At 73.4% G+C, this 922,746-nt stretch carries 729 protein-coding genes, 3 tRNA genes, 6 rRNA genes, 17 pseudogenes and 3 riboswitches (2 of these 758 only partly in view); of the genes and pseudogenes, 320 read left to right on the plus strand and 435 right to left on the minus strand.

All coding sequences use genetic code 11. From position 1 onward, the window contains the following. The 3 genes in view from BS73_RS10365 to BS73_RS10375 are tightly spaced (at most 16 nt apart) and all read right to left on the minus strand, a layout consistent with a single transcriptional unit that may run on beyond the window. Positions 1-860, minus strand: partial view of an acetyl-CoA C-acetyltransferase gene (locus BS73_RS10365; protein WP_037571314.1) — the 5' portion only. 298 nt of this gene lie to the left of the window's left edge; 860 of the gene's 1,158 nt are visible here — the first part of the coding sequence; it begins with the start codon at positions 858-860; its stop codon lies beyond the left edge, outside the window. Positions 861-876: 16 nt separating this feature from the next. Then, complete coding sequence (locus BS73_RS10370) at positions 877-1,512, minus strand: TetR/AcrR family transcriptional regulator (protein ID WP_051939779.1); 636 nt, start codon at positions 1,510-1,512, stop codon at positions 877-879. Between the two features lie 14 nt (positions 1,513-1,526). Then, on the minus strand, positions 1,527-2,339 hold the full coding sequence (locus tag BS73_RS10375; protein ID WP_037571316.1) for an SDR family oxidoreductase: 813 nt from the start codon (positions 2,337-2,339) through the stop codon (positions 1,527-1,529). A gap of 82 nt (positions 2,340-2,421) precedes the next feature. Between BS73_RS10375 and BS73_RS10380 the strand changes: the two genes are divergently transcribed. The 8 genes from BS73_RS10380 to BS73_RS10415 all read left to right on the plus strand — a co-directional run bounded on the left by BS73_RS10380 (position 2,422) and on the right by BS73_RS10415 (position 12,452). After that, positions 2,422-3,360, plus strand: coding sequence for an enoyl-CoA hydratase (locus BS73_RS10380; protein ID WP_084703953.1), 939 nt, complete (start codon positions 2,422-2,424; stop codon positions 3,358-3,360). Positions 3,361-3,362: 2 nt separating this feature from the next. Beyond that, positions 3,363-4,508 carry an acyl-CoA dehydrogenase family protein gene (locus tag BS73_RS10385; RefSeq protein ID WP_037571318.1) on the plus strand — a complete coding sequence of 382 codons (1,146 nt, stop codon included), beginning with the start codon at positions 3,363-3,365 and terminating at the stop codon, positions 4,506-4,508. Next, entirely contained in the window at positions 4,508-5,602 is a 1,095-nt protein-coding gene (locus BS73_RS10390) for an acyl-CoA dehydrogenase (protein ID WP_037571319.1), read from the plus strand. The genes BS73_RS10385 and BS73_RS10390 overlap by 1 nt, the downstream gene beginning before the upstream one ends. 236 nt (positions 5,603-5,838) lie before the next feature. Further along, the gene (locus BS73_RS10395) at positions 5,839-8,031 is read left to right on the plus strand and encodes an alpha-N-acetylglucosaminidase (RefSeq protein ID WP_037571320.1); all 2,193 of its coding nucleotides are present in this window, start codon (positions 5,839-5,841) and stop codon (positions 8,029-8,031) included. Positions 8,032-8,052: 21 nt separating this feature from the next. Continuing rightward, positions 8,053-8,871 carry an aminoacyl-tRNA hydrolase gene (locus tag BS73_RS10400; protein WP_051939780.1) on the plus strand — a complete coding sequence of 273 codons (819 nt, stop codon included), beginning with the start codon at positions 8,053-8,055 and terminating at the stop codon, positions 8,869-8,871. Positions 8,872-9,118: 247 nt separating this feature from the next. Further along, positions 9,119-10,510: a lytic transglycosylase domain-containing protein gene (locus tag BS73_RS40310; protein WP_051939781.1), complete on the plus strand. Its 1,392-nt coding sequence runs from the start codon at positions 9,119-9,121 to the stop codon at positions 10,508-10,510. Positions 10,511-10,692: 182 nt separating this feature from the next. Continuing rightward, entirely contained in the window at positions 10,693-11,778 is a 1,086-nt protein-coding gene (locus BS73_RS10410) for an S-(hydroxymethyl)mycothiol dehydrogenase (RefSeq protein ID WP_037571322.1), read from the plus strand. Next, complete coding sequence (locus tag BS73_RS10415) at positions 11,778-12,452, plus strand: MBL fold metallo-hydrolase (protein ID WP_051939782.1); 675 nt, start codon at positions 11,778-11,780, stop codon at positions 12,450-12,452. The genes BS73_RS10410 and BS73_RS10415 overlap by 1 nt, the downstream gene beginning before the upstream one ends. Positions 12,453-12,562: 110 nt before the next feature. On the opposite strand, the gene BS73_RS10420 is transcribed toward BS73_RS10415, so the two are convergent. The 8 genes from BS73_RS10420 to BS73_RS10450 form a co-directional block, all read right to left on the minus strand. After that, positions 12,563-12,787, minus strand: coding sequence for a hypothetical protein (locus BS73_RS10420; RefSeq protein WP_037571325.1), 225 nt, complete (start codon positions 12,785-12,787; stop codon positions 12,563-12,565). A gap of 10 nt (positions 12,788-12,797) precedes the next feature. Further along, a complete protein-coding gene (locus tag BS73_RS10425) occupies positions 12,798-15,092 on the minus strand; it encodes a putative T7SS-secreted protein (RefSeq protein WP_152617567.1) in 2,295 nt (764 codons plus the stop codon). An 8-nt stretch (positions 15,093-15,100) separates the two neighbouring features. Then, positions 15,101-15,679, minus strand: a complete 579-nt coding sequence (locus BS73_RS10430) for a hypothetical protein (protein WP_051939783.1) — start codon at positions 15,677-15,679, stop codon at positions 15,101-15,103. After that, positions 15,676-16,158, minus strand: coding sequence for an SseB family protein (locus tag BS73_RS10435; RefSeq protein WP_152617568.1), 483 nt, complete (start codon positions 16,156-16,158; stop codon positions 15,676-15,678). The genes BS73_RS10430 and BS73_RS10435 overlap by 4 nt, the downstream gene beginning before the upstream one ends. 28 nt (positions 16,159-16,186) lie before the next feature. After that, positions 16,187-16,357, minus strand: coding sequence for a hypothetical protein (locus BS73_RS38175; protein ID WP_161789660.1), 171 nt, complete (start codon positions 16,355-16,357; stop codon positions 16,187-16,189). An 18-nt stretch (positions 16,358-16,375) separates the two neighbouring features. Beyond that, positions 16,376-17,077, minus strand: a complete 702-nt coding sequence (locus BS73_RS10440) for a hypothetical protein (protein WP_152617569.1) — start codon at positions 17,075-17,077, stop codon at positions 16,376-16,378. Then, positions 17,074-19,317 carry a hypothetical protein gene (locus tag BS73_RS10445; RefSeq protein ID WP_037571334.1) on the minus strand — a complete coding sequence of 748 codons (2,244 nt, stop codon included), beginning with the start codon at positions 19,315-19,317 and terminating at the stop codon, positions 17,074-17,076. Before BS73_RS10445 ends, BS73_RS10440 begins: the two co-directional genes overlap by 4 nt. Before the next feature lie 119 nt (positions 19,318-19,436). Further along, positions 19,437-19,898, minus strand: a complete 462-nt coding sequence (locus tag BS73_RS10450; protein WP_152617570.1) for a hypothetical protein — start codon at positions 19,896-19,898, stop codon at positions 19,437-19,439. Positions 19,899-20,090: 192 nt separating this feature from the next. On the opposite strand from BS73_RS10450, the gene BS73_RS34570 reads away from it, so the two are divergent. Next, positions 20,091-20,603: a hypothetical protein gene (locus BS73_RS34570; RefSeq protein ID WP_051939785.1), complete on the plus strand. Its 513-nt coding sequence runs from the start codon at positions 20,091-20,093 to the stop codon at positions 20,601-20,603. 752 nt (positions 20,604-21,355) lie between these two features. On the opposite strand, the gene BS73_RS10460 is transcribed toward BS73_RS34570, so the two are convergent. Next, positions 21,356-22,261, minus strand: a complete 906-nt coding sequence (locus BS73_RS10460) for an RNA polymerase sigma-70 factor (RefSeq protein WP_037571338.1) — start codon at positions 22,259-22,261, stop codon at positions 21,356-21,358. After that, a complete protein-coding gene (locus BS73_RS10465; RefSeq protein WP_037571340.1) occupies positions 22,258-22,845 on the minus strand; it encodes a carboxymuconolactone decarboxylase family protein in 588 nt (195 codons plus the stop codon). The genes BS73_RS10460 and BS73_RS10465 overlap by 4 nt, the downstream gene beginning before the upstream one ends. Positions 22,846-22,986: 141 nt before the next feature. Between BS73_RS10465 and BS73_RS10470 the strand changes: the two genes are divergently transcribed. The 4 genes from BS73_RS10470 to BS73_RS10485 all read left to right on the plus strand — a co-directional run bounded on the left by BS73_RS10470 (position 22,987) and on the right by BS73_RS10485 (position 28,137). Continuing rightward, complete coding sequence (locus BS73_RS10470) at positions 22,987-24,153, plus strand: hypothetical protein (RefSeq protein ID WP_037571341.1); 1,167 nt, start codon at positions 22,987-22,989, stop codon at positions 24,151-24,153. A 154-nt stretch (positions 24,154-24,307) separates the two neighbouring features. Next, positions 24,308-25,453 carry an EstA family serine hydrolase gene (locus BS73_RS10475; RefSeq protein WP_037578999.1) on the plus strand — a complete coding sequence of 382 codons (1,146 nt, stop codon included), beginning with the start codon at positions 24,308-24,310 and terminating at the stop codon, positions 25,451-25,453. Between the two features lie 175 nt (positions 25,454-25,628). Further along, positions 25,629-26,474 carry a cyclase family protein gene (locus tag BS73_RS10480; RefSeq protein ID WP_051939786.1) on the plus strand — a complete coding sequence of 282 codons (846 nt, stop codon included), beginning with the start codon at positions 25,629-25,631 and terminating at the stop codon, positions 26,472-26,474. Next, positions 26,467-28,137, plus strand: a complete 1,671-nt coding sequence (locus tag BS73_RS10485) for a thiamine pyrophosphate-binding protein (RefSeq protein WP_037579002.1) — start codon at positions 26,467-26,469, stop codon at positions 28,135-28,137. The genes BS73_RS10480 and BS73_RS10485 overlap by 8 nt, the downstream gene beginning before the upstream one ends. 91 nt (positions 28,138-28,228) lie before the next feature. Here the strand turns inward: BS73_RS10485 and BS73_RS36025 are convergent, their stop codons facing one another. The 6 genes from BS73_RS36025 to BS73_RS10520 form a co-directional block, all read right to left on the minus strand. After that, positions 28,229-29,623, minus strand: coding sequence for a YrhB domain-containing protein (locus BS73_RS36025; RefSeq protein ID WP_084703954.1), 1,395 nt, complete (start codon positions 29,621-29,623; stop codon positions 28,229-28,231). Between the two features lie 99 nt (positions 29,624-29,722). After that, on the minus strand, positions 29,723-30,670 hold the full coding sequence (gene thpD, locus BS73_RS10500; RefSeq protein ID WP_084703955.1) for an ectoine hydroxylase: 948 nt from the start codon (positions 30,668-30,670) through the stop codon (positions 29,723-29,725). 68 nt (positions 30,671-30,738) lie between these two features. Continuing rightward, complete coding sequence (locus BS73_RS10505; protein WP_037571343.1) at positions 30,739-31,131, minus strand: ectoine synthase; 393 nt, start codon at positions 31,129-31,131, stop codon at positions 30,739-30,741. A 91-nt stretch (positions 31,132-31,222) separates the two neighbouring features. Further along, positions 31,223-32,521 (minus strand): diaminobutyrate--2-oxoglutarate transaminase, encoded by a 1,299-nt coding sequence (ectB, locus tag BS73_RS10510; RefSeq protein ID WP_051941372.1) that lies wholly within the window; start codon positions 32,519-32,521, stop codon positions 31,223-31,225. Positions 32,522-32,667: 146 nt separating this feature from the next. Continuing rightward, the gene (gene ectA, locus BS73_RS10515; RefSeq protein ID WP_084703956.1) at positions 32,668-33,231 is read right to left on the minus strand and encodes a diaminobutyrate acetyltransferase; all 564 of its coding nucleotides are present in this window, start codon (positions 33,229-33,231) and stop codon (positions 32,668-32,670) included. Positions 33,232-33,688: 457 nt separating this feature from the next. Continuing rightward, positions 33,689-34,915, minus strand: a complete 1,227-nt coding sequence (locus BS73_RS10520; protein ID WP_051939788.1) for a PP2C family protein-serine/threonine phosphatase — start codon at positions 34,913-34,915, stop codon at positions 33,689-33,691. A 156-nt stretch (positions 34,916-35,071) separates the two neighbouring features. Between BS73_RS10520 and BS73_RS10525 the strand changes: the two genes are divergently transcribed. From BS73_RS10525 to glpK, 7 genes are all read left to right on the plus strand, one after another. After that, positions 35,072-36,322: a winged helix DNA-binding domain-containing protein gene (locus BS73_RS10525; protein WP_037579014.1), complete on the plus strand. Its 1,251-nt coding sequence runs from the start codon at positions 35,072-35,074 to the stop codon at positions 36,320-36,322. A 129-nt stretch (positions 36,323-36,451) separates the two neighbouring features. Beyond that, the gene (locus tag BS73_RS10530; RefSeq protein ID WP_084703957.1) at positions 36,452-37,981 is read left to right on the plus strand and encodes a purine-cytosine permease family protein; all 1,530 of its coding nucleotides are present in this window, start codon (positions 36,452-36,454) and stop codon (positions 37,979-37,981) included. Between the two features lie 3 nt (positions 37,982-37,984). Next, positions 37,985-38,776 (plus strand): alpha/beta fold hydrolase, encoded by a 792-nt coding sequence (locus tag BS73_RS10535; protein WP_051939789.1) that lies wholly within the window; start codon positions 37,985-37,987, stop codon positions 38,774-38,776. Next, positions 38,773-40,023 (plus strand): cytochrome P450, encoded by a 1,251-nt coding sequence (locus tag BS73_RS10540; RefSeq protein WP_037571345.1) that lies wholly within the window; start codon positions 38,773-38,775, stop codon positions 40,021-40,023. The genes BS73_RS10535 and BS73_RS10540 overlap by 4 nt, the downstream gene beginning before the upstream one ends. 139 nt (positions 40,024-40,162) lie before the next feature. After that, positions 40,163-41,905, plus strand: coding sequence for a glycerol-3-phosphate dehydrogenase/oxidase (locus BS73_RS10545; protein ID WP_407674992.1), 1,743 nt, complete (start codon positions 40,163-40,165; stop codon positions 41,903-41,905). 143 nt (positions 41,906-42,048) lie between these two features. Continuing rightward, positions 42,049-42,882 carry an MIP/aquaporin family protein gene (locus BS73_RS10550; RefSeq protein WP_037571347.1) on the plus strand — a complete coding sequence of 278 codons (834 nt, stop codon included), beginning with the start codon at positions 42,049-42,051 and terminating at the stop codon, positions 42,880-42,882. A gap of 9 nt (positions 42,883-42,891) precedes the next feature. After that, entirely contained in the window at positions 42,892-44,409 is a 1,518-nt protein-coding gene (gene glpK, locus BS73_RS10555) for a glycerol kinase GlpK (protein WP_037571349.1), read from the plus strand. Between the two features lie 54 nt (positions 44,410-44,463). Here the strand turns inward: glpK and BS73_RS10560 are convergent, their stop codons facing one another. Beyond that, positions 44,464-44,946, minus strand: a complete 483-nt coding sequence (locus tag BS73_RS10560; protein WP_037571351.1) for a pyridoxamine 5'-phosphate oxidase family protein — start codon at positions 44,944-44,946, stop codon at positions 44,464-44,466. Positions 44,947-45,125: 179 nt separating this feature from the next. On the opposite strand from BS73_RS10560, the gene BS73_RS10565 reads away from it, so the two are divergent. After that, complete coding sequence (locus tag BS73_RS10565) at positions 45,126-47,459, plus strand: molybdopterin cofactor-binding domain-containing protein (RefSeq protein ID WP_051939790.1); 2,334 nt, start codon at positions 45,126-45,128, stop codon at positions 47,457-47,459. A gap of 25 nt (positions 47,460-47,484) precedes the next feature. Beyond that, on the plus strand, positions 47,485-47,952 hold the full coding sequence (locus BS73_RS10570) for a (2Fe-2S)-binding protein (RefSeq protein WP_037571353.1): 468 nt from the start codon (positions 47,485-47,487) through the stop codon (positions 47,950-47,952). Positions 47,953-48,164: 212 nt separating this feature from the next. Here BS73_RS10570 and BS73_RS10575 read toward each other — a convergent pair whose 3' ends face one another. Further along, positions 48,165-49,577 (minus strand): amidase, encoded by a 1,413-nt coding sequence (locus BS73_RS10575; RefSeq protein WP_037571355.1) that lies wholly within the window; start codon positions 49,575-49,577, stop codon positions 48,165-48,167. Between the two features lie 227 nt (positions 49,578-49,804). Between BS73_RS10575 and BS73_RS10580 the strand changes: the two genes are divergently transcribed. The 3 genes from BS73_RS10580 (at position 49,805) to BS73_RS10590 (ending at position 53,614) form a co-directional block, all read left to right on the plus strand. Further along, positions 49,805-51,772 (plus strand): primary-amine oxidase, encoded by a 1,968-nt coding sequence (locus BS73_RS10580; protein ID WP_037571357.1) that lies wholly within the window; start codon positions 49,805-49,807, stop codon positions 51,770-51,772. Positions 51,773-51,913: 141 nt separating this feature from the next. Continuing rightward, a complete protein-coding gene (locus BS73_RS10585) occupies positions 51,914-53,176 on the plus strand; it encodes an alpha-hydroxy acid oxidase (RefSeq protein WP_037571359.1) in 1,263 nt (420 codons plus the stop codon). Positions 53,177-53,227: 51 nt separating this feature from the next. Beyond that, complete coding sequence (locus tag BS73_RS10590) at positions 53,228-53,614, plus strand: DUF6401 family natural product biosynthesis protein (RefSeq protein WP_037571361.1); 387 nt, start codon at positions 53,228-53,230, stop codon at positions 53,612-53,614. Here BS73_RS10590 and BS73_RS10595 read toward each other — a convergent pair. Beyond that, the gene (locus BS73_RS10595) at positions 53,594-54,496 is read right to left on the minus strand and encodes a mechanosensitive ion channel family protein (protein ID WP_407674993.1); all 903 of its coding nucleotides are present in this window, start codon (positions 54,494-54,496) and stop codon (positions 53,594-53,596) included. The genes BS73_RS10590 and BS73_RS10595 overlap by 21 nt on opposite strands. 620 nt (positions 54,497-55,116) lie before the next feature. On the opposite strand from BS73_RS10595, the pseudogene BS73_RS40315 reads away from it, so the two are divergent. Beyond that, positions 55,117-56,184 (plus strand): annotated as a pseudogene (locus tag BS73_RS40315) (FUSC family protein); the annotation flags it as partial. Between the two features lie 590 nt (positions 56,185-56,774). On the opposite strand, the gene BS73_RS38180 reads toward BS73_RS40315, so the two are convergent. Together BS73_RS38180 and BS73_RS10610 are read right to left on the minus strand one after the other, a co-directional pair. Next, positions 56,775-57,644, minus strand: coding sequence for a maleate cis-trans isomerase family protein (locus BS73_RS38180; protein ID WP_200886678.1), 870 nt, complete (start codon positions 57,642-57,644; stop codon positions 56,775-56,777). A gap of 106 nt (positions 57,645-57,750) precedes the next feature. After that, positions 57,751-58,455 (minus strand): transglycosylase SLT domain-containing protein, encoded by a 705-nt coding sequence (locus BS73_RS10610; protein WP_037571368.1) that lies wholly within the window; start codon positions 58,453-58,455, stop codon positions 57,751-57,753. An 879-nt stretch (positions 58,456-59,334) separates the two neighbouring features. Between BS73_RS10610 and rhaI the strand changes: the two genes are divergently transcribed. The 4 genes from rhaI to BS73_RS10630 all read left to right on the plus strand — a co-directional run bounded on the left by rhaI (position 59,335) and on the right by BS73_RS10630 (position 66,090). Then, a complete protein-coding gene (gene rhaI / locus BS73_RS10615; protein ID WP_037571370.1) occupies positions 59,335-60,516 on the plus strand; it encodes an L-rhamnose isomerase in 1,182 nt (393 codons plus the stop codon). A 118-nt stretch (positions 60,517-60,634) separates the two neighbouring features. Then, positions 60,635-62,698 carry a bifunctional rhamnulose-1-phosphate aldolase/short-chain dehydrogenase gene (locus BS73_RS10620; protein WP_037571372.1) on the plus strand — a complete coding sequence of 688 codons (2,064 nt, stop codon included), beginning with the start codon at positions 60,635-60,637 and terminating at the stop codon, positions 62,696-62,698. 135 nt (positions 62,699-62,833) lie between these two features. Then, entirely contained in the window at positions 62,834-64,315 is a 1,482-nt protein-coding gene (locus tag BS73_RS10625) for a rhamnulokinase (protein ID WP_037571374.1), read from the plus strand. Positions 64,316-64,608: 293 nt separating this feature from the next. Continuing rightward, complete coding sequence (locus BS73_RS10630; RefSeq protein ID WP_037571376.1) at positions 64,609-66,090, plus strand: sialidase family protein; 1,482 nt, start codon at positions 64,609-64,611, stop codon at positions 66,088-66,090. Between the two features lie 129 nt (positions 66,091-66,219). Here the strand turns inward: BS73_RS10630 and BS73_RS10635 are convergent, their stop codons facing one another. Both BS73_RS10635 and BS73_RS10640 read right to left on the minus strand, forming a co-directional pair. Further along, positions 66,220-66,717 (minus strand): GNAT family N-acetyltransferase, encoded by a 498-nt coding sequence (locus BS73_RS10635; RefSeq protein ID WP_037571378.1) that lies wholly within the window; start codon positions 66,715-66,717, stop codon positions 66,220-66,222. 267 nt (positions 66,718-66,984) lie between these two features. Continuing rightward, positions 66,985-68,535 carry an alpha/beta hydrolase fold domain-containing protein gene (locus BS73_RS10640; RefSeq protein WP_037579026.1) on the minus strand — a complete coding sequence of 517 codons (1,551 nt, stop codon included), beginning with the start codon at positions 68,533-68,535 and terminating at the stop codon, positions 66,985-66,987. A 70-nt stretch (positions 68,536-68,605) separates the two neighbouring features. On the opposite strand from BS73_RS10640, the gene BS73_RS10645 reads away from it, so the two are divergent. Continuing rightward, complete coding sequence (locus BS73_RS10645; protein ID WP_037571380.1) at positions 68,606-69,508, plus strand: helix-turn-helix domain-containing protein; 903 nt, start codon at positions 68,606-68,608, stop codon at positions 69,506-69,508. Positions 69,509-69,542: 34 nt separating this feature from the next. Here the strand turns inward: BS73_RS10645 and BS73_RS10650 are convergent, their stop codons facing one another. After that, the gene (locus BS73_RS10650) at positions 69,543-70,745 is read right to left on the minus strand and encodes an MFS transporter (protein WP_037571382.1); all 1,203 of its coding nucleotides are present in this window, start codon (positions 70,743-70,745) and stop codon (positions 69,543-69,545) included. A 170-nt stretch (positions 70,746-70,915) separates the two neighbouring features. On the opposite strand from BS73_RS10650, the gene BS73_RS10655 reads away from it, so the two are divergent. After that, a complete protein-coding gene (locus tag BS73_RS10655; protein WP_037571383.1) occupies positions 70,916-71,977 on the plus strand; it encodes an alpha/beta hydrolase in 1,062 nt (353 codons plus the stop codon). 100 nt (positions 71,978-72,077) lie between these two features. Continuing rightward, positions 72,078-72,944 (plus strand): isocitrate lyase/PEP mutase family protein, encoded by an 867-nt coding sequence (locus tag BS73_RS10660; RefSeq protein WP_037571386.1) that lies wholly within the window; start codon positions 72,078-72,080, stop codon positions 72,942-72,944. On the opposite strand, the gene BS73_RS10665 is transcribed toward BS73_RS10660, so the two are convergent. Together BS73_RS10665 and BS73_RS10670 are read right to left on the minus strand one after the other, a co-directional pair. Continuing rightward, complete coding sequence (locus tag BS73_RS10665) at positions 72,923-73,831, minus strand: NAD(P)-dependent oxidoreductase (protein WP_084703958.1); 909 nt, start codon at positions 73,829-73,831, stop codon at positions 72,923-72,925. The genes BS73_RS10660 and BS73_RS10665 overlap by 22 nt on opposite strands. 164 nt (positions 73,832-73,995) lie before the next feature. Then, positions 73,996-74,706: an LmeA family phospholipid-binding protein gene (locus tag BS73_RS10670; RefSeq protein WP_037571387.1), complete on the minus strand. Its 711-nt coding sequence runs from the start codon at positions 74,704-74,706 to the stop codon at positions 73,996-73,998. Positions 74,707-74,908: 202 nt separating this feature from the next. On the opposite strand from BS73_RS10670, the gene BS73_RS40660 reads away from it, so the two are divergent. From BS73_RS40660 to BS73_RS10695, 5 genes are all read left to right on the plus strand, one after another. After that, the gene (locus BS73_RS40660) at positions 74,909-76,576 is read left to right on the plus strand and encodes a bifunctional phosphatase PAP2/diacylglycerol kinase family protein (protein ID WP_063836958.1); all 1,668 of its coding nucleotides are present in this window, start codon (positions 74,909-74,911) and stop codon (positions 76,574-76,576) included. 104 nt (positions 76,577-76,680) lie between these two features. Continuing rightward, positions 76,681-77,526, plus strand: a complete 846-nt coding sequence (locus BS73_RS10680) for a TetR/AcrR family transcriptional regulator (RefSeq protein ID WP_037579031.1) — start codon at positions 76,681-76,683, stop codon at positions 77,524-77,526. 66 nt (positions 77,527-77,592) lie between these two features. Beyond that, positions 77,593-78,489, plus strand: a complete 897-nt coding sequence (locus BS73_RS10685; RefSeq protein ID WP_037579032.1) for a BKACE family enzyme — start codon at positions 77,593-77,595, stop codon at positions 78,487-78,489. 117 nt (positions 78,490-78,606) lie between these two features. After that, the gene (locus BS73_RS10690; protein WP_084703959.1) at positions 78,607-79,614 is read left to right on the plus strand and encodes a 3-hydroxyacyl-CoA dehydrogenase NAD-binding domain-containing protein; all 1,008 of its coding nucleotides are present in this window, start codon (positions 78,607-78,609) and stop codon (positions 79,612-79,614) included. Continuing rightward, positions 79,611-80,102, plus strand: coding sequence for a thioesterase family protein (locus tag BS73_RS10695; RefSeq protein WP_037571389.1), 492 nt, complete (start codon positions 79,611-79,613; stop codon positions 80,100-80,102). The genes BS73_RS10690 and BS73_RS10695 overlap by 4 nt, the downstream gene beginning before the upstream one ends. 41 nt (positions 80,103-80,143) lie before the next feature. Here the strand turns inward: BS73_RS10695 and BS73_RS34575 are convergent, their stop codons facing one another. From BS73_RS34575 to fdh, 4 genes are read right to left on the minus strand one after another with little or no spacing between them, the layout of a single operon-like run. Continuing rightward, positions 80,144-80,878, minus strand: coding sequence for a hypothetical protein (locus tag BS73_RS34575; RefSeq protein WP_051939792.1), 735 nt, complete (start codon positions 80,876-80,878; stop codon positions 80,144-80,146). A 56-nt stretch (positions 80,879-80,934) separates the two neighbouring features. Then, positions 80,935-81,957 carry an NrfD/PsrC family molybdoenzyme membrane anchor subunit gene (gene nrfD, locus BS73_RS10705; protein WP_063836959.1) on the minus strand — a complete coding sequence of 341 codons (1,023 nt, stop codon included), beginning with the start codon at positions 81,955-81,957 and terminating at the stop codon, positions 80,935-80,937. Continuing rightward, positions 81,957-82,847 carry a 4Fe-4S dicluster domain-containing protein gene (locus BS73_RS10710; RefSeq protein WP_037571391.1) on the minus strand — a complete coding sequence of 297 codons (891 nt, stop codon included), beginning with the start codon at positions 82,845-82,847 and terminating at the stop codon, positions 81,957-81,959. Before BS73_RS10710 ends, nrfD begins: the two co-directional genes overlap by 1 nt. After that, positions 82,847-86,128, minus strand: a complete 3,282-nt coding sequence (gene fdh / locus BS73_RS10715) for a formate dehydrogenase (protein ID WP_051939793.1) — start codon at positions 86,126-86,128, stop codon at positions 82,847-82,849. Before fdh ends, BS73_RS10710 begins: the two co-directional genes overlap by 1 nt. 283 nt (positions 86,129-86,411) lie before the next feature. On the opposite strand from fdh, the gene BS73_RS10720 reads away from it, so the two are divergent. Then, a complete protein-coding gene (locus BS73_RS10720) occupies positions 86,412-87,722 on the plus strand; it encodes a cytochrome P450 (protein WP_063836960.1) in 1,311 nt (436 codons plus the stop codon). A gap of 16 nt (positions 87,723-87,738) precedes the next feature. On the opposite strand, the gene BS73_RS10725 is transcribed toward BS73_RS10720, so the two are convergent. Continuing rightward, positions 87,739-88,257 carry a metallophosphoesterase family protein gene (locus BS73_RS10725; protein ID WP_037571393.1) on the minus strand — a complete coding sequence of 173 codons (519 nt, stop codon included), beginning with the start codon at positions 88,255-88,257 and terminating at the stop codon, positions 87,739-87,741. A 397-nt stretch (positions 88,258-88,654) separates the two neighbouring features. Here BS73_RS10725 and BS73_RS10730 point away from each other — a divergent pair, with 397 nt between their 5' ends. From BS73_RS10730 to BS73_RS10740, 3 genes are all read left to right on the plus strand, one after another. Beyond that, complete coding sequence (locus BS73_RS10730; protein WP_037571395.1) at positions 88,655-89,314, plus strand: NADPH-dependent F420 reductase; 660 nt, start codon at positions 88,655-88,657, stop codon at positions 89,312-89,314. A gap of 28 nt (positions 89,315-89,342) precedes the next feature. Further along, on the plus strand, positions 89,343-90,239 hold the full coding sequence (gene lgt / locus BS73_RS10735; RefSeq protein WP_051939794.1) for a prolipoprotein diacylglyceryl transferase: 897 nt from the start codon (positions 89,343-89,345) through the stop codon (positions 90,237-90,239). 194 nt (positions 90,240-90,433) lie between these two features. Next, a complete protein-coding gene (locus BS73_RS10740) occupies positions 90,434-91,339 on the plus strand; it encodes a COG4705 family protein (protein ID WP_200886679.1) in 906 nt (301 codons plus the stop codon). Between the two features lie 34 nt (positions 91,340-91,373). Here the strand turns inward: BS73_RS10740 and BS73_RS10745 are convergent, their stop codons facing one another. Continuing rightward, positions 91,374-91,874, minus strand: a complete 501-nt coding sequence (locus BS73_RS10745; RefSeq protein ID WP_037579047.1) for an inorganic diphosphatase — start codon at positions 91,872-91,874, stop codon at positions 91,374-91,376. Positions 91,875-92,007: 133 nt separating this feature from the next. Between BS73_RS10745 and BS73_RS10750 the strand changes: the two genes are divergently transcribed. The 3 genes from BS73_RS10750 to BS73_RS10760 all read left to right on the plus strand — a co-directional run bounded on the left by BS73_RS10750 (position 92,008) and on the right by BS73_RS10760 (position 94,977). After that, complete coding sequence (locus BS73_RS10750) at positions 92,008-92,598, plus strand: winged helix-turn-helix domain-containing protein (RefSeq protein WP_051941376.1); 591 nt, start codon at positions 92,008-92,010, stop codon at positions 92,596-92,598. Then, entirely contained in the window at positions 92,595-93,947 is a 1,353-nt protein-coding gene (locus BS73_RS10755) for an MFS transporter (protein WP_037571405.1), read from the plus strand. Before BS73_RS10750 ends, BS73_RS10755 begins: the two co-directional genes overlap by 4 nt. Positions 93,948-94,056: 109 nt before the next feature. After that, positions 94,057-94,977, plus strand: coding sequence for an undecaprenyl-diphosphate phosphatase (locus tag BS73_RS10760; protein ID WP_037571406.1), 921 nt, complete (start codon positions 94,057-94,059; stop codon positions 94,975-94,977). A 104-nt stretch (positions 94,978-95,081) separates the two neighbouring features. Here BS73_RS10760 and BS73_RS10765 read toward each other — a convergent pair whose 3' ends face one another. Beyond that, positions 95,082-95,921: a MurR/RpiR family transcriptional regulator gene (locus BS73_RS10765; RefSeq protein WP_037571407.1), complete on the minus strand. Its 840-nt coding sequence runs from the start codon at positions 95,919-95,921 to the stop codon at positions 95,082-95,084. Positions 95,922-96,014: 93 nt separating this feature from the next. Here BS73_RS10765 and BS73_RS10770 point away from each other — a divergent pair, with 93 nt between their 5' ends. After that, positions 96,015-96,869, plus strand: a complete 855-nt coding sequence (locus BS73_RS10770) for an EamA family transporter (protein WP_037571408.1) — start codon at positions 96,015-96,017, stop codon at positions 96,867-96,869. 18 nt (positions 96,870-96,887) lie between these two features. On the opposite strand, the gene BS73_RS10775 is transcribed toward BS73_RS10770, so the two are convergent. Beyond that, a complete protein-coding gene (locus BS73_RS10775; protein WP_037571409.1) occupies positions 96,888-97,424 on the minus strand; it encodes a helix-turn-helix domain-containing protein in 537 nt (178 codons plus the stop codon). A gap of 109 nt (positions 97,425-97,533) precedes the next feature. Here BS73_RS10775 and BS73_RS10780 point away from each other — a divergent pair, with 109 nt between their 5' ends. Continuing rightward, positions 97,534-98,688, plus strand: coding sequence for an aminotransferase class V-fold PLP-dependent enzyme (locus tag BS73_RS10780; RefSeq protein WP_037571410.1), 1,155 nt, complete (start codon positions 97,534-97,536; stop codon positions 98,686-98,688). A gap of 17 nt (positions 98,689-98,705) precedes the next feature. Here the strand turns inward: BS73_RS10780 and BS73_RS10785 are convergent, their stop codons facing one another. The 5 genes from BS73_RS10785 to BS73_RS10805 all read right to left on the minus strand — a co-directional run bounded on the left by BS73_RS10785 (position 98,706) and on the right by BS73_RS10805 (position 104,002). Further along, positions 98,706-100,172, minus strand: coding sequence for an amino acid permease (locus tag BS73_RS10785; RefSeq protein WP_051939795.1), 1,467 nt, complete (start codon positions 100,170-100,172; stop codon positions 98,706-98,708). 231 nt (positions 100,173-100,403) lie between these two features. Continuing rightward, complete coding sequence (locus tag BS73_RS10790) at positions 100,404-102,062, minus strand: acyl-CoA dehydrogenase family protein (RefSeq protein WP_037571411.1); 1,659 nt, start codon at positions 102,060-102,062, stop codon at positions 100,404-100,406. Positions 102,063-102,124: 62 nt separating this feature from the next. Next, the gene (locus tag BS73_RS10795; RefSeq protein ID WP_037571412.1) at positions 102,125-102,817 is read right to left on the minus strand and encodes a TetR/AcrR family transcriptional regulator; all 693 of its coding nucleotides are present in this window, start codon (positions 102,815-102,817) and stop codon (positions 102,125-102,127) included. Between the two features lie 71 nt (positions 102,818-102,888). Continuing rightward, positions 102,889-103,218 (minus strand): WhiB family transcriptional regulator, encoded by a 330-nt coding sequence (locus BS73_RS10800; RefSeq protein WP_051939796.1) that lies wholly within the window; start codon positions 103,216-103,218, stop codon positions 102,889-102,891. A 394-nt stretch (positions 103,219-103,612) separates the two neighbouring features. Further along, entirely contained in the window at positions 103,613-104,002 is a 390-nt protein-coding gene (locus BS73_RS10805) for a DUF6343 family protein (RefSeq protein ID WP_235215366.1), read from the minus strand. Between the two features lie 231 nt (positions 104,003-104,233). Between BS73_RS10805 and BS73_RS10810 the strand changes: the two genes are divergently transcribed. Beyond that, positions 104,234-104,764, plus strand: coding sequence for a flavodoxin domain-containing protein (locus BS73_RS10810; RefSeq protein WP_037571413.1), 531 nt, complete (start codon positions 104,234-104,236; stop codon positions 104,762-104,764). A 28-nt stretch (positions 104,765-104,792) separates the two neighbouring features. Here the strand turns inward: BS73_RS10810 and BS73_RS10815 are convergent, their stop codons facing one another. From BS73_RS10815 to BS73_RS10825, 3 genes are read right to left on the minus strand one after another with little or no spacing between them, the layout of a single operon-like run. After that, positions 104,793-106,163: an MFS transporter gene (locus tag BS73_RS10815; RefSeq protein ID WP_051939797.1), complete on the minus strand. Its 1,371-nt coding sequence runs from the start codon at positions 106,161-106,163 to the stop codon at positions 104,793-104,795. Between the two features lie 55 nt (positions 106,164-106,218). Next, the gene (gene tcuA, locus BS73_RS10820) at positions 106,219-107,769 is read right to left on the minus strand and encodes an FAD-dependent tricarballylate dehydrogenase TcuA (RefSeq protein WP_051939798.1); all 1,551 of its coding nucleotides are present in this window, start codon (positions 107,767-107,769) and stop codon (positions 106,219-106,221) included. A 19-nt stretch (positions 107,770-107,788) separates the two neighbouring features. After that, a complete protein-coding gene (locus tag BS73_RS10825; protein WP_051939799.1) occupies positions 107,789-109,039 on the minus strand; it encodes a PrpF domain-containing protein in 1,251 nt (416 codons plus the stop codon). A 112-nt stretch (positions 109,040-109,151) separates the two neighbouring features. On the opposite strand from BS73_RS10825, the gene BS73_RS10830 reads away from it, so the two are divergent. Beyond that, entirely contained in the window at positions 109,152-110,057 is a 906-nt protein-coding gene (locus BS73_RS10830) for a LysR family transcriptional regulator (RefSeq protein ID WP_037571414.1), read from the plus strand. 22 nt (positions 110,058-110,079) lie between these two features. Here the strand turns inward: BS73_RS10830 and BS73_RS10835 are convergent, their stop codons facing one another. Then, complete coding sequence (locus BS73_RS10835; protein WP_051939800.1) at positions 110,080-110,649, minus strand: RNA polymerase sigma factor; 570 nt, start codon at positions 110,647-110,649, stop codon at positions 110,080-110,082. Between the two features lie 108 nt (positions 110,650-110,757). Between BS73_RS10835 and BS73_RS10840 the strand changes: the two genes are divergently transcribed. After that, positions 110,758-111,819 (plus strand): MerR family transcriptional regulator, encoded by a 1,062-nt coding sequence (locus tag BS73_RS10840; protein WP_037571415.1) that lies wholly within the window; start codon positions 110,758-110,760, stop codon positions 111,817-111,819. 11 nt (positions 111,820-111,830) lie between these two features. Here BS73_RS10840 and BS73_RS10845 read toward each other — a convergent pair whose 3' ends face one another. The 6 genes from BS73_RS10845 to BS73_RS10870 form a co-directional block, all read right to left on the minus strand. Beyond that, positions 111,831-113,207 (minus strand): cryptochrome/photolyase family protein, encoded by a 1,377-nt coding sequence (locus BS73_RS10845; RefSeq protein WP_037571417.1) that lies wholly within the window; start codon positions 113,205-113,207, stop codon positions 111,831-111,833. 107 nt (positions 113,208-113,314) lie between these two features. Continuing rightward, positions 113,315-114,022, minus strand: coding sequence for an ANTAR domain-containing protein (locus tag BS73_RS10850; RefSeq protein WP_051939801.1), 708 nt, complete (start codon positions 114,020-114,022; stop codon positions 113,315-113,317). Positions 114,023-114,122: 100 nt separating this feature from the next. Then, positions 114,123-115,121, minus strand: a complete 999-nt coding sequence (locus BS73_RS10855; RefSeq protein WP_152617572.1) for an MASE1 domain-containing protein — start codon at positions 115,119-115,121, stop codon at positions 114,123-114,125. A 159-nt stretch (positions 115,122-115,280) separates the two neighbouring features. After that, positions 115,281-116,126, minus strand: coding sequence for a PP2C family protein-serine/threonine phosphatase (locus BS73_RS10860; RefSeq protein ID WP_037571419.1), 846 nt, complete (start codon positions 116,124-116,126; stop codon positions 115,281-115,283). Positions 116,127-116,305: 179 nt separating this feature from the next. Then, the gene (locus BS73_RS10865) at positions 116,306-116,893 is read right to left on the minus strand and encodes a DinB family protein (RefSeq protein ID WP_084703960.1); all 588 of its coding nucleotides are present in this window, start codon (positions 116,891-116,893) and stop codon (positions 116,306-116,308) included. Positions 116,894-116,939: 46 nt separating this feature from the next. Next, positions 116,940-117,875 (minus strand): NADP-dependent oxidoreductase, encoded by a 936-nt coding sequence (locus tag BS73_RS10870; RefSeq protein WP_037579067.1) that lies wholly within the window; start codon positions 117,873-117,875, stop codon positions 116,940-116,942. A 76-nt stretch (positions 117,876-117,951) separates the two neighbouring features. Between BS73_RS10870 and BS73_RS10875 the strand changes: the two genes are divergently transcribed. Continuing rightward, a complete protein-coding gene (locus BS73_RS10875) occupies positions 117,952-118,938 on the plus strand; it encodes a GlxA family transcriptional regulator (protein ID WP_051939803.1) in 987 nt (328 codons plus the stop codon). A 44-nt stretch (positions 118,939-118,982) separates the two neighbouring features. Here BS73_RS10875 and BS73_RS10880 read toward each other — a convergent pair whose 3' ends face one another. Both BS73_RS10880 and BS73_RS10885 read right to left on the minus strand, forming a co-directional pair. Beyond that, the gene (locus tag BS73_RS10880) at positions 118,983-120,677 is read right to left on the minus strand and encodes a DEAD/DEAH box helicase (RefSeq protein WP_084703961.1); all 1,695 of its coding nucleotides are present in this window, start codon (positions 120,675-120,677) and stop codon (positions 118,983-118,985) included. A 70-nt stretch (positions 120,678-120,747) separates the two neighbouring features. Then, positions 120,748-120,821: transfer RNA gene (locus BS73_RS10885), tRNA-Met, on the minus strand. A 244-nt stretch (positions 120,822-121,065) separates the two neighbouring features. On the opposite strand from BS73_RS10885, the gene BS73_RS10890 reads away from it, so the two are divergent. Further along, a complete protein-coding gene (locus BS73_RS10890) occupies positions 121,066-123,108 on the plus strand; it encodes an elongation factor G (protein WP_037571424.1) in 2,043 nt (680 codons plus the stop codon). A 99-nt stretch (positions 123,109-123,207) separates the two neighbouring features. Here BS73_RS10890 and BS73_RS10895 read toward each other — a convergent pair whose 3' ends face one another. Next, a complete protein-coding gene (locus tag BS73_RS10895; RefSeq protein ID WP_152617573.1) occupies positions 123,208-123,537 on the minus strand; it encodes a hypothetical protein in 330 nt (109 codons plus the stop codon). Positions 123,538-123,789: 252 nt separating this feature from the next. Further along, complete coding sequence (locus BS73_RS10900) at positions 123,790-123,990, minus strand: hypothetical protein (protein ID WP_152617574.1); 201 nt, start codon at positions 123,988-123,990, stop codon at positions 123,790-123,792. A gap of 479 nt (positions 123,991-124,469) precedes the next feature. Between BS73_RS10900 and BS73_RS10905 the strand changes: the two genes are divergently transcribed. The 3 genes from BS73_RS10905 to BS73_RS10910 all read left to right on the plus strand — a co-directional run bounded on the left by BS73_RS10905 (position 124,470) and on the right by BS73_RS10910 (position 127,397). Continuing rightward, entirely contained in the window at positions 124,470-125,612 is a 1,143-nt protein-coding gene (locus BS73_RS10905; protein ID WP_063836962.1) for an FAD-dependent oxidoreductase, read from the plus strand. Continuing rightward, positions 125,516-125,938, plus strand: a complete 423-nt coding sequence (locus BS73_RS40665; RefSeq protein ID WP_322987251.1) for a ferredoxin--NADP reductase domain-containing protein — start codon at positions 125,516-125,518, stop codon at positions 125,936-125,938. The genes BS73_RS10905 and BS73_RS40665 overlap by 97 nt, the downstream gene beginning before the upstream one ends. A 130-nt stretch (positions 125,939-126,068) precedes the next feature. Beyond that, positions 126,069-127,397 (plus strand): hypothetical protein, encoded by a 1,329-nt coding sequence (locus tag BS73_RS10910; RefSeq protein WP_152617575.1) that lies wholly within the window; start codon positions 126,069-126,071, stop codon positions 127,395-127,397. A 70-nt stretch (positions 127,398-127,467) separates the two neighbouring features. On the opposite strand, the gene BS73_RS10915 is transcribed toward BS73_RS10910, so the two are convergent. Both BS73_RS10915 and BS73_RS10920 read right to left on the minus strand, forming a co-directional pair. Further along, the gene (locus BS73_RS10915) at positions 127,468-128,307 is read right to left on the minus strand and encodes a PIG-L family deacetylase (RefSeq protein WP_037571431.1); all 840 of its coding nucleotides are present in this window, start codon (positions 128,305-128,307) and stop codon (positions 127,468-127,470) included. Between the two features lie 121 nt (positions 128,308-128,428). After that, complete coding sequence (locus BS73_RS10920; RefSeq protein WP_037571432.1) at positions 128,429-129,709, minus strand: MFS transporter; 1,281 nt, start codon at positions 129,707-129,709, stop codon at positions 128,429-128,431. 92 nt (positions 129,710-129,801) lie between these two features. Here BS73_RS10920 and BS73_RS10925 point away from each other — a divergent pair, with 92 nt between their 5' ends. Then, entirely contained in the window at positions 129,802-130,380 is a 579-nt protein-coding gene (locus BS73_RS10925) for a TetR/AcrR family transcriptional regulator (RefSeq protein WP_037571433.1), read from the plus strand. A 63-nt stretch (positions 130,381-130,443) separates the two neighbouring features. Here the strand turns inward: BS73_RS10925 and BS73_RS10930 are convergent, their stop codons facing one another. Beyond that, complete coding sequence (locus BS73_RS10930) at positions 130,444-131,325, minus strand: alpha/beta hydrolase (protein ID WP_037571434.1); 882 nt, start codon at positions 131,323-131,325, stop codon at positions 130,444-130,446. Between the two features lie 350 nt (positions 131,326-131,675). Between BS73_RS10930 and BS73_RS10935 the strand changes: the two genes are divergently transcribed. After that, complete coding sequence (locus BS73_RS10935) at positions 131,676-132,914, plus strand: amidohydrolase family protein (RefSeq protein ID WP_037571435.1); 1,239 nt, start codon at positions 131,676-131,678, stop codon at positions 132,912-132,914. A 69-nt stretch (positions 132,915-132,983) separates the two neighbouring features. On the opposite strand, the gene BS73_RS10940 is transcribed toward BS73_RS10935, so the two are convergent. Continuing rightward, a complete protein-coding gene (locus BS73_RS10940; protein WP_322987252.1) occupies positions 132,984-134,450 on the minus strand; it encodes a carbohydrate-binding protein in 1,467 nt (488 codons plus the stop codon). Between the two features lie 75 nt (positions 134,451-134,525). Beyond that, positions 134,526-135,068, minus strand: a complete 543-nt coding sequence (locus tag BS73_RS10945; RefSeq protein ID WP_037571437.1) for an NUDIX domain-containing protein — start codon at positions 135,066-135,068, stop codon at positions 134,526-134,528. Positions 135,069-135,718: 650 nt separating this feature from the next. Between BS73_RS10945 and BS73_RS10950 the strand changes: the two genes are divergently transcribed. Beyond that, positions 135,719-136,054, plus strand: a complete 336-nt coding sequence (locus tag BS73_RS10950; protein WP_037571439.1) for a MerR family transcriptional regulator — start codon at positions 135,719-135,721, stop codon at positions 136,052-136,054. 54 nt (positions 136,055-136,108) lie between these two features. Here the strand turns inward: BS73_RS10950 and BS73_RS10955 are convergent, their stop codons facing one another. The 3 genes from BS73_RS10955 to BS73_RS10965 all read right to left on the minus strand — a co-directional run bounded on the left by BS73_RS10955 (position 136,109) and on the right by BS73_RS10965 (position 138,390). Then, positions 136,109-136,297, minus strand: a complete 189-nt coding sequence (locus BS73_RS10955; RefSeq protein ID WP_235215368.1) for a hypothetical protein — start codon at positions 136,295-136,297, stop codon at positions 136,109-136,111. A gap of 149 nt (positions 136,298-136,446) precedes the next feature. After that, the gene (locus tag BS73_RS10960) at positions 136,447-137,931 is read right to left on the minus strand and encodes a DEAD/DEAH box helicase (RefSeq protein ID WP_037571441.1); all 1,485 of its coding nucleotides are present in this window, start codon (positions 137,929-137,931) and stop codon (positions 136,447-136,449) included. Between the two features lie 255 nt (positions 137,932-138,186). Further along, positions 138,187-138,390 carry a cold-shock protein gene (locus BS73_RS10965; RefSeq protein ID WP_037571443.1) on the minus strand — a complete coding sequence of 68 codons (204 nt, stop codon included), beginning with the start codon at positions 138,388-138,390 and terminating at the stop codon, positions 138,187-138,189. 791 nt (positions 138,391-139,181) lie between these two features. On the opposite strand from BS73_RS10965, the gene BS73_RS10970 reads away from it, so the two are divergent. The 3 genes from BS73_RS10970 (at position 139,182) to BS73_RS10980 (ending at position 142,604) form a co-directional block, all read left to right on the plus strand. After that, positions 139,182-139,841 (plus strand): RNA polymerase sigma factor, encoded by a 660-nt coding sequence (locus BS73_RS10970; RefSeq protein WP_037571445.1) that lies wholly within the window; start codon positions 139,182-139,184, stop codon positions 139,839-139,841. A gap of 77 nt (positions 139,842-139,918) precedes the next feature. Then, positions 139,919-140,752, plus strand: coding sequence for a hypothetical protein (locus BS73_RS10975; protein WP_037571447.1), 834 nt, complete (start codon positions 139,919-139,921; stop codon positions 140,750-140,752). Positions 140,753-141,299: 547 nt separating this feature from the next. Next, positions 141,300-142,604 (plus strand): LCP family protein, encoded by a 1,305-nt coding sequence (locus BS73_RS10980; protein WP_051939804.1) that lies wholly within the window; start codon positions 141,300-141,302, stop codon positions 142,602-142,604. 256 nt (positions 142,605-142,860) lie between these two features. Here the strand turns inward: BS73_RS10980 and BS73_RS10985 are convergent, their stop codons facing one another. Next, positions 142,861-143,499 (minus strand): TetR/AcrR family transcriptional regulator, encoded by a 639-nt coding sequence (locus BS73_RS10985; protein ID WP_235215369.1) that lies wholly within the window; start codon positions 143,497-143,499, stop codon positions 142,861-142,863. 139 nt (positions 143,500-143,638) lie between these two features. On the opposite strand from BS73_RS10985, the gene BS73_RS10990 reads away from it, so the two are divergent. The 3 genes from BS73_RS10990 to BS73_RS11000 all read left to right on the plus strand — a co-directional run bounded on the left by BS73_RS10990 (position 143,639) and on the right by BS73_RS11000 (position 146,221). Continuing rightward, positions 143,639-144,181: a DUF302 domain-containing protein gene (locus BS73_RS10990; protein ID WP_037571450.1), complete on the plus strand. Its 543-nt coding sequence runs from the start codon at positions 143,639-143,641 to the stop codon at positions 144,179-144,181. Between the two features lie 8 nt (positions 144,182-144,189). Then, positions 144,190-145,647: an amidase family protein gene (locus BS73_RS10995; RefSeq protein ID WP_037579078.1), complete on the plus strand. Its 1,458-nt coding sequence runs from the start codon at positions 144,190-144,192 to the stop codon at positions 145,645-145,647. A gap of 184 nt (positions 145,648-145,831) precedes the next feature. Continuing rightward, on the plus strand, positions 145,832-146,221 hold the full coding sequence (locus BS73_RS11000) for a carboxymuconolactone decarboxylase family protein (RefSeq protein WP_037571452.1): 390 nt from the start codon (positions 145,832-145,834) through the stop codon (positions 146,219-146,221). Between the two features lie 132 nt (positions 146,222-146,353). On the opposite strand, the gene BS73_RS11005 is transcribed toward BS73_RS11000, so the two are convergent. Continuing rightward, positions 146,354-146,653, minus strand: a complete 300-nt coding sequence (locus BS73_RS11005; protein WP_407674995.1) for a PIN domain-containing protein — start codon at positions 146,651-146,653, stop codon at positions 146,354-146,356. 389 nt (positions 146,654-147,042) lie between these two features. On the opposite strand from BS73_RS11005, the gene BS73_RS11010 reads away from it, so the two are divergent. After that, positions 147,043-147,579, plus strand: coding sequence for a hypothetical protein (locus BS73_RS11010; protein WP_037571454.1), 537 nt, complete (start codon positions 147,043-147,045; stop codon positions 147,577-147,579). A gap of 193 nt (positions 147,580-147,772) precedes the next feature. Here BS73_RS11010 and BS73_RS11015 read toward each other — a convergent pair whose 3' ends face one another. Continuing rightward, positions 147,773-148,429 carry a TetR/AcrR family transcriptional regulator gene (locus tag BS73_RS11015; RefSeq protein WP_037571455.1) on the minus strand — a complete coding sequence of 219 codons (657 nt, stop codon included), beginning with the start codon at positions 148,427-148,429 and terminating at the stop codon, positions 147,773-147,775. A gap of 117 nt (positions 148,430-148,546) precedes the next feature. On the opposite strand from BS73_RS11015, the gene BS73_RS11020 reads away from it, so the two are divergent. Beyond that, positions 148,547-149,557: a hypothetical protein gene (locus BS73_RS11020; protein ID WP_037571456.1), complete on the plus strand. Its 1,011-nt coding sequence runs from the start codon at positions 148,547-148,549 to the stop codon at positions 149,555-149,557. A gap of 173 nt (positions 149,558-149,730) precedes the next feature. Here the strand turns inward: BS73_RS11020 and BS73_RS11025 are convergent, their stop codons facing one another. Beyond that, positions 149,731-150,159, minus strand: coding sequence for a hypothetical protein (locus tag BS73_RS11025; protein ID WP_037579082.1), 429 nt, complete (start codon positions 150,157-150,159; stop codon positions 149,731-149,733). A gap of 608 nt (positions 150,160-150,767) precedes the next feature. Between BS73_RS11025 and BS73_RS11030 the strand changes: the two genes are divergently transcribed. Then, a complete protein-coding gene (locus tag BS73_RS11030) occupies positions 150,768-151,376 on the plus strand; it encodes a TetR/AcrR family transcriptional regulator (protein ID WP_037571457.1) in 609 nt (202 codons plus the stop codon). Positions 151,377-151,603: 227 nt separating this feature from the next. On the opposite strand, the gene wrbA is transcribed toward BS73_RS11030, so the two are convergent. Both wrbA and BS73_RS11040 read right to left on the minus strand, forming a co-directional pair. After that, positions 151,604-152,215, minus strand: coding sequence for an NAD(P)H:quinone oxidoreductase (gene wrbA, locus BS73_RS11035; protein WP_037571458.1), 612 nt, complete (start codon positions 152,213-152,215; stop codon positions 151,604-151,606). 169 nt (positions 152,216-152,384) lie between these two features. Next, a complete protein-coding gene (locus BS73_RS11040) occupies positions 152,385-152,957 on the minus strand; it encodes a TetR/AcrR family transcriptional regulator (RefSeq protein WP_037571459.1) in 573 nt (190 codons plus the stop codon). A 184-nt stretch (positions 152,958-153,141) separates the two neighbouring features. Here BS73_RS11040 and BS73_RS11045 point away from each other — a divergent pair, with 184 nt between their 5' ends. The 6 genes from BS73_RS11045 to BS73_RS11070 all read left to right on the plus strand — a co-directional run bounded on the left by BS73_RS11045 (position 153,142) and on the right by BS73_RS11070 (position 158,102). Then, on the plus strand, positions 153,142-154,164 hold the full coding sequence (locus tag BS73_RS11045; protein WP_037571461.1) for an alcohol dehydrogenase catalytic domain-containing protein: 1,023 nt from the start codon (positions 153,142-153,144) through the stop codon (positions 154,162-154,164). 29 nt (positions 154,165-154,193) lie between these two features. After that, positions 154,194-154,838 (plus strand): muconolactone Delta-isomerase family protein, encoded by a 645-nt coding sequence (locus BS73_RS40670; RefSeq protein WP_037571463.1) that lies wholly within the window; start codon positions 154,194-154,196, stop codon positions 154,836-154,838. Positions 154,839-154,870: 32 nt separating this feature from the next. Next, the gene (locus BS73_RS11055; protein WP_037579085.1) at positions 154,871-155,242 is read left to right on the plus strand and encodes a YybH family protein; all 372 of its coding nucleotides are present in this window, start codon (positions 154,871-154,873) and stop codon (positions 155,240-155,242) included. Between the two features lie 324 nt (positions 155,243-155,566). Continuing rightward, complete coding sequence (locus tag BS73_RS11060) at positions 155,567-156,517, plus strand: SDR family NAD(P)-dependent oxidoreductase (protein ID WP_037571464.1); 951 nt, start codon at positions 155,567-155,569, stop codon at positions 156,515-156,517. A 50-nt stretch (positions 156,518-156,567) separates the two neighbouring features. Continuing rightward, complete coding sequence (locus tag BS73_RS11065) at positions 156,568-157,629, plus strand: alpha/beta fold hydrolase (protein ID WP_037571466.1); 1,062 nt, start codon at positions 156,568-156,570, stop codon at positions 157,627-157,629. Between the two features lie 221 nt (positions 157,630-157,850). Further along, complete coding sequence (locus tag BS73_RS11070) at positions 157,851-158,102, plus strand: ribbon-helix-helix domain-containing protein (RefSeq protein WP_051941380.1); 252 nt, start codon at positions 157,851-157,853, stop codon at positions 158,100-158,102. Between the two features lie 64 nt (positions 158,103-158,166). Here the strand turns inward: BS73_RS11070 and BS73_RS11075 are convergent, their stop codons facing one another. Beyond that, positions 158,167-158,379 (minus strand): hypothetical protein, encoded by a 213-nt coding sequence (locus BS73_RS11075; RefSeq protein WP_037571468.1) that lies wholly within the window; start codon positions 158,377-158,379, stop codon positions 158,167-158,169. Between the two features lie 172 nt (positions 158,380-158,551). Between BS73_RS11075 and BS73_RS11080 the strand changes: the two genes are divergently transcribed. From BS73_RS11080 to BS73_RS37255, 6 genes are all read left to right on the plus strand, one after another. After that, positions 158,552-159,838, plus strand: a complete 1,287-nt coding sequence (locus BS73_RS11080; protein WP_051939806.1) for a sensor histidine kinase — start codon at positions 158,552-158,554, stop codon at positions 159,836-159,838. Beyond that, the gene (locus tag BS73_RS11085) at positions 159,828-160,502 is read left to right on the plus strand and encodes a response regulator transcription factor (protein WP_037571470.1); all 675 of its coding nucleotides are present in this window, start codon (positions 159,828-159,830) and stop codon (positions 160,500-160,502) included. Before BS73_RS11080 ends, BS73_RS11085 begins: the two co-directional genes overlap by 11 nt. A gap of 99 nt (positions 160,503-160,601) precedes the next feature. Then, the gene (locus tag BS73_RS11090) at positions 160,602-161,639 is read left to right on the plus strand and encodes a CPBP family intramembrane glutamic endopeptidase (RefSeq protein WP_084703963.1); all 1,038 of its coding nucleotides are present in this window, start codon (positions 160,602-160,604) and stop codon (positions 161,637-161,639) included. A gap of 630 nt (positions 161,640-162,269) precedes the next feature. After that, on the plus strand, positions 162,270-162,746 hold the full coding sequence (locus tag BS73_RS11095) for a MarR family winged helix-turn-helix transcriptional regulator (protein ID WP_051939807.1): 477 nt from the start codon (positions 162,270-162,272) through the stop codon (positions 162,744-162,746). A 71-nt stretch (positions 162,747-162,817) separates the two neighbouring features. Then, positions 162,818-163,387, plus strand: coding sequence for a cysteine hydrolase family protein (locus tag BS73_RS11100; protein WP_037571471.1), 570 nt, complete (start codon positions 162,818-162,820; stop codon positions 163,385-163,387). A gap of 16 nt (positions 163,388-163,403) precedes the next feature. After that, a complete protein-coding gene (locus BS73_RS37255; RefSeq protein ID WP_037571473.1) occupies positions 163,404-164,321 on the plus strand; it encodes a hypothetical protein in 918 nt (305 codons plus the stop codon). 54 nt (positions 164,322-164,375) lie between these two features. On the opposite strand, the pseudogene BS73_RS41105 reads toward BS73_RS37255, so the two are convergent. Then, positions 164,376-164,495: pseudogene (locus tag BS73_RS41105) on the minus strand (IS481 family transposase); the annotation flags it as partial. A gap of 84 nt (positions 164,496-164,579) precedes the next feature. Continuing rightward, positions 164,580-165,092, minus strand: a complete 513-nt coding sequence (locus BS73_RS11110; RefSeq protein WP_037571475.1) for a hypothetical protein — start codon at positions 165,090-165,092, stop codon at positions 164,580-164,582. A gap of 441 nt (positions 165,093-165,533) precedes the next feature. On the opposite strand from BS73_RS11110, the gene BS73_RS39415 reads away from it, so the two are divergent. The 4 genes and pseudogenes from BS73_RS39415 to BS73_RS36045 all read left to right on the plus strand — a co-directional run. Beyond that, the gene (locus BS73_RS39415) at positions 165,534-165,926 is read left to right on the plus strand and encodes a hypothetical protein (protein WP_051939809.1); all 393 of its coding nucleotides are present in this window, start codon (positions 165,534-165,536) and stop codon (positions 165,924-165,926) included. A gap of 43 nt (positions 165,927-165,969) precedes the next feature. Then, positions 165,970-166,479, plus strand: a complete 510-nt coding sequence (locus BS73_RS11120) for a hypothetical protein (RefSeq protein ID WP_037571476.1) — start codon at positions 165,970-165,972, stop codon at positions 166,477-166,479. A gap of 229 nt (positions 166,480-166,708) precedes the next feature. Next, positions 166,709-166,939, plus strand: coding sequence for a hypothetical protein (locus BS73_RS11125; RefSeq protein ID WP_235215370.1), 231 nt, complete (start codon positions 166,709-166,711; stop codon positions 166,937-166,939). 263 nt (positions 166,940-167,202) lie between these two features. Next, positions 167,203-167,553: pseudogene (locus BS73_RS36045) on the plus strand (tyrosine-type recombinase/integrase); the annotation flags it as partial. A gap of 111 nt (positions 167,554-167,664) precedes the next feature. Here the strand turns inward: BS73_RS36045 and BS73_RS11135 are convergent. After that, positions 167,665-168,069, minus strand: a complete 405-nt coding sequence (locus BS73_RS11135; RefSeq protein ID WP_152617578.1) for a hypothetical protein — start codon at positions 168,067-168,069, stop codon at positions 167,665-167,667. Positions 168,070-168,101: 32 nt separating this feature from the next. Further along, complete coding sequence (locus BS73_RS40320) at positions 168,102-175,553, minus strand: polymorphic toxin-type HINT domain-containing protein (RefSeq protein WP_037571481.1); 7,452 nt, start codon at positions 175,551-175,553, stop codon at positions 168,102-168,104. Between the two features lie 479 nt (positions 175,554-176,032). Between BS73_RS40320 and BS73_RS11145 the strand changes: the two genes are divergently transcribed. Continuing rightward, entirely contained in the window at positions 176,033-180,298 is a 4,266-nt protein-coding gene (locus tag BS73_RS11145; protein WP_037571482.1) for an FG-GAP repeat domain-containing protein, read from the plus strand. Here BS73_RS11145 and BS73_RS34580 read toward each other — a convergent pair. The 3 genes and pseudogenes from BS73_RS34580 to BS73_RS11160 all read right to left on the minus strand — a co-directional run. Beyond that, positions 180,282-180,956 carry a hypothetical protein gene (locus tag BS73_RS34580; protein ID WP_152617579.1) on the minus strand — a complete coding sequence of 225 codons (675 nt, stop codon included), beginning with the start codon at positions 180,954-180,956 and terminating at the stop codon, positions 180,282-180,284. The two genes, BS73_RS11145 and BS73_RS34580, sit on opposite strands and share 17 nt — an antisense overlap. A 36-nt stretch (positions 180,957-180,992) precedes the next feature. After that, complete coding sequence (locus tag BS73_RS11155; protein WP_051939811.1) at positions 180,993-181,394, minus strand: hypothetical protein; 402 nt, start codon at positions 181,392-181,394, stop codon at positions 180,993-180,995. Next, a pseudogene (locus tag BS73_RS11160) lies at positions 181,391-181,687 on the minus strand (transposase); the annotation flags it as partial. The gene BS73_RS11155 and the pseudogene BS73_RS11160, both read right to left, overlap by 4 nt. 101 nt (positions 181,688-181,788) lie before the next feature. On the opposite strand from BS73_RS11160, the gene BS73_RS11165 reads away from it, so the two are divergent. Further along, on the plus strand, positions 181,789-182,175 hold the full coding sequence (locus tag BS73_RS11165; RefSeq protein WP_235215371.1) for a tyrosine-type recombinase/integrase: 387 nt from the start codon (positions 181,789-181,791) through the stop codon (positions 182,173-182,175). Between the two features lie 76 nt (positions 182,176-182,251). Here the strand turns inward: BS73_RS11165 and BS73_RS11170 are convergent. The 3 genes from BS73_RS11170 to BS73_RS11180 form a co-directional block, all read right to left on the minus strand. Continuing rightward, positions 182,252-182,325: transfer RNA gene (locus BS73_RS11170), tRNA-Pro, on the minus strand. A 115-nt stretch (positions 182,326-182,440) separates the two neighbouring features. Beyond that, positions 182,441-183,100, minus strand: coding sequence for a polysaccharide deacetylase family protein (locus BS73_RS11175; protein WP_037571485.1), 660 nt, complete (start codon positions 183,098-183,100; stop codon positions 182,441-182,443). After that, positions 183,097-183,525, minus strand: a complete 429-nt coding sequence (locus BS73_RS11180) for a Fur family transcriptional regulator (protein WP_037571487.1) — start codon at positions 183,523-183,525, stop codon at positions 183,097-183,099. Before BS73_RS11180 ends, BS73_RS11175 begins: the two co-directional genes overlap by 4 nt. Before the next feature lie 289 nt (positions 183,526-183,814). On the opposite strand from BS73_RS11180, the gene katG reads away from it, so the two are divergent. Then, the gene (gene katG, locus BS73_RS11185; RefSeq protein ID WP_037571489.1) at positions 183,815-186,031 is read left to right on the plus strand and encodes a catalase/peroxidase HPI; all 2,217 of its coding nucleotides are present in this window, start codon (positions 183,815-183,817) and stop codon (positions 186,029-186,031) included. A gap of 302 nt (positions 186,032-186,333) precedes the next feature. Here the strand turns inward: katG and BS73_RS11190 are convergent, their stop codons facing one another. Further along, a complete protein-coding gene (locus BS73_RS11190) occupies positions 186,334-186,768 on the minus strand; it encodes a MerR family transcriptional regulator (RefSeq protein ID WP_037571490.1) in 435 nt (144 codons plus the stop codon). An 81-nt stretch (positions 186,769-186,849) separates the two neighbouring features. Between BS73_RS11190 and BS73_RS11195 the strand changes: the two genes are divergently transcribed. Then, the gene (locus BS73_RS11195; RefSeq protein WP_037571491.1) at positions 186,850-187,593 is read left to right on the plus strand and encodes an SDR family oxidoreductase; all 744 of its coding nucleotides are present in this window, start codon (positions 186,850-186,852) and stop codon (positions 187,591-187,593) included. Between the two features lie 13 nt (positions 187,594-187,606). Here the strand turns inward: BS73_RS11195 and BS73_RS11200 are convergent, their stop codons facing one another. Continuing rightward, a complete protein-coding gene (locus BS73_RS11200) occupies positions 187,607-189,109 on the minus strand; it encodes a glyceraldehyde-3-phosphate dehydrogenase (RefSeq protein WP_051939812.1) in 1,503 nt (500 codons plus the stop codon). 93 nt (positions 189,110-189,202) lie between these two features. After that, entirely contained in the window at positions 189,203-189,787 is a 585-nt protein-coding gene (locus tag BS73_RS11205) for a cysteine hydrolase family protein (protein WP_051939813.1), read from the minus strand. A 362-nt stretch (positions 189,788-190,149) separates the two neighbouring features. Here BS73_RS11205 and BS73_RS34585 point away from each other — a divergent pair, with 362 nt between their 5' ends. Continuing rightward, complete coding sequence (locus BS73_RS34585) at positions 190,150-190,686, plus strand: vitamin K epoxide reductase family protein (RefSeq protein WP_161789661.1); 537 nt, start codon at positions 190,150-190,152, stop codon at positions 190,684-190,686. 277 nt (positions 190,687-190,963) lie between these two features. Then, positions 190,964-191,158 (plus strand): DUF5133 domain-containing protein, encoded by a 195-nt coding sequence (locus BS73_RS11215; RefSeq protein WP_037579109.1) that lies wholly within the window; start codon positions 190,964-190,966, stop codon positions 191,156-191,158. 167 nt (positions 191,159-191,325) lie between these two features. On the opposite strand, the gene BS73_RS11220 is transcribed toward BS73_RS11215, so the two are convergent. From BS73_RS11220 to BS73_RS11255, 8 genes are all read right to left on the minus strand, one after another. After that, entirely contained in the window at positions 191,326-191,799 is a 474-nt protein-coding gene (locus BS73_RS11220) for a Dps family protein (RefSeq protein ID WP_037571492.1), read from the minus strand. Between the two features lie 88 nt (positions 191,800-191,887). Then, positions 191,888-192,340 (minus strand): response regulator, encoded by a 453-nt coding sequence (locus tag BS73_RS11225; RefSeq protein ID WP_037571494.1) that lies wholly within the window; start codon positions 192,338-192,340, stop codon positions 191,888-191,890. Next, positions 192,321-194,294 (minus strand): sensor histidine kinase, encoded by a 1,974-nt coding sequence (locus BS73_RS11230; RefSeq protein ID WP_063836964.1) that lies wholly within the window; start codon positions 194,292-194,294, stop codon positions 192,321-192,323. Before BS73_RS11230 ends, BS73_RS11225 begins: the two co-directional genes overlap by 20 nt. Further along, positions 194,291-195,547, minus strand: a complete 1,257-nt coding sequence (locus tag BS73_RS11235) for a PP2C family protein-serine/threonine phosphatase (RefSeq protein WP_051941382.1) — start codon at positions 195,545-195,547, stop codon at positions 194,291-194,293. Before BS73_RS11235 ends, BS73_RS11230 begins: the two co-directional genes overlap by 4 nt. 137 nt (positions 195,548-195,684) lie before the next feature. Continuing rightward, positions 195,685-196,056, minus strand: coding sequence for an STAS domain-containing protein (locus tag BS73_RS11240; RefSeq protein WP_037571496.1), 372 nt, complete (start codon positions 196,054-196,056; stop codon positions 195,685-195,687). Positions 196,057-196,159: 103 nt separating this feature from the next. Further along, positions 196,160-196,711, minus strand: a complete 552-nt coding sequence (locus tag BS73_RS11245; RefSeq protein ID WP_235215373.1) for an ATP-binding protein — start codon at positions 196,709-196,711, stop codon at positions 196,160-196,162. A 109-nt stretch (positions 196,712-196,820) separates the two neighbouring features. Then, positions 196,821-197,831 carry an RNA polymerase sigma factor SigF gene (locus tag BS73_RS11250; protein WP_084703966.1) on the minus strand — a complete coding sequence of 337 codons (1,011 nt, stop codon included), beginning with the start codon at positions 197,829-197,831 and terminating at the stop codon, positions 196,821-196,823. Positions 197,832-198,432: 601 nt separating this feature from the next. Then, entirely contained in the window at positions 198,433-198,831 is a 399-nt protein-coding gene (locus BS73_RS11255; protein ID WP_037571498.1) for a DUF5997 family protein, read from the minus strand. A gap of 57 nt (positions 198,832-198,888) precedes the next feature. On the opposite strand from BS73_RS11255, the gene BS73_RS11260 reads away from it, so the two are divergent. The 3 genes from BS73_RS11260 (at position 198,889) to BS73_RS11270 (ending at position 200,801) form a co-directional block, all read left to right on the plus strand. Next, positions 198,889-199,740, plus strand: a complete 852-nt coding sequence (locus tag BS73_RS11260; RefSeq protein ID WP_037571499.1) for a LysR substrate-binding domain-containing protein — start codon at positions 198,889-198,891, stop codon at positions 199,738-199,740. A 112-nt stretch (positions 199,741-199,852) separates the two neighbouring features. After that, positions 199,853-200,461 (plus strand): hypothetical protein, encoded by a 609-nt coding sequence (locus BS73_RS39430; RefSeq protein WP_235215374.1) that lies wholly within the window; start codon positions 199,853-199,855, stop codon positions 200,459-200,461. A gap of 109 nt (positions 200,462-200,570) precedes the next feature. Next, positions 200,571-200,801, plus strand: a complete 231-nt coding sequence (locus BS73_RS11270) for a hypothetical protein (protein ID WP_037571500.1) — start codon at positions 200,571-200,573, stop codon at positions 200,799-200,801. Positions 200,802-200,811: 10 nt separating this feature from the next. Here BS73_RS11270 and BS73_RS11275 read toward each other — a convergent pair whose 3' ends face one another. The 4 genes from BS73_RS11275 to BS73_RS11290 all read right to left on the minus strand — a co-directional run bounded on the left by BS73_RS11275 (position 200,812) and on the right by BS73_RS11290 (position 207,934). Beyond that, a complete protein-coding gene (locus BS73_RS11275) occupies positions 200,812-201,063 on the minus strand; it encodes a Smr/MutS family protein (RefSeq protein WP_037579122.1) in 252 nt (83 codons plus the stop codon). Between the two features lie 221 nt (positions 201,064-201,284). Next, entirely contained in the window at positions 201,285-203,999 is a 2,715-nt protein-coding gene (locus BS73_RS11280) for a GH92 family glycosyl hydrolase (RefSeq protein WP_407674996.1), read from the minus strand. A gap of 491 nt (positions 204,000-204,490) precedes the next feature. Beyond that, on the minus strand, positions 204,491-206,488 hold the full coding sequence (recQ, locus tag BS73_RS11285) for a DNA helicase RecQ (protein ID WP_051939816.1): 1,998 nt from the start codon (positions 206,486-206,488) through the stop codon (positions 204,491-204,493). A gap of 318 nt (positions 206,489-206,806) precedes the next feature. Then, positions 206,807-207,934, minus strand: a complete 1,128-nt coding sequence (locus BS73_RS11290; protein ID WP_037571503.1) for an NDMA-dependent alcohol dehydrogenase — start codon at positions 207,932-207,934, stop codon at positions 206,807-206,809. A gap of 268 nt (positions 207,935-208,202) precedes the next feature. On the opposite strand from BS73_RS11290, the gene BS73_RS11295 reads away from it, so the two are divergent. After that, positions 208,203-210,008 (plus strand): class I adenylate-forming enzyme family protein, encoded by a 1,806-nt coding sequence (locus tag BS73_RS11295; RefSeq protein WP_200886682.1) that lies wholly within the window; start codon positions 208,203-208,205, stop codon positions 210,006-210,008. A gap of 97 nt (positions 210,009-210,105) precedes the next feature. Here the strand turns inward: BS73_RS11295 and BS73_RS11300 are convergent, their stop codons facing one another. The 3 genes from BS73_RS11300 to BS73_RS11310 form a co-directional block, all read right to left on the minus strand. Next, entirely contained in the window at positions 210,106-211,119 is a 1,014-nt protein-coding gene (locus BS73_RS11300) for a peptidyl-alpha-hydroxyglycine alpha-amidating lyase family protein (RefSeq protein WP_200886683.1), read from the minus strand. A gap of 118 nt (positions 211,120-211,237) precedes the next feature. Then, the gene (locus tag BS73_RS11305; RefSeq protein WP_037571504.1) at positions 211,238-212,125 is read right to left on the minus strand and encodes an aldo/keto reductase; all 888 of its coding nucleotides are present in this window, start codon (positions 212,123-212,125) and stop codon (positions 211,238-211,240) included. Between the two features lie 49 nt (positions 212,126-212,174). Then, positions 212,175-213,290, minus strand: a complete 1,116-nt coding sequence (locus BS73_RS11310) for a bile acid:sodium symporter family protein (RefSeq protein ID WP_084703967.1) — start codon at positions 213,288-213,290, stop codon at positions 212,175-212,177. A gap of 153 nt (positions 213,291-213,443) precedes the next feature. Between BS73_RS11310 and BS73_RS11315 the strand changes: the two genes are divergently transcribed. Further along, the gene (locus BS73_RS11315; protein ID WP_152617580.1) at positions 213,444-214,460 is read left to right on the plus strand and encodes a helix-turn-helix domain-containing protein; all 1,017 of its coding nucleotides are present in this window, start codon (positions 213,444-213,446) and stop codon (positions 214,458-214,460) included. A gap of 436 nt (positions 214,461-214,896) precedes the next feature. Here BS73_RS11315 and BS73_RS11320 read toward each other — a convergent pair whose 3' ends face one another. Further along, positions 214,897-215,760 (minus strand): bifunctional 5,10-methylenetetrahydrofolate dehydrogenase/5,10-methenyltetrahydrofolate cyclohydrolase, encoded by an 864-nt coding sequence (locus tag BS73_RS11320; RefSeq protein WP_037571507.1) that lies wholly within the window; start codon positions 215,758-215,760, stop codon positions 214,897-214,899. 21 nt (positions 215,761-215,781) lie between these two features. Beyond that, positions 215,782-215,866, minus strand: a riboswitch (ZMP/ZTP riboswitch). A 44-nt stretch (positions 215,867-215,910) separates the two neighbouring features. Here BS73_RS11320 and BS73_RS11325 point away from each other — a divergent pair. Beyond that, positions 215,911-216,846, plus strand: coding sequence for an SDR family oxidoreductase (locus tag BS73_RS11325; RefSeq protein WP_037571508.1), 936 nt, complete (start codon positions 215,911-215,913; stop codon positions 216,844-216,846). Between the two features lie 127 nt (positions 216,847-216,973). Here the strand turns inward: BS73_RS11325 and BS73_RS11330 are convergent, their stop codons facing one another. Together BS73_RS11330 and BS73_RS11335 are read right to left on the minus strand one after the other, a co-directional pair. Beyond that, positions 216,974-217,903 carry an ROK family protein gene (locus tag BS73_RS11330; protein WP_037571510.1) on the minus strand — a complete coding sequence of 310 codons (930 nt, stop codon included), beginning with the start codon at positions 217,901-217,903 and terminating at the stop codon, positions 216,974-216,976. Beyond that, positions 217,900-219,387, minus strand: coding sequence for an APC family permease (locus BS73_RS11335; RefSeq protein ID WP_037571511.1), 1,488 nt, complete (start codon positions 219,385-219,387; stop codon positions 217,900-217,902). The genes BS73_RS11330 and BS73_RS11335 overlap by 4 nt, the downstream gene beginning before the upstream one ends. Before the next feature lie 135 nt (positions 219,388-219,522). Between BS73_RS11335 and BS73_RS11340 the strand changes: the two genes are divergently transcribed. Together BS73_RS11340 and BS73_RS11345 are read left to right on the plus strand one after the other, a co-directional pair. Further along, positions 219,523-220,743: an ROK family transcriptional regulator gene (locus tag BS73_RS11340; RefSeq protein WP_051939817.1), complete on the plus strand. Its 1,221-nt coding sequence runs from the start codon at positions 219,523-219,525 to the stop codon at positions 220,741-220,743. A gap of 206 nt (positions 220,744-220,949) precedes the next feature. Beyond that, complete coding sequence (locus BS73_RS11345; protein ID WP_235215375.1) at positions 220,950-221,417, plus strand: SRPBCC family protein; 468 nt, start codon at positions 220,950-220,952, stop codon at positions 221,415-221,417. Positions 221,418-221,482: 65 nt separating this feature from the next. Here the strand turns inward: BS73_RS11345 and BS73_RS11350 are convergent, their stop codons facing one another. From BS73_RS11350 to BS73_RS11360, 3 genes are all read right to left on the minus strand, one after another. After that, complete coding sequence (locus BS73_RS11350) at positions 221,483-224,242, minus strand: TIM-barrel domain-containing protein (RefSeq protein ID WP_051939818.1); 2,760 nt, start codon at positions 224,240-224,242, stop codon at positions 221,483-221,485. A gap of 250 nt (positions 224,243-224,492) precedes the next feature. After that, the gene (locus BS73_RS11355; protein WP_037571512.1) at positions 224,493-224,888 is read right to left on the minus strand and encodes a PaaI family thioesterase; all 396 of its coding nucleotides are present in this window, start codon (positions 224,886-224,888) and stop codon (positions 224,493-224,495) included. 42 nt (positions 224,889-224,930) lie between these two features. Further along, on the minus strand, positions 224,931-226,349 hold the full coding sequence (locus BS73_RS11360) for an MFS transporter (RefSeq protein ID WP_235215376.1): 1,419 nt from the start codon (positions 226,347-226,349) through the stop codon (positions 224,931-224,933). Between the two features lie 274 nt (positions 226,350-226,623). On the opposite strand from BS73_RS11360, the gene BS73_RS11365 reads away from it, so the two are divergent. The 3 genes from BS73_RS11365 to BS73_RS11375 all read left to right on the plus strand — a co-directional run bounded on the left by BS73_RS11365 (position 226,624) and on the right by BS73_RS11375 (position 231,763). Beyond that, on the plus strand, positions 226,624-229,716 hold the full coding sequence (locus BS73_RS11365; RefSeq protein WP_037571514.1) for a helix-turn-helix transcriptional regulator: 3,093 nt from the start codon (positions 226,624-226,626) through the stop codon (positions 229,714-229,716). A 207-nt stretch (positions 229,717-229,923) separates the two neighbouring features. Further along, entirely contained in the window at positions 229,924-230,931 is a 1,008-nt protein-coding gene (locus BS73_RS11370; RefSeq protein ID WP_235215377.1) for an aldo/keto reductase, read from the plus strand. A 37-nt stretch (positions 230,932-230,968) separates the two neighbouring features. Next, positions 230,969-231,763, plus strand: a complete 795-nt coding sequence (locus tag BS73_RS11375) for an HpcH/HpaI aldolase family protein (RefSeq protein WP_037571516.1) — start codon at positions 230,969-230,971, stop codon at positions 231,761-231,763. Between the two features lie 70 nt (positions 231,764-231,833). Here the strand turns inward: BS73_RS11375 and BS73_RS11380 are convergent, their stop codons facing one another. The 3 genes from BS73_RS11380 to BS73_RS11390 all read right to left on the minus strand — a co-directional run bounded on the left by BS73_RS11380 (position 231,834) and on the right by BS73_RS11390 (position 235,015). Beyond that, positions 231,834-232,874 carry a Gfo/Idh/MocA family protein gene (locus tag BS73_RS11380; RefSeq protein ID WP_037579147.1) on the minus strand — a complete coding sequence of 347 codons (1,041 nt, stop codon included), beginning with the start codon at positions 232,872-232,874 and terminating at the stop codon, positions 231,834-231,836. A gap of 101 nt (positions 232,875-232,975) precedes the next feature. Beyond that, positions 232,976-234,031, minus strand: coding sequence for a Gfo/Idh/MocA family protein (locus BS73_RS11385; RefSeq protein WP_037571517.1), 1,056 nt, complete (start codon positions 234,029-234,031; stop codon positions 232,976-232,978). Between the two features lie 63 nt (positions 234,032-234,094). After that, the gene (locus BS73_RS11390) at positions 234,095-235,015 is read right to left on the minus strand and encodes a sugar phosphate isomerase/epimerase family protein (protein WP_037571518.1); all 921 of its coding nucleotides are present in this window, start codon (positions 235,013-235,015) and stop codon (positions 234,095-234,097) included. 171 nt (positions 235,016-235,186) lie between these two features. Here BS73_RS11390 and iolC point away from each other — a divergent pair, with 171 nt between their 5' ends. The 4 genes from iolC (at position 235,187) to iolD (ending at position 240,289) form a co-directional block, all read left to right on the plus strand. Next, complete coding sequence (gene iolC, locus BS73_RS11395) at positions 235,187-236,344, plus strand: 5-dehydro-2-deoxygluconokinase (protein WP_084703970.1); 1,158 nt, start codon at positions 235,187-235,189, stop codon at positions 236,342-236,344. Positions 236,345-236,458: 114 nt separating this feature from the next. Further along, positions 236,459-237,364, plus strand: coding sequence for a Cgl0159 family (beta/alpha)8-fold protein (locus BS73_RS11400; protein WP_456153924.1), 906 nt, complete (start codon positions 236,459-236,461; stop codon positions 237,362-237,364). Positions 237,365-237,461: 97 nt separating this feature from the next. Further along, positions 237,462-238,397 (plus strand): 5-deoxy-glucuronate isomerase, encoded by a 936-nt coding sequence (gene iolB / locus BS73_RS11405; RefSeq protein ID WP_037571521.1) that lies wholly within the window; start codon positions 237,462-237,464, stop codon positions 238,395-238,397. Continuing rightward, positions 238,394-240,289 carry a 3D-(3,5/4)-trihydroxycyclohexane-1,2-dione acylhydrolase (decyclizing) gene (gene iolD, locus BS73_RS11410; RefSeq protein ID WP_037571522.1) on the plus strand — a complete coding sequence of 632 codons (1,896 nt, stop codon included), beginning with the start codon at positions 238,394-238,396 and terminating at the stop codon, positions 240,287-240,289. Before iolB ends, iolD begins: the two co-directional genes overlap by 4 nt. Before the next feature lie 281 nt (positions 240,290-240,570). Here iolD and BS73_RS11415 read toward each other — a convergent pair whose 3' ends face one another. The 4 genes from BS73_RS11415 to BS73_RS11430 all read right to left on the minus strand — a co-directional run bounded on the left by BS73_RS11415 (position 240,571) and on the right by BS73_RS11430 (position 244,880). Beyond that, positions 240,571-241,887: an MFS transporter gene (locus BS73_RS11415; RefSeq protein ID WP_407674997.1), complete on the minus strand. Its 1,317-nt coding sequence runs from the start codon at positions 241,885-241,887 to the stop codon at positions 240,571-240,573. 123 nt (positions 241,888-242,010) lie between these two features. After that, positions 242,011-242,877: an acyl-CoA thioesterase gene (locus BS73_RS11420; protein WP_037579152.1), complete on the minus strand. Its 867-nt coding sequence runs from the start codon at positions 242,875-242,877 to the stop codon at positions 242,011-242,013. A 141-nt stretch (positions 242,878-243,018) separates the two neighbouring features. Further along, a complete protein-coding gene (locus BS73_RS11425; protein ID WP_407675135.1) occupies positions 243,019-244,371 on the minus strand; it encodes an ABC transporter substrate-binding protein in 1,353 nt (450 codons plus the stop codon). Beyond that, positions 244,368-244,880 carry a hypothetical protein gene (locus BS73_RS11430; protein ID WP_235215379.1) on the minus strand — a complete coding sequence of 171 codons (513 nt, stop codon included), beginning with the start codon at positions 244,878-244,880 and terminating at the stop codon, positions 244,368-244,370. The genes BS73_RS11425 and BS73_RS11430 overlap by 4 nt, the downstream gene beginning before the upstream one ends. 183 nt (positions 244,881-245,063) lie before the next feature. Here BS73_RS11430 and BS73_RS40675 point away from each other — a divergent pair, with 183 nt between their 5' ends. The 4 genes from BS73_RS40675 to BS73_RS11445 all read left to right on the plus strand — a co-directional run bounded on the left by BS73_RS40675 (position 245,064) and on the right by BS73_RS11445 (position 249,004). Continuing rightward, positions 245,064-245,831 carry a hypothetical protein gene (locus tag BS73_RS40675; protein WP_322987253.1) on the plus strand — a complete coding sequence of 256 codons (768 nt, stop codon included), beginning with the start codon at positions 245,064-245,066 and terminating at the stop codon, positions 245,829-245,831. Continuing rightward, positions 245,732-247,603 carry an ABC transporter permease gene (locus BS73_RS39435; RefSeq protein ID WP_322987307.1) on the plus strand — a complete coding sequence of 624 codons (1,872 nt, stop codon included), beginning with the start codon at positions 245,732-245,734 and terminating at the stop codon, positions 247,601-247,603. The genes BS73_RS40675 and BS73_RS39435 overlap by 100 nt, the downstream gene beginning before the upstream one ends. A 94-nt stretch (positions 247,604-247,697) precedes the next feature. Beyond that, entirely contained in the window at positions 247,698-248,303 is a 606-nt protein-coding gene (locus tag BS73_RS39440; RefSeq protein ID WP_235215380.1) for an ABC transporter ATP-binding protein, read from the plus strand. Next, positions 248,300-249,004 (plus strand): ATP-binding cassette domain-containing protein, encoded by a 705-nt coding sequence (locus BS73_RS11445; RefSeq protein ID WP_037571524.1) that lies wholly within the window; start codon positions 248,300-248,302, stop codon positions 249,002-249,004. Before BS73_RS39440 ends, BS73_RS11445 begins: the two co-directional genes overlap by 4 nt. A gap of 17 nt (positions 249,005-249,021) precedes the next feature. Here the strand turns inward: BS73_RS11445 and BS73_RS11450 are convergent, their stop codons facing one another. Continuing rightward, positions 249,022-249,663, minus strand: coding sequence for a LysM peptidoglycan-binding domain-containing protein (locus tag BS73_RS11450; RefSeq protein ID WP_037571525.1), 642 nt, complete (start codon positions 249,661-249,663; stop codon positions 249,022-249,024). A 448-nt stretch (positions 249,664-250,111) separates the two neighbouring features. On the opposite strand from BS73_RS11450, the gene BS73_RS11455 reads away from it, so the two are divergent. Then, positions 250,112-250,972: a hypothetical protein gene (locus BS73_RS11455; RefSeq protein ID WP_037571526.1), complete on the plus strand. Its 861-nt coding sequence runs from the start codon at positions 250,112-250,114 to the stop codon at positions 250,970-250,972. 1,021 nt (positions 250,973-251,993) lie between these two features. On the opposite strand, the gene der is transcribed toward BS73_RS11455, so the two are convergent. The 5 genes from der to BS73_RS11480 all read right to left on the minus strand — a co-directional run bounded on the left by der (position 251,994) and on the right by BS73_RS11480 (position 257,341). Continuing rightward, positions 251,994-253,457 (minus strand): ribosome biogenesis GTPase Der, encoded by a 1,464-nt coding sequence (gene der, locus BS73_RS11460; protein ID WP_037571528.1) that lies wholly within the window; start codon positions 253,455-253,457, stop codon positions 251,994-251,996. Between the two features lie 50 nt (positions 253,458-253,507). Then, positions 253,508-254,197: a lysophospholipid acyltransferase family protein gene (locus BS73_RS11465; RefSeq protein WP_051939820.1), complete on the minus strand. Its 690-nt coding sequence runs from the start codon at positions 254,195-254,197 to the stop codon at positions 253,508-253,510. Next, positions 254,194-254,880 (minus strand): (d)CMP kinase, encoded by a 687-nt coding sequence (gene cmk, locus BS73_RS11470; RefSeq protein WP_152617581.1) that lies wholly within the window; start codon positions 254,878-254,880, stop codon positions 254,194-254,196. Before cmk ends, BS73_RS11465 begins: the two co-directional genes overlap by 4 nt. A gap of 113 nt (positions 254,881-254,993) precedes the next feature. Beyond that, entirely contained in the window at positions 254,994-256,079 is a 1,086-nt protein-coding gene (locus tag BS73_RS11475; RefSeq protein ID WP_037571530.1) for a prephenate dehydrogenase, read from the minus strand. A 92-nt stretch (positions 256,080-256,171) separates the two neighbouring features. Further along, positions 256,172-257,341, minus strand: a complete 1,170-nt coding sequence (locus tag BS73_RS11480) for a M24 family metallopeptidase (RefSeq protein WP_051939821.1) — start codon at positions 257,339-257,341, stop codon at positions 256,172-256,174. A gap of 126 nt (positions 257,342-257,467) precedes the next feature. Between BS73_RS11480 and BS73_RS11485 the strand changes: the two genes are divergently transcribed. Continuing rightward, on the plus strand, positions 257,468-257,860 hold the full coding sequence (locus BS73_RS11485) for a DUF952 domain-containing protein (protein WP_037571532.1): 393 nt from the start codon (positions 257,468-257,470) through the stop codon (positions 257,858-257,860). 13 nt (positions 257,861-257,873) lie between these two features. Here the strand turns inward: BS73_RS11485 and BS73_RS11490 are convergent, their stop codons facing one another. The 9 genes from BS73_RS11490 to BS73_RS11530 all read right to left on the minus strand — a co-directional run bounded on the left by BS73_RS11490 (position 257,874) and on the right by BS73_RS11530 (position 270,032). Further along, the gene (locus tag BS73_RS11490; RefSeq protein WP_037571534.1) at positions 257,874-259,016 is read right to left on the minus strand and encodes a pseudouridine synthase; all 1,143 of its coding nucleotides are present in this window, start codon (positions 259,014-259,016) and stop codon (positions 257,874-257,876) included. After that, positions 259,009-259,608: an SMC-Scp complex subunit ScpB gene (gene scpB, locus BS73_RS11495; protein ID WP_051941389.1), complete on the minus strand. Its 600-nt coding sequence runs from the start codon at positions 259,606-259,608 to the stop codon at positions 259,009-259,011. Before scpB ends, BS73_RS11490 begins: the two co-directional genes overlap by 8 nt. 428 nt (positions 259,609-260,036) lie before the next feature. Further along, positions 260,037-260,975, minus strand: coding sequence for a segregation and condensation protein A (locus tag BS73_RS11500; protein WP_084703972.1), 939 nt, complete (start codon positions 260,973-260,975; stop codon positions 260,037-260,039). Positions 260,976-261,087: 112 nt separating this feature from the next. Beyond that, positions 261,088-261,837, minus strand: a complete 750-nt coding sequence (locus BS73_RS11505) for a hypothetical protein (protein WP_037571535.1) — start codon at positions 261,835-261,837, stop codon at positions 261,088-261,090. After that, positions 261,834-262,946 (minus strand): ParA family protein, encoded by a 1,113-nt coding sequence (locus BS73_RS11510; protein ID WP_407674999.1) that lies wholly within the window; start codon positions 262,944-262,946, stop codon positions 261,834-261,836. Before BS73_RS11510 ends, BS73_RS11505 begins: the two co-directional genes overlap by 4 nt. A 542-nt stretch (positions 262,947-263,488) precedes the next feature. Continuing rightward, positions 263,489-264,604 carry an alanine dehydrogenase gene (ald, locus tag BS73_RS11515; protein ID WP_037571538.1) on the minus strand — a complete coding sequence of 372 codons (1,116 nt, stop codon included), beginning with the start codon at positions 264,602-264,604 and terminating at the stop codon, positions 263,489-263,491. A gap of 205 nt (positions 264,605-264,809) precedes the next feature. Continuing rightward, positions 264,810-267,368, minus strand: coding sequence for a tetratricopeptide repeat protein (locus BS73_RS34590; RefSeq protein WP_152617582.1), 2,559 nt, complete (start codon positions 267,366-267,368; stop codon positions 264,810-264,812). A gap of 216 nt (positions 267,369-267,584) precedes the next feature. Next, positions 267,585-268,268 (minus strand): NUDIX domain-containing protein, encoded by a 684-nt coding sequence (locus tag BS73_RS11525; protein WP_051939823.1) that lies wholly within the window; start codon positions 268,266-268,268, stop codon positions 267,585-267,587. 75 nt (positions 268,269-268,343) lie between these two features. Beyond that, entirely contained in the window at positions 268,344-270,032 is a 1,689-nt protein-coding gene (locus BS73_RS11530; protein ID WP_037571540.1) for a CTP synthase, read from the minus strand. Positions 270,033-270,877: 845 nt separating this feature from the next. Here BS73_RS11530 and BS73_RS11535 point away from each other — a divergent pair. Beyond that, on the plus strand, positions 270,878-272,821 hold the full coding sequence (locus BS73_RS11535; RefSeq protein WP_037571541.1) for a glycoside hydrolase family 15 protein: 1,944 nt from the start codon (positions 270,878-270,880) through the stop codon (positions 272,819-272,821). A gap of 183 nt (positions 272,822-273,004) precedes the next feature. Here the strand turns inward: BS73_RS11535 and BS73_RS40685 are convergent, their stop codons facing one another. From BS73_RS40685 to BS73_RS37270, 7 genes and pseudogenes are all read right to left on the minus strand, one after another. Then, positions 273,005-273,661 carry a glycosyltransferase gene (locus BS73_RS40685; RefSeq protein ID WP_322987254.1) on the minus strand — a complete coding sequence of 219 codons (657 nt, stop codon included), beginning with the start codon at positions 273,659-273,661 and terminating at the stop codon, positions 273,005-273,007. 34 nt (positions 273,662-273,695) lie between these two features. Next, positions 273,696-274,286 (minus strand): annotated as a pseudogene (locus tag BS73_RS40690) (glycosyltransferase family 4 protein); the annotation flags it as partial. A 197-nt stretch (positions 274,287-274,483) separates the two neighbouring features. Then, on the minus strand, positions 274,484-276,226 hold the full coding sequence (gene recN / locus BS73_RS11545) for a DNA repair protein RecN (protein WP_037571542.1): 1,743 nt from the start codon (positions 276,224-276,226) through the stop codon (positions 274,484-274,486). Between the two features lie 180 nt (positions 276,227-276,406). After that, the gene (locus BS73_RS11550) at positions 276,407-277,303 is read right to left on the minus strand and encodes an NAD kinase (protein WP_037571543.1); all 897 of its coding nucleotides are present in this window, start codon (positions 277,301-277,303) and stop codon (positions 276,407-276,409) included. Between the two features lie 207 nt (positions 277,304-277,510). Further along, positions 277,511-278,317: a TlyA family RNA methyltransferase gene (locus BS73_RS11555; protein ID WP_037571545.1), complete on the minus strand. Its 807-nt coding sequence runs from the start codon at positions 278,315-278,317 to the stop codon at positions 277,511-277,513. 13 nt (positions 278,318-278,330) lie between these two features. Next, positions 278,331-278,831, minus strand: coding sequence for a hypothetical protein (locus tag BS73_RS39445; protein WP_084703974.1), 501 nt, complete (start codon positions 278,829-278,831; stop codon positions 278,331-278,333). Beyond that, positions 278,824-279,513: a histone H1-like repetitive region-containing protein gene (locus tag BS73_RS37270; protein ID WP_152617584.1), complete on the minus strand. Its 690-nt coding sequence runs from the start codon at positions 279,511-279,513 to the stop codon at positions 278,824-278,826. Before BS73_RS37270 ends, BS73_RS39445 begins: the two co-directional genes overlap by 8 nt. Positions 279,514-279,922: 409 nt before the next feature. Here BS73_RS37270 and BS73_RS11570 point away from each other — a divergent pair, with 409 nt between their 5' ends. Further along, positions 279,923-280,270 (plus strand): sterol-binding protein, encoded by a 348-nt coding sequence (locus BS73_RS11570; RefSeq protein ID WP_037571547.1) that lies wholly within the window; start codon positions 279,923-279,925, stop codon positions 280,268-280,270. A gap of 7 nt (positions 280,271-280,277) precedes the next feature. Here BS73_RS11570 and BS73_RS11575 read toward each other — a convergent pair whose 3' ends face one another. Next, the gene (locus BS73_RS11575; protein ID WP_037571549.1) at positions 280,278-281,300 is read right to left on the minus strand and encodes an HAD-IIA family hydrolase; all 1,023 of its coding nucleotides are present in this window, start codon (positions 281,298-281,300) and stop codon (positions 280,278-280,280) included. 99 nt (positions 281,301-281,399) lie between these two features. Here BS73_RS11575 and BS73_RS11580 point away from each other — a divergent pair, with 99 nt between their 5' ends. After that, the gene (locus tag BS73_RS11580; RefSeq protein WP_084703975.1) at positions 281,400-282,782 is read left to right on the plus strand and encodes a DUF1015 family protein; all 1,383 of its coding nucleotides are present in this window, start codon (positions 281,400-281,402) and stop codon (positions 282,780-282,782) included. A gap of 105 nt (positions 282,783-282,887) precedes the next feature. Here the strand turns inward: BS73_RS11580 and BS73_RS11585 are convergent, their stop codons facing one another. The 7 genes from BS73_RS11585 to BS73_RS11615 form a co-directional block, all read right to left on the minus strand. Then, the gene (locus BS73_RS11585) at positions 282,888-283,754 is read right to left on the minus strand and encodes a hypothetical protein (RefSeq protein WP_235215648.1); all 867 of its coding nucleotides are present in this window, start codon (positions 283,752-283,754) and stop codon (positions 282,888-282,890) included. Beyond that, positions 283,739-284,680 (minus strand): hypothetical protein, encoded by a 942-nt coding sequence (locus BS73_RS34600; protein WP_152617585.1) that lies wholly within the window; start codon positions 284,678-284,680, stop codon positions 283,739-283,741. Before BS73_RS34600 ends, BS73_RS11585 begins: the two co-directional genes overlap by 16 nt. A gap of 553 nt (positions 284,681-285,233) precedes the next feature. Further along, positions 285,234-285,350: ribosomal RNA gene (gene rrf, locus BS73_RS11595) — 5S ribosomal RNA — on the minus strand. 100 nt (positions 285,351-285,450) lie between these two features. Then, positions 285,451-288,568: ribosomal RNA gene (locus tag BS73_RS11600) — 23S ribosomal RNA — on the minus strand. A gap of 298 nt (positions 288,569-288,866) precedes the next feature. Beyond that, a 16S ribosomal RNA gene (locus BS73_RS11605) occupies positions 288,867-290,382 on the minus strand. Together the 16S, 23S and 5S rRNA genes form the textbook arrangement of a ribosomal RNA operon. A gap of 551 nt (positions 290,383-290,933) precedes the next feature. Next, a complete protein-coding gene (gene tyrS / locus BS73_RS11610; protein ID WP_037571551.1) occupies positions 290,934-292,202 on the minus strand; it encodes a tyrosine--tRNA ligase in 1,269 nt (422 codons plus the stop codon). A gap of 142 nt (positions 292,203-292,344) precedes the next feature. After that, complete coding sequence (locus tag BS73_RS11615; protein ID WP_037571552.1) at positions 292,345-293,019, minus strand: DNA-3-methyladenine glycosylase; 675 nt, start codon at positions 293,017-293,019, stop codon at positions 292,345-292,347. A gap of 96 nt (positions 293,020-293,115) precedes the next feature. Between BS73_RS11615 and BS73_RS11620 the strand changes: the two genes are divergently transcribed. Both BS73_RS11620 and BS73_RS11625 read left to right on the plus strand, forming a co-directional pair. Beyond that, positions 293,116-293,649 carry a YbhB/YbcL family Raf kinase inhibitor-like protein gene (locus tag BS73_RS11620; protein ID WP_235215381.1) on the plus strand — a complete coding sequence of 178 codons (534 nt, stop codon included), beginning with the start codon at positions 293,116-293,118 and terminating at the stop codon, positions 293,647-293,649. 173 nt (positions 293,650-293,822) lie between these two features. After that, positions 293,823-294,353, plus strand: a complete 531-nt coding sequence (locus tag BS73_RS11625; RefSeq protein ID WP_037579173.1) for an HNH endonuclease — start codon at positions 293,823-293,825, stop codon at positions 294,351-294,353. On the opposite strand, the gene BS73_RS11630 is transcribed toward BS73_RS11625, so the two are convergent. The 6 genes from BS73_RS11630 to BS73_RS11655 form a co-directional block, all read right to left on the minus strand. After that, positions 294,335-295,630 carry an outer membrane protein assembly factor BamB family protein gene (locus BS73_RS11630; protein WP_037571556.1) on the minus strand — a complete coding sequence of 432 codons (1,296 nt, stop codon included), beginning with the start codon at positions 295,628-295,630 and terminating at the stop codon, positions 294,335-294,337. The two genes, BS73_RS11625 and BS73_RS11630, sit on opposite strands and share 19 nt — an antisense overlap. After that, positions 295,627-296,424, minus strand: a complete 798-nt coding sequence (locus BS73_RS11635; protein ID WP_037571558.1) for a hypothetical protein — start codon at positions 296,422-296,424, stop codon at positions 295,627-295,629. Before BS73_RS11635 ends, BS73_RS11630 begins: the two co-directional genes overlap by 4 nt. 160 nt (positions 296,425-296,584) lie before the next feature. Next, complete coding sequence (locus BS73_RS11640) at positions 296,585-296,881, minus strand: 4a-hydroxytetrahydrobiopterin dehydratase (protein WP_037571560.1); 297 nt, start codon at positions 296,879-296,881, stop codon at positions 296,585-296,587. 52 nt (positions 296,882-296,933) lie between these two features. Then, positions 296,934-297,953 (minus strand): SPFH domain-containing protein, encoded by a 1,020-nt coding sequence (locus BS73_RS11645; protein WP_037571563.1) that lies wholly within the window; start codon positions 297,951-297,953, stop codon positions 296,934-296,936. 28 nt (positions 297,954-297,981) lie between these two features. Then, positions 297,982-298,413 (minus strand): NfeD family protein, encoded by a 432-nt coding sequence (locus BS73_RS11650; protein WP_037571565.1) that lies wholly within the window; start codon positions 298,411-298,413, stop codon positions 297,982-297,984. Positions 298,414-298,548: 135 nt separating this feature from the next. Beyond that, positions 298,549-299,346 carry an ABC transporter ATP-binding protein gene (locus BS73_RS11655; protein ID WP_037571566.1) on the minus strand — a complete coding sequence of 266 codons (798 nt, stop codon included), beginning with the start codon at positions 299,344-299,346 and terminating at the stop codon, positions 298,549-298,551. A 208-nt stretch (positions 299,347-299,554) separates the two neighbouring features. Here BS73_RS11655 and BS73_RS11660 point away from each other — a divergent pair. After that, a pseudogene (locus tag BS73_RS11660) lies at positions 299,555-300,378 on the plus strand (hypothetical protein). A 306-nt stretch (positions 300,379-300,684) separates the two neighbouring features. Here the strand turns inward: BS73_RS11660 and BS73_RS11665 are convergent. Next, on the minus strand, positions 300,685-301,320 hold the full coding sequence (locus BS73_RS11665) for a response regulator (protein ID WP_037571568.1): 636 nt from the start codon (positions 301,318-301,320) through the stop codon (positions 300,685-300,687). Next, positions 301,313-302,410: a GAF domain-containing sensor histidine kinase gene (locus tag BS73_RS11670; protein ID WP_084704629.1), complete on the minus strand. Its 1,098-nt coding sequence runs from the start codon at positions 302,408-302,410 to the stop codon at positions 301,313-301,315. Before BS73_RS11670 ends, BS73_RS11665 begins: the two co-directional genes overlap by 8 nt. A 420-nt stretch (positions 302,411-302,830) precedes the next feature. On the opposite strand from BS73_RS11670, the gene BS73_RS11675 reads away from it, so the two are divergent. Genes BS73_RS11675 through BS73_RS11685 form a run of 3 tightly spaced genes read left to right on the plus strand, consistent with a single transcriptional unit; the run spans position 302,831 to position 305,134 of the window. Then, positions 302,831-303,622 carry an SDR family NAD(P)-dependent oxidoreductase gene (locus BS73_RS11675; RefSeq protein ID WP_051939826.1) on the plus strand — a complete coding sequence of 264 codons (792 nt, stop codon included), beginning with the start codon at positions 302,831-302,833 and terminating at the stop codon, positions 303,620-303,622. Continuing rightward, positions 303,622-304,731 carry an S-adenosylmethionine:tRNA ribosyltransferase-isomerase gene (locus BS73_RS11680; RefSeq protein WP_152617587.1) on the plus strand — a complete coding sequence of 370 codons (1,110 nt, stop codon included), beginning with the start codon at positions 303,622-303,624 and terminating at the stop codon, positions 304,729-304,731. The genes BS73_RS11675 and BS73_RS11680 overlap by 1 nt, the downstream gene beginning before the upstream one ends. Positions 304,732-304,783: 52 nt before the next feature. Continuing rightward, the gene (locus BS73_RS11685) at positions 304,784-305,134 is read left to right on the plus strand and encodes a winged helix-turn-helix transcriptional regulator (protein WP_037571571.1); all 351 of its coding nucleotides are present in this window, start codon (positions 304,784-304,786) and stop codon (positions 305,132-305,134) included. A 204-nt stretch (positions 305,135-305,338) separates the two neighbouring features. Here the strand turns inward: BS73_RS11685 and BS73_RS11690 are convergent, their stop codons facing one another. Continuing rightward, positions 305,339-307,924: an ABC transporter ATP-binding protein/permease gene (locus tag BS73_RS11690; RefSeq protein ID WP_037571572.1), complete on the minus strand. Its 2,586-nt coding sequence runs from the start codon at positions 307,922-307,924 to the stop codon at positions 305,339-305,341. Positions 307,925-308,135: 211 nt separating this feature from the next. Here BS73_RS11690 and BS73_RS38185 point away from each other — a divergent pair, with 211 nt between their 5' ends. Together BS73_RS38185 and serB are read left to right on the plus strand one after the other, a co-directional pair. Further along, positions 308,136-309,752: a streptophobe family protein gene (locus BS73_RS38185; RefSeq protein ID WP_051939827.1), complete on the plus strand. Its 1,617-nt coding sequence runs from the start codon at positions 308,136-308,138 to the stop codon at positions 309,750-309,752. 140 nt (positions 309,753-309,892) lie between these two features. Then, a complete protein-coding gene (serB, locus tag BS73_RS11700; protein ID WP_037571574.1) occupies positions 309,893-311,158 on the plus strand; it encodes a phosphoserine phosphatase SerB in 1,266 nt (421 codons plus the stop codon). Between the two features lie 53 nt (positions 311,159-311,211). Here serB and BS73_RS11705 read toward each other — a convergent pair whose 3' ends face one another. The 4 genes from BS73_RS11705 to BS73_RS11715 form a co-directional block, all read right to left on the minus strand. After that, a complete protein-coding gene (locus tag BS73_RS11705) occupies positions 311,212-314,517 on the minus strand; it encodes a GH92 family glycosyl hydrolase (RefSeq protein ID WP_051939828.1) in 3,306 nt (1,101 codons plus the stop codon). A 500-nt stretch (positions 314,518-315,017) separates the two neighbouring features. Beyond that, positions 315,018-315,536 carry a SixA phosphatase family protein gene (locus BS73_RS11710; protein WP_037571575.1) on the minus strand — a complete coding sequence of 173 codons (519 nt, stop codon included), beginning with the start codon at positions 315,534-315,536 and terminating at the stop codon, positions 315,018-315,020. A gap of 57 nt (positions 315,537-315,593) precedes the next feature. Further along, positions 315,594-315,716 carry an SGM_5486 family transporter-associated protein gene (locus BS73_RS40325; RefSeq protein ID WP_265736854.1) on the minus strand — a complete coding sequence of 41 codons (123 nt, stop codon included), beginning with the start codon at positions 315,714-315,716 and terminating at the stop codon, positions 315,594-315,596. 5 nt (positions 315,717-315,721) lie between these two features. Further along, the gene (locus tag BS73_RS11715) at positions 315,722-317,131 is read right to left on the minus strand and encodes a CynX/NimT family MFS transporter (RefSeq protein ID WP_084704630.1); all 1,410 of its coding nucleotides are present in this window, start codon (positions 317,129-317,131) and stop codon (positions 315,722-315,724) included. Positions 317,132-317,269: 138 nt separating this feature from the next. Here BS73_RS11715 and BS73_RS11720 point away from each other — a divergent pair, with 138 nt between their 5' ends. Both BS73_RS11720 and BS73_RS11725 read left to right on the plus strand, forming a co-directional pair. Beyond that, positions 317,270-317,974: a FadR/GntR family transcriptional regulator gene (locus tag BS73_RS11720; protein ID WP_063836966.1), complete on the plus strand. Its 705-nt coding sequence runs from the start codon at positions 317,270-317,272 to the stop codon at positions 317,972-317,974. A gap of 138 nt (positions 317,975-318,112) precedes the next feature. Next, the gene (locus BS73_RS11725) at positions 318,113-319,033 is read left to right on the plus strand and encodes an alkaline phosphatase family protein (protein ID WP_084703976.1); all 921 of its coding nucleotides are present in this window, start codon (positions 318,113-318,115) and stop codon (positions 319,031-319,033) included. A gap of 138 nt (positions 319,034-319,171) precedes the next feature. Here the strand turns inward: BS73_RS11725 and fabI are convergent, their stop codons facing one another. Further along, the gene (gene fabI / locus BS73_RS11730) at positions 319,172-319,960 is read right to left on the minus strand and encodes an enoyl-ACP reductase FabI (protein WP_037571577.1); all 789 of its coding nucleotides are present in this window, start codon (positions 319,958-319,960) and stop codon (positions 319,172-319,174) included. A gap of 5 nt (positions 319,961-319,965) precedes the next feature. Next, a complete protein-coding gene (gene fabG / locus BS73_RS11735; protein WP_037571579.1) occupies positions 319,966-320,670 on the minus strand; it encodes a 3-oxoacyl-[acyl-carrier-protein] reductase in 705 nt (234 codons plus the stop codon). A gap of 272 nt (positions 320,671-320,942) precedes the next feature. Here fabG and BS73_RS11740 point away from each other — a divergent pair, with 272 nt between their 5' ends. Beyond that, on the plus strand, positions 320,943-321,338 hold the full coding sequence (locus tag BS73_RS11740) for a DUF3099 domain-containing protein (protein WP_037571580.1): 396 nt from the start codon (positions 320,943-320,945) through the stop codon (positions 321,336-321,338). Between the two features lie 211 nt (positions 321,339-321,549). Continuing rightward, positions 321,550-321,807 carry a hypothetical protein gene (locus tag BS73_RS11745; RefSeq protein WP_051939829.1) on the plus strand — a complete coding sequence of 86 codons (258 nt, stop codon included), beginning with the start codon at positions 321,550-321,552 and terminating at the stop codon, positions 321,805-321,807. 69 nt (positions 321,808-321,876) lie between these two features. Here BS73_RS11745 and moaA read toward each other — a convergent pair whose 3' ends face one another. Then, positions 321,877-322,875: a GTP 3',8-cyclase MoaA gene (gene moaA, locus BS73_RS11750; protein ID WP_037571582.1), complete on the minus strand. Its 999-nt coding sequence runs from the start codon at positions 322,873-322,875 to the stop codon at positions 321,877-321,879. A 243-nt stretch (positions 322,876-323,118) separates the two neighbouring features. Here moaA and BS73_RS38715 point away from each other — a divergent pair, with 243 nt between their 5' ends. The 5 genes from BS73_RS38715 (at position 323,119) to BS73_RS11775 (ending at position 328,168) form a co-directional block, all read left to right on the plus strand. Further along, positions 323,119-323,388 carry a hypothetical protein gene (locus BS73_RS38715; protein ID WP_037571584.1) on the plus strand — a complete coding sequence of 90 codons (270 nt, stop codon included), beginning with the start codon at positions 323,119-323,121 and terminating at the stop codon, positions 323,386-323,388. A 65-nt stretch (positions 323,389-323,453) separates the two neighbouring features. After that, positions 323,454-324,491: a DEDDh family exonuclease gene (locus BS73_RS11760; RefSeq protein WP_051939830.1), complete on the plus strand. Its 1,038-nt coding sequence runs from the start codon at positions 323,454-323,456 to the stop codon at positions 324,489-324,491. A gap of 80 nt (positions 324,492-324,571) precedes the next feature. Further along, positions 324,572-325,498, plus strand: coding sequence for an SURF1 family cytochrome oxidase biogenesis protein (locus tag BS73_RS11765; protein WP_037571588.1), 927 nt, complete (start codon positions 324,572-324,574; stop codon positions 325,496-325,498). Between the two features lie 37 nt (positions 325,499-325,535). Beyond that, complete coding sequence (locus BS73_RS11770; protein ID WP_037571590.1) at positions 325,536-327,380, plus strand: glycoside hydrolase family 15 protein; 1,845 nt, start codon at positions 325,536-325,538, stop codon at positions 327,378-327,380. A gap of 26 nt (positions 327,381-327,406) precedes the next feature. Beyond that, positions 327,407-328,168: an SDR family oxidoreductase gene (locus BS73_RS11775; RefSeq protein WP_037571591.1), complete on the plus strand. Its 762-nt coding sequence runs from the start codon at positions 327,407-327,409 to the stop codon at positions 328,166-328,168. A gap of 19 nt (positions 328,169-328,187) precedes the next feature. Here the strand turns inward: BS73_RS11775 and BS73_RS11780 are convergent, their stop codons facing one another. The 4 genes from BS73_RS11780 to BS73_RS34605 form a co-directional block, all read right to left on the minus strand. Beyond that, the gene (locus BS73_RS11780; protein ID WP_051941392.1) at positions 328,188-328,991 is read right to left on the minus strand and encodes an enoyl-CoA hydratase/isomerase family protein; all 804 of its coding nucleotides are present in this window, start codon (positions 328,989-328,991) and stop codon (positions 328,188-328,190) included. 174 nt (positions 328,992-329,165) lie between these two features. Further along, positions 329,166-329,393 (minus strand): helix-turn-helix domain-containing protein, encoded by a 228-nt coding sequence (locus BS73_RS11785; RefSeq protein ID WP_037579182.1) that lies wholly within the window; start codon positions 329,391-329,393, stop codon positions 329,166-329,168. Positions 329,394-329,794: 401 nt separating this feature from the next. After that, positions 329,795-331,393 (minus strand): ABC-F family ATP-binding cassette domain-containing protein, encoded by a 1,599-nt coding sequence (locus BS73_RS11790; protein WP_037571595.1) that lies wholly within the window; start codon positions 331,391-331,393, stop codon positions 329,795-329,797. Positions 331,394-331,531: 138 nt separating this feature from the next. Then, positions 331,532-332,521 (minus strand): hypothetical protein, encoded by a 990-nt coding sequence (locus BS73_RS34605; protein WP_051939831.1) that lies wholly within the window; start codon positions 332,519-332,521, stop codon positions 331,532-331,534. Between the two features lie 220 nt (positions 332,522-332,741). Between BS73_RS34605 and BS73_RS11800 the strand changes: the two genes are divergently transcribed. Beyond that, positions 332,742-333,071 carry a YnfA family protein gene (locus BS73_RS11800; protein WP_037579185.1) on the plus strand — a complete coding sequence of 110 codons (330 nt, stop codon included), beginning with the start codon at positions 332,742-332,744 and terminating at the stop codon, positions 333,069-333,071. On the opposite strand, the gene BS73_RS11805 is transcribed toward BS73_RS11800, so the two are convergent. The 6 genes from BS73_RS11805 to BS73_RS11830 all read right to left on the minus strand — a co-directional run bounded on the left by BS73_RS11805 (position 333,049) and on the right by BS73_RS11830 (position 340,684). After that, positions 333,049-334,011 (minus strand): S66 peptidase family protein, encoded by a 963-nt coding sequence (locus BS73_RS11805; RefSeq protein WP_037571597.1) that lies wholly within the window; start codon positions 334,009-334,011, stop codon positions 333,049-333,051. The genes BS73_RS11800 and BS73_RS11805 overlap by 23 nt on opposite strands. After that, positions 334,008-335,384, minus strand: coding sequence for a M20/M25/M40 family metallo-hydrolase (locus tag BS73_RS11810; protein WP_051939832.1), 1,377 nt, complete (start codon positions 335,382-335,384; stop codon positions 334,008-334,010). The genes BS73_RS11805 and BS73_RS11810 overlap by 4 nt, the downstream gene beginning before the upstream one ends. A 77-nt stretch (positions 335,385-335,461) precedes the next feature. Next, positions 335,462-336,193, minus strand: coding sequence for a class I SAM-dependent methyltransferase (locus tag BS73_RS11815; protein WP_037571600.1), 732 nt, complete (start codon positions 336,191-336,193; stop codon positions 335,462-335,464). A 131-nt stretch (positions 336,194-336,324) separates the two neighbouring features. Then, complete coding sequence (locus tag BS73_RS11820) at positions 336,325-338,925, minus strand: SpoIIE family protein phosphatase (RefSeq protein ID WP_084703977.1); 2,601 nt, start codon at positions 338,923-338,925, stop codon at positions 336,325-336,327. 162 nt (positions 338,926-339,087) lie between these two features. After that, a complete protein-coding gene (locus BS73_RS11825) occupies positions 339,088-340,050 on the minus strand; it encodes an MSCRAMM family protein (RefSeq protein WP_051939833.1) in 963 nt (320 codons plus the stop codon). Between the two features lie 190 nt (positions 340,051-340,240). After that, positions 340,241-340,684, minus strand: coding sequence for an SRPBCC family protein (locus tag BS73_RS11830; protein ID WP_037571602.1), 444 nt, complete (start codon positions 340,682-340,684; stop codon positions 340,241-340,243). Between the two features lie 148 nt (positions 340,685-340,832). On the opposite strand from BS73_RS11830, the gene BS73_RS11835 reads away from it, so the two are divergent. The 11 genes from BS73_RS11835 to BS73_RS11885 all read left to right on the plus strand — a co-directional run bounded on the left by BS73_RS11835 (position 340,833) and on the right by BS73_RS11885 (position 353,995). After that, a complete protein-coding gene (locus BS73_RS11835; RefSeq protein WP_084704633.1) occupies positions 340,833-341,441 on the plus strand; it encodes an NUDIX hydrolase in 609 nt (202 codons plus the stop codon). 278 nt (positions 341,442-341,719) lie between these two features. Continuing rightward, positions 341,720-343,576 carry a 3-hydroxyacyl-CoA dehydrogenase family protein gene (locus tag BS73_RS11840; protein WP_051939834.1) on the plus strand — a complete coding sequence of 619 codons (1,857 nt, stop codon included), beginning with the start codon at positions 341,720-341,722 and terminating at the stop codon, positions 343,574-343,576. Between the two features lie 131 nt (positions 343,577-343,707). After that, entirely contained in the window at positions 343,708-344,637 is a 930-nt protein-coding gene (locus BS73_RS11845; protein WP_037571603.1) for a TetR family transcriptional regulator, read from the plus strand. A 417-nt stretch (positions 344,638-345,054) separates the two neighbouring features. Beyond that, a complete protein-coding gene (gene ccrA / locus BS73_RS11850) occupies positions 345,055-346,425 on the plus strand; it encodes a crotonyl-CoA carboxylase/reductase (RefSeq protein ID WP_037571605.1) in 1,371 nt (456 codons plus the stop codon). A 14-nt stretch (positions 346,426-346,439) separates the two neighbouring features. Next, the gene (locus BS73_RS11855) at positions 346,440-348,485 is read left to right on the plus strand and encodes a protein meaA (protein ID WP_037579190.1); all 2,046 of its coding nucleotides are present in this window, start codon (positions 346,440-346,442) and stop codon (positions 348,483-348,485) included. Continuing rightward, the gene (locus BS73_RS11860; protein ID WP_037571607.1) at positions 348,482-349,465 is read left to right on the plus strand and encodes an HpcH/HpaI aldolase/citrate lyase family protein; all 984 of its coding nucleotides are present in this window, start codon (positions 348,482-348,484) and stop codon (positions 349,463-349,465) included. The genes BS73_RS11855 and BS73_RS11860 overlap by 4 nt, the downstream gene beginning before the upstream one ends. Positions 349,466-349,602: 137 nt before the next feature. After that, complete coding sequence (locus BS73_RS11865) at positions 349,603-350,112, plus strand: MaoC family dehydratase (protein ID WP_037571609.1); 510 nt, start codon at positions 349,603-349,605, stop codon at positions 350,110-350,112. 1 nt (position 350,113) lies between these two features. Then, the gene (locus BS73_RS11870) at positions 350,114-351,337 is read left to right on the plus strand and encodes an acyl-CoA dehydrogenase family protein (protein WP_037571613.1); all 1,224 of its coding nucleotides are present in this window, start codon (positions 350,114-350,116) and stop codon (positions 351,335-351,337) included. A gap of 353 nt (positions 351,338-351,690) precedes the next feature. Beyond that, positions 351,691-352,356 carry a phosphatidylserine decarboxylase gene (locus BS73_RS11875; RefSeq protein WP_037571615.1) on the plus strand — a complete coding sequence of 222 codons (666 nt, stop codon included), beginning with the start codon at positions 351,691-351,693 and terminating at the stop codon, positions 352,354-352,356. Next, positions 352,343-353,221 carry a CDP-alcohol phosphatidyltransferase family protein gene (locus BS73_RS11880; protein WP_407675000.1) on the plus strand — a complete coding sequence of 293 codons (879 nt, stop codon included), beginning with the start codon at positions 352,343-352,345 and terminating at the stop codon, positions 353,219-353,221. Before BS73_RS11875 ends, BS73_RS11880 begins: the two co-directional genes overlap by 14 nt. 84 nt (positions 353,222-353,305) lie before the next feature. Next, complete coding sequence (locus tag BS73_RS11885; protein ID WP_037571616.1) at positions 353,306-353,995, plus strand: GntR family transcriptional regulator; 690 nt, start codon at positions 353,306-353,308, stop codon at positions 353,993-353,995. Positions 353,996-354,234: 239 nt separating this feature from the next. On the opposite strand, the gene BS73_RS37285 is transcribed toward BS73_RS11885, so the two are convergent. Beyond that, on the minus strand, positions 354,235-354,972 hold the full coding sequence (locus tag BS73_RS37285) for a FadR/GntR family transcriptional regulator (protein ID WP_037571617.1): 738 nt from the start codon (positions 354,970-354,972) through the stop codon (positions 354,235-354,237). 114 nt (positions 354,973-355,086) lie between these two features. On the opposite strand from BS73_RS37285, the gene BS73_RS11895 reads away from it, so the two are divergent. From BS73_RS11895 to BS73_RS11905, 3 genes are read left to right on the plus strand one after another with little or no spacing between them, the layout of a single operon-like run. Then, a complete protein-coding gene (locus tag BS73_RS11895) occupies positions 355,087-355,992 on the plus strand; it encodes a proline iminopeptidase-family hydrolase (protein ID WP_235215382.1) in 906 nt (301 codons plus the stop codon). Then, positions 355,989-357,380, plus strand: a complete 1,392-nt coding sequence (locus BS73_RS11900; RefSeq protein WP_037571619.1) for an APC family permease — start codon at positions 355,989-355,991, stop codon at positions 357,378-357,380. The genes BS73_RS11895 and BS73_RS11900 overlap by 4 nt, the downstream gene beginning before the upstream one ends. A gap of 6 nt (positions 357,381-357,386) precedes the next feature. Further along, on the plus strand, positions 357,387-358,304 hold the full coding sequence (locus tag BS73_RS11905) for an acetamidase/formamidase family protein (RefSeq protein WP_037571621.1): 918 nt from the start codon (positions 357,387-357,389) through the stop codon (positions 358,302-358,304). Between the two features lie 371 nt (positions 358,305-358,675). Here BS73_RS11905 and BS73_RS11910 read toward each other — a convergent pair whose 3' ends face one another. The 4 genes from BS73_RS11910 to BS73_RS11925 form a co-directional block, all read right to left on the minus strand. After that, positions 358,676-360,091: an OFA family MFS transporter gene (locus tag BS73_RS11910; RefSeq protein ID WP_084703979.1), complete on the minus strand. Its 1,416-nt coding sequence runs from the start codon at positions 360,089-360,091 to the stop codon at positions 358,676-358,678. Positions 360,092-360,138: 47 nt separating this feature from the next. Continuing rightward, complete coding sequence (locus BS73_RS11915) at positions 360,139-362,304, minus strand: acetate--CoA ligase family protein (protein ID WP_407675001.1); 2,166 nt, start codon at positions 362,302-362,304, stop codon at positions 360,139-360,141. Further along, positions 362,305-363,591 (minus strand): formyl-CoA transferase, encoded by a 1,287-nt coding sequence (frc, locus tag BS73_RS11920; protein WP_265736885.1) that lies wholly within the window; start codon positions 363,589-363,591, stop codon positions 362,305-362,307. A 279-nt stretch (positions 363,592-363,870) separates the two neighbouring features. Beyond that, positions 363,871-364,182: a hypothetical protein gene (locus BS73_RS11925; RefSeq protein ID WP_037571626.1), complete on the minus strand. Its 312-nt coding sequence runs from the start codon at positions 364,180-364,182 to the stop codon at positions 363,871-363,873. A 1,298-nt stretch (positions 364,183-365,480) separates the two neighbouring features. Here BS73_RS11925 and BS73_RS39450 point away from each other — a divergent pair. The 5 genes and pseudogenes from BS73_RS39450 (at position 365,481) to BS73_RS11950 (ending at position 370,887) form a co-directional block, all read left to right on the plus strand. Then, a complete protein-coding gene (locus BS73_RS39450) occupies positions 365,481-367,337 on the plus strand; it encodes a sensor histidine kinase (RefSeq protein ID WP_051939835.1) in 1,857 nt (618 codons plus the stop codon). Between the two features lie 20 nt (positions 367,338-367,357). Continuing rightward, positions 367,358-367,780 carry a roadblock/LC7 domain-containing protein gene (locus BS73_RS11935; protein ID WP_037579196.1) on the plus strand — a complete coding sequence of 141 codons (423 nt, stop codon included), beginning with the start codon at positions 367,358-367,360 and terminating at the stop codon, positions 367,778-367,780. A gap of 434 nt (positions 367,781-368,214) precedes the next feature. Beyond that, complete coding sequence (locus tag BS73_RS11940) at positions 368,215-368,529, plus strand: DUF742 domain-containing protein (RefSeq protein WP_051941395.1); 315 nt, start codon at positions 368,215-368,217, stop codon at positions 368,527-368,529. Between the two features lie 169 nt (positions 368,530-368,698). Further along, positions 368,699-369,280: pseudogene (locus BS73_RS11945) on the plus strand (GTP-binding protein); the annotation flags it as partial. A gap of 143 nt (positions 369,281-369,423) precedes the next feature. Further along, entirely contained in the window at positions 369,424-370,887 is a 1,464-nt protein-coding gene (locus BS73_RS11950; RefSeq protein WP_051939836.1) for a cytochrome P450, read from the plus strand. A gap of 129 nt (positions 370,888-371,016) precedes the next feature. Here the strand turns inward: BS73_RS11950 and BS73_RS11955 are convergent, their stop codons facing one another. Then, positions 371,017-372,042: a terpene synthase family protein gene (locus BS73_RS11955; RefSeq protein ID WP_037571630.1), complete on the minus strand. Its 1,026-nt coding sequence runs from the start codon at positions 372,040-372,042 to the stop codon at positions 371,017-371,019. Between the two features lie 210 nt (positions 372,043-372,252). Beyond that, positions 372,253-373,158, minus strand: coding sequence for a LysR substrate-binding domain-containing protein (locus BS73_RS11960; protein ID WP_037579205.1), 906 nt, complete (start codon positions 373,156-373,158; stop codon positions 372,253-372,255). Positions 373,159-373,421: 263 nt separating this feature from the next. Between BS73_RS11960 and BS73_RS11965 the strand changes: the two genes are divergently transcribed. Continuing rightward, positions 373,422-374,507: a bile acid:sodium symporter family protein gene (locus tag BS73_RS11965; protein WP_084703980.1), complete on the plus strand. Its 1,086-nt coding sequence runs from the start codon at positions 373,422-373,424 to the stop codon at positions 374,505-374,507. A 376-nt stretch (positions 374,508-374,883) separates the two neighbouring features. Here BS73_RS11965 and BS73_RS11970 read toward each other — a convergent pair whose 3' ends face one another. The 6 genes from BS73_RS11970 to BS73_RS11995 all read right to left on the minus strand — a co-directional run bounded on the left by BS73_RS11970 (position 374,884) and on the right by BS73_RS11995 (position 382,214). Continuing rightward, entirely contained in the window at positions 374,884-375,552 is a 669-nt protein-coding gene (locus BS73_RS11970; RefSeq protein ID WP_037571634.1) for a ThuA domain-containing protein, read from the minus strand. Between the two features lie 64 nt (positions 375,553-375,616). Continuing rightward, positions 375,617-376,468, minus strand: a complete 852-nt coding sequence (locus BS73_RS11975; RefSeq protein WP_037571636.1) for a M55 family metallopeptidase — start codon at positions 376,466-376,468, stop codon at positions 375,617-375,619. A 22-nt stretch (positions 376,469-376,490) separates the two neighbouring features. Next, on the minus strand, positions 376,491-377,708 hold the full coding sequence (locus BS73_RS11980; protein ID WP_322987308.1) for an amidohydrolase family protein: 1,218 nt from the start codon (positions 377,706-377,708) through the stop codon (positions 376,491-376,493). A gap of 66 nt (positions 377,709-377,774) precedes the next feature. Next, a complete protein-coding gene (locus tag BS73_RS11985) occupies positions 377,775-379,166 on the minus strand; it encodes a type I glutamate--ammonia ligase (RefSeq protein WP_037571638.1) in 1,392 nt (463 codons plus the stop codon). Between the two features lie 51 nt (positions 379,167-379,217). Further along, positions 379,218-380,522 carry a hypothetical protein gene (locus BS73_RS11990; RefSeq protein ID WP_037571640.1) on the minus strand — a complete coding sequence of 435 codons (1,305 nt, stop codon included), beginning with the start codon at positions 380,520-380,522 and terminating at the stop codon, positions 379,218-379,220. A 510-nt stretch (positions 380,523-381,032) separates the two neighbouring features. After that, positions 381,033-382,214, minus strand: a complete 1,182-nt coding sequence (locus BS73_RS11995) for an alpha/beta hydrolase (protein WP_161789662.1) — start codon at positions 382,212-382,214, stop codon at positions 381,033-381,035. Positions 382,215-382,325: 111 nt separating this feature from the next. Between BS73_RS11995 and BS73_RS12000 the strand changes: the two genes are divergently transcribed. The 9 genes and pseudogenes from BS73_RS12000 (at position 382,326) to BS73_RS12040 (ending at position 395,933) form a co-directional block, all read left to right on the plus strand. Beyond that, positions 382,326-383,756, plus strand: a complete 1,431-nt coding sequence (locus tag BS73_RS12000; protein WP_037571644.1) for an NAD(P)/FAD-dependent oxidoreductase — start codon at positions 382,326-382,328, stop codon at positions 383,754-383,756. A 533-nt stretch (positions 383,757-384,289) separates the two neighbouring features. Then, entirely contained in the window at positions 384,290-384,673 is a 384-nt protein-coding gene (locus tag BS73_RS12005; protein ID WP_152617589.1) for a hypothetical protein, read from the plus strand. 147 nt (positions 384,674-384,820) lie between these two features. After that, positions 384,821-385,000, plus strand: a riboswitch (cobalamin riboswitch). Positions 385,001-385,111: 111 nt separating this feature from the next. After that, positions 385,112-386,101 (plus strand): cobalamin biosynthesis protein, encoded by a 990-nt coding sequence (locus BS73_RS12010; protein ID WP_037571648.1) that lies wholly within the window; start codon positions 385,112-385,114, stop codon positions 386,099-386,101. After that, positions 386,098-387,624: a cobyric acid synthase gene (locus BS73_RS12015; RefSeq protein WP_037571650.1), complete on the plus strand. Its 1,527-nt coding sequence runs from the start codon at positions 386,098-386,100 to the stop codon at positions 387,622-387,624. Before BS73_RS12010 ends, BS73_RS12015 begins: the two co-directional genes overlap by 4 nt. 65 nt (positions 387,625-387,689) lie before the next feature. After that, a complete protein-coding gene (cobN, locus tag BS73_RS12020) occupies positions 387,690-391,331 on the plus strand; it encodes a cobaltochelatase subunit CobN (protein ID WP_037579210.1) in 3,642 nt (1,213 codons plus the stop codon). Positions 391,332-391,386: 55 nt separating this feature from the next. Further along, positions 391,387-393,527 (plus strand): annotated as a pseudogene (locus BS73_RS12025) (putative cobaltochelatase). Next, positions 393,527-394,123: a cob(I)yrinic acid a,c-diamide adenosyltransferase gene (cobO, locus tag BS73_RS12030; protein WP_037571653.1), complete on the plus strand. Its 597-nt coding sequence runs from the start codon at positions 393,527-393,529 to the stop codon at positions 394,121-394,123. Before BS73_RS12025 ends, cobO begins: the two are co-directional and overlap by 1 nt. Continuing rightward, positions 394,117-395,493, plus strand: coding sequence for a cobyrinate a,c-diamide synthase (locus BS73_RS12035; RefSeq protein ID WP_037571656.1), 1,377 nt, complete (start codon positions 394,117-394,119; stop codon positions 395,491-395,493). The genes cobO and BS73_RS12035 overlap by 7 nt, the downstream gene beginning before the upstream one ends. Further along, positions 395,490-395,933 (plus strand): YchJ family protein, encoded by a 444-nt coding sequence (locus tag BS73_RS12040; protein WP_037571658.1) that lies wholly within the window; start codon positions 395,490-395,492, stop codon positions 395,931-395,933. The genes BS73_RS12035 and BS73_RS12040 overlap by 4 nt, the downstream gene beginning before the upstream one ends. A 386-nt stretch (positions 395,934-396,319) precedes the next feature. Here BS73_RS12040 and BS73_RS12045 read toward each other — a convergent pair whose 3' ends face one another. Next, a complete protein-coding gene (locus BS73_RS12045; protein ID WP_051939837.1) occupies positions 396,320-398,959 on the minus strand; it encodes a LuxR C-terminal-related transcriptional regulator in 2,640 nt (879 codons plus the stop codon). Between the two features lie 245 nt (positions 398,960-399,204). Here BS73_RS12045 and BS73_RS39455 point away from each other — a divergent pair, with 245 nt between their 5' ends. Together BS73_RS39455 and BS73_RS12055 are read left to right on the plus strand one after the other, a co-directional pair. Continuing rightward, positions 399,205-402,390, plus strand: a complete 3,186-nt coding sequence (locus BS73_RS39455) for a glycosyltransferase family 2 protein (RefSeq protein ID WP_235215384.1) — start codon at positions 399,205-399,207, stop codon at positions 402,388-402,390. After that, complete coding sequence (locus BS73_RS12055) at positions 402,390-402,770, plus strand: hypothetical protein (RefSeq protein ID WP_051939839.1); 381 nt, start codon at positions 402,390-402,392, stop codon at positions 402,768-402,770. The genes BS73_RS39455 and BS73_RS12055 overlap by 1 nt, the downstream gene beginning before the upstream one ends. 60 nt (positions 402,771-402,830) lie before the next feature. Here BS73_RS12055 and BS73_RS12060 read toward each other — a convergent pair whose 3' ends face one another. Together BS73_RS12060 and BS73_RS12065 are read right to left on the minus strand one after the other, a co-directional pair. After that, positions 402,831-403,682 (minus strand): polysaccharide deacetylase family protein, encoded by an 852-nt coding sequence (locus BS73_RS12060; RefSeq protein ID WP_235215385.1) that lies wholly within the window; start codon positions 403,680-403,682, stop codon positions 402,831-402,833. Continuing rightward, a complete protein-coding gene (locus BS73_RS12065) occupies positions 403,679-404,551 on the minus strand; it encodes a glycosyltransferase family 2 protein (protein ID WP_322987255.1) in 873 nt (290 codons plus the stop codon). Before BS73_RS12065 ends, BS73_RS12060 begins: the two co-directional genes overlap by 4 nt. A 668-nt stretch (positions 404,552-405,219) precedes the next feature. Here BS73_RS12065 and BS73_RS12070 point away from each other — a divergent pair. Together BS73_RS12070 and BS73_RS12075 are read left to right on the plus strand one after the other, a co-directional pair. After that, positions 405,220-408,393, plus strand: a complete 3,174-nt coding sequence (locus BS73_RS12070; RefSeq protein WP_037571664.1) for an HAD hydrolase family protein — start codon at positions 405,220-405,222, stop codon at positions 408,391-408,393. Continuing rightward, the gene (locus BS73_RS12075; protein WP_037571666.1) at positions 408,390-409,985 is read left to right on the plus strand and encodes a phosphotransferase; all 1,596 of its coding nucleotides are present in this window, start codon (positions 408,390-408,392) and stop codon (positions 409,983-409,985) included. The genes BS73_RS12070 and BS73_RS12075 overlap by 4 nt, the downstream gene beginning before the upstream one ends. On the opposite strand, the gene BS73_RS12080 is transcribed toward BS73_RS12075, so the two are convergent. From BS73_RS12080 to BS73_RS12110, 7 genes are all read right to left on the minus strand, one after another. Next, positions 409,972-410,877 carry a 4Fe-4S domain-containing protein gene (locus BS73_RS12080; RefSeq protein ID WP_235215386.1) on the minus strand — a complete coding sequence of 302 codons (906 nt, stop codon included), beginning with the start codon at positions 410,875-410,877 and terminating at the stop codon, positions 409,972-409,974. The two genes, BS73_RS12075 and BS73_RS12080, sit on opposite strands and share 14 nt — an antisense overlap. 149 nt (positions 410,878-411,026) lie before the next feature. Then, entirely contained in the window at positions 411,027-411,815 is a 789-nt protein-coding gene (locus BS73_RS12085; protein WP_037579218.1) for a polysaccharide deacetylase family protein, read from the minus strand. A 55-nt stretch (positions 411,816-411,870) separates the two neighbouring features. Further along, positions 411,871-413,793: a lipopolysaccharide biosynthesis protein gene (locus BS73_RS37300; protein WP_037571669.1), complete on the minus strand. Its 1,923-nt coding sequence runs from the start codon at positions 413,791-413,793 to the stop codon at positions 411,871-411,873. Continuing rightward, positions 413,793-415,385: a hypothetical protein gene (locus BS73_RS12095; protein WP_037571671.1), complete on the minus strand. Its 1,593-nt coding sequence runs from the start codon at positions 415,383-415,385 to the stop codon at positions 413,793-413,795. Before BS73_RS12095 ends, BS73_RS37300 begins: the two co-directional genes overlap by 1 nt. Further along, on the minus strand, positions 415,375-416,781 hold the full coding sequence (locus BS73_RS12100) for a glycosyltransferase family 2 protein (RefSeq protein WP_084703983.1): 1,407 nt from the start codon (positions 416,779-416,781) through the stop codon (positions 415,375-415,377). The genes BS73_RS12095 and BS73_RS12100 overlap by 11 nt, the downstream gene beginning before the upstream one ends. After that, the gene (locus BS73_RS12105; protein ID WP_084703984.1) at positions 416,778-417,593 is read right to left on the minus strand and encodes a glycosyltransferase family 2 protein; all 816 of its coding nucleotides are present in this window, start codon (positions 417,591-417,593) and stop codon (positions 416,778-416,780) included. Before BS73_RS12105 ends, BS73_RS12100 begins: the two co-directional genes overlap by 4 nt. 537 nt (positions 417,594-418,130) lie before the next feature. Then, positions 418,131-419,408, minus strand: coding sequence for an FAD-dependent oxidoreductase (locus BS73_RS12110; protein ID WP_037571674.1), 1,278 nt, complete (start codon positions 419,406-419,408; stop codon positions 418,131-418,133). A 1,058-nt stretch (positions 419,409-420,466) separates the two neighbouring features. Between BS73_RS12110 and BS73_RS12115 the strand changes: the two genes are divergently transcribed. The 11 genes from BS73_RS12115 to BS73_RS12165 all read left to right on the plus strand — a co-directional run bounded on the left by BS73_RS12115 (position 420,467) and on the right by BS73_RS12165 (position 433,924). Further along, entirely contained in the window at positions 420,467-421,951 is a 1,485-nt protein-coding gene (locus BS73_RS12115; protein ID WP_152617592.1) for a carboxylate--amine ligase, read from the plus strand. Between the two features lie 95 nt (positions 421,952-422,046). Then, positions 422,047-422,174: riboswitch (cobalamin riboswitch) on the plus strand. 115 nt (positions 422,175-422,289) lie between these two features. Beyond that, positions 422,290-423,048 (plus strand): precorrin-2 C(20)-methyltransferase, encoded by a 759-nt coding sequence (gene cobI / locus BS73_RS12120; protein WP_037571676.1) that lies wholly within the window; start codon positions 422,290-422,292, stop codon positions 423,046-423,048. After that, positions 423,045-423,908 (plus strand): precorrin-4 C(11)-methyltransferase, encoded by an 864-nt coding sequence (cobM, locus tag BS73_RS12125; protein ID WP_037571679.1) that lies wholly within the window; start codon positions 423,045-423,047, stop codon positions 423,906-423,908. The genes cobI and cobM overlap by 4 nt, the downstream gene beginning before the upstream one ends. Before the next feature lie 21 nt (positions 423,909-423,929). Continuing rightward, positions 423,930-425,306 (plus strand): cobalt-precorrin-5B (C(1))-methyltransferase, encoded by a 1,377-nt coding sequence (locus BS73_RS12130; RefSeq protein WP_084703985.1) that lies wholly within the window; start codon positions 423,930-423,932, stop codon positions 425,304-425,306. Next, entirely contained in the window at positions 425,303-426,748 is a 1,446-nt protein-coding gene (locus BS73_RS12135) for a bifunctional cobalt-precorrin-7 (C(5))-methyltransferase/cobalt-precorrin-6B (C(15))-methyltransferase (protein WP_037571682.1), read from the plus strand. Before BS73_RS12130 ends, BS73_RS12135 begins: the two co-directional genes overlap by 4 nt. Continuing rightward, complete coding sequence (cobJ, locus tag BS73_RS12140) at positions 426,745-428,469, plus strand: precorrin-3B C(17)-methyltransferase (RefSeq protein WP_037571685.1); 1,725 nt, start codon at positions 426,745-426,747, stop codon at positions 428,467-428,469. Before BS73_RS12135 ends, cobJ begins: the two co-directional genes overlap by 4 nt. Then, positions 428,466-428,717: a 4Fe-4S binding protein gene (locus BS73_RS12145; protein ID WP_161789663.1), complete on the plus strand. Its 252-nt coding sequence runs from the start codon at positions 428,466-428,468 to the stop codon at positions 428,715-428,717. The genes cobJ and BS73_RS12145 overlap by 4 nt, the downstream gene beginning before the upstream one ends. Beyond that, a complete protein-coding gene (locus BS73_RS12150) occupies positions 428,714-429,325 on the plus strand; it encodes a precorrin-8X methylmutase (RefSeq protein ID WP_037571690.1) in 612 nt (203 codons plus the stop codon). Before BS73_RS12145 ends, BS73_RS12150 begins: the two co-directional genes overlap by 4 nt. Positions 429,326-429,389: 64 nt before the next feature. After that, positions 429,390-430,346, plus strand: coding sequence for a sirohydrochlorin chelatase (locus BS73_RS12155; protein ID WP_037571693.1), 957 nt, complete (start codon positions 429,390-429,392; stop codon positions 430,344-430,346). Then, positions 430,336-431,379, plus strand: coding sequence for an Rv2231c family pyridoxal phosphate-dependent protein CobC (gene cobC, locus BS73_RS12160; RefSeq protein ID WP_037571698.1), 1,044 nt, complete (start codon positions 430,336-430,338; stop codon positions 431,377-431,379). Before BS73_RS12155 ends, cobC begins: the two co-directional genes overlap by 11 nt. Positions 431,380-431,554: 175 nt before the next feature. Further along, positions 431,555-433,924 (plus strand): polysaccharide lyase 8 family protein, encoded by a 2,370-nt coding sequence (locus BS73_RS12165; protein WP_037571701.1) that lies wholly within the window; start codon positions 431,555-431,557, stop codon positions 433,922-433,924. A gap of 100 nt (positions 433,925-434,024) precedes the next feature. Here BS73_RS12165 and BS73_RS12170 read toward each other — a convergent pair whose 3' ends face one another. After that, a complete protein-coding gene (locus tag BS73_RS12170; protein ID WP_235215387.1) occupies positions 434,025-435,830 on the minus strand; it encodes an adenylyl cyclase in 1,806 nt (601 codons plus the stop codon). A gap of 249 nt (positions 435,831-436,079) precedes the next feature. Then, a complete protein-coding gene (locus BS73_RS37310; protein ID WP_037571702.1) occupies positions 436,080-437,051 on the minus strand; it encodes an SCO1860 family LAETG-anchored protein in 972 nt (323 codons plus the stop codon). Positions 437,052-437,905: 854 nt separating this feature from the next. Between BS73_RS37310 and BS73_RS12180 the strand changes: the two genes are divergently transcribed. From BS73_RS12180 to BS73_RS12220, 9 genes are all read left to right on the plus strand, one after another. Next, positions 437,906-438,649 (plus strand): glycosyltransferase, encoded by a 744-nt coding sequence (locus BS73_RS12180; RefSeq protein ID WP_161789664.1) that lies wholly within the window; start codon positions 437,906-437,908, stop codon positions 438,647-438,649. Beyond that, on the plus strand, positions 438,646-440,079 hold the full coding sequence (locus BS73_RS12185; protein WP_063836967.1) for a glycosyltransferase family 4 protein: 1,434 nt from the start codon (positions 438,646-438,648) through the stop codon (positions 440,077-440,079). Before BS73_RS12180 ends, BS73_RS12185 begins: the two co-directional genes overlap by 4 nt. After that, entirely contained in the window at positions 440,076-441,482 is a 1,407-nt protein-coding gene (locus tag BS73_RS12190; protein ID WP_152617594.1) for a lipopolysaccharide biosynthesis protein, read from the plus strand. The genes BS73_RS12185 and BS73_RS12190 overlap by 4 nt, the downstream gene beginning before the upstream one ends. Positions 441,483-441,595: 113 nt before the next feature. Next, on the plus strand, positions 441,596-442,438 hold the full coding sequence (locus BS73_RS12195) for a hypothetical protein (RefSeq protein ID WP_152617595.1): 843 nt from the start codon (positions 441,596-441,598) through the stop codon (positions 442,436-442,438). Beyond that, entirely contained in the window at positions 442,435-444,225 is a 1,791-nt protein-coding gene (locus BS73_RS12200) for a glycosyltransferase (protein ID WP_037571707.1), read from the plus strand. The genes BS73_RS12195 and BS73_RS12200 overlap by 4 nt, the downstream gene beginning before the upstream one ends. Continuing rightward, positions 444,207-445,115 carry a PIG-L deacetylase family protein gene (locus BS73_RS12205; RefSeq protein WP_084703989.1) on the plus strand — a complete coding sequence of 303 codons (909 nt, stop codon included), beginning with the start codon at positions 444,207-444,209 and terminating at the stop codon, positions 445,113-445,115. The genes BS73_RS12200 and BS73_RS12205 overlap by 19 nt, the downstream gene beginning before the upstream one ends. Continuing rightward, a complete protein-coding gene (locus BS73_RS12210; RefSeq protein WP_037571709.1) occupies positions 445,112-446,710 on the plus strand; it encodes an ArnT family glycosyltransferase in 1,599 nt (532 codons plus the stop codon). Before BS73_RS12205 ends, BS73_RS12210 begins: the two co-directional genes overlap by 4 nt. Before the next feature lie 316 nt (positions 446,711-447,026). Next, positions 447,027-447,875, plus strand: a complete 849-nt coding sequence (locus tag BS73_RS38195; RefSeq protein WP_161789665.1) for a glycosyltransferase — start codon at positions 447,027-447,029, stop codon at positions 447,873-447,875. A gap of 33 nt (positions 447,876-447,908) precedes the next feature. After that, positions 447,909-449,264 (plus strand): beta-galactosidase, encoded by a 1,356-nt coding sequence (locus tag BS73_RS12220; RefSeq protein ID WP_037571714.1) that lies wholly within the window; start codon positions 447,909-447,911, stop codon positions 449,262-449,264. Here the strand turns inward: BS73_RS12220 and BS73_RS12225 are convergent. Beyond that, positions 449,181-449,894 carry a uracil-DNA glycosylase gene (locus BS73_RS12225; RefSeq protein ID WP_051939845.1) on the minus strand — a complete coding sequence of 238 codons (714 nt, stop codon included), beginning with the start codon at positions 449,892-449,894 and terminating at the stop codon, positions 449,181-449,183. The two genes, BS73_RS12220 and BS73_RS12225, sit on opposite strands and share 84 nt — an antisense overlap. Before the next feature lie 229 nt (positions 449,895-450,123). Here BS73_RS12225 and BS73_RS12230 point away from each other — a divergent pair, with 229 nt between their 5' ends. Next, complete coding sequence (locus BS73_RS12230) at positions 450,124-450,957, plus strand: rhomboid-like protein (RefSeq protein ID WP_407675136.1); 834 nt, start codon at positions 450,124-450,126, stop codon at positions 450,955-450,957. On the opposite strand, the gene BS73_RS12235 is transcribed toward BS73_RS12230, so the two are convergent. From BS73_RS12235 to BS73_RS12245, 3 genes are all read right to left on the minus strand, one after another. After that, on the minus strand, positions 450,924-452,006 hold the full coding sequence (locus BS73_RS12235; RefSeq protein ID WP_037579249.1) for an amidohydrolase family protein: 1,083 nt from the start codon (positions 452,004-452,006) through the stop codon (positions 450,924-450,926). The genes BS73_RS12230 and BS73_RS12235 overlap by 34 nt on opposite strands. Positions 452,007-452,014: 8 nt before the next feature. Continuing rightward, positions 452,015-454,657 carry an aminopeptidase N gene (gene pepN / locus BS73_RS12240; protein WP_063836968.1) on the minus strand — a complete coding sequence of 881 codons (2,643 nt, stop codon included), beginning with the start codon at positions 454,655-454,657 and terminating at the stop codon, positions 452,015-452,017. Between the two features lie 82 nt (positions 454,658-454,739). After that, positions 454,740-456,308: an aldehyde dehydrogenase (NADP(+)) gene (locus tag BS73_RS12245; protein ID WP_051939846.1), complete on the minus strand. Its 1,569-nt coding sequence runs from the start codon at positions 456,306-456,308 to the stop codon at positions 454,740-454,742. A 71-nt stretch (positions 456,309-456,379) separates the two neighbouring features. On the opposite strand from BS73_RS12245, the gene BS73_RS12250 reads away from it, so the two are divergent. Together BS73_RS12250 and BS73_RS40930 are read left to right on the plus strand one after the other, a co-directional pair. Further along, positions 456,380-457,156, plus strand: a complete 777-nt coding sequence (locus BS73_RS12250; protein ID WP_037571720.1) for an IclR family transcriptional regulator — start codon at positions 456,380-456,382, stop codon at positions 457,154-457,156. Between the two features lie 300 nt (positions 457,157-457,456). Further along, positions 457,457-457,855: pseudogene (locus tag BS73_RS40930) on the plus strand (DUF6082 family protein); the annotation flags it as partial. Between the two features lie 138 nt (positions 457,856-457,993). On the opposite strand, the gene BS73_RS12260 reads toward BS73_RS40930, so the two are convergent. Next, on the minus strand, positions 457,994-459,229 hold the full coding sequence (locus BS73_RS12260) for a hypothetical protein (protein ID WP_051941399.1): 1,236 nt from the start codon (positions 459,227-459,229) through the stop codon (positions 457,994-457,996). Positions 459,230-459,233: 4 nt separating this feature from the next. Further along, positions 459,234-460,268 carry a 5-dehydro-4-deoxyglucarate dehydratase gene (locus BS73_RS12265; RefSeq protein WP_051939847.1) on the minus strand — a complete coding sequence of 345 codons (1,035 nt, stop codon included), beginning with the start codon at positions 460,266-460,268 and terminating at the stop codon, positions 459,234-459,236. A 212-nt stretch (positions 460,269-460,480) separates the two neighbouring features. On the opposite strand from BS73_RS12265, the gene BS73_RS12270 reads away from it, so the two are divergent. After that, a complete protein-coding gene (locus tag BS73_RS12270; RefSeq protein ID WP_037571724.1) occupies positions 460,481-461,314 on the plus strand; it encodes an NAD-dependent epimerase/dehydratase family protein in 834 nt (277 codons plus the stop codon). A 93-nt stretch (positions 461,315-461,407) separates the two neighbouring features. Here the strand turns inward: BS73_RS12270 and BS73_RS12275 are convergent. After that, positions 461,408-462,312: pseudogene (locus tag BS73_RS12275) on the minus strand (2-hydroxyacid dehydrogenase). Between the two features lie 183 nt (positions 462,313-462,495). Between BS73_RS12275 and BS73_RS12280 the strand changes: the two are divergent. Next, complete coding sequence (locus BS73_RS12280) at positions 462,496-463,821, plus strand: MFS transporter (RefSeq protein ID WP_051939848.1); 1,326 nt, start codon at positions 462,496-462,498, stop codon at positions 463,819-463,821. Positions 463,822-463,875: 54 nt separating this feature from the next. Next, positions 463,876-464,640 (plus strand): IclR family transcriptional regulator, encoded by a 765-nt coding sequence (locus tag BS73_RS12285; RefSeq protein ID WP_235215390.1) that lies wholly within the window; start codon positions 463,876-463,878, stop codon positions 464,638-464,640. 64 nt (positions 464,641-464,704) lie between these two features. On the opposite strand, the gene BS73_RS12290 is transcribed toward BS73_RS12285, so the two are convergent. Together BS73_RS12290 and pruA are read right to left on the minus strand one after the other, a co-directional pair. Continuing rightward, positions 464,705-465,634, minus strand: a complete 930-nt coding sequence (locus BS73_RS12290; RefSeq protein ID WP_037571727.1) for a proline dehydrogenase family protein — start codon at positions 465,632-465,634, stop codon at positions 464,705-464,707. A 99-nt stretch (positions 465,635-465,733) separates the two neighbouring features. After that, entirely contained in the window at positions 465,734-467,362 is a 1,629-nt protein-coding gene (pruA, locus tag BS73_RS12295) for an L-glutamate gamma-semialdehyde dehydrogenase (RefSeq protein WP_037571728.1), read from the minus strand. Positions 467,363-467,583: 221 nt separating this feature from the next. On the opposite strand from pruA, the gene BS73_RS12300 reads away from it, so the two are divergent. Further along, the gene (locus BS73_RS12300) at positions 467,584-469,275 is read left to right on the plus strand and encodes a PucR family transcriptional regulator (RefSeq protein WP_084703990.1); all 1,692 of its coding nucleotides are present in this window, start codon (positions 467,584-467,586) and stop codon (positions 469,273-469,275) included. Here the strand turns inward: BS73_RS12300 and BS73_RS38200 are convergent. From BS73_RS38200 to BS73_RS12350, 10 genes are all read right to left on the minus strand, one after another. After that, entirely contained in the window at positions 469,254-470,426 is a 1,173-nt protein-coding gene (locus BS73_RS38200; protein WP_037571731.1) for a hypothetical protein, read from the minus strand. The genes BS73_RS12300 and BS73_RS38200 overlap by 22 nt on opposite strands. An 89-nt stretch (positions 470,427-470,515) precedes the next feature. After that, positions 470,516-472,198, minus strand: coding sequence for a hypothetical protein (locus BS73_RS12310; RefSeq protein WP_152617598.1), 1,683 nt, complete (start codon positions 472,196-472,198; stop codon positions 470,516-470,518). A 204-nt stretch (positions 472,199-472,402) separates the two neighbouring features. Continuing rightward, positions 472,403-472,723, minus strand: coding sequence for a metal-sulfur cluster assembly factor (locus BS73_RS12315; RefSeq protein WP_037579259.1), 321 nt, complete (start codon positions 472,721-472,723; stop codon positions 472,403-472,405). 83 nt (positions 472,724-472,806) lie between these two features. Further along, positions 472,807-473,250, minus strand: coding sequence for a Fe-S cluster assembly sulfur transfer protein SufU (sufU, locus tag BS73_RS12320; protein WP_037571733.1), 444 nt, complete (start codon positions 473,248-473,250; stop codon positions 472,807-472,809). Between the two features lie 28 nt (positions 473,251-473,278). Further along, the gene (locus BS73_RS12325; protein ID WP_037571736.1) at positions 473,279-474,547 is read right to left on the minus strand and encodes a cysteine desulfurase; all 1,269 of its coding nucleotides are present in this window, start codon (positions 474,545-474,547) and stop codon (positions 473,279-473,281) included. Then, a complete protein-coding gene (gene sufC, locus BS73_RS12330) occupies positions 474,544-475,308 on the minus strand; it encodes a Fe-S cluster assembly ATPase SufC (RefSeq protein WP_037571739.1) in 765 nt (254 codons plus the stop codon). Before sufC ends, BS73_RS12325 begins: the two co-directional genes overlap by 4 nt. 7 nt (positions 475,309-475,315) lie before the next feature. Further along, positions 475,316-475,651: a non-heme iron oxygenase ferredoxin subunit gene (locus BS73_RS12335; protein WP_037571741.1), complete on the minus strand. Its 336-nt coding sequence runs from the start codon at positions 475,649-475,651 to the stop codon at positions 475,316-475,318. Continuing rightward, a complete protein-coding gene (sufD, locus tag BS73_RS12340; protein WP_407675137.1) occupies positions 475,648-476,793 on the minus strand; it encodes a Fe-S cluster assembly protein SufD in 1,146 nt (381 codons plus the stop codon). The genes BS73_RS12335 and sufD overlap by 4 nt, the downstream gene beginning before the upstream one ends. A 139-nt stretch (positions 476,794-476,932) precedes the next feature. Further along, positions 476,933-478,354, minus strand: coding sequence for a Fe-S cluster assembly protein SufB (sufB, locus tag BS73_RS12345; protein ID WP_037571749.1), 1,422 nt, complete (start codon positions 478,352-478,354; stop codon positions 476,933-476,935). Beyond that, positions 478,351-479,136, minus strand: coding sequence for a helix-turn-helix transcriptional regulator (locus BS73_RS12350; RefSeq protein ID WP_051939850.1), 786 nt, complete (start codon positions 479,134-479,136; stop codon positions 478,351-478,353). The genes sufB and BS73_RS12350 overlap by 4 nt, the downstream gene beginning before the upstream one ends. Positions 479,137-479,305: 169 nt before the next feature. Here BS73_RS12350 and BS73_RS12355 point away from each other — a divergent pair, with 169 nt between their 5' ends. The 4 genes from BS73_RS12355 to BS73_RS12370 all read left to right on the plus strand — a co-directional run bounded on the left by BS73_RS12355 (position 479,306) and on the right by BS73_RS12370 (position 483,066). Beyond that, positions 479,306-480,103, plus strand: coding sequence for an aminoglycoside N(3)-acetyltransferase (locus BS73_RS12355; protein WP_037571753.1), 798 nt, complete (start codon positions 479,306-479,308; stop codon positions 480,101-480,103). 201 nt (positions 480,104-480,304) lie between these two features. Further along, positions 480,305-481,279 (plus strand): ABC transporter ATP-binding protein, encoded by a 975-nt coding sequence (locus tag BS73_RS12360; protein ID WP_051939851.1) that lies wholly within the window; start codon positions 480,305-480,307, stop codon positions 481,277-481,279. 47 nt (positions 481,280-481,326) lie between these two features. Then, positions 481,327-482,046 (plus strand): ABC transporter permease, encoded by a 720-nt coding sequence (locus tag BS73_RS12365; RefSeq protein WP_152617854.1) that lies wholly within the window; start codon positions 481,327-481,329, stop codon positions 482,044-482,046. Positions 482,047-482,100: 54 nt separating this feature from the next. Then, on the plus strand, positions 482,101-483,066 hold the full coding sequence (locus tag BS73_RS12370) for a COX15/CtaA family protein (RefSeq protein ID WP_235215391.1): 966 nt from the start codon (positions 482,101-482,103) through the stop codon (positions 483,064-483,066). 187 nt (positions 483,067-483,253) lie between these two features. Here the strand turns inward: BS73_RS12370 and BS73_RS12375 are convergent, their stop codons facing one another. Beyond that, positions 483,254-483,583, minus strand: a complete 330-nt coding sequence (locus tag BS73_RS12375; protein ID WP_037579265.1) for a hypothetical protein — start codon at positions 483,581-483,583, stop codon at positions 483,254-483,256. A gap of 100 nt (positions 483,584-483,683) precedes the next feature. Beyond that, positions 483,684-484,631 (minus strand): heme o synthase, encoded by a 948-nt coding sequence (locus tag BS73_RS12380; RefSeq protein WP_200886686.1) that lies wholly within the window; start codon positions 484,629-484,631, stop codon positions 483,684-483,686. 473 nt (positions 484,632-485,104) lie between these two features. On the opposite strand from BS73_RS12380, the gene tkt reads away from it, so the two are divergent. The 5 genes from tkt (at position 485,105) to pgl (ending at position 491,761) form a co-directional block, all read left to right on the plus strand. Further along, positions 485,105-487,180, plus strand: coding sequence for a transketolase (tkt, locus tag BS73_RS12385; RefSeq protein ID WP_037571761.1), 2,076 nt, complete (start codon positions 485,105-485,107; stop codon positions 487,178-487,180). An 84-nt stretch (positions 487,181-487,264) separates the two neighbouring features. Then, the gene (gene tal / locus BS73_RS12390; protein WP_037571762.1) at positions 487,265-488,386 is read left to right on the plus strand and encodes a transaldolase; all 1,122 of its coding nucleotides are present in this window, start codon (positions 487,265-487,267) and stop codon (positions 488,384-488,386) included. Further along, positions 488,383-489,948 (plus strand): glucose-6-phosphate dehydrogenase, encoded by a 1,566-nt coding sequence (zwf, locus tag BS73_RS12395; protein WP_051939852.1) that lies wholly within the window; start codon positions 488,383-488,385, stop codon positions 489,946-489,948. The genes tal and zwf overlap by 4 nt, the downstream gene beginning before the upstream one ends. Further along, positions 489,945-490,982, plus strand: coding sequence for a glucose-6-phosphate dehydrogenase assembly protein OpcA (opcA, locus tag BS73_RS12400; RefSeq protein WP_037571764.1), 1,038 nt, complete (start codon positions 489,945-489,947; stop codon positions 490,980-490,982). The genes zwf and opcA overlap by 4 nt, the downstream gene beginning before the upstream one ends. Positions 490,983-491,020: 38 nt before the next feature. Next, on the plus strand, positions 491,021-491,761 hold the full coding sequence (gene pgl, locus BS73_RS12405) for a 6-phosphogluconolactonase (protein ID WP_235215651.1): 741 nt from the start codon (positions 491,021-491,023) through the stop codon (positions 491,759-491,761). Between the two features lie 64 nt (positions 491,762-491,825). Here the strand turns inward: pgl and BS73_RS12410 are convergent, their stop codons facing one another. From BS73_RS12410 to BS73_RS34620, 14 genes are all read right to left on the minus strand, one after another. Then, positions 491,826-492,437: a TetR/AcrR family transcriptional regulator gene (locus BS73_RS12410; protein ID WP_037579272.1), complete on the minus strand. Its 612-nt coding sequence runs from the start codon at positions 492,435-492,437 to the stop codon at positions 491,826-491,828. A 99-nt stretch (positions 492,438-492,536) separates the two neighbouring features. Then, positions 492,537-493,133, minus strand: a complete 597-nt coding sequence (locus BS73_RS38205) for a hypothetical protein (protein WP_037571771.1) — start codon at positions 493,131-493,133, stop codon at positions 492,537-492,539. A gap of 223 nt (positions 493,134-493,356) precedes the next feature. Further along, positions 493,357-493,692: an RNA polymerase-binding protein RbpA gene (locus tag BS73_RS12420; RefSeq protein ID WP_084703992.1), complete on the minus strand. Its 336-nt coding sequence runs from the start codon at positions 493,690-493,692 to the stop codon at positions 493,357-493,359. 308 nt (positions 493,693-494,000) lie between these two features. Next, the gene (secG, locus tag BS73_RS12425; protein WP_037571777.1) at positions 494,001-494,237 is read right to left on the minus strand and encodes a preprotein translocase subunit SecG; all 237 of its coding nucleotides are present in this window, start codon (positions 494,235-494,237) and stop codon (positions 494,001-494,003) included. A 134-nt stretch (positions 494,238-494,371) separates the two neighbouring features. Beyond that, entirely contained in the window at positions 494,372-495,157 is a 786-nt protein-coding gene (tpiA, locus tag BS73_RS12430; protein WP_037579273.1) for a triose-phosphate isomerase, read from the minus strand. Between the two features lie 33 nt (positions 495,158-495,190). Further along, positions 495,191-496,420: a phosphoglycerate kinase gene (locus BS73_RS12435; protein ID WP_037571780.1), complete on the minus strand. Its 1,230-nt coding sequence runs from the start codon at positions 496,418-496,420 to the stop codon at positions 495,191-495,193. A gap of 106 nt (positions 496,421-496,526) precedes the next feature. Then, on the minus strand, positions 496,527-497,531 hold the full coding sequence (gene gap / locus BS73_RS12440; RefSeq protein ID WP_037571782.1) for a type I glyceraldehyde-3-phosphate dehydrogenase: 1,005 nt from the start codon (positions 497,529-497,531) through the stop codon (positions 496,527-496,529). 303 nt (positions 497,532-497,834) lie between these two features. Further along, a complete protein-coding gene (whiA, locus tag BS73_RS12445) occupies positions 497,835-498,815 on the minus strand; it encodes a DNA-binding protein WhiA (protein WP_037571784.1) in 981 nt (326 codons plus the stop codon). After that, entirely contained in the window at positions 498,806-499,924 is a 1,119-nt protein-coding gene (locus tag BS73_RS12450) for a gluconeogenesis factor YvcK family protein (protein WP_084703993.1), read from the minus strand. Before BS73_RS12450 ends, whiA begins: the two co-directional genes overlap by 10 nt. 25 nt (positions 499,925-499,949) lie before the next feature. Next, positions 499,950-500,963 (minus strand): RNase adapter RapZ, encoded by a 1,014-nt coding sequence (gene rapZ, locus BS73_RS12455; RefSeq protein WP_084703994.1) that lies wholly within the window; start codon positions 500,961-500,963, stop codon positions 499,950-499,952. A gap of 67 nt (positions 500,964-501,030) precedes the next feature. Then, positions 501,031-503,007 (minus strand): excinuclease ABC subunit UvrC, encoded by a 1,977-nt coding sequence (uvrC, locus tag BS73_RS12460; protein WP_037579275.1) that lies wholly within the window; start codon positions 503,005-503,007, stop codon positions 501,031-501,033. 134 nt (positions 503,008-503,141) lie between these two features. Further along, positions 503,142-503,642 (minus strand): Rieske (2Fe-2S) protein, encoded by a 501-nt coding sequence (locus tag BS73_RS12465; protein ID WP_037571795.1) that lies wholly within the window; start codon positions 503,640-503,642, stop codon positions 503,142-503,144. A gap of 66 nt (positions 503,643-503,708) precedes the next feature. Then, on the minus strand, positions 503,709-505,127 hold the full coding sequence (locus tag BS73_RS12470; protein ID WP_152617600.1) for a hypothetical protein: 1,419 nt from the start codon (positions 505,125-505,127) through the stop codon (positions 503,709-503,711). Between the two features lie 164 nt (positions 505,128-505,291). After that, positions 505,292-507,772 (minus strand): MFS transporter, encoded by a 2,481-nt coding sequence (locus BS73_RS34620; RefSeq protein WP_051939855.1) that lies wholly within the window; start codon positions 507,770-507,772, stop codon positions 505,292-505,294. 152 nt (positions 507,773-507,924) lie between these two features. On the opposite strand from BS73_RS34620, the gene BS73_RS12480 reads away from it, so the two are divergent. Further along, positions 507,925-508,965 (plus strand): Lrp/AsnC family transcriptional regulator, encoded by a 1,041-nt coding sequence (locus BS73_RS12480; RefSeq protein WP_037571797.1) that lies wholly within the window; start codon positions 507,925-507,927, stop codon positions 508,963-508,965. 56 nt (positions 508,966-509,021) lie between these two features. Here BS73_RS12480 and uvrA read toward each other — a convergent pair whose 3' ends face one another. Further along, positions 509,022-511,922 (minus strand): excinuclease ABC subunit UvrA, encoded by a 2,901-nt coding sequence (gene uvrA / locus BS73_RS12485; protein WP_084703995.1) that lies wholly within the window; start codon positions 511,920-511,922, stop codon positions 509,022-509,024. Between the two features lie 491 nt (positions 511,923-512,413). Here uvrA and BS73_RS12490 point away from each other — a divergent pair, with 491 nt between their 5' ends. Continuing rightward, positions 512,414-513,187, plus strand: a complete 774-nt coding sequence (locus tag BS73_RS12490; RefSeq protein ID WP_051939856.1) for a maleylpyruvate isomerase family mycothiol-dependent enzyme — start codon at positions 512,414-512,416, stop codon at positions 513,185-513,187. A gap of 45 nt (positions 513,188-513,232) precedes the next feature. Then, positions 513,233-513,886: an MBL fold metallo-hydrolase gene (locus tag BS73_RS12495; RefSeq protein WP_037571800.1), complete on the plus strand. Its 654-nt coding sequence runs from the start codon at positions 513,233-513,235 to the stop codon at positions 513,884-513,886. A 65-nt stretch (positions 513,887-513,951) separates the two neighbouring features. Here the strand turns inward: BS73_RS12495 and BS73_RS12500 are convergent, their stop codons facing one another. The 4 genes from BS73_RS12500 to zapE form a co-directional block, all read right to left on the minus strand. Continuing rightward, positions 513,952-514,884: a TerC/Alx family metal homeostasis membrane protein gene (locus BS73_RS12500; RefSeq protein WP_037579284.1), complete on the minus strand. Its 933-nt coding sequence runs from the start codon at positions 514,882-514,884 to the stop codon at positions 513,952-513,954. Positions 514,885-515,151: 267 nt separating this feature from the next. Further along, positions 515,152-515,727: a TerD family protein gene (locus BS73_RS12505; protein ID WP_037571803.1), complete on the minus strand. Its 576-nt coding sequence runs from the start codon at positions 515,725-515,727 to the stop codon at positions 515,152-515,154. Positions 515,728-515,916: 189 nt separating this feature from the next. Continuing rightward, entirely contained in the window at positions 515,917-518,043 is a 2,127-nt protein-coding gene (uvrB, locus tag BS73_RS12510) for an excinuclease ABC subunit UvrB (RefSeq protein ID WP_037571806.1), read from the minus strand. A gap of 151 nt (positions 518,044-518,194) precedes the next feature. Continuing rightward, positions 518,195-519,283 carry a cell division protein ZapE gene (gene zapE, locus BS73_RS12515; RefSeq protein ID WP_037571808.1) on the minus strand — a complete coding sequence of 363 codons (1,089 nt, stop codon included), beginning with the start codon at positions 519,281-519,283 and terminating at the stop codon, positions 518,195-518,197. A 36-nt stretch (positions 519,284-519,319) separates the two neighbouring features. Here zapE and BS73_RS12520 point away from each other — a divergent pair, with 36 nt between their 5' ends. The 4 genes and pseudogenes from BS73_RS12520 (at position 519,320) to msrB (ending at position 522,911) form a co-directional block, all read left to right on the plus strand. Next, positions 519,320-520,216 carry a pyrimidine reductase family protein gene (locus BS73_RS12520; RefSeq protein WP_084703998.1) on the plus strand — a complete coding sequence of 299 codons (897 nt, stop codon included), beginning with the start codon at positions 519,320-519,322 and terminating at the stop codon, positions 520,214-520,216. Between the two features lie 165 nt (positions 520,217-520,381). Further along, positions 520,382-520,911 (plus strand): annotated as a pseudogene (locus tag BS73_RS12525) (indole-3-glycerol phosphate synthase). A gap of 164 nt (positions 520,912-521,075) precedes the next feature. Next, positions 521,076-522,458, plus strand: a complete 1,383-nt coding sequence (gene murC / locus BS73_RS12530) for a UDP-N-acetylmuramate--L-alanine ligase (protein ID WP_051941402.1) — start codon at positions 521,076-521,078, stop codon at positions 522,456-522,458. Between the two features lie 15 nt (positions 522,459-522,473). Then, a complete protein-coding gene (gene msrB / locus BS73_RS12535; RefSeq protein ID WP_037571826.1) occupies positions 522,474-522,911 on the plus strand; it encodes a peptide-methionine (R)-S-oxide reductase MsrB in 438 nt (145 codons plus the stop codon). Between the two features lie 22 nt (positions 522,912-522,933). Here the strand turns inward: msrB and BS73_RS12540 are convergent, their stop codons facing one another. From BS73_RS12540 to BS73_RS12550, 3 genes are all read right to left on the minus strand, one after another. Next, complete coding sequence (locus tag BS73_RS12540) at positions 522,934-525,960, minus strand: tetratricopeptide repeat protein (protein WP_051939857.1); 3,027 nt, start codon at positions 525,958-525,960, stop codon at positions 522,934-522,936. Continuing rightward, positions 525,960-527,879 carry an HSP90 family protein gene (locus BS73_RS12545; protein WP_051939858.1) on the minus strand — a complete coding sequence of 640 codons (1,920 nt, stop codon included), beginning with the start codon at positions 527,877-527,879 and terminating at the stop codon, positions 525,960-525,962. The genes BS73_RS12540 and BS73_RS12545 overlap by 1 nt, the downstream gene beginning before the upstream one ends. Positions 527,880-527,993: 114 nt before the next feature. Further along, on the minus strand, positions 527,994-529,061 hold the full coding sequence (locus BS73_RS12550) for a hypothetical protein (RefSeq protein ID WP_084703999.1): 1,068 nt from the start codon (positions 529,059-529,061) through the stop codon (positions 527,994-527,996). Between the two features lie 463 nt (positions 529,062-529,524). On the opposite strand from BS73_RS12550, the gene BS73_RS12555 reads away from it, so the two are divergent. Then, positions 529,525-530,385, plus strand: a complete 861-nt coding sequence (locus BS73_RS12555) for a TIGR04222 domain-containing membrane protein (protein ID WP_051939859.1) — start codon at positions 529,525-529,527, stop codon at positions 530,383-530,385. A 7-nt stretch (positions 530,386-530,392) separates the two neighbouring features. Here the strand turns inward: BS73_RS12555 and hemQ are convergent, their stop codons facing one another. Both hemQ and hemG read right to left on the minus strand, forming a co-directional pair. Continuing rightward, on the minus strand, positions 530,393-531,136 hold the full coding sequence (hemQ, locus tag BS73_RS12560; RefSeq protein WP_037571829.1) for a hydrogen peroxide-dependent heme synthase: 744 nt from the start codon (positions 531,134-531,136) through the stop codon (positions 530,393-530,395). Beyond that, positions 531,133-532,683 (minus strand): protoporphyrinogen oxidase, encoded by a 1,551-nt coding sequence (gene hemG, locus BS73_RS12565; protein ID WP_051939860.1) that lies wholly within the window; start codon positions 532,681-532,683, stop codon positions 531,133-531,135. The genes hemQ and hemG overlap by 4 nt, the downstream gene beginning before the upstream one ends. A 402-nt stretch (positions 532,684-533,085) precedes the next feature. On the opposite strand from hemG, the gene BS73_RS12570 reads away from it, so the two are divergent. After that, entirely contained in the window at positions 533,086-534,105 is a 1,020-nt protein-coding gene (locus BS73_RS12570) for a DUF4349 domain-containing protein (protein WP_037571832.1), read from the plus strand. A gap of 75 nt (positions 534,106-534,180) precedes the next feature. Here BS73_RS12570 and hemE read toward each other — a convergent pair whose 3' ends face one another. Then, the gene (gene hemE, locus BS73_RS12575) at positions 534,181-535,191 is read right to left on the minus strand and encodes a uroporphyrinogen decarboxylase (protein WP_051941403.1); all 1,011 of its coding nucleotides are present in this window, start codon (positions 535,189-535,191) and stop codon (positions 534,181-534,183) included. Between the two features lie 178 nt (positions 535,192-535,369). Here hemE and BS73_RS12580 point away from each other — a divergent pair, with 178 nt between their 5' ends. The 7 genes from BS73_RS12580 to BS73_RS12610 all read left to right on the plus strand — a co-directional run bounded on the left by BS73_RS12580 (position 535,370) and on the right by BS73_RS12610 (position 544,199). Next, entirely contained in the window at positions 535,370-536,080 is a 711-nt protein-coding gene (locus BS73_RS12580; protein WP_084704002.1) for a DUF3000 domain-containing protein, read from the plus strand. Between the two features lie 393 nt (positions 536,081-536,473). Beyond that, complete coding sequence (locus tag BS73_RS12585; RefSeq protein ID WP_037571835.1) at positions 536,474-537,148, plus strand: response regulator transcription factor; 675 nt, start codon at positions 536,474-536,476, stop codon at positions 537,146-537,148. A gap of 158 nt (positions 537,149-537,306) precedes the next feature. Continuing rightward, positions 537,307-538,620 (plus strand): HRDC domain-containing protein, encoded by a 1,314-nt coding sequence (locus BS73_RS12590; RefSeq protein ID WP_037571838.1) that lies wholly within the window; start codon positions 537,307-537,309, stop codon positions 538,618-538,620. A 145-nt stretch (positions 538,621-538,765) separates the two neighbouring features. After that, positions 538,766-539,596 carry an ABC transporter ATP-binding protein gene (locus BS73_RS12595; RefSeq protein WP_037571840.1) on the plus strand — a complete coding sequence of 277 codons (831 nt, stop codon included), beginning with the start codon at positions 538,766-538,768 and terminating at the stop codon, positions 539,594-539,596. Positions 539,597-539,745: 149 nt separating this feature from the next. Next, positions 539,746-540,963, plus strand: a complete 1,218-nt coding sequence (locus BS73_RS12600) for a thiolase family protein (protein WP_037571842.1) — start codon at positions 539,746-539,748, stop codon at positions 540,961-540,963. 2 nt (positions 540,964-540,965) lie between these two features. Next, a complete protein-coding gene (locus tag BS73_RS12605) occupies positions 540,966-543,101 on the plus strand; it encodes a 3-hydroxyacyl-CoA dehydrogenase NAD-binding domain-containing protein (RefSeq protein ID WP_037571844.1) in 2,136 nt (711 codons plus the stop codon). Positions 543,102-543,431: 330 nt separating this feature from the next. Then, positions 543,432-544,199 carry a nucleotidyltransferase domain-containing protein gene (locus tag BS73_RS12610; protein ID WP_037571846.1) on the plus strand — a complete coding sequence of 256 codons (768 nt, stop codon included), beginning with the start codon at positions 543,432-543,434 and terminating at the stop codon, positions 544,197-544,199. Here BS73_RS12610 and BS73_RS38210 read toward each other — a convergent pair. Then, positions 544,193-544,450 carry a hypothetical protein gene (locus tag BS73_RS38210; protein WP_037571847.1) on the minus strand — a complete coding sequence of 86 codons (258 nt, stop codon included), beginning with the start codon at positions 544,448-544,450 and terminating at the stop codon, positions 544,193-544,195. The two genes, BS73_RS12610 and BS73_RS38210, sit on opposite strands and share 7 nt — an antisense overlap. A gap of 95 nt (positions 544,451-544,545) precedes the next feature. After that, a complete protein-coding gene (locus tag BS73_RS12620; protein ID WP_084704003.1) occupies positions 544,546-546,057 on the minus strand; it encodes an MFS transporter in 1,512 nt (503 codons plus the stop codon). 258 nt (positions 546,058-546,315) lie between these two features. Between BS73_RS12620 and BS73_RS12625 the strand changes: the two genes are divergently transcribed. Next, a complete protein-coding gene (locus BS73_RS12625) occupies positions 546,316-547,236 on the plus strand; it encodes a helix-turn-helix domain-containing protein (protein WP_051939861.1) in 921 nt (306 codons plus the stop codon). Positions 547,237-547,285: 49 nt separating this feature from the next. On the opposite strand, the gene BS73_RS12630 is transcribed toward BS73_RS12625, so the two are convergent. The 5 genes from BS73_RS12630 to BS73_RS12650 all read right to left on the minus strand — a co-directional run bounded on the left by BS73_RS12630 (position 547,286) and on the right by BS73_RS12650 (position 551,857). Next, positions 547,286-548,227 (minus strand): hypothetical protein, encoded by a 942-nt coding sequence (locus tag BS73_RS12630; protein ID WP_037571858.1) that lies wholly within the window; start codon positions 548,225-548,227, stop codon positions 547,286-547,288. Beyond that, entirely contained in the window at positions 548,224-548,943 is a 720-nt protein-coding gene (locus BS73_RS12635; protein WP_063836970.1) for a cytochrome b N-terminal domain-containing protein, read from the minus strand. The genes BS73_RS12630 and BS73_RS12635 overlap by 4 nt, the downstream gene beginning before the upstream one ends. After that, positions 548,940-549,122, minus strand: coding sequence for a hypothetical protein (locus tag BS73_RS12640; protein WP_037571862.1), 183 nt, complete (start codon positions 549,120-549,122; stop codon positions 548,940-548,942). Before BS73_RS12640 ends, BS73_RS12635 begins: the two co-directional genes overlap by 4 nt. A 184-nt stretch (positions 549,123-549,306) precedes the next feature. Continuing rightward, positions 549,307-550,767, minus strand: a complete 1,461-nt coding sequence (locus BS73_RS12645) for an MFS transporter (protein WP_063836971.1) — start codon at positions 550,765-550,767, stop codon at positions 549,307-549,309. A 220-nt stretch (positions 550,768-550,987) separates the two neighbouring features. Next, entirely contained in the window at positions 550,988-551,857 is an 870-nt protein-coding gene (locus BS73_RS12650) for a DsbA family protein (protein WP_051939862.1), read from the minus strand. 119 nt (positions 551,858-551,976) lie between these two features. On the opposite strand from BS73_RS12650, the gene BS73_RS12655 reads away from it, so the two are divergent. Beyond that, positions 551,977-552,381: an NYN domain-containing protein gene (locus BS73_RS12655; protein ID WP_037571866.1), complete on the plus strand. Its 405-nt coding sequence runs from the start codon at positions 551,977-551,979 to the stop codon at positions 552,379-552,381. A gap of 18 nt (positions 552,382-552,399) precedes the next feature. On the opposite strand, the gene BS73_RS12660 is transcribed toward BS73_RS12655, so the two are convergent. The 8 genes from BS73_RS12660 to BS73_RS12695 form a co-directional block, all read right to left on the minus strand. After that, entirely contained in the window at positions 552,400-554,064 is a 1,665-nt protein-coding gene (locus tag BS73_RS12660) for an ArnT family glycosyltransferase (RefSeq protein ID WP_063836972.1), read from the minus strand. Positions 554,065-554,105: 41 nt separating this feature from the next. Further along, on the minus strand, positions 554,106-555,731 hold the full coding sequence (locus BS73_RS12665; protein ID WP_051939863.1) for an amino acid permease: 1,626 nt from the start codon (positions 555,729-555,731) through the stop codon (positions 554,106-554,108). Positions 555,732-555,972: 241 nt separating this feature from the next. Continuing rightward, the gene (dxs, locus tag BS73_RS12670; protein ID WP_037571869.1) at positions 555,973-557,895 is read right to left on the minus strand and encodes a 1-deoxy-D-xylulose-5-phosphate synthase; all 1,923 of its coding nucleotides are present in this window, start codon (positions 557,893-557,895) and stop codon (positions 555,973-555,975) included. 354 nt (positions 557,896-558,249) lie between these two features. Further along, on the minus strand, positions 558,250-559,560 hold the full coding sequence (locus BS73_RS12675) for a sugar ABC transporter permease (protein WP_037571871.1): 1,311 nt from the start codon (positions 559,558-559,560) through the stop codon (positions 558,250-558,252). After that, positions 559,557-560,345, minus strand: a complete 789-nt coding sequence (locus BS73_RS12680) for an ATP-binding cassette domain-containing protein (RefSeq protein WP_063836973.1) — start codon at positions 560,343-560,345, stop codon at positions 559,557-559,559. Before BS73_RS12680 ends, BS73_RS12675 begins: the two co-directional genes overlap by 4 nt. A 273-nt stretch (positions 560,346-560,618) precedes the next feature. Beyond that, positions 560,619-561,722 carry a sugar ABC transporter substrate-binding protein gene (locus BS73_RS12685; protein ID WP_322987259.1) on the minus strand — a complete coding sequence of 368 codons (1,104 nt, stop codon included), beginning with the start codon at positions 561,720-561,722 and terminating at the stop codon, positions 560,619-560,621. 128 nt (positions 561,723-561,850) lie between these two features. Continuing rightward, positions 561,851-563,071: an ROK family transcriptional regulator gene (locus BS73_RS12690; protein WP_152617855.1), complete on the minus strand. Its 1,221-nt coding sequence runs from the start codon at positions 563,069-563,071 to the stop codon at positions 561,851-561,853. Between the two features lie 236 nt (positions 563,072-563,307). Then, complete coding sequence (locus BS73_RS12695) at positions 563,308-563,682, minus strand: hypothetical protein (RefSeq protein ID WP_200886687.1); 375 nt, start codon at positions 563,680-563,682, stop codon at positions 563,308-563,310. Positions 563,683-563,902: 220 nt separating this feature from the next. On the opposite strand from BS73_RS12695, the gene BS73_RS12700 reads away from it, so the two are divergent. Then, positions 563,903-565,309 carry an MFS transporter gene (locus BS73_RS12700; protein WP_407675138.1) on the plus strand — a complete coding sequence of 469 codons (1,407 nt, stop codon included), beginning with the start codon at positions 563,903-563,905 and terminating at the stop codon, positions 565,307-565,309. 191 nt (positions 565,310-565,500) lie between these two features. On the opposite strand, the gene BS73_RS12705 is transcribed toward BS73_RS12700, so the two are convergent. The 8 genes from BS73_RS12705 to BS73_RS12740 form a co-directional block, all read right to left on the minus strand. Then, positions 565,501-566,859: a GH1 family beta-glucosidase gene (locus tag BS73_RS12705; protein WP_037571880.1), complete on the minus strand. Its 1,359-nt coding sequence runs from the start codon at positions 566,857-566,859 to the stop codon at positions 565,501-565,503. Positions 566,860-566,931: 72 nt separating this feature from the next. Continuing rightward, a complete protein-coding gene (acnA, locus tag BS73_RS12710) occupies positions 566,932-569,643 on the minus strand; it encodes an aconitate hydratase AcnA (protein ID WP_037571883.1) in 2,712 nt (903 codons plus the stop codon). Between the two features lie 141 nt (positions 569,644-569,784). Further along, positions 569,785-572,214 (minus strand): GMC oxidoreductase, encoded by a 2,430-nt coding sequence (locus BS73_RS12715; protein ID WP_037571886.1) that lies wholly within the window; start codon positions 572,212-572,214, stop codon positions 569,785-569,787. Positions 572,215-572,278: 64 nt separating this feature from the next. Then, positions 572,279-573,319, minus strand: a complete 1,041-nt coding sequence (locus BS73_RS12720) for a patatin-like phospholipase family protein (RefSeq protein ID WP_084704641.1) — start codon at positions 573,317-573,319, stop codon at positions 572,279-572,281. Next, on the minus strand, positions 573,316-574,794 hold the full coding sequence (locus BS73_RS34625; protein ID WP_051939866.1) for an FAD-binding oxidoreductase: 1,479 nt from the start codon (positions 574,792-574,794) through the stop codon (positions 573,316-573,318). Before BS73_RS34625 ends, BS73_RS12720 begins: the two co-directional genes overlap by 4 nt. 17 nt (positions 574,795-574,811) lie before the next feature. Beyond that, on the minus strand, positions 574,812-575,993 hold the full coding sequence (locus BS73_RS12730) for an alpha/beta fold hydrolase (RefSeq protein ID WP_200886689.1): 1,182 nt from the start codon (positions 575,991-575,993) through the stop codon (positions 574,812-574,814). Between the two features lie 215 nt (positions 575,994-576,208). Further along, positions 576,209-577,222 carry an ornithine carbamoyltransferase gene (gene argF / locus BS73_RS12735; RefSeq protein WP_037571892.1) on the minus strand — a complete coding sequence of 338 codons (1,014 nt, stop codon included), beginning with the start codon at positions 577,220-577,222 and terminating at the stop codon, positions 576,209-576,211. A 197-nt stretch (positions 577,223-577,419) separates the two neighbouring features. Beyond that, positions 577,420-578,670, minus strand: a complete 1,251-nt coding sequence (locus tag BS73_RS12740) for an arginine deiminase (RefSeq protein ID WP_037571894.1) — start codon at positions 578,668-578,670, stop codon at positions 577,420-577,422. Positions 578,671-578,879: 209 nt separating this feature from the next. Here BS73_RS12740 and dapD point away from each other — a divergent pair, with 209 nt between their 5' ends. Next, positions 578,880-579,881 carry a 2,3,4,5-tetrahydropyridine-2,6-dicarboxylate N-succinyltransferase gene (gene dapD, locus BS73_RS12745; protein WP_051939867.1) on the plus strand — a complete coding sequence of 334 codons (1,002 nt, stop codon included), beginning with the start codon at positions 578,880-578,882 and terminating at the stop codon, positions 579,879-579,881. An 85-nt stretch (positions 579,882-579,966) separates the two neighbouring features. Here dapD and BS73_RS12750 read toward each other — a convergent pair whose 3' ends face one another. Continuing rightward, positions 579,967-580,896 (minus strand): LLM class F420-dependent oxidoreductase, encoded by a 930-nt coding sequence (locus tag BS73_RS12750; RefSeq protein ID WP_037571896.1) that lies wholly within the window; start codon positions 580,894-580,896, stop codon positions 579,967-579,969. A gap of 224 nt (positions 580,897-581,120) precedes the next feature. On the opposite strand from BS73_RS12750, the gene BS73_RS38720 reads away from it, so the two are divergent. Further along, the gene (locus BS73_RS38720) at positions 581,121-581,303 is read left to right on the plus strand and encodes a hypothetical protein (RefSeq protein ID WP_037571899.1); all 183 of its coding nucleotides are present in this window, start codon (positions 581,121-581,123) and stop codon (positions 581,301-581,303) included. Here BS73_RS38720 and BS73_RS34630 read toward each other — a convergent pair. From BS73_RS34630 to BS73_RS12775, 4 genes are all read right to left on the minus strand, one after another. Next, entirely contained in the window at positions 581,300-582,136 is an 837-nt protein-coding gene (locus BS73_RS34630; RefSeq protein WP_051939868.1) for a DUF6099 family protein, read from the minus strand. The two genes, BS73_RS38720 and BS73_RS34630, sit on opposite strands and share 4 nt — an antisense overlap. Before the next feature lie 128 nt (positions 582,137-582,264). After that, a complete protein-coding gene (locus BS73_RS12765) occupies positions 582,265-582,639 on the minus strand; it encodes a nucleotide pyrophosphohydrolase (RefSeq protein ID WP_084704007.1) in 375 nt (124 codons plus the stop codon). Positions 582,640-582,649: 10 nt separating this feature from the next. After that, positions 582,650-583,951: an AAA family ATPase gene (locus BS73_RS38215; RefSeq protein ID WP_051939869.1), complete on the minus strand. Its 1,302-nt coding sequence runs from the start codon at positions 583,949-583,951 to the stop codon at positions 582,650-582,652. A 239-nt stretch (positions 583,952-584,190) separates the two neighbouring features. Next, complete coding sequence (locus BS73_RS12775) at positions 584,191-585,105, minus strand: methyltransferase domain-containing protein (RefSeq protein ID WP_037579330.1); 915 nt, start codon at positions 585,103-585,105, stop codon at positions 584,191-584,193. A gap of 399 nt (positions 585,106-585,504) precedes the next feature. On the opposite strand from BS73_RS12775, the gene BS73_RS12780 reads away from it, so the two are divergent. The 4 genes and pseudogenes from BS73_RS12780 to BS73_RS39485 form a co-directional block, all read left to right on the plus strand. After that, positions 585,505-585,927, plus strand: a complete 423-nt coding sequence (locus BS73_RS12780; RefSeq protein WP_037571902.1) for an SHOCT domain-containing protein — start codon at positions 585,505-585,507, stop codon at positions 585,925-585,927. 46 nt (positions 585,928-585,973) lie between these two features. Continuing rightward, positions 585,974-586,405, plus strand: coding sequence for a DUF6325 family protein (locus BS73_RS12785; RefSeq protein ID WP_037571904.1), 432 nt, complete (start codon positions 585,974-585,976; stop codon positions 586,403-586,405). A gap of 38 nt (positions 586,406-586,443) precedes the next feature. Then, a complete protein-coding gene (locus tag BS73_RS12790; protein WP_407675004.1) occupies positions 586,444-586,821 on the plus strand; it encodes an SHOCT domain-containing protein in 378 nt (125 codons plus the stop codon). 76 nt (positions 586,822-586,897) lie between these two features. Next, a pseudogene (locus BS73_RS39485) lies at positions 586,898-587,050 on the plus strand (cytochrome P450); the annotation flags it as partial. 25 nt (positions 587,051-587,075) lie between these two features. Here BS73_RS39485 and BS73_RS12795 read toward each other — a convergent pair. Further along, positions 587,076-589,448 carry an MMPL family transporter gene (locus tag BS73_RS12795; protein WP_051939870.1) on the minus strand — a complete coding sequence of 791 codons (2,373 nt, stop codon included), beginning with the start codon at positions 589,446-589,448 and terminating at the stop codon, positions 587,076-587,078. A gap of 210 nt (positions 589,449-589,658) precedes the next feature. Here BS73_RS12795 and BS73_RS12800 point away from each other — a divergent pair, with 210 nt between their 5' ends. Beyond that, positions 589,659-590,102: a hypothetical protein gene (locus BS73_RS12800; protein ID WP_051939871.1), complete on the plus strand. Its 444-nt coding sequence runs from the start codon at positions 589,659-589,661 to the stop codon at positions 590,100-590,102. Between the two features lie 93 nt (positions 590,103-590,195). Here the strand turns inward: BS73_RS12800 and BS73_RS12805 are convergent, their stop codons facing one another. After that, on the minus strand, positions 590,196-591,293 hold the full coding sequence (locus BS73_RS12805; RefSeq protein WP_084704642.1) for an acyltransferase family protein: 1,098 nt from the start codon (positions 591,291-591,293) through the stop codon (positions 590,196-590,198). 511 nt (positions 591,294-591,804) lie between these two features. On the opposite strand from BS73_RS12805, the gene BS73_RS12810 reads away from it, so the two are divergent. The 4 genes from BS73_RS12810 to BS73_RS12820 all read left to right on the plus strand — a co-directional run bounded on the left by BS73_RS12810 (position 591,805) and on the right by BS73_RS12820 (position 593,313). After that, complete coding sequence (locus BS73_RS12810) at positions 591,805-592,026, plus strand: hypothetical protein (protein ID WP_037571910.1); 222 nt, start codon at positions 591,805-591,807, stop codon at positions 592,024-592,026. 124 nt (positions 592,027-592,150) lie between these two features. Then, the gene (locus BS73_RS40330; RefSeq protein WP_265736856.1) at positions 592,151-592,273 is read left to right on the plus strand and encodes a hypothetical protein; all 123 of its coding nucleotides are present in this window, start codon (positions 592,151-592,153) and stop codon (positions 592,271-592,273) included. Then, a complete protein-coding gene (locus tag BS73_RS12815; protein ID WP_037571914.1) occupies positions 592,270-592,470 on the plus strand; it encodes a hypothetical protein in 201 nt (66 codons plus the stop codon). Before BS73_RS40330 ends, BS73_RS12815 begins: the two co-directional genes overlap by 4 nt. A gap of 114 nt (positions 592,471-592,584) precedes the next feature. Beyond that, a complete protein-coding gene (locus BS73_RS12820; RefSeq protein WP_200886690.1) occupies positions 592,585-593,313 on the plus strand; it encodes a PIG-L deacetylase family protein in 729 nt (242 codons plus the stop codon). 128 nt (positions 593,314-593,441) lie between these two features. On the opposite strand, the gene BS73_RS12825 is transcribed toward BS73_RS12820, so the two are convergent. The 6 genes from BS73_RS12825 to BS73_RS39490 all read right to left on the minus strand — a co-directional run bounded on the left by BS73_RS12825 (position 593,442) and on the right by BS73_RS39490 (position 598,362). Then, positions 593,442-594,473, minus strand: a complete 1,032-nt coding sequence (locus BS73_RS12825) for a M56 family metallopeptidase (protein WP_051939872.1) — start codon at positions 594,471-594,473, stop codon at positions 593,442-593,444. A gap of 3 nt (positions 594,474-594,476) precedes the next feature. Beyond that, on the minus strand, positions 594,477-594,866 hold the full coding sequence (locus BS73_RS12830; protein WP_037579340.1) for a BlaI/MecI/CopY family transcriptional regulator: 390 nt from the start codon (positions 594,864-594,866) through the stop codon (positions 594,477-594,479). A 62-nt stretch (positions 594,867-594,928) separates the two neighbouring features. Continuing rightward, positions 594,929-595,975 (minus strand): phosphatase PAP2 family protein, encoded by a 1,047-nt coding sequence (locus BS73_RS35510; protein WP_084704009.1) that lies wholly within the window; start codon positions 595,973-595,975, stop codon positions 594,929-594,931. Between the two features lie 38 nt (positions 595,976-596,013). Next, positions 596,014-596,217 (minus strand): hypothetical protein, encoded by a 204-nt coding sequence (locus BS73_RS12840; protein ID WP_037571917.1) that lies wholly within the window; start codon positions 596,215-596,217, stop codon positions 596,014-596,016. Positions 596,218-596,279: 62 nt separating this feature from the next. Beyond that, positions 596,280-597,632, minus strand: a complete 1,353-nt coding sequence (locus tag BS73_RS12845; protein ID WP_265736886.1) for an MFS transporter — start codon at positions 597,630-597,632, stop codon at positions 596,280-596,282. Beyond that, positions 597,517-598,362 (minus strand): DUF202 domain-containing protein, encoded by an 846-nt coding sequence (locus tag BS73_RS39490; protein WP_084704011.1) that lies wholly within the window; start codon positions 598,360-598,362, stop codon positions 597,517-597,519. Before BS73_RS39490 ends, BS73_RS12845 begins: the two co-directional genes overlap by 116 nt. A 400-nt stretch (positions 598,363-598,762) precedes the next feature. On the opposite strand from BS73_RS39490, the gene BS73_RS12850 reads away from it, so the two are divergent. Beyond that, positions 598,763-600,220 (plus strand): MFS transporter, encoded by a 1,458-nt coding sequence (locus tag BS73_RS12850; protein ID WP_037571920.1) that lies wholly within the window; start codon positions 598,763-598,765, stop codon positions 600,218-600,220. A 423-nt stretch (positions 600,221-600,643) separates the two neighbouring features. Then, on the plus strand, positions 600,644-601,159 hold the full coding sequence (locus BS73_RS12855; RefSeq protein ID WP_037571923.1) for a Chromate resistance protein ChrB: 516 nt from the start codon (positions 600,644-600,646) through the stop codon (positions 601,157-601,159). A gap of 40 nt (positions 601,160-601,199) precedes the next feature. On the opposite strand, the gene BS73_RS12860 is transcribed toward BS73_RS12855, so the two are convergent. Genes BS73_RS12860 through BS73_RS12880 form a run of 5 tightly spaced genes read right to left on the minus strand, consistent with a single transcriptional unit; the run spans position 601,200 to position 606,314 of the window. Next, positions 601,200-601,409: a hypothetical protein gene (locus BS73_RS12860; protein WP_037571925.1), complete on the minus strand. Its 210-nt coding sequence runs from the start codon at positions 601,407-601,409 to the stop codon at positions 601,200-601,202. After that, on the minus strand, positions 601,406-602,197 hold the full coding sequence (locus BS73_RS12865) for a hypothetical protein (protein ID WP_051939873.1): 792 nt from the start codon (positions 602,195-602,197) through the stop codon (positions 601,406-601,408). The genes BS73_RS12860 and BS73_RS12865 overlap by 4 nt, the downstream gene beginning before the upstream one ends. Before the next feature lie 43 nt (positions 602,198-602,240). Beyond that, on the minus strand, positions 602,241-603,461 hold the full coding sequence (locus BS73_RS12870; protein WP_084704012.1) for an ABC transporter ATP-binding protein: 1,221 nt from the start codon (positions 603,459-603,461) through the stop codon (positions 602,241-602,243). Next, positions 603,458-605,251, minus strand: a complete 1,794-nt coding sequence (locus tag BS73_RS12875; RefSeq protein ID WP_037571927.1) for an ABC transporter permease — start codon at positions 605,249-605,251, stop codon at positions 603,458-603,460. The genes BS73_RS12870 and BS73_RS12875 overlap by 4 nt, the downstream gene beginning before the upstream one ends. Before the next feature lies 1 nt (position 605,252). Continuing rightward, positions 605,253-606,314 carry an ABC transporter substrate-binding protein gene (locus BS73_RS12880; RefSeq protein ID WP_063836977.1) on the minus strand — a complete coding sequence of 354 codons (1,062 nt, stop codon included), beginning with the start codon at positions 606,312-606,314 and terminating at the stop codon, positions 605,253-605,255. Positions 606,315-606,470: 156 nt separating this feature from the next. Here BS73_RS12880 and BS73_RS40695 point away from each other — a divergent pair. The 5 genes and pseudogenes from BS73_RS40695 to BS73_RS40940 form a co-directional block, all read left to right on the plus strand. Then, positions 606,471-607,180: pseudogene (locus BS73_RS40695) on the plus strand (DUF1214 domain-containing protein); the annotation flags it as partial. 181 nt (positions 607,181-607,361) lie between these two features. Next, entirely contained in the window at positions 607,362-607,976 is a 615-nt protein-coding gene (locus tag BS73_RS12890) for a Uma2 family endonuclease (RefSeq protein ID WP_037571930.1), read from the plus strand. Next, positions 607,973-608,182: a helix-turn-helix domain-containing protein gene (locus BS73_RS12895; protein WP_037571933.1), complete on the plus strand. Its 210-nt coding sequence runs from the start codon at positions 607,973-607,975 to the stop codon at positions 608,180-608,182. The genes BS73_RS12890 and BS73_RS12895 overlap by 4 nt, the downstream gene beginning before the upstream one ends. Positions 608,183-608,495: 313 nt before the next feature. After that, the gene (locus BS73_RS40935) at positions 608,496-608,678 is read left to right on the plus strand and encodes a hypothetical protein (protein WP_407675139.1); all 183 of its coding nucleotides are present in this window, start codon (positions 608,496-608,498) and stop codon (positions 608,676-608,678) included. Continuing rightward, positions 608,602-608,838 (plus strand): helix-turn-helix domain-containing protein, encoded by a 237-nt coding sequence (locus BS73_RS40940; RefSeq protein WP_037571936.1) that lies wholly within the window; start codon positions 608,602-608,604, stop codon positions 608,836-608,838. The genes BS73_RS40935 and BS73_RS40940 overlap by 77 nt, the downstream gene beginning before the upstream one ends. Before the next feature lie 176 nt (positions 608,839-609,014). On the opposite strand, the gene BS73_RS12905 is transcribed toward BS73_RS40940, so the two are convergent. Continuing rightward, entirely contained in the window at positions 609,015-610,325 is a 1,311-nt protein-coding gene (locus BS73_RS12905) for a class I SAM-dependent RNA methyltransferase (RefSeq protein WP_051939876.1), read from the minus strand. Positions 610,326-610,461: 136 nt separating this feature from the next. Further along, complete coding sequence (locus tag BS73_RS12910; RefSeq protein WP_037571942.1) at positions 610,462-612,594, minus strand: APC family permease; 2,133 nt, start codon at positions 612,592-612,594, stop codon at positions 610,462-610,464. A gap of 368 nt (positions 612,595-612,962) precedes the next feature. On the opposite strand from BS73_RS12910, the gene BS73_RS12915 reads away from it, so the two are divergent. After that, on the plus strand, positions 612,963-613,625 hold the full coding sequence (locus BS73_RS12915; RefSeq protein WP_037571945.1) for a potassium channel family protein: 663 nt from the start codon (positions 612,963-612,965) through the stop codon (positions 613,623-613,625). Between the two features lie 4 nt (positions 613,626-613,629). After that, complete coding sequence (locus tag BS73_RS12920) at positions 613,630-614,298, plus strand: potassium channel family protein (protein ID WP_037571948.1); 669 nt, start codon at positions 613,630-613,632, stop codon at positions 614,296-614,298. Positions 614,299-614,437: 139 nt separating this feature from the next. On the opposite strand, the gene BS73_RS12925 is transcribed toward BS73_RS12920, so the two are convergent. The 6 genes from BS73_RS12925 to dut form a co-directional block, all read right to left on the minus strand. Continuing rightward, the gene (locus BS73_RS12925; protein ID WP_235215655.1) at positions 614,438-615,337 is read right to left on the minus strand and encodes a DUF3159 domain-containing protein; all 900 of its coding nucleotides are present in this window, start codon (positions 615,335-615,337) and stop codon (positions 614,438-614,440) included. Between the two features lie 7 nt (positions 615,338-615,344). Then, positions 615,345-615,761 carry an OB-fold nucleic acid binding domain-containing protein gene (locus BS73_RS12930; RefSeq protein ID WP_084704015.1) on the minus strand — a complete coding sequence of 139 codons (417 nt, stop codon included), beginning with the start codon at positions 615,759-615,761 and terminating at the stop codon, positions 615,345-615,347. 19 nt (positions 615,762-615,780) lie between these two features. After that, positions 615,781-616,464, minus strand: a complete 684-nt coding sequence (locus BS73_RS12935) for a response regulator (RefSeq protein ID WP_037571951.1) — start codon at positions 616,462-616,464, stop codon at positions 615,781-615,783. Beyond that, positions 616,461-619,046 (minus strand): sensor histidine kinase, encoded by a 2,586-nt coding sequence (locus BS73_RS12940; protein ID WP_051939877.1) that lies wholly within the window; start codon positions 619,044-619,046, stop codon positions 616,461-616,463. The genes BS73_RS12935 and BS73_RS12940 overlap by 4 nt, the downstream gene beginning before the upstream one ends. A 222-nt stretch (positions 619,047-619,268) precedes the next feature. Further along, on the minus strand, positions 619,269-620,069 hold the full coding sequence (locus tag BS73_RS12945; protein WP_037571953.1) for a DUF3710 domain-containing protein: 801 nt from the start codon (positions 620,067-620,069) through the stop codon (positions 619,269-619,271). A gap of 2 nt (positions 620,070-620,071) precedes the next feature. Continuing rightward, positions 620,072-620,620 (minus strand): dUTP diphosphatase, encoded by a 549-nt coding sequence (gene dut / locus BS73_RS12950; RefSeq protein ID WP_037571954.1) that lies wholly within the window; start codon positions 620,618-620,620, stop codon positions 620,072-620,074. Positions 620,621-620,761: 141 nt separating this feature from the next. On the opposite strand from dut, the gene BS73_RS12955 reads away from it, so the two are divergent. Beyond that, complete coding sequence (locus tag BS73_RS12955; protein ID WP_407675006.1) at positions 620,762-621,268, plus strand: DUF3093 domain-containing protein; 507 nt, start codon at positions 620,762-620,764, stop codon at positions 621,266-621,268. Positions 621,269-621,360: 92 nt separating this feature from the next. Here BS73_RS12955 and BS73_RS12960 read toward each other — a convergent pair whose 3' ends face one another. The 4 genes from BS73_RS12960 to BS73_RS12975 form a co-directional block, all read right to left on the minus strand. Then, positions 621,361-622,254 carry a hypothetical protein gene (locus tag BS73_RS12960; RefSeq protein ID WP_235215396.1) on the minus strand — a complete coding sequence of 298 codons (894 nt, stop codon included), beginning with the start codon at positions 622,252-622,254 and terminating at the stop codon, positions 621,361-621,363. A 53-nt stretch (positions 622,255-622,307) separates the two neighbouring features. Then, positions 622,308-622,607 (minus strand): DUF4193 domain-containing protein, encoded by a 300-nt coding sequence (locus BS73_RS12965; protein ID WP_037571956.1) that lies wholly within the window; start codon positions 622,605-622,607, stop codon positions 622,308-622,310. 425 nt (positions 622,608-623,032) lie between these two features. After that, positions 623,033-624,349, minus strand: a complete 1,317-nt coding sequence (locus BS73_RS12970; protein ID WP_084704017.1) for a sensor histidine kinase — start codon at positions 624,347-624,349, stop codon at positions 623,033-623,035. Between the two features lies 1 nt (position 624,350). Beyond that, positions 624,351-625,004, minus strand: a complete 654-nt coding sequence (locus BS73_RS12975) for a response regulator transcription factor (protein ID WP_037571958.1) — start codon at positions 625,002-625,004, stop codon at positions 624,351-624,353. 385 nt (positions 625,005-625,389) lie between these two features. On the opposite strand from BS73_RS12975, the gene BS73_RS12980 reads away from it, so the two are divergent. Continuing rightward, positions 625,390-625,572, plus strand: coding sequence for a hypothetical protein (locus BS73_RS12980; RefSeq protein WP_037571960.1), 183 nt, complete (start codon positions 625,390-625,392; stop codon positions 625,570-625,572). Between the two features lie 236 nt (positions 625,573-625,808). On the opposite strand, the gene BS73_RS12985 is transcribed toward BS73_RS12980, so the two are convergent. Both BS73_RS12985 and BS73_RS12990 read right to left on the minus strand, forming a co-directional pair. Further along, a complete protein-coding gene (locus tag BS73_RS12985; protein WP_037571962.1) occupies positions 625,809-626,618 on the minus strand; it encodes an inositol monophosphatase family protein in 810 nt (269 codons plus the stop codon). Positions 626,619-626,645: 27 nt separating this feature from the next. Then, complete coding sequence (locus BS73_RS12990; RefSeq protein ID WP_037571964.1) at positions 626,646-627,830, minus strand: ferrochelatase; 1,185 nt, start codon at positions 627,828-627,830, stop codon at positions 626,646-626,648. 134 nt (positions 627,831-627,964) lie between these two features. On the opposite strand from BS73_RS12990, the gene BS73_RS12995 reads away from it, so the two are divergent. Both BS73_RS12995 and BS73_RS13000 read left to right on the plus strand, forming a co-directional pair. Continuing rightward, positions 627,965-629,278, plus strand: coding sequence for an MFS transporter (locus BS73_RS12995; protein WP_063836978.1), 1,314 nt, complete (start codon positions 627,965-627,967; stop codon positions 629,276-629,278). After that, positions 629,184-630,575 (plus strand): D-arabinono-1,4-lactone oxidase, encoded by a 1,392-nt coding sequence (locus BS73_RS13000; RefSeq protein ID WP_084704018.1) that lies wholly within the window; start codon positions 629,184-629,186, stop codon positions 630,573-630,575. Before BS73_RS12995 ends, BS73_RS13000 begins: the two co-directional genes overlap by 95 nt. Positions 630,576-630,591: 16 nt before the next feature. Here the strand turns inward: BS73_RS13000 and BS73_RS13005 are convergent, their stop codons facing one another. Continuing rightward, positions 630,592-631,776 carry a hypothetical protein gene (locus BS73_RS13005; RefSeq protein WP_037571966.1) on the minus strand — a complete coding sequence of 395 codons (1,185 nt, stop codon included), beginning with the start codon at positions 631,774-631,776 and terminating at the stop codon, positions 630,592-630,594. A gap of 518 nt (positions 631,777-632,294) precedes the next feature. On the opposite strand from BS73_RS13005, the gene sepH reads away from it, so the two are divergent. Continuing rightward, complete coding sequence (gene sepH / locus BS73_RS13010; RefSeq protein ID WP_084704019.1) at positions 632,295-633,533, plus strand: septation protein SepH; 1,239 nt, start codon at positions 632,295-632,297, stop codon at positions 633,531-633,533. A 97-nt stretch (positions 633,534-633,630) separates the two neighbouring features. On the opposite strand, the gene BS73_RS13015 is transcribed toward sepH, so the two are convergent. Beyond that, positions 633,631-634,488: a sulfurtransferase gene (locus tag BS73_RS13015; RefSeq protein ID WP_037579375.1), complete on the minus strand. Its 858-nt coding sequence runs from the start codon at positions 634,486-634,488 to the stop codon at positions 633,631-633,633. Positions 634,489-634,681: 193 nt separating this feature from the next. Here BS73_RS13015 and BS73_RS13020 point away from each other — a divergent pair, with 193 nt between their 5' ends. After that, positions 634,682-635,452, plus strand: a complete 771-nt coding sequence (locus tag BS73_RS13020; RefSeq protein ID WP_037571980.1) for a VOC family protein — start codon at positions 634,682-634,684, stop codon at positions 635,450-635,452. A 142-nt stretch (positions 635,453-635,594) separates the two neighbouring features. Here the strand turns inward: BS73_RS13020 and BS73_RS13025 are convergent, their stop codons facing one another. The 5 genes from BS73_RS13025 to BS73_RS13045 form a co-directional block, all read right to left on the minus strand. After that, positions 635,595-636,809, minus strand: a complete 1,215-nt coding sequence (locus BS73_RS13025; RefSeq protein WP_037571982.1) for an alkaline phosphatase family protein — start codon at positions 636,807-636,809, stop codon at positions 635,595-635,597. 46 nt (positions 636,810-636,855) lie between these two features. After that, a complete protein-coding gene (locus BS73_RS13030; protein WP_037571984.1) occupies positions 636,856-637,446 on the minus strand; it encodes a DUF5998 family protein in 591 nt (196 codons plus the stop codon). A gap of 83 nt (positions 637,447-637,529) precedes the next feature. Continuing rightward, entirely contained in the window at positions 637,530-640,409 is a 2,880-nt protein-coding gene (locus BS73_RS13035) for a bifunctional acetate--CoA ligase family protein/GNAT family N-acetyltransferase (RefSeq protein WP_037571987.1), read from the minus strand. A 507-nt stretch (positions 640,410-640,916) separates the two neighbouring features. Next, positions 640,917-643,388, minus strand: coding sequence for a beta-L-arabinofuranosidase domain-containing protein (locus tag BS73_RS13040; RefSeq protein ID WP_037571989.1), 2,472 nt, complete (start codon positions 643,386-643,388; stop codon positions 640,917-640,919). A gap of 12 nt (positions 643,389-643,400) precedes the next feature. Next, entirely contained in the window at positions 643,401-645,554 is a 2,154-nt protein-coding gene (locus tag BS73_RS13045; protein WP_322987260.1) for a glutaminase family protein, read from the minus strand. Between the two features lie 356 nt (positions 645,555-645,910). On the opposite strand from BS73_RS13045, the gene BS73_RS13050 reads away from it, so the two are divergent. Genes BS73_RS13050 through BS73_RS13075 form a run of 6 tightly spaced genes read left to right on the plus strand, consistent with a single transcriptional unit; the run spans position 645,911 to position 652,961 of the window. After that, positions 645,911-647,044: an ABC transporter substrate-binding protein gene (locus BS73_RS13050; RefSeq protein WP_037571993.1), complete on the plus strand. Its 1,134-nt coding sequence runs from the start codon at positions 645,911-645,913 to the stop codon at positions 647,042-647,044. Beyond that, the gene (locus BS73_RS13055; RefSeq protein ID WP_051939879.1) at positions 647,034-648,656 is read left to right on the plus strand and encodes a sugar ABC transporter ATP-binding protein; all 1,623 of its coding nucleotides are present in this window, start codon (positions 647,034-647,036) and stop codon (positions 648,654-648,656) included. Before BS73_RS13050 ends, BS73_RS13055 begins: the two co-directional genes overlap by 11 nt. Next, the gene (locus tag BS73_RS13060) at positions 648,653-649,615 is read left to right on the plus strand and encodes an ABC transporter permease (RefSeq protein WP_037571999.1); all 963 of its coding nucleotides are present in this window, start codon (positions 648,653-648,655) and stop codon (positions 649,613-649,615) included. Before BS73_RS13055 ends, BS73_RS13060 begins: the two co-directional genes overlap by 4 nt. Continuing rightward, positions 649,612-650,646 (plus strand): ABC transporter permease, encoded by a 1,035-nt coding sequence (locus BS73_RS13065; RefSeq protein WP_037572002.1) that lies wholly within the window; start codon positions 649,612-649,614, stop codon positions 650,644-650,646. The genes BS73_RS13060 and BS73_RS13065 overlap by 4 nt, the downstream gene beginning before the upstream one ends. A 52-nt stretch (positions 650,647-650,698) precedes the next feature. After that, complete coding sequence (locus tag BS73_RS13070) at positions 650,699-651,844, plus strand: LacI family DNA-binding transcriptional regulator (protein WP_037572005.1); 1,146 nt, start codon at positions 650,699-650,701, stop codon at positions 651,842-651,844. Positions 651,845-651,899: 55 nt separating this feature from the next. Beyond that, positions 651,900-652,961, plus strand: coding sequence for an aldose epimerase family protein (locus BS73_RS13075; RefSeq protein WP_037572008.1), 1,062 nt, complete (start codon positions 651,900-651,902; stop codon positions 652,959-652,961). Between the two features lie 68 nt (positions 652,962-653,029). Here BS73_RS13075 and BS73_RS13080 read toward each other — a convergent pair whose 3' ends face one another. After that, positions 653,030-654,055 carry a LacI family DNA-binding transcriptional regulator gene (locus BS73_RS13080; protein WP_037572010.1) on the minus strand — a complete coding sequence of 342 codons (1,026 nt, stop codon included), beginning with the start codon at positions 654,053-654,055 and terminating at the stop codon, positions 653,030-653,032. Between the two features lie 265 nt (positions 654,056-654,320). Here BS73_RS13080 and BS73_RS13085 point away from each other — a divergent pair, with 265 nt between their 5' ends. Then, entirely contained in the window at positions 654,321-654,599 is a 279-nt protein-coding gene (locus tag BS73_RS13085) for an HPr family phosphocarrier protein (RefSeq protein ID WP_037572011.1), read from the plus strand. A gap of 486 nt (positions 654,600-655,085) precedes the next feature. On the opposite strand, the gene BS73_RS13090 is transcribed toward BS73_RS13085, so the two are convergent. Further along, the gene (locus BS73_RS13090; RefSeq protein WP_084704020.1) at positions 655,086-656,006 is read right to left on the minus strand and encodes a PhzF family phenazine biosynthesis isomerase; all 921 of its coding nucleotides are present in this window, start codon (positions 656,004-656,006) and stop codon (positions 655,086-655,088) included. Positions 656,007-656,109: 103 nt separating this feature from the next. After that, positions 656,110-656,721, minus strand: coding sequence for a VOC family protein (locus tag BS73_RS13095; protein ID WP_037572012.1), 612 nt, complete (start codon positions 656,719-656,721; stop codon positions 656,110-656,112). Between the two features lie 110 nt (positions 656,722-656,831). Here BS73_RS13095 and BS73_RS13100 point away from each other — a divergent pair, with 110 nt between their 5' ends. After that, positions 656,832-657,731 carry a LysR family transcriptional regulator gene (locus tag BS73_RS13100; protein ID WP_037572013.1) on the plus strand — a complete coding sequence of 300 codons (900 nt, stop codon included), beginning with the start codon at positions 656,832-656,834 and terminating at the stop codon, positions 657,729-657,731. A 244-nt stretch (positions 657,732-657,975) separates the two neighbouring features. Here BS73_RS13100 and BS73_RS13105 read toward each other — a convergent pair whose 3' ends face one another. The 5 genes from BS73_RS13105 to BS73_RS13125 form a co-directional block, all read right to left on the minus strand. Beyond that, positions 657,976-659,496, minus strand: a complete 1,521-nt coding sequence (locus tag BS73_RS13105) for an MFS transporter (protein WP_037572015.1) — start codon at positions 659,494-659,496, stop codon at positions 657,976-657,978. A gap of 190 nt (positions 659,497-659,686) precedes the next feature. Next, on the minus strand, positions 659,687-660,340 hold the full coding sequence (locus BS73_RS13110; RefSeq protein WP_037572017.1) for a TetR/AcrR family transcriptional regulator: 654 nt from the start codon (positions 660,338-660,340) through the stop codon (positions 659,687-659,689). Between the two features lie 185 nt (positions 660,341-660,525). Next, positions 660,526-661,719, minus strand: coding sequence for an RtcB family protein (locus BS73_RS13115; RefSeq protein WP_037572019.1), 1,194 nt, complete (start codon positions 661,717-661,719; stop codon positions 660,526-660,528). Positions 661,720-662,133: 414 nt separating this feature from the next. After that, entirely contained in the window at positions 662,134-663,513 is a 1,380-nt protein-coding gene (locus tag BS73_RS13120) for a M16 family metallopeptidase (RefSeq protein WP_037579382.1), read from the minus strand. Between the two features lie 53 nt (positions 663,514-663,566). Beyond that, the gene (locus BS73_RS13125; RefSeq protein ID WP_084704021.1) at positions 663,567-664,994 is read right to left on the minus strand and encodes a M16 family metallopeptidase; all 1,428 of its coding nucleotides are present in this window, start codon (positions 664,992-664,994) and stop codon (positions 663,567-663,569) included. A 440-nt stretch (positions 664,995-665,434) separates the two neighbouring features. Here BS73_RS13125 and BS73_RS13130 point away from each other — a divergent pair, with 440 nt between their 5' ends. From BS73_RS13130 to BS73_RS13160, 7 genes are all read left to right on the plus strand, one after another. Then, entirely contained in the window at positions 665,435-667,891 is a 2,457-nt protein-coding gene (locus BS73_RS13130) for a DNA gyrase/topoisomerase IV subunit A (protein ID WP_037572021.1), read from the plus strand. Positions 667,892-668,166: 275 nt separating this feature from the next. After that, positions 668,167-668,910 carry a DUF6082 family protein gene (locus tag BS73_RS13135; RefSeq protein WP_051939880.1) on the plus strand — a complete coding sequence of 248 codons (744 nt, stop codon included), beginning with the start codon at positions 668,167-668,169 and terminating at the stop codon, positions 668,908-668,910. 269 nt (positions 668,911-669,179) lie between these two features. Next, positions 669,180-669,416 (plus strand): hypothetical protein, encoded by a 237-nt coding sequence (locus BS73_RS13140; protein WP_037572023.1) that lies wholly within the window; start codon positions 669,180-669,182, stop codon positions 669,414-669,416. Positions 669,417-669,574: 158 nt separating this feature from the next. Then, complete coding sequence (locus BS73_RS13145; protein ID WP_322987261.1) at positions 669,575-670,339, plus strand: hypothetical protein; 765 nt, start codon at positions 669,575-669,577, stop codon at positions 670,337-670,339. 179 nt (positions 670,340-670,518) lie between these two features. Further along, positions 670,519-671,448, plus strand: coding sequence for an ABC transporter ATP-binding protein (locus tag BS73_RS13150; protein ID WP_084704022.1), 930 nt, complete (start codon positions 670,519-670,521; stop codon positions 671,446-671,448). A gap of 5 nt (positions 671,449-671,453) precedes the next feature. Then, positions 671,454-672,350: an ABC transporter permease gene (locus BS73_RS13155; protein ID WP_235215397.1), complete on the plus strand. Its 897-nt coding sequence runs from the start codon at positions 671,454-671,456 to the stop codon at positions 672,348-672,350. 105 nt (positions 672,351-672,455) lie between these two features. Beyond that, positions 672,456-673,520 (plus strand): ABC transporter substrate-binding protein, encoded by a 1,065-nt coding sequence (locus BS73_RS13160; protein ID WP_051939881.1) that lies wholly within the window; start codon positions 672,456-672,458, stop codon positions 673,518-673,520. A 48-nt stretch (positions 673,521-673,568) separates the two neighbouring features. Here BS73_RS13160 and BS73_RS13165 read toward each other — a convergent pair whose 3' ends face one another. The 10 genes and pseudogenes from BS73_RS13165 to BS73_RS13205 all read right to left on the minus strand — a co-directional run bounded on the left by BS73_RS13165 (position 673,569) and on the right by BS73_RS13205 (position 684,579). Continuing rightward, complete coding sequence (locus tag BS73_RS13165; RefSeq protein WP_051939882.1) at positions 673,569-674,315, minus strand: response regulator; 747 nt, start codon at positions 674,313-674,315, stop codon at positions 673,569-673,571. Beyond that, a complete protein-coding gene (locus tag BS73_RS39505; protein WP_322987309.1) occupies positions 674,312-674,656 on the minus strand; it encodes a sensor histidine kinase in 345 nt (114 codons plus the stop codon). The genes BS73_RS13165 and BS73_RS39505 overlap by 4 nt, the downstream gene beginning before the upstream one ends. 701 nt (positions 674,657-675,357) lie before the next feature. Then, positions 675,358-676,146 (minus strand): annotated as a pseudogene (locus BS73_RS39510) (sensor histidine kinase); the annotation flags it as partial. A 109-nt stretch (positions 676,147-676,255) separates the two neighbouring features. After that, a complete protein-coding gene (locus tag BS73_RS13175; RefSeq protein ID WP_051939883.1) occupies positions 676,256-677,896 on the minus strand; it encodes a solute symporter family protein in 1,641 nt (546 codons plus the stop codon). 95 nt (positions 677,897-677,991) lie between these two features. Next, positions 677,992-678,282 (minus strand): DUF485 domain-containing protein, encoded by a 291-nt coding sequence (locus tag BS73_RS38725; RefSeq protein WP_200886691.1) that lies wholly within the window; start codon positions 678,280-678,282, stop codon positions 677,992-677,994. Positions 678,283-678,503: 221 nt separating this feature from the next. After that, on the minus strand, positions 678,504-679,217 hold the full coding sequence (locus BS73_RS13185) for a hypothetical protein (RefSeq protein WP_037572028.1): 714 nt from the start codon (positions 679,215-679,217) through the stop codon (positions 678,504-678,506). Between the two features lie 456 nt (positions 679,218-679,673). Next, positions 679,674-680,360, minus strand: coding sequence for a response regulator (locus BS73_RS13190; protein WP_235215659.1), 687 nt, complete (start codon positions 680,358-680,360; stop codon positions 679,674-679,676). Between the two features lie 165 nt (positions 680,361-680,525). Next, on the minus strand, positions 680,526-681,764 hold the full coding sequence (locus BS73_RS13195) for a sensor histidine kinase (protein ID WP_037579404.1): 1,239 nt from the start codon (positions 681,762-681,764) through the stop codon (positions 680,526-680,528). Positions 681,765-681,846: 82 nt separating this feature from the next. Next, positions 681,847-682,347: a hypothetical protein gene (locus BS73_RS13200; protein ID WP_037572033.1), complete on the minus strand. Its 501-nt coding sequence runs from the start codon at positions 682,345-682,347 to the stop codon at positions 681,847-681,849. A gap of 117 nt (positions 682,348-682,464) precedes the next feature. Further along, entirely contained in the window at positions 682,465-684,579 is a 2,115-nt protein-coding gene (locus tag BS73_RS13205; protein WP_037572035.1) for a DNA gyrase/topoisomerase IV subunit B, read from the minus strand. A gap of 643 nt (positions 684,580-685,222) precedes the next feature. On the opposite strand from BS73_RS13205, the gene BS73_RS13210 reads away from it, so the two are divergent. Then, positions 685,223-685,453: a DUF7455 domain-containing protein gene (locus tag BS73_RS13210; RefSeq protein ID WP_037572038.1), complete on the plus strand. Its 231-nt coding sequence runs from the start codon at positions 685,223-685,225 to the stop codon at positions 685,451-685,453. A gap of 228 nt (positions 685,454-685,681) precedes the next feature. Here BS73_RS13210 and BS73_RS13215 read toward each other — a convergent pair whose 3' ends face one another. The 8 genes from BS73_RS13215 to BS73_RS13250 all read right to left on the minus strand — a co-directional run bounded on the left by BS73_RS13215 (position 685,682) and on the right by BS73_RS13250 (position 697,370). Then, the gene (locus tag BS73_RS13215; protein WP_084704645.1) at positions 685,682-686,440 is read right to left on the minus strand and encodes a S1 family peptidase; all 759 of its coding nucleotides are present in this window, start codon (positions 686,438-686,440) and stop codon (positions 685,682-685,684) included. A gap of 331 nt (positions 686,441-686,771) precedes the next feature. After that, complete coding sequence (locus BS73_RS13220) at positions 686,772-688,433, minus strand: RNA polymerase sigma factor (protein WP_037572041.1); 1,662 nt, start codon at positions 688,431-688,433, stop codon at positions 686,772-686,774. A 460-nt stretch (positions 688,434-688,893) separates the two neighbouring features. Beyond that, the gene (locus tag BS73_RS13225) at positions 688,894-689,922 is read right to left on the minus strand and encodes a FadR/GntR family transcriptional regulator (protein WP_322987262.1); all 1,029 of its coding nucleotides are present in this window, start codon (positions 689,920-689,922) and stop codon (positions 688,894-688,896) included. 205 nt (positions 689,923-690,127) lie between these two features. Next, the gene (locus tag BS73_RS13230) at positions 690,128-690,949 is read right to left on the minus strand and encodes a hypothetical protein (RefSeq protein WP_051939886.1); all 822 of its coding nucleotides are present in this window, start codon (positions 690,947-690,949) and stop codon (positions 690,128-690,130) included. Between the two features lie 4 nt (positions 690,950-690,953). Then, entirely contained in the window at positions 690,954-692,672 is a 1,719-nt protein-coding gene (locus BS73_RS39515; RefSeq protein WP_051939887.1) for an ATP-binding cassette domain-containing protein, read from the minus strand. A 196-nt stretch (positions 692,673-692,868) separates the two neighbouring features. Next, on the minus strand, positions 692,869-693,642 hold the full coding sequence (locus BS73_RS13240) for an NUDIX hydrolase (protein ID WP_037572048.1): 774 nt from the start codon (positions 693,640-693,642) through the stop codon (positions 692,869-692,871). 63 nt (positions 693,643-693,705) lie between these two features. Beyond that, positions 693,706-695,994, minus strand: coding sequence for a glycogen debranching N-terminal domain-containing protein (locus tag BS73_RS13245; protein ID WP_235215400.1), 2,289 nt, complete (start codon positions 695,992-695,994; stop codon positions 693,706-693,708). Positions 695,995-696,077: 83 nt separating this feature from the next. Next, positions 696,078-697,370, minus strand: coding sequence for a DUF4192 domain-containing protein (locus BS73_RS13250; protein WP_051939888.1), 1,293 nt, complete (start codon positions 697,368-697,370; stop codon positions 696,078-696,080). Between the two features lie 279 nt (positions 697,371-697,649). On the opposite strand from BS73_RS13250, the gene BS73_RS13255 reads away from it, so the two are divergent. Next, positions 697,650-698,300, plus strand: coding sequence for a hypothetical protein (locus BS73_RS13255; RefSeq protein WP_051939889.1), 651 nt, complete (start codon positions 697,650-697,652; stop codon positions 698,298-698,300). Positions 698,301-698,486: 186 nt separating this feature from the next. Here BS73_RS13255 and BS73_RS38730 read toward each other — a convergent pair whose 3' ends face one another. The 3 genes from BS73_RS38730 to BS73_RS13270 all read right to left on the minus strand — a co-directional run bounded on the left by BS73_RS38730 (position 698,487) and on the right by BS73_RS13270 (position 700,793). Further along, a complete protein-coding gene (locus BS73_RS38730; protein WP_200886693.1) occupies positions 698,487-698,882 on the minus strand; it encodes a hypothetical protein in 396 nt (131 codons plus the stop codon). A gap of 407 nt (positions 698,883-699,289) precedes the next feature. After that, positions 699,290-699,985, minus strand: coding sequence for a ribonuclease HII (locus BS73_RS13265; protein WP_037572056.1), 696 nt, complete (start codon positions 699,983-699,985; stop codon positions 699,290-699,292). A 64-nt stretch (positions 699,986-700,049) separates the two neighbouring features. Beyond that, positions 700,050-700,793 carry a TetR/AcrR family transcriptional regulator gene (locus tag BS73_RS13270; protein WP_084704024.1) on the minus strand — a complete coding sequence of 248 codons (744 nt, stop codon included), beginning with the start codon at positions 700,791-700,793 and terminating at the stop codon, positions 700,050-700,052. Positions 700,794-700,960: 167 nt separating this feature from the next. Here BS73_RS13270 and BS73_RS13275 point away from each other — a divergent pair, with 167 nt between their 5' ends. Continuing rightward, the gene (locus BS73_RS13275; protein ID WP_051939890.1) at positions 700,961-702,529 is read left to right on the plus strand and encodes an MFS transporter; all 1,569 of its coding nucleotides are present in this window, start codon (positions 700,961-700,963) and stop codon (positions 702,527-702,529) included. A gap of 136 nt (positions 702,530-702,665) precedes the next feature. Here BS73_RS13275 and BS73_RS13280 read toward each other — a convergent pair. Next, positions 702,666-703,453: pseudogene (locus BS73_RS13280) on the minus strand (SDR family oxidoreductase). Between the two features lie 178 nt (positions 703,454-703,631). Here BS73_RS13280 and rarD point away from each other — a divergent pair. Both rarD and BS73_RS13290 read left to right on the plus strand, forming a co-directional pair. Continuing rightward, positions 703,632-704,639: an EamA family transporter RarD gene (gene rarD / locus BS73_RS13285; RefSeq protein WP_037572059.1), complete on the plus strand. Its 1,008-nt coding sequence runs from the start codon at positions 703,632-703,634 to the stop codon at positions 704,637-704,639. Between the two features lie 145 nt (positions 704,640-704,784). After that, positions 704,785-706,404: an ABC-F family ATP-binding cassette domain-containing protein gene (locus tag BS73_RS13290; protein ID WP_037572061.1), complete on the plus strand. Its 1,620-nt coding sequence runs from the start codon at positions 704,785-704,787 to the stop codon at positions 706,402-706,404. A gap of 134 nt (positions 706,405-706,538) precedes the next feature. Here the strand turns inward: BS73_RS13290 and BS73_RS13295 are convergent, their stop codons facing one another. Both BS73_RS13295 and nrdR read right to left on the minus strand, forming a co-directional pair. Beyond that, positions 706,539-709,448, minus strand: coding sequence for a vitamin B12-dependent ribonucleotide reductase (locus tag BS73_RS13295; protein ID WP_037572063.1), 2,910 nt, complete (start codon positions 709,446-709,448; stop codon positions 706,539-706,541). 258 nt (positions 709,449-709,706) lie between these two features. Beyond that, on the minus strand, positions 709,707-710,207 hold the full coding sequence (nrdR, locus tag BS73_RS13300; RefSeq protein ID WP_037572071.1) for a transcriptional regulator NrdR: 501 nt from the start codon (positions 710,205-710,207) through the stop codon (positions 709,707-709,709). A 747-nt stretch (positions 710,208-710,954) separates the two neighbouring features. Here nrdR and lexA point away from each other — a divergent pair. Continuing rightward, a complete protein-coding gene (lexA, locus tag BS73_RS13305) occupies positions 710,955-711,752 on the plus strand; it encodes a transcriptional repressor LexA (protein WP_051939891.1) in 798 nt (265 codons plus the stop codon). Positions 711,753-711,854: 102 nt separating this feature from the next. Here lexA and BS73_RS13310 read toward each other — a convergent pair whose 3' ends face one another. From BS73_RS13310 to miaA, 12 genes are all read right to left on the minus strand, one after another. Beyond that, positions 711,855-714,059: an ATP-dependent DNA helicase gene (locus BS73_RS13310; RefSeq protein WP_037572077.1), complete on the minus strand. Its 2,205-nt coding sequence runs from the start codon at positions 714,057-714,059 to the stop codon at positions 711,855-711,857. A 67-nt stretch (positions 714,060-714,126) separates the two neighbouring features. Beyond that, complete coding sequence (locus BS73_RS13315; RefSeq protein WP_037572080.1) at positions 714,127-716,010, minus strand: IucA/IucC family protein; 1,884 nt, start codon at positions 716,008-716,010, stop codon at positions 714,127-714,129. Continuing rightward, a complete protein-coding gene (locus BS73_RS13320) occupies positions 715,994-717,502 on the minus strand; it encodes a lysine N(6)-hydroxylase/L-ornithine N(5)-oxygenase family protein (RefSeq protein ID WP_063836979.1) in 1,509 nt (502 codons plus the stop codon). Before BS73_RS13320 ends, BS73_RS13315 begins: the two co-directional genes overlap by 17 nt. 97 nt (positions 717,503-717,599) lie before the next feature. After that, on the minus strand, positions 717,600-718,379 hold the full coding sequence (locus BS73_RS13325; RefSeq protein ID WP_084704025.1) for a GNAT family N-acetyltransferase: 780 nt from the start codon (positions 718,377-718,379) through the stop codon (positions 717,600-717,602). Continuing rightward, positions 718,376-720,241: an IucA/IucC family protein gene (locus BS73_RS13330; protein WP_051939893.1), complete on the minus strand. Its 1,866-nt coding sequence runs from the start codon at positions 720,239-720,241 to the stop codon at positions 718,376-718,378. The genes BS73_RS13325 and BS73_RS13330 overlap by 4 nt, the downstream gene beginning before the upstream one ends. Next, a complete protein-coding gene (locus BS73_RS13335) occupies positions 720,238-721,911 on the minus strand; it encodes a pyridoxal phosphate-dependent decarboxylase family protein (protein WP_063836981.1) in 1,674 nt (557 codons plus the stop codon). Before BS73_RS13335 ends, BS73_RS13330 begins: the two co-directional genes overlap by 4 nt. Before the next feature lie 373 nt (positions 721,912-722,284). Next, positions 722,285-723,667 (minus strand): diaminobutyrate--2-oxoglutarate transaminase family protein, encoded by a 1,383-nt coding sequence (locus tag BS73_RS13340; protein WP_235215401.1) that lies wholly within the window; start codon positions 723,665-723,667, stop codon positions 722,285-722,287. 716 nt (positions 723,668-724,383) lie between these two features. Further along, entirely contained in the window at positions 724,384-725,910 is a 1,527-nt protein-coding gene (gene hflX / locus BS73_RS13345; protein ID WP_037572083.1) for a GTPase HflX, read from the minus strand. A 7-nt stretch (positions 725,911-725,917) separates the two neighbouring features. Further along, complete coding sequence (locus BS73_RS13350) at positions 725,918-728,368, minus strand: RelA/SpoT family protein (protein ID WP_084704027.1); 2,451 nt, start codon at positions 728,366-728,368, stop codon at positions 725,918-725,920. 190 nt (positions 728,369-728,558) lie between these two features. Next, a complete protein-coding gene (dapF, locus tag BS73_RS13355) occupies positions 728,559-729,488 on the minus strand; it encodes a diaminopimelate epimerase (RefSeq protein WP_051941417.1) in 930 nt (309 codons plus the stop codon). Positions 729,489-729,566: 78 nt separating this feature from the next. Then, positions 729,567-730,136: a hypothetical protein gene (locus tag BS73_RS13360; protein WP_407675140.1), complete on the minus strand. Its 570-nt coding sequence runs from the start codon at positions 730,134-730,136 to the stop codon at positions 729,567-729,569. 333 nt (positions 730,137-730,469) lie between these two features. Then, positions 730,470-731,396, minus strand: coding sequence for a tRNA (adenosine(37)-N6)-dimethylallyltransferase MiaA (gene miaA, locus BS73_RS13365; RefSeq protein ID WP_037572084.1), 927 nt, complete (start codon positions 731,394-731,396; stop codon positions 730,470-730,472). A gap of 153 nt (positions 731,397-731,549) precedes the next feature. Between miaA and BS73_RS34645 the strand changes: the two genes are divergently transcribed. Further along, positions 731,550-731,981, plus strand: a complete 432-nt coding sequence (locus BS73_RS34645; RefSeq protein WP_051939894.1) for an antitoxin — start codon at positions 731,550-731,552, stop codon at positions 731,979-731,981. On the opposite strand, the gene BS73_RS13375 is transcribed toward BS73_RS34645, so the two are convergent. Both BS73_RS13375 and miaB read right to left on the minus strand, forming a co-directional pair. Continuing rightward, positions 731,957-732,706 carry a class III extradiol ring-cleavage dioxygenase family protein gene (locus BS73_RS13375; RefSeq protein ID WP_037572087.1) on the minus strand — a complete coding sequence of 250 codons (750 nt, stop codon included), beginning with the start codon at positions 732,704-732,706 and terminating at the stop codon, positions 731,957-731,959. The two genes, BS73_RS34645 and BS73_RS13375, sit on opposite strands and share 25 nt — an antisense overlap. A gap of 29 nt (positions 732,707-732,735) precedes the next feature. Continuing rightward, positions 732,736-734,220: a tRNA (N6-isopentenyl adenosine(37)-C2)-methylthiotransferase MiaB gene (miaB, locus tag BS73_RS13380; RefSeq protein ID WP_037572098.1), complete on the minus strand. Its 1,485-nt coding sequence runs from the start codon at positions 734,218-734,220 to the stop codon at positions 732,736-732,738. A gap of 58 nt (positions 734,221-734,278) precedes the next feature. Here miaB and BS73_RS13385 point away from each other — a divergent pair, with 58 nt between their 5' ends. Beyond that, positions 734,279-735,316 carry a TAXI family TRAP transporter solute-binding subunit gene (locus BS73_RS13385; RefSeq protein WP_084704029.1) on the plus strand — a complete coding sequence of 346 codons (1,038 nt, stop codon included), beginning with the start codon at positions 734,279-734,281 and terminating at the stop codon, positions 735,314-735,316. Positions 735,317-735,379: 63 nt separating this feature from the next. On the opposite strand, the gene BS73_RS13390 is transcribed toward BS73_RS13385, so the two are convergent. The 3 genes from BS73_RS13390 to BS73_RS13400 form a co-directional block, all read right to left on the minus strand. Further along, positions 735,380-736,174, minus strand: coding sequence for a MerR family transcriptional regulator (locus BS73_RS13390; protein ID WP_051939895.1), 795 nt, complete (start codon positions 736,172-736,174; stop codon positions 735,380-735,382). Between the two features lie 38 nt (positions 736,175-736,212). Then, entirely contained in the window at positions 736,213-738,066 is a 1,854-nt protein-coding gene (locus BS73_RS13395; RefSeq protein ID WP_051939896.1) for an SDR family oxidoreductase, read from the minus strand. 120 nt (positions 738,067-738,186) lie between these two features. Beyond that, positions 738,187-739,239, minus strand: coding sequence for a DMT family transporter (locus BS73_RS13400; protein WP_051939897.1), 1,053 nt, complete (start codon positions 739,237-739,239; stop codon positions 738,187-738,189). 74 nt (positions 739,240-739,313) lie between these two features. Here BS73_RS13400 and BS73_RS13405 point away from each other — a divergent pair, with 74 nt between their 5' ends. Beyond that, a complete protein-coding gene (locus BS73_RS13405; RefSeq protein WP_063836983.1) occupies positions 739,314-740,336 on the plus strand; it encodes a LysR family transcriptional regulator in 1,023 nt (340 codons plus the stop codon). A 73-nt stretch (positions 740,337-740,409) separates the two neighbouring features. Here the strand turns inward: BS73_RS13405 and BS73_RS13410 are convergent, their stop codons facing one another. Further along, positions 740,410-740,937, minus strand: a complete 528-nt coding sequence (locus BS73_RS13410) for an HNH endonuclease (RefSeq protein ID WP_037572104.1) — start codon at positions 740,935-740,937, stop codon at positions 740,410-740,412. Between the two features lie 450 nt (positions 740,938-741,387). Between BS73_RS13410 and BS73_RS13415 the strand changes: the two are divergent. The 10 genes and pseudogenes from BS73_RS13415 to BS73_RS13460 form a co-directional block, all read left to right on the plus strand. Further along, a pseudogene (locus BS73_RS13415) lies at positions 741,388-742,399 on the plus strand (mechanosensitive ion channel family protein); the annotation flags it as partial. A gap of 306 nt (positions 742,400-742,705) precedes the next feature. Beyond that, positions 742,706-743,938 (plus strand): ROK family transcriptional regulator, encoded by a 1,233-nt coding sequence (locus tag BS73_RS13420; RefSeq protein WP_037572106.1) that lies wholly within the window; start codon positions 742,706-742,708, stop codon positions 743,936-743,938. Between the two features lie 111 nt (positions 743,939-744,049). Next, the gene (locus BS73_RS13425; RefSeq protein ID WP_051939898.1) at positions 744,050-745,429 is read left to right on the plus strand and encodes an extracellular solute-binding protein; all 1,380 of its coding nucleotides are present in this window, start codon (positions 744,050-744,052) and stop codon (positions 745,427-745,429) included. Positions 745,430-745,448: 19 nt separating this feature from the next. Then, complete coding sequence (locus BS73_RS13430; RefSeq protein WP_051941419.1) at positions 745,449-746,447, plus strand: carbohydrate ABC transporter permease; 999 nt, start codon at positions 745,449-745,451, stop codon at positions 746,445-746,447. 19 nt (positions 746,448-746,466) lie between these two features. Next, the gene (locus BS73_RS13435; RefSeq protein WP_051941420.1) at positions 746,467-747,399 is read left to right on the plus strand and encodes a carbohydrate ABC transporter permease; all 933 of its coding nucleotides are present in this window, start codon (positions 746,467-746,469) and stop codon (positions 747,397-747,399) included. 20 nt (positions 747,400-747,419) lie between these two features. After that, a complete protein-coding gene (locus tag BS73_RS13440; RefSeq protein ID WP_037579447.1) occupies positions 747,420-748,724 on the plus strand; it encodes a 6-phospho-beta-glucosidase in 1,305 nt (434 codons plus the stop codon). An 86-nt stretch (positions 748,725-748,810) separates the two neighbouring features. Continuing rightward, positions 748,811-749,818, plus strand: a complete 1,008-nt coding sequence (locus BS73_RS13445; RefSeq protein ID WP_037579449.1) for an N-acetylglucosamine kinase — start codon at positions 748,811-748,813, stop codon at positions 749,816-749,818. 246 nt (positions 749,819-750,064) lie between these two features. Continuing rightward, entirely contained in the window at positions 750,065-751,468 is a 1,404-nt protein-coding gene (locus BS73_RS13450; RefSeq protein WP_084704032.1) for a hypothetical protein, read from the plus strand. Positions 751,469-751,590: 122 nt separating this feature from the next. After that, positions 751,591-752,748 carry a glutamate ABC transporter substrate-binding protein gene (locus BS73_RS13455; protein WP_200886694.1) on the plus strand — a complete coding sequence of 386 codons (1,158 nt, stop codon included), beginning with the start codon at positions 751,591-751,593 and terminating at the stop codon, positions 752,746-752,748. Between the two features lie 138 nt (positions 752,749-752,886). Next, positions 752,887-754,278 (plus strand): hypothetical protein, encoded by a 1,392-nt coding sequence (locus BS73_RS13460; protein WP_152617603.1) that lies wholly within the window; start codon positions 752,887-752,889, stop codon positions 754,276-754,278. Positions 754,279-754,949: 671 nt separating this feature from the next. Here BS73_RS13460 and BS73_RS41110 read toward each other — a convergent pair. Next, positions 754,950-755,189, minus strand: a complete 240-nt coding sequence (locus tag BS73_RS41110; protein WP_456153925.1) for a hypothetical protein — start codon at positions 755,187-755,189, stop codon at positions 754,950-754,952. Here BS73_RS41110 and BS73_RS13465 point away from each other — a divergent pair. From BS73_RS13465 to BS73_RS40335, 4 genes are read left to right on the plus strand one after another with little or no spacing between them, the layout of a single operon-like run. Next, positions 755,176-757,704 (plus strand): tetratricopeptide repeat protein, encoded by a 2,529-nt coding sequence (locus BS73_RS13465; protein WP_456153926.1) that lies wholly within the window; start codon positions 755,176-755,178, stop codon positions 757,702-757,704. The genes BS73_RS41110 and BS73_RS13465 overlap by 14 nt on opposite strands. Positions 757,705-757,708: 4 nt before the next feature. Continuing rightward, positions 757,709-759,568: a PP2C family protein-serine/threonine phosphatase gene (locus tag BS73_RS13470; RefSeq protein ID WP_051939899.1), complete on the plus strand. Its 1,860-nt coding sequence runs from the start codon at positions 757,709-757,711 to the stop codon at positions 759,566-759,568. Positions 759,569-759,571: 3 nt separating this feature from the next. Continuing rightward, positions 759,572-760,924, plus strand: coding sequence for a vWA domain-containing protein (locus BS73_RS13475; protein ID WP_037572115.1), 1,353 nt, complete (start codon positions 759,572-759,574; stop codon positions 760,922-760,924). Positions 760,925-760,971: 47 nt separating this feature from the next. Beyond that, positions 760,972-762,480, plus strand: coding sequence for an FHA domain-containing protein (locus BS73_RS40335; protein WP_037572118.1), 1,509 nt, complete (start codon positions 760,972-760,974; stop codon positions 762,478-762,480). Positions 762,481-762,612: 132 nt separating this feature from the next. On the opposite strand, the gene BS73_RS13485 is transcribed toward BS73_RS40335, so the two are convergent. Then, positions 762,613-763,839: a methyltransferase domain-containing protein gene (locus BS73_RS13485; protein WP_037572121.1), complete on the minus strand. Its 1,227-nt coding sequence runs from the start codon at positions 763,837-763,839 to the stop codon at positions 762,613-762,615. A gap of 294 nt (positions 763,840-764,133) precedes the next feature. On the opposite strand from BS73_RS13485, the gene BS73_RS13490 reads away from it, so the two are divergent. Then, complete coding sequence (locus tag BS73_RS13490) at positions 764,134-764,595, plus strand: globin (protein ID WP_084704035.1); 462 nt, start codon at positions 764,134-764,136, stop codon at positions 764,593-764,595. A gap of 109 nt (positions 764,596-764,704) precedes the next feature. Here the strand turns inward: BS73_RS13490 and BS73_RS13495 are convergent, their stop codons facing one another. The 4 genes from BS73_RS13495 to BS73_RS34650 all read right to left on the minus strand — a co-directional run bounded on the left by BS73_RS13495 (position 764,705) and on the right by BS73_RS34650 (position 768,573). Beyond that, positions 764,705-765,502: a hypothetical protein gene (locus BS73_RS13495; protein WP_051939900.1), complete on the minus strand. Its 798-nt coding sequence runs from the start codon at positions 765,500-765,502 to the stop codon at positions 764,705-764,707. Then, entirely contained in the window at positions 765,499-765,951 is a 453-nt protein-coding gene (locus BS73_RS13500; protein WP_037572122.1) for an acyl-CoA thioesterase, read from the minus strand. Before BS73_RS13500 ends, BS73_RS13495 begins: the two co-directional genes overlap by 4 nt. Positions 765,952-766,003: 52 nt before the next feature. After that, positions 766,004-767,668 carry an energy-dependent translational throttle protein EttA gene (ettA, locus tag BS73_RS13505; protein ID WP_037572123.1) on the minus strand — a complete coding sequence of 555 codons (1,665 nt, stop codon included), beginning with the start codon at positions 767,666-767,668 and terminating at the stop codon, positions 766,004-766,006. 212 nt (positions 767,669-767,880) lie between these two features. Continuing rightward, a complete protein-coding gene (locus tag BS73_RS34650) occupies positions 767,881-768,573 on the minus strand; it encodes a single-stranded DNA-binding protein (protein ID WP_161789666.1) in 693 nt (230 codons plus the stop codon). Between the two features lie 472 nt (positions 768,574-769,045). Here BS73_RS34650 and BS73_RS13515 point away from each other — a divergent pair. Continuing rightward, positions 769,046-769,121: transfer RNA gene (locus tag BS73_RS13515), tRNA-Arg, on the plus strand. A gap of 631 nt (positions 769,122-769,752) precedes the next feature. Here the strand turns inward: BS73_RS13515 and BS73_RS13520 are convergent. After that, positions 769,753-770,592, minus strand: coding sequence for an SDR family oxidoreductase (locus BS73_RS13520; RefSeq protein ID WP_037572124.1), 840 nt, complete (start codon positions 770,590-770,592; stop codon positions 769,753-769,755). Between the two features lie 92 nt (positions 770,593-770,684). On the opposite strand from BS73_RS13520, the gene BS73_RS13525 reads away from it, so the two are divergent. Then, entirely contained in the window at positions 770,685-771,056 is a 372-nt protein-coding gene (locus tag BS73_RS13525) for a winged helix-turn-helix transcriptional regulator (protein WP_037572125.1), read from the plus strand. Positions 771,057-771,393: 337 nt separating this feature from the next. On the opposite strand, the gene BS73_RS13530 is transcribed toward BS73_RS13525, so the two are convergent. Further along, complete coding sequence (locus BS73_RS13530) at positions 771,394-773,376, minus strand: P-loop NTPase family protein (protein WP_152617605.1); 1,983 nt, start codon at positions 773,374-773,376, stop codon at positions 771,394-771,396. 284 nt (positions 773,377-773,660) lie between these two features. Between BS73_RS13530 and BS73_RS13535 the strand changes: the two genes are divergently transcribed. From BS73_RS13535 to BS73_RS13545, 3 genes are all read left to right on the plus strand, one after another. Next, on the plus strand, positions 773,661-774,608 hold the full coding sequence (locus tag BS73_RS13535) for an aldo/keto reductase (protein ID WP_037572131.1): 948 nt from the start codon (positions 773,661-773,663) through the stop codon (positions 774,606-774,608). A gap of 68 nt (positions 774,609-774,676) precedes the next feature. Further along, on the plus strand, positions 774,677-776,200 hold the full coding sequence (locus tag BS73_RS13540; RefSeq protein ID WP_037572134.1) for a GMC family oxidoreductase: 1,524 nt from the start codon (positions 774,677-774,679) through the stop codon (positions 776,198-776,200). A gap of 288 nt (positions 776,201-776,488) precedes the next feature. Next, the gene (locus BS73_RS13545; RefSeq protein ID WP_084704037.1) at positions 776,489-777,583 is read left to right on the plus strand and encodes a glycosyltransferase; all 1,095 of its coding nucleotides are present in this window, start codon (positions 776,489-776,491) and stop codon (positions 777,581-777,583) included. Positions 777,584-777,832: 249 nt separating this feature from the next. Here BS73_RS13545 and BS73_RS36105 read toward each other — a convergent pair. From BS73_RS36105 to BS73_RS13555, 3 genes and pseudogenes are all read right to left on the minus strand, one after another. Continuing rightward, positions 777,833-778,124, minus strand: a pseudogene (locus BS73_RS36105) (4-hydroxy-2-oxovalerate aldolase); the annotation flags it as partial. A gap of 11 nt (positions 778,125-778,135) precedes the next feature. Then, positions 778,136-778,456 carry a hypothetical protein gene (locus BS73_RS38735; protein WP_200886851.1) on the minus strand — a complete coding sequence of 107 codons (321 nt, stop codon included), beginning with the start codon at positions 778,454-778,456 and terminating at the stop codon, positions 778,136-778,138. A 404-nt stretch (positions 778,457-778,860) separates the two neighbouring features. Further along, on the minus strand, positions 778,861-782,505 hold the full coding sequence (locus tag BS73_RS13555) for a GH92 family glycosyl hydrolase (protein ID WP_051939903.1): 3,645 nt from the start codon (positions 782,503-782,505) through the stop codon (positions 778,861-778,863). Positions 782,506-782,668: 163 nt separating this feature from the next. On the opposite strand from BS73_RS13555, the gene BS73_RS13560 reads away from it, so the two are divergent. Continuing rightward, positions 782,669-783,259: a cation transporter gene (locus BS73_RS13560; protein WP_037572142.1), complete on the plus strand. Its 591-nt coding sequence runs from the start codon at positions 782,669-782,671 to the stop codon at positions 783,257-783,259. Between the two features lie 36 nt (positions 783,260-783,295). Next, positions 783,296-784,225: an RNA polymerase sigma-70 factor gene (locus BS73_RS13565; protein WP_037572144.1), complete on the plus strand. Its 930-nt coding sequence runs from the start codon at positions 783,296-783,298 to the stop codon at positions 784,223-784,225. 47 nt (positions 784,226-784,272) lie between these two features. On the opposite strand, the gene BS73_RS13570 is transcribed toward BS73_RS13565, so the two are convergent. The 3 genes from BS73_RS13570 to BS73_RS13580 all read right to left on the minus strand — a co-directional run bounded on the left by BS73_RS13570 (position 784,273) and on the right by BS73_RS13580 (position 787,122). Then, positions 784,273-785,778, minus strand: a complete 1,506-nt coding sequence (locus tag BS73_RS13570; protein ID WP_235215403.1) for an MFS transporter — start codon at positions 785,776-785,778, stop codon at positions 784,273-784,275. A gap of 117 nt (positions 785,779-785,895) precedes the next feature. Continuing rightward, on the minus strand, positions 785,896-786,354 hold the full coding sequence (locus BS73_RS13575; protein WP_037572147.1) for a DUF5959 family protein: 459 nt from the start codon (positions 786,352-786,354) through the stop codon (positions 785,896-785,898). A gap of 36 nt (positions 786,355-786,390) precedes the next feature. Next, positions 786,391-787,122, minus strand: coding sequence for a sulfite exporter TauE/SafE family protein (locus BS73_RS13580; RefSeq protein ID WP_200886695.1), 732 nt, complete (start codon positions 787,120-787,122; stop codon positions 786,391-786,393). Between the two features lie 101 nt (positions 787,123-787,223). Between BS73_RS13580 and BS73_RS13585 the strand changes: the two genes are divergently transcribed. Continuing rightward, positions 787,224-787,676: a hemerythrin domain-containing protein gene (locus BS73_RS13585; RefSeq protein WP_037572149.1), complete on the plus strand. Its 453-nt coding sequence runs from the start codon at positions 787,224-787,226 to the stop codon at positions 787,674-787,676. A gap of 75 nt (positions 787,677-787,751) precedes the next feature. On the opposite strand, the gene BS73_RS13590 is transcribed toward BS73_RS13585, so the two are convergent. The 4 genes from BS73_RS13590 to BS73_RS13605 all read right to left on the minus strand — a co-directional run bounded on the left by BS73_RS13590 (position 787,752) and on the right by BS73_RS13605 (position 801,480). Next, positions 787,752-788,360: a hypothetical protein gene (locus BS73_RS13590; RefSeq protein WP_037572152.1), complete on the minus strand. Its 609-nt coding sequence runs from the start codon at positions 788,358-788,360 to the stop codon at positions 787,752-787,754. Positions 788,361-788,398: 38 nt separating this feature from the next. After that, the gene (locus tag BS73_RS37355; RefSeq protein ID WP_152617606.1) at positions 788,399-797,380 is read right to left on the minus strand and encodes a DUF11 domain-containing protein; all 8,982 of its coding nucleotides are present in this window, start codon (positions 797,378-797,380) and stop codon (positions 788,399-788,401) included. A gap of 1,091 nt (positions 797,381-798,471) precedes the next feature. Then, positions 798,472-799,833, minus strand: coding sequence for a C1 family peptidase (locus tag BS73_RS13600; RefSeq protein WP_200886696.1), 1,362 nt, complete (start codon positions 799,831-799,833; stop codon positions 798,472-798,474). A 168-nt stretch (positions 799,834-800,001) separates the two neighbouring features. Next, the gene (locus BS73_RS13605; protein WP_051939904.1) at positions 800,002-801,480 is read right to left on the minus strand and encodes an extracellular catalytic domain type 1 short-chain-length polyhydroxyalkanoate depolymerase; all 1,479 of its coding nucleotides are present in this window, start codon (positions 801,478-801,480) and stop codon (positions 800,002-800,004) included. A gap of 287 nt (positions 801,481-801,767) precedes the next feature. Here BS73_RS13605 and BS73_RS13610 point away from each other — a divergent pair, with 287 nt between their 5' ends. The 5 genes from BS73_RS13610 (at position 801,768) to BS73_RS13630 (ending at position 806,552) form a co-directional block, all read left to right on the plus strand. Continuing rightward, complete coding sequence (locus BS73_RS13610) at positions 801,768-802,991, plus strand: substrate-binding domain-containing protein (RefSeq protein ID WP_037572158.1); 1,224 nt, start codon at positions 801,768-801,770, stop codon at positions 802,989-802,991. A gap of 4 nt (positions 802,992-802,995) precedes the next feature. Continuing rightward, complete coding sequence (locus BS73_RS13615) at positions 802,996-803,796, plus strand: ABC transporter ATP-binding protein (protein ID WP_037572161.1); 801 nt, start codon at positions 802,996-802,998, stop codon at positions 803,794-803,796. After that, entirely contained in the window at positions 803,793-804,536 is a 744-nt protein-coding gene (locus BS73_RS13620) for an ABC transporter ATP-binding protein (RefSeq protein ID WP_037572163.1), read from the plus strand. Before BS73_RS13615 ends, BS73_RS13620 begins: the two co-directional genes overlap by 4 nt. After that, entirely contained in the window at positions 804,536-805,423 is an 888-nt protein-coding gene (locus tag BS73_RS13625; RefSeq protein WP_037572164.1) for a branched-chain amino acid ABC transporter permease, read from the plus strand. The genes BS73_RS13620 and BS73_RS13625 overlap by 1 nt, the downstream gene beginning before the upstream one ends. Positions 805,424-805,634: 211 nt before the next feature. Then, the gene (locus tag BS73_RS13630; protein WP_235215404.1) at positions 805,635-806,552 is read left to right on the plus strand and encodes a branched-chain amino acid ABC transporter permease; all 918 of its coding nucleotides are present in this window, start codon (positions 805,635-805,637) and stop codon (positions 806,550-806,552) included. A gap of 18 nt (positions 806,553-806,570) precedes the next feature. Here the strand turns inward: BS73_RS13630 and BS73_RS13635 are convergent, their stop codons facing one another. The 5 genes from BS73_RS13635 to BS73_RS13655 all read right to left on the minus strand — a co-directional run bounded on the left by BS73_RS13635 (position 806,571) and on the right by BS73_RS13655 (position 810,488). Next, positions 806,571-806,903 carry a cupin domain-containing protein gene (locus BS73_RS13635; protein WP_037572166.1) on the minus strand — a complete coding sequence of 111 codons (333 nt, stop codon included), beginning with the start codon at positions 806,901-806,903 and terminating at the stop codon, positions 806,571-806,573. A gap of 110 nt (positions 806,904-807,013) precedes the next feature. Continuing rightward, positions 807,014-807,454: a TIGR03668 family PPOX class F420-dependent oxidoreductase gene (locus BS73_RS13640; protein ID WP_037572168.1), complete on the minus strand. Its 441-nt coding sequence runs from the start codon at positions 807,452-807,454 to the stop codon at positions 807,014-807,016. A gap of 21 nt (positions 807,455-807,475) precedes the next feature. Further along, the gene (locus BS73_RS13645) at positions 807,476-808,150 is read right to left on the minus strand and encodes a DUF4232 domain-containing protein (RefSeq protein ID WP_037572170.1); all 675 of its coding nucleotides are present in this window, start codon (positions 808,148-808,150) and stop codon (positions 807,476-807,478) included. A gap of 125 nt (positions 808,151-808,275) precedes the next feature. After that, positions 808,276-808,992: a response regulator gene (locus BS73_RS13650; protein ID WP_037572172.1), complete on the minus strand. Its 717-nt coding sequence runs from the start codon at positions 808,990-808,992 to the stop codon at positions 808,276-808,278. Continuing rightward, positions 808,989-810,488, minus strand: coding sequence for a sensor histidine kinase (locus tag BS73_RS13655; protein ID WP_235215405.1), 1,500 nt, complete (start codon positions 810,486-810,488; stop codon positions 808,989-808,991). The genes BS73_RS13650 and BS73_RS13655 overlap by 4 nt, the downstream gene beginning before the upstream one ends. Positions 810,489-810,705: 217 nt before the next feature. Here BS73_RS13655 and BS73_RS13660 point away from each other — a divergent pair, with 217 nt between their 5' ends. Both BS73_RS13660 and BS73_RS13665 read left to right on the plus strand, forming a co-directional pair. Then, on the plus strand, positions 810,706-811,446 hold the full coding sequence (locus BS73_RS13660; RefSeq protein ID WP_084704039.1) for an ABC transporter ATP-binding protein: 741 nt from the start codon (positions 810,706-810,708) through the stop codon (positions 811,444-811,446). After that, complete coding sequence (locus tag BS73_RS13665) at positions 811,443-813,950, plus strand: FtsX-like permease family protein (protein ID WP_084704040.1); 2,508 nt, start codon at positions 811,443-811,445, stop codon at positions 813,948-813,950. The genes BS73_RS13660 and BS73_RS13665 overlap by 4 nt, the downstream gene beginning before the upstream one ends. Before the next feature lie 12 nt (positions 813,951-813,962). Here the strand turns inward: BS73_RS13665 and BS73_RS13670 are convergent, their stop codons facing one another. Next, entirely contained in the window at positions 813,963-814,643 is a 681-nt protein-coding gene (locus BS73_RS13670; RefSeq protein ID WP_037579486.1) for a FadR/GntR family transcriptional regulator, read from the minus strand. A gap of 149 nt (positions 814,644-814,792) precedes the next feature. On the opposite strand from BS73_RS13670, the gene BS73_RS13675 reads away from it, so the two are divergent. After that, positions 814,793-815,986 (plus strand): aminotransferase class V-fold PLP-dependent enzyme, encoded by a 1,194-nt coding sequence (locus BS73_RS13675; protein ID WP_037572174.1) that lies wholly within the window; start codon positions 814,793-814,795, stop codon positions 815,984-815,986. Between the two features lie 74 nt (positions 815,987-816,060). On the opposite strand, the gene BS73_RS13680 is transcribed toward BS73_RS13675, so the two are convergent. Continuing rightward, the gene (locus tag BS73_RS13680; protein WP_037572177.1) at positions 816,061-816,774 is read right to left on the minus strand and encodes a TetR/AcrR family transcriptional regulator; all 714 of its coding nucleotides are present in this window, start codon (positions 816,772-816,774) and stop codon (positions 816,061-816,063) included. A gap of 9 nt (positions 816,775-816,783) precedes the next feature. After that, positions 816,784-817,974 (minus strand): FAD-dependent oxidoreductase, encoded by a 1,191-nt coding sequence (locus tag BS73_RS13685; protein ID WP_051939907.1) that lies wholly within the window; start codon positions 817,972-817,974, stop codon positions 816,784-816,786. A gap of 195 nt (positions 817,975-818,169) precedes the next feature. Here BS73_RS13685 and BS73_RS13690 point away from each other — a divergent pair, with 195 nt between their 5' ends. Continuing rightward, positions 818,170-818,904, plus strand: a complete 735-nt coding sequence (locus BS73_RS13690) for an IclR family transcriptional regulator (RefSeq protein ID WP_037572181.1) — start codon at positions 818,170-818,172, stop codon at positions 818,902-818,904. 53 nt (positions 818,905-818,957) lie between these two features. Here BS73_RS13690 and BS73_RS13695 read toward each other — a convergent pair whose 3' ends face one another. Further along, positions 818,958-819,419 carry an MFS transporter gene (locus tag BS73_RS13695; protein ID WP_322987310.1) on the minus strand — a complete coding sequence of 154 codons (462 nt, stop codon included), beginning with the start codon at positions 819,417-819,419 and terminating at the stop codon, positions 818,958-818,960. A 141-nt stretch (positions 819,420-819,560) separates the two neighbouring features. On the opposite strand from BS73_RS13695, the gene BS73_RS13700 reads away from it, so the two are divergent. From BS73_RS13700 to BS73_RS13725, 6 genes are all read left to right on the plus strand, one after another. Continuing rightward, positions 819,561-820,538, plus strand: coding sequence for a sugar kinase (locus BS73_RS13700; RefSeq protein WP_235215406.1), 978 nt, complete (start codon positions 819,561-819,563; stop codon positions 820,536-820,538). Then, positions 820,535-821,278 carry an IclR family transcriptional regulator gene (locus tag BS73_RS13705; protein ID WP_037572183.1) on the plus strand — a complete coding sequence of 248 codons (744 nt, stop codon included), beginning with the start codon at positions 820,535-820,537 and terminating at the stop codon, positions 821,276-821,278. The genes BS73_RS13700 and BS73_RS13705 overlap by 4 nt, the downstream gene beginning before the upstream one ends. A 10-nt stretch (positions 821,279-821,288) precedes the next feature. Further along, positions 821,289-821,981: a bifunctional 4-hydroxy-2-oxoglutarate aldolase/2-dehydro-3-deoxy-phosphogluconate aldolase gene (locus tag BS73_RS13710; protein ID WP_063836986.1), complete on the plus strand. Its 693-nt coding sequence runs from the start codon at positions 821,289-821,291 to the stop codon at positions 821,979-821,981. Positions 821,982-821,990: 9 nt separating this feature from the next. Beyond that, a complete protein-coding gene (locus BS73_RS13715) occupies positions 821,991-822,458 on the plus strand; it encodes an RrF2 family transcriptional regulator (RefSeq protein WP_037572186.1) in 468 nt (155 codons plus the stop codon). Between the two features lie 10 nt (positions 822,459-822,468). Beyond that, on the plus strand, positions 822,469-824,184 hold the full coding sequence (locus BS73_RS13720; RefSeq protein ID WP_084704042.1) for a PucR family transcriptional regulator: 1,716 nt from the start codon (positions 822,469-822,471) through the stop codon (positions 824,182-824,184). A gap of 128 nt (positions 824,185-824,312) precedes the next feature. Beyond that, positions 824,313-825,749 carry a type III PLP-dependent enzyme domain-containing protein gene (locus BS73_RS13725; protein WP_037572187.1) on the plus strand — a complete coding sequence of 479 codons (1,437 nt, stop codon included), beginning with the start codon at positions 824,313-824,315 and terminating at the stop codon, positions 825,747-825,749. An 89-nt stretch (positions 825,750-825,838) separates the two neighbouring features. On the opposite strand, the gene BS73_RS13730 is transcribed toward BS73_RS13725, so the two are convergent. Continuing rightward, entirely contained in the window at positions 825,839-827,194 is a 1,356-nt protein-coding gene (locus BS73_RS13730) for a S53 family peptidase (protein ID WP_037572188.1), read from the minus strand. A 151-nt stretch (positions 827,195-827,345) separates the two neighbouring features. After that, positions 827,346-827,954 carry a TetR/AcrR family transcriptional regulator gene (locus BS73_RS13735; protein WP_051939908.1) on the minus strand — a complete coding sequence of 203 codons (609 nt, stop codon included), beginning with the start codon at positions 827,952-827,954 and terminating at the stop codon, positions 827,346-827,348. 85 nt (positions 827,955-828,039) lie between these two features. Between BS73_RS13735 and BS73_RS13740 the strand changes: the two genes are divergently transcribed. Beyond that, complete coding sequence (locus BS73_RS13740; RefSeq protein WP_051939909.1) at positions 828,040-829,482, plus strand: carboxypeptidase regulatory-like domain-containing protein; 1,443 nt, start codon at positions 828,040-828,042, stop codon at positions 829,480-829,482. A 24-nt stretch (positions 829,483-829,506) separates the two neighbouring features. On the opposite strand, the gene def is transcribed toward BS73_RS13740, so the two are convergent. Beyond that, on the minus strand, positions 829,507-830,139 hold the full coding sequence (gene def / locus BS73_RS13745) for a peptide deformylase (protein WP_037572190.1): 633 nt from the start codon (positions 830,137-830,139) through the stop codon (positions 829,507-829,509). A 134-nt stretch (positions 830,140-830,273) separates the two neighbouring features. On the opposite strand from def, the gene BS73_RS13750 reads away from it, so the two are divergent. Continuing rightward, on the plus strand, positions 830,274-831,680 hold the full coding sequence (locus BS73_RS13750; protein ID WP_051939911.1) for an alpha/beta fold hydrolase: 1,407 nt from the start codon (positions 830,274-830,276) through the stop codon (positions 831,678-831,680). A 292-nt stretch (positions 831,681-831,972) separates the two neighbouring features. Here BS73_RS13750 and BS73_RS13755 read toward each other — a convergent pair whose 3' ends face one another. The 12 genes from BS73_RS13755 to BS73_RS13810 form a co-directional block, all read right to left on the minus strand. Continuing rightward, positions 831,973-832,728, minus strand: a complete 756-nt coding sequence (locus BS73_RS13755; protein ID WP_037572192.1) for a hypothetical protein — start codon at positions 832,726-832,728, stop codon at positions 831,973-831,975. A 6-nt stretch (positions 832,729-832,734) separates the two neighbouring features. Next, positions 832,735-833,235 carry a hypothetical protein gene (locus BS73_RS13760; RefSeq protein WP_152617607.1) on the minus strand — a complete coding sequence of 167 codons (501 nt, stop codon included), beginning with the start codon at positions 833,233-833,235 and terminating at the stop codon, positions 832,735-832,737. Between the two features lie 47 nt (positions 833,236-833,282). Beyond that, on the minus strand, positions 833,283-834,488 hold the full coding sequence (locus BS73_RS13765; RefSeq protein ID WP_322987264.1) for an MlaD family protein: 1,206 nt from the start codon (positions 834,486-834,488) through the stop codon (positions 833,283-833,285). Between the two features lie 31 nt (positions 834,489-834,519). Further along, on the minus strand, positions 834,520-835,860 hold the full coding sequence (locus tag BS73_RS13770) for an MCE family protein (RefSeq protein WP_084704043.1): 1,341 nt from the start codon (positions 835,858-835,860) through the stop codon (positions 834,520-834,522). Further along, entirely contained in the window at positions 835,860-837,167 is a 1,308-nt protein-coding gene (locus BS73_RS13775) for an MCE family protein (RefSeq protein ID WP_152617608.1), read from the minus strand. Before BS73_RS13775 ends, BS73_RS13770 begins: the two co-directional genes overlap by 1 nt. Continuing rightward, complete coding sequence (locus BS73_RS13780) at positions 837,167-838,258, minus strand: MCE family protein (protein WP_235215407.1); 1,092 nt, start codon at positions 838,256-838,258, stop codon at positions 837,167-837,169. The genes BS73_RS13775 and BS73_RS13780 overlap by 1 nt, the downstream gene beginning before the upstream one ends. Next, positions 838,255-839,265, minus strand: a complete 1,011-nt coding sequence (locus BS73_RS13785) for an MCE family protein (protein ID WP_037572200.1) — start codon at positions 839,263-839,265, stop codon at positions 838,255-838,257. Before BS73_RS13785 ends, BS73_RS13780 begins: the two co-directional genes overlap by 4 nt. A gap of 71 nt (positions 839,266-839,336) precedes the next feature. Then, positions 839,337-840,770 carry an MCE family protein gene (locus BS73_RS13790; RefSeq protein ID WP_051939913.1) on the minus strand — a complete coding sequence of 478 codons (1,434 nt, stop codon included), beginning with the start codon at positions 840,768-840,770 and terminating at the stop codon, positions 839,337-839,339. A gap of 18 nt (positions 840,771-840,788) precedes the next feature. After that, entirely contained in the window at positions 840,789-841,676 is an 888-nt protein-coding gene (locus tag BS73_RS13795) for an MlaE family ABC transporter permease (protein WP_084704044.1), read from the minus strand. 7 nt (positions 841,677-841,683) lie between these two features. Continuing rightward, positions 841,684-842,454: an MlaE family ABC transporter permease gene (locus BS73_RS13800; protein WP_037572203.1), complete on the minus strand. Its 771-nt coding sequence runs from the start codon at positions 842,452-842,454 to the stop codon at positions 841,684-841,686. Then, entirely contained in the window at positions 842,451-843,458 is a 1,008-nt protein-coding gene (locus BS73_RS13805) for an ABC transporter ATP-binding protein (RefSeq protein WP_037572206.1), read from the minus strand. The genes BS73_RS13800 and BS73_RS13805 overlap by 4 nt, the downstream gene beginning before the upstream one ends. 251 nt (positions 843,459-843,709) lie before the next feature. Next, positions 843,710-844,783, minus strand: a complete 1,074-nt coding sequence (locus BS73_RS13810; RefSeq protein ID WP_037579514.1) for a glycosyltransferase family 2 protein — start codon at positions 844,781-844,783, stop codon at positions 843,710-843,712. A gap of 398 nt (positions 844,784-845,181) precedes the next feature. Between BS73_RS13810 and mreB the strand changes: the two genes are divergently transcribed. Continuing rightward, a complete protein-coding gene (gene mreB, locus BS73_RS13815) occupies positions 845,182-846,243 on the plus strand; it encodes a rod shape-determining protein (RefSeq protein ID WP_051939914.1) in 1,062 nt (353 codons plus the stop codon). A gap of 133 nt (positions 846,244-846,376) precedes the next feature. Here mreB and BS73_RS13820 read toward each other — a convergent pair whose 3' ends face one another. From BS73_RS13820 to BS73_RS13860, 9 genes are all read right to left on the minus strand, one after another. Next, on the minus strand, positions 846,377-846,592 hold the full coding sequence (locus tag BS73_RS13820; RefSeq protein WP_037572209.1) for a hypothetical protein: 216 nt from the start codon (positions 846,590-846,592) through the stop codon (positions 846,377-846,379). Between the two features lie 160 nt (positions 846,593-846,752). Further along, positions 846,753-847,133 (minus strand): helix-turn-helix domain-containing protein, encoded by a 381-nt coding sequence (locus BS73_RS13825; RefSeq protein ID WP_037572212.1) that lies wholly within the window; start codon positions 847,131-847,133, stop codon positions 846,753-846,755. Between the two features lie 196 nt (positions 847,134-847,329). Further along, the gene (locus BS73_RS13830; RefSeq protein WP_407675007.1) at positions 847,330-847,851 is read right to left on the minus strand and encodes a CinA family protein; all 522 of its coding nucleotides are present in this window, start codon (positions 847,849-847,851) and stop codon (positions 847,330-847,332) included. Positions 847,852-847,864: 13 nt separating this feature from the next. Beyond that, positions 847,865-848,572, minus strand: a complete 708-nt coding sequence (gene pgsA, locus BS73_RS13835; RefSeq protein ID WP_084704045.1) for a CDP-diacylglycerol--glycerol-3-phosphate 3-phosphatidyltransferase — start codon at positions 848,570-848,572, stop codon at positions 847,865-847,867. Then, positions 848,569-850,230: a 30S ribosomal protein S12 methylthiotransferase RimO gene (gene rimO / locus BS73_RS13840; RefSeq protein ID WP_051939915.1), complete on the minus strand. Its 1,662-nt coding sequence runs from the start codon at positions 850,228-850,230 to the stop codon at positions 848,569-848,571. Before rimO ends, pgsA begins: the two co-directional genes overlap by 4 nt. Before the next feature lie 108 nt (positions 850,231-850,338). Then, positions 850,339-851,400: a helix-turn-helix domain-containing protein gene (locus BS73_RS13845; protein WP_235215408.1), complete on the minus strand. Its 1,062-nt coding sequence runs from the start codon at positions 851,398-851,400 to the stop codon at positions 850,339-850,341. A 214-nt stretch (positions 851,401-851,614) separates the two neighbouring features. Continuing rightward, entirely contained in the window at positions 851,615-854,446 is a 2,832-nt protein-coding gene (locus BS73_RS13850; protein ID WP_037572230.1) for a DNA translocase FtsK, read from the minus strand. A gap of 305 nt (positions 854,447-854,751) precedes the next feature. Continuing rightward, positions 854,752-855,471, minus strand: a complete 720-nt coding sequence (locus tag BS73_RS13855; protein ID WP_037572237.1) for a response regulator — start codon at positions 855,469-855,471, stop codon at positions 854,752-854,754. Between the two features lie 320 nt (positions 855,472-855,791). After that, positions 855,792-861,464 carry a HAMP domain-containing protein gene (locus BS73_RS13860; protein WP_265736887.1) on the minus strand — a complete coding sequence of 1,891 codons (5,673 nt, stop codon included), beginning with the start codon at positions 861,462-861,464 and terminating at the stop codon, positions 855,792-855,794. A 667-nt stretch (positions 861,465-862,131) separates the two neighbouring features. Here BS73_RS13860 and BS73_RS13865 point away from each other — a divergent pair. From BS73_RS13865 to BS73_RS13880, 4 genes are all read left to right on the plus strand, one after another. Next, positions 862,132-864,921 carry a SpoIIE family protein phosphatase gene (locus tag BS73_RS13865; protein ID WP_037572240.1) on the plus strand — a complete coding sequence of 930 codons (2,790 nt, stop codon included), beginning with the start codon at positions 862,132-862,134 and terminating at the stop codon, positions 864,919-864,921. A 132-nt stretch (positions 864,922-865,053) separates the two neighbouring features. Continuing rightward, positions 865,054-866,001, plus strand: coding sequence for a metal-dependent hydrolase (locus BS73_RS13870; protein ID WP_051939917.1), 948 nt, complete (start codon positions 865,054-865,056; stop codon positions 865,999-866,001). Positions 866,002-866,048: 47 nt separating this feature from the next. Then, on the plus strand, positions 866,049-867,161 hold the full coding sequence (locus BS73_RS13875; protein ID WP_037572243.1) for a PDR/VanB family oxidoreductase: 1,113 nt from the start codon (positions 866,049-866,051) through the stop codon (positions 867,159-867,161). Beyond that, on the plus strand, positions 867,158-868,099 hold the full coding sequence (locus BS73_RS13880; RefSeq protein ID WP_051939918.1) for a M24 family metallopeptidase: 942 nt from the start codon (positions 867,158-867,160) through the stop codon (positions 868,097-868,099). Before BS73_RS13875 ends, BS73_RS13880 begins: the two co-directional genes overlap by 4 nt. Here the strand turns inward: BS73_RS13880 and BS73_RS36165 are convergent. From BS73_RS36165 to BS73_RS13935, 12 genes are all read right to left on the minus strand, one after another. Further along, entirely contained in the window at positions 867,994-868,668 is a 675-nt protein-coding gene (locus BS73_RS36165; protein WP_161789667.1) for a phosphatase PAP2 family protein, read from the minus strand. The two genes, BS73_RS13880 and BS73_RS36165, sit on opposite strands and share 106 nt — an antisense overlap. A gap of 342 nt (positions 868,669-869,010) precedes the next feature. Next, positions 869,011-870,297, minus strand: coding sequence for a nucleotide sugar dehydrogenase (locus BS73_RS13885; protein WP_037572246.1), 1,287 nt, complete (start codon positions 870,295-870,297; stop codon positions 869,011-869,013). A gap of 17 nt (positions 870,298-870,314) precedes the next feature. Then, positions 870,315-871,394, minus strand: coding sequence for a non-hydrolyzing UDP-N-acetylglucosamine 2-epimerase (gene wecB, locus BS73_RS13890; protein WP_037572249.1), 1,080 nt, complete (start codon positions 871,392-871,394; stop codon positions 870,315-870,317). Continuing rightward, positions 871,391-872,497, minus strand: a complete 1,107-nt coding sequence (locus BS73_RS13895) for a Gfo/Idh/MocA family protein (RefSeq protein WP_265736857.1) — start codon at positions 872,495-872,497, stop codon at positions 871,391-871,393. Before BS73_RS13895 ends, wecB begins: the two co-directional genes overlap by 4 nt. Next, a complete protein-coding gene (locus tag BS73_RS13900) occupies positions 872,494-873,612 on the minus strand; it encodes a DegT/DnrJ/EryC1/StrS family aminotransferase (protein WP_037572252.1) in 1,119 nt (372 codons plus the stop codon). Before BS73_RS13900 ends, BS73_RS13895 begins: the two co-directional genes overlap by 4 nt. Next, the gene (locus BS73_RS13905) at positions 873,609-874,295 is read right to left on the minus strand and encodes an acyltransferase (RefSeq protein WP_152617609.1); all 687 of its coding nucleotides are present in this window, start codon (positions 874,293-874,295) and stop codon (positions 873,609-873,611) included. Before BS73_RS13905 ends, BS73_RS13900 begins: the two co-directional genes overlap by 4 nt. Beyond that, positions 874,280-875,623, minus strand: coding sequence for a glycosyltransferase (locus BS73_RS13910; RefSeq protein WP_063836987.1), 1,344 nt, complete (start codon positions 875,621-875,623; stop codon positions 874,280-874,282). The genes BS73_RS13905 and BS73_RS13910 overlap by 16 nt, the downstream gene beginning before the upstream one ends. 2 nt (positions 875,624-875,625) lie before the next feature. After that, complete coding sequence (locus BS73_RS13915) at positions 875,626-876,525, minus strand: ABC transporter ATP-binding protein (RefSeq protein WP_200886698.1); 900 nt, start codon at positions 876,523-876,525, stop codon at positions 875,626-875,628. Beyond that, positions 876,503-877,393 carry an ABC transporter permease gene (locus BS73_RS13920; protein WP_051939919.1) on the minus strand — a complete coding sequence of 297 codons (891 nt, stop codon included), beginning with the start codon at positions 877,391-877,393 and terminating at the stop codon, positions 876,503-876,505. The genes BS73_RS13915 and BS73_RS13920 overlap by 23 nt, the downstream gene beginning before the upstream one ends. Before the next feature lie 412 nt (positions 877,394-877,805). Next, on the minus strand, positions 877,806-879,374 hold the full coding sequence (locus BS73_RS13925; protein WP_051939920.1) for a glycosyltransferase: 1,569 nt from the start codon (positions 879,372-879,374) through the stop codon (positions 877,806-877,808). Continuing rightward, the gene (locus tag BS73_RS13930; RefSeq protein ID WP_235215664.1) at positions 879,371-880,606 is read right to left on the minus strand and encodes a glycosyltransferase; all 1,236 of its coding nucleotides are present in this window, start codon (positions 880,604-880,606) and stop codon (positions 879,371-879,373) included. Before BS73_RS13930 ends, BS73_RS13925 begins: the two co-directional genes overlap by 4 nt. Positions 880,607-880,730: 124 nt before the next feature. Next, on the minus strand, positions 880,731-881,270 hold the full coding sequence (locus tag BS73_RS13935) for a hypothetical protein (protein ID WP_037572257.1): 540 nt from the start codon (positions 881,268-881,270) through the stop codon (positions 880,731-880,733). Between the two features lie 171 nt (positions 881,271-881,441). On the opposite strand from BS73_RS13935, the gene BS73_RS13940 reads away from it, so the two are divergent. Continuing rightward, on the plus strand, positions 881,442-882,473 hold the full coding sequence (locus tag BS73_RS13940) for a LysR family transcriptional regulator (RefSeq protein WP_051939921.1): 1,032 nt from the start codon (positions 881,442-881,444) through the stop codon (positions 882,471-882,473). An 11-nt stretch (positions 882,474-882,484) separates the two neighbouring features. Here BS73_RS13940 and BS73_RS13945 read toward each other — a convergent pair whose 3' ends face one another. The 13 genes from BS73_RS13945 to eccD all read right to left on the minus strand — a co-directional run bounded on the left by BS73_RS13945 (position 882,485) and on the right by eccD (position 900,148). Continuing rightward, positions 882,485-883,294 (minus strand): methyltransferase domain-containing protein, encoded by an 810-nt coding sequence (locus tag BS73_RS13945; RefSeq protein WP_037572260.1) that lies wholly within the window; start codon positions 883,292-883,294, stop codon positions 882,485-882,487. 75 nt (positions 883,295-883,369) lie between these two features. Beyond that, positions 883,370-883,486, minus strand: a 5S ribosomal RNA gene (gene rrf / locus BS73_RS13950). Between the two features lie 67 nt (positions 883,487-883,553). Further along, positions 883,554-886,671, minus strand: a 23S ribosomal RNA gene (locus tag BS73_RS13955). Between the two features lie 293 nt (positions 886,672-886,964). Continuing rightward, positions 886,965-888,480 (minus strand): 16S ribosomal RNA (locus tag BS73_RS13960). Between the two features lie 494 nt (positions 888,481-888,974). Next, positions 888,975-890,660, minus strand: coding sequence for a ribonuclease J (locus tag BS73_RS13965; RefSeq protein WP_037572262.1), 1,686 nt, complete (start codon positions 890,658-890,660; stop codon positions 888,975-888,977). Positions 890,661-890,818: 158 nt separating this feature from the next. Continuing rightward, entirely contained in the window at positions 890,819-891,718 is a 900-nt protein-coding gene (gene dapA, locus BS73_RS13970; protein ID WP_037572265.1) for a 4-hydroxy-tetrahydrodipicolinate synthase, read from the minus strand. Between the two features lie 206 nt (positions 891,719-891,924). Further along, entirely contained in the window at positions 891,925-892,677 is a 753-nt protein-coding gene (gene thyX / locus BS73_RS13975; protein ID WP_051939922.1) for an FAD-dependent thymidylate synthase, read from the minus strand. Positions 892,678-892,895: 218 nt separating this feature from the next. Beyond that, complete coding sequence (locus BS73_RS13980; protein ID WP_037572268.1) at positions 892,896-893,342, minus strand: tetratricopeptide repeat protein; 447 nt, start codon at positions 893,340-893,342, stop codon at positions 892,896-892,898. Positions 893,343-893,349: 7 nt separating this feature from the next. Next, positions 893,350-894,114: a 4-hydroxy-tetrahydrodipicolinate reductase gene (gene dapB / locus BS73_RS13985; protein WP_037572271.1), complete on the minus strand. Its 765-nt coding sequence runs from the start codon at positions 894,112-894,114 to the stop codon at positions 893,350-893,352. 68 nt (positions 894,115-894,182) lie between these two features. Further along, positions 894,183-895,565 (minus strand): M16 family metallopeptidase, encoded by a 1,383-nt coding sequence (locus BS73_RS13990; protein ID WP_037572274.1) that lies wholly within the window; start codon positions 895,563-895,565, stop codon positions 894,183-894,185. Positions 895,566-895,674: 109 nt separating this feature from the next. Next, on the minus strand, positions 895,675-897,885 hold the full coding sequence (locus BS73_RS13995; RefSeq protein WP_037572277.1) for a polyribonucleotide nucleotidyltransferase: 2,211 nt from the start codon (positions 897,883-897,885) through the stop codon (positions 895,675-895,677). Positions 897,886-898,241: 356 nt separating this feature from the next. Continuing rightward, entirely contained in the window at positions 898,242-898,532 is a 291-nt protein-coding gene (gene rpsO, locus BS73_RS14000) for a 30S ribosomal protein S15 (protein WP_037572289.1), read from the minus strand. Positions 898,533-898,687: 155 nt separating this feature from the next. Continuing rightward, positions 898,688-900,148, minus strand: coding sequence for a type VII secretion integral membrane protein EccD (gene eccD, locus BS73_RS14005; RefSeq protein ID WP_037572294.1), 1,461 nt, complete (start codon positions 900,146-900,148; stop codon positions 898,688-898,690). A gap of 332 nt (positions 900,149-900,480) precedes the next feature. Here eccD and BS73_RS14010 point away from each other — a divergent pair, with 332 nt between their 5' ends. Both BS73_RS14010 and BS73_RS14015 read left to right on the plus strand, forming a co-directional pair. Then, positions 900,481-904,449, plus strand: coding sequence for a type VII secretion protein EccC (locus BS73_RS14010; protein WP_037572297.1), 3,969 nt, complete (start codon positions 900,481-900,483; stop codon positions 904,447-904,449). Between the two features lie 324 nt (positions 904,450-904,773). After that, positions 904,774-906,198 (plus strand): APC family permease, encoded by a 1,425-nt coding sequence (locus BS73_RS14015; RefSeq protein WP_037572299.1) that lies wholly within the window; start codon positions 904,774-904,776, stop codon positions 906,196-906,198. A 150-nt stretch (positions 906,199-906,348) separates the two neighbouring features. Here the strand turns inward: BS73_RS14015 and BS73_RS14020 are convergent, their stop codons facing one another. From BS73_RS14020 to eccB, 5 genes are all read right to left on the minus strand, one after another. Then, on the minus strand, positions 906,349-907,647 hold the full coding sequence (locus BS73_RS14020) for an FAD-binding protein (RefSeq protein ID WP_037572301.1): 1,299 nt from the start codon (positions 907,645-907,647) through the stop codon (positions 906,349-906,351). A 7-nt stretch (positions 907,648-907,654) separates the two neighbouring features. Then, positions 907,655-908,995, minus strand: coding sequence for a type VII secretion-associated serine protease mycosin (gene mycP, locus BS73_RS14025; RefSeq protein ID WP_235215409.1), 1,341 nt, complete (start codon positions 908,993-908,995; stop codon positions 907,655-907,657). Between the two features lie 188 nt (positions 908,996-909,183). Beyond that, the gene (locus tag BS73_RS14030; protein WP_037572304.1) at positions 909,184-909,474 is read right to left on the minus strand and encodes a WXG100 family type VII secretion target; all 291 of its coding nucleotides are present in this window, start codon (positions 909,472-909,474) and stop codon (positions 909,184-909,186) included. 73 nt (positions 909,475-909,547) lie between these two features. Then, the gene (locus BS73_RS14035) at positions 909,548-909,862 is read right to left on the minus strand and encodes a WXG100 family type VII secretion target (RefSeq protein WP_037572308.1); all 315 of its coding nucleotides are present in this window, start codon (positions 909,860-909,862) and stop codon (positions 909,548-909,550) included. A 167-nt stretch (positions 909,863-910,029) separates the two neighbouring features. Beyond that, complete coding sequence (eccB, locus tag BS73_RS14040; RefSeq protein ID WP_051939923.1) at positions 910,030-911,532, minus strand: type VII secretion protein EccB; 1,503 nt, start codon at positions 911,530-911,532, stop codon at positions 910,030-910,032. Between the two features lie 255 nt (positions 911,533-911,787). On the opposite strand from eccB, the gene eccE reads away from it, so the two are divergent. From eccE to BS73_RS38745, 3 genes are all read left to right on the plus strand, one after another. Beyond that, positions 911,788-913,314: a type VII secretion protein EccE gene (gene eccE, locus BS73_RS14045; protein WP_084704048.1), complete on the plus strand. Its 1,527-nt coding sequence runs from the start codon at positions 911,788-911,790 to the stop codon at positions 913,312-913,314. Continuing rightward, positions 913,314-914,219: a hypothetical protein gene (locus tag BS73_RS14050; RefSeq protein WP_235215410.1), complete on the plus strand. Its 906-nt coding sequence runs from the start codon at positions 913,314-913,316 to the stop codon at positions 914,217-914,219. The genes eccE and BS73_RS14050 overlap by 1 nt, the downstream gene beginning before the upstream one ends. Positions 914,220-914,448: 229 nt before the next feature. Further along, a complete protein-coding gene (locus BS73_RS38745; protein ID WP_051939924.1) occupies positions 914,449-916,857 on the plus strand; it encodes a MinD/ParA family ATP-binding protein in 2,409 nt (802 codons plus the stop codon). Between the two features lie 252 nt (positions 916,858-917,109). Here BS73_RS38745 and BS73_RS14060 read toward each other — a convergent pair whose 3' ends face one another. From BS73_RS14060 to truB, 3 genes are all read right to left on the minus strand, one after another. Further along, entirely contained in the window at positions 917,110-918,126 is a 1,017-nt protein-coding gene (locus BS73_RS14060) for a bifunctional riboflavin kinase/FAD synthetase (RefSeq protein WP_037572312.1), read from the minus strand. A 123-nt stretch (positions 918,127-918,249) separates the two neighbouring features. Next, complete coding sequence (locus BS73_RS38225; protein ID WP_037572315.1) at positions 918,250-921,891, minus strand: trypsin-like peptidase domain-containing protein; 3,642 nt, start codon at positions 921,889-921,891, stop codon at positions 918,250-918,252. 193 nt (positions 921,892-922,084) lie between these two features. Continuing rightward, a protein-coding gene (truB, locus tag BS73_RS14070) for a tRNA pseudouridine(55) synthase TruB (protein ID WP_037572318.1) crosses the window boundary here: on the minus strand, positions 922,085-922,746 show its 3' portion. 268 nt of this gene lie beyond the right edge of the window; 662 of the gene's 930 nt are visible here — the last part of the coding sequence; the start codon falls outside the window, past its right edge; it ends in the stop codon at positions 922,085-922,087.

Consider the following 922,746-nt stretch of genomic DNA (forward strand, 5'->3'; position numbering starts at 1 on the left):
GGGATGGGCGCGGAGAGCATTCGGATGGGGTCCTCGCCGCGGACGGAGAGGTGGTGGACGCGGGCCCGCGGGGTGAGGCCGTGGACGCGGACCGCCTCCTCGGAGGCGAGCAGCATCGCCGCGGCGCCGTCGGAGATCTGCGAGGAGCAGGCGGCGGTGATGCTGCCGCCGGGGAGCACCGGGCCGAGGCCGGCCATCTTCTCCAGGGTGGTGTCCCGGCGCGGGCCCTCGTCGGCGGAGACCCCCGCGATCGGTGCGAGTTGGGAGTCGAAGCGGCCCTCGTCGATCGCGGTGACCGCGCGCCGGTGGGAGCGGAGGGCGAACTCCTCCATCTCCCGGCGGGTGATCCCCCACTTCTCGGCGATCATCTGGGCCCCGGCGAACTGGTTGACCGGCAGGTCGCCGTAGCGGGCGGTCCAGCCCTCGCTGCCCGCGAACGGGCCGTCGGCGAGGCCCAGCGGCACGGCGGCGTCGCGGGTGGCGTAGGCGATCGGCACCATGGACATGTTCTGCACCCCGCCCGCCACCACCAGCTCCTGGGTGCCGGAGAGGACGCCCTGCGCGGCGAAGTGGACCGCCTGCTGGGAGGAGCCGCACTGGCGGTCGACGGTGACCCCGGGCACCTCCTCCGGCAGCCCGGCCGCCAGCCAGCAGGTCCGGGCGATGTCGCCGGCCTGCGGGCCGACCGCGTCCAGGCAGCCGAAGACGACGTCCTCGACCGCCGCCGGGTCGATCCCGGTGCGGGAGACCAGCGCGTTGAGGACGTGGGCGCCCAGGTCGGCGGGGTGGACCGCCGCCAGACCACCGCGGCGGCGGCCGACGGGGGTGCGTACGGCGTCGATGATGTAGGCCTCGGCCATGGGAGTTGACGCTCCTTCAGGAGGGTTGCGGGGTGTCGTCCGGCGGCGTCAGCAGGCCGCCGAGGATGAGGGCCAGGTACTGCCGGGCGATCTCCTCGGGGCTGTGCCCGCCACCGGGGCGGTACCAGGAGACGGCCACCCACACGGTGTCCCGCAGGAACCGGTAGGCGAGCCGCAGGTCGAGGTCGGCGCGGAAGACCCGGTCCGCCACCCCCCGCTGGAGGGTGCCGAGCCAGGCCGCCTCGAAGCGGGCGGCGGCCTGGCCGAGGAAGGCGAACCGCCGCTGGCCGGCGAGCTGCCCGGACTCGTTCTGGTAGATGGCCACCGCCGCCCGGTGCCGGTCGATCTCCCGGAAGGACTCGGTGACCAGGGCCTCCAGCCGGGCCCGCGGATCGAGCCTGGGGTCGGCGAGCACCGCGTCGTAGCGCCGCCAGAGGTCGTCGAGGAAGCCGGTGAGGATCTCCTCGATCATCGACTCCTTGGAGTCGAAGTGGTAGTAGAGGCTGCCGGCCAGGATGCCGGCCGCCTCGGCGATCCGCCGGACGGTGGTGGCGTTGTAGCCGTGCTCGGCGAAGACCTCGGCGGCGGTGTCCAGGAGCTCCCTGCGACGGGCCGCCGAGGCCTCCGAACCGGCGGCGGGCGAAGGCGTCATGACGGGCCGTCGGCTCAGGCGTGCTGCGCGGAGACGGAGACCACCTCGCCGGTCAGGTACGAGGAGTACTCGCTGGCCAGAAAGACGATGACATTGGCGACCTCCCAGGGCTCGGCGTAGCGCCCGTACGCCTCCCGCTCGGTGAGCCGCTCCAGCAGCTCGGGGGTGGCGACCTTGACCAGGTGGGGGTGGAGGGCGAGGGTCGGCGCCACCGCGTTGACCCGTACCCCGTACTCGGCGGCCTCGACCGCCGCGCAGCGGGTGAGTGCCATCACCCCGGCCTTGGCGGCGGCGTAGTGCGCCTGGCCGGCCTGGGCCCGCCAGCCGATCACCGAGGAGTTGTTGACCACCACCCCGCCCCGGCCCGCCCTCTTCATCATCCGCAGGGCGGCCCGGGTGCAGCGGAAGGTGCCGTTGAGGGTGACGTCGAGGATGCGGGACCACTGCTCGTCGGTCATCTCGGTGAGTTCGGCGGTGCCGCCGAGTCCGGCGTTGTTGACCAGGATGTCGAGCCCGCCGTGGAGTTCGGCGGCCCGGTCGAGGAGCGCCTGGACCTGCCGCTCCTCGGTGACGTCGCAGGGCTGGGCGGCGACCCGGTCGGGGCCGAACTCGGCGGCGAGCGCCTCCTCGGACTCCTTGAGCCGGCGGGCGTGGGCGTCGCTGATCAGTACGCGGGCGCCCTCCTCCAGCAGCCGGCGGGCGGTCGCCCCGCCGATCCCGGCACCGGCGGCGGCGGTGACGACGGCGCCGCGACCGGCGAGGAGGCCGTGCCCCGGCACGTACCGCGGGTGCTTCAGCGGGTTCCGGAACGTCTCGACGTCACTCATGGCGGTACGTTAACCTACCAAACACTTGTTAGGGAAGCAGGTTGGACAGGGGCCGGCCGCCGGAGAGGGAGTGGGAGTGGGGATGGGCGAGCAGGAGCAGACGGCGGACGAGGTAGTCCGCTACGAGCGGCGCGGACCGGTCGCGATCGTCACCATGAACCGCCCCCGGTACCGCAACGCGCAGAACTCGCGGATGACCTACGCCCTGGACGCCGCCTTCTACCGGGCGGCCGAGGACGGCGAGGTCCGGGTGGTGGTGCTGGCGGGCGAGGGCGAGCACTTCTCCGCCGGCCACGACATCGGCACCCCCGAGCGGGACGCCCATCTGCCGTACGAGCGCCGGGCCGGGCTGTGGTGGGACCACACCGACAAGCAGGGCGCGGACAGCCGCTACGCCCGCGAGTCCGAGGTCTACCTCGGGATGTGCCGCCGCTGGCGCGAACTGCCCAAGCCGGTCATCGCCTCCGTCCAGGGCGCCTGCGTGGCGGGCGGGTTGATGCTGGCCTGGATCTGCGACCTGATCGTGGCCAGCGAGGACGCCTTCTTCGCCGACCCGGTGGTGCGGATGGGCATCCCCGGGGTCGAGTACTTCGCCCACCCGTGGGCCATGCCGCCGCGGATCGCCAAGGAGTTCCTCTACACCGGCGACCGGATGAGCGCCGAGCGGGCGTACCAGGTGGGGATGGTCAACCGGGTCGTACCGCGGGCCGAACTCGCCGACGCGACAATGGAGTTGGCCGAGCGGATCGCCCGGATGCCGCGGTTCGGCCTGGCCCTCACCAAGCGGGCGGTGAACCAGGCCGAGGATCTCCAGGGGATGCACGCCGGGATGGACTCGGTCTTCGGCCTCCACCATCTCGCCCACGCCCACAACGCCGAGACCGGCGGCGGGGACGCGCTCGGCGGGATGGACGCCCGCTCGATGCGGGACTCGGCCCGCGCCGACACGGCGTCCGGCGGGAAGGGCGCGTCCGGCGGCACAGCCGGGGCCGACGCGGCCGACGGAAAGGCCGGTTCCTGATCGTGGATCTGGAGTTCACCGCCGAGCAGCGGGAGTTCCGCGCCGAGGCCCGCGCCTGGCTCGCCGACCATGTGCCGGCCCGGCCGCTGCCCTCCCTGGAGACCGCCGAGGGCTTCGCCGCCCACCGCGCCTGGGAGCGCGAACTCCACACCGACCGCTGGTCGGTGGTCTCCTGGCCGGTAGAGTTCGGCGGGCGCGGCGCCGACATCCTCCGCTGGCTGGTCTTCGAGGAGGAGTACTACGCGGCCGGCGCCCCCGGCCGGGTCTCCCAGAACGGCATCAACCTCCTCGCCCCCACCCTCTTCGACCACGGCACGGACGAGCAGCGGGCGCGGGTGCTGCCCTCGATGGCGAGCGGCGAGGTGGTCTGGGCGCAGGCCTGGTCCGAGCCGGAGGCCGGCTCCGACCTGGCCTCGCTGCGCTCCACCGCCGAGCGGGCGGACGGCGGCTGGCTGCTCAGCGGCCAGAAGACCTGGTCCTCGCGGGCGGCCTTCGCCGACCGGGCGTTCGGCGTCTTCCGCAGTGAGCAGGGCACCGCCAAGCCGCACCAGGGGCTCACCTATCTGATGTTCGACCTGTGCGCGCCTGGGGTGACGGTCCGCCCGATCGGACGCCTGGACGGCAAGCCGGCCTTCGCCGAACTCTTCCTGGACCGGGTCTTCGTCCCGGACGCGGACGTGATCGGCGAGCCCGGTCAGGGCTGGCGGGTGGCGATGTCCACGGCCGGCAACGAGCGCGGGCTGACGCTGCGGTCGCCGGGGCGGTTCCTGGCGGCGGCGGAGCGGCTGCGGCGGCTGTGGGAGTCGGCCGGCTCGCCGGAGACCTGGCGCGACCGGGTCGCGGACGCGGTGGCCGGCGCGCGGGCGTACCAGCTCTTCACCTACGCCAACGCCTCCCGCTTCGCAGCCGGCGAGGCGATCGGCGCCGAGTCCAGTCTGAACAAGGTCTTCTGGTCCGAGTACGACATCCGGCTGCAGGAGACCGCCCTCGAACTGCTGGGCCCGGAGGGCGAGTTGGCCGAGGCCCCGGGAGGGTGGGCGGAGGACTACACCTTCGCGCTGGCCGGCCCGATCTACGCCGGCACCAACGAGATCCAGCGGGACATCATCGCCGAGCGGCTGCTCGGCCTGCCGAAGGGACGCCGCTGATGCGCTTCCTCCTCGACGCCGAGCAGCGGGAGTTCGGGCAGTCGGTGAACGGGCTCCTCGGCGCGGCCGGCGTGCCGGCGGCGGTCCGGGCCTGGGCGTCCGGGGACCACGGGCCCGGACGGGCGGTGTGGTCGCGGCTCGCCGGAGCGGGCGTCTTCGCGCTGGCCGTGCCGGAGGCGTACGGCGGGGTGGGGCGGCTGCCGGTGGAGGCGGTGGTGGCCTGGGTGGAGCTGGGGCGGCATGCGGTGCCGGGGCCGGTGGTGGAGACGGCGGCGGCGGCCGTACTGCTGGCGGAGCTCGCCGGGCCGGGCGGCGGGGACGAGGGCCCGGCGAAGGAGTGGCTGCCGCGGATCGCCTCCGGCGAGGCGGCGGCGACGCTGGTGGGCGAGCGGTATGCGCTGGACGCGGACGCGGCGGAACTGGTGCTTGAGGCCACTGCGGACGGGCGGCTGCTGGCCCGTCGACCCGGCTCGCTGGCGGGGCCGTTCGCCTCCCAGGACCCGGCACGGCGACTCTTCCGCCCGTCGGCGGGCGCGGGCGCGGCGAGCGCGGCGAGCGCAGGGGGCACGGCGAGCGCGACGGACGCGGCGAGCGCGGCGAGCGCAGCGGGCGCGGCGGGCGCGGCGACCGGCGCCTCGCAGCTCGCCGTCGGCCGGCGGGTCTCCGCCGCCTACCGCAGGGCCGCGCTCTGGGCCCGGCTGCTCACCGCCGCCCAGTCGCTGGGCGTGGCCCGGGCGCTGCTTGCGCAGACCGTCGCATACGTCGGGCAGCGGAGGCAGTTCGGGGTGGCGGTGGGCTCCTTCCAGGCGGTCAAGCACCGGCTGGCGGACGCGCTGATCGCGGTGGAGTTCGCCCAGCCGCTGCTGTACGCGGCGGCGCTGTCGATGGATCCGGCCGAAGTGGCCATGGCCAAGACCGCCTGCGGCGAGGCGGGGTACACGGCGGCGCGGACGGCCCTCCAGCTCCACGGCGCGATCGGCTACACCGAAGAGCTCGACCTCTCCCTCTGGCTCCGCAAGGCGCGCCCGCTGCGGGACGCCTGGGGCAGCCCGGCGGCATGCCGCGCGACGGCCCTGACCCGCCCCCCGTACTGACGGAGGCCGCTCCGTGGGCGCGAAGAAGCCGACGACCGCTCACCCCCACCCCGGTAAGGGGCGCGGGAAACGGCGCGCCCGCCCGCACCGGCGCCGCGCCCCTGGCCGCGACGGCCTCCGCACGCCGGCTCAGGCGTGGGGCGAGTGGTTGACGGGGCGTCAGGGCGGTGTCATGTTGGTGAAGTTGTTCGCACGGCGTCCATACCGAGCAGCTTCGAGCATCGGGAGAGCACCGCATGGCGTGGAGACGACGGCTGGCCGCGGTCGCGGCGGCGATCGGGATGGTGATGGCCGGAGGGTCCGCGGCACACGGCGCCGCCGGCCACCCGCGAGCAGCCGCCTCCGGCGGGACCGGCGCGGCCGCCTCCGGCGGGACCAGCGCCGCCGCGGGCGTGCTGCGGCGCACGATCGGCGCCCGCGCCGCCGCGCAGATCCACCTCTCCCTGGTGCCCGGCACCGCCGAGCGCTTCACCCTCTCCGGCCGTCCCGGCGACATCGAGGTCGCCGCGACCACCACCAGCGCCCTCACCATGGGCGCCGGCTGGTACCTCAAGTACGTCGCCCACGCGGACGTGAACATCGGCGGCCCGGCCGCCCCGCCCGTACTGCCGGCCGAACTCCCCGCCCCGGCCGCACCGATCAGCGAGTCGGCGGACGCCCGCAACCGCTTCGTCTTCAACGACACCAACGACGGATACACCGATCCGAACCTCTCCTGGTCCGGCTGGCAGCGCACGCTGGACGTCCTCGCCCTCCACGGCGTCAACGAGGTGTATGTGACGGTCGGCGCCGAGGCCGTCTACCAGCAGCTCTTCGAGGAGTTCGGCTACAGCGCGGCGCAGATGCGGTCCTGGATCCCGCAGCCCGCCCACCAGCCGTGGTGGCTGCTGCAGAACCTCTCCTCCGACCAGGCCCCGATCACCCAGCGGACGATCGACGCCCGGGCCGCCCTCGGCCGCCGAATCGCCGACCGGGCGCGGGAGTTGGGGATGACCCCGGCGCTCCCCGGCTACTTCGGCACCGTCCCCGCCGACTTCGCCGACCGCCACCCCGGCACCGACGTCGTCCCGCAGGGCACCTGGAACGGCTATCAGCGCCCCGGCTGGCTGGCCCCCACCGACGGCCTCTTCCCGGAGGTCGCCGCCGCCTACTACCGGCTCTCCGACCGCATCCTCGGCCCCAGCGGCATGTACAAGATGGACCCGCTGCACGAGGGCGGCGAACCCGGGAACGTGGACGTCACCGCCGCCGCCACCGCCGTCGAGCACGCCCTGCGCACCGCCCATCCGAACGCGGTGTGGGCCATCCTCGGCTGGCAGTCCAACCCCAAGCCGGCCGTGCTGACCGGGGTCACGGACAAGCGGAAGATGCTGATCGTGGACGGCCTCTCGGACCGCTACGCCACCTGGAACCGGGAACAGGACTGGCCCGGCGTGCCCTACGCCTTCGGCTCGATCTACGACTTCGGCGGGCACACCACCCTCGGCGCCAACCTGCAGGTCTGGCTGGACCGCTACTACGCCGCGCAGGCCAAGGCCGGCTCCGACGAGGCCGGAGTGGCGATCATGCCCGAGGGCTTCGACAACAACCCCGCCGCCTTCGAGCTCCTGGCCGAACTCCCCTGGCACAGCGGCTCCTTCGACCTGGCCGGCTGGCTGCGCTCGTACGCCCTCGGCCGGTACGGCAGCGACGCGGCCGCGGAGGCCTGGACCACCCTCGCGCGGACCGCGTACGCCGAGCCGGCGGACGGCTGGAGCGAGGCCGCGGACGGCCTCTTCGCCGCCCAGCCGAACCTCACCCCCCAGTCCGCGGCCACCTGGTCGCCGCACTACGTCCGCTACGACGCGAAGGCCTTCGCCCGGGCCCTCCCGCAACTGCTGGCCGCCGCGCCGAGCGTGGTGCAGCGCGGTCCGTACGCCTACGACCTGGCCGACGTGGCCCGGCAGGTGCTGGCCAACCGCTCGCGCACGCTGCTCCCGGAGATCGACGCCGCCTATCAGGCGAAGGACCTGGCCCGCTTCGACCTCCTGACCCGGGAGTGGCTCTCCCTCATCAAGCTGGACGACCGGGTCGTCGGCACCTCCCCCGACTTCCTCCTGGGCACCCGCTACGCGGCGGCGGCCACCCCCGAGCTGAAGTACGACCTGCTCAGCCTCTACACCGTCTGGGGCACCCGGGACGGCTGGGCGGCCGGGCTCGCCGACTACGCCAACCGGGAGTGGAAGGACCTCCTCGGCCAGTACTACGCCCCCCGCTGGGCCCTGTACTTCGGCACCCTGCGGACCGCCCTGACGAGCGGCGAGCCGCCGGCCGCCGTCGACTGGTACGCCTACGGCGACGACTGGGCCAAGGCCCCGCACACCTTCGCCACCGGCACCTCGGGCGACATCCGGGCGCTCGCCGGGGAGGTGGTCGGGGCGGCCGGCTGACCGGGATGTCAGACTGGGCGGGTGAGCAGCACAGACACCTTCCGCGACGCCGACCCGGGCTCCGAGCCGGGCTCCGGGCCGGGTTCCGAGCCGGGTTCCGCCCCGGGCTCCGAGCCCGGTTCAGGCTCCGGCTCCGGTTCCGACCCCCGGGACCTCTCGCCGCAGTACGTCCTGCCGCTGGTCGTGCGCGTGGAGAAGGACGCGCCCCCGGCGCACACCGACGCGCTGGAGGCGGCCGGCCGCGCGGTCCTCGCCCTGCTCACCGACGACCGCACCACCCGGGAGGACGGCGAGTGGCGGGCCGCCGTCGAGGCCTGGGAGGACGCCCGGATCCGCAAGGTGGTACGGCGGGCGCGCGGAGCCGAGTGGCGCCGGGCGGCCGCCCTGCCCGGACTCACCGTGACCGGCAGCGCCCAGGTCAACCCGGCGGAGGTCCGGGTCTACCCGCCGATCCCGCTGGACGGCTGGCCGAAGGAGCTGTCCAAGCTCCAGGTCTCCGGCACCGAGCTGGACGATCCGGCCGCGCCGGCCCCGCCGGAGCCGGGCACCCCGGTGCTGTGGCTGAGCCCGGAGGTGGCGATGTCCACCGGGAAGGCGATGGCCCAGGCCGGGCACGCGGCCCAGCTGGCCTGGTGGGCCCTGCCGGACCCGGAGCGCGAGCGCTGGGCCGCGGACGGCTTTCCGCTCGCGGTGCGCACCCCCGGCCGGGCCCTCTGGTCCCGGCTGCTGGCCTCCGGCCTGCCGGTGGTCCGGGACGCCGGCTTCACCGAGATCGCCCCCGGCTCGGCGACGGTCGTCGCCGACCACCCCGGGCTCGCCGCCCACCACCGCGGCGGCTGACCCGCCGCCACCAGCGGCTCGGCCCGCTGCGCGGAGCTTTCCGCTCCGCTTTCCGCGCGGACTCCGACGAACCGTCAATCCCGGTGTGACAGCGGCACTCTGGGCAAATTCCCCAGACCTGACAAACCGTCTGTGAACAGATCACAAATTCCAACGAATAACGAGCCGCCCCCTGTCGCCTGTCACACCGATTGCATAGCCTGTCGGGCGTCCGTCTCTCCCCGTCCGTCGTCGAGGTGTGTCCCCCATGCAGCCGCCTGAGCAGCAGCAACAGCCGCCGCAGCAGCCGCCGGTGATCCGCCGCAAATACGCCAGACGCCGACTGCGCGACCGCAAGGGGATCCGCAGGGCCCAGATCAGCGCGCGCGGGCTGCTGACCGGCGGCGCCGCCCTGATTCTCCTCGGCGGCTCGCAGGCCGGGCTCGCCTCCCTCGGCGGGCTGTCCGGCGCCCACCACGCCGACTCCTCGGCCTCCGCCGGGGGTTCGATCGACGGCGGCTCACCCGGTCTCGGCCCGATCACCCCGCCCGGCAGCACCTCCCTCGGCCCCACCCAGTCCCCCACCCCGGGCAGCTCGCCCTCCGGCCCGGGCGGCTCGGTGGTGGAGGGCGGCGCCTCGATACCCGCGATCGTGATGGCCGCCTACCTCAACGCCCAGCAGCGGCTCGCCGCTTCGCAGCCCGGCTGCCATCTGCCGTGGCAGCTGCTGGCCGCGATCGGCGAGGTGGAGTCCGGGCAGGCCGAGGGCGGGAACGTGAGCGCCGACGGCACCGCCCGCAGCCCGATCCTCGGCCCGGTGCTCAACGGCAACGGCTTCGCCGCCGTCCACGACGGCAGCGGCTGGGCCCGCGCCGAGGGCCCGATGCAGTTCATCCCCTCCACCTGGAGCACCTGGGGCGTGGACGGCAACGGGGACGGCAAGGCCGACCCGGAGAACGTCTACGACGCGGCCCTCTCCGCCGGCGACTACCTCTGCGCCGGCTCTCGCGACCTCAGCCGCCAGACCGACATGAACCGGGCCATCCTCGGTTACAACTACTCCTCGGCGTACCTCTCCTCGGTGCTGTCCTGGTACCGGTACTACAAGGACCACGGCGCGATACCCAACGGCGGCGTCGCCGGGGCCGGCGGCACGGGCGGGGCGAAGGGCGCCAAGACCAAGAGCAACCCGTACCTGGCCGGCGCCGGGCCCACCGCGACCGCCTCGCCTACGCCGAGCACGCCGACCGCCCCCGGGACGAAGGGCTCCACGGGCGGCTCCGCGGGGTCGGGGGTCACACCGGGCGGCGCGATCACCACGCGGCCGGGCGGGGGGTCTGGCTCCGGGTCCGGGACCGGCTCCGGCGGCACCTCGGGGGCGGGCGGCGGCGGCACCCCGTCCTCCCCGTCGCCCACCCCGTCCACCTCACCGACGAGCAGCAGCCCGAGCCCGTCCCCGAGCTGCACCAGCACCTCGCCGAGCCCGAGCCCGAGCCCCACGGGCTCGCCGTCCCCGTCGCCCACCTCCGGTGCGACGGCCGGCGCGTCGGCCTCCGCGTCCACCTCCACGTCCGCCACGGCCGGCGCCAGCGCCGACCCGTCCGCCTCCCCGAGCGACTCCACCTCGCCCACCCCGAGCCCCACTCCCACCTGCGCCTGAGTACCGACCGACCCGCCGACCGCCCGCCCGGACCGGCTTCCACTGGGTGAACGAGTCGTGGCATCCGCCGCGCTGACCGGAGACAATCAGCTGGCAGGCGCATCCCCGCCTGCGATCAGCCAGCCGGCCGGTCGGCCGTCGATCGGTCGGCCAGTCAGTCACCGAAGGAAGGCAGTCTCCGCATGGCGCAGCAGGTACGAGGCGTGGTGGCCCGGGGCAAGGGCGAGCCGGTCCGCGTGGAGACGGTGATCGTCCCCGATCCGGGCCCGGGCGAGGCCGTGGTGAGAATCCAGGCCTGCGGGGTCTGCCACACCGACCTCCACTACCGCGAGGGCGGGATCAACGACGAGTTCCCGTTCCTCCTCGGGCATGAGGCGGCCGGCGTGGTCGAGGAGGTCGGCGAGGGCGTCACCGGGGTCGCCCCGGGCGACTTCGTCATCCTCAACTGGCGTGCGGTGTGCGGGGAGTGCCGCGCCTGCCTGCGCGGGCGGCCGCAGTACTGCTTCAACACCCACAACGCGAAGCAGAGGATGACCGTGGAGGACGGCACCGAGCTGTCCCCCGCCCTCGGCATCGGCTCCTTCGCCGACAAGACCCTGGTGCACGCGGGCCAGTGCACCAAGGTGGACCCGGCGGCCTCCCCGGCCGCGGCCGGACTCCTCGGCTGCGGGGTGATGGCCGGCCTCGGCGCGGCGATCAACACCGGCAACGTCGGGCGCGGCGACAGCGTGGCCGTGATCGGCTGCGGCGGGGTCGGCGCGGCGGCGGTGGTCGGCTCCCGGCTGGCCGGCGCCGGGAAGATCATCGCGGTGGACATCGACGACCGCAAGCTGACGACCGCCGAGAGGCTGGGCGCCACCCACACCGTCAACTCCCGCTCCACGGACCCGATCGAGGCGATCCGCGAGCTCACCGGCGGCTTCGGCGCCGACGTGGTGATCGACGCGGTCGGCCGGCCCGAGACCTACCAGCAGGCCTTCTACGCCCGCGACCTGGCCGGCACGGTCGTCCTGGTCGGCGTGCCCACCCCGGAGATGGAGCTCAAGCTCCCGCTCCTGGACGTCTTCGGCCGCGGCGGCTCGCTCAAGTCCAGCTGGTACGGCGACTGCCTGCCGTCCCGTGACTTCCCCATGCTGATCGACCTCTACCGGCAGGGCCGGCTCGACCTGGACGCCTTCGTCACCGAGACCATCGCCCTGGACCAGGTCGAGGAGGCCTTCGACCGGATGCACCACGGCGACGTGCTGCGCTCGGTGGTGGTCTTCTGATGGCGGGCGCGGGCACGGGCGCGGGCACGGGCGCCTCCGGCGGCGGAGCGCGCATCGAACACCTGGTCACCTCGGGCCAGTTCACCCTGGACGGCGGCAGCTGGGACGTCGACAACAACGTCTGGATCGTCGGCGACGACTCGGAGGTCGTGGTCATCGACGCGGCCCACGACGCAGACGCCATCGCCGAGGCGGTCGGCGACCGGAGGCTCACCGCCATCGTCTGCACCCACGCCCACAACGACCACGTCAACGCCGCGCCGCAGCTCTCCGCGCGCTACGACGGCGCGCCGATCCTCCTCCACCTGGACGACCGCGTCCTGTGGAAGCAGACCCACCCGGACCGGGACCCGGACGGCTGGCTCTCCGACGGCCGCCGGATCGAGGTCGCCGGGGTCGAGCTGACCGTCCTCCACACCCCCGGCCACGCCCCCGGCGCGGTCTGCCTCCACGCCCCCGACCTGGACGCCCTCTTCACCGGCGACACCCTCTTCGCCGGCGGCCCCGGCGCCACCGGCCGCTCCTACTCCGACTTCCCCACCATCATCCACTCCATCCGCGACCGCCTCCTCACCCTCCCCCCGACCACCACCGTCCACACCGGCCACGGCCCCACCACCACCATCGGCGCGGAATCCCCGCACCTGGAGGAGTGGATCGCGCGGGGGCACTGAGCCGCCGGACGCGACCAAGGCGCCGCCACAAACCAAGCTCTACAGTCGGCGGCGCCACGGCCTTTCTCCGGACCGGGACAGTTCCATCCCTGCATCAGGGGCTCGGGCGGTCAGTCGGTGTCCTCCATTGCTCGCATCAGAATGGCCATGGTTTCGGGGTCGGGCTGTCGGGTCGGCTCGGGGCGTTCGGGGACGGGGTGACGCCGGGCCTCCGGCAGCAGCTCGTCGTAGCGGTCCTCGCCGGGGCGCACCTTGACGAAACCGTCGTAGAAGATCCCCTCCTCGGTCCGCCCACCTGAGCGGATGAGGATGGTTTCGCCGTCGGTATCCAGCATCGGCGTTCCACTAGCGGAGTATTCCATCGTAGTAGCCCTTCAAGATCTCGGCGGCGTCCGCGTTGCCCGCCGTCAGGTGCAGCATACTGTCGCCGCCTTGGGTCCATGCGGCGAAGCCCTCGGCCCATAGTTCACTGGGGTGGTCGTAGTAACTGTTCCAGGTCGAGGTATCACTCATCGCCGACTGCATCCTGCCTTGCACTTCGGCGAAATCCGCACCGGCGCTGAGGTTGCCGAGTGCGTCGTCCGCCGCGTGTCCGAACTCATGAATGGGGACGCTTCCGCTTGCGCTGGCACCACCGGAGTTGATCAGTAGTCGGCGGCTCCCCGGTATGTAGACCCCGGCGACATCATTCCAGGACGAACCCTCGGGCCAGCCACGCGGTGCCCCGGTCAGCACCTCCCCACCGGGCAGCTGGGTCAGGGGGGCGTCTCCGATGCTCATACCCCCGCCCGGAATCTCCGCGAGGTAGGCCGAGACCTTGTTGAAGATCTCGGCCGGAACCTGCCCCAATTCCGCAAGTGCGCGCGCAGTTTGAGGACTGTTGTCCGTGATCGCCAGTCGCCGGGGAGGCGGCTGCGGGGCCCCGGAAGGATTACCGGCATCATCGGACCGGCGAGGACCTTTCAATTCATTGAGTGACTTCTCAGCTTGAGTGAGATCGGCTCCCGCATCGCCTTCCTTCTCCAGGGCGGCGCTTTCGTCCGTGAACGACGGATACCGATCCGGCTCCAGCGCCCTGGCGATCCGTGACGGCTCAGTCTCTGGGCCCGGGGAATCCGTCATGCCGTCGAGGTTCGGAGGCTTCGCATCGGCCACGTGGTCCAGGCCGGTACTCGCGTCCTGCATGCTCTCGCGCGCCGTAGCGTCTGCCACGTCAAGATTGGGGGTCTGGACCTCGGGCACCTTTCCGAGCCCAGACCCAGCGGCGTCAACGCCCTGCGCCGCCCCGGCGTCCGCGCTCGCCAGATTCGGCCGGGCCCCATCGAGCTGGGCTGTCGCCCGGGCGAAGGACCCCTGAGCGCCTTCGTCGGTCGCGTGCAGCGCCGCCGCCTGGGAGGAGTCGGCGGTCGCGTTCGTGGTCGCGAGGTCCCTGGCGCCGTTGACCGCCGCGTCCTCGCCGGCGCGGACCGCTGAGCGCTCGCCGGCGTTGGCTGCCACGTCGGCGCCCGCACCCTCCGCCGCGCCCGCGCCGTCCGTGGCGACGGTGAGGGCGATGTTGGGAATGAGGTTGCCCAGGGCCTGAGCCGGGTCGGTGGTCCAGCCGGAGCCGACCAGTGACTTGAGGAGGACGGTCGGATGGTCGGCGGCGTGGACGAGGCCGGCGGCGGTGGTGGAGAGGCCGTCGAGGTAGCTGGCGGGGTGGGTGATGTTGTACGGGTCGAGGGGGTTGAGAGAGCGGGCGAAGTCGACGATGCCGACGGCACCCTTGGCGATGCCGCCGGTGAAGTGGAGGAGCTCGGTGTTTGCGTCCTGCACCAGGTCGTGGCCGTCGTCGTACATCCGCTCCAGGAACGAGGGCTCCCTGGGCGCCGTCGCCGTCGCGGCGGCGAGCGCGCGGGCGGCGTCCTCGGCGGCGGCGTCGCGCTGGCGGCGGGCGGCGTCCAGGAGTTGCCGGGCCTGGGCGCGGCCGGGGGCGCCGGGATCCTCCGAGGGCGGTGGCAGCGGCTTCTCCGTGCCCGGCGGCGGCGCGAGGTGATGCTGGACGCCGTAGTTCCAGGCGATGGCCTTCTGGTTGTAGGCCTCGACCTGCTGGTTGTGCCCGTCGGTGAGCTTCTGCGCGGCCGCGTACTGCGTGATCGCCTGCCGGGCCTGGCCCTGGGCCCAGGTCACCGTCCGCGCGTACGACTCCAGCGCCAACGCGGCCCGCGCGCAGGCGTCGGCGGCGTCCGCCCACCGCTTGGGGTGCTCCAGGTACTTGGCCTGGAAGGCCTGTGCGGCCTGTCCCTGCCAATCCCCGGTCTCCAGGCGGGAGAGCGCCTGGAAAGCGTTCTCGAAGCCCTCGTGGAACCTGCGCAGCGCCTGCGCGGTCCTGCCGATCGCCCCGGCGTCGCCGTGCAGCAGGTCCTTCGGGTCGTCCGACTCCCCCAACTCCGCTTCCGCCACGGAGGCGCCCAGGCGGTCCGCGACATGGTCGCCGAACTCGTCCACGCTCTGCGCCGCCGAGTGCAGGCCGACCGCGTTCAGGCCGTCCCCGGCCAGGTGGGCGGCGCCGTCCACGAGCGAACCGGCGCCGTGCTCGACGCCCTGGGCGGCGTGTTCCAGGCCGTCGCCGACGCTGTTGATCAGATCTCCGAGCCCCATGCGGCCGCTCACCCCATCCCGGGGAGCTTCTTGGCTTCGCCGGAGTCCACCAGCGCCTCACCCACGCCCGGCAGGGCGGCCTTGAGCCCCAACTCCTTCAGGTCCTTAGTCTCCCCGGACCACACCTCCTCGGTGTGCCGGCCGGCGTCGGCGAAGGACTTCGCGCTGTAGTCCGGCGCGTCCCCCTCCACCATCTGGCTGTAGGACTCCTTCTCCACCTGGTCGCTGCTCGCGTGCGGGTTGCCGATCGCTGCGTTCGCCACGTCCTTGAGCACGCCCAGCGCGTACTGCTCCTGGTCGTGGTAGAGCCCAGCCGACAGGCCCAGCCGGTGGGCGATCTCGTTGCCGTCCTGCACCAGCGAGCGCACGCCCCAGGACCAGCGCTCGCAGAACCCGTCCAGCGTGGACTTCAGAGCGGCGCTGCCGAGTTGCATCCCGGACAGCTCCAGGCCGGAGAAACCGCGGCCCTCGTCGGCCGAGCCGCCGATGCCCAGCGGCTTGAGGGTGTCGATGACCTCCTGGATGCCCGCGCCGGCCTGCCGCAGCGTCTGCGGGTCGACCGCGTACCCGTCCCCGTCTCCGCTCACCGCGCCACCGTCCCAGCCATCGCCACCGCCGCCTCCGTCTCCGCCGGGACGACCCCCGCCACCGGCGGCAGCAGCATCGGCCGCGACGACGCGACGTCGACGGCGACCCCGGCCGGTCTCCCGACCGCCGGCAGCGCCACGTCGAGCAGTCGCCCGCCCTCGACCCGCGCGAACTCCCAGCGCTCGTCTCCCGCCCCGCGCGCCCGCGCGAACACCGCCAACGCCCGCTCCGACGTGAACGCGAACAGCCAGTGGACCCCACCCGAGTCGGCGCCCCGCAAGGCGCCCTCCGCCGTCAGCGGACACACCACCCGCGCCGCGCGGAACCCCGCGATCAGCTCTTCGCCCGGACACCCACGCCCCGCCCAGACCGCCTCGATGAGCGCGCCAAGCCCATCGGCCCCCGTCGACTCCACCGCTCCCCCAACCTCAGTAGCCGCTCGCACCGAGGCTAGCAACCACTGTCGTGTCCAAGACACCGGCTCCCGCTTCCCACCCCCGCGGGGCTCAGCGGTTGATCAGGAAGAGGATGACGCAGACGACCGCCAGGCCGAGCCAGACCGCGATCGCCGCGGCGCGGTTCTCCCGCCAGAGCCGGCGGAACCAGTTGCCGCGGTCGTAGTAGTCGTACTGGTTCTCCTGGTGGTAGTCCTTGGGCTCGTTGCCGTTGTCCCACACGGCGGTTCCGCCTTCCTTCTACGATCCGGGGTAGGCCGGAATCGACGGAGTGCTCGCCGGAAGCCTGGCGGCGGTGCAGGGGTACTGCTCCACGAAGGCCTTGGCCAGCTTGAGGACGATCTGCGCGTCCGCCTGGCGCACCTCGCCGGGCGGGGCCGGGTAGCCGCGGGGGCTCGGGGTCGCGTCGATCGAGACGCGGGCGTAGCCGTCGGCCGACTGCCCCGAGAACGGGTCCCGGAAGGTGCACGGGACGGCCAGGCTCAGTGAGTAGTCGCCGGACGCCTGCCATGCGATGTTCCCGGGTCCGAGGGACAGCGACCGCACCGCACCGCGGCTCGCGTCCGCCGCCCGGGCCCGGCGCAGCTCCGCCGCGGTGTACAGCGCGATCTTCGGTCCGCCGCCCAGGTAGTGCGGCGCCTGGCCGCCCTGCCAGGACAGCGGGCAGAGGTAGCCGCCATTGGTGGCCTGCGTCGCGGGCTGCAGCGTGCTGGTGTTGGTGGCGGCCGTCATCGTCCCGTCCGCGCCCGCCAGGGGGCGGAGGTCGCCGGCCGTCAGCACCCCCCAGCAGGCGTGGGCGGGCAGGGTGACCGTCCGCCAGGGGCGCCACCAGAGCACCGCCGCGACGGCCGCCAGCAGCAGGACAGCCGCCAGCGCGGTCAGCGTCCGCAGCCGGCGGCGGCGACCGGCCGGCGGCGCGCTCGGCAAGGTGGTCGTGCTCATTTGCCCCCCTGGTGGATGGCCCCGTCCAAGGAGACCCCGCCCTCGTAGCCGTCCTGCGCCGCCTGTCCGACGTTGGCCGAGGTGTTGCCGTTCGGGTCCAGGGCGGTGCCCTGCAGGGCGTTCTGGACCGCGTACTGGGCCGCCTGGCCGGCCGCGGTCTTGCCCGCCGCGACGATGCCGATGTCGGAGCTGACGTTCTGCGGCGTGCTGTCGTGATGGAAGCCGTTGCCCATCTGCGTGATCATGCCGCTGACCTGATTGTTGATCAGCGGGCCGATCACCGGCGCCTTGCCCACCACGCTGCCGATCGACATGCCGTAGACCGTGTTGGCGATACCGGTGTTGTTGTCGATCGCCTGATTGTACGCGGCGTCCGCCTGCCAGCCGTTCTGCGCGACGGCGTTGGCCCGCGCGTTGCTGAGGATGCCGCTGATCTGGCTGCCCTGGTCGGCGACCCGGTTGAGGTTGGCGTTGAGGTCACCGGGCTGATGCACGGCGTTGTGCAACTGGGCCGCCGTGTACCCGTTCTGGGCCTGCTGGAGGACGCCGTAGGCGTTCGGGTCCCGGCCCAGGGTGTCCAGCAGATGGATCGTGTTGTTCTGGTTGAGCCCGGCCGGGGTACCGAAGACGCCGAGCTGGTCGCCGGACGGGGTGTTGACCGCGCGGTCGACGTCGCCGATGTACGAGGCGGTCATGTGCGCCAGGCTGCCGTTCATCGCGGCGAACGGCGCACCGCTGCCCTGCACCAGGGCGGGGTTGCCGCCGAAGGTGTTCACCACCTGGTTCATCACGTCGTCGGTGGCGGCGGTGTGCGGCGGCAGCGGCGTGCCGTTCCCGGCGTCCCAGGGAACGCCCCTGGTCGCGGCCTCCAGCGCGTGGCCGAGCGCCGTCGGCTCGTCGTTCCGGGCCGCGGCCATGGTCTGCGGATCGCGGGAGGTGGTGTCCGGCAGCAGTGGGTTCTTGTCGCTGTCCGTGAGGAAGTTCAGGTATCCGTTGGGCGCCGTGTGCCCGGTCGGGGTGCCGTCGCTGTTGTAGAGCGTCTCCGGATTGTGGAAGAAGTCCGTGGCCGCGGCCGGGCTGTGGCCCAGCCCCTCCAGCACGCCCGTCACCGGGTTGAAGCCGGAGCCGCCGCCGAGGAGGTTGGTCTTGACGTCCGGCGCGGGCGGCATCGGTGCGGCCTCCGCCCACATGTCGGGGTTCTTCTGCGTCAGCTGGGTGATGTGCTCCGCGACGGGGTCGAGGAAGTGCGGGTCGTAGCTGCCGGTCCGCAGGATGCTGCCGAGGATCTGGTAGCCGTAGGGCTGGTAGTTGAACTCGTCCGGGCCCGCCAGCGGGATCCGCTGCGCGCCGGCCGCCCGCAGGCCCGCCTCCCACTGGTCGGAGAGGTGCGGCCAGTTCTGGGTGTCGGTGGCGCAGGCCAGTGAGGTGCCGAGCTGGGCCTGAAGGTCCTTGAGGACGGCCAGCCGCTGCTGGTCCGGCTGAAGGGTGCCGGTCGAGCCCTCGCTCAACTGGCCCCAGAAGGTGAGGGCGCCTTTCGGCCCGAGGTCCGAGTAGAAGGCGGTGGCGAAGGCGGGGTCATTGGCGTGCGCCTTCAGCAGCGCGTCCAGCTGGGCGACCTGGGCGTCCGAGAGGTTGTTGCCCTGCCGCGCGAGGTCCGCGGCCTGCTGCGCCTCCTCCTCCGCGATGCCGCCCACCGGCTTGGCGTTGAACTGCTGCTGGTCGGTCCCCGCGTCCCGGGTCAGCGCCGCGGCGGCGGCCTGGTCGGCGTCGCTCGCCTGCTGCAGCACAGCCTTGATGCGTGCCGCGATGCCGTCCGCGGCCTGGGTCATCGACTGCTGGTAGTCGTCATGGACGCCCCGGTTGTGGGGCAGGTCGGGCGGTATGGTCCAGGTGATCCGGCCGCCGTCGGCGGAGATGGTCAGGCCCTGGCTCTGCGCGTCCCGCTGGATCTGATGCAGCGTCGCCTGGCAGGACGCGAACTGGTCGTGGGCGTCGCGCAGCGCCTTCGCCAGGGCGCTGGTCTCGTCGAAGGCCGCATCGATCTGGGTACGGGCCGCGGTCAGCTGGGCCGCGGCGGCCTGGGAGGCCGGGCCGGACCAGTCGCTGGCCTGGAGGGGCGTGACGACTCCGCCCTGGAAGTCGGAGTCGTACTGCCAGTTGCGGACCAGATGCTCCAGGTCGGCCGCGGCGGTGTCCAGCGCAGTGAGATTGGTGTTGGCGAGCTCGCCGTACGTGACCATGTCCCCGTGTCCCCGTCCCCGTTCCGTCCCCGTTGTTCGCGCGCTTCCGCGTCCGCGCGCTTCCGCGTCCGCGCGGTTCGCGTTCGCGCGGTTCTGCGCGTGCGCGCGGTTCCGCGTCTTCAGTTGTCCAGCGCCCGCAGGTGCCCGCGGTTGGCGTTCTCGGTGCCGGTGTATCCGTCCGCGCTGTCCTGGAGGTTCTGGCCGATGTCGATCAGGTCGCCGCCCAGGGTGAGGAACTGGAGCTCCCAGGTCTGGTGGCTGGAGGTGATGGCGGGGCCGACGGCCCAGCCGTTCATCGCGGTGGCGGCGGTGAAGAGGTCGTTCCCGGCCGGGTTCTGGCAGTCGGCCGTCATCCGGTTGCCCAGGTCCGAGGCGTTGTGCCCGGCGGTACGGAGGGCGTCCGGGTGCACCACCAGTTGCTGCCCGCCGGCCCCGGCGGGGGCCGTGGGGCTGCCCCCGGTGGTGATCGGCGCCGGCGTCCCGGCGAGATCAGGGAACTGCTTCTTCGCCGCCGGCGTGAGGCCGCCGGACTTGTCGAACATCCACGGATTCAACTGCTGGTCGAGTTCTCGATTACCCACCGGTGGCCCCCCGTTGCCATTCCGCTGTGTGACGATCGGCGTTGAATCTAGAGCCACCCCCGTCCCCTGTCCACCACAGCACGTGGTTCGGCGCCCTCCTGTGACCGTGTCGGTACTCATTGCTAGGCTTTTCGTGAACCTGACAGTTGATGAGGGGTCAACTGCCTTCTGGGGAACGGGGAGGACGGCGGGATGTATCTCGCGGACGGGGGCGGCGGCGCGCCCGCTCGGGTGAGCGTGGCCGATGCGCGGCAGATGAGCGTCGAGGTGGAGACGTTGAAGCAGTTCCGGGCGAAGGTCGACGGACTCCTCCACGATCTCGACGCCGGCCCCGCGTCGACGCGCGAGATCGCCGGCCAGCATCTCGCCTCGGCCCACTTCGGCGACGGCTTCACCGAGGTCGGCACGCTGTCGGAGGCGTACGCCACGGCCCACGGCAGGCTCCAGGAGCTGTCGACGGCGCTGAGCCAGCAGATCGAGGCGATGAGCATCACCGTCGACTATGTCCAGAACGGCTACACGGGCGTGGAGGAGTCGCAGGTCGAGGCGCTCTGGAGGATCCACGACCGGACGCAGACGGCCTATCGGAAGGTGTACGGCCCGAACTCGGCGAGCAGGCCGGCCGGTTCGCCGGCCGCGAGCGCGTCACCGAGCCCGTCCGCAAGCCCGTCCGCCTCGTCCACCGCCGCCGACAGCGGCTTCTGATTCGCACCGGGGGAAGTACGCCATGCGTGACACAGCGGGGGGCGACAGCTGGAGCCCCGAGAGCGACTTCGAGGGGATGTCCCACGCCGAGCTGCACAAGCTCGCGCAGACCGGGAACCCGGAGTCGGTCATCGCCGCGGGCAACCGCCTCAGCGCGGCCGGGGACAGCATCCAGTCCCTCTCCGACGCCCTCAACAGCCACCTCGCGGGCCTCGATTGGACGAGTTCCGCGGGAGACGCGTTCCGCGGCTGGGCGCGGCAGGTCGTCCAGATGACGGACTGCGTGGCCGACTACCACAAGACGATCGGCAGCTTCACCGCGCAGGCGGGGACGGCCCTGCAGAAGGTCCGCTCGGCGGTGCCGCCGGTCTCGGCCTCCGACCAGCAGACCGTCCAGAGCTACCACCGGCAGCAGGGGCTGCTGCACACGCCGAAGACGGTCGCCGGCCCCCACGACCCCACCTTCGCACCGAGCGTCCCCGGCGGCGTCACCCAGGCCCAGGCGCAGGCGGCGCTGAGCCGCCGTGGTCGCCGTCGGCGGGCTGGTCACCGCGCTGGTCCTGCTCGCCCGCCGCCGCGGTCGCGGCCGAGGCCGAGGCCGCGGGCAGCAGCAGCCACCGGCATCGCCGCCCCCCTACGGCCCTCCGCCGCCCCAGCAGAACCCGTACCGGCAGCAGCAGCCGCCGCCCAGCGCCCCCAACCCCTACCAGCAGCAGGGTCCTTGGCACCCGCCGCAATGACGCGTGGGCGCCTCAGCCCTCAGACGACTGCCAGTCCTCCGGGCGGACGCGCTCCAGCTTCTCCGGGTTGCGGATCAGTCTCAGCGCCGTGATCGCGCCTGCCTCGTCGACCTCCGCGCAGACCACCGAGTCGACGCGGTCACCCGACAGGAAGACGTAGCCCGGGCGGCCGTTGACGTCGACCGGGTGCGCGGAGAAGTCCGGCAGCGGGCTGTTGGTCATCACGCCGATCAGCCAGCGGCAGACCTTCTCCGGTCCGGTCAGCGGGCGCAGCGCCGCCCGGATCCGGCCGCCGCCGTCGGTCCACGCCGTGACGTCCGGTGCGAGCAGCTCCATCATCTCGTTGAGGTCGCCGCCCAGGCAGGCCGCCAGGAACTCGTCCGTCGCCTTGCGCCGCACCTCCGCCGGCGCGTCGTAGCGCGGCCGCCGGGCCTCCACATGGCCGCGGGCCCGGCTGCCGACCTGCCGCACCGAGGCCTCGCTGCGGTCGAGCATCCCGGCGATCTCCGCGTACGGGTAGCCGAAGACCTCCTTGAGGATGAACACCGCCCGCTCCAGCGGCGACAGCGTCTCCAGTACCACCAGCATGGCCAGTGAGACGTCCTCGGCCCGGGCCATCCCGTCGGCCGCGTCCGGCTCGGACGCGGTCACCAGCGGCTCCGGCAGCCACGGGCCGACGTACGACTCGCGCTGGACGGCCGCCGAGCGGAGCCTGCTGATCGACAGGTTGGTGACGATCCGGGTGAGGTACGCGCGCGGCGCCTCGACCGTGCCGACATCGACGGCGCTCCACTTCAGCCAGGCGTCCTGCAGGATGTCCTCGGCGTCGGCGGCGCTGGAGAGCATCCGGTAGGCGACACCGAACAGGACCGGGCGGTGTTCCTCGAAGAGGTCGAGCGCGCGCTCAGCGGTGGTCACGCACCGGACGCTACCGCAGTTCCGGCCCCTGACCGAGGCCGCAGCTCGCAGCGGTCCTTGAAGCCCTGGCCGGTGAGGCCGAGGGCGCTGTTCATCCGGGAGCGGAGGTTCTCCACCGCGACGATGGCGGTGAGTTCGACGAACGCGGCCTCGCCGAGCTGCCGCAGCAGCCGGTCCGCGAGGTCGTCGTCGATCTGGGGGCTGGTCCGGCACATCTCCTCGGCGTACTCGAGGACGTCCAGCTCCAGGTCGGTGAACTGCCCCCGGTCGTCCCGCCAGCCGGGCACGGCGTGCAGCTTCTGCTCGGGCATCCCGGCGCGGTGGGCCAGCCAGTAGCCGAAGTCCGTGCACCAGGAGCAGCCGATGACGTGCGAGGCCGCCATCTGGGCGAGCAGCTTGAGCTGCGGGTCGAGCGCCTTCCACTTGCCGACGGCCATCTCGAAGCGGGCGTCGGCCATCATCACCCTGCGGTTGTGGCCGATCGCCCGCAGCGGGTCGAGGACGTCGCCGTAGGTGCGGCGCGAGTACCACTCGGAGAGCCGGTAGAGGACCGTTCGGCGGGGTTCGAGCGAGATTCGGGCCATGGTGATCGCCTCCGTGTTCGTAGGGTGCCGCAGCCGGGCCGCACCGGCTTCACCAGGGAGACGCGGCGGGTCCGCCGGATGTGACATCGGTCCGTCCACCGCTGCTTGCGCCGTGCGCGGCGGGCCCCGCAGGATGTCCCGGTGAAGAACGAGAACGCCGGGGCGGGCGATGGGGACGGGGCCGAGGCCCGCGGCGACTTCCGGACCTTCGTCGGTCGGGCCGCGAGCACCGCGGGCACCGTCGGCAAGCGGGCCGCGCAGGCCGCATCGCAGGCCGCATCGCAGGCCGCGTCGCAGGCCGCCTCCGCCGGCGGCCGGGCCGCGGTGGCCGGCGGCCGGGCGGTGCGGCGCGGGACCGGACTGGCGGCCCAGGGCGCCTGGGCGTACGACGCGCTGACCTCCGTGCCGCCGCCCGACGTCCCGGCCGGCCGGCCCTGGCGGATCTCGCTGGGCACCCTCCTCGGCCGCCATCCGCGGACGCCGCGGCTCGCCCACAAGGCCCTCGGCCTGCTGGACCACCTGGGCGCGGTGCGGATCGGCCCGGACGGGGCCGGTTTCGACGGCGAGGAGTTCGCGTGGTCGGACGTGACCGAGATCCGCACCCGGGACGCCTTCGAGGTGATGACCACCCAGGCCCTGGAGCACGAGGTGGACCGGATCCGCGAGTTCCTGCCGCCGGTCCCCGGCCGCAAGTGGCTGGTGACCAAAGCCGCCGAGGCGGTGGCCACGGTGGTGCTGGCCGCGCTGGAGCGGGGTTCGACGGACCGGCCGCTGGACGGGCGGGCGGTGCCGATCGAGATCGTCCACCGCGGACTGATGGGTCGTCAGAAGGTGCACTCCGGGGGGCTGTTCGCGGCCGCCACCCTGGTCATCGTGGAGCGGTCGGCGGCCGGGCTGCTCGCCACCGCCGAGCAGCACGGCGTCCCGGTGCGCCCGGCCGCCGCCCTCGGCACGGCCGAGCCCGACCGTGCGGCCCGGCTGGCCGCTCTCCGCGCCCGCACCAGCGCCATGGCCGCCCACCTGGCCCGCCCCCAGGAACTCGCCACACCGGACCGCGAGGAGCTCGCACCAGCCGAGCCCGAGCAAGCCGCCCCGCCCGGAGGGGCACAGCCCGAAGCGCCGCAGCCCGACCCGGACGAGGCCGAGCACCCCGAACGCCCCGAGCACCGCGACCACGCCGAGCACCCCGAACGCCGCGACCACGCCGAGCACCCCGAACGCCGCGACCACGCCGAGCACCCCGAACGCCGCGAGCACCGCGAGCACCCCCAACGCCCGGACCGCCCCACCCCCGCGCCGCCCCTCTAGCCTCCAGTCCGACCAGTCGGTACGTTGCCGGTGGCCGCTCCCCGTCACCGGCATCCAGGAGGACTCCGTGGCAGACCCCGTGGCAGACTCCGCATCCGCATCCGCATCCGCGTCCCCGTCCCCGTCCCCGTCCGCCTCCGCCCCGCAGGCCGAGATCGAGGGCCGCTGCGACGAGCGGTTCGCCGCCGTCCGGGCGGCCTTCGAGGAGAACTTCCGCAGCCGCGGCGAGCTGGGCGCCGCGGTGGCCGTCCGGCTCGGCGGGGAGCTGGTCGTCGACCTGTGGGGCGGCTGGGCCGACCCCGGCCGCACCCGCCGCTGGGAGCGGGACACCGTGGTCAACGTCTGGTCCACCACCAAGGGCGCGACCGCCCTCTGCGCCCACCTCCTCGCCGACCGCGGGCTGCTCGACCTGGACGCCCCGGTGGCCGCGTACTGGCCGGAGTTCGCCGCGGCAGGCAAGTCCGGCGTACTGGTCCGCCACCTCCTCTCGCACCGGGCCGGGCTGGCCGGTCTGCGCGAGCCCCACTCCCTCGCCGACCTCTACGACTGGGAGCTGACCACCGCCCGGCTGGCCGCCACCGAGCCGTGGTGGGAGCCCGGCACCCGCTCCGGCTACCACGCCCTGACCTACGGCTTCCTGGTCGGCGAGGTGATCCGGAGGATCAGCGGCCGGCTGCCGAGCGCCTTCCTGGCCGAGGAGATCGCCGGCCCGCTGGGCATCGACTTCACCATCGGCCTGCCGGAGAAGGCGGCCGATCGGGCGGCGCTGCTGGTCCGCGCCCCCGCCGAGGCGGCCGTCGGCGCGCCGCTCCCGGCGGAGCCGTCCCCGCTCTTCCTGGCCGCCCTGGCCAATCCGCTGGTCGGCCCGGACGAGGCGAACTCCGCCGAGTGGCGGGCGGCGGAGCTCCCGGCCGCCAACGGCCACGCCACCGCCCGCGCGATCGCCGAGCTGTACGGGATCGTGGCCGGCCGCGGGGCCTACGACGCCGAGCACCGCGTCCTCTCCCCCGCGTCCGCCGAGCGGATCAGGGAGGGCCAGGGCGCCTGCCGCGACCTGGTGCTGGAGTCCGGCTTCAGGTACGAGACGGAGATCGGCCTCGGCCTCTGGCTGAGCGGCCGCACCGCCTCCTACGGCCCCAACCCGCGGGCCGTCGGCCACGACGGAGCCGGCGGCTCCTGCGGGCTGGCGGACCCCGAGGCGGACCTCAGCCTGGGCTACGCCATGAATGTGATGGGCTATCAGATCGCGGACGACCCACGGAAGATGGCGCTCATCGAGGCCGTCTACGACTCGCTCTGACGCGGGATCGCGCCCCCAGCGCGCGGGCCGGGCGCGGGCCCGGCCCCCGCCGGCCGCACGCCGGCCCCACGCCGGTCCCACGCCGGCCCCACGCAGGCCCGCACCGGCCGTCTCCGGCCGTCTCCGGCCGTCTCCGGCCATTGCCGGGCCGCCCTCCGCCGCCTACGCTCCGGGCATGTCGCCGCTGACCGCTCTGCTCTCCGCCCTTCGCTCGGGCCAGGTCGAACTCATCGACCTCACCGCTCCGTTGACCTCGACGACCCCGGTGCTCCAGCTGCCGGACCCGTTCGCCGACACGATCCCGTTCCGGCTGGAGGAGATCAGCCGCTACGACGAGCGCGGGCCGCGCTGGTACTGGAACGACATCCACACCGGCGAGCACACCGGCACCCACCTGGACGCCCCCGTCCACTGGATCTCCGGCCGGGACGGCCTGGACGTCTCCCAGGTGCCGCTGCGCTCCATGGTCGCCCCCGCCGTGGTCCTGGACATGTCCGAGCGGGTGGCCAAGGACCCCGACTTCCTGCTGACCGTGGACGACGTCCGGGCCTGGCAGCGCGAGCACGGGGACGGCCACGGCGACCTCGAACTCCCGGACGGCGGCTGGCTGCTGTACCGCACCGGCTGGGACGTCCGCTCCGCGGACCAGGCGGACTTCCTCAACGCGGACGCCGAGGGCCCGCACACCCCCGGCATCGCCCCGGACTGCGCCCGCTGGCTGGCGCAGGAGACCCCGCTGGCGGGCCTCGGCGTGGAGACCGTGGGCACCGACGCCGGCGCGGCGCACGGCTTCACCCCGCCGTTCCCCTGCCACGACTTCCTCCTCGGCGCGGGCAAGTTCGGCCTCACCCAGCTGCAGAACCTCGGCCGGCTGCCGGTGACCGGGGCCGTCCTGGTGGTCGCCCCGCTGCCGATCGTCGGCGGCTCCGGCAGTCCGGCCCGGGTCCTGGCCATGGTCGACCAGACCGGCGAGCAGACCGGCGAGCCGACCGGCGGCCGGACCGGTGGTGGCGATGCCTGAGACCACCACCGTCGCCGAGGCGGTCGGCGCGACCCTCGCCCGCCTCGGCGTCGGCCACGCCTTCGGCGTGGTCGGCAGCGGCAACTTCCACGTCACCAACGCCCTGCGGGCGCACGGCGTCCCGTTCACCGCCGCCCGGCACGAGGGCGGCGCCGCCACCATGGCCGACGCCTACGCCCGGATGAGCGGCAGGGTGGCGGTGCTGACCACCCACCAGGGCTGCGGCCTGACCAACGCCCTGACCGGCATCGCCGAGGCCGCCAAGAGCCGCACCCCGATGCTGGTGCTGGCCGCGGACACGGCCGCCTCCTCGGTCCTCTCCAACTTCCGGATCGACCAGGACGCGGCGGTCCGCGCGGTGGACGCCACCGCCGAGCGCACCCACAGCGGGGAGACCGCGGTCGCGGACACCGTCCGGGCCTACCGCACGGCGGTGGAGCAGCGCAGGACCGTCGTCCTCAACCTGCCGCTCGACGTCCAGACCCAGCCGGTCCCGGTCGCCGCCGAGCTCCCTGATCCGCCGAGCCGCCCCAACTCCTGCCGCCCGGACGCCGATTCGGTCGCGGCACTGGCGGACGCGCTGGCCGGCGCCCGGCACCCGGTCTTCATCGCCGGGCGCGGCGCCCGCGGGGCGCGCGAGGAGCTGCGCGCGCTGGCCGAGCGCTGCGGCGCCCTGCTGGCCACCTCCGCCGTGGCGCACGGTCTCTTCCACGACGACCCGTGGTCGCTGGGGATCTCCGGCGGCTTCGCCACCCCGCTGGCCGCCGAACTGATCGGCAGCGCCGACCTGGTGGTCGCCTGGGGCTGCGCGCTGAACATGTGGACCACCCGGCACGGCAAGCTGCTCTCCCCCTCCGCCCGCCTGGTCCAGATCGACGACGACCCCTCGGCGCTCGGCGCCCACCGGCCGGTCGACCTCGGCGTGGTCGGCGACTGCGCGCTCACCGCGGCCGACGCCGACCGCGCCCTGCGGGAGCGGGGCCACGACCTGTCCGCCGGCGGCTTCCGCGAACGCAGGACCGCCGAGGCGCTGCGCGAACGCGGCCGCTGGAACGAGATCGAGCACCAGGACATCTCGACGGCCGACCGGATCGATCCGCGCACCCTCTCCCAGGAGCTGGACCAACTGCTGCCCGCCGAGCGCCTGGTCTCCATCGACTCCGGCAACTTCATGGGCTACCCGTCGGCCTACCTCTCCGTGCCGGACGAGTACGGCTTCTGCTTCACCCAGGCCTTCCAGTCCATCGGCCTCGGCCTGGCCACCGGGATCGGCGCCGCGCTGGCCCGCCCGGACCGGCTGCCGGTCGCGGCGCTCGGCGACGGCGGCTTCCTGATGTCCGTGTCCGAGCTGGAGACCGCGGCCAGACTGGGCCTTCCGCTGCTGGTGGTGGTCTACGACGACGCCGCGTACGGGGCCGAGGTGCACCACTTCGGGCCCGGCACCGAGCCGCCGCCCGACCTGGGCGCGGTGCGGTTCCCCGACCGCGACCTGGCCGCGATCGGCCGGGGCTTCGGCTGCGAAGGGGTGACGGTGCGTCAGGTCAGCGATCTCAAGGCGGTGTCGGCCTGGCTGGAGGGCCCGCGCCGGACTCCGCTGGTGGTCGACGCCAAGATCGCCGAGGACGGCGGCTCCTGGTGGCTCGCGGAGGCCTTCGGCCACTGAGACCGACTCCCCCGGGGCCGCTGCCGATGCCGTCGACACTCAAGCCGCCGAGGCCACCGGCGACCCCCGGCGCCCCCGCCGCCGCACCAGCTCAGCGGTACCGCACCACCCCGAGGCCCGCGACGCCCGCCGGCTCCTGCGCCGGCGGCTCCGCGGACCACGGGTCGGAGAGCACCGTCCCGGCCGGGGTGCGCAGCGCCCGCAGCACCCGGCCGGTGACCTCCCGCCCCCGGGCGTCCACCCTGCGCACCCACACCACGGCCGCCGAGCCGTACGGATAGCCGTCCAGCGCCGCCTTGGCCTCGGCCCAGCCGGCGAAGCTGCCCGACTCCTTGACGTCGGCGAGGGTCGCGCCCTCGCCGACCGAGGCCAGCGAGCGGGCCAGCCAGCCCGGATGCGGCGAGGCCGGCACCGGCAGCGGCTCAAGGCCGTCCGCGCCCGGCACTCCACCGGCCAGCCAGCGCTCCAGCCACTGCCACGGATGGTCCTGCGGGAGGCAGAACGGCGGCTCGCCGTCCTTGGGCACCACCACGGCGGCGTCCAGCATCGCCTCCGCCCAGTCCCCGCCGGCCAGGTAGGCGGTGCTGTTGCAGCCGAAGAACCAGCCCCGCCCGTAGTCGTCCTCCGGCGCCGGGGCGACCAGCTGGACCGTCCCCGGCCCGTAGGTGTCGTCCAGCCAGGACTGCGCCTTGGCCACCGCCCCGGCGAGATCGGCGGCGGGCTGCCGCCAGGGCAGCACGGCGGAGGCCGGGCGGGCCCGGTGGAAGCGGGCGAGGTGGAGCGCCAGCGCGTCCTCCTCGCCCTCGATGTCCGCCGGGCCGCCGCGCATCCCGTCCAGGTAGACCACCCGGCCGCGGTCGAAGAGGGCGTACAGCAGGTGCCCGGTGGCCTCGTGGCCGTTGGCCTCGCGGCGGACCCAGACCACCCCCCGGCTGCCCTCGCCACCGGCCTCGACCAGCCGGCCGACCTCGTCCCAGTCCGCGCACTCGTGGAGTTCCGCGCCGGGGAACCAGCGGCCGATCCAGCGCGGCCACCAGTCGATCTCCTCGTCCCGGGGCCGCCAGGGCGCGGAGGCGATCCGCGAGCCGGCGACCAGGGCGTCGGCGGCGAGCAGCGCGCCGCGGGCGTTGGTGCGGCCGATCCGCTCCTGCGGGGGCCGCGGCGAGGGGTCCTCGGCGAGCTCGGCCAGGTCGCCCCAGGGGTCGTCGTTGGCCAGGTGGAACGGCGGGGCGCCGTCCTTGGGGACCGCCAGCGAGACGTTGAGCAGCGGCGCGGCGGGCGGGGCGCCGGGGGGCACGACGGCGCGGCAGGTGAAGACGAAGGCCTCGTCGCTCTCCGCGATCGGGTAGTCGGCGCCGAGCTCGACCCGGCCCCGGTAGACCTGGCGCAGCCACTGCCGGGCGCGCCCCAGGGCGGCCGCCTCCTCGGCGGACTCCTGCTCCTCCAACTCCCCTGCCAGTGTCGATGCTGCGCTGCTGCTGCTCACAAGCCGTCGATTATCACATATGAGATCGCCGCCGGCCCCGGCGCGTCGCTGGGACGACGCACCGGGGCCGGCGGCGGGACCGCTTCGCGGACCTCCGGGTCAGCGCACGGGCTGGAACGGCGGCCGGGCGCCGATGAACTCCGGACGCGGGGCGGGCGCCCCGAACGGCTCGACGGCGGCGTTCTCCATGCTGTTGAAGACGATGAAGACGTTGCTGCGCGGATAGGGCGTGATGTTGTCGCCCGAGCCGTGCATGCAGTTGCAGTCGAACAGGGTCGCGGAGCCGGCCTTGCCGGTGAAGAGCCGGATGCCGTGCTCGTCGGCCAGCGCGGTGAGCGCCTCGTCCGACGGGGTGCCGGCCTCCTGCATCTTCAGCGACTTCTTGTAGTTGTCGGTCGGGGTCTCGCCGGCGCAGCCGACGAAGGTGTGGTGCGACCCCGGCATGATCATCAGACCGCCGTTGGTGTCCAGGTTCTCGGTCAGCGCGATCGAGATGGACACCGTCCGCATCCGCGGCAGCCCGTCCTCGGCGTGCCAGGTCTCGAAGTCCGAGTGCCAGTAGAAGCCGCTGGCCCCGAATCCGGGCTTGACGTTGACCCGGCTCTGGTGGACGTAGACGTCCGAGCCGAGGATCTGCCGGGCACGGCCGACCACCCGCGGGTCCCGGACCAGGTCCGCGAAGACCTGCGAGAGCTTGTGCACCTCGAAGATGCTGCGGATCTCGTCCGACTTCGACTCGGTGATCGCCCGCTCGTCGGCGCGGACCGCCGGGTCGGAGGCCAGCCGGTCCAGCTCGTTGCGGTAGAGCTCGACCTCCTCCGGCTCGATCAGCTGATCCACCGTCAGGAACCCGTTGCGTTCGAACTCGCGCAGCTCGAACGGCTCACAGGGACCCTCTGCGGTCTCCGGGTCGGCCCAGACGACCGGGTCGGCCCGAGGGATCCTGACCTCGGTGGCGCCGCGGCTGGGGTACTGGTCGGGGATGGTCGCGTTCGCCCCCGCGATGCTGCCGAACGCGGCGGCCGGGCTGGGGCTGGTGGTACTCATCGGGTCGTCCTCCCTGCGGTGTTGCTCTCGCTGCGCTGCCTGTCGGGGATCTGAGGGCCGGAGGGCCTTCAGGACGCCTCGGTGAGCAGCGGGTAGACGCCGTTCTCGTCGTGCACCTCGTTCCCGGTGACCGGGGGGTTGAAGACGCAGACGCAACGGAAATCGGACTTGGGACGCATGGTGTGCCGCTCGTGACCGTTGAGCAGGTACATCGTCCCGGGCGTGATCACGTACTTCTCGCCGGTCTCCTCGTCGGTGAGCTCGGCCTCGCCCTCCACGCAGAGCACCGCCTCGATGTGGTTGGCGTAGTGCATCGTCGTCTCGGTGCCCGCGTACATCGTGGTCTCGTGCAGGGAGAAGCCGACGCCCTCCTTCGCGAGGACGATGCGCTTGCTCCGCCAGGTCTCGGCCTTGACGTCGCGGTCGGTGCCCTCGATGTCCTGGAAGGAACGGACGATCACGGGGTTCTCCTGTCTGTGCTGTGTTCTCTGTCGGTGCGGCGGTCGGTATCAGGGCGGCGGCCGATGTCGGGGCCACGGCCCGCCCGACGGGTCAGGCGGTCTCGCGGACCGAGCGGGCCAGGATCTCCAGTCCGGCGGCCAGCTCGGCGTCGCTCAGGGTCAGCGGCGGCAGCAGCTTGACGACCTCGCTCTGCGGGCCGGAGGTCTCCAGCAGCAGGCCCATCTCGAAGGCCTTGGCGCAGACCCGCGAGGCGCGCTCCGGGTCGCTGCCGCCGAAGTCCAGGCCCCAGGCCAGGCCGCGTCCGCGCACCCCGGCCCCGTTGGCCTCGGGCGAGGCGGCGATCTCGGACAGCGCCTGCCAGACGACCTGGCCCTTCTTCAGGGTGGACTTCTCCAGCGCGTCGTCGGCCCAGTACTCGCGCAGCGCCGCGGCGGCGGTGACGAACGCCGGGTTGTGGCCGCGGAAGGTGCCGTTGTGCTCGCCCGGCGCCCAGATGTCCAGCTCCCGGCGGAAGAGGGTGAGCGCCATCGGCATCCCGTAGCCGCCGATCGACTTGGACAGGGTGACGATGTCGGGCTTGATGCCGGCCTGCTCGAAGGAGAAGAACGCGCCGGTGCGGCCGCAGCCCATCTGCACGTCGTCCACGATCAGCAGCATGTCGCGGCGCTTGCAGAGGTCGGCCAGGGCGCGCAGCCACTCCGGCCGGGCGACGTTGATGCCGCCCTCGCCCTGCACGGTCTCCACGATGACGGCGGCCGGCGGGTTGAGGCCGGAGCCGCTGTCCTCCAGCAGCCGCTCGAACCACAGGAAGTCCGGCACCTGGCCGTCCAGGTAGTGGTCGAAGGGCATCGGGGTGCCGTGTACCAGCGGGATGCCGGCGCCGGCCCGCTTGAAGGCGTTGCCGGTGACGGCCAGGGCGCCCAGCGTCATGCCGTGGAAGGCGTTGGTGAAGGAGACGACCGACTCCCGCCCGGTGTATTTGCGGGCGAGTTTCAGCGCCGACTCCACCGCGTTGGCGCCGGTCGGGCCCGGGAACATCACCTTGTAGTCGAGGTCGCGCGGTTTCAGCACGAGCTCCTCGAAGGTGCGGAGGAACTCGCCCTTCGCGGTGGTGGACATGTCCAGGCTGTGGGTGATGCCGTCCCGCTCGATGTAGTCGAGCAGTGCGCGCTTCAGAACCGGGTTGTTGTGCCCGTAGTTGAGCGAGCCGGCGCCGGCGAAGAAGTCCAGGTAGCTGCGGCCGTCCTGGGACTGGAGGCGCGCGCCGCGGGCCCGGTCGAAGACGGCCGGCCACCCGCGGCAGTAGCTGCGGACCTCGGACTCGCGGGACTCGAAGATGCTCGGCTCGGCGGCGAAGGTCTCGTTCGTCTGGTCGGGCTGATTCGGCATCGGCTCGTTCGGCTCGTTCCCGTTGATCACGAAGTCCGGGTGGGTGGCGGTCATGCCTTGCACTTCCTTCGGGTTGTGCGCGGTGTTCGGTTGTAGGTGGACGGCGCGGCGCTGCGCCGCCCGCTGTACGGCGGTTCTGGAGCGGTTCAACCGGCTATGGGGGCTATCCGGTGCAGCTCCTCGGCGAGGTGCCCGGCCCCCTCGCCGCCGGGGAAGTCCTCGGCCGAGAAGAGCACGCTGCGCTCGAGCTCGGCGCCCTGCCGGGCGGCGTATCCGGCGAAGAGCCGCCGGGACGCCGTGTTGTCGGGGGTGATCGTGGTCTCCATGACCCGCACTCCGGCTCCCCGCAGCCGCTCGGTGAGGTGGTCGAGCATCCGCCCGGCCAGGCCCTCGCCCCGGCACGACTCGTCCACGGCGACCTGCCAGACCATCAGCACCTCGGGGCGCTCCGGCCGGCGGTATCCGGTGACGAAACCGACCGCCTCGCCGTCGCGACGCGCCACCACCGTGGTGTCCGCGTAGTCACGGCACCACAGCAGGTAGCTGTACGGCGAGTTCAGGTCGAGAGTGCGGGAGTCGCGGGCGATCCGCCACAGTGCGGCACCGTCGGCCACGGTGGGCCGACAGAGTGTTATCGGGGCCACGGCGCCGTGCGCTTGCTCGATGAATTCTCCGGTCGGTCGGTCGAATTCCGTTCGTGCGGGAGTCATGACGCCTCAACGTACCGAGAAGGAATCCGGATCGCAGCCGCAGGCGGTGTTCCGCCGAACGACTTCATGTGTTATCGCGCATGGGCCCACGAGGAGCCGTTCTGTCCGAATTTAATAGGATTTAGTATCCCACAAAAAGTCGTATGTGACATCCGTCACACACGCCGAAAGGGCATCGGGATAGATGTTTGGCCTTCTCTGGATTGGGCAGGCGAAATGTGGCGGAGTAGTCCCAGAATGCATATCAATTAATTCCCGTTCGCTGCTCGGGCCGTTCTGCACCCGGCCCCGGCGGGCGCGATTCCGGGTGAATGCCGGATGAGCGGGGCCCTCGCCACTGCCGCGCCGGGGCGCACACCGAAGGCCGCCGCGCGCCCCCGCGAGCGCCGCTCCCGGGCACCGCACCCCACCTGCCGTGGAGCTGTCCAGCGAAGTATGTGGAGGCTTTGCGGAGGCGCTAGCCCCCCGCGGCCCCCTCCGGCGACCCCTCCGCGGACCCCGTCCCGGCGGTGGCGGGGCCGGGGAGCCGCCGGACGGCGAGGATCGCGGTGTCGTCCGCCAGCCGCCCCGCCGTGTGCGCCAGCACCGCGTCCTCGACGACGGCCACCAGCCGGCCCGGCTGCGCGAGGCCGCCCGGCTCCCGGCGCCAGCGCTCGGTCAGCCGCTCCTCCAGGGGCAGGAAGCGGCCGCGCCGGTTGCGCGCCTCGGTCACCCCGTCGGTCACCAGCAGCAGCGCCTCGCCCGGGCCGAACGGCACGTCCACCGCCCGGGCCCGCTCCCCCACCAGGTCGGCCAGCCCGAGCGGCGGGCCCTGCTCCTGCGGGAGCCGCCGCACCCCCGCCGGGCCGATCGCGAACGGTCCCTCGTGGCCGAAGTTGACCATCCGCACCCGTTCCGGATCGTCCGTCCGGAACTCCACCAGCACCCCCGTGGCGAACCGGTGGTCGGTCTCGCCGAACTGGGACTGGTACCGGTTGATCCGGCCGGCCCGCACCTCCAGCCGGCCGGCCAGCGCGTCCAGGTCCTCCTCCGTCCAGCCGCACTCCCGGAAGGTGCCGACCAGCGCCGCCGCCACCCCCACCGCGGACAGCCCCTTGCCCTGCACGTCGCCGAGGAGCACCCGGGCGCCCCAGGGCGTCGCCAGCACCTCGTAGAAGTCGCCGCCGACCCGGGCCTCCTTGTCCGCCGGGAGGTAGCTGGCCGCTGCCGAGAGCCCGCCCACACCGGGCGGGAACGGGCGCAGCACGATCTGCCGGGTCACCGAGGCCGCGTTGGCCAGCCGCTCGATCTGGCCGCGGGTGCGGCTGCGCAGCCAGGCCACCGGCACCGCGATCGCCGAGCCGACCAGCACCAGCAGCAGGTCCTCCAGCCCCATCCGGTGCGGCCCCGCCCAGAGGTGCTCCATCGGGAGGTACAGCGCCGCCACCAGGCAGGCGAACCAGAAGGTCACCGCCGTGCTGCAGAAGGCCGAGGCCACCACCGGCACCAGCACCAGCCAGCTGTCGGTGCGGAACCTCCCGTCGAAGGCGAGGTCGAGGCCGATGATCGCGGCGGTCAGCACGGCCGGCAGCCGCCAGCTCGCGTACGGGCGCAGGGAGGCGCCGGGCCCGCCGGCCCGCCGCCGCCACACCCGGAGCCGGCGCGCGGCGAACCAGCCCCTGCGCTCCGGTCCCGCTCCGTGCATACCGCCCCTCTGCCTGCCGCCCTCGCCCGCCTCCGGGCCGTCCCGCGCGTACCTCGGCGGCGGGGTCCGATTCCCCGAACAGCTTCCGGGACCGTGCCCCACCGCGCCACCGCTGCTCTGTCGTACCCGGGCGATAGCGTGAGCAACATGGCCGAGATGACGAGGACTCAGCGGGGGCGGCTCGTCAGCGCCGCGGAGCGCCGGGCGCTGCTCGGCCGGAGGCACCGGCTCGCCGTCCAGGCCCGCGCCGAGGACCCGCTGGAGGTCGCCCGCTCGCTGGTCGCCCTCCACGGCACCGACCCGGCCTCGGTCTATGTGGCCTGCTGGGCGCGGACGGCCGGCGGCCCCGATCCGGTCGCCGCCGTCGACCGGGAGCTGTACGAGGAGCGGACGCTGCTGCGGATGCTCGCCATGCGGCGGACGGTCTTCGTCACTCCGCTGGAGAACGCCCCCGTCCTGCAGGCCGGCTGCACCCGCGCGGTCGCGGCGCGGGAGCGGAGGACGGCGCTGCGGATCATCGCCGACGGGGTGCCCTGCTCCCCCGCCGAGGCGGAGAAGCTGCTCGCCGCCGGGGAGGAGGCGGCGCTGCGGCTGCTCGCCGAGCTCGGCGAGGCCGGCACCGCGGAGCTGGTCGAGGCGGGGCCGGGCGTACTGGACCGCCGGCTGGTGCTCTCCCCGGGCAAGAAGTACGAGTCCCGGCAGAACCTGGCCGCCCGGGTGCTGCCGCTGCTGGCCGCGGACGGCCGGGTGGTGCGGGCCAGACCCCGCGGCTCCTGGACCTCCCACCAGCACCGCTGGGCGCTCACCGAGCGCTGGCTGCCCGGCCCGATCGACGAGCTGACGCAGGAGGAGGGCCGGGCCCGGCTGGCCGGGGCGTGGCTGGCCGCCTTCGGCCCGGGGCTGCCCGAGGACCTCCAGTGGTGGGCGGGCTGGACCAAGACCGAGACCCACCGCGCGCTGGCCGCGACCGGGGCGGTCGAGGTGCTGGTCGAGACCGGGGCCGACGGCGGTCCCGCCGTCCCCGGGGCGGCCCTGCCGGCGGACGCGGAGTCCGGCCCCGCCGAGGAGCCCGAACCCTGGGCCGCGCTGCTGCCCGCGCTGGACTCCACGACCATGGGCTGGAAGCGGCGCGACTGGTATCTCGGACCGCACGGCCCGGAGGTCTTCGACAACGTGGGCAATGCCGGCCCCACCGTCTGGTGGCGCGGGCGGGTGGTCGGGGGCTGGGCGCAGGACGAGTCCGGCGAGATCCGGGTGCACTATCTGGAGGAGCCCGGGTCAGAGGCGCGGGCCGCGGTGGACGCGGAGGCGGCGCTGCTCGCCGACCGCCTCGGCGGCATCCGGCTCACCCCGCGCACCCGGGGGCGGACCTCCGCCGAGCGGCAGGCGCTGTTGCCGGCGGGTTGATTCCCGGTTACCGCCGGGGCCCCCGAACCGGCCGTCACCGCTGTGACCAGCCTGGATAAGCAGAACCACTGCCGTTCCCCGGAAAACGGTATTGGACAGGCGCTCGGAACCGGCCCGACTCTTCGGTCCATGCCGACGACCCCATCGCCCGCGCCCGCCCCCGAACGGGTGCCCGTGCGCGTCCCCGCGCCGCAGCGCATCGAGGACAAGACCATCCAGCCGATCCCGGACGGCGAACGGCACGGCCGGGCCCGCGACCTGTTCACCATCTGGTTCGGCTCGAACATCATGATGCTCACGGTGGTGACCGGCGCCCTGGCCACCACCGTCTACGGCCAGCCGTTCTGGCTCTCGGTGCTGGGCATCCTGGTCGGCAACCTGGCCGGCGCGGTGCTGATGGCCCTCCACTCCGCGCAGGGCCCGCGGCTGGGCGTGCCGCAGATGGTGCAGACCCGCGGCCAGTTCGGCTCGTACGGCTCGCTGCTGGTGATCTGCCTGGTCATCTTCATGTACATCGGGTTCTTCGCCTCCAACCTGGTGCTCTCCGGGGAGTCGCTGGCGGCGATCGTCGGGCACGCCGACCGCACGGCGATGGAGAACACCGGGATCGTGGCGGTCGGCGTGATCGGGGTGATCGCCACCGTCTTCGGCTACGACCTGATCCACGCGTACACCCGGGTGATGACCTACCTCTCCGGAGCCGCGCTGGTCCTCGCGCTGGTCTGGGCGGTGGGGGTGCACGGCCTGCCGGCGGGCTTCCTGAGCCACGGCCACGCCGGCGCGGCCGGCTTCCTCGGCACGGTGACCGCGGCCGCCCTCTGGCAGATCGCCTACGCCCCCTACGTCTCGGACTACTCCCGCTACCTGCCGGCCGCGACCGGCTCCCGGCCGGCCTTCTGGGCCAGCTACTCGGGCTCGGTGCTCGGCTCGGTGCTGCCGATGGTCCTCGGCGCGATGATCGGCGCGGCGGTCGGCGACGACGTGATCGGCGGCCTGATGTCGCTGACCGGTTCGGCCGGGGTGTGGATCGTCGTCGTCTTCTCGGTCGGCATCGCGGCCACCAACGCGATGAACCTGTACTGCGGGGTGCTCTCCACCATCACCGTCGGCCAGAACTTCGCCCCGGCCTGGCGCCCCGGCCGGGTGGCCCGCGGGGTGACCGCCACCGCGATGCTGGCGGTGGCCCTGGTCTGCGCGCTCCTCGGGAAGGACCACTTCCTGAGCACCTACGAGAACTTCATCTCGCTGCTGATGTACGTGCTGGTGCCGTGGACCGCGGTGAACCTGGTCGACTACTACCTGCTGCGGCGCGGCGCGTACGACGTGGACTCGTTCTTCCGCCGGGACGGCGGGATCTACGGGCGGTGCAACGGGGTGGCGGTCTTCTGCTACCTGCTGGGCGCCCTGGTGCAGCTGCCGTTCGTGGCCACCGCGGCCTTCACCGGCCCGGCCGCCGACGCGCTGGGCGGGGTCGACGTCTCCTGGCTGGTCGGCCTGGCGGTGATCGGGCCGCTGTACTGGCTGCTGGCCCGCCGGCGGAACACCGCGACGGCCGGCGGAGCCGCGGCGGCCGCTGACGCTGCCGCGGGTGCTGCCTCAGGTGCTGCCGCGGATGCTGTCAAGCCCCTTGAAACGACGGCGGATCCGGGTCAGCTTTGACCGGTGGCCACCAATCCGCCCGCACCTCCCTGCCTCCGCCGCGGCGAGGGCCCCCATCCGGTGATCGCCGTCCACGGCTGGCTCGCCGACCGCGGCGCCTGGCACTCCGTGCTGCCCGACCTCGACCGCACCTCCTTCAGCTACGCCTTCGTCGACCTGCGCGGCTACGGCGAGGCCCGGGACGTCCCCGGCGCGTACTCCGTCCGGGAGGGCGCGGACGACGTGCTGGCCCTCGCCGACTCACTGGGCTGGGACCGGTTCTCGCTGATCGGCCACTCGATGGGCGGCACGGTGGCCCAGCGGGTGCTGGCCCTGGCCCCCGGCCGGGTCCGGCGGCTGGTGGGCGTCTCGCCGGTGCCGGCCAGCGGGATGCCGATGCCGCCCGAGCAGTGGGAGCTGTTCTCCGGCGCGGCCGAGCACCCGGAGAACCGGCGGGCCATCATCGACACCACCACCGGCGGGATCCGCCCGGCCGCCTGGCTGGACCGGATGGTCCGGCAGTCGGTGGAGCGCAGCGACGCCAAGGCCTTCCGGGCCTGGCTGGGCTCCTGGGCGGCCGAGGACTTCCACGCCGAGCTGGTCGGCAAGCGGCAGCCGGTGCTCGCGGTGACCGGCGCGCTGGACCCGGCGATCACCCCGGAGCTGATCCGCCGCACCTGGCTGCGCTGGTTCCCGGACAGCCGGCAGACCGTGCTGGCCTCGGCCGGCCACTACCCGATGGACGAGACCCCGCTCGAACTCGTCCGCACCGTCGAGGACTTCCTGCGCGCCGACGACCCGGCCCGGATCGTGTGACCGCCGTCCCGGACGTCTTCGACCCCCGCCGGTACGCCCGCGGGCTGCCGCTGGCCGAGTACCGGTGGCTGCGCGACCACCGGCCGGTGGCCTGGCAGCCGGAGTACCCGGTGCTGGGCTGGCCGGAGGGCCCCGGCTTCTGGGCGGTGACCCGGCACGCGGACGTGGTGCGGGTGCTCAAAAGCCCCGAGCTGTTCTCCTCGGAGCTCGGCGCCACCCAGATCCGCGACCCCGACCCGGCCGACCTGCCGTTCATCCGCCGGATGATGCTCAATCAGGACCCGCCGGGGCACGGCCGGCTGCGCCGGATCGTCAGCGGGGCCTTCACCCCGCGCCGGATCGAGCGCTTCGCCGAGGGCGCCCGCTCCCGCGCGCGGGAGCTGCTGGCCGGCGCGGACCGGGAGGCGCACGCCCGGCCGGACGGCGCGGTCGATCTCGTCCACGCCGTCACGGACGAGTACGCCCTGGTCAACCTGGCCGAGCTGCTGGGCGTCCCGGCCGCCGACCGAGGACTGCTGCTCAGATGGACCCGGCAGGTGATCGGCTATCAGGACCCCGACGAGGCCCCCGAACCGCCCCCGCTCGGCCCCGACGGACGCCCCGTCAACCCGCGCTCCCCGTCCGCCCTGGCGGAGATGTTCGGATACGCCCGGGCGCTGGCCGAGGAGAAGCGGGCCCGGCCTGCGGACGACCTCCTCACCGCCGTCGCCACCGAGCTGACCGGCGCCGAGCTGGAGATGTTCTTCTTCCTGCTGGTGATCGCCGGCAACGACACGGTCCGCTCGGCCGCTCCCGGGGCGCTGCTGGCGCTCGCCCGGCACCCCGCGGCCTGGGCGCGGCTGCGCGACGGCCGGGTGCCGTATGCCGCCGCCGTCGAGGAGCTGCTGCGGGTGCACCCGCCGGTGCTGAGCTTCCGCCGGACGGCCGCCCAGGACACCGAACTCGCCGGGCAGCGGATCAGGCGCGGCGAGAAGGTCGTGGTCTTCCACGCCTCCGCCAACCACGACGAGCGGGTCTTCCCGGCCCCCGAGGAGCTGCGCCTGGACCGGGCGCCCGTCCCGCACGTCTCCTTCGGCGACGGCCCGCACGTCTGCCTGGGCGCCCACTTCGCCCGCCTCCAGCTGCGACTGCTGCTGGCGGAAGCGGTGCGGGCGCTCCCGGAGCGGCTCGCGCTCGGCGGCGAACCCCGGCTTCTGGTGTCCAACTTCATCCACGGCGTCAAGAGCCTCCCGCTGCGCCTGGCCTAGCCGGTGACGGTGGGTGAGATCGCCACCCGTTCGGTCGGGTGGGCGAGGCGGTGCGCGTGCGCCACGCCCGGCACTCCCCTCGGATGAGAGGAGAGCCGAGAGCTGAGAGCCGCGCCCGTCGATCCCGGAGGAGCCCCACGTGAAGCCCGTCGCACTGTCGCCGGAAGCCCGGGAGACCGCCCTGCAGGCCATGGACCACGCGAGTTCCGGGATCGAGCTCGACGTCCTGGTGGTGGGCGGCGGGGTGGTCGGCGCCGGCTGCGCGCTGGACGCGGTGACCCGCGGGCTCACCGTCGGCCTGGTGGAGGGCCAGGACTGGGCCAGCGGCACCTCCAGCCGCAGCAGCAAGCTGATCCACGGCGGCCTGCGCTACCTGGAGATGATGGACTTCCGGCTGGTCGCCGAGGCGCTTCAGGAACGCGGGCTGCTCCTCCAGCGGATCGCCCCGCACCTGGTCCACCCGGTCAAGTTCCTCTACCCGCTCCAGCACCGGGTCTGGGAGCGGGCCTATGTGACGGCCGGCGTCACCCTCTACGACACGATGGGGATCACCTCGGGTACCTCCCGCGGGCTGCCCCACCACACCCAGCTGACGAAGCGGCACGCCCTGCGCGAGGTGCCGGCGCTGCGCTCGGACGCGCTGGTCGGCGCGGTGCAGTACTACGACGCCCAGGTGGACGACGCCCGCTTCGTCCTCACCCTGGTGCGCACCGCGGCCGCTTACGGGGCGCACTGCGCCAACCGCACCATGGTGGAGCGCTTCCTCCGCCAGGGCGAGCGGGTCACCGGCGCGGTGCTGCGCGACGTCGACTCGGGCCGGACCTTCGAGGTGCACGCCAAGCAGGTGGTCAACGCGACCGGGGTGTGGACCGACGACACCCAGTCGATGGCCGGCACCCGCGGCCAGTTCCACGTCCGGGCCTCCAAGGGAGTCCACCTGATGGTGCCGCGGGACCGGATCAACTCCCAGTCCGGGCTGATCCTCCGCACCGAGAAGAGCGTCCTCTTCGTCATCCCCTGGGGCCGGCACTGGCTGATCGGCACCACCGACACCGACTGGGACCTGGACAAGGCGCATCCGGCGGTCAGCGGCCAGGACATCGACTACCTGCTGGAGCACGTCAACTCGGTGCTGGCGACGCCGCTCTCCAAGGAGGACGTCGAGGGCGTGTACGCGGGCCTGCGGCCGCTGCTCTCCGGCGACGCCGCGGAGACCAGCAAGCTCTCCCGGGAGCACCTGGTCGGCCACCCGGTGCCCGGTCTGGTGGTGATCGCCGGCGGCAAGTTCACCACCTACCGGGTGATGGCCAAGGACACCATCGACGAGGTGGTGCGGGTGATGGACGGCCCCCGCCCGGGCCCGTCGGTCACCCGGGACGTCGCCCTGGTCGGCGCCGACGGCTACCAGGCGCTGTGGAACCAGCGGCAGGCGCTGGCCGACGAGTACGGCGTCCACGTGGCCCGGGTCGAGCACCTCCTCAACCGCTACGGCTCGATGGTCCGGGCGGTCCTCGGCCTGATCCGCGAGGACCGCTCGCTGGCCGAGCCGCTGCCGGGCTCGGACGACTACCTCAGCGCCGAGGTGGTGTACGCGGTCACCCACGAGGGCGCCCGGCACCTGGAGGACGTGCTGTGCCGCCGCACCCGGGCCCGGATCGAGTCCTGGGACCGCGGGGTGGCCGCGGCGGAGCGGACCGCCGAACTGATGGGCGCCCGGCTCGGCTGGGACGAGGAGCGGCGGCGGACCGAGATCGACTACTACGGCAAGTCCGTCGCGGCGGAGCGCGAGGCGGAGACCGAACCGGACGACAAGACCGCGGACGCGGCCCGGCTGGGCGCCTCCCCGATGGGCTCCCCGCCGCTCGCCGGACGGGAGTCCTGACCGGCGGGCTCCCCGTCCGGCACCACATCCCCGTCCGGCACCACACCCCCGTCCGGCACCGGCTCCCCGACCGGCACCGGCTTTCCCTCCCGTGACCCGCCGTCTTCCCGACCCCCGAAGACCAGAGAGACAAGGCAGCCTCCATGGCGTCTCCCGCGAAACCGGCCGGTCGGCCGGCACTCAATCCCCTGCTCGGCGAGCTGGTCGCCGAGTTCCTCGGCACGATGATCCTGATCCTGATCGGCTGCGGGGTGGTGGCCCAGGTGGTCGCCGCCGGCATCGGCGGCCACGACTCCATCGCCTGGGCCTGGGGCCTCGGCGTGACGTTCGGCGTCTACGTCGCCGGACGGCTCTCCGGGGCCCACCTCAACCCCGCCGTCACCGTCACCCTGGCCGCCTTCCGCGGCTTCCCCTGGCGGAAGGTGCTGCCGTACTCGCTGGCCCAGTTCGCCGGCGCGTTCTGCGCGGCGCTGCTGGTGCGCTGGAACTACACCGAGGTGCTGGCCAAGGCCGATCCCGGGCACACCCTGAAGACCCAGATCGTCTTCTCCACCCTCCCCGGCAACGGCACCCTGCCGATCAGCGAGTGGGGGGCGCTGCGCGACCAGATCATCGGCACCTCGATCCTCCTCTTCGTCATCATGGCGCTCACCGACCTCCTCAACACCCCGCCGCTGGCCAACATGGGCGGCTTCGTGATCGGCCTGCTGATCGTGGCGATCGGCTTCGCCTGGGGCACCGACGACGGCTACGCCATCAACCCGGCCCGCGACTTCGGGCCCCGCCTGGCCTCCTTCCTCACCGGCTACGGCGGGGCATGGCGGGACCAGTACGGAGACCTGTTCTTCTGGGTGCCGATCGTCGGGCCGCTGATCGGCGGCGTGGTCGGCGGCGCCTTCTACCGCTATCTGGTGCAGCCGTTCGTCGTCCAGAAGGACGCCCTGGAAGTGGCCGCCCGCGAACTCGAGGAAGGGTGACAGACCGTCATGGCTGATTTCGTCGCCGCCATCGACCAGGGCACCAGCAGCTCCCGCTTCATGGTCTTCGACCACGGCGGGAACGTGGTCGGCATGCAGCAGCTGGAGCACGCGCAGATCATGCCGAAGGCCGGCTGGGTGGAGCACAACCCGGTGGAGATCTGGGAGCGCACCCGCTCCGTCATCGCCACCGGCCTCAACTCGACCAACCTCAACGCCTCCGACCTGGCCGCGCTGGGCATCACCAACCAGCGCGAGACCACCGTGGTCTGGAACCGGCGCACCGCCCGCCCGTACTACAACGCCATCGTGTGGCAGGACACCCGCACCGACCGGATCGCCAACGAGCTGATCGCCTCCGGCAAGGGCGAGACCATCCAGCGCAAGACCGGGCTGATCCCGTCCCCGTACTTCGCCGGCGGCAAGCTCAAGTGGCTGCTGGACAACGTGCAGGGGCTGCGCGAGGACGCCGAGAAGGGCGACGCCCTCTTCGGCACCATCGACACCTGGGTGCTGTGGAACCTCACCGGCGGGCCGCGCGGCGGCGCCCACGTCACCGACGTCACCAACGCCTCCCGCACGATGCTGATGGACCTGCGCACCCTCGCCTGGGACGACGAGCTGCTCGGCTTCCTCGACGTGCCGCGGCGGATGCTGCCGGAGATCCGGCCGTCCTCCGACCCCGAGGGCTACGGCACCCACCCGGAGGCCTCCCCGCTGGCCGGGGTGCCGCTCACCGGCGACCTCGGCGACCAGCAGGCGGCCACCGTCGGCCAGGTCTGCTTCGACGTCGGCGAGGCCAAGAACACCTACGGCACCGGCAACTTCATGCTCCTCAACACCGGCACCGAGCCGGTGGTCTCGGAGCACGGGCTGCTCACCACCGTGGCGTACAAGTTCGGCGACCAGCCGGCGGTGTACGCGCTGGAGGGCTCCATCGCGGTCACCGGCTCCGCGGTGCAGTGGCTGCGCGACCAGCTGCACATCATCAAGGCCGCGCCGGACAGCGAGGCGCTGGCCCGCTCGGTGGAGGACACCGCGGGGATGTACTTCGTCCCGGCCTTCTCCGGGCTCTTCGCCCCGTACTGGCGCAGTGACGCCCGCGGGGCGATGGTCGGGATGGCCCGCTTCCACAACAGCGGCCATGTGGCCAGGGCGACGCTGGAGGCGATCTGCTACCAGAGCCGGGACGTCATCGAGGCGATGGCGCAGGACTCCGGGGTGGAGCTGAGCGTCCTCAAGGTGGACGGCGGGGTCACCGCCAACGAGCTGTGCATGCAGACCCAGGCGGACGTGCTGGGCGTCCCGGTCAGCAGGCCGACGGTGGCCGAGACCACCGCGCTGGGCGCGGCCTACGCGGCCGGCCTGGCCACCGGTTTCTGGCGGGACACCGACGAGCTGCGGGCCAACTGGAACGAGTCCAAGCGGTGGCAGCCGCAGTGGGTCGAGCAGAAGCGGGAGAAGGGCTACGCCGACTGGAAGCGGGCGGTGGAGCGCACCCTGGGCTGGATCGAGTCCGAGGACTGACCGGCGGGCCGGGCTCGCCCCCACGCCCCCGACGGCCCCCACGGCCCCGGGGGCTCAGCCCGGCCACTCCTCCTTGTGGGCGAACCCCTTGCCGTTGTCGATCAGCCGCAGCCAGTCCACGGTGATCTCCCACAGGTCCACGCTGGCCAGCGCCTGCGCCAGGTTCCCCTCGGCGCCCACGAAGGGGAAGCGCGAGGTGTAGAGGATCCGGGCGTTCTCCCACGCGTCCCCGTCCAGCAGCCGGCAGCGGCCGCGGCCCTGGAGGCCGGTGATGGTCTCCCAGTGCTGCCCGTCCGCCTGCGCGGTGAACGCCACCGCCGCCTCGCCGCCGCCGGCCGCGAGCGCCTGCCCGTGCCGGGTCCGGCGCGAGGTCAGGAACACCAGCCGCGGGCTGAGGTCCGGCTCCTGCTCCCACGCGTAGAACACCGCGCAGGCCTGCGGACCCCCGTTCCCGTCGCAGTACGCCAGGGTCAGTGTGTTGTGCGCGGCCAGCGCCTCCCGGATCTCGTCCGGGAGATCCGTGGACTCGGTACTCATACGCCCAGAAGATACCGGTTCCCGTGGTGCCGGGTGCGCCTGGTGTGGATCGATGGTGAGGATGCCGGGGTCGCGGGGGGCAGTTCGGGCCGCGGGGTGGATACCGGGGAGTAAGTCGCCTCATCATGTTCCGTCTCCCGTGTGGGAGGCGCGTACGAGCAGCGAGGGGCGGTCGGGACATGAGTGGTGGCGGGCACCGGCGGAAGCCGACCAGCAGGCGGCGGTTCATCGGGTATCTGCTGGCCGGGCCGACCCTGGTCGCCGCGGCGCCGGCGGCGGTCGCCGCCACGGACCGGGCGAGCTCCGCGGCGGACTCCGGCGCCGGCTCCGGACTGCCGTCCACCCCCGAGCCGGCCGAGCTGTACGACCTCAACGACCTGCTGACCGACGCCGCCCTGCCCACGGCGAACCTGATCACCGTGGAGATCCACCAGGACGGCACCGCGTCCTTCGCGCTCCCCCGCGCCGAGGTCGGCCAGGGCATCACCACCTCCACCGCGATGATCATCGCCGAGGAGCTGGACCTGCCGCTGGAGAAGATCCGGGTGTCCCTCGCCGACGCCCGCCCCGAGCTGCTCTTCAACCAGCTCACCGGCGGGTCCAACACCACCGTCTCGACCTACACCCCGTTCCGGGTGGCGGCGGCAGCGGCGAGAGGGCGGCTGCTGGAGGCGGCGGCCACCGAGCTCGGCAGCACGGTCTCCCAGCTCACCGTCAAGGCCGGGGTGGTGATCGGCCCGAACGGGGCCCGCATCGGCTACGGCGACCTGGCGGTGAAGGCCGCCGCGTCGAGCGACAGCAAGGTCGCCGTCTCGCTCAAGGAGCCCTCGGCCTTCACGGTGATCGGGACTCCGCAGGGCCGCCTCGACGCACTGGAGGCGGTGACCGGGCGCAAGGTCTTCGCCATGGACCTCACCGGCAAGGACGTCCCCGGCGTCAAGCCGGCCATGGTCTGCCGCCCGCCGACGATCAACGGCGTGCCGCGCTCGGTGCTCAACCGGGCCGAGGTCGAGGCGATGCCCGGGATCACCGACGTGGCCGTGGTCAGGACCGGGGTCGCCGTGCGCGGGGACACCTTCGGGCAGTGCATCGACGCGGTGCGGGCGCTGCGCGTCGACTGGGGACCGGGGACCGAGGAGGGGGCGAGCGACGACTCCGTCCTCGCGGAGCTGCGGCGCGCCGAGATACCGCTCGCGGTACCGAAGTTGGACGTGCTGGCGAAGACGGTCGAGGGCGACTTCGTCTTCGGCTTCGCCAGCAACAGCGCGCTGGAGCCGAACTGCGCGGTGGCCGACGTCCGGAACGGGCGTGCCGAGGTGTGGGGCTCGCTGAAGTCGCCGATCGCCGCGCAGAAGGCGATCGAGGCGGCGATCGGCGTCCCGGCGACGGTCCATGTCACCCAGGGCGGCGGGTCGTTCGGCCGGAAGCTCTTCTTCGACGCGGCGCTGGAGGCGGCCGAGGTGTCGAAGGCGATGGGCAAGCCGGTCAAGCTGATGTGGCACCGGACCGACGACTTCCGGCAGGGCCGCACCCACCCGATGAGCACCTCCCGGGTCCGCGCCACCTGCGCGCTGGGCAAGGTGCTCACCTACGAGCAGCGGCACACCAGCGTCGGCACCGACTTCTCGCACGGCGTCGGCGAGGCGATCACCGCGCTGGCGGCGAAGCTGCCGGTGGGGAACCTGACCTTCTCGGAGACCATCTTCGAGCTCAGCCAGCAGACCCCGTACGGCTTCGGGGCGGTCACCCAGCTACTCAGCGAGGTCGACCGGGGCTTCAACACCGGCAGCATGCGCAACATCTACTCGCCGAACGTCCGCACCGCGCAGGAGCTGATCGTCGATCGGCTGGCCGCGGAGATGGGTCTGGACCCGTACCGCTTCCGGCGGGACTTCGTGAAGTCCGGGCGGGCGAAGGCGGTGCTGGAGAAGGTCGCCGAGGTGGGCGACTGGGGGCGGTCGATGCCGAGCGGCACCGCCCAGGGCATCGCGCTCCACCCGGAGTACCACGGGTACGTGGCCGTCCTGCTGGAGATCGACTGCCGGCCGGAGACGGTGAACCGCAAGGTCCGCAACGCGTACACCGGACCGCGGGTCACCAAGGCGGTCTGCGCGGTGGACGTCGGCCTCGCGGTCAACCCGAAGGGGCTGGAGGCGCAGATGATGGGCGGCATCTCGGACGGCATCGCGATGGCGCTGACCTCCTCGCTGCACCTCAGGGACGGCCACTTCCTGGAGGGCAGCTGGGACGACTACTACTACACCCGGCAGTGGAACACCCCGCCCGAGTTCACCTGCGTGGTCATGCCGCCGACCACCGGAGTGCCGGGCGGCGCCGGGGAGTTGGCGGTGGCCGCCGGGATGGCCGCGGCGGCCTGCGCGTACGGCCGGGCGACCGGCAGCATGCCGACCCGCTTCCCGATCAACCACGACGCGCCGCTGGGCTTCGACCCGCTGCCGACCGTCCCGCCGATCCCGCAGTCCCCCACCGACGGCCGCAGTCGCGCGTACTGACCGAGACCGAGCAGGAGCAGAGCCGATGCCCACCCACTCCTTCATCCTCAACGGCCGACGAGTCTCGGTCGACACCGAAGACGACGTGCGACTGCTCTGGGTCGTCCGCGACCTGCTGGGCGTGACCGGGCCGAAGTACGGCTGCGGCCTAGGCGTCTGCCAGGCCTGCACCAGCCATCTCAACGGCAAGGCCGTCAACCTGTGCTCGATACCGGTCTCGGACCTCTCCCCGGACGACGAGATCACCACCATCGAGGGGCTGCCGGCCACCGTCGGCAAGGACCTCCACCCGATGCAGCAGGCCTGGCTGGACCGGGACGTCGCGCAGTGCGGCTACTGCCAGCCGGGGCAGATCATGGCGGCGGTCGCCAAGGTCCGGGAGGCGGGCGGCGCGCTGTCGGACGCCGACTACGACGAGATCCGCAACATCTGCCGCTGCGGCACCTACCACCGCATCCGGGAGGCGATCGCGCAGGGCGCGGCCGAGATGTGACGCGCGGGGAGCGGGCCCCGGGGCAGGCCCGAAGGGCCGCCTCAGGGGCGCGGGGAACTGCGCGGCCGGCCGCGAACGGTCCGCACTCGGGAACGGCCACCGGGTTGCAACCCGGACTCCGTCGTCGGGTGCGGACCGTTCGCGGCCGGCCGCGCAGTTCCCCGCGCCCCTGAAGCGCTGCCCCTTCGGGGCGCACTTCCGGAGCGCCGGCCTCAGAGGGTCGGCCGGTGGTCCGGGCCGTAGGCCCAAGGCCGCGTCGTCTCCAGCGCCTTGCCGACGCGGAAGACCGTCGCGTCGTCGTAGGTGTGGCCGACGATCTGGACGCCGGTGGGGATGCCGGAGGCCGCGTGGCCGGAGGGCACCGCCAGCACCGGGCAGCGGTTGTTGATGTTGAACGGCGAGGTCAGGGCCACGTCCAGGGACTCGTCGGAGGTGATCTCCGGCTTCGCCGGAATCGCCGGGACCCGCGTGGTCGGGCACAGCAGCGCGTCGAACGGGGCCATCGCCTCGGCGAGTTGGCGCTGCAGCGCGGCCTCGATCCGCACCCCGTCGAAGAAGTGCATGCCGGCCCTGACCTTCTCCATCTGCTCCAGGAACAGCTGGGTGTACGGGGAGAGCAGCTCCCGCTTGCCCTCGGTGGCGTCCTCCACCGTCCGCGCGAACATGTTCGCGAAGTGCGAGGCCACCGCCCGACCGACGTCCGCCCGCCGCCAGGGCAGCTCGATCTCCTCGACCACCGCCCCGGCGTCCGCCAGCGCCTGCGCCGCGGCCCGCGTGTTGGCCTCCATCTCGGCGTCCACCTCGTAGTCGCCGAGGCCCACGCACAGCGCGATCCGCATCCCCGCCGCCGGCTCGTACGCGGTCGGCAGCTGGATGCTCGGCCGCAGGGAGGTGTGGTCCCGCGGGTCCGGCCCGATCAGTACGTTGGCGAAGGCGACGCAGTCGTCGACCGTGCGGGCCAGCGGCCCGTCCCCGCGGTAGAAGTCGGCGGCCAGCGGCGGGTTCCCGGGGATCCTTCCGTACGGCGCCTTGAAGCCGACGACGCCGTTGTACGCGGCCGGGATCCGCGTGGAGCCGCCGATGTCCGAGCCGGAGGCGAGGAGCGAGGTGCCGGCCGCGAGCGAGGCGCCCGAGCCGCCCGAGGAGCCGCCGGGCGAGGACTCCAGGTGCCAGGGGTTGCGGGTGACGCCCCACTTGCGGGTCCAAGTGAAGCCGGCGATGGAGAACTCGGGGGTGGTGGTGCGGGCGTGGACGATCGCACCGGAGGCCAGCACCCGGTCGGTCAGCGGGGAGTTCTCGGCGGCCACGTTCCCCTCGTTGGCCAGCGAGCCCTCGGTGAGGGAGCGGCCGGCGATGCCGTGCTTCTCCTTCAGCGCGAGCGGGACGCCCTCCAGGGGCCGGGGCTCCCGTCCGGCCGTGCCGCCGTAGACCCGCTCGGCCTCCCTCGCCTGTTCCAGCGCCTCGTCGAAGAGCCGCTCGGTGAAGGCGTTGATCCGCGGCTCGACCTTCTCGGTACGGTCGATCACCGCCTCCATCAGCTCCACGGGCGACAGCTCACGGGCGGCGAAGAGCCGCATGGCCTCGGTGGCGGAGAGGTAGACGAGGTCCTCGGAATCGGCGGGCATGTCACTCCTCGGGTCGCGGACGGGCCCCTTGGGCCCCCTGGCAGCCTGCGCCCCACCGGGCCGACGGGCCAGCGTCAGGTCGTTCCCGATTCGGCGCCCGCCCTTACACGGCGTCAGCGGGCGGGCGGCCAGCCCGGCGGCCCGCGGGACCGGGTACGCGGTCTGGACATCGGTCTCGTGCGGGGTTTCCCTCTACGACGAGGCAGCGACGAGAAGAGGACCCGCTGATGGCTCAAGTGGCCCACCCGCTCGATCCCCTGACGCCCGCTCAGATCACCGGGGCCCGCGAGCTCCTGACCGAGCTCGGCCGGTTCGACGACGCCACCCGGATCGCCTACCTCGGCCTGGTCGAGCCGGGCAAGGAGGAGCTGGCCGCGTTCCGCCCGGGTCCGGCGGGGAGCGGGCCCGTGGACCGCCGGCTGCGGGTCCTGCTGCACGACGCGGGCGGCGGTCCCGCCCGCGACCTTGTGCTCTCCCTCACCCGCCGTTCGATCGACCGCGAGCGCACCCTTGACCCCGCGACCGACGGACAACTCCCGGTCCTGGCAGAGGAGTTCGAACTTGTCGAGGAGGTGCTGCGGAAGGACGAGCGCTGGCTGGCCGGGCTCGCCGCGCGCGGCCTCGACCCGGCGAACGTCCGGGTCGCCCCGCTCTCCGCCGGCTGCTATCCGGAGGACTACCCCGAGGAGGCCGGCCGCCGTGTGCTGCGCGGCCTCGGCTTCGTGCAGCGGCACCCGCGCGACCATGCCTGGGCGCATCCGGTGGACGGCCTGGTCGGCTTCGTCGACGTGCGGGAGCGCAGCGTGCTGCGGGTGATCGACCTCGGCCCGGAGTCCGCCGCCGTCCCGGGCGGGGACTCCGGCAACTTCGACGACCCCGCCGTGGCCGGCGAGCCGCGCAGCGACACCCGCCCGCTGCACATCACCCAGCCCGAGGGCCCGACCTTCACTCTGGAGGGCACTCTGCTCCGCTGGGAGAACTGGTCCCTGCGGATCGGCTTCGACCTCCGCGAGGGCCTGACCCTCCACCAACTCGCCTACCGCGACCGGGACCAGGGCGGTCGCGAGCGCCCGGTGCTGCACCGCGCCTCGATCGCCGAGATGGTGGTGCCGTACGCCGACCCCTCGCCGGTCCGGTCCTGGCAGAACTACTTCGACATCGGCGAGTACCTGATCGGCCGCTGCGCCAACGCCCTCCGCCTGGGCTGCGACTGCCTCGGCGAGATCACCTACCTGGACGCCGTGCTGTGCGACGAGCGCGGCGAACCGATGACCCTCCGCAACGCCGTCTGCCTCCACGAGGAGGACGCCGGGGTGCTGTGGAAGCACTCCGACCTGTGGACCGGCTCGGCGGAGACCCGGCGGCAGCGCCGGATGGTGATCTCCTTCTTCGCCACCATCGGCAACTACGACTACGGCTTCTACTGGTACCTGTACCGGGACGGCACCGTGGAGTGCGAGGTCAAGGCCACCGGAGTGGTCTTCACCTCGGCGTACCCGCCGGCCGGCTCATCCGCCGCGCACACCTCGCAGATCGCGCCGGGCCTCGGCGCCCCGTACCACCAGCACCTCTTCTGCGCCCGGCTGGACATGGCGGTGGACGGCCCCGTCAACCGGGTCGAGGAGGTGGACGTGGTGCGACTGCCGCCCGGCCCGGAGAACCCGCGCGGCAACGCCTTCGGCTACCGCCGCACCCCGCTGCTGATCGAGTCCGAGGCGCAGCGGGACGCGGACGCCTCGGTGGACCGCAGCTGGCACATCGTCAACCCCGGGGTGCGGAACGCCGTGGGCGAGCCGGTCGGCTACGCCCTGATGCCGACCGGCCGACCGGTGCTGCTGGCCCATCCGTCCTCGTCGATCGCGGCACGGGCCGCGTTCGCCACCCGCCATCTGTGGGTGACCGCCGCCGACCCCGAGGAGCGCTACCCGGCGGGCGACTTCGTCAACCAGCACCCGGGCGGGGCCGGCCTCCCCGCCTACGCCGCCGCCGACCGGCCGCTGGACGGGGCCTCGCTCACGGTCTGGCACACCTTCGGCCTGACCCACGCGCCCCGCCCGGAGGACTGGCCGGTGATGCTGGTCGACCGGACCGGCTTCACCCTGCGTCCGTTCGGATTCTTCGACCGCAACCCCACCCTGGACATCGGCCCGGAGGCGACGGGCGGGCCCGGCGGCGCCCACTGCCACGGCTCCTGACCGGCCGTCAGCGGCCGGTTCCGCGCCGTTGACGCGCTCGCGGCACCGGCCTAACGTCCGGGTTTCGAGCCGCCGTTCCGGTGGTCCGCGGCCCGCCCGGTCGACGCGGCCGCCTGGACGACCAGGACCAGGGGAGGCCCCTTGCCCACGTCCCGCCAGCCGCGCCGCCTGCCCCGCCCGGCCGAGTTCGCGCCGCTGCTCCAGTTGAAGCGGCGCCGGGGCGGCCTCACCGCCCGCCGCCTCGCCGACGCCCACACCATCGCCGACCTCCGCCGGATCGCCCGGCACACCACCCCCACCGGCCCCTTCGAGTACGTGGACGGCGCCGCCGACCAGGAGATCGGCCTCCGCCGCGCCCGGCAGGCCTTCGCCGACCTCGAGTTCCGCCCCGGGATCCTCCGCGACGTCTCGCACGCCGACCTCGACACCCCCGTCCCCGGCGGGAGTTCGGCGCTCCCCTTCGGCCTCGCCCCCACCGGCTGGACCCGGATGATGCACTCCGCGGGCGAGCGCGCGGTGGCCGCCGCGGCCCAGCGGGCCGGCATCCCGTACACCCTGTCCACCATGGGCACCACCTCCATCGGGGACGTCGCGGCCGCCGCGCCCGAGGCGGTCAAGTGGTTCCAGCTCTACCTGTGGAAGGACCGCGAGCGCTCGCTACGGCTGGTCTCCGACGCCCGAGCGGCCGGCTACTCGGCGCTGCTGGTCACCGTCGACGTCCCGGTCGCCGGAAACCGGGTGCGGGACGTCCACAACGGGCTGACCATCCCGCCGCAGCTGACCCTGCGCACCTTCCTGGACGCGGCCCACCGCCCCCGCTGGTGGTTCGACTTCCTCACCACCGAACCCCTGCGGTTCGCCGCCGACCCCACCCGCTCCGGCTCGCCGGGGATGTTCGCCGACGACATCTTCGACTCCACGGTCACCTTCGACGACCTGGTCTGGCTGCGCGAGGCGTGGCCGGGCACGCTGATCGTCAAGGGCGTGCAGACCGTCGCCGACGCGGTCGCGGCGGTGGAGCACGGCGCGGACGGCGTCGTCGTCTCCAACCACGGCGGCCGGCAGCTCGACCGCGCGCCCGTGCCCCTCCACCTCCTCCCCGCCGTGCGGAAGGCCCTGGGCGACGGGCCCACCGTGATGCTGGACACCGGTATAACCCACGGGTCTGACATCGTGGCCGCGATCGCCCTGGGCGCCGACCTCGCGCTGGTCGGCCGGGCATACCTGTACGGCCTGATGGCGGGCGGCGAGGCGGGGGTGACCAGGGCGATCGAGATCCTGGCCGACGAGGTCGAGCGCACCGTCCGGCTGCTGGGGGCGCGCGGCGTCGCGGACCTGAGCCCGGACCACGTCCGCCTGATGACCCGCCGCGCCCCCGTACCGCTGACCGACTGGGCGGTGTGATCCCGGACATACCCGCCCGATCCGCGCCCCCGCCGGTCCTATCGTGGACGGGTGTTCAGCTTCTCCGACGACGCGCGGCGGCCCGACGGCGGCCCGGTTCCCTGCCCGCTGCGGCAGGTCGTCCAGGCGTACTCGCCACGCTTCGCGGAGTTCGCCTTCGAGCCCGGCTTCGTCGCCGCGGTGGACCAGCACGCGGCCGAGCTCCGCGACCGCTTCCCGTCCCAGCGGACCCCGGTGGACGCGGTCGGGGCGGCCGGCGCCCTGTTCGGCGCCGGCCGCCCCGACCGGGAGGCCCTCTCGGACTACGCGCTCGGCTTCACCGACGCGCTCGCCGAGATCGGCTGGCGGGAGCCGGTCGGCCACGACTACGCCGTGGTCCGGCTCACCGCCCTGTGCCTGCTGGTGAACTCCTACGGGCTACTGCATCCCGGGGCCTGATCCCTCGTCACCGAGACCGGTCGGCCGGTCACCGCGGCCGGTCGGCCGGTCACCGCGGCCAGTCCGCCCGTCGCCGCGGCCGGTCCGCTCGGTGTCCTGCACCGGCTGGTTGGTCATCGCGTCCGAGCGCCCGGCCTGGTACGCCGAGGCGTCGCCCGCCGTGGACCCGCCCTGCCGGACGTTGGCGGTCTCCCGCTCGGCGGTGTCCAGCCAGCGCTCCCAGCGGGAGCGCATCGGCGCGATCATGCCGCCGCCGACGCCGACCACCAGGACCCCGGCGATCACCGCCAGCGCCGCGACCAGCAGCGGTTCGGTCACCGCGGTGGCGATACCGGCCTGGCCGAGGGCCGCGAACGCGCCCATCACCACGATGAACGCCCAGGCGATGGTGGCCAGCGTCCGCCCGTAGGAGGCGTGCGAGAGGGCGCTGCCGACGATGTCCCGGACGGCGTTCGCGATGGCCATCGCGACCACCACGATCACCACGGCGACGATGCCCCTCGGCATCCAGGAGACGATGCCGTTGATCATGCGGCTGATCGGGTTGGCGCCGAAGACTCCCAGCGCCAGCTGAACCACCATCAGCAGCAGCACGGCGTAGATGATCTTCGAGACCAGTGCGGTCATGTCGTATTTCGAGTTGGCCAGGAAGCGGTCGACGCCGGAGCGCTCGGCCACCTTCTCCGAGCCGATGCGGCGCAGCACGCTGTCGATGACCTTGGCGATCAGGCGGCAGATGAACCAGCCGATCGCAAGGATCACCAGGAAGGCGACGAACTTCGGGATGAAGTTCGCCACCCTCGACCAGGCACTGGAGAAGCCGCCGCCGATATCGACGGAGAAGGCGAGTTCGCGGGCGGGCTGAGAGATCTGGTTGAGCACGGGGATTCCTCCCGTTGGGCGGCTCAGGTCTGCTTCGTGACTTCTGTGCCTACCAAGGGGCCGGGCGGGTCGCCCCGCGAGAGGCCCCGCGTTGCTCCGTACAGCTCGGTCGTTGCTCCGTTCGCGCGTCTCGCGCGTCCGAAAAAATAGATGTAACCTACACGCATATGAATGAGGTCAGGATGTGGTCATCGTCGCTGGCGCACAGCGTCCGGGCGGCGCTGAAGGTCGAGCGGGTGTTCTCGGATCCGTGGGCGATCGCCCGCGGGATCCTCGGCGTGCTGGCAGCCTCGGTGCTCGGCTGGGTCCTGGACGACCCCCTGGCCTGGGCGATGATGACGGTCGGCACCTTCATCACCGGGATCGGCACCCTGCTGGCCCCCACCCGGCACCGGATCGTGAACGCCGCGGCCACCGGGGCCTGCTTCAGCCTGGCCACCCTCGTCGGCGTCTACGCGCAGCCCACCGGCTGGTGGTTCCTCCTGGTGCTGTTCGCCGCCTCCTACCTCGCCGGGCTGTGGCGGGCGCTGGGCGTCGCCCCCGGAATCCGGGCCTGCCTGGTGGTGATCGGACTGATGATCACCGCCGACCTCTCCCCGGGTACCGCCGGGGGCCTGGAGATGGTGAAGTGGATCGCGGCCGGCGCGGGCATCGTGCTCTGCGCCCAGCTGCTCCCGCCGTACGGGCGGCGGCACCCGGCCCAGCGGAAGGCCGTGGCCGGCGTCTACGCCGCCCTCGCCGGGCACGCCCGCGGCGCCGCGGCCTCGGACGCCTCCCTTGCCGCCGCTGCCTCCGGCACCTCCGGCTACCTCTCCTCCGCGCCCTTCACCGCCGCGCGCGGCGCCCTCGACCTCCTCCCCGAGTTCGCCCGGCCGGCCGCGGCCCCGCTCTTCGCGCTCCTCGCCGAGGGCGAGCGGATCCGAAGGGCCGTCACCACCTCGGCCGGCACCGCCGGCACCCCGCTGGCCGCCATCGCCGACCTGCTGGACGGGATCGGCCGGACCGTCCTCACCGCCCGCCCCCACCCGGTCTCCACCGAGACCAGGACCGCCCTGGACGACTGGCGCGGCCCCGCCGCCGACGCCCTCCTCCCCCGCCTCCGCGAGGCCGAGCGGCTCACCGCCCACTGGCTGGAGGCCCGCGGGCGGCGCGCCTCCGCGGGGTTCGAGGGACTCGACGAGGTCCTCGCCGCCTTCCCCGCCCGTTCGGCCGCGCGCACCGCCCTGCGCCGGCTGCGGGCCGAACTCCGGCCCGGAGCGCCGCTGTTCAGCCACGCCGTGCGGATCGCCGTGGGCACCGTAGCGGCCGAGGCGGCGGGCCGGGCGCTCGGCGACTTCTGGGGGGAGGCGCTGCCGCACCACGGCTTCTGGGCCGCCCTCACCGCGATGCTGGTGCTCTTCCCCGACTACGGGCACACCTTCGCCCGCGGCTGGGCCCGGCCGATCGGCTCGATCATCGGCGGGATCGCCGCCTGGGCGCTGCTCCTGCCGCACTTCTGGACGCCCGGCTGGGTGGTGGTCGCCAGCGTGGTGCTGGCCGCCCTGGTCTACCTGACGCTGCGGACCAGCCAGTGGGTGCTCAACATCTTCATCACCGCCTGGATCGTCTTCCTGATCAGCCGGCTGGGCAGCGCGCCCGACCTGATCGCCTTCGGCCGCCCGGCCGACACCGTGCTCGGCTCACTGGTCGCGCTCGCCGTCTTCGTCCTGCTGCCGACGTACCATCACCGCCGGATGCCGGGGCTGCTCGCCGAGTGGCTGCGGGTGCAGCAGGTGCTGCTGCCGGGCCTGGTCGCCGGCTACGCGGAGGCCGACTCGGTCGACACCGCCGAGATCGACCGGCTGCGCGACCGCGCCCGGGCGCTGCGCGAGCTGATGGACGCCGGCATCGCCAGCCTGGCGCACGAGCCGCGCCGGCACCGCGCACGCTGGAGCCCCCAGCAGCTGACCGGCATCCAGCAGGCCGTCTTCGGGGTCGGCCGGGCCGGCGCCCTCCTCTACGAGCAGCGGCCGCTGCGCGAGGAGGACGCGGTTCCGGAGGCCGCCGAGTTCGCGCCGGTGCTCCGCGGCTACCTGGGCGGCCTGGCCGAGGCGCTGGCCTCGGGCGAGCCGGCCCGGCCGGGCGCGCTGCGATCCGCCTTCGACGCGAGCGCGGCGCGCAGCGGACTGGCCGACCTCACCGACCCGTCCTCACCGGACCTCGTCTCCCACTCCAGGGCCCGGGCGCTGACCGCGACCCTCACCGCGGTCGGCGCGGTGGAGGAGCTGACGGCACGCTGCTACGGGGCGGCGGGGTCGGGGGGCGCGGGCGCGAGCCCGCGTGCGGGTGCGGACGCGGCGGCGGGCGCCGGTGCGGGCGCGGGCGCGGGCGTAGGGCAGGAGAGCGCCGCGCGGGCGGCCGGGTCGGTCAGGGCCTGATACGGGCCGACCGGCAGCCGGCCGAGTTCCCGCAGCGCGGCCCAGACGGTGACCTGGTTCGCCGCCAGGACGGGCAGCCGCAGCTCGGCCTCCAACTGCGGGACCACCTCGTAGCTCGGCAGGTTCGCCGAGCCGAGCACCAGCGCCTCGGCCCCGCCCAGCGGGACGGCCCGGGCCAGCTCCACCACCTCGCGGTAGCCGAGCCGCCAGGGCTCGGCGGCGGCTGCCGGGTCGAGGGACCGCCGTCCGGTGGTCCGCACCCCGGCCTCGGCGAGGAAGGCCGCCAGGCGGTCGACGGCCTCGGGGCGGTACGGGGAGAGGAGAGCGACCCGCTGGACGCCCAGTTCGCGCAGCGCCGCGAGGAGCGCACCGGCCGCCGTCACCGCGCCGTGCGGGGCGGCGGACACCGCCGTGCCGAGCATCAGCGCGCGCAGCTCCCGCTCACCGGCGAGACCGCCGGCGCAGCTGCCGGTGGGGCAGGCGTAGGCGACCACCTGGGGGTCCACCGCGAGGAGGGCGCGGACGGCGTCGCACAACGTGCCGCGCGGGGTGCCGGGGCCGGGGCCTGCGCCAGAGCCGGTGCCGGGGCCGGGGCCGGGGATCCGGGTCACATGGAGGGAGACCTCGTCGGGGACCCAGCGCCAGAGCTCGCGGTCCAGGGCGAAGTCGAAGGGGGCGACGATTCCGACGCCGTACTGGGACGCCGGTCCGGCCGGGTGAGCGACGTTCATGGTCCCCACCCCCTTACTGCACGGGAGCTACACAATTCGTAGCGTTCACGGTAGGACCGGGCTCGGGCCGGGTCAACGCGAATCGGGGAGCGGCGGGCGCGCGGGGTCAGTGCTTCAGGAGAGCGCCCGCCTTGGGCCAGTTCTGGCGGAAGGTGGCCAGGTAGGTCTGGGACTGCGCGCCGGGGCTCACGCCCCGGGCGAAGGCCAGCATGTTGCCCTCGCCGGCGTTGTAGCCGAGCGCCAGCAACTCGTCCTTGGTGTACGAGCGGTCATGGGCCGAGGGCAGCGCGGCGGCCAGGTCGTGGAGGTACCAGGCCTCGGCCTGGATCGCCAGCGACGGGTCGTCCGGCAGCTCCTCCCAGCTGCGGCCGGCGAGCTGGTGGTGGCCGGCGGCGACTCCGTCGAAGGTGGCCCGGTGCATGTTGGCCACGCCGAAGGCGGCGTCCGGCTTCATCCTCTGCCAGGCCCGCTGGAAGGCGGGGTCGTGCGGCTTGTAGGACTCGTTGAAGAGGATGGCCAACACCAACTGCGGGTCCACGCCCGCCTGGTGGCCGTACTTCACGGTCTGCGCGACGAAGTTCTCCGGCGCGTAGGGGTCCGAGCCGTCGGAGGCGGAGGGAGCGGCAGAGCCGGGGGCTGACGCGGAAGCTTTCGCGGAGGCGGACGCGGAAGCGGAAGCCTTCGCGGAGGCGGAGGCGGACGAGGAGGCGTCCGCCCCTCCCCCGCCGCCGCGCTCCACGGCCAGCCCGCCGGCGATCACCACGGCCGCCAGCACCACCCACGGCCAGCGCCCACGCCGTCCCTCCGCCACCCGAACCTCCCGCGCGCCGCCTGCCTTGCGCGCACTCTAACCCGCGCGGGCGGCGACCACCGGCGCGAGGCGCGGACACGCGGAGACGCGGAGTGGCCAGGTCACGCAGCCGAGGGGGCCGCAAGCGGGCGGCAACCTGCCGGCGCGCTGAGCGGATAGGCCGCGCGGCAAGCGGACTGCAAGCGGACCACCGACGCCGAGTGCAGGGCGGTGCCGTCTTGGCCGCGCAGTTCCCCGCGCCCCCGAGGGCGCACCTGTCGCGCCGGCACACTCAGCGAAGAGGCCCCGCGGCAAACGACCTGCAACCAGACCGCCGACGCCGAGTGCAGGGCGGTGGCATCTTGGCCGCGCAGTTCCCCGCGCCCCCGAGAGCGCACCCGTCACGCCAACGCGCCCGCACGCTGAGCGGACAGACCGCACGGCAAACGAACCGCAAGCAGAGCGCCGACGCCGACTGCAGGGCGGTGACGCCTTGGCCGCGCAGTTCCCCGCGCCCCCGAGAGCGCACCCGTCGCGCCAACGTGCCCGCACGCTGAGCGGACAGGCCGCGCGGCAAACGAACCGCAAGCAGAGCGCCGACGCCGAGTGCAGGGCGGTGCCGTCTTGGCCGCGCAGTTCCCCGCGCCCCTGAAGGGCGCGCCTCCGGCGCGGATGCGCGGGGTCGTGGCGAACGGCGTTGCCGGGGGTGGCCGGAAGCGGCGGGGCGGGGGGCGGGGCGGGGACGGGCAGGTGAGGGGCGTGTCATTCTGGCCGGGACTTCTTCGCGGCGGGGTTGAATTCGGCCTGAATCAATTCAAAACTGTTGACCGCGCACATTGACACGCTCACTGTCGCCACCTACGGTGAACTCCACATGAAACGATTCATAGCGAGGATGCCATGAACGATCGCGCCACCGACGCCCACGCGAGCATCAAGGCCGCCCTCAAGGCCCAGGTGATCGAGACCCCGTCCTGGGGCTACGGGAACTCCGGCACCCGCTTCAAGGTCTTCGCCCAGGCCGGCGTTCCGCGCGATCCGTTCGAGAAGCTGGACGACGCGGCCCAGGTGCACGCCGCCACCGGCGTCGCCCCCGTCGTCTCGCTGCACATCCCCTGGGACAGGGTCGAGGACTACGCCGCCCTGTCCAAGCACGCCGAGGACCGCGGCCTGGCCATCGGCGCGATCAACGCCAACACCTTCCAGGACGACGCCTACAAGCTCGGCTCGGTGACCCACGCCGACCCGGCCGTCCGCCGGAAGGCCGTCGACCACCTCCTCGAATGCGTCGACATCATGGACGCCACCGGCTCCCGCGACCTCAAGCTGTGGTTCGCCGACGGCACCAACTACCCCGGCCAGGACGACATCACGGCCCGTCAGGACCGCCTGTTCGAATGCCTCCAGGCGGTCTACGACCGGCTCGGCGACGACCAGCGGCTGGTGCTGGAGTACAAGCTCTTCGAGCCCGCCTTCTACACCACGGACGTCCCGGACTGGGGAACGGCGTACGCCCACACGCTGAAGCTGGGCGAGAAGGCCAAGGTGGTCGTCGACACCGGGCACCACGCGCCGGGGACCAACATCGAGTTCATCGTGGCCTTCCTCCTCCGGGAGGGGAAGCTCGGGGCCTTCGACTTCAACTCGCGGTTCTACGCGGACGACGACCTGATGGTCGGCGCGGCCGACCCGTTCCAGCTCTTCCGGATCCTCCACGAGGTGGCCAAGAACGGCGGGTTCGACCCGGCCCGGCAGGTCGCCTTCATGCTCGACCAGTGCCACAACATCGAGGCCAAGATCCCGGGCGTCATCCGCTCGGTGATGAACGTCCAGGAGGCCACGGCGAAGGCGCTGTCGGTGGACCTGGACGCGCTGCGCGCGGCCCAGCGGGCGGGCGACGTCCTCGGCGCCAACGCGGTGCTGATGGACGCCTACAACACCGACGTCCGCCCGCTGCTGCGCGAGGTCCGCAAGGAGATGGGGCTCGACCCGGACCCGCTGGCCGCCTACGCCGCCACCGGCTGGCAGCAGAGGATCGTCGCCGAGCGGGTCGGCGGCGAGCAGGCCGGCTGGGGCGCGTAGCCCCGGTCGCCTCACCCGCCCCCCAGTCCTCCCAGGTCGTCCCGAGCCGATCCCGGCCCCGACCCGGCCGGCGCCGGTCCGCACCAGTACCCGACTCGTCCCACCGAGGAACCAGCTGATGAGTGATCAGTCCCCCACCGACCCCGCGGTCCGCGCCCTCCTCGAGCGTTCGCACCGCCTCGGCTCCGACCCGCGGAACACCAACTACGCGGGCGGCAACACCTCCGCCAAGGGCACCGGGACGGACCCGGTGACCGGCCGGGAGGTCGAACTGCTCTGGGTGAAGGGCAGCGGCGGCGACCTCGGCACCCTCGGGGAGTCCGGCCTGGCCGTCCTCCGCCTGGACCGGCTGCGCTCGCTGGCCGACGTCTACCCCGGGGTGGACCGGGAGGACGAGATGGTCGCCGCCTTCGACTTCTGCCTCCACGGCAGGGGCGGCGCGGCCCCGTCCATCGACACCGCCATGCATGCGCTGGTGGACGCGCCCCACGTGGACCACCTCCACCCCGACTCGGGGATCGCCCTGGCCACCGCCGCCGACGGCGAGAAGCTGACCGCCGAGTGCTTCGGCGACACGGTGGTGTGGGTGCCGTGGCGGCGCCCCGGCTTCCAGCTCGGACTGGACATCGCGGCGATCAAGGAGGCCAACCCGCAGGCCGTCGGCTGCGTCCTCGGCGGCCACGGCATCACCGCGTGGGGCGCGACCTCCGAGGAGGCCGAGGCCAACTCGCTGCACATGATCCGGACGGCGGAGCGGTTCATCGAGGCGAAGGGCCGGGAGGGCGGGAGGGCCGAGCCCTTCGGCCCCCTTCTGGACGGGTACGGCGCACTGCCGGAGGCCGAGCGCCGGGAGCGGGCCGCCGCGCTGGCGCCGCTGATCCGAGGGCTGGCCTCGACCGACCGCCCGCAGGTCGGGCACTTCACCGACGCCGAACCGGTGCTGGACTTCCTGGCCCGGGCCGAGCACCCGCGGCTGGCCGCGCTGGGCACCTCCTGCCCGGACCACTTCCTGCGCACCAAGGTCCGCCCGCTGGTCCTCGACCTGCCGGCGGACGCGCCCCTGGAGGCGGCGGTGGAGCGGCTGAAGGCGCTGCACTCCGCGTACCGGGAGGAGTACCGCGCCTACTACGACCGGCACGCCGACGCCGACTCGCCCGCGATGCGCGGTGCCGACCCGGCCATCGTGCTGGTGCCCGGCGTGGGGATGTTCTCCTTCGGCAAGGACAAGCAGACGGCGCGGGTGGCCGGCGAGTTCTACCTCAACGCGGTCAACGTGATGCGGGGGGCGGAGACGGTCTCGACCTACGCGCCGATCGAGGAGTCGGAGAAGTTCCGGATCGAGTACTGGGCGCTGGAGGAGGCCAAGCTCCAGCGGATGCCGAAGCCGAAGCCGCTGGCGACCCGGGTCGCCCTGGTGACCGGCGCGGCGTCGGGGATCGGCAGGGCGATCGCGGAGCGGCTGGTCGCCGAGGGCGCGTGCGTCGTGGTCGCCGACCTGAACGCGGAGGCCGCGGGCGTCGTCGCCGAGCAGCTGGGCGGCCCCGACAAGGCGGTCGCGGTGACCGTGGACGTGACCGACGAGGCGCAGATCGCCGAGGCGTTCCGGGCCGCGGCGCTGGCCTTCGGCGGGGTGGACCTGGTGGTGAACAACGCCGGGATCTCCATCTCCAAGCCGCTGCTGGAGACCACCGCCGGCGACTGGGACCTGCAGCACGCCATCATGGCCCGCGGCTCCTTCCTGGTCTCCCGGGAGGCCGCACGGATGATGGCGGAGCAGGGGCTGGGCGGCGACATCGTCTACATCGCCTCCAAGAACTCGGTCTTCGCCGGACCGAACAACATCGCCTACTCGGCCACCAAGGCCGACCAGGCGCACCAGGTCCGGTTGCTGGCCGCCGAGTTGGGCGAGCACGGGATCCGGGTCAACGGCGTCAACCCGGACGGAGTGGTCCGCGGCTCCGGGATCTTCGCCAACGGCTGGGGCGCGCAGCGCGCGGCCACCTACGGCATCGAGGAGAGCGAACTCGGCGAGTTCTACGCCCAGCGGACCATCCTCAAGCGCGAGGTGCTGCCGGAGCATGTGGCCAACGCGGTCTTCGCGCTGACCGGGGGCGAGTTGACGCACACCACCGGGCTCCACGTCCCGGTGGACGCCGGGGTCGCGGCGGCCTTCCTCCGCTGAGGCCCCTGGGGGCCCTGGGGCCCCTGGGGCCCCTCGCCCGTCCCCGAACCGCTCCCGTCCGCATCCACCTGCACCTCCGCACGCCCGCACGCCCGCTTCCGTTCGCGCTCCCGTCCTCCGAAAGCCCTCCACGCCATGCTCTCTTCCGCGTCCTCCGCCCCCGCGTTCGCTGCCGCCGATCTCGGCGCCACCAGCGGACGGGTGGTGCTCGGCCGGGTCGGCCGGGACCGCCTCGAGTTCGAGGTGGTCCACCGTTTCGCCAACACCCCGGTACGCCTCCCGGACGGGCTGCACTGGGACGTCCTGGGGCTGTACGGCGGGATCCTGGAGGGCCTGCGGCGGGCGGCGGCGCGGGGGCCGGTCGCCTCGCTGGGGATCGACTCCTGGGCGGTGGACTACGGGCTGCTGGACGCGGACGGCGCGCTCCTCGGCGCCCCCTTCCACTACCGGGACGGGCGGACGGCGGACGCGGCCGAGCGGGTGTGGGAGCGGATCGGCCCCGAGGAGCTGTATGCCATCACCGGGCTGCAGCACCTCCCGTTCAACACCGTCTTCCAGCTGGCGGCGGCCGCCGGCTCGGCCCAACTGGCCGCCGCCGAACGGCTGCTGCTGATCCCGGACCTGCTGGTGCACTGGCTGACCGGGACGGTCGGCGCGGAGGCCACCAACGCCTCCACCACCGGCCTCTTCGACGCCGGGACGGCCGACTGGTCGCCGCGGATCCTGGACGCGGTCGGCATCGACCCCGCCCTCCTCCCGCCGATCCGCCTGCCCGGCGAGCGGATCGGGCCCCTGCTGCCGTATGTGGCAACGGAGTTGGGCGCGGGCGCTCCGCGCGAGGTGGTCGCGGTGGCCTCGCACGACACCGCCTCGGCGGTGGCCGCGGTGCCGGCGGACGACTCCTCGGCGACGGTGGCGTACGTGGCGACCGGAACCTGGTCGCTGGCCGGTCTGGAGCTGGACGCCCCGGTGCTGGACGCCTCCGCCCGGGCCGCCAACTTCACCAACGAGCGGGGGGTGGACGGCACCATCCGCTTCCTGCGCAACATCATGGGGATGTGGCTGCTGGAGGAGTGCCGCCGCACCTGGGCCCGCGAGGGCCGGGACGCCGAGCATCCGCGGCTGATCGCCGAGGCCGAGGCGGCCGAGCCGTTCGCCGCCGTGATCGACCCGGACGACCCGTCCTTCCTCGCCCCCGGCGACATGCCGGCCCGGATCGCCGCGTACTGCCGGCGGACCGGGCAGCGGCCGCCCGCCGATCGCGGCTCGACGGTCCGGACGATCCTGGAGGCGCTGGCCCTGGCGCACGCCCGGACCCTGCGGCAGGCCGCCGAGCTGTCCGGCCGCTCCTTCGACGCGGTCCACCTGGTCGGCGGGGGCGCGCGGAACGAGCTGCTCTGCCGGCTGACCGCGGACGCGCTGGGGATGCCGGTGGTGGCCGGCCCGGTGGAGGCCACCGCCCTCGGCAACATCCTCGTACAGGCCCGCGCTCAGGGCATCCTGACGGACCGTCACGAGGCCCGCCGCCTGATCGCCACCACCCGGCCCCTGCGCCGCCACGCCCCGACCGGCCCGCAGGCGCCATGGCGCGCGGCGGCGGCCCGCCTGGCCATCTGAGCGCCGGCGTGCCGGACGGCGGCGAGGCGGAGTGTCCGGCGTCTTCGCCACCGACGGCGCCGGGCACGAACCCGCCTCGCCGGGCGTCTCCGCCGGGCGTCTCCTCCATCCGGCGGACGACGGGTGCGCACAGAGAGCACAGAAGGTCCGCACCATTGCGCGAATGTGCCACCGGGAGGAGAGTGTTCGCGTTCTGCGCCCGGGGCCCCGGCGACGACAGCGACGCCGGCGGCCCCGGCGGCGCACAGTGCACTCGACGCATCTTTGGGACGTCCGAAAGAGGAGACCAAGGAATGGAACGCAAGAGGCACAGACTCGTCCTCCCGCTCGCCCTCGTCGGGGCGGCACTGCTGACCACCCCCGCACTGGCGGCCGGCACACCGCAAGCCGTGCGGGTCTCCGGGCCCAGCCCCTATGCCGCCTGCACCGCCGGCGGCCCCGGAACGGTGTACACCAACGCCGAGGTCGAACCGTACGTGGCGGTGTCGCCGGCGAACTCCAAGACCGTCATCGGCGCCTGGCAGCAGGACCGCTGGGCCGACGGCGGCGCCCACGGCCTGGTCGCCGGCTACTCCTCGGACGGGGGCCAGACCTGGGGCGAGACGCCGCTGCCCTTCGACGCCTGCGCGCCCGGCGGGCTCGCGTACACCCGCGCCTCCGACCCGTGGGTGTCCATCGGCCCGGACGGCACCGCCTACTCCAACGCCATCGTCTTCGACGAGACCGACAACAACAACGGCGTGGCGGCGGTGAGTTCCACCGACGGCGGAAGGACCTGGGGCAACCTCGCCGTGGTGGACAGCCACACCGGCACCACCCAGTTCTTCGACGACAAGAACTCCATCACCGCCAACCCGAAGATCGCCGGCGCCGCGTACTCGGTCTGGGACGACCTCAGGTCCCCCAACGCCAACCCCTACGCGGACGCCCACGCGGCCGCCTACAACGGGGACGGGTACTTCTCGATGACCGCGGACGGCGGGCGGACCTGGTCCGCGCCGAAGGCCATCTTCCCGACCAAGCAGCGCACCCAGACCATCGGCAACCAGGTGGTGGTCGACCCGCGCAGCCCGAAGACGCTCTACGACTTCGCCAACTGGATCGTCCAGCCGAACAACGGCAACAAGGAGACCGACCAGCTGGCCTTCGTGAAGTCCACCGACGGCGGCGCGACCTGGTCCGCGCCGAAGGTCGTCGCCCCGCTCGACGACGTCGGGGTGACCGACCCCAACACCGGGGCCGGCATCCGCACCGGTGAGATCATCCCGGAGGTGGCGATCGGCGCCGACGGCTCGATCGCCGCGGTCTGGCAGGACGCGGCGTGGAGCGGCGGGGCCTACGACGAGGTCGCGTTCAGCCGGTCCACGGACGGTGGGAGCACCTGGACGGCGCCGGCCAGGATCAGCACCCCGACCGGCCGGGCCTCGTTCAACCCGCAGGTCTCGATCGCCCCGGACGGCACGATCGGCGTCGACTACTACGACTTCCGCAACCTGGCGGCCGGGAACACCAGCACCCTGCCGACCGACTACTGGTTCAAGAGCTCCAAGAACGGCGGCCGGACCTGGAGCGCGGACACCCACCTGGCGGGGCCGTTCGACACCATGGTCGCGCCGAACGCGGGCGGCTTCTTCCTCGGCGACTACGCGGGCCTGGCCAACGGCGGGGGCGTCTTCCACCCCCTCTGGACCCAGACCACCTGCGCCGACGGGACCGCCTGCCCGACCGCTGCGACCGACAGGACGGACGTGTACACCGCCGCGGTCACCCCGTAGCGGAAGCCCCGTAGCGGAAGCCCCGACGCCCGCGGCCCCGGAGGTTCAGCCCACCTCCGGGGTCGCGCGCACGCCGTGGTGGAGGTAGCGGGAGCCGTCCGGAGGACGGGACGGGCCCGTCACCCCGGCTCAGTCCACCTCGGGGCTGCGCCGCTCGATGAGTACGACGTCCCGCCAGCGCCCGTGGTGCCGGCCGATCCGCTCGCGGACGCCGATCACGCGGAAGCCGGCCCGCTCGTGGAGCGCGAGGCTGGCCGTGTTCTCCGGGAAGATCCCGGACTGGACGGTCCACACCCCGGCCGCCTCGGTGGACGCGATCAGCGCGTCCAGCAGCGCCCGGCCGACCCCGCGCCCGCGCGCCTCCCGGGACACGTACACCGAGTGCTCGACCACCCCGGCGTACGCGGACCGGGCCGACACCGGGCTGACCGCCACCCAGCCGAGCACCCGGCCGTCCTCGGCGTCCAGGGCGACGAACCGGTGCCGGGGCGCCTTGCTGCGGTCGAAGTCCGCCCAGCCCGGCGCGGCCGTCTCGAAGGTGGCGTCGCCCTCGTCGATGCCCTGCTGGTAGATGGCGAGCACCTGCTCGGCGTGCGCCTCGGTGAGCGGCGCGACCAGGAAGCTCACGGCCTTGCCGCGCGCTCCCCGCGCGCGGACGGGGTCCCGCCGCCGGCGCCCCGGCCGTCCGGCTCGGTCTCCTGGATGAGGCGCATGGGCGTTCCTCCTGTCACGCTCACAGCTGCTGGCCGATCAACCCTACGCGGCGGGCGTCCCGTTGGGGATCGATCAGCAGGGCTCCGGCCGGTCCGCCGCCGACCATCAGCCCGCCGCAGACCGGGAAGCCCAGGTGGTGGCCGGGCGCCGAGTCCGGCGGCGGGCCGGCCGCGGACGGCGCTACCGGCTCCGCAGGCGGTCCAGCACGGTCCGGACGGAGCGGGTGACGGCCGTGCGGGTGGCGGGCGTCGGGTGGTCCTCGCGGGTCTCGAAGCCGTGGGTGCCGTCCGGGACGTCGAGGACCTCGACGGGTGTCGCGGACTTCTCGGCGGCGCGGAGGAACTGCTCGACGGTGGCGGCGATCTGCGGGATCTCCAGGCCGACCCGGGTGAGGACGATCGCGGGCGCGGGGTCCGCGTCGCGGCTTCGGGCCGCGAGCGCCTCGGTGGGGTCCAGGCGGGTCGCGCCCCAGCCGGGGAGCGGGGCGAGCACCGGGTAGGTGAAGGCGACGCAGCGCGGTGGCGGCCCCGGCCGGCCGGTCCGCCCCGCGAGCCAGTCGGCGGAGAGGAGGCCGCCGGCCGAGAAGTACCACAGGGCGATCCGCTCGGGGTCGACCCGAGGGTCCGCCTGCAGCCCGTCCAGGGCCTCGGCGACGTCCTCGGCGGCCCGCGGGTAGTCGGCCAGGCCGTGCAGCCGGTGCTCGACGAGGGCGCCGACCGCCCCGAGGGAGGCGGTGTAGGCGGCATAGCCGCGGAGCAGCGGCCAGTCGCGCGGGGCCGGGACGAGGTCGGGCGGCACGGGGCCGCCGTGGACGAAGAGGACGGCCGGGAGGGGGCCGTCGGACGCCGTCCCAGGACCGGGCGGGTAGAGATCCAGCCGGCCGTTCCGCTCCCGCGGCGGGACCGGGACGTCCAGCGGGAAGGGGCGGAGGTACGGGGCCAGGCCGCCGGCGAGCCGGTCGCCCGAGGGGTCGGCGGCCCCCGGCGGCGGGGAGAGCCGGCGGCCCTCGCCCGCCGCCGCGCGCAGCAGCACCCGGGCCAGCTCCTCCGGGCAGGAGAGCATCGGCCAGTGGCCGGTGGGCAGTTCGAAGAAGCCGACCTGCGGCTCGGTCAGCCGGCGCAGCCACGGCGGGCCGACCCGGACCAGGTCCTGGATGCCGTCGATGGTCGGTCCGCCGTCGGCGGTACAGAGGATCCCGGTGGTGGGAAGGGCCGCCGCGGCCCCGGTGAGCCGCAGCGGCTGGGTGAGGGTGCGGGCGGGCTGCGCGGCGGCGGAGGCGGCGAGCAGCGCCAGTTGCTCGGCGCCGAGGCCGTCCAGGCTGCCCCAGCGCCGCCAGTCCTCGCGGCTGCCGGGCGGGGGCACGGAGGCGACCGGTTCGCCGTCCCCGCCCAGGAGTCGATGGACCGCCGGGTCCTGGACCAGAGCCAGTGGCGGATCGCCGTCCTGCGGCAGGCCGGCGTCCAGGTAGACGATCCGGGCGATCCGTTCCGGGTGGCGGTCGGCGGCGCCGAGTACGGGGTGGATGGCGTAGTCGTGGCCGACCAGGACCACCGGCTCCTCCGCGGGGAGCACCCGGACCAGGCCGGCGATCTGCGTCTCGAGGTCGGCCTGCGGCCGCCGGTCGAGGGTCACCGGGAGCGCGGTGGCGCCCTCGGCGCGCAGGGCGGCGGCGGTCCTGGACCAGATCCGGTCGTCCGTGAACGGGCCCGAGACCAGCAGGAACGCGGTCATCGTCAGCACCTCCAAGGGGGTGGCTTCGTCGTCCCGGTTAACCTAGGAACTCCCCCGGAGGGAGGTTCAAGTGGCTGACGCGTCGGGTGCGCTGAGCATCGGCGAACTCGCCGCACTGACCGGGACCACGGTCAAGACCGTCCGCTTCTACTCCGACCGGGGCCTGCTGCCCGAGTCAGGGCGCAGTGGAGGCGGCCACCGGCGCTACCGGCCGGAGGCCGCGGCCCGGCTGCGCGCCATCCGCTCGCTGCGCTCGCTCGGCGTCCCCGTCCCCGAGATCGCGGGGATGCTGGAGGAGCCGCCGGAACGGTCGGCGGACGCGCTGGACTCGGTCGTCGACCGGCGGCTGGAGGAACTGGGCGCGCAGCTCTCCGCTCTGCGCTGGCGCGAGGCCGCGCTGCGCGCGCTGCGGGAGGGCGCCCCCGAGCAACGCGCGGAGCTGCTCGGACTCCTGGGCGCGATCGAGGTCCCGCCCAGCACCTCGGCCATCGCCCACTACTGGCGGCGCCTGCTGCCGCCGCGGCTCTCCGCACGGCTGCGCAGGTCGGTCACCGAGGCGGCCGTACCGCAGCCGCCGGCCGAGCCGACGCCCGGGCAGGTGCTCGCCTTCGCCCGGCTGCACGCGCTGGCCGCGGCGGCCACCGACGGCTGCCTGGCCACCAGCCGGCCGTCCCCGCCCGCCGCCCATCCCGACCTCCTCTACGACGGGTTGCACGAGGCCTATCTGCTGGCCGAGGCGGGACGTTCGGCGACCGCGCTGGACTGCTACGTCGGCGCCCACGCGCGCGCCTCCGGCGTGCGGGACACCCCGGGCTTCCGCCGCGCACTCCTTCCCGCGCTGGCCGCCGCGGACCATCCGGTCATGTCCCGCTACTGGCAGCTCGCCGAGCAGCTGACGCCCCCACGGACTCTCACCCTCGGCGCCGCCGACCTCCGCCTCCGCTCGGCGCTGGCCGCCGACGTGGCCCTCTAGGACGACCCGCCGTCACCCAGGACGCGCCCCGCCGTCACACTCGTTGCACCGGCCGGGGGCCGACCGGCGCGGGCCGCCGCAGCCGGCGGCGGCCGAGCAGCAGTACGGCGAGACCGGCGGCCGCGCCGATCGCGCCGCAGGACGCCGCCCAGGGCAGCGTGGTCCGCTGAAGCAGGGCACCGACCAGCGCCGCTCCGACCGCCACCCCCGCGTTCATCAGGGTCACCAGCCAGGCGAAGGCCTCGGTGCTGGTGCCGGTCGGCGCCAGCGAGCCGACCAGTACGAACCCGGCCGCGAGCACCGGCGACAGGAACAACCCGGTGAGGAGCATGAGGGCGGCCATGAACGGCGGCGCGGGGGTCAGGCAGAGGAAGCCGTACGCCACCGCGAGCCCGGCGGTCAGCAGGATGCTGCGGCGGACCGGCGAGGCGGTCCAGCGCCCGGCCCAGGCCCCGTACGCCACCCCGCCGATCAGCGCCCCGCCGGCGTTCAGGGCCAGCAGGGTCGGTGCCCCGCCGGGCATCCGGTGCCCCTCGGCGTAGGAGACCGCGAAGACGTTCAGCACGCCCAGCGCCGTCCCCACGCCGGTCAGGCTGACCAGCAGGATCACCAGCCCGGGGCTGCGCAGCGGCCCCAGCGGGTCGGGCGCCCGCGGCGGCGACTGCCAGCGCCGGGCCGGCGGCGCGGACGCCATCGTCAGCACCCCCGCCAGTCCGAGCAGCGCCCCGACGGCCAGCGCGGCCCGCGGCGAGCCGACCGCCGCGCAGGCGGACACCACCAGCGGGGCGCCGATGAACACCAGCTCCTGGGAGGCGGAGTCCAGCGAGTACGCGGCCTCCAGCGCCTCCTCGCCGACCACGTCCGGCCAGAGCGCCCGCAGGCAGGGTTCCAGCGGCGGGCTGGAGGCGCCCGCGAGCAGCGCCCCGAGCAGCACCACCGCCGGCCGGGTCGGCGCGAGGGCGACGGCGACCAGCCCGACGCCGTGCCCCACGGCGGCGGGCAGCAGCACGGGCGACTGCCCGACCCGGTCCACCAACCGCCCGAGCAGCGGCCCGCCGAGCGCGGTGGCCAGCGCGAACAGCCCGGCGGCCAGGCCGACGAAGCCGTAGCCGGCGCCGGTCCCGCGCAGCGTCAGGGGGATCGCCACCGTCGCCATCGCCGCCGGCAGCCGTCCGACCAGGCTGCCGCCCAGCAGTCGCGGCACATGAGGAGCACGCAGCAGACCCGTACCGCTCACCGATGTCCCCCGTCCCGTCGTCCGATCCGCCCCAGGACTACCGTCAAGCACCCGGCGCAGCCAAGCGGTTTCCGCCGGAGCGGGCTCTTTCGGCCGCCGCCGGGCGGCGGGTAGCGTCCGCCGTACCCGCGCAGCCGCGGGGGAAGAGCGGAACCGAGGGAGGGCCGAGGATGACCGGTACCGGATCCGATGCGTCCAGCGGCACGCCGCAGCCGAGCGTGCGAGCCGATCCGGCAGGTCCGCCGTCCGACACGCCGCTCGGCCCCCCGCCGCCCTTCGACCCCGAGCTGGCCGCGGCGCTGACCGCGATGGAGGGCAGGGTGCCGCCGCCCGGCTTCGGCGCCGACCTGATCCCGGTGATGCGCGAGGGCGCCGCCGAGATCATGAAGGCCATCCCGGACGAGCTGCTCACCAGGAACGGCGCCTTCGCCATGGAGGAGCGCACCGTCCCCGGCCCGCCCGGCGCCCCGGACCTCACCCTGCTGATCTGCCGGCCGACCGCCGCCACCGCGCCCACCCCGGCCTTCTACAACATCCACGGCGGCGGCATGATCATCGGCACCAACCGCATCGGCATGCCCGAACTCCTGGAGCACGCCGAGGAGCTGGGCGCGGCGGTGGTCTCCGTCGAGTACCGGCTGGCGCCGGAGAACCCGCACCCGGCCCCGGTCGAGGACTGTTACGCGGGACTGGTGTGGACCGCCGAGCACGCCGGCGAGCTCGGCATCGACCCGGCCCGGCTGGTGGTCGGCGGAGCCAGCGCGGGCGGCGGGCTCTCCGCCGCGGTGGCGCTGATGGCCCGGGACCGGGGCGGCCCGGCGCTGCTCGGCCAGGTGCTGATGTGCCCGATGCTGGACGACCGCAACGACACGCCGTCGGCCCGCCAGATGGTCGGACTCGGGGTCTGGGACAGCGGCGCCAACGCGACCGGCTGGACCGCCCTCCTCGGCGACGCCCGCGGCACCGAGGGGGTCTCCCCGTACGCCGCCCCGGCGCGGGCCGTCGACCTGTCGGGGCTGCCGCCGGCGTACATCGACGTCGGCTCGGCGGAGACCTTCCGGGACGAGGACGTCGCCTACGCCACCCGCATCTGGCAGTGCGGCGGCCAGGCCGAGCTGCACGTCTGGCCGGGCGGCTTCCACGGCTTCGAGGGGATGGCCCCGGAGGCCGCCCTCTCCCGCGACGCCCGCGAGGCCCGCACCCGCTGGCTGCGCCGGTTGCTGGCAGGATGACCGCACGCGGACGAGTGCCGAGTGCACGAACGCGGAGTGCACGAAGGTCGAGTGCACGAGCGCCGAGTGAACGAGTGAGTGAGTGAACGGAGACCCACCGATGCCCGAGTCCCGTGCCGCCCGGCTCCGTGCCCTGCTGGCCGAGCGGTCGGCGGTGCTCGCCCCCGGCGTCTTCGACGGCCTGTCCGCCTCGCTGACCGCCCGGGCCGGCTTCCGGGCCGCCTATATGACCGGTGCGGGGGTGGCCGCCGTCACCGGGCTGCCGGACGTGGGCCTGGCCACCCAGAGCGAGATGGTCCGCCAGCTCGGACTGGTGGCCGGGCTGCTGGACATCCCGGTGATCGCCGACGCGGACACCGGGTTCGGCGACGCCACCCACGTCTTCCGCACCGTGCGGCTCTACGAGCAGGCGGGCGCGGCCGCGATCCAGCTGGAGGACCAGGAGTTCCCCAAGCGCTGCGGCCATCTGGACCGCAAGCGGGTGATCGGCGCCGACGCCTTCGCCCGGCGGATCGAGGCCGCGGTGGAGGCCCGCCGCGATCCGGACACGGTGATCGTGGCCCGCACCGACGCCCGCGCCACCCACGGCTTCGACGAGGCCGTCCGCCGGGTCAACCTCTACGCCGAGGCCGGCGCCGACCTGGTCTTCCTGGAGGCGCCGCAGACCGCGGACGAGGTCCGCCGCATCCCGCGGGCGGTCAAGGCGCCCGCGCTGTTCAACCTGGTGCCCGGTGGCAGGACCCCGCAGGCGGACGCCGCCGAGCTGGCCCAGGCGAAATACGCGCTGGTCATCCTGCCCGTGGTCAGCCTCGGCAGCGCGGTCGCGGCGATGTCCGCCGCGCTGGACCGGGTGGCCGGCGGAGACCTCGGCACGGACGGCCAGCCGCCGGTGCGCGAGCAGTTCCGGGCGGTGGGCCTGGACTTCTGGGAGGAGCTCCGCGAGCGCTACGAGGGCACCTCGGACTGAGAGGGCACCTCAGGCTGAGCCGGCCGGGCCGTCCGAACCCCCCGGTCGGACCGCTCCTCCGGCCTCAGCAGCCCCTCCAGCACCCGATGGGCGTCGGCCAGCGCGCCGAGATCGACGTCCAGCTCGGCGGCGACCCGCCGCACCACCGCGAGGTCCTTGCCGAGGAACTCCCCTTCCGCGGCGGCGAATCCGGCCGTCGCGCCGGCCCGGGCCACCCCGGCGACCGCGCAGCTCGCCCCGCTGCCGTGCGACAGCGCGCGCAGCAGCGTGGGCTCCGGCACGCCCAGCCGTTCGCCGACCGCCGCGGCCTGGGCGAGGAGGCCGATATTGGCGGCGAAGACGGCGTTGTCGAGCAGCTTGACCCGCTGCCCGTTGCCGAGCCGGCCGACCGGCACGAGGGGATCGCCGTACGCCTCAAGGAGCGGACGGGCCCGCTCCACCGCGTCCTCCCCGCCGCCGACCATCAGGGTCAGCCGGCCCGCCTCGACGTCCCGCGGGCCGCCGCTGACACCGGTGTCGACCACGTCGATCCCGTACGGCGCGGCGCGTTCGGCGATCCGCTCGACGGTGGCCGGGCTGCAGGCGGTGTGGAGGATCAGCAGGGAGCCGGGGGCCATCGCCGGCAGCAGTCCACCGTCCAGGCAGACCTCGCGCAGCTGGGCGTCGGTCAGCACGCAGACCACCACGGCCTCCGCCGCGCCCAGATCCCGCACCTCGGCGGTGGCCGCCAGGCCCTCCGCGTCGAGTTCGCGGCGGCGCTCATCCGAGGAGGCGAGCACCGTGACCGTGTGCCCGGCGGCGGCCAGCCTCCGGATCATCGGCCGGCCCATCCGCCCCGCCCCCACGAAACCGACCGCTGCCCCCTTGGCACTGGCCCCCGCATCCATCCGCGCTCTCCCCTCGGCGTCCAGCGGGCTCACCCTGACCCGCGCCTGACGGCCCGTCAAGCCCGGGTGGTGCCGCAGGTGTTGCAGGAGCGGCGGGTACGCCAGGTGCGCCAGGTACGCCAGGTGCGGCAGGTACGGCAGGTGCGGCAGCTACGGCGGGCGACTCAACCGCCGAGGTGGGAGGCGCCGAGGGCGACCTGGTGACCGGTGACCGTGAGCCGGACGCCGGTCGGGGTGGAGTCGGCGGCGGTGAACCCGGCGCCCTGAGGGAGGTTCACGCTCCAGGTGTAGGCGGTGTGGTCGGAACCGGGGAGGCGGACGGAGAACTCGTCGCCCTGGGCGAGGATCGTGACGTCGCCGTTCACCTCCCCGTTGTCGGCCCGGCCGGTGACGGCGGCCCTGGCGGCCTGGCCGGCGGAGCCGGGCGCCGGCGAGAAGGTCAGCTGACCGCCGCCGGACAGCCGGGAGAAGGCGTCGGAGAGGTCCTGGTAGCCGAGGGTGAGCGCACCGGTGACGACACCGGCCTCGGCACTGCGGGAGGTCAGCGACACCACCCGCACATCGCGGAGGTCCAGATGAAGCGAGGAGACGTGGAGGTAGTCGCCGGGCTGGTCGTCCGTCGTGGTCAGGGTGAACTGAGTGGCGTCCAGCGAGACATGGCCGAAGTCGCCGGTCAGCGCCTGGGTGAGGAAGGGGAATCCCCCGACGGACACGTCGAGGTGGCCGTCGGTGGTGTCGGCGTAGCCGTACTTCTCGGCGGCCAGCTGGGTGACCTCCTTGTCGGCGTAGTACGCGGCGGCCCGGTCCGCCGCCGTGTACAGCGCGGCCAGCGCCACCACCGCGACCACCAGAACTCTGATCCGGCGACGTCCCATGCGGTTCCCCCCTGTGTCCCTGGTATGCCCGTGCGGCGGACGAGTTGTGTGTGGCGCGATCATCCAGGAATACCGGGCGGGGCGCCAGACTCGTACGAGCGCGGGATCCGGCGGGTTTCAGCGGGCTCCAGCGGACCCTGCCGGACCCCCAGGGGCCGATCCCGGCCGGTGGATTTCCGGCGGGACGGGGAAGGGGTGCTCCATGTCGCCGTTCAGTACGATCAGTTCGAAGGACCGCCGTCGCCCGCTCGACGGCTCGCTGCTGCGCGCCGCCGGGCGCCTGAGCGACTGGGACCAGCGGATATTCCTCCGGGTGGCCGTCTCCCGTGAGCGGTCCGGCGGCCATCTGCTGCGCCGGATCAGCCGGGCGGCGGACCACGGGCTGCTGTGGTGGGGCTGCGGTGCGGCGATGGCCGCTGTCCGCCGTCCGCCCCTGCGCCGGGCGGCGGTACGGGGGCTGGCCGCCCTCTCGCTGGCCTCCCCGGTGGCGAACCTGGCCGCCAAGCAGCTGACCGGGCGTCAGCGCCCGCTCCTGGCCGTGGTCCCGCACCACCGCCATCCCCACCGGCGCCCGTGGACCAGCTCCTTCCCGTCCGGGCACGCGGCCTCGGCGGCGGCCTTCGCCACCGGCGTGGCACTGGAGTCCCCGGCGCTCGGCGCCCTCGTCGCGGTCCCGGCCGTCGCGGTCGCGTTCTCCCGGGTGTACGTGGGTGTCCACTACCCGGGCGACGTGCTGGCCGGTGCCGCGATCGGGGTGGGGGCGGCGCTGGCCACCCGGCACCGCTGGCCCCCGCCGCCCCGGCCGGGCTTCGAACCCGCCCCGGGGCCGCAGGCCGACGCCCCGGCCTGCCCGTCGGGCGCGGGCCTGGAACTGGTGGTCAACCCGGCCGCGGGACCGGACGCGGAGATCGAGGACCCGGCGGAGACCGGCACCTGGGACTCCGGCTCCTCCCTTCCCGAGGAGCTGCGCGAGGGGCTTCCGCAGGCCCGCGTGTGGTCCGGCGGGGAGCCGGCCGAACTGATGGCGAAGGCCGCGGCCGAGGCGCAGCGCAAGGGCGGAGCGCTCGGCGTCTGCGGCGGGGACGGCACCGTCCAGCTCGGCGCGGCCGCCGCCCTGCGGCACGGCGTACCGCTGGCGGTCTTCCCCGGCGGCACCCTCAACCACTTCGCGGCGGCGCTGGGCATCGAGTCCCACGAGGAGGCGCTGGCCGCCCTGGCCGCGGGCCGGGCGGCCGCCGTCGACCTGGGCCGGATCGACCGGCCGGGCACCGGCCGCACCGACTTCTTCCTCAACACCCTCAGTCTGGGCGCCTACCCGGAGGTGGTCCGGCTGCGGGACGAGCTACGGCACCGTCACCGCGGGCTCGGCAAGTGGCCCGCGCTGGCCGCCGCGCTGGCCGCGGTCGCCTGGCGGGCCTCGCCGGTGGAGGTGGTGCTGGACGGGCGACCGCGCCGGCTGTGGCTGCTCTTCATCGGCAACTGCCGCTACCGGCCTGCGGGTTCGGCCCCGGTGCGGCGGGGCGACGGACTGGCCGACGGCCTCCTCGACGTCCGGCTGATCTCCGCCGAGCGCCGCTTCTCCCGGGTCCGCGCGCTGACCGCCCTGCTCACCGGCGGCCTGGAGCGCAGCCCCGCGTACGAGGAGCGGGTGGCCCAGGAGCTCACCGTCAGCACGCTGACGGACGGTCAGGGCCTGGCCGTGGACGGCGAGGTGGCCGAGCCGGGCGAGCTCCTCCTCGGCAAGTCGCCGCGCAGCCTGGTGGTCTACGCCCCGAAGGCGGACCAGGCCGGAACCGTCCTCAGGACGCGGCCGCACCTCCCCTCCCCCCGCCGCGAGTCCCCGGCGCCGGTCTTCCGGCGGCCGCGTTGAGCAACTGACTGATGGGACGATCAGTGACTCAATCTCCCTGATCAACGGTTGTTTCACTAGCCCGGCGTTGAGATTTTCTCAACGCCGGGCTAGTGTCCTTCGGCGTGGAAGCCAACGACTCGACCGACGACACCCCGGCCCGGGTGCGGCGGATCATCGATGCCGCGGGCGTCAGCCAGCGCGAGTTCGCCCGCCGCATCGTGATGGACCCGTCCAAGCTCTCCCGCTCGCTGAGCGGCACCCGCCGGTTCACCGCCGCCGAGCTGGCCCGGATCGCCGACGAGGGCCGGGTCGAGGCGGGCTGGCTGCTGGGCGCGGCGGAGCCGCCGCCGGCCGCCGACCCGGCCCCGGTGGAGGGCGGCCGGCCGCTGCAGATCGTCCGGGAGACGGTCCGGCTGATCGCCGAGCGCGGCTTCCACGCGGTACGGGTCTCCGACATCGCCCGCGCCTGCTCCACCAGCACCGCCCTGATCCACTACCACTTCCCCGGCCGCGCCGAACTGCTGGAGGCGGCGGTCCGCTGGTGCATGGACGAGGACACCGCCCGCCGCGCGGCCCGGCTCGCCGGAGCCGGTCCCGGCGACGCCGCCGAGGAGCTGCGCCAGCTGATCGAGCTGCAGACCCCGCGTACCGCGCAGCAGCGCCGGCAGTGGGCGGTCTGGCTGGACCTGTGGGCCGAGGCGGCCCGCTCCACCGGCGTGGGCAGACTGCACGCCGAGTACTACCGGCAGTGGCGGGAGACCGTGGCCGACGTCATCCGGCGCGGGGTGGCCCAGGGCGTCTTCCGGCCGGACACCGACCCGCAGGCGGCGGCGCTCACCCTCACCGCGCTGATCGACGGGCTCGCCACCCAGGTCCTGGCCGCCGCCCCGGACGGCGAGCCGGGCACCGACGCGGACGCCATGCACCGGGCGCTACTCGCCCACGTCCGCGACACCCTCGCGGTCTGAGCCCGGCCCGCAGCACAGCACAGCACCGCACCCGACCCTCAGGAGGCATCCGCCATGACCACCGAGATGAACCGGAACGTCATCATCACCTGCGCCCTCACCGGCGCCGGCGACACCGTCCGGAAGAGCCCCCACGTACCGGTCACCCCCGAGGAGATCGCCCGCAACGCCGTCGAGGCGGCCGAGGCGGGGGCCGCCGTCGTCCACATCCACGTCCGCGACCCCGAGACCGGGGACCCGGCCCGCGACCCGGCGCTCTACCGCGAGGTGGTCGAGCGGATCAGGGAGACCGGCACCGACGTCGTCATCAACCTCACCGCCGGAATGGGCGGCGACCTGCCCGTCGACCCGGACGAACCGCTGCGGGGCCTCGGCACCCTCCCCGGGACCGACCTGGTCGGCGGCCTCCAGCGGCTGCCGCACGTGGACGAACTGCTGCCGGACCTCTGCACCCTGGACTGCGGCTCCCTCAACTTCGGCGACGGCTCCAACCTCTACGTGTCCACCCCGGACATGCTGCGCACCGGCGCCCGGCGGATCCAGGAGCTGGGCGTGCGGCCGGAGTTGGAGATCTTCGACACCGGGCAGCTGTGGTTCGCCAAGCAGCTGCTCGCCGAGGGCCTGCTGGACGATCCGACGGTCTTCCAGCTCTGCATGGGCGTCCCCTGGGGCGCCCCGGCCGACCCCGGAGTGCTCCAGTCCATGGTCAACCTCCTCCCCGAGGGCGCCGAATGGGCCAGCTTCGCGCTGGGCCGGATGCAGATGCCGTGGGTCGCGCAGTCCATCCTCCTCGGCGGCAACGTCCGGGTCGGCCTGGAGGACAACCTCTACCTCGGCAAGGGCGACAAGGCCACCAACGCCCGGCTGGTGGAGCGGGCGGTGACCATCACCGAGGCTCTGGGAGCCAAGGTCGCCACCCCGGACGAGGCGCGGCAGCGCCTCGGCCTCAAGCCCCGCGGCTGACCCGGCCGGCCGACACCGGCGACCGGCCGATACCGGCGACCGGCCGACACGGGCGACCGGCCGACACCGGCGACCGCACCGGGCGCCCCCCAGCGACCACAGAGAGGCACCACCCTCATGACCGCCGACTCCTTCGAGTTCGCCGTGCAGCACGCCCCCACCCCCTCCGCCGCCCGCCCCGTCTCCCCCGAGGAGGTGCGGAGGGTCGCCTGCGTAGGCGCCGGCGTCATCGGCGGCGGCTGGGTCGCGCACTTCCTCGCCCGCGGCTACGACGTCACCGCCTGGGACCCGGCGCCCGACGCCGAGCAGCGGCTGCGCCGGCTGGTCGACGCGGCCTGGCCGGCGCTCATCGAACTGGGCCTGGCCCCGGACGCCTCGAAGGACCGGCTGACCGTCACCACCACCCTCGAACAGGCCGTCGCCGAAGCCGAGTTCGTCCAGGAGAGCGCCCCCGAGCAGCTCGGCCTCAAGCGCGATCTGCTGGCCCGGCTGGACGCGGCCGTCCCGGACGGAGTGGTGATCGCCTCCTCCACCTCCGGCTACCCGATGACCGACATGCAGACCGGCGCCGGGACCCCCGGCCGGCTGGTCGTCGGCCACCCGTTCAACCCGCCGTACCTCATCCCCCTGGTCGAGGTGGTCGGCGGGGAGCGGACCGGCGCCGAGGCGGTGGAGTGGGCCTCCGCCTTCTACCGGGCCGCGGGGAAGTCGGTGATCACCATGGACCGCGAGGTCCCCGGCTTCATCGCCAACCGCCTCCAGGAGGCGCTGTGGCGGGAGGCGCTGCACATGGTCGCCAACGGCGAGGCCACCGTCCAGCAGATCGACGACTCCATCACCGAGGGCCCGGGCCTGCGTTGGGCCACCATGGGCCCGATGCTGACCTTCGCCCTGGCGGGCGGCGAGGGCGGGATGGCGCACATGCTCGACCACTTCGGCCCCTCCCTGAAGTCCCCGTGGACCCGCCTGGAGGCCCCGGAGCTGGACCGGGCGCTGTACGACGCGGTGGTGGCGGGCTGCGACGAGGAGGCGGCCGGCCGCAGCATCGCCGACCTGGTCGCCGAGCGCGACCGCGGCGTGATCGCCGTCCTCCGCGCCACCGGCCGCCTGGGAGCCGCCGGATGACCGCGCTCCCCCTCCGCCTCCCCCTCCACCGGGAGGCCGTCCGCCAGGAGTGGATCGACTACAACGGCCATCTGAGCGAGGCCTACTACGTCCTGGTCTTCGGCCACGCCACGGACGCCCTGATGGCCGGGTGCGGTCTGGACGCCGACTACCGCGCGTCCACCGGCTGCTCGCTCTACACCGTCGAGTCCCACCTCCGCTACCTCCGCGAGGTCCCGGACGGCGCTCAACTGGCCGTCCGCACCCGCGTGTTGGCCGCGACCGCGAAGAAGGCCCACTTCACCCACGAGATGTACGTCCTCCCGGCGCCGGACGCGATGCCGCTCCCCGACGCCGCCCCCGCGGCCACCACAGAGCTCCTCACCCTCCACGTCGACCAGGCGACCTCCCGCACCGCCCCCTTCCCGGAGCGCTCCCTCGCCCGCCTCCACACCCTCACCGAGCCCCCACCGCCCTGGACCGGCCGCGCGATCTCACTCGCCGGCTGACCCGCCCCCGGGCCCGGCCTCGACCCCGCCCCCGCCGCTCATCACCACGGCGGCCGTTCCCCGGAGGCCCCCTCCAGCGCGCGGGCCAACCGCGCGCCCAGCAGGGCGACGTCCTCGCGGTCGTACCCCAGGCAGGCCCGGAACTCCGCCGGCGTCCCGTACCCGCCCGGCCGGGCGAAGGCGGCGAGGGCGGCCTGGACCGCCGCCACCTCGCCGACGGTGTACACCTCCATGCCGCGGCTGCGGATGGCCAGCCTCGCCAGCTCAAGGCGAACGCAGCCGGTGAGCCGCTGGAGCTCCGCGTCCGACCGCCGCTCGTCGTTGGCGAGATCGGCCAGCACGGCCCTCAGGATGTCCCGGCCCCCGTAGCGGCCCGAGGTGAACCCGATCCACCACCCCTCGCGAAGCCGGGTCGCAGTCACCGTGGTGTCCGGGACGGGGTCCGGCTCCAGGCGCAGATCGCGGGCCAGCTCGGAGAGTCGCTTCGCCCGGGCCGCGAACGGCCGGTGCTGCGGGGCGACGGGCGCCGGGTACAGGCTCCGGTCCACCACCTCGGGGAGCTCGTCGCGCAGCGCCAGGAGCACCCGCGAGCGGTGCGGCTCGGCCATCTGGCCGACGTACAGGTAGCCGCACACGACCTCCCAGCCGAGTTCCTCGACCAGCTTCGGATCGTCGATCCGGGCCAGGACGAAGTCGGCGGCCCAGCGGAACAGAGTGCTGGTGGCGAACCAGTTGTGGTCGTGATCGTCCTCGGACAGGCTGATCAGCATCGTCATGCGGGCGCACCCCCCGAATCCCCGGCCCGCACATTATCGCCGCCGGTGGACGGCGGCTACGTGGCCGGCTGAGGCCGCTCCTCGCGCCCCTCGCGCCCCTCGCGCTTCTCCTTCTGCTCGCGCTCCTCCTGGGCCTTCCGCTCCGCCGCGGCCGCGTCCAGCCGGCGGCGCTGCGGCAGCACGGTGTACTTGGGGTCCTCGGCGGAGGCGATCCCGGCGTGGAAGACGCCCAGCCGGGTGCAGAGCGAGCCGGCCAGCAGCGCCGCCCCGGCCGGAGCGGCCACCCACCGCCGCCCGGCGAACGGCGCCGCCGCCGCGCCCGCCACCGAGAGCAGCGAGGCCGCGTGCATCAGCCGGCCGGCCTTCCCCTGCTGATAGGTCTCGTCCACCGGGTCCTCCAGGCCGCGCAGCATCGCCCGCTCCGCGACCAGCTCCGCCGCGCAGCCGATCAGCGCCAGCCGCCGGGCCGGACCGGTCTGCCCGGGCGGGGCGGCGAGGAGCGCCGCCCCGGAGGCCGCGCAGGCCGCCGAGGCCGCGAAGAGCGCCGGGAGTTCGCGCCGGGCGCCGTGCCAGGCCGGTACGGCGGTGTCGGCGGCGAGGACGGCGGTGTAGGTGGCGACGCCCGCGCCCAGCAGTGCGGAGGCGTGAGTGGCGGCCGCGCGGACCCGGGGCAGCCGGCCGACCACGTCAAGACCGGCGCCGATCCCGGCCACCGTGCCGTAGCCGGTGAGCAGCCAGGAGCCCATGCTCATCGGCGAGGTGGGCTTGGCCACCCGCAGCATGTTGAGGAAGCGGCGGGGCCGGCCCAGGTCGTGGATCAGGGCCGCGGTGGAGCCGGAGATCGCCAGCAGCGAGGAGGCCCGCATGGTGCGGGCCAGCCCCTGCCGTCCGGTGGCCTCCGCCCCGGCGGCCAGCATCGAGCCGGCCCCGGCGAGCCCGCCCAGGAAGAAGTACCCGGCGATGTCCCGGGCCGACCAGGACGGCGCCTTGATCACCGGGCGGCCGTAGTACGAGGTGAACTCGGCCTTCTCGACCATGAGTTCCTCGCCCTTGCCGGCGCGCCTGCGCTTGCGGCCCATCAACGGGTCCCCCCCTTCCGCAGTCCCAGTCGGTCGGTTCCGAAGGCGGCCGCCGCCGCGCCCAGCAGGCCCAGGGCGGCGTAGCCCGCGTGCCGCCACATCTCCGGCAGGTCGCGGGTGGTGACCACCGGGTCCGGCGGCAGCCCGTACACCTCGGGCTCGTCCATCAGCAGGAAGAAGGCGCCGTCGCCGCCGACCCCGTCGGTCGGGTCGTGCCCGTAGAGCCGGGCCTCGGACTGGCCCCGGGCGTGCAGCTGGTCGACCCGGACCGCGGCCCGGTCGCGCAGCTCGTCGAGGGGGCCGAACTGGATCGAGTCGGTGGGGCAGGCCTTGGCGCAGGCCGGCTCCTGGCCGTCGCCCAGCCGGTCGTAGCACATCGTGCACTTGTAGGCGCCGCCGTCGTCCGGGCGCTGCTCGATGACGCCGTACGGGCAGGCGGGGACGCAGTACCCGCAGCCGTTGCAGACGTCGTCCTGCACCACCACGGTGTCGAACTCGGTGCGGAAGATCGCACCGGTGGGGCAGACGTCCAGACAGGCCGCATGGGTGCAGTGCTTGCAGACGTCCGAGGACATCAGCCAGCGCAGCTCCGGACGCCCGTCCGGCTGCGGCGGCCCGCCCTCCTCGCCGGAAGCGGGCTTCTCGGCCTGCTGGGCGGGCGCGGGCCTCTCGGTGGCGATCGTGCGCGGCCCGCTCTGCTCGATGAAGGCCACATGCCGCCAGGTGGACGCGCCCAGATCGCCGGTGTTGTCGTAGGACATCCCGGTGAGCGGGCCGCCGTCCTCGGGGATGGCGTTCCACTCCTTGCACGCGACCTCGCAGGCCTTGCAGCCGATGCAGACCGTGGTGTCGGTGAAGAATCCCATCCGCTGCGGCTCTTGATCGGACATCAGGCCTCCATTCCGGTACGGGGGGTGATGCCGGCCCGGCGGCGGTACTCCTCGAGCAGGCGGGGCAGGGCCGGGCCGCGCGGCCGGCGGCCCGGGCGGAGGTCCGCGGTGAGCGCCTTGACCTCCTGGATGTGGACGTTCGGGTCGAGGGAGATGGCCGACAGCTCGTTGGCCGCGTCCCCGGTGCTGTATCCGTTGGGGCCCCAGTGGAAGGGCAGCCCCACCTGGTGGACGGTGCGGCCGTCCAGGTGGAGCGGCGTGATCCGGTCGGTGACCAGCACCCGGGCCTCGATCGCCCCGCGCGCGGTGATCACCGTGGTCCAGCCGCCGTTCTCCAGCCCGCGCTCGGCGGCGAGTTCCGGCGACACCTCGGCGAACATCTCCGGCTGCAGCTCGGAGAGGTACGGCGACCAGCGGCTCATCCCGCCGGCCGTGAAGTGCTCGGTGAGCCGGTGGGTGGTGATGACGTACGGGAAGACCCCGGCGCCCTGCTCGTCGCCGCTGGGGTGGTAGCGGGTGCCCTCGCGGTCGAAGACCTGGCGGACCGGGTTGCGCTGCCGCCCGTAGAGGGCGTTGCGGAACGGCGACTCCTGCGGCTCGTAGTGGGTCGGCATGGGGCCGTCCACCAGCCCGGCCGGGGCGTACAGCCAGCCCTTGCCGTCCGCCTGCATGATGAACGGGTCGTCGCCGCGCAGCGCCTCGGGACCGGTCGCACCCTCGGGCGGCTCGTGCCCGGGGGCCAGCTCGGGCGGGAAGTCGGGGATGTCGTGGCCGGCCCAGCGGCCGGACTCGCCCGCGTCCGGGTCCCACCACATCAGCGCCTTGCGCTCGCTCCACGGGGTGCCGTCCGGGGCGGCGGAGGCGCGGTTGTAGAGGATGCGGCGGTTGGCCGGCCAGGCCCAGGCCCATTCGTGGGCCATCCAGTTCTGCTCGGTGTGCGGTTTACGGCGGGCCGCCTGGTTGACGCCGTCGGCGTACACCCCGCAGTAGATCCAGCAGCCGCAGGAGGTGGAGCCGTCGTCCTTGAGCTCGGTGTAGCCCGACAGGTGGCGGCCGTCCGCGTCCCGGCCGCCGATCTCGGCCAGCACGGCGTCGGCGGAGGGCTCCTGGTGCGGGCCCTCGACCGGGTAGTCCCAGGCCAGGTCGAGGATCGGACGGTCCATCGGGTCCTCGGAGCCGGCCAGCCGCTCCTTGATCATCCGGCCCAGGTGGTACATGAACCACAGGTCGCTGCGGGCCTCCCCGCCGGGTTCGACGGCGGCGGAGTGCCACTGCAGCCAGCGGTTGGTGTTGGTGAAGGACCCGGACTTCTCGGTGTGGGCGGCGGCCGGGAAGAAGAAGACCTCGGTGCCGATGTCCTCGGTGCGCAGCTCCCCGGTCTCGATCTCCGGGCCGTCCTTCCACCAGGTCGCCGACTCGATCAGGGAGAAGTCCCGGACCACCAGCCAGTCCAGCTTCGCCATCCCGAGCCGCTGCAGCCGGGTGTCGGCCGAGCCGACCGCCGGGTTCTCCCCCATCAGGAAGTAGCCCTTGCACACCTCGTCGAGCTGGGCGAGGACGGTCTCGTAGGTGCTGTGCGAGCCGGTGAGCCGCGGCAGGTGGTCGAAGCAGTAGTCGTTCTCCTCGGTGGCGGCGTCCCCGAAGTACGCCTTGAGGAGGCTGACCAGGTACGACCGGGCCTCCGCCCAGTAGCCCTTCTCGGTGCGGACGGTATCCAGGTAGTCGTCCAGCGAGTCGTCGCGGTGGGCGTGCGGCATCGGCAGGTAGCCGGGGAGGAGGTTGAAGAGGGTGGGGATGTCGCTGGAGCCCTGGATCGAGGCGTGGCCGCGCAGCGCCTGGATGCCGCCGCCGGGCCGGCCGATGTTGCCCAGCAGCAACTGGAGGATGGAGGCGGTGCGGATGTACTGGGCGCCGACGGTGTGCTGGGTCCAGCCCACGGCATAGCAGAAGGCGCTGGTGCGCTCGGGACCCGAGTTCTCGGTCAGCGCCTCGCAGACCCGGCGGAAGTCCTCGGCCGACACCCCGCAGACCCGCTCCACCATCTCCGGGGTGTAGCGGGCGAAGTGGCGCTTCAGCACCTGGTAGACGCAGCGGGGGTGGGTCAGCGTCTCGTCCCGCTCCGGTTCGCCGTGCAGCGCGGCACCGCCGGAGCCGTGGCTCTCCGCCGTACCGGCCCGGCCGACCGTGGCCTGGGAGCCGGGCAGCGGCTTCTCCCGCTCGCCGACGGCGGGCTCGACCCCGGCGCCGGCGTACTGCCAGCTGGCCGGGTCGTAGTGGCGCTCCTCCTCGTCCAGGCCGGAGAAGACGCCGTCCAGCTCCTCGGTGTCCTGGAAGTCCTCGCGGACCAGGAAGGGCGCGTTGGTGTAGTTCAGCACGTATTCGCGGAAGTCCAGGCCGTTGCTGAGCACATGGTTGATGATGCCGCCGAGGAAGGCGATGTCGGTGCCGGCCCGCAGCGGCACGTGGAGGTCGGCCATCGCGCTGGTGCGGGTGTAGCGGGGGTCTACGTGGATGACGGTGGCCCCGCGCTCCTTGGCCTCCATCACCCACTGGAAGCCGACCGGGTGCGCCTCGGCGAAGTTCGACCCCTGGATGACGATGCAGTCGGAGTTCGCCAGGTCCTGCATGAAGGTGGTGGCCCCGCCGCGGCCGAAGGAGGTGCCCAGCCCGGCCACGGTGGAGCTGTGGCAGACCCGCGCCTGGTTCTCCACCTGGACCACGCCGAGGGCCGTGAGGAGCTTCTTGATCAGGTAGTTCTCCTCGTTGTCCAGCGTGGCGCCGCCGAGCGAGGCGATCCCGAGGGTGCGGTTGACCCGGTCGCCCTCGTGCTCCTGCTGCCAGGTCTCCCGGCGGGTTCTGACGACCCGTTCGGCGACCATCTCCATCGCGGTGTCGAGGTCCAGCTCCTCCCAGTCCGTGGCGTACGGCCGACGGTGGAGGACCTTGTGGAGGCGGGCGTCGCCGGTGGTCAGCTGAAGCGTCGCCGACCCCTTGGGGCAGAGCCGCCCCCGGCTCACCGGCGAGTCCGGATCGCCCTCGATCTGCACCACCCGCTCGTCGCGGACGTAGACCTGCTGACCGCAGCCGACCGCGCAGTAGGGGCAGATGGAGCCGACGACGCGGTCCGCCTGCGCGGTCCGCGGCGTCAGCGAGCGGGTATGGGCGGAGGCCGCCGCCGCGCCCCGTCCGGTCCTGTCGCCGCCCTCTCCCCGCAACTGCCGAAACACCGGCCAACCGCGCAACCACGCGGCCGGCTCCTCACCCAGCCCGAATCCCACCATGGCCGGGCGGCTTCCCCCGCTTCCCCGGTGACAAACGAGCCCCACCCGGATGGCCGCCCCGCGGAAGCCCGATGGGCGGCTCAGGGGCGCGGGGGACGGCGATCCCGGCCGGCGACTGCTCTCCACCGGCCGGCGACTGCTCTCGACCGGCGGCCGAGTCGGGGTCGCGGCCCGCCGGCGCTCGCCGCCCGCAGCACCGTTGCGCACGGCCGCGCCCTGCCTCTAGCGTGGTGCGGAGATACAGATCCAGGCGTCGCGTATCAGCCTCAGGGGGCGGTCGGCCGTGCGGTACGAAGAGATCGACCTGTCCGAACGGGACTTCTGGGCCCGCCCGCTGGAGGAGCGCGCGGAGGCCTTCGCCCTGCTCCGCGCCCTGCCGCACCCGCCCCTCTACGCCGAGCCCGAGGTCTCCTACATGCCGGTCGGCCCCGGCTACTACGCGCTGACCCGGCACGCCGACGTCGCCGAGGCCAGCCGGCACCCGGAGCTCTTCAGCTCCGAGCCCTCGGCGATCAGCATCCCGGACATGCCACCGGAGTTCGCCGAGTACTTCGGCTCGCTGATCACCATGGACGACCCCCGGCACGCCAAGATCCGCCGGATCGTCTCCCGCGCCTTCGCCCCCCGGATGCTGCGCCGCTCCCAGGAGCAGATCGTCGAGACCAGCCGCCGGATCGTCGACGAGCTGATCGAGCGCGGCCCCTGCGACCTCGTCGAGCACGTCGCCGCCCGGCTGCCGCTGACCTTCATCTGCCGGATGATGGGCATCCCGGAGAGCCACTACCGGCTGGTCTACGAGGCCTCCAACACCATCCTGGCCGGCCAGGACCCGGAGTTCCTCACCGAGGACGACGACGAGACGGTGACCAGGCTGCTGGGCGCCGGACAGGAACTCCACGACCTGGTCCAGCGGCTGGCCGCCGACCGCCGCGAGCACCCCACCGAGGACCTGATCACCGCCCTCTCCACGGCCAACGTGGACGGCGAGCGGCTCACCGAGCAGGAGCTGGGCTCCTTCTTCATCATCCTCTGCGCCGCCGGCAACGAGACCACCCGCAACGCGATCAGCCACGGCCTGAAGCTCCTCAGCGACCACCCCGACCAGCGGGCACTGCTCTGCTCCGACCTCGACCGCTACCTCCCCGGCGCGGTCGAGGAGATCGTCCGCTGCGCCTCGCCGGTGATCTGGATGCGCCGCACCCTCACCGCGGACCACCGGATGGGCGGCCACGACTACCGCAAGGGCGACAAGGTGCTGCTCTACTACTGGGCGGCCAACCGCGACCCGGAGGTCTTCCCGGACCCGGACCGCTTCGACATCACCCGCTCCCCCAACCCCCACGTCGGCTTCGGCGGCGCGGGCCCGCACTTCTGCCTGGGCGCGAACCTGGCCCGTACCGAGATCGCCGCCATGCTGCGCGAACTCCTCACCCGAATACCGGACCTGCGGACGGACGGGGAGCCGGAGCGGCTGCTGTCCAGCTTCATCAACGGCATCAAGCGGATGCCCTGCACCTTCACCCCGTCCCGCGCCCGGCCCGCCGCGGAACCCCCGGCGGCCCCGGCCCCCGCGGCGGAGGCGGCGGCGGACTGAGCCCCGGCGGCGACGCTCAGTCCAGCCGGTGGAGCTCGACCGGCCCGATCCCGCCGGCCGCCAACTCCACCGTCATCCAGGTGTGGTGGGGCTGCCGGCGGCGGTCGGTCGGCGAGCCGGGGTTCAGCAGGCGGAGGCCGCCGGGGGCGGTGCTGTCCCACGGGATGTGGCTGTGCCCGAAGACCAGCAGGTCGGTGTCGGGGAACCGGGCGGCGCAGCGCCGTTCGCGGCCGGTCGCGGCACCGGTCTCGTGGACGACGGCCAGCCGGACGCCGGCCAGCTCGGCGGTGGCCACCTCGGGCAGCCTGGCCCGCAGGCCCGGCCCGTCGTTGTTGCCCCAGACCGCGATCAGCCGGTTGGACTCCGCCTCCAGCAGGTCGAGTGTCGCCTCGTCCACCCAGTCGCCGGCGTGCACCACCACGTCCGCCTCGCGGATCCCGGCCAGCAGCGGCCCGGGCAGCCGCCGGGCCCGCTTCGGCACATGGGTGTCCGAGGTGAGGAGCAGCCGTACCGGTCCCGGAGCGGCCGAGGTCATCGCCCGCCGCCGGTGCCCTCGCGGTTAATCATGAGATGAACTCCCGGTCGTCTGTGGAGAGTTGGCCGGGGCAGCCGCATCGCAGCCGGTCGTTGGCATCGCCGGGCCGCCCACCCGCGATCGTCGCCCGCGCCGGCGCCCGCGCGCCAGACCGCGTGGTCCATCCGGACCGCGGCGGTCAGCCGTCGGTGGCGGTCAGCCGTCGCCTGCGGCGGGCGACCGACCGGGCGCCGCGGGCCGACGCAGGCCGCGGTCGAGTACGGTGCCGGCCGGCCCCCCGGACCCCGGACGAGGCGCTGCGGCCGCTCTCGGCGCGGCCGCCGGGGAAATAGCGGCGGAGGATGCGAGGTTGCTGACATCCGCCGGTGAGCGGCCGGCACGGAGCACGGAGGTTCGGATGAGGATCGGCATCATCGGCGCGGGGAACATCGGCGGGAACCTCACCCGCCGGCTGGCCTCGCTCGGACACGAGGTGCGGGTGGCGAACTCGCGCGGCCCGGAGACCCTGCGCGACCTGGCCGAGGAGACGGGGGCGACCGCGGTGCCCGCCACCGAGGCCGCGCAGGGCGCGCGCCTGGTCGTGGTGACCGTCCCCCTGAAGAACGTCCCCGCGCTGCCGGACGGGATCCTGGACGGCGCCGCCGACGGTCTCGTCGTGGTCGACACCAACAACTACTACCCGCAGCGCGACGGGCGGATCGACGCCGTCGAGGACGAGGGCCTCACCGAGAGCCGCTGGGTCGAGCGGCAGCTCGGCCACCCGGTGGTGAAGGCCTTCAACGGCACCTACGCCCAGGACCTGCTGGAGCGCCCCCGCCCGGCGGGCGACCCGGACCGGATGGCGCTGCCGGTGGCCGGCGACGACCCGGCCGCCAAGCGGCTCGTCCGCGAGCTGATCGACCAGCTCGGCTTCGACACCGTCGACGGCGGCGGCATCGACGACTCCTGGCGCCAGCAGCCCGGCTCCCCCGTCTACGGACTGCGGGCCGGGCGGGCCGAGGTGGAGAAGGCGCTGGCCGAGGCCGCGAAGGGCCGCCCGGAGGCCTTCCGCGCCTGATCCGGGCCGCGCGGCCTACGCTGTCCGCGTGCAACTCGCCTCGATCCCCAGCCCGCCGATCAACGGGTTCTCCCTCGGACCCTTGTTCGTGCACTTCTACGCCCTGATGTACATCGTCGGCATCGCCTTCGCGGTGCTGCTGGGCCGCCGCCGGTGGCGCGCCGTCGGCGGCGACCCGGAGCTGGTGGACGAGCTGGCGATCTGGGGGGTGGTCTCCGGGATCGTCGGCGGCCGGATCTACTTCGACGTCACCACCCCCAGCCAGATGCCCCACACCTGGTGGGGCCCGCTCGCGGTGTGGGACGGCGGGCTCGGGATCTGGGGCGGGGTGGCCCTCGCCTTCGCGGTCTGCGCCTGGCGGGTGCGGCGGGCCGGCGCCTCGCTGACCCTGATGATGGACGCCATCGCGCCCTGCCTGCTGATCGCCCAGGCGGTCGGCCGCATCGGCAACTACTTCAACCAGGAGCTGTTCGGCGGCCCCACCAGCCTGCCCTGGGGCCTGCGGATCGCCCTCGCCCACCGCCCGCCCGGCTATCTGCAGTACACCACCTTCCACCCGACCTTCCTCTACGAACTGGTCTGGGACCTGCTGCTGGCCGCCGGCCTGATCCTCCTCGGCCGCACCGGGAGGGTCCGCCCCGGAAGCCTCTTCGCCCTCTACGTCGCCGGCTACTCGGCGTTCCGCCTGATCGAGGAGTCGCTGCGGGTGGACTACTCGCTGCACTTCCTCGGCCTGCGCCTGAACTTCTTCGTCGCCGGCGTCCTGCTCCTCTTCGGCCTGGCCTGGTTCGTCTGGCTGCAGCGCCGCCCCGCGCCGGCCGAGGAGGCCCCCGGCGAGCCGGCCCCCGAGGCGGGCCGCGGAACGGGCGGTGACGCGGGCCGTGAGGCGGGCCGTGACGCGGGCCGCGGGCCGCACCCGGAGTAGTCCGCCGTCCCGAAAGCCCTCGCACAGCCCGCTCAGAGCCGGCTCCGAGGATGGGTCGCCCCTTCGGGTGATGATCCGGCTCGGAGCCGCTCAGCGGCCCGGACTCCCTTCGCGCATCGGCATGATGGCCGCGTCAGGCCCCCACAGCCACCCGGACGCCGACGCCGACGCCGACGCGGAGAGAGCGGAGCGAGATGCCCACACAGCCCGAGACGCAGCTGCCGCCGGTCGAGCTGGGAGGGATGCGGGTGCTCCGCAAACTCCCCCAGATCACGCTGCTCTTCTGGCTGCTGAAGACGGTCGCGGTGACCCTGGGCGAGACGGCCGGCGACCTCTTCGGCATCACCTTCCGGATCGGCTACCTGCCGACCGCGCTGGTCTTCCTCGGCTTCTTCCTGGCGGTGGTGGTCGCCCAGGTGCGGGCCGAACGCCACCACCCGGCGCTCTACTGGGCGACGGTCCTCGGCACCAGCCTGGTCGGCACCGAGATCTCCGATCTGATGAACCGCGGCCTCGGCCACGGCAGCGCCCCGCGCGGCATCGGCTACGGCGGGGGCGCCGTCCTCCTCACCACCGCACTGCTGCTGGTCTTCCTCCTCTGGCAGCGCACCGGCCAGACCTACGACGTGGAGAACATCTCCAGCCGCACCGGCGAGATCCTCTACTGGACGGCCATCCTGGTCTCCAACACCCTCGGCACCTCCACCGGCGACTGGCTCTCCGACGACACCGGGCTCGGCTTCCGCAACGCCTTCCTGGTCATCGCGGCCGTGCTGGTGCTGATCACCGCCGCCCACTTCCTCACCCCGGTCAGCGGCACCCTGCTGTTCTGGACGGCCTTCGTCCTCACCCGCCCGCTCGGCGCCGCCGGCGGCGACTACCTCACCAAGCCGGTCGCCGAGGGCGGCCTCGGCTGGGGCACGGCGGGCGGCAGTGCCGCGCTGTGCACGCTCCTCGCCGGACTGATCGCCTGCCAAAGGGCGGCCCTCCGCCGCCGCCCGATGCCGCCCCTGCCCGCACCCACCGACCGCCGCACGGGGGTCCCGCAGCGCCCCAACGGCGCACTGGTCGCGGCCTCGGCGGCCCGGTCGGCGTCCTGACACTCCGGACCGGGCCCGCCGGCCGGCCGGGGGCTCAGCGGCCCGGCGACTGCGCCCGCTTCCGCGAGGCCTCGATCTCCGCCTCCGCCGCAGCCCGGCTGTCCCAGCCGCCGCCCTCCACCGACTTGCCGGGCTCCAGGTCCTTGTAGACCTCGAAGAAGTGCTGGATCTCCATCCGGTCGTACGGCGGCACGTCGGAGAGCTCCCGGAAGCGGGCGGTGCGCGGATCGTGGGCGGCGACACAGAGGATCTTGTCGTCCTCGCCGTGCTCGTCGGTCATCCGGAACATGCCGATCGCCCGGCAGCGCACCAGGACCCCCGGGAAGGCCGGCTCGCCGCTCAGCACCAGCGCGTCCAGCGGGTCGCCGTCGAGACCGAGGGTGCCCTCGATGTAGCCGTAGTCGGCGGGGTAGCGGGTGGAGGTGAAGAGCATCCGGTCCAGCCTGATCCGGCCGGTCGAGTGGTCCATCTCGTACTTGTTGCGGCTGCCCTGCGGGATCTCCACGAGGACGTCGAACTCCGTACCGGACTCCATGCCGTGCTCCCCTCCGCCGGCGGCCTCCACCAGCGTAGGCCGCACCGCCCCGGCTGTGGAGCGTCCGGACGGACCCGAATCCGGTTCGCAAAGAACCCTTTGCAAACACTTCTTGGTGTTCTACCGTACCGGCATGGCCGATGACACGATCCTGCTGGACACCGCCGCCCTCCGGGTCCTCGCCCACCCCGTACGGCTCCGACTGCTCGGGCTGCTGCGCTCCGAGGGGCCGTCCACCGCCAGCCGGCTCGCCGAGCGGCTCGGGCTCAACTCCGGTGCCACCAGCTACCACCTGCGGAAACTGGCCGCCGGCGGGCTGATCGCCGAGGACGCCGAGCGCGGCAGCGCCCGCGACCGCTGGTGGCGGGCGGTGCACCGGACCTCGCAGTTCGAACTCGGCGGCGGCGATCCCGAGGAGCGCGAGACCGGCTCCGCCTACCTCCGCGAGGTGGCGGCGCTGTACGCGGACCGGATGCGGCAGGCCGCCGAGGAGGCCGCCTACCTGCCCGCGGCCTGGCGCGCGGCCGGCACCTTCAGCGACCTCCAGTACGCCCTCACCCCCGAGGAGGCGACGCGGATGACCGAGGAGATCGTCGAGCTGATGGCACGTTACCCGCGCTACCGGCCGGACGCCGAACTCCCGGAGGGCGCGGCCCCGTTCGTCCTCCAGGTGCAGTCCTTCCCGCGCCCCGGCCACCTGCGCGGCGAGAGCGGGGCGGAGTGAGCGCGCTGCCCGCGCCGCCCGGCCGGCGGCCGGCGCTCGCGGCCCTCGCCGGCGTCCTCGCGGCGAACGGCCTGGCGCAGACCGCCACCCGGCTCTCCTCGGTGGCGATCCCCTGGTTCGTCCTCGCCGGCAGCGGCGGCGTCCGGCTGACCGGGCTGGTGACCGCCGCCGAGCTGGCACCGTACGTCCTGGTCAAGGCGGCGGGCGGTCCGCTGGTCGACCGGATCGGCGGTCGCCGCGTCTCGGTGTGGGGGGACGTCCTCAGCGCCGCAGCAGCCGGGGCGGTGAGCCTGGCGCACGCACTGGGCGCCCTCCACTGGCCGCTGCTCTTCGCCCTGGTCGCACTGCTGGGGGCGGCCCGCGGCCCGGGCGACACCGCCAAGGAGGTACTGGTCCCGGCGGCGGCCGGGCGGGCCGGCGTCCGGATCGAGCGGGCCACCGGGCTGCTGGGCACGGTCGGCCGTGTCGCGCTGGTGGCAGGACCGGCGGTGGCGGGTGCGCTGATCGCGCTCTTCGGTGCGCCCAACGCCCTGCTCGCCACAGCCGCACTGTTCGCCTTCGGCGCGGTACTGGTCCCGCTGTCGACGCCCCGGCAGCGCACGGACGCGGACCCGGCCTCGGCCGCGCCCGCACAGCCCGTGCAGCCCGCACAGCCCGTGCAGCCCGCACAGCCCATGCAGCCCGCACAGTCCGCCCGCTATCGCGAGGAGATGGCCGCCGGCTGGGACTTCCTCCGCTCGGACCACCTGCTCCGCGCGATCGTCGGCATGGTCGCCGTCACCAACCTGCTGGACTCGGCGATGATCTCGGTCCTGCTGCCCGCCTGGATCCGCGCGCACGGCGGCTCCGCCGCACAGCTGGGCCTCCTCTCCTCCGTGGCCGGCCTCACCTCGATCGCCGGCAGCCTGCTGATGACCCTCTTCGGGGCCCGACTGCCGCAGCGGCTGGTCCTGGTGGCCGGCTTCTTCCTAGGCGGGGCACCGCGCTTCGCGGTGCTGGCGGCCGGTGTGCCGCTGTGGGCGGTGGCGGCGGTCTTCGGCTGCGCCGGGCTCGGCGCCGGAACCCTCAACCCGCTCTTCGGCACACTGCTCTACCAGCGGGTCCCCGATCGGCTCTACGGCCGCGTGATGGCCACCGTGGACGCCGGCTGCTGGATCGGCGTCCCCCTGGGCGGCCTGGCCGGCGGCCTCGCGGCCACCGCGGCCGGCCTCCCCGGGGCCCTCGCCCTGGGCGCCGCCGGGTACCTCGCCGCGACCCTGCTCCCCGTGCTCCGCCCGCGCTTCCGCGAGCTGGACCGCCCGGCCGTACGGCGCCGCCTGCGGCGGCCGGGTGTGCGGGTGCCGGAATGAACATTGCGCGACGGCGGGCCGAACACCTCTCGCACACCCGCTCGGGGCCGCCGGCGTGGCATAGGTTCCGGACGTCCGAGCCCACCGCGCCCCTAGTCGAAGGCCCGCCATGTCCGCCCTCTCCTATCCCGAAGCCGTCGGCGTCGGCCTGCTGCAGGGAGTCACCGAGCTGTTCCCGGTGTCCAGCCTCGGGCACAGCATCCTGGTGCCCGCTCTGCTGGGCGGGCACTGGGCCCGGGATTTGAACGTCTCGGCAGACGGTTCGATGTACCTCAACGAGCTGGTCGGCCTGCATCTGGCGACCGCCCTCGCGCTGGTGGTGTACTTCTGGCGGGATTGGCTGCGGGTGCTTCGCGGGCTGCTGACCTCGGTCACCGAGCGGCGGATCGAGACCGTGGAGCAGCGCCTGGCCTGGCTGCTGATCACCTCCACCATCCCGGTGGCGATCGCCGGGGTGGCCCTGGACAAGGTGTTCCGCACCACCCTCGGCCGGCCCGTGCCGACCGCCGTCTTCCTCGCCCTCAACGGCGTGGTCCTCTTCGTCACCGAGCGGTTGCGGCGCGGCGGCACCGGGCGCCGCCGGGCCGGGCGGTCGCTCGCTCCCGGCGAGGAGGATCTGCCCCCGGACCAGCTCTCCGACCTGCGGATCACCAGGATGACGATCCGTCAGGCGATGGGCATCGGCGCCGCGCAGATCCTCGCCCTCCTCCCCGGGATCAGCCGCTCCGGCTCCACGATCAGCGCCGGCATCCTGCGCGGGATGAACCACGAGGACTCGGCGCGTTTCGCCTTCCTCCTCGCCACCCCGGTGATCGGCGGAGCGGCGCTGCTCAAGCTGCCGCCGCTGCTCGGGCCGGCCGGCGACGGCCTCCGCGGCCCCCTGCTGGCCGGCGGCGCCGCCGCCTTCGCGGCGGCCTATGTGGCCACCCGCTATCTGGTCCGCTACTTCGAACACCGCACGCTGATCCCGTTCGCCGCCTACTGCGTCCTCGCCGGCCTCGGCAGCCTGGCCTACTTCACCCTGACCTGACCCACCGGCTTCACTCTGACCTGACCCACCGGCTTCACGCCGACCCGACCCGCCGGCGGCCGCCCGGACTCCGCTGTCGGCCGCGGCAGTCCGCGTCGCCGGGCTCAGTACGCGTGGTCCGCCGTCACCTCCGCGGCCAGTGACAGCGCGCGTCGCGCCGCCGCGCCGCCGTCCTCCAGCAGCGTCAGCGCCAACGCGTCCACGACCGCGAGATGCGCCAGCCGGCCGGCGACCGCCTCCAGGCCCAGCACCAGGTCCTGCCCGCCCGCCAGCAGCGTCCGGGTGGCCAGCTCGGTCAGCGGCGTCCGCGCGTAGCTGGTCAGCGCGATCACCTCGGCTCCGGCCTCGCGCGCTCGGCGGGCCGCGTCCACCGTGGTCCGGGTCGCCCCGGTGTGGCTGATCGCCAGGCAGACCCCGGTGGCCGGCAGCAGCCCGGCGGAGAGCTGCGCCGTCAGCGGATCGGCCGGCGCGTCCACGGCCAGTCCGAGCGCCCTCAGCCGGTAGGCCGCGTCCAGCGCGACCGCGGCGGAGAGCCCGGCCCCGGTGACCAGCACCCGCGAGGCGGAGCCCAGGGCGGCGGCCGCCTCGTCTAGCTGGGCCTGCGACACGGTCCCGGCCAGCCCCTCCAGCGTCTCCCGGGCGGCCCGTACGCTCCGGCTCAGCGGGTCGGCGTCACCCTCCCCGCCGCCGGAGGAGGGGCCGAAGACGCTGCCCGCCGCCAGGATCTTCACCTCCTGGAAGCCCCGGAAGCCGAGCCGCTGGCAGGTGCGGACCACCGTGGAGGCCGCCGTCCCGGCGAGCTCGGCGACATCGCTCACGCTCAGCCGCACCAGCTCCCCGCCCCGGTCGAGGAGCACCTGCGCGACGCGTGCCTCGGCGTCCCGCAACCCGGGCAGCCGGGACCTGATCCGGGCCGAGAAACCGGCTTGGGAATTCTGTTCCATGAACTCATGGTATACGTGGAACGACTTTCCGGAGCCGACTGGCCGGCCGGAGTCCTGACAGCCAAGCCGAACAACCGAAGGGGGCCGACGCCCGTGGTCGCGTCCGTCGTGGTCGCCGTACTGGGAGCGGCACTGCTGCACGCCGCATGGAACGCGCTGGCCCACGCCTCCGAGGACAAGCTCGCCGGGTTCGTCCTGATCGACCTCGGCTACCTCCTCTGCGCGGCGGCGATCGTCTGCCTGGCCCCGGCGCCGGACCGGGCGGCCTGGCCGTTCATCGCCTCCTCGGCCGCGCTCCAGGCCGGCTACCAGGCGATGCTGCTGCAGGCCTACCGGCTGGGCGACTTCGGCCAGATGTACCCGCTGGCCCGCGGCACCTCGCCGTGGGTGGTCGCGGTGCTCTCCGTCACCGTGCTCGGACAGGCGCTGCCCGTGGGCGAGTTGACCGGCGTACTGGTGCTCTCCGCGGGCCTGGCCGCGCTCGCCTTCGCCGACGGGATCCCCGGGCGCGGCCAGGTTCCCGCGCTGGGAGCCGCGGTGGCCACCGGCGCGCTGATCGCCTCCTACACCGTGGTGGACGGCACCGGGGTGCGGCAGGCCGGCAGCGTCCTCGGCTACGTCGGCTGGATGTTCCTGGTGCAGGCGCTTCCGCTGCCGCTGGTGGCCCTCGCCGTCCGCGGCCGGGCGCTGCTCCCGGCGCTCCGGCCCGCCTGGGGCCGCGGGCTGTTCGGCGGCGCGCTGTCGCTGGCCGCCTACGGCCTGGTGGTGTGGGCCCAGTCCCGCGCCCCGGGCAGCCTGGCCGGCATCGCGGCCCTCCGCGAGACCAGCATCGTCATCGGCGCCCTGATCGGCACCTTCCTCTTCCGCGAGCGCTTCGGCCGGGTCCGCACCGCCGCCAGCACCGCCGTCCTGGCGGGGATAGCGGTGCTCGAACTCGCCGCCCGCTAGCCGGAGTCGAGGCCCCCGTCAGTAACTGGGCGGGGTGACCGCCACGATGAACTCGACCGGCTCCTCGCCGTGGTTGACGTAGCGGTGCGGCAGGCTGGAGTCGAAGTAGCAGCTGTCGCCCGGCCCGAGCGACCGCTCCTCCCCCGCGACCTCGATGGTCAGCCGCCCCGAGACGACCACCGCGCACTCCTCCGAGGGGTGGGTCCACGGTTCCGGCGAGGAGGCACCGCCCGGCGGCAGGCGACCCTCCAGCATCTCCAGCCGGCCGTGGCCGGGCGAGATCCGCGAGTAGCTGGCGCCCCCGGACGGCGACCGCACCAGCATCCGGCGGTCCCGCTCGACCACCGAGACCGCGGCCGCGTCACCGCTCTGGAAGAGGCTGAACAGCGGGACGCCGAGCGCCTTGGAGACCTTGCGGAGGGTCTCCAGGCTGGGATCGGCGAGGTCGCGTTCGACCTGGCTGATCAGCCCGGTGGAGACGCCGGCCGCGGAGGCCAGCTGGGCGACGGTCATACCGCGGGTGGTCCGCAGTTCGCGGATCTGGGCGCCAAGCACGTCAGGAATCCTCGCACAGCGCGTCTCCCGCTACCGCCGGTGCATGCTGTTGAATGAGATTAAAATCCTTCGGTTCCATTGAAAGTCCCCGCAGGAGGTCGACCACCATATGACGTCGCTTCGCACGCCCGATCTCACGCCCGAGCAGTTCCGCGCCGAGTTCCCCTCCCTCCGCGACACCGTCCACCTCGCGAGCTGCAGCCAGGGAGCGGTGTCCCGGCGCCTGACCGAGGCCATGCGCGGCTACGCCGAGACCCTCCGCGACCAGGGTGCGGCCTGGGAGACCTGGATGGCCGAGGTCGAGCGGGCCCGGACCCGGTTCGCCCGGCTGATCGGCGCGACGGCCGAGGAGATAGCCGTGCTGCCCAGCGCCTCGGCCGGGGCCTTCCAGGCGGCGTCCGGACTCGACTGGACCGAGCGGCCCCAAGTGGTGAGCACCGAGCTGGAGTTCCCCTCCGTGGCGCATGTCTGGCACGCCCAGCGGCAGCGCGGAGCCCGGGTCGCCATGGTGCGCGGCCACGGCGACGCCCCGCCGCCCGCCGAGGCCTACGCCGAACTCGTGGACGAGCGCACCGGGTTGGTCTCCGTCCCGCTGGTCTGCTACCGCAACGGGGCTCGGCTCCCGGTCCGGGAGGTGGCCGCGCTGGCGCACGAAAGGGGCGCCCGAGTCTTCGTGGACGCCTACCAGGGCGCCGGGGTGCTCCCCCTCGACGTCCGCGAACTCGACTGCGACTACCTGGTCTCCGGGGCGCTGAAGTACCTCCTCGGCCTGCCCGGGATCGCCTTCCTCTACGTCCGCGCGGGCCTCACCCACCCCCGCGACCCGGAGCTCACCGGCTGGTTCGGCCGGGTCGACCCGTACGCCTTCGACCCCGACGGGCTGGACTTCCCGTCCGCCGCCCGCCGGTTCGAGAGCGGCACTCCCGCCATCCCCGCGGCCTACGCCGCCAACGCCGGGATGGACATGCTGGACAGGATCGACCCGGTGACCGGCTACGCCCATGTCTCCACCCTGGTCGACGAACTCGCCACCGTCCTCCTCGACTCCGGCGAGCGGCTGGCCTCCCCGGCCGACCCGGCGCAGCGCGGGCCGCAGATCGCCCTGCGGGACGAGGACCCGAACCGGCTCGCCCACTGGCTGGCCGAACGCCGGATCGTCACCGCCGCCCGCGGCGACGCGGTCCGCCTCTCCTTCCACTACTACAGCGACCGCTCGGACGTGGCGGCCGTCGCGGACGCCGTGCGCGAGTACCGCAAGCTGTAGAGCGACGGGGGCGGCCCCTAGGCGGCCTCGTGGTCGTGGCCCGGGGCCGCCGCCTCCCTCAACTCCCGGGCCAGCGGCCCCTCTTCGCGTCCCCGGAAGCCCTTCGCCCGCAGCACGGCGTAGACCGCCGCCAGCACCGCGAAGAACGGGATGCCGAACTTCCAGGCCGGGTCGAGCCCGGGGATGAAGAAGGTGGAGACCAGCACCCCGGCCAGGAACAGCGCCGCCAGTCCCGAGGTCACCGGTGCGCCCATCAGCCGCACCGGCGAGGCCGGCAGGCCCAGCCTCCGGCGGCGGATCCGGAAGGCGGTGTGGGTGGCCAGGATCATGATCCAGACGGTGATCGCCGCGAACACCGAGATCCCGAAGAGCACCAGATACGCCTGCGAGTCGGACTTCGCCGAGAGCACTGCCCCGATCACCAGGCCGAGCGCGGACAGCCCCAGGGCGTTGAGCGGAACGCCGTTGCGGGTCAGCCGCCCGCTCCAGCGCGGTGCGAAGCCGTGCCCGGCCAGCGAGTGGATCATCCGCGTGGTCAGGTACAGGTTGGCGTTGGCGCTGGAGAGCGCGGCGGTGAGGACGACGAAGTTCATCACCCCGGCCGCCGCCGGCACCCCGGCCGAGGCGAAGACCCGGACGAACGGACTGGCCTGGATGCTGCCGCCCTGGGCGGTCACGGTCCACGGCACCACCGCGGCCACCACCAGGATCGCCAGCACATAGAAGAGGCCGAGCCGGAGGATCATCCGGCGGGCGGCCCGCGGGATGTCCCGGGCCGGGTTCTCCGACTCGGCCGCGGTCACCGAGACGACCTCGGTGCCGATGTAGCTGAAGAGGACGAAGACCATGGCCATGCCGAGCCCGGTGACGCCGTTGGGCAGGAACCCGCCGTGCCGGGTGAGGTTGCCCAGGCCGGTGGGGGCGCGGTGGGGCAGTCCGAGGAAGATCAGTGCCGCGCCGAGGAGGATGAAGACCGCGATCGCCGTCGCCTTGATCATCGAGAACCAGTACTCGAACTCGCCGAAGAGCCGGACGGCGGCCGCGTTGATGCCGAGCACCAGCAGCGAGAAGACCACCACCGGTATCCACAGCGGCAGTTGGGGCCACCAGTAGGAGAGGTATATCCCGGCCGCGATCACCTCTCCGCCCACCGCGATGACCTGCATCGCCCAGTACGTCCAGCGGAGGACGAAACCGGCCCCGACGCCGAGGTAGGAGTGGGCGATCGCGCCGAAGGCCCCGGCCTCCGGGTGGACCACCACCATCTCGGCGAGCGCCCAGCAGATCACCAGGGCGACCAGCCCGCAGGCCACATAGGCGAGGACCACCGAGGGCCCGGTCTTGCTGATGGCCAGCCCCGAGCCGAGGAAGAGCCCGGTGCCGATCGCTCCGCCCAGGCCCATCATCGTCAACTGCCGGCTGGTCAGCCGTCTTTGCAGATGCTGCGGATCCAGACCGGACCGTTCGGTCCCTGTGGCGGTCATGGTGCCGTCCCCTCGACTCGCGCGCGCCTCGCTGTGGCCGGCGCGACGCCGTCGTCGCCCCCGGAACTGATTCACCCTCATTGAACAGGCGTCACAGACGCTAACGGCCCGCCTGACACCACGTCAACAAATCCGGCGCAGCTTGAAGCGGGCGACCGGGCCTCCGGCGGACGGCGGCTCAGCGACTCGGCGACTCGGCGGCAAGCCGCAGGCCGCAGGCCGCACTCCCGCTCAGGCCGGCAGCCGCTCCAGCAGGGCCGTGAAGTCGGTGCCGGAGGGCAGGGTGCCGAGGGCGAGGCCCCGGTCGCCGGCCAGGCGGGAGGCGCAGAACGCGTCGGCCACCGCCGCCGGCGCGTGCCGGACCAGCAGCGAGCCCTGGAGCACCAGCGCCGCCCGCTCGATCAGCCGCCGGGCGCGCAGCTCGGCATCCTCCGACCGGGCCAGCTCGCCGAGCAGCTCCCGCCAGGCCGCATCCAGCCGGGCGTCGGCGCCGGAGGCCGCCTCGACCTCGGCCCGGAAGGCCTCCAGCGACTCCGGCTCGCGGGCCAGCGCCCGCAGCATGTCCAGCGCGTTGACGTTGCCCGAGCCCTCCCAGATCCCGTTGACCGGCGCCTCGCGGTACAGCCTGGGCATCCCCGAGGCCTCGTCGTACCCGTTGCCGCCCAGGCACTCCAGCGCCTCGCCGACCACCATCGGCGCCCGCTTGCACACCCAGTACTTGCCCACCGCGGTGGCCAGCCGCAGAAAGGCGCGCTCACCGGCGTCCCCGCGATGCGCCCGGTCGGCGGCCCCGGCCAGCCGCAGCCCGAGGGTGGTCGCCGCCTCCGACTCCAGCGCCAGGTCGCCCAGCACGTTGCGCATCAGCGGCTGGTCGATCAGCCGCCGCCCGAACACCGAGCGGTGGCGGGTGTGGTGGGCGGCCTGGGCGAGGGCCTCCCGGGTCGTCCCGGCGGTGCCGAGGACGCAGTCCAGCCGGGTCATGGTGACCATCTCGATGATGGTCCGCACCCCCTTGCCCTCCGGGCCGACCAGCCAGGCCACCGTGTCGTCGAACTCCGGCTCGCTGCTGGCGTTGGAGCGGTTGCCGAGCTTGTCCTTGAGCCGCTGGATGCGGAAGGTGTTGCGGCTGCCGTCCGGCAGCACCCGGGGCACCAGGAAGCAGGACAGGCCGCCCGGCGCCTGCGCCAGCACCAGGAAGAGGTCGTTCATCGGAGCGCTGGTGAACCACTTGTGGCCGCGCAGCCGCCAACTGCCGTCCGGCCGCTCGACGGCGGCCGTGGTGTTGGCGCGGACGTCGGTGCCGCCCTGCTTCTCCGTCATCCCCATCCCGGCGAGCAGCCCCTGCTTCTCGGTCGGGGTGCGCAGCCCCGGGTCGTAGACCCGGCTGGTGAGCAGCGGCTCGTAGACCGCGGCCAGCTCGGGGGCGTGCCGGAGGGCGGGGACCGCAGCGTAGGTCATCGAGACCGGGCAGAGGTGGCCCTGCTCCAGCATGCTGGCGACCATGAAGCCGGCCGCCCGGGCGACATGGGCGCCGGGGCGCTCGTCCGCCCAGGCCGCGCCGGCCAGCCCGGCGCTCACCGAGGCGTCCATCAGCGAGTGGTAGGCGGGGTGGAAGTCCACCTCGTCCACGCGATTGCCGTAGCGGTCGTGGGTGCGCAGCTCGGGCTCGTGCCGGTTGGCCTGATCGGCCCAGACGCGGGCGGGCTCGCCGCCGACCAGGCGACCCAGCCGGTGGAGGTCGTCCAGGCACCATGCGGCGCCCTCCCGGCGGACGCCCTCCAGCAGCACCGCGTCGTCGGCGGCGTCGTGCCCGGTCAACGGCGGGGCCTGGTTGACCACTTGGTGGGTGACGGCGCTCGGGCTGCTGTGCGGGGCTGCGGTGGTGGACATGGGACGGGGTCCTTTCCGTGGGGGCGGCCGAACCGGGCTGGGACACCCGGGGACGGCCGGGATCAGCCGGAGTACTGCCGCGCGCCCGCGCAGCGCAGCGCCATCGCGATGAGCTCGGCCAGCAGCGCCTCGGCATCCCGCGTGCCCGCGCCCGGGCCCGCGCCCAGAGCCGGGGCGGAACTGGGAGCGGAGGCGGAAGCAGAGGCGTGGCCGCGGCCGCCGCCGAGCGGGTCGAGCGGATCGACCAGCACCTCGCCGACCGCCCCGGTCAGCGCGGCGGCGGTGATCGCACCGTCCTGCTCGGGCAGCAGGCCCTTCGCCATCCCCTCCTCCATGACCTCGGCGAAGAGCGCGCGATAGCGGAGGCGGTAGGCGAGCCGCTCGGCGCCGACCGCCGGCTCGGCCGGGGCGGCCAGCAGGGCGTAGGCCAGGCCGGGGTTCTCCAGCGCCCGCCGGGCGAAGACCTCCACCCCGCGGCCGAGCCGCTCGACGGGGTCGCCCGGTCCGCGCAGCACCTCGCCGAGGACCTCCACCTCGTGCCCGGCGGCCCGCCGGAACACCTCCACCGAGAGCTCCGCCTTGGAGGCGAAGTGCTGGTAGACCGACCCGGCGGAGATGCCGGCCGCGTCGGCCACCGCGTTGACCGAGGCCCTGGCCCAGCCCACCTCGGCGACCACGGCGGTGGCGCAGGTCACCAGCCGGTCCCGGGCGGCTTCCAGCCGGCGGAGCTCCGCGGGCGGCTTGCGATACGGCATGCAAGCAGTGAACCACCATTCAGAGCTTTGGGCCACCACCCGAACGCCCGCGGAGCCGCCCGGCTCCCCGCTTACGCCGACCTGAGCGAGGTCCCCTCCGCCGACTGCTCCGGATCGGCCTCCCGCCCCCACTCCACCCGGGCCGTCTCCAGAAGCTGCCGCCAGGACCGCACGGTCGGGCGCCGGCGCAGGATCGCCCGGCGCTCCCGCTCGGTGGCACCACCCCAGACGCCGAACTCGACCCGGTGGTCGAGCGCGTAGGCCAGGCACTCGGTCCTGACCGGACAGCCCATGCACACCGCCTTCGCCCGATGCTGGGCCGCTCCGTCAACGAACAGGTCCTCGGGATCAGTACGGTTGCAGGCCGCGAGGTCCCGCCAGTGCGCCACTTCCGAAGCCATGATGTCCTCCCCACCGTGACAGCCAAGACCGGTCCCAACCGGTTGAAGCTGCGACAACCCTAGGGATCTTGCTGAACGACTCAATCCCGACGTACCACCATCGGGTGAACCGAGGAGGAACGGACCCGGACGGCGCCTCAAGGGTCTACAAGCACCCTCCGTCCCCGGGCCATGACGCTACGTCAATGATCCGCTGGGGACGGGGTGGTGGCCCTGGGAGAGGGAGCGCCGCAGGTCACGCGGAGGAGGCCGAGCGGCGAGCGCGGCCCATGGTCGGGCCTGAGGGCGTCCGGCACAAATCACTGACGCGCAGCCGTCGTTGCGGCCCGGGCCCCCGGAAGGTCCTGGTCGCGCCACCGTCACCCCGCCGCCCCGTCACCCCGCCGGCGTCACCTCACCGCCGCCCCCGCTGCCCGTCGACCCGTGCGTCCCAGCGCCCCCATCGGCGCTGCTCCCGGATCCGGTGCCGGAGCACCACCAGGTCGGCGGCGATCACCAGCTCCACGGCCGCGCAGATGACCGCCGCCGCGACCAGCGCGCTCCGGCTCGTCATCCCGCCCGCGCGGGTGGACACCGAGGCCAGGTAGGCGAAGACCCCGGCGCCCACCAGGAACACCGGGGCGAAGACCACCGAGAGCAGCCACCGCAGCCGGATGTCGCTCCGCGCCCTGATCGGCTCGGCGCCGCTGTGCGCCCAGCGGCGGCTCTCGCCGAGCGTCGGGGGGTCCGGCCGTCCGCCGTCGGGTGCCGGCGGCCCGGGCCGCCGCGGGTCGTCGCCGGCCATCCGGCCACCCCCTCCTCGCGCGGAGAGCCGGACCGGGGCGGGACAGCCGACCGGGCGGGGGATCGCCCGGCATGACGGGATCCGGCTCTCCATCCCCCAGCCTCCTCGCCGTCCCCGCGCCCGCCCAGGGCCGTTCGGACCGCCGGACGGGGGCGCTGCGGCCCCTGCCGCAGCGCGGTCCGGACGGCGGAGGATCGCCTGACACCGGTGCGGCCCAAGAGAGGTGACGCCATGTCAGCGAGGACCCTGATCGGCTACGCGACCGAGTCCGGCTCCACTCGATCGATCGCCGACCGGATCGGTGAGCGCCTGACCGGCGCGGGGGTGCCCGCCGAACTCGCCGACCTGTCGGCCGTGAAGGACTCCGGCCGGTTCGAGGCGCTGGACGCCTTCGACGCCTTCGTCCTCGGCAGCGCGGTCCACGGCCAGGCCTGGCTGCCCGTCGCCCGCGAGTTCGTGGCGGCCCACCGCGCGCTGCTCGGCGAGCGCCCGCTGTGGCTGTTCAGCGTCGGCATGCCGGGGGCGCTCCGCGGGCCCTGGCGGGGCCTGTCCGAGCAGGAGTCGCCCAGGATCCTCGCCGGACTCGGCCCGCTCGGCCCTCACGAGCACCGGCTCTTCTCCGGCGTGATCTCGCCCGCCCAGCTCCCGCCCTTCGGCCGGTTCCTCTTCCGGGTGATGGGCTTCCGCTACGGCGACTACCGGGACTGGCCGGCGGTCGAGGCCTGGGCGGACGGCATCGCCCGGCGACTGTCCGCGAGCTGACCGCCCGCCTGCCGACGGCGAACCGGCCTCACACCGGCGCGGCCTCCCGGTCCGCCGCCGCGCGGACCGCCCCGGCTCGGGCGGTGTGCGGGCCGAAGGCCAGCACGGTCACCGCCACCACCGCCCAGCAGGCCGCGATGTACCCGAAGACCGGCTGGTAGCCGAAGGAGCCGAAGATCGACGCCACGATCAGCGGGCCGAGGATGTTGCTCAGCCGCCCGAGGCCGTAGACCAGGCCGTTCCCGGAGTTCCGCAGGGCCACCGGGTAGAGCTCCGGCGTGTACGCGTAGAGCAGCGCCGCGAAGGTCTGGATCAGCGCGTTGACGCAGAAGCCGAAGGCCACGATCGCCACCGCGTTGAAGGTGAGCCCGTAGGCCAGCCCGCAGACCGCCACCGCGGCGGCCACCGCCACCAGCGAGTGCTTCCGGCCGAACCGGTCCGAGATCGGCCAGGCGAGCAGCGCGCCCGGGGCCGCACCCAGCGTGGTGAGGGCGGAGAAGGTCAGGCTGTGCACCAGGTCGAAGCCGTGGGCGGCGAGGAGGGTGGGCACCCAGGAGACGAAGCCGTAGAAGCCCAGGGTCTGGAAGATCCAGACCACGGCCAGCATCAGGGTCCGGCGGCCGAGTCTGCCGCGCAGCAGCGCGCGGTAGTCCGCCGGGGAGGCCGGCTCGGCCTCCGGATCGGCGGCGGGCCGCGGCAGGGCGCCGTGGTCGACTTCGGCCCGGCGCTCCAGGCCGCCCACCACCTCCTCCGCCTGCTCGATCCGGCCGTGCCGGTGCAGCCAGCGGGGGCTCTCCGGCAGCCCGGCGATCAGCGGCAGGGCGAGGAGGCCGAGCGCGCCGAGGACGAAGACCAGCCGCCAGGCCGAGGCGCCGAGCGGGATCACGCCGCGGGCGAAGAAGGACATGATCGGGATGCCCAGCAGCCCGATCGCCATCACCCCGGACTGCATCCGCCCGCGGTGCGCGGCCGGCATCACCTCGGAGAGGTAGGTGGTCGCCGTCACCGTCATGGCGGAGAGGCCGAGACCGGTCAGCAGGCGCGCGGCGGCGAGCATCGCCATGTCCGTGGCCGCCGCGTTGACCAGTGAGAAGACCGAGAAGAAGGCCACCGACCAGAGGAGGGCCCGGCGGCGTCCGACCCGGTCGGCGAACCGGCCACCGAGCGCGGCGCCGAGGAACATCCCGAGGAACGAGGCCGAGGTCACCCAGGCGATGCCGGAGACCGAGAGGCCCAGGTGCTCCTTGAGGGCCGGGGCGACGTAGGCGAAGGTGTTGAGGTCGCCGAACTCGAAGACGAAGGCGACGGCCAGCGTGCAGAGCACGCGGCGGTGGAAGCGGCCGATCGGCAGCCGGTCGAGTCTCGCGGCGGGCAGTCCGGCGCTGGGTGGTGCGCTCATGGGGCGTCCTCCTTGACGGGATGAGCACGGGACGGGCGGGCGTGCGGTGGCGCCGTCATCGGATCGGCCCCACCCCCTCGCGCTCCTCGACCGGCGCGGAGCCGGCGGCCCGGAAGTCGGCGACCGCCGAGCGTCCGGCGCGGCGACCGAAGACGGAGCCGGAGGTGAGTCCGGAGCCCCCGGGATAGTTGAAGTAGAAGAGCCCGCCCACCAGTTCGCCCGCCGCGTACAGCCCGCGCACCGGCCGCCCGGCGGTGTCCAGCACCCTCGCCTCCCGGTCGATCCGCAGCCCGCCGAAGGTGAAGGTGATCCCGCAGGTCACCGGGAAGGCCAGGAAGGGCGGGGTGTCCAGTGGCCGCGCCCAGTTGGACTTAGGCGGGGAGATCCCCTCGGTGCGGGCGCCGTCCTTGACCGTGGGGTCGAACGGCCCGCCGGTCACCGCGGCGTTGAACTCCCGGACGGTGTCCGCCAGTCGGCCGGGGTCGAGGCCGAGCTCGGCGGCCAGCCCGTCCAGGGTGCCGGACTCCACCCGGGTCACCCCGGGCGCCTCGTACTCCTCCGGCCTGAGCAGCGGCGCGCTCTTGGCGTCGAAGATCTGCACGGCGGTGCTGCCCGGCTGGCGGAGGATCTCCGCGCCGTACTTGGCGTAGGTGTAGTTGCGGTAGTCCGCGCCCTCGTCGACGAACCGGCGGCCCTCCGCGTTGACCACGATGCCGAAGGGATAGCCGCCGCGGGTGAACTGGTTGGTCAGCTCGCGGTCGCCGGTCCGCGGCGCCCCGCTGTCCCAGGCCACCGAGTGGCAGCCGCTCCAGTGGCCGTACGGCTGCGCCCCGGCGTCCAGCGCCATCCGAATGCCGTCGCCGGTGTTGTACGGGGTGCCGCGGACCAGCGCCAGGTCCCATCCCGCGCCCAGGTACCCGGCCCGCATCTGCGGGTTGGCCTCGAAGCCGCCGCTGGCCAGCACGACGGAGCGGGCCAGCAGCCGCTCACCGTCGCTCAGCAGGACACCCCGCACCCGCCCGTCGGGGGCGGCGTCCAGGGCCGCCACCGAGGCGTCGAAGCGCAGCCGCACCCCGGTGCGCTCGGCCGCCGCCAGGTGCTGGTCGATCATGCCCTTGCCGCCGCCGAGGACGCCGAGCGCCAGCCCGCCCCAGAACCGGTACCGCCCGTCCACCTGGTACGCCTGCCGGTGGAACATCAACTCGAAGCGCAGGCCGAGCCGGTGGAGCCAGCCGACCGCCTCGCGGGACTCGCCGACCAGCAGCCCGGCGAGCTCGGGGTCGGTGCGTCCCCTGGTCACCCGCTGGAGGTCGGCGAGGAAGTCGGCCTCCGGGTAAGGGGCGAGGTCCACCAGGTCCCGCCGGTCGGCGGGGAGCGGTTCGAGCAGCGGGGAAAGGTCGGCGAGGCCGCCGTGGCTGGTGCGCATCGCCCCGGCGGTGAAGTAGGAGTTGCCGCCGGCCCACTGCCGGGGCGCCTTCTCCAGCAGCAGGACACGGCCGCCCTGCTCCCGGGCGGACTGCGCGGCGCAGAACCCGGCGTTGCCGCCACCGACGACGATCACGTCCCATTCGTCCTGCTCGGCAGGCTGGCGGTGTGCTTGGCTCATCTGTCGACTCTCCATCGGATCAGGCGGGTTGGGCAGGGCGGACGTCGCGGGCGGCCAGGCGGCGGGAGTCCGGCAGCGGGACGAAGAGCTCGGCCACCGCCAGCCGGCGGGCGGCCCGCGAGATGCTGACCGAGCTCAGCCGGCCGTCCGGGTCGGCCTCCGCTCGGACCTCCACCACACCCGCGGGGGTGCCCAGGCGCAGCGCGGCCCTGCGGCCGGCCCGGCGGCCGCTGCCGGCATCGCTGGCGCCGCCGGCGCTGCGTTCCCCGTCCGCGCCGAGCGCCAACGCCGCCGTGCTGCCGGGCAGCGCGGCCGCGGCGGCGACCGCGACCGCCGAGGTCAGGCCGATGGCCGGGTGCGGGGCGTGCATGGAGACCATCCGGACGGCCAGGTCGTGGTCCCGCGCGGAGACCGAACGGCCGTCGGTGGTCCGGTAGTCGGCGGCGGGGCCGACCACGCCGACCTTGGGCACCGCATGGCTGACCGGGTCCTCCGGCCGGGCCAGCCCCATCGCCAGGGCGGCCGCCCGGCGCAGCCGGGTCAGCTCCGGCAGCCGGGCGGCGACCTCCTCCAGGCCGCAGGCCGGGTCCAGCCCGAGGTCCGCCGCGGCCAGCAGGGCCGCCGGAGCCCCGGCGTCGACCAGCGTGGCAGCGGCGCCCACCGACGCCCCGGTCCCGGGCCCGGCCCCCGCCTCGGCCCTTGATCCGTCCGGCAGTTCCAGCCAGTCCACGGCCCGCCCGGTGGGCAGGAGGGCGCCGGTGGTCGTCCCGGCCGGCCGCAGGAAGGCCAACTCCACCGGCACACCGCCGCTTTCGACCCCGGGCACGGTGGCCTCGCCGGTCTCCGGCACGGTCCCGCCGGGGGTCGGTACGGAAGTCGCCATCAGCGCCCCGGTGTTGAGGTTGCGCATCCGCACCGTGGTCCGCGGATGCCGGGCCGGCACAAGTCCGGACTGCAGCGCGTACAGCCCGATGGCGGTCGCGCAGTTCCCGCAGTTGCTGCCCCACTCCACCCGGTCCACGCCGATGCCGACCTGGGCGAAGGCGTAGTCCACGTCGATACCCGGCTCGGTCGAGCGGTGGACGATCGCCGCTTTCGAGGTGGTCGAGGTGGCCCCGCCCACGCCGTCGAGCTGCCGCGGGTCGGCGGCGCCGAAGGCCGCCGCGAGTACCCGGTCCGGCTCCGCCCCCGCGGCCTCGAGTGCCCCGCCGTCGAAGAGCCAGCACTTGCTGGTCCCGCCGCGCATCCAGGTGGCCCGCAATCGCAGCATGCCGCTTCCTTCCCGCCGTCCACCGCGAACGAGGACGACGATGCAGCAACTCAGCCATCAGTACAATCTTGGAAATCTGAAGGTGCTATCAGGACTGCTTAAGGGTGGATCCATGAGCTACGACGTGCGGCGGATGCTGCTGCTGGCCGAGGTGGCCAGGCACGGGTCGCTGACCGGGGCGGCGGCGGCCCTCAGCTACACCCCCTCAGCGGTGTCCCAGCAGGTCAGTCGCCTGGAGGCGGAGGTGGGGCAGCCCCTGGTGCAGCGCCACGCCCGCGGGGTGACGCTCACCGAGGCCGGTCAGGTGGTGGTCGACCACGCCGAGCGGATCGACCGCCAGCTCAGGTCAGCCGAGCGGGCCCTCGACGACCTCGCCGGGCTGCACCACGGCACCCTGCGGCTGGGCACCTTCCCCACCGTGTCGGCCTCGCTGCTGCCGCATGTGGTGCGGGCCTTCCGCACCCGGCACCCCGGCATCGAGCTGACCGTCCACAGCGCCCGCCGGGCCCGGCTGCTGGAGATGCTGGAGAGCCGGGAGATCGAGCTCTCGCTGATGTGGGACTACCCCTGGCGGACCGTGGACGAGAGCACCCATGAGTCGGTCCACCTCTTCGACGACCCGACCGCCCTGGTGGTCGGCGCCACCCACCCGCTGGCCGGGCGCCGGACCGTCGACTTCGCGGAGCTGGCCGAGGAGCAGTGGATCGTCCGCGCCGACCACCCGGTCGCCGAGGTCCTCACCCGCAGCTGCCGCGCGGCCGGCTACCAGCCGCGGATCGCCTACCAGGCACACGACTACCAGGAGGCGCAGGCGGTGGCCGCCGTCGGGCTCGGCATCGCGCTGGCCCCGCGCTGCGCCCTGGCCAGTCCGCGGGAGGACATCGCCGTCCTGGAACCGGGCCCGAACGCCCCGGCCCGCCGCATCCTCCTCACCCACCTCCGCGACCACCCCCTCACCCCGGCCGCCCGGGCCGTCACGGAGGTCTTCGCCGCGGTGGTGGCCACCCTCCAGCCCTGACCCGGCCGCGCGGTGCGAGGCCTCAGACGCGGACGCCCGGCTCCTCCGCCCGTTCCAGGCCCTGCCGGAGACTGTGCAGCCCGCGCCGGGCATGGCTCTTCACGGTGCCGAGCGGCAGGCCGGTGCGCTCCGCGATCTGGGTGTGGGTGAGCCCGCTGTAGAAGGCCAGGTGGAGCACCCGGCCCTGGGCGGCGGGCAGCCGGGAGAGCTCCTCCAGCAGCGCCAGCCGTTCGACCAGCCCGTCCGGCTCGGCCGGGGCGGCTTCCGAGGGAACGGTCGCGGAGCCGGCGGCGGCGAGCAGAGCCGCCCTGCGGGTGCGGGCGCGCAGCGCGTCGGTGATCTTGCGCCGGGCGATCCCCATCACCCAGCACGGCAGGGCGCCGCGCCGCGGCTGGTAGTCGGCGCGGCCCCGCCAGGCCGCGATGACCACCTGCTGAAGAACGTCCTCGGCCTCCGCCTCATCGCCGAGCGCGCGCCGGGCCAACCCCTTGATCACCGGCCCCCACCTGCGGTAGAGCATCGCGAGCTGCTCCGGGTCGCCGTCCTGGAAGCCGCCGTCCTGGGCCGGCCGGGAAGTCGGCTGCTCCGGCATGGACAGGCTCCTTCACACGGGCCGGTGGTGGTACGGGCATCAGCCTGCGACCGGCTTTCCGGCCCGGTAAAGTCGCATCGGTTTTGCGTCGGATGGCCGGGGGGCCGCATGGACGAGGACGTATCCGGACCGGGAGTCACCACCGGCGCACTGGCCCGCAGAGTCGGGGTCTCCCCCACCACCCTGCGCTCCTGGGACCGCCGCTACGGCCTGGGTCCGCAGCTCCGCGAGGGCGGTCGGCACCGGCGCTGGTCCGCCCAGGACGTGGCCCGGGTGGAGGCGATGTGCCGGCTGACCGCCGAGGGGATCCCACCGGCGGAGGCGGCCCGCGCGGCGCTGGCCTCCGCCTCCCCAGCCTCCGCCTCCCCGGCCGCCGCCTCCCCGGCGGCCTCCGCCTCCCCCTCCCCCGTGGCCTCCGCCGCGTCCACCGGCGACGGCGCCCGGCGCACCGCGCCCGCCGGCCCGCCCGCCGACCGGGGCGCCCCCGCCGACCGCGCCGCCCCCGCCGGGGCACCGTCACCGGCCGAGGCCCGCCGCGAGGCCCGTGGCCTCTCCCGGGCCGCCGTCCGGCTGGACGGACCGGCGATCCAGCGGACCCTGGACGCCCTGGTGGAGCGGTACGGGGTGGTGCCGGCCTGGGAGCAGGTGATGGTCCCCACGCTGCACGCGGTGGGCCGCCGGTGGGCCGAGTCCGAGGACCGCTGCGTGGAGATCGAGCACCTCCTCTCCTGGCACGTCGGCTCCAGCCTGCGGCGCGCCCCGCGGCTGCGGGAGGAGGCGGCCGGCCGGCCTCCCGTGGTGGCCGGCTGTGTGCCCGGCGAGCTGCACAGCCTCGCTCTGGAGGCGCTGGTGGCGGCACTCGGCGAGCGGGCCGTGCCGGTCAGGATGCTCGGCGCCGCCGTGCCCGCCGGGGCCCTGGAGGCGGCCGTGCGGCGGACCGGACCGTGCGCGGTGGTGCTGTGGTCGCAGACCCGCTCCTCGGCCAACCTTCCGCTGGCGTCCGGGCTGGCCCGGATGACCTGGGGGGTGCGCGGGGCGCGGTCCTCGGCGGCGGTCGCGGTCGGCGGCCCGGGCTGGGCCGGGCGCGCCCAGGCCGGGCTGCTCCGGCCCGGCAGCCTGGGCGAGGCGGTCGACCAGCTCACGGAGCTCTCCAGAAGCAGGGCGCACTGAAGCCGTCCGGCTCAGTCCTTGCCGTGCGCGGCCAGGAACCGGTGCTGCGCCTCCTGAAGGTCCACCACCGGCTCCGGGTAGTCGTACGCCGCGCGCTCCCGGCCGGTGAGCCTCCACGGCCGGCGCACCGACGCCCCCGCCAGCCCTCCGAGTTCGGGCACCCAGTGGCGGACGTAGTCGCCCTCCGGGTCGAAGCGGTCGGCCTGCCGCAGCGGGTTGAGCACCCGGTTGGGGCGGGTGTCCGTGCCGGTGCCGGCCACCCACTGCCAGTTCAGCTGGTTGTTGGCGATGTCCCCGTCCACCAGCAGGTCGAGGAAGTGCTCGGCGCCCACCCGCCAATCCACGTAGAGCGTCTTGACCAGGAAGCTCGCCACGATCATGCGGGCCCGGTTGTGCATCCAGCCCTCGTGGGCGAGCTGCCGCATCGCGGCGTCCACGATCGGGTAGCCGGTCCGGCCCTGCCGCCAGGCCTCGGCCTCCTCCGCCGCCTCCTTCTCGGTGCGCCAGGCGTCCCCGCGGTGCCGGTACTCCTGCCAGGAGGCCTGCGGGCGGGCGGCGAGCAGCTGGTGGTTGAAGTCCCGCCAGCACAGCTGCCGGACGAAGGCGTCGCCGCCCGCGCCGCCCGCCTCCCTCGCCCGGTGCACCACCTCGGTGGGCGAGAGGGTGCCGAAGTGGAGGTGGGCGGAGAGCCGCGAGGTGCCGTCCTCGGCCAGGCGGTCGTGGAAATCCGGGTAGTCGTCCAGGCCGCGGCGGAGCCAGCCGGTGAGGGCGGCGCGGCCGGCCTTCTCGCCCCCCTTGGGCAGGCCGGGCGAGGTGGGCCGGGAGCGGAGCTCCGGCAGCGGCAGGGTCAGCGAGCCGGCCTTGTCGGGCACCCGGACCACCCGGGGGGCACCGCCGGGCCGGCGCACCGGCTCCCCCGCCCAGCGCCGGTGGTAGGCGCTGAAGACCGCGTAGTGGTCGTTGCCCGCCGGGGTGAGCAGCCCCGGCGGGACCACCGTGGTCGAGCCGCCGTGGCTGCGCAGCCGGCGGCCGTCCGCCTCGAGGGCGGTCCGCAACCGCCGCTCGCGGCCGGCCGCGTAGCCGCTGACCCCGGCGGCGATGTGCACCTCTCCGGCGTCGGCCTCGGCGGCGGCCCGGCAGACCTCCTCGACGAAGTCGCCCTCCCGCAGCACCAGCCGGCCGCCCCGCTCGCGCAGCCCGGCGTCCAGGTCGGCCAGGCAGTCGGCGAGGAAGGCCAGCCGGTTCGGCGCGGCGAAGCCGCTCAGGTCGATCGCCGGGTCGCGGACGAACAGCGGCACCACCTGGCCGGCCCGGTCGAGCCCGGCCCGCAGTACCGGGTTGTCGTGCAGACGCAGGTCACCGGTGAAGACCACGACGGCGGTGTTCAAGGGGGCAGGGCTCCTGACGGGGTTCGGGATCGGTCACGCGTTGTGGGCTGCGGGCCGGGGCTGCGAACTGCGGGCGGGGCTGCGAGCTGCGGGCTGCGGGCAGGGCCTCAGTCGTCCTCCAGCCGCACGCCGTCCTCGACGACCTGCCGGGCCACTTCCAGGAGCGGCCGGCCGCGGAGGTAGGCGTGGGCGCGGAGGCGGTCGAGGGCCTGGTCTATCCGGTCGCCGTGGTGTGCCGCCAGCCGCCCGGCGGCCTGGTGCACCACCGCGCGGTGCAGCGGGGCGGCGCGCCGTTCGCCGTTCGCGCGCCAGGCCATGGCCGGGGTGAGGAGCGCCCGGGTGACGGCCGCGGCCAGCAGCACGGTGTCGGCGATCCGGAGCGGGTCGGGCAGGCCGGGCGAGGCCCGGTAGCCGCTCAGCGTCCCCAGCGAGAACTCGCCCAGCTGGAGCGGGATCGCCACCGCCGCCCGCACCGGCGGCGGCCCGGACGGATCCCCGAGGAGGGCCGGCCAGCGCTCCTGGGGGACCAGCCGCAGATCCGGTTCGAGGATGGCGGTGGCCTCCCAGGCCGCGTCCCAGGAGGGGCCCTCCCCCACGGTGAACTGCAGGTCCTCCCAGTCGGTCCCGCGGCGGTCGGCGGCGTCGAACCAGACCAGCTCCAGACTGGTCGGGCAGGCCAGCGAGACGCTCACGCCGTCGAGCCCCAGCGCCGCCGCGCAGCGCTCCGCGGGGAGTTCGGCCAGCGCGGCCACCCCGTCGGACGATCCGTCCAGGACGGCCAGCAGGCGGGCGAAGTCTTCCTGGTCGACGGTCATCGCTGATCCCTCTCCTCCCCTGCCGTGGACGGCGGCTCACCCGGTATTCGCTCGCCGGAAGGCCGCCGGATGCACCCGGCCGCAAACCGGCTAGGGGTCGCTAGGGGTCGGAGCGCGGAGGATCCTCCGGCGCGATCCACGGCAGGCCCAGCTGGCCCGGGGCGAGGCGCTCGACCACCTCGGCGAGGTCCACGCAGGCCTGTTCGATCCGCCGGAAGGTGGCCTCGCGCTCGGCCACCACCGCCCCGAGCAGCAGCCCGGTCAGCGCGGCGGCGCCGTTCAGCGCCTGGAGGACCACCATCGTGCCGAGAACCCCCTGGTGGGCGAAGGGCCCGCGGTGTCCGGTCGCGCCGAGCACGGCGATCACCGAGACCAGCAGCACGCAGGGCGCCGCCCCCGCCAGCTGGAACCGCAGCGCCGCCCAGATGAGCAGCGGGAAGACCAGGAAGAGGAGGCTCAGCGAGCTCCGGGTGACCAGCACCGCGACCGCCACGGTGCCCAGCAGCAGCGCCGCCGGCTCCGCCCAGCGGAGCACCCGGTGGCCGCCGGGGAGCCGGATGTTGCGGACGGTGAGCAGCACGGGGGTGATCGTGAGCACCCCCATCGCGTCCCCGGTCCACCAGGCCGCCCAGATCCGCCAGAACCCGCTGGCCGGCAGCATCCCCTCGGCCAGCAGAGCCGTGCTCCCCGCCGTCGAGCTGATCAGCATCCCGGCCAGGGCCCCCAGGAAGACCAGAGCCAGACCGTCGCTGAGCCGGCTCAGATCGTTCCGGAAACCGACCCGCCGGAGCAGCAGGTACGAGCAGAGCGGGGCCAGGGCGTTGCCGGCCACGATCACCGCGGCGGCTGGGGTCAGCGAACCGATCGAGGCCACCGTCAGCAGCGCGCCCAGCGGGATCCCGAGCCAGACCCGCAGGCCGAAGAGGAGGAGGCAGGTCAGCGAGACGCCGGTGGGCGGCCACAGCGGGGTGACCTTGGCGCCCTTCACCACGACCTGCTCCTGCAGGCCGGCCTGGGCCGTCGCGTAGTAGGCGACGGCGACGGCGAGGATCCCGAGCACCACCTTGCCCAGCCGCCGGAGAACCTCGGAATCCACCACGCCGTTCATCAGACAACGTGAAGCCGCGCGGAACCCCTCAAGACACGCGCGATGCCACTCCTTCAGCGAAGCCGCTCAAACGAGCGACCCGGCTCAAACAAACGAGCGACGCGGCTTCAGCGACGCGGCTTCGGCGACCCGGCTCAAGCGAACGTGGCTTCAGCGGCGGCTGAGGACCAGCACGGCCGCGTCGTCCGCATGCCCGGTCAGGTCGGCGACCCGGATGATCTGCGCCGCCAGCCGGGCCGGATCGACCCCCCGACCCGCGCGGACGCCCTCCCGGACGGCCGTCCGGACGATCCGCAGGACCTCCGCGAGGCCCGCCTCGATCGGGAACGACGGCCCCTCCACCACCCCGTCCGTGACCAGGGCACAGGCCCCCGGCAGCGGCAGGCGGTGGCAGCTGACCGGGTAGTCCTGGTCGGCCAGCACGCCCAGCGGCGGCCCGCCCGCGTCCAGGGCGATGCCGCTGCGCCCGTCCGAGGTCGCCCAGATGGCCGGGAGATGGCCGGCCCGGGCACCCCGCAGCTCCTGCCGAACCGGGTCGAAGCTGAGGAAGCTGCAGGTGGCGAAGAGGGTGCAGTCCATCGAGGTGAGGAGGTTGTTGGCGAGATACAGGGCCTCGCCGGGATCGGCGGCGCCCGCCGCGACCGCGCGCAGGCCGATCCGCACCTGGCCCATGAAGACCGCCGCCTCCACGTCGTGGCCCTGCACGTCCCCGAGCGAGAAGGCGACCGTGCCGTCCGGCAGCCAGAAGCCGTCGAACCAGTCGCCGCCGATGTCCAGCCCGTGCCGGGCGGGGGCGTAGCAGGCCGCGGCGCTGAGTCCCGGCAGCTCCGGGAGCTCGATGGGAAGCAGCTCGCGCTGCAGGGCCTCCGCCAGCTCCACCCGGGCCTGCTGCAGCTCGGCCCGCTCCAGGGCCTGCTCGGTGAGCCGTCCGAGCCTGCTCAGCAGCTCGTCGGCGCTGAGCGGCCGAGCCGCACGGGAGTGGCGCTGGTGAGTCATCGGCCCTCCCAATCGCATCGGCGAAGCCCGGCACCATCGTATTCCGAACAGCCGTCGAACGACTCGGACGGCCTGCACGGGGCCGGTGGGCCGGCCGGTGCCCGGCGATCTCCGCGACGGTCCGGGGCTCGTCCAGGAGACCGCTGGCGCCCGCGATGGGCGCCCGGATGCTACGGGACTCAGACGCCTCCGGCCTCGCGGGCGGTTTTCTCCAGGTGGGCCTGGTAGGTGGGCCACCAGGTCTCGTCGGCGTCGGGGAGGTTGCTGCGGCGGGGGGTCAGGCCGGCGGCGCCGTCGAGGAGTTCGCGGAGGATGTCGGCGTGGCCGGCGTGGCGGTTGGTCTCGGCGATGACGTGCAGGAGGATCAGCTGCAGGGTGACGTCGCCGCGCTCGCCCCACCAGGGGACCCGGCCGGGGGCGTCCAGCGGGAGGGCGTCGATGGTGGCGTCGGCGTGCTCGCGGACGCGCTGGTAGAGGCCCAGGACGTCCTCCCGGGACTCCTCGGCCGTCGCCCACATGTCGGCGTTGGGCTCGGCGCCCGGGGCGTGGGCGGGCAGCGCCTCGCTGAACGGGCGCTCGAAGCAGTCGCCGAAGTATCCGGCCTCGACATGCGCCAGATGCTTGACCAGCCCCAGCAGATTGGTGCCGGTCGGGGTCATCGGGCGCCGCACGTCGTACTCCGAGAGCCCGTCCAGTTTCCAGACGAGGCTGTCGCGGATGGTGTGGAGGTAGCGGTGGAGATCCGCCTTCGGGTCCCTGATCGTCATGCCCGGAAGTCTCCCACCCGCCACTGACAGACAGCGGGCCCGCGCGTCAGCCGACCTTGAGGACCAGCTTTCCGGTGGTGCGGTTCTGCTCGCCGCGGGCGTGCGCCTCGGCGGCGCGGGCCAGCGGGTAGACGGCGTCGTCCTCGATGTGGGCGCGCAGCTTGCCGGCCTCGACCAGGTCGGCGATCGCCCGCATCCCGCCATGGTCGTGCTCGACCAGCAGGACCTCCGCGCGTACCCCGCGCTCCGCCGCCTTCTCCAGGTCGCCCTCGCTGCCGGGGAGGAGCGAGACGAGGACCCCGCCCTTGCGCAGGACGTCGATCGAGCGGGTGCGGGTGTCCCCGGCGATCGGGTCGAGCACCACGTCGACGTCGCCGACCGCCTCGGCGAAGTCCGTCTCCCGGTAGTCGATCGGCTCGTCCACGCCGATCTCGCGGAGGAAGCCGTGCTTGCCGGCGCTGGCCGTGCCGATCACGTACGCCCCCCGGGCCTTGGCGATCTGCACCGCCAGGTGGCCGACCCCGCCCGCGGCGGCGTGGATCAGCACCCGCTGGCCGGGCTGCACGTCGGCGGTGTCGACCAGGCACTGGTAAGCGGTGAGCGCGGCCAGCGGGATGGCGCCGGCCTGCACGTGGTCGACCCCCTGCGGCTTGCGGGCGAAGGCGCGGGCCGGGCCGGTGACGTACTCGGCGTGGGAGCCGGCCCCGTTCGGGTAGGGCAGCATGCCGAAGACCTCGTCGCCCGGCTTGAAGAGGGTGACGCCGTAGCCGACCGCCTCGACCACGCCGGAGACGTCCCAGCCCAGCGTCAGCGGCAGCCGCTTGAGGAAGCCGGAGCCGGTCCGGTGCTTCCAGTCGGTGGGGTTGACCCCGGCCGCGCGCACGGCGACCAGGATCTCGCTCACTCCCGGCTCCGGACGCGGCAGTTCGACCTCCTTCAGCACCTCGGGGTCGCCGTACTCGGTCTGCTGGATCGCGCGCATGTTCATAACGCCCAGCCTGCCGGTGCTCGCCAGGCCTCGCAACGGCAGAATCGCCAGTATTCGATAGGATCCTGCCATGAGGCGTCCGCATCGCGTGGTGGTCCTGGCCCTGGACGGGGTCTACCCCTTCGAACTGGGCATCCCGAGCCGGGTCCTCGGCGCCGCCGACGGCCGCTACGAGGTGGTGACCTGCACCGTCGACGGGAATCCCGTGGAGACCCAGGCCGACTTCACGGTCATCGCCCCGCACGGCCCGGAGGCGCTGGAGACCGCCGACACGGTGGTGATCGCGCCGTTCGACCCGCAGCGGATCACCAGGGAGCTGCCCGCGCCGCTGGCCGACGCCCTCACCCGGATCCCGCCCGGCGCACGCACGGTCTCCATCTGCACCGGCGCCTTCGTGCTGGCCTCCGCCGGACGGCTGAAGGGGCGGCCCGCCACCACCCACTGGGCGACCGCCGAGGTCTTCCGCGACTGGTTCCCCGACGTGGAGCTGGACGCGGACGTCCTGTTCGTCGACGACGGCGACGTCCTGACCTCGGCCGGCGCCGCCTCCGGCGTGGACGTCTGCCTCCACCTCATCCGCCGGGACCACGGCAGCGAGCTCGCCAACCGGGTGGCCCGCCGCTGCGTCGTCCCGCCCTGGCGGGACGGCGGCCAAGCCCAGTACATCGAGCAGCCGGTGCCCGCGGCCGACGGCAGCGGGACGGCCGCCGTCCGGGCGTGGGCGCTGGAGCATCTGGACGAGCCGCTGGCCCTGGCCGATCTCGCCCGGCGGGCGGGGATGAGCCTGCGGACCTTCGCCCGACGGTTCAACGAGGAGGTCGGCCTGAGCCCCGGGCGCTGGCTCATCCAGCAGCGCGTCCACCGCGCCTGCCGGCTGCTGGAGACCACGGACCTGTCCGTGGACGAGGTCGCCGCCGAGGTCGGCTTCGCCACCGGCGCCTCGCTCCGCCAGCACCTCCACGCCGCGCTCGGCGTCTCGCCCCTCGCCTACCGCCGCACCTTCCAGCCCACCGGGCGAGCGGCCTCGAAGGAGCACGGGCCGGCGGGCGGGGCGTAGCGGCGAGTCCGCGGCTGACGGGCCGGCCGCTCGCGCGACGGCCGCTACGCCGTCCTGTTCTGGCGGTCGCCGTTGCGCTGCTGGGGACGGCGGGCGCCCTGGGAGCGGCGGCCGGAACGCGCGCCGCCCGACTCGGCCGAGCCGCTACCGCCGCTGCCGCTGCCGTTTCCGCTGCCGCTGCCGCGCGACGAACCGCCGGACCGGCTGGTCCGGCCGGACCTGCCACCGGAGCGGGCCGACGCCGACCTGGCCTTCGGCGCGGCGGCGGGGGGCGCGGCCGGCGCCGGGATGGTCACCGGCTCACCCGAGGGCCTGCGCGCCCCCGTGATCCGGACCAGCTCCGGGTCGCCCGGGCGCACCCGGTCGTTCCCGGGCCTGATCCCCGCGTCCGCCATCATCTGCGCCATCTCGCGCCGCTGGTGGGAGAGGACGAGGGTGACCACCCGGCCCGAGGCGCCCGCCCGCGCGGTACGGCCGCCGCGGTGGAGGTAGTCCTTGTGGTCCGCCGGCGGGTCGATGTTGACCACCAGGTCGAGGTCGTCGATGTGGATGCCGCGGGCCGCGACGTTGGTCGCGATCAGCGCCGTGACCTGGCCCTGGCGGAACTGCTCCAGGATCCGGTTGCGCTGCGGCTGCGACTTCCCGCCGTGCAGCGCCTGCGCGCGCACGCCGTTGGCCAGCAGGTCCTTGGCGAGGCGGTCGGTGGACCGCTTGGTGTCCGCGAACATGATCACGCGGCCGTCGCGGGCCGCGATCTCCCGGGTGACCTCGCGCTTGTCCTGGTCGTTCACGTAGAAGACGAAGTGCTCCATGGTGCTGACCGCGCCGGCGCTCGGGTCCACGGAGTGGGTGACCGGGTCGGTGAGGAAGCGGCGGACCAGCCGGTCCACGTTCCGGTCCAGGGTGGCGGAGAAGAGCATCCGCTGCCCGTCCGGGCGGACCTGCTCCAGCAGCGCCGTGACCTGGGGCAGGAAGCCCATGTCGGCCATCTGGTCGGCCTCGTCGAGCACCGTGACGGCCACCCGGTCGAGCCGGGCGTCGCCGCGGTCGATCAGGTCGCGCAGCCGGCCCGGGGTGGCGATCAGCACCTCGACGCCGCGCTTCAGCTCGGACGCCTGGCGGCCGATCGACAGACCGCCGACCACGGTGGCGATCCGCAGGTTGACCGCCCCGGCGTAGGGGCTGAGGGCGTCGGTGACCTGCTGGGCGAGCTCGCGGGTGGGGACCAGGACGAGCGCCAGCGGCGACTTGCTCTCGGCCCGCCGGCCGGCCGTGCGGGCCAGCAGAGCGAGGCCGAAGGCGAGGGTCTTGCCGGAGCCGGTCCGGCCGCGGCCCAGGACGTCCCGCCCGGCCAGCGCGTTGGGCAGCGCGGCGGCCTGGATCGGGAACGGCTCGGTCACGCCCTGCTGGGTGAGGACGTTCTGCATCCCCCGCGGCAGGTCGAGCTCGGCGAAGGAGGCGACCGGGGGCAGCGCCGGGGTCTGCGGCTCCGCCATCTCGAACTCGCGGTGGCCGGCGGCAGCGGTCTGGGGCTTGCGGCGGCCGGAGCCGCCCGAGCCGCTGGAACTGCCGGGGCTGCCGGAGCGCTTGGCCGGACCCGGCCCGCGGCGGTTGGGCACGCCGGAGGACTGGCCGGGCTGGCCGCCGCGCTTGGCCCCTGTCCGCTCTGCGGCTGACAGCGGCCGACCGAATCGGGTAGCCGGACGCTCGCGTTGCGAGCGGTTGGTGCGGTGGTTCACGGAGGACCTTCCACGGGACGCCGAAAAGCCCTGTGGGCCCGGCCGTACGGCCGGGCCCACAGAGTCGAAGTAGCGGGGACAGGATTTGAACCTGCGACCTCTGGGTTATGAGCCCAGCGAGCTACCGAGCTGCTCCACCCCGCGTCGGCTTCACCACCGTAACAGACGTTCGCCCGTTTCACGGAACTCGCGGGATTCGGGAAGCAGCCGCAACCCGAAAACCCGTTGCCCGGGGTCCGGCCGGCTGCTGTACTGCCGGACGAGCCCCTGAGCGGGCCCACCGGCACCGGCCCAGCAGCCGGGACCAGGAGAGACGAGGAGAGCGGAATGCGGCGCACGGTCATGTCCCCCCGCCCCGTAACGGCCTCTCTCCTCAAGGACATGACTCTTGGCAGCAAGGGCAACGCTCAATCTCGGCATCCTCGCGCACGTAGACGCCGGTAAGACCAGCCTGACCGAACGGCTGCTGCACACGGCCGGGGTCATCGACGCGGTCGGCAGCGTCGACCACGGCGACACCCAGACCGACACCCTGGCGCTGGAGCGGCAGCGCGGGATCACCATCAGGTCCGCCGTGGTCTCGTTCCCCGTCGACGGCGTCCACGTCAACCTGATCGACACCCCGGGCCACCCCGACTTCATCGCCGAGGTGGAACGGGCGCTCGCCGTCCTCGACGGCGCCGTGCTGGTGGTCTCGGCGGTCGAGGGCGTGCAGGCGCAGACCCGGGTGCTGATGCGCACGCTGCGCCGGCTGGGCATCCCCACCCTGCTCTTCGTCAACAAGATCGACCGCCTCGGCGCGGACCCGGCGCGGGTGCTCGCCGCGATCACCGAGCGGCTGTCGCCGGCGGCGGCCGAGCTGGGGTCGGTCGACGCGGCGGGCACCCGCGACGCCCGCTTCCGCCCGTACGCCGACGCCGGAGCCGCCGGCGCCGCCGACCACCGCCGACGGCTCGTGGAACTGCTCGCCGAGGACGACGACGGGCTGCTCGCCGCCTATGTCGAGGACCGCGCCGTGCCCTACCGGCGGCTGCGCCGGGCGCTGGCCGAGCAGACCTGCCGGGCCCGGGTCCACCCGGTGCTCTTCGGCTCCGCCATGACCGGCGCCGGAGTGCCCGAACTGGCCGCCGCCGTCCGGGAGTTCCTGCCGGCCACCGAGGCCGGTGCAGAGACGGACGCCGGCGCAGAGACAGACGCCGGGAAGGACGGTCCGTTGTCCGCGACCGTCTTCAAGATCGAGCGCGGACCCGGCGGCGAGAAGCTCGTCTACGTCCGGATCCGGTCCGGCACCCTCCGCCTCCGCGACCGGGTGCGCTGGGCCGGCAGCGCCGAGGGCCAGCGGGTCACCGCGATCAACGTGTTCGACGGCGGACCGGCGCGCCCGGGCGACGCGGTCTCCGCCGGCCAGATCGCCAAGCTCTCCGGGCTCTCCGCCGCCCGCGTCGGCGACGAACTGGGCACGGGTGCGGGCACGGAGGCGGGCCCGGGCGGCCGCCGCCACTTCGCACCGCCGACCCTTGAGACGGTCGTGGTCCCCCGCGTCCCGGCGGAGCGCGGCGCCCTCCACCTCGCCCTCGCCCAACTCGCCGAGCAGGACCCGCTGATCGGCCTCCGGCAGGACGACCTCCGGCAGGAGATCTCGGTCTCGCTCTACGGCGAGGTGCAGAAGGAGGTCGTCCAGGCCACTCTGGCCGAGGAGTTCGGCCTGGCCGTGTCGTTCCGCGAGACCACGACGATCTGCGTCGAGCGGCCGGTCGGCACCGGCCGGGCCGCCGAGTACATGGACCAGGGCGGCAACCCGTTCCGGGCCACGGTCGGCCTGCGGGTCGAGCCGGGGCACGCCGGCTCCGGCGTGCGGTTCCGGCTGGGGGTGGAACTCGGCTCGATGCCGCACGCCTTCTTCCGCGCGGTCGAGGAGTCCGCGCGCGCCACCTTGGGCCAGGGCCTGTACGGCTGGCAGGTGATCGACTGCACGGTGACCCTGACCCGCACCGGCTTCGTCCCGCCGCCACCGTACGGCTGGAGCAAGTGGTCGAGCTCCGCCGGGGACTTCCGGGCGCTGACGCCGCTGGTCCTGATGCGGGCCCTGGCCGAGGCGGGCACGCGGGTCCACGAGCCCGTCCACGGCTTCCGCCTGGAGGCGCCGAGCGACCTGGTACCGGCGGTGCTCCCCGCACTGTCGAAGCTGGGCGCCGTGCCCCGGAGCACCGAAACCCGCGGCCCGATCTCCGTACTGACCGGCGAGCTCCCGGCCGCCGCCGTCCACCCCCTCGAACAGCGGCTGCCGGCCCTGACCCGCGGTGAGGGCCTCCTGGAATCCGCCTTCACCCACTACCGCGCCGTCCCCGGCGCTCCCCCGCGCCGCCCGCGGACCGATCACAACCCCCTCGACCGAAGGGAGTACCTCCGCCACGCGGCCCGCCATCACTGACGAGTACGTGCCAACCGCCGAGCGCTGCCGCACAGCGAACGGCGGCACCGGAGTCGTGGCCGGTGCCGCCGTCGGTGTTGCGGGAGTGCTGGGGTCAGCTCAGAGACCCAGGCCCAGGTTCAGCAGGCCGATCTGGTTGATCCCGCCCTCGTCCTCGTGGCCCCAGCCGTAGTTGGTGTGGCCGTAGTCGGAGTGCATGCCCCAGTCGTCCGAGGCGGGGGCGGGGGCGTAGTCGTCGGCGTCGACGGTGTGCGACCAGTTCGCACGGTGGTCGACGTCGGTCACGGTGTGGGTGTGGGAGTGCACCGTCGTGCTCCAGCTGCCGACGGGGGCGTCCGCGAAGGCGGCGCCTGCACCGGCCATGGACATCCCGGCGACGGCCACAGCAGCGGCACCAGCGACAGCGATACGGCGGGTCACGCGATTCATCGGGTCTCCTCGTTGAGTTGATGAGCGGACGTTATGTCCGCCATAGAGAAGCCAACTGATCACCCAGCGCTACCGCACCTCGGGAGGACCGTTCGTGCGACCCCCGCCGGAAATCGGTGCCGGAGCGCGAACTCCGGCTCGGGGCGGGACGGTCGGGGAACGCGCGCGGTCCAGGTCTGGGGGGCGGCGGATCGCGGTACCCGGCGGGGACGGCGCCCCGGGCATCCCGGGTGTCCCGGGCCTCCCGGGGAGTCAGCTGTAGACGAGGCCCTCGCGCGGGATCGCGCGGCCCGCGTCCAGGCAGGCCCGGGCCGTGTCCGCGCCGGCGTAGTCGTCCTCGCGCCAGCCGAAGAGGCAGCCCTGCCGGTCGCGGAGGGGGCCGTCCAGGTCCTCCAGTCGCCACAGCCGGCTGACCGGATCCCAGCGGATCATGTAGGGACTCATCATGGGCATCGGACCGGCCACCCTCCCACCTCGTCGATCTCCTCGGCCGGGGCACCCGTCACCGCTGCCGTCGGCCGCCGGACCCTGTGAGAGGTCTTCGGCGCTCAGGCCCCATGCGGATGCAGGCGCCGAACCGGAATCACGCATACGGCTGTCGCACTGCTGCTCCGGCTGCTTTGCTTTAGGGCGTCGCAGCTTCAGTGCGTCGCAGCTGCACGGCGTCGCAGCCTCAGGGCGTCGCAGCTTCAGGGCGTCCGCCGCGCTTCGGAGGAGGCCGGTATGGATCGCCGAGCCCGGCCCGCTGCCCCGTCCCGGCCCCGGCCCCGGTCCCGGCCCCGGTCGCTGAGCCGGCGGCGCGGACGCCCGCGACGTCGCTCCCTTCGCGGGCCGCGCCCCGCGGCGACGAGATCGCTCTCTCCTGACGGCGGCCCGGCGCGCGGCCCCGCACCGTCCGTCCGTCCGTACGGAAGCGAAGGAGGAGGATGCCCGTGACCGTCGATCCCGAGCCCGTGCCCTCACCCCGGCGGGTCGCCGTCGTCGGCGCCGGCCCCGCCGGGCTCTACGCCGCCGAGGAGCTGGTCCGCCAGGACCGCACCGAGGTCCGCGTCGACCTGTTCGACCGGCTGCCCACCCCTTACGGCCTGGTGCGCTACGGCGTGGCGCCGGACCACCAGAAGATCAAGAGCATCATCCGCCAGCTGCGCCGGATCCTCGACCACCCGGCGATCCGCTTCCTCGGCGGCGTCGAGTTCGGCACCGACGTCACCCGCCGGGACCTCCTCGCCCACTACGACGCGGTCCTCTACGCGGCCGGCGCCTCGGTCGGCCGGCGCCTCGGCGTCCCCGGCGAGGAGCTGCCCGGCTGCTGCTCCGCCACCGACTTCGTCGCCTGGTACAGCGGGCATCCCGATGTCACCCGGCCGCCGCTCGCCCTGGACGCGGAGCGGGTGGCGGTCGTCGGGGCCGGCAATGTGGCCCTCGACGTGGCCCGCGTCCTCACCCGCTCGCCCGCCGAACTCGAACGCACGGACATGCCGGAACCCGTCCTCGCGGCGCTGCGCGGCAGCGCGGTACGGGAGGTGGTGCTGCTCGCGCGGCGCGGCCCCGAGCACGCCCGATTCACCGCCAAGGAGCTGCGCGAACTCGGCGCCCTGGACGGGGTGGAGGTGGCTGTGGACCCGGCCGTGCTGCCGGCGTCGGACGCGGGTGCCGCCGTCGGGGTAGGCGGTCGCGGCCTCGATCTCGTCCGGGCCGTCCAGGCCAACCTCCGGGTCCTCGGCGAGTTCGCCGCGCGGGGGAAGCGCGGCGCCCCCGCCCCGCGCAGGATCGAGCTGCGCTTCCTGGCCCGCCGCACCGCGTGCTGGGGCAGCGGCGGGTCACCGGTCTGGAGATCGAGCGCACCGAGCGCACTCCGGACGGCGGGGCGGCCGGCACCGGCGCATACGAGACCCTGCGGGTCGGCGCGGTGCTGCACGCCGTCGGCTACCGCAGCACGCCGCTGGACAGCCTTCCCTTCGACGCCGAGCGCGGGGTGGTGGCCAACGACAAGGGCCGGGTCCAGGAGGCGGACGGCACCGTCTGCCCCGGCGAGTACGTCAGCGGCTGGCTCGGCCGCGGGCCCACCGGCGTGATCGGCTCCAACCGGCACCACTCGGCGGACGTGGTCGCGCTCCTGCTGGCGGACCTGGAGACGCTGCCGGTCCGCCGGTCCGCGGATCTGGCGGAGATCCTGGCCCGGCGCGGGCGGCCGGCGACCGACCTGGCCGGCTGGGACCGGATCGACGCCGCCGAGCGGCGGTTGGGCGCGGAACACGGCCGGGAACGCACCAAGATCACCTCCTGGCCCGCGCTCCTCCGGCTCGCCCGGGGCGGGGACGCGCCGGCCGGCCCGCCGGTTCCGGGCGCCGACGACGTCGGCACCGACAGCGGCGCCCACGCGGAGCCCGCTTCCCCCTGACCTCCGTCATGCCACTCGCGCCGGGACCCGCAGGGTGGGCGGCCCGCGTGCCGGGCGGCGGCATCGCCTACGATCACCTCGGCCCGTCGTGGGGGTGGGCCGGGGGTGGGGACCATGGGGGTGGTCGGGGATGGGAAGAGCCCGGTTGACGCGGGTGGGGACAGCGGCGAGTGCTGCGGCGCTGGTGGCGGCGCTACTGATGGCCGGCTGCGGAGTGATTCTGCCGGACGGCGCGGGCACGGCGACGCCGTCCGCGTCCTCCACCGCCGGTTCGGCGGCGGGAACCGCCCCGTCCTCGGCGGCCCGCAGCGCACTCGGCTTCCGGGCGTACCGGGACGCGGTGCAGTGGCCGGCCAAGGCGGACGCTTATGTGCCGGCGGGGCTGGGCCTGGAGGCCCTGGTGCCGGACGGCCACGGCTGCGTGCTGGGTGTCGGCGTGTACCGGACCGGCTACCAGGACCTGCCGGCGCGGTGGGTGCCCGGCTCCGGCTGCACCCGGCTGGCTCTCGATCCGCCGCCCGGCCAGGGAGGCTGGGAGCCGGGCGGTGGCGCGGTGAGCGTGGGCGGTTCCGGGCCGGTGGTGCTGCGCTGGACGGACGGCAGCCTGATCTCGGTCGCGGACCGGGTGAGCCGGACCCCGCCCAGCGGCCGGACCCAGGAGCTGGCCAGTCTGAACCTGCCGGTCCCGGACGACCCGCGCAGCGAGTCCGCGGACCGGGGCGCGGCGACCGCCGCGGTCCAGGTCGGCCGGCGACTGCTGATCGGCGGCGGCGAGCGGGTCGCGCAGGTCGAACATGCGGTGGTGTGGCTCTCCGAGGACCGCGGGGCGACCCTGCGTCGCCCGGTGCTGCCGGTCCCGGCGATACCGGGCGACACCGCCGGGATCTCCGGGATCGCCGCCCACGGCGGCGAGGTGGTCGCGATCGGCGGGATGGTCTCCAACGCCATGGACCGCGCGCCCAACGCCACCGGCCGGCTGCCGATCTGGCACTCCTCGGACGCCGGGGGGCACTGGACGGTCTCCGTGGTCCCCGGGCTGCCGGCGGGCGCCTTCCTCCGCGGGGTTCTGCGCCTCGGCGACGGGTGGCTGGCCTACGGGTTCACCCAGCGCGCCGGAGATCCCGACCGGCCGGTGCTGCTGGTCAGCCCGGACGGCAAGTCCTGGACGCGGCTGGGCGGTTCGGCCGTCTCTGCGGTCGGGACGGGCGACGTGCTGGCGGGCACGGTCGACGCCGCCGGGCGGCCGGTGCTGGTGGGCTCGGCGATACAGCCGCGCGAGAAGCCGGACACCGACCCCGTCTACTGCGGTGCGGTCTGGACCGCCGACGCGGGCGGCAGGACCGACTGGAGCCGCGGCGACCTGGGCTGCGGCGCGGCCCCGCCGCAGACCGCGGCCACCCTTGCGGACGGCCGCGTACTGCTGGCCGGGAACAGCGATCTGTGGCTCCGCGCCCGCTGACCGGCCGGCCGCCGCGGGGCGGATCGGCGAAGCGGCCGGGGCGCCGGCCGGAAGCCGGAGGGAGAGGCCGTCAGCGCAGCCCGGCGAAGAGGTCGTCCTCGGGGAGGGGGGCGCCGGTGGTGTCGTGCACGCGGACGAAGGTCTCGACGCCCATCAGCTCGGTGAACCTCTCCTTGCCCATCTTCAGGAAGAAGATGTTCTCGCCCTGGCTGGCGTGGGCGGCGAGGGCGTCGAACTTCTGGCCGCCGGCCTCGGTGGTGTCCACCCAGGTGGTGATCTCCTCGTCGGGCAGCCCGATCTCGGGCATCTCGGCGGTCTCGGCCGGGTCCGGTTCCTCCCAGTCGCCGCCCATCTCGCGGATGACCTCGCCGAACCGCTGCATCATCGAGCGCGGTGCCGTGGTCCAGTAGACCTTCGGTGTCATCTCGGCCGTCGTCATCGCCAGCGCCGCCATGGTGATCCGGTTCGCCTGGATGTGGTCGGGGTGGCCGTAGAAACCGTTCTCGTCGTAGGTCACCACCACGTCCGGACGGTAGTGGCGGAAGAGCTCGGCGAGGCGGGTGGCGCCCTCCTCCACGGGCGTCCGCCAGAAGGACTCCGGGGCGTCGTTGGTGGACCAGCCCATCATCCCGGAGTCGGCGTAGCCCAGCGTCTCCAGGTGGCCGATCCGCAGGACCTCGCAGCTCGCCTTGAGCTCCTCCAGCCGCATGGCGGCCACGGCCTGCGGATCGTGCCCTGGATCGCCCGGCTTGACGCCCCCCGGCCCGTCGCCGCAGCCGCCGTCGGTACAGGTGACGAGGACCGTGCGGATGCCCTCCTGCGCATAGCGGGCGAGGACCCCTCCCGTTCCGGTGGCCTCGTCGTCGGGGTGGGCGTGCACCGCCATCAGCGTCAACGGCCGGTCGTTCATGAGGAGTCCTCCGGTAGTCCGAGCAAACGGCGCGGGCCCAGAATCACCCGGGCCCCTCGGGCAGTCCAACATCTCGGGCCGGACCCGGTGTTCCCCTCTGACGTCTCGTCAGGGATTGGGGTCACGGCCTGCTCCGGCAGCGCTCGGTCTCGGGTTCCGGCTGTCCCCTGCCCACCTGGCGGGAGCGGACCGGGCCGGCCGCCGGCGTGGCCAGCGAGGCGGCGGCCACCAGGGCCAGCACCGCGAGGAGGGCGTTCCGCAGCCCCAGGTGCGCGCCGAGGCGGCCGATGGACGGCGGACCCACCAGGAAGGCGACGTAGCCGACGGTGGCGGCCAGGGAGATCCGCGCCGCCGGGTTCTCCCCGGAGTCCCCGGCCGCGGAGATCGCGACGGGGAAGCCGAGGGCGGCACCGAGCCCCCACAGCACGGCGGCGGCCGCCGCCACGGCCTGGTCGTCCACCAGCGACACCACGGCGATTCCGGCCGCGCCGACCAGCGCGCTCGCACACAGCGCCACGGCCCGCCCGAACCGGTCCACGAACCGCCCGCCCACGAAGCGGCCGACGGTCATCGAGGCGGCGAAGACCGCGTAGACGGCGGAGCCGAGGGCGGGATCGAAGCCGTGCCCGTCGACCATGACCAGCGGCAGCCAGTCGTTCGCCGTTCCCTCGGCCAGGGCCAGGGCGAAGATGACGCCGCCGATCAGCAGCAGCCGCGGCTCCCGCCAGACCGCGGCCCGGCCGGGCGCGGGCGTGGGCGTGGAGGTGGGTGTGGAGGAGGTGGGCGAGGGCGTGTCCGCGGGCGTGGCGATCGCCTGGGCGGCCGGTCGCCGGCCCACCCCGGACGGTACGTACCGGAGCACCGGCACGAGGACGACCAGCACCAGGGCACCGACCACGGACAGATGCCAGGCCACCGGGAACCGCGCCGCGGTCAGCGCCATGCCGGCCACGGCCCCGATCACCGTGCCGAGGCTGTAGCAGCCGTGCATCGCGGGCAGGGTGGAGCGGCCGAGCAGCCGTTCCACCTCCGCTCCCTCGACGTTGAGGGCCACCTCGCCGCCGCCCATGCCCAGTCCGATCAGCGCGAGCCCGGCGGCGACCAGCACGCCCGAGCCGGCCCCCGCCCCGAGCCCGACCACCCCGCAGCCCGCGGCGGTCGCCGCCGTGCCCGCCGCGATCACCGGGCGGGTACCCCAACGGGCCACCAGCGCACCGGAACCGAGGATGCCGCTCATCGACCCGACCGAGAGGCCGAAGAGGATCAGCCCCATCCGGCCGGTCGACGCGCCGAGGGCGTCACGTACGTCCGGGGTGCGCGAGACCCAGGAGGCCGTGGCCAGCCCGGGGAGGAAGAACAGCGCGAAGACGGCGAACCGGCGCCGTGCGAGGCCGACGGCCACAGGGAGCCTCCACAGGGTGTCCGAAGGGGGTCCGGCAGAAATCTGTACAAGCGTACACACTCGCGCCGCGGGGCCTGTGGCAGATTGGTCGCGTGAGCGGAACGAGGCGCGAGGTCCCGAACGACCCCGGACGCAGGGAACGGATCCTGGACGCCGCCCTCGACGTCATCGCGGAGAGCGGCGTCCACCGCACCACCCACCGCCGGATCGCCACCCGTGCCGGCGTCCCCCTCGGCTCGCTCACCTACTACTTCGAGGGCATCGACGACCTGATCGCGCAGGCCTTCGCCCGGCTGGCCGACACCATGTCCCTCCTCTACCGCCGCACCCTGCGGGAGGCGGGCTCGGCGGCCGAGGCCGAGGCGGCCGTCGTGGAACTCATCTGCGGTCCCACCTACGCCACCGACCGCGAACTGACCCTCATCTTCGAGATGTACGCGTACGCCAACCACCATCCGGCGGTGGCCGCCACCACCCGCGCCTGGCTCACCCGCAGCCGCGAGAGCCTCACCCTGCATTTCCCGCCCGGCGTCGCCCGCGCCCTTGACGCCCTGATCGAGGGCTGGCCGATGCACCGGGCCTTCGAGGCGGCACCGCTGGACCCCGCACTCGTCGCCGGGGTCGTCCACGCCGTGGTCGCGGCCGGGCCCGGACTCCCCGACGGGGGCTGACGGGGCATCCGCCGCGGGGGCGTGGGGCCCCTCGGCGGTGAGGGCGGTCTCCAGTGCGCCGGTTCAGCCGGTGTGGGCGATCAGGGCGTCGATCAGAGTGGGCCAGAGCTCGCGCGGGCGGTCGTGGCCCATGTCGGGGATCAGCAGGAGTTCGGCGCCGGGCACCAACTCCGCGGTGCGCCGTCCGCCGCTGGGGTCGATCAGCGTGTCGTCCAGGCCGTGGATCACCAGCGTGGGCACCCGCAGTCCGCGGAGCGCGTCCGCGCGCGAACCGCTGAGGATCATCGCGCCGAGCTGCCGGCCGATCCCCTCGGGGTAGTAGGCGCGGTCGTAGCCGGCCGCGGCCAGTTCGCGCAGCGCGGCCGGGTCGCCGTAGCGCTTGGAGGCCCACACCGACTCCCGCTCCGCCGCCGCTGCGTACCCCTCGCGGTCCGCCGGCCTCGGGCTGAACAGCACCGCCTGCGCCTCGGGCGTGGGCCGGCCGTACTCGCTCTCGCCGGTCGAGGACATCATCGAGGTCAGGGTCAGCACCCGGTCGGGGAAGGCGGCGGCCATCGTCTGGGCGATCATCCCGCCCATCGAGGCGCCGACCACATGGGCGCGCTCGATCCCGAGCGCGGTGAGCAGGCCGACGCCGTCCTCGGCCATGTCGAGCAGCCGGTAGGGCGCCATCTCGGCGGCCGCGGCGACATCGCCCGAGCTCACGGCGGCGATGAGCTCGTCCAGCCGCACGGGGTACCGGTCGAGACGGGTGGAGAGCCCGCAGTCGCGGTTGTCGTACCGGATCACATACCGTCCGCGATCCGCCAGCGCCCGGCAGAAGTCCTCGTCCCAGGCGATCATCTGCGCGCCGAACCCCATCACCAGCAGCACGGCGGGGTCCCCGGGGTCGCCGAACCCCTCGTACGCGAGAGCCACCCCGGGAGACACGTCAACGATCGCCATACCGCAGAGCCTGCCACGCCGGTCCCCGCCTGAGCGGAACGGGCCGGGTGTCCGACGGCTGTCAGTGGACCACCGGCTTCGGTGTCTCCGCCTGGCGCGCCGGTCCGCTGCCGCGGAAGGACGCTCCCTTCCCGGGCACGGGCACGGGCACGCCGCAGGACGACCGGGGGACCAGCCGAACGGCCGCCCGGGGGACGCCGGAGGGCGGATTCCGGCCACCGCGAGAACGGGCGACGGGAACCCGCAGAAGCGCGTTCCGCGACGGGGCGGCGCCGGCGCGCTCCTGTCGGTCATCATCGGTAGAGCGCGACTCATCCTGCTCCACCGGCCGACAGGAAGCTGGGACCGAAGTGCTGATCACCGCTGGACGGGTGCTCTCCCCCACCTGTGACGGGTACCTGAAAGACGGTGCCGTGCTCATCGAGGACCACCGGGTCACGGCCGTCGGCCCGCGGTCGGAGCTGGCGGAACCGGCGGACGCGGCGCAGGCGGCGGACCGCGACGGTCCCGGGGCGGAGCGGCTGGACTTCCCCGATGCCACCCTGCTGCCGGGGCTGATCGACGCCCACGTCCATCTGATCTTCGATGCGGGGCCCGAGCCGCTCGCCGGACTTCAGCAGAGCAACGAGGAACTGCTGGCCGCCATGCGTCTCCGCGCGCGGCAACTGCTCGACGGCGGGGTCACCACCGCGCGCGATCTGGGTGACCGCGACGGGCTCGCCCTGCGTCTGGCGGCCGAGATCGCCGGCGGCTCCGCCGACGGGGTGGGCGGGCCCGGCGGGCCGCATCTGTTGTGCGCCGGGACTCCGCTCACGCCGCCGGGCGGCCACTGCCACTTCCTCGGTGGCGAGGTCGCGGACGCGACCGCGATCCGTGCCCTCGTCAGGGCCAACATCGAGGCCGGCGCGACCGTCGTCAAGGTGATGGAGTCCGGTGGCGGCCTGACGAAGGACGGGCCGCGCATCTGGGAACGGCAGTTCCCGCCCGAAGCGCTCGCGGTGGCGGTCGACGAGGCGCACCGGGCCGGCGTGCCGGTCGCCGCCCACGCCCACGGCACGGAGGCGATCGCCGCCGCCGTACAGGCCGATGTGGACACCATCGAGCACTGCACCTGGATCGTCCCTGGCGGCGGTGTCGAGATGCGGGACGACGTCCTGGAGCAGATCGTCGCCAAGGGCATCCGCGTCTGCCCCACGATCAGCCCCAACTGGCACCGGCTGCCGCAGATCTTCCCGGACCGCGCCGAGGCGATCTTCGACGTCTGCCGCAGGATGGTGGAGTCCGGCGCCCGCCTGATCGCGGGGACGGATGCCGGGGTACAACGCGCCCGCTTCGGCGGGCTAGCCGACTCCCTCGGCCTCTACGAGCACCTGGGCGTGCCCAACCGTGACATCCTGAGGATGGCCACCACCGAGGCCGCCGACGCCCTCGGACTCGGCGACCTGGTCGGCGCCATCGCCCCCGGCTTCCGCGCCGACCTGCTGGTGGTCGACGGCGACCCGCTGACCGATCTCGGAGCCCTGCGGCGGATCTCGGCGGTGATCGCCGCCGGCCAGCTCTACCGTCCGGAGGCTGCCCCAAGCCGCTAGCGGGCCGCGCACGGTGGCTCGTGCGCGGCCCGCTTCGGGGCCCCTCAACGGTTCTTCGGGGGCCCTGGGTCAGTACCCGAGGTCGCTCAGGAACGCCTTGGTGTACTGCAGCGATGACGTACTGGGGACGGAGTTGCAGGTGGGCGAGGCGTAGCCGTCGGAGCAGGGCGTGTCCCGGTCCAGCGACCAGTAGTGCAGCCCGGCCAGACCGTTGCTGGTGGCGTACGAGGTCAGGGTGTTCACGTCCGCGGGGGTGAAGGTCTCACTGGTGGCGTCGTTCATGCCGATCATCGGGGTGACGGCGATCTTGCTCGCCGGGATCCCGTAGGTGTGCTCGAGGTTCTTCACCGCCTGGATCGCCGACTGCGCCATCTCGCAGCTGCCGGAGGAGACGACGCACACGCTGCTGGACGCGTTGCCGTAGTCCATCGTCATCAGGTTGATGACGTAGTTCTTCAGGCTGGAGCCGAGCACCGCCTGGACGACCTCGTTGCCGAGCGAGTTCACTCCGCCGTAGCTGCCGTCGGAGGCGGCCAGCGTGGCGAGGGTGAAGGAGAACTGGAGGTTGGGGTACTGCGCCTGGGCTCCCGCCGCGGCCGCGACCAGGTTCTGGATGTCCGACTGGCTCTGGCCGCCTTCGATGTCGAAGTCGATGCCGACCAGGTTCGGGCTGGCGTAGCGGGCGATGAAGGACTCCATGCCGGCCGTCGAACCGCAGGTGAAGGTGCCGGCCGCACCGCCGGTCGACACGATGTAGTTCAGGTTGGCGGCCTTGAGCTGGGGCACGTTCTCCGCGGCCCAGTTGGCCCCCGAGACGCCACCCCACGTCTCACTGCCGCAGGTGCCGGTGGCGAAGGCGGCGGTGAGCGCGGGCAGTTTGGGGATGTACTGCGAGACCAGGCTGCCGGAACCCACCACAGGCAGCGCGGAACCCGTCACGGCCGACTGCATCTGGTAGGTGTTCCAGTTCATGTTGATGGTGACGTCCTTGTACGGGCTGAAGAGCAGGCCGCTCACCGAACCCGTGCCGGTCCCGGTCCCACCGCCTCCACCGCCGCCTCCGCCACCGCCCGTCGATCCCCCGGTACAGGCTCCGTTGGACGTCCACGGTTGCCCGGAGCCGGCACCGCCGTTGCTGGTCGCCGGGTCGTTGCCTTCGGTCCAGTAGTTGGCGGTGTAGTTGATCCCGTTCTCGCTGGCCTGCTGACCCGCGGTGTACACGGTGCCGGCACTCCACGCGGCGGCACAGGTGGTGGCGGCCTGTGCAGCCGGCGCCGAGGCCACTGCGAGGACCGATCCGCCGAGTGCGAGCCCGAGCGCCGAGCCCGCTGTGAGTGCGGTGTGAAGGATCCGTCTTCCGACCCGCATGAGCCCTCCAATGGGGAGAGGAGCTGTGGCGGTTGCCCACCTCTGAGCCGGTGGACCACCAAGGTGACCACTTTGTACGGGCGGTTGAACAGATTGGTCAAGACCACTGGCGCAGATTGGTGCAGACCAATGCTGGGAGGCGGTGGACAAAGCGGCCAAAGTTCCCATAGCCGCGATCCGCAGTCGGTCGCCCGGGGGGCGGCCCCCTCCGATCCCCCTCACCCCGGCGGCCGTCCGGCCCACTCACCAGACGGCGGAACCCGAGCGCAGAAGCTTCACATACTCCCGGATGCGCAGCACGTCTTCGGGGAAGCAACTGTCCCAGCCCTGATCCAGAGGTATCCAGGTCACCGGCTGTCCGACCTCGGCGATCAGCGGCTGTTCCGGATCTCCGATGGCGGCATAGGACAGCGACAGCGTCACCGGCAGGCCCGGGAGGAACGACCGCACAGCCACTGCGGCAGGCCGCTCCAGCAAGCGGGGCCGCAGCCCGGCCTCCTCGGCCAACTCCCGGGCAGCCCCCTCCCGCGGACACTCCCCTGGCTCGACCCCGCCCCCGGGCGGCACCATCCCGCGCACCGCATGCTTGACCAGCACGACCCACTCAAGGGCCGGATCCAGGACCCACACCTCCGCCCCGAACGGCCCCACGGGGCCAACGGGACCCACGGACCCGCCCAGCACAGCACGCAACCAGGCCCTGGCGCCGTCGAACTCCAGCACCGCGGCCTCAGCGTCAGCGACGGCGGCGTCGAGCGACCGCTGCTCAAACGGGCTTTGACTCATGCCCGCACGCTACAGACCACCACTGACAACGACCGGCGGAGTCAGCCGGCCGACCCCGCTCGCCCTGCCTCGCAGCCGCGCTTGCTCCCGCGGGGCAGGGATTCACTCAGCCGGGGAAGCCTTCCGCATGCGACAGGAGAAGAATCAGGAGGGTCAGCCACTACAGAAAATCTGTAGTGGCTGGAGTAGACATTGGCGTCAGCGGGGGCTACTGTCTTCTACGTAGCCCAGAAGTCAGAGAGGCGCGGCAGAGACGACCGCCGCGCAAGCAGATCAACGCAGGAGCGGCCCGGCAGCGGGGCGGTGGAGCCGGAAGCGGTGGGTTCTTCCGTCGGCTGCCGGGGCGAGCGGCCCAAGGGGTCGCACAGCATCACCGTGTCACCGGCAAGTGCAGTGTGATCTATGAGGAAAGGAGCAGAACGCCATCAGGATCGCCCGGGGTCGGGACGATGTCCGCCCGGGTACCGCAGACCCCGGATTGGAAGGTGGTCCCCGGTCACGCAACCGCGATCCCCGCAGCCCCGCCCCCGCGGGTGGACCTGCGGACATAGAAGGCCGGCGCAGTCAGCCGGCAGATGGCGTTGAAAGCTCGGGGCCCGGGTGCCAGTTGGCACCCGGGCCCCTCGATGCGTCCCCGGAAGAAGAGGTCTATGCCCGCTCGCAGTACCCGCCCCGCCGACAAGTTCGACGACGACGACTATCCCGCCTACACCATGGGCCGGGCCGCCGAGATGATCGGTGCGACGCCCGCCTTTCTGCGCGCCCTGGGTGAGCACCGCTTGATCACCCCGCTGCGGTCCGACGGCGGCCACCGCCGCTACTCCCGCTACCAGCTGCGTATCGCCGGCCGGGCGCGGGAACTCGTCGACTCCGGCACTCCCATCGAGGCCGCCTGCCGCATCATCATCCTCGAGGATCAGCTCGAGGAGGCCCAGCGCATCAACGAAGAACTCCGCGGCCGGGGCGAGGCCGAGCCCTCGGCCTGACCTTCGGAGCTTTGAGGACCGCCACGGCGCCGAAGTCGGTCGCAGGTCGATCGGTCAGTGGGAGCCGGCGAGCGCGCCGGCGACCTCGCGCAGGCGAATCCGGTCCGTGTAGTGGGGACTGTCTCGGACCGCGGTGAGGCCGGACAGGGTGACGCGGCCGGTGCGTCGGCCGTCCTCGTCGCAGATGTCCAGGTGGCGCGTGCGCGCCGCGGTCATGAGGGAGAGCGCGACCTCCACCGTCATGGCGTCCCAGACCTGTGGTCCGGCCGGGCCCGTGGGGTCGGCCGACGCCTGGACCTCCTTGCGGAGGGTGGGACGGGGGTGAATCCGAGCCGACGTCAAAAGGTGCCTCCTGCGGAGTAGGGTCAGCTTCCCGATCATGAATACGGCCCCTAGGCCGCCACACCCGATGCAGACCGCCTTGCGGGCGCCCGCCCGGCCATCGAGGCGCCGCGGCGTGAGCCCGCTCCGCGCTTGCGGCTGGGTTCGGCCGCCGGTGCGGCGATGACGACGGGTACGCCGGAGGGAGTCTGTGCACCGGTGATGCGGTGGAGGGCCTCTTCGCCGGCGCGGACCCGGGTGGTCTGCGGGACGACGCCGGCTGCTGCCAGCAAGCGGGTCACGCTCCGGCGCTGGCCGGGGGTGACCAGGGTGACGACGCTGCCGGAGCGGCCGGCCCGGGCGGTCCGGCCGCCGCGGTGGAGATAGTCCTTGTGGTCGGTCGGCGGATCGACGTTGACGACGAGGTCCAGCTCGTCGACGTGGATTCCGCGTGCGGCGACGTTGGTCGCCACCAGCACACCGACGTGGCCCGTCCTGAACTGGGCCAGCGTGCGGGTGCGCTGCGGCTGCGACTTCCCGCCGTGGAGGGCCGCGGCCCGCACTCCGCTGCTCAGCAGGTGCTCCGTCAGGCGATCGACGGCGTCCTTGGTGTCCAGAAAGAGGATCACGCGACCGTCGCGGGCGGCGATCTCGGTGGTGGCCGCCTGCTTGTCGGCACCGTGGACGTGGAGCACGTGGTGCTCCATCGTCGTGACCGCGCCGGCCGAGGGGTCCACGGAGTGCACCACGGGATCGTTGAGGTAGCGCCGCACGAGGAGGTCGACGTTGCGGTCCAGGGTGGCGGAGAACAGCATCCGCTGCCCGCCGGGGCGCACCTGGTCGAGGAGGGCGGTGACCTGCGGCATAAAGCCCATGTCGGTCATCTGATCGGCTTCGTCGAGGACCGTGACGTCCACCTGGTCCAACCGGCAGTGGCCGCGGTCGATCAGGTCCTTGAGGCGTCCGGGGGTGGCGACGAGGACCTCGGAGCCGTTGCGCAGAGCGGCCCTCTGCCTGCCGAGCGGCATCCCGCCCATGACCGTGGCCAGCCGCAGGCGCGCGGAGCGGGCGTAGGGGGTGAGGGCGTCGGTGACCTGCTGCGCCAACTCGCGCGTCGGTACGAGGACCAGTGCGAGCGGCTGCCCGGCCTCGGCGCGCCGCCCGGCCGTACGGGCCAGCAGGGCCAGGCCGAAGGCGAGCGTCTTGCCCGAGCCGGTGCGTCCCCGCCCCAGCACGTCGCGGCCGGCGAGGGAGTTCGGCAGCGTCGCGGCCTGGATCGGAAACGGCACGGTCAGCCCTTGCGAGCCGAGCGCGGCCACCAGCGCCCCGGGCATGTCGAGATCCGCGAACCTCTCCACGGCGGGAAGGGCGGGAGTGACGGTCCTGGGGACGGCGAACTCGGCGTGTGTCCCGGCGGGGCGCGTGCCGCGGTCACCGGAACGGGCCGGCCTGCCAGGACGGGTCGCACTCCGCGAGCCGGAGCGGCTGCCCTTTTCTGGGCCGGCGTTGCCGCCATGGGTACGGGAAAAACGGTCGCTCGTGCCTGTACGCTTCATGCGGGAACCTTCCTTGATACGGCACGGATCAAGGAATTCTCCGCGGCGAGAGCAGCACGGACAATCACAAGAAATCGGCCGGATGGAGCGCGAAAAAGAACCTGATCGCGTGCGGTCTCGCTCAGGCGCCTGCGCACTTCGGGTGGCGCGAATGCGGATTCGGGGGTGCTGCGGATGGGGCCCGCGCCGCGCGGGGGATGCCGAGGGGCCCGCACCCCACAGGATGCGGGCCCCTCGGCACGTGTGCGGGCCGCGTCAGGCAGGAACGATGTTCTCAGCCGTCAGGCCCTTCTGGCCCTGCGCGATGTCGAAGTTCACCTTCTGGCCTTCGAGCAGCTCCCGGAAGCCCTGGGCGGCGATGTTCGAGTAGTGGGCGAACACGTCAGCGCCGCCACCGTCCTGCTCGATGAAGCCGAAACCCTTTTCCGCGTTGAACCACTTCACGGTACCTGAACTCATGTCGTTCTCCTTCGGGGGCAGTGCACCGGCATCCGCACGGTGCGGACGCCGTGTCGCCGCGATGATTACCCCGACCGGAAAGGACCGGATTTACCAGGATTCCTCGGCGGCACGAAAACCGGCCGAAGCACCTGAAGCACTGGGAACCACAACTGCAACCACAAACGACGGTAGCACACCGAGGCAGCTCGGGCGGGGAGGATAATGCTGGTGCAGTCGCTTCGAAATAAAATCTGTGGGCGGGCCCGGAGAAAATTCTGGATCGGCGGGAACAGTTTTTGATACGGCCAGGACACAGCATCCGGGAGGGCCGGCGGCCCGGCAGACCGCCAAGGGAACGCGTGGTTCTGGCCCGGATCGGCGGCCGGGAGCGGCGCCGCGGGCGAGGCAGGCCTCTCCCCCCGGCGCGGTCCGCCGCACCATCGGCGCCCGGGCGATAGCCGGCGGCAACACCGTCGAGGTGATGGGTCGCGACCAGGCCAAGGCCGCGGGCATGGCCGAGGCTCTCGGCGACGGCGCAAGGCCGGGGCTGGGGCCGTGGCCGGATGGCCCTGCCCTGCCCGACCCTGCCTCTGTCGCGTGCGGAACGCTACGGGCGTCGGGGAGTCCGGCCGCCCGCAACCGGCTCCGGCCGCCGGCCGCCGGCCGCCGGCCGCCGGCCAACGAACGCGGCGCTTCGCCGACCCGACCCTCGGCCGACGTCGCCGTCACCGTCGCCGCCCATAAGGGCATCCGGCAAAAAGAGCGGGTTCAGCGGGAACCTTCGGCCGGGTGCCGGACACATACAGTGCATGGAACTGAACGACGGCGGTCCCAGCGCTCTCAGGGGAGGGATATCCGACCGGGAGTTGTGGGCACAGGCAGCCGACGGCGACCGGGAGGCGTTCGGCCGCATCTTCGACCGGCATGCGAAGACCGTCTACAACCACCTCTTCCGGCGCACCGCCGACTGGTCCGAGGCCGAGGATCTCACGGCGACCGTCTTCCTCCATGCCTGGCGTCGGCGGTCGCAGATCGTGCTGGACCGCGATTCGGCCCTGCCGTGGCTGCTCGGCATCGCCGACCACCTGCTGTCGAATACCAGGCGGCGGCTGCGTCGGGCCGAGGCGCTGCTCCACCGGCTCGTCTCGCACAGCGAAGAGGAGGTCGACCACGCCGACCGCGTCGCGGGCCGGATCGACGACGAGCGCCGGATGTCGCAGATCCATCGGGCGCTGGCCCGCCTCCCCCGCCACGAACGCGAGGTCGTCGAGCTGTGCCTGTGGTCGGGCCTGGATCAGCAGGCGGCCGCGGCGGCGCTGGGGGTGGCGGTGGGGACCGTGAAGTCCCGGCTGCACCGGGCACGGCGGAGGCTGGGGGCCGACCTCGCCGGCAACCTCGCCGCCGGACCCGGGATCGCGGCGTCACCGAGTTCGAGAAGTCACGTCACTGCGGAGGAGGTCACAGGATGAAGGGCACACAGGGCGGTCCCGTCCCTCCCCCCGATCGTGATCTGCCGAATCACCGGCGGATCCGGGAGGAGCTTCTGATGAAGATCGATCCAGAGGACGAGCGTGCTTCGCTGCCACGCAGATGGGGGCTCCCGCTCGGGGTCGCCGCCGGCGTCGCGGCACTGAGCTTCGCGGCCGTGGCTGTGCTCGGCGGGCAGGGAGCCGCCAAGCCCGTCCTGGCCGCCGGTGACGGCAACCCGACGGGCCCCGCCACGGCACCGGCATCGAGCCCGCCCCGGGTCGCCTCGTCCCCCGGGGCCGGCTCGGCGCCCTCCTCGGCGCGCGCCACCGACGTCCCCTTCACCGTCATCAGCACGGCCACAACCCCCATCGAGTCCGCGGCCGTCGCCCGGATCCTGGCCTCCTGCCTGGGATCGAACGCCGGCGAATACCACCCGGCGATCGCCGTCCGCACCCCCGTCGCCTCGCAGGACTGGGACGGCGCGGTCGTCGCCGTGGACTCCGCCGGCCAGTACGTGCAATGCGAGACCAAGGGCGATCGGGGCACCAGTTCGGACGTCCCGCCGACCTTCATCAACAACCGCCTGTGGGGCACCGGCCACGTCGTCGAGTACTTCGACTCCACCGGCGAACAGGCCGGCCGAGGCCGGTACCTCTCGATCGGCGCCGGGCACTACACCTCGGACGTCGCCAGGATCACCATCAGCTACGGCGAGAGCCCGAAGGAGCACCCGGCGGTCATGGCGGGCGGCGCGTTCTTCTACACCGCGGCCTTCTCCACCGGCGGCACCCCCGCGTCCAAACTCCCCTTCTCCGCGGCGGCCGACCCGTACGTCCACGCCTACAACAGCGCCGGCAAGGAGATCTACAACCAGAAGCAGGATCCGCGGTTCACCGCCGCCCACAAGTAAGCCGACGGGAACCAGCCTGCAGCCGTCAAGAGATCCGCGCCCGCCCCGGCGCCCGCACCCGCACCCGCACCCGCACCCGCACCCGGTTCAGGAGAATTCAGGTATGTCAGGTGATTGGCATGCATTCAGCGACACCTCTGATTCGTCCTGGCGTCCCGGGCAGCAGCCCCCTCAGCGATACCCGCAACCACCGCACTACTGCGCGCGGCCTTCTCCTGGCGGCTGGCCGGCACAGCAGGCATCCCCGGAGAAGTACGGGCAGCAGGCCTCACCCCCGCAGTGGCCTCAATGCGTTCCACTGCGGCGGCGGCCAGGCCCGCAGCAGCATGGTTCGCGGAAGCCGGGGTCGGCGGACGACACGTCCGCGGCATTCCCGGCAGCCACGTCGGACCCGGAACATCCCCCCATACCCTCGGCCGGTTCCGGTTCCGGATCCGGTGCTGGCGCCGGCGCGGAAGCGGGTGCCGGCGCCCGGCCGGGGCGGGCGGCCATGCGCAGGGCGGCCCGCGGGCGAAGGCGGAAGCCGCTGAGGACCGTTGCCTGGTCGGTGCTCTGGGTGCTCCTCGGGACCGCGCTCGTAGGGGGTGGCACCGTCGTCTACGGGTACGAGTCGCTCAACAGCAAGCTGCACGGCTCCCCCCTCCACGCGGCGGGCGACGACTCCGCCGACTCCCCCAAGGAGGTCGTCGACCGCTTCGGCCGCTCGCCGATCAACATCCTGGTGATGGGCTCAGACGGTCGGATCACCAAGTCGGACTGCACATACGGGGGCGCCACCTGCGGTACCGCGGGTGGTCAGCGCGCCGACGTGGAGATGGTTCTGCACGTCTCCGCCGACCGCTCCAACGCCACGGTGATGAGCATCCCGCGCGACCTGTACGTGGCACTGCCCACCTGCGCGGGCGGCGCCACAAACAAGATCAACAGTGCGTTGCTCCACAAGCCCGGCTGCCAGGTCGACGCGGTGGAGAAGCTGACCGGCATCCCGATCGACCACTTCATCGAGGTGGACTTCAGCGGGGTCGTCGCGGTCTCCAACGCCATCGGCGGCGTCCCGGTCTGCGTCAGCAGGGACGTCTACGACCGCAACTCCGGCCTGAAGCTCAGCAAGGGGAAGCACAGGCTCAAAGGCCAGGCCGCTCTCGAGTTCGTGCGCACCCGCGACGCCTTCAACGACGGCTCCGACGTCGACCGAACCGACACCCAGCACGCCTTCCTCTCCGCCGCCCTCAACCAGCTGGAGGACTCCGGAACCCTGTCGAGCCCGGCCAAAATCATCTCGCTCGCCGGCTCGGTCCTCGGCTCGCTCACCGTGGACGACGGCATCAAGAGCGTCCAGAACCTCGGCAGCCTGGCCTCGGACCTCCACAAGGTGCCAAGCAAGCGGATCATGTTCGTCACCATGCAGACCAGCATGGATGCCGAGGGCAACCTGGTCGAGTCAGCACGTGCCCCGGCCCTCTTCCACGCCATCGCCCACGACGAGCCCGTCTCGACGCTCCCGGTGGCGCCGTCCGCCTCCGCCGCCTCGGCGCCCCCCAAGGCTTCGGCGGCCTCCGGTGCCTCGGCCGGCGGGGACAAGGCGAACACCCAGGCCCTCGACGGCGCCCACCACCAGACGGCCGCCACGACCAAGGGCTGCGCCGAGGCCTCCGTGGGCAACGTCGAGAATGTCCCGGTCGGCCTGAACATGCAGTACACCGCAGCGGGCCGACAGGCCGTCAACACCCCCGAGCCGGGGACGGACCACCACGAGATGTACTGCGGCACCGGCCCCGGCGGAACCGACTGCTACGCCACCCCGGACGCGGCCTACGCCCTGTTCCCCGAGGTCAAGGACTCGGCGCCGTAGCGCACGAGGGCACGGCCGGGCCGGCGAAGCATCAGCTCCAGGCTCTGGCAGATGGGGCGTCAGCCGACGTTCCGCGCTCTCAAGTCCCTGTCTGCTGACGACCTGTGCCGGGCTGGTCGGGTGGGCTGAGTCGGCCCAGGAGCCGCCGCAGTTCGGCGAGATCGTCCGTGGGCATATCGCGAAGCGCCGGGGGCGGCCGAGCGATGACGCCCCACGGGGCCTCGCTTACCGCACGGGGACGAGCAATGCTCGGCTGTCAGCCACTGGCCCCCGCGCCGATCGCGTCGTCGATCAGTGTCACTGCGAGGTGGCGGGCGTCCTCGAACGGATACGGGTCGTTGAGAGATGTGGCGAGGGCGCGCGCGCCTTCGAAGAGGACGGCGAGCCGGCGGCCGAGGCGCTCGGGGTCATCGGCGCCGGCGGCCTCCGCCGTGGCGATGAGGTTCGCCGTCAGCTCCCGCTTGTGGCGCTCGACGAAGGCGGCGGCGTCCGGCATGGCCCCCGCCGCCTCGACCGCCGTGTTGTGGAACGGGCACCCTCTCACCACTGACCCCGCCGCAGCGTCTCCGGCGGGTGCGCCGGATTCGGCGGGTTCGGCGGGTTCGGCAGGTTCGGCGAAGAGCGCGATCAGGCGGTCGCGCGGGTCGAGGTCGCCCCGCGTGAGGACGGTCTCGATCTCGGCCGGCCCGTTCGGATCGGACTCCAAGCGCGCCAGATAGGCGCCGACGAGGGCCTCCTTGCTCGGGAAGTGCTGGTAAAGGGTGCGCATGGAGACCTGTGCGACCTCGGTGACCTTCGCGACGCCGGTCGCATGGATGCCGTCGCGGGCGAAGAGCTCGACGGTCGCCTTCAGGATGCGCTCTCGCGCACCGCGCCCACCTCGCTTCTTCGGCACGGTCTCTGGTGTCGTGGCCATCCCCCAAGTATAGCGCTCGCTGTACTTTGCGGTCGCCCCGCGCTACGCTCAAAGTACAGTGATCGCTTTACTAGATCGGCGGTCAGCGACCGTAGTAGTCCCAAGGAGCAAGCAGGCCATGTCTGACCCCATCGCCCTCTCCGTACCCCACCAAACCGTCCGCTGGTCGATCGACACGGGCAGCTCGTTCGAGGACTTCCGGAGTCGGTACGAAGCAACGGTCCCCGTTCTGGACCTGCCGCGGCTGAACCGACTGCGCGCCGAGCACGCCGACTGGGACACGGTGCTCAGGGCTGCAGCCGAGAACGCTCCGCACGGCTTCATGCGGTTCTGGAGCACCGACGTCGGCGCCACGATGCAGCTGGCCGGGGACGGCGGCGACTGCGCCTCCTACCTCATGGGCAACCACACCATCGCGGAGAGGATGTATCGCCACGACCCCGCGGTGATGCTGTACGCGCCCCTGCGAACGGCGATCCACCGGGACACGGAGGGAACCGTCTGGTTCTCGATCGACCAGCCCAGCACCCACTTCTCCACCTTCCACAACCCCGCCATCACCGCTGTCGGGGAAGAGCTGGACCGCAAGGTCCTCCACCTGCTCCAGGTCCTCGACGTGCCGGTCTCCGACAGCCTGTTCACGAACGGAGTACGCCCATGAGTACGCCCATGACACCCACCGACCGCTCGTCCACCGAAGGCAGTGGCGACTCGCAGCTGACCGAGCTCGGCGTGGCGGCCGCGGCCGCGGCGATCCGCCGCGGTGACATCACCGCGGAGTCGTACGCTTCCGCGCTCCTCGACCAGGCACGCACGCAGTCCGGGATCCACTCGTTCATCACCGTCGACGAGTCGTCGGTACTCGCTGCCGCCCGCGCTGCGGACAAGGCGCGGGCGGCGGGAGCAACCGCTCCCCTGCTCGGAGTCCCATTGGGCGTCAAGGACAGCTACCAGACCCAGGACCTGCCGACGTCCCTCGGGCTCGGCTCACTCAGAGACTTCGTCCCCACCACCGACGCCGAGATCGTCACGATCATCAAGGGCGCAGGCGCGACCGTGTTCGGCAAGAACAACCTCGTCGAGATGTCCTATGGCGTCACAGGCCACAATGCCGAGTACGGGCAGGTACTGAACCCCTACAGCCACGACCGTCTTTCCGGCGGATCCTCCAGTGGTTCGGCCGCCTCTGTGGCTGCGCGGATCGTCCCGGCGTCCTTCGGCGGTGACACCGTGGGTTCCATCCGGATCCCGGCGGCCCTCAACGGCGTCGTCGGATACAAGCCGACGACGGGCAGATGGCCGCGCGGCGGCGTCGCGCCGATCTCCCACACCCTCGACACGACGGGCCTCCTCGCCCGCCACGTCGAAGACGCACTCCTCATCGACGCCATCGTGACCGGTGGAGTCGCTGATCAGCCGGCGACGCGGAAGGACCTGAGGGGAGCACGGTTCGCCTACGCCCCCAAGCACTACCTCGCCCTCGTGGATCCGGAGGTCGAGCGACGGTTCCACGAAACAGTGGCCCGCTTGCGGGAAGCAGGCGCCGAAGTGGTCGAAATCGACCTCGGCGACGACTTCACCGCACTGGCGGATCGCACCGCCTGGAACCTCTTCCTTCGCGACACCTACCGAGCCGTTTCCGCGTTCCTCCGGGAGAACGACTATCCGGTGTCCGCCGACGACGTCCATCGCCGGCTCAAGCCACAACTGCAGGAGGTGTGGAGTGCGGTCGTGGTCCCCGGCAGCCCTGGCTACCTCTCCGACGAGGATTACGCGACCACCCTCGGCACCGACCGCCCGGCGCTGCAACGCCGCTTCGCCCAGGTCTTCGCACGCGACGGCATCGACGCGCTGATCTTCCCGACGACGCCCGCGCCGGCCCCACGGATCGCCGACCAGTGGGAGTTCACCGTCGCGGGCCAGAAGGTGGAGCACCTGTTCCTCGCGAAGAACACCGTTCCAGCCAGCGGCGCCGGTCTCCCCGGAATCAGCCTGCCCGCCGGACTGACCCGGGCCGGCCTGCCGATCGGAATCGAACTCGATGGGCCCCGGAACCACGATCGGGAGCTCCTGGCATTGGCCCGGCAGGTCGAGCGCGTCCTGGTGCCCGTGCCGTCCCCCGTCTGACGGGGACGCAGTCTGCGGTCGTCGGACATCACGCAGCTCCCCCGGAACGGAACGGGATCGAGACCGACGCGGCCGAATCCTCGCTGCCGCGCAGAGCGACGCCATCCGCGCGGGCCTCGTCGGCGGTACGCAAGGCTTTATGCCAGATTTGGCCCGACCAGACCTGCTCGATGGGGAGAGACCGATGGACACCGAACAGAACGACCCCCAGTATGTCGCCGCGCTCGACGAAGCCGAACGCCTGCTCGGCTTCCGCCTTGAGCGCGTGCTCGGCACGACGGACGCCGAGCCGCCGAACGCCGCGGACTTCAAGCGCATCGCCACCATGCAGGCATTCGGTGCGGCATGGCCACGCACCGAACACCTCGACACCCGCACCCGCGCACTCATCTCGGTCACCATCGCGGCCGTGCTGGGAGTGCACGAGCCCCTGCGAGGGCAACTCCGCATCGCCCTGAACAACGGCGTCACGAAGGAGGAAATCGTCGAGACGTTCATCCAGATCAGCGCTTACGCGGGCGCTGCGCGCGCGTTCGAAGGCTATGGCATCGCGGCGGAGGTCTTCGGCGAGTAGTTGTTCGTGGTTCGTGGTTCGTGGTTCGTTCTTCGTTGCTCGCGCCGGGCAGGCCCTTCAGTCCGTCGCATACGACCATGCAGGCTGATCGGCGACATGGGCGTCGCAGATCATGGTTCTGTTGACGATCGGCTACAGGTCATCCGGCAGCAACCGGAAGGCGCGGTGTCCGGTCAGCGGTGTGACGGCGCGGAAGTCCCTGCGGTCCAGGGCGAGGACGGCTTCGGTCTCGTAGCGTTCGGCGAGGACCACGTTGACCGCGTCGGCGAGGTTCAGTTCGAGTGCGGCGAAGCGGTCCTGGACGCAGCGGGCGGCGCGCAGGTTGTCGGCGGTGACGGCGGGGATCGCCACGCCTCCGATGCGCTCCTGGGCGAGCAGCCAGCCGTTCACGGCGTGGGCGGATCGGCGGTCGACGTTGCGGGTGGTGAGCACGGCGCCGCCGCTCGACCGACCGCACGCTGATCCGCAGGGCCGCGCTGATCTTCGCGTTCGTCCGCACGCCCTCGAAGCGCTCCACGGCCTGGAGCCGCAACCGCTCCAGCGTGGTCCTCTCGGCGTCGGTCAGCCTGCCGCCCTACACGTACCTCACCCCCCACGGCTAGCGATGTCGACAGCCAATCGTCAGGCGAACGGCGCCGACTTCACTCGATCAAGTCCCGCAGCATGACAGTTACCAACAAAAAGGGCGAACCCGATCAGTCATTGCCCAGCCCACGTGTCGGAAAGATCGGGGCCGACAGCGCTATAGTCACGGCAGACGACTGCAGATAATCCCGGAGCCTGGGAGCGATGAATTGAGTAATGGGAACCTGGACTGCCTGATGGACTTCTATCCAACCGGGTTCGGAATCACTTTTGCAAAGGGGACCACCCAGGAAGACCTCCTGACCCGCATGGGCGGGGACCCTGCATCAGCGCGCATGGCGGGGCTTGACGACGCGGACGACTGGGAACAAGAAGACCTCGATTCTGGCCCCGTACTGCGTTTTGGCGAGAGCCATGAGTGGTCCTTCGCCCTTGAAAACTACGGATCCCTGAGCCTCTCCATCGCGGGGAAGATTTCGAAAGGCATCAAGATAGTAGCGCTATCCAGACTTGAGAACGCCATCTCCCGTATGGTTCACGCGGTCGATCAACAGGTATTGCTGGACGTCGATGTTTCAATGCTGTCGGCTCTGGCCGCACCGCCCGAGGGGGGCTTGCTGTCCGAAATAATTGACTACTCGAACAGCACCTCTCCCGGCCTGGGCTATATGACCGCCCGTGAGATGTTGCGCTTCGCTCACAAGAGATTCGGCTTGGAGGTCGAGCGGGACTTGATCGCCGGCGAGCTTCTCAGTTGTCGGATCGATCTTTGACGGTCGGGCGCCGTCGCGGCAGGGGCCGTGTGGCCCCGCTCAGACGGCGGTACCGGCCTAGGACTCCGGTCGTAGAGCGCGATCTGACGTGGCGTCACCTATGGTGCCTCGGCCGACGGGCACGATGGCGGCGGGTGCACCGGCATGCTCCGGAGCCAGTGTTTATCCAGCGGCTGCCCAGCGGGGGTCGGCTTCACGGCCGGGTGCGTTGCTCGGCGGCGTCGAACGCGGGCGCGAGCGGGGCCAGGGCCGCGCGGAGCTGGTCAGGCAGTAAGCCGGAGGGCACGATGAGTCCTCCGGCGCCGAAATCCTCGGCGGCCCCTGCGCTCCCGGCCGGCCGGAGCCAGCCTTCCAGCGCGATGCGCACCGCAGCGGCCACGCTTGCCGCGAGAACGCGGGCCGTGTGCGCCCCGGTGTCACCCAGACGTTCGGCGATCACCGCCGTGAGCGAGGGCTCGATGTCGGCGGTGGCGTCGAGGAAGGCGTCGCGCAGCGCGGTCCGGGTGGTGATCAGCAGCAGCGCCTGCTGTTCGCGTTCTCCGGTGTTCGTGTACTGCTCGACCACCGCGTCGGTGACGGCGTCGGCCAGGCGCACACCTGCGGGCCGAGCCGTGACTGCCGCCGCGATCCGCGCCTCCCGGTCCGCGGTGACAGCGGAGACGATCGCCTGCTCGCGGCTGGCGAAGTAGTTGTTGTAGGTGCGCGGCGAGACCCCGGCCGCCTCGGCGATGTCCTCGACCCGTACCTGGTCCGGTCCGCGCTCCACCGCCAGGCGCAGGGCCGCCTCGCGTAGCGCCTCGCGGGTGGCCCGCTTCTTCCGCTCCCGCAGTCCTGGTGGTGGTGTCGTCACGGCACTCAGCGTTCCACACAGGACTGCGTGCACGCAAACTTGCGCGCACGCATTTTTCCTGCCAGCCTCGACCCCACCGAGACCGACAGAGGGGACGTCACCATGCGAGCAAGAGGAATGACCTACGACACCGGATTCGTCGTCCACGGCCGGACGTCCCGCGAGCACCTCGACCCCGCACTGGTCCGGCGTGAGCTCGCGATCATCCGCGACGACCTGCACTGCAATGCGGTCCAGATCATCGGCGGTGACCCGGACCGGCTGGAGCTGGCGGCCGGCGCCGCCGCCGAGCTCGGCCTGGAGGTCTGGTTCTCGCCCTATCCGCTGGAGCTGGAGCCGGAGCAGATCCTCACCCTCTTCCGCGACTGCGCTGAGCGAGCGGAACGGCTCCGGCAACAGGGGGCCGCGGTCGTGTTCGTGGCAGGAGTCGAACTGAGCGTGATGAACCGCGGGTTTCTGCCCGGAGAGAGCCCCGAGGAACGGGTCGAGCAGCTGATGGGCCAGCCCGAGCAACGGGGCGCAGCGATGCGCGAGCTCGGGGTGCGCGTCAACGCGTTCCTCCGCGACGCCGCGGCCACGGTCCGCGAGCGCTTCCGGGGCCAGCTCACCTACGCATCCATCCAGTTCGAGCAGGTCGACTGGACCCCCTTCGACATCGTGACGTTCGAACTGATCCGCTCCGCGGAGGTCGCCGACCGGTTCCGGGACGCGGTGCGCACCCTGGCCCAAGGCCCGAAGCCGCTCGCCATCACCGGGTTCGGCACCGCGGCCTACCGCGGCGCGGGAGACCGCGGTGGGCGCATGCTGGAGGTGGTCGAGCACGACCCGCTGACCAATGCCCCGGTACGCCTGAACGGCATATACGAGCGCGACGAGGCCGGCCAGGCCGCATATCTGAGCGAACTCCTGGAGATCTTCGACACCGAGGGGGTGGACAGCGCGTTCGTCTTCCTGTTCGCCTTGCCCGGCTACCCGCACCGCCCGGACGGCGACCCCCGGGACGACCTGGACCGGGCCGGCCTGGGCATCGTCAAACTCCTCGAAGGACGCCGGGGGCAGACCTACCCCGACATGGAATGGGAACCCAAGGCCGCCTTCGAAGCAGTGGCAGAGCAGTACCGGCGGTGACAGGAACCGCGCACGGTGAGTGGGACTGTTGCTGAGCCGGGCGTGACAGCTCGCATTGCGGGCAGCCGGCCCTTGTGATCGTTCGGCAGCACGCGCGAGATCTACCAGGACACGAGATCGGGAGCCGCACGGTCTCTTGCCGATCAATACGCCAGGGATGGCGCGACGGTCCCTCAAAGGCTGTTCCGACCTGCGGTGGCCCACTCTTCCCAGGTATCCGGCGCGCGCATGGCGATTCGTGCGCGGCGATGGCGCGCGGCCGACCCACTGATGCCCAGGGCGTCGGCCAGTCTCCGCGTCGTGCCGCCTGTCGCAGCGTAGGTCCGGGTTACGGCGTCACGGATCGCGCGAACGCGGCGCGGTAGCCGATCCACGCCCCTCAGGGCGGCCGTCCAGTCGCCGGCGACGGGCGCAGGGCTTCCCGCGTCACGGGAGTTCACACCGCTGCGGAGCATGCCCATGGCCCATAGGCAACTGTCGATGATCTCCACCATGAGCTTGGCGTCGTCCCCGACGGTGGCGGCTTCAACCGGGGTGAGGCTGATGGTGATCCGCAGGGCGCTGTCACCGCGATCACCATGGGAGACGCAGGACACGGTCATCGGCCTCACCCGCCGTCGGTTCCGGAGGTCACCTGATGGAAGCTGCTTCCATCCTCGCTGCCGATCCCGCCCTCTGCGCGGAGCGGTGGGGAACCGGCGGCAGCTCGGCGTCAAGATCGTCGCCGCAGACGGTCGCACATCCAGCGGCTTGGCGCGGTCAGCGCGATCGCCAGCGGATTGAAGAAGAACGCGTGAGCGCTCAGAGGACCGTTAGGCACCCGGCCCGAGCCGCCGGAGCCATCAGCGGGATGCGATGCCGCCCTCGTGCGAGCGCGGTGCAGAGCGGCTCGCTCCAATGGATCGCCGGCGAGCAGCAGCACCGGGGAGGCCGCGATGACGGCCGCGTAGGTGAGTGGGCGATGTCGCTGCGACGGCATGACCGGCCAACGAACGGTCTTCCCACGACGGTTCCTCCAGCCGGAAGGGCGGTGGGGAAGCAACGCGGCGTGGCTTGAACGGCAGGAGAGCGCGTCGAACAGGTGGAAGGCTTGGAGGACGAAGCCGATGCACCGTCCCCGTGACGTGATTCGCTTCCGGTCGGTCAGGGTCGAGAGGTGGGTGCCGGCAGTCGCCACTTCGAGTAGTCGATCGGTCGTATACTTGTCCCTATGGGCCGGACAAGCGATGCCAGGGAGAAGATCCTCACCGCGGCGCACGATCTGATCGAGCGGCGCGGCTACTCGGCGCTGGGCGTGGCCGAGATCTGCAAGGCAGCGGGCGTGCCCAAGGGCAGTTTCTACTACTTCTTCGAGTCGAAGGAGGCCCTGGCCCTGGCGGTGATCGACGATCACTGGTCCGCGGAGCAGCGCGTCTGGTCCCGGATCCTGACCGCCGACGGACCGCCGCTGCCGCGGCTGCGCCGGCTCTTCGAGGCCACCCAGGCCGCCCTCCAGGCCGGCCAGGACAGCTGCGGGACGATCTCCGGCTGCCTGTTCGGCAACCTCTCGCTGGAGCTGAGCAACCAGACCGAGGCGGTCCGCACCCGGCTCCAGGAGATCTTCCAGGCCCAGGCGGAGATGGTCGCCGCGGTCATCGAGGAGGCCAGGGCGCGCGGGGAGGTCACAGTGGCGGACGACAGGGCCGCCGCCCGGTCGATCGTCGCCCAGCTGGAGGGCCAGGTGCTCTTCGCCAAGCTCTACAACGACAGCTCCTCCCTGGATCCCCTCTGGGCCAACTGCCTGGCACTGCTGGGCGCTCAGGCCTCCGCCCAGGTCTGACCCGGGCTCGCCCACGCGCCGACCGAGATCGGTCGGACCTTGACCCGCGGCCCATGGATACCCGTCCTCGCACGCGCGCGTTGGCACTCTTCCCAGCGGCTCCAGCGGTTCCAGGAGGACGAGTTGACGACCACGGAGCTGTCGCGGCAGGGGTGCGCGGTCACCGTTCTGGGCGCCGCGCCGCGCCGCGCACCCCGCGAGCCGGGCTCCCGCGATGCCGGGCGGGGTCAGGCAGCGGCCTTGAGTGCGGCGGCGATCCTGATGACGCGCTCGGCCTGTATCCGGGCGGCGGTGCGGGCCACCTCGTCCACCGGCTTGGTGCCCTGCCCGTCGGCGTGCGAGGTGCCGTACGGGTTGCCGTCGACGAACTTGGCCGGGTCGGTGAAGCCCGGAGAGGCGATGATCCCGCCGAAGTGGTGGATGGAGTTGTAGAGGGCCAGCAGGGTCGACTCGTGTCCTGCGTGCGCCGTGGCGGTGGAGACGAAGCCGCTGTAGACCTTGTCGGTCAGCTTGCCTTCGGCCCAGAGCCCGCCGAGGGTGTCGATGAACTGCTTGAGCTGGGAGGACACATTGCCGAACCGGGTGGGCGTACCGAAGATGACGGCGTCGGCCCACTCGATGTCCGCGGGAGTGGCCTCGGGGATGTCGGCACTGGCTACGTGGTGGGCCGCCCATGCGGGATTGGAGTCGATGGCGGACTGCGGGGCGAGTTCGGCGACCTTGAGCAGCCGGACCTCGGCTCCGGCCTTGACGCCTGCCTCGTGGAGGGCGTCGGCGATCTCGGCGATGGTGCCGGTGGACGAGTAGTAGACGATGGCGAGCTTGACGGGGGTGGTCATCGCGATGCTCCGCTTGTCGTGTTGTCGTAACTGGGGGGAACGATGGGTGTGGGTGGCCGACGGTGCCCGAGGTGGGTGTGGGTGGGCCGACCGGATTTCAAATGTAGACGACCGGTCTACTAAACACAAACCTGCTGCTCAGCCGACCGTGGCCCCCGCCAGGCGCTACCTACCGCAGGAGGACCTCGAAGACCATCCGGAAGAACGCGTCCACCGGCGCCGCGGACTTCCCGGTCCGCGCGGTAATCAGCGTTCCCTCCCACGCGCTCAGAATGAACCGCGCGGCGTCGGCGACGTCGAGGGCCGGGTCGAGGTGGCCGGCCTCCTGCGCCTCCACCAGCACCTGCTCGATGAGCGAGGCCCACCGGTCGAAACCGCGCTGGACGGCGGCGCGGATCGACTCGTTGTGGTCCGCGACCTCCGCCCCGAGGTTGCCGGCGAGGCATCCGCGCACGAAACCGTTGTCGACGGTGTCCCGGCCTAGATGGTCGAAGTGCGCCCGGAGCCGCTCCAAGGGAGGCCGCTCCGTCGCGGTGAGGATGTCGAACCGCAGGGTGGCGGCATATCGGCTCAGCGCCTCCAGCGCCCCCTCGTCCTTGCTGGAGAAGTGGTTGTAGAACGACCCCTTGGGGACGTTCGCCGCCTGGGCTATGTCCTGGATGCCGGTCGCGTTGTAACCCCGCGCGTGGAACTCCCGCAGCGCGGCCTGGGCGATCTCCTCGCGCTTGGACGGACGTCCCATGCTGTCTCACCTCAAGGTCGATACGGCTTGGTCGGCCGGTCGCCGATTCGTCGTCACCGATTCGTCGTTCGTCGATTCGTCGGCGGCCTGCCCGCGCCGGGCGGCGCCTGGACTAGAGTACTCTAAGTCGACCGGTCATATTCTAGACCGGAGCCACCGTGCCCTGCCCAGGAGGAAGCGGCCCATGTCCAGCACCACCTACCGAGCCTTCGAGGCCACCGGCGTCCATCAGCTGCGCCCGGTCGAACGCGAGCTCACCGCCCCCGCGCCGGGGCAGGTCAGGCTGCGCGTCCAGGCCTGCGGCATCTGCCACACCGACGTACTGGCGGTGGAGGGGCTGCGTTCCGACCCGTCACGGCCGATCGTGCCGGGACACGAGATCGTGGGCGTCATCGACGCCGTCGGGACCGGCGTCACCGCCTGGCGCCCCGGTGATCGCGTCGGGGTCGGCTTCCTCAACGGCCACTGCGGAGAGTGCGAGCCCTGCCGTCGAGGCAACTTCGTCAACTGCCTCCGCCAGGAGCAGACCGGGACGACCACCGATGGCGGTTACGCGGAGGTGGCCTACGCCCGGGCGAGCGGACTCGTCCGCATCCCCGACGGCCTGGGCCCGCTGGACGCGGCCCCGCTGCTGTGCGCGGGGCTGACCACCTTCAAGGCGCTGCAGCGCGACCGTGCCCGGGCCGGGTCCCTCGTCGCCGTGCAGGGCATCGGCGGGCTGGGGCATCTGGCGGTGCAGTACGCGCGCGCCCTCGGCCATCGAGTGGTGGCCATCGCGCGCGGACAGGAGAAGGCCGCGCTGGCCCATCAGCTCGGTGCCCACGAGTACATCGACAGCACGGCGACCGACCCCGGAGAGGCACTGCACGAGCTGGGTGGAGCCTCCGTCATCGTCGCGACGGCCTCCAGTGGGGCCTCGATGAACCCGCTGATCCGGGGACTGGCTCCGCTGGGCGAGCTGGTCGTGGTCGGCGCAGCGCCGGACCCGCTGACCGTGGCCACTCCCGATCTGATCTTCGGCACCCGCTCCGTCGCCGGCTCGCTGACCGGGTCGTCCATCGAGAACGAGGACAACCTCGCCTTCGCCCTCGCGCAGAACATCCGGCCCAGCCTGGAGATCATGCCCTTTGAGCAGGCCGTGGACGGGTACGAGCGGATGCTCTCGGGGAAGGCCCGGTTCCGCGTCGTCCTGGACACGACGGCCTGAGAACCCCTCATCGACAAGGAGTGAGTGAGATGGAGTATCTGGTCACCATGGTCACCACCGTCCCGGCGGGGACCACGGAGCAGGAGGTCGAGGACGTCCGCGCCCGCGAGGCGGCGAACTCCCGCCGGCTCGCACAGGAGAACGAACTGCTGCGGCTGTGGCGGCCGCCGCTCGGCCCCGGCGAGTGGCGCAGTCTCGGCCTGTTCTCCGCTCCGGACGCCGAGCGGCTGGAGGAGACACTGGCCGCCATGCCACTGCGGGTGTGGCGGCGGGACGAGGTGACGGCGCTGACGCCGCACCCGAACGACCCGGGTCCGGCCGGGCCGACCGGGCCGGCCCGTCCGGCCGCCGGGCCGCGGCTCAAGGGCTCGGCCGAGTTCTTCGTCGTCTTCGCGCCGAAGGACCCGGCTCCTGCCCAGGGCCCCTCCGCCGAGTCGGCATTGCAGGAGGCCACCGCCGCGGAGGCGGTCCGCGCCCGAGAACTCGCCGCGGCCGGGCATCTGGTCCGGCTGTGGCGCCTGCCGGACGGCGATCGGGCGCTCGGCCTGTGGCGCGCTGCGGATGCCGAGGAGATACGGGGAATCCTCGGCGACCTCCCCCTGGCGCCCCGGCTGACCACCGAGGTCACCCCGCTCAGCGAACACCCCAACGACCCGCGGCCGGCGCACGACTGACGCTGCGGCCGCACAAGAGAGGCGATGTGATCATGCCCACCCAGATCGAACACGAGCACGTCATCCGCGAGGTCGTGGACCGATGGAAGGCCGCCGTCGACGCCCATGAGCCCGAGCGGGTCGCGAGCTGCTTCACCGAGGACGCCATCTTCCAGGGACTGCACCCCTACGGGGTCGGACGCGAGGCGGTGGCCGCGTACTACGACTCCCAGCCGCTGGGGCTGCGGGCCGACTACACGATCCTGGAGACCCGCGAGATCGCGGACGGCGTCCTCCTCGGCTACCTCGACGTCGACTTCTCCTTCACCGACCGTCCAACCCTCCACGTCAAGCTCTCCGTACTGCTCCGCCGTACGGCCACGGACTGGCTCATTGCCCACTACCAGGTCTCCCACCTGGGCTGATCGCGACTGACGGGGGGTCTGACAGATGCCCCGTACCGCCAGCTGCTGCGGCGCAGCACCGGTGTCGGGGCCGACGCGATCGACGTGTGGTCGACGGATGGTCCACCGGTGGTCGACGGCTGGTCGACGGCTGGTATCCGCCTGACGAAGCACCGGGGCGATTCGCGCATCCCCCTCAGCAGCCGAGTCGTCGCGGGGCTTCGGGCAGCCGATTCATTCAAGCGACGACGGCGGCAACCCCATGACCGCCCCACCCGAAACTCCCGAATTCCCCGATCCTGCGAATGCCCGGGGATCGGCCCGGCAAGGAAGACAGGGACGAACATGACCACCGATGGACTCATCCACACGCCCTTCGGGGCCTCCTCGGCCGCCCTGGAGGTGATCGAAGGAGTGGATCTGACAGGCCGCCGGGCGATCGTCACGGGGGCCTCCTCCGGGATCGGCGTGGAGACCGCCCGGGCGCTGGCGGCGGCCGGCGCCGAGGTCACCCTCGCTGTGCGCGACGCCGAGGCCGGCAAGGCGGCCGCCCAGAACATCGCGAACACCACCGGAAGCACGCGGCTGCACGTCGTCACGCTGAACCTCGCCGAGCGTGCCTCGGTCGCGGATTTCGTCGCGGCCTGGGCGGGGCCCCTGCACATCCTCGTGAACAACGCAGGGGTCATGGCCACGCCCGAACTGCGCACCTCCGAGGGCTGGGAGCTGCAGTTCGCCACCAACCACCTCGGACACTTCGCCCTGACCACCGGCCTCCACAAGGCCCTGGCCTCGTCCGGCGACGCCCGCGTGGTGGTGGTCAGCTCGGTCGGACACGTCAACGGGGAGGTGCTGTTCGACGATCCCCACTTCGAGCGGCACCCCTACGACCCGTGGGCCGCCTACAGCCAGTCCAAGACGGCCAACATCCTGTTCGCCGTGGAGGCGGCCCGGCGCTGGGCGCCCGACCACATCGCCGTCAACGCACTCAACCCGGGGCGGATCACCGGCACCGGACTCAGCCGCCACATGGACGGGGGCGTGGAGACCGCGCCCACGACCTTCGAGCCGAACAGCAGCGACGTCTCCTGGAAGACCGTAGAGCAGGGGGCCTCCACCAGTGTGCTCCTCGCCGCCTCACCGCTCGTCGAAGGCGTCACCGGCCGTTACTTCGAGGACTGCCAGGAGGCCGCCCCCCACCGGCCCGGGGTACGCCGCGGCGTCGCCGCGCACGCCGTCGACCCGGACAAGGCCGCCCGTCTGTGGGAGCTGACCACCGCCTTGCTGGCCGGCTGAGTCCGCGAGTCTGCGGGCGGTCCTCGGAAACACCCAACGGAAGGCTTCACATGATCAACAGGCGCACCTTCAGCAAGGCCGTCGGCCTCGGCATCGGCGCGGCCGCGGTCTCCCTGCCCGGCCTGGGGGCCAACGCCTCCGCAGCGACCGCCGCGGAGCGGCAGCCCGGCGCCGCTTCACTGCCCACCAACACCCCTGGTAGGGATACCGGGTTCCCTACGATCAAGCAGGTCGACGCCGGGCTGCTGAACGTCGGCTACGCCGAACTCGGTCCCGCCGACGGCCCGGTCGTCATCTGCCTGCACGGCTGGCCGTTCGACATCCACAGCTACGTCGACGTCGCCCCGCTCCTCGCCGACCAGGGCTACCGCGTGCTCGTGCCCTACCTGCGCGGCCACGGCAGCACCCGTTTCCTGTCCCGGCGCACGCCCCGTACCGCCGAGCAGTCGGCCATCGCGCTGGACATCATCGCGTTCATGGACGCCCTGACGATCCGCAGGGCGGTCCTCGCCGGCTTCGACTGGGGTTCGCGCACCGCCGACATCATCGCCGCGCTGTGGCCCGAGCGGGTCAAGGCTCTTGTGTCCACCAGCGGTTACCTCATCACCGACCGCGAAGCGCAGCTCTCGCCCGCCCCCGCGGCAGTCGAGCACAACTGGTGGTACCAGTGGTACTTCGCCACCGAGCGCGGCAAGGAGGCCCTTGAGAACACCGACGACCGCCTCGCGCTGTGTCGCTACGTCTGGACCCTCGTCTCCCCCAACTGGAACTTCGACGACGCCACGTACGAGCGCACGGCCCAGGCCTTCCTCAACCCCGACTACGCCGCCATCGTGCTGTACAACTACCGGTGGCGCATCGGTCTCATCAAGGGCGAGCCCCGCTACGACCGCTACGAGACGCTGCTCGCGGCGCAGCCCTCCATCGGCGTCCCCACCGTCACCCTCGACCCGGCCCTGGACCCGTTCACCCCACCGGGCGACGGCGCCGGCTACCGCGACCACTTCACCGGCGCGTACGAGCACCGCACGATCGCGGACATCGGTCACAACCTCCCCCAGGAAGCCCCCACGGTCTTCGCCCAGGGAGTCCTCGACGCCGACCACCTCTGACCACGAGAAGCCCCTGCCCAGCTAGTACGGGCTGCTGCGTGTCCCCGCCGCTTCGTCCCGCGGGCGGACCTCTCTGGTACACCCGGCAGCTGTTCCAGGCGGCCTGGGCGTACAGCCGGGAGCTTGATTCAGTGCGGGTGATGCCGTGGTCGGCTAGCCAGCCGGAGACCGTCAAGGCGTCGGCTCAGCGCCGGGAGGCACTCGTACGCCACCCTTGGTACATGTTCATGAAGCGCACCAATGTCTACGCCGACCCGGAGGATCTGGAGATCATCAAGGAGGCTGCCCGGCGGAGGGGGATAAGCGAAGCGGAGATCATCCGGGAGGGGATCCACCTCGCGGCCATGGCCAATCGGGTATGGGACGAGCCGCTGTTCTCCCGTACCTTCGAGGGCCGTGGCTCCACGCCCTCCCGCAGTGCGGTGCGCGACATCGGCCCCAGCCCGTGCGGGGCCGACGAGCCGGCCCGGTAGCGCCAGGGTCGAGTGTGGTGGAGGGCCGGAGTGCTGCTCCCTTCGAACCCCGCCCTGTCGGGTCTCAGCGCTGCTGCCGCCGTCGCAGTGCGCGCACGGCCAGGGTGCCGGCGCTGAGCGCTGTCACTATGCCGCAGCACAGATGGATGCCGGTGTGCGGGCCGCCGAAGGAGGCCGCGAGGTTGACGGCCGTGCTGGTGCCCACGATCGCCCACAGCAGGGAGTGGAAGACACTCCGGCCGTTCCCGGACGGGTGCGGGGACACGAGGTTCGCCATGGCAACGTCCTTTGCTCGTTCGGTGGTTGAAGCCGAGATGAACGGTACCGAGCAGCCCCGCCCCGGAAGATCCCGCGGGCTGCCCGACCGGAGGTACAGCAGGCTGTACCGCTACGCTTCTCGTTCCGCGGGCCCCAGCGGGGTCCGCGCGCCATCGATGGGGGTGAGAAGGATGAGCAGCGGGACGTCGCAGCGGGCCACCGGCGTACCGGAGTCGAAGGAAGCCGCCACCGCGGCGCTCAGGGCCGCCTGGCACGCGATCGGCGAACTGGCGGGCGGACTCGGCACCGCGCTTCCGGCACTCGCGCTCTTCCTGCTGCTGCTCTGCACGGCCGTTCTGTCGCTGGCCGGGGTCGGTCTGCTGCTGGTGCCCCCCGCGCTGAGTGCCCTGCACGCCCTTGCCGGGCGCGAACGCCGCCGACTCGCCCGCCGGGGCCGCGACATCGTCGCTCCGGACCCGCCGCCCACGCATCCTCGTGCGGCGGCGCTGCTCCACCGCACCACCCGGCGCGAGCTGTGCTGGCTGGTCCAGCACGCCTCGGCGGGGCTGCTGCTGGCGCTGCTGGGTGTCTGCCTGCCGATCCTGGCGGTGCGCGACACGGCGTTCCCGCTCTACTGGCGGCTCCTCCCGAACGGCAGCACGGCCACGTCCCTGGGCTTCGGCACCGCGCGCACCTGGCCGGAGGCGATCGCGGTGGCTCTTCTCGGGGTGAGCTGGATCGCCATCGTCCTGGGGCTCGCCCCCAGGCTGGCGCGCCTGCAGGCGGCGCCCGCCCGCCGTCTTCTCGCCGCCGATCCCACGACGGACGTCTCGGCCAGGATCGCCGAGCTGACCGCCAGTCGTGCCGCCGCCCTGGACGCCCACGCCACTGAACTGCGCCGTATCGAGCGCGCCCTGCACGACGGCAGTCAGAACCGGTTGATCTCGGTCGCCGTGCTGCTCGGCACCGCCCGTCGCCGGCTGGCCCGCGGACCGCATCCGGCGGACGACGAGCTGGTCGACATCCTCCTGCGGGCCCAGTCCGCCACCGAGGACGCGCTCGCCGACCTGCGCAGCGTCGTGCGCGGCATCCTGCCCCCGGTGCTGGAGACCCGGGGCCTCGCCGGGGCGCTGTCCGGACTGGCCGCCGACTGCGCGGTGCCCTGCCTGACGGATGTCGATGTGCGCGTCCGGTGCGCCGCTTCCGTCGAAGCGACCGCGTACTTCGCGGTGGCCGAGGCCCTGACGAACATCACCAAGCACAGCGCTGCCCGCCGGGCCACCGTGACGGCGCGGGTCGACGGCGGAGACCTCCACCTCGTCATCACCGACGACGGCCGGGGCGGAGCCGTCGAGGACGGCGGCTCGGGTCTCGCCGGCATTCGCCGCCGGGTGGAGGCGCACGACGGAACCCTTCGCGTGGCCAGCCCCGCCGGCGGCCCGACAACCCTTGAGGTGCTGCTGCCCTGTGGACCGTGACCCGCGGATCGTGATCGCTGAGGACGACCCGCTGCTGCGCGAGGGCCTGGCCTCGCTTCTGCGTGCCGAGTCGATCCAGGTGGTGGCCACGGCAGGCACCCCCGAGGGGGCCCTGGAGGCCATCGACGAGTACCGACCGGACACCGCCATATTCGATGTTCGGATGCCGCCCACCCATACCGACGAGGGCATCCGCGCGGCAGTCGAGGCCCGGCGCCGCCACCCCGGCCTGGCGGTCCTGGTGCTTTCCGCACACGTGGAGCAGAGCTTCGCGACCGAACTGCTCTCCGATGGCGTCGGACGCGTGGGCTATCTCCTCAAGGAGCGGGTGGGCCGGGTCGAGGAGTTCCTGGAGGCCCTCGAGCGGGTGGCATCCGGCGGCACGGTGATCGACCCCGAGGTCGTCGTCCAGCTCTTCACCCGCGCCCACCGGGACACCCGTCTGGAACGGCTGACCCCGCGCGAGCGGGAGGTGCTCGCCCTCATGGCCGAGGGGCTGGGCAACAGCGCGATCGCGGAGCGGCTCGTCATCACCGAGGGCGCGGTCCACAAGCACATCCGCAGCGTCTTCGCCAAGCTCGACCTGTCGCCGGCCGACCGGGTGGACCGCCGGGTGACCGCGGTCCTCAGATACCTGGAGGACACTCGGTCGCGGTCGAGGTAGTGCCTGCTGTACCGCGGATCGACGCGCACGCGGCAATGATCCGCCCGCGCGGCCCTGGTGTGCTGGACGCTCAACCAGCACGCGTGAAGGGACACTTGAGTGAGCCGCAATCAGCCGCGCGACGGCCTCCGACCTCTCGACCGGCTCCGACGCCGCCCCCTGCTGAGCTTCTTCCTGCTGGCCTACCTGCTGAGTTGGGCGGCGTGGACGCCGTACGTGCTGTCCCGCAACGGTCTCGGCGTGTGGCACTTCGGCTTTCCCGCCGTCGGAGGCAGCAGTCAGCTCACCGGTGTGCTGCCCGGTGCCTACCTCGGGCCGATCGCCTCCGCCCTCCTGCTGACCCGGCTCACCCAAGGGCGCCGGGGCGTACGGGCCTGGGCCCGGCGGATGACCAGGTTCCGGGTCGGCTGGCGCTGGTACGTCGGGGTGCTCCTCGCCGTGCCCACCGGGCTGGCCGTCGCCGGGACCGCGCTGAGCGACCGGGGACCCTCGATGCCGCCCCCCGCCGTGCTCGCGGCATACCTGCCCGGGCTGATCCTGCAGATGATCACCACGGGGCTCGCCGAGGAGCCCGGCTGGCGGGAGTTCGCCATGCCCCGCGCCCAGGAACGGTTCGGCCCCCTGCCCGCCACCATCCTGGTCGGCGTTCTGTGGGGCGCCTGGCACCTGCCGTTGTTCCTCACCGACTGGGGCGGTGGCCCGCATGTACAGCTCACCCGGGTGGCGGCCTTCATGGCCACGACGATCTGCTTCAGCTCTGTGATGACCTGGGTGTTCAACCGCTCCGGCGAGAGCATGCCGCTGGTGATGCTCCTCCACACCGGCGTCAACAACTTCTTCTCCGTCGCCTGGTCGGACATGTTCCCGCGGCTCTCCGAGGCCGCCCCCACCTACGCCTTCCTCCTCGCCTCGCTGGCCGCCGCCCTCGTCCTCCTCATCACCACCCGAGGCCGCCTCGGCTACCGGACGCCCGCAACCGGGCCGGCGTCGGCTCCCCCCGACGGGTCCGGTGCCCACCGGGATCTGGAATCCCTGGCGGAGCGGCCTCGCGTCCCTCTCAACGGCCGTTGGGCAGCAGAGTCCGGAGGACGCCGGGAAGAGAGGCCGATCCGTTCCGGCCGAGAAGCGCGAGGTTGAGCAGGAAGCCGGGGAGGATCGCCGGGATCACCTGGGACACCACCTCGGCGGGGGCGCCGGGCCATCACCCGCGCGGGCTCGCTTTCGCCGTCGCCCTGGCGCAGTGCGGCGTGCAGTGCACCGGCCACGTCGGTGAGGTTCTGGGGCCTGACAGTGAGGATCGTGTCGTCCTTGCCGGCGAAGTAGCGGTAGACCGCGCCCGCGGATCGACCCGCCTCGGTGAACACGTCCTGATCGAGGTGAAGCGGGACTCCACCCCCTGCCCGGAACTCAGGGCGGCATCGATCCCATTCCGCTCCTGGCGTGACTCGAGAATCAGTGCCCTGCGTAGACCCAATGCCCAGAGCCATCGATCTCGCGCACCCCAACGTCGGCCTGCGGGATGCGGACTGGGCATCCCGGCCCGAGCCGAGCTTGGGCTACCGCCACATGGGACTCGATCACCGTTGCTGGGCAGTGGAATTACCCGCGCACAGCCCATGTCGGCATCATCCGGCTCCTATCCCGCGCAGCGTGGCGGCCGTCGTCATCGGTGCCTGCCGATGTGGGGGCGGACGCGGCGGCCGGCTGCGGGGAGAGAAGCGAAACGAGCCATTGACTTATGTGACATAACTATATAGCATAACAATCATGAAGGAGGAAGACATCGAACTCCTGCGTGCCCAGCTCAAGCTGCTGCAGCGGCGCCTGCGCGAGGAAGCCCTGCCGGTCACCGGACTCTCGCTCACCGCCGCGCGCGTCCTCGGAGCGGTCGCGCGGGCGCCGGAGGACGCTCAGCCGAGGCAGCTCGGCGAACGGCTGGCCATGACCGCCCCGAACGTGTCCGCGGCACTGCGCGAGCTGGAAGCCGCGCACATGGTCACCCGCGGCAAGGACCCGTCCGACGGCCGCAGGGTTCGCATCGCCCTGACCGATCACGGCCGGAAAACGGTCGCCCACAGCAGGCGCGAACGCGACACCTGGCTCGGCCAGGCGATCGAGGCCCTGCTCGACGAGGCCGAACAACAGCAGCTCAGCGCTGCGGGCCAGTTGATGGAACGCCTCGCCGGCTACCGGCCGCCCGCACCGCCGCCCGGGCCGCCGCCCGCCCTGCCGCCCGCCTCCTGAACGACGCACCTCAAGAACCCGCCGGCCGCGAGCCACCTCCTGCGGTCGGCCGACACTCCACGGAGACAGCCATGCCGTTGAGCACCATCGACCCCGTCTGCGCGCTGATCGTCGTCGACCTCCAAAAGGGGGTCACCAAACGCCCGGCAATGAAGCCTGTTCTGGACAACTCCGTCGCCCTTGCGGCCGAGTTCCGCCGAAGCGACCTGCCGGTCGTCCTGGTCACCGTCGACGGTGGCGCCCCCGGACGCACGGACGCCCGCCAGAGCGGCGGCGCGCAGCGGGCCCCGCGCCCGGCCGACTGGGCCGACCTCGACCCCGCACTGGACCCCAGGACCGGTGACATCCGCATCACCAAACAGCGCTGGGGCGCCTTCACCGGGACCGAACTCCACGAACGCCTGCGGCAGCTCACCGTCACCCAGGTCGTGATCACCGGAGTCGCGACCAGCATCGGCGTGGAGTCCACCGCCCGATCCGCCCACGAACTCGGCTACCACGTCGTGCTCGCCACCGACGCCATGGCCGACCGCGACCCGGAAGCCCACCGCCACAGCACCGAACGGATCTTCCCCCGCCTCGGCGAGACCGCCACCACGGCTGACATTCTCACCGCCCTGCGCGCCCGGCCCCACGCCTGAACAGGAGGCCACCGCCATGCAGACCGTCATCTCCGCGGACGTGCCCGTCCGCGCCCAGGACCCGTCCCAAGCCGCCCGCCCCGGCTCGATCCTGCGCCAGAACCTGCTTGCCGCGACCGCCGAGGACACCCTGAGCTTCCGGCTCATCCGCAGCCAGTACCAAAGCGGCGACCTCGCCTTCGAAAGCCCCCGCCACCACCACGCCTTCCAGCAGCTGCGCTGGACCGAGACCGGCTCCGTCAACTACGCCCCCGGCCAGGACATCCCCGAAGGCGACCTCGCCTACTTCCCCCGCGGCGCCTACTACGGCCCCCAGCGCAAGGACCAGGGCACCGCCCTGCTCCTGCAATACGGCTTCGGCGACGAGTTCCTCCACCGGGGTGGCGGCAGCGGTGCCGACGGCGGCAGCGGCGGCGGCAGCGGCACCCGAAACGGCGGCGACGACGCCGAACAGGCCGTCCAGCGGCTGCGCGAGAACGGTACCTTCACCGGCGGCGAATACCTCGACACCGACCCCGTCACCGGAGCACCCCGCCGCCGCGACGCCGTCCAGGCAATCTACGACGCACGCACCGGCGGCGACTTCTCCGTGCCGCCCGCCGGCTACGAGGCCCCGATCCTCATCCACCCCGCCGCGTTCTCCTACTACCCCGCGGGGCCGGGCATCGAGACCAAACACCTCGGCGGCTTCTACGACCACCCCGGACCCCGTGCAGACCTGCGCATCTCACTCGTCCGCCTCACCGGCGGGGCCGGCTACGCCTTCCCCGCGGACCGCGCACAGATCGCCTGGAGCATCAGTGACGGCCTGCACATCGATGGCCGCCCACACCCAGCACTCACCTGCCTCTACAGCCCCCGAGGCGAAACAGACACCATCAACGGCACCGACGGCGTCGAACTCATCGTCCTCACCATGCCCCGACTGGACTGACCCCGAAAGAGACCACTGCCATGAGCCCCTCCCCCACCCCGCCCGCAAGGTGCATTGGCCCGCAGGGTTGTTGACGCGGCTGATCGGAGTGTGGCCTCCGAGTGCGGTGTGGCACCGGTGGTGATTGTAGGTGTGCAGGAAGCTGTTCAGGGCCCGGGTGCGTTCGGTGTCCGTACGAGGCAGTTGGAGGCCAGGTCGGGGCCTGCACAACGCAGTCGGCGGGCAGGCGGGGTGTGAGATATCTGTGCTATCCGCGAACTAGGCGGAAGGGCTGCTCGGCAGCCGCTTCCTCATCGCCGACCGGGGGTTGCCCGAGCCAATGTCGCTACGGATCCGATGTCGCAGATCAGCGAAGCTCCGGTCGTATTCTTCCCGAGCGAGGGCGTAGGGCTTCGAGTCGCGGAGGTGGCCTTCGGTGACTCGGTCCTGGAGGTCGCGAAGGGCGTGGAAGGCAGTCGCGGCCGCGTCGACCACGTCCTCCGGAGCGATGACCGATATCTGGTAGCGCAACTCGTACTTGCTACCGCCGTTGAACGACTCGCGGGCGAGCTGCGCACGTTGCTCCACCTCCATGCCCGGTTCGCTCGCGGCGAACCGGATCTCCCGCCGGCTGCGGGAGAGGGCCGCCATGTACTCGGCGTACACCTGCCGCTTCACATCCTGCTCGTGATCGCGCCGGTCCCTCTTCCATCGGCTCCGATCAGCGACCATCGTGGATCCGATTCCGATCAGCGCTCCGGCCATCGTGCTCAGAAGTGACGTCCAGTTCACAGCGGAAGAGTAGTTGTCAGAATTCGCTCAAGACACTCCCCTGCTCAGTGGCAAGCGATCACCGCTCCCCCACCCCCTCTGGGCCGGCGTGGTACTGCCCACCGCTCCCCGTCCCCCGGTACTCGGCCACTGGGATCGGGGCGACCCCGTCACGCACCCGCGCCGTGTACAAGAGACCCTCAAGGTGGTCGACTTGGTGGGCGACGAGACGGACGACGCCGTCCCTTCGAACGCCGTCCCTTCGAACGCTGGCTCACCGAGCGCCCGGAAGGACTCGCACCCGGCATCCGCTCGGAAGCCGAGCGCTGGACCCGCGTCCTGCGCGATGGCGGCCCCCGCAGTCTCCCGCGACGGGAGGGCACGGTTTGGCTCTCCCTCCCAGGTCCGACAGGCCCTGCTGAAGTGGTCGAAGTGCTACGACCAGCCCAGTTTGCCGCCCTCATGCTCCACGACGTTGACCTCGGCAACCGCCGACTGGCCGTTGCTGGACGCGCCCGGCCTCTCGACGACCTCACTCTGAAGCTCATGGTGGAGTGGCTGCACTACCGGTGCCGTCGGTGGCTCAGCACCGCGAGCCCCCACCTGCTGGTCAACAACCAGACCGCCAACACAACCAGCCGGGCCAGCAACCACTGGATCAGTCCGCCGCTGCGGGGACAGGACGCCACCCTCGAACGGCTCCGCGTTGACCGGCAGCTCGAAGAGTCCCTGACCCACGGGCCTGACCCACTGCATCTCGCCGAGGTCTTCGGGCTCGACGAGAAGACAGCGATGCGCTACGCGGACTCCGCACGAGCCCTGCTGGACCAGACCGCTGAACAGCACCGTCTATGAAATCTGCTCGACCTGGACGCACCGTGAAGGGAATCATGGACGAGTGACGCCGACCGAAGCCGCAGCGATCGCTCTCCAGGACCATGCCGCTCTCTGGAGCATGGGAGAAATCCGCGCGAGCGATGTCGTCCATGCAGCCTGCGATGCGCTCGTCGCCGGACTCGACACCCCCGGCCTTCGCATCCTCGCCGCCTGCACGCGCGCCGAGGCGGACTACGACGTCCACGACTTGCTTCCCGCAGCACTCCACGAACTCGGCCTCGCCTTCTATCCGGTCGGCAGCGAGGCCGGTCAGGAAGCCGTCGCCCGAGCCCTCGCACGCCGCATGCTCGCCGGAGAGCTCACCCCTCGGGAGTTCACCTTCCGGATTCACCAGCGCCACGGACATGAGATGCCCCTGACCGAGCGCCTCGCTGAACTCGACGACGAGTACGACATCCTCGAATACGGCGTCAGAACCGTGGACGAGGTCGATGCCGAGGTCACCGCCGAAGCCCGCCGCCTCGCGGCCCACCCCACGGTTCCCGCCGAACCCACGGATCCGCGGAGCTGATGCACACGGACCGACCCGCGTTTTCCCGCTGAACAGACTTCGGTTTTCCTGAACCCGCGGGCCTCAATGGCCTCGGGACTGGTGGGCTCGCATGTTGAAGTGTCGCGTATTCCAGCTCGGATCGCCGCAGTTGCTCACTATGGGTGATGAGGACAGTGTCCAAGGTCCGGCCTGGAGTAGGTATGTTCGTCCGGATGCGCGATCGAAGCACTTCAGAAGGGGGAGACTGGTGGTGGACGTTGTCGCGATCATGGAAGCACTGGCTGAACAGGGCGTGACGGTGCTGTTCAAGGCCGATGCGGAGCGGATGGCAGAGAGGCGCAAGCCTTGGACCTTCGTCGCCAGCGGGGCCCCGTTGCGTGAGGACGTCCTCGTGCGAACCGACGCTGCTTCGGTGGAGCAGTGCCTCGCAGCGTGCTTGCCCCGCCCGCGTGAGCTGGGCTTTTCGTTCCCCGAGTGAGGGAGCGTCGTCGTAGTTCACCGTGTGTGGTCGCCGGGCGCGTATCGGCTCCAGGTTCCGCCGGCTTCGGTGACCAGGGGGGTGGTGGTGTTGTCGTGATAACCGCAGTGGCTCTTCCCCGGCCGTCAGCCCGGACAGACGATGAACCCAGTCAGCCTCCAAGTCCACCTGCGTGAGATCGGCGTCCCACCGCAGCGCGGCAGGACCTCCGCAATCCGCCAGCTCGTCCTCCAAGCCCCGGCCCCGTCATCGCGAGGGCACTCAGTGGGTACGTCTTCACGCTGCCGGTCGGACACCCGATCGAACCCGCCACCCTCACCCGGCACTTCAACGCCCTGCTCCGCGACGCCCGCCTGCGGCCGATCCGGTTCCACGACCTGAGGCACTCAACCGCGACCCTCCTCCTGGAGCAGGGCGTCGAGCTCGTCGTCATCAAGGAGCTCCTGGGCCACGCCCACATCGGCGTGACCGCGACCGTGTACGCCCACGTCCGACTCCGCCTCCAGCGCCAAGCCATCGACCTCCTCGGACATGCCCTTGGCAACTTGTCCGAGACCGCCGCCGAGCCCGACCACGGCGACGACCCGCCGCTTCATGCAACACCCGTCCGCTGACGTGGCCGTCAACTACTGCCGTCAGACGCCCCAGTGGCCCCGCCGGAGCATCACTCCGGCGGGGCCACTGGCATTTCAATACGCAGATTCCCCCGGGCGAATCACTGGGCTTCAGTTCGCTAGCGACGGGAATAGATCGATATCTTCCCAATCATCACTGAACGCCTCAAGCATCACCTCGAAGGCCCTCGCTGCTCTCAAATCCCGCCGCTCGGTCGCATCGAGAAGGGCCTCCTCAACGCCGATCTTCAACCACTGCCATCTGAATCGAAATGCCAGGAATTGAACAATCTCGACAGCTGCAGAGCAATCGCTGGAACGCAAGACCCAGAGAACTGCAGGCTTGACCTTTTCAAGTTCACCTGCCACCTCCAGCTCCCGTGCGAGCTCCGCCAGCATCGGATCAATGCTTAGCGTTGAATTAGTGGCATCCAGGACGCGTGAAATATCCTCAAACCTTGCAATCAAAGAGCTGATCTCCGGCCCTGACTGCGATTCTGCTGCATCCGATTCCACCGCTGCTCCCTCCTTCACGATCGCACGGCGATCTACCAGCGCTCCCTGTATGTATTTGGGCCGACGTCGAATCCTGCCTGACTAAACGCTTCTTCGGCCGCCATGCGCGGGTCCGGCCCTGAGGGCTGATAGTGACCTGAGCGGTTATCCATTTCCTTGAGACGCCCATTGTATAGCTTGAACTCACCGGCGGCAGCCACGTCATCTCCCTGAGCCAGGTCGATGTGCCCGTACTGGCCGCCCAGGCGAGTGACGCGCAAATCACCATTTTCCATAAGTACGTAGATAAACCTACCTGTGGCGTTCTTGAGATCGCCGATGGGCGTCGGAGTCATCGGGTGGATGGGGTCATCCTTTTCCAAGTTCGGCCACAGGCGACATGAGCCGTTTGAGTTGTGCACCAGGATTGGCGTGCCGCCCGCCACAACATAGTACGTGTGGAGTTGCTGGACGGTGAGGTTGTCGCGGTCGGCGGTTCCGCGGGTGGAGGTGACGGCAAGGACGGAGGCGGCGTGACCTGCGGTGGTGGCGAGGTGGTGACCGGGGGTGAGTTTGCCGGCGGCTATCCAGGTGTGGGCGGTCTGGTCGTAGAAGGGATGATTGGCGGTGGTCTTGAGGGTGGCGATGTGCCCCTGCCCTGTCTTTAGGGTCAGGTTGAGGAGATCGTGGTCGTGGTTGATCCAGACATGTTCGACGGCGCGTCCACCCGTATCTTTTCCGGTGTCAGGGTCGGCGGCTTCGACCTTGTCACCGGGTTTTATCTTACCGATCGGCTTTTTCTTTCCGTCGGCCATGAGGACGGGTGTCGTGGGAGCAAAGCTACAGCCGAATCCGCCTTCTTCGCCATCACTGCGGATACCGTCCTTGCCTCCGACGGCCAGGCCTTCTCGAATTCCGGCAGTCGTGAGGCTGGTGAAGGCGAAGACGGATTTTGGACATCCGCCGATCTCGCTGCAGGCCATCATGATCGTATAGAGGCGCTGGTAGTCGTCCGGTCCTTGTGCGCTCGTGTACGGACAGCTGGCCTTTCCGTAGTCGGAGGAGCACCATTGATGGGTGTAGTCCTGGTAGGCGCGTGCGAACTGGGCCGCCTTCCCCCAGCCGGAGTCGACGTAGACCCGCTTGGCGACCTTGAGCATCTTTGGCTGCGGTGGCTCATATCCTGGGCATCCCGGGATGGAGCTGGTACAGCTAGGCGAGTTGTCCGCGCTTCCGTGATGGTCTGATGGGTGTCCGTAGACGGTTCCGCGGGGCGCGTTTTTCCTCCCCTCGGCAGACAAGGGGTTTTGCCCATAGCCGTCACAGAGGTCCCGCGGGCACAAGCCGGAGGGGTCTGACTCGTTGACCGGATCGTCGTCGGCGTAGGCGTAGCCGTTCCATTGCTGCGGGTCACTTAGGGCCTGGACGGGGTCGGTGGTGAGGAAGCGACCGAGGGCGGGTGAGTATTCGCGGGCGCCGAGGTTGGTCAGGCCGGTGATGGTGTCGGCGGTGCCGCCGACGTAGCCCTTGCTGCCGGGCCAGGTGGTGGGGTTGCCGCCAGGGGAGCGGTCGGTCCCGAAGGGGGTGTACATGCGGCGCTGGACGGTCTTGTTGTCCGCGGAGATGTCGGTGGTGCCGGTGCCGTGGGGGTCGGTGTATTCGAAGCTGAGGGAGCTGCTGGTGCTGGTGGTGGCGGTGCGGATGGCGGTGGGCGCGCCGGGCAGGGAGTAGTAGCGGGTGTCGGAGTGGGCGAGGCCGGTGGAGCCGAGGACGAGTTCGTCGGTGCCGAGGTAGAGGGTGGTGGCGCCGGCGCGGTTGCGGGCGATGAGGTCGCCGGCGGCGTCGTAGGTGTAGGTGGTCTTGGTGCTGCCCTGGGTGAGGGTGGCGAGGCGGCCGAGGTCGTCGTAGGTGAAGACGGCGTCGTTGGAGGCGGAGGAGGCGGAGTAGGTGCCGCTGGACCACAGGGAGTTTCCGGTGGTGTCGTAGAGGGTGAAGTTGTGGTCGTCCTGGACCTTGGCGATGGCGCCGGGGCTGCTGGTTCCGGTGGACCACAGGATGGTGCCGTCGGTGTCCTTGACGGTGAAGTTGCCGTCGGTCTGCATGGCGGCGCTCGCGCCGGGGTGGCCTGCGGTGTTGGAGGACCAGATGGCCTGTCCGGACTGCAGGGAGTACAGGACGAGGTTGCCGTCGGCCTGCATGGACAGGCGGGCGGTGTTGGAGGTGACGGAGTGGCCGGAGGCGATGGTGGCGCCGGAGGCGAGGAGCTTGGTGCCGGCGGCCTGGGTGATCTCGGTGGTGTTGCCGGTGGCGTCGTAGTTGAAGGTCTGGGCGCCGCCGGTGTTGCCGCCGGTGCTGGTGGAGGTGACGGCGTGCGGCTGGGGGGCGCCGGCGGCGGGGTAGGTCTCGGTGGTGGTGGCGTCCTGGCTGGTGTCGCCGGTGGGTGAGTGATCGGTCTCGCTGGTGCGGTTGCCTGTGGCGTCGTAGGTGTAGGACTGCCAGTAGGGGGAGGGTCCGCCGAGGTTGGAGGCCTGGGGGGTCGTGTGGGTGCAGCTGCCGAGGGCCTTGATGGAGGGGTCGGGGGCGGTGGTGGTGCCGCCGGTGTCGGTCCAGGCCTGGGTGAGGCGGCCGAGGTAGTCGTAGGTGTAGCACTGGGTGTCGGTCTTGGCGCTTCCGCCGCCGTCTTGGATGTCGGTGGTGGAGGTGATGTCGCCGGCCTGGTCGTAGGTGTAGCTGGTGTCCTCGACCGTGGTGGTGCCGGTCTGCATTTGCAGCTGGGTGCCCATCAGGCGCTGGGTGTAGGGCTCGTAGGTGTAGGTCTCGGCGATGGTGGTGGGGTCCACGCCCATGCTGGCGCGCAGGGGTTGGCCGAGGTGGGTGTAGTCGAGCCAGGCGACGTAGGCGTCCTTGCCGCCCATGACGACTGGGAGGCCGTCCTCGTTGTATTGGTAGCCGACGGTTTCGGCGGGCATGGGGCCGATGGCGGGGAGAGTGGTCTGGTCGGGCTGGCGGGTGACGGTGCGGTAGGTGTTGCCGGTGGTGTAGGTGAGGTCACTGCTGTTGCCGGCGGCGCCGGCCGGGACGGTGAGGGTGTTGCCGGTGGTGAGGTAGTCGGGGGTGTAGCCGGTGATGGTGTTCTTCCAGGCGCGGCCGGCGGTGTCGTAGCTGGTGGTGGCGGCGACCTGGCCGAGGGCGCCGGTGGGGTCGTAGTCGGTGTGGGTCAGCTTGGTCGTGGTAATGCCGTCCGCGGAGGTGGCGGTGGTGTCGGTGGGACGGCCGAGGGTGTCGTAGGTGGTGGTGATGCCGCCGGAGGGGGCGTGGCGGGCGTCGGTGGTCTTGGTGGGTTCCTTGTCGTCGTCGTAGGCGGTGAGGGTGGTGCCGGTGTCCGGGTCGGTGGTCTTGACCTTGTCGCCGAGGGCGTCGTAGCTGGTGGTCCAGGTGTTGCCGCTGGAGTCGGTGACCTTGGCCTGGCGGCCGAGTGCGTCGTAGGCGTAGGTGGTGGAGTCGTAGGCGCCGGTGGGGGCGGCGCCATGGAACTGGCGCAGCTCGACGGTGTTGCCGCGGGCATCGGTCAGCGTGGCCGTGGGGGTGCCGCCGGCGGGCGGGGTGACGTCCGTCTCCGCGGTGCTGGGATAGGCGGTGGTGGTCGCCCATTGGGTGGTCTGGTTGGTGCCGTCGCCGGTCTTGAAGGTGGAGCTGGTGGTGCGGCCCATGCCGTCGTAGGTGGTGAAGGTCTCGCCGGGGATGGCGGCGTCCACGGGTAGAACGAAGTCGGGGCTCGGGGCGGTGCCCTGGCTGAAGTAGGGCTGGTCGCTCATCACGGTCTGGCCGTGCGAGTCGTACATGGTGTCGCTGATCAGGCGGGCGGCGGTGCTGCCGTCGGGAGGTATGCTCTGTTCCTGGCGCTGCTGCAGGAAAGAGTCGTAGATCGTGTAGTCGGGGCGGTAGGTGAAGTCGTCGCGTAGCGTCTCGGTTTCCACCCACGAAGGGCCGGTGTTGGAGACCGAGTAGGTGTAGCGGGAGCTCGGGGCGGCGCTATATGTGGACTGGGGGTGCCCGGGGAGCCAGTCGGCGGTCAGCCGGCCGAGGCCGTCGTAGGTCGCGGTGGACGGTGTGCCGTTGACGTCCACGGACTTAGTGGTCAGTCCGCGGGCCACGTCCAGGGTGTCGGTGGCGTTCCAGCCCTTGGGGTTGGTGGTCTGGATGCTGATCGGCAGGTACTTGGTGCCAGTAGGCAGGTAGGTGGTCTGCGTGGTGCGACCCATCGCATCGGTGGCGGACGTAGGTCTGCCGTAGGAGTCGTAGGAGGTCTTGGCGGAGGTGGTCCATTCGGCCGTTCCGCCGGCGCCGTTCCAGTCCTTCAGACTCATGGTCGAGGTGGCGTCGCCTGCACCGTTGTCGGGGACGGTACCGAGGGTGGTGGAGCCGTCGTAGAAGGTCTTGGTGTCGGTGAGGGTGTGGGCAGCGTCCGCCTTGGTGGTGCAGTCACCGCTAACGGCGACGACCTCGGCTGGTAGGCCGGCGATGGTTCCGGCGCTGTTACCGGCGTAGGTGGTGCGGGTGCACTTCTCGGGGGTGGAGTTGCCGACAGGGGTGTCGTTGGCATCGACTTCGCCGCGGTCGTCAACGGCGGTGGGCAGGCCGGTTGCGTCGTCGTTGGTGGTCAGGACCGCGGAGGTACGCCAGGTGGAGCCGGTGATCCAGCCCATCTTGTACTCGGCGGCGGTCCCAGTGTGGTAGGCGACCTGGTCGGGGAGGTTACCGCCGCGGGCATGGGTGGCGGTGGCGCTCGAGAGCCAGGGAATGGTGATGGTGCGCTGGCGGGCGTAGCCGCCATCGTGCTCGTAGGTGGTGGTCTGGTACGCGGTGTCGGCCCAGGGGTCCTTGTCGGTGATCGCCGCGCCGTGGGCCGGGGTGACCGAGGCGCTCTTGTGACTCCCGTCGGCGTTCAGGTCGCCGTCCATGCCCTGCAGGTACCAGGTGATGGATTTGGTGACGGGGTCGGTGCCGGCGCCGGTTCGGGTGGTGACCTGGGAGTAGCCGCGCCACTGATCCCAGGTGCGGTACTTGGCGGCGGTGATCTCGTCGTCGTCGTGGTGCCAGGCCGCGGTGCCGGCCGAGTAGTCGTACTTGGACACCTGGGGAGGGGAGTTGGTGGTGGTGTTGTCGGAGACGTCGACCTCGCCGACCAGGTATTTGTTGAACCAGTCGAGGATGGGGTCGCTGTATCCGGGCGGGGTCCAGCGCACCGGGTAGCAGGTGGTGGCGTCCTTGTCCTCGCTCGGTGGGCTGGTGCGCGAGCAGGTGTCGTTCTGATAAGTGACGGCGGTAACGGCGCCGGACTCGTTCGTAATGGACGTCAGGCGCTGCCGGCTGAGTGGGGTGACTGCGGGTTCGCTCAGTCCGGGGACGCGGTTGGGGTAGAAGGCGCCCTTGAAGGTGACCGGGTTCTCCAGTACGGCTGCTCCGCCGGCGCCGGTGTCGGCGCCGGTGTGCTGGATCGAATCAAGCCACATCGCCTTCGGTGAGACGGAGTTGTTCACGCCCGTGGTGCCGTCGGCTGGGTTGGGGAAGTCCTGGTTCTTGAGCGCGTAGCTGTCCACGGTGCGGTAGCCGGGCGTGGACAGGGACGTGTCCCACACACTGGTGGCGATGGTGGTCAGCCGGTCGTTGGTCCAGAAGCTGGGCGCGTAGTGGGAGCAGGAACTCGAGCCGCAGTTCTGGTCATAGGGGACGTCGGGCCAGTGGGAGGCATTGGAGCTGCTCAGGGTGGCGCCGGAACAGGTGAAGCCGGCGGGGTCGCAGCGGCCCTCGGCCGCCCGAGTGAAGGTGACCTTGTCCGGGGCCGAGGTGCCGGCGAGGTAGTCGGTGGCCTTCTGGCCGTAGGTTATCGAGGTGAGGGCGCCGCCGCGGGTGTAAGCGGTGGGGGTGTGGGTGCTCCCGCGGCCGTAGTAGTTGGTCTCCGTGGCGTAGTGGTAGACGGTCAGGTTGCCGTGGGCGTCCACAGAGAAGTCGAGGTTCCATTGCCAGCCCTGAGTGCACCAGGAGGCGTCCAGGGTGGAGGCGTTGCACGGCTCGCCTGAGTTGTTGCCGTAGACGGGGGCACCCCAGGCGGAGGCCGTCGAAGTGTCCTTGCCATTGCCGCCCAGGCCGGTGGGAAGGTGGTCGGCGCCGAAGACGAAGGTGTTTCCGGCACGATCGGTCAGCTGCCAGTAGGTGCCATTGTTCAGGCCGTTGCTGGCGCCGGAGAGCTCCTGCACAACGGAGCCGTCATCATCGGCGAACTTCCACTTGTTATCGCCGGCTGGGACGAGGTCGTGAGTTTCGCCGTTGAGGCTGATGGTGGCGTTGTCACCGGCCCAGCACTGCTCCTGATTCGCGCTGGCTTCCCCGTCGTCAGCGCAAGTGCGGTAGGAACGGGTGATCTGCCCGGGCCACAGGGTCCAGGAATCGCCGGCCCAGGAGCCTTGGTTGTTGGTCTGCGAGGTGCGCCCGTCCGCAGCCTGAGAGTTGTAGGACAAGGCGAGCTCGGGGGCCGAGCCGCCGGGGGCCGGTGGCACGGTGATCGGGTAGGTGTAGGTGAAGGCGCCGGTGGCGCCGCTGGTGTCCCACTTGGATGAGGAGGCCAGCGTGGAGGCCTTGTAGTCGCCGGAGGTGCCGGAGGCGTCTGCGGTGGAGGTGAGGACCACGACGTTGTTGTTCGCCGCGGTAGTCCTTGTGCCCGGGGTGGCGGCGTCCGGGAGGGTGAGCGGCGCGGTGGTGGCGGGCAGGGTGAGGTCGGCGACCAGGCGGTGGTGCGCCAGGTCGTTGGCCGAGGCGGCGACCGGGGTGCCCACACGGCAGGCGGCCTTGGCGGGGGTGGTCAGCAGGCAGGAGGGATAGGCGGTCAGGTGCAGCCGGTCGGCGTAACCGCCGCCGTAAGCGTCCTGAATGCCGGAGTAGTCCAGGGCGACCGAGACGCGCTCGGGTGCCCGGGATGCGTCGGTGCGCGAGAGGGAGACGAGCAGTCCGTCGATGCCGGAGGCGTGGCTGGCGCTGCGGGAGGCGACCGCGACGTGCACGGCCTGCGGGGTGGCCGCCGCCTGGTCGGCCGCCCGCGCGGCGTTCGTGGACTTGCCCGGTGGCAGGAGGTTGCCGGTGAGCTGGCCGGCCGGGGCCACCGTCAACGGCACCGCGGCGGTGTGCGCCGGTGCCGCGGCGGCGAGTGCCGGGGCGCTGAGCGGGCCGGTCGTGGCCGAGCGGGTCGCCAGGTAGGGGGTGTGGGGGGTGCCGGCGAGGTGTAGGTCGGCGGCGGCCGCACCGGGCCAGTGCACGGCGGACGGGCCGGTGTCCTTGGGCTGCTTGGCCGCCAAGGCCGCGCGCAGCGCTGCCGGCTGCGAGCGCGGGCCGGGGGTCGGGGTGGCCTTGTGGACTGCGACCGAGGTCTGGGCGGGCAGCGGCCCCGGCGACCACAACTTCGGGCGGTGCACGGCGGCCGCCGGTCCGGCGGTGAGCAGCACGGAGATCACCGATAGTGCTGCGGCGCTGCTGAGCAGCGATCGCCAGCGTGCGCTGCGGTGATGACGGGGTATCACATCGGCTCCCGCGCTCGGTAAGTAAGAGATCACAGTCGGCGATGAGGATAAGGCTCACCGGTCTCTTACATGGCAAAGCCCAGGCAAAGGATGTTGTGACCGCGTCAGTTAGCCCACATACGAACCCGAAAAGGCCGCGAAGTTCCCTTTGGTCCATGTGCCGCATCAGTCCCTGATTGCACGTCAGAATGCCTGCTCAGCATGGGGTTTGTGCTTGTGCCGCGCGCCCGGCAGGAGCTAGCGTCCCGCGTGACCCCGTCCGCCCAGGAGGAGAAGCGGCTGCCGTGACCCACACCCCACGCACACGCACATGGCCCCGCAGCCGCGCCCTCGGGGCACTGATCGCAGGAATCCTCGCCACAGGCCTTTTCGGCATCTCCATGCCGCCAGCTCATGCGGAGGACACCCCGAGCGTGCCGCTCCCGCCCGCCGCCGCCTCTCCGGGCGCCCTGCAGCAGGCCGAGATCGCCGCCTCCGCGCAGGCCCGCAGCAGCGGCGCGCCCGTCACAGTGGACGCCGCCACCGACGCCTTCTCCACGCTCCTGGCTCAACCCGACGGGACGTTCACCCGCTCGACCACGGCCCAACCGCAGCGCGTGCAACGCAATGGAACCTGGACGCCGCTGGATGCGGCCCTGCACCAGAACAGCGACGGCTCGTGGTCCCCGGCCGCCAGCACCGCCGCGCTCACCCTGTCAAACGGCGGGAGTGGGGCCCTGGCCTCCATCGACAACGACGGCCACAAGATCGCTTTCAACTGGCCCACCACACTGCCGGTGCCCACCGTCACCGGGGCCACCGCCCTGTACCCCGACGTTCTGCCGGACACCGACCTGTCGGTGACCGCCAACGCCCAAGGCGGCTTCACCGACACCATCATCGTGCGCACCGCGGCCGCCGCACAGAATCCAGCGCTAAGCACCCTCACCTTCTCCACCACCACCGACGGCATGACGCTGGGCGCGGACAGCGCCGGCAACCTCACCGGCACCACCCCCGACGGGGCGGTGGCCCTGCACTCCCCCGCCCCGCTGATGTGGGACTCCAGCAGCACAAGTCAGGCGAGCACCACCCGGTCCGCGTTCCTCGCCGCCACCTCCGACACCACGAGCGACAGCACCGACGCCCCTGCGCCCGCGCCCGGCGACCAGGTGGCACCGGTGGCCGTGCACGTCGACTCCGGCACTCTCCAACTCACCCCGGACCAGGGGCTGCTGACCGGCTCCTCCACCACCTACCCGGTCTACATCGACCCCAGCTACACCCCGACCTGGGTGGACGGGTCGACCAGCGCCGCGCACTACACCTACATCCAGTCCGGCGCCCCTGATACCTCCAACTGGGACGCCGACACCACCTACGACGCCCACGGCATCGGCGTCGGCTACCAGGGCTACGAAGACCCCAAGGGCGTCGAGCGCAGCTTCTACCAGTTCAACGTGGGCACCTGGATCGACCCCAAGGTCATCCACTCCGCGACGCTGGACGTGGACGAGACCTACGTCGCGAAATTCGACTGCACCGCCTACGACGTGAAGGCCTACAGCATGGCCTCCCACATCGGCGTCTCGACCACGTGGAACAACTTCCACGACGCCATGGCCACCTACCTGGACACCCAGTCCATCGGCGGCGCCTACAACACCGGCTGCGCCGGCGCGACCGCCACCAACTTCAACGTCACCTCCGCGCTATCCAGCGACGGCGACGGCGTGGTCACCCTGGAACTGGTGGGCAGCGAGGCCAACGCAGACGCCTTCAAGCGCTTCGCCAAGACCGCCACCCTCGTCTACACCTACGACACCATTCCCGACGTGCCGACCGGCATGTCCACCGTGCCCAACTCCACCGCCCCCGCCGGCCCCGGCTGCAGCACGGACTCCTCCACGTTCGGCTGGATCAGCTCGGGCGGCTCCGGCGGCGCCGTCACCCTGCGCGCGCCGGTCAAGGACGCCGACGCGGGTGCCGGCCAGCTGGTGCGCGGCCAGTTCGCGCTGTGGGACAACACCGCCTCCGGAACCCCCGCGGTCATCTCCCTGGGCGGCACCACCAGCGTGCCCAGCGGCACCTTGGACTCCAACGCGGACAACGGCTGGATCACCTCCGGCGGCACCGCCACCAAATCCATACCGATCAGCGACCTGACCGACGGCCACGAATACGGCTGGTTCCTGCGCGCGGACGACGGCATTGCCCACTCCGACACCGGTACCGTCTGCCACTTCCTCTACGACGCCCACGCACCCAGCGCCTTCCAGCTCAACGGCAACGCGATCGACGACGGCACCTGCATCAAGGGCGCCAACCTCGACCCGGCCCATCCCAGCGTCGCCCTCAGCCTGAACGCCAGCGACAAGCCGAGCGACGCCGAGACCGGCTACAACTGGAGCGGGGTCACCCACTTCTCCTACGCGACCAACGACGCCAGCACCCTGGATGACGACGGTGGCACCCACATCACCGCCACCTCCACCGGCGGCGGCGCCTATACCGCCTCCCTCAGCCTGTCCGGCTTCTCCAACTGGGGAACCAACACGGTCTGGATCGACGCCGTGGACGCCGCCGGCAACCGCAGCGCCACCGAGTGCTACACCTTCTACCTCCCCTGGAACTCCACCACCAACGTCCCCCCCGGCGACCTCACGGGCGATGGCCACCCCGACATCCTCGCCCAGTCCATCGACGGCGCCCTGCGCTCCTACCCCACCACCCTCACCACCGGCGACGCCACCCCGGTGCTCGCCTCCTCCGCCATCGACGGCCCCAACTCCGCAAACGGCACCAGCACGTGGGCGAACGCCCAGTACGTCCACCGAAGCGGCCCCGACCACAGCACCACCAACAACCGCGTCGATGACCTGTGGGCGCTGAACACCTCCGGGCAGCTCGCCCTGTTCGAGAACACCGACCCGACCGGTGCCGCGGAACCGGCCACCTACGAGTACTTCGCCCCCACCAAGATGATCAAGAGTGTGGCCCGTCCCACGTGCACCGCCACCGACGGCAGCTGCGACGGCTACGCCACCGGCACCACCGACTCCACCGGCGACCATCCCTGGTCCTCGGTCGAGCACCTCCTGGCCGTCGGCGACATGACCGGCGACGGCTGGCCCGACCTGGTCACCCAGGAGAACGGCGGCCAGCTGTGGCTCTTCCCCGGCAACGCCTCCGACTCCTTCAACACCCCCCAGCGCCTCATGCCCTCCCTCAACTGGGACCGCTACACCCTCATCGCCCCCGGCAACACCACCAGCGACGGTGGAGTCGCCGCGATCTGGGCACGCACCAACTCCACCGGCAACGTCTACGCCTTCCCCGCCCACCTCTCCGGCGGCTCAGTCACCCTCGGCTCCGGCACCCAGATCGGCACCAACTACACCCCCGACGCCTACCCCCTGGTCTTCTCCGTCGGCGACCTGGACGGCGACGGCCACCCCGACCTCGCCGCCGTCACCCGCGACGGTGCCCTGATCACCCAGAAGGGCGCCGCCACCGCCGACGCCACCGAGTTCGACCCCACCAGCACCACCAACGCCATCGAGCAGATCCAGTCCCCCGGCTGGGGCGAACACCAGCTCTCCGTCGAGGGCTTGGCGATCCCGCACACCGCCACCCCACACCTGCAGCCGACCGCCAACGGCGACGACGGCACCGCCTTCACCACCACCGGCGGCGCCCTCTACACCTCCACCGCCGACGGCACCGGCGCGCTGAGCGCCCCGGCGGTCAAGCTCGCCTCCTCCAGCTGGTGCCCAGGCACCGTCCTGGCCACGAACGGGGACTTCAACGGCGACGGCAAGAGCGACGTCGCCCTGCTGTGCAAGTACCCCAACACCAGCAGCGAGACCGCGATCGGCGTGATGTACGCGCACGCCTCCGGCGACGGCGGCTACGCCGCCCCGGCCACCATCTGGCACAGCACCGGCTTCGGCTCCGGCAGCCAGTTCTTCACCGCCGGCGACTTCAACGGCGACGGCAAGAGCGACCTGGCGATCTTCTACCACTACAGCGACGACGCCGGCTCCCACGTCGCCGTCTTCACCATGACCGCCGACGCCAACGGCGACGGCGGCTTCACCGACACCGCCCCCGTCAAGCGCTACGAGTCCACCACCTTCGGCCCCAACACCCGCTACCTGGCCGCCGGCGACCTCAACGGCGACGGCAAGAGCGACCTGGTCCTCTTCTACAACTACACCGACAACTCCAACTACCACGTCGCCCTGCTGTCCATGACCGCGGACTCGAGCGGCGACGGCGGCCTGGGAACCCCCACCGGCCTGTGGGACAGCCCCGACTGGGGCCCGAACACCGCCTTCATGACCGCCGGCGACTTCAACGGCGACGGCCGCTCGGATGTGGCGCTGATGTACCACTACACCGACCAGTCCGCCCACGTCGCCATGTTCACCCTCACCGCCCACGCCAACGGCGACGGCGGCCTCGGGACCAGCGTCCGCCGCTACGAATCCACCACCTTCGGCGGCGCCACCACCGCCCTCGTCCCCGCCGACACCAACGGCGACGGCAAGAGCGACCTCGTCCTCTTCTACGACTACGGCAGCGGAACTCAATCTGCCTTGACGATGACCGCCGACCCGAGCGGCGACGGCGGCCTCACCCGCCCCACCAAGAACTGGACCGTCACCGGACGCACCGACATCAACAACTACCTCTAACAACGAGGCACAATCCCTGCCCCTGGGAGGGCACCCGCCACCAGGCCTCCTTCCAGGGGCAGAGACCTTCCTGACGACGCCGTCCAGCCAGTGAAACGTAGAGCATCAGCACGTCGTGGTCCTCGAACAGGATGTCCGAGCACATTCCCGAGTCGAAGTCACTCCGGTGTTGGGACAGCGAGGAGATGGCGTCTTGGACCGCGTAGGGCCGGCACTTGGCAAGCTGCTCGGCGCAATCGATGGCCAGATGCAGGGCCATCTCCTCGCCGGTACAGCGCGGCTCCACCCAGCCCTCGGCTTCCAAGTCCGCGGCCAGATCCTCAAAGCAGCGGGCGAACTGCCGAAGCCACTCGCGGTCCCGCCCTTGGATGATGCGCGGAAGCGAGGCGAACAGCGGCGTGGGCTCGCCGACCGGCCGCTGGATCTCGGCCCAGGCCTCGCCGGCAAGTTCGGCCAGGGCGAGGTGCAGCACCGCTGCGGTTCCCGGACGCATCCCGACCTCCAGGTCTTCGTCCTTGCCATCGTCCTGGTCCGCCCCTGCATCGTGGAGCAGGCTCAGACCATCGCGCACGGGGCCGAGGCCGGTGCGGGCCCACTCTGCGACAGCCGCCTGCAGGCACTGAGAGCTCTCGCCGAAGAACCGGTAGGCCTGGTCCACAAGGAGCAATAGCCAGGAGTTGTGGGTGAGTTGTTTTCAGCTCTTGGTCTCGATGGCCTCGGTGTTCGACCCGGCGGCCGTCTTGAGCTGGAGCCAGTTGGATGATGTGAGCAGGTCGTCCGGCTGCCAGGGAAGCTTGAGCGTGACGGCGCGGAAGAGTGACCACTCCCGCAGGCGCTGGCCCAGGAAAGGGTGGCCGAACGCGGCCTGGCCCATCGCCTGTGCCCACCCCTGGTAGGCGGGGCCGGGGTAGAGGTCGCCGGCGCGACGGTCCAGGTGCCGCAGCACGGCGGACTGGGCCATCGTCTGGTCCGGATCGGTGAGCACGCGGCTGACCAGGTCGACCTCGTCTCTCTCGGCGACCTGCTCCAGCCTTTCGAGGTAGGCCGCGAAGCGGACGTGCTCGTCCGGGTTCTGCACGATCTCGTGGAGGTTCATGCGGCCTGCTCCTCGCGCTCGACCAGGACGCCGTCCTCCCATCGTGCGCCGGCGCGGACCAGGGACACCAGGGGGGCTCCGGTGAACGCACGCCATCGCGCCTGGACGGACTCGACCAGCTTGAGCACCCTCGCGAGCGCGGCCGCGGGGCTGCCTGCGCCTCGCGTGACCGTGGTGCGGAGCTTGGCCGTGGAGAAGGTCGACTCGATCGGGTTGGTGGTCCGCAGGTGGATCCAGTGCTCGGCGGGGAGGTCGTAGAACGCGAGCAGTTCGTCCCGGTCCTCGGTGATCTTCGTGCCGACAGACCGCCCCTGGCCCCGGCGGACTGCGCGACAAGGGGACCAAGGGCAAGCGGCGCCGCAAGATCCCGCTGATCCCGGCGATCCGGCCGCTGGTGGAACAGCGCCTCGACTCGGTGGGCTCTGATCCGATGGCGCGGCTGTTCACCGGGCCGCGCGGCGGACGGATCACCACGGCGGTCCTGCGGGACGCCACCCACTGGGATGAGGTCGTGGTCACGCTCGGGTACGAGTACCTGCGGCGGCACGATCCGCGGCATACCGGGCTGACGTGGATGGCCGATGCCGGCGTTCCGCTGCACGTCTTGCAGAAGATCGCCGGGCATGGGTCGATCGCCACGACGCAGCGCTATCTGCACCCCGACCTGCGGTCGATCGAGCTGGCCGGAGAGGCGCTGAGCCGCATCTCGCGCGCGCTCGGGAGGCGCCTGGTCCCCAGGTGGTCCCCAAGGCGGAGCGGCCGAGGCATCTGCGCGTCGTGAAGTGATCGGCTCCGAGAACTACAAAAGGCCCGTGGACCTGGGATTTAACTCCCTGATCCGACGGGCCTTTCGGCTGTCGGGACGACAGGATTTGAACCTGCGACCCCTTGACCCCCAGTCAAGTGCGCTACCAAGCTGCGCCACGTCCCGAGGCCGGTTGCCTTGCGGCGGTTGGCCTGTCGGCCGGTTGCCCGGCGACGGGGAAAACAATACCGCACTTCGGGGGGTGGTTGTACGCACCCCCGGTGATCGGCGGTCGGCGGTGTCAGTCGGCGGTGAGGTGGGCGAGGGGGAGGTCGGGGTGGCCGGGGCGGAGGGGGAGGCAGCTCGGGGGGAAGTCCTGGACCAGGTCGGCGCCGCGGCGGGAGAGCTCGTCGAGGAGGCGCGGGAGGTGGTCCATCGCGCCGGTCGGGAGGTCGTGGAGGACGACCAGGCTCCAGTCGCGGGAGTCGGGGGCGGCCGCGTCGGCGAGGAGGCGGTCGACCCAGCCCTCCGGGTCGTCCCAGTCGTGGGGCAGGGAGTTCCACAGGACGCAGGTGTACTCGTGCCGGCGGAGGTGGTCGAGGGCGGCGCTGCCGAAGACGCGGCGGTCGAGGATGCCGCCGCCCGCGTACGGGCGGAAGAGGAGCTCGGGGGTTCCGGCGGCGAGGTCGCCGATGAGGTGCTGGGCATCGGCGATCTCGCGGGCCACCAGTTCGGGGTCGCCGGGGGCGTCGCCGAACTGGACGGTGTGGGTGAGGGTGTGGTTGCCGATCCAGTGGCCGGCCGAGGCGGCGCGGGCGGCGAGTTCGCGGGCCGCCGGGTCCCGGAGGCGGTCGGCGACCAGGAAGAAGGTGGCCCGGACGGAGTGGGCGGCCAGGGCGTCCAGGACCTGGGGGGTGGTCTCCGGGGTGGGGCCGTTGTCGAAGGTGAGGGTGATCTTCACGGGCGGTCGCCCTTCGCGGCGCAGTCGGGGCAGAGGCCGCGGTAGGTGATCTCCGCGGTGGTGACGGTGAAGCCGAAGCGCTCGGAGGGCGGCAGCGCGGCCAGCGGGTCGCCGGTGGGGTGGACGTCCCGGATCGTTCCGCAGCGGGAGCAGACCAGATGCTCGTGCGGGCGGCGGGCGTTGGGGTCGTAGCGCTTGGCGCGGCCGTCCGTCGAGACCTCGACGACCTCGCCGATGGCGACCAGTTCGCCGAGGGTGTTGTAGACGGTCGCCCGGGCGATCTCCGGCAGCCGGGCGGTCGCGCGGGCGTGCACCTCCTCCGCGGTGAGGTGGACGTGCTCGCCGTCCAGGACCTCTGCGACGACGCGCCGCTGGGAGGTCATCCGCCAGCCGCGCGCGCGAAGCCGTTGCAGCAGGTCACTCATGTCGGATCACCTGTTCGCCTGTTCGCTTGTACGCCTGTTCGGTGGGGCGGTGGGCGGTACGGGACGGATTCACTCCGATGGGATACGGGCTTGGCTTACATCTTGACTTAGACTCTGTCCATCGTAGGATCGGCTCCGGCGAGAGCCAAGGGGCGGGACGGCGCCGGGACGGCGGAGATCGGCGGCGACCGGCACCGGTCTGCACCGGTCGGCACCGGTCGGCGCCCCTCGGCGGCTCCCCGCCCGCGGTACCTGTGCACCGTGATCCACCAGGTCCGGAAGGATGCCCATGTCTGAGAACGTAGATGCGAACGCCGCAGGTGGCTGCCCGGTTGCGCACGGACGTGCCCTCACGCCCCCGCAGGGCGGCGGCAACAGCCAGTGGTGGCCCGAGCGCCTCAATCTGAAGATCCTTGCCAAGAACCCGGCCGTGGCCAACCCCATGGGCGAGGACTTCGACTACGCCAAGGAGTTCGAGTCCCTCGACCTCCCGGCCGTCAAGCGGGACATCGAAGAGGTCCTGACGACCTCTCAGGACTGGTGGCCCGCGGACTTCGGCCACTACGGCCCGCTGATCATCCGGATGGCCTGGCACAGCGCCGGCACCTACCGGATCACCGACGGCCGCGGCGGCGCCGGCGCCGGCCAGCAGCGCTTCGCCCCGCTGAACAGCTGGCCGGACAACGTCAGCCTGGACAAGGCCCGCCGCCTCCTCTGGCCGGTGAAGAAGAAGTACGGCCGCAAGCTCTCCTGGGCCGACCTGCTGATCCTGGCCGGCAACGTCGCCCTGGAGTCGATGGGCTTCGACACCTTCGGCTACGCCGGCGGCCGCGAGGACGTGTGGGAGCCGGACGAGGACGTCTACTGGGGTCCCGAGACCACCTGGCTTGACGACCAGCGCTACAGCGGCGACCGCGAGCTCGAGGAGCCCCTCGGCGCCGTCCAGATGGGCCTCATCTACGTCAACCCGGAGGGCCCCAACGGCAATCCGGACCCGGTCGCCGCGGCCCGCGACATCCGCGAGACCTTCCGCCGGATGGCGATGAACGACGAGGAGACCGCCGCCCTCATCATCGGCGGCCACACGTTCGGCAAGACCCACGGCGCGGCCCCCGACTCCCACGTCGGCCCGGAGCCGGAGGCGGCCCCGCTGGAGGACCAGGGCCTCGGCTGGAAGAACAGCTTCGGCACCGGATCGGGCAACGACACCATCACCTCCGGCCTGGAGGTGATCTGGACCCCGACCCCGACCCAGTGGGACAACAGCTTCCTGGAGACCCTCTTCAAGTACGACTGGGAGCTCTACCAGAGCCCGGCGGGCGCCAACCAGTGGCGGCCGAAGGACGGCGCCGGCGACGGCACCGTCCCGGACCCGCACGACCCCGCCGCGCGCCGCCACCCCTCGATGCTCACCACCGACCTCTCGATGCGGTTCGACCCGATCTACGAGCAGATCTCGCGCCGCTGGCTGGAGCACCCGGAGGAGCTGAAGGACGCCTTCGCCCGCGCCTGGTACAAGCTGACCCACCGCGACATGGGCCCGATCGCCCGCTACCTCGGCCCGGAGGTCCCGGACGAGGTGCAGATCTGGCAGGACCCGCTGCCCGCCGTCGACCACCCGCTGGTGGACGCGGCGGACGTGGCGGCGCTGAAGCAGCAGGTGCTGGACTCCGGCCTGACGGTGTCCCAGCTGGTCTCGGCGGCCTGGGCCTCGGCCTCGTCCTTCCGCGGCAGCGACAAGCGCGGCGGCGCCAACGGCGCCCGGATCCGCCTGGAGCCGATGCGCAGCTGGGAGGTCAACGACCCGGACCAGCTGGCGACCGTGCTGCGCACCCTGGAGGGGATCCAGGCGCAGTTCAACTCGTCGGCCTCCGGCGGGAAGAAGATCTCGCTGGCCGACCTGATCGTGCTGGCCGGCAACGCCGCCGTGGAGAAGGCCGCCAAGGACGGCGGCGTCCAGGTCGACGTGCGGTTCACCCCGGGCCGTACGGACGCCTCGGAGGAGCAGACCGACGCCGAGTCGTTCGCGGCTCTGGAGCCGGGCGCGGACGGGTTCCGCAACTACCTCGGCAAGGCGAACCGGCTGCCGGCCGAGTACCTGCTGCTGGACCGGGCCAACCTGCTGACGCTGAGCGCCCCCGAGATGACCGTGCTGGTCGGCGGCCTGCGCGTGCTGGGCGCCAACCACCAGCAGTCCAAGCAGGGCGTCTTCACCGACCGCCCGGGCGTGCTGAGCAACGACTTCTTCGCCAACCTGATCGACATGGGCACGGAGTGGAAGCCGGTCGCCGAGGACGGCAGCGCGTTCGAGGGTCGCGACCGGGCGAGCGGCGAGCTGAAGTGGACCGGCAGCCGGGTGGACCTGGTCTTCGGCGCCAACTCCGAGCTGCGGGCGGTGGCCGAGGTCTACGCGGCCGACGACGCCAAGGAGAAGTTCGTCAAGGACTTCGCGGCGGCCTGGGCGAAGGTCATGGAGCTGGACCGGTTCGAGCTGAAGCGGAAGTGAGCCGGGGCGGGCGGGCCGGCTGACGCTGCGTCGGCCGGTCGGCCTGCCGGCCTGCCGGCCTGCCGGCCCGGACGGTCGGTGGGCCCGGACGGACGGCCCGCCGGCCCGGACGGTCGGTCGGCCAGGACGGCCGGTCGGCCGGCCCGGACGGTCGGCCGGATCGTCGGCCGGCCCGGCCTGGTCTGGCCGTTCGCTCGAAGGGCGTCTCCCCCCTCGTGGGGAGGCGCCCTTTTCGCGCGCTGAGGTCGCCGAGGGGGCCCGAACGCACCGAGCACGCTGAGCGGCGCGCGCCGAGCAGGCCCTCAGGGCGTGCGCGGGGTGGTCCAGAGGCCGTGGGCGGTGCCCTCGGCGAGGCGGCGGCGGTAGGTGTCGATCTTGTGGTCGATCAGCCCGAGGTTCTCGGTGAGCGTGGCGATCTCGGCGGCGACCTGCTCGCGGTGGGACTCGAGCAGTTCCAGCCGCTCTGCCTCGTTGCCCTCACCGGCCCGGACCAGCTCCGCGTACTGGCGGATGAGGTCGATCGGCATCCCGGTGGCGCGCAGCTTGGTGCACATGGAGATCCACTTGAGGTCCGCCGCGGAGTAGCGGCGGCTGCCGCCGCTGGTGCGGTGCGGGGAGGCGGCCATCAGGCCGGTGCGCTCGTAGTAGCGGAGGGTGTGGACGCTGACGCCGGTGCGGCGGGCGGCCTCGCCGATGGTCACGGCCTCTCCGGTGGGTACGGCCTCGGGTGCCGACATCACGCCGTTCCCTGTCTCTCGGTTCGTCCCGGACGCACTCGGCTTGATCTAGAGCGCGCTCTAGATCCTAGCATTCGAGTCATGCCATCGAATTCATCGAGCAAAGCAAGCGAAGCCGGGAATGCGGCCCCGAGCATTCTGATCGTCGGGGCCTCGCGCGGACTCGGCCATGCCATGGCCGCGGAATTCCTGAAGAAGGGTTGGGATGTCACCGGAACCGTCCGGGCCGGATCCGAGCGGACGCCTCTCCACGCGCTCGCCGAGGAATGGCCCGGCCGGGTCGGAATCGAGATCCTCGACATCAACGCGCCCGAGCAGCTCGCCGCCCTGCGGGAGCGGCTGGCCGGGCGGGTCTTCGACATCCTGTTCATGAACGCGGGGACCACCAACAACGAGCAGACCCCGATCGGACTGGTCTCGGCGGAGGACTTCACGCAGGTCATGGTGACCAACGCGCTCAGCCCGATGCGCGTGGTCGAGGCCCTTGAGGGCCTGGTGACCCCGGACGGGCTGATCGGCGCGATGTCCTCCGGGCAGGGCAGCATCACCAACAACAGGACGGCGCTGCGCGAGGTCTACCGCGGCAGCAAGGCCGCCCTCAACATGTTCATGCGCAGCTTCGCCGTGCGGCAGTCGGAGGCCGGCCACGATGGCCGGGCGTTCGTGCTGATGGCGCCGGGATGGGTGCGGACGGAACTCGGCGGGCCGGATGCGCGGCTCACGATCGAGGAGAGCGTGCCCAATCTGGTGAATGTGCTTCTGGAGAAGAGGGAAAGGCCCGGCCTGGAGTATCTGGACTACCTCGGCCGGACCATTCCGTGGTGAAAGCGAACCGCCGTCAGACCGCCGAGACCGCCTGGACGGCCGACACCGCCGACACCGCCGACACCGTCGCCGGCTTCGGGAAGGTCGGGTACTCGACGCCGGAGACGTGCTGGACGACCCGGACGACCTGGCAGGAGTAGCCGAACTCGTTGTCGTACCAGAGGTAGAGGATGGCGTTGTCGCCGTCCACCTTGGTCGCTCCGGCGTCGACGATCGAGGCGTGCCGGGAGCCGATGAAGTCGCTGGAGACGGCGTCCGGCCCGTTGGTGAAGTCGATCTGGCGGCGCAGCGGGGAGGTCAGCGACACCTCGCGCAGGTAGTCCACGACCTCCTCGCGGCTGGTCTCGCGGGCCAGTTGGAGGTTGAGGATGGCGATCGAGACGTCCGGCACCGGCACCCGGATCGAGCTGCCGGTGATCTTCGCCTTGAGGTCGGGCAGCGCCTTGGCCACGGCCGAGGCGGCGCCGGTCTCGGTGATCACCATGTTGAGCGGCGCGGAGCGGCCGCGGCGCTCGGACTTGTGGTAATTGTCCAGCAGGTTCTGGTCGTTGGTGAACGAGTGGACGGTCTCCACGTGGCCGCGGAGCACGCCGTACTCGTCGGCCATCGCCTTCAGCGGCGGGACGATCGCGTTGGTGGTGCAGGAGGCGCAGGAGAGGATCCGCTCGTCCGGCTTGAGGGTGTCGTGGTTGACGCCGTGGACGATGTTGGGGACGTCGCCCTTGCCCGGGGCGGTCAGCACCACCTTGGCGATGCCGGGGCGGAGGTGCTGGGAGAGCCCCTCGCGGTCCCGCCACCTGCCGGTGTTGTCGATCAGGATGGCGTCCTGGATCCCGTACGCCGTGTAGTCCACGGCGGCGGGGTCGTTGGAGTAGACGACCTGGATGCCGTTGCCGTTGGCGATGATCCGGTGGTGCTCCGGGTCGACCGTGATGGTGCCGTTGAACTGGCCGTGGATGGAGTCGCGGCGGAGCAGCGAGGCGCGCTTGACCAGGTCCTGCTCGGTGTCGCCGCCGCCCGGGCGGACCACGATGGCGCGCAGTCGGAGGCCGTTGCCCGATCCGGCCTTCTCGATCAGCAGCCGGGCCAGCAGCCGGCCGATCCGCCCGAAGCCGTAGAGGACGACATCGCGGCCGGCACCGCGCTCGAGCCCTCCGGTGCCGATGGCGCCGGCCACCGCCTCCGCCGTGTACTCGGCGGCCGAGAGGCCGCGGTCGTCCGCCTTGTGCCCGGCGGCGAGGATGCCGAGGTCGATCTGCGAGGGGCCGAGGTCGAGGTCGGCCAGCGCCCGGAGGAACGGCATGGTCTCGGTGACCGAGAGCTCCTCGCCGGCTATCTGGCGGGCGAACCGGTGGGTCTTGAGGATGCTGACCACCGATTTGTTCACCAGGGAGCGGCTGTGCAGCAGGACGTTGACGTCCCGCTCGCGGTGCAGCCTCCCGATGATCGGGATCATCGCCTCGGCGATCTCCTCGCGGCGCTTCCAGTCGGTGAACAAGTCGTCGTTGACAGTCACAACTTCATCTTTCGGGCTAGCTGAGGGTGACCTTCATGCTAGCCAGCGCCCACGGTCCGGACGGCGGCGGGTCGCGGGTGATCCTCGTCGCTCTCAGGACAGCGAGTCCGCCCAGTCCCGGACGGTGCTGACGGTGCCCCGCTTGGCGAAGAAGCCGGCGAGAAGGGCCTCGTGGAACTCCGGCTTGAGGTCGGCGCAGCCGTCGGAGAGGACGGTCAGGCGGTAGTCGCGGTCGAAGGCCTGCACGGCGGTGGCCAGGACCACGCCGCCGGTGGCGATGCCGGTCAGCACCAGGTGCTCGATCCCGGCCGCGGCGAGCAGCTGGTCCAGGTTGTTGCCGGTGAAGGCGCCCACCCGGTTCTTGGTGACGACCAGTTCGCCGGGGAGCGGGGCGACCGCGGGGTGGATCTCGCCGTTCGGGTCGCCCGGGACCAGCGCGTCGGCCGGGAGGGCGGAGAAGACGACGTTGCGCGGGTGGACCTCGGGGTGGCCGGGACGGAAGCCGAGGACGATGTGGATCACCGGGACGCCGGCGGTCCTGGCCGCGCCGACCGCCTCCCCGAGACGGGCGAGGTACGCGTCGGCGTCCGGGAGGCGGCCGACGGTGGCGTGCTGGACGTCCATCACGAGCAGGGCGGTGGCGCCGGCGGCGCCGGGAGCGGCGGAGGGGGTGGGCATGGGGTCACTTCCTCGAAGACTGGGCATTATGACAGGCCGTACTTAACAGCCTAGCCTGTTCTTCTGTCCGCTGCCCGGCAGGCTCCGCAGGGCCGGCCGGTGATCCCGCCCCGCCGCCCGCCGCCTATGCCCTGCCGGCGCAGCCGGACTCCGCGGCGGTACGGCAGGGGCGGCGGGCACCCGGCGGGACCGCGGGCGGCTGACGAGCGTCTTTCGCGGAGGACGCCCAGGGCGCGTGGGCGGCGAGCGTGCGCGGGGGGCGGATCCCGAGCGGGGAGAGTCGGGGTGTGCCGCCGGGTGCCGCGCGGGCAGACCCCGCTTGTGGCGGCCGGCGGTCGGCGGCCGGAAGGAGCGGTATGCGCGTGGGCATCAGCGGAGTCGCCGAGCCGAACGCTTCGAATCCGGGCGCCGAGGAGCCGGGCGCCCCCGAGCCGGGCGCTCCCGAGCCGGGCCGGGCGCAGGGCGCCTCGGAGACCGGGCCGGCGGGGGTGGTGGAACCGCTGCCGGGCGGGGTCCTGGTCGTGGCCGGGCTGACGTTCGCGCTCTCCGGGGCGGCCATCGCGGCGCTGCTGGCGGCCGGTGTGGACGGGCCGTCCGGCGGCACGGCGGAGGCGGCGCTCTGGGGCGGTGTACCGGTGGACTGGCCGGCGCTGGCGTACTTCCTCGTCGCGGCCGGGCTCCACACTCCGGCGGCCTGGCGCAGCCGCTCCCCCGCGCTGCGTGCGACGCGGCTCGGGCTGAGCGCGGTGGGGGCGGCCTCGCTGGTCTACCTCTTCTACGCCGACCTCCTGCGCGACCAGGAGGTCTGCCTCTGGTGCACCGGACTGCACCTGGTGGCCGGGGGGCTCGCGGTCCTCACCGCGCTGGGCACGGGGCTGACGGCGCCGACGGCCGGCTGACGGACCGTCATCGGCCGGCCCGGCCCGGCGGCGAGGCCCCTGGCAACGAAACCCCCAGCGACGAAACCCTCGGCGGCGAGACCCCGACGACGAGCACCCGGCGGCGAGACCCCAGCGGGGCCACCTCTGGGGCCCGGGTGCCCTGTGTGGCCAACTACCAGTCGGCGGTGCGGAGTTGGCGCCTGCGTGGTCGGGATGCCGCTGGGCCGGTTCGCGTTAGGAGAGGCTGAAGCCGGGTAGGCGCGCAGTGCTCACCGACTTTCCACGGGAGGGTTTCATGGCGATCGTCGATCCGCTGGTGCTGCGCCGCCTTGTGGAGCGCTACACGGCCGTCACGGCCGGCGTTCCTGGTCCGGGACAGCGCGAGGACCTGGAGTACACGCTGTGCGTGTACTGCGGTGTGCGCGACATCGAGGCCGCGCTCGCGCGGGCGAACGAGATCCTCGGCGCACCGCCTACGGCCGCAGCCTGAGGGGGGCGACGAGGCTCGGTTCGGCGACGAGGCTCAGGTCAGCCGAGATCAGCGCAGCCCAGCGGACAGGGGCGCGGGGACTCCGATTCACGGAGTCCCCGCGCCCCTGTCCGCTGTTGCGATCATCCGGCCCGGCCGACCCGGCAGCCCGGCGGCGCTCTCCCCGGTCACCCGGCGGTCTGCGCCTGGAACATCCAGTGCTGCTTCTCCAACTCGGCGGTGAGGCCGATGAAGAGGTCCTGGGTCACCGGGTCCGGCCCCTCGGTGGCGGCGATCCGGTCGCGCATCCGGGCCACCAGCTCGCCCAGCGCGCGGACCAGCGCCCGCACGGTGTCGTCGTCGGACACCCAGCCGGAGGCGTACTCGGGCAGCGAGCTGCTGCGGGCCACGGTGGCGGCCCGGCCGTCCGGGCTGACGCCGAGGGCCGAGGCCCGCTCGGCGACCGTGTCGGTGTAGCTGCGCGCCAGCGTCACCACCTCGTCGAGCTGCAGATGGACCGAGCGGAACCGCGGGCCGACGATGTTCCAGTGCGCCTGCTTCGCGGTCAGCGAGAGGTCGATCAGATCGGCGAGGGTGTCCTGCAGCGTCTCCGCAGTGACCTTGAGGTCGGTCTCGGGCAGCGTGCTCTTGATGGCGGTCACGGTGGTGGTCCTCCTTCGCGGTCACACGTCCTTCTGCGTTTCGCGTGCCCGATGATCCGCAGGTCATGCAGGTCATGCGGGACGGACGTCATTCGCGGCGGGCGCGCGGCAGCCGGACCACGGTGAGGAAGAAGTCGTCGATGTGCCGGATGGCGGCGATGAACTGGTCCAGGTCCACCGGCTTGCTGACGTACGCGTTGGCGTGCAGCTTGTAGCTGCGCAGGATGTCCTCCTCGGCGGAGGAGGTGGTGAGCACCACCACCGGTATGTGGGTGAGCTCCGGGTCCGACTTGATCTTCTCCAGCACCTGCCTGCCGTCGTACTTGGGCAGGTTGAGGTCGAGGAGGACGAGGTCCGGCACGGGGGCGTCGGCGTACTCCCCGCGGCGGTAGAGGAAGTCCAGCGCCTCCAGGCCGTCGCGGACGACATGCAGCGTGTTGCCGATCTTGTTGTCCTCGAAGGCCTCGCGGGTCATCAGCTCGTCGCCGGGGTCGTCCTCGACCAGCAGGACCTCGATCGGCTCAGGAGTGCTCGGCTGCATGGGCTTCTTCCGTCGGTGGGGCTTCGGCCCGGGGGCCGTCGGTCGTGGGGGCTTCGGCCTCAGGGCCGTCGGGGCCCTCGGTCGCAGGGCCGTCGGTCGTAGGGCCGTCGGTCGTAGGGCCGTCGGTCGTAGGGCCGTCGGTCGCAGGGCCGTCGGTCGTGGCGCCCTCGGTCGCAGGGCCGCCGGGCGCCGGGGCCCCGGCCGCCGCCGAGGGCGGGTCGGCGGCGGCCGTCCGCTGCGCCGGCACCTCCTGGGCGAGCGGGAGGGTGAAGGAGATGTTCGTGCCGGGGTCTTCGGAGCGCTCCACCCAGATCCGGCCCCCGCAGTACTCGACGATCTTCTTGCAGAGCGAGAGGCCGATCCCGGTGCCCTCGTACTCGTCGCGGGCGTTGAGCCGCTGGAAGATCACGAAGACCTTCTCCCGGAACTCCTCCGGGATCCCGATCCCGTTGTCGGCCACCGAGAAGCGGGCCATCCCGGGGTCCTCCGGGTCCGGCGCGCAGCGCACCACCACCCGCGAGGGCCGGTCCGGGGAGCGGAACTTGACCGCGTTGCCGATCAGGTTCTGCCAGAGCATCCCCAGCAGCAGCGGGTCGCCGTGCACCTGGGGCAGCTCGTCCGGGCGCTCGATCTGGGCCCCGCCGCGCTCGATCGCCGCGGAGAGGTTGTCCAGCGCCCGGTCCACCGCGGCCTCGCTGTCCACGGTCTGGTCCGCGCCGTGCACCCGCCCCACCCTGGAGTAGGTCAGCAGGTCGTTGATCAGGTTCTGCATCCGCTTGGCGCCGTCCACCGCGAAGTCGATGTACTGGCGGGCGCGGTCGTCCAGCCGGTCGCCGTACCGCTTCTCCAGCAGCTGGCAGAACGAGGCCACCTTGCGCAGCGGCTCCTGGAGGTCGTGCGAGGCCACGTAGGCGAACTGCTCCAGGTCGGCGTTGCTCCGCCGGAGTTCGACGGCCTGGGCGTCCAGCGCCTCGCCCTGGGCCCGGAGCCGCCGCTCCTGCTCCTGGGCCGCGTCCAGCTCGGCGATCACCCGGGAGCGCATCTCCTCCACCGCCTGGGCCACCGCCCGCAGATCGGACGGGCCGTGGTCGGGTATCCGGTAGCGCAGCTCGCCGCCGGCGACCCGGTTGGCGGCCTTGCGGATGGTCAGCAGCGGCCGGATCACGGCGAGTTGGACGAGCACCGCGATCCCGCCGCCGATCACCACGAAGGCCGCGAGCAGCGCCACGAAGAGGACGTCCCGCTGGTGCTGGGCGACGGAGAGCCGGTGCTCTCCGGTGGTCCGCTGGGCGTCCAGGTCCCTGCTCTGCGTGCCGAGCAGCGCGCGCAGCCGGTCGAACTGCGGTTTCCCGGCGTCGAATCCGGCGATCCGGCGGGCCGCGTCGCCGCCACCGGCCCGGCCGGCGTTCCCGCCGGAGGCGCCGGTCCGCCCGGAGGCGTTCAGCGCGGGCTCGGCGAACTGGGTGCGCCAGGCGCCGGCGGCGCGCTCGATGGCGGTGAGGTCGGCCCGCACCCGGGGCTCGTCGCCGAGTGCCGAGGTGAGCCGCGCGACCGACTGGCGCTCGATCAGCAGCCCCTGGTCATAGGGCTGGAGGAGGTCGCGGTTGCCGGTGAGGAGGTAGCCGCGTACGCCGGTCTCCTGGTCGAGGAGCGCGGACTGGAGCTGGGCGGCGGCCAGCCGGGCCGGGGCCACCTGGTCCACCAGGTGCTGCCCGGCGGCGTCCGCCCGGGCCAGCAGGATCGCGCCGGCGATCCCCACCACGACCGCGACCGCCCCGATCGAGCCGAAGGCCAGCATGAACCACTGCCGCACGCTCCACCGCGACCGGCGCAGCCAAGGCCGGCCGGTGAGCAGGCCGGTGAGCAGGCCGATGCTCCGTCCGGTACGCCCGCCGCCACGCCGAGCGTCCTGCCGGGCGTCCTGCGGGGCGTCCTGCCGGGCGTCGGCGCTCATCGGGGATGCCCCCATTCCAGGTGGAGGACGGCGACGTCGTCGGCCAGCCCCCCGCTGTCCGCGGCAAGCCGCTGCGCCGAGTCGATGACGGCGTCCAGGAAGTCGTCGGCCGGCCGGTCCGGATGCCGGTTCGCCAGTTCCACCAAACCCTCCTCGCCGAGGCGTTCGCGTCCGCTCCCGACCCGGCCCTCGATCAGTCCGTCGGTGAAGATCACCACCGCCCCGCCCGGCGGCACCTGGAGGGTGCTCTCCGGCCAGTCCGCGTGCTCCGGCAGGATGCCGAGGGCGGGGCCGCCGGGGAGCTCGATGAAGCGGACCCGCTCGGGCGGTTCCCGCAGCAGCAGGCCCGGGTGCCCGGCCCTGAGCACCCGCACCTCGCGCCGGTCGGGGGCGATGGACAGCTGGGTCAGGGTGGCGAAGATCTCGGTGCCCGCCCGCTCGGCGACCAGCACCCGCTCCAGCAGCCGGAGCAGCGGCGGCCCGGAGAGGCCGGCCAGGACGAAGGCCCGCCAGGCCACCCGGAGGCAGACGCCGAGCGCCGCCTCGTCCGGCCCGTGGCCGGAGACGTCGCCGACGACCGCGTGGAGCATGCCGTCGGGAGCCTCCACCACGTCGTAGAAGTCGCCGCCCAGCAGGGCCTGCTGGCGTCCCGGCCGGTAGCGGGCGCGGATCCGCACCCGGGGGTCGCGGACCAGGGGGGTGGGCAGCAGCCCGCGTTCCAGCCGCGCGTTCTCCGCCGCCTGCAGCCGGCCGGCCTGGAGGGCGGCCGCGGCCTGCTCGGCGTACCGGCGCTGGACGGCGTAGCGGATCGCCCGGCCCAGCAGGTCGCCCTCCACCCGCCCCTTGACCAGGTAGTCCTGGGCGCCCGCGGCCACCGCGGCGAGGCCGGTGCGCTCCTCGGAGAGGCCGGTGAGCACCACCACGGCGGCGTGCGGGGCGGCGGCCAGGATCCGGCGCAGCCCGTCGAGACCGACCGCGTCCGGCAGGTGGAGGTCGAGGAGGACGCAGTGCAGCGGGCCCCCGCGGGCGGCGGCGCCGCCCTCCCCCGCGGGCGCGGGCACCGTCGCGGGGACGGGCGGCCCCGGCAGCGCCTGCAGGGCCTTCTCCGCCTCGGCGACGGAGCGGACCCACCTCAGTTCGCGTTCCAGGCCGCTGTCCGCGAGCAGCTCCTCGACCAGCAGCGCGTCCCCGGGATCGTCCTCGACCAGCAGGATGCCCAGCCGCTCGGTCCCCTGCCGGTCCAGAGCGGGCATCTCGTGGGCGCTGTCCGCACCCGGCACTGGGCGGCCCTCCTCGACTGACGGTCCTGTGCCCAGTTGGTACCGGGACGGTGAATACATATCACAGGACCGGCGCGCCGCCGGTGCCGGTATTTGACCTGTTTCCACGCTCAGTCGACCAGGGCGCCCTCGACGTCGGCGCGGCAGTCCAGCACCTCGGACACACCGGTCACCCGGAGCAGCCGCAGCACCCCCTCGGGCACCGCGGCCAGGCACATCCCGATGCCCTTGTCGGTGGCGGACTGGCGCAGCCGCAGCAGCGCGTTGAGACCCGACGAGTCGCAGAAGAACAGCTCGGAGCAGTCCACCACGACCCGCGCCGCAGGGGCGGTCCGCCCCCCGCCGAAGGCCTCGCGCACCGCGGCCTCGAACTCGCCCGCGGTGTCCAGGTCCAGCTCTCCGTCGCAGGCGACGACGACCGCGCCGCCGGGGCGCCGGTCCACTCGCAGCGCGAGTCCCGCCGCCGCCGTCTCATCCGTCAACTCAGCCTCCCGGCCCGGGTCCACCCTCGGTGGCGCCACTCCGACATCCGGCACCGTTCCGCCGCCCGCACGGACTCCCGTGCGGGCGGCGGAACGGTGCCACCTACGTCCAACTCCCCAGCAGCCGCGACGGGTCCGCCGGGCCGCGGGCCTCGCCCTTACCGCCCGAGCGCTCCTCGGGCCGGCCCGCCGTCCTGCCGAACGGCGCGGGCAGGGCCACCTGTGCCCATACCTCCTTGCCGCCGCCGGAGACCGGCTGCCAGCCCCAGTCGGCGCTCAGCCGGGCGACGATGAACAGTCCGTGTCCGCCCGGAAGCGTTCCGTTGCGGTCCCCGCGCGGCGCCGGGCCGACGGGGCTGGCGTCCCGGACGGCGATCCGCAGCCGGCCGGAGCCCTGCGCCTCCAGCCGGAGCTCCTCCGGCCCGCCCGCGTGGAGGCAGGCATTGGTCACCAGCTCCGAGACCAGCAGGAGGACGTCCTCGGTCTCCGGGGCGGAGCCGTCGGGCAGCCCCCAGTCGCCGAGCGCCTTGCTGGTGAACCGCCGGCAGCGGGCCACCACGCCCCGGGCCTCGCCCAGCAGCAGCCGCCGGGTCTGCCGCATCGGCGGCCGGGCGTCCGGCCAGGGCGCTTCCGTCGAGGGGGTTCGGGTCGTCACGTGGTGCCTCCCTCACTCGACGCCACCGGAACCGGCGACCGGTCTCCACTGTCTCTCCTGCCCCGGCGGGCCCCCGTGACACCCGCCATCGGGAGCGGCGCCGAACGGGTCAGCCGGGCGGGATCCGCCGGCCCTCGCCAGGGTCCCCGTCGGTCAGCAGGCCCTCCCGCAGCCGGCTCAGCGTCCGCGAGAGCAGCCGGGAGACGTGCATCTGCGAGATGCCCAGCCGCTCCCCTATCTGGGACTGGGTGAGCTCGTCGCGGAAACGCAGCTCCAGGATGGTCCGCTCGCGCTCCGGCAGCTCCGCGATCAGCGGCTTGAGCGAGTGGAGGTTCTCGATCCCCTCCAGCGCCGGCTCGTCGAAGCCGATCCGCTGCTCCAGGCTGCTCTGGGCGTCCTCCTCGGTGTCGCCGGCGAAGGCCGCGTCCAGCGAGGCGGCGGTGTAGGCGTTGCTGGCGGAGAGGCCCTCGACGATCTCGTCCTCCTCGAGGCCGAGCCGCTCGGCGAGCTCGCGGACCGTCGGCGGGCGGCCGAAGCGCTGCTCCAGGTCGTCACTCGCCCTGGCCAGCGCGAGCCGGAGCTCCTGGAGCCGGCGCGGCACCCGCACCGCCCAGCTTGTGTCCCGGAAGAAGCGCTTGATCTCGCCGATCACGGTCGGCATCGCGAAGGTCGGGAACTCCACCCCGTAGGAGGGGTCGAAGCGGTCGATCGCCTTGATCAGGCCGATCGTGCCCACCTGCACGATGTCGTCCATCGGCTCACTGCGGGTGGCGAACCGCCGGGCCGCGAACTTGACCAGGGCCAGGTTGAGTTCGATCAGGGTGTTCCGCACGTACTGGTACTCGTGGGTGCCCTCTTCGAGCTCCGCCAGCCTGACGAAGAACTCCCGGGACAGCTCACGGGCGTCCGCAGGCGCCACCCGGGAGGGGTCGGACACCTCGGGCAGTCCGTCCATGCCGCCGCCGTCGGCGCCGGTTCCGCCGGTTCCGCCTGCGCCGGTTCCGCCCGTGCCGGGCGGCGGGGCCACTGCCGGCGCCCGTCCGGCCGCGTGGGCCGGGTCGAGGCCGTCAGGGTGACGGACCGGCGTGGCCGCCGGCGCCGTCCGAATGCTGGTCGCCATCGTCGTCTCCTCCCGATTGCCGGCGGCACGTACGGGCCGCTTTGCGCTCTGCCGAGGTGACGATCGCCTGCCCAGCACCGCCCCTGCCAATCCCGATGATTTTCGGAACGTTCCTGATGGGGGGTCAATTCGCTGATGGGCGGGGGCGGATGGGGATCGTCCGGGTCCGCGGACGCAGCGTGGTCGGAGCGCCGAGCCCCGGGGCGGTGGCCGGCGGGGGGAACCGGCGGGCGGAAGCCGACGGGCGGCCCGGCAGCCAGCAGCCGGGAGCCGGCGAGAGGGGCGGGTCAACCGGCTCAGCGCGTCACGCGGGTCCTGCGGCGCCCCGGCCTCTCCCCCATCGGCTCGTCCTCGCGGGGGACTTGGCTGGGCGCCTCGCCGCCTCGCGCGAAGAGACGGCCCCCGGCCGCCGCCGTACGGGACGGGGCGGCCGGGGGCCGGGGCCGGGGCCGGTGGTCCGGGGCCGGGGCCGGGGGCCGGTGGTCCGGGCGCCGGGGGCCGGGGCCGGGCGCCGGTGGGCCGGGGCCGGGGCCGGGCCGGCGCCCAAGAGGGGCCGGCGCGAGCTCGGCGGCGGGATGCCCGGAGGCGGCTGCCGCCTCTCTCAGGCCTGCTCCTCCTGAGCCTCCTGGGCCTGCTTCTCCTTGAGGCGGCGGGCCTCCTCGCGGACCGCCGCCTGGGTGGCGCGCTCACGCTGGAGCCAGTCCGGGTTCTCCTCCTTGAGGGCCTCGATCTGGTCGGAGGTCAGCGCCTCCGTGACGCCGCCGCGGGCCAGGCCGGAGATCGACACCCCGAGCTTGGCGGCCACCACGGGCCGCGGGTGCGGACCGTTGCGGCGGAGCTCGGTCAGCCACTCCGGCGGAGCGGCCTGGAGCGCGTTCAGTTCGTCGCGGGAGACCGGACCGTCCTGGAACTCGGCGGGGGTGGCGGGGAGGTACACGCCCAGCTTCTTGGCCGCGGTCGCGGGCTTCATGGTTTGGGCGGTCTTGCGGGGCGATGTCATGCGCACAAGAGTAAGGCAGCCGAAGCGCCCGTCCGTCACCCTCGGTAGCCTTGCCGCGTGACGGAGACCCAGGTGACCGAGAGCTTCCGGTTGGCGTACGTACCCGGTGTGATCCCCGGCAAGTGGGGGCGGACCTGGGAGGCGCGGCTGCCGGAGGTGCCGCTGGAGCTGCTCGCGGTGGAGGCGGACCGCGCCGAGCCCGCCCTGCTGGCGGAGGAGGCGGACGCGGCCCTGGTGCGGCTGCCGGTGGACCGGGAGCGGCTGCACGCCATCCCGCTCTACACCGAGACCACGGTGGTCGTGGTGCCCAAGGAGCACTGGCTGGCGGCGGCCGAGGAGGTCGAGGCCGGCGACCTGGCGGAGGATGTGGCGCTGCACCCGCTGGACGACGTCCTCGGCTGGGACGCCCTGCCCGGCGTACCGGCCAGGGAGCGGCCGGCCACCACCAAGGACGCGGTCGAGCTGGTCGCGGCCGGGATCGGCGTGCTGCTGGTGCCGCAGTCCCTGGCCCGGCTGCACCACCGGAGGGATCTGACCTACCGGCCGCTGGCCGGGCAGGGCGAGGAGGACCCGGACGGCTCGGTCGCGCGCTCGCGAGTGGCGCTGGCCTGGCGGCAGGACCGGGGCACGGATCTGGTCGAGGAGTTCATCGGGATCGTCCGCGGGCGCACCGTGAACAGCTCGCGCGGACGCGGAGCGGGCGGCTCCGGAGAGCCGGCGGAGCCGAGGAAGAAGCCCGCGAAGGGCGCGGCCTCGGGGAAGGCCGGGGCTTCAGGTAAGGCGGCGGCTTCGGGGAAGGCCGCGAAGTCCGCGCAGCCGGGCAGGGGCGGGAAGCCGGCGCCGAAGCAGCAGCAGAAGCAGCCGCGGCGGGGCGCGGCCGGCCGGCCGCAGCGCCGGGGCAAGCGCTGAGCGCGGAGGGATTCGCACGCTTTCTCCCCGTGCGGCCGGACGGCGATTGGAATTCTCGTCACTGAGCGTGAAAGAATGGTCACGGTCCGACGCACCGTCAGAAGGGTCTGCCATGAAGCGTTTCGGGACGGTCGTCGGCGCGGCCGTACTCCTGGCCGCCGCGCTGGTACCGGCGGCCTTCGCGGCCCCGGCCTCGGCGTCGGCCTCGGCGACCGCCGGGCCCGGCTCGGCCACCGCCGTCGCAGGGTCCGCCGCCGCCTCCGCCCCGGACGCATCCGCTCCGGCTGCCGCGGGGACGGCCGCGGCGTGGCCGGTCCCGGCGGCGCTGCCGCCGTACGGGGCCGCGAGCGCGACCCTCCCCGCGGTCGCCGCCCACTCCCCCGTGGTGCTGCTGGACTGCCTGAACCACCCGCATGTGCGGCCGGGCTACTACATGATCGCCTGCGGCGACGGCAACAACTACCTCACCGGGATGCACTGGCGCTGGTGGGGCGGCGGCTCCGCGAAGGCGGTGGGCACAGACGTCGCCAACGACTGCGTGCCGTACTGTGCGGCCGGGCACTTCCACCGCTACCGCGCCGTGGTCCGCCTGGACCGGCCCGCCCGCTGGACCGGCCACCCCGGGCGCCTGCGGTTCTCCCGGCTGACGGTGAGCTACCCCGGCGCACGGCCGGCCGGCGCCCCGCGGGCCTTCTCCTTCCCGCTGCCGCCGCTGCCGTAGCCCCCGCCTCCGCGACGACGGGTCGGGGCCCAGCCCCTCCGTCCGTCGGGGGCGATCTCCTCCGCAGGGTGTACGCAGGAGCTGTGCGCGCGATGTGAGATTAGTAAGCGTGTGCGGCACCCCGGATCTGACGGTACTTCAGGCACGCGTCCGTGCGGCCTGGTCCGAAGTGGCCGAGGCGCGGGACGCGTGTCGCGCGCTGCCGCCGGACGCCGGGGCGGAGGCGCGGCTCCGGGCGCAGCGCCGGCTCGCCGTCTGCGAGGTGCACCACGCGGTGGCCCAGGAGCTGCTGCGCCTCGGAGAGCAGCGGGAGAAGGAGGAGGACGGCGGCAGGAGGTGAGAGTGCGGCGTCAGCCGCGGCGGAAATGGATGAGGATCCGGCCGGGGTTCTTGGGGTCGATCTCGCGGCGCTCGTAGAGTCGGGCGATATGGCGCTGGTCGAGGAAGTCCAGCACCCGCTTGCGCAACTGGCCCGAGCCCTTGCCGGGGATGATCTCCACCACCGGCTCGCCGGACTTGGCGGCCCGGAAGAGGAACTGGCGCATCGCCAGCTCGATATCCCGGTTGTTGCGGAAGATGGGGTGGAGATCAAGGCTCAGCACGCCCCGCATGCTAGCGCCGGGGCGGCTGCGCCGGGGGCGCGCGAACGGGGAGCGCGCGAGCTGGCGGCGTGAAAGCTCGGGGCCGCGAAAGCCCGGGGCCACGAAAGCCCGGGCCGCGAAGCTGTGGCCGCCAAGCCGGGGGGTACACGAGCCGGGGGGCTCCGGTGGGCGGGGTCGAGGGGGCCCGCCCACCGGAGGTAGTTCCCCGGGCGACCGGTCGGTCAGCCGACGTTGACCGTGACGGTCCGGGTCACCGAGTCGCCCTGGGCGTCGGTGGCCTTGAGGGTGACGGCGTAGGCGCCGGCCGCCGTGCCGGCCGGGACGGTGATCGTCACCGGGGTGCCGACGGTGGTCGGCAGGTCGTCCGACGCGACGTCGAGCTGCTTGCTCGCCGGATCGGCGGTGAGCGGGGCCGCCGCCGAGGTGGTGAGGGTGCCCTGGGCCTGGCCGGGCGCGGTGAGCACGGTCGTCGCCGTGACCGTTCCGGTGGCGCCGGCCGCGATGCTCAGCGAACCCGCCGAGACGCCCAGCGCGAGGTGGTGCTGGGGCGCCGACACATGGTCGATCGCGGGCGGCGCGTCCGCGGCGGCCGTGCCCCAGCTGGACGGGGAGGTGCCGACGGTGAAGGCGATGCTGCCGGCCCTCCGCAGGTCGTCCGTGGTCAGCCAGGTGGCGTCGTGCTTCTTGCCGCCCACCGTCACGGACTGGGTGTAGCGGGCCGCGTCCGAGGTGCCGGGCGCGGTGATGGTGAGGTGACCGGCCGGGTAGTAGCGCCGGTCCAGGGTGACGTCGGCGCGGGCGAAGGCCGGGGTGGTGAGGCCCCAGGTGGCCTGGCCCGGGGAGACCGGGTAGATCCCGAGCGAGGAGAGGACCATCCAGGAGGACATCTCGCCGAGGTCGTCGTTGCCGGTCATGCCGGTCGGCCCGTCGGTGAAGAGGGTCAGCGCGGCGTGGACGACGTCGGTGGCCTTCCAGGGCTGCCCGGTGGAGAGGTAGGTGTACGGGGCGCCGAGGTCGGGCTCGTTCTGCGGGTTGTACTTGTCCTGGTTGTAGTAGGTGTAGGGGCCGTTGACCCAGACGTTGCGGGCGGTGCCCGCCGGGTCCTGGACCAGCTGGTCGTAGGCGAAGAAGGAGTCCAGGCGCTGGTTGGCGGCGGACTCGCCGCCGATCATCGACACCATGCCGGAGACGTCCTGCGGGACCAGCCACATGTACTGCCAGGCGGTGCCCTCGTGGAAGCCGGTGGAGTTCGCCGGGTCGGTCGGTCCGGTGAAGACGCCCTGGGTGTCGCGGGCCCGGAACCAGCCGGTGCTCTTGTCGAAGTCGTTGCGGTAGTTCTGGCCGCGGGCCAGGTAGCGGGCCGCGTCGGCGGTGTGGCCGAGCTTCTGCGCCATGCTGCCGAGGGCGGCGTCGGCCAGGGCGTACTCCAGGGTGGTGGAGGGGCCGTGGTCGTAGTCGTAGTCGCCGGGCTTGTGCGGGGCGTCCGGGTTGAGCATGACGTAACCGTCTTGCAGGTACGTCGAGTTGGCGCCGCGGCCCTCGAACTGGGAGGAGGCCGGCGGCTCGGAGTCGGCGTTCTTCTTCAGCGCCTGGTAGGCCTCGTTCTCATAGCCCTTGAGCAGGCCCTGGTTGAAGGCGTTCACCAGGTACGGGGTGACCGGGTCGCCGGTCATGATGTTGGTCTCGACCGTGCCGTAGCCCCACTTGGGCAGCCAGCCGCCCTGCTCGTCGACCTTGAGAAGGGAGATCGCCATGTCGCGGGACTGCTGGGGGGCGAGGAGGGAGAGCAGCTGGGCCTGGGAGCGGTAGGTGTCCCAGAGCGACCAGTTCTGGTAGTACGTGAACCCCTTCGCGGTGTGCACCTGATCGTCCCAGCCCCGGTACTGGCCGGTGACGTCGGTGCCGGTGTTCGGCGAGGCGAGGGAGTGGTAGAGGGCGGTGTAGTAGGCCCGGCGGCGGTCGCTGGTGCCGCCCTGGATCTGGGCCTTCTCCAGCCAGCTCTCCCAGGTGTGCTGGGTGGCCGCCCTGCGCTGGTCGAAACCGCCGGCGCCTTCGGCCTGGAGGTTGCGCAGGGCGCCCGCGGTGCTGACGTACGACACGGCGGTGGTGGCGGTGACGGTGCGGTCGGCGGTGCTGCCCCCGCTGGTGTCGAAGCGGGCGAAGGCGCCGCGCAGGCCGCTGCCGGTGGAGGAGTCCGAGCCGTCGGTGACCGTGCTGCCGGACCAGGTGCCGTGATCGGTGAAGGGCCGGTCGAAGCGGGTCACGGTGTAGACGGTGTAGGGGCGGGTGCCCTGACAGAAGCCGCTGCCGGTGACGGTGGCGGCGATGGTCCGGTCGTCCAGGACGGTGACCGTGCTGCTGCTCACGCTGTGCAGCGCCTGACCGCTGTTGAGCAGGACGTTGGCCTTCGCGCCGGCGGAGGCCGGGAAGGTGTAGCGCTGGACGCCGGTGTGGGTGGTGGCGGTCAGCTCGGCGTTGATCTTGCTGCCGTCGGGCTGGCTCAGGCCGACCTGGTAGTAGCCGGCGGTGGCCTGCTCGTCGGCGTGACTGTAGGGGGCGGCGTACGCGGCGTCGTCGGTGGACGTGATGTCGCCGGTGGTGGGCAGCACGGGGAGGTCGCCGCCGAGGCCGCAGCCGACGCCGGAGAGGTGCACCATGCTGAAGCCGCGGATGCTGGACTGGGTGTAGTCGTAGCCGGTGTTGTGGCCGGTGTCCGGCGAGATCTGCACCTCGCCGAAGGGGGCCATGGCGCCGGGGTAGGTGTTGCCGTCGTTCTCGGTCCCGATGAAGGGGTTGACCAGATCGGTCAGTTGACCGGGGGTGGCGGTGGTCGCCGCGTGGGCGGCGGGGCTGGCGAATGCCCCTATGCAGCAGACGGCCGCGAGCGCGCCCAGGGCGCGTCTCCAACCGCGTGGAAACGAATGACTCTGCGTCAAGATCCCGCGCTCCTTCGCGCTTTGGACAACGTTGTCGGTGGCACGCGTTTAGATGGCAGGATGGTTGCGCTGGTACGGAGCTGTCAAGATTCCGTGCCTGATCAGGATGTGACTGGGCGTCAGAGTGGGGCGCCCCGGGCGGTGGCGGCGAAGCCGCGCAAGCAGGGGCGCGGGGTTGCCGCGGCGAAGCCGCGCAAGCAGGGGCGCGGGGAACTGCGCGGCCGAGCGGCTACGGCGCCGCGCACGGCGACGGCGACCGGGTTGCAACCCAGGCCCCGTCGCCGCGCGCGGCGGAGTGCGGCGCCGCGCCCGGCCGGGCCCGGTCGCGCGGCCCCGAGGTTGCCGCGGCGAAGCCGCGCAATCAGGGGCGCGGGGAACTGCGCGGCCGAGCGGCTACGGCGCCGCGCACGGCGACGGCGACCGGGTTGCAACCCGGACCCCGTTGCCGCGTGCGGCGGAGTGCGGCGGAGTGCGGCGCCGCGCCCGGCCGCTCAGAACTCCGGGTCGTCCGGGTACGGGGGCTCGTCGTCGGGGAAGGGGGGCTCGTCGTGGTCGGGGGTGAAGGAGGTGACCGGCGCGGCAGGCGCCTGGTCCGCCAGGACCTTGAGGATGGACTCGCCGTACTTGGCGAGCTTGTTCTCGCCCACGCCGTTCAGCGCGCCCAGCGCGGCCACGCTGCCGGGACGCGTCGTCGCGATCTCGCGCAGCGTCGCGTCGTGGAAGACGACGTACGCCGGCACGCCCTGCTCCTTCGCCGTGCTCGCGCGCCAGGCGCGGAGCGCCTCGAAGACGGGCGCGGCCGACTCGGGGAGGTCGACCGGGGCCTTCTTGGCCTTGGGGCCGGAGGACGAGGAGGAGGACGAGCGCGAGCGCTCCACCCGCTTCGGTTCGCGCCGGAGCTGGACCTCCCGCTCGCGGTTGAGGACGGAGGCGCTGCCCTCCGTGAGCACCAGCGCGCCGTACTCGCTCTCGACGCCGAGGAGGGACTGCGCCAGCAGCTGCCGGACGACCCCGCGCCATTCGGCGACCGACAGCTCGGTGCCGATGCCGAAGACCGACAGCTGGTCGTGGCGGAACTGGTCGATCTTCGGGGTGTGCTTGCCGAGGAGGATGTCGATCAGGTGGCCCGCGCCGAACTTCTGCCGGCGCTCGCGGTCCAGGCGGACCACGGTGGAGAGCAGCTTCTGCGCCGGCACGGTCGCGTCCCAGGTCTCCGGCGGCGTGAGGCAGGTGTCGCAGTTGCCGCAGTTCGCGCTCTCGGCCTTCTGGCCGAAGTACTCCAGGAGGCGGGCGCGCCGGCAGTCCACCGTCTCGCAGAGCGCCAGCATCGCGTCGACGTGCTCGCCCAGGCGGCGGCGGTGGGCGTCGTCGCCCTCCGAGGTCTCGATCATCTTGCGCTGCTGGACGACGTCCTGGAGTCCGTACGCCAGCCAGGCCGTGGACGGCAGGCCGTCGCGGCCGGCCCGGCCGGTCTCCTGGTAGTAGCCCTCGACCGACTTCGGCAGGTCGAGGTGGGCGACGAAGCGGACGTCCGGCTTGTCGATGCCCATCCCGAAGGCGATGGTGGCGACCATCACCAGGCCCTCCTCGCGGAGGAAGCGGGACTGGTGGTCGGCGCGGGTCCCGGCGTCCAGGCCGGCGTGGTACGGCAGGGCCGGGATGCCGTTCTGGACCAGGAAGTCGGCGGTCTTCTCCACCGAGGCGCGGGAGAGGCAGTAGACGATGCCGGCCTCGCCCGGGTGCTCGTTGCGGAGGAAGGAGAGCAGTTGGCGCTTCGGCTCGTTCTTGGGCTCGATCCGGTACTGGATGTTGGGCCGGTCGAAGCCGGCCACGAAGTGCCGGGCCTCCGGCTCGGTGAGCTGGAGGCGGTGGGCGATCTCGGCGCGGGTGGCCTCGGTGGCGGTCGCGGTCAGCGCGATCCGCGGGACGTTCGGCCAGCGCTCGTGGAGCTGGGACAGTTCCAGGTAGTCCGGGCGGAAGTCGTGGCCCCACTGGGCGACGCAGTGCGCCTCGTCGATGGCGAAGAGAGAGATCTCGGCGCGGTCCAGAAGGTCCTTGACGGCGGGCAGCCTCAGGCGCTCGGGGGCGAGGTAGAGGAGGTCCAACTCGCCGTGCAGCAGGGCCTGTTCGGTGGCGGTGCGCTCGTCGGGGAACTGGGTGGAGTTCAGGAAGCCGGCCCGGACGCCGAGCGCGCGGAGGGCGTCGACCTGGTCCTGCATCAGGGCGATGAGGGGGGAGACGACGATGCCGGTGCCGCGGCGGACGAGGGCGGGGATCTGGTAGCAGAGCGACTTTCCGCCGCCCGTCGGCATCAGGACGAGCGCGTCTCCGCCGGCGACGAGGTGGTCGATGATCTCGCTCTGGCGGCCGCGGAAGGAGTCGTAGCCGAAGACCCGGCGCAGGGTGTCGAGCGCGGCGGGATCACCGGCGGGGGTGGTGCCGGTGATGTCGTCGTTCGGGTCGGTCGCCAGGTCGTCCGCAAGAGCCATCCCGCCATGCTAACGGCCCCCGCGGGCCTCCCCCGCCCCGTTGGGCGAGCCTGTGGATAACTCTGCGTTCGCCTCCCCCGCGCCTTGCCGCTTACCGCGCTTCGCGGCGCGATGTCGCGCGCCGCCCTGCGCAGCGCCGCAGGCGCAAATCGGGGGCGCGGGGAACTGCGCGCCCAGCCGGCTACGGCGCCGCACCCGGCAACGGCGTGGGAGGGTTGCACCCCGGCCTCCGCTGCCGCGTGCGGACCGTAAGCGGCGGGCCGCGCAGTTCCCCGCGCCCCTGACTGGCGCCTGCGGCGCTGCGCAGGGCGCGCGCCCCTACCAGTCCTGCTCGCCGTAGACGATCACGCCGCGGAGGTTGCGGCCCGCGCGCATGTCGGCGTAGCCCTGGTTGATCTCCTCCAGGCGGTAGGTGGTGGTGATCAGCTCGTCGAGCTTCAGCCTGCCCGCGCGGTAGGACTCCAGCAGGCGGGGGATCTGGGTGCGGGGGCCGATGCCGCCGAAGATCGCGCCCTGGAGGCGCTTCTGGAGGAGGGTCAGGGTGAAGAGGTTGACCTTGGCGTCGATCTGGTCGTAGGACCCCATGCCGGTCACCACGACCTGGCCGCCCTTGGCGGTGAGGTCCAGCGCCGGCTGGAGGTGGTCGCCGTCGGTGTAGCCGATGGTCAGGATGGTGGTGTTGGCCATCTGGCCCCAGGTGATCTCGCCGATCGGGCCGGCCGCGTCGGCCATCGACGCGTAGGCGTGGGTCGCGCCCAGCTCCAGCGCCTTCTTCCGCTTGAACTCGACCGGGTCCACCGCGATCACGTACCGGGCTCCGGCCGCCGCCGCGCCCTGCACCGCGTTGATCCCGACGCCGCCGACGCCGACCACCGCCACGGTGTCGCCCGCCTTGGTCTCGCCGATCTCGACCGCGGAGCCCCAGCCGGTGGAGACGCCGCAGCCCAGCAGGGCGGCCTTGTCCAGCGGCACATCCTTCTCGATCTTGATCACGGAGGCCTGGTTGACCGTCACATACGGGGCGAAGGTGCCGAGGAGGCACATCGGGAAGATCGGCTGGTCGCCCATGGTGATCCGGTGGGTGCCGTCCGAGAGGGCCTTGCCGCCGAGCAGCCCGGCGCCGTGGTCGCAGAGGTTCTGCAGGCCGCTGGAGCAGGGCCGGCAGGTGCCGCAGGCGGGGATGAAGGCGAGGACCACGTGGTCCCCCTCCTCCAGCCCGGTCACCCCGGGGCCGACCTTGGTGACCGTGCCGGCGCCCTCGTGCCCGCCGAGCGCGGGATAGCCGCCGATCGGGGTCGCGCCGGTGCGCAGGTGCTCGTCGGAGTGGCAGAGCCCGGACGCGGCCAACCGCACCTGGACCTCTCCGGCGACGGGGTCGCCGAGGTCGATCTCCGCGATCTCCCAGTCCTTGCCGGGGGCGGTGAGGATGGCGGCCTTCGTCTTCATGCGGTGTCCCTCCCGAGGGATCCGTAGGAGTCGGCGCGGCGCGGCTGCCCATCCGGGCAGGCCGGAGGAGCTGACCCGACGGTAGACCGGGACCGGCCAATCCGCCAGGGTCGCCACAGGCCCGGATGGGCGGCCACAACGGCCCGCCGCACGCCCCTGTGGACGGCCCTCGGCACGACCGCCCCGAACTGCTCGGTGCAGGGGGATGGTGCGCGGCGGAGCCCGGTCGTACGGTCGAGCGGGAACGGATGATCATCAGGAGGTACGCGTGACCGAGCTGCGGCTGACGGAGGATCAGGTCCAGGAGCGGCTGACCGCCCCGGGGGCGTTCTTCGAGATGGAGACCGTGGAGGTACGCGGTGTCCGGCTGCGGGCCTGGAAGAACTCGCCACCGACCCTGCGCGCGGTGCTCGAGGCCTCCCGCGGCCACGGCGGGAAGCCGTTCCTGGTCCTGGGCGAGGAGCGGTACAGCTTCGAGGAGCACTACCGCGCGGTGGCGGCGCTGGCGCGGCGCCTGGTCGGCCGGTACGGGATCCGGAAGGGCGACCGGGTCGCCATCGCGATGCGCAATCTGCCGCAGTGGTCGATGGCCTTCTGGGCGGTGGTCTCGATCGGGGCGGTCGCGGTGCCGCTGAACTCGTGGTGGACCGCCGAGGAGCTGGAGTTCGCCCTCCGCGACTCCGGCACCCGCCTGGTCTTCACCGACAGCCGACTGGAGGAGCGCCTGTCGGAGGTGCTGCCCGAGCTCGGCATCCCGTCGGTCGTCACCCGGATCAGGGCCGACGAGGCGAGCGGGCGCTCGGCGGGCTCCGGCGCCGGCGGGAGCCGTCTGCGGGACGGCGCCGTCCACTTCGACGAGCTGATGGCCGACCCGCAGGCGTCCGGAGCGCCCGGAGCACCCGGCGCCGAGCCGCCCGCGGTGGAGGACGAGCCGCCCGCGGTGGAGCTGGAGCCGGAGGACGACGCCACCATCCTCTACACCTCGGGGACGACCGGCCGCCCGAAGGGCGCCCTGGGCACCCACCGCAACTCCGCCGGCAACATCCTCACCACCGTCTACGCCGGGATGGCCCCGCAGGTCGCGGCCGGCGCCACGGTGGAGGAGCTGCTCGCGGCCTCGGCCTCCGGCGACCAGTCGCGGGTGACGCTGCTGTCGGTGCCGTTCTTCCACGCGACCGGCCTTCACTCGGTGCTGGTCTGCTCGCTGGCGCTGGGCGGGAAGCTGGTCCTGATGCACAAGTGGGATCCGGAGGAGGCGCTGCGGCTGATCGAGCGCGAGCGGGTGACCGGCTTCGGCGGCGTGCCGACGATCGCCTGGCAGGTGCTCAACCACCCGCGCTTCGAGGAGTTCGACACCTCCAGCCTGACCGGGGTGAGCTACGGCGGCGCGCCCGCCTCCCCCGCCCTGGTGGAGCTGATCGGCAGCCGGCTGCCGGAGCGCAGCCCCGGCATCGGCTACGGGCTGACCGAGACCTCGGCCGGCTGCGCCTACAACAACGACGAGGAGTACCGGCAGCGGCCGGACAGCGTCGGCCGGCCCTCGCCGGTCGCGGACGCCCGGATCGTCGCGCCGGACGGGGAGACCGACCTGCCGGTGGGCGAGGTCGGCGAACTCCTCATCCGCGGGCCGCAGGTGGTGACCGGCTACTGGAACCGGCCGGACGCGACGGCGAACGCCTTCACCGACGGCTGGCTGCACACCGGCGACCTGGCCAGGCTCGACGAGGAGGGCCACATCTTCATCGTCGACCGGGCGAAGGACATGGTGATCCGCGGCGGCGAGAACGTCTACTGCACCGAGGTCGAGTCGGCGCTGGTGGAGCATCCGGCGGTGTTCGAGTCGGCGGTGATCGGGGTGCCGCACCGCGAACTCGGCGAGGAGGTCGGCGCGGTGGTCCACCTGCGGCCGGGGCAGTCGGCGACGCCGGAGGAGCTGAGCGCGTTCCTGGGCAAGCATCTGGCGGCGTTCAAGGTGCCGACCCACTGGTGGCTGCGCCACGAGGAGCTGCCGCACAACCCGAACGGCAAGCTGATGAAGACCCAGCTGCGGAAGGAGCTCCTGCCGGAGGGCTGAAGAAGCCCGCAGAGGCCGGAGAAGCCGTGGAAACCACCGGAGCCGCGGAAACCGCCGGAGCCGTGGAGGCCGCGGAAGCCGCGGAAGGCGCCGGGGGTCAGCCCGCTCGGAGGCGCCGGAGCTTCTGGACTCCGCGCAGCCGGGCCGGCTCCGGGACGCCGGGGAAGAGGGTCGGCCAGTCCGCGTGGCCGACCTCGCCGACATAGAGGTCGCCGGCGGAGTCGAAGGCCAGGGCGTGCGGGGAGAGGAACTGCCCCGGCGCCTGGCCGGGCGCGGCCAGCACCCCGGCCGAGATCTCGGAGAGGACGGTGCCGTCCTCCGCCAGGACGGTCACCCGGGGCCCCAGGTTGGGCACCTCGTACTTGATCGCCCCACGTGGCGCCAACTCCCCCACCACCAGCCGGAGTCGGCCGTCCTCGCCGAGGTGGGCGGCGAGGCCGCTGGGCCGGTGGATCCCGTTGACGGCGGAGAGGAAGCGGCCGTCGGCGTCGAAGACCTGCACCCGGTGGTTCTCCCGGTCGGCGACCAGCACCCGGCCGTCGCGGGGATCCACCGCGAGGTTGTGCGGAAGGTTGAACTGCCCTTCGCGGGCCCCTGGTTCGCCCCAGCCCCCGATCAGCCGGGCGGTGCCGCCGTCCAGCGCGTAGACGTGCACCCGGGCGTTGCCGTAGCCGTCCGAGACGTAGAGGCGGCCGTCCGGGCCGACCGCGGTGTGGGTGCAGCAGCAGAACGGGCCGCCGCTCATCGGCTCCACGGGGCTGCCTGGCACACCGATCTCCAGCAGCGGTTCGCCGTCCAGGGTGTAGCGGCGGACGGTGTGGTCGCCGTTGTCGGTGAGCCAGAGGCTCTCGCCGTCCGGGTGCAGCGCGGCGCCGTGCGGGTTGACGAACGCGCCCTCGCCCCAGGACTGCTGGAAGTCCCCGTCGGCGTCGACCACGACCACCGGGTGCGGTCCCCGGTTGAAGAGGTAGACCCAGTCGCGGCGGTCGACGGCGATGCCGGCGGTATCGCCGAGCTCGAACCCGGCGGGCAGCCGCGGCCAGGACTCCTCCGGGGTGAAGCGGTACGGGTCCGATCCCAGGGCCCAGGGGTCACTCCGGCTCAGGCTCACAGCTTTCGACGCTGACACAGCCGTATGTCCCGCGCAATGCCTGAGGCGACGTCAGCCCCGGTGCTGTTGCGGGGAGTTGAGTCCGATCCGGCGGCGGGGCCGGACGCCGGGGAGCGGTTCAGGCGCCCAGCGGGACCGGCTCCACCGCATCGAGGAGGGACAGGTCCTCCTGGTCGAGGGAGAAGGAGTCGGCCGCGAGGTTCTCGTCCAGGTGGCCGAGCGAACTGGTGCCGGGGATGAGCAGCATCCGCTCGTACCGGGCGAGCAGCCAGGCGAGGGCGACCTGCGTCGGCGTGCGGCCGTGCTTCCTCGCCACCGCGCTCACCCGCGGGTCGGCGGCCAGGTGGGTGGGGCCGCCACCGCCGAATGCCGATCCGAGCGGGAAGAACGGGACGAAGGCGAGGCCGTGCTCCCGGCAGAGCCGCAGGACGGGCTCGTCCGCGCGGTTCAGGATGCTGTACGCGTTCTGCACGGAGACCACGCCGACCGCGTCGATCGCCGCGCGCACGGTGTCCGCGCCGACGTTGGAGACGCCGATCATGTCGATCTTGCCCTCCTCGCGGAGCTCGGCGAGGGCGCCGAGCTGGTCGGCGAGCGGCGGCTCGGCGCCGTCCGGGAGCTCGCGCTCGAAACGGCGGAGGTTCACCAGGTCCATCCGCTCGACCCGCAGGCTGCGGAGGTTCTCCTCCACCTGCCTCTTGAGGGCGGCCGGCTCGCCGCTGGGCAGCCAGGCGCCCTTGTCGTCGCGGCGGGCGCCCACCTTGGTCGCCAGCCGCAGGCCCTCCGGGTACGGGTGGAGCGCCTCGCGGATGAGGTCGTTGACCACGTCGGGGCCGTAGAACTGGGCGGTGTCGATGTGGTCGACGCCGTGCTCGACGGCGTGCCGCAGCACGGCCTTCGCCGCCTCCGGGTCGGCCGGCGGCCCGAAGACGCCGGGGCCGGCGAGCTGCATGGCGCCGAAGCCGACGCGGTGGACGGTCTTGTCACCGAGGTATGAGGTACTCATGGCCCCACTGTGCGCCCCCGCCCACCGGCCGGCCAGAGAAGGCCTGTCCCTAGGACTGGGAGTCCGCACCCTGCGGGAGCCCGTCCTCATCCCGCGGAAGCCCCTGCGGGAGCCCGTCCTTCCGAGGCTCCCCCGGCAGCCCGTCCCGGCCGGAGCCGCGGGCGCGGGACATCCAGGCGGCCGCCATCGCGCCGCTGACGTTGTGCCAGACCGAGAAGATGGCCGCCGGAAGGGCCGCGACCGGGCTGAAGTGGGCGGTGGCCAGGGAGGCCGCCAGCCCGGAGTTCTGCATCCCGACCTCGAAGGCGAGCGACCGGCTGGCCGGCCGGCCCAGACGGGTGGCCTTCCCCGCGCCGTAGCCCAGCAGCAGGCCGAGGCCGTTGTGGAGGACCACGGCCAGCAGGACCACTCCGGCCGCGCTCTTGATGACGCCCGCGCTGCCGGAGATCACGATCAGCACGATGACCCCGACCACCAGCGCGGAGAGCCACGGCAGCAGCTTCAGCACCCGGCCGAGCCAGCGGCCGCAGAGCCACCGGACGAGCAGTCCGGCCAGCACCGGGACCAGCACCGTCTTCAGGATGTCGGTCATCATCGCGCCGGCCGCCACATGGACGTACTCGCCGGCCAGCAGCCGGACCAGGGCGGGCGTGGCGAACGGCGCCACCAGCGTGGAGACGGTGGCGACGGAGACCGAGAGCGCCACGTCGCCGCGGGCCAGGAAGGTGACCACATTGGAGGCGGTGCCGCTGGGCGCGCAGCCGACCAGGATCACGCCCGCCGCCAGCTGCGGCGACAGCCCCAGCAGATGGGCCACCGCCCAGCCGAGCCCCGGCATGATGACGAAGTGGGCGACCAGCCCGACCAGCACCGCCCACGGCCGGCGCCGGATGGTGGCGAAGTCCGGCGGCGTGAGGGTGAGGCCCATGGTGAACATCACCACGCCCAGCAGATAGGGGGTGGAGGTCGACCAGCCCTTGAACTCGCCCGGCCAGAAGAGGCCGATCAGGCCGGCGACGATGACCAGCACGGGGAAGACGGTCACGGCGCGGCGGGCGGCCCGGTCCGTGGCGGGGAGTTCGGTGGGCGGCTGGGCGGCGGACCGCTCGACGGTCGCCTCGCTCTCCGGGCCCCTCTCCTTGTCGGATCTCTGTTCGGTCGTCATCGGCGCAGCGTACTAACGTTCTCCTTATCCGGAGCGGACTGTCCGTCTCCTGGACCGGAGGACCGTCGAAGGAGAGTGCGGAAAGCGGTTACGATCCCGCAGTAGGTAGGAATCGGGCGAATTCCCCGATTCTCATACGAAGGGTGTGCATCGGTGCTGGAGCGCTTCGGGTTGGGACCGGAGGTCGAGCAGGTCTACTCGGCGCTGCTGGGCTTCCCGGAAGCGGACGCCGCCGAACTCGCCGCCGCCTCCGGGCTCCCCGAGAACCGCGTCCGCGCGGCCGCCGCCGAGCTCGTCGCGGCGCGGCTGGCCCATCCACTGGGCGACTGCTGGCGCGCGGACTCCCCCGAACTCGGCCTCGGCAGCCTGCTGACGGAGCGTCAGCAGCAGCTGGACGAGGACCGGGTGGAGCTGGAGCGGATCGCCTCCGCGTACCGGCGGGCCACGGTCGCCCGCGAGGGCAGCCCGCAGGTGCGGGTGCTGGCCGGACGGGCCGCGGTGGCCGACGCCATGCGGCATGTGCAGATGAGCGCGCGGCGGGAGGTGCGCGCGCTGGTGCGCCCGCCGCTGGTGGCGATCCCGCCGGCGGAGAACGCCTCGGTCCAGTTCCAGCGGATGGCGGACGGGCTGGTCTACCGGGTGATCTACGACCAGAACGCCGCCTCGGGATCCGGCGGCGAGTTCCTGATCAGCCACTCGCTGGAGGCCGGCGAGCAGGTCCGGGTGGCCGACGAGCTGCCGGTGAAGCTGACCATGTCGGACTCCGGGCTGGCGGTGGTCGGCATCGGCGACGAGTCCTGGGACACCGGACCGGGGCTGACCGACCGGGAGCCGACCGCGCTGCTGGTCAGCCAGCGCAGCCTGCTGGTCGTGCTGGGCGAGCTCTTCGAGCGGCTGTGGTCCGAGGCCACCCCGGTGCCCGCCGGCACCGCCGACCCGGCCGCGCTCGCCGCGGGCGCCGCCCCTGCGGAGGCGGACGGCCGCCCCAGCGCGACCGACATCCGGCTGCTGGCCCTGCTGGTGGCCGGCCTGCCGGACCGTGCGGTCGCCACCCACCTCGGCATCGGCACCCGTACGGTCGAGCGACGGGTCCGGGCCCTCGCCGACCAGGCAGGCGTCCGCACCCGGATCCAACTCGCGGTCCACGCGGTGCGGGTCGGCTGGATCTGACCGCGCCGGCGTGCTGGCCGGCGGGTGCCGGCGGCCCGCGCCGGACGCTCGGAGAACGGCGACGCGACGAAGCCCACCGCTGGCGACCGAAGCGGTTGCGGCAGCGGCGGTGGCGACGGCGGTGGCGGGCCCGAGGGGATCGGACAGGCCCGGCTCGGCCGCGACCGCGACCCGCCAACGCAATCACGGTCGCGGCCGCGACCGCCGCCAACCGCAACGGCCAGCCCGGCACGCGGCCGCAGCCGCACAGCCGCACAGCCGCACAGCCGAACCTCCCGGCTCTCACCCAGGCACTCGCCACCGGACGGGGACGGCCCGGCGAGGCTCCACCCTGCCTCCAAGATCACCTCGACCGGGACGCGCCACGCCCGGAGTCCCCCGTTCGGCCGTCCGCGACCGCCCGGACCAGGGGCCGGGCGCCCGGACTACCCGCCGGTCAGGCCGAGCCGCCGAGCTGCCGGGCGGCCGCGTCGACCGTCTGCGCGAGCAGCACCGCGATGGTCATCGGCCCCACCCCGCCCGGCACCGGGGTGATCAGGCTCGCGCGGGCGCTCGCCGACTCGAAGTCCACGTCCCCGATGTTGCCCGGGTTGTAGCCGGCGTCGATCACCACCGCGCCCGGCTTGAGGTCCTCGCCGCGGACCAGCCGCGGGCGGCCCACGGCGGCGACCACGACGTCGGCCTCCCGCAGCTCCGCCGCGAGGTCGCGGGTCCGGGAGTGGCAGTAGGTCACCGTGGCGTCCCGGGCGAGCAGCAGCATCCCGACCGGCCTGCCGAGGATCGCGCTGCGCCCGACCACCACGGCCTTCCGGCCGGCGAGTTCGACCCCGTACTCGTCGAGGAGCCGCATGATCCCGCCGGGGGTGCAGGACTGGAAGCCGGGCAGCCCGAAGCCCATCGCCCCGAAGGAGTGGACGGTGACGCCGTCCACGTCCTTCGCCGGCGCGATCGCCTCGAAGGCGGCCCGCTCGTCGATGTGCGGCCCGACCGGGTGCTGGAGGAGGATGCCGTGCACGGCGGGGTCCTCGGACAGCCCGGTGAGGGTGTCCACCAGCTCCTCTGTGCCGGTCTCCGCGGGCAGCGCGAGGTGCCGGGACTCGATGCCCGCCTTGGCGCAGCGCGAGCGCTTCATCCGGACGTAGGTCACCGAGGCCGGGTCCTCCCCCACCAGGACGGTGGCCAGGCAGGGCGCGGAGCCGGTGCGCTCGGTGATCGCGGCCGCGCGGGCGGCGGTCTCCTCGGTGATCCGGCGGGCGAGCGCCGTCCCGTCCATCAGGCGGGCCGAAGCGGTCAGGGTCATGTCGCCTCCCAGGCGTCGTCGATGCTTCGCCCAGGCGCACGGCAGTGGTTCCGCCGGGCCGCTCCCCGGTGGTACTCCACCTCAAGCGCCAGTCACGGCCCGGGGCCAACGGTACCCCCGATTGTCAGACCCCTGGGGCAGGGTGGTCGCATGGACCATCACCCCTCACTCGGCGGGCGGATCGCACTGGTCGCCGGGGCCACGCGCGGGGCCGGCCGCGCACTCGCGGTCGAACTCGGCCGCGCCGGCGCGACGGTGTACGTCACCGGCCGCACCACCCGTGAGCGGACCAGCGAGGTCGGCCGCGACACAGAGACCATCGAGGAGACCGCGGAGCTCGTCACCGCCGCCGGCGGGGAGGGGATCGCGGTCCCCACCGACCACCTCGACGAGGAGCAGGTCCGGGCGCTGGCCGAGCGCGTCGACCGCGAGCGCGGCCGGCTGGACATCCTGGTCAACGACCTGTGGGGCGGCGAGCATCTGCTCGCCGGCGGCTCGCTCTTCGGCCGCAGGGCCTGGGAGACACCGCTGGCGGACGGCCTGCGCATCCTGGAGCTCGGCGTCCGCTCGCACCTGGTCACCGCGGCCCTGCTGCTGCCGCTCCTCATCCGCTCGGACGCTCCGCTGCACGTCGAGGTGACGGACGGGACGGCGGCCGCCAACCGCCGCTACCGCGACAACCTCTACTACGACCTGGCCAAGAACGCCCCGATCCGGATCGCCTTCGGCCTCGGCGAGGAACTCGCGGACCACGACGGCACGGCCGTCGCGGTCTCCCCCGGCTGGCTGCGCTCGGAGCAGATGCTCGCGCACTTCGGCGTCACCGAGGAGAACTGGCGCGACGCGACGGCCCAGGAGCCGCACTTCGGCATCGCCGAGTCGCCGTACTACCTCGCCCGCGGGGTCGCCGCGCTGGCCGCGGACCCGGAACGCGCGCGGCGCTGGAACGGGAGGTCCACCTCCAGCGGCGAGCTGGCCAGGGTCTACGACGTCCGGGACGTGGACGGCAGCCGACCGGACTCCTGGCGATACCTGGAGGAGGTCGTCCATCCCGGCAGACCCGCCGACCCGGACGCGTACCGCTGAGGGGGCCCCGAGCGGGGTAACGGCGACTGGGCCGCGCTGCCCTGCCGCCGCCCGCTGCGGCAGGGCAGTTGGCCGGCCACGCAGTCCGCCGCGCGCCCTTCCGAAGTCGCCGCGCGACTCGCCGGGGCTACGCCGACGCGGCGGCGTCCAGCGCCAGGGCGGTCGCGCCCGCGAGGGAGGCGCGCGCGTCGAAGGCCGCGGGGACCAGCTTCGGCGGGAAGGGGACGGCCGCGTCCAGCACCCGTGCCAGCCGCGGCAGGATGTAGCCGCCGGACTTGGCGGCCATCCCGCCGCCCACCGCGACGACCTCCGGATCGAACACGCAGGCCAGATTCGCCAGATGGACCCCCAGGGTGTCCAGCGCCTCATCGAGGAACTCCGCCACCGCCGGCTGCCGCTGCCGCCCCTCCGCCGCCAGCGCGAACACCTCCGCCGTCGACACCGTCCGCCCCAGCAGCTCGGACCCCCGCGCCTCCAGCCCGATCCCCGACACGTACTCCTCCAGCGGCGCCCGGCCCGCCGCCGCGCCCACCAGCCGGTCGGCGCCCAGCAGTTGATAACCGAGCTCGCCGCCGGCGCCGTGCGCGCCCCGCACCACCCGGCCGTCGATCACCGGCGCCGCCGCGATCCCCGTCCCGAGGTTGAGGTAGATGCCGTACGGGACCCCGGCGAGGGCGCCCCAGCGGGCCTCGGCCAGCGCCGCCGCCCGTACGTCGTTGTCGGCGGCGACCCGCTGGACCCCGAAGGTCCTCCGCAGCAGCTCCGGCAGCGCGAGCCGGTCCCAGCCGGGGTTGTTCGGGGCGAACAGGATCCGGTCGTCCTGGACGATGCCCGGCGAGACGGCCGCGACCGCGGCCAGCGGGCCGTGGCCCTCGGCGGCCGTCCGGCGGGTCAACTCCCGTCCGCACTCGGCCATCCGGCGGATGATCTGGTCGGCGCCTGCAGCCGCCCGGGTGGGGATGGACTCCTCGTGGAGGACCGTCCCGTCCGGGGCCGCCGTCGCCAGCGCGGTCTTGGTGCCGCCCAGGTCGATCGCGAGTACGTGCTGACCGGTCATGCGCCCTCGGCCGCCTCGGCTGTTCCGGCCGCCTGGGCCGCCTCGGCCGCCTCGGTCTGCGCGGTCAGATAGCGCTCCTCCACCTGCTTCTCGCCGAACGGCCAGCCCTTCTCCTTCCTGGCCCACACCAGGAACGAGAGGGCGCCCAGCGCGACCCAGGCCAGCGACCACTCGATGGGGTGCCGCCCCGGCGCGTTGTGGTCGGCGACCACGTACATATAGGCCCAGCCCACGAACGTGAGCACCGCCGGCACCGGGTAGAGCCACATCCGGTACGGCCGCCGCAGTGTCGGCTGACGCCGTCTCAGCACCACCAGGGCGACCACCTGGGAGAGGGTCTGCACCAGCACCATCACGGTGGTGAGCAGCTGGATCAGGGTGCCCATGTCCGTGTGTCGGCCGATCATGAAGCCGATCGCGGTGATCACGCCCATGGTGATCAGTCCGGCGGTCGGAAAGCCGTGCCTGGGGTGGAGCCGGGCGAAGGAGCGGAAGAACACGCCGTCCCGTGCCGCGTCGAAGGGCACCCGGGAGCCGCCGAGGAGGCCGGCGAAGACCGAGGCGAAGGCGGTGATCAGGATCAGCGAGGTGACCACGTCGGCCGGGCCGCGCCCCCAGGCCTGCTCCAGCACCACCGACGCCATCGACTGGTAGACCGCCGAGTTGGGGTCGAGCATCCGGTGCCAGTCCACCGCGCCCAGCACACCGATCTGCAGCAGCAGATAGATCGCCATCACGCCGATGACCGCGCCCACGGTCGCCCGGGGCAGGGTGCGGCCGGGCTGCTTCAGCTCGCTGCCCAGGTAGGCGGCGGTGTTGTAGCCGAGGTAGTCGTAGACGCCGACGGCCAGGCCCGCCCCGAACGCGCCCCAGAACTTGGCGCCGAAGAGGTTGAACGCCCCGTGGGGGTAGGTGAAGGCGAGCCCCGGGTGGAAGTGGGTGTACGCGGCGACCATCACCAGCGCGGCGGCGACCAGCATCACGCCCCACAGCACGGTGCTGAGCTTGGCCACGAAGTCGACCTTGCGCCACAGCAGCAGCACGACCAGCACGATCAGCACGAGACCGACGATGTCGCCGGTGCCCTTCCCCATCGTCGGCCAGAGGTAGCCGAGGTACTGGACCAGGCCGACCACGCCGGTGGACATGGTCAGCGGGATGAAGAGGATCGCGGTCCAGACGAAGAGGAACGGCATCAGCTTGCCGCTGCGGTACTGGAACGCCTCGCGGAGGTAGACGTAGGTGCCGCCGGCGCCGGGCATCGCCGCGCCCAGCTCGGCCCAGACCAGTCCGTCGCAGAGGGCGAGCAGCGCCCCCGCGATCCAGCCGATGATGGCCTGCGGGCCGCCGAACGCGGCGACCATCAGCGGGATGGTGATGAACGGGCCGATGCCGACCATCTGACTCATGTTGAGCGCGGTGGCCTGCACCAGGCCGATGCGGCGGAGGAGTCCTCCGCCGGCCGCTGCGGTTCTCTCGGACACGACGCTGTGCCTGCCTTGCTGCCGGGGACGCTGGATATCTGAATGTAACGAGTCTTTCTTAATGAATTCAATACACCTCGGAGTGAGCTACCCGACACGTCTGCCGCCCCCGCCGGACCTGCCAGAATGTCCCCCATGCCGCCCACCTGGTCCCGCCGCCCGAGCTCCGACCGCGCCCCGGGCGCGATGCGCGGGCCCGGCAGCATGCGGGAGGCCAACGAGCGGCTGGTCCTCGACCACCTGCTGGCCCGGCCGGAGGCCCGCTCCGCCCCGCAGCTGGCCGCGGACACCGGCCTCTCCCGGCCCACCGCCAACCAGGCCCTGGCCCGCCTGGAGGCGGCCGGCCTGGTACGCCAGTCGGGCCGCCGCACCGGACAGGCCGGGCGCGCGGCCAGGCTCTTCGAGCCGGACCCGGACGCCGGGCGGGTGCTGGCCGCCCACGTCGGCGAGGGCCGGGTGCGGCTGCTGCTGGCCGACCTCTCCGGCCGGGTCGTCGAGCGGCAGTCGGTCGAGGTGCCGGACGGCACCGACCTCGCGGCGGAGACCGCGCAACGGCTGACCGGGCTCCTCGCCGCCCACGAGGTGCCGTGCGAGCGGGTGCTCTCGGTGGTCGTGGGCAGCCCCGGCACCTACGACCCGGGCAGCCACCGGCTCTGGCACACCGCGAACCTCCCCGGCTGGGACGGTCCGGCGCTGCTGCCGCTGCTGCCGGCGGAGCTCGGCCCGCTGGTCCGGTTCGAGAACGACATCGACCTGGCGGCGGTCGCCGAGCACACGGACGGCGCCGGACGCGGGGTGGACGACTTCGTGCTGCTGTCGGTCGGCGACGGGGTCGGGCTCGGCGCGTTCTGCGGCGGGCGGCTGCATCGGGGATCGCACGGCTCGGCCGGGGAGATCGCCTTCCTGCTGGTCGGGGCGGAGGACCCGAGGGGGCCCGCGCGGGAGCGGGGCGCACTGGAGAGCGCCGCCTCCTCGGACGCGCTGCTGGCCGCCGCGCGGGCGGCGGGCCTGGGCGAACTCGCCGAGCCGGCCGAGCTGTTCGCGCTGGCGGCGGCGGGGGACGCGGCGGCGCTCGCGGTCCAGGACCGCGAGGTCGACCTGCTGGCGCGGGCCCTGGTCGCGGTGGCCGCGATCCACGATCCGGAGCTGGTGGTACTGGGCGGACCGGCGCTGGGCGAGCACGCCGAGAGCCTGCTGGGCCCCCTCGCCGACCGCTTCAGCGCGCTGGTCCCGCTGCCGCTCCCCGCGCTGACGGCCTCCGCCACCGGTGCAGACGCGACCCTCTCCGGCGCTCTCGCCCACGCCCGCCGGCACGCCTGGCGGGAGGCCCACGCACGCGCCTGCGCGGCGGGCTGACGGCCTGCGGCGCGGAGTGCCAAGCGCCGCGCCAAGCGTCAAGCGCCGAACGCCGAACGCCGTCGCCGGCGGCGAACGGCCGCGTCCGTCCGGAACAGGTCGCCCCGCCCCTGGACTTCCCCGGCCCCGCGGCCAACACTCGCGTCCGGACAGGCGCTCTTCGACGACGGCGGCGCGGAGGCCGTGCCGCGTGGGGAGGACATGTGGTGGCGGAGGAGTGGGAACCGCAGGCGGAGGTGGCGGCAGAACGGTCGCTGAGGCGGACGGCGGAGATCGGCGCGCCGCCGGAGAAGGTCTGGCAGGTCGTCGGCGACTTCCAGTCGCTCGGCGACTGGCACCCCTCCGTGCCCCCGGCGGAGCGCGAGGTCGGGCCGGACGGCGGGGAGTTCCGGGTCTTCAGGCTGGGCGGCCAGGAGGTCGCCCGCGAGCGGCTGGTCGCCCGCGACGACGCCGAGCGGCGCTACAGCTACGCGATCGTGGACCCGTTCCTGGCGATCAGCGACTACGTCGCCACCCTCGCGGTGCTGCCCGCCGCCGGCGGCTCCCGCGTCGAGTGGACGGCGACCTACCGCGCGCACACGGCGGAGGCCGTCGCCCAGGTCGAGGAGATCTTCGGCGACGGCACGTACGGCGCGGGGCTGGAGGCGCTGCGCGAGCGCTTCGCCGGCGGGTGACTGCCTCCGCCGGCGGGTGACGCCCTCCGGCCCGGCCGGAGCGGCGTCACCCGCCGGCGTCCGGCTCAGCCGGTCAGCACCACCCGGAAGGCGTGGCCCGTGGGGACCACCGGAGTCTTGACCGTGGTCACCCCCGTCGCCGGGTCGTAGTACCAGCCGGAGGCCGCGCCGCTCAGCGCGGCGGCCGAGGAGGCCTCCGCCAGCCGGTGGCCGTCGGCGACCGCCCCCGAGGGGGCGTGCCCGCCGCCGTGGACGGTGAGGAGGTACGAGCGCGCCGCCGGCTTTCCGCTGTAGTCGCCGACGCTGGCGCCGATGGACAGCACGGTCGAACCGCCGCCCGCCGACTGGGCGGTGACGTTCTGGGTGGCCGAGGAGCCGTCGGCGAACTGCCGGGTCGTTCCGTCGTCCTCGTAGAGGCTGAAGGCGGAGCGGCCGCCGCGGGCCCGGGACGGGTAGACGTCGTAGTCCAGCTCGCCCTTGTCCCGGGTCTGCCAACTCGTCGTCCCCTGCGGCCACATGGGCACGATCGAGCCCGACTTCACGAAGAGCGGCAGGGTGTCCAGCGGAGCCGAGTAGCCGTTGACGGTCGTCGGTCCGTGGTACGTCTTCCCGGTCCAGTAGTCGGTCCAGTCGCCGGCCGGCAGGTAGATGCCGTCGCGGACGTCCGAGTCCTGGTAGACCGGGGCCACCAGGAAGTCGGAGCCGAGGAGGAACTCCTCCTTGGCGTCCGGGCCCACCGCGTTCGGGTCGTCCGGGTACTCCAGGTAGAGCGGGCGGACGGCGCCGACGCCGGTCTTCGTCGCCTCCTCGGAGAGGGTGTACATGTACGGGATCAGCCGCTCCTTCAGCTGGAGGTACTTGCGGTTGATCGAGGTGTACGGCTCCCCGTCCTGCCAGGGGTGCTGGTCGACCTTGGCGCCGCTGCCGATCTCCGTCGCCCAGCCGTCCATGGTCATGATGGCCGGCAGGAAGGACTTCCACTCCAGGTCCCGGGTGTACATCTTCGGGTCGTGGCGGTAGATCGAGCCCACGTCGCCGGTGTCGTACGCGATGCCGGACATGGTCGCGCCCGCGTAGGTCGGGATCTGCCAGCGGATGTAGTCCCAGGAGAGCTGCTGGTCCCCGGACCACAGCACCGAGCAGCGCTGGGCGCCCGCCCAGGAGTTGGGCATCCAGACGAAGCCGCGGGCGTCGCTGTTGTCCTCGATCCCGGACTTGGCCTGGTCGCAGGCGTTGAGGGCGAAGTCGTAGCCGTTGCCGACCCAGGCCACGTCCAACTTCCGTACCCGGACGCCGGCCTGGACCTCGGCGGCCTGGTTGGGCAGGCCGTTCTGGGTCCAGAGGCCGAGCTGGGCGTCGTCTCCCCGCAGGCCCTCGCCGGTCTGCTGGAGGTTCTCGTAGCCGCAGCCGTAGCCGTCGTTGACCAGCATCCAGCCGAGCGGCATCTGCTGCGCCTTGTACTGGTCGGCGACCTTCACCGCGTCCAGGGTGTGGCGTTCGCCGCGGTTGGCGTTGTGGAGGTAGCAGTCGGAGTCGCCGGGCTCCAGGCCGTAGACCGGGGGCATGAAGGGCTTGCCGACCAGCGAGGTGTAGTCGCCGATCACCCGCTTGGCGTCGCCGAGCATGTAGTAGGCGTCGAACCGCCGCTCCTGCTGGCCGAGGCTGAGCGGGGAGCCGAAGTCGTACACCCCCGGGCTGAAGGTGTTCCGGAAGACGCCGTAGCCGGCACTGGACCAGTAGAAGGGCTGGGAGTTGTTCCAGCCGCCCTCGTTCCAGTCGAAGCTGTTGCCGACGTGCATCACCGTGTCGCGGTGCGAGAAGCTGCCGTTCTGCTCCCCACCGCCGAAGAACTGCTCGCCGGCGCCGTGGTCCAGGGACTGCCGCATGCCGTCGGTGGACCAGCGCAGCGGCTTGTCCTCCTGCCAGACGCGGGTGCGGTTGTCGGCCTTGTAGAGGCCGAGCCGCAGCGGCGACTTGTAGACCCGCAGGACGGCGTCCCTGCTGCGGACGCCGTAGTAGGCGCCGGCGTCCCAGGAGGTGGTGGCGGTGTCCGCGGCCGGCTGGTGCCGGATCATCGGGTCGGTGCCGCCGGGTCCTGTGAAGGTGCCGTCCGGGGCGGCCTGGATGCGGAGCTGGTCGTCGGCCAGGAAATCGATCCGGCCCTTGAGCTGCCCGGCCGTCAACTGGTAGCTGCCGTGGCCGCCGCCGAAGGAGGTGAGGTCCCCGGCGTCGGTGGTCTGCGGCAGATACGCCTTGCCGGTGAACGAGGCATTGCTGACGTCGTAGGGCACCACCAGGACGGTGTAGGTGCCGTTGGCCGGGTTCGGGATGACGGTGGCCTCCGGGTCGGCGGTCCCGGCGCTCTCCGCGACCTCCTTGCCGGAGGAGTCATAGATGTACATGTCGAAGTCGTCGGACTGGTTCGGCCAGCTGATCGAGACCGGTACGCCGCCCTCCGGGTTGTCGTCCCAGAAGCCGGCGGGGGCGTCCACGGTCAGGCTGAACCGGTCGCAGACGGTGTCGCCCGGGTCGGCGGTGGCGGCCGGGCAGCTGTCGGCGCCGCCCTGGGTGCCCTTGGCGTAGGTCGGGCTGGTCCAGGTCAGCGAGGTGTTCCCACCGTCGAGGGTGCCTCCGGCGGCGCTGCCGGTGGAGGCGCTGCCGGTGGCGGCGCTCGCGGCGGCGGTCGCCGCAGCCGCGGACGGCGTGCCGCCCGGGGCGAGCAGCCCTCCGAGGGCGAGCGCGCAGGCCGCGCCGGCCGAGGCGAGGACGGCCAGCGGCCTGCGCGCGGTGCGCGGCGGCCGGGGAGGGCGGAGGAGTCTTCGCACGGGCGGTTCTCCTGTCTGGGAGGTCGACTGCGGTGCCTGGCCGTGCCGTCGATCGAGCCGCTGCGCGGGGGTTGCGCGAGCGCTGCGCGAAACTGCATGGAACGCGCAGACTTCGCGCAGCTTCGAACCTCGATCGCCAGCAGGATTCACAGCCCGCACAAGGGCTGTCAATAGCGCCTGCGATAACAGGAGTTGCCGACCGCCCTCGGGCCCAGGGCCGAAGCCCCTCTGCCGCCCCGGCCGGAGCCCCTCAGCCGAGGACGATCTGGGTCTGCGCGGTCCGTGCCACCAACCGCTTCTGATCGTCCGTCAGGTCGGTCTCCACGGTGATCAGGGTGCGCCCGGCGTGGACCACCCGCGCGACCGCGTGCACGGTCCCCCCGCGTACCCCGCGGAAGAAGCGGGTGGACGAGTCCACCGTCGAAGTACCGGCGCCCTCCGGGAGGTTGAGGAAGGCGCAGACCGCGCCGACCGAGTCGGCCAGCGCCATCAGCGCACCGCCGTGGAGGACACCGCCCGCCGTGCAGCGCTCGGCCGCCCAGGGCAGCGAGCCCCGGACCTCCTCCGGCTCCGCCTTCTCCAGCCGCACGCCGATCCCGGCCGCGTGCGGCATCATCGCGAGCAGCTGCTCGGGGGTCGCGTCCATCGATCCACACTCCTCGGTAAGCAGGTAACGAGTACCGGAAACCTACGACGCCGGCGTCTCCGCGCCGTCCCGCGGCAGGAACTGGACCAGCAGCGCCAGCAGCAACTCCCCTGCGGTGAGCGCGATCAGCGACGGCTCGAAGGCGTGGGCGTAGGGGGCGGGGGCGACTCGCTCGACCTGCCCGGCGTGCCCCGCCCCGGCGCCGGTGCCCAGCGCGCCGTAGAAGACGATGCCGATCAGCGCCACGCCCAGCGCCCCGCCAATCTGGGTGACGGTGGCCAGCACCCCGGAGGCGGCGCCGGCCAGTCGCGCCGGGACTTCCCGCAGCGCCCGCCCGGTGATCGGCGCCAGCACCATCCCCATCCCGACCCCGTCCACCAGCATCCCGGGCACCAGCCACCAGGTCGCCGGGCTGCCGCCCGCGTCCCCGACGTGCCGTACGCCCGCCCACAGCGCCAGCAGGCCGGCCACCATCAGCAGCGCGCCGGCCGCCATCGACTGCCGGCCGAGCCGGGCCTCGATCCGGTGGGCCACCATCGAGGTGCCCAGGTATCCGGCGCCGATCGCCATGAAGAACAGCCCCGAGGTGAGCGCGCTGAGTCCGCGCCCCATCTGCAGGTACAGCGCCAGCACCAGGAAGTACGAGCCCTGGCCGAGCATGAAGACCAGTTGCGCGGCGGTGCCCAGGGTGAACGCCCGGGAGCGGAAGAGCGCCGGCGGCAGGATCGGCTCGCCGCCGGTGGCGGCCAGCCGGCGCTGGTGGACGCCGAAGCCCGCGAAGGCCGCGGCCGAGACGGCGAAGGACACCCAGGTCCACAGCGGCCAGCCGGCCGCCCGGCCCTGGATCAGCGGCAGGACCAGGGCCACCAGCGCGGTGCCGAGGAGCACCGTCCCCGGGTTGTCGAACCGCGGCCGCCGCGGCGAGCGCTCCTCCGGCAGCACCCTGGGGATCAGGGCCAGCGCGGCGGCGCCGACCGGCAGGTTGATCAGGAAGCAGGTGCGCCAGCTGAGCCCGAGGATGTCGGCCTGGATCAGCGCCCCGCCGATCAGCTGGCCGAGCACCCCGCCGATGCCCATCGTCAGCCCGTACATCGCGAAGGCCCGGGCCTGCGCCGGGCCGCTGTACCGGGTGCGCAGCACGGCCAGCACCTGGGTGCCGGTCAGTGCGCCGCCGACGCCCTGGGCGACCCGGGAGGCGATCAGCACCGCAGGGTCGGGGGCGAGGCCGCAGGCCAGCGAGGCGAGGGTGAAGAGGCCGAGGCCGAGGGCGAAGACCCGGCGCCGGCCGTACCGGTCGCCGAGCCGCCCGGCCGGGATCAGGCCGACGGCGAGGGCGATGGCGAAGGCGGCGATCACCCACTGGACGGCGGAGGGGCCGGCCCGCAGATGCGCCTGGAGCGAGGGCATCGCCACATTGACGATGAAGACGTCGAGCGCGGTCATGAAGGTCGCGGCCAGCACGACCGGCAGCAGGGCCGGGTGCGGGGCGGACGGGCCGGACGTGACGGACGGGGACGTGACGGGCCGGCTGGACCGGCCGGACCGGCCGGACCGGACAGTGGCGGGAGCGGTCCGCAGGGGCCGCCTCGCCGCGGGTTCCTGGGCGGTGGAACTCACCTTGCCTCCAAGGGAAGTGGGGGCGGCGCGGTGCTCCGCGCGCCGGAGACCAGGCTGCGGCGAAGAGGGGGTCCGGCGAATCTGTCACGTATCAGTCGCACATGGGTACGCTCGCCCCATGCCGATGAGCCTGCACGGACGTCGTGAGGAACTGGAGGCGATCCGCCGACTCCTGGATGCGGCCGAACGGGACGGAACCGGCGGCTCGCTGCTCCTGCTCGGCGACCCCGGCATCGGCAAGACGGCCCTGCTGGACGCCGCCGCCCGGGAGGCCGACGCGGCGGGGATGCGGGTGCTGCGTGCGACCGGCATCGAGTCGGAGGCCGAACTGCCCTTCGCCGCACTGCAGATGCTGCTCGCCCCGGATCTGGGCGCGGTCCGCTCGGCCCTTCCAGCGCCCCAGCTCCAGGCCCTGGAGACCGCGTTCGGTATGTCCGCGCCGTCCGCGAACGGCTCCTCCGCCGCCGACGCCTCGGCGGGGAACGGCTCGGCCGGGACCCCGCCGGCCTCGCAGCGGCTGGTCACCGGGCTCGCCGTGCTGAGCGCGCTGACCGAGCTCGCCGCCGTGGCGAAGCAGCCCGTGGTCTGCCTGATCGACGACGCCCACTGGGTGGACCGGGCCTCCGCGGACGCCGTACTGATCGCCATGCGGAGGCTTCAGCGGGACCCGGTGGTGGTGCTGGCCGCCGCCTGGCCGAGCGCCGAGGACGCGGCGGAGGGCGTCCCGGTGCTGCGGCTGGGTCCGCTGGCCCCGGCGGACGCGGCGGCGCTGCTGGACGAGCGGGCGGCCGGACTGCCGCCCGCCGCCCGCTCCGCGGTCCTCCGCGAGGCGCAGGGGAACCCGCTGGCCCTGACCGAGCTCCCGCGCGCGGACCGGATGGGCCACGGCCACGCCGCCGCCCACCCCGACCGCCCCGACCACCCCGACCGCGCCGGCCATCCCGTCCCTTCCGACCGCGCGGAACCCTTCGCCGGCGGAGACCACGCCGATCCCTCCCCCGACGGCACGCCCCCGCTCACCCGGCGGCTCCAACTCGCCTTCCTGGACCGGGCCCAGCGCCTCCCCTCGGGCACCCGGGCACTGCTGACCACGGCCGCCCTGGAGGAGGACGGCGATCTCGCCGCCGTGCTGCGGGCCACCCGCCTGCTGCACGCCACCGGTCCCGCCCCGGAGACCGGCGCCGACCCCCTCACCGATCTCCGCGCGGCCCTCGACGCGGAGCTGGTCTCCGTGGAGGACGGCCCCGGCGGCGGCGGTGACCGGCTGCGCTTCCACCATCCGCTGCTCCGCGCGGCCCTCCGCCGGCAGGCGACCGTGCTGGAGCGCCGCCGCGCCCACGACGCCCTGGCGGCCGTTCTGGACGGCGAGCGCCGGGCCTGGCACCGCGCGCTGGCGGCGGACGCCCCCGACGAGTCGGTCGCCGCCGACCTGGAGCGCACGGCCCTCACCGCCCGCGCCCGCGGCGGGCACGCCGCCGCGGCCGCCGCGTACCAGCAGTCGGCCCGGCTCAGCACCCGCCCGGACCGGGCCGCCCAGCGGCTCACCCTGGCCGCCGAATCCGCTCTGGCCGCCGGCCGGTTCACCCACGCCCGGCTGCTGGCCGCCGAGGCCGCCGAAACCGCCGACGCCGCCGGGCAGGCCCCGGAGGGCACCGGGCGGGCCTCAGAGGGGATCGCCGGGCAGGCCCCGGAGGGCACCGCCGGGACGCGGGCCCGGGCCGAGGCCGTCCACGCGGCGGCCCGCTTCTCCCAGGGCGAGTACCCCTCCGCCCACCAGTTGCTGCTGGACGCCGCGGCGGCTCCGGCCCCGCCGCCGCTGGCCGCCCGGCTGCTGCTCCAGGACGTCCATGTGGCCTGGTATCTGGGCGCCCACCGGCTGGCCGAGACGGCGTCCGCGCTGGACGCCCTGCCGCCGCTGCCGCCCGGCGATCCGACCGGCCCGCTGGTCGGCTACGTCCGCAGCGCCCTGCGGGGGGTGCTGGACTCGTTCACACCGGCCGCCGAGCCGGGCCCCGGCCGGGAGTCCGCTGCGGTCCCGCCGCCACCGTCACCGTCACCGCCCCCGCCGCCGCCGATCCGCGAGACGGTGCTGGAGGCGCTGCGCCTCGGCGCCGACCTCCCCCGCGACCTGGTCCAGGTCTGCGGCACGACGCTGGCCGTCGGGGACGACGCGACCACCCACGAGTTCGCCGCCGAACTGCTGGAGGCCGCCCGCGCGCAGGGGGCCGACGGCCTGCTGCCCACCGTGCTGTTCTTCCTCGCCGAGGCCGAGCTCTTCCACGGCCGGCACCGCGACGCCCTGGCCGACGCCACCGAGGCGCTGCGGGTCGCCGAGGAGACCGGGCAACGCCAGTGGACCGGGCAACTCCACGGACTCCTCGCCTACTTGGCGGCGCTGGACGGCGACGCCGAGCGCTGCCGCGCGGCCGCGGACCGGGCCCGCAGCGCGCCCGGCGGAGACGGCCCGACGGCCCCCGGCGACTCCTGGGCGCTGTGGGCGCTGGGCCTCCTGGACCTGGGAGCCGGCCGGGCCGAGGACGCCCTCTCCCGGCTGCTCGCGCTCGCCACCGGACCGCACGGCCACACGGTGGCCGCCACCCACGCCGTGCCCGACCTGGTCGAGGCGGCCGTCCGGCTGGGCCGGCCGGAGGCCGCCGCCGAGCCGCTGGCCCGCTTCGAGCGCTGGGCCGCCTTCGCCCGCCAGGCCTGGGCGGACGCCCTGGTCCAGCGCTGCCGCGCGCTGCTCGCCCCGGACGAGTCCGCCGAGGCCCACCACCTGGCGGCCCGGGACGGTGTGCAGCCGCTGCACCGGCCGTTCGAGCACGCCCGCAGCACCCTCCTCTACGGCGAGTGGCTGCGCCGCGCCCGGCGGCGCTCCGAGGCACAGGCCCAACTCCGGCGTGCACTGGAGGGGTTCGAGCGGCTCGGCGCCGTGCCGTGGGCCCGCAGGGCGGCCACCGAGCTGCGCGCGGCGGGCGGCACCGGCGAGGCGGCCGGGGCGAAGAACGGGAGCGCGACGGAGGACCTCGCGACCGCGGACCTCACCCCGCAGGAGCTCCAGGTGGTGCGGCTGGCCGCCCGAGGCCTCTCCAACCGGGACATCGCCGCGCGCCTCTTCCTCAGCCCGCGGACCGTCGGCCACCACCTCTACAAGGCCTACCCCAAGCTCGGCGTCTCCTCGCGGACCGAACTCGCCGGTCTGCTGGCCTGATCGGAGCCGCCCCTCGGCGGGCGGCCCGGCTTGGCGGCCCGGCTGTCTCTCCACGGCCGGATCAGGGCACGACCGGATCAGGGCACGGCCGGATCAGGGCAAAGGCTGCGCGCGATCCGCGCTGTACCTTGCCCCCTTCGCCCACACATGGCAGGTTCTCGAGGGCAGCGACAGCCTGGCCCAGCGCCGCTACGGAAGGATCCGACCGTGACCGTCCCCCCGCCGAGCGCCCCCGTGCCGAGCGTCCCGCTGCCGAACATCCCGGTGCCGCTCTCCCGGCTGGTACTCGGCACCATGACCTTCGGCGACACCGTGGACCGGGCGGGCTGCGCGACCATGCTGGACGCCTCCCTGGACGCCGGGCTCACGGCGGTGGACACCGCCAACGGCTACGCCGGCGGCGAGAGCGAGCGCATCCTCGGCGAACTCCTCCGCACCCGCCGGGACCAGGTCCTGCTGGCCACCAAGGCCGGCATCCCCCACCCCGACCAGGGCGACCACCCGCCCCTCTCGCCCGCCGGCATCCGGGCCGCCCTGGAGGGCAGCCTCCGCCGGCTGGGCACCGACCGCGTCGAGCTCTTCTACCTCCACCGGCCGGACCGCTCCACCCCGATCGAGGAGACCCTGCGGACGGTCGCCGAACTGGTCGCCGAGGGAAAGGTGCTGGCGCTGGGCGTCTCCAACTACGCGGCCTGGCAGATCGGCGAGCTGGTGCGCACCGCGGACGCCCTGGGCGCCCCGCGCCCGGTGGTCGCCCAGCAGATGCACAACCTGCTGGCCCGCCGCCTGGAGGAGGAGTACGTCGAGTACGCCGCCACCACCGGACTCCACACGATGGTCTACAACCCGCTCGGCGGCGGCCTGCTGACGGGCCGTCACCGCTTCGACCGGGCACCCGGCGGGGGCGGCCGGTTCTCCGACTCCCGGGTGGCCGCGATGTACCGCGAGCGGTACTGGGACCGCCGGCTCTTCGAGGCCGTCGACCGGCTCTCCGCGATCGCCGCCGACGCCGGGATCCCGCTCGCCGAACTCGCCCTGCGCTGGCTGCTGGACCGCCCCTCCACGGACTCCCTGCTGCTCGGCGTCTCCCGCCCCGAGCAGCTTCGGGAGAACCTCGCCGCCGCCGCGGCCGGTCCGCTGCCCGCCGAGGTCACCAAGGCCTGCGACGAGGTCGGCGCCGACCTCCGCGGCCCGATGCCGGCCTACAACCGCTGAGCCCCCCTCATCCCCGCCGAGCTGCCAGGAGGCCGAGTTGACCACCGCCGACGCCGTCCCCGCCGAGGAGTTCGCCGCCGCCCTGCGGGCCCGCCGCCGCCTGCTCGGCTACTGGTCCTGCCTGGACGCCCCGGCCGCCGTCGAGCGGCTGGCCGCGGTCGGCTGGGACTACCTCGTCCTGGACGCCCAGCACGGCCTGTTCGGCTACTCGGGGATGCTGGCCGACCTCCAGGCCATCGACTCGCGCGCGAGCACCGCGGTCGGCCTGGTCCGGGTGGAGAGCAAGGAGCTCGCCGCGATCGGCCACGCCCTGGACGCGGGCGCCGCCGGGGTCATCGTCCCGCTGGTCGACTCCCCGCAGGATGCGGCCGACGCGGTCGCCGCCGTGCGCTACCCGCCGGCCGGCCGGCGCTCCTTCGGCCCGATGCGCTCGCAGCTGTACATCGGCCCCAAGCCGGCCGACGCCAACCGGCAGAACGTGGTACTCGCGATGATCGAGACGGCCGCCGGCCTGGCCGAGGTCGAGCGGATCTGCGCCGTCCCCGGCCTGGACGGCGTCTATGTCGGCCCCTCCGACCTGCGGATCGCGCTAGGCGGCAGCGGCCCGGCGGACTCCTCCGTGGACGCGGAGTTCGAGCAGGCCCTCCAGCGGATCGCCAAGGCCGCGGAGTCCGCGGGGATCGCCGCCGGCATCCACACCCACGACGGGCGGGTGGCCGCCCGCAGGCTCGGCCAGGGCTTCACCTTCGCCACCGTCGCCAGCGACCTGATCCACCTGGAACAGGCCTCCCGCAACCACCTCGACGCGGCCCGGGGCGAACCCCGGCGCTGAGCCAGTGCTTTCGGCGCGGTCGGCGCAGGCGGCCCAGCGCGGCCCGCCCCGCCCCCGCCGACCGCTGCCGCTACCCCTGCTGTCCCTGCCCCTGTCGCGCCCGCAGCTCGGCCAGTTCCACCGGCCGCCCCTCGCGCCGGGAGAGGTCGCAGGCCTCCGCGACCCACAGCGCCTCCAGCGCGTCGCGCGGGGCGCAGGGGCTCGCCCGGCGGCCAGCCGCCACCTCCGCGAAGGCGGTCAGCTCGGCGACGTACGCGTCATGGAAGCGCTCTATGAACGTGCGGTAGGCAGCCCTCTCCTGACGCCACGTCAGCTTTCCCGCCGACTCCGCCGAATACAGCGGTACCCGGTCGTCCAGCCCGACGACCAGCCCGCCCGCCGAGCCGCAGACCTCCAGCCGGACGTCGTGACCGGCCCCGTTGTAGCGGGTCGCGGAGACCGTCGCCAGGGTGTCGTCGTCGAACCGCAGCAGCGCCGCGCAGGTGTCGACGTCCCCGCCCGCGGTGAAGAAGTCGGCCCCCTTGTTGGCCCCCTGCGCGTACACCGAGACGACCTCGCGGCCGGTCAGCCAGCGCATCACGTCGAAGTCGTGGATCGAGCAGTCCCGGAAGAGCCCGCCCGAGGTGGGGATGAACTCGGCCGGCGGCGGGGCCGCGTCGCAGGTCGTCGCGCGCAGCGTGTGCAGCCACCCCAACTCGCCGTTCCGGTACGCCGCTCGCGCCCGCGCGTAGCCCGCGTCGAACCGCCGCTGGAAGCCGATCTGCACCGGCACCCCGGACGACTCGGCCCGCTCGACCACGCCCAGCGTGCCGGGCACGTCCAGGGCGACCGGCTTCTCGCAGAAGACCGGCACCCGGTGGTCCAGCGCCTGGTGGATCAGCTCGGCGTGGGCGCTGGTGGCGGCCGTGACGACGACCCCGTCGACCCCGGCGGCGTACATCTCCCCGATCGACTCGGCGGCGAGGGCACCCCCGTCCAGGCGCTTGGCGAGCCCGCGCGCCCGCTCCGGGTCCAGGTCCGCGACGACGACCTGGGCCACCCCCGGCACCGCAAGGAGGGTCTCGGCGTGGAAGGCCCCGATCCGACCGGTCCCGATCAGCCCCAGCCGCAGACCCGCACCGGCCGCGCCGGCCGCGCCCGAGCCCGCACCGCCCGCGCTCAAGTCCGCAACGCCCGCGCCCACACCGCCCGAACCGCCCGCATCCGCCCCGCTCACGCGTACAGCCCCGGCCGCTCGGCCAGCTCCACGGCCGCCCGGTCGCCGCCCAGCCCCTGCGCCCGCACGCCGGCCTCGCAGACCGCCTGCGCCGCGTAGCCGTCCCAGGCGCTCGGGCCGACCGCCTCGCCCCGCCGCACGGCGTCCACCCAGGCCTGCACCTCCCGGTCGTACGCCTCCTCGAAGCGCTCCTCGAACCCCGGCACCACGTCCACCCCGTGGAACCCGGCCCCGCCGCCGCCCGCCGGCAGGTTGGCCACCACCCCGCGGTCGTCGCCGATCCGCGCGGTCCCGCTCTCGCAGACCGCCTCGCAGCGGACCTGGTAGCCGAAGCCGCAGTTGACGAAGATCTCGGTGTCGACCAGCCGCCCGCCCGCGGTCTCGAAGAGCACCAGCTGCGGGTCGGTCAGCCCCTCGGGGGCACGCGCGCTGGACGGCGACGTCCGCAGCACCCGCACCCCGGTGATCTCCTCGTCCAGCAGCCAGCGGGTGACGTCGATCTCGTGCACCACCGAGTCCTGGATGGTCATCGCGCTGGTGAAGAAGGGCGGCGAGGACGGGTTGCGGTGCTGGTGGTGGAGCATCAGCGGGCGCCCGTACCGGCCCTCGTCCAACCGCCGCTTCAGCGACTGGTAGTCGCGGTCGTACCGGCGCATGAAGCCGACCTGGATCAGCCGCCGGCCGAACCGCTCGGCGGCCCGCACCTCCGCCTCGACCACCCGCAGCGCCGCCGAGGACTCCGGCGTCATCGGCTTCTCGCAGAGCACCGGCATCCCGCGCTCCAACGCGGCCAGCAGCACCGCCTCGTGGGCCGGGCCGGAGGAGGCCACCAGCAGCGCGTCCACCGCCGGGTCGGCCAGCGCGGCCTCCGGGTCGGTGTAGGCGGCGCAGCCGTCGATCCCCGCGGCCAGGGCCTTGACCCGGTCCTCGTCGATGTCCGCGACCGCGGCCACCCGGGCCCCGCTGATCGCCCGCTCGATCCGGCGGACGTGGTCGCCACCCATCCGTCCGGTGCCGATCACGGCGACGCCCAGCGGTGCGCTCTGCTGCATGGACCCTCCCTCACTGCCTCTGTACTGCCGCTTCATTCGTATCAGGTGCGCCGGGACGCGTTCTCACGCCCCGCAGGATCGGAGGAACCGCCGGGTCCGCTCGGCGATCGGCAGCGGCCGCTCCGGCTCGCACGGGTACATGTCCTGCTCGACGATGGCGAAGAGGTCCACGCCCAGCCGCTGCGCGGCCTCCAGCACCGGCGGCAGCGCCGGAACGCCCAGCGGCGGCTCCACCATGACACCCTGCCGGACGGCGGGACCGAATGGGATGCCCTTGGCCCGCACGTCGGCCAGCACCTCCGGGTCGACCTGCTTGAGGTGGAGGTAGCCGATCCGCTCCCCGTAGGTCCTGATCAGTTCGACGCTGTCCCCGCCGCAGTAGGCGTAGTGCCCGGTGTCCAGGCAGAGGCTGACCAGCTCCGGGTCGGTCGCGTCCAGGAACCGGGCGGTGTGCTCCTCGGTGTCGATATGGGTGTCCGCATGCGGATGGACGACGATCCGCAGCCCGTACGCGTCCCCGACCCTGCGGGCCAGCCGCTCGGTGCCCTCGGCGAGGTGCCGCCACTGCTCGGCGGTCAGCTCCTCCGGCTCGATGATCTCGGCGGTCCTGTCGTCCCGCCAGAACGAGGGGATGACCACCAGATGCCCCGCCCCCGTCGCCCGGGCCAGCGCGGCGACCCGGGAGACCTGCTCCCAGGTCTCCTCCCAGACCGCCGGCCCGCGATGCAGGGCGGTGAACACCGTGCCCGCCGAGACGGAGAGCCCGCGCCGCTCCAACTCGCCGCTCAGCACGGCGGGTTCGGTCGGCAGGTAGCCGTAGGGGCCGAGCTCGATCCAGCGGTATCCGGCCTGCGCGACCTCGTCGAGGAACCGCCGCCAGGGCACCTGCTGCTCGTCCTCGGGGAACCAGACGCCCCAGGAGTCGGGGGCGGACCCGACCCGGATCCGGTCCAGGACGGGGGTGGCGAGTCCGTTCGCGGACACGGCGGTCTCCTCTCGCGGTCAGGTCGACGGTGACCGCTGGGAAGCCTTGTCAGGACGGGGCCCGAAGTCAAGAGAAAGTCCTGACATTCGTACGTCCGGATCTCGTGCGACAGGTCTGTATGTAAGGACAAATGCTTGACAGCATGGACCGTCCGGACTAGACCGGAGCCCATGACCACGCCCGCTGCCCCCGCGAACGCCCCCGCGAAGCCCGAGCCGGCACCGCCCTTCGACCTGATCACCATGGGCCGGATCGGGGTGGACATCTACCCGCTCCAGATCGGCGTGCCACTTGCCGAGGTGGAGACCTTCGGGAAGTTCCTCGGCGGCTCGGCCACCAACGTGGCGGTGGCCGCCGCCCGCCTCCGCCGGCGCTCCGCGGTGGTCAGCCGCACCGGCGCCGACCCCTTCGGCGAGTACGTCCACCGCGCCCTCCGCGAATTCGGCGTGGACGACCGGTGGGTGACGCCGGTTCAGCGGTATCCGACACCGGTGACGTTCTGCGAGATCTTCCCGCCGGACGACTTCCCGATCTGGTTCTACCGCCGCCCCAAGGCCCCGGACCTGGAGATCCACCCGGAGGAGCTGGACCTGGACGCGATCCGCTCGGCCGGCATCTTCTGGATCACCGGCACCGGCCTGTGCGAGGAGCCCAGCCGCACGGCCACCCTCGCCGCGCTGGCCGCCCGCTCGGCCCGACCCGGCGCCGGACCCACCGTCTTCGACCTCGACTGGCGGCCGGCCTTCTGGGGCGGCGAGGGCGGGGCCTCCGGGGACGGCGGCGAGGGCGGCGCCCGGGCGATGGCCGAGGCCCGCCCGATCTACCGCGAGGCGCTGGCGCACGCCACCGTCGCGGTGGGCAACCTGGACGAGGCCGAGGTCGCCACCGGCCTGCGCGACCCGCAGGCCTGCGCCGAGGCGCTGCTCGAACTCGGCGCCGAACTGGCCGTGGTGAAGCAGGGCCCGAAGGGCGTGCTCGCCCTCCACCGGGACGGCACCCGCGCGCAGGTGCCGCCGGTCCCGGTGGAGGTGGTCAACGGACTCGGCGCGGGCGACGCCTTCGGCGGCGCGCTCTGCCACGGACTGCTGGCCGGCTGGCCGCTGGAGCGGACGGTCCGCTGGGCCAACGCCGCCGGAGCGATCGTGGCCGGCCGGCTCGCCTGCTCCTCCGCCATGCCCACCCCGGAGGAGATCGAGCAGCGCCTCACCGAGACCGAGACCCGGGCCGACCCCGAGACCGAGGCCCCGGCCGACCCCGAGGCCGAGACCCAGGCCGGCTCCGGCGCCGACCACCACCCCGCGCCCAGGACGGCTCGCACCCGGGCCTGACGCCCCGTCACCCCCAACCTTCCCTCCCCCACCCCAGCCCGCACCACAGCCCGCACCCCAGCCCGCACCCGCAACTCCCGCACCACGCGCGACCACCCACGAGAGGCGATCCCCTTGTCGTCCATCACCATCGCCGACCTGCCGAGGCTGCGGGCCGTCCGGCCCGACGCCGTCGCGCAGGCAGCCGCCGCACGACGCCGGCGGCCCCTGCTCGATCCGGCGACCAACCGGCTGCTGATCGTCGCCGCGGACCACCCGGCCCGCGGCGCCCTCGCCGTCGGCGGCGACCGCCTCGCCATGGCCAACCGCGCCGACCTGCTGGCCCGCCTCTGCCTGGCCCTCTCCCGCCCGGGCGTGGACGGCGTACTCGCCACCGCCGACGTCCTGGAGGACCTCCTCCTCCTCGGCGCCCTGGACGAGAAGGTGGTGATGGGCTCGATGAACCGCGGCGGACTGGCCGGCTCCGCCTTCGAGCTGGACGACCGCTTCACCGGCCACCGCGCCGAGGACCTGGCCCGGCTCCGCTTCGACGCCGGAAAGCTGCTGCTCCGGATCGACTACGACGACCCGGGTTCGCTGCGGACCCTGGAGTCCGCCGCCCACGCCGTCGACGCCATGGCGGCGCTCCGGCTCCCGCTCTTCGTCGAGCCGTTCATCTCCCACCGGGTGGACGGCCGGGTACGCAACGACCTCGGCCTGGAGGCCGTCACCCGGTCCATCGCCATCGCCTCCGGCCTCGGCGGCACCTCCGCCTACACCTGGCTCAAGCTGCCGGTCACCGAGGACCCGGACGACATGGGCCCGGCCCTGGAGGCCTCCACCCTGCCCACCGTCCTCCTCGGCGGCGAGATCGGCACCCACCCGGGCGCCCAGGAGGCCGCGTACGCCAAGTGGGCCAAGGCGCTGCGGCTGCCCACCGTCCACGGCATGGTGGTCGGCCGCTCGCTGCTCTACCCCTCGGACGGCGACGTCCAGTCCGCGGTGGACACCGCGGTCGCCCTCCTCGCCGACGCCGCCTGACACCCTGTCCGCCGGCGCCCGGAAAGCCGCCGCCGAAACCGCACCGATCCGCCCCGACCCGCTCCTCCACCGGCCACCACCCTCCGAGGACCCGACGATGACCCACCCGCACACCGAGCTCCTCCACCTCCCCGCCACCCGGCCGCCCTCCGCCGAGGGCCCGTCCACCCCGTACACCGTCGACGTGACCCCCGAGTCGGCCGGCTGGGGCCACTCCTCCCTCCGCGTCCTCACCCTCGCCCCCGGCCAGGAGCACGCGTTCGCCACCGGCGACAGCGAGTGGATCGTCCTCCCCCTCTCCGGCGGCTGCACGGTCACCGCCACCGAGGCCTCCGGCGACACCCACGCCTTCCGACTCACCGGCCGGGCAAGCGTCTTCACCTCCCCCACGGACTTCGCCTACCTCCCCCGGGACGCCTCGGCCCGGATCGCCTCCGCTGCCGGCGGCCGGTTCGCCCTCACCGGCGCCCGCTGCGAGCGCCGCCTCCCGGCCCGCTACCGGCCGGCCTCCGCGGTCCCCGTCGAGCTGCGCGGCAGCGGCTCCTGCTCGCGCCAGGTCAACAACTTCGCCGCGGCCGACGTCTTCGCCTGCGACCGGCTGATCGCGGTCGAGGTGCTCACCCCCGGCGGCAACTGGTCCTCCTACCCGCCGCACAAGCACGACGAGGAACGCCCGGGCGAGGAGAGCGAGTTGGAGGAGATCTACTACTTCGAGATCGCCGACTCCCCGGCCGGCACCCCCGGCCTCGGCTACCAGCGGGTCTCGCCCTCCGGCCACGGCAAGGTCGGCACCGACCTCCTCGCCGAGGTCCGCTCCGGCGACACCGTCCTCATCCCGGACGGCTGGCACGGCCCCTCGATCGCCGCCCCCGGCCACGACATGTACTACCTCAACGTCATGGCCGGCCCCGGCGCCGAGCGCGCCTGGCTGATCTGCGACCACCCGGACCACGGCTGGATCCGCTCCACCTGGCCCGACCAGCCCGTGGACCCCCGTCTCCCCCTCTACCCCGCCGCCGGAGACCACCGATGACGAACAGCCGTTCCCAGCAGCAGCCCACCGTCCGCCTCACCACCGCCCAGGCCCTGGTCCGCTTCCTGGCCGCCCAGCACACCGAGCGGGACGGCGAGCGCCGCCGCCTGATCGACGCCGTCTGGGGCATCTTCGGCCACGGCAACGTGGCCGGCCTCGGCCAGGCCCTGGTCCAGTCCGGCCAGTCCGCCATGCCCTTCCACCAGGGCCGCAACGAGCAGGCCATGGTGCACGCGGCGGTCGGCTTCGCCCGGCAGAACGACCGGCTCTCCGCCCAGGCCGTCACCACCTCGATCGGCCCCGGCGCCACCAACCTGGTCACCGGTGCGGCCCTGGCCACCGTCAACCGCATCCCGGTGCTCCTCCTCCCCGGCGACGTCTTCGCCACCCGCGTGGCGGACCCGGTCCTCCAGCAGCTCGAAGTCCCCTACGCCGGCGACCTGTCGGTCAACGATGCCCTCCGCCCGGTCTCCCGCTACTTCGACCGGATCACCAGGCCGGAGGCGCTGATCCCGGCCGCCCTCTCCGCGATGCGCGTCCTCACCGACCCTGCCGAGACCGGCGCCGTCACCCTCGCCCTCCCGCAGGACGTCCAGGCCGAGGCGTACGACTGGCCCGAGGACCTCTTCGCGGAACGCGTCTGGCGGGTGGCCCGCCCGGTCCCCGAGCCCGCCGCCCTCGCCGACGCCGCCGAGGCCGTCCGCCGCGCCCGGCGCCCGCTCCTCATCGCCGGCGGCGGAGTCCACCACTCCCGGGCCGAGGAGGCCCTGCGCGCCCTCGCGGACGCCACCGGCATCCCGGTCGCCTCCACCCAGGCCGGCAAGGGCTCCCTCCGCCACGACCACCCCGCCGACGTCGGCGGGATCGGCCACACCGGGACGGCCGTCGCCGACGCACTCGCCCGCGAGGCGGACCTGGTCATCGGGGTGGGCACCCGCTACACCGACTTCACCACCGCCTCCTCGACCCTCTTCGCGAACCCCCGGGTCCGCTTCCTCAACCTCAACATCGCCTCCTTCGACGCCCACAAGCAGTCCGCCCTCCCCCTGGTCGCCGACGCCCGCGAGGCCCTGACCGCCCTCACCGCGGCCCTGGCCGACGGCCACCGCGTCTCCCCCGCCTACGAGTCGGAGTACACCGACGCCAAGAAGCAGTGGGAGTCCCTGGTCGACGCCGCCTACGCGGCCCCCGACCCGGAGGCCCGCCCCTCCCAGACCCAGGTCCTCGGCCTCCTCGACGAGATCGTCGGCGAGGAGGACGTCGTCATCAACGCCGCCGGCTCCCTCCCCGGCGACCTCCACAAGCTGTGGCGGGCCCGCTCCCCGCGCCAGTACCACCTGGAGTACGGCTACTCCTGCATGGGGTACGAGATCCCCGCCGCCATCGGCGTCCAACTCGCCGCCCCGGACCGGCGGGTGTGGTCCCTGGTCGGCGACGGCACCTACCTCATGCTCCCCACCGAGCTGGTCACCGCCGTCCAGGAAAGGCTTCCCGTCAAGCTGATCCTCTTCCAGAACCACGGCTACGCCTCGATCGGCGGTCTCTCCGAGGAGACCGGCGCCGAGGGCTTCGCCACCGCGTACCGCTTCCGCGCCCCCGACGGCAGCTACACCGGGGACCCCCTCCCGGTGGACCTCGCGGCCAACGCCGCCTCCCTCGGCCTCACCGTCCACCGAGCCGACTCGGTCGCCACCCTCCGCAAGGCCCTCGCCGCCGCCGCCGAGGCCACCACCCCCACCTGCGTCTACGTGGAGACGTCCGCCACCCCCCAGGCCCCACCCGCCCAAGCCTGGTGGGACGTCCCCGTAGCCGAGACCGCCACCACCCCCGCCGCCGAAGCGGCCCGCGCCCGCTACACCCCCCACACGGCCACCCGAACCCGCCACCTGTAACCCGCGGCGTGCTGTCGCGCCCTCTGCGCAGCGCCGCAGGCGCAAGCAAGGGGCGCGGGGAACTGCGCGCCCAGCCCACTACGGCGCCGCACCCGGCAACGGCCCCCGGGTTGCAACCCGGACTCCGTTGCCGACTGCGGGCAGTCGATGGCCGGGCGCGCAGTTCCCCGCGCCCCTGGATTCGCCCTTCGGACTTCATCCCGGGGCTGCCAGCGGGGCCCGGGGCGGCAGCCCCGGGAAACGGGAAGGGGCGGGGCTGGGGCAGAAGAGAAAAGACCCGCCTACGGCGTAGGCCGCCGCGCGTCATACCGCACGAACCCCGGCCGCATCAGCGCCAGCACCACGATCCCCGCCACACACGCCAACCCCCCGCTCACCGCCGAGAACCCCGGCGAGGTCAACTGCGCCACCGTCCCCGCCTCGAAGTCCCCCAACCGCGGCCCCCCGGCCACCACCACGGTGAACACCCCCTGCAACCGCCCCCGCATCTCGTCCGGCACCGCTTCCTGCAGGATCGTGTTCCGGAAGATCATGCTGACCGTGTCCGCGCACCCCGCGGCCGCCAACAGCACCAGCCCGACCCACAGTTCACGCAGCGCCCCGAAGCCCGCGATGGTCAGCCCCCACGCCAGCACGGCCAGGATCACCGCGAGCCCGTGCCGCCGCACCCGTCCGACCCACCCGGAGAACAGCGCCCCCAGCAGCGCGCCCACCGCCGGCGCCGCCGTCAACAGGCCCACCACCCCCGATCCGCCGTGGTAGAAGGCCACCGCGATCGCGGGAAAGATCGCCCGGGGCATTCCGAAGACCATCGCCACGATGTCCGCGACGAAGCTGGTCCGCAGGTTCGGCCGGCCGCGCAGGAACCGCAGCCCGGCCATCACCGTGGTCCGCTCCCGCGCGTCGCCCGCCAGCGGCCGCATCGCCGGCAGCCGCCACATCGCGTACAGCGAGGCCCCGAACGCCAGGGTGTCCACCAGGTACGCGGCCTGGTACCCGACCGTCCCGATCAGCACCCCGCCCAGCATCGGCCCGACCGTCAGCCCCAGGTTCATGCTGACCGACCCGAGCGCGTTGGCCGCCGGCAGCTGCTCGCCCGGCACCAGCCTCGGGATCATCGCGGCACGCGCCGGCGCGTTGAGCGCGAAGAACACCGCCTGCACCGCGACCACCGCGTACAGCAGCCACACCTGGCGCAGCCCCAGCGCCGCCTGCAGGGTCAGCACCGCCGACAGCAGGGCCAACCCGGAGGCCCCCAGCAGCCCGATCCACCGCCGGTCGAACCGGTCGGCGATCACGCCCCCGTACAGCCCGACCCCGACCAGCGGGATCAGCGAGCAGAGCCCCACCACGCCGGTCGCGAACGAGGACCGGGTCAGCGCGTACACCTGCACCGACACGGCCAGCGCGGTCATCTGCTGCCCGATCGAGGAGACCGCCTGCCCGGCCCAGATCCGCCGGAAGTCCGGGCTGGACCGGAGCGGCGTGATGTCCGCGAGGACCTGGCCGAGCAGCGAGCGTATCCGGCCGGGCCGGGCGGGCGGCGGTCCGCCCGGCGTCTCCCCGGCGGGCCCCGGGGTGGAGAGCTGTTGTGTCACAGCCAGCCATCCTCGCATCCCCGCCGGGCGCCCCCGGCCCCACCAGGGCGGCCGGGGCTGCCACAACGGCAGGGGCCCACCGGGCCCCTGCCACGACGGCAGAGCCCACCGGGCCGGCCGGTCCTACCGCCGCATCCGCCGGAACAGCCCCTCCTGCACCACGGAGACCACCAACCGCCCCTCGCGGTCGAAGATCTGCCCGGTGCCGAGGCCCCGGCCGCCGCCCGCCACCGGCGACTCCTGGGTGTAGAGCAGCCAGTCGTCGGCCCGGAACGGCCGGTGGAACCACATCGCGTGGTCCAGCGAGGCCAGGTCGAACTTCCGGCGGTTGCCGAACAGCGGCTCGTTCCCGACCCGCACCGCGTCCAGCAGCGTCAGGTCGCTGGCGTAGGTCACCGCGCAGACGTGGATCAGCGGGTCGTCCCCCAGCTTCCCGTCCGTCCGCAGCCAGACCGCGCTGCGCTGCTCGGCCGCCGCGATCTCCTCGTCGGTCCACCGCAGCCGGTTGACGTACCGCAGGTCGAAGGGCTGACGCCGATTCAGGTTCCGTACGGCCTCGGCGCCCAGTCCCTGGGTCACCTCGTCCACCGCGGAGGGCAGGGACTCCGGCGCGGGCACCTCCGGCATCGTCACCTGGTGCTCGATCTCCCCCTCCTCCGGCTTGTGGAAGTCGGCGGTCAGGGCGAAGATCGTCTTCCCCTGCTGGACCCCGAGCACCCGGCGGGTGGTGAAGGAGCGTCCGTCCCGCAGCCGGTCCACCTGGTAGACGATCGGCACCCCGGGCATCCCCGGCCGCAGGAAGTAGGCGTGCAGCGAGTGCACCGGCCGCCCCTCCTCGACCGTGCGGCCGGCGGCCACCAGCGCCTGCCCGGCGACCTGTCCGCCGAAGACCCGCTGGAGTGACTCCTCCGGGCTGCGGCCCCGGAAGATGTTGACCTCGATCTGCTCCAGGTCCAGCAGGTCGACCAGCTGGTCGACGGCGTCTCCCATGTCGTTGCTCTCCATGTCCTCGGGCCCGCCGGCCCTCCGGGTGCGGAACGCGGGAGGAGGGAGCGGGCATGCATACCGGGACAATTGTCCCGCGCCGCCCGTCCCGCCCCTCCCCCGGCCCCCGCCCGGTGTGTCCCCGGCTCAGGACCGGTACGGCAGCGCCGGCACCAGGAAGCAGTTCCGGTCCATGTCCGGCACCTGCGTCACCCACCCCCGGCCGTCCGTCCACCGCGCCACGTCAAGGCACACCCGCTGCGGCCCGCTCGGCGGCGGCCGGTGGGTGAACGAGGCCGGCACGATCAGCCCGTGGGCGTCGTAGGGCTTCCCGCTGTCCATGAACCGCCGCAGGCAGTCCGGCCGCACCCCCGAGGGGCCGCAGGAGGCCGCCGCGTCCGCGAGCCACTGCGCGGCCGCCCATCCCTCCAGCTCCCACTGCGACATCCGGGCGGCCCGGTCCGGGTAGAACCTCGCCATCGCCTCCCGGAACCGGCGCACCGCCGGGTAGCGGACGTCCTGGTAGCTCCGGCTGTCCGAGGTCGCCCAGAGCGCGTTCCGGCAGCCCGGCGTCGCCGCGTAGTCGGCGGCCGCCTGCTCCGACCAGTTCTGCACATTGGTGACCTTGGCCAGCACCCGCACCCCGTCCGCCTGCATCGCCTGGCAGAGCCCGGCGTTGCCGCGGGTGTCCATGGCGTCGAAGAGCAGCTGGGTGCCCGCGTTCCTCAACCGGGCCGCCACCGAGCCGAACTGCGGCAGCGCGAAGTCCACCGTGGCGCGCAGCACCGAGTACCCCTCGGCCCGCAGCCCCTGCGCCAGTTGGCCGGCGTAGGAGGCCGAGGCGGACTGGTTGTAGGAGACCACGGCGGCCCGCCGCGCCCCCAGCGTCTGCCGGAAGTAGCGGTACACCTCGGTGGTCTGGTACCGGGTGCCGGCCCAGCCCACCGCGCTGCCGTCGCGCGGCTCCGAGCTGCCGTAGATCTGGTAGAGCCCGGGGTAGCGGTCGTACGCCGGGCCGAGCGGCTCGCCGCCGATGTCCGGCACGCCCTTGGCGCTCACATACGAGGCCCCGGCGTAGTCCAGCGTGGTGGTGGCCACCAGCGCCACCACCCGGTCCTGGTCGATGAGCCGGTGGACGCAGTCCTGGTCGCCGATCCCGCTGCCGCCGTCGTCGCAGGTGAAGACCCGCACGGGCGCGCCGTCCAGCTCGGGCTCCGCCTTGAGGAAGGCCTGCGCCCCGTACATCGGCCCGGTCAGCGCGTCCCCGCCGAGCGGGCTGGTCTGCGAGGCGATGATCCCCACCCGCACGGGCGTCCGTCCGCCCGCCCCGGTGGAGGACGTGCCGGAGCCGGCGGCCGGCGCGGAGGCGAAGTCACGCAGCGGCAGCCGGCTCCCGCACCCGCCCAGGGCCAGCGCCCCCGCCACCGCGCAGACCAGCGCGATCAGCAGCAGCCGGCCCCGGGCCGGGCGCCGCCCCCCGAGGGAGGCGGGCGGCCTCAGCACCCCGGCACGCTCTTTCCGCTGAGCTGCACCAGCGAGCAGAGGGTGGTGTCGCCCACCTTCCAGGTGCCGTTCTCCAGCACGGACTGACCGGCGGCGTTCGGCAGCACCGGCGCGCCCTTGAGGCTGAGGGTGTAGGTGACCTTGGCCGCCGTGGCGCCGGTGAAGTCGACCGCGGTGACCTTCGCGCTCACCTGCCCCATCCGCGGGTCCCCGGCGAAGCCCTGCAGCACGGGCTGCATCGCCGAGCCGTGCTGCACCAGAGCCGCCTTCTCGGCCGCCGGGGTGCCCGGGTTGAAGAACTTCTCCCAGTTCCGGACGATCTCCGCCTTGGCCGCGGCCGGATCCGAGGGCTGGGCCGCCGAGCCGCTGGACGGGGCCGCCGGTGCCGAGGTCGCCGGTGCGCTGCTCGCGCCGGCCGTTCCGCTGGATCCCGTGCCACCGCCCGAGCCGCTGCTGCACGCGGCTCCGCCGAAGGCGAGCAGCACCGCGAGTCCCGCCGCTGCCATTCCACGTCTGTTCCGGACCATCGTTCTCACCGCCGATGCGTGCCGGTCATGTCATGTGCGCCGCCACTAGGCTAGGACGGGTGTCACCGGTTCCGGCCCCCTCGGGAGCGGAACGCAGGCAAATCGTGACCGGCCCTCGGCACACCAGATCTTCGGAGCATCGGCGACCACCGGGGTGACGCGATGACCGAACCACGTACGACGGCCCTGCGGCACGCGGTCGGACGACTGCCGCAGGCGCTCGGCGCGGCCGCGCGCCTCCTCGCCCACCGGCCCTGGTACCCGGTGGCGGCGCTCGGCGCGCTGCTCTGCGCCCTCGGCTGGTACGGGATCTCCGGCGAGCGCTACCCGGCCCGCCAACTCCCGTACCTGGCCTCGGCGTCGATCCCGGGGGCCGCCCTGCTGGTGGCCGCGGCCGTACTCCTCGCCCGGCACCGCGCGGACGCGGCCGGGGACCAGGAGACCCGCCGCCGGATCGCCGAGATCCACGCCCTCCTGCTGGAGGCGGCCGACGACCTCCGCGACCCCGGCGCCACCGCCGCCGGCCGCCCGGAGGCACCGGCGCCCCCGGTCGCCCTCCCCGGCAGCACCCTCTACCACCGCCCGTCCTGCCGCCTGGTCCGCGGCAAACCGGGCGCCGCCGCGGTCGACCCGGCCCTCGACGGCCGCGGTCTCTCGCCGTGCCCGGTCTGCCTGCCCGGGCCCGGCGAGGACCCAGGCACCGCCGACGCCGCCCCCGCCGCCCCCGCCACCCCGCCGCCGAGCCCGGTCCCGCCTCCGACTCCCGTCCCGCCCAAGGGGGTTGACCGATGCCCGGCACCGACCTCACCGTCGACCTCGCCCTCGCCGGGATGGCGACCGGCAGCGCCGCCGCCCTCTCCGGCCTCGGCCTGGTGGTCTGCCACCGCACCACGGGCGTCCTCAACCTGGCCCAGGGCGCGATCGCGATGATCACCGCCTACGCCCTCCGCCAGACCGCCGTCGTCTGGCACTGGCCGCTCGCCCTGGCCGCCCCGGTCTGCGTCCTCCTCTTCGCCCCGGCGCTCGGCTGGACGCTGGACGCGCTGGTCTTCCGCCCGCTCCAGCGCGCCGGCGCGGACCCCACCCGCACCCTGGTCTCCACCCTCGGCGTCTTCATCGCCCTGATCGGCGCGGCCACCCTGCTGTGGGGCCGGGCGCCGCTCGCCGACACCCCCGCCCTGGTCCCGGCCGACTCCGTGGGCAGCCTCGGCGGGCAGCCGATCCGGCTGGACACCGTGGTCCAACTCGCCGCCGTACTGGCCCTGGCCGGGCTCACCGCCGGCGTCGGCCGCTGGACCAGGTTCGGCACCGAGGTCCGCGCCGTGGTCGACAACCGCCGGCTGGCCGAGCTGAACGGCGTGGACGCGGACCGGGTGGCCTCCGTCGGCTGGGCCTTCGGCGCCTTCACCGCCGGGCTGACCGGCGTCCTCCTCGCCCCGCTGCTCCGCCTCGACCCGTACGGGCTGCCGCTGCTGGTGATGGAGACCATGGCGGTGGCGGTCGCCGCCCGGCTGCGCGGCCTGGGCACGGCGGTGCTCGCCGGACTGGCGCTCGGCGTCGCGCAGAGCGAGCTGAGCCGCTTCCACCTGCCGGGCAGCGCCGACCAGTTGCTCCAGTCGCTGACCGCCAACCTGTTCGTGGTCGCCCTGCTGGCCGTGGTGCTGCTGCCGTCCGGAGCCAGTTGGAGCCGGTCAGTCGAGGGGCCGGCGACAAGCCGCCGCCCGGAACGCCTCGGCGCCGGCGGCCGGGGCGCGCTGCCCGCCCTCGCCCTGTCGCTGCTCCTCCTCCCGCTGTGCCTGCGCGGCCAGTCCCTCCACACCGCGCTGGCCTTCCCGGCCCTGGCGCTGATCCTCCTCTCGCTCACCGCGGTCACCGGCTACGGCGGCCAGATCTCCCTGGGCCAGGCCGGATACGCCGGCCTGGGCGCCCTCTTCACCGGCTGGCTCACCACCGGCCCAGGACTGCCGACCCTCCCGGCCCTCCTCCTCGCCGTCGCGATCACCGCCCCCTTCGGCCTGCTCACCGGCTGGCCGGCGATCCGCCGCCGCGGCCTCGCGCTGGCCGTGGCCACCTTCGCCGTCGGCACCGCGATGAGCCGGTTCGTCTTCCAACAGCCGTACGCCACCCAGAACCTGGACCTCACCCGGCACGGCTGGGCAGCTGGGGACCGCGCGTTCTACGCCGCCGAGGCGGCCCTGCTGCTGCTCGGCCTCCTCGCCGTCCACGCCCTCCACCGCGGCCGCCCGGGCCGGGCGATCGCCGCCATGCGCGACCACGAGGCGGCCGCCGAGGCGGCCGGGGTGGACGTCCCCCGGCTGAAGCTGGCGACCTTCGTGGCCGGCGCCGCGCTGGCCGCCCTCGGCGGCGGACTCCTCGCCCTCGGCGGCCAGGCCTTCGACCCGGACGCCTTCGACCCGGTGATCGGCCTGGTGTGGTTCGCCGCGGTGGTGGTCCTGGGCGCGGACCGCCCGGCCCGCGCCGTCCTCGCGGCGGCGCTGCTCACCGCGCTGGACGGGCTGGCCCCCAGCCAGTCCCTCTCCACCGCGCTGATCGGCCTGCTGGCCCTGCTCCAGGGCCGCTTCCAGGCGCGCCCCGGCCTGCCGCCGGCCCTCCGGCTCCGGCTGCCGCACCGGCCGGAACCGCGCCCGCTCCGCCCCACCGCCCTGGCCCGCGCCCTCCTCGCCCGGAGGGCCGCGCCATGACCGCCCCGAACCCGGCCCCCCGACCGCGCTCCCGCCGGACGGCCCCGTCCTCGCCGCCCACGGCCTCAGCAAGCGCTTCGGCGGAGTGACCGCGGTGGACCGCGCGGAACTCTCCGTCCCGGCGGCCCGGATCACCGCCCTGACCGGCCCCAACGGCGCCGGCAAGAGCACCCTCTTCGACTGCCTGGCCGGTGCCGCCCGCCCGTCCGCCGGCCGGGTGCTGCTCTCCGGACGGGACGTCACCCGCCTTCCCCCGCACGCGCGTTCCCGCCTCGGCCTGGCCCGCACCTTCCAGCACCTGGCCGTCTTCCCGTCCCTGACGGTCGCCGAGAACCTCCGGCTGGGCGCCGACCGCACCCCCGACCCGCCGGCCACCGTGGCCGCCGTACTGGACCGGCTCGGCCTCACCCGACTCCGCGACCACCCCGCCGACGGCCTCCCCACCGGCACCCTCCGCCTGGTCGAGCTGGGCCGGGCGCTGGCCGCCCGCCCCCGGGTGCTGCTGCTGGACGAGCCCGCCGCCGGCCTGGACCACGCCGAGACCGCCGGCCTCGACGAACTCCTGCGCACCCTCGCCGTCGGGGACGGCATCGCCCTCCTCCTCGTCGAGCACGACGCCGAGCTGGTCTCCCGGCTGGCCGACCGCGTCTACACGATGACCGCGGGCCGGCTGGCCCTCGCCGAGGGAGGCCGGGGATGACCGCCCCGCCCCCCGGCCTCTCCGCCGAACTGCGCGCGATCCGGGCCGGCTACGGCCCGCTGGAGGCCCTCCACGCGGTGGACCTCCCGGTCCCGGCCGGCTGCTGCACCCTGCTCCTCGGCCGCAACGGGGCCGGCCGCAGCACCGCGCTGCGGGTCCTGGCCGGCACCCTCCGCCCGACCGCCGGCCGGGTGCTCCTGGACGGGCGGGACGCCACCCGTCTCGGCCCGTGGCGCCGGGCCCGGCTCGGCCTCTGCGCCGTCCCCGACGAGCAGGCCGTCTTCCCCTCCCTCACGGTGGCCGAGCACCTGGCGGTCTCCGGGGCCGACCCCGCAGAGGTGCTCGACCGTCACTTCCCCGAGCTGCGGCGGCTGTTGGACCGCAGGGCCGGCACCCTCTCCGGCGGCGAGCAGCGGATGACCGCGCTCTGCCGGGCCCTGGCCGGCCCCGCCCGGCTGCTGGTCCTGGACGAGTTCGGCCGGGGCCTCGCCGAGGAGGTCCGGCATCGGGTCTTCGCCGCCCTCGCGGAGGCGGTGGCCGCCGGCCGCACGGTGCTCCTCGCGGAACAGGGACCGCCGCCCGGCGATCCCTTCCCGCCCGGCCGGTGCTTCGTCCACGTCCTCCACCGCGGCCGGATCGCCTTCTCCGGGGAACCCGCCGAACTGACGCGTCAGGGGCCCGGCCTGCCGCCGGGCCCCTGACGGGGAGAGCTACCGGATCAGACGTCGAGACGCTGGCCCACGAAGATCAGGTTCGGGTCGGCACCGATCGTGCTCCTGTTCCTCTCGTAGAGCTTGGTCCAGGAGATGCCCTTGTGGGCGGCGATGGAGCTCAGGGTGTCCCCCGACCTGACGGTGTAGTCGCCAGAGCCGGTGCGGTAGTGGTGGACGGCGCTGGAGCCGGTGCTCCGGACCGCGTCCTCGGAGGTGTGGGAGGTGTTGGCGGTGGAGCGGCTGTGGTGGTGGACACCGGCCGAGCGCGACACCCCGGCGGACGTGGAGCCGCCCTTGGTGAGCCCGTATCCGGTGTTCGGCCAGGCGCCCGGCCCCTGCGAGGCGAGCACCCGCTCGGCGACGGCTATCTGCTCGGACTTGCTCGCCTCGGAGGCGTTCGCCGCGTAGGCGGTGCCCCCGTAGGCGGCCCAGGTCGACTGGGAGAACTGCAGTCCGCCGTAATAGCCGTTACCGGTGTTGGCGTGCCAGTCGCCGCCGCTTTCGAGCTGCGCGACGTGGTCCCACTGCGAGGTGGACGCGGCAGAGGCGGAGCCGGCGTTGGCGAGTACTCCGACGGCGGGTGCGGCGACGGCCAGGCCGGCGATGACGGCGGCACGGACTGCGACATTCTCGCGACGGAAGATCATTGAGACCCTTTCGAGTTCCCCGGGATCGGCCGGCGGGCCGCGCGGTCCTGTCCACCGCACACGGCGTCCGCCGCCTGGGCCGGGTAGCGCTCGGTGCGCCGCCAGGAAACCTAGGCAGCGCCCGGAAGTCCTTTCAAATAATTCACTGAAAACCCAGCTCAAAAGGCGGTTACCAGTGGTATTGATCTAGGAATTGAGACAAGACCCGGAATGTTTCGGCCAATTCGCAAGATCGGGCGGCTGGTATTGTGACCGCGGTTACCCGGACGCCTCGGTGACCTCGCTCACATTATCGACGGGCCGTGGCGGCCCGAATACGGTGAGTGAAAGTGGAATCGGACATTCCCACCCGTTCGGGACCAGGACCGTGACCCCGAGCACACCGGACGCGTTCTCCCTCGTGGCCGGGTGCGCCCGCGCCCGGTTATCCCCGACCCGAGGAGTCTTCGTGCCCCGCATGCTCGACGTCAGCGACGATGTGCGCGCCGAGATCGGCGACGACGAGGCGGACCGGCTCATCGCCGGAGGCAGCGCCCCGGACGTGTACGACTGCACGTCCTGCCGGGCCCCGGGCGACGTCAACCAGGAGCACACCTCCACGGTGCTGTTCGTCGCCGAGGAGACGGCGGTGCTGGCCTTCGCCCACGCCCGCTGCATCCCGTCCCAGGTGGTCCCGGTCCAGGAGGAGCAGCTGCGCGGGGCCGTCCAGGGCCTCGCCCAGAACCCCGACCTGCCGGTGGACCAGGTCCCGCTGCAGGCGGCGATGCCGTCGATGCCCGCCCCGGCCGCTCCTGCCGCCCCCGAGAGGACCGGGGAGCCGGGCGGCCCCGCGGTGCTCAGCGTCACCTGCGGCCTGGTGCTGGTGCAGGACCCGGGCCAGGGCTCGGTGCCGCGCGCGGCGCTGGTGGTCGAGCCGACCGGCGGGGTGAGCCGGCCGGGCGGCTCCGGCGAGCAGGACGAGTTCTACGAGCTGGTGCTCGACCAGGGCATGGCGCCGGTGCCGAACGTGGACCAGGCCCCGGCGCAGCTCCCCGGCTGGTCCGTGCTGATCGCCATGGGCCGGCTGCACGCCGTGCTCCAGCCCGGCCCGCAGGGCGGCACCACCGCCTGGTGGCAGGCCCACCAGCCGCTCCAGGTCACCGACGCCTGGCGGCAGGCCGCCGTGGCGCACGGCGAGGTCCTCATGTACGCGGCCCCGCACGGCTACATCGGCCAGCAGCCCCGCGAGGACCTGATGCGCGCCGCCCTCGACCAGGCCGCCGCCAAGGGCGTCCTGGCCGGCGCCGCCCTCCCGCTGGCGGGCACCTGACCGCGCCCCGTGATCCGCGGAGCGGATCAGGCGGAGGGGAACTGCGCGGCCCGCGCGCGACGGCGGCGCCCCCGCAGTTCCCCGCGCCCCTCAAGTCGCCGCGCGCCGCTGCGGAACGCCGCCGAAGCGCCGGCCCGGGTGCCGGGCGGGGGCCGGGCCGCGGCGGGCCGGGGCGGGGGACGGGACACCGTCACGCGGCGCGAGCCACGGGCGCGCGCGACCACCGCCCGGTTCCCTCCCGCAACCCCGGGACGCTTCAGTCGTTGGCCAGGGCGTGCACAGCTATGACCCCTACCCCCCGCCCCGACCTGCGCTGACGCCACCCCCGTCGGCCCGGGTACCGTCCCCGGCACGCGTCCCCGCCCCGACTCCACTCCCCGCGTCTCCGCCACCCCCATCTACGACGCCCTCTACACGGAGTTCGAGCGGCTCTTCAGAACCCTCCCGGGGGACCGCACCGGAGAGGCCGAGCTGCACTTCAAGGGCTTCGCCCCGCCGGCCCCCGCGCACTCCCAGGCCCGCTACCAGGGCTGGGGCACCGAACGCCCGCTCTACGGCTGGGGCTCGGCCCCGCCGCCGCGCCCCCGCCCCCGCGCACGCCCCACGCCCGCGCACGCCCCAGCGGCTGGCCCGCGGCCGCTCCCACGGCGCACACCCCCGCCCACGGCCACCCGGCCCAGGCCGCCGCGGTCCCCCCGCAGCAGGCCTACCCGGCCCAGCCCTCGCACGGCCGGCACGCCCCCGGACGGCCCCGCGGGAGTGCCGATCCCGCCGGCCCCGCAGCCGCCGCAACCCCCGCAGCCCTACCTGCTGCACGCCGCTCAGCCGGCCCCCGGCCAGACGGCGTACGGCCACCCTCCGCGGCCCCCGCACGGGCGCGGGCTGCTCTCCCTTCCCCCCGGCCGCTCCTGACGGCTCGTCAGTACCCCGGGGTCCCCGGACACACCACGGGGCGCCGCCCCATCCAGGCAACGGCGCCCCGGGGGAACGCGGACGGACCGGCCGCCCGCGTCCCGGAGAGTCACTTCTTGCGGCTGCGCTTCTCCCGCACCCGCACCGAGATCGAGATCGGCGTCCCCTCGAAGCCGAACTCCTCGCGCAGCCGCCGCTCCACGAACCGGCGGTAGCCCGCCTCCAGGAAGCCGGAGGCGAAGAGGACGAACCGCGGCGGCCGCGTCCCGGCCTGCGTCCCGAAGAGGATCCGCGGCTGCTTCCCGCCCCGCACCGGGTGCGGGTGGGCGGCCACCAGCTCGCCCAGGAAGGCGTTCAGCCGTCCCGTCGGGACCCGGGTCTCCCAGCTCGCCAGCGCGGTCTCGATCGCCGGGACCAGCTTCTCCATGTGCCGCCCGGTGTGCGCCGAGACGTTCACCCGGGGCGCCCAGCGGATCTGCACGAGCTCCTGCTCGATCTCCCGCTCCAGGTAGTACCGGCGCTCCTCGTCCAGCAGGTCCCACTTGTTGTAGGCGACCACCACGGCCCGGCCGGCCTCGACGGCCATCTGGATGATCCGGATGTCCTGCTCGGCCAGCGGCTCGCTGCAGTCGATCAGGACCACCGCGACCTCGGCCTTCTCCAGCGCCGCCGCGGTCCGCAGCGAGGCGTAGAAGTCCGCGCCCGCGGTCTGGTGGACCCGGCGCCTGATGCCCGCCGTGTCGATGAACCGCCAGGTCTTGCCGCCCAGTTCGATCAGCTCGTCCACCGGGTCCCGGGTGGTCCCCGCGATCGGGTTGACCACCACCCGGTCCTCGCCCGCGACCTTGTTGAGCATCGAGGACTTGCCGACGTTCGGCCGGCCGATCAGGGCGACCCGGCGCGGCCCGCCGACCGCCCCGGCCCCGAAGGTCTGCGGCGGCGCCTTCGGCAGCACCTCCAGCACGGCGTCCAGCAGATCGCCGGAGCCGCGTCCGTGCAGCGCCGAGACGGGGTACGGCTGGCCGAGGCCGAGCGACCACAGCCCGGCCGCGTCCGCCTCGCCGGACGGTCCGTCCACCTTGTTGGCGGCCAGCACCACGGGCTTGCCGCTCCTCCGCACCAGGCGGATCAGCGCCTCGTCGGTGTCGGTGGCGCCGACCGTGGCGTCCACCACCAGCAGCACCGCGTCCGCGCTCTGGATGCCGAACTCGGCCTGCGCGGCCACCATCTTGTCCAGCCCGAAGACGTCGAGCTCCCAGCCGCCGGTGTCCACCAGCTTGAAGCGGCGGCCGGCCCACTCCGCCTCATAGGTCACCCGGTCGCGGGTGACGCCCGGACGGTCCTCGACCACCGCCTCGCGACGGCCGATGATCCGGTTCACCAGGGTCGACTTGCCGACATTGGGGCGGCCGACCACGGCCAGCACCGGGAGCGGTCCATGGTCCGCCGGGCCGAGGTCGCCGAGTTCCTCCTCGTCGAAACCCTCCTCGGCGGCCAGCTCCATGAACTCGGCGTACTCCTCCTCACCCAGCTCGCCGTGCTGGGGGTCGGTCGTACCGGTCGCTTCGTCCATCAGTCCTGCCGTTCTCACCGAGAAAAAAGGGTTTATGGGGAGTTGTGGGCTCAGCCGACCAGCACGGCGCCGGCGTCCGCTCCCAGGGTCTCGCGGGCCTCCGCCAGATGCCCCGCGAGCCGCGCCTGGACCTGCTCGCCGGCCTCCCGCAGCGCCGACCTGGTCCGCCGGCCGCTGCCGTCCCCGGCCTGGAAGGGCTCGCCGAACACCACGTCTATCCTGCCGCGCAGCCGCGGCAGGGAGAGCAGCGAGCTGCCCCGGCTGCCGGTGCCGAAGACCGCCACCGGGACCACCGGGGCGCCGGAGCGCAGCGCCAGGTAGGTCAGCCCGCCGCGCACCTGCTCGAAGTTGCCGCCGGCCAGCCGGGTGCCCTCCGGGAAGACGCCGACCGCGCCGCCGTCCGCCAGCACGCCGAGCGCCTGGGTTATCGCCGCCCGGTCCGCGCTGTCCCGGCTTATCGGTATCTGACCGACCCCGTTCAGCAGCAGACCGAGGGGGAACCGGAAGAACTCGCGCTTGATCAGGAAGTGCACCGGACGCGGCGACACCCCGAGCAGCAGCGGCCCGTCCAGGAAGTTGCTGTGGTTGGCCGCGAGGATCACCGGCCCCTGCGTGGGCACCCGCCACTCGCCGAGCACCCGCACCCGCCAGCCGCCGCGCGCCACCGCGGTGCCGATCCGCCGGCCGACGGCCGCGCCGAACTCCGTCGGCAGCTGCCGCCCGCTGTTCGTCGCGCTCATGCCGACACCCGTTCCCGCACCAGACCGACCACCCGGTCGACGACCTCGTCCAGCGACAGGTCGCTGGTGTCCACCTCGACCGCGTCCGCCGCCTTGGCCAGCGGCGAGGCCGCCCGGCCGGAGTCGGCCGCGTCCCGGCGGACCAGGTCCCCGGCCATCCGCCGGACGGTCTCCTCGTCCACGCCCTTGGCCCGCAGCTCGGCGGCGCGGCGCGCGGCGCGGGCCGCCGGGGAGGCGGTCAGGAAGACCTTGGCGGTGGCCCGGGGGAACACCACCGTGCCCATGTCCCGGCCCTCGGCGACGATCCCCTGCGGGGCGGCCGCGGCCGAGGCCCGCTGGATCTCCACCAGCCGGGCGCGCACCTCGGGCACCGCGGCGACCGCGCTGACCTTGGCGGTGACCTCCGCGGTCCGGATCGGACCGGAGACGTCCACGCCGTCCACGGTGATGGTCGGCCCGTCGGCGTCGATGCCGGCCAGCACGGCCGGCTTGTCGCAGGCGTTGGCGACCGCGTCCGCGTCGTCCACGTCCACGCCGTTGTTCAGCAGCCACCAGGTCAGCGCCCGGTACATGGCGCCGGTGTCCAGGAAGCCGAGACCCAGCCGGTGGGCCACGGCGCGCGAGACGGTGGACTTGCCGGAGCCGGCGGGTCCGTCGATGGCCACCACGACCGGTCCGGTCAAGCGATCGGTTTTCTGCACGGTCGGCGGCCTCTCACTTCTGTTCGGGGGGTTGACGGGGGGCGTCCCCCGTCAAGATTACCGGCCGCCGGAGGCCGAACTCCTCGCCCGGGCCCTCAGCCCCGGATCCGCCACCCGCGCTCGCGCAGCGCGGCGGCGAGGACGGGCACCGCCGTCGGCGCCACGGACAGCGTGACGAAGCCGGCCTGCTGCCCCGTCGAGTGCTCGATGGCCACGTCCTCGATGTTGACGCCGGCCTGCCCGGCGTCCCCGAACAGGCGGGCGAGCTCCCCTGGCTGGTCGCCGATCAGCACGGTGAGCGCCTCGTACCGGGTGGGCGGAGCGCCGTGCTTGCCCGGGATCCTGGACCGGCCGCGGTTGCCCCGGCGCATCACCTCGGCCACCGCCTGCGCGCCGGCCGCGCGCTTCTCCGCGTCCGCGCTCTGCAGGGCGCGCAGCCCGCCCACGGTCGCCCGGAGATCCTCGGCGACCTCGTCCAGGACATCGGCCACCACCCCGGCGTTGGCGGAGAGGATCTCCACCCACAGCTCCGGGTCCGAGGCGGCGATCCGGGTGGTGTCCCGGATTCCCGGGCCGGAGAGCCGCACCGCGGTCTCGTCCGCGTCCGCGAGCCGCGCGGCCACCATGCTGGAGAGGAGCTGCGGGGTGTGCGAGACCAGGGCCACCGCCCGGTCGTGGGCGCCCGGGTCCATCACCACCGGCACCGCCCCGCAGAGCGCCACCAGCTCCAGCGCCGCGTTGAGCGCGTCCGTCGAGGTGTCCGGCGCCGGGCTCAGCACCCACGTCCGGCCCTCGAAGAGGTCCGCCCGGGCGGCCAGCGGCCCGCTGCGCTCCGCGCCGCCCATCGGATGGCCGCCGATGTAGTCGCTGGTCCGGCAGCCGCGCGCGGCGATGTCCTGGCGCGGCCCGCTCTTCACGCTCGCCACGTCGGTGTAGGCCCGGGCCAGCCCGGCGGCCTGCGCCTCCGCCAGAACCTCGGCCACCAGGCCCGGCGGCACGGCGATCACCGCCAGGTCCACCGGCCCCGGCGGCTCCTCGGTGGTCCCCGCGCCCAGCGAGGCCGCGGTCCGCGCGGAGTCGAGATCCGCGTCCCGCAGATACACCGCGACGCCCCGCGCGGCCAGTGCCAACGCGATAGACGTCCCGATAAGCCCCGTCCCCACGACTGCGGCGCTACGCATTGCGACTACGTCCTCCAGCTAGATCTCCCCCCATCCTCCCGCAGTCCCCTCCGGGAGAGCCCCCCGCCCCGCAGGGTGGCGGCCGGCGCGCCTCAGCCCGGCAGGACCACCAGCTCGCGCGGGGTCAGGTTCAGCCGCTCCCCGCCCTCCGCCGTGCAGACGGCGATGTCCTCGATCCGGGCCCCGTACTCCCCGGGGAGATAGATCCCCGGCTCGATCGAGAACGCCATCCCCGGCTCCAGCGCCCGCGCCGACCCGGCGACGATGTACGGCTCCTCGTGGGTCTCCAGCCCGATTCCGTGCCCGGTTCGGTGGATGAAGTACTCCCCGTACCCCGCCTCCGCGATCCGGTCCCGCCCGACCGCGTCCAGCTCCTCCGCCGTGATCCCCGGGCGCACCGCCTCGCACTGCGCCCGCTGGGCCGCGAGCAGCACCTCGTACAGCTTCCGGTAGCCCGCGTCCGGCTCCCCGCCGACCACGTAGTTCCGGGTGGAGTCGGAGCAGTACCCGTCCTCCGTGGTCCCGCCGATGTCGACGACCACCGGCTCGCCGGCCGCGATCACCCGGTCCGACACCTCGTGGTGGGGGCTGGCGCCGTTCGGCCCCGAGCCCACGATGACGAAGTCCGCCGTCACATGCCCGGCCGCGACGATCGCGTCCGCGATGTCCCGCGCGACCTCCGCCTCGGTCCGCCCGGCCCGCAGCCACTCGCCCATCGAGGCGTGCACCGAGTCGATCGCGGCGCCGGCCCTCCGCAGCGCCTCGACCTCCGCCGGGGACTTCCGCATCCGCAGCTCCCCCAGCACGCCGCCGGCCAGCTCCTGCCCGGTGCCGGGCAGCGCGTCCCGGAAGGCCAGCACCTTCTCCGCCCACATGTGGTTGTCCAGGCCGACCCGGCCGCCCCCGGCCCGCGCCGCGAGCGCCTGCCGCAGCCGCTGGTGGATCAGCGCGTACGGGTCCTCGGTCTCGGCCCAGCCGACGATCTCGATGCCGAGCGCCCCGGCCGGGGAGGCCTCCGCCGCCGGCTTCTCCAGCAGCGGCACCACCAGGAACGGGTCGCCCTCGGCCGGCGCGACCAGGCAGGTCAGCCGCTCCAGCGGCAGCGCCGCGTAGCCGGTCAGGTAGCGGAGGTCGGGGCCGGGGCTGACCAGCAGCGCGTCCAGCCCGGCCGCCCCCGCCGCCCGCTGGGCCCGGGCGACCCGGTCCGCCGGGTACAGCGGCTCCGCGGCCTCCGTCGAACCCGTCCCTGTCGTGTCCGCCATCCCGTCCACGTCCTTCCCGACGCTCGGAACCCCCGCGATCACTCGCGATGACGGAGCCAATCTAGGCGGAGCGGCCGACGGCCACGACCCGGAGACGGGAAGCCCGCGGCGGGGTAGAACGAAAGCATGCTGCTGCACCTGACCCCGCTGGACGACTGGCTGGCGCACTCGGAGCGGCCGTACGCCCCGGCCTCCCTGGCACTGGAGGGTTTCGTGCACTGCTCCCCGGACGAGGAGACGGTGCTCGCCGTGGCCAACGCCCGCTACCGGGCGGTGGCCGGACCGCTGATGGTGCTGCTGATCGACGAGTCGCGGCTGGACTCGCCGGTCCGCTGGGAGCCGCCGGCCCCGGCGGTCTCCGCTGCGGCCGCGGCCTCCGCGCTGCCGTCCCCGCCGGACGGGGACGGCAGGCTCTTCCCGCACATCTACGGCCCGGTCAACCGGGGGGCCGTGGCCGGGATGCTGGAGGTGCTCCGGGACGCGGACGGCCGCTGGAGCAACCTCTCCGGCTGGAGCTGACGCCCGCCGCGGCCTACAGGCCGACCTCGCGCATCAGCATCCCCACCTCGGGGTTGGTCATCCGGCGCAGCCAGCCGGACTTCTGGTCGCCCAGCGCGATCGGCCCGAACTTCGTCCGGACCAGCCTCTCGACCGGGAACCCGCTCTCCGAGAGCAGCCGCCGCACGATGTGCTTCCGCCCCTCGTGAAGGACGACCTCGACCAGGTAGTTGCGGCCGACGTTCTCCACCACCCGGAAGTGGTCGACCCGGGCGAAGCCGTCCTCCAGCTCGACGCCCTCGCGCAGCCGCTTGCCCAGGTCGCGCGGGATCGGGCCCTGGATGGCGGCCAGGTAGGTCTTGGTCACGCCGTACCGGGGGTGGGTGAGCCGGTGCGCCAGCTCGCCGTGGTTGGTGAGGAGGATGATCCCCTCGGTCTCGGTGTCCAGGCGGCCGACGTGGAAGAGCCGGGTCTCCCGGTTGTTGACGTAGTCGCCCAGGCACTGGCGGCCCTCCGGGTCCTCCATGGTGGAGACCACGCCGGCCGGCTTGTTCAGCGCGAAGAAGAGGTAGGACTGGGTGGCCACGGTCAGCCCGTCCACCTTGATCTCGTCCTTCTCCGGGTCGACGCGCAGGCCCTGCTCGCGGACGACCTTGCCGTTGACCTCGACCCGGCCGTGGTCGATCAGCTCCTCGCAGGAGCGGCGGCTGCCCATGCCGGCCCGGGCCAGCACCTTCTGCAGGCGCTCGCCGGGCTCCTCGCCGAAGGTCTTCGGCAGCTTCACCTTGGGGCCCTCGTGCCGGGCGCGGACGGTGTCCTCCAGCTGCGCCTCCAGCTCGCGCGGGCGCGCGGGGCGCGAGGGGCGGCCGCGGCCGCCCTGGCCGCCCGGCCGCCCGCCCTGGCCGCCGGGCTTTCCGCCCCTGGCGGCCTGCCCGCCGCGGCCGCTGCGCGCGCCGGCGCCGCCGGCCGGGCCGCCGTACTCCGGGCCGTAGGTCCGCTCCTCCGGGCGCGGCTTGCGCGGGTTCCGCGGGGCGCCGCCGCCGCTGCGGCCGGCACCACCGCCGCCGCCGCTGCCGCCCTTGCGTCCCTGGGGGGAGCCGGGGTTGTCCCGGTCGCGCCCGTTGCCGGCCCCCCGGTAGTTGCCCCGCCCGTTGTTACCGCTGCCGTTGCTACGCATCAGAGTTTCCGTCGTCGTCTCGAGTACCAGAATCGGTGGACTGCGCGGCGACCACCGCCTCGGCGACCGCTTCGGTGATGATCGAGCCCTCCTGGGAGTCCGCCTCCACGTCCTCCGCCTCCGGCAGGAAGGGCGCCAGTTCGGGCAGCTCATCGAGGCCGCGAAGGCCCATGCGCTCCAGGAAGTAGTTCGTCGTCCGGTACAGGATCGCGCCCGTCTCGGACTCGGACCCGGCCTCTTCGACCAGTCCACGCTGCACCAGCGTACGCATGACTCCGTCGCAGTTCACACCACGGACCGCGGAGACCCGTGCGCGGGAGACCGGCTGCCGGTACGCGACGACGGCCAGCGTCTCCAGCGCGGCCTGCGTCAGACGGGACTGCTGGCCGTCCAGCACGAACCGGTCGACCGCCTCGGAGAACTCCGCCCGGGTGTAGAACCGCCAACCCCCGGCGACGAACCGGAGGTCGAAGCCGCGCCCCTGGGCGGCGTACTCGTCCGCGAGCTCCCGCAGCGCTCCGCGCACCTCCGCGCGCGGCAGGTCCAGCACCCCCGCCAGCCGCTCCTCGCCGATCGGCTCGTCCACCACCATCAGGATCGCCTCCAGCGAACCGCGCAGCTGCGCCGGATCCAGCGGTTCGGCGCCCTGGCGGTCCTCCGCCGCCGCACCGCCGCCGCCCTCGGTCGACCTCCCCGGCCCGGGGACCCCCGCAGGAGCGGCCGGCCCCGCGTCACCGACCCGGCTCCCCGGCACGCCCGCACCGGCAGAGCCGACCGGCCGAGCGTCGGCCGGCGCCACCGGCGCCACCGGCGCCGGCTCCGGTGCGGTGGCCGCCGGGCTCTCATCCCCCCCTGCGGCGGGTTCCTCCGAGAGCTCCGCCGGCCCGGGGGCGGTGGGCTCCGCCGTGGAGACCGCGCCCTCGGGGTCCTGCGGATCCTCGGCGTACGCGGAGGGGAGGTACTCCTCGGGGCGCGGGGCGCCGGGGACGCCCAGGGGACGGCGCGGGGTGGGGGGTGGGGTCATGGGTTGCTCTGCTCCTCATCCGGCTCGTCCCGGTCGCCCGGCTCGTCGAACTCGTCGGTGACGGCGACCTCCGCGTCCGCCCCGCCGATCCACTGCACCGTCAACTCACCCAGCGGCTCCGGCTGTTCGAAGGCCAGCACCTTCTCCCGGTACAGCTCGAGCAGCGCCAGGAACCGGGCCACGACCGTCAGCACGTCCGGGGCGTCCTCGGTCAGCAGCCGGAAGGTCGCCTCGCCCAGCTCCCGCAGCCGGTCCAGCACCAGCCCGGCCTGCTCGCGGACGCTGACCTTCGGGGTGTGGATGTGCTCGACGTAGACCGAGGGCTTCGGCTTGGGCACCATCGCCCGGGCCGCGATCCGGGCGAACCCCTCCGGGCCGACCGTGAAGACCACGTCCGGCAGCAGCTCGGCGTGGTGCGGTTCGAGCCCGACCGAGCGGGGCCGGCGCCGCCCCTCCTCCGCCCAGCGCCGCTCGAAGACCGCCGCGACCCTCTTGTACGCGCGGTACTGCAGCAGCCGGGCGAAGAGGAGGTCGCGCGCCTCCAGCAGGGCGAGGTCCTCCTCGTCCTCCAGTTCCGCGGCAGGCAGCAGCCGGGCGGCCTTCATGTCCAGCAGGGTCGCGGCGACCACCAGGAACTCGCTCGCCTGGTCGAGGTCCCAGTCCGGGCCCATCGCCCGGATGTGCGCCACGAACTCGTCGGTGACGCGGGAGAGGGAGACCTCGGTGACGTCCAGCTTGTGCTTGGCGATCAGGTTCAGCAGCAGGTCGAACGGGCCCTCGAAGTTGTCCAGCCGCACCTGGAACCCGGAGGGCTCCGGCTTCTCGCCGCTCTCGGCGGCTGCACCGCTCTCAGCGGCCGCACCGCTCTCGGCGGCTGCGGCGGCCTCAGCGGCCTCGGCCGCGTCGGCGGGCTCGGTAGCGGGCGTAGTCGTCATCGGTGTCCCTCAGGCTAGAGCGCCGACGACGCCGGCACCGCGCGCGACACCACCGGGGGCGCACTCCGCCGCCCGGCGCGCCGGCCGCCGCCGGGGAACCCCGGCCGCCGCCTCAGCGCCCGCGCAGACGCCGGACCAGGATACTGGCCTCGCCCCGCTGCTCGAGGTCGGCGAGGACCACCGCCACCGCCTCGCGCACGATCCGCCCGCGGTCCACGGCGAGCCCGTGCTCTCCGCGCAGCACCAGACGGGCGTGCTCCAGGTCCATCAGCTCCTCGGCGGAGACGTAGACCGTGATCTTCTCGTCGTGGCGTTCCCGGCCGCTCGGCCGGCGCGGGGCCCGCGCCTTGCGCCGGGCCGGGCCGTCCTGCGCCGGGATCCCGGCCGCCGCGGCACCGCCCTGCGGAGGCCGGGGCGCTCCGCCCTCGGCTCCGGCGACCCCGCCCGGCGCGGGACCGCGCCGACCGCCCGGCCGCTCGCTCTCGCCGCCCGCGGCGGAGCCGTGCTCCTCCGCCGAGGCCAGCCCACCGGCCGCCCCCGCGGCGGCGGTCGGCCCGCTCCCGGCTCCGTCCCCTGGCCCGGCGGAGCCCGAGGGCCGCCCGCCGGCCGTGCCGTTCACGCCGTGGAGGCCGGAACCGCCGGCTCCGCCACCGCCCGCCGCGGGACCGCCGACGGCCGAACCGCCCGCCCCGCCCGAACCGTTGGCGCTGCCGTTGGCGCCGCTCTCGGCCCCCGCGCCGCCCTCGGCGTCCGCGGTGTTCCCCGTCCCTGTCCCTCCGCGCGACGGGTCGTGCGTGCGGGGGGTGGTCAGCGCCGTCCCCCCGGTGGTCCTGAAGAGTTCATCGGCTCCGGGCAGACTCACTCGGCGGGGCACCGGGCGAGCACCTCCCTGGCGAGCTGGCGATAGGCGGCCGCACCGACCGAGTTGGACGCGTAGGTGGTGATGGGCTCACCCGCCACCGTGGTCTCGGGGAAGCGCACCGTACGGCCGATGACGGTGTGGAAGACGTGGTCCCCGAACGCCTCGACGACCCGGGCCAGCACCTCGCGGCTGTGCACGGTCCGCGAGTCGTACATGGTGGCCAGGATGCCGTCCAGGGCGAGTTCGGGGTTGAGCCGCTCGCAGACCTTCTCGATGGTCTCGGTGAGCAGCGCGACTCCACGCAGCGCGAAGAACTCGCACTCCAGCGGGACGATCACGCTGTTCGCCGCGGTGAGGGCGTTCACCGTGAGGAGGCCGAGCGAGGGCTGGCAGTCGATGATGATGTAGTCGTAGTCCGGCATCAGCGGCTTCAGCGCCCGCGCCAGCGACGACTCCCTCGCCACCTCGCTGACCAGCTGGACCTCGGCCGCCGACAGGTCGATGTTGCTGGGCAGCAGGTCCATGTTGGGCACGGCGGTCTTCAGCAGCACGTCGTCCGCGCTGACCCCGCGCTCCATCAGCAGGTTGTAGACGGTGAGTTCGAGCTCCATCGGGTTGACCCCGAGGCCGACCGACAGGGCGCCCTGCGGGTCGAAGTCGACGAGGAGCACCCGCCGCCCGTACTCGGCGAGCGCGGCCCCCAGGTTGATGGTCGACGTGGTCTTGCCGACGCCGCCCTTCTGGTTGCACATCGCGATGATCTGCGCCGGGCCGTGCTCGCTCAGCGGCGTGGGGATCGGGAAGTACGGCAGCGGACGGCCGGTGGGGCCGACCCGCTCGCGGCGCTGCCGCGCCACGTCGGGCGCGAGCGTGGCGGCGTACTCGGGGTCCGGCTCGTACTCGGCGTCGGGATCGTAGAACTGGCCGTCGGGGCCCTCGACGTAGGCCGGGAGACCCGGCTCGACCTCGGTGCCCACGGCCTGCTGCTTGGCGGGCTCGCCGAGCCCCGCGCCGTCCCGCCGGCTCTGCTGTCCGTACGACGACCCGTACGACCCGTGGGTTGGGGTGTAGCCGGACTGCTGACGCGCCTCGAAGGTTCGGACCGACACCGAGTCGACCGCGTGCGACCGGGCAGCGGGCTCACTCAGCCCCGCCTGACCGGCGGCATCCTGCGCCAGTCCTGGCTGACCACCCCCGGGAGCAAATGTCGACTCATTCACAAGTCGTCTTACCTCCTTGGCGACCAGGACACTTCTTGATAGGTCAGCGTGACACCATGCCGACGGTTCGCGACTCTAGGCCGTTTCAGGCGCCGACAGCAACACAATCCACCGGAGTCGACACGATGAGTCGCTCGCATGGTCGCCATCTGTCAAGGGATGAACGGCCAGACGGCGGTGACGTTTCGGCACTGCGCAAAACCAGCAGAAGGAGTGAAAACTCTTCAAGAGTGATGCATGACACAGGTGTTGACACCGCGTCTGATGTCGCCCGAGGTATCCCAAACCGGCGGGGGCGCGCCCCCGCGCCGCGCCCCCGCCAAGCCTCCGCGGTCGCCGTGAACCGGACCGCGCTTCCCCGCTTCCCCCGTGATTCCCCCCCAACTCCCCCATACCACCCGCGCCGAGGCGCGGGCGGCTGACGGGCCGGGTCAGGCCAGCACGTCGGCCAGGTCCGCCGCGTGCAGCCCGTGGGCCTCCGCGACCGGAGCGGAGACCAGCTGGCCCTCATGGCAGTTGAGCCCCTTGGCCAGCGCCTCGTCCCGGCGGCAGGCCTCCTGCCAGCCCCGGTTCGCCAGCTCGACGATGTACGGCAGCGTCGCGTTGGTGAGCGCGTAGGTGGAGGTGTTGGGCACCGCGCCGGGCATGTTGGCCACGCAGTAGAAGACCGAGTCGTGCACCCGGAAGGTCGGGGCGTCGTGGGTGGTCGGGTGCGAGTCCTCGAAACAGCCGCCCTGGTCGATGGCGATGTCGACCAGCACGGAGCCCGGCTTCATCCGCGAGACCAGCTCGTTGGTGACCAGCTTCGGGGCCTTGGCGCCCGGGATCAGCACCGCGCCGACCACCAGGTCGGCCTCCAGCACCGCCTTCTCCAGCTCGAAGGCGTTGGAGGCGATGGTGCGCACCCGGGTGCCGAAGATCCGGTCGGCCTCCCGCAGCTTGTTGATGTCCCGGTCGAGCAGGGTGACCTCGTAGCCCATGCCCAGGGCGATGGTCGCCGCGTGCCAGCCGGAGACACCGCCGCCGATCACCACGGCGCGGGCCGGCTGCGTGCCCGGGACACCGCCCGGCAGCACACCGCGGCCGCCGGCCGGGCGCATCAGGTGGTACGAGCCGACCTGCGGGGCGAGCCGGCCGGCCACCTCGGACATCGGGGCCAGCAGCGGCAGTGCGCCGTTCGCCAGCTGCACCGTCTCGTAGGCGATGGCGGTGGTGCCGGCACTCAGCAGCGCGTCGGTGCAGGCGCGGGAGGCGGCCAGGTGGAGGTAGGTGAAGAGGACCTGGCCCTTGCGCAGCCGGTGGTACTCCTCGGCCACCGGCTCCTTCACCTTCAGCACCAGGTCGGACGCGGCCCAGACCTCGTCCGCGGTGCCGAGGATCTCCGCGCCCGCGGCGGTGTACTCCTCGTCGGGGATCGAGGAGCCGACCCCGGCGTCGTGCTCGATCACGACCTGATGGCCCTGGCGCACCAGCTCATGCACGCCGGCGGGCGTGATGGCCACGCGGTACTCGTGGTTCTTGACCTCACGGGGGATGCCGACCTTCACGGCTATACACGTCCCTTGCCCTGTGACGCTGCGCCCGCCGGCAGGCATGCCGGCAGACGGCCACCCCGACATCTCCGGCGATGGCTGCGGCGAGTCTAATTGAAGGCAGCCCGCTCCAACAGCCTTACAAACCGAATAATCCGTCCCTCCCCATTGGCGGATTCGTAGGCTTGTCCTCCTTCCTGCCTAAGACGTACCCTCCGCGCTACGCCCCGCGCGCGGCCTTCGCGCCCGCCGCGTCCCCCGACCGCTCCAGCACGTCGCCCAGCACCCCCAGCGCCCACCCCCGCAGCCGGGCGTCCTCCCCCGCGGTCCCGACCGCCTCCCGCGCGGACCGCAGCGCCGCCTCCACGTCGCCGGAGGACTCCTGCACGGTCGCGGCCCCCAGCAGCCCGCCGACCGCGCCCTCCCGATCCCCCAGCCGCCGGGTCAGCGACACCACCGCCCGGTACTCCCGCAGCGCCTCCCGGTACCGCTGCTGCGCCGCATGCGTCTGCGCGAGACGCAGCAGCAACCGCGCCTCGTCGGCGCGCTCTCCCCGGTTGCGCCGGAAACCCAGCGCCCGCCGGTACCAGTCCGCGGCCCGCATCAGATCCCCGAGCGCCCGGTACGCACCGGCCACGTCCTCCAGGATCCGGCCGACCGCGACCGCGTCGTCCGCCGCCCGCGCCGGTCCGAGCGCGGCCCGGAACAGCTCCAGCGCCTCCCGGTGCCGGCCGGCCGACGCGTTCAGGTCCCCCAGGTTCACCAGCGCGGCGGCCTCCCGCCGCCGCTGCCCGCTGCGCCGGGCCAGCACCAGCACCAGCCGGTGGAGTTCGTACAGCTCCGGCTCGACCCCGGCCCGGCCGCCCGCGTACACCGGGAGGGCCCGCACCAGCGCGGCGATCAGCCGCCCGGCCAGCCCGTCCAGCCCGCCGCCGGCGACGGCGTCCCGCGCCGCCGCCCGCAGCGCCGGCAGCTCCCGGCCCAGCCACTCCCAGGCCTCCACCCGGGTGCGGAACCGCAGCCCGGAGGGAAGCTCCTCGGGCCCGCGCGCCCCCGGCACGGGGGGCGTCACCATCGCGACCGCGACGCCGAGCAGCCGGACCAGCCGCTCCAGCATCCGGGCCCGGGCCAGCTCGGTCTCCGCCGCCCGGTCGTCGGCGAGCAGCGCGGCCAGCCGACCGCGCAGGCACCCCGGCACCTCGTACCGCGGCTCGGCGCCGCCCGGCTCCGGGCCCTCCGGGTCGACCACCCGCAGCAGCTCCTGCTCGGCCAGCGCGCGCAGCGGCCCCTCCGCCTCCGGCACCGGACAGCCGACCAGCGCCGACGCGGTACGCGCGGTCACCCGGCCGCCGGGCGCCGCGGCCAGCAGCCGCAGCAGCCGGGCCGAGGCGGCCGGCAGGTCCGCGTAGACCGCGGCGAAGGCCCGGTCGAGGGGGGTGAGCTCGCCGGCGGCCGGCGCGGACCGCCGCTCCTGCTGCCCAGCGACGGGGGCCTCGGCGGCGTCGGCGGCCTCCTCGTCCGCCGCCTCCACGGGATGGCGGCCGGAGATCGGTTCCGAGGGCAGCTGGGCCCCCGTCACCAGTCCCTTGGAGACCAGCTGCTCGGCGATCCGCTCGCCCAACCTGCCGCCCCGCCCGGCGATCAGCCCGCCGAGCCGCTGGACCGCCCGCCCGACCTCGACCGCCGCCGCGGAGGAGGCCGACCGCTCCTGATCGCCCTCGGCCGCCTTCCCGGCCGGCTTCCCGGCCGGCGGGGTGGGCGGAGACGCCGGCGGAGACGCCGGTCCCTTCCCCTTCTCCCCGTCCCCGGCTCCCCTGGCCCGGTCCGCCACCGAGACGGCGCCGGCCTCCTTGCGGGCCACCGCCAGCGCCGCCTCCGTCGCCTCGGCCAGCACCTGCCGGGCGTCGGCGACCGAGGCCCGCGGCCGGGCCCGCAGCCAGCCGCCGATCAGCCGCAGCGCGGCGACCTGACCGGCCAGGTCCTCGACCAGGGCCTGCGCGGCCACCGGGTCGCAGACGATCCGGGTGTCCCCGGCGAGACCGCGCAGCAGCGCGACCCCGGCCCCGGCGTCCAGCCCGCCCAGCGCGCACGGCCGCACGTCGGCCACCCCGGTCAGCGGCCCGGCGCCGACCGCGACCACCAGGCAGCGCGGCTCCGGCGGCAGCAGCGGAAGCACCTGTTCCGCGTCTCGCACGTCGTCCAGCACCAGCAGCGCCGAACGCCCGGTCAGCGCCGTCCGCAGCGCCTCGCAGGGGTCCCCGCCCAGCCCTGGCGACGGCTCCCCCAACTCGGCCAGCAGCGCCCGGGCCGCCCGGTCCGGCGCCACCGTGCCCACCCCGCCCGCCGACCCGCCCGCCCGCGGCTCACTCATCCGTACGAAGTACTGCCCGTCCCGGTACGCCCCGGACTCGGCCAGCTCGCGGGCGAACCGCACCGCCAGCGAGGTACGCCCGGACCCCGGCCGCCCGGCCACCAGCACGACCCGGGCCCGGCCGGCCGCCTCCGCCGCCTCCGGGTCCTCGATCCCCGGCCGCGCGGTCAGCCCGGGCCGGGTCAACTCGGCGCGCAGCTCCTCCAGTTCGGCGCGCCGGCCGGAGAAGTGCGAGGGGTCGGCGGGCAGCCGGACGGGTTCCAGCGGCCGACCGACAGCGGTCTCCGCCGCGGCCTTTGACGATCCCTCAGTCTCCGTGCCGGGTACGCGCCCTGACGATCCGTCGGCTGCGCCGCCGCCCCCGTCGGCCCTCGCGGCCGCACTCTCCGCCGGCGACTGCCCGGGCATCCCGGACACCCCCGTCGCGGTCTCCGAAACGACGTCACCACCGGCCACGCGCACACCACTCCCGGCTCCGCACCCTGCCCCGGCCGGTCCACCGTCGCCCCGACGGCGCCTCCGCGGCGGCCACCGGCCGCCACCACCGGGCCCTCGTGCGCAGCCTAGTCCCGGTGGGCGCCCCGTCCGGCGGCGGCGTGCCGCCGAACCGGGAGCCTCAGTCGATCAGTCGAAGGGCCGGGCGGGCCACGGCGCGTCCGCCGGGCGCAGCGAGTCGATCCCGCCCGCCCGCTCCAGCGCCGTGCGGAGCGCGAGCACCGCCGCGACCAGCGCCACATTGTGGAGCTCCCCGGCGAGCACGCCGTCCACCAGCTCGTTCAGCGGGGCCCAGGACACCTGGAGGTCCAGCTCCTCGCCCTCGGCGGCGAACCGCTCGCCCTCCGCCTCGGCCAGATCGCGGGCCAGGAAGACCCGGAGCGCCTCGTCCGAGCCGCCGGGCGAGTTGTAGAGGTCGACCAGTACCCGCCAGTCCCCGGCCTTGGCGTGCGCCTCCTCGTAGAGCTCGCGCTGCGCGGCCTCCAGCGGCGGCTCCCCCGGCACGTCCAGCAGCCCGGCCGGGATCTCCCACAGCCGCTGCCGCACCGGATGCCGGTACTGGCTGATCACCAGCACCCGGGGTCCGCCCTGCTCCGCCGGCCGCTCGTCCAGCGCGAGTACCGCCACCGAACCCGGGTGCACCTGGTAGTCGCGGCGGGCGACCGACCCGTCCGGCATCACCACCTCGTCGGTGCGCACCCCCGTCACGGCCCCGGTGAACGGCGTCACCGAGGACCGGGTCGTCCACTCCGCGGGCTCGTCGGCGATCCTGACGCCCACCCGGCCGCCGCCACTCTGCTCACTGCTGCTCATCCCCCCAACGTACGCGACGGCGGCCGCGCATGATCGCGCGACCGCCGCCGTCGGCCCTCAGGCCTCCACCGGGGCTCAGCCCTCCAGGGAGTCGCCCTCCGGCAGGTCCTCGCCCTTCACCCGGCGGACCGCCGCGGCGACAAGACCGGCGAAGAGCGGGTGCGGCCGGGTCGGCCGGGACCGCAGCTCCGGGTGCGCCTGGGTGGCGACCAGGTACGGGTGCACCTCGCGCGGGTACTCCACGTACTCGACCAGGTCGCCCTTCGGTGACAGCCCCGAGAAGACCAGCCCGGCCTTCTCCAGCTCGGCCCGGTAGGAGTTGTTGACCTCGTAGCGGTGCCGGTGCCGCTCGTCCACGTACTGCTCGCCGCCGTACACCTCGCGGACGATCGAGCCCTCGGCGAGCTTCGCCGGGTAGAGCCCGAGCCGCATGGTGCCGCCCAGGTCGCCCTTGCCGTCCACGATGTCCAGCTGCTCGGCCATCGTCGAGATCACCGGGTACTTGGCGGCCTGCTCGAACTCGGTGGAGTTGGCCTCGGGCAGCCCGGCCAGGTTCCGCGCGGCCTCGATGACCACGCACTGCAGGCCCAGGCACAGGCCCAGCAGCGGAATGCGGTTCTCCCGGGCGTAGGTGATCGCGCCGACCTTGCCCTCGACACCGCGGTCGCCGAAGCCGCCGGGGATGCAGACCGCGTCCACGTCGCCCAGCTCGCGCTGCGCGCCCTCGGGGGTCTTGCAGTCGTCCGAGGTCACCCACTTGATCTCGACCTTGGCGTTGTTGCCGAAGCCGCCGGCGCGCAGCGCCTCGGTGACCGACAGGTAGGCGTCCGGCAGGTCGATGTACTTGCCGACCAGGGCCACCTTGACCTGGTGCTCGGGCTGGTGGACCCGGCGCAGCAGGTCGTCCCAGACCGTCCAGTCGACGTCCCGGAACGGCAGGTCGAGGCGGCGCACCACGTAGGCGTCCAGGCCCTCGGAGTGGACCACCTTAGGGATGTCGTAGATGGACGGCGCGTCCGGGCAGGCCACCACGGCCTCCTCGTCCACGTCGCACATCAGCGAGATCTTGCGCTTGATGGCCTCCGGCACCTCGCGGTCGGCGCGGAGCACGACGGCGTCCGGCTGGATGCCGATGCTGCGCAGCGCGGCCACCGAGTGCTGGGTCGGCTTGGTCTTCAGCTCGCCCGAGGGGCCGATGTACGGGAGCAGCGAGACGTGGAGGAAGAAGACGTTGTCCCGGCCGACCTCGTGCCGGATCTGCCGGACGGCCTCCAGGAACGGCAGCGACTCGATGTCGCCGACGGTGCCGCCGACCTCGGTGATGACCACGTCGACGTCCTCGGTGGCCATCCGCCGGATGCGGTGCTTGATCTCGTTGGTGATGTGCGGGATGACCTGGACGGTGTCGCCGAGGTACTCGCCGCGCCGCTCCTTGGCGATCACCGTGGAGTAGATCTGGCCGGTGGTCACGTTGGCCGAGCCGTGGAGGTCCTCGTCGAGGAAGCGCTCGTAGTGGCCGATGTCCAGGTCGGTCTCGGCCCCGTCGTCGGTGACGAAGACCTCACCGTGCTGGAACGGGTTCATCGTGCCCGGGTCCACGTTGAGGTACGGGTCGAGCTTCTGCATCGTCACCCGCAGGCCACGGGCCTTGAGGAGGTTCCCCAGGCTTGAGGCGGTGAGGCCCTTGCCGAGGGAGGAGGCCACGCCCCCGGTGACGAAGAGGTGCTTAGTCGTCGTGCCGTTGCCGGAATGGGGCAGTGCCAAGAGGGGGCTCCCGTGGTCGCGTTCTGAAGGTCCGACCGCCCGCACCTGCCCGCGGCCGCACCGGGAACCATGGAGGAACGCCGGATCAGCGGTGGCACAGCGAGGACGGTGGCTGGCGATGAGGTTCACCGCGGCGGTGGTCCACCACCGCGGAGACGGTGCACACGCGGTGAAGATGCACAGCGCAGTGCTTCACACCAGTCCACGGGCTACCAGGGTATCAGCGTCCGAAGGGCGCGGCGGCGCGCCGAGCCCCGGGCCCGGCCGCCGCTCCGCGACCGGCGGCGGAGTCCGGCCGCCGCCGCCCCTCTCCGGCGTGTCGCACCTCACATCCCGGGTGCCGTCCGCACCTCGCCGCCGCACTCCCGCTCGGGCATCCAAACCCTGTCCCGCGAACGCCAGTTGGCGAACAGCCGAACGCCTGTCCACTCTTCGGGGGATTCCGCGGGGTCTCGGCGGGCAAGGCGCAATGGCGGAATTCGATCATCCGGATGGCTCTTCCTAACCATTGCGGGGCCGCTGCGAACCACCCGTCAGGACCACGTCCGGACACCCGTCGGGACCCATCCGGCACGCCGTGATCTCAGAACGCGCAGCACCCCCCGACTCCGTCGTATTCTGCACGGACGCATCGGCGACGAAGGTCACCCGCGGCGCGCGGGAGCGTCTCCACCCCCTCGTACCCCGTACCACCCGTCACCACCGCGACAACTTGCAGAGCTCCGGGGCCCCACCCACCGCCCCGGGCAGCCGTCCGCCGGGCAGCGCCCCTGCCACGGGTGTACCGGCGGGCCGACCGACCGCGACCGACGATGCCGTGTTCATCCCGCGAACTGGAGAACCACGTGGCCGCCCGCATCGAGGACTACGCACTCATCGGCGACATGCAGACCGCCGCCCTGGTGAGTCGTGACGGCGCAGTCGACTGGCTGTGCCTGCCCCGCTTCGACTCCCCCGCCGTCTTCGCCGGCCTGCTCGGCACGGACGAGCACGGCTTCTGGCGGATCGGCCCGGCCGACCCGGTACCGAGCCCGAACCACCGGTCGAAGCCCAGCGAGGACGACCGGCTTGAGGCCCTCGACCGTTTCGAGGACACCGGTTCGCTCCGCATCCCGGCCACCGCCGCCGCCCCCGCCCCGCCGGCGGACCGCCGCCGCTACCGGGGCGAGTCGCTGATCCTTGAGCAGGAGTGGGACACCCCGCGCGGCAGCGTCCGGGTGATCGACTTCATGCCGCCCCGGCACCTCACCGAGGGCGTGGGCAACCCCACCATGGTCCGCATCGTCGAGGGCATCTCCGGCCGGGTCCGGATGCGCTCCGCCCTGCGGATGCGGTTCTCCTACGGCCGGGTCATCCCGTGGGTCCGCCGCATCGAGGCCGAGGACGGCGGCACGGAGGGCCAGCGCACCGTCGCCATCGCCGGCCCCGACTCGGTCTGGCTGGACGGCGAGGCCGAGACCTACGGCCGGGACCTCACCACCTACTCCGACTTCACCGTCAAGGCCGGCGAGCGGGTCGGCTTCGCGCTCACCTGGCAGGCCTCCCACCAGGGCGAACCGGAGCGTCCCGACCCGGAGGCCGCGCTGGTCGCCACCGAGTGGTTCTGGAACGACTGGGTCAGCCAGTGCACCTACCGGGGCGAGTACCGCGAGGCCGTGATCCGCTCGCTGATCACCCTCAAGGCCCTCACCTACGCGCCCACCGGCGGCATCGTCGCCGCCCCCACCACCTCCCTGCCCGAGGACATCGGCGGCGTCCGCAACTGGGACTACCGCTACACCTGGCTGCGCGACGCCGCGATCACCCTCTCCTCCCTCCTCCGCACGGGCTACCGCGACGAGGCCCGCGACTGGCGGGACTGGCTGCTCCGCGCGGTCGCGGGCGACCCGGAGAACCTCCAGATCATGTACGGGATCGCCGGCGAGCGGGAGCTCACCGAGGCCTCCCTGGACTGGCTCCCCGGCTACGAGAACTCCGTCCCGGTCCGGGTCGGCAACAGCGCGGCCGACCAGCTCCAGCTGGACGTCTACGGCGAGGTCGTCGAAGCGCTCCACCTCGCCCAGATGACCGGACTGGCCCGGAACGACTACGCCAACCTCCTGCAGCTGCGCCTCATCGCCTACCTGGAGAAGCACTGGCGCGAGCCGGACGAGGGCATCTGGGAGGTGCGCGGCCCGCGCCGGCACTTCGTCCACTCCAAGGTGATGGCCTGGGTCGCCGTCGACCGCACCATCAAGCTGATGGAGGGCACCCCCACCGACGGCCCGCTGGACCGCTGGCGGGCGCTGCGCGACGAGATCCACAAGGACGTCTGCCGGCACGGCTTCGACCCGGAGCGGAACACCTTCACCCAGTCCTACGGCTCCCGTGAGCTCGACGCCTCGCTGCTGCTGATCCCGCAGGTCGGCTTCCTCCCGCCGGACGACAAGCGCGTCATCGGCACCATCGAGGCGATCCAGCGCGAGCTCCTCACCCCCGACGGCTTCGTCCTCCGCTACCCCACCAGCGGCGGCGAGACCGGCGTCGACGGCCTGGCCGGGGACGAGGGCGCGTTCCTCGCCTGCTCCTTCTGGCTGGCCGACGACCTGGCGATGATCGGCCGGATCGCGGAGGCCCGCGAGCTCTTCGAGAAGCTCCTGGCCATCCGCAACGACGTCGGCCTCCTCGCCGAGGAGTGGGACCCCCGGCTGCAGCGCCAGGTGGGCAACTTCCCGCAGGCGTTCAGCCACGTCCCGCTGATCGACACCGCGCTGCGCCTCAGCGCCACGACGGCGTTCGGCACGCCGTAGCGCCGGGAGTCGCGCGGCGACTCGAGGGGTGCTGGGGGCCGCGCGGTCCGCGCTACGGCGCCGCACTCGGCGACGACGACGGGGTCGCACCCCGGACTCCGCTGCCGAGTGCGCAGGTCACTGGCCGGGCGCGCGGTTCCCCGCGCCCCTGACCCGCGCCTGCGGCGCTGCGCCCGGGGCGCCTCAGGCCGTGGCGACGAGCTCGTCGTAGACGCTCAGGACCAGCGCGACCGTCGCGTCCTCGTCCGGCCAGGTGGCCGCCTGTTCCCGCCCCGCCGCGGCCAGCGCGGCCCGCCGCCCCGCGTCCCCCAGCAACGCGCTGACCGCAGAGGACAGCGCCCCCGGGTCCCCGCACGGCACCAGCACCGCCGCGTCCCCCACCAGCTCCGGCACCCCGCCGACCGCCGTGGCGACCAGCGGCACCCCCGCCCGCAGCGCCTCCTGCGCCACCAGCGAGCGCGCCTCCCAGCGCGAACTCAGCACCACCGCGTCCGCCGCCGCCAGCAGATCGGGGACGTCCTCCCGGTACCCCAGCATCCGGACCGGCAGCCCCTCGGCCTCGATCCGCGCCCGCAGCTCCTGGTCCTCCTGCCCGTCCCCGGCCAGCACGACCAGCGGGCGGGGCACGCCGTCGCGCTCCTCGCGCCACCCCCGGGCCGCGTCCAGCAGCAGGTGGAAGTTCTTCTGCGGCACCAGCCGCCCGACCGCCAGCACGACCGGCCGCCCGTCGTCCGGCGCCAGCCCCAGCAGCCGCTCCCGCGCCTGCTCCCGGCCGAGCCCCGCGGCGGCCCGCGGGGGCCGCCACCGGCCCGAGCCGGGCGTCCACCGCCCCCAGCTCACGCGCCCGCGAGACCAGGTCCGAGGAGGCTCCCAGCACCAGGTCGGCGCTGCGCGCCACCCGCCGCTCCATCAGCCGCAGCAACCGCCGCTCGACCCCGGTGGCCAGCAGCGCCTGGTGGAAGGTCACCACCAGCGGCGGGGTGGTCACCGCCTCCGTCCCGCCCTCCGCGCCGGACGCCGAGCCCGAGCCCGACCACACCCCGCCGAGGTTGACCGACGGCAGCACCCGGCCCGCCGTACGCAGCGCGAGATCCGACAGCAGCGCCGCCCGCAGCCCGTGGGCGTGCACCACGGAGGCCCCGGTGAAGGCCCGCCGCAGCTCACCGATGGCCGCCGCGTCCATCCGCGGCCGCGAGCTCGGGGTGATCTCCACCTCGTGGAACCGGGCCCCGGTCGCCGAGATCCCGAGGAGTTCGTCGGTCTCGGCCGGCCCGCAGACCGTCACCACCACTCCGCGCGCGGACAGCCCGGCCGCGAGCGAGCGGACATGCGCCCCCACCGCACCGGTCGTACCGGCGACCACCAGCGCCACATGCAGCTGCCCGGCGCCGGCCCGGCGCCGCCCGACCGGACTCGCGGACCGCTCCGAGCCCGCCGCCGACGACGATGAGGTGTGCTGCTCCACGTCCCGCCCTGTCCCGTCTCTCCCCCGGCCATCGCCCGATCGCGTCCACGGCCCGCGCCGCGGTCACCGCGCCGCCAGGCTGCGCCGGCCACGCTGGGTCTCTGTCGGTCTCCGTCCGTCCGGCGCTACACCTTGCCAGGCCGGAGCGCTTCTTGGACAGCCCACGGCCCCCCGCGCCGCCGGTTCCACCCGGTCCTTCACCCGTCCGTATGACGTGCCCGGGCGGCCGCCAGCAACTCCTCCGCGTGCGCCCTGCCGAGCTCGGAATCCTCCAACCCGGCCAGCATGCGGGAGAGTTCGCGCACCCGCTCGGCGTCGTCCAGCACCGTCACCCCGCTGCGGGTGACCGATCCGTCACTGGTCTTCTCCACCACGAGATGCCGATCCGCGAACGCGGCCACCTGGGGCAGGTGGGTGACCACCACCACCTGGGAGGTCTCCGCCAGCTTGGCCAGCCGGCGGCCGACCTCCACCGCGGCCTTGCCGCCGACCCCGGCGTCGACCTCGTCGAAGAGGTACGTGGGCACCGGGTCGGCGCCCGCGAAGACCACCTCGACGGCCAGCATCACCCGGGAGAGCTCACCGCCCGAGGCGCCCTTGGCGATCGGCCTCGGCGCCGCGCCCGGATGCGGGGCGAGCAGCACCTCGACCTCGTCCGCGCCGTACGGGCCGCAGACCAGCGTCCGGCCGTCCACCTCGACGCCCTCCGGCTCCGGCGCCTCGGTCTGGGTGAGGGCGAAGCTGACCCGCGCGTGCGGCATCGCCAGCTCGGCCAGCTCGGCCGTGACGGCCTGCGCGAAGCGATCCGCCGCCGCCTCCCGCGCCCGCGTCAACTCTCCGGCCAGGTTGCCCAGTTCGGAGCGGAGGGCGGTCCGCTCCTCGGCCAGTTCGCCGATCCGCTCGTCGTCCCCCTCCAGCTCGGAGAGGCGCAGCGCGGACCGCTCGGCCCAGGCCAGCACCTCCTCCGTACCGCCCTCCGCCGACCCGTACTTGCGGATCAGATGGGCCAGTACGGACCGCCGCTCCTCGACGGCGGCCAGGCGCGCCGGGTCGGAGTCCAGCCCGTCCGCGTAGCCGGCCAGGTCCGCGGCCACGTCGGCGAGCAGATATCCGACCTCGTTCAGCCGGTCGGCGAGGGACGCCAGGCTCGAATCGTGCCCGCGCACGCCCTCCAGGGCGCGGCGGGCCTGGCCGATCAGGGTGGTGGCGTCCACCACGTCCGGCTGCGCCGGGTCGCCGGCGAGGGCGCCGTGCGCCAGCTGAGCGGCCGAGGCCAGCGCGTCGGCATGGCCGAGCCGCTCGGCCTCGGCGGCGAGCTCGGTGTCCTCCCCGGCCAGCGGCTCGGCGGCGGAGACCTCCTCCACGCCGAACCGCAGCAGGTCCGCCTCCTGCGCCCGCTCCCGGGCCTTGGTCGTCAACTCGTCGAGCAGCGACTCGACTTCGCGCAACCGGCGGTAGACCGCCTGGTACCGCGACAAGGGCTTCGCCAGGGACTCACCCGCGTAGCGGTCGAGGGCACCCCGCTGGCGGGCGGGCTTCAGCAGCCGCTGCTGGTCGGTCTGGCCGTGCACGGCGATCAGGTCCTCGCCCAGCTCGGCGAGGAGACCGACCGGCACCGACCGGCCGCCCACATGCGCCCGCGAACGCCCTTCCGCCGAGACGGTACGGCTCACCAGGAGGGCGCCGTCGTCCAGCTCCGCCCCGGCCTCGACGGCGCGGCGGGCGACGGGGGCGTCCTCCTCCAGCGTGATCCGCCCCTCCACGACGGCGCGCTCGGCTCCGGCCCGGACCAGTGCGGGATCCGCACGGCCGCCGAGCAGCAGGCCGAGACTGGTCACCACCATGGTCTTGCCCGCACCGGTCTCCCCGGTCACGGCGGTGAAGCCCGGCGCAAGCTCGACAACGGCGTCGTCGATGACCCCGAGCTTCCGTATCCGCATCTCCTCAAGCACGGAACGACCATACGAGGTAACGCCCCCCGCCCGCGACGACCCACCCCCCGAGAGGGGGTTTTCCTCCACACAACCCTGACGGCCGGGCCGCCCCGGAGGTAGTGCCGCCGGCCGCCCCGATCGCGGCGCCGCTCAGCGCTTCGGCGCCACTCAGCAGTCCGGCGCCGCTCAGCAGTTCGGCGCGCCGCGCCAGCCGGTGACCGGCAGGGCGAACTTCGCGACCAGCCGATCCGTGAACGGCGCCTGATGCAGCCGCGCCAACCGCACCGGGATATGCCCGCGCCGGACCTCCACCCGCGCCCCCGCCGGCAGCTCCACGAACCGCCGCCCGTCGCACCACAGGACCCCGTGCGGCGTCTTCTTCTGCACCTCGACCGCCAGCACCGAGTCCGGCGAGGTCACCAGCGGCCGGGCGAACAGCGCGTGGGCGCTGATCGGCACCATCAGCAGCGCCTCCACCTCCGGCCAGACCACCGGCCCGCCCGCCGAGAAGGCGTACGCCGTGGACCCGGTCGGCGTCGCGCACACCACCCCGTCGCAGCCGAACCCGGACACCGGCCGCCCGTCCACCTCGGTGACGACCTCCAGCATCCGCTCCCGGGCGGCCTTCTCCACCGAGGCCTCGTTCAGCGCCCAGTCGGTGTGCACCACCTGGCCGTCCGTCCGCACGGTGACGTCGATCGTCATCCGCTCCTCGACGAGGTAGTCGGACTTCACCACCCGCTCGACCACCGTCGCCAGGTCGTCCCGCTCCGCCTCCGCGAGGAAGCCGACCCGGCCCAGGTTGATCCCCAGCATCGGCAGCCCGGACTCCCGCGAGAGCTCCGCCCCCCGCAGCAGCGTCCCGTCTCCTCCCGCGACCAGGATCAGCTCGCAGCCGAGCGCCGCGTCCGGCCCCGAGGGAACGCTCTCCACCCCCGCGGGGAGGTCCATCTCAGGGGCCTCCTCGGCCAGCACCCGCAGGCCGATCCCGGCCGACAGCAGGCCGTCGACGAGGCTCTCGACGCTGCGCAGCGCGGCCTCCCGGCCGGTGTGCGCGATCAGGAAGACCGAGCGGTCGCTCATGTGCTGGCTCCTCCGGTGCGCGCCGGACCGCGACGTCCGGTCGCGCCTCCCCCTAGCGGGACCTGTTGCCGGCGTACCGGCCGCCCCACCGGGAGGCGGGGCTCCACATGACCCTACCCGCTGCTCATCCCGTACCCGCGGCCCGTCGTACACCCCTCGGCGCACAGCATCCGGCGCGCGCCTCCGCACCCGCCACCGCCGGGTCCGTCAGCGCGGCCCCTCGCGGACGGCCCGCTCGGCGTCCGCCGGATCCAGCGGCGGCGCGTCCCGCCGGAACCACAGGAAGTACTCCACGTTCCCGGAGGGCCCCGGCAACGGGCTCGCGGTCACCCCGCGCACCCCGTACCCCAGTTCGGCGCCCTGCGCGGCGACCTTCTCGATCATCTCCAGCCGCAGCTGCCCGCTGCGCACCACCCCGCCGCTGCCCAGCCGCTCCCGGCCCACCTCGAACTGCGGCTTCACCATCAGCACCAGGTCGGCGTCCTCGGCCGCGCAGGCGCTGAGCGCGGGCAGCACCAGCCCCAGCGGGATGAACGAGAGGTCCCCGACCACCAGGTCGACCGGCTCCCCGCCGATCCCGTCGAGCGTCAGCTCCCGGACGTTGGTGCGGTCCATCACCGCCACCCGGTCGTCGCTCTGCAGCGACCAGGCCAGCTGCCCGTAGCCGACGTCCACCGCCAGCACCCGGGCGGCCCCGGCGCGCAGCAGCACGTCGGTGAACCCGCCGGTGGACGCACCCGCGTCCAGCGCCCGCCGGCCCTCGACGACGAGCCCCCGCGGCACGAACACGGACAGCGCGCCGGCCAGCTTGTGCCCGCCGCGGGAGACGTAGTCGGGGTCGTTCTCGTCCTTGACGACGACGATGGCCGCGCCGGTCTCCACCTGGGTGGCGGGCTTGGTGGCGGTGGTGCCGCCCACCGTCACCCGCCGCGCCGCGATCAGCTCGCTCGCGTGGTCGCGGGACCGTGCGAGCTTCCGTCGGACCAGCTCGGCGTCCAGGCGGCGACGTGCCACTGCCACGGGTACTTCAACTCCTGCGTGCGAGATCTGGGGCGGGCGGCCCCGGCGGACGGTCGAGGGCGGCCAGGATTCCCTGCAACCGCTCATGGACATCCTCGTACACGCCGGCGTGTTCCTCCGCCGGGACCCCGTCCAGCTCGGCGAGCCGGGCCAGCGCGGTGTCGACACCGGAGTGACCGGTGTCGGCGGGCTCCAGCCCGAGGGGCTCCCCCGCGTCCCCGGCCTGCGCGATCAGCTCGGCGATCCCGCCCTCGAACTCGTCGAGCGCACCGTCGGCGGCGGCATCCGCCGTCTCGGCCGCAGGCTCATCGGTGGCGGCGGCCTCGTCGGCGGCGGGCTCGTTGGCGGCGGGCCCGGGCTCGTCGGCGGCGACGGGCCGGACCAGCCCGGCCAGGGCGGCCGGCAGCTCAAGGGTCCGCGGCTCGGCCTGCGCCTCCGGCCACGGCTCGGGCTCCGGCTCAGGCCCGGGCGCAGACTCGGGCTCGGGTTTCGACCAGAACTCAGACACCCGCGCCCCCGCTCGACGTCCCCTCCGGCCCGGACCGCGCCGAGGGCACCTCGACCGGTGCCTTCTTCGCGGGGGTCTTCTTCGCGGGGGTCTTCCCGGCCGCCGTCTTCTCGGCCGCCGTCTTCTTCGCCGCGGCCTTCTTGACCGTCGCCACCTTCTTGGCGGCTGTCTTCTTCGCGGCCGCCTTCTTGGCAGGAGCCTCCTCGGAGGCGCTCGCGGTCTGCTTCGCCGCGGCCTTCCTCGGCGGGGCCGCCTTCTTCGCGGCGGCGGGGGTCCTCTTGGCCGCGGTCTTCTTCGCCGCGGTCTTCTTCGCCGCCGTCTTCTTCGCCGCTGGCGACTTCGCCGGCGCCTTGACCGGCAGCTTGTCCGACGGAGTGTCCGGCACCGGTGTGTCCTCGACCGGCGGCTCCTCGACCGGCGGCTCCCCCGCCGGGGCCGCCCCCGCCGGGGCCGCTCTCTCCACCGGCTCCTCGTCGACGAAGACCCGCACCGGTCCGGACGGCCGCCCGTCCGCCGGCCGCGACGGCCGCGGGAAGGCCTCCTCGGCCCGGCTCGGCGCCGGGCGCCGGATGGTCGGCGCGGCCTCGGCCGCCGCATCCGCCGGCGCCCCGCCGCCTCCCGCGTTCCCTCCGCGGCCGGGGACGGCGCGTGCTCCCGCCGCCCCTCGAGGTCGCGGACCCACCGCTCCAGCGCCTCCAGCACCACGCCGACCTGGACGACCCCGTCCCCGAGCCGGCCCCAGGCCTTCTCCGCCTCCGTGCGCAGCAGCCCCACCGCCAGCCCGGCGTTCTGCCGGACCGGCTCCGGGACCTGCTCGGACAGGCGCCGCTGCAGCTCGTCCGGGTCGACACCGGCCCGGTTCAGGACCTCCCGGGTCGCGCTCTCCACGCTCCGCAGGGCGGTCTCCGTAACGGCGGTGCCGATCCGCAGGTACTCACGCAGGGTGTCGCGCATGTCGCCCTCCCTCCTCCAGCTGAATCGCTCGCAACGCGTCGCGTCCCCGCCGACGCTACCGCCTCGCCGCGTCCGATTCCGCCTCCACGACCTCGCGTCCGCCCGTCCACTCCCGGTCTCCGGGTACCGTCGCCCCCATGGCGACCATCGAACAGTGCCGCGAGGCGATCACCCGGCTCAGCGCCGGGCTCGGCCGCGCCGAGGGCAAGGTGCGCAGCGCGGCCGCCCTGGACCGCTCGCTCAGCTGCTGGATCACGGACCTGGACGTGACCTTCGCCGGCCGCCTCTCGGACGGCAGCATCCTGGACGTCACCGAGTACCCGGGCCGCCCGGCCGAGCGCGCCCAGATCCGCCTCGCCATGCGCGGCGACATCCTGGTCGCCCTCGTCGACGGCGAGCTGAACTTCGCCCAGGCCTGGGCCACCGGCCGGGTCCGGTTCGAGGCCGGCTTCCGGGACCTGCTGCGCCTCCGCTCGCTACTCTGACGGTCCGTCAGAGTCCGAGCCCCGCAAGGGCCTTGTCCCAACCGCCGGTCGCCGCCCCGCTCCACGCCGCCGCGCACAGCGCCCGCAGCCCGTCCACCGGGTCCTCCCCGGTCTCGGCGAACCGCAGCACGCCGTCGGCCGCGGCCACCAGCCAGCCGCCGCACCGCCGCCCGCCGTCGGCCTCCTCGGCCACCTCAGGCTGCGGCTCCAGAAGGTCCCGCAGGTCGCGGCCGACATAGGTCGGCCGGTGCTCCGGCCGGGCCGCGAGGAGGTCCCCCGGTGCGGTCACCCCGGTCAGCACCAGCAGGCTGTCCACCCCCCCGTTGAACGCCCCCTCGATGTCCGTGTCCAACCGATCCCCGACCACCAGCGGCCGCTCGGCGCCGGTGCGCAGCACGGTCTCCCGGTGCATCGGCGGCAGCGGCTTGCCGGCGACCGCCGGATCCACCCCCGTCGCCGCCCGCACCGCGTTGACCAGCGTGCCGTTCCCCGGAGCCGTCCCGCGCGCGGTGGGAATCGTCAGATCGGTGTTGGACGCCACCCAGGGCAGCCCCCGCTGCACCGCGTACGAGGCCTCGGCCAGCTCGGTCCAGCCCACCGACCTGTCGTAGCCCTGGACCACCGCGACCGGCTCCTCGTCCAGCGAGCGCACCGGCACGAGCCCACGCTCCTCGACCGCCTGGACCAGCCCCTCCCCGCCGACCACCAGCACCTTGGCGCCCTCCGGCACCCGCTCGGCGACCAGCCGCGCGGCGGCCTGCGCCGAGGTGATCACGTCCTCCGGCCCGGCCGGCACCCCGAGCTCGCTGAGGTGCTCGGCCACCGCCTTCGGCGTCCGCGAGGCGTTGTTGGTGACATAGGCCAGGCGCATCCCGCCCTGCCGGGCGGCGGCCAGCGAGTCGACCGCGTGCGGCACCGCGTTCGGCCCGGCGTACACCACCCCGTCGAGGTCGAGCAGCGCGGTGTCGTACGCCTCGTCCAGCGGGCGGGCGCAGCTCCCGGGGCTGGTCCGGCGGGGAGCGTCAGTCATGGTGCCTCGTCTCTGCCTCGGAAAGAAGTTCACGCCCTCCCGACGGTACCCAACCCGCCCCCTCCGCTCGCGCCCCCGACCGCCGTTTACCATGCCGAGATGGACCAGGTCAGCCCAGCCCGCAACGAGGAACCACTCAGCGACGACCCCAGCCGGGTGGCCTCCTGCGGCCTCTCCCTGGCCCCCTTCCGCGGCCTCCGCTACGCCCCCGAGCGGATCAGCTCGCTGGCCGCCGTCACCTCCCCGCCCTACGACGTGGTGGACCTGCCCGACGGCCGGGACCAGCTGGAGACCGCCGACCCGCACAACATCGTCCGGCTGATCCTCCCGCACAACGCGGAGGACCCCGCCGCCCGCTACCGGCACGCCGGCGAACTGCTGGACGCCTGGCAGCGCCAGGGCGTGCTGCGCCCCGACCCCGAGCCGGCCCTCTACGTCTACGAGCAGCAGGCCCCCGAGTCCCAGGGCGGCACCCTCCAGCGCGGCCTGATCGGCGCGCTCACCCTCAGCGGCCCCGAATCGGGCCTGGTCCTCCCGCACGAGGACGTGATGCCGCAGCCGGTCGCCGACCGCGTCGCCCTGATGCGCACCACCCGCGCCAACCTCGAACCGCTGCTCCTCACCTACCAGGGCAACGGCGGCGCGGCCGAGGTCATCGAACGCACCGCGGCCACCCGCCCCGTGCTGGAGACCGCGACCACCGACGGCACCCACCACCGCCTCTGGTCGGTCACCGGCCCGGCGGACCTGGCCGCGGTCGCCCGCGACCTCGCCACCTGCCGCGCCCTGATCGCCGACGGCCACCACCGCTGGGCCACCTACCGCCGCCTCCAGCAGGAGCACCGCTACCTGGCCCGCAGCCCGTGGGAGCGCGGCATGGTGCTGCTGGTGGACACGGCCCGGTACCCGCTGCGGGTCCGCGCCATCCACCGCCTCCTCCAGCAGGTGCCGCTCCGCGACGCCGTGGCCGCGCTCACCGCTCTCGGCCCGCAGTGGCAGACGCAGCCGCTGCCGTCCGCCGACGGCGCCCCGCCCAGCCCGGCGGCGGTCCTCAGCGCCCTCGCCTCCGCCAAGGCCGAGCACCCGGACCGCAACGCCTACGTCCTGGCCGGCCCCGAACCGGACGGCACCGACCACGCCGTCCTGGTCACCGCCGGTCCGGGGGCCATCCCCGCCGACGCCCTCCCGGCCGACCGCCCGGAGGAGTGGCGCCTGCTGGACGCCACCGTCCTCCACTCGGTCCTCCTCGACCGCGTCTGGCGAGTGCCGGACGCCCCCGAGCACATCCGCTACTTCCACGACGCCCGGGCCGCCGTCCGCGAGGCCCGGCGGCACAGCGGCACGGCGGTGCTGATGCACCCGGTCGCCGAGAGCACCGTCCTCCGCCTCGCCGAACAGGGCGTCACCATGCCCCGCAAGTCCACGTCCTTCGGCCCCAAGCCCGCCACGGGCCTCGTCCTCCGCTCCCTTCACCTGGACTGACCCGTGGACTGACCCGGCCCGGACATGGCCCCGGACCCGGCCCCGGGCATGCGAAGGGCCCCTGGCGGCCGGCCGAACGCCGGCCGCCAGGGGCCCTTCCCACTTCTAGTCCTGCTGGTCCTGCTGGTCCTGCTCGTCCTTCTCGTCCTCGGACGCCGAGCGGTCCTCCGGCGGAAGCGCGTCCCCGTCGTACCGGGACACCCCCTCCTCCTCGTCCTCTTCGTCGTCGTCCTCGTAGTAGTCCTCGCCCTCGCCCTCGGCGAAGAGCGAGCCGTCGGCGTTCTCGTCCTCGAGGGCGGTGGCGCCGCCGGTCGCGGGCACCTCCTCGTCCGCCTCCGGGTCCAGCGCGTCCACGTACTCCACGCCGTCCAGCTGGGCCAGCCGCTCGGCCGCGTTGGTGACGCCCTGGGTGTCCGCCTCCGCGGCCCGCGAGAACCAGTCTCTGGCCTCCGACTCACGCCCGGCCGCCAGCAGCGCGTCGGCGTACGCGTACCGCAGGCGGGGCGTCCACTCCTGTACCGAGCGGGCCCCGAGCTCCGGGCACTGCAGGGTGACGACGGCCGCGTCGAACTCGCCCATGTCCTTGCGGGCGCCGGCCGCGACCAGCCGCATCTCGATCTGCCCGGCCTTGTCCAGCCGCTTGACCTCCGGCGCGCCCGCCATCTCCAGCGCGCGCTCCGGGCGGCCGAGCCCGCGCTCGCAGTCCGCCATCACCGGCCACAGGTCGGCCAGCCCGGTCATCCTCCGGGCGGCCCGGAACTCCGTCAGCGCCTCCGCGTAGCGCTCGGTCGCGTAGGAGGCGAAGCCGGCGGCCTCCCGGACCGAGGGGACGCGCGACGCCAGCCGCAGCGCAACCCGGGAGTAGCCGTAGGCCCGCTCCGGGTCCTCGTCGAGCAGCTGCGCCACCATCACCAGGTTCTTGGCGACGTCGTCGGCGAGCGTCTTGGGCAGGCTCATCAGCTCCTGCCGCACCCCCGCGTCGACCTCCATACCGGTGATCTCGGCCGGAATCGGCAGCCGGCGGACGGGCTCCTGCCGACGCGTGTCATCGTCCCGACGCGGCCCGCGTCCGCCACGGTCATCACGGCGGTACGAACCACCGCGGTCGTCACGGCGGTAGGAGCCACCCCGGTCGTCCCGACGGTACGAGCCGCCCCGGTCGCCGCGGTCGCCGCGGTCGTCACGGCGGAAGCCCCCCGGACGGTCGTCTCGGCGGAAGCCGCCCGGACGGTCGTCACGGCGCGGGCCACGGCTGCGGTCGCCCCCGCGATCCCCGCCGTAGCTGCGGTCGCGATCCCGGTCACGGTCGCGGTCGCGGTCGTCGCGACGGAAACCGCTCGGGCGGTCGTCGCGACGCGGACCGCGGTCCTGCTCGCGGTCGCGGTCACGGTCCCGGTCGTCACGGCGGAAGCCGCCACCGGGGCGGTCGTCGCGGCGGAAGCCACCCGGACGGTCATCGCGGCGGAAGCCACCGGGCCGGTCGTCCCGGCGGAAGCCGCCCCCCGGACGGTCGTCGCGCCGCCGGTCGTCTCGGCCGAAGCCGCGGTCTCCGCGGTCCCGGTCGTCCCGACGATCGCGGTCGCGGTCTCGGTCGTCGCGGCCGTAGCCGCCGCCGGGCCGGCCGCGGAAGCCTTCCCTGTCGCGGTCTCGGTCCCGGTCGCGGTCGTCTCGGCGGAAGCCACCCGGACGGTCGTCACGGCGGGGACCGCGGTCGTCCCGAGCGCGGTCACGGTCACGGTCGTCGCGCCGGTAGGAGCCGTAGCCACCGCCGGGCCGGTCGTCGCGACGCGGGCCGCGGTCCCGGTCACGGTCCCGGTCGTCACGGCGGAAGCCGCCACCGGGGCGGTCGTCGCGACGGAAACCGCCCGGACGCTCGCGATCGCGGTCGCGGTCGCCATCGCGTCCGCCGCGTCCCTCGGGGCGGTCCGAACGCTGCGGGCGGTCCCGCCAGTCGTCGCGGCGAACGCCCCCCGGACGCTCCGACCGGCCCCGGCCACCGGCGTAGCCACCGCGGTCGCCGCGCTCTCCGCCGCGGTCGCGGTCCCGGTCACGCTCGCGGTCGCCGTAGCCGCGACGCTCGCCGCCGCGCTCGTCGTCGCGACGAGGGCCTCGACCGCTCTGGCCGCCTTGGCCGCCCGAGGACCAGCGGGAACGCGGGCCCCCGCCGTAGCTGCCGCCGCCCCGGCCGTCACGCCGGCCGGCGCCCCCGCCGGTACCGCGCGGTCCCTCGCCCGACCGGCGCTGCGATCCATCCTGGGGCCGCTCCTGGCCGTGGCCTGGGTTCGTCATCGACGTGACTCCTTCTACGTTCTCTACTCACACGCCACAGCGCGGAGCAACACCCGCCGGGCCGACTTCAAGTCTCCCGCACGAGCGCCGATCCCGCTCACGGCAGCAAACGAAAAAAGCCGCGGCCCCAGCGAATCGCTGGGGCCGCGGCTGTGAAAAATTGTTCGGCGGCGTCCTACTCTCCCACACCCTCCCGAGTGCAGTACCATCGGCGCTGAGAGGCTTAGCTTCCGGGTTCGGAATGGGACCGGGCGTTTCCCTCTCGCTATGGCCACCGAAACCCTATGGGGTTCAGCGAACACACTTTTCAGTTGGAATTCTGCGATTCCGACCAAGGTTGTTTGCAACCCGGGAACCGCACAGTGGACGCGTAGCAGCTGAGGTCAAGCCCTCGGCCTATTAGTACCGGTCACCTCCACCCCTCACAGGGCTTCCAGACCCGGCCTATCAACCCAGTCGTCTACTGGGAGCCTTACCCCAACAAGTGGGTGGGAGTCCTCATCTCGAAGCAGGCTTCCCGCTTAGATGCCTTCAGCGGTTATCCCTCCCGAACGTAGCCAACCAGCCATGCCCTTGGCAGAACAACTGGCACACCAGAGGTTCGTCCGTCCCGGTCCTCTCGTACTAGGGACAGCCCTTCTCAAGACTCCAACGCGCACAGCGGATAGGGACCGAACTGTCTCACGACGTTCTAAACCCAGCTCGCGTACCGCTTTAATGGGCGAACAGCCCAACCCTTGGGACCTACTCCAGCCCCAGGATGCGACGAGCCGACATCGAGGTGCCAAACCATCCCGTCGATATGGACTCTTGGGGAAGATCAGCCTGTTATCCCCGGGGTACCTTTTATCCGTTGAGCGACGGCGCTTCCACAAGCCACCGCCGGATCACTAGTCCCTACTTTCGTACCTGCTCGACCCGTCAGTCTCACAGTCAAGCTCCCTTGTGCACTTACACTCACCACCTGATTGCCAACCAGGCTGAGGGAACCTTTGGGCGCCTCCGTTACCCTTTAGGAGGCAACCGCCCCAGTTAAACTACCCACCAGACACTGTCCCTGATCCGGATCACGGACCCAGGTTAGACATCCAGCACGACCAGACTGGTATTTCAAGATTGACTCCACCACCACTGGCGTGGCGACTTCACCGTCTCCCAGCTATCCTACACAAGCCGAACCGAACACCAATATCAAGCTATAGTAAAGGTCCCGGGGTCTTTCCGTCCTGCTGCGCGAAACGAGCATCTTTACTCGTAGTGCAATTTCACCGGGCCTGTGGTCGAGACAGTCAGGAAGTCGTTACGCCATTCGTGCAGGTCGGAACTTACCCGACAAGGAATTTCGCTACCTTAGGATGGTTATAGTTACCACCGCCGTTTACTGGCGCTTAAGTTCTCAGCCTCGCCCAGACGAATCCAGGCTAACCGGTCCCCTTAACGTTCCAGCACCGGGCAGGCGTCAGTCCGTATACCTCGCCTTACGGCTTCGCACGGACCTGTGTTTTTAGTAAACAGTCGCTTCCCGCTGGTCTCTGCGGCCACCACCAGCTCACACCGCAAGGGTGATCACCAGCAATGGCCCCCCTTCTCCCGAAGTTACGGGGGCATTTTGCCGAGTTCCTTAACCACAGTTCACCCGAACGCCTCGGTATTCTCTACCAGACCACCTGAGTCGGTTTAGGGTACGGGCCGCAACAGCACTCGCTAGAGGCTTTTCTCGACAGCATAGGATCATCCACTTCACCACAACGGCTCGGCATCAGGTCTCAGACTATTGCCAGGCGGATTTGCCTACCTGACGTCCTACACCCTTACCCCGGGACAACCACCGCCCGGGCTGGACTACCTTCCTGCGTCACCCCATCGCTCACCTACTACAGACTTGGTTCGCCGGCTCCACCACTCCCTTTGGTCCGAAGACCTCCGGGCGGCTTCACGGGCTTAGCATCACCTGGTTCAGCGCTGGCGCACTGCCACGGGTACCGGAATATCAACCGGTTGTCCATCGACTACGCCTGTCGGCCTCGCCTTAGGTCCCGACTTACCCTGGGCAGATCAGCTTGACCCAGGAACCCTTGGTCAATCGGCGCAGGAGTTTCCCACTCCTGAATCGCTACTCATGCCTGCATTCTCACTCGTGAACCGTCCACCCCTCGCTTCCGCGGAGGCTTCACCCGGCACACGACGCTCCCCTACCCATCCAGACAGGCGTTGGCCCTAATGTCTGAACGACACGACTTCGGCGGTGCGCTTGAGCCCCGCTACATTGTCGGCGCGGAATCACTTGACCAGTGAGCTATTACGCACTCTTTCAAGGGTGGCTGCTTCTAAGCCAACCTCCTGGTTGTCTCTGCGACTCCACATCCTTTCCCACTTAGCACACGCTTAGGGGCCTTAGTCGATGCTCTGGGCTGTTTCCCTCTCGACCATGGAGCTTATCCCCCACAGTCTCACTGCCGCGCTTCACTTACCGGCATTCGGAGTTTGGCTAAGGTCAGTAACCCGGTCAGGCCCATCGCCTATCCAGTGCTCTACCTCCGGCAAGAAACACACGACGCTGCACCTAAATGCATTTCGGGGAGAACCAGCTATCACGGAGTTTGATTGGCCTTTCACCCCTAACCACAGGTCATCCCCCAGGTTTTCAACCCTGGTGGGTTCGGGCCTCCACACGGTCTTACCCGCGCTTCACCCTGCCCATGGCTAGATCACTCCGCTTCGGGTCTTGAGCGTGCTACTGAAAACGCCCTCTTCGGACTCGCTTTCGCTACGGCTACCCCACCCGGGTTAACCTCGCAACACACCGCAAACTCGCAGGCTCATTCTTCAAAAGGCACGCAGTCACGACGCCGGACCGAAGTCCGACGCGACGCTCCCACGGCTTGTAGGCACACGGTTTCAGGTACTATTTCACTCCGCTCCCGCGGTACTTTTCACCATTCCCTCACGGTACTATCCGCTATCGGTCACCAGGGAATATTTAGGCTTAGCGGGTGGTCCCGCCAGATTCACACCAGATTCCTCGAGCCCGGTGCTACTTGGGAAACAAGCAAGCAAGTCGCTGACGTTTCAGCTACGGGGGTCTTACCCTCTACGCCGGGCCTTTCACATGCCCTTCGCCTACACCAACGATTTCTGACTCACCCAGCCTCCGGCAGAAGACTGAAGCTTGCTCCCACAACCCCGCCTGCGCAACCCCTGCCGGGTCTCACACACAAACGGTTTAGCCTCATCCGGTTTCGCTCGCCACTACTCCCGGAATCACGGTTGTTTTCTCTTCCTGCGGGTACTGAGATGTTTCACTTCCCCGCGTTCCCTCCACACTGCCTATGCGTTCAGCAGCGGGTGACGACCCATGACGATCGCCGGGTTTCCCCATTCGGACACCCCCGGATCAAAGCTCGGTTGACAGCTCCCCGGGGCCTATCGCGGCCTCCCACGTCCTTCATCGGTTCCTGGTGCCAAGGCATCCACCGTGCGCCCTTAAATACTTGGCCACAGATGCTCGCGTCCACTGTGCAGTTCTCAAGCAACAACCAACCACCCACCTAGCCCAAGCATGGGGTCGGCACTGAGAACGAACGGCCAACGGCCGTGCCCTCAGGACCCAACAGCGCGCCCGGACCGGCCTGCTGACACGGCCTCACGTTCCACGCCCCAAAGGGGCAGTACTGGTGAGCCGGCCAAGCCAGCCGATCCGAATAGTCAACGTTCCACCCATGAGCTACCACCGCCGGACGTGTGCCGGCGTAGTGGCCTCTGCACCCGCAGACGCGGATGAGAAGTGCTCCTTAGAAAGGAGGTGATCCAGCCGCACCTTCCGGTACGGCTACCTTGTTACGACTTCGTCCCAATCGCTGGTCCCACCTTCGACGGCTCCCCCCACAAGGGTTGGGCCACCGGCTTCGGGTGTTACCGACTTTCGTGACGTGACGGGCGGTGTGTACAAGGCCCGGGAACGTATTCACCGCAGCATGCTGATCTGCGATTACTAGCGACTCCGACTTCATGGGGTCGAGTTGCAGACCCCAATCCGAACTGAGGCCGGTTTTTTGAGATTCGCTCCACCTTGCGGTATCGCAGCTCATTGTGCCGGCCATTGTAGCACGTGTGCAGCCCAAGACATAAGGGGCATGATGATTTGACGTCGTCCCCACCTTCCTCCGAGTTGACCCCGGCAGTCTCCCGTGAGTCCCCGGCATAACCCGCTGGCAACACAGGACAAGGGTTGCGCTCGTTGCGGGACTTAACCCAACATCTCACGACACGAGCTGACGACAACCATGCACCACCTGTACACCGACCACAAGGGGGCGCCCATCTCTGGACGTTTCCGGTGTATGTCAAGCCTTGGTAAGGTTCTTCGCGTTGCGTCGAATTAAGCCACATGCTCCGCCGCTTGTGCGGGCCCCCGTCAATTCCTTTGAGTTTTAGCCTTGCGGCCGTACTCCCCAGGCGGGGAACTTAATGCGTTAGCTGCGGCACCGACGACGTGGAATGTCGCCAACACCTAGTTCCCAACGTTTACGGCGTGGACTACCAGGGTATCTAATCCTGTTCGCTCCCCACGCTTTCGCTCCTCAGCGTCAGTAATGGCCCAGAGATCCGCCTTCGCCACCGGTGTTCCTCCTGATATCTGCGCATTTCACCGCTACACCAGGAATTCCGATCTCCCCTACCACACTCCAGCCTGCCCGTATCGAATGCAGACCCGGGGTTAAGCCCCGGGCTTTCACATCCGACGCGACAGGCCGCCTACGAGCTCTTTACGCCCAATAATTCCGGACAACGCTCGCACCCTACGTATTACCGCGGCTGCTGGCACGTAGTTAGCCGGTGCTTCTTCTGCAGGTACCGTCACTTGCGCTTCTTCCCTGCTGAAAGAGGTTTACAACCCGAAGGCCGTCATCCCCCACGCGGCGTCGCTGCATCAGGCTTGCGCCCATTGTGCAATATTCCCCACTGCTGCCTCCCGTAGGAGTCTGGGCCGTGTCTCAGTCCCAGTGTGGCCGGTCGCCCTCTCAGGCCGGCTACCCGTCGTCGCCTTGGTAGGCCATCACCCCACCAACAAGCTGATAGGCCGCGGGCTCATCCTGGATCGCCGGAGCTTTCCACCCCCCACCATGCGGAGGAGGGTCATATCCGGTATTAGCACCGGTTTCCCGGTGTTATCCCAGAATCCAGGGCAGATTGCCCACGTGTTACTCACCCGTTCGCCACTGATCCACCCCGAAGGGCTTCACCGTTCGACTTGCATGTGTTAAGCACGCCGCCAGCGTTCGTCCTGAGCCAGGATCAAACTCTCCGTGAATGCTTTAAAAAAGAGCATCACGCAGAGGATGTGAATCCTCGCTGTGATTCTTCAAAGGAACCTCGCCCTGCCGAGACCGGCAGAGACGGGGTGTTTTATAGTCTGGCGTTGACTTTTGGCACGCTGTTGAGTTCTCAAGGAACGGACGCTTCCTTCGGGCCGGTATCCCTCCGGCGCCTCCGGGCGCTTCGTTCGTTTTCCACCTTAGCAGATCGTTTCCGATTCGCTTTTCCCCGGTGGCGGGGGCCGCCTTGGCGACGTCCACTACTTTAGCGTATTTCCGCGTTCGATTCGAACTCGGTAATTCGCTCATCGGCGCAGGCACAAGTCGATGCGGCCGGCCCCGAGAAGGGACGGCTGTATAGAAGAGTGAGTGCCGATGATCAAAGAGTGGCGCCGTCTCGGCCGGTGGCTCGTAAGCCAACCTGCTCAGGCGACTCGGACTACGTTATGCGCTTCGCGGCCGGGAGTCAAACAACCGGGCCGGGAATCTTGGAGGATTCCCGGCCCGGTTGTGAAGGCACAGGTCAGCGCGGTGACTTGACGGCGTGTCAGGCCTTCAGCTCGACCGCGGCCAGGTTGCGCTTGCCGCGGCGGAGGAGGAGCCAGCGGCCGTGGAGGAGGTCGGACTCGGCGGGAACCGCGTCCTCGTCGGTGATCTTGGTGTTGTTCAGGTAGGCGCCGCCCTCCTTGATGGTGCGGCGGGCGGCGGACTTGCTCTGCGCCAGGCCGGTGGCGGCGAGGAGGTCGACCACCGGGGGCAGCGGCAGCGCCTCCGCCTCCGTGCGCGGGAGCTCCGCGGTGGCCGCGGCCAGCGTGGCGGCGTCCAGTTCGGCGAGGTCGCCCTGGCCGAAGAGGGCCTTGGAGGCGGCGATCGCCCGGGCGCACTCCTCCGCGCCGTGGACCATCGTGGTGAGCTCCTCCGCCAGGGCGCGCTGGGCGGCTCGGGCGGCGGGGCGCTCGGTGGTCAGCCGGTCCAGCTCCTCGATCTCCTCGCGGGACTTGAAGCTGAACACCCGGAGGAAGTTGGAGACGTCCCGGTCGTCCGCGTTCAGCCAGAACTGGTAGAAGGCGTACGGGGTGGTGAGTTCGGGGTCCAGCCACACCGTGCCGGACTCGGTCTTGCCGAACTTGGTGCCGTCGGCCTTGGTCAGCAGCGGGATGGCCAGCGCGTGGACGCTCTCGCCCTCGCTCCTGCGGATCAGGTCGACGCCCGCGGTGAGGTTGCCCCACTGGTCGCTGCCGCCGGTCTGGAGGGTGCAGCCGTAGCGGCGGTAGAGCTCCAGGAAGTCCATGGCCTGGAGGACCTGGTAACTGAACTCGGTGTAGCTGATGCCGGCGTCCGAGTTGAGGCGGCGGGCGACGGCCTCCTTGGCGATCATGTTGTTGACGCGGAAGTGCTTCCCCACGTCGCGGAGGAGGTTGATCGCGGAGAGGCCGGAGGTCCAGTCGAGGTTGTTGACCATCTGGGCCGCGTTGGGGCCGTCGAAGTCGAGGTAGCGCTCGATCTGGCCGCGCAGCCGGCCGACCCAGCCGGCCACCGTCTCCGGGTCGTTCAGGGTGCGCTCGGCCGTCGGCTTGGGGTCGCCGATCAGGCCCGTCGCCCCGCCGACCAGGCCGAGCGGGCGGTGGCCCGCCTGCTGGAGCCGGCGCAGCTGGATGATCTGCACCAGGTTGCCGATGTGGAGGCTGGGGGCGGTGGGGTCGAAGCCGCAATAGAAGGTGACCGGGCCGTCGGCGAAGGCCTTGCGGAGTGCGTCCTCGTCGGTGGAGACGGCGATCAGGCCGCGCCACTTGAGTTCGTCGACGATGTCGGTCACGGGTTCTGCTCTCCTTCTGTGCGGCCGGCCCGCTGGAAGAGCCGGGGCCTGCTAAGAGGGTACGGGGCCGCGCCACGGGTTTTCGCATCCGTCCGGGGACCGGGAGACGCCGGTCAGGCGGGCCCCGGCGCGGCCGTGGCGGCTACGGCGTGGGCCGCGCCGGGCGGGTGCGGGTCCGGCGGGGGGTGTGGCGGCGGTAGGGGCTGACGGTCGGGTCGTCGGCGATCCAGAAGCGCCAGGGGCGGTCGGACGCCTGGGCGAGGCCGGTGCGCGGGCCCGTGCGGACGGCGGCGGGCGGGGGCGGGGTGCCGGGGAGGAGGTGGAAGCGGGTGGTCCCGGCCGACGGGTCCTCGGGCGGGCAGGCGTCGGCGCCGTTCTCCTCCCGGGCCACGCCGAGGGCGGTGGCCAACCGGGCCGGGCCGCGGGCCAGTTCGGCGTCGCGGCGGGCGGTGGGGCGGCGGGCGCGGGCGAGTTCGGCGCCCTCGACGATCTCGCCGGCGCGGAGGAGGACGGCGGAGGGCCGCTCCCCCGGACCGGTCACCAGGTTCATGCAGTAGTGCATGCCGTAGGTGAAGTACACGTAGACGTGCCCGGGCGGCCCGAACATGACCGCGTTCCGCGGGGTGCGGCCGCGGTAGGAGTGGGCGCCGGGGTCGTCCGGGCCGTCGTACGCCTCGACCTCGGTGAGGCGGAGCGCCGTGCGGCCGTCCGGGTGGTCGTGCACCAGGATGCGGCCGAGGAGGTCCGGGGCCGCCTCCAGCACCGGGCGGTCGAAGAAGGCCCGGCTGAGCGGGGGGTTCGGGGGTGGGGCTGACACGGCGTCGAGGGTACGTGGCCGGTGATCGGCGGACTAGCATCGGGCGGGAAGTGTCAGTGCAGTAAGTGCAGGGCTATGTGTGAGGAGGGTCTGGGAGTGAGTGAGCAGGGCAAGCGGCGTCCGCTTCCGCATGACTTCCATCCGCCGGTTCCCGGAGTGGCGGTCAGCAGCACGGACCTGACGGACGGCGGCACGCTGCCGGACGCCCAGGTCTACGCGAAGGGGAACACCTCCCCGCAGCTGAGCTGGGCGGCTGGGCCGGAGGGGACCCGCAGCTACGCGGTCACCTGCTACGACCCGGACGCGCCCACCGGGTCGGGCTTCTGGCACTGGGTGGTCTTCGACATCCCCGCGGACGTCAGGGAGCTGCCGACCGGGGCCGGCTCCGGCGACTTCAAGGGGCTGCCGGCCGGTGCCGTGCAGGTCCGCAACGACTACGGCAGCAAGGACTTCGGCGGCGCCGCTCCCCCGCCCGGGGACGGCCCGCACCGCTACGTCTTCACCGTGTACGCGGTGGACACCGAGAAGCTGGGCCCGGACGCGGACGCCACCGCGGCGTTCGTCGGCTTCAACCTCCGCTTCCACGCGATCGCGCGCGGGAATCTGATCGCGGAGTACGAGGAGAAGTAGCGCCGGACCGCGGTTGCCGGGGCGCCTCTCGCGTCACCGGGGATTCGCCGGAAATTTCGTTGTTGGCTCGCCCTCTCCGGGCGGAGAGTGGGATCACTCTCGCCCGGAGGGGGCGAGCTGTGTTTTCGGGGTTTCCTGGGTATGCCTGGGTCACGAGGGAGGGCGGGCTGATGGTGCGTCGGACGCTGGTGTTGAACGCGGGGTACGAGCCGCTGTCGACGGTGAGCGTGCAGCGCGGGGTGATCCTGGTGCTGCAGGGGAAGGCGGTGGTGGAGCGGGCGCATCCGATGCGGGTGCTGCGCGGTTCCGGCGGGCGGGTCGAGGTGCCGCTGCCCGAGGTGGTGCGGTTGCGGCGGTATGTGAGAGTGCCGTTCCGACATCGGGTCCCCTGGTCGCGCCGGGGGGTGCTGGTCCGGGACGGGTACCGGTGCGCGTACTGCGGGCGGCGGGCGGACACGGTCGACCACATCGTGCCGCGCGCCCAGGGTGGCGGGAACAGCTGGCTCAACACGGTCGCGGCCTGCTCGCGGGACAACGGGCGGAAGGCCGACCGGACGCCGGAGCAGGCCGGGATGCGGCTGCTCCGGCTGCCGTTCGAGCCGAGCCGGGAGCACGCGCTGCTGACCGCGTTGGGGATCACCGACCTGACGCTGGATCAGTTCGGCGGCGTGGCAGGTGAGTTCTCTCAGCCGGCGTTGCGGTAGGCGGTGACCGCCGTGGCGTAGGTGGTGGTGAAGGCCGGGAGGGTGGCGATCAGGTCGTTGTCCATGACCACCCGGCCGGAGGTGAGGAGCGACCCGGTGCCGTTCGGGAAGCCGCCGCCCTGGGTCTCCTTGCCGTCGCCCAGGGCCAGCTTGCTGAGCCGGGCCTGCTGTCCGGTGCGCTCCTCGGTGGCCATCACCACGGACTGGCCGTCTATGCCGACCGGGGCCGACTGGCCCTGCTCGGTGAGCTTGGTGAGCCATTCCCGCTTGCCGGTCGACAGGTCGTAGGCGGCGACGGTGGTGGCCGCCGACGGGGAGCCGGAGCCGGCGGCCGGGGTGAGGGCGGCGACCATGGTGGTGCCCTGGAACCAGACGCCGGGGGTCGGGTCGAAGGCGCCGTGGGCGGCGGCGAGGGTGCCGCCGCTCTGGGCGAGCGGGATGTCCGGCTGGGACGAGCCGGTCTGGCTGAACGACATGACCTTGTTCTTGGTGGTGTCGGTGTAGTTGACGCCGACCGCGATGGGCTGCGCGGAGAGGACGGTGAACGAGGCGGCGTCCCCCGGCAGTCCGCGCCACCAGTTCATCTTGCCGCTGGTGGCGTCGAGTTGGACCAGCTGCTGCTTGCTGCTGGTGTCCGCGCAGGTCGCCTGGACCAGGACGGTGCTGCTGCCGCCGTCGCCGGCCAGGGTGCAGAACTTGCCGGGGCCGGCGTAGGTCCACTTCTGGGCGCCGGAGCCGGAGTCGTAGCCGACCGCCTGGTCGTCGCCGACGGCGATCACCCGGTTGTCGGTGACGCTGACGGCCGCGTCGTAGCCGGAGGAGCCCGAGGAGAGGCTCTTGGTCCACTTGGTGCGGCCGGTGGCGGTGTCCACCGCGACCACGGAGGTGCAGGGCTGCCCGGTGCCGGGTTTGGGCTGGTAGAGGACCGCGCCTAGGCCGGCCGAGTTGACCTCGGGCGACATCCCGCAGGGGACGGCGTTGGCGCTGGGGGCGGCGACCGTCCACAGCTTGTGGCCGTCCGAGGCGGAGTAGGCGGTGACCGCCGTGCCGTCGCCGCGGACCACGGCGTTGCCGGTGATCCAGCCGCCGAGGAGGCCGTCCTGGTTGGACCCGGCCGAGGCGTCGGCGGGGGCGGACCAGGCCTTGGTGTGGGCGACGGCCAGGTCGGCGGAGGCGGAGCCGCCCGCGGCGCCGGGGGTGCCGGTGCCGCCGGGGCCGTTCCCGGCGACCAGGACGCCGGCCACGACCAGGACGGCGAGGGCGCCGCCGCCGATCATCGCCCGCTTGCGGAAGGTGTGGCGGTCGGTGCCGGGGGCGCGGCCGATCGCCGCGTCCTTGAGGTTCTGCAGGTTGAGCGCGGGGGGCGCTGGCTCACCCGGGGCCCCGGGCGGGACCTCGGGCGGGGCCTCGGCGGCCGAGGCGGCGGTGGCGCCGACGGGGCCGCGGCGGCGTTCGCGGCGGTGGCGCCGTCGAGGGCCGAGGGGTCCCAGGACTGGGTGCTCTCGGCCGGGGACTCCTCGGCGGCGTACGGCTGCTGCTGGTAGGGGTCCTGCTGCTGGTAGCCGGAGAGGTCGTACTGCTGCTGCTCGCCGTACTGGTCCTGCTGCCCGTACTGGTCCTGCTGCGCGTACTCGTCCTGCTGGGTCTGCTGGTCCTGCTGGGTCTGCTGGTCGTACTCCGGGACGTACGGGGCGGTGGACGGGGCCGCCGGGTAGTCGCCGGGGTTGAGGTACTGCTCGGGGTCGCCGACGTAGGCGCCGTAGGCCTGCTGCGCGTACGGGTCGCCCTGCGGGTAGGTGGAGCCGTCCGGGTAGCCGGTGGGCTGGACGTAGGCGGTGGCGTACTCCGGCGGAGGGTAGGAGTCCGCTCCGGTTGCCGGGGCCGAGCCGTAGTCCGGGTACGGGGTGCTGCCGTAGTCGGCGTAGCCGCCGTAGCCGGACTGGTCGGGGTACTCGCCGCCGGCACCGTATCCGGCCTGGCCGTCGCCCGGTCCGGGCTGCTGCCAGTACTGGCCGTAGTCGTAGTCCGCGGACTGCTGCTGCCCGTCGGTGCCGGAGGGTTCGTGTGCCATGAGTCCGTCCGTTGCCGTCTGCGATGCGTGGGCCAGCATCTCATGACGCGGAGGAAACGCCAGTCACTCCCTTGACGGCGGCTGCGGTATGCGCAACTCGGGATGGAATGGACCGATTTGACGCCATGTGACGTGAACACGAAGTGACGGCACGGTGGACTCAGGCGCCGTGTTCCCTGGCGATCTCGTCGATGCGGGCGGCCAGCCGGACGTCCTTGCCGGTGATGCCGCCGGCCGAGTGGGTACTCAGCGTGAAGTGGAGGGTGCGCCAGCGGATGTCGATGTCGGGGTGGTGGTCGGCCGCCTCGGCGGCCTCGGCGACGTCGTCCACCACCCTGATCGCGGTCGGGAAGTCGGCCGCCTGGACGGTCCGCTGGAGGGCGTCGCCGGAGCGCACCCAGGCCGGGAGGCCGGCCAGTTCCTTGTCGATCTGCTCGTCGGTCAGTCGCTCGGTCATGGCCGGCCTCCCTGGGTGGGTCAACTGGGTTGCCTGGGCAGCGGGTTGACGGTTATTCGGGGTCGATCTCCGGATAGTCGCGGCCGCCGTCGATCCGGGGGCGGGCGGCGGAGTCGCCGGACTCCAGCCGGTCCCCGTCCTGCTGGCGCGGGATCGCCGGAGCACCCGAGGCGCTGCCGTTGCCCGGAGCGGGCTGCTGCGGTGCCAGGTTACTGAAGGCGCCCCCGAGACCCTTGAGCGCATCGCCGACCTCGCTCGGAATGATCCAGAGCTTGTTGGAGTCGCCCTTGGCGATCTCAGGCAGGGTCTGCAGGTACTTGTAGGCGAGCAGCTGCTGGTCGGCCTGGCCCTCGTGGATCGCCTCGAAGACGGTGCGGATCGCGGACGCCTCACCCTCGGCGCGCAGCACCGCCGCCTGGGCCTCGCCGTCCGCGCGGAGGACGTCGGCCTGCTGGGTGCCCTCGGCCTCCAGGATCTGGGCCTGCTTCACACCCTCGGCGGTGAGGATCGCGGCCCGCTTGTCACGGTCGGCGCGCATCTGCTTCTCCATCGAGTCCTGGATGGAGGTCGGCGGCTCGATCGCCTTCAGCTCGACGCGGTTGACCCGGATGCCCCACTTGCCCGTCGCCTCGTCGAGGACCCCGCGCAGACCGGCGTTGATGGTCTCACGGGAGGTCAGCGTGGACTCCAGGTCCATCGAGCCGATGATGTTGCGCAGGGTGGTGACGGTGAGCTGCTCGATGGCCTGGATGTAGCTGGCCACCTCGTAGGTGGCCGCCCGGGGGTCGGTGACCTGGTAGTAGATGACCGTGTCGATGTTCACCACCAGGTTGTCCTGGGTGATCACCGGCTGCGGCGGGAAGGGCACGACCTGCTCGCGGAGGTCGATCCGGTTGCGGACGGTGTCGATGAACGGCACCACGATGTTCAGCCCGGCGTTCAGCGTGCGGGTGTAGCGCCCGAAGCGCTCCACGATGGCCGCGCTCGCCTGCGGGATCACCTGGATCGTCTTGATCAGCGCGATGAACGCCAGCACCACGAGGATGACCAGGACGATGATGACGGGTTGCACGTGTACTCCCGGGGTCCGCTTCGGACTGTTAGAGGACGAGGGCGGTCGCGCCCTCGATGTCGGCGACGTTGACCTGCTGGCCGGGCTCGAAGACCTGGTCCGCGCCGAGTGCGCGGGCCGACCACACCTCGCCGTCGAGCTTGATCCGGCCGCCGTGCTCGTCCACCCGTTCCAGGACCAGCGCGCGGGCCCCCTTCAGCCGCTCGATGCCGGTCGGCACCGGGGGCCGGCGGGTGAGATGGCGTACCGCGATCGGGCGTACGAAGACCAGCAGGGCGACGGAGACGGCGAGGAAGACCACGAACTGGAGCACCACGTTGCCGCCGAGCGCGGCGGTGGCGGCGGCGCAGCCGGCCCCCACCGCGAACATGCCGAACTCGGGCAACGCCGTTACGACCAGCGGGATACCGAGCACCCCCGCTGCGATCAGCCACCACACCCAGCTCTCCACGGGGTCCATGGTAGGCGTGCGGGCCCGCCTGGACGAGGGATCGCCCAGGTCGGGCCCTGCGGAGTGGGGCATTCCGCGTGCAGGGGCGCGAAAAGCCGGTAGGGAGTGTGAAGTTGTGCGCGCCCGGTGGGAGTTGAGGGCGCGTCAGCCGACCGAGAGGGGAAGGCCGCGAGCCGTCCAGCGGTCGCCGGACTGCTCCAGTTCGAGCGGCAGGCCGAAGCAGAGCGAGAGGTTGCGGGCGCTCAGCTCGGTCTCGATCGGACCGGCGGCCAGCACCTTGCCCTGACGGACCATCAGGACGTGGGTGAAGCCGGCCGCGATCTCCTCCACGTGATGGGTGACCATCACCATCGCGGGAGCCTGCGGGTCCTGGGCCAGGGCGCCGAGGCGGCGCAGCAGGTCCTCCCGGCCGCCGAGGTCCAGGCCGGCGGCGGGCTCGTCGAGGAGGAGGAGCTCGGGGTCGGTCATCAGGGCGCGCGCGATCAGCACCCGCTTCCGCTCGCCCTCGGAGAGGGTGCCGAACTTGCGGTCGGTGTAGCCGGCCATGCCCAGGCGGTCGAGGAGCGCCAGGGCGCGGGCCTCGTCGGTGCCCTCGTACTCCTCGCGCCAGCCGGCGGTCATTCCGTACGCGGCGGTGAGGACGGTCTGCAGGACGGTCTGGCGGCGCGGCAGCTTGTCGATCATGCCGGCGCCGGCCATGCCGATCCGCGGGCGCAGCTCGAAGACGTCGACCGAGCCGAGCTTCTCACCGAGGATCGCGGCCGTGCCGGAGGACGGGAAGAGATAGCTGGAGGCCACCTGGAGGAGGGTCGTCTTGCCGGCGCCGTTCGGGCCCAGCACGACCCAGCGCTCCCCTTCCGCGATCGCCCAGGACACGTGGTCCACCAGCGGCCGGCCGTCCCGGACCACGGAAACGTCGACCAGCTCCAGCACGTCGCTCATTGCGTACGCCTTCCCCATCTTCATCCGCTGTACATCAGCACTCGGCACGCCCGGCACACCGCCGCGCTCCTCGGCGCGCGATGTCGCAAAGGAAAACCTACGCCACGAGCCCGGGTGAGTTGTCCGTAGGCTGACCGCCATGCAGGAGTTCCCGGAGAGCAACGGTTCGCACGCGTCCTACGGAGGGACGGAGGGCGGGCTCGACATACTGTTCGGCGACACGCGGTCCGGGCGGCTGGTCGCGTGGGGCAACGCACTGCTCGGGGGGTCGGCCGCGCCGGACGACGTCGCGGACGCGGTGCGCGGGACCGACACCCGGCATCTGGTGCGGGAGGCCGACGGCGGAGTGAGCGGACTCACCCTGGCGCTCGGACGGCTGCGCGGGCGCGGAGTCACCGGGCTGCGGCTGGCGCTGCCGGTGCCGGGGCATCCGCTCGGGCTGAGCGGACCGGCCGCGTTCAACTCGGCGGCGATCGAGGCGGGCGAGGCGGTGCTCGCGGTCGGCGGCGGGATCGGGTTCGTGCCGGAGATCGCCTGGCACGGGGCCGGAGAGGACGAGGCGGACGGCATCACCGAGGTCGTCTGGCAGTGCCTGGACGTGCGCGACGACGCGCCGCCGGCGGACGTTCCGGCGCTGGGGGACGCGGAGCGGGAGCTGCTGGAGGCCATGCGGGACGCCACCGAGCTGCTGCTGCGACTGGATGTGGCGGGGGGCGCGCGGGCCGGTGAGGTGAGGGCGCTGCTGCGGAGTGGGGGCGGGGGCGGGGTCGCGGAGGCGGCGGCGGGGGCGGGGGTCGCGGGGGCGGCGGTGAGTTGGCGGAGGTGCTGGCGCCGGGGTACTCGCCTCGGGCGGCTCGGGTGCTGGAGCGGGCTCGGCGGGTGGCGGCGCTGGTCGCTATCGCGCGGAGTGGGGAGGGGGCGGCGGTGAGTGCCGGGGAGATGGCCATGCGGGAGCAGGCGCTGCGGCCGGTGGAGCGGGCGGCGCGGCGGGCGCTGGTTGCTGCGCATAACTCTTTTGTCGACGGGGGGTAGGCGGGCTGTTCGCCTGCGGCGGGCGCGCTGTTCGCCTGCGGCGGGGCGTTTCGCCTGCGGCGGGCTGTGCCCCGGACCCGCCCCTTCCCGAAACCGGGGGAGGCCCCCGGGCCCCCTGGGCTTCGGCGGCTACCGGGGCGGCGGGGGCGTCGATGCCGGGTGCGGCGCCGTAGCGGGCTGGTCGCGCAGTTCCCGCGCCCCTTACTTGCGCCTTCGGCGCTGCGCTCGGGGCGGTGACGCGGATGACCGAGCCCCGCGCCCCTTGACTTGCGCCTTCGGCGCTGCGGTCGGGCGGGGCGGTCGGGGTCAGGTGAGGTTGTTGCGGACTGCGTAGAGCGCGGCCTGGGTGCGGTCGGCGAGGTCTAGTTTCATCAGGATGTTGGAGACGTGGGTCTTGACCGTCTTCTCGGAGAGGTGGAGGGCCCGGGCGATCTCCCGGTTGGAGCGGCCGTCCGCGATCAGCGCCAGGACCTCGCGTTCGCGTTCGGTGAGGGAGCCGGCTCGGCCCTCCGGCGCCGGGTCCTCGGTCAGGAGGGCGTCGGCCAGCTCGGGTTGGAGGAGGACGTGGCCGGCGTGGACGGCGCGGATCGCGCCCGCGAGGGCGTCCGGGTCGACGTCCTTGTAGACGTAGCCCACGGCGCCCGCGCGCAGCGCCGGGACCACCGTGCGGTGCTCGGTGAAGCTGGTGACGATCAGCACCTTCGCCCGGTCGCCGCGGGCGCGCAGCTCGCGGAGGGCCTCGATGCCGTCCGTCCCCGGCATCACCACGTCCATCAGGATCACGTCGGGAGCGACCGTCTCGGCCAGGGACACTCCCTCGGCCCCGTCGGCCGCCTCGCCGACCACCTCGATGTCGTCCTGCACCTCCAGGAAGGTGCGCAGACCGCGCCGCACCACCTGGTGGTCGTCGACGATCAGTACCTTGATCCGGCCATCAGCCACCGGGCACCTCCAGTTCGATGACGGTCCCCTTGCCGGGCTCGGACCGGATCGTGAGTTCGCCGCCGATGGAGGCGGCCCGATCGCGCATGGACACCAGCCCGAGGTGGCGTCCGGCGCGGCGGACGGCGGCCGGGTCGAAGCCCGATCCGTCGTCGGTGACGCGGAGCAGCGCCCCCCGCGGACTCCTCGCGCCGGCCCGGAACTCGAGGTCCACCCGGCCGGCGCCGGAGTGCCGGAGGGCGTTGTGCAGCGCCTCCTGGGCGACCCTGAGGACCGCCTCCTCCTGCGAGGGCGGGAGCGGGCGGATCCGCTGGTCGGCGGCGAAGACCACCTCGGCGGTGTGCGCCCGGTCGAGGACGTCGGCCTGGGAGGCGAGGGTGAGGAGGAGGCCGTCCTCCTCCAGCGCGGCCGGGCGCAACTCGACGACCACGCTGCGGAGTTCGTCGGCCGCCTCGGCCGCCAGCCGGGACACCTCGGTGAGTTCGGCGCGGGCCCGCTCCGGGTCGCGGGCGATCAGCGTGGCGGCGGCCTGGGCGGTGAGGCGCAGCGAGAACAGCTTCTGGGAGACCGCGTCGTGCAGCTCGTGGGCGATCCTGGCCCGCTCGCCGATCAGGGTGAGCTCGCGGCTGCGCTCGTAGAGGCGGGCGTTGGTGAGGGCGAGGGCGGCGTGCGCGGCCAGGATGCGCAGGAGTTCCTCGTCGTGGGTGGTGAAGCCGGCGCCGCTGGGGTCCTCCTTCTTGTTGGAGAGGAAGAGGGCGCCCACGATCTCGTCGCCGTCGAGGACGGGTACGCCGAGGAAGTCCCGCAGCTCGGGGTGGGCGCTTGGCCAGCCGCCGAAGCGCGGGTCGCGGCGGACGTCGGCCAGGCGGGTGGGGGTCGCCTCGTGGAGCATCGCGGCGAGGACGCCGTGCTGGCGGGGCAGCGGGCCGATGGCGCGCCACTGCTCGTCGGTGACGCCGTCGACGACGAACTGGGCGAAGCCGCCGTTGTCGTCCGGCACGCCGAGGGCCGCGTACTCGGCGCCGAGGAGGGTGCGGGCGGAGCCGACGATCCGCTGGAGGACCTCGCGGACCTCCAGGTGGCGGCTCATCGCCAGGACGGCGGAGCTGACCGCCTCGATGCCGCCGAGGCAGGGGTCGCCGGGGGCGGGGGCTCCGGGGGCGGGGTCGCCGGACGTGGAGGCTCCGGGCGTGGAGACTCCGGGCGTGCCGCTGTCCGGGGAGCAGGCGCAGCCCGCCCCGGCCCCGGCGGTCCTGAGGGGGTCCGGCGGGGTGGTCGGCGGGGTCTGCTCGGTCGGCATACCGGTCACGGTACCGCCGGGTGATCGCGGAGGCATCGGGCCGCGGGCCGGGCCGGCACCGGCCGGGGGGCGTAGGTCGAATGCCGGGGCTGCGGGCCGCGGGCGGCCGAGGCGGCTGGTCCCCTTCCGGTCCTAGCGTCGGAGATCGACGGACGGCCGCGGACCCCGTACGGGGGCGGCGGCCGAGGGACGGGAAGGACGGACGCGGTGATGGCGGGACCGGTGGCGATCGTGACGGGCGCTTCGCGCGGGCTGGGCCTCGCGCTGGCGGGTGAGCTGGCGGCGCGGGGGTGGTCGCTGGTGCTGGACGCGCGGGGCGCGGAGGCGCTGGCGGCGGCCGGGGAGGCGGTACGGGGGCGCGGCGCGACGGCGGGCGCAGGCGAGAGCCCGGGGGCAGGCGCTGGGCAGGTGGTGGCCGTGGCCGGGGACGTCACCGACGGCCGGCACCAGGAGGAACTGGTGAGCGCGGCAGAGCGGTTGGGCGGCCTCCACCTGCTGGTCAACAACGCCAGCGCGCTGGGCGCCGAACCGCTGCGGCGGCTCGCGGAGCTCCCGGTGGACGGGTTCCGGCGGGCCCTGGAGGTCAATGCGGTGGCGCCGCTCGGGCTGATCCAGCGGGCCCTGCCGCTGCTGCGGGAGGGTGCGGGCGCGGTGCTGAACATCAGCTCGGACGCGGCGGTGGAGGCGTACCCGGCCTGGGGCGGCTACGGGGCCTCCAAGGCGGCCCTCGACCAGCTGTCGGCGGTGCTGGCGGCGGAGGAGCCGGCGGTACGGGTGTGGGCGGTGGATCCGGGCGAGATGCGGACCGCGCTGTACGCGGCGGCGGTGCCGGACGACGACATGTCCGGGTGCGCCGAGCCGGAGGCGGTGGCCCGGGTGCTGGCGGCTCTGGTGGCGTCACGGGAGGTGGCCGGGGGCCGGTACTCGGCGGCGGAGATCCGGACGGGGATCGGGACGGGGATCGGCACGGGAATCGGCACGGGAATCGGAGCGGAGAGCTGATGGGGCGTCAGGGGATGCTGGCGGAGACGGGGTTCGACGGGTTCGTGCTGCCGGAGGAGCTGTCGGCCCGGGTGCCCGCGGAGGAGCGCGGGGACGGGCGGGACGACGTCCGGCTGCTGGTGGGCAGCGGCACGGAGGTGAGCCACCACCGCTTCCGTGAGCTGCCGGGGCTGCTGCGGGCCGGGGACGTGGTGGTCGTCAATGTGTCGGCGACGCTGCCGGCGGCGGTGGACGGGGAGCTTGCCGCGGGCGAGCCGGTCGTCGTCCACTTCTCCACGCGGTGGCGCGGAGGCGGCGGCGAGTGGGTGGTCGAGGTGCGGGCGCCGGGGAGCGGCGGGGCCTCGGTGGAGTGGGCGCGCGGCGGCGGAGCGGGGCTGCGGAGCGGAACGGTCGTGCGGTTGCCTGCCGGCGCCGAGTTGACGCTGCGTCAGTCTGCTTACGGGGGGCGGCGGTTGTGGCGGGCCGCACTGTCGGAGCCGGATGCGGTGGGGTATCTGCGGCGGCACGGGCGGGCGATCCGGTACGGCTACACGGATCGAGACCGGCCGGTGGGGGCGTATCAGACGGTGTTCGCCGAGGCGGCGGAACGGCTGCGCGGACGGGCGGCCTCGGGGTCCGCGGAGATGCCGAGCGCGGGGCGGCCGTTCACCGACCGGATGGTGACCGAGCTGGTCAGCGCGGGTGTGCTGGTGGTGCCGCTGGTCCTGGACACCGGGGTGGCCTCGGCGGAGGCCGGGGAGCCGCCGCACGCCGAGTGGTACACGGTGCCGGAGGCGACCGCGCGGGCGGTACGGGCGGCTCGGGCGGGCGGGGGGCGGGTGATCGCTGTGGGCACCACCGTGGTGCGGGCACTGGAGTCCGCGGTGGCGGCGGAGAGCGGCACGCTGGAGGCGGCGAGCGGGTGGACCGAGCTGGTGGTGACCCCGGACCGCGGGGTGCGGGCGGTGGACGGGATCCTGACCGGCCTCCACGAGCCGCGGGCCTCGCACCTGCTGATGCTGGAGGCGATCGCCGGCCGGGAGCTGCTGGCCCGCTGCTACGACGCGGCGCTGGCGGAGCGGTACCTGTGGCATGAGTTCGGGGACCTGAACCTGCTGCTCCGGGGTTGAGGCCGGGCACGAAAGGCGAGGCCACCGGACGGCGGAGCCTTAGCATAGGCGCATGGCTGCTGATGCGTGCGCCGGGGCCGGAGAGGCGCTGACGAGAGTCTTCTCCATCCTCGGCAAGCGCTGGACGGGTCTGATCCTCGCCGTGCTGATGCGCCGTCAGGCGCGGTTCGCGGAGCTGCGGCGGGCGATTCCGGGGATCAGCGAGCGGATGCTCTCCGACCGGCTGACCGAGCTGGCCCAGGCGGGTCTGGTGGTACGGGAGGTCGTTCCGGGTCCACCGCTCGCCGTCAACTACCGGCTGACGGAGGCGGGGGCGGCGCTGGGGCCCGCGATGGAGGCCCTGGGGGCCTGGGCGGAGCGGCACTACTCCGCGGGGCGGGCGGCGAGGGGCTCCTGCGGGTAGCTCCGCGGGTCTCCCCCACCGCCCCGCTCTGCTCCCGCTGTCGCGGGGGCGGGCGCTGAGCCGGGGGCGCGCGGCCCCGGGGCGACGGCTGCTGGGCGGCGACTTGGAGCGCGCGGCCGGGTGAGCCCCCGTGGTGGACCGCGCGCGCAGCTCCCCGCGCCCCTTACATGCGCCTACGGCACCGCGCGCCCGCGCTCAGCGCGCTCAGCGGTTGCGCATGACCTCCGGTTCGTGGCGGCGGAGGAGGCGGAGGACGGAGAGGGCGAAGACCAGGCCCAGGCCCAGGAGCGCGGCGGCGTCCACGTACCACTGGGTGGCCGTGTGCACCCACAGGGCGTCCACCATCGGCGGGTTGTGGTGGGTGTCGTACGGCGGCATCACGTGGTTGAGGTCGGCCGTGGCGGCGAGCATGGCCACCGCCCAGCGGGACGGCATCAGCCAGGAGAGCTGCTCCACCCCGGCGCTGCCGAAGATCTGGAAGAGCGAGCCGGTGAAGACGACCTGCACGATGGCGAACATCACCAGCAGCGGCATGGTCTTCTCGGCGGTCTTCACCAGCGAGGAGATGACCAGCCCGAAGAGCATGGAGACGAAGGAGAGCAGCACCACGGCTATGGTCATCTCGATCGCCGGGGCGGACGGCACGACCAGCCCCTGCGCGGGCAGCTTGCGGATCGAGAAGTTGATCCCGCAGATGATGACGCCCTGGACGACGCTGATCCCGCCCAGCACCAGGATCTTCGACATCAGATAGGCCGAGCGGGACAGCCCGGTGGCGCGTTCCCGCTCGTAGATGACCCGCTCCTTGATCAGCTCGCGGACCGAGTTGGCGGCGCCGGAGAAGCAGGCGCCGACGGCGAGCAGCAGGAGGACGGTGGCCGCGTTGGCGTTGAACTGCTGGCCGGGGGCGACCGTGAACCCCGGTGAGTCGGGGATCAGGATCGAGACCACGCCGAGCACGGCCGGCAGGATCAGCGACAGCAGCATGAAGCCGCGGTCGGCGGCGATCACCGCGCCGTACCGCCGCACCAGGGTGACCAGCTGGGAGCCCCAGGACTGCGGTTTGGGCTTGCTCCCCCGGCGGTGCTCTATGCTCGCCGACTGCGGCGGCGTGGCCTCCAGGTCGGCGGAGTACATCTGGAAGTGGACGCTGCCGCGGTAGCGGCCGGACCAGTCGTGGTCGGGGTAGTTCTCGAAGGCCTGGAAGACGTCCGCCCAGGAGTCGTAGCCGAAGAAGTGGAGGGCCTCCTCGGGCGGGCCGAAGTACGCCACCGCGCCGCCCGGGGCCATCACCAGCAGCCGGTCGCAGAGGGCGAGTTCGGCCACCGAGTGGGTGACGACGAGCACCGTACGGCCGTCGTCGGCGAGGCCGCGGAGCATCTGCATCACCTCGCGGTCCATCCCCGGGTCGAGGCCCGAGGTGGGCTCGTCCAGGAAGATCAGCGAGGGCTTGGTGAGGAGTTCGAGGGCGACCGAGACCCGCTTGCGCTGGCCGCCGGAGAGGGCGGTGATCCGGTTCTCGGCGCGCTTCTCCAGCCGGAGTTCGCGCAGCACCTCCTCGACCCGGGCCTCGCGCTCGGCGGCCACGGTGTCCCCGGGGAAGCGCAGCCGGGCCGCGTAGCGCAGCGCGGTGCGGACCGTCAGCTGGGTGTGGAGGATGTCGTCCTGCGGGACGAGGCCGATGCGCTGGCGGAGCTCGGCGAAGTCGCGGTAGAGGTTCCGGCCGTCGTAGAGGACGTCGCCGCCGTCCGCCGGGCGGTAGCCGGTGAGCGCCCGGAGCAGGGTGGACTTGCCGGAGCCGGACGGGCCGATCACGGCGACCAGCGACTTCTCCGGGACGCCGAAGGAGACGTTGTTCAGCAGGACCTTCTTCTGGCCCTTGTGCTCGACCTCGACGGTCAGCTGGCGGGCGGAGAAGGAGATCTCGCCGGTGTCGACGAACTCCTCCAGGCGGTCGCCGACCAGCCGGAAGGTGGAGTGGCCGATACCGACGATGTCGGTCGGGCTGAGGGTGCGGGCGTGCTGCACTCGCTGGCCGTTGACGAAGGTGCCGTTGTGGCTGCCCAGGTCGGCGATCTCGTAGCCGCCGTCCGGGAGCTGGCGCAGCTCGGCGTGGTGCCGGGAGACCTGGAGGTCGGGGACGACCAGCTCGTTGTCGAGGCCGCGGCCTATCCGGACGGTGCGCATCCCGTGCGCCAGGTTGCGCACCATGCTGGGGCTGCGGACGCCGTAGACCGGGGTCATCCCGGTCTGGCCCGGGGTGACCGGGACGGGGGCCGCGACCGGACCCTGGGCCGGCCCCTGATGCGGCACCTGCGAGGGGGGCGCGGACCCCGCGGGGGCGGCGGCGGACGGACGCGCACGGTCGCGCGCGGAGACGCTCCGCGCGCCGTCCCGTGCCGCCTGCTGCGGCTGCCGTCGCGCCTGCGGCGCAGGCTGGGGACGGGACTCGGGACGCGCCTCGGGACGCGGGTGAGCAGCGGCGAAGTTGAGCCGCGGGCCGTTCTCCGGGTTGCCCAGCGCCACCACCGCGCCGTTGTCCAGCACCACCTGGGTGTGCCGCCGGCCGTCCAGGAAGGTGCCGTTGGTGCTCCCCCGGTCCTCCAGCACCCAGCCGAACCGCCCGTGGCTCACCGTGGCATGCCGCCAGGACACCCGGGAGTCCTCCAGGACCAGGTCCGACTGCGGATCCCGGCCGATCCGGTAGCTGCGCTCCGGGTCGAGCGTCAGCCGCCGTCCGGCGGCCTCCAGAACGAGCTCAGGCGCGACGGGTACTGACGATTGCTCCACGATGCGGTCCCCCGAGTAGTCCCCCCACGATTACTGGGGGCAGTTTAGGGATGGCGGCTGACAACGGAAATGATTCCAGCTCCGGCGTGGCGGCGGGAACCTGGCTCGCAGTTCGGACGGTGGATGAGCGTAGAGTCCGGACCGGACTACGCAAGCGCGCCCGGCAGCGCTGGGACGGGCGGGACAGGAACGTGCAGGGCTGGGGGGAGAGATGACGGTCTATCAGCACCGTGGTCCGTCGGGAGCGCCGGGGCCGCCGCAGGGGCGGGCCGGGTTCCGGCCGCTGCTCGCGGTCGTCCAGTCGGCGAGCGCGGCGGCCTGGGCGTTCGTGGTGATGGCGGGGATCGCCTCGCTGGGCCTCTGGCTGGTCGGCGTGGGCAGGTACGCCTCGCTCTCCGCGGCCACCGCGGCGGTGATGGCCATGGCGGTCGGCGGAACGGTCAGCCCCACCGGCGACCTCAAGGTCTTCGGGCTGGACGCGGCCGGCGCGGCCGGCGCGATCGACATCGTCCCGCTGGGCGTGACGGTGACCGGGGCGGTCACCCTGGGCTGGTTCTTCAGCCGGCCGCTGCGGCGCCGACTGACCGTCGGGGCAGGGGAGTTGGCGCTGCGCGCCGGCAGCGCGGCGGTGGCCTTCCTGATGCTGGCCGGGATCGTGGGCTGGGCCGGTGACGGGCAGATCGCCATCAAGCTGAACGATGTGCTGGGAGGGTCGGGCGGGTCCGGCTCAGGCTCCGGCGGGTCCGGCGGGTCCGGCGGCGGCCTGCTGGGCGGCCTCGGCGGTCTGCTGGGGGCGGCTCGGGGTCGGGCTCCGGCGGGTCCGGGGCTCCGGCGGCGGCTCGGCGGTCTGGGCGGGATCATCGGGCAGGTGACCGGCGCCCAGCCCACGGTCGGCTTCAAGGTCGACGTATGGGCGACGATCGGGGCCGCGCTGGTATTCGTCCTGGCGGTGCTGGCGCTGTCCCTCCTGGTCTCGCGGCGGGCCGCGGTGCTGCCGGGGACTCTTGGGCTCCTCCGCACGGGGGTGCGGCCGACGGCGTCCGCCGTGGTCAGCGCCGTGCTCTGGGCCTGTTGTGCGGGGGCGGCGGCCGGGCTGATCGACGGGGTCGCCGGCAAGGGCGGCAAGGCCGCCGTGGGCGGAGTGCTGCTCGGCACGCCGAACGGGGTCTTCCTGGCGGTGCCGCTGGGGATGGGCGTCCCCCTGCACGGCCAGTCCTCCGGGGCGCTGAGCGCCCTGCTGCCGGCGCAGGTGCGCGACCTGCTGAAGGGCGGCGGGGGCCGGGACATCACCGTCTCCGCGCTGGCCGGGATGGACGGCAGGGTCTGGCTGCTGGTGGTGGCGGTGGCGCTGCTGCTGGTCCTGATCGGGATGTTCGCGGCGGTGCGGACGCCGGTGGGCGCGGCGGCGCGGTCCCGGGTGGCCGAGGCCGCGGTGATCGGGGCGCGGGTGGGGGTCGCGATGGCCGTGGCGACGCCGTGCATGGTGGCGCTGGCGGCGGTGTCGGTCAACGCCGACGTCTCGGTCTTCGGGTTCAACGCGACCGGTGCGGCGCTGAGCATCAGCGGGAACGTGGGGCTGGCACTGGTGCTGGGACTGGTCGAGGGGGCGGTCGCGGGGTTCCTCGGGGCGCTGCTGGTGTTGCGCTTCGCGGAGGGCAAGCGGCCGGGGACGGTCTCGGCGCGGGCGGCCGAGCCGCCGCGCGGGCCGGGCTTCGAGACGCCCCCGCCCCCGCCGGCCGCGGAGCGCCCGGCGGGCAGCTCGTACGGAGCGCTGCCGCTGCCCCCGAACCTCCCTCCGGGGCCCCCGGAGGACAACCCCTACCGCTGACCGCGGAGGCGCCCTCCCCGGCGCGGCGGCCGCAGGCGCAGGCAGGGGCCGCAGGCCCAGGCAGGGGCCGGTGCCGGACCGGATGCCGGGGCGGCCCCGTGATCAGCGTGTAACCGGGACGCAGTAGCGTTGGGGTCACCATGGATGCGAATCGCACAGCGGCCGGCGACGAGACGGCCGCGCGTACCCTGCTGGTCAAGGTGTTCGGGAAGGACCGGCCGGGAATCACCTCCGGTCTCTTCCGCATGCTGGCCGAGTTCGGCGTCGAGGTCATAGACATCGAGCAGGTGGTGACCCGCGGGCGGATCGTCCTCTGCGCGCTGGTGACGCCCCCGCCGTCCGACCGGCTGCTCACCCGGGAGGGCGAGCTGCGGGCCGGCGTCCACCGCTGGGCGGACGAGCAGCACCTCCAGGCCGAGATCATCTCCGGCACCGGCGACAACCGGCCGCGCGCCGAGGGCCGCTCACATGTCACGGTGCTCGGGCATCCGCTGACCGCGACCGCGGTCTCCGCGCTGACCGCCCGGATCACCGAGGCCGGCGGCAACATCGACCGGGTGTTCCGGCTGGCGAAGTACCCGGTGACGGCCGTGGAGCTGGCGGTGTCCGGCGTGCCGACCGAGGAGCTGAGGTCGGCGCTGGCCGCCGAGGCCGCCGCGCAGGGCGTGGACGTGGCCGTGGTCCGCTCGGGGCTGGTCCGCCGGGCCAAGCGGCTGGTCGTGATGGACGTGGACTCCACCCTCATCCAGGACGAGGTGATCGAGCTCTTCGCCGCCCACGCGGGCTGCGAGGCGAAGGTCGCCGAGGTCACCGCCGCGGCGATGCGCGGGGAGCTGGACTTCGCGGAGTCCCTGCGCGCCCGGGTCGCGCTGCTGGCGGGTCTGGACGCCTCGGTCACCGACAAGGTGCGCGGGGAGGTGCGGCTCACCCCGGGCGCGCGGACCCTGATCCGCACCCTGAAGCGGCTGGGCTACCAGGTGGCCGTGGTCTCCGGCGGGTTCACCCAGGTCACGGACCACCTGCAGGAGCGGCTGGGGCTGGACTTCGCCGCCGCGAACACCCTGGAGGTGGTGGACGGGAAGTTCACCGGCCGGGTGGTCGGCGAGATCGTGGACCGGGCCGGCAAGGCCCGGATGCTGCGCCGCTTCGCCGCCGAGGCGGGCGTCCCGCTGGAGCAGACGGTCGCGATCGGCGACGGGGCCAACGACCTCGACATGCTGAACGCGGCGGGGATGGGCGTGGCCTTCAACGCCAAGCCGGTCGTCCGCCAGGCCGCGGACACCGCGGTGAACGTGCCGTTCCTCGACACGGTCCTCTATCTCCTCGGGGTCACCCGCGAGGAGGTCGAGGAGGCGGGGGTGGCGGTCGAGTCGACCACCACCCCCGCCCCTCTTGCCGCCGGCTGACCGCCGGCTGATCCGCCGGCCGAGGCGCCGGCGGATCCGCTAGGTCGCCGGCGTCAGCTGCCGAAGCCGACGGCGAAGACGTGGAGCGTCCCGCTGTCGGCGGCCGGCAGGGTCACGCTGGCCACCGTCTTGCCCGCGGTGAGCGGGAGCTTGTCCGCGAACACATAGGTGTTGACCTGGTCCCGGCCACCGCTGGCGGTGTTCCGGTACGCGGTCTTGGCCACCACCGTGTCGCCGGCCGCGGCCTGGCTGGAGCCGGCGTTCAGCGTCCAGTCCGAGAAGACCAGGGTCCCGGTCGAGGTGCTGCCGTCGGTGTAGGTGACGGTCACGGTCGCCTTGGACCCGGCCGACGGCGAGTTGGTGCCGGCGCCCAGGAAGCCGATCGAGGCCGCCCCGGCCGGAGCCGTGAAGGGGATGGTCTGCCCGGAGGTCTCGATGTTGTCGGGCTTCCCGGTGCCGCCGGGCCAGTTGTAGGTGATGCCGTCCGCGGTCACCGTGCCGCCGGTGGCGACGCCGTTGGCGGTCAGCTGGTTCTGCGAGTACGCCCAGCCCTCGTCGTCGAAGCCGCCGGTGAAGGTGGCCCCGTCGGCGTAGACCCCGGTGTTGCTCTGGTACGGCCAGAGCTCCCCCGGCTTGGCGATGTCCAGGCCCAGGACCACGCCCGGCAGGTCACCGGAGGAGGTGCTGAGCGCGATCGGGACGGAGTAGCTGCCCTCGGTCTGGCCGGCGGTTATCTTGATGTCGGCCTTGGCGGTGCCGTTCGCCGGCACGGTCAGGCTGCCGCTGGTGCTGTCCAGGGTGACGCCGCTCGGCGGGGTCGCCGTCCAGGAGACGGTCACCGGCGAGTCCGAGGTGTTCCGCAGGTTGACGCTGGAGCTGCCCTGCGCGCCCGGGGCGAGGATCAGCCCGGCGTCGCTGGAGGCGAGCACCGCCCGCGCCCCGGTCGAGTCGGAGGGCGGCACGGCGGACGGGTCCGAGCCCCAGGAGGTGTTCGGGGTGGAGCCGAGGCCGTAGTCCATGGTCCCGCCGTTGGCCAGGGAGGCGTAGCTGAGCCACGGCTTGTTCCAGGCCTTGCCGTTGACGCTGAGGGACTGGACGTACGGGCTGCCGGTGGCCGCGGCCGGGGCGTTGATGTTCAGCGTGCCCTTGCCGGTGGCGACCTTGGCGACCGGGAAGACCGGGCTGCCCAGGGCCAGGGTGTCGGTGCCCGGGGTCTCCGGGTACATCCCCAGCTCGGACCAGACGTACCAGGAGGACATCGCGCCCAGGTCGTCGTTGCCGAAGGAGCCGACCGGGGCGTTGAACCACAGCTTCTGCTGCACGTCCCGGACCACCTGCTGGGCCTTCCACGGCTGGCCGGTCCAGTCGTACTCCCAGGGGATCTCCAGGGAGGGCTCGTTGGACATGTCGGCGTTGGTGGAGGACGGGTTCGTCAGGTCGGTGAACAGGCTGTCCAGGTAGCTGTTCCAGGCGTCGTCGCCGCCGCGGGACTTGATCAGGCCCTCGATGTTGAACGGGATCATCGGGGTGTACTGGGCCGAGGTGCCCTCGACGAAGCCGTTCGAGGTGCCCGGGGTGAAGCCCGGCGCGAAGGCTCCGCTGGCCAGCTTCGCCTGGAGGTAGCCGCTCTGCGGGTCGAAGACGTTCTGCCAGTCCTGCGCCCGGCTCGCGAACTTCTGGTAAGTCCCCTGCTGGCCGAGCGACTTGGCGAGGGCGGCGATGGCGTAGTCGGCGGTGTCGTACTCCTCCTGGGTCGAGACCGGGCCGTAGAAGTTGCAGCAGCCCCAGTTCGAACCGTCGATCGGGAGGTAGCCCTTGGCGTCCCTGACCGCCTCGCCGGGGCGGTCGTTGTTGCTGTGGGTGGCCTGGTAGGCCATCGCCTGGAGGGCGTGCGAGGTGTTGAAGTTCCGGGCGCCGAAGGCGTACGCGTCGGCGATGATCCCGTCGGCCGGGTCACCGACCATGACGTAGCTCTCGCCGTTGTTCTGCGCCCACTTCGGCAGGATGCCGGTCTGGTCGTAGCCGTTGAGCATCGAGGTGGCCACGTCCGAGGCGACGGTCGGGTCGACCATGGCCATCAGCTGTGTCTGCGACCGGTAGGTGTCCCAGCCGGAGTAGTTGGCGTACTGCGCGTGCTGCCCCTTGGCCAGAGTGTGGGTCTGGTGGTCCATTCCGGCGTACTGCCCGTTGACGTCGGAGAACACATTGGGGTGCAGCAGCGCGTGGTAGAGCGCCGTGTAGAACTGCGTCTGCTGGTCGGTGCTGCCGCCGCCGACCCGGATCCGGCCGAGCTCCTTGTTCCAGGCGTCGTGGGCGGCCTGGCGCACGGAGTCGAAGGTCTGGCCCTTCAGCTCGGTGGTGCGGTTGAGGGTCGCGTTGGCGTCCGAGGTGTAGGAGATGCCGACCTGGGCGGTGACCGTGCTGCCCGCGGCGAAGCCGAGGTAGACCCCGTTGGCGCCGGTGACCGGCGGACTGCTGGGGGTGGTCGAGCCGCTGCCGTGGAGGGTCGGCGAGGTCTGGCTGGGGACGGTGAAGTGCTTCTCCCGCAGCGCCGGCTTGCTGGTGCTCGCCGTCGGGGTGCTCTGCTGCGGGCTGCCCGCCTTCAGCGCGGTGGCGTTCGAGTTGACCGTCGTACCGGTCCAGGTACCGCTCTTGGTGAACGACTTGTCGAACTTGATATCGAAGTGAAGGGTGTAGGTGTTGCTCGCCCCGCAGAAGTGACCGCTGTCGATGGCGCCGGTCACTTCGTTGTCGCCGACGATCTGCGCGCGGGTGCCGTCTATCTTCGTGGCGCCGCCGCTGAGTTTCAGCAGCAGCTGGGCCGGGGTGCCGGCCGGGAAAGTGAAGCGGCCCACGCCGGCCCGGGTGGTGGTGGTCAGCTCAGTGCCGACCCCGGCATTGTCGGTGAGCTTGTAGTACCCGGCCTTGGCGGTCTCGTTGTCGTGCGAGAAGCCGACCGAGGTGCTGCCCAGGTTCCCGGAGAGGTCACCGGTCCAGGGCAGGATCGGCAGATCGCCGCCGGCCCCGCAGCCCGGCCCGGAGATGTGGGTGAGGCTGTAGCCCAGGTACTTGCTGTCGTTGTATTCGTAACCGCCGCCGGACGGGCGGTCGGGAGTGGTGTCCGGGCTCCACTGGAGCATTCCGTACGGCATGTCGGCGCCGGGGAAGGTGTCCACCGCGCCCGAGGTGCCGATGATCGGGTTGACCAGGGAGGCCGGGTCGCTCACCAGGGCCGGGGCGGCCGCCTGGGCCGGGCCGGCGGCGAGCGCCTGGGCCGAGAGGACTCCGACCGCCAGCGCGGACACTCCGGCCAGCGCGGTCTTCAGCCTTGACGACGGTGCACGTGCTGGTCTTGCCATCGCGTTCTCCTGTCGACGACGTGGGGCGGCCTGACAACGTTGTCCGCCTCTGGGAGACGTGTGGCCGACGTTGCCGGGGATCGCCATCGAGCAGTGAACGACAAGCAGTGACACAGTGTCAACACAACTGGCACGCAAGGTTCCTTATGCCCCGTCAGTTCCGGATCGGTTCCGGCCCTGCCCCCGCGCGGGGACGGCGCCGGAGCGGCAGGTCAGCGGCGGGGCAGCGAGTGGGCAGCGGCGATCCGGAGGAGGGCGCGGGCACAGCTCAGAACCGCGGAACCCGAGCACAGCCCCCTACGGCAGCGCACCCGGCGACGGCGTCCGAGTCGTCGCTCGGAACTCCGTTGCCGGGTGCGGCGGAGTGGGGTGGGTGTCCGGTCTCGGACACGCGGCGGAGGCGCGGAGGCCGCCGGGGCCGTCGTGGGGGTGACGGAAGTCCTGGGGTGACGGAAGTCGTGGGGCCGCGGAAGTCGTGGAGGTCGCGGCCCGCGCCCCCGTCAGTCCTTCGGGGTGTAGAAAGTGGTGAGCCGGGCGGAGCCGGGCTCCACGGACTTCCAGGAGCCGTCGTGCTCCAGGACGGCCACCGCCGCCGTCGGGAAGCCGGTCTGCCGCAGCCGGCCGAGCGCCTCCGCCTCGGCCTCGCCCGCGAGCACCTCGGCCAGCCCCTGCACCCCCGGGTTGTGCCCGATGACCAGCACGGTGCCGACGTCCTCCGGGGTCTCCTGGACCACCGTGATCAGCTCGCCCGGGCTCGCCTCGTAGAGCCGCTCGTCGTACACCGTGCGCGGCCGGTGCGGGAGCTCGTGGGCGACCAGCTTCCAGGTCTCCCTGGTCCGTTCGGCCGGGGAGCAGAGCGCGAGCTCCGGCTCGATGCCGGAACTCGCCAGCCAGCGGCCCGTATTGGGGGCGTCCCGGCGACCGCGGTCGGCGAGCGGCCGCTCCTGGTCGGGCACCGAAGGCCAATCCGCCTTCGCGTGCCGGAGGACGATGATCCTTCGGGGCGTATCGACGCTCATGCCGACAGCTTCGCAGAAGAAGCACGGTCACGGCGAGCGCGGCCGCCCGTCGATCGGCTATCCCATATTCGAGGCGATGGTCGCGATGATCGCGATCACGACGAAGATCCCGATGATGGTGGCGAAGACCAGGAGCAGCTTCCGGTTGCCGCCGGTCGGGTTCGGTTCGAGCACTGGCATGGCGGCTAGTCTGCCACCGTCGCCTCGTCCTCCACATACCGGGGGCGCCCGGCGAGCCAGCCGGCCACCGCCTGCGGGAGGAGCAGCACGGCCATGAAGGCCAGCGGCACCGTCCAGCCGCCGGTGTGCTGGTAGAAGACGCCGACGAGCATCGGCCCCGGTATCGAGATCAGATAGCCGACGGACTGCGCGAAGGCGGACAGCTCGGCCACCCCCGCCTGCCCCCGGGCGCGCAGCCCGATCATCGTCAGGGCGAGCGGGAAGGCGGAGTTGGCCAGGCCCGCGAGCAGCGCCCAGAGGACCGGGACGGAGGCCGGCGCCAGCCACAGCCCGGCGTAGGCGACCAGTCCGGCGGCGGCCAGCAGCACGACGAACGGCCCCTGGTCGGGCCGCCTGGCGGCGAGCGCGGGCAGCACGAAGGAGAGGGGCGCGCTGACCGCCATGGTGATCGCCAGCAGCAGGCCGGAGTAGGCCGCGGAGACCCCGGCGTCCTGGTAGATCTGCGGCAGCCAGCCCATGGTCACGTAGGCGGCGGTGGCCTGGAGGCCGAAGAAGACGGCGAGGAACCAGGCGGTGCGGGAGCGGGTCACGCCGATCCGGGTGCGACCGGCCCGGATTTCACCCGTACGGGTGGTCGTCGAAGCGGCCCCTGACGCCGGATCAGGGCGGCGAGGGGTGCGGGCGCGGGGCCGGGCGCCGTCGCGGACGCGCGGGATCCAGGCCAGTACCGCGACCGCCGCGGGGATCGCCCACAGCGCGAGCCCCGGCTGCCAGTTCCCGCCGAGGGCACCGGTGAGCGGGACGGTCGCCGCCGCGGCCGCCGCGGTGCCGGCCGACAGCGCCATCGAGTAGACGCCCGTCATCGGGCCGATCCGGTCCGGAAAGAAGCGCTTCACCAGCACCGGCATCAGCACGTTGCTGACCGCGATGCCGGCCAGCGCTACCGCGCTGAGGAGGAGGAAGACGGGGGTGTTCGGGGCCAGCGACCGGGTCGCCAGACCGGCCGCCACGGCGACCATGCCGAGCAGCACCGTCGCGGCCGGGCCGACCCGGCGGGCGACCATCGGCGCCAGCACGCCGAAGAGCGCGAAGCAGACCGAGGGCACCGAGGTGAGCAGCCCGGCGACGGCGCCGCTCATCCCCAGGGAGTGCCGGACCTGGTCGAGGAGGGGGCCGAGGCTGGTCACCGCCGGGCGGAGGTTGAAGGCGGCAGCGATCATCGCCAGGGCCGGCAGCCAGGTGCGGGCGCGCCGGCCGGCTCCGCCGGCGGGTCCGCGGACGCTCCCGCGGACGGTCCCGCTGGCAGGGACGGAGTGGGGGCGCGGCTCGGATCCGCGTTCCGCGACGGACTGCTCGGGGTGATGGTCGACGTGGTGCTCGGGGTGGTGGTCGGCGTGGTGGTCTGTCTCGGCCATACCGGCCATCATAGAATCATGGGACGAATCCTTGTCCAGTGCGATCTCCAGCGCGATATCCAGCAGGATGTCCCGTGCGATGCCGCGAGGGGCCGAGGAGTGGTCCTGGAGAGTCCGAGTCCTGGGAGTGGAAGACCGATGGCACTGAGCTCCGCCCGGCGTACCCGGCTGGCCGACGAGGTGATCGCCCAGCTGCGCGCGCAGATCGCGTCCGGAGAGTGGCCGGTGGGCTCGCGGATCCCCACCGAGCCGGAGCTGGTCGAGCAGCTCGGGGTGGCCCGGAACACCGTCCGGGAGGCCGTCCGGGCACTGGCGCACAACGGGCTGCTGGACATCCGACAGGGCTCGGGCACCTATGTCCGGGCCACCAGCGAACTGGCCGGGGTGATGCACCGGCGGTTCGCGGACACGGACATGGCGCAGGTGGCCGAGCTCCGCTCGGTCCTGGAGGCCTCGGCGGCGCGGCTGGCCGCCGGGCGCCGCACCGCCGCCGACCTCAAGCTGCTCGACGCGGCCCGGGAGCGGCGGGAGACCGCCTGGCGGTCCGGCGATCCGGAGGCCTTCGTGCAGGCGGACGCGGCGCTCCACCAGGCGGTGGTGGCGGCCGCCCACAACGAGGTGCTGAGCGCGGTCTACGCCGACCTGGGCGAGGTGCTGCGCGCCCATCTGCGCTTCGACGTCGGCTCCGAGCTGCGTCCGGACCGGTACGTCGAGCACGATGGCCTGGTCGAGGCGGTCCGCGGCGGGGACGGGGAGCTCGCGGCCCGGGAGGCGACCCGGGTCACCCGCGGCTGGCGGGAGATCGCCGAGCGCGCAGGGGAGGATCCTGACCCTCGGTCATGACGGCCGCCCGCGACGGGAGTTCCGTTACCGAACGTTCACGGCTTTGGCATGTACTCGACCTTCCGGGGGCGGCCCGGGCGGGCGATGCTTCCTGCGCACCCTCGCACGCCCCCTGTCGCCTCACCCCGTGGAGTCCCGATGCGCACCACGACGCCGCGCAAGGCCTGGGCAACGCGCAAGACCTGGACCACCGCCGCGCTGGCCGCCGCAGCCGTGCTGGGCGGCCTCGCCGCCGCGCCCGGCGCCCACGGCGCCCGGCCCGCCACAGCCTCCGACGCCCCCGCGGCCCGCCCCGCCGCGAGCAGCGTGCCGACCCCCGACCACGTGGTGGTCGTACTGGAGGAGAACCACTCGTACTCCGACATCATCGGGAGTTCGAGCGCCCCCTACCTCAACTCCCTGGCCGCCCAGGGAGCCTCGCTCACCTCCTCGTTCGCCGTCACCCACCCCAGCGAGCCGAACTACATGGCGCTCTTCTCCGGCAGCACCGACGGGCTGACCTCGGACGCCTGCCCGGTGAACGCCGGCAGCGCGGCCAACCTCGGCTCGGAGCTGCTGGCCGCCGGCCGCACCTTCACCGGCTACTCGGAGGGCCTGCCGTCGGCCGGCTCGACGGTCTGCACCTCCGGCGCGTACGCCCGCAAGCACGCGCCCTGGGTGAACTTCAGCAACGTCCCGGGCTCCGACTCGCAGCCGTTCTCCGCCTTCCCGACCGACTACAGCAAGCTCCCGACGCTCTCCTTCGTCATCCCGAACCTGAACGACGACATGCACGACGGGACCATCGCCCAGGCGGACACCTGGCTGAAGAACAACCTCTCCGGCTACGCGACCTGGGCGCAGACCCACAACAGCGTGCTGGTGGTGGACTGGGACGAGGACGACTACAGCGAGAGCAACCAGATCCCGACGATCATCACCGGCCAGCCGGTCGCCCCCGGCAAGTACGGCGAGACCGTCGACCACTACAACGTCCTGGCCACCCTGGAGGACATGTACGGCCTGCCCAGGGCCGGCAGCAGCTCCGGGGCCACCGCGATCACCGACATCTGGAAGTAGGCCCGCGAGAGCACCCCGGCCGGCGGGCGGGTCTCCCGCGAACCGCGCCGGCGATCGAAGGGGCGGGGAACCGCGCGGCAGCCCGCGCGGTTCCCCGCCCCTTGTCCGCGACTTCGCCGCCGCGCCGGAACCTCGTCGCTACGCGCCGACCGCGTGGAGGCCGCCGTCGACGTGGACGATCTCGCCGGTGGTCTTGGGGAACCAGTCGGAGAGGAGCGCGACGATGCCGCGGCCGGCCGGCTCCGGGTCGGACATGTCCCAGGCCATCGGGGAGCGCGAGTCCCAGGTCTTGGCCAGGTCGGCGAAGCCGGGGATGGACTTGGCGGCCATCGAGCCGATCGGCCCGGCCGACACCAGGTTGCAGCGGATGTCCTGCTTGCCCAGCTCCTTGGCCAGGTAGCGGGAGGTCGCCTCCAGCGCGGCCTTCGCCGGGCCCATCCAGTCGTACTGCGGCCAGGCGAACTGCGCGTCGAAGGTGAGGCCGACCACCGAGCCGCCCTCGGTCATCAGCGGCAGCAGCGCCATGGTGAGCGACTTCAGCGAGAACGCCGAGACCTGCATCGCGGTGGCGACGGACTCCCACGGGGTGTTGAGGAAGTTGCCGCCGAGGGCGTCCTGCGGGGCGAAGCCGATCGAGTGGACCACGCCGTCCAGGCGGTCGCCGAGCTCGGCGCGGACCTTCTCCGCCAGCCCGTCCAGCTGCTCCTGGTTGGCGACGTCCAGTTCGAGGACCTTCACCGGACGGGGCAGCTTCTTGGCGATCCGCTCGGTCAGCGACGGCCGCGGGAAGGCCGTCAGGATGATTTCGGCGCCCTGCTCCTGTGCCAGCCGCGCGGTGTGGAAGGCGATGGAGGACTCCATCAGCACACCCGTGACGAGGATGCGCTTGCCGGCGAGGATGCCCTGGTTCTGGCTGTTCTCGGTCATGTCCTTCAGTGACCCATGCCCAATCCGCCGTCCACGGGAATGACGGCTCCGGTGATGTATGCGGCGTCGTCCGAGGAGAGGAAGCGCACCGCGGCGGCGACCTCCTCCGGCTGCGCGTAGCGCGCGAGCGGCACCTGGGCGACGATCTCCGCCCGGCGCTCCTCGCCGAGCACCTTGGTCATGTCGGTGTCCACGAAGCCGGGCGCGACGACGTTCACCGTGATGTTACGGGAGCCCAGCTCACGGGCGAGCGAGCGGGCGAAGCCGACCAGGCCGGCCTTGGAGGCGGCGTAGTTGGCCTGGCCCGCCGAGCCGAGCAGCCCGACCACCGAGGAGATCAGCACGACCCGGCCCTTGCGCGCCCGCAGCATCCCCTTGCAGGCCCGCTTGACGACCCGGAAGGTGCCGGTGAGGTTGGTGTCCAGCACGGAGCTGAAGTCGTCCTCGGACATCCGCAGCAGCAGGGTGTCCTTGGTGATCCCGGCGTTGGCCACCAGCACCTCGACCGGGCCCTGGGCGGCCTCGATCTCCTTGAAGGCCTGCTCGACCTGCTCGGAGTCGGTGATGTCGCACTTCACCCCGAGCAGCCCCGCGGGCGGCTCCCCCGAGCGGTAGGTGACGGCGACCTTGTCGCCCGCCTCCGCGAAGGCCCTGGCGATGGCGAGGCCGATGCCCCGGTTTCCTCCGGTGACGAGAACCGAGCGGCTCAACGGGCCCACCTCTCTCTGGCTGCGGTTTCTGTGCACCGTGACGCTATCCGGCGGCCGCGGCCCGCGGCGAATCGGCCCCGCACAGGAGGAACCGCGGTGATCTGTGGGTTTCCCACAGAGCGGACGCGCTGATCCGGCTGCTCGGCGACCCCTCGGGGCCTCGGCCGATCGGCCCGGATCGCCCGCGCCCCGCTATCGAGCCGGAGGGTCCCGCGGCGTAACGTGGTGCGGAGTCAGAAAGGCTCCCCAGCGGCGGCGGTAGAGGGCGAAGCATGAGCAAACGGGCGGGACAATCCGGGCAGACCAGCGTGTTCCGGATCACCGGGGCCCGGTCCAGCCTGACCGAGGATGTGCGGGGGCGTCAGCGCCGGTACATCATCTCGATGCTGGTGCGCACCCTCTGCGTGATCCTCACCGTCGTCCTCTGGCAGGTCTCCCGCCCCCTGGCGGTCGTCACCCTGGTCCTGGGCGCCCTGCTGCCGTACGTGGCGGTGGTCATCGCCAACGCCGGACGGGAGAACGCGCCGGGACTGCCGGACACCTTCGTCCGGGTGCTGCCCCGTCAGATGGTGGGCGGACGCGGGGCCCAGGAGTCCGACGCCGACCTGGGCGCGGGCGGCCAGGAGGGGGCCGCGGGGCCGGCCGAACACGACGAGGACACGCCGTAACGGAACCTTGTCGGATTATTAAGGAAGCCTCAAGAAGTTTCCTCCGATGAGCGGTTCCGCCGCCGGTCAGGCGTGGCATACTTCCTAGCGCGCTCCGCATCCCCCGTCGGAGCGATGGACCGATGCCGGGCGGCTCCCCCCGTGGCCGCCCGGCATCGCCATGTCCGGACGCGGCGGCGGCCCTGCCACGGGCCACGGTTAGGGTGAGGGCGTGAACGACGTCCCCACCCCCGCGGCCGCCCCCGGGCCGGCCGATGCGCCGATCTGCTCGGCCAAGGGCTGCCGGGCGCCCGCCGTCTGGGTGCTCGCCTGGAACAACCCGAAGCTCCACACCCCGGACCGCCGCAAGACCTGGCTGGCCTGCGGGGAGCACCGGGAGTCCCTCTCCGCCTTCCTGGACCTGCGCGGCTTCCTCAAGGAGGTCGCCGCCCTCGCGGACTGGCAGGCCCGGGAGGGCGGCGCGGCCTGACGGGCCGTCGGCGGCTCGGCCGCCGCTCGCGAGTCGGCCGCCGATCGCGCCTCGACCGCCGTTCGCGGCTCAGCCGCCGATGGCGGACATCGGGCGGGCCGGCTGGAGGAAGTCCGGGTCGTCGATTCCGGCACCGGCCTTCTTCCCCCACATCGCCTTCCGCCACAGCTCGGCGATCTCCAGGTCGGAGCCTCCGGAGCGGAGGGCCTCCCGCAGGTCGGTCTCGCCGGTGGCGAAGAGGCAGTTGCGGACCTGGCCGTCGGCGGTCAGCCGGGTGCGGTCGCAGTCCCGGCAGAACGGCCTGGTCACGCTGGCGATCACGCCGACCCGTGCCGGGCCGCCGTCCACCAGCCAGCGCTCGGCCGGGGCGGCCCCGCGGCTGGCGGCCGGCTCCGGGGTGAGCGCGAACCGCTCCGCCAGGCTCGCCAGGATCTCCTCGGCGGTGACCATCGACGCGCGGTCCCAGCCGTGCTGGGCGTCCAGCGGCATCTGCTCGATGAAGCGGAGCTCGTACCCCTGCTCCAGGCTCCACTCCAGGAGCGCCGGGGCCTCGTGCTCGTTCACCCCGCGCATCAGCACCGAGTTGATCTTCACCGGGGTCAGCCCCGCCTCCACGGCGGCGGCCAGGCCCGCGATGACGTCCTGATGCCGGTCGCGGCGGGTGAGGGTGCGGAAGACCTCGGGATCGAGGGTGTCCAGCGAGACGTTGATCCGGTCCAGGCCGGCTTCCTTGAGAGCGGTCGCGTTGCGGGCCAGGCCGATGCCGTTGGTGGTGAGGGAGAGCTCCGGACGCGGTTCAAGCCGCGCGCACTCCTGGACGATCCGCACCAGGCCGGGGCGGAGCATCGGCTCTCCACCGGTGAAGCGGACCTCCCGAACGCCGAGGTCGGTGACGGCGATCCGGACCAGGCGGATGATCTCCTCATCGGTGAGGAGGTCGGGCTTGGCCAGCCATTGCAGGCCCTCCTCCGGCATGCAGTACGTGCACCGGAGATTGCAGCGGTCGGTCAGCGAGACCCGCAGGTCCACGGCACGCCGGCCGAACTGGTCGACGAGAACGGCGCCCACCCCCTTCACTCGGTACCTGCCCCCATCGGTGGGCGGGCCGGCGGTGTCGCGCCGGCGTTCCGATGGGGTTCTTTCCGGTCCGTCTTCAGGTCCAGCCTAGTCGGGCCCGCTACTCCTGGGGCAGGCCGTCGTTGTGCAGGGCAGTACCCGTCGAGGACGCCCCCTGTGGGGACTCTGCGGGAATCCCGTTCTCATCGCGCCCGGCGGCCCCGGGTCGCCTCGCCGTACCTCCGGGAGGTTGTCATGAGCACCTTTGACTCCGGTTCCGGTTCCGGCTCCGGTTTCGGCCCCCGCCCCGGCTTCGGGGGCTCCGAGGGCCCCGAGGACTCCGCCGGCCCGGACGGCGGCCGGCGGCGGCGCAAACGGCTCTACGGCAGTGTGCGGCTCCCCGAGCCGCTCCCCACCGGCGAACTGACGGCCCGTCAACCTCGTGAGGTGCCACCGCCGGTGATCCACCCCGGGCTCGCCCTCCAGGTGCTCAACCTGCGGACCCTGCGCCGTCCGCCCGGCTGATCGGCGGCCGGCGAGCGGGAGGGCGTCCCCGGCCCTGTCAGGGGCGGCCCTTATTCTGACTGACCATGAACGCCGAGCAGACCGCCGCCGAACCGGACGACCCCTCCGGGTGGGCGGTGGTGGACGTGGAGACCACCGGCCTCGGCCGGCACGACCGGATCGTCTCCGCCGCGGTCTACCGCCTCGACGCCTCCGGCGAGCCGATCGACCACTGGTACACCCTGGTCAACCCGGAGCGGGATCCTGGCCCGGTCTTCATCCACGGCCTCACCTCGGAGGTCCTCTCCGGGGCGCCGACCTTCGCGGGCGTCGCCGAGGAGTTCGCCGCCCGGCTCTCCGGCCGGGTGCTGGTCGCCCACAACGCGCTCTTCGACTGGTCGATGATCGCCCGCGAGTTCGCCCGGATCGGCGTCGAGCCCCCGGTCCGGCAGCGGCTCTGCACGATAGTGCTCTCCCGCGACCTCAAGCTGCCGCTGCGGAACCACAAACTCGGCACCCTGGCCGCGCACTTCGGCGTCCGGCCGGAGCGTGCCCACCACGCGCTGGACGACGCCCGGGTGCTCGCCGAGGCGTTCCGGCCCTGCCTCCGGCTGGCCGAGGAGGCCGGACTGCGGCTGCCGCTGCAGGCCTGCCTGCCGGCGGCCTCCCCGGCCGCGGACTCCGCGCCTCCGGGCGGTGCGGCCGGAGCCGCCGGCCGCGAGCCGGGCGGGTCGACCGCGATGCGCTCCTCCGCCGACCCGGTGCGCTGGTACGGCAGCGCACCGCGCAGCTACCGGTCCTACCGCCGGCGGCCGGCCTGCCCGTACCCCAATCCGGGGCGCTGGGAGCCGGGTGGGCCGCTGGTGCAGGGGATGCGGGTGGCGATCAGCGGCGACACCTCGGTGGACCGGGAGGAGCTGGAGGACCGGGCGACCGAGGCCGGGCTGCACGTGGCCGGCTCGGTCAGCCGGCTCACCTCGCTGCTGGTCACCAACGAGCCGGACAGCTGGACCGGCAAGGCCCGCCGGGCCCGCGAGCTGGGCACCCCGGTGGTGGACGAGGCCGGCTTCGTCCAGCTGCTGGCGAGTGTGGCCCCGGCCGGAGACCGGTCCGGAATCGGATGAATACCGCGGGAAGGCGCCTTATCCGCCGACACACGCGCCCCGCGCGCCGGGCGTGAGAGGAGCGGGGGTACCGTCTTCGGGTGTTCCGAATCCTGTTCACGAAGCGCTGGCTGATCCTCACCGTGATCCTCCTCGCGCTCATCCCCGCCTTCGTCGAGCTGGGGATGTGGCAGTTCCACCGCTATCAGCAGACGAACCGGAACAACGCGTTGATCAGCGCGAACATCGACCCCCACCGGGTGACGCCGCTCGCGGGGCTCAGCCGCCCCGGCGGGTCGGTGCCCGACGCCGACCTCTACCGCAACGTCACCGTGAGCGGGCACTACGTACCGGCCGACGAGTTCGTCATCCGGCAGCGCACCGACTCCTCCGGCGACAACATCGGCTTCTACGTGGTCACGCCGCTGGAGACGGCCGGCGGCGACCTGGTGCTGGTCAACCGCGGATGGGTGGCGCCGAACAACAGCGACGGCACCACCTACCCCACCTCGGTGCCGCCGGCCCCCACCGGGACGGTCACCCTCACCGGCCGCCTGCGCCCGGACGAGACCGCGAAGTCGACCGGCATCCGGGACCGCAGCGGCCTGCCGCCCCGGCAGTTCCAGCTGATCAACAGTCAGCAGCAGACCTCCCGGCTGCACCGGAGGATCTACGCCGGCTACATCGAGCTGACCGCGACCAGCCCCACCCCGCCGGCCCGCGACCTCGCCCAGCAGGTGCCGCCGCCCACCGCGCAGAACGACTCGATGGCCGTGGTCGGCAAGGGCGTCCACCTGCCGTACGCGATCCAGTGGTGGGTCTTCGCCGCGCTGGTCCCGGTGGCCTGGATCCTCCTCTTCCGCCGGGAGGTCAGGGAGCAGACCGCCGGTCCCGCGAAGCGGCCCCGTCCGGGCACCGCCCCGCCGGGCGGCGGTCCCCGCCCCGACCGGACCCCGGCGGCCGCCGCGCCGGCGCCGCGGAAGGCGGACGCCGGCGCGGAGGCCGGGACCGCGGGCGACCCCAGCTAGTAGGCTCGGTCTTCCGCCGCGTGGGAAGGGGAATTCCGTGCCCGGGCTGATCGAGGACTACGCAATCATCGGGGACCTCCATACGGTGGCCTTGGTGGACAGGAACGGCTCCATCGACTGGCTGTGCCTGCCCCGCTTCGACTCCCCGTCCGTCTTCGCCTCCCTGATCGGGACCGAGGACCACGGGTTCTGGCGGATCGCCCCCGACCTCCCGCCCGGCCAGGCGCACGCCAGCCGCCGGTACATCGGCCACTCGCTGGTCCTGGAGACCGTCTGGGAGACGCCCACCGGCACCGTCCGGGTGCTGGACTTCATGCCGCACCGGGACGAGTCCCCGGACCTGGTCCGGATCGTCGAGGGGGTCTCCGGCTCCGTCCCGATGCGCTCCGAGCTCAGCCTCCGCTTCGACTACGGCCGGGTCGTGCCGTGGGTGCGGCGCACCGACCACCACCGGGTGGCGGTGGCCGGCCCCGACTCGGTCTGGATGCGTACCCCGCAGGACGTCCACACCTACGGCAAGGACATGCGCACCCACGGCGAGTTCGCGGTCGGCCAGGGCGACCGGGTCGCCTTCGTGCTGGGCTGGCAGCCCTCGCACCTCACCGTCCCACGCCGCCTCGACGCCGAGAAGGCGCTGCGCACCACCCTCGACGCCTGGGAGGAGTGGTCCGGCCGGCGCAAGCACACGGGTTCCTGGCAGGACGCCGTCCAGCGGTCGCTGATCACTCTCAAGGCGCTCACCTTCCAGCCGACCGGCGGGATGGTCGCCGCCCCCACCGCCGGGCTGCCCGAGGAGATCGGCGGCGAGCGGAACTGGGACTACCGCTACTGCTGGCTGCGCGACTCCACGATGACCCTCTCCGCGCTGCTCAGCGGCGGCTACCGGGAGGAGGCCGTGGCCTGGCGCCAGTGGCTGCTCCGGGCGATCGCCGGCGACCCGGCCGACCTCCAGATCATGTACGGGGTGGCCGGCGAGCGCCGGCTGCCGGAGACCCTCGCCGACTGGCTGCCCGGCTACGAGGGCTCCTCGCCGGTCCGCTTCGGCAACGCCGCCGTCGACCAGCTCCAGCTGGACGTCTACGGAGAGGTGGTGCAGACCCTCTATCTGGCGCTCTGCGCCGGCATCCCGATGGAGCGCCATGTCTGGTCGCTGCTGCGGGCCCTGATGGACTTCCTGACCAAGCACTGGCAGGAGCCCGACGAGGGGCTGTGGGAGGTGCGCGGCGGACGCCGGCACTTCGTCCACTCCAAGGTGATGTGCTGGGTGGCCGCCGACCGCGCGGTGCGGATGGCCGAGGCCACCGGCCTGCCGGCGCCGCTCGACGCCTGGCGGAGGATGCGCGACGACGTCCACGCCGATGTGCTGAAGCACGGCTACGACGCCGAGCGCGGGGTCTTCACCCAGTACTACGGCGGCACCGAGCTGGACGCGGCCACCCTCTTCGTCGTCAAGACCGGCTTCCTGCCGCCGGACGACCCCCGGGTGGTGCGCACCGTCGAGGCGATCCAGCGGGAGCTGGACCACGGCGGCTTCATCGCCCGCTACCAGATCGCCGACGAGGCCGCCGGCGGCGGGAGCCAGGACGAGGTGGACGGGCTGAGCGGCCGCGAGGGCGCGTTCCTGGCCTGCTCGCTCTGGCTGGCCGACGCGCTGATCGCGATGGGCCGCCGGGACGAGGCGGTGGACATCTTCGAACGGGTGCTGGCGCTGGCCAACGACGTCGGGCTGCTCTCCGAGGAGTGGGACCCGGTGAACGGCCGTCAGCTCGGCAACACCCCGCAGGCGTTCACCCACGTGGCACTGGTCAACACCGCGATGGGGCTGGACGCGGGCGCCTCACCGGACGGCCCCGGCCGACTGGCGGACCCGCTCGATCGCTGAACCCGGCCGGCGGGCAGGATTGGCCCATGGATCTCGGACTTCAGGATCGCGTGTACATCGTCACCGCCGCCTCCCGCGGGCTCGGCCTGGCCACCGCGCACGCGCTGGTCGCCGACGGCGCGAAGGTCGTCGTCACCGGACGCGAGCAGGACACCCTCGACCAGGCCGTGGCCGAACTCGGCGGCCTCGACCAGGCGTTGGGCGTGGTCGCGGACAACGGCGCGGAGGACACCCCGGGCCGGCTGATCGGCGCCGCGAAGGAGCGCTTCGGCCGGCTGGACGGGGTACTGATCAGCGTGGGCGGCCCGCCCGCCGGGCCCGCGCTGGGCGCGACCGACGAGCAGTGGCGGTCCGCGTTCGAGACGGTGTTCCTGGGCGCGGTGCGGCTGGCCAGGTCGGTGGCGGCCGAGTTGGGCGAGGGCGGGGCGATCGGCTTCGTGCTGTCCTCGTCGGTCCGGCAGCCGCTGAGTCATCTGGGGATCTCCAACGGACTGCGGCCGGGCCTCGGCATGGTGGCCAAGACCCTGGCCGACGAGCTGGGGCCGCGCGGGATCCGGGTCTTCGGCCTGCTGCCGGGAAGGATCGACACCGAGCGGGTGCGAGCGCTGGACGCCCTCTCCGGCGACCCGGAGAAGGCCCGCGAGACCTCCTCCGCCGCCATCCCGCTGGGCCGCTACGGCGCCCCGGAGGAGTTCGGCCGCGCGGCCGCCTTCCTCCTCTCCCCCGCCGCCGGCTACCTCACCGGCCTGATGCTCCCGGTCGACGGCGGGCTGCTGCGCGGGCTGTGAGCCGCGGCCGGCCTCCGGGTCAGTCGCCCAGGTTGGCCAGGTCGCGGAGGCGGCGGAGCTGGGCGGCCCGCTCGGCCGCGCGCTGGTCGTCGTAGGCGCGGGAGGGGGCGTCGGCGAGGAGGGACTTGGTCTCGATGAGGGCGTTGCGGGGCGCGGCCAGAAGCGCGGCGACCAGGTCGCCGGTCGCGCCGTCCAGCTCCTTCGCCGGGACGACGAGGTTGGCGAGGCCGATCCGCTCCGCCTCCTCCGCGGCGACCCATCGGCCGGTCGCGCAGATCTCCAGCGCCCGCGCCGGCCCGACCAGCTCGACCAGCGGCTTGGTGCCCGCCAGGTCCGGCACCAGGCCCAGCGAGGTCTCACGCATCGCGAACCGCGCGTCCTCGGCGCAGACCCGGAGGTCGCAGGCGAGGGCGAGCTGGAAGCCGGCCCCGACCGCGTGCCCCTGCACGGCGGCGACGGTGATCACGTCCGGCCGCCGCCACCAGGTGAACGCCTCCTGGTAGCCGGCGATGACGGCGTCCGCCACCGCGTCGTCCCCGCGCGCCAGGTCGGTCAGCGAACGCTCGCCGGGGATGCCCTCCGGGCTGAACGCCGCCCGGTCCAGGCCCGCCGAGAAGGAGGGGCCCTCGGAGCGCAGCACGACCGCCCGTACGCTGCCCGGCAGCTCTCGGCCGACGGCGGCCAGCGCGCGCCACAGCGCGGGCGTCTGGGAGTTGCGGCGCTCGGGGCGGCAGAGGGTCACGGTCGCGGTCGCACCGTCGACCTCGAGTCGAAGACCCGCCTCCGCCCAGTCCTCACGGGCGGCACCGGGGCCGTCCTGCATGGTGTGGGCCTTTGCGGCGGGCGAGTCATCGGCCATGGTTACCTCCGGCGCGGGAGCGGTGGGACGGGCCGATGCTACCGAAGAGTCAAAAGCGCCCCGCGCATGGGACGGCGGCCGGAGGGCGGTCCGGCCGCCGACTCGTCTGGAGCCGTGGTGTAGCTGGGTGAAGTGCCGTCAGGAACCGGCGCTGGACTTGGCCTTGCCGCGCGTCGCTCCACCCCGGCCGCGGAGGGTGACACCGGATTCGCTCAGCATGCGGTGAACGAAGCCGTAGGAGCGGCCCGTCTCCTCCGCAAGCGCGCGGATGCTGGCGCCGGAGTCGTACTTCCGCTTCAGCTCGGAAGCGAGCTTCTCACGTGCGGCACCGGTTACCCGGCTGCCCTTTTTCAGAGTCTCGGCCACCCGTGCCTCCTCGTAGCAGTGCTCGGTCGGATTCCCATGATCACCCATGGCGCGCATCCTGGCCACCCGTTCCGCAAGGTCGATTCGGGAATTTCCGGTGTCCCGAAGCGGACCGCACATGCGAGAGCCGTCCGAAGGTCCCGCACACCTCCTGGCTTTCGCCCCGGCATCCAGAAGAAAACCCTGATCAGGTGCGGTAATTGAGAAATTGTCAACGATTTGCAGACGTTCCTGCCGCTGCCTGTGGCAACTGTCTGCGGAGGCGGTCTCCCGCTCGGCCGATATGAACTCTTCTGGTCCAGATGCATGATCGGGTGTCCAGAAATGGCGAACCGCGTGCCCGCCCGTGCCAGGGGCGGCACACGCGGGGCGCGGCCGGGAAACCTCGTCGAATGCGCTGGTCAGGCCAGGGAGACCAGTTCGGCGTAGTCCTCGTTCCAGAGGTCCTCGACCCCGTCCGGAAGGAGGATGATCCGCTCCGGCTGGAGGGCGTCCACCGCGCCCTCGTCGTGGGTGACCAGCACGACCGCGCCGGTGAAGGTGTGCAGCGCGTCCAGGATCTCCGCGCGGCTGGCCGGGTCCAGGTTGTTGGTGGGCTCGTCGAGGAGCAGCACGTTGGCGCTGGACACGACCAGGGTGGCCAGCGCCAGCCGGGTCTTCTCGCCGCCGGAGAGGACGCCGGCGGGCTTGTCCACGTCGTCCCCGGAGAAGAGGAAGGACCCCAGGATCTTGCGGATGTCCACCAGGTCCATGTCCGGGGCCGCGGAGCGCATGTTCTCCAGGACGGTGCGCTCCGGGTCCAGGGTCTCGTGCTCCTGGGCGTAGTAGCCGAGCTTGAGGCCGTGGCCGGGGACGACGCTGCCGGTGTCCGGCTTCTCCTGGCCGGCCAGCAGGCGCAGCAGGGTGGTCTTGCCGGCGCCGTTGAGGCCCAGGACGACGACCCGGGAGCCCTTGTCGATGGCCAGGTCGACGTCGGTGAAGATCTCCAGGGATCCATACGACTTGGACAGGCCCTCCGCGGTGAGCGGGGTCTTTCCGCAGGGCGCGGGTTCCGGGAAGCGAAGCTTGGCGACCTTGTCGGAACGGCGTTCGGCTTCCAGACCGGAGAGGAGTTTCTCCGCCCGGCGGGCCATGTTCTGCGCCGCCACCGTTTTCGTGGCCTTTGCACGCATCTTGTCGGCCTGCGCGTTCAGAGCGGCGGCCTTCTTCTCCGCGTTCGCCCGCTCGCGCTTGCGCCGCTTCTCGTCCGCTTCGCGCTGCTGGAGGTACTGCTTCCAGCCCATGTTGTAGATGTCGATCGTCGATCGATTGGCATCCAGGTAGAACACCTTGTTGACGACGGTCTCGACCAGGTTGATGTCGTGCGAGATGACGATGAATCCGCCGCGATAGGTCTTCAGGAAGTCGCGCAGCCAGATGATGGAGTCGGCGTCCAGGTGGTTCGTGGGTTCGTCGAGCAGCAGGATGTCGGAATCCGAGAAGAGGATCCGGGCGAGTTCCACGCGGCGGCGCTGACCGCCGGAAAGGGTGTGCAGCGGCTGGTTCAGGATCCGGTCCGGAAGGCCGAGGCTGGCCGCGATGGTCGCGGCCTCCGCCTCGGCGGCGTAACCGCCCTTGGTGAGGAACTCGGTCTCCAGGCGGGAGTACTTCTTCATCGCCTGTTCCTGGGTGGCGCCCTTGCCGGTGGCGATCCGCTGCTCGGCGGCGCGCATCTTCTCCAGCACCGAGTCCAGGCCGCGGGCGGAGAGGATCCGGTTCTTGGCCAGGACGTCGAGGTCGCCGGTCCGCGGGTCCTGCGGGAGGTAGCCGACCTGGCCCGAGCGGACCACCGTGCCATCGGCCGGGATGCCCTCGCCGGCGAGCACCTTGGTGAGGGTCGTCTTTCCGGCGCCGTTGCGGCCGACCAGGCCGATCCGGTCGCCCTCGGCGATCCGGAACGAGGCGGACTCGATGAGGATCCGGGCGCCGGCGCGCAGTTCCAGGGCGTTGGCGGCGATCACGTGCGGGTTCTCCTGGGCATTCGAAAGCGGATGCGGTCGGCTGGGGACCGCGGGGCGGCTGGGCGGCAGTGCGGCGCGAGGCTGTCAGCAGGCCGGCTCGTCTACCCGGGGAACTGTGGCATGTCGCCAGTCTAACGGTCAGCCGGTTTTCCCTTGGGGGGCCTCGGTACGGGGGCCGGCGGGACGGGGGCGGGCGGGACGGGGGTCCGCGCAGCCGCCGGCGAGGAGGCGGGCGGTGGCGGCGGCGCAGGGCGGCAGCCGGCGGCCGGTGTCGGCGTCCACCACCAGGGGCCGGACGGCCGGCAGCGGGAGGTCGGCGATCTCGATCAGACGGCGGCCGAGGGCGTCCTGATAGACCCGGGGCGGGGTGCCGAGCATCGGCGGGCGGAACGCGGGCGGGTGCGGGGGCGGGACTGCGGTCCCGGTGAAGAGGGACGGACGGGCGTGCGGGCCGGCCGCGATCTGCCAGCGGCGGCCGGCGCCGTCGAAGGCCTCGACCGTGCTGTGCCCGGCGCCGGCCGAGCCGCCCGGGCCACCGCCGGGACAGGCGCGCGGCAGGACCACCGAGCCGTCGGTGACCAGCATCCGCTGCGGGAGGTAGCGGCAGCCGGGGCCGGCGGCGGTGTCCCAGCGGAGGTTGCCGTCCCGGGTGCGGAAGTCCATCACCAGGCCGGGGGTGACGACGAGGAGGCCCGGGCCCGCCGGCAGCACGACGGGGGTGCCGGCGGGCCGCGCCCGCAGCCACAGGGCCAGGCCGGGGACGAACCGGTGCCAGCTCACCCGGGGGCGGGGGCCGCGCGGGTCCACGGCGGTGAGCATGCCGTCCGACCAGACGCCGACCACCGCGCCGGGGCCGCCGCGGACCGCGTCCGCCGGGGTGACCGGGGGCTGGGCGCTGCCATGGGGGGTGCGGCGGTAGAGCCAGCCGGGGCCCTCCAGGGCGTCGCCGCGGGGGCGGACCCCGCCTTCGGCGGCGGGACGGGAGGTGCGGAGCTCGATGTGGTCGCCGAAGGGGGGCGGGCGGTGGGCGCGGAGTGCCGCACCGGCGCAGGCTCCCGCGGCGGCGAGGAGGAGGGTGGCGGCGAGGGCGGTGGTCGCGGCGAAGGGCGGGCGCGGGCGGATGCGCATGCGCGGAGCGTAGTCATGTGATCGCCCTGGGTCGGTGATGCCGGCGGACGCCATTCGGGTGGACGTCTTCCGGGGCTGCCGCCCGGCCCCGGCCTCGGCGGCCCCGCGCCGCGAGTCGCGGAGCGGCTGAAGGGGCGCGGGGAAGCCCGCGGCCCTCGCCTCCGCCCGGCGGCGCTGCGCTCCGGGCGGGTCAGGTGGGCTCGCATACCCTGCGGGGGTGATGGTCGGGCGGTCTGTGGGGTTGTTCGTGGTGGCGGCGGTGGCGGAGATCGGCGGGTGCTGGCTGATCTGGCAGGCCGTGCGGGAGCATCGCGGTTGGTGGTTCGCGGTGGGGGGCGTGCTCGCCCTGGGGGCCTACGGGTTCGTCGCCTGCGCTCAGCCGTCCTCCGCGTTCGGGCGGGTGCTCGCGGCGTACGGCGGGGTGTTCGTCGCTGGGTCGCTGATCTGGGGGGTCGTCATGGACGGCTTCCGGCCGACGCGGTGGGACGTGCTGGGCGCGCTGGTCTGCCTGGCCGGGGTCGGCCTGATCATGTACGCCCCGCGAAGGTGAGGACGCCGTCCGCGAGGACGGCCGGCACGCCGAGCGGGACCGTGGCGCTGCTCGGGCCGTGGCCGAACGGGAGGTCCACGGCGATCGGGATGCCGAGCGGGCGGAGGCGGTCCGCCAGGACCCGGTCCACCAGCTCGGGGGTCTGCCGCTCGCACCGCTCCCAGCTGCCGAGGGCGAACCCGGCGACGCCGTCGAAGGCGCCCGCGCGCAGGAGCTGGGTGAGCCAGCGGTCGATGGCGTAGGCGGGCTCGCCGACGTCTTCGAGGCAGACGATGGTGCCCGCGTAGGCGCCCGCGGCCTCCGCGGCCGCGGAGGGCGTGCCCGGCGCGCCCGCGGAGGGCGTGCCCGGCGCGCCCGCGGAGGGCGTGCCCAGATCGGTGGCGAGCAGCGCCAGGCAGCCGCCTGAGGTCGGGGCCTCGGCCCGGCCGGGGGTGAGGGCACGGCCGCGCAGCTCCACCGGCTTGCCGAAGAGGGCGTCGCGCAGTCCGTCGGCGGTGTCGGCGTCGGTGGTGAAGACCTGGGCGGCGGCCATCGGGCCGTAGAGGGTGGCCAGTCCGAGACGGGTGGAGATCGCCTGGTGGAGGGCGGTGGCGTCGCTGTACCCGACGAACCACCGGGGGCCGGCCGCGGCCAGCGCCGGCCAGTCCAGCCGGTCGACGATCCGCTGCGCCCCGTAGCCGCCGCGGGCGCAGACCACCGCCGCGACGGACGGGTCGGTCCACGCGGCCTGCAGGTCGGCGGCCCGCTGCCGGTCCGTGCCGGCCAGGTACGGGAGGACCGGGTCGCGGGTCAGGACGTGGTCGCCGAGGACGACGTCGAGGCCCCAGGAGCGGAGGATCCGGACCCCGGCCTCCAGGCGCTCGGGGGAGACGGGGCCGCTGGGGGCGACGACGGCCACCCGGTCTCCGGGGCGGAGCGGACGCGGCTGACGCGGCGTCATGCGGGGGGCCCGCCCGTCGACTCGGAGAGAAAGGCGTCCAGGACGCGGGTGCCGAACTCGATCGCGTCGACCGGAACCCGTTCGTCCACGCCGTGGAAGAGGCCCTGGTAGTCGAAGCCGGGCGGCAGGCGCAGCGGGGAGAAGCCGTAGCCGGTGATGCCGAGGCGGGAGAACTGCTTGGCGTCGGTGCCGCCGCTCATGCACATCGGGACCACATGGGCGCCCGGGTCGTGGGCGCGCAGGGCCGCCGCCAGCGCGGCGAAGGTCGGCGAGTCGACGGGGGCGGCGAGCGCGGTCTCCCGGTGCTCGTACTCCCACTCGACGTCGGGGCCGGTGAGGGCGTCGAGAGTGGACTCGAACTCGGCGGCGGACTCGGTGCCCGGGAGCACCCGGCCGTCCACCCGGCCGGCGGCGGTGCCGGGGATGACGTTGGTCTTGTAGCCGGCGGCCAGGACCGTGGGGTTGGCGCTGTTCCGCAGGGTGGCCTCGACCAGCCGGGCGGCGGCCGGGTCGGTGGCGGCGAGGAAGGCGTCCGGGCCGTGCGGGCCCTCGGGATCGTCGAGGTCGAGCGGCGTTCCGGTGATCTCGGCGAGGGCGAGGAGGGCGGCCCGGACGGTGGGGGTGAGCCTGAGCGGCCAGCGGTGCTCGCCGATCCTGGCCATCGCGGCGGAGAGCCGGGTGACGGCGTTCTCCCGGTTCGGCTTGGAGCCGTGGCCGGCCCGGCCGCGGGCGGTCAGCCGCAGCCAGGCGGTGCCCCGCTCGCCGGCGGCGACCGGGTAGACGCGGGCGCCGGAGGCGAGGTGGACGGTGTACGCGCCGGACTCGCTGATGCCCTCGGTGCAGCCCTCGAAGAGGTCCGGGTGCTTGCGGACCAGCCAGTCGGAACCGGCCTCCGCGCTGTCCTCCTCGTCGGCGGTGAAGGCGAGGACGACGTCCCGGCGGGGGCGGCGGCCGTCCCGCGCCCAACTCCGGGCCACGGCGAGCATCATGGCGTCCATCGACTTCATGTCGACCGCGCCGCGGCCCCAGACGACGCCGTCGCGGATCTCCCCGGAGAAGGGGTGGGTGCTCCACTCGGCGGGGTCGGCGGGAACCACGTCCAGGTGGCCGTGGACCAGGATCGCCGGGAGGCCCGGCTCGCTGCCAGGGATGCGGGTGACGACGTTGGCCCGGCCGGGGGCGGACTCCAGCAGCAGCGGGTCGAGGCCCGCCTCGGAGAGCCGCTCCGCGACGAACTCGGCGGCCGGCCGCTCCCTGCCGTCGCCGCCACCGCGGTTGGTGGTGTCGATCCGGATCAGCCGGGCCGTGAGGTCCACGGCCTCGGCCTCGGCCACCGCCGGTCCGGCGGGCGCGGGTGGCTGGCGGGGGGTCACGCGGCTCCCATCCACGGGCGGGCGATCTTCGGGCACACCCTAACCCCGGGCCCGCCCTCCGGCGCTGCGGTGGCCGCTCAGCGCCTGGCCACCAGGTAGCGCATCGGCAGGACCACCTGGGCGCCCGCGGGGGTGGCCTGGGTGGAGTGGAGAGGGGTGTCGCCGACCCGGAGGACGGTGAGCCCCGCCTCCCGGAAGAGCGCGGGGAAGGCCTCGTCGGGGGCGTCCGCCGGGGTGAGGCCGTGCTGCATCAGGGCGGCGAACTTCGGCAGCGCGCCGCCGGCCGCGGTCGCGTACCGCTGGATCTCCGGCTTGGCCGCGGCGGCCATCTCGACGTCGAAGGCCAGCCCGCGCCGGCCGACGAGGACCGCGACCGCCTCGGCGACCGCCGGCCGGTCCTGCGGGCGGGACTGGTGGAGGATGCCGCGGAGGTAGACGTTGGCGTCGCCGAGCTCCTCGTGGAGAGCACGGATGCCGTCCCGGTCGAGGGCGCTCCGCACGCGGAAGTCGACCTCGCCGTCCGGGGTCTCGGAGCGGGCGTGCTCGATCGCGGTGGGCGAGAGGTCGATGCCGACCACCCGGCCGAAGCGGCGGGCCAGATAGCGGGACTGGGTGCCGTTGCCGCAGCCCAGGTCGACCCAGGGCAGGCCGTCGCCGCCGCCCGCGGCCAGCAGGTCGGCGAAGAGGGGGACGTGGAGGGCGGCGGCCTCCTCGGGGGCGGAGTCCCAGGCGGCCTCGCCGCGGCCGGGCTTGGTGTCCCGCCAGAAGCCCTCCCACGCCGCCGCGTAGCCGTCCTCGGTCTCCGCCATGGCCCCTCCCCGGGCGCGGCTCAGGGGTGCTGACGGAATGTCAGGCCCCGGTCGCGGAAGGAGACACTACGCGCCGCGGGTCGTCCCGTCAGGGGGTGGCGCGGGTGGCGAAACGCGATCTCCCGCCACCTTCACCCCCGGTGCACCGGCAGTTCGCACCAGACCGTCTTGCCCGGGCCGTCGGAGGCCGGGGTGGCGCCCCAGCGGGCCGCCAGGCGGGTGACGATCCGCAGACCGCGGCCCCGGTCCGGGATCTCGCCGCCGTCGCCTTCGGTCGTACCGGCCGAACCGGTCGTGCCGGCCGTACCGGCGGCGCCGGGGAGCAGCACCGGCAGGGCGGGGTCGCCGTCCCGCACCTCGACGACCAGGGCGTCGGCGCGGACCAGGCGGAGCCGGACCACGGCGGTGCGATCCGCCGCGTGCCGCACCGAGTTGGCCACCAGCTCGTCGACGACCTGCACCACCGCGTCCACGTCGCAGGCATCCTGGAGTTTCCACTCCAGGAGGGTGCTGCGGGCCAGCACCCTGGCCCGGCGGACCTCGGCCGGGTCCGGGGTGAAGGACCACTCGGCGACCGACTCCGCCGGTATCCCGTCCAGCCGGGCCATCAGCAGTGCCACGTCGTCCCGCCGGCCGACCGCGTTGAGGGCGCGGATCAGCGCGTCGCAGGAGGCCTCCAGGGGCGCGCCCGGGCGGGAGAGGTTCTCGGTGAGCGCGGCCAGGCCGAGGCCGATGTCCTCGCCGCGCACCTCCACCAGGCCGTCGGTGCAGAGCAGCAGCCGGCTGCCGTCCTCCACCGGGACCGAGACGGTCTCGAAGGGGACGCCCCCGACCCCGATCGGGGCGCCGGACGGAAGGTCGAGCAACCTGGTCTCGCCGTCCGGGAGTTGGAGGACCGGCGGGACATGGCCGGCGTTGGCCAGCCGGAGTTCCCGGCCGATCGGGTCGTAGACCGCGTAGAGGCAGGTCGCGAGGTAGTTCTCGCCGAGCCGGAGGGCGAGGTCGTCGAGCCGCCGGAGCACCTGGTCCGGCGGCAGGTCGAGGGAGGCCAGGGTCTGTACGGCGGTGCGGAGCTGGCCCATCATCGCGGCCGAGTTGATGCCGTGGCCCATCACGTCGCCGACCACCAGCGCCACCCGGGAGCCGGTCAGCGGGACGGTGTCGAACCAGTCGCCGCCGACCTTGCCGAGGAGTGCGCCGGGGAGGTAGCGGTAGGCGGCGGTGAGGCCGGGCGGCTGCGGGAGGTTCTTCGGGAGCATGCTGTCCTGAAGGGTCTCCGCCGCGTTCTCCTGGTAGGTGTAGAGCCGGGCGTTGTCCAGCACCAGGCCCGCCCGGGCGGCGAGTTCGGCCGCCGTGGCGCGGTCCATCTCGTCGAAGGGCTCGCGATCGGCCCGGCGCAGCAGCACCATGAAGCCGAGCACCACCCGGCGCGCCTTGAGCGGGACGATCAGCAGCGAGCGGCCGTTGATCAGCGGGCGGAGGTCGCGCTTCTCGAACTCGGCGGAGATCCGGTTGCCCAACTCCTCGGAGATGGTGGGGATCAGCACCGGCTCGCCGGTGGCCATGCACCGGTAGAACGGGGTGTGCTCGGGGAAGGCGAAGGTCTCGCCGACCGGCACGGTGTCGTCCCAGCGGCCCGGCTCGTCGGTGTGGGTCACCCAGACCCTGTGCATCACGGTGGCGGTGTCCGGCGGGCCGTCCGGGAAGCCCTCGCCGGCCAGCACCTGCTCGCGCAGATGGGTGCCGGCGAAGTCCGCGAAGCGCGGCACGGCGGCCTCGGTGACCTCGCGGATGGTCCGGGCGAGGTCGAGGGAAGAGCCGATCCGGGCGCTGGTCTCGTTGAGGAACTCCAGCCGCTCGCGGGCGGCGGCGTACTCCAGGTCGCCCGCGTAGTCCGGGAGTCGGGGGCGGCCGGGGCCGGCGGTCCCGCCCGGGGCGCCGGTACGGGTGGCCGCGGCCCGGCGGGCGCGGGGGTCCAGGCCGGGGTGGACCGCCCGGGCCGGCTCCCCCCAGTACGGGGTGACCGGGACGGCCCGGCGGAGGCTGTAGTCCAGCACCGGGTAGCCGAGGCCGAGGGCCCAGGCGACGATCCGCTCGGCGGCCCGCGGGCCCATCCTGGGCATCATCTCGGCGAAGCCGCGGGCCAGCTCGGCGGCCTCGGGCAGCCGCTCCAGGGGCAGGAAGCCCGGGGCCAGTTCGCGCTGCTCGGCGCCGCTGCGCCGGGAGCCGCCGCCGACCCGGGCGGCGTCGGTGGCCAGCACCAGGGTGCGTTCGCGCCAGATGACCGGCAGCGGGTAGGCCCACCAGAGCACCTCGCGGGCACCCGTCCGGGGCTCGGCCCCGGCCCCGGCGCCGCCCGCGGCCTCGCCGCCCGCGCCCTCGGGGTCCCGCGCGGGGATGCGGGCCCAGCCGGAGCGGGGGGCGGGGGCGAGCACCCTCGGATCGCCCTGCGGCTCCCGGGGCTCGCAGTCGCCTGGGAAGGCCGGCTCGCCGCGCTCCAATCCGCCCAGCACCGGCAGGAGTTCGCTGAGCTCGGCGCCGACCGCCTGGGCGTGCGGGCAGCCGAAGAGCCGGACCGCGCCGCGCGACCAGTGGGTCACCCGGCCGTCGGCGTCCACGATCGCGACGGCCAGCGGAAGGCGGCCGGTGGGCAGGCCGGGGCCGGCGCCCGGCGGGTGCGCCGGCGCCCGCTCGTGGTCCTGGTCCGGGCTGGTGTTCTGCTGGATCGTCATCCGGGGCGCTCCCTCGGACCGTCCGACGGCCGTCGGGGACCACCGTAGGGGGTGCCGGCCCGGGTGGGACGGTCTTCGCACCATTTCTCCACCCTGCGGGTGGCGGCGGTCCCCCGGCGGTCGGCGGCGGTCTCCCGCGGGTCGGCGAGAACCCGGCGGCTTTCAGGCCTCCGGGTCGTGGGCGAGGCGGAGATCGCGCTCGTTGGGGCCGTCCTCGATCCGCAGCGCGGTGGCCACCGGCGAGTAGCCGGAGGCGATGACGGTGTAGTCGCCCGGCTCCAGGTCGGTGAAGCGGAAGCGGCCGTCCTCACCGGTCACCACCGCCGCCACCACCTCGCCCGAGGTGTCCAGCAGGGTCACCCTGGCCTCCGGGACCGGCCGCCCGCCGGCCGTGCGGACGGTGCCGCGCAGGGTGCCGCTGCCGGTGAGGACGACGTCCTGCCGGCTGCCTCCGCTGGGCGCGACGCCGACCGCCAGCGCGGCCGGTCGGAAGGCCCGGGCGCTCACCGCCAGGGTGTAGTCGCCGGGCACCAGCTCGGTGAACTCGTAGCCGCCGTCCGGCCGGGTGCGGGTGGTGGCGGCGACCTCGCCGCGCGGGTCGGTGAGGATCACCGCGGCGTCCGAGACCGGGGTGCCGTCGCTGCTGCACACCCGCCCGCGGAGCCGGCCGGTGCCGCCGAGCAGCACGTCCAGCTCGACCGGGCGGGCGCCCACGGCCAGGGTGACGGCCTGCGGCTGGTGGCCCTGGGCGGCGGCGATCAGCACGTACGAGCCGGGCCCGGGGGCCGCGAAGACCCACTGGCCGTCGGAGTCGGTGGCGGCACGGGCGGCCTGGCGGCCGGACATGTCGATCAGGGTGAGGACCGCACGGGGCACGCCGCTGCGGTCCGGCACCCGGACCGTGCCGCGGACCACAGGACCGATCGCGGGGGCGGACGGTGCGGTGGCGGCGGGCGGTGCGGTCGGCGCCTCGGCGCCGGGGGCGGTGCCCGGCGCCGCGCTCCGGCCGATCGGCACGTACGCGCGGCCCGGGTCCGGGGGCGGGCCCGGCGGCACGGACTGCATGGGCAGCACCGGGCCGTCCGGCACGGGCTCCGGACCTTCGGCCGAGGAGGGGGGCGTCATCGGCGGCATCTCCTTCACTGGACACGCCGATGATTGCCCAGGGAACCGGCCTCCCGGGTCCGCCGCCGGACCGGCGCGTACCGGGTTTCCGCTGGTCGAGCGGGCAACGCCCGGCCCAGCGGATCACCCGAAAGAGATCACCGTCGGATGGCTGTGCGTTGCCGATGGAGACCGACGGCCTGAGCCGGCGTCAGGAGTTCATCTCCGCGGCCAGCTTGGCCAGCATCTGGTCGTGGATCCGGTTGATGCCCTTGGGGGCGAAGGTCCGCTCGAAGAAGCCGCCGATGCCGCCGGCGCCCGTCCACACCGTCTCGATCCGCACCTTGGAGCCGGCCTCCCCGGCCGGGGCGACGGTCCAGGTGATCACCATCGAGGAGTTGGCGTCGGTCTCCACCAGGGTGCCCGGGGCCGGCACGGTGACCCGCATCAGGCAGTCCCGCACCCGCTTCTCGGTGGCCTGGAGCTTCCAGTGGACGAGGGTGCCCTCGCCCTCGCCGCCCTCCCGCACCTCGTACTCGCTGTACTGCGGGGGCAGCAGATCGCCCCGGGTGTGCGCATAGTCGGCGACGGCCTCGAAGACCTCTTCCGGCTTGCCCTCCACGACCCGTTCGGTCACCGCGCGGACCTGCCCCATGGCTGTACTCCCTACATCGACGGAACATCGACGGACGTCGGGGCCCAAGCCAACCACCAGCCGGGTCGCTCGGCCAAAACGGGCCGCGCGCATACCGGGCCGCAAGCCCGACGGCCGGCGGCCGCGCCGGGATGGTGTGATGGGTGCCATGACCGACTCCCCCGACTCCCCCTCGGACTCCCCCTCGGACTCCCCCTCCCCCTCCGCCTCGCCCGCCTCGTCGGCCCCGGCCGCGACCCCGGCCCCGCTGACCGGGCTCGACGCCGACGAGGTCCTGGACGTGGTCGACGAGCGGGACGAGGTGGTCGGCCGGGCCCCGCGCGGCCGGGTCTACGCCGAGCGCCTCCGCCACCGCTGCACCTTCGTCCTTCCGCGCACCGCCGACGGCCGGTACTTCGTCCACCGCAGGACCGCCCGGAAGCTGGTCTTCCCCCGGCACTACGACATGTTCGTCGGGGGCGTGGTCGGCGCCGGCGAGACCTACGACCGGGCCGCCCTGCGGGAGGCCGAGGAGGAGCTCGGGATGACCGGACTGCCCGCGCCCGAGCCGCTCTTCAGCTTCCTCTACCGGGGCGAGCAGGGCGAATGGTGGTCCTCGGTCTACCGGGTGGTGTGCCCGGACGAGGTGCACCCGCAGCCGGCCGAGGTGGAGTGGCACGCGTTCCTGACCGAGGACGAACTGCTGGCCCGGATCCCGGAGTGGCCGTGGGTCCCGGACGGCCTGGCCGCCTGGGAGCGGCTGCGCGCCCGGGGCTGAGGCGCGGCGGCCCGGAGCCGAGGGGGCGGCCCGGGGCCGAGGGGGCGGCCCGGGGCCGAGGCGCGGCGCGCGCGGTGCCGGCGCCACGACCCCCGCTGCGAGCTGGGCTGATCGATCGGCCGAGGGGTTACTGGCGGGTCGCGCGGCAGGCTATCGTGAGAACGCGCGCCGCCGCCGGGCATGGGAGCTGCCCCGGCTGGAGCGCCTCTCATCCGCGCGACGCGCGGTCTTCGGTCGCCTCAGGACCACTTCACGCCCGTCTTGAGGAGACACCAGCCATGAGCACCCGACCCAGCAGCACCCCCTCCGCCTCCGCCGCCCCCGCGCCCTTCCCGGTCGTGGCCGTGGTCGGCCTCGGCACCATGGGCGCCGGGATCGCCGAGACCACCGCCCGCAGCGGGCGCGAGGTGATCGGCATCGAGGCGGACGCCGCCTCGGCGGCCGCCGCCCGCCGGCGGATCGAGGACGCCACCGCCCACGCCGTGGAGCGCGGGCGGATCACCGACGAGGAGCGCCGCGGACTCCTCGACCGGATCACCGTCACCAGCGTGCTGGCCTCCGCGGCCCGCGCCGATCTGGTGATCGAGGAGATCCCGGAGGACCTGGAGCAGAAGCGCCGGCTCTTCGCCGAACTGGACCGGCTCTGCCCCCCGGAGACCGTCCTGGCCACCGGCACCACCGCGTTGTCGGTGACCCGGATCGCCGCCGCCACCCAGCGCCCGGAGCGGGTCCTCGGCCTCCACTTCTTCAACCCGGCCCCGGTGATGAAGCTGGTCGAGGTGGTCGGCACGGTGCTGACGCAGCGTCAGTCCATCGAGGCGGCAAGCGAGTTCACCCGCCAGCTGGGCAAGTCGCCGGTCACCGCCGGGGACCGGGCCGGCTTCATCGTCAACGGCCTCCTCTTCGGCTATCTGAACCAGGCCGCCGCGATGTACGAGGCGCGGTACGCCGGCCGGGAGGACATCGACGCGGCGATGCGGCTGGGCTGCGGGCTGCCGATGGGGCCGCTGGCACTGCTGGACCTGATCGGCATCGACACCGCCCGCACCGTGCTGGAGGCGATGTACCAGCAGTCCGGCGACCGGCTGCACTCCCCCGCGCCGATCCTCGGCCAGCTCACCGCGGCCGGCCTGACCGGGCGGAAGGCCGGCCGCGGCTTCTACCGCTACGCGGCGGCGGGCTCCTCCCAGGTGGTGCCGGACGAGGGGCCGGTCGACAGCGCCGGCGCGGGCGAGGCGGGCACTGCGGCCGCCGCCGCCCGCACCGCCCCCCGCACCCGCGAGGTCGGCGCGGTGGGGGTGTGCGGCTCCGGGACGATGGCCTCCGGCATCGCCGAGGTCTTCGCCAAGGCCGGCTATCCGGTGACGCTGGTGGCGCGCAGTCAGGAGAAGGCCGAGCGGGCCAAGGCGGCGATCGCCAAGTCGCTCGGCCGGATGGTCGCCAAGGGGCGGCTGAGCGAGGAGGACCGGGACGCGGCACTGGCCAGGATCGCCCCCACCGACGTCCTGGCCGACCTGGAACCGACCGACCTGGTGGTCGAGGCGGTGGCCGAACAGCTGGACGTGAAGCGGGAGTTGTTCACCTCGCTGGACAAGGTCTGCAAGCCGGGCGCGATCCTGGCCACCACCACCTCCAGCCTGCCGGTGGTGGAGTGCGCCACCGCGACCGGCCGGCCGCAGGACGTGGTCGGGCTGCACTTCTTCAACCCGGCGCCGGCCATGAAGCTGGTCGAGGTGGTCTCCACGGTGCTCACCGCGGAGGACGTCACCGAGACGGCGGTGGAGCTCTGCCGGAAGCTCCGCAAGCACCCGGTGCGCTGCGGCGACCGGGCCGGCTTCATCGTGAACGCGCTGCTCTTCCCGTACCTGAACGACGCGGTGCGGATGATCCAGGAGCACTACGCCAGCGTGGACGACGTGGACACCGCGATGCGGCTCGGCTGCGGCTACCCCATGGGCCCGTTCGACCTGCTGGACGTGGTCGGCCTGGACGTCTCGCTGGCCATCGAGCGGGTGCTGCACCGGGAGTTCCGGGAGCCGGGGCTGGCACCGGCGCCGCTGCTGGAGCACCTGGTGGCGGCGGGCTGCCTCGGCCGCAAGACCGGCCGGGGCTTCCGCGACCACGCGCGCCGGTGACCGTGCGGGCGTCGGCCCGGACGGCGGCCCGGACATCGGCCCCGGCCCCGGCTCGGACCTCGGCCCGGCCGGCCGCGCGGGCCCCCGCTCGCCCGGCCGGGTCGGCCACCTGCACGTGTACCGTTCCCACCATGGAGAAGGGCACCCAGGAGACCCCGGCCACCCCGTCCGGCGCGAGCGGCGCCGGCGGCGCGGGCGGTTCCAACGGCGCGGGCGGTTCGAACGGCGCGAGCGGTTCCAACGGCAACGGCGGCGGCCGGCGGGCCTCCGCCCAGCGGCTGCAGATGCGGCAGGAACTGGCGGCGGCCGCGATGGAGCTCTTCTCCACCCAGGGGTACGAGGAGACCACGGTCGACCAGATCGCCGCCGCCGCCGGGGTGGCCCGGCGCACCTTCTTCCGGTACTTCCGGTCCAAGGAGGAGGCGATCTTCCCGGACCACGAGGAGACCCTGGTCCGGGTGGCCGACCTGCTGGCCGCCTCGGACCCGGACGAGCACCCGATCGACGTGGTCTGCCGGGGCATCAAGGAGGTGCTGCGGATGTACGCCGCGGCGCCGGCCGTCTCGGTGGCCCGCTACCGGCTGATCCGCCAGGTGCCGACGCTGCGCGAGCGGGAGATCACCGTGGTCGCCCGGTACGAGCGGCTGTTCACCCGCTACCTCCTGGGCCGCTTCGGCGAGCCCTCCCTGGGGGGCCGCGCGGGCCGCGGGGACGACACCATGCTGGCCGAGGTGTCCGCCGCCGCCGTGGTCGCCGCCCACAACCACGTGCTGCGGCGCTGGCTGCGGGCGGGCGGCAAGGGGGACCCGGAGGCGCAGCTTGACCACGCCTTCCGGGTGATCCGCCGGACCTTCTGGGCGGGCGCCCCCGGCGAGAGCACTGTGGCACGCAGTGCCATGGACGGGGTCCAAGGGGCCCTGGAGGAGGCCGTCCAGTCCGCCGTGACGCCCAGCCCGTCGGGCGAGGTACTGATCACGGTGGCCCGTACCGACGCCCCGCTGAGCGAGGTGCTGGAGAGCGTCAGGTCCGCGCTCGACGGTGCCGGACGGCCCGCCCGATGATCGCCGAATGATCGCCAACTGATCGATCGGGGCTGGTGAAACCGGAGGCCGGAGGGGTTCGACGATCGATCGTCGAACCCCTCCGGCCGGTGCGGCGGCCATCCGGGTGACGGTCCGCGGAAGAGCGCCGGGAGCGCCGCCGCACCTACCCCGGCGGGCCCTCCGCGCGCCACGTGACACGCATCGCAGATTCCTGGCACGCGGTGTCTTTACGGATGGCACGGCGTGCCAGTACCTTGTTACCCACCGGTCACGGCGCAGCGGCTCCCACCAGGTGCGCCACCGGTATGCGCGACCGAAGACGCCGACTGCACCCACCGCAGGTACGCACGTACTGCGACCACCGCACGCCAATCCTTCGACGAGCACCCTCACCCTCACCCCTTCACCGCCGGACCACCGCCGGAGGCAACCGCCATGAACGAGATCCTCGACGCCGCCCTCAGCGGCCAGGCCAGTTCCGAGGACTGGGCCGCGATCCAGATCCCCGACCACTACCGCGCCGTGACGCTCCACAAGGACGAGCAGGAGATGTTCGCCGGCCTCGACAGCCGGGACAAGGACCCCCGCAAGTCCCTCCACCTGGACGACGTGCCGGTGCCCGAACTCGGCCCGGGCGAGGCACTGGTGGCGGTGATGGCCAGCTCGGTCAACTACAACACCGTCTGGTCGGCCATCTTCGAGCCGGTCTCCACCTTCAACTTCCTCTCCCGCTACGGGAAGAGCTCGCCACTGGGGGCCCGGCACGACCTGCCGTACCACATCCTCGGCTCCGACCTGGCCGGCGTGGTGCTGCGCACCGGCCCCGGAGTGCAGCGCTGGAAGGCCGGTGACGAGGTGGTGGCGCACTGCCTCTCCGTGGAGCTGGAGAGCGCCGACGGCCACAACGACACGATGCTCGACCCAGAGCAGCGGATCTGGGGCTTCGAGACCAACTTCGGCGGCCTGGCCGAGATCGCCCTGGTCAAGAGCAACCAGCTGATGCCCAAGCCGGACCACCTCAGCTGGGAGGAGGCCGCCTCCCCCGGCCTGGTGAACTCCACCGCCTACCGGCAGCTGGTCTCCCGCAACGGCGCCGGGATGAAGCAGGGCGACAACGTCCTGATCTGGGGGGCCAGTGGCGGCCTCGGCTCGTACGCCACCCAGTTCGCGCTGGCCGGCGGTGCCACCCCGATCTGTGTGGTCTCCAGTGAGGCCAAGGCGGAGATCTGCCGGGCGATGGGGGCGGAGGCGGTGATCGACCGCCGGGCCGAGGACTTCCGCTTCTGGAAGGACGAGCGGACCCAGGACCCGCGGGAGTGGAAGCGCTTCGGCAAGCGGATCCGCGAGTTCACCGACGGCGAGGACGTCGACATCGTCTTCGAGCACCCGGGCCGGGAGACCTTCGGCGCCAGCGTCTATGTGACCCGCAAGGGCGGCACCATCGTCACCTGCGCCTCCACCTCGGGCTATATGCACGAGTACGACAACCGCTACCTGTGGATGTCGCTGAAGCGGATCATCGGCTCGCACTTCGCCAACTACCGGGAGGCCTGGGAGGCGAACCGGCTGATCGCCAAGGGGAAGATCCACCCGACGCTGTCCAAGGTCTACCCGCTGGAGGAGTCCGGGCAGGCCGCGCTGGACGTCCACCACAACCGGCACCAGGGCAAGGTCGGCGTGCTGTGCCTCGCCCCGCAGGAGGGCCTGGGCGTGCGCGACCAGGAGAAGCGGGCGAAGCACCTGGACGCCATCAACCTGTTCCGCGAGCGCAGCGAGCGGACCATCGAGCACAGCCGCAACGTCTGAACAGGGGGCGCATGATGACGGATCGTCAGACCGGACGGGAGCGGGAGCGGGACCGGCCCTGGCTGATGCGGACCTACGCGGGCCACTCCACCGCGGCCGCGTCCAACGCGCTCTACCGGCGCAACCTCGCCAAGGGGCAGACGGGTCTCTCGGTCGCCTTCGACCTGCCGACCCAGACCGGCTACGACCCGGACCACATCCTCGCCCGCGGCGAGGTCGGCCGGGTCGGCGTGCCGGTCTCCCACCTCGGTGACATGCGCGCCCTCTTCGACGGCATCCCGCTGGAGAAGACCAACACCTCGATGACCATCAACGCCACCGCCATGTGGCTGCTGGCGCTCTACCAGGCGGTCGCCGAGGAGCAGGGCGCGGACGTCGCCAAGCTCACCGGGACGGTGCAGAACGACATCGTCAAGGAGTACCTCTCCCGGGGGACGCACGTGTTCCCGCCCGGGCCCTCGCTCCGGCTGACGACCGACACCATCGCCTACGCGGTGGCGAACATCCCCAAGTGGAACCCGATCAACATCTGCAGCTACCACCTCCAGGAGGCCGGGGCCACCCCGGTCCAGGAGCTGGCGTACGCGATGTGCACGGCGATCGCCGTGCTGGACGCGGTCCGCGACTCCGGGCAGGTGCCCGAGGAGCGGATGGGCGACGTGGTCGGGCGGATCTCCTTCTTCGTCAACGCGGGCGTCCGCTTCGTCGAGGAGATGTGCAAGATGCGGGCCTTCACCCGGATCTGGGACCGCGTCACCTTCGAGCGCTACGGCGTCCGGGACGAGAAGCAACGTCGTTTCCGGTACGGGGTGCAGGTCAACTCGCTGGGGCTGACCGAGGCCCAGCCGGAGAACAACGTCCAGCGGATCGTGCTGGAGATGCTCGCGGTGACACTGTCCAAGGACGCCCGCGCTCGTGCCGTCCAGCTCCCGGCCTGGAACGAGGCCCTGGGCCTCCCCCGGCCGTGGGACCAGCAGTGGTCGCTGCGGATCCAGCAGGTGCTGGCCTACGAGTCCGACCTGCTGGAGTACGGGGACCTCTTCGAGGGCTCCAAGGTCGTCGAGGCCAAGACCGAGGAGCTGGTCGAGGGCGCCGAGGAGGAGATCGAGCGGGTGCTGGAGATGGGCGGGGTCATCCCGGCCGTCGAGTCCGGCTACCTCAAGGCGCAGCTGGTCTCCTCGCACGCGGAGCGGCGGGCCCGGATCGAGTCCGGCGAGGACACCGTGGTCGGCGTCAACGCCTTCACCGGCACCGAGCCCAACCCGCTGACCGCGGACCTGGACGCCGCGGTCCAGCAGGTCGACCCGGCGCACGAGAAGGCGACCGTCGAGGCCCTGCAGCGCTGGCGCAAGGAGCGCGACCCGTCCGCGGTCGCCGACGCGCTCGGCGACCTCAAGCGGGCGGCCGCGACCGAGCAGAACCTCATGCATTGGACGCTGGCCTGCGTGAAGGCCGGGGTGACCACCGGCGAGTGGGCGCAGGCGCTGCGCGAGGTGTTCGGCGAGTACCGGGCGCCGACCGGCGTCTCCTCGGCCCCGGTGGCCGTCTCCGCGGAGACCGACGCCGAGCTGGCCGAGGTGCGGGAGGCCGTACGGGCGACGGCGGAGGAGCTGGGGGTCGGCGCGCTGCGGCTGCTGGTCGGCAAGCCGGGCCTGGACGGCCACTCCAACGGCGCCGAGCAGATCGCCGTGCGGGCGCGGGACGCCGGCCTGGAGGTCGTCTACCAGGGCATCCGGCTGACCCCCGAGCAGATCGCGGCGGCGGCCGTGGCCGAGGACGTCCACTGCGTCGGCCTGTCCATCCTCTCCGGGGCACACGCCGAGCTTGTGCCGGACGTCATACGGCGCCTGCGGGCGGCCGGAGGGGAGGATGTGCCCGTGGTGGTCGGCGGCATCATCCCGGCCGCGGACGAGCGGGCCCTGATCGCCGAGGGGGTGGCGGCCGTGTTCACCCCCAAGGACTTCGGCATCACCGCGATCATCGGCCGGATCGTCGACCACATCCGCGCCGCGAACCAGCTGGCGCCGTACGCGAAGCGAAAGGAAGCCCACGCAGCATGACTGCTTCGAACGAGACCGCTGAGGGCGTGAGCCGGCTCCGTCCGCGCCGTTCCTGCCTGGCCGTGCCGGGCAGCAACCCGCGGTTCCTGGAGAAGGCCCAGGGGCTGGCCGCGGACCAGGTGTTCCTGGACCTGGAGGACGCGTGCGCGCCCGGGGTCAAGGAGAAGGCCCGGCACATGATCGTGGACGCGCTGAACACCGGTGACTGGAGCGGCAAGACGCGCGTGGTGCGGGTGAACGACTGGACCACCCACTGGACCTACCGCGACGTGGTCACGGTGGTCGAGGGCGCCGGGGCGAACCTGGACTGCATCATGCTGCCGAAGGTGCAGGACGCCGCCCAGGTGCAGGCGCTGGACCTGATGCTGACCCAGATCGAGAAGACGATGGGCTTCGAGGTCGGGCGGATCGGCATCGAGGCGCAGATCGAGAACGCCAAGGGCCTGGTGAACGTCGACGAGATCGCGGCCGCCTCGCCGCGGATCGAGACGATCATCTTCGGCCCGGCCGACTTCATGGCGTCCATCAACATGAAGTCGCTGGTGGTCGGGGAGCAGCCGCCCGGGTACGGCGCGGACGCCTACCACTACATCCTGATGCGGATCCTGATGGCCGCGCGGACGCACGACGTGCAGGCGATCGACGGGCCGTACCTCCAGGTGCGCAACCCGGAGGGGTTCCGGGAGGTCGCCGGGCGGGCGGCGGCGCTGGGCTTCGACGGGAAGTGGGTGCTCCACCCGGACCAGGTCGCGATCGCGAACGAGCTGTTCTCGCCCTCTCAGGAGGACTTCGACCACGCCGAGATGATCCTCGACGCCTACGAGTGGTGCACGTCCGAAGCCGGGGGCTTCAAGGGTTCCGCGATGCTGGGCGACGAGATGATCGACGAGGCCTCGCGCAAGATGGCGCTGGTCATCTCGGGGAAGGGCCGGGCGGCCGGCATGCAGCGTACGACGACGTTCACCCCACCGCAGAGCTGAGCGGGGCGCCTGCCCGAGCCCCGGTGAGGCCCGAAGGGCCGGTTCAGGGGCGCGGGGTTCCCCGCGCCCCTTGAGTCGCTGCGCCACTCGCGGGGCCGGGGGCGGAGCCCTGGGAGACGACACTGTTGGGAGCAACCATGCAATTCGGCCGCACATACGAAGAGTTCGAGGTCGGAGCGATCTACAAGCACTGGCCCGGGAAGACCGTCACGGAGTATGACGATCATCTCTTCTGTCTGCTGACGATGAATCACCATCCGCTCCACCTGGACGCCAACTACGCCGAGGAGACCACCGACTTCAAGCGGAACGTCGTGGTCGGGAACTACGTCTACTCGCTGCTGCTCGGGATGTCCGTGCCGGACGTCTCCGGCAAGGCGATCGCCAACCTGGAGGTGGAGTCGCTGAAGCACGTCGCTCCCACCTTCCACGGGGACACGATCTACGGCGAGACGACCGTGCTGGACAAGACCCCGTCGAGGTCGAAGACCGACCGCGGCATCGTGTACGTCGAGACCAGGGGCTACAAGCAGGACGGGACGCTGGTCTGCGTCTTCCGCCGCAAGGTGATGGTGCCGACCGCCGAGTACATCGAGGCGCGCGGCGGCGAGCAGCCGGGCCGCCCCGAGCCGCGAGAGGGGAAGTGACATGGCCGGCGGACGCCTGCAGCAGACGGACGGGCTGACCGAGGTCCAGCGGGACATCCTGGCCACGGTCCGGGACTTCGTCGACAAGGAGATCATTCCGGTCGCCACCGAGCTGGAGCACCGGGACGAGTACCCCACGAAGATCGTCGAGGGGATGAAGGAGCTCGGCCTGTTCGGGCTGACCATCCCCGAGGAGTTCGGCGGGCTGGGCGAGTCCCTCCTCACCTACGCGCTGGTGGTCGAGGAGATCGCCCGCGGCTGGATGTCGGTGTCCGGCATCGTGAACACCCACTTCATCGTCGCCCACATGATCAACGCCCACGGCACCCAGGAGCAGAAGGAGTACTTCCTGCCCCGGATGGCCGCCGGCGAGGTCCGCGGCGCCTTCTCGATGTCCGAGCCGGGCCTCGGCTCGGACGTGGCCGCCATCCGCACCAAGGCGGTCCAGGACGGCGAGGGCGGCGACTGGGTGGTCAACGGCCAGAAGATGTGGCTGACGAACGGGGGTTCGTCAACCCTGGTCGCGCTCCTTGCTCACACGGACGAGGGAGACCCCGAGAACACAGCCGCCCACCGCAACATGACCACCTTCCTGATCGAGAAGGAGCCCGGCTTCGGGGAGAACGAGAAGGTCCCCGGCCTCACCGTGCCCGGCAAGATCGAGAAGATGGGCTACAAGGGCGTCGACACCACCGAGCTCGTCCTCCAGGACGTCCGGGTCCCGGCCGACCGCGTCCTGGGCGGCGCCAGCGGCCGCGGCTTCTACCAGATGATGGACGGCGTCGAGGTCGGCCGGGTGAACGTGGCCGCGCGCGGCTGCGGGGTCGCCCGCCGGGCCTTCGAACTGGGGATCGCCTACGCCCAGCAGCGGGAGACCTTCGGCAAGAAGATCGCCCAGCACCAGGCGATCCAGTTCAAGCTCGCCGAGATGGCCACCAAGGTGGAGGCGGCCCACCAGATGATGGTGATGGCCGCCCGCAAGAAGGACTCCGGGGAGCGCAACGACCTGGAGGCCGGGATGGCCAAGTACCTCGCCTCCGAGTACTGCAAGGAGGTCGTCGAGGACGCCTTCCGCATCCACGGCGGCTACGGCTTCTCCAAGGAGTACGAGATCGAGCGCCTCTACCGGGAGGCCCCCATGCTCCTGATCGGTGAAGGTACTGCGGAGATCCAGAAAATGATCGTCGGACGGCGTCTCCTGGAGGAGTACCGGCTGGAGGGCTGAGGCGGGCTGAGCGCCGGTCGTGGGGCGGCAGCGCGTCAAAGTTGCGCCGATCATGGCACCCTTGCAGGGCGCGTGCGCTATTGTGCGGGCCCCGCGGGGGCCTGAGACCGGCCACAAGTCAGGTTCAGGCCAACCGGAGCTTGCCCCGCGCCCACCCGCTGCCGATAGCATCCCCCGGGACAGCAACCAGTAGTTGAGAATCCCAGCCACGAACCCCAAGAGCCCGCGGCCCCGCCTGCTGCCGACCGCGGCGTTACCCGAACTCATCAGCTCCGCACGGCACCCCCCGAGCGGCAGGAGGCCGGGTACCGCGCAAGGCAGTTCGGCACCGCGACCGCGACCAAAGGTCTTCGATGCCCTTCAGCCCGTCCCCAACCCCTCCGGCGCCCAGGAAGCCCCGCGCCGGCTACAGCCTCGCCCGGGGCGCATCCCCCTGGCTGCTGCCCACCGCGCTCACCGCGGCCGCCTGCACCGCCCTCACCCGGCGCAGCGGACGCTGGGCGGCCGCGGCGGTGCCCAGCGTGGCGCTCACCGCCGGAATGCTCTGGTTCTTCCGTGACCCGGAGCGCGCCCCCGGAGCCGGGCGGGTGCTCTGCCCCGCCGACGGCGTGGTGCAGTCGATCGACGCCTGGCCGGACGGCCGGACCCGGGTGGCGGTCTTCATGAGCCCGCTCAACGTCCACGTGAACCGCGCCCCGCTGGACGGCACGGTGACGTCGGTCGAACACGTGCCCGGCGGCTACGTCCCCGCCTTCAACAAGGACAGCGACCGCAACGAGCGGGTCGTCTGGCACTTCGACACCGAGCTCGGCGACGTCGAGATGGTGCAGATCGCCGGCGCCGTGGCCCGGCGGATCGTGCCGTATCTGGAGCCGGGCGCCAAGGTGGAGCGGGGTGACCGGGTGGGTCTGATCCGGTTCGGCTCGCGGGTCGACACCTATCTCCCGCCGGGGATCGAGCCCGGAGTCGAGGTCGGACAGCGAACGAGCGCCGGGGTGACTCGCCTTGACCGTGACTGATCCGGAATCCCTGACCAGCCGGCAGGACGAGGACGACGAGGTGCTGGACACCCGTCTGGTCCGGCTCCGCTGGCAGCGCGACCGCGAGCTGCGCGAGCCGCTCGGCCCGCAGCAGCTCTCCACCGCGGACATGCTCACCCTGGGCAACGCCGTCTGCGGGTTCCTCGCGATCTACTGCATGACCACCCGGGTGCTGATCCCGCACCTGGAGGGGGTCGACGTGGGCAGCTCGCGGCGGTCGGCGGCGACCGCGGTGATCCTGCTGCTGATCGGCGCCACCTGCGACCTCTTCGACGGGCTGGTGGCCCGCAAGCTGCGCGGCTCGGCGCTCGGCGCCGAGCTGGACAACCTCGCCGACCTGATCAGCTTCGGACTCGCCCCCGCCTACTTCGTGCTGGTGTGGGGGATGGTCTCGGACAGCGGGCACCAGAAGGTGTCGGTGCTCACCGCGATCGTGGTGATGATCGCCGTGGTGCTGCGGCTGGCCAGATTCTCCTGCGTGAAGCTGCGGCCCGGGGTGTTCCAGGGCATGCCCTGCCCGATGGGCGCGCTCACGGTGATCTCCATCGTGCTGCTGAACCCGCCGTTCGTGCCGGCCGTGATCGGCATCGCGGCGGTGGCCGGACTGATGGTCAGCCGGGTCGAGTACCCGAAGCCGCGCGGGATGCTCGCGGTGGCCACGCTGTGCTGGATCGTGGTCGCGGTGGGCTGCCTGGCGGCCTGGGCCTCCGGGGCGCCGGACGGGTTCGCGCTGCTGAAGGTCGGCGCCGGACTCCAGGTGGCGCTGGCGCTGATGGCCCCGCTGCTGGTGCTGCGCCGGAAGGTCGGCGCGGTCCGGGCCAGGCGCGCGGCCTCGCGGGCCTAGTCCCCTTCGCCCCCTCTCCGCCCCGGAACGGCAGGTTGCCCGTTCCGGGGCGGATTGCATACGACGGCCTCTACCCTGTTGGCCATGGCCGACTCAGTGTCCGTGAACGACGCCCGTTCCCGCCGGGTCGCCCGGCCCGCGCCGCTGCGCCAGGCCGTCTACGACGCACTGGTGGAGCTGATCATCAAGGGCGAGCTGCGGCCGGGGGCGCACCTCGTGGAGGCCGAGCTGGCCGAGCAGCTGGGCGTCAGCCGGCAGCCCGTACGGGAGGCGCTGCAGCGGCTGCAGACCGACGGCTGGGTGGACCTGCGCCCGGCGCAGGGCGCGTTCGTCCACACCCCGACCGCCGAGGAGGCGGAGCAACTGCTCAGCGTGCGGGGCATGTTGGAGACCCACTCGGCGCGGCTGGCCGCCGGGGCCGGGCTGGACGAGGCGGCCATCGCCGGCCTGTGGGAGCGTCAGGACGAGGGGCTGGCCGCGCTGGCGGCGGGGGACGTCGAGCGGCTGGTGGCGGCCAACTCGGCGCTCCACGCGGCGATCACGGAGCTGGCCGGGAACATGGTGCTGAGCGAGCTGATCGCGCTGGTGGACCGGCGGGTGCGGTGGTACTACACCCCGCTGGCGAAGCCGCGCGGCAAGGACGCCTGGAACGAGCACGCGCGGCTGATCCGCGCGATCTCCAAGGGCGAGGGCGACCGCGCGGCGGACATCATGTCCCGCCACACCGCTCGCACGACGGCGGCGTACACACGGCACCTCCGCGCCGGGATGTAGCCCGAAGGGCGAACCCGGGGGGAACTGCGCGGCCCGCGATGCCGCCGCCCCGGATGCAGCGCCGCAGGCGCGCATCAGGGGCGCGGGGAACTGCGCGGCCAGCGGCTTACGGCGCCGCAGCCGGGTGCGGAGTTCGGGTTGCAGTCCAGGCGCCCGTGGCCGGATGCAGCGCCGTGGAGGGCTGGGCTCGCAGTTCCCCGCGCCCCCTGATGCGCGCCTGCGGCGCCGCCTCCGGGGCGTCACTCCGGGTGCTGGATGCGGGCCGCCAAGCGGCGGAGGGCCTCCTCGGTGATGCCGAAGTGAGCGCGGGCGACCTTCGCGGCCTGGTCCGCGTCGCCGGCGAGAACGGCCCGCGCCAGCGCATGATGCTGGGGAGCGGCCTCGTGGTAGATGGCCCAGGTGTACGGCTCGGCGGAGACGCCGAGGCTGACCTCCCACAGCAGGCGCTCATGCAGTTCGATCAGGCGCGGGTTGTGGGTGGCCCGGGCGACGGCGAGATGCAGCGCGGTGTCGTGGCCGCGGGCCTCGTCCGGTGAGGCGGCCGCGTCGAACGCCGCCAGCGCGGCGGTGATCGCCTCGCGGTCCTCCGGCGTCGCCCGCTCCGCCGCGGTCCGCGCCACCAGGCTCTCCACCAGCCGCCGGTAGTCGAAGAGCGCCTCGAAGTCCGGCCACCGGTCGACCAGCGCGGCCCGCACCGCGCTCTCCGTGCCGGCCGCCCAGTCGGCGCGGACGAACGCGCCGCCGCCGCGGCCCCGGCGGATCTCCAGCTGCCCGGACTCGGCCAGCGAGCGCAGGGCCCCGCGTACGCTCTCCCGGCTGACCTCCAGGGTCGCCGCCAGCTCGCGCTCGCTCGGCAGCCGCTCCCCCACGCTGAACTCGCCCAGCGCGATCGCGGTGGCCAGCCGGTGGGCGATCTGCTCCGCGGTGCTGGGCGCGTGCAGGGGACCCAGCGGCTGCCGATGCCGTTCCTCGCTCACGACCACCTCCTGTCCACGGGGAAACCTACACGTTACAGAAAAAGGTCTAGGCAGTAGACCTTTAACCGCATACGCTGCCGTGACGTCCCACCCCACCGCTCTCCGAGGAGGATCGTGACCGAGGGATACCTGCCCTTCCGCGGCCACCGCACCTGGTACCGGGTGTCCGGCTCGCTGGACTCGCCGCTGACCCCGCTGGTCGTGCTGCACGGCGGCCCCGGCTGCACCCACGACTACGTGGAGTCCTTCGCCGAGCTGACCGCCGCCACCGGCCGCCCGGTCGTCCACTACGACCAGCTGGGCAACGGCCGCTCCAGCCACCTCCCCGAGGCCGGCCCGGAGTTCTGGACCGTCCAGCTCTTCCTCGACGAACTCGACGCCCTGCTGCGGCATCTGGGCATCGAGCGGGACTACCACCTGCTCGGCCAGTCCTGGGGCGGGATGCTCGGCGCCGAGCACGCGGTGACCGCGCCCGCCGGGCTGCGCTCGCTGGTGATCGCCGACTCCCCCGCCTCGATGCCGCTCTGGCTGGCCGCCGCCCAGGAGCTGCGCTCCCGCCTGCCGGAGGACGTCCAGCGGACGCTGACCGAGCACGAGGCGGCCGGCACCACCGACTCCCCCGAGTACGCCGCCGCCGTCCGGGTCTTCTACGACCGGCACGTCTGCCGGATCCCCTGGCCGGACGGGGTGGCCCGGACCTTCGCCGCCATCGACGAGGACCCGACGGTCTACCACACCATGAACGGGCCCAGCGAGTTCCACGTGGTCGGCACTCTCCGGGACTGGACGGTGATCGACCGGCTGGACCGGATCACCGCGCCCACCCTGCTGATCACCGGCCGCCACGACGAGGCCACCCCGGAGACCGTCCGGCCGTACGCCGAGCGGATCGCGGACGTCCGCTGGGAGGTCTTCGAGGACTCCAGCCACATGCCGCACGTCGAGGAGAAGGAGGCCTGCCTGCGGGTGGTCGCCGAGTTCCTCGCCCACCACGACGAGCAGACGGAGGAGACCGGATGACGACGGCACCGCAGCAGGACGCCGAGGCCGCCCTCGGCTCCTTCGGCTACGCCCAGGAGCTCAAGCGCTCCCTCTCGCTGGCCGATCTGATGATCTACGGCCTGGTCTTCATGGTGCCGATCGCGCCGTTCGCGATCTTCGGCGTGGTCTACAACGGCGCCAAGGGCATGGTCCCACTGACCTATCTGATAGGTCTGGTCGCGATGCTCTTCACGGCGTACAGCTACCGGGAGATGTCCCGCGCCTTCCCGATCGCCGGCTCGGTCTACGCGTACGCCGGCCGCGGCATCAACGACAAGGTCGGCTTCCTGGCCGGCTGGGCGATCCTGCTGGATTACCTGCTGATCCCCACCCTCCTCTACGTGATGAGCGCGGCGGCGCTGAACTCGCTGGTCCCCGGGATCCCGCCGTGGCTCTGGGTGGTGGCGTTCGTACTGGTCAACACCTCGGTCAACTTCTTCGGGATCGAGTCCACCGCGCGGCTCAACAAGATCTTCCTGATCGCCGAACTCGTGGTGCTGGCGCTCTTCACGGTCTTCGGCCTGATCGCCGTGGCGCAGGGGAAGAACGGCGCCCACTTCTCCTTCGCGCCCCTCCTCCAGCCCAAGCTGGTGACCCCGGGGCTCATCTTCGGGGCACTGTCGGTGGCGGTGCTGAGCTTCCTCGGCTTCGACGGCATCTCGACACTGTCGGAGGAGGTCAAGAGCGGGGACCGGCGGCTGGTCGGCAAGGCCACCGTACTGGCCCTGCTGGTGGTCGCGGGCCTCTTCGTGATCCAGACCTATGTGGCGGCGCTGCTGGTCCCCGGCAAGACGGCGTTCGCCGACGGGGACGCCACCAACTCCGCCTTCTACGACATCGCGCGGATCGCGGGCGGCAGCTGGCTGAAGATCACCGTCGCGGTGGCCTCCGCGCTGGCCACCGGAATCGCCAACTCGCTGGTCGCCCAGGCGGCCACCTCGCGGCTGCTCTTCTCGATGGCGCGGGACCGGAAGCTGCCGGCCTTCCTCGCCCACATCCACCCGGTGCGGAAGGTGCCGGAGCGGGCGCTGCTCCTCGTCGGCGGGCTGTCGCTGGTGATGGGACTGGTCTTCGTCGGCCAGGTCGACCTCCTCTCCTCGCTGGTGAACTTCGGCGCCCTCTTCTCCTTCCTGCTGCTGCACGTCTCGGTGGTCACCCACTTCGTGCTGCGCAACCGCAGCCGGCGCTGGGGGCTCCACCTGGTGATGCCCGCGGTCGGCTTCGTGGTCATCGGCTACGTGCTGGTGAACATGGACGGCCGGGCGCAGCTCGGCGGGATCGCCTGGCTCTGCGTGGGCGGGCTGATCCTGCTGTACCACCGCTTCTCGGGGCGGAACACCGAACTGGCCATGAACCTGGAGGGCTGAGGACCGATGCGTTTCTCCCGAAGCGGCGACTCGCTGCACAACGCCTGGGACCGGACGATCCCGCCGATCGCGGAGATCGAGCCCGGCGCCGAACTCACCGTGGAGACCGCCGAGTCCAGCGGCGGCCAGCTGACCGCCGGCTCTGCGGCGGCCGAGCTGGCCGGGATGGACTTCGGACGGCTCAACCCGGTCACCGGACCGTTCCGGATCGCGGGCGCCCGGCCCGGGGACGCGCTGGTCGTCGACATCCTGGAGATGGGGACCGGGAGTTGGGGCTGGACCGGCTGCATCCCCGGCTTCGGTCTGCTGGCCGAGGACTTCCCTGAGCCGCATCTGCGGGTCTCCACCATCGGGGCGGACGCGGCCGAACTGCTGCCGGGCCTCCAGATCCCGCTGCTGCCGATGGTCGGCACCATCGGGGTGGCGCCGCCGGAGGACGGTCCCCACTCGGTGGTCCCGCCGCGCCGGTGGGGCGGCAACATGGACATCCGCCATGTCGGCGCGGGCGCCCGGCTGGTGCTGCCGGTCGGCGTCGAGGGCGGGCTGCTGTCGCTCGGCGACGTCCACGCGGCGATGGGCGACGGGGAGGTCGCCGGCACCGGTGTGGAGACCGACGGGCTGGTCCGGCTGCGGGTCGGGCTGCGCCCGGGCGAGGCGCCGGTCACCCCGTACGTCGAGACCTCGGCCCGCTCCCAGCGCGAGGGGCGGGCGCTGGCCACCACCGGCATCGGCCCGGACCTGATGATCGCGAGCAAGGACGCCGCGCGAGCGCTGGTCGACGAGATCGTCCGCCGGACCGGGCTGGCGCCCGAGGACGCGTATCTCCTCGCCAGTGTGGCGGCGGACCTGAAGATCTCCGAGATCGTGGACGCGCCGAACTGGGTGGTGACGGCCCACTTGCAGTTGGAGCTGCTGGCCGACTGAGCGCCGCTGATCTGCGCCCCGCGATCGCGTAGCGATCAAGGGGCGCGGGGAACGGCGCCGCACCCGGCAACGGAGATCGGATTGCAACCCATTCGCCATTGCCGAGTGCGGCACCGTCGCGGCCGGGCCGCGCAGTTCCCCGCGCCCCTGGTTCTGCGGCCCCGCCGCGACAACCCGCAGGCGGGTCAGGCCCGCCCGCTGAGGTAGCGCCGAAGGCGCGCACGAAGGGGCGCGGGGAACTGCGCGGCCCGCGGCGAACGGCGCCGCACCCGGCAACGGACATCGGGTTGCAACCCGTTCGCCATTGCCGGGTGCGGCGCCATTCCCCGCGCCCCTTGATCGCTACGCGATCGCGGGGCGGCGAAAGCGGGTCAGGCCGTCTTGCTGCCTGCCAGCGCGCGCGCCGGGCTGCGCTTGCCGCGCGGAGCGCCCGGCTGGCGCAGGCACAGGGCCAGGAGGGCCGAGAGGAGGGCTATGCCGAAGGCCAGGTAGTAGCCGCCGGAGTAGCCCCAGGCGCTGATCACGCTCGCTGCGAGGCCGCCGCCGCCGACGCCGCCGACCAGCTTCGCGCTGTAGACCAGCCCGTAGTTCTGCGCGTTGTTGTTCTCACCGAAGTAGTCCGGTACGAGTGCCGCGAAGAGCGGGTAGAACGCGCCCCCGCCGAAGCCGTTGATGAAGGCGAAGATCAGGAAGAACGGCTCGTTGTGGGCCTGACCGCTCCACAGCACCCCGACCTGTGCGCCCGCGGCCACCAGCAGCACCAGTACCAGGGTGGTGCGCCGCCCCAGGTAGTCGGAGAGCCAGCCGACGGCCGCCCGGCCGACCCCGTTGACCACCGCGAGGACACCCGCGGAGGACGCGGCGACCAGGGGGCCGAAGCCGAGCGACTTGGCGAACGGCACCTGGAAGTTGATGCCGAACAGCGACACTCCGCCGATGCAGACCAGTGCCACCCACATCAGCGGCAGCTGACCGGTCTTGATCGCCTCCTTCGGGGTGAACTGCCGCATCGCCGGCGGGTTCTTCTCCATCCGCCTGGCCGCCCGGGCGTCGCTCACCGACCGGCCGCGGTTCAGCGGGTCGACGTCGTCGGGCCACCAGTTCTTCGGCGGGTCCTTGAAGAAGAAACCGCTGACCCCGACGACCACCAGCATCCCCAGCGCGATCACGTTGAGCACCACGCGGAAGTCGGAGGGGTGGAACCAGTAGGAGAACACGAAGATCAGCGGCAGGGTGCCGTAGGCGAAGCCGCCGTTGACGAAGCCGGTGCGGGCTCCGCGGTTCTCCGGGTACCACTTGCCGACCATGTTGATGCAGGTCGCGTAGACCAGACCGGCGCCGGCGCCGCCCAGGACGGAGTACCCGATCATCGCCAGGACGTAGTTGCTCACCTCGGCCAGCGAGGCGAAGCCGATTCCGGCGAGCACCGCACCGAGCAGCATGCAGGTGCGGGCGGAGAGGACGTCCTTCTCCCGCAGCCGGCCGGCCGGGAAGGCCACCCCGGCCTGGAAGACCGCCCAGATGCTGGCGATCCAGAACGACTCCGTCAGCGTCCAGCCGTGGACGTGCTGCAGGGTGTCCTCGGCGGAGCTGAAGCCGTACTCGAAGACGCTGACGCCCATCATCGCGATCCAGGGCAGCCAGACCATCCACGCCCGGCCCATTCCGAGCAGGGAGTGTGCCGTCTCCCCGACCCGGAAGGTCCGGCCTCTGGCGTCTGTCACCTCGCGATACGGGAGGGCGGCCGGGCCGCCCGATCTCTCTCCAGTCGTGCCGTCCGTCGTCATTGACGAGCCTCGATTCTGGGGTTGGCGTTGCGGGTGGGTGGTGGCTCTCAGTGCTCCCCGGCCGCCGGCTTCGGCGGGATCAGGCCCGCGGCCCGGGCCCAGCGGTACTTGGCGCCGAGCACCGCGACCGGCTTCTCGGTGGTGTAGGGGTAGGCCACCACCCCGTGCCGGTACAGGTAGTCGGAGGCCTCCTCGACCTGGACGTCGCCGGCCAGCGAGGCCACCACGGGCTTGCGGACACCGCGTTCGGCGGCGGCCGCCACCTCCTCGGCGAGGAGTTCGGCGAAGACCATCGGCGGGGTGACGATGGTGTGCCAGTAGCCGACCACCAGGGCGTGGATCCGCTCGTCCTCAAGGGCCAGCCGGATGGTGTTGCGGTAGGTGGACGGCGGCTCCCCGCCGGTGATGTCCACCGGGTTCCCGGCCGCGCCGAACGGCGGGATGTACGCCCGGAAGGCCTCGTCCAGGTCGGCCGGCATCTTCATCAGGCTGAGCCCGTTGTCGGTGCAGGCGTCGGAGAGGAGGACCCCGGAGCCGCCGGCGCCGGTGAGGATGAGGACGTTCTCGCCGGCCGGGGCGGGCAGCACCGGCAGGCCGCGGGCGTACTCCAGCATGTCGTTGAGGCCGGGCGCGCGGACCACGCCGACCTGCCGCAGGACGTCGTCGTAGACCTTGTCGTCGCCGGCCAGGGCGCCGGTGTGGGAGCCGGCGGCCTTGGCGCCCGCGGCGGTGCGGCCGGCCTTGAGGACCACCACCGGCTTGCTCTTGACGACCCGTCGGGCGGTCTCGGCGAAGCCCCGGCCGTCCTTGAGGTCCTCCAGGTGCATGGCCACGCAGTTGGTGTTGGGGTCCTGCTCGAAGAAGGTGAGGAGGTCGTCCTCGTCCAGGTCGGCCTTGTTGCCGACGCCGACGATGGCCGAGACGCCCATCCCGGTGGACCGGCTGAAGCCGAGGACGGCCATCCCGATGCCGCCGCTCTGCGAGCTCAGCGCCACCCCGCCGCGGACGTCGTAGGGGGTGCAGAAGGTCGCGCAGAGGTTCTCCGGCGTGTAGTAGTAGCCGTAGATGTTGGGGCCGAGCACCCGGACCCCGTACTCCCGGGCGATGGCCACCACCTCGTCCTGGAGCTCCACCTGGCCGGTCTCGGCGAAGCCGGAGGGGATCAGGACGGCGCCCGCCACCCCCTTCTTGCCGGCCTCCCGCAGGGCCTGCGGGACCAGCTTGGCGGGGACGGCGAAGACCGCCACGTCCACCTCGCCGGGGATCTCGCCGATCGAGGTGTAGGAGGCCCGGCCGAGCACCTCGCCGCCGCGCGGGTTGACCGGGTGGATCTCGCCGGCGTAGCCGCCGTCCACCAGGTTGCGCATCACCGAGTTGCCGATCTTGCCGGCCTGGTCGGAGGCGCCGATCACGGCGACCGAGCGGGGGTGCATGATGCGGTTCATCGAGGCCAGGATCTCCTCCTGGCTGAACCGCTGGACCGGCTCGGCGGCCTGCTCGTCGATGATGATCCGGATGTCCACGGCGGTGGCCCCGTCCGGTCCGGCCAGCACCGGGTTGAGGTCCACCTCGCTCAGCTCGGGGAAGTCGGTGATCAACGCCGAGACCCTGGTGAGGAGTTGGATCAGCGCCTGGCGGTCGGCGGCCGGCTTGCCGCGCACCCCGCGGAGGAGTTCGGCGGAGGCGATGGAGTCCAGCATGCTCGCGGCCTCGGCCTCGTCCAGCGGGGCGAGCCGGAAGGTGACGTCCTTCAGCACCTCGACCAGGGTGCCGCCGAGGCCGAAGGCCACCAGCTTGCCGAAGGTGGGGTCGGTGACCGAGCCGACGATCACCTCCTGCGCCTCGTCCAGCGCCAACTGCCGCTGGATCTGCACCCCTTCGATCCGCGCGCCGGAGCGGTAGGCGGCCGCGTTGGCGGTGATCCGGCCGAAGGCCTCGCGGACGGCGGCCGCGTCGGCGAGTCCGGTGAGGACGCCGCCGGCCTCGGTCTTGTGGAGGATGTCCGGGGAGACGATCTTCGCCACCACCGGGAAGCCGATCTTCTCGGCGAGCCGGACCGCCTGGTCGGCGTCCTTGGCGAGCCCCTCGTCCGGGGTGTCGATGCCGTAGGCGCGGCAGACCGCGCGGCCCTCGGGGGCGGTCAGCGAGTCCCGGCCCTGGGCCTTCGCCCGGTCCAGGACCCGGCGTACGGCTTCCTTGTCTGCACCCAGCACTCAGATCACTCCCTCGGCCCGCAGAGCGGCCAGTTCCTGCTCGTCGACGCCGAGTTCGGCGTACACCTGGTCGTTGTGCTCGCCCAGCAGGGGCGAGGTCCGCACGTCCACCGGGGAGTCGGACAGCCGCAGCGGGCAGCCGACGGTGCGGAAGGTGCCGCGCTCGGGGTGGTCGACCTCGACCACGGCTCCGAGTTCGGCGAGGGTCTCGTCCTCGATCAGCTCGCGGGTGGACATGATCGGGCCGCACGGGATGTCGTGGGCGTTGAGCGCCTCCATCACCTCGCGCTTGGAGTGGTGCTCGGTCCACTCCTCGACCATCGCGAACATCTTGTCCAGCTTGGGCAGCCGGGCCTGCGGGGTCGCCCACTCCGGGTCCTCGACCAGCTCGGGACGGCCGATCAGGCGGGCCAGCGGGGCCCAGCCCTGGGGTTGGACGATCACGTAGATGTAGTCGTTCGGGCCGCCGGGGGCGCAGCGCACCGCCCAGCCGGGCTGGCCGCCGCCGGAGGCGTTGCCGGAGCGGGGCACCTCGTCGCCGAAGGACTCGTTGGGGTACTCGCCGAGCGGGCCGTGGGCGAGCCGCTGCTGGTCGCGGAGCTTGACCCGGCAGAGGTTCAGCACCGCCTCCTGCATGGCGACCTGGACCCGCTGGCCCTTTCCGGTCTGCTCGCGCTGGAGCAGTGCGGCGAGGATGCCGGCCACCAGGTGGATGCCGGTGCCGGAGTCGCCGATCTGGGCGCCGGTCGCGGTCGGCGGGCCGTCCTCGAAGCCGGTGGTGGCCATCGAGCCGCCCATCGCCTGGGCGATCACCTCGTACGCCTTGAAGTGGGCGTATTTCCCCGGGCCGAAGCCCTTGATGGAGGCGTAGACCAGCCGGGGGTTGAGGGCGTGGAGGGTCTCCCAGTCGAAGCCGAAGCGGTCGACGACGCCCGGGCCGAAGTTCTCCACCAGCACGTCCGAGCGGCGGACCAGCTCGCGGAAGAGCTCCTTGCCCTTCTCCGACTTCATGTTGAGGGTGATGCTGCGCTTGTTGCAGTTGAGCATCGTGAAGTAGAGGCTGTCGACGTCCGGGAGGTCGCGGAGCTGACCCCGGGTCACGTCGCCCCTTCCGGGGGCCTCCAGCTTCACCACGTCGGCACCCAGCCAGGCCAGCAACTGCGTCGCGCTGGGCCCGGACTGAACGTGGGTCATGTCCAGCACCCGCACTCCGGCGAGCGCCTTCCCGGCACTGCTGCCGCCGCCGGCTCCGGCCGTGGCAGCGGTCTCTGCGGTCGTCTCGGTCACAGTCGTCTCGGTCACAGCGGTCGCCTCCCTCGCTGCTGCGCGGCCCGGTTCCGGGTGTCGGTGCGCACGTCGATCAGTGGCGGACGCCCGCCGTTGGACGCCGACTCGGTGCCGGCGCTCTCGCTCTGCACTGGTTCAACTCCCTTGCTCGCGGGTGCTCGCCTGAGGCGGCCCCGGATTGCATACCGTATGGAGTAGACCCCATGGTTGACCCCCGGGGGCGGGCTCGTCCAGACCTCTGCGCGAATTTCTGGCGGATCGACGGCGGCCGGGGGCCGCTCAGCCGGGAAGGACGGGGCGGCGCACCTCGCGGGTGGCCCGGACGGCGAGCGCGGACGCCAGGGCGAGGGCGGCGCCGGTCGCCGCGGCGGCGGCCGGCGGCAGGGCGGCGGCCGCGAGACCCGCGCCGATCGGGGCGCCCAGCGCCTTGGCGCTGTACACCGCCGCGCAGGTGCCGGCGGAGTCCTCGTCCGCGTCCCCGAACCGGCGCCTGACCAGCGCCACCAGCAAGGGATAGCAGGCGCCCGTGCCGGCCCCGGCGAGGAGCGCGAAGGGCGCGGCCGCGAGCTCACCGAGGAGGGCGGGCGGCACCGGGGCCGTGGCCGGCCCCCGCCCGAGCCGGCGAAGAGGCCGAGCTGGCCGACCGCCGCCAGGGCCAACCCCGCCGCCGGGGCCCGCCGTTGGCCCAGCCGCCCGGAGACCCGGCCGGAGGCCAGCCGGCCGAGGACGCTGCCGGCCGCCAGCACCCCCGCGAGCGCGGGATGCGAGGTGCCGAGCCGCCCCAGATCGAGCACCGCGACCGCGGTGGTTCCGAGGACCGCCGCGAAGAGCAGCCGTCCGGCCCCGGTGGCCAGCGCCTGGCGCGGCGAACGCCCTTGCCGGGCACGCCGGTTGGCCCGCGCCAGGGCCCAGGCCCTGGGGTCGGTGCCGGCCGGCCACCAGCCGGGCGGCGGTTCCGGGGCGAGCAGCGCGTAGCCCAGCAGGGTGCAGCCGAAGGCCCCGGCCAGGGCGAGGCGGAGGAACGGCGGCCGGCCGTCCGCCCCGGCGAGCAGCAGCAGCGCGGCGCCCGCCGGATAGGCGGCGGTCACCAGCCCGGCCGCGGTCCGCACCCGCTCCGGGTACCAGCGGACGGCGCTGCCGAGGCAGTAGGAGTAGAGCACTCCGGCACCGAGCCCGCCGAGGGCGCAGGCGACCAGGGCCGCGAGCCCCGCCGGACCTCCGCCGCCGGCGAGCGCCGTGCCGGTCGTGAGTACCGTGCCGGTGAGCCCCGCGCCGCCGGCGAGCGCCGTGCCGCCGACCGCGCACGCCCCGGCGGCGGCGAGGACACCGGCGCGCGGCCCCCGCTCAGCCGTGGAGGCGCGGGCCCCGAGCAGCGCGCCCAGCCCCTGCGTGAACATCCACAGGCCCAGCGCGCACAACACCCTCACGCGCCCGGCGCCCTGAACCTCCGTCGCGCCCCCGCCGAAGACCATCCCGAACCCGTACTGCGGAAGTCCCGCGCAGGCCATCACCGCACACCCGGCGACCAGGACCCACCTGCGCGAACAGCCCAGCAGCGCACGGTCGTCCAGGCCGACCAACCGCCGGCGCCCGTAGTAGTCGCCGATCACCCGCACCGCATGCCCAGAGGATTGCATACAGTATGGGGTCCCCCTGGAGCACGATCCCTACACATCCGCCCGAACGCCCGGCGAACATCGGGGACCCACAACAAACAGTTGTTCCATTGGTCTCAAAACCGGACTTATATACCACCGACTCGCTCACGGCGTCGGCGTTTTCCTCCAACTCTGGCATATGCGCTCGCCAGTGGCCGAACGGGTCTACGCTGACGCGCCATCAGGATCAGATCGCTGACAGATACCGAGACCACCTCCGAGGGATCGCCGATGGTTCGCTCCGGATCCTCCCCAGGCCCCGACCCCGCCCACCCGTACGCCCCGCATCCGGCGATCGAACCGGCACTGCCCCCGGCCCCACCCGCGCGCTCCGCCCGCTGGATATCCGTCCTCGCCTGGCTGGTCCCGCCCGCGCTCACCGCGGCGGCCACCGCCGTCGCCGTGCCCTACCTCCCCGCCGACTCCCGGTCGGCGATCGGCTGGGCAGGCGGCATCGCCACCCTCGTGGTGCTGTTGGTCTCCTTCGAGGCCGGCCGCCGCGGGCGCCGGATGATCGCCCTGCGGCGGGCCGACGCCGAGCACAGCCGCCAGCTGACGGACCATCAGACCCTCCAGGCGGCCGAGGCCATCCGGCTCTCCGGGCTGCTGCCGGAGGCGATCGCCCGGCTGAGCGAGGGCGAGGCGCCGGACGAGATCGTCAACAGCCTCGCGCAGCCCCGCCCGCCGGAGAACACCCCACTGCCCGGCCCGTACCGGACCGTGCTGCGGTCCGTGGTCCAGGCGATCAAGAACGAGGCCGACCTCCGCGACTCGGCCCAGCACGCCTTCGTCAACATCGCCCGCCGGGTGCAGGCCATCGTCCACCAGCAGGCCAAGGACCTGCGGGAGATGGAGGACAGGCACGGCCGCAACCCGGAGGTCTTCGGCGACCTGCTGCGGATCGACCACGGGACCGCCCTGGTCGGCCGGCTCGCCGACTCCATCGCGGTGCTCGGCGGGGCCCGCCCGGGCCGGCAGTGGCACCGCGACATCCCGCTCTACAGCGTGCTGCGCGGAGCGATGTCCCGGATCCTCGACTACCAGCGGGTGGACCTCCACTCGGTGGCAGAGGTCGCCATCAAGGGCCAGACGGTCGAACCGCTCATCCACGCACTGGCCGAGCTGCTGGACAACGCGACCCGCTACTCGCCCCCGCAGACCCGCGTCCACCTCACCGCGGTCGAGGTGCAGGCGGGGGTCGCAGTGGAGATAGAGGACGGCGGCGTAGGCCTCAGCGACGAGGCCCAGGCGCGTGCCGAACTGGTGCTGCGGCAGGCCGGAGAGGCGGCCGGCTTCGACCTCTCCGACCTCGGCGAGACCCCGAGGCTCGGCCTCTCGGTGGCCGGTCGGCTGGCCAAGTCGCACCGCTTCCAGATCTCGCTGCGGCCCTCCGCGTACTCCGGGGTCCGCGCCGTGCTGGTGGTCCCGCAGGAGCACCTGGCCCCGACGCAGCCGGACACCCGCGGACCGCGCTGGATGGCGGCCGGCCAGCAGCCGCCCCAGGGCGCGCCGCGGCGGGGCGGCGGCTCCCCGTGGGTGCCCCGGGTCGAGGACCCGGACCAGGCACTCAGGCACCCGAAGCTCCCCAGGACCCCGTACGAGGAGACCCCGGAGGCCGTGCCCTCCGTTCTCCAGGAGGCCATGCCGCGGGCCCAGGCCGCCGCCCGGCGCCGCGAGCAGCGGCCGGCGAGGCCGAAGCAGCAGCCGTCCCAGTCCCCGATGGTCGGCCTCCTCGACGAGCAGCCGGTCGAGCCCTACACCATCAACGACAACGGGCTGCCGCAGCGCCGCCGGCACTCCTTCGGCACCAACCCGTACGGGGCGGCCGGACCGGCCCTTCCGGGCACCCGCTCCGCCGCCGGCGGGCCGGCGGGCGGTGCGGCGGGCAACGACGTCGAGCCCGGGCTCTGGCTGGCCGCCTTCACCGAGGGCATCTCCGGCGGCAACCCGGGGGCCGACGAGGCCGCTCCGGCGTCCGGCTCCGGGACCGGGACCGGGAGCGGGACCTCTGCCGGGAACGTGACCGACCAGGAGCACCACGCCGAAGGCCCCACAGGCTCTGACGACGAGGAGGGCAGGCAGTCGTGACGACTCCGCTCCGTCCGCAGATGGACTGGATGCTCAAGGACCTAATCAACGGCGTACCGCAGACCCGCCATGTGGTGCTGCTCTCCTCGGACGGCCTGCGGATGGCCCAGTGCTCCGCGGAACCGGACGCGACGGCCGCCTCGGACGCGGCCGACCGCCTGGCCGCGGCCTGCGCCGGACTGCAGAGCCTCTCCACCGCCGTGGCGCGGGAGTTCCCGCACAGCGACGGCCGGATGCGTCTTGTGGTCATCGAGGTCAACGGCGGCTTCTTCTACCTGATGGCGGCCGGCCCGGGAGCGTACCTCGCGGTGCTCGCCGACGAGGGCGTGGACGCCGGCCTGATGGGGATGCAGATGCGCGACCTGGTGGCCAGGATCGGCGGCCACCTCACCGCGCCTCCCAGGTCCGGCGCCGCCCGGACGGAGGGCAGGGTGACCTCGTGAGCTCCGACCATCCCGACGGTCGTTCGGAGTTCCCGGACCTCCCGGAGCTCCCCGACCGCCGCAGCCATCGCCCCGGCGGGTCCCCGCCGGGGCTGCCCGGCCGCCACGGCCGCCGTCCGGCCCAGGAGGGCGGCGGCGCCGGCCGGGCCGGGCCCGACCGGCCGGCGGACCGCCCGCTGAACCGCGAGTTCGACCGCGGCACCGGCCGCGGCGGCCGCGACTTCGACGCCGAGTTCGGTCCCGGCCTCGGGGCCGACTTCGGCTCCGACCTCGGCCCCGACCTGGGCACCGGTCTGGGTCCCGACTTCGGGCGGAGCTTCGGCTCGGACTTCGACCCGGACTTCGACCCGGCCGGCGGAGCCGCCGACGGCTCCCTCACCGGCGCCGGCGGCGAGGGCGAGGGCTCCGGCGGCGAGGCCGAGGACCCCGAGCGGCTGTACGTCATCACCGGCGGCCGCAGCGGCTCCCGCGGCCAGGCGCCCCTCGACCTGGTCACCCTGATCGTCGCCCGCGCGGTACCCGAGCCGAGGATGCAGCCGGAGCACGTCGCCATCCTGCGGATGTGCCAGTACCCGCTGTCCGTCGCGGAGTTGTCGGCGTACCTCCAGCTGCCCGCCACCGCGCTCACGGTGCTGCTGACCGACCTGCTGTCGGACGGCCGGGTGGAGTCCCGCGCCCCCGTACCGACCGCCTCGCTGCCCGACCCCGACCTCCTCGAAGCGGTGATCCATGGACTCCAGAAGCTCTGATCCGCACGGCGGCCTGCCCGGCCACGGGGCCCCGAGCGGCTCTGCCGGCCACGGCGCCGCCGACGGTTCGTCCTATCCCCAGCGGCCGCCCGAGCACGGGCATGTCGGGCCGCACTCGGAGGTCTCGGCGGAGATATCGAAGCGGATCGGGGAGCGGCTCGGCGACCGGCTGGCCACCGCCGGTCCGGCCCCCGAGGACACCCTCCCGGAGACCGCCGCCGCGGCGGTGAAGATCGTGATCGTCGGCGGCTTCGGCGTGGGCAAGACCACCATGGTCGGCTCGGTCAGCGAGATCCGCCCGCTCACCACCGAGGAGACGATGACCACCGCCGGGGTCGGCATCGACGACCTCGAGGGCCTGGAGCACAAGACCGAGACCACGGTGGCCATGGACTTCGGCCGGATCAGCCTCAACGAGCGGCTGATCCTCTATCTGTTCGGGACCCCCGGCCAGGAGCGGTTCTGGTTCCTCTGGCACGGCCTCTTCGAGGGCGCGCTGGGCGCGGTCGTCCTGGTCGACACCCGCCGGCTGGAGGTGAGCTTCGACGTCCTCGGGCGGCTGGAGGAGCGCGGGGTCCCGTTCGTGGTGGCGGTGAACGCCTTCCCGCAGTCCCCTCAGCACCCGATCTCCGCGCTGCGCTCCGCCCTCGACCTGGGGCCGCACGTGCCGATCCTGGAGATGGACGCGCGGCTGCGCGCCTCCAGCCGGGACGTGCTCATCGAACTCGTCCGCCACCTGCGGACCCTGGCCCGCACCGGTGGCGCGCCCGGCGCCGGACCGGGCCGCCCCGCCCCGGACACGGGCGCGGGCGCCGCACCGAACGGCGCCGCCGCCGGCGGGTACGCCGCCGCCTCCACCGGCTCTCCCTCCCGTCCCTTCCCCTCGGAGCAGCTGTGAGCACCGACCAGACCGAAGTCGTACCCCGCAGAACCACCCCGCCGGAGGTCTCGCCCCCGCCCTCCTGCCCCGCGCACGGCTCCTACGCCGAGGTTGCGAAGGAGGGCCTGCCGAGGCTGTACGGCCCGGTGGCCGAGGCCGATCCGGAGGGGATCTACAACCATCTCCGTGAGCAGTACGGCTCGGTGGCGCCGGTCGCCCTGAACGGAGACGTGCCGGCCTGGCTGGTGCTCGGCTACCGGGAGGCGATGGACGTCGCCCGCACGCCGACCCGGTTCACCCGGGACGCCCGGCTCTGGACCGACCTGCTGCAGGGCCTGCTGCCGTCCGACTCCCCGCTGATCCCGATGGTCGGCTGGCGGCCGGACGCGGTCTCCCAGGACGGCCCCGAGCACCGCCGGCTGCGGTCGGCCCTCAACGACTCGATCAACCGCTTCGACCGGCTCGGCATGCGGCGGTTCATCCGGCACTACAGCGAGCAGCTGATCGACGGCTTCGCCGGGGACGGGCAGGCCGACCTGGCCGCCCAGTACGCCGGCTACCTGCCGATGATGGTGATGACCCGGATGGTGGGGCTCTCCGAGGAGTACGGCCCCCGGCTCGTCCAGGCCAGCTCGGACATGGTCTCCGGCACCGAACGGGCCCTGACCGCCAACCAGTTCGTCGGCGACACCCTCACCGAGCTGGTCCGCGAGCGCCACCACGCACCCGGCTACGACCTGGCCAGCTGGCTGATCGAGCACGAGGCCGCGCTCAACGACGACGAGGTGATGAACCACCTCCGGCTGGTGATGATCGCCGCCAACGAGACCACCACCACGCTGATCGCCAACACCCTGCGGATGGTGCTCACCGACCCGCGCTTCCGCGCCTCGCTCACCGGCGGCCTGATGACCGTGCCGGACGCGGTCGAGCAGGTGCTGTGGGACGAGCCGCCGCTGCAGGTCTGCCCGGCCCGGTTCGCCACCGAGGACACCGAGTTGGCGGACCGGCGGATCAGGGCCGGCGACATCCTGCTGCTGGGCCTCGCGGCCGGGAACACCGATCCGTACATCCGCCCCGACCCGGCGAAGCCGATGGAGGGGAACCGGGCGCACCTGGCCTTCAGCCGGGGCCCGCACGAGTGCCCCGGGCAGGACATCGGGCGTGCGATCACCGAGATCGCGGTGGACACCCTGCTCGCCCGGCTGCCGGACATCCGGCTCGCCGTCCCCGAGGAGGAGTTGAGCTACACGTCCTCGACCTGGGCGCGGCATCTGGACGCGCTGCCGGTGCGCTACGCGCCGACCGAGAACCAGCCGCGGCGGCCGATCTCCTCCGCCGCGGCGACGGCCGCCGCGGTGAGCGAGGCGCTGGCCTCCTCCGAGGAGGCCGTGGCCGCGGCGGCGCCCGCCCCGGTGCCGCCGCCCGCGCACTCCCGGATGCGGGCCTTCTGGCAGCGCCTCAAGGCCTGGTGGTGACGGGCTGAACCCGCCGGGTGACGGGCTGAACCCGCCGTCCCGCAGGGGCCGGACACCGCGCGGCGAGGGGGCCGAACTCCCTTTCCGCGCGCGGTGTCCGGCCCCTGCCGGCTGTCGGTCCGCCGGGCGCTAGACCGCCGTCAGCAGGTCCTCGCCGGTGCCGGGGTGGTCCGTGGACGCGTAGCGACCGGTGGAGCGGGCCCAGTCGTGGTTGCCGCGGATCCAGTTGCGGATGCCCTCGACGCAGGCGTCGACCGCCATCCGCTCGTCCGCGTCCAGGCCCAGTTCCACGCAGACCTTGGGCAGCCGCTCCTCCAGCCGCAGGTACTCGTCCAGCTCCGCGCGGGCCATCCGGATCGCCTCGGCGACGGCGTCCTCACGCGCCAGCCGACGCTCCCGGCGCAGCACCAGCACCAGGTTGTGCGGGTCGCCGCGGTACTCCTCGCGCTCCAGCGAGTGGATGTCGTTCATATAGGCGATGGTGTCGGTCGCGCAGCGGCGCATCGCCCGCATCACCTCGTGCGCCGCCACCTGCGGCGGCAGCTCGCAGTGCCGGGAGCGCTCGACCACGTCCAGCGCGTGGTACATGCCGACGGTCTGCCGGCGCAGCGTCCGGTACTCGTCCAGGTTGAGCGCCGGCGCGCGGTGGTCGGCGGAGCGCCGGACCTCGTACGCGTGCGCGGCCATGAAGCGGCCCCAGGAGGAGCCGAAGCGGTTCACCCAGGTCTCCGACATCCCGGCGCCGAGCCCCGCCCAGACCTCCGCCCAGGCGGCGGTGATCGGGCAGTCCACCTCGGTCGGCGCGCCCGCCGGCCGGTAGGGGACGACGATCATCTCGCGGCAGACCTCGGCCACCCGCTCGGCCCGCGGCCGCCCACCGCCGGCCGGTCCCTCCGCCAGGTCGGCGAACTGGTCGTCCAGGAGGAAGGACACCGCGAACCAGTTCATCAGCAGCACGGTGTCCCGGTACGAGGCGTCCGGGTAGTTCCGGGCCACCATCTGCGGGAGGTCCCAGGCGAGGTACTCGGCCAACCCCCGTTCGCTGCGGGTCAGTCCGCGTGCGCGGACCCATTCGACGTGCTCGTTCCTGGCCGGCTCCAGGTACCCGCTCAGGCGGGCCTGGAACGGTATTGCGAAGTACACGTCCTGCGGCATCGGTCCCTGCCTCTCGCACCCGTGGTCTCGCGCCGCCGCGGCCTGTCCCGTCACATCCTGCGCACGTGTCAAACGCATATGTCACACCACGGCGCCGCTCTGGTCCCCGCTCCCCGTGCGAAGTACGCCCCTCACGATGCCCGATCGATGCCCGTGATTGCTGCATGTAACCCAGTAACTTTACGAACCAGAACGGAAACTGACCGAATGTCACCTGGTCCGCTGGAGCCGGTGGCCTTCGTCCAGAATCGCCGCGGCCAGTGAGCGGGCCGGCTCGCGTACCGCGGCCCGCCCGCCGGTGAGGACGAACTCGGTCTGGCCCAGCTCCGGCAGCCCGGCCGCGGCCGCCGAGGGCAGCTGCCGCAGGCCCGCCGGCACCAGGCCGCGGGCGTGCGCCATCACGCCGAGCCCGGCCAGCGCGGCGGCGGTCACCCCGGTGAGGGAGCCGCTGGTGCAGGCGATCCGCCAGGGCCGGCCGGCCCGCTCCAGCGCGTCCAGCGCCCGGGCCCGGGTGATCGACGGCGGGGGGTAGGCGATCAGCGGCAGCGGCTGGCCCGGGTCCGGGACGAAGTCCTCGGCGGCGATCCACACCAGCCGGTCCCGCCACACCACCCGGCCCGAGCGGCCCGCCGGAGCCCGTCCGCCGCCGCCCTGGTCCGCCGGGCGCTCCAACGGCCGCTTGGCGAGCACCAGATCCAGCCCGCCGTCGGCCAGCTGCTCGTGGAGGAGACCGCTCAGACCCACCGTCAGCTCCAGGTCCACCTGCGGATGGGCGCGCCGGAAGGTCCGCAGTACCTGCGGCAGCTCGGTCAGCACGAAGTCCTCGGAGACCCCGAACCGCAGCCGCCCGCGCACCTCGCTGCGCGCGAAGTACGCCGAGGCCTGCTCGTGCGCCGCGAGGATGCCCCGGGCGAAGCCGAGCATCACCTCGCCCTCGCCGGTCAGCTCCACGGTGTGGGTGTCCCGGACGAAGAGCCGCCGGCCGGACGCGTCCTCCAGCCGCCGGACGTGCTGGCTGACCGTCGACTGGCGCAGCCCGAGCCGGCGGGCCGCGCTGGTGAACCCGCCGGTCTGGGCCACCGCCAGGAACGAGCGCAACTGCACGGGGTCGAACACGTCCGGAACCGGACGCGCGGGGTGGGCGGCGTCGTCGAGTGGAGACATGCGGCCACGCTATCGCCGCTCATCACGCAGCGCGATAGCAGTGAGCTCGCCAAGAGCGGTTCACAATCAACGGAATACCTCTCACACTGGGAGGCGGAACGCCGACCGGCGTAGATGCCGCCGCTGAGACGACCCTGGAGCTCACCAGTTCCCCCGCTCAGACGGGCAGGCGCGCAGAGACGCCCAGACGACGCCCAGCCAGAAAGGCCGCCCCCGTGCCCAGTCGCCCTCGTCCGAGCCTCCCGACACGCTCGCGTGCGCTCGCCCGCCTGCGGACGCGGCTGCCGCGCCGGTGGCCGCTCGACCCGTTCATCACCGCGCTCCTCTGCATCGTGGCGCTGGCCTCGCTGCTGCCCGCGCGGGGCGTTGGCGCGACGGGGGTGTCCGACCTCGGCAAGATCGCTGTGGCCCTCCTCTTCTTCATCTACGGCGCGCGGCTGTCGGCGCGCGAGGCGCTGGACGGGCTGCGGGTCTGGCGGCTGCACGGCACCGTCTTCCTGGCCACCTTCGCCCTGTTCCCGCTGGTCGGGCTGGGCTGCCGGTTCCTGGTGCCGTGGCTGCTGACCCCGCAGCTCTACCAGGGGGTGCTCTTCCTCTGCCTGCTGCCCTCCACCGTCCAGTCCTCCATCGCCTTCACCTCCATCGCCCGCGGAAACGTCGCGGCGGCGGTCTGCAGCGCCACCTTCTCCAGCCTCTTCGGCATCGTCCTGACGCCGCTGCTGGCGGCGGCGCTGCTGTCGGTGAACGGGGCGGCGGGGTTCTCGGCGGGGTCCATCCTCGGCATCGTGCTGCAACTGCTGGTGCCGTTCGTGGCCGGGCAGTTCGCCCGGCGGTGGATCCACGGCTGGATGGCCCGGCACAAGAAGGCGCTGACCCTGGTCGACCGCGGGTCGATCGTCATCGTCGTCTACGGCGCGTTCAGCGAGGGCGTCACCGGCGGGATCTGGGGAATGCTCTCCGTTCCCCGGCTGCTGGGGCTGCTCGCGGTGTGCGTGGCGATCCTCGCGGTGCTGCTGGTGGCGACGACTGCGGGGGCGAAGCGGCTGGGCTTCGGCCGGGAGGACCGGATCACCATCGTCTTCTGCGGCTCCAAGAAGAGCCTGGCCAGCGGGGTCCCGATGGCCTCGGTCCTGTTCCCGGGGCCGCTGGCCGGGCTGATGGTCCTCCCCCTGATGCTGTTCCACCAGATCCAGCTGATGGTCTGCGCGTACCTGGCGCGCCGCTGGGCCGCGCAGCCGACCGCCGCTGCCCCGGAACCCCACGCCGCGGCGCCGCCACCCCGCGAACTCTCCCGCCTCTGACCTCCGCGGTCGGCGCAGCGGACGGCGACGGCCAGTCGGCTGCAACCCGAACTCCGCCGCCAGGTGCGGCGCCGTAACCGGCGGGCCGCGCAGTTCCCCGCGCCCCTGACGCGCGCCTACGGCGCCACGCCCGACGCCCGGCGATTTGCGCAGCAAATCAAGGGGCGCGGGGAACTGCGCGCCCAGGCGACTGCGGCGCAGCGGACGGCAACGGCCAGTCCGCTGCAACCCCAACTCCGCCGCCAGACGCGGCGCCGCAACCGGCCGGCCGCGCAGTTCCCCGCGCCCCTGACACGCGCCTACGGCGCCGTCGGCGACGGCCGGTCGGTTGCACCCCGGGCTCCGCCGCGGAGTGCCGCGCCGTGGACGGCGGGTCTCAGTTCGCGAGGCGGGTGACCCAGCGGAGCGCGCCGCGCAGGTGCTCGCGGAAGGCGGGCTGGGCGTAGGACTCCGCCGCATGCCCCAGCGCCGTGTACAGCGCGCGGCCGCCGCAGCGCTCGTGGCACCAGACCAGCGGGTGGTCGGCGCCCATGCCGCCGCCCCGGTACGTGGACTCGTCCACCCCCGCCAGCACCCGCACCGCCCCGCGCGGGTTGGCGCGGAAGCCGTACCACTCGTCGGTCCACTCCCAGCGCGCGGGCAGATGCGCGGTCGCGGGGTGGTCGGCGTCCTCGACGGTGACGACCGCCGGCTGGATCTCCGGGTGCCCGTCGAAGCGCGCGCCGACCAGCTCGCCGTAGTACGGCCAGTCGTACTCCGTCGTGCTGGCGCCGTGGACGCCGAGGTAGCCGCCGCCGGAGGCGACAAAGCCGGTCAGCGCCTCCCGCCCCTCCGGGTCGAGGACCTCGCCGCTGGTGGAGAGGAAGACCACCGCCGCACAGTCCCGCAGCGACCGCGCGCGGAAGGCGGCCGGGTCCTCGGTGTGCTCGGCCCGCAGCCCGGCCCCCTCGGCGAGTTCGGCCAGCGCCGCCGCCCCCGCGGGGATGGACGCGTGGCGGTAGCCGGTGGTGCGGGTGTAGACGAGGACGCGGTCGGCGGCTGGCATCAGGCGGTCTCCGGACGGCTCGGCATCTGCGGCGTCCGACCATCCTAGAAAACGCTTACCAACCTCAACAGTACGGATGCTGGTTGGTGAGGTTGGACGCCACCCGCATGAAGACCCCGAAGAGGGCGAAGAGGTCCGGCGCCGTCCCGTGCACCACCACGGTCCTGTCGTCCCGCAGCGAGACCCCCGGCACCGCCGTCAACTGGCTCGCCACCGAGGCGTTCTGCCAGCGCACGGCCAGTTCCACCGCCCGTCCGTCGGCCCCGACCGCCTGGTCCGCCGGGCGCGCCCCGCCCGCCGCCGCGCGCACGCCCTCGGCGCACGCCTCCTCGATCGCCTTCCGCGCCTCCGCCGGCGGCACCAGCCGCGCGGCGAACCGGTCCTTGGCGTGCTTCACCACCGCCCGGCTGATCCGCGGCTCCCACTCCGCCGCCTCCGCGCAGGCCGCGTCGTCCCCGCTGACCGCGACCACCGGCACCCCGTGCGCCGCCGCGACGGCATGGGCGAAGCCGAACTCGCCGGTGGGCCGGCCGTCCAGCCACATGTCCTCGATCTCATGGCCCATATAGCTGTGGCTGAGCACGCCCAACCGCCCGGCGCGGGCGTGGTAGCCGATGCACAGCATCGCGTCGTACGAGCCGTCCAGACCCTCGACCATGCCGTGCCGCTTCGGCTTCCCCCGCTGGAGGACGGCCTCCGGGTGGATCCGGTCGGGGAGGAGGTTCCGCATCGTCATATGGGAGTCGTTGACCAGCACGTACTCGGCCCCGGCGGCCAGCGCGCCGCGCACCGCCGCGTTGACGTCCTCGGTCATCATCGCCCGACCGTACTCGTACTCCCCGCCGCCCAGTTGGACGTCCTGCGAGTCGACGAGCCCGGTGACGCCCTCCATGTCCGCGCTGATGTAGACCCGCATCGGTGCTGGACCCCCTGGCCGACTAGTAGCGCTGCCGTTCCGGGAGAGCGTACAGCCGGCGGGCGTTGGCGGAGCGGATCATCACCGCGACCCGGGAGGCGTCCGCCGGGGACCAGGCGCCGGCCCCCGTCCACTCCCCCAGCACCCCGTCCAGCGCCGCCTCGAACTGGGCCGTGCCGACCAGGAAGAGCTCCGGCAGGCCGTAGGCGTCGGTGGAGAAGAGCAGCTTGCCGAAGGGCGCCAGCTCCAGCGTCTCGGCGAGGATCCGCCGGGCGCCCGCGCCGGCGTAGGAGACGGCGAGGCCGATGTCCGCGTAGACGTGCGGAAAGGCCTGCGCCAGCCAGGCCGCCTGCCGGTGGTACGGGTAGCTGTGCAGCAGGACCAGGCGGGCTCCGGTGGGCTCGACCGCCCGTATGAAAGGGGTGAGCAGCGAAGGGTCAGCCCGGTGGAGGGTCAGGTCCGGGTCCCCGAAGCCGGTGTGGAGTTGCAGCGGCAGCCCCAACTCGACCCCCCGCCACAGGAGATGGCGGAGGAGCACCGGATCGGTGAGCCGGGGCGGGCGGCCGGCCGGCCGCCGCCGGTCTCGGCCTTCTCCAGGGTGCGCAGCCAGGCGCCGGCGGCCGCGGTGACCTCGCGCGGGGACGGCGGCTCGGGGCTGATGTCCAGGCCGTGCCGGTAGGCCAGCACCGACTTGACCGCGACCGCCTCGCCGACCGCCGCGTGGAGGGCGTCGTCCAGGGCGGTGGCGTAGGTCTCGGCGGTGCAGGCGGGGGCGGTGCGCTCGGCCACCGTCTCCAGCCGGACCACCTCGAAGGCGCGGGCGTCCGCCGCCTCGGCGAGGTCCCGCAGCGGCAGCAGCGGGGCGTTGGGACCGGGGGCGGTGCCGATCCGCCGCTCGGCCGGGGCGGAGGGGCCGGGCAGGCCGGTGTCGACCAGCAGGGTGTCCAGGTCGGCGGCGCGCAGCAGCCGGGTGGTGGCCTCGGCGTGGCCGAGGGCCCGGCGGGCGGCGAGGTAGTCGGCGGCCGAGGCGTGCTGCGGTAGTTCCAGCAGCGGCGCGCAGAACCGCCGGACGGCGAAGCCGAGTTGGCTGTCCCACGGACTGGTGGCCGGGGCCGGCGGGCGGTCCGACTCGGTGAGGAGGGCGGCGAAGGCGCGGTCGTCCAGTTGGCCGGACACGACCGAATGGCAGTGCTGATCGACCGTCATGCTGTCCTGCTGCCCCCTTCGGCTGCGCGTACACGAGCGAAAGCAGTGCGATGCGGTGCTGTGCGGTGCGGGCTGTACGGGTTGTGCGGGCGTGCCTGGTTCAGTATCTCCAGCGGGTCGCCGCCGCGGTCTCCTCCGGACCGCGGCCGGCGAACAGCTCGATCTCGGCGGCGCGGACGGCGGCCACCGTGTCGTGGAGCACCTCGCCGAGCGCCTCCGCGAGGACCCGGGAACCGCGGAACGCGGCCAGCGACTCGTCGAGCGAGACCGGCAGCCGGGCCGGGCGCCGGTCCTCGGGCAGCGCGGCCGGATCGCCGTCCACCTCCGGCGGCAGCTCGGCCTTCCCCCGCAGCCCGGCCAGGCCCGCCGCGATCACGGCGCCGACCAGGAGGTACGGATTGGCCGCCTGGTCCACGCACTTGAGTTCGGCGTTGGCGGCCCGGGCCTCCTCGCCGGTGCTGCCGGTGACCAGCCGCAGCGCGGCCTCCCGGTTCTCCAGCCCCCAGCAGGAGAAGGCGCCGGCCCAGTGCGAGGGGACCAGCCGGAGGTAGCTGGCGGGGGTGGGCGCGCCGACGGCGAGGAGGGCGGGCAGTTCGGCCAGCACCCCGGCGAGGAAGGCCTCGGCCTCCGCGGTGAGCCCGTGCCGGCCGGGGCCGCCGGCGGAGAGGTTGCGGCCCTCCTGCCACAGGCTGAGGTGGAGGTGGCCGCCGTTGCCGACCCCGCCGGGCTCGAAGACCGGGGCGAAGGAGGCGCGCAGCCCGTGCCGGGCCGAGACGGCCCGCACGGTGTCCCGGACCAGTACGGCGGTGTCGGCGGCGCCGACCGGGTCCTCCGGCGCGAGGGAGAGTTCGAACTGGCCGGGCGAGTACTCCGGGTGCAGCTGAAGGACCGTCATCTCCTGGGCGCGGAAGGCGCGGAGGAGGTCGGCGAGGTAGTCCGAGAGGTCGGTGACCCGGTGCATCCCGTAGGCGGGTCCGTCGGTGGGGTACGCGAACGGCGGCCCGCCGTCGCCCTCCTGCCCCCTGGTGACGATCCACTCGGTCTCGAAGCCCGCGCGCAGTTCCAGGCCGGCCTCGGCCGCGGCCTCCACCATCCGGGCCGCGAACCGCCGCTGGCAGGCGGGGTGCGGCAGACCGTCCTGGCGCCGGCGGTCGACCGGCGCCCAGGCCCAGCCCGGTTGGCCGGCGAGGACGGTGAGGCGGTCCAGATCGGGGAAGAGCCGCAGGTCGCCGGAGGGCCCGCCGAGGTGGCGGCCGCGGGTCGCGGAGTCGTCGACCAGGTAGGTGTCGAAGACCGGGGACATCCCCACGCCCCAGGCGCAGGCCTCCGGGAGGCGCGCGGTCGGCACGGTCTTCACCCGTTGCAGTCCGGCGTTGTCCACCCAGACCAGGGCGACGCCGTGGACCTCCTCCGCGACGAGTCGCGCGGCGGCGGTACGAGCATCGGCTTCACGCGCGCGGTGGTCCCCGCTCTCGAATACCACGGGCCCCATGGTGCCATGCGCACCGGCCGCGCGGGGCCGGCCCGGCGGCCGCACCTGCCGTTACGCGCCACCCTGGTGGACGCTGAAGGCGCTGCGCCGGGCCGCGCGGGCGATCGCGGGGTCGGGATGGGCGGAGGCCACCGCGGCCAGCACCTGACCGGCCCGCGGGTGGCCGGTGGCCCGCACGCTGGCGAAGAGGCCCGCCGGGTCGGCGCTCACCGCGCCCTGCACATGCTGCACCAGCATCGCGGTGTCGCCGTGCTCCAGGACCGCCGCCCCCGTGTCGACCCACAGCCAGGTCGCGTCCTCGGCGTCCAGCACCTCGGACGGGTCGATCCCCTCGTCGGCCTGCTCGGCCAGCCAGAGCAGCGCGTACGGCCGCAGCGCCGGCTCGTCGGCGGCGGCGCGCACGGCGGGCTCGGCCGGGTGGCCGGCGACCCGGAGGGTCTCGAAGGCGAGCCCGCGCAGCAGCGGGTCGTCCCCGCGTGCCACCTCCAGCAGCTCGGCGACCGCCCGGTCCACCGGCCTGGCCGCGACCCACGCCCGGTACTCGGCGCGGGCCGGCCCGGGGGTGTAGCCGGCGCAGGCGCCGAGCATCTCGGCGGCGCTCTTCTCGATGTGGCCGGCGGCGGTCTGCGCGACCACGCAGATCTCCTCCAGCTTGGCCCGGACCGCCCAGTGGCCCAGCGGGGAGAGCTCGATCAGCTGCTCCTCGCCGGCCGCCGGCCGATGCCTGACCAGCGCGCCGACCGCGGCGAAGCCGTCCACCATCCACTGCAGGACCTCGGCGACCTCGCCGGGCTCCGGCGGGTCGCCCCGCCCGGCGCCGCGCACCGCGTGGACCGCGGAGGCGGCATGCGGCACGGGGCTGTGCGCGGCCCCGCCCGGGCCCGCTCCCCCCGCCATCGCCGGGCCGCCGCGCCACTGCTCGTCCAGGCCCCGGCGGAGCAGTTCGAGGAGCTCGGCGACGGCCACCGGACCGTCCACCAGGTGGACGAAGGAGAGGAGTTGCGGGGCGTGGTCCACGGACATCCCGGCCAGCGCGGCCGGAACCGCGCTCGGCACGGGCACCAGCAGCGTCCAGGCGTCGAAGAGCGCCGCCCAGCCGCGGAGCACCGCGTCGTCGTCGTGCTCCCAGGCGTGCAGCCGCCAGCCGGGGCCGGCGCCGGCCCCGCGCAGCTCGACCAGGCCGACCAGCCGGGCCCGCTCCCAGGACTCGGCGGCGGCGCCGACGGTCATCCCGAGCGCCCGTCCGGCCGCCTGGGCGTCGTCCGGCAGCAGGTCGCCGCGGCGGTCGACGGCCGGCAGTTCGCCGGCCCAGCGGGCGACCCGTACGGCGTCCGCGAGGAGCCGCCTGGCCAGCATGGCGAGGGCGGCCGGTCCAGGCTGCCCGTGCGGCGGAGGGGTGGGGCCGTTGCCGTGCCGCGCGGCCGGGTGGCTGGGCCGGGCGGCGCGGCCGGCGCCGCCGCCCGGGGGGCGGGGGCCGGATGGTTCACGGCGGTGGGACGGTTCGCGGCAGGCTCTCCGGCGGGGCCCCCGCCGGGGAGGCGGGTCACGGCCCGCATCGGGGCGGTCGCCGGTCCGGCCCGCAACGGGGCGGGCGCCGATCCGGCCCCCTCCGAATCGGAGGGACGCTCGGCGGCGCCCCGAGCGGAACGGGGACGGGCATCACGGTCGCGCGAGTTCCGGGACGTCACGCCGTGCAGTCTTCCCCCTACCCGGGCCCGTTGTCACATCGCGGGATCTTCCGGCATGGACGAAGCGGACCAAAGCGCCGTCATGCCCCAGGAGTCACAGGGCCGGAGACCGTTCGGCGGACGATCGCCCGTCCGGCCGCACGGAACCGGCCGGCGTCTCACATCCCGGACGAGGAGTTCAGACCAGCGGGGTGAAGAACCTGCTCAGCGCCGTCTCGTAGCCGTCCTGGTCGACGTTCCACAGCGCCGCGTGCGCCCCGTGCGGGAACTCGTTCAGCACGGCCTGGTCGTGGTGCCGGCCGACCAGCCGCCGGACGGGGGCGATCGGCGCGATCGGGTCGTCCGGGCTGTGCAGCGCCAGGATCGGCGCGTTGACGCCCTCCCCGAGCCGGTCGAAGACCCGCTGGTCGACTCCGGCCCTCCCCTCGGCGGCCAGCACCCCGAGCTCGGCCAGCGGCCCCGGGACGCCCCGGCGGCGGCTGACGGCCTGCGCGGTGGCCCTCCAGTCCAGCACCGCCGAGTCCAGCACGACGCCCCGGACGAGGTCCTTCCAGGAGGACTCGGCCGCCGCCTGGAGGACCATCGCGGCCCCCAGCGACCAGCCGTAGAGGACGATCCGGGTGGCCCCGCTGTCCACCGCCAGCCGGATCGCCGCCTCGACGTCCCGCCACTCGGTGCTGCCGAAGTGCCCGAGGCCGTCCGGCGAGCGGGGCGCCCCGGGGTCGTTGCGATAGGTGATCGCCAGCACCGGGACGCTGATCCGGGAGAACACCGGCAGCACCGGCAGCACCTGCTCGCGGTCGGCGCCGAGCCCGTGCACCGCGATCACCCACGGCTCCCGCAGCCCCGGCACGTACCAGGCGGGCATCGGGCCCAGCTCACCGCGGACGGCGGTGTCGGAGTACTCCAGGCCGAAGGCGGAGTCGGGGGTGCCGGTGTGCACCCGGGGCGTCAGGGTGGCCCGGGCGCCGATCGCCAGCTCCCCGCGGTCCACCCGCTCCAGCCGGCGGACGGAGGTCTGCGCGGTGGTCTCCAGCAGGTCGCCGACGACCGCGTGGCCGGTCAGGCCGGGATCCACGCCGTCCCCGGGGTCCGGCCACTCCAGGCCGTAGCGGCCGGGGCGCTGGGTGTCCTCGGTGCGGGTCAGGGCCACCCGCCCGGCCGCGGTGGCGTGCACCCGCAGCCCGTCGGCCGCCGCCGGGTCGCCGCCGCGCTGGCGGACCGAGAGGTCCGAGACGGCACGACCGGCGAGCACCGCGGCGACCGCCCCGGCGCCCACCGCCGAAGCCGTCGCCAGCACCGCTGTCTTGCCCCACCGCATCGCGCACCCCGCTTCCGCCGTCGATGTTCCGTCAGCCATCCCAATACCCGGGGAGCGGCACCGCCATCGCAGTACGGCCGTCCGAGATGAAGGTCGGACCCTTCCCGACCCCCTTCCCGCAGGCCGGAGCGGCGGGTAGCGTCCGGCGGCGTGAGCAAAGTGATCAACGGCGGCGTGTCGTACTGGTTCTCCTCGATCGGGCTGCCCAGGCCCCGGCCGGCCCTGGACGGTTCGGCCGAGGCCGACGTGTGCATCGTCGGCGGCGGCTTCACCGGGCTGTGGACCGCGTACTACCTGCGCAAGGCCGATCCGGGGCTGCGGATCACCGTGCTGGAGCGGCGGTTCTGCGGCTTCGGCGCCTCGGGCCGGAACGGCGGCTGGCTCTACAACGGCTTCGCCGGCCGCGGGGTCTTCGCCAAGCGGTACGGCCGGGCCGCCGCCGGTGATCTGCAGCGGGCCATGGACGGCACGGTGGACGAGGTGATCCGGGCAGCCCGCGAGGAGTCGATCGAGGCCGACATCCGCAAGGGCGGGGTACTCGAAGTCGCCCGCACCCCGGCCCAGTTGGCCCGCCTCCGGTCGTTCGCCCAGGAGGAGTACGGCTACGGCGACCGGGAGCGGCTGGTGCTGGACGCCGCCGGGACCCGGGAGCGGATCGCGGTCGAGGGCGCCCTCGGCGGGACCTGGACCCCGCACGGCGCCCGGATCCAGCCCGCCAAGCTGGTCACCGGACTGGCCCGGACGGTGGAGCGGATGGGGGTGCGGATCCACGAGTCCACCCCGGTGGAGCGGATCCTGCCGGCCCAGGGGCAGCCGGACGGGAAGGCCCGCGCGGTCACCCCCTACGGCACCGTCTCGGCCCGCTACGTGCTGCGGCTGACGGAGGGGTTCACCGCGGACCTGGCCGGGGAGCGGCGGACGTGGCTGCCGATGAACTCCTCGATCGTGCTGACCGAGCCGCTGCCGGAGTCCTTCTGGGCGGAGGCCGGCTGGGGCGAGTCCGGCACCGTGCTGGGCGACTTCGCCCACGCGTACATGTACGCCCAGCGGACCGCGGACGACCGGATCGCGCTGGGCGGCCGGGGCGTCCCCTACCGCTACGGCTCACGGACCGACCACGACGGGACCACCCGGGAGCGGGCGGTGCGCCAGCTGCGCGGGATCGTCCGCGACTTCTTCCCGGCGCTGGGCGCGCGGGCCGCGGACGTGCCGCTCAGCCACACCTGGTCGGGGGTGCTCGGGGTGCCCCGGGACTGGTGCACCACGGTGCAGCTGGACCGGGCGAGCGGGCTCGGCGCGGCCGGCGGCTACGTCGGCTCGGGGGTGGCCACCACCAACCTGGCCGCCCGGACCCTCCGCGACCTGGTGCTGCGCGCCGAGGGGCAGGGCGGGGACACCGAGCTGACCGCGCTGCCCTGGGTGGACCACGCGGTGCGCCGCTGGGAGCCGGAGCCGCTGCGCTGGATCGGCGTGCAGGGGATGTACGCGGCGTACCACGCGGCGGACCGGGCCGAGGCCGCCGGGCGCGGGGAGCGGACCAGCACCATCGCCCGGATCGCGGACCTCGTCTCGGGCCGCTGAGGGCCGTTCCGGGCCGGGGGGCCGCGCGGGGCCCGCACCGGGCGGGATCCGGACATTCTGACCTCCGCCGGGCCGCGGAAGCCCCGTACCGGGAACCACAGGGTTCCCTCGGGTCACGGGCCCGAGCGGGGCGGCGAGGCCGGCCCCCTGCCCCCGGCCACCGCCGGTGAGCTGGGGCGATACTCCGTATCGGTGATCCTCGGGGCCCCGGATCCCGGGCTTTCTCCGGGGCGGGGCGGGCGCCCCGGGCACGGGCCCCGGGGCCGCTTCGGCGCGGCCGAAACCGAGTGCTCGGGCGGTGAAGCGTCGGGCCGCCGCGGGTGGCCCCGCGTCCCAGGGGCAGGCGATTGCCCAGGGTGACCGCGACGCGACTCGACGTGCGGATTCGCGCTGGAGGCCTGAGGCTGGTTTCCGGACGCCTCGCGACTTGGGGGCAGGCGGAGGCGGGCGTCCCGGTCGGAGCACTCGACAGCGAGGCGGTGCCCATGATGTCCGTTCTTCTCGGCCTTTTGATACCCCCCGTCGCCCTTCTGGTGATTCTGATCCTGTCCTGGTTCGAGGATCACGTGCTGGTGCCCCCGGGCGGGTACGCGTCGCTGTCCGCGGAGGGCCGGGAGGCCCAGGAGGCCCTCGGCGAGGCGGAGTTGAGCGGGACACCCGGAGCCGCCGAACCGGTGGGCGGTGCCCCGGGGGCGGGCCTCGCGCCCTCGCCCGCCGAGCCGGGGCGGACGGCCGAACCGGAGCCCCAGCACGGACGGACCCCCGACCCCATGCCGCGCCCGCTGCCGATCGGACTGCGCGGGCGCCCGTGGCGGGGGCATCCGGCCTCCGGCGCCCGGCCGGGCTACCGGCCGCCGCTGCTGCCGGACACCGGCACCGGCGCCCAGCATCCGACGATCCGGGCGCTGCGCAGGTAGCCCGGCACTCCCCCCGCGGCCACGCGCACCGCGCGTTTCGCACCGCACACCGCATACCGCGCGCCGAGGACCGAGGAGCGGCAACGGCCGGGGTGCGGCCCCCACCAGGGCGGCCGCACCCCGGCCGTGTTGACGCTGCGCGGGCCCGCGTGGTGGGATTTGTCCGCCATACGGAGGCATGGAGAGGAAGCCGGTGCGAATCCGGCGCGGTCCCGCCACTGTCACCGGGGAGCCCTCCTCCGCTCGTCGCCACGGCCGCCGCAAGGCGGCTGGAAGGCCGGAGGAAGCGCAGATCCGGGAGCCAGGAGACTCTCACCTCCGTTCTCGTCGAGCCAGGGCGCGGACCCTGAGTGAGGACACTTCGCCATGCCTGCTGCGCGCGGACCCGCGGGTCCTTTCCCTGTCGACCGGCCCGCCGCACGGCGGAGCTGACGGGACGTGGACCGACTCCTTCTCGGGGCGCCGCTCGGCTACGCCCTGGACGCGGTGATCGGCGACCCGCGCCGCGGCCACCCGGTGGCGGCCTTCGGACGCGCCGCCACCCGCCTCGAACACCGTCTCTACGCCGACCGCCGGGCTGCCGGCGTGCTCTTCACCGCCGTCTCCACCGGCACCGTGGCGGCGGGGGCGCTGCTCGCGGAGCGCGCGCTGCGCCGCCGGCCCCCGGCCGGGACCGCCCTCGCCGGGGCCGCCGCCTGGGCGGTGCTCGGCGGCGCGACCCTGGTACGGGAGGCGCGGGCGATCGACGGGCTGCTGGCGGGGGGCGACCTCGCGGCGGCCAGGGCGCGGCTGCCCCATCTCTGCGGGCGGGATCCGCACGGGCTGGACGAGGCGGGGATCGCTCGCGCGGTCGTCGAGTCGGTGGCCGAGAACACCGCGGACGCGGTGGTGAACGCGCTGGTGTGGGGCGCTCTGGCGGGCGCACCCGGGCTGCTCGCCTTCCGGGCCGTCAACACCCTGGACGCGATGGTGGGCCACCGCTCCCCCAGGTACGAGCGGTTCGGCTGGGCCTCCGCCCGGCTGGACGACCTCGCCGGCTGGCCGGGGGCGCGGCTGACCGCACTCCTCACGGCCGCCGCGGCCGGGCCGGGCGCGCGGCGGCGCGCGCTGCGGGTCTGGCGGCGGGACGGGGGCGCCCACCCGAGCCCGAACGCCGGACAGGCCGAGTCGGCCTTCGCGGGAGCGCTGGGGGTGCGCCTCGGGGGCGAGTTGGCGTACGGGGAGAGGGTCGAGCGGCGACCCGTGCTCGGCGCCGAGTTGCGTGCGCCGGAGCGCGCGGACATCGAGCGTGCCTGTGTGCTGTCGCGGCGGGTGGGGGCGCTGGCGCTGGGGACGGCGCTGGTCGGCCGTGCTGCCGTGCGGGCGGGAGCGCGGGCCGGAGCGCGGGCCGTCGGCCGGCGGGCCGTGCGGACGGGGGCCCGCCGATGAGCGGGGCGCTGCTGGTGGCGGGGACCACCTCGGACGCGGGCAAGAGCGTGGTGACCGCCGGGATCTGCCGCTGGCTCAGCCGGCAGGGCGTGCGGGTGGCGCCCTTCAAGGCGCAGAACATGTCGCTGAACTCCTTCGTCACCCTGGACGGCGCCGAGATCGGCCGCGCCCAGGCGATGCAGGCGGCGGCCTGCCGGATCGAGCCGTCCGCGGCGATGAACCCGGTACTGCTCAAGCCGGGTGGGGACGGCCGCAGCCAGGTGGTGCTGCGCGGCCGGGCGGTCGCCGAGGTCAGCGCGCTGGACTACCGGGAGCGCAAGCCCGCGCTGCTGGAGGCCGCCCTGGAGTGCCTGGCCGAACTGCGGGCCGGGTACGAGGTGGTGGTCTGCGAGGGGGCCGGCTCCCCCGCCGAGATCAACCTCCGCTCCGGGGACATCGCCAACATGGGGCTGGCCACCGCGGCCGGCCTGCCGGTGGTGGTGGTCGGGGACATCGACCGGGGCGGGGTCTTCGCGGCGATGTACGGCACGCAGGCCCTGCTGAGCGCGGAGGACCAGGCCCAGCTGGCGGGCTGGGTGGTCAACAAGTTCCGCGGCGACGCCCGGCTGCTGGAACCCGGACTGGAGATGCTGCGCGGGCTCACCGGCCGTCCGGTGCTCGGCGTCCTGCCGATGCTGAACGGGCTGTGGCTGGACGCCGAGGACTCGCTGGCGCTGGACGCCCGCCCGGGCGTCCTCAGCGGCGGCGCCCCGGTCGGGCGGGAGGTGCTGGACGTGGCCGTGCTGCGGCTGCCCCGGCTCTCCAACTTCACCGACGTGGACGCGCTGGCCCAGGAGCCGGGCGTGCTGGTGCGGTTCGTGACCCGGCCCGAGGAGCTGGCCGGGGCGGACGCCCTGGTGCTGCCCGGGACCAGGGCCACCGTCGCCGACCTGGAATGGCTGAGGGGGCGTCGGCTCGACCGCGCGGTGGGCGCCTTCGCCGCCTCCGGGCGCTCGGTGCTCGGGGTCTGCGGCGGCTACCAGATGCTCGGCAGGGAGATCTCGGACCGGGTGGAGTCGAAGGCCGGGGACGTGCCCGGGCTGGGGCTGCTGCCGCTGCGGTTCGACTTCGCCCGGGAGAAGACGCTGGCCCGGCCGAGCGGCACGGTGGACGGGCGGCCGGTGCTGGGCTACGAGATCCACCACGGGGTGGCGGAGGTTGAGGGCGGGGAGCCGTTCATCGTGGACCCCCGCCACGGCCGTCCCGAGGACGGTTGCCGGGTGGGCTCGGTCTGGGGCACCACCTGGCACGGGCTGCTGGAGAACGACGGGTTCCGGCGGGACTGGCTGCGGCAGGCGGCGTCCGCCGCGGGCCGGGACTTCAGGCCGGCCCCCGACGTCTCCTTCGCGGCCCGCCGCGAGGAGCAACTCGACCGGCTCGGCGATCTGGTCGGGGAGCACATGGACACCAAGGCGCTGCTGCGCCTGATCGAGGACGGCGTGCCGCGCGGACTGCCGTTCGTACCGCCGGGGGCACCGGCGTGAACGGCGAGCGAGAGAAGGTAGTCAGGGTGACGGATACGGCGACCCGCACGGCGCGGGTCCTGCTGCTGTCGACGGCGGACACGGATCTGCTGGCGGCCAGGGCGTCCGGGGCGGACTACCGCATCGGCAACCCCTCCCGGGTGGACGCCGAGGAGGACCTGCCGGGGCTGCTGGACGGCGCCGAGGTGGTCGTCGTACGGCTGCTCGGCGGGCGGCGTGCCTGGGAGGACGGGCTGGCGGCGATCGCCGCCTCCGGGCTGCCGGCGGTGCTGCTGGGCGGCGAGTCGGTGCCGGACGCCGAGCTGATGGGGATGTCCACGGTGCCGGCCGGGGTGGTCGCGGAGGCGCTGGGCTACCTGGTCGAGGGCGGCCCGGCGAACCTGCGGGAGCTGGCCCGGTTCCTCGGCGACACGGTGCTGATGCGGGGCGAGGGCTTCGAGCCGGCCCGCGCGATGCCGGCCTACGGGGTGCACGGGTCGTACGCGGTGGCGGAGGGCCGGCCGACGGTCGGGGTGCTCTTCTACCGGGCGCACGAGCTCTCCGGGAACACCGGGTTCGTGGACGTGCTGTGCGCGGCGATCGCCGAGCGGGGCGCCAACCCCCTTCCGGTGTACTGCGGTTCGCTGCGCGGGGCCGAGCCGGGGCTGTACGAGCTGCTGGGCCGGTGCGACGCCCTCGTCACCACCGTGCTGGCCGCCGGGGGTTCGGTGGCGGCCGAGGCCTCGGCGGGGGGCGAGGAGGAGGCCTGGGACGTCGGCGCGCTGGCCGAGTTGGACGTTCCGGTGCTGCAGGGGCTCTGCCTGACCTCCAGCCGTGCCGCCTGGGAGGCCTCGGACGCGGCGCTCTCGCCGATGGACGCGGCGATGCAGGTGGCCATCCCGGAGTTCGACGGGCGGATCGTCACCGTGCCGTTCTCCTTCAAGGAGATGGGCGAGGGGGACGTCCCGGTGTACGTGGCCGACCCGGAGCGGGCCGCCCGGGTGGCCGGGATCGCCGTGCGGCATGCGGCGCTGGCGCACAAGGAGAACGCGGAGAAGCGGATCGCGCTGGTCTTCACCGCGTACCCGACCAAGCACTCGCGGGTCGGCAACGCGGTGGGCCTGGACACCCCCGTCTCGGCGGTGCGGCTGCTGGAGGCGCTGCGCGAGGCCGGCTATGTCACCGGTGAACTGCCGGAGACCGGCGACGAGTTGATCCACCGGCTGATCGCGGCCGGCGGGCACGACGTGGAGTGGCTGACCGAGGAGCAGCTGGCCGCCGCGCCGGCCCGGGTGCCGCTGAAGGACTACCAGGAGTGGTTCGGCCGGCTGGACCCCGAACTGCGGGACGGCGTACTGGAGAAGTGGGGCCCGGCGCCCGGCGAGCTGTACGTGGACGGGGACGAGATCGTCCTCGCGGCGCTGCGGTTCGGCAACGTGATGGTGATGATCCAGCCGCCGCGCGGCTTCGGGGAGAACCCGATCGCGATCTACCACGACCCCGACCTGCCGCCCTCCCACCACTATCTGGCGGCCTACCGCTGGCTGGAGAACTCCTTCGGCGCGGACGCGATCGTTCACATGGGCAAGCACGGGACGATGGAGTGGCTGCCGGGCAAGGGCCTCGGGCTGTCGCGCGGCTGCGCGCCGGACGCGGTGCTGGGCGAACTGCCGCTGGTCTACCCGTTCATCGTCAACGACCCCGGTGAGGGGACGCAGGCCAAGCGGCGCGGGCACGCGACCGTGGTGGACCACCTGGTGCCGCCGATGGCCCGGGCCGACACCTACGGGGACCTGGCCAAGCTGGAGCAACTCCTCGACGAGTACGCCCTGGTGAGCGATCTGGACCCGACGAAGGCCCCGGCCGTGCGGGCGCAGATCTGGACCCTGGTGAAGGCCGCCGAGCTCCACCACGACCTCCATGTGGACGAGCAGCCGGAGGCGGACGAGTTCGACTCCTTCGTGATGCACATCGACGGCTACCTCTGCGAGATCAAGGACGTGCAGATCCGGGACGGGCTGCATGTGCTGGGCGGGGGGCCGGTCGGCGAGGCGCGGGTCAACCTGGTGCTGGCGGTGCTGCGGTCGGCGCAGGTGTGGGGCGGGCAGGCGGCCGCGCTGCCGGGGCTGCGGGCGGTGCTCGCGGCCAGGTTCGGGCTGAGCGAGAAGGCGCTGCTCGCCGAGCCCGGGGCGGCGGTGGAGGTCTCCGGGGAGCTGCGGTCGCTGGTGGAGGGTCCGGCGCGGACCGGCTCCGACGCGATCGACCTACTGGAGCGGCTGTGCCGGCGGATCGCGGAGGCGATGGAGGAGGACGGCTGGGCGGCGGAGGCCGTCGGGCCCACCCTGTCCCGGATCTTCGGACAGGTCGGGGTGCCCGAAGGGGCCGCGCCCGTGGTGGAGTTCGCCTGCCGGGAGGTGGTGCCGCGGCTGGCGCGGACCACGGACGAGATCGGGCACGTGCTGCGCGCGCTGCGCGGCGGGTACGTCCCGGCGGGGCCGTCCGGCTCGCCGACCCGGGGGCTGGTGAACGTGCTGCCGACCGGGCGGAACTTCTACTCGGTCGACCCCAAGGCGATTCCCTCCCGGCTGAGTTGGGAGGTCGGGCAGTCGCTGGCGGACTCGCTGATCGCCCGCTACCGGGCGGACAACGGCGGGGAGTACCCGCGCTCGGTGGGCCTGACGGTGTGGGGCACCTCCTGCATGCGGACGCAGGGCGACGACATCGCGGAGATCCTGGCGCTGCTGGGCTGCCGGCCGGTGTGGGACGACGCCTCGCGGCGGGTGACCGGCTTCGAGGTGGTGTCGATCGAGGAGCTCGGGCGCCCCCGGGTCGATGTGACGATGCGCATCTCCGGCTTCTTCCGGGACGCCTTCCCGCATGTGATCGCGCTGGTGGACGACGCGGTGCGGGCGGTGGCCGCGCTGGACGAGCCGGAGGAGCGGAACTACGTCCGGGCCCATGTCGAGGCGGACGTCCTCGAACACGGCGACCGGCGGCGGGCGAGCTCCCGGATCTTCGGCTCCAAGCCGGGCGCGTACGGCGCCGGCCTGCTCCCGCTGATCGACGCCCGCAACTGGCGCTCGGACGCGGACCTCGCCGAGGTCTACGCGGTCTGGGGCGGCTATGCGTACGGGCGCGGGCTGGACGGCGCGGCGGCACGCGGGGACATGGAGCGGGCGTTCCGGCGGATCGCGGTGGCGGCGAAGAATGTCGACACACGCGAACATGACATCGCCGATGCCGACGACTACTTCCAGTACCACGGCGGGATGGTGGCGATGGTCCGCCATCTGACGGGGGACTCGCCGGAGGCGTACGTCGGCGACTCGGCCGTACCGGACCAGGTGAAGACGCGCACGCTGGGCGAGGAGACCCACCGGGTCTTCCGCGCCCGGGTGGTCAACCCCCGCTGGATGGCCGCCATGCGGCGGCACGGCTACAAGGGTGCCTTCGAGATGGCCGCGACCGTCGACTACCTGTTCGGCTATGACGCCACCGCGGGGGTGGTCGATGACTGGATGTACGAGAAGCTGGCGGCGGAGTACGTCTTCGACGCCGAGAACCAGGAGTTCATGCGCAAGTCCAACCCCTGGGCGCTGCGCGGCATCACAGAACGCCTCCTGGAGGCCGCCGACCGGCGGCTGTGGTCCGAACCGGATCAGGAGACCCTGAACCGGCTGCGTGCCGCCTATCTCGAGCTCGAAGGCGACCTGGAGGGCGACGAGTGAGTTCCCCGTTCCACCGACCCTCGCCCGCAGAGTCCCCCGGAGGAGTGATCAGCCTGTGACCGCCACCTATCCGTTCACCGCCGTGGTCGGCATGGACGATCTGCGGCTCTCGCTGCTGCTGAACGCGGTGAGTCCGGCCGTCGGCGGCGTGCTCGTGCGCGGCGAGAAGGGCACCGCCAAGTCCACCGCCGTGCGGGCGCTGGCCGGGCTGCTGCCGGGACTTGAGGTGGTGGGGGGCTGCCGGTTCGCCTGCGATCCGGAAGCACCGGACCCGGAGTGCCCGGACGGTCCGCACGACCCGGCCTCCGGGCTGACGGTCTCTCAGCGGCCCACCCCGCTGGTCGAGTTGCCGGTCGGAGCGACCGAGGACCGGCTCACGGGGTCGCTGGATCTGGAACGGGCGCTCGGCGAGGGCGTGAAGGCGTACGAGCCGGGGCTGCTGGCCGCCGCGCATCGCGGGGTCCTCTATGTGGACGAGGTGAATCTTCTCGGGGACCACCTGGTCGATTTGCTGCTGGACGCGGCCGCGATGGGCCGCTCGCACATCGAGCGGGAGGGCGTGTCGGTCCGGCATGCCGCGCGGTTCCTGCTGGTGGGGACGATGAACCCGGAGGAGGGCGAGCTGCGGCCGCAGCTGCTCGACCGGTTCGGGCTCACGGTGGAGGTGACCGCGACCCGGGAGCCGGAGGAGCGGGCCGAGGTGGTGCGGCGGCGGCTGGCGTACGACGCCGACCCGGACGGCTTCGCCGGGCGGTGGGCGGAGGAGGAGCGCGCCCTCGCCGGGCGGATCGTCACGGCCCGGGAGCTGCTGCCGCGGGTGGTCCTCACCGACGCCGCGCTGCGGCAGATCACCGCGGTCTGCGCGGCCTTCGAGGTGGACGGGCTGCGCGCGGACATCGTGATGGCCAGGACGGCCGTCGCGCTGGCCGCCTGGGCGGGCCGTACGCAGGTGCTGGCCGAGGACGTGCGGACGGCCGCGCGGCTGGCGCTGCCGCACCGGCGGCGCCGCAACCCCTTCGACGCACCGGGGTTGGACGAGGAGAAGTTGGACGAGACGCTCCAGCAGCACGCGGGCGAGGACCCGTCGGGGCCGGACGACGACGGTCCGGACAGCGGCGGTCCTGATGGCAGTGGGAACGGCGGCGGCGAGGGTCCGGAGGACGACGGGCCGGAGGGCGGGCCGGGCGGAGGCGCGCCCGATCCCGCCGAGGGTCAGGGCCCGGAGCAGGACTCCCCGCGCCGCCCGCACCGACCCCGCCCGGCCAGCGGGAAAACGGCGAGAGTGGCGAGAGCGCGACCGGCCCCGGCCAGGCCCCCGCGAGACCGCCCCGGTCGCCGCCGACGAGGCCTTCAAGCCGCAGCTGCTGAAGGTGCCCGGCACCGGCAAGGGCGCGCGGGGACGCCGCTCCCGCGCGCGTACCGACAGCGGGCGGACGATCCGCGCCGCGCGCCCCCAAGGGCCCCTGATGCACCTCCACCTCTCCGCGACCCTCCAGGCCGCCGCCCGTACCAGCTCGCCCGGGGCGCAGCGGCCGGGCGCTGGTGCTGCGCCGGGACGACTTCCGGACGCAGGTCCGCGAGGGCCACGAGTCCAACCTGGTCCTCTTCGTGGTGGACGCCTCCGGCTCGATGGCCGCCCGCAAGCGGATGTCAGCCGTCAAGGGGGCCGTCCTCTCCCTCCTCACCGACGCCTACCAGCGCCGGGACAAGGTCGGGCTGATCACCTTCCGGGGCCGGGAGGCCGAGCTGGCGCTGCCCCCGACCTCCTCCGTCGAGGCCGGTGCGGCCCGCCTGGCCGCGCTCCCCACCGGCGGACGCACGCCCCTCGCCGCCGGTCTGCTGCGCGCTCACGAGACGCTGCGGGTCGAGGCGATGCGGGATCCCGCCCGCCGCCCGCTGCTGGTGGTGGTCACCGACGGCCGGGCCACCGGCGGCCGGGACGCACTGGCCGACGCCGGCCGGGCGGCGGACCTGCTGGCCGCGCGCGGCACCGCCGCCGTGGTGGTGGACTGCGAGTCCGGTCCGGTCCGGCTCGGGCTCGCCGGCGAGCTGGCGGTCCGGCTCGGCGGGCAGGCCGTCCGGCTGGACGAGCTGCGCGCGGACGCGATGGCCTCGCTCGTCCACTCCGTACGCCAGGACGCCCGCGGCAACCGCCGCGACGACCGCCGCGAGAACTCCCGGAAGGAAGCCGCCTGATGCCGCAGGGACAGCCGACCACCGTCCCCGAGGACGGGCTGACCACCCGTCAGCGCCGCACCCTCCCCGTGCTGGCCGTCCACACCGGCCCCGGCAAGGGGAAGTCCACCGCCGCCTTCGGGCTCGCCCTGCGGGCCTGGAACCAGGGCTGGCCGATCGGGGTCTTCCAGTTCGTCAAGTCCGCCAAGTGGAAGGTCGGCGAGGAGCACGCGCTGCGGGTGCTGGGCGCCAGCGGCGAGGGCGGCACGGTGGACTGGCACAAGATGGGCGAGGGCTGGTCCTGGGTCCAGCGGAGGATCGAGGACAGCGAGCAGGCCGCGGTGGAGGGCTGGGCGCAGGTCAAGCGCGATCTGGCCGCCGAGACCTACCGCCTCTACGTGCTGGACGAGTTCACCTACCCCATGCACTGGGGCTGGATCGACACCCAGGAGGTGCTGGAGGTGCTGGCCGCCCGCCCCGGCAGCCAGCATGTGGTGATCACCGGGCGGAACGCCCCGCAGCCGCTGGTCGACGCGGCCGACCTGGTCACCGAGATGACCAAGGTCAAGCACCCGATGGACGCCGGCCGCAAGGGCCAGCGCGGGATCGAGTGGTAGCCCGGGTACCGCGGCTGGTGATCGCGGCGCCGTCCTCCGGGAGCGGCAAGACCACCGTGGCCACCGGGATCATGGCCGCGCTCACCGCGCGCGGGGTGCGGGTCTCCCCGCACAAGGTCGGCCCGGACTACATCGACCCCGGCTACCACGCGCTGGCCACCGGCCGGCCCGGGCGCAATCTGGACCCCTTCCTCTCCGGCCCGGAGCGGATCGCCCCGCTGCTGGCGCACGGGGCCGCCGGGGCCGACCTCGCCGTGGTCGAGGGCGTGATGGGCCTTTTCGACGGGGCCGCCGGACGCGGGGAGCTGGCCTCCACCGCCCATGTGGCCAAGCTGCTGCGGGCACCGGTGGTGCTGGTGGTGGACGCCTCCGCACAGAGCCGTTCGGTCGCCGCGCTGGTGCACGGCTTCGCCTCCTGGGACCCGGAGGTGCGGCTGGCCGGGGTCGTCCTCAACCGGGTCGGCTCGGACCGGCACGAGCGGTTGCTGCGCGAGGCGCTGGAGTCCGGCGGCGGGGTCCCGGTGCTGGGCGTGCTGCGGCGGACGGACGGGGTCCGGGTGCCGAGCCGGCATCTGGGCCTGGTGCCGGCCGTGGAGCGGGACGCGGCGGCGGTGGCCGCGGTGCGCGAGATGGGCGAGCTGGTACGGGCCGGGGTGGACCTGGAGGCGCTGGTCCGACTCGCCCGCAGCGCACCGGAGTTGACCGAGCCGGCCTGGGATCCGGCGGCCGAGGCGAGCCCGGTCGGCGCGCCCCGCCGCCCCAGGATCGCGCTGGCCGGCGGGGCCGCGTTCTCCTTCTCCTACGCGGAGAACGCCGAACTGCTGGCCGCGGCCGGCGCCGAGGTGGTGCCGTTCGACCCGTTGCGGGACGAGAAGCTGCCGGCGGAGGCGGCCGGACTGGTCATCGGCGGCGGCTTCCCCGAGGTGTACGCGGCGGAGCTGTCCGAGAACGCGGCACTCCGCTCGGCCGTCCGCGAACTCGCCGCGACCGGCGCCCCGGTGGCCGCCGAGTGCGCCGGAATGCTCTATCTGGGACGGGAGTTGGACGGCAGGCCGATGTGCGGGGTGCTGGACTGCACGGCCGGGATGGGCGAGCGGCTCACCCTCGGCTACCGGGAGGCGGTGGCCCTCTCCCCCAGCCCGCTCGGCCCGCCGGGCCTGCGGGTGGCCGGCCACGAGTTCCACCGCACGGTCACCGCACCCGGCGCGGGCGAGTCCCCGGCCTGGGGCTGGCGCGGACCGTCGGGGGCGCGGACGGAGGGCTTCACCACGCCCACCGTGCACGCCTCCTACCTCCATCTCCACTGGACGGGCGCGCCGGCGATCCCGCGCGCCCTGGTCGCGGCGGCGAGCGCGAGAATCGGAGCATGAGCAGAAGCCGCGACTCCCGCAAGGCCCGCGAGTCCCGCCGGACCCGACCGCCCACCGCCTGCCCCTGCGGTTCCGGCCGGGCGTACGCCGACTGCTGCAAGCCCGCGCACACCGGCGCGCGCCCGGCGCCCACCGCCGAGGCGCTGATGCGGTCGCGGTATTCCGCCTTCGTCCTCGGGGACGCCGGATACCTCCTGCGGAGCTGGGATCCGGCCACCCGCCCGGCGCGGCTGGAGCTGGACGCCGGGGTGCGCTGGACCGGGCTGGAGATCCTGCGGACCGAGGGCGGCGGCGAGGGGCCGTTCCACACCGCGGGGACGGTGGAGTTCACCGCCCACTCCTCGCAGGGCGACCTCCACGAGGTGAGCCGCTTCGGCCGGGACGCGGCGGGGCGATGGGTGTATGTGGACGGGGTGGTGACGGACACCCAGAGCGGGTAGACGCGGGGAAGACCCCCTTGGATGCGGGGGGTGGGCCTGCCCGGCCGATACGACGCAGGTCCCCCGCTACTCGACGCGGCGGGCGCGGCACCGTCGCGGCGGTGGCACGGGGGGCGGCCGGGCAGGCCGTACTGCCGGCCGGGGTCCGCCGCTCCGCATGGGACTCAGGGACGTGGGGGTGCCGCTGGTGCTGTGCGGTGGCGGTCCCCGGCCGCGTTGAGGCGCCGGGCCACCGTGGACAAGCCGCCGCCCGAAACGAACGGCGGGCCCTCCTGTCGTGCGGCGGCCCGGCGGACCACAGCTTCCCAAGGCTGTCACCTGCGGCGCCATTGGTAACCCCGGGCTTCGGTATACCGACTTTCCGAGCCCGTGCCGACTACGCATACCTACTGGAGGCGGTCCACCGGGCCCGCGGGGTCCGCCGACTGGTCCGCCGTCTGAGCCGCCGCCTGGTCCGCCGCCCGGTCCAGGACGGCGATGATCTCGTTGCGGGAGCTGAAGCGCAGCTTGGCCAGGATGTGCTCGACATGGGCGTCCGCCGTCCGCTTGGAGATCACCAGCTCGGCGGCGATCTGGCGGTTGGAGAGCCCGCGCGCGACCAGCTCGGCGACCTCGCGCTCCCGCCGGGTGAGCGCGGCCAGCGCCTCCGCGGCGGCGGAGGAGCGGGCGGCTCCGCCGTCCCGGCCGCTGTCCCGCCCGGCCGCCGGCCGGCGCTGGGCCGGCGGCGTCTCGAAGATCCCCGGGGGCAGCGCCGGGCGCGGCTCCTCCCCTTCGGCGGCGGGCGGGACCGAGAGCACCGCGTCGACCAGCCGGTCCAGCGGGAAGCGGCCGCCGCGGTCGTAGAGCGCCTGCGCCCGGTCCTCGCCGATCAGTCCGCGGAGCTCCTCGACCAGCGCCTCATGGATCCGGTGCATCGCCTCGGTCCCGCTGTTCATCCGGCCGCCGGAGTGCTCCCAGACCCGGTCCGCCGCGCCGACCAGCCACAGCGCGGTCTCCGGGCGGCCCGCCGCGTACTCCGACCAGGCCAGCAGTTCGAGGCAGTAGCCGTGGCCCACGACGTCCCGCAGGTCCGCCTGGAGACGCAGGTAGGCGTGGGAGTCCGCGACGCAGCCTGCGGCGTCGCCGGCGAAGATCCGGGCGAAGCCGCGGACCAGGTGGAGGGTGCCGGTGCCCAGGCACTCGCCGTCGTGCGCGGAGAGCCGGTCGATGGCGGCGCCGGTGGTGGCCAGGGCGCCGTCCGCGTCGCCGGTGAGCACCGCGAGGAGGCCGGTCTCGATGGCCAGCAGGGCGCGTTCCAGCTCGGGGCCGCCGGGCTCCAGGTATCGGCGGGCGGACTCCAGCCGGTCCCGGGCCTCCTCGTGCCGGCCCATGTAGACGAGGGCCGCCCCGGAGTAGAGCTGGGCGTCGGCGTGGACGTCCGGCCGCACGGCGGCCGGGGCACAGGTGGCGGCCAGCGGCCGGAGCTCCGCCAGCAGGGCCTCGGCGGCGGTGAAGTCGCCCTGCAGGGCGGCGAAGAAGGCGCCGGCCGCGAGGAGCCGGACCGCCTCGGCACCCCCTGCGCCGGCCGTCAGGTCCTTGGGCGCCGTCCGCACCCGGTCCATCCAGTACCTGCCCTCGGACAGCTGCCCGGAGGAGTACCAGTACGGCCACAGGCAGCGGGCGAAACGGGAGGCGGCCGCCCACTCCGGTCCGGCCGTGCCGCCCGCGAGGTGGACGGCGTGCTCCAGCGCGGCCCGGTGGTTGGCGTCCTCGGCGAGGGCGGAGAGGTACAGCTCGGGCTGCCGGGCGGAGACGTACTCGGCGTACAGCTCCTCGGCCGCGACCCGGTAGCACTCCAGATGCCGGTCCCGGATCGGCCCGCTCTCGCCGAGCTGCTCCAGCCAGTCGGCGCCGAACTCGCGGAGGGTGTCCAGCAACCGGTAGCGGGTGCGGCCGTCCTGCTCGATGCGCAGCACCACGGACTTGTCGACCAGGCCGATCAGGGTCTCCAGCACGTCCTCCACCGGCAGGCCCGGACCCGAGCACACCTCCTCGGCGGCGGACAGGTCGAAGCCGCCGGCGAAGACCGAGAGCCTGGCCCAGAGCAGCCGCTCCTCCGGGGAGCACAGCTCGTGGCTCCAGCCGATCGCGGTGCGCAGCGTCTGGTGCCTGGGCAGGGCCGTCCGGCGGCCGCCGGTGAGCAGCCGGAAGCGGTCCTCCAGGCGGGCGGCCAGCTCCTCCAGCGGGAGGGCGCGCAGCCGTACCGTGGCCAGTTCGATGGCCAGCGGGATGCCGTCCAGCCGCCGGCAGAGCCGGAGCACCTGCCCGCGGTTCTCCGCGGTGACCGCGAAGCCCGGCACGACGGCGGCCGCCCGCTCGGCGAACAGCCGCACCGCGTCGCCGAGTCGGGCCAGATCGCCCGGCCAGGCCGGATCGCCGGGGCGGGCCGGATCGCCGGGCTGCCCGGGCACCCCGGAGCGGTCCGGCGCCGGGCGGTACGGGTCGGGGGCGCCGTACCGGCGGCCGCCCGGCGGCTCCGGCTCCAGCTGCATCGGGGTCACCGGGAAGGTGTGCTCGCCGGGGACGTCCAGCGGCTGCCGGCTGGTGGCCAGCACGGTCACCCCGGGCGCGGCTCTCAGCACCACGTCGACCAGCATCGCGCAGGTGTCGACCAGGTGTTCGCAGGTGTCCAGGATGAGCAGCAGCCGGCGCTCGGCGAGATAGCCGACCAACTGCTCCAGGGCGTCCCCGTGGCCCTGGCCGGAGAGGCCGAGGACCGCGCAGAGGGTGCGCGGCAGCAGCTCCTGGTCGGTAAGCCCGGAGAGCTCGGCCAGGTGGACGCCGTCCGGGTACTCCGCCCTGGCCTCGGCCGCGGAGCGGAGCGCGATCCTGGTCTTGCCCACCCCGCCCGGCCCGGTCAGGGTCAGCAGCCTGGCCCGGCCCAGGAGTTCGCGCACCGCGGAGAGCTCGGCGGTGCGGCCGACGAAGGAGGTGGTCTCGACCGGCAGGGCGCCGCGCCGGTGGCCGGGCCGTGGGGCTGTGATCATGCGGTTCCTCGCAGCTCGCAACGGGGTGGCGGAGAGGGGGATCTCCAAGCGTACGCAGTTGCTGACATGCGGTCAGCAAGGCGTCCGAGAACGGCCGGTGATCTCACCCGCCGGCCGAACCGGCGGAGGCGCCTGATCCGGCTCGTGAGGGGGCCGGAAAAGTATCCCGAGTGCTCGGACGCGGGAGCACTTCGCTCCGTATGCTGGTGTGGGGGATTCTCAAGCCGTACCAGTGGGGGGAACACATGGTGCAGCAGGCGACGCCTGCCGACGGCGCCGCGGGCGCCGCGAGCCCGGACACGGCAGACCGGGCGGACCCGATCGACACCGGCGAGGCCGCCACGGGGAAGGCGGCCGCCGAGGGCGCGCCGAGGGCGCCCGAGGCGCCCGGCACGCCGGGCCGCGTCGAGGCGGGAGAGGGCCCGGAGGCGCCCGGAGCCGTCCTGGAGGCGATCCGACTGACGCTGAGCGTGGTGGTCTGCGCATACACCGAGGACCGGTGGGACGACATCCGCGGCGCCGTCAACTCGCTGCGCGGACAGTACCTCCCACCGGATCAGATCCTGCTGGTGGTCGACTACAACGAGGCCCTGCGCCGCCGCGCCGCGGCCGAACTGCGCGGGGTCGAAATCCTGGCCAACGCCGAGCAGAAGGGCCTCTCCGGCGCCCGCAACACCGGCCTGGCCGCCGCCACCGGGGACGTGGTCGCCTTCGTCGACGACGACGCGGCGGCCGAACGCGACTGGACCGTCCGGCTGCTGACGGCGTATCAGGACCCGGACGTGATGGCGGTCGGCGGCCGGATCGTGCCGGCCTGGGCGGCCGGGCGGCCGGACTGGTTCCCGCCCGAGTTCGACTGGGTGGTCGGCTGCACCTACACCGGGATGCCGCAGGAGGCGGCGCCGGTGCGGAACGTGATCGGCGCCAACATGTCCTTCCGCCGCGAACTCCTCGGCGAGCTGGGCGGGTTCATCCACGGCCTGGGCCGGATCGGCAACCGCCCGCTGGGCTGCGAGGAGACCGAGCTGTGCATCCGGGCCGGTGAGCACCACCCGGACCGGGTGATCCTCTACCAGCCGGCCGCGGCCGTCCACCACCACGTGCCCGCGGTCCGCGGCACCTGGGGGTACTTCCGCGCCCGGTGCTGGAACGAGGGCCTGTCCAAGGCGGCCGTCTCCCGGATGCGCGGGCCGCAGCAGGCGCTCGCCTCCGAACGCGCCTACCTGCGGCGGGCCATCCCGCGGGCGATCGGCCAGGCGCTGCGGCCGGGGCCGGAACGGCGGGCGCTGTCCACCGTCCCGGCGGTGGCGGCCGGGGTGGCGATCACCGCGGCCGGTTACCTCACCGGGCGGCTGCGGCCGGTGCACTACTCCGGCGAGGCGGGGGCGCGGGCGAGCGGCGGGGGCGGCGCGAACGCCGGGGGCGGACTGAAGTCCGGTGGGGCACGCAATCCGGGAACGGGCCCTCCGAGACCCTCGGCCGCGGGCAGGCCCGCAGGCAAGACCGCGGGCGCAGGCGCGGGCGCGGCCCACCCGGCGGCGCCGCACGGGGGCGAGTCCGGGCCCGGCGCCCCGCCCCGCGGCCCCCTGGTGCCCGCGCTGCTGCTGGCACTGCTGGGAACGGCGGTGACACTGTGGCTGCTGGCGCTTCCCCGTACGAACATCGACAACCTGGGCGGTTTCGGGCTGACCGACCGGCTGCCGGTGCTCTTCTGGACCTCGCTGGTGCTGCTGTGCACCGGATTCGTGATCTCGCTGCACCATCCGCGGCGGCATCTGGGCTGGCCGATCGCCTACACCGTGGCGCTGATCGCCTTCGAACGCGCGACCAGCGCACTGGTCTACCCGACCCTCCTCTACTCCTGGGCCTGGAAGCACGTCGACATCATCGACCGGCTGGCCGCCAACGGCGGCCACCTCCAGCTCAACAACTCGCTAGGGGAGATGTCCGCCTACGACCAGTGGGCCGGCTTCTTCTCCGCGAACACCGCGCTGGTCAAGCTGCTCGGGGTGCACGACGCCCTCTCCTACGCCCGCTGGGCCCCGCTGATCTCCAGCCTGCTGCTGCTCGCCCCGCTGGTGCTGATCTACCGGGTGTTCAGCCGCGACCGGCGGCTGGTGTGGACCGCGGTCTGGATCTTCTACCTGGGCAACTGGGTGGGCCAGGACTACTTCTCCCCGCAGGCCTACGCGTTCGTCCTCTACCTGGGCGTCCTCGCGGTGGTCTTCCGGCGGATGGCCCGGCCGGCGCGGCTCGGCAAGCACCACGCCGGCGACTCCGTCCACCCGCTGACCGCCCCCACCCCGCCCCCGCAGGACCGGCGGACGCGGTGGCTGTGGACGCTGCTGCTGCTGGTCCCGATCGCCGCGATCTCGGCCGCGCACCAGCTCACCCCGCTGATGCTGGGCGCAGGACTGGCCGGGGTCTCGCTCACCCGGCGGTACCGCAACTGGCCGCTGGCGGTGATCGCGCTGGCCTTCCCGGTGGTCTGGGACAGCACGGTCGCGCTGCCCTTCGTCAGCATCAACATCAAGCAGATCATCCAGGACTTCGGCGATCTGATGGCCAACTCCTCGGCCACCACGGGCGCCACGCCCACCGGGACCGGCCAGATCGTCGTCTCCTACCTGGACCGGGGGCTGTCCGCAGGGGTCGCCGTGCTGGCCGTCGCCGGCGCGCTGCGGCATCCGGCGCTGCGCCGGACCGCGCTGCCGCTGATGCTGATCGGCGCGACCGCGCTGCCGATGCTCGTCGCCAACAACTACGGCGGCGAGATGATCTTCCGGGTGTTCCTCTTCACCCTGCCGGCGCTGGCCTTCTTCGGCGCGGCCGCCCTGCAGCCCCGGCCGCACCAGGTGCAGCTGCCCACGCCGGTCGGGCAGGGCTCCCGGTTCGCGCTGCCTGCGGCCCGGCCGAGCCTGCGGGCGGCGGCGATGATCCTGCCGGCCCTGCTGGTCCTCGGCGGGGCCTTCGTCCCCAGCTACTTCGGCAAGGACGCGCTCAACTACTACCCGCCGGGCGAGATCCAGCTGGTGCAGAAGCTCTGGCGGATCGCGCCGACCGGGGCGTACATCGTCGCCGGGGACAGCGACTTCCCGGACGCCAACCGGCGGTACGCGACCTCTCCGCACTACTGGATCGACGAGGACACCCCGGCGGCGGTCAAGCAGCTGATGGCCGACCCGCAGAAGCAGCTGGCGCACGACTTCGCCTGGGTGGACCCGAAGACCGGCGGGTACCTGATCATCACCCGGTCCCAGTACAACGACGCCGAGTTGGCGGGGCTGCTGCCGGCCGGCGGGCTCAAGCGGATCGAACGGGCCGCGGAGAGCTCCCCGCGGTTCCGGGTGGTCGCCCGGAACCAGTACGGGGTCGTCTTCCGGTACGTACCGCCGAGCACCGCGCCGGCGAAGCCGAAGGGGGTGCGGTGATGAACCGCTGGTCCACGCCCTCGCCCAGCGCCCGGCTGCTGCTGGCCGCGACCGGGTGGCTGACCGTGCTGGCCGCGACCGAGCTGCCGGCGAACTCGGCGCCGCGGCTGGCCGTGGTCGGGCTGTACCTCTTCCTCGGGCCTGGCGCGGCGCTGCAACTGCCGTTGCGGCCCGCGCTGATGGGCGGGCGGCGGATCGTCGAGCGCCGGGAGACCCGGCTGGAGAGCTGGATGCTGGCGGCCATGCTGAGCATCTCGGCGCTGGTGCTGGTCGCCGTGGGGCTGATGATGGCCGGCGGGTTCTCCGCGCTGACGACGCTGGTGGTCCTGGCGATCATCACCACGGTGGGCGCGCTGCTGCCGTCCGTGCGGGCCGGATAGCACGCGGCGGTGGGGATCGGCGGGCGGGGGCGTCCGAAGACGCCCCCGCGCCGCCCCGCACTACCCGCGCCGCCCCCGCAACCCCCGCGCCCCGCGCCGGTACAGCGCGAAGCCCTTCGTCAGCGTGCGCGCCCGCGCGTACTCCCGGGCGATCCCCTCGCCGGAGGCGACCGCGCGGAACGCGGCCTCGGTGGTGGACGGCCCGACGGTCAACCGCGCCAGCGCGTACGGGCTCTGCCGGCCCGGCGCGGCCAGCGCGTTCGCCACCGCGCACGCGCCCTCGTAACCCGCCGCTCGCACCACCTCGCGCACCCGCGCGTCCGAGTAGCCGAACGGGTACCCGAAGGTCCCCGGCTCGGTACCGGCCCACTCGGCCAGCAGATCGCGGTTGCGGAGCACCTCGTCCCGCAGCCGCTCCGGCCGCAGCCGGTCCAGCTGCGGATGGCTGTGGCTGTGGCCGCCGATCTCGACGTCCTCGGCCGCGCACTCGGCGAGTTGGCCCCGGCTGAGCATCGGCGCCAGCGGCCGCCCGGCCGCCGCCGGGCCGGCGTCCGCCAGCCAGCCGGTGGTCACGTACAGCGTGGCCGGCACCCGGTAGCCGGTCAGCATCGGCAGCACCGTGTCGTGGAAGTCCCGGTAGCCGTCGTCGAAGGTCAGCACCACGGGCCTGGACGGCAGTGCGGACTTCTCCCGGCGCGAGCACGCCCGCCAGTGCCGGACCAGCCGCCGCATGGTGACGGCGTGGAGGCCCAGCTCCTCCAGGATCTCCAGCTGGCGGGCGAAGGCTCCCACCGGCACGGACAGCGCCCTGGTCCCGCGGGTGGGCCGGTCGTTGACCGAGTGGTACATCAGCACCGGCACCGTCCGCGGTTCCACCCCGGTCCCGGACTCCTCGATCCTGGGCTGCTTCACCTGGCTCCCTCCGTCTCCGCGCGGCTCCCGCTCCGCGCGGAGATCGCGCCCGCCCCGTAGCCGGCCACCGTGACCAGGAAGCCGGCCACGATCGCCCCGGCCATCGCCGCCCCGGACAGGTCCCCGCGGGCGGCCCGGCCGAGTCCGCGCAGGACGCCCAGCGGCAGCGTCCGGGTCACGTACTGCCGCTCGGTGGAGAGGCCCGCCGCCGCTCCGACGTGACCGGCCACCGCCGCCTTCGAGAGCCCCTCCGCCCAGCAGCGGCGCACCAGGTACCCGAACCGCTCGCGCTCCAGCGGCACCTTGTGGTGGATCACCGCGCGGTCCTCGAAGAGGAAGACCGCCGCCGGGTCGATCTGCTGCATCCGGATGCACAGCTCGGTCTCCTCGCCGCCGAGCGGGCGGACCGCCCGCCGCCGGACCAGCCCCAGCCCGCGCCGCGGGGCGGAACGATTCGTCCCGGCGCGGTCCGTGCGCGGGCGCGCCCCCGCGCCCGCGTCCGCTCCCCGTCCGAGACCGGTGTCGAATCCGCCGACCTCGACCAGCGCCGACCGCCGGAACGAGGCATTGCCGCCGAGGACGTTGCGCACCCGGGCGGAGCCGGTCGGCATCCCCCGGTACGAGGCACCGTGCACCCAGTCGAACTCCTCCGGGTACCAGTTCGGGCGCCGCCCGGACTGCCAGGCCGGCACCGTGCGCCCGCCGACACCGCGGACCTCGGGACCGGTGTAGCTGTCCGCGAACCAGCTCAGCCAGTCCTCGCAGGCCACCGCGTCGTCGTCGAGAAATGCGATGATCTCTCCGCGCGCCTCGGCAATTCCGGTATTACGGGCTCCCGAAAGCCCGCGTTCGAATCTACTGGCGATCACCCGCACTTCCGGCAGATCGCCGGAAGGTTCCTGCGGGCCTGAAGTGGCCGGCGGTTCGGTTTTCCGGTCCTCTACAGGAGGGCCACAGTCCGTCAACTCCGCGCGCAACCTCTCGAAGAGCACGGGATTGTGGTCCACCACCACCAGCACCTCGAGCGGTGCCACCTTCTGCCGCCTGGCCGATCGGACCGCCGCGAGCAGGTCTTCCCACCGTTCCTCGGTGTAACCGCACACGACGACAGAGACGCTTGCTCTCCCCATCGGTTGACCCCCCTCTTAACCCCCTGTGTCCAAGGTACGAATCCGGCCATGGAACTGACAACCCATCACCCGATCGAGCGTTCCTTCTCGCCCCGGACTCCCCTGGCAAAAAGGTAGTCTAGAAAGTTGACGGGAGATGAACTTCCAACGGAGAGTGAGGGGCCCGCCGCAGGGGGGGACGGCAGCGGCGGGACGAACACAGGGCGCGCGGTTCGCTACTTCCGGAACCGATCGCACCGGAAGCACCCGCCGTCCGCTGGGGGAAGTCCGCGAGGGGTGGGGTGTTCCGCACCCGCCCGGCCACCGAACGGTCGGCACGGAGTAGTTGAGGCACAGGATGCCCGGGGGGGCTCACACAGATGACCAATGCGCCGTTGATGCCTGCGACCACAGAGGCGGAGGCTCCCGTGCCGTCGCCGGTACCGCTGGATCCGCTGATGGACGCGCGGGAGCTGCTCGCGCCCCTGCCCGCCGCGGTCGCCGACGGGCGGCTGCTGGACGCCTATCTGCTGGCCGCCGGAGCGCTCCAGGTCGGCGAGGACGTCGTCGAGGGCAGCGGCTGGCGGACCAGGCGGCTCCAGGACCACTTCGAGGGCCGGGTGCGGAAGAGCGCCGAGGGCGCCGGCGGCGCGAAGAGCGGCGGGGCCGCCCGCGGCCTGCCCGCCCAGGCGCTGGCGCTCCCCCTCTCGGCCTCCCGCCGGGTGCTGGACGGCTGGACGGAGGCGGCGCTGCGCGCCGACCCGGACCGCCGGGCGCTGCGCGGCTGGTGCGCCGCCGTCTCGGTGCTCACCGGCGAGCTGGCCGACCTGCTGGTCCGGGACGACTGGGCGCGCGAGGACTGGGCCCGCGGCGAGGGGGCGCACGGCGAGGGGACGCGCGGCGACGGCGCCCGCGACGAGGGGGCGCCCGCGCCCAGCGGGGTCGTCGACCTGACCGAGGTCCAGGACCGCCGCCGGCTGCTGCGCTCGGCCCGCGCGCTGGCCGACTCCCTGGACCGGCTGCCGGCCGGGGCCGCGCGGCTGCTGGAGGGCGAGATCGTGCGGCAGCCGTCCTGCTTCCGCAGCTTCGACCTCCACCCCGCGGACGCGGTGGAACTGGTCCGCCGGTTCGCCGACCGGCATCCGGGGCGCGAGCGCCGGCTGCTGGTCGTCGGCGTCCGCACCTCGGGCAGCTATCTCGCGCCCCTGGCCGGCGCCGCGCTGCGCCGGCTCGGCTACCGGGACGTCACGGTGGCCACCTCGCGGCCGCGCGCGGCCCTGCTGCCCGGCCGGGCGCCGCTGGTCCGCTCGGTGGCGGCGGCGGGCGGCGCCGTACTGCTGCTGGACGATCCGCCGGTGACCGGCAACGCGGTGGCCACCGTGGCCCGCCGGGCCGAGGAGGCGGGCTTCCCCGCCGACTCCGTCGTCCCGCTGCTGCCCGTCTTCGGCGACGAGGGCGCGCTTCCCGCGCCGCTGGCCGGGTATCCGTGCGTGCTGCTGCCCGGCCAGGACTGGGAGGTACGGACCCGACTGCGGTCCAAGGCGCTGGGCGACGCGGTCGCCGCGCTGCTGCCGCCCGGGGAGCGGGTGCTGGCCGCGACCGCGGGCCCGCAGGGCGAGTTGACCCGGTGGCGGCATCTCTCGGTGCCGCTGGACGTGCGGGTGGAGGAGCGGTCGCGCCGATCCGGGGGCGCGGGCGGCTCGGGCGGCGGCCCAGGCGGTGCGGGCGGCTCGGGCGGCTCCTCGGTACGGGTCGAGCACCTGGTGGCGGAGTGGTCGGGTGTAGGCCATCTCGGGCGCCAGGCGGCCGAGTTGGCGGCCGAGCTGGCGGGGCTCGTGCCGCGGGTGCTGGGCTTCGCCGACGGCGTGCTGCTGCGCGAGCGGCTGCCGCAGGAGCCCGGGCCCGAGGGCTTCCGCGCGCGGGAGCTCGCCGCGGAGGAGCCGCCGGCGGAGAGCTCGGCCGACACCGCGCCGGCCGAACGGCCGCCCACGGAGCTCTCGTCGGCGGACATCCCGCCGGCCGATCTTCCGCCGGCCGCCGCGGTGGCCGGCTATGTGGCCGCGCGGGCCCGGCTGCTGTCCGCGCCGGAGGACCGCAGCCTCCGGCTGGCCGCCCGGCAGCCGGTCTGGGAGGTCGCCGCCCGGCTGCTGGCGCCCGGTTTCGGCCGACTCGGCGGCGCCGCGCGCTCACTGCTGCTGGACCGCGAGGCGCAGCGGCTGCTGGCCGCCGACGGCACGGCATGCCTGGTGGACGGGCAGATGGCGGACCCCCGGCTGTGGTCGAGGGACGGCCGCGGCGGCTGGCGGAAGACCCGCTGGGCCGACGGCTCGTTCAGCAACCTCGACCTGGCCAGCTACGACCCCCTCTACGACCTGGCCGGGGCGGCCCTCAACACGCCCGACGGCGGGCGCGAACTCCTCGCCGCCTACGCCGAGTCGACCGGTCGCCCGGTCGATCCGGGGCGCTGGTGCCTGCTGGTGCTGGTGCAGGGGTGGAACGCGGTCCGGCTGGCCGGATCCGGTGCGCTGGACGCCTCGGCCGCGCGCCGCGCCCGGCGGGCGCAGGCCCGGGCCGTGCAGGAGTTCCTGGCCGCGATGTACCTGGCCGACCTGCCGGACCTGCCGGACCGGCCGCCGGGCCCGGGCGGCGGCAGCGGCGGTTTCTGCGTCCTGGACGTGGACGGCGTGCTGGAGCACGACGTCCTCGGCTTCCCGGCCTCCTCCCCGCTCGGCGCGCTGGCGCTGCGCGCCCTCCGCGCCCACGGCCACCGGGTGCTGCTGGCCACCGGCCGCTCGGCCCCCGAGGTCGCCGACCGCTGCGCCGCGTACGGGATCGACGGCGGAGTGGCCGAGTACGGCGCCGCCGCAGTGACGCCGTCAGGGATCACCGCGCTGGAGGGGGGCGGCGGGGAGCACGGCGGCCACCGCCGGGAGCGCCTGCGCGCCCGGCTGCGCGCCGCCGTGCCGCAAGTGGCCTTCGACCCCCTCTACCGGTCCTGCGTCCGGGCCTCGCTGCGCGGCCGGGGGCTGCCCGAGGAGGTGGTCCGGTCGGTGCTCGCCGACAGCGAGTTCGGCGAGTGGTTCACGGTCGTCCGCGGGGACGCCCAGACCGACTTCCTGCCGCGCGGGGTGGGGAAGACCACCGGACTCCAGGGGTTGCTGGAACGGCTCGGCGCGGACCGGGACACCGTGCCGCTGCTGGCGGTCGGCGACGGCGTGGCGGACGTCCCGATGCTGCGGCTGGCCCGGCTCGGCCTCGCCCCCGGCAACGCCGAGGCGGCCGTGCGCCGGGCCGGGATCACCCGGCTGCGACGGCAGTACCAGGCCGGGCTCGGCGACGCGGTCGCCCATGTCATCGGCCACCGCCCGGGCGGCTGCCCGATCTGCCGCCCGGCCTCGTCGAACTGGTCGCCGGAGGCGGTCCCCGGCGCGGTGACGGCGTCCCCGGCCGCACGGCTGCTGCTCGGCGTCCTCGCCGTACCCGAGGCCGGCCGGACCGCCGCGCTCGGCAGGATGGCCGCGCTGCTCAGATCCGCCGGGCCGGCCGACCGCCGGGAGGCGCGGGAGCAGAAGCGACAGGGGCGGCAGGGGCGGCAGGGATGAGCGCCGAGACCTCCGCGACACCGGTCGCCCGGACCGCACCCGCCGCCGCCGACGCCGTCGCCGACGGGGGCACGGCGGCCGACGCCGCTCCGGCCGAGTCGGCCCCGGCGGACGCCGCCTCGGCCGATACCGTCACGGGGGACGTCACCTCGGGGGGCGCCGCCCCGGGGGATGCCGCCACGGTCGGCGGGGCGCCGGCCGGCGCAGACCTCCGGGCCGTCCCTGCGCGGCTCGGCGCTCCGGCCGCCCCGAGCGGCCCGGCCGCCCCGAGCCGCCCGGCCGCCACGAGCGGCTTGGTCGCCGCCGGCGGCCCGGTCGCCACGACCGTCGCCGGCGGCCCGACCCTCCCGACCGCAGCAGGCGCGCCCGCCGCCGCAGACGCGCCCGCCGGGCCCGAGGGCTCCCTCACCGCCCTCGGTGACCGGAGGCGGCCGGGTGGCGGGGGCGGCCGGCCCGGCGGGCTGCACGAGCTGGTCTCGGTCGTCCGCGGCCGGCTGCCGATGCTGCCGCCCGCCCTCCTCAGCGCGCCCCTGGACGAGTTGACGATCCGCCGGGTGGCCTGGCGGCTCGGCCTCGCCGCGCCCGGACGGCCGTCGCGCACCACCGCGGACCTCCTGGTGGCCAGGGTCGGCTCGCTCGCCCTCAAGTACCCGCTGAGCGACCGGGCCGCCGCCGCGCTGGCCCGCGAGGAGCGGGTGCTCGCCAGGCTCGCCGCGGACGAGCGGCTGGCCCCGGAGTCCAGGGCGCTGCTCCCACCGGTGCTGCCCCAGTCCGCGCCACCGCGCCCGGCGCCGGTGCCCCTCCCGGACCCCTCGGCCCCCTCGGCCCCGGACACCGTCCCGCCGCACCCGGCCGGACCGGACGACTCGCTCGCCCGGGCCCTCGGCGGCGGCCCCGCCCTCCTCCAGCACTGGATGCCCGGCCGCCCGGCCTCGTCCTGCGCTCGCCGCGGCACGGACCCAGCCGAGGACCCGGTGACGGCCGCGGCGCTGGCCGCCGTCGCCCGGATCCACCACTCCACCGGCCAGGTTCGGCGGGTCACCCAGCCGCTGCTGGACACCTGGCTGTTGCCCGGACTCGCCGAGCTCCGCTCGCAGCTGGGGCCGTGGGCCGGCCCGGGCCTGGCCGCCCTGGAGAGGCGGCTGCGGACCGGGCTGGTCGACCGCGAGGTGCTCTGCGGCTGGACCCACGGCGACTTCCACCCCGGAAACGTGCTGCTGAGGCCCGGCGCCTCCGGGCCGGTGGCCACGGCCGTGATCGACTGGGTGCAGGGCTGCCCGGACGGCCCGGCCGCCATCGACGGCTGCATGTACCTGCTGGCCCGGCGGCACGACTCCACCGGCCGCGAGCTCGGCGCCTGCGTGGTGGACGTGCTGCGCTCGGGCGGGCTCGGCCCCGCCGAGCGGAAGCTGCTCGCCGGCACCGGTTTCGACGCCCCCGCCTACGGGCCGGACGGCGCTCTGCTGCCGCTGCTCACCTGGCTGTGGCACGTCTCGGGGAACCTCGCCAAGTCGGCCAGGTTCGCCCGCAGCCACCGCTGGGTGGGGAACAACGTCCGCCCGGTCCTGGAGGCGGTGGTCACCAGCGGGTAGCGGTGAAGTCGACCGCTCGGAGCCGGAGTTCGCGGGCACGGGCGGCCAGCGCCCGCATCCGGACGGCCATCTCCGCTGCCGGCAGCCGGCGGCGGTCGCCGTGGCCGGGCAGCAGCCACTCGAAGCGCAGCCGGTCGGCGACCCTGTTCAGCGAGGCGGCCTGCTCGGTGATCGAGTACCAGGTGACGTTGTCGACCACCTCGATGTCGCCGGTGGCGCGGGACCAGTGGAAGCTGTCGCCGCTGAAGCAGTAGCGGTCGTCGGCGAGGAAGAGCACGCTGCCCCGGGTGTGGCCGGGCAGCGGAACGGCGGTCACCCCGGCCGCGATCTCGGTCGGATCGGTGCCCCGCAGCACCCGGTCCGCGTCGGGGGCCGAGTCCAGGTCCCCTTCGTGGATCCACAGCCGGGCGCCGTAGCGGTCGGCGTAGGTGCGGCCGTGTGCGGCGTGGTCCCGGTGGGTGAGGAGGACGTCGGTGATCGGGCCGGCCGCCGCCTCGTACCGGGCGGCCAGCTCCTCGCTCCAGCGGGGCGTGTCCACCATCATCGCGGTGCCGTCGGGCCGGCGGAGGAGGTAGGCGTTGGCGGCGGCGGTCCGCGGCGAGTTGTGCCCGCAGAGGTATACCTCGGCCGCCTCGTCCAGCGGCATCGGGAACGGGTCCAGGTCCCTTCGCAGGCGGCCGCCCGGCGGCCGGATCGACCGGGTGTGGCAGGCGTGCGCCGCCGCGTTCAGCGCCCGGACCTCGGCGTCCGAGGCCGGCTGGCGCAGCACCCGGGAGCGGCCGTCCGCCTCCCCGATCAGGTCCGGGGCGAACTGCCTGGCCACATCGCAGTTGGTGCACCTCTCGTCCACGTACCAGCCGTCGGCGCCGGTTCGGTCCTCTTGCACGGTCACGGTCTTCCCCTTCGTGATGCCACTCCCCTCAGGGGTAACCGACCGCACGCGAACAAAGGAAGAGGCCCAGCCCTTGTGCTTCCGGCGGGGGGACGCTCTGGGCTCCGCGCGTCCGGCCGCCGCGGCGCGCCAACCCGCCTCGCCCCGCCTCATCCCGCGAAGGCGGGGCCCTTCACCGCCGTGCGGAGGCGGCGGTACGCGCGCCAGGCGACCGTGCGCGGCCGGTCGGGGAAGGGCGCGACCGGGGCCGCCCGGCCGTCCAGCCAGGCGGTGAGGTCGTCGAGGGTGTGCTCGCAGTTCAGCATCAGCCTGCTGATCCGGTACGGCTCGTCCTCCGCCGAGCTCAGCGCGTTGCGGACGGCCACGGCCGAGGTGTAGCCGGCCGCGGCGACCTGGCGGCGGACCCGCCGGCTGCTGTAGCCGTGCGGATAGGCGAAGGCCGGGACCTCCTCGCCCAGCACGTCCTCCAGCACCTTCTTCGGCTCGGCGAGTTCGCGGGCCACGGCGCCCGAGCCGAGGGTGTCCAGCTGCGGATGGGTGATCGTGTGCGCCCCGACCTCGAGGCCGCAGTCGGTCAGGTCGCCCACCTGACCCAGCGTCATCATGGGTGCGGGGGGCAGCAGTTGAGCCCGGTCCCGGCTGCCGTCCAGGGCGCCGGTGGTGAGGTAGGCGGTGCCGGTGAGGCCGCGCTCGGCCATCGCGGGGGCGGTGAACGCGGGCAGATCGGCGAAGCCGTCGTCGATGGTGATGACGATGGGGTTCTCCGGCAGTCCGGCCGAGCCGGGCTCGGCCAGGCCGCGCACCAGCCGGCTGGCGGTGATCGCGGTGTGCCCGCTGTCCGCGATGGCGTCCAGCTGGGCGGCGAAGTCCTTGGGGCGGACCGTGTACCGGGCGATCCAGGACGGCGGATCGTCCATCACCGCGTGGTAGAGCAGCACCGGGATCGGTCGCCGGACCGCCGTACCCCGCCCAGCCTGTCCGTCGTCCCGCCCGTCACCGCTCACGCTGGTTCCTCCTCGCCGCCACCAGTTCATCGTTCAGCGCCCAACTGGGCCTGGCGCTCGACCTCTTGCGTCGCCGCGCGGGCGGTCGCCCGCGCTCGGCGCGGTCGCCGGTGAGCTCGGGCTGCGGCGCCGGCCGGGCCTGCCCGGGCGGCAGGGCGCCGGCCCGGAGGTGCTCGCGCTCGTGCTCGTGCCCGTGCTCGCGCCCGTGCTCAGGACCGGTGGCGCCCGGGCCGCGCCCGGCGGCGCCGGAAAGACCTGCCCCTGCCTCCGCCCCGGCCACGCGGCCGGTCGCCCGGCCCGCCGCAGCGCCGGGCCCTCCGCCGGCGGCGGCGCCCGCCGCGGGCCCGCGGCGGAGGGCCTGCCGGATCCCGCGCAGAACGCCCTGCGCACGGGCCCCGGTCCGGGCGCCCGCGCCAGCGCCGAGCACCGCCCCGGCGCCCCCACCGGAACCCGCGTCACGACCCGCCGCTCCCAGCCCCGCCGCGGCCCCGCCGCGTCGTCCGCGGACCTCCGCGTACGGACCGGCCGGCATCGCGCTCGCGCCGTCCGCCGGCAGCCAGGTCCTGCGCAGCAGCACCAGCGCGCCCGCCATCAGGAGCTGGGCGGTGAGCCAGGCCAGGCCCATCCCGCTCAGTCCGAACCGGGGGACGTACAGCACGGCGAAGCCGAAGACCATGAGGGAGACGGTGATGTAGATGGCCATCACCATCCCGGCCCGCCGCTGCACCCGGGCCGCCGCCAGCGCGGTGGCCATCACCAGGTTGGGCACGGTGGACAGGGCCAGCAGCCGCAGCAGCGTGGTGGCGTGCTCGGGGTAGTCCTCGCCGAACACCCGCAGCACCAGCGGCGCGGCCAGCACCAGCACCGCGGCCGCCCCCACCAGCAGTCCGCCGGTGTGCCTGAGGACGGTCCTGGCGGCGCTGCCCAGCCGGGCCAGGTCGCCGGCCGACTCGACCACGATGGACGCCCCCATGTTGGTGCTCACCACCATCAGCATGGTGGTGATCACCCAGCTGATGGAGAAGAACGCCGAGTCCCGCGGGCCCAGCGTGTTGAGCAGCAGCACCTGCGGCAGCGTCGAGGCGCCCAGCCAGAACAGCCCGCCGAAGTAGGTGAGGGCGGTGAACCGGACGACCCCGTCGGGGCTCTCGGTGCGCACCGCGAGCGCGCCGGTGACGTCGTCCGGCCGCGGGTCGCGGGCCCAGGAGGGCCGGCGGGCGTAGCGGCTGGCCTCGCGCACCCGCCGGGGCACGGCGAAGCCGAAGAGGTAGGTGTTGGTGAAGGCCAGCGAGAAGAGGAGGGCCACCACCCAGGACAGCATGATCCCGGCGCCCCCCGCGCTCGCCAGCATGAACACCGCGACCAGTTTGACCACCGAGAACAGCGCGTTCTCGACCAGTACCCAGGTCGGCCGGCGCAGCCCGGTGAGCGCCCCGTCCTGCACCACGAAGATCGCGTAGCTCACGGTGGCCAGGACGAACGCCGGGCCCATGAAACGGGTGTGAAGGAACATCAGCCCCGGCGACACCCACGGGATGAGGAAGACGAAGACCGTCCCGGTGATCAGCGCCACCACGACCGAGGCCAGGTAGGCGTTGCCGATGATCCGCTTGGTGCGGGTGCCGGCCGAGGGGACGAAACGGATCAGCACGTCGGAGAGGTTGAGCTGGGAGACGCCGGCGAGGAAGGTCATCATCGAGATCGCCGAGTAGTTCCGGCCGACCGTGGACACCTCGTAGCGCAGCCCCGCGAGCGACCAGTACGCCGCGCCGAGCACCGAGGTGGCCAGCGCGGCGGCGGTCAGGAGTACGCCGTTCCGCAGCAGCGGATCGCCGCCGAGGAACCGGCCGACCAGCGGCAGGGCGGCGAGCCGCGCGGTGAACCTCGCCGAGCGGGTCTCCTCCTGCCTCATCACGCCCCTCCGTCCGCTGCTCCGCCCCCGCCGTCGCCGGCGTCCGCGTCCAGGCCCCGTGGGCTCTCGGCCGAGAGCTCGCTGGGGTTCCCGGCGGCCTCACCCCCCGCGGCGTCACCCCCGGCGGACCCGTCCGCCCGCCCGCCTCCATTCTCGGTCGGGGAACTGTCGGGTCCAGCACCGATCGCGTCGTTTTCGGACCTCTCGGAGTCGGATCCGGCCGTCTTCTCGTCCTCCTCCGGATCCTCCTCCGGCAGCCCGCTGATCAGGACGCCGTGGACCACCCCGCGCGGCGGCGGACCGGCCCCCGGCCGGCGGCCGAGGTAGCCGACGCCGGCGCCCTCGGCCCGCAGGGCGAGCCTCCGCTCCCGGCCGGCCGGGTCCGCGACCACGGCGGTGAAGTCGACCGACCGGTGCGAGCGCCGCCAGCCCGTCCCCCGGCCACGCGCCGACCGGGCGGCGGCGCCGGCGCCGTCGGCCGGGGCGTCGGCCTCGGCCTCGGCCTCCTCTTCGCCCGCCGTCACCACCGACCTGACGGTGTGTCCGGCCGGCAGCAGTTCGCCCAGCGCCTCGGCCAGCGCCGGCGGGCGGAGCAGCTCCGCGATCCGCCACTGCCCGGCCGGCAGCACGATCGGCTTGTGATGGCGCAGCAGCGCGAGGGGCGTCTCGTCGTCCGCCAGCGACGGGTACATCGGCACCACCCGCTCGGGCGCGAACCCGGCCGCGGTCAGCCGGCCGGCCACCGAGGCCAGCGAGCCGCCCGTGCGGGGCGGGGCGGCGATCAGCAGCACGAGGCCGCCGACCCGGCGCACCGACTCCGGCAGCCTCGGCTCCTCCGGCAGGATCGGCCCGCCGGCGCAGGTGGTCCTGGCCACCACGTGCCGGTACTCCAGCTGCGAGAGGGCGGCCGCGGCCAACGGGGCGAGGTAGGCCCCGGACGATCGCAACCCCAGTACCAGCAGCGGGCGTTCGCGGTCCGGGTACTGGTCGGCGAAGCGCTCGGCGAGCGACAGCACGTCCATCGGATGGAGGTCGAGGTCGCGGAACGAGGACGGCGGGCGCAGCGTACTGCCCGCCAGCAGCCGGGCGGCCTGCGGCGGGATCCCGGAGCGGAGCCCGTCCACCGCGGTGGCCACGGAGAGCAGCACACCGCGGGCGTCCGGCCCGTCGGCCTCCGGCTGATAGTCCCGCAGCACCGCCTCGGCCAGCACATTGGCCAGGTCGCGCAGCGTCACATGCCATTCGGCCAGCCCCAGCCGGCCCTTGGCGGCGGCCGAGCCGGCGGCCACCGCGTCCAGCGCGCGCAGGGCGATGCCGCGCGGGGCGGAGAGCGGCGCGCCGGTGGCCCCGGTGCCGGCCAGCACCGCCCGGTGGATCCGGCGGATCTCGCCGTCGGCGCCCTGCAGCCGGTCGGCGACGATCTGGGCGGCGCCGGCCGCGTTGAGGAAGGCGTCCAGCGGACGGCCCGCGTCGGCGGCGGCGACCAGGCGTTCCAGCACGATGTGGAGTTCCGCCCGGGCGGTCGGCGCCGGCCTGCGGAGCAGGGCCGCGATCGGGGGCGCGAACGGAGCCGACTGCTGATCAGTTGCCATTGCGGGGTGCCTCCCAGGGGAGCGGCAGGCCGCGGACGGTGCGGCGGCTGCGCAGGTAACCGATGGGCCCGTAGAGCAGTCCGCGGCGTTCCAGCCGGGTCAGCCGGGCGGGCCAGAAATCCGGGTCGCCGGCCGCGTCCTCGGGCGCGGCCTCGGCGGTGGCGGTGCGGGCCAGGGCGTAGCGGACCCCGCCGGGCAGCCTGCGGAGCAGGGCCGGCAGCATCCGGGGTTCGCGCAGCGCGGCGGCCGTGAGGTAGGCGCCGAGGCCCGCTCCGTAGCCGAAGGCCTGGTTGTCCAGGTCCTCCTGGCGCTCCCGGTGGTGGTGCCAGACCAGCGCCTCCGGCTGGTACGCCAGGGCGTGCCCGGCGACGATGATCCGGAAGAAGCCGATCAGGTCGTCGCCGCCGCGGGCCGCCGTACCGGTGCCGGTGGCCGGGTCGAAGCCGCCGATCCCGCGCAGCGCGTCGGCCCGGAAGGCCATGTTGGCCCCCGAGCCCAACCTGCCCGCGGTGAACGGGAAGAGCGGGTCGTCGGCGGGCGGTTCGGCGAGCGAGTAGCGGCGCGGGACGAAGCCCTTGGCGAAGCCGCCGTGCGCCTCCAGCGAGGCCTGCGCCGGGGTGTCCAGCCGGGCGGGCAGGATCAGACCGGTGACGCAGGCGATGTCGGGGCCGGCCGCGAAGGCCTCGGCGAGGGCGCTCGCCCAGCGGACGTCGACCACCACGTCGTCGTCGGTGAAGGCGAGCACCTCTCCGAGGGCCTCCGCGAGCCCGCGGTTGTGGGCGGCGGCGAGTCCGGGCACGGGCTCCCGGACGTACCGGGCCAGCTCGGCGTAGCGCTCCTTGACCAGCCGCTCGGTGGCGTCGGTCGCGGGGGCGTTGTCGACCACCACGACCTCGTACCGGGGGTGGTCCAGGGCCGCCAGCGAATCCAGGCAGCGGGCCAGCAGCGCGGGCCGCTCGCGGGTCGCGATCACCACACTGAGCAGGGGCGTCGACGCAGCGTCGACCTTCCTCCGCAGTCTGGCGACCGAACCGGCGCCGGCGTCGGGACAGGCCGCCCGGGCGGCGGCGAGGAGCGCCCCGGCCGGGTCGTCGGCCGGGAGGACGGTCTGCACCATCCCGACCGGCCGTCCGTCCGAGCGCACCACCGCCAGCGTCTCGCCGGGGCCCAGCGGCCGGTCGTCGCCCGCCGCGCGGCGGGCGCGGGCGGCCGACTCCTCGGGTCCGCCGCCCAGTTCGACCTCGGCCACCGCGATCGGCACCTTCCGCGGATCGATCCGCACCTCCGCCGAGGCGGCCCCCGGCAGTGCGGCGCCGCCCGCGGCGATGTCGGCCTCGGCGGCGCCCGCGGCACCGCCGGCGCCGGGCGCGGACGCCGCGTCGGACGGCGCGGTCATCCCGCCGCCTCCGCGGGGACGGTCCGGCCGCGGTGCTCACGCAGCAGTGTGCGCAGCACCCGCTGGCCGTCCCGGAAGGTGCGGAGGTTGGACTGGCCGGTGCGGCGCGGGAGTTCCAGCGTCGGCACCTCCGCCACCCGCAGCCCGCCCAGCAGCGCCCGGACCACCATCTCGGTCTCGATCTCGAATCCGGTGGACTGGAGGTCGAGCCGGTCCAGCGCGTCCCGCCGGAACGCGATGAAGCCGTAGCAGAGGTCGGTGAGGGTGCTCTGGTACATCACATTGGTGAGCGCCAGCAGTGCCCTGTTGCCCAGCCGGCGGACGGTGGTGATGTCCAGTGACCCGCCGCCGCCCATGAAGCGGGACCCCTTGACGAAGTCGTAGCCGTTCTCCAGGAAGTGGACGTAGCGCGGGATCTCGCGGGGCGACATCGAACCGTCCGCGTCGATCATCACGATGTAGTCGCCCTTGGCCTCCGTGAAGCCGGTGCGCAGAGCGGAGCCCTTGCCCTGGCCGTGCTGGGCGACCACCCGGACGCCGGGCAGCGAGGCCCGGGCCATCTCCAGGGTGGCGTCGGTGGAGTCGCCGTCGACCAGGATCACCTCGTCGACGCAGTCCGGCATCCGGCTGAGCACCCAGCCCACGTTGGCCGCCTCGTTGCGGGCCGGGACGATCACGGTGACCGTCCCGGTGCCGACCACGGGACGGGGCTCGCGCTCCGGCAGCGGCGGCTCGGCGAGGACGGCTGTGGCGACGCCACCGCCCGCGCTTTCGGGCGCACGCAGCAACCGATCGGTTTCGGGTACGTTCATGACAGCACCTCTGTTCCCCCCACACGGCCTGAGCCGTGAACTCCACGGCAATGCTTCAACGCATATGCCGCGCCTCGCATGTATCGCGTGTCGCACCTATTGCATGTACAGGGCCAAGAATTCGCAGGATCGCTCGTTCGGCCGGACGATCAGCCGACCCACGACCGTCCCGGCGCGCCGACGATCCCCCATGGCGCCGCCGCGGGACGTGCCGAACCGGCCGACGGCATGCGAGACATCCCCCCGAGCCCCCTGCTCCGCCACGTCAACCCCCCTGCGGCAGCCACGACTTGAACCTCCGCCAGCCCCCCTGAGACCAGCGTACGGCGGTTCGCATCGGTGGTTTCACCCAGAACGTTACCGTCCACCCGAAGCCGACGAAAGCGATTCTCGCAATCCGGCGACTACACCAGTCAATCCAGGCACGTTCACAAAAGAAACATCAAAATCCGTCCTTGTTGCGCAGGTTGGCACAGTTTGCAAAAGCGCCTTCTGGGGCGCGCGATGCGATATCGCGCGCCCCGAACACCGATGCGATCAGCCCGCGATCGACCCCGCGATCCGCCCTGCCGCGAAGCCCGTGCCGGCGACGAACCGCATCAGCGGGCCGAAGGTCGGCGCCGCGGCGAGACCGGCGAAGTACAGCCCCGGCACACTGGACTGGTAGCCCGGGTCCAGGTCGGGCGAGCCGGTACGGGGCACCAGCCGGACCGAGCGCCGCAACCCCTCGGCCAGCCACTCGGCGCCCGGCACCGAGACCCGGTAGCCGGTCGCGGCCAGCACGTGGTCGGTCACCAGCACCCCGCCCTCGGAGCCGATCGCCGCCGAGCGGCTGACCGCCGCGATCGGCGAGTCCAGGGTCAGCACGACCTCCTCGTCCCCGCGCGGCCCGCGCAGCTCGGCCCGGCGGATCCGGCGGCCGGTGCCGATCGGCAGCACGCCGTCCACCCGCTCCTTCAACCACCAGGCACCGGACGGGCCGAGGATCTGCTTCACCAGCCGCAGCCGTACCGCCACCGGCATCCGGCGGACCAGCTGGGGGACGTCGCTCACCGTCCGGTGCGACCAGCCGGGGCCGAGCGGGCTGGCCGGCTTCACCGTCCGGTACAGCGCGGACGGGCGGGCGACCGGCGGCGGTCCGCCCCACAGCACCCGCGGCCCGCGCGCCAGCACCGTCACCTGTGCGCCGGCCTCGTGCAGCAGTGCCGCGCTCTCCAGCGCCGACTGCCCGGCGCCGACCACGGCCACCCGGCGGCCGGCGAACGGCGAGAAGTCGGTGTGCTGCGAGGCGTGCGAGACCGGACCCTCCGGATCCGGGCCCTTGGGCGCGGCGGCTATCAGCTCCGGCGGCACGTAGTCCGCGCCGACCAGGCCGGTGGCCACCACCACCGCCCGCGCCTCGAACTCCTCGCCGCCGGCCAGCGCGACCTCGAAGACCCCCTCGCCGCCCGGCGCCCGGGACGCCCTCCGCTGGACGTCGACCACCCGCTCGGCCTCGACCTCGGGCACCAGCCGGCGCTGGAACCACTCCCCGTAGGCGATGAAGTGGCCGATCGGGATCGGATGCCGCTCGTCGTACGGAGCGATGTCCTCCGCGCGACAGAAGTCCGCGAAGGACGCCCCCTGCTCGGGCGCCGACAGGTCGGACGCGTCCGGCGTCGACTTCAGGTACATCCCCGCCGGCATCCGCTGCCGCCAGCTGCTCATCGTGTCGCCGAAGACCCGCACCGGCAGGCGGCGGCCCATCAGATGCGCCGCCGTGGACAGCCCGTAGGGCCCCGCGCCGATCACGGCGACAGGCAGAGTTCCAGACATGAATCTCCCCCTTGGTTCCACCGAACCCCCTCGGTTCCCCCCTGGAACCGACAGGTCCATGGTGCGGCAGGCGTTCCGTTCTGTCAGCGGTGCGACCGTGATCGAGTCTCCTCGCGCCCCGAATGTCACCCTCCGTTCATAGTCCCGCCTCTGTCCCGTGGCCTCCGGGCGCTCTACTCTGCCGCTGGGGGAGACAGCTGTACGGGGGCCGGGGGGTCGCGATGGCAGACGCGGTGACGCGCAGGTCGCAGCAGAAGGCGCGCGAGGAGAGCGAGGGGCGCGCAACAGCACGCGAGCCACGCGGGGAACCCGCACCGGGGGACGACGCCGGACCACCCACCGTCCCCGTACAGCGAGCCCCGCAGCCCACGACGCAGCCGGTGCCACCCACCCCGGCGCCGGCGGGGCCGGGCCTGGCCGCGCCGTCCTCAGAGGCGGCGGGCTCGCCACCTGAGAGCCCGGCTCCAGCGGCCCCGACTCCGACACTCCCGGCCCCAGGGGCCGCAGCGGCGGAGGGCCCGGCCCTGCTCACCCCGGCCACGCAGGCCCTGGGGCCGGCGACCCCGGACGCGGCCCCGATCGCCGCGCTCGGCGCGGTCGGCGCGGTCGGCGCGGTCGCGGCCCTGGCCCCGGCCCCGGCCCCGGCCCCGACAACCGTGGACGCGGAGGCCCAGAGCCCGGCGGGCTCAGTCGCACAAGCCACGGGATCGGCGACCCCCGGCGCCATAGGCGCGGCCCGGCTCGCCTCGGCCGCGCAGGCCCTGGGGTCGGCGACCTGGGACGCCACAGGCACGGCCCCGATCGCCGCTGCCGCGACCCCGGCCCCGCCCCTGGCAGGCCTGGACGCGGAGGCCCAGGGCCCGGCGGCCGGAGACGTGGCGCCCGCAGGCGCGGCGGTCTTGGTCCCGCTGGCCCGAGTCCCGGAGGCGCCGGCTCCGGAGGGTTCGGGTATCGCGGGCCCAGGTAGCGCGCTTCCGAGTGCGGCGGCCCCCGGCGGCGCGGGCTTGGTGGGTCCGGGCGAGGCGGGGGTTTCGGTGGCTGCGCCGGCCGTACCAGCCGTGGCGGAGCCGGCGGCGCGGGCGTCCGCGGTGGCGCCCCGGCGTTCCCGGCGGCGGGCCGCTCGCGGGCCCGAACTCGACCGGGCCGTACCGGCGTTGATGGTGCGCATCGGCCACTACCCGCTGCACCACGGCACGGTCGGCGCGATCCGCAGCCTCGGCAGGCTCGGCGTCCCGGTGTACGCGATCACCGAGGACCGGTTCGCGCCGGCGGCGTTCTCCCGGCATCTGCGGGGCCGGATCGACTGGCCGACCACCGGCAAGGAGCCGCCCGCCCAGCTGGCCGAGCGGCTGCTCGCCATCGCCGGCCGCCTGCACCGCAGGACCGGTCGCCGCGCCGTCGCGGTGGCCACCGACGACGAGGCGGCGGTACTGCTCGCCGAGTACGCCGGGCCGCTCGCCGAGCATCTGCGGCTGACCGCCGTTCCCCCGGCGCTCCCCCGCGCGCTGGCCGGCAAGCAGTCGCTGCACGAGCTCTGCGTTCGCCACGGTGTTCCCAGCCCGGGATCCCGACTGGTCGGCGGCAGCGGGCAGTTGGCCGAGGCGGCCGAGACGCTCGCCTTCCCCCTCGTGGTGAAGAACGACGCCCCGTACGGGCGGCTGTCGGCGCCCGCGGTGTCGGCGACCACCCGGATCGACGACGCCGGGGAGCTCTTCCGGCTGGCCGCCGAGTGGGAGCAGGGCGAGGTCTTCCCCTCGGTGCTCCTCCAGGAGTACCTCCCCGGGGACGCGGCCGAGGACTGGATCGCCCACGTCTACTGCCCCTCACCGTCGGACACGGGGGCCGGCAGTGAGGGCGCGCAGACGGCGCAGGCCGCGCAGACGGCGCAAGCCGCCGCCGAGCCGGTGGTCTTCACCGGGGTGAAGGTCCGCTCCTGGCCGCCGACAGCCGGTGTCACCGCGCACGCCTACAGCGCCGGCAACGCCGAACTCGCCGCGCTGACCCGGCGGTTCTGCCAGTCCATCGGCTTCCGCGGGATCGCCGACCTGGACTGGCGGCTGGACCTCCGCGACGGCCGCTACAAGCTCCTGGACTTCAACCCCCGCCTGGGCGCCCAGTTCCGCCTCTTCGAGACGGTGAACCGGATCGACCTGGTCCGCGCCCAGCACCTCGACCTGACCGGCCGCCCGATCCCGGCCGCCCGCCAGGCCGAGGGCCGCCGCTTCACCGTCGAGCTCCTCGACCTCCCGGCCCGGCTCGCCGCCCGCGGCGGCCGCGTCTCGGCCCGGGTCCCGGATCCCGGATCCCGGAGCGCGAGCGCGAGGACGAGGACGAGGACGGAGGCCGTACCGACACCGCCGCCGTCCCCCCTCCCGCTCCCCCTCCCCGTCGACTCGGAACGGCAGCCCGCCGACGGCCGGCGCGAGCTGGCCTGGGCGTCCGTCGACGACCCGGTGCCCGCATTGGCCGCCGCCGCCCGCTCGGCCGGACCGGCCGTCCACCGGGTGCGCGCCATCCTGCGCGCCCGCCGGTCGCGGGACTGACCGCGCCGGTCGGCGCCGGCCACCCCCGGTTGACTCCGCGCTCGTTCGCGTGATGGGATTCCGGGGCCACAAAACCACACACGGCGGCAATGACGAGGAAGTCCGGTGCAAATCCGGCGCGGTCCCGCCACTGTCACCGGGGAGCGCACCCCACCCACGCGCCACGGCTGCCTCGCGCAGCTGGAAGGCCGGGGGCGCGCGTCGATCCGGAAGCCAGGAGACTCCGGCCGCCGTCACTTCGACCCGGGGCGAGGACCCCGAGTGAGGATCACCGCCATGCCGCGCTGCCCCCTGTCCGCAGCACCCCCCTTCCCCGACTCGGACGAGCGGGCGCGCGGATGACGCCGCGTCTGATCGGCCTGGGCATGGGGCCCGGCGATCCCGATCTGGTCACCGTCAAGGCAGTCCGGGTGCTGCGCACCGCCCACGCCGTCGTGGTCCCGGTACTGGACACCGGCGAGCGCGGCCGCGCCGAGGCCACCGTGCTGCACCACGCACCGGACGCCGAGGTGGTGCGCACCGTCTTCGCGCTCAACGAGCGGACCGACCGGGCCCGCCGCGAGGCCGCCTGGGACGCCGCCGCCGCCCGGGTCGTCGCCCTCCTCACCGGCGACGGAGCCGGGGACGGCGCCGAGCGCGGGGACCGGACGGTGGCCTTCGCCACCATCGGCGACCCCAACGTCTATTCGACCTTCACCTACCTCGCCCAGACCGTCCGCGGACTGCTTCCCGAGGTGGCGGTGGAGACCGTGCCGGGGATCACCGCGATGCAGGACCTGGCCGCCCGCAGCGGCACGGTCCTCGCCGAGGGCACCGAGCCGGTGACCCTGGTCCCGGCCACCGCCGACGGCTCGGTGCTGCGCGAGGCGCTCGCCGGCACCGGAACCGTGGTCGCCTACAAGTTCGGCCGGATCGCCCCGCAGGTGCGGGCGGCGCTGGAGAAGTCCGGCCGGGACGGGACCGCCGTCCACGGCTCGGCGCTCGGTCTCCCGGACGAGCGGGTCTCCGCCCCCGGGGAGCCGCTGCCCGACGTCCTGCCGTATCTCTCCACCCTGATCGCCCCCGCACCGCGCACCGCCCGTGGAGGAAAGCTGTGACCGCCGCCGACGACGCCCGCACCGCTGACACTCCCGCCGCCGCCGGGGCTCCCGCCGCCGCGAAGGTCACCTTCGTCGGGGCCGGCCCGGGCGCGCCCGACCTGCTGACCTTCCGCGCCGCCCAGGCCATCGCCGAGGCGGACGTGGTGATCTGGGCGGCCAGCCTGGTCCATGAGGACGTCCTGCGACACGCCCGCGAGGGTGCCGAGATCGTCGACTCCTCGCTGGTCCCGATGGAGGCCGTCCTCGACCTCTACGCCCGTGCGGTGGCCGAGAACCTGCGGGTGGCCCGGGTGCACTCCGGCGACCCCTCGCTCTGGGGCGCCGTCCAGGAGCAGCTGGACCACTGCACCGCGCTCGGCCTGGAGACCGAGATCGTGCCCGGCGTCTCGTCCTTCTCCGCGGTCGCCGCGCTGGCCAAGCGGGAGTTGACGATCCCCGAGGTGGCGCAGTCGGTGGTGCTGACCCGGCTGGGCGGCGGCAAGACGCCGATGCCGCCGGGCGAGGAGGTCCGCGAGTTCGCCCGGCACGGCACCACCATGGCGGTCTTCCTCTCCGCGGCCCGCTCCAAGCAGCTCGCCGAGGAGCTGCGGGAGGGCGGCTACCCGGAGGACACCCCGGTGGTCATCGCGTACCAGGCCACCTGGCCGGACGAGTTGCTGCTGCGCTGCACGCTGGGGACGCTGGAGGAGACGGTCAAGGAGCACCGGCTCTGGAAGCACACCCTCTTCCTGGTCGGCCCGGCGCTCTCGGCCTCCGGCACCCGCTCGCACCTCTACCACCCGGGCCACTTCCACACCTTCCGCCGCGCCGACCCGGGCGCCCGCCGCCGCCTGCGTGCCGAGCACGCCGAGCACTGACCGGCCTGGTACGACAGCCCCATGAGTACGCCAGAGGAACCCCGCGAGCCGGCGGACGCGCCCGCGACGGCGGGCGGGCCCGAGCTCCCCGGGCCCACGCCGAGCGGCTCCGCGCCGGGCGGCTCCGCGCCCGACGGCCCAGCGCCGGAAGGCGCGAAGCCGGACGGCCCCGAGCTGCGTGAGCCGGATCTACCGCGTACCGCGAAGGTCCGGCAGAAGGCGCTGCGCACCGGCTGGACCACCGGCACCTGCGCCAGCGCCGCCGCCCGCGCGGCCGCCCTGCTGCTGACCACCGGCCGCCCGCAGCCACTGGTCGAGGTCGCACTGCCGTCCGGCAACCGCGTCGGCTTCCCCGTCGAGCGCTGCGAACTGCTGCGCCCGGGAAGGGCCGAGGCGGTGGTGGTGAAGGACGCCGGGGACGACCCGGACGTCACCCACGGCGCCCACCTCACCGCGACCGTCAGCTGGTCGGACACCCCCGGCGTGCACCTGCACGGCGGGGTCGGCGTGGGCGTGGTGACCAAGCCGGGGCTCGGCCTGGAGGTCGGCGGCCCGGCGATCAACCCGGTCCCGCGCCGCATGATCACCCAGGCGGTGACCGAGGTGCACGACCCCTCGTCCGCGCGCGGGCTGGACGTCACCATCAGCGTCCCGGACGGCGAGCAGCGCGCCCGGAAGACCACCAACGGCCGGCTCGGCATCCTCGGCGGCATCTCGATCCTGGGCACCACCGGGATCGTCCGCCCGTTCTCCACCGCCTCCTGGCGGGCCTCGGTGGAGCAGGCGGTGGCGGTGGCCTCGGCGCAGGGCGAGCGGACGATCGTGCTGTGCACGGGCGGGCGTACCGAGAAGGGCGCCATGGCCATGCTGCCCGAGCTGCCCGAGGTCTGCTTCATCGAGGTCGGCGACTTCACCGGGGCCGCGCTGCGGCGGGCGGTCGAGGGCGGAATGGAGCGGGCGGTCTTCGTCGGCATGGCGGGCAAGCTCACCAAGCTGGCGGCGGGCGTCCTGATGACCCACTACACCCGCTCGCGGATCGACACCGGGGTGCTCGCCGCCATCACCCGCGCGGTCGGCGGCGCCGAGCCGCTGGCCTCCGAGGTCGCGGCGGCGAACACGGCTCGGCACGCCTACGAACTCTGGGAGTCCGCGGGCCTGTTGGGGCCGGCGGGCGCCGAGCTGTGCGGCCGGGTGGCCGCGGTGATGTCCCGCTTCACCGAGGGCGCGCTGACGACGGAGGCCGCCATGGTCGACTTCACCGGCGCCCGCCTGATCGCCGCCACCCCGAACGGCCTGCTGCCCGCGCCGCAGGGACCGGAAGGGAAAGCGCCGACCCGGCCGGGCAGCGGCACCCGGCGCCGCGAGGGCGGCCCGGACGCCGAGGGGACGGACCGATGACCCCCGCCGCCGCCCGGGTCACCGTCGTCGGCCTCGGCACCTCCGGGGCCGAGCTGCCCGCCGAGGCCCAACACGCCCTCGCCGGGGCGCAGTTGGTGATCGGCGCGGCCCGGCACCTGGCCGCCGCCGAAGCGGCCGGCGCGATACCCGACTCCGCCCACCGGATCACGCTGGGCCCCCTGGCCCCGGCGCTGAACGCGCTGACCGGCCTGCTCACCCCGACCACGCCGAACACCCCGCCAGCCCCGACCACCCCAAAAACCCCGGAGACCCCGACCGTCCCGAACCCCTCGGTAACCCCGGCTACCCCTGCCCCCTCGGTCCCGCCGTGCGCCCCGAGTGCCCCGAGCGCCCCCGCCGCGCCCGCCGCGCCGCGAGCCGTCGTGCTCGCCTCCGGGGACCCCGGGTTCTTCGGGATCGTCCGCGCCCTCGCCGAACGGCTCGGGCCGGAGGAGCTGAACGTCATCCCCTCCCCCTCCTCGGTCGCCATGGCCTTCGCCCGGCTGGGCATTCCCTGGGATGACGCCGTCGTGGTCAGCGCCCACGGCCGCGAGCTGCGCACCGCCGCCAACCTCTGCCGCGCCCACCGCAAGGTGGCCGTACTGACCGCCCCCGGCGCCGGCCCCGCCGAGCTCGGCGCGGCCCTCCTCGCCACCCCGGGCGTCGAGCGCCGCCTGATCGTCGCCGCCGACCTCGGCGGCCCTGCCGAGCGTCTGGACTACTGCACCCCCGCCGAGGCCGCCGAACGCAGCTGGCCCGCCGTCAACCTGGTGCTCTGCCTGGGCACGGAGGCCGCCACCCGGCCCGCGCCGGCGATGCGGACGATCGCCGCGCTGCCCGCGGCCCCCGACACCTGGGCGCTGCCCGAGTCCGCCTTCGCCCACCGCGACTCGATGGTGACCAAGGCCGAGGTGCGCGCCCTGGCCCTGGCCCGGCTCGGCCCGCGCCCCGGCGACCTCGTCTGGGACGTGGGCGCGGGCAGCGGCTCGGTCGCGGTGGAGTGCGCACGGCTGGGGGCGGCGGCGGTCGCCGTCGAACGGGCGGCAGACGGCATCGATCGGATCCGGGCCAACGCCGCCGCGCACGGCGTCGACGTCTCCGCCGTCCACGGCGAGGCGCCGGAGGCCCTGGCCGCACTCCCCTCCCCGGACAGCGTGTTCATCGGCGGCGGCGGTTCCGGCGTGGCGGCCCTCGCGGCGTACTGCGCGGACCGGGCCCGCCGCACGGTGGTGGTCACCCTCGCCGCGCTGGACCGGGTGCCCGCCGTCCGGGCCGCGCTCGCCGGTGCGGGCCTGGACGTGGACGGGGTGCTCCTGCAGTCCTCACGGCTGGCCCCGCTGCCCGGCGAGGTCACCCGGCTCGCCGCCACCAACCCGGTCTTCGTCCTCTGGGGCAGCAGGCCCTCAGCCAGGTACCGACAGCAAGGAGCGACCCCATCGTGATCGGCCTACTCGCCGCCACCGCCGCCGGCCGGCGCGCCGCCGCCGACCTGGCCGGCCGCCTCCCCGACGCGCGCCAGTACGAAGGCCCGGTCGGGGTGGAGCTCCCGCGCGCCTTCGCCGAGTGCGACCGGCTGGTGGTCTTCCTCGCGGTCGGCGCGACCGTGCGGCTGCTCGCCCCGCTGCTCCGGGACAAGGCCGGCGACCCGGGGGTGGTCTGCGTCGACGAGGCCGGCCGGTTCGCCGTGCCGGTGCTCGGCGGCCACGCCGGCGGGGCCAACGAGCTGGCCGACCGGATCGGTGAACTCCTCGGCGCCGTACCGGTGTCGACCACCGCCACCGACGCGGCCGGCATCCCCGGTCTGGACACCCTCGACCCCCTGGGCTGGACCGCCGAGGGCGAGGTCGCCGCCGTCACCCGGGCGGTGCTGGACGGCGATCCGGTCCGGCTGGTCGCCGATCGGAGGTATCCGCTGCCCGCTCTCCCGGCCAACGTCCGGGAGGACGCGGCGCCCGGCGCGCCGGTCCTCCGGGTCAGCGACCGCACGGCGGCCGTCGAGAGCGCCGGTGCCCCCGTGCTCACCCTCCGCCCCCGCGACCTGGTCGTCGGCGTGGGCGCCAGCCGCGGCGCGAGCGCCGAGGAGATCACCGCGCTCGTCGACTCGGTCCTGGCCGAGGCCGGCCTCTCCCGGCGCTCCGTCACCGCGCTGGCCACCGTGGACGCCAAGGCCGAGGAGCCCGGCATCCTGGCCGCCGCCGAGGCGCTGGGCGTCCGGCTGGTCACCCACCCCGCCGAGGCCCTGGCCTCGATCGAGGTGCCCAACCCCTCCGACGCCCCGCTGGCCGCCGTCGGCACCCCGAGCGTGGCCGAGGCCGCCGCGCTCGCCACCGCCCCGGGCGGCGAACTCCTGGTCCCCAAGCGGAAGTCCGCCCCCGCCGAGGCCGGCGCGGCGCCGATGGCCACCGCCGCCGTCGCCCGCCGCCCGGTACGCGGGCGGCTCGCGCTGGTCGGCCTCGGCCCCGGCGCGCGCGACCTCCTCACCGAGCGCGCGCGCAACGAGCTGCGCCGGGCGTCCGTCGTCGTCGGCCTGGACCAGTACCTGGACCAGATCCGCGACCTCCTCCGCCCCGGCACCCGGATCGAGTCCACCGGCCTCGGCGCCGAGGAGGCCCGGGCCCGCAGCGCCGTCCGACTCGCCCAGCAGGGCCACGCCGTGGCCCTGATCGGCAGCGGCGACGCGGGCGTCTACGCGATGGCCTCCCCGGCGCTGGCCGAGGCCGGCGACGACATCGACGTGGTCGGCGTCCCCGGCGTGACCGCCGCGCTCGCCGCCGGCTCGCTGCTCGGCGCCCCGCTCGGCCACGACCACGTCAGCATCTCCCTCTCCGACCTCCACACCCCGTGGGAGGTGATCGAGCGGCGGGTCCGCGCGGCGGCCGAGGCCGACCTGGTGGTCACCTTCTACAACCCACGCAGCCGGGGCCGGGACTGGCAGCTGCCGAAGGCGCTGGCGATCCTCTCCGAGCACCGGGAGCCGGCCGCCACCCCGGTCGGCGTGGCCCACTCGGTCTCCCGCCCGGACGAGTGGCACACCGTCACCACCCTCGCCGAGGTCGACGTCCGTACCGTCGACATGACCACCGTGGTGGTCGTCGGCAACACCGCCTCCCGCCGGATCGCCGGCCGCTTCGTCACCCCGCGCGGTTACCGATGGCAGTCATGACGGCCCCCGTAGAGGTCACCGCCGCCTGCGCCGGCTGCGGCGCCTGTCTGCTGACCTGCCCGACCCACGCGATCCGCCCGACGGGCGGCGGGAACACCGGCGGTGGGAACACCGACGGCGGGACGACCGGAGGCAGGACGACCGGCAGCGGCCCGCTGCGCGTCCTCGACTCGCTCTGCACCGCCTGCCTGGAATGCATCGAGGTCTGCCCCGTCGACGCCATCACCACCACCGAGGAGGCGAGTTGACCGCCCGTCAGCCCCGCGCCACACCCCGCGCAGTGCACCCGATCGAGCAGCGCTCGTACGAGATCCTGCGCTCCCGCGCGGACACCTCCGCGCTGCCCCCGCTGACCCGTGCGGTCACCGAGCGGGTGGTGCACGCGAGCGCGGACCTCGACTACCTCTCCGACCTGGTGCTCTCCCCGGAGCCCCGACTCCGTTCCGCCGCCGAGGCACTGGCCTCCGGCGAGGCCCGACTGGTCGCCGACGTGGAGATGGTCGCCGCCGGCATCACCACCCGGGACGCCATCTGCCGGGTCCGCCAGGCGAAGTCCGACCCGGCGACCGGCCTGACCCGCTCGGCCGCCGCCATCCGGCTGGCCTATGAGGAGGTCGGGCCCGGCGCGGTCTGGGTGATCGGCTGCGCCCCGACCGCGCTCTTCGAACTGATCGAGCTGGACGTCCGGCCCGCCCTGGTGATCGGCCTCCCGGTCGGCTTCGTCGGCGCCGCCGAGTCCAAGCAGGCGCTGCGCGAGTCCGGCCTGCCGGCCGTCAGCAACCGCTCGGAGAAGGGCGGTTCGGCGGTCGCCGCCGCGGCGGCCAACGCCCTCCTCTATCCCGACCTGTACGCCTGACGCCGCCTCACCGCCCCCTGATCCGCCCTCAGCAGCCCCGCACCACCCCCAGGAGTCCCCTCTCATGACATCTCCCGGCACCACCACCGACCCCGCCCTCCTCCTCGTCGGCCACGGCACCCGGGACGAGGCCGGCGCGGCCGCCTTCCGCGAGTTCGTGGCCGAGCTCGCCGGCCATCTGCCGGCCGGCACTCCGGTCGGCGGCGGCTTCATCGAGCTCTCCCCGCCGCCGCTGGCGGACGCCGTCTCCGCGCTGGTCGAGCAGGGCGCCCGGCGGTTCGCGGCCGTGCCGCTGGTACTGGTCTCGGCGGGGCACGCCAAGGGCGACATCCCGGCCGCCCTCACCCGGGAGAAGCTCCGGCACCCCGGCACCGAGTACACCTACGGCCGCCCCCTCGGCCCCCACCCCCACCTGCTGACCGTCCTGGAACGCCGCCTCGACGAGGTGCTCGACCCGGCCGACCGCGCCGACACCACCGTCCTCCTGGTCGGGCGGGGCTCGACCGACCCCGACGCCAACGCCGAGGTGGTGAAGGTCGCCCGGCTCCTCTGGGAGGGACGGGGGCTGGCCGGCGTCGAGACCTCCTTCATCTCCCTCGCCGCCCCGGACGTGCCGGCCGGCCTGGAGCGCTGCGCCCGCCTGGGCGCCCGGCGGATCGTGGTCCTCCCCTACTTCCTCTTCACCGGCATCCTGCCGGACCGCGTGGTCGAGCAGTCCCGCGCCTGGGCGGACGCCCATCCGGAGGTCGACGTCCGCAACGCCGGCGTCCTGGGCGCCACCCCCGAGCTGGCCGAGCTCGTCCTGGAGCGTTACCGCGAGACCATCGCCGGCGACCTGCGGATGAACTGCGACACCTGCGTCTACCGGATCGCCATGCCGGGCTTCGAGGACCGCGTAGGCCTTCCCCAGCAGCCCCACCACCACCCCGACGACCCCGGCCACCATCACGGCCACGACGGTCACCACCACGGCCACGGCGACCACCACACCCATGACGACCACCCCTCCCATGCCCACTGACCACGACCTCCGCCACCACGGCGACGCCGAGACCGCCCCCGGACTGGTCGACCTCGCGGTCAACGTCCGCACCGGCACTCCCCCGCAGTGGCTGCGCGAGACCCTCGCCGCCTCCCTCGCCGACCTGGCCGCGTACCCGGACGGGACGGCGGCCCGGGCCGCCGTCGCGGCCCACCACGACCGCCCGTCGGCCGAGGTTCTGCTGACGGCCGGCGCGGCGGAGGCGTTCGTCCTCCTCGCCCGCGCGCTGACACCCCGTCACCCCCTGATCGTCCACCCCCAGTTCACCGAGCCCGAAGCCGCTCTCCGGGACGCCGGACACAAGCCGGACCGGCTGGTCCTCCGCCCCGAGGACGGCTTCCGGCTCACCCCCGAGGCGATCGCCTCCGTGCCGGACTCCGCCGACCTCGTGGTCATCGGCAACCCGACCAACCCCACCTCCGTCCTCCACCCCGCCGAGGCGGTGGCCCGACTCGCCCGGCCCGGGCGGACCCTGATCGTCGACGAGGCCTTCGCCGACACCGTCCCCGGCGAGCCGGAGTCACTGGCCACCCGCCGCGACATCCCCGGCCTGGTCGTCCTGCGCAGCCTGACCAAGACCTGGGGCCTGGCCGGCCTCCGGATCGGCTACCTCCTGGCCGAGGCCGACACCGTCGCCCGCCTCTCCCTGGCCCAGCCGCTGTGGCCGGTCTCGACCCCGGCGCTGACCGCCGCGATCGCCTGCGTCTCCCCCCGAGCCGTGGCAGAAGCCAATCACGCGGCACTGACAATCCAGGCGGACCGCGAATACCTCCGCTCCGCCCTCGCCCGCTTCCCCGGGATCCGCGTCCACGGCGAGCCCCGGGCCTCCTTCCTCCTCCTGGAGGTCGCCGACGGCGCCGCACTCCGCGAAGCCCTCCGGGAGGCCGGCTTCGCCACCCGCCGGGCCGACACCTTCCCCGGCCTAGACGAGAACTGGCTCCGCATAGCGGTCCGCCCGCCCGAGACCACGAACGCCTTCGTCCACGCCCTGACCATGCTCCTCCGCACCTGAGCGCGCCCCGGAGTGGCAGCGAATCAAGGGCGCGGGGAATCACGCGCCCAGCGCGCAACGGCGCCGCACCCCGGCAACGGCATAGAAGCCGCAGTCCGGCCGCTCGACTGTTCACGTACGTGAAAAGCGTACAGACCCTTGACTGCGCAGCGCACCACCCCATGGGATTACCCCCATGCGCGCCCCACTCCCACTCAATAGACGCCGCTTCCTCACCACCGGCGCCGCCGCCACGGCCGGCACCGCGTTCCTCGGCGGACTGAGCAGCACCCCAGCCGCCGCGTCGCCGGCAACCGCCACCACTGCCGCCCCTGCCGCCGCCACCACCGACCAGTTCGACCAACTCCGCACCACCTGGTCGGACATCCTCACCGGCGGCCCCGCCGTGGACCCCACCGATCCCGACTTCGCCGCAGCGATCCAGCAGGTGGACGCCACCGCCGCAGCCGCCGTCGCCGCCTACGACGACTCCTCCGCCCCCACCTCCGTCTACACCGACCTCCCCTTCACCCAGATCGAGAACGCCACCGCCACCTACACCCGGCTCCTCCAGACCGCGATCGCCTGGGCCACCCCCGGCTCGCACTACCACCAGGACCAGTCCACCGCCGACCGCCTGGTCAGCGCCCTCCGCCTGATCGGCACCGCCTACTTCCACGGCGACCAGACCGAGGTCGGCAACTGGTACCACTGGGAGATCGGCTCACCCCAGCCCCTGGTCAACACCCTGGCGATCCTCGGCGACCAGGTCCCGGCCGCCGACCTGGCGAGCCACCTCGCCACCGTCGCCTACTTCGACCCGGACCCCACCGTCCAGCAGGGCAGGACCACCACCACCGGCGCCAACCGCTCCGACAAGTGCCAGATCACGATCCTCCGCGGCATCCTCGCCAAGGACGCCTCGCTGGTCACCCTCGGCCGGGACAAGCTCTCCGACATCTTCCCGTACGTCACCGAGGGCGACGGCTACTACCGGGACGGCGGCTACTTCCAGCACACGAACATCCCCTACAACGGCCACTACGCCTACGTCCTGCTCAACGACCTCAGCCAGCTGGCCCGCCTGCTCACCGGCTCGGACTTCGCCATCACCGACCCGCAGTTCGCGACCACGATCCTGTCCTCCATCGACCTCACCTACGCGCCCTTCATGCGCGACGGCCTGGTGATGGACGTGGCCCGCGGCCGCTTCCTGTCCCGTCAGGGCGAGACCGACCACGACGCCGGCCACGCCATCACCGAGGCGGTCCTCGGCCTGATCCCGCTCGGCGCCCGCGAGCAGCAGAAGCGCTGGAAGTCCCTGGCCAAGGCGTGGATCACCGGCGAGACCTACGCCCCGATCCTGCGCTCGGCCACCCCGGCCCGGGTCGCCCTGGTCAAGACGGTGCTGGACGACCCGCTGGTCAGCCCGGCCCCCGCCACCGCCGACCACCGCCAACTCCCGTCCATAGCAAGGGCGGTGCACACCCGCCCGGAGTGGTCCTGGACGGTCGGCCTCTCCGGACGCAAGATCGCCCGCTTCGAGGCGATCAACGGCGAGAACCAGCGCGGCTGGCACACCGGCGACGGCGCCACCTACCTCTACGACGCCGACAACGGCCACTACACGGACGCCTACTGGCCCACCGTCGACTGCCGGCGCCTGCCCGGCACCACCGTCGACTCGCTGCCGCTCGCCACCAGCGCCGGCGCCCAGACCCTCCCCCCGACCGCCTTCGCCGGCGGCGCCGCCCTGGACGCAGCCCTCGGCGGCTACGGCGCCCTCGGCCTGGACCTGGTTCCGTACGGATCGCCGATGCGCGCCCGCAAGTCCTGGTTCTGCCTGGACGACTGCGTGGTGGCGCTCGGCGCCGGCATCACCGGCGGCAGCGGCCACCCGATCGAGACCATCGTGGAGAACCGCAACCTCGGCGAGTCCGGCGCCAACCGGCTCACCGTCGACGGCCGTCCGCAGCCCACCGCGCCCGGCTGGTCGGCCGAGTTCACCGGCGCCCGATGGGCTCATCTGGACGGCGTGGCCGGCTACGTCTTCCCGGGCCCCCGCGGCGCCGACCTCAGGGCGCTCCGCGAGGCCCGCACGGGCGCCTGGTCCGACATCGACGACGGGCCCAGCACCGGCGGCACCACGACCCCCTACACCCGCCGCTACGCGACCCTCTGGTTCGACCACGGCACGGCGCCCGACAACGCCTCCTACGCCTACCTGGTGCTGCCGGGCGCCGGCGTCGCCAAAACCCTGGCCACCGCGGTCGCCAACCCGGTCGAGATCCTCGCCGCCACCGCCTCCCAGCAGGCGATCCGGGTCCGCTCACTCGGCCTGACCGCGGTGGTCTTCTTCGCCGCGGGCAGCGCTGCCGGCATCACCGTCAGCGCCCCCTGCACCGTGCTGACCAGGACCGTCCGGGGACGTACGGTGCTGGCCGCGGCCGATGCCACGCTCAGCCTCACGTCGCTGACGGTGACCGTCGGCCGCCGCAGGCCGCTCACCGTGGACCTCACCCAGGGCCTCCCGGGCGCCACCCACCAGCTCCAGCTGACAGACTGATACCCGCGCGGCGGGGGGCGGTTCCCCGGGGGCGGCTCCCCGGGGGCGCTCACCCCGGGGAACTCCGGGTAACCGCCGGCGACCCCGGGCGACCGCTCCCCTAGGCCCCGGCCCCGTTGGAGTACCGCTTCATGAAGTAGGTCCCGAACCCGTTCTCCACCGGCCCCCCGGCGTCGTTGACGCAGTGGAGGATGCCGCCGCCGCCCGCGCCGTTGAGGCAGACGATCATCAGATCCGTGAAGACGACCCCGGGGGTGTCCGGGACCTCGTACGCCCGGTCGGTGTAGATGTTCGCGTTGAGGTCGAAGTAGCAGTAGCTGCCCAGGCCCCAGGCCTGATGGTCGGTCACGTGATCGCCGACCTTGTAGGCGGCGTAGCCGTTGGTGCCGCCGTGCACCCACGCCGCCTGCGTCGGCACGTCGTAGGGGTGCTCGTTCTGGAAGAAGTAGGTGCGGCCGTGGTTGCCGTTCCAGAGCACCTCGTACTTCTGGTAGTGCTCGACGGCCAGCCCGTAGGCGGTCACCCGGTCGCCGTTGACCAGGAAGCCGGTGTCGGCGGGGTTCACCGCCCAGCCGACCGTGCCGTCCTCGCCGTGGTCCGCCCGCCACAGCCAGAGGTTGTCGCAGATCACGTCATTGCTGTCGATCTGCACGCTGACCGCCGCGCCGCCGGCGACGGCGCCGCCGATCCGGGCGTAGACGTCGAACAGCACGGTGGGATCGAGATCGTGCCGGACCGCGCTCCGGCCGCGGCCGACCCGGAGCAGCGCCGGCGAGCCCGCGGAGCCCGCCTCCAGCAACACGCCCGCGACCGAGACCCCGCCGACGTCGGCCACCTCGATCAGCGCGTTCCCCCGGGTCGCCCGCAGGGTGGCGAGCCCCAGGCCGAGCACCACCGTGCCGGGCCGGTTCACCCGCAGCGGCGAGGAGAGCGGGTACACGCCGGGGGTCAGCAGCAGATGCCGGCCGAGGGCCAGCGCCTCGTTGATGGACGCGGCGGAGTCGCCCGGCCGGGCCACATGGAAGAGCGAGAGCGGCAGGCTGCGTCCGGCGGCCGGACGCCCGGAGCCCCAGGTGGTGCCGGTGGAGTCGCGGCGGACGGCGGGCACGAAGACGCGGTAGCCGCCCTTGCCGTCGGTGGTGAGGAATGGTTTCTCCCGGACGACCGGGGTCCGGTCGACGGTGGTGTACGGCGGGCTGGGGAAGCTCTGCGCGGGTGCGCCCTCCACACCGACGAAGACCATGTTCCAGTTGGACCCGGTCCAGCTGCCGAAGGTGTCGTTGCGGGAGAGCCACTGCTGCTGCGAGCCGGAGTCCACCTGGCCGTCCACCACGCTGTCGGCCAGGAAGCCGCCGCTGGACCAGCGGTTTCCCGGCGGGCTCGGCCAGAGCGTCATGTCGCCCTTGATGTGCGCCCGGCGCATCGGGCCGGCCTGCGCCACCGCCCAGCGCTCCAGGCCGTCCGGCGGGACGATGCACAGGTTCTCCGCGCAGCGCCAGAAGTCCTGGGTGCCGTTGCCGTCCAGCCACTGGGCGTCGACGGTGACATGACCGTTGATCACCACGTCGTCCGGGCTCTCCCCGAGCCCCAGCACATGGGTGTAGAAGCCGACGTTGACGTCCACGTGGTAGGTGCCCGGCAGGAACGCCAGGGCGTACCGCTCGGAGCCGAACTGGTTGGACTGCTGGGTCGCGAAGACCGCGTCCACCTTGGCCTGGATCGCCGCGTCCCCCATCGAGGGGTCGAAGACCAGGACGTTGGGGCCAAGCCCGGCCGCGGGGCCCGCGGCCGGGGCGGCGAAGGCCGGCCCGGCGGCGAACCCGCCGGCCAGCGAGGCGGTCGCGGCGGCAGCGGCGGAGAAGGCGGCGCCGCGCAGCACGGTACGACGGTTGGGGGCGACGGACATGGCTCTCCCAGGCGAGGTGGGTGGGAAGGGAGCTACGGCTGTTCCTCACGTGCAAGAGAGCGCTCTCGCGGGGAAGTGAAGCATTGTGACCAGAGTGCGTCAATAGCCTGTAGAGACACGGCGATTGAGCGCCCTCCCGGCTTCACTAAATGAACGTTCGCCGCCCTCGGCGCCCCGGCCCCCGCGCGCCCCCGGCCCCGCCGTCGGCCTCCGCCGCCGTCACCTCCGCGCGGTCCGCCTCCGCCGCCGTCACCTCCGCGCGGCTCGCCTCCGCCGCCGCACCCCCAGTGACACCGCGGCCCCCAGCGCCACCAGCACGGCCCCGGCCGCGACCAGGTACCCCGCTCCGCCGCCACCGCCCGACTCCGCCAGCCGGGTCGTCCTCGCCGCCACCGCGGCCTCGCCGACCGGCGTCGGGGACGCGCCCCCCACCGGCGCGGACGCCGGCGCCGACCGCTGGGGACCGCCCGCAGCTCCCCCGCTGCCCGTCGCCCCCGAGCCCCCACTGCCCGGGCCGCCACCCGTCGCCGCCGCCTTCCGGCAGCTCACCTGGCCCAGCGTCACCGTGCCCGTCACCTGCGCCACGTTCAGCTTCAGCGGGTTGACCGACACCGTCAGCCGGAGCGCGCTCGCCGCCGCCGAATCGCTGTCGCTGCGATGCTCCGACAGCCCCAGTGCCACCGACCCGATCCCCGGCACCGCCACCCGCACCGGCCCGTACGCGGTCAGCCTCACCGGGCGGCCGAGAAGGGTGACCCGCCCCAGGATGTCGGCCGAGGAGCTCGGCCGGCCGGCCGCCGGGCAGCTCGCCACCGCGCTGACCTCGTCGAGCCCGAGGACGTCCGTGAACGGCAGCCCCGGCAGCCGGAGCCGGGCGTGCAGCAGGTCGACCGAGGCCCGCGAGCCGTCCGCGTCCGCCGTCGCCGAGGTCCGCCCGACGTCGGACCGCACCAGCTCCAGAGATCCGCCCTCCACCCCGTCGATCCGCGCGGAGAGACTGGCCGCCGTCCGCGAGGTGTCACCGGGCGCGCGTATCTCGTTGAGCGCCAGCGCGACCGGTACGTCCACCCCGCCGTTCAGCAGCTTGACGTCGAGCCCCACCCACGCGGTCGTGGCAGCGGCCGTCCCGTGATCCGCCGCCCCCGCCGCCCTCGCACTCCCCGGCGCGGCCCCCACCACCAGCGCGGCCGCGGCCGCGCACATCCCGATCCTCGACAACATGCGCTCATGCTGTCGAACAGTGCGTCACCCCGCTGCCACACAACATCACTTCACCCGGAAGGGTGATGACACCCCACAAGCTTGACGTCCCGACTGGCCGACTCACCCTGAGACAGCCCAAACGGACCCGCCGCTCGCGCCGAGGCAACGGCCGCGTATATTTCGGCGATGAGGGCGAAACAGATGGGTGTTCGAACGACGATTTCATGGCCGATCGGATACTGTCGAACCAACCCCGACGTTAACGCGACTCCCGCAAGGACCTGATCCCCCTCAGCCTTGCCGCCGCCCTGTGCTTCGACATTCTTCCCATCAAACCCACCATGTCGGATGCGGCCCGAAATCGAATACCCCATACCATCCCGTCGCTCGCCGGGTGAGGCCTCAAGGATCACGCGAGGTGAGCGGCCGAGTAAGCGCTGGCCATATCTGCCGGAATAAGCCGCCGCCAGTGTATGCGCCCACGGAACACGGGCGGATAATTGGACCCGAAGAATCCGGATCCACAGATACTCTTCATAGCCTTCATTCGAGGGTTGACGCGCATAGATCCAGCGTGCACCCTGGAGGATCAATACACGGTGCCGCAGTCGGAGCAGAATCCGGAGACGGTACGGGGAATCCCTTCGGGGACGGGGTGGCGCCGACTGGTGCCACTCTGCGGCCTGGACCAACCCTTCACCTCAGGCCGCATATTCGGATTGATTTGGCGTGGAGCGCACGCGCTTCGCTGGCGATGATCCATGGGCACAACGGGGGATCTCTGCGTCCGGGGGGCTGCGCGGGGAGGTCGACTTATGCTTTCTCTTTCGGCTCAGCGGCCGGAGCGACTGGATTTATTGTTCGCTTCCAGTGTGGATGACGAGATCTTGCGGATGTGTCGGCGTCCGCCCGTGGAGCTAGAGGTGATCATTCCGGCCCTCAACGAGGAGTGGCGCCTTCCGGATACCCTTTCGCAGGTAATCGGACATCTGTCCACCCTTGCTTGGCCGTCGGCGGTCGTAGTGGTGGACAATGGGAGCGTCGATCGCACCGCGGAAACCATCGACCGTTTTCGAAACGAGACCGTCCGGGTCTTTGCGATCGGTTGTAGTGAACGCGGCAAAGGCGCTGCGGTGCGACGCGGCATTCTGACCTCCTCGGCGAAGTTCCTCGGTTTCATCGATGCCGACAATGCCACTCCGATCACCGCCGTGGATGACGCCCTGCAGCTCCTGCACGCCGGATACGATGCGGCCATAGCGTCTCGGCACGCCCTCGGCGCGCGCTACGAGGTCGAACAGCCCCTGGTGCGGAGGGGAGGCTCCTGGCTCTTCCGCAGGATCGTCCGGATGTCCCTGCCCGAGTTCACCGATACACAGTGCGGTTTCAAGTTCTTTGACGGCCGACTGGTACGCGAGATCGCCGCGGGGTGCCGGATCGACGGCTTCGCCTTCGATGTGGAGATGCTCGTCCGCATGGTACGTGCCGGCCACACCTTCGCAGAGGTGCCTGTCGCCTGGTCGGACGTCGCCGGATCGACCTTCTCGGTCCGGCGCGACGCTCTCCGGACCATGGCGGATCTGCTGCGGATCAGTGCTCCCGGGGGCCTGAAATGAGCGCACTGGACCAACTAGCGGGCGCCCACGCACTCTTTCTGAACTGGCGGGATCCCCGGCATCCGCAGGCCGGCGGAGCGGAAGTGTACTGCCACGAGATCGCCCGACGCTGGGTCGCGGCAGGAATCCGGGTCACCCTCCTCACCGCGCGCTTCGGCGGGGCAGCGGGATGGGAGACCTTGGACGGCGTGGAGATCCGTCGGGCGGGCGGGACTTTCGGGGTCTACGCCGCAGCCGCCCACCACCTTCGCACGCATCGTCACGAGTACGACCTGGTGGTCGACTTCCAGAACGGCATTCCGTTCTTCTCACCGCTCTTCGCAGGCCAGTGGACACCCTGCGTCTGCGTCATCCACCACGTCCACCAGGATCAGTTCGACCTGAGGTTCCACTGGCCGATGAACACGATCGGCCGGAGCCTGGAGAAGCCGGTGAGCCGGTGGGTCTACCGGGGGCGCCCCGTCATCGCGGTATCTCCCTCGACCCGCGAGCAGATCCGGCGCAGGCTGGGCTTCACCAACCCGGTTCACCTGGTGCCGAGCGGCTCTTCGCCCCCGCTTGCCGGGTTGCCGCCGAGAAGCGCCGCACCGCGCATCGCGGTGGTGAGCCGGCTGGTTCCGCACAAGCGAATGGCCCTGTTGCTGGACGCCGTTCCGGCTGTGCTGCGGCACTGGCCGGACCTGCGGATCGACATCGCCGGCGACGGCAGTGAGCTGCCCAGCCTGCGCAAACAGGCTGCGGCACTCGGTCTTGGGCTCAGTACGATCCTCCACGGGCGGGTGAGCGAGGAGCAGAAGTGCGCACTGCTCGCGCAGGCATGGCTCACTGTGCTGCCCTCCAGCGGAGAGGGCTGGGGTCTGGGCGTGATCGAGGCCAATTCCGTGGGGACACCCGCGCTCGCCTTCGACGTCCCCGGCCTCCGCGATGCCGTCGAGCCCGGCCGCACCGGATGGCTGCTGCCTCCCGGGGCGGACCTCGCCGCCGGCATCGACCATGCGCTGGAGGACTGCGCGAATCCCGGGGTGGCCCGAAGACTGGCCGAGGAATGCCATACCTGGGCCGCGGGATTCTCCTGGGACAGCAGTGCGCTGAGACTGGCCGAAGTGGTGCTGGCGGAGTCGAGGCGCACTCAGCGGCACCGCCACTCCCGCCGCAGCCCCTGCGATCTCGCGGTCGTGGCGGACTTCGAGGCGGTGGACGGCGACGCGCTGGAGCGGCTGATGGGCAGCGCACTGCGGAGAACGGACAGCTGGATCCGCGCGGGCGACCGGTTCCGTGTGCTGCTGGACAGCTGCGACGAGGTGCGTGCCCTGCGCGTGCTGAACCGCCTCGGGGTCAGGAACGCCACCGTCACCCTGGCCGGCCGGGCCGACCTCCTGCACCGTCTCGACCAGGGCCGGTCGTGGCCGGCCCCCGGTCTGCCGACGTGACGGCGTCCGCGAGCACGAGCGCGGCTGCGGCCCTGCGCGGCGCCCGCTGGTACACGGCGGCCTTCACCGCCGTCGGGGTCCTCAACTACGGGTATGCGCTGCTGCTCACACGGTTGCTGGATGTCGCCGACTACACGCGTTTCGCCGCTGGGCAGGGGTTGGTGCTGGGCGCCTCCGCGGTGGCCACCGTGATGGTGCCCTGGGTGCTGGCCCAGACTCTGGCACGAGCCGGCACCGGGGCGGAGCGCGAGGATGCGATCCGCTTCGCCGGCATCAGCAGCGTCATCGGCGGGGGCCTCGCGGCCGGCGTGGTGGCCGCCGTGGCCAGCCGGTTCGCCGGTCCGGCCGCAAGCTCGGCGGTGGCCGCCAGTACGCTGCTCATCTTTCTCAGCACGGTCGCCTTCGGGAGGCTGCAGGGGACGGAACGGCAGCGCGCCATGTCGGCGCTGACGATCGCCGAGGTCTGCCTGAAGTGCGCGGCCGGTGTACTGCTGGTCACGGTCGCCCGGCTGGGCGACGTCGGTGCGCTGGCCGCCTTCGGCGTCGGAGCCCTACCGTGCCTGCTGTGGTGGCCCCTGCCGCGAAGGGGAAGCGGCGCGCTGTGGCGCAACGCTGTGGCCGACCGGGACCTGTGGCGTCGAGCGCTCGGAGTGGGCGGCGTGCAGGGCATGGTGGCTTTGCTCGGTGCCATCGACCCGGTCATGGTGACCGTGCTCCCCGATGACCGGGCGGCTGCCGCGAGTTACCAGGCCAGCGTGGTACTTGCGCGGGTTCCGGTGTTTCTGGCCTCGGCGATCTCGATGGCCTTCCTGCCTGCGCTCTCCCGGCGTCGGAGCAGCCGGATGCTCGTGCGCCGGGCTATCGGTCTGTATCTGGTCGTCGCGCTGCCGGTGTCCGCCGTGTTCGCCACCGCGCCGGGGGCCGTCCTCGCGGTGGCGTTCCCGGCTCGGTACGCGATGATCTCGGTGCTGCTGAGGTACACGGCGATCAGCGGCTTCGCGATCGGCGGCCTCAGTCTGCTGACCACGTTCTTCCAGGCGGTGGACGATTTCAGCTGCCTGTGGTGGCAGTGCGTCGGGCTACTCGGTTACGCCATCGCGCTGGGGGCCGGCTGGACCCTCGGCGGGGTGCCAGGCCTAGCGGCCGGCGCGGCGTGCGGTGCCCTCGGCGCGCTGCTTCTGCTCGCCTGCCGGCTCGTGCGCCGCAGTGGCTGGGAGGTTCTCGGCCGCATCCCGCTGCTCGAACTCCTGGTGTTGATCGCCCTGTTGGCGGCCACCAGGCCGTACCCGGCGCTCTGGCTGGTCACAGCCGCGCTGGCCGGGCTCCGCGCTGCCGCGCGCTTCCTGCGCCGATCGGAGTCGCTGGATGACACACCGCCCCGATCGGGGCTGCCGGAGGGATAAGGGATAGGGGGTTCGACATGACGCGACCGATGGGGAGAGACGGGACGGGCCCGCCCCTGGAGACGCTCGGGCTGCTGGCCGACGCGGTCTGGCGGGGGCATGCTCGGCCGGCCATGGACGCCGAGCTGGGACCCGCCCTGGAACTGGCGCGGCGGAATCAGGTCGAGGGACGGCTGGCCCGTGCCTATCCGGGTCAGCTGGCAGGGATCGCCGCCGAAGTGGAGGAGGCCGGTGCACGGTTCCGCCGGAATCTGGGCGAGGCCACCGGGCGACTCGGTGCCAGAGGGGTCCAGGCGGTCCTGATCAAGGCCGATCCGAAGAGCGACTACGTGTACTCCAACTTCGACCTCGTGCTGCCGGAAGACCAGTGGAAGGCCGCACGAATAGCCCTGGAAGGGTGGTACGCGCACCAGTCGACGTACTGGCTGGAGCGCACGACCAAGGTCCTCCTCGAGCCGCCCGTCGGGCCGGCCGCCCATCTGCACCGGGCGGTGTCCTGGTTCGGCATCACGGTGATCCCCGCCGCACGGCTCTTCGCTTGCTCCGCACCGGACGGCGGGAATCCCTGGCTGATCCCCGGCCCCGCTGCGCGGCTGCGCATCTGGCTAGCCCACGGGCTCTTCCAGAACCTGGAATTGGATCTCTCGGAGCTGTTGGCGGTGCGGGAACTGCTCGTCCCGGAGGTGGTGGCCCAGGCTCGCGCGGAGGCGGCCCAGGAAGGCTGGGCGAGAGCGTTCGACGGGGCGTTGGCGACGGCCTCCGGAGCCATCGCTCGGCTCGATCGCGGCAGCTCGGTCCGGCTTCCGGTCCCGCTGCCGCTACCCGTGGCCTTGAGAGCCGGCGCGGAGCACGCGGTGTTCCTGCTGCGCGGAGGACGTCCTCGGGAGGCGGTGCGGGAAGCCGCGCTGCGGCTCCCGCTGGTGGCGGCCAAACGGCGAAGGATGCTCAGCCGATGAACAGGCCGCTGGTCGTCGCCGTATCCGGCCCGGACGGGGCCGGGAAGTCCTCGCTGGTCGCGCGCCTGGAAGCGGCGCTGTCCGCTCAGGGCCGCCACCCCGACACCGCCTACTGCTACGGCTGCTTCGTCTGCCGTCGGCTCCCGAAGCGCACGAGCCGTCGGCGCCACCGGGGCAGCGCCGGGTCGGGGCGGATCGTTCGGGCCTGCCTGACCGTCCATGTCCTGCTGGACGCCGCCGAGCTGGCGCTGCGGATGAGCGCCGCGGTGTTCCGTGCCCGATGGCGGAGCGACCGCAAAGAGCACGCCGGTGGGCCGGGCGAGCGCGCCGTGGTCCTCACCGACCGCGGTCCGCTCGACGCCCTGGCGAAGTTCGACCCGCCGCCCGGCTCCCGTACCGCTACTCTCCTCACCCGCCTGGCGGACCGGTACGACGCCGTACTGCTCCTCGATGCCGATCCGGTACGACTCGCCGCCCGAGACGGCGAGCACACGGCCGAGGAACTGGCCGACGCCCGGGCCCGCTACCGGGTTTGGGGAAAGTCACTGCCCTCCGTCGTGGTGCTGGACGCCCGGGCCGCAGCCTCGGCGGTGGAGGCCGAGGCGCTTCGCGCCCTTGCCGCGGCGCGGGCCCGCAGGCACGTGGTGCTCTCCATCTACGACGACGCCGGCAATCCGCACTACCACGGCGGCGGGGCGGTGGTCGCAGAACGAGTGGCCCGGCGGCTCTCCGAGGAGTTCCGGATGACGGTGGTCACGGCCGGGCGGCGAGGCGGAACACGCACCCGGGCGGGCGTGCGCTACCGCTACCTGCCCGTCGGCTGGGCCGGGCCGCGAGCCGGGCAGTTGCTCTACCACGCGCTGCTGCCGGTGGTGGTCCGCCGGTTGCCGCACGATCTGTGGCTGGAGAGCTTCACACCGCCGTTCTCGACCGGCTTCGTCCCGCTGTTCTCGTCCGCACCGGTCGTCGGGATTGCTCAGATGCTCGGCGGCCGAGCCATGGCGCAGCGATACCACCTCCCCTTCGGCCTTGTGGAACGGTTCGGACTGCGGTGCTATCGGGACGTCGTCACCCTGAACGAGGCAGACGGCGCGATCGTCCGCCGGCGGAGTCCGGGCACCACCGTCCACGTCATCCCGAACGGGGTCGACCCACGGGAGATCGACGGGGACCGGATCGGCCATGGCGATCACCTGCTGTACCTGGGCCGGATCGACATCCTTGGTAAGGGCCTGGACCTGCTGCTGTCCGCCTACGCCAAGGCGGCGACGGCGATGCCGCTGCTGATCGCCGGCGCCGGCCCGGCGCGCGAGGAGCGGCGGCTGGCGGACCTCCTGGCCGACGCCGGGCCGCGGGTCCACTGGCTGGGCCGGGTCGAGGGCGCCCGCAAGCAGCGGCTGCTGGAGGAGTGCGCCTTCCTGGTGCTGCCCTCCCGGTCCGAGGCGTTCGGCATCGCGGCGCTGGAGGCGATGGCGTGCGGCAAGCCGGTCCTCCACTTCGACCTGCCCGGACTGAGCTGGATGCGGGGCGCCGGCGACGTAGCGGTATCGCCCTTCGACGTGGCCGAACTCGCTGCTCGAATAAGCGAATTGGCGTCGGACGTAGAGCTGCGGCGGGCCGCCGGCAGGCAGGCTTACCGGGCCGCGCGGCGGCACGGCTGGGAGCAGACCACCGGCGGCTATCTGGCCCTCGCCCGTCGCCTGCTCGACCCGCTGGGCCCTGTCGGCCCGGCCGTTCCCGCGCCGGCCGAATCGGAAGGAGGACCCCGATGCCCATTGATCGGCTGACTGCCGCGATCGAGGACGGCAGGCCACTCCTGGTGCTCTCCCCCCACCTGGACGACGCCGTGCTGTCCTGCGGTGCGCTGCTTTCGCACGCCTGCAGACGGGTTCCGGTCACCGTAGCCACGGTCTTCAGCGAAGGGGCGCCCCCTCCGTACACGCTCTCCGCACGACGGTTTTTGAAGCAGACCGGCGCGGGCGACGCGGAGCAGCTCTACGAGGCCCGGCGGGCCGAGGACCGGGAGGTCTTGGAAGGAATGGGAGTCGGTTGGCTGCACGCCGGATTCACCGAGGCGCTGTTCCGCCGCGAGCCGGAGCCACCGCAGGCCGGCTTGTCCAGGTCGCTGGCACTGATCGGCCGTCTGCTGCCGGAGGTCGTGCATCTCTACCCGACCTACCGCCTGCACATCACCTCGGGACGGCTCGCGGCCCGAGACGTGGAGACGCTGCACCGCGTCTGCACTCTCACCGACCGCCTGCTGCACCCGCAAGACGACCCCGCAGCCCGGGGCAGCTCCCGTACCGCGGCCCGAGCGAAGGCCCAGCAGACTCTGCTGCTGGCGCCCCTGGCGGTCGGCGGCCACGTAGACCATCTCCTCGTCCGTACCGCCGCGGAGCTGGCCGAGTCACCCGTCGCCTACTACAGCGACTTTCCCTACAACCGCCGGCACACCGCCGACCGGCGCTTCGTCAGCCGGCACACGCTGGTCCCCTTCGAGTGGACACAGGGACTGGCCGCCAAGGAGGCGCTCGTGCGGGGATACCGCACCCAGGTGGACGCCCTCTTCCCCGGAGGGCGCATCCCCACCGCTCCCGAGGTCTATCTGATGCCGGCCGGCCCCGGCGCGTCCACCCCGACGCCGGCCGAACCGGTGCCCCCGGGAGGGATGGGATGACCGCCGACTCCCAGGCCCCTCCCAAGTGGACGGCACCGGTGCTGCTCCTCCGCACTCACCGCCCCAGGTGGCGGGCCGCAGCTCTGGCCGGTACCGCAGGTGCGCTGGCTGCCCTGCTGCGGCTGGTGAGGCTGGGGCGCTCCGGCGACGTCTTCGTCGACGAGATCATCTACCGCGACCTCGGCCGCAGTGCCGCCTCCGGGGAGTTCCCGCGCACCGCGCAGGGGCCGTTCTTCCTCCATCCGCCCGGCTTCTTCTATCTGGAAGCGGGATGGGGGCGGCTGTTCGGCTTCCGTCCCGACCTCATCGCCGGCGTCGATCAGTTTCGGATGCTCAACGCCATGCTGGCCGGCGGCACCGCGGCGCTCCTCGTCCTGCTGGTCTTCCGGGCAAGCGGGTCGCTGCCCGTGGCAGGCGCGGTCGGGGCGGTGTTCGCCCTGGATCCCTTCTGCATCCGCCAGAACGACCGGGTGCTGATGGAGACCGCAGTGCTGTTCTGGGTGCTGGCCGGGTACCTCGTCCTGCTGCCCCTGACGGGAGGGGAAGTCCCGGCGAAGGCCCGACTACGAGCGATCTTCGCCGGACTGTTGTTCGGTGCCGCGGTGCTGACCAAGGACGAGGCGGCGCTGGTCACGATCCTTCCGCTGGCCGTGGCGGCGCTGTCCCGTTGGCGGCCGCGGCGCGAGCCGCTGGTGCTCAGCTGTGTCGCCTCCGCAGTGCCGTACGGCGTGTACTTCGCTTTTGTGGTCGCCTTCCATCACTTCCAGGACTTCAAGGCGGCCAAGAGCTCGGGCATCGCGCGGCTCCTGGGGGAGACGCAGCCCACGGGGTTCAACGCACACGGCGCGCCCTCGCTGACCTCGCGCCTGCTCGCCGAGGCCCCCGGGTACGCGACCACCTATGCCCTGCTGCTGATCGGTCCGCTCGGGTGGCTGGTGATCCGCCGACTCGGCGGTCCCGAACTGCGTCTGCTGGGCCTCTACTACGGATCGGCCTTCCTCGCCCTCGGCTACGCCCTCACCGTGGGAACCCTGGAGGAGCAGGCCCTCTACCTGCTCTATGTGCCCACCTTGCTCATCGTCGGCCCGGCAATACGACTGTGGATCCGGAGTCGGGAGGAACGGCACACCGTGCACTGGCAGCGGGCCACCGCCGCCGTCACAGCCGCCGCGCTGCTGTGCACCGCCACCCTCTACACCACCGGACGACTGCACTCGGACAACGGGTACGCCCAGCTGCGTGCCTATCTGGCGGCGCGGGTGCCGCCCGGCAGCGCGATCACCTTCGTGGACGGCTCCACCGAACTCGGCATCTCTTACTGGGCTCTGCGGGACAGATACCGAGTCGGCCGCTGGATCACCCCACTGGACCGAGCCAGGTACGGAGTGCACTACGTGGTGGTGCCCTGGAAGACGATCTCGCAAGGCTACTCCTCGCTCACCAGCGCGCAGGTGCGGCAACTGGTCGCCCCGGGCCGGATGCTCTTCTCCCGCCAGGGCAGCACCTACGGCCTGCTCGCGCTCTACTGGCTCCCGCTCCCTCGAACGACCCAGCCCAGCGGAAGACCGGGGTCGGGAGGCGCACATGTCCGGTAGATCGAAGTCCGCGCCGGTCCCAGGATCCGTGGTGGGCGCCTGCGACGCCCACCGGCCCTCCGTCCTCCTCTTCACCAGCAGCCCGCTGGGAGGCGCCACCGGGGCCGACAAACAACTCGCCATCGCGATCGCGAATGGGGTTCCGGATGTCGACTTCACCTGGTTCAGCCGCTGGCCCGGTCGTGGCCGAGGAGAGTTGACGCAGGGTCGGAGGATTCCGATCCTCTCCTCGGACGGCGTCCCCCGTACGCCGGAACGCCTCCAGGTCTGCGCCGCGGGCGCGGCTCTCGCGCGCCGATCCGATCTGGTGCACGCCGTGCTGACGATCGGGAGCGGTTTTCCACTCTTCTCCCGGTGGCGGCGTCGACTGCTGGGGGACAGGCCGGTACTGCACACCGTCCCCGGGGTGATGGATCCCCGGCACCTGGAGCACGCCCGGCCGCTCGGCCCGACCATCGCACTGTCTGAGACCACCGCCGGCCTGCTCCGAGCAGCCGGATTCGGCGAGGTTCGGGTCATCCCTCCCGGGATTCCGCTGGACCAATGGCCGCGGAGGCCCCGACGGCCGGACGCGACAGCGACGGGCGAAATGCCGGACGCGGTCGCCGTCCCCAATGTGCTGTTCGCCGGTCATCACGACCCCGGTGGTGGTGCCGCGGAGGCGATCGCCGCGGCGGCTGCCGCCGTCCGTGCGGGCACTCGCTGCCGGCTCCTGCTGGCCATGCGCCCGCGGCCGGGGCAGGACGAGCGTGCGCTCCAGGCCGCGCTCCGAGAACTGGCCCGGAAAGCCGGGCTGCCCGATGTGGAGGTGATCGGCCATGTCGACGACATGCCGACTCTGCTCGAATCGGTCGACGCCCTGCTGTTCCCGCCCCGCGCGCTGAGCGGAAAGGCCGACGTTCCGCTGACGGTGTTGGAGGCGCTGGCCGTCGGTCGTCCCGCGATCGTCAGCGACTTACCGGAGTTCGCGGCGCTCGGGAACGCCGTACTCCGCGCCCCGGTCGGGGACTGCGAACGGACCGGTCTGCTGCTGGCGGAGCTACTGGGCCGGCCGAGGCGCTGGGAGGAACTCGCCGGCCGAGGACGCGCCCTGGTGGAGGAACGCTTCGGAGCGATTCGCCTTGCCGAGCGGTACGCGCGGCTGTACCGAGGACTGCTGCCCTGAAAGCGCATGTGGGACAAACGATCGGGGCCGGGGATGGACGCAAGGGAGACGGACGGACGAGGATGCGGCAGACTCCTGTGGACTGCCCTGGTCATCGTCCTGGGGCTGATCACCGCAGCGCTGGTGGCGACCACGAGCAAAGGGCACGGGCAGGCCGAGCACTACTACTTCGGCACTCTGACGACGGATCCGGCGAAGGCCGGCCAGGAGCACGACCGCGGCATCGAGGTGGCCCAGCTGAATCTGCGCTGGGACCTGTACGAGCCGGCTCCAGGTGTCTACGACCGCGACTACCTCGCGGAACTCAGCCGCACGCTGCGGACCCTGCACCGGGCCGGCTCCAGGATCGAGGTCGGTCTCGGCCTGAACCATCCGCCCGGCTGGCTGTTCGACCGCTTTCCGGATGCCGCGTACGTCGACCAGTACGGCAACCGGTACACCGGAACGGCGAACATCGTGTTCAGCGCAGCCGTCCGGGGAGAGGCACAGGCCTATCTGGCCCGGGTGCAGCGGGACATCGGGCTCGGCACGTTCTGGGCGATCCGCGTCGGCGTGGACGCCGAAGGAGAGTTCCTCTACCCACCGGCCAACACCGGCGGCGGATCCATCAACTACTGGGCCTTCGACTCGAACGCCCAGGGCGGGGCCGCCGATCCCGGAAGGCCTGCCACCATCCTCCCCGATCCCTTCCCCGGCTGGCGCCCGGGCTCGCACGAGTACCGGGGAAGGGCCTTCAGCACGGCCGAGGTGGCGCAGTGGTACCACTGGTACCTCGGCTCCCTCGCGGACGCGGTCGACTGGCAGATCGGCTTCTACCGGTCCCTCGGCTACCAGGGATACCTGAAAGTCCTCGTCCCCGGTTCCGGCTACTACCCGGCGAGCCTGCAGGAGGCGATCGGACACTTCCTACAGGGCGCGACCACGCCTGGCCTGCTCGGCAGCGGGGCCGGGTTCTTCAAAACGCTGGCGCTGATCAAACAGCGGGCGGGCGTCGTGATCACCTCGACCTCGCTCGTCGACGGCTCGGGCACGCCCCGCAACAACGGCTGCGCACGGTCCGATCTGAAGGTGGACATCCTGGCGCTGCCGGCGGACCCGGTGATCTACTCCTGGTCCTCGGTCCGCTGGATCGCGAACATCGCCGTGCGCGACGGGTTCACCCGGCTCAGCGGAGAGAGCGCCGGCGCGCAGGTGGCCGACTACTACCCCGGCGTCATGGACGACGCGGCCCGCCAGATGTCCAGCTGCGGACTCCGGGGACTGATGTGGGCCTTCGACGAGAGCCTCTACGACGGTACGCCGGGCTCATCCCTCGCGGACTACGCCTCGGTCGTCCGCCGTTACCGGCAGGCGCCAGTCGACGGGTTGGGCGCCCTGGCGGGCCAGTAGGTCGTTCGTTCGGGTGAAGGGCCGGGAGCCGAAGAAACCACGATCGGCGGACATCGGGCTGGGGTGGGCCGACTCGATCGCCGGATAGTCCGCGAGGAGGGGGCGGAGGTTGCGGGCGTCGCGACCCCACAGGACGGCGACCAGCGGAGTGCCGCGCGCGGCCAGCGCCCGGATGGCCTGCTCCGTGACCTCCTCCCAGCCCTTGCCGCGGTGGGCGGCCGGCTTGCGGGGGGCGGTGGTCAGGGCCCTGTTGAGGAGGAGCACGCCCTGCTTGGTCCACGGCGTGAGGTCGCCGTTGAGCGGCGCGGGGTAGCCCAGGTCGCGCTGGTACTCGGTGTAGATGTTCACCAGGCTCGGCGGCAGCGGCCGCACCTCGGGGGCCACCGAGAAGCTCAGCCCGACGGCGTGCCCCGGGGTGGGGTAGGGGTCCTGACCGACGATCAGCACCCGTACCTCGTCGAAGGGCTGCTGGAAGGCCCGCAGGACGTTCTGCCCGCTGGGCAGGTAGGTGCGGCCGGCGGCGATCTCCGCCCGCAGGAAGTCGCCCATCAGGGTGATCCTCCCGGCGACGGGGGCCAGCGCCCGCGCCCAGCCGGCCTCCACGATCTCGTTCAGCGGTCGTCCTGCCATGGCGCTTGAGCCTACCGTCACCCCAACGGCCGTATCCGACCCACCCGGGTTCCGGTCGGTTCCACCGGCCCGGCCGGTCCGCCGCGGCCCCCCTCCCCCGCCGTTCGAGACGGCGTTCGGTGAGACTGTTCCCATGACCGCGACGCCCCCGCCCGGTCCGGGCGGGCCCCCGGAGCCCGTACCCGGTACCGACGCCGGCACCGGTACCGGCACAGGCGCGGGCGCCGGCCTGGGCCCTCGCCCTGGCCCAGGCCCCCGCCCAGGTGCCACCGCACGCGGCGCGACCGCCGCCGCCAGCGCCCCCGGCGCGCCTCTCCGCACCCGCGCGCCGTTCGGCGTCCGCGCCGCCCGGGCGCTACGGTCCGCCCGCCGCTATGTCAGGCGCGCCCCGGGCACCTTCCTCTGGCTGGCCATCCTGGCAGTGACCACCGCGATCATGCACAGCATGGCGCCGGACGCGCTGGAGGACTTCCTGCGCCAGCGGTCCACCAACCTCCACCAGCTGGAGACGGACCCGGTCCGGGTGCTCTTCGTCTCCGCGCTCTGGATCGCCGGACGCATCTGGCTGCCGTACTTCTTCCTCTACAACCTCTTCCATGTGCCGGCCGAGCGCTGGCTCGGCACCGCCCGCTGGCTGGCCGTCGCGGTGATCGCCCACGTCGGCGCCACCTACGCCAGCCAGGGCGTCCTCTACTGGGCGATCCAGCACGGCCACGCCCCGGCCTCCGCCGCCAACACCCTGGACGTGGGCGTCAGTTACGCGCTGGCCGGCGTCCAGGGCGTGCTGGTCTACCTGATCGTCTCCCCGTGGCGGTACGTCTACCTGGCCGGGCTGCTCGCCTTCTACGGCGGGATCCTGGTGTACTCCAGGACCTTCACCGACGTCGGTCACTTCACCTCGGTGCTGCTCGGCCTGGCCTGCTACCCGCTGGTCCCCGGCTGCCGGAGGCGCGGCTACCACTGGGACCCGGTCGACTCGGCGCGCCGCCTCCGCGCCGGCTGGCGCGCCCGCCGCCAGCGCGCCAGCCATCAGCGCACCCGGCCCCGCAGCACCACGGCCTGAGGGTCCGTCAACACCCGTACGTCGTCCCGCGGATCGGCCCCGTAGACGACCAGGTCGGCGGAGGCCCCCTCCTCGATGCCGGGGCGCCCCAGCCACTCCCGCGCGCTCCAGGTGGCCGCGGAGATCGCCGCCAGCGGCGGCAGCCCCGCCCGGACCAGCTCGCCGACCTCCTCCCCGGCCAGGCCGTGCGCCAGCGAACCGCCCGCGTCGGTCCCCACGAAGACCGGGATCCCCGCCTCGTAGGCCGCCGCCACGGTCGCGTACCGCCGCTCGTAGAGCCGCCGCATATGGTCCGCGTAGGCCGGGAACCGGGCCTCGCCCTGGGCCGCGATGTCTGGGAAGGTCAGGATGTTGACCAGGGTCGGGACGATCGCCACGCCCCGCTCGGCGAAGAGCGGGATGGTCTCCTCGGTCAGCCCGGTGGCGTGCTCGATGCAGTCGATGCCCGCCTCGACCAGGTCGGCGAGCGAGTTCTCGGCGAAGCAGTGGGCGGTGACCCGGGCGCCCTCCTCGTGGGCGGCCGAGATCGCCGCCCGCACGGCCTCCAGCGGCCAGCACGGGCCCAGATCGCCGACCTCCCGGTCGATCCAGTCCCCCACCAGCTTCACCCAGCCGTCCCCGCGCCGGGCCTCCTGCCGGACGTAGCCGACCAGCTCGTCCGGCTCGATCTCGTGGGCGAAGTCCCGGATGTAGCGCTTGGTCCGGGCGATGTGCCGGCCGGCCCGGATGATCCGGGGCAGGTCCTCGCGGTCGTCCACCCAGCGGGTGTCGGTGGGCGCCCCGGCGTCCCGGATCAGCAGGGTGCCGGCGTCCCGGTCGGTGAGCGCCTGCTTCTCCGCGGTCTCCGCGTCCACCGGGCCGCGCGCGCCGAGCCCGACGTGGCAGTGGGCGTCGACCAGCCCCGGCAGCACCCAGCCCTCGACGGTCTGCACGTCCAGCCCGGCCCCGACGGGCCGGCTGAACGTCACCTTCCCGTCCACGACCCAGAGTTCGTCCCGCACCTGGTCCGGATCCGGCCCGAGGAGTATCCGCCCCCGGACCCGCAGCACCTCACCGCTCACTCCGCACCCTCCGTCTTCCCGCCTGCGCCCGCCGCGCCCGCGCCCGCGCCCGGGCCCGCCGACGCTCCACCCGCACTAACCGCGCTACCCGCGCTACCCGCGCTACCCGCACTACCCGCACTACCCGCACCAGCCAAACCAGCCCCGCCCGCCGCGAGTTCCCGCACCCGCACCGCCCGGCGCAGATCGTCCGCCGAGTCGGCCATCGCCCGGCGCAGGGCTTCGGTCAGCCCTTCCTCCGAGGCCAGGCACTTCTCGGCCCGCCCGAGGGTGCGCGGATCGGCCGCGTGCCCGGGGAAGCCGAGGCTGCCCAGCGCCTTGCCGACGGCCGGCCCGCGCCGCCCGGCCGCCCCCGGCGCCTGCGCGAAGTACCGCTCCACATAAGGCTCCAGCAGCTCCGCCTGGCGCGCTCCCGGCTGCCAGAAGCCCTGCAGCACGGCCTTCAGCAGGTAGTTGGAGAGCCCGTCCGCCTCGAACACGGACGCCCAGGCCCGCTCCTTCGCCGCCGGATCGGGTAGCGCGGCCCGGCAGCGGGCGGCGCCCTCCGCACCGGTGTCGCTCGGGTCGCGCTCCAGCTCGGCGGCGATCTCCGCCTCCCCTGCGGCGCCGGCGGAGCCCAGCCGCAGCAGGATCCGCCAGCGCAGCTCCGGGTCCAGCGGGACGCCCAGCGCCTCCCCCTCCTCCAGCCACCCGGCCAGCGCCACGAGTTCCCGCTCCCCCTCGCTCGCGTCGATCAGCCCGCGCAGGGCCGCCAACCGCACGCCGGGGTCCGCCCCACCCTCCACCAGCCCGCGGCAGACCTCCGCCAGCCGCTCCAGCGCGCCCTTCCGCCGCTCGGCCGGCAGATACAGATCGGCCACCGGGCGCTGCGCGAAGACCAGCGCCGACTCCAGCACCCGGACCGAGCGCTCCCCGGCCAACTGCCCCTCCACCAGGGCGAGGTACTCCTCCGGGTCGAGCTCGCCGTCCCGCACCGCGTCCCGGACGGAGGCCCAGAGCAGCGCCCGGCCCAGCGAGTCCGCCATCCCCCCGAGCCCGCGCCGCACGGCCCGCATCCCCCGCTCGTCCAGCCGGATCTTGGCGTACGTCAGGTCCCCGTCGTTGGGCAGCACCAGCTCGGCCGCGCCCGCGGCGGTCAGCCCGATCGGCGCCCCGTCCCCCCGAAGCTCGACCGCAGACCCCCCGGTCCGCCTCAACCCGGCGTCGTAGAGCCCGACCTCGACGACATGCGGGCGGAGCACCGGACCGGCCGCGGACTGCCGCAGCTGCCGGCCGCCGCCCGGGCCCTCGACCACCCGCAGGGTGTCCACCCCGGTGGTGCGCAGCCACCGCTCGGCCCAGCCGTGGACGTCCCGGCCGCTCTCCGCGGCCAGCGCGTCCAGCAGGTCCTCGAGACCGGCGTTGCCGAACCGGTGCCGGGCGAAGTGGGCGTTGGCCCCGGCCAGAAAGGCCTCCTCGCCCAGCCAGGCCATCAGCTGCCGCAGCGCGGAGGCGCCCTTGGCGTACGAGATCCCGTCGAAGTTGAGCAGCGCCTGCGCGGTGTCCGCGACGTCGGTGGGCGCCACGGGATGGGTGGACGGCCGCTGGTCCGCCGCGTACCCCCACGGCTTGCGGGAGGCCGCGAAGCCGGTCCACGCCTCGTCGAAGCGGGTGGCCGAGGCCAGCACCCACTGCCCCATGAACTCGGCGAAGGACTCGTTCAGCCAGAGGTCGTCCCACCACCGCATGGTGACCAGGTCGCCGAACCACATGTGCGCCATCTCGTGGGCGATGACCAGCCCGCGCTCCTCGCGCTGGGCCTCGGTGACCGCGGCCCGGAAGAGGTACTCCTCGCGGAAGGTCACGCAGCCCGGGTTCTCCATCGCCCCGGCGTTGAACTCCGGCACCAGGCACTGGTCGTAGGACCCGAACGGGTACCGCTCACGGAACACCGCGTGGTACCGGTCGAAGCACTGCCTGGTGATCTCCAGGATCTCCGGCGCGTCCGCGTCCAGGTACCGCGCGAGCGACCGCCGCGCGTGCAGCCCGAGCGGAATCCCGTCGTGCTCGTCCCACACCGAGTGGAGCGGCCCGGCGACCACCGCCACCAGGTAGCTGGAGATCGGCCGGGTCGCCTCGAACTCCCAGACCCCGCCGTCCCGTTCCACCGCCCGGGTGTTGCCGACCACCCGCCATCCCTCGGGCGCCCGGACCGCCACCTGGTACGGCGCCTTCAGGTCCGGCTGGTCGAACGCGGCGAACACCCGCGGGCCGTCGTCCAGGAAGGCCTGGGTGTAGACGTAGGCCTCGCCGTCCTCCGGGTCGACGAACCGGTGCATCCCCTCGCCGGTGCGCGAGTAGGCCATGTCGGCCTCGACCAGCAGCTCGTTCTCGGCGGCGAGCGCCTCCAGCGGGAACCGCCCGTCCGCCAGCAGCCCCGGGTCGAGATCCCGCCCGTTCAGCACCACCCGCCGCAGGGCGGCCGGCTTCACGTCCACGAAGGTCCGCGCCTGCGGACCGGGCTCCGCGCAGGCGAACCTGATCTCGGTCCGCGACCCGAAGAGCTCGGCCCCCCGCGTCAGGTCCAGCCCCACGACGACCGACCGGACGTCCAGCAGCCGCCGCCGTTCCACCGCTTCCACCCGCGTGAGCACACCCATGGGAGATCATGCTACGCGCGGCCGCGTCCGGCCCAGGGCGCCCCGAACAGACCGCCGCAGGCCGGTACGGCGGGCGGGCGGGTCAGATGTGGAGCACCCCGTCCACCCGCCGCGGCAGCCCCGCCACGCCCGCGTCCCGCAGCTCGACCGGCAGCAGCGCCTCCGGCGCGTTCTGGAACGCCACCGGCCGCACCCACCGCTCGATCGCCGTGGCCCCCACCGAGGTGGAGGTGGAGGTGGAGGACGGGTAGGGCCCACCGTGGTTCATCCCCGCCGCCACCGCGACGCCGGTCGGCCAGCCGCCGAACAGCACCCGTCCGGCGACCCCGGCCAGCCGCTCCAGCAGCTCCCGCGCCGCCGGCTCGTCCGCCTCCGCGTGGAGGGTGGCGGTCAGGTTCCCGCCGACGGCGGCCAGCACCCGCTCGACCTCCGCCGCGTCCTCGTACCGCACGATCACGGTCACCGGCCCGAAGCACTCCTCAAGGAGCGCCGACCCGTCGCCCACGTCCGCCGCCGCGACCCGCAGGTACCCCGGCCGCACGGCCAGCGGCACCCCGTCGACGCCGTCGTCCGCGCCGGCCTCGACCGCGACCGAGACGCCCGCCAGCTCCGCCCGTTCGGCGAACCCGGCCAGGAAGGCCTCCCGCATCCGCGGGTCGAGCAGCGCGCCGGACGCGGCCTCGCCGGCCGCGGCCGCCAGCGCGGCCTCCACCTCGTCGCCGGCCGGCCCGGCCGGCACCAGCACCAGTCCGGGCTTGGTGCAGAACTGGCCCATCCCCAGGGTGAAGGACCCGGCGAGCCCGGTTCCGATCTCCTTGGCCCGCGCCGAGGCCGCGGCCTCCGTCACCACGACCGGGTTGAGCGAGCCCAGCTCGCCGTAGAACGGGATCGGCTGCTCCCTGCTCACCGCCAGGTCGAAGAGGAACCGCCCGCCGGCCACCGACCCGGTGAACCCGACCCCGGCGATCTCCGGATGCCGCACCAGGTCCACGCCGGCCTGCCGGCCGTGCACGACCACCAGCACGTCCTCGTCGAGGCCGGACGCCACCGCCGCCCGCCGGATCGCCGCTCCGGTGAGCTCGCTCGTCGCCGGGTGGTCGGGGTGCGCCTTGGCGACCACCGGGCACCCGGCGGCCAGCGCGCTCGCGGTGTCCCCGCCGGAGACGCTGAACGCGAGGGGGAAGTTGCTGGCCGCGAAGACCGCGACGACGCCCAGCGGCGTCTTCCACCGCCGCAGGTCCGGCCGCGGCACCGGCTTGGCCTGCGGGTCCGCGTGATCGATGATCACGTCCAGGTACGCGCCCTCGTCGACGACGTCCGCGAAGGCCCGGAACTGGTAGGCGGTACGGGCCAGTTCACCGGTCAGCCGGGGCACCCCGAGGGCGCTCTCCCGGTCGGCGGCGGCGATGATCCGCTCGCCGTCGGACTCCAGCTCGGCCGCCACCGCGCGGAGGAACTCGGCACGGCGGGCCCGGTCTGCCAGACTCTGCCGCGTGCCGGCCGCCGCGCGTACGGCGCGGTCCACGTCCGCGCCGGTCGCCTCGACGGTGACCTGCTCGATCTGCTCCCCGGTGCGCGGGTCCACACTCCACACTGGGACCGTGTTCACAGCTTGCTCCGCCCTCTGTCGCAGTGGTCGACTCTGTTCCATATACTGAACGCGATCTACAATCCTGAACGTCCATTCTGAACATACGTCTCGGCGAAAGAAGGGGTCAACCCATGGCGCTGCCGACCGCCGCCGCCGGCGGCTCCCAGGTCAAGTCCGCCGTCCGCACAGTGGAACTGCTCGAGTTCTTCGCCGGACGTCCCGGCATCCACACCCTGGCCGAGGTGCAGACAGCCGTCGGCTACCCCAAGTCCAGTCTCTACATGCTGCTGCGCACCCTCGTCGAGCTCGGCTGGGTGGAGACCGACGCCACCGGCACCCGCTACGGCATCGGCGTCCGCGCACTCCTCGTCGGCACCTCCTACATCGACGGCGACGCCGTGGTCGCGGCCGCCCGACCCATTCTGGACCGCCTGGCCGAGGAGACCACCGAGACCATCCACCTCGCCCGCCTGGACGGCACCAACGTCGTCTACCTGGCGACCCGCCAGTCGCAGCACTACCTGCGCCCCTTCACCCGGGTCGGCCGGCGGCTCCCGGCGCACTCCACCAGCCTCGGCAAGGCCCTGCTCGCCACCCACACCGACGACCAGGTCCGCGCCCTCCTCCCGGAGAAGCTGGAGGCCCTCACCGAGCACACCACCACCGACCGCGAGGAGCTGATCAAGCAGCTCGCGGTCATCCGCGAGCGCGGCTACGCCGTCGACGCCGAGGAGAACACCGTCGGCCTCCGCTGCTTCGGCGTGGCCATCCCCTACCGCACCCCCGCCCGCGACGCCATCAGCTGCTCCGTCCCGGTGGCCCGCCTCACCCCCGAACACGAGGCCACCGTCCGCACCGCCCTCCTCAACGCCCGCGACCCCCTTTTGATGACCACTCGTCATCTCTGAGGCGACATCGAGGTCCTTCCGTCCGAACCCGCGCAAAACGCGTGTCCGAGCAGGACGTTCAGGGCATCACCTTCCCGCACCCCAGCGACCGAAGGCCCCGCGATGCCCCGACGTCCCCGTTCGATCCTGTTCAAGCGAGCCGTGCCGATAGCGGCCCTGATCCTCGGCTCCGCGCTGGCCTGCGAGCTGCTCAGCATCCTGCTGGTGCACATCCCGGGCCTGCAGTCCCAGGGCAGCGCCAACGCGGGCGACGCCTTCGGGGCGGCGGCCGCCTCGGGGTCCGTGGTGGTGCTGTACTACATGGCCCGGTCCCTCCACATCCAGCAGGGCGAGGCCGTCGACCAGCGCAGGGAGCTGCACAAGCAGCGGGTCGCGTTGCAGCAGACCGTCGAGGCGTCCATCAGGAGCCGCCACATCGAGCTGATGCGGATCGCCATGGAGGACCCGGAACTCGCCGCCACCTGGCCGTCCTTCCGGGCGGACCGGCCGCAGGAGCGCAACAAGCAGTTCCTGTACATCAGCGCGGTGCTGTCGATGCACCTCCTCGCCTATGAGACGGGCTATCCGGAGGCGGAGATCGAGAGCACCCTCCGGCGGCTCTTCAGCCGCTCACCCCTCTGGCGCGAGTTCTGGGCCGAGAACGCCGACGCCCGCGCGCAGACAGCCGTCGCCGACACCACGAAGACGCGGTTCGACGCCCTGGTGGACCGCGCCTTCCGGTCGGCCCCCGCCGCCGCCCCGGCCCCGCGCCCGCCTCCCCCTCCGACTGCGCCTCCGCCTCCGCCGACAGCCGGAGCGGCGTCTCCGACGCGGCGGCCTGACGACCGGCCTCCGGGGTCAGCGGCCGGGCGCGGAACCGGAATCGGAAGCGGAATCGGAACCGGCCTGCAGCGCCTCGCGGACGAGGGCGAGGTCCGCCTCCCCCGCCAACCCCGCGTGGTACAGCCGCAGCTCCGTCGCGCCTGCGGCCTGCGCCGCCCGCAGGTCCGCCGCGAGCCGCTCCGGCGCGCCGCCCATCCCCCGGACCACCGTGAAGTTGGCGGCGAGCGAGGCGCCCTCGGGGGCCTTCGCCGCGGCGCCCGTCAGGGCTTCGAGGCCGCCCGCGCAGGGCAGGACCAGGCCGTCCGCGCCGCCGCCTTCGGCGGAGAGCAGCCATTCCGGTTCGACGCCGGCGTTGGCACCCGTCCGCCAAGGCAGCGGGTCGGCGTGCAGCCGTACGGCGAAACCGCCGGGCGTCGCCGCCCGCACCGCCGAGACCGCGGCCGACTGCAACTCCCGTGCCACCTCCAGTCGGTGACGGAGGGTCAGCTCGGCGTCCCCGGCGCCGAGCAGCCGCTCGACGTCCGCCCACTCGCCGTCGCCGCCCGCCCGCCACTCGCCGGACCACACCACCGCCAGCGCGTCCCGCACCCGCCGGGCCAGCGCCGCCGGCTCGGCGCCGAGCACCGCGTACCCGGCCCCGCAGGACTCGCAGAAGCACAGCGACATCGCGTACGCCGCGGCGCCGTCCAGCGGCACCCCGCCGATCTTGTCGTGGGCGTGGAGATGGGCGAGGCCGTACCAGCCGCAGGACTCCAGCTCGACCCCGGTCGCCCCGGGCCGGGCCGCGGCCTCCGCCGCCAGGTCGACGAGGTACTCCCGCACCTCCGGCCGGCCGATGCACGGCGCCCAGCCGTACCGGTCCCCGTACGCGTTGCGCACCACCGAGGACGGATGCTCGGCCCCCAGCCGGGAGTTGTGCGCCAGCACCACCCAGGCGTGGACGTCCAGCCCCGCGCCCCGCAGCGCCTCGGCGGCCGCCCCGAAGGCGTCGGGACCGCCGGAGCCCGCCCACTCCCCCGCCGGATACGGCCGCAGCGCCCGCCCGCGCCAGCGCGCCTCCTCCACCGGGTAGTAGACGGCGGCGTGCTCGGCGACCACGATCCGGTGCCGCGGATGACGCGGTGTCAGCGCGCGGGTCGAGTGATAGGACGAGGCCAGGGTGACGCCGTCCACGCCCAGCCCGGCGATCCGCTCGGCCGCCTCCGGGTCGCCGATGACGTCCCAGGGATAGACGAAGGCCTGACTCCGCATCGGCTCACTCACCCCGCGCACCATGCGAGCCCCGCGCACCATGCGCACCCCGCGCACCCGCACCCGCACCCGCGCCCGCGCCCGCGCCCGCCAGCACCGCGCGCCCACGCGCGACGATCGCGTCCAGCTCCTTGACCGCCTCCTCGCCCGGGTCGGTCAGCGGCGGCCGCACCCCGCCCACGTCCAGACCCTGCTGCCGCACCCCGGCCTTGACCAGCGAGACGGCGAACCCCCGCCCGGTGTTGCGGAGTTCGACCAGCGGCCGGTAGAAGGCGTCCAGCAGCGCGTTGACCAGCTCGTCGCCCTCCTCGGTGCCCGCCTGCAGGGCGTCGTGGAAGGCCAGCGCCACGTCCGGCGCGAAGGCGAAGGCCGCGGAGGAGTAGAGCCGCACCCCGATCCCCCGGTACGCGAGTCCGGTGAGCTCGGCCGTCGGCAGCCCGTTGAAGTAGAGGAAGGTCCGCTCCGGCGCCTCCGTCCGCAGCGCGCTGACGATCCGCTGCATCAGGTCGAGGTCGCCCAGGCCGTCCTTGAGCCCGATGACCTGCGGCACCTCGGCGGCCAGCCGCAGCACCGACTCGGGGGTGAGCACCGCGTTGTCCCGCTGGTAGACGATCAGCGGCAGCCCGCTCGCCCCGGCGAGGGCGGTGAAGTGCCGGATCAGCCCCTCCTGGTCGGGCAGCACCAGGTACGGCGGCATGGCCAGCAGCCCCTCCGCGCCGGCCCGCTCGGCCCGCTCGGCGAAGCGCGAGGCGAGCGCGGTACCGTGACCGACGCCGGCCAGCACCGGCACCCGCCCGCCGGTGGCCTCCACCGCGGCGGCCACCACGGCCTCGTACTCGTCGAGGTCGAGGGCGTGGTACTCGCCGGTGCCGCAGGCGGCGAAGACCGCCCCCGCGCCGGCCTCGACGCCCCGCTCCACATGGGTGCGGTAGGCGTCCAGATTGAGCGCGCCGTCCGGTCCGAAGGCGGTGACGGGGAAGAAGAGCAGTCCCCCGAGCCGATTGCTGAGCCGGTCGGTGAGTGGTGCTTGGCGGTCCATCAAGGATCGTTCTCCCTGGTGACTCTCATCTATATACCTGAACGCGCTCGACGCTACCCCTCCATCCCGCGCCTCCGCCAGACCCCTTTCGGCGATTGACTGCGCAGCCCGGCACTCCTAGGCTGCTGCCCAAACACATACATGAACTGCGTACACATTCTCGTACCGCGATTCGCGGCGGTAACCGCACCGCCCACAGGAGAGGCCGCTCGATGAGCCCAGCGCCCGCAGCCCCCCGGACCGTCCTCCTCACCGGCGCAGCCGGCGGCGTCGGCAGCTTCCTCCGCGCCTCGCTGCCCGCCGAGTACGGCTACGATCTCCGGCTCTTCGACCAGGCCCCGATCGAGGGCGAGCCGGAGGCGATCACCGCCCCGCTCTCCGACACCGCCGCCCTCCGCAAGGCCGCGGAGGGCGTGGACGCCATCGTCCACCTGGCCGGGATCTCGGTGGAGGCCCCCTTCGCGGACATCCTCGGCGCCAACATCGAGGGCACCTACAACCTCTACAAGGCCGCCCGCGCGGCCGGCGTCCGCCGGGTCGTCTTCGCCAGCTCCAACCACGCCGTCGGCTTCACCGAGCGCCCCGAGGGCGCCCCGGAGAGCGGCGCCACGGTCCCGGTCGAGACCCGCCTGCGCCCGGACACCTACTACGGCCTGTCCAAGTGCTTCGGCGAGAACCTCGCCTCCCTCTACGCGGACAAGCACGGCATCGAGACCGTCTCCATCCGGATCGGATCCTGCTTCGCCAAGCCGCGCACTGTGCGGATGCTGGACACCTGGCTGAGCCCGGCCGACTGCCACCGGCTGATCCACGCCTCGATCACCGCCGAGCTGCCCGCGCACAGCCACGGCCACCACGTGGTCTACGGCATCTCGGCGAACACCCGCGCCTGGTGGTCGTTGGACTCGGCCCGGGAGATCGGCTTCGAGCCGCAGGACGACTCCGAGGTCTTCGCCGCTGAGGTCATCGCCGAGCTGGGCGAACTCACCCCGGAGGACCCCGAGTACCGCTACTTCGGCGGCGCCTTCACCCAGCAGCAGGTCTAGAGCGGCAGGGCGACGGCCGGGCTCCGCCCCGGCCCCGCAGGCGCCGCCGGGCGGGGAGGGCGTCCGCTCACCCCTCCCCGCCCGGCGGCCCCACTACCGCGCGACCGGGTTCGCCAGCGGCCGGCCCGCCGCCCACCGCCGCACCTGCTCCACCACCAGCCGCTCGGCCCGCGGCCTGAACGCCGCCGATCCTCCCCCGACATGCGGGGTGACCAGCACGTTCGGCAGCCCCCGCAGCTCGTGCCCGGCGGGCAGCGGCTCCGGGTCCGTGACGTCAAGCGCCGCCCGCAACCGCCCGGCGCGCACCTCCGCCAGCAGCGCCCCGGTGTCCAGCGTCCGCCCCCGCCCGACGTTCACCACCAGCGCCCCGTCCGGCAGCGCGGCCAGCTCCGCCGCCCCAGCAGCCCCACCGTGGACGGGTTCTCGGGCAGCACCAGCACGGCGATGTCCACCTCGGGGAGCAGCCGCGGCAGCTCCGCCACCGGGTGGACGTCCTCGGCCGGCCGCGCCCGGCGCGCGATCCGCAACACCTCCGCCTCGCAGGCCAGCAGCCGCCGCTCCAGCGCCGCCCCGATCGAGCCGTAGCCGATCACCGCCACCCGGGAGTCCGCCAGCGAGCGGGTGAAGTGCGGCTCCCAGCGGCCCGCGTCCTGGTCCCGCACCCAGCGCGGGAGGTCCCGCTGGGCGGCCAGGATCAGCCCGAGGGCGTGCTCCGCGGTGCTCGCGTCGTGCAGCCCCCGCCCGTTGTGGAGGGCGACGCCCTCGGGCAGCAGCGGCTGGAGCTTCTCCACCCCGGCGCTCAGCGACATCACCGCCCGCAGCCCGGTGAGCCGCGGCAGCAGCCGCTCCGCCCCCGGGGTGGCGTACGGCATCACCCACAGGCCGATCCGCGCGAGATCCGTGCCGTCCAGCCCCACCGGCTCGCCGTCCCCGCCCCGGCTGCCGTCCCACACCCGGACGCCGACCCCGCTCGGCCACGGCCCGTGCGCCTTCTCCAGCCCCTCCCAGGGGACGAGGACATCCGGCGCCGACGAGGCACCGGCCTGCTCAGCCGAAGAGTCCGCAGCGACCACAGCACATCTCCCTTTCCAGAACGGTTGACCCGGGGGGTGAGCGAACTCTAACGTCCTTTCCGCATAACAGAAGACTTTCTACCTCACGGAAAACAGGAGGTGTGGCGGATGACAGCGGCGTCCCCCCATACCCGCACCGGCTTCTGGTCCTCGACCCGCGCCAGGCACATGATCCCGATCGCGTTCGTCACCTACTCCCTGGCCTATCTGGACAAGTCCAACTACTCGATCGGCTCGGCCGGCGGGATGGCCCAGGACCTCCACATGTCCAGCGGCACGAACGCCCTCGCCGCCGCCTCCTTCTTCCTGGGCTACTTCCTCTTCCAGATCCCCGGCACGGTGTACGCGGAGCGCCGCAGCGCCCGCCGGCTGGTCGCCTGGTCCACGGTGGTCTGGGGCGTGCTGGCGATGGTGCAGGGCCTGCTGGACAGCGCCGCCCTGCTGATCGCCGCCCGCTTCCTGCTCGGCGTGGTGGAGGGCGCGGTGCTGCCCTCGATGGTGATGCTGCTCAGCCGCTGGTTCACGCGGCGCGAGCGGGGCCGCGCCAACACCTTCCTGATCCTCGGCAACCCGGTCACCGTGATGTGGCTGTCCGCCGTCTCCGGCCTCCTCGTCCAGGCCACCGACTGGCGGACGATGTTCGTGGTCGAGGGCCTGCCCGCGGTGGTCTGGGGCCTGTGCTGCCTGAAACTGATCAAGGACCACCCGGAGGAGGCCGGCTGGCTCCCCGCCGAGGAGCGGGCGAGCCTCACCACCGATCTCGCCGCCGAGCAGCGGACCCAGCAGCCCCCGACCGGCGCCGCGGCCTACCGCCGGGTGCTCACCTCCCGGCTGGTGCTGGTCCTCGCCGTCCAGTACTTCTGCTGGTCGATCGGCGTCTACGGCTTCGTCTTCTGGCTGCCGTCGATCATCAAGCAGGCCTCCGGCGAGGGCATCGGCGCCACCGGCCTCCTCTCCGCCGTCCCCTACCTCTTCGCGGCGCTCGCGATGCTGGTCAACTCCCAGCTCTCGGACCGCCGCGGGCGCCGCCGCACGGCGGTCTGGCCCTGGCTCACGGTGGCCGCCCTCGCCCTCTACGGCTCGTACCTCGCCGAGGGCGCCTTCGCCCTCTCCTTCATCCTGCTGATCGTCGCCGGCCTCTGCCTGTACGCGCCCTACGGCCCGTACTTCGCCCTGGTCTCCGACCAGGCGCCGAAGAACGTCTCCGGCGCGGCGGTGGCCCTGGTCAACTCCTTCGGCGCACTGGGCTCCTTCACCGGCACCTACCTGGTGGGCTGGGTGCGCGGCAGCTCGCTCGGCGACGCGGGCGCCTTCGGGCTGATGGCCGCCGGCACCCTGGTCTCGGCGGCCCTGATCGCGCTGGTCCGGGAGCGGCCCGCGGCCCCGGTGCCCGCCGGGGAGGAGGCCCGCGAACCGACCGCCCGCCCCGCGTAGGGTGTGGCCGACCGGTAACGAACCGACGCACGAACGAACGAGGACGAACAGGCCGTGGGCGACGACATGCTCCGCAGGGGGCTGAGGCTGCTGACCGCGCTGACGGACCACCCCGGCGGCGTCGGGGTGAGCGCCGCGGCCCGCGCCGCCGCCCTCCCGGTGAGCAGCGCCCACCGCCTCCTCGGCCTGATGGCCGAGGAGGGCTACGTGGCCTACGACCCGGCCGCCCGCAGCTACGCCCTCGGCTACCGGGCCCTCGAACTGGCCCGCGGCTTCAGCCGATCACCGGCCGGCTTCCAGGACGCCCGCGGCCCCATGCGCCGGCTGGCCGCCCGCACCGGTCTGGCCGCCATCGCCGGCATCCTGGACCGCGACGAGGTGCTGCTGGTCCTCTCCGTGGACGGCCGGCAGCACCTCCAGCTGCGCAGCGAGGAGGGCACCCGCAACGCCTGGCACGCCACCTCGCTCGGCAAGGCCCTGGTGGCCGCGCTGCCGACGGAGGATCAGGAACGGCTGCTGGCGGCCCCGTTGAAGCCGAGCACCCCCCGGACGGTGGTCGACCCGGCGGCGCTCCGGGACGAGCTGGCGACGGTCGCCGGGCGCGGCTGGGCCGAGGTGGAGGAGGAGAACGAGGTGGGCGTGCGCTCCATCGCCGTCTGCGTCCCCTCCCCCGATCCGTCCCCCGATCCGGCCGCCGGGCAGCCCCGGCTGGCGATCTCGCTGGGCGCGACGGTCCTGCTGACCGGCCGCGAGGAGCTGAGGACCCATGTCCCCGCCCTCCAGGAGGCCGCCCGCGAGGTCGCGGCCGGCATCCCGTGACCCCTGCCGAACCGGAGGCCGTGCCGAACCCGGCACGCCGGGCCGGCCGCCCTGCCTGACCGGCTCAGCCGCGGCTGGCCAGCGCCCGCAGGAAGAAGGTCAGGTTGGCCGGGCGCTCGGCGAGCCGGCGCATGAAGTAGCCGTACCACTGGGAGCCGTACGGCAGATACACCCGCATCGTGCCGCCGGCCTCGACCAGCCGCTCCTGCTCCTCCGGACGGATGCCGTAGAGCATCTGGTACTCGAAGGAGTCGGGCTTGCGGCCGTTCCACTCCGCCAGCTGCCCGGCGATCCTGATCAGCCGCGGGTCGTGGGAGGCCACCATCGGGTAACCCTCGCCCGCCATCAGCACCTTGAGGCAGCGGACGTACGCCCGGTCCACCTCCGCCCGGCTCTGGAAGGCCACCGAGGACGGCTCCTGGTACGCGCCCTTGCACAGCCGCACCCGGGAGCCCGGCCCGGAGAACTCCCTGCAGTCCGCCTCCGTGCGGTGGAGGTACGCCTGGAGCACCACGCCCAGCCAGGGGAAGTCCTCCCGCAGCCGCCTGGCGATGCCCAGGGTGGAGTCCGTGGTGGTGTGGTCCTCCATGTCGAGGGTGACCGTGGTGCCCGCGTCGGCCGCCGCCTCGCAGATCAGCCGGGCGTTCTCGAGGGCGGTCCGCTCCCCGTCCCGCGGCAGGAACTGGCCCACCGCGGAGAGCTTCACCGAGACCTCGGCGTGCGCGGCGAGCCCGGTCCGCTTCAGCTCGCCCAGCAGTTCCCGGTACGCCCGCACTGTGGCGGCGGCCTGTTCCGCGTCGGTGGTGTCCTCGCCCAGATGGTCCAGGGAGATGCTCCGGCCGGAGGCGATCAGCTCGTCGGTGACGGCGACGGCCTCGTCGAGGCGGTCCCCGGCGACGAACCGGTCGACGATGGCCCGGGTCACCGGGACGTTCTCGACGACCTTGCGGCAGCCGCCGGAACGGGCGGCGGCGAGGATGGTGGAACGGAGCATCTTTACCCCTGAGCTGGACGTGCGGACGGATCGGGCGGGGCGAACCCCGGGGGGCGGCGGCGCCGACCGCGCTGTCGGCGCCGCTCGGCTGACTCCTCGTCAGCCCATGTGCGGGTAGCGGTAGTCGGTCGGCGGCACCAGCGCCTCCTTGATCGCCCGCGGCGAGGTCCAGCGCAGCAGGTTCTGCAGCGAACCGGCCTTGTCGTTGGTGCCCGAGGCCCGCCCGCCGCCGAAGGGCTGCTGGCCGACGACCGCGCCGGTGGACTTGTCGTTGACGTAGAAGTTGCCGGCCGCGTAGCGCAGCCGCTCGGCGGCCTCGGTGACGGCGGCCCGGTCGTTGGCGATGATCGAGCCGGTCAGGCCGTAGGGGGCGAAGGACTCCATCTGGTCCAGCGCCTCCTCCCACTTCTCGTCCTGGTAGACGTGCACGGCGAGCACCGGGCCGAAGTACTCCTCCCGGAAATACTCGGCCGCCGGGTCCTCGCAGACCAGCACCGTCGGCCGGACGAAGTACCCGACCGAGTCGTCGTACTCGCCGCCGGCCAGCACGGTCACCTTCGGGTCCGCCTTGGCCCGGTCGATCGCCGCCTTGTTCTTCTCGAACGCGCGGGCGTCGATCACGGCGCCGATGAAGTTCGAGAGGTCGGTGACGTCGCCCATGGCGATGCCGTCCACCTCGGCCGCGAACTCGTCCCTGATCCGCTCCCACACCGAGGCCGGCACGTACGCCCGCGAGGACGCCGAGCACTTCTGCCCCTGGTACTCGAAGGAGCCGCGGGTCAGCGCGGTCTTCAGGACCGCCGGGTCGGCCGAGGGGTGGGCGAAGACGAAGTCCTTGCCGCCGGTCTCGCCGACCAGCCGCGGGTAGGTGCGGTACTTCTCGATGTTCTGGCCCACGGTCTTCCACAGGTACTGGAAGGTCTTCGTCGAGCCGGTGAAGTGGATCCCCGCCAGGTCCCGGTGCTCCAGGGCGACCTCGGAGACGGCGATCCCGTCACCGGTCACCATGTTGATCACGCCGGCCGGCAGTCCGGCCTCGGTCAGCAGGTCCATGAAGAGGCCGGCCGCGAACTGCTGGGTGGGCGACGGCTTCCACACCACCACGTTGCCCATCAGCGCCGGAGCGGTCGGCAGGTTGCCCGCGATGGCGGTGAAGTTGAACGGGGTGATCGCGTAGACGAAGCCCTCCAGCGGACGGTGGTCCATCCGGTTCCACACGCCGGGCGAGCTGATCGGCTGCTGGGCCAGGATCTGCCGGGCGTAGTGGACGTTGAACCGCAGGAAGTCGACCAGCTCGCAGGGGGTGTCGATCTCCGCCTGCTGCGCGGTCTTGGACTGGCCGAGCATGGTCGCGGCGGCCAGCGTCTCCCGCCAGGGGCCGGCCAGCAGGTCGGCCGCGCGGAGGAAGACCGCGGCGCGGTCGTCGAAGGAGAGGGCCCGCCAGGCCGGGGCGGCGGCCAGCGCGGCGTCGATCGCCGCCTGCGCGTCCTGCTGGGTGGCGTTGCGCAGCACGCCCAGCTTGGCGGCGTGCCGGTGCGGCTGGACCACGTCGATCGGGGCGCCGCCGCCCATCCGGCGCTCGCCGCCGATGACCATGGGCAGCTCCACCGGCGCCTGGCCGCCGAGCCGCTTCAGCTCGGCCTCCAGCCGGGCACGCTCGGGGGTCCCGGGGGCGTAGCTGTGCACGGGCTCGTTCACCGGCGCGGGGACCTGGGTCACGGCATCCATCTGGCGGGCACTCCTCAGTTCGGTCGGGCTGCGCTCAACTGCGTGGGGGGCGGAAGGCAGCGGGAAGGGCGGGCCTCGGGCCCGCCTGCCCCCGGGGAAGACGGTAGAAGCGAAGGGCGGCGCAGGTGTCTGTCCGCACGGCTAACCTTGAGTCCCAGGAGTTGTATCCGCGAACAACACCGGGCCCCCCGCCGGGCCCGAAGGCCACCCCAGGACCGACCATGGCTGCCCGCCCGCCCGCAGACGAACCGCCGCCCTCCACCACCCCCGCCCATCTCCCCTCCCCCGGGGGGATCTCCCTCCGCCACCTTCTGCTGGCCCTCGGCGAGGCGCTGGTCGAGACCCAGGCGGCCCCGCAGGGCCTGGACGTGGGGGTCCGCGGTCTGGCCCTGCTGGATCCGGAGGACCCGCCGCTCGTCGGCCCCGGCGAACTGGTGCTCGCCATCGGCGTACGCGGCCGGGCCGCACTCCCCGCGATCCGCGCCGCGGGCCGGGCCCGGGCCGCGGGGGTGGCCGTACGCTCCCCCGCAGGGGAGGCCCTGCGCGAGGCGGCCGAGGAGGCCGGGGTGGCGCTCCTCTCGGTCCCGCCCGGGGTCCGCTGGGAGCAGCTGCACACCGTGGTCCGCAGCGTCCTGGACCACCCCGACCCCCACACCCCCGGCCTGGACGGCGACCAGCAGTCCGCCGGCGGCTCCGGCGCCGGCGCGGACGCCGGCGACCTGTTCTCCCTCGCCCAGACCACCGCCGTCCTCACCCGCGGGATCGTCAGCATCGAGGACTCCGCCAACCGGGTCCTCGCCTACTCCCGCTCCTCCGACCAGGACGAGGTGGACGACCTCCGCCGGCTCTCCATCCTCGGCTGGCAGGGCCCCGAGCCGTACCTCGCCCAGCTCCGCGCCTGGGGGGTCTTCCAGCGGCTCCGCTCCTCCGACGAGGTCATCCCGATCGACGACCATCCCGAGCTGGGCATCCGCCGCCGGCTGGTGGTCGCCATCCGGGCGGGCCACCAGCTCCTCGGCACCATCTGGGTGCAAGAGGGCGCCCAGCCGCTCGCCGAACGCTCCTCCCAGGTCCTGGAGGGGGCGGCCCGGGTCGCCGCCCTCCACCTGGTACGCCGCCGCCGCGAGGTCTCCGGCGACCTCCGCCTCACCCAGACCCTCCTCACCGGACTGCTGGAGGGCTCCACCGGCCCGCAGTCGCTCTCCACCCATCTCGGTCTGGACCAGCGCCGCCCGGCCGCCGTCCTGGGCTTCGCGCCCGCACCGACCGAGTCCGGCGCCTCGCCCGCGCTGGCCCGCACCGAGATCACCAACCTGATCTCCGTCCAGGCCGCCGCCCGCCACCCCAGCGCGCTGGTCGCCCCCATCGGCGCCCGCGTCTACGCCCTCCTCCCCGACCTCCCCCGCTCCGGCCCCGCCACCCACGTGCTGGTCGCCTGGGCCCAGGAGATCGCCGACGCCGCCCGCACCCACCTCGACGTCCCGCTCCGCGGCGCCGTCGGCCGCACCGTCCCGCAGCTCGCCGACACCCCCGACTCGCGCCTGGAGGCCGACCGCATCCTGGACGCGATGGCGTCCGGCGGGGTGGACCGTGAGGTGGCCGCGCTACCGGACGTCCAGGCCGAGGTCCTGGTCCGCGAGATCCTCGCCCTCCTCGCCGACCGCCCCAGCATCCGCGACCCCCGCCTCACCGCCCTCACCGAGTACGACGCCCGCCACCGCAGCCGGCTCTCCGAGTCCGTCCTCGCCTATCTGGACGCCTTCGGCGACGTCCGCACCGCCGCGGACCGCCTCCACATCCACCCCAACACCCTCCGCTACCGCCTCCGCCGAGCCGAGAGCCTCACCGGCCTGGACCTCACCCGCCCGGAGCAGCGGCTGCTGACCACCCTTCAGCTCCGCCTCCCGACCTGAACAACCCGCTCCGCGCCCACCCCGCGGCACCCCACCCACCCCGCACGGGCCCCGCATGCAGCGCCGCGGGCGCGCGCCCCGCTACGCCCTGCCCGCCCGCCACCGCTCCCACTGGGCCAGCCACACCCTCTCCTCCTCGGCGCGCGCCCCGGCGCCCACCCCCGCCCCCACTGCCAGTCCCAGACCCGCCCCCACGCCCGCTGCGCCTCCGCGCTCCGCACCTCGCTGCCGAAGACCGCCCACCGCAGCGACTCCTCCAGCGCCGTCGCCCCCTCCGCGCCCCCCGGGAACCAGTCCACGCACTCCCCCAGCCGAATCATCTGGTTGACGAGGGCGGTGACCGCCTCCTCCGCCTCCTCCCGGCTCTCACCGGCCAGCCGCATCTGCTGACGGATCGTCAACTCCCAGAGCCTGGCCTGCCCCTCGGGCGCAGAGGCACCGCCGGGCTGCTGTCCGGCCGCCGCCCGCCGCCCCGCCTCCAGCGCATGCCGCACCGCCCGCTCCACCAGCTCCCGATGCGCGTCCACCCCGACGGCCGCACCCGCGGCCGCGCCCTCGCCCTCGGCCTCGCCCTCGGTCACCCACTCCGCCGCGCGCCCGGCCTCGGCCTCCACCGCCCGCAACCGCCCCACCGCATACGGCAGCAGGTCGCGGACCGTCTCCAGCTCGACGACGTCCACCGCCACCCCGCGCCCCACCACCGTGAGGAGCAGCGGTTCCTGACCGGCCGTCAGCTGCGGCGGCGCATCCGGCTCCGCCCGCAGCCGCATCGCCCAGACCTCCCCCCGCCGCCGTCCGTCGAAGGCCAGCGCGAGGCCGTCCACCACCACCCGCGCCTCGAACCCGGCGCACACCCCGGCGCCCTCCGCGACCAGCTCGTCCAGCCCGCAGCCGCCCGGGTCGTCGACCGCGCTCTCCACCCGGACCCAGGCCCCCGTCCCGCCCCAGTCCCCGTGCTCCAGGCCGACCTTGACGATCCGCCCGGCCGACCGCGCCCACCCGCCGAGCGCCCGCTCGCCGGACGGCAGCGACCCCTCGCGCAGCCCGAACACCGGGAAGCCGGCCTCCGCCACGACCCGCAGGTCCTCCTCGGCCTGCTCCCGCAGCCGCCGCTCGAACTCGGCACCTTCGAGCCGTCCCACAAAGCGCATCGCGACTACCCCATCGCTCGCCCGTCCCGGTCCATCATCCCGGACCGCTCACCAGCGGATGACCGGCGACCGGCGACGCCCCGCCCGCCTCACGCCCCGCTGCCGCTGCGCGCCTTGTGCGCGGCCCGCCGGGCCTCCTTGACCACCGTACGGTCCGGGTGCAACTCCCCGATCGCGTCCAGTACTTCGGCGGTGTACGGGTGGTCGATCCGCCAGAACTCGTCGAAGAAGGCCGCCGGGTCCTGCCGCGCCGGCAGCTGCTCGACCAGCTCCTGCACGACGTCCAGCTCGACCGCCTCGTCCAGGATCTGCGCGGCGAGGGTGTCCACCGTGGTCCACAGCAGCAGCGACCGCTCCGGCGCCGGCACGTCCGCCGCGCCGTGGTCCACCAGCCAGGCCCGCGCGAACCCGCCCAGCTGCGGATCGTCCAGCGCCCCGCGCACGGCGGGCTCCGCCCCGGCGCCCAGCTCGGAGAGGGCGACCTGGCAGAACATCCGCCGCACCGGGCTCAGCGGATCGGTTCCGCGCGCGGCGGCGAGCAGCTCCTCGGCGGCGACCACCGGCTGGCGGCCGGCCGCCCACTCCCGGATCTCCTCCTCCGGCAGCACGTTCGCCGCCTCGGTGATCCCGGTGAGCAGCTCCTTCGCGGTGCCGCCCGCGTGCGCCCCGATCAGCGGCGCGTCATAGCCCTCGGCGATCAGCCAGGTCCGTACGGCGTGGGCGCCGAGCGGCGTCAGCCGCACATGCCCGAAGCGCGCCGCCTCGGCCTCGCTGACCTCGATCCGGCCGCCCTTCGACGCCGCCTCCGAGCCCTCCGCGCCCCCCGCGCCCTCCGGGGCCTCCGCGCCCTCGGGCGCCTCCCGGCCCTCCGAGCCGTCCGCGTCCTCGGACTCCTCGAACAGCTCCGGGTCGATCGGCCGGTAGTCCAGCACCCCGATCTCCGCCAGATCCTGGAACATCGGGTCGAGCTCCACCATCACCGAGGTGATCTCGCCCAGCATCTCCTGGTCCGGCTCCTCGCCCTCCGGCACCACCAGCAGCGCGGCCAGCACCCCGAGCGGCATCGGCTCGGTGGCCTCGGCCGCGAGCGCGGTCGCGGTGTAGAGGGCGAGGAGGGCCTCGTCCAGGAGGTCCTCGGCCTCCTCGGTGGCCTCCTCGATCCGGGCGTACTCGGCGTCCGCCGCCGCCTCCAGCTCGGACTGCGAGGGCTCGGACGAGGAGGCGCCCTCCGCGCCGTCCTGCGCGGCCCCGAAGAGCGCGTCGACGTCGGCCTCCGCCTCGACGGCCGTCTCCAGCACCACCGACGCGGCCAGCTCCCAGAGCGCCAGCACGGACTCCGGGTCCGACTCGTCCAGCGCGTTCAGTGCCGCCCCGGGCCGGGCCACCTCGCCGGCGGCCTCGCCCCCGGTCCCCTCGCCGGACTTCTCCAGCGCGACCAGCTCCAGGTCGACGGCCAGCGGCCAGGCCCGCCACAGCAGCCCGTCGCCGTCCTCCCCGGTGATGCCCAACTCCCGCTCGGCCGCGGCCTCCTGACCAGACGTCAGGTCGCCCCACTCGTCCACGGGGCAGCCCGCACCGTCCTCCCGCCCGGTCCACCGGGCCAGCCGCAGCGCGGCGGAGAACAGCGGGGACCCCGCGGCCGCCGCGGCCAGCTCGGCCCGCGGCGCCAGCCGCACCGGCGGCACCACGACCGGCTCGTCGTTGCCCTGCTCACCCGACTCCTCGACGTCCCAATCGAGTTCGCCATACATTTCGGGGCGTCGTCCGGCCATGGCGCTCGTTCTCCTCGGATCTGGTGCGGCTCTCGTGCAGCCTGAGGCAGGCTGACAGCCTAGCCCCTGCACTCCATCCCACCGGTCCCTCACGCGGGTGACAGCGCCTCGACCACCACTCGAACCGCGGGGAAACGGGAACGGCCGCGGAACGCCCTCCGAAAGGAGGTACGCTCCGCGGCCGTCCGCGATTCGATCGAGCGGTCAGACGTTGAAGCCCAGCGCGCGCAGCTGGTCGCGCCCGTCGTCGGTGATCTTGTCCGGGCCCCACGGCGGCATCCAGACCCAGTTGATCCGCAGGTCCTTGACCAGACCGTCGGTGGCGCTGCGCGCCTGGTCCTCGATCACGTCGGTCAGCGGGCAGGCGGCGGAGGTCAGCGTCATGTCGACGGTGGCCGTGTCGGCCTCGTCCACATGCAGGCCGTAGATCAGGCCCAGATTGACCACGTCGATCCCGAGCTCCGGGTCGACGACGTCCATCAGGGCCTCCCTGAGGTCCTCCACCGAGACCGTGCCCTTGGACACGAAGGCCTCGTCCGAGGCCTCGGCAGCGGCACCGCCCTCCGCGGCGCTCCCCGCGGTGTTCTCTTCGGTGTTCACACTCTCGCTCACACGGCCTCCTTCGCCAGAGCCTTCGCGGTGGCGTCCTTCCAGGCCATCCAGGACAGCAGGGCGCACTTCACCCGTGCCGGGTACTTGGAGACGCCGGCGAACGCCACCGCGTCCTCCAGCACCTCCTCGTCGCCCTCCATCTGGCCCTTGCTCTGCATCAGCTCAAGGAAGGCCTCCTGCACGGCCTGAGCCTCGCCGAGCGTCTTCCCCACCAGCATGTCGTTCAACACGGACGCCGAGGCCTGGCTGATCGAACAGCCCTGCGACTCGTACGACACGTCCTCGATCCGCTGGCCGTCCAGCTTCACCCGCAGGGTGATCTCGTCACCGCAGGTGGGGTTGACGTGATGCACCTCGGCGTCGCCGTCCCGCAGCCCCTTGCCGTGCGGGTTGCGGTAGTGGTCCAGGATGATCTCCTGGTACATCGATTCCAGCTTCACGCGAGGCGCCTCCTAACCGAATCTCTGCTCATCCGAAGAACTGACGCACATGCTCGAGACCGTCGACCAGCGCGTCGACCTCGCCCGGCGTCGAGTACAGATAGAAGGACGCCCGCGTGGTCGCGGGAATTCCGTACCGCAGGCAGACCGGCCGCGCGCAGTGGTGGCCGACCCGGACCGCGATCCCCTGCTCGTCCAGCACCTGCCCCACATCGTGGGGGTGGATGTCGCCGAGGGTGAAGGAGATCGCGGAGCCCCGGTCCACGGCGTCCGTCGGGCCGACGATCCGCAGGTCGGGGACCTCCTTCAGCCGCTCAAGCGCATACGCGGTGAGCGCCTGCTCATGCGCGGCGATCTTCTCGATCCCCACCGACCGCAGGTAGTCGACGGCCGCGCCCAGCCCGATCGCCTCGGCGATCGCCGGCGTCCCCGCCTCGTACTTGTGCGGCGCCGGGGCGTACGTGGAGGAGTTCATCGAAACGGTCTCGATCATCTCCCCGCCGCCCAGGAACGGCGGCAGGTCCTCCAGCAGCTCCTGCCGGCCCCACAGCACGCCGATGCCGGTCGGACCGCACATCTTGTGCCCGGTGAAGGCCACGAAGTCCGCGCCCAGCGCCTGCACGTCCACCGGCATGTGCGGGACGGCCTGCGAGGCGTCGACCACGACCAGCGCGCCGACGTCCTGCGCCCGCCGCACGATCCGGTCGATCGGGTTGTGGGTGCCCAGCACGTTGGAGACCAGGACGATCGAGACGACCTTGGTCCGCTCGGTGATGACCTGCTCGATGTTCGACAGGTCGAGACGGCCCTCGTCGGTCAGCCCGAACCACTTGAGCCCGGCGCCGGTCCGCTGCGCCAGCAGCTGCCACGGAACGATGTTGGAGTGGTGCTCCATCTCCGTGATGACGACCTCGGCCCCGGCCCCGACCCGGTACGGCTCGTCGGCCCAGCCCAGCAGGTTGGCGACCAGGTTGAGGCTCTCGGAGGCGTTCTTGGTGAACACCACCTCGTTCCGGCTGGGCGCGTTGATGAACTCGGCGACCTTGTCCCGGGCGCCCTCGTACGCCTCGGTGGCCTCCTCGGCGAGGACGTGGACACCGCGGTGGACGTTGGCGTTGTACCGCTCGTAGTAGTCGGCCAGGGCGTCCAGCACCTGGCGGGGCTTCTGCGAGGTGGCCGCGTTGTCCAGGTAGACCAGGGGCTTCCCGTCGTGCAGCTGGCGCTGCAGGATCGGGAAGTCCTTACGGACCGCGTCCGTGTCGAGCAGCCCGCTGAGCTGCTGCGAGGTTGAAGTCACTCGGCTGCGCCACCCTTCACGTACGCCTCGTAGCCCTCGTTCTCCAGCTTGTCGGCGAGCTCGGGACCGCCGGACTCGACGATCCGCCCGCCCGCGAAGACGTGGACGTAGTCGGGCTTGATGTAGCGGAGGATCCGCGTGTAGTGGGTGATCAGCAGGGTGCCGACCTCGCCGTTCTCGCGGACCCGGTTGACGCCCTCGGAGACGATCCGCAGCGCGTCGACGTCGAGGCCGGAGTCGGTCTCGTCGAGCACCGCGATCTTCGGCTTGAGGAGCTCCAGCTGGAGGATCTCGTGGCGCTTCTTCTCACCGCCGGAGAAGCCCTCGTTGACGTTGCGCTCGGCGAAGGCGGGGTCGATCTGGAGGCGCTCCATGGCCTCCTTGACCTCCTTGACCCAGTGCCGCAGCTTGGGGGCCTCACCGCGGATGGCGGTGGCGGAGGTCCGCAGGAAGTTGGACACGGAGACGCCGGGCACCTCGACCGGGTACTGCATGGCGAGGAAGACGCCGGCCTTGGCCCGCTCGTCCACGGTCATCGCGAGGACGTCCTCGCCGTCCAGCAGCACGGTGCCGCCGGTGATCGTGTACTTCGGGTGGCCGGCCAGCGAGTAGGCCAGCGTCGACTTGCCGGAGCCGTTCGGACCCATGATGGCGTGGGTCTCGCCCTGCTTGACCGTCAGGTCGACGCCCTTCAGGATCTCGCGGGGGCCGTTCTCGGCTTCAACGGTGACGTGCAGGTCGTTGATCTCAAGCGTTGCCATGGGTGACTCAGGACTCCTGGTTGACGGCGACGAGCACGGCGGCGTCGGCGCCGTCTCCTTCGATCTTCACGGGGTACACGGGGACGGGCTTGGTGGCGGGCAGCCCGTTGGGCTTTCCGGTGCGCAGGTCGAAGGACGACCCGTGCAGCCAGCACTCGATGGAGCAGTCCTCGACCTCGCCCTCGGAGAGCGAGACGTGGGCGTGCGAGCAGATGTCGTTGATCGCGTAGACCTCGCCCTCCGCGCGGACCACGGCCACCGGCACCCCGCCGACCTCCACCCGCTTCGGGGTGTCCGGCTCCAACTCGCCGAGCGCGCACACCCGTTCAAAATTCGCGGTCACGAGACGACGGCCTCCAGCTCCTGCTCGACCTTGCCCATCAGCCGCTGCTGAAGCTCGGGCAGGCCGATCTGCTGGACCAGCTCGCCGAAGAAGCCGAGCACCACCAGGCGGCGGGCCTCGTCCGCCGGGATGCCGCGGGCCTGCAGGTAGAAGAGCTGCTCGTCGTCGAAGCGGCCGGTGGCCGAGGCGTGGCCGGCCCCGACGATCTCGCCGGTCTCGATCTCCAGGTTCGGCACCGAGTCGACCCGGGCGCCGTCCGTGAGGACCAGGTTCCGGTTGAGCTCGTAGGTGTCGGTGCCGGTGGCCTCGGCCCGGATCAGCACGTCGCCGATCCACACCGCGTGGGCGTCGTCGCCCTGCAGCGCGCCCTTGTAGGCGACGTTGGAGCGGCAGTGCGGGGTGTCGTGGTCGATGAAGAGCCGGTGCTCCAGGTGCTGGCCGGCGTCGGCGAAGTAGAGCCCGAAGAGCTCGGCCTCGCCGCCCGGGGCGCCGTAGACGATCCGCGGGTGCAGCCGCACCAGGTCGCCGCCGAAGGTCACCACCACGGACTTGAAGCTCGCGTCCCGGCCGACCAGCGCGGTGTGCTGGGCGGCGTGGACGGCGGTGTCCTCCCAGTCCTGCACGGAGACCACGGTCAGCTTGGCGCCGTCCCCGATCAGGTACTCGACGTTGGCCGCGAGCACCGCGTCGCCGGTGTGCTCGATGACCACCACGGCCTCGGCGAACGCGCCCACCTCGACCACCTGGTGGCCGTAGGCGGTGCCGCCCTCGCCGTGCACCGTGATCCGCACCGGCTCGGTCAGCACCGCGTCCTTGGGGATGGACACGACGCCGGCCTTCTCGAAGGAGGAGTAGGCCTGCGCGGCCACCCGGTCCACCGGCTTGCCGGCCTTGCCGAGCCGCGCGTCGTCCCGGCCGACGGTCTCGACCCGCACGCCCTCCGGCGCGCTGACCTCGACCCGCACCGAGCCGCCCGCCTGGGCGGTGCCGTCGTGGAGGCCCTTCAGCCGGTGCAGCGGGGTGAACCGCCAGTTCTCCTCGCGCCCGCTGGGCACCGGGAAGTCCGCGACGTCATAGGACTCGACGGCCTGCAGCCGGGCGTCGACGGGCTGCTCGACCCGGCCGGTGCCCGGCCCGGCCATCCGGCCACCGGCTCCCGTCGTGCCGGTCTCGATCGAACCGGCGGTGGTCGCCCCGCCGGGCGTGGTGGTTACGTCAGCCATGGCTGTGGCTTAGCTCTCTTCTCTGGAAACCGTCAGTACCTGGATGCGGGCGGAGGGGTCAGCCGACCGCGCCCTCCATCTGGAGCTCGATCAGCCGGTTGAGCTCCAGCGCGTACTCCATCGGCAGTTCGCGGGCGATCGGCTCGACGAAGCCGCGGACGATCATCGCCATCGCCTCCTGCTCGGTCAGGCCCCGGCTCATCAGGTAGAAGAGCTGGTCCTCGCTGACCTTGGAGACGGTCGCCTCGTGGCCCATCGACACGTCGTCCTCGCGGACGTCCTGGTACGGGTAGGTGTCCGAGCGCGAGACGGTGTCCACCAGCAGCGCGTCGCAGAGGACGTTCGACTTGGCGCCGTGCGAGCCCTCGCTGACCTCGATCAGACCGCGGTACGAGGTACGGCCGCCGCCGCGGGCCACCGACTTCGACACGATCGACGAGGAGGTGTTGGGCGCCAGGTGCACCATCTTGGCGCCGGCGTCCTGGTGCTGGCCCTCGCCCGCGAAGGCGATGGACAGCGTCTCGCCCTTGGCGTGCTCGCCCATCAGGTAGACGGCCGGGTACTTCATGGTGACCTTGGAGCCGATGTTGCCGTCGACCCACTCCATGGTCGCGCCCTCGTGGGCGACGGCCCGCTTGGTCACCAGGTTGTAGACGTTGTTCGACCAGTTTTGGATCGTCGTGTAGCGGCAGCGGCCGCCCTTCTTGACGATGATCTCGACCACCGCGGAGTGCAGCGAGTCCGACTTGTAGATCGGCGCGGTGCAGCCCTCGACGTAATGGACGTAGGCGTCCTCGTCGACGATGATCAGCGTCCGCTCGAACTGGCCCATGTTCTCGGTGTTGATCCGGAAGTAGGCCTGCAGCGGGATGTCCACGTGCACGCCCTTCGGCACGTAGATGAACGATCCGCCGGACCACACGGCCGTGTTCAGCGAGGCGAACTTGTTGTCGCCGGCCGGGATCACGGTGCCGAAGTACTCCTTGAAGAGCTCCGGGTGCTCCTTGAGCGCGGTGTCGGTGTCGAGGAAGATGACGCCCTGCGCCTCCAGGTCCTCGCGGATCTGGTGGTAGACGACCTCGGACTCGTACTGCGCGGCGACACCCGCGACAAGACGCTGCTTCTCCGCCTCGGGGATGCCCAGCTTGTCGTAGGTGTTCTTGATGTCCTCGGGCAGCTCCTCCCAGGACTCGGCCTGCTGCTCGGTGGAGCGCACGAAGTACTTGATGTTGTCGAAGTCGATCCCGGTGAGGTCCGAGCCCCAGGTCGGCATCGGCTTCTTGCCGAACAGCTTCAGGCCCTTGAGCCGAAGCTTGAGCATCCACTCCGGCTCGTTCTTCTTCGCGGAGATGTCACGGACGACGTCCTCGCTGAGACCGCGCCTGGCGCTGGCGCCCGCGACGTCGGAGTCGGCCCAGCCGTACTCGTAGGTGCCCAGGCCCTCGAGCTCTGGGTGGGCAGTCTCTGCGGGCAGAGTCATGCGGGGTTCCTCCCGGACGGAGTGGTACTGCGATCGTTGGGCTGCGGGGCGCCGGCGGGGCCGGGCACGTACGTGGTGCAGACCCCGTCGCCGTGGGCGATGGTGGCCAGCCGCTGCACGTGGGTGTCCAGAACCTTGGAGAAGACTTCCGTCTCCGCCTCGCAGAACTGGGGGAACTGCTCGGCGATGTGGGCCACCGGGCAGTGGTGCTGGCAGAGCTGCTCGCCGACGGGGCCGGAGGCGCCCGCGCCGGACGGGACACGCCGCACTCCGGCAGCGTACCCGTCCGCGGAGAGCGCCTCCGCAAGGGCCTCGGCGGGCGTCCGCCCCTCCTCGGCACGGGCCTCGGCGACGGCGGCCCGGTAACGCTCCACCTGGGCCTCCAGCCGGGCCCTGGCGAAGGAGGCGACCGCCTCCGCACCCGCCTCGCCGCCGCCGGCCTGGTCCGCGATGAACTTCATCGCGTCCGCGGCCAGCTTGTCGTAGGCCTGGTAGAAGGCGGAGCGCCCGGAGTCGGTGAGCGCGAAGACCTTGGCCGGCCGGCCGCGCCCGCGGTGCCCGTACACCCGCTGTTCACGGGGCTCGACCAGGCCGGCCGCGACCAGCGCGTCCAGATGCCGGCGGACGGCGGCCTGGGTCAGGCTCAGCCGCTCCGCGAGGTCCCCGGCGGTGGAGGGGCCGTGGTCGAGGATCGAGCGCGCGACGCGATCGCGCGTGTTGCGGTGGGCGGCCTGCTCGGCCGCCTCCGACACCCGCTCCTGCCTCGTGCGCGCGTTTTTCACAACGCCATTGTTGCGTAATTCACGCCGAAGGAACAAGCGCGATCAACCGGCGGCGGTGTCTCCTCGATCACGAAGGCATACCTAAGTCGACCGGCGCGAATGTCCGACGCGCGCGCCTGACCGGCCAAAACCCGATGCGGTCGGCGGCCCCGTCCGGAAGACTCGGTCCATGGCCGAGACCCCCCGCGAACCACTCTGCACCCGCGATTCGCTCGCCGAGGACCTCCGTGCGCTGGGCGTGCGCCCCGGAGGCGCGCTCCTCGTCCACTCCTCGCTCAGCTCCCTCGGCTGGGTCGTCGGCGGGGCGGTCACCGCGGTCGAGGCGCTGATGGCGGCGCTCGGCGCGGCGGGCACGCTGGTCGTCCCCACCCACACCTCCGACAACTCGGACCCCGGCGAATGGGGGAACCCGCCCGTCCCCGAGGAGTGGTGGCCAGTCATCCGCGCCCACATGCCCCCCTACGACCCGCGGATCACCCCCTCGCGAGGGATGGGCGCGATCGCGGAGACCGTCCGCACCTGGCCGGGCGCGCAGCGAAGCGCCCACCCGCAGACCTCCTTCTCGGCCCACGGCCCCCTGGCCGAGAAGATCACCGGCGGCCACGCGCTAGACTGCCGCCTCGGCGAGGACTCCCCCCTGGCCCGCCTGGAGGAGGCCGACGCCCAGGTCCTCCTCCTCGGCGCGGGCTACGACTCCTGCACCTGCTTCCACCTCGCCGAATACCGCCTCCCGCCGGACCGGCGCCGCACGGCCGAGTGCGCCTGCGCGGTCTCCGGCCCCGCCGGCCGCGCCTGGCGCACCTTCACCGACACCCGCGTCACCAGCGAGGACTTCGCCGAGCTGGGCGCCGGGTACGAAACCGCCCAGCCGGTCACCCGCGGCCGCGTCGGCGGCGCCGACTCCCGCCTGTTCCCCCTGCGGGATGCCGTCGCCTACGCCCAGGCCTGGCTCCGCGACCACCGCTGAGACCGCCCCGGGAGCGGCGCCCCAGGCGCGGATCAGGCGCGCGGGGCCTGCGCGCCCAGCCGACCACGGCGCCGCACCCGGCAACGGCCGGCAAGCCGCCCGGCGGGGCCCGGGGCGTCGGTCCCGGAGAACGGGCCGGGGCGGGGTCGGGGAGGAAGCCCGCCGCAGGCGCGGCCCCGGACGCTTCGTAGACTTCTGCGCATGCAATCCGAGTCGGACCGCCCCACCCCAGCGATCCCCGCACCACGCGGCGCCGCCGACCCCGCGGTGGAGATCCGCGGTCTGACCAAGCGCTACCGCGGCAAGACCGCCGTCGACGCCCTCGACCTGACGATCCGCCGAGGCGCCCTCACCGCCGTCCTGGGCCCCAACGGAGCCGGCAAGACCACCACCGTCGAGACCTGCGAGGGCTACCGACGCCCCGACGCCGGCATCGTCCGCGTCCTCGGCCTCGACCCCGTCGCCGACGCCCGCGCCCTCCGCCCCCGGATCGGCGTGATGCTGCAGTCCGGCGGCGTCTACTCCGGCGCCCGCGCGGCGGAGATGCTCCACCACATGGCGAAGCTCCACGCCCACCCGCTGGACGTCCCCGCCCTGATCGAGCGGCTCGGCCTGGAGTCCTGCGGCCGCACCGGCTACCGCCGCCTCTCCGGCGGCCAGCAGCAGCGGCTCTCGCTGGCGATGGCCGTGGTCGGCCGCCCGGAGCTGGTCTTCCTCGACGAGCCCACCGCCGGCCTCGACCCGCAGGCCCGCCGCGCCACCTGGGACCTGATCCGCGACCTCCGCCGGGACGGCGTGACCGTGGTCCTCACCACCCATCTGATGGACGAGGCCGAGCAGCTCGCCGACGAGGTCGCCATCGTCGACCACGGCAAGGTGATCGCCGTCGGCTCGCCCGAGCAGCTCTGCCGCGGCGGCGCCGAGAACACCCTGCGCTTCTCCGGCCGCCCCGGCCTGGACCTCGGCGGCCTCCTCAAGGCCCTCCCCGACGGCACCGCGGTGGCCGAGCTGAGCCCCGGGAGCTACCGCGTCGAAGGGACCGTGGACCCCCAGCTGCTGGCCACCGTCACCTCCTGGTGCGTCCAGGTCGGCGTGCTGCCGGACCAGCTCGCGGTCGAGCGCCGCACCCTCGAAGACGTCTTCCTGGAACTCACCGGACGGGACCTCCGCGCGTGACCACCACCGACTTCACCCCGGCCCCCGGGGCCGCCCCGACCGGCCGGATGCTCGCCGCCCAGACCCTCCTCGAGACCAGGATGCTGCTCAGGAACGGCGAGCAGCTGCTGCTGACCGTGGTCATCCCCACGGTCCTGCTGGTGCTGTTCTCCGCGGTGGACATCCTGCCGACGACCGGGCCGGGCCACCGGGTGGACTTCCTCGCCCCCGGGCTCCTCGCCCTCGCGGTGATGTCCACGGCCTTCACCGGGCAGGCCATCGGGACCGGTTTCGAGCGCCGCTACGGGGTCCTCAAGCGGCTCGGCGCCAGCCCCCTCCCCCGCTGGACGCTCCTCACCGCCAAGACCGGCTGCGTGCTGATCACCGAGATCCTGCAGTTCGCCCTCCTCTCGGTGATCGCCCTGGCCCTGGGGTGGCAGCCGCACGGCAACCCCGGCGCGGTGGTCCTCCTCCTGGTCCTGGGCACGGCCGCGTTCTCCGGGCTCGGCCTGCTGATGGCCGGCACCCTGCGGGCCGAGGCGACCCTGGCCGCCGCCAACCTGGTCTTCATCCTTCTCCTCCTGGCCGGCGGCGTGATCGTGCCGCTCAGCAAGTTCCCCTCGGCGGTCCGCCCGGTGCTGGACGCGCTGCCGGTCTCCGCCCTCTCCGACGGGCTCCGCGCCGTCCTCCAGCACGGTTCCGCGATGCCCTGGGGCGACCTGGGGATCCTCGCCGCCTGGGCGGTGGCCGGACTCGCCGCGGCGGCCCGGTTCTTCCGCTGGGAGTAGCCGCCGGCCACCCCGTACACAAGATCCGTAGGTCCGCGACCTAGAATCTGCCGGGTGCGTACCCCTTTCTCCTGGCTCGCCGCCCATTGGACCGCATCGGACCGTGTGGTCCGGTGGACCGCCTTCGCGGCGCTGGTGATGAGCATCGTCGTGGTGGTGACCGGCGGCGCCGTCCGGCTGAGCGGCTCCGGCCTCGGCTGCCCGACCTGGCCGACCTGCACGGGTGACCACCTGGCCAACACCCCGGCGATGGGCATCCACGGCGTCATCGAGTTCGGCAACCGGCTGCTGACCGACGTCCTCTGCGTGGTGGTCGGGCTGGCGATCATCGCCGCCCGCTGCGGCAGGCCGTGGCGGCGCAGCCTCACCAGGCTGGCCTGGGCCCAGTTCTGGATGATCGTCTTCGACGCGGTCTGGGGCGGCATCGTCGTCCTGGCGAAGCTCAACCCGTTCCTGGTGGCGGTGCACTTCCTGGCCTCGCTGGCGCTGATCGCGATCGCGCTGGTGCAGTGGCAGCGCAGCCTGGAGAGCGACGAGGCGCCGGTGCGGACGGTCGGCGTGCCGGTGGTGCAGATGACCCGGTTCCTGGTGCTGGTCACCGGCGCGCTCTGCGTCGCGGGCACGCTGGTCACCGGCTCGGGTCCGCACTCGGGCGACGGCACCGTGGTCAAGCGGATGCCGCTGGACTGGGAGAAGGTCACCCAGTTCCACGCGGACCTGGCCTTCGCGACGGTCGGTCTGGCGGTCGCGATGATCTTCGTTCTGATGGCGGTGGACGCCCCGTCGACCCCGCGGCTGCGGGCCAAGCAGTTCCTCGCGGTCCTGCTCTCCCAGGCGGTCGTCGGCTATGTGCAGTACTTCCTCCACCTGCCGGAACTGGTGGTGGGCATCCACCTCCTCGGCGCCGCGCTGGTCTGGCTGACCGCCCTCCGCCTCTACCTCTCCCTCCACACCCGCCCGGCACCGGGCGAGCTGGACCGCACCCCGGTCACCCCGCCCCGCGTGGCCGCCGAGGTCTAGCGGCCCCGCGCCGCAGCGCGAGCTGGGGGCGCGGGGAACTGCGCGGCCGACCACGAACGGCGCCGCACCCGGCAACGGCCATCGGGTTGCAACCCAGTCTCCGTTGCCGGGTGCGGCGCCGTTCGCGCGGGCCGCGCAGTTCCCCGCGCCCCCAGCTCGCGCCTGCGGCGCCGCGCCGAGGACACCGCTAACGCGTGCCCGCGGGCTGCCGCCCGCCCAGCTGGCTGCCGGCCATCCTGCGCCACTCGTACTCGCTGGTGCGGACCTTCGCGCCCAGCTCGCCCTCGAAGGACTCCTCCTCCTGCGCCCCCGACAGCTCGACCGCCCGCTTGGCGGTGGCGTAGTCCGGCGCCACCTGGTCGCCCCAGGAGCCGTCCCCCGCGACCAGCGCGATCCGGGTGCCGATCGCGCCCACGTACTCCACCACGGCCTGGACCTCGCCGTGCTCACGGGCGAAAGCCCGGATGTGGCCGGCGATGCGCTCCGCCCGCCGCTCGTTGCCCTCGTTCTCGCTCATGCCGGGCATGCTACCCACCGGTAGCCCCAAGCACGAGACCGCCCCGGCACTCCCTCTGCGGAGGAGGACCGGGGCGGGCCGACGAGACGGCTCAGCGCACTCAGCGCAGGAACGGGTCGATCGCTATCACCACGAACAGCAGGGTGATGTAGGTGATGGACCAGTGGAACAGCCGCATCTCCTTGAGCTTGGGGCCGACGACGCCGGCCTTCGCCCTGCTGTGCAGCTGATGGGCCTCCTTCAGCCACATCGCCCCGAAGACCGCGGCCGCGATCGGGTACAGCAGACTGGTGTGGGCGGCCGGCCAGAGCAGCAGCGAGACCAGCACCATCACCCAGCTGTAGATGACGATCTGACGGGCCACCACCAGGTTCCCGGCCACCACCGGCAGCATCGGCACCCCGGCGTTGGCGTAGTCGTCCTGCACCTTCATGGAGAGCGGCCAGTAGTGCGGCGGCGTCCAGAAGAACATCACCAGGAAGAGCACCACCGGCGCCCAGGAGAGCGAGTTCGTCACCGCCGACCAGCCGATGAAGACCGGCATGCAGCCGGCGATCCCGCCCCAGACGATGTTCTGCGGGGTCCGGCGCTTCAGCCCCAGCGTGTAGACGAAGACGTAGAACAGCAGCGCGGCCAGCGACAGCGCCGCGGACAGCGCGTTGACCAGCACCGCGAACCACACCGTGGAGAAGACGCCCAGCGAGATGCCGAAGACCAGGCACTCCCGCGGCGAGACCATCCCGGTGACCAGCGGCCGGTTCTCGGTCCTGTGCATCAGCGCGTCGATGTCGCGGTCGATGTACATGTTGAGGGCGTTGGCGCCGCCCGCCGAGAGGTAGCCGCCGACGACGACCTCGAGGACCAGCAGCAGGTTCGGGATCCCGCGCTGCGCCAGGAACATCACCGGGACGGTGGTGATCAGCAGCAGCTCGATGATGCGTGGCTTGGTCAGTGCGACGAAGGCCCCGACACGGGCCGGAAACGGCCGGTGTCGCGGGGTCGCCTCGACCACCCCAGCGGGGCGGGATTCGACGGCGGTCACGAACACCCCAGGTAGTTGAAATAGATCCGCGTACCGAGGGAGCCGGTGATGACCAGGCCCCCTGCGCGTACCACGCCACTTTAGACGTTGCACGGGTACGCCCCGTGCGCGGGGTCCCCGTGTCGGGCCGCGCCTGAGGCCGCGGCCGGAGAGCGTGGGCCCCTCGGTCGTACCCCCGGTCTCCCGCGTTCAGCAGGCGCGCGCGGCGTACTTCGGACAGGGTTGGATCGAGGCCGTGCCCAGCCGGGGGCGGCCGACCGTGAGTCGCGACCGGCGACGCGGGGAATGCGCCGAGGTGGTGGTCCGTTCCTCTGCCCGGACGATGTGTCAGCGGGCGGTAGGCTCACTGGCGCAGGGCCCCTCCGGCCCGGTTGTAGGCCGGAGGGCGGGTCAACGTTCCGTGTGACCAGCGTCCGCCAGCGTCGACGGGGTCCGGTACACGGGGTCGAAAGACGATATGGAAGGAGCCCTGATCCAGGGTGAGCACGACGCCGACCAACGCGTTCGAGTGGACCGAGCTGGACCAGAAAGCCGTCGACACGGCACGGGTTCTGGCCGCGGACGCGGTGCAGAAGGTCGGGAACGGGCATCCGGGTACGGCCATGAGCCTGGCCCCCGCCGCGTACCTGATCTTCCAGCGCTTCCTCAACCACGACCCCTCCGACCCCGACTGGACCGGGCGCGACCGCTTCGTGCTGTCCCCCGGGCACACCTCGCTGACCCTCTACCTCCAGCTCTTCCTCTCCGGCTACGGCCTGACCATGGATGACCTGGAGCGCTTCCGGACCTGGGGCTCGCTGACGCCGGGCCACCCGGAGCACGGGCACACCGCCGGTGTGGAGACCACCACGGGACCGCTCGGCCAGGGCATCGCCAACGCCGTCGGCTTCGCGATGGCCCAGCGCTACGAGCGCGGGCTGTTCGACCCGGAGGCTCCCGAGGGGGCCTCCCCGTTCGACCACACCATCTGGGCCATCGTCTCCGACGGCGACCTGGAGGAGGGCATCTCCTCCGAGGCCTCCTCGCTGGCCGGGCACCAGAAGCTGGGCAACCTGATCGCGGTCTACGACGACAACCACATCTCGATCGAGGGCGACACCGAGACCGCCTTCTCCGAGGACGTGCTGAAGCGCTACGAGGCGTACGGCTGGCACGTGCAGCGGATCGAGCCGCACCAGAACGGCGACATCGACGTCGAGGCGCTGAACAAGGCGCTGACCGCGGCCAAGGCCGAGACCGGGCGGCCGTCCATCATCGCCATGCGCACCATCATCGGCTGGCCGGCCCCGAACAAGCAGAACACCGAGTCCGCGCACGGCTCCGCGCTCGGCGCCGACGAGGTGGCCGCCACCAAGCAGGTGCTGGGCTTCGACCCGGAGCAGTCCTTCGTCATCGCCCCGGAGGTGCTGGAGCACGCCCGCAAGGTCGCCGACCGCGGCCGTGAGGCGCACGCCGCCTGGGACAAGCAGCTCTCCGAGTGGCGCTCCGCCAACCCGGAGCGGGCCGAGGACTTCGACCGGATCCGCGCCGGCGAGCTGCCGGACGGCTGGGAGAAGGCCATCCCGGTCTTCGAGACCGGTGCCTCGCTGGCCACCCGCGCCGCCTCCGGCAAGGTGCTGCAGGCGCTCGGCCCGGTGATCCCGGAGCTGTGGGGCGGCTCCGCCGACCTGGCCGGCTCCAACAACACCACCATCGACAAGAACTCCTCGTTCCTGCCGAAGGGCAACTCGCTGCCGGGCGCCTCGCCCTACGGCCGCACGGTGCACTGGGGCATCCGCGAGCACGCCATGGGCTCGACCATGAACGGCATCGCGCTGCACGGCAACACCCGCATCTACGGCGGCACCTTCCTGGTGTTCTCCGACTACATGCGCCCGGCCGTCCGGCTGGCCGCGCTGATGAAGCTGCCGGTCACCTACGTGTGGACGCACGACTCGATCGGCGTCGGCGAGGACGGCCCGACCCACCAGCCGGTGGAGCACGTGGCCGCGCTGCGCGCCATCCCGGGCCTGAACATGGTCCGCCCGGCGGACGCCAACGAGACCGCCATCGCCTGGCGCGAGGTGCTCAAGCGGCACTCCTCCAACCCGGCCCCGCACGGCCTGGCGCTTACCCGTCAGGGCCTGCCGACGTACCCTGCGAACGAGGGCACGGCCAAGGGCGGCTATGTCCACACGGAGGCCGAGGGCGGCCAGCCGCAGGTGATCCTGATCGGCACCGGCTCCGAGCTCCAGCTCGCCGTCGAGGCGCGCGATGCCCTCCAGGCGGAGGGCATCCCGACCCGCGTGGTCTCGATGCCGTGCGTGGAGTGGTTCGACGAGCAGGACCGCGCCTACCGGGACAGCGTCCTGCCGCCGACCGTGAAGGCCCGGGTGGCGGTCGAGGCCGCGATCGGCCTGACCTGGCACCGCTTCGTCGGTGACAGCGGCCGGATCGTGTCCCTGGAGCACTACGGCGCCTCCGCGGCCGCCGCGAAGCTCTTCGAGGAGTTCGGGTTCACCGCGGCGCATGTGGCCGCCGCGGCCCGCGAGTCCCTCGCCGACGTCAACAGCTGACGCCCCGCCAACAGACGTGCACCGCCGGGCCGCCGACCCCACAAGGCGCGACGGCCCGGCTCCCGAGAAGGAGATGAACGAAGAATGACCGACGCTCTGAAGAAGCTGAGCGACGAGGGCGTGGCGATCTGGCTCGACGACCTCAGCCGCAAGCGTCTGGAGTCCGGCAACCTGGCCGAGCTGATCCGCGAGAAGCACGTGGTCGGTGTCACCACCAACCCGACCATCTTCCAGAAGGCGATCGGCTCCGGTGACGGCTACGACCAGCAGGTGAAGGAGCTGGCCGCGCGGCGGGTCACCGCCGAGGAGGCGGTCCGCATGATCACCACCGCGGACGTCCGCGCCGCCGCCGACGTGCTCCGCCCGGTGTACGACGCCACCGACGGCCGGGACGGCCGGGTGTCCATCGAGGTGGACCCGCGGCTGGCGCACAACACCACGGCCACCGTCGCCGAGGCCAAGCAGCTGGCCTGGCTGGTCGACCGGCCGAACACCCTGATCAAGATCCCGGCCACCAAGGCGGGCCTGCCGGCGATCGCCGAGGTCCTCGGCGAGGGCATCAGCGTCAACGTCACGCTGATCTTCTCGCTGGAGCGCTACCGCGACGTGATGGAGGCCTTCCTCACCGGCCTGGAGACGGCCAAGTCCAAGGGCATCGACCTGGCCGGCATCGAGTCGGTCGCCTCGTTCTTCGTGTCCCGGGTGGACACCGAGGTCGACAAGCGCCTGACCAAGCTCGGCTCCTCGGACGCCGAGGCCGCCAAGCGCCGGGCCGCGGTGGCCAACGCCCGCCTGGCCTACGCCGAGTACGAGAAGGTCTTCTCCTCGGACCGGTGGAAGAAGCTGGCCGAGGCCGGCGCCAAGCCGCAGCGCCCGCTGTGGGCCTCGACCGGCGTCAAGGACCCGGAGATGGACGACACCACCTACGTGGTCGAGTTGGTCGCCCCCGGCACCGTCAACACCATGCCGGAGGCCACCCTCAACGCGGTGGCCGACCACGGTGTGATCTCCGGCAACGCCGTCGAGGGCTCCTACGAGAAGGCCCAGGCCGAGATCGACGAGCTGGCCAAGCTCGGCGTCTCCTACGACGACGTGGTCCGCGTCCTCGAGGAGGAGGGCGTGGAGAAGTTCGAGGCCTCCTGGAACGAGCTGCTGGAGACCGTGGAGGACCAGCTCAAGAAGCTGGCGCCGGAGGGGGCCAAGTGACCGACCCCGAAGCCGTAGCCGAGGCCGCCGCCCGCGGCCCGGCGCCGGCGAACCCGCTGCGGGATCCGGCCGACCGGCGGCTGCCCAGGATCGCCGGCCCCTCCGGCCTGGTGATCTTCGGCGTCACCGGCGACCTGTCCCGCAAGAAGCTGATGCCGGCGGTCTACGACCTGGCGAACCGGGGGCTGCTGCCCCCGGGCTTCTCGCTGATCGGCTTCGCCCGCCGGGACTGGGAGAACGAGGACTTCGCCCAGGTCGTCCACGACGCCGTCAAGGAGCACGCCCGCACGCCCTTCCGCGAGGAGGTCTGGCAGCAGCTCTCCAAGGGGATGCGCTTCATCCAGGGCGAGTTCGACGACGACGAGGCCTTCGACAAGCTCCGCTCCACCATCGAGGAGCTGGACAAGGAGCAGGGCACCGGCGGGAACTTCGCCTTCTACCTCTCCGTCCCGCCGAAGTTCTTCCCCAAGGTCGTCGAGCAGCTCAAGGCGCACGGTCTGACCGACCCGCCGAAGGGCTCCTGGCGCCGGGCCGTGATCGAGAAGCCGTTCGGCCACGACCTCAAGTCGGCCCAGGAGCTGAACGAGGTCGTCCACTCGGCCTTCCCCAAGGACGAGGTCTTCCGGATCGACCACTACCTGGGCAAGGAGACGGTCCAGAACATCCTGGCGCTGCGCTTCGCCAACCAGATGTTCGAGCCGATCTGGAACCGGTCGTTCGTCGACCACGTGCAGATCACCATGGCCGAGGACATCGGCATCGGCGGCCGGGCCGGCTACTACGACGGCATCGGCGCGGCCCGCGACGTCATCCAGAACCACCTGCTCCAGCTACTGGCGCTGACCGCGATGGAGGAGCCCGCCTCCTTCCACCCCAAGGCGCTGGTGGCGGAGAAGCTGAAGGTGCTCACGGCCATCGAGATCCCGGACGACCTGGGCAAGTCGACCGTGCGCGGCCAGTACACCCACGGCTGGCAGGGCGGCGAGGAGGTTCCGGGCTATCTGGAGGAGGAGGGCATCGACCCCCACTCCAGCACGGACACCTACGCGGCCATCAAGCTGCAGATCAACAACCGCCGCTGGGCGGGGGTGCCGTTCTACCTCCGTACCGGCAAGCGGCTGGGACGCCGGGTCACCGAGATCGCGGTGGTCTTCGAGCGCGCCCCGTACCTGCCGTTCGACTCCAACGCCACCGAGGAGCTCGGGCAGAACGCCCTGGTCATCCGCGTCCAGCCGGACGAGGGGATGACCGTGCGGTTCGGCTCCAAGGTGCCCGGCACCTCGATGGAGGTCCGGGACGTGACGATGGACTTCGCCTACGGCGAGTCCTTCACCGAGTCGAGCCCCGAGGCCTACGAGCGGCTGATCCTGGACGTGCTGCTGGGCGACGCCAACCTCTTCCCCCGCTACCAGGAGGTCGAGGAGTCCTGGCGGATCCTGGACCCGATCGAGTCGTACTGGGACAGCCACGGCAAGCCCGCCCAGTACCTCTCCGGGACCTGGGGTCCGCCCGAGGCGGACGAGATGCTCGCACGAGACGGACGGAGCTGGCGCCGGCCATGAAGATCGATCTCACGGACACCACCTCCAGCAAGATCAACGCCTCGCTGGTCAACGGACGCCGGGCGATCGGCACCCCGACCGTCGGCATGGTGCTCACCCTCGTCATCGTCACCGACGAGGGCGGCGCCTACGACGCCCTCAAGGCGGCGGGCAACGCCTCCCGCGAGCACCCCTCGCGGATCCTGGCGGTCATCCGCCGCCCCGGCCGCTCGCCGCGGGCCAGGGCCGAGGCCCGGCTGGACGCCGAGGTCCGCCTCGGCTCCGACGCCGGCACCGGCGAGACCGTCGTCCTCCGGCTGCACGGCGAGCTCGCCGACCACGCCCAGTCGGTGGTGCTGCCGCTGCTGCTGCCGGACGCCCCGGTCGTCGTCTGGTGGCCGGAGAACGCTCCGGCCAACCCGGCCAAGGACCCCCTGGGCGCCCTGGCCCAGCGCCGGATCACCGATGCGGCGACCGCCGAGGACCCGGCGGACCAGCTGACCCGGCTGGCCGACGCGTACGCCCCCGGCGACACCGACCTGGCCTGGACCCGGATCACCCCGTGGCGCTCGATGCTCGCCGCGGCCCTGGACCAGCGCCCGGGCACCAAGGTCACCGGGGCGGTGGTGGAGGGCGAGTCCTACAACCCCTCCGCCGAGCTGCTCGCCCTCTGGCTGGCCTCCCGGCTCGACATCCCGGTCGAGCGGGTGGTCTCGGAGGGTCCCGGCCTGACCGACGTCAAGCTCCGCACCCCGGACGGGGAGATCGGGCTCGACCGCGGCGACGGGCTGCTGGCCCGGCTCGCGATGCCCGGCCAGCCGGACCGGCAGGTCGCGCTGAAGCGCCGGGACACCTCGGAGCTGATCACCGAGGAGCTGCGCCGCCTCGACCCGGACGACATCTACGCCGCGGCGGTCCGCTACGGCGTGCACAAGTTGCACAAGGTGTCGCCCACCGAGGAGCACGTCGACCCGGTGACCCCGCCCGAGAAGGCCCCCGCGGCCAAGCCGGCCAAGAAGGCGGCCTCCCCGCGGGCGAAGGGCAGCGCCAAGTGACGACGCCGCAGCTCGTCGTCCACCGCGACAAGGAGCTGATGGCCGAGGCCGCCGCGGCCCGGCTGATCACCCGGATCGTGGACGCCCAGTCCGCCCGCGGCACCGCCTCGGTGGTGCTGACGGGCGGGCGGAACGGCAACGCTCTGCTCGCCGCGATCGGCGCCTCCCCGGCGCGGGACGCGATCGACTGGTCGCGTCTCGACCTGTGGTGGGGCGACGAGCGATACCTCCCGCAGGGCCACCCGGACCGCAACGCCACCCAGGCCGGCGAGGAGCTGCTGGACCGGGTGCCGGTGGATCCGGCGCGGGTGCACGAGATGCCGTCCTCGGACGGCGCCGACGGCGAGAACGTGGAGGCCGCGGCGGCGCGGTACGCGGCGGAGCTGGCCAGGGCGGCGCGCCCGGACGACCACGCGGGGGTGCCGTCCTTCGACGTGTGCCTCCTCGGGGTCGGCCCGGACACCCATGTCGCCTCCCTCTTCCCGGAGCATCCGGGGGTACGGGAGACCGAGCGCACGGTGGTCGGGGTGCGCGGGGCTCCCAAGCCCCCGCCGGTCCGGGTCTCGCTGACCCTGCCGGCGATCCGGGCCGCCAAGGAGGTCTGGCTCCTCGCCGCCGGCGAGGACAAGGCCGAGGCGGTCGCCCTCGCGCTCTCCGGCCCCGGTGAGATCCAGGCGCCCGCCTCCGGGGCCACGGGCCGCGCCCGGACCCTCTGGCTCCTGGACCGCGCGGCAGCCGCCAAGCTGCCGTCGGACCTCTACCCCCCGGCGTCGGCGTAGGCAGCCCCACGCCCCTTGCGCCCCCTGGCGTGCCGCGCCCCCGGCGCGCGGTCAGGGGGCGCGCCTACGCCTCCCGCGGGGTCAGGCCCTCCAGGACCATCGTCAGGTAGCGGGAGGCCAGCTCGTCGGCGGTCAGGCGGCCGCCCGGGCGGTACCAGGAGGCCGCCACCCACACCGTGTCGCGCAGGAACCGGTAGGCCAGCCGCACGTCGAGGTCCGCCCGGAAGGCCCCGGTCGCGACCCCCCGCCGCAGCGTCTCCAGCCACGCCGACTCGAAGCGCTCCTGGGACTCGTTCAGGTACTTGAAGCGCGGCTCGCTCGCCAGCCCCCGCTCCCGCTGGTAGATGGCCACCGCGTGGCCGTGCCGGTCGATCTGCCGGACGGACTCCCGGACCAGCTCCTCCACCGTCTCCCGCGGCCCGAGACCGGCGTCCAGGACGGCCTGGTACGCCTCCCAGAGCTCGGTCAGGAAGCCGGACAGTATCTCGTCGACCATCGACTCCTTGGAGTCGAAGTGGTAGTACAGGCTGCCCGCGAGCATCCCGGCGGCGTCCGCGATCTCCCGCACGGTGGTGGCGTGGTAACCCTGCCGGGCGAAGACCTCGGCGGCCGTGGCCAGGATCTCCTCCCGCCGCCCGGCGGGCGCGGTCCTGCTGGACGTTCTCTTGGTCGGCACCAGGCCATTCTGGCGTATCGCCGGGAGCGGCACGGGAGCGGTGCCCCGCCACGGGCACCGCTCCCGACCGGGACGCACCGAGCCGCGCCCGGCCGCCCGTCAGACCTTCGGCACACCGCCGACCGAGGCCACCGTCGCGGTCAGCAGCGCGACCGTGTCGGTGGCGAGCTTGGTCAGCGCCGCCGCGATCTTGGTCAGGTCTCCCGAGGTCAGCGCGGTACCCAGGGCCTTGGCGTCGGCGGCGACCTTCGCCGCGGCGTCCTTGAGGCTGCCGGCGGCGGGCAGCGCGGGCGCTCCCGGCACGGACGGCGGGCTGACCGGCAGCGGCACCGGCAGATCCCGGTGGCCGGCCGTCGCGGCGGTGGCCACCGGCACCTTGGCGGCCTTGACGGGCGCGCCGACCTTGGCCACCGCGTCGGTGACCGCCTTGACGGCCGCGGTGACCGCGCCGGCGCTGGGCTTGGGGGCGCCCGACTTGGCCATGGCGGCCAGCTTCCCGACGGCGCTCAGCACGTCGCCGGTCTGACCGGCGGTGGCGAGGACGCTGGAGGGGTCGGGAGCCGCGAGACGGGTGGCGGTGGGGTGGTGACCGGCGGGCGGGGCCGCCAGAGCGGAGGAGGCTGCGATCGTGCCCGAGGCGACTACTCCGGTGAGGGCGACCCCGGTGACGGCCGCGACGATCCGCTTGTTGCGCATGAGTGGTGAACCTTTGCAGTGAGAGGGCTACTTCGGCCACGAACCACACTCGCCCCGGTCAACACACTGTGCAACAGAACTACTCCATAGGGTGACATCCCGTCAGCGACGAAAAGCCGGTGCCCGGGGACCTTGGTGAGGGGAAGCCCCGGCGACACCGGCCGTCGCGAAGAGACGGGTTGAAGGCCCGTCAGCTTCTGTGCCCTGCTTTTCCGAACACCGCTCAGATCTCGCCGCGGAGCTTGGCCAGCGCCTCGGCGAGGATCGCCTCCCCGTCGGCGTCGCTGCGCCGCTCGCGGACGTAGGCGAGATGGGTCTTGTAAGGCTCGGTGCGCGGCGGCGCCGGCGGGTTGTCCTCGTCCTGCCCGGCCGGGAAGCCGCAGCGCGGGCAGTCCCAGGTCTCCGGGATCTGCGCGTCGGAGGCGAAGCTCGGGCGCGTCTCGTGTCCGTTGGCGCACCAGAAGGAGACCCGGAGGCGGGGGGCGGATTCGCCGCGTTCGGCCTCCCCCATCGGACCGGCCCCGACCCTGCTGCCACGGATGGCGTTGCCACTTGCCACGGTCTGACTCCCTGCGTGATGGTGCATTGCGATCGTCACCGGGGAGCTTGCGTGTGCTGTGGGTTTCCCCCCGGCGTCCCGTCGCCCCCTTCCCGCACGCGGGCCCCCCATGGGCTCCCGCCTGAGGTGGGGGCGCCCATCGGAGGAGACGGAGTCGTCCCAGTGTACGGATGGCATAAAAGACCGCCAGTCCTGCCGCCCGCACACGGAACCGCCCTCATGATAGGCGTGCGGGCGACGCCCCGTCAGTTCCCCTGTGACGCAAGGGAATTGAGTCGCCGAACGGGGAACTCGTGAGCGCCCGGCGATCAGCCGTTCGACTTCAGCAGAAGCCCCAGCACCACGACGCAGGCGAACCAGAGGACGCCCAGCACGATGGTGATGCGGTCCAGGTTCCGCTCGGCCACCGAGGAACCGCCCACCGAGGAGGCCATACCGCCGCCGAACATGTCGGAGAGGCCGCCGCCCTTGCCCTTGTGCAGCAGGACGAGCATCGCCATAAGGACGCTGAGGACGATCAACGCGATCGAGAAGCCGAGGATCACGGCGGGACCAACTCTCTCGTTCCGGATTGCGAGGACCCGGGATCACTGCCGGGCCGGGGTTTGCGTTCGCGCCCACGATAAGCGCTGGAGGGGCCGGGCCGCACCGACCCCGCCCCTCCTTCCACAACGACCGGTCAGCCTACCTGCTGATCCCGGTAGCGCACGATCTTCACGAACTCCTCGGGGTCCAGCGAGGCCCCGCCCACCAGCGCCCCGTCCACGTCCGGCTGGGCCATGATGGAGGCCACGTTCCCGGACTTCACCGAGCCGCCGTAGAGCACCCGGACCCGGTCCGCGGTCTGCGGGCTGTACAGCTCGGCCAGCCGGCGGCGGATCGCCCCGCAGACCTCCTGGGCGTCCTCCGGGGTGGCCACCTCACCGGTGCCGATCGCCCAGACCGGCTCGTAGGCGATGACCAGGGACTCCACCTGCTCGGCCGGGACGCCCGCCAGGGCGCCGTCCACCTGGGCCAGGGTGAAGGCGACATGTCCGCCGGACTTCCGGATCTCCAGGCCCTCGCCGACGCAGAGCAGCGGCACGATGCCGTTCCGGTAGGCGGCCTTGACCTTCTCGTTGCAGGTGGTCTCGTTCTCGCCGTGGTACTGCCGCCGCTCGGAGTGGCCGACCAGCGCGTACGCGCACTTGAACTTGGAGAGCATCGGCCCGGAGATCTCGCCGGTGTAGGCGCCGGAGTCGTGCGCGGACACGTCCTGCGCGCCGTACCTGATCTTCAGGCGGTCGCCGTCCACCAGCGTCTGCACCGAGCGAAGGTCGGTGAACGGGGGCAGAACCGCGACCTCGACCTGCTCGAAGTCCTTGTCGTGCAGCGCGAAGGCGAGCTTCTGTACGTGGGCGATGGCCTCGAGGTGGTTGAGGTTCATCTTCCAGTTGCCCGCCATCAGCGGGGTGCGCGCGGTCACGTGGTTTTCGCTGCTGTCGCTCATAAAGCTCTTTCAGTCCTCCAGTGCGGCAAGGCCCGGGAGGGTCTTGCCCTCCAGGTACTCCAGGCTGGCGCCGCCGCCGGTCGAGATGTGCCCGAACTTCTTCTCGTCGAAGCCCAGGGTGCGGACGGCCGCGGCGGAGTCGCCGCCGCCGACCACGGTGAAACCGGGGCAGGCGGTCAGGGCCTCGGCCACCGCCTTGGTGCCCGCGGCGAACTGCGGGTGCTCGAAGACGCCCATCGGCCCGTTCCAGAAGACGGTCGCCGCGTCCGAGATCTTCGAGGCGAAGAGCCGCTGCGACTCCGGGCCGATGTCCAGGCCCTCCCGGTCCGCCGGGATGGCGTCCGCGGCGACGGTGGCGTAGTCCGCGACCGGGGCCTTGGTCTTCAGGTCCGGGAAGTTCGCGGAGATCGCGACGTCGACGGGGAGGACGAACTCCACGCCGAGCTCCTCGGCCCGCTTCAGATAGCCCTGGACGACCGGGATCTGGTCCTTCTCCAGCAGCGACTTGCCGACCTCGCAGCCCTTGGCGGCGAGGAAGGTGTAGGCCATGCCGCCGCCGATGACCAGCCGGTCGGCCTTGCCCAGCAGGTGGTCGATGACGCCCAGCTTGTCCGAGACCTTGGCCCCGCCGAGGACGACCACGTACGGCCGGTCCGGGCTCTCGGTCAGCCGCTTGAGGACCGAGACCTCGGTCTGGATCAGGTCGCCGGCCCCGTGCGGCAGCCGCTTCGGCAGGTCGAAGACGGAGGCGTGCTTGCGGTGCACCGCGCCGAAGCCGTCACCCACGTACAGGTCGGCGAGCTCGGCCAGCTGGTCCGCGAAGGCCCCGCGCTCGGCGTCGTCCTTGCTCGTCTCGCCCGGGTTGAAGCGGAGGTTCTCGAGCAGCACGACCTGGCCGTCGCGGGCCTCGCCCACCGCCGCGCGGGCGCTGCTGCCGACGGTGTCCCCGGCGAACACCACGTCGCGGCCGAGGATCTCGCCCAGCCGGGCGGCCACCGGGCCGAGGGAGAACTTCGGGTCGGGCGCGCCCTTGGGACGGCCGAGGTGCGAGGCGACCACCACGCGGGCGCCGGCCTCCGCGAGCTTGGCGATGGTCGGGGCGACGGCGCGGATCCGGCCGTCGTCGGTGATCACCGTCCCGTCCTCGGTGGCGGCCATCGGGACGTTGAGGTCGGCGCGGACGAAGACCCGCTTGCCGGACACACCGGGGTCGGCGAGGAGCTCTTCGATCGTCTTCATCGGACTCTCCAGATCGGATGTGGGTACTGCCACGCGCGGGAGAGGGACAGGACCCGCGGGTCCTGTCCCTCTCGCAGGTTCAGCTCAGAAGCTGTCGGACAGCCTGTCAGAGGCTCGCACCGACCAGCTTGGTGAGGTCCACCAGGCGGTTGGAGTAGCCCCACTCGTTGTCGTACCAGCCGAGCACCTTGACCTGGTTGCCCTGAACCATCGTCAGCGCGGAGTCGAAGATGCAGGAGTGCGGGTCGTTCACGATGTCCCGGGAGACGATCGGGTCCTCGGTGTAGTGGAGGTAGCCCTTGAGGTTGGTCTCGGAGGCCTTCTTGAAGGCGGCGTTGACCTCCTCCTTGGTGACCTCGCGGGACAGCTCGACGACCAGGTCCGTGATGGAGCCGGTCGGCACCGGGACGCGCAGCGAGGTGCCGTCCAGCTTGCCCTTCAGCTGCGGCAGCACCAGGGCGGTGGCCTTGGCGGCGCCGGTGCTGGTCGGGATGATGCTCAGGGCCGCGGCCCGGGCGCGCCGCAGGTCCTTGTGCGGGAAGTCCAGGGTGACCTGGTCGTTGGTGTACGCGTGGACCGTGGTCATCAGGCCCTTGACGATGCCGAAGGCCTCCTCCAGCACCTTCGCCATCGGCGCCACGCAGTTGGTGGTGCAGGACGCGTTGGACACGACCGTGTGGTTGGCGGGGTCGTACGTGTCGTCGTTGACGCCCATCACGAAGGTGGCGTCCTCGTTCTTGGCCGGAGCCGAGATGAGGACCTTCTTCGCGCCGGCCTCGACGTGCTTCTTCGCGCTGTTCGCGTCGGTGAAGTGGCCGGTGGACTCGATCACGATGTCCGCGCCCAGGTCCTTCCAGGGAAGGTTGGCCGGGTCGCGCTCGGCCATGACCTTGAAGGTCTTGCCGTCGACGGTGATGGAGTCCTCGGTGTGGGACACCTCGGAGTGGAGGGTGCCCAGGGTCGAGTCGTACTTGAGCAGGTGCGCCAGGGTCTTGGTGTCGGTCAGGTCGTTGACACCCACGATCTCGATGTCAGCGCCCTGGGCCAGAGCCGCCCGGAAGTAGTTGCGGCCAATGCGGCCGAACCCGTTGATGCCTACCCGGATCGTCACGAACCGATCTCCTCGCTGATAGCCGGCGCCGGGCGCCGGCGAGCTGGATTGGGAAGTCCCCGACCACTGGAGACCCTACCTCGGCAGTGTGCCCCCGGGCACATTGACTCCGCCGGGCGAGCCATGCTTACCGCGCCGTAGGCGCGCATAAGGGGCGCGGGGAACCGCGCGGCCAGCCTGCTACGGCGCAGCGCCCGGGAACGGCGACCGGGTTGCAACTCAATCTCCGTTGCCGGGTGCGGCATCGTTGCCTGCTGGGCGCGCGGTTCCCCGCGCCCCTTGTGCGCGCCTGGCGGCGCGGAACTACTGCGCGATCATCTCATCCGTCAGATTCGCCTCGGTGCTGGGGAGGCCCAGCTCGCTCGCCCGCTTGTCCGCCATCGCCAGCAGGCGCCGGATCCGGCCGGCCACCGCGTCCTTGGTCAGCGGCGGGTCCGCCAGCGAGCCCAGCTCCTCCAGCGAGGCCTGCTTGTGCTCCATCCGCAGCCGTCCGGCGGCGGCCAGGTGCTCCGGCACCTGGTCGCCCAGGATCTCCAGCGCCCGCGCCACCCGGGCGCCCGCCGCCACCGCCGCCCGCGCCGAGCGGCGGAGGTTGGCGTCGTCGAAGTTGGCCAGCCGGTTGGCGGTGGCCCGGACCTCGCGCCGCATCCGGCGCTCCTCCCAGGCCAGCACGGACTCGTGGGCGCCGAGCCGGGTCAGCAGCGCGCCGATCGCGTCGCCGTCCCGGATCACCACCCGGTCGACCCCGCGCACTTCCCGGGCCTTGGCCGGGATGCTCAGCCGGCGGGCCGCGCCGACCAGGGCGAGCGCCGCCTCGGAGCCGGGGCAGGTGATCTCCAGCGAGGAGGAGCGGCCGGGCTCGGTGAGCGAGCCGTGCGCCAGGAAGGCCCCGCGCCAGGCCGCCTCGGCGTCGCAGGTCGCGCCGGAGACCACCGCCGGGGGGAGCCCCCGGATCGGCCGTCCGCGGCCGTCCACCAGCCCCGTCTGGCGGGCCAGCAGGTCGCCGTCCTTCACCACCCGCACCACGTACCGGCTGCCGCGGCGGAGTCCGCCGGGGGCCATCACCACCAGGTCCGAGGAGTGTCCGAAGATCTCCAGCAGGTCCTTGCGCAGCCGCCGGGCCGCCACTCCCGTGTCCAGCTCGGCCTCGATCACGATCCGGCCGCTCACGATGTGGAGGCCGCCCGCGAACCGGAGGATCGCGGAGACCTCCGCCTTGCGGCAGCAGGCCCGGGTGACGGGGAGTCGGCTGATCTCGTCCTTCACCGCTGCCGTCATCGCCATGGGCCGATCCTTCCATGCGTTCTGAAGATCCGGTCGTACGCGGCGGCCAGGAGCTCCGGGTCGTGTCGCGGAGTTCCGTCGCCCGCGGCGACCGTGTCGAGTACGAGTTCACCGCCCATCGCCTCGGCCGCCTTCCGCAGTTTCCCGAGGTCGGCGGTGGCCCCGAAGGCCCCGGCACCGCCGGGGGCACCGGCGGCGCCGCGTACCGCGTCGGCGTCGGCGAGCACCGCGTCCACGGTCAGGTCCGGGGCGTGCTCGGCGAGCACCTCCAGGTGGCGCTCCGGCGAGAAGCCCTCGGTCTCGCCGGGCTGGGGCGCGAGGTTGAGCGCGACCACTTTACGGGCCTTTGTCGCGACCAGGGCCGAAGCGAGCTCAGGAACCATCAGATGGGGGAGCACGCTGGTGAACCAGGAGCCCGGTCCGAGGACCACCCAGTCCGCGTCCCGTACGGCCGCGACGGCCTCCGGGACGGCCGGCGGGTCCTTCGGAAGAAGATGGATCGACTCGACCGTCCCGGGCGTGGCGGCCACCTCCGCCTGGCCGCGCACGGTGCCCACCTCGTCCGGCCGGGCCGGGTCATGGCCGCGCACGGCGGCCTCGATGTCCAGCGGCACGGCGGACATCGGCAGCACCCTGCCCTGCGCGCCGAGGAGCCGGGCGACCCAGTCCAGGGCCTGCACCGGGTCCTCCAGCTTCTGCCAGAGGGCGACGATCAGCAGGTTGCCGAAGGCGTGCTCGTTCAGGTCACCGCCGCTGCGGAAGCGGTGCTGGATGACCTCGGACCAGGTCCGGCCCCATTCGTCGTCACCGCACAGGGCGGCCAGCGCCTTGCGCAGATCGCCCGGCGGCAGCACGTCGAACTCGTCCCGCAGCCGGCCGCTGGAGCCGCCGTCGTCGGCGACCGTGACCACGGCGGTGAGGTCGATGGTCAGCCGCCGCAGCGCGGAGAGCGAGGCGGAGAGGCCCTGCCCCCCTCCCAGCGCCACGATCTTCGGCGCCGACCGGCCGATCCGGCTGCTCTTCCTGGATCCGGTTCTGCCGCCCGACCGGCCGACTCCGCGCCCGAAAACAGACCTCACGCACGCCCCAAGGGTCTCGCCCTGCCCCAGCGGGCGGAACAGTGTTCTTCGAAGATCACTCCCGCCCCATGTCGCGGTGGACGAGCACGGTCTCGACCCCGTCCGCGATCAGGCGCTTGGCCAGGCGCTCGGACATGGCGACACTGCGGTGCTTGCCCCCGGTGCAGCCTACGGCAAGTGTCATGTACCGCTTGCCTTCTCGGCGGTACCCCTCGGTGATCAGCCGCAGCAGCTCCGAGTAGCCGTCCAGGAACTCCTTCGCACCGGGCTGGTCGAAGACGTAGCGGGCCACCTCGTCGTCGGTCCCGGTGCGGGCGCGCAGCTCCGGGACCCAGTGCGGGTTGGGCAGGAAGCGGCAGTCCACCACCAGGTCGGCGTCGACCGGGAGGCCGTACTTGAAGCCGAAGGACATCACGGTGGCCCGCAGCTCCGGCTCGTCCTCGTCGGAGAACTGGGCGTCCAGCTTGGCCCGCAGCTCGTGGACGTTGAGGCTGGAGGTGTCGATCACCAGATCGGCCTCCCCGCGCAGGTCGCGCAGGAGGTCGCGCTCGCGGGCGATGCCGTCCACGATCCGGCCGTCGCCCTGCAGCGGGTGCGGGCGGCGGACCGACTCGAAGCGGCGGACCAGGGCGTCGTCCGAGGCCTCCAGGAAGACCACCCGCAGCCGCACCCCGCGCTTCTCCAGGTCGTCGAGCGAGGCCAGCAGGGTGTCGAAGAAGCTGCGGCCCCGGACGTCGACCACGGCCCCTATCTTCGCCACCGAGCCCTGGGAGCGGGCTCCGAGATCGACCATGGTCGGTATCAGCGACGGCGGAAGGTTGTCCACGACGAACCAGCCCAGGTCCTCCAGGCACTTGGCCGCGGTGGACCGGCCGGCGCCGGACATCCCGGAGATGATGACCAGCTCCGGGACCGTCTCCGCGGACTCCCCGGCGCTGCCGGTACTCGTACTGGCGACGTTCACTGGCTTTCTCCCCGCTTTCGGCGCTCTGCGGCGCACTAGTGGCCCTTCTTCTGAACCGCCCGGTCCGTACCAAGAACGCGGCGGACGGGCCGAGGCTTCCCCCATTCACCCCGGCGGGTGACGGTGGGCACCGCCACCAGGGTGCACCGGCGTGCGGCCGGACGCCTCTGCCTCAATCCTCCAGGATCTCCCCGGTGGACGTGTTCACCGCCGGAGCGGCCGGTGTACGGGAGGCCAACGCCGCCGCAACGGACTCCGCCGTACGGCGGCCGATGCCGGGGACCTCGCAGATCTCGTCCACCGTGGCCGCGCGCAGCTTCTTGACCGAGCCGAAGTGCTTGAGCAGCGCCTTCCTGCGGGTCTCGCCGAGACCGGGAACCTCGTCCAGACCGCCCGCGACGGCGCGCTTGGCGCGCTTGCCGCGCTGGTAGCGGATGGCGAAGCGGTGCGCCTCGTCGCGCACCCGCTGAAGAAGATAGAGCCCTTCGCTGCTTCGCGGCAGTACGACCGGGTCGCCCTCACCCGGCAGCCACACCTCCTCCAGCCGCTTGGCGAGGCCGCAGACCGCGACGTCGTCGATACCGAGCTCGTCCAGCGCCCGCTGGGCGGCGGCGACCTGCGGCCGGCCGCCGTCGACCACCACCAGCTGCGGCGGGTAGGCGAACCTCCGGGGACGGCCGGTCTCGGGGTCGACCGGGCCGCGGGCGGCCTCGGCGTCCCCCTCCTCGGTCTCCCACTCCCCCTGGTCTTGCTTCTCGGCGAGGTAGCGCCGGAAGCGGCGGGTCAGCACCTCGTGCATGGACCGGACGTCGTCCTGGCCCTCGAAGCCCTTGATGGCGAACCGGCGGTACTCGCTCTTCCGGGCCATGCCGTCCTCGAAGACCACCATCGAGGCGACCACGTCCTGGCCCTGGAGATGCGAGATGTCGAAGCACTCGATCCGCAGCGGGGCGGAGTCCAGGCCGAGGGCGTCGGCGATCTCCTGGAGGGCGACGCTGCGGGTGGTCAGGTCGGAGGCGCGCTTGGTCTTGTGGAGGGCCAGGGCGTGGCCGGCGTTCCGCTCGACCGTCGCCATCAGGTCCTTCTTGTCGCCGCGCTGCGGGATGCGGAGGTCGACCCGGGAGCCGCGGCGGTCGGAGAGCCACTGGGAGATCGGCTCCGGCGGGTCGGGCAGCGCCGGGACCAGGACCTCGCGCGGGACGCCCTCGCCATGCTCCTCCCCGTAGAGCTGCTGGAGGGCGGACTCCACCAGGTCGCCGGTGGAGACCGCCTCCACCTTGTCGGTGACCCAGCCGCGCTGGCCGCGCACCCGGCCGCCGCGGACGTGGAAGATCTGCACCGCGGCCTCCAGCTCGTCCTCGGCGACGGCCAGGACGTCGGCGTCCGTGCCGTCGGAGAGGACCACGGCGTTCTTCTCCATGGCCCGGCGGAGCGCGTCGACGTCGTCCCGGAGCCGGGCGGCGCGCTCGTACTCCTCCTCGGCCGCGGCGGCCTTCATCTCCTGCTCCAGGCGGCGCAGGTACTGGCCGGTGCGGCCGGCCATGAAGTCGCAGAACTCCTCGGCCAGTTCGCGATGGTCCTCGGCGGAGATCCGGCCCACGCAGGGGGCCGAGCACTTGCCGATGTAGCCGAGGAGGCAGGGCCGGCCGATCTGGGCCGAGCGCTTGAAGACCCCGGCCGAGCAGGTGCGCACCGGGAAGACCCGGAGCAGCAGGTCGACCGTCTCGCGGATGGCCCAGGCCTGGCCGTACGGGCCGAAGTAGCGGACGCCCTTCTTCTTGGGGCCGCGCATCACCTGGACCCGGGGGAACTCCTCGTTCATCGTCACGGCGAGCGAGGGGTAGCTCTTGTCGTCCCGGTACTTGACGTTGAACCGGGGGTCGAACTCCTTGATCCAGGAGTACTCCAGCTGGAGCGCCTCCACCTCGGTGGAGACCACGGTCCACTCCACCGAGGCGGCGGTGGTCACCATGGTGGCCGTGCGCGGGTGGAGGTTGGCGACGTCCTGGAAGTAGTTGGCCAGGCGGGAGCGGAGGCTCTTCGCCTTGCCGACGTAGATCACCCTGCCGTGGGCGTCACGGAACTTGTAGACACCGGGGGAATCCGGGATCTGCCCGGGCGCTGGACGGTACGTCGACGGGTCGGCCATGCGGCCAACGTTACCGACCGGCTGTGACAGTCCGGGAACGGCCCGGCACTGACGTACCGTCAGACGTGCTCCGGCGGCCTGGCGCCCGGGGGCGGCCCCTCAGCCGGGGCGGGCCGTCGGCCGGGGGCGGCCCGTCAGCCGACGACCACCTTGCCGCCGGCCACCGCCACCTTGACCGGCGGGAGCGGCTTGGTCGCCGGACCGTTGGCCACCGAGCCGTCCGCGACCTTGAACTGGCTGCCGTGGCAGGGACAGCTGATCACGCCGCCGGAGACCTCGTTGACCGTGCAGCCCTGATGGGTGCAGACCGCGGAGAAGGCCTTGTACTCCCCCTTCGACGGCTGGGTCACCACGACCTTCTGCCCGGCGAAGATCCTGCCGCCGCCGACCGGGATCTCGTCCGCCGCGCCCACGGTCTCCGGGGAGGTGGGCACCGAGCCGGCCGAACTGCCGCCGCCGCCACCGGAGCAGGCGGCCAGTGCGGCCCCCGCCGCGCCGAGGACGCCGACCGCGGCCGCGCCGCGGAGGACCGACCGGCGGCCGGGGCCGCAGGGGCAGGCCGGCTGCTCGGCCGGGAGTTCGTCGGCGGACCGCGCGGCGGAGGGCTGGGAGAGGGAAGGCTGCGGCTGGGTCATACGGCGGTGCTCCACTCGCTGGCGGTGATCGACTGGCTGAGCTGCGTTCGGGACGTTACACCCGGCTCAACGCCCGGAGGCGCCCAGGGTTTCGGGTGAACCGGGCGGCTCGGCCGGAGTATTTCTCCCTTCCCCTCCCCCGTCGCCCGCGCCGGCGCGCCGGGCGGCGGCGGGCGCCCGGCGGGCCCGGGCGCGGGCGGCGAGCAGCGCCTCCGCGAGCAGCGGCAGGCCGAGGACGGCGGGCAGCCAGATCAGGGCGCCCAGGCGTTGGTACTCGTAGACCACCGGATGGGCGCAGACCGTAAGCACCCCGAGCAGCAGCCCGGCCAGCGAGACCCAGCCGAGCGTCCGGCGGCCCGCGGCGGCGTCCGCCCGGCCCCCGCGCATCAGCAGCCAGAGCCCGGCGCCGCTGAGTACCAGGAGCGTCGGCAGGAACGCCTGCTCGCGCAGGAAGTACAGCCAGAAGCGCAGGTTGAGCTCGATCAGCAGGCCCCACGGGTTCGGCACGTCCGAGCGGTGGTAGTGCCGGGTGAAGGTGTCCTGGAGGGTCTCCGTGGAGCCGGGCGCGCCGGCCGCCGCCGCTCCCGCGGTGATCAGCACCGCCGCCACCGCTCCCCCGGCGCCGAGCAGCAGGGTGCCCCGGTGGCGGGCCTGGCGGACGGTCAGCGCGCAGCCCGCGGCGGCCAGGGCGAGGGCGGTCGCGAAGAGCGCCCCCGAGGAGTACTTGATCACCGAGGTCGCCACCAGTCCGGCCAGGCAGACCGGGCCGCCCAGGAGCAGCCGGCGGCGCAGCAGCCACCAGACGCCCAGGAGGCCGAGGAGGACGGCCGCGTTCAGCGCACCCTCGGCCAGCGGGTGGACCCCCCACTCGCCCAACGGGCAGAGGAGGAAGACCGCTTCGCCGGCGATCGCGCTGAGCGGGCGCAGCCCGGCGGCGGTGAGCAGCGCGGCCGCCAGGAATCCGGCGGCGGCGGTGCAGCCCACCGCGGTCGCCCACAGCCCCAGCCGCGGGCCGAGGACGGCCACGGCGGGGACGGAGAGGAGCGGGTAGCCGATCCGGCTCTCGAAGATCTGCTCATAGCGGCGGGTGCCCGCGTCCGGCCGCGCGAAGTGCCTGGCCTGCCGTTCGCAGGCGGCGATCGAGTCGCCCTCGGTGTCCGGTTCGCGGAAGCGGATCGGATCCACCGAGGTGATCCGGCGGGCCGCGTCGCCGGTGGAGACGCAGCCGGCGTCCCAGGCCCGGACGGCCGCCTCGGAGGGGGACTCGCCCAGGTAGCCGAGAGCGACCCGGGCGTACTGCACGGCGTCCCCGTTCATCGCCACCCGGGGACCGGCGAGCCCCTGGAGGGCCGCGAAGACCAGCGCCACCAGCAGCGCGCCGGCCCACCAGCGGGTCCGCAGCACTCTGCGGGCCCGCAGCGCCGGGCCGGGCGGCGCCTGGGCGGAGGCGGCGGAGTCGTCTGTACGGAACGGGGCAGGAGGCACGAGGGACCTCGGACTCGGGGGCCTTGCGGCGGCGCGCGGACCACGCCCACCCGGGAAGGTAGGCGCGGCCCGCGAACCGGCGGTGTGCGGCGGGGCAAGCGGACGGATCGCGGCGGTGAACAATCACCGACGGTAGCCGCTCGCCGCCTCACCGGCCCCCTCGGCTACTCCTGGTGAGCGAGCGTCAGATCCAGGTCCTGGCGGCCCTGTCCGACCAGGCTGACCCTGGTGTGCACCGGCGGATATCCGCTGGCGACCACCGTGTACGCGGAGCCGTCGAGGTCGCCGAAGTGGTAGCCGCCGTCCTCCCCGGTGCGGACCGAGCGCAGCGGGCTGCCGGCCGGGTCGAGGAGGATCACCCGGGCGTCCGGCAGCGGCGACCCGTCGACGCGGCGGACGGTGCCCTGGACGGCTGCCGCCGGGGGCAGCTCGACGTCGACCGCGGCCGCCGAGCGGAGGTCGGCCGGGTCGAGCGGCAGTGCCACCGGGCGGTGCCCGGTCGCGCTGACCGCGAGGGTGAGCGCGGATGCCCGGTCCGCTGCGGTGGCCGGACCCGACGCCGGGGTCAGTTCGAGGCGATACGAGCCGTCGGCGCCGGTGGCCGCGGAGCCGCGGACCGCCCCGCTCGGGTCGGTGGCGACCACCAGCGCGTCCGGTACGGGGGCGCCGTTCTCGGCGGTCCGGACCGTCCCGCTCAGCGGCTCGACCGAGCCGGCGAGCCGGAAGTCGCGGTCGGCCGGCCGGACGCCGTCCACGATCAGCGTCGCCGCCTCCGGCCGGTGGCCCGGGGCGATGGCGATCAGCACATAGCTGCCGGGCCGCGGCAGCTCCACGGCGTACGTCCCGTCGGCCTCGGCGGCGGGCACCCGGGCGACCTGACGGCCCGCCAGGTCGGTCGCGGTGACCGCGGCCCCGGCGGCCGGCAGGCCGGCCGGGCCGAGCACCCGGCCGGAGACCGCGCGGCCGCTGAGCGGCGCGGCGGGGGCGGGCACCTGCGCGGGGGCGGCGTGCTGCGCGGGGGCGCCGGCCTGCACGGGGGCGGGCACCTGCGCGGGGGCGGCGACCCCGGCCTGGGCCGGGACCGCGGTCCGGGCCTGGCCCTGGGTCTCGCCCTCCGCCGAGTGGTCGGTCGGCCCCGCGGCCGGACGCGCCTGCGCCGGGCGTGGGTTGACCAGCAGCAGGGTGATCACGCCGGCCACGCCCGCGGCCAGCGCCGCGACCAGGAAGATCCGGTCCAGACCCGCCGCGAAGGCCTGGTGGGCGAGACCGCCGACGGCCTGCCGGGAGGCCTCGGGCGCGGATCGGATCATCGCGTAGGCCTCGCCGCTGCCCAGCGCGGAAGCCGTCGCGTGGGGATCCCGGACGAGGCCGCCGGCGCCCTCCAGCACCTGCTGCGCCCGCGCGCTGAAGAGCGCCGCGAAGACCGCGATGCCCAGGGTGAGCCCGAGCTGGCGGAAGGTGTTCACCGCTCCCCCGGCCATCCCGATCCGCTGCGGCGGCACGCTGCCCATCGCCGCCGAGACCAGCACGGGCGTGGCCAGGCCGATGCCCAGGCCGATCACCGCGAGCCCCAGGTAGAGCGAGGAGCGGCCGGAGTCCGCGGTGAGCTGGAGCCGGATCAGCAGCAGGCCGAGACCGACGATCAGGCCGCCCACCCCGATCGGGTACCGGGCCGGCAGCCGCTGGATGTACCGGCCGACCAGTGCCGACACCGCGAAGGAGAGCAGCGAGAGCGGCAGCAGGGCGAGCCCCGCCGGGATCGGGTCCAGTCCGAGGAGCGACTGCATCCAGACCGAGACCAGCACCAGTCCCCCGAAGGCCGCGCCCTGCATCAGCACCGCGCCGACCATCAGACCGGCGAAGGAGGGGGTGCGCAGCAGGCCGAGGTCCAGCATCGGCCGCTCGCTGCGGAGCTCGACCACGACGAAGACGAGGAGCGCCGCCGCGGCCACCGCGAAGCTGATCAGGGTGGTGCGGTCGGACCAGCCGGACTCGCCGCCCCGGATCAGGGCGTAGGTGAGCGCCGCGGCGCTGACCGTGAAGGCGATCGCGCCGGGGAGGTCGATCCCGCCCGCGCGCCCGGGCCCGTGGTGCGGGTCCTTGGCGACCGCGCGCAGGGTCAGCCCCACGGTGATCGCCGCGATCGGCACGTTCACCAGGAAGATCGCCTGCCAGCCGATGCCCTGGGTGAGGAGCCCGCCGAGTACCGGCCCGGCCGCCGCGCCCGCTCCGTTGACCGCGCCCCAGAATCCGAACGCCACTCCGCGGTCCCGGCCGCCGTAGTTCTTGGTGAGGAGGGCGGCGGAGGTGGCGAACATCGCCGCGCCGCCGATCCCCTGCACCGCGCGGGAGGCCACCAGCGCGTCGGCGTTCGGGGCCAGCGCGCAGCTCAGCGAGGCCAGCGCGAAGAGCACCAGGCCGCCCAGGTAGAGCCGGCGGTGGCCGTAGAGGTCGGCCAGCGAACCGAGCACCAGAAGGACGGCGGCGAGCGCCAGCGAGTAGGCGTCGACCACCCACTGGAGGGAGGAGAAGGAGGCGTGGAAGTCGCTCGCCATCCTCGGCAGGGCGACGTTCACGATGGTGACGTCGAGCAAGAGGATGAAGGAGCCGAGGCAGATCGCCACCAGCGGCCACCACTTGCGCATGGGGAACTCCGACGTGTCTCAGATTGCGGAAGGCCTGTCGGCCTGTGGGCTCTACGCCTGTCGGCTGTTGCGTCCAGGTTCCACGGCCTTCGCCGGATTCCACAGCCACGGCGGCGTCGGCGGCGTATTCCGACAGGGAATAGGCTTCCACGGTGGATACCGACACCAGGCCGGCTTTCGCGGCGGAAGACCAGGGCATCGTCCAGGCCCTCCAGATCGACGGACGGGCCCCGTTCCGGCGGATCGCCGAGGTGCTCGGCGTCTCCGACCAGACGGTCGCGCGCCGGTACGCCCGGCTGAGGGGCGCAGGACTGCTCCGGGTGCTGGGCCTGACCAACCCGCTGGCCTGCGAGGAGACCCCCTGGCTGGTCCGCGTCCGGTGCACGCCGGACGCCGCCGCCTCGATCGCCGACGCGCTGGCCCGGCGCGAGGACACCAGCTGGGTCAGCCTGAGCTCCGGCGGCACCGAGATCACCTGCACGGTACGGGAGGCGCCCCGGCCGCGGGACGAGGACCATCTGCTGCTCCGCCGGCTGCCCCGGACCCCCCGGGTGACGGATGTGCAGGCGCACGCCCTCCTGGAGGTCTTCTTCGGTCAGGACCAGGCGCAGATCGTCAAGACCGGCCCGCTGACCCAGGACCAGAAGCGGGCGCTGGTCTCCGAGGACGCGCCGCCCGGGACGCGGGAGGAGTTCGGCCGGTGGTCGCGGCGGCAGGTCTCCGGTCTCGGCCGGACCCTGGACCCGGCGGAGCGGCGGCTGGCCGCCGTGCTGGCCCGGGACGGCCGGGCGTCCATCGGCGAGCTGGCCGAGGCGACCGGCTGGTCGCCGACGACGGTCCGGCGCCGGCTGGGTGAGCTGCGCCGGGCCGGGGTGCTCTACTTCGACCTCGAACTCCATCTGGACCTGGTCAACCAGGGGATGCGGGCGGGGCTCTGGGTGGACGTGGAACCGACCTCGCTGGCGCGGGCGGGGGCGGCGCTGGGCGCGCAGGCGGAGGTGATGTTCGCCGGCGCGGTGACCGGCGAGCACAACGTGTACGCGAACGTCTCCTGCCGCGACTCGCAGGCGCTGTACCGGTACCTCACCGAGTCGGTGACGGCGATCCCGGGGATCCAGCGCATCGTCACCGCGCCGGTGCACCGGACGATCAAGGGGCCGGGGCCGTTTCTGCGCCCGATGGGCGGCAGCTGACGGCGTCGGCGTCTGCGGGTAGGTCGCTGGGCGCCGCAGACGCCGACGAGGCGGCCTCAGGCCTTCTTGCGGGCCCGGGTCGCGCGCTTCGCGCGCGTCGGGGTCGCGTCGGAGACCCGGTCGCCGAGGATGTCGCGGAGGAACTTGCCGGTGTGACTCTGCGGGATCGCGGCCACCGCCTCCGGCGTGCCCTGGGCGACGACCAGGCCACCGCCCGAGCCGCCCTCGGGCCCCATGTCGATCACCCAGTCCGCGGTCTTGATCACATCGAGGTTGTGCTCGATGACGATCACCGAGTTGCCCTTCTCGACCAGCCCGGTCAGCACCTTGATCAGCTTGTTGATGTCCTCGAAGTGGAGACCCGTGGTCGGCTCGTCCAGGACGTACACCGTCCGGCCGGTGGAGCGCTTCTGCAGCTCCGAGGAGAGCTTGACCCGCTGCGCCTCGCCGCCGGACAGCGTCGTCGCCGGCTGGCCCAGTCGCACATAGCCGAGGCCGACCTCGTTCAGCGTGCGCAGGTGCCGGGCGATCGCCGGAACCGCCTCGAAGAACTCCAGCGCCTCCTCGATCGGCATGTCCAGCACCTCGGCGATGGACTTGCCCTTGTAGTGGACCTCCAGCGTCTCCCGGTTGTAGCGGGCGCCGTGGCACACCTCGCAGGGGACGTAGACGTCCGGCAGGAAGTTCATCTCGATCTTGATGGTGCCGTCGCCCGCGCAGTTCTCGCAGCGGCCGCCCTTGACGTTGAACGAGAACCGGCCCGGCAGGTACCCGCGGACCTTCGCCTCCGTGGTCTCCGCGAACAGCTTGCGGACGTGGTCGAAGACGCCGGTGTAGGTCGCCGGGTTGGACCGCGGGGTGCGGCCGATCGGCGACTGGTCGACGTGGACGACCTTGTCCACCAGGTCGGTCCCGGTGACCCGGGTGTGCCGGCCGGGCACCGACCTGGCGCCGTTCAGCTCGCGCGCGAGGTGGGTGTAGAGGATGTCGTTGACCAGCGTGGACTTGCCCGAGCCGGAGACCCCCGTGACCGCCGTGAAGACGCCCAGCGGGAAGGACACGTCGATGTCCTGCAGGTTGTGCTCCCGGGCGCCGTGGACGGTGATCTGCCGGGCCGGGTCGCGCGGGCGGCGCACCTCGGGCAGCTCGATGGCGCGCTTCTTGGCGAGGTACTGCCCGGTCAGCGACTCGTCGTTGGCCAGCAGTTCGGCCCGCGAGCCGGAGTGGACGACCTTTCCGCCGTGCTCGCCGGCGCCAGGACCGATGTCCACCACCCAGTCCGCGGTGCGGATGGTGTCCTCGTCGTGCTCGACCACGATCAGGGTGTTGCCCAGGTCCCGGAGCCGGACCAGGGTCTCGATCAGCCGGTGGTTGTCCCGCTGGTGGAGGCCGATGGACGGCTCGTCCAGCACGTACAGCACACCGACCAGGCCGGAGCCGATCTGGGTGGCGAGCCGGATGCGCTGCGCCTCGCCGCCGGAGAGGGTGCCGGCCGCGCGGTCCAGCGAGAGGTAGTCGAGGCCGACGTCGACCAGGAACCGCAGCCGCTCGTTGACCTCCTTCAGCACCCGCTCGGCGATGGTCTTCTCACGCTTGCTCAGCGTCATCCCGCGGAGGAACTCGGCGCAGTCGGCGATCGACATCGAGGCGACCTCGGCGATCGACCGGCCGTTCATGGTCACCGCGAGCACCACCGGCTTCAGCCGGGCGCCCTGGCAGGCCGGGCAGGGCACCTCGCGCATATAGCCCTCGAAGCGCTCCCGGCTGGAGTCCGACTCGGCGTCCGCGTGCCGCCGCTGGACGAAGGGGACGACCCCCTCGAAGGCGGTGGTGTAGGCGCGCTCGCGGCCGTAGCGGTTGCGGTAGCGCACCTCGATCTGCGTCTTGTGGCCGTACAGCAGCGCCTTGCGGGCGCGCTGCGGCAGGGCGGCCCACGGCACGTCCGTGCTGAACTTCAGCTCCTTGGCCAGCGCGCCGACCAGGCGGCCGAAGTACTCCTTGGTGTGGCCGTGCGACCAGGGGTGGATGGCCCCGTCCTCGATGGACTTCTCCTCGTCCGGGATCAGCAGCTCCGGGTCGACCTCCATCCGGGTGCCGATGCCGGTGCACTCCGGGCAGGCGCCGAACGGGGAGTTGAAGGAGAAGGAGCGCGGCTCCAGCTCCTCGAAGGAGAGGTCGTCGTAGGAGCAGTAGAGGTGCTCCGAGTACATCCGCTCGCGCTCGGGGTCGTCCTCGGGGAGGTCGACGAAGTCCAGCACCACCGTGCCGCCGGCCAGGCGGAGGGCGGTCTCGACGGAGTCGGTGAGCCGGCGCTTGGCCGAGCCCTTCACCGTGAGGCGGTCGATGACCACCTCGATGGTGTGCTTCTCCTGCTTCTTCAGCTTGGGCGGCTCGGTCAGCTGGACGGTCTGGCCGTCCACCCGGGCCCGGGAGTAGCCCTTGGTCTGGAGGTCGGCGAAGAGGTCGACGTACTCGCCCTTGCGGCCGCGGACCAGCGGGGAGAGCACCTGGAAGCGGGTGCCCTCGGGCAGCTCGAGCACCCGGTCGACGATCTGCTGCGGCGACTGCCGGGCGATCGGGCGGCCGCACTGCGGGCAGTGCGGCTTGCCGATCCGGGCGAAGAGCAGCCGGAGGTAGTCGTAGACCTCGGTGATGGTGCCGACCGTGGAGCGCGGGTTGCGGGAGGTCGACTTCTGATCGATGGAGACCGCCGGGGAGAGCCCCTCGATGAAGTCGACGTCCGGCTTGTCCATCTGCCCCAGGAACTGGCGGGCGTAGGAGGAGAGCGACTCGACGTAGCGGCGCTGCCCCTCCGCGAAGATGGTGTCGAACGCGAGCGAGGACTTCCCGGAGCCGGACAGGCCGGTGAAGACGATGAGGGAGTCCCGCGGCAGGTCGAGCGAGACGTTCTTCAGGTTGTGCTCGCGAGCACCGCGGACGATGAGGCGGTCTGCCACGCTATGCGCCTTTCTCCGGGCTCTTGCGGGGGCCACGGGATCCCAGGGTCGTCGGCCCTTTGCGGGCCCTCGGACTCAGCTGGTGTGAGTGGACTGGTGCGAGTGGGGTGGTGCGACTGGTCCGGGGCTGCCCCGGCCAATCGTAAACGCGGTGCGAAGCGGTTTTCTTCCGGTTTCCGACGCGCGACCGTGCCACTGTATAGCGCAGGCGTTCGAATTGCGAGAAAGTCCAGCCGGTTCCACCCGAATGAGTGATGACCCGTCAGAAAAGCCCTGGCCGTACCCCTCGAAGGGGACATTCTCGGCCGCCGCGCCCCGGCCGCCCCCGGCCGTCAGCCCCTGGGGATAGGGTCGAACCGCGCAACCGGGCCCGACCCGCGCCGGGTACAACGACCCTACCGGCGCCCGGGACACGAGACCGGTGAACGGCAGTCAGCGAGCGAGCGAACCGAGCCTCCGGGGGCAGCATGTCCGAACCGACTCCGCGAACAGTGACCTCGACCACCACCCCTCCGGCGGCCCCGTGGAGCAGGCGGGACATCGCCGACGCGCTGCGCGAGTCGCTGGCCGAGCTCCGCCGGGACGCCGCCGAGCTCACCCCGGAGCAGTTGTCGGGCCCCTCCCTGCTGCCCGGCTGGAGCCGCGGCCACGTCCTCGCCCACCTCTGCCGCAACGCCGACGCGGTGGAGCGCGGGCTGGCCGGCGCGGCCCGCGGCGAGCAGGTCGCGATGTACCCGCCGGAGCACCCCCGGGACAAGGAGATCGAGCAGGGCGCCGGCCGCCCGCTCGACGAGCAGCTGGCCGACCTGGACGAGTCGGCCGCCCGGCTCGCCGCCACGGCCGCCGCGATGCCCGAGGAGGGCTGGTCCTTCGAGGTGGTGCACCGCAGCGGGGCCCGCTTCCCGGCCGAGCGACTGCTCTGGATGCGGCTGGCCGAGCAGGAGTACCACCACGTCGACCTGGACGCCGGCTACACCCCGGCGCACTGGCCGGCCTTCTTCACCGGCCGGGAGATCGCCCACCTCGCCGAGCGCTTCCACGCGCGGGCAGGGCTGCCGCCCACCGTGCTGCACGTCCTCACGGAGGGCGCTCCGGACACCGAGTACCGGATCGGGGACGGGGACGCCGGGCCCGCCCTGCGGATCGAGGGGCCCGCGCGGGCGCTGGTCGCCTGGCTCTCCGGCCGGGCCGCCGGGGACGGGCTCACCGCGCACACCCCGGACGGGGCGCGCGCGGAGCTGCCCGCGATCCCGGCGATGTCCTGACCGGCGATGCTCTGACACCGGTCGGCGAAGAAGAGGAGTCTGCACATGACGTACCACGGAGCGGTGAAGGTCGGCGGGCCCGCCGACGTCCGCGAGCTGGCACACCTGATGATCACCAAGGTCGCGGTGGGTCCGATGGACAACAACGCCTATCTGCTGCGCTGCCGGGCCACCGACCGCCAGCTGCTGATCGACGCCGCCAACGACGCCCCGGTGCTGCTGGAGACCGTCGGCGAGCGCCTCGACACGGTCGTCACCACCCACCGGCACGGCGACCACTGGGCGGCGCTGGAGGAGGTCGTCTCCGCCACCGACGCCCAGACCGCCGCCGGGCGGATCGACGCCGAGGGCATCCCGGTGCCGACCGACCTGCTGCTGGACGACGGCGACACCCTCCGGGTCGGCGAGGTCTCCCTGAAGGTCCGTCACCTGGTGGGCCACACCCCGGGCGCGATCGTCCTGATCTACGACGACCCCCAGGGGCATCCCCACCTCTTCACCGGCGACTGCCTCTTCCCCGGCGGCATCGGCAACACCCAGGGCGACCCGGAGCGCTTCCGCACCCTGCTGGACGACGTGGAGACCAAGATCTTCGACGAACTCCCCGACGAGACCTGGGTCTACCCGGGCCACGGCAACGACACCACCCTCGGCGCCGAGCGCCCGCACCTGGCCGAGTGGCGCGAGCGCGGCTGGTGAGCCCGGCGCCCTGAGCGTCCGGGGGGCCGGCGGGAGTCCGCGGGAGCCGGTGAGCCGACCCGCCGTCAGGAGGCTTTCTCCGCGCGGCGGGAGGCGATCAGGCTGGTGATCGTGGTGACCACCAGGACCACGACGATCACGCCCAGGGAGAGCGGGATGCCGATCTCGGGGACGTGGACGCCGGACTCGTGGAGGGCGTGGAGCACCAGCTTGACGCCGATGAAGCCGAGGATGAGGGAGAGCCCGTAGGAGAGGTGGACCAGCCGCTTGAGCAGTCCGCCGATCAGGAAGTACAGCTGGCGCAGACCCATCAGGGCGAAGGCGTTGGCGGCGAAGACCAGGTAGGCCTCCTGGGTCAGGCCGAAGATCGCCGGGATCGAGTCCATCGCGAAGAGGACGTCGGTGGTGCCGATCGCGATCATCACCGCGAGCAGCGGCTTGGACGGGAAGCGCCGCCGCATCGCGGTGACGAGACGATTCTCCTTGACCTCCTCCTTCTCCCCGGCCCCCGCTCCGGGCCCCTCGCCGCCGCGCCGCTCGGCCAGCGCCTCGCGGATCAGCTTCCAGGCGGTCCAGATCAGGAAGGCGCCGAAGAGGAAGAAGATCCAGGAGAAGGCGGAGATCACCGCGGCCCCGGCGGCGATGAAGACCGCCCGCAGCACCAGGGCGATCAGCACCCCGACCATCAGCACCCGCTGCTGGTCCTTGGCGGGCACCGCGAATCTGCCCATGATCAGGACGAAGACGAAGAGGTTGTCGACGCTGAGCGCCTTCTCCGTGACATAGCCGGCCAGGAACTCCCCGGCGTAGGTGGAGCCGGAGTGCCACCAGACGAAGCCGCCGAAGCCCAGGGCGAGGACGATCCAGACCACCGTCCAGGTGCCGGCCTCCCGCAGGGAGACCTCGTGGGGCTTGCGGCCGCCGATGAGGAAGTCGACCGCGATCAGCGCGCAGAGCACGACCAGGGTCGAGGCCCAGAGGGCCGGGGTGACGTGCACGGTGGGGATCTCCTCCGGCGGCATCGACCGAGGGCGTCGGCCGTGTGCTGGCTCGACCCTCGGCGGATGGGGGCTGCCGGAGGTCTCCTCCACCCGGACGCGTGGGACGCGCGCTGCGCGGACGCCGGGCCGGTGCCCCGGGACGCCGATCGGTCCTGACGTCCGTGATGACGGAGCTGCCGCTGGGGAGTACTCCCCTCCTTGTCCGATCAGCCTAACAGCCGCCCGGGGAAGTCCCCTCGAAAGGACTCACCGCGGCGACGGGGCTTACAGGTGGGCGGCGATGGCCGGAAGGAGCTCCTGGAATCCGGCGGCCCGGGCGGGCGCACCGATGGCCTCCAGCCGCCATCCGCCGTCCTCGCCGCGGAAGACCTTGGCCATCACCTGGGCGGTGTTCGCGCCGCCGCCCGGCAGCCGGTACCGCGCCAGCTCCTGGCCGGTGCCCTCGTCGAGCAGCCGGCAGTCGGTGTCGGCGATCCGCTGGAAGGTCTGGCCGGTGGAGGAGTTGACCGCGAAGACGATCTGGCTGATCTGCTCGGGCACCCGGCAAAGGTCCACGACGATCGACTCGTCGGTCTCGCCACCGCCCGGGACGAGCCGGTCGCCGCTGTGCCGGACGGAGCCGTCGTTGCTGGTGAGGTGCTTGAAGAAGACCACGTCCGCGAGCTGGCGCTGGGCGTAGAGCACCGCGATGGCGTCCAGGTCCACCGCAGGCGCGCGCCGGGCGAAGAGCCCGCGGCGCGGGACCTGGCGCCAGCCGAGCTCCACCCGGACGACGGCCGGCAGCTGCCCGTCCGTCGCCTGGAGTATGACGCTCTCGCCCTGCCCCAGCTCCACGGTCACGATCTGCTCCTCGTCTCGAGACGACGACCGGCGGATACCCCGCTGCCTCCCCCTCGAACTCTAAGCAGTGCAACGCGCACAGCGCATGCAGAAATCCAGGCCCGGAACAGCTGTGACGAAAGCGTCGCAATCGCACTCGGGTGCCGTCGGGGGCGAGAGCCGCCCGCGGCACCCGGCCGCGATCTCCGTTCAGGCGATGCCCGCCTCGCGCATCTGGCGGAGCTCCTTCTTGAGTTCCTTCACCTCGTCCCGGATCCGCGCCGCCACCTCGAACTGGAGCTCGGCGGCGGCTGTGTGCATCCGGTCCGTCAGTTCGCCGATCAGCTCGGCCAGTTCCGCCGCCGGGAGGCTCTTGGCGTTCTTCCGGTCGGCCGCCTTGGCCGCGCCGAGGGCCGGCACCGGAGCAGCGCCGCCGTCCTTCCCGCCCTTGCCCCTGCCGCCGGACTGGCGGTACCCGGTGGAGAGGAGGGCCTCGGTGTCCACGTCCTCGCGGGCGATGGCGTCCAGGATGTCGCCGATCTTCTTGCGGAGCGGCTGCGGGTCGATCCCGTGCTCCTTGTTGTACGCCATCTGCTTGTCGCGGCGGCGGTTGGTCTCCTCGATGGCGTGCTGCATCGCCGGGGTGATCCGGTCCGCGTACATGTGGACCTGGCCGGAGATGTTCCGGGCCGCGCGGCCGATGGTCTGGATCAGCGAGGTGGGCGAGCGGAGGAAGCCCTCCTTGTCCGCGTCCAGGATCGCCACCAGGGAGACCTCGGGGAGGTCCAGGCCCTCGCGGAGGAGGTTGATGCCGATCAGCACGTCGAACTCGCCGGCCCGCAGCTCCCGCAGCAGCTCGACCCGGCGCAGGGTGTCGATGTCGCTGTGGAGGTACCGGACCCGGATGCCGAGCTCCAGCATGTAGTCGGTGAGGTCCTCGGACATCTTCTTGGTCAGCGTGGTGACCAGCACCCGCTCGTCCCGCTCGGCGCGGGCGCGCACCTCGTGCACCAGGTCGTCGATCTGGCCCTCGGTCGGCTTGACCACGACCTCCGGGTCGATCAGTCCGGTCGGCCGGATGACCTGCTCGACCGTACCGTCCGAGCGGGAGAGCTCGTACGGGCCCGGGGTCGCGGAGAGGTAGACGGTCTGGCCGATCCGGCCGAGGAACTCCTCCCACTTCAGCGGGCGGTTGTCCATCGCGGAGGGGAGCCGGAAGCCGTGCTCGACCAGGGTGCGCTTGCGGGAGGCGTCGCCCTCGTACATCGCGCCGATCTGCGGGACGGTCTGGTGCGACTCGTCGATGACCAGCAGGAAGTCCTCCGGGAAGTAGTCCAGGAGGGTGTTCGGGGCGCTGCCGCGCTCGCGGCCGTCGATGTGCAGCGAGTAGTTCTCGATCCCGGAGCAGGTGCCGATCTGCTGCATCATCTCCAGGTCGTAGGTGGTGCGCATGCGCAGCCGCTGGGCCTCCAGCAGCTTGCCCTGCTTCTCCAGCTTCTTCAGCGTCTCGTCGAGCTCGGCCTCGATGCCGGCGATGGCCTTGGCCATCCGCTCCGGACCGGCCACGTAGTGGGAGGCCGGGAAGACGTAGAGCTGCTGGTCGTCGCTGATCACCTCGCCGGTGAGCGGGTGGAGGGTGGTGAGCGCCTCGATCTCGTCGCCGAACATCTCGATCCGGACCGCGAGCTCCTCGTAGACCGGGAAGATCTCGATGGTGTCGCCGCGGACCCGGAAGGTGCCGCGGGTGAACGCCATGTCGTTCCGGGTGTACTGGATGTCGACGAAGCGGCGGAGCAGTTCGTCCCGGTCGATCTCCTGGCCGACCCTGAGCGGGACCATCCGGTCCACGTACTCCTGCGGCGTGCCCAGGCCGTAGATGCAGGAGACGGAGGCGACGACGACCACGTCCCGGCGGGTGAGGAGGGAGTTGGTCGCGGAGTGCCGGAGCCGCTCCACCTCCTCGTTGATCGAGGAGTCCTTCTCGATGTAGGTGTCCGTCTGCGGGACGTAGGCCTCGGGCTGGTAGTAGTCGTAGTACGAGACGAAGTACTCGACCGCGTTGTTCGGGAGGAGCTCGCGGAACTCGTTCGCCAGCTGGGCGGCGAGGGTCTTGTTGGGGGCCATCACCAGCGTGGGCCGCTGGAGCTTCTCGATCATCCAGGCCGTGGTGGCCGACTTGCCGGTGCCGGTGGCGCCGAGCAGCACGACGTCCTTCTCGCCCGCGCGGATCCGCCGCTCCAGGTCGGCGATGGCGGCCGGCTGGTCGCCGCTAGGCTGGTAAGGACTGACGACCTCGAAGGGCGCCACAGTTCGCTCAAGATCGCTGATGGCTCTCACGCATTCCACGGTACGACCCCGCACTGACAACCGGCGTCGGGCCGCCGGATTCGGGCCGGGGCAGACCCGTGGCCGGTGGGGCGGGCGGTGACCCGCGCCCCTGGTCCCCTGCGGCCGCGGGGTCCCCTGCGGCCGCGGCGCGGGACCCGGGCTACGCCGCCGGGACGGTGTCGCGGGTGAGGGCCACCAGGCGGGACAGGGCGCGGAGGTACTTCTTGCGGTAGCCGCCGGCCAGCATCTCGGCGCCGAAGATCTCGTCGAAGGGCAGGCCCGAGGCGAAGACGGGGAGCTCGCGGTCGTACATCCGGTCCGCGAGGACCACCAGCCGCAGCGCCGTGGACTGGTCCGGCACCGGCGCCACGCCGCGGAGGCAGACCGCGGCCACGCCGTCCAGCAGCGCGCCGTAGCGGCTGGGGTGCACCTGGGAGAGGTGGTCGAGCAGGGTGGGGAAGTCGTCCAGGGACGCGCCGGGTATCCGCTCCGCCGCGGCCTCGACCTCCGCGTCCGAGTACGGCGCCGGCGCCGGCGGCAGCCCCCGGTGGCGGTAGTCCTGGCCGTCGATCCGCAGCGCGCGGAAGTGCGCGGAGAGCCCCTGTATCTCCCGGAGGAAGTCGGCGGAGGCGAAGCGGCCCTCGCCCAGCTTGTCCGGCAGGGTGTTGGAGGTGGCGGCCAGCCGGACGCCGGCGTCCGCGAGCCGGGAGAGGAGGGTGGAGACCAGCACCGTGTCGCCCGGGTCGTCGAGCTCGAACTCGTCGATGCAGAGCAGCCGGTGGCCGGAGAGCGCGGCCACGGCCTGCTGGAAGCCGAGGGCGCCGACCAGGTTGGTCAGCTCGACGAAGGTGCCGAACGCCTTGGGGCCGGGGACGGCGTGCCAGAGGGAGGCGAGGAGGTGGGTCTTGCCGACGCCGTAGCCGCCGTCCAGATAGACCCCGACCGGGCCGCCGGCACCGGCGGAGCCCTCCGAACGCCGGAACCAGCGCTTCCGCCCGCCCGGCCGGCCGCCGTTGCCGCCGCCCGCGGTGATCGAGCCGGCGAACTCCTCCAGCACCCGCACCGCCTGCGCCTGGCTCGGCTGCCCGGGGTCGGGGAGGTAGGTGTCGAAGCGCGCGGAGCCGAACCGCGGCGGCGGGACCAGCTCGGCGATCAGCCGCTCCGGCGAGACGGTCGGGCGGCGGTCGCTGAGGGCGGCGCCGGGCGCGGATATCCCGCCGGCCGGCTGCGCGGTGACGTCTTCGGACACAGTTCCCCAGCGTAAAGGGCATGTCAGACTCCCCTCATGCGCAGACTGCTTCCTGTGACCGACGCCTCACCGGCCGCCTCGCTGGACACTCTGGACGGCCTGGCCGAGGAGTACGCCTTTCCCGACCCCGCCCCGCACCGCTGGCTGCGCGCCAACATGGTGTCCAGCCTGGACGGCGCGGCCCGGCTGGACGGGTTGTCGGCCGGCCTCTCCTCGGCCGCCGACAAACGGATCTTCGGGGTGCTCCGGGCGCTGGCCGACGTGGTGCTGGTGGGCGCCGAGACGGTGCGCGCCGAGGGCTACCGGCCGGCCAGGGCACGGGCGCAGTTCGCCGAGCGGCGGGCGGCCCAGGGGCAGCCGCCGGCCGCCGCGATCGCGGTGGTCAGCTCGCGGCTGGAACTGGACCTCTCGGCTCCGCTCTTCACCGAGCCGACGGTCCGCACCGTCATCCTGACCGTGGACGACGCGCCGGCCGAGGCCCGGCGGGCGGCCGAACGGGTGGCGGACGTGGTGCCGATCGGCACCGGCCGGGTGGACCTGGCCGCCGCGGTGGAGTGGCTGGCCGCCGAGCGCGGCTGGTCGCGGCAGCTGTGCGAGGGCGGCCCGCGGCTGCTGGGCCAGCTGGTCGCCGACGGACTGGTGGACGAGCTGTGCCTGACCGTGGCGCCGCTGATGGCCGCGGGCGACGCGCCGAGGATCGCCCACGGTCCGACGATCCTCCCGGGCGGGCCGCCCACCGGCCCCCTCGGCCCGGACGCGGAGGGGCTCCGCCCTGAGCTGCTGGAGCCGGTCGCGCTGCTCGAGGAGGCCGGCTTCCTCTTCGCCCGCTATGTCCGCCGGGCCGCCGCCCGGGACGACGTGGCGCCGGAGGGCTCCGCGCCGGACGGTTCCGCGCCGGACGGATCCTCGGAGGACGCCGCCTGGGGCGGCTGAGCGGTCCGCCGCAGGCGGGGCCCGGCGCACGCCCGTGCGAACGACGCCGATGGGGGTGAAGTGATCGGGGTGCCGGGTGGGATCTTCCGCCGAGGGGCACCATGGAGGCAGGACCGGGGAGCCACCGGGGGACTCACCACGGGACCGCCAGGGGAAGGGACTCGGGTGTTCACCACCGTACTGATGATCGAGAAGGCGTTGTCCGACGCGGACATCGAGCTCGTCACCACCTTGCACGGCGACGAACAGGTCTCCTTCGTCGTACTGATGGAGCCGCGGGGCCGTCAGGACGAGCTGCTCCGCGCCCTGGACGACGTGGCCCTCGGCCACCTCGACGAGGCCTTCCACGAGCGCCGCGAGGACGGCGCGGGCGGCGCGGGCGGCGGGGCGGCGCGACCGACGTGGCCGGCCGGGCCGGCGCCGGCGGCCCCTCGGCCGGCGCCACCGCCGAGGCGGCCCTGGAGCAGACCGTCCGCCGCCTCCAGGCGGCCGGCGCCGCCTCGGCCGGCGGCAGCCTGGTGGAGTCGCATCCGCTGGACGCCCTGCGGGAGGCCGTCGAGCAGCACTCCGCGGACGAGGTGGTGGTGCTCACCGCACCGCACTTCGTCGAGGAGTTCTTCCACCGGGACTGGGCCTCACGGGCCCGGCACAAGGTCGGCGTCCCGGTGCTGAAGCTCTTCGCCCAGGAGGCCTGACGGCGCCGGGGCCGCCGGTGCGGCAGAATCGGTGCCGACCGAACGCCGCCGGACAAGCCCGGGAGACCCCGCAAGTGACCGAGCACCACGCCGCGCCCAGCACGACCGCCGATCCCGCCGCCCCGTTCGCCGCTCCGCACTTCATCGGGATCGGCGGGGCCGGGATGTCCGGGCTCGCCAAGATCCTCGCGACGCGCGGCGCCCGGGTCTCCGGCAGCGACGCCAAGGAGTCCGCCACCGTCCAGGCGCTGCGCGAGCTGGGCGCCGAGGTGGCGATCGGGCACGCCGCCGGGAACCTCCCGGCCGGCGCCGACTGCGTGGTGGTCTCCAGCGCGATCCGGGAGGACAACCCGGAGCTGGCCGCGGCCCGCGAGCGGGGGCTGCCCGTCGTCCACCGCTCGGACGCGCTGGCCGCGCTGATGGCCGGCCGCCGCGCGCTGGCCGTCGCCGGCACCCACGGGAAGACGACCACCACCAGCATGCTCGCGGTCTCGCTGAGCGCCCTCGGTCTGGACCCCTCGTACGCGATCGGCGGGGACCTGGACGTCCCGGGCAGCAACGCCCGGCACGGCGAGGGCGGGATCTTCGTCGCCGAGGCGGACGAGAGCGACCGCTCCTTCCACAAGTACGCGCCCGAGGTGGCGATCGTGCTCAACGTGGAGCTGGACCACCACGCCAACTACGCCTCCCTAGAGGAGGTCTTCGAGTCCTTCGAGACCTTCGTCGGCCGGATCGTGCCCGGCGGCACGCTGGTGGTGAACACCGACCACCCGGGCGGCGCCGAGCTGGCCCGCCGGGTCTCCGGGCGGCCGGAGCTGAACGTGGTCCGGGTCGGGGCGAACGCCGACGCCGAGGTCCGCGTCCTGCGGGTCGAGCCGCACGGGATGTCCAGCCAGGTCACCGTGGCACTGGCGGACGATCAGGAGACCCCGGGCGAGCTGGAGTTCACCGTCAGCGTGCCCGGCCGGCACTACGCCCACAACGCGGTGGCCGCGCTGGCCGCCGGGCGGGCGCTGGGCGTCCCCGCGGCCGAGCTGGCCAAGGCGCTGGGCGAGTACCACGGCGTGCGGCGGCGGCTGCAGCTGAAGGGGACCGCCCGCGGCGTGCAGGTGATCGACTCGTACGCCCACCACCCGACCGAGATCGCCGCCGACCTGGAGGCGGTGCGGGAGGGCGCCGGCGGGGGCCGGGTGCTGGTGGTCTTCCAGCCCCATCTGTTCAGCCGTACGCAGCAGCTCGGGGTGGAGATGGGCGAGGCGCTCGCGCTCGCCGACGAGGTCGTGGTGCTGGCGGTCTACCCGGCGCGCGAGGACCCGATCCCCGGCGTGACCAGCGCGATCGTCGCCGACTCGGCCCGGGCGAAGGGTACCGCCGTGCATACAGGGCACTCGCTGGCGGAGGCGCCCGCGGTGCTGGCCGGACTGGCCCGGGAGGGCGACCTGGTGCTGACCATGGGCGCCGGGGACGTCACCTCGGCCGGACCGGAGATCCTGGCCGCCCTCGAAATGCCGGGCACCCCGGCCGACGTTGCACCCACCGGCGACTGAGGAGTGAGCTAACGCATGAGCGACCAGACCAGGGCCTATCCCGTCCAGCACACCGACCAGGAGTGGCGCGAGCGGCTGAACCCGGAGGAGTACCAGGTGCTCCGCCAGGCCGGCACCGAGCGCCCCTTCGTCGGCGAGTACACCGACACCACCACCGAGGGCGTCTACGCCTGCCGCGCCTGCGGAGCGGAGCTGTTCACCTCGGACACCAAGTTCCCCTCGCACTGCGGCTGGCCCAGCTTCTACGACCCGCGGGACGCGAAGGCGGTGGAGCTGATCGAGGACCGTTCCATGGGAATGGTCCGGACCGAGGTCCGGTGCGCGAACTGCGGCTCGCACCTCGGCCACGTCTTCGAGGGCGAGGGCTACCCCACCCCCACCGACCAGCGCTACTGCATCAACTCCATCTCGCTGACGCTGCGGCCGAAGGGGACGTCGGGCTCGGCGGAGTAGCGGAGTAGCGGCTCGGCCGGGGTCAGCCCTCCGGGCTCTGCTCAGGGCGCCGGCTCTCCCGTTCGCCCTCCGCTAGGCGGGCGTCGGTGTCGCCGAGTACCTGGACCGCCTGGTCCAGGCCGGCCCGCCGGCAGCGCGGAACGGTCTCGGCGATCCGCCGTCTGGCCTCGGTGAAGCGGGAGAGCCGACCCTCGACCAGGGCGGCGATCCGGACGGCCTCGGCCCTGGGCGCCTCGGTCTCGGGGTCGTCGGGGCCGGGGCCCGACTCGTAGGCGGCGATGGCGCGCTCCAGCTCGGCCAGGCCCTCCTGGTAGCGCTCCGCGTCGGCCAGCAGGCGGCCCCGCCGGTAGCCGGACTGGCCGGACTGGAACCAGGCCTGGACCGGCAGTCCGGCCCCGACCGCGTCGGCCAGCACGGAGTCGGCCCGGTCGAGAAGGGCCAGGGCCTCGGGGAGGGCGTCCTCCGCCTCGGACCGCCCGATCCGGCTCGCCGACTCATGGAGCATCGCGACCGCGTGGTCGGCGCGCGGGGCGCGGCGGTGGGCGGTGAGGGCGTGTTCGCGCGCGGTGGCGGCCTCCTCCGGGCGCCCGGCCCGGAGGAGGGCGACGGCGGCCTCGCAGGCGACCATGGTGTGGACGCCCTGCTCGTCCTCCGGCCAGTCCGCGATGGCGGCGGCCAGGGAGACGAACTCCTCGGCCGCGTCCCGGTGTTCCCCCAGTTCGGTGAGGCCGCGGGCGAGGTCGAGGCGGGCCTGGGCGCGCTGCCGCCCCTCCAGGCCGCCGCGCTGCGCCGGCCCGCTCTCGATGTGGAGGAGGGATTCGAGGATCGAGACCGCTTCGGCGGTGCGGCCGGTGTCCCGCAGCAGGGTGGCCAGCAGGCAGCGGGAGCGGGCGGCCTCGGCGGGGACGCCGTCGCGGTCGAAGCCGTCGGCCGCCGCGGTGAGGTGCTGGGCGGCCTCGGCCGGCCGGCCGCTGGAGGCGAGGGCGAAGCCGAGCAGCGAGTGCGCCGAGGCGTGCGGGAAGTCCCGTTCGCCGGGGTGGACCGCGGCCAGGGCCAGCGCCTCCCGGGCGGTCTCGACGGCCTCCGGCAGGCGGTTCGAGCGCATCCGGATCTCGGCCCGCAGCAGCAGCACGCGGGGCAGCCGCCAGGGATGGCCGCAGTCGGTCAGGATCCGCTCGGCGTGGGCGAGTTCGGCCTCGGCCCGCTCGGGGTCGCCGTGCCGGAGGAGCACCAGGGCCGCGTACTCGTACGCGGTGGCCTCGCAGTGCGGACGGCCGGCCCGGCGAGCCTCGGCGAGGAGGGCCGCGTTCTCCCGCTCGAAGCGGGCGAGCACCTCCGGCTCCTGCTCCCCCGCCGGAGCCGACTCCCCCGCCGGCTCGGCGGCGGGTAGTTCGGTGGCCTCGCGGTAGGCGGCGAAGGCGCGGCACTGGCGGATCAGCACCTGCTCCAGCGGTTCCGCCTCGCCGGCCGCACGGTCGAGGACCTCGTCCAGCTCCGCCCAGTCGATCGATTCCCCGTCCTCCCGGCGGCCGGCCCGGCGGGCGCGGGCGAGGAGCGCCCGGCCGGGCACTCCCGCGCGGGCGTACAGGTCGGCCGCGACGGCGAGTTCGGCGCGGGCCTCGGTGGTCCGGCCGCGGTCGCCGTGCTCGAAGGCACGGCGTTCGGCGAGCTCGGCGGAGAGGAGCTCGGGCGGGCCGAGGTCGGGGTCGAGGGGGGTGGCGGGGTCCGCCGGGCCACCCGGGCCGATCCGGCGGGCGATCTCGCGCCAGAGGCCGTCGGTGTCCGGAAGACCGTCGAGGCGCAGCGCGCGGGCCCGGCGGATCAGCTCGGACAGGTCCTGCTTGGACAGGTCCTGCCCGGTCATCCCGGTCCCCGCCGCCTGGGCGCTCTCCGCAGCGTTCGCGACGGCCGGCTCCGGGGCGGGGACGGTCGCGGGCAGCAGGGCGACGCGGAGGCCGAGGGCGAGCGGCCGGTCGGTGAGCGGGCGGCGGGCCAGCCTGGCGCGGCGCTGGTCGGAGCAGGCGGTGGTGCCGTTGCGGGCGTCGAAGCGCTCGGCGATGGCCTGCCCCTCGCGCTCGGCCCACTCGTGGAGGCCGCGCACGGTCCAGCTGCCGCCGGGCGGGTCCGCGGCGGGCGCGTCGCCGTGCCCGAGCTCCAGCAGACGGGCCGTCAACTGCTGTACCCCGGCCAGGAGTCCGTGGTAGGAGCGCGGGTCGCCGGCCGCCCCGGCGAACCGCTCCCGGTTCTCGGCGAGGATCTCGAGTCCGCGCGGTTCGTTGCCGCTGAGCGCGCAGAACTCCAGGTGGAGCCCGATCTGCCCGTTGGCGCTCGCCGACCGCCGGGCGGCCCGGTAGCCGGACAGGTGGGCGGTGCGGGCCTCCTCCAGCCGGCCCAGCCGGAGCAGCGGGAGGAGGGCCGTGCCCTGGCTGGAGTACGGCTCGATACTGCAGGTGCTGCGGCCGTCCAGGGCCGGGCGCAGGGCCTCGACCGCCCGCTCGTCCTCGCCGCGCAGCACGAAGTACTCGGCCTTGTGGCGGTGTTCGCAGACCTCGCAGTCGCTGTACCGGGCGCGCGGGCGGGCCGCCCACAGCTCGAAGGCCTCCTCGCGGCCGATGCCGGTGTGGTCGGCCAGGTGGAACCGCCGGGCGTAGTACGGCTGGAGGTCGAGTCCGGCCTCCTGGTAGCGGCGGCGCATCTCGGCCAGCCAGCCGTGGGAGCTCTCCAGCGGCACCTCGGGCAGCCCGAGGAGGGCACTGGCCACCCACTTGAACCGCCAGAAGACCTGCTGCCGGGCCCAGTCGCCGAAGGCCCCCGGGGAGGCGTCCCAGAGCTTGAGTATCCGGGCGAAGACCACCGGGACCTTCCGGGTCTCGGTGTCGTACTCGTACGCCTCCATCAGGTCGAGGAGGGCCAGCACGAGCAGCTCGTCGTCGTCGAACTGCTCGGCCGCGGCGGCGAGTTCCTCGGCGACGACGGTACGGGCGCGGCCGTACGGCTCGGCGTCGTTGGCGCGGAGGGCGTCGAGGACGGCGTCCCTGGTGTCCAGCATCAGCGCTCCCTGCCGTGCGGGCCGTCGGTTCCTTGGCGGCCGCCGGGGCGGCCGGCGTCCTCGACCGCGCCGAGGGCGAAGTCGAGGAGGTTGAGGGAGGCCCGGTTGAGGAGCGCGGACTCGCTGGGGCGCAGCGGCCGGCGGGTCATCAGCAGGGCCTGGCCGTAGAGGGTCTCCACGGCGGTGGCCGCCAGCTCCCGGTGGCCGATCCCGACGGCCCGGCGGACCAGCGGGTTGAGGTGGTTGAGGATCAGCTGCGCACGGGGCTCGGCGGAGCGCAGCGAGCCGAGGATGTCCGCCCACAACCCGTCCGCCTCCTGGGCGAGTTCGGCCCGGGTGCGCTCGTGCCGGGCCTCCCGGTCGTCCAGCAGCAGGGCGGGTGCGGCGGCGGGGTGGAAGCTGCGCAGGGCGACGTCGCACTCGAAGCGGGCGACGGTCTCCCGGGCGATCGCCAGGAAGCCGGCCGCGGCCAGCTCCACCACCGGGTCGACGCCGTCCAGATGGGCGGTGACGGTGTCCGGGTCGAGGTCGGCGACGGTGGTGCCGGGACGGACCTCGGGCAGCCGGTGGACCAGGTCGCGGACGTAGGCGTAGCCGCCGTTCACCACGCCGAGTCCGGCCGCCGAGGCGATCTGCGCGACCTGCCGGAACTCCTCGACGGTGCGGGTGACCAGCACCACCGGGTGGCTGCGGGCGAACTCGTCGAGGGTGACGTCCCCGTCCGTGGTCTCGAACGGCAGCCAGGGCAGCAGCACCCGCAGGAGCTCGTCGTCGTAGCGGGCGAGCGCCTTGATGGCGAGGTGGTGGACGGCGGCGAACCGCTGGAGCAGCACGGGGTCGGAGGCGGAGAGGCCGGCCAGCCAGTCCCGGATCCGGGCGCCCAGGGCGTCCCGGACCGCGGCCAGCGTCTCGTCCTCGTACAGCGCCTCGCGGGAGGCGGTCGGGCGGAGGCTGTCCGCGTCCACCGCGCAGCGCACGAAGTACGCCCACTCCGGAAGGAGTTCCTCGCCGCGCTCGGTGAGGAGCATCCCCTTGAGGTGCACCCGGTGGCCGGAGCGGCGGTCCGCGGGGACGTCCTCGGGGAGGACGAAGGCCGCGCCGGTGAGCCCGACCGCGGGCAGCGCCAGGTCGATCGAGGCGAGCGGGGTGAAGCCGAAGGTCTCGCGGCAGTACCCGGCCAGGGCCTCGGCCCGTTCGGCGCGGGTGGCGTGGCGGCGGGCCCAGGGCGGCGGGGTGTCGTCGATCCGGACGGCGCCGTCCCGCGCCCCCTCCTCCTCCACGGTGACCGGGTGCCGCAGCAGCCGGCCGTAGTGGAGGGCGAGCCGGCGGACCTCGGCGGGGGCGGTGTACTCGGCGGCGTCCGGGCGGGGCCGCAGGCTGACGGTGGTGCCGGGCTCGGGCTGGGCGGAGGCGGGGAGGACGGTGAGGGTGTACCGGCCGTCGGAGCCGCCGACCCAGCGGACCGCCGGCGCCCCGGGGTCCGCCGCGGAGCGGCTGACCACGGTGATCTGGTCCGCGACGGTGAAGCAGGCGAGCAGGCCGATGCCGAACTGACCGATGAACTCGGCCCTGGTGCCGGCGAGTTGCTCGGCCAGCCGCGCCTCGGGGCCGCCGGCGGACGCGACACGCTTGGAGCTGCGGCCGATGGTGGCGAGGAAGGTGTGGACGTCGGCCTCGGTGAGGCCGATCCCGGTGTCGGTGACGGTCAGCCGCTCCCCGGTGCGGATGGTGATCCGGGCGGGGGCGTCGGGGTCGCGGGCCTGCCGGGCGGAGACCGCGTCCACCGCGTTCTGCAGCAGCTCGCGCAGGTAGACCTGGGGGCTGGTGTAGAGGTGGTGGGAGAGGAGGTCGACGAGCCCGCGCAGGTCCACCTGGAAGAGGCGGGCGTCGTCCGACGGCTGGGCTGCTGGTGCTGACACGGCTGGTACGGCCCCCTGGAGATGCGGCTTCTCGGTATCGGCGTGGTGGGCGGGTCGGCGGGCGGGATCGACGGGTGGATCGGCGGGCGGCTTGGTGGGCGACTCGGCGGGCGGTCAGCCGAGACAGCGGTCGCGGTGCAGTCGGAAGGCCGCCTCCGGCCCCGAGTTGAAGTACTGCCAGGGCGCCTCGGTGACCAGGCCGTCCAGTTCGAGGAAGAGCCGGCGGGCCGACTCGTCGTCCCGGGCCAGCGAGAAGGCCATCGCGAACACGTTGTGGACCAGCTGCCAGCCGGGCCGGCGGGGGAAGTCGGGGTGGAAGACGGAACGGCGGGCCGCCTCGACCAGCTCCTCGCGGACGGCCGGCCGCCGGAGGTAGGCGGCCCCCTCGGCCCCGCCGTCCAGCTCGCACCAGTGCTCGACATGGGCGCGGGCGACCAGCTCGTGCAGCGGGCTGCCGTCCGGGGCCGCGGCGGAGACCTCACGGGCGAAGCCGTGCAGCTCCTCGAAGGAGCCGCTCCACCGGGGGCAGAATCCGAGCAGCCGGTCGCGGTGGGCGGTCAGGTCGGACGGGGAGCGGCGGACGGCGGCCTCGAAGCGGACGCGGGAGATCTCCGGGCCCAGACTGGCCCCCCTGGCGATCACCAGCAGGGAGTTCCAGGGCGCGGACCACGCCGGACGCAGCTCGGCGGCCCGGAAGAGCTGCTCCTCGGCGATGCGCAGCCGGTCGAAGAAGGTGTCCCACTGCTCGCGGCTGACGTCCTTCGCGAGGGCCGAGGTGCGGGCCTCCCAGCCCCATCTGACGTGCCGCGCGCCGGAGAGGAGCAGGGGCAGGGCGGCCCCTTCGCCGTCGCCCCCTTCGCGTCCTCCGCCCCCTTCGGGTCCTTCGCGTCCTTCCCCCTGCCCGTCCCCTGCGGCTGCCTCCTCCTTCTCGGCCTTCTCGGCCGCGGCGGGCAGCCACTCCTCCAGGCCCTTCAGCCCGGCGAGGCCCGAGACGAGCCGGCCGAGGTCCTCCGGGTCGTCCGGGTCGAGGGCGGAGAGGAGGGCGTCGCGCAGCGCCGGCCAGTCGCGGGCGGCGGCCACCGAGCGCAGGCCGCTTATCCGGTGGTCGCCGCAGTCGGGATCGAGCCGTACGGCGGCCCGCCCGCGCATCCGCCGCCCGAGCGTCCCGAACAGACTCTTCACCGATTCCCCCCGGCGCCTTCCGAATTCGAACTCGGGAACTACCTATCACGTGACCCGGCTCACGGTCCACGAGTACGGCCTGCCACAGGGGTGCGAAGGCCTACGAAACGGGAGAGTCGAGACCGGGGCGCGGCCCCGGGGCCCGGAGCGGGCGGGCGCGGGCGAACGGACGGCGCCGAGCCCCGTTTCCGCGCACGAACCTCAAATCTTGCTCTGAGAAGGCGGTGCAGAGCTTCCCCGGACCGCCTCGGGGCGCCATCCTCAGGCGCTGGGGGATGGCGGGGCCGGCCCCGCGTCGGGCACGGGGGACCCGGCACGCGGCCGGCCCTGCTCAACTCCCGGCGGCCGTGCGGCCTTCCGCGTCCCGCGCGGTGATCGCATGCCGAGACGGCGCGATCACGGTTTGATATCGCGGCCGGAAATGGCGTGGCCGCAGCCGGGCGCGCCGGTTAGAACGGCACCCATGTCGGTGTTGCTCTTCCTCCTCCCCGCGTGCGTGGTCTCCGCGCTCGCCTGCGCCCGGCTGTGCCGCGCCGTGGCGGCGACCAGCGCCCAGGGCTCCCCGGAGGAGCTCCTGCCGTCGCCGGCCGGGCCCGACGAGGGGATCGGCCTGTTCGACGCGGCCTATCTGGCGGGCGGCCCGGAGCGGGTGGTCGACCTGGTCCTGGTGCGGATGGCGCTGCGCGGCAGGCTGCTGCTGGCGCACACCGGCTGGACCACCGTCGCGCGCCCGGAGCCGGCCGACGAGCTGGAGGAGGCGGCCTTCGCCGCGATCGGCCCCGAGGGCCAGTGCAGGACCGAGGAGCTGCGCCAGGCGCTGGCCGCCGACCCGGCCGTACTGGAGATCGCCATCCGGCTGGCCGGGGCCGGGCTCGCGGTGCCGAGCTGGGTGCGGGAGCGGACCAGCAGCGCGGTGCGCGCGGTCCGGCACGCCATGTGGCTGACCGTGCTGTGCCTGCTGATGGCCCTTCTCACCGGGAGTCTCGGGATCGGCGCCGGACATTCCCGGCCGTCCGCGGTGGCCTCCTGGTTCGCGCTGCCGCTGATCCTCACCACCGGGACGCTGCTGATGGCCCGGGTCGACGTCTACCCCTACACCCGCTGGGCCGCGCCGGCCGGGCAGGAGCTGCTGCGCCGGCTCGGCGGCATGCGCCGGAGCCGGCGGGGGCGGCGGGACTCCCTGCCGGGGCGCCGGTGGACGGCGGGCGGCCGGAGCGAGTCGCTGGCCGCGGTGGCGGTCGCCGGGGCGGCCGCGATCCGCGACCCGCTGCTGCGGGCCGCCCTGCGCCCGCCGCGGCGCTGGGCGGCCGCGGCCGACTGGTGAGTCCGGGTCAGGCCAGTCCGTTGACCAGTTCCGCGATCGGCTTGCGGCGGCCGGTGTAGAACGGGACCTCCTCGCGGACGTGGAGGCGGGCGCGGGAGGCGCGGAGGTGGCGCATCAGGTCCACGATCCGGTGCAGCTCGTCGGCCTCGAAGGCGAGGATCCACTCGTAGTCGCCGAGGGCGAAGGAGGCCACGGTGTTGGCCCGGACGTCCGGGTAGCCGCGGGCCATCTTGCCGTGCTCGGCGAGCATCTCGCGGCGGTCCTTGTCCTCCAGCAGGTACCAGTCGTACGAGCGGATGAACGGGTAGACGCAGATGTAGTCGCGAGCGTGCTCGTCGGCCAGGAAGGCCGGGATGTGCGACTTGTTGAACTCCGCCGGGCGGTGCAGCGCCATGTTGGACCACACCGGCTCCAGGGCGCGGCCGAACCTGGTGCGGCGGAAGAGGTTGTACGCCTCCTGCAGGTCGTCGCTGTCCTCCGCGTGCCACCAGATCATCAGGTCGGCGTCGGCGCGCAGGCCGGAGACGTCGTAGCTGCCGCGGATGGTCACGCCCTTGCCGGCCAGCTGGTCGAAGAGCTGCTCGACCTCGGCGATCTGGGCGGAGCGGTCCTCCGGCAGCGCCTCGCGGAGCCGGAACACCGACCACAGGGTGTAGCGGATGACCTCGTTGAGTTCGCGCGCCTTCTTCTTCCCGGGCGCCGTCTCGGGCGCCGCGGTCTCGGCCGCCGCGGTCTCGGGCGTCTCGCTCATCGTTCGGTTGTCCTTTCGGTACGTGGGTGTCGGCTCAGGCCGGAGAGTACGTCGTCGGCGGCGCGCCGGCCGCTGCCCACGCAGGCGGGGATGCCCACTCCGTCGTAGGCGGCACCGCAGAGCGCCAAGTCGGGCAGCTTGCGGGCGAGTTCGCGGATCCGGGCGACCCGGTCCAGATGCCCCGCCGGGTACTGCGGCAGGCCGCCGTACCAGCGGGTGACCGTCGAGGCGTAGGGGAGGGCGTGGATGCCGGCGGCCTCGCGGAGGTCGCCCAGGGCGGCGGCGACCAGCTCCTCGTCCGGCAGCTCCAGCGCCTCGGCCTCGCCGTGCCGGCCGAAGGAGGTGCGCAGGACGAAGGAGTCCGGGGCGGACTCGGCCAACCAGCCCCACTTGTTGCTGGAGAAGGTGGCGGCCTTGATCCGGCGGCCGTCCACCGGCGGCACCAGGAATCCGCTGCCGGGCGGAACGCCGTCGGCGCCACCCGCACCGAGCGCGGAGCGCTGGAAGACGAGGGTCACCAGGGCCATCGAGGCGTACTCGACCGCCCCCAACTCCCCCGCGGCGGCCGGCGCCTCGGCCGCGAGGAGGCGGGCCGCGGCGGCGGCCGGGACGGCCAGCACCACCGCGTCCGCGGCGAGCTCCTCGCCGCCCGTGGTGACCGCTCGCCAGCCGTCGGGGGTACGGCGCAGCTCCTTGACGCCGGTGCCGGTGCGCAGCTCGCCGCCGGCCTCCCGGCAGGCCGCGGCGACGGCGCCCGGCAGCCGGCCGAGGCCGCCTCGGACGCCCTGGAAGACGGGGGCGGGCGGGGTACCGGGGGCGGCGGCCGAGGACTGAGCGGCGCGCGCGAGGATGCCGCGCACCCCCTCCACCAGCGAGCGTTCGCGCTGGGCGACCGGCAGCAGCTGGGGGACGGCGGCGCGCATCGAGATCCGGTCCGCGTGGCCGGCGTAGACCCCGCCGAGCAGCGGGTCCACCAGGCGGTCCACCACCTCGCGGCCGACCCGGGCGGCCACGTACTCGCCGATCGCGACGTCCTCGCCGACCTCGGTGGCCGGGGCGGAGAGGTCCGCGCGGATCCGCCGCATCCCCTCCGGGGAGATCACCCCGGTGGCGGCGAGGGCGTTCAGGTCGCCCGGAACGCCCATCACATGGCCGGTCGGCATCGGGCGGAGGGCGCCGCGGGTCCAGATCGCGGCCTTGGCGGTGGTCGGCGGTTCGAGCTCCGGGCCGAGCCCGGCCGAGCGGGCCAGCTCCACCGCCTCCGGGCGGCGGGCCAGCATGGACTCGGCGCCGAGGTCGACGGCGATCCCGCCGACCTCTCCCGGCCGCAGTTTGCCGCCGAAGCGGTCCGCCTCGTCGAGGAGGGTGACGTGGGGGCGCACGACCGGGCCGTCCGCGCCAGCTCCTGTGCCAACGCCCGCGCCCGCGCCCGCGCCGCCTCCGCCGAGGACGCCGAGCAGGCGGGCGGCCGCGGCGAGGCCGGCGATCCCCCCGCCGATCACCAGCACCCGGGGCGCCTCGGGCGGAGGAGTGGAACTGCTGCGCATGCCTTCAACTCTCTCACCACCCCCGGACGGCCCGGCAGCCGGGAACCCTTTCCACCGGTTCCGCATCCAAGCGCCGTGAAGAGACAGCCATCGAGGGCGAATGCGACCCAGCGGGACCACGAGCCCGCCCCGTCCCGAAGACGCGGCCGGCCCGGGCCGACCGCGGCCGCGGGTGCCGTACTGCTGGCCGCGGCGCTCTGCGCGCTCACGGCCGGCTGCGGAGGCGGAGGCGGAGGCGGATCGAGCAGTTCCTCGGCAGAGCGGGCGGGCGGAGCGGCGGCGGCCCCGGCGAACGGCGGGGGCGGTGGGGGCGGTGGAACCGGCGGGAGCGGTGGGAGCGGTGGGAGCGGTGGCGGCACCGCGAATCAGGGCGGGGCCGCGAGCGGGTCGAGAGCCGGTGGCGTGAGCGGCGGCACGGCCCCGGCGTCCCCCTCCGCGACCGCGATGCCCGGTCCCGGAGCCGGCCGGCAGATCGTCTACACGGCCGAGACGCAGATCAGCACCCGGCAGCCGGACGCCGCCGTGGCCCGCGCGGAGCAGCTGACCGCGGCGGCCGGCGGCTACGTCGGCGACGAGACCAGCGGGAACGACGGCGGGATCGTCCAGCCGCAGCAGACCGCGCCGGCGGACGGCCAGCCGCAGCAGACCGCACCGCTGGCGGAGCCGACCGGGCCGGATCTCAGCCAGGCGGCGCAACTGGTGCTGCGTGTGCCGGCGGGCTCCTTCGACTCGGTCTACCACCGGCTGGCCGCGCTGGGCACGGTGCTGGGCCAGGAGCGCTCCGCGCAGGACGTCACCGCGCAGGTCGCGGACGTGGACAGCAGGGTGGCCTCGGCCCGCGCCAGCGTCCAGCGGATCCGGGACCTGATGGCCAGGGCGCAGACCATCTCCGACCTGACCGCTCTGGAGTCGGTGCTGACCCAGCGCGAGTCGGACCTGGAGTCGCTGGAGGCGCAGCAGAAGGGGCTGCGGGACCAGTCGGCGATGTCCACGCTGACGCTGGTGGTCTACCAGCCGGAGCCGGCCGCGCCGACCGAGCGGCACAAGGGCTCCTCCGGCGTCGGGGCCGCGCTGGCCGGCGGCTGGCACGCGTTCGTGGCGACCGTGCGCTGGATCGTCTCGGCAGTGGCGGCCGCGCTGCCGTTCCTCGGCGTGGCGGCGGTGGTCGCCGGGCTCTGGGTGTGGCGGGCCCGGCGCAGGCGGGCGGCAGCGCCCGAGCCGCCCGAGCCCCTTGAGGCCGCCGAGCCCTTCGAACCGGCGGAACCGGCGGAACCGGCGGAACCGATAGAGCCGGCGGAAGCGGCGGCACCGGCGCAAGCGGCGGCACCGGCGCAAGGGGCGGAAGCGGCGGAAGCAGCGGGGCCCGGGGCGGAGCCGGAGAACCCGGCGCCCGACGGCCCGCCGGCCGGCGAGGCGCGGTGACCCGGCCCGCGCCCCTGCCGGCCCTCCCCAGCGGGCGGCAGGGGCCGGCAGCGGCGGCGGCCGGGCGGCAGCCGCCTAGCGCTGCGTCGTCTCGTGGACGAACTCGACGAGGTGGGTCAGGGCGTCCGGGTCCGTGGTGGGCAGGACGCCGTGGCCGAGGTTGAAGATGTGGCCGGCGCCCGCGGACTGCGCGGAGTGGAGCACCTCGCGCGCCTTGGTGCGGACCACCTCGCGCGGGGCGAAGAGCACCGCCGGGTCCAGGTTGCCCTGGAGCGCCTTGCCGGGGCCGACCCGGACCGCCGCCTCGGTCAGCGGCACCCGCCAGTCGACGCCGACCACGTCCGCGCCGGCCCGGCCCATCAGCCCGAGCAGCTCGCCGGCGCCCACGCCGAAGTGGATCCGCGGCACCCGGTAACCGGCGACCGCCTCGAAGACCTTGGCGCTGGCCGGCATGACGCTGCGCCGGTAGTCCTCCGGGGCCAGCGCGCCCACCCAGGAGTCGAAGAGCTGGACCGCGCTCGCGCCCGCCTCGATCTGCACCTTGAGGAAGGCGGCGGTGATCCCGGCCAGCCGGTCGAGCAGCTCGTTCCAGAGCTTCGGCTCGCCGTACATCAACGCCTTGGTCCGCTCGTGGTTCTTCGAGGGGCCGCCCTCGACCAGGTAGCTGGCCAGGGTGAAGGGCGCGCCGGCGAAGCCGATCAGCGGGGTGGCGCCGAGCTCGGCCACCAGCAGGCCGATCGCCTCGGCGACGTAGCGGACGTCGTCCGGCTCCAGCGGACGCAGCCGCTCCAGGTCCTTGGCGCTGCGCACCGGGTCGGCGATCACCGGGCCGACGCCCGGCTTGATCTCCAGGTCGATGCCGATCGCCTTCAGCGGGACGACGATGTCGCTGAAGTAGACGGCGGCGTCCACCTTGTGCCGGCGGACCGGCTGCAGGGTGATCTCCTTGACCAGCTCAGGACGCATGCAGGACTCGAGCATCGGGATGCCCTCGCGCGCCTTGTGGTATTCCGGCAGCGAGCGCCCGGCCTGGCGCATGAACCAGACCGGCGTGTGCGGCACCGGCTCGCCGCGGCAGGCGCGCAGGAAGGCGCTGTCCTGGAGGGCGGAGGCCGGGGCGGCAGGGTCGTTCGGCGTGGCGGATGCTGCGGTGAGCCCAGAGGCGGTCGAATCGGTCACGGGGAAATCCTCGCACGCGCGACCCGGCGCGCCGCACGGGAGCCGGATCCCCCGTTGGGACGTGCCGTCGTCTTAGTCTTCCGGCATGGCAGCGGTCAGCGGACATCCGGCGGATTCGGGCGGCCCGGAGGACGCGCGGCGCGCGGGGGATTCTGAGGGCGCCGGCGATCCCGACGGCGGCCACCCCTCCGCCTTCCGGCGTGCCGTGACCGCGCTGCGCTCCGCCCGGCCCCGGCCGGAGGTGCGCCTGGAGGAGGCGCCCGCACCGCGCCGACTCGCCCCGCACGCCTTCGCGTTGACCGCGGCGGTGGAGTCGGAGGGCGAGGAGCTGGCGGACGGCCGCTTCGTCCTGCTCCACGAACCGGACGGGCACAAGGCCTGGAACGGCGCCTTCCGCGTGGTCACCCTGGCCCGGGCCGAGCTGGAACCGGAGATGGCCGGTGATCCGCTGCTGCCGGACGTCGCCTGGAGCTGGCTGGTCGACGCGCTGGCGCAGCGCGGCGCCGAGCAGCATGAGGCCGGCGGCTCGGTGACCCGTGCCGCCACCCACCACTTCGGGACGCTGAGCGAGCGGCCGACCGCCACCGAGATCGAACTCCGGGCGTCCTGGACACCGTTGGACGAGCGGCTGGACCGGCATCTGGCGGCCTGGTGCGAGCTGCTGTGCTCCTGCGCGGGCCTGCCTCCGGTACCGGCCGGGCCGCCGGTGCCGCCGCACCGGGCGGCGGACGGGCCGGTCGGCCGGCCGCCGGCGGGCGTGGTGCGGATGCCCACGCGGCGGCGGCCGCGGCACTGAGCCCACGCCCTTCCGACTTCCGTCCGGCCACCTGATCGAACGCCGGGTGCGGCGTCGCGACGACTCGGCAGCGCAGGGCCCTGCCGAGCGGTGATCACGGAGCGTCAGCGGCACCGGGAATCGCACACACTGACGGTGAATCACCCGATTAAGGATTTCGACACGCGCCCCGACTGGTTTTGACAGCTTATGGGTGATTTATGCTCATGGTGGAAGGTCGAGATGTCGCAAATGTCCGCTCGCGGCACAGGGCATCGTGATCTTTCGCTAAAGCCGGGCACAGAAGGTGCCGAAGCTCTCTGTGACCCTTTCCATCGGCGGCCCCCCGACTTCCCGGCCGGTACTTCCGGGACCGGCGGTCCGGTCCGTCAGCCATCCCTTACAGGAGGCCTGGTGTCGGTTCTTCTCGAGCACCCCGCAAACCTGGTCGCCTACCGCCCCACCAAGCCCACAGCCATGGTCGTCGTGGCGGACCCCCGGGTCCGCGGCACGGTCACCCGGCATCTGTGGGCTCTGGGCGTGCGCGACGTGATCGAGGCGTCCTCCGTTGCCGAGGCCCGGCCGAGGGTCGGTACCCCGCGCGACATCTGTGTCGCCGACGTCCATCTTCCAGACGGATCCGGGCTGACCGTGCTCGCCGAGACCAGGGCCGCGGGCTGGCCCAACGGTCTGGCGATCTCGGCCGCCGACGACATCGGCGCGGTCCGCAGCGCGCTGGCCGGCGGGGTGAAGGGCTACGTCGTCACCGGCACCCGCGCCAACACCCAGCCGGGGCAGCGTCCCGGGCTGCACGCGCTGGGCCACCCGCTGGCCGGACGGGTCCGCCGCCCGGGTCCGCCCGGACAGCCGGGGCAGAACGGCGCCCCGCAGTACCGTGAGCTCTCCGGCCGCGAGGTCGAGGTGCTGCGGCTGGTGGCGGAGGGGCAGTCCAACAAGGCGATCGGGGTGTCCATGGGGCTCTCCGCGCTCACCGTGAAGAGCCACCTGGCCCGGATCGCCCGCAAGCTGGGCACCGGGGACCGGGCCGGAATGGTCGCGGTGGCCCTGCGGACCGGCATCATCCACTGACCCTCCACCCGCGAACGCGATAGGGAGGAACGTTTTTCCGAAGGCTTAAGCCGAGGCCCCCGCGTGCCCGCCCCGCCCCTTCCCCTCCCCGAGTGGGGCCGGGGGCGGGGCAGACGCGCACTCGGAGGCGCTCGTACGCACAGGCGTAGTCTTGGGGCGTGACCGACGCCCGAGAGACCGCCCCCGCCGAGGACCGCCGGAAGAGCCCCCAGAGCCAGGACGCCGAGGACCTCTCAGTCACCAGGGGCACCGAGCCGGTACCACTCCTCGAACCGCGGGAGGGGATCCCGCCGGTGATCGCGGACGCCGAGGCCCTCGATCGGGTCGTCCAGGCCTTCCGCGCCGGCAGCGGTCCGGTCGCCATCGACGCCGAGCGCGCCTCCGGCTACCGGTACGGGCAGCGCGCGTACCTGATCCAGCTGCGCCGGGCCGGTGCGGGCAGCACGCTGATCGATCCGGTCGGCTGCCCCGACCTCACCTCGCTGGGCGAGGCGATCGCCGACGCCGAATGGGTTCTGCACGCCGCCACCCAGGACCTGCCCTGCCTCGCCGAGCTCGGGATGCGGCCGAGCCGGCTCTTCGACACCGAGCTGGCCGGGCGGATCGCCGGGTTCCCCCGGGTCGGCCTGGGCGCGATGGTGGAGAACGTCCTCGGGCTGACCCTGGAGAAGGGGCACTCGGCGGTCGACTGGTCCACCCGCCCGCTGCCCGAGCCGTGGCTGCGGTACGCGGCGCTGGACGTCGAGGTGCTGGTGGAGCTGCGCGACCGGCTGGAGCGGGTGCTCGAGGAGCAGGGGAAGCTGGAGTGGGCCCTGGAGGAGTTCGCCGCGATCGCGGCCGCCCCCACCCCCGCCCCGCGGACCGACCCCTGGCGCCGGACCTCCGGTATGCACAAGGTGCGCCGGCGGCGGCAGTTGGCGACGGTACGGGAGCTGTGGCTGACCCGGGACCGGATCGCCCAGCACCGCGACGTCTCCCCCGGCCGGGTCCTGCCGGACGCGGCGATCGTGGCCGCGGCGCTGGCCATGCCGGCCGACGTGCAGGCGCTGCAGGCCGTCCCCGGCTTCGCGCCGCGCGGGCAGCGGCGGACGCTGGAGCAGTGGCAGGCGGCCGTCGACCGGGCCCGGGCGCTGCCCGAGGCGGAGCTGCCGCCGATCTCGGCCGCCCACGACGGCCCGCCGCCGCCCCGGGCGTGGGCGGACAAGGACCCGGTCGCGGCCGGACGGCTGACCGCCGCGCGGGCGGCGGTGGCGGAGCTGTCGGAGCGGCTGAACGTCCCGGCCGAGAACCTGATGACCCCGGAGCTGGTGCGCCGGGTGGCGTGGGCGCCGCCGACGCCGGCCGGCGAGGCCGAGATCGGCGCCGCGCTGAGTGCGCTGGGGGCGCGGGACTGGCAGGTGGGGCTGGTCGCCCCGGTGCTGGCGAAGGCGTTCGCCGAGGCGCCGGCGTCTCGCGATACGAGCGGCAGCTAACTCGCCATCGGCGGGTGCGGCAACGTAGGTGGTCGGGCGCGCAGTTCCCCGCGCCCCTGATTTCGCGCCTTCGGCGCTGCAATCCCGGGGCGCCCCGGATTCGCGGCCCGCAGGGCCGGAAGAACACCCCCCAGGAGGGAAGACCTTGCCCAGCAACGAAACCGTCCTGCGCCTGGAAGGCGTCAGCCTCTGGCGCAGCACGGCCGCAGGCCCCAAGCAACTGCTGCGGGACATCGACTGGGTGGTCACCCGCGGCCAGCGCTACGCGCTGCTCGGGCACAACGGGGCCGGCAAGTCGACGATCCTCTCCCTCGCGGGCGCCGTGCAGTTCCCCAGCTCCGGGACGGTGGAGATCCTCGGCAACCGCCTCGGCCGGGTCGACATGCGGGAGCTGCGCGCCGACGTCGGCAACGTCTCGGCGGCCAACCGGATCCCGCCCAGGCTCTCGGTCCGGGACTACGTCTTCACCGGCATCACCGGCACCGTCCAGCCGCTGCCCCGCAGGTACGGCCAGGCCGAGAAGAAGCGGGCGCTGGAGTCCATGGAGCTGATGGGCCTCGGCGCGATGGCCGACCGGGAGATCCTCTCCTGCTCCCAGGGCGAGCAGTCCCGGGCCCGGATCGCCCGGGCGCTGGTGCCCCAGCCGCGGCTGCTGCTGCTTGACGAGCCGGCCGCCGCGCTCGACCTGCCCTCCCGGGAGCAGCTGATCGACTCGCTGGACGTGCTGGCGGCCGAGTTCCCGGCTCTGACGATGATCCTGGTGACCCACCACCTCGAAGAGCTGCCGGCCTCCTTCGGCCACGCGCTGCTGCTGCGGCAGGGCGCGACCGTCGCACAGGGCGACGTCCATTCGACGCTGACCTCGGAGAACCTCTCGGAGTGCTTCGGGCTGCCGCTGGCCGTGAACCACGACGACGGGCGCTGGCACGCCCGGCTGCTGCGCCGCCGGCCGGCCGACGCGAGCTGGGGCGTCTGACCAGGACTCTGTGTGACAGCTCACAACGTGGTGGCAGACAGCAAGGTTACCAACGGGTAGCATCCTCTGTGAGGCGCCGCCCAGCCCTGTCGTGCTCGCCCCGGCTCGGCCGCGCCCGTTGTCCCCTGGCATCTGGGAGGAGAGCCACCGTGCCTCGTACCGCGAGGGACGTCGTCTTCGTCGACGGCGTCCGCACCCCGTTCGGCAAGGCGGGTCCGAAGGGCATCTACCACGAGACCCGGGCCGACGACCTGGTGATCAAGGCGATTCGGGAGCTGCTGCGCCGCAACCCGAACCTGCCGGCGGAACGGGTGGACGAGGTCGCCATCGCCGCCACCACGCAGATCGGCGACCAGGGCCTGACCATCGGCCGCACCGCGGCTCTGCTCTCCGGCCTGCCGAAGTCCGTGCCCGGCTACGCCATCGACCGGATGTGCGCCGGCGCGATGACCGCCGTCACCACCACCGCCGGCGGCATCGCCTTCGGTGCGTACGACGTGGTGGTCGCCGGCGGCGTCGAGCACATGGGCCGGCACCCGATGGGCGAGGGTGTCGACCCCAACCCCCGCTTCCTCTCCGAGAAGCTGGTCGACGAGTCGGCCCTCTTCATGGGGATGACCGCGGAGAACCTCCACGACCGGTTCCCGCAGATCACCAAGGAGCGCTGCGACGCCTTCGCCGCCCGCTCCCAGGAGAAGGCCGCCAAGGCCTACGCCGACAACAAGATCCAGCCGGACCTGGTCCCGGTCGCGGTGCGGCGCACCAACGCGGAAGCGGGCGAGACCGGTTGGGGCCTGGCCACGGTGGACGAGCCGATGCGGCCCGGCACCACGGTCGAGCAGCTGGCCGGGCTGAAGACCCCGTTCCGCGCCCACGGCCGGATCACCGCGGGCAACTCCGCCGGTCTCAACGACGGCGCCACCGCCTCGCTGCTGGCCGCCGAGGACGTGGCCGAGGAGCTCGGCCTGCCGGTCAAGATGCGCCTGGTCTCCTACGCCTTCGCCGGCGTGGAGCCCGAGGTGATGGGCGTCGGCCCGGTGCCGGCCACCGAGAAGGCGCTGGCCAAGGCCGGTCTGACGATCGACGACATCGGCGCCTTCGAGATCAACGAGGCCTTCGCCGTCCAGGTGCTGGCCCTCCTCGACCACTACGGCATCGCCGACGACGACGAGCGGGTCAACCCGTACGGCGGGGCGATCGCCTTCGGCCACCCGCTGGCCTCCTCCGGGGTCCGGCTGATGACCCAGCTGGCCCGGCGCTTCGAGGAGCGCCCGGACGTCCGCTACGGCATCACCACCATGTGCATCGGCTTCGGCATGGGCGGGACCGTCATCTGGGAGAACCCCCACTTCGAGGGAGGCAAGTGAGCATGGCTGCTCTGGACATGGCGCAGCTGAAGCGCGCCGCCGAGCTGTTCCCCGACGAGGTGGTGACGGACGTTCAGGTCCGCCACCTCGAACTGCCGCTGGGCGCCGGGCGGTTCGCGCTGCTCACGCTCGACAACGGCTTCGACCACACCAAGCCGAACACCATCGGCCCGGGGACGCTCGCCAAGTTCAACGAGGCCCTGGACCAGGTGGAGCGGGAGGCCGCGGCCGGCGAGATCGTCGCCGTCGGCGTCACCGGAAAGCCGTTCATCTTCGCGGTGGGCGCCGACCTCAAGGGCGTCGAGGTGCTGTCCCGGCACGAGGACGGGGTCGCGATCGCCAAGGGCGGACACGACACCTTCAAGCGCCTGGGCGCGCTGCCGGTGCCGACCTTCACCTACTACAACGGCGCCGCCATGGGCGGCGGCGTGGAGATCGGCCTCCACTGCACCTACCGCACGGTGTCGAGCGGGCTGCCGGCCTTCTCGCTGCCGGAGTGCTTCCTCGGCCTCGTACCGGGCTGGGGCGGCTGCACGCTGCTGCCGAACCTGATCGGCGCGGGCAAGGCGATCAACGTCATCATCGACAACGCGCTGGCCCAGAACAAGCAGCTCAAGGGCAAGCAGGTCTTCGAGCTGGGGATCGCGGACGCGATCTTCGAGCCGGCCGACTTCCTGGAGCAGTCGCTGCTGTGGACCGCCAAGGTGCTGACCGGTGAGGTCTCGGTCGAGCGCGAGCCGGTGGACCGCGGCGAGGCCTGGGACCAGGCCGTCGAGTGGGGCCGGCTGGTCGTCGAGGGCAAGCTGCACGGGGCCGCGCCGGCGCCGCTGCGGGCGCTGGACATCATCGCCCAGGTCAAGGACGGCGATCTCCAGGCCGGGTTCGACGCCGAGGACCAGGCGCTGGCCGACCTGATCATGAGCGACGAGCTCCGGGCCGGGCTCTACGCCTTCAACCTGGTGCAGAAGCGCGGCAAGCGGCCGGCCGGCGCGCCGGACAAGTCGCTGGCGCGTCCGGTCAACAAGGTGGGCGTGGTCGGCGCGGGTCTGATGGCCTCCCAGCTGGCGCTGCTCTTCGTGCGCCGCCTTGAGGTGCCGGTCGTGCTCACCGACATCGACCAGGCGCGGGTCGACAAGGGCGTGGGCTACGTCCACGCCGAGATCGACAAGCTCCTCGGCAAGGGCCGGATCAACGGCGACAAGGCCAACCGGCTCAAGGCGCTGGTCAGCGGCGTGCTGGAGAAGGCCGAGGGCTTCTCGGACGCGGACTTCGTGATCGAGGCGGTCTTTGAGGAGACCGGCGTCAAGCAGCAGGTCTTCGCCGAGGTCGAGGCGGTCGTGCCGGAGACGGCCATCCTGGCCACCAACACCTCCTCGCTGTCGGTGACGGAGATGGCCGCGAAGCTCAAGCACCCGGAGCGGGTGGTGGGCTTCCACTTCTTCAACCCGGTCGCGGTGCTTCCGCTGCTGGAGGTGGTCCGGGCGGAGAAGACCGACGACGCCTCGCTGGCCACCGCCTTCGCGGTGGCGAAGAAGCTGAAGAAGACGGCGGTACTGGTCAAGGACGCCCCGGCGTTCGTGGTCAACCGGATCCTCACCCGGTTCATGGGCGAGGTGCAGAACGTCGTCGACGAGGGCACGCCGGTCGAGGTCGCGGAGAAGGCGGTCGAGCCGCTGGGCCTGCCGATGTCGCCGCTGGTGCTGCTTGAGCTGGTCGGGCCGGCGATCGGACTGCACGTCAGCGAGACGCTGGCGGGGGCGTTCCCGGAGCGGTTCAAGGTCTCGCCGAACCTCAAGGCCGTGGTGGACGCCGGCAAGCGCGGCTTCTACGTCTACGACTCGGGGAAGCCGGAGCTGGACCCGGAGGTCGCGGCGCTGCTGAAGCAGGGCGACAGCGTCCTGACGGAGCAGCAGGTCCGGGACCGGGTGCTGACGGCCGTCGCCGAGGAGATCGGCCTGATGCTGGCCGAGGGCGTGGTCGCCGAGGCGCAGGACATCGACCTGTGCCTGATCACCGGCGCCGGCTGGCCCTTCCACCTGGGCGGGATCACCCCGTACCTGGACCGCGAGGGGTACGCCGAGAAGGCGAACGGCAAGCGGTTCCTGGAGCAGGGCGTGGCGTCGGTGCCGACCGCGTGACGACGGGCGCGCCCCCGCCCCGAGCGCAGCGCCGCAGGCGCGCGTAAGGGGCGCGGGGACGGCGCCGCACGCGGCTGCGGAGTCCGGGTTGCCACCCGGTCCCCGTTGCCGGGTGCGGCGCCGTTTCGCGTGGGCCGCGCAGTTCCCCGCGCCCCTGGTTGTGCGGCTTCGCCGCGGAGACGGCGCCGCACGCGGCTGCGGAGTCCGGGGTGCCACCCGGTCCCCGTGGCCGGGTGCGGCGCCGTTCTGCGCGGGCCGCGCAGTTCCCCGCGCCCCTGAGGCGCGCGCCTGCGGCGCGGCCTCCGGGGCGTGCGCTGTTAGCGTCCTCCCGTGGATGAGGTGGAGTTCGCGGAACATGTCGCCGGCACGCTCGGCGGGTTGGCCGGGGTGGAGGCCGTCGCGCTTGGGGGGTCTCGGGCGGCGGGAACGCATCGGGCGGACAGTGACTGGGACTTCGCGGTGTACTACCGCGGCGCGGACGGGGTCTTCGACCCCGCCTCGCTGGAGGGGCTCGGCTGGGAGGGGCAGGTCTTCGGGATCGGGGACTGGGGCGGCGGGGTGTTCAACGGAGGCGCCTGGCTGAGCATCGAGGGGCGCCGCGTCGACGTCCACTACCGCGACCTGGACGACGTGGAGTTCCGGATCGCCGAGGCCCGCGAGGGCCGCTTCGACGTCGAGCGGCTGATGTTCCATCTGGCCGGGATCCCGACGTACCTGGTCGTCGCGGAGTTGGCCGTCAACCGGACCCTGCGCGGCGAACTCCCGTGCCCCGCCTACCCGGAGGCGTTGCGGCTGGCCGCTCCCCCACGCTGGCGCGGGGACGCTCTCGCGACCCTCGGGTACGCGCGGGACGCGCATGCCGTGCGCGGGCGGCTCACCGACACCGTCGGCGCCGTCGCCACCGCCGCCTGCTACGCCGCCCACGCGCGGCTCGCCGAGCGCGGTGAGTGGATCACCAATGAGAAGCGCCTGCTGGAGCGGGCCGGACTGCGCGAGCCGGTGGATGCCCTCCTCTCCGGGCTCACGCCGGAGCCGGCGCGGCTTGAGGGCGCGCTCTCCGCCGCGGAGCGGATCTTCTCGGCGGCGCCCGGTCAGTGATGGTTCATCAGCGGAATGAGGATGAACATCAGGATCAGGATCGCGAAGAAGACGAACCGGGTGACCTTCGAGCCGCGCCCGCCGCGCCCGTCCGGGCCGCCGCCGACCGGACCGTAGTAGCCCGGGTCCACCCCGTTGTGGTGATGGTGGTGGCCGCCCAGCCCGCCACCGCCGTGATGGTGGCCGCCGAAGCCGCCGCCGCCTCCGTGGTGGCCGCCTCCGCCGCCACCGCCGCCGCCTCCGTGTGTCATGACCGTGCCCCTTCCCGTTGTGCCTACGAATACGCACCCGCACCCCTCGGCGGTTGCCGAAGGATGCGGGAGCCGTGCGAAGAGTCGGTGACCGGTCAGTTCCTGGGCAGCAGCAGCCGGGAGAGGACGGTGGTGACCAGGATGACGCCGGCCACGACCACCAGGCCGATCCGCATCCCGGGGAGGGAGAACCCGGAGCCGTCCGCCGCGTTCCCGGCCAGCAGCCCGCCGAAGAGGGCGACGGCGAGCGCACCGCCGGTCTGCCGCAGGGCGTTGAGCATTCCGGAGGCCGTACCCGCCCGCTCCCCCGGGACGGCGTCCATCAGCAGCGCGGTCAGCGCCGGCACGGCCACCGCGCCGCCGATGCTCAGCGGCAGCAGCAGGACCAGCACCAGCCACAGCGGGGTGCGCGCGGCCAGCGGCAGCAGTGCCAGCATGGCCACGGCCAGGACGAGTTGGCCGGCCACGATCACCGGTCGGCGGCCGATCCGCTCGGCCAGCCGGGGCGAGACCAGGTTGGTGCCGGTGATCACCACGGACATCGGTACGAACATCAGCCCGGCGGCGATCCCGGACATCCCACGCAGCTGCTGGTAGTAGAGGCCGAGGGCGAAGATCCCGCCGTAGAAGCCGGCGTTGACGGCGAAGCCGATCGCCAGCGGCACGGCCACCCGGCGGTCGGTCAGCAGCGCCGGCGGCACCATCGGCTGGCGGTGCCGCGTCTCGACGGCCCAGAACGCCCACCCGGCGGCGACGGCGAGCGCGCCGGCGCCCAGCACGGCCGGGCTGGTCCAGCCGAGGTGGCCGCCCTCGATCACCGCGAAGGCCAGCCCGGCGAGGGCGAGCACCGCGGTCAGCTGACCGGCCGGGTCCAGCGAGGCCGGCCGCCTGGGCGAGCGGGCCACCCGGGTGAGGAGGATCAGGATCACTGCGCCGACCGGCAGGTTGAGGAGGAAGACCGCGCGCCAGCCGGCCGTCTCGGTCAGCACCCCGCCGAGCACCGGGCCGGCCGCCATGGCGACCGAACCGCCCACCGTCCAGAGGGCGATGGCGCGGGCCCGCGCCCGGGCGTCCTCGTACGCCTGGCGGATCAGCGCCAGCGAGGCCGGCATCACGATCGCCGCCGCCCCGCCCTGCACCACCCGGGCCGCCACCAGGGTGCCGATCCCGGGGGCCAGCGCGCAGCCCAGCGAGGCGACGGTGAACAGGGCGACGCCCCAGCCGTAGGCGCGGCGGGCGCCGGACCGGTCGGCGAGGGAGCCGGCGGAGAGCATCAGCGCGGCGAACATCAGGGTGTAGGCGTCGACCACCCACTGGAGCCCGGCCATCCCGCCGCTGAGCGAGGTGCGGATCGCGGGGAGCGCGATGTTGACCGCGGAGACGTCGATGGTGATCACGGTGAAACCGAGGAGGGAGGCGATCAGCGCAAAGGACGTCCGGCGTGCCGCCGGACCTCGGCGGCCCGGCGGCGCACCGCGCAGGCCTTGGCGGCGATCGGCGACGGCGGTCGCGGTGGTCGCGGCGCCCCGGGCAGCCCCGTCGGTGACGGGACGGGCGTCGGTGACGGCGGGGGTCTGGGCGAGCGGAGTGGTGGCGCATCCGGACATGGGTGATCGGCTTCCTTGGCAGGTGGGAACGGGCACCGCGGCACGAGCGCCGGGACCGCGTCGCGAGCGGCCGGGGGCCTCGCCCGCGGACCGGCGTCGTGCACCCCCTGGGGCGGTGGCGGTTCCGGCCGCTCGCGACGGTCTCCACTCTCCCGTGCCGCGCGGGCCCGCGGCAGACCGCGCTGCGACCGGGGTGCCGCGTTCCTGGCCCTGACACACCCCCTCAGGCTGTCGGTCCCTCCTGCGAGAATGGTCCGCATGGCAGCCGACAGCACCCACCCACAGGCGAACGGCACCGAGCTCGGCCGGTTCCTCAAGGCCCGCCGCGCCCAGGTCCGGCCGGAGGAGGTCGGGCTGCCGCCCGGCGCCGGGCTGCGCCGCACCCCGGGGCTGCGCCGCGAGGAACTGGCCGCGCTGGCTGGCGTCAGCGTCGACTACTACATCCGCCTGGAGCGCGGCCGGGAGACCAACCCGTCCCCCGGCGTGCTGAACGCCCTCGGCCGGGCGCTGCGGCTGAACGGCGGCGCCTACGAGCGGCTGATGGAACTGGCCGAGCTGGCCTCCGGCCGGGCCGCCGCCGGCGAGCTCCCGCCCACCCCGGACTGCGCCGTACGCGACTCGGTGCTGCGGATGCTGGAGGCGGTCCGCCCCCTTCCGGCGTACGTGGTCAGCCGGTTCAACCGGGTCCTCGCCGCCAACCCGCCCGGCCGCCGGCTGCTGCCGGGCCTCTGGGACTGGCCGGAGGAGCAGCGCAACCTCACCCGGTACCTCTTCCTCCACCCGGTCGGGCGGCGGCTCTACGAGCCCTGGGAGGAGACCGTCGCCCACTCGGTCGCCCATCTCCGCGCGGTCGGCGGCGCCTCCCCCGACGATCCCGAGCTGCTCGAACTGGTCGGCGAACTCACCGTCAAGTCCCCGGAGTTCGCCCGCCTCTGGGAGCGCTACGACGTGGACGAGCGAGGCGGCGGCCAGAAGACCTTCGACCATCCCAAGGTCGGCCGGATGACCCTCACCTACGAGGTGATGCGCCTGGCCCGCACCGGCGAGCAGCGCATGGTCGTCTACCAGGCCGCCGCCGGCACCCCCGACGAGGAGGCCATGCTCCGCCTGGAGCCGGCGGCGGCCGGGGCCGGAGCCGGGGCCGCGTCCGCGCCCCAGCCCGAGCCCGCGCCCGCCTAGGCGGCCCCGCTGGGCGGCCCGGCGGGGCGGCCCGGCTGGGCGAAGCCGGTCAGCGCCTCCGCGGGTGCTCGCGGTACCAGTCGCGCCAGATCAGCCGGTAGACGCCGAGGAAGCGGGGGACCGAGCGGAGGCCGGGGATGAACGGCACCAGCACCAGGATCAGGCTGAGCAGCGCCATCAGGCCCCAGACCAGGGCGTCCGCGTTTCCGGAGCTCTTGAACGGGTCGATCTGGTACCAGAAGGTGTAGAGCCACAGCCAGGCCTGCCCCGGGAAGTTCCCGGTCTCGTTCATCATCCCCCACTGGTCGCCGCCCAGATGCTGGGCACGGGCCTTGTCCTCCAGGTACGAGCCGTCGGAGAGGAAGAGCAGCGGGCGGGTGTAGTCGGTCTGGTAGAAGGAGCCGCCCTCGGTGAGGAGCTGCCCGTCCAGACCGCCGCTCTGAGCCAGCGTCAGCAGCCGCGCGGTGAGCACCGGCACGGGCCCGTACCGGCCCGGCGCCACCTTGGCCGGGTCGCCGCCGGGGGCCTTGCCCAGGGCGTCCGCGTACGCCCCCGTCCAGGCCTGCTGCCGGGTGGGCGAGGCGGCGGCCCACACCGCCAGGGCGGCGTTCACCACCGGCAGTTCGGGGGAGGTGCGCAGCGGCCGGATGACGAAGTCGTTCGCGGTGTCGATGGGGATCCGCACGCCGGCCGCCTGCTGCAACCCGACCGGGCCGAGCTTCTGGGCCGCGCCCGCGGTGTCGTTGTACGGCGGGCCGTACTGCGCGGTGTCGCTGGTCCCGCCGAGTTCGGCGACGGAGGTCGCGGTGAAGTCCGCCGGATCGGCGCGGGACCAGGACGCCAGGGTGATCGGCTTGTCGTCCGGCGAGGAGAAGACCGCGGCCAGGCCCGCGGTGAGCGCCACCACCAGCACCAGCGCGATGGTGAACTCGCGCACCAGGTCGTAGCGGCGGGTGGGAAAGGCCGCGGGGTCGGGGGTGGGGGTCCTCATGGCCGGACCTCCCCGCTCGCGCCGGGGGCCTCCGGCGTGCCGCCCGGGCCTTCCGGCGCCTCGGCGGGGAGTTCGTCGCCTTCCGGCCCCTCCGGCGCGGTGGCCCCGATCGGCGGGACGATGCCGTGCCTCCGTACCAGCAGGATGTGCCACACCGTCAGCACCCCCAGCACGACCGGCAGCAGCACGATGTGCCACATCAGCATCTGCCCGAAGTCGGCGACATTGAAGTACGCGCCGATGCCCACGGCGTTGAGGCCGTCCTTCGCCTGCCCGGCGATCCACTGCGAGTCGAAGTTCTGCTGCACCAGATAGCCGGTGAAGGCGGTGCCGACCGAGGCCAGGAAGGCGATCACGCCGATCACCCAGGTCAGCCCGCGGCGCCCGCGCCAGGCCGCCATCAGGAACTTGCCCCACAGATGCACCACCATGAAGAACATGAACAGCTCGACGCCCCACAGGTGGAGGCTGTTCACGTAGTGGCCGACATCGGAGGTGTGCCACCAGGCCGGCCCCTCCAGCGCCAGCCATCCCCCGCTCACCAGCACCGCGATCAGCGCGGCGACGGTGAGGACGCCGAACACGTAGATCCAGGAGGCCATGTAGGCCGGCTGGGTGTCCGGCAGCAGCTTCTCCGGTGGCAGCCGGCGGACCGCTCGCCGGCGCAGTGCCCCGGTCCAGCCGCCCGTCCAGCCCTCGTCCGCGGGCGCGCTCACCGTCTGCCACGTCCCTTCGGGAACGGCAGCAGCACGGCCGCCACCAGGACCAGCACCATCACGCCGATGACCACGGCGTTGGCCACCGAGAGCTGGATCACGCCCCAGTGCAGATAGTCGCCCGGTTTGTCGAGGTCGACCGGGGCCGCTTCGAGTACCGATCCCGCGAGGTTCGGCATGCCGGATTCCCCTCCCTGTGGATGCCCTCCCGCGCCGCCCGCGCGGCTGGTGCCGCCACGGGAGGCATTGTCGGAGCACCACGGTGCCGACCGCGGGCGGCGAGGGACATGGGCCGTTCGGCCTTGCCGGGTGAGGCCGAAGGCCGGAGGGGCCCCGGGGCTCGGCCGGGAGGAGGGGCCCGGTTCAGCCGGAGGCGGCCCCGCCGCCGGTCGGGGCCTCCGTCGCGGGCGCCGACGCGGGGGCGGCCACCGCCGTGGCCACCGCCGCGCGTTCCAGCGGCCGACCCGTCGTCCGCGGGCCGAGCACCGCCACATCCACGCAGAGCAGCACCATCAGCACCGCCGAGCCGGCGAAGACCCAGCCGGAGCCGAACGCGTCCAGCGCGTTGAGCGCGACGAACGGCAGAATCGCCGAGACCAGCCGGGAGAGCGAGTACGCGGTGCCGATCGCGCTGGAGCGGACGCCCGTCGGGAAGATCTCGGTGTGGTAGATGTGGAACGCGTTCGAGAACACGTTGGACGCCACCGTCAGCAGGAACCCGGCCAGCACGATCAGCGCGGTGTTCCGGCCGAGGCCGAAGACCAGCCCGAAGGCGGCCATCGCCAGCGCCGCGCCGACGATCAGCCACTTCCGCTCGAACCGCTCCACCAGCGGCGTCGCGACCAGCGCGCCCACCGGGTAGCCGATGAAGCTGAGCGCCGCGTACCCCAGCGACGAGGTGACGCTGTACCCCTTGGCGGTGAGGACGATCGGCGCGAGGGTGCCGAAGCCGTAGTAGCCGACGGTCTGCAGGATCTGGAAGACCCAGAGCATCACCGTCCGCCGCCGGTACTCCCCGCGGAACATGTCCGGGAAGGAGACCCGGCGCTCCTCCTCGGCGACCGGCGGCGCCTCCGCGGCCCGCTCGGCGTCGGGGGCCGCGCCGACCTGCGCCTCGATCTCGGCGACCACCCGGGCCGCCTCGTCCGTCCGCCCCTTGACCGTCAACCAGCGCGGGGACTCCGGCAGCTGACGCCGGATCAGCCAGACGAAGACCGCGCCGAGCGCGCCGGCCACCAGCAGCCACCGCCAGCCGGCGATCCCGCCCAGGTCCGCCTTGGCCACCACCCGGGCGCCGAAGAGGGCGGCCAGCGGCACCCCGAGGAAGCCGATCACATACGCCCAGGAGATGTACCGGCCGCGGCGGTGGGCCGGCAGGAACTCGGCCAGGTAGGTGTCCACCAGCACGAGTTCGGCGCCCATCCCGAGACCGCTGCAGAACCGCAGCGCGGCGAAGACCGGCAGGTTCGGCGCGAAGGCCGTGGCCAGCGAGAAGATCGCGTACGAGGCCAGGTTGATCATGAAGATCCGGCGCCGGCCCCAGCGGTCGGCCAGCCAGGACAGCAGGTTGGCGCCGACGAACATGCCGAGGAAGGCGCTGGCGATCACCCAGGCCTTGCCGGTGGCGTCCAGCTTCCACTGCTCGGCGAGGACGGTGGCGAGGACGCCGCCGAGGAAGACCTCGTACAGGTCGAAGAAGGAGCCGATGCCGACCAGCACGGTGATCTTCCGGTGCCAGCCGCTGAGCGGAAGCGCCTCCAGCCTGCGGACCGGGTCTCCGATCGCTCCGGACCTGCCGGGTGTGGATGCCGCCTCGGAAGCCACGACGCTCCCCTCCGCCCTGTGTACCGCGTACTGCATACGACCGCTGGATTCGCGATCATGTCAGCGCAGACGGCGGGCCTCGGTCAACACCCCTGACGGCCCGTTACCGGAGTGTGACCGGGGCCCGAAGCGGTCCGCTCCGGGCCCCGAAGGGGTCTTGCGCTCGGCCTCCGCCCGCAGGCATCGGCCTCAGGTGTCCGGCCTCAGCCCGCGGCAGGCCTCAGCCCGCCGTCGGCGACGCCGAGGCGGTCGCGGTCGGCGCGGCCTCGGCGGCCTTCAGCACCTCGGACTTGAGCTTGGCCGGCGTCAGCCGCTTCTTCTTGGCGGTGCCGGGGGCCTCCGGGAGCAGCGTCTTGACGTCCTGCTGACCGGTCAGCGCCTCCTGCGGCACGACCTCCATCGTCATCGCCGGGAGGCTGCCGAACCCGGCGGCCACGAAGGCCTCCTGGTTCTTCTTCACCCACACCGTGTGGCCGACGCCCTCGACACAGGTCCGGAAGTTGTCCGAGTCCATGCCCTTGATCTTCTTCGCCAGCTTCAGCAGGTAAGAGGTCTTCGAGAAGGCGTCGTCGCTCTCGTCCGCCGGCTGGTCCTTGTAGAGCAGCGCGCGGTACGCCGGGAAGAGCTTCTGGTCCTGGGCGCAGGCCAGCGCGTTGCCGGCGTGCAGCGAGCCGTCGCCGCCGATCGCCTTGTCGACCGCGGTGACCTCGCGGTAGTGGATGGTCACCAGGCCGGTGGAGAGGAGGTGGTCCAGGGTCGGGCCGTACTCGGCGAGGAACTTCTTGGAGTCCGTCGAGCGGAGGTCCTCCCAGACGGTGAGGACGACCGGCGAGCGGCCCGGCACCGAGATGGACAGCCCGCTGGGGCTGGCCCCGGCGGACGGGGTGGCCAGCGCCTTGTTCTTGTTGGAGCGGACCACCGAGCCGGCCAGGCCGGCGCAGACGAAGACGGCCACGACGGCCACCGCCACGATGATCCGACGCTGCCAGACCACGATCCGGCGGCGGCGCTCGGCCTGTGCGTCTTGCCGGTCACCGTCGACCGGCGGCTGCGCGCCGGCTCGGGTCTGCCTGCCGATTGAACGCTTCATCGTCCTGTGTCCTGACCGTCCTGGTACGGGTGAGTGGCAGCCAAGAGGATGCCATGACAACCTCTGGGAAACGGAATCGGGTGCCGTTCGAAGGCCCTCCCTTGGGAGAGACTTTGCCCATGGACTCCGCCGAGCAAGATCCACTGCCGCTGCTTCTGGTCGTCGACGCGGCGAACGTCATGGGCTCGGTACCGGACGGCTGGTGGCGCGACCGGGCGGGCGCCGCCCGGCGGCTGCGGGACCGGCTGGTGCGGGTGGCCTCAGAAGGCTTCGGCGCCGAGCCGGAGCCGGTCGAGGTGCTGCTGGTCGTGGAGGGGGCGGCGCGGGACACCGAGCCGGTGCCGGGCGTACGGGTCGCCGCGGCGCCGCCGGGGGTCTCGGGCGACGACGAGATCGTCCGCGCCGTCGCCGAACGCGAGCCGGCGGGCCGAGCGGTGACCGTCGTCACCGCCGACCGCGAGCTACGCGCCCGCGTAGGGGAGCTGGGCGCGTCCGTCCTCGGGCCGCGCGCCGTCCCACGCTGACCCGGCGCCGCGCTCCGGCTACGGCGCCGTGGACGCCCCCGCCGACGGCGAGGGTGGCGACGACCGTGGCGCGTTGCTGCCGTAGCTCGCGTACTGCTGCCCGTCGCGCAAGCGGTAGATCACCGCCGTCCCGTCCTTGCCGACCTCCACGTAATGCGCCTTCAGCAGCGCCCGGATCGGCGCGATGTCCGCCGGCCGGTACGGCGCCGAGCCGGAGTCGTCGACCACTATCTCCGGCAGCCGCCGGGACATCTCCCGGGAGAACACCTGCCAGGAGTTCGGCACCGCCTCCTGCACCCCGACGCCCTTGTCCCCGCGCCCCCCGGCGTAGTTCGTCAGCAGACCCGCCGTCAGATACCTGGTGGCCGGCCGCCGGTCGGAGAGCCAGTACATCTCCGGGTGCATCCCCCAGACCAGCACCGTCTCGGACGGCGTGGTCTCCCGGGTGACCGTCGTGGCGACCTGCTGGGCGTGCTTCAGCGGCTGGTTCGGCCAGACGAAGCCGAGCACGCAGAAGACCCCGGCGGCCAGCGCCGAGTACAGCATCACCGGGCGCCAGCGCGCTCCCCCGCTCATCCGCGCCACCGCGCCGGTGCCCAGCAGCACCAGCGGCGGCACCAGCTGCAGGTAGTAGTGGCCGAAGAAGTGGAAGCCGGTGATCACGCCGAGCCAGCTCGCCCCCAGCCACACCCACAGGTCGGAGTCCGCCCGGGCCGCCTGGAGCGCCTCCCGCCGGTGGCCGCGGCGCAGTCCGCCGGCCAGCACCACCAGCAGGGCCAGCGCCGCCGCGGCCAGGATCCCGGTGTTCAGGAAGAGCCGCCCGACGATGTCCAGCCAGGCGCCGTCCGCCGAGGCGTAGTCCGAGCTCCCGGAGACCACCCAGAAGAAGAAGTCCCGGGGCCCGGTGGCCAGCGCTATTACGGCGACCGGCAGGCCGAAGCCGAAGGCCAGCCGGGCGGCCCCGTCGGTCCAGTCCGCGCGCCCGCGCCGGACCGCTCGCCAGAGCATCCAGATCACCGGGAAGAGCACCGCTCCCCCGGTCTGCTTGGTCAGCGCGGCGGCCGCGGTGAGCGCGCCCGCCCAGGCCCAGTCCCGCCGCTCGGCGAACCAGACGGCGGCCGCGGTGGCCGGCAGCATGAAGACCTCGAAGGTCGCCGCCTGGCTGTCCTCCGGCGAGAGCCCGATCGAGACGAACAGGTAGAAGACCCCGGCCGCGGCCCCGGCCCGGCCGCCCCAGCGCTTGCGGGCGATCGAGGCCAGGAAGACCGCGGTGGCGACGTGGGCGGCGATCGCCAGCACCCGCAGCGGCCAGAGCGAGAGCGAGCCGAAGAGCCCGAACATCGCCTCGTAGAGCCAGGGCAGCAGGGGCGGTTTCCGGTCGACGACGGTGTCGTAGAGGACGCCTCCGCCGGCCAGCATCCGTGCCTGGGTGGCCAGGTAGCCCTCGTCCGGGCTCCAGACGGAACGGGCGAACGAGGGCAGGTGGGTGGCCGTGGCGACGGCGCAGAGCAGGGGGACGAGGCGGGCCCAGTAGCCGGTCCTGGCCGCCTCCCGGGCCCTGGCGGCGAGCTCGGCGAGGCCGCCGCCCGAGGTCAGGGTGGCGGCGCCCGCACCCGTCAGCGCAGCGAAGTGACCGCGGCCGTGGTCACGACCGCGATCGCGCGAGGGCTGCTTCGTCGACACCCCGCCACGCTACCGCGCGTGCTCACACCCGGCCCACCGGGTTACGGCGTCCCCGATGAGTTCCCGCCATCCTCACCGCCGCCGGCCGCGGTCGAGCCCCCCTCCGCGCGTCCGGTCCCGCCGGCCCCGCCGGCCGAGCCGAGGGCGGCGCCGCTGCCGACCCGGCTGCGCCGGTGGCCGTACCCGAAGTAGACGGCGAAGCCGATGATCAGCCAGATGACGAACCGCTCCCAGGTGGTGACGGTCAGGTTGAGCATCAGCCAGAGGCAGGCCAGCACCGAGAGGATCGGGATGACCGGCACCCACGGCGTCCGGAACGCCCGCGGCAGATCGGGCCGCGTCCGCCGCAGCACCATCACGCCCACGGACACCAGCACGAACGCGAACAGCGTGCCGATGTTGACCAGCTTGGACAGCTCCTCCAGCGGCACCAGCCCGGCCACGATCGCGCAGATGACGCCCATCAGCACGGTGGACTTCCACGGGGTCCGGAACCTGGGGTGGACGTCGGAGAAGGCCTTGGGCAACAGCCCGTCCCGGCTCATCGCGAAGAACACCCGGCTCTGGCCGAGCAGCAGGATCATCGTCACCGAGGTGAGCCCGGCCACCGCGCCGACACTGATCACGTCCGCCCAGGCGCCCTGCCCGACCGCCTTGAAGGCGTCCGCCAGCGGTGCCGAGTCCGAGAGCTGGGTGTACTTCTGCATGCCGGTGACCACGAAGGACACCGCGACATAGAGGATGGTGCAGACCGTCAGCGAGCCCAGGATGCCGATCGGCAGGTCGCGCTGCGGCCTCCGGGTCTCCTCGGCCGCGGTGGCGACGATGTCGAAGCCGATGAAGGCGAAGAAGACCACCGAGGCCGCGGTGAAGATGCCCATCACGCCGAAGGTGGACGGGCTGAAGCCGGCCATCCAGGAGAGCAGCGACTGCCCGCTGCCGCCGGCGTTCGGGGTGGGCTGCGAGGGCGGGATGAAGGGGTGGTAGTTGCCGGTGTCGATGAAGAAGAGCCCGGCGATGATGACCATCAGCACGACGGCCACCTTGACCCCGACGATCACCGAGGTGACGCGGGCGGACAGCTGCATCCCGAAGACCAGCACCACCGTCAGCAGCAGCACCAGCGCGGCCGCCAGGATGTCGAAACTGAACCCGTGCCCGGTGCCGTTCCCGCCGGCGATCACGGCCGGCAGCTTCACCCCGGCGCTGGCCAGCAGCGACTGCACGTACCCGGACCAGCCGACGGCGACGACGGAGGCGCCGAGCGCCAGCTCCAGGATCAGGTCCCAGCCGATGATCCAGGCGGGCAGCTCCCCGATGGAGGCGTAGGAGAAGGTGTACGCCGACCCCGCCACCGGCACCGTGGACGCGAACTCGGCGTAGCAGAGGGCCGCCAGCGCGCAGACGATCCCGGCCACGACGAAGGAGAGGACGACCGCCGGACCGGCGTAGTTCTTGGCGGCGGTCCCGGTCAGGACGAAGATCCCGGTCCCGATCACCACCCCGACGCCGAAGACGATCAGGTCCAGCCAGGACAGCGTCTTCTTCAGCCGGTGCTTGGGCTCGTCGGTGTCCCGGATGGACTGCTCCACCGACTTCGTGCGGAACAGTCCGCCACTGGGTGGGGCGTCGGACTCTCTGATGGCCACCGGCTCTCCTTCACGCATACGACCAGTCAGCTCATCCGCTACCCGCGGCGACCCCCCGCCCCATCACCCACCCCGCCCCTTTCACCCCCACGAGCGAGCGCACATCCGCCGACCACCGCCGAGCGGCCTGCTGGGGAGGGCCCCGCGTGGCCGCGGCGGACGGAAGGGCGGACGGAACGGCGGACGGCGAACGCCGGAGGCCGGTACCGTCCAGGTCTCTGGGGCGGTACCGGCCTCCGGCGTCGTGGGTGCGGCCGTGTCAGATCTGCGGGACCGGCTCCTCGTCCAGTTCGGAGACCAGGGAGGTGACCTGGCGGGCGATGTCCGGGGCGGTGAGGCCGATCTGGGCGAAGATCTCGGCGGGCTTGGCGTGGTCCAGGAACTCCTGGGGGATGCCGAAGTCGCGCAGCGGGACGTCCACCGCCGCATCCCGCAGGGCCTGGGAGACGGCGGAGCCGACGCCGCCGGCGCGCCCGTTGTCCTCGACCGTGACGACCACCCGGTGCCGGGCGGCGAGCCCCGGCAGCTCCGGGTCGACCGGCTTCACCCAGCGCGGGTCCACCACGGTGGAGGTGATGCCCTGGGCGGACAGCAGCTCGGCGACCTCCAGGCAGGTCGGGGCCATCGCGCCGACGGAGACCACGAGGACGTCGGCGGCGGGCTCCTCGGGGTCCCCCGCGAGGTCCGCGTCCGCCCGCAGGACGTCCATTCCGCCGATCCGGCCGCCGACCGCGGCGACGGCCGGGCCGACCGCGCCCTTGGAGTAGCGGACCACCGTCGGCGCGTCGTCCACGTCCACCGCCTCGCGCAGCTGCAGCCGCAGCTGGTCGGCGTCGCGCGGGGCGGCGATCCGCAGGCCGGGGACGACCTGCAGGATCGACATGTCCCACATGCCGTTGTGCGAGGCGCCGTCGTTGCCGGTGACCCCGGCCCGGTCGAGGACGAAGGTGACCGGCAGCCGGTGCAGGGCGACGTCCATCAGCACCTGGTCGAAGGCCCGGTTGAGGAAGGTCGCGTAGAGGGCGAAGACCGGGTGCAGACCGCCGGTGGCGAGACCAGCCGCGGAGACCGCGCCGTGCTGCTCGGCGATGCCGACGTCGAAGGTCCGCTCCGGGAACTCCTTGGCGAACGGGGCCAGGCCGACCGGGTGGAGCATGGCGGCGGTGATCGCCACGATGTCGTCCCGCTCGCGGCCGAGGGCGACCATCTCCTCGCCGAAGACCGAGGTCCAGTCCAGACCGGCGGACTTGACGGGCAGTCCGGTGTCCGGGTGGATCACCGAGATGCCGTGGAAGTGGTCCTCCTCGTGCTGCTCGGCGGGGCGGTAGCCGCGGCCCTTCTCGGTCAGGCAGTGGACGATGACGGGGCCGCCGAAGCCCTTGGCGCGGCGCAGCGCCGACTCGACGGCCTGCTCGTCGTGGCCGTCGATCGGGCCGACGTACTTCAGGCCGAGGTCCTCGAACATCCCCTGCGGGGCGATGAAGTCCTTGAGGCCCTTCTTGGCGCCGTGGAGGGTCTCGAAGAGCGGCTGGCCGACGACGGGGGTGCGCTGCAGCGCCTCCTTGCCCCAGGAGAGGAACTGCTCGTAGCCCCTGGTGGTGCGGAGGGTGGCCAGGTGGTTGGCGAGGCCGCCGATGGTCGGCGAGTACGACCGGCCGTTGTCGTTGACCACGATGATGATCGGGCGGTCCTTGGCGGCGGCGATGTTGTTCAGCGCCTCCCAGGCCATGCCGCCGGTGAGGGCGCCGTCGCCGGTGACCGCGATCACGTGCCGGTCGTGGTGGCCGAGCAGCTGGTTGGCCTTGGCCAGGCCGTCGGCGTAGCCGAGGACGGTCGAGGCGTGCGAGTTCTCGATCACGTCGTGCTCGGACTCGGCGCGCGAGGGGTAGCCGGAGAGGCCGTCCTTGGCGCGCAGCCGGCTGAAGTCCTGACGGCCGGTCAGCAGCTTGTGGACGTACGACTGGTGGCCGGTGTCGAAGAGGATCCGGTCCCTGGGGGACTCGAAGACCCGGTGGAGCGCGATGGACAGCTCGACGACGCCCAGGTTGGGGCCGAGGTGGCCGCCGGTCTTGGAGACGGACTCGACGAGGAAGGCCCGGATCTCCTCGGCGAGGACCGCCAGCTGGCCGGGGGTCAGCCGGTCGAGATCACGCGGCCCCCGAATGCGGGACAGCAGAGCCACCCGTGCCTCCTTCGTTAGCACCGTTCCTGTACACCGGGCTGCTGCCCGGTTCCCCGAGTCTAATTGCCGCCCTCCCCGCGGTCGCGACCGCGCTGCGCCGATGGCGGCGGATCCCGCGCCGCAGGCGCGAAGTGAGGGGCGCCGTGCCCGGCGGCGGCGACTGGGTTGCCACCCAGTGCCCATCGCCGAGTGCGGCGCGGTAGACGCCCGGGCGCGCAGTTCCCCGCGCCCCTGCTTTCGCGGCTACGCCGCTCCAATCCGAGGGCCGGAACAGCGCCGCGCCCGGCGGCGGCGACTGGGTTGCAACCCATACTCCGTTGCCGGGCGCGGCATCGTGGACGGTCGGGTGCGCGGTTACGCGCGGCCTGCGGCCTTCTGGCTGCGGCGGGAGACCGAGTCGATGACGACCGCGGCCAGCAGCACCGCACCGGTGATCATGTACTGCACCGAGGAGGCCATGTTCAGCAGGTCCAGGCCGGTGGTGATGGACTGGATGACCAGGCCACCGAGGAAGGCCGACCAGACCCGCCCGCGACCGCCGAAGAGGCTGGTGCCGCCGATGACCGGCGCGGCGATGGCGAGCATCAGCAGGTTGCCCTGGCCGGCGTTCTGGCTGGCGGACAGCACGTTCGCGGCCATGAACAGACCGCCGATCGCGGCGAAGGTGCCGGCGATGGAGAAGACCGTGATCCGGATCATCGCCACGTTGATACCGGCCCGGCGGGCCGCCTCGATGTTGCCGCCGACCGCGAAGACCTTGCGGCCGTAGGAGGTCCGGCGCAGCACGAAGTCCGCGAGGACCAGCAGCACCAGGAAGACCACCAGCGCGTTCGGCACGCCCTTGGACTGGTTCAGGACGTACGCCGAGCCGAAGGCCGCGATCGCCAGCAGCACCGTGCGCAGCACGATCTCGCTGGTGGGCCGGAACGGCACGCCCGCCTTGCGGCGCCGGGCCTGCTCGATGAGCGAGCTGACCAGGAGTCCGGCCGTGCCGAGGATGGCCAGGATGTACGCACCGGAGACGTCCGAGGCCAGGAAGTAGGAGTTCTGGCCGAGGATGTGCATCAGGCCCTTGTCGGCCAGGTTGATGGATCCGTTGCTGCCCAGGATCCACAGCATCAGGCCGTTCCAGGCCAGGTTGCCCGCGAGGGTGACGACGAAGGCCGGCACCCCGACCTTGGCGAAGAACCACCCCTGGAGGGCGCCGAAGACCAGGCCGGTGAGGATCGCCAGCACGATGGCGAGCCAGGCGTTCATGCCATGGGTGACCGACAGCACGCCGAAGACGGCGGCGGAGAGTCCGCTGACCGAGGCGACCGACAGGTCGATCTCACCCAGCAGCAGGACGAAGACCAGCCCCAGGGAGATCATCCCGGTGCCGACCAGGAAGTAGGAGATGTTGGAGAGGTTGCCGGCGGACAGGAAGGCGCTGTCCTTGGCCTGGAAGATCGCCCAGATGACGATCAGTCCGATGACCACCGGCAGGGAGCCGAGCTCGCCGCCCTTGATCTTGCGCTTGAACTCGGTGAGGTAGCCCTTGAAGCCCTGCTCGCGGACGAGAAGGCGGGGGTCGACGGCGCCGGTCGGCGAGACGGCTCCGTCGGCTGCGACGGCACCGTCCGCCGGCTCCTGCGGAGTGCTGGTCTGGGTCTCGTTGGTGCTCACTTGGTTGCCTCCGCGGTGCGCGACGTGCGACGGGTGACAGCGTTGTCGGTGGCACCGGTGATCGCGGCGATGATCTCTTCGTTGGTGGTGTCCTGCACCTTGAAGACACCGTTGTTCCGGCCGAGCCGCAGCACCGCGACGGTGTCCGCGACGGCCGTCACATCGGCCATGTTGTGGCTGATCAGGATGACCGCGAGGTTCTGCTCGCGGAGCCGCTCGACGAGGTCGAGGACCTGGGCGGTCTGCTCGACGCCCAGGGCGGCGGTGGGCTCGTCCAGGATGACCAGCTTGGGCGCCCCGATCAGCGCGCGGGCGATCGCGACGACCTGCCGCTGGCCACCGGAGAGGCTGGCGACCGGGATCCGGACGCTGGGAATCCGGATGGACAGGGTGTCCAGCAGCTCACGGGACTTCTGCTCCATCCGCACCTCGTCCAGCACCGAACCGCGGCGGATCTCGGCGCCGAGGTAGAGGTTGCCGACGACGTCCAGGTTGTCGCAGAGCGCGAGGTCCTGGTAGACGGTGGCGATGCCCAGGTGCTGGGCGTCGTTGGGCTTGTGGATATGGACCCCGCGGCCCTCCCACTCGATCTGGCCCTCATCGATCGGGTGCACCCCGGCGATGGTCTTGACCAGAGTCGACTTGCCGGCGCCGTTGTCGCCGACCAGGGCGACCACCTCTCCGGCGTGGACCTCCAACTCGACGTCGGTGAGGGCCTGCACGGCACCGAAGCGCTTGGAGACCCCGCGCAACGCCAGTACGGGTGCGCTTGTCACGTGAACCAACTCCTTTTGCCCCGCCCGGTGCCGCGGACGGGATTGCCGCGCGCGGCCCGAGCCCCACTCGGGACGGCGGCGAACGAACAGAAACAGACCGGGCCGGTGGTCCGCCGGCGCCGGACCGGCGACGGCTCTACCGGGCCGTCGTGTCTGACGGGCAGTCACCCATGCTGCCGCAGACGGGGGTCGACGGGAACACCGGTCCGGACGACTCTCGCCGCCGGTCCGGGTCCCCGTACCGCCCCACGGGATCCGGGGCCTCGAAGGCCCTGGGAGCCCCTACTGGAGGCCGATCTTCTTGCAGTCGGCCGCGTACTGCGGGGTGCAGATCTGGGCGATCGTCCACTGGTTGCCGGCGACCACGGTCTGCTTGATGTTGTCCTTGGTGATGATCTTGTTGGGGAGCAGCACCGAGGGGACCTTCTGACCGCTGCCGCTGGTCTGGGTCGAGGTCGAGATGCCGTCCAGGCTCTTGCCCTGGAGGAGCGCGACGGCCATCTTCGCGGCCACCTTGCCCTCGGCCGCGTAGTCCTTGTAGATGTCGGCGTACTGGGTGCCGGCGACGATCCGCTGGATGCCGTCGATCTGCGCGTCCTGGCCGGTGACCGGGATCCCGGAGATGCCCGCGCCCTGCAGGGCGGTGACGATGCCGGCGGCCATGCCGTCGTTGGCGGAGTAGACGCCGGCGATGTTGTTCTTGCCGAGCGCGGTGATCGCCGCGGCCATCTTCTGGTTGGCCACGTTCTGCAGCCACATGCCGGACTGCTCGTACGCGACGTCGACCTTGGGCTTCAGCACCGACTGGGCGCCGGCCTTGAACATCGCGGCGTTCGGGTCGCCCGGGTCGCCGTCGATCATGACGACCTTGGTGCTCTTGTTGGCCTTGGGGCCGAGGCCCTGCAGCAGCGCCTGGCCCTGGAGCCGGCCGATCGCGGTGTTGTCGAACGAGGTGTAGGCGTCGATCGGGCCCTCGGCGAACCGGTCGAAGGCCACCACCTTGACGCCCTTGGCGTGCGCGTTGGTCACGGCGCTCGAGATGGCCTTGTAGTCGACCGGGTCGACGATGAGCACCTTGTCGCCGTTGGTCACCGCGTTGGCGACCTGCTGCGCCTGGGTGGAGGCGCTGTTGGCGGCGTTCTGGTAGTCCACCGTGCACTTCGGGCAGAGCTGCTGGATCGTCGACGTGATCGTCGGACGGTCGAACTTCTCGTAGCGAGTGGTCTGGTTCTCCGGCAGCAGCAGGCCGATCTTCCCCCCGGCGCTTGCCGAGGAGGAGGAGCCGGAGGACGAGGAGGACGAGCTGCTGGAGCCGGCCTTGCCGCAGGCGGCGACACCGGTGGCCATCGCGACCGCGGCGGTGGCGACGATTACGCGACGCGTCATTGCGTTCATGAGGAGAAGCCTCCCTGACAGGGCCGCCACGTCGCGGCCGAGGTTGGAGGGAGTCAAACCCGTAGCAGCCTCTGGCGTCAATAAGTAAATTCGGTGAACGCCATATCCAGACCGCTTCGTTATCTTCCTGAAGTCATCGCGGCGACGGAGCGTCCTGTCAGGGCACTGGAAGACGAGTCAAGTGCCCCTGAATCGCCCATCTCGGACATCACCAGGGCGAGCGCCCCGAGCACCTCGGCCCGACCGCCGAGAGTACCGGGGACGACGCTCAACTGGCGGGCCGCGCTGGGGATCGCGTACCGGGCGACGGACTCCCGGATCGGGTCGAGCACCAGGTCGCCGGCCTCGGCGAGGTCGCCGCCGAGGATCACCCGGCGCGGGTTCAGCAGATTGCAGAGATTGGCCACCCCGGTGCCGACCTGCCGGCCGACGTCCGCGATCACCCGCCGGCAGCCCAGGTCGCCCTGCTGCGCCAGCTGGACCACCTTGGGGATGGTCAGGTCGGGGCCGTGGCTGGCCGCCAGCAGGTTGAGGACGTGCCGGGCGGAGACGAAGGTCTCCAGGCAGCCGCGGTTCCCGCAGCGGCAGACCGGCCCCGACTCGTCCAGGGTGATATGCCCGATCTCGCCGGCCGTGCCGCCCGGTCCGCGGTAGATCTGGCCCGCGATCACCAGGCCGGCGCCGACGCCGCTGGCCATCTTGATGTACGCGAGGTCGGTGAGGCCGCGTCCCGCCCCCCAGACCAGTTCGCCGAGCGCCCCCAGGTTGGCGTCGTTGTCCACGTAGACCGGCATCCCGAGGCGGGAGGAGAGCTCGCGGCCGGGGACGATGCCGGACCAGCCGGGGAGGATCGCGGTGGAGCCGACCGCGCCGGTCTCCACGTCGATCGGGCCCGGCACGCCGAGCCCCACGCCGATCACCTTGTCCCGGCCGAAGCCGGTCTCCTCCAGCAGCCGGGCGACGATCTGCTCGGCCCGGTCGAAGCCCTGGTCCGCGTTGGCGTCCGTGTCTATCGGGGCGCTCTCCTCGGCGAGCACCCGATGGGCCAGGTTGCCGACGGCGACCCGCAGGTGGGAGTGGCCGAAGTCGACTCCGACCACGATCCCGGCGTCCGCGCTGAGCGAGACGCTCCGGGCCCGCCGTCCGCCGGAGGAGGTGGGCGTCACCACGACCGTCCCGCTCTCCCGCAGCTCGCGGACGATATTGGAGACGGTCGCCGCCGAGAGCCCGGTGGTCCGGGCGATCTCGGCCTGGGTCAGCGACCCCGCCATCCGGACCGCCCGCAGCACCCGCTCCAGGTTGGCGCGGTGCAGCGAGGACTGCGAACCCGGCGTGTCCACGGACATCTCTCACCCTCCCGGCCGCGACGCTGCGGCGGAGTCCAGTTACAACTTGTGAAACCCAAGCTGAGCCAACCTACTGACGTCCCGTCAAGGCCGAAAGCAGATCGTTGTGAAACCCAGACCACGGCCGGCGGCGGAGCGATCAGCGTCCGAACCGAGGTTTTCCCAGCTCACGACGCTTCCCTCATCCTCTCGCACGGATGATCGGACCAAACCGGCGGGTCACCCGCCGGTCAGAGGGTTGACCGCCACCGGACGCCGGCCAGCGCCTCCGCCACCAGTCGAACGCTGTGCGCGCGAGCGACCAGGCGGGGACCCTCGGCCGCGTAGCGGGCGAGCAGCTCGTCCACGGTCTCCGGCGGCACCCGGCCGGCCAGCTCGGCACGGGCCGTCGCATAGCCGCGGCGGGCGGCCCGGACGGCGGCGTCCGCGTGGTGCCGGGCGAGCCGGGCGAGCAGCCGGGGATGGCGGGCGAGCACCCGATGGGCACGGTACTCGGGCGGACAGCACCCGTAGAGCCAGCGGACAGCGCTGCGCTCCCAGCCGGGCACGCCGGGGGCCGCACCTGGCTCGGCCAGCCGGGCGGCAGGAACTGTTCGCTCACACATTCGATTATGAAGGACGGCCGACCGGCGCTGCGTCGGCCTGCCGGGACGCCGGCCCGGGTAGCGTCCCCGTGTGGGCCGAGAAGCGGGTGGAGAACCGGACCGAGGAGCGGGCGGAGCGGCGGCAGCCGGCGCGGGCGGCGCGGACGGCGGCGCCGGAACGCTGCGGCTGGGCTCGGCCCGCGGCCGATGGGTGCTGGCCTGCTGCGTCCTCGCCTCCGGGATGGCGATGCTCGACGGGACCGTGGTGAACATCGCACTGCCGCACATCGGGGCGGAGCTGAGCGCCCCGCTCTCGGTGCTGCAGTGGATCATGAACGCCTACCTCCTCGCCCTGGCCGGCCTGATCCTGCTGGGCGGTGGACTCGGCGACCGGTACGGGCGGCGCCGGCTGCTGGTCACCGGGACGGTGTGGTTCGCCGCCGCCTCCGCGCTGTGCGCGCTGGCGCCGAACGCCGGCGTGCTGGTGGCCGCGCGCGCCGGACAGGGGGTGGGCGCGGCCCTCCTCACCCCCGGGTCGCTGGCGCTGATCCAGTCCGCCTTCCACCCCGACGACCGCGCCAAGGCCGTGGGCGCCTGGTCCGGCCTCGGCGGGATGGCCACCGCGGTCGGCCCCTTCCTCGGCGGCTGGCTGGTGGACGGGCCCGGCTGGCGGTGGATCTTCCTGATCAACGTGCCGCTGGCGGCGGTGGTGGTGGCGCTGGCCGTGCTGCGGGTGCCGGAGAGCCGGGACTGGCGGGCCACCGGCCGGTTCGACGCGCCGGGCGCGGCGCTGGCCGCGCTGGCGCTCGCCGGGATCACCTACGCGCTGATCGCCGCGTCCGGGAGCCCCTCGCCGATGCGGGTGGCGCTGCCCGCGGCGGCCGGCGTCCTGCTGGGCGCGCTCTTCGTCCTGGTCGAGCGGCGCGGCCGGCATCCCATGCTGCCGCTGTCGCTCTTCTCCTCGGCCCTCTTCGTCCGGGTCAACGCGGTGACGCTGTGCCTGTACGCGGCGATCGGCGGGGTGTTCTTCCTGCTGCCGGTCGCCCTGCAGACGGGACTCGGCTTCAGCGCGCTGGGCGCCGGGGTGGCGACCATCCCGATCACGGTGCTGATGCTGACCCTCTCCTCCCCCGCGGGCGCGCTGGCCGGGCGGATCGGGCCGCGGCTGCCGCTGACCGCGGGGCCGCTGCTGAGCGCCGGGGGTCTTGTGCTGCTGGCCCGGGTCGGCGCGGGCAGCGGGTACTGGACGACGGTCTTCCCGGGTGTGGTGGTGATGGGCCTCGGGATGAGCCTCTTCGTCGCGCCGCTGACGGCGACGGTGCTGGCCTCCGTACCGGTCGAGCGGTCCGGGATCGCCAGCGGCGTCAACAACGCGGCGGCGCGGGCCGCGCAGCTTCTCGCGGTGGCGGCGCTGCCGCTGGCCACGGGGCTCTCGGGGCGGGCATACGCCTCGCCCGACGCGGTGCTGCGCGCGTTCCGCGAGAGCGCGCTGATCTGCGCGGGGCTGATGCTGGCCGCCGCGCTGGCTGCGTGGACGACGGTACGCGCGGACACTCTGCGCCCCGGCCCTGCGGGCGGCGAGCCGGCAGAACCCCGCTGCACCCGATTCGGCCACCCGACGGCTCCACCGCTGGAGCCAGGCAGCTAGGCGCGCCCCGGTCTTGGCCCGCAGGGCCAGATCAGGGGCGCGGGGAGCTGCGCGCCCAGCCCACCACGACGCTGCACGCGGCAACGGCGCTTGGGTTGCAACCCGGACTCCGTACCCGGCTGCGGCGCCGTGGTCGGCCGGGCGCGCAGTTCCCCGCGCCCCTGAGTTGCTGCGCAACTCGCGGGGCGCGGCTAGCCGTGGTGCTGGGTGGCGATCGCGTCGCGGTACCAGGCGTAGGACTCGCGCGGGGTGCGGGTCTGGGTCTCGAAGTCCACCTGGACCAGGCCGAAGCGCTGGTGGTAGCCCTCCGCCCATTCGAAGTTGTCGAGGAGGGACCAGACGTAGTAACCGCGGACGTCCACGCCGGCCTCGATCGCGGCCGCCACCGCGCGGACATGCCCGTCCAGGTAGTCGATCCTGCGCCGGTCGTCCAGCTCCGGGTAGGAGCAGCCGTTCTCGGTGATGGTGATCGGCGGAAGCGCGTCCCCGTATCGGGACCGGAGCCCGGTCAGCAGCTCGGTGAGGCCCTCCGGGACGACCGGCCAGCCGAAGGCCGTGCGCTCGTACCCGGGCTCCGCCGGCGGCTCTGCGAGGTCGAAGGGGAGGCCGGCGTCCGGGCCTGGGGCGGTGATCCAGGTGGGGTTGTAGTAGTTGACGCCGAGGCCGTCCAGCGGCGGGGAGGAGATGAGGTCGAGGTCGCCGTCCCGGACCGCGCCGTCGAGGTCCTCGCTCGCGCCGTAGGCCTTGAGGTCGGGGTAGCGGCCGAGCAGCAGCGGATCGTTGAAGAGGCGGTTGTGGAGGGCGTCGTACGCCTCCGCGGCCGCCCGGTCGGCCTCCCCCGCGCCGGGGAGGAGGCGGACCGGGGTGCAATTGTTGGTGGTGAGGATCCGCTCGGCCCCGCGCTCGCGGAGCGCCGCCGCGGCCAGCCCGTGGCCGAGGAGCTGGTGGTGGGCGACCGGGAGGGCGCCGGTCAGCAGCGCCCGCCCGGGCGCGTGGACGCCGAAGGCGTAGCCGAACGCCATGTGGACGAAGGGCTCGTTGAGGGTGATCCAGCGGCGGACCCGGTCGCCGAGCCGGTCGGCGACGACGCCGGCGTACTCGGCGAGCCGGTACGCGGTGTCGCGTTCCAGCCAGCCGCCGCCCTCTTCGAGCGCCTGCGGCAGGTCCCAGTGGAAGAGGGTGGGGACGGGGCTGATCCCGGCCGCCAGGAGGCCGTCGACCAGCCGGTCGTAGAAGTCCAGTCCGCGCGGCTCGATCCGGCCGGTGCCCTCGGGGAGGATCCGGGGCCAGGAGATCGAGAAGCGGTAGGCGTCCAGGCCGAGGCCGCGCATCAGCGCGATGTCCTCGGCGTAGCGGTGGTAGTGGTCGCAGGCGGTGGCGCCGGTGTGGCCGTCCCGGACGGCGCCCGGCCGCCGGACGAACGCGTCCCAGATGGAGGGGCCCTTGCCGTCCTCCTCGGCCGCGCCCTCGACCTGGTACGCCGCGGTGGCCGCGCCCCACTCGAACACGGCGGGGAACTGCGGGAGTTGACGGGGGCTCAGGGGGATCATCGCGCCACGGTAACGCCGGAAGGCCGGCCCCGGGAGGGGGCCGGCCTTCCTTCGCGGTGATACGCCTGCCGGTTACTTCTTGATCAGCGAGCGCAGCACGTACTGCAGGATGCCCCCGTTGCGGTAGTAGTCCGCCTCACCGGGGGTGTCGATGCGGACGACCGCGTCGAACTCGACGCCCGAGTCGGTGGTGACCTTGACCGTGCGCGGGGTGGTGCCCTCGTTCAACTCGGTCACCCCGGTGATGGTGAAGGCCTCCTCGCCGGTCAGGCCCAGCGACTCGGCCGTCGCGCCCTCCGGGAACTGCAGCGGGAGGACGCCCATGCCGATCAGGTTGGAGCGGTGGATCCGCTCGTAGGACTCGGCGATGACGGCGCGGACGCCGAGGAGCGCGGTGCCCTTGGCCGCCCAGTCGCGGGAGGAGCCGGAGCCGTACTCCTTGCCGGCCAGGACGACCAGCGGGATGCCGGCGGCCTGGTAGTTCTGCGAGGCGTCGTAGATGAACGACACCGGCCCGCCGTCCTGGGTGAAGTCGCGGGTGTAGCCGCCCTCGGTGCCCGGCGCGATCTGGTTGCGCAGGCGGATGTTGGCGAAGGTGCCGCGGATCATCACCTCGTGGTTGCCGCGGCGCGAGCCGTAGGAGTTGAAGTCGCGCCGCTCGACGCCGTGCTCGGTGAGGTACTTGCCGGCCGGGGTGTCGGCCTTGATCGCACCGGCCGGGGAGATGTGGTCGGTGGTGACCGAGTCGCCCAGCTTGGCCAGCACCCGGGCGCCGGCGATGTCCTCGACCGGGGCCGGGGTCTCGCCCATCCCCTCGAAGTACGGGGGCTTCCGGACGTAGGTGGACTCGGCGTCCCACTCGAAGGTGTCGCCGGTCGGGATCGGCAGCGACTGCCACTGGGCGTCGCCGGCGAAGACGTCGGCGTAGTCCTTGGTGAACATCTCCTGGCCGATGGCGGTGCCGACGACGTCGGCGACCTCGGACTCCGAGGGCCAGATGTCCTTCAGGTAGACCGGGTTGCCCTCGTTGTCGGTGCCCAGCGCGTCCTTGGTGATGTCCACCTTCATGGAGCCCGCGATGGCGTACGCGACGACCAGCGGCGGGGAGGCCAGGTAGTTCATCTTGACGTCGGGGTTGATCCGGCCCTCGAAGTTGCGGTTGCCGGAGAGCACCGAGGTGACCGCCAGATCGGCCTCGTTGACCGCCTTGGAGACCTCGTCCGGCAGCGGTCCTGAGTTGCCGATGCAGGTGGTGCAGCCGTAGCCGACCAGGTTGAAGCCCAGCTTGTCCAGGTACGGGGTGAGGCCGGCCCGGTCGTAGTAGTCCATGACGACCTTGGACCCGGGGGCCAGGGTGGTCTTGACCCACGGCTTGCGGGTGAGGCCCTTCTCCACCGCCTTCTTGGCCAGCAGCGCGGCGCCGACCATGACGTACGGGTTGGAGGTGTTGGTGCAGGAGGTGATCGCGGCGACGGTGACGGCGCCGTGGTCGATCTCGTAGGTCGAGCCGTCGGGGGCGGTGACGGTGGTCGGCTTGGAGATGCCGTTGGTGGCCGCGGGGGCGTCGGAGGCCGGGAAGGACTCCTCGCCGGCCTCGTCGGCGGTGGAGATGTAGTTGCGGACGTCGCTCTTGAACTGCTCGGCGGCGCTCGCCAGGATGATCCGGTCCTGCGGGCGCTTCGGCCCGGCGATGGACGGGACGACCGTGGAGAGGTCCAGCTCCAGCTTCTCGGAGAAGTCCGGCTCGGCGGCCGGGTCCAGCCACAGGCCCTGGGTCTTGGCGTACTGCTCGACCAGGGCGAGCTGCTGCTCGCTGCGGCCGGTCAGCTTCAGGTAGCTGATGGTCTCGCCGTCGATCGGGAAGATCGCGGCGGTGGAGCCGAACTCCGGCGACATGTTGCCGATGGTGGCGCGGTTCGCCAGCGGCACGGCGGAGACGCCCTCGCCGTAGAACTCGACGAACTTGCCGACCACGCCGTGCTTGCGGAGCATCTCGGTGATGGTCAGCACCAGGTCGGTGGCGGTGGTGCCGGTGGGCAGCTCGCCGGTCAGCTTGAAGCCGACGACCCGCGGGATGAGCATCGAGACCGGCTGCCCGAGCATCGCGGCCTCGGCCTCGATGCCACCGACGCCCCAGCCGAGCACACCGAGGCCGTTGACCATGGTGGTGTGCGAGTCGGTGCCGACCAGGGTGTCCGGGTAGGCCTGGCCGTTACGGACCATGACCGTGCGGGCCAGGTGCTCGATGTTGACCTGGTGGACGATGCCGGTGCCGGGCGGGACGACCTTGAACTCGTCGAAGGCGGTCTGGCCCCAGCGCAGGAACTGGTAGCGCTCGCGGTTGCGGCCGTACTCCAGCTCGACGTTCTGGCCGAAGGCCTCCGGGGTGCCGAAGCGGTCGGCGATCACGGAGTGGTCGATGACCAGCTCGGCCGGGGCCAGCGGGTTGATCTTGGACGGGTCGCCGCCGAGCTCCTTGACCGCCTCGCGCATGGTCGCCAGGTCGACGACGCAGGGCACACCGGTGAAGTCCTGCATGATCACGCGGGCCGGCGTGAACTGGATCTCCTGGCTCGGCTGGGCCTGCGAGTCCCAGCCGCCCAGCGCGCGGATGTGGTCGGCGGTGATGTTGGCGCCGTCCTCGGTGCGCAGCAGGTTCTCCAGCAGAACCTTGAGGCTGTAGGGAAGACGTGCGGAGCCCTCGACCTTGTCCAGCCGGAAGATCTCGTACGTCTCGTCGCCCACCTGCAGCGAGCTGCGGGCGTCGAAGCTGTTCGCAGACACGGATGTCTCCTTCATGTGGTGCGCGTACCCACGCCGGCGGCGCGCTCGGCGGATATCTCGATGTCGAGATAAACCTTAGCGCAAGCTCGCTGCGCACGGCACGCCAGGCCACCCCCGGAGAGGCGCGAGGAGACAGGGCGGTCACAGGCGCAGGTGACGCCCGTACACCTCGTACAGGTTCCCCAGGAAGAATCGCGCGAAGTCGGCACCCGCGCGAGCCGACTGCTCGGCGTCGGCGGCGTGCACCCGGATGCTGGCCAGCTCGCGGACGAAGTCCGGCTTCAGGATGTGCAGGACGCCGGCGCCGCGGATCGGCGCGTCGCCCTCCGGGGCGCCCTCCGGGAGGTGGCCGCCGAGGAGGCGGAAGTAGAGCGTCGAGGTGTCCGGCCAGATGTCGGTGGCCGGGCGGTGGTGGACCTCCTTGCGGCCGGCGAGGGTGAGCGGCTGCCCGTCCCGGTCGGCGAAGTGGAGGAGATAGGAGAGGTGCCGGCTGGTGGGGTCCTCGCCCTGGGTGAAGAGGTTGAAGCGGCCGAAGGAGATCGGGAGCCGGCCGCCCAGGTCCTCCGCCTCCACCCAGCCCTCGGCCCGGGCCCGGTGCTCCGGCTCGGCCAGGAAGCGGTCCACGTCGTCGGCGGTGATGGTGACGTGGAAGGCGAACCGGCGGTGCTGGGCCCGGCCCAGGCGCTCGCCGGTGGGCGGGTCGGCCTCGTCGAAGGCGAAGAAGCCCTTCATGTCCTCGGTGAAGGAGAGCTCGGCCGGGCCGGCGGCGGGGGCCGTGCGCTGCGGCTCCGCTGGTTCTGCGGGCGCCTCCCGGGACGGCGGGGCGGTGGCGGCGGACGGCCGGCCCCTGGTCTCCAGCAGGCGGTCGGCCAGCCGGTCCGCCCAGGCGGCGATGGTGAGCGAGGGGTTGGCGCCGACCGGGCCCGGCATCGCCGAGCCGTCCGCGATCCACAGCCCGGGGTGGTTCCACACCTCGCCGTGGGGGTCGCAGACGCCCTCCTCCGGGGTACGGCCCATGGGGGCGCCGCCCAGCGGGTGGACGCTGATCACCCGGCGGAAGAACCAGATCGGGTTGTCCAGGAAGCCGGTGCCGAGGGTCTCGGCGAAGCGGCGCATGGTGCGGCGGACCGCGGCGAAGTACTCCTGGCTGGTGTCGGTGCGCCAGGCCGCCTGGAGCCGCTGCTCCCTGTCGACCAGGAAGGTGCCGTCCGGCACGTCCCGGCCCATGCCGAGCATCGGCAGGGCGCCGCCGGAGAGCGAACCGTCGCCGATCAGCCGGGAGATCTCCCGGCCCACCAGGCTGCCGGACGGGCCGGTCACCCGCTCCGCCGCCCAGCGGGTGAGGAACTCACCGAAGCGGAAGAGCCGGCCGGTGACGTCGGTGTCCTCCAGCATCCAGTCGACGAAGCCCGGGTAGCCGCCGTCCTCGACGTAGTAGCCGCGGCCCAGGCCGGCCTTGGAGCCGTCGCCGTCCAGCCGGTCGGGGACCCGGACGGCCATGGTGATCACCGGTCCGCGGCTGGCGTCCAGCTCCAGCCGGCGGCCGCGGTCCGAGGGCAGCAGGAAGGTGAGGAGGTCGCCGTTGCCGGAGAACCGGGTGCCCAGCGGGTCGCCGATGCCCGGCAGCCGGTCCCGGTTGCGCAGCAGCAGCCAGCTGGTGCCGTAGGTGCCGGCGCCCAGCACCAGGTGGTCACAGTGGATCCGGCGGGTGGGCAGGTCCAGGGTGCGGGCCTGGCGGTCCGGGTCGTGCTGGACGTAGTCCACCAGGTAGCCGCGGCGCTCCCCCGCCTCGTCCGGGCGGATCCAGACCGCCTCGCTGAGCACCCGGACCTCCGCCCCGGCGTGGACGGCGGCCGACAGATAGGTGTGGTCCAGGCTGTTCTTGGCGCCCTCGTTGCAGCCCAGATCGCATTCGCCGAGCAGCCGGCAGGTGCGCCGGGCGCTGCCGTAGCGGACGCCGTGGATGCTGCCGTACTCCGGCAGCGGGATGGGCAGGCCGAGGCCGGGCTGCTCGCCGGGGCGGGGCGAGAAGGAGACCGCCAGCGGGGGCAGGTGCCAGTCCAGGCCCAGCTTGTCGGCGGCGGCGATCAGCTCGGCGGTCTTCCGGGTGTCCGCGTACGCGGGGTCGCCGAAGGGGTACGGGGTGCCGCCGAGCATCCGCTCCACCCGGTCGTAGTGGGGGTCCAGATCGGCGCGGGTGACCGGCCAGGTCTCGTAGCCGCCGCCGGGCATCGGGTCGTCCTGGACGAACCACTTCTCGTCCTTGCGCAGCAGCACGTTGGCGTAGATCAGCGAGCCGCCGCCGAGTCCGGAGGAGGTGAGCGAGTCGAAGCCGGCGAACCGCCACATCTGGAACATCCCGTGCAGCCCCGCGGACGGGTCCCACAGCGCCTGGGAGACCTCGTGCGGGGAGCGCGGGAAGGAGCCGGGCGGGTAGGGGCGGCCGCGCTCCAGGACGACGGTGCGCAGTCCGGCCTCGGCCAGCCGGAGGGCGGTCACCGAGCCGCCGAAGCCGGAGCCGACGACGAGCGCGTCGACGTGCTCGGTCCGGGCCGGGTCGGGCGTGGACATGGGGTGGCTCCTCTGCGTCGGGGCGTCGGGTCGTCAGGGGTCAGGGCGTCAAGGGGTCAAGGGGTCATGGGGTGGCCAGGCGCTGGGCGGTGGGCCACTCGTTCAGCAGCTCCATGGCCTGGGCGCGGCCGTACTCGATCAGGCGGGCGGCCTGGTCCGGGGCGAAGTCCAGGAAGCCGGTCAGGCTGAAGGGCAGGTCGGCCGGTTCCAGCAGGCGCAGGTCGACGACCGTCTTGGGGGTGGCGTCCGGTGCCGCGGCGGCGAGCTGGTTGACCGTCAGGGCGTGCCGGTAGTCGGCGATCAGCGCGTAGTGGGCGACGTTCTGCACGGTCAGCGCGAGGGCCTCGGCGAGCCCGGCCGGGGCCGGTGCGGGACGCGGGCAGCCGGCGCCCGCCACCACCAGGGCGGCCTCCGGGCGGTAGGCCAGCGCGGGGGCGAGGGGGGTGTTGGCGATCAGCCCGGCGTCGGTGTACGCCCGGCCGGCCATCCCGCCGGACGGGATGCCGGGCGGGAAGAGCAGCGGGACGGCGGCCGAGGCCAGCAGCAGGTCCACGTCCGGCTCGGCGACCTCGCGGAAGGCGGGCTGCTCGGGACCGGTGTCGGCACGCTCCTTGGAGGGGAGCCGGCTGACGAACCGGACCACCTCGCCGGCCTCCTCGTCCACCGCGGTGACGATCAGCGTGCGGTCCGGCGGCACGCTGAACCCGGCCTGGCCGCCGAGCAGTTCGACCAGGGTCTCGCGGGCGGGGGCGACCGAGAGCACCCAGTCCCAGCCGACCGCCCCGAGGAGGTACTCGACCGGGTTGGCCGGCCGGCGCAGCAGCGCCCGCGGGTCGACCAGCCGCCAGAGGTCGTAGCGCGGCCGGAACATCCGCGACCAGCCGACGGACTGCCACAGGTCGCGGAGCCGCTGCGGGCTCACCCCGGAGGCCAGCGCGCCCGCGTTCAGGGCGCCGGCCGAGACCCCCGAGTAGATCCGGGGTCGCAGCCCGAACCGGTCCAGGGCGAGGGCCACCCCGGCCCCGAAGTACGCCGCGGGGGCCCCGCCGCCGGACAGCACCAGCGCCAACCCGCCCTCCTGTGCGCCGTTCTGACCGTTCGTCATGTCTGCTCCGCCTTCTCCCTGCGGGCGGCCTCGGCCGCGTACCTGGTGTTGGCGTCCAGCCGGGCCCTGCGCTCCGGGTCGGTGGTGGTGAGGGTGTGGAGGTAGCGGTAGCCGCCGCAACGCAGGGTCAGCTCGTCGAAGGAGTCGACCAGGCCGGCCAGGATCGGCGCGGTCATCCGGTCCGGGGGGCAGCCGAAGAAGCAGATCACCTCGGCGTACCGGCGGCTGGCCGCCGGAGGGGTGCCGCCGGGCGGCGGAGCGGTGTCGGCGTCGCCGGCCAGGTAGCGGGAGTCGATGCCCTTGGCGAACATCGCGATGTCCCCGACCGCCCCGCTGCGCGCCCGCTCGGCCGCCAGCAGGCCCCGGGCCTGCTCGAAGAACTCCTCGAAGCGGTCGGCGGGGACGAAGGAGACCAGCCAGCGCGGGGGGTCGCCGACGCCGTAGTCCATCACGAGGTCGGTGAACCGCTCGACGTCCTTGACGGTGGCCCACAGCGGGCTGGTGAAGACCCCGGCGGTGCCGAGCAGCCGCAGCGTCTCGTCGATCGGCGAGGGCCAGCGGCCGGCCAGGAAGCCGATGCCCTTGAGGTAGCCGTAACCCGCCTTCTCCACCGCCGACTTGACCCCGTTCCGGCTGCTGGCATGGTACGCGCAGATCTCCCCGAGCTGGGCCGCGAACGGGCCGTAGCGCACGTCCAGCCAGATCACCCGCTCGTACCGCATCGCCGGGTCGGGGGCGCGGAGGAGGGCGCCGACCCGGGGCAGGAACTCGTCCAGCGAGGTGGTGAGGTGGCGGTGGAGGCGGAGGAGGGTGCGGTACTTGTCGATCGGGATGGTGCGCAGGGTGAGCTCGGTGAGCAGCCCGTGCCGGCCGGTGCCGAGCAGCAGGCGCAGCAGCTCCCGGCGCTCCTCGGGCGGGCCGTCCAGCGCACAGCGCCGCAACTCGCCCTCCGGGGTGGCGTACTGGGCGGCCACCACGTTGTCGGCGAAGAGGCCGAAGCGGTGCGAGGCCGGGCCGACGCCGCCGACGGAGGCGAAGCCGCCCGCGGTGATGTCGGTGTGGTCGCCGATCACCGGGAGGCCCACCGGACCGCCGGGGTGCTCGGACAGGATCCGGTCGATGTCGGCGAGCACCGCCCCGGACTGGACGGTGGCGGTGCCGGCGACCGGGTCCACGTCCAGTACCCGGTTCATCTCGGTGGTGAGCAGCAGTCCGCCGCGCTGCGGCTGCTGGACGGCGGTGACCAGCTCGTTGCTGGAGTGGGCCTGGCCGCGCAGCACCGGGGGCTCGCCGAGCAGCGCGCACTCCCGCAGCGCGCGGGCGGCCTCCTCGGCGTCGCGCGGCAGGTAGACCTTGAAGGGCGGGCGCGGCGGCCGGTCCGGCTCCGCGACCACGGACCAGTCCTGGCCCAGCTCCTCCAGCCACTGGTGGTGGAGGCCCTTGTGACTGGTCGGGACGTACGGCGGTACGGGCATGCGGATCCCCTCCCCGGTCAGCCGCTGTGCCGCTTGAGGAAGTCGAGGACGGTCGGAAAGACGTCCCGGTGGACGTTGCGGCCCATGAAGACGTCCTGATGGCCGTAGCCGGGGATGACGGCGAGCTCGTGGAGGCCCGGCGAGGCGTGTTCCAGGCGCTCGAAGCAGACCTGATTGCCGCCGTCGAAGACGTGGTTGTGCTCCCCCGTCATCAGCAGCAGTGGGGTCTCCAGGTCGGCGGCCGCCCGCAGGTAGTCGTCCGGGAGTTCGGCGTACTGGGGGGTGCGGTGGTACTTGACCGCCCGGCCGGCGGTGACCATCCGGAAGACGTGCCGGTAGTAGCGGAAGCTGGTGGCGCCGTAGAGGTCGCCACCGCGGCGGTGGGTGACGTCCAGCAGGTTGCGGTGCTCGTAGAGGGCCGGCCAGCCGCTCCCCCACATCAGGCTGAGGAGGTGGCAGGCGGGGACGTCGCACTCGGGGTGGACGATGTCGACCAGCTTGGAGATCAGCCAGCCGCGGGTGAACCGCGGGTTCTCCGCCCAGGTCGGGTCGAGGTAGGGCAGGGCGATGCCGTACTCGGCGAGCGCCGGGAAGGTCGCCAGCTTCACCGCCGACCAGGCGGGGACGCGCGGGGTGAGGGCGGCGCTGTTGGCGACACAGCTGGTGATGCCGGTGACAGTGCGGGCCGCCAGCGCCATGGTGAAGGAGACCGCTCCCAGGCAGTGGGTGACGGCGTGCACCCGGGGTTCCTCGCCGACCTCGGCGCGGAGCACCCGCAGCGCCGCCGGGAAGTCGTAGAGGGCCAGGTCGTCCATGGTCCAGCCGTGCTCGATCCGGTCGTACGGGAAGCGGTTGGACATCCGGGTGTCGAGGGTCCAGACGTCCGGGTAGCCGTTGTCGAGGAGGTGGGTCACCAGGTTGACGTGCTCCGGCATGATGAACATGTCGCTGGAGGTGGTCAGCCCGTGGACGATGAGGACCACGTCCGGCGGGGGGCCCGAGCCGGTCCGCGGGCCGGGGTTCCGGCGGCGGAAGCGCAGCATGGACAGGCCGAGGCCGTCCGCCGTGTCGAATGGGTGGACGCTGACCTCGGCGTCCGGGACGCCGGCGGTGGTCCACAGCGGGATCTCGCGCCCGCCCGGGATCGGCGCCGAGCGCGGTGCGGGGTGCGGGGCAGGGCTCGGCCCAGGGGTCGGCATGGCAGGGCTTCCTCTCGCGAGGCTCACGGGATCGGGCGCCCGGCCGCGGAGGCGGCCCGGCACGCGGTGTTGCCTGACTGCCTGACGTACTGTCGTCGCGGCCGGGCCCAGATCGCCATCCCTGCGCGGGAGGAGTTGCAAAACGCCCAATCGGAACCGCGGCGCTCCCTTTCGCCCGGGCTCCGCCGGGCCGCCGATCGCCCGGAGCGGCCCGGTCAGTCGCCGAGGGTGGCGACCAGCACCGCCTTGATGGTGTGCATCCGGTTCTCCGCCTCGTCGAAGACCAGCGAGTACTCGGACTCGAAGACCTCGTCGGTGACCTCCAGCTCGGTCAGCCCGGTCGTGGCGTGGAGATCGCGGGCGACCTGGGTGCCGAGGTCGTGGAAGGCGGGGAGGCAGTGGAGGAAGCGGACGCCCGGGTTCCCGGTGGCCCGGATGACGTCCATGTTGATCTGGTACGGCGTCAGCAGCTCGATCCGCTCGGCCCAGACCTCCTTGGGCTCGCCCATGGAGACCCAGACGTCGGTGTAGACGTAGTCGGCGCCGGCCACCCCCTGCTCGACGTCCGCGGTCAGGGTGATCCGGGCGCCCGAGCGGGCGGCCAGGCGCTCGGCCTCGGCCCGCACCTCGGCGGTGGGCCACAGCGACTCGGGGGCGACGATCCGGATGTCCATCCCCATCAGGGCGCCGGTGACCAGCAGCGAGTTGCCCATGTTGTTGCGGGCGTCGCCGAGGTAGGCGAGCGCGGTCCGGGCCAGCGGCTTCCCGTTGGTGGCCGCGTTGTGCTCCTCGATGGTGAGGAGGTCGGCGAGCATCTGGGTGGGGTGCCACTCGTCGGTGAGGCCGTTCCAGACCGGGACGCCGGCGTAGGCGGCCAGCTCCTCGACGACCGCCTGGCCGTGGCCGCGGTACTGGATTCCGTCGAACATCCGGCCGAGCACCCGGGCCGAGTCCTTGATCGACTCCTTGGCGCCCAGGTGGGAGCCGCTGGGGTCGAGGTAGGTGGTGTGGGCGCCCTGGTCGGCGGCGGCGACCTCGAAGGAGCAGCGGGTCCGGGTGGAGCCCTTCTCGAAGACCAGCGCGATGTTCCTCCCGCGCAGCCTGGGCTGCTCGGTCCCGGCGTACTTGGCCGCCTTGAGCTGGGCGGCCAGGTCGAGGAGGAAGCGGAACTCCTGGGCGGTGAAGTCCAGCTCCTTGAGGAAGTGCCGGTGCCGGAGGTTGAACGCCATCGCGCGCTCCGATCGTCGAGGGGACTAAGCCGGTAGTCTATACAGAGCACGACATGTTTATGCAAACAACTGGTCGACCAGGCTACGGGAGCCTACGGCAGACGGTTGTCGGCCCACGGCCGTCGGTCTACGGACTTCGATCCACGGCGGTCCGTCCACGGCCGTCGGTCTACGGCTGTCCGTCCACGGCCGTCGGTCTACGCCGGGCCGACCGGCTCGCGCTCGACCGGGCAGCTCATACAGCGCGGGCCGCCCCGGCCCCGGCCGAGCTCGCTGCCCCGGATCGGGATCACCTCGACGCCGTTCCGGCGCAGATGCGCGTTGGTGGTCGCGTTCCGCTCGTAGGCGACCACCACGCCGGGGCTGACCGCCAGCACGTTGCAGCCGTCGTCCCACTGCTCGCGCTCCGCCGAGTGGACGTCCTGGAAGGGCGTCAGCACCCGGATCCGGTCCAGGCCGAGGGCCGCCGCGATGGCCGTGTGCATCTCCTTCGGGGCGTGGTCGGTGACCCGCACCGTGCCGGGGTCCCAGCCCGGCTCGAAGGTGTAGGAGGGCAGCATCCCCAACCCCTCGTACTGGGTGAAGGTCTCCCCGTCGACCATCGTCATCACCGTGTCCAGGTGCATGAACGCGCGGCCCTTCGGCATGTCCAGGGCCACGATCCGGCGGGCCGAGCCGGCCCGGAACATCTCCTGGGCCAGCATCTCCACGGCCTGCGGGGTGGTCCGCTCGCTCATCCCGATCAGCACCGCGCCGTTGCCGATCACCAGCACGTCGCCGCCCTCGATCGTGGACGGGTAGTCCGCCTCCCCCTTCGACCAGACCCGGAAGCCGCCCGGCTTGCCGTACCCCTCGGCGAAGAGCGGGTGGTACTGGTACACCGCCTCGAAGTGGACGGTCTCCCGTCGCCTGGCCCGCATCCGCATGGCGTTGATCGACACCCCGTCGTAGATCCAGCAGGAGGTGTCCCGGGTGAAGAGGTGGTTGGGCAGCGGCGCCAGCAGGAAGTCGTCCGGGCCGGTCACATGCAGCCGGACCGAGGCCGGCTCGGCCGGCACCCGCTCCAGGAACTCGCGCTTGGTCAGGCCGCCGACCAGGAAGTCGGCCATCTCGCCGGCCTCCAGCCCCTCGAACCAGGAGCGCAGCGGGCCCGCGGCCATCGGGCCGAACTCCTTCTCGTCGAAGACCCGGTCCAGGACCAGGCGGCGGGCCTCCGGGACGCCGAGGGTCTCCCGCAGCAGATCGCCGAAGAGGTGGACGCCCACGCCGAGGTCGCGGAGGAGGGCCGCGAAGGCGTCGTGCTCCTCCTGGGCTCTGCGCACCCAGAGCACCTCGTCGAAGAGGAGCTCACGGCGATTGCTCGGCGTCAGCCGCTTCAATTCGAGCCCCGGACGGTGCAGCACCACCTGCCGCAACCGGCCGACCTCGGAGTCAACCCGATAGACCATGCCTTCTCGCTACCCGCGGAAACGGGGCCACGCAACACGGGGGCGGCAGGAGAGGCGGCGGAGCCGCGAGGTCACGGAGCCGCGAGGCCACCGAGCCGCGAGGCCACCGAGCCGCGAGGCCACGGAGGCGCGAGGTCACGGAGGCGCCAGGCCGCGAGGCCGATGGTCCGGTTCGGCGGCGGGCCGGGTGATTGGTTAGGTTTCGGGGTGTGACGAATGAAGCTGTTTCCTCATCTGACGCGCTGAGCGGCGCGGTCGCCGCCGGTCTGGCCACCCTCGCCGCGGACGGCACCGTCCTCGACACCTGGTTCCCGGCGCCGGAGCTGACCGCCTCCCCCAGCGAGCCCGCCGGTACGGAGCGGCTGACCGCCGAGCAGGCCGTCGCCGCCCTCGGCGAGGGGGCCGCCGAGGCGATCGGCCCGGACCCGCGCCGCGGCGTCGAGGTCGTCGCCGTGCGCACCACCATCTCCTCGCTGAGCGAGGAGCCGGCCGACGCCTACGACGTGTACCTCCGCCTCCACCTGCTCAGCCACCGGCTGGTCCGGCCGAACGTGCAGAGCCTGGAGGGGATCTTCGCCCACCTGGCCAACGTCGCCTGGACCAGCGTCGGCCCGGTGCCGGTGGACCGGATCGAGTCGACGCGGCTCGCGGTCCGGGCCCAGGGCGGCTCGCTGACCGTCTACGGCGTGGACAAGTTCCCGCGGATGCTGGACTACGTCGTCCCGGCGGGCGTCCGGATCGCCGACGCGGACCGCGTCCGGCTCGGCGCCCACCTGGCCGCCGGGACCACCGTGATGCACGAGGGCTTCGTCAACTTCAACGCCGGCACGCTGGGCACCTCCATGGTCGAGGGCCGGATCAGCCAGGGCGTGGTGGTCGGCGACAGCAGCGACATCGGCGGCGGAGCCTCGATCATGGGCACCCTCTCCGGCGGCGGCAAGGAGGTCGTCTCGATCGGCGAGCGCTGCCTGCTGGGCGCGAACGCCGGCATCGGCATCTCGCTGGGCGACGACTGCGTGGTCGAGGCCGGCCTCTACGTCACCGCGGGCACCCGGGTCACCACCCCGGACGGCCAGGTCGCCAAGGCGGCCGAGCTCTCCGGCCAGTCCAACCTGCTGTTCCGCCGCAACTCGCAGACCGGCGCGGTGGAGGTACTGGCCCGCAAGGGCTCCTGGGGCGGCCTCAACGAGGTACTCCACGCCCACAACTGACGCGGCGACACCCGCCCGCCCCGGCGGGCGGGGGCGGAGGACCGCGCGGTTCCCCGCCCCTGCCCGCTGTGCGTACCGCAGTGCCCTACAGGGACGCGACCTGGGGGCGGACGCGCTCGGCGATCAGCGCGAGGTGGTCCAGGTCCGAGAGGTCGAGGATCTGGAGGTAGACCCGCTCGGAGCCGGCCGCCGCGTACTCGGCCAGCTTCGCGGCGGCCTCGTCCGGCGTGCCGGCGACCCCGTTCTGCTTCAGCTCGTCGACCTCGCGGCCGATCGCCGCCGCCCGGCGGGCCACCTCCGCGTCGTCCTTGCCCACGCAGGCGATCAGCGCGTTGGAGTAGACGAGCTCGTCCCCCGACCGCCCGGTCGCCTCCGTGGCCGCCCGCACCCGGCCGAACTGCTCGCGGGTGGCGTCCACCGACTGGAACGGCATGTTGAACTCCGTCGCGTACTTCGCCGCCAGCGCAGGGGTCCGCTGGGCGCCGTTGCCGCCGATCAGCACCGGGATCCGGTCCTGCACCGGCTTCGGCAGCCCCGGAGAGTCCTTGAGGGTGTAGTAGGTGCCCTCGAAATCGAAGGTCTCGCCGAGCTTGCTCTGCCACAGCCCGGTGATGATCGCCAGTTGCTCCTCCAGCCGCCCGAACTTGGCCTTGGGGAACGGAATCCCATACGCCGTGTGCTCGTCCCCGTACCAGCCGGCGCCGATGCCCAGCTCCACCCGGCCGCCGGACATCTGGTCCACCTGGGCGACCTGGATCGCCAGGACGCCCGGGTAGCGGAAGGTCGCCGAGGTCATCAGCGTGCCGAGGCGGATCCGGGAGGTCTCCCGGGCCAGGCCGGCCAGCGTGGTCCAGGCGTCGGTCGGGCCCGGGAGCCCGGAGACGTCGCCCATCTTCAGGTAGTGGTCGGAGCGGAAGAACGCCCCGTAGTCCAGGTCCTCGGCGGCCTTGGCCACCGCCAGCAGCGTGTCGTAGCTCGCCCCCTGCTGGGGCTCGGTGAAGATGCGCAGATCCATGCGCACCATCCTGACATCCCGCCAGCGGCGGGACCGCGCGGCGCCGGGTGCGCGCGGACACTCTTAACATCCCCTGCCCCTCCCGCTCAAGCGACTGACCGCTGGTGAATGAATCCGTGCGCCCGCGCAACCTCCCTGGGAGTGACGGATGGTGACCTTGCGTCAGAAGCGGTCGTTGGCCGGGCGGACCCGTCCCCACTCAGTGACTTCAGGAGGTGCGCTCCATGTCCGAGGCACCCGTTCCTTCCGATACCGCCGCCGGCTCAGCCGGGGCCGAGGCCGAGGAGCAGTCGAAGAGCCTGCTCCAGCAGATGGAGGAGCTGCTGGCGGCGGTGAGCGCGGACCTCTCCCAGCTGGATGCGAACCTCCAGGGCGACACCACCGCCCGTGGGGCGGACGAGGCCTAGGGTTGCGGTTCGGGCGCGGGCTCGTATTCGTATTCGGACTCGGGCGCGGCCTCGTATTCGGGCTCGCGTTCGGAGTCAGGCTCGTGTTCGGAGTCGGGTTCGGGCAGTGACAGGGCGGTCTCCGGCCGGCGGTCCGGCGGCACGGTCTCGCCCAGCGCCCGCAGCAGGTCGGTGACCAGCGACTTGCACTCGGCCGCCGCGTCGACCGCGTCGATGCAGCGCCAGTAGAGGTCCTCGTCGGAGGCGTCGCAGGCGAGAGCGATCAGCGCCTCCGCGGTCTCATGGACGAGCCGGCGCATCTCGTGGACGGCGGCCGGCGGATCGGCCACCCCGGTGAGCCGGCAGGCCGCCTCCCCCGGCCCCGCCAGGACCGGCCCGTGGGAAGCCCCGACGACCGGCCGGCCAGACTCTCGGACCGGCTCGTGGTCCGGCTCGTGGTCCGGCTCGTGGACGGGTCCCCCGACGGCTCGGGCGACCTGCGCCGCCGCTTCGGCGAGCGAGCGCGCGGCCTCCGCGGCGGCTCCCGCCGACCAGGCGCCGTCCGCGGGCGGCGGCTCCCCGGCCTCCGTGGCCGGGGACACCGTCGCCGCCAGGGGCGAGGCCGCGAACGTGGCAGAAGCCGCTGAAGCCGCCGAGGTCCCCGCCCCCACCCCCGCCCTCGGCGGCTCCCCACCGAGGAACTCCAGGCCGTCCAGCGCCCCGGCGATCCCCGCCCCCACCGCCTCGACCAGCTCGCAGCACCGCCGCACCTCCGCCAGCACGGCCGCCGGGCCGTCCTCGTGCGCGGCGGCCAGACTCCGCCGGCTGCCCCTGATCAGTCGCGTCGCGTCCATCGCCCGTCTCCTCCCCTACGCGCCGCCCTTCCCGGCCGGCGTTCAGGTACCAGACTGACCGCCCCAGGGCAGCCGTGCGGCGGTCCGCCGCCCGCCTGTGGACAACCCGGGAGCTGCGGGAAACACCGTCACCCGGACGTGGGAAACCGCAGCTCATTGCGATCGATCTTGGCGTGGAGGGCGGCCACCGGATCCACCCCGACCGCCGAGCAGAACTGGAGCAGGTACGCCAGCACGTCGGCCACCTCGTCCCGGACCCGGAGGGCCTCCTCCGGCCGCTCCATCACCGAGGCGGACTGCTCCGGCGTCAGCCACTGGAAGATCTCCAGCAGTTCGCCCGCCTCGACGACCAGCGCCGCCGCGAGGTTCTTCGGGTTGTGGTACGGCCCCCACTCCCGCGCCTCGGCGAACCGCCGCAACCGCTCCTGCAGTTCGCCCACGGCGCCGCCACCCTCGCCATCGCCCGCGCCGCCACCGCTCCGCACCGCCTTGTCGCTCTCCATGGGCGCAGGTCTACCGCATCGCCCCAGCGCTCCCGCTCCCGGCACCGCCACCGCCACCGCCACCGCCACCGCCACCGCCACCGGTACCCGTACCCGTACCCGTACCGCTCGCGGTACCGGCCCGCGGATTCGGCACCAGCACGCTGAGGCCGGTCTCCGGCACGCGGCGGCAGCTGACCAGCGAGACCGAGCCCGGGTCGGAGCCGCGCGCGACCTCGCGGTCCTGGAGGGTCGCCACCAACCGCGTCTGGCCGCGCGCCGTCATCTCCGTGGCGAGGTCCAGCAGCTTCGCGGCCTGCTCCCGGCCCAGCCCCGCGTCCAGGTCGTACGCGGACACCGTCAGCTGCCGCCGGGCGCCGAGCACCTCCTCGGCCGGTGCCATCTCCAGCACGTCCGCACCCGTCAGCAGCACGGCGGCGAAGGCGATGAAGCGCAGGGAGCCGGTGGGCAGCCGGTCCAGGCCGGTGCGCCCGTACGGCCCCTCGTCCAGCCCGGCCAGCAGGCCGCCGTCGACCGACTCGACGTACAGGTCCTCGACCCGGCCGGCGGGGCTGAGCGGGTCCATCGCCCGGACCAGCCGGGCGGCCCGGATCGGGCACTGGGCCTTGATCCGCGGCAGCACCGCCGACAGGTTGGCGGCGTCGCTGCGCAGCCGCGCGCGGTCGGGATACGGGCCGGGCGGTGCCGGCCGCCGCATCCGCTCGGGCACCGGAGCCACCGGGAAGATCTCCCGCAGGGGCGTCAGGACCTGCTCCGCGGCCGTCAGGACGGCGAGTTCGCTGTCCGTCAGCCCGCCGATCTTCAGCGGCAGCTGGGCGGTCACCGAACTGGCGCTGGAGAGCGGCAGCCGTGTCGTCCCGCGACGGCCCCCGCAGGGCCAGGCGGTGTTGATCCGGCCGCGCTTGGCGTCCTCCTCACCGGTCTCCACCAGCACCTCTCCGGTGTCCGGACACCACAGCCGCTCGGAGAGGAGCCGGACCGGTCCGGCCGTGGACACCTCGATGTCCAGCGCGAGCAGCCTCCCTCCGGCCGCCACCGTGCAGCCGAGCGCGAACCGCGAACTGCCGTACGGAGCACAGCCGGCGGCCCCGCCGCGCGGGCTGTCGGGACGCTCCGACAGCGCCTCGGCGATCGACTCCCCCTCCGCGAGGGCGGAGAGCACCGCCAGGGCCTCCAGCAGATTCGACCGTCCCGCTCCGGATGGACCGTGCAGAATGGTGACCGGAGCGAGGCGGATGGCGGCTCCGCGATAGGACTTGAAGGCCGTCAGCCTGAGCTCGACGAGAGCCGGCCGAACCGGATGATCACTCATACGGCCGCACGCTAGCGCCCGCCAGAGCCGCGTCCACCTGCGGAAACGTGTCTGCGACGGCAGTTCACCCATCCGTGGCGGAGCAGCGGCACGGCAGCGGCCGACGGGACCCGACGAGCTCCGACGAGCCGCGACGACACCGGAGGCAGTCGACGCGAACGGACGCATGGTGACGCCGGCGCTCCGAGCACCGAGCTCCGAGCACCGAGACCCAGCACCCAAACGCAGCGCCAAGCCCGTCAACGCTCCGCGCTAAGCCGTCGGAAGCGGTCGATCCGGACCGACGCCGTGACGGTGACCGGGTCATCGAGGCCGGCGATGCGCTGCCGCAGTTCCCCGGGGTCGGTGTGCCAGGCGCTCGGTCCCATCCGGACGACGGTCTCCACCGCGCGGTGGTCGAGTGCCATCCGGAACTCCGCCTCCTGGCCGCCGGCCGGGGCCAGATGCGGGGTGAGGGCCGCGGCCAGCCGCTCTGGTTTGCGGTCGTCCACGCCGATCAGACCCAACTCCCCCACCAGTTCGGCGAGATGCCCGGGCCCGGGGGTGACCACCAGCAGGCTGCCGCCGGGACGCAGCACCCGGCGGATCTCCGCGCCGTTGCGCGGGGCGAAGACGTTCAGCACCAGCGAGACCGAGGCGTCCCGCACCGGCAGCCGCTGCCAGGCGTCCGCGAGCACCGCCCCGGCCCGCGGATGCGCCTTCGCCGCTCGGCGCAGGGCGTACTTGGAGGCGTCCAGCACGATCCCGCAGGCGTCCCCGTCCGGCAGCGCGTCGAGCACCGGCGCCAGGTAGTACCCCGTCCCGCCGCCCAGATCGAGGACGCAATCGCCGAAGTCGCTTCGGTCACCGCGTTCGCCGCGTTCGCCGCGATCACCGCCGCCCGCGAGCGCCGCCGCCCCGGCGAGCGCCTCCGCGATGGGCGCGTAGTGCCCCGCCGCCTGGAACTCCTCCCGCGCGGCCACCATCTCCGCGGTGTCCGCGGTCCCCAGCCGCGCGTCCCCGCGCAGCAGACTGACGTACCCCTGCCGGGCCAGATCGAAGCTGTGCCGGCCCCCCGCGCAGCGCAGTGTCCCCGCCCCGGCGGCCGCGGGATCGCCCCGCAACGCCTCCCCGCAATGCGGGCAGGCCAGCCGTTCAACCACGTCAGGGAGGATCACCCAGCCAACATACGCGACCCGCCGCGCCCTACAGCCACCCCCGCCGCATCGGCGACAAGCTGAACGACGTCACCTCGGACTCCAACGGCCCGTGCGGCGCCGAATGCACCGCCGGCCGCGGCTACGACACGGTGACCGCCCTCGGCTCCCCGCTCGCCGGGGTGGATCGGGCACTCGCCGCCATGAAGTAGTCAGAGAGCATCCCGCGACGGCCTCCTGAACAGCCGTCAGCAGGGCCCCGCCGGCCCCGCGGCTCACCAGGCCGCGGGGCCGGCGGCGTATTCTGGGCCTCACCCGGGCGGCCCACAGCAGAGGGACGACACGCCGACGGCGCAACAAGACTGGCATCCCATCAGCTCTGGGCGACCAGCCCAGCGACGCGGACCGGGAGCGGCCATGTCGAACTATCCTCTGCTCGACCTGTTCTGGACCATGCTCGAGTTCTTCGTCTGGGTCCTCTGGTTCTTCCTGCTCTTCAAGGTCATCAGCGACGTCTTCCGCAGCCACGACATGGGTGGCGGGGCCAAGGCGCTGTGGATCGTCTGCGTCATCCTGCTGCCGTTCCTCGGCGTCCTCGTCTACGTCATCGTCCGCGGCCGCTCGATGGGCGAGCGCGACCGGGCCGCCGCCAAGCAGAACGAGGAGGCCGTCCGCGCCTACATCCGGGACGCCGCCGGCGGCGGTGACGCCGGCAGCGGGAGCGGCGGTGGCGGCGACAGCCACGTGAACGAACTCCGGCGACTCGCCGACCTGCGCCGGGAGGGCGCGCTCAGCGAGGAGGAGTTCCAGAAGGCCAAGGACAAGCTGCTGAACGCCTGACCCCCCTTCAGCGCGGCCCCACCGAGACCCGAGAGAGGACACCGGCATGCAACCATCCGACCTGGGACCGGTCGAGTACGCGGTGATCGCCTTCCCCGGCAACCACTTCCACGGCGAGATCGCGGCCGAGCTCCAGCGCCTCACCGACCAGGGCGTGGTCCGGATCATCGACCTGACGTTCGTCCTCCGGGACACCGACGGCAGTCTGGTGGTCCGCGAGCTGGACGCCCTGGACGCCGAGGACGCCGACCTCTTCGCCGCCCTCGACGGCGAGGTCAACGGGCTGGTCAGCGAGGAGGACATCGCACTGATCGCCGAGGAGGTGCCGCCCGGCAACTCGGCCGCGATCATCGTCTGGGAGAACTCCTGGGCGAAGCGGCTGGCCCAGGCGGTCCGCCGGGCGGACGGCCAGGTGATCAGCCAGGAGCGCGTCCCGCAGGCCATCGCCGAGCGCAGCTTCGCCGCGGCCGCGGTCTGACGGGCAGCAGACACCACCGGACCCCACAGGAGGTCACCGTGCTCATCGGAAGAGGCCCCGTCCGCCGCGCCGGGCGGCCAGGACTGATCGGCGCCGCCGCCCGTACCGCGGTGGTCGCCGGCACCGCGACCGCGGTCAGCGGCCGGGTGTCGGCCCGCCAGCAGCGCCGCGAGGCCGAGCAGCAGGCCTACCAGCAGCAGGCCTACGAGCAGCAGATGTTCGACCAGCAGCCGGTCGTCCAGCAGCCGCAGGCCCCCGCCCAGCCGGCTCCCGCCCCGCAGGCCCCCACCCAGCCGGCGGCGGCCGGCGGCGGCACGATCACCGATCAGATCGAGCGCCTGGCCGCGCTCCACGCCCAGGGCGCCATCAGTGCCGAGGAGTTCACCGCCGCCAAGCAGCGCCTCCTCGGCCTCTGAGGGCACGCAGCCCCCGGCCACCGGCGCCGGCCGACCGGCCGCTCCCACCTACCGCGAGCGGGAGGAGCCCACCGAGGCCGTCGACGCCCTGGTCGAGGAGCTGCTGCGGTATCTGTCGGTGGTGCAGGTGGCCTTCCCGCGCTTCGTTCGCCGGGACACCGAGGTGGCCGGGGTGCGGATGCGGAGAGGCGACCTGGTGCTCTGCTCTCTGAGCCGGGCCAACCGGGACTACCGTTCCGCGAGGTCTCCGTCGTCTACGGGGTGGACTCCCTGCCGGTGCTGCTGAGTTGAGGCCGCAGCGGCGCACGCGCCGGTACCGGCGCCGACGCCGGCGCCTTCGGCAGCCACCAGTTCGCCCGGCCGGCCAGCTGCATCACCGCCGGTACCAGAAGGGCCCGGATCACCGAGCTGTCCAGCAGGACGGCCACCGCGAGGCCGGTGCCCACCACCCGCAGGTCCAGCAGGTCGGACAGCGCCAGCGAGCCCATCACGGTGGCGAAGACCACCGCCGCCGAGGTGAACAGCCGTCCGCTGCGCTGGAGTCCGGTGGCCACGGCGAGCGGGGTGGGGACCCCGCGGCGGTGCTCCTCGAGGATGCGGGAGAGGAGGAACATCTCGTAGTCCATGGAGAGCCCGAAGGCCACGCAGAACATCAGCGGGGCGATCACGTCGGTGATCCCCGCGCCCGCCGGACCGTGGAACAGCCCGCCGGGCCAGCCGAGTTGGAAGACCGCCACCAGCACCCCGAACGAGGCGGCCAGCCCCAGGACGTTCAGCAGCAGCGCCTTGAGCGGGATGAGGAGGCTGCGGGTGAAGGCCAGCAGCAGCAGGTAGACCGCGGCGGCGGAGACGCCCAGGGCCAGCGGCAGCCGGCCGGTCAGGGTGCGCTCGACGTCGTCCAGTTGGGCCCCAGGGCCGGCGATCAGCGGGTCCCCGGGCGCGGGCACCTCGCGCAGCCGCTCGACCAGCGCCCGGCCCTCCGGGGTGGCGGCGTCCGCCGCGCTCGGGACGATCGACAGCCAGCACCCGGCGGCGGAGGCGTACACGGGGCCGCTGCGGGCGGGCCCCGCGGACCGGCGCCGGCCGTCGGCGTAGGAGCCGGTCCCGGTGTCCACCCGGCGTACCCCGGGCAGCAGGGAGAGCCGGCGGGCGTAGCCGTCGAGCGCGCTGCCGCCGCCCGGCGCCACAGCCCCGGGCCGGAGCCCGCGCACCAGGACCGCGGGTCCGCCCGCGGCCGTCCCCGGGAAGCTCTCCCGCAGCTCCCGCGAGGCGGCCGCGACCGGCGAGGAGGACGGCAGGATGCGGTCCCCGTAGAGCCCGAACCTGACCAGCGCCGAGGGCGCGGCGAGCAGCCCGAGCAGCAGCAGCGAGCCTACGGCGACCGCCACCGGCCGCCGGGTCACCCACAGCCCGAGCCGGTACCAGGCGCCCCGCTCGGGCGCCCCGCCCGGCCCGGCTCCCCGCCGGCCGGCCGCCCGCAGCGCGGTCGCCCCCGTCCCGGTCGCCCGCCGCCCGGTCGCCCGCGTCCCCGCCGCCCCCGTCCCGGTCGCCCGCAGCCGGGCGAAGACGTCCCCCCGGTTCACCCGCCGGCCGAGGAGCAGCAGCAACGCGGGCGCCACCAGCAGCGCCCCCGCCGCGGCGGTGAGGACCACGGCGACGCCCCCGTACGCGATCGACCGCACCAGCGGCAGCGGGAAGGCCAGCAGGGTGCACAGGGAGACCGCGACGATCGCCCCGGAGAACCCCACCGCTCGCCCGGCCGTCCGCAGCACGGTCCGCACCGCGGCGACCGGCTCCCGGCCGTCGTCGAGCTCCTCCCGGAAGCGGCTGACCAGGAGCAGGCAGTAGTCCACGGCGAGGCCGAAGCCCAGGGCCGTGGTGATGTTGAGGGCGAAGGAGGACACCGCGGTCAGGTCGGTGATCAGCCGCAGCAGCGCGGTGGCGCCCAGCACCGCGAAGACCCCCACCGCCAGCGGGATCGCCGCGGCCGCCGCGCTGCCGAAGGTCCACAGCAGCACCGCCAGCACCAGCGGCAGGGTGACCAGCTCGGCCAGCCGCAGTCCGCGCTCGCTGAGCCGGTCGCCCTCGGAGCGCACCGCGACGTCCCCGGCGGCGGAGAGCCGGAGCGGGCCGTCCCGGCCGGTGTACCGGGCGATGGCGGCCTCCCCGGCCGCCCGCACCGCACGGTCGTCCCCCCGGAACCTGACGAGCACCAGCGCGCGGTGCCGGTCGGGCGACCGCAGCCCCGGCACCCGGTACGGCCAGTACCCCCGCACCCAGGCGGTACGGCGGTCCGCCGCGAGCCGCTCACCGATCCCCCGGCCGGCCCGTACCGCCGCCGGCGCGTCCACCGAGCCCGCGGTGCTGGCGACCAGCACCAACTGCGGCTGCCCGGCGCCGAATCCGGCCGCCCACAGCGCGTCGGCGCGCGAGGACTCCGCGTCTCCCGGCACCAGGCTCTCGGGCACCAGCCGACCGCCGATCCCCAGCGCCCCCACCGCCGCCAGCGCTCCGACCACTCCGGCCAGCAGCAGTGCGGCCCAGGCCCGCCCGCGCTCCCGGCGCCCGGGGACCGACCGCCTCCGCTTCCCCGGTCCCTTGCCGACCACTCCCGCGATTCCGGACATACAGGTTCAACGAACGCTCCACGGCCCTGTCACGCACCGCCCCTAGGCTGGCGAGCACGGCGGGCCGGCCGGGCCGGCCGGCCCGCTGGAGAGCTCGCAGGAGATCCCGCAGGAGATTCAGAGCGAACTCAGAAACGCAGTTAACCGCAGCGGACCGTGAACCAGGCATCCTGGCATGCGCACGACATAAGTTCTCCCCAGGAGTGATTCATGCCGTCTGCGCGCACCACCACCAGTGTCTCCGCCGCCGTCCTCTGCCTAGCGGTGTCCTGGATCCACATCCAGGATCAGGGCGGCTTCCCCGGAGACAAGACCCCCTCCTATGTAGCCGTGGGCTACTACCTGCTGGAGGCCGCCGGCGTCGTCTGTGCCGGGCTCCTCCTCTTCCCGAGGACCCGGTCCACCGTCGGCACCTGGGTGCTCGCCGCAGGGGTGGCCCTCGGGCCGCTGCTCGGCTACATCCTCTCCCGCGGACCGGGACTGCCGGATTACAGCGACGACAAGGGGAACTGGACAGAACCCCTCGGTCTGGTGAGCCTCGCCGTGGAGATCGTCCTGCTGTTGCTCGCGGCCTTCGCCGTGACCGGCCGGGGCGCGGCCCCGGTCCGCAGCCGCCCGCAGGTGAACGCCATGGAGCGCACCCCCAGCGCCTAACCGGTGCCGGGCGCCCGAACCCCGCGCCCGAACCCCGCGCCCGCACAGCGGCCGGCGCCCGGTCGGGCCCCGAGCCCGGCCGGGCTCCACGCGCTACCGCCGCGCCGTCGGATGCATGCCGAAGTCGGCGTTGTTCAGATACCGCCGCATGGCCAGCGCCATCGGCCGCTCGACGAACCGGTGCGCCAGGTACGACAGCACGATCAGCCCACTGACCGTGACCCCCACCAGCGCCCATGGATCGACCTGCTCGCCATAGCGGTGGGCGACGGTCATCCCGATGGTGTCGTGCAGCAGATACAGGGGGAAGGTCATCGTCCCGGCGACGGTCAGCCCGCGCCAGCTGATCCAGCGGGTCCAGCCGAGGGCGATCGCCCCGATCAGCACGAAGAACAGGGTCATCGCCAGGATCAGCCAGAACCGCCAGGGCGACCAGGTGTCCCAGTCGTTGCGGCCGCCGCTGGGCGCCATCAGGAAGTGCAGCGCCAGCAGCCACGACATGATCACCACACCCCACAGCAGCGGCGTCGGCCGGTAGCGGTACATGAGGTAGAAGGCCATCCCCGCGATGAAGTCCGGGGCGGAGGTGGGGTTGACCACCAGGCTGAGCAGCGCGATGTGGGCGCTGGTGGCCAGCACCGCCGCGATCGTCCACAGCCCGCAGAAGATCACCACGCGCTGGTAGGTGAGCCCCTTCCACACCACCGCCGCGAAGGTGAGGTAGAAGCAGAGCTCCGGCCAGAGCGTCCAGTAGACCGGGTCCAGGTTGTCCACCCCGAGCGGCGTCTGCAGCATGGTGAGGTTCGCGAAGAGCATCCGCGGGTTCGGGTGCCCGAACGGGCTGTCGGCGAAGTAGATGACGCACGCCGATGCCGCGATCGCGATCCAGTACATCGGGTACAGCCGGGTGACCCGGGAGATGAAGAACTGCCGCGGCGTACGCCCCCAGGCGCTCATGCAGATGACGAAGCCGCTGATCATGAAGAACAGGTCGACACCGAGCCGCCCGAATGCGGCGTAGCGGTGCATCTCGGGAAAGATACTTTGATACGGCCGACCCCATACGAAGATCATTGCTCCGGGAGTCTGACCGATGAAATGAAACAGCACCACGGAAAGCGCGGCGAGGAACCGCAGACCGTCCAGTGCGGCGAGCCGGTCGCGACGGGCTCCGGCCCGCGGGCGGGCCATGTTCGGCGCGTTGAGTGTCGCCACGGACGACGGTGCTTCGGGTGCGATCGTCCCCCCGGGCCCCGAGGACCCTTGATCTGGGATTGCGCGGACAGGACCGTTATGGCCTGCCTGAGTCATCCGTCCCCCTTCAGTGTCCTGTGCCGGATTTCCGAAATCCGCGTGCACATGGTTTATATTCCGCTGGGCGATAACCTCGACTTTCCTGCTCACCGGCACGGTGACCGCAGTGAGCAAAATGCCCGCCTTGGTCATCTCTTGAAGAGATTAGGGACCGGAGTTTACCTTGATTTCTCATAGAGATGACAGAGAAACCACGATCGGCGGGCCACCAACCGCCCCTCCCGCCAGACCGTGCAGGCCAGAGGCTACATCTCGGGCCGACTCAGACGCATCCGACCCTCTGGAGCGCCAAACGAGCGTCACCGCTGCGAAGCAGGGGACCACGACGCAGATCCACCGGCATCGGCGGGAGCTCGCCGACCGCTTCGACGAGCATCCTGCTCCGGGCATGGACCGCCGCGCCGAGATCGCGGACGGCCGACTCCTCTTGACGATGAGCCCCTCCGGACGCCACGACCACGACATCGTCCAGATCCGGAAGCGGCTCGCCCGCGGGCTTACCGGCGAGCTCGTCGCCGCCACCGCGGCGACCTCGGAGACCCCGCCAACGATCTCCTGCGCCGCCCCGGCCTGCTGGTCCTGCCCACCGAGGCACTCGACTCCCGGATGACGACGGCCTCAGCACCGAACGGAACCATCGCTTCGACGGGCCCACCGTCATCCCTGCCGTCGAGATCGCCTCCCCGCCCACCCCCGGCACCGACCACCGCCCCAGGGTCGCCGGCTACGCCGGAATGGGCACCGAGCACTACCTGATCGTGGCCCCCCGCACCGGCACCACCCGCCACCTGCGGGGCCTCCGCGACCACCCGCAAGCCGACACCGCCGCCGTCCGCCGCTTCCGGAGCGCGACGTGACCGACCTCGGGCGGCTCGTCACCCAGCTACGTCAGGCCGCCGGCATGACCCAGGCCAACTCGCCGACGGCGCCCGGAACCCCCAGCCCGCCCCCCCTTCCGCATCGAGAACGGGAAGACCTCCTTCCGCCCACCGCGGAACGCATCACCCCGGGCCGGCCGCTCACCCTCACCGTCGGTGACACCACCCGGGCGTGAGCCGACCGGCCCTGTCGGGCCGGCACACAGCGCGCTAGACCGACAGGTGTGCGGCCGTTCGGGGAGGTGGCAGGCATGGCCGGAGGTCCGCGGGGCGGGGAGCGCGTCCTGGCTGTGGTCGCGCACCCCGATGACGAGTCCTTCGCTCTGGGGGCCCTGCTGTCCGGCTACGCCGCACACGGCGTACGCACTGCCGTGCTCTGTTTCACCCGCGGTGAGGCGTCCACCCTCAATCCCGGCGGTCGAGAAGACCTCGGGCGCGTGCGCGCCCAGGAGTTCAGCCGTGCCGCTCGGATTCTGGCGGTGGATCGGGCAGTGCTCCTGGACTACCCCGACGGCCGCCTCTCGGCGTTCTCGCTACCCGAACTCACCGCGCGCGTCCGCGACATGATCGACAGTTGGGGGGCCACCCGGCTGCTGGCCTTCGATGCCGGTGGCGTCACCGGGCACCCGGATCACGTGCGGGCGACCGAGGCCGCCCTGACGGCTGCCGAAGAGCGAGGCGTGCCCGTACTCGGCTGGACGCTCCCCACGATGGTCGCCGACCGTCTCACAAGGGAGTTCGGCATCCCCTTTCACGGCAGGGCGCTGTCGACGCTGGATCAGTCCACACCTGTCGACCGAGCTGCCCAGCGACGGGCGATCGCCTGCCACCGCAGTCAGTCGGCCGACAATCCGGTCCTGTACCGACGTCTGGAACTGCTGGGCGACTTCGAGTCGGTGGTTCTGCTCGGCGGCACCGCCCGTCCCAGCGGCACGTCGAGCCAGGACGATGGGCACCTTCCGGAGCATGTCGCCCAGTGGCCGTCACCGGTGGAGTGTCCCCGCCGTAGTCGTTGCTGACCTGCCTGGGGAGCTGTCGCCGGCAGTGATCCCGGCCTGCTGAGCGCCCTTCCGTGCCGAGATCGCTCTGGCCAGCCGCCAGCCGCCAGCCGTCGGGCGCGGCCACCCTGATCCCGCACTCGATACGGTCAGCCGCCGCTCGTCCCCGCCACCCCCGGGGATGGCGCCCGGCCCGAGGCGTTCCGGGAGATGGCCGGGGCCCGGATCGGTTCCGCGGTGTGGGCGTACTTGGCGATCTTCGCGACGACGAACAGCCGCTGGGTGTCCTGGGCCGCTCCGGCCAGGCAGGCCCAGCAGACCAGCAGCAGGACGGCGAAGGCGGCCAACGGCGCACGGTGCGGGCGCGGCGCCGGTGCGAGCAGTGCGCGTACCCGGCGCAGGACCGGGCCCCCGTCGGCGGTCATGACGGCAGCGGGGCCGCGTCCCGCACCGACACCGCAGCCGGTCCCGGCCTGCTTTCGAGCCACCGCGGCTCGGGCCACGGCCCGCGCGGTGACCCCGCGGTCCCCGACGTGCTCGGCCGCATCCTCGTCCGCCCAGCGTTCCAGGACGAAGGCACCCTCCCGGGCCAGCGGCAGCAGCAGCGGGCAGGCGGTCGCGGCCAGTTGGACCGCGAGCAGGAACAGGAAGTGGCGGTGATGCAGGTGGGAACGCTCATGGGCGAGCAGGGCCCGGCGCTCGTCCTCGTTCAGCGCGGAGAGCATTCCGGTGGAGACGACCATCCGGCCCGGGAATCCGGCCAGCGTGAACGCCTCCAGCCGGGCGTCGTCGATCACCGTCAACTCACCGCCCCCGGGCAGCCGGCGGCACTCGCGATAAGCCGCGAGCAGCGACCGCGCCCGCCACCAGGCGGCCACCGAGACGGCCAGCACCGTGAGCGCCAGCAGGACGACGCCGGCATCCGCCACCACGGCACCGATCGGGTCCGCGGCCCGTAGTGCCCGCGCCGACCAGTGTCCGAGCACGGCGATGGCGTGCAGCCGCCCGAAGCCGTTCACGGCCAGCAGCGTCAACGCGCCCACCCAGCCGCCGGCGGCGACCGGTCCGGCGCAGCCGAGCGTCCAGGCCGCGGCCCTTGGCATCATCCGCCGCGCCAGCGGCGCCGCTACCAGGCCGAGCACGACCGAGGTGGCCAGCGGGACGTAGACGGCGAGCAGCACCTGTCAGGCCCTCTTCGGAGGGTCGGGGTGCCGCAGCAGCTCCTGGAGGACCTGCTCGTCCTCATCGCTGAGCCCGGAGACGAACCGGCTGAGTACCGCCCGGCGGTCCGAGCCCTGCTCCAGCAGTTGGTACATCCCCTCGGCCATCTGCGTCGCCTCGTCCCGCACCGGGGCGTAGGCGTGGCCGCGGCCGGCCTTCTGCCGGGTCAGCTGCCCCTTCTCCAGCAGGCGGGAGAGGATGGTCAGCACGGTCGTGTGGGCGAGCCGACCGGGCAGCCGTTCCAGGACCTGAGCCGCCGTCAAGGGGCTGTCCGCGGCCCACAGCACCGCCATCACCTGGCCTTCGAGCTCTCCCGCCGCCCGGCGGCCCGCCGGTCGCCCAGTCCCGCCCATGTCTGCCACCCGTCCTGCCGACTCCGCTGCCGTTTCCCGCCCGAGGCGCCGCCCTGAAGCTACTACACGCGTTCCCGACCCGGCCGCGGTCGCCGGAGACGGGAAATGGGAGATGGGCGAGGAAGTTCGCGGTCTGCCATCATCGCTCTACTACAGGCTGTAGAATTCGGGACGCCCGGTCGCCAGGCCCCAGACGGCCCAGCCTCGAATTCCCCCGCCGGGCCGGACACGGGGCTCGGCGACCCGGATCGGCTCAGCAATCCGGGCCCAAGCGCGCGGCAGCCGGTCAGCGCGTACTGGACGGCGAAGCCGAGCATCGCGGTGAGGAGTCCGGCCAGGGCGTCGGCCTCGAAGTGGTTGGCGGTGGCCAGGATGACGACGCAGGTCGCCACCGGGTAGAGCAGGCCGAGGATGCGGACGAGTCGGCGCCGGGCCAGTCGGTACAGCACGATCCCGCACCAGGAGGACCAGGCGATGTGGATCGAGGGCATCGCCGCGTACTGGTTGGAGACGTCCGTGACCGGACCGGAGGCCCAGGAGCCCCACGTGTGATGGACGACCACGGTGTCGATGAACCCGTCGGAGGACAGGAAGCGCGGTGGGGCCAGAGCGAAGGCGTAGAAGCCGACGAGGGCCAGCAGGGTGGCGGCGTACAGGGCGGTGCGCGCGCCCCGGAAGGCGCCGGGGCGGTAGGTGTACAGCCATACCAGCAGGCCGATGACGACGACGAAGTGCAACACCGCGTAGTAGTAGTCCATACCGACGATAAGCCAGTCGACGCGGTCCACGGCATGGTTCAGGGCCAGTTCGAAGCTGATGTGCAGCTCCCGCTCGATCTCCAGCAGCCGCCTGGCACGGTGGAGGGCCGCGAGCCGGTGGTCCGGTACCGCGTTGCGGGTGAGGGTGTAGGCGGCGTAGCCGATGCCGATCAGCAGCAGTTCGGCCCACCAGCGCGGTCGCCCGACGCGAGGCCGCCGGAGGCGCGCGAGGAGCCGATCGGGTAGACCGGGTCGCGTGCGGGCTTCAGCCGGGGCGGAACCTTCACCCGCTTCCCTCGGCGTCCGGTGTGGTGTCGATGGGTGAGCCGGTTTCGGCCTGGTGCGTTCCACCGCGAGCGGCGTTCCTTCCTCGGTCGAGTGCGGCCATGTCAGAAGAGATGCCCGGTGACCCAGGCCGCGAGGCAGGTGAACGCCGCCGGCGCGGACAGGCACAGCAGGGCGAAGCTGGCGTCGGGGCCGAGGCCCCTGCGCAGTGCCGGGCTGGCCACCAGACCGGCGAAGAGCAGCGCCATCAGGAAGAGCAGGGCGATAGCGCCGTGATAGGTGATCGAGTACCCCGGCCCCTGCGGCATGGCTCCCCCTCGGCCCGGGCCGAACACCCGGTTGCTCCTACAAGCTGTCGGATGTCGGTACTCTACCCGTTGCGTCGACGGCCTTGTGGCAGCGCGGTGAGGACGGCGACGAGCGAAACCGCCAGCAGCACGAGGACGGCGACGCGATCCGCAGCCGAGCCCTGGCCCGCCAGGTGCAGGGCCAGGGTCACGGCAGCCACGCCGAGCGCGGTGCCCAGGCCGCGGGCCATGTTGACCAGCCCTCCCCCGGTGCCCGCCGATGCGGCCGGGACGGCGCTCATCACCAGGGTGTTGTTGGCCGGGGTGAAGACCCCCAGTGCGATTCCCAGCAGGGCGAGCAGCACGGGCAGTACAGTCGGCGTCGCCGGCAGCGCGGCCATCAGCGCCAGCGCCGCCGCACAGCCCAGCGCCCCGGCCCAGGCCCGCCTGCGGTCGTCCCAACGGGTCGGCAGCGCCCGGTCGCCGAGCGTGGCGGCGAGCGCGAACCCGAACGGCAGCGCGGTCAGCACCGCGCCGGAGACCAGCACCGGCAGGTGCAGCCGGTCGAACTCGACGGGTACCAGCACCAGCGGCCCGAAGAGCACCAGGTAGCCGCAGAGGGCGCCCAGCAGTCCCGAACCGATCCGCTCGGCCGCGAGCAGTCGCAGGTCCACCATCGGCCGGCGAAGCCGTAGTTGGCGGCGCACGAACAGCGCTCCGGCCGCGACCGCCACCGCGGCGAGCGCGCCGATCGACCAGTCGGGCAACCGCAACCCGGAGGCCGCGGAGAGGGCGAGCAGCCCCGCGGTGGTGGCCCCACCGAGCAACAGCACCCCGGCGGGGTCGGTGCGCGCCCCCTCGGCGCGGTGCCGGGTGCGGGGAAGCAGGTAGTGGCCGGCGACCATGGCGACGATGCCGACGGGCACGTTGATCCCGAAGACCCAGCGCCAGCCGACCGTGGCCACCAGCACGCCACCGACGGTGGGCCCCAGCGCGAGGCCGATGGCCTGGCCGGCGGCCTGCATCCCCAGCGCCCCACGCATCCGTTCGCGCGGAGCGCTGGTGGTCACCAGAGCCACGCTGTTGGCCTGCAGCAGGGCGGCGCCGACCGCCTGCAGCACCCGGAAGGCGATCAGCGCCACCAGTCCCGGCGCGAGCCCGCACGCGGCGGACGCGGCGGTGAACAGCGCGAAACCGTACAGGTACATCAGCTTGCGGCCACGGGCGTCGGAGAACCGGCCGACCGGCACCAGCAGTGCGACGAGGGTCAGGAGGTAGGAGAGCGAGACCCACTGCACGGCGGCGAGCGGCGCGTGGAACTCAGCACCGAGCGCCGGGTAGGTCAGGGTGACGATGCTGGCGTCCAGTTGCCCCATGAAGGCGCCGAAGCAGACCGTCAGGACGGCCAGCCTCCAGGCGTCGGGCCGCCTGCGTATCCGCTCCGGGCGCGCCCGCTCCGAGGCGAGCAGCCGCCAGGGGCGGGAGGTTCGGTCGGAGTGGGGAGTGGTGGGCGGATCGCCGATGCCCATACGCGCCTCCCGGTCTGCGCGGACGCGTGCCCGGTTCCGGGCCGGCCCTCCCTGCCATGGTATGTCGGACTACGACATAATCGGAAGGGGAGGTATTCGGTCTCCGCTCCATCGGCCCGAGGCACGAAGCGCTCCACATGACGCAGCGTCTGCGGCCAGAACCTTGGCCTTGGTAGTGGCCCGCATGGTCCAGTACGACCCGCGCCGCGGAGATCCCGGCCAGACTCGCGGCCACCAGCACCACGGCCGCGGTGGCCACGGCGGCCGGATTGCCGGCAAAACCCCCGGGTCCCCGCACGGCAGCCCGGCGAACGGCTTCCCAGCGCCCGCAGGCGGCGATCGCCAGCCAGCCCGCCAGGAGCAGGCAGGCCACCGCGAGCAGCAGCCGCAGCTCCGGAAGCGGGAGCCTCGGCAGTGCCCCCAGGGCCGTCCCGGCCGCGATCAGCGCCAGGCAGGTGCGTAGCCAGGCGAGGAAGGTCCGCTCCGCGGCGAGCACATCGCGTCGCCCCCAACCGCCCCCGGCTCCGCATGCGGCCGGCGCGTCCAGCCGCTCGCCCGCTCTCCTCTCGGGCCGCTCCCGGCCCGCTGCGGAATCGGTGCTATGTGTACGCACTGCCTCGTCCGCACGAGTGGACACTTCGCACCCTCCGTCACCTGGTCCGCACCCGGCCGACTCTCAGCGGACGGGGGCCCGCCATCGCGTCGCCCCCCGCCGCGCCGTTACCGTGGAACAAAGCAGCAGCCTAGGAGCCCGGGGGCGGTGGCTTCGCCAAGACCGCTCCGCTTGGCCGCCTTCTTACTCCGGGCGGGGCGCGCCTCTCATGCACACGCGCTCGCCGATATCGAGCGCGCCGGTTCATCCGATGTTCATCAAACGTTGGATCAGCATTCGCGACGGCATCCCCGGCCGGTCGATCACGCGCGTTCACCTACATGTTGTCGGACTTCCCCGGGCCATCGTGCGAGTCCGCGATCCGGAGAACGTCCGGCACGGGGAACCAGGACCACCACAGCAAGCGACAGGGAGCTCCCGCCTCATGGCTGACAGCACCCCCGCGGGGATCACCGCGGCACTGGACGAAGCGCCTCTGAGCCGGTTCCACACCCGGGCGGTCATCACCGCCGGGATGGGCTTCTTCACCGACGCGTACGACCTGTTCATCGTCGGCACGGCAAGCACCCTCATCGCCGCGCAGTGGCATCTGAGCACGAGCCAGACCGGCCTGGTGAACTCGATGACGCTGCTGGCCGCTTTCATCGGCGCCTTCGTCTTCGGCCGGATCGCCGACCTGGCCGGCCGCAAGAAGGTCTACGGGCTGGAAGCCTCCCTGATGGTGGTCGGCGCCGTCGCATCGGCCTTCGCGCCCAACCTGGTATGGCTGCTGGTCTTCCGGTTCATCCTCGGTATCGGTGTCGGCGGCGACTACCCGGTCTCGGCGGTGCTGATGAGCGAGTACGCCAACCGCCGCGACCGCGGCAAACTGGTCGGCCTGGTCTTCTCCATGCAGGCGCTGGGCACGGTGGCCGGCTACATAGCCGGTCTCGTACTGCTCTCCACCGGGATGAGCCACGACCTGACCTGGCGACTGCTGCTCGGCCTCGGCGCCGTCCCCGCGGCCTGCGTGATCTACCTGCGGCACAAGATGCCCGAGTCCCCGCGCTACACCGAGCGCGTCCGCGGCGACAGTCGAGGCGCCGCCGCCAACCTCAACCGCTACGCCGACGGCGCGGTCCACGCCTCCGCCGGCCGGGCCCCCGGCACCGCCGCCCCGGCCGGTGAGACCCGCAGCAGGCTGCGCGGCCTGCGCACCCTCTTCGCCGACCGGCGCAACCTGAAGATGCTGATCGGTACCGCGGGGACCTGGTTCGTCTTCGACTACGCCTACTACGGCAACTCCGTCTCCGCCCCCTTGATCGTCAAGAGTGTGCTGGGCGGCGGGAACCACCCGACCACCCAGGTACTCGCGCTGAATCTGATCGTGTTCAGCATCGCCGCGATCCCCGGCTACTACCTGGCCACCGCCTTCATGGACCGGATCGGGCACCGCAGGCTGCAGCTGATCGGCTTCGCCTGCATGGGTCTCGCCTTCCTGCTCATCGGTGTCATCCCCGGGATCACCACCATGGTGGTGCCATTCCTGCTGCTCTTCGGCCTCAGCTACTTCTTCGCCGAGTTCGGCCCCAACACCACCACGTTCGTGCTCTCCGCGGAATGCTTCCCCACCAGCATCCGCAGCACCGCGCACGGCATCTCCTCCGGCGTGGCCAAGATCGGCGCCTTCATCGGCGTCTTCCTCTTCCCGGTCATCCAGAAGGCCCTCGGCACCGCCGGCGCCCTGGAGCTGTCGGCCGGCTTCGCCCTGGTCGGCATCCTGCTGACGCTGCTCATCCCCGAGACCTCCCAGCGCAGCCTGGACGAGGTGTCCGAGGAACAGCGGGTCGTCGCCGAAGCCGAGCGGATCGCTGTCGGAGCGGCAGCGGCCGAACCGAGATGAGGTGAGGGCGGTGCGCTCGGCCCGGCTCGTCGCCCGGGCCGAGCGCACGCCCTCCGGCAGCGGTTCCGCGCGGCGGCGCGGCGACCTCGTCCGCTCACCGCCGCCCTGTCCTGCGGTCCGCTCTCCCCGCGGTCGCGCGCCGGCGGGCGCAGACCGCCGGCGCGAGGACGGCGACCCAGCGCCCCTGAAGGGCGGTCCCGGCGCCACCTCATTCCGGTAGGAGACGCACGCGATCCCGGTTCGGCGCACCAGACCCGCTCGACGACCACCGGCGCCGCAGTGCCGCCGCCGCTCGGAGGCCTCGCGTAGTCTGCGGGGGGAAGAGCAGGGTCAGGGCCGCTCGTACGTGGCCTGGAGGGGACAGGGCAGCTGGTGGGTGGGAGCGCGGCTTCGGAGGTTGAGGGCGCGGGGCGCCGGTGGCTGATGCTGGTGTACAAGGTGCCGGCGGAACCGACCCGGCTGCGGGCCGGGGTGTGGCGGAAGATCAAGGGCCTGGGCGCGATCTATCTGCAGAACTCGGCGGCCGCCCTGCCGCACAGCGCGGCCGCCGAACGTGCGTTGCGGGTACTGCGCAACGAGATCGTGGAGATGGGCGGCAGCGGCTATCTGATGGAGTCCCGGGTGCTCGCCGGGCACTCCGACATAGAGCAGGCCTTCAACGCCGCCCGGGACGACGAGTACGAGGAGATCGTCGACCGCTGCGAGGACTTCCTGAAGCAGATCGACAAGGAGTACCGGGCCGAGCACTTCACCTACGCCGAACTGGAGGAGAACGACGAGGATCTGGCGAAGCTGCGCAACTGGTTCGCCAAGGTGGAGGCGCGCGACGTGCTGGGCGCCGGCGGCAGGGACGCGGCGGTCTCCGCGCTCCAGCGCTGCGCCGAGACCCTCGACGGCTACGCGGCGCGGGTGTACGCGGAGGAGGGGGAGGGCCGCTGAAGCGCTGTCGGCCCCGCCCCCGCCCCCTCTCCGTGCCCGCTCAGCCTCGGCGCGCGACCGACACGGCCCGGCGAAGCGAGAGCGCCAGCAGGCCGGCCACCGCCACCGGCAGCAGCCACCAGGCCGGCAGGCCGGCGTGGGCCAGGCCCGCGGTCGCGCCCAGGGCGACCACCACTCCGGCTGCGACCCGCCAGTCGTCGCCGACCACGAAGTCGTACCAGAACAGCAGGAACGAGCGGATCGCGGTCATCGCAGTCCTCCTTGAACCGGCGCCGCGGTCGCGGTCGTCGCGGTGGCGGTGGTCTCGGTGGAGGGCGGCGTCCGCCGCAGTACAGCCGCGCAGCCGAGGGCGAACAGCGCGACGGCCGGAACCAGCACCAGCAGCGCGCCGTCCGAGCCCGGCCAGTGGGCGCCCGCGCCCTCGCCGGCCCAGAAGACGCCGAACGAGGTGAGCATGGTGCCCACCGCGAACTTCAGGGTGTTCTCCGGGACCCGGGCCAGCGGCGCCCGTACGGCGACACCGATTCCGGTGACGACCAGCACCGCGGCCGCCGCTCCCAGCGCGGCGAGCGGGATGTCGTGCTGGTTGTCGCCGAAGGTGAGCACGATGAAGGCGACTTCGAGGCCCTCCAGGAAGACGCCCTTGAAGGAGAGGGTGAAGGAGTACCAGTCGGGTACGCCCACCCGGCCTCCGGTCGCCGCCGTGCGGGCGGCCGCGGTCTCCTTCGCGAAGGCCGCCTCCTCGTCGTGCAGTGCCTTGTGCCCGGAGGCCCGCAGCACGGCCTTTCGCAGCCACTGCAGGCCGAAGACGAGCAGCAGCCCGCCGACGACCAGGCGCAGCCCGCCGAGCGGTATCAGGGCCACGGCCGGACCGAGCACGGCGATCACCGCGGCCAGCACGACCAGGGCGGCGCCTGCGCCCTGGAGGGTGGAGCGCCAGTCCCGGCTGGTGCCGGCGGCAAGCACGATGGTGAGGGCCTCCACGGCCTCCACCGCGCAGGCGAGGAAGACGGTGATGAACAGGGCGGCGGAATTCATCGGCGGCCTCCTGCCCGGGGTCCGAAGGGATTTCCACGGGGTGTCATTGAGCCTCCTGAATAAGGGGGGTGCGGTCGCCGCTCCCCGAGGGCGCGGCGCCCGCCGCCGCGTCGACGGCGGGCACCCGGGATCGGACGGACCCGGCGGGCACCAGCGGCGGCTCCGGGAAGGCCAGGCAGCCCTCCGGATCGAGTACCAGGCGCACGTCGCTGCCGCGCGGGTGCGCGGACCGGTCGAAGACGCCGGTGAGCAGGGTCCCGTCGGTGAGTTCGACGACGTGGTCGTAGCCCCGGCCGCGGAAGGCCGCGTCCACGACCCGCCCCAGCGGACCGCCGGCAGGGCCGGGTCGCGCGTCGTTTCCGGACGGGTCGGCCGGACGGAGCCCCACCGCGTCCGGCCGGACCATCACGCGCACCGCCCGGTCGGCCGCCACCGCCTCTGAGACGGTCGCCCTCAGCGGCCCGGCGTCCGTCTGCACCAGAACCTGTCCGCCTTCCCCGCCGACCGCCCCGCCGGTCCGGCCGCGGAACTCGGCCGAGACGCCGGTGAAACGGGCCACCGACGCGGTGGCCGGTCGCCGGTAGATCGCCTCCGGGCTTCCGAGCTGGGCCAGCCGGCCGTCCAGCAGCACGCCGACCTCGTCGGCGAGGGCGAACGCCTCGGCCTGGTCGTGGGTGATGTAGACGACGGTGGCACCGCTCTCCCGGGTGAGCCTGGCGATCTCCACGCGGAGCCGTTCGCGCAGGTCCGCGTCGAGGTTGGAGAGCGGCTCGTCGAAGAGCAGCAGCCCTGGGCGGGCGACCAGGGCACGCGCGAGCGCCACCCGCTGCTGCTCGCCGCCGGAGAGCTGATGCGGGTAGTGGTCGGTGCGATGGCCGAGGCCGACCTGCTCCAGCACCGCGGCCACCTCCCGGGCGGCGGCGGCCCGGTCGGGACGGCGGCGGCGCAGCGCGAAGCCGACGTTGGCGGCAGCGGTCATGTGCGGCCACAGCGCGTAGTCCTGGAAGACCATCGCCAGGTCGCGGCGGTCCGGCGGCAGATGCGTGCGGTCCTGGGCCAGGACGCGGCCACCGAGCCGGATGCTGCCCCGGTCGGGGCGCTCGATGCCGGCCAGGCAGCGCAGCAGGGTGGTCTTGCCGGAGCCGGAGGGCCCGAGCAGCACCATGAAGCGGCCGGGTGCGACGGTGAAGTCCACCTGGTGCAGGGCGGTCTTCCCGGCGTAGTCCTTGCCGAGTCCTTCGACGTGCAACTGAGCGGGCGTCATGTCAGAGCCTCCAGGCGGTGGGCGGCCGGGTTGAGCCGGCGCAGCAGGAGAAGCGCGAGCGCGACGACCGCCAGCGCGCCCAGCACGACCAGGTCGGTCATGGCCGCTCCGCCGCCCAGGTCGTAGCCGGCCAGGTGCTTGGTGATGGCCACGGAAAGCGGCTCTTGGCCGGGCGGCGCGAGCAGTTGGGAGACGGGTAGTTCGAGGAGGGTGCCGCAGAAGGCGATCAGCCAGCTCCACACCAGGCCGCCGGCGACGAGCGGCAGCACGGACCCGGTCCAGGCCGCCGCGGGCCGGCGGCCGTGCACCCGGGCCGCCTCCGACAGCGATCCGTTGACCTGTCCGAGGGTGCCGGAGAGCAGCCGGGCCGAGGTGGGCACCACGCCGGCCAGGTAGCCCAGGAACAGCAGGCTGCTGGTCCCGTACAGGTTGAATCCGAGGTCGGAGGCCAGCGGGAGGTTGAAGGCGAAGATGTAACCGCAGGCCAGCAGGGTGGAGGGGAGGGCGATGGCGGTGATGAGCAGCATGTCCAGGGCGCGCGCCGACCGGCCGTCCCCTCCCCTGGCCAGCGCCCGCCCGGCCACCGCGCCGAGAACGGTCGCCGCGCAGGCGGCGAGGGCGGCCAAGGCGGCGGAGTAGCCGAGCGGGCCGGTGAGTTCACCGCTGTGCAGAACGGCCGAGAAGTGGGCCAGGGTCAGGGTGGAGAGGCTGACCCGACCGTCCGAGGGCAGCAGGGCCGCCGCCGCGGCGCCGAAGGCCGGGACTCCGAGGGCCAGGCCGAAGAAGCCGATGGCGCCGGTCAGCCCCAGCGCCTGCCGGAGCGGCGTGAGCCGGCTCCGCACGGCGGGCCTGGTACGCCCGGACAGGACGGCGAAACTGCGTCCGCGCAGCGAGCGGCGCTGGACGTAGAGGGCCAGCGCGACCAGCAGCAGGAGCAGCCAGCCCATCGCGGAGGCCGGTCCGAACTGGGCCGGGAAGGTGGCGATGGACTGCTCCATGGCGAAGGTGGCGATCGGGAAGTGCGCCTGCGCGGCCAGCGTTCCGGCGACCCCGTAGTCGCTGATCGACTCAGCGAAGACGATGGCGAGGCCGGCCCACAGGCCGGGGCCGAGGATCGGCAGCACCACGCGCACGGTGGCCAGCCGGCTCGCGCCGTGGGTGCGGGCGGCGTCCTCGAACTCCCGTCCCATGTTGCGGATCAGTCCCGCGACGGCCAGGTAGGCGAACGGCACGCCGCGCGAGGCCAGTACCCACACCACACCGACCGGCCCGAAGACGACGGAGTAGAGCGCGGTCGGGTTGTGCCCGAGCAGCCGGGCGAGCACACCCTGCGGCTCCACCAGCCAGCTCCAGCCGAGCGATTCCAGGTAGGAGGGCGCGAGGAGGAGCGCCCACAGCAGCAGCCGCCACAGCGCCCGGCCGCGCAGTGTGGTGCGCTCGGTCGCCCAGGCCAGCGCCGTGGCGACGGCGGTGGCCAGCACCGCGGCACCGATCCCGACGAGGAGCGAGTCGAGCAGCGCCTGCGCGGTCCAACCGCTCAGTACCTGGCGGAAGTTGTCCAGGGTGAACCAGGAGCCGCCCTGGCCGACCGCCCGCGGGCTGAGCGCGACCAGCAGGAAACCGACGACGGGCAGCAGCAGCGCCACCGCGCACACCACCCAGGGCAGCGTCGCCAGCGGACGCCGCAGCGCGAAGGCCAGGCGGCGCGGCTCGAACGACGGCCTGCGGGCCGGGCCCGGTGTGCGGGGCGCGTCCGGATCGGTTGCGGATTCGGTGATCTGCTGGGTCATCTCAGCGCACGATCGTCGAGGTGAACCAGGAGTTGATCCGGCCCTCCTTAGGGCCCCAGACGTACGGGTCGATCGCCTGGGTGGGCACCGCGGAGAGCTCGGGCAGAGCCCGGTTGGGCGCGACGCCCTGCACGACCGGCCAGTACAGCGAGTCCCCGCCGGGGTCACCGGTCAGCATGACGTGCTGCCCCTGGGCGCTGAGCACATAGGAGGCGAAGCGCTCGGCCTCGGACCGGACCTGCGCGGAGGCCTTCGCGTCGATGCCGATCACGCTCGGCAGCGAGGTGACCTTCGGCAGGTACGCGATCTTGATGTGCGGGTCCTTCAGGCCGGCGGCGAGCCCGGCCGAACTCTGGATCAGCGCCAGCCTGATCGCCCCGGTCTGCAGGGCGTGCAGGGTGTCGCCGTTCGTCTGGTAGACGTGCAGCCCGTTGGCCTTCAACCGGCTGAAGTACGCCTGCCCCTGGCTGTCCCCGCCGAGCTGCCGGAGCATTCCGGCCACGAAGGGATAGGTGGGCCCGGACACGGACGGGTCGTTCATGCCGGTCTGCCCCTTCCACGCGGCGGACAGCAGGTCCTGCCACCCGGTAGGCGGCTTGGGGGTCTTGGTGCTGTCGTAGACGAGTGCGGCGGTGGCGGTGAGGCCGGTCGGCACGTAGCTCTTGTCGGCGGGCTGCACGGCCTTGCCCGCGCTGTTCAGAGCGGCCTTGGGCGCGAAGCCCTTGACCAGCATGCCCTGCTTGTCGAGCGCGGCGAACGCCTCGTCGCCGTCCACCCACAGCGCGCCCCACTGCGGGTTGGCCTGCTCGGCCTGGACGCGCGCCAGCAACGGCCCGGTACTGTCGTCGACCAGCTTCACGGGGATACCGGTGGCCTTCTGGAATGCCTGGGTCACCGCCTTGTCGTATCCCTGAGCGGAGTACACCACCAGCGGCACCGGTTTGCCCGAGGAGGAGCTCTCAGAGGCCGCGCTGCTTGTGCCGCAGGCCGCCGCACCGCCCAGCAGAGCGACGGCGGTCGAGGCCGCAAGCAGTCTCTTGATCACGACGGGCCGTACTCGCATGTCGCCTCCATCACGTTCTGAATGTAACAGTCGTTAGAACCATGGAGGGAGCGGCGAACGCCGCCGACATCAGCAAGCAGCCACCACATGAACACTCGGCGACAGAAGCACCGACGGCGTCCCCGGGACGGGCGACCGCCCGGATCGCCGCGAGGACGCCAGGGCCGGGGCCATCCGCTGACGCTGACCGACGCCGGCCGGGTGCTCGTCGCCCGGGGCGGACGGATCGAGCGCAACCTGGCCGCCGCCTGCCAGGAACTGGACGACATCGCGGGCCTGCGCGCTGGAGCACTGCGGATCGGCACCTACCCGACCGCCGGCGCCGCCCTGCTGCCGCCGGCCGTGACCCGCTTCCGCAGCGAGCACCCGGACATCGAGCTGACAGTGCGCAGCGCGCGCATCGCCGGACTGTGGTCGATGCTCGACAACGCCGAGATCGAGCTGTCCCTGATGTGGGACTACGACTGGTGCCGGATCGACCGCGAGGACGCCGTCGTCACCCCGCTGCTGGAGGACCCACCGACCCTCCTCGTCTCCTCCGAACACCCCTGTGCCGGACTGCCGGCCGGGGCCCTCCCACCGGTCAAGGGCTTCTGGTCGCTGACGCTCTACAACGAGCACCACTTCTTCCACCCCAACGAGCTGGACCGGTACTCGCTCGGCACCAAGGACGCCGACCTGCGCCACGGCGAGGACGGCTCACTCACGCTGTACGCGGGAGCCCTGCCGCCCGCCGACGAGCACCGCGCCAACTGACTCCCGGCCCCGGACGGCCGCTCGCCCTCTACCTGCGCGCCTACTGGCCCGAGCAGTCCGTCCTGGACGGCAGCTGGCAAGCGCCCGCGGTGGCCAACCGCTCCCGATGAGGCCAAGACCTCTTTGGCCCGTCCCACTCGGCCGGCCAGAGGCCGCGTCCCGGGCCGGCGCGGGCGCCGGCGCGGGGACGGCGACGGCCAGGGCAACGTGGCTGCCCTCGCGCCGGTCGCACCGCCTCCTTGACGATCGCGAGCCCAACCCGGTCTTCGGAGGCGCCATATACTTAACGACATGGACACCGAGCTGGAGACCAGGACGCAGATCTACCGGCGTCTGCGGGAGCTCGCCGACCACTTCTACGAGCATCCGGCTCCCGGCATGGACCGCCGCGCCGAGATCGCCGACGGCCAACTCGTCATGATGATGAGTCCGTCCGGCCGCCACGACTACAACATCGTCCAGATCCAGAAGCAGCTCACCCGCCAGCTGGCCGACGAACTCGCCGCCGCCACCGTCGGCGACGTCGAAGACCCCGCCAACGGTCTCCTGCGCCGCCCCGACCTGCTGGTCCTGCCCATCGACGCCCTCGACCCCCCGGACGACGACGGCGTCGACGCCGAACGGGACCACCGTATCGACGCGCACGCCGTCATCCTCGCCGTCGAGATCGTCTCCCCGTCCAACCCCGGTAACGACCACCGCACCAAGGTCGCCGACTACGCCCGGATGGGCATCGAGCACTACCTGATCGTGGACCCCCGCACCGGCACTCTTCGCTACCTGTGGGGCATCCGCGACCACGCGTACGTCAACACCATCGAGCACTCCTTCGGCGAGACCATCACCGTCGGCGACGGCTGGAAGATCGACACCACCGCCGTCCGCCGCTACCGGAGCACCACGTGACCGACCTCGGACGGCTCATCACCCAGCAGCGCCACGCCGCCGGCATGACCCAGGCCCAACTCGCCGACGGCGCCGGGATCACCCAGGCCGCCCTCTCCCGCATCGAGAACGGGAAGACCTCCCCCCGCCTCTCCACCGTCGAACGCATCGCCCACGCCCTTGGGCGCCCTCTTACCCTCACCGTCGGTGACACCACTGGGGTTTGAGTCGACATCACAACCAGCGCTGCGCGCGCCACGAGCCTCGCCGCAGCATCGGGACACCGCGCGCGATACTCGTGGGAGACGACAGTCAGGGGCGAAGCCCCAGAAGCCATCTCCGCCACCGGCGCCCGTCACCTCATGCACTCGACCAGGAAACGCCGCCCGAGCCTGCGCCAGGTGCCGCCGGGCGGGTCCTACCTGACCACCCTCCGCCGCCGCGGGTACCGGACCGGCCAGGGGTACGGACGGACGCCTCACAGTCCGCATGATCGCGGCATGAATCACCGTCACTCTGGCCGACGGAACCCAGGCCGCTCTGAATACACAGGCGAAGTGGCGTGACGTGCACGTCGCCATGGGTAGCCCGGCCCGCCATCTCGACGATGCCGCTACGTCGTACACGCAGGCGCCCGACGCGCTGCGTGCGGCCGAGGTCGTCCCCTCGTTCGCCCCGCTGGTCGCACACCACCGCCGAGCTGTACCTGGGCCTGGCGGGTGACGCACGGGCCACCGCCACCGAGCTCGGACTGCACCGCGCGAGCGTGTACCACCGCGTCCGCCACATCGAAGACATCACCGGACTCAATCTCGCGGACGGGCAGCATCGCCTCATCCTTCACGTGGGCATCAAAGTCTGCCGACTCCTGGGCCTCGCCTGATCCGCCAGGGCACGAAACACGTGAACAAAGGCCCGCATACCGCCGATTTCCACCGGCAGGCGGCAAAGGCAACCTGACGACCCATCAGAACGAGCGTCAAACGAGCGTCGTTTCAGCGTCGGAATATCGCCGGCAACGCCCATAAGGCGCATCACGCACACCAACGAAACCGCAGGTCAGACACCCTCGCCCGCCGGCTCGAGCACCGCCACGCACTCGAAGTGGTGCGTCATCGGGAACAGGTCGAAGGCCCGCAGGGAGACCGGGCGGTAGCCGGACTCGCGGAAGAAGGCCAGATCGCGGGAGAGCGCGGCCGGGTCGCAGGCGACGTACGCGATGCGGCGGGCGTTCAGACCGGCGATCTGACGAACCGTCGCCTTGCCCGCGCCCGCCCGCGGCGGGTCCAGGACGACCAGGTCCGCCTCCGTGATGCCGGTGCGCGGCAGCACCTGCTCGACCTTGCCCTGCTCGATCACCACCCGGCCGTCGCCGAGGAGGTCCTCCAGGTTGTGGTGGGCGTCCGCGACCGCGCCCTTGGACGACTCGATGCCGAGGACCACCCCGCGCTCCCCCAGCGCCTCCGCCAGCGCGCCGGTGAACAGGCCCACACCGCAGTACAGGTCCAGGGCGTTCTCGCCCTGCCGCGGGGCCAGCCCGCCCAGCACGGCGTCGACCAGGATCTCCGCCGCCGCCGGGTGGATCTGCCAGAATCCACCGGCGCTGACCCGCCAGGTGCGCCCGGCGGCCCGCTCGCGCACGACCGCCCGCCCGTGCACCCGGTGGAGCTCCCCGCGGCGGCCGACCCGCTGCACGGAGACCGGCCGGTCCAGCTCGACGATCGGCAGCCGGGCCTCCCCGCGCGGGGTGATGATCACCTGCCGGTCCCCGGAGCCGGTCGCGGTGATCGCCTCCACCGCAGCCACCCCCGGCCACTCCCGGGACTCGACGCCCAGCTCCTCCACGCCCGGCGCGGCGATCAGGCAGCGGTCCACCAGCTCGACCTCGTGCGAGCGGTGCCGGCGCAGCCCCACCCGCTCGGTCTCCGGGTCGACGGCGAACTGCACCCGGGTGCGCCAGGCCGGCACCTCGCCGGCGGGCAGCTTGTCGCCGGGGGCCGGCTCGATGCTGCCGTCCCAGCCGGCCTCCTCCGGGGTCAGCCCGCCGAGCCGCTCCAGCTGCTCGGTCAGCACCTGCACCTTGAGCTTGCGCTGCCCGCCCGGCGTGACGTGCTGCCAGTCGCAGCCCCCGCACTTGCCGGGGCCGGCGAACGCGCACGGCGCGGTGATCCGGTCCTTGGCGGGCTCCAGGATCTCGACCGCGTCCGCGCGCAGGAACCGCGAGGACTCGCCGCCCTCGGTCACCTGGACGACCACCCGCTCGCCCGGCAGGGCGTGCCGGACGAAGAGCACCCGGCCCTCGTGCCGGGCCACGCAGTGGCCGCCGTGGGCCACCGGGCCCACCTCGACCTCGTAGCGCCGGCCCACCAAGCCGTCGTCCCGCTCACCGGAGCGGTCCCCTCCGGTCTGCGGCTGGACGTGCCCGACCCGCTCCGGCCTCGGTCGGGGCTGGCGGCGCGGACGGGGGTTGGGCTGACGGCTCGTCACGTGTTGCTGTCCTCAGTCTTCAGTCGTCGGGCTGCCCGGGCTGCTTCGCCCGGTCGGAGTCGGCGGAGGGCGCGGTGCCGGCCAGGCTCTCGGGGCGGCCTCCCGGCCGCTTCCGGGGCCCTCGGACCTCACCGCGCCGCACCGACCCCGGCGCGTTCCAGTCCCTGGGCGCCTTGCGGCGCTCCGAGGACTCCAGCTGCCAGGGTACCGAGGTCACCATGACACCCGGAGTGAACAGCAGCCGGCCCTTGAGCCGAAGCGCGCTCTGGTTGTGCAGCAGCTGCTCGTACCAGTGCCCCAGCACGTACTCCGGCACGTACACCGCGACCACGTCCCGCGGCCGGGACTTCCGCAGCTTCTTGACGTACTCCACCACCGGGCGGGTGATCTCCCGGTACGGCGAGTCGAGCACCTTCAGCGGCACCTCGATGCCGCGCCTGGCCCACTCCTCCTGGAGCGCCTTGGTGTCCGCCGGGTCGACGTTCACCGAGACCGCCTCCAGCGTGTGGGAGCGGCTCAGCCGCGCGTACGCCAGGGCCCGCAGGGTGGGCTTGTGCAGCTTGGACACCAGGACCACGGCGTGCACCCGGGAGGGCAGCACGGAGAGCTCGGCCTGGACGGACTCGGTGGCGCCGGTCTCCTCGCCGGCCGGCGAGGCCTCGACCGCCAGCTCGTCCGCGACCCGGTCGTAGTGCCGCCGGATGCTCTTCATCACCACGAAGAAGATCACCATCAGCATGCAGGACACCCAGGCGCCGGACATGAACTTGGTGGTCAGCACGACGACCAGGACGCAGGCGGTCATCGCCAGGCCGACGGTGTTGATCGTCCGGCTGCGGATCATCCGCCGCCGCTTCGCCGGGTCGGTCTCGGTCTTCAGCAGCCGGGTCCAGTGCCGGATCATCCCGGTCTGGCTCATGTTGAACGAGACGAACACGCCGATGATGTACAGCTGGATCAGCCGGGTGGAGTTGGCCCCGTAGATCACGATGAACACGCAGGCCATCCCGGCCAGCATGATGATGCCGTTGGAGAACGCCAGCCGGTCGCCGCGGGTGTGGAGCTGCCGCGGCAGGTAGCGGTCCTGGGCGAGGATCGAGCCGAGCACCGGGAAGCCGTTGAAGGCGGTGTTCGCGGCCAGCACCAGGATCAGCCCGGTGACCGCGGCGATGAAGTAGAAGCCCGGGGTGAAGTTCGAGAAGACGGCCTGGCTGATCTGCGCCAGCGCGGTCTTCTCCTGGTACCCGGCGGGCGCCCCGACCAGCTGGGAGGGCTGCTCGGCCATGTGGAGGCCGGTCATGTTCCCCATCCAGATGATGCCGATCAGCATGATGACCGCGAGCACCGCCATCATCAGCAGGGTGGTCGCCGCGTTCCTGCTCTTCGGCTTCCGGAAGGCCGGCACGCCGTTGGAGATCGCCTCCACACCGGTCAGCGCCGCACAGCCGGAGGAGAAGGTCCGCAGCAGCAGGAAGACCATGGCCAGACCGGCCAGGTTGGAGTGCCCGGGCAGCGCGGCCAGGTGGTACTGCGAGCTCTCGGTCGCCATGTGCGAGCCGAACCCGAACCTCCGCACCGCCGCGTAGATCATCATCCCGATGACGCCGATCATGAACGCGTACGTGGGGACGGCGAACGCCGAGCCCGACTCCCGCACCCCGCGCAGGTTCATCGCCATCAGCAGGATCACCAGCGCCACCGAGAGCAGCACCTCGTGCCCGTGCAGGGCGGGCACGGCCGACACGATGTTCGCCACGCCCGAGGTGGTGGAGACCGCCACGGTCAGCACGTAGTCCACCATCAGCGCGCTGGCCACGGTCAGGCCGGCGTTGTGCCCGAGATTCACGGTGGCGACCTCGTAGTCGCCGCCGCCGCTGGGGTAGGCGTGCACGTTCTGCCGGTACGAGGCCACCACGGTCAGCATGACCAGGGCCACCACCGCCCCGATCCACCAGGAGAAGTGGATCGTGGTGATTCCCGCCACAGAGAGTGACAGGAAGATCTCCTCCGGGGCGTAGGCCACCGAGGAGAGTGCGTCCGAGGCGAAGACCGGGAGGGCGATCCGCTTGGGCAGGAGCGTCTCCGCCAGCTTGTCGCTGCGCAGCGCCTGCCCGATGAGGATGCGTTTGGGGATATCGGCGAGTTTGGGCACGGGAGGATGTTAAGGGGTCATCAAGATGCCGAGGTCCAGGACTCCGGACCCGAGGTCTCGGATAGATTGCGGATTCGTTTCGGCTGCCGCACCTCAGGCCACCCCCGCAGGGGCGGCAGGACCCGCCGACACCCCGTATCCGCACGGGGTCGGTGCCGGGTCTCCCCGGAATCCGCATGGACTGGCGCCCCCGCGGAGGGTACGCGCGGGGGCCGCACGGGTAACGGGCTCTGTGTCAATCGGCTCAGCCGGTGCGACCCTGGTGCAGGACACCCCCGGCGGCGGTGTCACCATCGAACGACGGCCCGGTGTCAGCACCGGGTCACCAGGTCGACACCGGACCGAGGCAAAACACCGGAAGGACGGTTGTGCACATCGTCATCATGGGCTGCGGCCGCGTGGGTTCCGCCCTCGCGCGCACCCTGGAGAAGCAGGGTCACTCGGTCGCAGTGGTCGACCAGGACCCGACGGCGTTCCGCCGTCTCGGTTCGGCCTTCGGCGGCAAGCGGGTGACCGGCGTCGGCTTCGACCAGGACACCCTCCGCGAAGCCGGGATCGAGGAGGCCGGAGCCTTCGCCGCGGTCAGCAGCGGGGACAACTCCAACATCATCGCGGCCCGGGTGGCCCGGGAGACCTTCGGCGTGGAGAACGTCGCGGCCCGGATCTACGACCCCCGCCGAGCCGAGGTCTACCAGCGCCTCGGCATCCCCACCGTGGCCACCGTGAAGTGGACCGCGGACCAGATGCTCCGCCGCCTGCTGCCGAGCGGCGCTGAGCCGGAGTGGCAGGACCCCAGCGGCAAGGTGCAGCTCGCCGAGGTTCCGGTGTCGGCGGCCTGGATCGGACGCCGCGTCAACTCCCTGGAGCAGGAGGCCAACGTCCGGGTGGCTTTCCTCACCCGCCTGGGCCAGGGCACCCTGCCGGGTCCGGACACCGTGCTGCAGGAAGGCGACCTGGTCCACCTGGTGCTGTACAGCACAGACCTGGAGACCGTCGAGGCGATCTTCGCCAAGGGCCCCGAGGAGAACTGAAGAAATGCGTGTCGCGATTGCGGGGGCCGGCGCCGTAGGCCGTTCCATCGCGGGCGAGCTGCTCGAGAACGGGCACGAGGTCCTGCTGATCGACAAGAACCCGAAGGCCATCTCGGTCGAGCGGGTACCCCAGGCGGAGTGGCTGCTCGCCGACGCCTGCGAGATCACCTCCCTCGACGAGGCGGCGCTCCAGCGCTGCAACGTCGTCATCGCCGCCACCGGCGACGACAAGGTCAACCTGGTGGTCTCCCTGCTGGCCAAGACGGAGTACGGCGTCCCGCGGGTCGTCGCCCGGGTCAACAACCCCAAGAACGAGTGGCTCTACAACGAGTCCTGGGGCGTGGACGTGGCCGTGTCCACCCCGCGCCTGATGTCCGCGCTGGTCGAGGAAGCCGTCAGCGTCGGCGACCTGGTCCGCCTGATGCGCTTCTCGCAGGGTGACGCCAACCTGGTCGAGCTCACCCTCCCGGAGGACGCGGAGCTGGTCGGCACGCGGGTCGGCAACGTCTCCTGGCCCGAGGACACCTCCCTGGTCACCATCATCCGCGAGGGCCGGGTCCTTACCCCCAGCAAGGACGACACCCTGGAGGCGGGCGACGAGCTGCTGTTCGTGGCCGCGCCGGACCGGGAGTCCGAGCTGGAGCGCCTGCTGTCGCCCGCGGCGGCGGTCTGACGCGATCTCCCGCGAGTTGCGCGGCGACTCAAGGGGCGCGGGGAACCGCGCGGCGCCGTAGTCGGTTGGCCGCGCAGTTCCCCGGGCCCCATATTCGCCCTTCGGGCTCACCGGGGCCCGGGGCGGCGGGGCAGATCAATCAGCGTGAGCGCGCATGCCGCGCGCGCCCGGCCGTCGCCGACGGGGAGCCCCCGTCGCCGTCGCCGTCCTCCTGCTCCGCCTTGATCGGCGGCGGCGCCTTCGCCAGCAGCAGGTAGGTGAACCACACCGCCAGCAGGAACGGCGGGATCCCCAGCGCGACCTTCAGCCAGCCCAGCAGGTTGACGTCGCCGGTGAAGTACAGCGGGAACAGCACCACCGGCTTCACGGCCATGATCCCGGCCCACAGCCAGGTCGCCTTCGTATAGGCCGCCAGCCGCCCCGGATTGCGGTCCCGCCAGGTGAACATCTCCCCGGTGACCGGCCCGAGCATCACGCCGATCAGCGGCCAGCGCACCATCGCCGAGACCGCGTACACCAGGCACAGCCCGACGTTGTACAGCAGCCCCGGCAGGTAGAAGTCCTGGGCCCGTCCGGACTTCATCGCGATGAAGGCCCCGATGGCCACCCCGAACACCCCGCTGAAGGCGTGCTGGAGGGTCTCCCGGCGGAACAGCCGGACCACCGCGAAGAGCGCGCTCAGCGCCAGCGCCGACCAGGCCGAGGTCGAGACCGTGTGGGTCAGGTTGAAGACCACGATGAAGACCAGCCCGGGCAGGGTCATGTCGACCATGCCCCGCACCCCGCCGAAGGCCTTCACCAGCGAGGCCGCCGCCTCCCGCGAGGCCTCCGCGTCGGCCTGGGCCCGGGCCTCGGCGTCCGCCCCGGTCCCGGCGGCCGCCGGCCCGGCCGCGGAGGCGGAGGCGGCCATCACCTCGGTCGCGAGGAACTCCGGGCCGAGCACCTCGTCGACCCGGGCGCCCACCGGATCGCCCGCCGGGTCCCCGTCTCCGCTCCGTACCTGCTGCTCGGCGCCGGTCGCATCAGGCCGCCGCGGCATACTCACGTCATTCGCTCCCGTGTCCGGTGGGTCGCAGCTCGTACCGCGGGTTGAACAGCACACGCCGTCCCCGCGCATGGCCGATCCGCCCGTGGGCGATCAGCTTCCGCCCGGGTTCTATCCCGGTGATCGAGCGGCGGCCGAGCCAGACCACGTCCAGCGCGTCGGTGCCGTCGAAGAGTTCGGCCTCCAGAGCGGGCACCCCCGCCCGCGGGCGGAGGGTCACGGCCCGCAGCGTGCCCGTGACGGTGACCAGCTCGCGGTCGTCGCACCGGGCGATCGGGGTGCAGCCGACGACCTGCGCGTCCTCGCGCTCCTCGGCGGCGTTCAGCTCCTCCTGGGTGGAGGTCAGCCGGGTGAACATCCGCCGCAGCCGGCCACCGCCCTGGCGCCGGTCGTCGTCGCTGCTGAAGTCAGCACTCATAGTCACGCAGGGTACGAGATCAGGCTTCGAAGCGGTAACCCATCCCCGGTTCGGTGATGAAATGCCGCGGGTGCGCCGGGTCCCCCTCCAGCTTCCGGCGGAGCTGCGCCATGTAGACCCGCAGGTAGTTGGTCTCCGTCCCGTACGCGGGCCCCCACACCTCGCGCAGCAGCTGCTTCTGGCTGACCAGCCGCCCGGCGTTGCGCACCAGCACCTCCAGCAGGTGCCACTCGGTCGGGGTGAGCCGCACGTCCGCCCCGTCCCTGACCACCTTCTTGGCCGCCAGGTCGACCGTGAAGGAGTCCGTCTCGAGGACCGCGTCGTCGCCGCCGGGGCCGGCCGGAGCGGCCCGGCGGACCGCGGCCCGCAGCCGGGCCAGCAGCTCGTCCATCCCGAAGGGCTTGGTGACGTAGTCGTCGGCGCCCGCGTCCAGCGCGTCGACCTTCTCGTCCGAGGCGTGCCGGGCGGAGAGGACGATGATCGGGACCCGGGTCCAGCCGCGCAGCCCCTTGATCACCTCCACCCCGTCCATGTCCGGCAGCCCCAGGTCGAGGACGACCACGTCGGGGTGGCGGGCGGCGGCCAGCTCCAGCGCCGACGTGCCGTCGTGAGCCGCGTCCACCTCGTACTTCCGGGCCCGCAGATTGATCACCAGAGCGCGCACGATCTGCGGCTCGTCGTCGATCACCAACACCCGCGTCATGCGGCACGGCCTCTCTCGTCGGACTCGTCGGACTCGTGGGAGTCGTCGGCCGGCGTACCGGCCGGAAGGGTGAAGACCATGGTCAGCCCGCCGCCCGGGGTGTCCTCCGCGCTCAGGCTGCCGCCCATGGCCTCCACGAAGCCCCGGGCGACGGCGAGCCCGAGGCCCACCCCCGCCGCCCGCGAGGAGGAGTCGCCGAGCCGCTGGAAGGGCTCGAAGACGGCCTCCTTGGCATGGTCCGGGATGCCCCTGCCGCGGTCCGCCACCCGCAGCTCGACCCGCGGCCGCTCGCCGGGCAGCCGCAGCGCGCTCGCCGAGACGACCACCGGGCCCGCCCCGCCGCCGTACTTCACCGCGTTCTCCACCACGTTGGCCACCGCCCGCTCCAGCAGGCCCGGATCGGCGGAGACCAGCGGCAGGGACTCCGGCACGTCCATCCGCACCGAGCCGGGCGGCACCCCGTGCAGCGCCATCGGCACCACCTCGTCCAGGCCGACGGGGCGGAGCAGCGGCGCCACGGTGCCGGTCTGCAGCCGGCTCATGTCCAGCAGGTTGCCGATCAGCTGGTCCAGCCGGTCGGCTCCGGCCTCGATCCCGGCCAGCAGCTCCGCCTCGTCCTCCGGCGCCCAGTCCACGTCCTCGGCGCGCAGCGAGGAGACCGCCGCCTTGATCCCGGCCAGCGGCGTCCGCAGGTCGTGCGAGACCGCCGCCAGCAGGGCGGTGCGGATCCGGTTGCCCTCGGCCAGCCGGCGCGCCCTGGCGGCCTCGTCGGCCAGCCGGTTGCGGTCCAGCACCACCGCCGCCTGGGCGGCGAAGGCGCCGAGCACCCGGCGGTCGTCGGCGGGCAGCACCCGGCCGCTGAGGGCCAGCGCCAGCCGGTCGCCCACGGGCACGTCCACATCGGCGTCCTCGGGCCGTCCGGCCGGGCGCGGGCCCACCGAGCCGGCGATGGTCCACCGGCCGAAGGCCCCGTTCCCGCCGTCCCGCTCCAGCAGCGCCACCGACTCCAGACCGAAGGTCTCCCGCAGCCGCTCCAGCAGGGCCTCCAGCGCGGTCTCCCCGCGCAGCACGCTGCCGGCCAGCAGGCTCAGCGTCTCCGCCTCGGCCCGGCTGCGGGCCGCGTCCAGGGTGCGCCGGGCGGCCAGGTCGACCACCGAGGCCACCGACAGCCCGACCGCGGCGAAGATCGCCAGCGCCAGGATGTTCTGCGGCGACTGGATGGTCAGGGTGTGCTGCGGCGGGGTGAAGTACCAGTTGAGCAGCGCGGAGCCGAAGAGCGCCGAGGCCAGGGCCGGGAACAGGCCGCCGAGGAGGGCCGCCGTCACGGTGAGGCTGAGGAAGAGCAGCATGTCGGTCGGCAGCAGGGCGCTGTCGCCGCCCAGCGCGATCAGCAGCGCGGTGAGGAGGATCGGCCCGAGGAGTCCGACCAGCCAGCCGGCGATCACCCGCCGGGCGCCCAGCACCGCCATCCGCCGGACCGGCCTGGTCCGCTGCGGGGGCACCGCCTCGTGCGGCACGAGATGGACGTCGAGGTCGCCGAAGTCCCCGGACCCCCGGACCACTCCGGCGCCCACCCCGGGCCCCAGCACCCGCCGCCACGGCCGCCGGCGGCTGCTGCCGACGACGATCTGGGTGGCGTTGACCCCGCGGGCGAACTCCAGCAGCGCCGCCGCCGGGTCGTTCCCGAGGACCTGGTGGAACGATCCGCCGAGGTTCTCCACCATCCCCCGCTGGACGGTCAGCTCGGACGGCGAGGCGCCGGTCAGCCCATCGCTGCGGGCCACGTAGACGGCGAGCAGCTCGTTGCCCGCCTTGGCCGCGATCCGCGCCGCCCGGCGGATCAGGGTGCGGCCCTCGGGGCCGCCGCTGAGACCGACCACGATCCGCTCCCTGGCCGGCCAGCTGGCCTTGATCGCGTGGTCCGCGCGGTACTTCTGGAGGTACTCGTCGACCCGGTCGGCGGTCCACAGCAGGGCCAGTTCCCGAAGGGCGGTCAGATTGCCGGGGCGGAAGTAGTTGGAGAGCGCCGCGTCCACCCGCCCGGCCGGGTAGACGTTGCCGTGGGCGAGGCGGCGGCGGAGCGCCTCCGGCGTCATGTCCACCAGCTCGACCTGGTCGGCCCGGCGCACCACCTCGTCCGGCACGGTCTCCTGCTGCCGCACCCCGGTGATCCCCCGGACCACGTCCCCCAGCGACTCCAGATGCTGGATGTTGAGGGTGGATATGACGTCGATCCCGGCGTCCAGCAGCTCCTCGATGTCCTGCCAGCGCTTCTCGTTGCGCGAGCCGGGGACGTTGGTGTGGGCCAGCTCGTCGACCAGGGCCACGGCGGGGCGCCTGGCCAGCACGGCGTCCACGTCCATCTCGGTGAAGGCGCTGCCGCGGTGGACCAGTTCCCTGCGCGGGACGATCTCGAGGCCCGCTGCCAGCTCCCGGGTGAGCGGCCGCTCGTGGTCCTCGACCAGCCCGGCGACGACGTCGGTGCCCCGGTCCCGCCTGCGGCGCGCCTCGGCGAGCATGGCGTAGGTCTTGCCCACGCCGGGGGCTGCCCCGAGGTATATCCGCAGCGTGCCGCGCGCCATGGCTCCGTTCTCCGGTCGAGTCGACGACCCACGTCGATTACTCACGTCGATTGGAGCGTATGCGACGTCCGCGGCGAACGAGGCCCGGTGCGCCCCCGCCCCGGACGAATTAGCGCGGCCTTAGCGCTGACCTGCGAGGAAGGGGGGCACCAAACCCCGCGCCCCCGGCGAGCGGCCGCGAAGGGCCGACCACCGGGGGCGCGGGGACTGCTGCGGACCGCCTCAGCGGACCTCGGTGATCTCCGGGCCGCGCTCGAACGGGTTCAGCGAGGCCGAGCCGGCGAAGCGGCTCTCCTCGCCGTCGGCCGTCGCGGACTGCTGCGGCAGCCCGTCGGCCACCATCTGCGCGTCGTCCGGAAGCTTCAGCACCAGCGGGTCGCGCGGCGCCATCGGCGCCTCCCCGCGGACCACCACGGTCTCCCGGAAGACCTGCTCCAGCAGTCCGGCCGCCTCCGGCTGCACGGCGGCCTGGCCGGAGATCACTCCGCGCAGGAACCAGCGCGGGCCGTCGCAGCCGATGAACCTGACCACCTGCACGCCGTGGGCGCCGTCCGGCAGCTGCACCGGCACCTGGGCCCGCAGCGACCAGCCGAGCGGGCCCTCCTCCTCGTCCACGACACCACCCTGCTGGGTGATGCCGGCGGCGATCTCGGCCCGGACCTCGGACCAGATCCCCTCGGACTTCGGCGCGGCGAACGCCTGCAACTGGATCGCGCTGCTGCCCACCACCAGGGTGGCCGCGACGATCGAGTCGCCGGCCACCTCGACCCGCAGCTCCATGCCCTGGACCATGGGCACCAGCAGTCCGCCGAGGTCGACCCGGCCCTCGTGCGGGTCCGCGCCGTCCTCGCTGATCTCGCTCAGGTCCCACGGACCGTCCGGACGTGGCGCGGGCGGAAGCCCGACGCGGTCCTCCTCGGAGTCGGCGGCCTCGACGCCGGTGTCCTCGGCGTACTCCAGGCCGGCCTCGGCCTGGCCCTGCTGATCGGCAGCGTCCTCGCTCTTACGGCGACGACCGAACACGGTCACTGTCCTTCCCGATGGGGAGCGGAAGCGGTTTTCCCCCGGGGCAGGGTAGCCGCGGCGTGACCGCCAGTCGACCCGAACCCGGCGTCGGCGCGGGCCGATGCGGGCAGCCCGAGCGCGTCGGCCCCGCCGGTCTCCCCGTCTCCCCCGTCCACCTCGAGGAACCGCACCCTCTCCACTTGCTGGACCACCAGTTGCGCGATGCGATCACCGCGTTGGAAACGCACGGGCTCGCGCGGGTCCAGGTTTACGACGATCACCTTGATCTCTCCACGGTACCCGGCATCGATGGTCCCCGGGGCATTCACCAGCGCCACGCCGCAGCGCACCGCCAGGCCGGAGCGCGGGTGGACGAAGGCCGCGTAGCCCTCCGGGAGGGCGATCGCCACCCCTGTGGGCAGCAGCGCCCGCTCCCCGGGGGCGAGCTCCGCGTCCACCGCGGTGCGGAGGTCGGCGCCCGCGTCGCCGGGATGGGCGTAGCCCGGCAGGGGCAGTTCGGGGTCGAGTCGACGGATCATCACATCGACGGGGGCGCGCTCGCCGGACACGTGCGGTGGTGCTCCTCGGAACGGTGGTACCGGAAGGGCCCGAGCCTACCGTCCCGGCCGCCTCCCCGGGGCTCGCGGCGGCGGGGCCGCAGCGGCGGGGCTGTCTCCTCCCCGGGGCGGGGAGGTATCAGAATGGAGGCCATGTACGACGAACGCCTCTCCGCCCCGCCGTCGTGGTGGCTGCTGCCGGTCGGCAGCGGCATCTCCTTCGGGCTGATCTTCCTCTTCTTCGGGCTGGTGCCCGGCATCATCGGCCTGGTCGCCGGCGCCGCGGTGGCGGCGATGCTGCTGAGCTCCTACGGCTCGGTGCGGATCCGGGTCACCCAGGGACTGCTGGTCGCGGGCGACGCCCGGATCCCCGTCGAGGCGCTCGGCGAGGCCGAGCCGCTGGACCAGGAGGGCGCCTTCAAGTGGCGCACGGCCAAGGCGGACCCGCGGGCCTTCATGCTGCTCCGCTCGTACGTCCGGACGGCGCTGCGGGTGGAGATCACCGACCCTGCGGACCCGACCCCCTACGCCTACCTCTCCACCCGTACCCCGGAGCGGCTGGCGAAGGCGCTGGCCAAGGCCAAGTCGAAGCAGCTGGCGAAGTCGGCCGCCGAGGCGGAGTCCGGCGCCGGGGCGGCGCAGGCCCCAGAACAGGCCTGACGGCCCCACCTGGAGGTTCGCGGGGGCGGCGGCGGGCGGGGGCGGGGGCGGTCCCCGGGCCCGTCAGCGGCCCCTGAGCGGTCGCGCGGGGGTCAGCGGTCGCGGTCGGCGGGACGGGCCTCCAGCGCCGCGGCCCAGTAGCCGCGCTCGGTGGGCTCCCGGCGACGCAGTTCGCGCCGGACCTCCTGGGCCAGTTTGAAGGTGTCCCGTCGGTTGAGCTCGGCTCCCACGACGGCACCCATCAGCAGCGGGGCGAGCGAGGGCAGCTTCCGCATGGAGCTGCGGGTGAGCCGGCGGCGCAGCTGGCGGCGCAGCTCGCCTCCGGTGCTGAGCGCGGCCAGTCCGGCCGGCTTGGTGATGTCGATGCCGCGGCGCTCGGTCCACACCGCGAGGTAGGCGCCGGCCCGCTGGGTCGCGTTCCCGGTCGCCGGCTGGCCGTAGACGGCGTACAGCTCGGCGATCATCTTGAACTCCACCGCGGCGGCGCCGAAGACGTCCGCGGCGATCTCCACCGGCATCGCGGGCGGCGTGGGCAGCATCGCCGCGCTGCCGACCCCGGCCCCGACGGCGGCCGAGGACCTCGCGGCCCCCGAGACGATCTTGTCGGCGAGCTCCTCCGGGGTCTCGGCCCTGGGGTGCTGCGCTCGCAGCGTCGCCAGGTCACGGACCGGGATCCGGGGGGCCGCGTCGAGCAGCCGGTCGGCCAGCGCCTGCACGCTGATCATGGCGCCGCGTCCGGCGGCGCGTCCGCCGCGGGCGACTCCGTCCACGGTGCCCCGCCGCAACGCGGACGCGAGCGAGGCCAGACGGCGGCCCCGCTCGCGTGCGTCGTGCTCCAGTGTGTCCGGGTCGGTCGTGACGAGCCGGGCGAGCTCATCGCCGGTGGCGCCGGCCGGCCCGCCCTGCCCGTCCTCTCCGCCCGTGGTGCCCACCGGGCGCTTCTCCCTGCGTTTCCCCTGCTCGTCCTGCTTTCGGAACGGTCCCACGAGACCTCCCTTGGGCATGGTCAGCGATGATCGGGTGACAGCCGGGAGCGCCCTCAGGCGGCGCAGTCACGGCAGATCGGCTGCCCGTTCTTCTCGGCGGCCAGCTGGCTGCGGTGGTGCACCAGGAAGCACTTGGAACAGGTGAACTCGTCGGCCTGGCGCGGGAGGACGCGAACCGAGAGCTCCTCATTGGAAAGGTCCGCGCCGGGCAGCTCCAGACCTTCGGCCTGCTCGAACTCGTCGACGTCGACGTTGCTGGTCGACTTGTCGTTCCTACGGGCCTTCAGTTCCTCGATGCTGTCCTCGTTGAGGTCGTCATCGGTCTTGCGTGGCGTGTCGTAATCGGTTGCCATGTCGCTCTCCCCCTGTGGGTGCGTGCGGTATCTCCAGCGCACGTAACGCGCGGGGGGTCGGTCTTGTGCCCGACCCGAAGCGGAGATTTTGCCCTACTTCAAGCCCCGTTACTCAATCGACACCCAACCGCACCCCCGAAGAGGTGATCGGTTCGGACGTCCGAGACGGGTGCCGCTTCCACGTGCCGCCGCCCTCGCACTTCGACTGACGGCCACTTACCGTGACCGAGGCCGCAGAAAACCTAGCGGGCGGCCGAGAATTCGGCTACTCGGCGTGATCAGCGGCGAATAGCGGTTTGGCTGGTTCCCACTACCGGGCGCCCGCCGCGCGAACACGCGTGTGAACTTGGTCACGGTACCGCTACATCAGCGGCTTTTTCTGGACATAGGGCAATGAATCGCCGGGACTTTCGTCACCCGTTCCGTCAGTCGTTGCGGGACGCCTCGGCCTTCGGCGGCGCCTTCGGAATCCGCACCCGGACGCCCAGACCGCCCTCCGGACGGGCGGTCACCTCGATCGCCCCGCCGTGGGCGCGGACCACCGAGCGGACGATCGAGAGGCCGAGTCCGACGCCCTTGTCGCTGCCGGTCCTGTTCTTCCCCTTCAGCCGCCGGAACGGCTCGAAGATGTGCTCCAGCTCGTACCCCGGGACCTGCGGTCCGGAGTTGGTCACCACCAGCACCCCGTAGCCGCCGCTCTCCGAGATGGAGACCTCCGCCCAGCCGTCCTCCGGCAGGTTGTAGCGGACGGCGTTCTGGGTCAGGTTGAGCGCGATCCGCTCCAGCAGCACCCCGTTCCCCGCGACCACCGCGGGACGCAGCTCCGAGCGCAGCTCCACACCCCTGCTCTCGGCCTCAGGACGCACCTGCTCCAGCGCCTGGGCGCCGACCTCGGCCAGGTCGACCGGGCGGCGGTCGGTCAGCTCGTTCTCGCTGCGGGCGAGCAGCAGCAGGCCCTCCACCAGCTGCTCGCTGCGCTCGTTGGTGGCCAGCAGGGTCTTCCCCAGCTGCTGGAGGTCGGCGGAGGCCTGCGGGTCGGAGAGCTGCACCTCCAGCAGGGTGCGGTTGATCGCCAGCGGGGTGCGCAGCTCGTGGGAGGCGTTGGCGACGAAGGTGCGCTGCGTCTCGAAGGACCGGTCGAGGCGGTCCAGCATGTCGTCGAAGGTGTCCGCGAGCTCCTTGAACTCGTCGTCCGGGCCCTCCAGTTCGATCCGGCGGTGGAGGTCGGAGCCGGCCACCTCGCGGGCGGTGCGGGTGATCCGGCCGAGCGGCCGCAGCACCCGGCCGGCCATCGCGTAGCCGAAGGCGAAGGCGATCAGGGTGAGGGCGACCAGGGCGCTGATCGACCGGCGCAGCAGATCGACCAGAGCCTGGTGGCGCAGGTCGGACTGCCAGCCGTTCATCAGCTCCTGGAACTGGTGGCCGGTCAGGGTCTGCCCGTTCATCTGCACCGTGACGCTGTTGTCGAAGGTGTAGGGGGTGCGGGTGGCCTCGGTGATGGCGTCGTTCGCCAGGAAGTAGATGAGCAGCAGCAGCACGATGCCGGCCGCCAGGAACATCCCCCCGTAGAGGAGGGTGAGGCGGATCCTGATGGTGGGCCGGAAGGGCAGCACGATGGTGGTGCGCTCCGGATCGCCCTCCGGTATCGAGCCCCACTCCCGGACGGTGGGCGGGGACTGCTGCTCGGGCGAGGGCTCGGCGGGGGCCCGCGCGGGCTCGCCGGAGGGGGTTTCGTGTCGCATCTCAGATCCGGTAGCCAGAGCCGGGGACGGTGACGATGACCGCGGGTTCGCCGAGCTTGCGGCGGAGGGTCATCACGGTCACCCGGACGACGTTGGTGAACGGGTCGGTGTGCTCGTCCCAGGCCTTCTCCAGCAGCTGCTCGGCCGAGACCACGGCGCCGTTGGCCCGCAGCAGCACCTCCAGGACGGCGAACTCCTTGGGCGCGAGCGCCACCGGCCTGCCGTCCCGCAGCACCTCGCGGCGGGACGGGTCGAGGGTGATCCCGGAGCGCTCCAGCACCGGCGGCAGCGGGATGGTCGCCCGGCGGCCCAGCGCCCGCACCCGGGCGACGAGTTCGCTGAAGGCGAACGGCTTGGGGAGATAGTCGTCCGCGCCGAGCTCCAGACCCGCGACCCGGTCGCTGATGTCGCCGGCCGCGGTGAGCATCAGCACCCGGGTGGGCAGCGACTGCTCGACGATGGCCCGGCAGACGTCGTCGCCGTGCACCAGAGGCAGGTCGCGGTCCAGGACGACCACGTCGTAGTCGTTGACGCCGATCCGGTCGAGCGCCGCCTTCCCGTCGTAGACGACGTCCACCGCCATCGCCTCCCGGCGCAGGCCGGTGGCGACGGCGTCGGCGAGCAGCTGCTCGTCCTCGACCACGAGTACCCGCACCGCGTGCTCCCTTTCCTCGGTGAGCGCTCAGCTCCGCGCTGATCCCCTTGGCCTCCCATCCTGCCCCTCCTCGCGGTAAAGGACTGGTAAGCGGGCGCGCTCGACGGAGGATTCCCCCACGGCCGCAGGTTTCCGGCGTGAGCCGGAGGGGCAGGACGACTGCACCGCGATCACACGCCTGGGTCCCCGTATCCACCCCCCAGGCGTCGTCTCGCATCCGCAGCATCCCCAGCACCGCCGAAACCCGCCGTGCGGTATCCGCACCGGCCTCCGGACCGTCCCCGCAGGGACCCTCGGGACCCACACCCGAGCCGCCGCGTCCGGCGTCCGGAGCCGTCCGGCCCCTGTCCTGTTCCGCCCCTCATCTGCCAGGAGGTCTTGCTCCATGGACGCCTTCACCGCCGGCATCCTCCAGCGCATCCGGAACACCGAGCAGGATCTGCGCCGCGCCCAGGAAAGCGACGACTACTTCCTGGCCGAGGTGGAGCTCGCCGAGCTCGACGATCTGCGCCGGCTGGCCGCCGAGCACGGTGTGGACGTGGCGGGCCGCCTGCCCGCAGCGAGCTGAGCGCTCCGCTTCTCTCCGCACGGTCCTCACCCTCCACGTTCCCCGCGCCCCGGGGGTCTGCGCGCAGCAGCCCCTGGAAGCGCGGGGTTCTGGCGTCCGCGCCTCCCCCGGCGCCCCGGGATCCGCACTTTGGGGTTGCCACCCGGGCGCCGTTGTCGGGTGCGGCGCCGTAGTCGCGTGGCCGCGCAGTTCCCCGCGCCCCTGAAAGCCGCCCCTGCGGGGCGGGGCGGGGCCGGTCAGTCGTGCCAGGCGCCCAGGGCGTCCAGGGTCTGCTGGAGGACGGGGAAGAGGCCGGGGGACGCGGCGACGGTGAGGTCCGGGGAGGGGGCGTCGCCGGGGCGGCCGCCGATCGAGGCGCCCGCCTCGCTCGCGATCAGCGCGCCCGCCGCGTAGTCCCAGGGGTTGAGGCCGCGCTCGTAGAAGCCGTCCAGCCGGCCGAGGCCGACATCGCTGAGGTCGATCGCCGCGGAGCCGGCCCGCCGGATGTCCCGCACCCGCGGGATCAGCTGCTGCACCACCGCCGCCTGGCGCTCACGCCGCTCGCGGAGGTAGCCGAAGCCGGTACCGATCAGCGCCCGTTCCAGCGGCGGCGAGGGACGGCAGTGCGCCGGCCGCCCGTTGACCTGCGCCCCGCGCCCGAGCACCGCCTCCACGGTCTCGCCGCGCGAGGGCACCTCGACCACGCCGACGACCGTCCGGCCCTGCCACTCGGCGGCGATCGAGACCGCCCAGCACGGCAGCCCGTAGAGGTAGTTGACGGTGCCGTCCAGCGGGTCGATCACCCAGCGGACCCCGCTGGTCCCGGTCGAGCTCGCGCCCTCCTCGCCGAGCAGCCCGTCGTCCGGACGGCGGGCGGCGATCAGTTCGGTGATCAGCTTCTCGGAGGCCAGGTCCATCTCGGTGACCACGTCGACCGGGCTGGACTTGGTGGCGGCGACGCCCAGGTCGTCCGGGCGGCCGTCGCGCAGCAGGGCGCCTGCCCGGCGGCCCGCCTCAAGCGCCAGTGCGAGCAGTTCGTCCAGCAGTTGGGGAGAGGGATCGGTCATGCGGGTACTCCTCGGAGATCGGGGTCGTCAGTCGGTCCAGTCGGCGCCGGCGGCCGCCGGCCGGGAGCCGCGCAGCGCCGGGCAGCAGCCCGCCGGGCACAGGTCGTGGCTCGGGCCAAGGTCGCCCAACGCGCAGCGCTCCGGGCGCTCGCCGCGCTCGGTGGCCGCCCGCTCCAGCACCAGCCGGCGCACCCCGGCGACGAAGCGCTCGTCGGTGCCGACCGTCGCCGCCCGGGCGGCCGGCAGGCCCAGCTCCTCGGCCTTGGCCGCGGCCTCGGTGTCCAGGTCGTACTTGACCTCCATGTGGTCCGAGACGAAGCCGATCGGGACCATCACCACGCCCGGCACGCCCTTGGCGTGCAGCGCCTCCAGGTGGTCGCAGACGTCCGGCTCCAGCCACGGGATGTGCGGGGCGCCGCTGCGGCTCTGGTAGACCAGCTCCCAGGGCCGTTCTGCCACCCCGGTGGCGTCCGCCACCCCCTGCGCCACCAGTCGGGCCACGTCCAGGTGCTGGGCCACGTAGGCGCCGCCGGGGCGGGACCGGGCCGGGTCGTCCGGGGCGCCGGAGCTGTCCGCCATCGCGGTCGGGATGGAGTGGGTGGTGAAGGCGAGGTGGGCGCCGGCCCGCGCCTCGGCCGGGAGGGTGTCCAGGGCGGCCAGGGCGGCGTCCACCATCGGGCCGACGAAGCCCGGGTGGTTGTAGTACACCCGCAGCTTGTCCACCCGGAGTTCGTTCGCGCCCGGGGCGCCCTCGGCGCGCAGCTCCAGCAGGGCGTCGGCGAGGTTCTCCCGGTACTGCCGGCAGCCGGAGTAGGCGGAGTAGGCGGAGGTGGCCAGGGTCAGCACCCGGCGGTGCCCGGCCGCGGCGATCTCCCGCAGGGTGTCCGTCAGATAGGGGGCCCAGTTCCGGTTGCCCCAGTAGACCGGCAGATCGAGCCCCTGCTCGGCGAGGTCCGCGCGGATCGCGGAGAGCAGCCGGCGGTTCTGCTCGTTGATCGGGCTCACCCCGCCGAACCGGAAGTAGTGCTGCCCCACCTCGGCCAGCCGCTCGCGCGGGATGCCCCGGCCGCGGGTCACGTTCTCCAGGAAGGGCACCACGTCCTCCGGCCCCTCCGGCCCCCCGAAGGAGAGCAGCAGCAGGGCGTCGTAGGGCGCGTACGGGACGGCCGGCGAGGCGGCCGCGGTGGCGGGGGTTTCGGGCGCTTCGGGCATGCCTTGATCCTGCCATCGATCCGGCCGGGGCTCGGGAGGCCGCCCCCGAGCGGTCCGGTGGGGCGGGGCCGCGGGGGGCCGGTCTCCTGGGGATAGCCTGTGAAGGTTGATCACGTCCTTGTCCCGGAGCACCCGTGCTGAGCAGCTATCGCAGGATCTTCGCCGCGCCCGGCTCCCTCGGCTTCTCCGCCGCGGGCTTCGTCTCCCGGCTGCCGCTCTCGATGACCGGCATCGGCGTGGTGACCATGCTGTCCCAGCTCCGCGGCGAGTACGGGATCGCCGGGGCGGTCTCGGCCGCCCTGGCCCTCTCGGCCGCCGCGTTCGGCCCGCAGATCGCCCGCCTGGTGGACCGGTACGGGCAGCGGCGGGTGGCCCGGCCGGCCGCCGCGATCTCGGTCGCCTCGGTGCTGGCGCTGCTGGCCTGCGCCGGCTGGGGGGCGCCGGCCTGGACGTACTTCGTCCTCGCGGTCGGCGCGGGCTGCATGCCGAACATGGGCGCGCTGGTCCGCGCCCGCTGGGCCGGCCTCTACCGCGGCTCGGACGAACTGCTGCACATCGCCTATTCCCTCGAGTCGGTGGTGGACGAGCTGTGCTTCATCACCGGGCCGATCCTCTCGGTCGGGCTGTGCACGGCGGTCTTCCCGGAGGCGGGGCCGCTGCTCTCGGCGGCCTTCCTGGCGGTCGGAGTGGCGCTGTTCACCGCGCAGCGGCGTACCGAGCCGGCCGTGGAGGCACATCCGGCCGGCGGAGCGGGCGGGCCGCTCGGCGGGGCGCTGCGCTCCCCCGGGCTGCTCGTGCTGGCCTCGACCTTCGTCGCGGTCGGCGCGGTCTTCGGCTCGGTGGACGTGGTCACGGTGGCCTTCTCCGACGCCCACCGCCACAAGGGGCTCTCCAGCCTGCTGCTGGCGCTCTACGCGGCGGGCTCCGGGCTCTCCGGGATCGTCTACGGATCGCTGCGGATCCGCGGCCCGCTGCCGCGGAGGTTTCTCACCGGTACGGCCGTGCTGGCCGTGAGTATGCTCCCCCTGCTAGTCGTGAAGAACCTCGTGGCCCTGGCGGCGGCCCTGTTCGTCGCCGGGCTCACCGTCTCGCCGCTCATGGTCACCGCGATGGGCCTGGTGGAGAGGATCGTCCCCGCGCGTCAGCTGACCGAGGGGATGACCTGGACCTCCACCGGGCTCGAGGTCGGGGTGGCGCTCGGCTCCTCCGCCGGCGGCTGGGTGGTGGACGGCGCGGGCGCCGGACACGGTTACCTGGTGACCGTCTCGGCCGGCCTCCTCGCCGCGGCCACGGCGTTCCTCGGGTCGCGTCGGCTGAGGTCGGCGCCCAAACGGGAGGGCACGGTCACAGCGGATGCCAGAGACACGGCGCACGGCGGAGACTTCGACCACGACGGGGGGCGCGGACCGGGTACCGGCGCCGGGGCGCGGGAGCGCGAGCTCCGCTGACCCGGTCGCCTGGCGGAACTGGGCGGGCAACCAGAGCGCCCGGCCCCGGCGGGTGGAGTCCCCCGCCGGCACCGAGGAGCTGGCCGCCGCGGTGCGCGCCGCGGCCGCGGACGGGCTGCCGGTGAAGGCGGTCGGCACCGGCCACTCCTTCACCCCGGCCGCGGTCACCGACGGCGTGCTGATCCGGCCCGAACGGCTGCGGGCGATCCGGGACGTGGACATCGCGGGCGGCACGGTCACCGTCGAGTCCGGGCTGCCGCTGGTCGAGCTGAACCGGCTGCTGGCGGCGGCCGGGCTGGCGCTGACCAACATGGGCGACATCATGGAGCAGACGGTGGCCGGCGCGGTCAGCACCGGCACCCACGGCACCGGCCGCTCCTCGGCCTCGCTCGCCGCCCAGCTGCGGGCGGTCGAACTGGTGCTGGCCGACGGCACGGTCACCACCTGCTCCGCGGAGAAGGAGCCGGAGCTCTTCGCGGGCGCCCGGCTCGGCCTCGGCGCCCTCGGCGTGATCAGCGCGCTGACCTTCGCCGTCGAGCCGGCCTTCCTCCTCACCGCCCACGAGCAGCCGATGGGCTTCGACGAGGTGCTCTCCCGGCTCGACGAACTCACCTCGGAGAACGAGCACTTCGAGTTCTACTGGTTCCCGCACACCGACCGGTGCAGCACCAAGCGCAACAACCGCAGCGCCGGACCGGCCGCCCCGCTGCCGCGCTTTCGGGAGTGGCTGGACGACGACTTCGTCTCCAACACCGTCTGGGAGGGGGCCTGCCGGGTCGGCCGCCGGCTGCCGGGCGTGATCCCGAGGATCGCCCAGATATCCAGCCGCGCCTGGAGCGAGCGCACCTACACGGACACCGCGTACAAGGTCTTCACCAGTCCGCGCCGGGTCCGTTTCATCGAGATGGAGTACGCGGTTCCGCGGGCCGCCGCGAGCGAGGTGCTCCGGGAGGTGAAGTCCCTGGTCGAGCGGTCCGACTGGCGGATCAGCTTCCCGGTGGAGGTGCGCTTCGCGCCCGCCGACGACCTCTGGCTCTCCACCGCGCACGGCCGGGACACCTGCTACATCGCGGTCCACCTCTACCAGGGGACCCCGGTCCGGGGGTACTTCGGCGAGGTGGAACGGATCATGACGGACTATCAGGGCCGTCCGCACTGGGGGAAGCTGCACACCCGGGAGGCCGCGCAGCTGGCCGAGGTCTATCCGCGGTTCGCGGACTTCCTCGCGCTGCGCGACCGGGTGGACCCGGAGCGGCGGTTCGGCAACGACTATCTGCGACGGGTGCTGGGAGCTTAGCGATGCCGGGCCGGTGTCAGCCGGTGGCGGAGTCGGCCGGCTGACCGGCCTGGTCCTGGGCCGAACCCTGGCCCGCGCTCTGGCCCGCCCCCTGCCCCGCGCCCTGGGTGGAGCCCTGGCCGGCCGAGCCGCCGGAACCGCCGGAGCCGCCGGAGGCGCCGCTCGACGGGGTGCTGGAGGCGCCGCCGCTGCCGGAGGGTTCCGGGCTCGGACTGGCGGAGGTTCCGCCGCCGGTGCCGCCGGTGCCGCCGTCGCTGCCTGAGGAGGCTCCGGAGGACGGCTCGGCGCTGCCGGAGGGGCCGGCGCTCGGTCCGCCGCTGGAACCGCTGCCGCCGGCGCCGCCCGGGTTGCTCGGGGACGGGGTCGTCCTGCCGCGGCCAGAGTCGTGGCCGCCGCCGAGGGTGGTGCCGCTGCCGTCCTCACCCTGCACCGTGGCGGAGATCGGCTTGTCGGTGACCAGTTCGACGGCGGTGATCGTCCCCATGGCGAGGGCGAACACCAGCAGCGGGGCGAGCAGGGCGACCTTCCAGTTCCTGGGGCGCCAGCCGATCCGGCTTCGGTAGGTGCTGACGGACTCGCCGTCCTCGGGCGGCACCCGGGGCGGCGCCACCTCGTGCGCGGGGGCGGCGGGGCCGGCCTCGTCGCGCAGGTCGGCGGCGATCCCCGTCTCGGGGCCCGGGAGGAGCTCGGTCTCGGGCTCGGTGCCGGATTTGGGGGGGATTTTGGACTCGGTCCCGCTCTCCTGGGCCTCCTCGCCGGCCGGGGAGAGGATCCGCAGGGTGTGCGCCCGGTCCGGGTCGAAGCCGGAGGGGTTCTTCAGCGGGCGGGTCGGCTGCGAGGGGAGCCTCGTCGCCGGTAGGGGCTCGGTCGGCGGGGGCGCCAGCGCGCTCAGCTCGTCGCCGACCGGACCGCGGCGCGGTGCGCCGCTGCCCGCCCGGGGGACCCGGCGCTTCTCCGGGCCCGCTCCGCCGGGCCATCGGCCGCTTGCCCGCGGGGCCGGGGTGTTGCGCTCGGCCAGTTGCTTCAACTGGTCACCGGTGCGGTGGAAGAGGTGGGTGAATATCGCGCTGCCCGAGGTGGACAGCACACTCATCACCACCGCGCCGGCGATCGTTCCGTACACCCCGAGCCTGGATGCCAGGATCGCGCCCACCACGGTCGCCAGTGCGCTCGCGACCACCTGGGTGACGCTCAGGTTCATGCCTCGCCGCTCACGTGTGCGGCCCTTGGACTGCTCTTCCGCCACGTATGTCCCTCAATCGACGCCTTCCTCCATATTGCACAAAGAATGACTGTTCGAGGATCGGATCGGTTCCGGATGGAGGAACCGTGTGAAGATGATCACCGTCCCTCCACCGGCTGACGCCCTTTCGGGTAGGGCCCCTTGAGATTCCGGTGATTCACGGGAGACTTGAGCGGCGAGCCGCACCACCTGTTGCCACGAATGGAGTACTGTTCGTGAGGCCTGGCCGGTGTCTGCTGCTTGCTGCCGTTCACCCGGACGGCAGGCCTGCGGTGCTCTCCCGGGGCAGCCGAGGGTCGGCTCGCGGTCAGGGCGCTGGCTGTCGTGCCGAGATTCGGCACGCCGAATAGGTAACCGTGCCATAACGGCGCGCCGGGGGAGGGGCCCGACACGCCGTCGGACTCTGCAAGGTTGTGAAGGATGTGGCCCGCCCGAGCCGGGACAGGCCACACTCAGTACGGGGAGCAGCGACGCAGGTGACGTCGGCAGGCACCACCCGGGAGGTAACCGTGCCCGAACTGCGTGTCGTGGCCGTCAGCAGTGACGGCGCACGGCTGGTGCTGAAGGCTGCCGACGCGACCGAGTACACCCTCCCGATCGATGAACGGTTGCGCGCCGCCGTGCGCGGCGACCGTCCGCGACTCGGGCAGATCGACGTCGAGAGCCACCTCAGGCCGCGTGACATCCAGGCCCGGATACGGGCCGGGGCCACCGCCGAGGAGGTGGCGCAGCTCGCCGGGATCTCCGTGGAGCGGGTCCGCCGCTTCGAGGGACCGGTCCTGGCCGAGCGGGCGTTCATGGCCGAGCGGGCGCGGAAGACCGCGATCCGCCGTCAGGGAGAGTCCACCGGACCGCAGTTGGGCGACACCGTCGCCGAACGACTGCTGCTGCGCGGCGCCGAGAAGGACAGCGCGGCCTGGGACTCCTGGCGCAGGGACGACGGGACCTGGGAGGTCGTCCTCGCCTTCCGCGCCGACGGCCGTACGTTCAGGGCGAGTTGGACCTACGACCCGCCGCGCCGGCTGGTGCAGGCCAACGACGACGAGGCGCGGGCGCTGATCGGCGAGGGCCCCGAGCGCGGTCCCGTCGAGGAGCCGACCTACCCGTTCGTGCCGCGGATCGCGCGGCTGCCGCGAGAGCGCGACGGACGGGAGCGGGACGGGCGTGAGCGCGAGGCGTTCCGCGGCGGCGGGCTCGGCCCGGGCAGCGGAATCAGCGGCCCCGGCGGCATCGGGGCGGGCGAGGACGGTGCGGGCGCGCCGGACGAGACGCCGGCCGCACCCGCGGCGGGTACGGGCGGTGCCGCGGCGGGAGCCGGGGCCGGCTCGGTCGCGGCCGGCGGCGACGCGCTGACCAGTCTGCTGGACTCGATGCCCGGGTTCCGGGGCGGTCGGCCCGAGCGGGTCGAACGCGTCGAGCGGGTGGAGCGAGTCGAGCGCGGTGACGGGGCGGGCGAGGAGCCGGGCGGTGCGCCGCGGGCCCCGGAGCCGCCCGAGCCGGAGACCGAGGTCCCGCCGGCCGCGGCGGCCTCGGCCGGCGCGGGGGCGGCGTATGCGGACATCCTGATGCCGCGGTCGGTCACCCCGCATCGGGACCGGTTGGTGGGGACCACCGACCGGCAGGCGGAGGCGGACGGGGTGCGGCCGGGGCGCCGGGCCACGGTGCCGACCTGGGACGAGATCGTCTTCGGCAGCCGCCGGAAGAAGAAGGACTGACGCGGGGTTCCCCGCATCGGCGAGAGGGCGGGGCCGGGGCTTTTGCCCCCGGCCCCGCCCTCTCGCCGTTTCCTCCGGGACTGCCGGCCCGCTCCGCTCAGGCGGTGGCAGCGGGCCGGTCCGTGGAGGACCACTCGCTCCAGGAGCCGGGGTAGAGGGCGGCTCGGTAGCCGGCGAGGGTGAGGGCCAGGATCTCGTGGGCGGCGGTGACCCCTGAGCCGCAGTAGACGCCGAGAGCCGGGGCGTCGTCGGCGCCCAGCGCGCGGAAGCGGGCGGCGAGCTTCTCCGGCGAGAGGAAGCGGCCGTCGGGGCCCACGTTGTCGGTGGTCGGCGCGGAGACCGCGCCGGGGATGTGGCCCGCGCGCGGATCGACCGGCTCGGTCTCCCCGCGATACCGCTCCCCCGCCCGGGCGTCCAGCAGCAGTCCGGGCCCCGCCGCCAGGGCCGCGGCGGCGTCCGCGTCCAGGGTGGGCAGGGCGCCTGGCCTGGGGGTGAAGTCGCCCTTCTCGTCGGCCGGGGTCTCGTCGCTGGTCGGGCGGCCGGAGTCGGTCCAGGCGCGCAGGCCGCCGTCCAGCACCCGCACCTGCGGGTGGCCGCCCCAGCGCAGCAGCCACCAGGCGCGGGCCGCCGCGGTGGCGGGGCCGGCGTCGTAGACGACCACCTCGCGGTCGGCGCGGACCCCGGCGCGGCGCAGCGCGGAGCCGAACACCTCCGGGTCGGGCAGCGGGTGGCGACCGCCGGCCGCGCCGGCCGGCGGGGCGGCGAGCTCGCTGTCCAGGGCGATGAAGTGGGCGCCCGGGATGTGCCCGGCGGCGTACTCCTCGGCACCGGAAGGGCCCCCGAGCTGCCAGCGGACGTCCAGCAGCGCGGGGGCCTCCGGGCCGGCGAGGCGCTCGGCCAGCTCGTCGGCGGTGATCAGCGGTCGGGTGTCGGTGCTGTGGTCGGCGTCATCCATGGCGGCCATTGTGGTGGGTCGAGGGTCCTGATTGCCGGGAGTCGACCCGGGGCAGGGTTCTTTTCGGTGGTCTTTCGGCTCCGTCCCCGCGCGGCCGGGGGGCGTGGCGCACCGGATGGTGGCACCATCGGCGGGGGCCTGGCCGCGGGGTTCGCCGGTTCGGGCGCACCGTCCGTCATGAGGAGGCGAAGCGATGGCCGATGTCGGGACCCGGTGCGTGCAGGGGAGCCCGTGCTGGGCCAGCCTGATGGCGCGCGATCTGGACACCGCATGCCGCTTCTACGGGCCCCTGCTCGGCTGGGACTTCGGCCCCGGCCCCACGCACATGGGCCCGTATGTGCGGGCCATGGTGGGCGGTGAGCCGGTGGCCGGGATCGGCGTGCTGCAGGAGCGGCTGGGAGCCTTTCCGGTCGCCTGGACCACGTACTTCGCGGCGGACAGCGCGGACGAGGTGGCGCAGCGGGCGCGGGAGTACGGCGGGACGGTGGCGGTGGGGCCGCTGGACGCCGAGAAGGCGGGGCGGTTGGTGATCGCCGCCGACCTGTTCGGGGCGGTCTTCGGGGTGTGGGAGGGGATGGACCACCCGGGCTGGCGCCGGCACGGGGAGCCGGGGTCGGTGGCGTGGTGCGAGCTGCATTCCCAGCAGGTGCAGGGGTCGGCGGCGTTCTACGCGGGGACCTTCGGGATGGCGGCGGTGGAGCGGCGGCCGGACTGGGCCGAGCTGCTGGCCGGGGGCACGGCGGTGGCCTGGATCTCCGGGCGGGGGGTCGATCCGAACAGCCGGCCCCGGTGGCGGATCTGCTTCGCGGTGGAGGATGTGGACGCCACGGCGGTGCGGGCGGCGGAGCTGGGCGGGTCCGTGCTGCAGCCGCCTCATGACCGGCCGTACGGGCGGGTGGCGGTGCTGCGGGATGTGGAGGGCGAGGAGTTCGCGGTGTCCGCGCTGGTGCCTGCGGCGGGCTAGGGCGCTGAGCCGCCCCTGCCCGAGACCGGAGGTGGGCTCGGATGCGGGGCGGCGACTTTCGGTCGCGTCGCCGGGGGCGGCGCCGTGGTGGGCTGATCGCGCAGTTCCCCGTGCCCCTTGCCTGGACCTGCGGCTCGCTGGGTCAGGGGCGGTGGACGGTGAGGAGGGGGACCAGTTGTTCTGCGGGGACCATGGAGCCGTGGAGGCCGATCATGGCGGATTCGCCTGGTTCCCGGCGGGTGGCGGTGATGGCGATGTCGTCGTGGGCCACGGCGACCACGTCGCCGATGCGCTCGCGCACCCGGGACTCGACGACGGGGCCGAACCAGCCCAGGTCGATGGCCTGGTCGCGGGTCGCCACCCACATCTGCTCGCCGAGCACCTCGGACCAGACGGCGGCCACGTCGCGGGCGGCGCCCGGGACGGCGTAGACGTGCCGGGCGCGGGCCTCGCCGCCGAGGAGGCGAACGCCGGCGCCGAGCTCCCAGTCCTCGTCGAAGTCGATCCGCTGCTCCTCCGGGATGTCCACCATGCCGTGGTCGGCGGTGATGTGGAGGGCGGAGCGCGGCGGGAGCTGCTCGGCCAGGCGCTGGGCGAGGCGGTCGACGACCATCAGGCGGCCGCGCCAGGCGTCGGAGTCGACGCCGTGCCGATGGCCCATCGCGTCCAGCTCGCTGTAGTACGTGTAGACCAGGGAGCGGTCGGCGGCGGCCAGGCGCTCGGCGGCCAGGTCCATCCGCTCCTCGCCGGTGAGGCGGCCGAGGAAGGTGCCGCCGGAGAGCGCGACCTTGGTCAGCGGGGTGTGCTCGAAGGCCGGCAGGGACACCTGGCAGGCGGCCACGCCGGCGGCGTGGGCGCGCTGGAAGACGGTGGCGTGCGGCTGCCACTCGGCGGGGCTGCCGGGGGGCGCGGGCTGCCAGCGGAGCTGGTTCATCAGGTGGTCGGTGCCGGGAACGGCGACCGTGTACCCGGCGAGGCCGTGCCGGCCGGGCGGGAGGCCGGTGCCGACGGAGGCCAGGCTCGTGGCGGTGGTCGCCGGGAAGCCCGCGGTGATCCTGCCGCCCGCCCCCCCGGCGGCGGCCGCCTCGGCCAGCAGGGAGGCCAGGAACGGGGCCTCGTCCGGGTGGTCCCTGAGAAGTTCCCAGCCCATGCCGTCGACCAGGAAGACGCAGACCCGGTCGGCGGGCACCAGGTCCAGTCCGGGGCCGGGGCCGTGGCCGTGGGAGCCGTCCGGCTCGTAGCCGGGCACGCCGAGGCCCCGGGCCACCATCGGCAGCAGGTCGGCGAGGGAACCGCTGCCGTAGGCCGGCACGGGGGCGTCCGCGGGGTCGAGCGGGCGGAAGTCGGTGTGGGTCATATCCGTCTGTGGACCAGTCTCATGAGGGGCGGGGGCTGACGACCGGTCAGGGACGGGCCTCGATGGTGGCGTCGGAGACGGCCTGGGCGAAGGCGAGGGCCTGCGCCACCGTCTCGGGACCGTCGCCGGCCTCGCTGACCCGCAGCTGGAGGTCGTCGGCGGTGGCCGAGCCGGTGTAGCCGTGGTCGGCCTCGCACTCGGGATCGCCGCAGGTGGCCGGCTCCAGGTCGAGGCGGGAGACGGCGCCCCAGCCGATGGTCAGCACCACCTCGCGGGGCAGGGTGCCGGGGGTGTAGGACTCCGGGTTGGCGACCACCCGGCTCACCACCACCGAGGAGACGTTGCCGATCCGGACGCTCTCGGTCGAGGTGGTCGCGTAGGGCACCGGGGAGGTGTCGTCGGCCCCCTGCTCGTCGGTGTGGCTGACCAGGAAGCGACTGGGGGTGAGCACCAGGACGGTGACGTGCCGACGGACCTCGTTGGCGTCGAAGGTGGTCTCCTGGTGCACCAGGTAGGACGTGATCGGCTCGGCGCCCACGACCGACTCGACGGCCTCGGCCACGAGCGCGGGGTAGTAGCCGCTGCGCTCGATCGCTGTGCGCAGGCCCTGGGAGGTACTGGTACCGGTCTTCGCCATGGGTCCATCCTGGCATGCGGAGCCGACAGCCCGGGCCTCACGGGCTCGTGGAACCCCGACGGAGTGGCGGGGCCCCGGCCGGGTCAGGCCGGCGGGAGGGGGAGGGCGCGGGGGCCGAGGTCGTTGCGCGGCTGCGGCGGGGTCAGCCGGATGCCCGCGTTGAGCACGGTCAGGCCGTGTGGGGCGACCACCACCGGCTCCAGTTCGAGGGCCGCGATCTCCGGCTGGTCGTCGACCAGGCGGGAGATCCGCAGCAGCAGGTCCTCCAGGGCCGGGGTGTCCACCGGTTCGGCTCCGCGCCAGCCGAAGAGCCGCGGGGCCGCCTTGATCTCGCGGATCTGCGAGGCGACGTCCCGGTCGGTGGCCGGGATCAGGCGGTGCGAGAGGTCGCCGAGCAGCTCGCTGGCCGCTCCGGCCAGGCCGAAGGAGAGGATGGCGCCGACGGCGGGGTCCACCGCGGCCCGGACGACGGTGTCCACCCCGCGCGGGGCCATGTGCTGGACGACCAGCCGGGCCCGCTCGGCACCGCCGAGGTTCGCGCAGACCTGGCGGTAGGCGAGGCGGAGCTGGGCCTCGTCGGGGAGGTCGAGGCGGACCGCGCCCAGGTCGGGGCGGTGCCGGAGGTGTCCGGCGACCGATTTGAGTGCGACCGGGTAGCCGAGTTCGGCGGCGGCCCGGACGGCGGCCTCCTCGTCCGGGGCGGGCAGCGCGGACGGGACGCGGATGCCGTAGTCGGCGAGGAGGCCGCGGGCGTCGGCGTCCGCCATCAGGAGGGCCCGGGACGGCGAGTCGCCCGGCGCGGCCGGCGGGAGCGCGGAGAGGGCGGCCTGGACGCGGGTGCGGGCGGCCTCCTCGTCGATGTCGGGGAAGGCGTCGTCCCGTGGGACCCGGCCGCCGGCGGCCTCGGCGCGGCGCCAGGCCGCGTACCGGACGCTGTGGGCGAGGGCGCGGACGGCCCGCTCGGGGGCCGGGTAGGCGGGGACCTCCGGGGTGAGGCGGCCGGGCAGGTCGGGGAGGGCGAGGTGGACGACGAGGAGGGGCTTCCCGGCGTCGGCGGCGCTGGCGTAGGCCTCGCGGAGGACGGTGGTGAGGGAGTCCGGCGCGGGGGGCAGGCCCTCCCCCGCGGCCTGGGCGCTGCCGGCCTCGGTGGCCGCGCGGAGCAGCCCCGCGCCCGGGAAGCCGGGGCCCTCCCCCAGCCCGAGGCGCGGGATGACGACGGCGATGACGGAGTCCGCCGAGGGGTCGGCGATCGCCTCGGCCAGGGCCCCGGCGAGTTCCTCCGGGGAGGCCTCGGTGCCCAGGTCGCGGGCCGGCTGCGGTTGGAGGCCGGCGCCCAGGCAGGCGTCGTAGGCGAGGGCGGCGAGGGAGTCGGAGTTGCCGGCGATGGCCACCCGGGGGCCCGCCGGGAGCGCGTGGTCGGCGAGCAGCTGGGCGGTGTCGTAGAGGTCGGTGATGGTCTCCACCCGGACCACGCCGGCCTGCTGGAAGAGGGCGTCGGCGGTGCTGTCGGCGATCCGGGCGGTGGCGGCGGCGTGGCCGGGCGGGAGGCTGCCGGTGTGCCGGCCCCCCTTGATCACCACGATCGGCTTGCGGGCGGCGGTGCGGCGGGCGATCCGGGTGAACTTCCGCGGGTTGCCGAAGGATTCGAGGTAGAGGAGGGCGATCGAGGTGTCCGGGTCCTCCTCCCAGTACTGCAGGAGGTCGTTGCCGGAGACGTCGGCGCGGTTGCCCGCGGAGACGAAGGAGGAGATGCCGAGTCCGCGGCGGGCGGCGCCCTCCAGCAGGGCGGCGCCGATCGCCCCGGACTGGGTGAAGACGCCGAAGCGGCCGCGTTCCGGGAGGCGCGGCGAGAGGGAGGCGTTGAGCCGGATCCCGGGGTCGGTGTTGACGATGCCGAAGGCGTTGGGGCCGATGACGCGGAGTCCGGCGGCGCGGGCCGAGGCGACCAGGCCGCGCTGCCGCTCGCGGCCCTCGGGGCCGCTCTCGGCGTAGCCGGCGGAGACCACCACCAGGCCCTGGACGCCGAGTTCTCCGCAGTCCGCGACCACGGAGGGGACCTCGGCGGCGGGGACGGCGACCACCACCAGGTCGATGGGTTCGTCGAGGGCGGCGAGGTCGCGGAGGGAGCGGTGGGCGGGGACGCCGTCGAGTTCCGACCCCGGCTCGGCGTGCCGGTTGATCGCGTGGAGGCTGCCGGTGAAGCCGGCCTCGCGAAGATCGCGGAGGAGGGTGCGGCCGAGGCCGGCCGGGCCGCGGCCGACGCCGACCACGGCGACCGAGCGGGGGGCGAGGAGGCGCTGCACGGAGCGGGCCTCGGCGCGGTGCTCGCGGGCGCGCATCACGGAGAGCGAGCGCTCGGTGGGCTCCAGGTCGAGCTCCAGGTGGAGGACGCCGTCGGCGAAGCTGCGGGTCTGGGTGTAACCGGCGTCGGTGAAGACCTTCGCCATCCGGCGGTTGTCCGGGAGGAGTTCGGCGGTGAAGCGGTCGATGCCGCGCTCGCGGGCGACGGCGGCGATGTGCTCCATCAGTGCGGAGGCGACGCCGCGGCCCTGGTGGGCGTCCTGGACCAGGAAGGCGACCTCGGCGGTGGCCGGGAGGTCGCTCTTCCGCACGGCCTCCGCGAGCTCGGGGCCGGTGCCGGCCGGGAGGCCGGTGTGGGGGTCGATGCGGTCGTACCGGACGGTGGCGATGAAGCGGTCGTTGACGAGGGCGGCGAGGCCGACGCGGTCGCGGTAGTCGTGGTGGGTGAAACGGCGGACGTCGCGGTCGGAGAGGCGGGGGTAGGGCGCGAAGAAGCGGTAGTACTTCGACTCGTCTGAGACCTCTTCGTAGAAGGCGACGAGGCGGCCGGCGTCGTCCGGGCGGATGGGACGGATCCGGGCGATCCCGCCGTCCCGCAGCACGACGTCGGCCTCCCAGTGCTCCGGGTAGCCCTGCGGGTTGGCGGCGGCGTCTACGTCCACGCTGACAGGCTAGCGATTGGCGCGGGACGGGGCGCGGGGCGCGGGGCGTTGCGTTCGGCAACGGAGCTCGGGCTGCGATCTGGTGGCGGTTGCCGGGTGCGGCGCCGTGGTGGGCTGGGCGCGCAGTTCCCCGCGCCCCCTACGCGCGCCTGCGCGGCGCTGCGCCGCAGGCGCAGGACAGGGGCGCGGGGAACTGCGCGGGCCGCCGGTTACGGTCCGCAGTCGGCAGCGGAGTTCGGGCTGCAATCCGGGGGCCGTTGCCGGGCGCCGCGCCGTGGTGGGCCGGGCGCGCAGTTCCCCGCGCCCCCTACGCGCGGCTGCGCGGCGCGGCGCCGCAGGCGCAGGAGAGGGGCGCGGGGAACTGCGCGGGCCGCCGGTTACGGTCCGCAGTCGGCAGCGGAGTTCCGGTTGCAACCCGGTAGCCGTTGCCGGGCGCGGCGCCGTAGGGGGCCGGGCGCGCAGTTCCCCGCGCCCCCTGCGTGCGCCTGCGGCGCTGCGTCGGGGCGCTCAGGTCGTCGTTACGCGCCAAGCGAGGAGGCCGGCGGAGACGGTGGGCTGGAGTTGGGTGACCACGCGGAGGGCGGTGGTTCGGATGGGGGCGAACGACGTGGTGTTGAAGGTGTCCTTGGCGGTGCCGTAGGCGGAGGGGTCGGGGACGGGGTGCCAGCTGCCGTCGGGGGCCTGGTAGTCGAGGTGCCAGGACTGGGGGACTCGGCAGGCGCCGTGGCCGGTGTCGTCGTACCAGTAGGTCTGGACGGCGGTGGCGGTCACGGGCTCGGCGTAGGTGTAGGAGACCCACTCGGCGCTGCCGGTGTGGCCCCACCAGGTGAAGCGGGGCAGCTGCTGGTCGTAGGAGTCGGTGGGGACGGCCGCGGCCCCGTTCATCAGGAGGGCCTGCGGGCTGTCGACCCCGCTGTAGGAGGCGTCGACCGCCGCCCAGGGGGTCGCGGAGGGACCGGAGCCCGCGAGGGGGAAGGCGGTGATGCGGAGCCGGGCCGCCGCGGAGGGGATGAGGGTGACCTGCTGGGCGGGGGTCCCGGCGGGGACGCGCGCGGGGCTGGGCTGGAGGGGGGCCAGGACGTTCTGGTCGTCGGTGCGCCAGGTGGGGATCCGGCGGGCCTTGGCGGTGATCCTGGCGGGGACGGTGTCCTGGGTGAAGGGGTTGGCGGCGTCCGGCGGGACCGCGGGGGTGGAGAAGGAGAGGGAGCGGGCCGGGTCCTCGGGGTCGAGTTGCAGGGCGTAGTTCCACGGGGAGCCGGCGCGGACCTCGTACTCGGGCCAGTCGTCGGTGCCGGAGAAGCGCGTCCACTGCTCGTCGATGCGCAGGGAGTAGGCGAGCGGGCCGCGACTCACCGAGACCGCGCCGCCGTTGGCCGGCCAGCGGTGGACGGCGGTGGACATCGGGAGGGTGAGGCGGAGCTGGTCGCCGCTGCGCCATTCGCGGTTGAGGACGAGGTAGCCGCCGGTCGAAGTGGCTTGCACGGCACGGCCGTTGAGCTTGACGGAGGGCCGGGCGCACCAGCCGGGGACGCGGAGGTAGAGCGGGAAGGTCAACGGCTTGGGGCTGGTCAGCCGGAGGTCGACGGTCTCGCCGAAGGGGTACTCGGTGTGCTCGGTGAAGGTGACCTCGGTGCCGTCGGCGACCTTGGCCCGGACCGTGGACTCGGCGTAGAGCGAGGCGCACAGACCCCCGTCCGCGCTGGCCAGCCACGCCTCCTCGGCGTAGTACGGCCAGCCCTGGCCGTAGTTGTGCGGGCAGCAGCGGTACTGGTGGACGCCAGGCATGTAGGCCTGCATCGCGAAGGCGTTGTCGAACTGGCCGTGCGACTTGGCGACGTCGTCCAGCTGAACGCCGTTGGCCGAGGTGATGTAGTGGGTGCCCTTCTGCTCCGGATCGAAGGCGGCGGGGAGGAGGTTGAGCGCCAGCTCCTCGCAGCGGTCGGCCCAGACCGGGTCGCCGGTCATCCGGTGCAGCAGCTCGTCGCTGCGCATGTACTCGACGATCCCGCAGGTCTCGAAGCCCTGCCTCGGGTCGTGGAAGCCGGGGCGGGCGTTCTCGTCGGCCGCGAAGCCCCCGCCGGGGAAGCCGCCGTAGGCGCCCATCACGGTGTCGTGCACCCGGTAGGTGGCGGCGCGGAGGGACGGGTCGCCGGCCAGCACGCCGTACTGGGCCGGTTCCCGGAAGCCCTGGGCGAGGTTGACGTTGTGCCAGGTCGGGATGGTGTGGGTGTAGTCGGCGCTGTTGGCGTGCATCGTGCGGACCAGGTCCAGCAGCGAGGAGTCGCCGGTGCGGTTGTAGAGCCAGTACGCGGCGTCGATGGTGTCGCCGACCCGGGCGGAGCCCCAGCCGAGGGAGAACTGCGAGCCGGGGAGGGTGTTCAGGAAGCCCAGCCAGCCGGTCAGGGTGTCCAGGACGCGGGTGTCGCCGCTGTACTCGTACCAGGTGCGCAGGGCGTCCAGCACCGGCATGTACGGCCAGTAGTCGGGGCCGCCGTTGAGCGAGGTGCGCAGGGCTGCGGGGCCGAAGAAGCCGTCGGACTGGCGGGTGGCGAGGATCCGGTCGATCCAGGCCTTGGCCTGCTCGATGGTGGCGGAGTCGCCGGTGACGTAGCCGAGGTCGCCGAACCCCCGCAGCCAGTACGGGAGTTCCTCCCAGCCGGTCTGGGAGGGCACGGACCAGCCGCTGGTCTGGGTGCCGAGGTAGTCGGAGACCTCGGGCATCCGGCCGTTGAGGCCGTTGAGTTGGAGGCGGAGCTGCTCGGCCAGCCAGCCGCCGGGGGTGACGCTGCCCGGGGGCAGCCGGAGGAAGGGCTCCCGCTGGAGCGGGGCCCGGTTGGCGGGGTAGCAGGGCCCGCCGGCCCCGACCAGGCCGAGGCCGGGTCGGGGCGCGGCGGCCTGCGCCGGCAGGCCGGTGAATCCGGCCAGCGCGGCACCGCCGGCGAGGACGAGGGAGCGGGCGAGGAAGCGGCGGCGATCCATCCCCCGGCCTCCTTACTTGCCCAGGCTGAGGAGGGCGAAGATCCCGCCGACGACCGGGCGGGCCTGGAAGCCGTTCTGCCGGTCGCCGACAGTGTCGTACCAGTCGGTGAAGGGCACCCGCGAGCTGGAGGTGTTGAGGAACTCGTAGAGGGTGCCGATCAGGCGGTCGCGGACCGGGTAGGCGTGCAGCCAGGCCGCGGTCCACATCTCCCAGTCACCCTTGGTGTAGGAGTGCCGGATGTCCAGCGGGATGCCGAACTGGTTGGCCTGGCCGAGGTACCAGGCGGCCTCCTCGGCGGCGACCTTCTCGGGGATCAGGCCGAGGCCGAGCAGCCGGTCCGGGTAGCCGTTGTACTTCAGCGACCAGGTGCCGGGCTGGTCGTAGGCCAGCTTGAGGTGGTCGCCGCCGGTGTCCTGGGCCTTGCTCACCCACTGGGTGATGTACGACTTCGCGGTCGACAGGTAGCTCGCGGAGTCGGCGGCGTTCCCGGCCGCGGTCGCGACCTGCGACATCGCGCCGATGCCGAGGATGCCCTTCAGGGCGAGGTTGGCGCTGTGCGCGATCCAGCCGGTGAAGTCGTCGGTCTGGTTCTGGTTGCCCGGGTCGAGGGCGTTGCCGACCAGGTAGTCCGCCCACTGCTTGAGGATCTTGTAGTGGGTGGTGGCGAAGGACTTGGCGCTGGCCGCGTCGGTGCGCTTGAGGTAGGCGGCGGACATGATGAGCATGTTCGCGGTCTCCTCGACCGGCATGTCCTCCTCGTTGCCGTCGTTGTGACCGCTGGCGTTGGGGTAACTGGAGCCCAGGTCGTGCTCGGCGAACTGCTTGGGCCAGCCGCCGTTCTCGGCGTAGTCGAGCATCGGCGCCAGGATCAGGCCCAGGTACTCGGGGTCGAGGTAGCTCCACACCGGCATGCACGGGTAGGTGACGTCGATGGTGGACACGTTGCCGTCGCTGGAGATCTCCTTGAGGAACACCCACGGCTTGCCGTTCCTGCTGACCAGCTCGGTGCCGGCGTACGCCTGGCGGAGCGCCAGGGCGCACAGCGCCGCGTACTTGGGGCCGGCGGCGGCGGTGGCCTCACTGCGGATCTTCGTGTCCAGCCGCGCGGTGCGCTGCTGGGCGGCGGCCAGGTCGGAGTGGAAGTAGCCGACCATCTGCTTCCAGTCCGACCAGTAGGACTTCCACAGCGGCGGCAGCTGGGTGCCCAGGTAGCTGACCGCGGGTTCGCGGACGTGGCCGACGGAGAGCTCCGCCCGGGCCGGGGTTTTGCCGACCGAGCCGAGGTCGAAGGCGAAGGCGAAGATCGGCCAGTGGTCGTTGATCGCCCGCGGCTGGTTGGTGTCCACGCTGTCGTCCAGTTTGCCGTCGGCGACGAAGGCGGGGCGGACGGCAGTGTCGGGGCCGATCGCGGAGGTCAGTCCGGGGCGCTGGGTGGCACTCCACACCACCGTGCCCCAGGTGGCCATGTCGCCGTTCTCCTGGAGCACCGGGGTGCCGGCCGGGGTGCAGGACAGCGTGGTGACCGAGGTCCCGGACGGGCCGCTGATCTGGTCCTTGCTCCAGTTGATCTTGGTGCCGGTGTTGTTGTGCGCCCACTCGCCGGAGATGTCGAAGTAGAGGGCGGCATGGTGGCTCTTGCCGTCGACGCTGCGCACGTCGGCGGTGATGTACGAGAGCGGCATGGACTGGCGGCGCAGGTCGCCGGGCTCCACCGGGGAGAGGAAGGTCAGGGTGAGCTCCACCCCGCCGCCGGTGTAGACGAACTGCGAGCGGGTGGCGGTGACCGTCAGCCGCTGCTGGACCAGGGCGCGGGAGCCGAGCCCGGTGAAGCCGGGGTTGCCGAAGAAGAGGTACGGGTCGCCGTCGACGAGGGCGACACCGGTCATCGCGGTGATGTGGTTGCCGGTCCAGAAGCCCGGCCAGTTGGCGGCGGTGTAGTCGGTCGCCATCCAGGTGCTGAGGTACGGGGAGCGGACGGCGAGCGGCACGGCCGGCGGGCGTATCGGGTCGAAGCCGGTGAGCGCCGCGGAGGCGGCGGTGCCGGCGGAGTCCGCGGTGGCCGCGGCTGCGGGCTGGGCCAGGCCGGGCAGGAGGGCGGCGGCGCCGGCGCCGACTCCGGCCGCTCCGGTCCAGCGGATGAGTCCGCGTCTGCTGATCTCGGTCATACGGTCCTCCAGGCTGCGGGGGGTGGGACGCTGGGGTTGACGAACCGTCAATAACGTGCGAGGCGGACAACGTTGAAGCTGACAACGTTGGCAGAGGTACGACGTTGGAAACTGAGCACGGGAATGACAGCACGCCCCGCCCACCCTGTCCACCCCCGGCGTCACAAGTCGCCCATCCACTCCTTCCCAATCCCACCAATACGGGCAGAAGTTGACTCTCGGTCATGATCGGACCCCGTTCCGGTGCGTGAATCGTCCACGAACCCGCGCAGATCCCTTGACAGGGTGGAGCGGCGTCGCCCAAGGTCCTCTACATCGTTGGAATTTCCCCACATCGACGAGGATGTGATCGGCGCATGTCCGCCACCACCCACCCCCGCCCGGGCACCCGCACCGCCAGAGTCGCACTCGCCGCGCTGTGCACCGCCGGGCTCGCCCTCACCGCTGCCGCCTGCACCAACTCGGGTACCGCCTCCGGTGGTTCCAGTTCCACCGGGGCCGCGGCCGCCGCCGGCGCGAACGCGCAGCAGACGGCGGCCGCCACCGGCGCCGCGGGCCCCGCCTGCACCTACCAGTCCTACGGCGGCAGCGGCGTGCCCAAGCTGACCATCGGCGCCGGGACCAAGATCGGGTTCTCCCAGTCGGAGTCCACCACCAACCCGTTCCGGGCCACCGAGACCGCCAGCATCGTCGCGGAGGCCAAGAAGGTCGGCGTCACCCTGCTGCAGGCCAACGCCAACGCGGACGTCAACGCGCAGAACTCGCAGATCGAGTCGCTGATAGCGCAGGGCGCGCAGGCGCTGATCGTCGCCCCGGAGAACTCGGACGGCCTGGCGCCGGCGCTGGCCGAGGCCAAGGCCAAGAAGATCCCGGTGCTCACCATCGACCGCACCGCCGGCACCGCCTGCCAGAACGTGATCTCCTTCATCGGCTCGGACTTCACCGGGCAGGCCGAGGCGGCCGCGGACGACCTGGCCAAGGCCACCGGGCAGAAGGCGAAGATCGCCATCCTCACCGGCACCCCCGGCAACAACGTCGCCGTGGACCGCACCAACGGCTTCCGCAACGAGCTGAAGAAGTACCCGGGGATGAGCGTGGTCGCCCAGCAGACCGGCCAGTTCGCGGAGACCACCGGCCAGCAGGTGATGGCCCAGCTGCTGCAGGCGCACCCGGACATCACCGCGGTCTACGCGGAGAACGACGAGATGGCGCTGGGCGCGATCCAGGCGGTCAAGGCGGCGGGCAAGACCCCCGGCAAGGACGTCAAGATCGTCTCCATCGACGGCATCCAGCAGTGCGTGGAGGACGTCTCCTCCGGCGTGATGGCCGCGGACATCGAGACCAACCCGCGCTTCGGCCCGCTGGCCTTCCAGTCGCTGAAGAACTTCTACTCCTCCACCGGCGTCCCGGCGAACGTGATCATCAAGGACCAGCACTTCGACGACAGCGGCCTGGCCAAGCAGGCGCTCGCCAGCGGCAATGTCTACTGAGCCGACGACCGCCGCCGGGCCGACGGGCACCGGGACGCCCCGGCCGGTGCTCGAGGTCGCCGGGGTCAGCAAGGCCTTCGCCGGGGTCCAGGCGCTCAGCGAGGTGGACTTCACCCTCCTCCCCGGCGAGGTGCACGCGCTGATCGGCGAGAACGGCGCCGGCAAGTCCACGCTGATCAAGGTGGTGACCGGGGTCCACCAGCCGGACTCCGGCACCGTCCGGCTGGCCGGCGAGGAGCGGCGGTTCGGCAACCCGCTGGAGGCCCAGGCCGCCGGGCTCTCCACGATCTACCAGGAGGTCAACCTCGTCCCGCTGATGTCGGTGGCGCGGAACCTCTATCTGGGCCGCGAGCCGCGGCGCCTCGGCCTGATCGACACCCGCCGGATGAACCGGGACGCCGCCGAGGCGCTGGCCAGGTACGGCGTCGAGGTGGACGTCACCAGGCCGCTGCGCACCCTCGGCCTGGGCGCCCAGCAGATGGTGGCGCTGGCCAGGGCGGTGCAGATCGACGCCCGCGTGGTGATCATGGACGAGCCGACCTCCTCGCTGGAACCGCGCGAGGTGGAGACCCTCTTCTCGGTGATCCGCGAGCTGAAGCGGCAGTCCATCGCGGTGGTCTACGTCAGCCACCGTCTCGACGAGCTGTACGCGGTCTGCGACCGGGTCACCGTGATGCGGGACGGCCGGGTCGTCCACACCGGCGAGATGGCCGGGCTGGAACGGCTGCGGCTGATCTCGCTGATGCTGGGCCGGGAGATGTCCACCGTCCGCAGCGAGGGCAGCACCGCCTTCGACAGCGACCGGCACCACGCCAAGGACGGCGTGCCCGCCCTGCGGGCCGAGGGACTGACGGTCCGTCACCGGCTGGACGGGGTCTCCTTCGAGATCCATCCGGGCGAGGTGGTCGGCCTCGGCGGGCTGCTCGGGGCCGGGCGGAGCGAGACCGCCAAGGCGGTCGTCGGGGCGCTGCCCGCGGAGTCCGGCGAGGTCGAGGTCGGTGGGAAGCCGCTGCGCAGGCGCAGCCCGGCGGCGGCGATCCGGGCCGGGGTGGTGATGCTGCCGGAGGACCGCAAGGTGGAGGGGATCATCCCGAGCCTGTCGGTACGGGAGAACATCTCGCTGGCCGCGCTCCCCCGGCTGTCCCGGGCCGGCCTGGTCTCGCGGGCCAAGCAGGACGAGGTCGTCGACTTCTTCATGAAGCGGCTGCGGATCAAGGCCTCCTCCCCGGACCAGCCGGTCCGCGACCTGTCCGGCGGCAACCAGCAGAAGGTGATGCTGGCCCGCTGGCTCTGCCTCAGCCCCAAGGTGCTGCTGCTGGACGAGCCCACCCGCGGCATCGACGTCGGCGCCAAGGCCGAAGTCCAGGGCCTGATCGACGAGTTGGCGGCGGACGGGCTCGGGGTGCTGCTGATCTCCTCCGATCTGGAGGAGCTGATCGAGGGCGCCGACCGGGTGGTGGTGCTCAAGGACGGCCGGGTGGTCGGCGGCCTGGACGGCGACCAGGTCAGCGAGGAGGGCCTGCTGGCCGCGCTGGCCACGGCACCGGGGACCGAGGACGAACGGGCCGGTGCCGCCGAGGAGAGCGGCACGGCCGAGGAGGAACCGGAATGACCACGCTCAGCTGGGCCGGCGGGATGGACCGCTCCCGCGCCCGGAGACTGCTCCAGGACTACGGGGTGTACGCGGCGCTGCTGCTGCTCTTCGTGGTGGCCGTGGCGCTCAACGGCTCGTTCATCGAGATGAGCAACCTGCGGGCGCAACTCCTCCAGGTGACGCCGGTACTGGTGGTCGCCCTCGGGATGTCGCTGGTGATCGGCACCGAGGGGATCGACCTCTCGGTGGGCGCGGTGATCGCGCTGGCCGCCGCCGTCCTCCCGCTCTACCTCGGCTACGGCTTCGGCGCCTCGCTGGTGGTGGCGCTGGTGGTGGGCGCGGTCTCGGGCGCCCTGGGCGGGGCGATGGTGGCCTTCGTCCGGGTGCAGCCGATCGTCGCGACCCTGTCGCTGATGATCGGGCTGCGCGGACTGGCGAACATCATCAACGGCAGCTCCGGCAAGCCGGTGACCGACTCCACGGTGGCCGACCTCGGCACCGGGAACCTGGCCGGGATCCCGGTGATGACCTGGATCGCGGTGGTCTGCACGGTGCTCACCGCGCTGGTGGTGCGGCGCACCACCTTCGGGCGGCAGCTGGTCGCGATCGGCGACAACCGGCAGGCGGCCCGGCTGGCCGGACTCCCGGTCCGGCGGGTGCTGATGACGGTGTACATCGTCTCCGGGGTGCTGGCCGCGCTGGCCGGGGTGATGCTGGTCGGCTACTCCGCCGAGTCCGACCCCTCGACCGTCGGCCTCAACTACGAACTCAACGCGATCACCGCGGTGGTGGTCGGCGGCACCCCGCTCACCGGCGGGCGGGTGCGGGTGCTCGGCACGGTGGCCGGCGCGCTGCTGATGCAGCTGATCTCGGCGGTGCTCCAGCAGCACAACATCCACCAGTCCTACCAGCAGATCATCGAGGCGGCGCTCATCTGCTTCGCCGTCTACGCCGCCCAGGAGCGTGGTACCCGATGAGCCCCACCGCCGTACGCCCGACCGCGCTGCCGCCGGACGACCCCGCGCCGCCGCCGGCCGGGGGGCAGGCCGCAGCGACCCCGCTGCGCGAGCGGGTCGCCCACCAGCTGCAGCGGCGGGGCGCCCCGGTGGTGCTGGTGCTGGTCGCGGTGATCGCCTCGATCTCCTCCTCCACCTTCCCCACCTGGTCCAACATCAGCTCGATCCTGGTGGGCAACAACTTCGTCTGGCTGCTCGCCCTCGGCATGACCTTCGTCATCATCACCGGCGGCATCGACCTCTCGGTGGGCTCGATGTACGCGCTGGGCGGGGTGCTCGGGGCCTACGGGGCGCAGCACGGCGGCTCGCTGGTCGCCCTGGTGCTGCCGATCGCGGTCGGCGCCGCCTGGGGGACCGTGCAGGGGCTGCTGGTGGCGCGGGCCCGGATGGCGCCGTTCATCGTCACCCTGGCCGGGCTGCTCGGCGCCCGCGGGCTGATGCAGGCGATCAGCAACGAGGGCGCGACCACCTACATCGTGCCCAAGAACTCCTTCTTCGCCTCGCTCGGCTCGGGCACCTGGGTGCCGCTGCTGATCCTGGCGGTGTTCTTCGCCGCCGGGACCGTGCTGCTGGCCCGCACCCGGTTCGGGGCGACCCTCACCGCGATGGGCGGGAACGAGAACGCGGCGGTGCTGATGGGGCTTCCGGTGGCCCGCGCGAAGGTGCTGGTCTACCTGCTGTCCGGGACGGTGGCGGCCACCGCGGGCGCGCTGGGCGCGGCCCGGCTGCAGTCCGGCGTGACCACCATCGGCGTCGGCTACGAGCTGACCGCGATCGCCTCGGTGGTGATCGGCGGGACGCTGCTCACCGGCGGCAGCGGGACGGTCGGCGGGACGCTCAGCGGGGTGCTGCTGCTGGGGGTGCTGCACAACCTGATCGACAGCCACTTCTCGCAGTACGGGTCGGCGTTCACGGACCTGGTGAACGGCGCCTTCCTGGCCGTGGTGGTGCTGCTGCAGACCCTCCTCAGCCGGACCCAGCAACTGTCCTGAAGGACCCGGCAACTGTCCTGAAGACCAACGCGAAGAGAGAGATCACCGCGCCGTGGGCGTCAGCCTCAAGGACGTGGCGCTGCTCGCCGGCGTCTCCGTGAAGACCGTTTCCAACGTAGTCAACGACTATCCGCACATCCGCCCGTCGACCCGGCAGCGGGTGCAGCGGGCCATCGAGGAGCTGGGCTACCGGCCCAACCTGACCGCCCGCAACCTCCGCAAGGGCCGCACCGGGATCATCGCCCTGGCCGTGCCCGAACTGGCCAACCCGTACTTCGCCGACCTGGCCGGGGCGGTGATCGACGCGGCCGCCCAGCACGAGCACACGGTGCTGCTCGACCACACCGCGGGACTGCGCGCCCGGGAGGTCCTGGTCTCCAGGGGCTTCCGCTCGCACATCATCGACGGCCTGATCCTCAGCCCGATCGAGCTGGAGAACGACGACCTGCTGGACCGGCCGGACGGGCCGCCGCTGGTGCTGGTCGGCGAGCGGGAGTACACCGCTCCTTACGACCACGTGGCCATCGACAACGTCGAGGCGGCCAGGACGGCGGTGCGGCACCTGCTGGAGCTGGGCCGGCGGCGGATCGCCTTCCTCGGCGCCCGGCACGAGAGCGCCCGCCAGCCCGCCCACCTGCGGCTGCGCGGCTGGCGGGAGGAGCACAGGGCGCAGCAGCTGGTCCCGCCCGAGGAGCTGGTGGTGGCCACCGCCGGCTACGACCGCGGGGACGGGGCCGCCGCGATGGCGGAGCTGCTGGACCGGGAGTGGGACTCGGGGGCGGATACGGGCCCGGGCTCGGGATCCGGCTCGGGCTCCGGCTCGGGCTCGGGCTCGGGCTCGGGGCCGGCGAAGCGGCCGGACGCGGTGTTCGCCTACAACGATCTGATCGCCCTCGGCGCCATGCGGGTACTCGCCGAGCGGGGCCTGCGGGTGCCCGAGGACGTGGCGGTGGTCGGCTTCGACGACATCGAGGAGGGCCGCTTCGCGCCGATCTCGCTGACCACGGTCGCCCCCGACAAGGCCGCCATCGCCCGGTTCGCGGTGGACCGGCTGATCGAGCGGATCCAGGCCGGCAGCGAGGCGGACAGCTGGCACTCGCGGCGCTTCCTGCCCAGCCACCGGCTGATGGTCCGGGAATCGACCTCCGGGCGGGCGCGAAGAGCCGGCGAGCCGCCGCGCCTCCGCGCGGACGGCTGACCCCGCCGCCTCCCCCGCCCCCTGCTGTCCCCCTCCCCCACTGCCTAGGAGCCCCATGCTGCGTTCCGCCCCCCGCCCCTCCCTGCTCCGCACCGAGTTCGGCCGGGCGCCGGACGGCACCCCGGTGGACCGCTGGGTCCTGGACAACGGCGCGGGCATCCGGGCCGCCGTCCTCACCTACGGCGCGGTGCTCCACGAGCTGACGGTTCCGGACGGAAGCGGCGGCGACCCCCGCAACGTGGTGCTCAACCTGCCCACCGTCGGCGAATACGCCGAGCACAGCCCGTACTTCGGCGCGGTGGTCGGCCGCTACGCCAACCGGATCGCCCACGGGCGGTTCGAGCTGGACGGCACGGCGTACCAGGTGCCGGTCAACGACCGGGGGCACGCCCTCCACGGCGGCCCGGAGGGCTACGACCGGCGGGTCTGGACCGCGCACCCGACCGACGGCGGGCGCAGCGACCGGGTCGCGCTCCGGCTCGAACTGCACAGCCCCCACCTGGACATGGGCTTCCCGGGCGCGCTGGACGTCTCCGTCGTCTACACCCTCGACCGGCGCGGCACCCTCTCCGTCGACTACCGCGCGGCCACCGACCGGCCCACCGTCGTCAACCTCACCCAGCACACCTACTTCAACCTCGCGGGGGCCGGCTCCGGCGAGGTCCTCGGCCATCGGCTGGCGGTGGACGCCGAGCACTACCTGCCGGTGGACGAGGACGCCATCCCGCTGGGACCGCTGGCCCGCACCGCCGGCACCCGCTTCGACTTCGCCGGACCCGAGCCAAGGCCGATCGCCGCCCACGACGGGGACGGCTACGACCACTGCTGGGCGCTCACCCCGGTCCGGGACGGCGTCCTCCGCCGCGCGGCCCGGCTCCGCGAGCCGGACAGCGGACGGCGGTTGGAGGTATGGACGACCGAGCCGGGCATCCAGGTCTACACGGCGAACGGCCTGGACGGCACGCTGCGCGGGCCGGACGGGCGGGCGTACGGGCGGTTCGGGGCGGTCTGCCTGGAGACCCAGCGCTTTCCGGACAGCCCCAACCGGCCGGAGTACCCGAGCGCTGTGCTGCGACCGGGCGAGGTCTTCGAATCGCGTACTGAGTTCAGGTTCTGACGGGTCGTCAGGCCGACGGGGGGTGGGGTGGTCGGGGGCGGGTGGCCGGAGCGGTCCGGGGCGGGTGGTCAGGGGCGGCCGGTGCGGAGGCTGCTCTCCCGGACGACCACCCGGTAGCCGGGCTGGACCAGCCGGCTCGGGCCGGTGAAACGCTCCTCGATGCGCTCCAGCAGGCAGTTGACGGCCAGTTCGGCGATCCGGCGCTTGTCCGGGGCGACGGTGGTCAGCGAGGGGATGGAGTACTCCGCCTCCTCGTTGTCGTCGAAGCCGGCGATGCCGATGTCCTCGGGGATCCGCAGGCCGTCCTCGTGGGCGGCGCGCATCGCGCCCAGCGCCATCAGGTCGTTGAAGCAGAAGACCGCGTCCGGCCGGTCCGGCAGCTTGAGCAGCCGGTGCATGGCGGCGGCGCCGTCCGGGCGGAAGTAGCTGCGCACGGGCGGGAGGAGGGCCTGGTCGACCTCCATCCCGGCCTCCTGGAGGGCCTGGGTGTAGCCGAGGAGGCGCTGCTCGGCGGTGGCCCGCGGGGAGGGGTCCTGCCAGCCGATGGCGCCGATCCTGCGGTAGCCCTGGGCGATCAGGTGGCGGGTGATGTCGCGGGCGGCGGCGACGTTGTCGATCGGCACCCGGTCGGCGACCGGGCCGAGGTCGGCCTCGCCGAGCAGGACCAGCGGGATGCTGCGCTCCCGGGAGAGCAGCTTGGCCTGGTCGAGGCCGAGCGGGCTGAGGATCACGCCGTCGATCATCTGGTCGCCGAGACCGGAGGCGATCCGCAGCTCGGCGGCGGGGTCGCCGCCGGTGTCGTCCATCAGCACCGTGCAGCCGTGCCGGCGGGCGGCGGCTATCACCTCGACCGCGAGCTCGGCGAAGTACGGGGACGGCAGCTCGGGGAAGGCCAGCGCGATCACCCCGCTGCGGCCGGTGCGGAGCCGGCGGGCCGTCATGTTCGGCTGGTAGCCGAGGGCGTCGATGGCCTCCTGGACCCTGGCGCGGGTCTGCGGGGCGACCGAGACGGTGCCGTTGACCACGTTCGAGACCGTCTTCACGGACACCCCGGCGAGCCGGGCGACGTCCTTCAGCCGAGGCGCTTCCGCCATCCTGCGGCTCTCCCCTCCGTTGCGGTGGTGCGTCGCTGCAACGTGAGAATACCGCCGGGGGGTGTCCTGGGGTGGCGGGTCCTGGGTGCCGTACCGGCACGGTAGGGGTCGGGTCGGGGTACGGGACCGGTGGGGCGGTGCGTCGGCGGGTACGGCGGGGCGGGGCGGCTTAGCTTGGTGCGGAGCGGTGGCGTGCGCCGGGCGGCTGCGGACGGCATGCGACACTGGTCTAGACAACATCGCCGTTGAACCGAAAGGCAGAGTCATGGCTGAGCGCCAGGTCACCGTCGGCTGGCCGGAGGGCCTGCATGCGCGTCCCGCGTCCATCTTCGTGCGGGCCGCGACGGAGGTCGGGATCCCGGTGACGATCGCCAAGCCGGACGGGAACCCCGTCAACGCGGCGTCGATGCTGGCGCTGCTGGGGCTGGGCGCGCAGGGCGGGGACACCGTCGTGCTGGCGTCCGACGCGGACGGGGCGGAGCAGGCGCTCGACCGGCTGGCGATGCTGGTCGAGCAGGGCCTCGACGCGCCGCCTGCGGCCTGAGGCCGGCGCGCGAGGGCCGGGGGCCGGCGCCCGCGGGCCTGGCGGCCCGCGCCCCTTCCGGGCGGGCCGGGGTCGCGCCTGACGGGCGGCGAGCGCGCGGGGCGGGGCGGGTGCGGCGAAGGCGGTGGCTTGGCGCGCAGTTCCCCGCGCCCCTGGCCGGCGGGCCGCGCGCGGGCGCAAACCGGCCCTCGACGGGCCGAAGTCGCGCCTAACGGGCGGCAAGCGGGCGGGGCGGGGCGGGTGCGGCGAAGGCGGTAGCTTGGCGCGCAGTTCCCCGCGCCCCTGGCCGGCGGGCCGCGCGCGGGGGCGCAAACCGGCTTTCGACGGGCTGAAGTCGCGCCTAACGGGCGGCAAGCGCGCGGGGCGGGGCGGGTGCGGCGAAGGCGGTAGCTTGGCGCGCAGTTCCCCGCGCCCCTGGCCGGCGGACCGCGCGCGGGCCTCGTGAGGTGGGGGCGGGGAGTGGGCTGCCTCCGAGGAGTGCTGGGTTCACGGCAGGGGGATTGCTCGGCCTGTTACGTGGCTGCGGGACGGGGCGGTGGGGGCCACGTGGACCCGTAGGTGGCTGGGGCGGCCCATGTCCTCGCCCTGGTGGATGGTGAAGGTGCCGGTCGGGGGGAGTTCGGAGAGGTCGCGGAGGTAGCCGCCGAGCGCGGCGGCCGCGGCGCCGGTCGCCGGGTCCTCGACCACGCCGCCGACCGGGAAGGGGTCGCGGGCGTGGAAGACGTCGGGTGCCTCGCGGTGGACGATCTGGACGGTGGTCCAGCCCTGACGGGTCATCAGCCGCTCCAGCGCGTCGAAGTCGTAGTCCAGCGCGGCCAGCGTGGACCGCGCGGCCAGCGGCAGCACCAGGTGGTGGACACCGCCGAAGGCGACCCTCGGCGGAAGGGCGGGGTCCAGGTCCGAGGGGGTGAGGCGGAGTGCGGCCAGCGCGGCGTCCAGCTCCTCCGTCCCCGCCGGGCGGGACTCGGTGGGGACGCTGGTGAGGGTCGCGGTGAAGGCGCCCTCCGAGGCCGCCGTGTCCACCCGGATCTCGCCCGCCGGGGTGTCGAAGACCAGCGGTCCGGCGCCGATCCGCTCGGCCAGCGCGACCGCGGCGGCCACCGTGGCGTGGCCGCAGAAGTCGACCTCGGCGCGGGGGCTGAAGTAGCGGACGCGATAGTGCCGCTCGGCGCCGTCCGCGGCGGGGGTGAGGAAGGCCGTCTCGGAGTAGCCGAGGTCGGCCGCGATGGCGAGCATCCGGGATTCCGGCAGTCCGCGCGCGTCCAGCACCACGCCGGCGGGGTTGCCGCCGGAGGGGGTGTCCGCGAAGGCGGTGTAGCGCAGGGGGGCGGAGGTGACGGGGGCGGAGGTGACGGGGGCGGGCGAGGCGGTGGTGGCGGCGGTCCGCGTCTCCGGGTTCGTGGTCATGCGACTACGGTCGCAGGCGGCTGGCATGGAGTCCAACGATCGTTCTGCATGGTCACCATCGGAGTATTCGATGACAGGACCGCGGACGGCGGACGGGGACGCCTTACGCCGCCGCCTCCCAGACGAAGCCGTCGGGGTCGGTGAAGCCGCCCGCGTCGGCGCCGATCGCCAGCCGGTGGGAGCCCTCCCCCTCCGGCGCCACACCGGCGTCCCTGGCCAGGCCGCGCCGGCCGTAGAGGGCCAGCTTGACCGGGCTCGACCCGGCCTCGAACTCGACGTACCGGCTGCCGAAGCTCCGCGCCACGGTGAGGCCCCGCTCGCGGTAGAACCGCTTGCTCGCGGCCATCTTCGAGACGCCGAGGAGCAGAACCGCCTGGTCGATCTCCCGGGTGTCCGGGCCGGAGTCCCTCTTCGACGAGCTCGCGACCTTGCAGATCGTCCCGTCCGGCGCCTGGACGACGCCGCCGAAGCCCCAGAACGACTTCCCGGCGGGCTTCAGCTCGGTACCCCCGGCCCGGAGCGCGGCGCCGACCAGCCCTTCGACGATCGACGGACGGGACACCACCAGCGACACCGTCCAGCCGCGGAAACCGGACGTCGGCGCCTGCGACTCGCGCAGGCGGACCTGCTTCTCCAGACCGAGGGCGTCGGCGTAGAAGCGCTGGGCGGCCGCGAGGTCGGCCACCTCCAGGGTGAGGTGCTCGATTGAGGTCATGAGAGTCACGGTAGGGACGGCCACGGCCCGCGCGCTTCTCCAAAACTGACCGATACCGACGATGATCTCTCGGTGCCGGCATCGGCCCCACCGATGGTTACTCTGGCCGGATGGACACCAGGCTGCTCCGCACCTTCACCACGCTGGCCAGGACCGGGAACTTCACCTCGGCGGCCGGCGAACTGCATCTGGTGCAGTCCACCGTGACCTCTCAGATCCAGCAACTGGAAAGGGAGTTGGGCACTCGGCTGTTCGACCGCCTGCCGCGCGGGGCGGTGCCCACCGAGGCCGGCCGCCGGCTGCTGCCGCGCGCCGAGGCGGTGCTGGACGCCGAGGCCCGGCTGCGGGCGGCCGCCGAGCCGGACGGCGAGGTCGCCGGGCGGGTGGTGATCGCCGCGGCGGAGACGCTGGTCTCGGCGCGGCTGCCCGGCGTCATCGCCGAGCTGCGGCGGAGCCGTCCGGGCGTGGAGGTCGACCTGCGGACCTCCGGGACCGCCGACGCGCTGGACGGCCTGCGCTCGGGGTCGTACGACCTGGCGCTGCTGATGGAGGAGCGGGTGCCGGGCGGCCCCGACGACCTCGCGGTGCGGGTGCTGGGCAGGGAGCGACTGGAGCTGGTCGGCGCCCCGGACCATCCGCTGGCCGGCCGCAAGCGGGCGGTCCCCTGGCAGCGGCTGGTGCACGAGGAGTTCTTCGTCCACGAGGAGGGCTGCGCGTACAGCGACGCGCTGGTCGCGCGGTTGCGGGCGGCGGCCCGGGCGGAGGGCGTGGCCGAGCCGAGGCTGACCCGGTTCGGCAGCATCGAGGCGGCGAGGGCCTGCGTGGCTGCGGGACTCGGGCTGAGCCTGCTGGCGCGGGTGAGCGTGGCGGCCGCGATCGAGGCGGGCGGCCTGCGGGCGATCCCCTGCCCGGAGTTCCCCGACGTGCCGGTGCTGCTGGCCCGGGCGCGGGCGCGCTGGGAGTCCCCGGCGGTACGGGTGGTCACGGAGGCGCTGGCGCACACCTGGTGAGCGCGGGCGCAGGCACGGGGGTGAGCGCGGGCGCAGGCACGGGGGGTGAGCGCGGGCGCGCGAAGAGCCGCGAGCGGGGGCGTGGGAAGGAGCGCGAGCGCGGGTGCGGGTAGAGCGCCGGCGCGGGAAGAGCCGTGCGCCCGGGAAGCGGTGGAAACGCGCCGCGCGCCGCGCCCGGGGCCTCCTCAGAAGCCTTGGGCGCGGCGCGCGATGACGGTTCGTCAGTGAACCGGGAGCGGACCGCTCAGTGGGCGAGCGTCGGGACGGGGAGCTCCTCGTCCGCAGCGGCGCCCGCGGTGCCCTCGCCGATCTTCACCGGCTGCGGGCGTCCCGCGTTCAGCATCAGGAAGGCCACCGCCGAGGAGAAGACCAGGATGCCGGCGGCCCACCAGGCCGCGACCGAGTAGCCGTGCACGGCGGCCGTGTTCAGCACCTGCTGGGTCGGGGCGCCGCCGCCCCGGCGGGCCAGCAGCCAGGCCGCGGTGGCGTTCGCCGCGACGGTGTTCAGCAGCGCGGTGCCGATCGAGCCGCCCACCTGCTGCGAGGTGTTGACCATCGCCGAGGCCACCCCGGCGTCCTGCGGCTGCACGCCCAGCGTGGCCAGGCTCATGGCCGGCATGAACGCGGAACCCATGCCCAGGCCGAGCAGCAGCTCCGCGGGGAGGATCAGCGCCGGGTACGAGCTGCCGGTGTGCAGCTGGGCCAGCAGCACCATGCCGACGGCGGCGACCAGGAAGCCGGGGCCCATCAGCAGCCGGGCCGGAACCCGGTTGAGCAGCCGGGCGCCGATCTGGGTGGAGCCGGTGATCATGCCCGCGATCATCGGCAGGAAGGCCACGCCGGTGAGCACCGGCGAGTACCCCTTGACCGCCTGGAGGTAGTAGGTGAGGAAGAGGAAGACGCCGAACATCGCGATCACCGCGGTGCCCAGGGAGAGGTAGACCCCGCCGCGGTTGCGGTCGGTGATCACGCGCAGCGGCAGCAGCGGGTGAGCGGTCCTGGCCTCGAAGGCCACGAAGCCGGCCAGCAGCACCAGCGCGGCGGCGAACATGCCGATCGTCACCGGTGCGGTCCAGCCGTCGGACTCGGCACGGGTGAAGCCGTACACCAGGGAGACCAGGCCGAGGGTGGCCAGCAGGACGCCCGGCACGTCCAGGCGGGAGCGGTTGCGGTCGCCGGCCGGCTCGCGGATCACGGTCACCGCGCCGAAGGCGGCCACCACCGCGAAGGGGACGTTGACGAAGAGCGACCAGCGCCAGTTCAGGTACTCGGTGAGGACGCCGCCCAGGATCAGGCCGACAGCGCCGCCGCCACCGGCGATGGCACCGAAGATGCCGAAGGCGCGGGCGCGCTCCCGGGCCTCGGTGAAGGTGACCGCGAGCAGTGACAGCGCGGAGGGCGCGAGCAGTGCGCCGAACGCGCCCTGCAGGGCCCGAGCGCCGAGCAGCATCGGGGTGTCCACCGCGGCGCCACCGAGCGCGGAGGCGCCGGCGAAGCCGAGGAGCCCGATCAGGAAGGTGCGGCGGCGCCCGGCCATGTCGGCTATGCGTCCGCCGAAGAGCAGCAGACCGCCGAAGGCAAGGCTGTAGGCGGTGATCACCCACTGCCGGCTGCTGTCCGAGAAGCCCAGGTCATGTTGGGCGGCGGGCAGTGCGATGTTCACGATGGTGGCGTCCAGCACCACCATCAGCTGGGCCAGGGCGATGAAGAAGAGCGCTTTCCAGCGCCGGGGATCGGGAGTGACGGAGGGGGTTCCGGAAGACATGGGTATCCACCTGGGAAGTCGTGTCGGCAGTGAGCGGATCAGCGGATGACGGAGCGTCAGCGATGCTCGGCAGTGCTTGGTAAACGGTGGTGCGCGGTGCTCGGTAAGTGGTGCTGAAGGGAGGACTCGGAACCGGGCCGGACGTCATCGGTCGGCACGGATGTTGATCGGCGGTCGGTGCGTCGGCGGATCAGGCGCCGCGCAGTTCCTCCAGGGTCGCGGTGTGTCCGGCCAGAGGAGCCGGCTCCGGCGTGGTCAGCCCGTCCAGCAGGAGGTCGAGATGCCGGTGGGCGAAGGTCTGGAATCCGGGGCAGGTGGCCCCGGGGAGCGGCCGGGTCAGTTGCGCGAGGGCGATCAGGACGTCGGCCGCGGCCACGTCTCCGCGGATCCGGCCGGCCAGTCGGCCGCGGGAGAGGATCTCGTCCACCGCCTGCCGGCCCCGCTCGGCCGCCAGCGCCAACTCCGGCTCCCGGGTGTCCAGATGGGAGCTGAGAAGGCTGCACGCGGCGCCGATCCTGTGGTCCGCGGCCGAGTGGACGTACTCGCGCAGGGCCGCCACCGGGTCGTCCGGGTGGTCGGCCAGCGCGCGTTCGGCCAGCTCAGCGGAGTGCTCCAGGACGGCGAGGGTGACGCTGCGGACCAGTGCCGCGCGGTCCGGGAAGTGCCGGTAGAGGGTGGCGTTGCCGACGCCGGCCCGGCGGGCGATCTCGTCCATCGGCGCCTCGGCGCCCTGTTCGATGAGCACCTGGAGGGCGGCGCAGACGATCCGCTCGTGGTTGCGGGAGGCGTCGGCGCGCGGTCGCCGCGGTGCGGTGGCCGTACGGCTCGCGGTGCTGGTTCCCATGACGCGCTCCCTCCCGCTCTCGGGGACTTTCCGGGGACTCAGTCCCCGCTTCGTTCCTACGGAGGGTTAAACGGGGACTCGGTCCCCGGAAATTTCCGCCCCCGGATGTGAACTGGGTCACATCCGGGGGCGAGCGGCCGCGGCGGGCCCGCGGGCCGGCCCGCAGGGGGTCAGCCCGCGGGGGGTCAGCCCTTGACGCACACCAGCTGGCGGAGCTTGGCCACCACCTCGACCAGGTCGGTCTGGTCGGCGATCACCTGGTCGATGTCCTTGTACGCGCCGGGGATCTCGTCGATCACCCCGGAGTCCTTCCGGCACTCCACCCCGCGGGTCTGGGCGACCAGGTCGTCCCGGGTGAACCGCCGCTTCGCGGCCCCCCTGGACATCCGCCGCCCGGCCCCGTGCGAGGCCGAGTGGAAGGACTCGGGGTTGCCGAGCCCGCGGACGATGTACGAGGAGGTGCCCATCGAGCCGGGGATGATGCCGTACTCCCCCGCCCGCGCGCTGATCGCGCCCTTCCGGGTGACCAGCAGCTCCTCCCCGTCATACTCCTCCTCTGCCACGTAGTTGTGGTGGCAGGAGATCTCCTCCTCGAACTCGACCTGGAGACCCCGGAGTTCGTCCCGCAGGGCGTTCTTGAAGAGGGACATCATCGCGGCCCGGTTGAGCCGGGCGTACTCCTGCGCCCAGTAGAGGTCCCGCCGGTAGGCCTCCATCTGCGGGGTCCGGGCGATGAAGACGGCGAGGTCGCGGTCGGTGAGGTGCTGGTTGTGCGGGAGCGAGCGGGCGACGCCGATGTGGTGCTCGGCGAGCTCCTTGCCGATGTTCCGGGAGCCGGAGTGGAGCATCAGCCAGATCCGGCCCGAGCCATCCGTACAAACTTCAACGAAGTGATTGCCCGAGCCAAGCGATCCCATCTGCTGGGCCGCCCGCTCCCGCCGCGGCTTCACCGCGGAGGCCAGGCCGTCGAACCGCTGCCAGAAGTCCGACCAGCCGGCCGACCGGAAGCCGGGCAGCCGCGCCGGGTCGACCGGCTCCTTGTGCGCGCCCCGGCCGACCGGGATGGCCCGCTCGATCCGGGACCGCAGGCGGGACAGGTCGTCCGGCAGCTGGCGGGTCGTCACCGAGGTTCTGACCGCGCTCATTCCACAGCCGATGTCGACGCCGACGGCGGCCGGGCAGACCGCGTCCCGCATCGCGATCACCGAGCCGACGGTGGCGCCCTTGCCCAGATGGACGTCGGGCATCACGGCCAGCCCGGCGATCCAGGGCAGCGAGGAGATGTTCCGCAGCTGCTGCATGGCGGCCGGCTCGACACCGGCCGGGTCGGCCCACAGGCGGATCGGCACCCGGACGCCGGGCACCTGGGTTACGGACATGGGAGAACGACCTCCAGGGTCGAAAGGATGTGACGGAACGTCAGGGAACGCCCGCGAGCACGGGCGTGAGGTGTGGGGGTATCGGTGTATCGATGCGCCGGTGGGCGTCGGCGCTCAGACTCGGCGCGCGCTCAGCGTCCGCACCCTCAGCGTCCGCGCCCTCGGGGCGGGCGCCCTCAGCGTTGGCGTGACGACGCAGCAGTGGAGAGGCGTCGCCGCAGGGAGGAGCGGACGAACTGGCGTCGGCGCTGCGACTCGACCCGCACGGTGACCTCCTCCTCTCCACTGGTTCTCGCTCGGCCGCGGACATCCGCCGCGGGCCGGTGGATCAATTGAGCCATGGGCCGCCGGGGAGGGGCAAACGGTTTTGCTCCGGCCGGCGGGGCGCCCGCGCACACGGGCGCCCCGCTCCCCTCAGGCCGGGACGACGGTGACCTCGCCGATGCCCAGCGCGCGGACCTCCTCCTCGATCGCCGAGGCATCGCCGACCAGCACGGTCAGCAGCCGGTCCGGCTGGAAGCCGGCCACCACCGCGGCCGTCGCGGCCTCCGTGGTGGTGTCGTTCATCCGCTGGTAGAGACCCGCCTGGTAGTCGTCCGGCAGCTGCTGGGCGACCTGGTCGGCGAGGGTGCCGCAGACCGCCACCGCCGTCTCGTACCGCAGCGGGGCGATGCCGACCAGGTTCTGCACGGCGATGTCCCGCTCCTCCCCGGTCAGGCCCTCGGCGGCCAGGGTGCGGAGCACCTGCCAGGCGTCGGCGAGCGCCGGGGCGGTGGAGGGGGTGTCCACCGAGCCGGAGATGCCGAGCAGCGCGCGGCCCTGCCCCTCGGCGCCCGACCGCAGCGGCTGGGCGAAGGCCCGGACACCGTAGGTATAGCCCTTCTCCTCGCGCAGCACCCGGTCCAGGCGGGAGGTGAGGGTGCCGCCCAGGGCGTAGGTGCCGAGGACCTGGGCCGGCCACTCGGGGGCGTGCCGGTCCGGGCCGAGCCGGCCGATCAGCAGCTGGGTCTGGACCGCGCCGGGGCGGTCGACGATCACCACCCGGCCGCGCTCTCCGGGGTCCGCGGCCCGCACCGGGGCGGGGACGCCGGGCTCGGCCGAGTCGCCCTGCCAGGCGCCGAGGGTGCGCTCCAGGATGCCGTCCACGTCGCCGGCCGCCGTCAGGTCTCCGACGATCACGGCGGTGGCGGTGGCCGGCCGGACGTGTGCCCGGTAGAACGCGCGGACGGCCTCGGCGTCGATCCGCTCGACGGTCTCGGCGGCGCCGGCCCGCGGCCGGGAGATCCGGTCGTCGGCCGGGAACAGCTCGGCGTAGAGGGCGATGGCGGCCCGGCGGGCCGGGTTGGCGCGCTCGTGCTGGATCTCGTCCAGGCGGTTGGCGACCACCCGCTCGACCTCGGCGTCCGGGAAGGCCGGGGCCCGTACGGCGTCCGCGAGCAGCGAGAGGCCGCGCTCCAGACGGGAGTTGGGGACCTCCAGGGAGAGCGAGACCACGGTGTGGTCGGCGTGGGCGTCCAGGGTGGCGCCGGCCCGCTCCAGCTCGGCGGCGAACGCCTCGGCGTCCAGGGTGTCGGTGCCCTCGCTGAAGGACCGCGCCATGATGGTGGCGACGCCCTCCTGCTCCCGCGGCTCGGCGGTGAGCGGGGCGTCCAGCACCAGCTCGACGGCGACCAGCTGCTGGCCGGGGCGGTGGCAGCGGAGGACGGTGAGGCCGTTGGGCAGGGCGCCGCGCGCGGGGGTGGGGAAGGCCCAGGGGGTGGCGGGGCCGGGCTCCGGACGCTCGTGGAAGGTCATCTCGGTGAGCGGCGCGCCGCCGGCCGACGGGGTGCCTTCGGTCTGGCTGGTCGTCACGCGGCGTCTCCCTTGCTGCCTTCGGTCTTGCTGCCGTCGGTGTCGATCCCGCCGGTGTCGGTCCCGTCGGTGTCGATCCCGTCGGTGTCGGTGTCGTCGGGCGTGTCGCCCTCGGGGCCGTCCTCTTCCTCGCCCGGCTCGTACGTCAGCACCGCGCGGTTGTCGCGGACCAGATGGCGGGCGGCGGCCTCGCGGACCTCCTCGGCGGTGATCTCCAGCAGCCGGCCGACGGCGGTGTCCACCAGCCCGGGGTCGCCGAAGAGGACGGCGTAGCGGGCGAGTTCGTCGGCCCGGCCGGCGACCGTGTCCAGCCGGTCCAGCCACTCGCGCTCCAGCTGGGCCTGGGCGCGTTCCAGCTCCTCCTCCGTCGGTCCCTCGGCGGCGAAGCGGGCCAGCTCCTCCTCGACGGCGGCCTCGATCTCGTCGGTGCCGGCGTCTCCGGAGGTCTTCACGTCCAGCCAGCCCAGCGAGGGCGCGCCGGCCAGCCGGAGCAGGCCGAAGCCGGCCGTGACGGCGGTGCGGTCGCGGCGGACCAGGCGGTTGTAGAGCCGGCTGGACTCGCCGGCGCCGAGGACGGTGAGCGCCACGTCGGCGGCGTCCGCCTCCCGCCCGCCGTCCTGCGGCAGCAGATACGCGGCCATCAGGGCGCGGGCCGGCACGTCGGCGACCACGTGCTCGCGGCGCTCGCCGCTGAGGGTGCCGTGCGGGATGGCGCCGGAGCGCGGCTCGGGCTTGCCGTCGTGGCCGGGGATCGAACCGAAGTACTTCTCCACCCAGGCGAGGGCCTGCTCCGGGTCGATGTCGCCGACCACGGCGAGCACCGCGTTGTTCGGGGCGTAGTAGGTGCGGAAGAAGGCCTGGGCGTCCTGGAGGGTGGCCGCGTCGAGGTCGGCCATCGAGCCGATCGGGGTGTGGTGGTACGGGTGGCCCTCGGGGAAGGCCATGCCGACCAGGCGCTCCAGCGCGGTGCCGTAGGGCACGTTGTCGTAGCGCTGGCGGCGCTCGTTCTTGACCACGTCCCGCTGGTTGTCCAGGGAGGCCTGGTCCAGGGCGGTGAGGAGGGAGCCCATCCGGTCCGCCTCCAGCCAGAGGGCGAGCTCCAGCTGATGGGCCGGCAGGGTCTCGAAGTAGTTGGTGCGTTCGAAGCTGGTGGTGCCGTTCGGCGAGCCGCCGGCCGCCTGGACCAGCTCGAAGTGGCCGTTGCCCGGCACCGACTTGGACCCCTGGAACATCAGGTGCTCGAAGAGGTGGGCGAGCCCGGTGCGACCCGCCGCCTCGTGCCGGGAGCCTACGTCGTACCAGAGGCACACCGCGGCGACGGGGGTGCGATGGTCCTCGGAGAGCACCACGCGCAGTCCGTTGCGCAGGCGGTGCTGAGAGATGGTGGGGCCTCCGGTGCCGGAGGCGGGGGCCGGGTTGGCCATCCGCGTGTCGTCCTTCCGATCGGGCTCCGTGAAGGCTCCATTGTGCTGCACCGGCGCGGGCGCCGGGCGGCGGGAAACGGCGGGGACGGGCGGCGAGCCGGGCGGCGGAGGCGGGCAGCGGGGGCGGGGGCTCGCCGCCCGGCCGAGGCGAAGCCGCCGCGGGGCCGCGCGGGGCTGCCGCAGGGCCGCGCGGGGCCGCCGCAGGGCCGCACCCGGCCGCCGCAGAGCCGCGCGCGGCCCGCGTACGGTGGCGCCGGAGGAGCTCCGGGAAAGCTCCCGGAGACCCGCGGGGGGCGCCGATCGACCCGACGGGTGGGGTTGCGGGCCGGGTTGTCGGTGGTTGGGGCCACAATGGGGGGCCGAAAGGTACGGTCGGTCCGCCCAGCCGATCCGGTCAGCCCACCCCGAGACGACCCCGAGATAGAGGAGCCCAACCCGCGATGGCCCGCCGCAGTTCGCAGTCCCCGCCGCCGGAGGACTTCGAGGAGCGCATTCTCGACGTCGACGTCGTCGACGAGATGCAGGGCTCCTATCTGGAGTACGCCTACTCGGTGATCTACGCCCGCGCGCTGCCCGACGCGCGGGACGGGCTCAAGCCCGTCCACCGCCGAATCCTGTACCAGGCCGGGGAGATGGGCCTGCGGCCGGACCGCGCCCACGTCAAGTCGGCCCGCGTGGTCGGCGAGGTGATGGGCCGTCTGCACCCGCACGGCGACCAGGCGATCTACGACTCGCTGGTCCGCCTCGCCCAGCCGTTCTCCATGCGGCTGCCGCTGATCGACGGCCACGGCAACTTCGGCTCGCTGGGCAACGACGACCCGCCGGCCGCGATGCGGTACACCGAGTCCCGGCTGACCGCCGCCGCGCTGGCGATGACCGACTCCATCGACGAGGGCACGGTCGACTGGGCGCCGAACTACGACGGCAGCGAGCAGGAGCCGCTGGTCCTCCCGGCGGCCTTCCCGAACCTGCTGGTCAACGGCGCGTCCGGGATCGCGGTCGGGATGGCGACCAATATGCCGCCGCACAACCTCGGCGAGGTGGTGGCCGCCGCCCGGCATCTGGTGAAGCACCCGAACGCCGACCTGTCCACGCTGATGAAGTTCGTGCCGGGCCCCGACCTGCCGACCGGCGGCCGGATCGTCGGCCTCGGCGGGATCCAGGACGCGTACGAGACCGGGCGCGGCACCTTCAAGATCCGGGCGACCGCGACCATCGAGAACGTCACGGCCCGGCGCAAGGGCATCGTGATCACCGAGCTCCCGTACAACGTGGGGCCGGAGAAGGTGATCTCGAAGATCAAGGACCTGGTCGGCTCGAAGAAGCTGCAGGGCATCGCGGACGTCAAGGACCTCACCGACCGGGCGCACGGGCTGCGCCTGGTGATCGAGGTGAAGAACGGCTTCGTCCCCGAGGCCCTGCTGGAGCAGCTGTACAAGCTGACCCCGCTGGAGGAGTCCTTCGGCATCAACAACGTCGCCCTGGTCGACGGGCAGCCGCTGACCCTGGGCCTCAAGGAGATGCTCGAGGTCTACGTCGACCACCGCTTCGACGTGGTGCGGCGGCGCAGCGAGTTCCGCCGCACCAAGCGGCAGGAGCGGCTGCACCTGGTGGACGGCCTGCTGGTCGCGCTGCTCGACATCGACGAGGTCATCCGGCTGATCCGGGAGAGCGACAACTCGGCGGACGCCAAGCGGCGGCTGATGGAGCGGTTCGGTCTGACGGACGTCCAGACCCAGTACATCCTGGACACCCCGCTGCGCCGGCTGACCCGCTTCGACCGGATCGAGCTGGAGTCGGAGCAGGAGCGGCTGCGGGCGGAGATCGCTGCGCTGACCGAGATCCTGGAGTCCGACCAGGTGCTGCGGAAGACCGTCTCGGACGAACTCGCGGCCGTGGCCAAGCAGTTCGGGACGCCGCGGCGGACCGTGCTGGACGACGGCTCGGGCACCGCGCCCGCGCCGATCACGCCGGCCGATCTCCAGGTGGCGGACGACCCCTGCCGGGTGCTGCTCTCCTCGACCGGCCTGCTGGCGCGGACGGCGAGCACGGAGGCCGGGGAGGGCGGCGGCAAGCGCGCCAAGCACGACGCCGTCGTCTCCGCGGTGCCGGCCACGACGCGGGGCGAGATCGCCGCGGTGACCACGGCCGGGCGGGCGATCCGGCTCACCGTGGTCGACCTGCCGCAGCTGCCGGAGACCAGCGCGGCGCCGAACCTGGCGGGTGGGGCGCCGATCTCCGAGTTCGTGGAACTCGCCGCCGGCGAGCGGGTGCTCTGCCTCACCACCCTGGACGAGTCCTCGCCCGGCCTGGCCCTGGGCACCCGCCAGGGCGTGGTGAAGCGGGTGGTCCCGGACTGGCCGGCCAACAAGGACGAGTACGAGGTCGTCTCGCTCAAGGACGGCGACGAGATCGTCGGCGCGATGGAGCTGCGCACCGGCGAGGAGGACCTGGTCTTCATCACCTCCGAGGCGCAGCTGCTGCGCTTCCCCGCCTCCTCGGTGCGCCCGCAGGGGCGCCCGGCGGGCGGCATGGCCGGGATCAAGCTCGGTCCGGACGCGAAGGTGATCTCCTTCGCCGCGGTCGACCCGACGCAGGAGGCCCTGGTGGTCACGGTCGCCGGCACCGCGGACGGCACCCTGGACGGCCTGGGCGGCACGGCCAAGGCGACGCCCTTCGACCAGTACCCGCGCAAGGGGCGGGCGACCGGCGGGGTGCGCTGCCAGCGCTTCCTGAAGGGTGAGGACCGCCTGGTCTTCGCCTGGTCCGGCCCCACCCCGGCGTACGCCGCCACCTCCACCGGCGCCCCCGCCGAACTCCCCGGCCGGGACCCCCGCCGAGACGGCTCCGGCGTCCCCATCGCCAAGCCGATCGCGGCGGTGGCGGGGCCGGCGTAGCGGCGGACCGCATACCGGCAAGTCCCCACATAACCACCTCAATCGCGGTGGGGATGTGGGGACTTGGCGTAATGGTGCCGTTTTCGACGGAGGCCGGTCGGGAATGACCGCTATGGGTCGGCAGCGGGGCCTCTCGGGCCAGGCTTCCGCTCTTCCGGCCTTCCCCCTCGCCCGGACCGACCGACCGACGACGTTCGGCGTCACCGGGCCAGGGCTTCGGCCAACCCGCCGCCAGGCGGCCGTCCGGCCCACAGCCGAGAACGGGGGTTCCGGCAATGGCCATGAGCGAAGAGGGCGCGACGGGCGCCGAGCACAGCAGGACAGCCGACGTCAGCAGCCACTTCTCGTTGCTGCGCTGGACCGTTCTCGGATGCGTTCTGCTCGCCCTGGTCGGCATGCTCTGCATCGTCCTCAGCGGCTGGATGATCCGCGGTGTCGAAGCCCTGTGGGGCGGTCCGGCCCAAGCCGAGACCATGGGCACCACCGGCCAGTACTTCGACGCCGTCGGCGCGATGTTCTCGGGTTTCGCCCTGACGCTGGCCATCGTGGCGACGCTGCTGCAGCGCCGCGAACTGCGCGAGCAGCGCGGTGAGCTGGCGCTGCAGAGACGTGCCCAGGAGGAGCAGAACAAGCACCTGCGGATGTCCGCGGAGGCAGAGCTCCGCAACCTCCACGTGGACCTGCTGAGGATGTCGCTCCACGACGACTCCCTCGCCGAGTTCTGGGAATCGCCCGGCTACGACACCCCCGAACACCGCCGCCAGTTCCTCTATGCCAACCTCGTCTACTCGCACTTCTTCCTGCACTTCAAGCTGGGCCTGCGCAGTTACGAGGAGATGATCGGCCACATTCAGTCGGACCTCTGCCGAAGCTCGGTCTTCCGGGCCTACTGGCAGGCTTCCAGACGGGGCAAAGAGGTCTTGAAGCCCGGGTCAGCGGAACATCAGTTCGTCGCTCTGGTCGAGGAGGCGTTTCGACGCATGCCCGGCCCGGACAGAGGCGATGTTCAAGCGGCGTAGACCGCATTCCTCCCGGCGCCCACCCGAGCCGCGCAACCGGTGGATGGCCGAAAACGAGACACCGGCCCCCTGGGTCGGAATACTGTGGCCACGTCAACTCGTCCGTCCTTCTAGCCACCCTTTGGAGGGGTGGCACGGCCTCCAGACACCCGTTGGAGGGTTGGCGGTTTGCAGCCCCCCGGTGCATTCCTGAAAAAATGGCACATAACCGGAAGTCAGCTCAATTGCGCTGACCTTTTCGTCCCTACCCGATGGAAGACCACGGACTCGTGCACATCACCCGCCGTATCGGCGCATCCCCACGGGAGCGCGGCAGCCTGGGCAACAATTCCTGCCCGGACATCTTCGAGCTGGATGACGGCCGGTTCGCCGTGATCGGGACGGAGATGACCGCAGAGCTGGACCCGAGGCTCCCTCCCGACGCCTCGCGCGCCGACTACGAGCGGATCGTCGTCATCACCCGGGACACCCTGCTGCGGGCGAAAAAGGACATCCCGGACCTCTGACTCCACGCCGACGGGGCCCGTTGGGTGCGATGTTCGGTGTTGTTTCCGGACGGGCCCCTGGTGCGGGTGGTGTGTTCGCGTCAGACTGCTGAGTCATGAGGACTCGGGGCGGGGTTGTCGCAGCAGGTGTCGGCGCGGCGTTGGCGTTGCTCGTGGGAATGGGGAACGCGCAGGCCGCGACCGGGAGCTGGACGCAGACCGGAAGCAGTCTGCAGTCGACGCTGAGCGCGGGCGAGGGCGTGGCCACCAACGGCTCGTCGGTGGTCTACCGGGGTACGACGTCGATCCCGCTGTCCGTCGCCGCGCAGGGCTGGACGCACATCGGCGATCCCGACGTCGCCGGCGGGTACGTCTTCGACGCCTACCAGAGCGGCACGAGCAGCCCGACCAGCAAGATGTACCGGGTGACCACCCCCGCCGGCCAGTCCTACGAGTACGTCCACCAGCTGGTGAGCGGGGAGCTGTACAACAACTCCTTCGACGCCGTCTCGCCGGACTCGCAGTGGATGGTGTCCGGCGAGTGGGGGACGATGGATCACCTGCAGGTGTACCCGACTCCGCTGCTGAACCCGGCGACGCCGAAGACCGGAGGCGCGCTGGACCTCTCCGGCGAGATCGCGCTGAGCTCCCCGGTCACGGACGTGCAGGGCTGTGACTTCACCTCGGCCACGCAGCTGGTCTGTGCCTCGGACGACGCGAACAAGGACCTGCTGGAGGTGGACCTGCCGGGGCCGCTGACCGGCGGCGACACCACGGGCCAGGTCAGCGTCATCGGCCAGGTGCCCACGCAGAGCGACTGCTCCGGCAGCGGGGAGACCGAGGGCGTGGACTACGACCCGGCGTCCGGGACCCTGCGCCTGGAGATGATCCAGCCGGGCGTCTGCAAGGTGGTGACCTCCGTCTACACCTACCAGCGGGGCTGAGCGCAGGCACCGAACGCGAACGCCGAGCGCGAACGCCAAGCGGCGAGCGCCAAGCGCGAGCGCCGAGCAGAATGCGCGGAACATGCGGTAACGCGGTCTGCGCGGTTTGTTCGAGCAAGATGTTCCTGCCGCCCGGCCGCTCCTAGGTTCTCCCTCGACCCACCGAGAGGAGAACCCCGATGGCCGCCCAGACCGATCGGGCGACGAGCCCGCCGCCGGACACCCCCGCCGGCTCCCCCGGCTCCGCCGGCCGCGGAGCACGCATCGAACTCACCAACGTCACCCGACGGTTCACCTCGCCCTCGGGCGAGCTCTTCACCGCGATCCGCGAGGTGAACTTCACCGTCGAGCCCGGCGAGTTCTGCGCCGTGGTCGGCCCGACCGGCTGCGGCAAGTCGACCACCCTCGGCATGGTGTCCGGGCTCGACAGCCCCAGCGGCGGCACCGTCAGGGTGGGCGGCGCGGAGGTCAAGGGCATCACCCCGGGCGTCAGCTTCATGTTCCAGCAGGACGCCCTGCTGCCCTGGAAGACCGTGCTCGGCAATGTCGCGATGGGCCCGACCTTCCGCGGCGTCAGCAAGCAGAAGGCGCACGCGGACGCCCGCGACTGGCTGCGCCGGGTCGGCCTGGACGGCTTCGCCGACCACCACCCGCACCAGCTCTCCGGCGGCATGCGCAAGCGCGCCAGCATGGCGGCGGCACTGATCAACGAGCCGTCGATCCTCCTCATGGACGAGCCCTTCGGCGCGCTCGACGTGCAGACCAAGGCCATCATGTCCAACGAACTCCTCGGCCTCTGGGAGGAGTTGAAGCCCAGCGTGCTGTTCATCACCCACGACCTGGAGGAGGCCGTGGCGTTGGCCGACAAGGTGGTCGTGATGACCTCGCGTCCCGGCACCATCAAGGGCGTCTTCGAGATCGACCTGCCGCGCCCGCGCGGAGCCGTCCAGGAGATCCGCTTCGACCCGCGCTTCCTGGAGCTCCACCACCAGATCTGGGAGTCCCTGCGCGAGGAGGTCGACGCGGCCTACGCGCAGACCCAGGGCGCGGCCGCCGGCGCCGGTGCCGGCCAGGGCAGCGGAAGCGGCAGCGGAAGCGAGGGGAAGTGAGCAAGGTGGCAGAGAACCTGTCGGAGCACCAGGTCCGCTCGACGCTGCAGGCGGAGATCGACTCCGACGAGGCGACCGTCGCCGCCCGCGCCCGGCGCAGGCATCTGATGCGCCGCTGGCGGATCCTCGGCGGTCAGCTGCTCTTCGCGGTGGTGATCATCGGCGGCTGGCAGCTCTTCACCGACTGGGGAATCGTCGACGACTTCTTCGTCGGCCAGCCCAGCGGCATCGTGCACCAGGTCGTCGACTGGTTCCAGCACGGCACCGAGTTCGGTTCGATCTGGACGCAGATCGGCGTGACCATGGAGGAGGCCCTGCTGGGCTTCGTCTACGGTGTGGTCGGCGGGGTCATCTTCGGTGTGGTGCTGGGTCAGTTCCGTTTCCTGGCCGAGGTGCTGGGCCCGTTCATCAAGATCGTGAACGCGGTGCCGCGTATCGTCCTCGGCTCGATCTTCGTGGTCATGCTGGGCCTCGGCACCCCGTCCAAGGTGCTGCTGGCCTCGGTGCTGGTGTTCTTCGCGGTGTTCTTCAACGCCTTCCAGGGCGTGCGCGAGGTGGACCGCATCTTCATCTCCAACGCCCGTGTGCTGGGCGCCTCCCGGTGGCAGATCACCCGGCACGTGATCCTGCCCTCCGCGCTGACCTGGATCACCGCCAGCCTCCACGTCGCCTTCGGCTTCTCCATCATCGGCGCGATCGTCGGCGAGGTGCTGGGCGCCCAGCAGGGGCTCGGCCTGCTCATCAGCAGCGCGCAGAACCACTTCAACCCCGACGGCGTCTTCGGCGCGATGGCCATCATCGCCGTGATCACCCTCGTCGCCGAGGGACTGATCAGCCTGCTGGAGCGGCGCCTGCTGTCCTGGCGTCCGCCGTCCCCGGCCGAGACCAGCGCCGGCGTGTAGGCGAGAAGCCGCCCCGGCACTCGGTCCCCTGAGCGCACCACCCGTTGCCACCACCGTTCGCACAGCCCGTTCACACAAAGACGTGATCCGAAGGGACGAACACCCATGTCCAGCAAGAGCCGCACCAGAGTCCGCATCGCCGCCGCCGTCGTCGGCACCCTCGCCCTCACTGCCGGGGTCAGCGCCTGCGGTGGCGCCACCACCGTGAAGAAGGGCGCCAACGGCCTGCCCACCGTCACCATGATGGTCGGCGGTATCGACAAGCAGATCTATCTCCCCTACGAGCTGGCCCAGGGCCTCGGGTACTACAAGAAGTACGGCGTCAACATGCAGCTCAGCACCGAGACCGCGGGCGGTGTCGGCGCCGAGGACGCGATGGCCTCCGGCCAGGTCGACATGGCCGGCGCCTGGTACATCCACACCATCGACTTCCAGCAGAAGGGCAAGGACGTCGTCTCCGTCGCCCAGCTGAGCGGCGCCCCGGGCGAGCGCATCATGTGCAACCCGAAGTCCGGGGTGAAGACCCCGGCCGACTTCAAGGGCAAGTCGATCGGCGTCACCGACCTCGGCTCCGGCACCGACGACCTGGTCCGCTTCCTCGCCTCCAAGACCGGTCTGACCACCAAGGACTTCCACCGGGTCGGCGTCGGCGAGGGCTCCACCCTGCTCAGCCAGCTCCAGCAGAACCGGGTGGCCTGCGCCATCACCACCCAGCCGACCGTGAACGCGGTCGAGAAGGCCGGCGCCGGCGTGCCCACCATCGACCTGGCCACCACCGCCGGGGTGAACAAGTGGCTCGGCGGGCCGCTGCCCTCGGCCGCCGTCCTCACCCGCGCGGACTGGGTGAAGGCCAACCCGGACGCCACCCAGAAGGTGGTGGACGCCCTGGTCGCCACGATGCACTACATCGCCACCCACAGCGCCGCGGACATCGCCGCCCACCTGCCCGCCAGCTATGTGGAGAACGGCCTGACCACCAAGGCCGACTACATCAAGACGCTGACCGAGGACAAGGGCCAGTTCCTGCCGGACGGCATGATGCCGGCCAACGGCCCGCAGACCGTCCTCAACGAGGACAAGGCGGCCGGCAACGTCTCGGGCAGCGTCGACCTGTCCAAGACCTACACCAACCAGTACGTGATCGCCGCCCACAAGAAGCTCGGCTACTGACACCAGCTCAGCTGATAGACCGTCACCACCGCTGCCGCGTCCGGGCGTTCACGCCCCGGCGCGGTAGCGGTGTTCCGGGCGGCCGGTGGAGCCGTAGCGGAGTTCCAGGCGGACCACGCCCTCCCGGGCCAGGTAGGAGAGGTAACGCTGGGCGGTGGCGCGGGAGACGCCGGTCAGCTCGGCCACGTCGTAGGCCGAGAGGTCGCGTCCGGCGGACCGCACGGCGTCCCGCACCAGGGCCAGCGTCGGCGCCGAGTGCCCCTTGGCCGGGACCGGCGGCAGGACGTTGGGGCGGGCCGCGTTGAAGATCGCGTCCACCTCCTCCTGGCCGTGCTCCACGGCCGGGTCGAGCGCGGCGACCCGGCGGCGCAGCTCCCGGAAGGCCGTCAGCCGCTCGGCCAGCGCGGCGAATCCGAAGGGCTTGACCAGGTAGCCGACCGCGCCCAGCTGCATCGCGGTGCGCACCGAGCCGACGTCCCGGGCGGCGGTGATCACGATCGCGTCCGGCCGCGCGGCCGCCCCGGCCGCGGCGCCGGCCTCGGCCTCGGCGTTGAGCCGGCGCAGCACGTCCAGCCCGCTGCCGTCCGGCAGGTAGACGTCCAGCAGCAGCAGTTCCGGCCGGAGGGTGTGCACCGCGTCCAGCCCGTCCTCCACCGCGGAGGCCTCGCCGACCACGCTGAAGCCCTCCACCCTCCGCACATAGGCGGCGTGGATCGCCCGCACCCGGAAGTCGTCGTCCACCACCAGCGTCCCGATCGCGGGGCTCGGCTCCGGTCTCACGTTCTCGCTCCTCATCTCAGTATCCCCGCGCCTGTCCCCACCCCCACGCCGGTCCCGGCGAACACGCCCTCGGCGCTCTCCGGCGGCTCCGCGCCCCCCAGCGGCAACGGCAGCTCCACCGTGAAGACCGCCCCGGGCGGGCCGGACCGGACGTCGATCCGCCCGCCGTGCCGCAGCACCAGCCGGTGCACCAGCGCCAGCCCGAGTCCCCGGCGCGCGGTGCCGCGCTCCGGCTTGGTGGACCAGCCGTCCTGGAAGATCCGCTCCATCCGGTCCAGCGGTATCCCGGGACCGTTGTCCTCGACCCGCACCAGCACCCGCCGCCCGGCGGCGTCCTCCGCCAGCCGCAGCCGCACCCGCCCGGGCCGCCGCCCGGGCCGCCGGCGCCGGCGCCGCCGCCAGAGCGGGCGCGGGCGTCACCGTCACCGTGGCCGTCGCCGGGGGCGGAGGCCGCCGCGTCCACCGCGTTGTCCACCAGGTTGCCGACGATGGTCAACAGCCGGGAGAGATGGGCCGGCTCCTCGGAGAGCCAGGAGTCCTCGTCGAGGCTCAGCTCCACCCCGCGCTCGGCCGCGACGGTGGTCTTGGCGACGATCAGCCCGACCATGGTCGGATTGCCGATCCGCTCCCGCACCGACTCGGTCAGGGCCGGCTCAGCGCCCGCGCACTCCGTCGCGAACTCCTGCGCGGCCCCGTACTCGCCCAGCTCCAGCAGCCCGGAGAGGGTGTGCATCCGATTGGAGAACTCGTGCTGCTGGGAGCGCAGCGCGTTGGTCAGGCCCCGCACCGAGTCCAGCTCGCGCAGCAGCCCGACCATCTCCGTGCGGTCCCGTACGGTGACCACCGCGCCGAGCCGGCGCCCGTGGAGCACCACCGGCATCCGGTTGACCGCCAGGCAGTGGCCGTCGGTGAGCACCACCAGGTCGCTGCCGGTCAGGGTGCCGTCCAGGGCGCCGCGCAGCCTGCCCTCCGGCAGGAGGTCCTCCAGCCGGCAGCCGAGCGCGCTGCCGAACCCGAGCAGCCGCCGCGCCTCGTCGTTGACCAGGCTGATCCGCTCCTGAGGGTCGAAGGCGATCACGCCCTCGCGGATGCCGTGGAGCATCGCCTCGCGGTCCTGGAGCAGCCCGGCGATCTCCTCCAGTTCCAGCCCGAAGGTGGTCCGCTTGAGGCGGCGGGCGAGCAGGGCGGAGGCGATCGCGCCGAGGGCCAGGGCGATGCTCGCGAAGAGCCCGAAGACCGGCAGCTCGCGCCAGAGCTCGTCGACCGCGTTGCTCTCCAGGATGCCGACCGACACCTCGCCGACCAGGTTTCCGTCCGGCGCGAGGAGGGGTGCCTTGCCGTTGGCCGAGCGGCCGGTGGAGCCGTTGTTGATGCCGACGTGGGGCTGCCCGTCCAGGACCGCGATCGGCTCCGTGACCCGCTTGCCGATCAGCGCCGGGTTCGGGTGGGAGTGGCGCACCCGGTTCAGGTCGATGACGACCACGTAGCGGGCCGAGGTCGCCGCAGCGTAGCGCTGGGCGGCCGTCTGGATCACCGAGTCCGGACCGTCCTCGGCCATCGCCGTGCGGATCGCGGGGTCGCTGGCGGCGGCCTCGGCGATGGACAGCGCCTCGTGCTCGTACTGCCGGTCGATCTCGGCCCGCTGGGCCAGGGCCAGCAGCACGAAGCCGATCGCCGAGGTGAGCGCCAGGATGAGCAGCTGGTTCTGCAGGATCCGGGTGGAGAGCCGCCGCTTGCCCTCCCGTCTGAACTCCCGTCCTCGCACGTCGGCACCACCTAGTCTCACGGGGCGCGAGCCCCGTTGCCGCGCGCCTGCTGCCTCGCGATTGTCCATGCAGACGGGCATTCTGCCCAGCCCCGTCCCGTCGAGCAGAACGCGCAGAACGCGCGAAACCGGCGGCCGGCGCCGCAGGTGAGCGGCGCCGGCCGCCGTTCCGGACGGCGCGCGGGGTCGGCTACACCGCCCCCGCGCCGGTCAGTGCGCGGACCTCGAGCTCGGCATAGGCGTCCGGATCGGCGCTCCGCCGGGAGGTCACCGTCCCCAGCCAGCCGGCCAGGAATCCGCACGGAATGGAGACGACCCCGGGGTTCTGCAGCGGGAACCAGTGGAAGTCGACTCCGGGGAAGACCGACGAGGGGCTCCCCGAGACCACCGGCGAGAACGCCACCAGCAGCAGCGCCGGAATCAGCCCCCCGTACGTCGCCCACACCGCCCCGCGGGTGGTGAACCGCCGCCAGAAGAGGTTGAAGAGCAGCGTCGGCAGATTCGCCGAGGCGGCGATCGCGAAGGCCAGCCCCACCAGCGAGGCCACGTTCAGCTTCTGCGCGAAGAGGCTGAGCACGATCGCGATCGCGCCGACCCCGACCGCCGCGCCCCGGGCCACCGCCACCTCGTCCGCCTCGCTCGGCGTCGGCTCGTCCGCCCGGCGGAACGCGCGGGCCCACAGGTCATGGGCGAACGCCACCGAGGAGGCCATGGTCAGCCCGGCCACCACCGCCAGGACGGTGGCGAAGGCCACCGCCGCGATGACCGCGAAGAGCACCGCGCCGCCGGTGCTGCCGGCGCCTCCGCCGAGCACCTGGGCCAGCAGCGGTACGGCGGTGTTGCCGGCCGCGTTGGACGCCCGCACCCGGTCCGCGCCGACCAGCGCCGCGGCGCCCAGCCCCAGAATGATCATCATCAGATAGAACCCGCCGACCAGGCCGATCGCCCACAGCGCGGAGCGCCGGGCGGCCCGCGCTGTCGGCACGGTGTAGAAGCGGGACAGGATGTGCGGCAGCCCGCCGGTGCCGAGCACCAGCGCGAGCCCGAGGCTGACGAAGTCCAGCCGGTTCTGCCAGCTCCCCCCGTAGGTGAGCCCGGGGCGGAGATACGCGTCGCCGAAGCCGGAGCCGCGGGCCGCGTGGGACAGCAGCTCGGAGACGTTCCCGTGGAAGCGGATCAGCACCAGCGCGCAGAGCAGAACCGTTCCGCCGAGCAGCAGGACCGCCTTGATGATCTGGATCCAGGTGGTCGCCCGCATCCCGCCGATCGCGACGTAGACCGTCATCAGCGCGCCCACCCCGACGATCGACCAGGCCCGGGCGGCGTCGGTGTTCTGCCCGAGCAGCATCGCGACCACGCTGCCCGCACCGACCATCTGCGCCAGCAGGTAGAAGAGCGCCACCACCATCGAGGCGACCCCGGTCGCGGCCCGCACCGGCCGCTGCCGCATCCGCACCGAGAGGACGTCGGCCAGGGTGTACCGCCCGGTGTTGCGGACCAGTTCGGCGAGGAGCACCAGCACCACCAGCCAGCCGACCAGGAAGCCGATGGTGTAGAGCAGCCCGTCGTAGCCGTAGAGGGCGATGAGACCGGTGACGCCGAGGAAGGAGGCGGCGGACATGTAGTCGCCGGAGATGGCGAAACCGTTCTGCATGGGGGTGAACTGGCGGCCGCCGGTGTAGTACTCCTCCGCGGCGCGGACCCGGCGGCCGGCCCAGACGGTGACTCCGAGGGTGACCAGCACCACGGCGCTGAACAGGGCGGTGGAGAGCGCCTGGTGGGCGTTGTGCGGCTGACCGCCGCCGGCTGCGGCGAGGAGGTTCGCGTGCATGGCTGATCCCGGTCCTGTCGGTGCTGTCGGTGCTGACGGTCCTATCGGGCCTATCGGGCCTATCGGTCCGGTGTCCGCCGCCGTCGAGGCTGCGGTCACCGGAGCCGGTCCTGGGTGTCCCAGCGCAGGCCGAGGGCGGCCCGGTCCCGCTTGAGCCGGGCGTGCCGGGCGTAGAGGGCGGCGACCGCGAAGGTGGTCACGAACTGCGCGATGCCGAGCAGCCAGGCGAGGTTGATCGAGCCGATCAGCGGCCGCGCCATCAACTGCGGCAGAGTGACCGCGCCGACCACGTAGAGGAGGTACCAGAGGAGGAAGAACACGCAGGCCGGAAAGGCGAACCCGCGGTACCGCCCGCGGATCTCCCGGAACTCCGCGCTGGCCTGCACCCCGCGATAGACCCGCGCCCGCTCCGCGTCCGCCGACCGCGCGGCGGTGCGGTCGTCCGCCGCCGGCTCCGCGCCCCGGCCCGCGAGGCCCGCGGACGGCGCCGAGGGCTCGGGGGGCCCGGACGGCTCGGACGGCTGAGACGGCTCGTACGGCGCCGACGGCTCGGAGGGCGTGCCCTCCCCCTCGGCGGTCTCCGCCGCTGCCGCTCCCGGCAGGTCGGCTACTGCCCGCGCGAGGATGGCGGCACCCCCGTCGGCCCCCGCCCGGCGGCCTCGTCCGCTGCCGCCGCGGCCCGCGCGGCGACCGAACCGCCCCGGGACCCGGAAGCCCACTCCTCCGCCAGGGCCCGCGCGGCGGCCGGGTCTCCGTCGGCCGCCGCCCGCCCGGCCACCGCCGCACCGGCCGCCCGCTGCCGCCCAGAGGCCCACTGCTCGGCCAGCGCCCGCGCGGCGGCGACGTCGCCGGCAATGCTCTGCCGAGCGGACGTCCGCAGCTCGTCGGCCGGCTGCTCGCCAGTGACGGCGACGCCCGCCGGCGTGGAAACCGGCTGAGCGCCGGCGGACGCGACCTGCCCGCCGGCCCCGGGACCGGCCGCCGACGCCCACGCGGCATCGGCACCGGCACCGGCATCCCCGCCGCCTGGAGCGGCGAACGGCCACTGGCCGGGGGTCGGCTGCCGCTCAGTGACGGCGGCGTCCTCCCGCTCGGCCGTGCGCTGTAACGGCAGCGCCCGCGCGACGGCGGCGGTGACGGCGTCGGTCTGGGCGGCGCTGTCGTCCGTGACCGGGGCGTCCACGGCAAGCCTGCTCGCGGCGGCGGCCGCGGCGGCCGCGGCGGCACGGTCGGTGGTGGCGCGGCCCGCGGCCACTCCGGCGGCGGCGATGCGGAGCGCGGCGGCGGCTCGGGCGGAGGCCTTGGCCTGCGCGTCGGCCAACCTGGCCGGATCCTCGGCCGGTGAGCCGACCGGGCCCTTGGCCAGAGACGGCGGAACCGCCGCGTCGGTCAACGCGTCTGACGAGGTATCGGCGGACGGGGACGCCGTCGGCTCACGCGGCGTCGGCGGTGACCACCAGTCGAAGCCGGCCTCCCGCCCGAGCGGCGGGTCCGCCTCCTGCGGATACCCCTCTGGATGCGCCTCTGGGTGTTCCTGCGGGTGCTCCCGTGGATGGTCCTGTGGGCCCTCTCTCAGGCCCGCGCTGGCCGGCACGCGTTGCTGGGCACGCGCGCCGGGGTGGTGCTGATGACGCATTGCTGCTCCCCGTGCCGGTGATGCTGGCGCGCGGTCCGTACCATCGGCGCGCCCGGGCCCCCAGCTTGCGGAGGGGGGCCGGAGGGCCGCCCGGCGATCCTCACACATTCACCCCATCAGGTGACGATGTTTCATAAGTGCTTAAGGACGCGGTCGAAGGCCGTGTTCGTAGGCATAGCGCACCGCCTGCGCGCGGTCCCGCACGCCGGTCTTGGCGAAGAGGTTGTTGATGTGGGTCTTCACCGTCGCGACCGAGACGAACAACCGGTCGGCGATCTCCCCGTTGGAGAGCCCCTCCGCGATCAGCCCCAGGACCTCGGCCTCCCGGCCGGTCAGCCCGTCCGGCAGCTCGGCGGGTGAACCCGCCCCACCGGCCCCACCGGCCCCGCTCGCCGCGCCCACGCCCGCGCCCGCGCCGCCCCCGGGCGCCGGAGCCTGCGAAGGCTCCCACGCCGCGGCGTGAGCCCCCGTCAGCCGCTCCAGCAGACGCCGCTGCACGCCCGGTGCGAGCCCCGCCGCGCCGGAGCGGACGTCCGCGATCGCGCGGGCGATCTCCTCCCCGCCGGCGTCCTTGGTGAGATAGCCCCGGGCCCCGGCCTGCAGCGCGGGGAAGAGCGAGTCGTCGTCGGCGTAGGTGGTGAGGACGACCACCTCGGTGCGCGGATGCTCGGCGCGGATCCTGGCGGTCGCGGCGACGCCGTCCAGCCGCGGCATCCGCAGGTCCATCAGGACGACGTCCGGCTTCTGCTCGGCGACCAGCCGGACGGCCTCCTCGCCGTCCGCGGCGGAGCCGACGACCTCGATCCCCGGCAGCAGACCGAGCAGCATCACGATTCCCTCGCGCACGACCGTCTGATCGTCCGCAACGACCACCCGGGTCACGTCGTCTCCTCCCACCCGCTCGACGATACCCGCAGCGAAGGCGCGTTCCGCCGCCGCACCGCCCCGTCACCGCGGCCGCACCGCCCCAGCACCGCCCCAACCGCCCCGGCGTCACGTGGGCAGCCGCACCCGCACCGCGAAACCGCCCTCCGGCGTGGGCCCGACGGTCGTCTCCCCGCCGAGCAGCTTGACCCGCTCGCGCATCCCGGTCAGCCCGTAGCCGCTCCCGGAGGCGGCCAGCCCGGCCGGCGCGGTAGGCCCGGCCGAGCCGGCGGCCCCGCCGCCGTCCGCGCCCTCGGTGGGCGTCCCGCGCCGCTCCCCCGGCGGCGGCCCGTTCACCACCGCCAACTCGACCGCCCCGTCGTCCAGGTAACGCAGCGTCAGCGCCAGCTCCGCCCCCGGCGCGTGCTTGCGGACATTGGTGACCCCCTCCTGCGCCGTGCGCCGGACCGCCTCGCCGACCGCAGCCGCCAGCGGCCTCGGCACCCCCCGCACGGTCAGCTCGGCGCCCTCCCGGGCGGCCAGTTCGGCGAGGTACTCCCCCACCGGGACGATCTCTCCGCGCAGCGCGGAGAGCGCCCTGCGGGTCTCCTCCAGGCCCTCCTGGGCCATCCTGCGGGCCGCCACCACCCGCTCCCGGACGTCTCCGCGCTCCGCCCCGGCGTCGATCATCAACCGGGCCGCCTCCAGGTGGACCAGCTGCGCGGAGAGGCTGTGTGCCAGCACGTCGTGGATGTCCCGGGCGATCCGCCCGCGCTCGGCCAGCGCGGCGGCCTCCGCCTCGGCGGCGTGCATCTCCCGCTCCTGCCGGAGCATCCGGTGGGTCGCGGCCCGCTGCTCCCGGTCCTGCCGCAGCACGTAGCCGAAGACCATCAGCCCCAGGCAGGCGGTGCCGAAGTTGCCCCAGAACACGGTGCTCCACAGCACCGTCGCGGCCACCACGGCGCAGAAGCCGAAGGAGAGGGCGGCCATCGCCGGCAGCCGCTGCGCCGACACGAAGCAGACCAGGACGATCAGCAGCCCGCCCAGCGCCCAGCCCTTGACCAGCGGCAGCGCCAGACCCATCGCGCCGAGCGCGGTCAGCACCGCCAGCGAGGGCACCAGGCGCCGCGCGCTTGAGACCCGGATGAAGGCCCAGATCCCCAGCGAGGCCAGTCCGGCCGCCACGATGATCAGCGCCGCGTGCCAGAGGGGGCGGGACCCGCGGGAGGCCAGGTCGCCCCAGACCACCCCGATCAGCGCCACCCAGCGGACGGCCACCGCGAGCCGGCGCCGGGTCGGGTGGAAGCCCTCCCGGCGCAGCGACTCCTCGGACGGCCATCCGAACCAGAAGTCGTGCTGCCCGTCCACCGGCTCCCACCTGTACCCGCCCGCCGTCGCCGGCGCCGCCGTCCGCCGCGCCCCGGAGGCCCCGAGGTCGGCTGACCCGGCGTCAGCCCGCAGCAGAGACACGGTACGTCGGCTCCAGCTCGCGCGCCCGCCACATCACCACGCCGTTCCGCACCAGCAGCAGCGCCGCCACCGAGACCAGCAAGGCGCCGGACCCGGAGTGGACGCCCATCGCCGCGCCCAGCGCGTAGAGGCCCAGCCGGGCGGCGATCATCACCAGCCAGACGCCGATCGCGGCCGGGGTGCCCTTGCCGTAGACCGAGCCGTCCGACTCGCGCCACACCTTGGTGGTGAACCCCCAGGCGCAGGCCAGCGCCGCCTCCACGACGACTCCGGCGACCAGCAGGGCGATCGAGGCCCCCTGGTGCGCCTTGTCGACCAGGCCCTTCTCGGAGACCGCCAGCACCACCAGCACGATGGGCAGCACGAGGAACTTCCGCGGGTTCGCCCCGGGACCCGCGTACTTCCGGGTCGAGAACTGCCGGGCGATGATCAGAACGGCTACGGCGATCCCCACGACCACGTTGACCAGGCTTGTGTCCATGCCCCCGAAACTACGGACGGATCGCCGTTCCGCCCTCGGCGCCCGGGTGGATTCCGGGGCGGAGCCGGCCCGCCGGTGCCCTCCACCCCCGGGTGGAGGGCACCGGCGCGACCCGCCTCAGATGTCGATCCGCGACCTGTCCAGGGTGGCCGCCGAGTTCACGATGAACTCCTTGCGGGGCGCGACGTCGTTGCCCATCAGCAGGTCGAAGACCCGCTCCGCGGCCTCCAGGTCGCCCAGGTTGATCCGCCGCAGGGTGCGGTGCCGCGGGTCCAGGGTGGTCTCCGCCAGCTGGTCGGCGTCCATCTCGCCGAGGCCCTTGTACCGCTGCACCGGCTCCTTCCAGCGCTGCCCCTTGCGCTGCAGGTCCAGCAGCGTCGAGTGGAGCTCCGCGTCCGAGTAGGTGTAGACGTACTTCTCCTGGCCCTTGCGCGGGTTGCTGAGCTCGACCCGGTGCAGCGGCGGCACCGCGGCGAAGACCCGGCCGGCCTCGACCATCGGCCGCATGTACCGCTGGAAGAGGGTCAGCAGCAGGGTCCGGATGTGGGCGCCGTCGACGTCGGCGTCGGCGAGCAGCACGATCTTGCCGTAGCGGGCCTGGTCGATGTCGAAGGTCCGCCCGGAGCCGGCTCCTATCACCTGGATGATCGCCGCGCACTCGGCGTTCTTGAGGACGTCGCTCACGGACGCCTTCTGGACGTTGAGGATCTTGCCACGGATCGGCAGCAGCGCCTGGAACTCGGAGTTGCGGGCCAGCTTGGCGGTGCCAAGCGCCGAGTCGCCCTCGACGATGAAGAGCTCGCTGCGGTCCACGTCGTCGCTGCGGCAGTCGGCCAGCTTGGCCGGCAGCGAGGAGGACTCCAGGGCGGTCTTCCGCCGCTGCGCCTCCTTGTGCTGGCGGGCGGCGACCCGGGTCCTGGCGGCCGCCACCACCTTCTCCATCACCGTGCGGGCCTGCGCCTTGGCGTCCCGCTTGGTGGAGGTGAGGAAGGCCTTCAGCTCCTTGGCGACCACGTTGGCCACGATCCGGTTGGCCGCCGAGGTGCCCAGCACCTCCTTGGTCTGGCCCTCGAACTGCGGCTCGGCCAGCCGGACGGTGACCACCGCGGTCAGCCCCTCGGTGGCGTCGTCCTTGGTGACGTCGTCCTCGGCGACGCGCAGCAGCTTGGCGCCGCGCAGGGCCTCGTTGAGGGTCCGGGTGAGCGAGCGCTCGAAGCCGGAGACGTGGGTGCCGCCCTTGGGGGTGGCGATGATGTTGACGAAGGAGCGGAGGGTGGTGTCGTAGCCGGTGCCCCAGCGCAGGGCGACGTCCACCCCGAGCGAGCGGGTCACCTCGGTCGGGGTCATGTGCCCCTGCTCGTCGAGGACGGGAACGGTCTCCTTGAAGGTGCCCTCGCCGGAGAGCCGCAGCACGTCGCAGACCGGCTTGTCCGGCGCCAGGTACTCGCAGAACTCGGCGATCCCGCCGTCGTACTTGAAGACCTGCTCGTCGGTCTCCGCGCCGTCGATGTGGCGCTCGTCACGGACCGTCAGCTTCAGGCCGGGGACCAGGAAGGCGGTCTGCCGGGCGCGGTTGTGGAGGTTCTCCAGGGAGAGCCGGGCGTCCTTGAGGAAGATCTGCCGGTCGGCCCAGTAGCGGATCCTGGTGCCGCTGCGCGCCTTGGGGATCTTCTTGGTCTTCCGCAGCCCGTTGCCGGGCTGGAACTTGCCGTCCGGGCCGGCCGAGGCGAACTGGCCTGGCATGCCGCGCCGGAAGCTGATCGCATGGGTCGCCCCGCCCCGGTCCACCTCGACGTCCAGGCGCGAGGAGAGGGCGTTCACCACCGAGGCGCCCACGCCGTGCAGACCGCCGGAGGCGGCGTACGAGCCGCCGCCGAACTTGCCGCCCGCGTGCAGCTTGGTCATCACGACCTCGACGCCGGAGAGCCCGGTCTTGGGCTCGACGTCGACCGGGATGCCGCGGGCGTTGTCGATGACCTCGACCGAGCCGTCCTCGTGCAGCACGACCTCGATGGCGTCGCCGTAGCCGGCCAGGGCCTCGTCCACCGAGTTGTCGATGATCTCCCAGAGGCAGTGCATCAGGCCGCGGCTGTCCGTGGACCCGATGTACATCCCGGGGCGCTTGCGCACCGCCTCGAGCCCCTCCAGGACGAGCAGGTGCCGCGCGGTGTAGTTGGAGCCGTCGTCAGCGCGCAGGGCTGGCGCGGTGGTCGCGGTCGTCTGGGCGGTCACGCGGGTGCTGCTCCTCTGTCCGTTGCTCATTCCGTTTTCGCGCCGGCAGGGTTCCGACGCCGCGTCCGGGTAGTTCCGACGCAGCCTTCCGCTTACGCGGTCCGCGAACACGGATCGCGGGGGGAGTGGTCTCCGCCGGCGCGAACCGGGCCCGGGCGGGCCTGGTGCAGTATCGCCGACTCCCCCCTGCGGAATGGGCTCATCGCGCAGAACTGCCGGGATGCAGGCTACCGGTGGGCGTCCCGGTGTTGCCGCTCCGACCTGCCTCCCGAATCCATCCTACCCGGGTTTTCGTACGTTCGTTCGATAACTCGATGGTGTGAGAGATCCGGCATCCTGGACCAGGCATGAACCGGACGCGCCTGGGGCACGTCCTCTCCAACAACACGAGATCCATCGGGATCCCTGCATCCCGACCCTCGAAGCACGATAGAAATGAGGGGAGACCGCCGGACCCGGCCACCCGACCGAGAGCCAGCACGAGAGCGCAGCATCCAGCGACAACCGTCCCTGACCGCCGCCAACCGGTCGCCCGACCGGGCCGCGAGCACCGCACAGAAAAAATGCCGTGAGCGGGAACGTTTTCGGCCCGGCTGGATGTTGACCCTGGTACGACAGCTCGTCGAGCTAGAGAAGAGGCGACGTGACTACAGTTCTGACCCCCGCGAGCCCGCTGACCGCGGCCGACCGCTGCGACCGGTGCGGCGCCCAGGCCTACCTGCGCGTTGTGCTGACCTCCGGCGGAGAGCTGCTCTTCTGCGCCCACCACGGCCGCAAGTTCGAGCCGGAGCTCAAGAAGATCGCAGCTGAAATACAGGACGAGACCGACCGGCTGACCGGGACTTCGGCCTCCGCGAGCGACGAGGAGCGCTGACGGCGGCGCCTGCCCACCAGGACGACGGAGCCCAGGACAGCACGGAGAGCCCCGAAACGTGACGAGCTGACCCCGGCCAGGCCGGGAGAGGCGGCGGATCCCTCAGGATCCGCCGCCTCTTGCTGTTCCGGGGCATTTGCCGTTCCGGCCCGCGTTTCGGCCACGGGCCGGGCCGGGGGGCTTCCGGCCGCACTGGGCGCCGGGCGCCCAGCGCCTATGACCCTCCGCTCACAGTTGCGCGCGGACCGTGTCCGCCACCGCCGACAGCCGGGTGTACACCCCGGGGTGGCCCGCCTCGGCGCAGCCGGTGCCCCAGGAGACCAGCCCGACCAGCCGGCCGGCCACCACCATCGGCCCGCCGCTGTCGCCCTGGCAGGCGTCCTTGCCGCCGCCCTGCTCGCCCGCGCACACCATCGTGCGGGCGTTGAAGGTGCCGTCCGCCCCGCCCGGGTAGTCCCGCGCGCAGGTGGCGTCCGCCACCACCGGCACCTGGACGCCGTGCAGCACCGTCGGGTACGAGCCGGTGCCCTGGTCGTCGCCCCAGCCGTAGACCTGGGCCGGCGTGCCCGCCCGGTACGGCGCCGTGGCCCCCTGGGCGACCAGCGGCAGCACCGGACGGCCGCGCTGCGGCTTCGCCAGGGTGAGCACCGCGACGTCCCACATGTTGCTGGACATCCGGTACCGCGGGTCGATCCAGACCCTGCTGACCGGGACCTCGGTGCCGGTGCTGCCCGCCAGGTCCAGCCGGCCGACGATCACCCGCAGGTCCGGCCGGTCCAGCCGCTGCCCGGTGTTCTCGTCGTAGAAGCAGTGCGCCGCCGTGACCACCTTGGTCGGGGTCAGCAGGGCGCCCCCGCAGAACTGCCCGGAGCGGGTGCCGCCGTACTCGCTGCGGCTGCCCAGGGCGACCACCCAGGGGTGCCGCTTGGGGCTGTCCGTCCAGCCGCCGACGATCGCCTGGGCGTGCGGGGAGGGGGCCAGCCACATCCAGCCCAGTGGCAGGGCGGCGGCCAGCAGGACCGGGAGCAGCCTGCGGCGGACCCGCCGCCGCCTCCCCCGCCGTCGTACCGATTCCGACCGCGCCTGCTCCGCCACCCGGTTCCTCCTGCGCGTTCCGGTGCAGGCCCCGGGGGCGGGTGCGCGCCCGGAGGCACTGCCCCACTACCGACACCACAGGGTAGGGGAATGATCACCGCTTGTGTCCAATCGGCACGCCGGGAGAACCGTCCGGAACGCCGGGAGGCCCGGAACCGGCAAGCGGTCCCGGGCCTCTGACGGCGCCTCAGGCCGAGAGATCGGCCCAGGTCGGAGGGGTTTCTCAGTCCAGGTAGTCGCGGAGCACCTGGGAGCGCGACGGGTGGCGCAGCTTGGACATGGTCTTGGACTCGATCTGGCGGATCCGCTCGCGGGTCACGCCGTAGACCTTGCCGATCTCGTCCAGCGTCTTCGGCTGACCGTCCGTCAGGCCGAAGCGCATCGAGACCACGCCGGCCTCGCGCTCGGAGAGGGTGTCCAGGACCGAGTGGAGCTGCTCCTGGAGGAGGGTGAAGGAGACCGCGTCGGCCGGGACGACCGCCTCGGAGTCCTCGATCAGGTCTCCGAACTCGCTGTCCCCGTCCTCACCCAGCGGGGTGTGGAGGGAGATCGGCTCGCGGCCGTACTTCTGGACCTCGATGACCTTCTCCGGGGTCATGTCGAGTTCCTTGGCCAGCTCCTCCGGGGTGGGCTCGCGGCCCAGGTCCTGGAGCATCTGGCGCTGCACGCGGGCCAGCTTGTTGATGACCTCGACCATGTGCACCGGGATGCGGATGGTGCGGGCCTGGTCGGCCATGGCGCGGGTGATCGCCTGCCGGATCCACCAGGTGGCGTAGGTCGAGAACTTGTAGCCCTTGGTGTAGTCGAACTTCTCCACCGCGCGGATCAGACCGAGGTTGCCCTCCTGGATCAGGTCCAGGAAGAGCATGCCGCGGCCGGTGTAGCGCTTGGCCAGCGAGACCACCAGGCGGAGGTTGGCCTCCAGCAGGTGGTTCTTGGCCCGGCGGCCGTCCTCGGCGATGATCTCCAGCTCGCGCTTGAGCTTGGGGGCGAGCTTGTCCTCGGTCGAGAGCTTGTCCTCGGCGAAGAGGCCGGCCTCGATCCGCTTGGCGAGCTCGACCTCCTGCTCCGCGTTGAGCAGCGGAACCTTGCCGATCTGCTTGAGGTAGTCCTTGACCGGGTCGGCGGTGGCGCCGGCGGCGGCGACCTGCTGGGCCGGGGCGTCGTCCTCGTCCTCGTCGGACAGGACGAAGCCCTGGTCCTCGTCGGTGCCCTCGGGGCCGGCGGCGGCCTCGTTCTCCGGCTTGTCCGCGGGGCCCGAGCCCTCGGGCAGCTCGTCCTCGGCCTCGTCGGAGCCGCCCGCGCGGGAGGTCGCCTTCTTGGCCGCGGCCTTCTTCGCGGTGGTCTTCTTGGCCGCGGTCTTCTTCGCGGCCGTCTTCTTCACCGCGGCCTTCTTCACCGGAGCGGGGCTCGCCTCTGCGTCGGCGGCCTCGACCGAGGGGATGGCGGCGGCGGCGGTCAGCGGCGCCGCGGTGGCCGCGGCGGCGGTGCGGGCGGTGACGGGCGCCGCGCCCGCGGCCGGGGCGGCCGGCCTCGCGGCGGTGCCTGCGGCGCCGTTGGCGCCGGTGGTTCCGCTGGTGCGAGGAGCCCGTGCGGCGGTGCTGCGGCCGGCGGCGCTCTTCGTGGGGACGCTCTTGCGGGGGCGCTTGGATGCGGACGGATCCGCTGCACTCACCATCAGCGTCACACCCTCCTCATCGAGGACCTGGTTGAGGCTGCGCATGACGTTCTTCCACTTGGTGACCGGGATCTGGTCCGCCTCGAAGGCGTGGCGCACGTCGTCGCCGGCGATCTGCCCCTGGGCCTTACCCCGCTCGATGAGCGCCATGAGAGCGGTGGATTCGGCGATCTCGGGCGGGAGCGAACGGGATGTGCTGGCCGACACGAACAACCTCTCGGACGTGAGTGGACGGCTCCCGGCCTGCCGCGGTGAGGCGGCTGCCAGGGCTGCTACTGGACTGGCTGACGAACTGACATCTGACGGACGGCAGTCCCGGATACGGCAGCACAGCGCCAGAGCGCGTGTCCGGTATTCCGAGAACTGCATCCACCTCCGTACACATCGCTGAGCGCTGCCAAGTGTTACGCCGCCACTTCGTGGTGCGGGTCACATCATGGACAACCATCAGAAACAACGGGTTGGAGACTGCTCCGGTTGCGTCAATCCCCCGAACCAGTGAACACGATGAACGAAGCCGACCGGAAACCGCGCAGCTCCGGCCATGCGCCACCGCCCATGCGCCACCGCCCTTCGGCACGGGCCGGCCGAGCCGGCGCGCACCGAAGGGCGGTGGACGAGTCGTTCATCAGCGGACCGGTTCGGGCCCGGCTCCGACGGCGATCGGTCAGTGCTCGCGCGGGCCGGGGACGACATGGTCCACGTGCTCGACCTCCGGGTGGACGGTGAGCAGCGAGCGCATCGCCGCCTCGGCCGCCGTGCCGTCGCCGGTGCCCAGCGCGTCCACCAGGCGGACGTGGAGGCCGACCGCGGACTCGGACGGGCGCTCGCAGGCGGTGATCGGGCCGCCGGAGACCTGGAGCGCGGAGGCGACGATCGCCGCCAGGTGCTCCAGCATCCGGTTGCCCGCCAACTGCAGGATCAGGGTGTGGAGTTCGTTGTCGGCGCGGGCGAAGGTGAGGGCCTCGCCCTGGGCCGCGGCGTGCGCCATCACCTCGGTCATCTCGACCAGGCGGTGCTGCACCTCCTCCTGGCCGTGGCCGGCGGCCAGCCGGGCGGCCAGCGGCTCGATCGCCCAGCGCAGCTCGAAGAGCTCGCGGCGCTGGTCGTCCCGCTGCGGCCCGTAGGCGCGCCACTCGATGATGTCGGGGTCGAGGAGGTTCCAGTCGGCGACCGGGCGGACCCGGGTGCCGACGTTCGGGCGGGCGCTGACCAGGCCCTTGGCCTCCAGCACCCGGAGGGACTCGCGGACCACCGTGCGGGAGACCTCGAACCGCTGGCCGATCTCCTCCGGGACCAGCGGGCGGTCCGCGCCGAGGTCGCCGGCCACGATCATCTGACCGAGCTGCTGGACGAGTTGGCCGTGCAGACCGCGGCCCCGGTTGGCGGCGGGCTTGCGGGCGGTCGCACGAAGATCGACCTCACCGGCCTCCCAGCGGAGCGCGGCGGCCGGGACCACCCGGTCGGCGGCCGCCGGACCGGAGACCTGGGACACCGGAGGTCCACCGGGACCGGACGATCCGAGCGAGGCGCCGGGGCCCGCCGCGGCGGGGGCGTGCGGGTGCGGCCGGCCTGGTCCGGCCGCCAGCCCGGAGGGCGCGGCGGAGGGGGCGAGCGGGTAGCCGTCCAGCTCACCCGGCCCGGGCTGGACGGAGCGGGCGGGGGTCATCGTGGTGTGCTGCGCAAGGGTACTCACGTCTCCTTTGTCGGCCACGGCCGGAAGCGACTTGAGCAATCTCGTGAAAAGCACACGAAAGGGTGATCGGCCAGGGCTTCGCAATTGACGTTTTATCAGGGCAGAAGCGACTTTTCGATCAGGCTGGCCGAAGCGGGCTGGCGCGGCCCGGTATCGCCGCCCGCGGGGGCCGGGCTCACCGAGCGAACCGGCTGCGGGGCCGGGGTCAGAGGCCCCTGCGACGTGGGAGCAGCACCAGGTAGCCGACCAGCAGGAGCACCACCGGCACGGCCGCCCCGGCGACGGCCGCGAGGGCGGCGGTGCCCGGCACCGTGTCCGCGGCGGCCCGCAGCCCGCTCAGGGGTCCGAACACCCAGCCCCGGCCGGAGCCGTAGGGCAGCAGCCCGTGCCAGCCGTGGCCGGCGCCCCCGGCGCCGGACGCCCCCGCCTTCCCGGCCCTCCCGGCCGCCCTGGCCGCGATCCGGCCCAGCGGCTGCACCAGCACCGGGACCACCAGCACGGCGAGCATCCCGGCCGCCGCCGCCCGGAACACCGCCGCGGCCAGCAGCCCGATCCAGCCCGCGGCCACCGAGAGGGCCAGGAAGCCGGCGAGTTGGTACGGCGCGGGCGAGCGGTCCAGCATCCCGACCATCGCCCGCCCGTCCGGGCGGGCGAAGCGGAGCAGCAGCAGACCGCCGAGCTCGGTCAGCAGGCCGAGGGCGAGGGCGTACCCGGCCACCAGGACGAGCTTGGCCGTCAGCAGCCGGAGCCGGCGCCAGGGCGAGAGCACCAGCGGCAGCAGCGACGGGTCCCGGGCCTCCCGGCCGGCGGAGAGGGCACCCACCGCGCCGGCCCCGAGGGCGGCCAGCGGCAGCGGCAGCAGCGGTACGGCGGCGGTCATCGCCCGGACCGGATCGTGCGCCCCACCGAGCAGGTGACGGACCGTCATCAGCTCGACGGCGGCGCCGGCGGCGAGCACCAGGACACCGACCCACCAGGTGGAGCGCAGTCCGGTCAGCCGCCGCCATTCGTAGGTCAGCGCGTGCATGGGCTCACTCCCCCGCTTCGGATCGCTGCTGCTCGGCGCCGTCTGCGACGGCGTCTGCGGCGGTGGTGGCGGCGACGATGCCGTCGGCGCCTCCGCCGCCTCCGCCGCCCCCGGCGCGGCCCACGGTCGCGCTGACCGAGCCGCCGGGGGCCACGACGATCACCGTCTCGTCGTCGCCGGCATCGCCGTCCGCCGCGTCCACCGGCCGGACGTCCGCGGGAGCGCCGGCAGCGGCGTCCGCGCCGTCGGTCGTGCTTCGGCCGGTCGGTGCGGCGACGGAGCCGGGGACCGCGCCGGAGACCGTGCCGGAGAGCGAGGTGGCGCCCGAGGCCGCGCCCGGCACGGGCCGGGAACGCGGGCCGGTGCGGCGGAAGTCGGCCGGGCCCTGATCGGGGTCCGTCTCGGAGGCCGCAGCCGAGACCGAGGCCGAGACCGCCACCGACCCGGACCCCGGCCGCGACGCGGGCCGAGCGTCCACGACCGCGGTGGCGGTTCGGACGGCCGCGGGGCCGTCGGGGGCCTCCGCGGCGCCGGCGGTGCTCGGCCGCCCGCCCGCCGCCGGCGCCTCGGCCGGCGCGGCGTCAGCCGCCCTCTCCGGTGTGGAGCTCCCTGGCGAGGGGGCCTGCGGCGGCGCCGGGATGGCGACCACGTCGGACGCGGCCGCCCGGCGGGCGCCGGGCCAGTCCGCCCGCCGCCGGCGCGGCGGCTCGGGGCCGAGCTCGACCAGCCGGTCGGCCAGCTCGTGCAGCAGGATGCCGTGCCGGTAGGCGAGTTCACCGATCTCGGTGCGCGGCACACCGCTCACCGAGATGCAGGCGCCGGACTCCCGGCGCACCTCGGCGCCCTGCTCGACCAGCAGATCGGCCAGCCGCCCGACCTGCGGCCCGCGCACCGCGACCTCGTCGCGCAGCCGGGTGCGGACGAACTCCTCCACGGTCTGGTCGGCCAGCAGCACCCCGCTGTGCAGGCTGACCACCCGATCCGCGAGCCCGGCTGCCTCCTTGGGGTCGGTGCAGGTGAGAAGGACCGTCCCGCCGTTGGTGGCGAAGGCGCCGAGGAAGGCGTGGAACCATTCGACGTTCTTCGGCGAGAGCCCCTGCGCGGGCGCGTCGAGCAGCAGGGTGTGCGGGTCGCCGAGGAGCGCGGCGGCGAGCGCCAGTCGCCGGCTCATCCCCGGCGAGAAGGTGCGCAGCCGGTGCTCGGCGGCGCCGGCCAGTCGGGTCTGCTCCAGCAGCTGGTCGGCGCGCCGGGCCGGCACGCCGGCCGCGGCGGCCAGCAGCCGGAGGTGGTTGCGGGCACGCCGGCCGGGGTGGCCGGGCGGCGGGCAGCGGTCCAGCCGCTCGGTGGCGGCGGCACCGCGGAGGCCGCCGCCGTGAGAACCGCCGCCGTGGGAGCTGTCGCCGTGGGAGCCGTAGCCGCCGGAGCCCCGGTCCGGTGCCGGGCCGGACGCGACGGTGTGCGAGAGGCGGCGGCCCGGACGGTCCAGGAGGGCCCCGATCTCCCGCTCCGGCCTGCGGATCCGCCGGTAGGGGCGGCCGTCGAAGAGAGCCGTGCCGCGGCCCTTCTCCAGGCCGAGCATCAGGTGGAGGGCGGTGCTCTTACCGGCGCCCGAGGGGCCGAGCAGGGCGGTGATCTGGCCTGGGCGCGCATCGAACGTCAGGTCCACCAGCGCGGGCGGGCGGCGACGTCGGTAGGCCTTGGTCAGTCCGATCACTTGGATCATGGCTGGCTCCTCAGAGTCCGGGAGCGTCCGGGACCAGCAGCACGATAGACGGACATTTTGGCTTTACCCGCCGGGCCCGACGCGGTTCGCGCCCCGGCCACCCGATTGGGTGAGGCACCGCCCCGGAGCAGCACCGCCCTTGCCCGGTACGGGGTTTGACGGCCGCTCAGGCGGCGGCGGGCCGACCCCGCGCGGCTCACTTCGCGCCGGAGGGGTCCGGCTCGGGGCGCAGCATCGGCGGGTTGAGCACGGTGGCGCCGCCGGCGCGGAACAGCTGGGCGGGCCGCCCGCCCTGACGGGTCGTCGTATTGCTGGTGGGCACCAGGAACCCCGGGGTGCCGGTGACCTTGCGGTGGAAGTTCCGCGGGTCCAGGGTCACCCCCCACACCGCCTCGTAGACCCGGCGCAGCTCGCCGACGGTGAACTCGGGCGGGCAGAAGGCGGTGGCCAGCGAGGAGTACTCGATCTTCGAGCGGGCCCGCTCCACCCCGTCGGCCAGGATCCGGGCGTGGTCGAAGGCGAGGAGCACCCCGGCCTCGCCGTCGTCGGCCCGGCCGAGCAGCTCCTCGATCGGCGCCCAGCGGACGCTGCGGACGTCGCCGCCGGCCCGCGGGGCGGGCAGGTTGGGCGCCAGCACCAGATGGGCCACGCTGACCACGCGGAGCCGCGGGTCCCGGTGCGGATGGCCGTAGGTCGCGAGCTGCTCCAGATGCGCTCCCGGCGCGCCCTCCGGAGCGCCCGGGGCGCCCTGCACCCGCAGCCCGGTCTCCACCTGGAGCTCGCGTGCCGCCGCCTCGGTCAGCCCCTCGTCGAGGCGGACGAATCCGCCCGGGAGCGCCCAGAACCCCTGGTAGGGGGCCTCGCCCCGGCGTACCACGAGGCCGCAGAGCGCGTTGTCGCGGACCGTGAGGGCGACCAGGTCGACGGTGACCGCGAAGGGTGGGAAGGCCGACGGATCGTAGCGCGACATGCGACGATCATAGTCGTCCGTCTGACGATAAAAAGCCGATCCGGGGCGCCCCGGCGGGCCCGTTCAGACGCCGAGTTGCAGGCCGGCCGGCGCCTCCTCCACCACGGCGACGCCGATCCGGCTGATCCGCACCGAGAACGGGCCGCCCGCCACCCGCAGCCCGGCCAGCTCCAGCTCCCCGAGCGGTGCGCTGCTCACCGGCCGGACCACCACCCGGCCGCCGGGCACGTCCGGCCGTACCCCGGCGAGCGCCGCCGCCACCTGCACCACCGCCGCCGAGGCGACCGCGCCCGGCCGGCAGGCGGCGGGGTGCGGCACCGGGCCGCGGGCCACCGGCGCCCGCTGCTCCCCCGCGTACATCTCCGGCAGCGTCCCGCCGAAGTGCCGTGCGGCGTCCAGGAGCCCGCCCAGCAGCGCCCCGGCCTCCCGCTCCAGGCCGATCTCGGCGAGTCCGGAGACGGCGAGCGCGGTCTCGTCCACCCGGACCGCGCCGGAGCGGTGGCCCAGCGGGCTGAACCAGGGCGACTTGGCGGTGAGGGTGCGCAGCCCCCAGCCGCAGTCCAGATCAGGCGCGGCCAGCCGGCGGGCGAGGACGCGGGCCTGGTCCGAGGCGAGGAGGCCGGGCAGCAGGGCGCCGTCCGCCGCCAGACCGGAGTCCAGCAGCTGGGCGTGGGCCGATCCGGGGCCGGGGACCGGCGCCCGGTCAGGCCCCAGGGCCGCCGCGGGCAGGCCACCTGACAGGTCGTCGATCCAGAAGTCCGCGCGGAAACGCTCGCGCAGCGCCTCCGCCCAGCCCCGCCACTCCCCGCCGCCGGGCCGGCCGAAGGCGTCCAGCAGGTCGGCCCCGTGGAGGGCGGCGCGGTGCGCCAGCGCCTGGGTCACCGCGCGGGCCGGCGGCCGGTGCTCCGGCTCCCCCGCCGCTCCGGCCGTGGCGGGGCGTAGCTCCGGCAGGAAGCCGTCCCCGGCGGCCCGGCGCAGCCTGGCCAGGAACCGCTCCGCGGTCGGCAGCAGCGCCTCCACCTGCTCCGCGGGCAGGCCCCAGCGCCAGGCCTCGGCCAGGACGGTGACGAAGAGCAGCGAGGCCGCCGTCGCCGTGCAGGCGGGCGGCTGGCCCGGCCCCGACTGCCGGAGCGGCCCCGGCAGCAGCCCCTCGGCGGCCTCCGGCCCCTCGGCCCGGCGGCGGGCGAGTGCCCGCAGGGTCCCGGCCGCCAGCGCGGTGCCGAGCGGCAGCAGCGCCCGGGCGGTCTGCAGGGCGTCCAGCGGGATCAGGCCGAACCGCCAGGGCGCGCCAGAGGCCGGATACAGGTCCGCGGGGTGGTCCGGATCGATCAGCAGAAGGCCGCGCAGCTCGTCCAGGGAGCGGTCGAGCAGCGCCGGCAGCCGGTCGTCGTCGCAGCGGGCGACGAGCCGGGACCACGGGACGGCCGCCGTGCCGCGGCCGCGCGGCAGCAGTCCGGCCCGGCCGGGCGCGGTCTGGGTCTGCACGGTCAGCTCCACCGACCAGCGGCCGGCCGGCTGGAGTTCCAGCTCCCAGCGCAGGATCCCGGCCGAGGCCAGCACCGCGTGCGGGGAGGGCACGGCGGTGACGGCGGCGGCGGTCGGCAGTCCCGGGGGCATCGGCGCCGCGGCCGACCAGCGCAGCCCGGCGGCGTGCACCCGGCCGGGCAGGTCGGGCCGGCGCTCGCCGGTGCCCACCTCGGCCAGCGGCGCGAGATCACTGCCCAGGCAGACCTCGAAGGCGAACCGGGCGGGCCGGACGCCGGCGTTGTGGACGGTGATCCGTTCGCGCCCGGCTGCCTGGCGCAGCCGCTCCACGGTGACGCCAGGATCGGGGTCCGGATCGCCCGGGACGCGTACCGCGCCGAGGAAGCGGGCGGCCCCGGCGGAGGTCGGCGAGCCGTGCAGCGGGATCGGCTCCAGTCCGCCGAGCCGTACCTCGAGGCGGGCCAGGGCGCGGACGCCGTCCCGGTAGAAGCCGTCCCAGCCGAACCCGCGCAGCTGGCCGTCCGGGCCGGAGACGGCGAGCGCCGGGGCCTCCACGCAGATCACCGCGGAGTGGGCGGCGGGCGGGTGGCCGCGCCGCCCGGAGCCGGGGGCCGTGCCCCGCCCCGGAACCGCGCCCGGCCTCGCACCGGGCGGCCCGGCGGCCGGACTCGCGCCCGGGAGGCCGTACGGGCGCCGCTGGGCCGGCCCCGGCCATGGCCCCGGCTGCGGTCCGCGCGGTCCGCGCGACCCCCTCGACTCGGGCGGCTGGCCCGGCTGTCCCGGCTGCCCCGGCTGTCCTGGCGCGCGCGGCTCCCGCGGCTCCCGCGGCTCAAGCGGCTCGCGCGGCTCGCGCAGTGCGATCGTCACCTGTGAGCTCCTCGTGGTTCTGGTGGTCCTGCGGGTAAGCCCTGCGGGGCCGCATCCTGAGAACGGCCTTCGGCGGCGGCAGGTCACGGTCGTCCGTCCGGCTCCGGGGGCTCCTCGGGTGAGCGGCGCTGCCGGGGGATCCGGCCGTCGGGGTCGGCGGGGTCCTCGGGGGCGGCGGGGCCGGTGCGCCCGGCGCGCTCGATCCGCAGGCTCCGGCGCAGCCGCTCGGGGTCGGCGCCGGAGTTCACCGCCTGGTAGAGCAGCGTGGCGAAGGTGTACTCGGGGTCCGCGTCCAGCGCGGCGGCCAGCGCGACCCGGGAGGTGACCTCGTCTCCGCCCACCCAGGAGACCCAGCCCAGCAGGGAGAGCGGGGCGGCAGCGTGGCCGCGGAACCGGCCCACGCAGTGCCGGGCGAGATGGCGCCAGAGCCGCCCGGCCGGGAGGAGCTCCGCCGGCTCCATCCACTCCGCCGCGCGGTCCCTGGTGTGCCGGTCCTGGAGGCCGAGGATGAGCCGGGCGGTGGTCTGGGCGGGCAGATGGGCGTCGCCGGAGCGGAAGCGCTCCAGGGCGTCCTCGATCAGCAGCCCGCTCTCCTGACGGACCGTCTCCGGTCCCTTCGGGGCGAGCAGTCGGACGCCCAGCGGGGCCGAGGCCTCCTCCAGCGCGCCGAGCTGCACCTCGGCCTGGAGGGCGCCCACCGGCGCGAGCTCGGCGTGCAGCTCCCGCAGCGTGCCGCGGATCCTGATCCCGGCGTAGGCGGCGGCCGCGGCCACCGGCGTGGTGCCCGGACGCTGCACCGGCGTGCCGCGCGGATCGCAGGCGCACTCCGGCGAGCCATGGCAGCGGTACGACCACCAGCGGCCGTCCGAGACGCAGAGCGACTCGTGGACGGCGACCCCGTGGGCGCCGAAGGCCTCGGCGATCCGCCCGGCCAGCGGACGGAGCCGGTCGGCGGCGGCCCGCCCGCCGTCCTGGCAGAGGTAGACGACGACCGCGCGGGGGCGCGCCCGCCGCTGGTCCGAGAGGTCGAGGAGGGCGCGGGCCAGCTCCTCGGCGGCGGACGGCCAGTGCGCCTCGGCCGGCAGGTCGATCCGGATCGTCCCGCCCTGCTGCAGCCGGGGGCCCTGGAGCCCGAGGACGACCACGCTGTCGGTGGGGTGGAACCCGAGCAGGTACGGCAGCAGGTCGGCGACGTCCGCGGGGCTCCGCAGGCGGACGACCGGCCGCCGGGCCCACGGCTCCTCGGGCCCGGGCGGCACCGGCGGAACGGGCCGCACGGGCTCGGGGCGGTGCACGGGCTCAGGACCGTTCACGGGCTCGGGGCGGCGGACGGGCTCGGGGCGGCGGACGGCCGGGTCGGGGGTGTCGTCGTTCATGGCACGACCGTGCCCGCTCCGGACCGCCGACGGGCTTCCCTGTCTGCAGCCTGTGGAAGGGCCCGGCCTGGGGGAACCCGTATCCCTCGAAAGCCTGAAAGCAGTATCGGGAACAAAGCATCGATAACGGAGCCGACAGGACGCCAGCGCCGTTGCCTGAGCGGCCTCCTGCCGTGAGAATTGGCGCGTACACCGGGGCGTCGACCGCCGTTCACCGGTCCGTCCGCACGCGTCCCGCTGTACGTCGGAGTGCCCCTTCGGGCACGGGGAGGGAGGACCTTGATCAACGGCTCCACCAAGGACCTCGCCCCCGAGCCCGGCCGCAGCCTCGACCCCAGCGCCTGGGCCGACTCCGAGCCGGCGCCGCTTCGCGACCCGCGCGCGCTGGTCTCCGACCTGTTCCGGATCCACGCTCCCTCGCCCGCCGTGCCGGTGCTCGCCGTGGCGGCGGTCCTGGACGCCGAGGGCCGGCTGGTCGGCAGCGCCTCGTTCGCACCGCGCGCGGGCGCCGACGACGGCTGGGAGTTCCGCAACGCGCTGCTGGCGCATCTGCGCAGGATCGTTCCGCACGGACTGCGCCGCGCCCACCCCGGGTACACCGCCGCGCTGATGCTGTGCCGCCCCGGCGAGCCCGGCTGGACCGAGCAGGACGGCCCGTGGATGTGGGCGCTGCGGGACTCCTGCGCCCTCCACGGGCTGCGCTGCGGCGCGTACCTGACACTCAATCAGGACGGCTGGCATGTACTGCTGGACGGGCGGTCCGGGCGCAGTCCGCGCCTGGGCACGCGGCCGCAGGACGCGGTGCGGACGGTCCGCGCCCTCCCGGAGCCGGACCTGCGGCCCGCCGCCGAGCACCCGGCCGGCCAGGCCGGGGCGCGCGAGGCGGAACCCTACCTGGCCACCCGCCGCGCCGCCGCCTGGGGCGTCTGAGCCCAGCGGTAGCCCAGCGGTAGCCCAGCAGTGGAGCAGCGGTAGCGCAACGGGGCGGCGCGGCGCCACGGCGCATCGCCCCCGCGCGCCGGAGAGGCGCGAAGGGGCGTGGGCGTGCAAGCACGCGCAAGGGCGTGCGGGGAGCGTGGCGCGTGGAGCGTGGCGCGTGGGGCGCTCAGCCCCGGATCAGCCGGCCGCGGCCGGTTCCCGCCGCACCCCGGCGGCGTCCAGCAGCTTCCGCAGCCGCGGCTCCTCGCCGCAGACCACGAGGAGCGTACGGGCCCGCCCCAGCGCGCCGGCCAGCGCCTGGCCGATCCGCGCGTCGTCGCCGCCGTTGACCGCCAGCACCACCGCGGCCCGCTTGGCCGGGCGGCTGATCAGGGCGTCGGCGTAGAACACGTCCGCCGCCTCGTCCAGCTGGGCCCAGTAGCGGTCCTCGCCGAAGCCGGACTCGTGGACCTGCCACGGGTGGGGGTCGCCGGTGGTCAGCACCAGCACCTCGCCCGGCTCGCGGCCGGCCTCGAGCAGCAGGTCGACGGCCTCGTCGGCGCGGTCCAGGGCGTCCCCGGGGGCGGCGGACACCAGCTGGACCTCGGCCGTCGGCGGAGCGGCGGCCGCCGCGGCCGGACGCCGAGGCCCCGGGCCCGGCTTGGGGATCCGCACGGACTTGGGTCCGGGCCGGTCCGCGCGCGGCGGCGCGGGGCGCGGCGGCGCGGGCCGGGCCCGGCGGGGGATGCGGAAGAGGGGGAAGGATCGGGTGAAGCTGAGGGCTTGGCGGCTGCGTCCGACTCGTGGTGGGAAGGAACGCCGCTGCCGGGAACGGTCTGGTGGATCTCCGGCTCCTCAGGGAGGTCTGACGGCATACGCCGATGTCTATCAAATGGCGGTGAGCGGCGCATAGCCACCCCCCGCACCGAATCGAACGCGGTGCGCCGTATCCGCTGGCCGCAGCACCTGTCGCGGCTCCCCCAGAAAAACCCGACGGCTCGTCAGAAACCCAGCGCCAGCTGCTCGTCGGGGCTCTCGCCGGCGCCGGAGCCCTGCCGCGGCAGCTTGCGGTGGCGCCACTGCGGCAGGTCGTCGAGATAGGCCCAGGAGAGCCGGTGGTGGTCGGTCGGGCCGAATTCGGACAGCGCCGCCCGGTGGACCGGGGAGGGGTAGCCGGCGTTCGACTCGAAGCCGTAGGCCGGGTACTCCGGCGCCAGCCCGGCCATCAGCTCGTCCCGATGGACCTTGGCCAGCACCGAGGCGGCGGCGACCGACACGCAGGACTGGTCGCCCTTGATCACCGTGCGGACCCGCCAGGGCCCGCCCAGGTAGTCGTGCTTGCCGTCCAGGATCACCGCGTCGGGGCGGATCGGCAGCGCCTCCAGGGCGCGCACCGCCGCCAGCCGCAGCGCGGCCGTCATCCCCAGCTCGTCGCACTCCCGCGAACTCGCCTGCCCCAGCGCGAACCCGGTCACCCACGTGCGGAGCTGCCCGGCCATCTCGGTGCGCCGCTTGGGGGTGAGGAGCTTGGAGTCGGTCAGCCCCTCCGGGGCCCGCCGCAGTCCGGTGATCGCGGCGCCGACGGTGACCGGCCCGGCCCAGGCGCCCCGGCCGACCTCGTCCACCCCCGCGACCACCTTCGCGCCGTGGGCCCGCAGCGAGCGCTCCACGCTGTGGGTGGGGGGAACGACGACCATGACGGTGACCTGCCGGGTGTGCGCGGATGGGATCCTGGAACGGCACCAGCATAGGGCGCGGGGCTCAGCCCGCCGGACGCCCCGCCCCTCCTCCAGTGTCCTCCCCGGCCCGGACCAGCGGGAGGAGGACCTGGTCGACCACCGCCCGGGCCTCGTCCTCGTCCGGATCGGCGCCGCGCATCTTGGTCCGGTACAGCAGCATCGCCGGCAGCACGTCCGCGACCAGCGGGCAGGCCGCGCCCGGCCGCACCTCGCCGCGCCGCTCGCCCTCCGCGAGCACCGCCTGGATCAGCTCGGTCACCGGCTCCACCACCCGCTGGTGGACCAGTTCGAAGAAGGCCTGGGCGTGCTCGTGGTCCAGCTCGTCGATGACCGCCCGCAGGGCGCTGCCCGGATGGCTGCGCATCGCGGTCAGCATCCGGTCGGCGACCGAGAGGAGGTCGGAGCGGAGGCTTCCGGTCTCCGGCAGCGGGCCGACCTCGGGCAGGCAGGTCCGGAGCGCGTCCATCACCAGGTCCTGCTTGGACTGCCAGCGGCGGTACAGCGCGGCCTTGCCGGTCTGCGCCCCGCTGGCCACGCCTTCCATGGTCAGCTTGGCGTAGCCGCAGGCCACCAGCTCGCGGAGGGTGGCCTCGTAGATCGCCGACTCCAGCTGCTTGCCGCGGCGCCGCAGCGGCGCGAGGCCCCGCGGACAGACGCCCGAGGCGCGCGCCCCGCTCGCCGCGTCCACCGCGCCTGATCCGGCGCCGTCCCTCGACGCGCTCTTCCCGGTGCCGGCTGCGCCGGACCGGCGGCTCGGCAGGACCATACGGCGGCTCCAACTCCCGGACGGCGCCCGGCCCCCGGTCTCGCCCGGCATGCCGAGGGCGGGCCCCGCGTCTACTCCTAGAGAACGATTGCGTTCACTACATCCCCCGCCTACCCTCGGATTGTAGTGAACGGCTCCGTTCTCTCCTAGTGTCCGGAGGGCCTGTCATGGCCGTATCCCCACCAGCGAGCTCACCACCGGCCACCGTTCTGGCGCGACCCGGACCGCCCCGCGCGCGGCTCGGCAGGCATCCCGCCGTGACCCTGACCGTGATCGCCGCGACCCAGCTGATGGTGGTCCTCGACGTCACCATCGTGAACATCGCACTGCCGCACATCCAGCGCGCACTGCACTTCTCCACCACCGACCTCACGTGGGTCGTCAACGCCTACACCCTCACCTTCGGCGGACTCCTCCTGCTGGGCGGGCGGTTGGGCGACATCCTCGGCCGCCGCCGGGTGTTCATCACCGGCGTGCTGCTCTTCGCCGGCGCCTCGATGCTCGGCGGCTTCGCCCCCGACTCCGGCTGGCTGCTGGCCGCACGCGCCCTCCAGGGCGTCGGCGGCGCCATCGCCTCGCCCACCGCGCTGGCACTGATCGCCACCAACTTCGCCGAGGGCCCCGAGCGCAACCGGGCGTTCGGCGTCCTCTCCGCGGTGGCCGGGGCCGGCGGCGCCATCGGACTGCTGGCCGGCGGAATGCTCACCTCCTGGCTGTCCTGGCGGTGGGTGCTCTTCGTCAACGTGCCGATCGGCATCGCCATCGCCGTCCTCGCCCCGCTCTACATCAACGAGTCCGAACGGCATCCCGGCCGCTTCGACCTGACGGGCGCGCTGACCTCCACGGCCGGACTCGGCTCCCTGGTCTTCGGCTTCATCCGGGCCGCCCAGCACGGCTGGTCGGATCCCGTGGCACTGGGGGCGTTCGGCGCGGCCGCACTGCTCCTCACCGCCTTCCTCCTGGTCGAGCGGAGGACCGCGCAGCCGATCACGCCGCTCCGGCTGTTCCGGGAGCGCAACCGCAGCGGCAGCTTCGCGATGATGATGCTGCTGGCCGCGGCGATGTTCTCGGTCTTCTTCTTCCTGACCCTCTTCGTGCAGAACATCCTCGGCTACAGCCCGCTGCGGGCCGGCGTCGCCTTCCTGCCGATCAGTGCGGCGATCATCGTCGCGGCGCAGTTCTCCTCGCGCCTGCAGAGCCGGTTCGGCCCCAAACCCTTCCTGGCCACCGGTGCGCTGCTGACCACTGTCGGGCTGTTCTGGCTCACCCGCACCAGCGCCCACACCGGCTATGTGGACGGCATGCTCGGCCCGACGCTGCTCTTCGGACTCGGGATGGGGCTGATCTTCGTCCCGGTGATGCTGATCGCGGTCTCGGGAGTGCCGGTGGAGGAGACCGGCGCCGCCACCGGGATGCTCAACACCACGCAGCAGGTGGGGGGTTCACTGGGGTTGTCCATCCTCACCACGGTCTTCGCCACCGCCACCCGCAACGAGGGACGGCACCAGGCGGCGGACTTCCTGGCGCACGCGTCCCCGCAGCAGCTCGCCCAGTTCAAGCACACCGGCCAGCTGCCCGCGCCGTACGCCTCGCAGGTGCTCGCCCACGGCATCGCCAGGGCGTATGAGATGGGCGTGGTCTTCGGCGTCCTCGCGCTGCTGATCGCGGTCTTCGTGATCCGCGCCGGGCGGACCGGCGAACCCGCCGCCGACAGCCTCCCCGCGGGCGGCGCCTGACCGTGCGCCGGCCCGGCCGGGTCACCTCCCGGCCGGGCCGGCGCACGGCTCTCGGCTCTCGGCTCTCGACTCTCGGCTCCCGGGCTCCCACCGCCCGGCGCTCGGCCCGCAGCACCCGGCGGTCAGTCCCCAGTCCTCAGCGACCGGCGACGTTCTCCGCCAGGTACTCCTCCCAGGTGCGGCGCCCGTCGGCGTGTTCCGGCGCCAGATGGCCGCCCTCCCGGTAGCCGGCGAAGACCTTGCCGGGGAACGGGACCGGCAGCACCCGCCGGTTCAGCCCGGTCGCCCGCAGATACGCCTCGGCCAGGTCGACCACCGCGCGCACCTCGGGCCCCCGAAGTCCGGCACCCGCCGGGACGGACCCGCGTCGACCAGGCCCACCAGCCGCTCGGCGACCTCGTCCACCTCCACCGGCTGGAAGCTCACCCCGGACGGCAGCGGCATCACCGGCACCTTGGCCACGCCGCCGATGATCATCTTGAGGAGGTCGTGGAACTGGGTCGCCCGCAGGATGCTCCACGGCACCGGCGACCCCGCGATCTCCCCCTCCACCGCCAGCTTCGTCCGGTAGTAGCCGAGCGGCACCCGGTCCACCCCGACGATCGAGACGTACACCAGGTGGCCGGCCCGGCGCGCCGCCTCCACCAGGTTCCGCCCCGCGGTGATGTCCGCGTTCGACCGCCGCGGGTCGCTGGCGCAGTGCACCACCGCGGTGGCGCCGTCCAGGGCCGCGTCCAGGCCGACCCCCTCGACCAGGTCGCCCACGCACCACTCGACGCTCTTCGGCACCTTCGCCGCGGCCCCGCCCAGCGGCCGGGCCTTCCGGCTCAGCAACCGCACCGCGTGGCCGTCCTCCACCAGGCGCCGCACCAGCGGCCTGCCCAGCGTCCCCGTCCCGCCCGTCACCAGCACCGTCTCACTCACCGCGGCCTCCCAGGATCCGCCAGTGCGCCTTTCCCGCAGCGTAGTCCCGGAGGCCCGGCTTCCCCAGTCTTCGGCGCCCTTCCGCCTGTCAGAACCCAAATGGCGAAACACTGATGACACCGCGCGGCGCCAGGCTCTAACCTCCTCTCGGCGACGGGCTCCTGAACGGGGTGGGCGGATGGGACGGCAGAGCGAGCGCACCGGCATCTGGCTGGGCGCGGCGGCGTACGGACTGTGGGGCCTCTTCCCCCTGTACTGGCCGCTGCTGAAGCCCAGCGGGGCCGGTGAGATCCTGGCCAGCCGGATGGCCTGGTCGCTGGTGGCGGTGGCGGTGATCCTGCTGGTCCGGCGCCAGTGGTCCTGGCTGCGCCCGCTGCTGCGGCAGCCCCGGCGGCTGCTCGTCCTGGCCTGCGCGGCGACCGTCATCTCGGTCAACTGGGGCGTCTACATCTGGGCGGTCAACGACGGCCGGGTGGTCGAGGCGGCCCTCGGCTACTTCATCAACCCGCTGGTCACCATCGCCCTGGGGGTGCTGGTCCTGCGCGAGAGGCTGCGGCCCGCGCAGTGGGCGGCGGTCGGCATCGGCGCCGTCGCGGTGCTCGTCCTGGCCCTCGGCTACGGGCGACTGCCCTGGGTGGCCCTGGTCCTCGCCTTCTCCTTCGGCAGCTACGGACTGCTGAAGAAGAAGGCCGCGCTCGGCGGGCTGGAGAGCCTGGCCGCGGAGACCGGCCTGCAGTTCCTGCCCGCCGTGGCCTACCTCCTGGTCATCAACCTGGCCGCGAGCGGCGGCGGCACCTACCGCGGCGGCTCCCCCGGCCATGTCGCCCTCCTCGCGCTGAGCGGCGTGGTCACCGCGATCCCGCTGCTCTGCTTCGGCGCCGCCGCGGTCCGGATCCCGCTCAGCACCATCGGCCTGCTCCAGTACCTGGCGCCGATCTTCCAGTTCCTCCTCGGGGTCACCGTCGACCACGAGCACATGCCGCTGGGCCGCTGGCTCGGCTTCGCCCTGGTCTGGCTGGCCCTGGTCCTCCTCACCGCCGACGCGATCCGCGCCGGACGGGCCGGACGGGCCGGCCGGGCCGGGCGGGCCGGGCGCCGCCCCGGCCTCCCGCTGCCGGACGGACCCGCACCGGTCCCGGCCGCCGCCACCGGCCCGGCCCCGGCGGACGCCTCCGAGCAGCTCTGAGCCGCGGCCGGTCGCCTTCGCGCCGGTGGCCCGGAAAATCACCAGCCGTCTTCGGCCCGCACCTGGCACCCTGGCCCGTGGTGGGCGTCCGGCGAGCCGGCGGCCTCCGGCAGCGCCGCCGTACCGAAGAGAAGGACGAACCGCGATGGGACACCTGGAAGCCTCGCACCTCGAGTACTACCTGCCGGACGGGCGCGTGCTCCTCGGCGACGCGTCGTTCCGGGTGGGCGAGCGCTCGGTCGCGGCCCTGGTGGGGGCGAACGGCGCGGGCAAGACGACCCTGCTGCGGCTGCTCTCCGGGGAGCTCAGACCGCACGGCGGGACGGTGACGTCCAGCGGCGGGGTCGGCGTGATGCGGCAGTTCGTCGGGTCGGTGCGGGACGAGAGCACCGTCCGCGACCTGCTGGTCTCCGTCGCCCCGCCGCGGATCCGGACGGCCGCGGCGGCCGTGGACGCCGGGGAGCACCTGATCATGACGGTCGACGACGAGGCCGCCCAGATGAAGTACGCCCAGGCGCTGGCCGACTGGGCGGAGGCCGGCGGCTACGAGGCCGAGACCGTCTGGGACATGTGCACCATGGCGGCGCTCGGCGTCCCCTACGAGAAGGCCCAGTGGCGACAGGTGCGCACCCTCTCCGGCGGCGAGCAGAAGCGGCTGGTGCTGGAGGCGCTGCTGCGCGGCCCGGACGAGGTACTGCTCCTCGACGAGCCGGACAACTATCTGGACGTCCCCGGCAAGCGGTGGCTGGAGGAGCGGCTCGGCGAGACCGGCAAGACGGTCCTCTTCGTCTCGCACGACCGGGAGTTGCTGGCCCGGGCCGCCAAGCGGATCATCGCGGTGGAGCCGAGCCCGGCCGGCTCGGACGTCTGGGTGCACGGCGGCGGCTTCGGCACCTTCCACGAGGCCCGCCAGGAGCGCTTCGCCCGCTTCGAGGAGCTGCGCCGCCGCTGGGACGAGAAGCACGCCCAGCTGAGGCGGCTGGTGCAGGACCTCCAGCAGTACGCCGCCCGCAGCGACGAGATGGCCTCCCGCTACCAGGCGGCGAAGACCCGGCTGCGGAGGTTCGAGGAGATCGGCCCGCCGCCGGAGCCGCCGCGCAAGCAGGAGATCCGGATGCGGCTGCAGGGCGGCCGCACCGGCGTCCGCGCCGTCACCTGCGAGGAGCTCGAACTCACCGGGCTGATGAAGCCGTTCTCACTGGAGGTCTTCTACGGCGAGCGGGTCGCCGTGCTCGGCTCCAACGGCTCGGGCAAGTCGCACTTCCTGCGGCTCCTCGCGGGCGAGGAGGTCCCGCACGAGGGCCTGGCGAAGCTGGGCGCGCGGGTCGTACCGGGCCACTTCGCGCAGACCCACGCACACGCCGAACTGCTCGGCCGGACGCTGGTCGACATCCTGTGGACCGAGCACGCCCGGGACCGCGGCAAGGCGATGTCCGCGCTCCGCCGCTACGAGCTCGAACGCCAGGGCGACCAGGTCTTCGAACGGCTCTCCGGGGGGCAGCAGGCCCGCTTCCAGATCCTGCTCCTCGAACTTCAGGGCACCACCCTGCTGTTGCTCGACGAGCCCACCGACAACCTCGACCTGGAGTCGGCGGAGGCGCTGCAGGAGGGCCTGGAGTCGTATCAGGGCACCGTCCTCGCGGTCACCCACGACCGCTGGTTCGCCCGCTCCTTCGACCGGTACCTGGTCTTCGGCAGCGACGGCCGGGTACGCGAGACGCCGGAGCCGGTCTGGGACGAGCAGCGCGTCCAGCGCGCCCGGTAGCGCCCGGTCGCGCCCGGCGGCCCTCGGCGGCCCTCGGCGGCGCCTGAACGACGGGATGCCTCCCGCCCCTTCGCGGGGCGGGAGGCATCCTCCGTCACTGCGTCAGCACGTCACTGCATCAGCACGTCACCGCGTCAGCTGCAGCCGCTGGTGGAGCCGCAGCCCTCGCAGACGTAGCAGGAGCCGGCGCGGCGCATCTTGGTGCCGCAGGAGAAGCAGAGCGGCGCGTCGGCGGCGATGCCCTGCTGGATCTCCAGCAGTTCGGTGGAGTTGTGGGCCGGCGCCGTCTTGGCGGGCTTCGACTCCTCCTGCTTCCTGGCCGGGGCCTGCTCGACCCGCGGGGCGGACTGGGCCAGGCCCTCGACGTCCACCTCGTCGCCGTCCTCGAACTCGTCCGACTCATAGGAGCCGGTCTCCAGGTGGCGCTGGCGCTCCTCGGCGGAGTGGATGCCGAGCGCGGAGCGGGTCTCGAAGGGCAGGAAGTCCAGCGCCAGGCGGCGGAAGATGTAGTCGACGATCGACTGCGCCATCCGCACGTCCGGGTCGTCGGTCAGACCGGCCGGCTCGAACCGCATGTTGGTGAACTTGGAGACGTAGGTCTCCAGCGGCACGCCGTACTGCAGGCCGACCGAGACCGCGATGGAGAAGGCGTCCATCATGCCCGCGAGGGTCGAACCCTGCTTGGACATCTTGAGGAAGACCTCGCCCAGGCCGTCGTCCGGGTAGGAGTTGGCGGTCATGTAGCCCTCGGCGCCGCCCACCGTGAAGGAGGTGGTGATGCCGGGACGGCCCTTCGGCAGGCGCTTGCGGACCGGGCGGTACTCGACCACCTTCTCCGGCTCGGCGGCCTCCGCCTTGGCCTCCTCCTTCTTCTTGGCCGAGAGCGGCTGGCCGACCTTCGAGTTCTCGCGGTAGATGGCGAGCGCCTTGACCCCCATCTTCCAGGCCTCGAAGTAGATCTCCTCGACGTCCTCGACCGTGGCCGAGGCCGGCATGTTCACGGTCTTGGAGATGGCACCGGAGATCCAGGGCTGGATCGCGGCCATCATCCGGACGTGGCCCATCGGCGAGATGGAGCGCTCGCCCATGGCGCAGTCGAAGACCTCGTAGTGCTCGGGCTTGAGGCCGGGGGCGTCGATGACGTTCCCGTGCTCGGCGATGTGCGCGACGATCGCCTCGACCTGCTCGTCCTGGTAGCCGAGGCGCTTGAGGGCGCGCGGCACCGTGTTGTTGACGATCTGCATCGAGCCGCCGCCGACCAGCTTCTTGAACTTGACCAGGGCCAGGTCGGGCTCGACGCCGGTGGTGTCGCAGTCCATCATCAGGCCGATGGTGCCGGTCGGGGCGAGCACCGAGGCCTGCGCGTTGCGGAAACCGTGCTGGGCGCCGAGGCGCAGCACGTCCTGCCAGGTCTCGGTGGCGGCGGCCCACACCGGGGTGTCCAGGTCGTCCATCCGGACGGCGGTGCCGTTGGCGTCCGAGTGCTGGCGCATCACCCGCTGGTGGGGCTCGGCGTTGCGGGCGTAGCCGTCGTACGGGCCGACGACGCCGGCCAGCTCGGCGGAGCGCTTGTACGCGGTGCCGGTCATCAGCGAGGTGATGGCGCCGGCCAGGGCGCGGCCGCCGTCCGAGTCGTACGCGTGGCCGGTCGCCATCAGCAGCGCGCCGAGGTTGGCGTAGCCGATGCCGAGCTGGCGGTAGGCGCGGGTGGTCTCACCGATCTTCTCGGTCGGGAAGTCGGCGAAGCAGATGGAGATGTCCATCGCGGTGATGACCAGCTCCACCACCTTGGCGAAGGTGACCGCGTCGAAGGACTGGTGGCCCTGCTCGTCGTCGCGGAGGAACTTCATCAGGTTCAGCGAGGCCAGGTTGCAGCTGGAGTTGTCCAGGTGCATGTACTCGGAGCACGGGTTGGAGGCGTTGATCCGGCCCGACTCCGGGCAGGTGTGCCAGTGGTTGATCACGGAGTCGTACTGGATGCCCGGGTCGGCGCAGGCCCAGGCGGCCTCGGCCATCTTGCGGAACAGGCCCTTGGCGTCGACGGTCTCGATGACCTCGCCGTCCAGCCGGCCGCGCAGGCCGAACTCGGTGCCGTTCTCCACGGCGTTCATGAACTCGTCCGAGACCCGGACGGAGTTGTTGGCGTTCTGGTACTGCACGGAGGCGATGTCGTCGCCGCCGAGGTCCATGTCGAAGCCCGCGTCGCGCAGCGCGCGGATCTTCTCCTCCTCCTTCACCTTGGTCTCGATGAAGGCCTCGACGTCCGGGTGGTCGACGTCCAGCACGACCATCTTGGCGGCCCGGCGGGTGGCGCCGCCGGACTTGATGGTGCCGGCCGAGGCGTCGGCGCCGCGCATGAAGGAGACCGGGCCCGAGGCGTTCCCGCCGGAGGAGAGGAGCTCCTTGGAGGAGCGGATGCGGGAGAGGTTCAGGCCGGCGCCCGAGCCGCCCTTGAAGATCATCCCCTCTTCCTTGTACCAGTCGAGGATCGACTCCATGGAGTCGTCGACGGAGAGGATGAAGCAGGCCGAGACCTGCTGCGGCTGCTTGGTGCCGACGTTGAACCAGACCGGCGAGTTGAAGCTGAACACCTGGTGGAGGAGGGCGTGCGCCAGCTCGTGCTCGAAGATCTCGGCGTCGTCGGAGGACGCGAAGTAACCGTTCTCCTCACCGGCCGCGCGGTAGGTCTTCACCACCCGGTCGATGAGCTGCTTGAGGCTCCACTCGCGCTGCGGGGTGCCGAGCGCGCCGCGGAAGTACTTGCTGGTCACGATGTTGATCGAGTTGACCGACCAGGAGTCGGGGAACTCGACACCGCGCTGCTCGAAGTTGATCGAGCCGTCACGCCAGTTCGTCATCACGACGTCCCGGCGCACCCAGTTCACCTCGTCGTACGGGTGCACCCCGGGGGTGGTGTAGACACGCTCGACGCGGAGGCCCCCGTGGCCCGACCCATTCGACTTAACGGACTTCCCGGCCCCCGTGGCGGTCTTGCCGCCCTTCGCCTTGGACCCACGTGCGGAGCCGCTGGTCGTGTCTGTCATCTGCTGCTTCCTCCTCCTGGGGGCAAACGCCCCGGGCGCCCGGTTCCTTCCCTCAGGCGCTGCGTACTCTCGTCGGTCCTGCCGTGCCGCCGGGTGTCGGTCCGCGGGCATGCCGGGACCGCGTCGCCGGTCGAGGCATGTCCGTAGGACCGACCCTGTCCGCCGGACGGCGGCCGGACCCGGCTGCTGGTCTGCTGCTGATGTGACTGCTGCTGATATGCCTACCGCTCGCGCGTCACAGGGCCTTACGGCCCCGGCTCACCGCGCGGCGGGGGCGGGCACGGGCGCTTCCGCGTCCGGGTCCGCGGCCGGAGGCCGATCACCGCGGAGCTCCGCGATGGCCGCCTCGAAGTCTTCGAGCGATTCGTATGCCTGGTACACCGAGGCGAACCTCAGATAGGCCACCACGTCCAGCTCCTTGAGCGGGCCGAGTATGGCCAACCCGACGTCGTGGGTGGAGAGTTCGGCACTGCCGGTGAGCCGGACCGCCTCCTCCACCCGCTGGCCGAGCTGGGCCAGGGCGTCCTCGGTGACCGGTCGGCCCTGGCAGGCCTTGCGGACCCCGGAGATCACCTTGTCCCTGCTGAACGGCTCGGTGACGCCGCTGCGCTTGATGACCATGAGCGCGGCGGTCTCGACCGTGGTGAAGCGGCGGTTGCACTCCGGGCACTGACGGCGGCGGCGGATGGCCGCGCCGTCGTCGGTGGTCCTGGAGTCCACCACGCGGCTGTCGGGATGCCGGCAGAACGGGCAATGCATGACTGGTGTGCCCCTCCCTGACGCTCGGCGGCCAAGCCGCTGGACCGCTGTCCACTGACGATCGCTGACGGTGCCTCGACTGCGCGCCACGAGGGCGGAGCTGGTCCACCGGCGGAGCGCCGCCGGGTATGGCACCACGGCCCCCAGCCGCCTCGGAAGGCGTCGGGAGCGACCACAGTCTAGGCGAAGCCCAGCGGGCTGTGCCCCGGGGGGACCACAACTTGTGGGCTGCGGGGACCAATCTACCCACAAGATGTGGTGCTTCGGCACCGACCCCACGAGTGCGTGTCGTGGCCGCGGACTCACCGGAGGCGATCGTCGCAGGTCACCGACGGGAGGGGCGGAGGGGGCGGCTGGGGCCCCGGTTCGGAAGGTCACCCGGTCGGCCCGCGAGGGCTCGGCGCGTCGTTTTCGGTGTCACTTCCGAGTGGATCCGCGGGCGATCCGGGACCGCTTTCGATCAGTTCGGCCCGCCCCGGTTACCCCGGAGAGCAATCCCTACTAGACTGACGCGGCCGAACAAACGATCGAGACACTCGTCGACAAGCCCGAAGAAAAGCCCCTACACCCAGCGCCTTGATCGAATCAGCCGGATAGGAAATAATTCACTCGAACGTGTGTTTGGCGCAACCTTTCGATCGGGGTTGCCGTTGGCCCCATACAAGGGGAGAACTTCCGTCGAGAGGGCCCGCCGTGACCACCACAGAAAGCAGCACCGTCCCGGTGCAGGAACGATCCCAGAAGACCATGGACCACACGGATCACAACTCACAGGACGGACCGCCTCCGGCGGCCTCCGGTCTCGTTCCCGACCAGCCCGTCGAGCATTCCCCCATGGACCATTCCCCCGCAGAGGACGCACCTGCTCCGGCCGCTCGCTCGCTTCCCGGCCGGCCGCCCGGAATCCGCACCGACGAATCCGGCCTGACGGAGCGTCAGCGGCGGGTCATCGAGGTGATCCGGGATTCCGTCCAGCGCCGCGGATACCCGCCGTCCATGCGGGAGATCGGCCAGGCGGTCGGGCTTTCCAGCACCTCTTCGGTGGCGCATCAGCTGATGGCGCTGGAGCGCAAGGGATTCCTCCGTCGCGACCCCCACCGGCCGCGCGCCTACGAGGTCCGCGGGGTGGAGGTCGCCCGCCCGGAGGCCGCAGAGCGGCCCAGCCGCCCGTCCACCTCCTACGTCCCGCTGGTCGGCCGGATCGCGGCCGGCGGCCCGATCCTCGCCGAGCAGTCGGTCGAGGACGTCTTCCCGCTCCCCCGGCAGCTGGTCGGCGACGGCGAGCTGTTCGCGCTGAAGGTCAGCGGTGACTCGATGATCGAGGCCGCGATCATGGACGGCGACTGGGTCACCGTCCGCCGCCAGCCGGTCGCGGAGAACGGCGACATCGTCGCGGCGATGATCGACGGCGAGGCGACGGTGAAGCGGCTGAAGCGCGAGGACGGCCACATCTGGCTGATGCCGCACAACGCGGCGTACCAGCCGATCCCGGGCGACAACGCGACCATCCTCGGCAAGGTCGTGGCGGTGCTCAGGCGCGTCTGAACGCGCCGTCGAAGGCACGAGTGAGGGGGCGCGGGGAATTCCGCGCCCCTCACTCGCGCCTGCGTGGCTGCGTGCCTGAGTGGCCGCTTCGTCGCGTCGGGGCTAGTCGCGCTTGCGTACCGGCGGCGCGTTCTCGTTGATCGCCGCGAGCGAGCGCCGCACCTGGTTGCGGTCGGTGGTGTACCAGAAGTCCGGCATCGAGGAGCGGAAGAAGCCGCCGTAGCGGGCCGTGGCCAGCCGAGGGTCCAGCACCGCGACGACCCCGCGGTCCTCCGAGGAGCGGACCAGCCGGCCCGAGCCCTGGGCCATCAGCAGCGCGGCATGGGTGGCGGCGACGGCCATGAAGCCGTTCCCGCCATGCTGTTCGACCGCCCGCTGCCGGGCGCTCATCAGCGGGTCGTCCGGCCGCGGGAACGGGATCCTGTCCATCACCACCAGCTGGCAGGCGGAGCCGGGGACGTCGACCCCCTGCCACAGCGAGAGGGTGCCGAACAGGCAGGTCTCGGCGTCCGCCGCGAAGCGCCGGATCAGCTCGCCCAGGGTCTCCTCGCCCTGGAGGAGGATCGGGTGGTCGATCCGCTCCCTGAGCTTCTCCGCCGCGGCCCGCGCACCGCGCATCGAGGAGAACAGCCCGAGGGTACGGCCGCCGGCCGCCTGGATCAGGTCGGAGAGCTCGTCCAGCATCTCCGGCCGGTCCGGCTCGCGGCCGGGCGGAGGGAGGTGCCGGGCGACATAGAGGATGCCCTGCTTCCGGTACTCGAAGGGGGAGCCGACGTCGATGCCGCGCCAGGGCGGCGTGGCCACCGGCAGCTCCTCCCCGAGATCGTCCTTGCTGCCGCCGGTCTCGTCCGTACCGGGCGCGCGGCCGCGGCCCCCGCCCCGGCCCCCGTACGCGCCGGGGACGTCGGCCGGGCCCCGCTCGTCCGGCAGCCGGCCGTCCGGGCCGAGGCCGACGGAGAGCGCCGGGCCGTTGAAGTCCCCGCCCAGCTTGAGGGTCGCGGAGGTGAGGACCACCGAGCGGTCCTGGTAGAGGTTCTCCCGGAGCAGGCCGGAGACGGTGAGCGGGGCGACCCGCAGCGAGGCCGCGCCCATCCCGCCGAGGCGGTCGTTGAGCTCGACCCAGACCACGTCGAAGGGCGAACCCTCGATCAGCCGCTCCGCGGTCTCGTGGATGTGCTCCACCGAGGCCAGCGCCTGCTTGCGGACCGCGTCCTCGTCGGCGACCTTGCGGTCCCTGACCTCCCCCAGCGAGACGATCACCTCACGGCAGGCGTCCCGGACCGCGGCGACCGCGTAGCCGAGGTTCTCGGGCAGCTCCTCCAGGCGGCCGGGCTGGGCCACCTCCATCAGGCCGTGGTAGTTCTCCGCGGCCGCCTGGAGGGCGTCCACGGCCTTCTCGTTGGCCAGCTTGGCGGCCCGCCGCACGGCGCGGTTCAGGGTCGTCGGGCTGAGCTCGGCGGTGGCCACCCCGGTCACCCGGGAGACCAGCTCGTGCGCCTCGTCGACGATCAGCAGGCCGTGCTCGGGGAGGACCGGGGCGCCCTCCAGGGTGTCGATGGCGAGGAGGGCGTGGTTGGTCACCACCACGTCGGCCAGCTTGGCCCGCTCCCGGGCCTGCTCGGCGAAGCAGTCCTGGCCGTACGGGCAGCGGGTGGCGCCCAGGCACTCCCGGGAGCTGACCGAGTACTGGGACCAGGCCTTGTCGGAGACGCCGGGCGAGAGGTCGTCCCGGTCGCCGGTCTCGGTCTCGTCGGCCCAGTCGCGCAGCCGGACGATGTCCTTGCCCAGCTTGCTGCTGGGGCCGGCCTGCGCGCCCAGGGCCTCGGCCGGGTCGAAGAGGCCCTCGCCGTCGTCGGCCGGCGCGCCCTCGTGGAGGCGGTGGAGACAGAGATAGTTGGAACGGCCCTTCAGCATGGCGTACAGCGGCTTGCGGCGGAGGATGGGGCGCACCGCCTCGACCGTCCGCGGGAGGTCGCGCTCCACCAGCTGGCGCTGCAGGGCCAGGGTCGCGGTGGCGACCACCACCCGGTCGCCGTGGGCGAGGGCGGGCACCAGGTAGGCGAGGGACTTTCCGGTGCCGGTGCCGGCCTCGACCAGGAGGTGCTCCCCCGACTCGACGGCGTCGGCGACGGCCTTGGCCATCCGCACCTGGCCGGGGCGCTCGGTGCCGCCGACCGCCTCGACCGCCGCGTGGAGGAGCTCGCTGGTGCGGTCGGGAACGGCGGCGGGATCGCCGGCGGGGTCGCCGCCGGGCTCGCCCGGCGCGTCTTCTTCGCCCTCACCGGGCAGGGGGAGCTTGTTCGTCATGGCCGGTCCAGCCTAGAGGGCGGCACTGACAGCCGGGCACCGACCGGCGGTTCCCACCCTCCGGCGCTCACCCCTTGGGGGAGGCGAGAGGGTTGGGGACGGTCCCGTAGGCGGCCACATGGGGGCGGGTGGCGCGGTCGCGGTAGCCGTCCAGCAGGAGGCGGTTGCGGTTGAGGCAGAGCCGGTCGATCCGCGGGGTGAGGAGGTCGAAGAGGCGGTGCCGGGAGCGGAGCTCCGGGAAGCGGGACTGCTCCGCCAGCACGGTGTCCCGCAGGAGGGTCCAGAACTCGTCCTCGGGCAGGCCGAGTTGGTCCTCCATCAGCGGCGCCAGATAGCGGAAGACCCCGACCAGGAGTCCGGAGTGGATGAACTGGCAGAGGTAGTCCGGTTCCTCGCGCAGCAGGACCCGGGCCACCTCGTCCGGCATCCCGTCGAGCTCCGGCAGCGGCACCGCGCTGACGTTGACGTCGTCGACGAAGTCCTTGACCGCGAGCCGCACCGGAAGGTCCCGTTCGTCGAAGACCACGATGGCGTTCTCGCCGTGCGGGGAGAACACCGTCCCGTAGCGGTAGAGGAAGTGCAGCAGGGGCGGCAGCAGCGCGCCGAAGAGGGCGCGCGTCCAGGCGCGGGCGCCGGCCCCGGAGCGGGCCACCAGCTCCGCCGTCAGCGCCCGGCCGGTCCGGTCGGTCTGCAGCAGCGCGGCCAGCGTGCGGGCCCGCTCCCCCGGTTCCAGATGGTCCGCGAGGGGCTCCCGCCAGATCGCGCCGAGCAGCTCCCGGTACTGGTACGGCACCCCCGGGATCGACTCCAGCAGCGGATGGCGGACGGTGACCGAGGCGGTCTCGCCGAGCAGCGCGACCCGGCATTCGTCGCGCAGATAGGGGTCGGCGGCCCGCAGCCCCTGCACCCAGGCGGTGACCGCCGGCGCCGAGCGGGTGCGCTCGGTGGGCAGGCCCCGCCAGACCATGGTGTTGAGCACGGAGAGCGGGAGCTTGACGGTGCGCCCCGCCGGCCGGCCGAGGTTGAGGAAGGTGCGGACGGACTGCTGCGGCAGCCTGGTCTCGCCGTCCGGGCCGAGCGGGATGATCGTGTCGTCGGCGAGGTGCGGCGCGAAGAACGGCACGATGGTCTCGTCCCACTGCCAGGGGTGCACCGGGAGCAGCAGGTACTCCTCCGGGTCCCGGCCGCGGCCCGTGATGGCGGCGCGGAAGCGGGCGGCGGCCTCCTCCCCCAGCTCCTCGGCGTAGAGCCGCTCGGCCGGGAGGCCGGGGACGCCGCGGTAGTCGGCGAGGGAGCGGTGGACGGCGATCCACGGCAGCACGGCGGGGCGCCGGGCCTCCGGCGCCCAGCGCTCCGCGTCCGTCGCGGAGAAGCCGACCCGGCCCTTGTTGGCGACCAGCCAGGGATGGCCGGTCTGGTGTCCTTCGAGTTCGGCGTAGTCGAGGTCGGCGAGCTCCTTGGCGCTCGGGCAGCGGAGGTCCAGCGAGACGTCGGCGAGGAGGGTCGCGGTGAGCTCGCGGACCAGGTGGCCGGCGGTGTCGCCGGCCACGCCGAGCTCGTCGCGCAGGTCGAGGAGGAGCGCCAGCGGGTCGGTGGCCGGTTCGCCGTCCCGGCGGACCGAGCCGGGGACGATCCGCCAGCCGCGGTACGCCCCGCGACGGGCGCGGAACTCGTAGGGGCCGATCCGGTACCCGGCGTCCGGGGCTTCCCGGGCTTCCGGGCCTTCCCGGCCTTCCGAAGGGGCTTCCCGACCCTCCGAAGGGGCCGCCGAGGCTTCCGGGGATCGGGCGGCGGCCGGGGTGGGCCCGGTCGGCTCGGGGGTCAGGATCTCCTCGTAGCAGAACTCGGCGATGGCCTTCTCCAGGAGGCGGCGGGAGGCGCGTCGCCACGCCTGGGCGTCCAGCCCCGCCGGGCGGCACAGCTCGGCGGAGCGCTCAACGGGCTGCGGCACGGGTGGGCTCCTCTGCGTCGGGCTTTCCCTGGCACCGGTCGGGCGAGGGGGCGGAACCGTCGGGGGCGGCCGCTGCGGGGCCGAAGGTGGTGAAAGCGGTGCGCGCCGGCAGACGATGGACGGTGCGCCCGGCCACGGAGTTGAGGATCACGGCCGCCCGGTGGGCGCCGAGCCCCAGGTCCGGAGTGCCCACGCCGTGGGTGTGGAGCTCCGCGTTCTGGACGTACAGGCCGCCGCCGATGTCCGGGCGCAGCGCCACCCGGTGGTCCAGGTCGACCTGGTAGCGCCCCTGGTCGTCCCAGTCGATCAGGTCGGCGAGGGGGTCCAGCAGGGCGGGGCGGCGGGCCGCGTAGCCGGTGGCCAGGATCACCGCGTCGGTCCGCAGGGTGTAGTCGCCCTCGGACTCCCGGTGCCGGCAGCGGAGTTCGAGGGGGCCGCCGTACGGCGCCGAGCGGGCCCGGAGCACCGCCGTGCCGGGCGAGATCACCACGTCCTCGGTGGTGTGCGGACCGCCGCCGACCGAGCGCTCGTAGAGGAGGTCGTGGATCTCGGCCAGGGTGTCGGCGCTGGCCGCCTTGTAGAGCTGGCCCTGGCGGGCGATCAGCTCGTCCCTGACGGCGGCCGGGAGGGCGTGGAAGTAGCGGGTGTAGTCGGGGGTGAAGTGCTCCAGGCCGAGCTTGGAGTACTCCATCGGCGCGATCGCGGCGGAGCGGGTCAGCCAGCGCACGGTGCGGCCGCCGGCCGGCAGCCCCGACTCGGCGGCCCGCTCGCGCTCCCGGAGGAGGTCGAGGAAGACCTCGGCGCCGGACTGCCCGGAGCCGACCACGGTGACGTCCCGGGCGTCCGCCAGCGCGGCCCTGCGGTGCCGGTACTCGCCGGCGTGCCAGACCCGGGGGTGGCCGTCCAGGGCGGCGAAGGCCTCCGGCAGGACCGGCTCGGTGCCGACGCCGAGCACCAGGTTGCGGGCCCGGACCGTGGTCGTCCTCGGCAGGGCCCCGCCGCCCTCGGCCGGGGCGGTGCGGAGGTCCACGGCGAAGAGGTCCTCGCCGTCCTCGGCGCGCTCCCAGCGGGCGGCGGCCACGCAGGTGCCGAAGCGGCAGTGCGGCAGCCGCTCGGCGACCCAGCGGCAGTAGTGGTCGTACTCCCGCCGGGAGAGATGGAAGCGCTCGGCGAAGTAGAACGGGAACAACCGGTCGTGCGCCCGGAGGTAGGCGAGGAAGGACCACGGGCTGGTCGGGTCGACCAGCGAGACCAGGTCGGCCAGGAAGGGGACCTGCATCCTGGCGCCGTCCACCAGCAGCCCCGGGTGCCAGCGGAACTCGGGCTTCCGCTCGACGAAGAGGGTGCGCAGCGAGCGCTCGCCGTCGGCCAGCGCGGCCAGCGAGAGGTTGAACGGGCCGATCCCGATGCCGAGCAGGTCGTAGGGCTCCTCGGCGGCCGCCCGGGGCGGGGAGATCGGCTGCGAGTCGGGCTGCGACACCGGCTGGGACATGGAGTGGTTCCTCACGGAGGTGCGGACGGAGGTGCGGATGGAGTGGCGGACGGACGGGAGGGGGAGGGAACAGCAGCGGACGGGGGCGCGCGCCCGGTCAGCGGGCCCGGAGCATCAGCGCGGCACGCTTCTCCGGGAGGTCAAGCACGGCCGCCCGGCGGAAGCCCGCCCGGGCGAAGGCCTGGACCGAGGGCAGATTGCGGACGTCGGGCTCGGCCACCACCCGCTGGGCGCGCGGACGCTGACGGAGGATCAGCTCGGCGACGGCCCGGATCAGGGTTCCGCCGAGGCCGCGGCCGCGGTACTCGGGCGGACCGATCAGCAGGTGGATCCCGGTGTCGTGCGGACGGGACGGATAGTGCCTGGCGATCGGGTCGAGATCGGCGCGGTAGACCTCCCAGTAGCTCATCGGGGCGCCGTTCAGCAGTCCCAGGCAGGGCACGCTGCGGCCGTCGCAGGTGAGCTGGGAGGCGATGTGCTGCTCGGTGAGGTACGCGGGCCCGGAGAGCTCCCAGAACGCGGAGACCACCGGATCGTTCATCCATCCGGCGATCAGCTCCAGATCCCGTTCGAGCCGCACCGGCTGCAGCCGGAACTCGCCGCGCGGGGTGCCGGCCGCACCCCACCGGGCGACGCCGTCCAGCAGATCCACCGGCTGCGAGGAGGCCGGCACGGGCCGCTGCCCACCCCGCGCCTGCCCGGGCAATCGCCGACTCCCGGGGCCCCCGTCCACCTCCCCGGGCGCCGTCTCCGCCGCCGCCCCACCCCCGGCGACGGGCATGCCCGTGTTCCGTGGGGCGGGGCCGTCTGCGGGTGGCGGCTGGTGAGGGTCTGCTGCCCGGGGCCCGGGGTGGGGCGGAGGCTGGGGCGGGGTCATCGGCGGACTCCGGCGGTGGCGTTCGCGGGGTGGCCCGGCGCGGGCGATCGGCCGGCCGCGGCGACCGGGTTCGGCACGGTGACGTAGACGGACTGGGTCTCGACCGGGCCGACCAGCTCGTCCAGGCCGCGCAGCCGGGTCAGCAGATTGGCCTTGCAGCGCAGGGTCGGCGCCTCCAGCAGCCGCTGCGGCAGCCCTGAGCGGCTGCGCACCGCCGCGCCGGACAGGAACTGCCGCAGCACCGCGAGGAGCACCTGCTCGTCGGCCAGCCGCTGCGCCCCGAACGCGCCGATCAGGCCGAGGATGTGGTTGGCGCCCAGGTAGTAGGCGAAGCGCTCGTCCACCACCGGGTCCTCGACGAAGGTCTCGCTGCGCCGCCCGATCCCGGGCAGCCGGGCGTCCAGCTCCGCCGCCCGCGAGGCGCGGTAGTAGTACCCCTGGTTGTCCCGGTACCGGCCGCCGGCGGGCCAGCCGTCCGCGTCCAGCAGCACCAGGGTGTTCTGCTGGTGGGCCTCCAGGGCGATGCCCGCGTACCCGTCCAGCCAGAGGATGGGCAGCACCAGGCGCTCCAGGTAGCGGGCGAACCACTCGACCGCGACGGTCCGCTGGGCCCGCCCGTGCCGCCGCGCCAGCCCCTGCAGCAGGGCCGCCAGCCGGGAGCGCGCGGGCCTGCCGTCCACGCCCCAGTACGGGGTCTCGGCGACCAACCCGGCCAGGCAGTACGCCCGTTCGTGGGGGCCGAAGGCGTTGTCCCGCAGCACCACGTCCAGCCCCTGCACCCCGGGCACGTCCACCGCCAGCCAGGCGGGGTCACGGACGACGGTGAAGTCGGCACCCGCGCAGGCCTCGGAGGCCCGCCACTCCGCGCCGAGGCCGGAGTCGAGCAGCCGGCTGATCTCGACCCCGCGCTCCAGCTCCTTGCGGAGGTTCTCCCGGCGGGAGTTGGTGATCCGCAGCCCCAGCGAGAGCTTCAGCATGAACGGGTCGCCGGGCCGGTGGACGGTCCGCAGCGACGAGGTGGGGAACCAGGGGGCGCCCCCGCCCGGGCCGAGATCGCGCACCACACCGCGGTCCAGCAGGTCGCGGACGGCCGGGCGGAGCAACACCTCGCGGGCCTGCCACGGATGCACCGGCAGCAGCGCGCGCCCGTCCTCGGGCGGCCGGTCGCCGTACACCCCGGCCAGCAGCTCGTCTGCGGCCTGCGGCAGCGCCGAGTCGGAGGCGACCACGGAGCGGTCCACCGAGAACCAGTGCGGTCGGAAGCTGCCCCGCAGCTCCGGCGAGTACGCGGCCGCCTCCGCCTCGCCGAGGCCCTCCCGCGACTTGGGGGTGGGGTGCAGCGGATGGCCGAGGAGCAGCGCCTGCTCGGAGTCGAGGAAGGCGCTCGTGCCCGGCGGCGGTTCCGGCCGGGCCCTGCGCTCCGCGAGATGCCGGGCGGCCCGGCGGACCGAGTCCGCGACCCGGCCGGTGAGCTCGGCGACCTCGCCCCCGGGGCCGGGGCCGCCGGCCGCGCCCGGCGGCTGCGGAGCCGCCCCCGCCGTGCGGGCCAGCAGCGCGGCGACGGTCACCGCGTCGGCCGGGCGCCGGGTGGCGCCGTCGGCCGTGGCCAGCTCCGCGGCGCCGAACCGGTGCCAGCCGCAGGCCGACCAGTAGCGGACCGGCGCGGAGAGCCGCAGCCCGCCGCCGAGCTCCACCACCAGCGGCTGCCCGCCGCGCGGCTGCGGCACCGAGGCCTCCCGGACCCAGCAGCGCAGGAGGTGCTCGGTCCCGGCGGCGTCCGCCGCGACCGCCGGATCGGGGTGCAGCAGGAGGTCCGCGTCCGGGTCGCCGTCCGGGTCGATCGGCTGGTGCGGGACGTTCACCGAAGGGCTCCCTTGCTCGTGCCGGCGGTGGTGCCGGCGCTCGTACCGGCAGTCGTGCGGGCGCTCGTACCGGTGCCGCTGCTCGTGATCTCGCTCTCCTGGGCGTCCGCCTGCGCGTGCTCGGCGGTCTCACCCGCCCGGACCACCAGGCCGATCAGCGCGTCCAGTTCGTCCTCCGTGGTCGACGGGTTGAGCAGGGTGAGCTTGAGCCGCACCGCGCCGGGGCCGCTGCCGCGCTCGGTCCTGCCGACCACGGCCCGCCCGCCGGCGAGCAGCCGCCGCCGCAGTTCGGCGTTGACCCGGTCCGTCAGCCGGGCCTGGGCCTCGGCCTCGGCGGCGCTCGGCGGGGTCGCCGGGGTGCGGTACTCCCGGCCGTCCGCACCGCTCGGCAGATAGCGGAAGACGACCGTGCTCAGCACCGGCGCCGCGGTCAGTTCGAGACGCGGCTCGGCGGCGATCCGCCGGGCCGCGTGGCAGGCCAGGGCGTGGCAGCGGTCGACCATCGCGCCGAGCCCGGCCCGGCCCAGCGACCGCAGGGTGACGGCGAGTTTGAAGACGTCCGGCCGCCGGGTGGTGCGCAGCGAGCGGCCGAGCAGCGAGGTGTACCCGGCCTCCTCGTCGTCCGCCGGGTTCAGATACGCGGCCCGCTGCTCCAGCGGCGCCAGCGTCGCGGCCATGCGGGCCAGGAAGACCCCGGCGGCCACCGGCTGCCAGCCGAGCTTGTGGAGGTCGAGCGCGACGGTGTCGGCCCGCTCCAGACCGTTCAGCAGCGGGGACAGCCGGCGGGAGAAGAGGGCGCCGCCGCCGTACGCGGCGTCCACATGCAGCCGGACCCGGTGCGCCCGGGCCACCTCGGCGATCCTCGGCAGCGGGTCCACCGCCCCGAGGTCGGTGGTGCCCGCGGTGGCGGCCACGCAGATCGGTACGTCGCCCTCGGCCTCCGCCTCGGTGAGGGCGCGCTCCAGCTCGGCCGGGATCATCCGGTCCGCCGCGTCCGTCGGCACCGCCCGCACCGCCCGGCTGCCGAGGCCGAGTTGGGCCGCGGCACGGGCGAAGGAGAAGTGCGCGGCGGCGGAGCAGAACACCAGCAGCCGCCCGGCGGCGGCTGCCGGGATGCCCTCCCCGCGCCGCACCCGGTACCGCTCGGTGAGCACCGCGTCCCGGGCGAGGAGCAGGCCCATCAGGTTGGACTCGGTGCCGCCGGTGGTGAACACCCCGCCGGCGCCCTCCGGGTCGGCGAAGCCGACCAGCCGGGACAGCTCGCGCAGCACGGCGGGCTCCAGCTCGGTGCCGCCGGGGGCCTGGTCCCAGGAGTCCAGCGACTGGTTGAGGGCGCTCGCGGCCAGCTCGGCGGCGACCGCGACGTCCAGCGGCGGGCAGTGGAGATGGGCCGAGCAGGCGGGATGGGCGGGGTCGGCGGCGGTGGCCGCCAGCGCACGGGTGAGGGTGCGGAGGGCGCCCGGGTCGGGGCGTTCCGGCAGCAGCGCGCCGGGCGCGAGGAGCGGCGCGAGGGCGCGCGCGACGCCCTCCGGCCCTCCGGCGGGTACGGGGCCCTGCCGGTCCGCGCGGCCCTCGGCCAGGCCCGCCAGCGCCTCCTGGACCAGCGCGGGGAGGGAGGAGCCGCCGAGTCCGGCGTGGCCGGCGTGGCTGGTCTGGCCGGTCTGGCCCACGGGCCCGGCAGCGCCGCCGGCCTCCGCCGGGCCCCACGGGGTGCCCCGGCGCAGACGACCGGGGTGCCGACCGCCTCCTGGGCGGGTCCGGACGGGCCGGGGACTTCGGCCGACCGCACGCTCTCCGGCAGCGGACCGCCGGCGACGGAGACCGGGCCGTCCGTTGCGCCCCAGGGCGTCCCGACGGCCATCGGCCGCGCGGCGGGGTCCCGCGGCGCGGGCGCGGCGGGCGTCCTCGGCCGCGCGGGCGCCGCGGCGAGGGGCGGCAGGGGGTGGAGCGGCGGCAGGGGCGGCAGCGACATCTCCGACGAGGCCGAGGTCGAGGCCGAGGTCGACGGCAGCGGCAGCGGCTGGGAGGGCGACACGTCGGTGGTCATCGTCCGGCCCCCGCCCAGTCGGTGCTCACGGCGCCGGCGCCCAGCGGCGCGGGGATCGGCGGCCCTGCGGCGGCCGCGGTCAGCGCGTCGTCGAGTCGTTCCAGCACCGCCTCCGCCTGCTCCTCGCTCATGGTGAGCGGTGGAAGGAGGCGGACCACGCAGCCGTCCCTGCCGCCGGTCTCGACGATCAGCCCGCGGCGCAGCGCCTCCCGCTGCACCGCCCGGGCCAGCTCCGGCGCGGGCGGCCGGGCTCCCAGCCCGTCCGGATCGGCGTCCGGCCGCACCAGCTCAAGGCCCAGCATCAGGCCCCGCCCGCGCGCCTCGCCCACGCAGCGGTGACGCCGCGTCAACTCGCGCAGCCGCTCCAGCATCCGGCCGCCGAGGTCGGCGGCCCGCTCGTCCAGCCGCTGCTCGCGGACGAACCGCAGGGTCGCCGCGCCGGCGGCCATCGCCAGCTGGTTCCCGCGGAACGTTCCGGCATGGGCGCCGGGCTGCCAGAGGTCCAAATCGCTCCGGTAGACCACGGCGGCCAGCGGCAGGCTGCCGCCGACCGCCTTGGAGACGACCATGGCGTCCGGCACCACGCCGCTGTGCTCGACCGCCCACATCCGGCCGGTACGCCCGACGCCGGTCTGCACCTCGTCCACGATCAGCGGGATGCCGCGCTCCTCGGTGATCCTCCGCATCTCGCGCAGCCAGGAGTCCGGGGCCGGGATCACCCCGCCCTCCCCCTGCACCGGCTCGACCAGCATCGCGGCGGGGATGCCGGTACCGCCGCGCGGGTCGTCCAGCAGCGACTCCGTCCAGCGCGCGCCGACCCGCGCGCCCTCGGGCTCGCCCAGGCCGAGCGGGCAGCGGTACGGGTACGGATACGGCAGCCGGGTCACCGCGTCGGTGCCGCGCCGCTCGACGTCGCCGCTGACGGCCAGGGCCCCCTCGGTCATGCCGTGGTACGCGCCGGTGAAGGCGAGCAGCCGGTGCCTGCCGGTGGCGGTGCGGGCGAGTTTGATCGCGGCCTCGACGGCGTCGGTGCCGGCCGGGCCGCAGAACTGGACCCGGAGGTCGCGGTCGGCGAAGGCGGGCGGGAGGGAGGCGAAGAGCTCGCTGGTGAACTCGTCCTTCACCGGGGTGGCCAGGTCCAGCACGTGCAGCGGCGCCTCCGAGTCCAGTACGCGGCGGATCACCTCGACGACGGCCGGGTGGTTGTGGCCGAGGGCGAGGGTCCCGGCGCCGGAGAGGCAGTCGAGGTAGCGCCTGCCGTCGGCGCCCTCCACGGTCATCCCGCGGGCGCGGACCGGGACGATCGGCAGGGTGCGGGCGTAGGTCCTGGCCGCGGATTCGCGGGCGGCCTGGCGACTCAGGATGGACGCGATGGTCACAGGCGGATACCTCCTGGGTACTCTCAGTGAGGTAAGGCTTACCTTCCCGATGGCCTTTCGAGCAAACTGCTGGGGCGCGGGCCACCCGCACGGGTGAAGGTGTGCGCTGCGGGTGGGCCCTGGACAGTTCAACGAGGTATGCCGACGCCGATCACGAATTCCGGGCAACTAGCGCGCGCAAGGCCGAACTTGACCCCATTCCCAAGACAGAACGCCCTGGAGAGGAGTAAAAGCCCCCGAAGCCGAGTGAGCCCGAAGGGCGAAAAAGGGCCGCGAGGAACCGCGCGCCCAACGCAAACGGCGCCGCAGCCGGCGACGGAGGAGGAGCTGCACCCCCCCGGCCGGGCCGATGAGCCCGAAGGGCGAATAGGGGGCGCGAGGAACTGCGCGGCCCGCGCAAACGGCGCCGCAGCCGGCGATGGACGACAGGTTGCAACCCCGGCCCGGCCGACGAGCCCGAAGGGCGACTAAGGGGCGCGAGGAACTGCGCGGCCCACGCAAACGACGCCGCAGCCGGCGACAGACGACAGGTTGCAACCCCGGCCCGGCCGACGAGCCCGAAGGGCGAAAAAAGGGGGCGCGAGGAACTGCGCGCCCAACGCAAACGGCGCCGCAGCCGGCGGCGGAGGACGGGTTGCAATCCGTTGTCCGTCGCCGGCTGCGGCGCCGCGCCGTAAACGGCCGGGGCGCGGCCCGCAGGGCTGCGGGGCTGCGGGTTACGCCGGGGTCACCGCGTAGCGGGCCAGCTCGGCGGCGAGCTCCTCGCGGACGCGGGCGCGAAGCAGGGTGCCCTCCGCGCGGTGGTCCTCGCCGAGGACCTCGCCCTGGGCGTGCGCCCGGGAGACCAGGTCGCCCCTGGTGTACGGCACCAGCGCCTCCACCTCGATGTCCGGCCGCGGGATCTCGTCCTCGAGCAGCTTCAGCAGCTCGTCGAGGCCCGCACCGGTGCGCGCCGAGACGGCGACCGCGTGCGGCTCCCGGCGCAGCAGCCGCTGGATCACCAGCGGGTCGGCCGCGTCGGCCTTGTTGATCACCACGATCTCCGGCACCTCACCGGCGCCGACCTCGGCGAACACCTCGCGCACCGCGGCCAGCTGCGCCTCCGGGTCCGGGTGAGCGCCGTCCACCACGTGGAGCACCAGGTCCGCATCGGCGACCTCCTCCATCGTGGAGCGGAAGGCCTCCACCAGGTGGTGCGGCAGGTGCCGGACGAAGCCGACGGTGTCGGCCAGGGTGTACACCCGGCCGCCCGGCGTGGTGGCCCGGCGGATCGTCGGGTCCAGGGTGGCGAACAGCGCGTTCTCCACCAGCACCCCGGCCCCGGTGAGCCGGTTGAGCAGCGAGGACTTGCCCGCGTTGGTGTAGCCGGCGATGGCCACCGACGGGATCGCGTTCCGCCGCCGCTCCTGCCGCTTGGTGTCGCGGCCGGTCTTCATCGCGGCGATCTCGCGGCGGAGCTTCGCCATCTTCTCGCGGATGCGGCGCCGGTCGGTCTCGATCTTGGTCTCACCGGGACCGCGGGTCGCCATCCCGCCGCCGGAGGAACCGGAGCCACCGCCACCCATCTGCCGGGAGAGCGACTGACCCCAGCCGCGCAGCCGGGGCAGCATGTACTGCATCTGCGCGAGGGAGACCTGCGCCTTGCCCTCACGGGACTTGGCGTGCTGGGCGAAGATGTCCAGGATCAGCGCCGTCCGGTCGACGACCTTCACCTTGACGACGTCCTCCAGGTGGATCAGCTGGGCGGGCGTCAGCTCGCCGTCGCAGACCACCGTGTCGGCGCCGGTGGAGAGGACGACCTCGCGCAGCTCCTCGGCCTTGCCGGAGCCGATGTAGGTCGCCGGGTCGGGCCGGTCGCGGCGCTGGATCACCCCGTCCAGGACGACCGAACCGGCCGTCTCGGCCAGCGCGGCCAGCTCGGCGAGGGAGTTCTCCGCATCCTCGGCCGTCCCCTCGGTCCAGACGCCGACCAGCACCACGCGCTCCAGGCGCAGCTGGCGGTACTCGACCTCGGTGACGTCCTCGAGCTCGGTGGAGAGGCCCGCGACGCGGCGGAGCGCGGCGCGGTCGGTGCGGTCGAACTGGTCGCCGTCGTAGCCGCCGCCGTACACGCCGTCGGCGGAACCCCGCGGAGCCTCGTCGACTCCCGCGAGGTCCTCATCCATCAGGGCTTCCGCCCGAAGGTCCGCCGGGCGGCGGCGGTTCTCACGGTCATCGGACGTGGATCGCGTGGAAGTCGTCATAGCATCCTTAGTTCGACGGGGGTCCGGGTTCGGACGGATCGCGGGAGGTTTCCCCCGCGTCGTCCGCTACAAACAACGCCGCGGCCATGCCGCGGATTCCCCACAATGGTCCCACGGCGGCATTCTCCGGGTCATCAGGGTTTTCGGCGTTTCCGGTGTCCCCGGCGGTCTCCCGGTTGGCCCGGTAGACGTCGTACACCCCGGGCACCCGGAGCATGGCCCGCATCAGCGGCGGCAGCGCCTCGGCGTCCGGGAGGACGACGGTGTAGGTGTGCCGGACCCGCAGTTCGCGCGGCGGCTGGACCATGGCGGCGGTGATGTCCACCCCGGCGGCCGAGATGGCCGCGGTGAGCTCGGCGAGGAGGCGGGGCCGGCCGAGCGCCTCGACCTGGACGGTGGCCCGGTACGGCCTGGCCGGCTCGGCGGGGCCGGCCGCCGTCGTCCAGCCGGCCTCCAGTGGCGTCCGGCCCTTGCCGACCATTCCCGCGGCGGTCGGGCAGTCCGCCCGGTGGACGGCGATCGCGCCGCCGCGGATGGCGAAGCCGACCAGCGGGTCCGGCGGCACCGGCGTGCAGCAGCGGGCCAGGCGGGGCAGCGCGCCGGGTCTGCCGGCGACGGTGATCCCGAGCCCGTCGAGCGCGACCGGGGAGGTGGACTCGGCGTCTGTCTCCCCACCTGCGTCGGTGTCGGCGTCGGCGCCGTCTTCAGCGACGGCCTCGGCGTCGCCGTCGTCGGACCCCGCGCCGGACCCCGCAGAAGCCGGAGCCGGAGCCGGAGGCGGCGCCGACGCCGAAGCCGACGGGGCGGGCCCGCACGGGTGGGTGGTGAGCCAGCGTTCGATGGCGATCCTGGCCTGGGGGGTTCTGGCGTGGCCCAGCCAGAGCGGGGACGGGCCGCTCGGCTCGGAGTCCGGCGGCTCGGTCAGGACGTCGAACACGTCGCCGTCGGACAGCTGGGTGGAGAGGGCGACCAGCCGGCCGTTGACCCGGGCCCCGACGCAGCGGTGGCCGATCGCCTCGCCCAGCGCGTACGCCGCGTCCACGCAGTCGGCGCCGGCCGGGAGCTGGAGGGTCCGCCCGTCCTCGGTGACCACGGTCAGCTCGTGGTCGTCGGAGAGGTCCGCGGTGAGCCTGGACCAGAAGGTGTCCGGATCGGGGGTGACCCGCTGCCAGTCCAGCAGCCGCTCCAGCCAGCCGGGGCGGGCCGGGTCGGCGCCCTCCTCTGGCTCCGCCGGCTCGGCGCTGGCCGGCACCCCGCCCAGCGCGACCACCCCGAACTCGGCCACCTGGTGCATCCGTTCGGTGCGGACCAGCACCTCGGCCGCTCCCCCGCCCTCCGCCATCAGCACGGCGGTGTGCAGCGACTGGTAGAGGTTGAACTTGGGCGCGGCGACGAAGTCCTTGAACTCCCCCGGCAGCGGCGTCCAGCAGGTGTGGAGCTCGCCGAGCACGGCGTAGCAGTCGGCCGGCTCCTCGACCACCACCAGCACCCGCGCCAGGTCTCCCGGGGCCGGCGGCCCCGGTGGCGCGTCGGCGCCGCGGGCGAGTCTGGTGCGGTGCACCGAGACGCAGTGCCGCGGCCGGACGCCGACCTCCCCGCGTACCCCGGCCTCGCGCAGCTGGCGGCGGAGTCTGGCCGCGAACCGCCGCAGCGGGGCGTCCTCGCCGAGCACCGCCGCCTCGTGCTCGGCGATCAGCGCGCGGGTGGCGGCGTGCTCCTGGGGATGGAGGACGGAGAAGACCAGGTCCTCCAGCTCGGTCTTGACCACCTGGATGCCGAGCCGCTCGGCGAGCGGGATGAGCACGTCCCGGGTGACCTTGGCGATCCGCACCTGGCTGGCCGGCTTCATGTGCTTCAGGGTGCGCATGTTGTGCAGCCGGTCGGCGAGCTTGATCACCATCACCCGGACGTCGTTGCCGGTGGCGACGAGCATCTTGCGGAAGGTCTCGGCCTCGGCCGCCGCGCCGAAGTCGACCTTGTCCAGCTTGGTCACCCCGTCGACCAGGTAGGCCACCTCGGGGCCGAACTCCTCCTCGACCTGACGCAGCGTCATGTCCGTGTCCTCCACGGTGTCGTGGAGGAGGGCGGCGACCAGGGTGGTGGTCTCGGCGCCGAGTTGGGCGAGGATCATCGTGACCGCGAGCGGATGGGTGATGTACGGCTCGCCGCTCTTCCGCTTCTGGCCCCGGTGCGAGGCCTCGGCCACCTGGTACGCCCGGGCCAGCAGGGCGAGTTCGGGGCGGCCCATCCGCGGGTGCCGGGCCCGGTGGGCGCGGACCACCGGTTCCATGGCGTCCGGGAGTTCCGGACGCGCGGTGGACAGCAGCGCCGCGAACCCGCGGCGCGCGCCCCGCCCGCGCTGGGCGGGGGCCGCGGGCACCCCAGGGGCCCCGGGGGCTCCGGGCGCCCCCGGCCCCGGCACGGGCACTCCGGGTACTGCACCGGCTTCGCTGGTCATGCGCACCTCCGGCTGTACGGCGACGGCGCTCCCCTGCATAACCGACCTCACCACGGAGCGTGCGTGAGTACCCGCCCAGCGTAGCGAGGACAACCCGAATGGGGGATTTGGATCACGGAAGGAACGGAAACGATGAAAGGTTGACCGTCGATCGACCGTTCCGGCCCCGGGGGCGGCCCAGCGGGCCCGTTCAGCGGCCGAGCAGCTGCCCCGGGTACAGCACACCCTCGCCGACGATCACCGCCGGGCCGGTCATCTCGACCGTGCCGTCCGGGAGTTGGGAGATCACCAGGCGGCCGCCGGGGAGGTCCACGGTGTAGGTCACCCGCTCCCCCGTGACCAGCGGGTCCCGGCCGTCCCGGCGGGCGGCGGCGACCATCACGGCGCAGGCGCCGGTGCCGCAGGAGCGGGTCTCGCCGGAGCCGCGCTCGTGCACCCGCATGGCGACCGCCCGCGGGCCCAGATCGGCCACGAACTCGACGTTGACGCCCTCCGGGTAGGCACCGGCCGGAGTGACCTCCGGAGCCTCGTACAGGTGGCCGGCCTCGGCGAGGTCCTGGACGAAGACCACGGCGTGCGGATTGCCCATGTTGACGTTGACGGCGGGCCAGGCCACCGGCTCGGCGCCGCCGCGCGGGGTGGCCAGGACGCCCTCCTGCGGCTGCGGGAAGGCGGGCTTCCCCATGTCGACGGTGACCTCGCCGGGGGTGCCGTCCGGGGCGTCCTTGGCGATGTGCAGCCGGCGCAGCCCGGCGCGGGTGGCGACGGCCAGGTCGCCGGAGCCGGCGAGGCCGGCGTCGACCAGGTAGCGGGCGAAGACCCGGACGCCGTTGCCGCACATCTCGGCGATCGAGCCGTCGGAGTTGCGGTAGTCCATGAACCACTCGGCGGAGTCGGCCAGTTCGGCCGCCTCGGGGTGGGCGGCGGAGCGCACCACGCGGAGCACGCCGTCCGCGCCGATCCCGGCGCGCCGGTCGCAGATCCGGGCCACCAGGGCGGCGTCCAGCTCCAGGGCCCCGTCCGGGTCGGGGATGATCACGAAGTCGTTCTCCGTGCCGTGCCCCTTGAGGAACGGGATCCCGGGCGTCCGCCGGCCGGCCGCGCCGGTACCGGTGCCGATGCCGGTGGTAGTGGTGGTGGTCGCCTGATCGCTCACACCCGCGATGGTACGGGCTGCGGCCCGCCGACCGCGAAGCGGTCAGCCGCGCAGCCGGGCGACCCGCCAGACGGCGAGGGCCAGCACCACGACGCCGACGCAGGTGTAGCCGAGCAGGGCCCTCCAGCCCGGCCGGGCGCCGGAGCCCACCCGGGGCAGTCCGGGCAGCGCGAAGCCGGCCCGGTAGGCGGCGGCCGCGCCCCAGCCGCAGGCGGCGGCGAAGAGGAGCAGTCCGAGCATCCCGACCACCACCCCGCCGCCTGAGCTCTCGAAGGCCAGCGGAAAGGCGAACATCAGGGCGCCCAGGATGGCCAGGGCGCCGATCGGCAGGGTCTGCCAGAGCCGGAGCCGGCCGGGCGGGCGGAGCTCGCGCTCCCGGAAGGGGCGCTCCGGCTCCGCCGGCTCGCCCTCGCCGTCGATGCCCCGGTCGAGGTCGTCCAGGCCGGGGGCCGGTTCGGCCGGGCGCCGGACTCCGGCGCGGCCGTTCGACCGCTCAAGACCGCTCCCAAGCTCACGATCGTGATCGGCGGGCTCCCGGCTGACCTCGGGCTCATCGGGCATCTCGCCCTCCCCGGAGCGGCCGATCCGGTGGAGCCCGGGGCCGGTATCCATCGACACGCGGCCTCCCTGGGGTCTCAACACCGGGGACGTTCGGCACCGGCTTTCCGATGTGCTCGATGATGACACGGGCAAGGGCGGCCACCCGGCACGGCGGGGGGCCTGCCGGTGATCCGTGGCCATGACGTGATCAGGCCGTAATCGCTCGGTCCCTCTGCACCTGCAGGTGCTTTTGCCGATGCACTCGCAGTCGATCAGCGGCCGTCCGGAGGCCGCCCGGACGCAGCCCGAAAGGCGCCCGAAAGGCGCCCGGCGAACGCCGGATGAAGGATCGGTGAAGGAACGGCGAGGGCCTCCGCCGAGCCGCGGCGGCCCCCGACCGGAGCCTCAACTACCGTTCGCGGCAAGGATGTCCAGCGCCTCGTCGACCAACTCCGGGCCCCTGCTGTCCAGCCAGTGCACCCGCGGGTCGCGGCGGAACCAGGACTCCTGCCGCCGGGCGAAGCGGCGGGTGGCGCGGACGGTCTCCTCGCGCGCCTCCTCCTCCGCGCACTCCCCCGAGAGCTGCGCCAGCACCTGCTGGTAGCCGAGCGCCCGGGAGGCCGTGCGGCCCTCCCGCAGCCCCTCCGCCTCCAGCGCGCGCACCTCGTCCACCAGGCCGTCCCGCCACATCCGGTCCACCCGCAGGGCGATCCGCTCGTCCAGCTCCGGGCGCGGCACCCGGACGCCGATCTGCACCGCGTCGTAGACCGAGCGGTGGCCGGGGAGGTTGGCGGTGAACGGGCGGCCGGTGATCTCCACCACCTCCAGGGCGCGGACGATCCGCCGGCCGTTGCTGGGCAGGATGGCCTCGGCGGCCGCCGGGTCGGCCGCGGCCAACCGTGCGTGGAGCGCGCCGGAGCCCTGCTCGGCGAGCTCGGCCTCCAGCCGGGCCCGTACGGCCGGGTCGGTGCCGGGGAACTCCAGATCGTCCACGGCGCCCCGGATGTACAGGCCGGAGCCGCCCACCAGGATCGGCGTGCGCCCGCGCGCCAGCAGGTCGTCCAGCACCGCGCGGGCCAGCCGCTGGTACTCCGCGACGCTGGCCGTGACGGTGACATCCCAGACGTCCAGCAGGTGGTGCGGCACCCCTTGGCGCTCGGCCTCGGTGAGCTTGGCGGTGCCGATGTCCATTCCCCGGTAGAGCTGCATCGAGTCGGCGTTGACGACCTCGCCGCCGAGCTTGCGGGCGAGGGCCACGGCGAGGTCCGACTTGCCGGCGGCGGTGGCGCCGACCACGGCGACGACACGGGGGGATCGGGTGGGGGTGTTCACGTCCTCCAGTCTCCCAAAGGCTCGGTGGGCGGCGCGCTCGCCGTGAGAAGCGGGCGCACGCTGGGTAGGCTCTCGTGTGCTATGCGGTGTTTCGCTCGATTTCTGCGATTCACCCCTTTCAACGAGGTCGTCGAGATCGAGGAGTCGTGCCCGATGGGACTCTCGGACCAGCTGAAGGACGCTTTCCACCAGGCCAAGAAGAAGGCGGACGAATTCGCCGACAAGCACAGCGACCAGATCGAGGCGGCGAAGGAGAAGGTCGGGGAGACCGCGAGCAGGGCCAAGGAGAAGGCCGGCACCTTCGCCGACCGGCACAGCGAGCAGATCGGCTCCGCGATGGACAAGGTCGGCGAGACCGCCGACAAGGCCACCAAGGGCAAGTACTCCGACCAGATCGGCGCCGGCCGGGACAAGGCGAAGTCCGCGCTCAGCGACTTCGCCCAGTCCCAGGGGAGCGACTCGCCGCCGCCCGCTGGGGCACCGCAGGCGGGCGCCTCAGGCGGCGGCGGCCCGGGGCCGTCTCAGCCGCCCACCCCGCCGGTCCCGCCGACCGGGCCGGGTCAGGACCAGAGCGAGACGAAGTAGCCCACCCCGTACGGCGCCTCCTCGCGGAGCAGGCGGCCGGTGAGCGCGTCCTGCGCCCCGGCCGCCTTCGCATGCGCCTGGGCCGCGCCCGCGGCGACCTGCCACGGGGCCCGGCCCTCCGCCTGGAGCTCCGCCGAGAGTCCGGGGTCGAGGGCGGCGAGGGCGTCCGCGTCGGCGGCGGCGAGTGCGGCGGCCAGGGCGGCGTCGTAGCCCTCCGCGCGGGGGTCCAGGTAGCCGGGGGCCTTGAGGGTCCGGCAGGCGCTGCCGTCGGCGAGCACCAGGACGGCGAGGTCCTGACCGGCGTAGACGTCCTCCACCAGCTCGCGCCCGGCCTGCAGGCAGCGCTCGGGTGAGGCGGAGGGGCCGACCGCGAGGCCGACGGCGGGGGCCTCCGCCCAGCCCGCGTCGGCCACCAGCCAGGCCCCGACGGCGAGCGAGCGCGGCAGCACCCGGGCGTCCGGCGGGGTCTCCGCGCCGCCCAGCCGGACGCCGCGGTCCACCCCGAAGGGGCGGAAGGAGCCCGGGGATCCGGGCGGGAAGACCCCGCGTGCGGAACGGTCGGCGGCGGCCCCCACCACCACGAGCGCCTCCGGGGAGCCCTCGCGCAGCGCGCGGACGGCCTCCCGGGCGGCTTCGCGGAGCTCCGCGAGCTCCGGCGCGGCCCCCGCCGCGACCTCCGGAACGAGCAGGGGGGCGGCGGGAACGGTCGCGATCTTCAGGGCCATGGGCAGTCAGGTTACCCGCGGGCTCTCACTCAGTCGCAGCCGCAGCCAGGTGCCTCGGCCGCGGCCGGCGCCGGGGCGCCGACGGTGGGAAGGCCGAGCATGACGCCCTTGGCGGCGGGGGCCGCCGGCGCGTTCCGCTTCTCCCAGGCGTCGCCGGCCCGGGTCCGGCGCAGGGCGAGCGGCTCGCCCTCGGCCAGCAGGTGGTGCGGGGCGGCGTAGGTGACCTCGACGGTGACCATGTCGCCGGGGCGGGGGGCCTCCCCCGCCGGGCGCTTGAAGTGCACCAGGCGGTTGTCCGGCGCCCGGCCGGACAGCCGGTCGGTGCGGTCGTCCTTGCGGCCCTCCCCCTCGGCGACCAGGACCTCTAGGGTGCGGCCGACCTGCTTCCTGTTCTCCGCCCAGGAGATCTCCTCCTGGAGGGCGATCAGCCGGTCGTAGCGCTCCTGGACGACGGCCTTCGGGACCTGGTCCGGCATCTCGGCGGCCGGCGTGCCGGGCCGCTTGGAGTACTGGAAGGTGAACGCCTGGGCGAAGCGCGCCTCGCGGACCACGTGGAGGGTCTGCTCGAAGTCCTCGTCGGTCTCGCCGGGGAAGCCGACGATGATGTCGGTGGAGATGGCGGCGTCCGGCATGGCGGCGCGGACCTTCTCGATGATGGAGAGGTAGCGCTCCTGGCGGTAGGAGCGGCGCATCGCGCGCAGCACGGAGTCCGAGCCGGACTGCAGCGGCATGTGCAGCTGGTGCATCACGTTCGGCGTCTCGGCCATCGCGGCGATGACGTCGTCGGTGAAGTCGCGGGGGTGCGGCGAGGTGAAGCGGACCCGCTCCAGGCCCTCGACGCCGCCGCAGGCGCGCAGCAGCTTGGAGAAGGCCTCGCGGTCGCCGATGTCGGAGCCGTAGGCGTTGACGTTCTGGCCGAGCAGGGTCACCTCGGTGACGCCCTCCGCGACCAGCGCCTCCACCTCGGCGAGGATGTCGCCGGGACGGCGGTCCTTCTCCTTGCCGCGCAGCGCCGGGACGATGCAGAAGGTGCAGGTGTTGTTGCAGCCGACGGAGATGGCGACCCAGGCCGCGTAGGCGGACTCGCGGCGGGTGGGGAGGGTGGACGGGAAGGTCTCCAGCGAGTCGAGGATCTCGACCTGGGCCTCCCGCTCGACCCGCGAGCGTTCCAGGAGCGCGGGGAGGCTGCCGATGTTGTGGGTGCCGAAGACCACGTCGACCCAGGGGGCCTTGCGGACGATGGTGTCCCGGTCCTTCTGGGCCAGGCAGCCGCCCACCGCGATCTGCATCCCGTCCCGCCTGGCCTTCACCGGGGCCAGCCGGCCCAGGTTGCCGTACAGGCGGTTGTCGGCGTTCTCGCGTACGGCACAGGTGTTGAAGACGACGACGTCCGCCTCGTCGCCCTCGGGGGCGCGGGCGTAGCCGGCGTCGTCCAGCAGACCGGACAGCCGCTCGGAGTCATGGACATTCATCTGGCAGCCGTAGGTGACCACCTTGTATGTTCGCGCGCTCATCTCAACGCACCAGGGTACGCGTTGCGCGGACGGCCGGGTCCCGGCAGGATCCCGGGGCATGGGGCTGGGGGCGGGACCTGGGCGAAGACCCGGGCGGCGAGGCGGGTTCCGGCGGCTGGCGCGGTCGCGCTGGGCGCGGATCGGCGCGGTGCTGGTGGTGCTGGCCGCGGGGCTGTTCGGCTGGTGGGCGTCCGAGCCGTCGGGGGTGGCCTACCCGAGGGGCGTGGTCGGCCTGGCCACCGGCACCGCGGACGGGGTCTACGACGAGTACGGGCGGATGCTCAGACCGTGGGTGGAGCACTCGATACCGGGGGTGCGGGTGCGGCTCGACCCGACGGCCGGGTCCCTGGAGAACCTGCGGCGGGTGTCCGACGGGCGGGACGACTTCGCGATCGCCACGGTGGACGCGGTGGCCCAGTTCCAGGCGTCCGACCCGGAGGCGGCCGGGCGGCTGCGCGGGATCGCGCGGCTCTACGACGACTACGTGCAGCTGGTGGTGCCCGCCGGCTCGCCGGTGCGGAGCGCGGCCGACCTCCGCGGGCGGCAGGTGGGGGTGGGGCAGGCCGGGTCCGGGGTCGCGCTGATCGCCGGGCGGGTGCTGCGGGAGGCGGGGCTGGTCCCGGGGCGGGACCTGACGGCGGTGCCGATCGGGATCCACGACGCGCCGACGGCGCTGGTGGACGGGCGGCTGGACGCGTTCTTCTGGTCCGGGGGGCTGCCCACCGGGGCGGTGACGGCGCTGGCGCGGCGGGCGGAGGTGCGGCTGGTGCCGCTGGGCGGGCTGGTGGCGGGGCTGAACCGGCTTGCGGGGACGGGGAGTCCGTACCGGTCCTCGACGATTCCGGCGGGGATCTACGCGGGGACCGCGGGGGCGCGACCGGTGGCCACGGCGGCGGTGGCGAATGTCCTGGTGACCCGGGCGGATGTGGCCTCGGGGCTGGTGGAGCGGTTCACGGGGGCGGTGATCGCCTCGCGCGACGCGATCGGGAAGGTGGTGCACCCGGCCCAGCTGGTGGATCTACGTACCGCGATCTATACCGATCCGCTGGTGCTGGCCGCGGGGGCGCGCCGGTACTACGTCTCGACGAAGCCGTGAGCGAAGCCGGGCGAACCCGCGGGGCGGACTCGCCCTTCAGGTGCTCCGTTCGTCGCGCGCGCGTCAGGGCTCGTTGGCGAGGGCCGCGTTGAGGAGGTGGAGGGCCTGCGCCCGCAGCGCGCGGGCCAGTTCGGCCTCCATCGCCTGCTGGGCCAGCGGCCGCAGACGGCGGACGGAGGAGAGGATCTCGGCGGCCTCGTGGTCCGAGAGGGGGTGGCCGGCGTAGCCGGCGAAGAGGTGGGTGGCGCTGAAGCGGACCATGGACTGGGCGATGCCGTCGAGGTCGGCGCGGAGGGTCACCAGCTGGTCGATGATCGCGCCCAACGGGGCGCCGTCCGCGTGGAGTTCGGCCGCCAGGCGGATCAGCGCGGGGCTCGGCACCCGGTAGCGGTCCTCGCCGACCGGTTCGAGGACGCCCAGGCGTACCGCCTTCTCCACCGCCTCGTCGTCGCGGTGGCCGAAGGCGGCGGTGAGTTCGGCCCGGGACAGCTCCGCGGCGCTCTCGTCGCTCCACGGCCCGGCGACCTCGGCGGCCAGGCCGAGTACCCCGCCGAGGCCGGTGCCGTTCTCCCAGGCGTCGATCAGCTCCTTGATGCCGGCCAGGGTGTGGCCGCGGTCCAGGAGCTGCGAGATCAGCCGGAGGCGCTCCAGATGGGCGGGGCCGTAGACGTTGGCCCGGCCGCGCCGGTCGGGCCGGGGCAGCAGGCCGCGGTCCTGGTAGGCCCGGACGTTGCGGGCGGTGGTGCCGGCCTCCCGGGCCAGGTCGTCGATGCGGTACTCGGCCCGCCCCTCGGCCGGGGGCGCCGCCGCTCGCTGCGGCGGCACCCGCGGACCGGTACGGGGGCGGGCCTCGGCCATGGTGCTTGCTCCTCCGGGCTCAACGCCCCGGCTCGGCGTCAGACGGGCGGTTCGGCCCGCGCCATCAGCCGCCGGAGGGCGGGCGAGAGCCGGGCCACGCCACGGAAGAGGTGTGCCTCCGGGGCGACCGGTTGCACCGCGGTGTTCCGCACCGCGGCACGCAGCACCGCCTCGGCCACCTTCTCCGGACGGTAGTTCCGGAGACGGTACAGCCTCGTGCTGCGGGCACGAAGCCGGGCCTGCTCCTCCTCGTCGACCCCGCTGAACCCGGCTGTGGTGGTGATCGCGGTGTTGACGAAGCCCGGGCAGACGGCGGTCACCCCGACGCCCCGGTCGGCCAGTTCGGCACGCAGGCACTCGCTGAGCATGAGCACGGCGGCTTTGGACGTACTGTACGCCGGGAGCGCGCGGGAGGGCTGAAGTGCCGCCGCTGAGGCGATGTTGACGATGTGTCCGCCCTGCCCGCGCTCGGCCATCGCGCGGCCGAAGAGGAGGCAGCCGTGGATCACGCCCCACAGGTTGACGTCGAGGACGCGCTTCCACTCGGCGGTGGTGGTGTCCATGAAGGCGCCGCCGTGGCCGATCCCGGCGTTGTTCACCAGCAGGTCGAGAACGCCGTACTGGGCGTGCACCTTCTCGGCCAGCTCGGTCATGGCCCGCTCGTCTGAGACGTCCGCCTGCTCGGGGTGGGCGGCGCCGCCGGACCCGGCGATCAGGGCGGCGAGTTCGGCGGTGCGGGCGGCGGAGGCGGCGTCCCGGTCGACCGCGACGACCCGGGCGCCGGCCTCGACCAGGGCGAGGGTGGTGGCCCGGCCGATCCCGCTGCCGGCGCCGGTGACCAGGGCGAGGCGGCCGGCGTAGTGGGCCGTCCAGCGGGACGCCTTGGCCTCGGCCCGGGACTCCGCACGGGAGGATTGGGGTGAGCCGGGGGCGTGCGGTTCGGTACGGGCGACCTGGGGGCGCGTGGTGTCGCCGGTGACGGCGCCGGCGGCGGTGTCCTCGACGAAGTCGGCGATCATGCGGGCGAGGACGTCGGGGCGGGTGCGCGGGGCCCAGTGGCCGGAGTCCAGGCTGCGGCGGCGGAGGACCGGGGCCCATTCGTCCAGGTCGTCGTAGAGCCGCGGCGAGAGGTAGGGGTCGTGGGCCGGGACGATCAGCTGGACCGGGACGTGCGCGATCCGGTCCCGGCGCGGGTGGAGCAGCCGCTCGCGGACGTTGGCGCGGTACAGCCAGGCGCCGTTGGCGGCGTCCTCGGGAAGGGTCGGGCCGGGGTAGTCGGCGCTGCGCGGCAGGTGCTCGACCCGGGAGAGGAGGCCCGGCCAGGCCTTGCCGAGCGGTCCGCGCCACAGGAGTTCGGGCAGCCGCGGGGTGTGGAGGGCGTAGACGTACCAGGAGCGGGCGCCCTGGCCGAGGGCCTGAACGGCCCGGCGGGGGGTGGGGCGGCCGTAGCGGCGCTTCATCCAGTGCCCGAAGTGGTCCAGGCAGGGGCCGGAGATGCTGGTGAAGGAGGCGAGCCGGCCGCGCAGCGCGGTCGAGGTGGCGAACTCCCAGCCCTGGACGGAGCCCCAGTCGTGGCCGACGAGGTGGACGGGGGCGGCCCCGGGGCCGGCGCCGAGGCTGTCGAGGACGGCGGTGACGTCCGACTCCAGGCGCTCCAGGCGGTAGTTGGCGGCCGCCGGGGCGGGGGCGGTGGACCGGCCGGCGCCCCGTACGTCGTAGGCGACCACGTGGTAGCGGTCGGCCAGCCGGGACATGACGGGCTCCCAGACCTTCTTCGAGTCCGGGTAGCCGTGGACGAAGAGGAGGGTCGGGCGGTCCGGGTCGCCTGCCTCGACGACGGCGAGACTGACGTCGCCGGCGTCCACACGGCGCTCGCGCGCGCCAGGAATCATGCGGTTCTTGCCTCCCGGTCCAGGGGCCGGACGGCGGCTGCCGCCCTCGGACAGGCTCAATGTGACAGTGAACACTGGCACAGTCAACCGTTCGGGAGGGGTTTATTGACTGGCTGGTAACTACGGGCGGCGGCCGCGCCGGACGCGGCCCCCGCCCGGTCCGCGGCTCTGCGTGAGCGCCGCGCCGGCCAGCACGATCACCGCTCCCACCACGGTGTTCCAGTGCAGCGCCTCGCCGAGGAGCAGCACCCCGGCGGCGGTGGCGACCACCGGGATCACGTAGGTGACGGACTGCCCCACCGTGGGCCCGACCTCGGCCACCAGGCCGTACTGGAGGAGCATGGCGATCCCGGTCCCGAAGACCCCCAGGGCGAGGACGGCCAGCGTGGGGCCGAGCGGGAAGTGGTGCGGCAGGCCCGCGCCGAAGGCCATCGCCACCGCGCCCTCGGCCGCGCCCAGCAGCAACTGCGTTCCCGAGAGCGCCAGATGGGACTCCGGACGGCCGCCGAGGGTGCGCCGCACCCAGATCCAGCCGATCGGGTAGCTGAGCGAGGCGAGGAGGGCCAGGACGGTGCCGAGGGGGTTGGCGCCGTCGAAGCCCTGCCAGGCTCCGAGGACGGTGAGCACCCCGACGAAGCCGAGGACGAGGCCGCCGAGCCGGCGCCGGGTCGGCCGGTCCTCGCGCAGCGCGACCAGGGCGAGGAGCATCCCCCACAGCGGGGAGGTGGCGTTGGCGATCGCGGCCAGCTGGGACGGCACCAGGCGCTCGGAGTAGGCGAAGAGCGCCCACGGCAGGGTGTTCAGGAGGAAGGCGGCCACCGCCAGCCGCCACCAGACGCCGAACCCGCGGGGCAGCCGGCCGCCGCGCGCGAAGAGCGCGGTCAGCAGGACCGCGGCGCCGGCCAGCATCCGGCCGAAGGAGACCTGGAGCGGCGCGTAGCCGTCCGTGCCGATCTTGATCAGCAGGAAGCTGAAGCCCCAGACCAGGGAGAGGACGGCGAAGTTGACCCGCCAGTCGAGCCGGGCGCCCGCCCCGGCGGGGCCGCCGCGCCCGCCGCTTTCGCCGCGCCCGCCGCTTTCGCCGCCTGGGCGGCGGGCGGGGGGCGAGGTGATGTCGGCCGTCGGGGCCGGGACGGCGGCCGCGGGGCCGGCAGGGGTGGCGGAGGTGGTCATGGCACCAGAGTGAGGGTGGTCAACCTCTAAGCACAAGCGAGAATTTGTACCGGGAACCTCGTAGGCTTGCTTACATGTTCAACCTTGAGCGTCTCCGCACCCTGCAGGCCGTCGCCCGGCACGGATCGGTCAGCGCGGCGGCGGAGGGGCTGCACGTCACCACCTCGGCGGTCTCCCAGCAGCTGGCGAAGCTGGAGCGGGAGGCCGGGCAGCGGCTGCTGGCCAGGAACGGGCGCGGCGTCCGGCTCACCGACGCGGGCCGGCTGCTCGCCGAGCACGCCGGGCTGATCCTGGGCCAGGTCGAGCGCGCCCAGGCGGAGCTGGAGGCCCGGCGCGGGGTGGTCGGCGGCCGGCTGCGGCTCGGCGCGTTCCCGACCGCGCTGCGCGGGCTGGTCCCGGGGATGGCGGCGGAGCTGCGGGGGCGGCATCCGGAGCTGGCGCTGAACGTCACCGAATGCGAACCGGAGCAGTGCGTACGGCGGCTGGTGCGCGGCGACCTGGACCTCGGCATCGTCCTGGACTGGTACAACAAGCCCTTCGCGCTGCCGGACGGAATGGTGAAGGCGCCGCTGCTGGACGACATCGCGGACCTGGTGGTGCCGGCCGGCCACCCGCTGGCCGACCGGGAGTCGGTGAGCCTGGAGGAGTTCGCCGAGGACGAGTGGGTCTGCTGGCAGGACGGCGGGTTCTGCCACGAGTGGCTGACCTTCACGCTGCGCTCGAAGGGCTTCGAACCGCGGCTGGCGCACTGGGTGGAGGAGCATCCGTCGCAGCTGGCGCTGGTCGCGGCCGGGCTGGGGGTGGCGGTGATGCCGCGGCTGGGGCGCGGGGAGCTGCCCGCGCAGGCGCGGGCGCTGGCGGTCCGGCATCCGATGCGGAGGCATCTGTACGCGGTGTGGAGCGCCGACACGGACCGGCGGCCGTCCATCCGCGCGGCGGTGGACGCGCTGCGGGCGAGCGCGGGGCGCGCGGGAGACGCGGGGGGCGCGGGAGACGCCGAGGGCGCGGGAGACGCCGAGGGCGCGGGAGACGCGGGGCGCGTGGGCGCGGCTGGGCGCGTGGGCGCGGCTGAGGGCGCGGGCGACCCCGCGGCGTAGGCGCCCCTGCTCCGCCCGGTCCCGGGGGCCGCGGGATCAGGGCGGGACCAGGGCGGGACCAGGGGCGCGGCCCTCACGCGGAGAGGTGGGTGAGGTCCTCCTTGGTGGAGAAGGGCTCCAGATACGGAAGCCACCGCGGGTCGCGGTGGCCGGTGCCGATGATCCGCCAGGCCAGGCCGGACGGAGGGGCGGGTGGGCGACTCATCCTCCACCCCAGTTCCACCAGATGGCGGTCGGCCTTGACGTGGTTGCAGCGGCGGCAGGCCGCGACGACGTTGTCCCACTGGTGTCGGCCGCCCCGGCTGCGCGGCACCACGTGGTCGACGCTGGTTGCGGCGGCTCCGCAGTAGACACAACGCCCGCCGTCGCGCGCGAAGAGCGCCCGGCGGGTCAGCGGGACGGGCCCGCGAAAGGGGACCCGCACGAAACGGGTCAGTCGGACGACGGACGGCGCCGGTACGGCGCTGGTGACGCTGTGCAGGACGATCCCGGAATCCTCCAGGCTGATCGCCTTCTGATTGAGGACCAGGAGCAGAGCGCGCCGGGTGGAGACCACACCGAGTGGCTCGTACGACGCGTTGAGGACGAGGACATGCGGCACGGATGCCTCCCTTTCCGCCGACGGCACGTGGCTCGCGCCGGGACGAACACGAAGCTCGGGGTTGAGCGACGTGTCGCTGGTCGTCGCACACCCCTCGCTCCGCGATCTCCTCCAGTGTCGCCGCAGCACTCCCCGCTGCGCCAGCACTCACCAAGATCGGGGCTGGTGTGTGTTCTCCCACACTCACTGATGCCCGCGCGGGGAGGTCGATGCACCCTCAGGGTCCCGGGGGCCACCGGATCGGCGCAGGTGGCCGGAGCGCTCCGGGCGTGTCGCGGCCGGTTCGCGACTTCTCGGCATGCCTGATCCGCTCGCTAGGGTGGGCGGCGAGTCCAGTCCCCTCTCATCAAGGCAGGCCTCGCAGTGTTTCCGTCAGACGCCTACGACCTTCTCGCCTCCGGGTCCGCCGCCGGCACGCCTTCGCCTTCTCCTTCTCCGCAGCCGACCTCGATCACCCAGGTCGGCACGCAGGCCGGGCAGAGCGCGCAGCAGGCGGTGAGCTGGCTGGACACCCACTGGCAGAGCTGGGTGGTCACCTCCTTCCAGGGGGTCCTGCAGATCATCGTGATCGTCGCCCTCGCGCTCGCGCTGCGCGCGGTGGTGCACCGGCTGATCCGCAAGCTGATAGGCCGGATGACCAAGCGCGACGGCGAGACGGGCAACGCGCGCCTGGGCGGGCTGCTGGTGAACGCCGAGCGGCGGCGGCAGCGGGCCGAGGCGATCGGCTCGGTGCTGCGCAGTACCGCCTCCTGCCTGATCCTCGGCACGGCGGCGCTGAACGTCCTCTCGGTGCTGGGGATCAACCTGGCGCCGGTGCTGGCCAGCGCGGGGGTCGCCGGGGTGGCGATCGGCCTCGGCGCGAAGAGCCTGGTCACGGACTTCCTCTCCGGCGTCTTCATGATCCTCGAGGACCAGTACGGGGTCGGCGACGAGATCGACGCCGGGGCGGCGAGCGGCACGGTGCTGGAGGTCGGACTGCGGGTGACCAAGCTGCGCGGGGGCGACGGGGAGATCTGGTACCTGCGGAACGGCGAGATCAGCCGGATCGCCAACCTCAGCCAGGGCTGGTCGACCGCGACGGTGCCGGTGCAGGTGGGCGCGGACGAGGATCTGGACCGGGTGATCGGCGTGATCGGCAAGGCCGCGGAGGAGATGGCGGCGAGCTCGCCCTGGGACGAGGCGCTCTGGGACCAGGTACAGGTGCTGGGCGTCGACGAGGTGACCGCGGACACCGTGCTGCTGAAGGTCCAGGCGAAGGCGATGCCCGGGAAGGCCGGACCGGTGGGCCGCGAGCTGCGAGCGCGGATCAAGCGCGCGTTCGACGAGGCGGGCGTCTCGTCCGGGCGGACGCGACTGGCCATCGTCGGCGCCGTCGGCGGCGGCGGCGACCGCAGCCACAGCGGCGACCGCGGCGACAGCGGCGACAGCGGCGACAGCGGCGAAGCCGCGACCATCACCGACGCGCGCCCGCAGGCGCAGTAACCCCCGGAAGAAGCGGGAGTTCGCGCCGGGGGCGCGGATCAGGGGGCGCGGCGCCGTGCTGGCCGGGCGCGCGGTTCGCCGCGCTTCAGGCGTGCTTGGGGCCCTGCGTTCCGGGGCGTGGCGAAGCCGCTTGGGGCGCTGCGTTCCGGGGCGTGGCGAAGCCCCAGGTGTCGGAAGGCCCGCGCCTGCGGCGCCGCGCTGCGGGGCTATTGACATGGCGTCAGCAGGGGATCTAGCGTCTGGCGACTGTTAGGAAGGTTTCCTGTCAGTGAGGGGCGACCAACGCGTGGGTGGGACGGACAGAGCGGCCGCCGGGACGCCCCGGCTGCTGCGGGCGATCAACGACCGGGCCGCGCTCGAGCTGCTGCTCGAACACGGGCCCCTGTCCCGCGGGCAGCTCGGCATCCTCACGGGGCTGTCCAAGCCCACCGCCTCCCAGCTGCTGTCCCGGCTGGAGTCGGCCGGCCTGGTCCTCCCGGTCGGCACCACGGCCGCCGGGCGGCCCGGGCCCGCCGCCCAGCTGTACGAGATCAACCCCGGCGCCGGCTACGTCGCGGGCCTCGACGTCAACCCGAAGCGGATCCTGGCCGCCGTGGCCGACATCTCCGGCCGGGTGCTCGGCGAAGAGGTGCTGGACACCCCCGGACGCCAAGCCCCCGCGCCCGCCGCGGAGTTGACCGCGACCGCGGTGGACCGCGCCTGCGCGGCGGCGGGCCTGGACCGCTCGGCGCTCTGCCGCGTGGTGGTCGGCACCCCCGGCGCCGTCGACCCCGGGACCGGCAAGCTGCGCTACGCCCCGCACCTGGCGGGCTGGCACTCGCCGCGTCTGGTCGAGGAGTTGACCGGCCGCCTGGGCCTGCCGACCGCGGTGGAGAACGACGTCAACCTGGCCGCCGTCGCGGAGCAGCGCACCGGGGCCGCGAGCCGGGTGAGCGACTTCGTGCTCCTCTGGGCGGCGGACGGTTCCGGCTCCGGCAACGAGGGGATCGGTGCCGCCGTGGTGGTCGGCGGAAGGCTGCACCGCGGGCACACCGGCGGGGCCGGCGAGGTCGGCTACATGCCGGTGCCGGGCGCACCGCTGATCCGGAACGTGCGGCGGGCCAACTCCGGCGGCTTCCAGGAGCTCGCCGGGGCCGGCGCGGTACGGGCGCTCGCCCGCGAGCACGGGCTCGGCAGCGGGCCGGCCCCCCGGCTGGTGGCCAAGGCGGCCGATCCGGCCTCGGGCCCGGCCGGGCGGGCCGTACTCGGCGAGCTGGCACGGCGGTTGGCGACCGGACTGGCCGCCATGGTCGCGGTGATCGACCCCGAACTGGTGGTGCTCAGCGGCGGCATCGCGGCCGCGGGCGGCGAGCCGCTGCGCGCGCTGGTCCAGGAGGAGTTGGCCGCGATGGCGGTCTCGGCCCCGCGGGTCGCGATCAGCGCGGTGGACGGATCCCCGGTGCTGGTCGGTGCGCTGGGCTCGGCGCTGGAGTCCGCCCGGGAATCCCTCTTCTCCGCGTCGGCGGCGGCGAGCGGCTGACCCGGCGCCGGCAGACCTCAGACCTGACTCCCCGACCCAGTACCAGCAACGACCGCAGGGAACCAGCGAACGGACAGGCACCAACCCCCCACTCCCCCACTGGAGGAAGACGTGGTACTCGCTCACCCTTCCGGCCCCGGCGGCAGAGCCCGGCGGATACGCCGGGCCGCGGCCGCACTCGCCGGCGCCGCCGCACTGACCCTCGGGGCCGCCGCCTGCACCGGCAGCGCCGGCGGCGCCCAGGGCGGCACCGGCAGTTCCTCCGCGCCGGTGACCATCACCTTCTGGCACGGGTGGTCCCAGCCCAACGAGCTCAAGGCGATCGACGCCAACATCGCGGCCTTCGAGAAGCTGCACCCCACCATCAAGGTGAAGTCGGTCGGCAACATGTCCGACGACAAGATCGACCAGGGGCTGCGGGCCGGCGGCCCGAACTCCCCGGACGTGGTCTCCTCGTTCACCACCAACAACGTGGGGAAGTTCTGCTCCTCGGGGGCCTGGATCGACCTGGCGCCGTTCCTGCGGAAGGACGGTGTGGACCCGGCCTCGACCTTCCCGAAGGCGATGCTGGACTACACCCGCTACAAGGGCGACCAGTGCTCGCTCCCGCTGCTCGGCGACGCCTACGGGCTGTACTACAACGTCGACATGTTCAAGGCCGCGGGCATCAGTGCACCCCCCAGGACGCTCTCCCAGTTCGACGCCGACGCGGTCAAGCTGACCAAGGCGAACTCCTCTGGCGGCTACAGCCAGTTGGGCTTCATGCCGGACTTCCACGGTTACGAGACCACCTTCGAGCACTACGCCGCCCAGTGGGGACCGAGCTGGTTCACCCCGGCGGGGAAGTCGAACCTGGCCGGCGACCCCGGGTTCGCCCGGATGCTCGCCTGGCAGAAGGGCCTGATCGGGAAGCTCGGCGGGTTCCAGAAGCTGGAGAAGGAGCGGACCTCCTTCGGCGACGAGTTCTCCTCCAACCCCTTCGACGACGGCAAGACCGCGATGTCCATGGACGGTGAGTGGCGGGTCGCCAACCTCACCCAGGAGCACGTCGGGTTCCACTGGGCCACCGCGCCCTTCCCGGTCCCCGACGACCAGGCGAGCAGCTACGGCCGGGGCTACCAGACCGGCACCATCGTCGGCATCTCGCACAACAGCCGGCACCAGGCCGCCGCCTGGGAGTTCGTGAAGTACCTGACCACCGACACCGACGCGCTGACCGGCTTCGCCAACGCGATCGACAACGTCCCCAGCACCTACGCCGCCCTCCGCTCGCCGAAGCTGAAGCTGCCGCCGCAGTTCAGGACCTTCCTGGAGGTGGCCGGCGACCGGTACTCCGACACCACCCCGGCCAGCCCCAACGGCGGGGCGTACCTGACGAGCGCGGAGAACTTCGGCTACCAGGTGGAGTCCGGGAAGGTCACGGACGTGCCGGCCGGGCTGCGGAAGACGGACCAGCAGATCGACGCCGACCTGGCCCAGGCCGGGCAGTAGGAGGGCCGGGCAGATGGCGATGGCGCTCGGCCGGGCCGGCCGCGAAGGCCGCGCCGAACGCGCCCCCGTCCCGCCGGCGCTGCGCCGCAAGCGCCGGCGGGAGGCGGGGGCCGTACTCGGCTTCCTCTCCCCCTGGTTGATCGGGTTCTCGTTCTTCTTCGTGTACCCGCTGGTCTCGACGGTCTACTTCTCCTTCATGCACTACGACGGGTTCGGGGCGCCGAGCTGGGTGGGGCTGCGGAACTACGTCTACGTCTTCGCCACCTATCCGCACTTCTGGCAGGCGCTGCGGAACACCCTGTGGCTGGTCGTGGTGATGGTCGCGCTGCGGACGGTCTTCGGGATCGGGATCGGGCTGCTGATCACGAAGGTGAAGACCGGCGGGAACCTCTTCCGCACCGCGTTCTACCTCCCGTACCTGGCACCGCCGGTGGCGGCGACGATCGGCTTCGCGTTCCTCCTCAACCCGGGCACAGGGCCGGTCGACCACTTCCTGGGCGACCTGGGGCTGCCGCAGCCGGGCTGGTTCAACGACCCGGGCTGGTCGAAGCCGGGGCTGACCCTCCTCGCGCTGTGGGGCATCGGCGACCTGATGGTGATCTTCATGGCGGCGCTGCTGGACGTGCCGACCGCGCAGTACGAAGCCGCGGAGCTGGACGGGGCCGGGCCGTGGCAGCGGTTCCGCTACGTCACGCTGCCGAACATCTCGCCGATCATCATGTTCGCGGTGGTGACCGGGGTGATCCAGACCATGCAGTACTACACCCAGGCGATCGTCGCCGGGCAGGTCGCCTCCGGCGTGATCGGCGGCTCCGGTGAGCAGTTCGAGCCCGGTTACCCGGACGGGTCCACCTGGACCCTGCCGCAGCTCGTCTACAACCTGGGCTTCCAGCGGTTCGACGAGGGCTCGGCGTGCGTGGTCTCGCTGCTGCTGTTCGTGATCGCGATGGCGTTCACCGGGCTGCTGCTGCGCCGGCGCAGCGGGCTGCTGGACGACCTCTCAGAGGCGGGGGGCTGAGCATCTGATGAGCGAGCTGCTGACATCGACTGCCCGGCGGGGCGGCGTACATGACGAGGCGTCAGGCGGGCGCGGGCCGCGGCGGCGTTACCGGGCCGGCTCGACCGACGCGTACCGGCGGCATCGGCGCCGGCGGGTGCTGGAGTGGGTGGGGGTGCACGCGGTGGCCGTGGCGGCGGCGCTGTTCTTCGTGCTGCCGTTCGTCTTCCTCTTCCTGACCTCGGTGATGACCGACAGCCAGGCGCTGAGCACCAGTTACTGGCCGACCCACTGGGTGTGGTCCAACTACCGGGCGATCTTCCACCTTCCGGGCTTCCTGACCTGGTGGAAGAACAGCATCGAGTACGCGGTGGCCGGCACCGTGCTGACCGTCTGCTCCTCCGTCCCGGTGGCCTTCGCGCTGGCCAAGTTCCGCTTCCGGGGCCGGGGACTGGCGATGGTGCTGGTCATCTCGGCGATGATGCTGCCGCCGCAGGTGGTGATCATCCCGATGTACATCTTCTGGGCCAACCAGCTCCACCTCACCGGGACGCTCTGGCCGCTGATCATCCCGATGGCCTTCGGCGACGCGTACTCCATCTTCCTGCTGCGGCAGTTCCTGCTGACCATTCCGCGGGAGTACCTGGAGGCCGCCCGGGTGGACGGCTGCGGGCATGTGCGGACGCTGCTGCGGGTGGTGCTGCCGATGGCCAGGCCGGCCGTGGCCGCCGTGGCCCTGTTCCAGTTCTTCTACTGCTGGAACGATTACTTCGGGCCGCAGATCTACGCCAGCGACAACCCCGCCGCGTGGACCCTCTCCTACGGACTGCAGTCCCTGCACGGGGCGCACCACACCGACTGGAACCTCACCATGGCCGCCACCCTGCTGGTGATGGCCCCGGTGATGCTCGTCTTCTTCCTCGCTCAGAAAGCCTTCATCGAAGGCGTGACCCTGACAGGAGTCAAGGGCTGATGGTTGGGTCAAAGCACCGGATCAAGCTGGCCGTGGTGGGCGGGGGCTCCACCTACACCCCCGAACTCGCCGACGGCTTCGCACGGTTGAGGGAGACGCTGCCGATCGGCGAGCTGGTGCTGGTCGATCCGGCGGAGGAGCGGCGGGAGCTGGTCGGCGGCGTCGTCCGGCGGATCCTGGCCCGGCAGGGGCATCCAGCGGTGGTCACCACCACGGGTGAGCTGGACGCGGCGGTGGAGGGCGCGGACGCCGTCCTGCTGCAACTGCGGATCGGCGGGCAGGCGGCCCGGAACCGGGACGAGACCTGGCCGCTGGAGTGCGGCTGCGTCGGCCAGGAGACCACCGGGGCAGGGGGGCTGGCCAAGGCGCTGCGCACCGTTCCGGTGGTGCTGGAGATCGCCGAGCGGGTGCGCCGGGCCAACCCGGACGCCTGGATCGTCGACTTCACCAATCCGGTGGGGATCGTCACCCGGGCGCTGCTGACCGCGGGCCACCGGGCCGTCGGGCTGTGCAACGTGGCGATCGGCTTCCAGCGGAGGTTCGCCGGGCTGCTCGGGGTCGAGCCGGAGCGGGTGCTCCTCGACCATGTCGGGCTGAACCATCTGACCTGGGAGCGGGGGGTGCGGCTGGCCGGGGACGGCGGGTCGGGCGGTGCGGGTGGGGCCGCCGGGCCCGATCTGCTGCCGGGGCTGCTGGCGGAGCACGGCGAGTCCCTCGCGCGGGACCTAGGGCTGCCGGTCGGGTTGCTGCGGCGGCTCGGCGTCGTCCCCTCCTACTACCTGCGGTACTTCTACCGGCACGACACGGTGGTCGAGGAGCTGCGCGAACGGGGCTCGCGGGCCGCCGAGGTGGCCGAGATCGAGCGGCGACTGCTGGACCTCTACGCCGACCCGGCGGTGGACGAGAAGCCCAAGCTGCTGGAGCAGCGGGGCGGGGCGTACTACTCGGAGGCGGCGGTGGCGCTGGTCGCCCGGCTGCTGGGTTCGGGCGGCGTGGCCGACGCGCCGGGCGTGCAGGTGGTGAACGTCCGGAACGGACGGACGATGCCGTTCCTGCCGGAGGACGCGGTGATCGAGGTGCCGGCCGAGGTCGGCCCGGACGGGGCCCGTCCGCTGCCGGTCGCCGAGGTGGAGCCGCTGTACGCCGGGCTGATCGCGCACACCACGGCGTACGAGCGGCTGGCGCTTGAGGCGGCCCTGCGCGGCGGGCGGGACCGGGTCTTCGACGCGCTGCTGGCCCATCCGCTGGTCGGGCAGATCGAGCAGGCCGACTGGCTGACCGACCGCCTCCTCGCGGAGAACCGGGACTACCTGGCGTGGGCGTGAGACCGGGGCCCGGCGAAGGCGGCGCAGCCGGGATCGGGAGCCCGCTCGGGGCCGGGGCCCGGGCCGAACGGGCGGCCGGGGCCGAGCTGGTACCCGGGGTCCTGGCGGTCGACGCCGGGAACAGCAAGACCGATGTGGTGCTGGTCGGACTGGACGGGCGGCTGCTGGGGACCGCCCGCGGGGGCGGCTTCCGGCCCGGTCCGGGGAGCGAGGGCGCGGCGGCGGCGATCGCCGGGCTGCGGCCGGCGGTGGCGGAGGCGGCCCGGCGGGCGGGGCTCGCGTGGGGCCGGGCCGAGGTCGCCGGGCGGCCGCTGGTGACCCATGTGTCGGCCTGTCTGGCCAACGCGGATCTGCCGGTGGAGGTGGAGCGGCTGCAGAACGCGCTGGCCCGGGAGGGGTGGGGGGCGACCTCGGTGGTCGCCAACGACACCTTCGCGCTGCTGCGTTCGGGGACCGACGAACCGCGGGGGGTCGCGGTGGTCTGCGGGGCCGGGATCAACTGCGTGGGGCTGCTGCCGGACGGCCGCACCGCCCGGTTCCCCGCGCTGGGACGGCTGACCGGGGACTGGGGGGGCGGGGGCGGGCTCGCCGAGGAGGTGATGTGGTGGTCGGTCCGGTCCGAGGACGGGCGGGGGCCGGCCACGGCGCTGGCGGCGGCGGTCGGCGAGCACTTCGGGTACCCGGACGCGGGGGCGGTCGCGGAGGCCGTGCATCTCGGGGAGGTCTCCCGGGAGCGGCTCCTCCAGGAGCTGGCGCCGGTGCTGTTCCGGGTCGCGGAGGGGGGCGACCCGGTGGCGCGGGAGCTCGTCGAGCGGCAGGCGGAGGAGGTCTGTGCGATGGCGGTGGTGGCGCTGCGGAGGCTGGGACTCCTCGCGGAGGCGGTCGACGTGGTGCTGGGGGGCGGGGTGCTGGCCGCGCGGCAGCGCCTGCTGCTGGCGGGGATCCGGGAGCGGCTGGGGGTGGCGGCGCCCAAGGCGCGGGTGCGGGTGGTGTCCCAACCTCCCGTGCTGGGGGCCGCGTTGCTGGGGCTCGACCATCTGGCGGCGCCGGCGGAGGCGGGGGCCCGGCTGCGGGCCGCGCTGGCCACTCCGTAGGGGCCGGCCCGGCCTCTCCCGCCGCGGCTCCGCTTCTCGCCGTGTCCCGGGAGGAGGCCCGAAGGGCCAATCCAGGGGCGCGGGGAACCGCGGGAACCCGCGGGAACCGCGGGGGCCCGGGGGCGCGTATTCGAGAGCAGGTCGAACAGTTACGCACAAGATCAGCGGGAATCTGGTGTGGCGGGGGCTTCCCGTGGCCATACTGCTCGGGTAGAACCAGGGGGCTCGGAGGGGGGAAGCCAGGCAATGACCGATTCGCCGCCGCGCGGCGTCCTGCTCGAACGCCGGTCGGCCGCCGCCGACGCCGGGACCGCCGCGCCGCCGCCCGCGTACCGCCAGGCACTGGAGTTCCTCGCCGACCGCGCGCGTACCGTGCCGGGCCGGCTGCGGGTGCTCGGCGCCCTCCTCGTGCTGCTCACCCTGCTCTTCGGCGCGCTGGCCGCCATCCAGATCAGCCAGAGCCGCGCGGCCGCGGACCGGGTGGTCAACCACTCGCAGCCGCTCAGCGACGACGCCGCCCAGCTCTACCACTCGCTCGCGGACGCGGACACCACCGCGGCCACCGCCTTCCTCCAGGCCGGCAACGAGACCGCCGCCGTCCGCGACCGCTACAACCAGGACATCACGACCGCCGCCACCCTCCTCGCGCAGTCCGCCGAGCGGTCCACCGGCAGCGGCACCAGTCAGAACCAGATCCGCCTCCTCAACGCCCAACTCCCGGTCTACACAGGGCTGGTGGAGGAGGCGCGGGCGGACAACCGGCAGGGGCTGCCGCTCGGCGGGGCGTATCTCCGGTACGCCTCCGCGCAGATGCAGCAGACCATGCTGCCGGAGGCGCAGAAGCTGTACGCGGCCGAGACCGCCGCGCTGCGCTCGGACTACGCGGACGCCCGCGCGCTGCCGTGGGCGGCGATCGTCTTCGGCGTGCTGGCGCTGGCCGCGCTGGTCTGGTCGCAGGTGCGGCTGTTCCGGCGGACCAACCGGGTGTTCAACATCGGCCTGGTGACCGGCACGGCGGCGCTCGCCGTCGGGCTGCTGTGGGTGGTCGTCGCCCAACTGCTCGCCGGAATCTACCTGGGCGACTCGGACCGGAAGGGCGCGGCCCCGATCCAGGTGCTCAGCCAGGCCCGGATCGCGGCCCTGCAGTGCCGCGGGGCGGAGAACCTCAACCTGGTGGCCCGCGGCTCCACCGACTCCTACGAGCAGACCTGGACCCAGGTGGCCGCCCAACTCAACGGCGGCAACGGCTGGTTGCCCCAGGCGAGCCGGATGACCTCGGCCGACGCCGAAGCGAAGAGCGCGGTGGCCTCGGCCGAGAAGTGGTTCGGCACCTGGCAGCAGCGGCACGACGCGGCGAAGGCCGCGAACGACTCGGGCAGCTACGACACCGCGGTGGCCGACACCATCGGCAACGCCTCCGCGGGGGGCAGCGGCTCCTCCGCCACCACCGCCACCACCGACGCCGCCTTCGCGGCGCTCGACGCCAAGCTGGAGACGGCGATCGCCGAGGAGCGCAGCACCTTCGCCTCCTCGGCCGACGACGGCCGGAACGCCGTCACCGGCCTCGCGGTCGGCTCGGCCGTGCTGGCCGTGGTCGCCGCCGCGGCGGCGGTGCTGGGCATCGGCCGCCGGCTCTCGGAGTACCGGTGAACGGCGGGCGGGCGGACGGGGATCCGCGCGGCGGGCAGGCGGACGGGGATCCGGCCGGCCGGCGGGCGGATGACGGAACGGGCGGCGGTCGGATGACGGAACGGGCGGAAGGGAGCAGGCGGATGGCGGCACCGGGGACCTCGCACGACCGGAGCGGCCACGGACCGCGTGCGGCCGAGCCGCTCCGGCGGGCCCGGGGCCGGGCCCTTGCCCGGGGCCCGCTGCGCGGTCTGCTGCGGAACCGCCGGGGCGAGGCGGCGCCGTTCAGTCGCGGGGGCGGCCCCGCCGGACGCGGGAGCGGGGGCAAGAGCGGGGGCGCGCGCTGGTGGGCGGTGCTCGGGGCGGTGACCGCGCTGGCGCTGGCCGGCCTGATCGTCCCGGACAGCGCGGACCGCCAGCCGGGCGCCCATCCGCTGCGGCTGCACGAGACCACTCAGGCCGGCGACGTCCGGCTGAACGCCCTCACCCAGGCGTCCGCCGAGACCTGCGCGGGGCTGCAGACCAGCCTGACCCCGTCCAACTCGAACTCCGGCCCGGCCGTGCAGAAGATCGTCAAGCGCGGCAAGCTGATCGCCGGCATCGACACCAACAGCTACCTCTGGGGGTTCCGCGATCCCTCCACGGGCACCCTGCAGGGCTTCGACATCGACATCGTCCACGCCATCGCCCAGGCCATCCTGGGCGATCCGAACGCCGTCGAGTACAAGGCGGTGCCGACCGCGCAGCGGATCGCCGCGCTGCAGAGCGGCGAGGTCGACGTCGTGGTGCGGACCATGTCCATCACCTGCGACCGGCTGAAGCAGGTGGCCTTCTCCGCGCCGTACTTCAACTCCGGGCAGCAGCTGCTGGTGCCCAAGTCCTCGACGATCGACGGGCTCGGGAGCGGCCTCAAGGGGCGGCGGGTCTGCGCGGCCACCGGCTCCTCCGCGCAGACGCTGCTGAAGCAGAACGGCGACTACGGCGCCCAGGTGGTGCCGGTCGCCAACCAGCTGGACTGCCTGGTGCTGATGCAACTCGGCAAGGTGGATGCCACGTTGACGGACAACGCCCTCGCCGCCGGGCAGGCCGCGCAGGACCCGACGGTGCATCTGGTGGGGCAGCCCGAGATGATCGAACCCTACGGCGTGGCGATGAACCGCAACGCGACCGACCTGGTCCGACGCGTCAACGCCGTGCTGCAGGGCTACCGTAGCGGGCAGTGGACGGCGAGCTACGACCACTGGCTGGCCTCCCGGCTGGGTCCGACCTCCGGTCCTCCGGCGGTGCGCTACTCGGGCTGAGCACGGGAGCACGGGTACGCATGGCTCGACTCCGGGCGGCCGCCCGGACGCCGGGTTCCGCCGGACGCCGGGTTCCGCCGGGCGACCGCCGGGCGGAGTGACGTGGGGAGAGGAAGGGCTGCGGAGGGTGGCGGAGGGATGGCGTTGACGGGGCCGACCGGGCCGGTGATGACCCGGGAGGAGGTCGACCGCGCCCTGCTGCGGCTGAGTGCCGAGCGGGACGCGGTGGAGACGTCTCTGCTCGCCCTGCAGGACCATCCGGGCCGCCGGCTGCTGGAGGGCGCGGAGCTCACCGGGCGCACCGCCGAGCGGTGGGGCGAGGTCGAGCCGGGGATAGCGGCGCTCTGGTCGCTCTTCGACACCTACGCGGAGGCGCTGGCCGCGGCCCGCGCGGTGCGCGCCCGGCGCAACCGGCCGGGCCAGTCCGAACTGATCGAGCTGACCGAGCTGTTGCGCGGATCCGGGGTGACGGTCTCGGCGGCCCAGCTGCCGGCGGCGGCGACCCCGATCGGCCGGCCGACCCGGCTGAGCGAGCAGATCGGGCTGACCGAGCTGGTCGACCGGATGAACGCCTGGTACGAGCAGATCATCGAGGTGGTCTCGGCGGCGGACGCCGTCTGGTCGGCGCTGCCCGCCCGGATAGACCTGCTGATCGCCGAGTTGCAGCGGGTGCGGGCGCTGGCCCGGTCGGTCGGGGTGCTGCGCGGCGAGCACCCCTCGGCGGACCGGCTGGAGGAGATAGGGCGCGAACTGGGCGCGCTGCGCGGTGAGGTGACGGCCGATCCCCTGGCGTTCTGGGTGCCGCGGCCGAGCGGCGAGCTGCGGGCGGCCGGCGGCGGGAGGCGCGGTCGCGGCGGCGGGCCGGGCGGCGCGGGCGGTTCCGGCGGCGCCGGCGGACGCGGGAACTCGGCGGCCGGGCGGGTCGAGACCGCACGGTACGACCGGGACGCCCGGGACGTCGACGACATCCGGCTGGAGCTGGAGGACCTGCTGCGGCTGCGGGACGACGCCGACGAGCGGCTGGAGGGCGTCGGCGACCTGCTGATGCGCGCGGACGCCACCCTCGCCGAGGCCCGCCGGGCGCGCGGGGAGGTGCTGGCGAAGATCGCCGCCACCGAGGTGCCGGCCGTGCCGGGCCCGGCCAGCGCGATGCGGGAACGTCTCGCCCAGGCCGACCTGCTGCGCCGGCACGGCCAGTGGCACCGGCTCGGTCCGCTGCTCGACTCCCTGGAGGCCTCCGCGGCCAGGGAGTTGGACCGGGCGCGGGAATCCCTGGAGTCGGTCACCCGGCCGCTGGCGGTCCGCGCCGAGCTGCGCGGGCGGCTGGACGCGTACAAGGCGATGGCCGCGCGGCGCGGGCTTGCCGAGGACCCGGAGCTGATCGAGCGCTACGACCTCGCGCGGCGGCTGCTCTGGAGCGCGCCCTGCGATCTGCGGGCCGCGGAGAACGCCGTGCTGCGCTACCAGCAGGGGCTCCGGCCGACCACCCCCGACGACCACCGGGACCACCGTCCCGCGTCCGGGGGCTGACGCCGTGCCGGGGGCGGGAGACCATGGCAGAGAACCGGGAGGGGCAGCCGACCCGGCTGGACCGGCTGGACCGGCTGGACCGGCTGGACCGGCTGGACCGGCTGGACCGGCTGGACGGACCGTAGCGGTCGTAGCGGTTGTACCGGCAGAGAGGAAGTCGGGGATGAGCGCGGTGACGGGGGAAGTCCGATGAGCGGCAGCAGCGCGTCCACCACGGCGCCGGTTCCCTGCCCCCAGCCGTCCTGCACCGGCACCATCGACGAGGACGGCTACTGCACGGACTGCGGACTGTCGCCGAATGGTGCGGGGGCGGGTGCGGGTGCGGGTGCGGGCGCAAGCGCAAGCGCAGGCCCGGGCGCAAGCCGGGGTGCGGTCTCAAGCCCGCGCTCCGGCGCCGGCGGAGGTTCAGGCGCGAGCGCGGGCGCCGGCCAAGGTGCGGGCGCAAGCGTCGCAGGCTCCGGCGCGGGGGCGAGTTCCAGCGCGGGCGCCGGCCAAAGCGCGGCCGCAGGCCGGGGCGCCGGCCGAAGCGCGCCTGCAGGCAAGGGCGCGGCCGCAGGCCCGGCGCCCGCCGGTGGCTCCGCGGGCTCCCCCGCCGGCGGCGGGGTGCGGGCGCTGGGGCCGGGTTCGGCCTGCGCCCAGCCCGGCTGCTCGGGGACGATCGACGCGGACGGCTACTGCTCGGACTGCGGCCTCGCGGCCGTCCCGGCCGCGGCGGCGGCCGGAGCGGGGGTCGCGGGCGCGGAGGGCTCCGGAGTGCCGGGTCCGACCGTGCCGGCCGCCCACTCGGGAAGCACCTCCGCCGGCTCCTCGCTCTCCCCGTCCTCGCGCTCGCTCAGCGGGCGGACCCGCTCCGGGCGCACCCACTCCTCGCGCAGCGGCGGCAGCGGGCGGACCTCCGTGTCGGTGCGCACCCGCGGCTCGCTCGGGTCCACGTCGCGCGGGCGTCTCGGGGCCGGCCTGGTGCACGTCGAGCCGGTCGCGGAGACCGATCCGCGCTCGATGGTGCAGCCCAACCCCGAGGTGCCGGAGCGGAAGCGCTTCTGCAGCAAGTGCGAGGCGCCGGTCGGCCGGGGCCGGGAGGGCCGCCCGGGCCGTACCGAGGGATTCTGCACCAAGTGCGGCACCGCGTACTCGTTCTCGCCGAAACTCTTCCCCGGCGATCTGGTGGACGGGCAGTACGAGGTGATCGGCGCGCTCGCCCACGGCGGGCTCGGCTGGATCTACCTGGCCATCGACCAGCACGTCGAGAACCGCCCGGTGGTCCTCAAGGGCCTGCTGAACACCGGCGACGAGGAGGCCATCCGGGTCGCCATCGCCGAGCGCCGCTACCTGGCCGAGGTGGACCACCCCAACCTGGTCCGCATCATCGACTTCGCCGAGCACCCGGACGCCACCCGCCCCGGCCAGACCGAGGGCTACATCGTCATGGAGTACGTCGGCGGCAAGTCCCTCAAGGACATCGCCAACGAGCGCCGCCTGCCGGACGGCCGGCGCGACCCGCTCCCCGTCGAGCAGGCCATCGCGTACGCGCTGGAGGTGCTGCCGGCCCTCGGCTACCTCCACGACCGGGGGCTGATCTACTGCGACTTCAAGCTGGACAACGTCATCCAGAGCGGCGACCGGCTGAAGATCATCGACCTGGGCGCGGTCCGGCACGCCGACGACGAGGGGCCGATCTTCGGCACCATCGGCTACCAGGCGCCGGAGATCGCCACCGAGGGCGTCTCGCCCTCCTCCGACCTGTACACGGTGGCGCGCACGCTGGCCGTGCTGAGCTTCGACTTCCAGGGGTACACCACCGTCTACCGGGACACCCTGCCGGGCCCGGAGGCCGTCGAGGTCTTCAACCGCTACGAGTCCTTCTACCGGCTGCTGGTGCGCGGCACCGACCCGGACCCCAGCCGGCGGTTCTCCTCGGCGGAGGAGATGGCCGAGCAGCTGACCGGGGTGCTGCGGGAGATCCTGTCGCTCAAGGACGGCCGGCCGCGGCCGGCGCTGTCCACCCTGTTCGGCACCGAACTTCGGGTCGTGGACAACACGCTGGTCGCGCGGCGGGAACCGGGCGGGACCTTCGGCGAGCGGGAGATCCCGCCGGCGATGGGCTCGGAGTGGCTGGCCTCGTTCACCCCGCGCGGGCGCGCACGGGCGCGCGAGCGGGAGCGCGCACTGACGGAGGGCGCGGCAGCGGCAACGAGCGCGGGCGCTACGGGCGCGCTGGAGGCGGCGGCCGCCGCGTCGAACGGCGCGGCCGGCACGGCGTCGATCCCGGCACAGCAGGCCGGCTCCCCGAACGGCGGCGCCTCGCCGGCGATCGGCGCGACGCCGGCGGCGGTCGCCCTCCCAGCCGCAGCCGCCGTACCTTCCGCTCCCGCCGACCCGGCGCCGCTGGGCGCCGGGCGCGCCCCGGGGGCCCCCGAGATCACCCGGCTGGATCCGCGGCAGGCCGGGCTCGCCCTGCCGGTCCCCAGGATCGACGCCGGCGACCCCAACGCCGGATTCCTCGCCGCGCTGGTCGCGACCGCACCCGGAGAGGTGATCGCCGCTCTCCAGGCCGCGCCCGCGCCCTCGGTCGAGCTGCGGCTGCGCGAGCTGCGGGCCCGGATCGAGCTCGGCGAGACCGACGCGGTGCGCGACGGACTGGCCGAGTTGGAGCAGGACTTCGCCGCGGACTGGCGGGTGGTCTGGTATCGCGGTCTGGCCTCGCTGGTGGCCGCCGGGGACGCCGCCGCCCAGGACCCCGCCTCGGCGGAGGCCCTGCTCAGCGCGGCGGCCGACGACTTCGACGCGCTCTACGACGCGTTCCCCGGCGAGGCCGCGCCCAAGCTGGCCCTCGGGGTCTGCGCCGAGCTGCTCGGCGAGCGCGAGGACGCGGCGGAGTTCTACCGGCTGGTGTGGACCACGGACACCGCGTACGTCAGCGCCGCCTTCGGGCTGGCCCGGGTGCTGCTGGCCTCGAATGACCGCGCGGCGGCGGTCCGGGCCCTGGAGTCCGTGCCGGAGACGTCCATCCACTACACCGCGTCCAGGATCGCCGCGATCCGCGCGCGGATCCGGGAGCGCGCCCCGGAGGAGGCGCTGCGCGCCGATCTGGCCGCCTGCTCCCGGCAGTTGGCGGATCTTCCGCTGGACGCCAGGACCCGTACCGAACTGACGGTGGAGGTGCTGGACGCGGCCCTCGGCTGGGTGCTGGCCGGCCGCCCGGCGGACACCGGCGGCGCCCCGACCGGGGCGTCAGGTAGCGTAGCGGGCGGATCCGGGGGCGCCGACGGGCAGTTGACGCTGCTCGGACACCGTGCCGAGGAACGGGAACTGCGCTTCGCACTGGAACACTCCTACCGGGTGCTGGCGCGTCTCAGCGGCCGGCGGGAGAAGCGGATCGAGTGGGTGGAGCGGGCAAACCGTACCCGGCCCAGAACGTGGGTGTGAGCCGATGGACCAACTGACCCTGTCGTGCCCCGCCTGCGATCAGCCGGTGGGCAAGGAGGACCTGTACTGCGAGGCCTGCGGCACCCGCCTGCACGCGCCCGCGACGGGTCACCCGACCACGGCCAACGGCTCGGCGGCGACGCCCCGCGCGGGCGCGGCGGGCCACGGCGGCCCCGGGCAGGCGGCGGGCGCCTTCGGCGCCACGGCCGCTACCGCCCTGCCCGGCCAGGTCGGCCAGTCCGGCCAGGCCGGTCAGGGCCGGCCCCGTCGCCTCGGTTCTCCGCCCACGACGACCCCGGACCGCCGGGCAGCGCACCCCGAAGGCGCCGGCACCGCAAGCCCCGGCAACGAAGGCCTCCGCGCCGAGGGCGAAGCACGGACCGGCCCCGGCGGGGCCGGGGAGCCGGGCGACACCGGGGCAGGGTTGCAGGGGCCGGTGCTGCCGCCGGACCCGCGAGCGGTCGCGGGCGGGGCCGCCGGGGCCGCGGGCCCCGCCCACGGTTCGGAGAGCGCGGCCGGCGCCGCCGCGGGTACATCGGATGCCACGGGGGCGACCGGCACGACCGGGACGACCGGTACCACCGGGGACTTCGTGCTGGCCGCCCCGCTCCCGCCCGGGATGCTCCTCGCCGAGGACGGCGAGTCCGACGTAGCCGAGGACATCACCGGCCTCGGCACGCCCGGCGCCGGCCAACCGGCCCAGGACGAGTCCGAGTTGGAGACCGCCTCGGCCGGCAACCGCCCGCCCGCCGCCGGCCCGCAGCAGACCTGCTCCCACTGCGGAGCGAAGACCATCGACGCCGACGGCTACTGCGAGTCCTGCGGCCGCCCCCTCCCCCGCCCCCGCGACCATCAGGAGCGCGCCCTGGAGTCCATCGCCGGAGTCACCGACCGCGGCTTCCGCCACCACCGCAACGAGGACGCCTTCTCCGTCGCCGCGACCCGCCGCCCGGACGGCTCGCCGGTCGTCGTCGCCGTGGTCTGCGACGGCGTCTCCTCCGCCTCCCACCCGGACGTCGCCTCCGAACTCGCCTCCGAGACCGGCACCGAGCACCTCCTCGGCGCCCTGGAGTCGGGCACCGCCCCGGAGGAGGCGATGACCGCCGCGATCCTCCACGCCGCCGACGCGGTGGACGCCCTCGCCGACCGCACCCCGCGCGAGCCCGGCCACAACTCCCCCGCCTGCACCTGCGTCAGCGCGGTCGCTGCGGACGGCCGGGTCACCATCGGCTGGGTCGGCGACAGCCGCGCGTACTGGTTCCCCGACGACCGCTCGATCCCCGCCGAGCGCCTGACCGTCGACGACTCCTGGGCGACCAGGATGGTGGAGGCCGGGCTGCTGGAGGAGGCGGAGGCCTACGCCGACCCGCGCGCCCACGCCATCACCGGCTGGCTCGGCGCGGACGCGATCGAGGTCGAGCCGCACGTCGAGTCCTTCGTCCCGGACGTCCCCGGTGTCGTACTGGTGTGCACGGACGGTCTGTGGAACTACGCGGAGGGGGCCGGCGAACTCGCCGCCGTGGTCCCGGCCGACGCCCGGACCCGCCCCCTGGAGGCCGCCCGCTCCCTGGTCGGCTTCGCGCTGGAGAACGGGGGCCACGACAACATCACGGTCGCGATCCTGCCCTGGGACCCGGCCGAGCTCGCCCCCGACGGCGCGGGCCACGCCGGCACCGGCACCCTGACCGACCTCGACGCCGATCCCGACCCCGACCACGCCCCCACCGAGTACTCCCTCCCCGTCCTCGACCCTCCCCCGGGCGGTCCCGCCGCCCCGACCCCGACTTCGACCCCGACGTCGACTCCGACCACCTCACCGGCACGGCCTTCAGATCCTTCTCCACGCAGCCCTGAGGAGCGCTGAGCGATGGCCAAGCTCACCAAGTCCAACCTCCCGCAGTTCGAGGTGGAGGTCTTCCAGAACGCGTACCTGGCGGAGGGCGCCCAGGAGGTCAACGCGATCGTCACGGTCACCGCGACCGGCGGCGGCACCACCGGCGGCCGGCCGCTCGCCGCCGACTCGGCGCCCGCCGCGCCGGACGCCACCGCGGACGCCGGAGTCGTGATCATGGTCGACTGCTCGGGCTCGATGGACTACCCGCCGAGCAAGATCCGCTCGGCCCGGGAGGCCACCGCCGCCGCGATCGACGAGGTCCGGGACGGGGTGGCGTTCGCCGTGGTGGCGGGCACCCATGTGGCCAAGGAGGTCTACCCGGGCGACGGCGGGCTCGCGATCGCCTCGGAGGCCACCCGGGAGGCCGCCAAGCAGTCCCTCCGCCGGCTCAGCCCGAGCGGCGGTACGGCGATCGGCACCTGGCTGAACAAGGCCGACCAACTCTTCGCGGGGCGCCCCGAACTGACCCTGCGGCACGGAATCCTGCTGACCGACGGCCGCAACGAGCACGAGGAGCCGGAGGCCCTGGCGAGCACCCTGGACACCGTCTCCGGCCGGTTCACCTGCGACTGCCGCGGGGTCGGCACCGACTGGGAGGTCGCCGAGCTGCGGCGGATATCCTCCGCGCTGCTCGGCTCTGTGGACATCGTCGCGGATCCCTCGGGTCTCGCGGCCGACTTCCGGTCCATGATGGAGAACGCCATGGGCAAGGAGGTCGCCGACGTGGCGCTGCGGGTCTGGACCCCGCAGAACGCCTCGGTACGGTTCGTCAAGCAGGTCGCCCCGGTGGTCGAGGACCTGACGGAGCGTCGGAGCGAGAGCGCGCCCCGCGCGGGCGACTACCCCACCGGTTCCTGGGGCGACGAGAGCCGCGACTACCACGTCTGCGTGGAGGTGCCGGCGGCCGCGGTGGGCAGCGAGATGCTGGCCGCCCGGATCAGCCTGGTCCTGCCGCAACCGGACGGCAGCAGCAAGGTGCTCTCCCAAGGTTTGGTCAAGGCCGTCTGGACCGACGACCTCCAGGCGTCCACCCGGATCAACCCCCAAGTCGCCCACTACACCGGGCAGGCCGAGCTGGCCGACTCCATCCAGGAGGGGCTGGAGGCGCACCGCGAGGGGGACCTGGACCGGGCCACGGCCAAGCTGGGGCAGGCCGTCCGACTCGCCCACGAATCGGGCAATGAGGACACCTTCCGATTGCTGGAGAAGGTCGTTGACGTGGTGGATCCGGCGGAGGGTACCGTTCGTTTCCGCAAGAACGTGAGCGAGGCAGACGAGATGACGCTCGAAACCCGCTCGACGAAGACAGTTCGGGTAAAGAAATAGACGGCACGACACGACCCGAGCGCCGAGAGCCACGAGGGGGACTCCCGATGCCGACCTGCCCGCAGGGCCACGATTCGCCGACCGACGACTACTGCGACGTCTGCGGGCTGGCGATCACGCCTTCGCCGAGCAGCCATCCCGGCGGGGACGCGGGCTCGATCTCCTTCGGCGCGACGGGCATGGCCCCGGTGTACTCGCCGCCGCCCGGCTACGGCGCTCCGCCGACGGCGGGCGGACTGGGCGGACCCGGCGGACCGGGCGGCCCCGGCGCGGGTCCGGGCGCCGGCGCGCAGGGCGCGTACGGAGCCCCGAGCACCCACCCGGGCGGCGGCCCCGGTGGCACCGAGGGCGCGGGCTACCCCGGCGGCGGCCAGTACGCACCGCCGAGCGGTCACGGATCGCCCAGCGGTCCCGGAGGCGCGGGCGGCCCGGGCGGCCCGGGCGGTGGTTTCCGCGGCGGCAGCGCGGTCGGCTACGGCGGGGCCGCCGCCGGGCCGGCCGCGCCCGCCGGCCCCACCACCGAGGTGCGCTGCCCGATATGCGGCACCGTGCAGACCGAGCGGTACTGCGAGGAGTGCGGCTACGACTACGAGCTGTCCTCGCCGTCCCAGCGCGCCCGCTTCCAGCCCCCGCAGCCCCGGCAGGAGCAGCCGCCCGCGGGCGGGCCGGGCGGCGGACCGGGCAACGGGCCGGGCAACGGGCCGGGTGCGCCGGGCGACCCCGGCGGGTTCGGCGGTCCCTCGCAGCCCTCCTTCGGCGGCTACGCCGGTTCCACCTCCACCGGGCCGGCCGGCAGCGCCGGCAGCGGCGGTTCCGCCGGGCCGGCCTCCGGCTACGGCTACCCGCCGGCCGGGCCGACGCCAGGCGGCGCCCCGGGCCCCGGCGCCGCCGCTCCGGTTCCGGCGCCCGCGCGCTTCCCCGGAGGCAACGGCTCCAGCGCCGACTTCGTCATCCCCCCGCCCCCGGGCGGCGGTTCGGGAGCCGGCACCACCGAGCAGCCGTACCCGAACCTCCCCGGCGGCTTCGGGCCGCCGCAGCCCGGCGGCGGCTACCAGCAGCAGCCCGGCGAGGGCTATGAGCAGCCCGACAACGGCGACTTCCACGTGCCGGGCAGCTTCGCCCCCCAGCCCCCGCAGCCGGCCACCACGACGACCTGGGTGGCGGTGGTCAACGCCGACCGGGAGTACTTCCAGGAGACGATGGCCCGCAGCGGCCCCGACGTGCCCGGGCTGTCCTTCCCGCCGTACTCGCCCGAGCGGAGGGTGCAGATGACCGGTCGCGGCCAGCTGCGGATCGGCCGGCGCAGCCACCACCGCGGCACCGTCCCGGAGATCGACCTGTCCACGCCGCCGGAGGACCCGGGCGCCTCGCACAACCACGCCCTCCTCCAGGAGCAGCCGGACGGCGGCTGGGTGGTGATCGACCAGGACTCCACCAACGGCACCACGCTGAACGGCTCCCCGGACGCGATCACCCCGCACATGCCGGTGCCGCTGGCCGACGGCGACCGGATCCACATCGGCGCCTGGACCACCATCACCGTCCAGCGGGTCTGAGGTCCGTCCCGTCCGTCCCGTCCGTCCCGTCCGTCCCGTCTCAGCCCGCGGACGGGCCCCGGCGGATCTCGGGCGGATCCTGGAAGGGCGCCGTGTCGCTGCGGCACGGCGTCGACACCGGCTCAGCCGGCGTCAACACCAGCTCAGCTCCCGCTGCCAGGGGCCGCCCAGCGGGCGGTCCAGCCAGATCCACTGCCGGTCCGGGCGGACGGTGACGCCGAACCGGTCGCGGTCCGGCCGTCCCCACTCCACCCAGCGGGCGTACAGCCGCTCCACCTCGGCCCAGACGTCCCGGCGCCCGCTGCGGGTGACGGTGCCGTCCGGCGCGAGGTGGGCCATCGAGCCGTCCCCGGCCACCACCATGGCCGAGAACTGAAGCGGGCGGCGCCGGTGCGAGACGGTCAACTCGGCGTCGGCGAGCGCGAACCGCAGCAGAAAGCTGAACGGCTCGATCTCCGGACCGAGAGGGATCGCCGAACGCTGGGGTTGGGGTTGGGGCTGGGGTTGGGGTTGGGGCTGGGGCGCGGCAGCCTCTCCGCTCGCGCCGGCGTCCGGCACCTGCTCGGCGGCCTCCTCGCACTCCCGTGCGCCCGCGGACGCCGCCACCGCACGCGCTGCCCCGGCGCTCTCCGCGGCCGGCCCGCGCAGCGGCACGAAGTACGCGCCGGTGGGCTCGAACCGCCCCTCCGCCGTACCGTGCTGACCCACCCTCAACCGCAGCAGCCCGGTACCCAGCGGAGTGACGATCAGCCCGCCCGGGCGGGTCTGCGCCGCCCAGCTCGGCGGCACCGCGGGGACCGCGCAGGTCGCGATCACCGCGTCGTACGGGGCGCCCGGCGCCCAGCCGTCCGCCCCGTCCCCGGTCACCACCCGCACCCCGCCGTATCCGGCTCCGGCCAGCCGCTCCGCCGCGGGGCCGGTGATCGACCCGTCCAGATCGACCGTCACCACCTGCTCCGGACCCAACCGGTGAGCCAGCAGGGCCGCGTTGTACCCGGTCCCGGTGCCGATCTCGAGCACCCGGTCGCCGTCCCGCAGCGCGAGGAGCCGCAGCATGGTCGCCATCAGCGAGGGCTGGCTGCTGGAGGAGACGGGCCCCTGTCCCGGCGAGAGCCTGGTGATCAGCGCGGTGTCCGCGTACGCCGCGGCCAGCCACTCCGCCCGGCGCTCCGGGTCGGGGTCCTGGGCGCGCAGGGTCACGTGCGCGGCCGCTCCGCCCTCCCCGTCCGGGCGCAGGAACTCGGGAACGAACGCCTCTCGGGGCACCGTCTCGAACGCCTCCCGCCAGCGCGGATCCGCCAGCTCCCCGCGTTGGCGCAGCGCCTCCACCAGCCCGCGCCGGGCCTCGGCGGCGGCCACCGGGCCCGCTGCGTCCTCCGGGCCGCCCCCCGCGTCCCGCTCCGCACCGGGTCTCGCACCCGGCTCCGCCCCTCTGCCCGCGCCGCCGTCCATGCCCCAACCCTCCCGCGCCACCACCCCGTTCGGGAAATCGGCTGGTCACCGGGGCTGGAATGGCGCTGGTGCCGCCGCCCCAGGACCGGCAGCGGCCCCGCCGGCGCGCCTGCGGCCCGCGGCCGCCTGCCCTCCGGCCCGTCTGCTCGCCGCTCGCTCCTCGCTGCTCACCGCTCGCCTCCGGGCTGGCCCCGGCGCCCGATGATCCACCTGCGCGGCTCCCCGATCGCCCGCCCCCTCTGCGACAATGATCCGGTGGACGAGCAGCAGACCGAGACGCAGCAGCCGACCCTCACCTTCTACGAGGCCGTCGGCGGCGAGCCGACCTTCCGCAGGCTGGTGCACCGGTTCTACCAGGGCGTCGCCGAGGACCCGCAGCTCCGGCCGATGTACCCGGAGGAGGATCTCGGGCCGGCCGAGGAGCGCCTGACCCTCTTCCTGATCCAGTACTGGGGCGGCCCGAAGACCTACAGCGAGCAGCGCGGGCATCCGCGGCTGCGGATGCGGCACGCGCCCTTCCAGGTGAACCGGGCGGCGCACGACGCCTGGCTGCGCCACATGCGGGCGGCGGTCGAGGAGTTGGCCCTCCCCGAGCCGCTGGAACGCCAGCTGTGGACGTACCTCACCTACGCCGCCGCCTCGATGATCAACACGCCCGACTGATCGGATCGGGCGCAGCCGATCGGCGGCGCGAGGCCCCGGGCTCCTCGGCTCCCCGCTCCCCGGCTGGTCAGCTGGTCGACTCCCGACGCCGCGTCTCTCCGCTACGCGCTCAGCGCACCGGCGTCAGCCCGAGCCCGGCGCCCGGACCGGGCGCGCGGCGGACCGCGACCGCCCCGTACGGGCCGTTCAGCCGCATCCAGGCCGGATGCCGGTGCACGGTCAGCACCTCGTCGGCGGAGAGCCGGCTGAGGAAGCCCAGCACCTGCGCCGCGTGGGCGGCCCGCAGCGGGAGCCCGCCGGCCCCCGGCAGCTCCAGCGGCCGGGACCAGATCTCGTCCGCAACCGCGTTCGAGTCCACTCCCGGCGCCGCGCCCGCCGCCGGGTCGGTACGCCGCCGGAACTCCTCCACCCCGGCCCGAACCGCGGCCACCACCCGGTCCGCCGGGATCTCGCCGACGACGCTCCAGCCGCTGCGCGGCGGCAGCATCCCCGTCCAGGCCGGGCCGGTCACCGCGGCCGGCAGCGGGAAGCCGTCCGCCTCACCGCGCGCCGGCGGCTCCAGGGCCTCCAGCAACTCGCCGGCCGAGACGGTCGCGTCGACCTCGACCTCGGCTTCGACCTCACCCTCGGTCTCGATCTCGCCCCGGCCAGGCCCCTGGCCCCCGGCGGCGGAGCCGGTCGAGCTCAGCCCCACCGTCCGCAGCGCTATCGGCGCGCGCTCGCCCAGCGGCGGGCGGCCGAAGACCGCGAGCGCGCTGCCCGCGGACCGCACCCGTACCGCCGCCGCGCGGTCGTACCGGAGCAGCCGGGCGAGGTAGGCCGCGAGTCCCGCGGCCTCCCTCGGATCGGCCAGCCTGAGTTCCGCGGCGGTCGCGCCGGACGCGCGGGTGGTCGCGTCGGCGTTCATACCGCGGCGACCGGTGCTTCCAGGTAGGGGGCGAGGAACTCCCGCTCCCCCTGGCTCATCCGGCGCGGCCGCCCGGCGTCCAGGTCGTACGGCACGCACTTGGTGGACGCCCGGACGTAGAGCGTCTCGGTGCCGTCCTCGTGGACGTCCTTGATCTCGTAGGCGACCGTGAACGAGGCGTTCGCCAGCTTGGTGAGCCAGGTCTCGACGGTGACCGGCGCCGCTCGGTGGACCAGCGGGCGCAGGTAGTCGATCTCGTGGCGGGCGACGACCGTCCCTCGGGACAGATCGCGCACACCGGCGTTCGACGCCTGCGTCCACATGAAGTCGATGCGCGCCTCCTCCAGATACCGGAGGAAGTTCACATTGTTCACATGCCGGAACGCGTCCATGTCGGACCAGCGCAACGGGCATGCGTAGCGGTGCCGGAGATGTGCTCCGTCTGCCACGGGTACCTGACTCACCTGACCCTCCCTCAACTCGACTCCCCCGCTGCCTCGTTCAGCCGCGGGTGAGCTTGCGGTAGGTCGCCCGGTGCGGCCGGGCGGCGTCCGGACCGAGCCGCTCCACCTTGTTCTTCTCGTACGACTCGAAGTTGCCCTCGAACCAGAACCACTTGGAGTCGCCCTCGTAGGCGAGGATGTGCGTCGCCACGCGGTCCAGGAACCAGCGGTCGTGGGAGACGACCACGGCGCAGCCGGGGAAGTCCAGCAGCGCGTTCTCCAGCGAGGAGAGGGTCTCCACGTCGAGGTCGTTGGTCGGCTCGTCGAGGAGCAGCAGGTTGCCGCCCTGCTTCAGGGTGAGCGCCAGGTTGAGGCGGTTGCGCTCACCGCCGGAGAGGACGCCGGCCGGCTTCTGCTGGTCCGGCCCCTTGAAGCCGAACGCCGAGACGTACGCCCGGGACGGCATCTCGACCTGGCCCACGTTGATGTAGTCCAGCTCGTCCGAGACGACCGCCCACAGGGTCTTCTTCGGGTCGATGTTCTCCCGGTTCTGGTCCACGTAGGAGACCTTGACCGTCTCGCCGACCTTGATCGAGCCGGAGTCCGGCTCCTCAAGGCCCATCAGCATCTTGAAGAGGGTGGTCTTGCCGGCACCGTTCGGGCCGATCACGCCGACGATGCCGTTCCGCGGGAGGGTGAACGACAGGTCGTCGATCAGCACCTTGTCGCCGAAGGCCTTCGCCAGGTGCTCGACCTCGACCACGACGTTGCCCAGGCGCGGCCCCGGCGGGATCTGGATCTCCTCGAAGTCCAGCTTCCGCATCTTGTCGGCCTCGGCGGCCATCTCCTCGTAGCGGCCGAGTCGGGCCTTGGACTTGGCCTGCCGCCCCTTGGCGTTGGAGCGGACCCACTCCAACTCCTCCTTGAGGCGCTTCTGGCGCTTCGCGTCCTTCTGGCCCTCGACCTTCAGACGGGCCTGCTTCTTCTCCAGGTAGGTGGAGTAGTTGCCCTCGTAGGGGTGCGCCCGGCCGCGGTCCAGCTCCAGGATCCACTCGGCGACGTTGTCCAGGAAGTACCGGTCGTGGGTGACGGCGACGACGGTGCCCGGGTACTTCGCCAGGTGCTGCTCCAGCCACAGGACGGACTCGGCGTCCAGGTGGTTGGTGGGCTCGTCGAGCAGCAGCAGGTCGGGCTGCTCCAGCAGCAGCTTGCAGAGCGCGACGCGGCGCTTCTCGCCACCGGAGAGGTTGGTCACCTGCCAGTCGCCGGGAGGGCAGCCGAGGGCGTCCATCGCCTGCTCCAGCTGCGAGTCCAGGTCCCAGGCGTTGGCGTGGTCGAGCTGCTCCTGCAGCTTGCCCATCTCCTCCATCAGCTCGTCGCTGTAGTCGGTCGCCATCTGCTCGGCGATCTCGTTGAAGCGGTCGAGCTTGGCCTTGGTCTCCTTGACGCCGTCCTCGACGTTCTCCAGAACGGTCTTGGACTCGTCCAGCGGAGGCTCCTGAAGGAGGATCCCCACGCTGAAACCAGGGCTCAGGAACGCGTCGCCGTTCGACGGGTGCTCAAGACCGGCCATGATCTTCAGCACCGTGGACTTACCGGCGCCGTTGGGCCCGACCACGCCGATCTTCGCTCCCGGGAGGAAGCTGAGCGTCACGTCGTCAAGGATGACCTTGTCGCCGTGCGCCTTGCGCGTCTTGCGCATGGTGTAGATGTACTCAGCCAAAAGAAACCATCCGGCGTCGTCGTGGGTGTCTCGGGTCTCAGCCCCCCATTGTGCCGCACGCCCAGGCCGCGCCCGGCCAGCCCCAGCACGGGGCCAAGCGCCGGGCCCCCGCCCCCTTCCCGACCAGGCCCGACGCTGACGCACCCGACGCCGGCACCTCGGCCCCGCCCGCTCTCGCGCGGCCCTCAGCGCGGCCCCTCAGCCGCCCGCCCCTACGCCGCCCCGGCGGGGAGAGGGGCGGCGGCGTCCGCGGCGGCCTCCTCAGCCAGGTGGCCGCGCCCCTCCACACGCTCCGTCGCGTCCTCGCCACCGGGCTTGGAGACCTCACCCTCGCGGCTCGTCGCCGCCGCAAGCGGGCCATCCTCCGTCCCCGCGTCCGCGACTGCCTCCGTCTGCGCCCAGGTCGCAAGCGCGCGGCCAGCCGCCTTGCCGTCGTTGCCGTCGTTCCCGTCGGTACCGCCGGCGCCCTGCTTCGGCGGGACGTCAGCGCCGAGGGCTGGGGCCCAATCGTCCGCCCTTCCGCCTCGTCCGCTCCCGGGCGTGGTCTCTCCCGCTCTCCATCGCCTTCCGGTGCGACGGAAGACCGACGCCCCCTTCGTCAGGTCGTGGCCGACCGCCAGCGCGTCGATCTCGGCCTGGTAGAAGCGGCTCTGGTCGTCGCCGCGTCTGCGCTCGACGACCCGGAGCCATCCAGTCAGCACCACCGGATCGCCCTTCGCCACCGAGCCGGCCACGTTCTCCGCGGCGCCCCGGTACGCCCGTACGGCGTAGAAGCTGGTCACCCCGTCCACCCAGGCCTGCTGGCCGCGGTGGTACCGCCGCTCCGACGCCGCCACCCGGAACTCGGCCACCGGGATCCCCGCCCTGGTCGTCGAGTACCTGACATCCGACGCGACATTCCCCACGACCGTCACCGTCGTCCCGATCACAACCCACCCCCGAACTCTCCACGCCACCCGTCTGGAGATCAGCCTCCCGCCGCGATCGACCCCGGCGCCACCCGCTCCGGCCCGCCTGTGGACAAGGTCCAAATGGACATATCCCACCCCCACGTCCGGGTGACCCGCCCCGTCGCACACTTGACTGCACGACCCGGCGACGGGCCTCTGACCTGACATGTCCGCACCCTGTTCACGTCTCCGGTGCGGATCCATAACGGGTGAGCCTGCGGGCCGTAACGACTGCACAACGTCCGACCCCCGAACCACACCGAGGCGCTGCACTCACGGAACCCACCTGCGATTATCAGACCCGCTTCAACCAGGGCCCGGCGACCGCCACCCCCGCGAAGCACCAGGTACAGACCCCGGACACCTCTATCCTGTCCCCGACAGGCACCCCCGCCGCTCCGAGCGCGCCCCGTCCGGTCCCTGTCCAGCCCCCGTAGCTCAGCGGATAGAGCAGGTGCCTTCTAAGCACTTGGTCGCAGGTTCGAGTCCTGCCGGGGGCGCCAAGCCGGAAGTCTGGCTGCCACCGGCAAAAACCAGCTCTCCACGGCTGGCCGTCCCCCATGTGTCCCCCAAGGGACGCTGCCCGTTCTACGGCGTTGTCGACAGATAACTGATGGAATCCAGCCTTTTGCGGTAATCCGCAGCCTGCCCGGCTACGCACCGCGCAAAGGCCCCGCGCCCGCGCCCACTCACATCAGTGCCGCAGAGGTCGGACTCCTCCTCCGGACAGTTCCCCGCCCACCGCGGCCCACTACCCCGCGCCTCCCCGGACCCGACGTCAGCACAGCACCGCAGACGCAACAGCACGCGGTCGATGAAGAGCTGCTCGCCCTGGCGACGGGGGCGGTGGTGGCTCGCTGCCGCAAGACCGGCTGGAGCCCCCGGCCCCCGGGGCAGATCGCCCGACTGGTGGGGTCGGCGGCCACCACCTTTGAGGAGCGGTTCTGCGCGGTCGCGGTCGCGGCCGCGCGCGACGGAAGGCCCTCGCCCGGAGGGGCTGGCACGGCACCTCGATCACCCGCCGCACCGGCGACGCGGCGCCAGTGCCGGTCCCGGTGAAGCCGGGCGAACCACCCGTACCCGGAGGCCGGGTGGTTCGCCCGGCGCGACGGCCGGCTCCGGCGGCAGCGACCCTCAGCGGAAGGCGTCGACGTTGCGGGCGGCCCAGTCGGCGAAGGGGCGCGGGGCGCGGCCGAGGATCTGCTGGACGTCCGGGCTGACGCGCAGCTCGGCCGGGCTCGGGGAACCGAGGATGTCCAGGGTGTCGTCGGCGAGTTCCGCCGGCATGCTCTGGGTCATGGCGGCCTTGGCCTCGTCGCGGGTGAGCTCGTGAAACCTCACCGGCGAGCCCAGCGCGGCGGCGATGGCCTCCGTCTGCCGGCGCGGAGTGATCACCTCTGGCCCGGTCAGCTCGTACACGCCGCCGGTGTGCCGGTCCTCCAGCAGGCAGGCCGCCGCGACTGCCGCGATGTCCGCCGGGTCGATGACCGGCACCCCGATGTCGCCGAAGGGCGCGGCGACGACCCGTCGCGTGCGGACGGACTCGGCCCACCACAGGGCGTTGGAGGCGAAGCCGCCCGGCCGCAGGACGGCCCACTCCAGGCCGGACTCCCGCAGTGTGTCCTCCAGCGCACGCATCGCTATCCGCGTTCGGCCGAAGGGCCTGGTCGCCACGCCCAGTGTGGAGAGCAGGACGACCCGGCGGACCCCGCCGGCCGCGGCCTCGCCGATGATGTCGGCAGGGTTGGCCCCGATGGCGTGCAGGTCGCCGGACAGCAGCAGGAACAACGCCTCCGCCCCGGCCAGCACGGGCTTGAGACCGGCCGGCTCGGCCAGGTCGGCCACCACGTGGCGGACGCCGTCCGGCACCTGCGCCGCGTGCCGTGACACCGCCGTCACCTGATGGCCCGTCTCCGCCAGCGCCCGCGTCAACGGCCGGCCGATGTTCCCGGTGGCCCCGGTCACCACGATCATGATCAGCTCCTTCTCGGATGTCCTCTGAGGTCTGCACGCTAAGAGCACGGGCTAACTCTTCGTAAGGACGTACCTGAAGGTAAGCTCAGGACATGACGGGAGGCTCGCAGCACAGACAGGCCGAGGCAGGGAAGCGGTATGACGTGTTTCACACCGACTGCCTCGCCCGCGATGTGGTCGACCACGTGACCAGCAGGTGGGGCATCTGGGTGCTGATCTCCTTGCGGAGGAACAGCCTGCGGTTCTACGAGCTGCGCGAGAGCATCCAGGGGATCAGCGAGAAGATGCTCGCCCAGACCCTGCGCGCGCTGGTCCAGGACGGCCTGGTCTGGCGGGAGGTCGAGCCGACGACGCCGCCCCAGGTCACCTACGGGCTGACCGAGTTCGGCCAGGACGTCGGCGAGCCGCTGACGGAGCTGTTCGACCGGATCACCGAGCGACTGTCGCGGCCCGGCGCGGGCTGACCGCACCGAGCCGTGGACGTCTCGTGAACGAGCGCCCCGGGCGCCCAGTCCGTCCGATCCAGCCCGATCAGCGGCGGGATCGGGGCGGTTCACCTCCGCTGGCGGAGGTGAACCCGACCGCGAGGACACCTGCGCCGACGCCGCGCGCAGGACCCCGCTGCTGAAGGCCGAGGAGGAGTCGACCTGACCGCTTTCGCCGGCTTCCCTCAGCGCCGCTGGAAGCCGATCGCCTCGACCAACCCCCTGCATGAATTCGCTCTACCCCGCGTTCTTGCAACGCACCGGCGAACCCCCAACACCACCGACGAGCCCGGAAGTTGATCCGCGACCCCCAAGGTCATGATGTGCTCGTGCGACGACCGGTCTCGCTCGTCCACAGCCGCTCGGTGATGGCGGTGACCGCCCGGTCCCGGTGGCGGCGGTAGGTGTTGAAGGACAGGTGGAGGCTCTCGGCGATGCGTTCCTGGGTGGTGACGGGGTGGAGGAACGTGCGATCCGCCAGCACCGCCAGGTTGGGCGGCAGCGCGCTGACCGCCGTCTCCAGCAGTTCTCGCAAGGTCTCGGCGGGAGCGCTCCCGTCGCGCTGGTTCTGCCGTACGGCCCGCGAGTGCAGCAGGGGGTTCTCTCCTAGCAGGCCCGGTGTGCGGAGGTCGCGCAGGGCGGCCTGGACCGCCTCGGCGAATTGCGCCTCCGAGAGGACCGTGGTGTCTGCGCCGTCGGCCGCTGCGGTCTGTGCGCCGGCTTGACGCGCGTGGAGGTTCTCCAGCCATTCGTCGACGTCGATGCGGCGCCAGTCGTGGGCGAAGACCGGGAACCGGGTGCCGCCGACGGTGTATTCGGCGCCCTTGGCGGGCTCGAAGCCGAGGTTGTGCATGGTGGGCGCCCACAGAACGGGGTCGGCGTAGGCCCCCACCAGGGTCCAGGCCGTGTCGTGGTGGGTCAGGGCGTCCAGGGTCTGGCAGGCGGCGAACAGGGTGACCGAGGGCGACGCGAGCTGGCCGTGGTCGCGGTCGAGGAAGAAACGCCAGGCTCTCACCCGCTCCCCGGTCCGGGGCGCGCCGTGGTCCTGCGCGTATCGCCACATCGCGTCCACTCCCGGGTCCGCGCCCAGGTCCGTTTCGGTCAGCTCCAGGCAGGCGACGTAGCCGCGCGGCTCTCCTGAGACGGTGCGGAAGACGCGGAACGCCCCGGGGCGGCGGTCCAGCCAGTAGGCGGCCAGTTCGGCCTGCTCTTCCCCCTGCCACGCGGTGGTCATGGCGAGGATCGGCGCGCGGTCGCCGTCCTGAAGGACGTCGGCGTATGCCTGCATGGTGGCCGGCGGGTTCGAGCACGTCGCCACCTTGGATCGGGAGCCCGCCACCGCGATCACGTCCGCCAGCAGCTGGATCTGCTCCCGCTCGTCCGGGGTGGCAAGGATCCGGGCCCGCAGCGCGACGGAGGTCTGACGGCGCAGCTCGGCGTAGCGGGCGGCGTCCCGCCAGCGCAGATCCGCGTCAAGGGCGTCCCGGGCGACCTCGTGCGGGTACAGCCCGTTCGGGCCGTCGTCGACGAACGGCAGCGTGCGCAGCCAGGCGAACAACTCCTCCGCCTCGTCGCCGAGCACCGCGCGCAGCAGGTCCTCGGTGGTGACGGGCGCATGCGCGCACAGCTCGAGCGCCGCCCGGTGCAGCGGGCTCGGCGCCTCCTCGACGATCTGCGCGAGCAGCGCGCCGACGACGGAGGGGACATCGCCCAGCCGGCTCGGTTCTGCGCCCTTGCCCACCGCGTCGACCAGCATCGACAGCAGAAGGGGATGGCCGTGGCTGATGGCCAGCAGCCGGTCGTGGAGCTTCTCCGGCACCCCTTGCGCGGCCAGGTACGCCCGCCCGTCCGCAGGAGGCAGGTTCCCCAGTGCGATCTCCCGCATCAGGTTCCGCCATGCGGGATCCGCGTACCACCGGGGGCCCGGCGCCCGGCGGCCGGCGATCACCACCAGCGCATCGCCGGGCAAGGACGGCAGGTACTGCTCCCGGACCCAGTCGTCGAGCGGCTCCAGCAGCTCGTACGTGTCGATGAGCAGGACCTCGCCTTCGGCGAGCGCGGGCAGGACGTCCGGACCGAGCCGCAGATGCCGGCCGTCCACGCGCACCGAGGAACGGCCGGCGGCGGCCGCGGCGTCCGCGAACACGTCGAGCAGGGCGCTCTTGCCCACTCCGCCCGGCCCGTGGACGAACAACAGGCCGGAGTCGGCCAGCGCCGACCGGAACAGCCCAACTTCCCGGTCACGCCCGGCAAATGAGCGCCGCCGCAGGTCCCGGAGCCGTTCGCCAAGCATCGTCACGATCCCAAGCTACCCGACCGGATCAGCCGGATCGGCTGCCGTGCCGGCGGTGAAGGAGGGTCCTCCGGCCGGCACGGCCGAACGGCTCCGGCCACCCGGGCGGACCGGCCGCCCGGCCGCCCGGCTGCCCCACCGCCCGCGCACCTGTCGGCAGACCGGGCTGGGCAGCGGATGGGCACCCCGTGGGCTGTCGACCGCCGGCCGCCGCGACAACGATGGTGCCGCAGGCGACCGAGCCGGCGGGGCCCTTGTCCCGGCACCGCCGACTGCCCGAAAGGACGAAGATGACCGCCATAGGAAATGGCATCGAGGTGTCCCCGCTCGCGCTGGGCGGCTCCACGTTCGGCTGGACCAGTGACGCGACCGCCTCCCGACAGGTCCTGGACGGCTTTCTCCATGCCGGCGGCAACTACATCGACACCGCCGACAGTTACTCGTCCTGGGCGCCCGGCAACAGCGGTGGCGAGTCCGAGACCGTCATCGGTGGGTGGCTGTCCGCCCGCGGCAACCGCGACCGCGTCGTCATCGGCACCAAGGTCAGCCGGCACCCGGAGTTCCCCGGACTGTCCGCCGCCAATGTCGCGGCCGCCGCCGACGCCTCGCTCAAGCGGCTGGGGACCGACTACATCGACCTGTACTGGGCCCACTTCGACGATCCCGACGTGCCGCTGCAGGAGACCGCCGAGGCGTTCGACGCTCTGGTCCGTGCGGGCAAGGTCCGCGCGATCGGCGTGTCCAACTACACCGGCGAGCGCATCCGGGAATGGATCACCATCGCCCGCCGCGAGGGCCACGCCGTGCCCGTGGCGGTGCAGCCGCTGTACAACCTGGTCAAGCGCGAGGCGTACGAGCGGGACATCGCCCCGGTCGCCGCCGCCGAGAATCTCGCCGTCCTCCCCTACCAGGCCCTGGCCAGCGGCTTTCTCACCGGCAAGTACCGGGCCGAGTCCGACCTCGCCGGCGGAGTCCGCCAGTACATGGCGCGCGGCTTCTACAGCGAGGCCGGGCTCGCCGTGGTCGGTGTTCTCGAGGATGTCGCACGCGAGCACGGCTCCAACCCGGCGGCCGTCGCGCTTGCCTGGCTGCGCGGGCGCCCCGGCGTGGCGGCCCCGATCGCCAGCGCTCGCACCCTCGACCAGCTCGCCTCGATGATGGCCTTCACCCGCTTGCAGTTGACGGCCGATCAGCGCTCCGCGCTCGACGAGGTGTCCGCCCGTGTCCCCCGCGGGTGACCCGGCCGCCCGGCCCGTTCAACGGCGTTTCCGCATGGCTATCCGCATCCTGGACGAAGGGGCACGGGGTGGACGGTTTTGATTTCGTCGTCGTAGGGGGCGGGACGGCCGGCTGCGTGCTGGCCGCCCGGCTTTCCCAGGATCCCCGGGCGTCGGTGCTCCTGCTGGAGGCGGGGGCGCCCGCGCCCCCCGCGAACGCGGCCGATCCCAGCGCCTGGATGTCCCTGTGGGAGTCTCCTGCCAGCACGGGCGGGGTCCCGCCGGGCCGACCGACCGCGGGTTCCACCGATCCGATCCGGCGCGGCCGGGTGCTGGGCGGCTCGTCGGCGATCAACACCATGATCTTCGTGCGCGGTCACCGGTCCAGCTACGACCGGTGGCCCGAGGCGGGGGCGAAGGGGTGGGGCTTCGCCGACCTGCTGCCGTACTTCATGCGCAGCGAAACCGCTGCTGGGCGTGACCCAGCGGTCCGCGGCACCTCGGGTCCGCTGTCCGTCGCCCCGGCGAGCCCGCCCGGCCCGGTGTTCGAGGCCTTCCTCGACGCGGCCGGGGAAGCGGGCCACCGACGGGCGGACGACATCAGCGGCGGGCTCGAAGAGGGCTTCGGCCTGCCGGACCTGAACATCGTGGCAGGCCGCCGGCAGAGCGCCGCCGACGCGTACCTCGCCCCGGCGGAGAGCCGCGGCAACCTCCGGGTGGTGACGGGGGCGTCGGTCCGCCGCGTCCTGGTGCGCCGGAACCGCTGTGTCGGCGTCGAGTACGACACGGGCGACGAGGTGGTCCGGGCCGGGTGCACCGGAGAGGTCGTCCTCGCCGCAGGCACCATCGGCTCGCCCGCGCTGCTGCAGCGCTCCGGGATCGGCCCCGTGGGCGTGCTGCGCCCGCACGGCATCGAGGTGGTCGCGGATCTCCCCGGGGTCGGTGAGAACCTCCAGGACCATCCAGGCGTGACCCTGGCCTACGCACCCGGCCGGCCGCTGCCGGCGGCCGGGTACAACCGCGCCGAGGCCCTGGGCCTGCTGCGCAGCGGCCCCGATCTGGGATATCCCGACGTGCAGATCGGATGTTCCGAGGTCCCGGTGCCCTCGCCCGCCGGCAGCGGGCCGCAGGCGGTCTTCGCCCTCCTGACCTCGCTGATGCAGCCGTTCAGCCGGGGGACGGTCCGGCTGGCCGGCGCCGACCCGGACGCCGCTCCCGTGGTGGACCCGTGCTACCTGAGCGATCCCCGGGACCTCGACGCCGTCGTCAGGTCTCTGAAGCTCGCCCGGGACATCCCGCGGACCGGTCCCCTGAAGCCCTGGTTCGCGCGGGAACTCCGGCTCGGCCCCGACGCCGGGGACGACACGGCACTGCGCGTCTTCGCCACCGCGGCGGTCTCCTCCTGCTTCCATCCGGTGGGCACCTGCCGGATCGGGACCGACGACATGGCGGTGGTCGATCCGGAGCTGCGGGTGCACGGCGTCAGCGGCCTACGGGTCGCGGACGCGTCCGTGCTGCCGTCCCTTCCCTCCGCCAACACCAACGCCACGGTCTACGCTGTCGCCGAGCGGGCCGCGGAACTGATCCGGCCGGCTCACGGGCATGGCCGGTAGCCGGCGGGCATGGCCGGTAGCCGGCGGGCATGGCCGGCGACGGCCTGGGCCGGTATCAAGGCCGTGAAGTCGACGGGTCTTGCGGGATTGGCCAAGAGGCGCTGAGCGCCACCGGGCCGTTCAGTCGCGGGTCGCGGGTCGCGGGTCGCGGGTTCTGCCCTCCGTCTCGTGGTCCACCTGGTCCTGGCCGCCTGCCTGTTCCCAGAGTTGGGCCACCCCTCCTACGCGTCGGCGGCAGGCCGCCGCGATGCCCTTCCGGTCTGGAAGTTCATTCACTCAGGAGTCCGAATGCGTATTCTCCTCAGCGCCGTACCGGCGGGCGGCCATGCCCTGCCGTTGATACCCCTGGCAGAGGCGGCTCGTGCGGCAGGTCATCGCACGGCCATCCTGAACAGCGCGGACATGGCCCCGCTGCTGCGGCCGTTCGAGGTGCTGACCGCCGGGCCCGGCCTCGCGGAGCAGTTCGCGGAGACCGAGCGGCGTACCGGCCTCTCCCCAGCCCAGCCCGGGCCCGCGGCGGTCGAGCACTTCGCCGGCACGAGGGTCGACCTCACCTACGAGGAGGCGCTTCGCCAAGCGACCTCGTACCGACCGGAGTTGATCGTGTGCGAGGCGTTCGACTTCGTCGCGCCGATGGTCGCGGCCGCCCTGGACGTCCCGTGGGCGGCCCTGGGGATCAGCGGTGCGATACCGGCGGACCTCATGGCGCAGATGCGGAAGCGCTGGCAGCGGGAACTCGACCTGCGCTCCCTCGTCGCCACGGAGCGCCTGGCCTATCTGGACCCGTATCCCGCCTTCCTGCGGCAGGAGGGCGAGGCACCGGAGCCAGACGGCATCGCGGTGCGCCCCACCGCCATAACCGGCGAAGAGCCTTTCGCCACACCGGATTTCGGGGAAGACGGCCGCCGTCGCGCGCTGGTGACCTTCGGTACCAGCGTCAGTGACGCGGAGGCCGAGGAGCGGGTGGTCCGGTCCCTGGCGGACGCCGGTTTCGACGTCCTCGTCGCGGGCTCCCAGCATCCCGGCCCGGCCGCCGGCCACGTCCACCGCGCCGGTTTCGTGCCGCTCGCCAGGGTCCTCCCGTGGGCCGACGTCGTCGTGTCGGCGGGCGGCACGGGAACGGTGCTGGCCGCGCTGGCGGCGGGGAAGCCCATGGTGGTGCGGCCGTTCCACGCCGACCAGCCGTGGAACGCGGAGCGGCTGGCCAGGGCCGGCGTCGCCAGGACCATCGACGGGTACGAGGAGGCGGGCCCCGCGGCCCTGGAGGTCGCGTCCGGGCCCTCCTACCTCGACGCCGCCGCCCGGGCCGCGAAGGAGACAAGCGATATGCCCTCGTTCGCCGAGGTCCTCCCGCTCCTGGAGGCCGCCGTGCGCGACCGCTGAGCCGGCGGCGCCGACCTGGCACGGCACGCGACACGGAGCTGGGCGTCGGCTGCGTGCGCCACCGCCTGGGCGATCTGCTGGATCCAGCGGGCGGGCTCGGCAGCCACCTGCCGACAGCCACCTGCCGACAGCCATCTGACGACCCGGAGACCAAGCGGACCGCGGCCTGGGCGCCCGACGAGTCGCCGACGGGAGCAGCACCCGCGAGGCACCGCGCGTCGTTCCGTGTCGGGCGTCAGCTCGCCCGGGTCAGCTCCAGTGCCACTCCAGTGCCACGTCGACGATCATGTCCTCCCGGCCGCCGACCAGGCCGCGCTTGCCGGCCTCGACGAGGATGGTGCGGACGTCGACGCCGTAGCGTTCGGCCGCCGCGTCGGCGTGGCGGAAGAAGGAGCCGTAGACCCCGGCGTACCCGAGGATGAGGGTTCTCCCGGTCCACGCGGACCGGCCGGTCCTGCAGCGGGCGCACCAGGTCCTCGGCGACGTCCTGCAGCGCGGAGAGGCCGCAGCCGTGCTCCCAGCCGTTGAGATCGGCGACCGCCTGCGCCCCTGTCAGTCGTCCGCGCCTTCGGAGTCCTGCCGGGGGGCCGGTCCGCTCCGGCCGGTGCGCCGGGCCCGCTTGGTCTCCTCGCGTTCGTGGAGGGCGGCCTGGCGTTCCTGGGCGGCGATCTCCTCCCGGCGGACTTCGGCGTCGAGTTCGTTCTTCCGGCGCTGGGTGGTCGCCTCCACCTTCGCCTTGGCCACCGAGGCGGCGGCGGTGAAGCTGGCCGCGACCGCCCCGCCGGCGACGAGCTGGTCGAAGATCGCCGGTTCCGAGGAGCGCTTCACCGCCGCGTCGGCGGACTCGATGGCGCTCGGGCAAGGGTCGGCCATCGGAGGCGCCACGTCGGCCCGGTGGTGACTGGGCGGCGACAGGCGCTGCGGCGGCGAAACGGGCGGCGCGCCAGCGCCGGGGCCGATCAGCGACGGCAGTCCCGGCCCCGCGGTGAGACGGCCGTCGGCGCCCGGTCGCAGCAGCGCGAAGTCGCAGCCGCACGCCTCGCAGAAGCGTCCCGACTGCGCGGTCCCGCAGACCGGGCACGGCGGCACCGCCCGCCCGCACTCGCTGCAGTAGTCGTCCGTGGTCGTCGCGTGACCCTCTGGGCACGTTGGCATACCGGCAGCGTAGGCCCGACCGAGGCCCCACCGGCACCGGTCGGCGGCATCCCGGACGCGGAGGCGGAGCCCTCGGGCGGCACGGGTACGGGCTACGGGTCCTGGAGGGGGATGGGCGACGGTCAGGGCCCGGTCACTGCCACCCCGTCGGGGACGGCGCCCACCGTCACCGGGGGCCCGGCGGTGGCCGTCGCCACGTCGATCGCGCGGACGTCGTCGACGTTGCTGTCGACGACCAAGGCGGTCGATCCGTCCGGGTCGAAGGCCACCGCGTAGGCGCCCGAGCCGGTGGGGATCAGCGGGCCGGCCGTGCCGGTGGCGACGGTGATCGGGGTGACGCCCCCGGCGCCGGCGTCCGCGACGTAGACGTACTTTCCGTCGGGCGAGGTCGCCGCGTACTCCGGGCCCGCGCCGGTCGGGATGGTGCCGGTGACCTGGTGGGTGGCGGTGTCGACGACGGAGACCTCGGCCGAGCCGTTGTCCGTGACGTACGCCGTGCCGCCGTCCTTCGAGAAGGCGACGCCGAAGGGCGCGGCACCGACCGGGACCGTTCCGGTGACCTGACGGGTACTCAGGTCGACCGAACTGACCGTCCCCGAGCCCTGGTTCGCCACCCACAGCTCGGTCCCGGCCGGGTTCACGGCCAGCCGCTCGGGCTGGCTGCCGACCCGGACCGGGGCGCCCGCGGTGAGCGTCGCGGTGTCGATCGGCTGGACGGTTCCGTCGCCGAAGTCGCTCACCCAGACGGTCTTCCCGTCCGGGGTGGCGGCCACGTCCGCGGCCACCGAGCCGACCGCGACCCGGCCCAGCACGGCGTTGGTGGTGGTGTCCACGACCGTCACATCGTCGGTGTTGTTGTCGGCCACGAAGAGCCGGCCGCCGGCCACCGCCATCCCGTCCGGGCCGCCGCCGACCGGGATCGGGGGTCCGGCGTCGTGGGTGCGGGTGTCCACCGGGGTGACCGTGTCGTCCGAGTAGTTGGAGACGTAGGTGGTGGGGATGGTCTCGCCCGGCCGGGCGACCGTCAGCAGGAGCGAACTCCCGGCGAGCACCGCGCCATTGGACGCCTTCGCCGTCACCGCGACCGAGTAGTAGCCGGTCGCGGCGGAGGCGGCGGCGGAGACGGTGAGCGGGCTGGTGGCGGTCTGCCCCGCGGGGACGGTGACGGTTCCGGTGGGCGGCTCGGCGGTGAGGCCCGACCCGCCGCCGGACGGGACGCCGGCGTTCCAGGTGACCGTCGCGGGCACGGTCCCGGCCGAGTTGTCGACGGTGATCCGGGCCGTGGCGGAGCCGCCGGGGGCGATCCGCAGCTGGCCGGGGGTGAGCGAGAGGGCGGCCCTGGTGGTCGGCGGGAAGTGCACCGGGCCGGCGCCGAAGGAGGCCGGGGCGTCGTCGGGGCCGGTTCCCCAGTGGAGGTCCGGCGTCGAGCCGAGGGTGAAGTCCAGCCGCCGGGTGCGGGTGAGATCGACGGCGGTACGGGTCGAGGGGCGGCCGTCGACCGCGAGGCCGTGGACGTAGACGCCCTGCGCGCCGGCGCCGGTTGCGTCGATGGTGAGGCTGCGTCCGTGCGCCTCGTGCAGCACGGCGTGCGGGAAGAGCGGGCTGCCGAGCACGAGTTGGGGCACCCCGGGCGTCTGCGGGTAGATGCCGAGGGCGGCCCAGACGTACCAGGAGCTCATCGCGCCCAGGTCGTCGTTGCCCGGCTCGCCGCCGGGGGCGGTGGAGTAGAGCTGGTCCATCACGGCGCGGACGGTGGACTGGGTCTTCCACGGCTCGCCGGTGCTGTCGTAGATCCAGGGGTTGCCGAAGGAGGGCTCGTTCCCGGCCCATTCGTAGGGGGCGTTCGGCCCGGCGTTCAGCTGGGCGAAGTAGGCGTCCAGCCGGGCGTTCGCGGCCTTGTCCCCGCCTAGCCCCTGGATCAGGCCGCGGAGGTTCTGCGGGACCATCCAGGTGTACTGGGCGGCGTTGCCCTCCTGGAAGCCGCTCTGCCCGAAGCCGCTTCCGGTGTCCACCGGCGGGCCGGCCGGGAAGGCGCCGGCCGCGTCCCGGGGCCTGATGTAGCCGGTGGCGGTGTCGAAGAGGTGGGCCCAGTTCTGCGAGCGGTCGAGGTACTCGGCCTCGGTGGTGGGCTGCCCCAGCGCTCCCGCCAGCCGGGAGACGGAGAAGTCGGCGAGGGCGTACTCCAGGGTCTCCGAGGCGCCGTTGGGCACCGGGCTGATCGAGTCCGAGCCGGTGTTGGGGACGTAGCCGCGGCTGAGGTAGGCGGCGAGGTTGGGCCGCTCCACGTACCAGCCCTGACCGGGCGCGCCGGTGGTGGCCGAGGCGCCGTGCTCCATGGTGCGCAGCGCCTTGGCGGCGTCGAAGCCGGTGGCACCGAAGGCGTAGGCGTCGGCCAGGATCGGGTCCGCGGGGTCGCCGTTCATCACCCCGCTCTCGCCGTTGGCCACCGGCCACTTGGGCAGCCAGCCGCCCATCTGGTCGGCGTCGTCGAGGAGGGAGGTGGCCATGTCCCCGGTGCGCTCCGGCTCGATCGCGGCGAGCAGCGGGATCTGCGACCGGTAGATGTCCCAGCCCGAGAAGTTGGCGTACTGCGTGTGCCCGCGCGGCATCCGGTGGACGGCGCCGTCGAAGCCCGGGTAGCGGCCGTCTGCGTCGCTGAACGTGCTGGGGTCGAGGAGCGCGTGGTACAGCGCGGTGTAGAAGGTGGCCTGCTGGGCTGGGGTGCCGCCGGCGATCCCGATCCGCCCGAGCTCGCGGTTCCACTGCGCGCGGGTGGCCGCGGCGACCGCGTCCACCCCTCGGCCGCGCGCCTCGGCGGCGAGGTTGGCCTCGGCTCCGGCCTCGCTGACGTAGGAGACGGCGACCTGCATGCCGACCACCGGATCGGTGCGGGTGTCGAAGGTCAGCCAGCCGCCGGCGACCACGCCGCCGCCCTGCGCCTGCGCGCTCTTCCCGGAGAGGTCCTCGTGCGCCGGCCGCTGGGCCCCCCGGACGCTCACCTGCCTGCTTCCCGCCGTCACCCGGCCGGCGGCCGCCGACTGGCCTCCCCAGGTGCCGGAGCCGGTGAAGGGGCGGTCGAAACGGGCGGCGAAGTGGACGGTGTAGCCGTCCGGTTGGCCGCAGAAGTGGCCGCTGGTCACGGTGCCGGCGATCTCCCGGTCGCCGATCGTGCGGAAGCTCGCCGCCGAGCTCCCGTTGGCGCTGTCCGCCACCTTGACCAGCATCCTGGCCTGGTCGGTCCGCGGGTAGGTGAAGCTGCCGACGCCGGTGCGCTCGGTGACGGCCAGCTCCGAGCGCACCCCGCCCGCCGTGACCGCGTACGAGCCGGGGTGGGCGCTCTCACTGCCGTGGGTGAAGGAGGCGGTGGCCGCGCCCGGGTCCGCCGGGACCGCCCCGGTCATCGGCAGGAACGGGAAGTCCCCGGCGACAGCGCAGCCGGGGCCGGAGAGATGGGTGAGGCTGAAGCCGGTGGTGGCGGTGTCGGAGTAGCTGTAGCCGCCGCCCGGCGGACGTGACGGGGTGTCAGGACTCCACTGCAGCATGCCGAACGGCGCCGAGGCCCCGGGAAAGGTGTCCACCTGGCCGACCACCGCGCCGCCGCTTCCGGTCCCCGCGAACGGGTCGACCAGCGCGGCGGGATCGGTGACCGCGGCCGCTCCGGCGGCGCGGTCCGCCGCCGATGCCACGGTGCCGGGCAGCGGGGCCAACGCGAGCCCTGCGGCGGCGAATCCGGCGATTCCGGCGATCAGCGCGGTACGGCGGAACACTCGACCACCTGCCTCATCCTCAAGCCCAGGCGCGCAGCGGCGTATCCCGACATCGTTATCGGGCACCGTATCCACTCACGCCCCACAGGACGTGTCAAGGCTTCCCGCACACCCGGCGCACCGCCGCGACGCGAGCGGGCCGGCGCTCTGCGAGACTCCTGCGGTGACTGAGAACGACACGTCCCGAGCCGCCCTGCTGCGGCGGGGCTTCGCCCTGGAGTACGCCACCCTCGGCTGGAACGTGGTCGGCATCGTGGTGCTCGCCTTCGCCGCGCTCTCCGCCCGGTCGGTGGCGCTGGCCGGCTTCGGCCTCGACTCGCTGATCGAGATCGGCGCCTCCACCGTGGTGGTCTGGGAGCTCTCCGGGGCCGGCGAGGACCGGCAGCGGCGGGCGCTGCGGCTGATCGGCGTCGGCTTCGCGCTGCTGGCCGGGTATCTGCTGGTGCAGTCGACCTGGGTGCTCGCCGCCGGCTACCGCCCCCACCACTCCCCCCTCGGCATCGCCTGGACCGCCGTCACCGCGGCCGCGATGTTCGCCCTCGCCGCCGGCAAGGCCCGGACCGGCGCGGCGCTGGACAACCCGGTGCTGCGGACCGAGGGCCGGGTCACCCTGATCGACGGCCTGCTGGCCGCCGCCGTCCTCCTCGGCCTGGTCCTGAACAGCGCCCTCGGCTGGTGGTGGGCCGACCCGGCGGCCGGCTACGTCCTCGTCTACTACGCGCTCCGCGAGGTGCGGGAGATCTTCTCCGACTGATTGTGCGCCGGGCCAAAGATCACGGAGGATGCCGGTATGCGCACCGAAACCGGCGGCCGGGCCGAGGAGTTCCAGCAGCTGCGGCCGCTGCTGTTCTCGGTCTCCTACCGGATCCTGGGGAGCGTGGCCGAGGCCGAGGACGCGGTCCAGGAGACCTGGCTGCGGTTCGAGGCGGCCGGGGCCGAGCCCCGGTCGCTGAAGGCGTACCTCTCCGCGGCGGTGACCCGGATCTCGATCGACGTCCTGCGCTCGGCGCGGGTCCGGCGGGAGGAGTACACCGGCCCCTGGTTCCCTGAGCCGCTGCTGGCCGATCCGTACCAGGACCCGGAGCGGGCCGCGGAGTTGGCCGACTCGGTCTCGGTCGCGGCGCTGCTGCTGCTGGAACGGCTCAGCCCGCTGGAGCGGGCGGTCTTCGTGCTGCGCGAGGTCTTCGACTTCGGCTTCCCCGAGGTCGCGGAGGCGGTCGGGCGCTCGGAGGCGGCCTGCCGGCAGCTGGCGGCGCGGGCCCGCCGCCATATGGCCGACGGACGGCCGCGTTACGAGGCCGACCGCAAGGAGCGGGAGGAGCTGGCCGCGCGGTTCTTCGACGCGCTGAGCGAGGGGGACGTCGGCGGCCTCCGCGAACTGCTGGCCGGCGACGTGTCGCTGGTCGGCGACGGCGGGGGCAAGGCCCCGCAGCTGGCCCGGGCCGTCTCCGGCGCGGACCCGGTGGCCCGGCTGCTGGCCGCGGTCTTCCCGCGGCTGGCCCGGTTGGACCTGGTCCTCGACCGCTGCGAGGTCAACGGCGGCCCCGGGGCGGTGCTCCGGGACGAGGAGGGCCGGGTGCTGCAGACCATGGCGCTGGACGTGGCGGACGGGCGGATCCAGGACGTCCGGTTCGTCCTCAACCCCGACAAGCTGCGGCATCTCGGCCCGGTGGCCGACGTCTGGGCGGTCCACCGCCGGTTCAGAAAGCTTCCCCGCTAGCGCGGCGGGCACCTTCCCCGCGCCGTGCGGGGGTGGGGATCCACCGCCTAGCCCCGGTCGTGGCCGTCGTCGCGCCCGGCCTCCGGCGAGCCGGACCCCAGCGACCCCGACGCCAGCGACCCCGACCCCAGCGATCCGGGCAGCAGCGGGCCCGGCAGCACCGCGAGGGCGGCCGCCGCCACCGCCAGCCAGAGCCCGGCCGCCGCGGCCGCCACCGCGTGGAAGCCGGACATGAAGCCGGGGCCGCCCGGAGCGCCGCTGATCGCGCCGGCCGCCGCGATGCCCATCGCGCCGCCGGTCTGACGTGCGGTGTTGTTGACCGCCGAGGCCAGCCCGGCGCGCTCGGGCTCGACCTCGGACACCGCCGCCGCGACCACCGCCGGGGTGAGGATCCCCATCCCGATCCCCCACAGCAGAAAGGCCGGCAGCAGCACGGGGTACGGGGACCCCGGCCCGGCGATGGTGAGGAGGGCGATCCCGGCCGCGCCGACCACCAGCCCCAGCACGGTGGGCAGCCGCGGCCCGAGCCGCCCCGCCAGCCGCCCGGCGATCGGGGCGAGGACCGCGAGCGGCGAGAACAGCGGGATCAGCGCGAGCCCGGCGCCCAGCGGGGAGCGGTGCTGCACCGACTGGAGGAAGAGGGTCAGCACGAAGAGCGTCCCCAGCGTGCCCAGGTTCATCGCCCCCGCGGCCAGGTTGGCGAGGCTGAACGCCGGCCGGGCGAAGAGCCGCAGCGGAAGCATGGCGTCGTCCCCCCGGCGGCGTTCCACCCGCACGAAGAGGGCCGCCAGCACCAGCCCGGCCGCGAGCGCGAGCACCACCGCGAGGGTCGCCGCGGCTCCGCCGCCGTGCCCGGCCTGGATGACCGCGAAGGTGAAGGCGAGCAGCGCCGGCGACCCCGTCGCCAGCCCCGGTAGGTCGGGCGGACGCGCCCGCGGCTCCCGGCTCTCCCGGGCCAGCAGCCAGACCGCCGCCAGCGCGAGCACGACCAGCGGCACGTTGACCAGGAAGACCGACCGCCAGCCGAGGCCGTCCACCAGCAGCCCGCCGAGCAGCGGGCCGGCCGGCAGCGCCAGACTGCCGATCCCGGCCCAGATGCCGATGGCCCGGGCCTGCTCGCCCCGGCCGGGGTAGGCGTGGCTGATCACAGCCAGCGTGCCGGGCAGCATCAGCGCGGCCCCGACCCCCTGCACCACCCGGCCGGCGACCAGCACCGCCACCCCCGGCGCGAGCCCGCAGAGCAGCGAGCCGGCGCCGAAGACCGCGAGGCCGAGGGAGACGAGTCTGCGGTGGCCGTACCGGTCCCCCGCCGTTCCGCTGGCCAGCATCAGGCAGGCCAGGGCCAGCGCGTAGCCGTCCACCACCCACTGCAGCCCGGCGACGCCGGCGCCGAGGCCGGAGCCGATCCGGGGCAGGGCGACGTTGATGATGGTGACGTCGAGCAGCACCAGGAAGTAGCCGACGCACATCACCACCAGCACCGCCGAGCGCGGCGCGGAGTTCCTGGCGCGCTCGGCGGCGCGCCTGATCCCGGCGGGGGCTGATCCACTCACGCCCGCACGGCTACCCGGGGCGACCGGCCCCAAAGCCGACGGACACCGGTCGGCCCAGCCGGCGCCCCGGTCGGCGGCGCCCGGACGGCTGCCCGATCGGCGGCGCCGGCCGGCGGCCTAGTCGGCGACGGCGGGCTCGGCGCCGACCGACGGCCAGACCTCCCGGACCTCCTCCAGCCGCTCGTAGGCGTCGTCGAACCAGGCGTCGTCGATCGTGACGCCGACGGTGACCGTGGTCAGGGCGCCGGCCAGGTCGGAGACCGAGACCTGGGCCCGCTCGGGGTCGCCCTCCGGGTCGAGCTCGACGTGCAGCTCGGGGCCCCGGCCGCCCTTCCGCCAGGCGATGTCGCCGCCGGCGTCGAGGAGGTCGAGGGCGTCCTGCCACTCCTCCACGTCCTCCGGGCGGAGGTGGACCGGGGTGGACCCGGACACGAACGGGGTGTCGACGGTGATCACCCCCTGGAGCGCCGACCCGCCGCCGGTCGTCCCGCCCCCCGGCCCCCCGTAGAGGCTCAGCACCACGCTGTTGCCCGGCCCCTCCAGGCGTATCAGCTCGACGGTCTCCGTACCTGCCATTCCAGGCTCCTCTTCCTCTTGTCGTCCGTTCGGAGTTCAGAACGCGCCCAGCCCCCGGCCCAGGGTGACCAGTCCGCCCGCGCAGGCCAGCAGCAGGACGAGTCCGCGGGCCCGCCGGTCGGGGACCCGGGCCGCGAGGAACCTCCCGGCCGGCAGGCCGGCCAGCAGCGCGCAGGCGATCAGCGCCCACGCCGCGCCGGGCAGCCGGGGCGGGCCCTTGAGGGCCACCGAGAGCGCGTTGACCAGCACCCCGTAGAAGAGGGCGTTGGGCACGAACTCGCGCACCGACCAGCCCTCGTTGAGGGCGTACAGCGACACCGCGGGACCGCCGACGCCGGCCGCGGCGTTCATGAACCCGCTCGCCGCCCCGGCTATCACCGCCCCGGACCGCCCGCTCAGCGCGGCCGACCGCACCCCGCGGGCGATCACCGCCACCGCCGCGACCACCGTCGCCCCGATCCCGACCAGCAGCACCGGCCGCGGCAGCGCCCCCGCCGCCCAGGCGCCGACCGGCACCAGGCAGGCGGCGGCCGCGACCAGCGGCACCATCACCCTCGGCCGCAGCCCGCGCCATTCGGTCGCCAGGCCCAGCGCGCTGATCCCGCAGGAGGCGCAGTTCGCCAGCAGTACGCCCTGCAGCGGCCCCTGAAGCGCGATCAGCCCGGGCCCGGCCACCAGAGCGAAGCCGATCCCGGACATCCGCTGCACCGCCGCGCCGACGAAGACGATCGCGGCCAGCAGCAGCTCCGGTGCCCAGTCTCCCCCCACGGCCGCACAGCATATGCGGCCCGGCGGGGAACGGTGACCCGGCCGCCCCGCCCGGCGCCCGCCGCCCGCGGAGGGGCCGGATCCGGCGGATAATCACCGGCATGTGCCACTACTGCGGCTGCCGGGAGATTCCCCTGATCAAGGAGTTCATCGCAGAGCACGCCGAGGTGACCGACCTGGCCGGGAAGGCGCTGCGGGCGCTGGACCGGGGGGCGGTGGACGAGGCCGCCCGGCTGGTCCCGCGGATGGCTGCGGAGCTCCGCAGCCATTGGCAGGGCGAGGAGCGCGGCCTCTTCACGGTGATGCGCGAGGACCCGGAGTACGCCGGGTACATCGCCGCCCTGGAGCGCGAGCACCGCGAACTCGACGCCTTCCTGGCCGGGTTGGACCTCCACGACCCGGCCGGCAGGCAGGCCTTCGAGACCGCCGTCCAGGAGCTGTACGCACACATCTCCAAGGAGGAGGACGGCCTCTTCCCGGCCTCCCTCACCGCCCTGGACGGGCCGGAGTGGGACCTCTCGATGCGGGCCTGGCGCGAGGCCCACCCCGGCTAGCGGCGGAAACGGTCAGCGGCGGGCGGCGGAAACGGTCAGCGGCGGCCGGCGGGAACGGCGGCCGGCGGGCCGCTGCTACTTCCCGCCCGAGGACCCGGCCGGCGCGGAGGCCGCGGACGCCGGCGCGTCCCCCGCCACCGACATGTCCAGCACATGGAGGCCGCGCCTGGGCGCGACCGCCAGGTGGTAGCGGACGCCGCCCTGGCGCAGTTCGTGACCGGTCCCGCTGCTGGCCCTGCCGAACTCGGCGGTGAGCCAGCCGTCGACCTCGGTTCCGGCACCGCCGGGCGCGGCCGCCGCACACGCCTTCAGGAAGTCCTCGGCGGCCGCGGTGTCGGCGCCCACGGCCTGGCAGGTGAGTTCGGCGGGGGCGGAGGGCAGGTCGCCGGCCTCCACCGCCTCGGTGATCAGCTTCCCGGTCTGGGCGCGGCCGATCCGCAGGTCCCGCCGGGTCTCGTGGCCGGTGTCGACCTTGCGGTAGGCGAGCTTCCAGCCGTGGGCGGCGAGGGCGTCCTCGAAGGACCCCTGGCTGACCCCGGTCAGCGCCGCCATCCCGTCCGAGCTGCCGGCGGCGCTGTCGCTGGAGGGTGAGCGGCCGCCCGAGCAGCCGGTGAGGACGGAGGTCAGCGCGACGGCGGCGATGAGCGCGGACGCCAGCGCGGCGGGGCGGGCACGGTTCGGCATGGCAGCGGCTCCCGGATAGGGGCGGATTCGAGGGGTCATCAGGTCTGCTTCCGGCGCCGGAGGAAGGCGGTGAGCAGCACCCCGCCGGCGAGGATCAGGGCCAGGCCGAGCTCGGCGGCCAGGGAGACGAACCCGCCGGCGCCGGTGTGGGAGAGCTGCGGCCGGGGCCCGGCCGGGCGCGGTCCGCTCGGCGCGATCACCTTCGGCAGCGCGGAGTTCGGCTGGTTGTGGTTGTTCGACGGCCGCGGGTCGGGGGTGTCGGCGTGGACCACGGCGACGTTCTCCAGGTCCGAGCCGTCGCCGCGGTATCCGGCGGCCAGCAGGGCGGTGAACCGGTAGGCCCGCGAGGTGCCCGGCATCAGCAGCGGATAGGTGCGGCAGACCACCGCACGGCCCTCGGCGGTGCAGCCGTCCGGCGAGGAGACGAAGCTGATGCCGTTCGGCAGCGGGTCCTTGACCACCACGCCGTGGGCGGCGGACGGCCCGTGGTTGGTGACGGTGATCAGGTAGCCGAAGATGGTGCCGGGCCGTACGGCGTCCGCCCCGACGGTGGTCTTCCGGGTGGAGAGGTCGGCCTCGGCGCGGACCGGCACCGGGCCGCTGCTCGCCGAGTTGTTCGAAGGGTCGGGGTCCGGGGTGTCCGCGGAGACCTCGGCGCGGTTCTCCACCGAGCCGCCGTCGGCCAGGGCCGGGTCGACGTCCGCGGTCACCGTGAAGGTCCGCTCACCGCCGACCGCGAGCTCGCCGACCAGGCAGCTGAGGGTGCGGCCGGAGACCAGGCAGCCGCCGGTGTCCGAGCGGTAGGTCAGTCCGTCCCCGAGGGTGTCGGTGACCACCGCGTTCCGTGCCTCCGAGGGACCGTTGTTGACCACCCGCACGGTGAACTCGGCGCTGGTGCCGGCGGTGGCCGAGGCCGGGCCGGTCTTGGTGATGCCGAGGTCGGCGGAGGCCACGCTGGGCGGCCATTCGACGGTGGTCTCGGTGTCGGACGGGTCCAGGCTGCCGGTGTCGCTGGTCAGCGTGGCCGTGTTGGACAGCGCGGTGCCGGGCGGCACGTCGGCGGAGAGCCGGACGGTGATCCGGTAGGTGAGTTCCTGACCCGGCGTCAGCACGCCGCCCGGCGGCACGCAGGTGATCGAGGTCCCGCTGCCGGTGCAGTCGGGGGAGTCGGCCCGGACGAAGGCGAGCCCGGGGGCGAGCGGGTCGGAGGCGACCACCCCGGTGGCCGTCGAGGGGCCGCTGTTGCCGATCGTGAGGGTGAAGGTGGACTCCGAGCCGGCCGCCGGCGCGGTCTCCGGAGCGGTCTTGGTGATCCGCAGGTGGGCGTCGGCCGCCACCGGGATCGCCCCGGTGTCCGCGGTGTTGTTGGACTCGTCCGGGTCGTGGGTGGCGGCCCCGACCGTCGCCCCGGCGTGCACCGAGTCGCCGGCGGCGAGGCCCGGATCGACCTCGGCGGTGACCGTGATCCAGGCCTCCTGGCCGGCCCCGAGGACGCCCAGCGGGCAGCTGAGGGCCCCGGCGGCGAAGGTGCAGCCGCCGGTGTCCGACCGGTAGCCGAGGCCCGGGCCGAGCTCCGGGTGGAGCACCACGCCGTTCGCTTCGGAGGGGCCGTGGTTGGTCACGTGGAAGGTGAACTCCGCGGTGTCGCCTGCGGTGACGGTGGCCGGGCCGGTCGCGGTGACGGCCAGGTCGGCGTCGGCGCGGACCGGGATCGGGCCGGTGTCCGCGGTGTTGTCGGCGGGGTTCGGGTCCTCGGTGTCCGAGTCGGTGGTGGCCGTGTTGTGGACGGTGCTGCCCTCCGGCGCGGCCGCGTCCACCAGGGCGGTCACCGTGAACGAGGTCCGGGCGCCGGGCGCCAGGGTGCCCAGGGGGCACTCCAGCCCCGCGCCGCCCGGGGTGCAGCCGCCGGTGTCGGACTGGTGGGTGAGCCCGGCGCCGAGGGCGTCCTCCACCCGGACGTTCTGGGCGGCGGACGGCCCGTTGTTGACGACCGTGATGGTGAACTCGGCGGTGCCGCCCGCGGTCACCGAGGCCGGGCCGGTCTTGGTGACGGCCAGGTCCGCGATGGCGGCGGAGGTCGGCCAGGAGGCGTGCGAGCTGTTGTTCGCCGGGTCCGGGTCCGCGGTGGCGGAGGACGCGGTGGCGGTGTTGGTCAGCACCGTGCCGGCCGCCAGGTCCGCGGCCACATGGACGGTGATGCGGTAGGTGAGCTCCTGGCCGGGCGCCAGGTCGCCGCCGGGCGGGGTGCAGGTGACCGTGCCGGCGGTGTCGGTGCAGTCCGCGGAGTCGGCGGAGACGAAGGTCAGGCCGGCCGTCAGCGGGTCCCTGAGCACCACCTCGTGGGCGGTGGACGGGCCCGCGTTCCCCAGCACCACGGTGAACACCGCGTCCTGGCCGGCCACCGGGGGCTGGTCCGGCGCGCTCTTGAGGACGTGGACGTCGGCCTCGGCGGTGACCGGGATCGGGCCGGTGTCGGCGGAGTTGTCGTCCGGGTTCGGGTCGGCGGTGTCCGAGGCCACGGTCGCGGTGTTGCGGACCGTGTCGGCGGAGGTCAGCCCCGGGTCCACCGTGGCCGTCACGGTGAAGGTGTGGGCGTCCCCGGCCGCGAGCGTGCCCAGCGGGCAGGTCAGCACCTGCCCGGCAGCCGTGCAGCCGCCGGTGTCCGAGACATGGCTCAACCCGGCGCCCAGGGTGTCGGTCACCCGCACGTTCTGCGCGTCCGAGGGACCCGGGTTGCTCACCGCGATCGTGAACACCGCCTCCCCGCCCGCCGTCACCGACGCCGGACCGGTCTTGGCGATCGCCAGATCCGCACCCGAGGTGGCGCCCAGCCAGTCCACGTGGGACGTGTTGTTCGACCCGTCCGGGTCCGCAGTCGAGGAGCTCGCCGTACTGGTGTTGGAGAGGACGGTGCCCGGGGCGACGTTCGCCGCCACCCGGACGGTGATGTGGTACGTCAGCTCCTGCCCCGCCGCCAGATCGCCGCCGGGCGGGGTGCAGGTGACCGTGCCGGCGGTGTCGGTGCAGTCCGCCGAGTCGGCGGAGACGAAGGACAGGCCGGCCGTCAGCGGGTCCCTGAGCACCACCTCGTGGGCGGTGGCGGGTCCGGCGTTGCCCAGCACCACGGTGAACACCGCCGTCTGCCCGGCGACCGGGGCGGTGTCCGGGGCGGTCTTGTGGACGTAGAGGTCGGCCTCGGCGGTGACCGGGATGGGGCCGGTGTCCGCGGAGTTGTCGTCCGGGTTCGGGTCGGCGGTGTCCGAGGCCACGGTCGCGGTGTTGCGGACCGTGTCCGCGGAGGTCAGCCCCGGGTCCACCTTCGCCGTCACCGTGAAGGTGTGGGCGTCCCCGGCGGCCAGCGTGCCCAGCGGGCAGCTCAGCACCTGCCCGGCAGCCGTACAGCCGCCGGTGTCCGAGACATGGCTCAACCCGGCGCCCAGGGTGTCGGTCACCCGCACGTTCTGCGCGTCCGAGGGACCCGGGTTGCTCACCGCGATCGTGAACACCGCCTCCCCGCCCGCCGTCACCGACGCCGGACCGGTCTTGGCGATCGCCAGATCCGCACCCGAGGTCGAGGTCTGCCAGTCCACGTGGGCGGTGTTGTCGGCCTCGTTCGGGTCCTCGGTGCCGCTGGTCGCGGAACTGGTGTTGGAGAGAGTGGTGCCCGGGGCGACGTTCGCCGCCACCCGGACGGTGATGTGGTAGGTCAGCTCCTGCCCCGGCGTCAACTCCCCGCCGGGAGGCAGGCACTGCACATGCCCGGCACTCTCGGAGCAGTCCGGGGAGTCGGCGGAGACGAAGCTCAGGCCGGGCGACAGCGGGTCCGTCAGCACCACGCCATGGGCGGTGGACGGCCCGGCGTTGCCGACCATGACGGTGAAGACCGCCGTCTCCCCGGCGACCGGCGCGCCGGCCGGGGCCGCCTTGCGGACGTAGACGTCGGCCAGGGCGGAGACCGGGATCGGGCCGGTGTCGGCGGAGTCGTTGTCCGGGTTCGGGTCGGCGGTGTCCGAGGCCACGGTCGCGGTGTTGCGGACCGTGTCGGCGGAGGTCAGCCCCGGGTCCACCCTGGCCGTGACGGTGAAGCTCCGCGAGTCCCCCGCCGCCAGCGTCCCGACCGGGCAGGTCAGCGTCTGCCCGGCCGCCGTGCAGCCGCCGGTGTCCGAGACATGGCTCAACCCGACGCCCAGGGCGTCGGTCACCCGCACGTTCTGCGCGTCGGAGGGGCCGTCGTTGGTCACCAGCACGGTGAAGACGGCGTCCTGACCCGCCGTCACCGTCGCCGGGCCGGTCTTGGTGATCGCCAGGTCGGCGCCCGCGGTGGAGACCGGCCAGGTCGCCGTGGCGCTGTTGTTGTCCGGCTCGGTGTCCTCGGTGCCGCTGGTCGCGGTGGCGGTGTTGGACAGCACCGTGCCGGCGGCCAGGTCCGCGGCCAGCCGGACCGTGAGGTGGTAGGTGATCTCCTGGCCGGGTGCCAGCTCGCCGCCCGGCGGCTCGCAGGTGACCGCGCCGCCGCTGTCCGCGCAGTCCGCGGAGTCGGCCGAGTCGAAGGAGAGCCCGGGCGCCAGCGGGTCGGTGACCAGCACCCCGTACGCGGTGGAGGGGCCGGCGTTGCCGACCATGACGGTGAAGACCGCCGTCTGCCCGGCGACCGGCGCGGTGGCCGGGGCCGCCTTGCCGACGTAGACGTCGGCCTGGGCGGTGACCGGGATCGGGCCGGTGTCCGCCGAGTTGTTCGACGGGTCCGGGTCGGCGGTGTCCGCGTCCACGGTCGCGGTGTTCCGCACGGTGTCGGCCGAGGTGAGGCGGGAGTCGACGGTCGCCGTCACGGTGAAGGTGTGGGCGTCCCCGGCGGCCAGCGTGCCCAGCGGGCAGGTCAGCACCTGCCCGGCGGCCGAGCAGCCGCCGGTGTCCGAGGCGTACGCCAGACCGGCCCCGAGGGTGTCGGTGACCTGGACGTTCTGCGCGTCCGAGGGGCCGTGGTTGCTGACCGTCACGGTGAACTCGGCGGGCTCGCCGGCGGTCACCGAGGCCGGTCCGGTCTTGGCGAGGGCCAGGTCCGCGCCGGTGGCGGCGAGCGGCCAGACGACGGTGTCGGTGTTGTTGGACTGGTCGGTGTCCGGGGTCGTGGTGGTCGCGGTGACCGTGTTGGACAGCTCGGTGCCGGCGGTCAGGTCCGCGGCCACCTGGACGGTGATGTGGTAGGTCAGCTGCTGACCCGCCGTCAGTTCGCCGCCGCCGGACGGGACGCAAGTGACCGTCCCGCCGCTGTCCGCGCAGTCCGGGGAGTCGGCCGAGACGAAGGTCAGCCCTGGGGCGAGCGGGTCGGTGGCGACCACGCCGCGGGCGGTGGAGGGCCCGGAGTTGCCCACCACCAGGGTGTAGACCGCCGTCTCACCGGCCGTGGGGGCCACCGCGGGCGGGGTCTTGTGGACGTACACGTCGGCCTGGGCCTCGACCGGGATCGGGCCGGTGTCCGCCGAGTTGTTGGCGTCCACCGGGTCCGGGGTGTCCGAGCCGACCGCCGCCGCGTTGTGGACGGTGCTGCCGGGCGTGGAGTCGGCGGCGACCCGGGCGGTCACGGTGAAGCTCGTGACGGCCCCGGCGGCCAGCGTGCCCAGCGGGCAGGTCAGACCCTGGCCTGCGGCGGAGCAGCCGCCGGTGTCCGAGACGTACGTCAGGCCGTCCCCGAGGGTGTCGGTGACCACGGTGTTCTGCGCGTCCGAGGGGCCGTGGTTGGTGACCGTGACGGTGAACTCCGCGGTCTCGCCCGCGATCGCGGAGGGCGGACCGGTCTTGGTGATGCCGAGGTCGGCGGAGGCCTCCGAGGACGGCCAGGACACGGTGGAGGTGTTGTTCGACTGGTCGGCGTCGGCGCTGGAACTGCTCGCCGTCGCGGTGTTGGTCAGCACGGTCCCGGCGGTGACCGCGGGGCCGACCCGGACGGTGACGGTGTAGGTCACCGCCTCACCGGGCGCCAGTACTCCCCCGGGCGGGGTGCAGGTCAGCGTCCCGCCGCTGGCGCCGCAGTCCGGCGAGTCCGCGCCGGCGAAGCTCAGGCCCGCCGCCAGCGGGTCGGTGACCACCACCCCGGTGGCCGTGGACGGGCCGTTGTTGCCGACCTTGAGGGTGAAGACGGTGTCCTCCCCCGCCACCGGGGGTACGGCCGGGGCGCCCTTGTCCACGTACACGTCGGAGTCGACCTGGACCGGGATGGGCCCGGTGTCGGCGGAATTGTTGTCCGGGACCGGGTCGTCGGTGTCGGCGGTCACCGAGGCGGTGTTGTGGACGGTGTCGGAGTCGGTCAGCGCCGGGTCGACCCCGGCGGTGACGGTGAAGACCGCCGAGTCGCCGGCGGCCAGGCTGCCCACCGGGCAGGAGAGCACCGAGCCGGCGGCGGTACAGCCGCCGGTGTCCGAGACATAGCTCAGACCGTCCCCGAGGACATCGGTGACCAGGGCGTTCTGCGCGTCCGAGGGGCCGTGGTTGGTGACCGTGACCTCGAAGACCGCGTTCCGGCCCGCGGTCACCGAGGCCGGTCCGGTCTTGGTGATCGACAGGTCCGCACCGGCGGCCGAGGCGGGCCAGGTGGCGGTGTCGTCGTTGTTGGCGGTGTCCGGGTCGGGGGTGTCGCTGGTGACCGAGGCGCTGTTGGTGATCAGCGTCCCCGGCAGGACCGAGGGAGCCACTTCGGCCGTGACGCTGTACTGGACGGAGTCGCCGGCGGCGAGGGTGCCCGGGACGCAGGTGAGGGTCTGTCCGGCGGCGGTGCAGCCGGCCGGGGCGGCGTCCACGAAGGCCAGTTGGGGCGGGAGGACGTCGGTGACGACCACCCCGGCGGCGTCCGAGGGCCCGTTGTTGGTGGCGGTGAGGGTGAAGGTGGTGCGGTCGCCCGCGACCGGCGGGGTCTGGGAGACCGTCTTCTCCATCGCCACGTCGGCAGACGGGGTGATGGGGGTCGGCGGGGGTGCCACCGCGCTGGTGTTGTTCGACTCGTCCGGGTCCTCGGTGTCGGAGCTGACCTTGGCCGTGTTGCCGAGGTCGCTGCCGTCCCCGGTGTAGGAGGAGGCGATCTTGACGGTGAAGGTCCAGCTCCGGTCCGCGCCGGCGGCCAGGGTGGGTTCGGGGCCGCAGCTGACGATCTGCCCGCTCGCGGTGCAGCCGTCGACGGAGGAGACGAAGGAGAGGCCGGCCGGCAGGTCGTCGGTCACCAGCACGCCGCTCGCGGTGGACGGCCCGGCGTTGTGGACGGCGACCGTGTAGTCGTAGGTCTCGCCGGGGGCGATCGGGCCGGTGCGGTCGGCCTGCTTGGTGATGCTCAGGTCGGCCTGCGGCTCCAGCACGGCCACCGTGTTCGAGCAGGACGCCGCCATGCTCGCGGGGTCCCCGGCCACGCAGACCTGGTTGTCCGAGGTGACGGTGTTGGCCAGGGAGGCGTTGCCGGTGTCCGGGTCGGAGACCCGCACGGTGTAGCCGAGAGTCACCGTGCCCGGGGAGTCCGGGGTCCCGGCCGGTACGTCCCCGGTCCAGTGCAGGGTGTGCGCGGAGGAGTCGTAGGTCGGCGGGTCGACCGAGCCGGCGGCGGAGGAGGTGGCCGTCATACCGGTCGGCGGGCCGGTGTCGTCGACGACGTCGGAGAGGTCGTCGGTGATCCCCAGCGAATCGACCTGACCGGGCGTCGGATTGCTGATCGTGATCGTGTAGTGGACGTCCTGGCCCGGTCTGGCCTCGGTCCGGTCCGCGCTCTTGGTGATGGTCATCCCACCGGAGGTGGTGAGGCAGGCGCCGAAGTCGGAGGCGAGGGCCAGACTGGGGGTCAGATCACTGACCTGGTCCGGGCCGTTGGTGTTGCGGGCGTCCGGACAGGTCGTCGGCGTGAGGATCCCGGGCGCGGTGGTGACATCGACCGAGACCGTGCAACTCGCCGGGCCCGGCCCCACCGAGGCGCCGGAGAGCGAGACGGTGGAGCCGGAGGCGCTGACCGTGCCGCCCTCGCAGTCCGTGGTGGCGTTGGGCGCGGGGGCGAGCGCCAGGCCGGCCGGCAGGGTGTCGGTGAACCCCATGTCGTTCTGGCCGGTGTTGCCGGCGGCTGTGGTCGCGGTGAAGGTGAGCCGGCTGGTGCCGCCGACCGGGACGGTCGAGGGGCTGAAGGCCTTGGTCAGGGTGGCCTGGGTGGTGCTGGCGAAGAGGACCGAGCCGATCTGGAAGGCGTTGGCGGTGTCGCCGGGGGTCCAGGTGCGGGTCGAGCAGTCGGTGCCGATCGGGCTGCTGCTCGCCTGCGGCCAGGCCAGGAGCTTGTAGTAGCCGGGGCCGTCGGCGGTGAAGTCCTGGGTGCCCAGGACCGTCGAGTAGGCCACATTGCTGTGGTGCGGGGTCACCGACAGCGAAACCGGATTGGGGGTCAGCTTGGTGGGCGAGCCGTCCTGTTTGACCCACTGGTAGTAGACCTGGTCGGTGATCCCGCAGTCCGGGGAGGCCGTGGTGGACACGAAGTTGGGGTTGTCGGCGTCCAGCACGAAGATCGGGTTGGTCACCACTCCGGTGTCGGTGGTGACCCAGCCGAAGCCGGCCTGGCTGTTGGGGTTGGTGCCCGGCCAGGCGGTGTCGTAGGGCAGCCGCATCAGCGGGCGGCCGACGAGGGCGCAGGCGGCGAAGGCGCGCACGTCCAGCGTGAACGGGACGGTGACCGTCCCCGAGGCGAAGGTGAGCAGCGCGCTGAGGGTCACCGGGTGGCTGGGGCAGACCGGGGTGTCGAAGGCGGCGTCGCCGCGCATGGCGATGTAGAGGTGGTCGTTGGGACCGTCGTGGACGATCTGCAGGATCTGGTAGTCGTTGTTGATGCTGGGGCCGTAGACGCGGCTGCTGATCACGTCCATGATCCCGTCCCCGTTCGCGTCGTACTCGACGAGGGTCGGCAGCTGGCCGGCCGGGACGGTGACCTCCAGGTCCAGCCGCATCTCCGAGTCGGCGCTGTTCGGCTTGTTGGCATAGCCGAGGACGGTCACCTGCGGCGAGGTCACCGCGGTGGCCCGGGGCCGCGCGGCGGCGCGGGGCGGGCGGCGGCGCGAGGGGCGGGGATCCGCGTGGAGGGACGGGGGCGGCGCTGCGCGGGCGCGGGCCGGCGCCCGGCTTCCGGCAGACCGCACTGCCCGCCCTGGTCGGCAGCGTCAGCTCCCGCGCGCGGGGGGCGGCGCCCGCCACCTGGTACCGCACGGTCGCCACCTGCCCCGGGTGCAGCGAGCCCGCCCAGACCAGCGCTCCACCGCGAAGGGCGACCTTCCCGGCATCGGCCACCGCCCCGCCCGCCGGCCTCAGCCCCAGCGACAGTTCCCGCCCCAGCTCCTGACGGACCGTCACTCCGTCCAACCGCTGCGACCCGCGATCGGCGATCCTGACGACCGCCGTCCGAGCGGCGCCGGTCCGCGCTGCGGCACCGAGCGTCGTCGTACTCACCGACAGACCGGGCACTCCGTGGGCGCAGTCCACCGATCCCGGCACGGCGGGCGCGGCGGGCGCGGTGGCGCCGGAGAACAACGGCAGCAGCAGGATCAGCACCAGGGAATGCGCCAGCCCCGACAGGAGTCTCGACCTGACGGGCATACGCCCTCCAAGGGGGTGCCTTCACACGCGGTGACCGGCGGTCGGTCGGATCATCTTTTGCGCCTCCCACGCCGAAACCGCCACGACCGCCACGCCGATTGCCCCGAACGCCCCGCCCAACACCACCCATTCAGCCCCGCCCCACCCCCACGGCCCCGCCCCGCACCCCCCGAAGCAGCCCGGTCATGTGCCCCCGACCGTTGCCCGAGCACCCGAGCGCCCACCATGGGGAGCAACACCCCGGCGGGTCGACCCCGGGACTTCCGCAAGACGCCACCCCGTGCGCCGAGCCGCCGGAGGGTGCGGAACCGCACGGAAGACGGCCCGAAGAGCCGAGCCCTCAGGGGCGCGGGGAACAGCGCGACCGGCCGCTGACGTGCCGCCAGACGGCTACGGGGCCCGGGTCGCAACCCGGGCCCCGATGCCGCCGGCGGCGCCGTAGCCGCCCAGCCGCGCTGTTTCCCGCACCCCTGGGGCCGGCCCTCCGGGCCGAACCGTGGGGGCGCCGGCCTCAGTCGGCCAGCGCGCCCATCGGGTCCCAGGCAGGAAGGACGATGGGGGGCTGGTCGAGGGCGGCGGAGAGCTCCGGGGGCAGCGCGGAGCGGCGGACGGCGATCTCGAAGACGTGCTCGCCGAACCAGGAGTCGTTCATGGTCCAGAAGCCCTTGTCGGCCCGGTCCTCGCCCCAGCTGTTCTCCACCCGCCAGCGGCGCGGCGCGCCCTCCACCACGTCCACGCCGGTGAAGAGCATGGCGTGGGTCATCTGGGTCTCGTGGTGGAGCAGCCGGTCGGCCTTGTCGAGGGTGAACGGCGCGTCGTAGACGGACGCGTAGTCGAAGAGCTCCGCGTCCCAGACCCCCGCGTCCGAGCGCATCATCCTGGCCACGTCGCAGCCGAACCACACCGGCTCGCCGCCGACGACCGCCTCCATGGCCAGCCGCTTGAGGAGGTCCATCTCGGCGTTGAGGTAGACCACCGGCGGGGCGTCCACGATGTTGCCCAGATACTCGACGGTGAAGGTGCGGCCGACCGGGCTGCTCTCCCGGGGGTCGTGCACCAGGCAGACGTACTCGTCGATCGGCAGCTGGACGTAGGCGGCGGCGAACTCGGCCGGGGTGAGCCAGCCGTCGCGGTGGAACTCCTTGTCCTTGTCCTGCCACTGCCACAGGAACCTCTGCGGCGGCGTCCCGAGGTGGATGCTGAGCACCCGGTGGATCGCGGCCAGCACCTCCCGCTTGTGCTGCCGCTGCGCCTCGGCGCCCGCGGAGGCCAGCCGGCGCAGGTCGCGGGCGCCCTGCCGGAGAAGCGCCTGCAGGTCGCGGTTCATCGACCGGGTGGCCGAGGAGCTGTTCGTCTCCGGCATGGCCGACTTCGGCACCAGGCCGTGCTTGGCGATCAGCGCCACGAACATGTTCCACTGCCCGCCGTCGCTGATCGGGTCGGAGAGGAGGTGGGCGACGGTGCGGTCGTCGACGTCCCGGTCGGAGGTCTCGACGATCGCCTCGAGGAAGTGGTTCGCCCGCTCGAACTTGTCCCACCACAGCAGGTAGTTCTGGGAGAACTCGAAGTCCTTCACGCCGAGCTTGCGCGCGGCGCCGACGCGCAGCAGGTTGAGGCCGGCGAACAGCCAGCAGCGGCCGCTCTGCTTCTGGTTGGTGACCTTCCAGTCGTCCAGCTGGTGGGAGACCGAGTGGTCGATGCCGGTGAGGATCCGGCGGTCCAGGGCCACGTCGTCCACCGCGGTCTGGGTGACGGCGTTCTGCATCAGCCGGTTGGCCGGCCGGGCCGCGAACTCCTTCTCGAACAGTTCTAGTTCATCCGGCGTCAGGCTGCGTTCCATGGCCGGCCGGGAGTCGTCTTGTCCGAAGGTCACAGCGGTCTGCCTCCACTTCCCCTGTGCGTCTCGAACGGTCATCGGGGCGCGCATTCACCGTCGCACGTCCGTTCGCCCGAGGTCAACGGACAATCCAGGTCAGCGCCCTGGCGAGGGGCCGACACCGGCGGCTCGCCGCCGCCTGCGCCGGCCCCCGTAGGCCCGCGGTCAGCAGGTGCCGTCGGCGATGACGTAGTAGCCGGCGGAGGTCTCCTTCAGGGTGTGGGTGACGTAGAGGTTGTACAGCCCCATGTCCTGGTTGGAGCCGTTGGCGTAGGTCTCCCCCAGGGTCTGGTGGGCCCGGCCGGCGGCGACCTGGTTGTAGTTGTTGTCGGTGAAGCACTGCGCGGCGCCGCCGGTGGTGGTGGCGCTGACCGCGGTCGACCTGGTCCCGACGGTGCCGGAGGAGTCGACGGCGGCCACCGTGTAGCTGTAGGTGGTGCCGCCGCTCAGCCCGCTGTCGGTATAGCTGGTGGCGGTGACCGGCGAACTGGTCACGAGGGTGCCGTTGCGGTAGACGTCGTAGCCGGCCGCGCCCGAGACGGCGTTCCAGCTGAGCGAGGCGCTGCTGCCGGTGGTGCCGGTCACGGTCACCCCGGTGGGGGCCGCGAGGCCGCCGGTGCCGCCGCCCCCGCCGCCCTGCGCCAGGCCGAAGAACTGGGCGGTGTAGTAGCTGGAGCAGATGGTGTTGAGATAGTAGGTGCCGGTGGTGCCGCACTGGTCGGTGGCCGAGCCGGGGTTGACCGCGAGGCCGTGGGTCATCCCGGAGACGGAGTAGGTCTCCACGGCCGGGTTGCCGCTGCCGTCGTTGTAGATGTTCTCGGTGGTGCCCCCGGTCAGGGTCTGGGTGCTGGACGGGGTCTGGCCGATGCCCCAGACGTTGGTCCAGCCGTCCATGTTGTACGTCAGCTCGGCCGGGTTGACCGTGGTGTCCGAGCTGCCCTGCCAGATCGCCACCCGCGGCCAGGGGCCGGCGTAGCCGGAGTCGGAGCCGCGGATCAGGTCGCCCCACTGCTGGACGGTCTTGCTGGTGGTTCCGGAGGTGCAGTTGGTGTTGGTGATGCCGGTGGTGGAGCACTGCGCGGCCGGGCCGGAGTCGATCGAGCCGGCGGCGAAGACGTCCGGATAGTCGGCGAGGAGGTCGGCGGTCATCCCGGCGCCCGCGGAGAGGCCGGTGATGTAGATCCGGCTCGGGTCGACGTGGTAGTTGCTCTCGGCGTACTGGATCATCTGGTAGATCGACAGCGCCTCTCCCTTGCCGCGGCCGTCGTTGGACGGGGTGCCCCAGTCGAAGCAGTTCTCGATCGGGTTGGTGAGCGAGGGCTGCTCGGGGAAGACCAGCGCGAAGCCGTACAGGTCCGCGTACTTGGGCCAGCCGGAGTGGCTGTAGTAGTCGTTCGCGCTCTGCGTGCAGCCGTGGAGGGCGAGCACCAGCGGCGCGTTGGCCGGCAGGTTGTCGGGGACGTAGCTGTACATGTTGAGGCTGCCCGGGTTGGATCCGAAGCCGGTCACCTGGGTCAGGCTCGCGGCCTGCGCGGGCGAGGCCGCGGTCAGCCCGCCGAGCAGCAGCAGGACGCCGGTGAGCAGCGCCGTCCAGCCGCGGAGCAGCCGTCGTCGGGTGGGGGGTCTTCCAGCGGAAGGTGCCATGGTGAACTCCTGGGTGGGGAATCGGCCCGCCCCGCAGAATGGGACCGGTGGCTTCCGCGGGGATATGTGCGGGACCGCCAGTTCCACGTCCGCTGACATATCGTCAGCTGACATGTCGGCGTCATCGCAGCCGGGCGACCCGGGGTGGTGGCGGCCGCCACCCCTCCTGGGCGGATTACGGGGCCCGGCCACATACCGGCGCGGCTGACGCGTCCTTAGTTTCTGGCGCCTAACCCTTCGTCACCGCCTGGCCTCGCTCGCCGGCGACACACCTGGAGCCGCCCACCATGCGCCCGCCGAGAAACCCCAGACAGCTCCGCACCCTCGCATTGCTGGCCTCCTCCGCCCTCCTCGCCGGACTGACCGGGTGTGCCGCGGCCGGCACTGCCGGCTCCACCGGCTCCAGTGCCTCCGAGTCCGCCTCGGCGCCGGTGAAGGTCGGTCTCCTCTACTCCCGCACCGGCCTCCTCGCCTCCTACGGCGCCCAGTACGAGCAGGGCTTCAAGGCGGGACTGGCGTACGCCACCGGCGGCACCGGCAAGGTGGCCGGGCACCCGATCCAGGTCACCGAGGAGGACGACGCGGGCGACCCGGCCAAGGCGGTCGCCGAGGCCAAGGACCTGATCGGCAAGGGCGACCGGATCCTGGCCGGCACCACCGACTCCGGGGTCGCCGAGCAGCTGGCGCCGCTGGCCGCGCAGAACCAGACCCTGTACATCAGCGGCGCCGCCGCCACCGACGCGGTCACCGGCATCAACCGCTACACCTTCCGCTCCGGGCGGCAGACCTGGCAGGACATCCTCACCGCCGGCTCGATGCTGGGCTCGGTGAAGGGCAAGCGGATCACCGTGCTGGCCCAGGACAGCGCCTTCGGCCAGGCCAACGTCGCCGCGGTGAAGCAGGTGCTGGGCGCCGGCGGCGCCACCGTGCGCTCGGTACTGGCGCCGCCCAGCGCCACCGATCTGACGCCCTTCGCCCAGCAGGCCGGCTCCGGCAAGCCGGACCTGGTCTTCGTCGCCTGGGCCGGCTCCACCGCCCCGGCCCTGTGGACGGCACTGGACCAGCAGGGAGTGCTGGACTCCAGCAAGGTGGTGACCGGCCTGGCCGGCACCGCCTCGTACCCGATCTTCGGCTCGGGGGCGGCCAAGATCGCGTTCCTGGCGCACTACTTCCCGGGAGCCGGCGGCGGCAACCCGGTGGAGAAGGCGATGATCGACGGCATCGGCAAGGCCGGCGGCACCCCCGACCTGTTCAGCCCGGACGGCTTCACGGCGGCCCAGATGATCGTCCATGCGATCAAGTCCGGTTCGGCCACCGACACCGACGCCATGATCAAGGCGCTGGAGGGCTGGACCTTCGACGGGGTGAAGGGCCCCGAGGAGGTCCGCGCCGCCGACCACGCCCTGCTGCAGCCGATGTTCCAGGCCAAGCTGACGGGCGGAAAGCCGGTCCTGGTGAAGTCCCTTCCGATGAACGCAGTCGCCCCGCCGACCAAGCAGATGGGGAGCTGACCCGATGGCAGGCACCCCGGACACCCACGCGCCCACCCACGCGCCGCCGAAGCGCGGCACCGCCGCCCCCGTGCTGTGGCTCAGCGGCGTCGGCTGGTCCGTGGGCGGAGCGGTGATCCTGGAGGACGTCGGATTCGACGTGCGGGAGGGCGAGTTCCTGGCCTTCATCGGCCCGAACGGGGCCGGCAAGACCTCGCTGTTCAACGTGGTCAGCGGCCTGGTCCAGGCCACCGCCGGGCGGATCGAGCTGGACGGGGCGGACCTCACCGGCCGCCCCGCCCACGACCGGGCCCGGCTCGGCCTCGGCCGCACCTTCCAGACCTCCAGCCTGTGGCCGGGGATGTCGGTCGCCGACCATGTCCGGCTGGCCGCCCAGGCCGCCCAGGGCGGCTCGTACCGGATCTGGCGGCGGGCCGCCGGCTACCGGGAGGAGGTCCGCGACGCCCTGGCGCGGACCGGTCTCGCCGGCCGCGCCGACGCCCTCGCCGGCGCCCTCTCGCACGGCGAGAAGCGGAAGTTGGAGCTGGCCGTGCTGCTGGTCGGCGACCCCCGGGTGATGCTCCTCGACGAGCCGATGGCCGGCGTCAGCGCCGAGGAGGTGCCCGCCCTCACCGAACTGATCGGCGCACTCCACCGGGAGGAGGGCCGCACCGTCCTGATGGTGGAGCACCACATGGACGTCCTCCTCGGCCTCGCCGACCGGGTGGCCGTGATGCACCACGGCACCCTCCTCGCGCTGGACGACCCGCGGGCCGTGACGGCCGACGCCACCGTGCAGCAGGCCTACCTCGGGGAGGCGCTGTGAGCGGCGCCCTGCTGGAGGTCGCGGACCTGCGGGTGGTGATCGGCGGCCGGCACATCCTGCACGGCGTGGACCTCGCGGTGGCCCCCAGCGGCGTCACCGCGCTCCTCGGCCGCAACGGCGCCGGCAAGACCACCACCGTGCGCGGGGTGCTCGGCCTGGTCCCGCGCACCGGCAGCGTCCGCTTCGCCGGGGAGGAGACCGTCCGCCTGGACACCCACCGGCTCGTCCGCCGCGGGATCGGCTACGCGCCAGAGGACCGCGGGGTGTTCGCCGGGCTCACCGTCGCCGAGAACCTGCGGCTCGCCGAGCGTCCCGGCCCCGGACCGGACGGCGGCGGCCCCGCCTACGGGCTGGTCCACGAGCTCTTCCCGGAGCTGCGCGAGCGGGCCCAGCAGCCGGCCGGCACGCTGAGCGGCGGCCAGCAGCAGATGCTCGCGATCGGCCGCACCCTCCTCAACGGAAACCGCCTGATCATCGCCGACGAGCCGACCAAGGGACTGGCCCCGAAGGTGGTCACCGAGGTGGCGCAGGCCCTGGAACGGGCGGCCGAGGCGGTGCCGGTGCTGCTGGTCGAGCAGAACCTCGCCCTGGTGCGGCGGCTGGCCGCGCACTGCGCGGTGATCGCCGACGGCCGTACCGCCCACCAGGGCCCGGCCCGGGAACTGCTCGCCGACGCCGAGGCGGCCCGGCGCCTGCTCGGCGTCGGACAGACCGCCGGCACCAAGGGAGGGACGGCCTGATGGCCACCGTCGTGCTGCTCACCGCCACCGGTCTGGGACTGGGCGCGCTCTACTTCCTGATCGCCTCCGGACTGACCCTGATCTTCGGGCTGATGGACATCCTCAACTTCGCCCACGGCGCCCTCCTCTCCATCGGCGCCTACGCCACCTGGTGGGCCGCCTCGGGCCACCTGCCGGGCGCCGGGGCCTCCGGCGCCGGCTTCGCGCTCGCGGTCCTCTTCGGCACGGCGGTCGGCACCGCGGCCGCGGTGCTCCTCGAACTCGCCGTCATCCGGCCGCTGTACGAGCGGCCGCGGGAGCAGATCCTGGCCACCGTGGGCGTCGGGCTGGCCGTGCCCGCGCTGCTCTCCGCGGTGTGGGGGACGGACCCGCACACCTTCCCCGGGCCGAAGGCGCTCTCCGGCACCTTCGGGCTGCTCGGCGCCCGGATCCCGGTCGACCGGCTGGTGCTGATCGTGGCCGCGGTGGCGGTGCTGGCCGCGCTGAAGCTTTTCTTCGGCCGCACCCGGCACGGCCTGATCGTCCGGGCCGGGGTGGAGGACCGGGCGATGGTCAGCGCCCTCGGCGTCGACGTCCGGAAGGCCTTCACCCTGGTCTTCGCGATCGGCGGGGCGGCGGCCGGGCTCGGCGGGGCGCTCGGCGGGCTGTACTTCGGCTCGGTGGACCCGGGCCAGGGGACCTCGCTGCTGATCTTCGCCTTCGTGGTGGTCGTCACCGGCGGGATGGGCTCGATCGCGGGCGCGGCCGGCGCGGCCGTCCTCGTCGGCCTGGTGCAGCAGTTCGCCAACCACTACACCAGCGCCGGACTCGGCGATCTGTCCGTCGTCATCCTGCTCGCCGTCCTGCTGCTGGTCAGGCCGCGCGGACTCACCGGGAGGCCCGCATGACCACCACCGCGCCCACGACCACCCCCAGCCGGCCCAGGCCCCCTCCCCCGAGGAGCGCGGAACCGCGCGCGGGCGCCGCTGGCTGCGGTGGTGGCCGGCCCCGCTGCTGCTCGTCCTCCTCATCGCGCCCTACAGCGCGGTCCCCCTCCCCGGCCTGCTGGACGGGCCGATCGGCAGCGCCGGAAACCTCCAACTGATCGCCCTCTGCCTGGTGTTCGGCGGCCTGGCGACCGGCTACGACCTGCTGCTCGGCCGCACCGGGCTGCTCTCCTTCGGGCACGCCCTCTACTTCGCCACCGGCACCTACGTCACCGACGTGCTGATGCTGCGGGCGGGCCTGCCGTTCGCCGCGGCGGCGGTGCTGGGGCTGGCCGCCGGGGTGCTGCTGGCCGCGGTGCTCGGCTCGGTCAGCCTGCGGGTGACCGGCATCGGCTTCTCCATGGTGACCCTCGCCTTCGCGCAGGCCGGTTCGATCCTGGTGACCCGCGACCCGGGCGGCGCCACCGGCGGCGAGGAGGGGCTGGCCGCCCCGGCGGACCGGATGCCGGCGGCGCTGATCGGCATCGGCCACACCGCCGACCTCTACTGGATCGCCCTGGCCTACGTGGTGCTGACCTTCGCCGTCGTCCAGTGGCTGCTGCGCTCGCCGATCGGCCGGGTGTGGGAGGGGATCAAGGAGAACGAGCTGCGGGTGGAGGTGCTGGGGCTGCGGCCGCACGGCTTCAAGCTGGCCGCGTTCGTCCTCTCCGGGGCGCTGGCGGCGCTCGGCGGGGTGGTCTACCTCCTCCTCACCGGCGGCGCCACCCCGCAGACCACCACCTCGGACTTCACCCTCTCGCTGCTGGTGATGGTGGTGCTGGGCGGCTCCGGCAGCCGCTGGGGGCCGCTGCTCGGCGGCGTCCTCTACACCTGGGCCGACCAGCGGCTCGGCGATCTGGCCAACTCCACCGGGGTGGCCGGGCTCCCGGCGGTGCTGCGGGTCCCGCTCTCGCAGCCGCTGTTCCTCCTCGGCGCACTCTTCGTGGTGATCGTCTTCGCCCTGCCGGGAGGCGTCGTCCGCCTCCCGGACCGGATCCGCTCGGCCCGCCGCCGCAGGGGCGGCAGGCGCACGGAGGCCGCCACCGGATGAACCGGCCGGGGCGGCCGCTCAGGGCTGGACGGCGACGGTGAGGAGGACGGCGGCGTCCTCCTCGGCCTCCAGGCTGTGCCGGGCCGGAGGGACGATCAGGAGGTCGCCCGGACTGCCCTCCCAGCTCTCGTCGCCGCTGCGGAGGCGCACCCGGCCGCGCAGCACCAGGACGGTGGCCTCGCCGGGGTTCTCGTGTTCGGAGAGCGCGGTGCCGGAGCGCAGGGCGATCAGCGTCTGCCGCAGGACGTGCTCGTGGCCGCCGTAGACGGTCTCGGCGCTCCGGCCGGTCTTGGCCGCGGACGCGCGCTCCAGGTGCTCGCGCGCCCCGGCTTCCAGGGAGAGCTTCTGCATGCCCACGAGTCTGCCGCCTGCCGGCGCTCCGGCCCAAGCCGGCAGGCCGGGGACTGTCGGCCGCTCCCGCCTCGACGTCCTGGCGGCCATCGCCCACGAGCGACCTCGCGCTACCCGCCGCCCGCGGCCCACCCGGTGAGCCGGTCGATCCGGATCGCCACCACCGCGCCCCGCGGCGGCCGTTCGCGGTACTGGGGGTATCGGGCCGCCAGCAGGCGAAGCGCCGCGGCCCGGCGGGAGCCACCCCCGTCGCCCTCGTCGGGCGGCCACACCTCGGCCCTGCCGTCCGCCCGGACCCACCAGAGCCGGGACCAGTCCTCGGCGTACTCGTCGGCGAGGACACTCACCCGCGGGTTGCCGGCGATGTTGCGCAGCCGCCTGAGCGCCGTGCTCCGCTTCGGCTTGTGGTCGACGGCGAAGTACAGCCGCTCGCCGTCCAGCGCGAAGGTGATCGGCACCAGATGCGGCTGCCCGTCCGCGGAGGCGGTGGCGAGGCGCGCGGACCGCGCGGCCGCCAGCCGTGCGCGCGCCTCGGCCTGGTCGAGCTCCATCGCCGCTCCTTCGCTCCGCCGCTACTTGCCGGCCCCGACCGGGTCGACGTAGACCTTCGGGCTCGCGTTGCCGTCCGCCGGCACGTTGATGCCCACCGGCATGGTGTGCGAGTTGGTCTCGTTCGGCGGCGTGACGACCAGCTTGGTGAAGGTCACCCCGCTGCCGCCGGTGTTGTTCGGCGGGAAGTGGAGCACGAAGTTGGTCTCCTGGCCGGGCTGGAGGACGACGTCCGGGGCGGCCATGCTGCTCCGCCCGGCGCTCACCGTGCCGTCCGCGCCCACCAGGTCGACCCCCGGGAAGCCGCGCATCTCGCACGAACCGGAGCTGGTGTTCTTGAGGTTGATCAGCAGCTCGCCCTCGCCCATCCCCCAGGAGTGGCTGAAGCCGAGCTGGGCGGTGTGGCAGATGCCGGCGTTGGCCTGGCCGGACCCGGCCGGCGCGGAACCGCCGCCGCCGTTGCCCGCAGCGGCACCGGAGCCGCTGCCGCTGCCGCTGCCGTTGCCGTTGCCGTTGCTGGAGCCGGCCGGGGCGGCGTTCGTCCCCGCCGAGCCCGCCGAGCCGGCGGCGCCGGAGGCGTTCGAGGAGCCCGAAGCAGAGGCGCTGACGCCGCCGTTGGAGTTGCAGGCGGTGAGTGAAAGGCTCGCGGCCACCGCGGCGACGGCGAGGACGGAGACCTTCTTGGCGTGGATGCGCATCGTTGCTACTCCCCGATCAGTACGTGTTCTTGTCTGACTGGACATGGGGCGCGTGGCACGCCGTTGCACGCCCGATCACACCAGGACACGTCTGTGACACGCGGGTAGAAACGCCGTGACAGGCCTCACCCGGCGGGCACATCCTCCTCCGCGCCGCCGCTTCCACCCGGCGTGACCAGGCCCGTCTCATAGGCCAGCACCACCGCCTGGACGCGGTCCCGCAGGCCGAGCTTGCCCAGGATCCGGGCCACGTGGGTCTTGACCGTGGTCTGCCCGAGCACCAGCCGGTCGGCGAGTTCGGCGTTGCTCAGACCGCTCGCCATCAGCCGCAGCACCTCCAGCTCACGCGGGGTCAGCTGGGAGAGGTCGCGGTGCAGCCGGTCCTTCGAGCCGCCGTCGGCGTCCCGGCCGGCGAAGCGCTCGATCAGCCGCCGGGTGATCGCGGGGGCGAGCAGCGCGTCCCCGGTCCGCACCAGCCGGACGGAGGCCACCAGGTGCTCCGGGGAGACGTCCTTGAGGAGGAAGCCGCTGGCCCCGGCGGAGAGCGCGGCGTAGACGTAGTGGTCGAGGTCGTAGGTGGTGAGGATGAGCACCCGCGGCCGCTCGTCGCCGTCCGCTTCCCCGGCGAGGATCCGGCGGGTCGCCTCCAGACCGTCCAGCCGGGGCATCCGGATGTCCATCAGCACCACGTCCGGGCGGGTGCGGCGGACCGCGGTGACCACCTCCTCGCCGTCCGCCGCCTCGGCGGCGACCTCGATGCCGTCGGCGGCGAGGATCATCCGGAACCCGGTGCGCACCAGCGCCTGATCGTCGGCGATGACCGCGCGCAGCGGTCGGCTCATGCGTTCCTCCACGGGACTCGGGCCAGGATCCGGAAACCTCCGGTCATCCTCCCTCCCGACTCCAGCGTTCCGCCATAGACGGCGAGCCGCTCCCGAAGTCCGATCAGCCCGCGGCCGTTGCCGGCCGCCGCCTGCTCGCCGCGTCGGCCGCCGCTGTCCGTCACCTCTATCGACAGCAGCCGGTCGTCATGGCCGACCCGCACCTCGGCCTCGGCCCCGGCCGCGTGCTTCAGCGCGTTGGTCAGCGCCTCCTGGACCACCCGGTACGCCGCCAGCTCGACCCCGGAGGGCAGCGGCCCGGTCGGCAGGTCCACGGAGAGCCGCACCGGCAGTCCGGCCGCGCGGACCCGCGCCACCAGCCCCTCCAACTGGTCGAGGCCCGGCTGCGGTTCGAGACCGTCCGCCGGGGTGTCCGCGGCTCCGGCCGACGGCGCCGCGGCCCCGCTCGCCGCCAACAGGCCCATCACATGCCGGAGTTCGGCCATCGCGGCCCGTCCGCCGTTCTCCACCGCGAGGAGGGCCTCCTTGGCGAGCTCCGGTTGGGCGTCCAGCACCTTGCGGGCGGCGCCGGCCTGGATGACCATCACGCTGACGTTGTGGGTGACCACGTCGTGGAGCTCACCGGCGATCCGGGAGCGCTCCTCGGCCACCGCGCGCCGGGTGGCCTCCGCCTGCTTCCGCCGCAGGTCGTCGAGCCGGCGCCGGCTCTCCCGCAGCCGCAACCGTCCGCCGCGGACCAGCGCGGCCGCCGCCCCGAGCAGCAGCAGCACGGCCAGCCCGGTCCGCAGCGGCTCGGGGGCGTCCGCGACCTCGCCCAGGTACCGGTACACCAGCACCGCCCCGAGGAGGCAACTGCCGGCCGCCACGGCCTGGTTGCGGCTGTACCGGACCGCGCTGTACGCGGCCAGGCCGATGATCGGCAGGCTCGCGGGTCCGGCGAAGGGCAGGTCGGAGAGGAGGGCGATCAGGCATCCCCAGAGGGCGGTCAGCGGATACCGCCGGCGCAGCGCCAGCGGCAGCGCGCTCAGCCCGACCAGCACCAGGTCGCGCGGCCCGGCCGGCACGCTCACATAGTGGAAGTACGGGGCCGCGGGCGGGGGCGGAACCGGCGCCGCGCCGGCCGCCCCGGAGCCGGCCCAGGCGGAGGGGACGCCGGGTGGGAGGACCGGGATGCCCTTCTCGACGGTCTTCCGCGCGGCGGCGGCCACCGCGACCGCCGTCAGCGCCAGCGCGATCAGCGCGTCGGCCAGATACTGCCGACGGGTCGGCCGGGGCCGGTCCGGGTCCGGGGCGAACATCTCCCGGAACCCGCCCGACCCGCTCAGCTCGCCCACTTCGCGCAGCTCGCGCAGGGCGTCCCGGAGGCGGTCCGAGAGGACCGGGAAGGCCGGGAAGGACGGGAAGGCCAGGAAGGACGGGAGGTTTCGCAGGCCGCCCAGGCCCGGCAGGTACTCCCGCAGCCGCCGCAGGCCTTCCGGCCGCTCGATCGTCGTCACCCCGGCATTCTCACCGGCCACCGCCCGCCCCGGCATCAGCCCTGCAGCCGGGGGCGGTGGACCGCGGGGGTCATCCTTCAGGACGACCCCGGCGCGGGGTCGTCCTCGGGAGCGACGGAAAGTCGGTGATCCGACCGACGCGGTCGTCCGGCCCCGCTCCCTACCGTCGTTCCGTCCGGCCGACCCGGCCGGGACCTCGAAGGGACGGACCCCAGTCATGGACCCGATGATCCACCTGCGCGAGGCGCGCAAGAGCTACTCCGGAGCCGGCAGCCCGGCGCTCGGGCCGATCTCGCTCACGGTCGAGCGCGGCGAGGCGGTGGCCGTGGTCGGCCCCTCGGGCAGCGGCAAGTCGACCATGCTCAACCTGGTGGCGGGGCTCGACGGCCCGAGCGGCGGCGAGGTCACCGTGGACGGCGTCCGGGTCGACCTCCTCGGCGAGGCCGGACTGGCCCGCTACCGGCGGGAGAAGATCGGCATGGTCTTCCAGTTCTTCAACCTGCTGGACGACCTCACCGTGCTGGACAACATCCTGCTGCCGGCCCGGCTCAACGGAATGTCACGGCGTCAGGCCGCGCAACGGGCGGCGGAGTTGACGGACTCCCTGGGCATCGGCCGGTACGCCCACGGCTACCCCGGCCGGCTCTCCGGCGGCGAGCGCCAGCGGGTGGCGGTGGCCCGGGCGCTGATCAACCGCCCGCCGCTGCTCCTCGCCGACGAGCCGACCGGCGCCCTGGACACCGTCTCCGGGCAGGAGGTGCGGAGGCTGCTGGTCGACCTCAACCGGGAGGGCCAGACCATCGTCCTGGTCACCCACGATCCGGCGCTGGCCCGCTCCTGCGCCTCCCGCACGGTGGTGCTGGTGGACGGCCAGGTGGCCGGCGACCAGCCCGTTCCCGAGCGGGACGGGGAGCGCTCGGGCCAGGGCCGGGACCGCAGCGGGGAGGCCGTGCGATGAGCAGCGCCCGACAGCACCCTCAGCCTCAGCCTCAGCCGGAGCCGGAGCCGGAGCCGGGTCCTGGGCCGGAACCACGCCGGCGGCCCGCCCGGCGCGGGCAGCGCGGGCAGCGCGGGCAGCGCGGGCAGCGCGCCTTCCGCGCCGGAGCGCTCGGCCGGATCGTCCGCTCCGGCGTGGGCCGGCGGCGGGTGCAGACCGTCGTCCTCACCCTGACCGTGCTGATGGCGGTCACCTCCTCGATCGTGGCCGGTTCGCTGATGGCGGCCTCCTCAGGGCCGTTCGCCCAGTCCTTCCGGCACCAGCACGGCGCCCAGCTGACCGCCGGCTTCGACGGCTCCCGGGCCACCGCGGCCCAGGTCGCCGGCACCGCCCGGGCCGCCGGCGTCACCGAGAGCGCGGGCCCGTACCCGACCGCCTCGATCGATCCGCTCGACCCGTACGGCAACCGGCTGCCGCAGTCGCTGACCGTGGTCGGCCGCCCCTCGGCCGGCGGCGGGGCGCTGGACCACCTCGCGCTCCTCTCCGGACGGTGGCCCGTCGGCCCCGGCGAGATCGTCCTCTCCTCGGACGCGGTCGGCCCCCTCTACCAGCTGGGGGCGAGGCTGCGGACCGGTTCCGCGCCCGGCAGCCCGGTGCTGACCGTGGTCGGCACGGCCAAGTCGGTGACCCAGTCCGCGGCGGCCTGGATGCTGCCGGCCGGAGTCCGGGCGCTGGCCGCGGCGCCGGGCGGCGGCCGCTCCGCCGGCTTCCAGATGCAGTACCGCTTCGCCTCGGCCTCCACCACCGCCCAGCTCACCGCCGACCGCTCGGCGGTGGCCGCCGCGGTCCCCGGGGGCGCCATGGTCTCCGCCCAGTCGTACCTGGACGTCGAGCTGGCGGACAACCAGAACACCGCGCTGATCGTGCCGATCATGCTGGCCTTCGGTCTCCTGGGCCTGGTGATGTCGGTGGTGATCATCGCGAGCGTGGTCGGCGGCGCGGTCGGCGCCGGGGCCCGGAGGATCGGCGTCCTCAAGTCGATCGGCTTCACCCCGGGGCAGGTCGTCCGGGCCTACGTCGGCCAGGCGCTGGTCCCCGCGGCCGTCGGCATCATCCTCGGGGTGGCGGTCGGCGAGATGGTCACCACCCCGCTGATGTCCGACGCCCAGCAGGTGTACGGGGCAGCGGCGCTGGCCACCCCGTCGTGGGTGGTGGCCGCGGTGGCCGGCGGGACGCTGGCGGTGGTCGCCGCCGCGGCGCTGGTACCGGCGCTGCGCGCCGGGCGGATGCGCGCGGTGGAGGCGCTCGCGGTCGGCCGCGCGCCGAGCGCTGGGCGCGGACGCTGGGCGCACCGGTTCGCCGAGCGGCTTCCGGTGCCCCGCCCGGTGGCGATGGGGCTCGCCTCCCCCTTCTCCCACCCGGTGCGCACGGCCGGGCTGGTCGCCGCCGTCCTCTTCGGCACCGCCGCGGTCACCTTCTCCGTGGGGCTGACCGAGTCGGCCAACGCCATCGGCCGGGCCCAGCACCCGGACGCCGCCGCCCAGGTGGTGGTCGGCCCGGAGCTGGCCGGTCCCGGCCAGAACCCGGCGCTCCTCTCGGCCGCGGAGAACGCCCGGGCGGCCGCGGCGATCCGGTCCCAGCCGGGCACCCGGGAGTACTACGGCGCGGGCGGCACCGGCGTCTCGGTGGCCGGCGCGAGCGACACCGTCCATGTCGACCTCTACCAGGGCGACTCGAAGCTGGGAGCGCACGCCATCATCCACGGCCGCTGGTTCTCCGGCCCGGGCGAGGCGGTCGTCCCGACCCACTTCCTCACCAGCACCGGTACCCGTCTCGGCCAGCGGATCACGCTGGTGGACGGCGGCGCCCGGATCCCGGTGCTGATCGTCGGCGAGGACTTCGACCCGGGGAACGGCGGGATGTCCCTCAGCACCGACGCGGCGACCTTCACCTCGGCCGGGGTCCCGGTCCAGCTCGTCGAGTACTTCGTCGCCCTCAGGCCCGGCGTCTCGGTGGGCTCCTACATCGGCGGGCTCAACCCGGCCCTCCGGGCGCTGCACGCCCAGGCCATGCCCAACGTCCAGGGCGGCACCAGCGACACCGCGGCGGCGGTCGAGGCGATGGCCGGGCTGCTGACCCTGCTGCTCCTCGTCTCGGCCGGGCTCGGGGTGCTCAACAGCGTGGTGCTCGACACCCGGGAGCGCGTCCACGACCTGGGCGTCTGCAAGGCGGTGGGGATGTCGCCGCGGCAAGTGACGGCGCAGGTGCTGACCTCGGTTGCGGGCGTCGGCGTGGTCGGCGGGCTGCTCGGGGTCCCGGCCGGGATCGCCGTCCACCACCTGGTCATCCCGGCGGTGCTGCACGCCGGCGGCACCGTGCCCATCCCGCAGGTGGAGTCGGTCTACCAGCTGCTTCCCGCGGTGCTGATGGCCCTGGGCGGACCGGCGATCGCCCTCCTCGGCGCCCTCCTCCCGGCCGGCTGGGCGGCCCGGGTCCGCACCGCCACCGCGCTGCGGACCGAGTGACCCCCGGGCCCCTCAGATCCGGTTCGGCTCCGGGCGGTAGGCCCGGAGCCAGCGCTCGGTGGCGGCGATGTGCGCGCCCATCTCGACCGAGGCGGCCGCCGGGTCGCGGGCGGTGATGGCGGCGGCGATCGCCCGATGGGCGTCGTCGCTGTGCCGTCGGACGTCCTCGATCGAGTAGATGTCATAGTGGCTGCCGCGGGCCCGGAAGACCTCGACCAGCGCGGAGAGCGCCTCGTTCCCGCCGGCCTCGCAGATCCGGCCGTGGAAGCGGGCGTCCAGCGCGCTCAGCTGGACCGGGTCGCGGACCTCCGACATCTCCGCGAGGAGCCGCGCCAGTTCGGCGTCCAGCTCCGCGGTGGCCCGCGCGGCCGCCCGCGCGGCCGCGTGCACCTCGAGCACCCGCCGGATCTCCAGCAGTTCGAGCAGCCCGTCCAGCGGGATGAGGTCCACGGTGGCCGCGAAGCCGCGCATCATCTCGGCCGGTCGCAGCTGCGAGACGTAGGTGCCGGAGCCGTGCCTGGCCTGGAGGACGCCGAGGGCCTCCAGCTCGCGGACGGCCTCGCGCAGCGACCCGCGGGAGGCCCCGAGGCGGGCGCAGAGCGCCGGCTCGGACGGCAGCTTCTCCCCCGGCGCCAGCTCGCCCCGCGCGATCAGCGCCCGCAGCTGGTCCAGCACCGCCTGCTTGGCGGTCACCGCCACCACCCGCCCCTCTGCGTCCGCGCCCGACCCTGCGCCGAAGTCATCTGATGAATCAACCGATGCCACTTCCTCGATCCCGCATGGAACTGCTAAGTTCCGGCGAACTCGATCCTCTCATCGGACAACTTCGCAGGAGCAGCCCCATGTCCACCGCCGTACCGGCAACCGTACCGACGGAGGGCCGCCCGGCGACCGGCGGCTGGCCCCTCGACCCGGAGGTCCTCCACCTCAACCACGGCTCCTTCGGCACCTCCCCCACCGCCGTCCTGGACCACCAGCGGCGGCTGCGCGAGGAGATGGACGCCGATCCGGACGCCTGGTTCCGTGCCCTCCCGGAGCGGGTCGCCGAGGCCCGGCGGTCGGTGGCCGAGTGGCTCGGCGCGCCCGAGCCGACCGCCGCCCTGGTGCCCAACGCCAGCGCCGGGGCGACCGCGGTCGCGGCCGCGCTGCCGTTCGGCCCGGGCGACCGGGTCCTGGTCACCGACCACGCGTACGGCGCGGTGGAGATGGGCGTGCGCCGGCACGCCGCCCGGGCCGGCGCCACGGTGGAGACCGTCGCGCTGCCGATCGACGCCGACGCCGAGCAGATCACCGCCCTGCTGCGGGCGGCGATGGACGACGGGCCGCGCCCGGCCCTGCTGGTGGTGGACCAGATCACCTCGGCCACCGCGCTGCTGCTGCCGGTGGAGCGGATCGCCGCGGACTGCCGCGAGCGCGGAGTACCGCTGCTGGTCGACGGCGCCCACGCGCCCGGGATGCTGGCCGATCCGCTGACCGGCCTCCAGGGCGCGTACTGGATCGGCAACCTCCACAAGTGGCCCTGCGCCCCGCGCGGCACGGCTGTGCTGGTCGCGGACCCCGCCGAGCCGGACGACCGGCAGCGGCTCTTCCCGCCGATCGACTCCTGGGGCGCCCCCGACCCGTACCCGCGGCGCTTCGACCAGCAGGGCACCCAGGACCTCAGCGCCTGGCTGACCGCCCCGCACGCGCTGCGCACCATCGAGGCCGAGTACGGCTGGGCGGCCGTGCGCGAGCACAACGCGTCCCTCGCCGAGGAGGCCCAGGCGCTGGTGGCGGAGCACTGGGGCGTCGCCCTGGACGGCGTGCCCGTCCTCCCGGCCCCCGCGATGCGGCTGGTCCCGCTGCCGGCCGGGGTCGCCGCCGACCAGGCGGCCGCGCACACCATGCAGCGGCTGCTCGCCGAGCGGCACGGGGTGGCCGCCGCGGTCACCACCTGGCGCGGGCGGGGCTTCGTCCGCCTCTCCGCCCACCTCTACAACCGCACGGCCGACTACCAGGCCTTCGCCGAGCGCTGCCGGGACACCCTCCTCGGCTGAGCCTTGGCCGCCGCCCGCCTCGCCCCGGCCCCCACCGGCGAACCCGGGCGGCTCCGGGCGGGCGCGGGGCGGCCTCAGGACTCGGCGGTCGGCAGTTCGGTCGCCGCCGTTCCGGCGATCACCGCCCGGAAGGTCCAGGCGAGGCGCTGGGACGGGGAGCCGGAGGTCAGGTCGAGGGCGGCGGCCGCGATCCGGGGGTGGGTGGCCGGGTCGATCTCGTGGAGGGCGGCGGTCAGGGAGGCGTGCTCGGCCTCGGCCTCGGGGATGTCGTCGCGGGTCGACTGCTCGGCGGCGGTGGCGGTGGCCACCTGGAGGAGGACGTCGACGCCCCAGGCGGCCTGGGCGTCCGGAACACCCCCCTGGTGGAGGAGGTCCAGGATCCGCTCGACCAGCGCCAGGTAGTGGGGCCCGGACGGACGGGCGACCAGAGCGGCGCGGGCCAGGCTGGGGTGGGCGAAGAGGACCCCGGTGTAGGAGTCGAGGACGGCCACCAGCCGGTCCCGCCAGTCGCCGCCGCCCTCCGGCGCGAGGGCGACCTCGCCCAGCAGCTCCTCCAGGATCGCGGCGTGCAGCTCCGAGGTGTTGGCCACGTAGACGTAGAGCGACGCGGGACCGGTGTCCAGTTCCTGCGCCAGCCGGCGCATGGTCACCCGCTGCAGCCCCTCCGCCCGCATCAGCCGGACGGCGGCCTCGACGATCCCCTGGTGGGAGAGGGCCGGTTTGGCCGGCCGGTCCCGGCGGCTGCGGGGCTGCGGGGAACGGGCGGGCCGGGCGGGTCGAGCGGACATGGGGCAAGCCTATCCATCGGCCTCGGGACCCCGGTGCTCCGCGAAGACCGCCAGCAGCCCGCCGAGGGGGTCCGGACCGAACATCGTCTCCAGATTGGCCGCCGACCCCGCCGCGGACAGCTCCGCGCGCGGGAACATCGCCGTCTCGTACGCCGACAGCGCCGCCTCGGTGTCGCCCGGGTGCTCCGCCAGCGCACGGCCCAGCTCGGCACCGTCGAGCAGTGCGAGGTTGGCACCCTCGCCCGCGAACGGCGACATCAGATGGGCGGCGTCGCCCAGCAGCGTCACGCCGGGGACCCGCTCCCAGCGGTGGCCCACCGGCAGGGCGTGGATCCGGCGGACCGTCAGCTCCCCGTCGGCGTCCGCGATGAGGGCGCGCAGCCGGTCGTCCCAGTCGTCGAAGCGCTCCAGCACCGCCTTGCGGAGGGCCGCGTCGTCGCCTGCGGCCACCAGGTCCGCGAGCCAGTCCTCCTCGGCCCGGACGGCCGCGTACACATGGATGCTGCCGTCGGTCTCCTTGTGGGCGAGGAGGCCGGTCCCGCCGCCGGACTCGGAGAGGCTCATGAAGGCGCCGGGGCCGATCAGCCCAGCGCTGACCGGATGCCGCTGGTCGGCGTCCACCAGGTCCGCCTCGACGAAGGAGATGCCGGTGTACGCCGGCTCCGCCTCGGACAGCAGCGGGCGGACCCGCGACCAGGCGCCGTCCGCGCCGATCAGCAGGTCGGTGGTGATCACCTCGCCGTCCGCGAAGACCACCTCGTGGCCGCCGCCCGGCGTGGGCCGTACGGCCACGGCCTTGCGGCCCCAGCGGACGGTGCCCTCGGGGAGCGAGTCGAGCAGCAGGTCGCGCAGGTCGCCGCGGTCGATCTCCGGACGGTCGCCGGTGCCGTCGTCCTCCTCGGCGAGGAGGAGGGCGCCGTCCGGGCCGGTGACCCGCACGGCCTGCCCGCCGGGGTGCACCAGGGCGCGGAAGCGGTCGTGGAGGCCGGCCAGCCGAAGGGCCCGCTGCCCTGAGTCGCCGTGGATGTCGAGCATCCCGCCCTGGACCCGGGCCTCCCGCGAGGGCTCCAGGTCGAAGACGGTCGCGGCGATGCCGTGGACGTGCAGGACGCGGGCCAGGACGAGCCCGCCGAGACCGCCTCCGACGATCGCGACGGGGTGGTGCCGGTGGTGATGGTGATGGTGGGCCGTGGTGCTCATGGCTGCCTCCTCGGGGGGATCGTGACTGTCCCCTCCACGGTAACGAACATGTTCGTAACGAACAAGTTCGCCGCACTCCGGGATGCCGGACCGTTGACAGCGACGGCGACGGAGAGGGCGCCGGTGTAGACGCCGGCGCGAGGCGCGGGCCTAGATTGTTCCGTGACACGGAACCACCCGCCCGCCTCGGGGAACATGCTGGACAAGGCCGCCGCCCTGCTCAACTGCTTCGCCCCCGACGGCGGCCCGTACCGCCTCTCGGAACTGGCCCGCCGGGCGGGCCTGCCGAAGACCACCGCCCACCGCCTGGTCGGGCAGCTGGAACGGCTCGGCCTGCTGGAGCGCGCCGGGGACTGGTCCGACTCCGGCTACCGCCTCGGCGCCCGGCTCTTCGAGCTCGGCAGCCTCGTCCCGCGCCGGCTCGACCTGCGGGAGACCGCACTGCCCTTCCTCCAGGACCTGCACGCGGCCGCCGGGGAGGCCGTCCACCTCGGCGTCCGGGACGACCGCTCGGCGGTCTGCCTGGACCACGTCCACGGCCACGACGGGCTGCCGATGCCCTTCCGGACCGGCGGCCGGCTGCCGCTGACCTGCACCGCGGTCGGCAAGGCACTGCTCGCCTTCTCCGACCCGGGGCTCGGCGAGCGGATTCTGGCCGCGCCGCTGCCCCGGCTCACCGACCACTCGATCACCGACCCGGCCCGGCTGCGCACCGAGCTGGAGCAGGCGCAGAACACCGGCCTCGCCTACGCGGAGCAGGAGTCGGCACTCGGCGTCAGCTGCATCGCGGCGCCGGTCTTCGACCGCCGCGGGGAGGCGGTGGCCGCGCTGTCGGTGGCGGTACCCTGCGCCCGCTTCCGCCCGGCCATCCTCGCCCCGGCGCTCCGCACCGCTGCCCTCGGCCTCTCCCGCCGGCTGCGCGGGGCGTGACCCACCGGACCGTGCCGCGCGCCGCGCGCCCGCTTGGAGCGGCCCGGCCCGACTCAGACCAGCAGACAGACCAGCCCGACCAGCCCCGCCTGGAGCACCGCGGTGACCGGCGTCCCGCAGGCGAACCACAGCGCCCCGAGCAGGGCCACCCCCAGCGCGTTGGCGAACTGCTGGCCCGTCGTCACCATCCCGGAGGCGGCTCCGGCCTGGCCCGGTCCCACCTCCCGCAGGGCCGCCCCGAGCAGCGGCGGCAGCACCAGCCCGTTGCCGAGGCCGATCAGGCTCAGCGGCAGGATCAGCCAGACCGCCACCGCCGTGCCGTCGGCCCCCTTCCCGCCGGCCGCCCCGGCGAGGCCGGCCAGCAGCACCAGTCCGGCGATCACCACTCCCCCGCCCAGCCGGATCGCCGGACGCCCGTACCGGGCCACGATCCGGCCCCCGGCCAGCGAGGAGGCGGAGAAGAGGACGCCCTGCGGCAGGAAGATCAGCGCGGCCTGGGTCGGCGTCCGGCCGATAGCGTCTCTGCCTTCTGTGCATCATGCGCACAGGCGATGTCCCCTCCGCACGGCCGCCTGCTAGCTTCAGCGCCGAGCCGCCGAGCCGCCGAGCCCCGGCCGAGCGGCGTCCGACGGCACGGACGCGCAGCGGAGGTGGAAGTGACCGAGCAGAGCCAGCGGGGCGAGGAGGCCGGGAGCCCCCCGGACCTGGTGCTGTGCGTGGGCGAGAGCATGGTGCTCCTCGTCACCCCGGCCGGCACCCGGCTGGCGCGGGCCCGCGGGGTCGAACTGCGGGTGGCCGGTGCCGAGTCGACGGTCGCCCGCTACCTGGCCGATCTCGGGCAGCCGGCGGCCTGGGCGAGCCGGGTCGGCGCCGATCCGCTCGGCGAGCGGGTGGTCGCCGACATCGCCGCGGCCGGCGTCGACGTCCGGTACGTGGAACGCGATCCGGCCGCGCCCACCGGGGTGTACTTCAAGGACCCTGCGCCGGACGGCACCCGCGTCTACTACTACCGCTCGGGCTCGGCCGCCGCGCGGATCGACCCGGCGTTCGTCGAACGGCTGGCGCCGGCGCTCGCCGGCGCGCGGATGATCCACCTCAGCGGGGTCACCCCGGCGCTCTCCGCGGAGTGCGCGGCGGCCTCCACCGCGCTCTTCGCGCGGGCGCGGGACGCCGGCGCCCTCTGCTCCTTCGACGTCAACCACCGTCCCCCGCTGTGGAGTCCGGCCGAGGCCGCCGGCCCGCTGCTGGAGCTGGCGCGCCGGGCGGACCTGGTCTTCGTCGGCCTGGACGAGGCCCAGCGGGTCTGGGGCGGCCGGCTGCGCTCCGCGGCGGACGTCCGCGGTTTGATCGGCGGCGGCACGCTGGTGGTGAAGGACGCCGAGGTCGGCGCGACCCTCTTCGAGCCGGACGAGCCCGCGGTGTTCGTCCCGGCGCCCCCGGTCGAGGTGGTCGAGCCGGTGGGCGCCGGCGACGCCTTCGCCGCCGGCGTCCTCGCCGCCCGGCTGCGCGGTCTGCCCGCACCGGAGCAGCTGGCGCTCGGCCACCGGGTGGCCGCCCTCGCGCTGCGCTCGACCGGGGACCACGCGGACGCGAGCGCGCTGCGCCCCGGCCAGGAGAGGCAGGGAGCCCGATGAGCCGGTCCGTCGAACGCGCCGTCCGCGTCCTGGAGTTGCTCAGCGAGCGGCCGCAGCATCCCGCCGCCGTCGCGGAGGGCTTCGGCGTCCACCGGACCACCGCCCTCCGCCTCCTCCAGGACCTCTGCGAGGGCGGCCTCGCCCGCCGCCGCGAGGACGGCACCTTCGCCGTCGGCTACCGGCTGGCCGGCCTCGCCCAGGCCGCCCTGGAGCAGTTCGACCTGCGGGCGATCGCCCACCCCTTCCTGGCCGACCTCGGCCGCCGGCTCCAACTGACCGTGCACATCGCCACGTTGGAGAACGGCCAGGTGATCTACGCGGACAAGGTCGAGCCGCGGACCGGCGTCCGGCTCTACTCGCAGATCGGGAGGCCGGTGCCGCTGCACACCTCCGGAGTCGGCAAGGCGATCCTGGCGTATCTGCGGGAGGAGGAGCGCGAGCGGATCCTCACCGGCTACCGGTACGAGCGCTTCACCGAGACCACGCTGACCACCAGCGCCGCCTTCCGCGCCCAGCTGGCGGAGGTGCGGGCGCGCGGCTGGGCCGAGGACGACGGGGAGTACGAGCACTTCGTCGCCTGCGTGGCGGTGCCGGTCCGGGACGGCACCGGACGGGTCCGCAGCGCCCTGTCGGTCACCGCCCTCAGGGCGCAGACCGACCTCGCCGGCCTGCACGAAAGGCTCCCGGCGATCCGCGGTACCGCGCAGGCGGTGTCCCGGGCCCTGGGGTGGACCCGATGAGAGGACCGCAGTGACGAACCCGACCACCGTCCACCGAGCCGCGCTGTCCGGCGACCTCTTCGAGACGGCCTTCGCCCGGCTTCCGCTGATGGCGATCCTGCGCGGACTCGACCGCGAGCGCACCGTCGAGGTCAGCCGGCGTGCCTGGCAGGCGGGCATCCGGCTGGTCGAGGTGCCGGTGCAGAGCGAGGCCGCCGTCGAGGCGCTGGCCGCCGCCGTCGAGGCCGGGGCCGAGCGCGGCGAGGTGGTCGGCGCCGGCACGGTGACCACCGTCGAGCGGGTGGAGCGGGCCGCCGCGGCCGGCGCCCGGTTCACCGTCGCCCCCGGCTTCTGCCGGGAGGTGGCCGAGGCCTCGCTGGCCGCCGGGCTGCCCCACCTGCCCGGGGTGGCCACCGCCTCCGAGATCCAGCGCGCCCAGGCGCTCGGCCTGACCTGGCTGAAGGCCTTCCCGGCCGCCGAGTTGGGGGCCTCCTGGATCCGGGCGATGCACGGGCCGTTCCCTGAGGCCCGGTTCGTGGCCACCGGCGGGATGAGCCCGGGCAACGCCGAGGAGTTCCTGTCCGCGGGCGCCGCCGCGGTCGCCCTCGGCTCGGCCCTCTCCGACCCCGGGCGGTTCGCCCGCCTCCCCGCGCTGGTCGGCCGGCTCCTCGACCGCCCGGACGGCCACGTCGCCCGCCCCGGCGGCCCGCGAGATCGCGATTAGGCTCGACCCATGAAGCTCTCCCAGGGCGTCGAGTGGGCGCTGCACTGCGTGACCCTGCTGGCGCAGGGTGACCCGGGCACGGTGGCGTCCCGGCACACCCTGGCCGGCTGGTACGGGCTGCCCGAGGCGTACCTGGCGAAGCATCTCAAGTCGCTGGTGCGGGCCGGGGTCCTGCACGCCGGCAGCGGCCCGCGGGGCGGCTTCCGGCTGGCCCGCCCGCCCGAGGAGATCACCGCGCTGGAGGTGGTGGAGTCGATCGACGGCCCGTCGTCCGCCTTCGTCTGCACGGAGATCCGGCAGAACGGCGCCTGCGCCGCCCCGCCCGAGGAGTGCGTCCGGCGGTGCGCCATCGACCGGCTGATGCAGGAGGCCGACGCGGCCTGGCGGGAGCGACTGCGCCGGACACCGGTCTCCGAACTGGCCGCCGGCCTGCCGGCGCCGCTGCGCGGCCGGGCGCGCGAGTGGCTGGCCCGGTAGGCGGCGCCGGATGGACCCCGTCCCCGAGAACCGCCCGGCCGCGCCTGCCGGACCCGCCGGGCCGCCCGCGCCGCCTGGGCCGCCTGGGCCGCCCGGGCCGCCCGGGCCGCCCGGCCTCGGCGAGGTTCTGCGGCTGCTGCCGCCGGGCGCCGTCGAGCTCGCCTCGGCCGCGCCGGAGGGCCTGGCCGCCGAGGTGTCGGACGCGGTGGTCTTCGACCCTGGCGATCCGTCGGCCGAAGAGGCGCTGAGGCCGGGTCTGATCCTCCTCGCGGTCGGGGTGGCGGCCGGCTCGCCCGCCGCCGAGGCGGCCTGGGCCGCGGCCGCCCGCACGGGCGCGGCCGCGCTGGTCCTCCGCCGGGCCGTACCGCCCGCCGGCGCCGAACCAGCGGCCGGCGCCGAACCGCCCGCCGGCGGCCGCCCCGCGCTGCTCCTCCGCGGCCCGGGCCAGGGCTGGACCGAGCTCCTCGGCGCGCTGCGCAGCGCCCTGGCGTACCACGGCGCGCCCCGGCCCGCCGAGCTCGGCGGGCTGCCGCTGGGCGACCTCCCCGCCCTCGCCAACACGGTGGCCGACCTGGTCGGCGGCGCGATCACGGTGGAGGATCCGCAGTCCCGGGTGCTCGCCTACTCCCGGATGGACGGCGAGCCCGACGCGATGCGCCGGCAGACCATCCTCGGCCAGCAGGTGCCGCGCTGGCGGGTCGAGGAGCTGCGGGAGCGCGGCTTCCTGCGGGAGTTGTGGAACAGCGGCGACGTCCTGCGGCTGCCCGCCGACGGGCGCTACGCCGAGCGGCTGGCGATCGCCGTCCGGCACGGCTCGGAGGTGCTCGGCTCGCTGTGGGCGGCGGGCACCGGCCGCCCCCTGGACGAGGAGTCGGCGGCCGCCCTGCGCACCGCGGCCCGGGCCGCCGTGCCGCATCTGATCCACCACCGGTCCTGGGGGCGGGCGGCGGCCGTGCAGCGCGAGCGCGCGGTCCGGGCGCTGCTGGACGGCGGCGAACTGGCCGGCCAGGCCGCGTACGAGGCGGGGCTCGCGCCCGACCTGCCGTACACCGTGCTGGTCGCGGAGGTCCTGGCGGAGGAACCGCGGGTGCTGGACGTCCTCGCGCTGCAGATCGCGGCCTACGGCCCCGGCTGCCTCACCGCCAGGACCGGACGCCGGCTGCTCGCGCTGATCCCGGCCGACGTCGCCGATCCGGCGCGACGGCTGCCGGCCACCGTCCGCTCGCTGCCGCGCGGCGCCGTCCTCGCCGGGCTCGGCCCGGTGGCCGCCGACCTGGCCGCGCTGCCGTCCTCCAAGGAGGGCGCGGAGCTGGTGCTCCGGGTCCTGCGGGAGCGGGCGTCGGCGGCCGACGCGGAGTCGGCGGCGGCGGCCGACGGGGAGCGGGCCGTCCCGGCGTTCGCCGCCTATCCGGAGGTCCTCCCCGAGATCGCGGCGCTGCGCCTGCTGGACCGGGTGGAGCCGCTCTGGCCGCAGCTCTCCGGACCCGTCCACGAGCTGGTGGCCCACGACCTCGCCCACGGCTCCGAGTACGGCCGGACGGTCGCCGCCTATCTGGACGCCTTCGGCGACACCAGCAGCGCGGCGGAACGGCTCGGGGTCCATCCCAACACCCTGCGCTACCGGCTCCGGCGGGCCCGGGAGCTGTTCGGGGTGGACCTCTCGGACCCGACGACGCGGCTCCTCGCCGAGATCGGCCTGCGGCTGGCCCGCCGTTCCGGACCATGATCGTTCACCTGTCGGGCCGCACAGCGGATCCGCCGGTTCCTGGTCCGGCCGGTGGATGACGCCGCCCGCCGACCCGGCCGAGACTGTCCGGGCAGGCGGGGTCGGGCACGGCGGTGGAGGGTGGACACATGGCTTCCGAGCAGGCGAGGACGCGGCGGCGGGCGCGGGACGCGGCGCTGGCGAGCGCCGTCGGGCAGGGGCTGCTCGGCCCGGAGAGCCCGCTGATCGGGCTGCTGGACGTGGACTCCGTCCTCCACGCGGTGGAGTCACTGCATTCCGCCTTCCGGGACGCCTTCCAGGACGCCTCCCCCGCCGCTGCGGGCCCGGCCGCCGACGGCCCGGCCGCCGACGCCGCCCCCGCCCTCGAACCCGCCCCGGTGCAGCACACCTTCGCCGCCAAGGCCTGCGCCCTGGTCCCGGTGCTGCGGCTGCTGGCCGAGGCCGGGATGGGCTGCGAGGTCGCCTCGGCGGGCGAGCTGGAACAGGCCCTGGCGGCGGGCTTCACCCCGGACCGGCTGGTCTTCGACAGCCCGGCGAAGACCCTGCCCGAGCTGGAGTTCGCGCTGCGCAACGGCGTCGCGATCAACCTGGACAACTTCCAGGAGCTGGCCCGGGTCGACCGCCTCCTCGAAGGGGCCGCCACGGGCAGCCCCGCGGGCCCGGTCGGCATCCGGGTCAATCCACAGGTCGGCGGGGGCAGCATCGGCGCCATGAGCACCGCCACCGACACCTCCAAGTTCGGTGTGGCGCTGCGCGATCCAGGCGCGGAGGAGGCGGTGGCGGCGGCCTTCGCCGGCCGCCCGTGGCTCAACCGGCTGCACGCCCACGTCGGTTCGCAGGGCTGCCCGCTGCCGCTGATCGCCGAGGGCGTCCGGGCCGCGTACGAGCTGGCCGAGCGGATCAACGCGGGGCTCGGCCGCCGGCAGATCACCGGCCTGGACATCGGCGGCGGACTCCCCGTCGACTTCGAGAGCGAGGAGGACCGGCCGGGCTACGCCGCGTATGTGGCCGCGCTGCGGGCCGCCGCCCCCGGGCTCTTCGACGGCCGGTACCACCTGGTGACCGAGTTCGGCCGGTCACTGGTGGCGAAGAGCGGGACGATCGCCTCCCTCGTGGAGTACACCAAGTCGGCCGGCGGCCGCAGTATCGCCGTCACCCACGCCGGCGCCCAGGTCGCCACCAGGACGGTCTTCATGCCGGCCGCCTGGCCGCTGCGGGTCGGCGTCTTCGACGCGTCGGGCCGCCCCAAGACCGGGCCGGCCCGGACCACCGACATCGCCGGCCCGGCCTGCTTCGCCGGCGACCTGGCCGCCACCGCCCGCGAGCTCCCGCCGATCGACCCGGGCGACGTCGTCGCCCTCTACGACACCGGCGCCTACTACTTCTCCACCCACTACACCTACAACTCGCTCCCCCGCCCCGCCGTCTACGGCTACCGCACGACCCCGTCCGGCGAGGTCCGCTTCGCACTGATCCGAGAGCCCCAGACCGTCCGTTCCCTCCTCGACGACAGCGGTCTGGCCCAGGCCAAGTCCCTGGTGGCGCTGAGCGCCGGACGCCCCTGACGCGCGCCCCGAAGGGGCAGGCGCCTCAGGGGCGGAGCAGGGGCGCGGAGAACTGCGCGCCGAAGGCCGACCGCCGAACGGCCGACCGCTCAGCGCGCCGCCCGGGCCAACTCCGGGACGAAGGACGGAGCCCAGACCGTGCCGACCCCGGTGACCAGGCTGTAGCCCGCCTTCGCCGAGTAGCCCTGGACCGTGTAGGTCTTGCCGCCCTGGGTGAAGGTGGCGGTGTTGTTCCCGCTGGTCACCGGCACCACCCCGGGCGCCTTCGTCGCCGACATCCGGTACAGCGCCGGGTTGATCAGGCCCAGCCTGTGGTGCCCGTACTGCTCGGCGAGCGCGACGATCCCGGCGAACTCCGGGGTCGCCTCGCTGGTTCCGCAGATCAGCTCCCACCTGCCCGGCTTGCCGGCCGACGACTGGTAGACGTCGACCGCCCCGTCGCAGGCCCCGCTCATCGAGACGTCCGGCACCCCGCGGCTGCCGCCGGTGTCCGCACGCACGCCGTCCTGGTACCACGGGCGGGAGAACACCGAGGAGACCCCGCCGCCGCTGCCGCTCCACGCGCTGTCCGGCGTGGTGTGGTTCCCGGCCGCGTCCAGGTGCAGCTGGGTGCCGCCTATCCCGGTGACCAGCGGGTCGCTGGAGGGCCAGCCGACGACCGGGTAGGTGTAGAGGTCGGTACCGTCGAGCTGCTGGCTGGTGGCGCCGTTGTCGCCGGAGGCGGCGAGGACGGTGACGCCGGCCCGGGCCGCGTCGATGTAGGCGCTCCGCAGGCCGAGCAGCGACCCCTTGCTCGGGAAGGTCTCCTCGGTGGCCGAGAAGCTCTGGCTGATCACCCCGCCGAGGTGGTGCTTGATCACGTACTCCTCGGCCTTGACGATCTCCGGGAAGCCGGCCGTGCCCTCGGTCTCGTCGGTCGGCGTCTCCACCAGGACGATCTTCGCCTTGGGCGCGATCGCGTGGGCGTACTCGACGTCCAGGGTGGTCTCGCCGGCCCAGTCGTCCTGGTACACGACCTTTCCGGCGGGCTGGATGATGCTCAGCTGCGGGTCCGGCAGTCCGTACGCCTTGTCGAAGACGGCGAGGTCGCCGCGTATCGTCTGGGAGCCGAAGGCGTCGACTATCACGATGGTCTGGCCCTGCCCCTGGTAGCCGCGCTGGTAGAGCTGCGGCAGGCCGTACGCCTCCTCGACCTGGCGGGCGCCGTAGCAGGCGATCTGGTAGGAGCTCTCGCACTGCGCGGTGGTCGGCGGGTCGGCGAACGAGGCGCCGGGCACCTGGTGGAGGTCCGGCCGGACCTCCACGGCGGCGGCGGTCTTGCCGCCGGTGGCTGCGACGGCGGTGGCTGCGGTGGTGCCGGCGGTGCTGAAGCCGAGGCTCAGCGCCCCCGCGGTGGCGAGGGCCAGCGAGCAGGCGGCGGCGAGCAAGGGTCGGGTACGACGCACGAGGAGACCTCCGGCCGATGGAAGTTGACGTCCCGTCAGAGACGCCGACCGGACCCGCCGGATGAGGCGAACCGGTCAACTCCCGGACGCTAGCGACTCGTACGCCTGTTTGTCACCACTGCCATCAGGGACATCTTCCGGCCGAAACGGCTCAACTCGGACCCGGCAGTCCCGCCTCGATCTCGGCGAACGCCTCCCGCAGATGCCGCTGCAGCCCCTTCACCCCGGTCCGCGGCGCCCAGGTCACCAGAGTGGTGCGCAGCGCGGTCATGGCCGCCCCGGCGAGGAGCATCGGATGCAGGCTCTCGGCCGGGACGCCGAGCCGCCGGCCGAGCTCGGCCGCGGTGAGGTCCTCGCTGGTGCGCAGGCTGTGGGCGAGCCGGCCGACCAGCTCCGGGTGCTCGGCCAGCAGCCGCCGCCGGGCCGGCCAGTTCTCGTCGGCGCCGGCGGCCGGCAGCACCTCCTCGATGGCCGCCCGGAGCGAGGCCATCGGCGGCTCGTCGAGTGGGCGCCGGGCCAGCTGGGCCAGCATCATGCGGGTCAGCTGCTGGTCCCAGACGAAGAACGCGTCCTCTTTGCAGTCGAAGTAGTTGAAGAAGGTACGCGGGGAGACACCGACCTCCCGGCAGATGTCCTGGACGGTGACCCCGCCGGGCCCGTGCTCGGAGGCCAGCCGGATCGCCGCGTCGCGCAACTGCCCGCGGGTGCGGCGCTTCTTCCGCTCGCGCAGCGAGGGCTCAGGGGACGACTCCGGGATCACGGGCCCACCCTAGCCGCTCGCCGACGGCCCACCTTTGCAGGAGTGCAACTTTGCAGTCGTGCATTTTTATGACTACTCTGCGGCCATGCCGACGTCTGCGTCGCCCACGACGCCCAGAGATCCCAGCACCCCCGGCACCGTCCGCATCCTGGCCGAGAACCTGTGGCTGCCCGCGGTCTTCCTGATCGGCGTGCTCTGCTGCTACATACCGGCGTTCTTCCACGCCCGACCGCACCGGGTGGTCCTGGACGTGGTCACCGGCGGCCCCGGCGGCGGCAGCCGTCTGGCCGCGCTGCAGCGCGCCTTCGACGCGGTCTCCCCCGGCGGCTTCCGCCTCCACGGGGTCGCGGGACTGGCGGCCGGCCGGCACGACGTCCTCCACCAGCACGCCGTCGCCGCCTACGCGCCGGGCGGCCCCGGCACGGCACCCCGGCTGCTCACCGCACGGGCCGACGGCAGCTCGCTGGAGTCGGTGGTGCAGAACACCGTGCGGGCCGTGGGGCAGCTCACCGCCCCGCCCGCCCACGCCGGCGGCGCACTGCCGCTGCGGCCGCAGGAGCTGATCCCCACACTGTCCGGCGACGCCGCCGGGACCTGCGCGCTCTACATCGCCCTGGCCTGCACCCTGCCCTGCTACTTCATGGTGGTCTCGATGCTGCGGGCGGTCGGCTTCAGCCGCGCCAAGCACGTCCTCACCTATGTGCTGGGGGCGTTCGTCATCGCCGCGCTCTGCTACCTGATCGGCGGGCTCGGCCTGCAGGCGATCAGCCGGGACCCGCTGGTGCTGGTCTACCTGGTGATGATGGCCGAGGCGGTGGCACTGACCTCGTACGGGCTGGTCTGGGTCTTCGGGCGGTTCTTCCCCGGGGTGGCGGTCACCGTCTTCATGATGCTGGGGATGCCGTCCAGCGGCGGAGCCGTGCCGACGGACATGCTCCCGACGCTCTTCCACCGGCTCCACCCGGTGCTGCCGGGCGGCAACCTGGTGGACGCGCTGCACTCGATCGCCTACTTCGGCAGCGAGGACCTGACCCGGCCGACGCTGGTGCTGGCCGCCTGGGTCGTCGGCGGCGCACTGCTGACCGCCGGGGGCGCGCTGCGCGACCGCGTACGCCTGCGCCGGGCGGCGGAGCCGGAGGCGCGACCCGCCCCGGTGGTGGAGGACCCCATGCTGGAGCTCCCCGCCCCGGCCGCCCTGGTGCCGCACGCCCGGCATCGCTTCGGCGACCAAGTCCCGGTGCTCACCGGGCGGTTGACGGACGACCTGGGCGATCCGCCGGCCGGCGCGGTGGTCACCGTCACCACCCCGCACGGGCGGCAGCTCGTCCGCGCCCGCACCGACGCCTCCGGCGAGTACGCCGTCGGCGGCCTGCCGGACGGGGCGGTGATCGTCCTCGGCACGGCGCCGGGCCATCTGCCCGCGGTGACCCGCGAGATCGTCCGCAACGCCCGGCCCTCCCGGCTCGACCTCCAGCTCCCCCGGCGGGCCGCGGAGGCCGCGGAGCCGGCCGGAGCGAGCGGTCGCTGAGCCGGGCGCCCGCCCCCGACGGCCTCAGCCCGCGAGTTCCGCCGCCTTGCGCTCCCGCTTGGCGAGCACGGCCTCGCGGGCCTCGGCGGACTCCCGCAGGACGGCCCGGCGATCGCGCTTGGAGAGGCGGGAGAGGTAGAGCCGCCCGTCCAGGTGGTCGGTCTCGTGCTGGAGGCACCGGGCGAAGTACCCCCGGCCCTCGATGACCAGGGGGTTGCCGTCCTTGTCGAAGCCGCGGGCGACCGCGCGGTCCGCGCGCGGCACGGTGATCGCCGCGCCCGGCACCGAGAGGCAGCCCTCGCTCTCCTCGAGCAGCCGGCGCTCGCCCGGGTCCGCCTCGTCCAGCACCGGGTTGAGGATGTGCCCGACATGGCGCACCCCCTCCTCGTCCCAGCAGTCGTAGACGAACAGCCGCAGGTCCACACCGACCTGGTTGGCCGCGAGCCCGGCGCCGTCGGCGATGTACTGGGTGGCGAACATGTCGTCGATCAGCGCGGCGAGCTCCGCACTGCCGAACTCCCCGGCCGGCACCGGGCGGCAGGCGCGCTCCAGCACCTCCTCGCCCACCTCGGTGATCCGCCGCACCGTGCCCCGCCGGGCCTCCGGCGGAACGACGGGGTGGCTGTCGACGAGACGACCGAGGACGCGCACGGGCACGAGGGACTCCCTGGGTGGACGAGGTTCTGAACCGCCTTGGCGGCGAACCATTTTGCCATCCCGCCTCACCCGGCACGGGAGGAATGATGTGCAATCTCTTGACCGCTGTCACGGATCAGCCTAATTTCGCGCGCATGCCGAAACGAATCGTGTTGCGCGCACTGGCCGCCGGGAGCGCCGCGCTGCTCGCCTCCGCCGCACTGCCGGCGGCCGGCGCCCTCGCCGACAGCGGAACGGCGGCGACGGCCGCCGCCCACTACAGCGGAACCCTCGCGGACGGCGCCCAGTGGATCGCCGACGTCCCCCCGGGCACCGCCTGGAACGGCACCGTTCTGCTCTTCAGCCACGGCTTCGGCCCGACCGTCGCACAGGACTCCCCCAGCGACGGCGTCGCCCAGGCACTGCTGGCCCGCGGCTACGCCCTGGCCGGCTCCTCCTACGACCCCAACGGCTCCTGGTGGGCGCTGAACAGCGCCGAGCACGACCAGTTCGCCACCCTCGACGCCTTCGACGCCACCGTGGGCGCGGCCACCGGCCACCGCCCGAGCCGGGTGATCGCGGTCGGCGAGTCGATGGGCGGGCTGGTCAACGCCCAGCTGGCGCGGGACGGCGGCGGCCGGATCGACGGCGCCCTGGGCCTCTGCGGACTGGTCGCCGGCGGCGTCGACCTGGACGAGTACCAGCTGGACGGGGAGTACGCGATCGCCCGGCTGCTGGACCCGGCGGGCGGCGTGAAGCTGGTGGACTTCTCCTCGGCGGCGGACGCCCAGGCCACCGCGGACCGGCTGGCGGCGCTGGTGACCGCGGCCCAGCAGACGCCCGCCGGGCGGGCCCGGATCGCCCTCGCCGCCGCGTACCTGAACACCGCCGACTGGGCGCCGGGCCTCAACCCGCCCGCCGCCGGCGACTATCCGGGACAGGAGGCGCAGCAGTACGACTGGCTGGTCACCCAGGGCGTCCTGGCCTTCGTCGAGTTCGGCCGGTACGAGGTCGAGCAGTCGGCCGGCGGCAACACCTCCTGGACCACCGGCGTGGACTTCCGCCGGCTGCTGGACTCCTCCGTCCACCTCCGCGAGGTGCGCGGGCTGTACCGGGCGGCCGGGCTGGACCTGGACGCGGACCTGTCCGCGCTGGACAGCGGGCCGCGGGTGGCCGCGGATCCGGCGGCGGTGGCCCGGCTCCGGACCTCGTCGACGGCCGGCCAGTCGCTGGCCGTACCGCTCCTCGACCTCCACACCACGGCCGACCAGCTGGTGCCGGTCGAGCAGGAGAACGCCTTCGCGCGCCGGGTGGCGCGGTCCGGGGACGGCGGCCTGCTGCGGCAGGCGTACGTGTCCCGGCAGAGCCACTGCAACTTCACCACCGCCGAGGTGGTGGCCGGCCTGGAGGCCGTCGACTCCCGTGTCAGCACCGGCCGTTGGGGCGCCTCGGCGACCGCGGGGGCCCTGCAGACCGCGGCGGAGGCGATGGGCCCCGCGGCCGGTGGAGCGGCGTTCACCGACTTCCGTCCGCCCCGGCTGGTGGGAGCCGACGCCCGCTAGCGCCGCGGGCTCGCCAGCGCCGGGGGCCCGCTGGCGCCGCGGTGGCCGCGAAGCGGACGGGCTCCGGTCCTGGGGGCGGTCGTCCCGTGGTCGCTTTTGTACAAGACCCACGGCTTCGGTTCGCGCACCCTGGTTCCGGGCGCGGGGGACGCGCCCGGGTGCAGCACGGCGGTGGAAGGTACGGGCCCGGCCGGCAGCAGGGGGAGCTACGTGCCTGACCGGGGAGGGCGCGTACCGGCGGGCCGCGGGTACCTCCCACCGCCGCGCTGACACCCACGGCCGGGGCCGGAGCTCAGAGGGCGTCCACGGCCTCGACCCGCCACCCGCCCGAGGTGTGCGCCATGGTGAACCGCACCCGGTCGAGGTCGACCCTGGACCCCGCCACCTTGGTGCTGGTGGTGGTCTGGTTGACGAACAGCAGGACCACCACCCGGTTCCGCGTCGCGGAGACCACCGAGACGGCCGGAGCCCCGCCGATCGGCGCCTTCGCCACCACGGCCCGTACGACGCCGTGGTACCGGCCGGCCGTCGGCCCGACCACGGACGCGGTGGTGCGGGCGTACTCGCTGCGGAAGCCGCCGGTGATGTACGTCCGCGCGGTGGCGAAGTCCCTGTTCAGATGCCGGTAGTCATAGGAGAGGACGGCCGGTGCGGCGAGCCGCGCGGCGGCGCTCGCGGCGGTCGCGGCCCGCGCGGTCTCCCGCGCGTTCCACCAGTCGCGGGCCGCCACCCCGGCCGAGGCGAGCGCCACCGCGCAGGCGACGGCGAGCCCGGCGCACACCGCCGCGCGCCCGCGCGAGGGCGCGCGGGGGGTCGCGGTCTCCGCCGCCACCTCCGCCACCTCCTCCGCCTGCTCCGTCGTCTGCCCCCTCGTCTCCTTCTCTGCTTCGGCGGGCGGCTCCGGCCGCTCCAGGAGGTCCGACGGCGCCGCCGCCGGCGCCGCCGGTGCCACCGGCGCGGACCGCGCGCGCTCGCGCCGCTTGCGCGCGGCCCGCTGGGCGGCCGCCAGCCGGCCGGAGGTGGTGCGCGGGGAGTCGGAGTCAGCCATCGTCCATCAGCTCACAAACGCGAGGTCGGAGGTCAGCCAGCGCCCGCCGCTGCGGGTGAGGTCCAGCTGCAGCCGGTAGTTGAGGGTCTGCCCCTTCGGCGTCCGGGTGTTTCTGACCTGGCTGTCCGCCACCACCAGCACCCGCGCCGAACCGTCGTCGGCGCGGAGGATCCCGGCCTCGATCACCTGCCCCTGGGAGACCGATCTGTTCTGCGCCACCAGTGCGGACAGCTCCTGCGACTGCGAGCTGAACTGCTGCTTGAAACCGCCGGTGGCGCCGCTGAGCACGTTCTTCAGGTCGCGGTCGTAGGAGTGGTAGTCCAGGGAGAGGAAGTCGACCGCGGTCTGCCGGGCGGCGGCCAGCACCGCCTGGTCGCGCTCCGCGCGGGCCTGCGCCTCGCGCGCCTGGACGGCCGCCCAGCCGCCTCCGGCGAGCACCAGCGCCAGCAGCACGGCCAGCGCGTACGGCAGCGGGCCCGCCGTCCAGCGCGCCCACGCGCCTCGCACGCGCGGGAGTCCGCGCGCCAGTCCGCGCGGGAGTCCGCGCGGTCGGCTCACGCCGAGGTGGGGCCGACGAGCAGCCATTTCCACGAGTCCTTTCCGAAGAGGTTCTGCTGTCCACCGGTCGAGCCGAGCTCCACCGAGCCGGTCGGGGCCGCGGTCTGGTCCGTCTCCTTCGGCGCGTTCTGCGCGCCCCGGACGTCGGTCCCGCTGCTCGGTGCGGCGGTGCAGCGGGCGGCGGTGTTCGGCGTCCGCGGGGCGGTGTCCGCCGGGCTCCGCCACCGGGTGCCCTGGTAACCGGTGGTGCACGGCGCCGGCGACTCGGAGTTCAGCTCGACGCCGAGCCGGATGGAGAGGTCCGGGGTGAGCACCGAGTCCGCCGCGGCGGCGGCCAACGGGACCAGCACCAGCAGCTGCCGGATCCCGGCCACGTGCGCGGTGGTGATCCGGCTGCCGGTCAGCAGGTTCGCCAGCATCATCGGCACCGCCGAACGCACCTGCTGGAGCAGGCCGTTGAGCTGCTCGGCGGCGACCGGTCCCTGCTGGAGGATCTTCCGCAGATCGCCGTCGCCGGCCTTGACCGTGGCGGTCAGCCGGTCGAGATCGCGGGAGAACCCCAGGATGGCGGAGCCCGAGTCGGCCTGGGTGGTCAGCACCGTACGGGCCTGCCGCAGCAGGCCGATGGTCTGCGGCAGGTTGGCCTGGGCGGAGTCGATCAGCCGGTCCCCGGAGTCGATCAGCTGCCGCAGCCGCGGCCCCTCGCCCGCGAACGCCTTACCCAACTCGTCCACGGTGATCCGGAGTTGGTCCGGCGGCACGGATCCGGCCAGCCGGTCCAGACTGGTGATCAGCGTCTCCGGCGGCAGCGGCGTACGGGTGTCGACCCGCGCGATGGCGCTTCCCGCGTGCAGGTAGGGGCCGCCCGAGCTGCGCGGCTGGAGGTCGAGGTACGGCTCGCCGACCGCGGACCGGTCGGCGACGACGGCGAGGGTGTCGGCCGGGACCCGGCTGCCGTGGTCCAGCTGGAGGTCGGCGTCCACGCCGTCGGCGGTGAGCCGGAGCGCGGCGACCTTGCCGACGTCGGTGCCGCGGTAGGTGACCTCGGAGCCCTCGTAGACCCCGCCGGTCTCCGGGAGGTGGACGGTGACCCGGTAGCCGGAGGGCGCGATCGCGTCGGCGAGGCCGGCGTAGCGGGCGCCGACGTAGCCGATGCCGAGGACGGTGACGGCGGTGAAGGCGATCAGCTGGTTGCGCGCCATGCGGCCGATCATGTGGTCATCCCCCTCGTCATCATCCCGGCGAAGGCCGCCTCACCGTCGCCGGTGCGGTAGCCGCTGTCGCAGAGCAGCGGGCAGAGGACCCCGCCGTTGCCGCCGGAACCCGAACCGGAACCCGAGCCCGAGCCGCCCGCGCCGCCGGAACCCCCGGAACCCCCGGAACCCCGGAGCCGGAACCCCCCGACCCCGAGCCTCCGCCCAGCAGCCCGCCGACCCCGCCGAGAAGGCCGCCCGAGCCGCCCGCTCCACCCGGGCCGCCCCCTCCGGAGCCGCCCTTGCCGCCCTTGCCGCCACCCGATCCGCCGGACCCCCGCGGATCGGTCAGCCCACCGACGACCGTCCGGTAGAGGCTGGTGAAGTCCAGGTTCACGGTCGCATCGGTGTTGATGTAGTCGCCCTTCATCGCCGCGACCACGTCCTCCGGGAGCGGGAAGGTCTCCAGGATGTCCAGCGCCGGGACCAGGTTCTTCCCGGCCTGGTCGAGCCGGGTCAGGATCGGCCGCAGATCGGCCAGGTCGCCGAGGAGGTCCGCCTGGGAGGCGTTGATCACCCGGGTGCCGACGATGCCGAGCCGGGCGAGCGAGGTGACCATCCCGGTGAGGTTCCGCCGCTGGTCGGCGAGGAGCCGAAGGGCCTGCGGCAGGGTGTCCAGCGCCTGGTCGACGGTGCCGCTCTCGCGGTCGATCCGGGCGGTGAGCCGGTCCATCCCGGCCAGCGCCCGGACGATCTGGTCACGCTGCCCGTCGAGCCCGCCGACCAGCCGGTCAAGCTGCTGGAGGAGGTCCCGGGCCCGGTCCGTGCGCCCTCCCAGCACGTCGTTCAACTCCGAGGCGATGGTGTGCAGTTGGGCCACCCCGCCGCCGTTGAGCAGGGCGGAGAGGGCGGCGAGCACCTGCTCCACCGAGACGTCCTGGGTGGTCCGGGAGAGCGGGATGACGGCACCGTCGCGCAGCTCCCCGGCGGCCGGCCGGCCGATCGGGGGCTCCAGGGCCACGTACTTCTCGCCCAGCGGGCTGGTCTGGCGCAGCTCGGCGACGGCGTTCGCGGGCAGCCGCGTACGGTCCGAGACGGCCAGCCGCACATCCGCGTGCCAGCCGTCCAGCGAGACGCTGCGCACCTGGCCGACCGGCACCCCGCCGACCTTGACGGCGGACTGCGGCACCAGGTCCATCACGTCCGGGAACTGCACCGTCACCGCGTAGGTGCGCCCGCCGGAGCCGGCCCCGCCGGGCAGCCGCAGCGACTCCGCTCCGGCGCCGAGCCCGCAGCCGGAGACCAGCAGCGCGCCGCCGAGGACGAGCGCCCCCGCGCCCAGCCCGCGCCGGCGCACGGCCGCCTGCCGTCGTCTCGCCATCAGGACCCGCCCTTCCCGCCGAGGATCCCGCCCAGCGTCCGGTCCAGCCCGCCGCCGCTGCCGGAGGCACCCGGGCCGCCGGCACCCGAGCCGCTCACGCCGCCGTTCCCGGTGACGGGCGCGGTCAGCTCGCCGAGCGGGTCGAGGATTCTCCGCAGCAGCGGGCAGTCGGGGTCCCGCCCCCCGGTCTTCAGCAGCGAGCAGACGAACAGCCCGGGGCTGCGCAGCTCCGCGTAGTTGGGCCGCACCATGACGGCGGCCGCGTTCGGGTCGTAGGCGCGGGCCAGGTCGTCCAGGCCGACCGGGGCCACGTCCAGGATCTCCTGGAGCGCGGAGCGCTCGTCCACCAGCACCTTGCTCACCTGGGTCAGCTCGCCCACCGAGCCGGCCATCCGGTCCCGGTTGTCCGCCACGAAGCCGGCCAGCTGGGTCAGCACGTCCGCCAGGCCGTGGAGCATCGCGGCCAGGTCCTGCCGCTCGCCGGCCAGCTGGCCGGAGACCTGCTGCAGGCTGGTGGCGAACTGCCGTACCTGGGAGTCGTTCCGGGCCAGCGCGGTGGTGAAGGTCTGGAGCTGCCGCACCGTTGCGAAGAGGTCGCCACGGCCGCCGGAGAGGGTGCCGACCGCCTGGGCCAGGTCCTCGATGGCCTGGTTGGCCTTGGCGCCCTGGCCGTTCAGGTTGGCCGAGCCGGTGGCGAGCAGCCGGGAGAGAGCGCCGTCCCGGTTGGCGCCGGAGGGGCCGAGCGCCTGGGCGAGGGTGTTCAGGCTGGCGAGGGTGGTGTCCAGTTCGACCGGGACGGCGGTGCGCCGCTCGGGGATGACGGCCCCGGAGCTCAGCACGGGCCCCTTGGTCCAGGCCGGGATCAGCTGCAGGTACCGGTCGCCGACCAGGGAGGAGCTGATCAGCCCGAGCCGCGCGTCGGCCGGCACCCGGACCCTCGCGTCGTACTCCAGGTCCACCCGCACCCGGGTGCCCTCCGGGGTGATCCGGGTGACCTTCCCCACCGGCACCCCCATCACCTTGACGTCCGAGCCGGTGTAGAGCCCCACCGTCCGCGAGAAGTAGGCCGTCACCCGCACCTGGGCCGGCCCCGGCCGCAGCACCACGCCCAGCCCGACGCCGCCGCCGCCGACCAGCCCCAGCGCCACCACCGCCGCCAGCACCCGCCCGCGCCGGCTCCGCGGCCGCCACCACTTCCGCCCCCGCTCCCGCTGGTTTCCGGCCGTCCCGGCCGTCCCGCCGGAGCCCAGGAGCGACTTCGCCGTCCGGCGGAGACCGCCGGCGATCCGCCTCACCGCTGCCCGCATCACCCACCGCCCTTCGCCGCCGCGCCCACGACCGGCGGGGCGCCGGCGGATCCGCCGCCCGGCGCGGAGGCGCCCAGCGTCTGAGGTGGGGTGGCCAGGTTCTGGATGTAGGCGTCGAACCAGCGGCCGCTGCCGAACGCGTTGGTGTAGAGCCGGAGGAACGGCGCCATCAGCCGGATCCCCTTCTCCAGCGACGCCCTGTTCCGCCGCAGCATGTCCAGCACCTGGTTCAGCCGGTCCAGCGCGGGCGCGACCTGGCCGCGGTCCTCCCCGATCGCGGCGCTGATCTGGCTGCCCAGCCGGGTGGTGTCCCGCAGCAGGGCGTCGATCACCTGCCGGCGGGCGGACAGCTCGGCGAGCAGCTGGTCGCCCTCCTTCACCAGCTCGGTGACCTGCCCGCCGCGGTCCGCCAGCACCCGGCTGACCCGGTCGGCCCGGGCCAGCAGCTCGCGCAGCTCGCCGTCCCGCGAGGCGATCGTCCGGGACAGCCGGGAGAGCCCGTCGACCGTCCCGCGCACCGCCGCCGGGGTGTCCTGGAAGGCGGCGGAGACGGTGTCCAGCGAGCGCGCCAGCTGCGCGGTGTCGATCCGCCCGGTCTCGGTGGAGAGCTGCCCGATCGCCGCCACCACGTCGTACGGCGGGGTGGTGCGCGCCACCGGGATCGTCCCGTCCGAGGGCAGCCGCCCGGAGCCCGCCGGGACGAGCGCCAGCACGTCCTGCCCGAGGAGCGTCTTGACCTTGATCGCGGCGGTCGTCCGGTCGCCCAGCCGCGGGCCGCCCTTGACCCGGAAGACGACCGTCACCCGCCCGCCGTCCAGCGAGAGTCCGCGCACCTCTCCCACCCGCACCCCGGCGATGGTCACGTCGTCCCCGCTGTGCAGCCCGCCGACCTCGGTGAACTCGGCCCGGTAGGCGGTGCCGGAGAGGATCGGCAGATTCTGCGCGTTGAACGCGAGCAGCGTGAGCAGCCCGACCGCGACGAGCCCGACGGTCCCCACGACCAGCGGGTTGCGATCCCGGAAGGGCCGCCCGAACCATCCCCTCAGCCCGGAGACCAGCCGGGGACCCAGCTCTCGCGCGAAACCGCTCACTGCGGGCACCTCGCCGTCGTGTACCGCAGCGCGGGGATCCTGACCTGCCCCAGCGTCGGCAGGGTGACCGCCCCCCGCAGATCGCACAGGTAGAAGTTGAACCACGAGCCGTAGGAGGCCGCCCCGATCAGCGACTGGGCCCGCCCCGGCAGCTGCCGCACGGTCTGCTGGAACTGCCCGTCGTTCGCGGCCAGCGCGCCGGCGAGGGTGTTCAGCTGCGACAGGTCGGCCCGCAGGTCCGGGCGGGCCTGCTGGGTGAGCCCCGCGGTGGCGCTCGCCAGCGAGTCGATGCCGCCGAGCGAGTCCCCGACGGCCTGCCGGTCCTGCGCCAATCCGCCCACCAGCCGCTGGAGTTGGGTGAGCAGCCCGTCGAACTGACTGCTCCGCCGGTCGAGGGTGCCGAGCAGCCGGTCGAGGTTGTCCACCACCGAGCCGATCAGCTGGTCCCGGTCGGCGAGAGTGCCGGTGAGCTGCGCGGTCTGGGTGAGAAGGGTGGTCATGGTGCCGCCCTCACCCTGGAAGACCTGGATGATCTCGCTGGCCAGCTGGTTGACGTCGCCCGGGCTGAGCGCGGCGAAGAGCGGTTTGAAGCCGTCCAGCAGGACGTCGAGGTCGAGGGCGGGCCGGGTCCTGGACAGCGGGATGGTCGATCCCCCGGGCAGCTCGGCCCCGTCTCCCGGCCCCTCGGTGAGGGCCAGGTACCGGCGGCCGAGGAGGTCGCGGTAGCGGATCACCGCTCCGGTGCTCACCAGCAGCGGCCGGCTGGTGGAGACGGTGAAGCTGACCTCGGCCTGGTCCTCCCCGTGGACGCCGATCCCGGTCACCTTGCCGACCCGCACCCCGGCGACCCGTACGTCGTCCCCGTCCGAGAGCCCGGTGACGTCCGTGAAGACCGCGTGGTAGGTGCGGACCGGACCGGAGTCCGCGTTCGACACCAGCACCGCGAGCCCGCCGGTGACCAGCACCATCAGCAGGGCGAAGACACCGAACCTGATCGCTGCCCCCACCGGGCGGCCGCGCCTGGGGCCACCGCCGGAAAGACCCGAGAGACCGGGGAGACCGGAGAGACCGGGGATCCTCACTGGAGGGTCACCTCCGTCCCCCGGACCAGCGGTCCGAGCAGCAGGGCGGCCGAGGAGGGCACCCGGTCCGGGGTGGTGTCCAGGATCGGCGCGGCCAGCCGGTCGACGGCGGACCGCTCGGCGGCGGCCCCGGTCACCTTGCCCAGCGCGTCCAGCACACCGAGCCCCTTGAGCAGCTTGGCGGCGGACGGCGGCAGGGTGACCAGTTCACCGTCGCCCCTGGTCCCGTCGCCGGAGATGTCCGGCACCGGGAACGGGTCGGCCGGGTTCGGCAGCCCCCAGCAGCTGGGCGGCGCCTGCACCGCGACCTTGGGCGCCTCGTCGGTGTGGTACCGGTCGTGCGGCATCGCGGCGACGATCGTGACGTGGAGCAGTCCGCCCCGGAAGACCCGCTGCAGCCGCGGCCGCTCCTCCGCCAGCTTGTCGATCACGCACGGGAAGGTCGGTGAGTAGCGGGAGAACACGTCCAGCGTCGGCCGCGCGCTGCCGACCAGTCCGACCAGCCGCTGGGCGTTCTGCTGGAGCACCGCCTGCGCGGTGCCGGCCGTCCCGCTGGCGGCGGTGAGGAGGCGGGTGAGGTTCTGCCGCTCGGCGAGGAGGGTCCGGGCGGTGGCGGTGGTGTTCCGCAGGGTGTCCAGGAGCTGCGGCGCCGCCGCCGAGTAGACGTCGGCGGTGCGGGCGAGCTGCGTCAGATCCTCGCGCAGCAGGGGCAGTTGCGGGTTGGTCCGGCCGAGCAGCCGGTCCAGCTTGTCCATGCCGTCGCCGATCCGGGCGCCCTGGCCCTCCAGGGCATCCGCGATCGCGGAGAGCGCGGCGTCCAGCTCGCCCGGCCGCACCGCGGTGAGCAGCGGCTCCAGGTCGTCCATCAGCCGCTGGACCTCGATCCCGGCCTCCGTCCTGTCCTGCGGGATCACCGCTCCGCTGCGGATCGGGGTGAACCGGGCGGCGGTCGAGGCCGCGCCCGCGGCCGAGGCCGGAGACGACTGCCCGGACTCCGACTCCGGCGCGACCAGGTCCACGTACTTCTGGCCGAAGAGGGTCTTCGGCAGCAGCCGCGCCCTTACGTCCGCCGGGACGTGCGCGGCGTAGGAGGGCTTGAGGGCGAGCTCGATGTCGGCACCGGTGCCGTCCGGGCGGATCGCGGTGACCTGCCCGACCACCACCCCGCGCAGTTCCACGTCGGCGTGGTCGTCCAGCTGGTCGCCGAGGGTGGCCGCGCGCAGGCTCACCCGCACCGAGTCCTGGAACCGTCCCTGGTAGACGGCGACCGCGAGGCCGAGGAGCAGCGCCAGCCCCACGAGGTAGGCCAGCCCGTACAGCCGGAAACGGATCCGCTGGTTGCGCCGGCCGCGCAGCACCCGCGGGTCGGCCGGCGGGCGCCCGCGCTGGGCCGGGATACGGGCGGTCCTGTCCGCGGCTCCGGTACTCATCCTCGCCTCCCCCGCCCGCTACCCGGCGATCCGGACGGTGGTGCTGGAGCCCCAGATCGCCAGCGAGAGGAAGAAGTCCAGCACGGTGATCGCGACGATCGAGGTGCGGACCGCCCGGCCGACGGCGATGCCCACCCCGGCCGGGCCGCCCTTGGCGTGGAACCCGTAGTAGCAGTGCACCAGGATCACCACGACGGCGAAGACGATCGCCTTCCCGAACGACCACAGGACGTCGTGCGCGGGCAGGTACTGGTGGAAGTAGTGGTCGTAGGTGCCGGTGGACTGCCCGTACCAGGTGGTGGTGACGAACCTGGCCGCCAGGTACGAGGTGAGCAGCCCGATCACATACAGCGGGATCACCGCGAGGAAGCCGGCGATCATGCGCGCGGTGACCAGGAACGGCAGCGAGGGGACCGCCATCACCTCCAGGGCGTCGATCTCCTCGCTGATCCGCATGGCGCCGAGCTGCGCGGTGAAGCCGGCGCCGATGGTGGCGGCCAGCGCGATCCCGGAGACCAGGGGGGCGATCTCCCGGGTGTTGAAGTACGAGGACAGAAAGGCGTTGAAGTTCGTGGTGCCCAGCTGGTTGAGCGCGCTGTAGCCCTGCAGTCCGACCTCGGTGCCGGTGAAGAAGGAGAGGAAGGCGATCACGCCGACCGTGCCGCCGATCACCGCCAGCGCGCCCCGGCCGAAGCTGACCTCGGCCAGCAGGCTGAGCACCTCCCGGCGGTAGCGCCGCAGGGTGCGGCCGGTCCAGCCCAGCGAGCGGGCGTAGAAGGACAGTTGGCCGCCGAGCTGCTCCAGCCCGGCGAGCGGCCGCCGCACGGACGCGGCCACCGCCCGGCCCGCGGCGCCGCCGAGCCGCGCCGGCCCCGTCGGCTCCCCCCGCTCCCCCCGTTCCGTCATCCCCGGCTCACCCCCGCTGCGGAATCAGCTGGAGGAAGACCGCGGTGAGCACGAAGTTGACGAGGAAGAGCAGCATCACGGAGATGACCACGGTCTGGTTGACCGCCTCGCCGACGCTCTTCGGGCCGCCTTCCACCGCGAGGCCCTTGTAGCAGGCGACCACGGCCGAGATGGCGCCGAAGACCAGCGCCTTGAACTCGGCCGCCCACAGGTCGGCCGGCTGGGCCAGCGCGGTCATCGAGGCCAGGAAGCCGCCGGGTGTGCCGCCCTTCATCACCACGCTGAAGACATAGCCGCCGCCCATCCCGACCACCGAGACCAGGCCGTTGAGCAGCACCGCCACCACCATCGAGGCCAGCACCCGGGGCACCACCAGCCGCTGCACCGGGTCGATGCCGAGCACCCGCATGGCGTCGATCTCGTCCCGGATCCGCCGGGCCCCCAGGTCCGCGCAGATGGCGGTGCCGCCCGCGCCGGCGATGACCAGCGCGGTCACCATCGGGGCCGCCTCCTTGAGCACGGCCAGCACGGAGGCCGCCCCGGCGAACGACTCCGCGCCCAGTTGGTCGGCCAGGTCGCCGATCTGGAGGGAGATCACCGCTCCGAACGGGATGGCCACCAGTGCGGTCGGCAGAATCGAGGCGGAGGCGACGAACCACGCCTGCTCGACGAACTCGCGCACCTGCCAGGGCCTACGGGGCAGTGCCCGGACGACGTCCAGCGCCAGCGCGAACAAGTTGCCGGTGTGCCGGAGTCCGGCGACCGGACTGGCCGTCACCTGCTCGCCTCCGGCCCCACTGCCGCACTGCCGTTCCGCCGCCCCCGGGCCTCTTCGTCCTGGAGCCGGGCGATCAGCTGCCAGCGCTCGGGCCGCTCCACCCCCGGCCCCGGCAGCATCCTCGGCGCCCAACTGCGCCCGGCCACCGGCGTGTTCGGCCCGATGCCGGCCACCACCCCGGCCTCCGCCTCGGCCTCGGCCGCCGCCAGTGAGGCGAGCTCGGACTCCACGGTGGCGGCGTCCTTCTCCTCCGCCATCCCGATCGGTCCCTGCATCCTGCCGCCCAGGAACTGCCTGACGACCGGCTCGTCACTGTCGAACACCTCGTCCCGGCTGCCGAACACGACCAGGCGGCGGTTGAAGAGCAGCCCGATGTTGTCCGGCAGCGCACGGGCGCTGGCGATGTCGTGGGTGACCACCAGGAAGGTGGCCCCGGTCTGCGCGTTGAGGTCGACGATCAGCTGGTTGAGGAAGGTCACCCGGACCGGGTCGAGACCGGAGTCCGGTTCGTCGAAGAGGACGATCTCCGGGTCCAGCATCAGCGCCCGGGCCAGCCCGGCCCGCTTCCGCATCCCGCCGGAGATCTGCCCGGGCAGCTTGCGCTCGGCGCCGACCAGCCCGACCATCTCCATCTTCTCCATGACGGCCCGTCTGATCTGCGACTCGGACCGCCTGGTGTGCTCGCGCAGCGGGAAGGCGATGTTGTCGTAGAGGTTCATGGAGCCGAAGAGCGCGCCGTCCTGGAACAGCACCCCGAACCGCTTCCGCACCTCGTACAGCTGGTGCTCGCGGAGCCGGGTGATGTCCGTCCCGGCGACCTGGACGGAACCGGCGTCGGGCCGGAGCAGTCCCACCAGCGTCTTGAGGAAGACGGACTTCCCGGTCCCCGAGGGGCCCAGCAGGACGGAGATCTCCCCGGCGGGGAGGGTGAAGGTGACGTCCTGCCAGACCACGTCCTCCCCGAAGGACTTGGTCAGACCCTGCACACAGATTTCGGCACCCAAGGGGAGCGCCTCCAGGTCGGCGGGCTGAAGCGTGCGCGCAACATACCGGCCCATGAGTGAGAGGGACCACAGGCCTCGGCAACAAATACCCGATCGGGTTTCACCCCGCCACAGTCGCCCACGAGTTCCTGCCGCCTACCCGGAATCAGCCCCCCGCCTCCGCAGTCCCCCCTCCACCCCTGCACCCGGCCCACGATTCCGGCCGGCCCCGGGCGCCGCCCGGTAAGTCGCGCGGCGACTCGCTCGGCCCCCTAGGCGCGCCCCTTCTCGTAGACGGACAGCCCCCGCGCCAAGCCCAGAGGCACCAGCACCAGCTCCACCCCCACCGCCTTCCACGCGTACCAGATGTTCACCGCCTTCACGGCGTACAGGCACGGCAGATTCCGCAGCACCCGCCCTATCGGCACCCTCCTCCGCCGGGCCGCGTACACCAGCACCGGGAGGGTGAACCCCAGCTCCGTCCCGGCCCACCACTCCAGCGCCGCCCGCCCCGCCCGCGCGGACAGCACCATCGGCGCGACGACCGGTGTCGCCCACCACACCGGCGCGGTCACCACCTCCAGCAGCGCCAGCACCACCCAGAGCCCCAGCATCGGCCGCCGCCGCACCAGCGCGCCGCCCTGCAGCCGGACGTTCTGGCAGAACCCCGCCATCCACCGCCACACCTGCCGCCGCAGATACGCCAGGGTCTCCGGATCCGCCGCCCAGGCGACCGCGTCCGGCACGTATGCGGCCCGCCGCCCGGCCAGCTGCCGCGCCCAGGTGTGGTCCATGTCCTCCACCACGGTCCGCTCCGGGAAACCCCCGGCGCCGACCAGATCGTCCCGCCGGAAGACCGAGCAGCACCCGGAGCAGACCATCGGGCTCCCCGCCGCCGCCTGGATCGGCCGGTTCCAGTGGAAGCCGAAGAGGTACTCCACCGACCGGCCGCGCTCCCAGACCGTCCGGTCGTAACGGGTCTGCACGGCCCCGGCCGCGATCACCACCGCCTCGTCCCCGAAGGCCGCGGCGACCAGCTCCAGGTAGTCCGGCGCCAGCACGGTGTCCGCGTCCACCGCCAGCACCAGCTCGCCCTCGCACCAGGGCAGCGCGTGGTTCTGCGCCCGCGCCTTGCTGCCCAGGTTCCGCTCCGGCCGCAGCACCGTCGCCCCCCACTCCCGGGCGATCTCCCCGGTGCGGTCGGAGGAGCCGTCGTCCACCACGATCACCTGCCGCGGCCTCAGGGTCTGCGCCGAGAGCGAGGCGAGGGTGGCCGGCAGCCCCGCCTCCTCGTTGTACGCGGGCACGATCACCGAGACCTTCCAGTCCCTCCGCTCAGCACTCATCGCCGAGGCCCCCCGTCCCCCGTCGGCCCCGGAGCCTCCCCAGCCCGGCTCTTCCCATCACCCACACCGCCACCGCCCCGTACACCAGCGTGCTCAGCCCCAGAAAGGGCAGCCCCCCACCCTGCATCGCGACCCCTCCGCCACTCGCGCCGACACGGAGGACGCTAGCCCGGCCGGCCCCCCTCGGCCGTCCGGAAACTGACGGTTTGTGGAAAACCCGGCCCGGTCGGCACCGCCGTCCCCCGAAGGGACCGCTTCGCCTCGCCGCAGGCCCTGATCCGGCTGAGCATGTGGAAGGAGTCGATGGATTCATGTGATCCACCGACGATCTGACTGCCCTTCAGAAAAATGACCCGTCCCGGTCCGCCCCGCCGCGGGCCGCCGCTTGGAGCCGTCACATGCCCCGCAGGTTCAGCTTCCTCGGCCGCGATCTCGCCGTCGACTTCGGCACCAGCCGCCTCCGCATCCTCGCCCCCGGCGAGGGCGTGGTCTTCGATGTCCCCTCAGCCGTCGCCTACGACACCCGCAGCGGACGCATCCTCGCCTACGGCGACGACGCCCTCCGGATGCGCGGCCGCACCCCACCGAGCGTGGAGACCGTCCATCCGATCAAGGAGGGCACGGTCGCCGAGTTCGAGATCGCCCGCTGGCTGCTCGGCCACGGACTGGCCGCCGTCTGCGGCCCCAGCCGCCTCAACCGCCCGCGCGCGGTGCTGAGCATCCCCCAGGGCGGCACCGACGTCACCCGCCGCGCCCTGGCGGACACCTGCCTCCAGGCCGGGGCCCGGGACGTCCAGCTGGTCGACTCCTCGCTGGCCGCGGCCTACGGCGCCGGCCTGCCCATCCACGAGGCCAGCGGCGCCATGCTGGTGGACATCGGCGCGGGCAGCACCGAGATGGCCGTCCTCGCCCTCAACGAGGTGATCGGCTGCCGCCGCAGCACCGTCGCCGGGGACGCCTTCGACGCCGCGATCATGGACCACTTCCGCCACGAGCACTGCCTCGGTCTCAGCCGCTCCGCCGCCGAGGACCTCAAGATCAGGATCGGCGCCGCCGCGGACAGCCCGACCATCCCGCCGGAGAAGTTCCCCGTGCACGGCCGCCAGCTGCGCACCGGCCTCCCCGCCACGGTGCGGGTGACCTCGGACGAGATCGCCCGCGCCGTCCGGCGCCCGCTGCTCTCCCTGATCGACTCGGTCGGCCAGGTGCTCGACGGCTGCCCGCCGGAGCTCTCCCAGGACCTCGCCGACCGCGGGATCGTCCTCACCGGCGCCGGCGCCCTGCTGCACGGCCTCCGCGAGCAGCTCGAGGAGGCCACCGGCCTGCCCGTCCTGCTCGCCGAGGACCCCGGCACGGCGACCGTGCGCGGCAGCGGGATGTACGCCGCGGCCTACCAGACCACCCGCAAGGAGCGCGCGCGGGCGTCCGAGGTCCGGGTCCCGGAGAACGTCGCCAGCTGAGGCTGCGGCTGAGCCTGAGCACGCGGGCCGAGCCCGCAGGCCGAAGCCCAATCCCGGGGGCCGAGGCCCACCCCGGGGGCCGAGGCCCAGCCCCGGAACCGGCCCCCGAAGCCCACGGCCGCGGCGCCCGGAGTCACTCCGGCGCCGCGGCCGTGGGCTGTTCGGCGGCCTCGTCCGGCTCCGCCGCCGGCGGCTCCGGTCGCCTCCGCCGGCGCCTGAGCCGGCGCCACCGGGTCGCATGCACCGGCAGCAGCGTCAGCGTCCAGCCCCCCGCGAGCACCAGTGCGCCCCCGCGCCCGCTGAGCGCCCCGCTCAGCAGCGCCCACCACAGCAGCCCGGTGGCCGCCACCGCGAGCGCCCACCGGAACGACGAACGCCCCCGGCGGATCGGATGATCCGCCGGGGGCAGCGCTCGTCGGGTGTCTCGCGTGCGGTGCGGGCCCATGGACCCAGGCTGCGGTCCACCGGCCGGACCGGCAATCCCGGGTAGGCCATAGGCCGTCCGCGGTTCAGGCGGCGACCACGTCCACCGCGTTGGTCTTGGAGTTCTTGGAGAGGGCGCTGACCCGGTCGCCCGGCACGGACACCGGGACGGGCTCCAGCACCGGCCGGCCGCCCTCGCGGACGGGCTCCGGAACGGTCTCGGCGGCGGCCAGCTCGGCGAGCGCCAGCTCGTCGCTGACCGCCCGCATCACCTCGGACATCCGCACGTCCAGCGCGTCGCAGATCGCGGCCAGCAGTTCGGACGAGGCCTCCTTCTGGCCTCGCTCCACCTCGGAGAGGTAACCGAGCGATACGCGTGCGTTGGCCGAGACCTCGCGCAGCGTGCGGCCCTGACGCTGGCGCTGCCGACGCAGCACGTCACCCAGCAGGCGACGGAGCAGGATCATCGGTGGCTCCCTCCTCGGACCGCGGCTCGTCGTGACCTCACAGGCCCACCGTACCGCCTCGCCCGCATCACGTGGCGGGACCATGGTCGTGTTCGCCGGGGGCTGCGTTCATGGTCCCTCCCCTGTCGTTCGCGCTATGGGGCGGCTGCCCGCCCGTTACCGGTCTACTGACATCTTCCCGGATCCGCCCGGAGCACTAACCCCGGTCGGCCGGATCGCACACACGCCCGCAGCGAACAAAGCCATCCAGCAAGGACAGGGCGTCCGCCACAGCCATGCGTCGGATTGTGGCACGGTCCCCTGACAACCGGGGCGAAGAGACCATTGTTCCCTCCGGACCGGCGACGGCGGTGTAAACAGTCCCCACCGGGCGTCCGTCCTGCGGCTCCGGCCCCGCCACGCCCGTGGTGGCCAGCCCGTAGTCCGCGCCCATCAGCCGCCGTACGCCGGCGGCCATCTGGCGGGCCACCTCGGGGTGGACGGCGCCCTCCGCGGCCAGCAGCGCCCGGTCCACGCCCAGCACGCTGCCCTTGAGCTCGGTGGCGTACGCGGTCACCGAGCCCCGGAAGACCCGGGAGGCGCCCGGCACCTGGACGAACTCGGCGGCCAGCAGCCCGCCGGTGAGCGACTCCGCGACGGCGAGCGTCGTCCCCGCGCCGGCCAGCCGCTCCAGCACGGCGGCGGCCGGTTCGGCCCCGCTCACCCCCGCGCCGCTCACGCCCCCGCCCCGCTCACGCCGCCGCCCCGTTCGAGCGGCCGCCCTGGTCGGAGCCGCCGGCGTGGGCGGCCCCGGCGGTGGCGTCCGCCCGCTCTCCGCGCTCCCCGCGCGCTGCCGAGCGCCGCAGGACGACCGCCTGCCGCACGTAGTCCAGACCGCTGCCCACCGTGAGGATCACGGCCACCGCCATCAGCCAGGCCCGCAGGCTGGCCAGCGGCCCGGTCAGCACCAGGATGTACATCCCGACCGCGACGCCCTGGGTCAGGGTCTTGGCCTTGCCGCCCCGGCTGGCCGGGATGACGCCGATCCGGATCACCCAGAAGCGCATCAGCGTGATGCCCAGCTCACGGACCAGGATCACCACCGTCACCCACCACGGCAGGTCGCCGAGGGCGGAGAGGCCGAGCAGCGCCGCCCCCATGATCGCCTTGTCCGCGATCGGGTCGACGATCTTGCCGAAGTCGGTGACCAGGCCCATCCGCCGGGCGAGCTCGCCGTCGAAGAGGTCGGTGATCATGGCCACCGCGAAGGCCGCCCAGGCCACCGAGCGCCACTTCGGGTCGTGCCCGCCGCCGGCCAGCAGCAGGAGCACGAAGACCGGGACGAGCACCACCCGGACCATGGTCAGCAGGTTGGCCACGTTCAGCAGCGGAACGGCAGGTTCCACCGGGCGCTCGGCCGTACGCTCGGCCGACCGTCCCGCCGTGGACTCGCCGCTCATGCCCCGCCTCCCGGGCGCCCGCCCGCGGCGGCGCCCAGCACTCGGGTGTCCAGCACTTGGGTGTCCAGCACTTCGGCGACCAGGTCGACGCCCTCGCTGTCCACGACCTTCGCCCGCACCAGATCGCCCCGCCGCAGGCCCTCGCCGCCGACCAGCACGGTGATCCCGTCGGTCTCCGGTGCCTGGTGGGCGGCCCGGCCCTCGACCGCACCGGCCTCGTCCGAGCCGGAATCGAAGTCGGTATCGGCGTCGAAGTCGGAGTCGGCGCCCTCGCCGCCGACCGATTCGACCAGCACCACGACCTCGCTGCCGATCCGCTCCTCGGCGCGCTGCGCGGTCAGCTCCTCGGCCAGCGCGGAGATCCGGGCCAGCCGCTCGGCGACCACGTCCTCCGGCAGCTTGCCCTGGTACCCGGCCGCCTCGGTGCCCTCCTCGTCGGAGTAGCCGAAGACGCCGATGGCGTCCAGCCGGGCGCCGGTGAGAAACCGTTCCAGCTCGGCGAGGTCGTCCTCGGTCTCGCCGGGGAAGCCGACGATGAAGTTGGAGCGGGCGCCGGCCTCGGGCGCCTTGGCCCGGATGCCGTCCAGCAGCTCCAGGAAGCGGTCGGTGTCGCCGAACCGCCGCATCCGGCGGAGCACGGCCGGCGCGGAGTGCTGGAAGGACAGGTCGAAGTACGGGACCACGCCGGGGGTGCCGGTGAGGACGTCGATCAGCCCGGGCCGCATCTCGGCCGGCTGGAGGTAGCTGACCCGCACCCGCTCGATGCCGTCCACCGCGGCCAGCTCCGGCAGGAGCGACTCCAGCAGCCGGATGTCGCCGAGGTCCTTGCCGTACGAGGTGTTGTTCTCGCTGACCAGCATGACCTCCTTGACGCCCTGCTCGGCCAGCCAGCGGGTCTCGTTGAGGACGTCCGAGGGCCGCCGGGAGAGGAAGGAGCCGCGGAAGCTGGGGATGGCGCAGAACGAGCAGCGCCGGTCGCAGCCGGAGGCCAGCTTGACCGAGGCGACCGGGCTGTCGTCCAGCCGGCGGCGGAGGGTGCGCGGACCGGAGGCGGGGGCCAGGCCCTCCGGCAGGTCCGCGATCCCGTCGGCGACGGAGACGGCGGCGGTCCCGCCCCCGGCGGTCCCGCCCCCGGCGGTCGCGCCCGCGGCCGGTGCGCCGCCGGCCGGTGCGCCGCCGTGGCCGGGCACGGCCACCTCACCGGTGGCGCTGGCCGCCTGGCGCTCGACCGGGCTCAGCGGCAGCAGCGTCCGGCGGTCGCGCGGCACGTGCGAGGTGTGGTGGCCGCCGGAGAGGATGGTCTGCAGCCGGTCGGCGATGTCCGCGTAGTCGTCGAAGCCGAGCACCGCGTCGGCCTCGGGCAGCGAGTCGGCGAGCTCCTTGCCGTACCGCTCGGCCATGCAGCCGACGGCGACCACGGCCTGGGTGCGGCCGCCCTGGCGGCCCTTCAGATCGGACGCCTCCAGCAGGGCGTCGACCGAGTCCTTCTTGGCGGCGTCGACGAAGCCGCAGGTGTTGACGACGGCTACGTCTGCGTCCTCGGCGTCCTGGACCAGCTCCCAGCCGTCGGCCTCCAGACGCCCGGCGAGCTCCTCGGAATCGACCTCGTTGCGGGCGCATCCGAGCGTGACAAGGGCGACTGTGCGGCGATCGGGCATGGGCGCAAGGTTACAGAGGTTCGCGCGCCGATGCCGCGCCCCCCGTCGCCGAAGGGCGCGATGTCGCCCCCGAGCGGGCCCGGAGGGCGGCCCGGGAGCGGTCGCGGATCAGCCGGCCTGGGGGTTGCCCGGGGTGTACGCGAGGCGCACGACCTGGCCGTTGCTGCCGGGGCTGCCGAGGTCCTTGCCGTTGACGAAGAGGTGGACGGCCGCCGCGTTGCCCAGCACCAGGTTGATCCGCTTGTCGTCGGTGAAGGTCTTGGACTGGCCGCTGCCCAGGTCGCCCTGGAAGAGCTGGTTGCCGGAGCTGCCGGTGATCGACATCCAGGTGGTCCCGGAGTCGGCGACCAGCTTCACCGTCACCTTGTCCGTCGGGACCGCGGCGATGGCGCTGCCGCTCGGCGTGGGCACCCCGCCGTTGGCGGTGGGGGTCGGGGTGAGGGTGCGGCCGGTGGTGGGGTGGGTGCCGGCGGTCGGCGAGGCGTTGGTGGGGTTCACCTCGGCGGTGGTCTGGTGCTTGCCGCTGACCAGGTTGAAGCCGATCACGGCGACCACCACGGCGATCGCGGCGACCATCGCGATGGTCCAGTTCGGCCTGCGCCGGTCGGTCTGGACCCGCTCGGACTCGAAGCTGATCGGCACCGGACGGGTCGCCGCCGGGGCGCCGTGCTCCGCGTCGTACCTGGCCACCAGGGCCTCGCCGTCCACGCCGACCGCCCGGGCGATGGCCCGGATGTGGCCGCGGGCGTAGAAGTCGCCGCCGCAGCGGGTGAAGTCGTCCGCCTCGATCCCCCGGACGATCGGGACCCGGACCCTGGTCTGGGAGCTGACCTGCTCCACCGTCAGATTCGCCGCCCGGCGCGCGGAGGAGAGCGTCGCGCCGATCCCCTGCTGCTGCCCTGCGGCGGCTCCCGCCGCGGCACCGGCACCCGTGGCGGCGCCGGCCGCAGGGGCGCCCACAGGGGCGCCCGCAGAGCCCTGCACGCCCCCAGCGGCGGCCTGCGCCGGGGTGTCGGTCGGCTCGGGGGTCCGGGGCGGGCCGACGCTCGCCGCGCCCGGATCGCCGGTCGCGGCGGTGGTGCCGGACTCGTCGGAGGTGCCTGCGGGCGTACCGGCCTGACCGGGCCGGTCGGGCTCGTCGCGAGGGGACTTGCCGAGGGTCACGAGCACGCCTTTCGAGCGTTGGCCACCTGCTGGGTTACCAGTCTAGAGGCGGGTGGAAAGCCTTGTTCAACCCAGCGGCATCACGATTGAGCCGCGTGGAGGAGCCGTACCCGGAAGGCGCGCTGACACCCCGTCGGCCGGCGCCTCGGCCGGCACCCCCTTCAGGTGGACGCACCGGCCCCCGAACCGGTTCCCCGGCCGCCGAGGAGCTGACCCGGCGTCAGCCACCGCCCTTGATACGGGTGATGACCTCGTCCAATTCATCCGGTTTGACCAGCACGTCGCGGGCCTTGGAACCCTCGCTGGGGCCGACCACCCCCCGGGTCTCCATCAGGTCCATCAGCCGGCCGGCCTTGGCGAAACCCACCCGCAGCTTGCGCTGGAGCATCGAGGTCGAGCCGAACTGGCTGCTCACCACCAGTTCGCAGGCCTGGAGCAGCAGGTCGAGGTCGTCGCCGATCTCCTCGTCGATCTCCTTCTTGGGCCCGCCGCCGACGGTGACGTCGTTGCGGAACTCGGGCTCCATCTGCCCCTTGCAGTGGTCGACGATCCTCTCGATCTCGGCCTCGGTGACATAGGCGCCCTGCATCCGGATCGGCTTGCCGGCGCCCATCGGCAGGAAGAGCGCGTCGCCCTTGCCGATCAGCTTCTCCGCGCCCTGCTGGTCCAGGATGACCCGGCTGTCGGCCAGCGAGGAGGTGGCGAAGGCCAGCCGGGACGGCACGTTCGCCTTGATCAGGCCGGTGACCACGTCCACCGAGGGGCGCTGGGTGGCCAGCACCAGGTGGATGCCGGCCGCGCGGGCCAACTGGGTGATCCGGACGATGGCGTCCTCGACGTCCCTCGGCGCGACCATCATCAGGTCGGCCAGCTCGTCCACGATGACCAGCAGATACGGGTACGGGCGCAGCTCGCGCTCGCTGCCCTCCGGGAGCCGGATCTTCCCGGCCCGTACCGCCTTGTTGAAGTCGTCGACGTGCCGGAAGCCGAAGGCGGCCAGGTCGTCGTAGCGGAGGTCCATCTCGCGGACCACCCACTGCAACGCCTCGGCGGCCTTCTTGGGGTTGGTGATGATCGGGGTGATCAGATGCGGGATGCCCTCGTAGGAGGTGAGCTCGACCCGCTTGGGGTCGACCAGCACCATCCGCACCTCGTCCGGGGTGGCCCGCATCAGGATCGAGGTGATCAGGCAGTTGATGCAGGAGGACTTGCCCGCTCCGGTGGCGCCGGCGACCAGGATGTGCGGCATCTTGGCGAGGTTGGCCACCACCGTGTGGCCCTCCACGTCCTTGCCCATCCCGACCAGCATCGGGTGGTGGTCCTCGACGGCCGCGCGGGCGCGCAGGTTGTCGCCGAGGTTGACCATCTCCCGGTCGCTGTTCGGGATCTCGATGCCGACGGCGGACTTGCCCGGGATCGGCGAGATGATCCGGACGTCCGCGCTGGCCACCGCGTAGGCGATGTTCTTGGCCAGGGCGGTGATCCGCTCCACCTTCACGGCCGGGCCGAGCTCGATCTCGTAGCGGGTGACCGTCGGGCCCCGGGTGAAGCCGGTGACCGCGGCGGCCACCTTGAACTCGGAGAACACGCCGGTGAGCGCGGCCACCACGTCGTCGTTGGCCTTGCTGGCTGCCTTCGCCGCCGGGCCGGAGCGCAGCAGCTCGGGAGGCGGCAGTCGGTACTCGGTGCCGCCGGGCAGCCTCAGCTGCTCGGTCCGCAGGGGGCCGTCCGCGGTCTCGGCCGGGGCCGCGGTGTTGTCCCGCACGGTGCTGTCCGGCACGGTGTCGTCCGGCACCGTGTTGTCCCGCACGGTGTTGTCCCGAACGGTCGGCGCCGCGGCGGCGTCGTCCTCCAGCGGCGGCTTGTCGAAGGAGACCTTCCCGCGCCGCTCGCCGGGCGCCGGCCTCCCCGGCTCCGCTGCCGGCGACTCGGCGGGCGGACGGCCGCCCACCCCGCCCAGCATGTCCGCGAGGGCGGCGGACGGCTGCACCCCGTGCAGCAGGGCGCCGTCCAGCTCGGCGGCGGCCGCGGCGGCCACGTCGATCGGATTGGCCGGATCCCGCTGCTCGGCGGAGGCTCCCACCCGCCGCCGGGTGGACCGCCGCCGGGGCGCGGGCGGACCCGCGTTCTCGGCGCCGGGGCCGGGGCCGGCGGTGCCTGACGCGTCGTCACCGCGCTCCAGCCGCACCGGCGAATCGTCGAACCCCGGCTCCTCCTGCGGCTCCTGCCCGTCCTCGAACTCGTCGAACTCCGGTCCGCCCTGCTGCGCTCGGCCGTCCGGATGGACGACGCCGAGCTTCATCCCCAGCAGCCGCAGCCGCTCGGGGATCTGGTTGACCGGGGTCGCGGTGACCACCAGCAGTCCGAAGAAGCCGAGGATCAGCAGCAGGGGCACCGCGAGCGCGGGCCCGGCCGCCGCCATCAGCGGGCGCGAGGCGGCGAGCCCGATCAGGCCGCCCGCCTCCCGCAGCCGGGTCGCACCGGAGTGGAGACCCGGCGCGCCGCAGCCGATGTGCACCAGCCCGAGGATGCCGACGGTGAGCGCGCCCAGCCCGATCACGATCCGGCCGTTGGCCTCCGGCCGCTCGGGATGCCGCATCAGCCGGATGGCGATCCCGGCCAGCAGGGCGGGGATCAGGATGTCCAGCCGCCCGAAGGCCCCGCTGACCACAGCGGTCGCCGCGGCGCCCAGCCAGCCCTGCGGGTCCGTCCAGGTCCCGGCCGCGACCACCAGGGCGAGGCCGAGCAGCAGCAGCGCCAGGCCGTCCTTGCGGTGCGCCGGGTGCAGCCCCTTCCCGCTGCGCCCCACACCGCGGACTATCGCCCCGACGCCGCGCGCCGAGCCCATCCAGGCTCCGCGCACCGCGCGGTACGCCACGGGTTTCGGCGGAGCCGGGGGCGCCTTCTTGGCGACCGCCTTCTTGGCCGGCGCCTTCTTCGGGGGCGCCTTCTTGGCCGGCGCCTGCCTCCCCGGCTGGGCCTTCGCCGCCGCGGCCTTCTTCGCGGGCGCCTTCTTCGCGCGGGGACCGCTTCCGGACGTGCGTGTGGCCATGCACCGAGGTTACCCGTGCGCCGCATGCGACAACATGCGACCAGCCGTCAGCTTCACAGGAGCCGCGCGAACGGCCCCGCCTGACGCCCCGTCGGGTCCTCGACCCGCGCGCCGGGAACGCGCCCCGAAGGGGCAGCGATCAAGGGGCGCGGGGAACCACGCGCCCAGCCACGCATCCTGCCGCGCCCTGCGACGTAGTACGGGGTTGCCACCCGATGCCCGACGCCGGGTGCGGTGCCGTAGCGGGCTGGTCGCGCAGTTCCCCGCGCCCCTAGCTCGCACCTGCGGCGCTGCGGCCGGGCCGCTCAGTCCTCCGGCAGCGCCGCCGAGGACGCCCCCGGCTCCAGCGCGTCCAGCGCCCGCCGCAGCCCGGACAGCTTCCGCTCCAGATGCGAGGCGGTCGCCACCGCAGCGCCGTCCGCCGTCCCGTCCAGCTGCTTGGTCAGCGCCTCGGCCTGCTCCTCGACCGCCGCCAGCCGCGCGGACAGCTCCGCCAGCAGTCCGCTTCCGCGGCGCGCGGCCGCGGTCGCCGCAGCCGCCCCGCTCTCGGCGGGCCGGCCGCCGCCGTTCCCGTTCGCCACCCCGCCGGGGCTGTTCTCCAGCTGCAGCCGCAGCAGCGCCGCCTGCTCCTTGAGCTGGCAGTTCTTCATGTACAGCTCGACGAAGACGGACACCTTGGCCCGCAGCACCCATGGGTCGAACGGCTTGGAGATGTAGTCGACCGCTCCGGCCGCGTACCCGCGGAAGGTGTGGTGCGGGCCATGGTTGATCGCCGTCAGGAAGATGATCGGGATGTCCCGCGTCCGCTCCCGCCGCTTGATGTGCGCGGCGGTCTCGAAGCCGTCCATGCCCGGCATCTGGACGTCCAGCAGGATCACCGCGAACTCGTCGGTGAGCAGCGCCTTCAGCGCCTCCTCCCCCGAGGACGCGCGGACCAGCGTCTGATCCAGCGCGGAGAGGATTGCCTCCAGAGCCAGCAGGTTCTCCGGACGGTCGTCAACCAGGAGAATCTTGGCCTTCTGCACCGCACCCCTCCCTTCGCGCACATCCCGGGCGTAAGTCCGCCAGCCATGCTAGCCGCCGGTCATGCTAGTCGTACTCGGGCTCCCGTCACATCGCCCGGCGGAGTCACCACTGCAACGCCGGGCGACCCTACCGGGTTCCCGGGGCGGGGATCCAACACGGTGATCGCCCCGCTGCGCGGACTCCGGCGGGCCGGGGTCTCCGGGTTCTTCCCAGTAGTGGTGCGAAGTGAACCCAGGGGCGCTCGTACGGGTACGAAGCGCCCCCAGGCTCCCCGGACCGCTGGACGATTGGCTCGGCGGGCCCGGCTCCGCGGGCCCCGTCAGGCCTTCCGCTCGCGCAGCCAGTGCTGCATCACGGCCATCAGGTGGTCGGTGTCCACCGGCTTGGTGACGTGGTCCGAGGCGCCGGCGTCCAGGCTCTTCTCCTTGTCGCCCTTCATCGCCTTGGCGGTGAGGGCGATGATCGGCAGCCCGGCGAACTGCGGCATCCGCCGGATCGCCTCCGTCGTCGCGTAGCCGTCCATCTCCGGCATCATGATGTCCATCAGCACGACGGCCACGTCCTCGTGCTGCTCCAGCACCTCGATGCCCTCCCGGCCGTTCTCCGCGTAGAGGACGGTCAGGCCGAACGTCTCCAGCACGCTGGTCAGCGCGAAGACGTTGCGGATGTCGTCGTCGACGATGAGCACCTTCTCGCCGTCGAACCGGCCTTGGAAGACCCCGGACGAGTCGTCCGAGCCGAGCGGCGCGGCGGCCGGCGTCGCATAGTCGCTGAGGCTGCGGCCGCGGCCTCCGCTGCCCTGGCCGGGCAGCGAGATGGCCGGTCCGCGGGTGCGCCGCCGCTCGGCGGCCGCGGCCCGCACCTCCTCCGCCCAGGCCTCGGCCGGGGAGTTGTCCCCGGTCGCCGGCTCGCGCTCGGAGCCCGACGCCCCGTCGGCCGACGCGGCGGCGCCGTCCTCCGGCGGGCCTGCGTCCGCCTCTCCCTCCGAGCCCTCCGAGCCCTCCGAGCCCTCCGCGGCAGGCGCGGTGGCGGCCTCCTGGCCCCCGCCGCTTCCGTTCCCGGCGGGCAGCGCCGGGGCGGCGGCCCCGCTGCCCAGCGCCGGCGGGACGCCGGCACCGGCACCGGCCGGCGCGGACGGCCCGGCCGCCTGGTCCGAGGAGAACGCGGACGGCGACTCGGAGAAGTACGCCCCCACGCCGGCCCCGGTCACCCCGGGCAGCCCGGTGCCGCCGGCCATCCCGAGGGACAGCGGGTCGTCCGAGACCGGGCGCGGGTGGTCGTCCCGCAGCGGCAGGTAGAGGGTGAAGGTGGAGCCGCGGCCCAGCTCGCTCTCCGCGTGGATCTCGCCGCCCAGCAGCCGGGCGATCTCCCGGCTGATCGAGAGGCCGAGGCCGGTTCCGCCGTACTTCCGGCTGGTGGTGCCGTCGGCCTGCTTGAAGGCCTCGAAGATCTCCCGCAGCTTGTTGCCGGGGATGCCGATCCCGGTGTCCGTCACCGAGAAGGCGATCAACCGCTCGCCGTCAGCGCCCGTGTCGGTGCTGTCGCCGATCAGGCCGGCCTCCCGCAGCTGCTCCCTGATCTGCGGCGGCACGTTCTCGCCTGCCGGCCGGATGAGGAGTTCGACGGCTCCCGAGTCGGTGAACTTCACCGCGTTGGACAGCAGGTTGCGCAGCACCTGCTGGAGCCGCTGCTCGTCGGTGTTGAGGGTGACCGGCAGCTCGGGCGAGACCCGGACCGCGAAGTCGAGGCCCTTGTCCGCGGTGAGCGGCCGGAAGGTCGCCTCGACGTAGTCGACCAGCTGGACCAGCGCGATCTTGGTCGGCCGGAAGTCCATCTTCCCGGCCTCGACCTTGCTGAGGTCCAGGATGTCGTTGATCAGCTGCAGGAGGTCGGAGCCGGCGCCGTGGATGGTCTCGGCGAACTCGACCTGCTTGGGCGAGAGGTTGCCCTCGGCGTTGTCGCTGAGCAGCTTGGCCAGGATGAGCAGCGAGTTGAGCGGGGTGCGCAGCTCGTGCGACATGTTGGCCAGGAACTCGCTCTTGTACCGGGTGGAGAGGGCGAGCTGCTCGGCGCGCTCCTCCAGCACCTGGCGGGCCTGCTCGATCTCGGAGTTCTTGAGCTGGATGTCCTGGTTCTGCTGGGCGAGCAGCGCCGCCTTCTCCTCCAGCTCCTCGTTGGAGTGCTGGAGCTCGTCCTGCCGGGCCTCCAACTCGGCGGACCGCATGGAGAGTTCGGCGGTCAGCCGCTGGGACTCCAGCAGCAGGCCCTCGGTCCTGGTGTTCACCGCGATGGTGTTGACGGTGACGCCGATCTGCTCGGTGATCTGGTTGAGGAAGTCCAGGCTGATCTTGGTGAAGGGGTTGAACGAGGCGAGCTCGATCACCCCCAGCAGCCGGCCCTCGAAGAGGATCGGCATCACGATCACGTTGACCGGCGCGGCCTCGCCAAGCCCGGACGCGATCTTCAGGTATCCGGGCGGCGCGTCCCGCAGCAGGATCTGCCGCTTCTCCACGGCGGCCTGCCCGACCAGGGACTCGCCGGGCCGGAAGGTGGTCGGCATGGCCCGCCGCTGGTAGCCGTAGGAGCCGATCAGCCGGAGGACGACGTCCTCGCCGTCGTCCCCGCCGCCGTCCGGCACCAACTCCGAGGCCCGGTTGGCGGGTTGGGCGAGGAAGAAGGCGCCGTGCTGGGCCGAGACCACCGGGGTGAGCTCGCTCATGATCAGCGCGGCGACCGCCTCCAGGTCCCGGCGGCCCTGCATCAGACCGGAGATCCGGGCCAGGTTGGTCTTCAGCCAGTCCTGCTCCTGGTTGGTCCGGGTGGTCTCGCGCAGGTTGGCGATCATCTGGTTGATGTTCTCCTTGAGCTCGTCGAGCTCTCCGGAGGCCTCAACGTCGATGCGGAGGCTCAGGTCGCCGCGGGTCACCGCGGTGGCGACCTGGGCGATCGCGCGCACCTGCCGGGTGAGGTTCCCGGCCAGTTCGTTCACGGACTCGGTGAGGTCCTGCCAGGTGCCGGCGACGCCGGGGACCCGGGCCTGGCCGCCGAGGCGCCCGTCGGTGCCCACCTCGCGGGCGACCCGGGTGACCTCGTCGGCGAACGCGGACAGCTGGTCCACCATCGTGTTGACGGTGGTCTTGAGCTCCAGGATCTCGCCGCGGGCGTCCACGTCGATCTTCTTGGACAGGTCGCCCTTGGCCACCGCGGTCGTCACCTGGGCGATGTTCCGCACCTGGTTGGTGAGGTTGTTCGCCATCTGGTTGACGTTCTCGGTGAGGTCCTTCCAGATGCCGCCGACCCCGGCGACCCTGGCCTGGCCGCCCAGCGTCCCGTCGGTGCCCACCTCGCGGGCCACCCGGGTCACCTCGTCCGCCCAGGCGGAGAGCTGGTCGACCATCGTGTTGAGGGTGTCGGCGAGCGCCGCCACCTCGCCCTTGGCCTCGATGGTGATCTTCTTGGAGAGGTCGCCGTTGGCGACCGCCGTGGAGACCGCGGCGATGTTCCGCACCTGGTTGGTGAGGTTGTTCGCCATCAGGTTGACGTTCTCGGTGAGGTCCTTCCAGGTGCCGGAGACGCCCTTCACCCGGGCCTGGCCGCCCAGGATGCCGTCGGTGCCGACCTCGCGGGCCACCCGGGTCACCTCGTCGGCGAAGACCGAGAGCTGGTCGACCATGGTGTTGAGGGTGTTCTTCAGCTCCAGGATCTCGCCCCGGGCGTCCACGTCGATCTTCTGCGACAGGTCGCCGTTGGCGACCGCCGTGGTCACCTGGGCGATGTTCCGGACCTGCGAGGTCAGGTTGTTGGCCATGGTGTTGACCGACTCGGTGAGGTCCTTCCAGGTGCCGGCCACGCCGGGGACCTGGGCCTGACCGCCGAGGATGCCGTCGGTGCCCACCTCGATGGCCACCCTGGTCACCTCGTCCGCGAACGAGGAGAGCTGGTCCACCATCGTGTTGAGGGTGTCCTTCAGCTCCAGGATCTCGCCCCGGGCGTCCACCTGGATCTTCTGCGACAGGTCGCCGCGCGCCACCGCCGTCGCCACCTGGGCGATGTTCCGCACCTGGTCGGTCAGGTTGCCGGCCATCGAGTTGACGTTGTCGGTGAGGTCCTTCCAGACCCCGGCCACGCCCGGCACGGCGGCCTGGCCGCCCAGCATGCCGTCGGTGCCCACCTCGCGGGCCACCCTGGTCACCTGGTCGGCGAAGGCGGAGAGCTGGTCGACCATCGTGTTGACGGTGTTCTTCAGCTCCAGGATCTCGCCCCGGGCGTCCACGTCGATCTTCTGCGACAGGTCGCCGTTGGCGACCGCGGTGGTCACCTGGGCGATGTTGCGGACCTGGTCGGTCAGGTTGGCGGCCATGAAGTTCACCGAGTCGGTGAGGTCCCGCCAGACGCCGGCGACGCCGGAGACCTGGGCCTGTCCGCCGAGGCGCCCCTCGGTGCCCACGTCCCGGGCCACCCCGGTGACCTGGTCGGCGAAGTCGGAGAGCTGGCCGACCATCCGGTTCACGGTGTTCTTGAGTTCCAGCATCTCGCCGGCCACGTCCACCGTGACCTGCTGCGACAGGTCGCCGTTGGCGACCGCGGTGGTGACCCGGGCGATGTCACGGACCTGTCCGGTCAGGTCCGCGAAGGCGGTGTTCACCGCGTCCGTCAGGTCCTTCCAGGTGCCGGCGACGCCGGGTACCTGCGCCTGGCCGCCGAGGCGGCCCTCCACCCCGATCTCCCTCGCCACCCTGGTGACCTCGTCGCCGAAGCCGCTCAGCGAGTCGACCATGGTGTTCACGGTGTTCTTGAGTTCCAGCATCTCGCCGGCCACGTCCACCGTGACCTGCTGCGACAGGTCGCCGTTGGCGACCGCGGTGGTGACCATGGCGATGTCACGGACCTGAGCGGTGAGGTCCCGGAAGGCCGTGTTGACGGAGTCCGTCAGGTCCTTCCAGACGCCTGCCGCGCCCGGCACCCGGGCCTGGCCGCCGAGGCGGCCCTCGGCGCCGATCTCGGTCGCCACCCGGGTGACCTCGCCGGCGAAGACCCGCAGGGTCTCGGTCATCCCGTCCACGGTGGTGGCCAGCCGGGCCACCTCGCCGCGGGCGTTCACGGTGATCTTCTGGGACAGGTCGCCGTTGGCGACCGCGGTGGTGACGTGGGCGATGTCACGGACCTGGTCGGTCAGGTTGCTGGCCATCAGGTTCACCGAGTCGGTGAGGTCCTTCCAGGTGCCGGCCACCCCCGGGACCGTCGCCTGGCCGCCCAGGATCCCGTCGGTGCCCACCTCGCGGGCCACCCGGGTCACCTCGGAGGCGAACGAGGAGAGCTGGTCGACCATGGTGTTGACGGTGTTCTTCAGCTCCGCCATCTCGCCGGAGACGTGCACCGTCACCTTGCGGGAGAGGTCGCCGTTGGCGACCGCGGTGGTGACGTGGGCGATGTCACGGACCTGGTCGGTCAGCCGGCTGGCCATCATGTTGACGGACTCGGTCAGGTCCTTCCAGGAACCCGACATGTTCCGCACCCGGGCCTGGCCGCCGAGCTTGCCCTCGGTGCCGACCTCGATGGCCACCCGGGTCACCTCGTCGGTGAACTCGGAGAGCGAGTCCACCAGGCCGTTCACGGTCCGGCCGATCCGCAGGTATTCGCCGCGCAGCGGGTGGTTCTCGCCGTCCGCGCCGACCGCCCGCAGCTCCATCCGCTGCTCCAGGTCGCCCTCCGCGACCGAGCCGAGCACCCGGCCGACCTCGGCCATCGGCCTGGCCAGGTCGTCGATCAGGGCGTTGCAGTTCTCCACTCCGGAGGCCCAGGCGCCCTCGCCGGCGCCGATGTCCATCCGCTCGGAGAGCCGGCCCTCCCGGCCGACCACCCGGCGGACCCGGGCGAGCTCCCCGGAGAGGTGCTGGTTGCGCTCGGCGACCTCGTTGAAGACCGCGGCGATCTCGGCCAGGGTGCTGTCGCCGGGGACCGTGAGCCGTCGGCGGAAGTTGCCGTCCCGCATGGCGGTCAGCGCCGAGAGGAGCTTCTTCAGGTCGGCGGCGCTGGCGCCCTTGGGCGCGGCGGAGGAGCGCCCGGACCTGGCGGCCGCGGCCACCTTGCCCCGGCCGTTCTGACCTGCCCTGGACGGCTTCTTCCTGTCTGCCGTTTCCGCGGTTGCCGTCGTGCTTCCCGAAACCACCGGGGTTCCCTCCCGCGTCGTGGACCGTGCCGCGTCATCACCAGGCAGCGCCCGGTCCGTGCTTCTCACACCTGTCACCATGTCGCGGAGTCCCCAGTCTTCCAGCTAGCTCCGTGCGAGCCTAAGGGTCGGGCGGGTTGAGTGGCCGCTCAGACGGGGTATCGCCATGTCGTCCACACCCGAGCGTCACCGCCTTCCAACGTACCGACCTCCCGACCCGCCACTCGCGTACCGCCAGAGGGAAACAACCGACACCGCACCACACGACCACCTCGGTGGAAAGTAACCTGGCGCCCGTACGGCATCGCCACGGCGGTCATCCGGCCTTGGTGATGCCCGTCACCGCGCCCCGCCATGCACCCTGGAGAGCACCCCGGAGGGTCCGCCTCCACAGGGTGGCCCGGCGGAGCCGGTGAAGACGGTCTGAATTCGGTGTGAAATCGCACACCGTCCGGGAGCAGAGAGCAGAGGAAGAGGAGGGGAACCGCACGTGGTCACCGCGCGGGCAGCCGCCACCTTCGAGCCGGTGGGCCGGTCTGTCGCCGCCGCTCGCGGCTTCGTCCGGGACACCCTTCAGGGCTGGGGGTTCTCCGACGTCGTCGACGACGCCGTGGTGCTGGCCAGCGAACTCGTCACCAACGCGGTGGTGCACGCCGGCACCAACGCGGAGGTGACCTGCCTGCGGTACCCCGACGCGGTCCGGATCGAGGTGGCCGACCGGTATCCGGAGCGCGAGCTTCCGATGATGGCGGTGGGCGGCCCGCCGGTCCCGCAGGCGGCCGGCGCCGCGGCCGGGGCGGGCATGGAGGCCCTCCACGCCGGCGGCCCGGGCCCGACGGCCGGCGGTGCCCCTGGCATCGGCGGCTTCGCCGGGATCGCCGAGGAGGCGCACCCGGCCGCATACCTCCCCGCGGACCGCGAGGGCGGCCGCGGGCTGCTGCTCTGCGCCGCCCTGGCCGAGAAGTGGGGGGTGGAGTACACCCCGACGCACAAGCGGGTCTGGTTCCACCTCGGGCTGCCGCTGCGGGTGGCCGGCACCCGGCTGGCCGGGCCGGTCGTGCCGGACTCCGAGCTCCCGGCGGGCGCCGAGGGCCCGGTGCTGGTCGCGGTGGTGCAGGCGGACGCGGACGGCGTGGTCCGGCGCTGGAACGCGGACGCCGAGAGCCTCTTCGCCACCGAGGCGGACAAGGCGCTCGGCCACCCCTTCGCCGACTTCGCCGCCTGGCCGCAGACGCCGGGCACCGGCCTCGGCCTGGCGGAGGCGCTGCGGCTGTCCCGCTGGGAGGGCAACTACGGGATGCGCTGCGGCGACGGCCGGGTCATCCCGGTCTACGGCACGCATCTGCGTGTACGGGACGCCTCCGGCATCCCCACCACCGTCTGCCTGCTGGTCCGCGAGGCCGAGCGGGCCGTGCTGCAGTCGCCGATGCGCCCGCCGGGCGGCGTCGAGGGGGTCCCGGCGCAGCGCGGGGACTCCCAGGGCCGGCGCGGCCCCACCGACCACTTCGACCAGTTCCTCGGCTCCCCCGCCCCGGACGACCTGGACGGGCTGCTGCAGCGCACGGTCGAGCGCGCCCGGGACATGCTCGACGGCGACGCCGCCTACCTGCTGCTGGCCACCGACGACGAGACCGAGCTCGAGGTGCGGGCCAGCGCCGGGCTGCCCTCCGGCCGCCAGCGCTTCGCCCGGGTGCCGGTGGACGCCGGCCTCGGCCGCTACAGCTCGGCCCGGATGCCGTCCGTCCACGACGACCTGACCGCCCAGCCGGCCGCCGTGCCGCTGCTGGCCGGGACCGGGATGCGCTCGGTGGTGACCGTCCCGCTCAAGGTGGAGGGCCGGCTGACCGGCTCGCTCGGGGTGGCCGCGCAGTCCCCCGGCCGGTACACCAACGACGACGCGCTGCGGCTGCAGTTCGCCGCCGACCGGATCGCGCTGGCGGTGGAGTCGGCCCGGCTGACCGAGCTGGAGAAGCTCCGCCGCGGCTCGCTCTCCTACCTGGTGGAGGCCTCCGACCTGCTGGCCGGCACCCTCGACCGGGACCAGACGCTGGCCCTGATGGCGCAGATGACCGTGCCCACCCTGGCCGGCTGGTGCGCCGTCTACACGATGCCCTCGGGCGCCGATTCGGCCGGCCCGCCGGAGCTGGCCTTCGTCCTCCACGAGGACGAGGACCGGATCGACGGGCTGCGGGCGCTGCTGGAGGCCATCCCGGCGCCCGAACCGGTGCCCACGCCCGGCGCGCGCACCTGGAAGGAGCCCGCGGAGGCGGCGCACGCGACCGCACTGCGCGCCTCCCTGCGCTCCCTCGGCCTCGGCGAGAGCGCCCAGCCGGCCGGCGGCCCCGGCACCGCGCTGGCCACCGCGGCCGCGGTCGGGGGCGAGGCGGTGGTCCTCCCGCTGGTCGCCCGCAACCGGGTGATCGGCATGCTCACCCTCGGCAAGGCGGCGGACGAGAAGTTCCGCCGGGAGATCCTGGAGCTGGCCGAGGACCTCTCCCGCCGGGCCGCGCTTGCCCTGGACAACGCCCGGCTCTACTCCGAGCGCACCGCCATCAGCCGCTCCCTCCAGCGCTCGCTGCTGCCCCCGGAGCTGCCCAGCATCCCGGGCCTCGAGTTCGAGGTGGTCTACCAGGCGGCGGGCGAGGGCAACGAGGTCGGCGGCGACTTCTACGACGTCTTCCCGATCCGCGAGGGCACCTACGGCTTCGCCATCGGCGACGTCTGCGGCACCGGACCGGAGGCCGCCGCGGTGACCGGTCTGGCCCGGCACTCGCTGCGGCTGCTGGCCCGCGAGGGCCTCTCCGGCCCGGAGGTCCTGCAGCGGCTCAACTCGGCCATCCTGGACGAGGGTTCGCGCTCCCGCTTCCTCACCCTGCTCTACGGGGAGCTCACCCCGCGCGAGGACGGCTCGGTGCAGCTGCGCACGGTCTGCGCCGGCCACCCGCTGCCGCTGCGCCTCCGCCCGAGCGGCGAGGTCGCCCCGTACGCCGAGCCGCAGCCGCTGCTCGGCGTGCTGGACGACCTCGAACTCTCGGAGGAGGTGCGCGAGTTGGCCCCTGGCGACGTACTGCTCTGCGTCACCGACGGGGTCACCGAGCGGCGCGAGGGGGCGCGGATGCTGGGCGACGACGGTCTGGCCGAGGTGCTGGCGCAGTGCACCGGGCTCACCGCGGGGGCGGTCGCGGCCCGCGTGCAGCGCGCGGTGGAGCGCTTCGCGCCGGAGCCGCCCTCGGACGACATGGCGATCCTCAGCCTGCGGGTGCCGGAGACGCAGGGGTGAGCGGAAGGGGCCCGGCGAGGGGCCCGGCGCCTTGTTAGACGAAGTGTCAGCAAATCTCGGCGAACCCCTTGCCGAGAGTTTTACCGCTCAGTAAGTTCAGCCTCGTCAGGATGCCTCGACGAGGAGGCGGCAATGCTCCCCAGCCCGAACGACCACACCGATACGGACAACCTCCAACTCCAGCCCAGGGACGTCCGGTTCGACTGGTCCGACCTGCCCATCCACTGGGTCCCCGGCGAGCCGCAGGTCACCCACTCGCTCAACGTGCTGCACATCCTGCTGCCGGAGGGCGAGCGCTGGTTCTGCCGGACCTTCACCGAGGCGCTGCCGCTGATCAGCGACGAGCGGGTGCGCGAGCGGGTGCTCGGCTTCATCGGCCAGGAGGCCATGCACGCCAAGCTCCACCAGGAGGTCCAGGACCTGCTGCGGGAGCGCGGTCTTGACGCCGGCGCGTACGTCCGGCAGGCCGAGTACCTCTTCCGCCGGGTGCTCAGCCCCCGCGAGGGGCTCACCCCGCAGCAGCGCAAGGAGGAGATCCTGGAGGCGGTCGCGCTGATCGCGGCCATCGAGCACGTCACCGCCTTCCTCGGCGACTGGATCCTCAACACCCCTCAGCTGGACCGGGCCGGCGCCCACCCCGCCATGCTCGACCTGCTGCGCTGGCACGGCGCCGAGGAGGTCGAGCACCGCAGCGTCGCCTTCGACCTCCTCAAGCACCTCGACCCGGGCCGGGCCCGCCAGCTGCGGGCGGCCGTGCTGGCCGGACCGATCGTGCTCTGGCTGCTGATCCGCGGCACCCGCTGCCTGATGGCGGTGGACCCCGCGCTGCGCGGCGGTCCGGCGGGCCGGGCCAGCTGGCGGGCGTACCAGCGGGCGGCCAGGCGCGGGCTGCTGCCCGGCATGGGGCATTTCGTCAAGTCCTACCTGCGGTACGCCAAGCCGGGCTACCACCCCACCCAGGAGGGCTCCACCGAGCAGGCCGTCGCGTACCTCGCGAGCTCGCCCGCCGCCCGCGCGGCCGACGCGCTGGCCGCTCCGGCCGTCCCGGCCGACCCGGCCGCCCCCGCCGAGCAGCACTGACCCGGACGCCGACGTACGCCCGCTGACCGCCCACCGACGGAGCCGCGATGCCCAGCAACCCACCGGTGCCCGCAGAGCGCCCCGGCAACATCTTCCACCCCGAGCGCCCGGACCGGCTGATGAGCGCGCTCACCCTCCTCAACGACGCGCTGGTCCCCCGGCTCACCCTGCCCGGGCTGCGGCGCAGCCGGCGGCTGCCGGACCCGCGCCCGGCCCCGCCGCTCCGGCTCGCGGTCCGTGAGCGGCGCCAGGTCGCCGAGGACGCGGTGGAGCTGACCCTGGCCCGGCCCGCGGGCGCCGGCGGGCCGCTGCCGTCCTGGCAGCCCGGCTGCCATCTGGACGTCACCCTGCCCTCCGGCCGGGTCCGGCAGTACTCGCTCTGCGGGGACCCCGACGACCGCGGCTGCTACCGGATCGCCGTCCGCCGCCTCGACGGCGGCCGCGGCGGCTCCCTGGAGGTCCACCAGGAGCTGGCGCCCGGGCGGGAGTTGACGGTCTCCGGGCCGCGCAACGCCTTCCCCTTCGCCGCCGAGCCGGCCGTCCTCCTGCTCGCCGGCGGGATCGGCATCACCCCCGTGCTGCCGATGGCCAGGGAGGCCGCCCGGCGCGGACTCGACTGGCGCCTGGTGCACACCGGCCGCTCCCGGGACAGCCTGCCGTTCCGCGCGGAACTGGAGGAGCTCTCGGGGGACTCCGGGCGGGTCCGCTTCCACACCTACGACACCGACGGCTTCCCGGACGCCGCAGAACTGCTCGCGCAAGCCCCGCGCCCGGACGCCGCCGTCTACTGCTGCGGCCCCACCGAGCTGCTGGACGACGTCCGGCTGGCGCTCCCCGGCACCCGGCTGCGCGCGCTCCACGCCGAGCGCTTCTCCCCCGCCCCGGTGGTCGGCGGGAAGCCGTTCCGGCTCCGCCTCGGCGACGGCACCGAGGTGGCGGTCCCCGCCGACCGGACCGCCCTGGACGCCCTGCTGGAGGCCCGCCCGCAGGCGCCGTTCTCCTGCCGCCAGGGCTTCTGCGGCACCTGCCGGGTCACCGTCCGGCAGGGCACCCCCGAGCACCGCGACCACCGCCTCACCGACCAGGAGCGGGCCGACGGATCCATGCTGATCTGCGTCTCCCGCGCCCCCGAGGGCCACACCCTGGAGATCGACGCATGACCGCGACCGCGCCCGCGAGCGCAACCGAGAGCGCCGCCCGCCCCCTCCCGCCCTTCCCGTGGACCGACCGCGACCTCGACCGCTTCCGCGAGGTCCAGCAGCTCGCCTACCGCTGCGCCGAGGGCGTGGCCGCCTGGATCGGACCGGGCGTGACGGAGCGTCAGACCGCCGCCGAGCTGCGCCGCCGGCTGATCGCCGAGGGCGTGCGGGACTTCTTCCACATCCCCTTCGCCTGGTTCGGCGAGCGCACCGCCTTCCGCCGGTTCCGCACCCCGCTGCAGTTCTTCCCCACCGACCGCAGGCTCTCCGAGGGCATGCCGTACGTGCTGGACTGCGCGCCGATCGTGGACGGCTACACCGCGGACATCGGCTACGGCGGCCGGATCGGCGGCACCGGCGCCAACCCGGTCTGGGACAAGCTCACCGAGGACCTGGCCGGCTACCGCGAGCTGATCCTCGCCGAGGTCCGCGCCGGCCGGCCGCTGGCCGACGTCTACCGGGCCGTCGACGAGCGGATCATCCGGGACGGCTACGAGAACCGCCACCAGGTCTACCCGGGCCGGGTCATCGGCCACCAGGTCACCCGGCTGCACAGCCGGCTCCCCAGCGGGGTCAACCTCTTCGGCTTCGGCGTCCGCACCCTCCAGACCCTGGGGCGGGAACTGGTCGGCGAGCGGATCCAGGGCCGCTCCCCGCTGTGGGCCGACGGCCGCGCCTCCCGGCACCCCGCCACCCCCGGCCTGTGGGCGGTGGAGCCGCATATCGCCTTCCGCGACACCGGCACCAAGTTCGAGGAACTCCTCGTCGTCACCGGCGACCCGGCGAACCCGGCCTACTGGCTGGACGACGACCTGCCCCACGTCCGCCGCTGGACGGCCGGCCCGAGCGGCCAGGCGGCGGCGACCAGCGCCGCCCCCGCCACCCCGTCCAGCCAGTAGTGGTTCGCCGTCACCACGACCACCAGCACGGTCAGCGCCACATGCAGCAGCGCCAGCCATCGCCAGCGCGACCGCGAGACGGACAGCACGCAGGCGGCCACCAGCACACACCAGGCCACATGCACCGAGGGCATGGCGGCCAGCCCGTCGGCGGTCACCCCGGCCGCGCCCGCCCCGGCGTAGACGGACTGGCCGTACGCCAGCCCGGTGTCCACCATCCCCGTCCCGCTCACCAGCCGGGGCGGGGCCACCGGTAGCAGCTGCACCAGCAGGGACGCCCCCGTGACGGTCACCAGCAGCGCGCGGACGCGCGGATACGCCGACCGATGCCGCAGGAACACCCAGAGGAGGAAACCGATCATCACCCCGAAGTGCATGACCGCGTAGTAGTAGTTGGCCCCCTGGATCAGCCAGTGCTGCGGCAGCAGCGCGCTCTGCAGCCACGCCTCGCTGGGCAGCCGCAGCGCCCGCTCGGCGCCCCAGATCGCCTGCCCGCGCGCGACCGCGTCGTCCCCCTGCCCCAGCGACCACTGCCCCGCGAACTCCCAGAGCGCGAAGAGCAGCAGCATCAGCCCGGCCTCCCGCAGCAGCGCCCCGAGCCCACGCGCCCCGGGCGCAGCGCCGCGGGCGCGAGCAAGGGGCGCGGGGAACTGCGCGACCGGCCCGCTACGGCGCCGCACCCGGGAACGGCCACCGGGTTGCAGCTCAGGCTCCGTGGCCGAGTACGGCAGGTCACGGGCTGAGCGCGCCGTTCCCCGCGCCCCCTGAGTTGCTGCGCAACTCACGCGCCGCGCAGCGGCAGAGCCCAGCACGAACGCGGCCGCCCCCGCGCCCGCAGCCACCTGCCAGGACAGCATCAGATTCCGCATGCCGGCGGCACCCCCCACTCCACCGGCACACAGTAAGACCGCCTACCCCCCGATGACGACCCTCCGAACCCCCTCCCACCGCGTGGGGTCCGTCACCCGCCGCCCGTCCACCAGCACCTGAAGCCCGCTCAGATCCGCCGCCCCCAGCGTCCGGTACTCCGCGTGGTCCGCCTGCACGATCGCCGCGACCACCTCCCGCTCCCCGTCCCAGGCCGGAAGCCCCAGCTCCGCCAGCTCCTCCGCACCGTACAGCGGGTCACTGACATACGGCCGCGCCCCGCGCTCCCGCAGCGCATCCACCACGCCGAACACCCCGGAGAACGCGGTCTCCTTGACCCCGCCCCGGTAGGCCGCGCCCAGCACCAGCACGTCCACCCCGTCGAGCTCCCCGAAAGCGCCTTCCAGCAGCCCGACCGCGTACGCCGGCATCTCCCGGTTGGCGGTCCGCGCCGCCCGCACCACCGTCGCGTCCGGGTCGTTCCACAGGTACATCTGCGGGTAGATCGGGATGCAGTGCCCGCCGACCGCGATCCCGGGCTGGTGGATGTGGCTGAACGGCTGCGAGTTGCAGGCCTCGATCACCTTGAGGACGTCGACGCCCATCCGGTCCGCGTACCGCGCGAACTGGTTCGCAAGACCGATGTTGACATCCCGGTAGGTGGTCTCGGCGAGCTTCGCCAGCTCGGAGGCCTCCGCGGAGCCGAGGTTCCACACCCCGTTCTCCCGCGCCAGGTCGCCCCGCCGGTCGAAGTCGAGCACCGCCTCGTAGAACTCGACCCCGCGCCGGCCGGAGGCGGCGTCGATCCCGCCCACCAGCTTCGGGTAGCGGCGCAGGTCGGCGAAGACCCGCCCGGTGAAGACCCGCTCGGGGCTGAAGACCAGCGAGAAGTCGGTGCCGGCCCGCAGCCCGCTGCCCTCCTCCAGCATCGGCGCCCAGCGCTCCCGGGTGGTGCCGACCGGCAGCGTGGTCTCGTAGGAGACCAGCGTCCCCGGTCGCAGACCGGCCGCGATCTCCTTGGTGGCGGAGTCCATCCACCCGAAGTCGGGCACCCCGTCCTCGTCCACGAAGAGCGGCACGACCACCACGACGGCCTCCGACCTGGCCACCGCCTCCCGGGTGGCGGTGGTCGCGGTCAGCCGGCCGGCCAGGACGTTCTCCTTGAGCCTGACGTCCAGGTCGGTCTCGCCGGGGAACGGCTCGACCCCCTCGTTCACCGCCCGCACGACCCGCTCGTCCACGTCCGCACCGATCACCTGGTGCCCCTTGGACGCGAACTGCACGGCCAGCGGCAGGCCGATCTTCCCGAGCGCCACCACACAGATCCGCATGTTGCCCTGTTCCTCCGTCACATCTCTTCTGTCAGCGCGGCGGCCGCACGCGCTGCCGCCCGCCCGTCCCCGTACGGCTCGCCGCGCGAGCCCTCCGGGGCCGGGCGCAGGGCGATCTCCGACCACTCGGCCGCGCTGAGCCGGTGCGGATCGGCGACCAGCCGGTTCCAGCCGCCGGCCATGGTCTCCGGCCACTCGGTCTCGGTGCGGAGCGTCGTGCAGACCCGGCCCAGCAGATAGGCCTCCTTCTGCAGCCCGCCCGAGTCGGTGACGACCCCGGCCGAGCCGAGCACCGCGCCCACCATCGCCGCGTACGGCAGCGGGCGGCCGACGCGGATGGCGCCCTGCTGGAGCTTCAGCCCCTGCCGCTCGGCCCGGTCCACCAGCCGCGGGTGCGCCATCAGCGCCACCGGGTACGGCAGTGCCGCCAGCGCGCCGATCAGCGCGGCCAGCCGCTCGGGGTCGTCGGTGTTCTCCGCCCGGTGGAGGGTGGCCAGCAGGTAGGTCTCGCGCGGGTTGACGTCCTCCGGCAGGCCCCGCACCTGCGCCCCGGCGACCTGGTCGCGGACCCGCAGGCAGACGTCCACCATCACGTCGCCGACCAGCCGGGTCCGCTCGGCGAGGCCCTCGGCGGCGAGGTGCCGGACGGCCTCCTCGGTGGGGGCCAGCAGCAGGTCGGCGCAGTGGTCGGTGAGCACCCGGTTGTGCTCCTCGGGCATCCGCCGGTTGAAGGACCGCAGCCCGGCCTCCAGATGGGCCACCGGCAGGCCCAGCTTCACCGCCGCGAGGGCGCCGGCCAGCGTGGAGTTGGTGTCGCCGTAGACCAGCACCCGGTCCGGCCGGGTGTGTTCGAGCACCGGGTCGAGGCCGGCCAGCACCGCTCCGGTCTGCGCCCCGTGGCTGCCGGATCCGGCGCCGAGGTGGACGTCGGGCTCGGGGATGCCGAGGCCGTCGAAGAAGACGTCGGACAGGTCGGCGTCGTAGTGCTGCCCGGTGTGCACGATCAGGTGCTCGTGCCCGGCCGCGGTCAGCGCCTCCGCCATCGGTGCCAGCTTGACCAGCTGCGGCCGGGCCCCGACCACGCTCATCACCTTCACGGAGCGACCGCCTCCTCGTGCTTGTGCTCGGGCGTCTGTTCCCCGCGCTGCTCCGGGGTCGCCGGGGTGACCGGCGGCTCCGGCTCCAGGTCGACCGTCCCGCCGAGCCGCGCCGAGCGCAGCACCGCCTCCGCCACCTCGACGGTGCGCAGCCCCTGACGGAGCGTCACCAGCTCGCTGGGCAGCCCGGCGACCGCGTCCCGGAAGGCCAGGTGCTCGGCGAGCAGCGGCTCCCGCTTGTTGATCGCGTACCGCACCATGTCGCCCTCGCTGACCCCGCGGAACGCCCGCAGCGCCTCCCACTCGGTGGTGAGCGCGCCGTTGGCGTAGTAGGTGAGGTCGGCGGTGAGGGTGTCGGCGACGAAGCAGCCGCGCTCGCCGGTCACCACGGTGACCCGCTCCTTGAGCGGGGACAGCCAGTTGACCAGGTGGTTGGCGATCGCCCCGCCGTCCAGCCGGCCGACCACCGCGACCATGTCCTCGTGCTCGCGTCCGCTGCGGTGCGCGGTGTGCGCGGCCACCGAGTGGTACGCCTGGCCGGTGACCCAGGCGGTGAGGTCGATGTCGTGGGTGCCGAGGTCCTTGACCACGCCGACGTCGGCGATCCGGTGCGGGAACGGGCCCTGACGGCGCGTCACCACCTGGAAGACCTCGCCCAGGTCGCCGTTCTCCAGCCGCGCCCGCAGCGCGACCAGCGCCGGGTTGTAGCGCTCGATGTGGCCGACGGCCGCGACCAGCTGCTGCGCCTCGAAGGCGTCCACCAGCCGGCGGGCGGCCTCCACCGAGTGCGCCAGCGGCTTCTCGATCAGGGCGTGCACCCCGTTCACCGCCAGCTTCAACCCGATCTCCTCGTGGTACGCGGTCGGGCAGGCCACCACCGCGTAGTCCACGCCGAGGGCCAGCAGCTCCTCGACGGTGGAGAGCACCGGCACCCCGGTGGCCGCCCCGTGGGGGTCGCCCAGGGGGTCCACCACGCCGACCAGCTCGACCCCGTCCAGGCCGCGCAGCACCCGGCAGTGGTTGCGGCCCATCGCCCCCAGCCCGACGAGGCCCGCCCGCAGCCTGACCCCGGTCTCGGAGATCCGCTCGTCTCCCTTGCTCACAGCACTCCTCCCAGCGCGTTCACCGCACTGATCACCCGGTCGAGTTCGCTCCGTGTCAGGGACGGATGGACCGGCAGGGACAGCACCTCGGCCGCCGCCCGCTCGGTCTCCGGCAGGTCCGCGCCGTTCCGACCGGTCACAGCCGCGCGGAACGGCGCGAGCCGGTGGATCGGCGTCGGGTAGTAGACGGCGCTGCCGACCCCGCGGCCGGCCAGCGCCTGCTGCACGGCGTCCCGGTCCGGCCGGCCGTTGCCGGGGACCCGGACCGTGTACTGGTGGTAGACGTGCTGGGCCCCATCCGCCACCGGCGGGGTGACCAGCCGCCGGATGCCGGCGTCCAGCGCCTTGGCGTTGGCCCGCCGCTGGTCCGTCCAGCCGGGCAGCCGGCCGAGCTGCACCCGGCCGATGGCCGCGGAGACGTCGGTCATCCGCAGGTTGGCGCCGACCACCTCGTTGGCGTACCGGCGCTCCATCCCCTGGTTGCGCAGCAGCCGCAGCTTCCGGGCGAGTTCGGGGTCGGCGACGGTGACCATGCCGCCCTCCAGGGCGTGCATGTTCTTGGTCGGGTAGAAGGAGAAGCAGCCGGCCGCCCCGAAGGCGCCGACCGGGCGGCCGTGGAGGGTGGCGGCGTGCGCCTGGGCGGCGTCCTCCACCAGGGCCAGCCCGTGCTTCTCGGCGATCGGCGTGATCCGGTCCATCGCCGCCGGATGCCCGTAGAGGTGCACCGGCATGATCGCCGCGGTGAGCGGGGTGATCGCGGCCGCGACCGCCTCCGGGTCGAGGCAGAACGAGCCGCGCTCGATGTCCGCGAACACCGGCGTGGCCCCGACCAGCCGGACCGCGTTGGCGGTGGCGGCGAAGGAGAAGGAGGGGACGATCACCTCGTCCCCCGGCCCGATGCCGAGACCCATCAGCGCCAGCCACAGCGCCGAGGTGCCGGAGTTGACGGCGACGCAGTACCGGCCGTCCACCAGCTGCCCGAACTCCTCCTCGAACGCGGCCACCTCGGGCCCCTGGACGACCTGGCCGCTGCGCAGCACCCGCACCGCGGCCTCGATCTCCTCCTCGCCGATGACCGGCTTCGCGGCCGGTACCTGGTCCACCGGACGGCTCATCCCGCCACCTCCGTCGTCGACTCCAGCTCCATCAGCAGCTCCCGCTCCGGGCCGCCGTCCACATCCAGGCCGTCCGACCCCTCGGGGCCGAGGGCGGCGAGGCCGTCGGCGGCCTCGCGGTACCGCTCCCCGGTGGTCGGGCAGACCCACTCGCCCGGCCGCTCGGGGTCCTCCGTCAACCGGGCGCCGGCCCGCCCGACCCAGCCGATCCGGCGCGCCGGGACCCCGGCCACCAGCGCGTGGTCCGGGACGTCCCGGGTCACGACGGCGCCGGCGCCGACCATCGCCCAGCGGCCGATCCGCAGCGGCGCCACGCAGACCGCGCGGGCGCCGATCGCGGCGCCCTCACCGATCACGACGCCGACCAGGTCCCAGTCCGCAGAGCCCTTGAGCCGCCCCTCCGGGTCGACCGAGCGTGGATACTGATCATTCGTCAGTACCGCCGCCGGGCCGACGAAGACCCCGTCGCCCAGCTCCGCCGGCTCGTACACCAGCGCGTAGTTCTGCAGCTTGACCCGGTCGCCGATGCGCACGTCGGTGCCGACATAGGCGCCCCGGCCGACCACGCACTCCTCGCCCAACCGGGCGCCCTCCCGGATCTGCGCGAGATGCCACACCGTGGTGCCCTCGCCCAGCTCCGCGCGCGGATCCACGTCCGCGCTCACCATCACCCTGCCGCCCACTGCCGCCTCGTCCCGTCCTCTCCGAATTCGTCCTCACCGCGCTCGCCGCCGGCCGCCCTAGGGCCGCCGGCACTGTCGGCCTCGCCACCGCGCCGGCGTCCGCCGCCGGCACTGGCGGGCGCGGGCGCGGCCGCCGACACCGCCTCCGCGACCTCCGCCGCGGCACCGGCCACGGCATCCGCCATCGCCGCCACCGACTGCGCCAGCGGCGGCCTGCGGTCCAGCAACTCGGCCACCGCGAAGGCCAGTTCGTCGTACGGCGTGGGCGCCCCGCGCTGTGCCGCGGACCAGCGCAGTGCGGCCGCCCGGGCGGCCCTGTGGGCCTCCCGGCGCTGCCCGCTCCAGCCGGCCAGCACCGCGCCGGCCGCCTCGCCGTCCGCCGCCACAGCTCCGGCGCCCGCGTCCTCGACCAGCCGCGCCGCCCGCGGCAGCGGCGAGGTCAGCACCGGCAGCCCGCAGGCCAGATACTCGTAGACCTTGGACGGGATGGCCTCGCTGAACGCCCGAGTGCCCTCCAGCAGGGCTATCCCGGCCCAGGCGCCCCTGGCCAGCGCCCAGGCCTTCTGCGGGGGCATCCGGCCGTGGAACCGCACCCGGCCCGCCGCCGGGCTGGTGGCCCGCCAGCGCTCCACGGTCCGCTCGGCGGCCGGCGCCAGCGGGCCGACGATGTCCAGCTCCCAGTCGGGCGCCGCCTCCAGTGCCCACAGCATCGCGCTCAGCCCGCGGCTCTCCCGGACGTCGCCGACATAGAGCGCCCGCGGCACCGGGTCGAGCGCCGAGGGGCTGGGCAGCAGGCCGAAGTCCGGCAGGTTGCGGACCACCATCCGGCGCACGGCCGCCAGCGGCGGCACGTGCTCGTCGGCGACCGCGGTGACGTCCGCGCCCCGGCTGAGGAGGGTCGCGCTGCGGGCCCAGCCGCGGGCCACCGCCCCGGCCGCGCCGCGGGCCCAGGCCCGGTCGGCGAGCAGCGCCAGGTAGTCCTCGTGGACGTCCACCACCAGCCGCCGCCCCGGCCACAGCGCCCGGCGCAGCCGCGCGGAGGGGACCAGTTCGGGGTCGAGGGTGACCATCACCCGGCCGCGCGCCCGGATCGGCAGCACCAGCGCGCTGAGCCCCCGGCGGACCCGGCCGCGCCCCGGCAGCGGGCGGAAGTCCGCTCCCACCGGGGCGTCCCCGGCCGCGCCGCGGGCGATCACCTCCACGCTGAGCCCGGCCCTGCGCAGTGCGGCGCAGTGCCGGTGCAGTCGCGCATCGGCCACATGGTGGCCGCTGCTCACCACCGAGACGTCCACGGCCCGCCGGCCGGAGGCAGCTTGGCGCCCGTCCACGGCTACACGTCCTCCATGACGACGGCGTCCTCGACGACGCCCTGGAACTCCAGGTACTCCTTGAGCACCTCGTCGGGGGTGCCCCGGGTGAGGAGCTCGCCCTTGTGCAGCCAGACGCAGTCGTTGCACAGGTCGCGGATGGTGCCGGCGGCGTGGCTGACGATGAAGATCGTCCGCGCCTGGTCGCACAGCTCCTGCATCTTGTCCTGCGACTTGCGCTTGAACTTGGCGTCGCCGGCCGACAGGGCCTCGTCGATCAGCAGCACGTCCGGCTCCATGTGGGTGGAGACCGCGAACGCGAGCCGGCCGTACATCCCGGAGGAGTAGGTCTTCATCGGCAGGTCGATGAAGTCCCCGAGGTCCGCCCAGGCGGCGATCTCCTCGTACTTCTCGGCGATCTGCTTGCGGGTCAGCCCGGCGGCGAGGCCGCCCAGCACCACGTTCTCCCGCCCGCTGAGGTTGCCGTTGAAGCCGACGCCGAGCGCCAGCAGCGTGGAGATCCGGCCGTTCACCTCGATCTGGCCGGTGGACGGCGGAAGGATCCCGGCGACCGCCCGCATCAGGGTGGACTTGCCGGCGCCGTTGGCCCCGACGATGCCGAGGACGGTGCCGGGCTGCACGTCGAAGCTGACCCCGCGCAGCGCCTTGACCTCGTGCACCAGCTTCTCCCGGCGGCCGAGCCGGGTGACCTTGTGCCGGAAGGTGTTGGCCCGCGGATCGATCGCGGTCCGGTAGGTGATGTGGACGTTCTCGACGCGGACGGCGAAGTCGGTCTCGGCGGACGGCTTCGGGCCGGTCGACGGTTCCTCCCCCGCCGCCGGGCCCTGGACGACCGTGGGACCTGCGGACGGTGCGGCTTCCTGCGTCGCGAGTTCGAGCTCAGAGGCGGACAGAGAACTCACGCTCCTTCCACATGAACGCGAATGTGCCGACCACGAAGGCGCCGAGCGCCCAGCAGCCACCGGCGAGCAGCCAGTGGAGGTTGGCGGGCTTGTTCCGGACCAGGGCGTCCCCCCAGACGCCGAGCATCGGGGAGATCGGGTTGGCGCCGATGATCAGCGCCTCCGTCCGCCCCTTGTGCAGCCCCTGCTCCAGCGAGTACATCACCGGGGAGAGGAAAAGCCAGATCCGCATCAGGTAGGGCAGGAAATTCGAGAAGTCCCGGAAATAGACCTGCACCGTCGCGAAGAGGAATCCGAGCCCGGCCCCGAAAAGGGCCACGCAGAGGAAGGCCGGCAGCGCCCACACCGCGTTCACCGACCACGGCACATGCTGCAGCCAGTGCACCACCACGAAGACCAGCAGTGAGGGCAGGAAGCGCATGAACGCGATGACGAACTGGGTGATCGGCAGCAGTAGCCGGGGGAAGTGGCTGTTCATGATCAGCCTGCTGCTGCCGATCACCGAACCGGCCCCCTGGGTCAGGCAGCCGGAGAAGAAGTTGAACAGGAACAGGCCGGACAGCAGCGTCACAAAGTAGTACTGCTGATGCTTGGCCGCGTTGCCCAGGACGTCCCCGAGCATGAAGTAGACGAAGCCGAGCAGCAGTGGGCTGATCACCAGCCAGAGCTGCCCGAAGAAGGTTGCGTAGTTCTGGGCCCGGAGGGTGGACCTGGCCATCTCCAGGACGAACTGCCGCCGCTGCCACAACTGCCGCAGGTACGTGGGCAGGTGGGGAAGTCCCGAGCGCTGGGAGCGAAAGATCTGGTGCTCGAGGCGACGGCCGGTCTGGCCCGGCGCGGTAGCGGCGGCCGGAGCGGTCGGATTCATGGGGCGAGCTGCTCTTCCGAATAGTCCGAACAGAAGAATTCCTCGAACGGGGAGGGGGTTTTCGCCGTGCTCTCATGAGCGCTCCCCGGCCGCGACCACGCTACCGAGGGAGCCATGAACCCCGACTCCTCGGTAAGTGAACATTCGGCATCGGGCAATGAATCAGGAAAGAAATCGCTAAGAGCCGCCCCACGCACCACCGCGTACCACCGCCTCTCGCCGGGATCGGCGTACGGGACCCGCCCCGGGTACCGTCTTACCTACGCACCGTAACCAGGCCCCGGGCAGCCCGCACTCCTGAGCCCGGCGCACGGGTGCCCGGCGTAGCCCGTTCGGTGGGCCGGGCCGAGTTCGGCGCGGCTGCTCAGGCGGGCGCACAGCACGACTGCCCAGCAGACCCCGGCGCGTCCGCTCAGCCGGCCGAGCCGACGGGACACAGCGTCAACCCGCCCGCGGGCAGCCCCTGCTCACCGTCCGTCAGCTCCGGCCGCCGGCCCAGCAGCCGGGCGTAGAGGGCGTCCAGCGCCTCCGCCTGCCGGGACCACCGGTACTCCTCGGCGGCCGCCGCGCCGGGCCGCCCCGGCAGGTACTGCGCCCGGTACCGCTCGATCCCGTCCAGCACCCGGCCGGCCGCCTCGGCGAACCCGGCCGGATCGCCGGCCGGGTAGACCTCGCCGACGCCCAGCTCCTCCGTGGTCCGGGCCATCGTCCTGACGTCGCTGCAGACGATCGGCAGCCCCGCGTGGAGGTACTCCAGGTACTTGGTGATCAGCGAGAGCTCGTGGTTGGGCCGGTGAAGGATCGGGATCAGCCCGGCGTCCGCGGAGGCGATGTACTCCACCACCCGATCGGGCGAGACGTACGGCGCCGTATGGACCCGCCCGGCCACCCCGAGCCGTTCCGCCAGCGTCAGCAGCGCGGGCACGTCCGGGTCGTCCTCCCGCGCCACCAGGGCGAGGTGGGCCCGCTCCAGCCGGGCCAGGCCCTCGACCACCGAGGCGACCCCGCGCCGGGGCGCCATCCCCCCGCTGTAGACCAGAAGCGGGGTCTCCGGCCCCAGGCCGACGGCCTCGCGCAGCGAGACCGCCGCCCCGGCGGCGCCCTCTCCGGCCGTGCTCTCCTGCTGCGGCGCCGCCTCCGCGCCGCCGTGCCGCATCGGCGCGTTGGCGATCACCAGCGGCTCCGCCGCCAGCCCGTGGTCCGCGCGCAGCCGCTCGGCGATCCCCCGGGAGACCGTCACCACGGCGTCCGCCCGGCCGATGTACTCCCGCTCGACGCCCACCAGCATCCGCCGCCGCAGCAGCCCGCGAAGCTCGCTCCGCCGGTACCACCGGCCCGGCACGTCGATCCCGGCCAGGTACTCATGGGCGTCGTACACCCAGGGCACGCCGAGCCGCCCGGCGGCCCGCGCCCCGATCCCCACCATGTGGAAGTCGTGGGCGTGGATCAGATCCGGCCTCAGCTCCGCGAGCACCGGCGCGAAGGCCAGCTCCAAGTCCCGGAACCAGGGATTGAACGACCGCCAGCCGCCGTTCCGGTCCGCCAGCCCGCGGACCGCGCCCGCCGCAAGCGCCGCCGGACCGCCGACCCGCCCGCTGCCCAACCGCCCGACCAACGCGTCGCCGGCCGGCCAGCGCTCCAGCCGCCCGCGCGCCGCGGCCGCCGCCCGCACCGCGGGACCGCCGCTGTCCGCCGCGTCCCAGCGCGCGGTACGCGCCCGGGCCGCGCGGTAGGCCGCCCGCCTCCGCACCGCCTCCGACCGCCTGGGGCGCACCTTCTGATAGCCCGACAGCTCGTCCTCGAGCGGCACCAGCAGCACCCTCGCGCGCCCCAGCGCGTACTCCTCGCGCCGGTCGCCGGCGGCCCGTCCGACCAGCACCACGTCCCAGCCGGCCTCCGCCATCGACCAGGCGGCCTTCTGCACCCGGGAGTCCCCCGCGACCCCGTTCGCCACCAGCATCGCCACCCGCGGCGCGCTCATCGGCCCAGCCCCTCGTACACCGCGACCAGCCGTTCGGCGTCCCGCTCCCAGCTCAGCTCCGCCGCCGCGTCCCGCACCCCCGCGCACAGCTCCGGATAGCGCTCCACCGCGCGCTCCACCGCGGCCCGGTAGGAGCGGGGGTCGGCCGGCCGGTACAACTCCCCGATGCCGTGCCCGCGCACCACCCGACGGATCTCCGGCAGGTCCGCCGCGACCACCGGCACCCCCGCCCGCACGGCGTGGAAGAGCTTGTTGGGCAGCGCCATCCGATGGTTCTCGCAGGTGTCCGTGAGGGTCACCACCGAGATCCCGTAGGCCCGCAGCACCTCGTCCACCCGGTCCCCGTCCAGCGGCGGGCGCAGCTCGGCCCGCGCCCCCGTCCGGTCCAGCCCCAGCCGGGTCACGTACGCCCGGTCCGCCGGCCCCATCAGCACAGTGGTCAGCGAACCGCCGGCGCCGGCCAGCACGGTCTCCAGATCCCGGCCGCCCCCGATCCGCCCGGCGTACACCACCCCCCTCGGCGTGTCGACCTCCGCGGCCCCGCTCCGCGGCACCGAGGGAAAGGTGTTGCGCACCACCGACACCGGGCTCGACGTCCAGCGCCCCAACCGCTCGGCGATCCCCTGACTGACCGTCAGCACCGCGTCGGCGCGCCGGACCAGCTGCGCCTCCACCCGCCGCTCGCGCAGCCGCTCGCGCGGGGTCGGCCGCCCGTGCCGCTGCCGCCCTGACCACCACTCGTGGGAGTCGTACACCAGCCGCGCCCCCCACCGCTCGGCCAGCCTGGCCGCCAGCGGCAGTGTGTTGAAGTCATGTGCGTGGACCACCTGGTACGCGGCGCCCTCCGACGAGAGCGCCGCCTCGGTCTCCCGCGACCACTCCGCCCACACCCTGCGCCGGTGCTCCGGCAGCAGCGCCCACCGGGCGGCCCGCCATACCAGGCCGTCGCGGGCGCGACCGGCCTCGCCCGCGCCCTCTCCTCCGGCCGCCGCGCTCCCGCCGGGCGACGCGCCCCCGCTGGGCATCGCGCTCCGGCCGGGCGTCGCGCCCCCGCCGCGTAGCCCGGTCCCCCCGCTCACCCCGGCGACCTCGAACGCGCCCCCCGACGGACTCCACTCCTCGGGCACGTCCTTGCCCCACACCCGCACCCGGTGGCCGGCGGCGCTCAGCGCAGCGGCCTCCCGTACCACCCGCGCATCGTGCGCCACATCAGTAGTCACCAGCATCAGCACGTTCAACGGGCGGCCGTCCTTCCTTCGTTCTCACCACCCTCCCCCAAGGCCGCCGGGCATGCTCCTCCCATCACCTGAACGAGAACCGACGTTTCCCCGACCCGCAGGTGGCCACCGCCCACCGTCAAGCGGACGAGACCCCGACCGGCGCGGCGGCCCTCGCCGTGACGGTCCCGCGCGCCCGCAGCCAGAGGCTCCCGCGCTGCACCAGCAGCATCGCGAAGCCGGTGAACATCACCGCGTCCGCCAGCGCGTTCACCGCGATGTGATGGGTCACCAGGAACTCGCCCAGATCCCGCTGGAACCCGACCGAGTGCGAGGACGCCCAGGTGAACCAGAGCCGTGCCCCCGCCACCAGCAGCCAGACCACCGCGTACGGCGCCCCGGCCACCGTCACCGGCCGGCCGTCCGCGTCACCGCTCGCCTCCACCCGCATGGTCACCGCGGCCAGCACGCCGAGCAGCACCCCGGCCACCACCCCGGCGACCTCCAGCCACAGCCCGTCCCCGCCGAAGGCGAACCCCGGCATCACGAACGGCACCACCAGGGCGGTGAACAGCACCGGCCGCAGCAGCCGGAACAGCGTCAGCCTGCGCCGCCCCAGGTCCACGAAGAGCACCGCCACCGGAATCACCAGACACGCCACGAGCAGCGAGATCGACACCCGCCACCCCTCCTCCCCGTTCCGCGGACACCACGAAGGGCCACGCCCCCCGTGGGAGGGGCGTCGGACCCGATCGTCTCTGCACACACCGTGCCCGCAGCACGGTCACGGATAAAGACCGATTCGCTCGACCACTGTTGAGCGGGGCTCAATAATCCGTACCATCTCGCTGTGCCCAGCCTGCCGAGCACCTCCGAGTTGGAGGCCTTTCTGGTCTCCGCGGAAACACTGCACTTCGGCCGCGCCGCCGAACGGCTGCGCATCTCCCCGTCCCGGGTCAGCCAGCTGATCCGCCGCATGGAGTCCAGGGTCGGCGCCCCGCTCTTCCAACGCACCACCCGCAGCGTCGAGTTGACCCCCATCGGCGCCCGCCTCCGCACCGACCTGACCGCCGTCCACAGCGCCCTGCTCAACGCCCTCGACCAGGCCAGGTCCACCGCCCGCGGCCTCGCCGGCCCCCTGCGGCTCGGCTACCTCACCCACTGCGGCGACCCCGAACTCGCCCGTCTGCTGGCCCGGTTCCGCACCGACTGCCCGGCGGCCCGGCTCACCACCACCGACGTCACCGGCACCGGATACTTCGACGTCCTGCGCTCGGAGCAGATAGACGTCCTGGTCGGCCGGTTCACCCAGGAGATCCCCGACGACCTGACGCCCGGCCCGGTGGTCGCCGAGGAGGACTGGATCCTGGCCCTCGCCGCCGACCATCCGCTGGCCGCGGCCCCCGGCCTGGACGTCGAGGTACTCGCCGACCTCGGCATCTTCGGCGTCCCCCGCCCGACCGGAGCCGACGGGGACGGCAGCGGTGTCGGCAGCCGGGACGGCAGCGGCGACGGTAGCGGGGAGCTGTTCAACCCGCTCTACCCGGAGACCACGCCGTCCGGTCGCCCCATCCCCCGCCGCGGCGTGGCCCGGACCTTCGCCGAGGTCCTCACCCAGGTCGCCCGCCAGGAGAACGCCTTCCCGACCGCCGTCTCCTTCCCCCGCTACTACACCCACCCAGACGTGGTCTTCGTCCCCCTAAACGGCTGGCCGCCCGCCGTCCGCCGGCTGGTCTGGCGCTCCGACCCGGCGGCCAACTCGGCGGTGGTGGAGGCCTTCACGGCCCTGGCCCGGCAGCTCTCCGCGCCGAGCCGAGCCAAGGAGCCCGGGCCCGCCCCCTACCGCGCCCGCACCCTCGACGAGGGCCTGCCGGCCGGCTGACCCGCCACCCGCTAGAGCGGCTTGCGGCCCCATGCGGTCACCATCGGGGAGGTCGCCAGGTCCAGCCGCCCGGACTCCACCGCCTCCAGATGCCGGTCGATCTCCTCCTCGGTCGCCAACCCGTTCTCCACCAGCCGGCCCCGGATGTGACGGACCGTCGCCGCCTCCAACCGATCGCAGGCCGGCGAGGTGATCGGGAAGTAGGAGTCGGCGTGGACGTCCGCCAGCCCCGCCTCCCGCAGCAGCCGCGGCAGCGTCCTGCCGTACTCGAGGTCCGCGCCGCGGCCCGCCATCAGTTCGCGGAAGCCGCGCCGCAGCCGGTTGGCCAGCTCCTGTTCGGGCCCGTACTCGTCGATGCAGATCAGCGGTTGAAGGCCGGGGTCGGCGTCCTCCAGCATCAGCCATCCGCCGGGCCGCAGGGCGTCGATCATGGTCCGCAGAGCCTGCTCCCGCTGCTCCACGTGCACCAGCACCAGGCGGGCGTGCACCAGGTCGAAGTTCCGGCCGGGCGGCGGCTCGACGCCCACGTCATGCCGCCGCACCTCGACGTTCTCGCTCACCGCGGACTCGGTCCAGGAAACGTCGATGTCAGTCGCTACGACCACCCCGCCGATCCCGACGTGGCGTCCCAGCCAGGCCGGGACGCTCGGCCCGCCGGCCCCTACCTCCCAGCAACGCCAGCCCTCGCCGATACCCACCCGCCGGAAGTGCCGGAAGGTCGACTCGTCGAACAGCTCGGACAGGGCCTCGAACCGCTCGCCGGCTTCTCGCTGCCGATTGTCCAGCAGGTATCCGCCGGCCTCCGCCTCGTCGTCGCTCATACCCCGATGATCGCACAGACGACAAAAAGGGGCTGCCCCCGACATAAAGTCGGGGGCAGCCCCTTTTCAATATTTGTTCGGCGGCGTCCTACTCTCCCACACCCTCCCGAGTGCAGTACCATCGGCGCTGGCCAGCTTAGCTTCCGGGTTCGGAATGTAACCGGGCGTACCCTGACCGCCATGACCACCGAAACACTATGAAGAAATCTGCCTGTGGCAGGCTGTTTCTTCAGAACAACACAGTGGACGCGGAGCAACTATGGACAAGCCCTCGGCCTATTAGTACCGGTCACCTCCACCCCTCACAGGGCTTCCAGACCCGGCCTATCAACCCAGTCGTCTACTGGGAGCCTTACCCCAACAAGTGGGTGGGAGTCCTCATCTCGAAGCAGGCTTCCCGCTTAGATGCCTTCAGCGGTTATCCCTCCCGAACGTAGCCAACCAGCCATGCCCTTGGCAGAACAACTGGCACACCAGAGGTTCGTCCGTCCCGGTCCTCTCGTACTAGGGACAGCCCTTCTCAAGACTCCAACGCGCACAGCGGATAGGGACCGAACTGTCTCACGACGTTCTAAACCCAGCTCGCGTACCGCTTTAATGGGCGAACAGCCCAACCCTTGGGACCTACTCCAGCCCCAGGATGCGACGAGCCGACATCGAGGTGCCAAACCATCCCGTCGATATGGACTCTTGGGGAAGATCAGCCTGTTATCCCCGGGGTACCTTTTATCCGTTGAGCGACGGCGCTTCCACAAGCCACCGCCGGATCACTAGTCCCTACTTTCGTACCTGCTCGACCCGTCAGTCTCACAGTCAAGCTCCCTTGTGCACTTACACTCACCACCTGATTGCCAACCAGGCTGAGGGAACCTTTGGGCGCCTCCGTTACCCTTTAGGAGGCAACCGCCCCAGTTAAACTACCCACCAGACACTGTCCCTGATCCGGATCACGGACCCAGGTTAGACATCCAGCACGACCAGACTGGTATTTCAAGATTGACTCCACCACCACTGGCGTGGCGACTTCACCGTCTCCCAGCTATCCTACACAAGCCGAACCGAACACCAATATCAAGCTATAGTAAAGGTCCCGGGGTCTTTCCGTCCTGCTGCGCGAAACGAGCATCTTTACTCGTAGTGCAATTTCACCGGGCCTGTGGTCGAGACAGTCAGGAAGTCGTTACGCCATTCGTGCAGGTCGGAACTTACCCGACAAGGAATTTCGCTACCTTAGGATGGTTATAGTTACCACCGCCGTTTACTGGCGCTTAAGTTCTCAGCCTCGCCCAGACGAATCCAGGCTAACCGGTCCCCTTAACGTTCCAGCACCGGGCAGGCGTCAGTCCGTATACCTCGCCTTACGGCTTCGCACGGACCTGTGTTTTTAGTAAACAGTCGCTTCCCGCTGGTCTCTGCGGCCACCACCAGCTCAGGGAGCACGTCCCCTCACCAGCAATGGCCCCCCTTCTCCCGAAGTTACGGGGGCATTTTGCCGAGTTCCTTAACCACAGTTCACCCGAACGCCTCGGTATTCTCTACCAGACCACCTGAGTCGGTTTAGGGTACGGGCCGCAACAGCACTCGCTAGAGGCTTTTCTCGACAGCATAGGATCATCCACTTCACCACAACGGCTCGGCATCAGGTCTCAGGCATCGTGTTGCGCGGATTTGCCTACGCAACGCCCTACACCCTTACCCCGGGACAACCACCGCCCGGGCTGGACTACCTTCCTGCGTCACCCCATCGCTCACCTACTACAAGCTTGGTCCGCCGGCTCCACCACTCCCCCTCACTCCGAAGAGATCAGGGGCGGCTTCACGGGCTTAGCATCACCTGGTTCAGCGCTGGCGCACTGCCACGGGTACCGGAATATCAACCGGTTGTCCATCGACTACGCCTGTCGGCCTCGCCTTAGGTCCCGACTTACCCTGGGCAGATCAGCTTGACCCAGGAACCCTTGGTCAATCGGCGCAGGAGTTTCCCACTCCTGAATCGCTACTCATGCCTGCATTCTCACTCGTGAACCGTCCACCCCTCGCTTCCGCGGAGGCTTCACCCGGCACACGACGCTCCCCTACCCATCCCAGCGGGCGTTGGCCCTCATGCTGGAACGACACGACTTCGGCGGTGCGCTTGAGCCCCGCTACATTGTCGGCGCGGAATCACTTGACCAGTGAGCTATTACGCACTCTTTCAAGGGTGGCTGCTTCTAAGCCAACCTCCTGGTTGTCTCTGCGACTCCACATCCTTTCCCACTTAGCACACGCTTAGGGGCCTTAGTCGATGCTCTGGGCTGTTTCCCTCTCGACCATGGAGCTTATCCCCCACAGTCTCACTGCCGCGCTTCACTTACCGGCATTCGGAGTTTGGCTAAGGTCAGTAACCCGGTCAGGCCCATCGCCTATCCAGTGCTCTACCTCCGGCAAGAAACACACGACGCTGCACCTAAATGCATTTCGGGGAGAACCAGCTATCACGGAGTTTGATTGGCCTTTCACCCCTAACCACAGGTCATCCCCCAGGTTTTCAACCCTGGTGGGTTCGGGCCTCCACACGGTCTTACCCGCGCTTCACCCTGCCCATGGCTAGATCACTCCGCTTCGGGTCTTGAGCGTGCTACTGAAACGCCCTCTTCGGACTCGCTTTCGCTACGGCTACCCCACCCGGGTTAACCTCGCAACACACCGCAAACTCGCAGGCTCATTCTTCAAAAGGCACGCAGTCACGAGGATGTGCAAGCACACCCCGACGCTCCCACGGCTTGTAGGCACACGGTTTCAGGTACTATTTCACTCCGCTCCCGCGGTACTTTTCACCATTCCCTCACGGTACTATCCGCTATCGGTCACCAGGGAATATTTAGGCTTAGCGGGTGGTCCCGCCAGATTCACACCAGATTCCTCGAGCCCGGTGCTACTTGGGAAACAAGCAAGCAAGTCGCTGACATTTCAGCTACGGGGGTCTTACCCTCTACGCCGGGCCTTTCACATGCCCTTCGCCTACACCAACGATTTCTGACTCACCCAGCCTCCGGCAGAAGACTGAAGCTCGCTCCCACAACCCCGCCTGCGCAACCCCTGCCGGGTCTCACACACAAACGGTTTAGCCTCATCCGGTTTCGCTCGCCACTACTCCCGGAATCACGGTTGTTTTCTCTTCCTGCGGGTACTGAGATGTTTCACTTCCCCGCGTTCCCTCCACACTGCCTATGCGTTCAGCAGCGGGTGACGACCCATGACGATCGCCGGGTTTCCCCATTCGGACACCCCCGGATCAAAGCTCGGTTGACAGCTCCCCGGGGCCTATCGCGGCCTCCCACGTCCTTCATCGGTTCCTGGTGCCAAGGCATCCACCGTGCGCCCTTAAATACTTGGCCACAGATGCTCGCGTCCACTGTGCAGTTCTCAAGCAACAACCAACCACCCACCTCACCAAGCATGGGGTCGGCACTGAGAACGAGCGGCCAACGGCCGTGCCCTCAGGACCCAACAGCGCGCCCGGCACGTCGAGTCGGCGATCACCCGCGTTCCACGCCCCGAAGGGCAGTACTAGCGGTGTCACCACACTCAACGCGCCGAATAGTCAACGTTCCACCCATGAGCTGACCACCGCCGGACATTCGCCGGCGTCGTGGCTCTGGACCGCCGTAGCGGCCAAGATGCTCCTTAGAAAGGAGGTGATCCAGCCGCACCTTCCGGTACGGCTACCTTGTTACGACTTCGTCCCAATCGCTGGTCCCACCTTCGACGGCTCCCCCCACAAGGGTTGGGCCACCGGCTTCGGGTGTTACCGACTTTCGTGACGTGACGGGCGGTGTGTACAAGGCCCGGGAACGTATTCACCGCAGCATGCTGATCTGCGATTACTAGCGACTCCGACTTCATGGGGTCGAGTTGCAGACCCCAATCCGAACTGAGGCCGGTTTTTTGAGATTCGCTCCACCTTGCGGTATCGCAGCTCATTGTGCCGGCCATTGTAGCACGTGTGCAGCCCAAGACATAAGGGGCATGATGATTTGACGTCGTCCCCACCTTCCTCCGAGTTGACCCCGGCAGTCTCCCGTGAGTCCCCGGCATAACCCGCTGGCAACACAGGACAAGGGTTGCGCTCGTTGCGGGACTTAACCCAACATCTCACGACACGAGCTGACGACAACCATGCACCACCTGTACACCGACCACAAGGGGGCGCCCATCTCTGGACGTTTCCGGTGTATGTCAAGCCTTGGTAAGGTTCTTCGCGTTGCGTCGAATTAAGCCACATGCTCCGCCGCTTGTGCGGGCCCCCGTCAATTCCTTTGAGTTTTAGCCTTGCGGCCGTACTCCCCAGGCGGGGAACTTAATGCGTTAGCTGCGGCACCGACGACGTGGAATGTCGCCAACACCTAGTTCCCAACGTTTACGGCGTGGACTACCAGGGTATCTAATCCTGTTCGCTCCCCACGCTTTCGCTCCTCAGCGTCAGTAATGGCCCAGAGATCCGCCTTCGCCACCGGTGTTCCTCCTGATATCTGCGCATTTCACCGCTACACCAGGAATTCCGATCTCCCCTACCACACTCCAGCCTGCCCGTATCGAATGCAGACCCGGGGTTAAGCCCCGGGCTTTCACATCCGACGCGACAGGCCGCCTACGAGCTCTTTACGCCCAATAATTCCGGACAACGCTCGCACCCTACGTATTACCGCGGCTGCTGGCACGTAGTTAGCCGGTGCTTCTTCTGCAGGTACCGTCACTTGCGCTTCTTCCCTGCTGAAAGAGGTTTACAACCCGAAGGCCGTCATCCCCCACGCGGCGTCGCTGCATCAGGCTTGCGCCCATTGTGCAATATTCCCCACTGCTGCCTCCCGTAGGAGTCTGGGCCGTGTCTCAGTCCCAGTGTGGCCGGTCGCCCTCTCAGGCCGGCTACCCGTCGTCGCCTTGGTAGGCCATCACCCCACCAACAAGCTGATAGGCCGCGGGCTCATCCTGGATCGCCGGAGCTTTCCACCCCCCACCATGCGGAGGAGGGTCATATCCGGTATTAGCACCGGTTTCCCGGTGTTATCCCAGAATCCAGGGCAGATTGCCCACGTGTTACTCACCCGTTCGCCACTGATCCACCCCGAAGGGCTTCACCGTTCGACTTGCATGTGTTAAGCACGCCGCCAGCGTTCGTCCTGAGCCAGGATCAAACTCTCCGTGAATGCTTTAAAAAGAGCATCACGCAGAGGATGTGAATCCTCGCTGTGATTCTTCAAAGGAACCTCGCCCTGCCGAGACCGGCAGAGACGGGGTGTTTTATAGTCTGGCGTTGACTTTTGGCACGCTGTTGAGTTCTCAAGGAACGGACGCTTCCTTCGAACCGACTTCCGTCGGCCTCTCCGGGCGCTTCGTTCGTTTTCCACCTTACCAGACCGTTTCCGGCGGTTCGGTTTCCGTCTTTCCTTCGGCCTTTCGGCCTCCGTTCCGACGAGAGAAACTTTAGCGGATCACTTCCCCGCAGCCAAATTGGACCGCAGTGCGTTAATCCGAAGATTTCTCAGAGTTTTGTCGACCACCCGGGCTCGGCACGCCCCTCAGGGGCGCGCCCCTCGGGGGCAACTCGAAGAACGTTACACGTCGGGCCGCGGTCGGTCAAACCGCGGCCCGACGAACGTGTCGGAGCAGCTCAGACGGTGCTCGCTCAGACGGTGCTCGCTCAGACCTCGACGACCACCGGAAGGATCATCGGGCGGCGGCGGTAGGTGTCGGACACCCACTTGCCGACCGCGCGCCGGACCAGCTGCTGGAGCTGGCGCGGTTCGGCGACGCCGTCCTGGGCCGCGCGCCCGAGCGCCTCCTCCACCTTGGCCAGCGCCGGGCCGAAGGCCCCGTCCTCGATGCCGGAGCCGCGGGCCTGGATGTGCGGGCCGCCCACCACCTTGCCGGTGCTCGCGTCCACGACCACGAAGACCGAGATGAAGCCCTCGTCGCCGAGGATCCGGCGGTCCTTCAGCGAGGACTCGGTGACGTCGCCGACCGAGGAGCCGTCCACGTAGACGTAGCCGGCCTGCACCTTGCCCGCGATCTTGGCGACGCCGTCGACCAGGTCGACGACCACGCCGTCCTCCGCGATGACGCAGCGACCCGCCGGCACCCCCGTCGCCTGGCCGAGGTCGACGGCCGCGCGAAGATGGCGCCACTCGCCGTGGATCGGCATCAGGTTCCGGGGCTTGCAGATGTTGAAGAAGTACAGCAGCTCGCCCGCCGAGGCGTGGCCCGAGACGTGCACCTTGGCGTTGCCCTTGTGGACGACGTTGGCGCCCCACCTGGTCAGCCCGTTGATCACCCGGTAGACCGCGGTCTCGTTGCCCGGGATCAGCGAGGAGGCGAGCACCACCGTGTCGCCCTGGACGATCCGGATCTGGTGGTCGCGGTTGGCCATCCGGGAGAGCGCCGCCATCGGCTCGCCCTGCGAGCCGGTGCAGATCAGGACGACCTCCTCGTCCGGCAGGTCGTCGAGCGCCTTGACGTCGACCACGAGGCCGCCGGGGACGCGGAGGTAGCCGAGGTCCCGGGCGATGCCCATGTTCCGGACCATGGAACGGCCGACGAAGGCCACCTTCCGGCCGAACTCGTGCGCCGCGTCCAGCACCTGCTGGATCCGGTGGACGTGGCTGGCGAAGGAGGCCACGATGATCCGGCGGTCGGCGCGGTCGAAGACCTGCCGCAGGACGCCGGCGATGTCCTTCTCGTAGCCGACGAAGCCGGGCACCTCGGCGTTGGTGGAGTCGGAGAGGAGGAGGTCGATGCCCTCCTCGCCCAGCCGGGCGAAGGCCGGCAGATCGGTGAGGCGGCCGTCCAGCGGCAGCTGGTCCATCTTGAAGTCGCCGGTGCCGACGACCAGGCCGGCCGGGGTGCGGATGGCGACCGCCAGCGCGTCCGGGATGGAGTGGTTGACGGCGACGAACTCGCAGTCAAAGGGGCCGATCCGCTCGCGGTCGCCCTCCTTCACCTCCAGCGTGTACGGCCGGATGCGATGCTCCTGGAGCTTCGCCTCGATCAGCGCCAAGGTGAACTTGGAGCCGATCAGCGGGATGTCCGGCTTCAGCCGGAGCAGGTACGGCACGCCGCCGATGTGGTCCTCGTGGCCGTGGGTCAGGACGATGCCGTCGACGTCGTCCAGGCGGTCCCGGATGGTCGTGAAGTCCGGCAGGATCAGGTCGATGCCGGGCTGCTCGTCCTCGGGGAAGAGGACGCCGCAGTCGACGATGAGAAGACGCCCGCCGTACTCGAAGACGGTCATGTTGCGGCCGATCTCACCGAGGCCGCCGAGGGGGGTGACGCGAAGGGCGCCCTCGGCGAGCGGCGGAGGCGGGCCGAGTTCGGGGTGCGGATGGCTCAAAAGGTGCTCCTTACCATGACCGCGCGCGCCACGTGCCCTCGGAGAACCCGTCTCCCCGCCGGACACCTGGCGCGCGCGTCATCATTTCCTTGCTTCTGCTGTTGTCGGGTTCACTCTTCACGCCTTCCGGGCGTGGAAGTCCATGGTGTGCGCGGCTGTCAGAGGTGTACCCCTCCAGCGCGCAGGTCCTGCCGCAATTGCTCGATTTCCGCCTCGGTGGCCTCCACCAGGGGGAGCCGGAGGGGGCCGGCGGGCAGTCCGAGGAGGTTGAGCGCCGCCTTGCTCAGGATGACGCCCTGGTTCCGGAAGATCCCCTGGTACACGGGGAGCAAACGCAGGTGGATCTCGGTCGCCTTGGCGTGGTCGCCGCTGAGGTGGGCCTCCAGCAGGGCCCGCAGCTCCGGGGTCACCACATGGCCGACGACGCTCACGAAGCCGACCGCGCCGATCGAGAGCAGCGGCAGGTTGAGCACGTCCTCGCCGGAGTACCAGGCGAGGCCGGTCCGGGCGATCACCTCGGAGGCGGCGGCCAGGTCGCCCTTGGCGTCCTTGTTGGCCACGATCCGCGGGTGCTCGGCGAGCCGGAGGAAGGTCTCGGTCCGGATGGGCACCCCGCTGCGGCCGGGGATGTCGTAGAGCATCACCGGGAGCTCGGTGGCGTCCGCGATCGCGGTGAAGTGGCGGTAGAGCCCTTCCTGCGGCGGCTTGTTGTAGTACGGCGTGACGGCGAGCAGCCCGTGCGCGCCGGCGGCGACGGCCTGGTGGGCGAGCTCGATGCTGCGCCGAGTGTCGTTGGTGCCGACCCCCGCGACGACGAAGGCGCGATCCCCGACGGCTTCGACCACGGCCCGCAGCAGGGAGTCTTTCTCGACCGTGCTGGTGGTCGGCGACTCACCGGTGGTGCCGCTGATCACGAGGCCGTCGTTGCCCGCGTCGACGAGGTGGGCCGCCAGGCGCTGGGCTCCGTCGAGGTCGAGGGAGCCGTCCGCGGCGAACGGGGTCACCATCGCGGTGAGCACCCGTCCGAAGGGGGTCTGGGGGGTAGAGGTCGGAACCATGGAGCCAACGCTACTCGTTGCCGCCGGTCATCAGCACCGCAGTGTCGTCAAGAGCGAGCCCGGTGCTGTCTGCTCGGGGGTTCAGGCAGCACCGGGGCTCGTGGAACAGACACTAGGCAATGCCCATGAGCCGCGCAATCCGAACATGGGGGGCAAACCGGGCGCCCGCCGGAGATCCTCCGTCCGGCGGGCGCGTCGACCGCATGTCAGGGGGCCACCCGGCCGTGCTCGTTGAAGGCCTCGTGGGTGAGCGGCATGAGCTCGGCCCACTGCTGCTCCATCCGCTCGGCCACCATCTCGATCTCCCGCTGTGGGAAAGACGGCACCTTCGCCCGCTCGTCCTTGGTCCGCAGGGAGAGGAAGTGCATCAGCGAACGGGCGTTGCAGGTGGCGTACATCGAGGAGAAGAGGCCGACCGGGAGCACCGCGCGGGCCACCTCGCGGGCGACGCCGGCGGCCAGCATCTCCCGGTAGCGGGCGTAGGCCTCGCGGTAGGCCGACTCCATCGACTCGACCGTCACCTTGTGCTGCTCGGGGGTGCCGGTGACGAACTCGTACTTGCCGGGGCGGCCCTGCTGGACGAGCTTGCGCTCGGGCGCGGGAACGTAGAAGACCGGCTGGAGCTCGCGGTAGCGGCCGCTCTCCTCGTTGTACGAGAAGCCCACGCGGTGGCGGTGGAACTCGCGGAAGACGAAGATCGGCGCGCTGACGAAGAAGGTCATCGAGTTGTGCTCGAAGGGCGTGCCGTGGCGGTCCCGCATCAGGTAGTTGATCAGGCCCTTGGAGCGGGCCGGGTCCTTCTCCAGCTCCGCGAGGGACTGCTCGCCGGCGGTGGAGACGCGCGCGGCGAAGAGGACGTCCGCGTCGCGGGCGGCGTGCCGGACGAGCTCCACGGTGACGTCGTCACGGAAGCTGATGTCGGCTGCGGGGGCGGGGGCGGATGGGGTCTCTGCGGTCACCGGGGTCCTCTCAGATGGTGCGCTGTGCGGCGTGGCCGCGGCCAAGCGTAATGACGTGCAGTGACAATCCGGCAATTCGCCCATCGCTTCCCCGGCTCGGCCGCCCTCGCGGGGCCGCCGGCCGGCGGCGCCGAACGGGTGGTCGCAGCCGACGAGTGGCGAGTCCTGGGACGCCACCCTGAGGGCCGCCTACCGGGAGGCGGACCCGCGGGCCGCCCTCACCCGGTGCCCCGGGCCTGGAGGTCGATCGCCCGGTGCATGGCCTTGCGGGCGCGCGGTACGTCGCGGGCGTCGGAGTAGGCCACGGCGAGCCGGAACCAGGCCCGCCAGTCCTCCGGGGAGGCCTCGGTCTCGGCCTTGCGCTTGGCGAAGACCTCGTCGGCGGAGGCGCGGTCGATCCGCCCGTGCTCGTCCCGGGCCAGCTCGTCCACCGGGAGGCCGCCCTCGGCCTCCAGCAGCTTCGCCAGCCGGCCGCTGTCGCGGCCGAAGGCGTAGGTCTTCCAGAGGAACCAGCAGCCGATGACGACCAGGAGTTCGGCGCAGACGCCTATCCCGATCGCCGGGCCGTCCCCGGAGGCCATCAGCTGGACCCCGGTGGCGACCACCACCGCGAAGCCGAGCAGCAGCGCGGTGGAGACCACGAAGTACATGACGCGGGCGATCACAGCGGGCTCAGTCCTCGTCCGGGGCGACCAGGAAGTGCTCCAGGCCGACGGTGAGCCCCGGGTGGTCCGCCACCCGGCGGACGCCCAGCAGGATGCCCGGCATGAAGGAGCTGTGGTGGAGGGAGTCGTGACGGATCGTCAGGGTCTCCCCGACGCCGCCGAAGAGGACCTCCTGGTGGGCCAGCAGCCCCTGCAGCCGGACCGAGTGGACCGGGATCCCGGCGACCTCGGCGCCCCGGGCGCCGTCCAGCGCGTGGGTGGTCGGGTCGGGGGTGAGCTCGACGCCGGCCTCGGCCCGGGCCTCGGCCATCAGCTGTGCGGTCCGCGCCGCGGTGCCGCTGGGGGCGTCCGCCTTGCGGTTGTGGTGCAGCTCGATGATCTCGGAGGTGGGGAAGAACTTCGCCGCCTCCTGCGCGAAGCGCATGGTCAGCACGGCGCCGATGGAGAAGTTGGGGGCGATCAGCACGCCCGTGCCCGGCGACTCCGCGAGCCAGGCCCGGACGGTGGCGATCCGCTCGTCGGTCCAGCCGGTGGTGCCGGTGACCACGTGGATGCCGTGGCCGATGCAGTACTCGAGGTTGGCCATCACCGAGTCGGGGTGGGTGAGCTCGACGGCGACGCCGGCCTTGGCCGCGCTGAGGGTCTCCAGCTCGTCGCCGCGGGTCAGGGCCGCGACCAGCTCCATTCCCTCGGCGATCTCGACGGCCTTGACCGCCTCCGAGCCGATCCGGCCCTTGGCGCCGATGACGGCCACCCGCTGGGGCGTGCTCATGCTGCTGACTTCCTTTCGGGACGGACGGGACGGACGGGACGGGCGGGACGGGGGGAACGGTCGACGGGTCAGTCGGCCACGGCGGCGAGCGCCGCGGCCCGCTTGTCGTCGACCGGGCCGATGACGGAGAGGGACGGCCGGTGGGCGCCGAGGACGTCCTTCGCGACGGACCGTACCTCGTCCGCGGTGACCGCGGAGATCCGGTCCAGCAGCTCGTTCACCGACAGGTGGCTGCCGTGGCAGAGCTCGGCCTTGCCGACCCGGCTCATCAGCGAGCCGGTGTCCTCCATGCCGAGGACGGTGGAGCCGCGGATCTGGCCGACGGCGCGGGCCAGCTCCTCCTCGTCGATCCCGTCGGAGACGACCCGCTCCAGCTCGTCCCGGCAGATCTTGAGCACCTCCTCGGCCCGCCCCGGCTGGCAGCCGGCGTAGATGCCGAACAGCCCGGAGTCGGCGTAGGAGGAGGTGTACGAGTACACCGAGTAGGCCAGCCCGCGCTTCTCCCGGACCTCCTGGAAGAGCCGGGAGCTCATCCCGCCGCCGAGTGCGGAGTTGAGGACGCCCAGCGCCCAGCGCCGGTCGTCGTGTCGGGAGACCCCGGGCATGCCGAGGACCAGGTGGGTCTGCTCGGTGGGGCGGTCGACGATCTCGCAGCGGTCCGCGGCACGCAGCTGGTGCGCCCCGCCGCGCGGTACGGAGGGCCGGGCCCCGGGCGTCCGGGACAGCGTCCCGGCCAGGCGGAAGTCCCGCTCGACGCGGCGGACGACCTCGTCGTGGTCGACGTTGCCGGCCGCGGCGACGACCAGGTGCTCGGGGGTGTAGCGGCGGTGGTAGAAGTCGGCGACCTGGTCCCGGGTGAGGGCGTTGATGGTGTCGGTGGTGCCGAGCACCGGGCGGCCGAGCGGGCCGTCGCCGTAGACGGTGTGGGCGAAGAGGTCGTGGACGACGTCGCCGGGGTCGTCCTCGGTCATCGCGATCTCCTCGAGGATGACGCCGCGCTCGGCGTCCACGTCCTCGGGCCGGATCAGCGAGTCGGTGAGCATGTCGCTGACCACGTCGATGGCCAGCGGCAGGTCGGCGTCCAGGACGCGGGCGTAGTAGCAGGTGAACTCCTTCGCGGTGAAGGCGTTCATCTCGCCGCCGACGGCGTCCAGGGCCGCCGAGATGTCCAGCGCGCTGCGCTGCTCGGTGCCCTTGAAGAGGAGGTGCTCCAGATAGTGGGTGGCGCCGTTGAGGGTCGGCGTCTCGTCCCGGGAGCCGACGCCGACCCAGATGCCGAAGCAGGCCGAGCGGACGGTCGGCAGGGTCTCGGTGACCACCCGCAGTCCGCCGGGGAGCACGGTCCGCCGCACGGTTCCTGCGCCGTCCGCGCCGGGCAGCAGGGTCACGGTGGTCCCCGGCTCCTGGGCCTGCGCGTCGAGCTGGGTACGGGGCTGGTCCTGCTGCGCCACGAGGCGTCAACTCCTGCTGGGCGATGAGCGGTTGGGAGAGGTGGTGGGACAGGCCTGCGGCCCGGCCCCCGGGAGGGGAGCCGGGCCGCGAGGGGCTAGCCGCGGAGGGTCACTCCGCCGCGCCCTCAGCCTTCTCGCCCTCTTCCAGGACCGGAATGAGGGAGAGCTTGCCGCGCTGGTCGATCTCGGCGATCTCGACCTGGACCTTGGTGCCGACCGGCAGCACGTCGTCCACGTTCTCGACCCGCTTGCCGCCGACCATCTTGCGGATCTGCGTGATGTGCAGCAGACCGTCCTTGCCCGGCATCAGCGAGACGAAGGCACCGAAGGTGGTGGTCTTCACGACCGTGCCCAGGTACCGCTCGCCGACCTCCGGCATGGTCGGGTTGGCGATCGAGTTGATCGTCGAGCGGGCGGCCTCGGCGGACGGACCGTCGGAGGCACCGATGTAGATGGTGCCGTCGTCCTCGATGGTGATGTCCGCGCCGGTGTCCTCCTGGATCTGGTTGATCATCTTGCCCTTGGGGCCGATGACCTCACCGATCTTGTCCACCGGGATCTTGACGGTGATGATCCGCGGGGCGTTCGGGGACATCTCGTCCGGGACGTCGATCGCCTCGTGCATGACGTCCAGGATGTGGAGGCGGGCGTCCCGGGCCTGCTTCAGGGCGGCGGCCAGCACGGAGGCGGGGATGCCGTCCAGCTTGGTGTCGAGCTGGAGCGCGGTCACGAACTCCTTGGTGCCGGCGACCTTGAAGTCCATGTCGCCGAAGGCGTCCTCGGCACCGAGGATGTCGGTCAGCGTCACATAGTGGGTCTCGCCGTCGATCTCCTGCGAGATCAGGCCCATGGCGATGCCGGCGACCGGGGCCTTCAGCGGCACACCGGCGTTCAGCAGCGACATGGTGGAGGCGCAGACCGAGCCCATGGACGTCGAGCCGTTGGACCCGAGGGCCTCGGAGACCTGGCGGATCGCGTAGGGGAACTCCTCGCGGGTCGGCAGCACCGGCACGAGCGCGCGCTCGGCCAGGGCGCCGTGACCGATCTCGCGGCGCTTCGGGGAGCCGACGCGGCCGGTCTCACCGGTGGAGTACGGCGGGAAGTTGTAGTTGTGCATGTATCGCTTGCGGGTCTCCGGCGCCAGGGTGTCCAGCTGCTGCTCCATCCGGAGCATGTTCAGCGTGGAGATGCCCAGGATCTGGGTCTCGCCGCGCTCGAAGAGCGCCGAGCCGTGGACCCGCGGGACGACCTCGACCTCGGCGGCCAGGGTGCGGATGTCGGTGACCCCGCGGCCGTCGATGCGGACCTTGTCCTTGATGACCCGCTGGCGGACCAGCTTCTTGGTCAGCGCGCGGTAGGCGGCGGAGATCTCCTTCTCGCGGCCCTCGAACTCGGGCAGCAGCTTCTCCACGGCCAGGCCCTTGACCCGGTCCAGCTCGGCCTCGCGCTCCTGCTTGCCGGCGATGGTCAGCGCCTTGGCGAGGTCGGACTCGACGGCCTTGGTGAGCGCCTCGAGGACGTCGTCCTGGAAGTCCAGGAAGATCGGGAACTCGGCGGTCTCCTTGGCGGCGGCGTCGGCCAGCTGCTGCTGGGCGCGGCACAGCACCTTGATGAAGGGCTTCGAGGCCTCCAGGCCGGCGGCCACGACCTCCTCGGTCGGCGCCTCGGCACCGCCCTCGACCAGCTTGATGGTCTTGTCGGTGGCCTCGGCCTCGACCATCATGATCGCGACGTCGCCGTCCTCCAGGACACGGCCGGCCACGACCATGTCGAAGACCGCGTTCTCCAGCTCGGAGTGGGTCGGGAAGGCGACCCAGCGGCCCTCGATCAGGGCGACGCGGACGCCGCCGATCGGGCCGGAGAACGGCAGCCCGGCCAGCTGGGTGGAGGCCGAGGCGGCGTTGATGGCGACCACGTCGTAGAGGTGGTCGGGGTTGAGCGCCATGATGGTGGCGACGACCTGGATCTCGTTGCGCAGGCCCTTCTTGAAGGACGGGCGCAGCGGGCGGTCGATCAGCCGGCAGGTGAGGATGGCGTCCTCGGAAGGCCGGCCCTCGCGGCGGAAGAACGAGCCGGGGATGCGACCGGCGGCGTACATCCGCTCCTCGACGTCGACGGTCAGCGGGAAGAAGTCCAGCTGGTCCTTGGGGTGCTTGCCCGCGGTGGTCGCGGAGAGCACCATCGTCTCGTCGTCGAGGTAGGCGACGGCGGAGCCGGCGGCCTGACGGGCCAGCCGACCGGTCTCGAACCGCACGGTGCGGGTGCCGAAGGGACCGTTGTCGATCACGGCTTCGGCGTAGTGGACGTTGTTCTCTTCCACCTAAAAGATCTCCTTGTTCACGTAGCTCACGTCTGGTCTGCGTCTACCGGGCTCCGGCGGACCGGAGCCGGGTGGAGCGTCCCGACGCTGCCGCGCGCGGCCCATCGTGGGGCCGGTCATCGATCGAAGCCCCCGGGAGCTCCCGCTCCCGACGGCCACTACCGAGGACCGGCGCGGGATGCGCGCTGGTCGCGTAGTGGACGCTCCATGGCGTCGGTTCAGCCCCGCTTCCGCGTGGCTGGATCTCTGCCTCTCTCACCATACGCAGGGCGGGCGCCCCGCGCGGCCGAGCGGCGCACGGATATGCAAACGGAGCGGCTCCCCCGGATGGGGAAGCCGCTCCCCGAGCGACAGCGTCAGCGGGCGGCGCCGGCCGCACCGCGGCGGATGCCGAGGCGGTCGACGACGGCGCGGAAGCGCTCGATGTCCTTCTTGGCCAGGTACTGCAGCAGGCGGCGGCGCTGGCCGACCAGGAGCAGCAGGCCCCGGCGCGAGTGGTGGTCGTGCTTGTGGGTCTTGAGGTGCTCGGTCAGGTCCGAGATACGACGGCTGAGCAGAGCGACCTGAACCTCGGGGGAGCCGGTGTCGCCCTCCTTGGTCCCGAACTCATCGATGATCTGCTTCTTGACCGCGGGGTCGAGGGCCACGACAACTCCTTCTGGGGTTCCGCAACCGGCGGGCGCTCCTGGTCTTACTCACAGGCGGCTGATGGAAACCCGACGATGCGACACCCCAGCGTACCAGCGGCCGGGGACACCTCTGTCCCCGGCCGTCAAGACCCCGTGCCCCGACCGGGGTCGGTTCAGGAGGTGAAGCCGCGGACCGTCCCGTAGACGTCGACCACGGCGAGCGCCAGCGGGATCAGCGCGGCCAGCGTCAGGCCGTCCACGATGTCCAGCAGCCGGCCCCAGAACGGCGAGACCCCGCGCTTCGGCACCACCAGGCCGATCGCCACCAGGATCGCGGCCCCGGCGGCGATCGCCGCGGCCAGCCACACGGTGCGGATGGAGACCGCCGCCGAGTCGTTCTGCATCAGGTGCTCCTGGATGTACCGGGGCATGTGCAGCGAGAGCCCGAGGACCAGCAGCGCGATGCTGCTGATCCCGGCGACCAGCAGGCAGAGCACCTGGGCGCGGTACTGGAAGAGGCGGGCGCGCAGCATGGTCGCGAGCCCCAGCGCGAGCGCCGTCCACTCCGGCCACGCGCTGTCCACGAAGCCCAGCACCACCGCGCTGCCGACGATCACCGCGGCGCAGCCGCCGACCAGGCCGACCAGCAGCTCGTGGCCGCGCCGGGCGCGGGCGGCGACGCTGTCGTACTCCTCGGCGAAGGCCGCCGCGGAGGTGGGCTCGCCGCGGCGGCCCGCGCCGCCCTGCTGCGGGGACTGGAAGGCGACCGGGAGCCGGGCGAACCGCGCGGAGAGCGCGGGCAGGAAGCCGATGACGCCGACCGCGACGACCCCGGCGCAGGCCGCGACCTCCCGGGCGGAGGCGCTGGTGAGCACCATGCCGAAGGCGGCCAGGGTGCCGATCACGGAGGCGAAGGCCGCCGAGACGAACGGGGCGTCGCCGTCCGGGAGGAGCGCCACCAGCAGCACCGAGGCGAGGAGGACGGCGATCGAGCCGGTGAGGAACTGGACCCGGCCGGGGCCGAGCTGGGTCTGCCCGAAGTCGAAGGCGCCGGATCCGGCGATCATCGCGTGCGGGAGCGCGGCCAGGCCGAGGGCGATCGCCGAGCCCTTGTCCTCGTACACCCGGGAGCGGATGCCGGAGAGGGCGAGCAGCAGCACCGCGGAGAGCGCGGCCAGCACGCCGGGCAGGCTGTGCATGTTGTGCTGCAGGTTGGAGAACCACAGCGCGAGGCCGAGGAGGACGAGCAGCACCGAGGCGCCGATCAGTCCGGAGATGCCCATCAGCGAGGAGGCCCAGGTGCGGCTGTCGTCGGAGACCGCGGTGGCGATCGCGTCCGCCACGTCGTCGTAGACCGCCGGGGCGAGGGACTCGGCGAACGGGCGGAGGCTCAGCACGTCGCCGTCGCGCACCTGCTGGGCGGCCAGCGGCAGGCTGCTGTCCAGCACCGAGCCGTCCCGGCGGACCAGGTGGTAGCCGGCCGGCGCGCCCTCGTCCTGGATCTGCCCCGAGATCCGCAGCACCTCCGGGTAGACGTCGGCGAGCGGAATGTCCTCGGGCAGTGCGACGTCGATCCGGCTGTCGGGTGCTACGACCGTGACTCTGCAGAACCCGGTGGTGGCGCTCGTGCTCACCAGGAGCCTCCCCCATGGTTATTGACGATTCGTGTGCGCCGCCCCGATCCGGTGCCCCTGCGGCACATGTGGCAGCGGCTGCGCGCGGGACACCCTATCGCCAACCGGAACCGGGCGTCCGACCCGCGGTGTCAAGGGCCTGCCAAGGGCTTGTATCGCCCTTGTGGGCAGGCTGAGTCCAGGGTGGCGGCAACCAGTAGGATCGGCCCCTGCGCAGAGGTGGTCACGCGGGGGACTGAACCGAAACGAGTCGAGCGGCTCGCTTTCGGGGTACCAGCCGCCGCATCAGCCGCCCGAGTTGACGTCGGCACAGGGACGAGGGCTGGTACCGAGTGAGCGTGGTAACCGTCAAGAGGCCGCCGCGGGCGTACCCGCCGGCGGTCCCGGACCAGGAAGTACAGCTGGAGACGCCGCCAGAGCTGCCCAGAGGCTCGGGCGAGGGCTGGTGGATGTCTCTGCTGCCGATGCTGGCCACGGCGAGTTCGTCGGTCTTCTTCTTCATGCCCGGCATGGGCGGCGGCATGATGATGAAGGTCATGGGCGGCATGATGCTGGCGTCCACCGGCGCCATGGCGCTGGCCCAGGTCTCCCGGCAGCGGAAGGGCGGCGAGCTCCAGGACGAGCGCCGCGACTACCTCAAGTACCTGGCGCAGACCCGGAAGCAGGTCCGCAGGACCGCCGAGCGGCAGCGGAACGCGCAGCTCTACCTCCACCCGGACCCGGAGCAGCTCTGGGCCATGGTGGCGGAGGGCAAGCGGCTGTGGGAGCGGCGGCAGAACGACCCGGACTTCGGGCAGATCCGGCTGGGCACCGGCCCGCAGCAGCTGGCCACCCGGCTGGTACCGCCGCAGACCGCGCCGGTCGAGGAGCTCGAACCGCTGACCGCGGAGGCGATGCGGTCCTTCCTTGCGACCCACTCGACGCTGACCGACCTGCCGCTCGCGGTCTCCCTGCGCTCCTTCTACCACCTCACCGTCTCCGGCGACCCGGACACCGTCTACGGCACGGTCTGGGCCGCGGTCTCGCAGCTGAGCACGCTCCACTCGCCGGACGACCTGAAGATCGCGGTGGCCTGCGCCCCCGGCTCGGTGGAGCGCTGGGAGTGGACCAAGTGGCTGCCGCACGTCCAGCACCCCAAGGAGTCGGACGGTGCCGGTTCGCGCCGGATGATCTGCACCGGCCTGGGCGAGCTGGAGGAGATGCTCGGCGACGAGCTCTCCGGCCGGCCGCGCTTCCACCGGGAGGCCCAGCCGACCTCGGACCAGCCGCACGTGGTGGTGATCCTGGACGGCGCCTCGGTGCCCGCCGACTCGCTGCTGGCCGGCGCGGAGGGCCTGCAGGGGGTGACCGTGATCGAGGTCATCCCGGGCGAGCTGGAGGAGCTGCGCGGCGGCCTCGCGGTGATCGTCGACAAGCGCGGGATGCGTCTTGAGGCGGCCAGCGGCGCGGTGTACACCGGGAAGCCGGACACCCTGAGCCAGTGGCAGGCGGAGGCGCTGGCCCGGCAGCTGGCCCCGCTGCGGCTCTCCGGGACCGACGACGACGAGCCGCTGCTGGCCAACCTGGAGTTCACCGACCTGATGGGGGTCGGCGACGCGGCGAGCGTGGACGTCTCGCGCACCTGGCGGCCCCGGCCCTCGCACGAGAAGCTGCGGGTCCCGATCGGCATCGGCGAGAACGGCGAGCCGGTCATGCTGGACCTCAAGGAGGCGGCGCTGGAGGGCATGGGCCCGCACGGCCTGTGCGTGGGCGCCACCGGTTCCGGCAAGTCGGAGCTGCTCCGCACGCTGGTGCTTGGCCTGGCGATGACCCACTCCTCGGAGACCCTCAACTTCATCCTCGCGGACTTCAAGGGCGGTGCGACCTTCGCCGGAATGGCGGAGATGCCGCACGTCTCGGCGGTGATCACCAACCTCGCCGAGGAGCTCACCCTGGTCGACCGCATGCGGGACGCCATCACCGGTGAGCTGAACCGCCGTCAGGAACTGCTGCGCGCGGCGGGCAACTTCGCCAACATCCACGACTACGAGAAGGCCCGGGCGGCGGGGGCGGCGCTGGAGCCGATGCCCTCCCTCGTCCTGATCCTGGACGAGTTCTCCGAGCTCCTCACCGCCAAGCCGGACTTCATCGACATGTTCATCCAGATCGGCCGGATCGGCCGTTCGCTGGGTGTGCACCTGCTGCTGGCCTCGCAGCGGCTTGAGGAGGGCCGGCTGCGCGGCCTGGACACCTACCTCTCCTACCGGATCGGTCTGCGGACCTTCTCCGCGGCGGAGTCCCGGGCCGCGATCGGCGTCCCGGACGCGTACCACCTGCCGCCGATCCCCGGCTCCGGCTACCTCAAGTTCGGCACCGACGTGATGGACCGGTTCAAGGCCGCGTACGTCTCCGGCCCCTACCGGCCCTCGGGCACCCAGGTCGCCTCGGGCGGGACGGTCCGGGCGAAGCCGGTGGCCTTCACCGCGCAGCATGTGGACCTGCCGCAGCCGACGCTGGAGGAGCTGGAGGCCGAGCGGGTGGCGGCCGAGGCCGCCCGGAAGACCGCGGACGACGAGGCGCTGGTGGACACCGTCCTGGACGTCATCGTCAACCGGCTGGAGGGCCAGGGACCGCCGGCCCACCAGGTGTGGCTGCCGCCGCTGACCGAGGCTCCGCCGCTGGACCAGCTGCTGCCGCCGCTGGGCGTCACCCCGGAACGCGGGCTCACCTCTCCGGAGTACTCGCACCTCGGCCGGCTGACGGTGCCGATCGGCATCGTCGACAAGCCCTTCGAACAGCGCCGCGACCTGATGTGGCTGGACTTCTCCGGGGCGGCCGGCCACGGCATGGTGGTCGGCGGCCCGCAGTCCGGCAAGTCGACCCTGCTGCGCACCCTGATCGGCTCGTTCGCCCTCACCCACACCCCGTCCGAGGTGCAGTTCTACTGCCTGGACTTCGGTGGCGGCGGCATGGTCTCGCTGCAGAACCTGCCGCACGTCGGCGGGGTCGCGGCCCGGCTCGACCCGGACAAGGTGCGCCGGATGGTGTCCGAGGTGGCCGGCGTGCTGGCGCACCGCGAGGAGCTGTTCCGGTCCCAGAGCATCGACTCGATGACGACCTTCCGGAACCGCAAGGCGCAGGGCGCGCTGCCGGACGAGCAGCACGGCGACGTCTTCCTGATCGTCGACGGCTGGCTGACCTTCCGCCAGGAGTTCGACCTGCTGGAGCCGGTGGTCACCGACCTGGCCCAGCGCGGTCTTGCGTACGGCGTCCACGTCATCGTCGGCGCCTCCCGGTACGGCGAGATCCGGCCGGCCCTGAAGGACCTGCTGCAGAACCGGGTGGAGCTCAAGCTCGGCGACGCGATGGAGTCCGAGGTCGACCGCAAGGTGGCGCAGAACGTCCCGGCCGGCCAGCCGGGGCGCGGTATCACCGCGGACAAGCTCCACCTCCTCGGCGGGCTCCCCCGGCTGGACGGCTCCAGCTCGGTGGACGACCTGGCGGACGGCGTGGCCGGCCTGGTGCAGGCGGTGGACTCCAGCTGGACCGGGCCGCGCGCCCCGCAGGTGCGGATGCTGCCCGAGCTGCTCCCCGCCGACCAGCTGCCGAAGGGCTTCGAGTACCCGGAGGCCGGGATCGCGATCGGGGTCGACGAGAACACCCTCTCGCCGGTCTTCCTGGACTTCGACGCGGACCCGCACTTCATCGTCTTCGGCGACTCCGAGGCGGGCAAGACCAACCTGCTGCGGCTGATCCTCAAGGGCATCACCGAGCGGTACACCCCGGACCAGGCGCGGGTCGTGATCGGCGACTACCGCCGCAGCCTGCTGGGCGTGGTCACCACCGACCACCTGCTGGAGTACGCCGCCGCGCAGCCGGCCCTGCAGGCCTTCCTGGGCGACATCCGGGGGTCGATGGAGCGGCGCATCCCGGGCCCCGACGTGACCCAGGAGCAGCTGCAGAACCGCAGCTGGTGGAGCGGCCCCGAGCTGTTCCTGGTGGTCGACGACTACGACCTGGTCGCGACCGCCTCCGGCAACCCGCTGGGGCAGCTCCTAGAGGTGCTGCCGTTCGCGAAGGACGTCGGGCTGCACATCATCATCGCCCGCCGCTCCGGCGGCGCCGGGCGGGCGCTCTACGAGCCCGTCATGCAGCGGCTGAAGGAGCTGGGCGCGCAGGGGATCGTCCTCTCCGGCGACAAGGACGAGGGCATGCTGCTGGGCAACGTCAAGCCGACGGCCCTCCCGGCCGGCCGGGGCCAGCTGGTCACCCGCCGCCGGGGCACCTTCCTCGTCCAGACGGGGTGGCAGCCCGCGCAGTAGGCGCGGCCGAGGTCTCGGCGCGGGGAGCGGCGCCGCATCCGGTTCTTCCGGATGCGGCGCCGTTCTCTCGTCTCCGGCCCGCGGAGCCAAATCTTCACAGCGGATTCCGGCGTCCGCGCCACGCGATCCGCAGCGGCCCCGAGGGGGCGCGCGGCGCCTCCCGAGCCCAGCGCCCACGGCGGTCTTGACCTCTGAGTGACCATCAGTTCCGTTGCGCAAAACTGATCGATCGACGGATTCCATGGCGAGACGGGTATTGACGGCACGTTAACAGCAGGGTTTCCTACCGAAAGCTTTGTCCGACGGAGGCGATAGGGACCCTGGATGACCGACATTCTCCGCGCTGCCGAGCCGCGCGACCCGGCCCTGCCGGCCGACCAGCCCCCCGGCGCCGGCCGCACCCTCAAGCGCTCCCTCGGGGTGGTCGGCGGCACGCTGCTCACCCTCTCCTGCGTCACGCCGGCCTCCTCCCTCTTCGTCCTGGTGCCGGGGAACTTCGCCCTGCTGGGCACCGGCACCGCGCTGACCATCCTGGTGGCGGTCGTCCTCTGCATCGGCGTCGCGTTCTGCTACGCGGAGCTGGGCACGCTGGTCCCCAGCTCCGGCGGGGAGTACGCGATGGTCGGCACCGTGGTCAGCCGGTTCGGCGGCTGGCTGGTCTTCGTCCAGGCGCTGATCGTGGTGATGATCGTCCCGCCGATCATCGCGCTGGGCACGGCCGACTACCTCGCCCCGATCGTCCATCTCGACCCGCGGGTCACCGGCGCCGGAGTGATGCTCCTCGCCACCGTGATGGGCCTTCTCGACCTGCGCGCCAACGCCTGGGTGACGGGCGTCTTCCTGGTCCTCGAGGTGGTCGCCTCGGCCGTGGTGGCCGGCCTCGGCTTCGGCCACAGCACCCGCCCGATCTCCTCCCTCTGGCACCTGCAGATGGCCGGCCCGCACGGCGCCGCCAGCGCGGTCGGGGCGGGGGCGGTGGTGGCCGGGCTCGCCGCGGCGCTCTTCGTCACCCAGGGCTTCTCCACCGCCGTCTACCTCAACGAGGAGATGGAGCAGCCGCGCCGGACCGTCGTCCGCACCATGCTGTGGACGCTGGGGATCGGCTCGGCCGTCATCCTGGTCCCGGTCGTCGCCATCACCCTGGGCGCGCCCTCGCTGTCGGCGCTCACCGGCGGCGACATCGCCGGGATGGTCCAGGGCTGGAGCAACTCGGCGATCGGCACCTTCGTCAGCCTCTGCATCGCGCTGGCGATCATCAACGCGGCGATCGTGATGGTCATCCAGAACTCCCGGGTGCTGTACGCCTCCGCGCGGGACACCACCTGGCCGGCGCCGGTCAACCGGGCCTTCGGCACGCTGAGCAGGCGGTACGGCTCGCCGTGGATCGCCACCCTGGCGGTCGGCGTCCCGGGAGCGGTGCTGTGCTTCGTCCCGGTGGACGCGCTGAACGGGGTGACGGGGGTCGCGGTGGCGGCGCTGTACGGGTTCGTCGCGTTCGCCGCGCTGATGACGCGGCGGGGCGGGCACAAGGCGCGGACGGCGTGGCGGATGCCGCTGTGGCCGGTCGTCCCGGTCATCCTGCTGGCCGTGCTGGTCTGGGTGCTCACCCAGCAGACCGCCCAGGACCTCGTCATCACCGCCGCGATCACCGCCGCCGCCGCGCTGTACTGGCTCTTCTACCTGCGGCCGCGGGCGGCGACCCACTGGGTCATCGCGGTCCCGGCGGACGAGGCCGAGGGCGAGGCCTGAGGAGCCGGAAACGGCGCCGCACCCGGCAACGACGATGGGGTTGCGACCCCGTGTCCGTGGCCGGGTGCGGCGCCGTGGACGGCCGGCCGCACGGTTCCTCGCGCCCCTTGACCTGCCGCGCGGATCCGCGGGGCGCCAGGGCGCCGCGTGCTAACCGAAGAGCAGCTGGTCGAGGAAGGCGTTGCGGAGCTTGCCGGTCGGGTCGAGGCGGCGGGCCAGCGCGACGAAGGCGTCCGCCCGCGGGTACAGCCCCCGCACCACCGCCGGCGCGGTGGAGAACACCTTCCCCCAGTGCGGTCGCGCGGCGAACGGCGCCAGCTCCCGCTCCAGCAGCGCCACCACCGGCGCCACCGCCGCCGCGTCCGGCCGCCAGGTGAAGTGGAGGGCCACCGAGTCCACCCCGTACGCCGGGCTCAGCCACTGCTCGTCGGCCGCGATCGTCCGCACCTCGCAGATCTGCAGGACCGGCGCCACCGACGCCCGCACCGCCGCGACCGCCCGCAGCGCCTCCGCCGCGTGCCGCCGCGGCAGCAGGTACTCGGACTGCAGCTCCTCGCCCGCGCTGGGGGTGAACTCCGGCCGGAAGTGCGGCAGCCGCTGGTGCCAGGGCCCGGCCGAGCCGTCCTGCGGGGTGCAGTGCTCGGGCGAGATCCCCGGCACCGGGTGCATCGCCCCCGGCGCCGCCGGCGCCCACGGGAACTCGACGCCCGCGGCGGCGTCCGCCGCCTCCGCGCCCTCCCCCGCGACCCGCTGCTTCAGCAGCACCTGACGGAAGACCGGCGCCGTCCAGTCGGTGAAGAGGCTGACGCTGTAGGCGGCCCCGCTGATCGCGTCGAACTCCTCGACCGCGGTGTCCAGTGCGAGCCCCGTCCGGACCGACTGCGCGACCCGGTAGTCCGGCTCGACGGCCAGTTCCAGGTGGGTGACCACGCCCAGCGCGCCCAGCGAGACCACGGCGCCGCCGAAGTCCGGGTCGCCCTGCCGGAGGGTCAGCCGCCCGCCGTCCGCGGTGACCAGCTCGACCGCCCGCACCGCCGACCCGAGCGCCTGGTTGCCGTTGCCGGAGCCGTGGGTGCCGGTGGCCACCGAGCCGGCGACGGTGATGTGCGGCAGCGAGGCCATGTTGGCCAGGGCCAGGCCCTGCTTGTGGAGCTGCTCGGCCAGCTCGGCGTAGCGCACCCCGGCGGCCACCCGCACGGTGCCGGCCGAGGGGTCCGGCTCCACGGTGCGCGGCAGCGCGTCCAGGCTGACCAGCGTGCCGTCGGCGGAGTCCACGTCCGCGATCCGGTTGAACGAGTGCCCGCTGCCGAGCACCCTCAGCTGGCCGGCGGCTCCCGCCAGCCGGCGCAGCTCGTCGATCGAGCGCGGGCGTTCCAGGCGGCCCGCCCGGAAGGTTATGTTGCCCGCCCAGTTGCGGACCTGCCCGCCGGTCGCGTCGCCGTCGCTCATGCCGCGCTCATTCTCCTTGTTCGCCGCGCCTCCGCCGTCGCCGGCGGCCCGCGTCCCGCACCACTACCGCGCCCCCGCTGACCAGCAGGGCGAGGACGGCGCCCGTGGCCACGGCGTACGTGGCCGTGCGCTGCTCCCGCTGCTGGGGGGACTCACCCAGATAGTACGGGCGGGCCTGGACCGGGGCGGAGTCGAGGTGGACGGCGGGGTCCTCGGTCGGCGCGGCGGCCGGAGCCGAGGCGTCGGAGACGGCGGCGATCGGGTCCACCACACCCCAGCCGATGTACTGGTCGTTCTTCCGCCCGGAGCGCTGCGCGGTCTGCTCGATCCGGGTGATCACCTGGGCCGCGCTCCAGCCCGGGTGCGCCGAGCGGATCAGGGCGGCGATCCCGGCCACGTACGGCGCGGAGAAGCTGGTGCCCTGGGCCCAGCAGAGGCCGCCGCCCGGCCAGGTGGTGATCATGTTGACGCCGGGCGCGGCGACCCCGACGAAGTCGCCCATCTCCGACCAGCTGGCCCGCTCGTCGTTGTAGTCGGAGGCGCCGACGGCCAGGACGCCCGGGAAGGCGGCCGGGTAGGTCGGCTCGTCCAGGCCCTCGTTGCCGGCGGAGGCGACGACCACCGCGTCCTTGGTGTGCACGGCGTAGTCGACGGCCTTGGCCAGGTCACTGGTGGGGCCCTGCGGCACCGGGGTGCCGTTGTTCTGCACGTCCTGCGAGATGTTGATGACCTGGGCACCGCCGTCCGCGGCCGCCCGGACGGCCTTGGCGAGCACCGCCGCGGTGCCGTTGCCGTTGGCGTCGCTGGCCCGGATGGAGAGGATCCTCGCCTTGGGGGCCAGGCCCTCGAAGCCGTTCCCGGTGTCGCCGCTGGGGCGGGCGGCGATGATGCCGGCCACCTCGGTGCCGTGGCCGACCGGGTCGTTGCCGGTGGTGCCCTTGCCCTTGACCGCGTCCGGGCCGGGGGTGACAGCGCCGGCCAGCTGCGGCTGGGTCGTCGAGACACCGGTGTCGATCACCGCGACGGTGACGTTCGAGCCCTCCGAGTAGCCGTGCAGCTGGGAGAGGTCGAACCGCTGGAGCGACCAGGGGGTGCCGTGGATGTCGGTCTTCATCGCCGTGTGGACGTTCGGCTGCTGCCCCGAGTCGGGCTCGCAGGCCTGCGCCGAGGCGGTCGTCCCGCTGCCCGACGCGTCGTCGACGGCCGTACGGGCTCCGGCGGCGGCCGTCGCCGCGACGGCCGGCCCCGCGGCCAGCGTTCCGACCAGTGCCAGAGCGGCGGCGCCCGCCAGCCCGGACCGGACGCCGATCACCGTGCCGGGCCGCCCCGGCCGCTTCCCCGCGGTCACCGTGCTGCTCTCCCCTGTGTTCCCTGCCGTGCCCGGCCTGCCCCGGCGTGCCCTGTCAGGTGTCTCGTGCCCCGGTGGCGCTCCGCGCCGCGCACCCTGCGCGCGGCCTGCGCGCGCTGCCGCAAACGCGCCGCCGGGGCGGACGGTCGCCTGCGGCTTCCGTCCGCCCCGGCCCGGGACGATCGAACTCAGCCCCAGATGGAGGCGTTCTTGTTCTCGGTCGCGGTGTAGTTCTGGGCGGCGTTCTCCAGGGCGGAGGAGATCTGGGTCAGCACCGAGTGGAGGTCGGCGGCGGAGGAGTCCCACTGCGCCTGGCGGGCACGGTAGCCCTCCTGCGCGGCACCCTCCCAGCTCTGGGCGATCCGCTGGACGCCCTGCTTGAGGTCGTTCAGCTGGGCCTCGATGCGTCCCGCGGTGGCCTTGACCTCCTGGGCGGCGTTGGACACGGTCGAGAAGTTGACCATGATGTGGCCGGACATGGTGTCTCCCTTGTGAGCAGTACTGCAGTTCTACGAATGTCGCTTGACGAACCTTGTGCGGACAGCGCTCCGCTCAGCCCAGGGCCGAGGTGATGTTGCTGATCGAGGAGTGCTGGTCCTGCTCGGTCGAGGAGTACTGCTTGGAGGTCTGGTCGATGGCCTCACGGATCTCGTTGAGCACGCGGTTCAGCTTGGTCGCGTCCTCGTTCCAGCGCTGCTGGAGCTGGTTGTAGGCGTTGGCGGCCTCGCCCTGCCAGCCCGAGGTGATCGAGCTGATCAGGTTGTTGAGACGGCTGAGCTCCTGCTGGATCTGACCGTTGACCTCACCGATGCGGGCCGAGAAGGCCTGCATGTCCGCGGCGGTTGTCTTGAACTGCTGACCTGCCATGTGCACCGTCCCCCATGAGACAGACTGCCGAGACCGATTCTCCGGAGCCCACGATCGCCCCCCGTCGGCCGACATCACTCGTTTGATGTCCACGAGCACTCTAGCCGCCATGAGCACCACACCCAACAGCGGCCTGTGTGGAGTTTCAGAGTTGATACAAAAAACCGTCAAGAGCCTTGCGGCATAAGGGCGTCCTTGACATCGAGCTCGGGTCCGGAGGGCAGCAGCTTGACCAGATCCGAGGGAACCCCTTCGGGCTTGAAGGTCTTCAATCCGAGCCGGTCAAGACCGGTCACCTGGTCCTGGGAATCACCGCTCGCGCTGGGGCTCGGCGTGGCCACCATCTTCGAGGGATCGGTGCCGGCGCCGCCGTCCGCGGGATTCACCTGGATCGGGTACTTCATTCCGTTGTCGGTCAGCAGATAGACCTTTCCGGTACCGCTGGTGCCGTCATGGAAGAGTTCACCCACTCCCGGAGTGACGTACGCCGGCACCGCCAGCTGCCCGCTGGAGCCCGAACTCGACGTGTTGCCCACCGCGTTGACCGGAAGGTCGCCCAGCGAGGTGCCGGCCCACACCTGGTGGCTGGCCTGCGCGTCGCCCTGCCCGTTGGTCGAGCCGGTGGTGTACGAGCCGCACACCACCGTCCGGTCGCCGCCGGTGCCGCCGTTGACCTGGGTCAGCTGGGCCTGCTGCGGCCACTTGGGAGCCCAGGTCGCGGACTGGCCGGACACCTGGGAGCTGTCCACCTGCTTGGCCGGCTGCCCGGTCATCTGGTGGAGCAGACCGGCCGCGAACGGCGAGATGTGCACCAACTGCCCGCCGCTGCGCACCCCGTACTGGTACGTCTGACCGCCGAAGGTCGTGCTGAGCACGGTGCCGACCGGGCCCAGCGGGCTCCCGGAGGAGGAGTTCAGGGTGCCGAACTCGCTGTCCACCGTGCTCTGGGTGATCGCCTCGCCCTGGTCGAGGGTCTTCAGCCAGGCCGAGCTGACCTGCTCGGGCTGGCCGAGGGTGGTCGGGAAGACGTCCTTGGCCATCGAGGCGTCCATCTGGTAGGCCGTGCCGGTGCCGTCCACCAGGTAGTCGACGCCGCCCGCCTGGACGTACAGGCCCTGACTGCCCGTCAGGGAGGGCTTGGCGGTGAACCGCTGCTCCTCGGTCCCGCCCAGCACATAGACCTTCTGGCTGACCGAGGCGCCCTTCGGCTGGTTGCACACCACCCAGCTCTGGTTCGAGCCGGCCACCGTCGCGGACGGCAGGGTGTCGGGGGCGTACGGGATGCCGATGGTCGGGCCGTGCGGCACCGAGTTGAGCGCCGCGTCCGGCACGGTCATCACGGACGGGTTCTTGCCCAGCACCAGCCGCGCCGAGGCAACGTTGAGCACCGGGAAGAGCTTCTTGTCGAGCATCACGTACCGCGTGGTGGACTGCTTGCCCACGATGATCGCGTTGGCCGTCTGCCAGCCCTTCGGCGCGGTCGGCTTGAACAGACCGTACGCGCCGAAACCGGCGACCGCGACCGCGCCCAGCACCAGGCTGGGGATCACCGCCCGGACCGCCTTGGGGGCCTCTTCGTCGTGCCCGCCGCTGGAGGGCCGGAGGAAGGCCGCCAGCGTACGGCGACGCGAGAAGGTGTACGCGTTCAGCTCGTCCCGGCGTGATGCCATGTCCCCTGCTCCCCGTTCTCAGGCCATAGGATGCTGCCGCGCTGCCACTCGACAGACGATCGGAAAGTACCGTACGGGCACGATGCCCCGGACGGCCAACCGGCCGTGGGTTCTGTCGAGTTTTCACGGACGTCCCGAGTACAAAGCGGGGATTCACGGGGAAATTGCGAAGAAGCCGCAGCAGGTACGCCGCGCGGCGGGGCACCATGTCCACGCACCGCAGAGAGCCAGAACCGTAGAGAGGTTGACCGGGGGATGCCGAGCCAGACCGCACCGGGCGCCGGCCGCGACCGGGCGCGCCAGAAGTCGCGCCGAGGCGCCGAGTCCGGGAACAAGTCCGGCGAGGCCGGGAAGCAGGCGAAGGGCAGGGGCCGCGGCGGCGCCGCGACCGTGCCGCCGCCGGCCGGCCCGGCGGACCGCGGCGGGTCGGCGCCCCGTCAGAACCCCGCGGTGACGGCGGAGGCCGGCCCGCTGGCCCCGGTCCACCCGCGCCGCGCCTCCCGGCCCGGCCGCTTCGGCCCGTTCCGGGTGCAGCAGCTGGTCCTGGTCGAGGCCGCGGCGGCGGCCGCGCTGGCCGGCTGGGCCTGGCACAAGAGCGTCCCGCTGCTGCTTCCGGTGCTCGGTGTGGTCGCCGTGCTGCTGCTCGTCGTCGCGCTGATCCGGATCCGCGGGCTGGCCCCGGGCGACTTCACCCGGGCCCGCTCGGCGCTCAAGCAGCGGCAGTCCCGGGCCGACGAGGCCCGGGTGGACTCCGGCACCGACCCGGCGCTGATGCCGGTGCTGGAGTGCGAGCCCGCGCTGCGGGTCGCCGCCCACAGCGTGGAGAGCCGGGTGCCCGGCGCGGCCGCCGGCGCCACCGCCCGCGCCGAGCACCGCGAGATCGGCATGGTCGGCGACGGAACCTTTCTCTCCGCCGTCCTGCAGATCGACCCGCGGGACGAGCCGCTGCGCCCGTCCCGGTCCAGCCGCCCAATGCCGCTCTCGGTGCTGCGGAACGCGCTGCGGGTGGACGACATCGTGCTGAGCTCGGTGCAGGTGGTGCAGTTCACCCAGCCCGCCCCGGCCCCCCACCTCCCCGAGCAGGCGCTGGCCGCCCGGGCGTACCGGGACGTGCCGGAGGGCCCGCAGACCGCCGGGCTGCGGCTGACCTGGGTGGCGCTGCGCCTCGACCCCGAGCTGTGCCGCCGGGCCGTGGAGGCCCGCGGCGGCGGCGAGGAGGGCGCCCGGCGCGCTCTCCAGCGGGCCGCCGACCAGCTGGCCGCGCGGCTCACCGAGGCCGGCTTCCGGGTCACCGTGCTGGACGAGCAGGGCGTCAACTCGGCGCTGGCCACGGCGGTCTGCCCGAGCCCGCTGGCGACGGCGCAGAGCCGCGGCCAGACCGGCGCCATGCCGCAGATCGGCCGCCGCACCGCGGAGACCCGGCGGGCCTGGCGCTGCGACGACCGCTGGCACACCACCTACTGGCTGTCCCGCTGGCCGTCGCTGTCCCTGCCGGGCGGCCCGGGCAAGGTCTCCGCGCCGGCCATGGTCAACCTCCTCACCGGCGGATCCGCCCTCGCCAGCACGTTCAGCCTGGAGGTGCGCGAGGCGCCGGTCGGCGAGCCCGGCTCGGCGGCGATCAGCGGCTACGTCCGCCTCACCGCCCGCAGCGAGAGCGAACTCGCGCAGCTCAGCAAGCAGTTGGAGGGACGGGCGCACAGCGTCGGCGCCGGCCTGTCCCGCCTCGATCTCGAGCAGGTCCCGGGTGTCCTGGCGACGCTGCCGCTGGGAGGAACCCGCTGATGGCGATCTCCGGATACCCCGCTCCCTCCCGTGACGACTCCGGGATCTCCGGCGGCGTCCAGGCCGGCGGCTACGGCGCGTACGGCGGCGGCCCCGCGGGCCCCGGCGGCCGCGGGGCGGGCGACCAGTCCGGCGGTGCCGGAGTCTCCGGCGGCGGCGCCTCCTCGCGTACCGCGCCCGCGCCGCAGGCCCCCCGGCGGCGCCGGCTGCCCGGCTTCGGTCTGGTCGGACCCCGCCGCGAGCGGCATGTGCTGACCGCGGACCAGCTGGACGCGCTGTCCACCCCGGTGGGCGACGACGGCGTGGTGATCGGCTCCGACGCGTACAGCCAGGAGCCCGCGGTGCTCGGCCTGTTCCGTCCCTCCGCGTACCACATCGTGCTGGTCGGCGGCATCTGGGCGGCCCAGCTGCTGGCGCTGCGGGCGGCGGCCACCGGGGCGCGGGTCGCGGTGGAGACCGCGCGCGGCCAGCTGTGGGCGCCGCTGGCGCAGGCGGCCGGCGGCGGGCAGCCGTGTGTGACGGTCCACCAGGTCGGCCGGATCGGCCCGCAGGGCCCCTCGGTCGCCGCACCGGTGCTGGTGGTGCGGGACTGCGGAGCGCGGCCCGCGCGCAGCCGGCTGGCCTCCGGGCCGTGGCAGACCACCCTCACCCTGCTGCCCTACCTCGGCCCCGGCGCGGAGCGGCTGCTCGGCGCCGCCGACCTGGTCGGCGTGCAGCGGGTGTCGCCCGGCGAGGCGCAGATCATCGCCCGTTCGCTGCTGCTCGGCTCGACCGAGACCGAGGCGCTGCCGACCCTGCCGGACCATGCCACGCTCTGGTCGACCAGGAGCGCCTTCCAGTACGTCACCGCCCAACCGGTCGCCGGCGAGGAGCAGTTGCTCGGGCCCGCCCGCCGCGTCGACTGACGGCGTCCACCGGACGCCGGCCGGTCACTCCGACCGGTCGGTGCCGGATGATGAGCGAACGGGGACCGGCCGGTTCCGGTCGAGTGACGGGGATGACCCCCTGGGAACCCAGGGAGGGCTGCCAACCGGTCGCCGGGTATGACTACCCTGGTGCGCACATGCGCGGTTTCCGGCCCAGGCGCGCGCCCGACCGCCAGGGTGCGTACCCGAGTGAACGAGAGGGATTCCAGTGAGCAGCGAGCGCGACGGCCTCCCCGTCGGCAGCGTCGACAGGAGCGGCGACGTCCTGCCCGACTCCGACGTGGACGACGAGGAATGGTCCGACGCGCCTGACTACACCCCTCCTGCCTGGTACACCCAGAACGATTCGGGCTCGTCGTCGTCCGCGCAGGCCGGCCGGTCCACCGCGACCCCGTCCGGGCCGCCCGCACCGAGCACGTCGAGCAGCGCGAGCACGCCGAGCAGTCCGTCCGCGCCTGATGCGGGCGGGGAGCCGGCTTCGGCCTCTGACCCGGTCCTGCCGCAGTCCGACCCCGGGCTGGCGGGCAACCCCTTCGGCACGCCGCCGGCCGCCGCCGCGGCCCCCGCGACCGGTGCGCAGGCACCGTCCAGCGGGCCCGCCTCGGCCGCCCCGTGGGCGGACGGCGCCCCCGCGCAGCAGGCGTCCTCGGCGGTCCCGCCGGTTCCGGCCGCCCCTGAGCCGACGGCCGCGCCCGAGCCGCAGGCCGCCACCGCGCCTGAGCCGCAGCCCGCCGCCGAGCCGGCGCAGGGCCCCGACGCCGCGGCGCCGCAGCCCGAGACGCCGCAGCCCGAGGCGCCCGCCCAGCCGCAGCCGTCCGTGCAACCGCAGCCGCAACCGCAGCCGCAGCCGAACGCGCAGCAGGCGCCGGCACCGGCGACCGGCTTCGGCGACCCCTCGGTCAACGGCGGGGCGCCCGCGAACGTCCAGCCCCCGCAGCAGTCCTACCCGTCTCCGCAGTCGCCCCCGGCCTGGCAGGCGAGCGCCCCGCAGCCGGCCGCGACGGAGCAGCCGCAGGCCCAGGCACAGCCGCCGCAGGCCCAGCAGCCGCAGCCGGTCCAGCCTCCGCAGCCGCAGCCCGTCGCACCGCCGCCGCCGACGCCCCCGTTCGACCCCCGCCAGGGCGGCTGGCCGCAGTCCGCGCCGTACGCCCAGGCCCAGCAGCCCGGCGGCTACGGCTATCCGCCGGCGGCCCAGCCGAACCCGTACGGCCAGCCCCTCGCGCAGCCGGACCCCGCCGCCCAGCAGCAGGCCCAGCAGGCCCAGCAGCCGGGGGCGCCCCAGCCGGGGGCGCCCCAGCCGCAGGCGCCGATGCCGCCGCAGGCTCCGCTGCCTCCGCAGCCGCAGGCGCAGCAGCCGTTGCCTCCGCAGGCGCCGCAGCAGCCGCAGATGCCGGGCCAGTACCCGTACCCGGGCCAGGGCGCCCCGGAGCGGGTGGTGCACGGCGCCGCGCTGGGCTTCACCGCCGCGGTCGAGCTCTCCTCCGACCGCCTCCTCCGCCAGCAGCCGAAGGAGCGCAAGCAGGGCCCGCGCTTCCGCTTCGGCGGCAAGGCGGCCGAGGAGCAGCGGCAGCAGAAGCTGCAGACCATCCGCACGCCGGTGATGAGCTGCTACCGGATCGCGGTGATCAGCCTCAAGGGCGGCGTCGGCAAGACCACGACCACCACCGCGCTGGGCGCGACCCTGTCCTCGGAGCGCCAGGACAAGGTGATCGCGATCGACGCCAACCCGGACGCCGGCACCCTCGGCCGCCGGGTCCGCCGGGAGACCGGCGCGACCATCCGCGACCTGGTCCAGGCCCTGCCGAACCTCCACTCCTACATGGACATCCGCAGGTTCACCTCGCAGTCCGCGAGCGGCCTGGAGATCCTGGCGAACGACGTCGACCCGGCGGTCTCCACGACCTTCAACGACGAGGACTACCGCAAGGTCGTCGACTTCCTCGGCAAGCAGTACCCGATCATCCTGACCGACTCGGGCACCGGCCTGCTCTACTCGGCGATGCGCGGCGTCCTCGACCTGGCCGACCAGCTGATCGTCGTCTCCACCCCCAGCGTCGACGGCGCGTCGAGCGCCTCGACGACGCTGGACTGGCTCTCCGCGCACGGCTACGCCGAGCTGGTGCAGCGCAGCATCTCGGTGGTCTCCGGGGTTCGCGAGACGGCCAAGATGATCAAGGTCGAGGACATCGTCGCCCACTTCCAGACCCGCTGCCGCGGAGTCGTCGTGGTCCCCTTCGACGACCACCTCGCGGCGGGCGCCGAGGTCGACCTGGCGATGATGCGGCCGAAGACCCGCGAGGCCTACTTCGACCTCGCGGCGCTGGTCGCCGAGGACTTCGCGCGCGCCCAGCAGGCCGCCGGCGTCTGGCAGCAGCAGCCCGCCCCGCAGGCGCCGCAGGCGCAGGCCCAGCAGCAGCCGCAGCCGCCGCAGCAGGGCGGCTGGGCCGATCCCCGCCTCCCCCAGCAGGGCCAGTCCTGGCCCCAGGGCGGCTACGGCTACCCGCCCCAGCAACCGCAGCCACAGCAGCAGCCCCAGCCACCGCAGCAGCAGCCGGAGCCCGGCGGCTGGCAGCCCCCGCCCCGCCCAGGCGGCTACGGCTACCCGCCCCAGCAGTAGCACCACGCCCCGGGTTGTCGCGGCGCAGCCGCACAACCAGGGGCGCGGGGAACTGCGCGCCCAGGCATCTACGGCGCCGCACCCGGCAACGGAGATCGGGTTGCAACCCAGTCGCCGCTGCCGACTGCGGCAGACTGCCAGGCCGGGCGCGCAGTTCCCCGCGCCCCTGTCCCGCTCCTTCGGCGCTGCGCTCGGGGCCCGGGGCGGCAGCCCCGGAAGAAACGGCGAAAGGGCGGGGCCGGGGCAGAAAAGCTAGCCCGCCGCATCCGTCAGCTCGCGGGCCCGCTTGACGTCGTCCGCCATCCGCTCCAGCAGCGCCTCGACGGAGTCGAACTTCTCCATCCCCCGCAGATAGGCGAGGAAGTCGACGGCCACATGGAGGCCGTAGAGATCGAGCCCGACCCGGTCGATCGCATAGGCCTCGACCGTCCGCATCGTCCCGTCGAAGGTGGGGTTGGACCCCACGGAGATCGCCGCGGGCATCCGCTCCCCCACCGGCGGAACCTCACCCTCCGCCTGCGCGCGCCCCAACTCGCTCTCGTCGCCCTCCGGCTGACCGATCGTCAGCCACCCGGCGTAGACCCCGTCCGCCGGCACCGCGGTATGCGGCAGCGTCTCCACGTTGGCGGTGGGATACCCCAGCTCCCGCCCCCGCTGCGCGCCCCGCACCACGACGCCCTCGACCCGGTGCGGACGCCCCAGCACCTCGGCGGCCCCCCGCACGTCGCCCTCGGCGACCAGCCGCCGAGCCAGCGACGAGGAGAAGGCCTGCCCGTCCCCGACGTCGCCCCGCTCGTACAGGTCGATGACGGCCACCTCGAAGTCGTTCCGCTCCAGCCGCCCCAGCTCGGCCAGCCGCCGGACGTCGCCCGCGGCCTTGTGCCCGAACCGGAAGTTGGGACCCTCCACGACCTCGCACGCGTGGAGCTTCTCCATCAGCACCTGCCGGACGAACTCCTCCGGCGACTCCTGCGAGAACTCCCGGGTGAACGGCAGGATCAGCACCGCGTCCACTCCCAGCTCGGCCATCAGCTCGGCCCGCCGGTGATGCGGGGCCAGCAGCGGCGGGTGGCTGCCCGGCCGCACCACCTCGCTCGGGTGCGGGTCGAAGGTGACGACGACGCACGGCACCCCGCGCTCCCGGGCCCGCTCGACCGCCTGCCCGATGATCAGCTGGTGCCCCCTGTGCACACCGTCGAAGGAACCGATGGTGACGACGCTCCGCCCCCAGTCCCCCGGGACGTCCTCCAGGCCACGCCAGCGCTGCACCCTGACCGCTCCTCGATCGCACTTGCCTACGTCCGAACACTCCTGTTGCCCCTATAGCCTGCCATGCGCGCCGGTCCGCCCCTGCCCCGGGCGCGCCTCACCCGGCCGCCGCACCGCGCCGGTTCAGCGGGCGGCCGTCTCCGGGCCCCCGCTCCCCGGCCCGCGCCGCGCGACCTCCCGCCCCGGCCGGGCGTCCCGCCCCCGCAACGCGTCGCCGCCCGGCCGGTTGTCGCTCCCCGGCCGGGCGTCGCTCCCCGGCATCGCCTCCGCGATCCGCGCCGCCCGCTGGGCCGGCGTCCCGTCCGCGACCAGCTCCCGCAGCCGCCGGGTACGCGGCCCGGCCTCGGCCGCCGGGTCCTCGCAGAGCCACTCGCCCAGCAGCTCGGCGAAGCCGGGCAGCCCCCGTGCGCAGCGCACCAGCCGCAGGTCGAGCCGGTCGGCGGCGAGCCGGGGCCGTACCGTCCGCACGATCTGCCGCACCCGGGCCGGCAGATGCGCGTCCCCCGCCGCGACCCGGTCCAGCACCAGCTCCAGGTTGTCCGGGTCGTCCTCGACCTTGAGCAGCTCGTCCAGCAGTTCCTGCCGCAGCGGCGGCTCCGGCCCGGCGAGCACCGGCACGAGCGCGCGCCGCACCGCCGGCCCCTGGGCCCGCACCAGCTCGCGCACCAGCGGCAGCAGCGAGCCGCGCGCGGCCGGCCCCCGGGCCAGCCGGGCGTCCAGGCAGCGCGCCAACCGCCCGGCCGCGTCCGGACGTTCGCCGAGGTGGCGCAGCATCAGCAGATCCGCGGCGGCCCTGGCGTCCGGCTCGTCCACCCCGGCCAGCACCTCGAGTACGGCGTCCGCGCGCGGCCCGGCGGGCCCGCGCAGCGCCTCGGCGAAGGCCGCCAGCACCTGCTGCCGCCCGCTCGCCAGCGCGGGCACCAGCGCCGCCGCGGGCAGGAACGGGTCCCCGGCCAGGAAGCCGGCGAGGGCGGCCGGCAGATGGCGGGCCCGGGCCTCCTCGTCGTGCATCAGCACGGCCAGCATCGCCCCATGGAGGGGCAGCTCGCCGTCCCGGTCCAGGACGGCCAGCGCCGCGTATCGCAGCAGCACCCGCGCGGGCCCCTGGCCGGCCAGCGCGGCGGCCGTCGGCACGGCGTGGACGGCGGCGGCGACGTGGCGTTCCGGCCGGGGGTCGTGGGCCCAGCGGTCGACGGCCCGGCAGAGCGCGGAGGGCTCCGCCCGGGCCAGCCGGCTCAGCAGCCGGTCGGCGTGCGGCACGCCGCGGGCGCCCAGCTCGACCAGCGCCTCCACCAACTCGTCGACGCCGAGCCGCCGTTGCTCCCACAGCAGCCGCTCGGCGAGCTTCGCGTCCACCGCGTCGGCACGGCCGCCCCCGCGCGATCCCCCGCCACCGGGTCCGTCCCCGCGTCCGTCTCCGAGCCAGCGGCAGAGCACTGCCGTCACCGCCGCGGGATCCTCGGCCAGCAGCCCGGTCAGCGCCTCCACCGCCCCGGGCCGGCCGGCCCGGGCGAGCGGCCGCAGCAGCTCTGCCCGGTCGGCGACGGGCAGCCGCAGCCCCAGCCAGAACCCGAGTCCGAGCCGCCCGGTCTCCGCCCCGGCCCGCGAGCCGTCCGAGGCCGAGGCCGAGCCGGAGGCAGAGGCGGAGGCCCCGTCCCCGTCACCGCCCCTGCCCAGCCGCTCGCCCAGCGCCCGCAGCAGGGCCCAGTGCCGGCGCGGATCCGGCACCCGCAGCAGCACGCCGGAGAGCAGCCGCTCGGCCCACCAGCGCGGACTGCGCCCAGGCTCCGCCCGCGGCTCGCCCGGGGGCGCGTCGAGCGCCTGCGCCAGCCGGGCCAGCCAGGGATCCAGCGCCTCCGGTCCGCTCCGCTCCCCGACCCGCAGCAGCGCCCACTCCAGCACCCCGGCCCGGAACCCCGGCACCTGGCCGCCCGCCCCCGGAGCCGGCCGCCCGTCGTCCAGCAGGGCGCGGAAGGCGGCGTCCAGATCGAGGTGGTGCGCCTGGAGCCAGTCGCCGAAGGCCTGGTGCGGAAACCGGTAGCCGTCCCGGCCGCCCGGCCCCACCGGGACCAGCAGCCGCTCGCCCAGCACCGCCCCGGCCCAGCCCTCCTCCGCCGGGAACAGCTCGGCGAAGTCCGCCGCGCGGAGGCCGCCCCGACCGGGCCCGAGCGCCCGGCGGGCCGCCTCGTGCACCCGCCCGGCCACCCGCACCGCCAGCCGGCGGACCTCCCCCGGTTCCGGTGCCGGCGCCACGGCGGGCGGCTCCCCGCCCCGGTGGCGGGCGCCCCCGCCGCTGCGGCCGCTGCGGCCGCTCCCGCCGCCGTGCCGCCCGCCCTCGACGGCGATCCGCTCGGCGGCCCGCAGGCACAGCAGCGACAGATACGAGGCGAAGACCTCCTCCACCGGCGGGGCCATCTCCTGCCCGCCCCGCGCCCGCCGCAGCACCACCCGGGGGTCGGCCCGCCGGACCTCCTCCAGCAGGGCCCCCGCCAGCGGCTGGACGTCGAGCCCGGCCCCCAGCGAAACGATCCGCCCCACCGCCCCGAACCAGGGCCCGGCCGCCTCCCAGAACTCCGGACCGCACCCCACCACCAGCCGGGCTCCCGCCGACCGCAGCCACTCCGCGCTCTCCCGGCACCACCGCTCCAGGCCCGCCAGCAGCGCGGCGGGCGCCTCCTCGGGGGCGTCCAGCAGGATCACCACCCGGCGACCTCCGGCCGCCGCCATCCGGCAGACCGCGGCCGCTCCCGGGCCGATCCCCGCGCCCACCGGGGGGACGCCAAGCCGCCCAGCGGCGCCGTCCAGCTCCCGCTCCACGGCGTCCCCCAGCGAGCGGTCCTCCGCCCGCAGCCGGGCCCCGCGCAGCCGTACGGTCGGCAGCCGCGCGCCCGGCGAGGAGCGCGCGGCGGCCAGCGCCGCCAGCTCGGTGCTCCGCCCGGTCCCCGCCCCGCCGACCACGGCCAGCACCGGCGGTTCCAGGCCGTCCCCCGCGCTCCTCCCTGCCGTCTCTTCCGCCGGCTCCCCCGCCGCCTCAGCGAACCGCTCGACCAGGCCGTCCGCCCGTGGCGCCCGCACCGCCGCGGCCACCTCCGGTACGACGGCCCCCTCGGCCGGGCCGGCCGGCTGGGCCGCCGCCAGCTCCAGCACCCCGGCCAGGTTCAGCGCGCGGCCGAAGGCCGGCACGCTCAGGGCGTTCCTCCGCAGCAGATCCACCATCTCGGGCTCGCCCAGCAGCGCGCCGAGCGGCAGCGCCACCGCGCTCCCGCCGCCCGTCTCACCGAGCAGCACGCCGACCACCGCGCCGGTCTCCGCGTCCACCACCGGTCCGCCCGCCGAGCCGGCCGGCAGTCCGCCGCCCAGCTCGATCCGCCAGCAGCCCGGCAGGGAGCAGCCCGCGCAGTCCGCGGTCACCGTCCCTGCGACGCCTCCGGTGAGCGGCCGCCCGTCGGGCATCGGCAGCGAGACCAGCCGGGTGGACCGACCGGTGCCGAGCGGCTGCGCGGCGGCGCCCAGCAGGCCGGCGAGCGGCGGGTCCGGGGTGAGCAGCGCGAGGTTCCAGCGGCGCAGCGCGCGCAGACCCCAGGCCGAGACGGGGACCCCGGCCACCGTCGGCGCGCCTGCCGCCTCGACCGCCTCCAGGGAGGTCAGCAAGGTCCCCTGGCGGTCCACCGGACAACCGGTGCCGAGCGGGGCGCCGTCCGCGCCGAGGATCCGCACCAGCGCCCCCGCGCCGCCCGCAGCCGCCCCCGCACGCCGCGTCCCCATCCGGCCCGCCTCCCGTCCGACGCGCTACCCGCGCCGGCGAAAGGCTGCCCACCGCTCGTCCCGAGAGATCGTCCGCGCCCCGGAACAACCCCCGCGCACCTCGCGCGCTCCCTCGAAAGCAGGAACATCGGCGCCCTGTGGATTCAGCCGGCGAATCCACAGGGCGCCAAGGCGGGGCCCGAAGCAGCAGCCCCTAGACGAACACCGCCAGTGAGCGCGCCTTCCCCCCGCGCTCCTCCACCAGCGCGAGGAAACGGTCCTCCGGGCCGAACACGGCGATCGCCGCGCCCGGCCCCACGCCCAGCCCCGGCGCGTCCAACCGCACCCCGTTGGTCAGCAGCCGCGCCTGCTCGGCGTCCACGTCCCAGCGCGGGAACGCCGCATCCGCCGCCGCCCCGATCGGCAGCACCGCCGACACGAAGTCCCCGGCCTCCGCCGCCGCGTCCAGCTCGTCGAGCCCGCGGGCCCGCTCGATCCCGTACGGTCCGACCCTGGTCCGCCGGAGCGCGGTCAGATGCCCGCCCACCCCGAGTGCGGACCCCAGGTCCCGGGCCAGCGCCCGGATGTAGGTGCCGGAGGAGCAGACCACCCGGACGTCCAGGTCAAGCACGGCCGTCCCGTCCTCGGCGACCGCGGGCCGCGAGGCCTCCAGAACGAACTCTGAGACGGTCACCGGCCGGGCCTTCAGCTCGACCTCCTCGCCCTCCCGGACCCGGGTGTACGAGCGCTTCCCGTCGATCTTGATCGCGCTGACGCTGGACGGCACCTGCTCGATGTCCCCGGTCAGCCGCGCGATCCCGGCCGCCACGGCCTCCGCCGCGATACCGTCGGCCGCCGCCGAGGCGGTGACCTCCC

Source organism: Phaeacidiphilus oryzae TH49 (assembly GCF_000744815.1).
GTDB lineage: Bacteria > Actinomycetota > Actinomycetes > Streptomycetales > Streptomycetaceae > Phaeacidiphilus > Phaeacidiphilus oryzae.

Coding starts and splice junctions, on each gene's coding strand:
- BS73_RS12015 (WP_037571650.1), top strand. CDS start 386,098: ATGAGCGGGGCGCTGCTGGTGGCGGGGACCACCTCGGACGCGGGCAAG.
- BS73_RS12220 (WP_037571714.1), top strand. CDS start 447,909: ATGGACGCAAGGGAGACGGACGGACGAGGATGCGGCAGACTCCTGTGG.
- BS73_RS34590 (WP_152617582.1), bottom strand. CDS start 267,368: ATGCCCGGGCAGTCGCCGGCGGAGAGTGCGGCCGCGAGGGCCGACGGG.
- BS73_RS11775 (WP_037571591.1), top strand. CDS start 327,407: ATGGATCTCGGACTTCAGGATCGCGTGTACATCGTCACCGCCGCCTCC.
- BS73_RS12555 (WP_051939859.1), top strand. CDS start 529,525: ATGTCGGTGTTGCTCTTCCTCCTCCCCGCGTGCGTGGTCTCCGCGCTC.
- BS73_RS11860 (WP_037571607.1), top strand. CDS start 348,482: ATGACTGCTTCGAACGAGACCGCTGAGGGCGTGAGCCGGCTCCGTCCG.
- BS73_RS11650 (WP_037571565.1), bottom strand. CDS start 298,413: ATGGACCCCGTGGAGAGCTGGGTGTGGTGGCTGATCGCAGCGGGGGTG.
- BS73_RS13065 (WP_037572002.1), top strand. CDS start 649,612: ATGAGCCCCACCGCCGTACGCCCGACCGCGCTGCCGCCGGACGACCCC.
- opcA (WP_037571764.1), top strand. CDS start 489,945: ATGAAGATCGATCTCACGGACACCACCTCCAGCAAGATCAACGCCTCG.
- BS73_RS10625 (WP_037571374.1), top strand. CDS start 62,834: ATGCTCTCTTCCGCGTCCTCCGCCCCCGCGTTCGCTGCCGCCGATCTC.
- BS73_RS11840 (WP_051939834.1), top strand. CDS start 341,720: ATGAGCACCCGACCCAGCAGCACCCCCTCCGCCTCCGCCGCCCCCGCG.
- BS73_RS10480 (WP_051939786.1), top strand. CDS start 25,629: ATGTCGCCGCTGACCGCTCTGCTCTCCGCCCTTCGCTCGGGCCAGGTC.
- BS73_RS14035 (WP_037572308.1), bottom strand. CDS start 909,862: ATGGCAGGTCAGCAGTTCAAGACAACCGCCGCGGACATGCAGGCCTTC.
- BS73_RS10930 (WP_037571434.1), bottom strand. CDS start 131,325: ATGGCGATCGTTGACGTGTCTCCCGGGGTGGCTCTCGCGTACGAGGGG.
- BS73_RS10785 (WP_051939795.1), bottom strand. CDS start 100,172: ATGACCGCCACAGGGACCGAACGGTCCGGTCTGGATCCGCAGCATCTG.
- BS73_RS10870 (WP_037579067.1), bottom strand. CDS start 117,875: ATGCGCGCGATCCAGCAGACCGAGTACGGCGACCCCGAGGTGCTGAAG.
- BS73_RS13110 (WP_037572017.1), bottom strand. CDS start 660,340: ATGGGAACCAGCACCGCGAGCCGTACGGCCACCGCACCGCGGCGACCG.
- BS73_RS12785 (WP_037571904.1), top strand. CDS start 585,974: ATGCAACCATCCGACCTGGGACCGGTCGAGTACGCGGTGATCGCCTTC.
- BS73_RS13025 (WP_037571982.1), bottom strand. CDS start 636,809: ATGACCCACACCGACTTCCGCCCGCTCGACCCCGCGGACGCCCCCGTG.
- BS73_RS11075 (WP_037571468.1), bottom strand. CDS start 158,379: ATGGCGAACCTCGTGTCCCCGCACCCGTCCGGGAACGGCCGGAGTGTC.
- BS73_RS14050 (WP_235215410.1), top strand. CDS start 913,314: ATGGCGATCTCCGGATACCCCGCTCCCTCCCGTGACGACTCCGGGATC.
- BS73_RS11000 (WP_037571452.1), top strand. CDS start 145,832: ATGGACACCGAACAGAACGACCCCCAGTATGTCGCCGCGCTCGACGAA.
- BS73_RS34605 (WP_051939831.1), bottom strand. CDS start 332,521: ATGCGCATCCGCCCGCGCCCGCCCTTCGCCGCGACCACCGCCCTCGCC.
- iolC (WP_084703970.1), top strand. CDS start 235,187: ATGACCACGCCCGCTGCCCCCGCGAACGCCCCCGCGAAGCCCGAGCCG.
- BS73_RS13650 (WP_037572172.1), bottom strand. CDS start 808,992: ATGAGCCGACCGCTGCGCGCGGTCATCGCCGACGATCAGGCGCTGGTG.
- BS73_RS11845 (WP_037571603.1), top strand. CDS start 343,708: ATGGAGAAGGGCACCCAGGAGACCCCGGCCACCCCGTCCGGCGCGAGC.
- BS73_RS11680 (WP_152617587.1), top strand. CDS start 303,622: ATGGGGCGTCAGGGGATGCTGGCGGAGACGGGGTTCGACGGGTTCGTG.
- BS73_RS12750 (WP_037571896.1), bottom strand. CDS start 580,896: ATGGATCTGCGCATCTTCACCGAGCCCCAGCAGGGGGCGAGCTACGAC.
- BS73_RS11655 (WP_037571566.1), bottom strand. CDS start 299,346: ATGAGCGACGTGCTGGAGCTGGTCGACGTTTCCGTGGTCCGGGACGGC.
- BS73_RS12155 (WP_037571693.1), top strand. CDS start 429,390: ATGACATCTCCCGGCACCACCACCGACCCCGCCCTCCTCCTCGTCGGC.
- BS73_RS11670 (WP_084704629.1), bottom strand. CDS start 302,410: ATGAGCCGCCACCTGGAGGTCCGCGAGGTCCTCCAGCGGATCGTCGGC.
- BS73_RS38200 (WP_037571731.1), bottom strand. CDS start 470,426: ATGCGCTTTGTGGGACGGCTCGAAGGTGCCGAGTTCGAGCGGCGGCTG.
- BS73_RS13525 (WP_037572125.1), top strand. CDS start 770,685: ATGACGGGAGGCTCGCAGCACAGACAGGCCGAGGCAGGGAAGCGGTAT.
- BS73_RS11580 (WP_084703975.1), top strand. CDS start 281,400: ATGGACCAGGTCAGCCCAGCCCGCAACGAGGAACCACTCAGCGACGAC.
- BS73_RS12855 (WP_037571923.1), top strand. CDS start 600,644: ATGCTGGTGTACAAGGTGCCGGCGGAACCGACCCGGCTGCGGGCCGGG.
- BS73_RS12435 (WP_037571780.1), bottom strand. CDS start 496,420: ATGAAGACGATCGAAGAGCTCCTCGCCGACCCCGGTGTGTCCGGCAAG.
- der (WP_037571528.1), bottom strand. CDS start 253,457: ATGGACGAAGCGACCGGTACGACCGACCCCCAGCACGGCGAGCTGGGT.
- BS73_RS13860 (WP_265736887.1), bottom strand. CDS start 861,464: ATGCGGGACGGCAACTTCCGCCGACGGCTCACGGTCCCCGGCGACAGC.
- BS73_RS11025 (WP_037579082.1), bottom strand. CDS start 150,159: ATGACCGTGTCCTGCGTCTCCCATGGTGATCGCGGTGACAGCGCCCTG.
- BS73_RS11215 (WP_037579109.1), top strand. CDS start 190,964: ATGGCGATCGTCGATCCGCTGGTGCTGCGCCGCCTTGTGGAGCGCTAC.
- BS73_RS13880 (WP_051939918.1), top strand. CDS start 867,158: ATGACCGCGACCGCGCCCGCGAGCGCAACCGAGAGCGCCGCCCGCCCC.
- BS73_RS12985 (WP_037571962.1), bottom strand. CDS start 626,618: ATGACCGATCCCTCTCCCCAACTGCTGGACGAACTGCTCGCACTGGCG.
- BS73_RS13020 (WP_037571980.1), top strand. CDS start 634,682: ATGGCCGATGTCGGGACCCGGTGCGTGCAGGGGAGCCCGTGCTGGGCC.
- BS73_RS11715 (WP_084704630.1), bottom strand. CDS start 317,131: ATGGCCGAGACAGACCACCACGCCGACCACCACCCCGAGCACCACGTC.
- BS73_RS12095 (WP_037571671.1), bottom strand. CDS start 415,385: ATGGCAACTGATCAGCAGTCGGCTCCGTTCGCGCCCCCGATCGCGGCC.
- BS73_RS13705 (WP_037572183.1), top strand. CDS start 820,535: ATGAGCCGGTCCGTCGAACGCGCCGTCCGCGTCCTGGAGTTGCTCAGC.
- BS73_RS13015 (WP_037579375.1), bottom strand. CDS start 634,488: ATGGATGACGCCGACCACAGCACCGACACCCGACCGCTGATCACCGCC.
- wrbA (WP_037571458.1), bottom strand. CDS start 152,215: ATGACCACCCCCGTCAAGCTCGCCATCGTCTACTACTCGTCCACCGGC.
- BS73_RS10560 (WP_037571351.1), bottom strand. CDS start 44,946: ATGAGTACCGAGTCCACGGATCTCCCGGACGAGATCCGGGAGGCGCTG.
- BS73_RS10440 (WP_152617569.1), bottom strand. CDS start 17,077: ATGAGCACGACCACCTTGCCGAGCGCGCCGCCGGCCGGTCGCCGCCGC.
- BS73_RS10865 (WP_084703960.1), bottom strand. CDS start 116,893: ATGACGATCAGGGACCCGAAGGCGGATCTCCACCGCTACCTCCACACC.
- BS73_RS11870 (WP_037571613.1), top strand. CDS start 350,114: ATGGCCGGCGGACGCCTGCAGCAGACGGACGGGCTGACCGAGGTCCAG.
- BS73_RS34645 (WP_051939894.1), top strand. CDS start 731,550: ATGGGACTCTCGGACCAGCTGAAGGACGCTTTCCACCAGGCCAAGAAG.
- BS73_RS10415 (WP_051939782.1), top strand. CDS start 11,778: ATGGCGGGCGCGGGCACGGGCGCGGGCACGGGCGCCTCCGGCGGCGGA.
- BS73_RS12355 (WP_037571753.1), top strand. CDS start 479,306: ATGGCCGAGACCCCCCGCGAACCACTCTGCACCCGCGATTCGCTCGCC.
- BS73_RS12840 (WP_037571917.1), bottom strand. CDS start 596,217: ATGCCGCAGGGGCCGGGGTACTCGATCACCTATCACGGCGCTATCGCC.
- BS73_RS38715 (WP_037571584.1), top strand. CDS start 323,119: ATGAGCACCTTTGACTCCGGTTCCGGTTCCGGCTCCGGTTTCGGCCCC.
- BS73_RS11155 (WP_051939811.1), bottom strand. CDS start 181,394: ATGAACCTCCACGAGATCGTGCAGAACCCGGACGAGCACGTCCGCTTC.
- BS73_RS13765 (WP_322987264.1), bottom strand. CDS start 834,488: ATGGCGCGCAACCAGCTGATCGCCTTCACCGCCGTCACCGTCCTCGGC.
- ccrA (WP_037571605.1), top strand. CDS start 345,055: ATGAACGAGATCCTCGACGCCGCCCTCAGCGGCCAGGCCAGTTCCGAG.
- BS73_RS12165 (WP_037571701.1), top strand. CDS start 431,555: ATGCGCGCCCCACTCCCACTCAATAGACGCCGCTTCCTCACCACCGGC.
- BS73_RS13230 (WP_051939886.1), bottom strand. CDS start 690,949: ATGCACGCGCTGACCTACGAATGGCGGCGGCTGACCGGACTGCGCTCC.
- rhaI (WP_037571370.1), top strand. CDS start 59,335: ATGAACGATCGCGCCACCGACGCCCACGCGAGCATCAAGGCCGCCCTC.
- BS73_RS10395 (WP_037571320.1), top strand. CDS start 5,839: ATGGCGTGGAGACGACGGCTGGCCGCGGTCGCGGCGGCGATCGGGATG.
- BS73_RS13090 (WP_084704020.1), bottom strand. CDS start 656,006: ATGACCACGAACCCGGAGACGCGGACCGCCGCCACCACCGCCTCGCCC.
- sufD (WP_407675137.1), bottom strand. CDS start 476,793: ATGGCCGGGCCGGGCACCGGCCGGGTCGAGCAGCCCGTCGACGCCCGG.
- BS73_RS36165 (WP_161789667.1), bottom strand. CDS start 868,668: ATGCTGCTGCTCTTCGCGCTCTGGGAGTTCGCGGGGCAGTGGTCGCTG.
- BS73_RS10945 (WP_037571437.1), bottom strand. CDS start 135,068: ATGAGTCAAAGCCCGTTTGAGCAGCGGTCGCTCGACGCCGCCGTCGCT.
- BS73_RS12930 (WP_084704015.1), bottom strand. CDS start 615,761: ATGAGTGCTGACTTCAGCAGCGACGACGACCGGCGCCAGGGCGGTGGC.
- BS73_RS13715 (WP_037572186.1), top strand. CDS start 821,991: ATGAAGCTCTCCCAGGGCGTCGAGTGGGCGCTGCACTGCGTGACCCTG.
- BS73_RS12540 (WP_051939857.1), bottom strand. CDS start 525,960: ATGCTGGACACCAGGGACGCCGTCCTCGACGCCCTCCGCGCCAACGAC.
- BS73_RS13360 (WP_407675140.1), bottom strand. CDS start 730,136: ATGGATACCGGCCCCGGGCTCCACCGGATCGGCCGCTCCGGGGAGGGC.
- BS73_RS12465 (WP_037571795.1), bottom strand. CDS start 503,642: ATGACCCAGCCGCAGCCTTCCCTCTCCCAGCCCTCCGCCGCGCGGTCC.
- BS73_RS13080 (WP_037572010.1), bottom strand. CDS start 654,055: ATGGCGGAAGCGCCTCGGCTGAAGGACGTCGCCCGGCTCGCCGGGGTG.
- msrB (WP_037571826.1), top strand. CDS start 522,474: ATGAGCGACCAGACCAGGGCCTATCCCGTCCAGCACACCGACCAGGAG.
- BS73_RS12110 (WP_037571674.1), bottom strand. CDS start 419,408: ATGTCTGGAACTCTGCCTGTCGCCGTGATCGGCGCGGGGCCCTACGGG.
- BS73_RS10915 (WP_037571431.1), bottom strand. CDS start 128,307: ATGAACGACCGGCCGTTGACGCTGATGGCGGTGCACGCCCACCCCGAC.
- ectA (WP_084703956.1), bottom strand. CDS start 33,231: ATGACTCCCGCACGAACGGAATTCGACCGACCGACCGGAGAATTCATC.
- BS73_RS12880 (WP_063836977.1), bottom strand. CDS start 606,314: ATGCGAGTACGGCCCGTCGTGATCAAGAGACTGCTTGCGGCCTCGACC.
- BS73_RS10965 (WP_037571443.1), bottom strand. CDS start 138,390: ATGAGTTCAGGTACCGTGAAGTGGTTCAACGCGGAAAAGGGTTTCGGC.
- iolD (WP_037571522.1), top strand. CDS start 238,394: ATGACGAACAGCCGTTCCCAGCAGCAGCCCACCGTCCGCCTCACCACC.
- BS73_RS13120 (WP_037579382.1), bottom strand. CDS start 663,513: ATGACCTTCCACGAGCGTCCGGAGCCCGGCCCCGCCACCCCCTGGGCC.
- rarD (WP_037572059.1), top strand. CDS start 703,632: ATGGGACGGCAGAGCGAGCGCACCGGCATCTGGCTGGGCGCGGCGGCG.
- BS73_RS13060 (WP_037571999.1), top strand. CDS start 648,653: ATGACCACGCTCAGCTGGGCCGGCGGGATGGACCGCTCCCGCGCCCGG.
- BS73_RS11630 (WP_037571556.1), bottom strand. CDS start 295,630: ATGATCGGCGGCGGCGCCCTCGCCGTCCTGGTCGTGGCCGGCGTCCTG.
- BS73_RS34620 (WP_051939855.1), bottom strand. CDS start 507,772: ATGCGCAAGTGGTGGCCGCTGGTGGCGATCTGCCTCGGCTCCTTCATC.
- recN (WP_037571542.1), bottom strand. CDS start 276,226: ATGCGGATACGGAAGCTCGGGGTCATCGACGACGCCGTTGTCGAGCTT.
- tal (WP_037571762.1), top strand. CDS start 487,265: ATGACCGACGCTCTGAAGAAGCTGAGCGACGAGGGCGTGGCGATCTGG.
- BS73_RS13105 (WP_037572015.1), bottom strand. CDS start 659,496: ATGTCTTCCGGAACCCCCTCCGTCACTCCCGATCCCCGGCGCTGGAAA.
- argF (WP_037571892.1), bottom strand. CDS start 577,222: ATGGCGTTCAACCTCCGGCACCGGCACTTCCTCAAGGAGCTGGACTTC.
- BS73_RS11100 (WP_037571471.1), top strand. CDS start 162,818: ATGCCGTTGAGCACCATCGACCCCGTCTGCGCGCTGATCGTCGTCGAC.
- cobO (WP_037571653.1), top strand. CDS start 393,527: ATGCCGCAGGGACAGCCGACCACCGTCCCCGAGGACGGGCTGACCACC.
- rimO (WP_051939915.1), bottom strand. CDS start 850,230: ATGCCCGATCGCCGCACAGTCGCCCTTGTCACGCTCGGATGCGCCCGC.
- BS73_RS10695 (WP_037571389.1), top strand. CDS start 79,611: ATGACCGCGCTCCCCCTCCGCCTCCCCCTCCACCGGGAGGCCGTCCGC.
- BS73_RS11325 (WP_037571508.1), top strand. CDS start 215,911: ATGGACCATCACCCCTCACTCGGCGGGCGGATCGCACTGGTCGCCGGG.
- BS73_RS10370 (WP_051939779.1), bottom strand. CDS start 1,512: ATGACGCCTTCGCCCGCCGCCGGTTCGGAGGCCTCGGCGGCCCGTCGC.
- BS73_RS13490 (WP_084704035.1), top strand. CDS start 764,134: ATGATCCACCTGCGCGGCTCCCCGATCGCCCGCCCCCTCTGCGACAAT.
- BS73_RS13690 (WP_037572181.1), top strand. CDS start 818,170: ATGCTGGACAAGGCCGCCGCCCTGCTCAACTGCTTCGCCCCCGACGGC.
- BS73_RS12630 (WP_037571858.1), bottom strand. CDS start 548,227: ATGAGGACCCCCACCCCCGACCCCGCGGCCTTTCCCACCCGCCGCTAC.
- BS73_RS10575 (WP_037571355.1), bottom strand. CDS start 49,577: ATGCCCGCCGATTCCGAGGACCTCGTCTACCTCTCCGCCACCGAGGCC.
- BS73_RS12720 (WP_084704641.1), bottom strand. CDS start 573,319: ATGACGAACGGTCAGAACGGCGCACAGGAGGGCGGGTTGGCGCTGGTG.
- BS73_RS13790 (WP_051939913.1), bottom strand. CDS start 840,770: ATGAGTACCGGAGCCGCGGACAGGACCGCCCGTATCCCGGCCCAGCGC.
- ectB (WP_051941372.1), bottom strand. CDS start 32,521: ATGCCGAATCAGCCCGACCAGACGAACGAGACCTTCGCCGCCGAGCCG.
- BS73_RS13725 (WP_037572187.1), top strand. CDS start 824,313: ATGGCTTCCGAGCAGGCGAGGACGCGGCGGCGGGCGCGGGACGCGGCG.
- dapA (WP_037572265.1), bottom strand. CDS start 891,718: ATGGTTCCGACCTCTACCCCCCAGACCCCCTTCGGACGGGTGCTCACC.
- BS73_RS13625 (WP_037572164.1), top strand. CDS start 804,536: ATGGCCACCGTCGTGCTGCTCACCGCCACCGGTCTGGGACTGGGCGCG.
- rapZ (WP_084703994.1), bottom strand. CDS start 500,963: ATGGGGGAAGCCTCGGCCCGTCCGCCGCGTTCTTGGTACGGACCGGGC.
- BS73_RS12920 (WP_037571948.1), top strand. CDS start 613,630: ATGCGTGTCGCGATTGCGGGGGCCGGCGCCGTAGGCCGTTCCATCGCG.
- BS73_RS10640 (WP_037579026.1), bottom strand. CDS start 68,535: ATGACCGCGTTCCTGCTGGTCTCGGGCCCGTTCACGGACGACCGGATC.
- BS73_RS10465 (WP_037571340.1), bottom strand. CDS start 22,845: ATGGCCCGAATCTCGCTCGAACCCCGCCGAACGGTCCTCTACCGGCTC.
- BS73_RS10730 (WP_037571395.1), top strand. CDS start 88,655: ATGAGGATCGGCATCATCGGCGCGGGGAACATCGGCGGGAACCTCACC.
- BS73_RS10530 (WP_084703957.1), top strand. CDS start 36,452: ATGCCGACGACCCCATCGCCCGCGCCCGCCCCCGAACGGGTGCCCGTG.
- BS73_RS12145 (WP_161789663.1), top strand. CDS start 428,466: ATGACGGCCCCCGTAGAGGTCACCGCCGCCTGCGCCGGCTGCGGCGCC.
- BS73_RS12185 (WP_063836967.1), top strand. CDS start 438,646: ATGAGCGCACTGGACCAACTAGCGGGCGCCCACGCACTCTTTCTGAAC.
- BS73_RS11450 (WP_037571525.1), bottom strand. CDS start 249,663: ATGATCTTCCGTCGCGAGAATGTCGCAGTCCGTGCCGCCGTCATCGCC.
- BS73_RS38180 (WP_200886678.1), bottom strand. CDS start 57,644: ATGAACGTCGCTCACCCGGCCGGACCGGCGTCCCAGTACGGCGTCGGA.
- BS73_RS13160 (WP_051939881.1), top strand. CDS start 672,456: ATGTCCAGCAAGAGCCGCACCAGAGTCCGCATCGCCGCCGCCGTCGTC.
- BS73_RS12300 (WP_084703990.1), top strand. CDS start 467,584: ATGGCTGCCCGCCCGCCCGCAGACGAACCGCCGCCCTCCACCACCCCC.
- BS73_RS13610 (WP_037572158.1), top strand. CDS start 801,768: ATGCGCCCGCCGAGAAACCCCAGACAGCTCCGCACCCTCGCATTGCTG.
- BS73_RS13115 (WP_037572019.1), bottom strand. CDS start 661,719: ATGTCCGTAACCCAGGTGCCCGGCGTCCGGGTGCCGATCCGCCTGTGG.
- BS73_RS12225 (WP_051939845.1), bottom strand. CDS start 449,894: ATGGCAGGACGACCGCTGAACGAGATCGTGGAGGCCGGCTGGGCGCGG.
- BS73_RS11330 (WP_037571510.1), bottom strand. CDS start 217,903: ATGACCGGTCAGCACGTACTCGCGATCGACCTGGGCGGCACCAAGACC.
- BS73_RS12935 (WP_037571951.1), bottom strand. CDS start 616,464: ATGACGCGGGTGTTGGTGATCGACGACGAGCCGCAGATCGTGCGCGCT.
- BS73_RS11230 (WP_063836964.1), bottom strand. CDS start 194,294: ATGAGCGCCGACGCCCGGCAGGACGCCCCGCAGGACGCCCGGCAGGAC.
- BS73_RS11205 (WP_051939813.1), bottom strand. CDS start 189,787: ATGCCCACCCCCTCCGCCGCTCCCGGCGCCGCCGGCGCCACCGCCCTG.
- BS73_RS10665 (WP_084703958.1), bottom strand. CDS start 73,831: ATGGATGCGGGGGCCAGTGCCAAGGGGGCAGCGGTCGGTTTCGTGGGG.
- BS73_RS13900 (WP_037572252.1), bottom strand. CDS start 873,612: ATGAGCCGTCCGGTGGACCAGGTACCGGCCGCGAAGCCGGTCATCGGC.
- BS73_RS10960 (WP_037571441.1), bottom strand. CDS start 137,931: ATGAAGCGTACAGGCACGAGCGACCGTTTTTCCCGTACCCATGGCGGC.
- BS73_RS13590 (WP_037572152.1), bottom strand. CDS start 788,360: ATGCCGAACCGTGCCCGCCCCGCCGCGCTGGCGTCCGCGCTCATCGCC.
- BS73_RS10570 (WP_037571353.1), top strand. CDS start 47,485: ATGCCCACCCACTCCTTCATCCTCAACGGCCGACGAGTCTCGGTCGAC.
- BS73_RS11195 (WP_037571491.1), top strand. CDS start 186,850: ATGCCATCGAATTCATCGAGCAAAGCAAGCGAAGCCGGGAATGCGGCC.
- BS73_RS13320 (WP_063836979.1), bottom strand. CDS start 717,502: ATGTCCCAGCCGGTGTCGCAGCCCGACTCGCAGCCGATCTCCCCGCCC.
- BS73_RS12870 (WP_084704012.1), bottom strand. CDS start 603,461: ATGACGCCCGCTCAGTTGCACGTCGAAGGACTCGGCAAGGACTACGCC.
- dapB (WP_037572271.1), bottom strand. CDS start 894,114: ATGAGCACGCCCCAGCGGGTGGCCGTCATCGGCGCCAAGGGCCGGATC.
- BS73_RS12705 (WP_037571880.1), bottom strand. CDS start 566,859: ATGATCCCCCTGAGCCCCCGTCAACTCCCGCAGTTCCCCGCCGTGTTC.
- BS73_RS39455 (WP_235215384.1), top strand. CDS start 399,205: ATGGTGCAGCAGGCGACGCCTGCCGACGGCGCCGCGGGCGCCGCGAGC.
- fdh (WP_051939793.1), bottom strand. CDS start 86,128: ATGGTGGGATTCGGGCTGGGTGAGGAGCCGGCCGCGTGGTTGCGCGGT.
- BS73_RS11355 (WP_037571512.1), bottom strand. CDS start 224,888: ATGGACGCGACCCCCGAGCAGCTGCTCGCGATGATGCCGCACGCGGCC.
- BS73_RS10420 (WP_037571325.1), bottom strand. CDS start 12,787: ATGCTGGATACCGACGGCGAAACCATCCTCATCCGCTCAGGTGGGCGG.
- BS73_RS13755 (WP_037572192.1), bottom strand. CDS start 832,728: ATGGCTGACTCCGACTCCCCGCGCACCACCTCCGGCCGGCTGGCGGCC.
- BS73_RS12740 (WP_037571894.1), bottom strand. CDS start 578,670: ATGGTCTATCGGGTTGACTCCGAGGTCGGCCGGTTGCGGCAGGTGGTG.
- BS73_RS11465 (WP_051939820.1), bottom strand. CDS start 254,197: ATGAGCGCGACGAACAGCGGGCGGCAGCTGCCGACGGAGTTCGGCGCG.
- tcuA (WP_051939798.1), bottom strand. CDS start 107,769: ATGAGCCAAGCACACCGCCAGCCTGCCGAGCAGGACGAATGGGACGTG.
- BS73_RS11635 (WP_037571558.1), bottom strand. CDS start 296,424: ATGGCACACGAACCCTCCGGCACCGACGGGCAGCAGCAGTCCGCGGAC.
- BS73_RS12665 (WP_051939863.1), bottom strand. CDS start 555,731: ATGCGTGAAGGAGAGCCGGTGGCCATCAGAGAGTCCGACGCCCCACCC.
- BS73_RS12580 (WP_084704002.1), top strand. CDS start 535,370: ATGGCAGCGGTCAGCGGACATCCGGCGGATTCGGGCGGCCCGGAGGAC.
- BS73_RS13100 (WP_037572013.1), top strand. CDS start 656,832: ATGGACACCAGGCTGCTCCGCACCTTCACCACGCTGGCCAGGACCGGG.
- BS73_RS11095 (WP_051939807.1), top strand. CDS start 162,270: ATGAAGGAGGAAGACATCGAACTCCTGCGTGCCCAGCTCAAGCTGCTG.
- BS73_RS12040 (WP_037571658.1), top strand. CDS start 395,490: ATGAGCAGAAGCCGCGACTCCCGCAAGGCCCGCGAGTCCCGCCGGACC.
- BS73_RS13920 (WP_051939919.1), bottom strand. CDS start 877,393: ATGAATCCGACCGCTCCGGCCGCCGCTACCGCGCCGGGCCAGACCGGC.
- BS73_RS11055 (WP_037579085.1), top strand. CDS start 154,871: ATGCCCACCCAGATCGAACACGAGCACGTCATCCGCGAGGTCGTGGAC.
- BS73_RS13545 (WP_084704037.1), top strand. CDS start 776,489: ATGCGTATTCTCCTCAGCGCCGTACCGGCGGGCGGCCATGCCCTGCCG.
- recQ (WP_051939816.1), bottom strand. CDS start 206,488: ATGGCTCTTGCGGACGACCTGGCGACCGACCCGAACGACGACATCACC.
- BS73_RS12765 (WP_084704007.1), bottom strand. CDS start 582,639: ATGGAGAGCGACAAGGCGGTGCGGAGCGGTGGCGGCGCGGGCGATGGC.
- BS73_RS13075 (WP_037572008.1), top strand. CDS start 651,900: ATGCTGCGTTCCGCCCCCCGCCCCTCCCTGCTCCGCACCGAGTTCGGC.
- BS73_RS10445 (WP_037571334.1), bottom strand. CDS start 19,317: ATGGTCACGTACGGCGAGCTCGCCAACACCAATCTCACTGCGCTGGAC.
- BS73_RS12965 (WP_037571956.1), bottom strand. CDS start 622,607: ATGGCAACCGATTACGACACGCCACGCAAGACCGATGACGACCTCAAC.
- BS73_RS10810 (WP_037571413.1), top strand. CDS start 104,234: ATGTCAGCGAGGACCCTGATCGGCTACGCGACCGAGTCCGGCTCCACT.
- BS73_RS38205 (WP_037571771.1), bottom strand. CDS start 493,133: ATGCGCAACAAGCGGATCGTCGCGGCCGTCACCGGGGTCGCCCTCACC.
- BS73_RS10485 (WP_037579002.1), top strand. CDS start 26,467: ATGCCTGAGACCACCACCGTCGCCGAGGCGGTCGGCGCGACCCTCGCC.
- BS73_RS10660 (WP_037571386.1), top strand. CDS start 72,078: ATGCCCGAGTCCCGTGCCGCCCGGCTCCGTGCCCTGCTGGCCGAGCGG.
- BS73_RS13825 (WP_037572212.1), bottom strand. CDS start 847,133: ATGATCCTGCTCCGTCGCCTGCTGGGTGACGTGCTGCGTCGGCAGCGC.
- BS73_RS11990 (WP_037571640.1), bottom strand. CDS start 380,522: ATGCTGGCCAGGCGGCTCCTCGCGGACGCCGTACGGGTCGCCCGCTGG.
- BS73_RS13470 (WP_051939899.1), top strand. CDS start 757,709: ATGGACCAACTGACCCTGTCGTGCCCCGCCTGCGATCAGCCGGTGGGC.
- BS73_RS13430 (WP_051941419.1), top strand. CDS start 745,449: ATGGCGCTCGGCCGGGCCGGCCGCGAAGGCCGCGCCGAACGCGCCCCC.
- BS73_RS13145 (WP_322987261.1), top strand. CDS start 669,575: ATGGGGAACGCGCAGGCCGCGACCGGGAGCTGGACGCAGACCGGAAGC.
- BS73_RS13135 (WP_051939880.1), top strand. CDS start 668,167: ATGGCCATGAGCGAAGAGGGCGCGACGGGCGCCGAGCACAGCAGGACA.
- BS73_RS13095 (WP_037572012.1), bottom strand. CDS start 656,721: ATGACCTCAATCGAGCACCTCACCCTGGAGGTGGCCGACCTCGCGGCC.
- BS73_RS10425 (WP_152617567.1), bottom strand. CDS start 15,092: ATGGGGCTCGGAGATCTGATCAACAGCGTCGGCGACGGCCTGGAACAC.
- BS73_RS12055 (WP_051939839.1), top strand. CDS start 402,390: ATGAACCGCTGGTCCACGCCCTCGCCCAGCGCCCGGCTGCTGCTGGCC.
- BS73_RS11080 (WP_051939806.1), top strand. CDS start 158,552: ATGAGCAGCGGGACGTCGCAGCGGGCCACCGGCGTACCGGAGTCGAAG.
- BS73_RS11935 (WP_037579196.1), top strand. CDS start 367,358: ATGGACTGGATGCTCAAGGACCTAATCAACGGCGTACCGCAGACCCGC.
- BS73_RS37300 (WP_037571669.1), bottom strand. CDS start 413,793: ATGAGGCAGGAGGAGACCCGCTCGGCGAGGTTCACCGCGCGGCTCGCC.
- miaB (WP_037572098.1), bottom strand. CDS start 734,220: ATGAGCGCGCGAACATACAAGGTGGTCACCTACGGCTGCCAGATGAAT.
- BS73_RS11985 (WP_037571638.1), bottom strand. CDS start 379,166: ATGGGGCCCGTGGTATTCGAGAGCGGGGACCACCGCGCGCGTGAAGCC.
- BS73_RS39415 (WP_051939809.1), top strand. CDS start 165,534: ATGCTCCACGACGTTGACCTCGGCAACCGCCGACTGGCCGTTGCTGGA.
- BS73_RS11740 (WP_037571580.1), top strand. CDS start 320,943: ATGAGCAAACGGGCGGGACAATCCGGGCAGACCAGCGTGTTCCGGATC.
- BS73_RS13680 (WP_037572177.1), bottom strand. CDS start 816,774: ATGTCCGCTCGACCCGCCCGGCCCGCCCGTTCCCCGCAGCCCCGCAGC.
- BS73_RS37310 (WP_037571702.1), bottom strand. CDS start 437,051: ATGTTGTCGAGGATCGGGATGTGCGCGGCCGCGGCCGCGCTGGTGGTG.
- BS73_RS11235 (WP_051941382.1), bottom strand. CDS start 195,547: ATGCCCGCTCTGGACCGGCAGGGGACCGAGCGGCTGGGCATCCTGCTG.
- BS73_RS11045 (WP_037571461.1), top strand. CDS start 153,142: ATGTCCAGCACCACCTACCGAGCCTTCGAGGCCACCGGCGTCCATCAG.
- BS73_RS10580 (WP_037571357.1), top strand. CDS start 49,805: ATGGCTCAAGTGGCCCACCCGCTCGATCCCCTGACGCCCGCTCAGATC.
- BS73_RS34600 (WP_152617585.1), bottom strand. CDS start 284,680: ATGGCGACCGCGACCGCGATCGCGAGCGTCCGGGCGGTTTCCGTCGCG.
- pgsA (WP_084704045.1), bottom strand. CDS start 848,572: ATGAGCGGCGAGTCCACGGCGGGACGGTCGGCCGAGCGTACGGCCGAG.
- BS73_RS10790 (WP_037571411.1), bottom strand. CDS start 102,062: ATGTCCACCACCGCAGCCCCGCACAGCAGCCCGAGCGCCGTCACCCAC.
- BS73_RS11800 (WP_037579185.1), top strand. CDS start 332,742: ATGGTCGGGCGGTCTGTGGGGTTGTTCGTGGTGGCGGCGGTGGCGGAG.
- nrdR (WP_037572071.1), bottom strand. CDS start 710,207: ATGCATTGCCCGTTCTGCCGGCATCCCGACAGCCGCGTGGTGGACTCC.
- BS73_RS38185 (WP_051939827.1), top strand. CDS start 308,136: ATGACGGTCTATCAGCACCGTGGTCCGTCGGGAGCGCCGGGGCCGCCG.
- BS73_RS39430 (WP_235215374.1), top strand. CDS start 199,853: ATGAAGCGTTTCGGGACGGTCGTCGGCGCGGCCGTACTCCTGGCCGCC.
- BS73_RS12105 (WP_084703984.1), bottom strand. CDS start 417,593: ATGAACGTACCCGAAACCGATCGGTTGCTGCGTGCGCCCGAAAGCGCG.
- BS73_RS12260 (WP_051941399.1), bottom strand. CDS start 459,229: ATGCGGAGTCAGGCCTTCGTCTATCCCTGGGACGTCATCGGCGACCCG.
- BS73_RS11855 (WP_037579190.1), top strand. CDS start 346,440: ATGACGGATCGTCAGACCGGACGGGAGCGGGAGCGGGACCGGCCCTGG.
- BS73_RS11835 (WP_084704633.1), top strand. CDS start 340,833: ATGACCGACTCCCCCGACTCCCCCTCGGACTCCCCCTCGGACTCCCCC.
- BS73_RS10970 (WP_037571445.1), top strand. CDS start 139,182: ATGGAACTGAACGACGGCGGTCCCAGCGCTCTCAGGGGAGGGATATCC.
- BS73_RS40675 (WP_322987253.1), top strand. CDS start 245,064: ATGACCGAACCACGTACGACGGCCCTGCGGCACGCGGTCGGACGACTG.
- cobC (WP_037571698.1), top strand. CDS start 430,336: ATGCCCACTGACCACGACCTCCGCCACCACGGCGACGCCGAGACCGCC.
- BS73_RS13640 (WP_037572168.1), bottom strand. CDS start 807,454: ATGGAGCTCGACCAGGCCGAGGCGCGCGCACGGCTGGCGGCCGCGCGG.
- BS73_RS10800 (WP_051939796.1), bottom strand. CDS start 103,218: ATGGCTTCGGAAGTGGCGCACTGGCGGGACCTCGCGGCCTGCAACCGT.
- BS73_RS40310 (WP_051939781.1), top strand. CDS start 9,119: ATGCAGCCGCCTGAGCAGCAGCAACAGCCGCCGCAGCAGCCGCCGGTG.
- BS73_RS12940 (WP_051939877.1), bottom strand. CDS start 619,046: ATGGCGCGCGGCACGCTGCGGATATACCTCGGGGCAGCCCCCGGCGTG.
- BS73_RS12200 (WP_037571707.1), top strand. CDS start 442,435: ATGAACAGGCCGCTGGTCGTCGCCGTATCCGGCCCGGACGGGGCCGGG.
- BS73_RS13265 (WP_037572056.1), bottom strand. CDS start 699,985: ATGGTCGTCGTTCCCCCCACCCACAGCGTGGAGCGCTCGCTGCGGGCC.
- BS73_RS12270 (WP_037571724.1), top strand. CDS start 460,481: ATGAGCCCAGCGCCCGCAGCCCCCCGGACCGTCCTCCTCACCGGCGCA.
- BS73_RS10745 (WP_037579047.1), bottom strand. CDS start 91,874: ATGGAGTCCGGTACGGAGTTCGACGTCCTCGTGGAGATCCCGCAGGGC.
- BS73_RS40670 (WP_037571463.1), top strand. CDS start 154,194: ATGGAGTATCTGGTCACCATGGTCACCACCGTCCCGGCGGGGACCACG.
- BS73_RS13770 (WP_084704043.1), bottom strand. CDS start 835,860: ATGGCGAGACGACGGCAGGCGGCCGTGCGCCGGCGCGGGCTGGGCGCG.
- BS73_RS11430 (WP_235215379.1), bottom strand. CDS start 244,880: ATGGCAGCGGCGGGACTCGCGGTGCTGCTCGCCTTCGGCGGAGCCGCG.
- BS73_RS13675 (WP_037572174.1), top strand. CDS start 814,793: ATGTCCACCGCCGTACCGGCAACCGTACCGACGGAGGGCCGCCCGGCG.
- BS73_RS10975 (WP_037571447.1), top strand. CDS start 139,919: ATGAAGATCGATCCAGAGGACGAGCGTGCTTCGCTGCCACGCAGATGG.
- BS73_RS10740 (WP_200886679.1), top strand. CDS start 90,434: ATGCCCACACAGCCCGAGACGCAGCTGCCGCCGGTCGAGCTGGGAGGG.
- hemG (WP_051939860.1), bottom strand. CDS start 532,683: ATGCGCAGCAGTTCCACTCCTCCGCCCGAGGCGCCCCGGGTGCTGGTG.
- BS73_RS11550 (WP_037571543.1), bottom strand. CDS start 277,303: ATGAGCGACCGCTCGGTCTTCCTGATCGCGCACACCGGCCGGGAGGCC.
- BS73_RS12210 (WP_037571709.1), top strand. CDS start 445,112: ATGACCGCCGACTCCCAGGCCCCTCCCAAGTGGACGGCACCGGTGCTG.
- BS73_RS10830 (WP_037571414.1), top strand. CDS start 109,152: ATGAGCTACGACGTGCGGCGGATGCTGCTGCTGGCCGAGGTGGCCAGG.
- BS73_RS11040 (WP_037571459.1), bottom strand. CDS start 152,957: ATGGGACGTCCGTCCAAGCGCGAGGAGATCGCCCAGGCCGCGCTGCGG.
- BS73_RS13495 (WP_051939900.1), bottom strand. CDS start 765,502: ATGAACGCCGACGCGACCACCCGCGCGTCCGGCGCGACCGCCGCGGAA.
- BS73_RS12685 (WP_322987259.1), bottom strand. CDS start 561,722: ATGACGCGTCGCGTAATCGTCGCCACCGCCGCGGTCGCGATGGCCACC.
- BS73_RS13200 (WP_037572033.1), bottom strand. CDS start 682,347: ATGGACACAAGCCTGGTCAACGTGGTCGTGGGGATCGCCGTAGCCGTT.
- BS73_RS11805 (WP_037571597.1), bottom strand. CDS start 334,011: ATGACGCCGCGTCAGCCGCGTCCGCTCCGCCCCGGAGACCGGGTGGCC.
- BS73_RS14030 (WP_037572304.1), bottom strand. CDS start 909,474: ATGTCCGGCCACATCATGGTCAACTTCTCGACCGTGTCCAACGCCGCC.
- BS73_RS10525 (WP_037579014.1), top strand. CDS start 35,072: ATGACGAGGACTCAGCGGGGGCGGCTCGTCAGCGCCGCGGAGCGCCGG.
- BS73_RS10760 (WP_037571406.1), top strand. CDS start 94,057: ATGTCCGCCCTCTCCTATCCCGAAGCCGTCGGCGTCGGCCTGCTGCAG.
- BS73_RS12860 (WP_037571925.1), bottom strand. CDS start 601,409: ATGACCGCGATCCGCTCGTTCCTGCTGTTCTGGTACGACTTCGTGGTC.
- nrfD (WP_063836959.1), bottom strand. CDS start 81,957: ATGGGCCGCAAGCGCAGGCGCGCCGGCAAGGGCGAGGAACTCATGGTC.
- BS73_RS12955 (WP_407675006.1), top strand. CDS start 620,762: ATGTACGACGAACGCCTCTCCGCCCCGCCGTCGTGGTGGCTGCTGCCG.
- BS73_RS10995 (WP_037579078.1), top strand. CDS start 144,190: ATGACACCCACCGACCGCTCGTCCACCGAAGGCAGTGGCGACTCGCAG.
- BS73_RS12980 (WP_037571960.1), top strand. CDS start 625,390: ATGGACGCCTTCACCGCCGGCATCCTCCAGCGCATCCGGAACACCGAG.
- BS73_RS40330 (WP_265736856.1), top strand. CDS start 592,151: ATGGGCACCGAGCACTACCTGATCGTGGCCCCCCGCACCGGCACCACC.
- BS73_RS10685 (WP_037579032.1), top strand. CDS start 77,593: ATGAACCGGAACGTCATCATCACCTGCGCCCTCACCGGCGCCGGCGAC.
- BS73_RS10710 (WP_037571391.1), bottom strand. CDS start 82,847: ATGTCCGATCAAGAGCCGCAGCGGATGGGATTCTTCACCGACACCACG.
- BS73_RS13165 (WP_051939882.1), bottom strand. CDS start 674,315: ATGAGGAGCGAGAACGTGAGACCGGAGCCGAGCCCCGCGATCGGGACG.
- BS73_RS13565 (WP_037572144.1), top strand. CDS start 783,296: ATGCGCACCGAAACCGGCGGCCGGGCCGAGGAGTTCCAGCAGCTGCGG.
- BS73_RS13885 (WP_037572246.1), bottom strand. CDS start 870,297: ATGCGGATCTGTGTGGTGGCGCTCGGGAAGATCGGCCTGCCGCTGGCC.
- BS73_RS12620 (WP_084704003.1), bottom strand. CDS start 546,057: ATGTCCGGATGCGCCACCACTCCGCTCGCCCAGACCCCCGCCGTCACC.
- BS73_RS13325 (WP_084704025.1), bottom strand. CDS start 718,379: ATGACCCCGCCCCAGCCTCCGCCCCACCCCGGGCCCCGGGCAGCAGAC.
- BS73_RS11365 (WP_037571514.1), top strand. CDS start 226,624: ATGCCGATGAGCCTGCACGGACGTCGTGAGGAACTGGAGGCGATCCGC.
- BS73_RS12520 (WP_084703998.1), top strand. CDS start 519,320: ATGCGCAGACTGCTTCCTGTGACCGACGCCTCACCGGCCGCCTCGCTG.
- BS73_RS11525 (WP_051939823.1), bottom strand. CDS start 268,268: ATGAGCAGCAGTGAGCAGAGTGGCGGCGGCCGGGTGGGCGTCAGGATC.
- uvrC (WP_037579275.1), bottom strand. CDS start 503,007: ATGGCCGACCCGTCGACGTACCGTCCAGCGCCCGGGCAGATCCCGGAT.
- BS73_RS10825 (WP_051939799.1), bottom strand. CDS start 109,039: ATGCTGCGATTGCGGGCCACCTGGATGCGCGGCGGGACCAGCAAGTGC.
- BS73_RS12650 (WP_051939862.1), bottom strand. CDS start 551,857: ATGAAGCGTTCAATCGGCAGGCAGACCCGAGCCGGCGCGCAGCCGCCG.
- BS73_RS10655 (WP_037571383.1), top strand. CDS start 70,916: ATGACCGGTACCGGATCCGATGCGTCCAGCGGCACGCCGCAGCCGAGC.
- BS73_RS39450 (WP_051939835.1), top strand. CDS start 365,481: ATGGTTCGCTCCGGATCCTCCCCAGGCCCCGACCCCGCCCACCCGTAC.
- BS73_RS13190 (WP_235215659.1), bottom strand. CDS start 680,360: ATGCTGCTCGGTCTGCTGCCGGGGATCGAGGTCGTCGGCTCCGCCGCG.
- BS73_RS37255 (WP_037571473.1), top strand. CDS start 163,404: ATGCAGACCGTCATCTCCGCGGACGTGCCCGTCCGCGCCCAGGACCCG.
- BS73_RS13085 (WP_037572011.1), top strand. CDS start 654,321: ATGGCTGAGCGCCAGGTCACCGTCGGCTGGCCGGAGGGCCTGCATGCG.
- BS73_RS11385 (WP_037571517.1), bottom strand. CDS start 234,031: ATGCAGCAGAGCGCACCGCTGGGCGTCGCCGTGATCGGCACCGGACGG.
- BS73_RS12730 (WP_200886689.1), bottom strand. CDS start 575,993: ATGCCGACCCCTGGGCCGAGCCCTGCCCCGCACCCCGCACCGCGCTCG.
- BS73_RS11675 (WP_051939826.1), top strand. CDS start 302,831: ATGGCGGGACCGGTGGCGATCGTGACGGGCGCTTCGCGCGGGCTGGGC.
- BS73_RS12810 (WP_037571910.1), top strand. CDS start 591,805: ATGGACCGCCGCGCCGAGATCGCGGACGGCCGACTCCTCTTGACGATG.
- BS73_RS39435 (WP_322987307.1), top strand. CDS start 245,732: ATGGCGACCGGCAGCGCCGCCGCCCTCTCCGGCCTCGGCCTGGTGGTC.
- BS73_RS13005 (WP_037571966.1), bottom strand. CDS start 631,776: ATGAACCTGAGCGTCACCCAGGTGGTCGCGAGCGCACTGGCGACCGTG.
- eccB (WP_051939923.1), bottom strand. CDS start 911,532: ATGGCATCACGCCGGGACGAGCTGAACGCGTACACCTTCTCGCGTCGC.
- BS73_RS11820 (WP_084703977.1), bottom strand. CDS start 338,925: ATGACGATCCAGCAGAACACCAGCCCGGACCAGGACCACGAGCGGGCG.
- BS73_RS11445 (WP_037571524.1), top strand. CDS start 248,300: ATGACCGCCCCGCCCCCCGGCCTCTCCGCCGAACTGCGCGCGATCCGG.
- cobI (WP_037571676.1), top strand. CDS start 422,290: ATGACGCCGCGTCTGATCGGCCTGGGCATGGGGCCCGGCGATCCCGAT.
- hflX (WP_037572083.1), bottom strand. CDS start 725,910: ATGACGACTTCCACGCGATCCACGTCCGATGACCGTGAGAACCGCCGC.
- BS73_RS13295 (WP_037572063.1), bottom strand. CDS start 709,448: ATGACAGACACGACCAGCGGCTCCGCACGTGGGTCCAAGGCGAAGGGC.
- BS73_RS11570 (WP_037571547.1), top strand. CDS start 279,923: ATGGCGACCATCGAACAGTGCCGCGAGGCGATCACCCGGCTCAGCGCC.
- pruA (WP_037571728.1), bottom strand. CDS start 467,362: ATGGATGCCGTGACCCAGGTCCCCGCGCCGGTGAACGAGCCCGTGCAC.
- BS73_RS12850 (WP_037571920.1), top strand. CDS start 598,763: ATGGCTGACAGCACCCCCGCGGGGATCACCGCGGCACTGGACGAAGCG.
- BS73_RS10955 (WP_235215368.1), bottom strand. CDS start 136,297: ATGACGGTGGAGGTCGCGCTCTCCCTCATGACCGCGGCGCGCACGCGC.
- BS73_RS11060 (WP_037571464.1), top strand. CDS start 155,567: ATGACCACCGATGGACTCATCCACACGCCCTTCGGGGCCTCCTCGGCC.
- BS73_RS12360 (WP_051939851.1), top strand. CDS start 480,305: ATGCAATCCGAGTCGGACCGCCCCACCCCAGCGATCCCCGCACCACGC.
- BS73_RS13475 (WP_037572115.1), top strand. CDS start 759,572: ATGGCCAAGCTCACCAAGTCCAACCTCCCGCAGTTCGAGGTGGAGGTC.
- BS73_RS13310 (WP_037572077.1), bottom strand. CDS start 714,059: ATGACGAACAAGCTCCCCCTGCCCGGTGAGGGCGAAGAAGACGCGCCG.
- BS73_RS10380 (WP_084703953.1), top strand. CDS start 2,422: ATGGGCGAGCAGGAGCAGACGGCGGACGAGGTAGTCCGCTACGAGCGG.
- BS73_RS13000 (WP_084704018.1), top strand. CDS start 629,184: ATGCCAGAGACACGGCGCACGGCGGAGACTTCGACCACGACGGGGGGC.
- BS73_RS13660 (WP_084704039.1), top strand. CDS start 810,706: ATGGACCCGATGATCCACCTGCGCGAGGCGCGCAAGAGCTACTCCGGA.
- BS73_RS39515 (WP_051939887.1), bottom strand. CDS start 692,672: ATGATCCAAGTGATCGGACTGACCAAGGCCTACCGACGTCGCCGCCCG.
- BS73_RS12205 (WP_084703989.1), top strand. CDS start 444,207: ATGCCCATTGATCGGCTGACTGCCGCGATCGAGGACGGCAGGCCACTC.
- BS73_RS13350 (WP_084704027.1), bottom strand. CDS start 728,368: ATGACCAGCGAAGCCGGTGCAGTACCCGGAGTGCCCGTGCCGGGGCCG.
- BS73_RS13795 (WP_084704044.1), bottom strand. CDS start 841,676: ATGACGGAACGGGGGGAGCGGGGGGAGCCGACGGGGCCGGCGCGGCTC.
- BS73_RS12280 (WP_051939848.1), top strand. CDS start 462,496: ATGACAGCGGCGTCCCCCCATACCCGCACCGGCTTCTGGTCCTCGACC.
- BS73_RS10410 (WP_037571322.1), top strand. CDS start 10,693: ATGGCGCAGCAGGTACGAGGCGTGGTGGCCCGGGGCAAGGGCGAGCCG.
- BS73_RS38215 (WP_051939869.1), bottom strand. CDS start 583,951: ATGAGTGATCATCCGGTTCGGCCGGCTCTCGTCGAGCTCAGGCTGACG.
- BS73_RS10815 (WP_051939797.1), bottom strand. CDS start 106,163: ATGAGCGCACCACCCAGCGCCGGACTGCCCGCCGCGAGACTCGACCGG.
- BS73_RS11190 (WP_037571490.1), bottom strand. CDS start 186,768: ATGTCGGCACCCGAGGCCGTACCCACCGGAGAGGCCGTGACCATCGGC.
- BS73_RS12310 (WP_152617598.1), bottom strand. CDS start 472,198: ATGGCCGGACGACGCCCCGAAATGTATGGCGAACTCGATTGGGACGTC.
- BS73_RS10765 (WP_037571407.1), bottom strand. CDS start 95,921: ATGGAACAGAATTCCCAAGCCGGTTTCTCGGCCCGGATCAGGTCCCGG.
- BS73_RS12780 (WP_037571902.1), top strand. CDS start 585,505: ATGTCGAACTATCCTCTGCTCGACCTGTTCTGGACCATGCTCGAGTTC.
- mreB (WP_051939914.1), top strand. CDS start 845,182: ATGCCCCGCAGGTTCAGCTTCCTCGGCCGCGATCTCGCCGTCGACTTC.
- BS73_RS34630 (WP_051939868.1), bottom strand. CDS start 582,136: ATGGACGCGACGCGACTGATCAGGGGCAGCCGGCGGAGTCTGGCCGCC.
- BS73_RS13050 (WP_037571993.1), top strand. CDS start 645,911: ATGTCCGCCACCACCCACCCCCGCCCGGGCACCCGCACCGCCAGAGTC.
- BS73_RS13870 (WP_051939917.1), top strand. CDS start 865,054: ATGCTCCCCAGCCCGAACGACCACACCGATACGGACAACCTCCAACTC.
- BS73_RS14015 (WP_037572299.1), top strand. CDS start 904,774: ATGACCGACATTCTCCGCGCTGCCGAGCCGCGCGACCCGGCCCTGCCG.
- BS73_RS11255 (WP_037571498.1), bottom strand. CDS start 198,831: ATGACATCGCCCCGCAAGACCGCCCAAACCATGAAGCCCGCGACCGCG.
- BS73_RS13130 (WP_037572021.1), top strand. CDS start 665,435: ATGGCCCGCCGCAGTTCGCAGTCCCCGCCGCCGGAGGACTTCGAGGAG.
- pepN (WP_063836968.1), bottom strand. CDS start 454,657: ATGGGTGTGCTCACGCGGGTGGAAGCGGTGGAACGGCGGCGGCTGCTG.
- BS73_RS13395 (WP_051939896.1), bottom strand. CDS start 738,066: ATGATTCCTGGCGCGCGCGAGCGCCGTGTGGACGCCGGCGACGTCAGT.
- BS73_RS13585 (WP_037572149.1), top strand. CDS start 787,224: ATGTGCCACTACTGCGGCTGCCGGGAGATTCCCCTGATCAAGGAGTTC.
- BS73_RS11725 (WP_084703976.1), top strand. CDS start 318,113: ATGCGCACCACGACGCCGCGCAAGGCCTGGGCAACGCGCAAGACCTGG.
- BS73_RS10910 (WP_152617575.1), top strand. CDS start 126,069: ATGGGAAGAGCCCGGTTGACGCGGGTGGGGACAGCGGCGAGTGCTGCG.
- BS73_RS13125 (WP_084704021.1), bottom strand. CDS start 664,994: ATGGCCAACCCGGCCCCCGCCTCCGGCACCGGAGGCCCCACCATCTCT.
- BS73_RS13520 (WP_037572124.1), bottom strand. CDS start 770,592: ATGATCGTGGTGACCGGGGCCACCGGGAACATCGGCCGGCCGTTGACG.
- BS73_RS40335 (WP_037572118.1), top strand. CDS start 760,972: ATGCCGACCTGCCCGCAGGGCCACGATTCGCCGACCGACGACTACTGC.
- BS73_RS11760 (WP_051939830.1), top strand. CDS start 323,454: ATGAACGCCGAGCAGACCGCCGCCGAACCGGACGACCCCTCCGGGTGG.
- BS73_RS13215 (WP_084704645.1), bottom strand. CDS start 686,440: ATGTGGCTGGCCCCCTCCCCGCACGCCCAGGCGATCGTCGGCGGCTGG.
- BS73_RS12045 (WP_051939837.1), bottom strand. CDS start 398,959: ATGATCACAGCCCCACGGCCCGGCCACCGGCGCGGCGCCCTGCCGGTC.
- BS73_RS12795 (WP_051939870.1), bottom strand. CDS start 589,448: ATGTCCGGAATCGCGGGAGTGGTCGGCAAGGGACCGGGGAAGCGGAGG.
- BS73_RS13450 (WP_084704032.1), top strand. CDS start 750,065: ATGACCGATTCGCCGCCGCGCGGCGTCCTGCTCGAACGCCGGTCGGCC.
- BS73_RS11490 (WP_037571534.1), bottom strand. CDS start 259,016: ATGCGTAGCAACGGCAGCGGTAACAACGGGCGGGGCAACTACCGGGGG.
- BS73_RS12265 (WP_051939847.1), bottom strand. CDS start 460,268: ATGGACCGCCAAGCACCACTCACCGACCGGCTCAGCAATCGGCTCGGG.
- lexA (WP_051939891.1), top strand. CDS start 710,955: ATGGACCACACGGATCACAACTCACAGGACGGACCGCCTCCGGCGGCC.
- BS73_RS13925 (WP_051939920.1), bottom strand. CDS start 879,374: ATGAGCGCGCCGCGGGTGGCGATGCTGGTGGCGAACGGGGTCGCGGGG.
- BS73_RS12875 (WP_037571927.1), bottom strand. CDS start 605,251: ATGACCCAGCAGATCACCGAATCCGCAACCGATCCGGACGCGCCCCGC.
- BS73_RS13575 (WP_037572147.1), bottom strand. CDS start 786,354: ATGGCAGGTACGGAGACCGTCGAGCTGATACGCCTGGAGGGGCCGGGC.
- BS73_RS11955 (WP_037571630.1), bottom strand. CDS start 372,042: ATGCCGCAGGACGTGTACTTCGCAATACCGTTCCAGGCCCGCCTGAGC.
- BS73_RS10950 (WP_037571439.1), top strand. CDS start 135,719: ATGCCCGCTCGCAGTACCCGCCCCGCCGACAAGTTCGACGACGACGAC.
- BS73_RS11485 (WP_037571532.1), top strand. CDS start 257,468: ATGCTGCTGCACCTGACCCCGCTGGACGACTGGCTGGCGCACTCGGAG.
- BS73_RS10780 (WP_037571410.1), top strand. CDS start 97,534: ATGACGTCGCTTCGCACGCCCGATCTCACGCCCGAGCAGTTCCGCGCC.
- BS73_RS11065 (WP_037571466.1), top strand. CDS start 156,568: ATGATCAACAGGCGCACCTTCAGCAAGGCCGTCGGCCTCGGCATCGGC.
- BS73_RS13875 (WP_037572243.1), top strand. CDS start 866,049: ATGCCCAGCAACCCACCGGTGCCCGCAGAGCGCCCCGGCAACATCTTC.
- BS73_RS13375 (WP_037572087.1), bottom strand. CDS start 732,706: ATGGCCCTGAAGATCGCGACCGTTCCCGCCGCCCCCCTGCTCGTTCCG.
- BS73_RS13150 (WP_084704022.1), top strand. CDS start 670,519: ATGGCCGCCCAGACCGATCGGGCGACGAGCCCGCCGCCGGACACCCCC.
- BS73_RS11010 (WP_037571454.1), top strand. CDS start 147,043: ATGGACTTCTATCCAACCGGGTTCGGAATCACTTTTGCAAAGGGGACC.
- BS73_RS10520 (WP_051939788.1), bottom strand. CDS start 34,915: ATGCACGGAGCGGGACCGGAGCGCAGGGGCTGGTTCGCCGCGCGCCGG.
- BS73_RS13240 (WP_037572048.1), bottom strand. CDS start 693,642: ATGTCGCGCTACGATCCGTCGGCCTTCCCACCCTTCGCGGTCACCGTC.
- BS73_RS38210 (WP_037571847.1), bottom strand. CDS start 544,450: ATGACACACGGAGGCGGCGGCGGTGGCGGCGGAGGCGGCCACCACGGA.
- BS73_RS10750 (WP_051941376.1), top strand. CDS start 92,008: ATGGCCGATGACACGATCCTGCTGGACACCGCCGCCCTCCGGGTCCTC.
- glpK (WP_037571349.1), top strand. CDS start 42,892: ATGGCTGATTTCGTCGCCGCCATCGACCAGGGCACCAGCAGCTCCCGC.
- BS73_RS10940 (WP_322987252.1), bottom strand. CDS start 134,450: ATGGGAACTTTGGCCGCTTTGTCCACCGCCTCCCAGCATTGGTCTGCA.
- BS73_RS10850 (WP_051939801.1), bottom strand. CDS start 114,022: ATGACCGTCGACCAGGAAGACTTCGCCCGCCTGCTGGCCGTCCTGGAC.
- BS73_RS12700 (WP_407675138.1), top strand. CDS start 563,903: ATGGCGATGCTCGACGGGACCGTGGTGAACATCGCACTGCCGCACATC.
- BS73_RS13455 (WP_200886694.1), top strand. CDS start 751,591: ATGGCGGCACCGGGGACCTCGCACGACCGGAGCGGCCACGGACCGCGT.
- BS73_RS11320 (WP_037571507.1), bottom strand. CDS start 215,760: ATGACCCTGACCGCTTCGGCCCGCCTGATGGACGGGACGGCGCTCGCC.
- BS73_RS10390 (WP_037571319.1), top strand. CDS start 4,508: ATGCGCTTCCTCCTCGACGCCGAGCAGCGGGAGTTCGGGCAGTCGGTG.
- scpB (WP_051941389.1), bottom strand. CDS start 259,608: ATGGTGGTGGACGAGCCGATCGGCGAGGAGCGGCTGGCGGGGGTGCTG.
- BS73_RS10565 (WP_051939790.1), top strand. CDS start 45,126: ATGAGTGGTGGCGGGCACCGGCGGAAGCCGACCAGCAGGCGGCGGTTC.
- BS73_RS13945 (WP_037572260.1), bottom strand. CDS start 883,294: ATGAGCGACGACGAGGCGGAGGCCGGCGGATACCTGCTGGACAATCGG.
- BS73_RS11305 (WP_037571504.1), bottom strand. CDS start 212,125: ATGAGTACCTCATACCTCGGTGACAAGACCGTCCACCGCGTCGGCTTC.
- BS73_RS10630 (WP_037571376.1), top strand. CDS start 64,609: ATGGAACGCAAGAGGCACAGACTCGTCCTCCCGCTCGCCCTCGTCGGG.
- BS73_RS12075 (WP_037571666.1), top strand. CDS start 408,390: ATGAGCGCCGAGACCTCCGCGACACCGGTCGCCCGGACCGCACCCGCC.
- BS73_RS11885 (WP_037571616.1), top strand. CDS start 353,306: ATGGCCGACTCAGTGTCCGTGAACGACGCCCGTTCCCGCCGGGTCGCC.
- BS73_RS11780 (WP_051941392.1), bottom strand. CDS start 328,991: ATGCAGGACGGCCCCGGTGCCGCCCGTGAGGACTGGGCGGAGGCGGGT.
- BS73_RS11815 (WP_037571600.1), bottom strand. CDS start 336,193: ATGGCGGAGACCGAGGACGGCTACGCGGCGGCGTGGGAGGGCTTCTGG.
- BS73_RS11480 (WP_051939821.1), bottom strand. CDS start 257,341: ATGGCGGACACGACAGGGACGGGTTCGACGGAGGCCGCGGAGCCGCTG.
- thpD (WP_084703955.1), bottom strand. CDS start 30,670: ATGAGTACCACCAGCCCCAGCCCGGCCGCCGCGTTCGGCAGCATCGCG.
- BS73_RS11970 (WP_037571634.1), bottom strand. CDS start 375,552: ATGCCAGCCGCCGACCGCGTCCTCGTCTACACCCGCACCACCGGCTAC.
- BS73_RS11875 (WP_037571615.1), top strand. CDS start 351,691: ATGCCCTTCAGCCCGTCCCCAACCCCTCCGGCGCCCAGGAAGCCCCGC.
- BS73_RS11250 (WP_084703966.1), bottom strand. CDS start 197,831: ATGGCGACCAGCATTCGGACGGCGCCGGCGGCCACGCCGGTCCGTCAC.
- BS73_RS11995 (WP_161789662.1), bottom strand. CDS start 382,214: ATGGCTGACGGAACATCGACGGCGGAAGCGGGGTGCGCGATGCGGTGG.
- murC (WP_051941402.1), top strand. CDS start 521,076: ATGTCCGGGCTCGCCAAGATCCTCGCGACGCGCGGCGCCCGGGTCTCC.
- BS73_RS10840 (WP_037571415.1), top strand. CDS start 110,758: ATGGACGAGGACGTATCCGGACCGGGAGTCACCACCGGCGCACTGGCC.
- BS73_RS10875 (WP_051939803.1), top strand. CDS start 117,952: ATGAGGCGTCCGCATCGCGTGGTGGTCCTGGCCCTGGACGGGGTCTAC.
- BS73_RS11070 (WP_051941380.1), top strand. CDS start 157,851: ATGTTCATGAAGCGCACCAATGTCTACGCCGACCCGGAGGATCTGGAG.
- BS73_RS11910 (WP_084703979.1), bottom strand. CDS start 360,091: ATGACGACGGACGGCACGACTGGAGAGAGATCGGGCGGCCCGGCCGCC.
- BS73_RS12655 (WP_037571866.1), top strand. CDS start 551,977: ATGGACTCCGCCGAGCAAGATCCACTGCCGCTGCTTCTGGTCGTCGAC.
- BS73_RS38720 (WP_037571899.1), top strand. CDS start 581,121: ATGTCCGAGGCACCCGTTCCTTCCGATACCGCCGCCGGCTCAGCCGGG.
- BS73_RS13775 (WP_152617608.1), bottom strand. CDS start 837,167: ATGCGGGCAGCGGTGAGGCGGATCGCCGGCGGTCTCCGCCGGACGGCG.
- BS73_RS13390 (WP_051939895.1), bottom strand. CDS start 736,174: ATGGCCGAGGCCCGCCCCCGTACCGGTCCGCGGGTGCCGCCGCAGCGA.
- BS73_RS34625 (WP_051939866.1), bottom strand. CDS start 574,794: ATGCCCGTACCGCCGTACGTCCCGACCAGTCACAAGGGCCTCCACCAC.
- BS73_RS13040 (WP_037571989.1), bottom strand. CDS start 643,388: ATGGATCGCCGCCGCTTCCTCGCCCGCTCCCTCGTCCTCGCCGGCGGT.
- BS73_RS11030 (WP_037571457.1), top strand. CDS start 150,768: ATGGGCCGGACAAGCGATGCCAGGGAGAAGATCCTCACCGCGGCGCAC.
- BS73_RS11720 (WP_063836966.1), top strand. CDS start 317,270: ATGGCACTGAGCTCCGCCCGGCGTACCCGGCTGGCCGACGAGGTGATC.
- BS73_RS13250 (WP_051939888.1), bottom strand. CDS start 697,370: ATGAACGACGACACCCCCGACCCGGCCGTCCGCCGCCCCGAGCCCGTC.
- BS73_RS10375 (WP_037571316.1), bottom strand. CDS start 2,339: ATGAGTGACGTCGAGACGTTCCGGAACCCGCTGAAGCACCCGCGGTAC.
- BS73_RS13645 (WP_037572170.1), bottom strand. CDS start 808,150: ATGCGCATCCACGCCAAGAAGGTCTCCGTCCTCGCCGTCGCCGCGGTG.
- BS73_RS10550 (WP_037571347.1), top strand. CDS start 42,049: ATGGCGTCTCCCGCGAAACCGGCCGGTCGGCCGGCACTCAATCCCCTG.
- hemQ (WP_037571829.1), bottom strand. CDS start 531,136: ATGAGCGAGACGCCCGAGACCGCGGCGGCCGAGACCGCGGCGCCCGAG.
- whiA (WP_037571784.1), bottom strand. CDS start 498,815: ATGGCGATGACGGCAGCGGTGAAGGACGAGATCAGCCGACTCCCCGTC.
- BS73_RS12245 (WP_051939846.1), bottom strand. CDS start 456,308: ATGGAACAGAGTCGACCACTGCGACAGAGGGCGGAGCAAGCTGTGAAC.
- BS73_RS13720 (WP_084704042.1), top strand. CDS start 822,469: ATGGACCCCGTCCCCGAGAACCGCCCGGCCGCGCCTGCCGGACCCGCC.
- BS73_RS38225 (WP_037572315.1), bottom strand. CDS start 921,891: ATGGGGACGCGGCGTGCGGGGGCGGCTGCGGGCGGCGCGGGGGCGCTG.
- BS73_RS11180 (WP_037571487.1), bottom strand. CDS start 183,525: ATGAGTGACCTGCTGCAACGGCTTCGCGCGCGCGGCTGGCGGATGACC.
- BS73_RS13635 (WP_037572166.1), bottom strand. CDS start 806,903: ATGCAGAAGCTCTCCCTGGAAGCCGGGGCGCGCGAGCACCTGGAGCGC.
- BS73_RS12100 (WP_084703983.1), bottom strand. CDS start 416,781: ATGACCGCGCCGTCCGACGCGGCGTCCGCGCCCGGCGCCGGCGGTGCC.
- BS73_RS13665 (WP_084704040.1), top strand. CDS start 811,443: ATGAGCAGCGCCCGACAGCACCCTCAGCCTCAGCCTCAGCCGGAGCCG.
- sufC (WP_037571739.1), bottom strand. CDS start 475,308: ATGGCAACGCTTGAGATCAACGACCTGCACGTCACCGTTGAAGCCGAG.
- BS73_RS11900 (WP_037571619.1), top strand. CDS start 355,989: ATGACGACGGCACCGCAGCAGGACGCCGAGGCCGCCCTCGGCTCCTTC.
- pgl (WP_235215651.1), top strand. CDS start 491,021: ATGGCCGAGGCCGCCGCGGCCCGGCTGATCACCCGGATCGTGGACGCC.
- BS73_RS11830 (WP_037571602.1), bottom strand. CDS start 340,684: ATGGGGCAGGTCCGCGCGGTGACCGAACGGGTCGTGGAGGGCAAGCCG.
- BS73_RS12605 (WP_037571844.1), top strand. CDS start 540,966: ATGGCTGCTCTGGACATGGCGCAGCTGAAGCGCGCCGCCGAGCTGTTC.
- serB (WP_037571574.1), top strand. CDS start 309,893: ATGGATGCGAATCGCACAGCGGCCGGCGACGAGACGGCCGCGCGTACC.
- BS73_RS12990 (WP_037571964.1), bottom strand. CDS start 627,830: ATGCCCGAAGCGCCCGAAACCCCCGCCACCGCGGCCGCCTCGCCGGCC.
- BS73_RS40660 (WP_063836958.1), top strand. CDS start 74,909: ATGTCGCCGTTCAGTACGATCAGTTCGAAGGACCGCCGTCGCCCGCTC.
- BS73_RS12830 (WP_037579340.1), bottom strand. CDS start 594,866: ATGGGCGGGACTGGGCGACCGGCGGGCCGCCGGGCGGCGGGAGAGCTC.
- BS73_RS13615 (WP_037572161.1), top strand. CDS start 802,996: ATGGCAGGCACCCCGGACACCCACGCGCCCACCCACGCGCCGCCGAAG.
- BS73_RS11310 (WP_084703967.1), bottom strand. CDS start 213,290: ATGACGACCGAACAGAGATCCGACAAGGAGAGGGGCCCGGAGAGCGAG.
- BS73_RS12805 (WP_084704642.1), bottom strand. CDS start 591,293: ATGGCCCGCCCGCGGGCCGGAGCCCGTCGCGACCGGCTCGCCGCACTG.
- BS73_RS13030 (WP_037571984.1), bottom strand. CDS start 637,446: ATGGCGAAGACCGGTACCAGTACCTCCCAGGGCCTGCGCACAGCGATC.
- BS73_RS12970 (WP_084704017.1), bottom strand. CDS start 624,349: ATGCGACACGAAACCCCCTCCGGCGAGCCCGCGCGGGCCCCCGCCGAG.
- BS73_RS13400 (WP_051939897.1), bottom strand. CDS start 739,239: ATGACCACCTCCGCCACCCCTGCCGGCCCCGCGGCCGCCGTCCCGGCC.
- BS73_RS12715 (WP_037571886.1), bottom strand. CDS start 572,214: ATGTCCACGCCCGACCCGGCCCGGACCGAGCACGTCGACGCGCTCGTC.
- BS73_RS12170 (WP_235215387.1), bottom strand. CDS start 435,830: ATGTCCGTCGCCCCCAACCGTCGTACCGTGCTGCGCGGCGCCGCCTTC.
- BS73_RS34575 (WP_051939792.1), bottom strand. CDS start 80,878: ATGACGATGCTGATCAGCCTGTCCGAGGACGATCACGACCACAACTGG.
- BS73_RS11975 (WP_037571636.1), bottom strand. CDS start 376,468: ATGCGGGTCTACATCAGCGCGGACATGGAGGGCGTCACCGGGCTCGTC.
- BS73_RS10725 (WP_037571393.1), bottom strand. CDS start 88,257: ATGACCTCGGCCGCTCCGGGACCGGTACGGCTGCTCCTCACCTCGGAC.
- BS73_RS10670 (WP_037571387.1), bottom strand. CDS start 74,706: ATGGGACGTCGCCGGATCAGAGTTCTGGTGGTCGCGGTGGTGGCGCTG.
- BS73_RS11225 (WP_037571494.1), bottom strand. CDS start 192,340: ATGCAGCCGAGCACTCCTGAGCCGATCGAGGTCCTGCTGGTCGAGGAC.
- iolB (WP_037571521.1), top strand. CDS start 237,462: ATGACCCACCCGCACACCGAGCTCCTCCACCTCCCCGCCACCCGGCCG.
- BS73_RS11865 (WP_037571609.1), top strand. CDS start 349,603: ATGCAATTCGGCCGCACATACGAAGAGTTCGAGGTCGGAGCGATCTAC.
- BS73_RS13290 (WP_037572061.1), top strand. CDS start 704,785: ATGGGACACCTGGAAGCCTCGCACCTCGAGTACTACCTGCCGGACGGG.
- BS73_RS13275 (WP_051939890.1), top strand. CDS start 700,961: ATGGCCGTATCCCCACCAGCGAGCTCACCACCGGCCACCGTTCTGGCG.
- BS73_RS11500 (WP_084703972.1), bottom strand. CDS start 260,975: ATGACGACTACGCCCGCTACCGAGCCCGCCGACGCGGCCGAGGCCGCT.
- BS73_RS12625 (WP_051939861.1), top strand. CDS start 546,316: ATGGCAGCCGACAGCACCCACCCACAGGCGAACGGCACCGAGCTCGGC.
- BS73_RS12250 (WP_037571720.1), top strand. CDS start 456,380: ATGGCGCTGCCGACCGCCGCCGCCGGCGGCTCCCAGGTCAAGTCCGCC.
- fabI (WP_037571577.1), bottom strand. CDS start 319,960: ATGACCGAGAACAGCCAGAACCAGGGCATCCTCGCCGGCAAGCGCATC.
- BS73_RS11020 (WP_037571456.1), top strand. CDS start 148,547: ATGACCTACGACACCGGATTCGTCGTCCACGGCCGGACGTCCCGCGAG.
- BS73_RS14020 (WP_037572301.1), bottom strand. CDS start 907,647: ATGAGCGACGGCGACGCGACCGGCGGGCAGGTCCGCAACTGGGCGGGC.
- BS73_RS13055 (WP_051939879.1), top strand. CDS start 647,034: ATGTCTACTGAGCCGACGACCGCCGCCGGGCCGACGGGCACCGGGACG.
- BS73_RS12495 (WP_037571800.1), top strand. CDS start 513,233: ATGACGTACCACGGAGCGGTGAAGGTCGGCGGGCCCGCCGACGTCCGC.
- BS73_RS11475 (WP_037571530.1), bottom strand. CDS start 256,079: ATGCGTAGCGCCGCAGTCGTGGGGACGGGGCTTATCGGGACGTCTATC.
- BS73_RS12640 (WP_037571862.1), bottom strand. CDS start 549,122: ATGCCGAACCTCGCGGGATCGGTACTCGAAGCGGCCCCGGTCGACCTC.
- BS73_RS13535 (WP_037572131.1), top strand. CDS start 773,661: ATGACCGCCATAGGAAATGGCATCGAGGTGTCCCCGCTCGCGCTGGGC.
- BS73_RS11340 (WP_051939817.1), top strand. CDS start 219,523: ATGCCGCCCACCTGGTCCCGCCGCCCGAGCTCCGACCGCGCCCCGGGC.
- BS73_RS12890 (WP_037571930.1), top strand. CDS start 607,362: ATGGACACCGAGCTGGAGACCAGGACGCAGATCTACCGGCGTCTGCGG.
- BS73_RS13750 (WP_051939911.1), top strand. CDS start 830,274: ATGCCGAAACGAATCGTGTTGCGCGCACTGGCCGCCGGGAGCGCCGCG.
- BS73_RS13175 (WP_051939883.1), bottom strand. CDS start 677,896: ATGCACGCGAACCTCCTCGCCGCAGCCGGCGGCGGTCAGCCGCACAAC.
- BS73_RS12195 (WP_152617595.1), top strand. CDS start 441,596: ATGGACGCCGAGCTGGGACCCGCCCTGGAACTGGCGCGGCGGAATCAG.
- BS73_RS12135 (WP_037571682.1), top strand. CDS start 425,303: ATGACCCCCGCCGCCGCCCGGGTCACCGTCGTCGGCCTCGGCACCTCC.
- BS73_RS13740 (WP_051939909.1), top strand. CDS start 828,040: ATGCCGACGTCTGCGTCGCCCACGACGCCCAGAGATCCCAGCACCCCC.
- BS73_RS13045 (WP_322987260.1), bottom strand. CDS start 645,554: ATGACCGAGATCAGCAGACGCGGACTCATCCGCTGGACCGGAGCGGCC.
- BS73_RS10895 (WP_152617573.1), bottom strand. CDS start 123,537: ATGAATCGCGTGACCCGCCGTATCGCTGTCGCTGGTGCCGCTGCTGTG.
- BS73_RS13685 (WP_051939907.1), bottom strand. CDS start 817,974: ATGAGCACCACGGCCCACCATCACCATCACCACCGGCACCACCCCGTC.
- BS73_RS12365 (WP_152617854.1), top strand. CDS start 481,327: ATGCTCGCCGCCCAGACCCTCCTCGAGACCAGGATGCTGCTCAGGAAC.
- BS73_RS10835 (WP_051939800.1), bottom strand. CDS start 110,649: ATGCCGGAGCAGCCGACTTCCCGGCCGGCCCAGGACGGCGGCTTCCAG.
- eccE (WP_084704048.1), top strand. CDS start 911,788: ATGCCGAGCCAGACCGCACCGGGCGCCGGCCGCGACCGGGCGCGCCAG.
- BS73_RS13460 (WP_152617603.1), top strand. CDS start 752,887: ATGGCGTTGACGGGGCCGACCGGGCCGGTGATGACCCGGGAGGAGGTC.
- BS73_RS13385 (WP_084704029.1), top strand. CDS start 734,279: ATGGGGCTGGGGGCGGGACCTGGGCGAAGACCCGGGCGGCGAGGCGGG.
- katG (WP_037571489.1), top strand. CDS start 183,815: ATGTCTGAGAACGTAGATGCGAACGCCGCAGGTGGCTGCCCGGTTGCG.
- BS73_RS13605 (WP_051939904.1), bottom strand. CDS start 801,480: ATGGCACCTTCCGCTGGAAGACCCCCCACCCGACGACGGCTGCTCCGC.
- BS73_RS11905 (WP_037571621.1), top strand. CDS start 357,387: ATGCGTTTCTCCCGAAGCGGCGACTCGCTGCACAACGCCTGGGACCGG.
- BS73_RS12130 (WP_084703985.1), top strand. CDS start 423,930: ATGAGTACGCCAGAGGAACCCCGCGAGCCGGCGGACGCGCCCGCGACG.
- BS73_RS12375 (WP_037579265.1), bottom strand. CDS start 483,583: ATGAGCGAGAACGAGGGCAACGAGCGGCGGGCGGAGCGCATCGCCGGC.
- BS73_RS11710 (WP_037571575.1), bottom strand. CDS start 315,536: ATGAGCGTCGATACGCCCCGAAGGATCATCGTCCTCCGGCACGCGAAG.
- sufB (WP_037571749.1), bottom strand. CDS start 478,354: ATGACTCTGCCCGCAGAGACTGCCCACCCAGAGCTCGAGGGCCTGGGC.
- BS73_RS11640 (WP_037571560.1), bottom strand. CDS start 296,881: ATGACCGAGCGACTGACCGACGAGCAGATCGACAAGGAACTGGCCGGC.
- BS73_RS11705 (WP_051939828.1), bottom strand. CDS start 314,517: ATGGCAAGACCAGCACGTGCACCGTCGTCAAGGCTGAAGACCGCGCTG.
- BS73_RS10990 (WP_037571450.1), top strand. CDS start 143,639: ATGTCTGACCCCATCGCCCTCTCCGTACCCCACCAAACCGTCCGCTGG.
- BS73_RS10690 (WP_084703959.1), top strand. CDS start 78,607: ATGACCGCCGACTCCTTCGAGTTCGCCGTGCAGCACGCCCCCACCCCC.
- BS73_RS13405 (WP_063836983.1), top strand. CDS start 739,314: ATGTTCAACCTTGAGCGTCTCCGCACCCTGCAGGCCGTCGCCCGGCAC.
- BS73_RS13270 (WP_084704024.1), bottom strand. CDS start 700,793: ATGGTCCTGCCGAGCCGCCGGTCCGGCGCAGCCGGCACCGGGAAGAGC.
- BS73_RS11685 (WP_037571571.1), top strand. CDS start 304,784: ATGGCTGCTGATGCGTGCGCCGGGGCCGGAGAGGCGCTGACGAGAGTC.
- BS73_RS12865 (WP_051939873.1), bottom strand. CDS start 602,197: ATGAATTCCGCCGCCCTGTTCATCACCGTCTTCCTCGCCTGCGCGGTG.
- BS73_RS13850 (WP_037572230.1), bottom strand. CDS start 854,446: ATGGCCACACGCACGTCCGGAAGCGGTCCCCGCGCGAAGAAGGCGCCC.
- BS73_RS12695 (WP_200886687.1), bottom strand. CDS start 563,682: ATGTGTGAGCGAACAGTTCCTGCCGCCCGGCTGGCCGAGCCAGGTGCG.
- BS73_RS11575 (WP_037571549.1), bottom strand. CDS start 281,300: ATGACTGACGCTCCCCGCCGGACCAGCCCCGGGAGCTGCGCCCGCCCG.
- BS73_RS38735 (WP_200886851.1), bottom strand. CDS start 778,456: ATGGCCGACCCTTGCCCGAGCGCCATCGAGTCCGCCGACGCGGCGGTG.
- BS73_RS10620 (WP_037571372.1), top strand. CDS start 60,635: ATGAGTGATCAGTCCCCCACCGACCCCGCGGTCCGCGCCCTCCTCGAG.
- BS73_RS10900 (WP_152617574.1), bottom strand. CDS start 123,990: ATGCCCATGATGAGTCCCTACATGATCCGCTGGGATCCGGTCAGCCGG.
- BS73_RS40325 (WP_265736854.1), bottom strand. CDS start 315,716: ATGCCAGTGCTCGAACCGAACCCGACCGGCGGCAACCGGAAGCTGCTC.
- BS73_RS10860 (WP_037571419.1), bottom strand. CDS start 116,126: ATGACTCACCAGCGCCACTCCCGTGCGGCTCGGCCGCTCAGCGCCGAC.
- BS73_RS11825 (WP_051939833.1), bottom strand. CDS start 340,050: ATGACGCCCCCCTCCTCGGCCGAAGGTCCGGAGCCCGTGCCGGACGGC.
- BS73_RS10805 (WP_235215366.1), bottom strand. CDS start 104,002: ATGGCCGGCGACGACCCGCGGCGGCCCGGGCCGCCGGCACCCGACGGC.
- BS73_RS11290 (WP_037571503.1), bottom strand. CDS start 207,934: ATGAAGACGAAGGCCGCCATCCTCACCGCCCCCGGCAAGGACTGGGAG.
- BS73_RS11420 (WP_037579152.1), bottom strand. CDS start 242,877: ATGGGAGACGCCGTCGACCAGCTGGTCGACCTGCTGGACCTGGAGCAG.
- BS73_RS10795 (WP_037571412.1), bottom strand. CDS start 102,817: ATGCCGTATCGCAAGCCGCCCGCGGAGCTCCGCCGGCTGGAAGCCGCC.
- BS73_RS34570 (WP_051939785.1), top strand. CDS start 20,091: ATGTATCTCGCGGACGGGGGCGGCGGCGCGCCCGCTCGGGTGAGCGTG.
- BS73_RS13810 (WP_037579514.1), bottom strand. CDS start 844,783: ATGAGTGCTGAGCGGAGGGACTGGAAGGTCTCGGTGATCGTGCCCGCG.
- BS73_RS12290 (WP_037571727.1), bottom strand. CDS start 465,634: ATGCTCCGTTCCACCATCCTCGCCGCCGCCCGTTCCGGCGGCTGCCGC.
- BS73_RS12800 (WP_051939871.1), top strand. CDS start 589,659: ATGCCGTCTGCGCGCACCACCACCAGTGTCTCCGCCGCCGTCCTCTGC.
- BS73_RS12925 (WP_235215655.1), bottom strand. CDS start 615,337: ATGCCGCGGCGGCCTGATGCGACCGGCGCCGAGCAGCAGGTACGGAGC.